The sequence below is a fragment of the Corynebacterium accolens genome (genome assembly GCF_023520795.1).
In the GTDB taxonomy this organism is placed as follows: Bacteria; Actinomycetota; Actinomycetes; order Mycobacteriales; family Mycobacteriaceae; genus Corynebacterium; species Corynebacterium accolens.
The window spans coordinates 230200-1152945 of sequence record NZ_CP046605.1 but is presented as its reverse complement, the minus strand read 5'-3'; the positions used below and the strand labels follow the sequence as shown (position 1 = coordinate 1152945).

Annotated in this window: 854 protein-coding genes, 13 tRNA genes, 3 rRNA genes, 1 other RNA gene, 25 pseudogenes and 1 CRISPR repeat array (2 of these 897 cut by a window edge); of the genes and pseudogenes, 365 read left to right on the top strand and 531 right to left on the bottom strand. The window is 59.7% G+C overall.

Annotated features, from left to right (window positions below; all coding sequences use genetic code 11):
- Window positions 1-235: the 5' portion of a 3-isopropylmalate dehydratase large subunit gene (gene leuC, locus CACC_RS05530; RefSeq protein WP_035108662.1), read on the bottom strand. Its footprint begins 1187 nt before the window's first position; the window shows 235 of its 1422 coding nt (coding positions 1-235); its start codon is at window positions 233-235; its stop codon lies beyond the left edge, outside the window.
- A 52-nt stretch (window positions 236-287) separates the two neighbouring features.
- Here leuC and CACC_RS05525 point away from each other — a divergent pair, with 52 nt between their 5' ends.
- From CACC_RS05525 to CACC_RS05510, 4 genes are all read left to right on the top strand, one after another.
- A complete protein-coding gene (locus CACC_RS05525) occupies window positions 288-971 on the top strand; it encodes an IclR family transcriptional regulator (RefSeq protein ID WP_005280285.1) in 684 nt (227 codons plus the stop codon).
- A gap of 217 nt (window positions 972-1188) precedes the next feature.
- Window positions 1189-1482: a hypothetical protein gene (locus tag CACC_RS05520; RefSeq protein WP_005280284.1), complete on the top strand. Its 294-nt coding sequence runs from the start codon at window positions 1189-1191 to the stop codon at window positions 1480-1482.
- Window positions 1483-1715: 233 nt separating this feature from the next.
- Window positions 1716-4388, top strand: a complete 2673-nt coding sequence (locus CACC_RS05515; RefSeq protein ID WP_005280282.1) for a YhgE/Pip domain-containing protein — start codon at window positions 1716-1718, stop codon at window positions 4386-4388.
- Window positions 4385-6574: a YhgE/Pip domain-containing protein gene (locus tag CACC_RS05510; RefSeq protein WP_005280280.1), complete on the top strand. Its 2190-nt coding sequence runs from the start codon at window positions 4385-4387 to the stop codon at window positions 6572-6574. Before CACC_RS05515 ends, CACC_RS05510 begins: the two co-directional genes overlap by 4 nt.
- A 414-nt stretch (window positions 6575-6988) precedes the next feature.
- Here the strand turns inward: CACC_RS05510 and CACC_RS05505 are convergent, their stop codons facing one another.
- From CACC_RS05505 to gltX, 9 genes and pseudogenes are all read right to left on the bottom strand, one after another.
- Entirely contained in the window at window positions 6989-8296 is a 1308-nt protein-coding gene (locus CACC_RS05505; protein ID WP_005280278.1) for a UvrD-helicase domain-containing protein, read from the bottom strand.
- A 17-nt stretch (window positions 8297-8313) separates the two neighbouring features.
- Entirely contained in the window at window positions 8314-8670 is a 357-nt protein-coding gene (locus tag CACC_RS05500) for a UvrD-helicase domain-containing protein (RefSeq protein ID WP_005280277.1), read from the bottom strand.
- A gap of 9 nt (window positions 8671-8679) precedes the next feature.
- Complete coding sequence (locus CACC_RS05495) at window positions 8680-10503, bottom strand: ATP-dependent nuclease (RefSeq protein ID WP_005280276.1); 1824 nt, start codon at window positions 10501-10503, stop codon at window positions 8680-8682.
- A complete protein-coding gene (locus CACC_RS11745; protein ID WP_425265816.1) occupies window positions 10493-10660 on the bottom strand; it encodes a M48 family metalloprotease in 168 nt (55 codons plus the stop codon). Before CACC_RS11745 ends, CACC_RS05495 begins: the two co-directional genes overlap by 11 nt.
- Before the next feature lie 147 nt (window positions 10661-10807).
- Window positions 10808-11971: pseudogene (locus CACC_RS05490) on the bottom strand (IS3 family transposase).
- Between the two features lie 228 nt (window positions 11972-12199).
- Window positions 12200-12272 (bottom strand) — tRNA-Glu (locus tag CACC_RS05485).
- Window positions 12273-12498: 226 nt separating this feature from the next.
- Window positions 12499-12571, bottom strand: a tRNA-Glu gene (locus CACC_RS05480).
- 38 nt (window positions 12572-12609) lie between these two features.
- Window positions 12610-12681, bottom strand: a tRNA-Gln gene (locus CACC_RS05475).
- Between the two features lie 228 nt (window positions 12682-12909).
- Window positions 12910-14403 carry a glutamate--tRNA ligase gene (gltX, locus tag CACC_RS05470; protein WP_081445496.1) on the bottom strand — a complete coding sequence of 498 codons (1494 nt, stop codon included), beginning with the start codon at window positions 14401-14403 and terminating at the stop codon, window positions 12910-12912.
- 231 nt (window positions 14404-14634) lie between these two features.
- On the opposite strand from gltX, the gene CACC_RS05465 reads away from it, so the two are divergent.
- From CACC_RS05465 to CACC_RS05435, 7 genes are read left to right on the top strand one after another with little or no spacing between them, the layout of a single operon-like run.
- Window positions 14635-17079 (top strand): choice-of-anchor M domain-containing protein, encoded by a 2445-nt coding sequence (locus tag CACC_RS05465; protein WP_244262177.1) that lies wholly within the window; start codon window positions 14635-14637, stop codon window positions 17077-17079.
- A 57-nt stretch (window positions 17080-17136) separates the two neighbouring features.
- Window positions 17137-18729, top strand: coding sequence for a choice-of-anchor M domain-containing protein (locus CACC_RS05460; RefSeq protein WP_005280269.1), 1593 nt, complete (start codon window positions 17137-17139; stop codon window positions 18727-18729).
- A complete protein-coding gene (locus CACC_RS05455) occupies window positions 18729-20234 on the top strand; it encodes an anchored repeat ABC transporter, substrate-binding protein (RefSeq protein ID WP_005280268.1) in 1506 nt (501 codons plus the stop codon). Before CACC_RS05460 ends, CACC_RS05455 begins: the two co-directional genes overlap by 1 nt.
- Complete coding sequence (locus CACC_RS05450; RefSeq protein ID WP_050755839.1) at window positions 20227-21117, top strand: choice-of-anchor M domain-containing protein; 891 nt, start codon at window positions 20227-20229, stop codon at window positions 21115-21117. Before CACC_RS05455 ends, CACC_RS05450 begins: the two co-directional genes overlap by 8 nt.
- Window positions 21104-21838, top strand: a complete 735-nt coding sequence (locus tag CACC_RS05445; protein WP_005280266.1) for an anchored repeat-type ABC transporter ATP-binding subunit — start codon at window positions 21104-21106, stop codon at window positions 21836-21838. Before CACC_RS05450 ends, CACC_RS05445 begins: the two co-directional genes overlap by 14 nt.
- The gene (locus CACC_RS05440) at window positions 21835-22755 is read left to right on the top strand and encodes an anchored repeat-type ABC transporter permease subunit (RefSeq protein ID WP_005280265.1); all 921 of its coding nucleotides are present in this window, start codon (window positions 21835-21837) and stop codon (window positions 22753-22755) included. The genes CACC_RS05445 and CACC_RS05440 overlap by 4 nt, the downstream gene beginning before the upstream one ends.
- On the top strand, window positions 22752-24290 hold the full coding sequence (locus CACC_RS05435; RefSeq protein ID WP_005280264.1) for a choice-of-anchor M domain-containing protein: 1539 nt from the start codon (window positions 22752-22754) through the stop codon (window positions 24288-24290). Before CACC_RS05440 ends, CACC_RS05435 begins: the two co-directional genes overlap by 4 nt.
- A gap of 26 nt (window positions 24291-24316) precedes the next feature.
- Here CACC_RS05435 and CACC_RS05430 read toward each other — a convergent pair whose 3' ends face one another.
- Window positions 24317-25378, bottom strand: a complete 1062-nt coding sequence (locus CACC_RS05430; RefSeq protein ID WP_035108656.1) for a CE1 family esterase — start codon at window positions 25376-25378, stop codon at window positions 24317-24319.
- Between the two features lie 100 nt (window positions 25379-25478).
- On the opposite strand from CACC_RS05430, the gene CACC_RS05425 reads away from it, so the two are divergent.
- Window positions 25479-26582: an isochorismate synthase gene (locus tag CACC_RS05425; protein ID WP_005280262.1), complete on the top strand. Its 1104-nt coding sequence runs from the start codon at window positions 25479-25481 to the stop codon at window positions 26580-26582.
- 14 nt (window positions 26583-26596) lie between these two features.
- Here the strand turns inward: CACC_RS05425 and CACC_RS05420 are convergent, their stop codons facing one another.
- From CACC_RS05420 to CACC_RS05380, 9 genes are all read right to left on the bottom strand, one after another.
- A complete protein-coding gene (locus CACC_RS05420) occupies window positions 26597-27115 on the bottom strand; it encodes a class I SAM-dependent methyltransferase (protein ID WP_005280261.1) in 519 nt (172 codons plus the stop codon).
- Between the two features lie 106 nt (window positions 27116-27221).
- On the bottom strand, window positions 27222-28034 hold the full coding sequence (locus tag CACC_RS05415) for a fumarylacetoacetate hydrolase family protein (protein ID WP_208854195.1): 813 nt from the start codon (window positions 28032-28034) through the stop codon (window positions 27222-27224).
- 115 nt (window positions 28035-28149) lie between these two features.
- Complete coding sequence (locus CACC_RS05410) at window positions 28150-29169, bottom strand: 3-isopropylmalate dehydrogenase (protein ID WP_005280259.1); 1020 nt, start codon at window positions 29167-29169, stop codon at window positions 28150-28152.
- A 133-nt stretch (window positions 29170-29302) separates the two neighbouring features.
- The gene (gene serA, locus CACC_RS05405; RefSeq protein WP_005280258.1) at window positions 29303-30889 is read right to left on the bottom strand and encodes a phosphoglycerate dehydrogenase; all 1587 of its coding nucleotides are present in this window, start codon (window positions 30887-30889) and stop codon (window positions 29303-29305) included.
- 64 nt (window positions 30890-30953) lie between these two features.
- Window positions 30954-31865 (bottom strand): hypothetical protein, encoded by a 912-nt coding sequence (locus tag CACC_RS05400; protein ID WP_005280257.1) that lies wholly within the window; start codon window positions 31863-31865, stop codon window positions 30954-30956.
- On the bottom strand, window positions 31849-33639 hold the full coding sequence (locus CACC_RS05395; protein ID WP_005280256.1) for a GmrSD restriction endonuclease domain-containing protein: 1791 nt from the start codon (window positions 33637-33639) through the stop codon (window positions 31849-31851). The genes CACC_RS05400 and CACC_RS05395 overlap by 17 nt, the downstream gene beginning before the upstream one ends.
- A 124-nt stretch (window positions 33640-33763) precedes the next feature.
- Window positions 33764-34777 carry a ketol-acid reductoisomerase gene (gene ilvC, locus CACC_RS05390; protein ID WP_005280254.1) on the bottom strand — a complete coding sequence of 338 codons (1014 nt, stop codon included), beginning with the start codon at window positions 34775-34777 and terminating at the stop codon, window positions 33764-33766.
- Between the two features lie 102 nt (window positions 34778-34879).
- Window positions 34880-35395: an acetolactate synthase small subunit gene (gene ilvN / locus CACC_RS05385; protein WP_005280253.1), complete on the bottom strand. Its 516-nt coding sequence runs from the start codon at window positions 35393-35395 to the stop codon at window positions 34880-34882.
- Between the two features lie 3 nt (window positions 35396-35398).
- Window positions 35399-37249, bottom strand: a complete 1851-nt coding sequence (locus CACC_RS05380; RefSeq protein ID WP_081445492.1) for an acetolactate synthase large subunit — start codon at window positions 37247-37249, stop codon at window positions 35399-35401.
- 305 nt (window positions 37250-37554) lie between these two features.
- Between CACC_RS05380 and CACC_RS05375 the strand changes: the two genes are divergently transcribed.
- The 3 genes from CACC_RS05375 to CACC_RS05365 all read left to right on the top strand — a co-directional run bounded on the left by CACC_RS05375 (window position 37555) and on the right by CACC_RS05365 (window position 41357).
- Window positions 37555-38097, top strand: coding sequence for a PH domain-containing protein (locus CACC_RS05375; RefSeq protein ID WP_005280251.1), 543 nt, complete (start codon window positions 37555-37557; stop codon window positions 38095-38097).
- 56 nt (window positions 38098-38153) lie between these two features.
- Window positions 38154-40007, top strand: coding sequence for a dihydroxy-acid dehydratase (gene ilvD, locus CACC_RS05370; protein ID WP_005280250.1), 1854 nt, complete (start codon window positions 38154-38156; stop codon window positions 40005-40007).
- Window positions 40008-40085: 78 nt separating this feature from the next.
- Entirely contained in the window at window positions 40086-41357 is a 1272-nt protein-coding gene (locus CACC_RS05365) for a glycosyltransferase 87 family protein (protein WP_005280249.1), read from the top strand.
- Here the strand turns inward: CACC_RS05365 and CACC_RS05360 are convergent.
- The 3 genes from CACC_RS05360 to CACC_RS05350 form a co-directional block, all read right to left on the bottom strand.
- Window positions 41332-41649, bottom strand: a complete 318-nt coding sequence (locus CACC_RS05360) for a transcriptional regulator (protein WP_005280248.1) — start codon at window positions 41647-41649, stop codon at window positions 41332-41334. The genes CACC_RS05365 and CACC_RS05360 overlap by 26 nt on opposite strands.
- Complete coding sequence (locus tag CACC_RS05355; RefSeq protein WP_005280247.1) at window positions 41639-42001, bottom strand: hypothetical protein; 363 nt, start codon at window positions 41999-42001, stop codon at window positions 41639-41641. The genes CACC_RS05360 and CACC_RS05355 overlap by 11 nt, the downstream gene beginning before the upstream one ends.
- Window positions 42002-42241: 240 nt before the next feature.
- Window positions 42242-43132, bottom strand: coding sequence for a DoxX family protein (locus CACC_RS05350; RefSeq protein ID WP_005280246.1), 891 nt, complete (start codon window positions 43130-43132; stop codon window positions 42242-42244).
- Window positions 43133-43327: 195 nt separating this feature from the next.
- Here CACC_RS05350 and CACC_RS05345 point away from each other — a divergent pair, with 195 nt between their 5' ends.
- A complete protein-coding gene (locus CACC_RS05345) occupies window positions 43328-44425 on the top strand; it encodes a glutathione S-transferase family protein (RefSeq protein WP_005280245.1) in 1098 nt (365 codons plus the stop codon).
- On the opposite strand, the gene CACC_RS05340 is transcribed toward CACC_RS05345, so the two are convergent.
- Window positions 44394-45266 carry an ArgP/LysG family DNA-binding transcriptional regulator gene (locus tag CACC_RS05340; RefSeq protein WP_005280244.1) on the bottom strand — a complete coding sequence of 291 codons (873 nt, stop codon included), beginning with the start codon at window positions 45264-45266 and terminating at the stop codon, window positions 44394-44396. The genes CACC_RS05345 and CACC_RS05340 overlap by 32 nt on opposite strands.
- Before the next feature lie 69 nt (window positions 45267-45335).
- On the opposite strand from CACC_RS05340, the gene CACC_RS05335 reads away from it, so the two are divergent.
- Window positions 45336-46061: a LysE/ArgO family amino acid transporter gene (locus tag CACC_RS05335; RefSeq protein WP_005280243.1), complete on the top strand. Its 726-nt coding sequence runs from the start codon at window positions 45336-45338 to the stop codon at window positions 46059-46061.
- A gap of 116 nt (window positions 46062-46177) precedes the next feature.
- Here the strand turns inward: CACC_RS05335 and CACC_RS05330 are convergent, their stop codons facing one another.
- The 3 genes from CACC_RS05330 to gatB form a co-directional block, all read right to left on the bottom strand.
- A complete protein-coding gene (locus CACC_RS05330; protein ID WP_005282500.1) occupies window positions 46178-47608 on the bottom strand; it encodes a YkvI family membrane protein in 1431 nt (476 codons plus the stop codon).
- Window positions 47609-47809: 201 nt separating this feature from the next.
- Window positions 47810-48862: an NAD(P)-dependent alcohol dehydrogenase gene (locus CACC_RS05325; protein ID WP_005280241.1), complete on the bottom strand. Its 1053-nt coding sequence runs from the start codon at window positions 48860-48862 to the stop codon at window positions 47810-47812.
- 126 nt (window positions 48863-48988) lie between these two features.
- Window positions 48989-50494, bottom strand: a complete 1506-nt coding sequence (gene gatB, locus CACC_RS05320) for an Asp-tRNA(Asn)/Glu-tRNA(Gln) amidotransferase subunit GatB (protein ID WP_005280240.1) — start codon at window positions 50492-50494, stop codon at window positions 48989-48991.
- 57 nt (window positions 50495-50551) lie between these two features.
- Between gatB and CACC_RS05315 the strand changes: the two genes are divergently transcribed.
- Window positions 50552-51337, top strand: a complete 786-nt coding sequence (locus CACC_RS05315) for a DUF4261 domain-containing protein (protein ID WP_005280238.1) — start codon at window positions 50552-50554, stop codon at window positions 51335-51337.
- Here the strand turns inward: CACC_RS05315 and CACC_RS05310 are convergent.
- The 3 genes from CACC_RS05310 to CACC_RS05300 form a co-directional block, all read right to left on the bottom strand.
- Window positions 51334-52299 carry a bile acid:sodium symporter family protein gene (locus tag CACC_RS05310; RefSeq protein ID WP_005280237.1) on the bottom strand — a complete coding sequence of 322 codons (966 nt, stop codon included), beginning with the start codon at window positions 52297-52299 and terminating at the stop codon, window positions 51334-51336. The genes CACC_RS05315 and CACC_RS05310 overlap by 4 nt on opposite strands.
- Before the next feature lie 72 nt (window positions 52300-52371).
- Entirely contained in the window at window positions 52372-53403 is a 1032-nt protein-coding gene (locus CACC_RS05305; RefSeq protein WP_005280236.1) for an ATP-dependent 6-phosphofructokinase, read from the bottom strand.
- A gap of 24 nt (window positions 53404-53427) precedes the next feature.
- Window positions 53428-54804, bottom strand: a complete 1377-nt coding sequence (locus tag CACC_RS05300; RefSeq protein WP_005280235.1) for a DHA2 family efflux MFS transporter permease subunit — start codon at window positions 54802-54804, stop codon at window positions 53428-53430.
- 47 nt (window positions 54805-54851) lie between these two features.
- Between CACC_RS05300 and CACC_RS05295 the strand changes: the two genes are divergently transcribed.
- Entirely contained in the window at window positions 54852-55175 is a 324-nt protein-coding gene (locus CACC_RS05295; protein WP_005280234.1) for a hypothetical protein, read from the top strand.
- Between the two features lie 77 nt (window positions 55176-55252).
- On the opposite strand, the gene CACC_RS05290 is transcribed toward CACC_RS05295, so the two are convergent.
- The 3 genes from CACC_RS05290 to gatC all read right to left on the bottom strand — a co-directional run bounded on the left by CACC_RS05290 (window position 55253) and on the right by gatC (window position 57675).
- A complete protein-coding gene (locus CACC_RS05290) occupies window positions 55253-55786 on the bottom strand; it encodes an META domain-containing protein (protein WP_005280233.1) in 534 nt (177 codons plus the stop codon).
- Window positions 55787-55890: 104 nt separating this feature from the next.
- Entirely contained in the window at window positions 55891-57378 is a 1488-nt protein-coding gene (gene gatA / locus CACC_RS05285) for an Asp-tRNA(Asn)/Glu-tRNA(Gln) amidotransferase subunit GatA (protein WP_005280232.1), read from the bottom strand.
- The gene (gatC, locus tag CACC_RS05280) at window positions 57379-57675 is read right to left on the bottom strand and encodes an Asp-tRNA(Asn)/Glu-tRNA(Gln) amidotransferase subunit GatC (RefSeq protein WP_005280231.1); all 297 of its coding nucleotides are present in this window, start codon (window positions 57673-57675) and stop codon (window positions 57379-57381) included.
- A gap of 199 nt (window positions 57676-57874) precedes the next feature.
- On the opposite strand from gatC, the gene CACC_RS05275 reads away from it, so the two are divergent.
- Window positions 57875-58537: an ACT domain-containing protein gene (locus tag CACC_RS05275; protein ID WP_005280230.1), complete on the top strand. Its 663-nt coding sequence runs from the start codon at window positions 57875-57877 to the stop codon at window positions 58535-58537.
- Between the two features lie 16 nt (window positions 58538-58553).
- Here CACC_RS05275 and ligA read toward each other — a convergent pair whose 3' ends face one another.
- On the bottom strand, window positions 58554-60623 hold the full coding sequence (gene ligA / locus CACC_RS05270; protein ID WP_081445491.1) for an NAD-dependent DNA ligase LigA: 2070 nt from the start codon (window positions 60621-60623) through the stop codon (window positions 58554-58556).
- A gap of 45 nt (window positions 60624-60668) precedes the next feature.
- Here ligA and CACC_RS05265 point away from each other — a divergent pair, with 45 nt between their 5' ends.
- The 5 genes from CACC_RS05265 to CACC_RS05245 all read left to right on the top strand — a co-directional run bounded on the left by CACC_RS05265 (window position 60669) and on the right by CACC_RS05245 (window position 64372).
- Window positions 60669-61340: a 3'-5' exonuclease gene (locus CACC_RS05265; RefSeq protein ID WP_005280227.1), complete on the top strand. Its 672-nt coding sequence runs from the start codon at window positions 60669-60671 to the stop codon at window positions 61338-61340.
- Between the two features lie 40 nt (window positions 61341-61380).
- Window positions 61381-61878, top strand: a complete 498-nt coding sequence (locus CACC_RS05260; protein ID WP_005280226.1) for an ArsR/SmtB family transcription factor — start codon at window positions 61381-61383, stop codon at window positions 61876-61878.
- Window positions 61878-62867: a serine hydrolase domain-containing protein gene (locus CACC_RS05255; protein WP_005280225.1), complete on the top strand. Its 990-nt coding sequence runs from the start codon at window positions 61878-61880 to the stop codon at window positions 62865-62867. The genes CACC_RS05260 and CACC_RS05255 overlap by 1 nt, the downstream gene beginning before the upstream one ends.
- Before the next feature lie 9 nt (window positions 62868-62876).
- Window positions 62877-63137 carry a hypothetical protein gene (locus CACC_RS05250; RefSeq protein WP_005280224.1) on the top strand — a complete coding sequence of 87 codons (261 nt, stop codon included), beginning with the start codon at window positions 62877-62879 and terminating at the stop codon, window positions 63135-63137.
- 104 nt (window positions 63138-63241) lie between these two features.
- Window positions 63242-64372 carry an ATP-binding protein gene (locus tag CACC_RS05245; RefSeq protein ID WP_035108653.1) on the top strand — a complete coding sequence of 377 codons (1131 nt, stop codon included), beginning with the start codon at window positions 63242-63244 and terminating at the stop codon, window positions 64370-64372.
- On the opposite strand, the gene CACC_RS05240 is transcribed toward CACC_RS05245, so the two are convergent.
- Entirely contained in the window at window positions 64369-65289 is a 921-nt protein-coding gene (locus CACC_RS05240) for a uroporphyrinogen decarboxylase/cobalamine-independent methonine synthase family protein (protein WP_005280222.1), read from the bottom strand. The genes CACC_RS05245 and CACC_RS05240 overlap by 4 nt on opposite strands.
- Complete coding sequence (mnmA, locus tag CACC_RS05235) at window positions 65290-66375, bottom strand: tRNA 2-thiouridine(34) synthase MnmA (protein WP_005282453.1); 1086 nt, start codon at window positions 66373-66375, stop codon at window positions 65290-65292.
- 96 nt (window positions 66376-66471) lie between these two features.
- On the opposite strand from mnmA, the gene CACC_RS05230 reads away from it, so the two are divergent.
- Window positions 66472-67308 carry a spermidine synthase gene (locus CACC_RS05230; RefSeq protein ID WP_005280219.1) on the top strand — a complete coding sequence of 279 codons (837 nt, stop codon included), beginning with the start codon at window positions 66472-66474 and terminating at the stop codon, window positions 67306-67308.
- Here CACC_RS05230 and CACC_RS05225 read toward each other — a convergent pair.
- Entirely contained in the window at window positions 67289-68452 is a 1164-nt protein-coding gene (locus CACC_RS05225; protein WP_035108652.1) for a glycoside hydrolase family 25 protein, read from the bottom strand. The genes CACC_RS05230 and CACC_RS05225 overlap by 20 nt on opposite strands.
- A 206-nt stretch (window positions 68453-68658) precedes the next feature.
- On the opposite strand from CACC_RS05225, the gene CACC_RS05220 reads away from it, so the two are divergent.
- Together CACC_RS05220 and CACC_RS05215 are read left to right on the top strand one after the other, a co-directional pair.
- On the top strand, window positions 68659-69645 hold the full coding sequence (locus CACC_RS05220; protein ID WP_005280217.1) for an HNH endonuclease signature motif containing protein: 987 nt from the start codon (window positions 68659-68661) through the stop codon (window positions 69643-69645).
- Between the two features lie 26 nt (window positions 69646-69671).
- Window positions 69672-69836, top strand: a complete 165-nt coding sequence (locus CACC_RS05215; RefSeq protein ID WP_005280216.1) for a hypothetical protein — start codon at window positions 69672-69674, stop codon at window positions 69834-69836.
- On the opposite strand, the gene CACC_RS05210 is transcribed toward CACC_RS05215, so the two are convergent.
- The 25 genes from CACC_RS05210 to rho form a co-directional block, all read right to left on the bottom strand.
- Window positions 69833-70948, bottom strand: a complete 1116-nt coding sequence (locus CACC_RS05210; protein ID WP_005280215.1) for a cysteine desulfurase family protein — start codon at window positions 70946-70948, stop codon at window positions 69833-69835. The genes CACC_RS05215 and CACC_RS05210 overlap by 4 nt on opposite strands.
- Window positions 70948-71889 (bottom strand): electron transfer flavoprotein subunit alpha/FixB family protein, encoded by a 942-nt coding sequence (locus CACC_RS05205; protein ID WP_005280214.1) that lies wholly within the window; start codon window positions 71887-71889, stop codon window positions 70948-70950. The genes CACC_RS05210 and CACC_RS05205 overlap by 1 nt, the downstream gene beginning before the upstream one ends.
- A gap of 8 nt (window positions 71890-71897) precedes the next feature.
- A complete protein-coding gene (locus CACC_RS05200) occupies window positions 71898-72680 on the bottom strand; it encodes an electron transfer flavoprotein subunit beta/FixA family protein (protein ID WP_005280212.1) in 783 nt (260 codons plus the stop codon).
- A gap of 26 nt (window positions 72681-72706) precedes the next feature.
- Window positions 72707-73840 (bottom strand): THUMP-like domain-containing protein, encoded by a 1134-nt coding sequence (locus CACC_RS05195; protein ID WP_005280211.1) that lies wholly within the window; start codon window positions 73838-73840, stop codon window positions 72707-72709.
- Window positions 73837-74664: an NUDIX hydrolase gene (locus tag CACC_RS05190; protein ID WP_005280210.1), complete on the bottom strand. Its 828-nt coding sequence runs from the start codon at window positions 74662-74664 to the stop codon at window positions 73837-73839. The genes CACC_RS05195 and CACC_RS05190 overlap by 4 nt, the downstream gene beginning before the upstream one ends.
- On the bottom strand, window positions 74664-75482 hold the full coding sequence (locus CACC_RS05185) for an ABC transporter ATP-binding protein (RefSeq protein WP_005280209.1): 819 nt from the start codon (window positions 75480-75482) through the stop codon (window positions 74664-74666). Before CACC_RS05185 ends, CACC_RS05190 begins: the two co-directional genes overlap by 1 nt.
- Window positions 75483-75532: 50 nt before the next feature.
- A complete protein-coding gene (locus tag CACC_RS05180; protein WP_005280208.1) occupies window positions 75533-76450 on the bottom strand; it encodes a tetratricopeptide repeat protein in 918 nt (305 codons plus the stop codon).
- Window positions 76450-76758: a thiamine-binding protein gene (locus CACC_RS05175; protein WP_034653892.1), complete on the bottom strand. Its 309-nt coding sequence runs from the start codon at window positions 76756-76758 to the stop codon at window positions 76450-76452. The genes CACC_RS05180 and CACC_RS05175 overlap by 1 nt, the downstream gene beginning before the upstream one ends.
- 10 nt (window positions 76759-76768) lie before the next feature.
- Window positions 76769-77053 carry a hypothetical protein gene (locus CACC_RS05170; protein ID WP_081445490.1) on the bottom strand — a complete coding sequence of 95 codons (285 nt, stop codon included), beginning with the start codon at window positions 77051-77053 and terminating at the stop codon, window positions 76769-76771.
- Entirely contained in the window at window positions 77053-77745 is a 693-nt protein-coding gene (gene nucS, locus CACC_RS05165) for an endonuclease NucS (RefSeq protein ID WP_005280206.1), read from the bottom strand. The genes CACC_RS05170 and nucS overlap by 1 nt, the downstream gene beginning before the upstream one ends.
- Before the next feature lie 21 nt (window positions 77746-77766).
- Entirely contained in the window at window positions 77767-78246 is a 480-nt protein-coding gene (locus tag CACC_RS05160; RefSeq protein WP_005280203.1) for a DUF2550 domain-containing protein, read from the bottom strand.
- Between the two features lie 183 nt (window positions 78247-78429).
- Complete coding sequence (locus CACC_RS05155) at window positions 78430-78804, bottom strand: F0F1 ATP synthase subunit epsilon (RefSeq protein WP_005280202.1); 375 nt, start codon at window positions 78802-78804, stop codon at window positions 78430-78432.
- Between the two features lie 10 nt (window positions 78805-78814).
- Window positions 78815-80260 carry a F0F1 ATP synthase subunit beta gene (gene atpD, locus CACC_RS05150; protein WP_005280201.1) on the bottom strand — a complete coding sequence of 482 codons (1446 nt, stop codon included), beginning with the start codon at window positions 80258-80260 and terminating at the stop codon, window positions 78815-78817.
- 3 nt (window positions 80261-80263) lie between these two features.
- Window positions 80264-81253: a F0F1 ATP synthase subunit gamma gene (locus tag CACC_RS05145; protein ID WP_005280200.1), complete on the bottom strand. Its 990-nt coding sequence runs from the start codon at window positions 81251-81253 to the stop codon at window positions 80264-80266.
- Between the two features lie 50 nt (window positions 81254-81303).
- Window positions 81304-82944, bottom strand: a complete 1641-nt coding sequence (gene atpA / locus CACC_RS05140; protein WP_023017789.1) for a F0F1 ATP synthase subunit alpha — start codon at window positions 82942-82944, stop codon at window positions 81304-81306.
- 60 nt (window positions 82945-83004) lie between these two features.
- Window positions 83005-83820, bottom strand: a complete 816-nt coding sequence (locus CACC_RS05135) for a F0F1 ATP synthase subunit delta (RefSeq protein ID WP_005280198.1) — start codon at window positions 83818-83820, stop codon at window positions 83005-83007.
- 6 nt (window positions 83821-83826) lie between these two features.
- Complete coding sequence (locus tag CACC_RS05130; RefSeq protein ID WP_005280197.1) at window positions 83827-84396, bottom strand: F0F1 ATP synthase subunit B; 570 nt, start codon at window positions 84394-84396, stop codon at window positions 83827-83829.
- 43 nt (window positions 84397-84439) lie between these two features.
- Window positions 84440-84679 carry an ATP synthase F0 subunit C gene (locus CACC_RS05125; protein ID WP_005280196.1) on the bottom strand — a complete coding sequence of 80 codons (240 nt, stop codon included), beginning with the start codon at window positions 84677-84679 and terminating at the stop codon, window positions 84440-84442.
- 104 nt (window positions 84680-84783) lie between these two features.
- Window positions 84784-85584 (bottom strand): F0F1 ATP synthase subunit A, encoded by an 801-nt coding sequence (gene atpB, locus CACC_RS05120; protein ID WP_005280195.1) that lies wholly within the window; start codon window positions 85582-85584, stop codon window positions 84784-84786.
- 445 nt (window positions 85585-86029) lie between these two features.
- Complete coding sequence (locus CACC_RS05115) at window positions 86030-86461, bottom strand: Cg1360 family ATP-synthase-associated protein (RefSeq protein ID WP_005280194.1); 432 nt, start codon at window positions 86459-86461, stop codon at window positions 86030-86032.
- 10 nt (window positions 86462-86471) lie between these two features.
- Window positions 86472-87647, bottom strand: a complete 1176-nt coding sequence (locus tag CACC_RS05110; RefSeq protein WP_005280193.1) for an MraY family glycosyltransferase — start codon at window positions 87645-87647, stop codon at window positions 86472-86474.
- A gap of 14 nt (window positions 87648-87661) precedes the next feature.
- Window positions 87662-88330, bottom strand: coding sequence for an L-threonylcarbamoyladenylate synthase (locus CACC_RS05105; RefSeq protein WP_005280192.1), 669 nt, complete (start codon window positions 88328-88330; stop codon window positions 87662-87664).
- A 32-nt stretch (window positions 88331-88362) separates the two neighbouring features.
- Window positions 88363-89196, bottom strand: coding sequence for a peptide chain release factor N(5)-glutamine methyltransferase (gene prmC, locus CACC_RS05100; protein ID WP_005280191.1), 834 nt, complete (start codon window positions 89194-89196; stop codon window positions 88363-88365).
- Window positions 89197-89205: 9 nt separating this feature from the next.
- The gene (prfA, locus tag CACC_RS05095) at window positions 89206-90282 is read right to left on the bottom strand and encodes a peptide chain release factor 1 (RefSeq protein WP_035108617.1); all 1077 of its coding nucleotides are present in this window, start codon (window positions 90280-90282) and stop codon (window positions 89206-89208) included.
- Window positions 90275-92158, bottom strand: coding sequence for a transcription termination factor Rho (gene rho / locus CACC_RS05090; protein ID WP_035108616.1), 1884 nt, complete (start codon window positions 92156-92158; stop codon window positions 90275-90277). The genes prfA and rho overlap by 8 nt, the downstream gene beginning before the upstream one ends.
- Before the next feature lie 374 nt (window positions 92159-92532).
- Between rho and CACC_RS05085 the strand changes: the two genes are divergently transcribed.
- The 5 genes from CACC_RS05085 to mobA all read left to right on the top strand — a co-directional run bounded on the left by CACC_RS05085 (window position 92533) and on the right by mobA (window position 97910).
- Complete coding sequence (locus CACC_RS05085) at window positions 92533-94320, top strand: long-chain fatty-acid--CoA ligase (RefSeq protein WP_005280188.1); 1788 nt, start codon at window positions 92533-92535, stop codon at window positions 94318-94320.
- A 61-nt stretch (window positions 94321-94381) separates the two neighbouring features.
- The gene (gene moaA / locus CACC_RS05080; RefSeq protein ID WP_005280187.1) at window positions 94382-95497 is read left to right on the top strand and encodes a GTP 3',8-cyclase MoaA; all 1116 of its coding nucleotides are present in this window, start codon (window positions 94382-94384) and stop codon (window positions 95495-95497) included.
- Window positions 95498-95508: 11 nt separating this feature from the next.
- Window positions 95509-96708, top strand: a complete 1200-nt coding sequence (locus CACC_RS05075; protein ID WP_005280186.1) for a molybdopterin molybdotransferase MoeA — start codon at window positions 95509-95511, stop codon at window positions 96706-96708.
- A gap of 15 nt (window positions 96709-96723) precedes the next feature.
- Complete coding sequence (gene moaC, locus CACC_RS05070; protein WP_005280185.1) at window positions 96724-97203, top strand: cyclic pyranopterin monophosphate synthase MoaC; 480 nt, start codon at window positions 96724-96726, stop codon at window positions 97201-97203.
- Complete coding sequence (mobA, locus tag CACC_RS05065) at window positions 97203-97910, top strand: molybdenum cofactor guanylyltransferase (protein WP_005280184.1); 708 nt, start codon at window positions 97203-97205, stop codon at window positions 97908-97910. Before moaC ends, mobA begins: the two co-directional genes overlap by 1 nt.
- On the opposite strand, the gene CACC_RS05060 is transcribed toward mobA, so the two are convergent.
- Entirely contained in the window at window positions 97830-98309 is a 480-nt protein-coding gene (locus CACC_RS05060; protein WP_237791981.1) for a molybdopterin-binding protein, read from the bottom strand. The genes mobA and CACC_RS05060 overlap by 81 nt on opposite strands.
- A gap of 228 nt (window positions 98310-98537) precedes the next feature.
- On the opposite strand from CACC_RS05060, the gene CACC_RS05055 reads away from it, so the two are divergent.
- From CACC_RS05055 to narI, 5 genes are read left to right on the top strand one after another with little or no spacing between them, the layout of a single operon-like run.
- Window positions 98538-99863 carry a nitrate/nitrite transporter gene (locus CACC_RS05055; protein WP_005280182.1) on the top strand — a complete coding sequence of 442 codons (1326 nt, stop codon included), beginning with the start codon at window positions 98538-98540 and terminating at the stop codon, window positions 99861-99863.
- An 18-nt stretch (window positions 99864-99881) separates the two neighbouring features.
- Window positions 99882-103619 carry a nitrate reductase subunit alpha gene (locus CACC_RS05050; RefSeq protein WP_005280181.1) on the top strand — a complete coding sequence of 1246 codons (3738 nt, stop codon included), beginning with the start codon at window positions 99882-99884 and terminating at the stop codon, window positions 103617-103619.
- Complete coding sequence (narH, locus tag CACC_RS05045; protein WP_005280180.1) at window positions 103619-105211, top strand: nitrate reductase subunit beta; 1593 nt, start codon at window positions 103619-103621, stop codon at window positions 105209-105211. The genes CACC_RS05050 and narH overlap by 1 nt, the downstream gene beginning before the upstream one ends.
- 8 nt (window positions 105212-105219) lie before the next feature.
- On the top strand, window positions 105220-106047 hold the full coding sequence (gene narJ, locus CACC_RS05040) for a nitrate reductase molybdenum cofactor assembly chaperone (RefSeq protein ID WP_005280179.1): 828 nt from the start codon (window positions 105220-105222) through the stop codon (window positions 106045-106047).
- A gap of 10 nt (window positions 106048-106057) precedes the next feature.
- On the top strand, window positions 106058-106837 hold the full coding sequence (gene narI, locus CACC_RS05035) for a respiratory nitrate reductase subunit gamma (RefSeq protein WP_005280178.1): 780 nt from the start codon (window positions 106058-106060) through the stop codon (window positions 106835-106837).
- 289 nt (window positions 106838-107126) lie between these two features.
- On the opposite strand, the gene CACC_RS05030 is transcribed toward narI, so the two are convergent.
- The 3 genes from CACC_RS05030 to CACC_RS05020 are packed head-to-tail and all read right to left on the bottom strand — an operon-like array spanning window position 107127 to window position 110778.
- Window positions 107127-108512, bottom strand: coding sequence for a multicopper oxidase domain-containing protein (locus tag CACC_RS05030; RefSeq protein WP_005280177.1), 1386 nt, complete (start codon window positions 108510-108512; stop codon window positions 107127-107129).
- The gene (locus CACC_RS05025; RefSeq protein ID WP_005280176.1) at window positions 108513-109712 is read right to left on the bottom strand and encodes a hypothetical protein; all 1200 of its coding nucleotides are present in this window, start codon (window positions 109710-109712) and stop codon (window positions 108513-108515) included.
- Complete coding sequence (locus tag CACC_RS05020) at window positions 109702-110778, bottom strand: hypothetical protein (RefSeq protein ID WP_005280175.1); 1077 nt, start codon at window positions 110776-110778, stop codon at window positions 109702-109704. The genes CACC_RS05025 and CACC_RS05020 overlap by 11 nt, the downstream gene beginning before the upstream one ends.
- Before the next feature lie 70 nt (window positions 110779-110848).
- Between CACC_RS05020 and CACC_RS05015 the strand changes: the two genes are divergently transcribed.
- The 4 genes from CACC_RS05015 (at window position 110849) to CACC_RS05000 (ending at window position 114479) form a co-directional block, all read left to right on the top strand.
- Complete coding sequence (locus tag CACC_RS05015; protein ID WP_005282371.1) at window positions 110849-111109, top strand: DUF2249 domain-containing protein; 261 nt, start codon at window positions 110849-110851, stop codon at window positions 111107-111109.
- An 84-nt stretch (window positions 111110-111193) separates the two neighbouring features.
- The gene (gene modA / locus CACC_RS05010; RefSeq protein ID WP_005280173.1) at window positions 111194-111955 is read left to right on the top strand and encodes a molybdate ABC transporter substrate-binding protein; all 762 of its coding nucleotides are present in this window, start codon (window positions 111194-111196) and stop codon (window positions 111953-111955) included.
- 3 nt (window positions 111956-111958) lie between these two features.
- Entirely contained in the window at window positions 111959-113815 is a 1857-nt protein-coding gene (locus CACC_RS05005; protein WP_005280172.1) for an ATP-binding cassette domain-containing protein, read from the top strand.
- 4 nt (window positions 113816-113819) lie between these two features.
- Complete coding sequence (locus tag CACC_RS05000; RefSeq protein ID WP_005280171.1) at window positions 113820-114479, top strand: helix-turn-helix transcriptional regulator; 660 nt, start codon at window positions 113820-113822, stop codon at window positions 114477-114479.
- On the opposite strand, the gene thrB is transcribed toward CACC_RS05000, so the two are convergent.
- The 4 genes from thrB to argS form a co-directional block, all read right to left on the bottom strand.
- Window positions 114466-115395, bottom strand: a complete 930-nt coding sequence (gene thrB, locus CACC_RS04995) for a homoserine kinase (RefSeq protein ID WP_005280170.1) — start codon at window positions 115393-115395, stop codon at window positions 114466-114468. The genes CACC_RS05000 and thrB overlap by 14 nt on opposite strands.
- Window positions 115396-115418: 23 nt before the next feature.
- Window positions 115419-116762 carry a homoserine dehydrogenase gene (locus CACC_RS04990; RefSeq protein ID WP_005280169.1) on the bottom strand — a complete coding sequence of 448 codons (1344 nt, stop codon included), beginning with the start codon at window positions 116760-116762 and terminating at the stop codon, window positions 115419-115421.
- 179 nt (window positions 116763-116941) lie between these two features.
- Window positions 116942-118279: a diaminopimelate decarboxylase gene (gene lysA, locus CACC_RS04985; RefSeq protein ID WP_005280168.1), complete on the bottom strand. Its 1338-nt coding sequence runs from the start codon at window positions 118277-118279 to the stop codon at window positions 116942-116944.
- Entirely contained in the window at window positions 118280-119932 is a 1653-nt protein-coding gene (gene argS, locus CACC_RS04980; protein WP_005280167.1) for an arginine--tRNA ligase, read from the bottom strand.
- Between the two features lie 225 nt (window positions 119933-120157).
- Here argS and CACC_RS04975 point away from each other — a divergent pair, with 225 nt between their 5' ends.
- The 6 genes from CACC_RS04975 to CACC_RS04950 all read left to right on the top strand — a co-directional run bounded on the left by CACC_RS04975 (window position 120158) and on the right by CACC_RS04950 (window position 125165).
- Window positions 120158-120943 (top strand): (Fe-S)-binding protein, encoded by a 786-nt coding sequence (locus tag CACC_RS04975; protein ID WP_005280166.1) that lies wholly within the window; start codon window positions 120158-120160, stop codon window positions 120941-120943.
- Window positions 120943-122448, top strand: coding sequence for a lactate utilization protein B (locus tag CACC_RS04970; RefSeq protein ID WP_005280165.1), 1506 nt, complete (start codon window positions 120943-120945; stop codon window positions 122446-122448). The genes CACC_RS04975 and CACC_RS04970 overlap by 1 nt, the downstream gene beginning before the upstream one ends.
- Window positions 122445-123065, top strand: a complete 621-nt coding sequence (locus CACC_RS04965) for a LutC/YkgG family protein (protein WP_005280164.1) — start codon at window positions 122445-122447, stop codon at window positions 123063-123065. The genes CACC_RS04970 and CACC_RS04965 overlap by 4 nt, the downstream gene beginning before the upstream one ends.
- A 111-nt stretch (window positions 123066-123176) precedes the next feature.
- Entirely contained in the window at window positions 123177-124733 is a 1557-nt protein-coding gene (locus CACC_RS04960; protein ID WP_005280163.1) for an alpha/beta fold hydrolase, read from the top strand.
- A 53-nt stretch (window positions 124734-124786) separates the two neighbouring features.
- Window positions 124787-124860 (top strand) — tRNA-Arg (locus CACC_RS04955).
- Window positions 124861-125006: 146 nt separating this feature from the next.
- Complete coding sequence (locus CACC_RS04950) at window positions 125007-125165, top strand: hypothetical protein (protein ID WP_005280162.1); 159 nt, start codon at window positions 125007-125009, stop codon at window positions 125163-125165.
- Window positions 125166-125681: 516 nt separating this feature from the next.
- Here the strand turns inward: CACC_RS04950 and CACC_RS04945 are convergent.
- On the bottom strand, window positions 125682-126131 hold the full coding sequence (locus CACC_RS04945) for a Panacea domain-containing protein (RefSeq protein WP_005280159.1): 450 nt from the start codon (window positions 126129-126131) through the stop codon (window positions 125682-125684).
- A gap of 197 nt (window positions 126132-126328) precedes the next feature.
- Between CACC_RS04945 and CACC_RS04940 the strand changes: the two genes are divergently transcribed.
- Together CACC_RS04940 and CACC_RS04935 are read left to right on the top strand one after the other, a co-directional pair.
- Window positions 126329-127231 carry an ABC transporter ATP-binding protein gene (locus tag CACC_RS04940; protein WP_005280158.1) on the top strand — a complete coding sequence of 301 codons (903 nt, stop codon included), beginning with the start codon at window positions 126329-126331 and terminating at the stop codon, window positions 127229-127231.
- 3 nt (window positions 127232-127234) lie between these two features.
- The gene (locus CACC_RS04935) at window positions 127235-128404 is read left to right on the top strand and encodes an ABC transporter permease (protein WP_005280157.1); all 1170 of its coding nucleotides are present in this window, start codon (window positions 127235-127237) and stop codon (window positions 128402-128404) included.
- Window positions 128405-128459: 55 nt separating this feature from the next.
- On the opposite strand, the gene CACC_RS04930 is transcribed toward CACC_RS04935, so the two are convergent.
- From CACC_RS04930 to CACC_RS04900, 7 genes are all read right to left on the bottom strand, one after another.
- Complete coding sequence (locus CACC_RS04930; RefSeq protein WP_005280156.1) at window positions 128460-128663, bottom strand: hypothetical protein; 204 nt, start codon at window positions 128661-128663, stop codon at window positions 128460-128462.
- 72 nt (window positions 128664-128735) lie between these two features.
- The gene (locus CACC_RS04925) at window positions 128736-129035 is read right to left on the bottom strand and encodes a hypothetical protein (RefSeq protein WP_035108647.1); all 300 of its coding nucleotides are present in this window, start codon (window positions 129033-129035) and stop codon (window positions 128736-128738) included.
- Window positions 129036-129042: 7 nt separating this feature from the next.
- Window positions 129043-129549 (bottom strand): MarR family winged helix-turn-helix transcriptional regulator, encoded by a 507-nt coding sequence (locus CACC_RS04920; RefSeq protein WP_005280154.1) that lies wholly within the window; start codon window positions 129547-129549, stop codon window positions 129043-129045.
- Window positions 129550-129554: 5 nt separating this feature from the next.
- Window positions 129555-132143 (bottom strand): AAA family ATPase, encoded by a 2589-nt coding sequence (locus CACC_RS04915; RefSeq protein WP_005280153.1) that lies wholly within the window; start codon window positions 132141-132143, stop codon window positions 129555-129557.
- A gap of 5 nt (window positions 132144-132148) precedes the next feature.
- Window positions 132149-133264 carry a metallophosphoesterase family protein gene (locus tag CACC_RS04910; RefSeq protein ID WP_005280152.1) on the bottom strand — a complete coding sequence of 372 codons (1116 nt, stop codon included), beginning with the start codon at window positions 133262-133264 and terminating at the stop codon, window positions 132149-132151.
- A 2-nt stretch (window positions 133265-133266) separates the two neighbouring features.
- A complete protein-coding gene (locus tag CACC_RS04905) occupies window positions 133267-134088 on the bottom strand; it encodes an SWIM zinc finger family protein (protein ID WP_005280151.1) in 822 nt (273 codons plus the stop codon).
- 4 nt (window positions 134089-134092) lie between these two features.
- Window positions 134093-137122, bottom strand: coding sequence for a DEAD/DEAH box helicase (locus CACC_RS04900; protein ID WP_005280150.1), 3030 nt, complete (start codon window positions 137120-137122; stop codon window positions 134093-134095).
- A 168-nt stretch (window positions 137123-137290) separates the two neighbouring features.
- Here CACC_RS04900 and putP point away from each other — a divergent pair, with 168 nt between their 5' ends.
- The 3 genes from putP to CACC_RS04885 are packed head-to-tail and all read left to right on the top strand — an operon-like array spanning window position 137291 to window position 139963.
- A complete protein-coding gene (gene putP / locus CACC_RS04895) occupies window positions 137291-138862 on the top strand; it encodes a sodium/proline symporter PutP (RefSeq protein ID WP_005280149.1) in 1572 nt (523 codons plus the stop codon).
- A gap of 34 nt (window positions 138863-138896) precedes the next feature.
- Window positions 138897-139463 carry an HNH endonuclease family protein gene (locus tag CACC_RS04890; RefSeq protein WP_005280148.1) on the top strand — a complete coding sequence of 189 codons (567 nt, stop codon included), beginning with the start codon at window positions 138897-138899 and terminating at the stop codon, window positions 139461-139463.
- 56 nt (window positions 139464-139519) lie between these two features.
- Complete coding sequence (locus CACC_RS04885) at window positions 139520-139963, top strand: hypothetical protein (RefSeq protein WP_005280147.1); 444 nt, start codon at window positions 139520-139522, stop codon at window positions 139961-139963.
- Window positions 139964-139971: 8 nt separating this feature from the next.
- Here the strand turns inward: CACC_RS04885 and CACC_RS04880 are convergent, their stop codons facing one another.
- From CACC_RS04880 to hutU, 4 genes are all read right to left on the bottom strand, one after another.
- On the bottom strand, window positions 139972-141210 hold the full coding sequence (locus CACC_RS04880) for an HNH endonuclease signature motif containing protein (protein WP_005280146.1): 1239 nt from the start codon (window positions 141208-141210) through the stop codon (window positions 139972-139974).
- A gap of 147 nt (window positions 141211-141357) precedes the next feature.
- Entirely contained in the window at window positions 141358-143229 is a 1872-nt protein-coding gene (locus CACC_RS04875; RefSeq protein ID WP_005280145.1) for a DEAD/DEAH box helicase, read from the bottom strand.
- A gap of 46 nt (window positions 143230-143275) precedes the next feature.
- Window positions 143276-144445, bottom strand: coding sequence for an imidazolonepropionase (gene hutI / locus CACC_RS04870; protein ID WP_005280144.1), 1170 nt, complete (start codon window positions 144443-144445; stop codon window positions 143276-143278).
- Window positions 144446-146122 carry a urocanate hydratase gene (gene hutU, locus CACC_RS04865; RefSeq protein ID WP_035108614.1) on the bottom strand — a complete coding sequence of 559 codons (1677 nt, stop codon included), beginning with the start codon at window positions 146120-146122 and terminating at the stop codon, window positions 144446-144448.
- Window positions 146123-146303: 181 nt separating this feature from the next.
- On the opposite strand from hutU, the gene CACC_RS04860 reads away from it, so the two are divergent.
- Window positions 146304-147104 carry an SGNH/GDSL hydrolase family protein gene (locus CACC_RS04860; RefSeq protein ID WP_244262176.1) on the top strand — a complete coding sequence of 267 codons (801 nt, stop codon included), beginning with the start codon at window positions 146304-146306 and terminating at the stop codon, window positions 147102-147104.
- Here the strand turns inward: CACC_RS04860 and hutH are convergent.
- Together hutH and CACC_RS04850 are read right to left on the bottom strand one after the other, a co-directional pair.
- The gene (gene hutH, locus CACC_RS04855) at window positions 147085-148635 is read right to left on the bottom strand and encodes a histidine ammonia-lyase (RefSeq protein ID WP_005280141.1); all 1551 of its coding nucleotides are present in this window, start codon (window positions 148633-148635) and stop codon (window positions 147085-147087) included. The genes CACC_RS04860 and hutH overlap by 20 nt on opposite strands.
- A 74-nt stretch (window positions 148636-148709) precedes the next feature.
- Window positions 148710-149453: an IclR family transcriptional regulator gene (locus CACC_RS04850; protein WP_035108613.1), complete on the bottom strand. Its 744-nt coding sequence runs from the start codon at window positions 149451-149453 to the stop codon at window positions 148710-148712.
- A gap of 62 nt (window positions 149454-149515) precedes the next feature.
- On the opposite strand from CACC_RS04850, the gene hutG reads away from it, so the two are divergent.
- Window positions 149516-150454, top strand: a complete 939-nt coding sequence (gene hutG / locus CACC_RS04845) for a formimidoylglutamase (RefSeq protein ID WP_005280139.1) — start codon at window positions 149516-149518, stop codon at window positions 150452-150454.
- 3 nt (window positions 150455-150457) lie between these two features.
- Here the strand turns inward: hutG and CACC_RS04840 are convergent, their stop codons facing one another.
- The gene (locus tag CACC_RS04840; protein WP_035108612.1) at window positions 150458-151804 is read right to left on the bottom strand and encodes a YjiH family protein; all 1347 of its coding nucleotides are present in this window, start codon (window positions 151802-151804) and stop codon (window positions 150458-150460) included.
- 127 nt (window positions 151805-151931) lie between these two features.
- On the opposite strand from CACC_RS04840, the gene CACC_RS04835 reads away from it, so the two are divergent.
- From CACC_RS04835 to CACC_RS04820, 3 genes and pseudogenes are all read left to right on the top strand, one after another.
- On the top strand, window positions 151932-152318 hold the full coding sequence (locus CACC_RS04835) for a (deoxy)nucleoside triphosphate pyrophosphohydrolase (protein ID WP_005280137.1): 387 nt from the start codon (window positions 151932-151934) through the stop codon (window positions 152316-152318).
- A gap of 12 nt (window positions 152319-152330) precedes the next feature.
- Window positions 152331-155452: pseudogene (locus tag CACC_RS04825) on the top strand (DUF3427 domain-containing protein).
- 93 nt (window positions 155453-155545) lie between these two features.
- Window positions 155546-156838: an Nramp family divalent metal transporter gene (locus CACC_RS04820; RefSeq protein WP_005280134.1), complete on the top strand. Its 1293-nt coding sequence runs from the start codon at window positions 155546-155548 to the stop codon at window positions 156836-156838.
- Here CACC_RS04820 and CACC_RS04815 read toward each other — a convergent pair.
- On the bottom strand, window positions 156835-157062 hold the full coding sequence (locus tag CACC_RS04815; RefSeq protein WP_005280133.1) for a hypothetical protein: 228 nt from the start codon (window positions 157060-157062) through the stop codon (window positions 156835-156837). The two genes, CACC_RS04820 and CACC_RS04815, sit on opposite strands and share 4 nt — an antisense overlap.
- 39 nt (window positions 157063-157101) lie before the next feature.
- Window positions 157102-158337 (bottom strand): MFS transporter, encoded by a 1236-nt coding sequence (locus CACC_RS04810; protein WP_005280132.1) that lies wholly within the window; start codon window positions 158335-158337, stop codon window positions 157102-157104.
- 112 nt (window positions 158338-158449) lie between these two features.
- Here CACC_RS04810 and CACC_RS04805 point away from each other — a divergent pair, with 112 nt between their 5' ends.
- A complete protein-coding gene (locus tag CACC_RS04805; RefSeq protein ID WP_005280131.1) occupies window positions 158450-158962 on the top strand; it encodes a hypothetical protein in 513 nt (170 codons plus the stop codon).
- A 4-nt stretch (window positions 158963-158966) separates the two neighbouring features.
- Here CACC_RS04805 and CACC_RS04800 read toward each other — a convergent pair whose 3' ends face one another.
- Entirely contained in the window at window positions 158967-159821 is an 855-nt protein-coding gene (locus CACC_RS04800) for a hypothetical protein (RefSeq protein ID WP_005280127.1), read from the bottom strand.
- Between the two features lie 81 nt (window positions 159822-159902).
- Entirely contained in the window at window positions 159903-161606 is a 1704-nt protein-coding gene (locus CACC_RS04795; RefSeq protein WP_005280126.1) for a carboxylesterase/lipase family protein, read from the bottom strand.
- Window positions 161607-161752: 146 nt separating this feature from the next.
- Here CACC_RS04795 and CACC_RS04790 point away from each other — a divergent pair, with 146 nt between their 5' ends.
- Window positions 161753-162490 carry a hypothetical protein gene (locus CACC_RS04790; protein WP_050749146.1) on the top strand — a complete coding sequence of 246 codons (738 nt, stop codon included), beginning with the start codon at window positions 161753-161755 and terminating at the stop codon, window positions 162488-162490.
- 163 nt (window positions 162491-162653) lie between these two features.
- The gene (locus tag CACC_RS04785; RefSeq protein ID WP_023028636.1) at window positions 162654-166409 is read left to right on the top strand and encodes a multifunctional oxoglutarate decarboxylase/oxoglutarate dehydrogenase thiamine pyrophosphate-binding subunit/dihydrolipoyllysine-residue succinyltransferase subunit; all 3756 of its coding nucleotides are present in this window, start codon (window positions 162654-162656) and stop codon (window positions 166407-166409) included.
- 543 nt (window positions 166410-166952) lie between these two features.
- On the opposite strand, the gene CACC_RS04780 is transcribed toward CACC_RS04785, so the two are convergent.
- Complete coding sequence (locus CACC_RS04780) at window positions 166953-167693, bottom strand: hypothetical protein (protein WP_005280122.1); 741 nt, start codon at window positions 167691-167693, stop codon at window positions 166953-166955.
- A 102-nt stretch (window positions 167694-167795) separates the two neighbouring features.
- Between CACC_RS04780 and CACC_RS04775 the strand changes: the two genes are divergently transcribed.
- Complete coding sequence (locus CACC_RS04775; protein ID WP_005280121.1) at window positions 167796-168926, top strand: Mrp/NBP35 family ATP-binding protein; 1131 nt, start codon at window positions 167796-167798, stop codon at window positions 168924-168926.
- Between the two features lie 12 nt (window positions 168927-168938).
- On the opposite strand, the gene CACC_RS04770 is transcribed toward CACC_RS04775, so the two are convergent.
- From CACC_RS04770 to sigE, 3 genes are all read right to left on the bottom strand, one after another.
- Window positions 168939-169463: a twin-arginine translocase TatA/TatE family subunit gene (locus CACC_RS04770; RefSeq protein WP_005280120.1), complete on the bottom strand. Its 525-nt coding sequence runs from the start codon at window positions 169461-169463 to the stop codon at window positions 168939-168941.
- Between the two features lie 21 nt (window positions 169464-169484).
- Complete coding sequence (locus tag CACC_RS04765; protein WP_005280119.1) at window positions 169485-169961, bottom strand: anti-sigma factor family protein; 477 nt, start codon at window positions 169959-169961, stop codon at window positions 169485-169487.
- Window positions 169962-170026: 65 nt separating this feature from the next.
- Entirely contained in the window at window positions 170027-170656 is a 630-nt protein-coding gene (gene sigE / locus CACC_RS04760; protein ID WP_005280118.1) for an RNA polymerase sigma factor SigE, read from the bottom strand.
- A 151-nt stretch (window positions 170657-170807) separates the two neighbouring features.
- On the opposite strand from sigE, the gene CACC_RS04755 reads away from it, so the two are divergent.
- Window positions 170808-171455: an O-methyltransferase gene (locus CACC_RS04755; protein ID WP_005280117.1), complete on the top strand. Its 648-nt coding sequence runs from the start codon at window positions 170808-170810 to the stop codon at window positions 171453-171455.
- A 190-nt stretch (window positions 171456-171645) separates the two neighbouring features.
- Complete coding sequence (locus CACC_RS04750) at window positions 171646-173088, top strand: GH32 C-terminal domain-containing protein (protein ID WP_005280116.1); 1443 nt, start codon at window positions 171646-171648, stop codon at window positions 173086-173088.
- 526 nt (window positions 173089-173614) lie between these two features.
- Here the strand turns inward: CACC_RS04750 and CACC_RS04745 are convergent.
- From CACC_RS04745 to dapE, 7 genes are read right to left on the bottom strand one after another with little or no spacing between them, the layout of a single operon-like run.
- Window positions 173615-174484, bottom strand: a complete 870-nt coding sequence (locus CACC_RS04745) for a methyltransferase domain-containing protein (RefSeq protein WP_005280114.1) — start codon at window positions 174482-174484, stop codon at window positions 173615-173617.
- Between the two features lie 9 nt (window positions 174485-174493).
- On the bottom strand, window positions 174494-174661 hold the full coding sequence (locus CACC_RS04740; RefSeq protein ID WP_005280113.1) for a DUF3117 domain-containing protein: 168 nt from the start codon (window positions 174659-174661) through the stop codon (window positions 174494-174496).
- Window positions 174662-174672: 11 nt separating this feature from the next.
- Window positions 174673-174978 (bottom strand): DivIVA domain-containing protein, encoded by a 306-nt coding sequence (locus CACC_RS04735; RefSeq protein ID WP_005280112.1) that lies wholly within the window; start codon window positions 174976-174978, stop codon window positions 174673-174675.
- Window positions 174979-174981: 3 nt separating this feature from the next.
- A complete protein-coding gene (locus tag CACC_RS04730) occupies window positions 174982-175704 on the bottom strand; it encodes a glucosyl-3-phosphoglycerate synthase (protein ID WP_005280111.1) in 723 nt (240 codons plus the stop codon).
- Window positions 175701-176513, bottom strand: coding sequence for a dihydropteroate synthase (folP, locus tag CACC_RS04725; protein WP_005280110.1), 813 nt, complete (start codon window positions 176511-176513; stop codon window positions 175701-175703). Before folP ends, CACC_RS04730 begins: the two co-directional genes overlap by 4 nt.
- 14 nt (window positions 176514-176527) lie before the next feature.
- A complete protein-coding gene (locus tag CACC_RS04720; RefSeq protein WP_005280109.1) occupies window positions 176528-177292 on the bottom strand; it encodes an LOG family protein in 765 nt (254 codons plus the stop codon).
- 2 nt (window positions 177293-177294) lie between these two features.
- Complete coding sequence (dapE, locus tag CACC_RS04715; protein ID WP_005280107.1) at window positions 177295-178383, bottom strand: succinyl-diaminopimelate desuccinylase; 1089 nt, start codon at window positions 178381-178383, stop codon at window positions 177295-177297.
- An 88-nt stretch (window positions 178384-178471) separates the two neighbouring features.
- On the opposite strand from dapE, the gene CACC_RS04710 reads away from it, so the two are divergent.
- The 6 genes from CACC_RS04710 (at window position 178472) to CACC_RS04685 (ending at window position 184177) form a co-directional block, all read left to right on the top strand.
- Window positions 178472-179830 carry an amino acid permease gene (locus CACC_RS04710; RefSeq protein ID WP_005280106.1) on the top strand — a complete coding sequence of 453 codons (1359 nt, stop codon included), beginning with the start codon at window positions 178472-178474 and terminating at the stop codon, window positions 179828-179830.
- A gap of 17 nt (window positions 179831-179847) precedes the next feature.
- Window positions 179848-180819 (top strand): 2,3,4,5-tetrahydropyridine-2,6-dicarboxylate N-succinyltransferase, encoded by a 972-nt coding sequence (gene dapD, locus CACC_RS04705; RefSeq protein WP_005280105.1) that lies wholly within the window; start codon window positions 179848-179850, stop codon window positions 180817-180819.
- A 101-nt stretch (window positions 180820-180920) separates the two neighbouring features.
- Entirely contained in the window at window positions 180921-182252 is a 1332-nt protein-coding gene (locus tag CACC_RS04700; protein WP_341864579.1) for an amino acid permease, read from the top strand.
- A 335-nt stretch (window positions 182253-182587) separates the two neighbouring features.
- Entirely contained in the window at window positions 182588-183433 is an 846-nt protein-coding gene (locus CACC_RS04695; RefSeq protein ID WP_005280102.1) for a type IV toxin-antitoxin system AbiEi family antitoxin domain-containing protein, read from the top strand.
- A 65-nt stretch (window positions 183434-183498) separates the two neighbouring features.
- Window positions 183499-183708 (top strand): helix-turn-helix transcriptional regulator, encoded by a 210-nt coding sequence (locus tag CACC_RS04690; protein ID WP_034666904.1) that lies wholly within the window; start codon window positions 183499-183501, stop codon window positions 183706-183708.
- Window positions 183701-184177: a hypothetical protein gene (locus CACC_RS04685; RefSeq protein WP_023028620.1), complete on the top strand. Its 477-nt coding sequence runs from the start codon at window positions 183701-183703 to the stop codon at window positions 184175-184177. Before CACC_RS04690 ends, CACC_RS04685 begins: the two co-directional genes overlap by 8 nt.
- A gap of 419 nt (window positions 184178-184596) precedes the next feature.
- Here CACC_RS04685 and CACC_RS04680 read toward each other — a convergent pair whose 3' ends face one another.
- The 7 genes from CACC_RS04680 to CACC_RS04650 are packed head-to-tail and all read right to left on the bottom strand — an operon-like array spanning window position 184597 to window position 190354.
- Complete coding sequence (locus CACC_RS04680; RefSeq protein ID WP_005280100.1) at window positions 184597-185157, bottom strand: GtrA family protein; 561 nt, start codon at window positions 185155-185157, stop codon at window positions 184597-184599.
- A gap of 29 nt (window positions 185158-185186) precedes the next feature.
- The gene (locus CACC_RS04675; RefSeq protein ID WP_005280094.1) at window positions 185187-185975 is read right to left on the bottom strand and encodes a pseudouridine synthase; all 789 of its coding nucleotides are present in this window, start codon (window positions 185973-185975) and stop codon (window positions 185187-185189) included.
- A 52-nt stretch (window positions 185976-186027) separates the two neighbouring features.
- A complete protein-coding gene (dapC, locus tag CACC_RS04670) occupies window positions 186028-187116 on the bottom strand; it encodes a succinyldiaminopimelate transaminase (RefSeq protein WP_005280093.1) in 1089 nt (362 codons plus the stop codon).
- Window positions 187117-187119: 3 nt separating this feature from the next.
- Complete coding sequence (gene fdxA, locus CACC_RS04665; protein WP_023017724.1) at window positions 187120-187443, bottom strand: ferredoxin; 324 nt, start codon at window positions 187441-187443, stop codon at window positions 187120-187122.
- A gap of 55 nt (window positions 187444-187498) precedes the next feature.
- A complete protein-coding gene (locus tag CACC_RS04660; RefSeq protein WP_005280091.1) occupies window positions 187499-187876 on the bottom strand; it encodes a hypothetical protein in 378 nt (125 codons plus the stop codon).
- A complete protein-coding gene (locus CACC_RS04655) occupies window positions 187876-188745 on the bottom strand; it encodes a PIG-L family deacetylase (RefSeq protein ID WP_005280090.1) in 870 nt (289 codons plus the stop codon). The genes CACC_RS04660 and CACC_RS04655 overlap by 1 nt, the downstream gene beginning before the upstream one ends.
- Window positions 188735-190354: an ABC transporter family substrate-binding protein gene (locus tag CACC_RS04650; RefSeq protein ID WP_005280089.1), complete on the bottom strand. Its 1620-nt coding sequence runs from the start codon at window positions 190352-190354 to the stop codon at window positions 188735-188737. The genes CACC_RS04655 and CACC_RS04650 overlap by 11 nt, the downstream gene beginning before the upstream one ends.
- Window positions 190355-190442: 88 nt before the next feature.
- On the opposite strand from CACC_RS04650, the gene CACC_RS04645 reads away from it, so the two are divergent.
- A complete protein-coding gene (locus CACC_RS04645) occupies window positions 190443-191099 on the top strand; it encodes a GOLPH3/VPS74 family protein (protein WP_005280087.1) in 657 nt (218 codons plus the stop codon).
- Between the two features lie 9 nt (window positions 191100-191108).
- Here the strand turns inward: CACC_RS04645 and typA are convergent, their stop codons facing one another.
- A complete protein-coding gene (gene typA, locus CACC_RS04640) occupies window positions 191109-193019 on the bottom strand; it encodes a translational GTPase TypA (protein ID WP_005280085.1) in 1911 nt (636 codons plus the stop codon).
- 223 nt (window positions 193020-193242) lie between these two features.
- Between typA and CACC_RS04635 the strand changes: the two genes are divergently transcribed.
- Genes CACC_RS04635 through CACC_RS04625 form a run of 3 tightly spaced genes read left to right on the top strand, consistent with a single transcriptional unit; the run spans window position 193243 to window position 195500 of the window.
- On the top strand, window positions 193243-194019 hold the full coding sequence (locus CACC_RS04635; RefSeq protein ID WP_005280084.1) for an Rv1157c family protein: 777 nt from the start codon (window positions 193243-193245) through the stop codon (window positions 194017-194019).
- Complete coding sequence (locus CACC_RS04630) at window positions 194019-194555, top strand: ribonuclease FAU-1 family protein (RefSeq protein ID WP_005280082.1); 537 nt, start codon at window positions 194019-194021, stop codon at window positions 194553-194555. The genes CACC_RS04635 and CACC_RS04630 overlap by 1 nt, the downstream gene beginning before the upstream one ends.
- 3 nt (window positions 194556-194558) lie before the next feature.
- Complete coding sequence (locus CACC_RS04625) at window positions 194559-195500, top strand: DUF808 domain-containing protein (protein WP_005280081.1); 942 nt, start codon at window positions 194559-194561, stop codon at window positions 195498-195500.
- A gap of 1 nt (window position 195501) precedes the next feature.
- Here CACC_RS04625 and zupT read toward each other — a convergent pair whose 3' ends face one another.
- Complete coding sequence (gene zupT / locus CACC_RS04620; RefSeq protein WP_005280080.1) at window positions 195502-196299, bottom strand: zinc transporter ZupT; 798 nt, start codon at window positions 196297-196299, stop codon at window positions 195502-195504.
- Window positions 196300-196334: 35 nt separating this feature from the next.
- The gene (locus CACC_RS04615; RefSeq protein ID WP_005280079.1) at window positions 196335-198251 is read right to left on the bottom strand and encodes a BCCT family transporter; all 1917 of its coding nucleotides are present in this window, start codon (window positions 198249-198251) and stop codon (window positions 196335-196337) included.
- 250 nt (window positions 198252-198501) lie between these two features.
- Between CACC_RS04615 and CACC_RS04610 the strand changes: the two genes are divergently transcribed.
- Entirely contained in the window at window positions 198502-199641 is a 1140-nt protein-coding gene (locus CACC_RS04610) for a hypothetical protein (RefSeq protein WP_005280078.1), read from the top strand.
- Between the two features lie 15 nt (window positions 199642-199656).
- Here CACC_RS04610 and selB read toward each other — a convergent pair whose 3' ends face one another.
- The 3 genes from selB to CACC_RS04595 form a co-directional block, all read right to left on the bottom strand.
- A complete protein-coding gene (gene selB, locus CACC_RS04605) occupies window positions 199657-201441 on the bottom strand; it encodes a selenocysteine-specific translation elongation factor (RefSeq protein WP_005280077.1) in 1785 nt (594 codons plus the stop codon).
- Window positions 201442-202770, bottom strand: coding sequence for an L-seryl-tRNA(Sec) selenium transferase (gene selA, locus CACC_RS04600; RefSeq protein WP_279625103.1), 1329 nt, complete (start codon window positions 202768-202770; stop codon window positions 201442-201444).
- Window positions 202771-202793: 23 nt separating this feature from the next.
- Window positions 202794-202888, bottom strand: a tRNA-Sec gene (locus CACC_RS04595).
- A gap of 76 nt (window positions 202889-202964) precedes the next feature.
- Here CACC_RS04595 and selD point away from each other — a divergent pair.
- Entirely contained in the window at window positions 202965-203954 is a 990-nt protein-coding gene (selD, locus tag CACC_RS04590; protein WP_035108640.1) for a selenide, water dikinase SelD, read from the top strand.
- A 1-nt stretch (window position 203955) separates the two neighbouring features.
- Window positions 203956-204537: a hypothetical protein gene (locus tag CACC_RS04585; RefSeq protein ID WP_005280074.1), complete on the top strand. Its 582-nt coding sequence runs from the start codon at window positions 203956-203958 to the stop codon at window positions 204535-204537.
- Window positions 204538-204552: 15 nt separating this feature from the next.
- On the opposite strand, the gene nrfD is transcribed toward CACC_RS04585, so the two are convergent.
- The 5 genes from nrfD to CACC_RS04560 all read right to left on the bottom strand — a co-directional run bounded on the left by nrfD (window position 204553) and on the right by CACC_RS04560 (window position 212066).
- Entirely contained in the window at window positions 204553-205668 is a 1116-nt protein-coding gene (gene nrfD / locus CACC_RS04580) for an NrfD/PsrC family molybdoenzyme membrane anchor subunit (RefSeq protein ID WP_005280073.1), read from the bottom strand.
- Window positions 205665-206723 (bottom strand): 4Fe-4S dicluster domain-containing protein, encoded by a 1059-nt coding sequence (locus CACC_RS04575; protein ID WP_005280072.1) that lies wholly within the window; start codon window positions 206721-206723, stop codon window positions 205665-205667. The genes nrfD and CACC_RS04575 overlap by 4 nt, the downstream gene beginning before the upstream one ends.
- Window positions 206724-209999, bottom strand: a complete 3276-nt coding sequence (gene fdnG, locus CACC_RS04570) for a formate dehydrogenase-N subunit alpha (RefSeq protein WP_244262175.1) — start codon at window positions 209997-209999, stop codon at window positions 206724-206726.
- Window positions 210000-210046: 47 nt separating this feature from the next.
- Window positions 210047-210688: a pyroglutamyl-peptidase I gene (pcp, locus tag CACC_RS04565; protein WP_237792171.1), complete on the bottom strand. Its 642-nt coding sequence runs from the start codon at window positions 210686-210688 to the stop codon at window positions 210047-210049.
- Window positions 210689-210950: 262 nt separating this feature from the next.
- The gene (locus CACC_RS04560; RefSeq protein WP_005280067.1) at window positions 210951-212066 is read right to left on the bottom strand and encodes a thermonuclease family protein; all 1116 of its coding nucleotides are present in this window, start codon (window positions 212064-212066) and stop codon (window positions 210951-210953) included.
- A 455-nt stretch (window positions 212067-212521) separates the two neighbouring features.
- Between CACC_RS04560 and CACC_RS04555 the strand changes: the two genes are divergently transcribed.
- Window positions 212522-213883: a dicarboxylate/amino acid:cation symporter gene (locus tag CACC_RS04555; protein WP_005280065.1), complete on the top strand. Its 1362-nt coding sequence runs from the start codon at window positions 212522-212524 to the stop codon at window positions 213881-213883.
- A gap of 45 nt (window positions 213884-213928) precedes the next feature.
- Here CACC_RS04555 and CACC_RS04550 read toward each other — a convergent pair whose 3' ends face one another.
- From CACC_RS04550 to ychF, 3 genes are all read right to left on the bottom strand, one after another.
- Window positions 213929-214843 (bottom strand): cation diffusion facilitator family transporter, encoded by a 915-nt coding sequence (locus CACC_RS04550; protein ID WP_034658362.1) that lies wholly within the window; start codon window positions 214841-214843, stop codon window positions 213929-213931.
- Between the two features lie 304 nt (window positions 214844-215147).
- The gene (locus CACC_RS04545) at window positions 215148-215681 is read right to left on the bottom strand and encodes a type 1 glutamine amidotransferase domain-containing protein (protein WP_005280063.1); all 534 of its coding nucleotides are present in this window, start codon (window positions 215679-215681) and stop codon (window positions 215148-215150) included.
- A gap of 98 nt (window positions 215682-215779) precedes the next feature.
- Window positions 215780-216865 carry a redox-regulated ATPase YchF gene (ychF, locus tag CACC_RS04540; RefSeq protein ID WP_005280062.1) on the bottom strand — a complete coding sequence of 362 codons (1086 nt, stop codon included), beginning with the start codon at window positions 216863-216865 and terminating at the stop codon, window positions 215780-215782.
- Window positions 216866-216894: 29 nt separating this feature from the next.
- Between ychF and CACC_RS04535 the strand changes: the two genes are divergently transcribed.
- From CACC_RS04535 to CACC_RS04525, 3 genes are all read left to right on the top strand, one after another.
- On the top strand, window positions 216895-218382 hold the full coding sequence (locus CACC_RS04535) for an AI-2E family transporter (RefSeq protein WP_005280061.1): 1488 nt from the start codon (window positions 216895-216897) through the stop codon (window positions 218380-218382).
- Window positions 218383-218418: 36 nt separating this feature from the next.
- A complete protein-coding gene (locus tag CACC_RS04530; protein ID WP_005280060.1) occupies window positions 218419-219489 on the top strand; it encodes a DNA recombination protein RmuC in 1071 nt (356 codons plus the stop codon).
- 65 nt (window positions 219490-219554) lie between these two features.
- Window positions 219555-220367, top strand: coding sequence for a DUF6542 domain-containing protein (locus CACC_RS04525; RefSeq protein ID WP_244262174.1), 813 nt, complete (start codon window positions 219555-219557; stop codon window positions 220365-220367).
- A 77-nt stretch (window positions 220368-220444) separates the two neighbouring features.
- On the opposite strand, the gene CACC_RS04520 is transcribed toward CACC_RS04525, so the two are convergent.
- The gene (locus tag CACC_RS04520; RefSeq protein WP_005280054.1) at window positions 220445-221395 is read right to left on the bottom strand and encodes a 4-hydroxy-3-methylbut-2-enyl diphosphate reductase; all 951 of its coding nucleotides are present in this window, start codon (window positions 221393-221395) and stop codon (window positions 220445-220447) included.
- A gap of 153 nt (window positions 221396-221548) precedes the next feature.
- Between CACC_RS04520 and xseA the strand changes: the two genes are divergently transcribed.
- Genes xseA through CACC_RS04505 form a run of 3 tightly spaced genes read left to right on the top strand, consistent with a single transcriptional unit; the run spans window position 221549 to window position 223473 of the window.
- Window positions 221549-222790, top strand: coding sequence for an exodeoxyribonuclease VII large subunit (gene xseA, locus CACC_RS04515; protein ID WP_005280053.1), 1242 nt, complete (start codon window positions 221549-221551; stop codon window positions 222788-222790).
- Window positions 222791-222814: 24 nt separating this feature from the next.
- A complete protein-coding gene (locus tag CACC_RS04510) occupies window positions 222815-223093 on the top strand; it encodes an exodeoxyribonuclease VII small subunit (protein WP_005280052.1) in 279 nt (92 codons plus the stop codon).
- Window positions 223093-223473 carry a hypothetical protein gene (locus CACC_RS04505; protein ID WP_005280051.1) on the top strand — a complete coding sequence of 127 codons (381 nt, stop codon included), beginning with the start codon at window positions 223093-223095 and terminating at the stop codon, window positions 223471-223473. The genes CACC_RS04510 and CACC_RS04505 overlap by 1 nt, the downstream gene beginning before the upstream one ends.
- On the opposite strand, the gene CACC_RS04500 is transcribed toward CACC_RS04505, so the two are convergent.
- Window positions 223457-224026, bottom strand: coding sequence for a DUF4245 domain-containing protein (locus CACC_RS04500; RefSeq protein ID WP_034666895.1), 570 nt, complete (start codon window positions 224024-224026; stop codon window positions 223457-223459). The genes CACC_RS04505 and CACC_RS04500 overlap by 17 nt on opposite strands.
- A 217-nt stretch (window positions 224027-224243) precedes the next feature.
- Here CACC_RS04500 and glpX point away from each other — a divergent pair, with 217 nt between their 5' ends.
- The 4 genes from glpX (at window position 224244) to CACC_RS04480 (ending at window position 229182) form a co-directional block, all read left to right on the top strand.
- Window positions 224244-225257 carry a class II fructose-bisphosphatase gene (gene glpX / locus CACC_RS04495; protein ID WP_005280049.1) on the top strand — a complete coding sequence of 338 codons (1014 nt, stop codon included), beginning with the start codon at window positions 224244-224246 and terminating at the stop codon, window positions 225255-225257.
- A gap of 108 nt (window positions 225258-225365) precedes the next feature.
- Window positions 225366-226766, top strand: coding sequence for a class II fumarate hydratase (locus CACC_RS04490; RefSeq protein WP_005280048.1), 1401 nt, complete (start codon window positions 225366-225368; stop codon window positions 226764-226766).
- A gap of 230 nt (window positions 226767-226996) precedes the next feature.
- Window positions 226997-227620 carry a TetR/AcrR family transcriptional regulator gene (locus CACC_RS04485; RefSeq protein ID WP_005280047.1) on the top strand — a complete coding sequence of 208 codons (624 nt, stop codon included), beginning with the start codon at window positions 226997-226999 and terminating at the stop codon, window positions 227618-227620.
- Complete coding sequence (locus tag CACC_RS04480; protein WP_005280046.1) at window positions 227614-229182, top strand: MDR family MFS transporter; 1569 nt, start codon at window positions 227614-227616, stop codon at window positions 229180-229182. The genes CACC_RS04485 and CACC_RS04480 overlap by 7 nt, the downstream gene beginning before the upstream one ends.
- Here CACC_RS04480 and CACC_RS04475 read toward each other — a convergent pair.
- The 5 genes from CACC_RS04475 to CACC_RS04455 form a co-directional block, all read right to left on the bottom strand.
- The gene (locus CACC_RS04475) at window positions 229179-229322 is read right to left on the bottom strand and encodes a hypothetical protein (protein ID WP_005280039.1); all 144 of its coding nucleotides are present in this window, start codon (window positions 229320-229322) and stop codon (window positions 229179-229181) included. The genes CACC_RS04480 and CACC_RS04475 overlap by 4 nt on opposite strands.
- Before the next feature lie 35 nt (window positions 229323-229357).
- Window positions 229358-229936 carry a GNAT family N-acetyltransferase gene (locus CACC_RS04470; protein ID WP_005280037.1) on the bottom strand — a complete coding sequence of 193 codons (579 nt, stop codon included), beginning with the start codon at window positions 229934-229936 and terminating at the stop codon, window positions 229358-229360.
- 78 nt (window positions 229937-230014) lie between these two features.
- Window positions 230015-231379 (bottom strand): RNA 5'-3' helicase PhoH2, encoded by a 1365-nt coding sequence (gene phoH2, locus CACC_RS04465; RefSeq protein ID WP_005280036.1) that lies wholly within the window; start codon window positions 231377-231379, stop codon window positions 230015-230017.
- Window positions 231380-231617: 238 nt separating this feature from the next.
- Window positions 231618-232217, bottom strand: a complete 600-nt coding sequence (locus CACC_RS04460) for an LGFP repeat-containing protein (RefSeq protein WP_330919333.1) — start codon at window positions 232215-232217, stop codon at window positions 231618-231620.
- A 154-nt stretch (window positions 232218-232371) separates the two neighbouring features.
- Window positions 232372-233046 carry a LysR family transcriptional regulator substrate-binding protein gene (locus CACC_RS04455; RefSeq protein WP_005280034.1) on the bottom strand — a complete coding sequence of 225 codons (675 nt, stop codon included), beginning with the start codon at window positions 233044-233046 and terminating at the stop codon, window positions 232372-232374.
- A gap of 35 nt (window positions 233047-233081) precedes the next feature.
- Between CACC_RS04455 and CACC_RS04450 the strand changes: the two genes are divergently transcribed.
- A complete protein-coding gene (locus CACC_RS04450; protein WP_005280033.1) occupies window positions 233082-233486 on the top strand; it encodes a DUF5997 family protein in 405 nt (134 codons plus the stop codon).
- On the opposite strand, the gene glyA is transcribed toward CACC_RS04450, so the two are convergent.
- On the bottom strand, window positions 233483-234766 hold the full coding sequence (gene glyA, locus CACC_RS04445; RefSeq protein WP_005280032.1) for a serine hydroxymethyltransferase: 1284 nt from the start codon (window positions 234764-234766) through the stop codon (window positions 233483-233485). The two genes, CACC_RS04450 and glyA, sit on opposite strands and share 4 nt — an antisense overlap.
- Window positions 234767-234885: 119 nt before the next feature.
- Between glyA and coaA the strand changes: the two genes are divergently transcribed.
- Complete coding sequence (gene coaA / locus CACC_RS04440) at window positions 234886-235812, top strand: type I pantothenate kinase (RefSeq protein WP_005280031.1); 927 nt, start codon at window positions 234886-234888, stop codon at window positions 235810-235812.
- 3 nt (window positions 235813-235815) lie between these two features.
- Here coaA and CACC_RS04435 read toward each other — a convergent pair whose 3' ends face one another.
- Genes CACC_RS04435 through mca form a run of 3 tightly spaced genes read right to left on the bottom strand, consistent with a single transcriptional unit; the run spans window position 235816 to window position 237810 of the window.
- Complete coding sequence (locus tag CACC_RS04435) at window positions 235816-236586, bottom strand: isoprenyl transferase (RefSeq protein WP_005282106.1); 771 nt, start codon at window positions 236584-236586, stop codon at window positions 235816-235818.
- A gap of 18 nt (window positions 236587-236604) precedes the next feature.
- Complete coding sequence (locus CACC_RS04430) at window positions 236605-236916, bottom strand: hypothetical protein (RefSeq protein ID WP_005280029.1); 312 nt, start codon at window positions 236914-236916, stop codon at window positions 236605-236607.
- Between the two features lie 3 nt (window positions 236917-236919).
- Window positions 236920-237810: a mycothiol conjugate amidase Mca gene (gene mca, locus CACC_RS04425; RefSeq protein ID WP_023017686.1), complete on the bottom strand. Its 891-nt coding sequence runs from the start codon at window positions 237808-237810 to the stop codon at window positions 236920-236922.
- A gap of 92 nt (window positions 237811-237902) precedes the next feature.
- On the opposite strand from mca, the gene CACC_RS04420 reads away from it, so the two are divergent.
- The 3 genes from CACC_RS04420 to CACC_RS04410 all read left to right on the top strand — a co-directional run bounded on the left by CACC_RS04420 (window position 237903) and on the right by CACC_RS04410 (window position 239344).
- Complete coding sequence (locus CACC_RS04420) at window positions 237903-238373, top strand: DUF4307 domain-containing protein (RefSeq protein ID WP_005280027.1); 471 nt, start codon at window positions 237903-237905, stop codon at window positions 238371-238373.
- A gap of 120 nt (window positions 238374-238493) precedes the next feature.
- Window positions 238494-239015 carry a transcription elongation factor GreA gene (gene greA, locus CACC_RS04415; protein WP_005280026.1) on the top strand — a complete coding sequence of 174 codons (522 nt, stop codon included), beginning with the start codon at window positions 238494-238496 and terminating at the stop codon, window positions 239013-239015.
- 56 nt (window positions 239016-239071) lie between these two features.
- A complete protein-coding gene (locus tag CACC_RS04410; protein WP_005280024.1) occupies window positions 239072-239344 on the top strand; it encodes a hypothetical protein in 273 nt (90 codons plus the stop codon).
- Between the two features lie 63 nt (window positions 239345-239407).
- Here the strand turns inward: CACC_RS04410 and CACC_RS04405 are convergent, their stop codons facing one another.
- The 3 genes from CACC_RS04405 to CACC_RS04395 form a co-directional block, all read right to left on the bottom strand.
- Complete coding sequence (locus CACC_RS04405) at window positions 239408-241072, bottom strand: hypothetical protein (protein ID WP_005280022.1); 1665 nt, start codon at window positions 241070-241072, stop codon at window positions 239408-239410.
- A gap of 306 nt (window positions 241073-241378) precedes the next feature.
- The gene (locus tag CACC_RS04400; RefSeq protein ID WP_023028592.1) at window positions 241379-242104 is read right to left on the bottom strand and encodes a hypothetical protein; all 726 of its coding nucleotides are present in this window, start codon (window positions 242102-242104) and stop codon (window positions 241379-241381) included.
- A 369-nt stretch (window positions 242105-242473) separates the two neighbouring features.
- The gene (locus CACC_RS04395; RefSeq protein WP_035108611.1) at window positions 242474-243247 is read right to left on the bottom strand and encodes a Bax inhibitor-1/YccA family protein; all 774 of its coding nucleotides are present in this window, start codon (window positions 243245-243247) and stop codon (window positions 242474-242476) included.
- A 456-nt stretch (window positions 243248-243703) separates the two neighbouring features.
- On the opposite strand from CACC_RS04395, the gene CACC_RS11625 reads away from it, so the two are divergent.
- On the top strand, window positions 243704-243838 hold the full coding sequence (locus CACC_RS11625) for a hypothetical protein (protein WP_005280019.1): 135 nt from the start codon (window positions 243704-243706) through the stop codon (window positions 243836-243838).
- 193 nt (window positions 243839-244031) lie between these two features.
- Here CACC_RS11625 and CACC_RS04390 read toward each other — a convergent pair.
- The 7 genes from CACC_RS04390 to CACC_RS04360 form a co-directional block, all read right to left on the bottom strand.
- Window positions 244032-244105, bottom strand: a tRNA-Leu gene (locus CACC_RS04390).
- Window positions 244106-244146: 41 nt separating this feature from the next.
- The gene (locus CACC_RS04385; protein ID WP_005280018.1) at window positions 244147-245112 is read right to left on the bottom strand and encodes a Ppx/GppA phosphatase family protein; all 966 of its coding nucleotides are present in this window, start codon (window positions 245110-245112) and stop codon (window positions 244147-244149) included.
- A 9-nt stretch (window positions 245113-245121) separates the two neighbouring features.
- Window positions 245122-245670, bottom strand: a complete 549-nt coding sequence (locus tag CACC_RS04380; protein WP_005280017.1) for a DUF501 domain-containing protein — start codon at window positions 245668-245670, stop codon at window positions 245122-245124.
- A gap of 8 nt (window positions 245671-245678) precedes the next feature.
- Window positions 245679-246239 (bottom strand): FtsB family cell division protein, encoded by a 561-nt coding sequence (locus tag CACC_RS04375; RefSeq protein WP_005280016.1) that lies wholly within the window; start codon window positions 246237-246239, stop codon window positions 245679-245681.
- Window positions 246240-246417: 178 nt separating this feature from the next.
- Window positions 246418-247695, bottom strand: a complete 1278-nt coding sequence (gene eno / locus CACC_RS04370) for a phosphopyruvate hydratase (protein WP_005280015.1) — start codon at window positions 247693-247695, stop codon at window positions 246418-246420.
- A gap of 92 nt (window positions 247696-247787) precedes the next feature.
- Window positions 247788-248549 (bottom strand): lytic transglycosylase domain-containing protein, encoded by a 762-nt coding sequence (locus CACC_RS04365; RefSeq protein WP_005280013.1) that lies wholly within the window; start codon window positions 248547-248549, stop codon window positions 247788-247790.
- A gap of 90 nt (window positions 248550-248639) precedes the next feature.
- A complete protein-coding gene (locus CACC_RS04360) occupies window positions 248640-249230 on the bottom strand; it encodes a MazG nucleotide pyrophosphohydrolase domain-containing protein (protein WP_005280012.1) in 591 nt (196 codons plus the stop codon).
- Window positions 249231-249299: 69 nt separating this feature from the next.
- Between CACC_RS04360 and CACC_RS04355 the strand changes: the two genes are divergently transcribed.
- From CACC_RS04355 to nadC, 3 genes are all read left to right on the top strand, one after another.
- On the top strand, window positions 249300-250775 hold the full coding sequence (locus CACC_RS04355) for an amino acid permease (protein ID WP_005280011.1): 1476 nt from the start codon (window positions 249300-249302) through the stop codon (window positions 250773-250775).
- A gap of 133 nt (window positions 250776-250908) precedes the next feature.
- Window positions 250909-251907: a quinolinate synthase NadA gene (gene nadA / locus CACC_RS04350; protein ID WP_050755836.1), complete on the top strand. Its 999-nt coding sequence runs from the start codon at window positions 250909-250911 to the stop codon at window positions 251905-251907.
- Window positions 251908-252837, top strand: coding sequence for a carboxylating nicotinate-nucleotide diphosphorylase (nadC, locus tag CACC_RS04345; RefSeq protein WP_005280009.1), 930 nt, complete (start codon window positions 251908-251910; stop codon window positions 252835-252837). It abuts the gene before it with no gap.
- Between the two features lie 11 nt (window positions 252838-252848).
- Here the strand turns inward: nadC and mfd are convergent, their stop codons facing one another.
- From mfd to CACC_RS04315, 6 genes are all read right to left on the bottom strand, one after another.
- Complete coding sequence (gene mfd, locus CACC_RS04340; RefSeq protein WP_005280008.1) at window positions 252849-256490, bottom strand: transcription-repair coupling factor; 3642 nt, start codon at window positions 256488-256490, stop codon at window positions 252849-252851.
- Window positions 256491-257108, bottom strand: coding sequence for a TetR/AcrR family transcriptional regulator (locus CACC_RS04335; RefSeq protein WP_005280007.1), 618 nt, complete (start codon window positions 257106-257108; stop codon window positions 256491-256493).
- A 574-nt stretch (window positions 257109-257682) separates the two neighbouring features.
- Window positions 257683-258447: a DUF3800 domain-containing protein gene (locus tag CACC_RS04330; RefSeq protein ID WP_208854194.1), complete on the bottom strand. Its 765-nt coding sequence runs from the start codon at window positions 258445-258447 to the stop codon at window positions 257683-257685.
- Window positions 258448-258624: 177 nt separating this feature from the next.
- Window positions 258625-259098 (bottom strand): hypothetical protein, encoded by a 474-nt coding sequence (locus CACC_RS04325; protein ID WP_005280005.1) that lies wholly within the window; start codon window positions 259096-259098, stop codon window positions 258625-258627.
- Between the two features lie 354 nt (window positions 259099-259452).
- Entirely contained in the window at window positions 259453-260232 is a 780-nt protein-coding gene (locus tag CACC_RS04320) for a DUF4300 family protein (protein ID WP_244262173.1), read from the bottom strand.
- A gap of 370 nt (window positions 260233-260602) precedes the next feature.
- A complete protein-coding gene (locus CACC_RS04315) occupies window positions 260603-261511 on the bottom strand; it encodes an NAD(P)/FAD-dependent oxidoreductase (protein WP_035108609.1) in 909 nt (302 codons plus the stop codon).
- Window positions 261512-261954: 443 nt separating this feature from the next.
- Here CACC_RS04315 and CACC_RS04310 point away from each other — a divergent pair, with 443 nt between their 5' ends.
- The 3 genes from CACC_RS04310 to CACC_RS04300 all read left to right on the top strand — a co-directional run bounded on the left by CACC_RS04310 (window position 261955) and on the right by CACC_RS04300 (window position 263166).
- A complete protein-coding gene (locus tag CACC_RS04310; protein WP_126318695.1) occupies window positions 261955-262263 on the top strand; it encodes a hypothetical protein in 309 nt (102 codons plus the stop codon).
- 86 nt (window positions 262264-262349) lie between these two features.
- Window positions 262350-262970 (top strand): Ltp family lipoprotein, encoded by a 621-nt coding sequence (locus CACC_RS04305; RefSeq protein WP_005280001.1) that lies wholly within the window; start codon window positions 262350-262352, stop codon window positions 262968-262970.
- A gap of 49 nt (window positions 262971-263019) precedes the next feature.
- The gene (locus CACC_RS04300) at window positions 263020-263166 is read left to right on the top strand and encodes a hypothetical protein (protein WP_005280000.1); all 147 of its coding nucleotides are present in this window, start codon (window positions 263020-263022) and stop codon (window positions 263164-263166) included.
- Window positions 263167-263204: 38 nt separating this feature from the next.
- On the opposite strand, the gene CACC_RS04295 is transcribed toward CACC_RS04300, so the two are convergent.
- Entirely contained in the window at window positions 263205-263921 is a 717-nt protein-coding gene (locus tag CACC_RS04295; protein ID WP_005279998.1) for a trimeric intracellular cation channel family protein, read from the bottom strand.
- 137 nt (window positions 263922-264058) lie between these two features.
- On the opposite strand from CACC_RS04295, the gene CACC_RS04290 reads away from it, so the two are divergent.
- The 4 genes from CACC_RS04290 to CACC_RS04275 all read left to right on the top strand — a co-directional run bounded on the left by CACC_RS04290 (window position 264059) and on the right by CACC_RS04275 (window position 268903).
- Window positions 264059-265255 (top strand): MFS transporter, encoded by a 1197-nt coding sequence (locus CACC_RS04290; protein WP_005279997.1) that lies wholly within the window; start codon window positions 264059-264061, stop codon window positions 265253-265255.
- Between the two features lie 69 nt (window positions 265256-265324).
- Window positions 265325-266770, top strand: a complete 1446-nt coding sequence (glmU, locus tag CACC_RS04285) for a bifunctional UDP-N-acetylglucosamine diphosphorylase/glucosamine-1-phosphate N-acetyltransferase GlmU (protein WP_023017669.1) — start codon at window positions 265325-265327, stop codon at window positions 266768-266770.
- Window positions 266771-266786: 16 nt separating this feature from the next.
- Window positions 266787-267761: a ribose-phosphate diphosphokinase gene (locus tag CACC_RS04280; protein ID WP_005279993.1), complete on the top strand. Its 975-nt coding sequence runs from the start codon at window positions 266787-266789 to the stop codon at window positions 267759-267761.
- Window positions 267762-268237: 476 nt separating this feature from the next.
- A complete protein-coding gene (locus tag CACC_RS04275; RefSeq protein WP_005279991.1) occupies window positions 268238-268903 on the top strand; it encodes a 50S ribosomal protein L25/general stress protein Ctc in 666 nt (221 codons plus the stop codon).
- Between the two features lie 72 nt (window positions 268904-268975).
- Here CACC_RS04275 and CACC_RS04270 read toward each other — a convergent pair whose 3' ends face one another.
- On the bottom strand, window positions 268976-269131 hold the full coding sequence (locus CACC_RS04270) for a hypothetical protein (protein ID WP_005279990.1): 156 nt from the start codon (window positions 269129-269131) through the stop codon (window positions 268976-268978).
- A gap of 154 nt (window positions 269132-269285) precedes the next feature.
- On the opposite strand from CACC_RS04270, the gene pth (CACC_RS04265) reads away from it, so the two are divergent.
- From pth (CACC_RS04265) to CACC_RS04230, 8 genes are all read left to right on the top strand, one after another.
- A complete protein-coding gene (gene pth, locus CACC_RS04265; protein ID WP_005279989.1) occupies window positions 269286-269819 on the top strand; it encodes an aminoacyl-tRNA hydrolase in 534 nt (177 codons plus the stop codon).
- A gap of 5 nt (window positions 269820-269824) precedes the next feature.
- Complete coding sequence (locus tag CACC_RS04260) at window positions 269825-270664, top strand: fumarylacetoacetate hydrolase family protein (protein WP_005279988.1); 840 nt, start codon at window positions 269825-269827, stop codon at window positions 270662-270664.
- A gap of 100 nt (window positions 270665-270764) precedes the next feature.
- Window positions 270765-271640, top strand: coding sequence for a polyphosphate kinase 2 (gene ppk2 / locus CACC_RS04255; RefSeq protein ID WP_005279987.1), 876 nt, complete (start codon window positions 270765-270767; stop codon window positions 271638-271640).
- 30 nt (window positions 271641-271670) lie between these two features.
- Window positions 271671-272849, top strand: a complete 1179-nt coding sequence (locus CACC_RS04250) for a sensor histidine kinase (protein WP_005279986.1) — start codon at window positions 271671-271673, stop codon at window positions 272847-272849.
- The gene (locus CACC_RS04245; protein WP_005279984.1) at window positions 272842-273501 is read left to right on the top strand and encodes a response regulator transcription factor; all 660 of its coding nucleotides are present in this window, start codon (window positions 272842-272844) and stop codon (window positions 273499-273501) included. The genes CACC_RS04250 and CACC_RS04245 overlap by 8 nt, the downstream gene beginning before the upstream one ends.
- An 85-nt stretch (window positions 273502-273586) precedes the next feature.
- Window positions 273587-274300: an ATP-binding cassette domain-containing protein gene (locus tag CACC_RS04240; protein ID WP_005279982.1), complete on the top strand. Its 714-nt coding sequence runs from the start codon at window positions 273587-273589 to the stop codon at window positions 274298-274300.
- On the top strand, window positions 274293-274637 hold the full coding sequence (locus CACC_RS04235) for a hypothetical protein (protein ID WP_005279981.1): 345 nt from the start codon (window positions 274293-274295) through the stop codon (window positions 274635-274637). Before CACC_RS04240 ends, CACC_RS04235 begins: the two co-directional genes overlap by 8 nt.
- Window positions 274638-275295: 658 nt before the next feature.
- Complete coding sequence (locus CACC_RS04230) at window positions 275296-275790, top strand: hypothetical protein (protein WP_249852966.1); 495 nt, start codon at window positions 275296-275298, stop codon at window positions 275788-275790.
- Between the two features lie 46 nt (window positions 275791-275836).
- On the opposite strand, the gene CACC_RS04225 is transcribed toward CACC_RS04230, so the two are convergent.
- Entirely contained in the window at window positions 275837-277291 is a 1455-nt protein-coding gene (locus CACC_RS04225; RefSeq protein WP_005279979.1) for a glyceraldehyde-3-phosphate dehydrogenase, read from the bottom strand.
- A gap of 63 nt (window positions 277292-277354) precedes the next feature.
- Window positions 277355-278350: a nitronate monooxygenase gene (locus CACC_RS04220; protein WP_035108605.1), complete on the bottom strand. Its 996-nt coding sequence runs from the start codon at window positions 278348-278350 to the stop codon at window positions 277355-277357.
- Between the two features lie 35 nt (window positions 278351-278385).
- Here CACC_RS04220 and pth (CACC_RS04215) point away from each other — a divergent pair, with 35 nt between their 5' ends.
- Window positions 278386-279033 carry an aminoacyl-tRNA hydrolase gene (gene pth, locus CACC_RS04215; protein WP_005279977.1) on the top strand — a complete coding sequence of 216 codons (648 nt, stop codon included), beginning with the start codon at window positions 278386-278388 and terminating at the stop codon, window positions 279031-279033.
- On the opposite strand, the gene CACC_RS04210 is transcribed toward pth (CACC_RS04215), so the two are convergent.
- Entirely contained in the window at window positions 279030-279722 is a 693-nt protein-coding gene (locus tag CACC_RS04210) for a potassium channel family protein (RefSeq protein ID WP_005279976.1), read from the bottom strand. The genes pth (CACC_RS04215) and CACC_RS04210 overlap by 4 nt on opposite strands.
- The gene (locus CACC_RS04205) at window positions 279715-281067 is read right to left on the bottom strand and encodes a TrkH family potassium uptake protein (RefSeq protein WP_005279975.1); all 1353 of its coding nucleotides are present in this window, start codon (window positions 281065-281067) and stop codon (window positions 279715-279717) included. Before CACC_RS04205 ends, CACC_RS04210 begins: the two co-directional genes overlap by 8 nt.
- A 117-nt stretch (window positions 281068-281184) precedes the next feature.
- Here CACC_RS04205 and CACC_RS04200 point away from each other — a divergent pair, with 117 nt between their 5' ends.
- Together CACC_RS04200 and CACC_RS04195 are read left to right on the top strand one after the other, a co-directional pair.
- Window positions 281185-282021 carry an SDR family NAD(P)-dependent oxidoreductase gene (locus tag CACC_RS04200; protein ID WP_005279973.1) on the top strand — a complete coding sequence of 279 codons (837 nt, stop codon included), beginning with the start codon at window positions 281185-281187 and terminating at the stop codon, window positions 282019-282021.
- A 24-nt stretch (window positions 282022-282045) separates the two neighbouring features.
- Window positions 282046-283680, top strand: coding sequence for a peptide chain release factor 3 (locus tag CACC_RS04195; RefSeq protein ID WP_005279971.1), 1635 nt, complete (start codon window positions 282046-282048; stop codon window positions 283678-283680).
- 19 nt (window positions 283681-283699) lie between these two features.
- Here CACC_RS04195 and CACC_RS04190 read toward each other — a convergent pair whose 3' ends face one another.
- Both CACC_RS04190 and CACC_RS04185 read right to left on the bottom strand, forming a co-directional pair.
- Entirely contained in the window at window positions 283700-285262 is a 1563-nt protein-coding gene (locus CACC_RS04190; protein WP_005279970.1) for an aspartate-alanine antiporter-like transporter, read from the bottom strand.
- 153 nt (window positions 285263-285415) lie between these two features.
- The gene (locus CACC_RS04185) at window positions 285416-286285 is read right to left on the bottom strand and encodes a patatin-like phospholipase family protein (protein ID WP_005279969.1); all 870 of its coding nucleotides are present in this window, start codon (window positions 286283-286285) and stop codon (window positions 285416-285418) included.
- A gap of 74 nt (window positions 286286-286359) precedes the next feature.
- Here CACC_RS04185 and CACC_RS04180 point away from each other — a divergent pair, with 74 nt between their 5' ends.
- Window positions 286360-286764 carry a hypothetical protein gene (locus CACC_RS04180; RefSeq protein ID WP_035108604.1) on the top strand — a complete coding sequence of 135 codons (405 nt, stop codon included), beginning with the start codon at window positions 286360-286362 and terminating at the stop codon, window positions 286762-286764.
- The gene (locus CACC_RS04175) at window positions 286764-287303 is read left to right on the top strand and encodes a gamma carbonic anhydrase family protein (protein ID WP_005279967.1); all 540 of its coding nucleotides are present in this window, start codon (window positions 286764-286766) and stop codon (window positions 287301-287303) included. The genes CACC_RS04180 and CACC_RS04175 overlap by 1 nt, the downstream gene beginning before the upstream one ends.
- Before the next feature lie 7 nt (window positions 287304-287310).
- On the opposite strand, the gene CACC_RS04170 is transcribed toward CACC_RS04175, so the two are convergent.
- Complete coding sequence (locus CACC_RS04170) at window positions 287311-287964, bottom strand: hypothetical protein (RefSeq protein ID WP_005279966.1); 654 nt, start codon at window positions 287962-287964, stop codon at window positions 287311-287313.
- A gap of 184 nt (window positions 287965-288148) precedes the next feature.
- On the opposite strand from CACC_RS04170, the gene CACC_RS04165 reads away from it, so the two are divergent.
- Genes CACC_RS04165 through CACC_RS04155 form a run of 3 tightly spaced genes read left to right on the top strand, consistent with a single transcriptional unit; the run spans window position 288149 to window position 292326 of the window.
- The gene (locus tag CACC_RS04165; RefSeq protein ID WP_005279965.1) at window positions 288149-290527 is read left to right on the top strand and encodes an MMPL family transporter; all 2379 of its coding nucleotides are present in this window, start codon (window positions 288149-288151) and stop codon (window positions 290525-290527) included.
- Complete coding sequence (locus CACC_RS04160) at window positions 290520-291119, top strand: TetR/AcrR family transcriptional regulator (protein ID WP_005279964.1); 600 nt, start codon at window positions 290520-290522, stop codon at window positions 291117-291119. Before CACC_RS04165 ends, CACC_RS04160 begins: the two co-directional genes overlap by 8 nt.
- A 25-nt stretch (window positions 291120-291144) precedes the next feature.
- The gene (locus tag CACC_RS04155) at window positions 291145-292326 is read left to right on the top strand and encodes a DUF6882 domain-containing protein (protein WP_005279962.1); all 1182 of its coding nucleotides are present in this window, start codon (window positions 291145-291147) and stop codon (window positions 292324-292326) included.
- On the opposite strand, the gene CACC_RS04150 is transcribed toward CACC_RS04155, so the two are convergent.
- Window positions 292316-293350 (bottom strand): 3-hydroxyisobutyryl-CoA hydrolase, encoded by a 1035-nt coding sequence (locus CACC_RS04150; protein ID WP_005279960.1) that lies wholly within the window; start codon window positions 293348-293350, stop codon window positions 292316-292318. The genes CACC_RS04155 and CACC_RS04150 overlap by 11 nt on opposite strands.
- Before the next feature lie 68 nt (window positions 293351-293418).
- Between CACC_RS04150 and CACC_RS04145 the strand changes: the two genes are divergently transcribed.
- Window positions 293419-294216, top strand: a complete 798-nt coding sequence (locus CACC_RS04145) for a Cof-type HAD-IIB family hydrolase (protein ID WP_005279958.1) — start codon at window positions 293419-293421, stop codon at window positions 294214-294216.
- A 139-nt stretch (window positions 294217-294355) separates the two neighbouring features.
- Window positions 294356-297514, top strand: coding sequence for an acyltransferase family protein (locus tag CACC_RS04140; RefSeq protein ID WP_005279957.1), 3159 nt, complete (start codon window positions 294356-294358; stop codon window positions 297512-297514).
- A 271-nt stretch (window positions 297515-297785) separates the two neighbouring features.
- Here CACC_RS04140 and CACC_RS04135 read toward each other — a convergent pair whose 3' ends face one another.
- The 4 genes from CACC_RS04135 to CACC_RS04120 form a co-directional block, all read right to left on the bottom strand.
- Entirely contained in the window at window positions 297786-298109 is a 324-nt protein-coding gene (locus tag CACC_RS04135) for a putative quinol monooxygenase (RefSeq protein ID WP_005279956.1), read from the bottom strand.
- Between the two features lie 100 nt (window positions 298110-298209).
- Window positions 298210-298788, bottom strand: coding sequence for a hypothetical protein (locus tag CACC_RS04130; RefSeq protein ID WP_005279955.1), 579 nt, complete (start codon window positions 298786-298788; stop codon window positions 298210-298212).
- Between the two features lie 137 nt (window positions 298789-298925).
- The gene (locus tag CACC_RS04125) at window positions 298926-300659 is read right to left on the bottom strand and encodes an alpha/beta-hydrolase family protein (RefSeq protein ID WP_249852965.1); all 1734 of its coding nucleotides are present in this window, start codon (window positions 300657-300659) and stop codon (window positions 298926-298928) included.
- Window positions 300626-302434 (bottom strand): ABC-F family ATP-binding cassette domain-containing protein, encoded by a 1809-nt coding sequence (locus CACC_RS04120; RefSeq protein WP_005279953.1) that lies wholly within the window; start codon window positions 302432-302434, stop codon window positions 300626-300628. Before CACC_RS04120 ends, CACC_RS04125 begins: the two co-directional genes overlap by 34 nt.
- A 91-nt stretch (window positions 302435-302525) precedes the next feature.
- Here CACC_RS04120 and CACC_RS04115 point away from each other — a divergent pair, with 91 nt between their 5' ends.
- Window positions 302526-303845, top strand: a complete 1320-nt coding sequence (locus CACC_RS04115) for a hypothetical protein (RefSeq protein ID WP_005279952.1) — start codon at window positions 302526-302528, stop codon at window positions 303843-303845.
- A 55-nt stretch (window positions 303846-303900) separates the two neighbouring features.
- Here the strand turns inward: CACC_RS04115 and CACC_RS04110 are convergent, their stop codons facing one another.
- From CACC_RS04110 to CACC_RS04095, 4 genes are all read right to left on the bottom strand, one after another.
- Window positions 303901-304881 carry a 4-(cytidine 5'-diphospho)-2-C-methyl-D-erythritol kinase gene (locus CACC_RS04110; protein ID WP_005279951.1) on the bottom strand — a complete coding sequence of 327 codons (981 nt, stop codon included), beginning with the start codon at window positions 304879-304881 and terminating at the stop codon, window positions 303901-303903.
- Entirely contained in the window at window positions 304878-305741 is an 864-nt protein-coding gene (rsmA, locus tag CACC_RS04105; protein ID WP_005279949.1) for a 16S rRNA (adenine(1518)-N(6)/adenine(1519)-N(6))-dimethyltransferase RsmA, read from the bottom strand. Before rsmA ends, CACC_RS04110 begins: the two co-directional genes overlap by 4 nt.
- A gap of 108 nt (window positions 305742-305849) precedes the next feature.
- Window positions 305850-307025 (bottom strand): resuscitation-promoting factor, encoded by a 1176-nt coding sequence (locus CACC_RS04100; RefSeq protein WP_005279948.1) that lies wholly within the window; start codon window positions 307023-307025, stop codon window positions 305850-305852.
- A gap of 273 nt (window positions 307026-307298) precedes the next feature.
- Window positions 307299-308135 (bottom strand): TatD family hydrolase, encoded by an 837-nt coding sequence (locus CACC_RS04095; RefSeq protein ID WP_035108602.1) that lies wholly within the window; start codon window positions 308133-308135, stop codon window positions 307299-307301.
- Between the two features lie 25 nt (window positions 308136-308160).
- Between CACC_RS04095 and CACC_RS04090 the strand changes: the two genes are divergently transcribed.
- Both CACC_RS04090 and CACC_RS04085 read left to right on the top strand, forming a co-directional pair.
- Window positions 308161-308655, top strand: coding sequence for a GNAT family N-acetyltransferase (locus CACC_RS04090; RefSeq protein ID WP_081445489.1), 495 nt, complete (start codon window positions 308161-308163; stop codon window positions 308653-308655).
- An 11-nt stretch (window positions 308656-308666) separates the two neighbouring features.
- Entirely contained in the window at window positions 308667-309167 is a 501-nt protein-coding gene (locus CACC_RS04085) for a GNAT family N-acetyltransferase (RefSeq protein ID WP_005279943.1), read from the top strand.
- A gap of 99 nt (window positions 309168-309266) precedes the next feature.
- Here CACC_RS04085 and metG read toward each other — a convergent pair whose 3' ends face one another.
- From metG to rsmI, 3 genes are all read right to left on the bottom strand, one after another.
- Entirely contained in the window at window positions 309267-311099 is a 1833-nt protein-coding gene (gene metG / locus CACC_RS04080; RefSeq protein WP_035108601.1) for a methionine--tRNA ligase, read from the bottom strand.
- A 134-nt stretch (window positions 311100-311233) separates the two neighbouring features.
- Window positions 311234-313090, bottom strand: a complete 1857-nt coding sequence (locus CACC_RS04075; protein WP_005279941.1) for a BCCT family transporter — start codon at window positions 313088-313090, stop codon at window positions 311234-311236.
- Window positions 313091-313372: 282 nt separating this feature from the next.
- Window positions 313373-314221 carry a 16S rRNA (cytidine(1402)-2'-O)-methyltransferase gene (rsmI, locus tag CACC_RS04070; protein ID WP_005279939.1) on the bottom strand — a complete coding sequence of 283 codons (849 nt, stop codon included), beginning with the start codon at window positions 314219-314221 and terminating at the stop codon, window positions 313373-313375.
- A gap of 120 nt (window positions 314222-314341) precedes the next feature.
- On the opposite strand from rsmI, the gene CACC_RS04065 reads away from it, so the two are divergent.
- A complete protein-coding gene (locus CACC_RS04065) occupies window positions 314342-315871 on the top strand; it encodes a dolichyl-phosphate-mannose--protein mannosyltransferase (protein ID WP_244262178.1) in 1530 nt (509 codons plus the stop codon).
- Window positions 315872-315891: 20 nt separating this feature from the next.
- On the opposite strand, the gene CACC_RS04060 is transcribed toward CACC_RS04065, so the two are convergent.
- On the bottom strand, window positions 315892-316593 hold the full coding sequence (locus CACC_RS04060) for a zf-HC2 domain-containing protein (protein ID WP_005279937.1): 702 nt from the start codon (window positions 316591-316593) through the stop codon (window positions 315892-315894).
- Window positions 316580-316993 (bottom strand): DoxX family protein, encoded by a 414-nt coding sequence (locus tag CACC_RS04055; protein ID WP_005279936.1) that lies wholly within the window; start codon window positions 316991-316993, stop codon window positions 316580-316582. Before CACC_RS04055 ends, CACC_RS04060 begins: the two co-directional genes overlap by 14 nt.
- Before the next feature lie 171 nt (window positions 316994-317164).
- Between CACC_RS04055 and CACC_RS04050 the strand changes: the two genes are divergently transcribed.
- Window positions 317165-317827 (top strand): DNA-3-methyladenine glycosylase I, encoded by a 663-nt coding sequence (locus tag CACC_RS04050; protein WP_005279934.1) that lies wholly within the window; start codon window positions 317165-317167, stop codon window positions 317825-317827.
- Here CACC_RS04050 and sepX read toward each other — a convergent pair.
- From sepX to CACC_RS04030, 4 genes are all read right to left on the bottom strand, one after another.
- Window positions 317824-319275: a divisome protein SepX/GlpR gene (gene sepX / locus CACC_RS04045; protein ID WP_005279932.1), complete on the bottom strand. Its 1452-nt coding sequence runs from the start codon at window positions 319273-319275 to the stop codon at window positions 317824-317826. The two genes, CACC_RS04050 and sepX, sit on opposite strands and share 4 nt — an antisense overlap.
- Before the next feature lie 157 nt (window positions 319276-319432).
- On the bottom strand, window positions 319433-320143 hold the full coding sequence (locus CACC_RS04040) for a GNAT family N-acetyltransferase (RefSeq protein ID WP_005281980.1): 711 nt from the start codon (window positions 320141-320143) through the stop codon (window positions 319433-319435).
- Window positions 320143-321477 carry a molybdotransferase-like divisome protein Glp gene (gene glp / locus CACC_RS04035; RefSeq protein ID WP_005279929.1) on the bottom strand — a complete coding sequence of 445 codons (1335 nt, stop codon included), beginning with the start codon at window positions 321475-321477 and terminating at the stop codon, window positions 320143-320145. The genes CACC_RS04040 and glp overlap by 1 nt, the downstream gene beginning before the upstream one ends.
- 73 nt (window positions 321478-321550) lie before the next feature.
- Window positions 321551-322477, bottom strand: a complete 927-nt coding sequence (locus CACC_RS04030) for a UTP--glucose-1-phosphate uridylyltransferase (RefSeq protein ID WP_005279927.1) — start codon at window positions 322475-322477, stop codon at window positions 321551-321553.
- A 68-nt stretch (window positions 322478-322545) separates the two neighbouring features.
- On the opposite strand from CACC_RS04030, the gene CACC_RS04025 reads away from it, so the two are divergent.
- Together CACC_RS04025 and CACC_RS04020 are read left to right on the top strand one after the other, a co-directional pair.
- On the top strand, window positions 322546-323127 hold the full coding sequence (locus CACC_RS04025; protein WP_005279926.1) for a 5-formyltetrahydrofolate cyclo-ligase: 582 nt from the start codon (window positions 322546-322548) through the stop codon (window positions 323125-323127).
- Between the two features lie 41 nt (window positions 323128-323168).
- Window positions 323169-323894 carry an SAF domain-containing protein gene (locus tag CACC_RS04020; protein ID WP_005279925.1) on the top strand — a complete coding sequence of 242 codons (726 nt, stop codon included), beginning with the start codon at window positions 323169-323171 and terminating at the stop codon, window positions 323892-323894.
- 33 nt (window positions 323895-323927) lie between these two features.
- Here the strand turns inward: CACC_RS04020 and CACC_RS04015 are convergent, their stop codons facing one another.
- Both CACC_RS04015 and dcuC read right to left on the bottom strand, forming a co-directional pair.
- Window positions 323928-325259: a lyase family protein gene (locus CACC_RS04015; protein WP_005279924.1), complete on the bottom strand. Its 1332-nt coding sequence runs from the start codon at window positions 325257-325259 to the stop codon at window positions 323928-323930.
- A gap of 48 nt (window positions 325260-325307) precedes the next feature.
- A complete protein-coding gene (dcuC, locus tag CACC_RS04010) occupies window positions 325308-326675 on the bottom strand; it encodes a C4-dicarboxylate transporter DcuC (RefSeq protein ID WP_005279923.1) in 1368 nt (455 codons plus the stop codon).
- A 243-nt stretch (window positions 326676-326918) separates the two neighbouring features.
- Between dcuC and mscL the strand changes: the two genes are divergently transcribed.
- A complete protein-coding gene (gene mscL, locus CACC_RS04005; RefSeq protein ID WP_005279922.1) occupies window positions 326919-327416 on the top strand; it encodes a large-conductance mechanosensitive channel protein MscL in 498 nt (165 codons plus the stop codon).
- Between the two features lie 108 nt (window positions 327417-327524).
- Here the strand turns inward: mscL and CACC_RS04000 are convergent, their stop codons facing one another.
- The 3 genes from CACC_RS04000 to CACC_RS03990 form a co-directional block, all read right to left on the bottom strand.
- Complete coding sequence (locus CACC_RS04000; RefSeq protein WP_005279921.1) at window positions 327525-327758, bottom strand: hypothetical protein; 234 nt, start codon at window positions 327756-327758, stop codon at window positions 327525-327527.
- Window positions 327759-327787: 29 nt separating this feature from the next.
- Window positions 327788-328396: a MogA/MoaB family molybdenum cofactor biosynthesis protein gene (locus tag CACC_RS03995; protein ID WP_005279920.1), complete on the bottom strand. Its 609-nt coding sequence runs from the start codon at window positions 328394-328396 to the stop codon at window positions 327788-327790.
- Between the two features lie 61 nt (window positions 328397-328457).
- The gene (locus tag CACC_RS03990) at window positions 328458-329960 is read right to left on the bottom strand and encodes a S1C family serine protease (protein ID WP_005279919.1); all 1503 of its coding nucleotides are present in this window, start codon (window positions 329958-329960) and stop codon (window positions 328458-328460) included.
- Between the two features lie 319 nt (window positions 329961-330279).
- Between CACC_RS03990 and CACC_RS03985 the strand changes: the two are divergent.
- Window positions 330280-331653: pseudogene (locus CACC_RS03985) on the top strand (MFS transporter).
- Between the two features lie 176 nt (window positions 331654-331829).
- Here CACC_RS03985 and rpmF read toward each other — a convergent pair.
- The gene (rpmF, locus tag CACC_RS03980) at window positions 331830-332003 is read right to left on the bottom strand and encodes a 50S ribosomal protein L32 (protein ID WP_005279913.1); all 174 of its coding nucleotides are present in this window, start codon (window positions 332001-332003) and stop codon (window positions 331830-331832) included.
- Window positions 332004-332018: 15 nt separating this feature from the next.
- Window positions 332019-332288: a type B 50S ribosomal protein L31 gene (locus CACC_RS03975; protein ID WP_005279912.1), complete on the bottom strand. Its 270-nt coding sequence runs from the start codon at window positions 332286-332288 to the stop codon at window positions 332019-332021.
- A gap of 513 nt (window positions 332289-332801) precedes the next feature.
- Between CACC_RS03975 and rpmB the strand changes: the two genes are divergently transcribed.
- From rpmB to CACC_RS03945, 6 genes are all read left to right on the top strand, one after another.
- Window positions 332802-333038: a 50S ribosomal protein L28 gene (rpmB, locus tag CACC_RS03970; RefSeq protein ID WP_005279911.1), complete on the top strand. Its 237-nt coding sequence runs from the start codon at window positions 332802-332804 to the stop codon at window positions 333036-333038.
- A 2-nt stretch (window positions 333039-333040) separates the two neighbouring features.
- Window positions 333041-333205 (top strand): 50S ribosomal protein L33, encoded by a 165-nt coding sequence (rpmG, locus tag CACC_RS03965; RefSeq protein WP_005279910.1) that lies wholly within the window; start codon window positions 333041-333043, stop codon window positions 333203-333205.
- A gap of 3 nt (window positions 333206-333208) precedes the next feature.
- Window positions 333209-333514, top strand: a complete 306-nt coding sequence (gene rpsN, locus CACC_RS03960) for a 30S ribosomal protein S14 (protein WP_005279906.1) — start codon at window positions 333209-333211, stop codon at window positions 333512-333514.
- Between the two features lie 15 nt (window positions 333515-333529).
- A complete protein-coding gene (gene rpsR, locus CACC_RS03955) occupies window positions 333530-333784 on the top strand; it encodes a 30S ribosomal protein S18 (RefSeq protein ID WP_005279904.1) in 255 nt (84 codons plus the stop codon).
- A 330-nt stretch (window positions 333785-334114) separates the two neighbouring features.
- Complete coding sequence (locus CACC_RS03950) at window positions 334115-334897, top strand: putative nucleotidyltransferase substrate binding domain-containing protein (protein ID WP_005279902.1); 783 nt, start codon at window positions 334115-334117, stop codon at window positions 334895-334897.
- 112 nt (window positions 334898-335009) lie between these two features.
- A complete protein-coding gene (locus CACC_RS03945; RefSeq protein ID WP_005279901.1) occupies window positions 335010-335729 on the top strand; it encodes a TetR/AcrR family transcriptional regulator in 720 nt (239 codons plus the stop codon).
- Between the two features lie 84 nt (window positions 335730-335813).
- Here the strand turns inward: CACC_RS03945 and CACC_RS03940 are convergent, their stop codons facing one another.
- The 5 genes from CACC_RS03940 to CACC_RS03920 are packed head-to-tail and all read right to left on the bottom strand — an operon-like array spanning window position 335814 to window position 341409.
- The gene (locus CACC_RS03940; protein WP_244262171.1) at window positions 335814-336428 is read right to left on the bottom strand and encodes a hypothetical protein; all 615 of its coding nucleotides are present in this window, start codon (window positions 336426-336428) and stop codon (window positions 335814-335816) included.
- 32 nt (window positions 336429-336460) lie between these two features.
- Complete coding sequence (locus CACC_RS03935; RefSeq protein ID WP_244262170.1) at window positions 336461-337441, bottom strand: hypothetical protein; 981 nt, start codon at window positions 337439-337441, stop codon at window positions 336461-336463.
- A gap of 31 nt (window positions 337442-337472) precedes the next feature.
- The gene (purH, locus tag CACC_RS03930) at window positions 337473-339005 is read right to left on the bottom strand and encodes a bifunctional phosphoribosylaminoimidazolecarboxamide formyltransferase/IMP cyclohydrolase (protein ID WP_005279898.1); all 1533 of its coding nucleotides are present in this window, start codon (window positions 339003-339005) and stop codon (window positions 337473-337475) included.
- A 27-nt stretch (window positions 339006-339032) separates the two neighbouring features.
- Window positions 339033-339641: a phosphoribosylglycinamide formyltransferase gene (gene purN, locus CACC_RS03925; protein ID WP_198012733.1), complete on the bottom strand. Its 609-nt coding sequence runs from the start codon at window positions 339639-339641 to the stop codon at window positions 339033-339035.
- A gap of 22 nt (window positions 339642-339663) precedes the next feature.
- On the bottom strand, window positions 339664-341409 hold the full coding sequence (locus tag CACC_RS03920) for a cell division protein PerM (protein WP_050755835.1): 1746 nt from the start codon (window positions 341407-341409) through the stop codon (window positions 339664-339666).
- Between the two features lie 518 nt (window positions 341410-341927).
- Here CACC_RS03920 and CACC_RS03915 point away from each other — a divergent pair.
- Complete coding sequence (locus CACC_RS03915) at window positions 341928-342683, top strand: M23 family metallopeptidase (protein ID WP_035108599.1); 756 nt, start codon at window positions 341928-341930, stop codon at window positions 342681-342683.
- Between the two features lie 805 nt (window positions 342684-343488).
- Window positions 343489-344247 (top strand): M23 family metallopeptidase, encoded by a 759-nt coding sequence (locus CACC_RS03910; protein WP_005279895.1) that lies wholly within the window; start codon window positions 343489-343491, stop codon window positions 344245-344247.
- Here the strand turns inward: CACC_RS03910 and pcrA are convergent.
- Window positions 344244-346787: a DNA helicase PcrA gene (gene pcrA / locus CACC_RS03905; protein ID WP_035108598.1), complete on the bottom strand. Its 2544-nt coding sequence runs from the start codon at window positions 346785-346787 to the stop codon at window positions 344244-344246. The genes CACC_RS03910 and pcrA overlap by 4 nt on opposite strands.
- Window positions 346788-346884: 97 nt before the next feature.
- Between pcrA and CACC_RS03900 the strand changes: the two genes are divergently transcribed.
- The 3 genes from CACC_RS03900 (at window position 346885) to pgi (ending at window position 350355) form a co-directional block, all read left to right on the top strand.
- Window positions 346885-347208 carry a chorismate mutase gene (locus CACC_RS03900; protein WP_005279891.1) on the top strand — a complete coding sequence of 108 codons (324 nt, stop codon included), beginning with the start codon at window positions 346885-346887 and terminating at the stop codon, window positions 347206-347208.
- 65 nt (window positions 347209-347273) lie between these two features.
- Window positions 347274-348620, top strand: coding sequence for a Na+/H+ antiporter family protein (locus CACC_RS03895; RefSeq protein WP_005279889.1), 1347 nt, complete (start codon window positions 347274-347276; stop codon window positions 348618-348620).
- A gap of 97 nt (window positions 348621-348717) precedes the next feature.
- Complete coding sequence (gene pgi / locus CACC_RS03890) at window positions 348718-350355, top strand: glucose-6-phosphate isomerase (protein WP_005279888.1); 1638 nt, start codon at window positions 348718-348720, stop codon at window positions 350353-350355.
- A gap of 201 nt (window positions 350356-350556) precedes the next feature.
- Here pgi and CACC_RS03885 read toward each other — a convergent pair whose 3' ends face one another.
- From CACC_RS03885 to CACC_RS03875, 3 genes are all read right to left on the bottom strand, one after another.
- Entirely contained in the window at window positions 350557-350982 is a 426-nt protein-coding gene (locus tag CACC_RS03885; RefSeq protein WP_005279887.1) for a YccF domain-containing protein, read from the bottom strand.
- A gap of 35 nt (window positions 350983-351017) precedes the next feature.
- On the bottom strand, window positions 351018-351824 hold the full coding sequence (locus CACC_RS03880; RefSeq protein ID WP_005279886.1) for a DNA-formamidopyrimidine glycosylase family protein: 807 nt from the start codon (window positions 351822-351824) through the stop codon (window positions 351018-351020).
- Window positions 351825-351894: 70 nt separating this feature from the next.
- Window positions 351895-356853 (bottom strand): Lhr family ATP-dependent helicase, encoded by a 4959-nt coding sequence (locus tag CACC_RS03875; RefSeq protein ID WP_005279885.1) that lies wholly within the window; start codon window positions 356851-356853, stop codon window positions 351895-351897.
- Between the two features lie 35 nt (window positions 356854-356888).
- Between CACC_RS03875 and CACC_RS03870 the strand changes: the two genes are divergently transcribed.
- On the top strand, window positions 356889-357647 hold the full coding sequence (locus tag CACC_RS03870) for a 3'(2'),5'-bisphosphate nucleotidase CysQ (protein WP_035108594.1): 759 nt from the start codon (window positions 356889-356891) through the stop codon (window positions 357645-357647).
- On the opposite strand, the gene CACC_RS03865 is transcribed toward CACC_RS03870, so the two are convergent.
- Window positions 357644-358312 carry a TetR/AcrR family transcriptional regulator gene (locus tag CACC_RS03865; RefSeq protein WP_005279883.1) on the bottom strand — a complete coding sequence of 223 codons (669 nt, stop codon included), beginning with the start codon at window positions 358310-358312 and terminating at the stop codon, window positions 357644-357646. The genes CACC_RS03870 and CACC_RS03865 overlap by 4 nt on opposite strands.
- Window positions 358313-358419: 107 nt before the next feature.
- Between CACC_RS03865 and CACC_RS03860 the strand changes: the two genes are divergently transcribed.
- From CACC_RS03860 to CACC_RS03810, 11 genes are all read left to right on the top strand, one after another.
- Window positions 358420-359313 (top strand): Rossmann-fold NAD(P)-binding domain-containing protein, encoded by an 894-nt coding sequence (locus CACC_RS03860; RefSeq protein ID WP_005279882.1) that lies wholly within the window; start codon window positions 358420-358422, stop codon window positions 359311-359313.
- Between the two features lie 48 nt (window positions 359314-359361).
- Window positions 359362-360189 (top strand): thymidylate synthase, encoded by an 828-nt coding sequence (locus tag CACC_RS03855; protein ID WP_005279881.1) that lies wholly within the window; start codon window positions 359362-359364, stop codon window positions 360187-360189.
- The gene (locus tag CACC_RS03850) at window positions 360189-360719 is read left to right on the top strand and encodes a dihydrofolate reductase (RefSeq protein ID WP_005279880.1); all 531 of its coding nucleotides are present in this window, start codon (window positions 360189-360191) and stop codon (window positions 360717-360719) included. The genes CACC_RS03855 and CACC_RS03850 overlap by 1 nt, the downstream gene beginning before the upstream one ends.
- Window positions 360719-361000, top strand: coding sequence for a glutaredoxin domain-containing protein (locus CACC_RS03845; protein ID WP_005279878.1), 282 nt, complete (start codon window positions 360719-360721; stop codon window positions 360998-361000). The genes CACC_RS03850 and CACC_RS03845 overlap by 1 nt, the downstream gene beginning before the upstream one ends.
- Window positions 361001-361114: 114 nt before the next feature.
- Window positions 361115-361190, top strand: a tRNA-Arg gene (locus CACC_RS03840).
- 113 nt (window positions 361191-361303) lie between these two features.
- Complete coding sequence (locus tag CACC_RS03835) at window positions 361304-361906, top strand: DJ-1/PfpI family protein (RefSeq protein ID WP_005279876.1); 603 nt, start codon at window positions 361304-361306, stop codon at window positions 361904-361906.
- A 205-nt stretch (window positions 361907-362111) separates the two neighbouring features.
- Window positions 362112-362747, top strand: coding sequence for an MptD family putative ECF transporter S component (locus CACC_RS03830; protein ID WP_035108592.1), 636 nt, complete (start codon window positions 362112-362114; stop codon window positions 362745-362747).
- Window positions 362744-363469 carry an energy-coupling factor transporter transmembrane component T family protein gene (locus tag CACC_RS03825; RefSeq protein ID WP_035108590.1) on the top strand — a complete coding sequence of 242 codons (726 nt, stop codon included), beginning with the start codon at window positions 362744-362746 and terminating at the stop codon, window positions 363467-363469. The genes CACC_RS03830 and CACC_RS03825 overlap by 4 nt, the downstream gene beginning before the upstream one ends.
- Window positions 363466-364935 (top strand): ABC transporter ATP-binding protein, encoded by a 1470-nt coding sequence (locus CACC_RS03820; protein WP_005279871.1) that lies wholly within the window; start codon window positions 363466-363468, stop codon window positions 364933-364935. The genes CACC_RS03825 and CACC_RS03820 overlap by 4 nt, the downstream gene beginning before the upstream one ends.
- 7 nt (window positions 364936-364942) lie before the next feature.
- Window positions 364943-366691: an ABC transporter ATP-binding protein gene (locus CACC_RS03815; protein WP_005279870.1), complete on the top strand. Its 1749-nt coding sequence runs from the start codon at window positions 364943-364945 to the stop codon at window positions 366689-366691.
- Window positions 366684-368456 (top strand): ABC transporter ATP-binding protein, encoded by a 1773-nt coding sequence (locus CACC_RS03810; protein ID WP_005279869.1) that lies wholly within the window; start codon window positions 366684-366686, stop codon window positions 368454-368456. Before CACC_RS03815 ends, CACC_RS03810 begins: the two co-directional genes overlap by 8 nt.
- Before the next feature lie 62 nt (window positions 368457-368518).
- Here CACC_RS03810 and CACC_RS03805 read toward each other — a convergent pair whose 3' ends face one another.
- The 5 genes from CACC_RS03805 to CACC_RS03785 all read right to left on the bottom strand — a co-directional run bounded on the left by CACC_RS03805 (window position 368519) and on the right by CACC_RS03785 (window position 370449).
- A complete protein-coding gene (locus CACC_RS03805) occupies window positions 368519-369052 on the bottom strand; it encodes an MFS transporter (protein WP_005279868.1) in 534 nt (177 codons plus the stop codon).
- Window positions 369010-369273 (bottom strand): MFS transporter, encoded by a 264-nt coding sequence (locus CACC_RS03800; protein ID WP_005279867.1) that lies wholly within the window; start codon window positions 369271-369273, stop codon window positions 369010-369012. The genes CACC_RS03805 and CACC_RS03800 overlap by 43 nt, the downstream gene beginning before the upstream one ends.
- A gap of 39 nt (window positions 369274-369312) precedes the next feature.
- Complete coding sequence (locus CACC_RS03795) at window positions 369313-369555, bottom strand: hypothetical protein (RefSeq protein ID WP_005279866.1); 243 nt, start codon at window positions 369553-369555, stop codon at window positions 369313-369315.
- Between the two features lie 2 nt (window positions 369556-369557).
- Window positions 369558-370004, bottom strand: a complete 447-nt coding sequence (locus tag CACC_RS03790) for a DUF2871 domain-containing protein (protein ID WP_035108588.1) — start codon at window positions 370002-370004, stop codon at window positions 369558-369560.
- A 199-nt stretch (window positions 370005-370203) separates the two neighbouring features.
- Window positions 370204-370449 carry a hypothetical protein gene (locus CACC_RS03785; protein WP_005279864.1) on the bottom strand — a complete coding sequence of 82 codons (246 nt, stop codon included), beginning with the start codon at window positions 370447-370449 and terminating at the stop codon, window positions 370204-370206.
- Window positions 370450-370880: 431 nt separating this feature from the next.
- Between CACC_RS03785 and CACC_RS03780 the strand changes: the two genes are divergently transcribed.
- Together CACC_RS03780 and CACC_RS03775 are read left to right on the top strand one after the other, a co-directional pair.
- Window positions 370881-372059 (top strand): DUF262 domain-containing protein, encoded by a 1179-nt coding sequence (locus CACC_RS03780; protein WP_005279862.1) that lies wholly within the window; start codon window positions 370881-370883, stop codon window positions 372057-372059.
- A gap of 12 nt (window positions 372060-372071) precedes the next feature.
- The gene (locus CACC_RS03775) at window positions 372072-372851 is read left to right on the top strand and encodes an MAE_28990/MAE_18760 family HEPN-like nuclease (RefSeq protein WP_005279861.1); all 780 of its coding nucleotides are present in this window, start codon (window positions 372072-372074) and stop codon (window positions 372849-372851) included.
- 176 nt (window positions 372852-373027) lie between these two features.
- Here CACC_RS03775 and CACC_RS03770 read toward each other — a convergent pair.
- The 4 genes and pseudogenes from CACC_RS03770 to CACC_RS03755 all read right to left on the bottom strand — a co-directional run.
- Window positions 373028-373471, bottom strand: a pseudogene (locus tag CACC_RS03770) (transposase); the annotation flags it as partial.
- 177 nt (window positions 373472-373648) lie between these two features.
- Entirely contained in the window at window positions 373649-374476 is an 828-nt protein-coding gene (locus CACC_RS03765) for a TIGR02391 family protein (RefSeq protein WP_035108585.1), read from the bottom strand.
- A gap of 684 nt (window positions 374477-375160) precedes the next feature.
- Window positions 375161-375499 (bottom strand): P-II family nitrogen regulator, encoded by a 339-nt coding sequence (locus CACC_RS03760; RefSeq protein ID WP_005279856.1) that lies wholly within the window; start codon window positions 375497-375499, stop codon window positions 375161-375163.
- A gap of 27 nt (window positions 375500-375526) precedes the next feature.
- Window positions 375527-376849, bottom strand: a complete 1323-nt coding sequence (locus CACC_RS03755; protein ID WP_005279855.1) for an ammonium transporter — start codon at window positions 376847-376849, stop codon at window positions 375527-375529.
- Window positions 376850-377160: 311 nt separating this feature from the next.
- On the opposite strand from CACC_RS03755, the gene CACC_RS03750 reads away from it, so the two are divergent.
- From CACC_RS03750 to CACC_RS03740, 3 genes are all read left to right on the top strand, one after another.
- A complete protein-coding gene (locus CACC_RS03750) occupies window positions 377161-379161 on the top strand; it encodes a poly(ethylene terephthalate) hydrolase family protein (protein WP_005279853.1) in 2001 nt (666 codons plus the stop codon).
- A gap of 10 nt (window positions 379162-379171) precedes the next feature.
- On the top strand, window positions 379172-379600 hold the full coding sequence (locus CACC_RS03745; RefSeq protein ID WP_005279850.1) for an OsmC family protein: 429 nt from the start codon (window positions 379172-379174) through the stop codon (window positions 379598-379600).
- A gap of 78 nt (window positions 379601-379678) precedes the next feature.
- On the top strand, window positions 379679-380584 hold the full coding sequence (locus CACC_RS03740) for a DUF1906 domain-containing protein (RefSeq protein ID WP_005279849.1): 906 nt from the start codon (window positions 379679-379681) through the stop codon (window positions 380582-380584).
- A gap of 2 nt (window positions 380585-380586) precedes the next feature.
- On the opposite strand, the gene CACC_RS03735 is transcribed toward CACC_RS03740, so the two are convergent.
- From CACC_RS03735 to CACC_RS03710, 6 genes are all read right to left on the bottom strand, one after another.
- On the bottom strand, window positions 380587-381516 hold the full coding sequence (locus CACC_RS03735) for a hypothetical protein (RefSeq protein ID WP_244262169.1): 930 nt from the start codon (window positions 381514-381516) through the stop codon (window positions 380587-380589).
- Window positions 381517-381555: 39 nt separating this feature from the next.
- On the bottom strand, window positions 381556-383199 hold the full coding sequence (locus tag CACC_RS03730) for a solute symporter family protein (RefSeq protein WP_005279846.1): 1644 nt from the start codon (window positions 383197-383199) through the stop codon (window positions 381556-381558).
- On the bottom strand, window positions 383200-383547 hold the full coding sequence (locus CACC_RS03725) for a DUF485 domain-containing protein (RefSeq protein ID WP_005279845.1): 348 nt from the start codon (window positions 383545-383547) through the stop codon (window positions 383200-383202).
- Between the two features lie 393 nt (window positions 383548-383940).
- Window positions 383941-384804: an aldo/keto reductase gene (locus CACC_RS03720; protein ID WP_005279844.1), complete on the bottom strand. Its 864-nt coding sequence runs from the start codon at window positions 384802-384804 to the stop codon at window positions 383941-383943.
- Window positions 384805-384913: 109 nt separating this feature from the next.
- Window positions 384914-385273, bottom strand: coding sequence for an FKBP-type peptidyl-prolyl cis-trans isomerase (locus CACC_RS03715; RefSeq protein WP_005279843.1), 360 nt, complete (start codon window positions 385271-385273; stop codon window positions 384914-384916).
- Between the two features lie 121 nt (window positions 385274-385394).
- Entirely contained in the window at window positions 385395-386687 is a 1293-nt protein-coding gene (locus CACC_RS03710) for a citrate synthase (RefSeq protein ID WP_005279842.1), read from the bottom strand.
- Between the two features lie 157 nt (window positions 386688-386844).
- On the opposite strand from CACC_RS03710, the gene serC reads away from it, so the two are divergent.
- From serC to CACC_RS03695, 3 genes are all read left to right on the top strand, one after another.
- Window positions 386845-387963, top strand: a complete 1119-nt coding sequence (gene serC, locus CACC_RS03705) for a phosphoserine transaminase (RefSeq protein WP_005279841.1) — start codon at window positions 386845-386847, stop codon at window positions 387961-387963.
- Between the two features lie 106 nt (window positions 387964-388069).
- Window positions 388070-388918, top strand: coding sequence for a septation protein SepH (gene sepH / locus CACC_RS03700; protein WP_005279840.1), 849 nt, complete (start codon window positions 388070-388072; stop codon window positions 388916-388918).
- A 3-nt stretch (window positions 388919-388921) separates the two neighbouring features.
- A complete protein-coding gene (locus tag CACC_RS03695; RefSeq protein ID WP_005279839.1) occupies window positions 388922-389752 on the top strand; it encodes a DUF6928 family protein in 831 nt (276 codons plus the stop codon).
- Here CACC_RS03695 and CACC_RS03690 read toward each other — a convergent pair.
- The 3 genes from CACC_RS03690 to CACC_RS03680 are packed head-to-tail and all read right to left on the bottom strand — an operon-like array spanning window position 389713 to window position 392652.
- The gene (locus CACC_RS03690) at window positions 389713-390519 is read right to left on the bottom strand and encodes a TrmH family RNA methyltransferase (protein WP_005279837.1); all 807 of its coding nucleotides are present in this window, start codon (window positions 390517-390519) and stop codon (window positions 389713-389715) included. The two genes, CACC_RS03695 and CACC_RS03690, sit on opposite strands and share 40 nt — an antisense overlap.
- A 10-nt stretch (window positions 390520-390529) precedes the next feature.
- Window positions 390530-391933: an NCS2 family permease gene (locus CACC_RS03685; protein ID WP_035108583.1), complete on the bottom strand. Its 1404-nt coding sequence runs from the start codon at window positions 391931-391933 to the stop codon at window positions 390530-390532.
- Window positions 391934-391983: 50 nt separating this feature from the next.
- Complete coding sequence (locus CACC_RS03680; RefSeq protein WP_005279833.1) at window positions 391984-392652, bottom strand: DUF3027 domain-containing protein; 669 nt, start codon at window positions 392650-392652, stop codon at window positions 391984-391986.
- A gap of 5 nt (window positions 392653-392657) precedes the next feature.
- Between CACC_RS03680 and CACC_RS03675 the strand changes: the two genes are divergently transcribed.
- On the top strand, window positions 392658-393464 hold the full coding sequence (locus CACC_RS03675) for a glutaminyl-peptide cyclotransferase (protein ID WP_005279830.1): 807 nt from the start codon (window positions 392658-392660) through the stop codon (window positions 393462-393464).
- 6 nt (window positions 393465-393470) lie between these two features.
- On the top strand, window positions 393471-394004 hold the full coding sequence (locus CACC_RS03670; protein ID WP_005279829.1) for a DUF2771 domain-containing protein: 534 nt from the start codon (window positions 393471-393473) through the stop codon (window positions 394002-394004).
- On the opposite strand, the gene CACC_RS03665 is transcribed toward CACC_RS03670, so the two are convergent.
- Complete coding sequence (locus tag CACC_RS03665; protein WP_005279828.1) at window positions 394001-394381, bottom strand: cold-shock protein; 381 nt, start codon at window positions 394379-394381, stop codon at window positions 394001-394003. The genes CACC_RS03670 and CACC_RS03665 overlap by 4 nt on opposite strands.
- Before the next feature lie 295 nt (window positions 394382-394676).
- Here CACC_RS03665 and CACC_RS03660 point away from each other — a divergent pair, with 295 nt between their 5' ends.
- Entirely contained in the window at window positions 394677-395297 is a 621-nt protein-coding gene (locus CACC_RS03660; RefSeq protein ID WP_005279827.1) for a resuscitation-promoting factor Rpf1 domain-containing protein, read from the top strand.
- 46 nt (window positions 395298-395343) lie between these two features.
- Here the strand turns inward: CACC_RS03660 and CACC_RS03655 are convergent, their stop codons facing one another.
- Window positions 395344-395529, bottom strand: a complete 186-nt coding sequence (locus CACC_RS03655) for a hypothetical protein (RefSeq protein WP_005279826.1) — start codon at window positions 395527-395529, stop codon at window positions 395344-395346.
- Window positions 395530-395594: 65 nt separating this feature from the next.
- Here CACC_RS03655 and CACC_RS03650 point away from each other — a divergent pair, with 65 nt between their 5' ends.
- The 3 genes from CACC_RS03650 to CACC_RS03640 are packed head-to-tail and all read left to right on the top strand — an operon-like array spanning window position 395595 to window position 399873.
- The gene (locus CACC_RS03650) at window positions 395595-397622 is read left to right on the top strand and encodes a helicase-associated domain-containing protein (RefSeq protein WP_005279825.1); all 2028 of its coding nucleotides are present in this window, start codon (window positions 395595-395597) and stop codon (window positions 397620-397622) included.
- Window positions 397619-399244: a DNA repair helicase XPB gene (locus CACC_RS03645; RefSeq protein ID WP_005279824.1), complete on the top strand. Its 1626-nt coding sequence runs from the start codon at window positions 397619-397621 to the stop codon at window positions 399242-399244. Before CACC_RS03650 ends, CACC_RS03645 begins: the two co-directional genes overlap by 4 nt.
- On the top strand, window positions 399241-399873 hold the full coding sequence (locus tag CACC_RS03640) for a DUF3239 domain-containing protein (protein WP_005279823.1): 633 nt from the start codon (window positions 399241-399243) through the stop codon (window positions 399871-399873). Before CACC_RS03645 ends, CACC_RS03640 begins: the two co-directional genes overlap by 4 nt.
- 59 nt (window positions 399874-399932) lie before the next feature.
- Here the strand turns inward: CACC_RS03640 and CACC_RS03635 are convergent, their stop codons facing one another.
- The 15 genes from CACC_RS03635 to ftsE all read right to left on the bottom strand — a co-directional run bounded on the left by CACC_RS03635 (window position 399933) and on the right by ftsE (window position 414766).
- Complete coding sequence (locus CACC_RS03635; RefSeq protein ID WP_023017564.1) at window positions 399933-400196, bottom strand: type II toxin-antitoxin system RelE family toxin; 264 nt, start codon at window positions 400194-400196, stop codon at window positions 399933-399935.
- The gene (relB, locus tag CACC_RS03630) at window positions 400180-400416 is read right to left on the bottom strand and encodes a type II toxin-antitoxin system RelB family antitoxin (protein ID WP_005279821.1); all 237 of its coding nucleotides are present in this window, start codon (window positions 400414-400416) and stop codon (window positions 400180-400182) included. The genes CACC_RS03635 and relB overlap by 17 nt, the downstream gene beginning before the upstream one ends.
- A gap of 136 nt (window positions 400417-400552) precedes the next feature.
- Window positions 400553-401734 carry a hypothetical protein gene (locus tag CACC_RS03625; protein WP_005281849.1) on the bottom strand — a complete coding sequence of 394 codons (1182 nt, stop codon included), beginning with the start codon at window positions 401732-401734 and terminating at the stop codon, window positions 400553-400555.
- 113 nt (window positions 401735-401847) lie between these two features.
- Window positions 401848-401965 (bottom strand): 5S ribosomal RNA (gene rrf / locus CACC_RS03620).
- A 155-nt stretch (window positions 401966-402120) separates the two neighbouring features.
- A 23S ribosomal RNA gene (locus CACC_RS03615) occupies window positions 402121-405200 on the bottom strand.
- 511 nt (window positions 405201-405711) lie between these two features.
- Window positions 405712-407229: ribosomal RNA gene (locus CACC_RS03610) — 16S ribosomal RNA — on the bottom strand.
- The 16S, 23S and 5S rRNA genes sit together here, the layout of an rRNA operon.
- A 590-nt stretch (window positions 407230-407819) precedes the next feature.
- The gene (locus CACC_RS03605) at window positions 407820-408575 is read right to left on the bottom strand and encodes an iron ABC transporter ATP-binding protein (protein WP_005277617.1); all 756 of its coding nucleotides are present in this window, start codon (window positions 408573-408575) and stop codon (window positions 407820-407822) included.
- Entirely contained in the window at window positions 408572-409549 is a 978-nt protein-coding gene (locus CACC_RS03600; RefSeq protein WP_005277616.1) for an iron chelate uptake ABC transporter family permease subunit, read from the bottom strand. Before CACC_RS03600 ends, CACC_RS03605 begins: the two co-directional genes overlap by 4 nt.
- Window position 409550: 1 nt before the next feature.
- Complete coding sequence (locus CACC_RS03595; RefSeq protein ID WP_005277614.1) at window positions 409551-410516, bottom strand: ABC transporter permease; 966 nt, start codon at window positions 410514-410516, stop codon at window positions 409551-409553.
- 68 nt (window positions 410517-410584) lie between these two features.
- Window positions 410585-411577, bottom strand: a complete 993-nt coding sequence (locus CACC_RS03590; RefSeq protein ID WP_035108333.1) for a siderophore ABC transporter substrate-binding protein — start codon at window positions 411575-411577, stop codon at window positions 410585-410587.
- A 236-nt stretch (window positions 411578-411813) separates the two neighbouring features.
- Window positions 411814-412196: a transfer-messenger RNA gene (ssrA, locus tag CACC_RS03585) on the bottom strand.
- A 66-nt stretch (window positions 412197-412262) separates the two neighbouring features.
- Window positions 412263-412628: a DUF488 domain-containing protein gene (locus CACC_RS03580; protein WP_005277610.1), complete on the bottom strand. Its 366-nt coding sequence runs from the start codon at window positions 412626-412628 to the stop codon at window positions 412263-412265.
- A complete protein-coding gene (gene smpB / locus CACC_RS03575; protein WP_023016945.1) occupies window positions 412621-413124 on the bottom strand; it encodes an SsrA-binding protein SmpB in 504 nt (167 codons plus the stop codon). The genes CACC_RS03580 and smpB overlap by 8 nt, the downstream gene beginning before the upstream one ends.
- 44 nt (window positions 413125-413168) lie before the next feature.
- A complete protein-coding gene (gene ftsX, locus CACC_RS03570) occupies window positions 413169-414071 on the bottom strand; it encodes a permease-like cell division protein FtsX (RefSeq protein ID WP_005277606.1) in 903 nt (300 codons plus the stop codon).
- On the bottom strand, window positions 414068-414766 hold the full coding sequence (gene ftsE, locus CACC_RS03565; protein WP_005277604.1) for a cell division ATP-binding protein FtsE: 699 nt from the start codon (window positions 414764-414766) through the stop codon (window positions 414068-414070). Before ftsE ends, ftsX begins: the two co-directional genes overlap by 4 nt.
- A 120-nt stretch (window positions 414767-414886) precedes the next feature.
- Between ftsE and CACC_RS03560 the strand changes: the two genes are divergently transcribed.
- The gene (locus CACC_RS03560) at window positions 414887-416515 is read left to right on the top strand and encodes an AbgT family transporter (RefSeq protein ID WP_005277603.1); all 1629 of its coding nucleotides are present in this window, start codon (window positions 414887-414889) and stop codon (window positions 416513-416515) included.
- Window positions 416516-416536: 21 nt separating this feature from the next.
- Here the strand turns inward: CACC_RS03560 and prfB are convergent, their stop codons facing one another.
- On the bottom strand, window positions 416537-417640 hold the full coding sequence (gene prfB, locus CACC_RS03555; RefSeq protein WP_005277601.1) for a peptide chain release factor 2: 1104 nt from the start codon (window positions 417638-417640) through the stop codon (window positions 416537-416539).
- A 60-nt stretch (window positions 417641-417700) separates the two neighbouring features.
- Between prfB and CACC_RS03550 the strand changes: the two genes are divergently transcribed.
- Window positions 417701-418537, top strand: coding sequence for an inositol monophosphatase family protein (locus tag CACC_RS03550; RefSeq protein WP_005277600.1), 837 nt, complete (start codon window positions 417701-417703; stop codon window positions 418535-418537).
- Window positions 418530-419312 carry a histidinol-phosphatase gene (hisN, locus tag CACC_RS03545; RefSeq protein ID WP_005277599.1) on the top strand — a complete coding sequence of 261 codons (783 nt, stop codon included), beginning with the start codon at window positions 418530-418532 and terminating at the stop codon, window positions 419310-419312. The genes CACC_RS03550 and hisN overlap by 8 nt, the downstream gene beginning before the upstream one ends.
- Here the strand turns inward: hisN and CACC_RS03540 are convergent.
- From CACC_RS03540 to CACC_RS03525, 4 genes and pseudogenes are all read right to left on the bottom strand, one after another.
- Window positions 419309-419569, bottom strand: a complete 261-nt coding sequence (locus tag CACC_RS03540; RefSeq protein ID WP_005277598.1) for a hypothetical protein — start codon at window positions 419567-419569, stop codon at window positions 419309-419311. The genes hisN and CACC_RS03540 overlap by 4 nt on opposite strands.
- Window positions 419566-421503: pseudogene (gene feoB, locus CACC_RS03535) on the bottom strand (ferrous iron transport protein B). The gene CACC_RS03540 and the pseudogene feoB overlap by 4 nt, the downstream one beginning before the upstream one ends.
- A gap of 3 nt (window positions 421504-421506) precedes the next feature.
- Window positions 421507-421791: a FeoA family protein gene (locus CACC_RS03530; RefSeq protein ID WP_208854185.1), complete on the bottom strand. Its 285-nt coding sequence runs from the start codon at window positions 421789-421791 to the stop codon at window positions 421507-421509.
- Between the two features lie 239 nt (window positions 421792-422030).
- Window positions 422031-423122 carry a S1 family peptidase gene (locus tag CACC_RS03525; protein WP_005277594.1) on the bottom strand — a complete coding sequence of 364 codons (1092 nt, stop codon included), beginning with the start codon at window positions 423120-423122 and terminating at the stop codon, window positions 422031-422033.
- Window positions 423123-423332: 210 nt separating this feature from the next.
- On the opposite strand from CACC_RS03525, the gene CACC_RS03520 reads away from it, so the two are divergent.
- Complete coding sequence (locus tag CACC_RS03520; protein ID WP_005277593.1) at window positions 423333-423773, top strand: DUF1990 family protein; 441 nt, start codon at window positions 423333-423335, stop codon at window positions 423771-423773.
- A 64-nt stretch (window positions 423774-423837) separates the two neighbouring features.
- Here CACC_RS03520 and CACC_RS03515 read toward each other — a convergent pair whose 3' ends face one another.
- Window positions 423838-424461 carry a hypothetical protein gene (locus tag CACC_RS03515; protein WP_005277592.1) on the bottom strand — a complete coding sequence of 208 codons (624 nt, stop codon included), beginning with the start codon at window positions 424459-424461 and terminating at the stop codon, window positions 423838-423840.
- Window positions 424462-424763: 302 nt separating this feature from the next.
- Here CACC_RS03515 and CACC_RS03510 point away from each other — a divergent pair, with 302 nt between their 5' ends.
- Window positions 424764-425207, top strand: a complete 444-nt coding sequence (locus CACC_RS03510; protein ID WP_035108372.1) for a MarR family winged helix-turn-helix transcriptional regulator — start codon at window positions 424764-424766, stop codon at window positions 425205-425207.
- A 74-nt stretch (window positions 425208-425281) separates the two neighbouring features.
- Window positions 425282-426643, top strand: coding sequence for a DHA2 family efflux MFS transporter permease subunit (locus CACC_RS03505; protein ID WP_005277587.1), 1362 nt, complete (start codon window positions 425282-425284; stop codon window positions 426641-426643).
- A gap of 40 nt (window positions 426644-426683) precedes the next feature.
- Here CACC_RS03505 and CACC_RS03500 read toward each other — a convergent pair whose 3' ends face one another.
- The 3 genes from CACC_RS03500 to CACC_RS03490 all read right to left on the bottom strand — a co-directional run bounded on the left by CACC_RS03500 (window position 426684) and on the right by CACC_RS03490 (window position 431228).
- Window positions 426684-428540 carry a siderophore-interacting protein gene (locus CACC_RS03500; protein WP_035108332.1) on the bottom strand — a complete coding sequence of 619 codons (1857 nt, stop codon included), beginning with the start codon at window positions 428538-428540 and terminating at the stop codon, window positions 426684-426686.
- Between the two features lie 348 nt (window positions 428541-428888).
- Window positions 428889-429872, bottom strand: coding sequence for an ABC transporter substrate-binding protein (locus CACC_RS03495; RefSeq protein WP_005277584.1), 984 nt, complete (start codon window positions 429870-429872; stop codon window positions 428889-428891).
- Window positions 429873-430211: 339 nt separating this feature from the next.
- Complete coding sequence (locus tag CACC_RS03490; RefSeq protein WP_005277582.1) at window positions 430212-431228, bottom strand: iron-siderophore ABC transporter substrate-binding protein; 1017 nt, start codon at window positions 431226-431228, stop codon at window positions 430212-430214.
- 630 nt (window positions 431229-431858) lie between these two features.
- Between CACC_RS03490 and CACC_RS03485 the strand changes: the two genes are divergently transcribed.
- From CACC_RS03485 to CACC_RS03475, 3 genes are read left to right on the top strand one after another with little or no spacing between them, the layout of a single operon-like run.
- Window positions 431859-432884, top strand: coding sequence for a FecCD family ABC transporter permease (locus CACC_RS03485; RefSeq protein ID WP_005277580.1), 1026 nt, complete (start codon window positions 431859-431861; stop codon window positions 432882-432884).
- Window positions 432884-433996, top strand: coding sequence for a FecCD family ABC transporter permease (locus CACC_RS03480; protein ID WP_005277577.1), 1113 nt, complete (start codon window positions 432884-432886; stop codon window positions 433994-433996). Before CACC_RS03485 ends, CACC_RS03480 begins: the two co-directional genes overlap by 1 nt.
- Complete coding sequence (locus CACC_RS03475; RefSeq protein ID WP_005277575.1) at window positions 433993-434823, top strand: ABC transporter ATP-binding protein; 831 nt, start codon at window positions 433993-433995, stop codon at window positions 434821-434823. Before CACC_RS03480 ends, CACC_RS03475 begins: the two co-directional genes overlap by 4 nt.
- An 88-nt stretch (window positions 434824-434911) precedes the next feature.
- Here the strand turns inward: CACC_RS03475 and CACC_RS03470 are convergent.
- Window positions 434912-434988 (bottom strand) — tRNA-Met (locus tag CACC_RS03470).
- 162 nt (window positions 434989-435150) lie between these two features.
- Window positions 435151-438120 carry a UPF0182 family protein gene (locus CACC_RS03465; protein WP_005277572.1) on the bottom strand — a complete coding sequence of 990 codons (2970 nt, stop codon included), beginning with the start codon at window positions 438118-438120 and terminating at the stop codon, window positions 435151-435153.
- Between the two features lie 123 nt (window positions 438121-438243).
- Between CACC_RS03465 and CACC_RS03460 the strand changes: the two genes are divergently transcribed.
- Both CACC_RS03460 and CACC_RS03455 read left to right on the top strand, forming a co-directional pair.
- Window positions 438244-438780 carry a PPA1309 family protein gene (locus CACC_RS03460; RefSeq protein WP_005277569.1) on the top strand — a complete coding sequence of 179 codons (537 nt, stop codon included), beginning with the start codon at window positions 438244-438246 and terminating at the stop codon, window positions 438778-438780.
- Window positions 438781-439482, top strand: a complete 702-nt coding sequence (locus tag CACC_RS03455) for a hypothetical protein (RefSeq protein WP_005277567.1) — start codon at window positions 438781-438783, stop codon at window positions 439480-439482.
- Window positions 439483-439504: 22 nt separating this feature from the next.
- Here the strand turns inward: CACC_RS03455 and CACC_RS03450 are convergent, their stop codons facing one another.
- Window positions 439505-440569, bottom strand: coding sequence for a YlbL family protein (locus CACC_RS03450; protein ID WP_034653501.1), 1065 nt, complete (start codon window positions 440567-440569; stop codon window positions 439505-439507).
- Between the two features lie 93 nt (window positions 440570-440662).
- On the opposite strand from CACC_RS03450, the gene CACC_RS03445 reads away from it, so the two are divergent.
- A complete protein-coding gene (locus tag CACC_RS03445) occupies window positions 440663-442120 on the top strand; it encodes a zinc-dependent metalloprotease (protein ID WP_035108331.1) in 1458 nt (485 codons plus the stop codon).
- A gap of 6 nt (window positions 442121-442126) precedes the next feature.
- Here the strand turns inward: CACC_RS03445 and CACC_RS03440 are convergent, their stop codons facing one another.
- A complete protein-coding gene (locus CACC_RS03440) occupies window positions 442127-442648 on the bottom strand; it encodes a M48 family metallopeptidase (protein WP_035108330.1) in 522 nt (173 codons plus the stop codon).
- Between the two features lie 120 nt (window positions 442649-442768).
- Here CACC_RS03440 and CACC_RS03435 point away from each other — a divergent pair, with 120 nt between their 5' ends.
- Window positions 442769-443635, top strand: a complete 867-nt coding sequence (locus CACC_RS03435; RefSeq protein ID WP_244262134.1) for a hypothetical protein — start codon at window positions 442769-442771, stop codon at window positions 443633-443635.
- On the opposite strand, the gene CACC_RS03430 is transcribed toward CACC_RS03435, so the two are convergent.
- The 8 genes from CACC_RS03430 to CACC_RS03395 form a co-directional block, all read right to left on the bottom strand.
- A complete protein-coding gene (locus tag CACC_RS03430; RefSeq protein ID WP_005277559.1) occupies window positions 443613-445667 on the bottom strand; it encodes an ATP-dependent DNA helicase UvrD2 in 2055 nt (684 codons plus the stop codon). The two genes, CACC_RS03435 and CACC_RS03430, sit on opposite strands and share 23 nt — an antisense overlap.
- Window positions 445660-446391 carry an NAD(+) diphosphatase gene (locus tag CACC_RS03425; RefSeq protein ID WP_005277557.1) on the bottom strand — a complete coding sequence of 244 codons (732 nt, stop codon included), beginning with the start codon at window positions 446389-446391 and terminating at the stop codon, window positions 445660-445662. Before CACC_RS03425 ends, CACC_RS03430 begins: the two co-directional genes overlap by 8 nt.
- The gene (locus CACC_RS03420; protein WP_005277555.1) at window positions 446392-447510 is read right to left on the bottom strand and encodes a potassium channel family protein; all 1119 of its coding nucleotides are present in this window, start codon (window positions 447508-447510) and stop codon (window positions 446392-446394) included.
- A 99-nt stretch (window positions 447511-447609) separates the two neighbouring features.
- Window positions 447610-450789 (bottom strand): ATP-dependent helicase, encoded by a 3180-nt coding sequence (locus tag CACC_RS03415; RefSeq protein WP_005277553.1) that lies wholly within the window; start codon window positions 450787-450789, stop codon window positions 447610-447612.
- Window positions 450782-453889, bottom strand: a complete 3108-nt coding sequence (locus tag CACC_RS03410) for an ATP-dependent helicase (protein ID WP_208854187.1) — start codon at window positions 453887-453889, stop codon at window positions 450782-450784. The genes CACC_RS03415 and CACC_RS03410 overlap by 8 nt, the downstream gene beginning before the upstream one ends.
- Before the next feature lie 32 nt (window positions 453890-453921).
- Window positions 453922-454710, bottom strand: a complete 789-nt coding sequence (locus CACC_RS03405) for a hypothetical protein (RefSeq protein ID WP_005277551.1) — start codon at window positions 454708-454710, stop codon at window positions 453922-453924.
- Between the two features lie 10 nt (window positions 454711-454720).
- The gene (locus CACC_RS03400) at window positions 454721-455671 is read right to left on the bottom strand and encodes a DUF3152 domain-containing protein (protein WP_005277550.1); all 951 of its coding nucleotides are present in this window, start codon (window positions 455669-455671) and stop codon (window positions 454721-454723) included.
- 66 nt (window positions 455672-455737) lie between these two features.
- Entirely contained in the window at window positions 455738-455962 is a 225-nt protein-coding gene (locus CACC_RS03395; protein ID WP_005277549.1) for a DUF3107 domain-containing protein, read from the bottom strand.
- Window positions 455963-456036: 74 nt separating this feature from the next.
- Between CACC_RS03395 and CACC_RS03390 the strand changes: the two genes are divergently transcribed.
- Window positions 456037-457395 (top strand): DEAD/DEAH box helicase, encoded by a 1359-nt coding sequence (locus CACC_RS03390; protein ID WP_005277548.1) that lies wholly within the window; start codon window positions 456037-456039, stop codon window positions 457393-457395.
- Window positions 457392-458630 (top strand): Rv3212 family protein, encoded by a 1239-nt coding sequence (locus CACC_RS03385; RefSeq protein WP_005277547.1) that lies wholly within the window; start codon window positions 457392-457394, stop codon window positions 458628-458630. Before CACC_RS03390 ends, CACC_RS03385 begins: the two co-directional genes overlap by 4 nt.
- A gap of 50 nt (window positions 458631-458680) precedes the next feature.
- On the opposite strand, the gene CACC_RS03380 is transcribed toward CACC_RS03385, so the two are convergent.
- Window positions 458681-459160, bottom strand: coding sequence for a hypothetical protein (locus tag CACC_RS03380; protein WP_035108363.1), 480 nt, complete (start codon window positions 459158-459160; stop codon window positions 458681-458683).
- Window positions 459161-459676: 516 nt separating this feature from the next.
- Here CACC_RS03380 and CACC_RS03375 point away from each other — a divergent pair.
- Both CACC_RS03375 and CACC_RS11740 read left to right on the top strand, forming a co-directional pair.
- Window positions 459677-459937, top strand: coding sequence for a WhiB family transcriptional regulator (locus CACC_RS03375; RefSeq protein ID WP_005277545.1), 261 nt, complete (start codon window positions 459677-459679; stop codon window positions 459935-459937).
- Between the two features lie 104 nt (window positions 459938-460041).
- Window positions 460042-460116: a 50S ribosomal protein bL37 gene (locus tag CACC_RS11740; RefSeq protein ID WP_369707509.1), complete on the top strand. Its 75-nt coding sequence runs from the start codon at window positions 460042-460044 to the stop codon at window positions 460114-460116.
- Window positions 460117-460273: 157 nt separating this feature from the next.
- Here the strand turns inward: CACC_RS11740 and CACC_RS03370 are convergent, their stop codons facing one another.
- Window positions 460274-460546: an anti-sigma factor gene (locus CACC_RS03370; RefSeq protein ID WP_005277543.1), complete on the bottom strand. Its 273-nt coding sequence runs from the start codon at window positions 460544-460546 to the stop codon at window positions 460274-460276.
- Window positions 460546-461148, bottom strand: a complete 603-nt coding sequence (locus CACC_RS03365) for a sigma-70 family RNA polymerase sigma factor (RefSeq protein WP_005277540.1) — start codon at window positions 461146-461148, stop codon at window positions 460546-460548. The genes CACC_RS03370 and CACC_RS03365 overlap by 1 nt, the downstream gene beginning before the upstream one ends.
- A 36-nt stretch (window positions 461149-461184) precedes the next feature.
- Here CACC_RS03365 and ybaK point away from each other — a divergent pair, with 36 nt between their 5' ends.
- Complete coding sequence (gene ybaK, locus CACC_RS03360) at window positions 461185-461691, top strand: Cys-tRNA(Pro) deacylase (protein WP_005277539.1); 507 nt, start codon at window positions 461185-461187, stop codon at window positions 461689-461691.
- On the opposite strand, the gene CACC_RS03355 is transcribed toward ybaK, so the two are convergent.
- Complete coding sequence (locus CACC_RS03355; RefSeq protein ID WP_005277538.1) at window positions 461674-462324, bottom strand: SOS response-associated peptidase; 651 nt, start codon at window positions 462322-462324, stop codon at window positions 461674-461676. The two genes, ybaK and CACC_RS03355, sit on opposite strands and share 18 nt — an antisense overlap.
- On the opposite strand from CACC_RS03355, the gene aroA reads away from it, so the two are divergent.
- A complete protein-coding gene (aroA, locus tag CACC_RS03350; protein WP_005277536.1) occupies window positions 462323-463624 on the top strand; it encodes a 3-phosphoshikimate 1-carboxyvinyltransferase in 1302 nt (433 codons plus the stop codon). The two genes, CACC_RS03355 and aroA, sit on opposite strands and share 2 nt — an antisense overlap.
- Window positions 463617-464651 (top strand): ribosome small subunit-dependent GTPase A, encoded by a 1035-nt coding sequence (gene rsgA, locus CACC_RS03345; RefSeq protein ID WP_005277534.1) that lies wholly within the window; start codon window positions 463617-463619, stop codon window positions 464649-464651. The genes aroA and rsgA overlap by 8 nt, the downstream gene beginning before the upstream one ends.
- Window positions 464652-464657: 6 nt before the next feature.
- Here rsgA and CACC_RS03340 read toward each other — a convergent pair whose 3' ends face one another.
- A complete protein-coding gene (locus CACC_RS03340) occupies window positions 464658-465173 on the bottom strand; it encodes a DUF6912 family protein (RefSeq protein ID WP_005277532.1) in 516 nt (171 codons plus the stop codon).
- Window positions 465173-465583 carry an HAD family hydrolase gene (locus tag CACC_RS03335; RefSeq protein ID WP_005277530.1) on the bottom strand — a complete coding sequence of 137 codons (411 nt, stop codon included), beginning with the start codon at window positions 465581-465583 and terminating at the stop codon, window positions 465173-465175. The genes CACC_RS03340 and CACC_RS03335 overlap by 1 nt, the downstream gene beginning before the upstream one ends.
- 176 nt (window positions 465584-465759) lie before the next feature.
- Here CACC_RS03335 and CACC_RS03330 point away from each other — a divergent pair, with 176 nt between their 5' ends.
- Entirely contained in the window at window positions 465760-466143 is a 384-nt protein-coding gene (locus CACC_RS03330; protein ID WP_005277527.1) for a hypothetical protein, read from the top strand.
- 79 nt (window positions 466144-466222) lie between these two features.
- On the opposite strand, the gene secA is transcribed toward CACC_RS03330, so the two are convergent.
- The 8 genes and pseudogenes from secA to CACC_RS03290 form a co-directional block, all read right to left on the bottom strand.
- The gene (gene secA / locus CACC_RS03325) at window positions 466223-468808 is read right to left on the bottom strand and encodes a preprotein translocase subunit SecA (RefSeq protein WP_005277525.1); all 2586 of its coding nucleotides are present in this window, start codon (window positions 468806-468808) and stop codon (window positions 466223-466225) included.
- Between the two features lie 237 nt (window positions 468809-469045).
- Window positions 469046-469690 carry a ribosome hibernation-promoting factor, HPF/YfiA family gene (hpf, locus tag CACC_RS03320; protein WP_005277524.1) on the bottom strand — a complete coding sequence of 215 codons (645 nt, stop codon included), beginning with the start codon at window positions 469688-469690 and terminating at the stop codon, window positions 469046-469048.
- 136 nt (window positions 469691-469826) lie between these two features.
- Window positions 469827-470450 carry a ComF family protein gene (locus CACC_RS03315; RefSeq protein ID WP_232018382.1) on the bottom strand — a complete coding sequence of 208 codons (624 nt, stop codon included), beginning with the start codon at window positions 470448-470450 and terminating at the stop codon, window positions 469827-469829.
- A gap of 71 nt (window positions 470451-470521) precedes the next feature.
- Entirely contained in the window at window positions 470522-472267 is a 1746-nt protein-coding gene (gene lpqB / locus CACC_RS03310) for an MtrAB system accessory lipoprotein LpqB (RefSeq protein WP_005277517.1), read from the bottom strand.
- Complete coding sequence (gene mtrB, locus CACC_RS03305; RefSeq protein WP_005277515.1) at window positions 472268-474148, bottom strand: MtrAB system histidine kinase MtrB; 1881 nt, start codon at window positions 474146-474148, stop codon at window positions 472268-472270.
- Window positions 474149-474238: 90 nt separating this feature from the next.
- Window positions 474239-474930 (bottom strand): annotated as a pseudogene (gene mtrA, locus CACC_RS03300) (MtrAB system response regulator MtrA).
- A 3-nt stretch (window positions 474931-474933) separates the two neighbouring features.
- Window positions 474934-475548, bottom strand: coding sequence for a dTMP kinase (locus CACC_RS03295; protein WP_005277510.1), 615 nt, complete (start codon window positions 475546-475548; stop codon window positions 474934-474936).
- 63 nt (window positions 475549-475611) lie between these two features.
- Window positions 475612-475965 (bottom strand): DUF4259 domain-containing protein, encoded by a 354-nt coding sequence (locus CACC_RS03290; RefSeq protein WP_005277508.1) that lies wholly within the window; start codon window positions 475963-475965, stop codon window positions 475612-475614.
- 212 nt (window positions 475966-476177) lie between these two features.
- On the opposite strand from CACC_RS03290, the gene CACC_RS03285 reads away from it, so the two are divergent.
- Window positions 476178-477050 (top strand): hypothetical protein, encoded by an 873-nt coding sequence (locus tag CACC_RS03285; protein ID WP_005277506.1) that lies wholly within the window; start codon window positions 476178-476180, stop codon window positions 477048-477050.
- A gap of 76 nt (window positions 477051-477126) precedes the next feature.
- Here the strand turns inward: CACC_RS03285 and manA are convergent, their stop codons facing one another.
- The gene (gene manA / locus CACC_RS03280; RefSeq protein WP_005277504.1) at window positions 477127-478380 is read right to left on the bottom strand and encodes a mannose-6-phosphate isomerase, class I; all 1254 of its coding nucleotides are present in this window, start codon (window positions 478378-478380) and stop codon (window positions 477127-477129) included.
- A 6-nt stretch (window positions 478381-478386) separates the two neighbouring features.
- A complete protein-coding gene (locus CACC_RS03275; RefSeq protein WP_005277502.1) occupies window positions 478387-479436 on the bottom strand; it encodes a hypothetical protein in 1050 nt (349 codons plus the stop codon).
- A 41-nt stretch (window positions 479437-479477) separates the two neighbouring features.
- Here CACC_RS03275 and cobA point away from each other — a divergent pair, with 41 nt between their 5' ends.
- On the top strand, window positions 479478-480230 hold the full coding sequence (gene cobA / locus CACC_RS03270) for a uroporphyrinogen-III C-methyltransferase (protein WP_005277501.1): 753 nt from the start codon (window positions 479478-479480) through the stop codon (window positions 480228-480230).
- Here cobA and CACC_RS03265 read toward each other — a convergent pair.
- From CACC_RS03265 to CACC_RS03250, 4 genes are read right to left on the bottom strand one after another with little or no spacing between them, the layout of a single operon-like run.
- Window positions 480227-481246, bottom strand: a complete 1020-nt coding sequence (locus tag CACC_RS03265; protein WP_005277500.1) for a sulfite exporter TauE/SafE family protein — start codon at window positions 481244-481246, stop codon at window positions 480227-480229. The genes cobA and CACC_RS03265 overlap by 4 nt on opposite strands.
- Window positions 481240-481977: a sirohydrochlorin chelatase gene (locus CACC_RS03260; protein ID WP_005277498.1), complete on the bottom strand. Its 738-nt coding sequence runs from the start codon at window positions 481975-481977 to the stop codon at window positions 481240-481242. The genes CACC_RS03265 and CACC_RS03260 overlap by 7 nt, the downstream gene beginning before the upstream one ends.
- A gap of 9 nt (window positions 481978-481986) precedes the next feature.
- Window positions 481987-482238, bottom strand: a complete 252-nt coding sequence (locus CACC_RS03255; RefSeq protein WP_005277497.1) for a hypothetical protein — start codon at window positions 482236-482238, stop codon at window positions 481987-481989.
- Complete coding sequence (locus CACC_RS03250) at window positions 482235-483911, bottom strand: nitrite/sulfite reductase (protein ID WP_005277495.1); 1677 nt, start codon at window positions 483909-483911, stop codon at window positions 482235-482237. Before CACC_RS03250 ends, CACC_RS03255 begins: the two co-directional genes overlap by 4 nt.
- Before the next feature lie 304 nt (window positions 483912-484215).
- On the opposite strand from CACC_RS03250, the gene CACC_RS03245 reads away from it, so the two are divergent.
- The gene (locus CACC_RS03245; RefSeq protein WP_005277492.1) at window positions 484216-485568 is read left to right on the top strand and encodes an FAD-dependent oxidoreductase; all 1353 of its coding nucleotides are present in this window, start codon (window positions 484216-484218) and stop codon (window positions 485566-485568) included.
- A gap of 17 nt (window positions 485569-485585) precedes the next feature.
- On the opposite strand, the gene CACC_RS03240 is transcribed toward CACC_RS03245, so the two are convergent.
- The gene (locus CACC_RS03240; protein WP_005277491.1) at window positions 485586-486953 is read right to left on the bottom strand and encodes a phosphomannomutase/phosphoglucomutase; all 1368 of its coding nucleotides are present in this window, start codon (window positions 486951-486953) and stop codon (window positions 485586-485588) included.
- 107 nt (window positions 486954-487060) lie between these two features.
- A complete protein-coding gene (locus CACC_RS03235) occupies window positions 487061-487558 on the bottom strand; it encodes a DUF3499 domain-containing protein (protein WP_023016906.1) in 498 nt (165 codons plus the stop codon).
- Between the two features lie 88 nt (window positions 487559-487646).
- Between CACC_RS03235 and CACC_RS03230 the strand changes: the two genes are divergently transcribed.
- The gene (locus CACC_RS03230; RefSeq protein WP_005277486.1) at window positions 487647-488123 is read left to right on the top strand and encodes a metallopeptidase family protein; all 477 of its coding nucleotides are present in this window, start codon (window positions 487647-487649) and stop codon (window positions 488121-488123) included.
- 86 nt (window positions 488124-488209) lie between these two features.
- Here the strand turns inward: CACC_RS03230 and CACC_RS03225 are convergent, their stop codons facing one another.
- From CACC_RS03225 to CACC_RS03215, 3 genes are all read right to left on the bottom strand, one after another.
- Window positions 488210-488503 (bottom strand): WhiB family transcriptional regulator, encoded by a 294-nt coding sequence (locus CACC_RS03225; protein WP_005277485.1) that lies wholly within the window; start codon window positions 488501-488503, stop codon window positions 488210-488212.
- Window positions 488504-488941: 438 nt separating this feature from the next.
- Entirely contained in the window at window positions 488942-490036 is a 1095-nt protein-coding gene (gene manB, locus CACC_RS03220; RefSeq protein WP_035108329.1) for a mannose-1-phosphate guanylyltransferase, read from the bottom strand.
- A gap of 93 nt (window positions 490037-490129) precedes the next feature.
- Window positions 490130-491038: a glycosyltransferase family 2 protein gene (locus CACC_RS03215; protein ID WP_005277483.1), complete on the bottom strand. Its 909-nt coding sequence runs from the start codon at window positions 491036-491038 to the stop codon at window positions 490130-490132.
- A gap of 133 nt (window positions 491039-491171) precedes the next feature.
- Here CACC_RS03215 and CACC_RS03210 point away from each other — a divergent pair, with 133 nt between their 5' ends.
- From CACC_RS03210 to CACC_RS03180, 7 genes are all read left to right on the top strand, one after another.
- Entirely contained in the window at window positions 491172-492803 is a 1632-nt protein-coding gene (locus tag CACC_RS03210) for an LCP family protein (RefSeq protein ID WP_005277482.1), read from the top strand.
- A gap of 25 nt (window positions 492804-492828) precedes the next feature.
- Window positions 492829-493491: a TIGR03089 family protein gene (locus tag CACC_RS03205; protein ID WP_005277481.1), complete on the top strand. Its 663-nt coding sequence runs from the start codon at window positions 492829-492831 to the stop codon at window positions 493489-493491.
- Between the two features lie 28 nt (window positions 493492-493519).
- The gene (locus tag CACC_RS03200) at window positions 493520-494257 is read left to right on the top strand and encodes a sulfite exporter TauE/SafE family protein (RefSeq protein WP_005281740.1); all 738 of its coding nucleotides are present in this window, start codon (window positions 493520-493522) and stop codon (window positions 494255-494257) included.
- Window positions 494258-494446: 189 nt separating this feature from the next.
- On the top strand, window positions 494447-495082 hold the full coding sequence (locus CACC_RS03195; RefSeq protein WP_005277479.1) for an ABC transporter permease: 636 nt from the start codon (window positions 494447-494449) through the stop codon (window positions 495080-495082).
- Between the two features lie 2 nt (window positions 495083-495084).
- Complete coding sequence (locus tag CACC_RS03190; protein ID WP_005277478.1) at window positions 495085-496299, top strand: ABC transporter ATP-binding protein; 1215 nt, start codon at window positions 495085-495087, stop codon at window positions 496297-496299.
- Entirely contained in the window at window positions 496286-497038 is a 753-nt protein-coding gene (locus CACC_RS03185) for an ABC transporter permease (RefSeq protein WP_208854184.1), read from the top strand. The genes CACC_RS03190 and CACC_RS03185 overlap by 14 nt, the downstream gene beginning before the upstream one ends.
- A complete protein-coding gene (locus CACC_RS03180; protein WP_005277474.1) occupies window positions 497035-497991 on the top strand; it encodes a glycine betaine ABC transporter substrate-binding protein in 957 nt (318 codons plus the stop codon). The genes CACC_RS03185 and CACC_RS03180 overlap by 4 nt, the downstream gene beginning before the upstream one ends.
- A gap of 290 nt (window positions 497992-498281) precedes the next feature.
- Here CACC_RS03180 and CACC_RS03175 read toward each other — a convergent pair whose 3' ends face one another.
- The 3 genes from CACC_RS03175 to CACC_RS03165 form a co-directional block, all read right to left on the bottom strand.
- A complete protein-coding gene (locus tag CACC_RS03175) occupies window positions 498282-499604 on the bottom strand; it encodes an MFS transporter (RefSeq protein ID WP_005277473.1) in 1323 nt (440 codons plus the stop codon).
- Window positions 499605-500071: 467 nt separating this feature from the next.
- On the bottom strand, window positions 500072-501343 hold the full coding sequence (locus CACC_RS03170) for a threonine/serine exporter family protein (protein ID WP_208854186.1): 1272 nt from the start codon (window positions 501341-501343) through the stop codon (window positions 500072-500074).
- Between the two features lie 335 nt (window positions 501344-501678).
- Entirely contained in the window at window positions 501679-502587 is a 909-nt protein-coding gene (locus tag CACC_RS03165) for a hypothetical protein (protein ID WP_005277468.1), read from the bottom strand.
- A 225-nt stretch (window positions 502588-502812) separates the two neighbouring features.
- On the opposite strand from CACC_RS03165, the gene CACC_RS03160 reads away from it, so the two are divergent.
- On the top strand, window positions 502813-504207 hold the full coding sequence (locus tag CACC_RS03160) for a GntP family permease (protein ID WP_005277466.1): 1395 nt from the start codon (window positions 502813-502815) through the stop codon (window positions 504205-504207).
- Here CACC_RS03160 and CACC_RS03155 read toward each other — a convergent pair.
- Window positions 504204-504713, bottom strand: coding sequence for a gluconokinase (locus tag CACC_RS03155; protein ID WP_005277464.1), 510 nt, complete (start codon window positions 504711-504713; stop codon window positions 504204-504206). The genes CACC_RS03160 and CACC_RS03155 overlap by 4 nt on opposite strands.
- Before the next feature lie 134 nt (window positions 504714-504847).
- Between CACC_RS03155 and CACC_RS03150 the strand changes: the two genes are divergently transcribed.
- Together CACC_RS03150 and CACC_RS03145 are read left to right on the top strand one after the other, a co-directional pair.
- Window positions 504848-507433: an AAA family ATPase gene (locus tag CACC_RS03150; RefSeq protein ID WP_005277462.1), complete on the top strand. Its 2586-nt coding sequence runs from the start codon at window positions 504848-504850 to the stop codon at window positions 507431-507433.
- Window positions 507417-508538 carry a 5-methylcytosine restriction system specificity protein McrC gene (locus CACC_RS03145; protein WP_005277460.1) on the top strand — a complete coding sequence of 374 codons (1122 nt, stop codon included), beginning with the start codon at window positions 507417-507419 and terminating at the stop codon, window positions 508536-508538. The genes CACC_RS03150 and CACC_RS03145 overlap by 17 nt, the downstream gene beginning before the upstream one ends.
- A gap of 131 nt (window positions 508539-508669) precedes the next feature.
- Here the strand turns inward: CACC_RS03145 and uriH are convergent, their stop codons facing one another.
- Window positions 508670-509611, bottom strand: a complete 942-nt coding sequence (gene uriH, locus CACC_RS03140; RefSeq protein WP_005277459.1) for a uridine-preferring nucleoside hydrolase UriH — start codon at window positions 509609-509611, stop codon at window positions 508670-508672.
- A 150-nt stretch (window positions 509612-509761) separates the two neighbouring features.
- On the opposite strand from uriH, the gene CACC_RS03135 reads away from it, so the two are divergent.
- Complete coding sequence (locus tag CACC_RS03135) at window positions 509762-510964, top strand: amidase (RefSeq protein WP_005277457.1); 1203 nt, start codon at window positions 509762-509764, stop codon at window positions 510962-510964.
- A gap of 56 nt (window positions 510965-511020) precedes the next feature.
- Complete coding sequence (locus CACC_RS03130) at window positions 511021-511440, top strand: nucleotidyltransferase domain-containing protein (protein WP_050755814.1); 420 nt, start codon at window positions 511021-511023, stop codon at window positions 511438-511440.
- Window positions 511441-511445: 5 nt separating this feature from the next.
- Here the strand turns inward: CACC_RS03130 and CACC_RS03125 are convergent, their stop codons facing one another.
- Window positions 511446-511955 carry a 2'-5' RNA ligase family protein gene (locus tag CACC_RS03125; RefSeq protein WP_005277451.1) on the bottom strand — a complete coding sequence of 170 codons (510 nt, stop codon included), beginning with the start codon at window positions 511953-511955 and terminating at the stop codon, window positions 511446-511448.
- A gap of 278 nt (window positions 511956-512233) precedes the next feature.
- On the opposite strand from CACC_RS03125, the gene CACC_RS03120 reads away from it, so the two are divergent.
- The 4 genes from CACC_RS03120 to CACC_RS03105 all read left to right on the top strand — a co-directional run bounded on the left by CACC_RS03120 (window position 512234) and on the right by CACC_RS03105 (window position 518471).
- Window positions 512234-514180 (top strand): fructose-specific PTS transporter subunit EIIC, encoded by a 1947-nt coding sequence (locus CACC_RS03120; RefSeq protein WP_005277449.1) that lies wholly within the window; start codon window positions 512234-512236, stop codon window positions 514178-514180.
- 145 nt (window positions 514181-514325) lie between these two features.
- Window positions 514326-515087 (top strand): LamB/YcsF family protein, encoded by a 762-nt coding sequence (locus CACC_RS03115; RefSeq protein WP_005277447.1) that lies wholly within the window; start codon window positions 514326-514328, stop codon window positions 515085-515087.
- On the top strand, window positions 515087-516688 hold the full coding sequence (locus tag CACC_RS03110; protein ID WP_005277446.1) for a 5-oxoprolinase subunit B/C family protein: 1602 nt from the start codon (window positions 515087-515089) through the stop codon (window positions 516686-516688). The genes CACC_RS03115 and CACC_RS03110 overlap by 1 nt, the downstream gene beginning before the upstream one ends.
- Window positions 516678-518471 carry an acetyl/propionyl/methylcrotonyl-CoA carboxylase subunit alpha gene (locus CACC_RS03105; RefSeq protein ID WP_005277444.1) on the top strand — a complete coding sequence of 598 codons (1794 nt, stop codon included), beginning with the start codon at window positions 516678-516680 and terminating at the stop codon, window positions 518469-518471. Before CACC_RS03110 ends, CACC_RS03105 begins: the two co-directional genes overlap by 11 nt.
- Here the strand turns inward: CACC_RS03105 and CACC_RS03100 are convergent.
- Window positions 518468-519595, bottom strand: coding sequence for an ATP-binding protein (locus CACC_RS03100; RefSeq protein WP_035108328.1), 1128 nt, complete (start codon window positions 519593-519595; stop codon window positions 518468-518470). The genes CACC_RS03105 and CACC_RS03100 overlap by 4 nt on opposite strands.
- A gap of 144 nt (window positions 519596-519739) precedes the next feature.
- On the opposite strand from CACC_RS03100, the gene CACC_RS03095 reads away from it, so the two are divergent.
- A complete protein-coding gene (locus CACC_RS03095) occupies window positions 519740-520357 on the top strand; it encodes a GntR family transcriptional regulator (RefSeq protein WP_005277440.1) in 618 nt (205 codons plus the stop codon).
- A gap of 20 nt (window positions 520358-520377) precedes the next feature.
- Here the strand turns inward: CACC_RS03095 and CACC_RS03090 are convergent, their stop codons facing one another.
- From CACC_RS03090 to CACC_RS03080, 3 genes are all read right to left on the bottom strand, one after another.
- Window positions 520378-521157, bottom strand: coding sequence for a putative hydro-lyase (locus tag CACC_RS03090; RefSeq protein WP_005277438.1), 780 nt, complete (start codon window positions 521155-521157; stop codon window positions 520378-520380).
- Window positions 521148-522311 (bottom strand): NRAMP family divalent metal transporter, encoded by a 1164-nt coding sequence (locus tag CACC_RS03085; RefSeq protein ID WP_005277435.1) that lies wholly within the window; start codon window positions 522309-522311, stop codon window positions 521148-521150. The genes CACC_RS03090 and CACC_RS03085 overlap by 10 nt, the downstream gene beginning before the upstream one ends.
- Window positions 522312-522471: 160 nt before the next feature.
- Window positions 522472-523422: a DUF559 domain-containing protein gene (locus CACC_RS03080; RefSeq protein ID WP_244262132.1), complete on the bottom strand. Its 951-nt coding sequence runs from the start codon at window positions 523420-523422 to the stop codon at window positions 522472-522474.
- A 460-nt stretch (window positions 523423-523882) separates the two neighbouring features.
- On the opposite strand from CACC_RS03080, the gene CACC_RS03075 reads away from it, so the two are divergent.
- Window positions 523883-524935 carry a hypothetical protein gene (locus CACC_RS03075; RefSeq protein WP_023016874.1) on the top strand — a complete coding sequence of 351 codons (1053 nt, stop codon included), beginning with the start codon at window positions 523883-523885 and terminating at the stop codon, window positions 524933-524935.
- Between the two features lie 20 nt (window positions 524936-524955).
- Here CACC_RS03075 and galK read toward each other — a convergent pair whose 3' ends face one another.
- The 6 genes from galK to CACC_RS03045 all read right to left on the bottom strand — a co-directional run bounded on the left by galK (window position 524956) and on the right by CACC_RS03045 (window position 530826).
- Window positions 524956-526182 (bottom strand): galactokinase, encoded by a 1227-nt coding sequence (gene galK / locus CACC_RS03070; protein ID WP_005277429.1) that lies wholly within the window; start codon window positions 526180-526182, stop codon window positions 524956-524958.
- Complete coding sequence (gene galT / locus CACC_RS03065) at window positions 526175-527269, bottom strand: galactose-1-phosphate uridylyltransferase (protein ID WP_005277428.1); 1095 nt, start codon at window positions 527267-527269, stop codon at window positions 526175-526177. The genes galK and galT overlap by 8 nt, the downstream gene beginning before the upstream one ends.
- Complete coding sequence (locus tag CACC_RS03060; RefSeq protein WP_005277427.1) at window positions 527269-527511, bottom strand: hypothetical protein; 243 nt, start codon at window positions 527509-527511, stop codon at window positions 527269-527271. Before CACC_RS03060 ends, galT begins: the two co-directional genes overlap by 1 nt.
- A gap of 10 nt (window positions 527512-527521) precedes the next feature.
- On the bottom strand, window positions 527522-529171 hold the full coding sequence (locus tag CACC_RS03055) for a sodium:solute symporter family protein (protein ID WP_005277426.1): 1650 nt from the start codon (window positions 529169-529171) through the stop codon (window positions 527522-527524).
- Between the two features lie 19 nt (window positions 529172-529190).
- Window positions 529191-530090 (bottom strand): aldose 1-epimerase family protein, encoded by a 900-nt coding sequence (locus tag CACC_RS03050; RefSeq protein ID WP_005277425.1) that lies wholly within the window; start codon window positions 530088-530090, stop codon window positions 529191-529193.
- A gap of 280 nt (window positions 530091-530370) precedes the next feature.
- Window positions 530371-530826, bottom strand: coding sequence for a YdcF family protein (locus tag CACC_RS03045; protein WP_005277424.1), 456 nt, complete (start codon window positions 530824-530826; stop codon window positions 530371-530373).
- A gap of 121 nt (window positions 530827-530947) precedes the next feature.
- On the opposite strand from CACC_RS03045, the gene CACC_RS03040 reads away from it, so the two are divergent.
- From CACC_RS03040 to CACC_RS03015, 6 genes are read left to right on the top strand one after another with little or no spacing between them, the layout of a single operon-like run.
- The gene (locus CACC_RS03040; protein WP_005277423.1) at window positions 530948-531937 is read left to right on the top strand and encodes a LacI family DNA-binding transcriptional regulator; all 990 of its coding nucleotides are present in this window, start codon (window positions 530948-530950) and stop codon (window positions 531935-531937) included.
- Entirely contained in the window at window positions 531934-533484 is a 1551-nt protein-coding gene (locus CACC_RS03035) for a sugar ABC transporter ATP-binding protein (protein WP_005277422.1), read from the top strand. The genes CACC_RS03040 and CACC_RS03035 overlap by 4 nt, the downstream gene beginning before the upstream one ends.
- A 9-nt stretch (window positions 533485-533493) precedes the next feature.
- Entirely contained in the window at window positions 533494-534435 is a 942-nt protein-coding gene (locus CACC_RS03030) for an ABC transporter permease (protein WP_005277421.1), read from the top strand.
- Window positions 534436-534445: 10 nt separating this feature from the next.
- Complete coding sequence (locus CACC_RS03025) at window positions 534446-535360, top strand: substrate-binding domain-containing protein (RefSeq protein ID WP_005277420.1); 915 nt, start codon at window positions 534446-534448, stop codon at window positions 535358-535360.
- On the top strand, window positions 535357-536265 hold the full coding sequence (locus CACC_RS03020; protein WP_005277419.1) for a ribokinase: 909 nt from the start codon (window positions 535357-535359) through the stop codon (window positions 536263-536265). The genes CACC_RS03025 and CACC_RS03020 overlap by 4 nt, the downstream gene beginning before the upstream one ends.
- Window positions 536266-536313: 48 nt before the next feature.
- A complete protein-coding gene (locus CACC_RS03015) occupies window positions 536314-536589 on the top strand; it encodes a hypothetical protein (protein WP_005277417.1) in 276 nt (91 codons plus the stop codon).
- Window positions 536590-536639: 50 nt separating this feature from the next.
- On the opposite strand, the gene purE is transcribed toward CACC_RS03015, so the two are convergent.
- Window positions 536640-537140: a 5-(carboxyamino)imidazole ribonucleotide mutase gene (gene purE, locus CACC_RS03010; RefSeq protein ID WP_005277415.1), complete on the bottom strand. Its 501-nt coding sequence runs from the start codon at window positions 537138-537140 to the stop codon at window positions 536640-536642.
- A gap of 20 nt (window positions 537141-537160) precedes the next feature.
- On the bottom strand, window positions 537161-538369 hold the full coding sequence (locus CACC_RS03005; RefSeq protein WP_050755812.1) for a 5-(carboxyamino)imidazole ribonucleotide synthase: 1209 nt from the start codon (window positions 538367-538369) through the stop codon (window positions 537161-537163).
- On the opposite strand from CACC_RS03005, the gene budA reads away from it, so the two are divergent.
- Window positions 538355-539086 carry an acetolactate decarboxylase gene (gene budA / locus CACC_RS03000; RefSeq protein ID WP_005277411.1) on the top strand — a complete coding sequence of 244 codons (732 nt, stop codon included), beginning with the start codon at window positions 538355-538357 and terminating at the stop codon, window positions 539084-539086. The two genes, CACC_RS03005 and budA, sit on opposite strands and share 15 nt — an antisense overlap.
- Here the strand turns inward: budA and CACC_RS02995 are convergent.
- Together CACC_RS02995 and CACC_RS02990 are read right to left on the bottom strand one after the other, a co-directional pair.
- The gene (locus CACC_RS02995) at window positions 539064-539504 is read right to left on the bottom strand and encodes a YdbT family protein (RefSeq protein WP_034653800.1); all 441 of its coding nucleotides are present in this window, start codon (window positions 539502-539504) and stop codon (window positions 539064-539066) included. The genes budA and CACC_RS02995 overlap by 23 nt on opposite strands.
- An 87-nt stretch (window positions 539505-539591) precedes the next feature.
- Window positions 539592-540461, bottom strand: a complete 870-nt coding sequence (locus tag CACC_RS02990; protein WP_035108356.1) for a biotin--[acetyl-CoA-carboxylase] ligase — start codon at window positions 540459-540461, stop codon at window positions 539592-539594.
- A gap of 43 nt (window positions 540462-540504) precedes the next feature.
- Between CACC_RS02990 and CACC_RS02985 the strand changes: the two genes are divergently transcribed.
- The 6 genes from CACC_RS02985 (at window position 540505) to treS (ending at window position 546578) form a co-directional block, all read left to right on the top strand.
- A complete protein-coding gene (locus CACC_RS02985; protein WP_035108326.1) occupies window positions 540505-541497 on the top strand; it encodes an ABC transporter ATP-binding protein in 993 nt (330 codons plus the stop codon).
- A 101-nt stretch (window positions 541498-541598) separates the two neighbouring features.
- Window positions 541599-542867, top strand: coding sequence for an ABC transporter substrate-binding protein (locus tag CACC_RS02980; protein ID WP_005277405.1), 1269 nt, complete (start codon window positions 541599-541601; stop codon window positions 542865-542867).
- Between the two features lie 195 nt (window positions 542868-543062).
- Window positions 543063-544070, top strand: a complete 1008-nt coding sequence (locus CACC_RS02975; RefSeq protein WP_005277403.1) for a carbohydrate ABC transporter permease — start codon at window positions 543063-543065, stop codon at window positions 544068-544070.
- On the top strand, window positions 544070-544891 hold the full coding sequence (locus tag CACC_RS02970) for a carbohydrate ABC transporter permease (protein WP_005277401.1): 822 nt from the start codon (window positions 544070-544072) through the stop codon (window positions 544889-544891). The genes CACC_RS02975 and CACC_RS02970 overlap by 1 nt, the downstream gene beginning before the upstream one ends.
- Window positions 544891-545076, top strand: a complete 186-nt coding sequence (locus CACC_RS02965) for a hypothetical protein (RefSeq protein ID WP_005277398.1) — start codon at window positions 544891-544893, stop codon at window positions 545074-545076. Before CACC_RS02970 ends, CACC_RS02965 begins: the two co-directional genes overlap by 1 nt.
- The gene (gene treS / locus CACC_RS02960; RefSeq protein ID WP_005277397.1) at window positions 545073-546578 is read left to right on the top strand and encodes a maltose alpha-D-glucosyltransferase; all 1506 of its coding nucleotides are present in this window, start codon (window positions 545073-545075) and stop codon (window positions 546576-546578) included. Before CACC_RS02965 ends, treS begins: the two co-directional genes overlap by 4 nt.
- A gap of 243 nt (window positions 546579-546821) precedes the next feature.
- Here the strand turns inward: treS and CACC_RS02955 are convergent, their stop codons facing one another.
- From CACC_RS02955 to CACC_RS02945, 3 genes are read right to left on the bottom strand one after another with little or no spacing between them, the layout of a single operon-like run.
- The gene (locus CACC_RS02955) at window positions 546822-547400 is read right to left on the bottom strand and encodes a hypothetical protein (RefSeq protein WP_005277394.1); all 579 of its coding nucleotides are present in this window, start codon (window positions 547398-547400) and stop codon (window positions 546822-546824) included.
- Between the two features lie 3 nt (window positions 547401-547403).
- On the bottom strand, window positions 547404-547976 hold the full coding sequence (locus CACC_RS02950) for a hypothetical protein (RefSeq protein ID WP_005277392.1): 573 nt from the start codon (window positions 547974-547976) through the stop codon (window positions 547404-547406).
- Window positions 547977-547998: 22 nt separating this feature from the next.
- Window positions 547999-549267 (bottom strand): hypothetical protein, encoded by a 1269-nt coding sequence (locus CACC_RS02945; RefSeq protein ID WP_005277390.1) that lies wholly within the window; start codon window positions 549265-549267, stop codon window positions 547999-548001.
- A gap of 330 nt (window positions 549268-549597) precedes the next feature.
- Between CACC_RS02945 and CACC_RS02940 the strand changes: the two genes are divergently transcribed.
- The 4 genes from CACC_RS02940 to CACC_RS02925 are packed head-to-tail and all read left to right on the top strand — an operon-like array spanning window position 549598 to window position 552308.
- The gene (locus CACC_RS02940; RefSeq protein ID WP_005277386.1) at window positions 549598-551058 is read left to right on the top strand and encodes an acyl-CoA carboxylase subunit beta; all 1461 of its coding nucleotides are present in this window, start codon (window positions 549598-549600) and stop codon (window positions 551056-551058) included.
- Window positions 551059-551064: 6 nt separating this feature from the next.
- Window positions 551065-551274, top strand: a complete 210-nt coding sequence (locus tag CACC_RS02935) for an acyl-CoA carboxylase subunit epsilon (RefSeq protein WP_005277385.1) — start codon at window positions 551065-551067, stop codon at window positions 551272-551274.
- Window positions 551274-551861 (top strand): Maf family protein, encoded by a 588-nt coding sequence (locus CACC_RS02930; RefSeq protein WP_005277383.1) that lies wholly within the window; start codon window positions 551274-551276, stop codon window positions 551859-551861. The genes CACC_RS02935 and CACC_RS02930 overlap by 1 nt, the downstream gene beginning before the upstream one ends.
- Before the next feature lie 30 nt (window positions 551862-551891).
- Entirely contained in the window at window positions 551892-552308 is a 417-nt protein-coding gene (locus tag CACC_RS02925) for a DUF3151 domain-containing protein (RefSeq protein WP_005277381.1), read from the top strand.
- An 89-nt stretch (window positions 552309-552397) separates the two neighbouring features.
- Here the strand turns inward: CACC_RS02925 and CACC_RS02920 are convergent, their stop codons facing one another.
- Entirely contained in the window at window positions 552398-553117 is a 720-nt protein-coding gene (locus CACC_RS02920) for a DUF4282 domain-containing protein (protein ID WP_005277379.1), read from the bottom strand.
- 333 nt (window positions 553118-553450) lie between these two features.
- On the opposite strand from CACC_RS02920, the gene CACC_RS02915 reads away from it, so the two are divergent.
- The 6 genes from CACC_RS02915 (at window position 553451) to CACC_RS02890 (ending at window position 559945) form a co-directional block, all read left to right on the top strand.
- On the top strand, window positions 553451-554314 hold the full coding sequence (locus tag CACC_RS02915) for a sulfurtransferase (protein ID WP_005277377.1): 864 nt from the start codon (window positions 553451-553453) through the stop codon (window positions 554312-554314).
- A 150-nt stretch (window positions 554315-554464) separates the two neighbouring features.
- Window positions 554465-556225, top strand: a complete 1761-nt coding sequence (locus CACC_RS02910; protein ID WP_005277375.1) for an acetyl-CoA carboxylase biotin carboxylase subunit — start codon at window positions 554465-554467, stop codon at window positions 556223-556225.
- A gap of 22 nt (window positions 556226-556247) precedes the next feature.
- Window positions 556248-556706, top strand: a complete 459-nt coding sequence (locus tag CACC_RS02905; protein WP_005277373.1) for a hypothetical protein — start codon at window positions 556248-556250, stop codon at window positions 556704-556706.
- 158 nt (window positions 556707-556864) lie between these two features.
- Entirely contained in the window at window positions 556865-558370 is a 1506-nt protein-coding gene (locus CACC_RS02900; RefSeq protein WP_005277372.1) for an ATP-binding cassette domain-containing protein, read from the top strand.
- Between the two features lie 85 nt (window positions 558371-558455).
- Window positions 558456-558824, top strand: a complete 369-nt coding sequence (locus CACC_RS02895; protein ID WP_005277371.1) for a GntR family transcriptional regulator — start codon at window positions 558456-558458, stop codon at window positions 558822-558824.
- Window positions 558821-559945: a DUF1648 domain-containing protein gene (locus CACC_RS02890; protein WP_005277370.1), complete on the top strand. Its 1125-nt coding sequence runs from the start codon at window positions 558821-558823 to the stop codon at window positions 559943-559945. Before CACC_RS02895 ends, CACC_RS02890 begins: the two co-directional genes overlap by 4 nt.
- Here the strand turns inward: CACC_RS02890 and CACC_RS02885 are convergent.
- Window positions 559942-561228, bottom strand: a complete 1287-nt coding sequence (locus CACC_RS02885) for a thymidine phosphorylase (RefSeq protein WP_005277369.1) — start codon at window positions 561226-561228, stop codon at window positions 559942-559944. The two genes, CACC_RS02890 and CACC_RS02885, sit on opposite strands and share 4 nt — an antisense overlap.
- Before the next feature lie 203 nt (window positions 561229-561431).
- On the opposite strand from CACC_RS02885, the gene CACC_RS02880 reads away from it, so the two are divergent.
- Window positions 561432-561872, top strand: a complete 441-nt coding sequence (locus CACC_RS02880) for a cytidine deaminase (protein WP_005277368.1) — start codon at window positions 561432-561434, stop codon at window positions 561870-561872.
- 33 nt (window positions 561873-561905) lie between these two features.
- The gene (locus CACC_RS02875) at window positions 561906-563126 is read left to right on the top strand and encodes a NupC/NupG family nucleoside CNT transporter (protein WP_005277367.1); all 1221 of its coding nucleotides are present in this window, start codon (window positions 561906-561908) and stop codon (window positions 563124-563126) included.
- A 95-nt stretch (window positions 563127-563221) separates the two neighbouring features.
- Here the strand turns inward: CACC_RS02875 and CACC_RS02870 are convergent, their stop codons facing one another.
- From CACC_RS02870 to prpD, 4 genes are all read right to left on the bottom strand, one after another.
- Window positions 563222-566653, bottom strand: coding sequence for a pyruvate carboxylase (locus tag CACC_RS02870; RefSeq protein ID WP_035108325.1), 3432 nt, complete (start codon window positions 566651-566653; stop codon window positions 563222-563224).
- Between the two features lie 516 nt (window positions 566654-567169).
- Complete coding sequence (locus tag CACC_RS02865; protein ID WP_005277363.1) at window positions 567170-568330, bottom strand: bifunctional 2-methylcitrate synthase/citrate synthase; 1161 nt, start codon at window positions 568328-568330, stop codon at window positions 567170-567172.
- Between the two features lie 13 nt (window positions 568331-568343).
- Window positions 568344-569276, bottom strand: a complete 933-nt coding sequence (gene prpB / locus CACC_RS02860) for a methylisocitrate lyase (RefSeq protein ID WP_005277362.1) — start codon at window positions 569274-569276, stop codon at window positions 568344-568346.
- The gene (prpD, locus tag CACC_RS02855) at window positions 569276-570787 is read right to left on the bottom strand and encodes a 2-methylcitrate dehydratase PrpD (RefSeq protein WP_005277360.1); all 1512 of its coding nucleotides are present in this window, start codon (window positions 570785-570787) and stop codon (window positions 569276-569278) included. The genes prpB and prpD overlap by 1 nt, the downstream gene beginning before the upstream one ends.
- 165 nt (window positions 570788-570952) lie before the next feature.
- Between prpD and CACC_RS02850 the strand changes: the two genes are divergently transcribed.
- Window positions 570953-572266: a short-chain fatty acyl-CoA regulator family protein gene (locus tag CACC_RS02850; protein WP_005277358.1), complete on the top strand. Its 1314-nt coding sequence runs from the start codon at window positions 570953-570955 to the stop codon at window positions 572264-572266.
- 9 nt (window positions 572267-572275) lie between these two features.
- Here the strand turns inward: CACC_RS02850 and CACC_RS02845 are convergent, their stop codons facing one another.
- The 4 genes from CACC_RS02845 to upp form a co-directional block, all read right to left on the bottom strand.
- Entirely contained in the window at window positions 572276-573703 is a 1428-nt protein-coding gene (locus CACC_RS02845; RefSeq protein ID WP_005277356.1) for an NAD(P)H-quinone dehydrogenase, read from the bottom strand.
- Between the two features lie 70 nt (window positions 573704-573773).
- Complete coding sequence (locus tag CACC_RS02840; protein ID WP_005277354.1) at window positions 573774-574964, bottom strand: M20 family metallopeptidase; 1191 nt, start codon at window positions 574962-574964, stop codon at window positions 573774-573776.
- Between the two features lie 78 nt (window positions 574965-575042).
- The gene (locus CACC_RS02835) at window positions 575043-575405 is read right to left on the bottom strand and encodes a helix-turn-helix domain-containing protein (protein ID WP_005281543.1); all 363 of its coding nucleotides are present in this window, start codon (window positions 575403-575405) and stop codon (window positions 575043-575045) included.
- 55 nt (window positions 575406-575460) lie between these two features.
- Entirely contained in the window at window positions 575461-576096 is a 636-nt protein-coding gene (upp, locus tag CACC_RS02830; protein WP_034653796.1) for a uracil phosphoribosyltransferase, read from the bottom strand.
- Between the two features lie 57 nt (window positions 576097-576153).
- Between upp and CACC_RS02825 the strand changes: the two genes are divergently transcribed.
- The 3 genes from CACC_RS02825 to CACC_RS02815 are packed head-to-tail and all read left to right on the top strand — an operon-like array spanning window position 576154 to window position 578634.
- A complete protein-coding gene (locus tag CACC_RS02825) occupies window positions 576154-576432 on the top strand; it encodes a hypothetical protein (RefSeq protein ID WP_005277346.1) in 279 nt (92 codons plus the stop codon).
- Window positions 576433-577341, top strand: a complete 909-nt coding sequence (locus CACC_RS02820) for a C40 family peptidase (RefSeq protein ID WP_005277345.1) — start codon at window positions 576433-576435, stop codon at window positions 577339-577341.
- 54 nt (window positions 577342-577395) lie between these two features.
- On the top strand, window positions 577396-578634 hold the full coding sequence (locus CACC_RS02815; RefSeq protein WP_005277344.1) for a hypothetical protein: 1239 nt from the start codon (window positions 577396-577398) through the stop codon (window positions 578632-578634).
- A 159-nt stretch (window positions 578635-578793) separates the two neighbouring features.
- Here the strand turns inward: CACC_RS02815 and CACC_RS02810 are convergent, their stop codons facing one another.
- From CACC_RS02810 to CACC_RS02760, 11 genes are all read right to left on the bottom strand, one after another.
- On the bottom strand, window positions 578794-579618 hold the full coding sequence (locus CACC_RS02810) for an alpha/beta hydrolase fold domain-containing protein (RefSeq protein WP_244262131.1): 825 nt from the start codon (window positions 579616-579618) through the stop codon (window positions 578794-578796).
- A 179-nt stretch (window positions 579619-579797) separates the two neighbouring features.
- Entirely contained in the window at window positions 579798-580475 is a 678-nt protein-coding gene (locus CACC_RS02805) for a type 1 glutamine amidotransferase domain-containing protein (RefSeq protein WP_023025374.1), read from the bottom strand.
- A gap of 31 nt (window positions 580476-580506) precedes the next feature.
- Entirely contained in the window at window positions 580507-581427 is a 921-nt protein-coding gene (locus CACC_RS02800) for an amidohydrolase family protein (RefSeq protein WP_005277338.1), read from the bottom strand.
- A 37-nt stretch (window positions 581428-581464) separates the two neighbouring features.
- The gene (locus CACC_RS02795) at window positions 581465-582358 is read right to left on the bottom strand and encodes an RDD family protein (RefSeq protein WP_005277335.1); all 894 of its coding nucleotides are present in this window, start codon (window positions 582356-582358) and stop codon (window positions 581465-581467) included.
- 55 nt (window positions 582359-582413) lie between these two features.
- The gene (locus CACC_RS02790; protein ID WP_005277331.1) at window positions 582414-583490 is read right to left on the bottom strand and encodes a YhjD/YihY/BrkB family envelope integrity protein; all 1077 of its coding nucleotides are present in this window, start codon (window positions 583488-583490) and stop codon (window positions 582414-582416) included.
- Window positions 583491-583585: 95 nt separating this feature from the next.
- Entirely contained in the window at window positions 583586-584617 is a 1032-nt protein-coding gene (gene trpS / locus CACC_RS02785) for a tryptophan--tRNA ligase (protein WP_035108321.1), read from the bottom strand.
- Window positions 584618-584628: 11 nt separating this feature from the next.
- Window positions 584629-585108 carry a DinB family protein gene (locus CACC_RS02780; protein WP_005277321.1) on the bottom strand — a complete coding sequence of 160 codons (480 nt, stop codon included), beginning with the start codon at window positions 585106-585108 and terminating at the stop codon, window positions 584629-584631.
- 15 nt (window positions 585109-585123) lie between these two features.
- Complete coding sequence (locus CACC_RS02775) at window positions 585124-585315, bottom strand: hypothetical protein (protein ID WP_005277318.1); 192 nt, start codon at window positions 585313-585315, stop codon at window positions 585124-585126.
- A 50-nt stretch (window positions 585316-585365) separates the two neighbouring features.
- Entirely contained in the window at window positions 585366-586313 is a 948-nt protein-coding gene (locus tag CACC_RS02770; RefSeq protein WP_005277314.1) for a trimeric intracellular cation channel family protein, read from the bottom strand.
- Complete coding sequence (locus CACC_RS02765; protein WP_005277312.1) at window positions 586313-587206, bottom strand: exodeoxyribonuclease III; 894 nt, start codon at window positions 587204-587206, stop codon at window positions 586313-586315. Before CACC_RS02765 ends, CACC_RS02770 begins: the two co-directional genes overlap by 1 nt.
- A 35-nt stretch (window positions 587207-587241) precedes the next feature.
- Window positions 587242-588495 carry an MFS transporter gene (locus CACC_RS02760; RefSeq protein WP_042403997.1) on the bottom strand — a complete coding sequence of 418 codons (1254 nt, stop codon included), beginning with the start codon at window positions 588493-588495 and terminating at the stop codon, window positions 587242-587244.
- A 191-nt stretch (window positions 588496-588686) separates the two neighbouring features.
- Between CACC_RS02760 and CACC_RS02755 the strand changes: the two genes are divergently transcribed.
- The 3 genes and pseudogenes from CACC_RS02755 to CACC_RS02745 all read left to right on the top strand — a co-directional run bounded on the left by CACC_RS02755 (window position 588687) and on the right by CACC_RS02745 (window position 595044).
- Entirely contained in the window at window positions 588687-590900 is a 2214-nt protein-coding gene (locus tag CACC_RS02755) for an NADP-dependent isocitrate dehydrogenase (RefSeq protein WP_005277306.1), read from the top strand.
- Between the two features lie 598 nt (window positions 590901-591498).
- A complete protein-coding gene (locus CACC_RS02750; protein WP_005277303.1) occupies window positions 591499-592920 on the top strand; it encodes a PepSY-associated TM helix domain-containing protein in 1422 nt (473 codons plus the stop codon).
- 55 nt (window positions 592921-592975) lie between these two features.
- Window positions 592976-595044, top strand: a pseudogene (locus tag CACC_RS02745) (M3 family metallopeptidase).
- Here the strand turns inward: CACC_RS02745 and pdxT are convergent.
- Window positions 595041-595649, bottom strand: coding sequence for a pyridoxal 5'-phosphate synthase glutaminase subunit PdxT (gene pdxT / locus CACC_RS02740; protein ID WP_005277297.1), 609 nt, complete (start codon window positions 595647-595649; stop codon window positions 595041-595043). The pseudogene CACC_RS02745 and the gene pdxT sit on opposite strands and share 4 nt — an antisense overlap.
- 10 nt (window positions 595650-595659) lie before the next feature.
- Window positions 595660-596547 (bottom strand): pyridoxal 5'-phosphate synthase lyase subunit PdxS, encoded by an 888-nt coding sequence (gene pdxS / locus CACC_RS02735; protein ID WP_023025344.1) that lies wholly within the window; start codon window positions 596545-596547, stop codon window positions 595660-595662.
- A gap of 81 nt (window positions 596548-596628) precedes the next feature.
- Here pdxS and pdxR point away from each other — a divergent pair, with 81 nt between their 5' ends.
- Window positions 596629-597945 carry a MocR-like pyridoxine biosynthesis transcription factor PdxR gene (pdxR, locus tag CACC_RS02730; protein WP_035108355.1) on the top strand — a complete coding sequence of 439 codons (1317 nt, stop codon included), beginning with the start codon at window positions 596629-596631 and terminating at the stop codon, window positions 597943-597945.
- 67 nt (window positions 597946-598012) lie between these two features.
- On the top strand, window positions 598013-598180 hold the full coding sequence (locus tag CACC_RS02725) for a hypothetical protein (protein WP_249852963.1): 168 nt from the start codon (window positions 598013-598015) through the stop codon (window positions 598178-598180).
- A gap of 4 nt (window positions 598181-598184) precedes the next feature.
- Here the strand turns inward: CACC_RS02725 and CACC_RS02720 are convergent, their stop codons facing one another.
- Genes CACC_RS02720 through CACC_RS02710 form a run of 3 tightly spaced genes read right to left on the bottom strand, consistent with a single transcriptional unit; the run spans window position 598185 to window position 602230 of the window.
- Window positions 598185-599021, bottom strand: a complete 837-nt coding sequence (locus CACC_RS02720; protein WP_005277292.1) for an SPFH domain-containing protein — start codon at window positions 599019-599021, stop codon at window positions 598185-598187.
- Window positions 599022-599666 (bottom strand): hypothetical protein, encoded by a 645-nt coding sequence (locus tag CACC_RS02715; protein WP_005277290.1) that lies wholly within the window; start codon window positions 599664-599666, stop codon window positions 599022-599024.
- Entirely contained in the window at window positions 599666-602230 is a 2565-nt protein-coding gene (locus tag CACC_RS02710) for a nitric-oxide reductase large subunit (RefSeq protein WP_005277288.1), read from the bottom strand. Before CACC_RS02710 ends, CACC_RS02715 begins: the two co-directional genes overlap by 1 nt.
- Window positions 602231-602451: 221 nt before the next feature.
- Here CACC_RS02710 and CACC_RS02705 point away from each other — a divergent pair, with 221 nt between their 5' ends.
- Complete coding sequence (locus CACC_RS02705) at window positions 602452-602676, top strand: hypothetical protein (RefSeq protein WP_005277286.1); 225 nt, start codon at window positions 602452-602454, stop codon at window positions 602674-602676.
- Here the strand turns inward: CACC_RS02705 and CACC_RS02700 are convergent.
- From CACC_RS02700 to CACC_RS02690, 3 genes are read right to left on the bottom strand one after another with little or no spacing between them, the layout of a single operon-like run.
- On the bottom strand, window positions 602673-603284 hold the full coding sequence (locus CACC_RS02700; protein ID WP_005277283.1) for an anti-sigma factor: 612 nt from the start codon (window positions 603282-603284) through the stop codon (window positions 602673-602675). The genes CACC_RS02705 and CACC_RS02700 overlap by 4 nt on opposite strands.
- On the bottom strand, window positions 603281-603889 hold the full coding sequence (locus tag CACC_RS02695) for a sigma-70 family RNA polymerase sigma factor (protein ID WP_005281476.1): 609 nt from the start codon (window positions 603887-603889) through the stop codon (window positions 603281-603283). Before CACC_RS02695 ends, CACC_RS02700 begins: the two co-directional genes overlap by 4 nt.
- A gap of 9 nt (window positions 603890-603898) precedes the next feature.
- A complete protein-coding gene (locus CACC_RS02690; RefSeq protein ID WP_005277277.1) occupies window positions 603899-604108 on the bottom strand; it encodes a hypothetical protein in 210 nt (69 codons plus the stop codon).
- Window positions 604109-604270: 162 nt separating this feature from the next.
- Here CACC_RS02690 and CACC_RS02685 point away from each other — a divergent pair, with 162 nt between their 5' ends.
- The 4 genes from CACC_RS02685 (at window position 604271) to metX (ending at window position 608933) form a co-directional block, all read left to right on the top strand.
- On the top strand, window positions 604271-605839 hold the full coding sequence (locus CACC_RS02685) for a cytochrome c biogenesis protein CcdA (RefSeq protein ID WP_005277275.1): 1569 nt from the start codon (window positions 604271-604273) through the stop codon (window positions 605837-605839).
- A 10-nt stretch (window positions 605840-605849) separates the two neighbouring features.
- On the top strand, window positions 605850-606431 hold the full coding sequence (locus CACC_RS02680; protein WP_005277272.1) for an MBL fold metallo-hydrolase: 582 nt from the start codon (window positions 605850-605852) through the stop codon (window positions 606429-606431).
- Between the two features lie 82 nt (window positions 606432-606513).
- Entirely contained in the window at window positions 606514-607830 is a 1317-nt protein-coding gene (locus CACC_RS02675; RefSeq protein WP_005277267.1) for an O-acetylhomoserine/O-acetylserine sulfhydrylase, read from the top strand.
- Entirely contained in the window at window positions 607827-608933 is a 1107-nt protein-coding gene (gene metX, locus CACC_RS02670; protein WP_005277264.1) for a homoserine O-acetyltransferase MetX, read from the top strand. Before CACC_RS02675 ends, metX begins: the two co-directional genes overlap by 4 nt.
- Before the next feature lie 227 nt (window positions 608934-609160).
- On the opposite strand, the gene CACC_RS02665 is transcribed toward metX, so the two are convergent.
- The 3 genes from CACC_RS02665 to CACC_RS02655 form a co-directional block, all read right to left on the bottom strand.
- Window positions 609161-610129, bottom strand: a complete 969-nt coding sequence (locus CACC_RS02665; RefSeq protein ID WP_005277261.1) for an HNH endonuclease signature motif containing protein — start codon at window positions 610127-610129, stop codon at window positions 609161-609163.
- Window positions 610130-610244: 115 nt separating this feature from the next.
- Entirely contained in the window at window positions 610245-610559 is a 315-nt protein-coding gene (locus CACC_RS02660; protein ID WP_005277257.1) for a DUF3017 domain-containing protein, read from the bottom strand.
- Complete coding sequence (locus tag CACC_RS02655; protein WP_023030161.1) at window positions 610556-611404, bottom strand: bifunctional methylenetetrahydrofolate dehydrogenase/methenyltetrahydrofolate cyclohydrolase; 849 nt, start codon at window positions 611402-611404, stop codon at window positions 610556-610558. The genes CACC_RS02660 and CACC_RS02655 overlap by 4 nt, the downstream gene beginning before the upstream one ends.
- Before the next feature lie 23 nt (window positions 611405-611427).
- On the opposite strand from CACC_RS02655, the gene CACC_RS02650 reads away from it, so the two are divergent.
- On the top strand, window positions 611428-611898 hold the full coding sequence (locus CACC_RS02650; RefSeq protein WP_005277253.1) for a tRNA (cytidine(34)-2'-O)-methyltransferase: 471 nt from the start codon (window positions 611428-611430) through the stop codon (window positions 611896-611898).
- Here CACC_RS02650 and CACC_RS02645 read toward each other — a convergent pair.
- Both CACC_RS02645 and CACC_RS02640 read right to left on the bottom strand, forming a co-directional pair.
- Window positions 611882-613186: a PH domain-containing protein gene (locus CACC_RS02645; protein ID WP_005277251.1), complete on the bottom strand. Its 1305-nt coding sequence runs from the start codon at window positions 613184-613186 to the stop codon at window positions 611882-611884. The two genes, CACC_RS02650 and CACC_RS02645, sit on opposite strands and share 17 nt — an antisense overlap.
- Window positions 613183-613644, bottom strand: coding sequence for a PH domain-containing protein (locus CACC_RS02640; RefSeq protein WP_005277248.1), 462 nt, complete (start codon window positions 613642-613644; stop codon window positions 613183-613185). The genes CACC_RS02645 and CACC_RS02640 overlap by 4 nt, the downstream gene beginning before the upstream one ends.
- Window positions 613645-613756: 112 nt before the next feature.
- Between CACC_RS02640 and CACC_RS02635 the strand changes: the two genes are divergently transcribed.
- The gene (locus CACC_RS02635) at window positions 613757-614305 is read left to right on the top strand and encodes a hypothetical protein (RefSeq protein ID WP_244262130.1); all 549 of its coding nucleotides are present in this window, start codon (window positions 613757-613759) and stop codon (window positions 614303-614305) included.
- Window positions 614289-614516 (top strand): helix-turn-helix domain-containing protein, encoded by a 228-nt coding sequence (locus tag CACC_RS02630; RefSeq protein ID WP_005277240.1) that lies wholly within the window; start codon window positions 614289-614291, stop codon window positions 614514-614516. The genes CACC_RS02635 and CACC_RS02630 overlap by 17 nt, the downstream gene beginning before the upstream one ends.
- Before the next feature lie 164 nt (window positions 614517-614680).
- On the opposite strand, the gene CACC_RS02625 is transcribed toward CACC_RS02630, so the two are convergent.
- On the bottom strand, window positions 614681-617800 hold the full coding sequence (locus tag CACC_RS02625) for an error-prone DNA polymerase (protein WP_005277238.1): 3120 nt from the start codon (window positions 617798-617800) through the stop codon (window positions 614681-614683).
- A gap of 136 nt (window positions 617801-617936) precedes the next feature.
- On the opposite strand from CACC_RS02625, the gene CACC_RS02620 reads away from it, so the two are divergent.
- From CACC_RS02620 to CACC_RS02610, 3 genes are all read left to right on the top strand, one after another.
- Window positions 617937-618800 carry a MetQ/NlpA family ABC transporter substrate-binding protein gene (locus tag CACC_RS02620; protein ID WP_005277235.1) on the top strand — a complete coding sequence of 288 codons (864 nt, stop codon included), beginning with the start codon at window positions 617937-617939 and terminating at the stop codon, window positions 618798-618800.
- A gap of 72 nt (window positions 618801-618872) precedes the next feature.
- On the top strand, window positions 618873-619910 hold the full coding sequence (locus CACC_RS02615) for a methionine ABC transporter ATP-binding protein (RefSeq protein ID WP_005277232.1): 1038 nt from the start codon (window positions 618873-618875) through the stop codon (window positions 619908-619910).
- The gene (locus CACC_RS02610; protein ID WP_005277229.1) at window positions 619907-620587 is read left to right on the top strand and encodes a methionine ABC transporter permease; all 681 of its coding nucleotides are present in this window, start codon (window positions 619907-619909) and stop codon (window positions 620585-620587) included. The genes CACC_RS02615 and CACC_RS02610 overlap by 4 nt, the downstream gene beginning before the upstream one ends.
- Here the strand turns inward: CACC_RS02610 and CACC_RS02605 are convergent.
- Window positions 620574-621446, bottom strand: a complete 873-nt coding sequence (locus CACC_RS02605; RefSeq protein WP_005277226.1) for a sucrase ferredoxin — start codon at window positions 621444-621446, stop codon at window positions 620574-620576. The two genes, CACC_RS02610 and CACC_RS02605, sit on opposite strands and share 14 nt — an antisense overlap.
- A 110-nt stretch (window positions 621447-621556) precedes the next feature.
- On the opposite strand from CACC_RS02605, the gene CACC_RS02600 reads away from it, so the two are divergent.
- Window positions 621557-622114 (top strand): AMIN-like domain-containing (lipo)protein, encoded by a 558-nt coding sequence (locus tag CACC_RS02600; protein WP_023028331.1) that lies wholly within the window; start codon window positions 621557-621559, stop codon window positions 622112-622114.
- Here the strand turns inward: CACC_RS02600 and CACC_RS02595 are convergent.
- Entirely contained in the window at window positions 622111-623643 is a 1533-nt protein-coding gene (locus CACC_RS02595) for a DNA polymerase Y family protein (protein ID WP_005277215.1), read from the bottom strand. The two genes, CACC_RS02600 and CACC_RS02595, sit on opposite strands and share 4 nt — an antisense overlap.
- Window positions 623640-624269 (bottom strand): hypothetical protein, encoded by a 630-nt coding sequence (locus CACC_RS02590; protein ID WP_005277213.1) that lies wholly within the window; start codon window positions 624267-624269, stop codon window positions 623640-623642. The genes CACC_RS02595 and CACC_RS02590 overlap by 4 nt, the downstream gene beginning before the upstream one ends.
- Before the next feature lie 97 nt (window positions 624270-624366).
- On the opposite strand from CACC_RS02590, the gene CACC_RS02585 reads away from it, so the two are divergent.
- Window positions 624367-624786 carry a hypothetical protein gene (locus CACC_RS02585; RefSeq protein ID WP_005277210.1) on the top strand — a complete coding sequence of 140 codons (420 nt, stop codon included), beginning with the start codon at window positions 624367-624369 and terminating at the stop codon, window positions 624784-624786.
- Between the two features lie 137 nt (window positions 624787-624923).
- On the top strand, window positions 624924-625988 hold the full coding sequence (locus CACC_RS02580) for an HNH endonuclease signature motif containing protein (protein ID WP_005277207.1): 1065 nt from the start codon (window positions 624924-624926) through the stop codon (window positions 625986-625988).
- A 63-nt stretch (window positions 625989-626051) separates the two neighbouring features.
- Here CACC_RS02580 and guaA read toward each other — a convergent pair whose 3' ends face one another.
- The 3 genes from guaA to guaB all read right to left on the bottom strand — a co-directional run bounded on the left by guaA (window position 626052) and on the right by guaB (window position 630560).
- On the bottom strand, window positions 626052-627626 hold the full coding sequence (guaA, locus tag CACC_RS02575; RefSeq protein ID WP_035108314.1) for a glutamine-hydrolyzing GMP synthase: 1575 nt from the start codon (window positions 627624-627626) through the stop codon (window positions 626052-626054).
- A gap of 254 nt (window positions 627627-627880) precedes the next feature.
- A complete protein-coding gene (locus CACC_RS02570) occupies window positions 627881-629032 on the bottom strand; it encodes a GuaB3 family IMP dehydrogenase-related protein (protein WP_005277202.1) in 1152 nt (383 codons plus the stop codon).
- 7 nt (window positions 629033-629039) lie between these two features.
- Window positions 629040-630560, bottom strand: coding sequence for an IMP dehydrogenase (gene guaB / locus CACC_RS02565; RefSeq protein ID WP_005277200.1), 1521 nt, complete (start codon window positions 630558-630560; stop codon window positions 629040-629042).
- A gap of 120 nt (window positions 630561-630680) precedes the next feature.
- Between guaB and CACC_RS02560 the strand changes: the two genes are divergently transcribed.
- Complete coding sequence (locus CACC_RS02560; RefSeq protein WP_005277198.1) at window positions 630681-631052, top strand: DUF5319 domain-containing protein; 372 nt, start codon at window positions 630681-630683, stop codon at window positions 631050-631052.
- A 19-nt stretch (window positions 631053-631071) separates the two neighbouring features.
- On the opposite strand, the gene CACC_RS02555 is transcribed toward CACC_RS02560, so the two are convergent.
- Together CACC_RS02555 and CACC_RS02550 are read right to left on the bottom strand one after the other, a co-directional pair.
- A complete protein-coding gene (locus CACC_RS02555; RefSeq protein ID WP_005277197.1) occupies window positions 631072-631830 on the bottom strand; it encodes a hypothetical protein in 759 nt (252 codons plus the stop codon).
- A gap of 65 nt (window positions 631831-631895) precedes the next feature.
- Entirely contained in the window at window positions 631896-632468 is a 573-nt protein-coding gene (locus CACC_RS02550) for a sigma-70 family RNA polymerase sigma factor (protein ID WP_005277195.1), read from the bottom strand.
- A gap of 419 nt (window positions 632469-632887) precedes the next feature.
- On the opposite strand from CACC_RS02550, the gene CACC_RS02545 reads away from it, so the two are divergent.
- Window positions 632888-633184, top strand: a complete 297-nt coding sequence (locus tag CACC_RS02545) for a WhiB family transcriptional regulator (protein WP_005277193.1) — start codon at window positions 632888-632890, stop codon at window positions 633182-633184.
- Between the two features lie 368 nt (window positions 633185-633552).
- Here CACC_RS02545 and groL read toward each other — a convergent pair whose 3' ends face one another.
- The 5 genes from groL to CACC_RS02520 all read right to left on the bottom strand — a co-directional run bounded on the left by groL (window position 633553) and on the right by CACC_RS02520 (window position 638854).
- Window positions 633553-635178, bottom strand: coding sequence for a chaperonin GroEL (groL, locus tag CACC_RS02540; protein WP_005277190.1), 1626 nt, complete (start codon window positions 635176-635178; stop codon window positions 633553-633555).
- Between the two features lie 9 nt (window positions 635179-635187).
- Window positions 635188-635481 (bottom strand): co-chaperone GroES, encoded by a 294-nt coding sequence (gene groES / locus CACC_RS02535; protein WP_005277188.1) that lies wholly within the window; start codon window positions 635479-635481, stop codon window positions 635188-635190.
- A gap of 176 nt (window positions 635482-635657) precedes the next feature.
- A complete protein-coding gene (locus CACC_RS02530) occupies window positions 635658-636914 on the bottom strand; it encodes an ATP-binding protein (RefSeq protein ID WP_005277186.1) in 1257 nt (418 codons plus the stop codon).
- A 91-nt stretch (window positions 636915-637005) separates the two neighbouring features.
- Window positions 637006-638265 (bottom strand): FtsX-like permease family protein, encoded by a 1260-nt coding sequence (locus CACC_RS02525; RefSeq protein ID WP_005277181.1) that lies wholly within the window; start codon window positions 638263-638265, stop codon window positions 637006-637008.
- Window positions 638249-638854, bottom strand: a complete 606-nt coding sequence (locus CACC_RS02520) for an ABC transporter ATP-binding protein (RefSeq protein WP_023030146.1) — start codon at window positions 638852-638854, stop codon at window positions 638249-638251. The genes CACC_RS02525 and CACC_RS02520 overlap by 17 nt, the downstream gene beginning before the upstream one ends.
- 112 nt (window positions 638855-638966) lie before the next feature.
- Here CACC_RS02520 and CACC_RS02515 point away from each other — a divergent pair, with 112 nt between their 5' ends.
- Both CACC_RS02515 and CACC_RS02510 read left to right on the top strand, forming a co-directional pair.
- The gene (locus CACC_RS02515; protein WP_005277177.1) at window positions 638967-640187 is read left to right on the top strand and encodes a sensor histidine kinase; all 1221 of its coding nucleotides are present in this window, start codon (window positions 638967-638969) and stop codon (window positions 640185-640187) included.
- The gene (locus CACC_RS02510; RefSeq protein ID WP_005277175.1) at window positions 640184-640819 is read left to right on the top strand and encodes a response regulator; all 636 of its coding nucleotides are present in this window, start codon (window positions 640184-640186) and stop codon (window positions 640817-640819) included. Before CACC_RS02515 ends, CACC_RS02510 begins: the two co-directional genes overlap by 4 nt.
- 11 nt (window positions 640820-640830) lie before the next feature.
- Here CACC_RS02510 and CACC_RS02505 read toward each other — a convergent pair whose 3' ends face one another.
- The 10 genes from CACC_RS02505 to CACC_RS02460 form a co-directional block, all read right to left on the bottom strand.
- On the bottom strand, window positions 640831-641259 hold the full coding sequence (locus CACC_RS02505) for a hypothetical protein (protein WP_005277173.1): 429 nt from the start codon (window positions 641257-641259) through the stop codon (window positions 640831-640833).
- An 89-nt stretch (window positions 641260-641348) separates the two neighbouring features.
- Window positions 641349-642392 (bottom strand): tRNA (adenosine(37)-N6)-threonylcarbamoyltransferase complex transferase subunit TsaD, encoded by a 1044-nt coding sequence (gene tsaD / locus CACC_RS02500; RefSeq protein WP_005277172.1) that lies wholly within the window; start codon window positions 642390-642392, stop codon window positions 641349-641351.
- A complete protein-coding gene (gene rimI, locus CACC_RS02495) occupies window positions 642392-642913 on the bottom strand; it encodes a ribosomal protein S18-alanine N-acetyltransferase (RefSeq protein ID WP_005277169.1) in 522 nt (173 codons plus the stop codon). The genes tsaD and rimI overlap by 1 nt, the downstream gene beginning before the upstream one ends.
- A complete protein-coding gene (tsaB, locus tag CACC_RS02490) occupies window positions 642910-643602 on the bottom strand; it encodes a tRNA (adenosine(37)-N6)-threonylcarbamoyltransferase complex dimerization subunit type 1 TsaB (RefSeq protein ID WP_005277167.1) in 693 nt (230 codons plus the stop codon). Before tsaB ends, rimI begins: the two co-directional genes overlap by 4 nt.
- On the bottom strand, window positions 643602-644111 hold the full coding sequence (locus CACC_RS02485) for a hypothetical protein (protein WP_005277164.1): 510 nt from the start codon (window positions 644109-644111) through the stop codon (window positions 643602-643604). Before CACC_RS02485 ends, tsaB begins: the two co-directional genes overlap by 1 nt.
- Before the next feature lie 174 nt (window positions 644112-644285).
- Window positions 644286-645875, bottom strand: coding sequence for an aspartate:alanine exchanger family transporter (locus tag CACC_RS02480; RefSeq protein ID WP_005277161.1), 1590 nt, complete (start codon window positions 645873-645875; stop codon window positions 644286-644288).
- A gap of 88 nt (window positions 645876-645963) precedes the next feature.
- The gene (gene tsaE / locus CACC_RS02475; protein WP_005277159.1) at window positions 645964-646464 is read right to left on the bottom strand and encodes a tRNA (adenosine(37)-N6)-threonylcarbamoyltransferase complex ATPase subunit type 1 TsaE; all 501 of its coding nucleotides are present in this window, start codon (window positions 646462-646464) and stop codon (window positions 645964-645966) included.
- Window positions 646454-647551, bottom strand: a complete 1098-nt coding sequence (alr, locus tag CACC_RS02470) for an alanine racemase (RefSeq protein ID WP_005277156.1) — start codon at window positions 647549-647551, stop codon at window positions 646454-646456. Before alr ends, tsaE begins: the two co-directional genes overlap by 11 nt.
- 112 nt (window positions 647552-647663) lie before the next feature.
- Complete coding sequence (gene glmS / locus CACC_RS02465; RefSeq protein ID WP_005277153.1) at window positions 647664-649535, bottom strand: glutamine--fructose-6-phosphate transaminase (isomerizing); 1872 nt, start codon at window positions 649533-649535, stop codon at window positions 647664-647666.
- A 224-nt stretch (window positions 649536-649759) separates the two neighbouring features.
- Window positions 649760-652564, bottom strand: a complete 2805-nt coding sequence (locus CACC_RS02460; protein ID WP_035108307.1) for an FAD-binding and (Fe-S)-binding domain-containing protein — start codon at window positions 652562-652564, stop codon at window positions 649760-649762.
- A gap of 202 nt (window positions 652565-652766) precedes the next feature.
- On the opposite strand from CACC_RS02460, the gene CACC_RS02455 reads away from it, so the two are divergent.
- Window positions 652767-653600: a dienelactone hydrolase family protein gene (locus tag CACC_RS02455; RefSeq protein WP_005277146.1), complete on the top strand. Its 834-nt coding sequence runs from the start codon at window positions 652767-652769 to the stop codon at window positions 653598-653600.
- Window positions 653601-653622: 22 nt separating this feature from the next.
- Here CACC_RS02455 and CACC_RS02450 read toward each other — a convergent pair whose 3' ends face one another.
- The 4 genes from CACC_RS02450 to glmM form a co-directional block, all read right to left on the bottom strand.
- Window positions 653623-653901 carry a hypothetical protein gene (locus CACC_RS02450; protein ID WP_005277142.1) on the bottom strand — a complete coding sequence of 93 codons (279 nt, stop codon included), beginning with the start codon at window positions 653899-653901 and terminating at the stop codon, window positions 653623-653625.
- Window positions 653901-655685, bottom strand: a complete 1785-nt coding sequence (locus CACC_RS02445; RefSeq protein WP_035108305.1) for a hypothetical protein — start codon at window positions 655683-655685, stop codon at window positions 653901-653903. Before CACC_RS02445 ends, CACC_RS02450 begins: the two co-directional genes overlap by 1 nt.
- Entirely contained in the window at window positions 655685-655999 is a 315-nt protein-coding gene (locus CACC_RS02440) for a hypothetical protein (protein ID WP_034653448.1), read from the bottom strand. The genes CACC_RS02445 and CACC_RS02440 overlap by 1 nt, the downstream gene beginning before the upstream one ends.
- A 95-nt stretch (window positions 656000-656094) precedes the next feature.
- On the bottom strand, window positions 656095-657438 hold the full coding sequence (glmM, locus tag CACC_RS02435; RefSeq protein ID WP_005277129.1) for a phosphoglucosamine mutase: 1344 nt from the start codon (window positions 657436-657438) through the stop codon (window positions 656095-656097).
- Between the two features lie 195 nt (window positions 657439-657633).
- Between glmM and CACC_RS02430 the strand changes: the two genes are divergently transcribed.
- Window positions 657634-659559, top strand: coding sequence for a BCCT family transporter (locus CACC_RS02430; protein ID WP_005277126.1), 1926 nt, complete (start codon window positions 657634-657636; stop codon window positions 659557-659559).
- 326 nt (window positions 659560-659885) lie between these two features.
- On the opposite strand, the gene rpsI is transcribed toward CACC_RS02430, so the two are convergent.
- From rpsI to CACC_RS02400, 6 genes are all read right to left on the bottom strand, one after another.
- A complete protein-coding gene (gene rpsI / locus CACC_RS02425; RefSeq protein ID WP_005277123.1) occupies window positions 659886-660428 on the bottom strand; it encodes a 30S ribosomal protein S9 in 543 nt (180 codons plus the stop codon).
- Window positions 660428-660871, bottom strand: coding sequence for a 50S ribosomal protein L13 (gene rplM / locus CACC_RS02420; protein ID WP_034653789.1), 444 nt, complete (start codon window positions 660869-660871; stop codon window positions 660428-660430). Before rplM ends, rpsI begins: the two co-directional genes overlap by 1 nt.
- A gap of 360 nt (window positions 660872-661231) precedes the next feature.
- Window positions 661232-661519, bottom strand: a complete 288-nt coding sequence (locus CACC_RS02415; RefSeq protein ID WP_005277116.1) for a WXG100 family type VII secretion target — start codon at window positions 661517-661519, stop codon at window positions 661232-661234.
- A gap of 44 nt (window positions 661520-661563) precedes the next feature.
- Window positions 661564-661878, bottom strand: a complete 315-nt coding sequence (locus CACC_RS02410; RefSeq protein WP_005277114.1) for a WXG100 family type VII secretion target — start codon at window positions 661876-661878, stop codon at window positions 661564-661566.
- 133 nt (window positions 661879-662011) lie between these two features.
- Window positions 662012-663190 carry a type VII secretion-associated protein gene (locus tag CACC_RS02405; protein ID WP_005277112.1) on the bottom strand — a complete coding sequence of 393 codons (1179 nt, stop codon included), beginning with the start codon at window positions 663188-663190 and terminating at the stop codon, window positions 662012-662014.
- Window positions 663191-666880 carry a type VII secretion protein EccC gene (locus CACC_RS02400; protein ID WP_005277109.1) on the bottom strand — a complete coding sequence of 1230 codons (3690 nt, stop codon included), beginning with the start codon at window positions 666878-666880 and terminating at the stop codon, window positions 663191-663193. It abuts the gene before it with no gap.
- Window positions 666881-667032: 152 nt separating this feature from the next.
- On the opposite strand from CACC_RS02400, the gene CACC_RS02395 reads away from it, so the two are divergent.
- Entirely contained in the window at window positions 667033-668481 is a 1449-nt protein-coding gene (locus CACC_RS02395; protein WP_035108303.1) for a ubiquitin family protein, read from the top strand.
- Window positions 668481-669731, top strand: a complete 1251-nt coding sequence (locus tag CACC_RS02390; RefSeq protein ID WP_005277104.1) for a S8 family serine peptidase — start codon at window positions 668481-668483, stop codon at window positions 669729-669731. The genes CACC_RS02395 and CACC_RS02390 overlap by 1 nt, the downstream gene beginning before the upstream one ends.
- On the opposite strand, the gene eccB is transcribed toward CACC_RS02390, so the two are convergent.
- From eccB to secY, 12 genes are all read right to left on the bottom strand, one after another.
- The gene (eccB, locus tag CACC_RS02385; protein ID WP_023028300.1) at window positions 669728-671011 is read right to left on the bottom strand and encodes a type VII secretion protein EccB; all 1284 of its coding nucleotides are present in this window, start codon (window positions 671009-671011) and stop codon (window positions 669728-669730) included. The genes CACC_RS02390 and eccB overlap by 4 nt on opposite strands.
- Before the next feature lie 93 nt (window positions 671012-671104).
- Entirely contained in the window at window positions 671105-671986 is an 882-nt protein-coding gene (gene truA / locus CACC_RS02380) for a tRNA pseudouridine(38-40) synthase TruA (protein ID WP_005277084.1), read from the bottom strand.
- 405 nt (window positions 671987-672391) lie between these two features.
- Window positions 672392-672904 (bottom strand): 50S ribosomal protein L17, encoded by a 513-nt coding sequence (gene rplQ, locus CACC_RS02375; RefSeq protein ID WP_005277082.1) that lies wholly within the window; start codon window positions 672902-672904, stop codon window positions 672392-672394.
- 67 nt (window positions 672905-672971) lie between these two features.
- Window positions 672972-673982 carry a DNA-directed RNA polymerase subunit alpha gene (locus CACC_RS02370; RefSeq protein ID WP_005277080.1) on the bottom strand — a complete coding sequence of 337 codons (1011 nt, stop codon included), beginning with the start codon at window positions 673980-673982 and terminating at the stop codon, window positions 672972-672974.
- A 114-nt stretch (window positions 673983-674096) separates the two neighbouring features.
- The gene (gene rpsD / locus CACC_RS02365; protein ID WP_035108300.1) at window positions 674097-674702 is read right to left on the bottom strand and encodes a 30S ribosomal protein S4; all 606 of its coding nucleotides are present in this window, start codon (window positions 674700-674702) and stop codon (window positions 674097-674099) included.
- Between the two features lie 21 nt (window positions 674703-674723).
- Window positions 674724-675128 (bottom strand): 30S ribosomal protein S11, encoded by a 405-nt coding sequence (rpsK, locus tag CACC_RS02360; RefSeq protein WP_005277076.1) that lies wholly within the window; start codon window positions 675126-675128, stop codon window positions 674724-674726.
- Window positions 675129-675131: 3 nt separating this feature from the next.
- Window positions 675132-675500 carry a 30S ribosomal protein S13 gene (rpsM, locus tag CACC_RS02355; protein ID WP_005281309.1) on the bottom strand — a complete coding sequence of 123 codons (369 nt, stop codon included), beginning with the start codon at window positions 675498-675500 and terminating at the stop codon, window positions 675132-675134.
- A 182-nt stretch (window positions 675501-675682) separates the two neighbouring features.
- The gene (gene infA / locus CACC_RS02350; RefSeq protein ID WP_003854422.1) at window positions 675683-675901 is read right to left on the bottom strand and encodes a translation initiation factor IF-1; all 219 of its coding nucleotides are present in this window, start codon (window positions 675899-675901) and stop codon (window positions 675683-675685) included.
- A 259-nt stretch (window positions 675902-676160) separates the two neighbouring features.
- Window positions 676161-676952, bottom strand: a complete 792-nt coding sequence (locus CACC_RS02345) for a L,D-transpeptidase (protein WP_005277016.1) — start codon at window positions 676950-676952, stop codon at window positions 676161-676163.
- Between the two features lie 79 nt (window positions 676953-677031).
- The gene (gene map / locus CACC_RS02340; protein ID WP_005277014.1) at window positions 677032-677826 is read right to left on the bottom strand and encodes a type I methionyl aminopeptidase; all 795 of its coding nucleotides are present in this window, start codon (window positions 677824-677826) and stop codon (window positions 677032-677034) included.
- Window positions 677826-678371: an adenylate kinase gene (locus tag CACC_RS02335; protein WP_005277013.1), complete on the bottom strand. Its 546-nt coding sequence runs from the start codon at window positions 678369-678371 to the stop codon at window positions 677826-677828. Before CACC_RS02335 ends, map begins: the two co-directional genes overlap by 1 nt.
- Window positions 678371-679696 carry a preprotein translocase subunit SecY gene (gene secY, locus CACC_RS02330; protein ID WP_023030124.1) on the bottom strand — a complete coding sequence of 442 codons (1326 nt, stop codon included), beginning with the start codon at window positions 679694-679696 and terminating at the stop codon, window positions 678371-678373. Before secY ends, CACC_RS02335 begins: the two co-directional genes overlap by 1 nt.
- A gap of 377 nt (window positions 679697-680073) precedes the next feature.
- On the opposite strand from secY, the gene CACC_RS02325 reads away from it, so the two are divergent.
- Window positions 680074-681381, top strand: coding sequence for a class I SAM-dependent methyltransferase (locus tag CACC_RS02325; RefSeq protein ID WP_005277007.1), 1308 nt, complete (start codon window positions 680074-680076; stop codon window positions 681379-681381).
- An 11-nt stretch (window positions 681382-681392) separates the two neighbouring features.
- Window positions 681393-682895: an FAD-binding oxidoreductase gene (locus CACC_RS02320; RefSeq protein WP_005277005.1), complete on the top strand. Its 1503-nt coding sequence runs from the start codon at window positions 681393-681395 to the stop codon at window positions 682893-682895.
- A gap of 107 nt (window positions 682896-683002) precedes the next feature.
- Here the strand turns inward: CACC_RS02320 and CACC_RS02315 are convergent, their stop codons facing one another.
- The 7 genes from CACC_RS02315 to rpsH all read right to left on the bottom strand — a co-directional run bounded on the left by CACC_RS02315 (window position 683003) and on the right by rpsH (window position 685929).
- Window positions 683003-683143: a hypothetical protein gene (locus CACC_RS02315; RefSeq protein ID WP_005277003.1), complete on the bottom strand. Its 141-nt coding sequence runs from the start codon at window positions 683141-683143 to the stop codon at window positions 683003-683005.
- A 142-nt stretch (window positions 683144-683285) separates the two neighbouring features.
- A complete protein-coding gene (gene rplO, locus CACC_RS02310) occupies window positions 683286-683732 on the bottom strand; it encodes a 50S ribosomal protein L15 (RefSeq protein WP_005277000.1) in 447 nt (148 codons plus the stop codon).
- A 3-nt stretch (window positions 683733-683735) separates the two neighbouring features.
- Window positions 683736-683921, bottom strand: coding sequence for a 50S ribosomal protein L30 (rpmD, locus tag CACC_RS02305; protein ID WP_005276997.1), 186 nt, complete (start codon window positions 683919-683921; stop codon window positions 683736-683738).
- A 3-nt stretch (window positions 683922-683924) separates the two neighbouring features.
- Entirely contained in the window at window positions 683925-684548 is a 624-nt protein-coding gene (gene rpsE, locus CACC_RS02300; protein WP_005276995.1) for a 30S ribosomal protein S5, read from the bottom strand.
- A gap of 40 nt (window positions 684549-684588) precedes the next feature.
- Complete coding sequence (gene rplR, locus CACC_RS02295) at window positions 684589-684990, bottom strand: 50S ribosomal protein L18 (protein WP_023016753.1); 402 nt, start codon at window positions 684988-684990, stop codon at window positions 684589-684591.
- A 3-nt stretch (window positions 684991-684993) separates the two neighbouring features.
- Window positions 684994-685530 (bottom strand): 50S ribosomal protein L6, encoded by a 537-nt coding sequence (gene rplF / locus CACC_RS02290; protein ID WP_005276991.1) that lies wholly within the window; start codon window positions 685528-685530, stop codon window positions 684994-684996.
- Between the two features lie 15 nt (window positions 685531-685545).
- On the bottom strand, window positions 685546-685929 hold the full coding sequence (gene rpsH / locus CACC_RS02285; protein WP_005276990.1) for a 30S ribosomal protein S8: 384 nt from the start codon (window positions 685927-685929) through the stop codon (window positions 685546-685548).
- Window positions 685930-686283: 354 nt separating this feature from the next.
- On the opposite strand from rpsH, the gene CACC_RS02280 reads away from it, so the two are divergent.
- The 5 genes from CACC_RS02280 (at window position 686284) to CACC_RS02260 (ending at window position 690573) form a co-directional block, all read left to right on the top strand.
- Window positions 686284-686532, top strand: a complete 249-nt coding sequence (locus tag CACC_RS02280) for a DUF6457 domain-containing protein (protein ID WP_005276987.1) — start codon at window positions 686284-686286, stop codon at window positions 686530-686532.
- Window positions 686532-687353, top strand: coding sequence for a formate dehydrogenase accessory sulfurtransferase FdhD (gene fdhD, locus CACC_RS02275; protein ID WP_005276986.1), 822 nt, complete (start codon window positions 686532-686534; stop codon window positions 687351-687353). The genes CACC_RS02280 and fdhD overlap by 1 nt, the downstream gene beginning before the upstream one ends.
- A 198-nt stretch (window positions 687354-687551) precedes the next feature.
- Window positions 687552-688745: a quaternary amine ABC transporter ATP-binding protein gene (locus CACC_RS02270; protein ID WP_005276984.1), complete on the top strand. Its 1194-nt coding sequence runs from the start codon at window positions 687552-687554 to the stop codon at window positions 688743-688745.
- A complete protein-coding gene (locus tag CACC_RS02265; RefSeq protein WP_005276982.1) occupies window positions 688746-689636 on the top strand; it encodes an ABC transporter permease in 891 nt (296 codons plus the stop codon). It begins immediately after the preceding gene.
- A 34-nt stretch (window positions 689637-689670) separates the two neighbouring features.
- Complete coding sequence (locus CACC_RS02260) at window positions 689671-690573, top strand: glycine betaine ABC transporter substrate-binding protein (RefSeq protein WP_005276980.1); 903 nt, start codon at window positions 689671-689673, stop codon at window positions 690571-690573.
- Between the two features lie 189 nt (window positions 690574-690762).
- Here CACC_RS02260 and CACC_RS02255 read toward each other — a convergent pair whose 3' ends face one another.
- On the bottom strand, window positions 690763-691548 hold the full coding sequence (locus CACC_RS02255; RefSeq protein ID WP_005276977.1) for a formate/nitrite transporter family protein: 786 nt from the start codon (window positions 691546-691548) through the stop codon (window positions 690763-690765).
- 172 nt (window positions 691549-691720) lie between these two features.
- Between CACC_RS02255 and CACC_RS02250 the strand changes: the two genes are divergently transcribed.
- Both CACC_RS02250 and CACC_RS02245 read left to right on the top strand, forming a co-directional pair.
- Window positions 691721-692704 (top strand): hypothetical protein, encoded by a 984-nt coding sequence (locus tag CACC_RS02250; protein ID WP_155802694.1) that lies wholly within the window; start codon window positions 691721-691723, stop codon window positions 692702-692704.
- A gap of 210 nt (window positions 692705-692914) precedes the next feature.
- The gene (locus CACC_RS02245; RefSeq protein WP_005276971.1) at window positions 692915-696352 is read left to right on the top strand and encodes a choice-of-anchor M domain-containing protein; all 3438 of its coding nucleotides are present in this window, start codon (window positions 692915-692917) and stop codon (window positions 696350-696352) included.
- 145 nt (window positions 696353-696497) lie between these two features.
- Here the strand turns inward: CACC_RS02245 and rplE are convergent, their stop codons facing one another.
- Genes rplE through rplN form a run of 3 tightly spaced genes read right to left on the bottom strand, consistent with a single transcriptional unit; the run spans window position 696498 to window position 697739 of the window.
- Window positions 696498-697049 carry a 50S ribosomal protein L5 gene (rplE, locus tag CACC_RS02240; RefSeq protein ID WP_005276969.1) on the bottom strand — a complete coding sequence of 184 codons (552 nt, stop codon included), beginning with the start codon at window positions 697047-697049 and terminating at the stop codon, window positions 696498-696500.
- 2 nt (window positions 697050-697051) lie between these two features.
- Window positions 697052-697366, bottom strand: coding sequence for a 50S ribosomal protein L24 (rplX, locus tag CACC_RS02235; protein WP_005276967.1), 315 nt, complete (start codon window positions 697364-697366; stop codon window positions 697052-697054).
- 4 nt (window positions 697367-697370) lie between these two features.
- Entirely contained in the window at window positions 697371-697739 is a 369-nt protein-coding gene (rplN, locus tag CACC_RS02230; RefSeq protein ID WP_005276965.1) for a 50S ribosomal protein L14, read from the bottom strand.
- Window positions 697740-698335: 596 nt separating this feature from the next.
- Between rplN and CACC_RS02225 the strand changes: the two genes are divergently transcribed.
- The gene (locus CACC_RS02225) at window positions 698336-698824 is read left to right on the top strand and encodes a hypothetical protein (protein WP_005276963.1); all 489 of its coding nucleotides are present in this window, start codon (window positions 698336-698338) and stop codon (window positions 698822-698824) included.
- Between the two features lie 241 nt (window positions 698825-699065).
- Window positions 699066-699464 carry a hypothetical protein gene (locus CACC_RS02220; RefSeq protein ID WP_005276961.1) on the top strand — a complete coding sequence of 133 codons (399 nt, stop codon included), beginning with the start codon at window positions 699066-699068 and terminating at the stop codon, window positions 699462-699464.
- A gap of 43 nt (window positions 699465-699507) precedes the next feature.
- On the opposite strand, the gene CACC_RS02215 is transcribed toward CACC_RS02220, so the two are convergent.
- The 4 genes from CACC_RS02215 to CACC_RS02200 all read right to left on the bottom strand — a co-directional run bounded on the left by CACC_RS02215 (window position 699508) and on the right by CACC_RS02200 (window position 703478).
- Entirely contained in the window at window positions 699508-700335 is an 828-nt protein-coding gene (locus tag CACC_RS02215; protein WP_005276958.1) for an ABC transporter ATP-binding protein, read from the bottom strand.
- Window positions 700336-700416: 81 nt separating this feature from the next.
- Window positions 700417-701451: a FecCD family ABC transporter permease gene (locus CACC_RS02210; RefSeq protein WP_005276956.1), complete on the bottom strand. Its 1035-nt coding sequence runs from the start codon at window positions 701449-701451 to the stop codon at window positions 700417-700419.
- On the bottom strand, window positions 701448-702527 hold the full coding sequence (locus CACC_RS02205) for a FecCD family ABC transporter permease (RefSeq protein WP_050755811.1): 1080 nt from the start codon (window positions 702525-702527) through the stop codon (window positions 701448-701450). The genes CACC_RS02210 and CACC_RS02205 overlap by 4 nt, the downstream gene beginning before the upstream one ends.
- The gene (locus tag CACC_RS02200) at window positions 702528-703478 is read right to left on the bottom strand and encodes an ABC transporter substrate-binding protein (RefSeq protein WP_005276951.1); all 951 of its coding nucleotides are present in this window, start codon (window positions 703476-703478) and stop codon (window positions 702528-702530) included.
- 100 nt (window positions 703479-703578) lie between these two features.
- Here CACC_RS02200 and CACC_RS02195 point away from each other — a divergent pair, with 100 nt between their 5' ends.
- Window positions 703579-704400, top strand: coding sequence for a siderophore-interacting protein (locus tag CACC_RS02195; RefSeq protein ID WP_005276949.1), 822 nt, complete (start codon window positions 703579-703581; stop codon window positions 704398-704400).
- A 71-nt stretch (window positions 704401-704471) separates the two neighbouring features.
- On the opposite strand, the gene rpsQ is transcribed toward CACC_RS02195, so the two are convergent.
- The 11 genes from rpsQ to rpsJ are packed head-to-tail and all read right to left on the bottom strand — an operon-like array spanning window position 704472 to window position 709646.
- Window positions 704472-704780, bottom strand: coding sequence for a 30S ribosomal protein S17 (gene rpsQ, locus CACC_RS02190; RefSeq protein ID WP_005276946.1), 309 nt, complete (start codon window positions 704778-704780; stop codon window positions 704472-704474).
- Between the two features lie 2 nt (window positions 704781-704782).
- Complete coding sequence (gene rpmC / locus CACC_RS02185; RefSeq protein ID WP_005276944.1) at window positions 704783-705013, bottom strand: 50S ribosomal protein L29; 231 nt, start codon at window positions 705011-705013, stop codon at window positions 704783-704785.
- Window positions 705013-705429, bottom strand: a complete 417-nt coding sequence (gene rplP, locus CACC_RS02180) for a 50S ribosomal protein L16 (protein ID WP_005276943.1) — start codon at window positions 705427-705429, stop codon at window positions 705013-705015. Before rplP ends, rpmC begins: the two co-directional genes overlap by 1 nt.
- Before the next feature lie 3 nt (window positions 705430-705432).
- Window positions 705433-706179 carry a 30S ribosomal protein S3 gene (rpsC, locus tag CACC_RS02175; RefSeq protein ID WP_005276941.1) on the bottom strand — a complete coding sequence of 249 codons (747 nt, stop codon included), beginning with the start codon at window positions 706177-706179 and terminating at the stop codon, window positions 705433-705435.
- The gene (gene rplV, locus CACC_RS02170) at window positions 706179-706541 is read right to left on the bottom strand and encodes a 50S ribosomal protein L22 (protein ID WP_005276938.1); all 363 of its coding nucleotides are present in this window, start codon (window positions 706539-706541) and stop codon (window positions 706179-706181) included. The genes rpsC and rplV overlap by 1 nt, the downstream gene beginning before the upstream one ends.
- A gap of 3 nt (window positions 706542-706544) precedes the next feature.
- Window positions 706545-706823, bottom strand: coding sequence for a 30S ribosomal protein S19 (gene rpsS, locus CACC_RS02165; protein ID WP_005276936.1), 279 nt, complete (start codon window positions 706821-706823; stop codon window positions 706545-706547).
- 13 nt (window positions 706824-706836) lie between these two features.
- Complete coding sequence (rplB, locus tag CACC_RS02160; protein ID WP_005276935.1) at window positions 706837-707673, bottom strand: 50S ribosomal protein L2; 837 nt, start codon at window positions 707671-707673, stop codon at window positions 706837-706839.
- Between the two features lie 35 nt (window positions 707674-707708).
- Window positions 707709-708011 carry a 50S ribosomal protein L23 gene (gene rplW / locus CACC_RS02155; protein WP_005276934.1) on the bottom strand — a complete coding sequence of 101 codons (303 nt, stop codon included), beginning with the start codon at window positions 708009-708011 and terminating at the stop codon, window positions 707709-707711.
- Window positions 708011-708664, bottom strand: coding sequence for a 50S ribosomal protein L4 (gene rplD, locus CACC_RS02150; protein WP_005276933.1), 654 nt, complete (start codon window positions 708662-708664; stop codon window positions 708011-708013). The genes rplW and rplD overlap by 1 nt, the downstream gene beginning before the upstream one ends.
- Entirely contained in the window at window positions 708661-709317 is a 657-nt protein-coding gene (gene rplC / locus CACC_RS02145) for a 50S ribosomal protein L3 (RefSeq protein WP_005276932.1), read from the bottom strand. The genes rplD and rplC overlap by 4 nt, the downstream gene beginning before the upstream one ends.
- A 23-nt stretch (window positions 709318-709340) precedes the next feature.
- Complete coding sequence (gene rpsJ, locus CACC_RS02140; protein WP_003848085.1) at window positions 709341-709646, bottom strand: 30S ribosomal protein S10; 306 nt, start codon at window positions 709644-709646, stop codon at window positions 709341-709343.
- A 711-nt stretch (window positions 709647-710357) separates the two neighbouring features.
- On the opposite strand from rpsJ, the gene CACC_RS02135 reads away from it, so the two are divergent.
- From CACC_RS02135 to amaP, 6 genes are read left to right on the top strand one after another with little or no spacing between them, the layout of a single operon-like run.
- Window positions 710358-710837: an Asp23/Gls24 family envelope stress response protein gene (locus CACC_RS02135; RefSeq protein ID WP_005276899.1), complete on the top strand. Its 480-nt coding sequence runs from the start codon at window positions 710358-710360 to the stop codon at window positions 710835-710837.
- A gap of 5 nt (window positions 710838-710842) precedes the next feature.
- Entirely contained in the window at window positions 710843-711190 is a 348-nt protein-coding gene (locus CACC_RS02130; protein WP_005276897.1) for a Rossmann-fold NAD(P)-binding domain-containing protein, read from the top strand.
- Window positions 711191-711192: 2 nt separating this feature from the next.
- Complete coding sequence (locus CACC_RS02125) at window positions 711193-711387, top strand: hypothetical protein (protein WP_005276895.1); 195 nt, start codon at window positions 711193-711195, stop codon at window positions 711385-711387.
- The gene (locus tag CACC_RS02120; RefSeq protein ID WP_005276894.1) at window positions 711387-712550 is read left to right on the top strand and encodes an Asp23/Gls24 family envelope stress response protein; all 1164 of its coding nucleotides are present in this window, start codon (window positions 711387-711389) and stop codon (window positions 712548-712550) included. Before CACC_RS02125 ends, CACC_RS02120 begins: the two co-directional genes overlap by 1 nt.
- Window positions 712543-713109 (top strand): DUF6286 domain-containing protein, encoded by a 567-nt coding sequence (locus tag CACC_RS02115; RefSeq protein WP_005276893.1) that lies wholly within the window; start codon window positions 712543-712545, stop codon window positions 713107-713109. Before CACC_RS02120 ends, CACC_RS02115 begins: the two co-directional genes overlap by 8 nt.
- On the top strand, window positions 713102-713677 hold the full coding sequence (gene amaP, locus CACC_RS02110) for an alkaline shock response membrane anchor protein AmaP (protein ID WP_005276892.1): 576 nt from the start codon (window positions 713102-713104) through the stop codon (window positions 713675-713677). Before CACC_RS02115 ends, amaP begins: the two co-directional genes overlap by 8 nt.
- Here the strand turns inward: amaP and CACC_RS02105 are convergent.
- Window positions 713666-714364 carry a hypothetical protein gene (locus tag CACC_RS02105; RefSeq protein ID WP_005276891.1) on the bottom strand — a complete coding sequence of 233 codons (699 nt, stop codon included), beginning with the start codon at window positions 714362-714364 and terminating at the stop codon, window positions 713666-713668. The genes amaP and CACC_RS02105 overlap by 12 nt on opposite strands.
- Before the next feature lie 347 nt (window positions 714365-714711).
- Between CACC_RS02105 and CACC_RS02100 the strand changes: the two genes are divergently transcribed.
- The 5 genes from CACC_RS02100 to CACC_RS11620 all read left to right on the top strand — a co-directional run bounded on the left by CACC_RS02100 (window position 714712) and on the right by CACC_RS11620 (window position 720816).
- Window positions 714712-715695, top strand: a complete 984-nt coding sequence (locus CACC_RS02100; RefSeq protein WP_005276890.1) for an ABC transporter permease — start codon at window positions 714712-714714, stop codon at window positions 715693-715695.
- Entirely contained in the window at window positions 715696-716688 is a 993-nt protein-coding gene (locus CACC_RS02095) for an ABC transporter permease (RefSeq protein WP_005276889.1), read from the top strand. It abuts the gene before it with no gap.
- Entirely contained in the window at window positions 716685-718568 is a 1884-nt protein-coding gene (locus CACC_RS02090; RefSeq protein ID WP_005276888.1) for an ABC transporter ATP-binding protein, read from the top strand. Before CACC_RS02095 ends, CACC_RS02090 begins: the two co-directional genes overlap by 4 nt.
- 147 nt (window positions 718569-718715) lie before the next feature.
- Complete coding sequence (locus CACC_RS02085; RefSeq protein ID WP_005276887.1) at window positions 718716-720422, top strand: ABC transporter family substrate-binding protein; 1707 nt, start codon at window positions 718716-718718, stop codon at window positions 720420-720422.
- 268 nt (window positions 720423-720690) lie between these two features.
- Complete coding sequence (locus tag CACC_RS11620; RefSeq protein WP_005280350.1) at window positions 720691-720816, top strand: hypothetical protein; 126 nt, start codon at window positions 720691-720693, stop codon at window positions 720814-720816.
- On the opposite strand, the gene CACC_RS02080 is transcribed toward CACC_RS11620, so the two are convergent.
- The 9 genes from CACC_RS02080 to CACC_RS02040 form a co-directional block, all read right to left on the bottom strand.
- A complete protein-coding gene (locus tag CACC_RS02080; protein ID WP_249852962.1) occupies window positions 720813-722306 on the bottom strand; it encodes a DDE-type integrase/transposase/recombinase in 1494 nt (497 codons plus the stop codon). The genes CACC_RS11620 and CACC_RS02080 overlap by 4 nt on opposite strands.
- A 435-nt stretch (window positions 722307-722741) precedes the next feature.
- Window positions 722742-723932, bottom strand: a complete 1191-nt coding sequence (tuf, locus tag CACC_RS02075) for an elongation factor Tu (protein WP_005276884.1) — start codon at window positions 723930-723932, stop codon at window positions 722742-722744.
- Between the two features lie 390 nt (window positions 723933-724322).
- Window positions 724323-726452 (bottom strand): elongation factor G, encoded by a 2130-nt coding sequence (fusA, locus tag CACC_RS02070; protein ID WP_023016729.1) that lies wholly within the window; start codon window positions 726450-726452, stop codon window positions 724323-724325.
- 319 nt (window positions 726453-726771) lie between these two features.
- The gene (gene rpsG / locus CACC_RS02065) at window positions 726772-727239 is read right to left on the bottom strand and encodes a 30S ribosomal protein S7 (RefSeq protein WP_005276881.1); all 468 of its coding nucleotides are present in this window, start codon (window positions 727237-727239) and stop codon (window positions 726772-726774) included.
- 6 nt (window positions 727240-727245) lie between these two features.
- A complete protein-coding gene (gene rpsL / locus CACC_RS02060) occupies window positions 727246-727617 on the bottom strand; it encodes a 30S ribosomal protein S12 (protein WP_005276879.1) in 372 nt (123 codons plus the stop codon).
- Between the two features lie 263 nt (window positions 727618-727880).
- On the bottom strand, window positions 727881-728432 hold the full coding sequence (locus tag CACC_RS02055; protein ID WP_005276877.1) for a nucleoside/nucleotide kinase family protein: 552 nt from the start codon (window positions 728430-728432) through the stop codon (window positions 727881-727883).
- A 26-nt stretch (window positions 728433-728458) separates the two neighbouring features.
- The gene (locus tag CACC_RS02050; RefSeq protein ID WP_005276876.1) at window positions 728459-729229 is read right to left on the bottom strand and encodes an energy-coupling factor transporter transmembrane component T family protein; all 771 of its coding nucleotides are present in this window, start codon (window positions 729227-729229) and stop codon (window positions 728459-728461) included.
- Entirely contained in the window at window positions 729222-730649 is a 1428-nt protein-coding gene (locus tag CACC_RS02045) for an ABC transporter ATP-binding protein (RefSeq protein WP_005276875.1), read from the bottom strand. The genes CACC_RS02050 and CACC_RS02045 overlap by 8 nt, the downstream gene beginning before the upstream one ends.
- A 13-nt stretch (window positions 730650-730662) precedes the next feature.
- Window positions 730663-731277 (bottom strand): ECF transporter S component, encoded by a 615-nt coding sequence (locus tag CACC_RS02040; RefSeq protein WP_005276874.1) that lies wholly within the window; start codon window positions 731275-731277, stop codon window positions 730663-730665.
- 514 nt (window positions 731278-731791) lie between these two features.
- Between CACC_RS02040 and CACC_RS02035 the strand changes: the two genes are divergently transcribed.
- A complete protein-coding gene (locus tag CACC_RS02035; protein ID WP_244262128.1) occupies window positions 731792-732547 on the top strand; it encodes a hypothetical protein in 756 nt (251 codons plus the stop codon).
- 177 nt (window positions 732548-732724) lie between these two features.
- On the opposite strand, the gene CACC_RS02030 is transcribed toward CACC_RS02035, so the two are convergent.
- The 3 genes from CACC_RS02030 to pgfA form a co-directional block, all read right to left on the bottom strand.
- Window positions 732725-736720, bottom strand: coding sequence for a DNA-directed RNA polymerase subunit beta' (locus CACC_RS02030; protein WP_035108290.1), 3996 nt, complete (start codon window positions 736718-736720; stop codon window positions 732725-732727).
- 132 nt (window positions 736721-736852) lie between these two features.
- Window positions 736853-740347: a DNA-directed RNA polymerase subunit beta gene (rpoB, locus tag CACC_RS02025; protein WP_005276870.1), complete on the bottom strand. Its 3495-nt coding sequence runs from the start codon at window positions 740345-740347 to the stop codon at window positions 736853-736855.
- A 374-nt stretch (window positions 740348-740721) separates the two neighbouring features.
- A complete protein-coding gene (pgfA, locus tag CACC_RS02020) occupies window positions 740722-741735 on the bottom strand; it encodes a cell envelope lipid trafficking protein PgfA (RefSeq protein WP_005276868.1) in 1014 nt (337 codons plus the stop codon).
- 366 nt (window positions 741736-742101) lie between these two features.
- Here pgfA and CACC_RS02015 point away from each other — a divergent pair, with 366 nt between their 5' ends.
- From CACC_RS02015 to CACC_RS02000, 4 genes and pseudogenes are all read left to right on the top strand, one after another.
- Window positions 742102-743097, top strand: coding sequence for an ATP-grasp domain-containing protein (locus tag CACC_RS02015; RefSeq protein ID WP_005276867.1), 996 nt, complete (start codon window positions 742102-742104; stop codon window positions 743095-743097).
- A 148-nt stretch (window positions 743098-743245) separates the two neighbouring features.
- On the top strand, window positions 743246-744151 hold the full coding sequence (locus tag CACC_RS02010) for a SagB/ThcOx family dehydrogenase (RefSeq protein WP_232218869.1): 906 nt from the start codon (window positions 743246-743248) through the stop codon (window positions 744149-744151).
- Window positions 744152-744241: 90 nt separating this feature from the next.
- Window positions 744242-745426 (top strand): MFS transporter, encoded by a 1185-nt coding sequence (locus CACC_RS02005; RefSeq protein WP_005276865.1) that lies wholly within the window; start codon window positions 744242-744244, stop codon window positions 745424-745426.
- Window positions 745427-746082: 656 nt separating this feature from the next.
- A pseudogene (locus CACC_RS02000) lies at window positions 746083-747433 on the top strand (IS256 family transposase).
- 383 nt (window positions 747434-747816) lie between these two features.
- On the opposite strand, the gene rplL reads toward CACC_RS02000, so the two are convergent.
- On the bottom strand, window positions 747817-748206 hold the full coding sequence (gene rplL / locus CACC_RS01995; protein ID WP_005276856.1) for a 50S ribosomal protein L7/L12: 390 nt from the start codon (window positions 748204-748206) through the stop codon (window positions 747817-747819).
- An 88-nt stretch (window positions 748207-748294) separates the two neighbouring features.
- Window positions 748295-748816, bottom strand: coding sequence for a 50S ribosomal protein L10 (gene rplJ, locus CACC_RS01990; RefSeq protein ID WP_005276854.1), 522 nt, complete (start codon window positions 748814-748816; stop codon window positions 748295-748297).
- A 286-nt stretch (window positions 748817-749102) separates the two neighbouring features.
- On the opposite strand from rplJ, the gene CACC_RS01985 reads away from it, so the two are divergent.
- The gene (locus CACC_RS01985; protein ID WP_005276849.1) at window positions 749103-750440 is read left to right on the top strand and encodes a cryptochrome/photolyase family protein; all 1338 of its coding nucleotides are present in this window, start codon (window positions 749103-749105) and stop codon (window positions 750438-750440) included.
- A gap of 111 nt (window positions 750441-750551) precedes the next feature.
- Here CACC_RS01985 and rplA read toward each other — a convergent pair whose 3' ends face one another.
- The 7 genes from rplA to CACC_RS01950 all read right to left on the bottom strand — a co-directional run bounded on the left by rplA (window position 750552) and on the right by CACC_RS01950 (window position 753884).
- Window positions 750552-751256 (bottom strand): 50S ribosomal protein L1, encoded by a 705-nt coding sequence (rplA, locus tag CACC_RS01980; protein WP_005276847.1) that lies wholly within the window; start codon window positions 751254-751256, stop codon window positions 750552-750554.
- 68 nt (window positions 751257-751324) lie between these two features.
- On the bottom strand, window positions 751325-751768 hold the full coding sequence (rplK, locus tag CACC_RS01975; protein WP_005276845.1) for a 50S ribosomal protein L11: 444 nt from the start codon (window positions 751766-751768) through the stop codon (window positions 751325-751327).
- 170 nt (window positions 751769-751938) lie between these two features.
- Complete coding sequence (gene nusG, locus CACC_RS01970) at window positions 751939-752844, bottom strand: transcription termination/antitermination protein NusG (protein ID WP_005276843.1); 906 nt, start codon at window positions 752842-752844, stop codon at window positions 751939-751941.
- A 129-nt stretch (window positions 752845-752973) separates the two neighbouring features.
- Window positions 752974-753306, bottom strand: coding sequence for a preprotein translocase subunit SecE (gene secE, locus CACC_RS01965; protein WP_023016713.1), 333 nt, complete (start codon window positions 753304-753306; stop codon window positions 752974-752976).
- Between the two features lie 172 nt (window positions 753307-753478).
- Window positions 753479-753551, bottom strand: a tRNA-Trp gene (locus tag CACC_RS01960).
- Between the two features lie 137 nt (window positions 753552-753688).
- Window positions 753689-753760 (bottom strand) — tRNA-Met (locus CACC_RS01955).
- 48 nt (window positions 753761-753808) lie between these two features.
- Window positions 753809-753884: transfer RNA gene (locus CACC_RS01950), tRNA-Thr, on the bottom strand.
- A 174-nt stretch (window positions 753885-754058) separates the two neighbouring features.
- Here CACC_RS01950 and CACC_RS01945 point away from each other — a divergent pair.
- The 5 genes from CACC_RS01945 to CACC_RS01925 all read left to right on the top strand — a co-directional run bounded on the left by CACC_RS01945 (window position 754059) and on the right by CACC_RS01925 (window position 759444).
- Window positions 754059-754994, top strand: a complete 936-nt coding sequence (locus CACC_RS01945; RefSeq protein ID WP_035108349.1) for a sugar-binding transcriptional regulator — start codon at window positions 754059-754061, stop codon at window positions 754992-754994.
- Between the two features lie 113 nt (window positions 754995-755107).
- Window positions 755108-755833 (top strand): purine-nucleoside phosphorylase, encoded by a 726-nt coding sequence (gene deoD / locus CACC_RS01940; protein ID WP_005276837.1) that lies wholly within the window; start codon window positions 755108-755110, stop codon window positions 755831-755833.
- 15 nt (window positions 755834-755848) lie between these two features.
- The gene (locus CACC_RS01935) at window positions 755849-757204 is read left to right on the top strand and encodes an MFS transporter (protein ID WP_005276835.1); all 1356 of its coding nucleotides are present in this window, start codon (window positions 755849-755851) and stop codon (window positions 757202-757204) included.
- An 11-nt stretch (window positions 757205-757215) separates the two neighbouring features.
- Window positions 757216-757863: a deoxyribose-phosphate aldolase gene (gene deoC / locus CACC_RS01930; protein WP_005276833.1), complete on the top strand. Its 648-nt coding sequence runs from the start codon at window positions 757216-757218 to the stop codon at window positions 757861-757863.
- Window positions 757864-757866: 3 nt separating this feature from the next.
- Window positions 757867-759444, top strand: coding sequence for a phospho-sugar mutase (locus CACC_RS01925; protein ID WP_005276831.1), 1578 nt, complete (start codon window positions 757867-757869; stop codon window positions 759442-759444).
- Window positions 759445-759609: 165 nt separating this feature from the next.
- On the opposite strand, the gene CACC_RS01920 is transcribed toward CACC_RS01925, so the two are convergent.
- The gene (locus CACC_RS01920; RefSeq protein WP_005276829.1) at window positions 759610-760647 is read right to left on the bottom strand and encodes an ABC transporter substrate-binding protein; all 1038 of its coding nucleotides are present in this window, start codon (window positions 760645-760647) and stop codon (window positions 759610-759612) included.
- Between the two features lie 141 nt (window positions 760648-760788).
- Between CACC_RS01920 and CACC_RS01915 the strand changes: the two genes are divergently transcribed.
- From CACC_RS01915 to CACC_RS01905, 3 genes are read left to right on the top strand one after another with little or no spacing between them, the layout of a single operon-like run.
- A complete protein-coding gene (locus CACC_RS01915) occupies window positions 760789-761736 on the top strand; it encodes a FecCD family ABC transporter permease (protein ID WP_005276827.1) in 948 nt (315 codons plus the stop codon).
- Window positions 761733-762788, top strand: a complete 1056-nt coding sequence (locus CACC_RS01910) for a FecCD family ABC transporter permease (protein ID WP_005276826.1) — start codon at window positions 761733-761735, stop codon at window positions 762786-762788. Before CACC_RS01915 ends, CACC_RS01910 begins: the two co-directional genes overlap by 4 nt.
- Window positions 762789-762810: 22 nt before the next feature.
- Window positions 762811-763614, top strand: a complete 804-nt coding sequence (locus tag CACC_RS01905; RefSeq protein WP_005276825.1) for an ABC transporter ATP-binding protein — start codon at window positions 762811-762813, stop codon at window positions 763612-763614.
- A gap of 475 nt (window positions 763615-764089) precedes the next feature.
- Here the strand turns inward: CACC_RS01905 and CACC_RS01900 are convergent, their stop codons facing one another.
- Window positions 764090-764689, bottom strand: a complete 600-nt coding sequence (locus CACC_RS01900; RefSeq protein ID WP_232207984.1) for a hypothetical protein — start codon at window positions 764687-764689, stop codon at window positions 764090-764092.
- A gap of 269 nt (window positions 764690-764958) precedes the next feature.
- On the opposite strand from CACC_RS01900, the pseudogene CACC_RS01895 reads away from it, so the two are divergent.
- From CACC_RS01895 to CACC_RS01880, 4 genes and pseudogenes are all read left to right on the top strand, one after another.
- Window positions 764959-765096: pseudogene (locus CACC_RS01895) on the top strand (transposase-like zinc-binding domain-containing protein); the annotation flags it as partial.
- A gap of 155 nt (window positions 765097-765251) precedes the next feature.
- On the top strand, window positions 765252-765656 hold the full coding sequence (locus CACC_RS01890) for a hypothetical protein (protein ID WP_005276821.1): 405 nt from the start codon (window positions 765252-765254) through the stop codon (window positions 765654-765656).
- Window positions 765649-765978, top strand: coding sequence for a transcriptional regulator (locus tag CACC_RS01885; RefSeq protein WP_005276819.1), 330 nt, complete (start codon window positions 765649-765651; stop codon window positions 765976-765978). Before CACC_RS01890 ends, CACC_RS01885 begins: the two co-directional genes overlap by 8 nt.
- A gap of 125 nt (window positions 765979-766103) precedes the next feature.
- Window positions 766104-766310: pseudogene (locus CACC_RS01880) on the top strand (IS1249 family transposase); the annotation flags it as partial.
- A gap of 124 nt (window positions 766311-766434) precedes the next feature.
- Here the strand turns inward: CACC_RS01880 and CACC_RS01875 are convergent.
- Both CACC_RS01875 and CACC_RS01870 read right to left on the bottom strand, forming a co-directional pair.
- Window positions 766435-766516: transfer RNA gene (locus tag CACC_RS01875), tRNA-Tyr, on the bottom strand.
- A 110-nt stretch (window positions 766517-766626) separates the two neighbouring features.
- Complete coding sequence (locus CACC_RS01870; protein ID WP_005276810.1) at window positions 766627-767631, bottom strand: polyprenyl synthetase family protein; 1005 nt, start codon at window positions 767629-767631, stop codon at window positions 766627-766629.
- Window positions 767632-767729: 98 nt separating this feature from the next.
- Between CACC_RS01870 and CACC_RS01865 the strand changes: the two genes are divergently transcribed.
- Window positions 767730-768998: a geranylgeranyl reductase family protein gene (locus tag CACC_RS01865; RefSeq protein WP_005276808.1), complete on the top strand. Its 1269-nt coding sequence runs from the start codon at window positions 767730-767732 to the stop codon at window positions 768996-768998.
- 13 nt (window positions 768999-769011) lie between these two features.
- Here CACC_RS01865 and CACC_RS01860 read toward each other — a convergent pair whose 3' ends face one another.
- From CACC_RS01860 to CACC_RS01835, 6 genes are all read right to left on the bottom strand, one after another.
- Complete coding sequence (locus CACC_RS01860) at window positions 769012-769716, bottom strand: demethylmenaquinone methyltransferase (RefSeq protein WP_005276807.1); 705 nt, start codon at window positions 769714-769716, stop codon at window positions 769012-769014.
- Between the two features lie 11 nt (window positions 769717-769727).
- Window positions 769728-770927 carry a glycosyltransferase family 4 protein gene (locus CACC_RS01855; RefSeq protein ID WP_005276805.1) on the bottom strand — a complete coding sequence of 400 codons (1200 nt, stop codon included), beginning with the start codon at window positions 770925-770927 and terminating at the stop codon, window positions 769728-769730.
- 60 nt (window positions 770928-770987) lie between these two features.
- Entirely contained in the window at window positions 770988-771449 is a 462-nt protein-coding gene (locus CACC_RS01850) for a DUF3592 domain-containing protein (protein ID WP_005276804.1), read from the bottom strand.
- Window positions 771450-773072, bottom strand: coding sequence for a 2-succinyl-5-enolpyruvyl-6-hydroxy-3-cyclohexene-1-carboxylic-acid synthase (gene menD / locus CACC_RS01845; protein ID WP_005276802.1), 1623 nt, complete (start codon window positions 773070-773072; stop codon window positions 771450-771452).
- A 109-nt stretch (window positions 773073-773181) separates the two neighbouring features.
- Window positions 773182-773934 (bottom strand): hypothetical protein, encoded by a 753-nt coding sequence (locus CACC_RS01840; RefSeq protein ID WP_005276800.1) that lies wholly within the window; start codon window positions 773932-773934, stop codon window positions 773182-773184.
- Window positions 773935-774009: 75 nt separating this feature from the next.
- Window positions 774010-776424 (bottom strand): excinuclease ABC subunit UvrA, encoded by a 2415-nt coding sequence (locus CACC_RS01835; protein ID WP_005276799.1) that lies wholly within the window; start codon window positions 776422-776424, stop codon window positions 774010-774012.
- A 263-nt stretch (window positions 776425-776687) separates the two neighbouring features.
- Here CACC_RS01835 and CACC_RS01830 point away from each other — a divergent pair, with 263 nt between their 5' ends.
- On the top strand, window positions 776688-778667 hold the full coding sequence (locus tag CACC_RS01830; protein WP_005276798.1) for an FAD/NAD(P)-binding protein: 1980 nt from the start codon (window positions 776688-776690) through the stop codon (window positions 778665-778667).
- Between the two features lie 710 nt (window positions 778668-779377).
- Window positions 779378-780617: pseudogene (locus CACC_RS11735) on the top strand (IS3 family transposase).
- A 206-nt stretch (window positions 780618-780823) separates the two neighbouring features.
- Here CACC_RS11735 and CACC_RS01815 read toward each other — a convergent pair.
- The 5 genes and pseudogenes from CACC_RS01815 to CACC_RS01795 all read right to left on the bottom strand — a co-directional run bounded on the left by CACC_RS01815 (window position 780824) and on the right by CACC_RS01795 (window position 785514).
- Window positions 780824-781735: a hypothetical protein gene (locus CACC_RS01815; protein ID WP_244262127.1), complete on the bottom strand. Its 912-nt coding sequence runs from the start codon at window positions 781733-781735 to the stop codon at window positions 780824-780826.
- Between the two features lie 116 nt (window positions 781736-781851).
- A pseudogene (locus tag CACC_RS01810) lies at window positions 781852-782561 on the bottom strand (IS6 family transposase).
- A gap of 130 nt (window positions 782562-782691) precedes the next feature.
- Complete coding sequence (locus CACC_RS01805; protein ID WP_005276779.1) at window positions 782692-783456, bottom strand: ABC transporter ATP-binding protein; 765 nt, start codon at window positions 783454-783456, stop codon at window positions 782692-782694.
- Window positions 783449-784330 carry an ABC transporter permease gene (locus tag CACC_RS01800; RefSeq protein WP_005276778.1) on the bottom strand — a complete coding sequence of 294 codons (882 nt, stop codon included), beginning with the start codon at window positions 784328-784330 and terminating at the stop codon, window positions 783449-783451. The genes CACC_RS01805 and CACC_RS01800 overlap by 8 nt, the downstream gene beginning before the upstream one ends.
- A 14-nt stretch (window positions 784331-784344) precedes the next feature.
- Window positions 784345-785514, bottom strand: a complete 1170-nt coding sequence (locus tag CACC_RS01795; RefSeq protein WP_005276777.1) for an ABC transporter substrate-binding protein — start codon at window positions 785512-785514, stop codon at window positions 784345-784347.
- A gap of 227 nt (window positions 785515-785741) precedes the next feature.
- On the opposite strand from CACC_RS01795, the gene CACC_RS01790 reads away from it, so the two are divergent.
- A complete protein-coding gene (locus tag CACC_RS01790; RefSeq protein WP_005276776.1) occupies window positions 785742-786287 on the top strand; it encodes an OsmC family protein in 546 nt (181 codons plus the stop codon).
- A 61-nt stretch (window positions 786288-786348) separates the two neighbouring features.
- On the opposite strand, the gene CACC_RS01785 is transcribed toward CACC_RS01790, so the two are convergent.
- Window positions 786349-787359 carry an o-succinylbenzoate synthase gene (locus CACC_RS01785; RefSeq protein ID WP_005276775.1) on the bottom strand — a complete coding sequence of 337 codons (1011 nt, stop codon included), beginning with the start codon at window positions 787357-787359 and terminating at the stop codon, window positions 786349-786351.
- Between the two features lie 255 nt (window positions 787360-787614).
- Between CACC_RS01785 and cas9 the strand changes: the two genes are divergently transcribed.
- The 8 genes from cas9 to CACC_RS01745 all read left to right on the top strand — a co-directional run bounded on the left by cas9 (window position 787615) and on the right by CACC_RS01745 (window position 796995).
- Complete coding sequence (gene cas9, locus CACC_RS01780) at window positions 787615-790914, top strand: type II CRISPR RNA-guided endonuclease Cas9 (RefSeq protein ID WP_005276774.1); 3300 nt, start codon at window positions 787615-787617, stop codon at window positions 790912-790914.
- A 4-nt stretch (window positions 790915-790918) separates the two neighbouring features.
- Complete coding sequence (gene cas1 / locus CACC_RS01775) at window positions 790919-791833, top strand: type II CRISPR-associated endonuclease Cas1 (RefSeq protein WP_023016676.1); 915 nt, start codon at window positions 790919-790921, stop codon at window positions 791831-791833.
- A complete protein-coding gene (cas2, locus tag CACC_RS01770; RefSeq protein ID WP_034653398.1) occupies window positions 791817-792146 on the top strand; it encodes a CRISPR-associated endonuclease Cas2 in 330 nt (109 codons plus the stop codon). The genes cas1 and cas2 overlap by 17 nt, the downstream gene beginning before the upstream one ends.
- A 51-nt stretch (window positions 792147-792197) precedes the next feature.
- Window positions 792198-792810: a CRISPR direct-repeat array (repeat unit 36 nt; unit sequence GAAGTCTATCAGGGGTAATGAGAACTGAACCCCAGC).
- A 110-nt stretch (window positions 792811-792920) separates the two neighbouring features.
- Complete coding sequence (locus CACC_RS01765) at window positions 792921-793382, top strand: DIP1984 family protein (protein ID WP_005276772.1); 462 nt, start codon at window positions 792921-792923, stop codon at window positions 793380-793382.
- Between the two features lie 301 nt (window positions 793383-793683).
- Window positions 793684-794652: a 1,4-dihydroxy-2-naphthoyl-CoA synthase gene (locus CACC_RS01760; RefSeq protein ID WP_034653771.1), complete on the top strand. Its 969-nt coding sequence runs from the start codon at window positions 793684-793686 to the stop codon at window positions 794650-794652.
- A 15-nt stretch (window positions 794653-794667) separates the two neighbouring features.
- A complete protein-coding gene (locus CACC_RS01755) occupies window positions 794668-794808 on the top strand; it encodes a hypothetical protein (protein ID WP_005276769.1) in 141 nt (46 codons plus the stop codon).
- Between the two features lie 66 nt (window positions 794809-794874).
- Window positions 794875-796011 carry an o-succinylbenzoate--CoA ligase gene (gene menE, locus CACC_RS01750; protein ID WP_005276767.1) on the top strand — a complete coding sequence of 379 codons (1137 nt, stop codon included), beginning with the start codon at window positions 794875-794877 and terminating at the stop codon, window positions 796009-796011.
- 78 nt (window positions 796012-796089) lie between these two features.
- Complete coding sequence (locus CACC_RS01745; protein WP_005276765.1) at window positions 796090-796995, top strand: 1,4-dihydroxy-2-naphthoate polyprenyltransferase; 906 nt, start codon at window positions 796090-796092, stop codon at window positions 796993-796995.
- Window positions 796996-797016: 21 nt separating this feature from the next.
- On the opposite strand, the gene CACC_RS01740 is transcribed toward CACC_RS01745, so the two are convergent.
- A complete protein-coding gene (locus tag CACC_RS01740) occupies window positions 797017-797340 on the bottom strand; it encodes a DUF4229 domain-containing protein (RefSeq protein ID WP_005276763.1) in 324 nt (107 codons plus the stop codon).
- Between the two features lie 38 nt (window positions 797341-797378).
- Here CACC_RS01740 and CACC_RS01735 point away from each other — a divergent pair, with 38 nt between their 5' ends.
- Complete coding sequence (locus CACC_RS01735) at window positions 797379-797654, top strand: hypothetical protein (RefSeq protein WP_005276761.1); 276 nt, start codon at window positions 797379-797381, stop codon at window positions 797652-797654.
- On the opposite strand, the gene CACC_RS01730 is transcribed toward CACC_RS01735, so the two are convergent.
- From CACC_RS01730 to hemL, 7 genes are all read right to left on the bottom strand, one after another.
- Window positions 797651-797908 carry a helix-turn-helix domain-containing protein gene (locus CACC_RS01730; protein ID WP_005276759.1) on the bottom strand — a complete coding sequence of 86 codons (258 nt, stop codon included), beginning with the start codon at window positions 797906-797908 and terminating at the stop codon, window positions 797651-797653. The two genes, CACC_RS01735 and CACC_RS01730, sit on opposite strands and share 4 nt — an antisense overlap.
- A complete protein-coding gene (ccsB, locus tag CACC_RS01725; protein WP_035108278.1) occupies window positions 797909-798997 on the bottom strand; it encodes a c-type cytochrome biogenesis protein CcsB in 1089 nt (362 codons plus the stop codon).
- A gap of 82 nt (window positions 798998-799079) precedes the next feature.
- Complete coding sequence (locus tag CACC_RS01720) at window positions 799080-800711, bottom strand: cytochrome c biogenesis protein ResB (protein ID WP_005281032.1); 1632 nt, start codon at window positions 800709-800711, stop codon at window positions 799080-799082.
- 7 nt (window positions 800712-800718) lie between these two features.
- Window positions 800719-801522 carry a cytochrome c biogenesis CcdA family protein gene (locus CACC_RS01715; RefSeq protein WP_005276753.1) on the bottom strand — a complete coding sequence of 268 codons (804 nt, stop codon included), beginning with the start codon at window positions 801520-801522 and terminating at the stop codon, window positions 800719-800721.
- The gene (locus CACC_RS01710; RefSeq protein ID WP_005276751.1) at window positions 801523-802140 is read right to left on the bottom strand and encodes a TlpA disulfide reductase family protein; all 618 of its coding nucleotides are present in this window, start codon (window positions 802138-802140) and stop codon (window positions 801523-801525) included.
- Complete coding sequence (locus tag CACC_RS01705; protein WP_005276749.1) at window positions 802140-802748, bottom strand: histidine phosphatase family protein; 609 nt, start codon at window positions 802746-802748, stop codon at window positions 802140-802142. Before CACC_RS01705 ends, CACC_RS01710 begins: the two co-directional genes overlap by 1 nt.
- 36 nt (window positions 802749-802784) lie before the next feature.
- Entirely contained in the window at window positions 802785-804095 is a 1311-nt protein-coding gene (gene hemL, locus CACC_RS01700; RefSeq protein ID WP_005276746.1) for a glutamate-1-semialdehyde 2,1-aminomutase, read from the bottom strand.
- A gap of 136 nt (window positions 804096-804231) precedes the next feature.
- Between hemL and CACC_RS01695 the strand changes: the two genes are divergently transcribed.
- The gene (locus CACC_RS01695) at window positions 804232-805071 is read left to right on the top strand and encodes an NAD(P)-dependent oxidoreductase (protein WP_005276744.1); all 840 of its coding nucleotides are present in this window, start codon (window positions 804232-804234) and stop codon (window positions 805069-805071) included.
- A 115-nt stretch (window positions 805072-805186) separates the two neighbouring features.
- On the top strand, window positions 805187-806227 hold the full coding sequence (locus CACC_RS01690; protein ID WP_005276742.1) for an HNH endonuclease signature motif containing protein: 1041 nt from the start codon (window positions 805187-805189) through the stop codon (window positions 806225-806227).
- A 436-nt stretch (window positions 806228-806663) separates the two neighbouring features.
- On the opposite strand, the gene CACC_RS01685 is transcribed toward CACC_RS01690, so the two are convergent.
- The 9 genes from CACC_RS01685 to CACC_RS01645 form a co-directional block, all read right to left on the bottom strand.
- The gene (locus CACC_RS01685) at window positions 806664-808046 is read right to left on the bottom strand and encodes a protoporphyrinogen oxidase (RefSeq protein ID WP_005276738.1); all 1383 of its coding nucleotides are present in this window, start codon (window positions 808044-808046) and stop codon (window positions 806664-806666) included.
- Window positions 808047-809081 (bottom strand): uroporphyrinogen decarboxylase, encoded by a 1035-nt coding sequence (gene hemE / locus CACC_RS01680; RefSeq protein ID WP_035108277.1) that lies wholly within the window; start codon window positions 809079-809081, stop codon window positions 808047-808049.
- Window positions 809082-809198: 117 nt separating this feature from the next.
- Window positions 809199-809753 (bottom strand): hypothetical protein, encoded by a 555-nt coding sequence (locus CACC_RS01675; RefSeq protein ID WP_005276735.1) that lies wholly within the window; start codon window positions 809751-809753, stop codon window positions 809199-809201.
- Entirely contained in the window at window positions 809750-810826 is a 1077-nt protein-coding gene (locus CACC_RS01670) for a proline-rich domain-containing protein (protein WP_005276733.1), read from the bottom strand. The genes CACC_RS01675 and CACC_RS01670 overlap by 4 nt, the downstream gene beginning before the upstream one ends.
- A gap of 9 nt (window positions 810827-810835) precedes the next feature.
- A complete protein-coding gene (gene hemB / locus CACC_RS01665; protein ID WP_005281024.1) occupies window positions 810836-811819 on the bottom strand; it encodes a porphobilinogen synthase in 984 nt (327 codons plus the stop codon).
- Window positions 811820-811848: 29 nt separating this feature from the next.
- Window positions 811849-813525, bottom strand: a complete 1677-nt coding sequence (locus CACC_RS01660) for a bifunctional uroporphyrinogen-III C-methyltransferase/uroporphyrinogen-III synthase (RefSeq protein WP_244262126.1) — start codon at window positions 813523-813525, stop codon at window positions 811849-811851.
- 209 nt (window positions 813526-813734) lie between these two features.
- Window positions 813735-814622, bottom strand: coding sequence for a hydroxymethylbilane synthase (gene hemC / locus CACC_RS01655; RefSeq protein ID WP_005276726.1), 888 nt, complete (start codon window positions 814620-814622; stop codon window positions 813735-813737).
- On the bottom strand, window positions 814623-815957 hold the full coding sequence (locus tag CACC_RS01650) for a glutamyl-tRNA reductase (RefSeq protein ID WP_005276724.1): 1335 nt from the start codon (window positions 815955-815957) through the stop codon (window positions 814623-814625).
- Between the two features lie 76 nt (window positions 815958-816033).
- On the bottom strand, window positions 816034-816273 hold the full coding sequence (locus tag CACC_RS01645; RefSeq protein WP_005276722.1) for a glutaredoxin family protein: 240 nt from the start codon (window positions 816271-816273) through the stop codon (window positions 816034-816036).
- A 97-nt stretch (window positions 816274-816370) separates the two neighbouring features.
- Here CACC_RS01645 and CACC_RS01640 point away from each other — a divergent pair, with 97 nt between their 5' ends.
- The gene (locus tag CACC_RS01640; protein WP_023028214.1) at window positions 816371-817408 is read left to right on the top strand and encodes an HAD family hydrolase; all 1038 of its coding nucleotides are present in this window, start codon (window positions 816371-816373) and stop codon (window positions 817406-817408) included.
- Window positions 817409-817482: 74 nt separating this feature from the next.
- Here the strand turns inward: CACC_RS01640 and CACC_RS01635 are convergent, their stop codons facing one another.
- From CACC_RS01635 to CACC_RS01610, 6 genes are all read right to left on the bottom strand, one after another.
- A complete protein-coding gene (locus tag CACC_RS01635) occupies window positions 817483-817848 on the bottom strand; it encodes a DoxX family protein (protein ID WP_005276718.1) in 366 nt (121 codons plus the stop codon).
- A gap of 211 nt (window positions 817849-818059) precedes the next feature.
- Window positions 818060-818161 carry a 30S ribosomal protein bS22 gene (locus CACC_RS01630; RefSeq protein WP_003855542.1) on the bottom strand — a complete coding sequence of 34 codons (102 nt, stop codon included), beginning with the start codon at window positions 818159-818161 and terminating at the stop codon, window positions 818060-818062.
- Between the two features lie 275 nt (window positions 818162-818436).
- Entirely contained in the window at window positions 818437-818625 is a 189-nt protein-coding gene (locus CACC_RS01625; protein ID WP_005276651.1) for a helix-turn-helix domain-containing protein, read from the bottom strand.
- A 251-nt stretch (window positions 818626-818876) separates the two neighbouring features.
- Window positions 818877-819668, bottom strand: coding sequence for a pyrroline-5-carboxylate reductase (gene proC / locus CACC_RS01620; protein WP_023016649.1), 792 nt, complete (start codon window positions 819666-819668; stop codon window positions 818877-818879).
- 81 nt (window positions 819669-819749) lie between these two features.
- On the bottom strand, window positions 819750-820991 hold the full coding sequence (locus tag CACC_RS01615; protein ID WP_005276640.1) for a hypothetical protein: 1242 nt from the start codon (window positions 820989-820991) through the stop codon (window positions 819750-819752).
- A 9-nt stretch (window positions 820992-821000) separates the two neighbouring features.
- Window positions 821001-821930, bottom strand: coding sequence for a Ppx/GppA family phosphatase (locus CACC_RS01610; protein ID WP_175279178.1), 930 nt, complete (start codon window positions 821928-821930; stop codon window positions 821001-821003).
- Window positions 821931-821963: 33 nt separating this feature from the next.
- Here CACC_RS01610 and CACC_RS01605 point away from each other — a divergent pair, with 33 nt between their 5' ends.
- A complete protein-coding gene (locus CACC_RS01605) occupies window positions 821964-822863 on the top strand; it encodes a DUF3109 family protein (protein ID WP_005276637.1) in 900 nt (299 codons plus the stop codon).
- On the opposite strand, the gene CACC_RS01600 is transcribed toward CACC_RS01605, so the two are convergent.
- The 4 genes from CACC_RS01600 to mshA form a co-directional block, all read right to left on the bottom strand.
- Window positions 822860-823570: a response regulator transcription factor gene (locus CACC_RS01600; protein ID WP_005276636.1), complete on the bottom strand. Its 711-nt coding sequence runs from the start codon at window positions 823568-823570 to the stop codon at window positions 822860-822862. The two genes, CACC_RS01605 and CACC_RS01600, sit on opposite strands and share 4 nt — an antisense overlap.
- Window positions 823567-824829: a sensor histidine kinase gene (locus tag CACC_RS01595; RefSeq protein WP_414017575.1), complete on the bottom strand. Its 1263-nt coding sequence runs from the start codon at window positions 824827-824829 to the stop codon at window positions 823567-823569. The genes CACC_RS01600 and CACC_RS01595 overlap by 4 nt, the downstream gene beginning before the upstream one ends.
- Window positions 824830-824897: 68 nt before the next feature.
- Complete coding sequence (locus CACC_RS01590) at window positions 824898-825644, bottom strand: phosphoglyceromutase (RefSeq protein ID WP_005276632.1); 747 nt, start codon at window positions 825642-825644, stop codon at window positions 824898-824900.
- Between the two features lie 41 nt (window positions 825645-825685).
- Window positions 825686-826951: a D-inositol-3-phosphate glycosyltransferase gene (mshA, locus tag CACC_RS01585; RefSeq protein WP_005276630.1), complete on the bottom strand. Its 1266-nt coding sequence runs from the start codon at window positions 826949-826951 to the stop codon at window positions 825686-825688.
- Window positions 826952-827017: 66 nt separating this feature from the next.
- Here mshA and CACC_RS01580 point away from each other — a divergent pair, with 66 nt between their 5' ends.
- The 4 genes from CACC_RS01580 to CACC_RS01565 all read left to right on the top strand — a co-directional run bounded on the left by CACC_RS01580 (window position 827018) and on the right by CACC_RS01565 (window position 832617).
- A complete protein-coding gene (locus CACC_RS01580) occupies window positions 827018-828736 on the top strand; it encodes a long-chain-fatty-acid--CoA ligase (protein WP_005276626.1) in 1719 nt (572 codons plus the stop codon).
- Window positions 828737-828759: 23 nt separating this feature from the next.
- A complete protein-coding gene (locus CACC_RS01575) occupies window positions 828760-829308 on the top strand; it encodes a methylated-DNA--[protein]-cysteine S-methyltransferase (protein WP_005276624.1) in 549 nt (182 codons plus the stop codon).
- Window positions 829309-829378: 70 nt separating this feature from the next.
- Window positions 829379-831088 (top strand): long-chain-fatty-acid--CoA ligase, encoded by a 1710-nt coding sequence (locus tag CACC_RS01570; RefSeq protein ID WP_005276620.1) that lies wholly within the window; start codon window positions 829379-829381, stop codon window positions 831086-831088.
- Between the two features lie 11 nt (window positions 831089-831099).
- Window positions 831100-832617, top strand: a complete 1518-nt coding sequence (locus tag CACC_RS01565; protein WP_005276619.1) for an AMP-binding protein — start codon at window positions 831100-831102, stop codon at window positions 832615-832617.
- Between the two features lie 48 nt (window positions 832618-832665).
- On the opposite strand, the gene CACC_RS01560 is transcribed toward CACC_RS01565, so the two are convergent.
- Window positions 832666-833835, bottom strand: a complete 1170-nt coding sequence (locus CACC_RS01560; RefSeq protein WP_005276616.1) for a YihY/virulence factor BrkB family protein — start codon at window positions 833833-833835, stop codon at window positions 832666-832668.
- Window positions 833836-833905: 70 nt separating this feature from the next.
- Between CACC_RS01560 and CACC_RS01555 the strand changes: the two genes are divergently transcribed.
- On the top strand, window positions 833906-834382 hold the full coding sequence (locus tag CACC_RS01555; RefSeq protein ID WP_035108273.1) for an S-ribosylhomocysteine lyase: 477 nt from the start codon (window positions 833906-833908) through the stop codon (window positions 834380-834382).
- A gap of 227 nt (window positions 834383-834609) precedes the next feature.
- On the opposite strand, the gene CACC_RS01550 is transcribed toward CACC_RS01555, so the two are convergent.
- Complete coding sequence (locus tag CACC_RS01550) at window positions 834610-835734, bottom strand: UDP-N-acetylmuramate dehydrogenase (protein ID WP_035108270.1); 1125 nt, start codon at window positions 835732-835734, stop codon at window positions 834610-834612.
- Between the two features lie 24 nt (window positions 835735-835758).
- Here CACC_RS01550 and CACC_RS01545 point away from each other — a divergent pair, with 24 nt between their 5' ends.
- Genes CACC_RS01545 through CACC_RS01535 form a run of 3 tightly spaced genes read left to right on the top strand, consistent with a single transcriptional unit; the run spans window position 835759 to window position 837945 of the window.
- A complete protein-coding gene (locus tag CACC_RS01545) occupies window positions 835759-836250 on the top strand; it encodes a DUF2505 domain-containing protein (RefSeq protein WP_005276611.1) in 492 nt (163 codons plus the stop codon).
- 32 nt (window positions 836251-836282) lie between these two features.
- On the top strand, window positions 836283-837092 hold the full coding sequence (locus CACC_RS01540) for a hypothetical protein (protein WP_005276609.1): 810 nt from the start codon (window positions 836283-836285) through the stop codon (window positions 837090-837092).
- 49 nt (window positions 837093-837141) lie between these two features.
- Window positions 837142-837945 carry an LmeA family phospholipid-binding protein gene (locus CACC_RS01535; RefSeq protein ID WP_005276607.1) on the top strand — a complete coding sequence of 268 codons (804 nt, stop codon included), beginning with the start codon at window positions 837142-837144 and terminating at the stop codon, window positions 837943-837945.
- Between the two features lie 37 nt (window positions 837946-837982).
- Here CACC_RS01535 and CACC_RS01530 read toward each other — a convergent pair whose 3' ends face one another.
- The 8 genes and pseudogenes from CACC_RS01530 to CACC_RS01500 all read right to left on the bottom strand — a co-directional run bounded on the left by CACC_RS01530 (window position 837983) and on the right by CACC_RS01500 (window position 842557).
- Window positions 837983-838426 carry a hypothetical protein gene (locus CACC_RS01530; RefSeq protein WP_005276605.1) on the bottom strand — a complete coding sequence of 148 codons (444 nt, stop codon included), beginning with the start codon at window positions 838424-838426 and terminating at the stop codon, window positions 837983-837985.
- Window positions 838427-838428: 2 nt separating this feature from the next.
- A complete protein-coding gene (locus CACC_RS01525) occupies window positions 838429-838719 on the bottom strand; it encodes a DUF2516 family protein (protein ID WP_005276604.1) in 291 nt (96 codons plus the stop codon).
- Window positions 838720-838724: 5 nt separating this feature from the next.
- Entirely contained in the window at window positions 838725-839159 is a 435-nt protein-coding gene (locus CACC_RS01520; RefSeq protein WP_005276602.1) for a CGLAU_01105 family protein, read from the bottom strand.
- A 33-nt stretch (window positions 839160-839192) separates the two neighbouring features.
- Window positions 839193-840524 (bottom strand): DUF445 domain-containing protein, encoded by a 1332-nt coding sequence (locus CACC_RS01515; RefSeq protein ID WP_005276600.1) that lies wholly within the window; start codon window positions 840522-840524, stop codon window positions 839193-839195.
- A gap of 179 nt (window positions 840525-840703) precedes the next feature.
- A complete protein-coding gene (locus tag CACC_RS01510) occupies window positions 840704-841036 on the bottom strand; it encodes a hypothetical protein (protein ID WP_005276599.1) in 333 nt (110 codons plus the stop codon).
- Between the two features lie 237 nt (window positions 841037-841273).
- A complete protein-coding gene (locus tag CACC_RS11730) occupies window positions 841274-841501 on the bottom strand; it encodes an integrase core domain-containing protein (protein WP_302526375.1) in 228 nt (75 codons plus the stop codon).
- Window positions 841467-842180 (bottom strand): IS3 family transposase, encoded by a 714-nt coding sequence (locus CACC_RS01505; protein WP_249852961.1) that lies wholly within the window; start codon window positions 842178-842180, stop codon window positions 841467-841469. Before CACC_RS01505 ends, CACC_RS11730 begins: the two co-directional genes overlap by 35 nt.
- A 178-nt stretch (window positions 842181-842358) precedes the next feature.
- Window positions 842359-842557: pseudogene (locus tag CACC_RS01500) on the bottom strand (hypothetical protein).
- Window positions 842558-842796: 239 nt separating this feature from the next.
- On the opposite strand from CACC_RS01500, the gene CACC_RS01495 reads away from it, so the two are divergent.
- Both CACC_RS01495 and CACC_RS01490 read left to right on the top strand, forming a co-directional pair.
- Complete coding sequence (locus tag CACC_RS01495) at window positions 842797-843309, top strand: hypothetical protein (protein ID WP_035108267.1); 513 nt, start codon at window positions 842797-842799, stop codon at window positions 843307-843309.
- A gap of 2 nt (window positions 843310-843311) precedes the next feature.
- The gene (locus CACC_RS01490; RefSeq protein WP_023016632.1) at window positions 843312-843638 is read left to right on the top strand and encodes a hypothetical protein; all 327 of its coding nucleotides are present in this window, start codon (window positions 843312-843314) and stop codon (window positions 843636-843638) included.
- A 403-nt stretch (window positions 843639-844041) separates the two neighbouring features.
- On the opposite strand, the gene CACC_RS11615 is transcribed toward CACC_RS01490, so the two are convergent.
- On the bottom strand, window positions 844042-844167 hold the full coding sequence (locus tag CACC_RS11615; protein ID WP_255342443.1) for a hypothetical protein: 126 nt from the start codon (window positions 844165-844167) through the stop codon (window positions 844042-844044).
- A gap of 14 nt (window positions 844168-844181) precedes the next feature.
- Here CACC_RS11615 and CACC_RS01485 point away from each other — a divergent pair.
- The 3 genes and pseudogenes from CACC_RS01485 to CACC_RS11725 all read left to right on the top strand — a co-directional run bounded on the left by CACC_RS01485 (window position 844182) and on the right by CACC_RS11725 (window position 845465).
- A pseudogene (locus CACC_RS01485) lies at window positions 844182-844380 on the top strand (hypothetical protein).
- A 178-nt stretch (window positions 844381-844558) separates the two neighbouring features.
- Window positions 844559-845272, top strand: a complete 714-nt coding sequence (locus tag CACC_RS01480; protein WP_005280357.1) for an IS3 family transposase — start codon at window positions 844559-844561, stop codon at window positions 845270-845272.
- Window positions 845232-845465: an integrase core domain-containing protein gene (locus tag CACC_RS11725; protein WP_367317131.1), complete on the top strand. Its 234-nt coding sequence runs from the start codon at window positions 845232-845234 to the stop codon at window positions 845463-845465. The genes CACC_RS01480 and CACC_RS11725 overlap by 41 nt, the downstream gene beginning before the upstream one ends.
- Window positions 845466-846103: 638 nt before the next feature.
- Here CACC_RS11725 and CACC_RS01475 read toward each other — a convergent pair.
- Genes CACC_RS01475 through CACC_RS01465 form a run of 3 tightly spaced genes read right to left on the bottom strand, consistent with a single transcriptional unit; the run spans window position 846104 to window position 849002 of the window.
- Window positions 846104-847468 carry an MFS transporter gene (locus CACC_RS01475; protein WP_005276588.1) on the bottom strand — a complete coding sequence of 455 codons (1365 nt, stop codon included), beginning with the start codon at window positions 847466-847468 and terminating at the stop codon, window positions 846104-846106.
- Window positions 847465-848127, bottom strand: a complete 663-nt coding sequence (locus CACC_RS01470) for a formyltransferase family protein (protein ID WP_005276586.1) — start codon at window positions 848125-848127, stop codon at window positions 847465-847467. Before CACC_RS01470 ends, CACC_RS01475 begins: the two co-directional genes overlap by 4 nt.
- Window positions 848124-849002, bottom strand: a complete 879-nt coding sequence (locus CACC_RS01465; protein WP_035108266.1) for a ThiF family adenylyltransferase — start codon at window positions 849000-849002, stop codon at window positions 848124-848126. The genes CACC_RS01470 and CACC_RS01465 overlap by 4 nt, the downstream gene beginning before the upstream one ends.
- Window positions 849003-849031: 29 nt before the next feature.
- Between CACC_RS01465 and CACC_RS01460 the strand changes: the two genes are divergently transcribed.
- Window positions 849032-849826 carry an ArsR/SmtB family transcription factor gene (locus tag CACC_RS01460; protein ID WP_005276583.1) on the top strand — a complete coding sequence of 265 codons (795 nt, stop codon included), beginning with the start codon at window positions 849032-849034 and terminating at the stop codon, window positions 849824-849826.
- On the opposite strand, the pseudogene CACC_RS01455 reads toward CACC_RS01460, so the two are convergent.
- A pseudogene (locus CACC_RS01455) lies at window positions 849827-851006 on the bottom strand (IS3 family transposase).
- Between the two features lie 646 nt (window positions 851007-851652).
- Here CACC_RS01455 and CACC_RS01450 point away from each other — a divergent pair.
- Window positions 851653-852279: a hypothetical protein gene (locus tag CACC_RS01450; RefSeq protein WP_155802668.1), complete on the top strand. Its 627-nt coding sequence runs from the start codon at window positions 851653-851655 to the stop codon at window positions 852277-852279.
- 275 nt (window positions 852280-852554) lie between these two features.
- Here CACC_RS01450 and CACC_RS01445 read toward each other — a convergent pair.
- Window positions 852555-853747, bottom strand: a protein-coding gene (locus tag CACC_RS01445) for an IS3 family transposase (RefSeq protein ID WP_155802809.1) whose coding sequence is annotated in 2 segments (ribosomal slippage) — window positions 852555-853468 and window positions 853468-853747 — 1194 coding nt in all. Because the reading frame shifts where the segments join, the coding sequence is not laid out codon by codon here.
- A gap of 150 nt (window positions 853748-853897) precedes the next feature.
- Between CACC_RS01445 and CACC_RS01440 the strand changes: the two genes are divergently transcribed.
- Complete coding sequence (locus tag CACC_RS01440) at window positions 853898-854278, top strand: hypothetical protein (protein ID WP_155802666.1); 381 nt, start codon at window positions 853898-853900, stop codon at window positions 854276-854278.
- 193 nt (window positions 854279-854471) lie between these two features.
- Here the strand turns inward: CACC_RS01440 and CACC_RS01435 are convergent, their stop codons facing one another.
- Complete coding sequence (locus CACC_RS01435; RefSeq protein ID WP_005276573.1) at window positions 854472-854891, bottom strand: hypothetical protein; 420 nt, start codon at window positions 854889-854891, stop codon at window positions 854472-854474.
- Window positions 854884-855366, bottom strand: a complete 483-nt coding sequence (locus CACC_RS01430; RefSeq protein WP_005276570.1) for a helix-turn-helix domain-containing protein — start codon at window positions 855364-855366, stop codon at window positions 854884-854886. Before CACC_RS01430 ends, CACC_RS01435 begins: the two co-directional genes overlap by 8 nt.
- 151 nt (window positions 855367-855517) lie before the next feature.
- On the opposite strand from CACC_RS01430, the gene CACC_RS11610 reads away from it, so the two are divergent.
- On the top strand, window positions 855518-855643 hold the full coding sequence (locus tag CACC_RS11610) for a hypothetical protein (protein WP_005280350.1): 126 nt from the start codon (window positions 855518-855520) through the stop codon (window positions 855641-855643).
- On the opposite strand, the gene CACC_RS01425 is transcribed toward CACC_RS11610, so the two are convergent.
- The 10 genes and pseudogenes from CACC_RS01425 to CACC_RS01380 all read right to left on the bottom strand — a co-directional run bounded on the left by CACC_RS01425 (window position 855640) and on the right by CACC_RS01380 (window position 864710).
- Window positions 855640-857133, bottom strand: a complete 1494-nt coding sequence (locus CACC_RS01425; protein ID WP_005280351.1) for a DDE-type integrase/transposase/recombinase — start codon at window positions 857131-857133, stop codon at window positions 855640-855642. The genes CACC_RS11610 and CACC_RS01425 overlap by 4 nt on opposite strands.
- A gap of 139 nt (window positions 857134-857272) precedes the next feature.
- Window positions 857273-857641, bottom strand: a complete 369-nt coding sequence (locus CACC_RS01420; protein ID WP_249852960.1) for a hypothetical protein — start codon at window positions 857639-857641, stop codon at window positions 857273-857275.
- Window positions 857642-858313: 672 nt separating this feature from the next.
- On the bottom strand, window positions 858314-858541 hold the full coding sequence (locus tag CACC_RS11790; RefSeq protein ID WP_302526375.1) for an integrase core domain-containing protein: 228 nt from the start codon (window positions 858539-858541) through the stop codon (window positions 858314-858316).
- Complete coding sequence (locus CACC_RS01410; protein ID WP_005280357.1) at window positions 858507-859220, bottom strand: IS3 family transposase; 714 nt, start codon at window positions 859218-859220, stop codon at window positions 858507-858509. Before CACC_RS01410 ends, CACC_RS11790 begins: the two co-directional genes overlap by 35 nt.
- 178 nt (window positions 859221-859398) lie before the next feature.
- A pseudogene (locus tag CACC_RS01405) lies at window positions 859399-859597 on the bottom strand (hypothetical protein).
- Between the two features lie 514 nt (window positions 859598-860111).
- Window positions 860112-860255 (bottom strand): annotated as a pseudogene (locus CACC_RS01400) (IS256 family transposase); the annotation flags it as partial.
- A 569-nt stretch (window positions 860256-860824) separates the two neighbouring features.
- Window positions 860825-861199, bottom strand: coding sequence for a hypothetical protein (locus CACC_RS01395; protein WP_005276566.1), 375 nt, complete (start codon window positions 861197-861199; stop codon window positions 860825-860827).
- A gap of 56 nt (window positions 861200-861255) precedes the next feature.
- Window positions 861256-861996 carry a succinate dehydrogenase/fumarate reductase iron-sulfur subunit gene (locus tag CACC_RS01390; RefSeq protein ID WP_249852959.1) on the bottom strand — a complete coding sequence of 247 codons (741 nt, stop codon included), beginning with the start codon at window positions 861994-861996 and terminating at the stop codon, window positions 861256-861258.
- Window positions 861996-863833, bottom strand: a pseudogene (locus tag CACC_RS01385) (fumarate reductase/succinate dehydrogenase flavoprotein subunit). Before CACC_RS01385 ends, CACC_RS01390 begins: the two are co-directional and overlap by 1 nt.
- Window positions 863834-863961: 128 nt before the next feature.
- Window positions 863962-864710 (bottom strand): annotated as a pseudogene (locus CACC_RS01380) (succinate dehydrogenase cytochrome b subunit).
- Window positions 864711-865082: 372 nt separating this feature from the next.
- Here CACC_RS01380 and CACC_RS11715 point away from each other — a divergent pair.
- Together CACC_RS11715 and CACC_RS11710 are read left to right on the top strand one after the other, a co-directional pair.
- The gene (locus CACC_RS11715) at window positions 865083-865514 is read left to right on the top strand and encodes a helix-turn-helix domain-containing protein (protein WP_430733303.1); all 432 of its coding nucleotides are present in this window, start codon (window positions 865083-865085) and stop codon (window positions 865512-865514) included.
- Between the two features lie 556 nt (window positions 865515-866070).
- Window positions 866071-866471 (top strand): annotated as a pseudogene (locus CACC_RS11710) (short-chain fatty acyl-CoA regulator family protein).
- An 83-nt stretch (window positions 866472-866554) separates the two neighbouring features.
- Here the strand turns inward: CACC_RS11710 and lpdA (CACC_RS01370) are convergent.
- Window positions 866555-867950: pseudogene (lpdA, locus tag CACC_RS01370) on the bottom strand (dihydrolipoyl dehydrogenase).
- A 619-nt stretch (window positions 867951-868569) separates the two neighbouring features.
- Here lpdA (CACC_RS01370) and CACC_RS11705 point away from each other — a divergent pair.
- A pseudogene (locus CACC_RS11705) lies at window positions 868570-869609 on the top strand (alpha/beta hydrolase).
- Between the two features lie 208 nt (window positions 869610-869817).
- Here CACC_RS11705 and CACC_RS11605 read toward each other — a convergent pair.
- Window positions 869818-869949: a hypothetical protein gene (locus CACC_RS11605; RefSeq protein WP_283939275.1), complete on the bottom strand. Its 132-nt coding sequence runs from the start codon at window positions 869947-869949 to the stop codon at window positions 869818-869820.
- 515 nt (window positions 869950-870464) lie between these two features.
- Between CACC_RS11605 and CACC_RS11700 the strand changes: the two genes are divergently transcribed.
- From CACC_RS11700 to CACC_RS01350, 3 genes are all read left to right on the top strand, one after another.
- A complete protein-coding gene (locus CACC_RS11700) occupies window positions 870465-870671 on the top strand; it encodes a M1 family aminopeptidase (RefSeq protein ID WP_430733304.1) in 207 nt (68 codons plus the stop codon).
- Window positions 870672-871158: 487 nt separating this feature from the next.
- A complete protein-coding gene (locus CACC_RS01355) occupies window positions 871159-871323 on the top strand; it encodes a hypothetical protein (RefSeq protein ID WP_249852956.1) in 165 nt (54 codons plus the stop codon).
- Window positions 871324-871332: 9 nt separating this feature from the next.
- Window positions 871333-871605 (top strand): hypothetical protein, encoded by a 273-nt coding sequence (locus CACC_RS01350; RefSeq protein ID WP_249852955.1) that lies wholly within the window; start codon window positions 871333-871335, stop codon window positions 871603-871605.
- Window positions 871606-872320: 715 nt separating this feature from the next.
- Here CACC_RS01350 and CACC_RS01345 read toward each other — a convergent pair.
- From CACC_RS01345 to CACC_RS01300, 10 genes and pseudogenes are all read right to left on the bottom strand, one after another.
- Window positions 872321-872601 (bottom strand): annotated as a pseudogene (locus CACC_RS01345) (transposase); the annotation flags it as partial.
- A gap of 213 nt (window positions 872602-872814) precedes the next feature.
- Window positions 872815-873192 carry a hypothetical protein gene (locus CACC_RS01340; protein WP_249852953.1) on the bottom strand — a complete coding sequence of 126 codons (378 nt, stop codon included), beginning with the start codon at window positions 873190-873192 and terminating at the stop codon, window positions 872815-872817.
- Window positions 873193-873763: 571 nt separating this feature from the next.
- Entirely contained in the window at window positions 873764-873991 is a 228-nt protein-coding gene (locus tag CACC_RS11785) for an integrase core domain-containing protein (protein ID WP_302526375.1), read from the bottom strand.
- A complete protein-coding gene (locus tag CACC_RS01330) occupies window positions 873957-874670 on the bottom strand; it encodes an IS3 family transposase (protein ID WP_005280357.1) in 714 nt (237 codons plus the stop codon). Before CACC_RS01330 ends, CACC_RS11785 begins: the two co-directional genes overlap by 35 nt.
- Before the next feature lie 178 nt (window positions 874671-874848).
- Window positions 874849-875047, bottom strand: a pseudogene (locus CACC_RS01325) (hypothetical protein).
- A 514-nt stretch (window positions 875048-875561) separates the two neighbouring features.
- A pseudogene (locus CACC_RS01320) lies at window positions 875562-875705 on the bottom strand (IS256 family transposase); the annotation flags it as partial.
- Between the two features lie 573 nt (window positions 875706-876278).
- Window positions 876279-876653, bottom strand: coding sequence for a hypothetical protein (locus CACC_RS01315; protein ID WP_005276566.1), 375 nt, complete (start codon window positions 876651-876653; stop codon window positions 876279-876281).
- A gap of 56 nt (window positions 876654-876709) precedes the next feature.
- Window positions 876710-877459, bottom strand: a complete 750-nt coding sequence (locus CACC_RS01310; RefSeq protein WP_005276565.1) for a succinate dehydrogenase/fumarate reductase iron-sulfur subunit — start codon at window positions 877457-877459, stop codon at window positions 876710-876712.
- On the bottom strand, window positions 877459-879474 hold the full coding sequence (locus CACC_RS01305; protein ID WP_005276564.1) for a fumarate reductase/succinate dehydrogenase flavoprotein subunit: 2016 nt from the start codon (window positions 879472-879474) through the stop codon (window positions 877459-877461). The genes CACC_RS01310 and CACC_RS01305 overlap by 1 nt, the downstream gene beginning before the upstream one ends.
- 15 nt (window positions 879475-879489) lie before the next feature.
- On the bottom strand, window positions 879490-880245 hold the full coding sequence (locus tag CACC_RS01300; protein WP_005276563.1) for a succinate dehydrogenase cytochrome b subunit: 756 nt from the start codon (window positions 880243-880245) through the stop codon (window positions 879490-879492).
- Window positions 880246-880617: 372 nt separating this feature from the next.
- Between CACC_RS01300 and ramB the strand changes: the two genes are divergently transcribed.
- Entirely contained in the window at window positions 880618-882027 is a 1410-nt protein-coding gene (ramB, locus tag CACC_RS01295; protein WP_005276562.1) for an acetate metabolism transcriptional regulator RamB, read from the top strand.
- Window positions 882028-882120: 93 nt separating this feature from the next.
- Here ramB and lpdA (CACC_RS01290) read toward each other — a convergent pair whose 3' ends face one another.
- The gene (gene lpdA, locus CACC_RS01290) at window positions 882121-883533 is read right to left on the bottom strand and encodes a dihydrolipoyl dehydrogenase (protein ID WP_005276561.1); all 1413 of its coding nucleotides are present in this window, start codon (window positions 883531-883533) and stop codon (window positions 882121-882123) included.
- A 634-nt stretch (window positions 883534-884167) separates the two neighbouring features.
- Between lpdA (CACC_RS01290) and CACC_RS01285 the strand changes: the two genes are divergently transcribed.
- From CACC_RS01285 to rfbA, 6 genes are all read left to right on the top strand, one after another.
- A complete protein-coding gene (locus tag CACC_RS01285) occupies window positions 884168-885247 on the top strand; it encodes an alpha/beta hydrolase (protein ID WP_005276560.1) in 1080 nt (359 codons plus the stop codon).
- A gap of 36 nt (window positions 885248-885283) precedes the next feature.
- On the top strand, window positions 885284-886609 hold the full coding sequence (locus CACC_RS01280) for a M1 family metallopeptidase (RefSeq protein ID WP_005276558.1): 1326 nt from the start codon (window positions 885284-885286) through the stop codon (window positions 886607-886609).
- 165 nt (window positions 886610-886774) lie between these two features.
- A complete protein-coding gene (locus CACC_RS01275; RefSeq protein ID WP_035108265.1) occupies window positions 886775-888331 on the top strand; it encodes an HNH endonuclease signature motif containing protein in 1557 nt (518 codons plus the stop codon).
- A 134-nt stretch (window positions 888332-888465) separates the two neighbouring features.
- Window positions 888466-889470: a dTDP-glucose 4,6-dehydratase gene (rfbB, locus tag CACC_RS01270; RefSeq protein ID WP_005276554.1), complete on the top strand. Its 1005-nt coding sequence runs from the start codon at window positions 888466-888468 to the stop codon at window positions 889468-889470.
- Window positions 889471-889472: 2 nt separating this feature from the next.
- Window positions 889473-890858 (top strand): dTDP-4-dehydrorhamnose reductase, encoded by a 1386-nt coding sequence (gene rfbD, locus CACC_RS01265; protein ID WP_005276550.1) that lies wholly within the window; start codon window positions 889473-889475, stop codon window positions 890856-890858.
- A 2-nt stretch (window positions 890859-890860) separates the two neighbouring features.
- A complete protein-coding gene (rfbA, locus tag CACC_RS01260) occupies window positions 890861-891709 on the top strand; it encodes a glucose-1-phosphate thymidylyltransferase RfbA (protein ID WP_005276548.1) in 849 nt (282 codons plus the stop codon).
- Here the strand turns inward: rfbA and CACC_RS01255 are convergent.
- Genes CACC_RS01255 through CACC_RS01245 form a run of 3 tightly spaced genes read right to left on the bottom strand, consistent with a single transcriptional unit; the run spans window position 891706 to window position 894291 of the window.
- Window positions 891706-892320 carry an MBL fold metallo-hydrolase gene (locus tag CACC_RS01255; protein ID WP_005276546.1) on the bottom strand — a complete coding sequence of 205 codons (615 nt, stop codon included), beginning with the start codon at window positions 892318-892320 and terminating at the stop codon, window positions 891706-891708. The two genes, rfbA and CACC_RS01255, sit on opposite strands and share 4 nt — an antisense overlap.
- Window positions 892320-893420 (bottom strand): S-(hydroxymethyl)mycothiol dehydrogenase, encoded by a 1101-nt coding sequence (locus CACC_RS01250; protein WP_023028189.1) that lies wholly within the window; start codon window positions 893418-893420, stop codon window positions 892320-892322. Before CACC_RS01250 ends, CACC_RS01255 begins: the two co-directional genes overlap by 1 nt.
- Window positions 893421-893472: 52 nt before the next feature.
- On the bottom strand, window positions 893473-894291 hold the full coding sequence (locus CACC_RS01245; RefSeq protein ID WP_005276540.1) for a GDSL-type esterase/lipase family protein: 819 nt from the start codon (window positions 894289-894291) through the stop codon (window positions 893473-893475).
- Window positions 894292-894443: 152 nt separating this feature from the next.
- On the opposite strand from CACC_RS01245, the gene CACC_RS01240 reads away from it, so the two are divergent.
- A complete protein-coding gene (locus CACC_RS01240; protein WP_005276538.1) occupies window positions 894444-896066 on the top strand; it encodes an AMP-binding protein in 1623 nt (540 codons plus the stop codon).
- Here the strand turns inward: CACC_RS01240 and CACC_RS01235 are convergent.
- The gene (locus tag CACC_RS01235; RefSeq protein ID WP_005276537.1) at window positions 896050-896391 is read right to left on the bottom strand and encodes a hypothetical protein; all 342 of its coding nucleotides are present in this window, start codon (window positions 896389-896391) and stop codon (window positions 896050-896052) included. The genes CACC_RS01240 and CACC_RS01235 overlap by 17 nt on opposite strands.
- A 223-nt stretch (window positions 896392-896614) precedes the next feature.
- A tRNA-Thr gene (locus tag CACC_RS01230) sits at window positions 896615-896690 on the bottom strand.
- Window positions 896691-896813: 123 nt separating this feature from the next.
- Between CACC_RS01230 and CACC_RS11600 the strand changes: the two genes are divergently transcribed.
- The gene (locus CACC_RS11600) at window positions 896814-896939 is read left to right on the top strand and encodes a hypothetical protein (RefSeq protein WP_005280350.1); all 126 of its coding nucleotides are present in this window, start codon (window positions 896814-896816) and stop codon (window positions 896937-896939) included.
- On the opposite strand, the gene CACC_RS01225 is transcribed toward CACC_RS11600, so the two are convergent.
- A complete protein-coding gene (locus tag CACC_RS01225; protein ID WP_005280351.1) occupies window positions 896936-898429 on the bottom strand; it encodes a DDE-type integrase/transposase/recombinase in 1494 nt (497 codons plus the stop codon). The two genes, CACC_RS11600 and CACC_RS01225, sit on opposite strands and share 4 nt — an antisense overlap.
- A gap of 182 nt (window positions 898430-898611) precedes the next feature.
- On the bottom strand, window positions 898612-899811 hold the full coding sequence (locus tag CACC_RS01220; protein ID WP_081445467.1) for a DNA polymerase III subunit delta': 1200 nt from the start codon (window positions 899809-899811) through the stop codon (window positions 898612-898614).
- Window positions 899812-899848: 37 nt separating this feature from the next.
- Between CACC_RS01220 and CACC_RS01215 the strand changes: the two genes are divergently transcribed.
- From CACC_RS01215 to CACC_RS11595, 3 genes are read left to right on the top strand one after another with little or no spacing between them, the layout of a single operon-like run.
- On the top strand, window positions 899849-901381 hold the full coding sequence (locus CACC_RS01215; RefSeq protein WP_034666788.1) for an adenylate/guanylate cyclase domain-containing protein: 1533 nt from the start codon (window positions 899849-899851) through the stop codon (window positions 901379-901381).
- On the top strand, window positions 901381-902589 hold the full coding sequence (locus tag CACC_RS01210; RefSeq protein ID WP_005276532.1) for a DUF418 domain-containing protein: 1209 nt from the start codon (window positions 901381-901383) through the stop codon (window positions 902587-902589). Before CACC_RS01215 ends, CACC_RS01210 begins: the two co-directional genes overlap by 1 nt.
- 23 nt (window positions 902590-902612) lie before the next feature.
- Window positions 902613-902738 carry a hypothetical protein gene (locus tag CACC_RS11595; RefSeq protein WP_005280350.1) on the top strand — a complete coding sequence of 42 codons (126 nt, stop codon included), beginning with the start codon at window positions 902613-902615 and terminating at the stop codon, window positions 902736-902738.
- Here the strand turns inward: CACC_RS11595 and CACC_RS01205 are convergent.
- The 3 genes from CACC_RS01205 to topA all read right to left on the bottom strand — a co-directional run bounded on the left by CACC_RS01205 (window position 902735) and on the right by topA (window position 908155).
- Entirely contained in the window at window positions 902735-904228 is a 1494-nt protein-coding gene (locus tag CACC_RS01205; protein ID WP_005280351.1) for a DDE-type integrase/transposase/recombinase, read from the bottom strand. The genes CACC_RS11595 and CACC_RS01205 overlap by 4 nt on opposite strands.
- A gap of 148 nt (window positions 904229-904376) precedes the next feature.
- Window positions 904377-905135 (bottom strand): hypothetical protein, encoded by a 759-nt coding sequence (locus tag CACC_RS01200; protein ID WP_249852951.1) that lies wholly within the window; start codon window positions 905133-905135, stop codon window positions 904377-904379.
- Between the two features lie 26 nt (window positions 905136-905161).
- Window positions 905162-908155, bottom strand: a complete 2994-nt coding sequence (gene topA / locus CACC_RS01195; RefSeq protein ID WP_005276527.1) for a type I DNA topoisomerase — start codon at window positions 908153-908155, stop codon at window positions 905162-905164.
- A 246-nt stretch (window positions 908156-908401) separates the two neighbouring features.
- On the opposite strand from topA, the gene CACC_RS01190 reads away from it, so the two are divergent.
- The gene (locus tag CACC_RS01190; protein ID WP_005276525.1) at window positions 908402-909031 is read left to right on the top strand and encodes a DedA family protein; all 630 of its coding nucleotides are present in this window, start codon (window positions 908402-908404) and stop codon (window positions 909029-909031) included.
- A 36-nt stretch (window positions 909032-909067) separates the two neighbouring features.
- Here the strand turns inward: CACC_RS01190 and CACC_RS01185 are convergent, their stop codons facing one another.
- Window positions 909068-909271 (bottom strand): cold-shock protein, encoded by a 204-nt coding sequence (locus CACC_RS01185; protein ID WP_005276524.1) that lies wholly within the window; start codon window positions 909269-909271, stop codon window positions 909068-909070.
- Window positions 909272-909451: 180 nt separating this feature from the next.
- Between CACC_RS01185 and CACC_RS01180 the strand changes: the two genes are divergently transcribed.
- Window positions 909452-911824, top strand: coding sequence for a DEAD/DEAH box helicase (locus CACC_RS01180; protein WP_005276522.1), 2373 nt, complete (start codon window positions 909452-909454; stop codon window positions 911822-911824).
- On the opposite strand, the gene CACC_RS01175 is transcribed toward CACC_RS01180, so the two are convergent.
- From CACC_RS01175 to CACC_RS01140, 8 genes are all read right to left on the bottom strand, one after another.
- On the bottom strand, window positions 911821-912144 hold the full coding sequence (locus CACC_RS01175; protein WP_005276520.1) for an Rv3654c family TadE-like protein: 324 nt from the start codon (window positions 912142-912144) through the stop codon (window positions 911821-911823). The two genes, CACC_RS01180 and CACC_RS01175, sit on opposite strands and share 4 nt — an antisense overlap.
- On the bottom strand, window positions 912137-912451 hold the full coding sequence (locus CACC_RS01170) for a hypothetical protein (RefSeq protein ID WP_005276517.1): 315 nt from the start codon (window positions 912449-912451) through the stop codon (window positions 912137-912139). The genes CACC_RS01175 and CACC_RS01170 overlap by 8 nt, the downstream gene beginning before the upstream one ends.
- Window positions 912452-912484: 33 nt before the next feature.
- Window positions 912485-912688, bottom strand: a complete 204-nt coding sequence (locus tag CACC_RS01165; protein ID WP_005276515.1) for a DUF4244 domain-containing protein — start codon at window positions 912686-912688, stop codon at window positions 912485-912487.
- 58 nt (window positions 912689-912746) lie between these two features.
- Window positions 912747-913370 carry a type II secretion system F family protein gene (locus tag CACC_RS01160; RefSeq protein ID WP_005276512.1) on the bottom strand — a complete coding sequence of 208 codons (624 nt, stop codon included), beginning with the start codon at window positions 913368-913370 and terminating at the stop codon, window positions 912747-912749.
- On the bottom strand, window positions 913367-914146 hold the full coding sequence (locus CACC_RS01155; RefSeq protein ID WP_005276510.1) for a type II secretion system F family protein: 780 nt from the start codon (window positions 914144-914146) through the stop codon (window positions 913367-913369). The genes CACC_RS01160 and CACC_RS01155 overlap by 4 nt, the downstream gene beginning before the upstream one ends.
- A complete protein-coding gene (locus CACC_RS01150; protein ID WP_005276509.1) occupies window positions 914139-915341 on the bottom strand; it encodes a TadA family conjugal transfer-associated ATPase in 1203 nt (400 codons plus the stop codon). Before CACC_RS01150 ends, CACC_RS01155 begins: the two co-directional genes overlap by 8 nt.
- On the bottom strand, window positions 915338-916408 hold the full coding sequence (gene ssd / locus CACC_RS01145) for a septum site-determining protein Ssd (protein ID WP_005276506.1): 1071 nt from the start codon (window positions 916406-916408) through the stop codon (window positions 915338-915340). Before ssd ends, CACC_RS01150 begins: the two co-directional genes overlap by 4 nt.
- 349 nt (window positions 916409-916757) lie before the next feature.
- Window positions 916758-917474 carry a hypothetical protein gene (locus CACC_RS01140; RefSeq protein ID WP_005276504.1) on the bottom strand — a complete coding sequence of 239 codons (717 nt, stop codon included), beginning with the start codon at window positions 917472-917474 and terminating at the stop codon, window positions 916758-916760.
- 126 nt (window positions 917475-917600) lie between these two features.
- Between CACC_RS01140 and CACC_RS01135 the strand changes: the two genes are divergently transcribed.
- On the top strand, window positions 917601-918104 hold the full coding sequence (locus tag CACC_RS01135) for a phage holin family protein (protein WP_005276502.1): 504 nt from the start codon (window positions 917601-917603) through the stop codon (window positions 918102-918104).
- A gap of 78 nt (window positions 918105-918182) precedes the next feature.
- A complete protein-coding gene (locus CACC_RS01130) occupies window positions 918183-919091 on the top strand; it encodes an alpha/beta fold hydrolase (protein ID WP_005276501.1) in 909 nt (302 codons plus the stop codon).
- A 42-nt stretch (window positions 919092-919133) separates the two neighbouring features.
- Here the strand turns inward: CACC_RS01130 and CACC_RS01125 are convergent, their stop codons facing one another.
- The 4 genes from CACC_RS01125 to nth all read right to left on the bottom strand — a co-directional run bounded on the left by CACC_RS01125 (window position 919134) and on the right by nth (window position 922339).
- Window positions 919134-920330, bottom strand: a complete 1197-nt coding sequence (locus CACC_RS01125) for a MarP family serine protease (protein WP_005276500.1) — start codon at window positions 920328-920330, stop codon at window positions 919134-919136.
- Window positions 920331-920392: 62 nt separating this feature from the next.
- On the bottom strand, window positions 920393-921094 hold the full coding sequence (locus CACC_RS01120; protein WP_005276499.1) for an NUDIX hydrolase: 702 nt from the start codon (window positions 921092-921094) through the stop codon (window positions 920393-920395).
- A complete protein-coding gene (locus CACC_RS01115; RefSeq protein WP_005276498.1) occupies window positions 921091-921681 on the bottom strand; it encodes a TlpA family protein disulfide reductase in 591 nt (196 codons plus the stop codon). The genes CACC_RS01120 and CACC_RS01115 overlap by 4 nt, the downstream gene beginning before the upstream one ends.
- A 4-nt stretch (window positions 921682-921685) precedes the next feature.
- Window positions 921686-922339: an endonuclease III gene (gene nth, locus CACC_RS01110; protein ID WP_034653352.1), complete on the bottom strand. Its 654-nt coding sequence runs from the start codon at window positions 922337-922339 to the stop codon at window positions 921686-921688.
- Between the two features lie 342 nt (window positions 922340-922681).
- Here nth and glxR point away from each other — a divergent pair, with 342 nt between their 5' ends.
- Window positions 922682-922746, top strand: the 5' end (the start) of a protein-coding gene (gene glxR / locus CACC_RS01105) for a CRP-like cAMP-activated global transcriptional regulator GlxR (protein ID WP_005276495.1). The gene runs 619 nt beyond the window's last position; 65 of the gene's 684 nt are visible here — the first part of the coding sequence; its start codon is at window positions 922682-922684; its stop codon lies beyond the right edge, outside the window.

Genomic DNA, 922746 nt, shown 5'->3' with positions numbered 1-922746 from the left:
AGAGGTTGCCGGATTTAATCCCCAGCGTCGGCACGTTGTGGTCCTCGGTTGCCAGGTGCAATTCTGGGTGCCGCATAGTGCGACCTTGCAGTCGCAGCCCATCAAAGGCCTGCGGGCTGGTAACTTCGTGCAAAAGTTGAAAGTCAATATAGATAAGGTCTGGTGCACCTGCATCGCCCTCTTGGACAACGTGGTCGCGCCACACTTTTTCAGCCAAGGTCAGCTTCTGGTTCATAAACATCACTCCACACTTGAAATCTCATAATTTGGGACGTAGATTTCATTATATGGGAGAGTATAGCGCAGTTTCCGGCATTAAGGTACTAGATCGTGCAATGGCCATCATGATGGCCGCCGCGAACCATCCATCGACCCTTAATGATTTGTGTGAAACCACGGGGCTACCTCGGGCGACGACGCACCGGCTAGCCACCGCACTGGAGGCACACCGCATCCTTGTCCGCACCCCTGAAGGAAAGTGGAAGGCCGGCCCCGCACTTCCCGGCAACCGCGATCACATCCTAGAAGTTGCGGGCCCCATCATGGATCAACTCCTCAACCGCACCGGCGAGTCCATTCAGCTTTATGAGTTCACGGGTACCACCCGCACCTGCATTGCCACCCGCGAACCCACGTCCGGCCTACACAACGTGGTCCCAGTAGGCCGCCAGCTGCCGCTAACCTCAGGCTCTGCAGCCCGCATTATCGCAGGCTATGTGGACTTTCCCCTAGACGCCGCGCAATTCAGCGCTGCCGATGTGGAAACCGCCCGCCGCCAGGGCTATGCAGAATCCATCGAGGAGCGCGAAGCTGGCCTAGCCTCCATTTCCGCTCCCATCTTTGATTCCTCCGGCGTTTTCCGCGCGGCACTGTCCATCTCCGGGTCCGCCGAGCGCTTCCGCCCCTCGCCCGCCAAGAAGTACGCCCACCTGCTTACCTCCGCCGCCCGAGAACTTTCGGAACTGCTCTAGCTTTACAACCACCTCACCACTACCCCTGGGCCACCCGCTGCCCCAGGGTTTTGTCATGTTTTACCTCCACGCACCCCGCTCCTCCGCGGTCTAATGAAAAAATATCGAAACTCTGCCGCGCGCTATTGAAACCGTACTGAAAACATGATTTAATGAAAACAGAGTGAAAACGAAAAGGACACTCCCCAACCACAAAGCGCAGAAAGGATTCATGATTATGACTCACGCTACCCACACTGAACACGAGCACACTCACGGTGAAGGCTGCGGCCACGTTGCCTTCCCACACGAGGATCACACCGACTTCGTGCACGATGGCCACATCCACCGCGAGCACAAAGGCCACTGGGACGAGTGCGAGACCACTGAGCACGTCGAGGCTGAGCCACACAGCGAGCACACCCACGGCGAAGGCTGCGGCCACGTTGCCGTCCCCCACGGCGACCACGTTGACTACATCCACGACGGCCACCGCCACGCCGCTCACGGCGATCACTACGACGAGCACTAAGCCTCGCCGCCAAGCGCCCCGCAGCGCCCGAGCGCCGCGATAATCCACCGCTTCGATGCATGGATTATCGCGGCGCTTTTCTACGCATTAGCCCAGCGTGAATTAACCTTTTATTAACCCTAGCCGCATTGATGCGCAAAGCACGGTGACTGAGAGGTAACCAAGCTATCAATTTCGCGGAATCTGCCTGCTTGACTATTAGTTAACACCGTTTCGGTGCTACGGTCTTTCGAGTGATTACTAGTTGGAAGCTTTTTCTCCAAGACTTCGTCCGCCTGTGGCGGACGCCGCAAGTCTGGGTGATTCTCATCGGTTTGATGATTACCCCTGCCTTATACTCTTGGGTCAACGTCTCCGGTTTTTGGGATCCCTATGGCAATACCGAACACCTCAAGGTAGCCGTGGTGAATGAGGACAAGGGTGCCTCGTCAGATCTCACCGGCGATATTGACGTCGGCGGGCAGATGATGGAAAAGCTGCACAACAACGACAAACTCGGCTGGCAGTTTATGGACCGCGGCGAAGCCGAGCACGCGGTGAAATCCGGCGATGTTTTTGCCTCCATCATCGTCCCGGAGGATTTTTCTTCTGACTTTGTCAGCCTCTTCGAGGGCACGTACTCTCAACCCACCTTGGAGTATCAGGTCAATGAGAAGATCAATGCCATTGCCCCCAAAGTCACTGACTCCGGTTCTTCTACTCTCGAAACCACGATTAGCGCCACGTTTAATGAAAATGTCGCGAAATCTGTAGCCACCGAGTTGAGGAATTCCGGCGGCGATCTCAGCGATAAGATCAATAGCACCGCGGGCAATACCGCGAATTCCTTCTCAGAGACCGCCGATACCGTGGCCAATTCCCGCAATTCCCTCACGGATGTCACGGCCACTATCGACGATGCCCGCCCCACCATCGCGCAGGCGCGCAAGTCCCTAGGCTCCGTGCAGACCACGATCGATGACGCGCAGCAGGCCTTAAACCAGGTCACCGCCTTGACCGACGAGGTGCAAAAGGAAGTAACCTCCTTCGCTGACGATGCCACCGCCGCTTATATCCAAGGCACGACTGCGCTTGCCGATGGCACCGCGAACGCCAATGCCAATATCGGTTCTGTCACAGGGAAGTTAAACGGCGCCCTTAACCGCGTCGACGCCGCCACCGACGGCGCACAGGGCATTCTCGGTCAAGCCGATAAGGCCATCGACCAATTGGCCGGTGTCACTGCCCTGCCGGCCCTTCCCCCAGAGGTATCCCAGCAGATCAACCAGTCGGTCTCTGAGCTGCGCGACCGCAATAACCAAAACCGCGCGGTGCTAGGTGAGCTTGATTCCCTCAATAGCGATACCAATGCCACCCTGGATTCGCTGAATAAGACCTCAGAATTGCTCAATTCCATGGCCGCCCAAGCGCGCGATGATTCCCATGGACTCCGCGATAACGTGGCCAACGGCCTGCCTAAGCTCAATTCCGCGCTTTCTAATGTCTCCGCTACCGCCGGACGCCTATCCGCCTCGCTTAACAGCCAGAAGGCGCTGGTTGGGCAAACGGACGGGCTTCTCGGGGGCGTCGACGAGCAGCTGACCCACGCCCAAGAAGTGGTAAAGCGCTTCTCGGTCGACCTGGATCGCGTCGAGGAAGGCCTGCGTTCCGCGCGGACCGATGTCATTGCCTTGAGCAACACGGCCACTAATAACACCGTGCTGAAGTCCGTCAATGGCCTTGATACGGACCACGTATCTTCCTTCCTCTCCTCGCCCGCAGAGATGGAAAGCCACGCGGTCTTCCCCGTTACCCACTACGGCTCCGGCATGTCCTCGCTGTTTATCAACCTCACGCTGTGGATCGGTGCCTTCATGCTCCTGATCATTTTCCGCGCCGAGGTTGACCCACAGGGCCGCCGGGATCTGACCATCAATAAGGCGTATTTCGCGCGCTTCTTGCTCCTCGGCTTTTTCGCCATTGCCCAGGCACTAATCGTGTCCATCGGTAACTTGGTCATTGGCGTGGAGCACGTCAGCGCCACCGCCTATGTCCTTACCTCCGTATTCATCAGCCTGTGCTACCTCAGCATTACCTATGGCTTGGTCTCGACATTTGGCCACGTGGGCCGCGGTATCGCGGTGGTCCTCGCCTTCATCCAAATTCCCGGCGCATCGGGCCTGTATCCCATCGAGATGACGCCGGACTTCTTCCGCGCCGTCCACCCCTTCTTGCCCTTTACCTACGGCATCGACGCCATGCGCGAGACCGTGGGTGGGTTCTACGGCACCCATTACATCCGCGATATCGCCGCGCTGACCGGTATGGCGGCTATCGCCTACCTCATGGGCACCTTCTTAAGGCGCGGGTTGTCCAACGTCACCATGCTGGTCAATAACGAGCTGGCCAAGGGCGGGCTCGTCATCAATGAGCAGGTCCACCTCATCGGCAGCCGCTACCGCTTCACCGATCTGTTGTATGCCTCCGCGGACCGCGAGGGATACCAAAAGAGCTTGGATACCAAGTGGATGACGGCCAGGAAGAACTATTCTCAGCTGATGAAGCTGACCATCGCCATCGGGTTGGCCTTAGTGCTCGCACTCGTGATTTGCTCGCGGTTCATGCAGGACCAAAAGGCGATCTTCTTCGGCATCGCGTGCCTCGTCGCGCTGATTGCGGTCGCGACCATTTGTTCGCTGGAATACGTGAAGCAAAGCATCGCGCACGATAACCGCCTGGCAGACCTCAGCGATGAGGAAATCCAGCAGCACCTTCAGCATCAACGCCGAAACCCCAACCAGTATCGGTTAGAAGATGTGCAATCGGATAAACACGCCGAAATATCTTCTACCCCACAATCGCAGGGCGATACTACAGATAAGCCCGCCGACGGCGGCGAAGAATCCGGAAAGGGAGATAAGTCATGAACAACATCCTGACCATTCTCCGCGATGACCTCAAGGCCATCCGTGGCAACGTAATGACCGCCGTCATCATTTTCGGCCTCGCCATTATCCCGCTGCTTTTTACCACCTTTAACGTGCTCGCCAGCTGGGACCCGTTTGCCAATACCAAACAGCTCAAAATCGCCGTCGCCAGTGAGGACGAGGGCCACCAAAGCGACTTAGCTTCGCTCAAGCTCAACCTAGGCGATGAGGTTTTATCCCAGCTCAGCCGCAACGACGAGATCAACTGGGTCCTTACCAATAGCGATGATGCCATTGAGGGCACCAAGTCCGGCGAGTACTACGCCGGCATCGTCTTGCCCAAGGATTTCAGCGCCAACCTTCTTACCTTCTATGTGGAAGGCACTGAGCCGAGCAAGCTGAATCTCTATACCAATGAGAAGAAGAATGCGCTGTCGACCACGATTACCCAGCGCAGCGCTACTGGTGTGATCGAAAAGATCGACGAGTCCTTCACCCGCGTCGTGTCCAATGTGGGCCTTGGTGTCATTTCCTCATTGGACCAGTACTTGGATGAGGGTGAAACCCAAGCTGCGCTCAATAACGTGCACCACCGCGTCAACACGGTGCAATCGCGCCTCGATGCGGCCTCAGGCACGGTCATGGCGCTAAGTAATCTGGTTGATTCCACCATTCCACTGACCCGAGCTGCCAATAACATCCTGAATGAGGCGGGAAACCAGGCGTCCAGCACCACGAATGACAACGGCGAGTCCCCCATCGACATCCTCAAATCCACGCTGGATGAGTCCACTGGTTCTTTGGACGCGTCCCTTGCCGCGACCACGCAGAGCTACGAGGCCCTATCCTCGCAGATTGAGGAATTGCTCAACAACGCCAGCGCCACCTCCGCGCAGACCGCTCAGACCTTCCGCACTGCCGCGGACCGCGTGGGACAGCAAACCGCTGCTTTCCAAGGTGTGAAGGACAGCATCCAAAAAGAAGCCGATAAGGTCAATCTTCCCGCCCCTGTGGCAGCGGGATATAAGGCCGTCATGGGGCAACTCGATGCCAGCATCGCCCAAAGCAATGCGCTGCACGATTCCTTGACCTCTACGGCCAATAACATCGACAACGGCGGAAAGTCCCAAGAGTCCAAGCAACAAACCCAAGCTGCGATTGCCAGCGCCAAGCAGGCCGTACAAAACGCCCGCAACTCCTATAACTCCAACCTCAAGCCGCAGTTAGCAGCCTTGGGCGATAGCGTGGGCACGGTGGCCAACGATATCGATGCGGTCAAGCGCGATATCGCGGGCGTCCGCAATACCATCTCCAATGACAACGATGCCCTCGTGCGGGCACGCGATCTGACCGCCGGCCTATCCGGCACCCTGCAGCAGCAGGCGGCCCGCTTTGGTGAGCTCAGCCAAAAGATCGATGAGATCCGCGACGGCGGCGATCTCAGCCAGCTCGCCGATCTCATCGGCGATGATCCAGAGCTACTGGCCTCCCGCATCGCCTCACCGGTCAATGTGGACCGCCAGCCCATCTACGAGGTTGCCGCCTTCGGTGTTGGTATGACGCCGTTCTACCTCACGCTCTCGCTGTGGGTCGGCGCCCTGCTCGCCTGCGTGCTGGTACACACCAACGCCGAGCGCAAGTACTTGAAGAAGAACGAAAACCTCGACAAGAAGGATCACTTCACCAGGAACCAAGTCTTCTTGGGCCGCTTCATCACCTTCGGGCTCATCGGCATCGCCCAATCTACCCTCGTGGTCCTCAGCCTTATTTTCTTCGTGGAGATCGAGCCCGAGCACCCATTCATGATGCTCTTTGCCTCGTGGATAATCACACTGGTGTTTATGTTGATAATCTATTCACTGGTTATCACATTCGATAGCGCGGGCAAGGCCCTCGCGGTGCTGCTCTTGGTTATCCAAGTCTCCGGTTCCGGCGGCGCCTATCCCCTGCCGCTGCTTCCAGAGTGGTTCCAAAATGTCAGCCCGTGGCTGCCGGCCACCTACGGCATCGACGCATTCCGCAGCGCCATCGCCGGCATTTACGAGGCCGATATCCTCCGCGAGCTCGGCATGCTCCTCCTCTTCGCCATCCCAGCGCTCATCCTCGGCCTGTTCTTGCGCCCCGCCATGGATAACTATCACAAGCGCCTCCAGAAGGCGATTAAGAAGACGAAGGTCATGGCCTAGCTTCCACCTTCAAACAACGCCCAGTGCAGCCTGAGAGGCTCGCTGGGCGTTCTTTTTGCAGTGGTGTGGAGCCCATGCCCCTCCCTTTGCGCTCACGGTGGCGCACCCCCGCTCCAGTTCTCGCTGAGTCGGTGAGCGCGAAGGGCGGGCTGCGGCTAAAGCAGACGCTTTCCGATGCCCCTTCCTCGCCCACCGTGCTTCCGCAACGTGGCCGTTCAAAGGGAGTCATCTACAACCATCGGAGCCGGCACGAGGCTTACCACGGGTTACAGATACACCACACCAGTGGACGCAACCACCCCGGTCGAAGTGGAGACCGATTTTTGGAAGCAGAACCCGCCGCAAGTAATAATAGAAATCAAGGCAAATGCCTAGGAACAAAACTAGGGGCACTTCACGCAAATGGGCGGCAAACTACCCAGACACCGCAAGAGGAACGTCATCTCTCTCTAGGATTTGCTTCACGTCTTCTCTGTGTTTCTTGTGCACGGCAAGAATGAGTAATCGTTTAGCCCTCGATGCGCCTACATAAAGGACTCTTCTCGCTTCAGAGCCTTTTCCTTCTTTCCAGTCACGAATGGTGTCTCTCGTCCGGCTGTCGTGTGGAATGACTAGGACGACTGAGTTTGCCTCCAACCCTTTGAAACCGTGAACTGTTGAATGCTCATATTGATGCTTGGCTGCCGGTGTACCAACCCAGGGCCAGACATCGGCCTTTGGTGTCTTCATACGGCCACGATCGAGCGAAATCCCGACTCCTTCTGCAGCCTGGATAAGTTTCTTTCTGTACGTGCTGCTGGACTGCTCTGAAGGATTTCCTACTGTCACAACGAGCCTCAAACACAGTTCATGGTACGAACTCTTGCTCAGCCTGAGATTCTCAAGATAATCCTCTTCCTCAGCTGTAGACAGCTGCTTGTCGGGATTCAGCCGCTGCAGCAAAATTCCGGTTTCTCGGAGCGCTTTAGTCCTTTTCGCCGAAGTCGAAGAAGAGTCCAAGAGCAGACTGGATGCCTTCGCTAGCGCTACAATTTTATTTTTTGACGACTTACCTTTGCTACGACCACCAGCAGCGAGGGCTGCATTATTTGTGCTGTGCGCCAGAAATACCGGTTTCTCCAATTCCGGGTATTGATCAATCACTCGCTCGACCAATGGTCCGATCTCCGAGAGATGTTGGTAACCGATGAGATGAACGGGAGCATCGTAGGTCGAGACCTCTCCCCCTGAAGTGTCGCGGGTCGACCCCGCACGTAAACTATTCACGACTTTGCAAATAGCCGGGGAGCTACGAAAATTTGTATCGATACGGGGCTGAGGATCCGTCGACTGCAAGAAATTGCTAACTTCTGGCGCCGAGGTACCTCTAAACTCGTAGATGGACTGGTCTAGGTCTCCGACAGAAATAAGACGAATTCCCGCATCTCTCAGAGACTTTAGTACCAGAAGATCGACGGAGTTGCAGTCTTGAACTTCGTCGACAATAACCTCCTCAAATCGTTTAGCTAGTAGCTCTACTATTCCGTACTTGTTTTCTTCAATCTCTGTTCTCGCCAAGAGTCTCGCTGTGTCCGCATCGAGGTGCCCTGACCTAACAAATTGCGTCCATTTGGTATACGCCTGCGACTCCAACTCGCAAATTTGAGACTGTGAATAGCCTTGAATGTGTCTTTTCCGCAGCTTTGCCCGATCATTGTCGAATTGAAAGTGATCTAAAGGCACTGGACACCGGCCTTTTATCACCACATCAGCCGAGTCAAAACTGCTCCAAGAATCCCAAAACTTAGGAGCTTTGCCGTATTCCGCTTTGTAGAATGGCGTAACAAAAACCTATTGATAAAACTATCGATAGTACCAACGAAGTTCGGTGCTTGAAGTAGTTTGGGTTTGTGGGCGCATCTCCTCTGTACTTCCTCGGCAGCGGCGTTAGTAAAGGTAACCAAGGCGGTACCGCACCGCGAGTCTTCCGAGTCAGCACGCCTTGCAAACCGTTCAACGATGGTTTGCGTCTTACCTGCACCCGGACATGCCTCAAAGAAGCCGCCAGACTCCGACTCGATTAACGACTTTTGCGACGATGTGAACTCGAGACTCATACTTCATCCTCAGTCTTCAGCTGCTGCCTCGATCGTTTCTTTGAGCTGAGTTGGACATTTGAAAACCACTCCAGGCTCAGCGATAGCGAGAGCGATGTCATGAGCAAACTGCCCCTTACTTATATCCAAGCCATCGGCGCCCTTCTTGGATTGAAGTCTGCGGTACATCTCCCTGCCTGGTTCTTGCGCATCTTGGATTGCATCCCACTTGCAATGTGACTTCGGGTGCTGTTGTAAGAATGCTTTCCTGAGGAGTTGGGCGTTCTCACTCGCACCGGTTAAAAGGGTGGCTTCCAAGGTATATTCTGTTGTCTTCACCGTTAGGATGTCTTCGGCCTTCAACTTCGTAGCAATGCTCTCGAGTTCCTCGGCTCTGTTAAAACTCTTAGCCTCTGAACCTTCAAGAGTTGGGTCTTCATCTGTAAGTACAACCACCTTGTCTGCGATATGCATCCCTTCGCCGAAGTCATACAAGAGCAGTGTCAGATACGGGCGAAAGTCAACCGATCCAAGATTAACGATCGGCGTGGCGTTGAAGCGGCGAAGCCGTTTTAACTGTTCAGGGTCGCTTCTATCGAACACGCAGTGCCTAGCAAGCGCGGGGAGCAACACTGCCTCAGAAATTCCCTCGACTAGGATAACCCTCTGAGTAAACAGGAGATCAGACCGAGTCACGTCCAAGTATTGATCGATTTTCCGACGATCGTTGTCGTTTGCGAATTCTATCTGCTTCAGCGCAAGCGCGACTGAGCTCCTTAGATTATCGCGTTTAGCTGACCGAATAACGACAGTCCTTTCGATACCAACCGAGCTGGCCAAGTTGGGAGAATGAGTCGTCGTGATAACCTGAATTCGACCTGCGGGACGTCCCTCTTTCGCCGATTTTACGGACTCTTCGGCTTGCTCGAGGAGGAAATCAAGCAGAACACCTTGGAGCTGCGGATGTAAATGCGCTTCCGGCTCCTCCACTAAGAGAAGGGTGAGCTCTGATTGGTTTGCCTCTTGCAGCTCAAGCAAAATTGTCGACATGAATAATAGGTTGGCATAGCCCAATCCGGACGATGCGAGATTAGTTACATCTATCCCTTTCTCCGCCATCTTGAGGCGCAAACCTCGTGCAAGATGATCGAGCGAAGGCTTCTCAAAGCCAAGCGCTACCTGTTGCCCTCGGACAGCATCGGTAAGAGAAGAAAGGTGTTCCTGAATCTTCTTACTTACCCCTTGGATTGCACCACTTCCGGAAAGCTGCTCGGTGGCAGTATGGGCACTTTGCAGGAATTCCTCACGCTCCTTCTCATCAAGCAAGTAGCGTAAGACAGACCCCAAGCGCCGCCCGTTGGCAGAATCCAACTCACGCTTCGCATCACGCAGTGGCTCGAGGTACACATGGTTGATCTTCGAGCGCACCTCCGATTCAGGATCGGGTGACGCAACGAGTCCTGCCAAGCGTTCTGTCCGACCCCGCGGGTACCGATCTGTCGGTGAAAAATAGCGAACATGATGGTGAATCTTCTTGCTTTGTAGGTCCAAAGCTCCGATGAATAATGCCTGCTGGAATTCGTCCCCTTCTGTATAAACAAGCTCGATGTCTGGGTTGACCCCAGCTCCGAATGAAGGGTCATCAATCTCGAAGAACCTCGTTCGTCTTCCACTCAGTGGAGCCGTTGCTAGGCGAAGCGCATCGATGATGTTAGATTTACCCGCGTTGTTTTCACCGACCAAAAGGGTAAGATCGGGACAAAATTCCACCTCCGTTTTCTCGCAAGACCTAAACCCCTTAATCCGAGCACTCTCCAACCACATACCCTTAGCAGCATCGGCATCAGTCAACATTGTTTTCACTCCAATCTTTCGCCGCTTCAAAGGCTCCGTTTAACTCACCATCTCTAACAGTCCAATCCGCCAGATGTCGATCGGTCACCCTTTTAATCCTATAGCCGTGATTTCTAGCAATCAGGTGTGGCAGTTCGTGGCCCATTATGTATTCCAAACTTCGGAGGGTTCAGTAATCTAGACGGTCTAAATCGTCTTCATATTTTCGGCTTTTCCGGTGACGATTAATGTAATTAAAGCCGATAACTTTCAAGTGCCCCTAGGCTGGGAGCTGCCTCCGGAAAGTCGACGCGTCGGGGGTTAGCTATGCTGCTTTAGTCAGTGTAGCTGAAGTCTCGTCTTCAAAGACATCCGACGCTACAAGATTGCACCAGGAGTACCGCCGGCGCGTGTTATAGCGCATGCACCACCGGAAGACTTCCCGGCGGCAGGAGATCGGACTGTCAAAAACTTTCCTATCACGCAAGACTTCCCGCTTTAACGTGGCGTTAAACGATTCTGCTAGGGCTTCTATCAGCACTCGTTCCTACCGCGCCCATGGATTGGCGCACACCCAACGACGAGCAATAGTTCCTAAAGGCTTGTGAGGTGTACACACTGCCGTGATCGGAATGGAATACAGCCCCGTCAAGACTGCCACGCACACCATGTGCGTGGGCTAGGGCATCGATGACCAGTGAGACACGCATGTGGTCTGCGAGTGCATACCCTGCAAGTTTGCGTGAATGAAGTGTCAATGACTGTGGCCAAATACATGTTCTTGCCACCCTTACAGGGCAGGTAGGTAATATCGCCGACATAGACGCGGTTCGGCTCGTTGGCTGTAAATTTGCGGCCTAGTAAATCTGGCATGACACGGTGGCCAGGCTTACGCCTGGTAGTGATGCATCGACGCCGTTTTGTAAAGCCTTTAAGCCCCATGGCTTTCATAATTCGTGCGACCTTCTTGTGATTGACAGGGGTATACGCCGTGTCCTCGTTCAGGCTTGCAGCGATGCGTTTAGCGCCGTAAAGACCAAGCTCATCATCAAAGATGGTTGCGATCCTCGCACCAATAACGGCATCAGAATACATCTCTTATCCTGCGCTTTTTACGAGTTTGGGCCCATTTGTAAAATGAGGAACGATTCAGCTTTAACACATGGCACATCCGCTTGACCGAGTACTCGGTTCGGTGGTCATAGACAAACTGGAAGCAGAACTCCAGTGAGTTGCTTTAAGCAAAATATTTAGCGGCCTTGCGCAGGATGTCACGTTCTTCGCGCAGTTTTGCGTTTTCTTTTTCTAACTGGCGGATCCGTCTCACGAATCATTCGCTGCTTGGGCTTTATCCTGCAGGGGCTTTTATGCGGGCACGTTTGCCGGTGCCGTACTTGGTGATCCAAGAATGCAGCGAGGCACGGTTGATACCGAGCTCGGCTGATGCTGAGTTCAGTGAGAGGTCCTCATTGTTTTCGTAGAGGGCCACGGCATCGCGTGTGAACTGTTCTCAGTACCTGGACATGGTGGTAGATTACTTTTCTTTCCAGCCCGACTGGGCCGGATATCAGGTGTCCACCAAACAGGGTCAGATCCCACCACAAAAAGTAGTCTATCCCGACACGCCACAAACAACGCACTTTGTCGTTTAGACCATTTAGGCAGCAAATGGCAAAAGAAAAGGCTGCGGGCGGTGAAGCTCGCAGCCATTAATATGTACCCCGTACGGGATTTGAACCCGTGTTACCGGCGTGAGAGGCCGGCGTCCTAGGCCGCTAGACGAACGGGGCTCGTTCGCGCGTAGCAGGCAAATCAAAAGCTGTATTGCTTAAAGCTTGCTTGCTGCGGACTCGTTAAACAGTAAACGATGGGTAAACACAATACAAATCAGCAGATAGTAAGGAAATTCGCACCAGTAAATCCCCCAGTTAAGACCCACTCTGGTCCCGATTAAGCCGCAAGCGCACATACGAAAAATTCCTCCAGCCACAATGGTTGGAGGAATCATTTTATTTGTACCCCGTACGGGATTCGAACCCGTGTTACCGGCGTGAGAGGCCGGCGTCCTAGGCCTCTAGACGAACGGGGCATAGAACTAGTGAGCCTGCTTTAAAAGCATTTTCACTGCTGGCCTACCAGGACTCGAACCTAGAATGGCGGTACCAGAAACCGCTGTGTTGCCAATTACACCATAGGCCATTTGCTCACTCGCTTGGAACCGCACCGTTACCGGCTGCGCCCCCTTGCTCGCTGCAACGTGTTATAACTATAATGATCGTTGCCCAATGCGCCAAATCGCCAGCACAACCGGCATTTTTAGGCGTTTTCTTAGAGATAAAATAAAGCGGCGGATGACATCTGTGTAAGTTCGATGTTCATCCGCCGCTTTAGTGGGCTTTCTCCGTCAGGCTTCGGACGGTTCCGGTATTACTCGGCGGCCGGAACGTACGGAGTTGCCTCGCGGGCAGCGCGCAGGCGCGCCAAGGTGGACTCCTTACCCAGAAGCTCCATGGACTCAAAGAGCGGCGGCGACACCTGAGCGCCGGAGATGGCTACACGCAGCGCGCCGTAGGCCTTGCGCGGCTTTAGCTCTAGGTCCTCGATGAGCGCCTTGGACAGCGCTGCCTCGATAGCGTCGGTCTTCCATTCCTCTACCGCTTCAAGGGTGTCAATTGCCACCTCGAGCGGCTGGACGGCGTCGTCCTTCAGGTTCTTCTTGGCAGCCTTCTCATCCAGGGTGAGCTCAGCATCGGGGGTGATAAGGAAGCTGAGTAGCCCGTAGGCATCGGCAAGCGTCTTGATGCGCGTTTGCACCAGGTCTGCGGCGAAGGCGAATTTCTCGCCGTCATAATCGGCCGAGAAGTCGGTGTATTCCGTCAGGTAGTTGCGCAGGCGGAATGCGAACTCCTCGGGCTCGAGCAGGCGAATATGATCGGCATTGATAGCCTCGAGCTTCTTCTGATCAAAGCGCGCGGGGTTGCCTAGAACATCATTGACATCGAAGTTTTCAATCAGCTCGTCCATGCTGAAGATGTCCTGATCCGCGGACAAAGACCAACCCAACAGCGACAGGTAGTTGAGCATGCCCTCTGGGATGATGCCGTTATCGCGGTGGTTGAAGAGGTTGGACTGCGGGTCGCGCTTGGACAGCTTCTTCTTCCCCTCACCCATCACGAAAGGAAGGTGACCAAACTCCGGGGTGAATTCCGCAATGCCGATTTCTTTCAGCACCTCATACATGGCCAGCTGGCGCGGGGTGGATGAGAGCAGATCCTCGCCGCGCAGCACGTGAGTGATGCGCATCAGCGCGTCATCCACCGGGTTGACCAGGGTGTATAGCGGGGCTCCGTTGGAGCGCGCCACTACGTAGTCAGGCTGCGTATCGGATTTGAAGGACATCTCGCCGCGCACCAGGTCGGTCCAGGCCCAATCCTTGTCCGGCATGCGCAGGCGCCAGACGGGCTTGCGGCCTTCAGCCTCGAAGGCATCGATCTGTTCCTGCGTAAGGTCACGGTCATAGTTGTCATAGCCCAACTTGGGATCACGGCCGGCGGCCTTGTGCCGCTCTTCTACTTCCTCCGCGGTGGAATAAGCGGGGTAGACATGTCCAGCATCGATAAGCTTATTGAGCACATCTTTATAAATGTCCATGCGCTGGGACTGCCGGTACGGTTCATGCGGTCCACCTACATTGACGCCCTCGTCCCAGCCCAATCCGAGCCAGGTCAAGGAATCAATGATGGCCTGATAGGACTCTTCCGAGTCGCGGGCAGCATCAGTATCTTCGATGCGGAAAATCAACTTTCCGCCGGTGTGGCGGGCATAAGCCCAGTTGAACAGGGCTGTACGCACCATGCCAACGTGCGGGGTGCCAGTGGGAGAAGGGCAAAATCTAACGCGAACTTCAGTCATGGCCACCATCGTAGTGGAGGCGCGGGACACAGTCCGCACCAGCCCAAACCAGCGCCTCACTTACATACCTAAAAGTGTGCCCCGGCTACGTGAATACACGCAAAAGGGGGTAGACGATAATGGTATTCATTATAAACCCACAGGTAAACGGGAACCGGTTTCACTTGATTATCCAGTAATAGGAATCATTTTCTATAGTTTCGGGTGAACTACTGACAACTGCAGAAAGGTAACGCGCTGGTGGCTTCTCCTCGTATCCGCTTCATGGCCGCGCTCAGCACGATCGCGCTGATTACCCCGGCTACCGCCTACGCCGGTCCAGACGACGGCAAAAACATCGCGACCCAAACCCACGTCGACTCTCCCAAGACTTTCTGGGAAAACGAAAACTTCCTACTGCGTTCCGAATTTCCTGGCCAGACGCCGCTTATCGATGACACCGTTGCTTGGATCGGCAAAGGCTATTCCCGCGAAGACGAAGACGGTAAGCGCCACCAGAACTTTATGTATTCCCTGCCGCAAAACGGTACGCAGGATTACATCGGCGCCCCAGGCACCACGTACTACACTGCTCCGTACCAAGCCTCCGGCAACCAAGAGCCCATCTGGATCGGTTTCGGTGCAGACACTGGACTTCCTGTGAAAGGTTTCCGCGATAACATCGCCTTTCTCGATCTTTTAAGCGTGGATGGCCCAGGTGACGTAGAACTATTCACCAATGACGACGACGCGGACGGCGCCGAGCTCCATCGCATGCTGGGTTCACTCGAGGGCTCACCGCACTCTACGTATCTCAACGCCGGTACCCATACCCATAACGCCACGCTTTTTACCAAGCCCGGCCGTTATCGCTTGACCTTTCGCACCACCGCGCGCACGGCGGATGGGCAGCTCGTGGCTAGTGAACCGCAAACCACCAGCTACCAAGTGGGCGGGCAAAAGCCAAAGGACGAAAAGACCCCCAGCCTCAAAGAACGCTTCGACAGCTCCTCCTCCGGTGATGCCGCCGCTGCTGGCTACAGCCTGAGCATGGACAAAAAGCAAAACCAGGAAAAGGACGGTGACGATAAGCTCACCACCATTTCCTTCGATGCAAAAAACAAGGCATCCGGCACGCTTACGCTGCTTATCGATGGCTACTTCCTCACCGATCTGCCCGTCACCGACGGCCACGCCGAGTGGGATGAGTACATGGGCCCAGAATCCTCTAATATCCAGGCCGTCTTTACCCCAGAAGGCAATGCCCCGCGCTGGATCTCGCAGCAGGTGAAATTTACCCCAGGCTCTTCCGCCCACACCGATTCTTCCACTGCCGCAGAGGCATGGGAAGAAACCGAAAATCCGCGCCAGCTGGCCCCCACCGAAGAGGTAACGCTACAAGAAACCGGCTATACGGTGCGGATGCGCAAACAGGGTAAAGAAGGAGCCAAAATCACCATCGACATGGAGGATAATAACTTCAGTGGAGTGATGACTGGTGGGCTTTACGCGAAAAAAGATGATGCTTTGCCTACCGTTGAGGTGGAAGCTCCGATTAGCAATGGACACGGCGAAGTTACTTTTACCAATACTCAGTATTACCCTGGTTATTTTGGCAAGGTCAATGTGCTCCCGCACTCCACGGTCAAAGAGGGCCATGGTTCAACGGTATTGACAGAGTCGTTTGAAGTTGGAAAAAACTACGAAGTAGAAGACGAGCTTTCTACCAACGCGAATGATAACGCCACTACCCCAGGCGAGAATCCCGCGCCCGGCGAAACGCCTGCCCCATCTCAACCGCCACAGGACGAGGAGGCTCAACGCTGCAGCGAAAAGCAGGTACTTGACCGCGGGCACGTCGATATCAAGGCGCTTCCTACTGACGATGGTTTCCGCACCGTCCTGCGCGATGACACAGGACAAATTGATAAGAATTCGGTAGACCGCTCGCTGGATGACGTCGTGCTTGGCGTGCACAATAACGCACTTACTCCCCGCTCCCAGCAGCTGGGTGATGAGAAATTCGATTTCCTTGGCAACATCGGTGACCGCTTCTACCACCTGCCGCAGACGCAGAACCAATCCATCATCTGGCCGGGGTATAACACCGAAAAATTGGATTACTCCAAGATGAAAGATGGCAAAGTCAATTTGAACCTTAAGCCCACGCACACGCCAGAGAACGCTGAGTGGGGCGCATACATCAAGAAGGCCAGGGGCGTTGGTTACGACATCCTTGCCAATTCCGCCGAAGACGATCACACGATCGAGACCACCTTCGCATCGCATAAGCATACCCACTGGGCTTTTACCAAGCCGGGCATCTACACGTTTGAGGCAACCTATACGGCAACTACCACCGACGGCAAAGAACTTGCGTCGGAGCCACAGACGTTGACCTTTGCCATTGGTGATGACGCGGTGAAGTCCTGTTCTACGGCCGCGCCATCCGATGCCCCATCGGATAAGCCTTCCGAGAAGCCGTCCGACAAGCCTTCGGACTCGGCAAAGCCATCCAAGCCCTCGAAACCGTCTAAGCCATCGAAGCCTTCTGAGCCGTCCAAGCCGTCTGCTCCTGCAGGCAACTCGTTTAACCCTTGGGCTCTGGTCTTGCCTGCGGTCCTTGGCATCACCTTCAAGGCCTTCTACAACTTCTTCCGCGACAACCAAGATCTCATTCGTGAGCGCTTTGGCTGGCGCATCTAATAACTAATCCGCAGCTAATGGGAACCCCAGCCCAAACGCTTTAAAGGAATATCAACCATGGATACCAACACCACTTCGCGCACCAGAGCCCACCGGCCTGGCAGCCGCATTTTCGCGGCGGTGATTACCGCCCTCCTCGCGTTTTTCGTTCCGGCCACGCCAGCCTTGGCCTTCGAGGACGTCTTTGACTCCGGCCATATCGATGCGTTCTACGTCACCGCACCGGATGGCCAGCTGCACCTATCCATGCAGGAAGACGTCACCGGTTCGCACGTCCAGCGCCCCGGCGATGACGTGCTGCTCCAGGTCGTGGAATCGGCATGGTCCGATGCCACCGAGGCCGTTCCCGAGATTGGTCAGTCAACCTACTTCCTGCCCCAGACCCAGGACCCGAATATCATCTGGCCGGGCTGGGATACGCAGCCGGCACGCGATGGCGGCTTTACCAACATTGACTTCGAATTCACCAATATCTCCGGGCCGGGTTCGGTCTATGTCTTTGAAACCACTGGGTTTGGCAACGTCGGTGCCGTGACCAATTCCGGTTCGATGGAGCTGACCAGCAGCGAGGTTATTAACCAGCCGAGTCCTGCACACCGCCACGTTAACTGGGCCTTTAGTGAGGCTGGTACCTATGAGATGACCGTTCAGGCCTCCTCCAACGGCCAAACCAGTAACGCGGTGACCTATACCTGGCAGGTGGGCGAAGGCGGAGAGGCAGTCTCCGGTCACCGTTCTGCGGGCGGTTCTGGCGATGCAGATAACTCCGGCAATGACGCCGGACACGGCAAATCCGAGGGTGGCCAAGGCGACAACGCTGCAAGCGGCGGACAGTCCACGGACCCAGAGTGCCGACCGGGTATTATCCCGAAGATTAAAGACGATACGGTCTCGCCACCGCAGTGGCGCGATGCCGATGGCGCGACTTTCTACCTCTCCGATAATTCCGGCGTCGAGCTGCCAGAAGATGTTGGACCTGTTTCGGCCGGCCAGGCCTGGATGATTGGTTCTACGCAGGTCGATGGCGTGCCGTGGCTCGGTGCGAATACCCAGAGCCCCTCCATGCGCGAGCACATTCCGGGCGACGTTACCTGGGAACTCGTAGACATGAAAGGCCCTGGTGCCATGATGGTCTACAGCCAGGGTGGCCTGGGCAAGATCGTCGGCGATGAATGGTTCCGGGGCGCCAACGGCGCCGTTGAAGGCAGCTACAATATCGCGCCCAATACCCACGTGCATCCTAACTGGGTCTTCGAAAAGCAGGGCGCCTATGACGTGACGATCCGCCAGGTGGCCCAAACCTCTGCCGGCAAGCAGGTGGCCGGCCAGGCAACGCTGCACTTTGTCGTCGGCGGTGGCAGGCCAGAGGGCTCCTTCGATAATGGCCACTTTGACCTGGGCGCGGAAGTGAACCCGGATGGCGGCGACTGTGGTGTTGGCGCCGCAGCCGGCGCGGGCTCCAATGGTTCCGGTGCTGGCCAGGATGGCGCTGGCGGTTCCGGTGCGAACGCATCCGGTAAGGGCGGTAACGCGGCTCTTGCCAATACTGGGACCCCCACCATGCCGCTTGGCATCGGTGTGCTCGGCCTGGGCATGCTGTTCCTTGGCCTGGGTATTGCACGACTAGCTGTCGCGAGGGCAAAGAATTAATGCCAGTGCCCCACTACCGTTTCGTACCGCGCGGGCTGCAGGCCGTCGGGGCGCTTTTCGGCGTCTCCCTCCTCGCGGCAGGCTGCACGACCTCGGCAGCGGTGGATACCTCTGATCGCTTCAGCGTGGTTGCGACGACGCCCATTCTGGCGGATATGGCCCGCCACGTCGCAGGCGAGGATGCCTCGGTCACCGGGCTTATCCCGAGTGGAAAGGACCCGCACACCTTTGAGCCCACGCTGCGTACGGTGCGCAACGTGGCCAATGCGGATCTGGCCTTGAGCAATGGATACCTCTTGGAACCGCAATCGCTGATAGATACCTTGCACGAGTCCACGGACGCGCCCGTGGTGGAAGTCGCTGACTCCGCCTCCACCCGCGGCGCTACCCTCGTGCCGCTGGTAGAAGATGTCTCCCTGGATGCCATCTGGTTGGGCCTGCGCATCAGCGGTGCTGAACAGCGCAACTCCGGCGTCGATTTCCGCATGGTCTCTGCCGAGGGGCCAGGCGATGTCGCAGCCTACGTGGTCTCCACCTTCGGTACGCCGGAAGTGCTGTTTAATAGCGCCGATGGCATCGACGCAGGCGATGACGCGGTCACCCTCCCGGCCAATGCGCACACTCACGTCTCGTGGGGTTTTTCTGAGCCGGGCATCTATAAGCTTGGCTTTCAGGCAGATGGCACAGAGGTAGAGCATCTCACCGTCGCGGTAGGAGTGAACCCGCCGGAGGATATGGATGTCATTGATTCCGGCCACGTGGATATTGCCGCTGACGTGGCTAAGGGATCTATTGATCTGCGCGATCAAGACCAGCATTTTGATCCCGCGCATACCGCAGTGGCGGTCCCCTCCTCGGTCCTGCAGCCCATTCCGCCGGATCCCGCCTACCGCTTCTTGGGAACGCCCGGTGCGGATACGTATCTGCTCCCCCAGGCTGTCTTGGGTAAACACATCCACGGCGAGGTGGATCCGCACCTGTGGCACAACGTGGACAATGCCATTGCCTATGTCGATGTCATCGCTGAAGAAATGGCGAATGCGGATCCGTCTCACGGCGCCGATTACCGCGCCCGTGCCGAGTCTTATATCGCGGAACTGCGCGAGCTGGACGGGTACGTGGACCGCGCGATTTCTTCTATCCCCCAGAGCAATCGGCACTTGGTCACCACCCACCACGGCTATGCCTACTTAGAGCAAGGCTACAGCCTTTCGGTGGCTGGGTTCGTGACGCCCAATCCCGCCATTGAGCCTTCGCCACGGGAGGTCATTGCCCTGCGCCGGACGCTGGAGAACCTGCACCTTCCCGCCGTCTTTGTGGAGCCGGTGGAACAGGCCAGCGCCAGCACGCTGAAGGAGGCCGCCGCGCAGCAAAACGTGGAGCTATGCCCCATTTACGGCGACACGCTTGATGATGCCGTGCCTACTTATATCGATCTCATGAAATTCAATGCTGACTCGCTGCAGCGTTGCCTACATCCTTCGAATGGAGATAACCATGCTTAACCTTGCCTCTCGAACCGTTACCCGCGCGGCCACTCGCACGGCAGCCTGCATCGTCACCGCCGGATTGGCCGTATCCGCAACGCCCGCTTGGGCCGGCGACCTCGCGCAGGTAGTTGATGCGGATGAAACCGTTGCGCCAGAGGGCGAAGAAAAGGTCATCGATGCGGGCCACGTTGATATCGGCACGCTGCTTAATGGCTCTGATGCCGAGCTATTGGCCCGCGATGATGCAGGCGATTCCCCGGTGTGGCGCCACCTTGATGACCTGGTGTTCTCGGTAGGCGATGCGGCCCAGCAAACGCTGCCGGATACCGATGATTTTAGCTTTGTGGGTGCCCAATCCGGTGAGGATGTCTGGGTTGTCCCGCAGACTGAGCAGGTCGGCGTCCCGTGGCTGGGGTGGAATACCCAGGCGCCTTCGCTTGTCGATAACGCCGATCGCGGCGTCACCATGGAATTCCTCGGCCACTCCGGCCCAGGAGATTTTTCCCTCTTCTTGCAAAACGGCGGCTTTGAGGCACCCCAGCTGCTGTGGTCTACGGCAGAAAAAGGCGAGTCGGAGTTCTGGGTAGACCTCAATACGCACACCCACGCCAACTGGACTTTTACGGAGCCGGGCACCCACCAGGTGGGCATCCGGATTAAGGGTGAAACCACAAACGGCGAGGAGTTTAGCACCGATGGCGTACTGACCTTCGCCGTGGGCGATGGCGCAGACATCCAGGCCGCCCAGGATGCGGAGTGGAACCCGGCAGACGCCACGACCGAGGATTCTTCCCTGCCGGTATGGGTTTATGTTTTGGTCGGCGGCGGAATCATCGTACTAATCGCCGGTGTTGCCGTGTTCGCGAAATCCCGCAAGCGGGGCGATGGCCATGTCTAAGCCGTGCATTCAGGTGCGCGGATTGCAGGTAGCCCTATCTGGCCGCACCGTGATTGAGGACGCCAACCTCGAGGTAGGTACCGGTGAATTCATTGGGCTTCTAGGCCCCAACGGTGCGGGTAAGACCACGCTGATGCGCTCTATTTTGGGCCTTATCCCCTCCTCTGGCACGTGCACCGTCACCGGTTCTGTGGGCTATGTTCCCCAGCGCCACGAGGTGGAATGGGGCTTTCCCATCAACGTGTACCGCACCGTGCTCAGCGGGCGCACCGGGCTCATTGGCTGGTTCAAGCGCCCTGGGAAAAAGGATCATGCGGCCGCCGCGGAGGCGCTGCGTTTGGTGCATATGGAGGAATTTGCCTCCCGGCCCATCGAGGAGCTTTCCGGCGGCCAGCGCCAGCGCGTACTGATCGCCCGCGCCCTGGCCATTCAGCCGGAGGTCTTGCTGCTCGATGAACCTTTCACCGGGCTCGACGCCCCGAATACCGAGGCCCTTTTGGAGCTTTTCGCCGAGCTTGCGGAGCAAGGAAAATCCATCGTGATGTCTACCCATAACCTGTCTGAGGCGGCGCACACGTGCAAGCGCCTGGTGCTATTTAATCGCACGGTTATTGCAGACGGTCCCGCCGAGGAGCTTTTGGCCGACAAGGATCCGTGGACCCGCGCATTTGGCGTCAGTGCCTCGTCCCCGTTGCTCGCTGCGATTGGAGTCGCTGCATGATTGATATCTCATTTATCGATTTCCTGCGGGATTTAACCAATCCCCACCTCGATTTCCTCGCCCGGGCGGTGGGCATTTCGCTCATCGCCGCCATCGTGTGTGGAGTCATCGGTTGTTATGTGGTGCTGCGTGGCATGGCCTTTATTGGCGATGCCGTCTCGCACGCCGTGTTCCCGGGCCTGGCCATCGCCTTTGCGCTGCAGACCTCGGTCCTGCTGGGCGGGGCGGTTGCCGGTGCGGTCGTCGCGGTGCTCATCGCCGCGTTTTCGCAACGCAACCACGTGCGCGCCGATTCCATCATCGGCATCTTTTTCGCCGCAGCCTTTGCCTTGGGCATGGTGATTATTTCGCGCACGGATGGCTATAGCGCATCGCTGACCAGCTTCCTCTTTGGATCGCTGACCGGCGTTTCCCGCACAGATATCACCGTCGCGGCAAGCGTCTGCCTGGTGGTCCTTGCCGTAGTCGTGGCTTTTGGCCCGCAGCTAAATGCCACCTGCTTGGACCGGGAAACCGCCCGCGCCATGGGCCTGCCGGTCTTCGCCCTAGATATCATCCTCTACCTGTGCGTGACCGCCGCGGTGGTCATTTCCGTAAGCACCATCGGCAATATCTTGGTCCTCGCCCTGCTGATTACCCCGGCCGCCACGGCGCGCCTGCTCACGGCCAATCTGACCACGATGATGTTCCTCTCCGCCATCATCGGCGCAGTGTGCAGCTTCTTTGGCATCTATTTGGCGTGGGCCATCGATCTTCCCGCGGGCGCGACCATCGTGCTCACGCTCACGGTCCTCTTCCTCATTGTCTGGGCCCTGCATCCCTTCCTGCGCTCTCGCCGCAAACCGGGCCACTCTTCTCCTCGCGTGCCAGCCAACGCTTCCGAGAACACCCCACGAAAGGAAACCATCGAATCATGAAACCCTTGTGCCGTACCGCTCTTGCCCTAGGCACCGCCGGATTCCTCAGCGTGGGAACCCTCACCGGAGTGGGTCTACCCTCTTCCGTTATGGCCACCGCGCATGCCGCAGAGACCTGCAGCGCCGAGGACTTTATCCGCATCACCGAAGGCCACCAAGACATGGCGCTCAAGGATGAAGGCGGGGATATCAGCTTTGTGGTCAAGGACGATCACAAACGCAAGGAATACCAGTCCGAAGAATTCGCGGTAGAGGTAGCGGAGAAGAACAAGCAGCGTATTTCTGATCTCAAGATCCCTTCCCTGCCCGACGAGGGATGGGTACTCCCGCAAACCCAGATTGAGGATGTTCCATGGTTGGGCTTTAATACCCAGGAACTCTCGGAGGAATACCTCGGCTCGAAGCAGACCGCGACCTTAAGCATGGCCATCGCGTCTGGTCCCGAGGATGGGCGCATTGTGGCCTTCCAGAATGAGGGCATCGGCGATCTCAAAGTCCGTATGGACACCGAGGACGGCACCGCTTGGGACTATCCGGGCAGGTCCCACTCCCACCCTGCCTTCGCTTTTACCAAGCCGGGCACCTACGCCGTGAGCTTTACCTTTGAGCTTCCCGATGGCTCCCGCCACCACCTGCACGCCGGATTCCTCGTGGGCGATGACGCGGATGCAGCAGAGCTGTGCGGCGTGGACTACGACGAGTCCGATGATGCCGAAGGAAGCGTCCCTTCGGGCGGAACCTCCCGCCCAGATCAGCTGGCCAAGGACATCAAGGGAGTAGATAAGGCCATCGCGGGCCTGGATAAGGAGCTGGAAAATACCCTGAAGGAAGGCCAAAAATTCCTCGAGGGCGATAAGAAGAAGGACAAAGACGCCAAGGATAAATCTGGCGATAAGCCGTCTAAGCAGGGCCAGTCCGGTGGCTCCGGCGGCTCCGGTGGAAAGGCCGCAGAGAAAAAATCTGGTTCGAAGCAGGGATCCACCCAAGGCTCTAAGTCGGGGTCAAACTCCGGATCCAACAAGGGATCGGCCCACGGTTCTGGGGCAGGCTCTGGTGCTGCGTCGCGCAATTCGGGTGGGGGCTCATCGAAGGGATCATCGTCAAGCAGCGGCTCTCGCTCCGGTTCTAAGGCCTCGCAATCCAAGTCCGGCGGAAATTCTGGCCAGAAATCCGCGGGCAAGTCCACCCCGCAGTCCAAGAGCAGCAAGTCTAAGGACAGCAAATCCAAGGGCACTAAGTCCGAAAACCGGAGTACGGAGCCTGCACCCAACGCCTCCGCGGGCGGCAAGGGCCAGAACAATGAGGCGCTTGCCGATGCCGCCTACACCGCCTCGCTGACCAAGAGCAGCTTCTGGGCTGGCATCTTGGCAGGGCTCGGCGCATTCGCGCTCGTGCTAGGAATTGGTCTTTTGGTCTATGTCCAATTCTTCCGCAAGAAGGGCGCCGGCGAGCAGGCTGCACAACCCGAGCAGCCAGAGCAATCTGTGCCGCCGCAGGCCGATGATGCCACGACGCAGATTCCGCGCGTGCGCTAATGCTGCCCCGGGTTGCGCCCGGGCCCCTACACGTGGGTTTTGGTGGCTAAAAAGGACCACACAATGTTTGCGGTATCCGGCTGCCAGAACCACGTGTGGTCGCCGGGTACCTTGTACAGTTCCACGTCCTTGGCGCACCCATTAAAGCCCAGGCGCTCGGAGTGACCGGCGGCGGGGTGGGACTGGAAGGTCATATCGCAGTGGTTGCGGTGCAGATAGCCGCCTAAGACGGTGCGCACGGGAAGGTAGCCGGATTCATGGCGGGTGCCACCCTCATAGGTGAGCATTTTATCCCTGGTGCCGTGCATGATGAGCGTGTGCATCGGCGCATCGACGCAATTGGTTTCCACTGGGGTATAAAGCGCCCCGGAGACCATCGCTACCGCCGCGAACATATCTTGGGCGTGGCAGCCCAATACTGAGGTAAAACCGCCCCCATTGGACATTCCCATGGCGTAGACGCGGTTGCGGTCCACGTGATAGTCCGCATCCACAGCATCTAAAATGCGCTTGATAAAGCGGATATCCTCGCCGTCGCGCGTCTTTGCATAGGGCGCTGGCTCCCAGGCGCGTTCGAAGCCTTCTGGATAGACGATGATCGCATCATCGGTGGCCTTAGTCGTTCCCATGCGCGCGTAGCCAGAGAACTCCTCCGGGGAATCTCCCCACCCACCAAATCCAAAGAGCACCGGTGTAGGAGCCTCGGGCGAGTAATTATCTGGGATGCGCAGGAGGTAGCGACGCTTTTTGCCTTCATGCTCCATCTCCAGCGACCGCGTGTCCCCAGGAGCAATGGGCGGATGGGGGTTGATGCTGGCATCAGGCGCTGGGCGCGCCGGCGCCACGTCTGGGGCTGGGGCCGGCGCAGGTGCTGGCTGGTTCGGCGTGGATTCCTCAACGCCTTCTGGCAGCAGGTGGGAGTCATCCGGTGCCGGTTCCGGTGCAGGGGCGGGAGGGGCCGGTTTCTCGGGAGCTGCTGGCGTTTCTTGCGCAGAAGCCACTGCCGGGGCAGAGAACGCACCGCTAGCAATCATGAGCGCTGCAAGGAGATAGCCGGCCCGTAGGGAAAATTTAGTAACATTAGCCACATTGTTAACACTAGCCACAGCCGCCGCGCCAACGGGTGCCCACACGCTTGGCGGAGGGCAATTTCTACCATCTTTTAATAAGGCACTAAGCTAGATCCTCATGCACGAAGACAGACCAAGCACCGCCCCCGATTTCTTGCTCTCCCGAGCAACGGGGTCTGTCCGTACCCAAGGTGCGCGGGCAACCTTTACCAGTGCCGAGGCCGCGGTTGACGCCTTGCGCCGCGGCGATGCCGAGATGGTAGTTGGCGCCATCCCCTTCGACTCCGATACCCCCGCCGCCTTGACCGTTCCAGAGTTCATCATCCGGGAAGACGGGCCGCTAGAACCCCACGCGTTTTACCGCAACCAATCGCTCAATTCCCGCGTCGTGGGCTTTGACCCAGAGCCCGAGGAGCACCTGCGCCGCGTGGAGGCGGCCATCGGCACCATCGAGACCTCCAAACTAGAAAAGGTGGTCCTCGCCCGCGCGGTCGATATCGAATTTGCCGCCCCCATCGACCCCCGGCTCGTGGCCGCGCGCCTTATCGATCTCTCCGTCAACCGCGACGGGTTCATTGCGGATCTCTCGCCCGCAGGCCGCCCAGGGGCCATGCTGGTTGGTTCCTCGCCGGAGGTACTCATCAAGCGCCAAGGCTCGACCGTGTCTGCATTCCCACTCGCCGGCTCCACGCCGCGCCGAGCCAATAAAGCGGCAGACCACATTGCCAGCCAAGACCTCTTGCACTCCGCCAAGGATCTGCTCGAGCATTCCTTCGTGGTAGAACACCTGCGCAGGATATTAGAGCCGCTGTGCAGCAGCCTCGATATCCCCGAGACCCCGCAGCTCATACACACCAGTGAGATGTGGCACTTGGGCACTCCGGTCACCGGCACCTTGCGGGATAAAGAGCTCACCGCCCTGGAATTGGCAGAAGTAGTCCACCCCACCCCTGCAATCTGCGGCACGCCAACGGAAGCGGCGCAGGCGCTTATTGAGACCGCCGAGACCGACCGCGGCTTCTATGCCGGCACCGTCGGCTGGTGCGATAGCTCTGGCGATGGTGAATACATGGTAGCCATCCGTTGCGCAGAAGTTGCCGGTGATGGCCTCTCCGCCCGCGCGTGGGCTGGCGGCGGCGTGGTCGGTGCGTCCAATGCCCAGGCCGAGCTGGAAGAAACCACCGCCAAGCTGCAAACAATCCTTCGCGCGCTCAGCCTTTAAAAGCGCGGCGCGGCTTAGCGCCTCTTCGCTACCAGGACCACATCACTGGTGTGATGGGCACCTGCGCCGCTAGTAACTTGGCGCGGCGATCGCCGCAGGGTCTGCACCGTCAACTCGGAAAGATTTTCCGCCAGCCATTCCGGCATGGCGATTTCTTCTGATTCCATGTCGTGGTGAACATAGAGCAAGGTTCCACCCGGGGCTACGAGTTTTTCCAGCAGTGCTACTTCCCCTGCGGTGGCGCGGACGCTGCCGTAGTGGACGGTAACCAGATCAAATGGCGCGTGGCTAAATTCATCAAAGGTGGCAACCTCGGCGGGGACTCCACGCGCCCTAGTCCGCGCTACGGCCGTGGGAGCAAAATCGATGCCGAGCACCCGCCATCCACGCTCGTGTAGCCACTGGACATCAGCGCCTTCCCCGCAGCCGATATCGAGGGCGGTACCGGCCGGAAGGTCGCTGACATAATCCACCAGCGTGGCGTTCGGGCTCCCCGACCAGACCTGCGCGGTGGCGCGGTAGCGCTCCTCCATCTCCTGCGCGCTCGGCGCGGACCCGCGGTGGCCTTGATGCGAATGTTCCGGCACGCCGTTCTCCTTCTACCAGTACCTCACCAGCGGCAGCTGCATTGCAGTGAACCTACTGCGCCCTGGCAATCGTATTGCGCAGGGTGCCAACCCCTGGAATCTCAACCTCAATGGTATCGCCCGGCACCATCGGTGCGGTTCCCGCAGGCGAGCCGGTAGTGATGACATCGCCAGGCAGCAAGGTATAGGCGGCAGAAATCTCTTCCAGGATGCCGCCCATCTTGACGATCATCTGATCGGTATTGGAATCCTGCTTCTGCTCCCGGGAACCATCGTGGGTCAGGTACGCATTGATCTTCTGATCATCAAGGTTCAAGCTATCCAGGTCCGTTTCAATCCACGGGCCCAGCGGGCAGAAGGTATCAATACCCTTGGCGCGCGCCCACTGGCCATCCTTAAATTGCAGGTCACGCGAGGAAACATCGTTACAAATGGTGTAGCCCAAAACGTGGTCTTTCCAGTTTTCAGCCTTGATATTCTTCGATGGCTTGGAAATAACCACGGCCAGCTCGCCCTCAAACTCCACGTTGGTGGCGTAATCGGGAATCTTGATGGCCTCATTCGGGCCGATAACCGCGGTCGATGGCTTCAAGAAGATGGTTGGCGGCAGCGAATCCGAGGACTTCTTAAAGACCTCCGCGACGTGGTCGGCATAGTTCCGGCCGAGCGCTACGACCTTGGTAGGCAGGGTCGGCGCCAAGAGCCGCACCTCGCCCAGCTTCCATTCACGGCCGGTGGGCTCCGGCGGGGTAAATGGCGTGCCGGAGATTTCTTTAGCTACAAGCTCCTCCATCGGGGCATCTTTCGGCCCGTCAATGATGGCAAAGCAAATTCCTTCTGGGTGTGCAATTCGTCCTAAACGCATAACGGCCATCCTACTAAACGGTAGCCTTTACATGTGTGCAAAGTTTGCGGTGTTAATTTGCGAAGATCCTTTAGGTCCCCGCCGGAACCGGATTCGCACTCAGGATTCCTTACGCTTAAGCCTTCAGGCTCCCCGCGATGCGGTCTCCCACCTCGACGGTCTTGATTGGGGCATCGCCACGCTTGGCGATGTCCTCCGCCACCGCCTTTTCAATCTTCTGCGCATTGCCTTCATCACCCAGCTGCCGCAAGAGCATCGCCGCCGACAAGATGGCCGCGGTTGGATCCGCGATGCCTTGTCCAGCAATATCGGGCGCCGAACCGTGCACCGGCTCAAACATGGAAGGGTTCTTACCCGAGGCATCGATATTGCCCGATGCAGCCAATCCAATTCCGCCGGTAATAGCGCCTGCTAAGTCCGTTAAGATATCGCCGAAGAGGTTATCGGTAACGATGACATCGTAGCGGGCCGGATCCGTCACCATGTAGATGGTCGCGGCATCGATGTGGTTGTAGTCCACTTCCACCTGCGGATATTCTGCCGAGACTTCTTCTACCGTGCGGTGCCACAGATCGCCGGCATTAACGAGGACATTCGTCTTGTGCACCAGGGTCAGGTGATTGCGGCGCTGCGATGCCCTCGCAAAAGCGTCCCGCACCACGCGCTCTACCCCGAAGCGGGTATTTTGCGATACCTCGCTGGCTACCTCGTGCGGCGTTCCTTCCCGCAGCGTGCCGCCATTGCCGCAGTACAGGCCCTCGGTGCCTTCTCGCACCACGACGAAATCAATCTCGCCCGGGTTAGCCAGGGGCGAGTGGGCCGTGGGATACAAGATGGAGGGGCGTAGGTTCACGTGGTGATCGAGCGCAAAGCGCATCTTCAATAAGAGGCCGCGCTCCAGAACACCTGGGGGGACCTCGCCGGGTGCGCCGATGGCGCCCAGCAAAATGGCATCGTGTTCGCGCAAGCTCGCCAGGTCCGCGTCCGTTAAAAGCTCGCCATTGCGCAGGTAGCGCCGCGCGCCCAGGTCATAATCGGTGGTTTCAATATCGCTGCGCACCGCCCGCAATACCTTCAGGGCTTCCGCCGTTACTTCCGGCCCAATGCCGTCGCCGCCAATAACCGCTAATTTCATTAGATAAGATTCCTTTCTCACATAGTGGATTAGACATTAGCCTACCAAAGGAAACCCGCCCATCGCAGCAGAAATCTGCGCGATGGGCGGGCACACGTACGCGGTTAGGCCACTCTCCTAACCTGCGCTGAGGTTATTCATCCATGTCGAATTGCTGGCACGTAGCGCCAAGGGCCGAGTTGATCTCCTCGATGAGAGAATCTGGCACCTCGGACTCCACGCGCAAGATGAGCACGGCATCGGATTCCTGCTTGCCCTGCGTCAAGGCCGCGGCGATGATGTTGATACCTGCTGCACCCAGCTTGGTACCCACGGTACCCAGCGCGCCTGGGGCATCGGCATAGCGGAAGAAGAGGTTGCGGCCCTCAGCCCGCATATCCACGCCGCGGCCATTGATGCGCACAAACTTTTCGGTCCCGTCGATGCCGATGAGAGCACCGGTAAGCGAAGAGGTCACGCCCTCTGCACTAATGACCTTGACCTGCAAGGAAGAACGGTGGCCCTTGGATTCTGGGTTGGTGGATACCGAAACCTCGACCCCGCGGCTTTCGGCAATCTTCATCGCGTTGACGAAGGTAACCGGCTCTGAGGTCACGCCGCTAAACAGGCCGCGTACGACGGAAAGGCCCAGTACGTCCACGTCCTCAGTGGACAGCTCGCCGCAAGCCTCGATCTCCACGGCGACGGGAGCCTGGTCCAACAGGCGTCCGGCCGTAAGGCCCAGCTTGCGGGCGAGGTCGAGCCAGCCGGCAACCTCTTCTCCCACCGTGCCGCCGGAGACGTTGACCGCATCGGGAACGAACTCGCCGGCCAGAGCCTTGAGCACAGATGCGGCGACATCGGTACCCGCGCGGTCCTGTGCCTCCACGGTGGACGCGCCCAAGTGCGGCGAGACCGTGACCTGCGGCAGCTTAAACAACGGGGAATCCGTGCACGGCTCCGTGGAGTAGACGTCAAAGCCCGCACCGCGGTGGTGGCCGGAGGTAATGGAATCCGCCAAGGCCTGCTCATCTACGAGGCCGCCGCGGGCGGCGTTGATAAGAATCTGGCCTTCCTTTGCCTTGGCCAGAAGCTCCGCGTTGAACATTCCGGCGGTCTCGGGCGTCTTGGGCAGGTGAATGGTGACAAAATCTGCCTGCGCCATCAGCTCTTCCAGCTCGACCAATTCCACGCCAAGCGCTGCCGCACGCGCCGGATTGGCATAAGGATCGTGGGCAATAATCTTCGTTTCAAAGGCGCTTAACCGCTGGGCAAAAAGCTGACCGATGTGGCCGAAGCCGACGATGCCAATAGTCTTGCCGTAGACCTCGACGCCCTTGAAGGAAGAGCGCTTCCACTCGCCCTCGCGCAGGGACTGATCCGCCGCAGGAATCTGGCGGGCAGTGGCCAAAAGCAGGGCAATCGCCTGCTCGCACGCAGAGTGGATATTGGAGGTGGGAGCGTTGACCACCATGACGCCCTTATTGGTGGCGGTGTCAATATCCACGTTATCTAGTCCCACTCCCGCGCGGCCCACAATCTTTAGTTTGGGTGCTGCTTCTAAAACCTCAGCGTCGACCGTGGTGGCCGAGCGCACGAGCAGCGCATCCGCCTCTGGAACCGCGGCAAGCAATTCCTCGCGGTTCGGGCCATCTACCCAACGCACCTCGACGGAATCCCCCAAAGCCGTCACTGTGGATTGGGCCAATTTATCGGCGATAAGAACTACCGGCTTCGACATATCATCCTTCGTTTCACTTCGTTGTGCATTACGCGACAATAACCGCGTGTGAAGGAAGTGTAGTTCAGTTTGGGGTGCCCTGCCGTATTTTTTCCTTAAATTCTTTCACGTGACCGAATTCCGGGCCCAAAGCGATAAGCGAGCCCTCATCGAGCCCTGCCACCATGGCCATACTCCGCTTATCTTCCAGCGGATCCGCCGTCGGCATCACTAAAACCGAGCCACCATAGGCCGCGGCAGTAATGACATTGGCTACCGGACTATCCGCCGTGGCCACGATATTGGGCGCCATCTGGCCATCGCGCCGCGACTGTGCCGGGACGGCCGGCAGCTTTTTGCCATCATCGTCAGGTTCGCCCTCATAAGGAATCCAGGCAGGACGCAACTCAACGTAGGGTGTTTTATCCAGCCGCGCGATGTCCTTGACCACCTGGTTCGGCGAGGCAACCACCTTGGACTCGTACTGGAAGGCCGTAAAATCCCCCAGCGCTTCATGCGTTCCCGGATCCTTGATGACAGTGAAATCACCGCTGGATTGCGTCCACGGGATATCGCCCACGATAACGAGTCGTTTTACCTCCAAGTCTCCGACCAAGTTGAGGATGTCACCGCGGCGCGAGCGATCATATTCCACGGCCGGCAAGTGCTGGTTAATCGCCAACGTTGCCGCGCGCAACACGGATTTATCATCGGGCGCAAAGAGCACCATGGAATCTGAATCATCGAAGAAGGTCCGCGCGGCGTCGATGCCACTCGGATCGTCGATGATGTCCAGCTTGCCGGCGAACTTGGGATCGATAAGGCGGTTTTGATTCTCCGACTTGGCGCGCTCGAGCTCGACATCGGACTCGGAGAGATCCGACAGACCTCGCTTGACCAGTTTGGGTTCCTGCAAGGCATCGCCGCAGCCAACAAGTACGAGGGAGGCTGCGATAACCGCTGCAGCCGCCCGATACCTCTTAGCGGCCAAACGCATGTGGCCCCTCTTCACCGCCGGCCAGGTTTGCTTCATCGACATCTCGAATGACGGGAATGCCTAAGGTTTCTTCCACTAGATCCACGAAGCGATGGCGACGATCAGCCAAGAATTCCTGAATCTTTGACTCCCTTAGGTTAGCGACATCGAGGTCGTGCGATGCCAGGACGGCATCAAATTCCTCGTCTTCCATGATGGACTTGGACTGCACGCGAGGCAGGTAGCGGTTCGGCGCGAACCCATCGAGGACGACCTCTGTGCGCTTGCCCATCGGGGTGTAGTTCATGACCGAATGGGCCAAGACCGAATCCACCCCGTGGCGCTGGCACCAATTCAGTGGGAATACCGGGAAAAACCCGGGCTTCAACTCTTCAAAGGTGTGACGAGTAAATTCGCTGCCCGTCCGCCAATCCTTCGCGCCGCGGGCCATAAGCAGGGCATAGATTCCGTGCCATACCCCATCGTTTTCATCGACCGAGAGCAGGCGGGATTCCCGGAATCCTGCATCCGCGACCGTCTTGGGAACATCATCGGTGGCCCCGGCTACCCACTCGGTCACCTCATCCACATCGCGGGCGGCGCGCAGCGGCACCGCGGAAGAACCGTAGAGCTCACCAAAAACGCCGCACCAGAACCACTGGTCGATGCGGTTCCAGGCCTGCTGGCTGGAAAGCGCCCCGGGCCGCTTTGCCAGGCGCGCAATGATGACCGCCAGCGGCACGATCTGTTCGGTATAAGGAACCTGATCCAGGCTTAAAATGCGGCGCTGCGCCAAGAATTCGGCGACCTCGTGGAAGGTAATGCGCAGGTCGTGCGCGGCCGCCTTGTACTCGGACAGGGACAGCTTCAAAATGTCTTCGCGCTGGCCGCCGGCATTGCCCTTCTCCCCTGTGACCAAGAGGGACACTGCGGAGAGGAATTCATTACGTCCGATGCCATCGAGCGCAGGAGAATCCCGCAGATCCTTTTCCACCTGCTGCCAATCGTTGGCAAGGTGGAAAGTCGGATCTTCGGAGGCAAAGACGGCGGTCAAGAGATCAAAGACATCCATCTGTAAGCCTGCGGAATTCGCCTGGGCAAAGATGGAACCGATTCCGGAGCGCTCCGTTTCGCGGGATAGCCGGATCATGGGGATATCGTAGCCCGCTAAGGGGCGCACGATGCGGTTATTGAACGCGGCAAGTTCGGCGCTGTATTGCTCGTGTGTGGCGGCGAGCTCGAAAAGCATGCTGGTGCCTTCCTCGCTGAGTAGCGAGGCCACAGGGATGCACATATTATCCAGACCATCTTGGCGGCAGGTGATAGCCCCATCAACATCGGGGCCGAAGTGCGAGCAGATCTCGCCGTTTTGGTCGACGGCGAAAATGGCGTCATCGGCAAGCAAGTCCCCGCTCACCGCGGCACGGACGTCAATAAAAAAGCGGCGGTGGACCTTCTTTTTCCGGAAGTCAGTGGTCTTGACAAACCCCTCGCCGTTGAAGCAGTGATACAGGGAGGTAAGGCGCTGTTGACCGTCCAGAAGGAGCAATCCAGGCTCGACGCCAACTTCGGGCGCACCTGCCAAAACCCGCGGGCGGAAACGCATTTTTTCATTGCGGGTATCTAGGGCCATCAGCGCGCCGATGGGGTATCCACGCAGGACCGTAACGATAAGTGAGCGGATGCGGTCTTCATCCCAGGCGTAGCTGCGCTGGAAATCCGGAAGCTGGATATCGCCCCGGTCAATCCGCGAAAAAAGGTCCCTGAGATCATAGCTTGGCGTCGTAAAACCCATAGGGCCAATACTACCCGCAACACCTCCGCGGTACCTCACGGGCGTAGCGCTGGAATCCAAGGTACAAGTAAGAAAAGCGGCCCACGGGGAGTTTCCCGCGGGCCGCACTGGATTCAGCTATTGACTAGGCAGTAGCGTCCAAAGGATTCTTGACCCAGCTCATGAGATCGCGCAGCTTGGTGCCGGTCTTTTCGATCTCGTGCTGCGCAAATTCCTCGCGCAGATCTTCCAGCTCCTTGTTGCCGCCCTCAACGTTGGCGAGCAGGCGCTTGGTGAAGGTGCCGTCCTGAATATCGGACAGGACATCCTTCATGCGCTGCTTGGTATCGGCGTTGATGATGCGTGGACCGGAGATGTAGCCACCGAACTCGGCGGTATCAGAGACCGAGTAGTTCATGTTGGCAATGCCGCCCTCGAACATCAAGTCCACGATGAGCTTCATCTCGTGCAGGACCTCGAAATAAGCCATCTCTGGCTCGTAGCCGGCCTCGGTCAGGACCTCGAAACCGTTGCGGATGAGGAACTCGACACCACCGCACAGGACGGCCTGCTCACCAAAGAGGTCGGTAACAGTTTCTGCCTCAAAGGTGGTGGGGATAACGCCGGCGCGGGCGCCGCCGATTGCTGCGGCATAAGACAGGGTCAGGTCATGGCCCTCGTTCTTCGGGTCCTGCTCGGTGGCAATCAAGCAAGGAACGCCCTTGCCGTCAACGAATTGGCGGCGGACCAGGTGGCCTGGGCCCTTGGGGGCGACCATGCCGACGGTGACGGACGCAGCCGGCTCAATCAGCTTGAAGTGGATATTCAGGCCGTGACCGAACAGTAACGCATTGCCGTCCTCCAGGTTCGGGGCGATGTGCTCTTCGAAGATCTCCTTCTGGGAGGTATCCGGTGCCAGGAGCATGACGACGTCGGCCCACTTGGAGGCCTCCGCGACGGACTTGACCTCAAAGCCGGCCTCTTCCGCCTTGGCTGCGGACTTGGAGCCCTCGCGCAGGCCGATAACAACCTCAACGCCGGAATCGCGCAGGTTCTGGGAGTGGGCGTGGCCCTGGGAGCCGTAGCCGATAACCGCTACCTTGCGGCCCTGGATGATCGACAGGTCAGCATCGTCGTCGTAGTAGGTATCAATAGCCATTTCAAATCCTCAATTCTTTGGTAGGAAAAGCTGTAATGAAGCGTCCTGACGCAGAGTATATACCACCGCGCGAGACATTGTGTTCACATCGTGAGATTTTATTTACTTTTTGGGAGCCGTAGCCTTTGGGCCGCGCCCCAAGGCTACGTGCCCCGATTGCACGAGCTCGCGAATACCGAAGGGCTCGAGCACTTCAAGTAGCGCCGCGAGCTTGCCCGGCGTACCGGTAGCCTCCACGATGACCGATTCCTTTGCCACGTCCACCACGCGGGCGCGGAAGATATTTACCGCATCCACCACCTGCGCGCGGTTGGAATTATCAGCCGCCACCTTTACCAACATGATGGCGCGGGCGACGGTGGAATCTTCCTTGAGTTCCACGACCTTGATAACCGGAATGAGCTTATTGAGCTGTTTGGTGACCTGCTCAATAATGACCTCAGAGGCATCCACGACGATGGTCAGGCGGTTAATCCCTGGGGTTTCCGTGTGTGCGGAGACCAAGGACACCAGGCTGTAGCCACGGCGGCTGAACATTCCCACCACGCGGGCGATGATGCTTTCTACATCCTCGACTAATACCGATAAGGTATGGCGAGTTACCTCGTTGTACGTCATGGTTTATGCCTCCTGGATGGTTTCGTCGATCTCAGCCGGGGTCTCCGCGGCGGATTCAGCTTCATCAAAAAGCGGGCGCAGGCCGCGGGCGTACTGGATTTCCTCATTGGAGGCACCGCCGCCGATCATGGGCCAGACTTGCGCGTCTTGGCCGACGATGAAGTCAATGACAACTGGCTTATCGTTAATTTCCTGTGCGCGCTTAATGGCCGGAACGACATCCTCTTCGCACGTGACCCGGATAGCTTCGCAGCCAAGAGCCTCGGCCAAGCGGACGAAGTCCGGGGTGAAGGCGTTTTCTTCGCGCAGCTTGGTGTGCGAATAGTGCCGATCATAAAACAGCGTCTGCCACTGCCGGACCATTCCCAGGTTGCCGTTATTGATGACGGCAACCTTAAACGGGAAGCCCTCCAAGGCTGCGGTGGTAAGTTCCTGATTGGTCATTTGGAAGCAGCCATCGCCGTCGATGGCCCAGACTTCTTTATCTGGGCGCGCCGCCTTTGCACCCAAGGCAGCGGGAACGGCGTAGCCCATGGTTCCGGCGCCACCGGAGTTGATCCAGGAACGCGGGTGCTCAAAGTCCAAGAACTGCGCGGACCACATCTGGTGCTGTCCCACGCCCGCACAGTAGATAGCTTCCGGCCCTACAGTTTCGCTGAGCTTTTCCAAGACGAACTGCGGGTTCAGCAGGCCATCATCGGTGGGCTCGTAACCGCGCGGGAAACGCTCCTGCATGCCGCGCAGGTAATCGTGCCACTGTTTCACATCGGCGGCAGGCTGCACGTCCTTCTTGCGGTACTCCTTGCTAAGAGCGGTCAAGCACTTTTGCGCATCACCGACGATGGGGACCGTAACCTCGCGGATCTTGCCAATCTCAGCGGGGTCAATATCGGCGTGGATGACCTTCGCATTGGGTGCGAAAGTGGAGGTATCGCCGGTCACGCGGTCATCGAAGCGGGCACCAATGGCGATGATGAGGTCGGCGCGCTGCATCGCCGCGACGGCTGGGACGGTGCCGTGCATGCCCGGCATTCCCAGATGCAGCGGGTGGGAGTCTGGAAAGGAGCCCAGGGCCATCAAGGTGGTAACCACGGGGATATTCGTCAGCTCTGCAAACTCCAGCAGCTCCTGGGAGGCGTTGGCTTTCATGACTCCGCCGCCGACGTAGAGCACGGGCTTTTCCGCATGCGCCATCAATTCCACGGCCTGGGCCACCTGCCGGTGGTGCGGCTTGGTAACCGGCTTGTAGCCTTGCAGGTCAAGCGTTTCCGGGAAATGGTAATCCAAAAAGCCGTTTTGCACGTCCTTCGGGATATCCACGAGCACCGGACCGGGGCGGCCGGTAGAAGCCAAGTGGAAGGCGGCCGAAATAGCGGAAGGGATCTCTGCGGGATCCGTCACGATGTAGTTGTGCTTGGTAATCGGCATGGTGACACCGCGGATATCGGCCTCTTGGAAGGCATCGGTGCCCAAAAGGTTGCTGCCCACTTGGCCGGTGATGGCGACGATGGGAACGGAGTCCAGGTTGGCATCGGCAAGCGCGGTAACCAGGTTGGTCGCACCAGGACCGGAGGTAGCGATGCACACGCCCACCTTTCCGGAGGCCTGCGCATAACCCTCGGCGGCGTGGCCGGCGCCTTGTTCATGGCGGGTTAGCACATGGCGCAGCTTGGTTGAACCATGCAGTGCATCGTAGAGCGGAAGCACGGCACCGCCTGGAATACCGAATACGAGATCGGTGCCCAGATCTTCCAGCGTGCGGACAATAGCATGAGCCCCACTCATTCGCTCCGTGGGCGCAGCAGAAGTCGCAGCGGCCGCGGAAGCGGGCGTGGGCGAGGATGTCGTTACCACGGTGTATGTGCTCCTTGGGTTGGTCTGTCGGGGAAATTGATCATCGAGGGAAACGCCCTAGTTACAACTAAAGCCCCCGCGGGCCGGTGGTCTGCGGGGGCGAAAGCGTCGACGTTCAGGAAACGCCGCGGTCACCGCCGCGCTCGCACCACCTGAAGTCGAATAATGATCATATTTCCAACTATATACCGATAGAATTATATCTGGAAGCGGTTACCCCCTTTTGGGAAAACTTTCCCACATGTTGAAACGCGGCGGAAAAATGGTTCGCTTCCCCACCGCATGGTCAATTAGGCTGGCTGATTATGACCCCACCAGCACAGGACAAACAACCTCGTCAGTCCACCTCCCAGGCAGAGGTCTTCACCCCTTCCCGCGACCACATCTTGGGCATTTTAATTCTGTCCACGATCGCCTTGTTGAGCATCGGCTGGGCGCCCAAATACCTGGGATGGCTGCTCATTATCCCCGTCATCGGCCTATGGTGGGTCCTCAAGGCCCGCACGAGGGTCTCTGAGAAGGGCATCTCCATTTCCTATGCATTCCGCAAGAACGTCTCCATTGCGTGGGATGACTTCGCCGGGATTGGGTTCCAGCGCGCCCGGGCCTTCGCACAGACTAAAAATGGTGCGAAGCATAACCTACCTGGCGTAACCTTCAACTCGCTGCCCCGCTTGGCACAAGCATCCCGCGGACGCATTCCCGATGCCCTCACCCAGGGCCGCGAGGCAGCCGATGACAAGGTCGTCATCGTGCACCGCGACGGGCAGCAGATCCTCTTAAGCAAAGAGGAATATGCTGCGTACCTTGAAAAACACCCCGAGCTTAAAGATTCGGCAGATAATTAAATTTACTTTCTCCTCCTCCCCATCTGATTAATCTATAAGGAATGGTGACTTAAACCATGTTCCCGCTGCGCTCTAAAGTAACTACCGTCGGACGCCAAGCCTCCGGTGCGCGTGCCTTGTGGCGCGCTACCGGCACCAAGGAAAATGACTTTGGCAAGCCGATTGTCGCCATCGCCAATTCTTATACGCAGTTCGTGCCCGGCCACGTGCACCTGAAAAACGTCGGCGATATCGTCTCCGATGCTGTCCGCGAAGCCGGCGGCGTGCCCAAGGAGTTCAACACCATTGCTGTCGATGACGGCATTGCCATGGGACATAGCGGCATGTTGTACTCTTTGCCTTCGCGCGAGATTATCTCCGATTCCATCGAGTACATGGCCAATGCGCATACTGCCGATGCCCTCGTCTGCATCTCCAACTGCGATAAGATCACCCCGGGCATGCTCAATGCCGCGATGCGCTTGAATATCCCCACTATCTTCGTCTCCGGCGGGCCGATGGAGGCCGGCAAGGCCGTCGTGGTCGATGGCGTTGCCCATGCACCGACCGACCTGATTACCGCAATCACCGCATCCGCGAACGACAGCGTTAGCGATGCCGGTTTGGCCCAGGTCGAAGAATCCGCCTGCCCCACCTGCGGTTCCTGCTCCGGCATGTTTACCGCCAACTCCATGAACTGCTTGACCGAGGCGCTCGGCTTGGCGCTTCCGGGCAATGGCACCACCCTGGCCACCCACAGCGCGCGCCGTGAGCTCTTTGAAAAGGCCGGCTCCACCATCGTGGATATGTGCCGCCGCTACTACGGCGAAGAAGACGAGTCCGTCCTCCCCCGCAATATCGCCACGAAGGAAGCCTTTACCAATGCTATGGCCCTCGATATGGCCATGGGCGGATCCACCAACACCATCCTGCACACCCTCGCCGCAGCGCAAGAGGGCGAAGTGGACTTCACGCTGGATGACATTAATGACATCTCCTACCGCGTGCCTTGCCTGTCCAAGGTCGCGCCCAACGGCACCTATCACATTGAGGATGTGCACCGCGCCGGCGGCATTCCGGCCATCTTGGGCGAGCTGCGCCGCGCGGGCCACCTCAACCTCAAGGTGCACACCGCCCTCTATGACAATGCGGAGCAGTGGCTCGATGATTGGGATATCCGCAATCCCCGGGTAACCGATCAGGCCCGCGAGCTGTACTACGCCGCCCCCGGTGGCGTGCGCACGACGGAGCCGTTCTCCCAGTCCAACCGGTGGGATGAACTGGATACTGACGCGGTCAATGGCTGCATTCACGATGCCGACCACGCCTTTTCTTCCGACGGCGGACTGGTGGTCTTGCGCGGCAACCTGGCACCAGACGGGGCCATCGTCAAGGCAGCCGGCGTGGAGGAAGAACTGTGGACCTTCTCCGGCCCGGCCCGCGTCGTGGAATCCCAGGAGCAGGCCGTATCCATCATCTTGAATAAAGAGGTCCAGCCCGGCGATGTCGTCGTCATTCGCTACGAGGGCCCATCCGGCGGCCCCGGCATGCAGGAGATGCTCCACCCGACGTCCTTCCTCAAGGGCGCAGGTTTAGGCAAGGCGTGCGCCTTGATTACCGACGGCCGCTTTTCCGGCGGCACCTCCGGTCTCTCCATCGGCCACATCTCCCCGGAGGCCGCCCACCAGGGCCTTATCGGGCTCATCGAAAATGGCGATACCATTTCCATCAATATCCATGAGCGCGAGCTCACGCTCGACGTGGACGATGATGTTCTGGAGCGCCGCCGCGCCGCGCAAGAGCAGCGCGAAAAGCCGTGGACGCCGGTGGACCGCAACCGCCCGATTACCAAGGCGCTGCGCGCCTATGCCGCGATGGCGACCTCCGCGGACCGCGGCGCGGTGCGCGTGGTAGACGGCTTTGTAAACTAGCACAATTGGCTGCTAAATCGCTGTGACCTCGAAGGGGGTGCGAGCTCTGTAGTTAAATATCGCGTAGTTTGTATCGCGATGAAATTCGCTCGTACCCCGTTATTCCGATATATCGTGGCCCTGCTGGGGTTCCTTTTCGGCGCTTGGAAGGTCGTTGAAGACACCCGCATCACAGACTTCCCCATCGATATGGTGGTCTACCGCGAGGGGGTCAAGGCCTTCCTCGAGCACCGCTCCGTCTATAGCGCGCCGATGCCCGCCGGCGATATTCAGCTGCCCTTCATTTATCCGCCCTTTGGCGCCTTAGCGATGGTGCCGCTGACGGCCTTTGACGCTGTCGACCACAATCTGGCCGGCAATATCATGGATATCCTTTCGGATCTTCTGGTGCTCGCGTGCCTTTACTTCGTTTTCAGGGCGGTGCTCAAGAAGCCAGAATTCCTCTTACCCGTAACCGCCATTACCTGGGCCATTGTCTTACACTTTGAGCCGGTTGACCTCAATAACAACTATGCCCAAATCAATATAGTGGTCATGGCGCTTGTTATCCTCGACATCGTTCCGCGCAAGCAATTCCTGCCGCAGGGAATCCTCATCGGCGTGGCGGCCGCCATCAAGATAACCCCTCTGGCGATGTTGCTCTACTTCCTTGTGCGCAGGGAATGGAAGCAGATTGCCACCGCGTTGCTCTCCGCCGTAGCGGCCACTCTTCTTGCCGCGGCCTTCCGCTGGGAGGCGTTCGTGGAGTTCTTCAGCTCCACACTGCTCGACATGGGCTCCGGCCGCGACTTCGGCGTGGGAACCGAGTACCAGTCCAATAGCTCCATCAAGGGCGCCATTCAGCGCATGTATCCATCCACCGAACCCATGGAGGCGAATGGCCTGACGATAGGCTTCGCGTGGATCGCGGCCTCCCTTATTGTCATCGTCGTTGCAGCGTGGCTCATCAAGCGCCTGTGTGAGGAGCATTTGCTTGTCGATGCCCAATTGGTCACCGCCCTCACCGTCCTGCTCATCTCCCCTGTTTCTTGGTCCCATCACTGGGTCTGGCTCACGCTTATCATCCCGGTCTTCGCCTACCGCGCGTGGAGCTGGCTTTCTACCGGATGGGCTGCCCGCAGCCTCCTGGCCGTCCTCATCGCTTGGGCAGCCCTGCTGCTCACCGTTCCGCCGAAGTGGTGGTGGGGAGATCAAGTCGATGTTCATGCCATGAACCACTTCCAGAAATTCTGGGTGGATGACTTCGTCTGGCTTACCCTGGTTACAGTAGCGCTGTATACGGCAGCGTTCTTTGCCGCCCAGCGCAAACAGACCACACGTAGCGCTACTCCTGCTCCGCTAGCGACTTAAGCGCGGCGAGGTGGGCATCGAATGCGGACTTGCCGGTAGCAGTGAGCATAACCCACACGGTGTCCTTATCGCGGGAAGACCCGTACTCGCGGAATCGGCTGATATAGCCTTCCTTTTCTAGGGCGGTTAATTGTTTGGATAAGGTGGCGGCCGATTGCCCCACCTCTTCCCGCAGCGCCGCGAAGCGCATTTCGCGGCGCACCTGTCCCTCCACCGCACCTCGTGCGTTTAATACCGCACAGATTTTGAAGCGATTGAGCGGATAGATAACCGGGTCAATATCACTGAGCACTACGGCCTTCTCCTTGCCGCGCTGCAACGTCCAAGGCACGAGATTGCAGCACCCAGACCATTGCCACTGCCCACACCGCGATGAAGATTACCAGAGCCCACATGTGCTCACGCAGCATGTTGGTGACAAAGATCGGGATAAGTATTACTGCCATCCCCGCGTAGTATTTCTTATCGGCCTTGGGCTGGGTATACGGATCCTGGCGATAGCTGGTCCGCACCTTGCCCTGGTAATGAAGTAGCGCCCACACCATGAGTCCTATAAGGACAAAGTAGAAAATCAGAAACGCGACGGGGTGCATTATCTCCGCGAATACGGTCACTCCCACATAGAATGCTGCCAATGCGATCACTAGGAGGATATTTTACACAAGCCGCTTTCGCTCAGCGCCTTGATCCTGCAGGCTGTCATTAAACTCGAGCGACTTCTTTAGCTCATCTTCCATCTTCTACCACCATCTCCAATATCCAGCTTTGCTTACTTTCCTTTATGGCAATTCTTTCACTTTCCATAGCGGAAAGCAAGAATGGAAAGAAAATCCCCACCGCATGGCCTGCGGCAGGGATCCACTCAAGCGGTAGCGAATAACAGGCTAAGCAATCGGGTTTACTGCCGCGCCAAAGACCCACACGGCAACCAAGATGGCGATACCAACCACCACAAAGACCCACGACGTACCCAGCGGGCGCCGCGCCCAAGAGCGGCCAAAGTCCAAGGAAATGAAACCAGGACCGGTAAATTGCAGGCCAATCGCGATAATGAAAAGTACCAGGGACAGCCATACCGAGTCCGGCCAGTCAAAGACCTGGAGACCAGCACCCGATTCCGCCAGCTCGTGCAATGCGGTAAAACCGGTAACGACCAAGCCAAGCATGGCCGCAAGCGGGCTAATCAGGCCCAAAAGGAGGAATGCTCCGGCGATCAGCTGCACGGTCGGCACCGCTAGGGCAAAGGAATTAGCCCAAGCGTACTGCGAGTAATCGCCTTCCAGCCCGGAGACTCCGGAGCCATCGCCCAGCGAGAAGAACGTGGACACGCCAGCGATGATGAGATAGGCGCTCATCGCCAAGCGGACGAAGAAGAGGCCAAAGTCAATGGTGCCGCGGCGCCCATAGCGCTTGTAGCCTTCCTTGTCCTCCTGCTCCTGCTGCAGCTTGCGCTCTTGTTCCGCCAGCTCTTCTGGACTCAAGCCGGCATCATCTGCCGCAAAACCTTCGGCCTGCGACGCCGCTGCGGGATCCAATACCGCGGTATCCTCACCTGCGGATTGCTGGTTTCCCTGCTGCGTGGCCCCATTAGCGGCAGGGTTGGGCAAAACCTCCGTCTCCGCCGCCTCTTGTTTCTGCGGCCGAATTTCTTGCGGTTCGGCGCGCCCAGCGCGGGCAAAGACATCGGGGTTATCCTGCCGCATGGAATCGTAGGCTGGGACGTTAAGTTCCTCGTCTAAGGGATTGGCTTTATCCGGTTGCTGCTTATCGCTCATATGACCAATTTAAGACAGTTGCCTGCAGTTTTGCGGTACCGTTAACGGCGCGCCGCAATTGTTCCCACGCCCCCCCCTTTCCCTAGCCCCCATCTTGTTGTAATATCAACAATGTCACATAGTTGACATATAAACATTAATTACCGGCGGGATACTTCCCCGCCTTATGAATCCACCAGAATTGGGAATGAATCGATGACTTCACACGACTCCGATTGGGCAGGAGATGCCCGCAATGCGTCACCAGATGGCGAGTTTATTCGCGATACCACCTACATCGAAGACCGCATTTCACCAGAGGTATCCGAGGTAACCGCGCAGGACGATGGCACCTTTTACTGGCCCATGGAGGCTGGCCGGTACCGCTTAGTTGCGGCCCGCGCCTGCCCGTGGGCGCACCGCGCGGTCATCGCTCGCCGCCTGTTGGGCTTAGAGGACTCCATTTCCTTGGCCCTCGCCGGGCCCGTGCACGATGCGCGGTCCTGGACATTCGATCTCGACGAGGGCGAAGTAGACCCGGTTTTGGGCTACAAGCGCCTGCAGGAAGCCTACTTCGAGCGCTTTCCGGACTACCCCCGCGGAATTACCGTGCCAGCCTTGGTAGAAGAATCCACTGGCCGGGTAGTCACCAATGATTATCCCTCTATGGTGCGCGATTTTATTGAGCAGTGGACGGACTTCCAGGCAGAAGGCGCCCCCGATCTCTTCCCAGAAGAGCACCGCGAGGAGATGGAAGAACTCAACGAGTACATCTTCCATGGCATCAATAATGGCGTGTACCGCTGCGGTTTTGCCGGTTCGCAAGAAGCCTACGAAGAGGCTTATGACCAGCTGTGGGAGGCGCTCGATTGGGCCGAGGAGCGCCTGGGCACGCAGCGCTATATGGTTGGCGATCACATTACCGAAACCGATATCCGCCTATTTGCCACCCTGGTGCGCTTCGACCCCGTGTATTATTCGCATTTCAAGTGCTCGCGCCACAAGATCCAGGAACTGCCCAACCTGCGCGGCTACCTGCAGGAACTATTCCAGCTACCAGGCTTTGGTGATACCACCGATTTCACCGAGATCAAGCAGCATTACTTTGCCACGCACACGGAAATCAACCCCACCCGCATCGTTCCGGTGGGACCGGATATGTCCTGGTTAGCAGACCCCCATGACCGCGATCGCTTTGGCGGCCAGCCCTTTGCCCCCAGCGTGCGTCTCCCGGGCCCCATTCCCTCCGGCGAGGAAGTCAAGAATCCGGAAGACTTTCAGCTTAAGCTCTTCCCAGCCCCGCAGCCGCGTTAATCACAGACCGCGTCAGATCGCTTAAGACCTCGGATTCTAGGCGCCAGCGCTGCCAGTAGAGGTCGATGTCGAGCTGGTGGTCATCGAGAAGCAGCAGCTCTTTCGATTCCACCAGTGGCTGGGCTTGGGCCTGCGGCAAAAGCCCCCACCCCAGGCCCACGCGCACGGCCTCCAGGTAGCCTTCCGAAGAGGGAATCTGCGAAACCCGGGCGCGCACAACGTGGGAATCAATAAAGCGCTCGCGCATAGCATCATCGAGCACCTGATCATTGGGGCCATAGCCCACCAGCGGCATCGTCTCCCAGGTAAACCGCCCTGAATGAAAGCCCTCCGCGATGTGCGGGGCGGCAACAGCGAAATAGCGCATGGTCCCCAAAAACGTGGAATCGCACCCGGATACCGGCGAATGCTCCCTCGTTACCGCACCCAAGACATCGCCGCGCCGCAGCATCGCAAGCGTGCGGGCCTCATCCTCAATGCGGATGCGCAGGGCAACATCACCCCGCTGCGCGGTATCGCTTAATACCTGCGTAAACCAAGTGGCGAGCGAGTCGGAGTTGATGGCCACCGACAGGGGCACGCGCGCTAGGCGCTGGCCCAACCGGGCATCGGTTTCTGCCTGCACCAACGCCATGCGCCGGGCCGCCTGCACCAGAATTTCGCCGGCTTCCGTCGCCCCCACCGGGTTCGCCCGCCGCACCAACACGCGGCCGGTGCTCGCCTCCAACGCCTTAATGCGCTGGCTTACCGCCGACGGGGAAATCCCCAGGACCGAGGCGGCGACCTCAAAGCTTCCTTCCTCCACGATAGCCAGCAAGGTTTCCAAATGTACCGGGTTCATGAAGCTATTCTAAACCATATGAAGATAGATTAACTGGACTTATTTACCGCTTGGATTCACACTAGAGGCATGTCCATCGTGCTTGCTGGTTTTGTGCTTGGTTTATCCCTCATCGTGGCCGTCGGCCCCCAAAATGCGATGCTGTTGAAATACGGCATCCGCCGCGATCACATCGGGCTCATCATCGTGGTGTGCGCGCTTTCCGATGTCATCCTCATTACCTCCGGCACCGCCGGTGTCGGCTACCTGGTTGAGCGCTTTCCCAATGCGCTTGAGGCGCTCAAGTACATCGGCGCGGCATACCTCGCCTTTTTCACCTTCACCTGCTTCCGCGATGCCTTCAAAACCAAGGGCGAAGCCATCGACGTGGAATCCACTTCCCCCAATTCCACCGAGGAAGTAGCGACCTTCGACGGCGACGGCGACAGCACGGGTGGGGTCGGCACCGAGCACGGGTCTGTCGCCACCGCTACCGCCACCCAGCGCCAAGAGATAAAGCGCTCGCCATCTTGGGTCAAACCACTCCTTACCGCGCTGGCGCTAACCTGGCTCAACCCTGGCGCCTATGTCGATGTGTTGGTCATGCTCGGCGGCATCGCCAACCAGTATGGCGACCCCGGCCGGTGGCTGTTCGCCGGCGGTGCCATCGCCGCCAGCTTTACATGGTTCCCCGTCATTGGCTTTGGCGCTGCCCGCTTCTCCCACGTTCTCTCCCGCCCCGAGGTATGGCGCTGGATCAACGTTGGCATCGGCGTCATCATGATTGGCCTGACCCTCAAGCTCCTCCTGCTGTAATCCCCTAGCCCAGCTCCAGCCCCAAGCGTTAAAAGGGGGCATCGGCAAGCACAAGGTATAGAAAATCCCTCCCCCGGGAAATCCAGGGGAGGGAAATTTATTGCTCTAAGGCGAGATTACTTCTGGGAGCTTTCGGCTTCAGACGACTCATCGTCTTCCTCTGGGTCACCGATAGCACCGGTTTCTTCGATCCACTTTTCAATCTCTTCCGGCGAGCGGTCGTGCTCTACGCCCTCGCGTTCGATGTAGTAGGTGTGATCGTCCTGGTTTTGCTTCTCAAATTCTTCCTTATCAAAGTCCACATCGTCATCACCGTCGAGCTTTTCCGTCACCTCGGTCACGAGCTCTTCATAGAGGGACTCGCTATCCATATTGGAATCCTCGAGGTGCTGGCCAATCTCGTCGTCGTAGCGATCCGCGTCGTATTCCTTGTTCGGATTCAGCTTCAGGTGCATCAGCGAACGCACGCGCTCGCGGCGCAGCGCCTCGTCCTGAATCTTGGACTGGCTGCGGAACCATGCAAAGACCAAAACGGCCACCATCGCAATACCCATGTAACCGATGACCGGGTAGACGTACTGCATCAAGGTCTTGAAGCCGAAGAAGGAGACGCCGAAGCCCGCGAAACAGCCAGCGATGAAGATAACGCGGAACTTGGCCTCATTGCCCGCGGAAAGGCGCTTACCCAATGCGTAGAACATACCGATGGCGGTATTGAAAATCATCAGGTAAATAACGATGGCCATGATCCCGCCCAAGACTGGGTTGACGCTATCGACCAAGGACAGCATCGGGATATCGGAGCCCTCGATCTCCTCGGCGTTCATCAACAGCGCAAAACCTGCCAGGCCCATCATGACGGAGTAGACGATGCCACCAAAAATACCGCCCCAACCGGCCTCGCGCGGGCTAATATTATCGCCGCCGATAACCAGGGACATGGATACCGCCAGCATCAAAGCCAGACCGTTGTAGTTCAGCGCGGAGACCAACCAGTTGCCAATCGGGGTATCGATTTGGCTAGAGGCTTCCATCGCTGCGCCAATATCGTCCGGCATATGGAACATGGTGTAGATGGCCACGCCAATGACGGCGATGATGATGGACGGGGTGAGCATACCGATGACCTTGGACACCTTATTGACGTCCATCATGCCGACGGCAATCACGAGCCCCAGCATCAGCGTCGAGCCGATCCAAGCCGACCAACCAAATTGCTGCTCCATATTGGAACCTGCACCGGCCAGCATCACGAAGCCGATGGCAAAGAGCGTGATGATAACGGCCACGTCCAATAGCTTGGACACGATGGGATGGGTGACTTTGCGGAAGACCGTGTTGTGCTCAGTGGCGTGGAAATAGCTGCCCAATTGCAAGAACACGGTGCCCGCCAGCGTCATAATGGCCGCTGCGACAATAATGCCGGCAATACCCCAGGAGCCGAAGGCGGTGAAATATTGCACGACCTCTTGGCCCGTAGCAAAGCCTGCGCCTACCAGCAGGCCCACGAAGGACATGGCCATGGCGAGAATATTTTTATAAGACACAGTTGCCTAACTTTTGTAGCGGATAATTTTCACACACCAGTGCGCGAGTTCCAGGCCCCTCCTTATCCCCCGACGCATGCAGGGAGGCGCGGCGCAGGAGTGTGCTCCTGTGCACATGGTACGTAAGCCAATAACGAAATCCTACTTGCACGTGCGTGAAATACAATACAACATCTTTTGTCGATGAAGTAGCTTACATACTTAATCCGCGAAAGTTTCTGTATCAATGACGAAGCGGAACTTTACATCACCGGCGACAACCCGCTCATAGGCTGCGTCAACGTCATCAACGCCCACCTTTTCGATGACCGCGCCAATACCGTGTTCTGCACAGAAGTCCAGCATCTCTTGGGTTTCGGCAATGCCGCCAATATTGTTTCCGGTCAATACCTTGCCGCCACCGACGAGGTTGCCCATGGTGATTCCCAATTCCTCTGGGGGCAGGCCGACCACAGACATGATCCCCCGGGGCTTCAACAGCTGCAGGTAGTCATTGAGGGAATAGGAGGCGGAAATGGTAGACAAAATCAGATCGAACTCGCCCTTGTGGTTAGCAAAGAAATCGGGGTCCTCACCCGATGCCAGTACCCGCTTCGCGCCGAGCCCATAGGCTTCTTGTTCCTTGCGCAGGGACCGGGAAATGACGGTGACCTCAGCCCCCTTGGCGGCGGCGATCTGCACACCCATGTGGCCCAGTCCGCCAAGGCCAACGATGGCTACCTTATCGCCTTCCTTGACCTGCCACCGGGCCAAGGGCGAGTAGGTGGTAATACCGGCGCACAAGAGCGGGGCGGCAACATCAAAGTCGAGGCCTTCTGGAATCGTCAACACGAAATTCTCATTGACCACGACCTTTTGCGCATAGCCACCCTGGGTAATGGTTCCATCAACGTCTTCAGAGTTATAGGTTCCCACCGAGCCGTTCAGGCAGTTTTGCTCCTGCCCATTGCGGCACTGCTCGCACACCCCACAGGAGTTGACCAAGCAGCCGACCCCCACGCGGTCGCCCACCTTAAACTTAGTGACCTTGTCCCCTACGGCTTCGACCACGCCGGCAATCTCGTGGCCCACCGTCAGCGGGAAGTGGGCCTCTCCCCACTCATTGCGAATGGTGTGGATATCCGAGTGGCAAATGCCCGCCGCCTTGATATCGATGACGACGTCATCTTCGCGCGGATCGCGGCGTTCGATTTCTACGGTGCGAAATGGTGCATCTGGGCTCGTTTTTTGCAGAACTTTAGATTTAATTGGCATGTCACATAGTCTACGCTTTACCGCTCTGACCTGCCCAAATGAAAATTATGGTCAATTTAAAACCGAAAAAGCCAGCCTCCGACCCCTTTAGAACCGGGGACGAAGACTGGCTCGATCAGTGGCGTATTAGCTCAGCTTCTCCGCGATCAGCTTATTAACCTGGCCCGGATCCGCCTTGCCCTGCGTCGCCTTCATCACGGCACCGACGATCGCACCGGTGACCTTCTTATTGCCGGCGCGGTACTTCTCCACGATGTCCGGGTTGGCGGCCAAGGCATCATCCACGGCCTTTTCGATGGCACCGTCATCGCGCACGACCTCGAGGCCGCGCTTGGCGACGACCTCGTCCACGTCGCCCTCTCCCGCCAGCACGCCATCGACGGCTTGGCGCGCTAGCTTGGTGGTCAGCTTGCCTTCCTTGACCAAGGCAATGACGCGGGCGATGTGGGCCGGGGTGATATCAAGCTCAGCCAGGGTCTTGTCCTGCTCATTGGCCTTACCTGCAAGATAAGACACCCACCAGGAACGAGCCTCGTCCGGCTTCGCACCGGCTTCGACCGTCTCCACGATGAGATCCAGCGCGCCCGCGTTGACCAGGTCGCGCATCTCCTCGTCCTTAATGCCCCACTCCTTTTGGATGCGGGCGCGGCGGACCCACGGCAACTCCGGAAGGGTTGCGCGCAGCTCTTCTACCCACTCGCACGGGGCAATGACCGGCGGCAAATCCGGGTCGTTGAAGTAGCGGTAGTCCTCCGCGGTCTCCTTCGGGCGGCCCTTAGAAGTAGAGCCATCGGTTTCTTGGTAGTGGCGGGTCTCCTGCTCGATGCTGCCGCCATCTTCCAGCACCTGCGCCTGGCGCTGCATCTCAAAGCGCACGGCCTGTTCAACAGAGCGCATGGAGTTGATGTTCTTCGTCTCGGTACGGGTACCGAATTCTTCTTGGCCGATAGGGCGCAAGGAAAGGTTGGAGTCCACGCGCATGGAGCCTTGATCCATGCGGGCATCGGACACGCCCAATGCGGCGACGAGCTCGCGCAGCGCCGAAACATAGGCCTTTGCCACCTCAGGGGCGCGCTCGCCGGCACCGATGATGGGCTTGGTAACGATCTCAATGAGCGGAATGCCCGCGCGGTTGCAGTCCACCAGGGATGCGGTAGCGCCGTGGATGCGACCGTCGGCGCCACCCAGGTGGGTCAGCTTACCGGTGTCTTCTTCCATGTGGGCGCGCTCAATTTCCACGCGCCATTCCGTGCCGTCTTCCAGCACGACGTCGAGGTAGCCGTCATAGGCAATCGGCTCATCATACTGGGAGATCTGGTAGTTCTTTGGCTGGTCTGGGTAGAAATAATTCTTGCGGGCAAAGCGCGAGGACTCCGCGATGGAGCAATTAAGCGCCAGGCCAATCTTGATTGCACCCTCCACACCCTTGGAATTAACCACGGGAAGAGCCCCGGGAAGGCCCAGCGATACCGGATCGGTATTGGAGTTAGGGGCTGCGCTGAAGTTCGTGGCAGAAGTGGAAAACATCTTGGTTTCCGTATCCAGCTCCACGTGGACTTCCATGCCCATTACCGGTTCATACTTGTCGAGGACCTCGTCGAAGTCCATCAGGTCATACATCGCAGCAGTCATGCGTGCCATCTTAATACGTCCGTGCACTCTCGCGCGCTAGCCCCTAGGGTGACTGTCATGACGACTCCACATACAGTAGACACTTCGCTTGTCGATGCCCCACTGATTAACATCGCGGTCTTTTCCACCGCGCCCTCTACCGAAGAGATCAAAGAGGCCGTTACCGGGACCTTTTCGGGGCGTGCCGGCGAGATTACTCCCGGCAAGAACCCGGGCAGCCTCGTAGTTCCTATCGATGGCGCGTTTGTCCTGCACTACCAGACCATCGATTCTGCACCCACCCCAGATAGTTACGGCCTCCACCCCATATTGAGCGCTGATGCCGGCGACCTCGATACCGCGGGAGCCCAGGTACTGGTCTCGGTCCTTCCGGACAACCAGGAACACAACCTCTCCCACCAATTCCGCGAGCCGCGCCGCGAGCACCTAGAGCTGCTATCCCAGGCGACGTCCGCGGTAGTCCAGCACCCCAACTGCCTTATCATCCATAACCCGCGCGGCAACGTCTCCATCTCTCCGGCGATGTTTAACGATGCCGTGCGCAATAACCTCGCCCCCATGCACATCGCGCCGGTGTGGATTACGCAATCGGACGGCGAGCTCCGCGGCTATTCCATGGGACTGGTCCAAGCGGGCCACCCGGAAATCCAGGCGCGCACCAGCTCGATGGATCCCACGGATCTCTATTACAAGCTGGCAAATATCGCCGACCACATCCTGCAAGGCGCCACCGTCAAAGGCGGCGATACCTTGGCCTTCGAGGAAGGCCAAGCCCCACTCACCATCACAGAGGAGCCCTGGTTCGTAGACCAGAACTTCCCCGCTGTCACCATTCATTTTTAGCTGGCTTTGGCCTTGCGGGCATCGCTAAAGCGGCACAGGGCAGCCAAGATCGCGCCGGACAAGTTGTGCCACACAGAAAAGACGGCGCCGGGCAAGGCGGCCAGTGGGCTCATATAGGAAGAGGCAAGGCTGGTGGCTAACCCGGAATTCTGCATTCCTACCTCCACAGCCATGGTGCGGCGGACCGGAACCGGCTGGCGGGTAAAAAGGCCTGCGAGGTAGCCCAAGCCATAGCCGCACGCATTGTGAATGACCACAGCGGCAAAGACCAGCGCACCGGCGGTGGCTATATTGTCATGTGCGCCACCAACAACAATGCACACGATCAAGGCAATCGCGGTAACGGAGATCCACGGCAATGCCGCCTGAATCTTTGCCACGAGCCGTGGAAGCAGCATGCCGATGACGATGCCCGCGATGACCGGAACGAGCACCACCTTGACGATGGACCACGCCATCGACGCCGCGGAGACCGGCATGTATTCGCCCGCCAACCACAAGGTCAAAAGCGGGGTGAGGATGGGCGCCAAGAGCGTGGAGATGGAGGTCATGGTCACCGAAAGCGCGACATCGCCGCGCGCTAAGTAGGACACCACGTTAGAGCTCGTGCCGCCTGGGGCGCAGCCGACCAAAATCACTCCGGCCGCAACCGCCTCTGGCAGGTCCATGACTGCCACCACGGCGAGCGCGATCAGCGGCATAATGACGAACTGTGCCACCACGCCAAGCACCACCGGCAGCGGCCGTCGCACCACGAGCACAAAATCGACAGGCTTGAGGGTAAGCCCCATGCCGAACATGACGATGCCCAGCAGCGGGGTTACCTGCGGGGCAAAGGATGCCGCAGTATTCGGGGCGATGTAGCCAATAATGCCACCGATGATAACGAGTATGGGAAAGCCCAGCGCCGCGATGAGCGCCTGCCGTTCTTCCTGTTTTTCTGTAGCGCTATTGGTACTCATAAACAAAAGAATACCCTCCCACCATGTGAGAGGGCGATCTTAATATTCGAGACGGCGGAGGTTTAACGGGCCTTAACCGAAGAGGGCCTGCGCATTGCGGTAGCGGGCATCGGGCACCGTCTTCAGCGTACCCACGGCCTCTTCCAATGGCACGAGGTCGATATCTTCGCCGTGCAGGGCAACGCACATTCCCGAGTCCCCATTGTGCGCCGCGCGGGCAGCGTGCACGCCGTAGCGGGTCGCCAGGACGCGGTCATACGCGGTGGGCGTTCCGCCGCGCTGGATGTGGCCCAACACGGTGGTACGCACGTCATAGCCGGTGCGTTTATTGATTTCATCGCCAATGACCTGGCCAATCCCATTGAAGGTTTGGTGGCCAAACTGGTCGACGCCACCGGCTTCAAACTCCATGGTGCCCTCCTTTGGCAGGGCACCTTCGGCCACGCAAATGATGCCGTACTTCTCGCCCATCTGGAAGCGGCGTTCCATCGCCTTGGTAATCTCCGCGATATCGAAGGGCTCTTCTGGAATCACGGTGTAGTGTGCGCCGCCGGCCATGCCTGCGTGCAAAGCAATCCAGCCCACGTGGCGGCCCATGACCTCCACGATGAGGATGCGGTTGTGGGACTCCGCCGTCGTGTGCAGGCGGTCGATCGCATCCGTTGCCACCGATACCGCGGTATCGAAGCCGAAGGTATAGTCCGTGGCGTTGACGTCATTGTCAATGGTCTTCGGCACGCCTACAACGGGGATGCCATTATCGTTGAGCCACTTAGCACCCTTGAGCGTGCCTTCGCCGCCGATGGCAACGAGGGCATCGACCTCGGCCTCGCGCATATTCGTCTTGATCTGCTCCAGGCCGGCCTTAAATTTATCGGGGTGCAGCCGACCGGTGCCCAAAATGGTGCCGCCGCGCAAGAGAATCCGGTCGATACCGGCATCGTCGTAAAGATCGCGCCGGCGGTCTTCTAAGAGTCCAACCCACCCGTCTTCGTAACCCACGACGGTATCGCCGAATTCGTTGGATGCGGTTCGCACAACCGCACGGATTACAGCATTCAAGCCGGGGCAATCGCCACCGGAAGTCAGTACAGCAAGACGCATATCCCCCAATTTAGCGCAGGATTTTTATCCATGCAGCGTGTCCACGTAGCGCAGCGAGGAGATAAGTCCCACTACCAGCGCGATGACAATCACGAGAAGCGAATTGATGATCGCCGTTGTCGGATTACCCGTTTGCATCACGGCGGAAACTAGGGCCACGCCCACCACGGATCCCACCTGGCGGGAGGTGTTATACGCCCCCGACGCCGCGCCCATGTGGTGAGGTGAAATATCGCGCAGCGTCGTTGCCGCATTAGAGCCCCAGATAAAGGACTGGCCAATTCCTAAGACGGCGATGGGCGGGGCCAGCCACCACGGGTTGGCATCGGCATGCATGACCCACCAGGCCAAACACAGCGAGGCGATCATCAGGCTAAAACCCACTAGCCCCATCAGGCGCGGATTCACCGCGTCCGTGAGGATGCCTGCGATGGGCGACATCAGCATTGAGACCAGCGCCATGGGAGCCACGATGATGCCGGCCTCGCCGGCGGATAGCCCCTTGACCGATTGCAGCCACAACATCACCGGCAACATGACCGAAGCCGCCATAAAGCCCATGGTCAAAATGCCCACGGAGCCGGCCGCATAGTTGCGGTTGTGGAAGAGCTCCACCGGAAACAGCGGCGTGGAACCACGATCCTGCGCGCTAGCCTGCAGGCGCACGAAGGCAATGCTTGCGGCAATGCCGATGGCAAGCACCACCAATACCCGCCAATCCCAGTCCAACTCTGGGCCTTGTTGGATGCCAAAGACGATCGAGCCGAGCGCGATGAGCGAGACTATGGCCGAGGGCTTATCGATGTCCTGGGCTGTGGTCGGCAGCTTCGGTATCCACAGCAGAGCCAGCACGATGGCGGCAATGACAAATGGTACGTGCACCCAAAAGGCCGCCTGCCAGCCAAAATAAGCCACAAGGAATCCGCCGAGGAGCGGCCCGGCCAAGGATGCCACCGAACCGATAATCCCCCACACCCCCAGCGCACGCCCACGGCGCTCGCGGGCGAAGACCCGGTTAATAACGGACATCGTCTGTGGCATTTCCAGCGATGCTCCCAAGCCCTGCACGATGCGCGCGACGATGAGCACTTCTATCGACGGCGCCAGCGCGCACGCTACTGCGCCGATCCCAAACAGCCCCACGCCGATGCAAAATAGGGCGCGCTGGCCAAGGACATCGCCAAGCCGCCCCGTAAAGAGCAGCGGCACCACCACGGCAAGCAAATAGGCGGCCGAGACCCACAAGATTTCATTGACTGTAGCGCCAAAATCCGCCTGAATCTCCGGCAGGGCGATGGCCACCATCGACTGATCCAACAGGGACACGAAGAAGCCGAGGGATAGCGCGAACATGGCGCGCCATGCTTGGCGCTCAGGTGGCAGATTAGTCTCCACAGTCATGGCAGGAATTCTAGCGGGGCACACAAATCAGGCCTAGACTGGCCACCATGTCCATGATTGATATCAAAAAACCACAAGACGTATCCACCGCCACCACCGTTACCCTCGGCCTCATCGGTGGTTGGGTCACCGCCCGCGAGACCGGCATTCGCCCGCTCGGCGGCGTCATCCTCGGCACTGCGGGCCTGTGGGCCGGCCGTTCCTGGGCAAAGAAGACCAACCCAGCCACGACCGCTGGCCTGTCCGCCCTGTACGTCGGCGCGTTCGGCGCTTCCCACCCATTGGCAAAGAAGATTGGTTCCTGGCCAGCAGTCCTCGCCGTGACGGCCGCCTCTGCGGGCGCCGCCTACGCGCTTTCCGATGCCAAGTAGTCCACCCCACCACATACACAACAGCACCATGGGCCCCCGCCAAGGAGGATCATGGTGCTGAGTGGTCTTGTGAGTATTTACTCAACGACGTTGAAGACAACGGCGTTGTCCTCAGTGCCCAGTGCGGCCTGGCCGTCAGGCAGGGCGTAGAAGGAAGGCTCGGACTCGAGGACGTCACGCAGCGAATCAGAAAGCTCCTGGGTGTGGTCATCGCATGCCGCCAAGGTGGAGGCGAAGTCACCTACGTGGATGGTGCCGTCCTTATCCACATCGTAGGAGGTGGTGTAGGTATTGCAGCCATCGTTGAGGACCAAGGACTGATCCTTGTCGAACTGCACGGTGAACTTGCCGTCTTCCTTGACGGAGTGCAGCTCACCGGTGATGGTCTGGCCCTCGATATTCGGCACCAGCTTGTCAGCGTCTGCCGGCAGGGATTCCACCAGGTCGCTCTTGGCGGTGGAGTCTGCTACCTCGGTACCGGGCTCAACCGGTGCGGGGTTTTCTGCTGGTTTGGGAGTTGCTGCGGGCTGTTCAGCGTTTGCTACGCCCATGGCCATGAGCGCAGCTGCGGAGACGGACATCGTCGCGGTTGCAATCTTTTTCAAAGTCATACCCAGTAATTTACCCCTGCCGGATGGGCATCCGACAGGGGTGTAAACGAATCGTTATCTAATCCGCAGCTATTTCACAGTGACAACTATTTTAAATAGCGCGGCTAGTTTTGGCGCTTCGCTTCGTAGGCCGCACCCACCTTGTACAGGCGATCATCCTGGAAAGCCGGTGCCATGATCTGCAAACCGGTAGGCAGGTTGGTATCGGCTGCCATGCCGGAAGGCACGGACATGCCGCACAGGCCGGCGAGGTTGAGCGGCAAGGTGCACAGGTCGAAGTTGTACATCGCCATGGGGTCTTCGGCCTTCTCCCCCAGCTTGAACGCGGTGGTCGGGGTGGTGGGCGAGACCAGCACGTCAACCTGCTCGAAGGCGCGGGCAAAGTCCTGGGCCACGAGGGTGCGCACGCGCTGCGCCTGCAGGTAGTAGGCATCGTAGTAGCCCACGGACAGCGCATACGTGCCCAGCATGATGCGGCGCTTGACCTCGGGTCCGAATCCCTCTGCGCGGGACTGGGACATGACCTGCTCCGCGGAGTGGGATCCGTCATCGCCAGCACGCAGGCCATAGCGCATGCCATCGAAGCGGGCCAGGTTGGACGAGACCTCACACGGCATGATCAGGTAGTAGGCGGCCAAGGCCTCATCGAAGTGCGGGCAGTCCACCTCGACGATTTCCGCGCCCTGCTCGCGCAGCTGTTCCACGGCGGCGTGGTAGTTCTCCATCACGCCGTCCTGCCAGCCATCGCGCTCGAATTGCTTGATAAGGCCTACCTTGACGCCGCTCAGGTCCCCATTCGCGCCTTCGCGGGCGGCCTCCACCACGGGGGCAACCGGCTTGTCCACAGATGTGGCGTCGAAGGCATCGTGACCGGCAATAACCTCGTGCAAGAGCGCGGTATCCAGGACGGTACGACCACAGGGACCCGCCTGGTCCAGCGAGGACGCGGCCGCGATCAGGCCATAGCGAGACACCGTGCCGTAGGTGGGCTTTACGCCCACGGTATTGGTGAGCGCCGCCGGCTGGCGGATGGAACCGCCGGTATCGGTACCAATGCCCAGTGGAGCCTGCCCCGAAGCCAGCGCCGCTGCGGTACCGCCACCGGAACCGCCCGGGGTGCGCTCGGTGTCATACGGGTTGTGAACCGGGCCAAAGGCGGAGTTCTCATTGGACGAACCCATCGCAAACTCGTCCAGGTTCGTCTTGCCCAGGATCGGGATGCCGGCCTCGCGCAGACGCTTGGTCACCGTCGCGTCATACGGAGACATGTAGCCCTCGAGCATCTTGGATGCGGCGGTGGTGGGGGCATCGGTAGTAACCAGCAGGTCTTTTAGGGCCAGCGGCACGCCGGCCAATGCCGATGCGGGCTTTTCGCCGGCATCGAGGGCCTTATCCACGGCATCGGCAGCCGCCAATGCTTCCACCTGCCCCACGTGCAGGAAGGAGTTAAGTTCGGGATTGGTTTCCGCAATGCGGTCCAAAAAGGCCTGGGTAACCTCGCGGGAAGTCACCTCGCGCGCGTGAATCTTGTCCGCCAGCTCGGCGGCGGTCAAAGAGGTCAGTCCCTCCGCAGGTACAACAACGTTGGTCATTTACTCTCCTCCCAAAATCTGCGGCACGACGAATCGCTCATCTTCCACGGCCGGCGCTTGGTCCAAGGCCTGCTCGGCGGTAAGGGTGCGCACGATAACGTCTTCGCGCATCGGTGCATCCACGGAGTGCGGGTGGCTCATCGGTTCCACGCCTTCAGTGTCCACGTTCCGTACTGCGGAAACGGAATCAACAATTTCATCAATCTGGCTTGCGAATTGGGCTAGCTCTTCATCGCTTAATGCCAGGCGGGAAAGCTTGGCAAGGTGGGCTACCTCATCACGCGAAATCTCAGACACGCGAACTCCATCCTTTTTCCATAATCGACGCGCAGGTGAAAATTATTTTCCCGCGCGTACTATGTAAATTGCTAAGGCTCCATAATACTGCACCAACCCGCGCGGTTGCCGAGTCACCCCGAATTATTGCCCCTTGAACGCCGCACTGTGACCCAGGTATCGTAAATGGGACTACAAGCTACTGAAAGCGTGCGACTTAATGTCTTACCTAATCCGTGTCCTGCTTCCCGATACCCCTGGTAGTTTGGGCCAGCTTTCGGAGGCCTTCGGGCTGGTTGACGGAAATATCCAATCGGTTGACATCGTAGAATCCTTCCCGGATGGCACCGTCATGGATGACATTGTCATTGAGCTTCCCGCAGACGCTATGGCCGATGCCTTAATTACCGCCGCCGCCTCTGTTCATGGCGTGGAAGTAGATTCCATTCGGCCCTTCAGCGGCCGCGTGGACCGGCGCGGGCAGATCGAGTTATTAGCGCGCGTTGCCGCCAATGCCTCCAATGTCACGGCAGCGATGGAGGAAGTCGTCGCGGCCATCCCGAAGGCGGCGACCTCCACGTGGGCCATCGTCATTGACAATAATGAGCCCATTCACCGCGTGGCCTCCTCAAACGCGGCCCCTGCCGATGACGATACGATTCCGGTCGATCTCAACATCGACAGCGCGCGCACCTTGCACCCCGATAAGGACGAATGGGTGCCAGAAAGCTGGGCGCTGCTCGATTCCGCCCTGGCCGCCGCTCCCCTGGGAGATACCGGGATGGTCATCGCCATGGGCCGCACCGGCGGGCCGGAATACCTGGCCTCTGAGGTCGAGCACCTCGGCCACATCGGCACGATTTTGGGTGCCTTCCTCAAATAAGCCCGGCGCGGTGTGTCTACACCTCCCCAGTGTTTAAGAGCGTGTGGAATTGCTCCTCATTCAAGATAGGCACGCCAAGGTCGCGGGCCTTGTCCTCCTTGGAGCCGGCATTGGCCCCAGCGACGAGGTAGGAGGTTTTCTTCGATACGGACCCGGTTGCCTTTCCGCCGCGGCTAATGATGGCTTCCTTGGCGGAATCGCGCGTGAAGTCTTCGAGGCTGCCGGTGACAACGATGGTCAGGCCCTCTAGGGTCTGTTCTTTCCTGTCCTCGGCGGCTACCTCCATAGCGAGGCCAGCCTCCGCCCATTTCTCAACGATGGTGCGGTGCCAGTCCACCTCGAACCAGGCATGGAAGGACTCAGCGATGACCGCGCCCACGCCGTCTACCTCTGCAAGATCCTCGGTCTTAGCGGCACGCAGCTTCTCCATGGAGCCGTAACGCGCTGCCAAGGCGCGGGCGGCAATGGGACCCACGTGGCGAATGGATAGCGAGACCAGCACGCGCCAGAAGTCGCGGTCTTTGACCTCTTCTAAGTTCTGCAGCAGGTTCTTGCCCGCGGTATTGACCTTGACGTTGCCCTCTTTTTTGCTGCGCTTATCCTTCGTATCGCGTTTGGCTGTATAGACATCGGAAGCAAGCAGCTTTTCTTCCGTTAGCTCAAAAAGCTCGGATTCATCGGTGAGGATACCGTTTTCGATGAGATCCATGGCCCCCTTCTCCCCCAGTGCCTCGATATCGAGGCCCTTGCGGGAGGCGAGGTATTCCAGGCGCGCGGAAAGCTGGGCTGGGCAGGATTGGGTATTGGGGCATCGCCAGTCAGCATCGCCGTCCTTTTGCGGAGCGAGTGTCGTCCCGCAGGCTGGGCACTGCGTGGGGAAGGACCATTCGTATTCGCTGCCATCGCGCTGTTCGCGCACGGGGCCTAGTACCTCAGGAATGATTTCCCCGGCCTTGCGGATAATAATGGTATCCCCGATAAGCACGCCCTTGCGCTTGACCTCAGACTGGTTGTGCAGGGTGGCCATGGATACCGTGGAGCCGGAGACAAAGACCGGTTCCATGATGGCAAAGGGGGTAACGCGCCCCGTACGCCCCACGCCGACCTCGATGTTCTTCAGCTTTGTTGTTACCTCTTCCGGCGGGTACTTATAGGCAATGGCCCAGCGCGGTGCGCGGGAGGTCGCCCCGAGCTGGCGCTGTGAGCCCAAGTCGTCCACCTTGACCACGAGCCCATCCATTTCGAAAATCGCATCGTGGCGGTGTTCGGCCCAGTAAGATACTTCCTCTTGTACTTCTGCGGCGGAGTGGACCTGCCTGGTATAGGGCGAGACGGGCAAGCCCCATGCGGCGATGGCCTTATAGGCGTCGTGCTGGGAGGAGGGGGAAAATCCCTCGCGCGCGCCTAGGCCGTGACACACCATACGCAGGCGGCGTTTTTTCACCTCGGCGGGATCCTTCATGCGCAGTCCGCCGGCCGCAGCGTTGCGGGGATTGGCAAACCGCGCCTTGCCGTCTGCCGCGCGCTCCTCATTGATTTCTTCGAAGTCCTCGGGGCGCATATAGACCTCGCCGCGGATTTCAATGAGTTCCGGGACTGGGTACTCATCGGTGCCTGTAAGTTCGTGCGGGATATCAGAAATAACCCGCGCATTGGGGGTAATTTCCTCGCCCACGGTGCCATCGCCACGGGTAGCAGCGGTATCTAAGCGCCCGTTGCGGTAGACCAAGTCGATGGAGAGGCCATCGATCTTCAGCTCCGTCAGGTAAGTCTTGGCGGGCGTCCTATCCAGCCAGTCCTGCATCTCACCGGCGCTAAAGACATTGTCTAGGCTCATCATGCGCTCGAGGTGCTCGATATCCTCGCCAGCGTTCGGCGTTGCACCTACTTGCTGGGTGGGCGAATCCGGAACCGCCAGCTCCGGGTGCTGCTTTTCTAGGTCCATCAGGCGCTGGAAAAGCGCATCAAAGTCGGCATCGGGAATTGCCGGTTCACCGTTGTAATACAGGTTGCGGTGGCGGCGCACTTCCTGCGCCAGGTCGTTCCATTCACGTTGCACATCAGCTGGATTAGTCACGGTATCCAAGTCTAGCGGTCCCCCATGTCCTGGCGAGCTACTAAGGTATGGACCATGAACTTCGACGCCTCCCGCATGCTCGCCTTCGACCTTGAAACCACCTCCGCTAATCCCAAAGACGCTCGCATCGTGACTTCGGCCCTCGTCCGCATCGACGGCCGCGATGTTCAGAAGGTAGAGCACCTTGCGGATCCTGGCATCGAGATCCCCCAAGCCGCCACCGACGTGCATGGGATTACAACGGAAAAGGCCCAGGCAGAAGGCCACCCGCACGAGGAGGTCCTCAAGAACACGGTTGATGCCATCAAGGAAGCGTGGGACGACGGCCTGACGCTCATCGTGTATAACGCGGCTTTTGATCTTACCGTCCTGCGCAGCCTCACCGGCGATTTCACGGTCACCGGCCCGGTCTTTGACCCGTACGTCATTGACCGCGTGAGCGATAAGTGGCGCAAGGGAAAACGCACCCTCGGCGCGGTGTGCGAGCACTACGGTGTGGAATTGGGCAATGCGCACGAGGCCACTGCCGATGCCCTCGCTGCCGCCCGCGTGGCCTGGAAGCAGGTGCGCCAGCACTACCCCAACCTCGCACAGATGGACGAAAACGAGCTCATGGAATTCCAAGCGGTCAAGTGGTACGAGGACCGCGTCGCCTTCAAGAAGTACCTAGAAGGCAAGGGCCGCGATGCCTCCGATGTCTCGACGGCGTGGCCGCTCATTTCCTAATCCCCTTGCCATATTTCTAGAGTTTTGGAATTCTAGAAATATGAATATCGTTGAATCTCGCCTTAGCGATCTCGAGGCACGCGTCGCCAAACTCGAAGGCCAATCGAGCGCCCCACCGCAGCCTCCCTCGGAGGAGTCGACCTACTGGCTTGTCGATGCCCTTGCTCCCTCCACTCAACTACCCGATGGATCGGTAATTTTCGGCGGCAACATTGCGCTCGGCAAGCGTACCTACGCCTATCAGTGGCAGCGTCCCACTACTGCAATAACTGACGAGGAGTGGTCAGAAAATCTCGAACGCCTCGCCGCACTTGCCCATCCCGTACGTGGCGAGATTCTTCGACGCCTTCTCGCGGCACCTGCTACCGCCGCGGAGCTCGTGGACGAGGATATTATCTCTTCCACCGGCACGGCCTATCACCACCTCAGCGCTCTAACTAGTGCAGGTTGGACTACAAAGACAAGTGGCGAGTACTCAATTCGTCCCGCCCGCGTTATTCCTTTGCTCGCCATTATTACCGCTAGCGAGGACCACTAATGCGCAGACTCGCCCTCAGCATCGGCACCGCCATTTCTATCGCTTCCGTCCTCCTACTGGCTGGCCCTCGGCACCTCACACTCGCCCTAACAGATACAGGAGATGCAGCCCTTGCCTCCACACTGCGAGAACACGCGGAGCCGGGGTTTCATCACCTCACGGCTTTCACACTCCGCGACGGTAACGCCACCTTTGCGGGTAAAGGCAGCAACGAGCACACAGAAGTAGAAATTGGTTCTGTCACCAAAATGTTCACCGGCGAACTCACCCACCAGCTTGTAGAAGAAGGCACACTGCGACTCGATAGCACCGTGGGCGAGTTTCTAGACGTAGACAACGCGCCCATAGCGGATGTAACGATTAAAGAACTACTTGATCACACCTCTGGCCTACCTCGCTCAGCAGACGGGGATTTCTTCGCTTCCCTATGGTCCGCAGTGGCCGGTACGAACCCATATGCAGGCGAAAGCACTCAAGATATCGTCGATGCTGCCGCCGCAGCAGAGCTCAGCAACCGCGGGGAGGAATCCTATTCCAACCTCGGATACGCCCTGCTCGGGCACGTAATAGAAACAGCGGCAGACACGCCTTATGAGGGGTTACTAAAACACCGAATATTCGAGCCAGCCGGATTAACGGAGACCTACCTTATGACCCCCGGTGCCGTGCCTGCCGATGCCCCGCGCGGCCGCACCGCCACTGGGCGGCGGGCCCAGCCTTGGGAGATGGACGGTTCTGCGCCTGCAGGGGCGATCCGCTCGACCGCGAGCGATATGGCTAAGTTCGCGGAGTGGTTTATGGCCCACGGCGATCCCGCATACGGATGGCAGAAGAACGATGACGGCACCGGCTTCTGGCATAACGGCGGAACCTACGGCTATTCCACCATGCTCATCATCGACCCAAAGACAAAGCGAGCCGCATTTGCAAACAACGATTCGCTCGCCGGTACCGAAGAACTTGGCCACACACTCTTCGCTGAGCTTTAAGGAAACACTATGCCTACGTCCATTATCCTCGCCGTTTTCATCGCCTCCGAGCTCTGGGCCGCATGGAAGGCTTTAAAGAAACCCGGCTCGACGGCATTTCGCGTCTTTTCGGCGGTACTGACCGCCGTCGTCATTATCTTCTTAGGCCACGCCTTGCCCTGGTACACCTCCGTGCATTTTTACTGGTGGTATACACTGGTTGGCTCCTTCGCCCTCCATGTGGGAGCCATGACGTGGAGTGCCACCAGCCCTGCTGCAGACCGCACCTAACCTTGCAGGCAACAAACGAGGCGCCCACACAAGAGTGAAAAGTCTCCCAAATCTCCGGTTGTTAAAAAGTCTCCCAAATCTCCGGATGGACTACGATGGAGACCATGTCCTTTCACGAGAACCCCTTCCGCCCCACATTTGGCGTCCCACCGCTGTTTTGGGTCGGCCGCACCGCGGTCCTCGATACGTTTCGCGCAGCGCTCGATGCCCCACCTGGACACCCCGGTCGCTCACTCGTCATTAGCGGCGCCCGTGGTATTGGCAAGACGGTCCTCCTCAACGAGTTGGAGGACATCGCCGCCGCCCGCGGATGGATTACGCTGCGCGCCTCCGGCCGCAGCGCCATGGTGGAAGAACTCGTCGAGACCACCATCCCCCGCATCATGGACACGCTTGCGCCGGCAGATAAGCACAAAGTCAACCGCATCGGAATCGGCGGCCTTGGTTCCATAGGAATCGAACACAACACGGATGAAGCCTATAAGCCCACCTTAAATACCCGGCTACGCGAATTACTAGCCCAGCTCAAGGGTGCAGGTGTGCTCCTTACCATCGATGAAGTCCAAGATGCCGATGCCCAAGAATTGGCCTCCTTGGCCGTTACTTACCAAGACTTAGTGCGCGATGAACTCGATGTTGCCATCGTCGTAGCCGGCCTGCCACAGGGCATTAACCGGCTGCTGGAGCTGCCCGGAGTAACCTTTCTGCGCCGCGCGCAAAAGTTTGTGCTGGGCCCGCTGTCACCCGCCAACGCTACCGTTGCATTTAAGGAAACCGCCGCACACTCGGGCCTCGACTTCAGTGCAGATGCAGTCTCCGCCGCCGTGGAGCTATCTCGAGGCTATCCCTACCTGGTTCAGCTCGTCGGATCACTAGCGTGGGCCCACGCACAGCGCTCTGGCGCGACCCGCATAGAAGAAAACACTGTCCTAGCCATCTCGGCCGAGGCGATATCCGTCCTAGGCACACAAGTGCACCAGCCCGCAACCCTCACGCTCCCACCCGCACAGCGCCGCTTCCTTGAAGCCATGAGTGCTGTCATGGACAGCGACACTGCAGAAATTCAAGCTATCGCCGCACACCACGACCGCACGGTGCGGTCCCTATCGGCCACGCGCCAGCGGCTTATCGATGCCGATCTCATCGAACCCACCGGCCACGGCCAGCTTAGATTCGTCATTCCCTACATGGAGGCCTATTTCACGGCCACCGATAGCTTGGGTCGAGTGGATTAAAGGTCACCGGCGTCCCGGACAAGGATGGACGAGGTCTCCGTCACCGAACACAGGGTTCGGGCAGAGGCCTGCACGGGATATACATCAAAGCGATCGACCAAAAGTTCGCGTGGCATGCCGATGCGGTCGAGATGCTTGGCCAGCGCGATGGCCTCGGCACGGGCATCCGATCCGGAAATCCCCACACCAATGCGATGGCCATCGCTCAGGTGCTCTCCCAAGCCATCGAAATGCTCAGGGGTATCGAGGCGATAACGAGGGCTATGGAAATCGACGAGCAAGGTCGTTGCGGCACCAGCAATGGACCACAACGGCGGGGCATGCAGGTAGTCCGCGTCAAAGCCGAGCAGAGTTTCTAGCGCTACCTCGTCAGCCACGGCGGGGATAGAATCAAAATCCGTGGTACCTGGGATGCGTCCAGCCACGATATCCGCAAGCAAAGGTTCATCAAGCTGCACCACAACTTCGCCGTGGAAGCGGCGTGCCACATCGTCTGCATGCGCGCGCAGCCCATGAAGAAGGGCTTCAGAAAGCTCGGCGAAGGCACCGCGGTCACTAAGAACACGGTGGCCATCGGCAAGCTCAATGCTGGCTGCCAGCGACCACGGCCCTAGCGCCTGGACTTTAACGCGGGGCACGCTTTCTCCCCACACCTGCTGTACCTCGTCGAGGTCACGCTCGAGGCGATCCCACGCGCGGCGGGTAAGCAGCTGCGGCCGCGCCGTCATGCGCCACGAACGCGGGCCGCGGTCGATGGTGATGGCCTCGAGCATACTGGCGGTGCGCCCTACCGAATCGGAGCCCAAGCCGCGTTCCGGCAGCTGCGGGAGCGCGGGAAGTTCGGTCTCTCCCATGATGATGTCGGCGGCCTCCACCATGGAGGTACCGGGCATGGGCCCGAGTGCAAAGCCGGTCATTTACACGGTCTCGCAGATAGTGCCGGAACCGATGACGATATCGCCCAGATCATCTGGGGAAGGCAAGTACAGCACCGCCGCCTGTCCACGGGCAACGCCAGACAGTGGCTCCTTGAGCTCTAGGCGCATCGAATCCGCGGCGCGGTCCACGTGGGCGATGCACGGCACGACGGAACCGTGCGCGCGGACCTGCACCTCGCACTCGAAGTCGCCATCCATGCCAGGGTGCAAGTACTTCAGGCGATCGGCGCGAATGGCGGTGACCGCCAGGTCCTCGCGCGCGCCGACGGTCACCGTGCCCGTTGCAGCATCGATATCGGTGACGTAGCGCGGGCGGCCATCAGCGGCCGGGGCCTTGATGTCCAAGCCCTTGCGCTGGCCGATAGTGTAGTTCCACGCGCCATCATGTTCCTTAAGCTCCGTGCCCTCTTGGTCCACAATCATGCCGGGCCGAAGCCCGATGCGCGATCCAAGGAACTGCTGGGTATTGCCGTCTGGAATGAAGCAGATGTCATAGGAATCCGGCTTCTTCGCCGTGGAAAAACCGTGCGCCGCAGCCTCTTCGCGGATTTGCGGCTTGGGGGTATCACCGATGGGGAAAAAGCAGTGGTCCAACTCCTCGGCGGAAATGACGCCGAGCACATAAGACTGATCCTTATTCTCATCCTTGGAGCGGCGCATATAACCGTCATCATCAAGCGTGGCGTAGTGGCCGGTCGCAACGGCATCAAAGCCCAGGGCCATGCCCTTTTGCAGCAATGCGCGGAATTTGATCTTCTCATTGCAGCGCAGGCAAGGATTCGGGGTTTCACCGCGGGAATAGGAATCCACGAAGTCCGTGATGACCTCTTCCTTGAATTCCTCCGAAAAGTCCCAGACATAAAACGGAATGCCCAACTTATCGCAAATGCGGCGGGCATCGGCGGAATCCTCCAGCGAACAGCAGCCGCGGGCCTTTTCGCGCGTTTGCTGCGCGTCCTTATGCAGCGCCAGGTGCACGCCGACGACATCGTGGCCAGCCTCCACCGCACGGGCGGCGGCGACAGATGAGTCCACGCCGCCAGACATTGCTACCAATACTCGCATTGCATTCCCCTTTAAATACCTCGACTACAGGCCCGAAAGTGTACTCCCTTGCCCCAACGCAGCTTAAATCGATTCCATTCCCTAAGCTTGAACCCCATGGGTAGAAAGCGAGCCGCGAACAGGTCAGGCATCACCGGCACCTACGAGATCTCCACCGGCACCGCCGAGGTTGTGCCGGATGAATTCCGCGACGGGGCCTATATCCTTAACGTCAATGGCGTTCCTAGCAGCCATATCGTGCTGGGCGAGCCGCAGGAACTCGACTTTGAGTACATGCGCTGGATCGCAGCGGCGGTAGAACAGCTAAATACGGTCTCGCCCAATAAACTGCGCGTTACCCACCTCGGCGGGGCAGGTTGCTCACTCCCGCGCTATTTTGCCGACCTGTGGCCGGACAGCCGCCATACGGTAGTCGAGCTCGATGCCAAACTGGGCGAATTAGTCCGCGATCTTTTCGATGTCCCCCGCTCCCCCACCGTCAAGATCCGCCCCGGCGATGCCCGAAAGGAAACCGAAAGTTTTCTACCCGCCAGCCGCGATATCATTATCCGCGATGTCTTCGCTGGGGATAAAACCCCGAAAGACCTAACCACTGTGGAGTTTTTCCACGCGACTAAGTCATCCCTGTCTGCCGGCGGCCTCTACGTGGCGAACTGCGGCGATCACTCGGATCTCCACTTGGCTAAGGAAGAGCTGGCCGGGCTTTCTGAGGTCTTCGATCACCTCGCCGTAATCGCTGACCCGCCCATGCTCAAAGGGCGCCGGTATGGAAACATCATCTTGCTGGCCTCAGACACGAAACTGCCAGCTGAGGGCTCGGTACAAGCCGCTCAACTGGCAAAGGCACTCTTAGGTGGGGCCGTCCCAGCTCACTTTAAGGATGAAAGCTGGACCCGAAAATTCTTTGCGGGAGCTACTTCAGCACACGATTGAGCAGCTCGGCCACCTGATTAGCGTCGAAGTCGGGGACATCGGCACCGGCCTTCTTCGCCGCATCCTTGGCTTCTTCTACCTGAGCTCCAGAGACTTCGCCCTTGTCGACGCCATTGACATGGCCAGCGTTTTCTAGCAACATCGCCAAGTCACCGACGGTGAAGTCACCGACTGCCATCTTGCCAAGCTGCTTGAGAGGCAGAGCGTCCTCGTCTTCCAAGGTCTTCACAAAAGCTGCCAAGCCCTCGGCGGCCTGGGCATCGAGGCCGGCATCCTTGGCGGCATCGGCAAGCTGGGGCATGGCGATGAGGCCTGCCGCAAGAGCAAAGATGGCGCCAATCAGCGGAGTGCTATCGGCGCTCAGATCGACGCCATCATCAAGCACGAGGCTATCGAGCGCGCCGCCGATATCGACGTAATTGCCGCCGCTAAAGGAATCAAGCTGCTGCTTCGTGCCATTGAAGAGGTTCAAATCCACATCGGTTGGAATACCGGCAACCTTGCCCGATCCGGAGCGCTGCCAGAAGGACAGGTTCTTCCACCCACCCACTGGATCCGGCGCTTCATCCTGGTATGCCGCCAACCACAGTGGCATATTGGAGAACTTCTGGGAGTTATTCATCTCACCGATCCAGAAGTACTTATAGGTATAAATCATTGGCGTGCGGTTGGTCAGGCGCTTGAGCTCGGTGGTAAATTCCTCGATCCAGCTCTCCAACTGGGAGGCGGACTTGCCCTCGGAAACCTCGATATCGAGCACCGGCGGCAACGTCTGATTCGGCGCCAATGCAATCTGCGTGGCAAAGTTTGCGGCCTGCGTCTTCGCATCGCCAGCTGGACGCGCATAGTGGTATGCGCCGGTCTTCAAACCGTGCAAATTGGCAGCTTGAATATCTTTGACGTAGTGCGGGTTAATCCAGTCCCCACCCTCAGTTGCCTTCACAAAGGCAAAGGACTGGCCATCAGACTTCACCTTATTCCAGTCAATAGGCATGCCACCTGGGTGCTGGTGGGCAGCAATATCAATACCTTTTGGTGCGCTGGTTCCCAATGCTGCCTGTGCGGCAGCGGTCCCGCTTACCGTGACTGCAACTGCAGCGATAACCGCGATGATGCTCTTGCGGAGTGCCCTCATAGTTGTCATGCGCGAGAGTTTAACAATCATTCACACTAACCACATTTGCAACACACGCACCTTAGAGACAAATTTTTCACTCGCGTAGACAAACTCGTTGGAAATGTACCATCTAGAACATATATTCGCTTTTCGGCTTGCGAGGGTTGAGTGGGTGGCTTATGGTGAAGCTATGGAAATTAGAAACTTAGTGCGAAATTCGGGGGATAATCGCCGTGGAACCCTACTACCTCATCACTGACCCACACGATGACATCGCGGTTAGTGCCACCTGCAATAGAAAGTCCGACTACCTGCTCTGGAAGGAAATTAAACCTAGCCTAGAAGACGATTTCGATATCTCGTGCCATACCTTGGCGGGGCGCACCGGCTTGAGCGAGCGACGTACGAGGGATATCACCATGGCCCTGTACCGCTTAGAAGAGTTGCCGCGCACCCAACTGCTGCAGGAAACCTACTACTTCCTCGATTTCTCTCGGCTTATCACCATTGATGCGGTCTTGAGCAAGCTGGGAGAAGTAGACAACAGCGCCCTCCAGCGCATAGACGCCGAACTGGAAAAGTACCTCACTCCCACAAAGCCGGGCCAAAGTTTTCCATCGAACGCTGCCCTGCGTCGAAAGCTCAATGGGCTCATCACGATGGAATCCCCGGACACTACGGGAGACAAGGACGCCGAGGAAGAGGAATCTCAAAATGAATCCTATTTCATCTACCCCACCGCGGGCGGACGAGCAGGGTTAAACGTAGAGTTCGACGAAGATGCGCTCATCCTCATTGACGAGGTTGTTCAGCGCACGGCGGAAGAGCACGGAATTAGCAAGGCCGATGCCCTGGCCCAGCTGATCCTCGGAACCGTCGAAGATAAATCTCAGGTGCACCTTTATATGTATCGCGCCAGCGATATAAAAGCGGCGCCCGGTTTCATCCAGGGCTATGGATGGGTTCACCCAGATACCGCAGACCGGCTAGCCCCGACTACGACACGGGATATGGACCAGGCGGCAACAAGGGTTAGCCCGGCCTACTCCACGCCGCCGCTCATCGGTGCCTATGTGGAGGGTCGAGATGGTGTGTGCCGCTGGCCGGGGTGCAACCGCCCGGCCTACAGGTGCCAGAAGGATCACAGGATCGATTTCTCAGAGGGAGGAAAACAACGGCGGGAAACTTGGCATCGCTGTGCCAGCACCACCACAATGTAAAGACGGATAAAAGCGCCTTTTACATCATGGATCCGCACAGCGGGGACATTGTCTGGCTCTTCCAAGACGGACGGTGGGAATACGATGAACCGCAGGGGCCGCTAGCGGCGAAGAATAAGAACTGGGCGCTCACCGTTGCCCAGGCAATCGCCGCGCGGCGCAATGCTGCCAAAGAAAGGGCTGATACCTAGACCGTGCGGGCCCGAGCAACGACATCTGGCAAGTGCGCGAGCACGTAATCCACATCGTCTTCAGAGGTAAGGCGCCCCAAGGTAAACCGAAGGGAGCCGATTCCTTCATCCTCGCTGACGCCCATTGCAGAAAGCACATGGGACATGCGGTTGACGCCTGCGCTGCAGGCGCTGCCAGTCGATGCCTCAATCTGCAGCGAATCCAGCAGCATAATGAGGCTGTCGCCATCGGTGCCGGGGAAAGAAACATGTAGGTGCGACGGCAAGCATGGCTCGGTGGAATTCACCACGACGTTGTCAATGGAAGAAAGGATCCCATCCCGCAGCTTGTTCCGGAGTCCAGCGATGCGCTCGCCCTCGGCAGCGCTTTCGGCGATCGACTCTTCCAAGGCAGCGGCGAGCGCCGAGGCACTGGCGACGTCCACGGTGCCTGGGCGTAGTCCACGCTCTTGGCCGCCGCCATAGGAAATCGGCTGCGGCGCTGGGGTGCGCTTGGCCAATAGCACGCCGATACCGCGCGGGCCGCCAAACTTGTGGGCGCTGGCGGCGAGCGTCGTGATGCCCAATTCCGCAAAATTGATGGGCAGCTTGCCCGCTACCTGCACCGCATCCACGTGCATAGGAATACCGGATTGTTGCGCGAGGGAGGCAAGCTCCTCGATGGGCTGAATCGCACCGGTTTCGTTATTGGCCCACATGCAGGTGGCAAGATCGGCAGGTTTCGAGAAGGCGCCCCCATCGCTGATATGCCCGCTGCGGTCCACGGGGAGCAGGTCCACGGTGGCGCCGGCTTGGGCAAGCTTGCTCACGGTATCGCGCACGGCTGGGTGCTCAATATCCGTCGAGATGATGCGGTTGGTATTGCCTACAGCATAAAGGCCCTGGATAGCGATATTATCCGCCTCGGTACCAGAGGAGGTAAAGACGACCTCGATGGGTTCGCACCCAAGGAGGGAGGCGACTTTCTCGCGGGCATCGTCAAGCACGGAACGTGCCCTGCGGCCAGAGGCGTACTGGGCGCTGGAGTTGAGCGAGCCGGAGGCGGCAACCCATGCGTCGATGGCGGATTGGCGCATCGGCTGGGTTGCAGCGTAGTCGAAATAGTGCGGCATTACTGGCGCGCCTTCAATTCCTCGGTCAGGGCTGGGGCGATTTCGTGCAGGTCACCGACGACGCCGAGATCTGCGATCTGGAAGAACGGCTCATCCTGGTCCTGGTTGACCACCACGATGGTGCCGGAGGTCTGCATGCCCGAGGTGTGCTGAATGGCACCGGAAATGCCCAGGCCAATGTAGAGATCGGGCGACACGGTCACACCAGTCTGGCCCACCTGATGGGTGGCATCGTAGAAGCCTTCATCGACGGCGTCGCGGGTGGCACCGACGGCGCCACCGAGGGCATCGGCAAGCGGCTCGACGATCTCGGCGAAGTTATCGCCGACGCCGCGGCCGCCGGAGACCACGACCTTGGCTGCGGTGAGCTCGGGGCGGGCGGACTTCTCAGCGGGAGTAAAGGAATTAACCTTGACGTCTTTCTCGGTTGCCGCAGGCAGCGGCATGGGGGCCGGCTGGGCTTCCACCTGCTGGGGCTCCGCCGCAACGGAACCAGGCTGCAGGGTATAGATCGGGCAGCTGCCGGAAGCCTGCGAGGTGGTCTCGTAGGTGCCACCGAAAATGGTCATGGTTGCAGAGCCATCCGCCTTGATGGAATCCACATTCGCGAGCGCGCCGGAAGCCAGGCGGGCAGACAGGCGGCCCGCAATCTCGTTATTCGTCGGGCTGGCGGCCAGGACGATGGGCGCCGGATTGGCTGCGCCCAGGGCGTGCAAGGCATCAACCTCAGGGATCACCAGGCGCTGGTCATAATCCTCCGCCGTTGCCTGCACCACCTGGGCGGCGCCGAGGGCGGCTAGCTCGGCATCGAAGGCATCTGCCTGCTTGCCGACGACCACCGCAGACACCGTACCCAATTCGCGTGCGGCGGTAATGAGCTCACCGGTGACGGGGAGAATGCTGTCTGCATCGTGTTCAACAAGTACGTAAACGTGAGACATTTTTACTCCTAAATCAAGTTCTTTGCGGCTAGGAAGTCAGCAATCTTCTTCGCAGCATCCTGCGGCTGCGGCTCCGAGATAACCTCGCCGGCCGTGCGCGGCGGGCGCTTGGAAGATTCGGTAACGGTCGTGGTGGGCGCAATGGCTTCGATGCCTAGGTCCGCCACGTTCAAAGTGGTGATCTCTGCCTTCTTTGCAGCCATAAGTCCCTTGAAGTTGGGGAAACGCGGCTTATCCGCCTTATCGGTGACGGAAATAATCGCAGGAAGGGCGGCCTCGAGCTCCCAGGTTCCGCGGGCGTCCTCGCGGCTGCCTTTTACCGTACTGCCCGAAAGCTCCACCTGGTGCAGCTCGGTCAAGGCGGGCAGCTGGCGGTATTCAGCGAGCAGTCCCGCGAGCGTTCCGGTCGAGGCATCGGAAGCCTCATTGCCCAAGGTGATCAATTGAACATCCTCTAGCGTGTTAATCGCTGCGTTCAGTGTCCAGGCGGTAGACAGTGCATCGGCGCCGGCTAGGGCGTCATCGGATACGAGGACCGCGTCGTCTGCACCCATCGCAAGCGCCTTGCGGAGGGCCTCATCTGCTTGTGCGGGGCCCATCGTTACAGCGACAACACGGTAGTTTTCATCCGGATTTTCATCGCGCAGGCGCAGCGCCTGTTCCACGGAGTATTCATTAATCTCATCAATGATGTTGTCCACGGAGGTGCGATCCAGGGTGTGGTCATCCTCCAAAGATTTGGTGGACCACGTATCCGGTACATGCTTGACCAGAGCCACAATCGTTGGCATTAAGGGCACTCACCTTTCCGATAGATTTATATTGCGTAATTATCTTCGGACGATAATACTCGGGGTTGGCAGAGCAAAGCGATACCCTGTGAGCCAATTCGCGTAATGATGACCGCGAAAGGCCGCGTTCCCTTCAACTTCATCTGTTTCCTTAGCTGATCAGGGTCCACATCTACGCCGCGCACAAGGATTTCTAGGCTGCCTGCATCATAGGCCTTTAGTACAGATTTTAGGCGCTTTAGGGGGACCTTTTCTATGAATGGAAATCCCGACGTTCCCTGTGGAATGCGCTCGCCCGTCAGGTACGCAATTCGCGGATCAATCTGCCACAAGCCCTCGCGCGCCGCGTAGTGCTGCACGAGTCCAGCGCGCACCACTGCCCCATCTGGATCAATGAGGTAGGTGCCGATTTCGCCAGCCTCTGGCAGGTTCTGCTCTTCATCCGTGAGGACATCAACTGACTCGCCCTGAATCATCACCGCGTGCCTGCCCGTTCCGAGGCCTGGTGTGTAGAGGCACGCTTCCTTAACTGCCCCATTGACGCTACTGACGGTGACCAATCCGTCCCAGTCACTGAAATCAAGGCCGGGTGCGCACTTAATGGCCACGTGGGCGTCCCTGTGCGCGGCGATCAGATCCGGTAGCGGTGGCAGCAAATCCTCCGGACGGGAGATGCGACGCCCCGCCTTTCTGCGGGCGGGATCGGCGATAATGACGTCCGCCGTGGTGGTCGTAGTGAGTGCATCTGCTTGAAAGAAATGGTTAGAAGCCAAATTGTGCCGGGCCATGGCAAGGCGCGAAGCATCGATATCGGAGCCGAAGTAGTCAAGGCTCGTTCCATAGCCTTCGGTACCGATGGAGCACGTGACATCGTGCACGGTGCGCATTCCCCGCTGCCGCAAGAACTCGGACCTATAGCGCGCAACCGACAGCGGGGTGGCTTGCTGGGCGGAATCGGCATCCATAAGCCAGGTCTCAGGCAGTTTTCCGCCCCGCCGGGCAGTAAGTAGCTCCATGGCGCAGCGCGCATAATCGCCGTAGGCGGCTTTCAGCTTTTCCAAATCCTTTAGCTGCGAAGCCTTGCTCAGCTCCAAGTCCAAGCTAGCCAGTTCGGCGTTGTGCTCGCTTAAGAAACGGACTTCATCGAGGTTAAAACTCATATGCGCTCTGTAGGGGTGGTGGCGAAATATTCCGCATACTGCGGGTCATCGCGGGGATCGCCGATGACGGGGCGAAGGTCGGACGAGGAGGCATCATCAAGCACCTCCTGGACGGTGGAGTACTTGCATAACCGTTGCATTTGCGCCCATGTAGGAACTACGAGGCGGACGAGTCCGGCCCGCCAGCCCTCCAGGATGAGCTGCGGCGAAAACCATCCGGCATCATCTGCTTCATGAGTGTCCCCGTCCGGCTCCTGCCCGCTCGGAAGCAGACCAACGAAGAAAAAAGTATCGAACCAATGGTTTTTGCTTTGCCCCACCCACCGGGCCCATGGGAGGAGCATATCGGCATCGACGCGCATCCCGTTATTGCTAAGGAACTCGGTAAAGGAGATGGTGTGGCTTTCTAAGAGCCTGCGCTCGCGGTGATACCGGCGCGCATTAGAAATCGTGCCGTCATCCCGGATCGCAAACAAGGTACCGGATTCCTCGAAGAGCTCGCGGGCCGCGGCGAAGACGAGGGCGTGGGCCTTGTATTTGGTGACTCCCATCCGCCGAGCCATAGCCACAACAGACTTTCCGGCCCACAAGTCACCGGAATCCCACGAACGCGGTGGGAAATCGCGCGGGTCTACCCCACCGCCAGGGAATACGGCATGGCCCGGATAGTTACGCATGGTGCTCACGCGTTCTTGGACCCAGACCTCGAGCCCGTCGGGGCCATCGCGAAGCAAGAGCACGGTCGCCGCCATGCGCCCACCGTTAAACCCGGTGGTATCGCTGGCGTCGATCGCATCGAGCCGGTCATGAATCTGGTTGTTCATTAAGATATCCGGCGGGCAAAGTATCGCTGCCCAATGCGATCTACTTGGATGGGCTGGTGGAAGGCCTGGGATAGGTTCTCCGAGGTCAGCACGGAGTTAATGAGCCCCTTCGCTACTACTTCTCCTTCATCCAGAAGCATCGCGTGGGTAAAGCCGTACGGGATTTCTTCCACGTGGTGGGTAATCATGACGATGGCCGGGGCATCCGGATCCATCGCGAGGTCGCCCAAATATCCCACGAGGTCCTCTCGACCGCCGAGGTCCATGCCGGCAGAAGGCTCATCCAGGATGAGCAGCTCCGGATTGGACATCAAAGCGCGGGCGAGGATGACGCGCTTCTTCTCGCCTTCCGAAAGCGTCGTCCACGTGCGGTCCTTTAAGTGGCTAGCGCCAACCTGGGCCAAGATGTCATCGGCGCGGGAAAAGTCCATGTCTTGATACTCTTCGCGCCACCGGCCCAAGACCGCGTAACCGGCAGAAATGACGAGGTCGTAGACCCGCTCATCCGCGGGAATGCGCGATTGCACGGCAGCAGAGGAGAGACCAATCAGCGCGCGCAGGTCACGCATATCGGTCTTGCCAATTTGCTCGCCCATCAAAAAGGCCGTGCCCTTGGAAGGAAATTCCTCCGCGGCCGCCATACGCACCAGGGAGGTCTTTCCGGCACCGTTCGGCCCGATGATGACCCAGCGTTCATCGAGCTCGACCTGCCAGTCCACGGGCCCTACCAAGTTCTTGCCACCGCGGCGAAGCTCCACGCCACGGAAGTCGATGAGCCAGTCTTGATCAGTTGGGGTTACGTCGTTCACGCCTTCCATTGTGACTGATCTATTCACCGCCCGCAGTAATTGACACAGCTCCGCCGACTTTAATACAGCGCGCTTGCCAGCTTCGTGCGCGCTTCAAGAACGCGCGGATCATTGCCGGCAAAGAGGCCGAAGAGCTCGAGCAGGCGTTCCCTGAGCTGCGCCTTCTCATCGCCGGCGGTGACTTTCATGGCCTCGATGAGGCGGTCAAAGGCGTTTTCTGCGGCACCTGCCACGACTTCGGCATCGGCGGCATGCATTTGCTTGCCGATATCCCCCTTATCCCCATCCGCAGCAGCAATCGGGTCCTCGGTTTGATTGGCCGGGTCCAGCCGCTTTAAAAGCTTCGTTGTGTCCCGCGCCTGCTTAATCTGCGTATTATCCGGTTCCGCTTCCAAGATGGATTCGTAGACCTTGATCGCGCCATCGAAATCGCCGGAGTTCAGGAAGGATTCTGCCTCCTGCAGGCGAGGGTCGTCCTCTTCTTCCTCCTCCGCTGCGGCCGGTGCAGCCTCGAGCCCCTTCAGCTGCGGTCCGACGTTTTCTACCAAGCTATCCAGCCACTGCTTGAGGGCCTCCTTCGGCTGCGCTCCCTCGAAATTGGTCAGCGGTTGGCCTGCGCCAATGGCTACCACGGTGGGCAGGTTCTTCACGCCGAAGGCCTGCGCGACCTGTGGAGTGGCATCCGCATCCACGTAGCCTACGAGGAAGCTTAGGTTTCCCGCCGCAGCTAATTCCTGCAGGTCCTGCTTCAGCTGGTCGGATTGGGTAGAGCGCGAGGTGCCAATGAGGACGACGACCGGCACCTCAGTGGAGCGGCGCACCACCTCGGTCTCGAAATTCGCCTCGGTGACGGTAAAAAATGGCTGGACTCCGTTAGACTGCGGCTGCTCTTGTGCCTGCTGGCGGGCTTCCGCACGGGCCTTGACCTGGCTGAGATCGAGGGCGCCGCCTACATAAGCATTATTCGCAGAAGTCATTAATCCTCCTTAGCTAAACGACGATTCACGGCGTCTACTTTATCTGTCAACTGATTCGTCACGCCTTCGCGGATATCGGCCTTAATAACCAACGAGGTGCGCGGCGATACCGCACGTACCGCTTCGGTGGCCTTCTTAATCGTGCCGAAAACCTCGTCCCACTCGCCTTCTACAAGGGTAAACATGGCGTTGGTTTCATTAGGCAGGCCGGATTCCCGCACCACGCGGACCGCCTCCGCCACGGCATCGGCCATCTCGCCGGAGTCATTATCCACCACTGCGGGTGCTACTGAAAATGCAACAATCATGCCCGTAAGTCTACCTTCGCTCCCAGCAATGCCGGTGCCAATGACGGCGGTCATCGCCCTGCCTGCCGGTATCGCGCGGCCAGGCGACGATGTGGGCAACCCCAGGCGGAATATTTTGGTTACACCCCGGGCAAATATAGAATTTTTGCGCCCGCGCGGAGCCAATGTGCCGCATGATATACGGCTCACCGTGCGTCCAGCTGGGGCCCTCGACCGTCTGCGAACCAAGGAAGGTAGAGCCGTCCTTGGGCAGCGGCCGGAATTCCTGTGGTTTCCGCCTATTTCGCCGTGGCATTAAAACAACCGCAATTCTTTCGACTCGAGCCCGCGCAGCTCTTGGTAATCCAAGACCACGCAGCGGATGCCGCGGTCTTCGGCAAGCGTTCGGGCCTGTGGCTTAATCTCTTGCGCAGCAAAAATGCCAGATACCGGAGCGATTAGTTCATCGCGGTTCAATAGCTCGAGGTAGCGGGTCAATTGCTCTACTCCGTCGATCCCGCCGCGGCGCTTGACCTCCACGGCAACATTCCGGTTATCAGCATCTTTAGCCATGATGTCTACCGGGCCAATGGCCGTGGGGTACTCGCGGCGCACGAGGGTGAAATTAGAACCCAGCGTGTCGATCTTTTCGGCCAAAAGCTCCTGTAGGTGCGCCTCCACGCCGTCCTTTACCAGGCCGGGGTCTTCGCCCATCTCGTAGGAGATATCCTCGTGGATTTCCGCGATAGTGATGCGCAATTGCTCACCTTTTGGGTTTTCCACTAGCCACAAGACCTCGCCGGTGTCATTGCCATCCACGTCCTCGATGACGGATTCACTCACCGTACACGGCGGCGTCATCCAATTGAGGGGCTTATACGCGCGGTCATCGGCATGCACCGATACCGAGCCGTCTGCTTTGACGATGAGCAGGCGGTCCGCCAAGGGCAGGTGGGCGTCGAGCCGTCCCACGTAATCAACTGAACAACGGGCGATTACTAAGCGCATGGCTACTACCCTAGCCTGTTGCTATTGGCGCTTGGACTGCCGGGTGGCTCGCTCCCGCAATTGCTTGTAATCAAAGCGCTGTTGCCGCTTGGACGGCGCAGCCTCGACCCAGGCTTCGAAGGCCATGATCCCGCGGGCATCGGAAGCCAGCTCGTATTCCGCATCCCCGGTGCTAAAGTGCACCACCTCGGTGGCATCAGACATAAAAGAAGCCTCGTCATCATCCAAAGAACGAGAGTTCAAAATCGTGATGTCGAGGCGGTTAAACCACAGGTTATAGCGCGGAAATACAGAGCGCAGTTTGAAATATTCAACAACTTCTCCGGTATAGCGCAGCACGCCATGGCGCCAAGAAAAGCTATCCTTCGCCGGCATTGAGCGCAACAACACCGCGGTTCCGCGCGAGCGCAGAGTAAAAAATCGCAGGGCCGCCAGCAGAACTACTAGCAATACCACCAACGCTAAGGCCCACAGGACCACCGAGATAACCGTTGAATTCATGGGCTCCACACGCCATCCTTGGTTAGTGAAAGAACAATTATTTGGATTGTAGCGCCTGATTCCGCCTCCGCGCCAATAAGAAAAGGCAAAGAAAACGTGAAAAAGCGCACCGGATATATTCCAGTGCGCTTTTCTGAGAGCAGGAAGGGCGGCTATTGCTGCCCTCTCCTACCAATCCAAGGTTTATTCAGCCTTTGCTGCGCGGCGAAGTGCACGCAATGCAGCCTCACCGCGGGACTTGGTGAGCTCATGAGCCGAAGAGGAGTCCTCTTCCGCCTGGGCCTCATCCACCTCATCGGACCAGATGGCCCAATCAGCGAGGACGGTAATCTTGTCCTGGGTAACGGAGAGGAAGCCACCCTGGACGGCGGCAACGCGCCGCGCGCCATCAACTGGGTGGATGGTCACTACGCCATTGTCGATCAACTGACCGATCACAGGCTCGTGACCGGGAAGCACGCCGATCTCACCCTCAGTGGTCTCAGCCGTCACTATGGAGGCCTGACCAGACCACAATGAGCGCTCGACGGAAACCAATTCGGCGGTGATGTCAGCCATGTGCCTCTCCCTACTTCTCGTTCAACTTCTTGTATGCAGCTTCGACATCGTCCAAGCCACCCAAGCCGTTGAAGGCCTGCTCTGGGTAGTGGTCAAACTCACCGTTGCAGATGCGCTCGAAGGCATCGATGGTGTCCTGCAGCGGCACGTAGGAACCCTCCAAGCCGGTGAACTTCTGCGCGACGAAGAAGTTCTGACCCAAGAAGCGCTCGATACGGCGGGCACGCTGCACGGTCACCTTGTCTTCTTCAGACAGCTCGTCCATACCAAGGATGGCGATGATGTCCTGCAGTTCCTTGTTCTTCTGCAGAATACCGATGACGCGCTGTGCTACCTCGTAGTGCTTCTCGCCCACAATGCCTGGCTCGAGGATACGAGAGGTAGAGGTCAGCGGGTTCACTGCCGGGTAAATACCCTTGGAAGCAATGGCACGGTCCAGCTCGGTCGTCGCATCCAAGTGGGCGAAGGTCGTGGCTGGGGCCGGGTCAGTGTAGTCATCGGCAGGCACGTAAACGGCCTGCAGAGAGGTAATGGAACGACCCTTGGTGGAGGTAATGCGCTCCTGCAACACACCCATTTCATCAGCCAAGGTTGGCTGGTAACCCACGGCGGAAGGCATACGACCCAGCAGGGTGGATACCTCGGAGCCGGCCTGGGTGAAACGGAAGATGTTGTCAATGAACAGCAGCACGTCCTGGTTCTGCACATCGCGGAAGTACTCCGCCATGGTCAGGCCGGACAGGGCCACGCGCATACGAACTCCTGGTGGCTCGTCCATCTGGCCGAAGACAAGTGCGGTATCTTGCAGAACGCCCATCTCTTCCATTTCCAGGAAGAGGTCGGTGCCCTCACGGGTGCGCTCGCCGACGCCGGCGAAGACCGACGTACCGGAGAACTCGCGGGCAATACGGGTAATCATTTCCTGAATCAGGACGGTCTTACCCACACCTGCACCACCGAAGAGGCCAATCTTGCCGCCCTTAACGTAAGGGGTCAGCAGGTCAATGACCTTAATACCGGTTTCGAGGATCTCGGTCTTGCCCTCGAGCTGGTCGAACGCTGGTGGCTCGCGGTGGATACCCCACTGCTCGCCATCGCGGCCGAGGCCTGGCTCATCGAGGCAGTCACCGAGGGCGTTAAAGACGTGGCCCTTGACGACGTCGCCGACCGGAACGGAGATAGGCTCTCCGGAGTCGACTACCTCGGCGCCACGGACGAGGCCATCGGTAGGTGCCATGGACACGGTACGAACGAGGTTGTCACCGAGGTGCTGAGCGACCTCGAGGGTGACGGTCTTTGCCACAGCTTCGAGCTTAATCTCGACGTGGAGTGCGTTGTACAGGGCCGGAAGTGCCTCGCGTGGGAATTCCACGTCCACCACCGGACCGATGACGCGCACGACACGACCGGCGACTGCCGAAGACTGTGCATTCTGCTCTTGCAGAGCTGTAGTCATAATCTAGTCACTTTCTGCGCTGTCAGATAGCGCGCCAGCGCCACCGACGATCTCTGAAATTTCCTGGGTAATCTGCGCCTGACGGGCCTGGTTGGCCACGCGAGACAGGTCATTGACCATCTCGGTTGCGTTGTCAGTAGCAGATTTCATAGCTGTACGGCGTGCAGCGGACTCGGAAGCCGAAGCCTCCAAGAACATAGCAAACAGGATACGCGAGACGTACTGCGGAAGCAGCGCTTCCATCAGGGTATCCGCGTCCGGTTCGAACTCGAAGTCCGCGGAAATGTTTTCCGTCGGCTCCGGATCTTCCAGTGCGGAGTCACCCATCTCGTACTCCTCGCCCTGCACGACAGGCTCAACAGGCAAAAGCTGCTGCGCACGCGCGGTTTGAGTCAGCATGGATTCAAACTCGGTGTAGACGACGTGTACCTGGTCGAAACCGGTAACACCTGCGCCTTCACCTTCCGCATGCAGGCCCTCGCGGCCCTTGGTAGTGCCCTTCGAACCAGCAACGAAGCCATCGATCATGTGGCGACGCACATCGTGGGTGCCCTCCCAGGTTGGATCCTGAGAGAAACCATCCCAGCTGCCTGCTACCTCTTCCTCGCGGAAGTTGTAGTGGCCGATGCCCTTGCTGCCGGTGACGTAGCGAACTACCTCGTAGCCCTTGCTTTCGAGGAGGGCCTTGAGCTGGGCTGCCTTCTTGAAGACGTTGTTGTTGTAGCCACCGCACATGCCTCGGTCAGAGGTGATTACGAGAATCGCGGCGACGTTGCCGTCTTCACGCTCGCGCAACATAGGGTGCTCTAGCGTCGACGCTGCAGCCAACCTGTTCATGACATTGGTCAGCTCAGTCGCGTACGGCTGAGAGGCTTCCACCCGAGCCTGCGCTTTGGTAATGCGCGAGGTAGCAATGAGCTCCTGGGCTTTAGTGATCTTCTTAGTCGAGTTCACGGACCGGATGCGGTCGCGCAATTCGCGAAGATTAGCCATCGTTTCTCCTCCCTTCTTTCATATAGACGGTTAATTACGAGAGCTGAACTCTACTTAGCCGTCTTCCGGGAGACGTTGAGCTCGGTGCTTTTCACGTCATTTTCATCCAAAGGATCTACAGGCTCTTCGGTGCCCAAGTTGTGGCCCTCGGAGGTGCGGAACGTAGGAGCAAACTCCTTGGCTGCAGCCTCGAGTGCTTCCTTGGACTCATCGCTGAGCGCCTTGCCGCCGGCGATCTGCTCAAAGACCTCTGGAGTATTGGCGTTGAGGTACTCGTGCACCTCGGCCTCGAAGCGGCGAACGTCTTCGACGGGAACGACGTCGAAGATGCCTGCCTCGGCGAGGTAGATGGATACCATCTGGTATTCCACCGGCTGCGGCGAGGATTCGGACTGCTTCAGCAGCTCGACCAAGCGAGAGCCGCGCTCCAGCTGTGCCTTGGAGGCAGCGTCCAGGTCGGATGCGAAGGCAGCGAATGCCTGCAGGTCACGGTATGCAGCCAGGTCAAGACGGAGGTTACCGGCAACCTTCTTCATACCCTTGGTCTGTGCCGCACCACCAACACGGGAGACGGACACACCGACGTTAATAGCCGGGCGAACACCCTGGTTGAAGAGGTCGGACTCCAAGAAGACCTGACCGTCAGTAATGGAAATGACGTTGGTCGGAATGAAGGCACTGACGTCATTAGCCTTGGTCTCGATGATGGGCAGTGCGGTCATGGAGCCGGCACCCATGTCATCGGAAAGCTTGGCAGCGCGCTCCAGCAAGCGGGAGTGCAGGTAGAAGACGTCGCCTGGGTAAGCCTCACGTCCCGGCGGGCGGCGCAGCAACAGCGAAATTGCGCGGTATGCCTCAGCCTGCTTGGTCAGGTCATCGTAGATAACCAGGACGTGGTTGCCCTGGTACATCCACTGCTGGCCCAATGCAGCACCGGAGAACGGTGCCAGCCACTTGTAGCCGGCGGAATCAGAAGCTGGGGCCGCCACGATGGTGGTGTAATCCAGCGCGCCGTGCTCCTCAAGGGTGCGGCGCACGCTGGCGATGGTCGAGCCCTTCTGGCCGATGGCGACGTAAATACAACGGACCTGCTTGTCCTTGTCGCCGGACTCCCAGTTAGCCTTCTGGTTCAAAATGGTATCGATGGTAACCGCGGTCTTACCGGTCTTACGGTCACCAATGATCAGCTGACGCTGACCACGGCCGATCGGGGTCATCGCATCGATAGCCTTGATGCCGGTCTGCATTGGCTCTTCAACCGGCTGGCGCTGCAGCACCGAAGGTGCCTGCAACTCGAGGACGCGCTCCTCTTCGCTTTCGATTGGGCCCAAGCCGTCGATGGGCTGGCCCAGTGGGTTAATAACGCGGCCGAGGAAGTCCTCGCCCACGGGGATGGAAAGGACCTCTCCGGTCCTCTTAACCTCGTCGCCCTCCTTGAGGGACTCGTAGTTACCCAGGACCACGACACCAATGGAATTGGTGTCAAGGTTCTGTGCGACGCCAATTACGCCGCCGGGGAACTCGAGCAGCTCATTCGCCATAACGGATGGCAGGCCAGAAACCTGCGCAATACCGTCAGCTGCCGAAATGACCACGCCGACCTCCTCACGGGAGGCCTCCGCGGAGTAGCTCGAGGTGTAGTTCGCAATCGCACTACGGATCTCGTCGGAGGAGATCGTCAGCTCCGCCATGTTCTTCCTGCTCTCGGTAGTATCTTCCAGCACTTACTTAAATCGTTTCTGTCGTTTCGGCTACACCATCTGGGCACGGAAGCGGGCAATCTTGCCTGCCGTCGAGCCGTCAATGATTTCATCGCCGACGCGGATGCGCATGCCACCGAGGAGGCTGGTGTCAACCTCAGAGTGAATGGACATCGCACGACCATAAATTTTGCCCAGCTTCTCAGCGAGTACTGCCTGCTGGCCTTCATTCAATTCACCCGCAGCGACAACGCGCGCGATGGTGCGATCCTGCAGGGCTGCTGCAGTATCGGCCAATCCGGCTACGTCATCAATCGGGTTTTGCTCTGGGCGGCTGATGGCCTGCAGCGCGAGCGCCTCAGTAAACATCGTTACCTTGCCGTAGAGCACGTTTGCCAGCAATCCGCGCTTGCGTGCGGATTCAGCAGTTCGATCGGAAAGCAGCTGGGTAAGCTCGCCCTCGCGGTCCAGAATCTGCGCCAAGCGGAAAAGCTCGTCTTCGACCTGGCCCAATTGGCCCTGCGCCTCGGCGGCGCGCAGCAATGCGCGGCGGCCCAAGGATACAAGCCCGTTGACGAAGTCCTTCGGCGAAGACCATTGGTTCGCCGCAGCTTCCTGCAGGATGCTCAGTGCACCGGCAGAAATCTTGGAGCCAAAGAGATTCTCGGCCAAGGACTTGCGTGCTTCAGCCGGGGCTGCAACGTCGATGAAGGATACGCGCAATTCGCGGTCCCCATCCAAAACGTCGACGACCTCGAAGATATCCAGGCCCGCTTGGACTGCACTAGCGACATTCTTATCGCCAGCGAGGATTTCATCCACACGGGATTGTGAGTTCGCGAGTGCTTCGCGGCTAGCTGCCTTCATAGTTGCCTACTTTCCGGCCGGTGCCACAGAGTCGAGCTCGGACAAAAAGCCATCGATGGTAGAGGACTTCTTGGAAGCGTCAGAAAGCTCGCCGCCCAGAATCTTTTCTGCCAGGTTGATGGAGTTCTGTCCCATTTCGGAACGCAGCTCAGTAACAACCTGCGCACGAGAAGCTTCCAACTGCTTTTCGCCATTGGCGACGATGCGGCGGGATTCCTCTTCCGCTTGGCTCTTCGCGTCAGCCTCGATCTGCTTGCCGCGCTCGCGCGCCTGCTCGCGGATCTCGGCTGCCTCTGCGCGGGCATCAGCCAGCTGAGCATTGTACTTTTCTAGAGCAGCCTTGGCCTCGGCCTGCTGGGCCTCAGCGCGCTTCATGCCGCCCTCAATCCGGTCTTCACGCTCTTCGAGCAACTTGGTGTAACGAGGAAGCACGAACTTCCAGAACAACCAGAGAATTACGATGAAGCACAGCAAAGACCAGAAAATGTCATAGTTCTTGGGCAGAAGAACGGAGAAGCTACCCGAACCTGGGTTCTCCTCGCCCTCTGCTGCAAGCATATAAACGACGTTATTCATAGGTCTCCCGTCTTAAAAGTTTCGGTTTGGAAAACTCGTACTTTTAGAACAGGAAGCCGGCAACCAGGCCGATAAGGGCCAGGGCCTCGGTGAAGGCGATACCCAGGAACATGGTGGTACGCAGCTGGCCGGCCATCTCCGGCTGGCGAGCCATAGCCTCAACGGTCTTGCCGGCGACGATGCCGATACCGATACCTGGGCCGATAGCAGCCAAGCCGTAGCCGATGGTGCCGAAGCCTTCGAACGTCGTAGCAGCATCCTGTGCCAGAATGATTTCGTTCATGGTGAAAGTCGTTCCCTTTCGTAAAAATCTTCAGTCCGAACCGGACCGAATGTCAGTGTTGTTTAATTAGGTGGATTACTCGGTCGCGCTCGTCGACCTCGTCCTTAGTGCGAATCAGCGTGCAAGGACAACTCGATGTACACCGCCGTCAACAAAGCGAAGATGTACGCCTGCAAGAAGATAACCAGAATCTCGAACAAGCTCATAGCCAAGCCCAAGACCACGGTCAGCCCAGACAGGACGGTCCAACCATTTAGCTGCCAGAAGAAGAAGTTCGTAGCAGAGAAGAGAAGAACCAGGATGATGTGTCCAGCAAGGAAGTTCGCCATGAGACGAATTGCAAGGGTAACCGGTCGCAGAATGAACGTAGAGAAGAACTCAATCGGTACCACCAAAAGGTGCAATGCCGGTGGCAAGTTCGGAATCACTACGGAGGAGCGAATGAACTTACCAAAGCCGTAGCGCTTGGCGCCGGCGTAAATCATGACGATGTACGAAACGGCTGCCAACACAATTGGCATACCAATACGACCGTTGGGCGAGACGTTAAGTCCCGGGATAACGGTCGCGACGTTCATAAACAGAACCGCGAAGAAGATGCTAGCGATAATTGGCAGGAATCGCTTTCCCTCCTTCTTACCCAAAATGTCCTCGGCGATGTGGACGCGGACGAAGTCGACCGCGTTCTCGCCCACATTCTGAATGCCAGAAGGAACCAACTTAGGGTTCTTAAAGGCAGCCCAGAAAAGGATCACCACAATTAGCGTCATCAAAATGCGAATCAGCATCAGGCGATCAAGCGCGAACCATCCGTCGGCGAAGTCACCGAAAAACAGATGGTCGGCATCAATTTGCCCCGGGAAGAATTCTTCACCTAGATCGGGCGTATGGAAGTGCCCTTTCATAGCCAATGTTGTAACGCTCAGCGTTCTCTCCCGTGTTCGGGCCACACAGCCAATAGCTGGCTTCTGTGGTGCGATGGACGTCTCAAACTCTCTGCCTTGAACACGGACTCCGTCGCACATCAGCGTGAACAAGACAGGGATTTACCGTGCAGGATAAAAGCGCAACACTTAACCCCGCGGTAACCCGAAGCAAATCGTATCAGCTGGATCGACAGTTTTCGCACGTGGGGGCCCCATAAGCCACACCCGATACCGCCATATCCGCCTTTTGGCAGACAAAACCGCGTTATTCCTGCCTAATTCACAAACGTGCATTTGATCACATCCCCGAGCCGACACACCTCCTCGGGGGTGGTCACCTTCCATTAATGCCAGCATGCAGGCATAAAAAGGCCGCCGCGCACCACCCCAGTGCGCGACGGCTAAGCCCTAATGTGGGCACGAATTAGGACACGTAGGTGACCCGAGAGGTGACCACGGCCCAGACTTCCGAGCCTAAGGTAACGATGAGCGCGACGACGACGGTAAGAAAGAGCGCCCACGTGTCATAGAAATCCATGTCCCGGATAATGGCTAGCACGCCGATAAGCACGATCAGCTTGATAAGCCAGCCGCCCAATACCACCGCGATAGTGGTTGAGGGTGTCGAGTTCGCGGTAAAGAGGACCGACAGCGCGGTAAACAAGACAAAGCCGCCGCCGAGAGCAGCACCGACGATAACGCCCCAGAGCCCGGCCACACCTTGTGCCCCTCCCCAGACGGCGAGGGAAATGATGGTAAAGATGCCGAGAGCGGTAGCCCCTTTCTTTACGGCGCGCTGCAGCGGCACGCGCGGGTCATCGAAATTAGCATTTTCCGTTGTGTCACTCACGGACATTCACCCTACATCACGCGCTCGCAGAGTCATGCAATACGCAATCATCCGATGACCGGAGGCCAATCTTGCCCTGCCGCAGTGGAATCAAGGTCGCGCCAAAGGCAACCAATAATGCCGTGATGGACAAGCCGACCGCTACCGGGGCCGGCACGATGGAAAAAGACACCGCGCCAAAGGCCACCGCGGATACCCAGAGGTACAGCACGAGCACAGTGCGCCGGTGCGTATGCCCCAACGACAACAGGCGGTGGTGGATATGCGCCTTATCCGCAGAAAATGGCGAACGGCCCTGGGACAGGCGGCGAATAACCGCCCAGACAAGGTCTAAGACTGGAATAAACACCGCTGCGATCACCACGAGGATGGGTGACATAAGCGCCACCATGTCCACGGTGCCGTACAGGGACATATTGATCTTGCCGGAGGCCGAAGTAGACGCCGCGGCGAGCAAGAGTCCAATGAGCATGGAGCCGGAATCGCCCATAAAGATTCGCGAGGGTTCAAAGTTATGGGGCAAAAAGCCCGCGCACATCCCCACCAACGCGGCGCTGATGATAGCGGGTGGATACGCCGATACAGCCCCGCCCTGGTCATGCAGAACGGTGAGCGAAAAGACCAAGATGGCACCACCGGCGATGAGGCCAAGTCCTGCTGCGAGGCCATCGAGGCCGTCAACAAAGTTGATGGCATTGATAAGGAGTACGGTGAAAAACGCGGTAAGCAGGGTGCTTTGAATCTGGTCGAGCACTACCGTGGTCCCGCCGCCGAAGGGGATAAAAAGTAGCGTCCACGTCAGGCCCAGGCCACTCATGAGCGCAGCGGCAAAGAGCTGCCCGAAAAGCTTGATGAGGGCGCCGAGCTCCAAGTAGTCATCGGCAACGCCGACAAGCACGATGGCCAGCGCCGCCCACATCACCGCGCTCATCTCCGGGGTGACGGGCATAAACCCGCGAGTCAAGGCTGGAAGCTGGGCTGCGAGGAATATCGCCGCACCGAAGCCGGTAAACATGGCGAGCCCGCCCATGCGGGGCGTGGGCTGAGAGTGGGAATCGCGCAGGCGAATTTCTGCCACCCGGCCCGTGCGGACCAAAAAGGATCGCACCACGCCGGTGGTCAGGTAGGTAAATGTCGCTGCAACGAGGATGACCAAGGCCAACTCGCGCAGCGGTACGCCAGTGCCGCTCACGCGAAATGCTCCTTCTATCCTTGGGGCCGGGTCCGCAGGGAATCAGCGGAGACGCCGAGGACCTCACCGATCTCCTCTGCGGATAATGCACCCTCCCGCAGCAGGTATGGATGGTCGCCGGAGAGATCGATAATGGTCGAGGGCTTGCCGATGTCCGTCTCTCCCCCGTCCAAGTACACGGTCACGGCCTTGCCCAATTGGTCCTTGGCCATTTGCGCCGTAGTTGGTGGTTGGTGTCCGGAGATATTGGCAGATGAAACCGCCATCGGTCCTACCTCGCGCAAGAGCTCGATGGCAATCGGGTGAAGGGGCATCCGCAGCATGACGGTGCCGCGGGTATCGCCTAAATTCCATGGCAAGGAGGGCGCCTGCGGCACGACGATGGATAGCCCGCCTGGCCAAAAGGCCTCGACGAGGTCGCGGGTGGAATCGGGGTACGAGGCGACGAGTCCGCGCACGGTATTCCACGAGCCGACGAGCACGGGAACTGGCATATCCGGCCCGCGCTGCTTGGTGGCGAGCAGGTTAGCTACCGCGTCATTATCGAAAGCATCGCAGCCCAAACCGTACAGCGTATCGGTGGGCATGACCACGAGCCGCCCAGACTTGGCGGCCTTGGTGGCGATGCTCACGCCTTCCTCACGCTCGGCGTCATCGGCGCAATTATAAATTTTTCCTTGCATCAATAATCCCCTTCTTGCCCGACGGTGATGCCTTAGTCTACCGCGCGCTGTGCGGTAATAAAGCGCGGCGTGCCTGTTAAGTCCTTAAGCGGAGCGATATTGGAAAAGCCACCGTGGTCACGCACCGCATCGCGCACGGCATCGCCAGTCGTATCGTCGTGTTCAATCGCCATGACCCCGCCGGGGCGCAATAGCCTGGCGATGGTGGGAATCAACCCGCGGATTACTCCCATGCCGTCATCGCCACCGAAGACGGCCACGTGCGGATCGTGATACACCTCCGGCTGCAGGTTCGGATCTTCCGGAACGTATGGCGGGTTGCTCACCACAAGATCGACCGTGCCATTCCAGTCCGCCAGTGCCTGGCTGTCGGTCGCATCCGCCTGCACCACCTCTACCCCGGTGCGGAGAGTATTGGCGCGGGTGAACTCGAGGGCGGCATCGGAAAGCTCTACCGCCTTAACCTCCGCCTGTGGTACGTAATGCTGCAGGTACAACGCCAGCGCGCCCGAGCCGGAGCACAAATCCACCATGCGCGGGCCGGGGGCGTGGTGGACCGCCCAGTCCGCCATCACCTCCGTTTCCGGGCGCGGGATGAACACGCCTGGGCCCACCTTCAATTCCAAGGGCCCAAACCACGCCGTACCCAGCACGTATTGCAGCGGCTCGCGCTGTTCCCGCCTGCGCAATAGCGCCTGGAAGGCCACGTCAAAGCCGGGCATGGGCGGCTCATGCAGCGGAATGTCCAAATGCCCACAGTGAATGAGGTGGGAGATGAGGATCCGCGTATCCCACTCGGGGCTTCCTACTCCAGCAACGCGAAGGCGCTGCACCCCATGGCGCAGCGCCTCACCGTACGATTCCATCGACCGCGATTACCCCTCGGACTCAAGGCGCTCGGCGCGCTCTTGGTCCTGCAGGGCCTTGATGAGATCCTGCATATCGCCGTTCAACACGGAATCCAGGTTATTGGCCTTGTAGCCAATGCGGTGATCCGTGATGCGGTTTTCGGGCCAGTTGTAGGTGCGCACGCGCTCGGAGCGATCCATGGTGCGCACCTGGGAGGCGCGCTGCTCGCCAGCCTCGGCCTCGCGAGCCTCGCGTTCCATCTGATCCAGGCGGGCCTGCAGCACCTGCAGGGCGCGGGCCTTGTTCTGGATCTGCGAACGTTCCTTCTGGCAGGTAACAATCAACCCCGTGGGCAGGTGGGTAATGCGCACCGCGGAGTCGGTGGTGTTCACGCCCTGACCACCCTTACCGGAGGAGCGGTACACATCGACGCGGATATCCTTGTCATCGATATTGACCGATTCCACCTCTTCGGGCTCCGGGTACACCAGCACGCCAGCAGCGGAGGTCTGGATGCGGCCCTGCGATTCCGTGACCGGCACGCGCTGCACGCGGTGCACGCCGCCCTCGAATTTGAAGACGGACCACGCGCCATCGCGCGTCGGAGACTTAGCGCGGAAGGAAATGGTCATGTCCTTTACGCCGCCCAAATCGGACTCGTTAAGGCCCAAGACCTCCCACTTAAAGTCGATCTTATCGGCAAAACGCTCGTACATGCGGGCCAAGTCGCCGGCAAAGAGCGCGGCCTCTTCGCCGCCGGCGCCGGCCTTGATCTCCATGATGATGTCTTCCGAGTCCTGCTCATCGCGCGGGGCGAGCAGGTCAGCCAGCTTTTCTTCCAGCTCTTCCACGGACGCTGCTAGGCGGTCCGCTTCTTCCTGGAAGTCGTGGTCTTCATAAGCCATCTCCTTGGCGTCCGCGAGATCCTCGCGCGCCTGGGTCAGCTCCTCGTTGACCTTGATGATGGGGCGCAGCTCCGCGTACCGCTTGGACAGCTTGCGAAAAGCCTGCTGATCGCCGGCGATTTCTGGGTCGCCCATCTGCATTTCAATGCCCTGGTATTCCGACACAATGTCATCAACCATGGAAACTTGATTAGACATAGTCTTCCTCGTCCTTATCCGCAGCCATCGGTGCAGAAGAAGCCACCTGCATGAGGAACTCGCCATTCGAGCGGGTCTTCTTAAGCTGCTTAATCAACAGGTCAATTGCCTGGTGGGAATCCAGGGCCGACAGGATGCGGCGCAGTTTGGTCATGATGCGCGCCTCTTCAGGCACCAGCAGGAGCTCGTCCTTGCGGGTTCCGGAGGGGTTGACATCCACAGCTGGGAATACGCGGCGTTCCGAGATCCCGCGGTCCAGCTTCAGTTCCGCGTTGCCCGTGCCCTTGAATTCCTCGAAGATGACGGTATCGCCGGTCGAACCGGTCTCCACCATCGCGGTGGCGATGATGGTGAGCGAACCGCCCTCTTCGATATTGCGGGCAGCGCCCAAGAAGCGCTTTGGCGGGTAGAGCGCATTGGAATCCACACCACCAGACAGGATGCGGCCCGATGCCGGGGAGGAGTTGTTGTAGGCGCGGCCCAGGCGGGTAATGGAATCCAGCAGCACCACGACGTCCTTGCCCTGCTCCACCAAGCGCTTAGCGCGCTCGATGGCCAGCTCGGAAACGGAGGTGTGCTCTGATGGCGGGCGGTCAAAGGTCGAAGAAATGACCTCACCCTTCACGGAGCGCTGCATGTCCGTGACCTCTTCGGGGCGCTCATCCACCAGCACAACCATGAGGTAACACTCAGGGTTATTGGTGGCGATCGCATTCGCGATGTTTTGCAAAATCGTGGTCTTACCGGCCTTCGGCGGCGAGACGATGAGCGCGCGCTGGCCCTTACCAATCGGCATGATCAGGTCGATGACGCGGGTTGTCAGGATCTTTGGATCCGTTTCCAAGCGCAGGCGCTGGTTGGGATACAGCGGCGTGAGCTTATTAAAGTGCGGGCGCTGCTTGGCCTCTTCCGGTTCGATCCCATTGACGGTATCGACCTGCACCAACTGGTTGTACTTGCGGCGGTTGCGGCCATTGCCGTGGGTGTGGGTAGGCCCAGCCACCTTCACCTGACCGGTAATGGCATCACCGGAGCGCAGGCCCAGCCGGCGCACGATGTTCTTATTAACAAAGACATCCGCATCGCCCGCACGGTACCCAGTGGTGCGCAGGAAGGAGACGTTATTGTCTACGACATCCAAGATGCCGCCGACTGCCTGCAGCTCATCGCCCTCGCGTACCTGCAGGTCATTGCCGCCGCCGTGGTTATCATTATTACCCCGGCCACCTCGGCGATTCCGGCGGTTGCGGCGGCCACGGCGGTTGCCGCGGTCAAAATTATTATCGTCATTGCGATTATTGCGGTGATTATTATCGCCGTTCTTCTCGCCCTGCTTGTCTCCCTGATTATCGGAGCCATCCTGGGAGTCATCGCGGCGATCCTGGTGGCGATTCTGGTTCTGGTTCTGTCCCTCGCCCCGGTTGTTGTCACTCCGGTTATTCTCGCCGCGGTTATTATCGTCCTGCTCTTGGCGCTCCTGGCGGCGGGCGCGGTTGCGGCGGGCACGGCGGGCCTGCGACCGCGATTCATAGCGTTGGTCGTCGCCGTTGTCCTTGCGGTCTTTGTCGCGATTGTCCTGCTGGTCGCCGGACTTGCCGTTATCGCTCTGGCCGCGATCGTCTTTCTTAGACGGCTTATCTTTCTGCTTGGCAGGCGCCGCATCCTTAGCGGGTTTCTCGGCCTTCTCGGCCTTTTCTGCCTGCTCTATTTTTGCCTTCGCCTTTGGGGGAACCTGACCGGTTTTAATGGCGGTGATGAGATCCCCTTTGCGCAGGGCAGAGACGCCGCGAAGGCCGCGCTCGGCGGCCATTTTGCGCAATTCCGGCAGCTTCAGGGATGCGAGATCCTGTGCCGCGGTGTTGTCCGTATCGCTCACGGATATCCTTTCGTTGCTTGACCAGGTCCATAGTTGGGATCCGCCCTCCCCCACTTCAGGGAAGCTTGGGCGGGTGCACTGGAAGCCGATGTGTATTTTTCTTATCTTTTCGCCCTCGTGCCAAGGCGCTAGCGCACCCTGCCGGGCAATAAGCATGAGGCCTCTTCCGGTTACCGTATGGGAATTCCCCCTTGTAGCTAGTACGCGGGGGCGGAAGAATTCAAGAAACGACTGTGGGCAATGTTTAACGATGGGACCTGTCACTGGGCCCGATTGCATAGGACTGGGAAGATTTTCCCGCTTTCCTATCAGTCGAACGCAAGTATAGCGCATTAGCTACACCGTGAGTACTTGGACACCGCTACAGTGGAAGCATGCTTTCCACGATGATGGATATTCCCCTGTCTCTAACCCGTATTTTGGAATACGGCGCGTCAGTGCACGGCAATACCACTGTTACCACCTGGCACGGTGAGGGCACCGGATCCGAGTTTGGCCCCGCAGAAAAGGTCACCTTCCGCGATATCGCCGCCCGCGCGGCCGCCTTTGCCCATGTTTTGCACGATGATCTCGGCATTACCGGCGATCAGCGGGTGGGCAGCTTCATGTGGAATTGCGCCGAGCACCTCGAGGTCATGTTTGGCTCCGCCTGCAAGGGCGCGGTTTTTACCCCGCTGAATAAGCAGTTGATGAATGACCAGATCCGGCACATCATTAGCCACGCTGAGGTCTCCGTCATCGTGTGTGATCCCCGCCTCGCCCCGCAATTGGGCACGGTTTTACACGGCGCGCCATCCGTGCATTCGGTTATTTTCACCGGCTCCCAATCGCCGCAGCGCTTCGCCCACCATTTCCCGCGCGGCATCGAGTTTTATTCCTACGAGGCGCTGTTGGATGGCCGCTCTACCATCTACGATTGGCCCGAGCTCGATGAGCGCACTGCCGCCGCTTTGTGCTATTCCACCGGCACCACCGGCGCGCCGAAGGGCGTTTTATATTCCCACCGCTCGCTGTACCTCGAGGCCATGCAGCTGCGTTCCTCGGATTCGCTGTGCATTACCCACGGCGAAACCTTCCTGTGCTGCATCCCCATCTACCACGTGCTGAGCTGGGGCGTTCCCTTTACGTGTTTCATGACGGGTACCCCGCTCGTGCTTCCCGATGCCGATGTTTCCGCCCCCACCCTTGCCAAGGTCATTGCGGCCACGTCGCCGCGCGTGGCCCACGGCGTGCCCACCATCTGGATCCAGCTTTTCGTGCACTACATGCACAATCCGCCAGAGCGCATGACGCTGACGGAGATTTTCGCTGGCGGCTCACCTGTGCCGCCGCAGCTTATTAAGATGTGGGAGGAGCATTACGGCGTCGACGTCGTGCACGTCTGGGGCATGGTGGAAACCTCAACGGTCGGCAGCGTCGCCCGCCCGCCACAGGGAGCGTCCGGCGATACCCGCTGGGCTTATCGCATCTCCCAGGGAAAGATCGCCGCCTCGCTGCAATACCGCGTGGTCAATGACGGCCAAGTGGTATCGAAGACCGACCGCAATGCCGGTGAGCTCCAGGTGCGTGGCAACCTTGTGACCGGTTCTTATTATCATTCCCCCACCGCTGAGCCGGGTGAAGTGGCTTCCGAGTTCCGCGGCAAGCCGGTCGAGGCCGCGGAATCCAAGTTCACCGCGGATGGTTGGTTGCGCACCGGCGATGTCGGTTCCGTGACGAAGGACGGCTTTCTTACCGTTGAGGACCGCGCCCGCGATGTCATCCGCTCCGGCGGCGAGTGGATCTATTCGGTACAGCTGGAAAACCTCATCATGGCCAATTCCGATGTGGTGGAAGCCGCGGTGATCGGCTACCCCGATAAGCAATGGGTGGAACGCCCCCTCGCCGTGACCGTCTTGGATGAACAAGCCTCTCCCACCATCGAAACGGCCGAAAAATTGCGCCAGAGCCTGCGCAAGGAATTGCCCAGCTGGATGCTTCCGGAGTACTGGACCTTCGTAAAATCCATCGATAAGACGTCAGTGGGCAAGTTCGATAAGAAGGATTTACGCGCCCACTTGGCCGAAGGCGATTACAACATCATCCGCCTTAAGGGCCCGGGTGAAGCCCAGCGCCTTGACGATATCGACGAAAGCGATTTTAACCGGGAAAACGAGGAATAATCCCCGGCCAGGTGGCGTTGTAGCTTGGTGTACCTTGTTCCCCACTCTTAGACTGGCAGCAATGACTTCACCAACGCCTTCTTCTTCAGCGGTCTCCCTGCCCCTGCCCACCGTGGGCCGGTCGCAGCCGCCGGAGGACTTACCTGCCGCAGCAAGCGACGGCACCCGCGCCTTGGTTGATCGCTACGGCCGCAGGGCCCGCGACCTGCGCGTGTCGCTTACGGATCGCTGCAACCTGCGCTGCACGTACTGCATGCCGGCCGAAGGCTTAGAGTGGATGCCCACGCAGCAAACGCTATCCGATGAAGAAACCATCCGGCTTATCCGCCTCGGCGTGGAAAAGCTCGGCATCCGCCAGGTGCGCTTTACCGGCGGCGAACCGCTGTTGCGCAAATCCTTGGCAGATATCATCGCCGCCACCAAGGAACTCACCACGGATGAAGGCATCGCACCGTCCACGGCACTGACCACCAATGGGTTGGGCCTGGAAAAGCGCGCCGCAAAGCTTGCCGCCGCGGGGCTCGACCGCATCAATATCTCGCTGGATACCATCGATCCTCAGCGCTATGCCGCGCTCACCCGCCGCGACCGCCTATCCCACGTGCTCGAGGCCATCGCCGCCGCGGCGGATGCCGGCTTGAATCCCGTCAAGATCAATGCCGTGGTCATGCCCGGCGTCAACGAGGAAGATATCGTCCCGCTGGCGGACTACGCCCTGCACCAGGGTGCGCAGCTGCGCTTTATCGAGCAGATGCCACTCGGCCCGCGCGAGAAGTGGCGCCGCGAAGACATGGTCACCGCCGATGATATTTTGCTCAGGCTCCAGGACCACTTTTCCATGCGCCCGGCGCGGGAGCCGCGCGGATCGGCCCCGGCCGCGTTGTGGGATGCTATCGCCCCCGATGGCACCGCCGGCAAGCTGGGCATTATCGCCTCGGTAACCCATCCCTTCTGTGGCGACTGCGACCGCACCCGGCTGACCACCGATGGCGCCGTGCGCAACTGCCTTTTTGGCAATTCCGAAACTCAATTGCGGGATCTCATGCGCTCCGGGGCCAGCGACGAGGAGTTGATGGAGGCATGGGCCGGGGAAATGTGGACGAAGAAACCCGGCCACGGCATTGATGATGAAGGCTTTTTACAGCCGGATCGTCCCATGTCTGCCATTGGCGGCTAATCTAATTATTTATGTCCGCATCGCGTTCCATTTCTGAGCACCTTTCCGCGGTTCTGGCGCTGGCGCCGGCCCCGCGCGCAGAGTCCGTTCCCGTGGGCCCAGCACTACGCGGCCGGGTATTAGCGGAGGATGCCACCGCGCGTTTTCCCGTCCCGCCGTTTGCTAATTCCGCCATGGATGGATTCCTCGTCCGCGCCACTGATATTTCGGGCACGGGCCCGTGGACGCTGCCGGTCGCAGGCGATGTCCCCGCCGGTGCAACCGCTCAGGAAGTTCCCGCCGGCCAGGCCGTTCGCATCATGACCGGTGCGCCGGTGGGTGATACCGCTGGCCTGCTCGTCGTCCCAGTAGAAAACACCACCGTCCCGCCCGGGCCTACGGAGCTGCCGCGCGAGGTCACCATTACCGAAGCGCCCGCAAAAACGCATATCCGCCCCGCCGGCGAAGATATACGGCCAGGCACCGTCGTTGCTACGGCCGGGACCACCGCGAATGCCGCGGTTATTGCAGCGCTTATATCCACCGGCATCTATTCGGTGCAGGCCTACCGGCGCCCACACATTGCGGTGATTTCTTCCGGCAATGAGCTTTCTTCGTATCCAGACGAGCTTTCCCCAGGGCGCCTGCCAGATTCCAATGGGCCGATGCTCGCCTCCCTCGCCCACACGGAGTCCTACTTCCACGTCGGCGACGACCCCGCGGAGTTATCCAGATTGCTCGATGAGCTCAGCGCATCCCACGACCTCATCATTACCTCCGGCGGGGTATCGGCCGGTGCCTTCGACGTGGTGCACTGCGTGCTGGGCGCGGGCGATAATTCGTGGTTCGGGCACGTTCATCAGCGGCCCGGCGCGCCGCAGGGCATCGGCACGTGGCGGGGTGTTCCAGTGCTTGCGCTGCCGGGCAATCCGGTGGCGGCTTTCGTTGGTTTCCAGCTTTATGCCCGCCCGCTTATCGCCGCCTTATCGGGCCAGCCACATCCGCGCGAGACCGTGCAGGTGCGTGCGGAGGTGGCGGTGCCACTGCCACCCGCAAGCACGCGCCCCTTCATCGTTCCTGTAACCGTAAGTTTTGCGGGAAAGCCCAGGATTACTGGCGCGTTAAGCCGCGGCAGCCACCGCGTGGTCTCGCTGGCCGGTACGAATGGGTATTGCATCATTGATGGACCCGCCCCCGCGGCGGGCGAAGAAGCCACCGTCTATCTGTACTAACGAGGAGAATTTTTCATGGAGTTTACCCACCTCAATTCCGCCGGCACCGCCTACATGGTCGATGTGACCGAGAAGCAACCGACCGTGCGCACCGCCACCGCCGAGGGCGAGGTCGCCTGTTCTCCGGAGGTCATGACCGCGCTGCGCGAGGGCACCGTGCCCAAGGGCGACGTCCTGGCGGTCGCGCGCATCGCCGGCATTTCCGCGGCGAAGAAGGTCCCAGAGCTCCTGCCGCTCGCGCACACCATCGGCGTGCATGGCTGCGCGGTGGATCTCGAGCTTGCCGATGCCCACGTGAAGATCACCGCCACCGTGCGCACCGCCGACCGCACCGGCGTGGAAATGGAGGCACTGACCGCGGTCAACGTTGCTGCTTTGGCGCTCATTGACATGGTCAAGGGCGTCGATCGCTCCGCGTATATTCGCCGGTGCGGCATCGTGGCGAAGTCGGGCGGGCGCTCCGGCGATTGGTCTAGGACCCTCCCGGAGGCTTAATGGACGGCGCGATCATTCTGGCCGGCGGGCAATCGCGCCGCATGGGCGGGGCCGATAAGGCGCAGGTGCGCGCCTTTGGCCTGCGCCTGGTGGACCGCCTGCGGCGCCAGCTTCCCTATGGCATGCCGTCTATTGTTATCTCCCCGCACTACCTCGGCCTGCCGCAGGTGTGCGAGTCCCCGCTTTTTGGTGGCCCCGTCGCCGGCATCGAGGCCGGTGCGTGCGCACTCTCCCAGTGCGAGCGCCTGGCGATCTTCGCGGTGGATGCTCCCGATTCCCCACAGATGCTGCCGCGCCTTGACGACGCCCTAAACGCCGCGCCCACCGCCGGTGCCGCGATTACCCGCGCCGCAGATGGGTACTTACAACCGCTGTGTTCGCTGTGGCATACCGATGCGCTCTTTGGGTGCCTAGGTGCGTTGGAGTCCACCCGCAATGTCTCCGTGCGAAGGCTTATCCGCGGCGCCGATTTCGTCGAGGTGGCCGGCACCGGTGCCGAACGCGATTACGATACCCCGGCCGAATTGCAGTCTATTCCGCCGCACCCTCCCTTCGCGCTCACCGGCACGGCTAATCTAGCCACACTCCCCTCTCCCCGTGAGCGCGAAGGGACGGTGAGGGAAAGATTATTCGCCGCGGGAGCGAAAGACATCGGCAAGCAGCGGCGCAATAACCCCAAGGGCATCTGCCACGGCGCCGGTGGATGAGGCGCAATTGATGATGAGGCTGCCGCCGCCGTGCTCGGTCATGCCGATGATCCCGCGGGACAGGCCCGCCTTGGGTGAGGACTCGAGCCCGCGCAGGAGCACCTGGGTCTCTAGGCCATAGAGGCGGGCCTTGATATAGCGCTCGGTGACCTCTGGGGTCAGGTTCGTCGCCCCGATGCCGGTGCCGCCGATAATCACGACAATATCGGTGCCGGTATCCACGGCGGTGCGCAGCGCGTCGTCGACGGGTGTAAAGCCCTCCGGCACGATGCTGGGTGGTGCCACATCGATGTCGTGGGCGCGCAGGATTTCTGCAGCTTTCTCCCCGGCGCGGTTCGGTTTTTCCCCGGCCAGAATGCGGTCCGAACTGACGATTATCTGCGCCTTTCTTTGGGACATGAGTCTCATTCCTTCCCCACTATAGAGTGTGGTTAATATCACATTATTCCTTTTTCGATACCAACACACTTGAGGCACGGGGCTAACCAGCAACATCGGAATCGATCAAGAATTACGCAACATTTGTGTGTCGTAATTAGATACGGATTTTATCGGTTTTATTTACCTTTTTGAGCATAGTCGCCGGTAGATTAAAGAGTTGAACGACCTACTATCTGTGAGGAAATCATGACTGCTCTTGATACCTCAGGCAAAGTCATCCAAGGCTGGGATCCAGAAGATTCTGACCACTGGGACTCTAAAATTGCCTGGCGCACGCTGTGGATCTCCACATTTGTCCTTATCATTGGCTTTGCCACCTGGTACCTCGTATCGGCAATTGCCCCACAGTTGAACCAGATCGGTTTCGACTTATCTCGCAGCCAGCTCTACTGGCTGACCGCCATCCCCGGATTGGCCTGCGGTATCTTCCGCCTCATCTTCATGTTCTTGCCGCCCATCCTGGGCACACGCAAGCTCGTCTTCAGCTCTTCGCTGCTATTTATCATCCCCATGCTGGGCTGGTTCTTCGCCGTGCAGGACTCCTCCACCCCATACTGGTGGCTGATGACCCTCGCTTTCCTCTCCGGCATCGGCGGCGGCGTCTTCTCCGGATTCATGCCCTCGACCGGCTACTTCTTCCCCAAGCGCCTGTCTGGTACCGCGCTGGGCATCCAGGCCGGCATCGGTAACTTCGGCATCTCCTTTATCCAGCTGGTCGCCCCATGGCTCATGGGCTTTACCTTGTTGGGAGTAGGTTTTGTTGCCCCGCAGCGCACCGACGACGGCGAAATCTTTGTTCACAACCCCGCCATCTTCTTGGTCCCGTGGGCCATCGTCGGCGCATTCCTCGCATGGACCCTGCTCAAGGACGTTCCCGTGAAGGCGAATTTCCGCCAGCAGATGGACATCTTTGGCAATAAGAACACTTGGATTCTTACCGTCGTCTACTTCATGACCTTCGGCGCATTTTCCGGCTTCGCCGCGCAAACCGCGCTGCTTATTAACCAAATCTTCGGCGAAGGCTCCGAATTTGCCGGCGCCTACGACAACCTTCCTGCCGGCGCAAGCTACGCCTTCCTCGGACCACTCATCGGCGCGCTCGTCCGCGCGCTGTGGGGTCCACTGTGCGATAAGTTCGGCGGCGCCATCTGGACCTTCATTGGCTGCCTGGGCATGACCATCTTTACCGTCGTGGCCACCTTCTTCCTCACCCCGGACGAGCCCGATGAGGTCTGGTGGTTCCTGGGCACCATGCTCATATTCTTCTTCTTCACTGGCCTGGGCAATGCCGGCACGTTTAAGCAAATGCCCATGATTTTGCCCAAGCGCCAAGCAGGCGGCGTCATCGGTTGGACCGGTGCCATCGGCGCCTTCGGCCCGTTTGTCGCAGGTGTCTTGCTTTCCATGATGTCTGCACCGACGTTCTTCTGGGGCTGCGCCGTCTACTTCGCCATCACCACCGTGCTGGTGTGGATCTACTACGCCCGCCCCAACGCACCATTCCCCGGATAATTAGGAGCTTTCAACCCCATGACTGCATACTTCGCGCCCGAAAAGGGCTCTTCAAATCCGCTCTTTAAGTTCGGTGCCTACCTGCGCAAAGGCGAAGCTACCGACTCTGGTCAGCAACTTTTCTTAAAGGGCGGCCGCCAGGCAGATGTCTTCTACCGCAACCGCTGGGCCTTCGACAAGATGGTGCGCTCCACCCACGGCGTGAACTGCACCGGTTCGTGTTCGTGGAAGGTCTACGTCAAAGACGGCGTCATCACATGGGAATCCCAGGCGGTGGATTACCCCACCACCGGCAATGACATGCCAGAATACGAGCCCCGCGGCTGCCCGCGCGGTGCCTCCTTTTCCTGGTACACCTACTCTCCTACCCGCGTGCGCTACCCGTACGCCCGCGGCGTGCTGGTGGATATGTTCCGCGAGGAAAAGGCAAAGCACGGCGACTCCGTCCTGGCATGGCGCGCCATCCAGGAGGACCCCGAAAAGCGCAAGGCGTATATCTCCCAGCGCGGCAAGGGCGGGCTTATCCGCATCTCCTATGAAGAGGCCATCGATATCGCCTCGGCCGCGCACGTCTACACCATCCGCAAGTACGGACCGGACCGCATCAACGGCTTTACCGTGATCCCGGCCATGTCCCAGATCTCCTATGGTGCCGGCATGCGCTTCCTGCAGACCATCGGCGGCGTCGCGCTCTCCTTCTACGACTGGTACGCCGACCTGCCCCCGGCATCGCCGCAGACCTTCGGCGACCAGACCGACGTCCCCGAATCCGGCGACTGGTACAACTCTTCCTACCTCATGATGTGGGGCTCGAATATCCCGGTCACCCGTACCCCGGACGCCCACTTCATGGTGGAATCGCGCTACAAGGGCACCAAGGTCGTCGTGGTCTCGCCCGACTTTGCCGATAACACCAAGTTCGCCGATGAATGGGCCCGCATCGAGCCCGGCACCGACGCCGCGCTCGCCTTTGCCATGGGCCACGTCATTTTGAAGACCTTCCACGTGGACCGTCAGGAACCGTACTTCCTGAACTACATGCGCAAATACACCGACTCGCCCTTCCTGGTGTCCCTGGAAGACCGCGGCGACGGCACCTACACCCCGGGCAAGTTCCTCACCGCCTCGCAGCTTGCCGATGCCACCTTGAATTCCTCCCCCAACGCCACCCACCGTGGCCTGGTGATGGAAGAAGACGGGCGCATCGTTGACCCAGGCGGCACCGTGGCAGACCGCTGGGATAACGAAAGCGCCAAGTGGAACCTGGCGCTGGACAACGCCGATCCGGTCATGTCCATCGCAGAAACCGATAGTTTTGACACCGCCGAGGTGCTCTTCCCGCGCTTCGATCTCGATACCAACCCTGAAGACGTGGGAACCGATAAGCCGATTGGCGCGGGCATCGTCCGCCGCGGCGTCCCTGTCCGCGAGGTCGACGGCAAGCTCGTTACCACCGTCTTCGACATCATGCTCGCCCACTACGGCGTCAACCGCGAGGACCTCCACCTGCCGGGTAGCTGGCCGAGGGACTTCCACGATTCCAGCGAAGTCGGCACCCCCGCTTGGCAGGAAGAGCTCACAGGCGTGGCCGCCGATACCGCCATCCGCATCGGCCGCGAATTCGCGCAAAACGCCGCGGATTCCAAGGGCCGTTCACAGATCATCATGGGCGCTGGCGTCAACCACTACTTCCACGCCGATAATATCTACCGCACCTTCTTGGCGCTGACCTCCATGTGCGGCACCCAGGGCGTCAATGGCGGCGGTTGGGCGCACTACGTGGGCCAGGAAAAACTGCGCCCGATCAACGGCTGGACCCAGTGGGCCATGGCCGCCGACTGGCAGCGCCCGCCGCGCCACATGATTTCCACCGGCTTCTACTACTTCGCCACCGAACAGTATCGCTACGATAATTCGCGCGCCTCCCACTTGGGTTCGCCGCTTGCTAGCCACGGCTCCATTGGGGACAAGATGGTCTCCGATACCATGGCGGAATCCATGCGCCGCGGCTGGATGCCGGCCTACCCGCAGTTCAACCGCAACTCGCTCTTCCTTGCCGATGAAGCCGATGAGGCCGGCATGGATATCAACGACTACGTGGTCCAAGAGCTAGAAAACGGCCGCCTGGAATTCTCCTATGACAATCCGTCCGCCGAGGAGAACTGGCCGCGCATCCTGCTCAACTGGCGCACCAACCTGCTCGGCTCGTCCGCCAAGGGCACCGAGTTCTTCCTGCGCCACCTCTTGGGCATCGACTCGGACGCCACCGCGGAAGAACTAGCCCCCGAAGACCGCCCGCGCAGCATCAAGTGGGTGGATGAGGCACCGGAGGGCAAGTTGGATCTGATGATGACCACGGACTTCCGCAATACCTCCACCACGCTGGTCTCGGACCTCATCTTCCCGGCCGCTACCTGGTACGAAAAGCACGATATGTCCTCTACCGACATGCACCCGTACCTGCACTCGTTTAACGCGGCGATTAACCCGCCGTGGGAGGCGCGCTCGGACTACGAGGTCTTCCGGGACTTGGCCGCAGCGCTCTCCGATAAAGCCACCAAGTGGCTCGGCGTGCAACGCGATGTCATTACCCAGCCGAGCCACCACGACAGCCCGGACGAACTCGGCATGCCCAACGGCATCGTCCCCGACCCCGAAGAACAGGGCCTTATCCCTGGGGTCACAATGCCGAAGCTGCATGTGGTCGAGCGCGATTACACCAAGGTCTACGAAAAATGGGCGCACCTAGGCCCGCTTCCCGCCAAGGCCGGCACCGGCGTGCACGGCACCAAGTTCAACGTGGAAAAGCAGGTCAAAGAGCTCGAGCTCATCTGTGGCACCACGGAGACCTCGATGGGCGAGCTGGTGGACCTATCCAAGGACACCAAGGTCATCGACGCCATCTTGCACCTTTCCGGTGTCTCCAACGGCGAGCTAGCCAAGCAGGGCTTTGAGTTCCTGTCCTCGCGCACCGGCAAGGATCTCACCCCGCTGGGCGCTCCCGATGAAGACGTACGCATCACGTGGGACGACATCAAGGAACGCCCGAAGGAAGTCATTACCTCCCCGGAGTGGACCGCCGATAAACGCAATAAGCGCCGCTACACCGCCTTTTCCATCAACGTCGAGTTCGACAAACCCTGGCACACGCTGACCGGCCGCATGCAGTACTACATCGACCACGACTGGTTCATGGACTACGGCGAATCGCTGCCGATCTTCCGCCCGCCACTCGACCACGTCCACATGCACGGCGAATTCGCGCCGGGCACGGAATTGACCAATGACCGCGGCGAGGCCGAGGTCACCCTGCGCTACCTCACCACGCACAATAAGTGGTCCATCCACTCGCAGTACTTCGACAACCTGCACGTGCTCTCCATCTCGCGCGGTGGCCAGGTGGTCTGGATGTCCAATAAGGACGCCGAGAAAATCGGCGTGACGGACAATGACTGGGTCGAAGTATATAACCGCAACGGCGTCGTCTCCGCCCGCGCCATCGTCTCCCACCGCATCCCGGAGGGAACCATGCTGTGCAACCACGCGCAGGAGCGCACCGTGGGCACTCCGATCAACGAGCACACCGGCCGCCGCGGCGGCACGCACAACTCGCTGACCCGCATTTCCATCAAACCGGTGCACATCGCTGGCGGCTATGGCCAGCTGACCTACCACTTCAACTACATCGGCCCTACCGGCAATAACCGCGATGAAGTCACCCGCGTACGCCGCCGTTCCCAGGAGGTATCCTACTAATGAAAGTCATGGCCCAAATCTCCATGATCATGAACCTGGACAAGTGCATTGGTTGCCACACGTGTTCAGTTACCTGTAAGCAGGCATGGACCAACCGCGAAGGCACCGAGTACATCTGGTTCAATAACGTCGAAACCCGCCCCGGCCTCGGCTACCCGCGCACCTGGGAGGACCAAGAAAAGTGGAAGGGCGGCTGGGAGCGCACGACATCCGGCAAGATCAAGCCCAAGGCCGGCGGGCGCCTCAAGAAGCTTGCCACTCTCTTCCACAACCCCAACCTGCCCACCATCCAGGATTACTACGAGCCCTGGACCTACCAGTACGAGGACCTGATGGGCGCCGAGGCGGGTCAGAAGACCCAGCCCACCGCCAAGCCGGTCTCCCAGATCGATGGCCGGGACATCGGCAAGATCGAATGGTCTTCCAACTGGGACGATAACCTGGGTGGCTCTACTGCCACGCTTGACGATGACCCCGTGCTCCACAACATGAACCTCGAGGTCAAGAAGGAAATCGAGGACTCGTTCATGTTCTACCTGCCGCGCATTTGCGAGCACTGCATGAACCCGACCTGCGTATCCTCCTGCCCCTCTGGCGCGATGTACAAGCGCACCGAAGACGGCATCGTCCTGGTGGACCAGGACCGCTGCCGCGGCTGGCGCATGTGCGTATCCGGCTGCCCGTATAAGAAGGTCTACTTCAACCACAAGACCGGCAAGGCCGAAAAGTGCACGCTGTGCTACCCGCGTCTCGAGGTGGGACAGCCCACCGTGTGCTCCGAGACCTGCGTGGGCCGCCTGCGCTACTTAGGCGTCATCCTCTACGATGCCGACCGCGTCGCCGAGGCCGCCTCCACCGAGAATGAGCAGGACCTTTTCGAGGCCCAAAAGTCGATCATGCTCGACCCCCACGATCCAGAGGTAGTCCGCGCGGCCCAAGCCGAGGGCATCCCGCACTCCTGGATCGATGCCGCGCAGCAGTCGCCGATCTACGACCTCATCTTCAAGTACGGCGTCGCTCTGCCGCTGCACCCGGAGTACCGCACGCTGCCGATGGTCTGGTACATCCCGCCGCTGTCCCCCATCGTTGACAAGGTGACCGCGACCGGCAACGACGGTGAGGACCACAAGATCCTCTTCTCGGCGCTATCGAATATGCGCATTCCGCTGGAATACTTGGCGGGCCTATTTACGGCCGGCGATACCGTCCCGGTAGAAAAGTCGCTGCGCCGGCTCGTCGCCATGCGCTCGTATATGCGCGATATCAACCTGGGCAACGAGCCGCAGGAGGAGATCGCGCAGGCAGTCGGCATGACGGGCAGGGACATGGAAGGCATGTACCGCCTGTTGTCCATCGCTAAATACGATGACCGCTACGTCATCCCCACCGCCTCGCCGGAATCCCCGCGCGGCATTACCGATTTGGATCCCTTCGGCGATGTGGACCCGGCCAAGGCCTCCGAGGACGTCTTCCACGACCTGGGCATGGGCGCGCCCGAGGCCTGCACCCACGGCGCCGAACCGCAAGGTAAGGTCTCGCTGCTCTCATGGAGCGGCGACCGCCCCGATGCCATGTTCCCGCCGCGGAAGTAGGTTAAGCCGTGAATATCTTCGATAAACTGCGCAAGCGCCAGGAATCCCTGCAGCGGCAATCCGCCCCGCAGGGTGCCGATGCCCCCGTGGCCGGGTTCGGAACTCCCGCCGGCATCGGTTCCATGGGCGGTGCCAAGGACGTCGAAAAGACGCTGCGCACCCACACCGGTCAAGTCCCGCGCGAATTCGTCACGCCGGTCGAGGTCACCGAAGACCAACGGCGAATCGTCGCCATGGCCGTGTCCGTGCTGCTTAATTACCCCGGCGAAGACATCTTTGACCGCCTCTCCGTGGTCGAAGACCAAGTAGATGACCTGCCGCTGGCCATTGCCACCGACTTCATCAACTTCGCCGAATGGGCCCGCAGCATCGGCCCCCGCGGCTTGGAAGAACACTACGTCGAGACCTTTGATCAACGCCGCCGCTGCGCGCTGTACCTGTCTTACTTCGCCGTCGGCGATACCCGCCAGCGCGGAATGGCCATCTTGTCCTTCCGCCAGCAATTGGAATCGCTCGGCTTCGAAATTTCGGATGAAGAACTACCGGATCACCTCTGCGTCGTCCTCGAAGCCCTCGCCATGAGCGAGGGGGACACGCACGAGCGTGCCGTTGAATTGGTGGCCAGCTACCGCGAAGGAATCGAGGTGCTGCGCGCTGCCCTCGCTCACGAGCGCTCGCCGTATGTCAGCTTGATCGTCGCGCTGTGCAAGGCCCTTCCAGAAGTCGATTCTGATACCGCGCAAAAGTACGTCGATCTCATCCGCACCGGCCCACCCGCCGAGATGGTCGGCATTGCAGACCTTCCCTTCCCCACTACCCAACCAGACCTCGTCTAGGAGCCACATCATGTTTGATAACTTCCTCTGGGGTGCCTTCCCGTGGTTAGCCATCGCGGCATTCTTCGTGGGCATCTTCTGGCGTTGGCGTTCCGACCAATTCGGCTGGACCACCCACTCCTCCCAAATCTATGAATCCAAGCTGCTGCGTTTATCCTCGCCGCTTTTCCACTGGGGCATGGTCTTCGTCGTCATCGGCCACCTGATGGGCTTGGCTTTCCCCAAGTCCTGGACCCAGGCCGTTGGCATCAGCGACCACGCCTACCACCTCCTGGCCACCATCCCAGGATCCATCGCCGCGCTGGCAGTCCTGCTGGGCTTTGCCGGATTGCTGTATCGCAGGCTGAAGAACCGCTCCGTGTTCTTGTCCACCTCTACCTCGGACAAGGTCATGTACGCGCTGCTCGGCCTCGCGCTGGTATCGGGTTCTTTTGCCACCTTTACCCTGCAGCTTTTTGACCTCGCCGGCACCGGTGGATACGACTACCGCGAAACCATTTCCCCGTGGCTGCGCCAGCTGTTGATCTTCAACATCCAGCCCGATCTCATGGCCAGTGCCCCGTGGCAATTTAAGGTCCACGTCCTCTGCGGTTTCACCATCATCGCCGTGTGGCCCTTTACCCGCCTGGTCCATGCCTTCTCGGCGCCGGTCGGCTACGTTACCCGCCCGTACGTGGTCTACCGTTCCCGCGATGAGCGCACCACCCCGATGCGCTCCAATACCGCGTGGGAGCCTATCCGCTCCAACCGGAAGCAATTGGAAGGAGAAACCCCGGGCCACGGTGCCTAGGTAGTTTCCTCCCCCTCTTCACCGCCGCGCGCTGTCCAATATTTGGATGGCCCGCGGCGGTTTCCTTATGTCTACATCTACTCCGGCGCTCCCCATGCACCCACCACTCGCCCTTCACGCTCACCGGCACAGCGGTACGACCGCAATCACAGCCGCCCTGTGAGCGCCAAGGGAGGTGGGCAATAAAGAACCCCCGCCCTTCGCGCTCACGGTAAGAGGTGGAACTACCTCTCGGCAGTGCCCTGGTGAGCGCGAAGGGCGGGGGTGGGGACGGGAAGTTAAGAACGCTTTATTCGGTGACGACGAACTTGCCGTGCTGTCCCTTTTCCGCGTTGGTCATGATGTGGTTGACAAAGGAATAGGTTCCGGGCTCGTTGAAGGTCATTTCCACAAACCCGCCTTGCGCGGGAAGTAGGTCGAAGGCCTGCGAGCCGGTCTTATCCTCGTCCTTGATGAGGTAGGCGCCTTCCTTATAGGCAGTATCGAATTGCTCGCCCACCACGTGGAAGCTAAGCGGCTGATCGGGGCCCACGTTCAGGATCCACAGGCGAACGGTATCGCCTACCTTGGCCTTGATGGGATCGACGTCGTACTGGCTGGGGTAGTAATTAAAGGCCATGAGGTCGAACTCGCCATCGGCTACGCGCTGGGCATCGGCGCCGGTCTTTTCCTCGCCGAGGAAGACATCGTTGGCGATGAAGTTGTACTCAGCATCCACGTCCTTAAGATCTGGTGGATCGATAATGACGTTGCCGGCCATGCCGTTGGCGATGTGCAGGGACATCGGGGCAGTTGAGCAGTGGTACATCCAGATTCCGGCGCGATTTGCGGTGAACTCGTAGGTCAGTTCTTCCCCGGGCTGGATGGACTTCATGTTTTCATCGGGGCTGACCTCACCGGCGTGGAAGTCGATGGAATGGGCCATGCTGCCCTCGTTCTTGATGGTGATCTTGAACTTATCGCCCACCTTGCCGCGCAGCGTCGGCCCGGGCGCTTGGCCGTTAAAGAGCCATTGCATCTGCTTGACACCGGGGGCTACCTCAACGATTTCCTCGGTCATAGACCAGGTTTCTTCATGCGTGGTGGTATTGGCCGCTGGCGCGAGGGAGGCGTCATGGGCTTTAAAACCTTCGCGGGAGGCACCGAGTTCGGCGGCGCTGGGAACATCAACGTGCGGGTTGGACGCCCCGGCCACGGCGTGATGGTGATGATCGTGCCCGCCGGTACTTGACGTGGAATCGCCCACGTTGACGTCAAAGGTCATGCCCTGCAGGCGGTGGCCGGCGATGGTGCAGTAGCCTTCGATGCTCGAGTCGATGACGCCGGCATCAAGCTGCACGGTATCGCCGGGATCGACGCGGCCGGTTTCGGCATCGCCAATCTTGAGATCGTGGACTTGGTCGCCGGTATTGGTGAAGTTAACCACCAAGTGGGTGCCGGGATCCACGTCAACGTGGTTGGGGACGAAGGCCATGCCATCGACTTCCACGTCAATGGTGTGGGTTTCGCCTTCGGCCACAGAGCTCGACGGCTGGGAGTCCTTAGAGGTGGTATTGACTAGGGCCAGTGCGATAACCGCGGCAAGCGCGATGCCGATGAGCAACCACGAGGCCCACTGGGAGTTACCGGACTCCGGCGGCTTATCCTGTGGCTGTGGGGAAGAAACACTAAGCATTTAATTCTCCAGATTCTGTTGTTGGTAAACGGCGCGGCCCACGGCAAGCACGTTTAATGCTAAGCCTATCCCCATGAGGATAAGCCCGGCAGCCAGGGCATTGACAAGGCTCAGCAAGGCGCCGAGGTTGATGAGGACGAGTCGGGCAAAACCCGCGCGGTCCGCGGTAGCCCGGCCGTGGTGCACCTTGGCAGGTCCCCCTCCCACCAGCGTGGGCAAGAGGTGGTGCAATACGCCCGTGACCATTTGCAAGACTCCACCACCGATGAAGGCCGGGACCAAAAATAGCGTGATGACGCGCGGATAGGCACCAAGCGCTGCGGCCACGGCATCCCCGGCACACAGGGCCACCATCCATAGCAGCCCCGCGATGACGGAAACCGATGCAGTGGTCAGCCGGGGGTTGCGCCCCAGCACGGTGGCCAGTACCGGTTGGATGATCATGATGGCGGCGAGCACGACGAGCAGCTGGGCGATGCCCGCCGCGCGCGTCCACCCCACCGCGCCGCAGACCATGGTCAGTGCCAGCCCGGCGCAGTGGACGATGAGCCCGCGCGTGCACCTGGTGCGCGCGGTGGGCGAAATCGCGGTGCTGGACAAGGTGGGAAGCAGCGTCACGATGGTGCCCACGATGGTCAGCCATGCAAATCCCCACACCATGCCGCGCGAATGGGCGGCCACCAAAAAGGAATAGTTGCCCACGCCATTGCCGCTTAAGATCACGAGCACCACGGAGGCGATCATGAAGATGGACGCGGCCGCGTAAAACGGCACCGTGACCGCGAAGGACCCGGAAAGCGATCCGCGCAAACGCGTGTAAGTGAAGGCGAGCTGCCAGGCAAGGGCGGCGATGATGAGGAGGGAGGCGGCATCGGCAAGCAGGCCCCAGTCATACCCCGCGCGATCGATAATGAGCAGGATAAGGCCCACCTGGATGAGCGCCACGCGCGCGCCCACGCCGCGGTAACCGTTATTGGCGGTGCGGGTAAGCGCCTCGGTGAAATGGGTGGAAAATACGACGATGGCGGTAGTCAGCGCGCCGATGGTCAGCGGGTGGATGAGATCCCACCACACCACCGGCGCGCCCAGGTGACCCGCCACGTTGATGCCGATGCCGATGAGCACCCACGCGCCGATAAGGGCTGCGGTCACGATGTGCCAGCGGCTGCGGGCGGCCAGGGAGATGTCATTAATGTGCACGGTGGGCCTCCTTGACCGTCAAAGTTACGCCGCAAGCGAGGAAAACCAAGACGGCGGCAATGGTGGTCAGACCGCCTACCTGGTAGGCAAGGGTGTGGCGGGAGACATCGGCAAGAATGCGCAGCGCCAGCCCGCCGTGCAGGACCGCTACGGGGAGGAACAGCACCGGATGGTAGGGCAAGTGGCGGCGGATGACGGAGGTAATGATGATGGGGGCATGGGCAAAAATCATGGACATGACAAAGCCCAAGAAGATGGCGTGCACGGAGGCGTCGTAGGCAAAGCCGGAGCTTTCCCCGTAGAGCAGCCAGAAATATCCGCCGAGGGCCAGCCAGAAATACCCGGCGAGCATGCAGGCGGCGGAATAGCGCGGCAGCCCGCGCGAGCGCACCAGGTTCTTCGCCACATCCACGCGCACGGTAGAAACCGCAACGCCGATAAGCGCCGCGCCCATGGCGCGATAGCCCACTGCCGGGGAGAGCATATAGACCACGCTGAGCGCCGCCAGCCCCAAAACCCACAGGGTAATGCGCTTTTCTGCCTGGGTGCCGGCCATGGTGATGCGGGCTAGCTCCATGCGCTCGCCGATGATCGTCGCTACCACGTAGAGCACGCACAGCGGCATCGCAGTAGAAAAGGCCGGCTCCATGGCCCACAGCAGGGCCGCCGCTACCCCGCCGATGACGCCGGTGGCCTGCACGATGATGGACAAGGCGGGCTGGCGCCGGTGGATGGTGGCATAGATAAACCCCAGCACTATGAAGCCTGCGGCAAAACACAAAGCCGGAACCTGCCGCGGCAGGCCCGCCACGATGCCCACGAAGCCGGCGACGTGGAAGATGGGGCCTATCCATGCCCACCGCGTGCGCACGGCGACGGCGCGCTCCAACCCGATGGCGCCGCCGACAAAGCCGAAGACCATCAAGGGGCCATGATCCGCAGCCAGAGAAGCTGCCGGTGAGAATCCCACGCCGAGCAGGGATGCCCCGGCGGCGAGCCCAAGCAGCAAGGACAGCCCGGCGCAAGCAAGGAAGAAGAAGCGGTGCGCGAGCCTATTATTTATCACGGCTTTAATCGTACTAATATTGGTGGCAAGGTAAAACTCTCACCCCACCTCCGAAAGGATGACTCTCCCCATGGAACTTCCCATCACCGATTCCTCCCAGCAACACTCCATTCCCACCCTCAACGCCACGGAAATCCCCCACGCCGTGCGCCACGGCGCCATCCACGGCGCTTTGGGCACGCTGAACGTGGGCCAAGCCATGATCCTCATTGCCCCGCACAACCCACTCCCTCTACTCAAGGAAGTGGAAGAGCGCGCGGAGGAATTTGAGCTGTCTTACCTCAAGGAAGAAGAAAACGACTATCACATCAAGTTCACGCGAATTTCGTAGTGTATTCCCGTGCTAATCGATAGGCTAAGTGGTGATAACTCTATCTCTCGTACATAGTTGTCTACATAACACGGAGCATTCACTATGAATAAGAAATTTGCCGCAGCCGCCGTGGCTGCGACCGGCCTGGCGCTCTCCGCCTGCTCTCCCGATACCTCCACCACCTCCGATGCAGAGCAGACCAGCTTGAACTTGCTGGCTGCATCGTCCACCCGCGTCATCAACGATGAGCTGGAAAAGCGCGCTTCCGAGTTCGACACCCCGGTTGACCTCGAGTTCCAAAATGGCGGCTCTTCCGACTTGGTCAATAAGCTGAGCGAGGGCGCTCCTGCAGACCTGCTGCTCACCGCGTCCAAGAAGACCATGGACAAGGCAATCAATGACGGAACCGTCAAGGACCCGAAGGTGCTTGCCACCAACGTCATGGTGATGGTTGTACCGAAGGGCAACCCGGGCAATATCCACTCCATCGAGGATCTGCAGAACGAAGACCGCTTCGTCATCTGTGACCCACAGGTTCCATGTGGCGATATCTCTTCCCAGATCATCGAAGAAAACAACCTGGACGTAAAGCCTGCCTCCCAGGAGCAGCAGGTCGCTGACGTTTTGGGCAAGGTTGTCTCCGGTGAGGCCAATGCCGGCTGGGTCTACTCCACCGACGCTGCAGCCGCTGGCGATGACGTAGAGGTCATCGAGATTCCGGATGCTGATAAGTTCGCCAACCAGATCCTGGGCGCCGTTTCCGCCGAGGCTGAGCACCCAGAAGAGGCGCAAAAAGTCCTCGACCTGTTGGCCGATGACTTTGATAAGACCTGGGAAGAGTACGGCTTTAACCCAGCAGATTAATAAATGACCCCTCCCCAGCCCATACGCCTTAAATCTCCCCTCGTTATCGGCCTTATCGGCCTCATCGCGGTCGTTGTCATCCTCGTTCCCGTAGCCTCCCTGGGGCTGCGCGTACCGTGGAACCGCATCGGCGAATACCTCGCCAAACCGGAGATTTGGGACATGCTCAAGCTGTCCCTTACCGCGGCATTCCAATCAATGCTGCTGGCGATGGTGCTGGGGACCGGTCTTGCCTTTTGGGTCCAACAGCTCGGCCGAGGCAGCGGCGTTATCCGCCTGTTCATTTATTTGCCCCTGGCCATGCCGCCCGTGGTGGGCGGCCTCGCGCTTACCGCAGCCATTGGCCGCAGGGGCTACTTGGCCCCGTTTCTTGACGCCATAGACTTCCATTTTGCTTTTGCTTTTCCCGGCGTCATCGCCGCGCAGTGCTTCGTCGCCTTGCCCTTCGTCGTGGTGGCGGTCGATTCCGCCCTGCGCCAATTGGATCAAGAGATCTTGGCCTCTGCCGCCAGCGTGGGACTTTCCCGCTGGGAGGTACTGCGAAAAATCACCATCCCCTCCATCGCCCCCGCCCTGGCCACCGGCGCCGGCCTTGCGTTTGCGCGCTCCCTTGGCGAGTTCGGTACCACGCTGACCTTTGCGGGCTCCCAGCCGGGCGTGACCCGCACGATGCCGCTCGGCATTTACTTGGAGCGCGAGGTCGATACCGATGGTGCCTATGTGCTCTCCGCCATCCTCATTGCGATGGCTATCCTCTGCCTCGCCCTCGCCGGGCTTCCCTCTCTCCTCCAGCGTTCCTACCGAGCGCAGGCCCGCGAGCTACACAGCATGGACTATGAGAAGCTCAGCGCCCTGACGGCCCCAGAAAAGGCCCCCACCCTAAACGTCACGGCGGATGGAGAGACCACGGAATTTACCCCGCGCGCGATCACGGCCATCGTCGGTTCCAATGGCTCGGGCAAGACCACACTCATGGGGCGCATCGCCGGGCGGCTGACCGGCGCGGAGATTACCGCCGACCCAGATGAGATCGTCCTGCTTACCCAGCGCCCCGGCCTGCCGCCGCGGGCCACCGCCAACCAGGCCATTGCGATGGTCACCCGCGATAAGCAGCGCGCCACGGAGTTGCTGGAGGCGGCGGGCTTGTGTGAGCTTAACGATGTCCCCGTGCCCGCCCTTTCCGGCGGCCAGGCCGCCCAAGTGGCCCTCGTCCGCGCGCTCGCCGCGCGGCCCACCATCCTGATTTTGGATGAGCCCTTGGCGGCCATCGACGTGGAATCCGCCAGCAAGTGGCGCCGCTTCCTGCGCGCTACCCGCCATGACCGCACCACCTTGCTGGTGACCCACAATGCGTTGGATATTGCCGGGCTTGCCGATGACATGGTGGTCATGAATTCCGGCCGCGTCACCGCCCACGGACCTGCCGCAGACCTCCTCGATGTCCCACCCACCGGCTTTGTGGCTAATATTGCAGGGCTCAACCGCGTGGAAGGCACCGTTTCAGAGGCCACCGCTGCCGAAACCGTCGTTACCTGTGGAAACACTACCGTCACCGGCGGGCCCGCCGAACTCCGCGCCGGCGATAAGGCAGCGGTCACGTTTAAGCCAAGCGACGTGCACCTGACGTCCGACGAGGCTACCGGGGTTAATCACTGGTCCACCAAGGTCATCGCGGTGGAAGCAGCCAGCATGGCGGATGCCCGGTTGAGCCTGAATATGGACGGCCACACCATTACCGTGCCGGTAAGCAGGCAGGTGGCTTTAGGTATTGATACGGGCGATACCGTATCCTATAGCGTGGCTAAAGATAAGATTTCTGTTAATCAAGCCCCTCATCAGCACTCAGAGATACGAAGTTAATCGCATGCCCAATTCGCTCCCCCGCCCCAGCTCCGATCTTTTCCCGGAAGCGCTCAAGCTATCGCCTAAGCAACGCGAGGTACTCACGCAGCTGCAGCATTATCCACGGGGAGCGCGCGCTGCAGAGGTAGCAAAAGATTTAGGCATGCACGTCAATACCGCGCGCGGGCACATCGATGAGCTCATTCAGGTCGGCGCCATTACCGCCGTTCCAGAACACAGCTCTGGGCGCGGGCGCCCTTCCCTAGTGTACCAGGCCCGCGTGCCGGATAACCGTGCCATCGCAGAGGAATACGTCAGCCTCATTAGCGTGCTGACCTCCATGCTCGCGGGCAAGGAAGAGCTCGATGATTTCTCTTCCCCACAGGCACGGGAATTGGGGCGGCAGTGGGCGCGCGCCACGGGCGCGGATATCCAGAGCGGCGCGCTCGATACCCTTTTTGCCACCCTGCGCGATATGGGTTTTGATCCCTCGCAGGGCGCGGATCCTTCCGAAATCGAGTTGAATGCCTGCCCGTTCGTCTCCTCCGGAACCACCCCGAGCCCCTTTGTCTGTGCCATACACGCTGGCTTTTTGCAAGAAGCCAGCGGTACGGACACGGACATCGCCTTAACGCCGATGCAGCGCCCCGAAGTGTGCCAAATCGAGATTAAGCCTGTGTAACTTCCACGCGGACCGGGCCCGCGACCTTGAGATCGAAGACGCGCAGGCCCTGCTCGCGGGCATCATCAAGAATGCTCTCGTCGATGTCCTCCGTGTGCAGCACCATCACCGTCGGCCCCGCCCCGGAAAGATAGGCGGCGTACCCGCGGTTGCGCAGGCGGTTCACCCACTCCGCGGTCACGGGAAGCACGTCGGCGCGATACGGCTGGTGCAAGCGGTCGCGGGTGCCTTCCCACAAAAGCTCTGGGTAGTTCTGCAATGCGGCTACCTGGACTGCGGTGCGGGAGACGTTAAAGGCGGCATCGGAATGCGTCACGTGCGAGGGCAGGACGCGGCGCACCGCCTGGGTGGAGGCATGGGAATCCGGCACCAGCGCGGTGGCCCGGATATCGGGATGCACGTTGATGGTAGCGGCCTTGTATTCCGGCAAGGAGCGGCCATCGACGGGCACCGTCGTCCACGAGACCACGGCGCTGCCCAGTACCGAGGCCGCGGCATTATCCGGGTGGCCCTCAAACGCCGAGGACAATTGCACGAGCTGATCTTGGGTCAGCGGGCTGCCCGCCAAGGCATTGCCCGCGGCAACGCCGGCGACCGCTGTAGACGCCGAAGAACCCAGACCGCGCGATTGGGGAATCGTATTATGCGAGACCACGCGCAGCCCTGGCACCGTAGCTTCGGCAGCAGATAGTGCGGACCGGATGGCCTTGACCATCAGGTGCGATCCATCGCGCGGAAGGTCATCTGCCCCCTCGCCAAAAATCTCCACCTCGAGGCCGGAGGGAATGACCTCCACCTCGGCGGTGTCGTACATGCTCAGTGACATGCCCAGGGTGTCATATCCCGGCCCCAAATTCGCCGTGGAGGCGGGGACGGTGACTATCGCTTTGGTGCCGACTTCAACTTCGATGCTCATGGTGACTAATATATCGAACCGTTTTAGCTGCCCAGGCGGATGACCGAGTGAACGGTTTTGACCTCATCGAGCTCGCCCAAGGCGGAGACGATGTTTTCCAGAGTTGCTTCCTTGGCTGCGTGGGTAACCACGATAAGGCGCGCGGTGTCCTCGCCGTCTTCTTGGCGCACGGTGCGCAGGGATACCCCATGCTGTGCGAAAAGCGCGGAAATGGCTTCCAAAACGCCGGCGCGGTCTTGGACCTCCATATCAATGTGGAAGCGGGTATCGACCTCGCCGAAGTCCGCAATCGGCAGGTTGGCGTAGGTATTCTCGCCAGGCGCGCGGCCGCCGTGGACGATATTGCGGGCGGCACCGACGACATCGCCAAGCACGGCCGAAGCGGTAGGGTTGCCGCCGGCACCATTGCCGTAAAACATGAGCGAGCCGGCTGCCTCTGCCTCGACGAAAATGGCGTTATAGGACTCGCTGACGGTAGCCAGCGGGTGCTCCTTGGCCACCAAGGTCGGGTGCACACGCGCGTTGACCACTTCGGATCCGTCCTCGCGGCGCAGGCGCTCACAAATGGCCAGCAGCTTGATGGAATAGCCGGCATCGTTTGCCGCGGCGATATCGTCTGCGGTGATATCGGTAATGCCCTCGCAGTGCACGTCCTCGAACTTCACGCGGGTGTGGAAGCCGATGGAGGCCATGATGGCGGCCTTCGATGCGGCATCGTGGCCCTCTACGTCCGCGGTGGGATCCGCCTCGGCGTAGCCCAAGCGGGTGGCTTCCGCTAAGGCCTCATCATAGGAAGCACCGGTGGATTCCATGGCGTCCAGGATGTAGTTGGTCGTGCCATTGACGATGCCGGAGATGCGCTCGATCTGGTCGCCAGCCAAAGAGCGGCGCAGCATGCCCACAACCGGAATGGCGGCAGCCACGGCCGCTTCAAAGTAGAGGTCAACCCCGGAGCGTTCCGCAGCCTCGGCCAATTCATCAGCGTGCGCGGCAACCAGCGCCTTATTCGCCGTCACCACGGACTTGCCGGAATTAAGCGCGGTCAACACCAACTCGCGCGGGAAATCGATCCCGCCGATGACCTCCACCACCAAGTCAATATCATCGCGGGAGATCAGGGCCTTAGCATCATCGGTCAACAATTCGCTGGGCACGCCCGGGCGCAGCTTATTCTTATTCTGGATGGCGATGCCACGGATCTCTGCTGGCCCACCGATGCGATGAGCAAAGGCATCCGCATTTTCATCTAAGAGGCGGAAAACTTCCGCGCCCACGGTGCCGAATCCAAGCAGCGCAATGCCAACGGTTTCGCCTTCGCCCTTGCCGGTACGCGAATGTAGCTGTAGCTCACTGTTTGAAGCATCCATAGTCCGTCTCCATGTCGATTAAGTGGTGGAAAATGTCTCCCGCTGTATGCGGCTACAGGTCACTATACAGAACGAGCTGTCTATATTGCGACATGCGGGGGATAATATTCGTTCAGCTACAGAAAACCCCCGCCGCACGGGCCGAATGCGGCCCCTGCGTTACGGGGGTAGAACTGGGCTTAATCCACTTCCAAGGACAAAAGATCCTCAATGGTTTCGCGCCGCAACATGGGCTTGGTATTTCCCACGCGCGTTGCCACCACAGCCGGGCGCACCGCGCCGTTATACCGGGATGACATCATGTACTGATACCCGCCGGTAGCCGCGAAAGCGAGCAAATCTCCCGGCTGGATATCATTGGGCAATTCGCCTTCCTCCAGCAGGATATCGCCGGATTCGCAGTGGAAGCCCACGATGCGCGAGGGCACCATCTCGCCATCGCTAAAGCGGTTCACCAGTCGCACATCGTATTCGGAACTGTAGAGGGCGGGGCGGATATTATCGGACATTCCCCCATCGATGGAGATATATCGGCGCACCGGCAAATCGGCCTTGCCGGTTTCCACGTCTTTGACCGTACCCACGCGGTAGACGGTCACGGCAGAACCGGCCACCAAGGAGCGCCCCGGCTCCACGAGGAGGAACGGCGCTTTAATATCGAGATCTTCCGCGGTCTGGTCCACGGCGCGCAGCATGTCCTTTGCCACGCGGTCAATATCCAGCGCTTCCTCATAGGGCATATATGGAATGCCAAAGCCGCCGCCCAAATCCAGCTCGGCAAGGTCAACGCCCAGCTCGGTGTGGATCTGACGGTAGAGCTCCAACACGCGCTCGGCGGCGAGCTTAAAGCCCTCGGCATTAAAGACCTGAGAACCCACGTGGCAGTGCAAGCCACTCAAGTGAAGGTTATCTACCTCAAGGCAGCGCTTCGCGGCGGCAAAAGCCGCGCCCGTGGCCAAGGAAATTCCGAATTTCTGGTCCTCGTGCGAGGTAGCAACGAACTCGTGCGTATGCGCATCCACACCCGGCTTAACGCGAATCATTACCGGCTGCACCACGCCAGCCTCGCCGGCGATGCGGTTGAGCTCTTCGAGCTCCTGCTCATTATCGATGACCACGTGGCCCACGCCCGCATCCACGCACAGGCGCAGGTATTCCTCATCCTTATTATTGCCGTGCGCCGTAATGCGCGCGGCTGGGAACCCAGCGGCGAGAGCGATCTTTAGCTCATTGAGCGCGGCGGCATCGAGACACAGGCCCTCTTCGTTGACCCACTGCACGACCTTTTTGGAAATGAATGCCTTAGAGGCATAGTGCACGTGATCGGGTCCACCGAAGGCGCGGGCCATGTCTTGGCAGCGCGAGCGGAAGTCGTCCTCATCGAAGACGTACAGCGGAGTCTGGAACTCCTCTGCCAAATCCGGCAAGGGCACTTCCGCCACGGTGACGACGCCATCTTCCTGGCGGCTCGCATTCCGCGGCCACACGTGGGCGGGAAGCTCATTGAAATCAGTCATTTACATCTTCTCCGGTGAGCTCACGCCAACCATGGTCAATGCATTGGACAGGACGACGCGGGAGGCTTCCGCCAATGCGAGGCGTGCGCTGTGAATGGGCTGCTCTTCCTCCCCTGCCTTGGGCAGAACCTGGCAGGTGTCGTAGAAACGGTGGAATACGCCAGCCAACTCTTCGGCATAGCGCGCCACTCGGTGCGGCTCGCGCAGTTCCGCGGCATCTGCCACTACGGCAGGGAACTCACCCAGGGTGCGGATGAGGTCGCCTTCGCGCTCATGCTCCAGCAGGGAGAGGTCCGCACCCTCGGAGCTCACTCCTAGCTCGGCGGCCTTGCGCCCGATCGAGCACAGCCGCGCATGGCCGTATTGCACGTAGTAGACAGGATTATCCGAGGACTGCGACTCCCACAGGCCCAAGTCGATATCGATGGACTGATCCACGGACGAGCGCACCAGCGAATACCGCGATGCATCGACACCGATGGCGGCGACCAAATCCTCAATGGTGATCACGGTGCCCGCACGCTTGGACATGCGCACCGGCTTGCCATCGCGCAGCAGGTTGACCATCTGGCCAATGAGCACCTCGACGCCATCGGCGTCATAGCCCAGGGCGGCTGCTGCCGCCTTCAAGCGCGGTACATAACCGTGGTGGTCAGCGCCCAACATGTAGATATTGAGATCGTGACCGCGGTCGAATTTATCGGCCACATAGGCGATATCGCCGGCGATATAGGCCGCATTGCCGTCTGATTTCACCACGACGCGATCCTTAGAATCGCCATAATCGGTGGACTTTAGCCACCACGCGTTGTCCGCCTCATAAAGGTGGCCTTCAGACTTCAAGGTCTCAAGCGCCTTGTCCACCGCCCCGGATTCAAAGAGCGAGTTTTCGTGGAAGTAGACATCAAAGTCCACGCCAAATTCGTGCAGGGACTGCTTAATCTGGGCAAACATCATCTCCACGCCATCGGCGCGGAAGGCCTCCTGCACTTGGGCAGCATCGCCCTCGAGCGCGCTTGGATTCTTTTCCACCACCGCGCTTGCGATGTCGTGGATATAATCTCCGCCGTAGCCGTCCTCCGGCGTGGGCTCGCCCTTTGCGGCGGCTACTAGGGAACGCGAGAAACGGTCGATCTGGCCGCCGTGATCGTTGAAGTAGTACTCGCGGGTGACCTCTGCGCCGGAAGCCGTGAGCACCCTGCCCAGCGAATCGCCGACGGCGGCCCACCGCGTACCACCCAGGTGAATCGGGCCGGTGGGGTTGGCGGATACAAATTCCAGGTTAATCTTCTTGCCCGCAAAGGAATCATTGGAACCGTAGTCCGCGCCTGCCTGCAGAATCTGGGCGACGATCTCGCCCTGGGCAGCGGCGGCCAAGCGGATATTAATAAAGCCAGGGCCAGCAATATCGGCCTCTGCGATAGCGTCATGCTGAGCCAGTTTTTCCGCTAACCAGCCGCCAAATTCGCGCGGATTAGCGCCGGCTTTCTTGGCCACCTGCAATGCGAGGTTGGTGGCGTAGTCACCGTGTTCTGGGTTGCGGGGGCGCTCAACCGTGACAGAGTCCGGCAATACGGACGCGTCTAGGTCATGTTCTGCCATGACCGCGGTGGCGGATTCTTTAACTAAGGTGGCCAAATCAGCTGGAGTCATGTGGCAAGAGTCTAGTTCACTGCCCCGACACGTGCGAAAAGAAGCACTGGCTAACATTTCCGAGGGTGGAAATTGGCCATTTGATAGACCTCTTAGGCAAACCTATATTGCGATATATATTACACAATATATGCTGATAGCAAGGTGATACACCCTACGATTCACCTGGTGAATGTGTAGGGTTAATTACACCTCCATGACTGAAAAACTAATAAGGAGCACCGTATGCGCATTGCGCTTTTTTCTACTTGCATTGGTGACACCCTTTTCCCGGACGTCCAAAAGGCGACGGCATTGGTCCTTTCCCGGCTAGGTCACGAAGTGGTCCTTCCGGAAGAGCAAACCTGCTGCGGTCAGATGCACATCAACACCGGCTACCAGAAGGAAACTCTGGGGATGATCCGCTCTTATGCGGATGCCTTCGCGGACCCTTCCATTGACTACGTCGTGGCCGCCTCCGGTTCCTGCGTGGCAGCAGTTCGCGACCGCCACGAGAGCATCGCCGACCGCTACGGTACTTCGGCCGATGTGGATGGCGCGCAGAAGACCGCGGGAAAGACCTACGACCTCACGGAATTTTTGGTCGATATTGAGGGCGTGACCAACGTCGGCGCTTTCTTCCCGCACCGCGTGACCTACCACTCCGCTTGCCACGGCCTGCGCTTCCTTAAGCTAGAAGACCGCCCCTACAAGCTTTTGCAAGAAGTCGAGGGCATCGACTTGGCACCGCTGGCCAATAGCGAGGAATGCTGCGGCTTCGGCGGCACCTTTGCCCTGAAGAATCCGGAGGTCTCCCAGGCCATGGTCTCCGATAAGACTCGCCACATTAAAGACACCAAGGCCGAGTACGTGACCGCCGGTGACTCCTCCTGCCTGATGAATATCGGCGGCGCCCTGCACCGCCAGCGCTCCGGCATTCGCGCCCTGCACATGGCAGAGATTTTGGCCTCCACGAAGGAACACCCGTGGCAGCCTGACTCCGCCGCTTACTCCAAGGAGACGATGCTCTAATGACCTCTTTCCTCGATACCACCCCACCACGCGCCCCTGAAGGCTACGGCAACCTGCGCGGTAGCAAGGCCTTCGTCCCGCTCGCGCACGTCGGGCTAAATAACGCCACCCAGCGCCACAACCTGCAGCACGCGACCACGACCATCCGCCAAAAGCGCGCCAACACCGTGCAAGAAGTAGATGACTGGCAGCAGCTCCGCAACGCCGGTTCTGCCCTCAAAGAGGACGTCGCTGCCCGCATGCCGGAGCTGCTCGAGCAGTTTGAAAAGGCCGTGTCTGACCGCGGCGGCATCGTCCACTGGGCACGCGATGCCAAGGAAGCCAACGAGATCATTGAAGGTCTCATCCGCGAAACGGGCGAGACCGACGTGGTCAAGGTGAAATCCATGGCTACCCAGGAAATCGGCTTGAACGAGCACCTCGAAGAGGCCGGCATCCACGCCCAGGAAACCGACTTGGCAGAGCTCATCGTCCAGCTTGGTGACGATAAGCCTTCGCACATTTTGGTGCCTGCAATCCACCGCAACCGCGCGGAGATTCGCGATATCTTTGTCAATAAGATGCCCAATACGGATGACTCGCTAAAGGCTGAGCCCGCGGAGTTGGCCGAGGCGTCCCGTAAGTTCCTGCGCCAGCAATTCATGAAGGCCAAGGTCGCCATTTCCGGCGCCAACTTCGGCGTGGCCGAGACCGGCACCGTAAACGTCGTGGAATCTGAGGGCAACGGCCGCATGTGCGTGACGTTGCCGGAAACGCTGATTACCGTCATGGGCATCGAAAAGCTCGTGCCTACCTTCCAGGACCTGGAAGTCTTCCTGCAGCTGCTGCCTCGTTCCTCCACCGCGGAGCGCATGAACCCCTATACCTCCATGTGGTCCGGCGTGACAGAGGGAGATGGCCCGCAGAACTTCCACATCGTTCTGCTGGACAATGGACGCACCGCTGCGCTGTCCTCGCCCATTGGCCACCAGGCGCTGAAGTGCATCCGTTGCTCGGCCTGCCTGAACGTCTGCCCCGTGTACGAGCGCGCCGGCGGACACGCCTACGGCTCCGTGTACCCGGGCCCCATCGGTATCTCGCTGACGCCGCAGCTTACCGGCATGAAAGACCACAACGATCCATCGGCAAGCCTGCCGTATGCCTGCTCGCTGTGCGGGCGCTGCGATGACGTGTGCCCGGTGAAGATTCCGCTTTCTGATGTCATCGTGGAAAACCGCCATCAAAAGGTCACCCACGCTGCCTCCCCGATCGAGCCGAAGCTCTTCAAGACGGTGCAGCTGCTCTGGGATAACCCGAAGATGTGGGATAAGGTCACCCACCTCGTGGCGCTCGGCCGCGTGATGGGCGGGTTCAACGGGACCATCGAATCGCTCCCGCTGTTTCTGTCCGGTTGGTCCGATGGCCGCGATACCGCGATTCCACCGAAGAAATCCTTCCGCCAATGGTTCGACTCCGAAGAAGGCAAAGAGCTGCTGTCCAATGCCCGTAAGGAGGCCACCAAGTGAGCGCAAAGCAAGACATCCTAAACCGCATTCGTTCGGCGCAGAAGCAGGCTGGGCTTGCAGATCACGTCGATGTGCCGCGCGAATACCAGCGCGAAGGCACGCTTAACGATGACGAACTGCGCGAGATGCTGGTCGATCGCCTTGAAGATTACAAGGCAGAGGTCCACGTCACGGAAGAAAGCGATCTGAAAAAGACGCTGGATACCATCGTCAACGACCGCAACTGCACCGACATCCGCTTCGCCCCAGGTATGAATGCCGATCTTTTTGATGGCCTTCCTGCCCGCCCGGACGACGAGGATGCGGATCCGCGCGAGCTTGACGATGCCGATGCCGTAGTCACCGAGTCCCTCGTGTCATCCGCACAGACCGGCACCATCGTATTGCAGTCCGACTCCCGGTGCGGTCGCCGTGCCCTGACACTGGTACCGGACCGCCACATCTGTATCGTCCGCCGCGACGAGGTTGTCTACGGTATCCCCAAGGTCATCTCCCGGATGGACCCTGACAAGCCCGCAACGTGGATTTCTGGCCCTTCCGCGACCTCCGATATCGAGCTCTCGCGCGTCGAAGGCGTGCACGGCCCGCGCGATCTCATTGTGATTATTGTGAAGTAGCGTGGTTAGGGTGCCGAGTTAGGGCACCCGCCGCGTGGAAATTCCTGCCACGAACCTGAAAAAAGCATAAGCTGACTCTGACGAACGCTATAGAAGTCGGAGCTTTAGCTTATGCTTTCTTTTTCTAGAAAAATTTCTACCGTAGTATGCGCCAGCGCCCTCGCACTGGGCGTGGCAGCCCCCACCGCCGCGGCGGCGGAGCCGGACATTACCTGGGAGGATTGCCCCGCTCAGGTGAACCTAGATGGCGCCGAATGCGGCCGGGTAGAGGTACCTACCTACTACGAAAACCCCGAGGCCGGTACCATTAGCGTCGGTTTCGTTCGCGTGCCCGCGGCACAGCCAGATGCGCGCCGCGGCGCGCTCTTTACCAACCCAGGCGGCCCCGGCGGTGACGCTTATTCTTGGGCTGGAAACGATGCCGTCGAGTGGCCCGAGGAGATCCGCAACGAGTGGGATCTGATCGGCGTCCAGCCGCGCGGCCTGCCTGGTTCCACCCCGGTGGATTGCGCTACCACCCCGAACTTCAATCCCATCGAGGCCACTACGCAGATCGGCAAGGCCACCCGCGATGCCTGCGAGCAGAATACCCCTGGATATACCAACTCTTTGACCACCGCCAACACCGCCCAAGACTGGGAAATGGTGCGCCAAGCGCTGGGTGAGGACGTCATTGACATCGCCGGCGTTTCCTACGGCACTTACCTTGGCTCGGCTTATGCCACCAAGTATCCGCAGCACACCGGCAAGGTGCTGCTTGATTCCGGCATGAGCCCGCAGCTGGCATGGAACGGCATCTTCGCCTCGCAGCAACAGGGATATGAAAATGCGCTGCAGGATCTTTTCCAATTCATCGCGGACAATGACGCCACCTACCACTTGGGTACTACCCCACTCCAGGTCTATGAAAAGTGGTCGCAGAAAGTCGCCATGGAAGCCGGCGCCCGCCCCACCGTATTGCCACCGGATGCGAAAATCGGTGACCTTCCACCAGGGCTCGAGTTCGCCGGCCAACCGGGCGCGGACATCATGACCGCCACGGGTGAGCTGCGCGTGCAGGCGGAATTCCTCGCCCACAAGGCGCTTAACCCGCAAGCAGATCAGAGGGCCTCTGTAACCTTGGGCAAGACCCGCGAGGTCGTTCCCATGCCCGCGCACTGGGATGAGTTTGCCAAGTACTTAAACGGCAGTAAGCCTCTCGAGGTCGTCGATGATCCGGAGCTTGCTCGCGCGGTGCAACAGCAAACAATCCAGATGATGAATATGCAAAACCTCATCGTCTGCAACGAGAACACCGTCGCCGGTAACCCGTGGCTCTTCCCCACCTACTTGTGGTCCAACTTCGTCACCGGCGATATCTTCTCCCTAGTTAATTCCATGTATGGATCTGGCGCCGGGTGCGGCGGCCGCGGACCCGTGACCGGCGGTGTCTCACTCGATGGCTCGCACCTTGCCACCAAGCCCCTGCAGATCCAAGGCACGGGCGATCCGCAGACCCCGTACCAGTATCACGAGGCACTCTCCCAGCCCATGCAATCGCGCGTCGTCACCGTCCACGGTCCCGGCCACGGGCACTTTGCGCTGGGCAATAAGGCCGTCGATGAAATTGGCGTGCACTATCTACGCACCGGTGAGGTAACCACCTCTGACGCACCGGGCCTGATTTAGTTCCGCGGCAGCCAATGCGCTAGAATCACATCGTTGGGAATTTTCCCAGCGATGTCTCCGTAGCTCAGCGGATTAGAGCATCGGTTTCCGGTACCGAAGGTCGCAGGTTCGATCCCTGTCGGGGACACAAAATTTTTAGCCCCTCGCTTTTGCCAGCGAGGGGCTTCACTATGCGCCCCGTTTTCGGATTAAGTAGCCACCGAGGGTTCAGGAAGGACCAATCATCCTGAACCCCGAAGCTACCCCTCCAATACTAAACGAAAGGACAAAATCGTGAGCGCACGAACTCTCTACTTCATCGCCCTGGCCCTACTGGCCATATCCCTGACCATCAACGTCATCAACGGGTTCACTACCTCCAGCACCATTCTCACCGGTATGGCGGTGGTTGTACTTGGCTGTGCCACCTACAAGAAAGTATGGAAAAAATAAGCCTGCGAATCACGGACGCAAACGCCGAGCGGAAATTGTGGGACGGGGCTAGGGCCAGCGCGTGGCAGGTGTCGCGAGCCCCGCTTTAATGTGAGTAAAGATCCCCATACTTAGTCTCTATCCATAGAACGTAGAAAATTCCACCGTCTTTCCAGCCAACGAATGGAAGGTTTTCTTGGTGCCGGAAAACGCGGAATCTGGTTAGCTCTTGGAACTGCCTAGGGATTTGAGCTTTGATTTCGTTTTTTGGGATAAATTCCGAGCCGAGCCCGTGCCTGTGGTGATTAACGAGATCTGTCCAAGAAATTAGTGAGCGTTTGTGCCATTTGTCGAGGAATTCCCTGCGCATTCTATCGGTCATTTTCCCGAATCCCCATCCGCTCTGCAAAAACGTTGTGGACAGGAGCGGGTATTCGTTTGATGCTGCTCTTATGGCACTCAAGACGCTTGTATCGGCACCACTGTGACTCTTTGAGGCAGGCCGAGTGCCACGTCTCTTACTTTTCTTTCCCATATCTAGTCGAAGTACTCTTTGAGGTCTGCATCGGAAATCTCGAGCCCCCGTTCTTCTTCAACGAAGTTTTTCTTCCAAGGCGACTCCGTGTGGGTTTTATTACGTAAAGCCCATGCGGAATAGGGCCCGTACTTATTCCATACTTCAATCAAGGTATCTTCCACAGGCCGGTAATCGTCCCAGTTGAAGTCATCAGAAATAAACGTATCGGGGTCGATGGGGCTCTTGCCGTACTTTTTAAGCTCGTGGTAGATGTCTACAACGACAGGTCCGTGGGCCCATGCTTCCATCCGTTCATTGAAGAGTGGTACCCCTCCGGAGGCTCGCATATAAAGACCCTTTGCGTAATAAAGCAGCTTTTGAATTTTCAGCGGAGTGAGATCGGCTTCTTCGGTTTCTTCAGCCCAAGCTACGAGCCATTCTGCGATTTGGCGGGCAGTGAATTGCTTCATTGTGCACCTCCTTCCTGCTTGTTCTTAACGTTACAGCACCTAGATAGCACTTTCTATTCCTACCTACTCGGTAGGGGCTTGACCCATGCAACCTGGCTTTCAATGGATTCCATTGTCAAACTATTAGGCTTATGAAATACTAAGGTATCTAGAATCACAAAAGTTATGCAGTATAGGCGAGCCATGGAGGATACCCCTTGCCCACCTTAGAAATTGACCATCTTAATAAATCTTTTGGCAGTGTCCGCGCGCTGCGGGATATGACCTTTAGCGTGCAGGAGGGCGAGATCTTCGGTTTCGTCGGTTCCAATGGCGCGGGCAAGTCCACCACCATGCGCATCGCGCTGGGCGTGCTCGCGAAAGACTCCGGCGAGGTATATTTCGATGGCTCCCCCATTAATGACGATAACCGCCGCCGCATTGGCTATATGCCCGAAGAGCGCGGACTCTACGGCAAGGAACCGCTGCTTAGCCAGCTGACGTTTCTGGGCACCCTGCACGGCATGAGCAAGCAGGCCGCCCAGAAATCCGGCTCGGAGCTGCTGGAACAGCTAGGGCTGGGAGAGCGCCAGGACGACAAGTTGGATGACTTGTCCTTGGGCAACCAGCAGCGCGTGCAGCTGGCCGCCTCCCTCATTCACGATCCGGATATGTTGATTCTGGATGAGCCCTTTTCCGGCTTGGACCCCGTTGCGGTCAATGTCATGTCAGACATGTTGCGCGAGCGCGCCGCCCGCGGGGTGCCGGTCATCTTTTCTTCCCACCAACTGGACTTGGTGCAGCGCTTGTGCGACCACGTGGGCATCGTCACGCAAGGCCGCATGGTAGCAGAGGGCACGGTAGATGAGCTGCGTACCCAGGGAGCTTCGCGCTATGCGGTGGAAACCCCTGCACGCGGGTGGTACCCGGAGGGCACTCACTTGGTTGAGGCAACTGACCAGGGCGTGGTGCTCGAGGCCGATGATGGCACCGATGACCAAGCCATCTTGCGCGCTGCCATGGCCGCTGGCCCCGTCCACTCCTTCGGCCTCAAGGTCCCAGACCTTACCGAGCTTTTCCAAGACGTCGTCACCAGCACCACCAGCACCGAGGAGGCCTAGCCCATGCAGTATTCGGCAATGAAGACCATAGGGACCGTCGCCAAGCGCGAAATGGCGGTTGCCCTCAAGACCAAATCCGTTGTCATCATGATGCTGCTGCTTATCATTGGTGCCATCGCCACCCCCATCATCATTGACTTGCTGTCCGGTGGTGACGATGAACCAGACTCCGTCGCCGTGGTGGGCATGGAGGCAGACGCATTCGCTGATTCCGGGCTGGAGACGCAGGCCGCAGATGACCGAGATGGCGCGGTGCAGCTTATCGATGACGGCGACGTCGACGCCGCCCTCGTGCCCGCCAACGACGAGGGGTGGGAGCTTTTGGCCAACGGCACCGTCTCCACCACGATCTCCACCACAGTCAATCAAGTGGTTGCGGCGCAGGCGCAGGCAGAGGCACTAGATACGCTGAATATTGATCCCCAAGAGCTTGCCGCCGCCACCCCATCGACCAAGGTGACCGCGGTAGATCTGGAAACAGATGAAGCCTCCGAAGAACAGATGGGCAATGTTGCCATCGTCCTTATCGCCGCCATCGTAGTGGTCTTTTCCATCATGACCTTCGCAGGGCTCATCGGTGGGCGCGTTACAGAAGAGAAGTCTTCGCGCGTGGTCGAAATCATCCTTTCCACGGTGCGCCCGGTGGATTTCTTGGCAGGCAAGGTCATTGGCAATACCATTATCGGGCTGCTCGGCACCTTCCTCATCTTGGCCGGCGGCGTGGCTTCCCTGGCATTTACTGGCGCAGCAAGCGAAATCCAGCTCGACTATGGTCTAATCGCTGCCCTGCTCGTCGGGGAAATCCTCGGTCTCTTATTCTTCGGCAGCCTCTATGCCGCAGCCGGCTCCATGGTGCAGCGCACCGAGGATCTGCAATCGACGCAGATGCCCATCCTGCTCATCGTCTTTGCCACCATGTATGTCCCCATGTTTGGCTGGACCAACTTGGATGCCACCTGGATGCAGGTCATGGGCTGGGTGCCGCCGGTCTCCATGTTGGTCGCTCCCCTCCAAGTTGCTGGCGGCAATATGAGCTGGCTGGGCTTGGCAGGAAGCTACGCGGTCCTCGCTGTAGTTACCGCGCTCATTCTCGTCGTTGTCGCGCGCATCTATCGCCGCGCCATCTTGAATAACGGCAAGAAGATGACTTGGCGCCAGGTGCTCAAGAAATAATAATAAATCCGGCCTCCCACTTTCCAGGGAGGCCGGATTTTTCTATTGCGCAGAATTACTCAACGATGAATTCGTTGGTGATCGGCTGGGTGATATCCAGGGTGCCGTGCTCGATGTAGTACATACCAAAGAACATGGCGCCAACCAGCACTACGGCCAGCAGCATGTAGGGAATCCACTGGACAAAAACGGAAACCCAGCCCTCGGATTGCTGGCGGGCCGCCGCCTCGCGTTGTTCTTGAGCCTCGCGCTCGTTCATAATGATAAAACCTCTCGCTTCACCGAAGATTAACTAAAAGTATCTTAACAGTTTATGGCCTCCGCGGTGGCATTAGATCCCCGGATCTTCATCATTTAATAAAGCCTCGAGGAATGCCTCGCGGTCCGCGAACATTTTCTCGATGTCCTCTTCCGCGCCCACGATCCAGGCATCGGCATCCTCATCAAAGGTCACCGCGAAATCGGGGTAGGCTTCCAAGGCTTCTTCCGTCGCGGCAATCTGATCGGCATCGGCACGGTCCTCAGCAAAAGCCTCTGGATCACCAATGCGCTGGCCCAGCTCACCCAAGGCCGTTAAGCCATACGTTTTATGCTGCTTTTTCGGTTGCTGGAAAAGTTCTTGTCCCATCATGGCGGTGTTATTTTCCTCCATTCAATAAAGAATCCGGGACGAATCCCGAATAGCCTGGGATGTTATTGACCTGCAATACCCCGTGGAAAAAGCGCTTGAGCGCGGGAACGTCATCCGCGTGGAGATGATCAAAGACCAAGCGGCGGACGGATTCCACGTGCTCGGGGGCCGCGCGCTCGAGGTGGTGGAGCCCTGCCTCCGTGATATGCACGTTGACCCCGCGGCCATCATCGGTGGTTTTTTCTTTAACCAAGAGCCCGCGCTTTTCCATGCGGGTGACCTGGTGGGAGGCGCGCGAGCGATCCCAGGCGAGCTCCGTGCACAGGTCGCGCAAACGCAGGTGCTGATCTGGGGCTTCCGAAAGGGATACCAAGACCGCGAATTCGGAGACGGAGATTTCCCCGCCCGCCTTAAGAGTCTCGTCCATGCCCCTATCTATCTTGCGGGTCGCGGCCAGTAATAGGCGCCATAGCTCCTGTTCATCATCGTTTAACCAGCGGGTTTGTTCAGACATAAGGACTAGATTACCTCCTTCAGCGTGGCGATGTCGCGCTCGCTACGCCCAGGCACCCGGGAATAGCGCTGCGGCATGCAGGTAAAGACCAAAACCTGGTTCTCGCGGCCCACCTGTGAGAACAAAGTGGACATCAGTTGCAGGCGGTGGGCGTCGGTGGAGCCCAGCGCGTCATCGACGATAACCGGCACGGTTTCCTCCCCCGCCACCAAGCGCGCGATGGCAAAGCGGGTAAGGATGGCCAGCTGTTCGCGCGCACCGCCAGACAGGCTGGTCATGGCCACAGTTTCATTATCGCGGGTGCGCGCGGTCACGGAGAGATCGTCTGCCAATTCAAAGCTGATATCCCCGCCATAAATGGTGTGGGCCAGCTGGGCGAGCGCCGCCACGAAGGGCTCGGCATAGCGCTGGCGCGCGGCATCGCGGTGCTTGAGCAGCAGCTCGCGCAGGTAGCGTGCCGCCAGCGCGCGCTTTTCCACGCTTTCTAGCACCGCTTGGGCCATCTCGGCTTCTGCTTGCGCCTGCTGCTCGCGCTCTGCCGCGCCGGAGTGATAATTAATCTCGCTAGACAACTTGCCGAGCTCCACCTTCGCATCTTGCACCTGATTCTGCAGGTAGTCCAGGTGCGATTGCGCGCCCTCCACCAGGCTCTGGGCGGTGGCCAGGTCCACGGCCTCCATCTCAGAAAGCTGCTCCTGCAGCTTGCCTACCAAAGCACCCAACCGCTCTGTCTCTTCTTCCAAGCCGGCATCGGAGGTTTTCTCCCGCGCTTCGGCCAACTCGCGCTCGGCACGCTCGGCCTTCTCGGTGGCGGCCGCGAGCTCGGCTTCGAGGCGCACCACGTCGTGAGCGATGCGGCTATCGCGGAAGGGAATAAGCTCGCGGTCGAGGGCATCGACAAGCTCGCGCGCCTCTTCCTCAGCTTCTTCCGCACCAGATAGATCCATGGCCGGGGCATCATCGAGCCCGGCGACCTTGTCCTTCAGCGCCGCGTGCTGGGCGCGCAGTTCGCCCAAATCATCCGGCCCCAACTCGCCCTCGAGCTTGCGCGTGGCGGCATCCAACCCGGCATTCTGCTCGCTGTGTGCCTTGTACAGAGCCTCGGCGGCGGCGATGGAGTCAACGCCGGTGGCATCGAAAAGCTCCTGCAGGCGCGTCTCGGCCTGATCCACCTCGCGCTGGGTCTTATCGGAAGAGTACGCACCGGCCACAAAGCGGGCGGTGATATCGCCGATGGTGATCTCGCGGCCATCGACAAGCTCAATTGCGGGCTGCTTGCCGATGTCCACCAGCTTCCCATCCACCCCAATCTCCGCGCCTTCGGGCCCGGAAAATTCCACCTTGGCGGCGGTGGCATCGTGCAGGCGCTTGGCCAAGCCGAGATCGGCATCCGCCTTGCGGAGTTCCTCGACATCCGCGGCGGTCATCTCGCGCCCGCGCTGGGCTATCTCCGCCTGAGCCTTCTCCACGCCACGAGCCAATTCCTCCACCTTGAGCAGGCGCTTATCCAGGCGCTTAAAGGTCTCCTTGTCCTGATGCAGCCGCGCCTGCTTGAGCGTTGCGCGCGCGGTGGCGTAGTCCTCTTTGGCGGTAGCCAGCTTCTTTTCCACCGCCTCTTTATTCTCGTTTTCCTCCGCGGCCTTCTCGCGGGCGGTCGCAAGTTTATCCGCGGCGCTCGACTTTGCGGTGCCAGCGGCCTCGAGCGCCTCGACCATCTCCCGGCGCTGGGTTTGCGCATCCTTCGCGCGCTGAAAGTCCTCCTTAGCACGGGTGAGCTCGGCCTTGTGCGCATCCACTTGGTGCTGGGCCTGCACGGCTTCGTCCGCGGCAGCTTGCTTCTCGGCAAGGTCCTGGCGGGCCCCGGGAAGCTGCGCTTCGGCTTCTTCTTGCTGGTGTTCCAGGTGCTCGTAGCGCTCCACCACGGAATCGAGCCCGCGCACCGCAGCGGTTGCTTCCTCCAGCTCTTGCTCGGCACGCTCCAAGGTCTCCTGGGCCTTTTTATACTCGCCGGCTGCCTTGCCCGTCTTTTCGGTGTAGTAGCGCTTGTATTCCTTATCTACCTTGCCCAAAAGCTGGGAATCATCGCCGGATACCTCGTCCTCTGCCAGGCCGGACTCCTGCTCGAGGGCCTGCGTCAGCGACGGGATGCCCACCGCGGAGATGGCGTCATTGGGGTCATCCTGGCGCATAAAGAGGACATCGAGAAGCTGGCGATCCATGTTCTCGCTTAAAATCTGTTCCAGCTCGTCATCGGCCTGGCGCCCGGTATATTGCGCGTGGCGCGGGGCGGAGATGGCCAGCTCGCAGTACTTCTTCTGCAACCATCGCTTGGCAATGCGAAATCGGTACTGCCCTACCGAAATATCCGCGATGACCTCCGGCGAGACGTCCTTGCCCACCGGCTGCAGGTCCCGGATACCGCTGGGGCGCGCCGTGTGTTTTTCCGTCAACACCACATCGAGAGCCTCCACGATGGTGGATTTACCGGCCTCGTTCTCGCCGTGAATGACCACCACCCCGGTTTCTGGAAGGTCATCCAACACCAGATGCTCGATGCCGCGGACGTTTTTAATTTCTAAGCTGTGGATGCGCATGTGGTTTATCCTTCCAGGCGAAATAGCAGGTTGGCGGCGTCGCGGGCCACCGGATCCTCGCGGTTATCCAGCAGCTCCTGCAGGGCGTCGGCGGCATAGCCGGAAATATCGAGGTTGGCTAGTTCATCTTCGCTAGGCTCCAGGAACAGGTCCATGGTCCGCTCGCGCGGGCGCAGCGAGGCAAAGACCGCCTCCAACTCATCCAGCCCACGCTGCAGCCGGGCGTGCGCCGCGACGCCGAGGGTCCCCTGCAGGCTGTATTTAACCGCCGTGCGCACCTTATCCGGGTACTCCTCCAGGCTGCGCAGGAAGCGCTCGACATCCTCGGTGGAATTGACGGAGGCATCGAGGGCCTCAAACGTCCAGCGCCCAATGCTGCGCTTATCGATGTCTATATCCTCCCCCTCAATCCTTACCACCAGCGCATTCCCGGAATCGGCCTCGCCACCACCGGTGGAGCACTCCTTAAAGTCCGTGGTCTCCGGGCTGCCGGAGAACCAGACGCGGCCGGTTGTGCCCAGGCTGGCCGTCGAGTGAGTATCGCCGAGTGCCAAGTAATCGATCACCCCGCGCTCCAAGCACTGCTCTACGAATTCCAAGTCGATGGTATCGGCATCTCCCCCGCTAGAGCGCGAATCCACCTGGCCATGGCCCACCGCAATCCGAATCCCCTCCATGGGCTCGAGCGGCTCTAAAGCCTGACGCACCAAATCGTGGTTGGCGCGCTTGGACAGGTACGGCGCCCCCACCAATTCCACGCCCTTGCGCACCTCGATGGGCTCAGAATCCGCGATGACGTGCACGTTGTCGGCGCTGGTGCGATAAAACACCGAGTCCGCGACCAGCGGATCGTGGTTTCCCGGCAGCACATATACCGGCACGGGCAAGCGTTTAAACATCTCGGTAGCGCGGGCCAAGATCTCCCGGGAGAGCGCATTGTGTTCAAATACGTCGCCGGCGACGACGATGAACTCCGCGCCGACCTCCTCCGCGAGCTGGCCTAGGTGCATGATGGCGGACTCGCGGTCATCGTTGAAACGACCTTGCGCCTCCCCCTTCAAGAACCAGCGGGTCATGCCCAGCTGGAAGTCGGACGTGTGGATAAAGGTCGTTGCAGTCATAATCAGTGCGTTAAGTGGTAGTAGAGGTCTTCAATATCGGACACGGCGCGCAAGAGATCGATATTGGTATGCGATACGGCTCGAAGGGCCTTGCGCAAGAGGTCAGGATCGGAATCCTCCAATGCTGGGGCCACCTTGGGCTGTGGCAGCTTAGGCATCTCGCGGCCATTCCAGAACACGTCGTTCTTTTCTTCCGCGGATAAATCGCTGGCGCCAAAGCTTTCACGGGAGACCTGCTGCGATTGCTCCATGACGGCCTTTTCAAGGCGCGCAAAGTCTAACCCGCGCATATTGAAAATCACGGCGGGATCCGCATCCGCGCGGGTGGCGAGCCTATATCCCACCGCCACGATGTGCTTGCAGGTATAGGCGGAATCCGGGCAGGTGCAGGAAAGACGCAGATCTTCGGCGTCGCTGGCGAACAAGGTATCCAGCGCTTCCTCAGATAGCAGGCCCTTGCGCGCATTCGCTACGGAATTGGGCGTGCGCGCGAATTGCCCGGCGAGTGCCGCGATATCGTCATTATCGCGGTACGGCAGCTGGATGAGTACGGAAAACGGCTCGTTCTGGGAACCGGCCACGCGCCCATGGATGGCACCGTTACGGATCTCCAAACCAACGACGTGCCCGCCCTCGGCGTACTGGCGCCCGCGGGTAATCCGCCCCCGGTCCGCGTCATGGCTGGTAAAGGAAGAAATCCGAGCGGCGGTCTTGGACAGCAGCCGCCCGCTGCGGTCAACATGGTTGACCTCATCCGGGGTGCTTACGCGCTTGCGGGTGCCAAAGTTTGCGTAGATGACATTGTCATCGCCTTTGACTGCCATCCGCTTACTCCTTTCCCCGGTAACTCATAAGCTCTGCCAGCTGGTCCGGCTCCAGTTCCGTGAGCCAACCTTCGCCTTCACCGACGACGGCCCCAGCCAGCTGCGTCTTGCCATCCAAAATGTCTTGAATGGATTCTTCCAACGTGCCAGCGGTAATCATCTTATACACCTGCACGTTGCGGCGCTGACCAATGCGGAAGGCGCGGTCCGTAGCCTGATTTTCCACCGCGGGGTTCCACCAGCGGTCCATGTGCACCACGATCGATGCCGCGGTGAGGTTGAGGCCCGTGCCGCCCGCCTTGAGCGAAAGGATCATCGCCTGTGGGCCATCATCGGCCTGGAAGTCCTCCACCATTTGGTCGCGCTTATTCTTCGTCACCCCGCCGTGCAGGAAGGGAATCTCGTGGCCCAGCTGCCCGCTCAGGTAGGGCTGCAAGATATCACCGAAGGCCTTGTACTGGGTAAAGATCAGCAGGCGCTCGCCGGACTCGGTGGCGGCATCGACAATCCGCATCAGCTCCTTCACCTTGCCCGAGCGGTGCTTGCCCTTGATAACCACCGGCGAATCATCCCCCAGGTAGTGTGCTGGGTGATTGCAGATCTGCTTAATGCGCGTCAGGGAGGCCAAGACAATGCCGCGCTTGCTGATGCCCGTAGCATCCTCCAAGCTCTTCTTCACCTCATTGACCAGTGCCTTATACAAAGCTGCCTGCTCGGTGGTCATGGATACCGTAAGAATCTGCTCGGACTTTTCCGGCAGGTCATCGATGATATTGGGATCGGTCTTGACGCGGCGCAGGATGAGAGGTGCGGTCAGCGCGCGCAGGCGCTCGGACATCTCCTCATCATTATTGCGCTCGATGGCCTTGGCAAAGTGATTGCGGAAGAAGGACGCCGTACCCAAAATTCCTGGGTTGCAAAAGTCCAAGATGGAGCGCATCTCTGACAGCCGGTTTTCCACCGGAGTACCGGTTAGCGCCACGCGGTGTTCAGACGGCAGCGATCGCACCGCCTTGGAGGAACGCGTGGCCGAGTTCTTAATGGCCTGCGCCTCATCGAGGACCACGCGCTGCCAGGACACCTCACCCAAGAGGTTGAAATCCCGGCTGACGGTGCCGTACGTCGTAATGACCAGATCGGCTTTCGCGGCGGCCTCGAGGAACCTCTCCCCGCCCGGACGCCCCGCGCCGTGTTGCACCATGACCTTAAAATCCGGCACGAAGCGGCGGGCCTCGCGAGCCCAGTTGCCCACCACGGAGGTGGGTGCAACGACCAAGGTGGGCCCGGTCTGTTCACCGCGCTCTTTCTCCACTGCCAAAAGGGACAGTAGTTGGAGTGTTTTGCCGAGCCCCATGTCATCGGCAAGCACGGCGCCAATATTATTGCGCGACATCCAATACAGCCAGTCCACGCCCGTGCGCTGATACTCGCGCAGCTCCGCGTGGACGGTCTCCGGGATGTCCACGCGCTTAGGTGCGACCGTATCCATGCCGCCGAGCAACGCGGTATGCCACGTGCTGCCGGTAAATTCGATGGGCTCCTGAGCCATCGACTCGAGCGCCAGCTCCCGCAGCTCCGCCACCGTGACCTGGTGCTCGCTCTTCTCGTTGAACTCCGCTCGGCGACGCTCAACCTCCGCCATGAGCTGCTGCCAGCCCGGCTCACCTAGCTTCTTGGCCATCTCCGCCGAGGCCGCCAGCTGCTCGAGCTCCTTCTTGGCGCGTTCGCGGGACTTATCCGCCAGCTCCTCCATATAAGAGGAAACCTTGGATACGACCTGGGTATCGGCCATCACCCACTTGCCGCGCAGCTGGATGAGCCCGGACTTGGAATTGACCAACTCGTCCATCTCGGACTCGGTAAGCTCCACATCGCCCACGGACATGCGCCAGTTATAGTCCACGAGCTGATTCATGCCGATGTGCTTCTTCGTGGCGGCTTCCGCCGGATCCCGCGCCTCGCGAGTTTCCAGCTTGGCCTTCGTATCCATCTGCGCCCACGATTTGGGCAGCATGACGGTAATGCCCCGCTTCTTCAGCTCGGGTACCTCGTGCGCAATAAACTGCGTGAGCTGCTCCGTATCCAGATAAACATCCCAATCGCCGTCGCCAGGCTGGGGCATTTGCGTGCTCTGGCCCAGGCTCGGCGCCGCGCGCACGGCCTTGCGGTGGTTTTCGCGCAGCTTCTCGATGCTCGCCCTATCCAACTCATCCGCCAACACCGGCCGCGGCGAATCCGTTCCAGAGCGCACCCGCACCCGAATCGGCCACGCTGCATCTTCTGGATCCTGTTCTTCCGGTTCCTCCACGATGTAGACGAGCTGGAGTTCCACCTGGTAAAGGGAATTCTTCCATTCATTAAGCCCCCGCAGTAGTTGCGCGCGGCCGCGGCGAATGGGAGACGTCGTCAAAAGTGCACGGGCAAAGTCGTGCCACGGCATGGGCCGAGGTTCATTGAGCAGCGGCTGCAATTCCCGGTTGGCAATCCAATGGGTCAGTTCATCCGCGAGGTCATCTGACAGGGCTCTATTATTTATATGGAGAATCCCCGGTGCCGCGGCCATCATTTCTGCGAGCCAACCGCGCTCGCCCAAGCCTGAGGCCAACTGCCACATGGGGAACCACTCGTTAGCCTGGTACGCCAGCCGGAACGTCACCCTGCCCGCGCGGACAAACTTGCTCAGGCCGCTATATGCGTGGATGAGCCAGTGCAGATCCGGGGCAATCGATGCCGGCGGGTGATGATCCAGGTATTCCAGCTGGGCTAGGGCTTCTACTGCTTCTTCCGGGGCAAACATGGCCATGGGCACCATGAGCGAGACGTCCTTACCCTTTGGGGTCCGCAGTGATACTCGCGCTCGGTTCCGGAAGGATTTCTTAGCCAAGATAGCATCGACTGCCTGCGGAAACGTCCCCTCCGGCACGGCCGAAGGCATAACAATCTTGTGTCCTTCTACCTGCTCAATCCATAGACCAAGCCCCGAGACCGGCAGCCAAAGGCCATGCACAAGGTAAGAAGCCATAACGGCCAGCATAGCAGCCCCGTATAGTTTTGTTACAAGCTCGTTATATTCACGTCTTTACGCTGTTAAACGGTGAAAAACATCACCAGAGATCTATGCCACAGCTGAATTTTAGCTTGGGTGAACCTTAAGTCACCGTTAACGTAGGTATGTCCGACAAATCACTACAAGGAGTGAAACGTGCAAGAATCAACTTGGTACGTCATTGCGATGATTGTGTACTTCCTCGTAATGGCAGCCATTGGCTACTGGAGCTACAAACAAACCGACGAATATGACGATTATGTTTTGGGCGGCCGTGGCCTGCACCCATTCGTAGCTGCTCTCTCCGCCGGCGCATCCGATATGTCCGGCTGGCTGCTTATGGGTCTGCCTGGCGCGCTCTTCCTTTCCGGTTTTTCCGAGCTGTGGATGCCTATCGGCCTCCTTATCGGTGCATGGGCAAACTGGAAGTGGATTGCGCCGCGTCTGCGCGCTTACTCGGAGGTTGCGGGCGATTCCATTACGGTCCCCTCCTTCTTCGAGAACCGTCTGCGCGATAAGTCGCGCATGCTGCGTATTATCTCCGCAATTATCATTATCTTCTTCTTTACCTTCTACGTCTCTTCCGGCATGGTCTCCGGTGGTCGTTACTTCGAGTCCACCTTCGGTGGCGACTACATCACCGGTATGTTGGTCATCGCCGCAGTGACCATTTTCTACACCTTCATCGGTGGCTTCCTGGCAGTGTCCTACACCGACGCTATGCAGGGCATGCTGATGTTCGTCGCCCTGCTGATCGTGCCAATCATGGCGCTTTTCGCTCTTGACGATGCCGGCGCGATCTTCTCCTTCGCTACCGAAAACAGCTACGCTACCGACGGCGCACTCGAGCCAAACGATAACTACTTCTCTCTCTTCGCCGGTGTTTCCGCTGGTGTTATCGTTGGTAACGCCGCTTGGGGCCTTGGCTACTTTGGTCAGCCGCACATTATCGTGCGCTTCATGGCGCTGCGTAAGCCTTCCGACGCCAAGCAGGGCCGTTTCTACGGCATCACCTGGATGGGTCTTTCCGTCATCGGCGCTATCTTCGTTGCGCTTACCGGTACCGTGTACTTCACCCAGTTCGGTGAAACCATCACTGACCAAGAAAACTTCGAGACCATCTTCTTGGATATGGCTCAGGCCATGATGCACCCATTGCCTGCAGGTTTCGTCTTGACCGCAGTTCTGGCAGCGATCATGTCCACCATGTCTTCCCAGATGCTCGTGGTTTCCTCTTCCCTGATTGAGGACCTCTACCTCATCATCGCAAAGCGCAAGCCTTCCGAGGGCGTTCTGATTAACCTGTCCCGTACCGCCGTTGTGGCCATCGCGGTTATCGCCGCACTCCTGGCTATCAACCCGTCCGACTCCATTCTTGGCCTGGTCGGCTTCGCATGGGCTGGTTTCGGTTCCGCATTCGGTCCGCTGGTCATCCTGGCCCTGTACTGGAAGCGCCTCAACGCAACCGGTGCAATCGCCGGTATGGTTACCGGTGCAGTCGTCGCCATCGGTTGGGGCATGTCCCCGCTCGGCGATTCCCTCTACGAGATGGTTCCGGGCTTCTTCTCCGCACTCATCGTCACCGTTCTGGTCACCTTGGCTACCAAGCAGCCAGACCAGGAGGTTCTGGACGAGTTCGAGGAAGCCGAGAAGCTTGCCAAGCTCGTTGAGAAGGACGACTCCCTGGACTTCGAGGAAGCAGCAGAAAAGGTTTCCGATAACAAGTAGGAACCTTCCCGCACCTCGCGGAGTCCAATAGGACATGAAGTCCTATTACCTGGCCGCGCTATCATGCATAACCGCTCTCGTTATCGCATGGTATGCGTGGCCTTTTCCGCGTTTTGATGTCTCCACCGTTCCATCCCGCGCGGAATTGCAGGGCTACGACCGCGACGAGTTCGGCGGCTGGCAGCCAAACGGTGCATGCACCACGCGTGAGGCCATCATGGAGAACCAAGCCAGCGAGGCGTTCGCAGACTGCCGGCCGCAATCCGGCACGCTCTATGACCCCTACGCGGGCGAGATGATTTCAGCCACCTCCCCTATTGAGGTCGACCACATCTTCCCACTTTCTGCCGCCTTTGACATGGGTGCCGCAGAATGGGACCAAGACACCAAGATCCGCTTTGCCAACGATCCCCTCAACTTGGTGGCGACCAGCCGGAAGCTCAATCAGGAAAAGTCCGATTCCCTCCCCTCCGAGTGGCTGCCGCCCGCCAATCGCTGTGATTATTCGCGGCGCCTCGCAGAAATCGCGCGCAAGTACGAGTTACCGTTGCCCCGCGCGGATGTCCGTGCAATGAGAAGGCAATGTCGGTTCGATTTCTAGCAGTTAAATTGATTAGGGTGAACAAGGCAACTTTTCTTAACTGAAGGGCATCCTCCATGACTACTTTGTTCATCTTCCTGCACGTGGCAGCGGCCATCGTTTTGCTCGGCCCCGTGTGCATTTCCACCTCCATCTACCAGACCCAGCTGCAGGGCGCAGCGCAGGGCGATAAAACGGCCCTCGGCGCCGCCCGCAACTTGCACAACATCACCAATACTTACGGCTACATTTCCGCCCTCGTGCCGGTCCTTGGCCTTGCAGTGTTCCTGTCTGATATTGAAACCTTCAAGAGCCAGGTCAACTTCCACATCGCCATCCTCGTGGCCATCATCGCGTGGTGTCTGCTCTTCTTCCTCATCCTCCCTAAGCAGCGCACGGCGCAGGCAGCCCTAGAATCCGGCGATACCGCCAACCTGGGCTCCATCAAGAAGTCCCTGTCCGCTTTCGGCGGCGTCTTCAACCTCCTGTGGATCATCTGCCTTATCCTGATGTACATCTAGGAAGCCATTTACTTTTCGGGGACAGTGTCATCGCTGTCCCCTTTTTCATGCGTGGACTCCTCCCGAAGTTCTTCTTTTAGTTGCTGCGCATCTGCATGCGCATTCTCCCTCCGCTTCTGCGTCGCCTGTGCCACCGTCTGCGCCCACCTGCGGTTCTTGGGCGCCAACGGCCCGCTGGCGGAGTCATAGACCCACGTAGAGTCATCAAAAAGCCAGACGATGTCCCCGCTTATCGGGTCCTTGATATAAAACGCCCTCCCATCGGTCTTAATGTTGTGATGGTGCTGGCATAAGCAGGTGAGGTTTGCTGCCGAGGTCGGCCCGCCGTCTGCAAAGTCGTGCCGATGGTCCATCTGGGACGCTACCGCCGGCCGCGTGCAGCCTGGCCACCGGCACGTGCCGTCCAAGCCCTCTACAAACGCCCGGATATCTGGCGGCGTCACATAGTTAGGGTTCTCCGCCTGACCGGCCTTCTCCATATCCCTTGTCGCTGTCGCCCGAGCCTGTAGGTCATCCGCGGTCTCCGGGGATACCCAACCTAAATTCTGTACAAACGCGGGTCCATCCGGCAGGTCGCAGCGATACATATTCAACACGACCTTGGCCTTCGCCTGCGCCTTTCCAGTCAGCAGCTCCACTGCGGCCTCAGCCATCGTGAGGTCCTTGTCCGTAGCGATATCCCGAATATTGCGGTCGATTATCTCCGCGGTTTCCAACCCGACGTCCAGACAAACCGCGGCCCACTCCCCGCCTGTAGGTTCAACGCTATAGGTTTGCTTGCGGCGCGGATCCCGCGAGGCAATAGAGGGATCGAGGCGCACAATGAGCTCGCGCAGCTTGCGGCGGAGATTGCGGTGCGAGGGCAGCTTTTGATTGGGACGAGTTGGGGTCAAGTAGTTGGTCAGGGCGTCATCGATAGTGAATTTCTTCTCCGCATCAATGGCGCCGAGTTTGGCTAGGGTTTGGTCAATCGTAATCAGTCGGTCTAAATCTAAATGGAAATGCTGTTCTTGCCGGGCGCGCAGCCGCGGCAGCTCCTTTAATCGCTCGAAGGCGAAAATAATATTTCTAATGCGGGACTGACGCGCCCCGGTTAAATCAGACAGTGATTGGCTAATAATTTCGATATCATCATCTGGGTCAGGATGAAGATTCTCCCAGAACTGGTATTCCGCCTTCCTAATCTCCGTAGCTGCACGGGAGGTAGAATTTTCCGGATTGGTATTGGCATAATATGGCGCATTCATGGACTTCCTTTCAAGAGATTTACTAGAACATGCTTTCGCCATACACCATACAAAACCGCTCTGACACACTACCCCCATTTATAGTAAAAGCGCAGGTCAGAAGGCATGAAAAAAGGGCCTCTAAAAAGAGGCCCTTTGGAGGTTTAATTAGTCGCGGAAGCGACCACCATGTTTGCGTCCACCGCCGCCGCCATCACGGCGAGGCGGGCGACCAGTATCCTTCTGAATCTTGATGAGCTGCCCAGAAATCCGGGTATCCTTCAGACGGTCCAGCACAGCTGGGTCCATGTTCTTCGGCAGGTCCACGAGGGTGTGCCCCACTGCAATGGTGATGCGGCCAAAGTCCTTGGCTGACAGGCCACCTTCGTTGGCGATTGCACCGACGATGGCACCTGGGCGGACATTCTGGCGCTTGCCGACGTCCAACCGGTACGTCTCAAAGTCACCATCCGGCCGCTTGGAGCCGCCGCGGTTCTTGCCGCCGCCCTTGAAGTCGCGGTCGCGCTTGCGGTCATCGCGATCGCGGCGGTCCTTCTTTGGCTTGGGCAAAGGCTTGTCTTCCAATAGGAAGTTCTTGCCACCCTGGTGCATGACGGCCAACGCAGCGGCGATGTCATCCATCGCGACGTTGTTGTCTTCCGAGTACTTGCGCACCAAGTTGCGGAAGAAATCGGCCTGCTTGTTGTCCATGGACTGGGTAATGGCCTGCGCAAACTTTTCCTTGCGCTTCTCATTGACCTCATCGACGGACGGCAGGTCCATCTCTTCGAGGCGAGCATTGGTCACGCGTTCGATGGAGCGCAGCATGCGGCGCTCGCGCGGGGTGACGAACAGGATTGCCTCGCCGGAGCGGCCGGCACGGCCAGTACGGCCGATGCGGTGCACGTAGGACTCGGTATCGTTCGGGATATCGAAGTTCACCACGTGGGTGATGCGCTCGACGTCAAGGCCACGCGCGGCGACGTCGGTAGCGACGAGGATGTCCAAGCGGCCATCCTTGAGCTGATCGACGGTGCGCTCGCGCTGCGCCTGGGCGATGTCGCCGTTAATGGCAGCAGCGCTGTAGCCGCGATCGCGCAGGGCCTCGGCCACCTCTTCGGTCTCATGCTTGGTGCGGCAGAAGACGATGATGGCGTCATAGGTGATGACCTCGAGGATGCGGGTAAAGGCATCCATCTTTGCGCGGTGCGGAATCAGCAGGAAGCGCTGCTTAATGTTGTCGTTGGTGCGGCGCTCGGACTTAACGGTTACTTCCGCCGGGTTGTGCAGGTACTGCTTGGACAGGCGGCGGATGGCATTAGGCATGGTGGCGGAGAAAAGCGCCACCTGCTTGCGGTCAGGGGTGCTTTCCAGGATGCGCTCAACGTCTTCCTGGAAGCCCATGTTCAGCATCTCATCGGCCTCATCGAGGACGAGGAACTGCAGCTGGGACAAGTCAAGCGAGCCCTTTTCCAAGTGGTCGATGACGCGACCCGGGGTACCCACGATGACCTGGGCGCCGCGACGCAGGCCAGACAGCTGGATGCCGTAGGCCTGGCCACCGTAGATGGGAAGAACTTCAATGCCCTTGAGGGTTTCCGCGAAGGATTGGAAAGCGTCTGCAACCTGCAGGGCGAGCTCGCGGGTTGGTGCGAGGACGAGCGCCTGCGGGTGGCGCGCCTGCGGGTCAAGCTGGGACAAGACCGGCAGCGCGAAGGCTGCGGTTTTGCCGGTACCGGTCTGTGCAAGGCCCACGACGTCGCGGCCTTCCATCAGGATCGGGATGGTTTCTGCTTGGATAGGGGACGGCGTGGTGAAGCCTACTTTCGCAACGGCTTGCAGAATTTTATCTGGCAGGCCGAGGTGCTCGAACCCCTGGGAGTTGTCGTTGGCCGAATCTTTGGACTCAGCGCCGGTGCCCTCAGAAGTATTCGCAGCCCTGGTGTCCTGGTTGACACCTTGCGAGTTGTCCTGAGATTCCGACTTATTAAAATCTTCCGGCTCGTTTACGCCGCCGGTGGCGTTATCGGTAATGCTCATTGCTTGTCCAACCCTACGCGATACCGGCGGCAAACTCCATTCCTCGCTATACCCCCGCCACGAACGTGCGATAGCTCAGCGGCATACCCGGCCGGTAGGCCAAGTGCACCGCGCTGGGAGCATCGAGCACGTGCAGGTCAGCGGCAGCTCCCTCCACCAGGGTGCCCTTCGCGGGGCGGCCCTGCGGGTCGAGTCCGTTGCCCACATTATGGCGGCGCAGCGCCGTGGCACCGCCTGTGGTGGCGGCGTGGATGGCCTCGTCGACGGATAGGTGCTGCTGCAGGACGGCCGTGGTCACGCAGTAGTTCATCGACGAGGTATAGGAGGTACCTGGGTTGAGGTTGGAGGCGATGGCGAGGGTGGCGCCGGCATCGAGAAGCGCACGGCCAGGCGCCAGGGGCTCGCGCGTGGAAAGATCGCAGGCTGGGAGCATGGTGGCCACGGTCTCAGATGCTGCGAGCTTTTCGATGTCACTATCGCTCAGGTAGTTCACGTGATCAACCGAGGCGGCGCCGAGATCGACCGCGAGGCTAACCCCCGGGCCCTCGCCAAGCTGGTTGCCGTGCACGCGCAGGCCAAGGCCCAACTTTTTACCGGCTTCTAAAACCCGGCGCGACTGCTCTTCATTGAACGCGCCGCGCTCGCAGAAGACGTCGATCCACTGGACGTATTCGGCAACGCCGTCCAGCATCGGGCCGACGACCTCATCGAGGTAGTCTTCCGCATCCGCTCCCGGCGGCACGAGGTGGGCGCCGAGGAAGGTCACGTCGTCGACGTGCTGGGATGCCACGCGCGCGGCTTCCACTTCAGATTCCGTGTTGAGGCCATAGCCGGTCTTGGTCTCGAAGGTGGTGGTGCCACCGCGGCGGCCAGCGGCCACGCGCTCGGCGACGAGCTTATCCAAGCGCTCCGCCCCCGCCTCCCGGGTGGCGTCCATGGTCACCGCGATGCCGCCGGCCTCGTAGGAGCCGCCGGACATGCGGGCCTCGAACTCGGCGGAGCGGTCGCCGTCGAAGACCATGTGGGTGTGCGAATCCACCCAACCGGGCAGGACGGCGCGCCCGCCCAAGTCCACCTGGTCATCGGCGGCAGGTGCCTGAGAGGCGGGGCCAATCCAGGCGATGGTGCCGTGGTCGGCGATAAGGGCGGCATCGTTAAGCGTGCCGTGCTCGCTGACCGTGCGGAGCTCTGAAATTCCGGTAAAAAGTGTGCTCATTTAATCCCTTGCCTTAAATTCCATGGGTACGCGAACGCCGCGTTCTTTGGCTACTTCCTCTGCGCGAGAGTACCCGGCATCGACGTGGCGGATAACGCCCATGCCTGGGTCATTGGTCAGCACGGCGCGCAGCTTGGCGGCGGCGAGATCGGTGCCATCGGCAACCGTGACCTGGCCGGCGTGGATGGAGCGGCCCATGCCCACTCCGCCACCGTGGTGGAGGGAGACCCAGGTAGCGCCGGAAGATACGGCGGTCATGGCGTTGAGCAGCGGCCAGTCAGCGACGGCGTCGGTGCCATCGAGCATGGCTTCGGTCTCGCGGTACGGGGAGGCAACCGAGCCGGAATCGAGGTGATCGCGGCCGATGACGATGGGGGCCTTAATCTTGCCCTCGCGCACGAGGTCATTGAAGAGCAGGCCGGCCTTGTGGCGCTCGTTGTAGCCGAGCCAGCAGATGCGGGCGGGCAGGCCCTCGAACTCGACGTATTCCTCGGCGGCGTCCAGCCAGTTGTGCAGGTGCTCGTTTTCTGGGAAGAGCTCCTTTAGGGCTCGGTCGGTGACCTTGATGTCTTCCGGGTCGCCAGACAGCGCTGCCCAGCGGAACGGGCCCATTCCCTCGCAGAAGAGCGGGCGGATATAGGCGGGAACAAAACCTGGGAACTCGAAGGCGCGCTGGTAGCCGGCGTGGCGGGCCTCATCGCGGATGGAGTTGCCGTAGTCAAAGACCTCGGCACCCTCGTCCTGGAATTCCACCATCGCCTGGACCTGTGCGGCCATGGATTCGCGAGCCTTTTTGGTAAAGGTCGTGGGATCAGCCTTGGCCTCGGACTGCCAGTCATCCACGGTGATTTCGGTGGGCAGGTAGGACAGTGGGTCGTGCGCGGAGGTCTGGTCGGTGACGATGTCTACCTTGAACTCCCCGGCGCGCTGGCGGCGCAGCACCTCTGGGAAGACCTCGGCGGCGTTACCCACCAGGCCCACGGAGAGGGGCTTCTTGTTTTCCTTGGCGTCGAGGACCAGGCGCAGGGCCTCGTCCAAGTCGGTGACCACTTCATCGAGGTAGCGCTTGTGCTGGCGGCGGCGCAGGCGGTGCTCATCCACGTCCACGATGAGCACCGCTCCCCCGTTCAGCGTCACGGCGAGCGGTTGGGCACCACCCATGCCGCCACACCCGCCGGTCAGGGTCAGGGTGCCGGCCAGGCTGCCCTCGAAGCGCTTCTTGGCCACGGCCGCGAAGGTCTCGTAGGTGCCCTGCAGGATGCCCTGGGTGGCGATGTAGATCCAGGAGCCGGCCGTCATCTGGCCGTACATCATCAGGCCCTCGTCCTCGAGCTTGCGGAAGTGCTCCCAGTTGGCCCAGTCGCCCACCAGGTTGGAGTTGGCGATGAGCACGCGCGGTGCCCATTCATTGGTCTTCCAAATGCCCACCGGCTTGCCGGATTGGACGAGGAGGGTTTCATCGCTTTCTAAGTCCTTCAGCGATTCCACAATGGCATCGAAGGCCTCCCAGCTGCGGGCTGCGCGGCCGGTGCCGCCGTAGACCACGAGGTCCTCGGGGCGCTCTGCCACCTCTGGGTCGAGGTTATTCATCAGCATGCGCAGTGGCGCTTCGGTTTGCCAGGATTTTGCGTTGAGTTCGGTGCCGCGGGGTGCGCGGACTTCGCGTGGTTCAGACATGGCTTCCTTTCGCTCGTGCTTATCGACGCCGTGCCCTACCCCAAGGCCGGTTTCCCGGGGCTGTCTCCCGGGGGCTTGGCGAGCGTCACAGATATCAATTTAGTGTGATGCACAACGTATTTAGAGCTTGCACAGTCACCAACTGTCTGGCATTTCAGACTCGACGGCTACGATGGCAGTCATGCGCCACGTATTGCCCGCCCTCGCCGCCGCCTGCCTGCTGGCAGGATGCTCCAACCAGCCAGAGGAAGTTCCAGAAGAACCAGAAAACTATGTGGCCCTCGGGGATTCCTACGCAGCGATGGGCTCGACGACGCTCCCTCTCGATCCGCCCGATTCCTGCGCACGCGCACAAGATTCCTATCCAGAACTCGCCGCTCAGGAGATCACCACGAGCTCTTATCGCAACGTCGCCTGCCAGGGCGCGAGCACGTTGGATGTTTTATCCTCCGCGGGCGAGCACCCCGCCCAGGTGGATGCACTGGCCGCGGATACGTCCCTTGTCTCCTTGAGCATCGGCGGCAACGACGTCAGCTTTGTGCGCCTGACCCAATGCGCAACGGACGATATTTGCCAAGACGAATCGGGGGCGCAGATAGAACTGGAGCTGCACGATCTGCCCCAACGCCTAGACAAGGTCTACGAGGAAATCGCCCACCGCTCACCTGAGGCGAAGGTCATTGCCACCGGCTATATACCCCTCATCAATCCCGGCGAGACTTGCCCCTTCATAGAAAAAATCCCGGCCACAGACCGGGAGTGGCTGGCAGATACCATCCAGCGCATCAATCAAACAGTGCGCGAGGCCGCCGAGCGCAACGACGCCACCTACGTGCTGCCTGATAATGCCTCGCAGCACTCCGCCTGCTCTGACGAACCGTGGGTGGACTTTACGGGGCAGGATACCGATTCCTTCCCCATGCACCCCACCCATGCGGGCCAAGTGGCGATGGCGCAGGCGGTTAGCGCAGCTCGCTCGTAGCGGCCTCGACGGCATCGATCAGCGCGCCAGACTTGACCAGGCGCACGGTCTCCTCGATTTCCGGCGATAGGTAGCGGTCGGTGCCGGGACCAGGAACGGTCTCGCGCAAGGCGGCAATGACCGCGCCGGTGCCGCCAGCGGGCGTTCCCTCGCGCATGTCGATGGCGCGCGCCGCGGTGAGGATCTCCACGGCGAGCACGCGCTGCAGGCCATCGACGGCCTTGCGCAGCTTGCGGGCGGCGGACCAGCCCATGGACACGTGGTCTTCCTGCATGGCAGAAGAAGGAATGGAATCGGCCGAGGCCGGGGTAGCCAGGCGCTTTAATTCGCTGACGATGCCAGCCTGGGCGTATTGGGCGATCATGTGGCCGGAGTCGACACCGGGGTCATCGGCAAGAAAGGCGTTCAAACCGCGGTTGCGGGCCGGATCCAGGAAGCGGTCGGTGCGGCGTTCAGAAATGGACGCCAGGTCCGCGGTGACGATGGAAAGGAAATCGAGCGCATAGGCCACCGGCGCGCCGTGGAAGTTGCCGTTGGAGACCACGCGGCCGTCCTTGGCCACCACCGGGTTATCCACGGCGGCGGCGAGCTCGCGCTCTGCCACTTGCGCGGTGTGCGCCAAGGTATCGCGGAAACCGCCGGCCACCTGCGGCGCGCAACGCACGGAGTAGGCGTCCTGGACCTGGTTCTTCTTGAACTCCTCCAGAGCTGCGGCGAGGATTTCGGAGCCGTCTGCCACCTGGCGGATATTGGCGGCAGAATCGGCCTGGCCTGGGTGCGGGCGCAGCTGCTGCAGGTCATCGGCAAAGACCACGAGGGTGCCAAGCAGGCCTTCTACCGTCATGGCGGTGGCGATATCGGCGGTCTTGGCGGCCGCGCGCAGGTCAGTGATGGCCAGGCAAAGCTGACCCAGCATGCCATCGGTGCCGTTGATAAGGGCAAGGCCCTCCTTCTCGCGCAGCTCCAGCGGCTCGATGCCGGCGGCAGCAAGGGCCTCGCCGGCGTCCTTGAGCTCGCCGCCCACGCGCACCTCGCCCTCGCCCAGGAGCGCTAGGGCGCAGTGGGCCAGCGGGGCCAAGTCGCCGGAGCAGCCCAGCGAACCGTATTCGCGCACCACCGGCACGATGCCGGCGTTAAGGGCCTTGGCGTAGGTTTCTACCACCACGGGGCGCACGCCGGTACGGCCAGTGCACAGGGTGGATAGGCGCAGCAGCATGAGCGCGCGGATGACTTCTTCTTCCACCTCAGGACCGGTGCCGGCCGCGTGGGAGCGCACCAGGGATAGCTGCAGTTGCGCGCGCATCTCTTCTGGAATGTGACGGCGGGCTAGCGCGCCGAAACCGGTGGAGATGCCGTAGACCGGCGTGGGGTCCTGGGCCAGTTCTTCGACTCGGTCGCGCGTGGAGGCGACCTCGTCCAGGGCCTCGGCGGAGATTTCTACCGTGGCGCCGTAGCGGGCAACGGCCACGACTTCCTCAATGGTCAGCGCTCCGACGCCGACGGTAACGGTGGATGGGTATGCATTAGGCATGATGACTCCTAGTGTCTTTAGGGCAGCAAAATATAGCTCACGTCACAGCCTAACGCGCTAGCCCGCATGCTACCTCACTTTTCGCGCTGGCGATACATTTTTCCCGCGACTTTCTCCGCGGCCTGGCCCAGCGCCGCGATGAGCGCCTCCACCCTATCGCCCGGCGTGGACACGGGATAGGTCACCGCAATGGCCGCCGCGGGCCGCTCCAGGTGGTCCAGGATGGGCACCGCCACCGAGGCCTGTCCCCGCGAGATTTCTTCCACCTCTTGGTCCCATCCGCGCGCAAGGGCCCGGTCCAGCTGCTTTTTCAGGAGACCAAAATTTTCCCCGCCCGCGGTATCGAAGGCGGCCTTGACCTCCCATTCCGGCAGGTGCGCCAGCATCACCCTGCCCGAGGCCGTCTTATGCGCCTGCAGGCGCACCCCCACCTCCGTAACCAACGAGGTAGCGCCCGGCGCGCGGACTTCCTGCAGGTATAGAATCTCCGAGCCCGCCATGCGCGAAAGATGACCGGATCCGCCTACCAGCCGCGCGCATTCTTCTAGGTCGCGCGTTGCCATGCGCACCAGCGGCTGCTGGGTTACATACGCAGAGGCCATCGAGTACGCGGCCAGCCCCAGGCCGTAGGTCTTGTGCTCCGGCAGGTGGGCAACGAACCCGGCATCGACCATTTCCGCGAGCAGGTGGTACGTGGTCGAGCGCGGCAGGCCGAGCTCGCCTTGGATGCGGGCGGCGGAAATCGGGACATCGATAGTAGATAGCAGCTTGAGGATGTCTAGGGCATGGCGCGCGGCGGGGACTCGGTTAGCACTCACAACGTCCAATTATATTCCGCCAGTGACAGACAAATTCACCGCACGCTTCTAGTATCGGCACTATGAATACCGAATCAGCCCCACTTTTTACTCCCGCCCCCGAGTGGTCCGGCCGCTCCGATGGCCCCGGCGCCGAGCACGCGCGCTGGCATAGCGTCATCAACCAGGCCGAATCCGCGCCCGTGACCCTGCTGGGCTTTGCCTCCGATGAGGGCGTGCTGCGCAACGGCGGCCGCCAAGGTGCCGCCGCCGGCCCCGCCGCCCTGCGCACAGCCCTTGGCTCCCTCGCGGTTCACCACGGCCACGCGCTTGCCGATGCCGGAACCATCACCACCCAAGGCGATGATCTCGACGGCGCACACGAGGCCCTATCTGACAAGGTCGAAGAACTCGTCCGCAGCGCTACCCTGCCGATTATCTTGGGCGGCGGGCACGAAACCGCCTTCGGCTCCCACCGTGGCCTGTTCCGCGCGCGCGGTGCCACCCCGATCATCAACTTGGACGCCCACTTCGATCTCCGCCACGCGGACCACGCCACCTCCGGCACGCCCTTTACCCAGATTTCCCAGCTCACCGATGACTTTGACTACACCGTCTTCGGTATTTCCCGCCCCAATAACACTGCGGTGCTCTTCAACGATGCCGAAAAGCTCGGCGTTAACTACACCCTGGATGAGGAGCTGCTAAACCTCACCCCGGCCGAATGCGGCGCGCTCGCCACCCAGGCCACCGCCGCTGCGGACAAGGTCCACCTCTCCATCGACTTGGACGTGCTTCCCGCCTCCACCGCGCCGGGTGTATCCGCCCCGGCTAGCCTCGGCGTTGCCTACGAGCGCATCCGCGCCCTGGCGGTCGCGATCGCGGCGACGGGCAAGCTCGCGCTTGTCGATGTCGTCGAGCTCAACCCCACCTTCGACATAGACAACCGCACCGCCAAGGCAGCGGCGCGGCTTATCGATGACATCGTTAACGCTCACCTCACTGCGGTAAGCGGGCAGTAAGACTCAGAACAGCAGGTGCGCAATCGGGGTCGCAATCACGATGGTGAGGGCGACGCGCTCAAACCAGATGATGACCAGGTGGGATAGCTTCACCGGAATCTTGGTGGCCAAAATGCACGGCACCAGGGCGGAGAAGAAGATGATGGCAGACACCGCCACGACCCCGATGACGAATTTCAGCACCATGGAATCGCTGCCTGCTACAGCGGTGGCGGGTAGGAACATCTCCGCGATGCCCATCGCCGCGGCCTTGCCGCCGAGTTCCGGCTCCGGCAGCTGCACAATCCAAGCAAAGGGGTAAAACAGGTACCCAATCCATTCAAAGATCGGGGTAAACCGCGCAAGCAGCAAGCCAATAAGGCCCACCGACATAATGGACGGGACGATGGCCGCGGCCATGCGCACGCCGTCGCGCAGGTTATCCCAAATGGCCTGTGGCAGCGACGGCGCGCGCTGCAAAGCCAGCATCGCCTCGCGCCACGCATTCTTAAACCGCGATCCTTCTACCGGCTTTTCCGGGTCTGGCTCTACACCCGCGCAATATTCATCCGGGATCGTCCGCAGCGGCGGGATGCGCACGGTAATGGCCGTAACCAGGAACGTCACCAGCAGCGTGACGGCAAAGTAGGTGCCCCAGATATTCATCAAATCCAGCTGCTTGGCCACGATGACCATAAACGCCGCCGATACCGTGGAAAACCCCGTGGCAATAACGGCAGCTTCCCTGCCGGTATAACCGCCCTTTTGATAGACGCGGTCCGTGACCAAAATGCCCAGCGAATACGAACCCACGAAGGATGCCACCGCATCGATGGCGGATCGACCCGGCGTCTTCCACAGCGGGCGCATGATGGGCTGCATCAGCACCCCAACAAATTCCAGGAGCCCAAATCCAATAAGAAATGCCAGGAAGGTACCGCCGATGGGCACGATAAGCCCCACCGGCGTGGCAATGGAGTTCCACAAGAAGGGAACCAAATCTTCATCACCTAATACCCACGGCAGCGCGTCAATAACCATGAGGAAGGAAATGATGGCACCGGCGATATTGAGGACCGCAAAGACCGCCTGCAGCGCGCTTTCCTTAAACGCCCCCGTACTAAAGCTACGCACCGTTCCATACACGGCGAGCGCAAAAATAAGCCACGGCACCACCGCCGGAATGCTATCGCGCACGATGGTGACCATGTGGTCCAAAGGAATGGAGTTCTTTTCCTTATATGTCACAGGAAAGAAGAACACGAACGCGCCAATGGCGCTATAAACAAAGAGTTTCCACCGTCCCTCAGGCCGCGGGACTTCCCCGTCATGGCTCTGGGTGGAGGAATTAACTGAATTAGTAGATGTCACGATAGACCGCCCCTCAAGCTTGCATGATGATCAAGCCCGCGCGACAGCCTGACGCGAACATTGGGAATATGTTAGCTAAATTACATCTAGTTGTCTAGCGTTTCCTGGCTCAAGGCACAATGGAACTATGTCTAACCCCATCCGCGTCGTCGGTGCCGTCTTTCACGATGGCAACCGATTCCTCGCCTGCCGCAAGAAACCCGGAAAACCCCTAGAAGGACATTGGGAATTTCCAGGCGGAAAAATCGAACCGGGAGAATCACCCGAACAGGCTTTAGCCCGCGAAATTCGCGAGGAACTCAACCTTACTGCCCGCGTAGGTAGCAAGCTCGCGACGACCACCTACGAATACGACTTCGCCACCATCGAACTAACCACCTTTTATTGCACGCTTATCAGCAGCGAACTTCACCTCAGCGATCATGACGCAACCAGATGGGTCACCCCCGCGGAAGCAATGCAACTGACCTGGGCGCCAGCGGATATTCCAGCCGTGGAGAAACTTTGCCCCTAGAATCTTGTAGCTATGAGTCATTCCCTGGATTCCTCGCTCCCCTTCGGCGTATATGAAACCCCGGTGACCTCCCGGATCCGTGAGCGAATGGAAGAAACGCAAAGCCGACACCCATCGGCGGGATTTGGCCTCGGAAATGGCACGGATGATAGCGCTCGCGGGCGCTATACATCGGCCATGTCTCAACACATCGGCGATTTACTTGAACACCGTCTCATGGGGCTCAAATCCTCAGCAGACCGAGTAGCCCTCATCAATACAATCGCTGGTCTTCTTGGCGAGGATGAAGACATCGATACCGAGCAACTCCTCTACGCCGTCTACAACACTTCTTTAGCCGAACCTCCGCTGCTTCCCGATGTATCGCTGACGAAGAGCGCGCTTTTTACTAATGCCCAGGGCGAAGCCAGTTTGACCAGCGAGATTGAACGGGAGATAAAGACGGCTGATTCTGTCGATTTACTGTGTGCTTTCATCAAGAGCTCCGGAATCAGTGTCCTTGACCAGCAATTGCAATACCTGCGCGATAACCAGATACCGTTCCGCTTGTTGACCTCCACTTACTGTGGTGCCTCCGATGCAGCGGCACTTAAACGCCTGGTAGAAAAATATCGCGCTGATGTGAAGATTTGCTATGAGCATAAATCCACACGCCTACACGCCAAAGCATGGTTGTTCCGACGGAAGACTGGTTTCGACACGGCTTTCATTGGAAGCTCGAATCTTTCGAGGTCTGCTCTTATCGATGGCTGGGAGTGGAACGTGCGCGGCTCTGCTACGGCAACGCCTGAGGTCATTGAAAAGTTCATAAAGACCTTTGACAGCTACTGGCACGATAGCCACTTCAAAACTTTTGACCCCGCGCGGGACATGGACCGTCTTCGGGAATCCCTGCGCATTGCCAAAGGTACGGAGTCCCCTCAAGCTTTGCGTCAATTAGAGCTTTCTGGCTTGGAAGTTACTCCCTATCCTTATCAAGAAGAGATGCTCGAGGCGCTGCGGTCGGAACGTGAAGTAAAGGATCGCCACAAAACCTACTCGTTGCGGCGACAGGCACCGGCAAGACCGTCGTAGCTGCCCTGGATTACCTCAATCTTTGCCGGCAGTGGAAGCGTCGCCCACGCTTACTCTTCGTGGCACACCGCAAGGAAATTCTTCACCAAGCGCGGCGTACGTACCGCGAGGTGCTTAAGGATGCCGACTTTGGCGAGCTGCTTGTCGATGGCACCGAGCCCCGGCGCTGGGACTTTTTATTTGCGAGCGTTCAGTCGCTCAATTCCACTCGCTTAGAAAAGCTCGCGCCAGATCAATTCGATGTCGTGGTCATCGACGAATTCCACCATGCAGAAGCTCCAACGTATAACGCGCTTCTTAGTCATTTTGAACCAGACGAATTACTTGGGCTGACCGCAACGCCTGAGCGCGGCGATGGCAAAAATGTGCAGCAGTATTTCGACTACCGCATTGCCCATGAGCTACGCCTCTGGGATGCCTTGCGCCTGCAGCTGTTGGTCCCCATGCACTATTACGGAATCGCAGACGGCACGGATCTTTCCTCACTCACGTGGAATAGAGGAAAGAAAGATTACAACACCACCGAGCTATCAGAGTTCTATATCAAGTCTGGTGAAAAGCGGACGCGATTCATTCTGAATGAACTGGATAAACGGATTTTCGATCTTTCTGAGATGAAGGCGATCGGCTTTTGTGTGTCCATCGCCCACGCAGAGCACATGGCGCAGCAATTTCAGCACTTTGGAATTCCCGCCCAGGCCGTGACGAGCAAATTAACTTCTTCTGAACGCGCAGAAGCCATTCAACAACTCGAAAGCGGCGCCATCAAGGCCCTCTTTTCCGTTGATATTTTCAATGAGGGCGTCGACATCCCAGCGGTCAATACACTGCTCTTGCTCCGGCCAACCCAAAGCCCGGTTATCTTCCTACAGCAACTTGGCCGCGGTCTTCGCCTTGCTCCCGGAAAGGATTCTTGTACCGTATTCGATTTCATTGGCCAACAGCATGTTGAATACGATTTTGAGCGCAAATTCAATGCGTTAACGAGAAAACGCGGAAAACGCCTGCTTACCGAGATAGAGCAGGGCTTTCCCACCACGCCGCCGGGAACGCATATCCAATTCGATGAGTCGACGACGGAACAGGTCCTCAACAACGTAAAGAAGACGGCACGGAGCAATTTGCGGAATGTGCGTGCGCTGGTAGCGGAATTGCGAACTACCGATCTCAAAGATTTCCTCGAGGAGGCAAACCTCGAGTTGGAGGATATTTACCGCCCCAACAAATACTCCTGGACCCGCCTACTGCGCGAGGACGGCCTCCTCGAGCCACGTGACGATGAGATGGAAAGCTTCTTACTCAACCGGATTAAAGTTTTCCTCCACGTCAATGATGCGACACGCATTGAGGCTTATCTTCGAATCCTAAAATCCGCCACTTCGCAATTCGGCGATATGACGCCCACTGATCAAGCCTTCGCACGAATGCTGGTCTTGGGCTTTTGGGCTAATTCCAATGCACCCAGCCCGTCTTCTTTTGACCAAGCGCTGGGGATATTGCGAGAGCACCCGCGAGTTATTTGGGAGCTCGAACAGGTCATGCGTCTACAAAACGATGCTTCGCGCATTATCCCGCAGCCAAGCGAGGACACCGTTTTGGAAACCCACGCCGATTACTCCCTGGCAGAGTTAGTCGGTGCTTTGCAAACAGGCGAACTAGAAAAGCTGGTCAGCCTTCCGCGCGAGGGAGTGAAATATTTCCCCGATATGAACATGGACTTGTTCTTGGTGACCTTCCAAAAAGACGATCAAGTGAGCGCCACCACCAATTACCGTGATTACCCGATTTCACCAGAACTTCTCCACTGGGAATCGCAATCTACTACAACCTTAAAATCGAAGGCCGCACGCCGATATATTCAGCATGATGAGCTCGGCGGGAAGATCCTTATCGCCTCTCGCTTTACTAAGAAGAACTCCGTGGGCACCGCGAGCGCCTATACATTTTTGGGTGCTGTGGATTATGTTTCCCACCACGGTGAAAAGCCCATTCAATTCCAATGGAAGCTGCAAAGAACCATGCCAAAGGCGCTGTACGCTGCTGGTCGGACCGTCGCTTAGCACGCGTGGTTGAATAATTGGGCTGCACTTTACCCGTCAATAGTGATACATTTCCTTTAAGTGATTCGGACCACAGCCACCTAAGGAAGTGTCATGAGCCAATCAAATAACCACAACGGCGCAACATCCGCCGAAGGCCAACAGACACAGAACTCTGAGCCACAAGCAAAGGTGAAATGGACCCTCGTAGGTCCGGGTTTGGTCGCCGCAGCCACCGGCGTCGGTGCCGCTGACCTAGTGGCAACCATGATTGCCGGCCAGCGCTACGGTTACGCACTGTTGTGGGCCGTCATCGTCGGTACGATTATGAAAATCGTGCTGGTGGAAGGCGTCGGCCGCTATAGCTTGGCCACTGGAAACACCATGTTCCACGGCTGGCGGGAGCTAGGACGCTGGACCTCGTGGTACTTCGCGCCCTACATCGTCATCTGGGGATTGGTATATGGCGCAGCCGCCATGTCCGGCACCGGCTTGGCATTGAGTGCGCTCTTTCCCGGTACTAGCTTGACCATGTGGGCCATCCTGACCGGTGTATTGTGCTTTGCGCTTACGTGGTTGGGTCAATACCAGCTCTTTGAAAAGCTTGCCGCCGTATTAGTTGGCATCATGTTCGTCACCGTGGTGGGCATCGCCGCAATTACCGCGCCTAATTTGCCAGAGATTCTGCGCGGACTCGTCCCCACCATCCCGGATGGTTCTTTCGTCTACGTGCTCTCCATCGCCGGCGGTGTCGGTGGCACCATTACCCTTGCTGCCTACGGTTACTGGCTGCGTGAGAAGAAATGGTTCACGCCCAAGTGGATGAAGGTCATGCGCATGGATAACTCGGTGGCTTATGCCGTCACCGGTATCTTCGTCCTGGCTACGCTGGTCCTTGGTGCCGAGCTTTTGTATAGCGCCAATGTCGCTGTCTCCGATAACGACCAGGGTTTGGTAGACATGGCGGACGTGCTGGAGGCCCGCTACGGAACCTTTATTTCTAAGTGGTTCATCGTGGGATTCTTCTCAGCCGCATTCTCTTCCTGCTTGGGCGTGTGGAACGGTGTATCCCTCATGTTTGCGGACTACGTTGGTCACCTGAAGAACCTCCCACAAGGCCACCCCAGCACCAGCACGGGCGGTAAGTACTACCGCGCTTACCTCATCTGGTTGACCTTCCCACCAATGCTTCTCCTACTGCTGGGCAAGCCCACCGGGTTAATCATTGGCTACGGCGTCTTGGGCGCATTTTTCATGCCCTTCCTGGGACTTACGCTCTTGGTACTGCTTAATACCAAGCACACCCCGAAGGAATGGCGCAATGGCTGGTTCATCAACACCCTGATGGGCATCATTTCCGCGGCCTTTGTCTACCTGTGCGTGTCCCAGGTCGCAGGGCTCTTCTAGCCTTGTTGCTCGTAGTCTTCAAGGTACGCGCCGATCACCTTTAAGTGCTCCACCTCTCGGGGCAGGATGTGCCGGCGCGTACCATCCTCGAGGCGGCGGAGTACCCAAGTATTTTCTTCGATCCACCAGGCACGGCCCACAAATATGTCTGAATTATGCAGCCGTACCCAAATAATCAAGGCGTTATTGACTGCATCAAGAAAGCGCGCGTTTAAGTCATCCACACGCGCATAACTTAGCCGGCACAGAGCGGTTGCCGTCAACTATTTTTTCGGCATGCGTTCTACTTCCACCTTGGACTCCTGGCGGGGCTCACGGCCGAAGAGCCAGGCGATGATGCCGAAAATGGCAATGGCACCGCAGACGGTGAAGGCTGTGGGGAAGCCATAGACATCGGCAAGCAGCCCAATGAGCATGGGGCCCACGATCTGGCCGAAGTCTCCTGCCATCTGGAAGGCCGACAATACCTTGCCGCCGGAGCGCTCGTTGCCCACGATGTCTGCCACCGCGGCGGTCTGGGAAGGATTGATTAGGCCCGATGCTGCACCCGCAAGGGCGGATACGAGCAATAGGAACCACACACTGGTGGCCAGTCCCATGAGCACCATGAAGATGGCGGAGCCGACCAAGCCAATCAAGATAAGCGGCTTGCGGCCATGGAGATCGGACCACCGGCCGGAGAACTGGAGAATAATCGCATTGCCTGCGGCGAAGGCCGCGAGAGCCAAGCCCGAGGCTGCGGCGCCATTATGGAAAATCGCGGCGGCGAAAAGCGGCAGGACGGACACGCGCACGCCCATATTGATCCACCCGTGGGCGAAGTTGGAGGTCAGCACCGCGCGGAAGGCAGTATCGCTCCAAGCTTCCTGCAGGCGCATGGGCGGCAGTTCCGAGGTGGTGGTTTGGGAGTGGTTGACCCGCGGCATCTGCCACCAGACAACGAAAGCAGCGAGCATCACGCCGATGCCGTAGATGAAAAATGGCCAGCGGAAGCCCAGGAAGGACAGGCTGGCGCCGAGGACAGGGCCGGCGACATTGCCCAGTAGGAATGCCGTGGCGTAGGTGGCAGAGCACTTACCGCGAATCGACGGTGGAGACAGGCGCACGATAAGGCCCATCGCGGAGACGGTAAACATGGTCGAGCCCAGCCCCGCCAATGCGCGCAACACCACAATGTGCCAATACTCTTGGGCAATGGCAACCAAACCCGTGGTCACGGCCACGGTCATCAGGCCCACCAGGTAGACGCGGCGCGAGCCGACGCGATCCACCAACGAACCAGACACGGGCGCGAAGATCAGCCGGGAGGCGGCGAAGATGGAGACCACCAGGCCGGCGGCGGCCATCGATACATCGAAGCTGACCACGAACTGCGGCAAAAGCGGTGCGATAAGGCCATAACCTAAGGCGATAATGAACGCCGCCGTTACCATTACCCAGATTTCCCGCGGCACCTTGGGCTTTTCGTAGGGCGCCGGTTCGGCATTAGCACTCTTCATAGCACGTGCAACCTTATGCCTTTGAAGGTCTGAAAGCTATTTAAGCTACTTTTTCGAACATGTGTTTGTATTCTTCGAACTCGTGTCGGCCATACGGTTTAGAGTAAGTGCCATGCACAACGTAGATAAGAACTTTTCGCACACAGTACCCAGCCAACCCAGCGCCACGGCGACGGAAATCGCCGCCGACTTGGCCTATCACCACTATGAGACCGTCAGCTCAATTTCCGCCATCATGCATCACCCGCGGTCCTTGGCTCGTCCCACCCCGACGTGGCGCCCGCCCATAAAGCAGTTGCCAGCCACGCCAGGCGGTGCGGACTACAGCATGAGCATTACCCGCCACCGCGTGGGAGCACGAGTAAAGGCGCGGATCCGCGGGTTCGGCGAAAGCCGCATCCCCGCCTACCTCATCACCATTCGCATCACCGATAACTTTGGGCAGGTAGTCGATCCCGCCACGGCGGAAGGGTGGATACGCACGCTTGTCCCTGCTGAGTTAGCTGGCGCCGTCCACGAGATCTCTCGCGGGCCGAATGCCACCTACGTGTGGCTGGTGGATAGCGCCTTTAAGCCCGTACGCTCGCCGGAATCCCTTTTCGCGGGATTCCAGCAAGCGGCTTAGGGGCTTAGTTGTTGTCGCCCTCGTCGTCAGCGTCAGCGTCGTCGTCTTCGGTGAAGGTGTCGAAGAACTCAAGGTCCTCGTCATCGTCATCATCGGCGTCTTCGCAGAAGATGTCGTAGACGTCTGGTTCCTCGAAGTCATCCTCATCAAAGTTGACGAGCTGGGCCTCCCAGTCCAGAGCTTGTTCCGAGACCAATCCGAGCACGTCGAAGAGGCGGTCGAAATCGGTGTAGGTGCCCAGTTCCAGGGCCTCAGCGGGGACTTCCACGATGGGGATGTCATCGGAGCCAGTGTTGCCAAAGAGGGCAAGGCGCTCGTTTTCATCGAGGTCCTCGCCTTCCTCGTCCACCTGCCACATCTCCGTCACGGCCTCATCCTCGAGCTCTTCAATGTCTTCTTCATCGAAGTCGAAGGCCAAGAAGCGCACGATGGCAGAGGGCACGCCGTCGATGGTTTCTACTAATACGCGCAGCTCTGAATCGTTGCCTACTTCCGCCACCACGAGGTGCGGGTTGAGTTCGTCCTGGTCAAACTCCAATTCCGCGATGCGCTCATCGGTACCTTCCAGGAGGTCACGCAGGACGGTAACAACCTGGTCGGTGGCGATGTGGCGGGAGACGGCCTCTACGGCGTCGTCGACAGAAAAGGCGACGGAGACCAAGACGGCCTCGAATTCTTCATCGTCTTCATCCACATCCGCGGCAGCGATGTATACGTTGGCGGCAGGCAAGAGAGGATCGATTTCAACAAACTGGATTTCCAAATCAGAGGTGATTGGAACGAACATGACGTCTTCGTTGACGCGGGACTCGATGCCCTCGGCGTCCAATGCGGAAGCGATATCTTCGAAAAAGCTCATGGTGGTGAAAAATCCATCCTTCGGAAGCAGAGGTCCCCGCGGTGGGCAAGACGCCGCCCGCGGTCACTCTGGATTCTACCGCTAATCCCTCCGGTGTGGTTGGAAACCAAGAGAGCGCACTAGCTCTGGGCGGCCACTTCCCCACTCCACCATGTGGTAATCCTCCCACGCCTTGCGGCGACCGTCGTTGGGGGCGTGCACGATATAGGCCTGTTCATCAAAGATCATGGTCGCGCGCTCACCGCTCTCATAGCGCGGCCACTGCGCCTTCGGGCTGCCGCCGTGGATGAACGCGGCCCAGTGATCCTGCATGGTGGAGGTCAATTCCTCCATCTCGGCCCGCGAGCCCCAGCCGGTTAACAGGGAGGCGCGCGAGGATTGGGGATCGCCAAAGACATTGCCCAATTCCATCGAGTGCATGGCACCTAAGCCCAGCCACTTCAAGACGGCAGAGGCGAAGTCGAAGCGGTACATCCAGGTATCGGCCACTTCAGAGTGGGCGCTGGCGATGCGGGTGGAGGGTGCCCAGAAGAGGGCATCGGCAAGCAAGTGCGCAAAATCCTCCCTGCGGACCGCGCCGCGATATGCGGCAACGACCTCAGGGGCGTGGTGGGGATCGTAGGAGGCCAAGAGCCGCAGGGCTGCACGCTCCCGGGCGCTTTGGCGCTGAAAGAGGAACTTGCCAAAGCTGGCTTCATCCGAATTCGTGCCTATCAGCAGCGGGATTTTGTGCTGGTGGCCCTGCTCAAAGGCGGTGATGGGGTGCTCGGGCAGAAGCTCGCCGTCCACCGTGGGCGCGTAGCAGGAGTTTAAGTGCAGTAGCTCGCCGGCGCGCCACATCATGGATTGGCCGGAGCGCACCACATCCGCGCAGTCCTCCTGGCGCAGGTCATCCACGCTCACCCGGCGCGGCAGGCCCGCCCGGCGCGCAAGTTCGCGGGCCCACAAGGTGGATTGGGCGCGGGAATGCACCAGCGCAATCGGTGGGGATTGGGCAATGGCGCGGTGGAAGAGCCCCTCGGCCGTCGGGCTGGTCATGAGCGCCAGCACCGCGGCGCCGCCGGCGGATTCGCCCATGAGGGTGACCGAGTCTGGGTCACCGCCAAAGGCAGCGATATTGTCGCGAACCCAGTTAAGGGCCAGAATCTGATCCGCCACGGCGGGGTTGGCGCTGCACTCGCCGCCGAGGCTGCGCAGATCCAGATATCCCAGGGCGTTGAGGCGGAAGTTGATGGATACGTAGACCACGTTCATGCGGGTGGCGAGCTCAAACCCGCGCAGCATGAGCATGTGGGACGAGCCCATGATGAAACTGCCGCCGTGCAAGTACACCACGACGGGCAGCTTTTCCTCCGTGCGGGGGCGCACGATGTCGAGGTACAGGCAATCCTCGGAGCCGACGATGCGGTCGGTCCAGGAGTACGTGGGCTGTGGGGCGATTGGCCCGAACTGACTGCAATCGCGCACCCCGTCCCAGCGCGGTGCTGGGCGCGGGGCGCGGAAGCGGTTGTCGCCGGCCGTAGAGGCGCCGAAGGGAATGCCGCGCCATGTGCGCACCGGACCGGCGCTGATGGGGCGATCTACTCGCAGGTCTTCTTCGATGACCCCGCGCACCCAGCCGGAGGTCGTGCGCACGGTGAGCTCATCCGCGTAGGCGTTCTGTGCCTGTTCGTGGGCCTTACGGGCGCGCTCGTGTGCGCGCATGGCCCGCAAGCGCGCGGCAGCGGTGGACTCTTCGGAATAAAAGTCCCCAGTGTCACGTTGATTTTCCTGCGGGTAAGGCATACTCCCTACCTTAGGTAGGTTGCACGCCGGTGGCGATCCGAATCGCACATGCGCGCCCACCTTATTTCAAGGTCAGGGCTATGCTAGGTAAAAATTCAATTAATACCACTGCCCCAACGAACTTAAGGATTGGTGTGGGAAAAGGCATGTCCATATTTAAAAAGTCCACCCCGGATAAAGCAGCTAGCGACACGTATGACATCGATCCGGAGCACAGCGGGCGGTTTACTAGGGCGCTGCTGAGCTCCCTGGACCGCGCGGTATCCGTGCAATCTGGTGTTATTTCCAAATACGTCAAGAACCTAAAGAAGCACCACCCGGATGCCACTGACCAGGAGTTGCAGGGCTTTATTAACAAGCACTTCATCAATATCACTACTGGCACGGGCGCGGCCGCCGGTGCCTCCGCATCCGTGCCCGGCATCGGGCTCTTTACGGGTGCGGCCACCATCGGTGCGGAATCCGTGGTCTTTCTTGAAGCCGCCGCGTGGTACATCCTGGCGTCAGCGTACTTGCGCGGCGATGACATCTCCTCGCCCGAGCGCCGCCGCGCCCTAGTGCTGGTGGTATTGACGGGCTCGAAGGGCTCTGCGGTGGTCGATACCTTTGTCGGTGACCTCGGCACGGTCACGGGGGCGCGTTCCGTGGCCTCCCTCTCCCGCTTTTCCGGGCCCACGCTATCTGGCATCAATGGCCGGTTGACCAAGGTATTTACCAAGCAGATCACCAAGCGCATGAAGTGGGCCTGGGTGGGCAAACTCATGCCCATGGGCATCGGGGCGGTCATTGGCACGAAGGCCAATCGCAAGCTGGCCAATCAGGTCATCGAACACGCCCGCCAGCAGCTCTCCCCTCTTTCCCACACAAAGGCGGGGATTCGATGATCGTTTAGAGCGAATTCGCTACCCCTAACATAGTGAAGGTGAGGGATTGGCCCGTATCATATAGGCAGACACTTTGGCGGGTGAGATATGCGCTCGTGCAAAGTCCGAACTAAAGTCGAATAAACGACCATTTTAAAGCAGAGAAATGAGGCGAATACCTGCCGTGAGCACATCGAGCATCTTCGGCCCGAATGCGTGGCTGATAGACGAGCAGTTCCAGCAGTACTCCAAGGATCCTAGCTCCGTAGACAAGGAGTGGCGCGACTATTTCGAAGCAAACGGCGCGCCCAAGGCGCAGCCAGAAGCTGAGGCTCCTTCTCAAGCATCTAAGCCACAGCCAAAGAAGGCGCAGGCAGAGTCTAAGTCCTCGGCCAAGAAGACCGAAGGCACTACCACCGCCCGCAAGCAAGAGGCCCGCGATACCAACGTGAAAGAGTCTGTATCTAAGGCCAAGGAAAAGTCCGCGAAGGCTAAGCATTCTGCGGGCAAGAATGCGCAGTCTCCGCTGGATAACCTAGAAGATTACAAGGGCGGCGACGAGCGCCAGCTCAAGGGCATGTTCAAGGCGATTGCTAAGAACATGGAAGAATCCCTCGAGATTCCTACCGCTACCACCGTGCGCGATATGCCGGTCAAGCTCATGTGGGAAAACCGCTCCATGATCAATGACCACCTGAAGCGCACCCGCGGTGGCAAGATCTCCTTTACCCACATCATTGGCTACGCCATGGTCAAGGCCGTGCAGCTGCACCCTGGAATGAACGTGCGCTACGAGGAAAAGGACGGCAAGCCCTTCGTCGTCCAGCCCGAGCACATCAACCTGGGCCTGGCCATCGACCTTCCACAGAAGGATGGCTCCCGCGCCCTCGTGGTCGCCGCCATCAAGGAGTGCGAGACTAAGTCCTTCGCCGAGTTCATTGAGGCTTACGAGGACATCGTTACCCGTTCCCGTAAGAACAAGCTCACCATGGATGACTTCTCTGGGGTCACCATTAACCTGACCAACCCGGGCGGCATCGGCACCCGCCACTCCATTGCCCGCCTGACCAAGGGTGCAGGCTCCATTATCGGCGTTGGTTCCATGGATTACCCGGCAGAATTCGCCGGTGCCTCCGCTGACCGCCTGGCTGACCTGGGCGTCGGCCGCCTAGTCACCTTGACCTCCACCTATGACCACCGCGTTATCCAGGGTGCAGAATCCGGCGAGTTCCTGCGCACCATCGGCCAGCTTATTGTTGATGATGCCTTCTGGGACGAGCTCTTCGAGTCCATGGGCGTTCCTTATGAGCCCTTCCGCTGGGCACAGGACATCCCCAACTCCGGCGTGGACAAGAACACCCGCGTCATGCAGCTCATCGAGTCCTACCGCTCCCGCGGGCACTTGCTTGCCGATGTCAACCCCCTCGGCTGGTCCCAGCCCGGCCTGCCTAGCCCGGATCACCGCGACCTCGACATCGCTACGCACGGCCTGACCATCTGGGATCTGGACCGCGTCTTCAACGTCGGTGGCTTTGGCGGCAAGGAACAGATGACCTTGCGCGAGGTACTCTCTCGCCTGCGCGCTGCTTATACCCTGAAGGTCGGTTCCGAATACACCCACATCCTGGACCGCGACGAGCGCAGCTGGATGCAGGACCGCCTCGAGGCCGGCATGCCAAAGCCGACCAATGCCGAGCAAAAGTACATCCTGCAGAAGGTCAACGCCGCCGAGGCATTCGAGAACTTCCTGCAGACCAAGTACGTGGGCCAGAAGCGCTTCTCCCTCGAGGGTGCTGAGACCCTCATCCCGCTGCTGGATTCCATCATCGACACCGCTGCGGGCCAGGGCCTCGACGAGGTCGTCATGGGCATGCCGCACCGCGGCCGCTTGAACGTGCTGTTCAATATCGTCGGCAAGCCGCTGGCGGATATCTTCGGCGAGTTCGACGGCAACTACAAGGGCGGCCAGCTCGGCGGCTCCGGTGACGTGAAGTACCACTTGGGCTCCGAGGGCGAGCACCTGCAGATGTTCGGCGATGGCGAAATCAAGGTCACCCTTGCCGCCAACCCGTCGCACCTCGAGGCCGTCGACCCAGTCATGGAGGGCATCGCCCGCGCCAAGCAGGACATCTTGGACAAGGGCAAGGACGGCTACTCCGTCGTTCCCGTCATGCTCCACGGCGATGCGTCCTTCACCGGCCTCGGCGTCGTGCAGGAGACCATCAACCTGTCCCAGCTGCGCGGCTTTACCAACGGCGGTACCGTCCACATCGTGGTCAACAACCAGGTGGGCTTTACCACCACCCCGGATTCCGGCCGTTCCACCCACTACGTCACCGACCTGGCCAAGGGCTTTGACTGCCCGGTCTTCCACGTCAATGGTGATGACCCAGAGGCCGTTGTCTGGGTAGGCCAGATGGCCGCCGAATACCGCCGCCAGTTTGGCAAGGACGTCTTCATTGACCTCGTGGTCTACCGCCTGCGCGGCCACAACGAAGCCGATGACCCATCCATGACCCAGCCGCAGCTGTACTCGGTCATCGAGAACCACGAGCCGGTGCGCGAGCACTACACCAACGAGCTCATCGGCCGTGGCGACCTGTCTGCCGAGGACGCCGAGGCAGCCGCACGCGACTTCCACGACCAGATGGAGTCCGTGTTCACCGAGCACAAGGAAGCCGAGAAGGCCGGCCCGAAGGAACAGACCGGTATTACCTCTTCGCAGGAGCTCACCCGCGGCCTGGATACCTCCATCACCGCAGAAGAGATGGCCGAGCTTGGCGATGCCTACGGCAACCCACCCGAGGACTTCGAGTACCACAAGCGCGTGGCCAAGGTGGCCAAGGACCGTGCGAAGTCTGTCCGCGAAGGCGGCATCGACTGGGGCTGGGGCGAGCTGCTCGCCTTCGGTTCCCTGGCTAACCAGGGCAAAGTCGTGCGCCTGGCCGGCGAGGATTCCCGCCGCGGTACCTTTACCCAGCGCCACGCCGTGACCTTCGACCCCCGCAATAGCAACGAATACAACCCGCTCAACTCCCTGGCAGTGTCCAAGGACAATGGCGGCAAGTTCATGGTCTATAACTCCGCGCTGACCGAGTTCGCCGGCATGGGCTTCGAATACGGCTACACCGTGGGTAACCCCGACGCCCTTGTGGCATGGGAGGCTCAGTTCGGTGACTTCGCCAACGGTGCCCAGACCATCATCGATGAGTACCTCTCTTCCGGTGAGGCCAAGTGGGGCCAGTTGTCCAGCCTGGTTCTCCTCCTGCCGCACGGCTACGAAGGCCAGGGCCCGGACCACTCCTCCGCCCGCATCGAGCGCTACCTGCAGCTGTGTGCGGAAGGTTCCATGACCGTGGCTCAGCCGTCCACCCCGGCTAACCACTTCCACCTGCTGCGCCGTCAGGCTTTGGGCGAGATGAAGCGCCCGCTGGTCGTCTTCACCCCGAAGTCCATGCTGCGTAACAAGGCCGCCACCTCCTCCGTTGAGGAGTTCACCGAGGTCAAGAAGTTCCGCTCCGTTATCAATGACCCCCACTTCGTGGACGTCAACAACAAGAAGGTCGGCGACACGGACAAGGTCAAGACCATCATGCTGGTCTCCGGCAAGCTCTACTGGGACCTGGAGAAGAAGCGCGAGGCCGACGGCCGCGATGACATCGCCATCGTCCGCGTGGAAATGCTCCACCCGATTCCGTTCAACCGCCTGAGCGAGGCATTCGAGATGTACCCGAACGCCACCCAGGTCCGGTTCGTACAGGACGAGCCCGCCAACCAGGGCCCATGGCCGTTCTACAACGAGCACCTGCGCGACCTCATTCCGGATATGCCGGAAATGGTCCGCGTCTCCCGCCGCGCCCAGTCCTCTACGGCTACGGGTAACGCCAAGGTGCACCAGATTGAGCAAAAGAACCTGCTCGAAGAGGCCTTCGACGTTTAACCACGTGTAACCGCCGAAATGGCGCCTAGCGCGCTGCGGCGCTAAATGCCCCAGTGAGGTTATTTCCTCACTGGGGCATTTTCATGCGTCTTTACCTCCCGCCAGCCACCTACCCGCCCCTCGCGCTCACCGGGAAAGAGTTGGGGCGTCGGCGAGCAACGCCCGTAAGCGCCAAGGGAGAATACGGCAGCTAGGCGCGAAGCCACCCGCCCTTGCCGCTCACGGGGAGGGCAATCGCACGCTGAAGGTCAGCTGCCGGTGAGCGCGAAGGGCGCGGTGCAGGTATCGCAGCCCAGGAAAGGCGCGGCCGACACAACCACACCCCACCTACTCTCCCCTCGCGCTCACCGGCGAAGCGGAATGGTCATCAGCACGCACCGCCCGTGAGCGCCAAGGGAGAGTACGGCAGCTAGGCGCGAAGCCACCCGCCCTTGCCGCTCACGGGGAGGGCGATCGCACGCTAAAGGTCGGCTGCCGGTGAGCGCGAAGGGCGGGTGGAGGTGCCAAGGGGCGCGCCGGGGTGAGGCGTGATTGAAGCGCGGGCTAGGAGCTCGTCAGGCCCGAACCGCCGGTGGACGCGGAATCGCCTTCGCTGTCAACGATGTCGCCGCCTGAGGATTGCATCCATTCGCGGACGGCCTTTTCCACGCTGCCCTTTTCCTCGGCGTCTTCGGCTAAGTCGAAGAGGTCTTTGTGCGTGATGAACTTGGTGAGGGAAGCAAAGGCGATTTCTTCCTCACGGTCGAAAAGCCCCTTCTGATAAACCACCACGAAGTTTTCGGGCAGTTCCGGCTCCGCGTCCTCGCAACCGTAGGCTCCGGAGGGCTCTACGGTGGCTAGATCCGTGGGCAGAGAGGACATCAACGCAATATGAGTGCGGGCGAGGAAGTCTTCCCCGCCTGGCTGGCTGTCTTCTTCGGCCTTCTTATAATCTTGCGAGATGTCGCGCGCCTCGCTGGGGTTGAGATAGCTGAGGAAATCGCCCGTACAGCCAACATAGAAGTTGCCTTCTGGATTGAGGCTGCGGCCTTTGTCTCCGTGAGACTGGTATTTGTCCTCTTTGAGCACGGTGGCCTCGCGCCCTGCCCGCGCGAGCGTTTGGCGGTAAATCTCGCCCAGCACCACTTGGTCGGTGTCATCTGGGTCGACCACGATGTCTACGGACTTGCGGTCACTAGCCTCTGCGGAGGGCTCGGTAACAACGTGGTCAGCGCACCCTGCCAGCAACGTGGCGCTGAGTACAGCGCCTGCACAGGCAAGGGCAGGACGGGCGAACATGCGCATGGTGTTAGACGTTCTCCTTCACTAAATGCAGTGGCTTCTCGCTGAGTCTACCGCGCGGGCGTGTTTACCTGAGGTAGCGCCGTGACTAAGATGGCAAGAGTTATGTCTAGCTCTATTACCGAATCAGCCGTACGCGAGGCTCTTTCCCACGTACAGGATCCAGAAATCGGCCGCCCCATCACCGAACTGAATATGGTGAAATCGGTCGATATCGAAGGAAACGACGTCACCGTTGGTATTTACCTGACCATCGCAGGCTGCCCCATGAAGTCCACCATCGAGACCAATACCCGCGCCGCGGTCGAGGATATCGACGGCGTTGGCAAGGTTACCGTGACCATGGACGCGATGAGCGATGAGCAGCGCCGCGCGCTCAAGCAGAAGCTGCGCGGCGGCCAGGCCGAGCCCGAGATTCCTTTTGCCAAGCCGGATTCGACGACCCGTGTCTTTGCGGTGGCGTCGGGTAAGGGTGGCGTCGGCAAGTCCTCGATGACCGTCAACCTGGCCGCAGCGCTGGCGGATAAGGGCCTGAAGGTGGGCATTGTCGATGCCGATATTTACGGCCACTCCGTGCCCAGCCTGCTCGGCTCGACCGATGGCCCCACCGTGCTTGATGATGAAATGCTGCTGCCGCCCATCTCTCACGGCATTAAGCACATCTCGATTGGGCAGTTTGTGGAGGGTAACGCGCCCGTCGTCTGGCGCGGGCCCATGCTCCACCGCGCGCTGCAGCAGTTCTTGGCGGACGTCTTCTGGGGCGATCTCGATGTCCTCCTCCTCGACCTGCCCCCGGGTACCGGCGATGTGGCGCTGTCCGTTGCGCAGCTCATCCCGAATGCGGAGCTGCTCATCGTCACCACGCCGCAGGCCGCCGCAGCCGAGGTGGCCGAGCGCGCCGGATCCATCTCCCAACAAACGCGCCAACGCGTGGCCGGCGTGATTGAGAACATGAGCGCCATGGTCATGCCGGATGGCTCCACCATGGACGTCTTTGGTGAAGGCGGCGGCCAGATCGTCGCAGACCGCCTCGGCGTCATCCTGGGCCACGAGGTTCCGCTGCTGGCCTCCGTGCCGCTGGATCCGGCCCTGCGCTCGAATAGCGATGCCGGCACGCCCATCGTGCTCGAGGCACCCGACTCCCCTGCCGCGAAGGAAATTAGGGCGGTGGCTGATAAGCTCGCCATCCGTTCCGATTCCCTCGTGGGCAAGAGCCTCAACCTAGGCGTGAACTAAGGGCGCATTGTATTAGGTAACGTCGCTCCACTCAGAGCCGCCGCCGGTGGAATCCTCCCCACCACGCTGCGGCTTTTGTTGTTGCTGGGGCGGCTGCTGCGCCGGCTGCTGTGTAGTTTCGCCGTATACCTCGGCATAGTTAAAGGTGGGCCGGGCGGGGCCATTGTTGTCCTGCGCGCGCTGTTCGGGCTCTTTCGGCGCGGTGCCGGATTTGATGTCTTCGGCCATCTTCTTGGGGTTGAAGTCGTCCCAGGCGGCATCATCGCCATCGAAAAGCGCCTTGGTAATAGCGCCTTTGGGGCCTAGCCGCGTCCACTGCGCCGCCTGGTTGAGCGGGCCGCGAATATCGTCAAATTCCGCGGAGATGGACCCCATCTCGCCGTTGAGCTCGGCCTTCGCGTTATTGATGGCCTTGCGGGCGGCGTAGATGGCCGCGCGCACGTCCTTGATGACCTCCGGCATGCGCTCCGGGCCGATGATGACGATGCCGAGGAGGACAATGACAATAATCTCGGGCCAGCCAATGGAAGAAAACACGGTTAAATCCTCGCCCTCCGTTTAGTTCTGCCCGCGCTGATTGTGTTTAATCGCGCGTACCACCGTCTCGACTTTATCCAGGAAATCCTGCTCCGGCCGGTGCGCCGGGGTCGACGCATCGGGGCCCGGGGCCACACCCTCCGTAGCCATTCCCGCCAGCTTGGCCAATAAGGACTGCGGGGCCTTCACCGCGGAATCATCGCTGCAGTGACGCACCCACTCGGAGGCGTGACGCTGGTGGTGCACGTCGGCGCGGCACTCCGCGCAGTGGACTAGGTGGATGCGCACGCGGTGCATGGCTTTGGGCTCCATCTCCCCGTCCACGAAGGCAACGACGGCCTCTGGGCCAAGGTGACCGATGGAATCGCTGCGCCGCGCCCGCGCCTTTGCCTTATCCCGGGCTTTCGCCTGCGCGGGAGTGAACTCGCCCCGCACGCTGAGCGTGGAGAGGGTGCGGCGTCCTCGCAGTGAGTCCATCGACACCCTCCTCACGTTCATTCCACAGACGGATTACTCACACTTAAGTCCCCCTGCCGCGTGGCAGGGGAGGTAATGATTCGATTCTAGCGCGTGCGCAGCAAGATGCGCGCCTCCGCATTGGTCTGTGCCTCTTTTTCCAGCGCCGCGCGCAGTTGGGAGCGGCCGCGGTGGATGCGAGAGCGCACCGTACCCATTTTCACGCCAAGGGTTTCGGCGATTTCGTCATAGCTCATGCCTTCGATATCACACAGAACCACGGCGACGCGGAAATCCGGCGCCAAGCTATCCAGCGCGGACTGCAGCACGGGGTCCAAGTTGGCCACGGTATAGGCCTGCTCCGGGGTCATATCCGTCCCCGGCACCCGCTCGTAATCCTCAGGCAGGGACTCCATGCGGATCTTGGAGCGGTGGCGCACCATATCCAAAAAGAGGTTCGTAGTGATGCGGTGCAGCCAGCCGCCGAAGGTACCCGGTTGGTACTTATCCAAGGAGCGGAAGACACGCATGAAGGTCTCTTGGGTGAGATCCTCGGCATCCTGCTGGTCACCGGATAAACGGTAGGCCAAGCGGTACACGCCATCGGCGTGCTCTGCCACCAATTCGGCCCACGAAGGCATCGTGGCTTCCCCAGCATCGAACGCCGCGGTACCGGTCAACTCCACGTTCGGATCGGTGGAGGCAACGGACTCGGCATCGCGCTTCGTTTCTGTCATGGGTGTCATTTTTCTATACTCGGCGCGGAAACTCCAGCCACTGCGCTGATAATATCCTGTGAGTCCGTCACATACTTCCCACAGACCACAATTTCGCTGGCTAGGCGCGTTTTTGCCACCCTTGCGCGCAACTTTACCTATTGTTTTATTCGTGACTACTACCGCATATGACGCACTGCGCTCCTATATCGATTCCACCAGTGAGCCTTCGGCGGCTCTCCGCGGCGCCCGCAACCACGCCGAGGAATACGGCCTACCCGTCCCGGATGAATCCACCGGCCAGCTTCTCACCACGCTGACGGCGACGTCTTCCGGTGTGGTAGACCGCCCCCAGGCCGTGGCGATTACCCCCGCCGCCTCCGTCGTGGGCCTCTACCTGTTCGCGGGCATGCCGGATAACGGCATCCTCACGTGCATCGACCCAGAAGCCGAGCACCAGCGCAGCGCCAAGGCCGCCTTCCGCGAGGCCGGCTACGCCCCCACCCGCGGCCGCTTCCTTCCCTCGCGCCCCCTCGACGTGCTCGAGCGCCTGGCTACTGAGGCCTACCAGGTCATTTACGCGGACGTCGCCGCCCTCGACCTCCCCGCCCTCATCAAGGCGGCCTGGCCCCTGCTGCACCAACACGGCACGCTGGTGCTTGCCAATGCGCTTCTCGATGGCACCGTCGCCGACACCTCCCGCACCGACCGCGATACCGCCGCCGCGCGCGAGGCCGATGAATACCTCCGCGAGCTCGAGGGCGCCACCGTGACCCGGCTCCCACTGGGTTCGGGGCTGACGCTGGTGACAAAACTTTAAGGGGGCATCGGCAAGCAAGGGCCCCTGCACGCGCTAAAAGATATCCGTATTCTGGGTGTACATGACAGCCGGACACTGCCCCATAAAGTTCGCGAAAGCACCGCGTGGCAGGTCAACGAGTTTCCTCCCCGGCGTGGCTGCCACCCCAACCCAAGCTTGTAACCCGCACCTGATTTAAGAGAGGAATGCCGTGACGACTCACCGCCCCGAACTCCACTTCATCCCCGATGCCGGCATCCTAGACGCGCCCGCCGGCGTCCTTCGCGATGGCGATACGTGGCACATGTTCTACCAGTACCGCCCCACTCCCGATGCCCCGGCTCGCTGGGGACACACGTACTCGGAGGAAGCGCCGTTTAACTGGCTGGACTGCGATGACGTCCTCGCGCCCGTCGGCGGCGAGCTCGCCCTCCGCGCTGGGTCCGTGGCCCAGGGTGAGGACGCTATCAACCTCTATTTCACCTCCGTTGCCGCGACGGGCACCTCCATTCGCCTCGCGCGCTATTCCGGCATCGACGATGTCTGCGAGGTCTCCGATGACTCCTCGGCCCTCGACCCCAACGTCGTGCGGTTTGGCGAGGTGGCTGGCAATACCACCGACCACACCCGGTTCCGCTCGCCTTCCGTTGTTCCCGATTGGGCCACCGATGACCGCGAGGACGGCCACAAGGGCTGGCTCATGCTGGCACTTTCTGGCCGCACCGACACCCCGCAGCCAGTCATTCTAGAAAGCCACGACGGTATCTCATGGTCCCTGCGCGGCGGCCTTACCTTCGAAGGTGACCCGGGCTTCCTCGACGGCGAAGTGCCCGCCGATTCCCCCATTCCTCCGGTGGTCTCCCCACGCATCGTGCGCCTGCGCGATGAAATCGACGAGGAAATCTACGACGTCCTCTTTGTCACCCTCGAGCGCGACGGCCGCGACGTCTCCGGCTACCTCGTGGGCCAGCTGGAAGACACCACCTTCACGGTGGTCTCCGGTTTCCGCCGCGTGGACTTCGGCCACGATTTCTCCCGCCCGCGCAATACCAATGCCACCGCAGGCACGATTCCTGAAGAAAGCCGCTACGAGCGCGCCGTCATCCTCGGCCTGCTCAACGGCAACGGCCGCGGCGACGACGCCACCCAGCACGCCTCCTGGGATGCCGAGGGCTGGTCGAATGCCCTCTCCCTGCCGCGCCAGGTCACGCTCGAGGGCGGCGTCCTGTACCAGGCACCGGCCACCGGCCTGCCCGAAGCGGTCAAGCTTTCGGATTACGCGCGCTCCTGGACCGGCGTCATGGAGGTTCCCACCGGCTCCAGCGTCACCATCACCCTTCGCGATGGCAACGGCGACCCCGCCGCCTCCATCTGCCACTCCGGCGAGGAAATCAGCCTCGATCGTTCCATGAACAAGGCCTTCGATCACTTCTTCGCCGATTCCGCTCCCGCCACCGCCACGCTTGCCGATGGCGACTCCGACACCCTCACCATCATCCAAGACGGCTCCACGGTGGAGGTCTTCGTCGACGGCGGCCTCATCGCCATGGCCTCCCGCGTGTACTTCGACGGCGGCTGCTCCGGCATGGATGTCGAAACCACCGGCGACGCAGTCATCGAACAAGACTGGCAGCGCTCCGGCTCCAAGCTCTAATACTGCAGCCCTCCTACCCGGCCACCCGCCTCTCGGCCCCGCCTTTCTGCCCCGCCTGTCGCCACCCGCCCTTCGCGCTCACGGGCAAGGTGGAGGGGCATCGGCAAGCAGCTCCTCGTGATCGCCAAGGGAGGGTACGGTGACTGGCCGATTCCACACCCGTCCTTCGCGCTCACCGGCAAGCGACTCCAGCCATCAGAATGTGCTTGCCGTGAGCGCAAAGGGCGGGTATTCTTTCCATCTGGCCCCAGGACCGACCGCACGGGTCAAATGATGCCGTCCTTAGCCGCATTCTGCACCCTCGTTTTCCGTCAGCCACCGCCCTGCCGATGCCACCAGCCCTTCGCGCTCACCGGCGAGGCGTCGCAACATCGGCAAGCAGCTCCTCGTGATCGCCAAGGGAGGGTACGGTGACTGGCCGATTCCACACCCGTCCTTCGCGCTCACCGGAAGCGAAAAAGAACCGCCCCGCGCGCTGCTGGTGAGCGCGAAGGGCGGTACAGGTTGCCGCGAGGCAGACCTGCGATTAAGAAACCGCGCGGAGGCGGTCTAGGCGGGCGCGGGCGGTGACCGTCAGCGTGGGTGGAAGGGCGGCCATGCGCTCGGCGAGCTCGTCGGCGCTGATGTGCCGGGCGGACGGGCTCATTCCTACCTGTGCGGCGATGGCCGCTTTATCCAGGTGAATGGGGAAGGAAATATCGACGGGGTCGGCCGCTTGCTCGAGGTAGCCTTCCGCCTGCTCATACATGCGCTCGACCTTGCCCTCTTCCACACCGAGGATGCCGAGGGGTTCGCGCAGCTCATCGAGGTGCCCGGCGCCCGGGGTCAGAACGATGACCTGGCCGCCGGGGGCGAGGACGCGCTGAAACTCGGCTGGGTTGCGCGGGGCGAAGACGACGGAAATGGCGTCGATGGATTCATCGCGGATAGGAAGTTGCTGCCAGACATCGGCAACCACGGCGCCCACGCGCGGGTGGCACTTGGCCAAGTGCTTGGCTGCGTGCGGGGAAATATCAAGCCCGACGCCGCGCGCGCCATCGATGGAATCAAGCGTGTGGGCTAGATAGTAGCCGGTTCCGGCGCCGACCTCGAGGAGCGAGGCGGGCGTAGATGCAGACAGCGAGCTGGCATCGAGCGCGTCTTGCACCGCGCCGGTCACAGACTCGACGAAGGGCGCGAAATGGCCGGTGGCTAGGTACGCTTCGCGGGCGTTGACCATATCCATGTCATCGCCCTTGTGCTTCAGGCCAGCACCGGCCGCTAAGGTCACATACCCTTGCTTGGCCACATCAAAGGAATGGCCAGACTCCGAAACGAGGCGGGAAAAATCATCGGCGCCGGAAAGCGCCGTGCCGTCGTTTGGATCGGCCAGAATGTCGACGATATGAGAAAGCATGTACCCAGACTAGCTAGAAACCTCGGTCAACAAAGAACCGAGCTCCGCGGCCTCTTCTTTGTTCAGCTCGATAACGATGCGCCCGCCGCCGTCGGATGGGATGCGCATGACGATCTTGCGGGATTCCACCACCGCTTCCATTTCGCCGCCAGTGGTACGTGGCTTCATTGCTGCCATAGTAGGGCTCCTTAACTTTCTTCGTTTCTTTCCAGCTTAGTCCCTTTTTGCCCGCTTTTCCGCGCGGCCTCCAATTCCTGCTCCAGCTGGGCGAGCAGATCATCGACCTGATCCTGGCGATACCCACGCGGGACGACCTCGAATTGCACATCCTCAAAACGGCCTTGAGCTGCGGCGACGCGGTTATTTTCCAGTACCTTCTGCGGCTCATCGGGCGGGTCCATCACCGTCCCGGGCCCAAAAATCGAACCCCACAGCCACGTTCCGATCACAATGAACGCAATGAGCACCACAATGAGCACAATCCAGGACAGCATGGCTTAAATCCTACCTAGCAGTGGCGGGCGCTGAGCAATCGGCGCACTCACCCCAGCGCGCGAAAGCAGCGTGCGTGCCACGATATCCGCCATCGGCGCGAGCTCATGAAGCGGCCGGTTGCGGTGGACTCGAGTGCCTAGGTCGACTTGTGTCAGCCCGCCGCGCTTACCGATGTCCACCAGCAGCCCCGCTTCCACCCCATAGCCCTCCACGAAGGGCACCTCTAGCGCGGCAGAGCGGCGAAGCGCGTACTCGCCGCCTAGGGGCTGATCGATGTGGGCTAGCTCTGGGAAGAATTGCCGGATGAGCGGCTTTGCGGTCAATTCGGTCACGCGTCCGCCGCCGGTGGGTTGGCCGTTCAGGCTGCGGCGATAGCGGGCCTTGACCATGTTCACACTCGGATCCGCAAAGGGCGCCGCGAGCGCTGTGACCATGCCGGGCGCGGCGGATTCTAGGTCGGCGTCGATGAATACGACGATGTCCCCGCGCGCGGCGGCGACCCCGCGCCAGAGGGATTCGCCCTTGCCGGGGCGCGGCGGTTCGGGTAGGATATGGCGCCAATTGCGCACATCGGCACCGGCGGCGCGCGCCACTGCGGCGGTGTCGTCGGTGGAGTCGGCGTCGATGACGAGCACTTCGAGTGGGTCATCGGCAAGGCAGGCGCGGATAACGCCGGCCACGGTGGATTCCTCATTGAGCGCCGGGATGATGACGGAAACGCTCATGCGAGCCCGCGCGTGGTGTCAAGGGGTGCGGCCGTGCCCTGGATGGCGGCGGTCATGCGGATGACGTCGACGGTCTCAGCAACCTCGTGGACGCGGAAGGCGGCCACCCCGTGCGCTGCGGCCCAGGCTGTAGCGGCGAGCGTTCCGGCGACGCGGTCTCCTACCCCGCGCGCGAGGGTTTCGCCCACGAAGTCCTTATTGGATAGCGCCATGAGCACGGGCCAGCCGGTGTCGACGATCTCGTCGATGCGCCGCAAGAGTTCTAGGCCGTGATAGGTGTTTTTACCAAAGTCGTGCGTGGGATCGATGAAGGTGAGCTCTTCCGGGCAGCCGAGCCCCGCGGCCCTTTCTGCCAGGGCGGTGGTCTCAGCAATGACATCGGCGACGACGTCATCAAAGTGGACGCGGTGCGGGCGGGTGCGCGGGGTAATCCCGCCGGTATGCGAGCACACGTAACCCACGCGGTGGTGGCCGGCGACCTCGATAAGCTGCGGATCCCAGCCGGCCCACGTGTCATTGACCAGCCCGGCCCCGGCGGCGATGGCGGCCTCGGCCACCTCGCTGCGCCAAGTGTCGACGGAAATGAGTACCTCTGGGTGGCGCTCGTGCACGCGGGCGATGGTGGGCACGACGCGGTCGATTTCCTCCGCGCTATCCACCTCCTCACCCGGCCCAGCCTTGACTCCGCCAATATCGATGATGGAGGCCCCTGCCGCAATGGCTTCATCGCAGCGCTTAAGGGCGGGGTCCATGTCAAAGGTGGCCCCCTTGTCATAAAAGGAATCCGGGGTGCGATTGACTATCGCCATCACGCGCGCGAGGCTCAACGCGGCTCCCTAATGCGTTTATCGCTCATGACCTTGTGGCGCTCGATGATGTGGGCGACGGCCTCATCGGGGTCATCGGTAAGCAGGAAAAGCTCTTGGTCATCTTCGTTGATGTACCCGCCGGCGGCAAGGGTATTTTTCATCCATTCCAGCAGGCCAGACCAGTACTCGGTGCCCATGAGTACGATGGGATAGTTGGTGACCTTACCCGTCTGAACCATGCAGAGAACCTCGAAGAATTCATCCATGGTGCCCATGCCGCCGGGCAGGCAGACGAAGGCCTGGGAGTACTTCAAGAACATGGTCTTGCGGGCAAAGAAGTAGCGGAAGTTCAGGCCCAAGTCCACGTACTTATTGAGGCCCTGCTCGTGCGGCAATTCGATGCCGAGTCCCACCGAGAGACCATCGCCCTCGTGCGCGCCCTTATTCGCAGCCTCCATGATGCCGGGGCCGCCGCCAGTGATGACGGCGTAGGCGCACTCGGCGAGCTTGCGGCCGAGTTCTTCGGCCATCTGATAGCTCGCATCCTCAGGCTTGGTGCGCGCGGAACCAAAAACCGTCACTGCCTTAGGCAGCTTAGCCAGCGCATCGAAGCCGGCGACGAATTCACCTTGGATGCGCAGCACGCGCCACGGATCGGCATGCTGCCATTCGTGGTCCGCGCCGGATTCCAGCAGGCGTTGGTCAAAGGTGGAGCCTTGTTCTCCCTCGCTGCGCAGCAAGAGCGGGCCGCGCAGGGTACGCATGTGGTCAGGGGTCATTTTTATCCCTTCAAGTAATTAAGCAGAGCGGTTGAAACTTCGGTGATTTGCGCCGTGGGCACCTGCTCGTCCTTCTTATGCGCAAAGCCCGGATCGCCGGCGCCAAAATTCACGGCCGGAATGCCCATCTCAGCAAAGCGCGAGACATCGGTCCAGCCGAACTTGGCGCGGACGTTGCCACCGACGGCATCGACAAGCGCGCGTGCCGCAGGCTGCCCCAAGCCAGGCAGGGCGGCACCGGCGATGTCATCGATCTCTATGGTGACGTCCTCATGCTTGCCGATGACCCCCTTCATGTACTCCAGCGCCTCCTCCGTGCTGCGATCCGGGGCGAAGCGGAAGTTGACGAACATCCATGCCTCGTCCGGCAGGGTATTGGTGGCCACGCCAGCCTCCATGTGGACGATGTTCAGGCCCTCGCGGTAGGTGCAGCCATCGATGGTGACCTCGCGCGGCTCGTAGTCAGCAATGCGCGTCATGACGGGGGCGAGCTTGTGTGCAGCGTTGGAGCCGAGCCAAGCGCGGGCCGAGTGCGCGCGGGTGCCATGCGCCGTCACGCGCAGGCGAATCGTGCCCTGGCAGCCGGCCTCGACCAGGGCACCGGAGGGCTCGCCGAGGAGCGCGAAATCGCCCTGCAACCACTCGGGGTGGTCCTTTTGCAAGTGGCCCAGTCCATTAAATTCAGTGGATACCTCTTCGCCCTCATAGGCGATGACGGTCAGGTCATGCTGGAGCTCTTCCGATTCATGCAGGTGAGCAAAGGCGTTGAGGTAGACCGCCATGCCGGATTTCATGTCCACGGTGCCGCAGCCGAACATGATCTCGGCGCCATCTTCGGCGGTGTCCATGCGATGCGGTACGTTATCTGCCAATGGAACGGTATCGATGTGGCCTGCAAGAACCACGCGGGAATCCATCCCCCGGTTCGTGCGCGCGCACACGGTATTGCCAAAGCGGGCGACCTCCACGTCTAGACCACGCAGGGCTTCTTCCACCGCATCCGCGATGGCCTCCTCGTGGTGGGAGGGGCTCGGGATATCGACGAGCGCCTTGGTCACTTCAATGGGGTCGGCATATAGATCTAAAGTCACAAGCCGCCATGGTAGCGCCCCGCTGGGTCCGTTGCATTGTGTAATGTTCACTTCACTGTAAAAAATAACCTCTCACAAGGTGGTAATTATGGCCGAAGCCACACAATTGAAATCGCGACACCTCACCATGATGGGCCTTGGCTCCGCGGTGGGTGCCGGTCTCTTCTTGGGCGTCGGATTGGGAATCCAAATCTCCGGCACCTCGGTGCTCATTTCTTATGCCGTCGCCGGCGTCCTCATCGCGCTCATCATGTGGATGCTCGGGGAAATCGCCGCGGCCCGCCCTTCTCTGGGTTCTTTTTCCACCTACGCCGGCCAGGCCTTCGGCCACTGGGCGCGCTTTACGATGGGCTGGATCTACTGGTTCATGCTCATCATGGTCATGGGCGCCGAAATCACCGGCGCCGCCGCGATCATCGGCAGCTGGTTCGATATCGCCCCGTGGATTCCCGCGCTCATCGCGGTGGCCTTCTTCGCCGTGGTGAATTTCGCTGCCGTGCGCGGTTTCGGTGAATTCGAGTTCTGGTTCGCCATCATCAAGGTCGCCGTCATCATCGCCTTCCTCGTCATCGGCATCCTCATGGCACTGGGCATCCTGCCCGGCATGGATCTCTCCCGCGCTGGAACCAACTTCACCGATAACTTCCTACCCAATGGCATGCCCGGCTTCGCCGCGGGCCTGCTGGCCGTGGCCTTCGCCTTCGGTGGAATCGAGCTGGTGACCATCGCCGCCGCCGAGTCCGAGGACCCCGCCCGCAACGTGGCCACTGCAGTGCGCGCCATCATCGTGCGCATCATGATCTTCTACATCGGCTCCATCGTGGTCATCACCATGGCCTTGCCGTTTAGCCAGATCCAAGACGCCGATGCCGCCGCCGATTCGCCCTTCACCCTGGTGCTTGAGGCTGCCAAGATTCCTTTCGCCGCAGGCTTCATGGAGGCCATCATCGCGCTGGCCCTCCTGTCCGCCTTCAACGCGCAGATTTACGCCACCTCCCGCCTAGTCTTTGATATGGCCAAGGACCACTGCGCGCCCAAGTTCTTCCTCAAGACCAACCACTCCGGCTCCCCCATCAATGCCGTCATCTTGTCCATGATCTTCGCCTTCGCCTCAGTGGGCCTCCAATTCTGGAACCCGCCGGGACTGCTGGCCTTCCTCTTCAACGCCGTCGGCGGCTGCCTCTTGGTGGTCTGGGCCTTTATCGTCGCCTCCTTCCTCAAGCTGCACCCGCAGTTGAAAGCGAACGGCGAACTAACGGACATCCGCGTGCCCGGCTACCCCTGGTTGCCTTGGGCAACCGCCGCCGCGTTGGCCGCGCTGACCATCTTCATGCTCTTTGATCCCTCCGCCCGCAACCAAGTCATTGCCGTCATCATTCTCTTTGCCGCGCTCGTCGCCTTGTCCTTCGTGGTTCCCGCGGGCAAGCGCGAACAAGTACGGCAGTAATTGCTAAGCTAGCCACCATGACTTCTGCATCCGCACGTGGCCTGGCAACCATTACCCACGACGGCACCGTCTTGGACGTTTGGTTCCCAGCAGTTCATACCGATAAGCAAGTAGAGACCACCGGCACGACGCGTTTGGAGGAGACTCCGCAGCAGTTCTCCGCCCTCGTCGGCCCCGATGAGGAGCGCGGCGTGGCCCGCGTGGCGGTGGAAACCTCCATCGCTGACCTCGACGAGGCCCCCACCGATACCTACGACGCCTACCTGCGCCTCCACCTGCTCTCCCACCGTGAGGTAAAGCCGCACGGCCTCAACATGGACGGCATCTTCCGCCACCTCAATAACGTGGTCTGGACCAACTACGGCCCCTGCGCCGTCTCCGATTTCCAGATGGTGCGCGGCCGCCTCGCCTCCCGCGGCCCCGTCGTGGTCTACTCCGTGGATAAGTTCCCCCGCATGGTGGACTACGTTGTCCCCTCCGGCGTGCGCATCGGTGACGCCGACCGCGTCCGCTTGGGCGCCCACCTGGCAGAGGGCACCACGGTCATGCACGAGGGCTTCGTCAACTTCAACGCCGGTACCCTGGGCGCTTCCATGGTGGAAGGCCGCATTTCCGCGGGCGTCGTCGTGGGCGATGGCTCCGATATCGGCGGCGGCGCCTCCATCATGGGCACCCTGTCCGGCGGCGGCAAGGAAGTTATTTCCATCGGCGAGCGCTGCCTACTCGGCGCTAACTCGGGTATTGGCATTTCGCTTGGCGATGACGCCGTTGTCGAAGCCGGCCTCTACGTCACCGCCGGCACCAAGGTCGCCGTCTTTGGCAAGGTGGCTGAGGCCTTGGGCGTCGGCAATGGCGAGGCCGTCAAGGGCTCCCAGCTTTCTGGCGCCTCTGGCCTGCTGCTGCGCCGCAATTCCGTCTCCGGTGCCGTCGAGGCCGTGGAGTGGAATGCTGAGGCCGTCGCACTGAACGAGGACCTCCACAAGAATTAACGCCACCCCAATTCCGGTGCCCTGCGGGCGAGAAATACCATGGAGAAGTGTCTGATAACTCTTCTACCCTTGGTTCTGGCCTGAAGGTCCGCCACCTGACCATGATGGGGCTTGGCTCCACCATTGGCGCCGGTCTCTTCCTCGGCACGGGCGTCGGCATTTCCGCCGCCGGCCCAGCGGTAATCATCGCCTACGCGATCGCCGGATTCCTCGCCATCCTCGTGATGCAAATGCTTGGGGAAATGGGAACGGTCATCCCCGCCTCCGGCTCCTTTTCCGAATACGCCGAACACGGCATCGGCCGCTGGGCGGGCTTTACCCAAGGGTGGATCTACTGGTGTGCCACCGTCGCCGTCCTTGGCGCCGAAATCACCGGCGCCGCAGGCTTCATCGGCTCGTGGTTCGACGTCCCGCCCTGGATCCCCGCCGCCATCTGCGTCGCCGCCTTCGGCCTCGTCAACTTGCTGCGCGTGCGCACCTTCGGCGAGTTCGAGTACTGGTTCGCACTCATCAAGGTCGTCGTCATCATCGCCTTCCTCATCATCGGCGTCCTCCTCATCTTCGGCCTCCTGCCCGGCCACACCTTCGTGGGCACATCCGTCTTCCTTGCCGATGGCTTCATGCCCAACGGCCTCGGCGGCGTCGCCGCCGGCCTGCTCGCCGTAGCCTTCGCCTTCGGCGGTATCGAGGTCGTCGCCATCGCCTCCGCCGAGTCCGAGGATCCCGAGAAATCCCTGGTCAACGCCGTGCGCTCCACCATCTTGCGCATCTCCGTGTTCTACTTGGGCTCCGTGCTCGTCATCACGTTCCTGCTTCCCTATTCCAGCCTGGACGCCGCCTCCACCGCCGCCGAATCGCCATTTACCATGGTCCTCGACCGCGCCGGCATTCCCGGTGCCGCCGGCATCATGGAGGTCATCATCGTCCTCGCGCTGCTATCCGCCTTCAACGCGCAAATCTTCGCCTCCTCCCGCATGATGCACTCGCTCGCCTCCCGCGGCGAGGCCCCGCGCATCTTCGCCGCCACCAATACCGAAGGCGTGCCCACGACCGCCATCGCCTTGTCCGTCGCACTGTCCGCGCTCATGGTCGTCCTCAATTACGCCGATACCGGCTGGTTGCTCACCTTCATGCTCAACGCCGCCGGCGCTTCCCTGCTCATCGTCTGGGTCTTCATTGCCGTCAGCCAGCTGCGCCTGCGCCGCCAACTCGAGGCCCTGCATCCCCTCCCCATCCGCATGTGGGCCTTCCCCTATCTCACCTGGTTCGCCCTCGGCCTCTTCGCGGCCATCGCGGTGCTCATGCTTACCGATGCCACCGCCCGCACCCAACTCCTCTCCGCTGCCGCCATGTTCGCGGTGCTCGCCATCGCGGGTGTGCTCAATTCCAAGGCTCGCGGCATCGACCCGACCTCCACGCTCCCTCTGACCTAGCTTTGCCTCCAGCCCCACCCTTGGCGCCCTACACCGCCTCGCATCTACCTCCACCGTTCACATCCGCCCCGCCCCTCGCGCTCACCAGCGCAGGGCGGGGTGTTCCGTTTTCACCTCTCGGTGAGCGCGACGGGGTGTGGGCCCGTCCTCCGCGCTCACAGAAACCAAAAATGGGCATCGGAAAGCGGGGGCGGTGAGCGCGAAGGGAGGGTTGCGGGGAAGTTATCCACAGGGCAGCGGCGAGAATAGCGCGCGGGAACGCAAAATGGGACGGTTATCCACAGGCTAGCGAAATCCGTATGGACGGGGAGGCGGCCCCTTTTTAAGTTGAAGCCATGGGGGCATGGACAACCGCGCAGTTGCGCGAGCAGGGACTAGGCAAGGACGCGATTCGGCGGCGGGTGCGCGCGGGCAAGCTGCACCGCGTGCACCGGGGAATTTATACCGACGAGTGGTCGCCGCTGGCGGTGGCGAAGGCCCTGATGCATGGGCTGAGCCGCATTCATTTTACGGGGAAGACCGCGCAAGAAATTCACCTCGACCGGCCGCTGACGTTTCCGCTGGAGGCGGAGGGCCCGCGCACGCTGCGGGGTAAGAATTTCCGGGTTTCGCATTCTCGCCTCAAGGCAACGAGCCTGGTCAAAGGGCTGCCGGTGGTGCAGGTTCTGTGGGCTGCTCGCAAGATTGCTAGGGCCTGTGGCCCGCTGCTGGAAGAGTTTTACCGCGGTGAAAAGGGGCCCGGCCGGCTGGAGCGGGACCGCAAACGAATGGGCCGGACACCGCGTGCGTTGAAGGAGACGATTCGGCGCTCCGCCATCGGCGCGGATAGCCCGCCGGAGCGGAAAGTCAGCCGCGCGCTGCGCGCAGAAGGCATTTTCCCTGTTCACAACGCCCTGGTGTGTGGGTACCGGTTCGACCTATTGATGGGCAAGCTCATCGTGGAAATCGACGGCTGGACCTACCACAGCCACAGCATCGCGTTCCAGGCCGACCGTTCCAAACAGAACGCCGCAACCGCACACGGGTACGCGGTCCTGCGCTTTACTGCCGATGACGTCACGCACCACCTTGACCAAGTCATCCTGCTTATCAAAGCCACCCGTGACCTGCTCAAAGGCCGCAAGCCACAGCTTCCTATGTCCGCCACCCAGCCATATTGGCGCTGGCATCTATGCGTATAACCCTTGCCATAATGTCAGGTTTGCTTTACATTAGGTCATGTAAACACGACAAGAGAGGTGATGATGTGGCCGGACAACCCAACATGGTCCGCAAGTGGCGGCGCTGGCGCGAATGGTCGCAAGGCGAACTAGCAGAGCGCGTCAGCGTCTCCCGGCAAACTATCGCAAATATCGAGCGCGGCAACTACTCCCCGTCCGTGCACCTCGCATTGGACATCTGCCACGAACTAGACAAAACAGTCGAAGAAATCTTTGGAGCTGAACAACATGATTAACGCCATCGCCAACATATCCCTCAACCACATCGAGCGCGCCTCCACCGACGAGTTCGAGCGGGACATCCTCACCAAGGCCTCCGCCATCACCCTCACCCCAATCACCTTCCTCGAGCTCATCGTCGCCGCCATCCTCGCCTGGTCCCTCCCCGGCCGCCTCAGCCTCCTCGCCCTCCTCGCCATCGTCCCCTCCATCGCCGGCACGTCCCTCAGCGCCGCCTGGATGCGCAGGCACATCGCCACCCCCACCGGCCGCTCCAACTGGACTTTGACCGCCCTCTACCTCATCCCGATGTTCCTCTGCTTCGCCGGCATCGCCTACCACGCCTACGCGCTTTCCGATGCCGCCGCCCCCTACCTCATCGGCGCCACCGTAGGTGCCATCACGTCCGTCCTCATCTCGCCCGCACTCCGACGGAAGCAAAACCGCCGCGACCAGTCCCGCCTCGACGCCGAGCTCGAGGACTAATGCTCACTCCCACCGCCATCACGCACTCCACCACCCGCCCTTCGCGCTCACCGCGGACAGCGGGTGGTTTCCGTTTGCTACGCCCCGTGAGCGCGAAGGGGCTAGCGTCAGCGGCGCCCGGCCTTCCCGCCCTTGCCGCTCACAGGGAGTAGGTTTCACCGCCGGCAACTGTTGTCGGTGAGCGCGAAGGGCGAGGCCTCCCGTGCCGCTCACCGGGGGCGAGCGCTGCGCACGACAACCACCTTCCCGTGAGCGCGAAGAGATGAGTGCCCCGCACGCACTCGCTTGGCGATGCCCCTCCCCGCCCTTGCCGCTCACCGGCGGGTACAAAAAGACCCCAGCAGCCCCCGCTGGTGAGCGCGAAGGGCGGGGCCGGGGTGGCGAAACGAGCCGGGCTAGGCAGAGCTAGGAGCAGGTAGTTAAACCGGCGCGACCTCGTCGACGACGACGGGCTTATTGGGCTTGGAGCGGAACGTCCAGAGCTTGTTGATGATGAAGTTGATGGGCATCGCCACCACGATGGAAATGGCCTGCGCCCAATAGGACTTGGTGCGCAATCCGGTGGAGTTATCGAAGACATCGGTGGGCAGCCCCACGGGCGAATTGGGGTTCATGAGCAGCGTCAGGATGACCTGACTGACGATAAACGCCCCGATTCCCGCCAAAAGGAACGGGAAGAAACCGCGAATCCAGGACACTTTGGACACGGTCCGGAAGGTCCACATGCGGTTGAGCTGGTAGTTCCAGGTATTGGCCACGAGGAAGGAGATGGTGGCAAAGACGTGGTACCAGCGGATGTGGAATGCAGAGCCGAAGAGGTTCATGAAGGGATCCTCGGCAAAGATATCCGCCGCGCCAAAGAGTTTCTGCGCGAGAAAATACACGAAGAGGTTGACCGCGGTTCCCGAGCCGCCGACAAGACCGAACTTAAGGAATTGCCCAAAATTGGACGCAAAGCGCGCAACGCTGAGGTCTGCCATGGGCCGCCTTTCTTGCCGGAAGTTAGTAATTACCTGATTGTAGTTCCTAAGCCCCGCGAACTGAAAAACTGACGCTCCGAATGTGATAAAGGATCTATAAAAGATATAGTTTCGTGCAGCAAGGAAAGCGGACACGAGAAATCGTAGAGGTCGAGCGGACGCGGCGTGGGATAGGTGTCATCGCCAATGAGCGGGCTCCCAAGGTGGTTCAGCAGCACCCGCAGCTGGTGCGTATGCCCGGTCCGCGGCCACATGGTCACCTCCCGCCCCGCAGCGCGCACATACGTCGAAGTCGGCGTGCCATTATCAGCCACGAGCACCTGCCTGCTGCCCCGCGGCTTGTGCATCGGCAGCCTGATTTCCTCATCGCAGAAAAGCGGCTGCTTGACGATGCCCCTATACCTCTTCACCGCCCTCCCCTCCAGGAAGATGCGCTGGTAGTCCGCGCGGGTCGCAGGATTGCGCGAGCAGATGACGAGACCGGCGGTCAGGCGGTCGAGGCGGTGAAGCGGCACGATTTCGTCTTCGCCGAAGTCCACGCGCAGGCGGGTTTGCAGGGTTTCACGCTGCAAGCGGCCATTCGTGGTGGTGGGAAGAAAGTGCGGTTTATCGGCAACCATGATGTCTTCATCCGTGTGGACTACGCAGTAGTCAAAGGGAATCGGATCCTCCGGCGGGACGAAGGGGTGATACCACGCGGGAATGGGGCGCGAAAGAACCGTACCCGCGGGAAGGAGGGTTCCCTCCGGAAAAGGCGAGTCGCCAGCGCGGGCGGCCCAATATTCGCCTTCTACAGGAACGCGATCGCGCAAGACCACCCTGCGGGGAGAAATCCCCTCCCGCGCAGGCGGGCGAAACGCGCGAGGTGAGTTAGGCACTGGCGAGGCGTTCGACGGCGGCGCGCACCCGCTCATCGGTGCCGTTTAAGCCAATGCGCACGTGTTGTGCGCCCGAGGGACCGTAGAAATCACCGGGGGCAGCGAGGATACCGAGCGAAGCCAACCAGTCGATGGTCTCGCGGCAGTCTTCGCCGCGGGTGGCCCAGAGGTACAGGCCGGCGTCCGAGTGGTCAATGGTAAAGCCCGCCTTGATGAGCGCCTGCATCAATTCGGCGCGGCGCGCGGCGTAGCGCTGGCGTTGGAGGGCTTCGGTGGGGTCATCGTCAAGCGCGGCAACCATCGCCGCCTGAATCGGGCCTGGCACGATGAGGCCGGCGTGCTTGCGCAGCTCTAGGAGCTCCGCGATGAGGTCATTATCGCCGGCGAAGAATCCGGCGCGGTAGGAGGCCATATTCGCGGACTTGGACAGCGAATGCATGGCAATAAGCCCGGTATTATCTCCGTCGGTCACGCGGGGATCCAGGATGGATACCGGCGGGTTGTCGTCGTTCCAGCCCAAGCCCATGTAGCACTCGTCGGAGGCGATGATAGCGCCCGTCGAGCGGGCCCAGGCCACGATGCGGCGCAGCTCCTCTACCCCAGCGACGCGGCCCGTGGGATTGGACGGGGAATTAATGAATACCAGGGAGGCATCCTGGAAGTCTTCGTCGACGCGCAGCGGGGTGGCCCCAGCGAGGAGGGCGCCAACCTCGTAGGTGGGATAGGCCACCGAGGGGAAGGCGACGGTCTCGCCGCGCATGCCCAACAGGGTAGGCAGCCAGGCGATGGCCTCCTTCGTGCCCACCACGGGCAGGACGCGGTCTACGTCCATGTGGTAGCGGCGGCGGAGGGCGGAGGCGATGGCTTCGCGCAGCTCGGAAGTGCCCTGCGTTTGCGGATAACCGGGGGCCTCGGCGGCAGAGGACAGCGCCAGCTGCACGCCGGGGGCGACCGGATCTACGGGGTTGCCCACCGAAAGGTCAACGATTCCATCTGGGTGCGCCTGGGCCTTCTTCTTGGCGCCAGCCAGCGAGTTCCAGGGGAAATCCGGAAGCGATTGTCCTAGCGGTGTGCGGGCCATGAATTACTCCTGATTCTGTGGGGGCAGCGCGGCTACCATTGACGCATCGAAATCTTGCGGGCCAAGGGCTGCCGCTCCACCGGGTGAGCCCAAGTCATCGAAGAATGCTGCGTTGGCATCGTTGTAATCGATCCACTCATCGGGAACGTCGTCCTCGTAGAAGATGGCTTCTACCGGGCATGCGGGCTCGCAGGCGCCGCAATCCACGCACTCATCTGGGTGGATGTAGAGCATGCGCTTGCCTTCGTAAATGCAATCGACGGGGCATTCCTCAACACAGCCGCGGTCCATTACATCAACGCAAGGTTGAGCGATTGTATAAGTCATGGAGAATCCTTGAATCTTCCTGATTTCATGGGGTTGGGGGATGAAATATAGTATGTCACTTCTGCTTTAGGAAAGGCCAAACGCCGCCGCCAATCCCAGCCAAAAGCAGGAGCAAGCTGAGAATATTATTGCCCACTATGACATCGCCGGTAATCGGAACCAGCAGCATAAGCCCGAAAAAGCCCAGGCCCCAGACAATGAGCGGGATGGCTGCGATGTAAGTACTATCACTCCACAGCCGCGCGGTGCGGGTTAACACCACATTGAATGCGGCGGCGATGAGGATGGTGATGGGAAACGCGATGCTCGCGCCATCAGCCAGCGGAATCCGGGCGGTGAGGTAAATGACCTCCAGAAATAGCGATAGCAGAGCGCCGAGGGAGAGCCAGATAAGCCCTGTGACCTGCTCGCCGCGGCTAAAATCAGTGCGCATTACAGATCCCCTAGGAGGTCGGTTGCGCCCGCGCCCCTGCCGAGTTGGAAGTATTCGGCACGCAGCAACGGCATGAGCAATCTATTGGACAGGCAGTAGGCCCCTGGCACCGCGGCGGGGTCGTGGACGGCGGCCACGGCGGCCTCGGGGTTGGTGGCGGTGGTGGTGCCATCAGCCAGCCAGATTTGGGTGGCGTGGGCGCGCATGGCGGCGCGTTTGGCGTGCAGGGCGGCATCGTCAAGCGCGAAGGCCAGATCCGCGCCGGCGGTGGTGAAATTATCCAGGTACGCGGCATCGGGCTTGCGCCAGCCCGCGGGCGCGTCGAGGGTCTCCAGGCCGGAGTAATTGGCGGCGCGGTCAAAAATCGCCCACCAAATGCGCGTGCTTGCCGATGCCGCCTTTTCCACCACCCTATGCACCGCCACGTGGTCCGGGTGGTTATAGCCGCCATCCGGCCCATAGGTCAAGATGGCGTGCGGCTGGAGCACCTCTAATTCCGCGCGGAGCAGATCTACCGCCTCATCCAGGCGATTGACCAGCGCGCGGGGGTTGTCGTGAGAGGGCGATCCCACCATGCCGGAATCGTGGAAGTGGCCGAATCCACCCAGCTGTATGCCTTCTACGCCTAAGGCAGTGAGGGCGCAGGCCAATTCGCGGGCGCGGAAGCCGCCGAGCTGATGGTGCTCGGCAAGACCTTGATAGGGCGCGCCGATGACCTCGCCGTCCTCGCCAAGAGTAAGGGTGATGACCGTGACCTGTGCCCCGCGCGCGGCCAGGGTGGCAAGGGTGCCGCCGGTAAAAAGCGTTTCATCATCGGGGTGTGCGTGCACTGCAACAACGCGGTAGCCCACCAAGTCCTTAGTCCTCATCTATCCTCCAAACCGGCGCGGTGACCAGACCTTTATCCCAATCATCAATACTTTGGCCGGGGCCTACAATACCCTCCCCCAGCGCGTGCACACGCGTTTCATCTAAGAGCGGGACGTATAACACGTCCTGGGCGTTGATCTCGCGGATTCGCCCCAGCGCGGTCGAGGGGCTTATCTTTCCGGAAAGGATGTCCATGCGCGTCTCAGCAGCGTTGTCGGGGCAGAACCCGGAGAGATCCCCGGCGAGCGGTTCGTCTTCGGCGCAATTGAAGATATTCGCGGCCGACAGCGAGGTTAAGGTGATATCCTCCCAGGTCACGACCGCATCCACCTTGCCTTCCGGCAGCAGCTTAGAGGTAATGGTGGTAAGCCTATCGGTGGTGACCTCGGCGGGGATGCCGTGAGCCTCGAGGATATCGTAAAGCGTATTTGCCGCAGCCAAAGCCGTGGGGCTGGTCGGATCGACGGCGAAGCGGATGGGTTTCTTGCTGGCGCGCTCGCGCAGGGCGGTCAGGTTCGCCTCGCCGGAGACCGGGTTATGCCCGGCCTTCAGGTTGGAGGCGCGGCCGGTGGCGAGACGGGCGACCTGCCCGGTATCGATAAGCGAGGCCAGACCGCGTCGCGCGGCGGCGTCCTCCAAGGCTCCTTGCTCGGTGGACATGTGCAAGCGCAGCTGGCGCGGGCGGGTGACCGTCTTATCGCTCACGTGCCCGAGCAAGCCAAGCGCCTCCTGCGAGGTCTGATCCGGGGTGAAGTCCGCGAACCCAATCTGGCCGGAGCGCAGCATATTCAGCGCCTGGGTGCTATCGCGCACCTCGCGCAGCTGGACGACGTCGATATGGGCGGGGTCGGCACCCCAAAAACGATCGTTGCGGTTGAGGGTGATGACCCCGCGGCTGCGGTCCACGCTATCGACCGAGAAGCGGCCGGCGGAGGCTGGGATGTCATTGGCCAGCGCCGAATCAAAATCGGAATTCTGCAGCAGGTGCGAGGGCAGGAGTTGGTTGAATAGCTGCTTCCAATCTTTAACCCGCTCCGCAAAATCCACCGTCACCACGCGCCCGCCATCGGAGGTGGTCACCGCGGAAATGGCGCGGTAGCCCGCCGGGTCCTTGACGCCTGCGGTGGTGATCATCTTCTTCCACAGGTAGTTGAAATCCGCCCCGGAAATCGGGGTGCCATCGGACCACTGCGCGGGAGTGGCGATGACGTAGCGCACCCGCTGGGCTACGCCCTCCGGCGCGGTGACCTCCGCGGCGGATTCTAGGACGTCTGTATCCATGCGTCCCCAGTGGAACGTCGACGGCAAGACCAGCTCGGCGATTTGATCCACGAGCTCGGAGTTATTGGCCACCAGGTGTGGGTTAAGTCCGGCGCGCAGCGGATCGACACCGATGGAAATGGTAGGCCGCGACTTTTCTTCCTCCGCGCGCGGCGGCTCATCGTCCGTCGCGGTCGTCGTTGATGCCGTTTCCTGGGCGGTAGATTCCTGGTCGTCCGAGTCTTCTACCACCGGCGGAGGGCCAGGATTGGCCGAGCACCCGCTGACAAACGCGAGGCCGATGGCGGCAGTGGCAGCAAGTGCGCGGGCCTTGAGACTATTTTTCATCGCGGACTACTTTAATACCTTCTTCCCGCCACACGAAGATTCTGCGCGCTAAACTCGAGCAAAATCACTGTTGAAGGGATTCCCCACCATGCTTATCTGCCAAGAAATGTTCCTCCTGCTTACCAAGGACAACGGTAAAAAGGAGGTGCTATCAAATAATGAAACCGCCCTGCGCGCGGGCCTTTTTAGCGATTTGCTCCTGCACGAGGCGGTTGCCATAACTGCAAAGAATAAGGTGCACGCCACTGATAAAAAGCCAGAGCACCCGGTGCTTGCCTGGGCGTGGGATAGCCTGCACGAGCACCGGACCGGCTCGGTAAAAACGCTGCTGCAGGCGCGGTGGTTCTCCCCACGCGAGAAGATTGCCCAGGAGTTTCAGGACCGCGGCCAATTGGAGATCGAGGATTCCGCGTGGTGGCAGCTGGGCGGTGACCGTTACATCATGACGGATACGGCGCTAGAAGATGAGGTGCGCGAGAGGCTCGCCGCGGTACTTGACGGCACCCAAAACCCAAGCACCAAAGACATGATTATCTTGGATATTCTGCGCGAGGTTAATGGGGCCTATCCCCTACTCAAGGAGGATGCGCCCGAAATGAAACGCCGGGAGATGCGCAACCGCATCAAAGAATTAAAACAACAGGTGGAATACGACGATGCCGCCGCCTCTGCGGTAAAAACCATTTTGCAGGAGACGACGGCGATTATCGCGGCGGTTGCGGTATCAACCGCAGGCACTACTTAGGCCGGCAGGTTACTTCTTCATCTGCTTAGCGCGGGAAGCGGCGCGCTTGCGGTCGGTGGCGGAAAGCTCCAGCTTGCGCACGCGCAGCACGTCTGGGGCGACCTCGACGCACTCGTCGTTGCCACAGAATTCCAGCGCTTCTTCCAGGGAAAGCGTGTGGGCCTTGGCCAGGGTGACCGTGGCGTCTGCGGTGGCAGAGCGCATATTGGTCAGCTTCTTTTCCTTGGTGATGTTGATGTCAATATCCTCATCGCGGTTATTGGCACCTACCACCATGCCTTCGTAGGCCTCGGCGCCTGGCTCGACGAAGAAGTTGCCGCGGTCAGCCAGCTGCATCAGTGCGTACTGGGTGATCTGGCCGGTGCGGTCAGCCACCAAGGAGCCGGTGGCGCGGGACTTGATCTCGCCGGCCCAGACATCGAGGCCATCGGAAATGGAGTTGGCGATGCCGGCACCGCGGGTCTCGGTCATGAACTGGGTGCGGAAACCGATAAGGCCGCGGGCGGGAACGCGGAAGATCATGCGCACCCAGTCACCCTCGCGCACGTCCATGGACTGCATCTGGCCCTTGCGGGAGGCCAGCAGCTGGGTGATGGCACCCTGGTGCTCCGACGGGGAGTCGATGGTGAGGATCTCATAAGGCTCGTAGGTCTTGCCATCGATCTGCTGGGTCACAACCTGCGGCTTACCGATGGTCAGCTCGAAGCCCTCGCGACGCATGGACTCGATGAGCACGGACAGAGCCATCTCGCCGCGGCCCTGGACCTCCCAGGTATCGGGGCGCTCGGTGGGCAGCACGCGCAGGGAGACGTTACCGATAAGCTCCTGCTCCAGGCGGGCCTTAACCATGCGGGCGGTCAGCTTGGTGCCACCGCCGCGGCCCGCCATCGGCGAGGTGTTCACACCGATGGTCATGGAGATGGCCGGCTCGTCAACGGTGATGCGCGGCAGGGCCTCTGGGTTTTCCGGATCGGCGATGGTGTCACCAATCATGACATCGGAAATACCAGAGATGGCGACGATATCGCCGGCGATGGCCTCTTCGGCCGGCTGACGCTCGAAGCCGACCGTGCGCAGCAGCTCGGCGACCTTGACGGTCTTGGTGTGCTGGTTGCCCTCATCGTCGTAGTGGATCCAGGCCACCTGCTGGCCCTTCTTGATGCGGCCTGCGTAGATACGCAGCAGCGCGATACGGCCGAGGAAGTCGGAGGCGTCCAGGTTGGTCACGTGCGCCTGCAGCGGGGCATCGACGGTAGCGGAAGGCTCGGGCAGGACGTTGTAGATGACATCGAAAAGCGCCTGCAGGTCCTCGCTATCGGGGACGTTGCCGTCGCCCGGGTTCTCGGTGGAGGCAACGCCGGCACGGCCAGAGGCATACAGGACCGGGAGATCGAGCAGCTCTTCGGCGGCGGCTGCGGCTTCCTCATCCTCGAGGCCGGCAGCGATTTCCAGCAGCAGGTCCTGGGACTCGGTGACAACCTCATCGATGCGGGCATCGGGGCGGTCGGTCTTGTTCACGCAGACGATGACCGGCAGCTTGGCCTCTAGCGCCTTGGTCAGGACGAAGCGGGTCTGTGGGAGGGGGCCCTCAGAGGCATCGACAAGCAGCACGACGCCGTCCACCATGGAAATGCCGCGCTCGACCTCGCCGCCGAAGTCGGCGTGGCCCGGGGTGTCGATGACGTTGATGATGAGGTCTGCGCCGTCCTTGCCCAGACCCTGGCGGCGGATGGCCGTGTTCTTGGCCAAAATGGTAATGCCGCGCTCGCGCTCCTGATCGTTGGAGTCCATGACGCGGTCCGTGTGCTCACCGTGTTCGCCAAAGGCGCCGGACTGCTCCAGCATGCCGTTGACCAACGTGGTCTTGCCATGGTCAACGTGCGCGACAATGGCAACATTACGGAACTCGGTATTACTCACTAGTTGGGTTCTCCTTCGGAGGATCTACAAGCGCTGGTGCGCGAGAAATGTTCTTGAACGACGTCCTACGATACCCCCTAACAGGGCATAGTGCAGCATCGGGGAGCCAAGACGCGACCTATGCCACCCGGTAACGTCTCGCGCTCCCGAAACGACCTAGTACTTGACACTTCCCAGCGGATCACTATCGTTACTAGAGTTATTATTGTTACTGATGTGATTAATGGGGCTGTACTACTTTCCCTCCGCGAGACAACAAGGACCTGATACCGTGAGCCACGCCCGAACCTCTTGGCGCCTAAGCGGGCGCACCGGCTATATCGCCGCTGCCACCGCCGCACTAATTGGCCTTGCCTCTCCCCTGGTTGCGCCCGCGCAGGCCTTCGCCCCGGACCTCTCCTCACTGGCCCAGCAGCACTTGCCCGCCAGCCCCTTAGATGAGCTCGGCCGCCCCACCCCGGAGACCCAGGACCGCGTGCGCGCCTTTGCCGCGCAGCCATGGATCCCTGAAGAGGCCCGCAATGCAATCCTGTCTGGCCTAGCTTTCTTTGCCGGCAACGGCGACGGCGATGGCGGCGTCGCCTTACCGCAGGGCGATAACCCGCACTTCCGGCAGTTTTATTGGCCCACCGTCTCCGCGCACTGCATTGGCGGCACCAACGCCGCCACCGGCTCTGCCATCGCGGTCCCCGGACCCACAGAGATTCCCGCCCCGGGCGCCGGCGAGGGCGAGACCGCCTTCCTCTTTACCGCCCTGGGCACCCCACCGGCAGCACCGGATCAAGGCGGCATGCATGTGCAGTGGTTCAATATCAATACCCTGCAAAGCGGCATTACCCCGCTGCACAATAACGGCATCAACCAGGATGGGCCCACGACGCTCTCCGGCACCGCGCACACGGGCAAGGGCCTGGTCATCGCGCTGCTTTCCGGCTCCGTTAATACCACCGAGGCGCGCTGCGATTTCGCCCCCACCGCCGCCTTCCTGGAGGTGAAGTAATGGCCGTTGATCTCCACCCAGTCAAGCGCGAGACCTTTAATACCGCGGATTTTACCAATACCGATCCCAAAGGTTACCTCCGCCAAGTCGATACCTACACCGAAACCGAGTTCGGCCTGTACATGGCCCGCGGCGCCGATCACCCGCGCTTTGGCTACCTCGAATCCTGGCTGCTGCCAAGCCTCAACCTGCGCGCGAATATCTTCCACTTCCGCCCCGGCGTTGAGGTAGAGCAGGACTTTTATATCGACGTCGCCGAAATCCAGCGCCACGGCAACGAGTGGACCACCCGCGATCTCTACGTTGACCTGGTGACCACCACCGGCGAGCCCATCACCGTCCTCGACATCGACGAGCTCTCCGCGGCGACGTCTGCGGGCCTCATTTCCGCCGAGGACGCCGAGCTCGCCATCGATACCACCCTGAACGCGGTCGAGGGAATTACCCGCCACGGCGACGATGCAATGGCCTGGCTTGCCCACCGCGGCATAGACTTGTCTTGGTCAGAAAACGTAACTTTAGCCCCCGAAGGATAAGCCATGGCCGGTGGCCTTTTCGCCCTGCTTGACGATGTCTCCTTAATCGCCCGCGCCGCCGCCTCCAGCGTCGACGATGTGGCCGCCTTAGGCGGCAAGACCTCTATGAAGGCCATCGGCGTCGTCGTCGATGATGCCGCGGTGACCCCGCAATACGTCGAGGGCATCAAACCGCAGCGTGAGCTGCCAATGATCTGGCGCATCACCAAGGGCTCGCTCATCAACAAGCTCGTCATCATCTTGCCTATTGCGATGATCCTGTCCTGGATCGCGCCGTGGGCGCTGACACCCATCTTGATGTGCGGCGGTACCTATTTGTGTTTCGAAGGCGCGGAAAAGATCCTCTCCTTCTTCCACTCCAGCCCAAGCGATGCCACCGATACCGTCCAGCACAAGGGCCCCGAGGCCGAAGATAGCCTGGTGAAATCCGCCATCACCACCGATCTCATCCTGTCCGCTGAAATCATGGTGATTTCCTTAAATGAGGTCATCGATCAGCCCTTCTGGCTGCGCCTCGGCGCGCTCATTGCCGTCGGCATCATCTTGACCCTGGGCGTCTACGGCGCCGTGGGGCTGCTGGTCAAGATGGATGACATCGGACTTGCCTTAACCCAGCGCCGCGATGGCAACTCCCTTCTTGGCAATGCCCTGGTCAAGGGCATGCCCATCGTGCTCGATATCATCGGCATTATCGGTACCGCCGCCATGTTGTGGGTAGGCGGGCATATCGTCACCACGGGCCTGCATGAATTCGGGGTGGACCAGCCGCATGGGCTTATCGAGTCCGCCACTGAACACATCCACAATGGTGCGCTGAGCTGGCTCGCCGAAACCGGCCTGTCCATGGTGTGCGGGCTCATCCTCGGCCTTGTCATCGCCAGCATCGTCATGGCCGTGAAGGCCTCAACCGGCTCGCCGTCTGCCACCTCGGCAGCGCAGCACTAAATTACATAAACAGCATGAGCGATACGGCCATAATGGCCATGCCGGCGATAAGGCCGTAGATGGCGTAGTGGTGCTCGCCAGTTTCTTCCGCGGTGGGAAGCAGCTCATCGAGGGAAATAAACACCATGACTCCTGCCACGGCGGCAAAGCTAATGCCCATGGTGGCCGGCCCCAATACCGGCATGAGCAGGCCAAAACCGATGAGCGCGCCGAGTGGTTCAGCCAGTCCGGAAAGCGTGGCCCACCAGAAGGCCTTCTTGCGCGAGCCGGTCGCCTCCCGCAGCGGCACCGCGACGGCGATGCCTTCCGGGATATTGTGAATGGCAATCGCCACGGCCACCGGCACCGCAATCTCCTTGGACTCCAGGCCGGATAAGAAGGTGGCAAAGCCCTCCGGGAAATTGTGTAAGCCCAGCGCTACTGCGGTAAATACGCCCGTCTTCATCAACCTGCCCCGGCGGGCGTCTTCTTCCGTCGTGCCCGGTTCGTGCGGGTTAATTTCTTCTGGCACCATCCGGTCAATAATCGCGATGACCGCAATACCGGCAAAGAAGGCCCCTACCGCGGCCCAGGTGCCAGGCTTTTCGCCCCCGAGGGCATCGCCAAGCTGCTCTATGCCTTCCGGCAGGATTTCCATGAAGGAAACATAGAGCATCACACCCGCCGAAAGGCCCAGGGCCGCGGCCATAAATGCGGGCCCTGGCTGGCGCTTTCCCACCGCCAGCGCCCCGCCGATGGAGGTGGACAGGCCCGAGAGCAGGACCAATCCAAAGGCGAAGGCGAACGTGGACAAGGTCATGGTCTGTGACTGTACCTAACTAAACTTATCGAGCCTTAATGAGCGGGCGGGGTCTGTGCATCGTCATCGGTCGAGCCAGAGACGAACTCGCCATTAGCCACCGAAGGATCATCATCCACGTAGCGGCCAGCCTCGTAGTCGTAACCGATAGCATGGCCCTCCTCATCGGTGCGCGCGTACCACTCAGTGACCTCTGCGGCGGTGGAATCAAATTCGCCGCCGGTGGCGTAATCGGAGTCTCCCGCAGTGGGCTCGATCGACAGGGCAAAGTTATCGCCGTATTCGCGCACGCCGTGGATGACCGCATTGGACACGGCCTGGTGCTCGTAATAGTGGCGGATGGAGGCCGGATCGTGGCGCAGTTCCCTAATCAGGGCAATGCACATCAACACGATGATGACGGCAAAGGGAAGCGCCGTAATGGTGATGAGGTTTTGCAGGCCTTGCAGCGCGTTTTTGCCGCCGGAGATGAGAATAACCACGGCGATGCCCGCCATGCAGATCACCCAAAAGACGGTGACCAAGGGCTTCGGCTGTGGGTTGCCGCGCTGGGTGAGCTGGGAATTGACCAGCGAGGCTGAGTCCGCAGTGGTGATGAAAAATACCACGAGCATGACGATGACCAGCGGGGCCATCCAATTGGATCCGGGGAAATGGTCCAAGACGTTGAAGAAGATGTCTTCGGCCGCCGGCATGGAATCGATGGTGCCATCGGGGGCGATATCGCCATCGCGGCGCTGCAGCCAAATGGTGGTGCCGCCCAAGATGGTGAATGCGGCGATGATGATGGCAGAAGGAATAAACAGCACGCCAAGGACGAATTGGCGGATGGTGCGACCGCGGGAAATCTTGGCCACGAATACGCCGACGAACGGCGACCAGGATACCCACCACGCCCAGTAGAACGTGGTCCACGAGGATAGGAAGGAGACCATATCTTCGCCTTCGCCCATGTTGGCGGACAACATCTCAGGGGTGTTATCGAGGTACTCGATGATGACTGCGGGCATCATATTGGCCAGCAAGGCAGTCGGTCCGATGACGAAGAAGAAGATGGCGATGCCCAGCGCCAATGCCAGGTTGATATTGGATAGCCACCGCACGCCCTTAGCCACACCAGACACGGCGGAAAAGATGGTGCCGATGGACAGCACAATGATGATGACCAACGCCGCGGTATTGCCAGCGGTGGACCAGCCACTGACGATTTCCACGCCGCGGCCGATCTGCAGCGCGCCAATGCCCAAAGTAGCCGCGGTACCAAAGAGGGTGGCGATGATAGCCAGGCCATCGATAATGCGCGCCGGTGTGGAATCGGTGGAGCGGTTGCCAAAAAGCGGCATCAAGATAGAGCTCATCAGGGGTACGCGCCCGCGGCGGAAGGACACGTAGGCCACGCACAGCCCGACGATGGCATAGATAGCCCACGCATTAAGGCCCCAGTGCATGGCCGATTGGGCCAGCGCGCCGAGCACCGCTTCATCGCTGGCGGCCTCATAGGCACCAGGGCGCGGCGAGAGATAATGCGTAAGCGGTTCGTAGGGGCCGAAGAAAATAAGCCCGATGCCGATGCCCGCGCCAAAGAGCATGGCGGCCCAACTGATCGTGGAAAACTCCGGCTTTTCGCCATCCACGCCGAGTGGGATTTTCCCGTACTTGGAAAAGGCCAGGATCAACAGCAGGAACATCAGGAAGGTGGCCAGCGCCGTAAAGATCCAGCCTAGGTTGCGCATAACCCAGTCCAGGGCCGTAGAGGAGGTATTAAAAACCTGTTCGGGGGCGAGCACTCCCCACACCACGAAGGCGATGACGAGCCCACCGACAACGCTCAAGATGGTCTTATCCACACTGTATTTAACCTTTTGGTCCTCAATGGATACGCCAGGGACCAAGGCGGGGTGAATATTGTGCGGGTAGATGATGTCGTGCAGGATGCGCTTGGCGCCGCGCACGCGCTTTTGGCTTTCTTCCGTATTATTAACGTTTTCCAGCCCACTGGTGGTTCCGTTATCGGGCCGGGGCGATGAATTAGACGACAAAGCCCTACTCCTATTTCGTTATGCACTATTCAACTTGAGGGAATCATTAATACGTTAACGAACATTGGCTAAAACCACCGACTAAGCGCTGTTTTACCCCCACATGCGTAAAATGAGATCCGTACGTTACGCCCCGCTTTAAAGCTTTGGAGTTACTTTTCCTATGGTGCCCTACCCGCTTGCGACCAGCTACTTCGGCGTCGAACACGTCGCCATCCTGGAACATGTCATCTCCGGCACGGTGCTGAGCATTCCTGGCGTGGGTAGTCAGCCTGCTCTTATCGATGTCTCTCTAGAGCCCGATACCTACTCCAACGGCTGGCGGGTGCGTTCGGAATTTGGTTTCATCGGGTTCCTCGATGAGGTAGAGGCAGCCGAATACCCGGACCTACACCGATTGAAGGCATCGCAGGCCACTCCGCAGACGGTAGCCACGGTCGGCATCGTTGACGGCGAACTCGAGGTCGCCGTCTCCCTCGGGCTGTGGCCGTGGATGGTACCGGTCAATGACCAGCCGGCCGAATCGGCGCTTCTTGCCGGCGGTCACGGTGCGGTCATCGATTCTGCGGCAGGCGATCTGACCGATGAGCAGCTATCTCACCTTGAAACGCAGCAATTCTTTGTCACGCTCAAGATCATCGATGACGCCGTCGTGGCCTCGTGTGGCGATACTGTGGTCGGCCCGTGCGGCGTGTTGAGCCAGCTGCCGGGTCTGCGCGCAGCGTATGCGGCGGCACAAGAAGCCGGTACTGTGGTGGCAGCCCGTGCCTATAGCGGCGGCGGGATGATCGCGGTTGATACCCCCGCAGAGGATGCCACAGATACCGAATTGTTCTCCCCGGCGGTACCACCCCTGCGGGTGCCGTCTGGCCGCACCGCGCTTCCCAGCACCACCACATCCCGCCCTACCACCCCAGCCCAGCCCGAGGGGTGGGAGTTCGCGCTGGAGTCCGCCGACATTGCAGGCGATCTTCCCGCCGGCTTCCGGTGCCCAGTCAGCCCGAGTGCCAACAAGGATCTGGGCCCGGCCGAAGCGTCGCCCGCAATGCCCAGCGCTGCTCCAGAGAACGACGCTGCCCCGACCACGCCTCGTGCCCACGAGAAGGACGAGGCTGCGGCACCGCCCGCTAGCAGCGGCTTGGCCGACTTGGTCTCGTCCATGCCGGGCTCACAGAACCTAAGCTGGCGCGCGCTTCCCGTCGCAGAGGAACCGGGCCGCTTTTCTTCCGAATCCGCCCGCGTGCGCGCCCGGCGCGTGGCGCGCGAGCAGTCCCGCCCGCGCGGCGGCAATCACCGCAAATAAGGCGCCCGCTTGTGCTTAGCGCAGTGTGCGCTTGCCACCCTCGCCACGGCGGGTAATGCCTTGGGCATCGAGGTATTCCAGCAGTGGGATAGCCACCCGGCGGGTGGTCCCCAGCACTTGGCGCGCGGCGGACAAGGTAAAGGGCTGTTCGAGTTGTGAGAGGTGCTCCCGTGCCTTGTCTGGGGCGTCCGGCAGGAGGATGATGCCATCTTTCAGACGTAGCAGGCGCCCAGCGCGCTCGGCGGCGGCCAGTTCTTTTTCGCTCAGCCCCAGCTCTTTAAGCTCGTGTGCCTCCGGCGCGGCAAAGGGTTCAGTTTCTAACCTGCGTTCCAATTCGGCCACGGCGGGCTCGGCGGCGCCGAGATCTACGGTGTGGCCAGGCAGCCGGATTAAGCCTTCGGATTCTTCAGCGTGCGCAGCGGCTACCGCTAGGCGCAGCAGCCCTTCTTCCTTAAGGCCCAAGGCATCGAGTGCCGCATTGCGCGGCATGCCCGGTGCGAGCGGATTCGCTGCAGCGTGCTCCTGCAGCGCGGTAGTCAGCGTTTCTTTCCAGCGCGTTACCTGGCGGGCGGCAATCCACCACTGGTGGAAGTTAATGATGCCCGGCGGCGTGGCATCGGTGTCATAACCATCGAGTTCCAGGTCCGCGCGCCGGGCATAGCCCACACGCTGCAGGTAGGAGGAAGGATTGCGGAAAGAGGTGTGCTCCGCCAATGCCTCGGCACGCTTGCGGGCGGCGCCGCGGCGGTCTAGCTCCGGCGGGCGCACGTCGATGACCTCCACGCCGGCGCTAACATGTCGGCCGCCGGGGCTGCGGACGACTAGGCGATCCAGGATGACCAGCGGCAGAGCGCGCGATAGGCGCAGGCGGGCAAAATCCGCTGACAGCGGCCGCAGGTGCGCTTCTATCCCGGCGGTGCCGCAGTGGACCACGAGGTTATCGGGCAGTTCATCAAGCGCGGTGCCAAAAGTGCGGTGGACGTCCACGATATCGACACCGCGCCACGCACCTGGGGTAAGCAGCAGATCACCGCGGTGGATATCGGCGGCATCGACCCCGCGCAGGTTGACCGCGGCGCGAGTGACGGGGCCCAGGGATTCCTGCGCGGTATTTTCGCTATGCAAGCCACGGATCTCCACCCGCTTGTCCCCTGCCGCGGTGGAAAGCACCAGGGCATCGCCGGTGCGCAGCGTGCCAGCACTCAGCGTCCCGGTCACCACGGTTCCCGCGCCCTTGACGCTAAAAGCGCGATCGATCCACAGGCGCACCGGGGCGTCTGTGTCGGGTGCGGGCACGCGGGCCACCAAGTCATCGAGCGCCGCGCCCAGTTCCGCCAGGCCCTCGCCGGTGTGGGAGGAGACGGGGATAATGGGGGCATCGGCAAGCGGGGTGGCAGAAAACTGCGTGCGTACCTGGGCGGTGACCTCCGCGCGGCGCTTTTCATCGGCGCGGTCGCTGCGGGTCAAGGCGATGACGCCGTGCTCGATGCCCAGCGCGTGCAGCGCGTCGCGATGGTCGGTGGATTGGGCCTGCCAGCCCTCGTCCGCGGCAACCACGAAAAGCACCACGGAGGCCGGGCCCACCCCGGCGAGCATATTGCCAAAGAACTTTTCGTGGCCGGGAACATCCACAAACGCCACGTCCGCGCCGGAGGGCAGCGCCGTCCAGACAAAGCCTAAGTCAATGGTCAGCCCGCGGCGTTTTTCCTCGGCCCACCTATCCGGATCCATGTCTGTGAGGGCGCGCACCAGGCTGGACTTGCCGTGATCGACGTGGCCGGCGGTCGCGATGACGTACACCTACATCACCGCCCGGATGGCCGCGATGAGCACCTCGTCCTGGGACTCGGGCACGCAGCGCACGTCAATGAGGCAGCGGCCTTGGTGCTGGCGCGCCACCACCGGCGGGGTGTGCTGGCGTAGCTTTGGCGCAAGTTCCTCCGGCAGGGATACCGCTACGCCGGGCAGCGGGTACTCGGGGGCTCCTCCCCCGCCCACGCGGCCAGCATGCTCAACAACCTCGCCACCCACCGCCGCGGCGATGGCCTCGGTGCGCTCGCGGTGGCGCGCCGGGTCAAGGTGGAGGGCCTGATTCACCGCATTGGCGGGCGTCGTGATCGCTGCCTCTAAGGCATTGAGCCGCAGCTTATCTATGCGCACCGCCCGCGCCAGCGGGTGCTTTTTCACCGCCGCAATCGCGTCCTTAGTGCCCAATAAGATGCCGGCCTGCGGCCCGCCCAAAAGCTTATCGCCCGAGGCGATGACAATATCCGCCCCGGCTTTCAGCTGCGCGTGAATATCGGGCTCGTCTGGCAGGACCGGATCGTGGGTAAGCAAACCCGAGCCAAGGTCCACGATGAGCTTCGTGCCCTGCTTCTTCGCAAGCTGCGCCAGCTCGCCGACTCCCACCGAACTGCTAAAACCCTCAATCCGGAAGTTGGAGGGATGTACCTTTAAGATCGCGCCGGTTGCCTCTCCCAGCGCGCCTTCATAATCGTGGAGGTGCGTCCGGTTGGTCGCACCCACCTCGCGCAGGCGCGTCGCGGTGGATTCAATTAATTCCGGTAGGCGGAAGCCCGCGCCGATCTCAATGAGCTCGCCGCGCGAGATGATGACCTCCTTGCCTGGTGCCAGCGCGGCCGTGGACAGCAATAAGGCCGCCGCACCGTTGTTGACCACCAACGCATCCTCCGCGCCGGGGCACGCCGCCAACAGCGCCTGAGTGGCACCGGCACCGCGCCGGGACGAGCGCCGCCCAGTGTCTAAGTCCATTTCCACGTCGGTATATCCGGCCGCGGCCTGCAGCGCCTCGACTGCGGCCTCTGAGAGCGGAGCGCGGCCCAAATTCGTATGGATGATGACGCCGGTGGCGTTGATAACCGGCTGCAAGGAATGGGTACTGTGGGCCGCCAGGCGCCGCGCAATTTCTGCCTCCACGCCGGTAACGGGTACCTCTCCGCGGCGGGCGGCGGACAGCGCGCCTTTAATCGTGGCGCGAATGGCGTGTTCTGCGATTGTCTCCCGCGCGCTTTCTACCGCGTGTAGCCGCAAAAGCTCATCCATGCGGGGTAAATTACGGCGCGGATCACGGGCATTATGTGCGGGGCGACCAGCGTTATGGCTCGGCACTCGTTTTCCTCCTTGCGCGCGTATGGCGGAGGCGGACAGGAATCGAACCTGCCAGGCCGAGCTGCTCGGCCTCACCGGTTTTGAAGACCGGGGCGCCCACCAGGACACGTACGCCTCCGCCTGGCTACTTTACAGAACCCGCGCGCACCCCACCGCCGGCGCCCCACCACTTTCCGGCGGGTAAAATGACCAGCATGACGGAGCAGATTGATTTAACCTCTTTCGCCGCTGGTGGCGGTTGTGCCTGCAAGATTCCCGCCGGCGAATTGGAGTCAGCAGTAGAAGGGCTCATTGGCAAGGACGATCCCAATGTCTTGGTCGGCCTCGACGATGGCGATGACGCCGCAGCGGTCAAAATCGACAACGGCGTCGCCGTGATTTCCACCGCGGATTTTTTCACCCCCATGGTCAATGATCCCTATACCTGGGGCCAGATTGCCGCGGCCAATGCGCTATCTGATGTCTACGCAATGGGTGGCACCCCCATTACCGCCATCAACCTCGTGGGCTGGCCCAATGAGAAGCTTGGCTTGGACGTCCTGCGCGAGGTGCTGCGCGGCGGCATGGATAAGGCCACCGAGGCAGGCATTTCCATTACCGGCGGCCACTCCATTACCGCCCCGGAGCCCTTGTACGGCATGGCGGCGACGGGCATCGTTGATCCCGAAAAACTCATGCGCAACGATGCCGCGGAGGCCGGCCTGCCCATTACGCTGACCAAGCCCATCGGCGTGGGCATTTTGAATAATAAACACAAGGCCACCGGCGAGGTATCCCAGGCCGCCATCGATTCCATGACCGCGCTCAACCGCCAGGCCGCCCAGGATGCGGTCGCCGCAGGTGCGCGCGCGGCCACCGATGTCACCGGCTTCGGGCTGCTCGGCCACCTGTACAAGACGTGCCGCGCCTCTGGCGTATCGGCTGAGCTGGACTTTTCCGCGGTCCCCACCGTGGACGGCGCCACCGATGCCCTCGCGGAAGGCTTTATCCCGGGCGGTTCGCGCCGCAACCTGGATTGGGTGCGCCCGCACCTGCAGCCCTCCTCCCTTACGGAGGAAGAGCTAGTGCTGCTTGCCGATGCCCAAACCTCCGGCGGCCTCCTCATCATCGGCGAAGTCCCGGGCTACCCCGTCATCGGCCGCACGACACCGCTTTCTGACGATTCCTACATCACCATTTCCTAAGATGAACCACCGCCTTTTTAGCCTGCCCCTTGTCACCCTCGCCCTCGGTGCGAGCCTTGTCGCCTGCGCCGACGGGACCACCAACCGCGGCTGCTCGCCCATCGAATTATCGGAACTGCGCACGTCATTGCCAGACACCCTGATCGGCGCTAACCAGGATCCCGATTCCACCAGCGATGAGGATGACTCCTTCTCCGTGCTCTACGGCGGCGATTCGCCGGAAAAGATTAGCGTGCTGGGCACGAAATACGAATCCGATAATGAGGCCGTATGCCCCGATGACCCAGATGCGGCGGCGGAGCGCTACTTGGAGCTGGTCAATGAGGACATCGACAAGCAAAATGCCGCCCAAGGCCGCGCGAGAAATGAGTACAAGCCGTTCGATTTCACCGCCGCGGACCGGCATTTTTATTGCTCGGCCTGGGAGGTCGAGGATGCCGTCTCAACCACCTGCGTGACCACGGTGCATGACGCTGCGGTGAACTACTATCTCCACCGCGATTCCGAGTCCTTGGAGGCGGAGCAATCGCGTATGCAGGAGATCGGCGAAGAGCTCGCCGATTCCTTTGCCAACCTCGACTAAACTAGCTAGCCCTCGCTAGCCTGCGCTGAGCACGTCGGTGGCAAGCCCTTGCTCGCGCCGGCGCCGCTCCGCACGGCGTTTTTGCGGCCCCATCGTGGTGGCCGGGTTCTTCACCGCCTCCAAGCCAGCGTTGAGCACACCAAAGCGCGTGCACGCGGATCCGGCCATCAAGGCCAGGCCCGAAGCCACGGATACGGCGCGGGACTTCGTCGCCGCCGCCACCGCGCTGCCCACCCCGCCAGCGGCAATCAAGTATTCCGAGGCGCGCATGAGCTTTCCCGGCGTGCCGTGATGCAATTCCTCGCGCGGCTCCGGCTCCATATTGCTTTCTAGCACCTTCGTCGCCGCGATATCGCTGGCCGCAGCTGCCATGCCCAAGGCGCGGGCGGGCCCGGCGTGCTTTACCGGAGTGGTCACCATCGCCAGGCCGGAGGCCGCTGCCGAGGCAGAGGATACAAAGACATAGGGCAGGTGCCGCTTCATGTCATTCCATACCGGGTTGGACGTATTGGACAGCAACACCGCCGTATATCCGGCCAACGGGCCGCCGAGCACACCGGTTATCACCCCGGCCGGAGTCGCGGCCTTGCCTAGGCTCGCGCGCAGCCACTTCGGAAGCGGCAGCTTCCGCTTGGTCGCATTATCCACCTCTACCGCTGCCGGAATGGCCGCCGCGGTGGAAAAGCCCGCGAGCAGCCACGATCCGAGCGACATCGGTGAGGTCACCTTGAAGACGCGGAACATATTCAACGCGCGCTCCGGCCGGCCCAGATCTAAAATCAAAAAGACCGAACCGGCGGCCGCCGCGCCAAAGGCCGCTACCCGCGTGGTCCGGCGCAAAGGTGCGTTGCCTGCGGCCTGTGCACCGGTGGCGAGAAGACCCGAACCGCCGGCAATACCGCCCAAGAAGAAATACCCACCGATGGGCCACTCCCACGGCGGGGCCTTAACTACCGGCCTGCCGTAATAGGAAGAAAACTCGAAGTCTTCTGCCATCCGCTCCTCTTTGGAGCCATCCTGCGCACCCGCACCCGGGCGCTTGCGCTTCTTCTTGCGCTTCGGCCCATCGAAGTTGCGGTAGCGATTCGGCCGCTCCGGCTGCGGTGGCCGGTACTCATCAAAACCGCTCATTTGCGCCCTCCAATCAAAAAGGAACCCGCCACGGCCAGCGCCATCCCGCCGATGGCCTTGGCCGCGGTCTTATACATGCTCGGCAAATCCGCAGTGGGCACGCGCGGATCCGGCGGCAGGCCATAGACCTCTGGCGAATCTAGCAATAAGAAGATAGAGCCGGTTCCGCCCACGCCATCGTTGTCATTGGCGCCGTAGAGCCGCGCCTCCGTTATGCCCTGTTCGTGCAGGACGCGCACGCGATCCTTCGCCGCGGCCAGCATGTCCTCATAGGTACCGAACTGAATGGAATCGGTGGGACACGTCTTGGAGCACGCCGGTTGCTCGCCCTGTTTCAGGCGGTCATAGCACATGGTGCACTTCTGGGCGACGCCCACATTCTTAATCGGCATCGCCTCGCCCGGCGTGTGATCCGTGCCTTGGGGTTTGCGCTGCTTGAGCTTTTTCAGCACATTAATACCGGCGTGCGAATTATCCTGATAATCCACCGTCGCGGTCTTATCGTATTTCAACGACACCCCGCCGTCATCGCGGCGTTCGATGACGCCGAAGGGGCACCCCGCCACGCAGGTTCCGCAGCCATTACACACATCATCTTGGACGACCACGGTGCCAAACTCGGTGCGGAAGAGCGCGCCTGTGGGGCAGACATCCAAACACCCTGCATGCGTGCAGTGCTTGCAGACGTCCGAGGACATCAACCACCGGAACGTATCCGTATCCGGCGGAGTGGTATCGACCTCGTCAGGCTTTCCACCGATGGTGGGCATGCCCAGGGAAATAAGCTGTTTTCCCTCTTCGCGTGCCTTCTCAATGCGGTCGTTGTTTTGTTCCACGAAGGCCACATGCCGCCACGTATTAGCGCCCAAGGCACCGGTGTTGTCATAGGAATCACCGGTGACGTCATATCCCTCTACCGGGTTGCGGTTCCATTCCTTGCACGCCACCTCGCAGGCCTTGCAGCCGATGCACACGGACGTATCGGTGAAAAAGGCCATGCGGCGGTAGGAATCATAGCCGTGCCGGCCCGCGTCCTCGGTCAGTAGATTAGTCATTTACTTACCTTCTTCGCCTTTACTTGCCGTCTCGCCGTCACTACTTTCCGCCCCAGGCTGGCCATGCTTTTCGGGTTCCGGGTTATAGGTAAACGAGTCAGGAACCGACAACAAATCATTGCCGGAATCCACACTTAACTGCGCCCTCTCCTGGTACTGCTTGAGCAGCTTCAAGCGACCTTCTCCCCTTGGCCGGCGGCCCGGTTGGATATCGCAGGCACCAATCTTTGAGTTCTGAATGAACACATTCGGCTCGAGCGTAAGGCCCAAGAGATCGTTAGCGCCGTCGCCTGCCACAGCGGTGGTCTCGGACTCGCCGTAGTGGAAGGGCAGGCCAATCTGGTGGAATTCTTCCCCATTGATCTTCAGCATCTGCATGCGATCGGTGACCAAGACCTGCGCCTCAATCACACCGCGCGGCGAGATGATCGTCGCCCACTCGCCATTTTCCAGACCACGTTTTGCGGCCAAGTCCTTATCCACCTCGCAGAATAGGCCAGGTTGCAGCTCCGCCAAATAAGGCAGGCGGCGCGACATCGCACCCGAGGTGTACATCTCCGTGAGGCGGTAGGTAGAAAATACGAACGGGAAAACCTCCGCACCGGGCATGCCCGGTTCTGGACGCTGCAGGTTATCCGGGCGCTTGATGGTCAAGCGCGTCGGCGATTGCTGCTGCTTATACAGCACATTGGTCACCGGGGACTCCTGCGGCTCATAGTGGGTGGGCAAAGGGCCATCGGAAAGCCCGGAAGGCGCAAAGAGCCAACCGCGACCGTCCGCCTGCATGATGAAGGCGTCCGTGCCATCGAGGGCGTCGGGACCGACGGCATCGGCAGGAGCCTTGTACTCCGGCGACTTCGTCACCGGGAAGTCAGGGACGTCATCGCCTACCCACTTGCCCTGGGCCTCGTCCCACCACACGTACTTCTTGCGCTCGGACCACGGGGCGCCATCCGGCTTAGCCGAAGCGCGGTTGTACAAAATGCGGCGGTTAGCAGGCCAGACCCAGCCCCACTCGGGCGCGACCTCGTTCTGCTCCGACCCCGGGACCTTGCGCGCGGACTGGTTGACGCCATCCTTGTACACGCCGGTGTAGATCCAGCAGCCGCCGGAAGTCGTGCCGTCATTCTTCATCTCCACGAAGGTGGGCAAAAGCTCACCCTTCTTGGGCCCATCCAGGTAGTAGCCGTTGATCTCTTTGAGGACGTCCTCGGAGTTCGGCTCTCCTTCCTCATTTTCCACGTAATCCCACGTCACCTTCTGGAGCGGGAGATCGCGCGGATCGGTGGAATCGCGCAGGCGTTCCTTCAGCTTCTTACCCAGCTGGTAGAAGAACCACAGATCGCTCTTGGCATCGCCTGGCGGCGGTGCCGCTTGGAAGCGCCACTGCAGCATACGTTGGGTCTGAGTAAAGGTACCGGCCTTTTCCACGTGGGTGGCTGCGGGCATTAGGAAGACCTCGGTTTCGATGTCTTCGGTCTTCAGCTCGCCGTTTTTAATCTCCGGCGCGTCCTTCCAGAACGATGCGGTTTCGATTTCCTGGAAATCGCGCACAACCAGCCACTTCAGCGACGCCAAACCGCGGCGCTGCATGCCGCCATTGGACTGCGCCACCGCCGGGTTTTGGCCGAAGACGAAGTAGCCATCTACCTGACCATTGAGCATGGCCTGCAGGGTTTCGTAGGTAGAATGCGCGCCGGAAATGCGCGGCATAAGGTCATAGCCCCAGTTATTTTCCTTGGTCGCCGCATCTCCCCAGTAGGACTTCATCAAGGACACGGCGTAATTCTCGCCAATCTGCCAGAAGCCCTTTTGGGACTCATCCCGGATCTCATCCACGAATTCCGGCCACGTCTGCTTTTCCACGCTCGGCATGGGCAGGTAGCCAGGCAGGGAGTGGAAAAGGGTCGGGATATCGGTGGAACCCTGAATGGAGGCATGCCCGCGCAGGGCCATGATTCCCGAGCCCGGGCGGCCCACATTGCCCATCAAAAGCTGCAGGATCGCAGCGGTACGGATGAACTGCGCTCCCAAGGTGTGCTGGGTAAATCCCAAGGCATAAGCGAAACACGTGGTGTGTTCCGGATCGGAATTCTGCGCAATGGAATCCGCCAGGTAGTAGAAGTCCTCCTGCGCGATGCCGCAGGTTTCTTCTACCAGCTCAGGTGTATAGCGCGCATAATGGCGCTTGAGAATCTGGAAAACCGAATTCGGATGCTCCAGGGTGTCATCGCGCTCCACATTCCAAGAAGAACCTTCCGGTTTTTGCACGTACTGCCACGAATCGGTCACATACGTGCCGGTTTCCGGGTCATAGCCAGAAAACAGTCCGTCCAGTTCCTCGGTGTCCTGGTAATCCTCCGAGATGATCATCGGCGCATTAGTATATGCGACGACATAATCGCGGAAGTACAGCTCATTCTGGAGCATGTAGTTAATGACCGCACCCAGCAGCACCACGTCGGTACCGCCGCGAATGCCAATGTGGCGGTTAGAGAACGCAGAGGTACGCGTATACCGCGGATCCACGTGAATAATGCGGGCACCACGCTTTTTGGCTTCTACGACCCACTGGAATCCCACCGGGTGGCACTCGGCCATATTCGAACCCTCGATGACGATGCAATCAGCATTCGCCATATCCTGCAGCGGTTGGGTTGCGCCGCCGCGGCCAAACGAAGTTCCTAAACTAGGAACTGTGGCGGAGTGTCATATGCGCGCCTGGTTTTCGAGCTGCACCGCACCGGCAGCGGTAAAAAGCTTCTTAATGAGGTAGTTTTCCTCATTATCCAAGGTCGCGCCGCCAAGGCCAGCGATACCCATCGTGCGGTTTAGAGTCCGCCCCGAATCATCGGTGTCTTGCCAGCCCTTCCGGCGCGCTTCCAAGAAACGATCCGCGATCATGTCCATCGCGGTGTCTTCATCCAGCTCCTGCCACTCGGTGGAGTGCGGGGCGCGATATTTAATCTTGGTCAATCGCGTTGCGGAGTTGACCAACTGCTCCGATGCCGAGCCCTTGGGACACAGACGCCCGCGCGAAATCGGCGAATCTGGATCGCCCTCAATCTGGATGACCCGGTCATCTTTGACATACACGCGCTGGGCGCAACCAACCGCGCAATATGGACACACGGATTGCACCACGCGGTCAGCTTCCACTGTGCGTCCGTGCTTTTCCTTGCTCTTGGTTGATTGCGTATTGATATCCCTGCCAAAGGGATCGCCGCTACGCAGCTGGCGCACCACCGGCCAGTTGAGAGGACTTAAGCGAGACATGACTTTAAATCTATATTTGGGCGGAAAATTTCTCTAGCAAGGCCACCCTAAGCACTTTTCGCCACGGCACTAATCGCGCGCTCCACGCCCTGCACGACGTCCGTAAGCTCCAGCATCGGGCTGTTTTCTTTAGCCTGTTCCTTAATAAACGGCACGTGGATAAAGCCTGCTTTTACCTGCGTATCTTTGAAATGATGCAGCAGGCCATAGAGCAGGTGGTTGCAGACGAATGTTCCCGCCGTGGTCGAGACTTGCGCTGGAATCTCGGCCTCCTGAATCGCTGCAACCATTGCCTTGACTGGCAGGGTGGAAAAGTACGCGGCCGGGCCACCTTCAACCACTGGTTCATCGCTGGGCTGGTTACCAGCATTATCCGGGATAGAAGCATCCGCCAAGTTGATGCCCACCCGCTCCGGAGTGATATGGCCCCGCCCGCCGGCCTGTCCCAGGCAGACCACCGCGTCCACGTTTTCTTTCTCGGCCACAGCAATTGCCTGCTTCAGTGCTTCACCGAACACTGTTGGCACAGGATGCTTAATAATCTGCGCGCCACCGATTTCATCCGGCAAGCGATCCAGCGCGCGTTCCGTAGGGTTAATTTCTTCGCCACCAAAGGCATCAAAAGCAGTTACCAGAATCTTCATCATTCCAGTATGACAGCTGACGGCGCCCCGCTGCTTTGATTCCACGCTGTCCTCTTAGTTTCCTCGTAGTGCCCCATCGCCCTTCGCGCTCACGGGCGTTGGGGTTTCACCGGGGCACTGTGCTCACGGTGAGCGCGAAGGGTGAGGTGGACGGATTCGAACGGACGGGCAGTGCGTTACGTTGAGGCCTAAGATGCATCGCGCCCCGTCCCCCGTCCCACCGCCCTTCGCGCTCACGGGCATTGGGGTTTCACCGACGCGTTGCGCTCGCGGTGAGCGCGAAGGGCGGAGTTCTAAAACTGAGCAGTTAGCCGATTTGTTGCTTGGTCGTGCAATCAATCTTTGCGTAGGCACGGCCCTTCTTATCCACGGAGGTAAAGGCGTAGTTGCCGCCGTATGCACGGCACCCGGTGTAGGTATCCACGCGTGGTGCCTGTTGCGGCTGCGGGACCATGTACTGGCTTCCGGCCGTGTTTGAATTAGACCCTGCGGCGGGCGCTGTGGCGTCTACATGTGCAGCTTCTTCTGCCAGTCGCCTCTCGCGCTCAGTCTCTCGCTCCGCCGCTTCGCGCTCAGCCGCCTCCTGGCGCTCGCGCTCTTGTTCCCTTCGCTCCTCTTCTTTCGCCTTTTCCCGCTTGGCGGTCTCTACCTGTTCCTCAATTTCTTCTTCATGTTCAGATAGTTCCTTCTCCATCTGTTTTGCCAAGCGCTCTGGAGCTTCTGGATATGCGGCTTTTTGGAACTCACTGCGATCATCGCTACGTCCACGCAAGGCGTCCAACCCCTTCCGGGCAGCGTAGATCTGGGCCAGAGCCTTTGTGGCCCCACCGTCGTCGCTATCGATGTTGGCAGCAATAATTCCGATCCCAGCGGCAGCAGCCGTAGCACTTTCAGCTTGCTGAAGTGACTCTGCCATATCTTCATCGCTGGATACTTGGCATTCATCGGAAACCCCGAAGACTCCCGTGCCCTTAGTCCGCGGCCCGCTTTCTGCTTCTTTTACCTCGTTATAGAACTTGCCATTAGCGCCAATCTTTTTGGCAACTGCAAGCCCCTCAGCAGCAATGTCTGCATTTACGAGATCGCCACCAAGAAAGACACCGGCTAACGTGCGCCCATACTTATCAGTCTTCTCCTCGTCGTATTCCAGTGTCACCTCGGTTCCTTGTGGCAATCGATCTTCGAGGTACTCCTTGGCTTCTTCCGCTAAGCATTCGCTGGGCCTCCCGTTGCGCCCGATTTCGGGAGTATCGATATTGAGGAGTCGAACCCTCGTCTTTTCGCCATCAAGCGTGACGTCTATGGTGTCGCCATCGATGACGCGATTGACCACTGCGTGCTCGTCACTCTTCGCTACACCGACTCCCATCGACACCACGCCACCGAGTACGGCAACGCCAATTAACGGCTTTATCCAGCCCATACCTCTACCTCCTGTAAAAGAAATAAGAGTAAAGGTACCAGGAGGTTCACGGGCTACCTATTGGGTACACCCAGCATCTTGTTTGCGCCATCCCCCTCTCCCCACCCTTCGCGCTCACGGGGGATAGGAGCGCTAACCGAAATGAGGCTCGCGGCAAGCGCGAAGGGCGGGTTACAGGATGAGGATTGAAGGGTGGGGTTGCAGGACAAGGGATGAAGCGCGAGGTTTACGGATGAAGATTGAGGGCGCAGGTTGAGGAGCGCGGTGTGGGTAAGAGCGTACACAGGTGCTGAACTGCTTAGTCTACAAAGCAGTCTTAACGGCATCGCAGCTGGAAACGAGACCCTTTTTCCTTGTGGTTTGACGCATGGAATAAAGTAAGACTGGTCGAAGTTGAACAGAATCGTACTAACCAAATAGTCAGACCTGTTCAGTTTATTTCCAAAGGACGTTCTATGACACAAAAAGTTTCCTCTCGCTCCAAGCTCCCTAGCTGGGCAACGGGATTTGGCGCGCAAGTCATTGCGGGCCTTATCATCGGCCTTATCCTGGGACTGATCGCATCTGGCATGGATACCGATCCTGATAATCCAGGGTGGCTGACCAATCTGCTCAGCGGTGTCGGTGGCGCCTATGTCCAGCTATTGAAGGTCATGGTTCCGCCGCTCATCTTCGCCGCGGTGGTCACCTCTGTGGCTAACCTGCGCAAGGTTGCCAATGCCGCATCCTTAGCCGTTTCTACGTTGATGTGGTTCGCCATTACGGCGTTCTTTTCCGTCATCGTGGGCATCGTCGTGGCATTGGTCATGAAGCCCGGTGCTGGCGCGAGCGTCGATGCATCCGCTGCAAAGGATCCATCGAGCGTCGGTTCGTGGACTGCCTTCTTCGAGCAGCTGCTCCCTCAAAACTTCATCGGGCTTACGGCCTCTGCTAGCGATGGCGAAGTTACCCTCAACTTCGGTGCGCTCCAGCTGCTGGTTATTTCCTTGGCCATTGGCATCGCCGCGGTACAGACCGGTAAGGCTGCCGATCCGTTCTTGCACTTTACGGAGTCCTTCCTCAAGGTCATCCAAAAGGTCCTGTGGTGGATTATCCGCCTGGCACCGATTGGTACCGCAGCGCTTATCGGTAAGGCCGTTGCTACCTACGGGTGGGACGCACTTGGTTCGCTGGGCAAGTTCGTCTTGGCAATGTATGTGGGTCTGGCCATCGTCTTCGCCGTGGTCTACCCTGCAGTGCTGAAGTTCAACAATATTCCGGTCAAGGGCTTCTACAAGCGCATCTGGCCGGTAACCTCCTTGGGCTTTGTCACCCGTTCTTCCATGGGTGTTATGCCCGCAACGCAACGCTTTAGCGAACGCGCCCTGGGCGTTCCCACCGAGTACGCGTCCTTCGCAGTGCCCCTCGGCGCTACCACGAAGATGGATGGCTGCGCCTCCGTCTACCCTGCCGTTGCTGCGATCTTCGTTGCGCAGTTCTATGGCGTGGACCTAGACTTCACGCAGTACCTGCTCATCATCTTCGTCTCCGTCATTGGTTCCGCGGCTACCGCGGGTACCACTGGCGCGACGGTTATGCTCACGCTGACCCTGTCCACGCTGGGTCTGCCGTTGGCTGGCGTCGGTTTGCTGCTGGCCGTTGAGCCCATCATTGACATGGGCCGTACGGCGCTGAACGTCACGGGTCAGGCATTGTGCGCGACGGTCGTCGCCAAGCGCGCAGGCATCCAGAACCAAGAGGTGTGGGATGAAGCCGAAAATGGCGTCAAGCACATCATGGAGGAAGACTCCGACGAGGAAGTAAGCGTCAAGGCTTAATAAATCGCGAATGAAGGCCCAGAGCAGTACGCCTTGGGCCTTAATTTATTGCCGGAATGGAAGTGGGCGGCGATGCGCGACGCCGGCCGGCTCCACGTGGATAAACACGCTGCATCCGGGGAAAAGCTGGTCGAGGGCGACTTCGACGTCGTCGGCGATCTCGTGCGAGTATAAAACGCTCCAGCTCGCCGGCACCTCCATGGTCAGGTAGACCATCCTTTGCCTGCCGGAGGCTACCGTGCGCCGGTCCGTGAAGGTCACGGCCTTTTCTTTTTCCAGTTCAGTTAAGAGATCCCAAATCTGATCCTGCTCTTCTTCCGGGAGCGCCTCAGAAAGCAGGCTGCTGACGGATTCGCGCAAAATCTTAAATCCTGTCCACAAGATATTGATGCCAACCGCCAAGGCTACAAGCGCATCGAGCCACAGCCAGCCCGTGAGATACACCGCAGCCATGCCGGCGAGGACGCCGACGGAGGTCCACACATCCGTAAGCAGGTGGTGGCCATCGGCATTCAGCGTCGCGGAACGGTAGCGCTTGCCCGCCTTAATCAAGGCCAACCCGACGCCCAGGTTGAGCAGCGAGGACAAGAGCGACAGCGCTAAGCCCCAGCCGCCTTCTTCAACGGGCTGGGGAGTAATGAGGCGCTGGATCGCGGTGTAGATGATGGCCCCTGCGGCGAGGAAGATCATCGCGCCTTCTACCAACGCGGACACATACTCGGCCTTGCCGTGTCCAAAGTGATGATTATGGTCGGCAGGCTTGGCGGAAATGCGCAAGGCGCAATAGCCCGCGATGGCGGCTGCGAGGTTCACGAGGGACTCAAGGGCGTCAGAGAAGAAACCTACCGAGCCCGTTAGCCAAGCCGCCAGGGATTTCAAGATAATCGTCGCCACTGCCGCGGCGATGGACAACATCATAAAGCGCTCTAAAATGCGCTGCTCAGAACTTAAAGAAGACAAGGTCTACTACTCTCCCTTCGGCAACCAGAATCAGTCCGAAGGTCTCGTTCGCATCGGGTGCATCGATACTGAGTGGCCGGGCTTTGAGGCCAGTGTGTCGACCAGTCATCGCGGCGCAATGGGCGCCGTAGGAACTACTCCCCTTCTGAGGTCATAGGTTAGCAGACAGAGGGAAGGGGAAAAATACAGCCAAAGCCTGAATCTTCCCATGGGCCCTGCAGCCGCTAGAGACGAAAAACTCCCTACGAACCAGGAGGTTTCTCACAATCTGGCCCGTAGGGAGTAATTAAGGCTCAAGCCTAATTTAGTGCTGACCCTCTCCGAACTCTTCAACCAACTTCGCATTGAATGCAGGCAGGTCATCCGGGGTACGGGAGGAGACCAAACCCTGGTCGCAGTGGACCTCCTCGTCAACCCAGGTAGCACCTGCGTTGCGGAGATCGGTCTGCAGGGACGGGAAGGACGTCAAGGTACGGCCCTTGAGTGCTTCTGCATCGGCTAGGATCCAACCGCCGTGGCAGATGGCACCCAAGGGGCGGTCCTCGCCCATGTGCTTGCGCACGATACTAACGGCTGACTCGTCCAAGCGGATGAGGTCGGCGTTATTGGTGCCGCCAGGCAGGATGATGCCATCGAAGCTCTCATCCTCGGAATCCTTGGTCGTAGCATCAACGTTAATCTCGGTGCCGTTCTTGCCCGTAATGGTGCCAGCCTTAGGTGCCAGTACCTTTACGGTGGCGCCAGCCTTCTGCACGGCCTCCAGCGGAGAGGTCAGCTCGGAGTCTTCAAAGTCATTGGTAGCAATGATTGCGATCGTCTTGTTTTCTAGCTCAGCCATTATTATGACCTCCTTATTGTTGTTAAGTACGCAAATAGGATAACTCTAAATTCGCGCACTCGCCACGTCTACTCCCGCGACCTGCAACAAGCTAGGATTTAGCCACCGATCTTGAAGTCACACACGTCGCCATCGTGCATGATGTAGTCCTTGCCTTCTTGACGGACCTTGCCGTTGGCGCGCGCTTCGGCCATGGAGCCGGCGGCAACGAGATCGTCGAAGGAGACGATTTCAGCCTTGATGAACTTCTTTTCAAAGTCGGTGTGGATAACGCCAGCGGCCTGGGGTGCGGCGGCGCCTTGCTTAATGGTCCACGCGCGGGTTTCCTTTTCACCGGCGGTGAGGTAGGTCTGCAGGCCCAAGGTGGAGAAACCGGCCTTGGCCAAGGTAGCCAAGCCAGGCTCTTCTTGTCCTACGGCCTCAAGCAGCTCGCTTGCCTCGTCCTCATCCAGCTCCAAGAGCTCAGACTCGGTCTGTGCATCGAGGAAGACGCAATCTGCTGGGGCGACGAGCTGGCGCAGTTCGTCCTTCTTGGCGGCATCGGTAAGCACAGCCTCATCCGAGTTAAAGACGTAGAGGAAGGGCTTAGCCGTCATCAGGTGCAGCTCGCGCACGAGGGAGAGATCGATCTCGCCGGTCTTGGCGGCGGCGAAGAGGGTGCGGTCATCCTCCAGGATTTCCTGCGCCTTCTTGGTTGCCTCCACCACGGGTGCCAAGTCCTTATTCTTCCGGGCATCTTTTTCCAGGCGCGGCAGGGCCTTCTCGATGGTCTGCAGATCCGCCAGAATCAGCTCCGTATTAATAACGGAAATGTCGTTGCCGGGATCTACCTGGCCATCGACGTGGATGACATTGTCATCAGAAAAGGCGCGGACCACCTGGCAGATGGCGTCGGCCTCGCGGATATTGGCTAGGAAGGCGTTACCCATGCCCTCGCCCTGCGAGGCGCCTGCGACGATGCCGGCGATATCCACGAAGGACACGGTCGCCGGCAAGATGCGCTCGGAATTGAACATCTTGGCGAGGGTGTCCAAACGGGGATCCGGCAGCTCCACCAAGCCGACATTGGGCTCGATGGTGGCGAATGGGTAGTTGGCCGCCAGGATTTCGGAACGGGTCAGGGCATTAAACAAAGTGGACTTGCCCACATTGGGCAAGCCGACGATTCCTAGTGTAAGACTCACGGGGCTAATCCTAACGCACCTACCACGTTATGAGGCAAGATGGTGGGGTGAGTTCTGATAAGCAACCTAAACCCGAAAAGCCGCAGGCAAGCCCGGGCGATAAATTGGACGGTGACTTCGACACCAGCCAATTGGACGATGTATCGCCACATCCCCCGGGCAATCAGGTCGATCGCTCCGTCATCGCGGGCGAAATGGTGAAGTCGACCTCCCTGTGGGCCGTACGCCTGCTGATCATCGGCGTTTTCCTTTTTGCGATCTATCACGTCCTGGGCAGCTTCTGGCAGGGCATCCTCCCGGTGCTCTTGGCCCTTATTATCTGTACCGTCTTAAACCCCATCGCGCGGTGGATGCGCACAAAGGGCCTGCCCGCGGGCCTGGCGGCGATTACGACGATCCTTATCTCCTCGGCCGCGGTCGGCGGGCTCATCGCCTCAGTGGCGCCGGACTTTATGCGGCAATCCCAGTCGCTCTACCTGCAAACGGTCTCCGGCATCCAGCAGCTGCAGCTATGGGCCCAGGGCCCGCCCCTGAACCTCGATAGCGACGATATGAGCACCTATATCGACGAGGCCGCGGGCTGGCTGCAGGAGCGCGCCGGCGTAATTGCTGGGTCGGTATTTACGGGCATCGGCAATGCCACCTCATTTTTCATCACGGTATTCATCGTCTTGGTGCTCACCTTCTTCTTCCTCAAGGACGGCACCAAGTTCCTGCCGTGGCTGCGCGATGCCACCGGCCGGCGCGCCGGCTGGCACCTTACTGAATTGCTCACGCGCGCTTGGAATACCCTGGGCGGATTCATTCGGGCACAGGCGGTGGTCTCGCTTATCGATGCCATCTTTATCGGCCTCGGCCTCGTGCTCATCGGCGTGCCCTTGGCGATGGCCCTGGCGATCATCACGTTCATCGCCGGCTTCATCCCGTTCGTCGGTGCCATTGTCTCCGGCGCTCTCGCAGTTGTTATCGCCTTGGTATCTTTGGGCTTTACCCAAGCCCTGTTGGTCCTGGGCCTCGTCCTTTTGGTCCAGCAGCTTGAGGGCAATGTCCTCTCGCCGTGGCTGCAGGCGAAGGCCATGAACCTGCACCCGGTTATTGTTTTGGTCTCCGTCATCGTCGGTTCCGCGCTCTTTGGGCTCATCGGTGGATTCCTGGCCGTGCCGACCGCCGCCATGATCGCGGTGGCTTATCGCTATGTGCAGGACATGATGAAGCTGCAGTCCGGGGAAAAGCACTCCTCCGAGCTCAACTACTCCACCGTCGCGGGCTATCTCATCGGCCGCTATACCGAAGAGCAGGCACAATACAAGCGCGAGCAGTGGCGCAAGGTCCCAGAACACGCCAACCCCGATATCGCAGGCGCCGATGCCGCATCCGATGGCGCGTCTAACACCCTGGATGATTCCGTCGACGTTGATTCCACCCCGGACGACTATGACGATCCGAGCATGCGCTCCAACCTGCGCCGGGCGCGAGATGCCTTCGAAAATCTTTTGAACGGAGATTCGAATAAATAGTCAGGCGTGTCCGCGGCACGTGCCATAGTGGATCCCATGACTTCCACTTTGCCCGTGCTGCTGCTGTTCATCGGTCTCCTATTGGGCGCCGTGCTGGGATGGTTGGCCCACTCCCATTCCGCGTCCCGCTCCGCGCCTAGCGAGGAGCACCGGGCGCTGCAGGAATCGCAGCGGCGCCAGGCCGAGCTGCAACCGCTAGAAAAGGCCATGGATAGGCTGGGTTTCCAGCTACAAGAACTGGAAGAAGATCGCACCGCCCACTTGGCCTCACTATCTAGCCAAGTGCAGGCGGTGACCCGCACCTCGTCCCGGCTCACGGAGCGCACGGATCAGCTCATTACCGCGTTGCGCTCGCCCAATGTGCGCGGCCGGTGGGGCGAGATTCAGCTAGAGCGCGTCGTCGAACTCGGCGGCATGACAAGGCACGTGGACTTCGATTCCCAAGTTTCAGCTCCCTTAAACGGACGCATCGTGCGCCCGGATATGCTCATCAATTTGGCCGGCGGCAGGCATATCATCGTCGATGCCAAGGTCCCGTTTTCTTCCTACCTCGACGCGCTAGAAACCGAGGATCCAGAAGAACACGCTGGCTACCTGCGCCGCCACGCGCACCAGCTGCGCAGCCACATCCAGGCGCTGTCCCACAAGGACTATATTGAGGCCTTCCAGCCCACCCCGGAATTCGTGGTGCTTTTTGTGCCCGCGGATCCCTTCCTCGATGCGGCGCTGTCGGTCGATCCTGAGCTCATCGAGTTTGGTTTTGAACGCAACGTCGTCATCGCCACCCCGAGCTCGCTCTTCGCGCTCTTGCGCACGGTGGCCATGGGATGGCACCAGGAAGATATTTCCGCCAAAGCAAAAGAAGTCCAGCGCCTAGGCCGCGAGCTCTATTCGCGGCTCAATACGCTCTCGGAGCACTACGGCAAGGTGGGCCAGAGCCTCGAAAAGGCAGTGGAGGCCTATAATTCCACGCTCTCTTCGCTGGATTCGCGGGTGGGCGTGACCGCCCGCAAGCTCCACGAAATGGAGATTCCCGGCCGCACAAACCGGGCGCCTCGCGAGCCCTCCCCCATTGATACGTGGCCGCGCGGGACAAATTATTCCTAAATTCTAGGCGGTTTCACTGCGTGGATATAGCCATTGGCCCGCGCCAGGCGGTAGGATTTTGCGACGTGTCACTAGCCAAACAACGAAAGCCTACCGCCGCGCAACGCCTAAGCATGCCGAGCATCTCGCTACTGAAAGGCCTTGGGCTATTGGCGGCACTTTTGATCACCGGCGCATTGATTTCCATTCTTGCCGGCTCCATAGGCTGGATGTACTTTGCCTTCCTCATCATCAGCTCGCTACTCATAGCGCTCATCGTTGAGGAGCGGGGCTTATTCCTGTCCATCGCGTCCATCCCCATCTTCTACGCGGTAACCGTGGTGACGGCGGGAATCGTCATCACCAAGTCCAATGCCCCGGAAGGCACCAGTTTTTCTAAGACGTCGCTGCTGACCTCCGTGTATCCGCTGGTTCAGAACTTCGTGTGGTTGCTTATCGCGGTCCTCGGCGCGGCTGCAATCGGCATCCTGCGCTGGATGCGCTTCCGCAAGACCGCCCAGCGCGCCGTCAAGCAGCAAAAGGTATCGCGGCGCGCGGACATGAAGCGGGACCGCCAAAACCGCGCTGAGCGGCTCTCCGTGGCGGAACTCATGGCGCGCGATAGAACCGAAAACGGACAGGTTCAGTCCCCACGCGCCTCCCGCCGCAGATCGCATGCACAGACGCAACCGCCGCAGAAGCCGCAGGATCGCATCCGCGGACGCGACCGAGAAGAGCGCCGCCGCGAGCAACAGGCAGAACGCGAAAATCGCTTGCAGCCGGATCCGAACCGGCGCGCGGGGGACGTGATACCACCGGCTCCCGAACGAGGTCCCTCCGCTTCAGCAAAAGACGAGGCTGCCAAGAAGCAGCGGTGGGACGATAATCTCTATGAGTAAATAAAACCGTGAGCTCCCGGCGCTCTTTACGAGGCCGCGGGGCTCACGGTTTTTCGTTGCCTCTAGGCGGTTACGCGCTAGGTGCGCGCGGGGCGCAGGTCGCGCGGCAGCGCGAAGGTGATGGATTCGGTGGAGGTGGTTACTTGCTCCACATCATTAAAGCCGCGATCATCCAAGTACTCGAGCACCTCGCGCACCAAAAGCTCTGGCACGGAGGCGCCACAGGTCACGCCAACGGTCTCTACGCCGTCAAGCCATGCTTCATCGATTTCTTCGGCAAAATCCACCAAGTGGGAGTCGCGCGAACCCGCCTCGAGTGCAACCTCTACCAGGCGCACCGAGTTGGACGAGTTCTTAGAACCCACCACGATCATCAGATCGCACTTCGGCGCGATGGCCTTGACGGATTCTTGCCGGTTTTGGGTGGCGTAGCAAATATCATCTGACGGCGGGTTTTGCAGGTGCGGAAAACGCTCGCGCAGCTTATTGACGATGACTACGGTCTCATCCACCGAGAGCGTGGTCTGCGAAAGCCAAATGAGCTTTTCATCCTGCAGGTAATCCGGCAGCTTGTCCACGCCGTCGATACCATCGACCAGGTGCGTAACATCGGGGGCCTCGCCCGCGGTGCCTTCTACCTCTTCGTGGCCTTCGTGGCCCACGAGGAGGATGTGGTAGCCATCGCGCTCAAAACGCTGGGCCTCCTTGTGCACCTTGGTCACCAAGGGGCAGGTGGCATCCAGGGTCAGTTGCTTGCGCTCTTGCGCCTGATTGCGCACCGCCGGGGAAATGCCGTGGGCGGAAAAGACGAGGTGGGCACCCTCTGGGGCCTCGGCGGCCTCTTCAACGAAGATGACTCCGCGCTTGGCCAAAGATTCAACGACATAACGGTTGTGGACGATTTGCTTGCGCACATAAATGGGTGCGCCGTATTTTTCTAGCGCCTTTTCTACGGTCTCGACGGCGCGGTCCACTCCAGCGCAGTAACCGCGCGGTGCCGCGAGGAGAACATTTTTACCATCAGTCATGCCTCCCAGAGTATCGAAAGGTAAAGCAAAACAATAGTAAGGCCTATCCAGCAGGGAAAGCGCCCATCTAGGCCACCCAAGCGGGGCGCCACGGGCCCTGAGCACCTACACTAAAAGGCACTGTATGGCGCTGTACAAGGAAAGGGTGGCTGCGTGAACCAACCGGCAAATACTCCAGAGACCCCGTGGCCCGTGGGCCAGGTCAATGACCAGGTGAAGGGATGGATCGAGCGCCTAGGATACCTGTGGGTGGAAGGCCAGTTAACGCAGATTAATTACAAGCCCACCTGGAAGCTGTCCTATCTCACCCTGCGCGATGTCCAGCAGGAAAAGTCGGTGCAATTGACTTGCTCGTCCTCAATGCTGCACAACTTGCCCACGCCGCTAAAAGATGGCGACCGTGTCATCGTGCACGGCAAGCCCGCCTTTTATGCCGGCCGCGGATCCTTTTCCCTGTGGACCACGGAGATCCGGCACGTAGGCATCGGCGATTTGTTGGCGCGCATCGAAAAGCTACGCGCGCAGCTTGCCGCAGAAGGCCTCTTTGATCCCGCGCGCAAGCGCCCGCTTCCCTACCTCCCGCAGAAAATCGGCCTGATTACAGGCCGCGGTTCTGCCGCCGAGCGCGATGTCATGGCGGTTGCCCGCGACCGGTGGCCGGCCGTGCAATTCCGCGTCATTAATACTGCGGTCCAGGGGGCGAATACCGTCCCCGAGGTGATTTCCGCCCTGCAGGAGCTCGATGCCGATGCGCAGATCGATGTCATCATCATCGCCCGCGGTGGCGGTTCCGTCGAAGACCTCCTGCCCTTTTCTGAAGAAGCCCTGCAACGCGCCGTCGTGGCCGCAAGTACCCCGGTGGTCTCCGCGATTGGCCACGAGCCGGATAGCCCGGTGCTCGATAACGTGGCGGATCTGCGCGCGGCTACCCCGACGGACGCCGCCAAGCGCGTGGTCCCGTCGGTGGCAGAGGAACGCGCGGTCATCGCTGAGGCGCGATCCCGCATGGCGGCGGCCTTGCGCGGCTGGGTGGAACGTGAGCGCCGTGGATTGGATAATATCCGCTCGCGCCCGGTGCTGGCCGATCCGATGACGCCCATCCGCGCCCACCGCGAGGAGGTCGAGCGCATGCGCACGAGTATGCGCCGCGAGCTGCGGGTGCTGCTGGATCGCGAGACCCGGCACGTGGAGTCCCTGCGCGCGCGGGTTTCTGCTTTGGGGCCTTCCGCCACGCTTGCCCGTGGGTATTCTATTGTCCAGGTCTTGCCCAAAAATGGCAGCGATCCGGAGGTCGTCAGCTCTTATGAGCAATCACCGCCCGGCGCGCAATTGCGAATTCGCGTGGGCGATGGTTCCATCACCGCCGTGTCCATGGCCTCCCAGGCCGCCGATTAGCCAGAAATAGTAGGAGAATTGCTGATGTCAGATGAAACCATTGGTTCCGGCCAGCCGGGCCAGGATGCCTTTACTCCCGTAGAGGAGTTGAGCTACGAGCAGGCGCGCGATGAGCTCATTGAGACCGTCAAGATTTTAGAGCTCGGCCAGATGGGCCTGGACGAGTCCCTGAAGTACTGGGAGCGCGGCGAGGCGCTTGCCCGCACGTGCGAGTCCCACCTGGATGGCGCCTCCAAGCGCGTGGAAGATGCCCTAGAGAAGGCAGAAAACAACGAGCAGCAGGCCGAGGAGGGTGAAGAGTAGTGCAGATTTATGGTTACCCGGGAAAGCGGATTGATTTCGTATCCAAATCGGCATCGGCAGGCTCCATCATGGGCGGCGATTCCCGCGCGCTGGTAGAGGAGTTCTTCGGGCCGGCGCATACCAGCACCCAGGTTTCGGGCACCGAGGAGGAACTCAGCTACTTTTCCCGGTCCATCGTGCTGCTGCTTGCCGATGCCCACGTGGTCCAAGTCTCCATCTACCCGCAGCGTTCTCAGCGCGAGCGCGTGGATGTCTACCTAGAAAAGACGCGGCTGAGCGGCCTGGATGCCGCTGGCTTAGAAGAAGCCACCGGTAATACTGAAGGAATCACGGTGGAAGCGGACTCTGAGGGGCTCAGCGAGGTTACTTTCCGCTTATAGGCTTGGCCTTGATAAAGGCCTCGGTGGCGGCGGCGAATTCTTCATCGGGGGCCGCGCCAGAGATGATGAGGCGGGCATCGCCCAGGTCAACAATCCACAAGCGGCGCACCGAATCGTCATCGCTTGCCAGCACGCGCACCTGGTGGCCGGCTACCTCGCGCGTAGAGTTCAGCCCGCGGTAGTTCGCATCGTATTTTTCGCCCGCGTCTTCTGCAGAAACCTGCGTTTGGGTGGATTCCACGTAGTTTCCGTCCGCAGTCAGCCAGCTGACGACGGTGGCTGTCTCGCCGCCTAGCTGCGAGCGGCGGGCCGCATTGGCCTGCCAGCCTTCAGGCATCTGGGGATCTCGGATGGCGCCAATACCGGCGCGGGCCTGCGTATCCAGGAAGGTCTCCTCGTCTACCTCTTGGACTGGGCCTTGCGCTGTTTCCGGATTGACCGAGCAGAGCCCGGTCGCGCCCACCACGAGCAACATCATGACGACCACTACGGATAGGGACAAAATGATGTCGCGAGCGCCTTCGAAAATCTTCGGTCTTTGTTCTGCTGCCACGCGCCTTAGTATCGCATGAGCCGCCGTGAAAGTGCCACATGCCTCCCGCGTGCGCACATTCGCGCCGTTAATGCCGCCAATAACAAGGAAAATCCCCACAAAAGGGGCCCCAAATCGGACCTATTGGCGCCAAAAAGTGCCAGAATAGGAAAAGTAGAACACTAAGCGCGTGGGAATTACCCCCACAGTGAGAACACATGGAAGGCAACCACTACACATGTCCGAAAACACTTCTTATTTGCCCGACCGTAACTTGGCCATGGAGCTGGTGCGCGTGACCGAAGCCGCCGCCTTGGCCTCTGGCCGCTGGGTTGGTCGTGGCATGAAGAATGAGGGCGATGGCGCGGCAGTCGATGCCATGCGCAAGCTGATTAACTCCGTGGCGATGAAGGGTGTCGTCGTCATTGGTGAGGGCGAAAAGGATGAGGCCCCGATGCTCTTCAACGGCGAAGAGGTCGGCACCGGTGAGGGTGCGGCGATGGACATCGCCGTGGATCCCGTGGACGGCACGCGGTTGATGGCTGAGGGCCGCCCCAATGCCATTTCCGTGATCGCCGCCGCTGAGCGCGGCACCATGTATGACCCGTCCGCGGTCTTCTACATGGAAAAGATCGCCGTGGGCCCAGAAGCCGTCGGTTCCATCGATATCAACCAGTCCGTGCAGTGGAATATCGAGTCCGTGGCCAAGGCGAAGGGCCTGCGCACCGCGGATGTCACCGTGGTGGTTTTGGACCGCCCGCGCCACGAAAAGCTCATCCAGGAAATCCGCGAGGCTGGCGCCAAGGTGCGCCTCATCATGGACGGCGATGTGGCAGGCGCCATCGCTACCTGCCAGGATTCCAACTCCATCGACATGATGATGGGCATTGGCGGCACCCCTGAGGGCATCATCACCGCCTGCGCCATGCGGTGTATGGGCGGCGAAATCCAAGGCAAGCTGTGGCCAAAGGATGAAGCGGAAGCGGAAAAGGCCCGCGCCGCCGGCCACGACCTGGATAAGGTCTTGGGCACCAATGACTTGGTCTCCTCCAAGAACTGCTACTTCGCCGCCACCGGCGTGACCAACGGTGACATGCTGCGCGGTGTCTCCTACCGCAATAATGGTGCCTCCACCCGTTCGCTGGTCATGCGTTCCAAATCCGGCACCATTCGCTACGTCGATTCCTTCCACAAGCTGGCTAAGCTGCAGGAATACTCCGTCGTGGACTACTCGGACCCCACCAAGAACTAAACCTCACCCCCAAATGGCGGGGCGGGCTCGGGCTTTTCGCGCTCTAGTTTTTAGCTTTTCGCCATACTGGGGGTAGACGCACACATTCAATTAACCGAGGTGATTTTCATGACCGAATACCGTACCGAACATGACACTATGGGCGAGGTTAAAGTTCCCGCCGATGCCCTGTGGCGCGCACAAACTCAGCGCGCGGTAGACAACTTCCCCATCTCCGGCCGCGGCCTGGAAGATGCGCAGATCCGCGCGCTCGGCCTGCTCAAGGCTGCATGCGCACAGGTCAATAAGGATTCCGGCAGCCTGGATGCGGAAAAGGCAGACGTCATTATCGCCGCTGCGAAAGAAATCGCGGAAGGCAAGCACAACGACGCCTTCCCCATTGACGTCTTCCAGACCGGTTCCGGTACCTCTTCCAATATGAACACCAACGAGGTCATCGCTTCCTTGGCGCATAAGCAGGGCGTCGAGGTTCACCCGAACGATGACGTCAACATGGGCCAGTCCTCCAATGACACCTTCCCCACCGCTACCCACGTGGCGGCTACGGAAGCTGCCGTCAATGACCTCATCCCGGGCCTGAAGGTCCTGCACGAATCCCTGACCAAGAAGGCGAAGGAATTCGCGGACGTCGTCAAGGCCGGCCGCACCCACCTGATGGACGCCACCCCAATCACCCTGGGCCAGGAGTTCAGCGGCTACGCCCGCCAGGTAGAGCTCGGCATCGAGCGCATCGAGGCTACCCTCCCGCGCTTGGGCGAGCTCGCCATCGGCGGTACCGCCACCGGTACCGGACTGAACACCTCCGCAGAGTTCGGCGGCAAGGTGACCGAGGAGCTCAAGAAGCTCACCGGCGTTGAGAACCTGAAGGAAGCAGAAAACCACTTCGAGGCACAGGCTAACCGCGATGGCCTCGTAGAGTTCTCCGGCGCCATGCGCTCGGTCGCCGTATCCTTCAACAAGATTGCCAATGACCTGCGCATGCTGGGCTCCGGCCCGCTGACCGGCCTGGCAGAAATCCACCTGAAGGACCTGCAGCCTGGTTCCTCCATCATGCCGGGCAAGGTCAACCCGGTTATCCCTGAGGCGGTTACCATGGTGGCCGGCCAAGTCGTGGGCAATGACGCAGCCGTTGCCTTCGGCGGCGCACAGGGCCAGTTCGAGCTCAACGTCTTCATCCCGATGATGGCGCGCAACGTGCTCGAGTCCGCTCGCCTGCTGGCCAACTCCGCCCGCGTCTTTGCTGAGAAGTGCGTCGACCACATCGAGGCCAACGAGGAGCGCATGAAGCACTTCGCGGAGTCCTCCACCTCCATCGTGACCCCGCTGAACTCCGCCATCGGCTACGAGAACGCCGCCAAGGCCGCAAAGCACGCACTCAATGAGAAGATCACCGTCCGCCAGGCCGTTATCGACTTGGGCTTTGTTGACGGCGAGAACCTCACCGAGGAAGAGCTGGACAAGCGCTTGGATGTATTGAGCATGACCAACCGCGAGCGCGACAATATCTAATCTAGTCCGCGTTTAGCGCTACGACCCCCGCTCGGAAATCACTTCTGAGCGGGGGTTTTCGCATGCCTGAGCACATGCCTGCGCGCACTTCCCGAGCATGGGAAGCGCGGGCAAAAAGGGACACCGGCAAGCGCAGGCTGTGAACTATAACATAGATTCAGCGTACACATCTACAAAATCACCCATTTTGCACTTGGTGCAAGTTTGCACCGAGTGTAAAGTTGCATTTTGTGCAAGAAGAACTATCACTACGCGAGCAGAAACGCCTAGAAACGCGGCTACGCATCGAGGATGCCGCCACAGAATTGGTGGATAAGCATTCCTTTGGCGAGGTCACTATTGAAGAGATCTGCGAACTAGCCGGTATTTCTCGGCGCACATTTTTTAATTATTTCGATTCGAAGGAATCCGCCGTGCTTGGGGCGCCAAGCGCTGACTTCACCGCGGAAATGCGCGAGTATTTCCTCCACGAGCCCACCACCAACATCATGGAGCTCGTCCTTAACCTGGTGGAACAGCACATGGAGGGCCATCACGTTAATCCCACGATTCGGGAGAGACGCAAGCGCATTGCTAATGACCCAGAGGCGGCCGCCGCCTCCATTAGCCGCAAGCGGGCGAAATCCATCGAGCTTATTGGGCTCATTGAGGAGCGCCTTGACCGGGAACCGGAACTGCGCGTCCTCGAGGGTCATTCCACGGCAACGGAGGCCATGGTCATCGCCGGTGTGGTCCGCGAGGCCCTCTGGCTTTCCATCGCCGCCCCCGATAGCGATTGCAGCGACGCCCTGAGTTCGCGTCTGAATGATTCACTGACTTTGATTAATGATGTTATGAAAGGAATCCGATGGTAGATACAGCCGAAAAGGCTCCTGCGCAGGGCCAGTCGCGGGCGGATAACCTGGGGCTCATTTTCTCTGCGCTAGTGCTCACCATGTTGATGAGCTCGCTGGGCCAGATGATTTTCTCTTCCGCTTTGCCAACGATTGTTGGTGAGCTTGGCGGCGTTGACCACATGAGCTGGGTCATCTCCGCATTCCTTGTCACCATGACCATCGCCATGCCGATTTCCGGCAAGCTGGGTGACATGCTGGGCCGCAAGTGGCTCTACATTGGAGGCATCGCCGTCTTCGTCGTGGGCTCCGCCATCGGCGGTTTCGCCGATTCCATGACGGTGCTCATCATCGCCCGCGCCGTGCAAGGCTTTGGCGCTGGGTTCATGATGATCTCCTCACAGTCCATCATCGCCGAGGTCACCTCCTCCCGTGAGCGTGGCAAGTTCATGGGCATCATGGGCGGCGTCTTCGGCCTGTCCTCCGTCCTTGGCCCCGTCTTGGGCGGCTGGTTTACTGATGGCCCCGGCTGGCGCTGGGGCATGTGGATGAATATCCCGCTCGGCCTGCTGGCCATGGTGGTCTGCATCCTGGTACTCAACCTGCGTGTGGGTCAGGCCGATATGAAGCGCTTTGACTGGCTCGGCGCCACCTTCATCGCCATTACCACCGCCTCCCTTATCCTCATGACCACCTGGGGCGGCACCGAGTATGACTGGGATTCCTCCATGATCCTCACCCTCGGCGCCATCACCCTCGTCGGCGCGATCATTACCACCATCGTGGAATTGCGCGCTGCCGAACCGCTCATCCCGGTGCGCCTCTTCAAGAACCGCAACATGGCCCTGACTACCCTTTCCGGCGTCATCCTGGGCCTGGCCATGTTCGGCGTGCTGGGCTATATGCCCACCTACCTGCAGATGGTCCACACCCTATCGCCCACTAACGCGGGCCTGATGATGATTCCGATGATGATTGGCCTTATCGGCACCTCCACCGGAGTCGGCTTCATCATCGCCCGCACCGGCCGCTACAAGATCTACCCCCTCATCGGCCTGGCTATTACCGCCGGCGCCCTGTTCTGGATGTCCCGCCTCTCGGTAAACACCTCTCTCACGCAGCTGGGCTTCGAGTTCCTCGCCTTCGGCATCGGCCTGGGCATGGTGATGCAGGTGCTCGTGCTCATCGTCCAGAACTCCTTCCCACTGTCCCAGGTGGGTACGGCTACCGCGGCGAATAACTTCTTCCGCCAGATCGGTTCTGCCCTGGGCGCTTCCCTGGTTGGTTCCATGTTCATCAACAACATGCAGGATGAGATGGCCAACCGCCTGCCGCGGGCCATCCAGCAGCTCGGCCCTGAGGGCGCGGCTTATGCCGAGAAGTTTGGCAATGCGGACGGCAATGCCAATAGCCTGACCCCAGATTTGGTCTCTTCCCTGCCAGAGCCGCTCGAGCAGGCAGTATTGAATTCCTACAATGACGGCCTTACCCCAGTCATCGCGCTGATGGTGCCACTCGTCATCATCGCCCTACTCGTCCTGCTTCCCCTGCGCGAAGAGCGCCTGAAGGAGACGATCGATTAAGGGAGCTGCATGCGCTGCGCGGTAGCCTGCCGCTTGCCGATGCCCCCATCGAGTCCGCCCTTGGCTACCCACTCGGCGGCCTCGCGAAGTAGAAAACGACTAAAGGCCGTAGCACCCGGGATAATTAATCTGCTCGGCATCGCTACGGCCTTCGTGGTTACTAGGCACAGTGTATTTAGCGGTTCTTTTCCTCCGGCTTGGGAAGCAGGAGTTCGTAGACATCGGTATCGCGCCACTGACCGGCCAACTCGCCATAGGTCATCTTGGCCATGTGGGAGTAGGTGCCGACCTTTTCAAAGCCGCGGGACTTGTGAAGGCCCGCAGAGCCTTCATTTTCTGGGAAGATCCAGGAGTGAATGGCCCACTTGTGCAGGTCCTTGCACACCTCAATGAGGCAATCGAGCAAGGCCCCGGCAATGCCACGGCCTTGGGCATCAGATCCCAAATAGATGGAATCCTCCACGACGCCGTGGAAGACGGTGCGCGAGGAAATCGGGGCGGCCGAAACCCACCCCAATACCTTGGAATCATCGTCCGCCTCAACGGCTACGTGCACCGAAGCCATGATCTTGGAATTCGTAAACTCCTCGTAGGTCAAGGAACGGGTCTCATAGGTGGCATGGCCGGTTTGCAGGCCCTGCTCGTAGATCTCCCGCATCTGCGGGTAATCGGCCGACGTGAAGGGCCGGATACGGAAATCCTTTTTCTTTTCGTCCGCAGACGTTTGCTTGGCGTTCTCGCTCATAGGCACCATTATTACTGGTCTTGGGTGATTTTTGCCATATAAATTTGATTAAATTCGCTGTCTGCGAACACGCTTTCATCCCTCCCCTTAGCCATTGCCCTCCAACAGATCCGTTACCAGCTCCGCAATGGCAGAGCGCTCCGAACGCTGAAGGGTAATGTGTGAGAAGAGCTCATGGCCCTTGAGCTTTTCGATGACCGCCTGTACCCCATCGTGGCGGCCCACCCGCAGGTTATCGCGCTGGGCAACGTCATGGGTGAGTACTACTCGCGAGCCTTCCCCCAAGCGCGAGAGCACGGTAAGCAAAACATTGCGCTCCAGCGACTGCGCCTCGTCCACGATAACGAAGGCATCGTGCAAAGAACGGCCGCGAATATGGGTCAGCGGCAGGACCTCGATGAGCCCACGCTCGTGGATCTCCTCCAGGACATTGTCAGAGACTAGACCTTCCAAGGTGTCATAGACCGCCTGGGCCCACGGGTTCATCTTCTCTGATTCGGAGCCCGGCAGGTACCCCAGCGATTGCCCGCCGACGGCGTACATGGGCCGGAAGACCACGATGCGGCGGTGCTCACCGCGCTCTAAGACCGCCTCCAAGCCGGCGCATAAGGCCAGCGCGGATTTGCCGGTGCCTGCCCTACCGCCGATGGACACGATGCCAACCTCCGGGTCCAACAGGAGATCGAGGGCGATGCGCTGTTCCGCCGAACGACCCTGCAGGCCAAAGGCATTTCGATCGCCGCGTACCAGGCGCATCGCCCCGTCCGGCATGATGCGGCCCAGGGCAGATTGCGCTCCGGCAACCAAGGTGATGCCGCAGTGCACCGGCAGGTCTTCCACTGGGGTGTCATCGTCCGTGACGGCCCCATCGAGCAGCACTTCCCCATCGCTGTAGAGGGCATCGATGACATCCGTGGTGGTATAGGCGGTGGCCATACCGGAGTACCCGGTCAAAATGACATCCTGGGCGTGGTATTCATCGGCCGGCACGCCCACGGCGCCGGCCTTGACGCGCAGCGGTACGTCCTTGGTCACTAGGACCGTGTCCTTGCCCTCGTGCGCGAGGTTCAAGGCGCAGGCCAAGATGCGGTGGTCTCCTTCCGGACCGCGGAATGCGGCCGGCAAGAGCGATTGGTCTTGGTGATTGAGCTCTACCCGCAGGGTACCGCCGGCCACGTTGACCGGAACGGGTTGGTCAAGCGCCTCATAGGTAGCGCGCAGCTCTTCCAAAAAGCGAAGAGCTTGGCGGGCGAACCAGCCAAGCTCCGGGTGATGACGTTTTCCTTCCAATTCAGAGATAACCACGACGGGAAGGACAACCTCGTGTTCGGCGAATTTTCGCAGCGCCCACGGGTCAGATAATAAGACCGAGGTATCAAGGACGTAGGTCTTGGTAGCGACGTCATTTTCCGTGGTGCCTAGTGGAGTAGAAAGTACAGAGGGGCGAGTCATGGTGGCAGGAATCTTCCTTTGTGAAACGGTAGAAAGCTGTTCTTCCTTGTCTATCTCCCCCAGGACCGCTAATGATCGCGATCCTTTAGGGGTTGCCACCCAACCTAAGCACCCAAGGTTGAAATCACATGGGTGGAAGATGAACTTTAAGAAAACGACAAATCCCTGCGGGAAAACCCGCAGGGAAAGTGACGAGAGTGTTCGGCGTGCCGCTTGGGCAGGCGCCGAATTTTAGCCTTTAGGCCTCGATATCAGCCTTGAATTGGCCGTCTTCACCCTCGGTCCAGGAGATGGTGCCGTTGCTAAACTCTTGGGTCCAGCCGTTTGCGTCGGTTGCGTCAGCCTCTGGGTTGGTAGGCAGGCCAACGGAGGCGTCGAGGCCGCCCTCGTTGACCCAGGTCTCAGCAATCTTGCCGATGACCGGCTGTGCGCCAGTCTCCTCAGAGTAGACCAAGTGCTTGCCACCCTCGAAGGTAGCCAGGGTGCCCTTATCGGAGGACTCTACGCTCTGCACGTCGCCCCACTCAGCCTGCTTTTCCTCGATGGCGGCGGCGAGATCAGCCGGAACTTCCTCCTCGCCATGTGCGGTGGTGATGGTCTGGGTATCGCCCTTGGCGCCCTCTGCATTATCGTCTTTAGAGCCGGTTGCCTCTGCGGCAGCGGAACCAGCGGCATCGGTAGCATCGGATGCGGCAGAACCAGCAGCATCCGAGGCGTCTGCGGCTACGGAGCCAGCGGCATCCTTCGCGTCATCGGCAGCATCCTCTGCATCTGAGCATGCTACGAGAGCAACGGAGAGGGTTGCGGCCGCGAAGCCACCTGCGATACGACGAGTCATCTTGCGCATTTCTAGATCTACCTTTCGATTTTCAGCCGAAAATTAGTTCACTGTAGTTTTAGGCCGCCGTTGAGGCGAGCGCAGCCCACCGTAGACCCCAAGTGCACTATGTCGCCACTCTGTGCACCGAGGTTTGCGCGGTTCAGGTTTCAGTTCATCGCCGTTTACGCTGCTTAGGGCGCTTCTTTTGTTTCTGTAACGGATTGTTAACAATCCTTCGAGACTGTTTGGCTTTAGCTTTTTCGCGGGCCGTGCGCTTCGGCTTCTCCTGCCTGGAGGAGCGGGCGGTACGCCCCTTAGCGATGCCCACAAAGTCCTGAATTGCCTCGCTATCCTCCGCCTTTCGCCAGACCAAGGCAATTTCGGTGACCGGCACCTCGCTGCCCTTCAGCGCAAGCGGAACCACCTGTTTCTTGCTGAGGATTTTTAGCAGCGGCAGCGGTGCGATGGCGATGCCCACATTGGCCGCGACCACCTGCAGGGCCTCGCGCACGGCGGCGATATCGACCTCACCGGCATCGGTGAGGCGGTAGTTAAGGTGCTCATCGGAGACATCGGCAAGCGCAAGCGCCTCGCCCACCTCCGCATAAACTGAATCTTTCGGGACCGCAATGCCAGGGGCCTCCTCATAAAGGCGCACCACGTGGAAAGAGTCATCCACCCGCGGATCCGGCAGGCGCGTTAGCGCCAGATCCACGTGACCTGCGAGCAATTCTGCCATGCTGTCATCCGCATCGACGGTGGATAAACCGCCGTGGGCAGTATTGTCCTGAAATCTCTGAAACCATTTTCCAGGTTCCGTACCGGTCACAAAGGCTAAGCGCAGCATGGAGCACAGTCTACTGAAAGTGCTACGGTTAAACCGTGAGTGAACAACATAACCAACAGCAACCGTCCGGTACCGCGATGCGCGCGCAGACCGCCGCTAAAAAGCTGAATATCTATCTGCCCGCCGCGCCTGAAGAATTTCAAAATAGCGCGGTCAGCCACGAGGAACTGCGCGAGCTGCAGCACAATCCCCCGCAGTGGCTGCAAACGCTGCGCCGCAAAGGCCCCCACCCCCGGCAGGAAGTTGCCCACAAACTGGGCATTTCCGTTACCGCGCTAAAGAAGAATGACATGGATAAGCCGCTGACCACCGCGGAAATCAGCGAGCTTTTGGAAAAGCAGCCGGAGTGGCTGCAGCAAGCCCGCGCCACGCTGGCGCAGGCTCGCGGCCACGACGTCCACAAGGACGCCGCAGAGGAGTCCTCAGAAGATAAGGACTAAACCAGCTTCCAGTCCTCGAGGCCCTCATACAGCGGGTAGTCCTCCGCGATCTTATCGACGCGCCGGCGAAGTGCCTCGACATCGGCATTATTGCCCTGTGCCAAGGCGGTACCGATGACATCGGCAACCTCGGTGAAGGCTTCCGCATCGAGGCCACGGGTGGCCAGGGCGGAGGTGCCGATGCGCAGGCCCGAGGTGACCATCGGCGGGCGAGGATCGTTCGGGACCGCATTGCGGTTGACGGTGATTCCTACCTGGTGCAGGAGATCTTCTGCCTGCTGACCATCGAGCTGCGAATTGCGCAGATCCGCCAGGACGAGGTGGACATCGGTGCCGCCGGAGACGACGTCGACGCCAGCTGCCCGCGTATCTTCCGCCAAAAGGCGATCGGCCAGAATGCGGGCACCCTCGAGGGTGCGCTCCTGGCGCTCCTTGAATTCCTCGCTGGCCGCAATCTTCATGGAAATGGCCTTTGCCGCCACCGCGTGCATCAGCGGTCCACCCTGCTGGCCGGGGAAGACATTGGAGTTCAGCTTCTTTGCGTACTCCTGCTTGGCCAAGATCATGCCGGAGCGCGGACCGCCCAAGGTCTTGTGCACGGTGGTGGAGACGATATCGGCGTGCTCGACAGGGTTCGGGTGCAGGCCCGCGGCAACCAGACCCGCGAAGTGGGCCATATCAACCCACAGGTAAGCGCCCACCTCATCGGCAATTTCGCGGAAGGCCGCGAAATCCAGGGTGCGCGGGTAAGCGGACCAACCGCCGATGATAACCTTTGGCTTCTCCTCAATTGCCTGCTCGCGCAGCTTATCCATGTCCACGCGCATGGTCTCTGGATCCACGCCATACGCTGCGACATCGTAAAGCTTGCCGGAGAAGTTCAGCTTCATGCCGTGGGTCAGGTGCCCACCGTGGGCCAAGGACAGGCCGAGGATCTTATCGCCCGGTTCCGCGATGCTGGCCAGGACTGCGGCATTAGCCTGCGCGCCGGAGTGTGGCTGCACGTTGGCAAATTCCGCGTTGAAGAGCGCCTTCGCGCGGTCGCGGGCAAGATCCTCAACGACGTCGACGTGCTCACAGCCGCCGTAGTAACGACGCCCCGGGTAGCCCTCGGCGTATTTATTGGTCAAGACAGAACCCTGTGCCTGCAGGACGGCGCGCGGCACGAAGTTCTCAGAGGCGATCATTTCCAGGGTTTCACGCTGGCGGGAGATTTCTCCCTGGATAGCGCCGAAAACATCTGGGTCAAGATCGCGCAGGTCAGTATTGAAAGAAGCCATATAAGACTAGTCCTCTTCTCGGTAGGAAGCAGTATGAGCCATTACATATCATAACCTTTCGGCTACCTTACAGGGGGCAAATTTTTCATTCCCTTGTTACGGCGTGCGACAATTAAGCCATGGCGCGCAACCTGGATTCGAGCCCCTACCTCGACTTTGACCGTGAAACCTGGCGTGAACTACGCAAATCGATGCCGCAGGTGCTGACAGAAAACGAGCTTGAAGAACTTCGCGGCATCGGTGACCGCATTGATTTGGACGAGGTCGCAGACGTCTATCTCCCCCTCTCCCGCCTTATCCACATGCAGGTCACCGCCCGGCAGCAGCTCACCGCCGCCACCGAGGCCTTTTTGGGCAACCCGCCCACGCACGTGCCCTTCGTCATTGGCGTGGGCGGTTCCGTGGCCGTGGGTAAATCCACCACCGCCCGCCTCCTCCAGGTGCTCTTGCAGCGCTGGGACTCGCATCCGAAGGTGGATCTGGTTACCACGGACGGATTCCTCTTTCCCACCCAAACGCTTAAAGAGCGCGGGCTAATGAAGCGCAAGGGTTTTCCCGAATCCTATGACCGCCGCGCGCTCATGCGCTTTGTCACCGACGTCAAGTCCGGAAAGCCCGTGGTCAAGGCGCCACTGTATTCGCATATCACCTATGACATCGTCAAAGATCGCTACCAAGAGGTCAACCAGCCCGATATTCTGATTTTGGAGGGCCTCAACGTCCTTCAGACCAGCCCCACCCTCACCATTGCGGATCTCTTTGATTTCTCCGTCTACGTCGATGCCCGCACGGACGATATTGAGCAGTGGTACATCGATCGCTTCCTCACGCTGCGCAATACCGAATTCCGCCGGCCGAATGCGCACTTCGCCGCCTATGCCGATATGGATGATGACCAGGCGCGCGCCCAAGCCCGCGAAATTTGGCAATCCATTAACCTGCCGAACCTGGTAGAAAACATCCTGCCCACCCGCGTGCGCGCCTCGTTGGTATTGAAAAAGGGCTCGCATCACCTCGTTGAAAAGGTACGGATGCGAAAAATCTAGCCGCTACTTGCCAAAGCGGCGCGAACGCTGGGAATAATCACGCAGCGCGCGCAGGAAGTCTACCTTCCGGAACGCCGGCCAATAGGTATCGGTGAACCAGATTTCTGAATAGGCCGCTTGCCACAGCAGGAACCCGGAAAGGCGCTGCTCACCGGAGGTGCGGATCACCAAATCCGGATCCGGCAGGCCCTTGGTATACAGGTGTTCTGTGATCGAGTCTGCGGTGACTCGCTCCGCCATCTCGGCCGCGCTGGTGCCCTTTTCGGCCTCGCTGCGCACCAATTTTTGGACGGCATCAACGATTTCTTGGCGCCCACCGTAGCCCACAGCCACATTGACGATGACGCCCTGGTTATCCTTGGTTTCCTCTGCGGCATCGACCATGCGCTGGGTTACCGGCGCGGGCAATAAATCCAAGTTGCCTACAAGGCGCACCTGGCAATCCAAATCTCCCCGGGACAGATGCGTGACCACATCAGAGATGATGTCAAAAAGCAGCTGCACTTCCTGCTGGCTGCGCTTCAAGTTCTCCGTGGATAAGAGGTAAATGGTGACTACCTCAATATCGGTATCGCGACACCACGCGATCATCTCTCCGATTTTCTTCGCACCCTGGCGGTGGCCATGGCTAATATCAGTAAACCCGGCTTCCCGCGCCCAGCGGCGGTTGCCGTCAGCCATGATCGCCACGTGCTTCGGCTGTGGCCTGCCCTTGATAAGCCGCACGAGGCGCGCTTCATACAAGGGGTACATCAGCCGCTTGAGAAATGTCACGTTGTTTACTCCAGCCGGCTAGAAAATCGACTTCTTGCGGTTATCGTAAAGGCCAGCTTCCTTGAGCGCAGCATCCACAGCTTCCTCATCAAATGGATCGATTCCGTGGTCCTCAGCGAACATGGTACGCCGGCGAAAGCGCGAAAAGCGGCGGTGGAAGTTCCAGCCCGCTACCAGCACGGCAACGCCCAAGATGGCCAAGATAAGCAGCCCGATGGGCGAAGCCTTACCAAACTCAGGGCCCATTGGTCCGCCCTCAGCACCTTCTGTGCCTTGCGCAAGAACAGTGACATCGTGCGCAGCAAGGAAAAGGGAGTCATAGACGCTCATATTTTAAGTCTCCTCGTTCTTTTCAATGCCCGCAAATAAATCATTTTCCGGCAGCGAGGTCGATACTCGAGTCTTAGCTAGCTCAAACTCCTCCGTCGGCCACAGACGCTGCTGGACCTCCACGGAGGTGGCCAAGAATGCACCGGCCGGATCGATCTGCGTCGCGTGCGCCCGCAGCGCATCGTCGCGGTTTTGGAAGTAATCGGCGCACTCCACCTGCGTGGTAACGCGAGCCATAATATCGCCAAAAGCAGTATCCCAACGCGCCAGCATGGGGCCATACGGGCTGGGCTTTCCCTCCTCAAGGAGGAGATCGTGGAACATCTTCATGCGTTGGTACACAAAGCCATGCGAGTAATACAGCTTCAGCGGCTCCCAGGGCTCTCCCAATTCTGGGTGGTAGTCAGGGTCGCCTGATTTGTCCCACGCAATCATGGATGCTCGGTGAACCATAAGGTGATCCGGGTGCGGATAGCCGCCATTTTCGTCATAGGTAATGATGACCTGCGGGCGGAACGAGCGAATAACGCGCACCATTTCCTGAGCCGCTGCATCATCGCCCATCAGGGCAAAGCAGCCTTCCGGCAAGAGGTCTTCCATGCTCTTGCCTTCCTCGGGATCTGGCAGGCCGGAATCTACGTGGCCTAACCACTGGTGTTGGACCCCAAGCGCGCGGGCTGCCTTAGCCATTTCCTCGCGGCGTACCTCAGCCATGTTTTCCTTAACACCAGGACGGTCCATAGCCGGGTTAATAATGTCACCGCGTTCACCACCGGTGCAGGTCAGCACCATTACATCCGCACCTTCTGCAGCGTAACGGGCCGTAGTCGCAGCACCCTTGGAGGATTCATCGTCCGGGTGTGCGTGGATTGCTAGGAGGCGAAAGTCGCTCACTGAAAATCCATCCCCTTTAAAACTAGCTTTTAGAACAGATCACTATCTTAGTAGATAATGGGAAAATGGTACTCCTCGGTTAAAGTAGGGCTATGACTTCCGCCGGAAATTCTCGCTCCGCCGCGCGCTACGGCTCGCGCGATAAATCACAAAAGAACTCTGGTAGCTGGACCAATAAGGCGCTGGTGTTGATTTTCGCCGCCATGCTCGTCACCCTTCTTTACTACGGTTTCCAGTATTTTCGGGAAAAAGAATCCGTCAATGCGCAGATCTCTATGGTCACCCAGGAGGTTCTCAGTGATGACACCACGCGCGTCTGGGTCGATGTGACCCGCAATCACACCGATGAAGACGCCTATTGCATCGTGCAGGCCTACGATTACTCCAAATCCGAGGTGGGCCGCCGCGAATTCGCCGTTCCTGCCGGCGGAAATGAAACCCACCGCATTGCTGTCGATGTCCCCACCAATGCCCGCGCCGTCGCCGGTGGCGCCTACGGCTGCTCCGGCAATATCCCGGATTACCTGGATATGGACAATCCCGACTACGCGGAAAGTCGCTAGCCCCATGTGCTAGGATTTGTACAGCCTAGAACTGGGCATTTGCCTGGTTGCATACTTAACTTCGGTCCCGCCATCATCGCGGGACTTTGACCACTATTCCACAGCACGGAAGGTTTTAGAATGGCTGAGCAGCAAAAGCAGTACATCACCCCAGAAACCAAGGCAAAGCTCGAGACCGAGCTGCAGGAACTCATCGATCACCGCCCTGAGGTTGCGGCGGAAATCAATGAGCGCCGCGAAGAGGGCGACCTGAAAGAAAACGCCGGCTACGATGCCGCCCGCGAGATGCAGGACCAGGAAGAGGCCCGCATCAAGCAGATTTCTGAGCTGCTGGCTAACTCCACCACCGAGCGTGGCACCATGCAGGAAGGCGTTGCCTACACCGGCAGCGTCGTTCACGTGTACTACAACGGCAACAAGGACGATAAGGAAACCTTCCTCATCGGTACCCGCGCCGCTGCGACCGATAACAAGGACCTGGAAACCTACTCCGAGCAGTCCCCGCTGGGCGCCGCCATCATCGGTGCACAGGAGGGCGAAACCCGCGAGTATTCCGCGCCAAACGGTAAGACCATCTCGGTGACCATCGAGTCGGCTGCCCCATACGATTCCGCCAAGGCTGCCACCCCGCGCGAGTCCTAATTTCCTCCGTCCACCCCACTACCGCCTTCACTACTCTGGAGAAAGAGCACATCCCCATGAAGAAATTCTCCCGTTTCGCCACCGCTGGATTAGTATTTACCGCCGGCCTTTCCTTGGCCGCCTGCCACCCGCCGAACGAGCAGGATTCTGAATCCGGCAAGATCGACAACGCATCGACCTTTACCGGCGAGGCACCGGCACAGAAGAATGCTGAGACGTCTTCCTCTGCTGCTACCACCGAGCCTGGCGTGGATCCGGAGGGCCTGCAAAACGGGGTCGAGGAACCTGAGCAGCTGCCAAACGCTACCGCGACACAACTGCCGCAATAAAAATAAAAGAATTGGGCTGAAGGATACTTTCCTTCAGCCCTTTTTCTTTCCCCAATTCACTACCTAGGATTCTCGCGCCCAATTGCCGATGACCCCAGGCACGACCGCCGGCGGCTCGCCCAACAGATCCCGCTTATTCGGTTCGCGCTCAACCTGCGTGGTTACCGCCTTCACCCGGTTCTTGTCATTTCCCTGACCCCGAGTTCCCATCATTGGTGCAAAGGCGCGCATGCCAGCGGCCGGTCTCCCGGCACCGGATTTAACACCGGTGCTATTGGCGGCGCCTCCCCCGCGGACCACAGCTTCACGCGCAGCGCCCCGTTCTAGGTGTCCGCGGCTACCGTTACCGCCGCTGCTATTGCCAGCGGCTTCACCTGCGGCCCGAGGAAGCGCGCCTCCCACGCCGCGGGCGCCGACACCCTCACCGGCACCACCGCGCAAGCCTGCTCCGCCGCGCGCAGCGGTTCCGCCACCTCCCAAACCTGGGGCGGAATTTACGAGTGCGCCCATATTTCCACCTGCTCCAGAACCAGGCCTTCCGCCCGTACCGATGGCCCCGCTGCCAAGCCCGGCCAGCGAATTGAATCCGCCTCCGCGAAGCGCACCAGCGTTTCCGCGTCCAGTTCGCCCGCCGAGGCCAGGACCGCCCGCTGCAGCGGCAATACCGGTTCCTGTGCCTACCCCGGATCCGGCTCCGGTACCAGAACCTGTTCCACGTCCAGCACCAAGCGGTGCTCCCATCCCGGTAGAACCGAGTCCACCGCTACCGCTGCCAGCTCCAGCACCGATACCCGCGGTACCGGGAGCGGCACCTGCCGTTGGCATAGATCCTAAGTGGCCATGCGATGCCGTCGCCCCAGGAAGTGAGGCCCCACTGGTTGCGACATCGCGACCGCTGATATCTATACCGTCGCCCACACCTAGCTCAGAAAGCGCCCTTCTGCCATCTGCATGCAATTGCTCCTGGAACGCGGCAGTTTCCTCTGGAGTCATGCCGACGGACTCCAAATCGTGGACCGTACCATTAGCCACGTCAAAGTTTCCTGGGCCCACATCGCCCCGAGCAATAGCTTCCTGAATTGCACGCGGCCAGACGACGTTATCGGTGTTGTATTTCTGGCCATCGCCCTCCACACCTGACAAACCAGCATCTACGCCGCCGCCTCCAGAGGCCGGCGACTGTTCCATCAGCGGATGTTGATTGGGCATTGCGTCAATGGCAAACCTCTGGAGGTCCGGCTGCAGCTTTGCCAACGCTGCCTTCTCTGCGACTTTTCGCTTCGCTGGGTCAGGGATTTTCATAATATCCATCGCCATGGCCATCGCCGAAGGCTGAATCATCATCAACCGCGAGTGGAACCCAGTAAGCTTTTCTCCCATTGCTGCGGCATTGGCCACAAAGTGCTTTCCCGAGGCTGCCACTTCCCTAATCTTCGCCGCCGCGCGCGACGTCGTTTCGCTGTCATTCTCACTTTCCAGGGACCCTGCGGCTTCTTCAAGCCCGCTGACGATCTCCCGAACCTCAGAACCTAACGACGCCCAACGCGCATTAGCTTCAGACACACTCCAAATCTGCGTTGACATCAAGTCCGTCGCCAACTTGGTAATCGATGTGCCGACGTTAACTACCGGAGGAGTAAAGGCGAAGGGGCTATACCCCGGCTCCGGCTGGTCCATAATCGGCATCGATTCAACGCCAATCTCACCACCCGCATCAGCGATATCCATCGCCCTACTATTTGCATTTTCTTGGGCTTCAAAGCCTCGCGCTTCTCGGGCAAGAGCCTGCGACAACCATTCAACTTGCGAGGCGTAGTCTAGGAGCGTCCCCTTAGCCGAACCTGGGTCGGTGGTGAGTGCCCTTTCATGCACACCCCCTACGTGATCAATGCCCGACACATTCGAAAATCCCGAATTAAGTGGGCTGTTCACTCGGTCTTTTAGCGACTTAGCTCGTCGATACAGCTCGGATATTATGCTGGTATTCCGCTGTAGATTTTTGACACTAACAAGCATGTTTCCCCCAAAACACGATTATTTTTTGAGATTAGTAATTATGTCAGCAGCCAATTGACATCTTTTCATTGGACTCGAATGTGGCGTGACATCATTTATGCCGATTATTATCGTCCCTCGGCTAGTTGAAAGATATCCATTGCACTGGGATTCTTTAAAGAGTTCAGAGTTAAAGAGGTGGATACCTTCGCTATCCGCGGTTTCATCTTTTTGTCGAAGGTCTTCATTTAGCCCTAGCTCTTCGAATGAAGTTGAATCGCTAGCTGCGGATACTAAAATATTTTCCGAAAAATTCCTCCCGTTCGATGCGATATTACAAAAATAGTGCCCAGATTCTTTCCGATAATCAAGGATCTTCGGCTCAAGGCCAATTTCTTCCAGCCTCTTCGGAGCAATCTCCGTACATGGATCGAATAGCTCGAAATCTAGATCAGCAGGATCAAATTCTCCCGGTGGCGGCAGTACCCCGGAATCCTCATCTCCCGTGGCGCCGGTCTCCCCCCGAAGACCGGCGCCGGCCCTCGAATGCTCGCCTTCGGGGTGTTCCGAATCCCCCGGATTGTCTTCCACATCATCCCCCTGGCTCCCGTTGGCATCACCCGCGCCATCGACTGAACTAGTGCCATCAGTTTCTGCCGTCATCGCGGCATCTTCTGATGCGCTCTTCGAGCCGACTTCCGCAGCGCAGCCACTCAGCGCGACCGAGCTGACTACCAGCGCTGCTACGGTTGCCTGACGTTTCACAACAATCCTTCGGTTACTCCTTTTAGACGAGCTGGAACGAGAAGAAAATAGAGGAGAGAACTCTCTACCTTCCGGTTTCCCGTTCCCGCCACATAGCATGCATGAATCGTGCAAGAATTTCTCGTTGAGAGCGCAAATTAGTCAATATTTAACTATCTCATTAGTCTCATTCGCCACATTTAAGTGTTTTCAAATGGTGAAATTAGCTGCTCATTAGCTGTCTTTAGCCTGAAAGCCCGCCCCTGCCCGGCTAAAGGCTAAAGAACGGCTTAATACCCCCTGAATTACCCCAATAATTACACGCCCGTAAGCCAAAGGAAAACACAAAAATGGCCCGCACCGAAGTGCGGGCCGAAAGCGCGAAGAGGCTTAGTTGCGCTGAATGTAGCTCAACAGGCGAAGGATTTCGGTGTAGAGCCAGACCAAGGTCACGGCCAAGCCAAGGGCTACGCCCCATGCCTGCTTGGCAGGAGCACCGGCACGGATAAGGCGGTCTGCTTGGTCAAAGTCAGTCAGGAAGGACAGAGCGGCCAAGACAATGCAGACCAAGGAGAAGATGATGGCGAGGGGGCCACCATCGCGCAGCGGGTTGAAATCGAAGAAGATGGCACCCAAGAAGTTAGCGAGAGCCATCACCGCGACACCTGCAATGAGGCCGACCAAAATCTTAGTGAACTTTGGAGTGACCTTTACTGCACCAGTCTTGTAGACGATCAGCATGCCGATGAACACGCCGATGGTGCCGACGATTGCCTGGCCAATCAGTGCCATGCCATTAGAACCACCGATGGTGCTGTTGGCGAAGACGAAGGAGAAGCCACCAACGAAAAAGCCTTCGAATACTGCGTAGATGAGGGTCGCAGCCGGGGAACCCCACTTACGGCCAAAGGAGGCCACGAGTACGGTGATGAATCCGCCGATACCGCCGACCAGCATAAGCATCATGGCGGTGCCCGGGTTCATGGTGCCTAGGTAGAAGTTGATAGCAGCGGCCACGATAATGATGCCGAGGGTGATGCCCGTCTTGGTGACGACGTCATCCACGGTCATGGGGCGAGGGGCTTCGCTCGCGTAGCCGGAGCCGGGGTTCTGCTGCTGGCTAGTTTCAGTCAGCGAGGTCATAACCGGATTGCTTGAACGCACGGTTGTCCTTTCTCAGTGATGTACGAATCATCTTTCTCATGTAGATCAACGTCATCACGCCTCACAAAGTTCCTCATTTAGAATAATTTGTTCAAGATTCCAAGAAATTTATTGCTGGACCGGCCCCTCCTGTGACCTGTCCCGAGTTTTGTTGCTAGGAACTTGCTCTCGTGTCGGGTGAGCCGCCGGAAAGGTTCTCGGCGTAGAACCACAGCTGATTGCCAAGGATTTTCTGACTACAAGGCGGTCCACTATGGTGAACAGCTCCTCCAGGGCTCTAGCGGCCCTATTTCCTGCCGCTCTGCTATCAATATTTCGCTAGCCATCACTCCCTGTCAGGTGCACCGCGGATTTACTATCCGCAGTTTCGATATAAACTTAAAAGAGGCATCTTCTTCATGAGCTAATCCTCGTGTGCCTAGACAGTCATACTTCGGCTGAAAGTGAAGGAATATCTTGCGATTTACACTCATTTCCATTGCCACAGCAATCATCATGACGCTGGCGGGCGCTAGCGCATTTTTCATCCCTGCATTCATCGCAGTCGGAATTGCCATCGACGGCAACAACCGGAAAAACCGTACAGCCTAAAATTATTGACGCGGGTTCAGACAAGGAGCTGTGTACCGGCCAGGATATAGGCTGCACGCGTCTTTGGCTCGCAGATGAGGTGTGCGAATGGCATGCGAACAGGCTAGGCTCTCCCAGCCAGTTCAAACGCTAGGCTCAGCCATACGAAAAGTCTCGAGACACCTTAGGAGCGGTGTCTCGAGACTTCACACGGTGCCCCCAGTGGGACTCGAACCCACACTGAATCGATTTTAAGTCGACTGCCTCTGCCGATTGGGCTATGGGGGCGGGGTGCAAGGAATAGTGTAGGACACTATTCCTAAAAAGAGTTAATGAGGGGTAGATTCACTAACCAGACCTGCAATGATGCCGTCTAGGATGTCTTTTTCACTGATGAAGAAGCTACGTGCATCGCTGGTGCGCTCGATAAGCTGCATGATTCCTTCAACGGCTACTGCCCCACCGCCGATGACATCGGCGCGGCCCGGGTGAATGACCGGATTGAGGGCGCGTTCCTCAGAGGGAATGCTGACGAGTTGCTTGAGCAGCACCCGCAGGGCATCAAAACGCAGCTCCGAGCCGTGGATTGCATCGGGATCATAGCGCTCTAGGCCCTGGGCTAGGGCGGATAGCGTGGTAAACGTGCCCGCACAGCCCACAATGGTGCGTGCCTTGGACATGGGGACGATCTTTTCCACCTCGCCCATGCGCTCTGCCACGTATTCGGAGGCAATTTCGATTTCTGACTCCGTGGGGGGATCGGTGCGCATGATGCGTTCTGTCAGGCGCACACAGCCCATATACGCAGAATGTGAACCTAGAATCTCTTCATCGGCGGTGCCCACGACGAATTCGGTGGACCCGCCGCCCAAGTCAATGACGCAGAAGGGGCCACGGTCCGGCTCCATATCGGCTACCGCGCCGTTGAAGGACAGGAGTGCTTCTTCTTCGCCGGAGATAACCTCCGCCTTAGCGCCGGATTGGATCTGACCCAAAAGCTCGGCGGTCATATCGAAAAATTCCTGCTGGTTCTTCGCATCGCGGGTGGCACTGGTTGCCACCATGCGCACGCGGGTAACCTTTTCAAACTTCATCTGGCGCACATAGCCCTCCAAGGCCACGCGGGCACGCTCTAAGGCATCGGGGGCAATTTCACCCGTTGCATCCACGCCTTGGCCCAGGCGAATGATTTCCATGGTGCGGGTAATATCGCGCACCTTGCCGTCTTCATCGATCTCAGAAATTAACAGGCGAATGGAATTGGTACCGCAGTCAATGGCTGCCACGCGAGTCATGTCTTACTCCTATTCCGCGTTGGAAAAATCGAACTCCGCCAGGTCGATGCCCAGCTCTTCCACCGTGGGCCAGTCCTGCGGAATCGCCGTCCCGCGCAGTTTACCGTGGTCGGCCGCCATGGCCACGGCCTCGGTGCCGAGGCGGAAATGCTGGGGGCCTTCGGCAAGCGCATAGGCGATGAGCACGTGCAGGCACTTCACTCGCTCTGGCATGCCGCCGCCAGAGAAATCAGTGCCCAAATCCTCAATCTCGTTGCGCTTGGCCAAGAAGTGCTCGTGGGCGTGGTGATAGTCCGCGGCGAGCTCTTTGTCCTCTGCTAAGCGGGACTCCATCCACTTCATCACGTGGGCGACCTCCAACCGGGACGCTTCCGCGGTCAGGCGGGGATCGGTGAGGTAATACAGCGTGGGAAATGGGGTGCCATCCGGCAGCTTGGGAGAGGTTTTAATCACGGCCGGTTGGCCGTCCGGCGTGCGGAAGGATATCTCCAGCACGCCGCGTGGGGTGCGGCCCAATTGCTCGGAAACGATGGCTAAATCTGCATCAGTGACGGTCATGCGAACAATTATCGCACATCGCCGCTTTCCTCAGGCGCTGGCTCGATCGGCAGGTGATGCGACTCGCCCGCTGGGGCCTCTTCCTCGGGCGGTTCTGCCACCGAATCCCACAGCACCTCAAACCACGGGCGCGAATCCTCCTGCTCCTTGCTATTGGTCGTGACCTGGTTATCGGGCTGGATATTCGGATCAAGGATGCGGTACGCGGTCTCGCCCTGCTCTACCACGCCGAAGCGGCGCCGGGCTTCCTGCTTGATATAGTCCTCGGATTTATATTTATCGATCTCTTCCAACAGGGCATCTTTTTCATCCTGCTTCGCGGCAATCGATTCATTGAGCCGGGCAATTTCGGAGCGGCCGTGGTAGTAATTGCGCAGCGGCACCGCGATGATGACGAGCATCAATAGGACAAAGACCACGATGACGGTCATGCCGACGATGCTCATGCGATCGGGCTTGCGGTTCTTCTTTTCCTGCGCCCGCTGGGATTTGCGGATATCCGCAGCACGCGAGGCCACCGGAACCCTAGTGCGGCTCCGGCGGCGCTCCGTCTTCTTCTCACGTGCCATAGGGTTACTATCCTAGCGCCGCCACACCAGTAACACGGGCGTGGCACGCGCGGAAATTTACCAACTTTCTCAGGCGCTCGGGATGCTTAGAACGAGGAAGTCCCCGCCGCACCTTTGTGGGGTACAGCGGGGACTAATTTCCTAGCGGCGTCTAGCTTCTAAGCTAGACCGCTAGGTCTTAAGCGTTGAAGCGTGGGAAGGCGGCGCGGCCGGCGTAGACGGCGGCATCGCCAAGCTCCTGCTCAATGCGCAGCAGCTGGTTGTACTTAGCCACGCGCTCGGAACGGGCCGGGGCACCGGTCTTGATCTGGCCGCAGTTGAGGGCGACAGCCAAGTCAGCGATGGTGGTGTCCTCGGTCTCGCCGGAGCGGTGGGACATCATGGTGCGGTAGCCGTTGCGGTGCGCGAGCTCTACGGCATCGAAGGTCTCGGTCAAGGTACCAATCTGGTTGACCTTTACGAGCAGCGCGTTGGCTGCCTTCTTGTCGATGCCCTCCTGCAGGCGAGCCGGGTTGGTGACGAAGAAGTCATCGCCGACGATCTGGACCTTATCGCCAATAGCGGCGGTCAGGGTGGTGTAGCCTTCCCAGTCGTCTTCCTGCAGTGGGTCCTCGATGGACACGATGGGGTACTCGTTGATGAGCTCCTCGTAGACCTTGGACATCTCCTCGGCGGTGTGCTCGCCGCCTTCGAAGTGGTACTTGCCGTCCTCGTAGAACTCGGAGGAAGCGACGTCGAGGGCCAGGGCAACGTCCTTGCCCGGCTCGAAGCCGGCCTTCTTGATGGCCTCAACGATGACGTCGAGCGCAGCGCGGGTGGAATCGACGGAAGGAGCAAAGCCGCCCTCATCGCCCAAACCGGTGGACAGGCCCTTGTCCTTCAGGACGGCCTTCAGGGAGTGGTATACGCCAGCACCGATGCTGAGGGCCTCGGTGAAGGTCTCTGCGCCGATGGGGGCAATCATGAACTCCTGCACGTCCACGCCGGAGTCAGCGTGGGAACCGCCGTTCAGGATGTTCATCATGGGAACGGGAAGAACGTGAGCGTTTGGGCCGCCGATGTAGCGGTAGAGCGGCAGCGCGGCGGACTCGGCCGCGGCCTTAGCGGTAGCGATGGAGACACCGAGGATGGCATTGGCACCAAGGCGGGACTTATTATCCGTTCCGTCCAGCTTGATGAGCGCCTGGTCAATGAGGCGCTGGTCATCAGCTTCGAGGCCAGCGATTTCATCGCCGATTTCCTCGTTGATGTTTTCTACGGCCTTCTGCACGCCCTTGCCCAGGTAGCGGTCGCCGCCGTCGCGCAGCTCGTGTGCCTCGTGCACACCGGTGGATGCGCCGGAGGGAACGCCGGCAACGCCGTGGGCGCCGTCCTCCAAGAAGACCTCGGCCTCTACGGTCGGGTTACCGCGGGAATCCAGGATCTCGCGTCCAAATGCGTGGATGATACCAGCCATGCTGTAACTCACTCCTTATAGATGATGTTCGTCGCTGAGCCACTTAGTTCAGTTACAGGCCCAATTGTTCCAGAAAACCGCGACGCGTGAGGCTAGCGAGCCGGTTGCGGTACCGAGTAGGCATTGGCCGCGTGGGCTACCTTGTCCAGATATTCCCTGGACTGGTTGTAATTTAAGATGGCCTCTTCCCACTGATCCGGGTTACTGAGATCCCTATCACCAAAGCACAAGAGGTTCGCCGCGCCCAGGGCGGCATCGTCGATCTGGTTCGGGTCGGCCTTGCCATCGCCATTGGCATCGCCGCCGACGGACTCCCACGAGGTCGGGATGAACTGCAACGGACCTACCGCGCGGTCAAATTCCGTATCGCCATCGATCTCGCCGTTATCGGTATCTGGGGTGTGCGCGGTGTTATTCGAGCCATCCAGGGTAATACCGACGATGGGCGGCTGCGGGTAGCCGTTGTCATCCAGCTTGGAGGACTTAAACCAGTTGCCGTTATAGGTGCCGTGCCGGGTTTCTACAAAGCCCAAACCCGCGAGTGTATTCCACCGCAAATTGCACCCCGGGTGCTGCTGCCGAGCGATAAGTTCCGCGTTGCCATAGGCACGCAGCGCCTGCGGCGGGATATCGGTCGCTTCTGCCAAATCCGATGCCCAGTGGGTGAGCTTATCGGCCGTGCGGCCCGGCGCGTTGACATCGATATTGGCCACCTCTTTTCCACCTACGGGCGGGGTGGCATCTGGGACCGAGGAATCATCGGTGGAATTGGATACAAATAGCCCCATTACCAGCGCAATGATGATTACTACGGCTAGCCCGCAGCCCCCGATTGTTCGCAGCAGCCTGTTCATGAGTAGCCATCCTACTAAGTGACATTCACCCCGCCGGATAACTACACGCGCCCGCCGCGCGTAAAAGTCCCTGAGACTCTTAGCCGGCTTTTACTCCCGCGATTTCCCCTCCGCCCAGAGGCGGTTTTGTTCTTCTACGCCCACTATGTCCACCGTGCCATCAAAGAGATACGGCGCGCGGGAGCGCATCTTGCGCAGGAAACTAGCGGCGACATCGTCTAGCGAGAAGGAGGAAATCTCGGCGTGAAAAAGCACCTGCAGGAAGATATCCCCAAGCTCTTTGAGTAAATCTTCCTCGGGCGCGCGCTGGCGCACGGCCGCCGCAAATTCGCCTGCCTCTTCTTCTAGGTACGGCAGGAGGGATTCGTGGGTCTGCTCGCGCTCCCATTCGCCGATGCGCCGGGCCGTCGCCATGGCGCTGCGCGCCTGCATCACGGCATCGTCAAGCGACTCGGCCTTAATGACCTGCTCGCCGGTGGCAATGCGCGCTTGGGTTTCTGGATCGTGTTCATCGGTGGTGACCAAGGTGCCGGTGGCATCATCGCCGCTTAAGAGATCCGAAAAATTCCACCGCACTGATACCGGCACTTCCCCGGTGAACTGAACGGGTCCATATAACCTGCCATAGGCGCGCATGGGGATCATGGTGGGCCAGCGTTCATCGAGCAACAGGACTGTCATAGCTACAAAGTCTATCCCGTGTAAATTCTCAAGTTCCCTTTAACGGGGCAGGCGCGGTACTTTAGGCCAATGACCTCCAGCCAAAATAAGTCCCACTCGGTGTCGTTGTGGACGCTTGTCGCGCTGATTATCGGATCCACCGTCGGCGCGGGCATATTTTCGCTACCCCAAAATATTTCCTCCGTGGCGGGCCCAGGTGCCATGCTCATCGGTTGGTTGGTGGCGGGTATCGGCATGCTGTCTGTTGCCTTCGTCTTCCAGATTTTGGCGTACCGAAAACCCCACCTTGATTCCGGCGTCTATTCTTATGTGCGCGCTGGCCTGGGTGATTTCATCGGCTTTACCTCGGGCTGGGGCTATTGGCTGGGCTCGGTGATGGCGCAGGTAGGTTATGCCACCCTGTTTTTCAATACGATTGGGCATTACCTGCCGCTTTTCGATGCCGACCATAGGTGGCCCTCTGCCATCGCCGTCTCCCTCCTATCGTGGGGCATCTTCGCCGTATTGGCCCGCGGGGTGCAGCAGGCCGCATTCATGAACCTGGTAACCACGATTGCCAAGATCGTCCCCATCCTGGCCTTCATCGTCTTGGTCGCGTTCATCGGCTTTAGCTGGGATAAATTCACCCTGGATTTCTGGGGCCGAAATTCCAATGCCAGCGTCTTTGAGCAGGTCCAGGGCATCATGCTCTTTACCGTCTGGGTCTTTATCGGTGTAGAAGGCGCCTCCGTCTATTCCAAGCAAGCCGCTAAGCGCACCGATGTCGGCCGCGCTACCGTCATTGGCTTCTTCTCCGTGCTGGCGCTCTTGGTCTCCGTATCCACCTTGAGCTTTGGTGTGCTGACCAAAGAGGAGCTGGCCGCGCTGCCGGATAATTCCATGGCCTCGGTACTCACAGAGGTCGTCGGCCCCTGGGGCGGCGCGCTGATTTCCATCGGCCTGTGCCTTTCGGTCCTCGGAGCTTACGTTTCCTGGCAAATGCTGTGCGCTGAGCCCATCGTCATGATGGCCATCGATGGCCTTATCCCCCGCCGCATCGGCACCATCAATGTGGCCGGCGCCCCGTGGGTAGCGCAGCTGATTTCCACCTCCGCCATCCAGATCTTCATCGTCGTCTTCTACGTCAACGAGGCGTCCTATGCCGCGATGGTACAGCTCGCCACCATCATGTACCTCCTGCCCTATATCTTCTCCTCGCTGTATCTGTTGCTGCTAGCGATACGCGGCAAGGGCGTGACCCACCCGCACGCCGGGACGCGGTTCGATCTATCTGAGCCCGATATTCCCAGGCGCGAAAACCGGCGCCACTTTGGCATTGCGCTGGTGGCCTTTGTGTACTCGCTGTGGCTGATTTACGCCGCCGACCCGGTTTATATTCTCTTCGGCGCCCTCGCCGTTGTGCCGGGACTTATCCCGTATGTGCTCACCCGCCTATCGCGACGCGAGAAGCTTTTTAACCGATTTGAGTGGTCCATCGTCATCGTGGTGCTGGTGGCCGCCATCATCGCTGCGGTCGGCCTCGCCCAAGGATCGCTGGAGCTCTAGCCGCCTCGCCCGCCAGCCACGGGCCATCGCAAGTGGTCTTCAACACAGACAGTTTAGTACGGTTATAACACCCCACTTATTCCCGTGACTATCACTTTTTGGAGCACTTGTGACTCAAACGAATGTTGGCGTCATGCCCTCTGCCACTTATGCCGGTTCGGACACCGAAACAGGTAAGGCCTGGGCCGAGCGGATCAAAGAATTAGCGGAGCAGCGCAATGCCGTGATCCTGGCCCATAATTACCAGATCCCGGAGATCCAAGACGTTGCCCACCACACCGGTGATTCCTTGGCGCTCTCGCGCAAGGCGGCGGAAACCGATGCAGATATCATCGTCTTTTGCGGCGTGCACTTCATGGCGGAATCCGCCAAGATCCTTTCGCCAAATAAGAAGGTTCTCATCCCCGATGAGCGCGCTGGGTGTTCCCTGGCAGATTCCATCACCGCCGATGAGCTGCGCGCCTGGAAGGCCGAGCACCCCGATGCGCTGGTGGTCAGCTACGTCAATACCACCGCTGAGGTCAAGGCGCTGACCGATGTCTGCTGTACCTCCTCCAATGCCGTCGACGTGGTCAACTCGCTGCCGGCGGATAAAGAGATCCTCTTTTGCCCTGACCAGTTCTTGGGCGCCTACGTCAAGCGCGAGACCGGCCGGGAAAATATCCGCATTTGGGCCGGTGAATGCCACGTGCACGCGGGCATCAGCGCCCAGCAGCTGACCCAGCAGACCCAAGACAACCCGGATGCGGACCTGTATATCCACCCGGAGTGCGGCTGCTCCAATTCCGCGTTGTACCTGGCCAACGAGGGCTTGGTGCCACAGGAACGCGTGCACATGCTCTCTACCGGGCAGATGATCACCCAGTCCCAGAAGCAGCCCCAAAACAAGGTGCTCGTTGCCACCGAGACCGGCATGCTTCACCAGCTGCGCCAGGCCGCCCCAAACATCGATTTCCAGGCCGTCAACGATCACGCCGAGTGCAAGTACATGAAGATGATTACCCCAGAGGCCCTGGAGCGCTGCCTGATGGAAGAGACCGATGAGGTTACGGTGCCAGAAGATACCGCGAATGCGGCGCGCAAGTCCCTCGAAGCCATGATTTCCATTGGCAACCCCGGCGGGGGCGAGTAAATGGGAAACCTGCGCCTGCCGGATTGCTCCGGGCTCATTGCCACGGCCTTGGACGAGGATTTCGCTTACGGGCCGGATTACACCTCGCTTGCTACGGTGCCGGGTAAGGCCCTTTGCACGGCGGAGTTCACCGCGCGCGAGGCCGGCACCATCGCAGGCTTGGGCCTTATAGAGCAGGTCCTTGATGCGACCGCCCAGCGCTTGAGCCAGTGGGGCGTGGATACAGGCCCCACGCTTGGCGATGCCCCCTCTATCACCCTCCACTCCACCGACGGCGACCGCGTTGCCCCAGGCCAGGTCATCGCCACGGTGCAGGCGCCTACCCTCTTGGTGCTCACCGCTGAGCGCACCATGCTCAATATGGTCTCGCACGCAAGCGCCATCGCGACGCAGACCCGGCGTTGGGTCGATGCCATCGCAGCAGCGGCGGCGGACACAGGAACACCGGAGAGCGTTAAGCAAGCCCAGGTGCGCGATACCCGCAAGACCCTGCCTGGCCTACGCGCGCTGCAGAAATACGCCGTGCGCGCCGGCGGCGGGGCAAACCACCGCATGGGCTTGGGCGATGCCGCCATGATTAAGGACAATCACGTGCTCGCCGTGGGCGGCAGCGTAGCAACGGCCCTGCGCCGCGTGCGCGAACACGCCCCGGATATCCCCTGCGAGGTCGAGGTCGATACCTTAGACCAGCTCGAGGAGGTGCTCCCGCTGCACCCGGATATGGTCCTGCTGGATAACTTCGCGCTTGCCGATGTCCACACCGCCGTCCACCGCCGCAACACGCTCAGCCCAACCACGGCGCTAGAAGCCTCCGGCGGGTTGCAGCTTGAAAACGCCGGCGAGTACGGCACCTCGGGCGTGGACTTTATCGCCGTCGGTGCCCTCACCCACTCGGTGCGCGTGCTGGATATCGGCTTGGACTTCTCCTAAGCGCCGACCGGCTACTCGCCTACGCTGATGACCGACCCGGCGCCGGCTTCCTCGCCGGAGACGTTGATGGGTTGGACATCAAAAAGCGCGCTCAAGAAGTCCGCCGCCCACTGGATGAGCTCCTCATCGCGCAGCTTGGGCGAAGTGACATTGCGCCCAGCCTTGGGGAAAGGCACATTGATGGCCTTGGCCGCGGCCCGGAAGCTCGAGCCCGGGTAGAGGCGCTTTAGGCGCACCTGCTTGGAATCGGGCAGTTCCACCGGGTGGAATTTCACGCGGGTGCCCTGCACTGTAATGTCTGCCACCCCGGCGCGGCGGGCTTGGTGGCGCAGACGCGCCACGGCGAGCAAGCGCTCGACCTCCTTGGGCAAGGGGCCGAAGCGGTCTTCCATTTCCTCCCGCGCCGCCGCGAGATCCTTGTTGTCCTGCGAGGCCGCGAGCTTGCGGTAAACCTCGAGGCGCAGGCGCTCGGAGTCGATATAGGACTCTGGAATGTGCGCATCCACGGGGAGATCGATGCGGATTTCCTTCGGACCCTCGTCTGTTACCGCAGGTGCCTCGCCGCGGGCCAGGGACTTGAAGGCCTCGACGGCCTCGCCCACCAAGCGCACGTAGAGGTCGAAGCCCACGCCTGCGATATGGCCGGATTGCTGGGCGCCTAGCACGTTGCCGGCACCGCGCATCTCCAGGTCCTTCATGGCCACGGCCATGCCGGCGCCCAGATCGTTGTTCTGGGCGATGGTGGCCAGGCGGTCATAGGAGGTCTCGGTCAGCGTGGCACCCTTGGGGTACAGGAAGTAGGCATAACCGCGCTCACGGGAGCGGCCCACGCGCCCGCGCAGCTGGTGCAGCTGCGACAAGCCCATATGGTGGGCATTTTCCACGATGAGCGTATTGGCATTGGCGATATCCAGGCCGGTTTCCACGATCGTGGTACAGACCAAAACGTCATACTCACGGTCCCAGAATCCCTGGACGGTCTTTTCCAGCACGTCCTCATTCATCTGACCGTGGGCGACGACGATGCGCGCTTCTGGCACCAAGTCGCGCAGTTCGCGCGCCTTCTTTTCAATATCGGAGACCTTATTGTGGATAAAGAAGGTCTGGCCATCGCGCAACAGCTCGCGCCGAATAGCGGCCGCGACCTGCTTGTCCTCGTAGGCACCGACATAAGTCAACACCGGGTGTCGATCCTCTGGCGGGGTGAGGATGGTCGACATTTCGCGGATGCCAGCCATGGACATCTCCAGCGTGCGGGGAATCGGCGTCGCGGACATGGTGAGCACGTCAACGCTGGCTTTCAGCGCCTTAATGTGTTCCTTGTGCTCTACGCCAAAGCGCTGCTCCTCATCGACGACGATAAGGCCCAAGTTCTTCCAGTGCACGCCGGTTTGCAGCAGGCGGTGCGTGCCGACGACGATGTCAATCGAGCCATCGGCAAGCCCCTTAAAGATCTCCGTAGCTTCCTTCTTGGAGGTAAAGCGCGATAGGACCGCCATCTTGACGGGGAAACCGGCCATGCGCTCGCTAAAGGTATCGAAGTGCTGCTGCGCCAGCAGCGTGGTCGGCACCAGGACGGCGACCTGGGTGCCATCTTGGACCGCTTTGAAGGCGGCGCGAATGGCGACCTCGGTCTTGCCATAGCCCACATCGCCGACGACCACGCGGTCCATCGGCACCGTGGATTCCATGTCCTCTTTCACCGCGTCGATGGCCAGCATCTGGTCTTCGGTTTCAACGAAGGGGAAATTATCCTCCATCTCCGCCTGCCAGGGGTTATCGGGCGCGAACTGGTGGCCCGGTGCAGCCTGGCGCTTGGCATAGAGATCCACCAATTCGCCGGCGATCTCGCGCACGGCGGCGCGCGCCTTCTTCTTGGTGTTCTTCCAATCCGAGCCGCCCATCTTGGAAAGGTGGGGCGATTCGCTGCCGGTGTATTTGCTCAGCAGATCCAGCGAATCCATCGGCACCCACAGCTGGTCCGCCGGCTGCCCGCGCTTGGAGGGCGCATACTCCAGCACGATGTATTCGCGCCGGCTGGTCTCATCGCCAGATTGGATGGTGCGCTCGGCCATCTTCAAAAACTTGCCGATGCCGTGCGTTTCATGCACCACAAAATCGCCCTGCTTGAGCGCCAGCGGGTCCACCTTATTGCGGCGCTTGGCCGGCCGCCGCTTAGCGTCTGCAATATCGCCAACGCGGTTACCGGTCAGATCCGTTTCCGTGACCACGACGAGCGGGAGTGCCTCAGCGTCTTTGAGCTTGCGCACCTTGGGAAAGACCAAGCCGGCATGGCTAAGCGCCTGATACAAGGTGACCTCGCCCGCGCTGGGTTCCCAACCGGGGGTTGCCACCTTGGTGCGAATGCCCTGCTCGGCAAAGCGTTCCACCATGCGCTTGATGGCGCCCTGCGCGGGCGCGATAAACGCCGCGCGCCCGCCGGCGTTGGTATGCGCGAGCAGCTGGGCCATCATGGCGTCGATTTCTTTGATATCTCCGCGCGGGGTGGGCCCGGGCTCGAACTCGAGCGGCAGGGTTTCTTCCTCTGGCCCGGCCAGCATGCCCGGTGGGGAAAATGTCCACAGCGGCTGGCCGGCCTCGCGAATGGAGACCTCCAGAGACTCAAAGGAGCGGTAGCTCGAACCTTCGGTATCGAGCCCTTCCGTGGACAAGGGGCCATCCGCGCCCATGGCCGCGGCCTCCCATCCGGCGGCCAGGAATTCCGCGTCGGTCTTTTCCAGATCCTCCACGCGGCGCCTGATCTTTTCCGGCGCCATCATCACCACGTGCGTGGCGGCGGGGAGGAACTCGGAGAGGGTGATCAGTGGGGCATCGGAAAGCACGGGCAAAACCGCCTCCATGCCTTCAGCCGGAATATGTTCGCTGACCTTGGTCAAAAGCTCCACCAGCGCCGGGTTTCCGGTATGCGTCGCCGCCAATGTGGCCGCGCGCTGTGCCACCGCATCCGTAATCGGCAGCTCGCGGGCGGTAAAGATATCCACGCGACCGACCTCGATTTCCGGGATGGTGCGCTGGTCAGCAACAGAAAACTGGCGGATATCGGTGACCTCATCGCCCCAAAACTCTACGCGCACCGGGTAATCCAGGGTGGTGGGAAAGACATCGATAATGCCGCCGCGGGTGGCAAACTCACCGCGCTTGGCCACCATGTCCACGTGCTTATACGCCCGAAATTCCAGGCTGCGCACCACATCATCGAAGTTATACTCGTGGTCTTCTTCCAGATGCACCGGGGCGCGGCCCTCGATGTCCTGCAGGATGGGCTGGGACAGCCCGCGTGCGGCCGTTACAATAATGCGCAGGTCATCAATGTTGTGCAGCACCTGCGCGCGCTTGCCGATGATATCCACGCCCGGGCTCAGCCGCTCGTGCGGCAGCGTCTCCCACGACGGGAACATCGCGACTTTATCGCCCATCATCGCGGTAAGCTCCGCGGTGAGATCCTCGGCCTCGCGGCTGGTGGCCGTTACCGCCAGCACCGGCGCATGGTGGGCCAAGGTGCCAAGAGCCCAAGGGCGCGCCTGATCGATACCCGTAATGTGCAGGTCCTGGCCCACATTGGCCACGAGCCCCTTAAGCTTCGGGTCTGTGGCCGCGACCTTAAGCAGACCTGCCAGCATTGGCGTCGCCATTTACTTCCTGCCTCCTAGCTTGGGCTTAATTTCCATACCGGACAAACCATTCCAGCATAGATTGACTATATGCGTAGCGACGACTTCCTTATCCGGTTTATCCGGGCTGCGCTCATCCAACCACCACTGCGCCGTGGTAGAGACCATGCCCACGAGAGCTTGCCCATAAATATTTGCTAGCTCCGGATTAATACCGCGGTGCTCAAAGGCCTCGCCCAAGATATAAGCCACCTGCCCCACCGCGGCATTCAGCAGCGTGGAAAAGCTGCGTTCCTCGCCCGGCTTCGAATCGCGCACCAAGATGATGAAACCATCGGTTTCTTCCTCAACGTAATTCAGCAGCGCCATCACGGCCTGCTCGATGCGCTCGCGCCAACTGCCTTCTTCTAAAGAATCCTTAATGACTTCTTCCAGCGCCAGCATCTCCCGATCCACGACCACCGCATACAGGCCTTCCTTGCCCCCAAAATGCTCGTAGACCACCGGCTTCGATACGCCGGCGCGGGACGCAATCTCTTCGACGCTCGTGCCTTCAAACCCCAATTCCGCAAAAGCAGCGCGCCCAATAGAAATCAATTGCTCGCGGCGCTCGCGCCCGGTCATTCTCTGTCGAACCATGCCCTCTACCCTATCCTTTGCCCCACCCCTACCTAGTAATTTGTTATTTACCCGGGGGCGTCAGGTACGCTATAGCTACAGCAATCGCTGTGGTTCCCCATGGTGTAATCGGCAACACTGCGGTTTTTGGTACCGCCATTCTAGGTTCGAGTCCTGGTGGGGAAGCATTTTTATTGCCCGTAGACCGGTTTTTGGTTACGGGCTTTTCTTTTTCTCTCGGCTGCTTTAGCTGCGTTTGACGGCCAGCGGAAACGTCTCGCTCTCCATCAAAAGTCCATTGCACCCCCCGTAATGCACTCGACTGCAGCACCCATTCAAAGTTGTTGTGACCAACGCCCCGCGACAAATCGGTAGTTTCAAACCAAAGTAACCGTCGTCGTTACAACGACCCCTAGAATCCAAGTGCATTAAAGCAAAGCAAACGCCCCACATGAAAGTGAGGCGTCGCGGTAAGTATGAGAATCAATGCGGTATGGACATCCGCTATTCATGGGTTATAAGTCTGAGACTTGGCCCATCTGACGCTTGCTTTTAGTCTGAGACTATGGCTTCCAGCGTCTGTTCTGATCATATGTCATCTATTTAATTCTGTCAAAGACTTCTCATGGCTCGTCTGCAATTTCAGTAGGTTTGTCCGACAGTCAGCAAAATGCGTTTCGCCTAGTGCTGCTGCAATATCTTTTGCCAACCGCGCCTTTGGAGTTTTGTCTTCAAGGAACTGCTCGAGCCCATTATCCTCGATCTTCTTTCTTGCGTGAAACACTGCACTGGCTAGCAGGTCTGCAATTTGCAAAGCGGGACAAGTTCTTGAGTCTAAACTAACAGCTGAAATCACCCGCTTATTACCGAATCGAGAATTTAGCGAGGTTGTAAGCTCATCCCCATACGACACTCCTTGAGGAACATCAATATGATCTAGCATGACTACGCTAACTTCACGACGGGTTATCAGCCCGCGAAGCAGCCTATCCGTAGCAAATAGATGCCCCTGCCACTGGTTCCTACTAGACCATGGATCAAAATGTCTTTTATCTAAAACGAACGCTCCAAATTTACACCCTGAAGCAACTGCTTCAGAAAATAATTCCGCGAGAATTGGTTCAGAATTCTTATTAACCTTTGAAAATTTAACTTCTTCGGCTTTTGTAAATTTGTTTTTATCTCGGCACGCTTTGATGGCACGAGATAATCTGTCTGGGTCTGTCGTCCTAACCGCTGCGGTCACAAAATGCTTCCCAAGGGTCCCTTTACTTCCCGCCTCATCAACAAAATACGCAACCCCTTCGGTTGAGATAGGTAGGTGTACACGAGGAGGTGACGAAGGAGAGAAGCGATTCATGCAACCATACTATCGAAGCCCTACTCCTCCACGCATTTGTTACCGGTTGGTCTGTAAATAAGAAAACCGTCCGGTGCGCTAGATGCGCATCAGACGGTTTCGCTGGGTTCCCAAAAAGAACCAATTATTGAGTGCTCTGTATAGTCACAAAGCCTATACAGAAGCGGGATGACCTATTTAGCGGTCGACGCTAAGTACCAGGCCGTTCTTGTCGATGTCGATGTCGACGCCACCAACTTCAACTTCCCAGTAGCCGTCGTTGTCCCACTTGACCTTGCCTTCGCCATTGTGGGCACGCTGCAGAACCTGGGTCACTTCATCCTTGGTCAGGCGCTCTTCGGTGAGGTCACGCTCTGCTTCACCGGAGTAACCGGTGATTTCGGTTGGCAGGTCGTTGGTAGCTGCGTTGCCACCAGCCTGGCCGCCCTGACCAGCGTTGCCGCCGTTCGCGTTAGCATCAGCACCAGAGGTGACGGTGACGGTTTCCTTGCCACCGTTCTGGTTGCTCTGGTTGCCCTGATCAGTCGAGGCAACGGTCTCAGTGACGGTCGCTGGGGCGGAGCTGCCGTTATCGCTGCAGGCCACCAGAGTCAGGCCCAGAGCGGCGGTTGCAGCTGCGATGGAAACGCGGCGGTAATTCTTCATTTTCATGTCTTCAACCCTTCTTGTGAGTCTTGTGAGTTTTCCCAACGTTTGCTGGGGAGGCGGTGTCTAGCCTCTGAGAACTCCAGCTCGACACGATTAGTGAGTATACCTATAGGGACATATCTATCAACTATCGCAAGCCCGAAATGTGAGGCATATATCACAGTAGCGCGCGACGTGACCGTGGTTATGCTTGCCTTAATACACTTAGCCGACCCCTTCAAGACCAAAAGTCGCCACCGCATGATCTGAGAGCGTGTCAGGTGTTTTGTGTGAGAGGTCGCGATTATAGATATTTGCCCAAACCGTCGAAGCAGGCCACGGCCATTTGGCTAAGGGCCTATTTCCAGCCCTGCCCTTTTACTTCTTGACGTAGCGCATACCTTCTATGACGTCATCATTGTCAAAGATGACGGGTTGGCCGTACTCCAGATCGGGGCCGTCGTCGTATTTATGCATCAGGTAATCATTAAGCTGCTGCATATCCTTCACCGTCACCGCCTGGTAAGGCATATCGAAGGCAAGCTTTTCTAAGAATAGGTAGCCACCCTCATACGGCACGGCAACGCCGGTATGCCCGATGAAAAGTGTGGCCGGCTCCGTCAAAGTATCGTGCGAGAATACCGACACCACTCGGGCATCGGTATCCGCGAACTCGATGCCACGGTCCTTAAAATAAGCCTTGATATCAGCGATGTGCTGCCCTGGATCTTGTTCCATGGTGGTTTCCACATTCCCATAGAAGGCCTCGAACTTGGCGCGCTCGGCTTCATCAAAGATTTGATCCGGCGCATTATCTAGGGACTGTTGATCTAAAAACAGCAAGGAGTCATTGGGGTTGTCCTGGTCATCAACGGAAAAGAGCGAATCCGCCAAGGTGAAGGTATTGATGCGGCAATTGGTACCCACATAATCCGCGTGATGATCATTCCAGGCCTTTGAAATGGCCTCCACGTCGTATTCTGGGTCTTGCGTCCCGTAATCCGTGAAACCTTCGGCCACCATGCTCTCTGTCGGTACGGCAGTGTTGTATTCGTCTACCAATTCAAAAAAGCCGTCGATGCTTTCTTGTGGCACTCCGGCATCGGCAAGCGCGGTGCGGGCTACTTCTTGCGATTGCTTATCCACGAGATTGCTCATCGTCATCCCCGCCAGAAGCTGAGACGCATCACCATCTGCGGTCGGAATCTCCGTATGCTGTGCGCTCGCCGCCTTTGACTGCGCGGCGGCACTGGAGGACGACGCAGATTCGGAACCACTCGCAGCTTGATTCGTGTCACCACTATCGGGATTCGAGCAGGCCGCTAACAATAAACACGCTGTCACGGTGGAGACAGTTAGGGAGGAAAAGCGCATCATCACATGCTAGCGAAAAGGGACCGTACACGATAGCCCCGTGAAAATAGGGCAGGCTTGATTTTCAACACTCCTAGCGGCACATCGTGTTGGTTCTTTATTGAGAAAACACCTCTATCCTCAGCTTTTTATACCCAACAAAGATATAATTCCTCTAGCAGGAGACATCCTCATCAAACATCTTCTGATCCACCTTGATGGCAACGGCGGCTCCAGCTCCCATGGCTTGAGGCATCTGGTCTGGAGAGCTGATGACATTTCCGGCGGCCCAAATTCCCTCACACGAAGTCATCCCAGAATCCGCTTTAATCCAACCGTTTTCTACAGCGCATCCAGCTTTCCTGAGAATCGAATCATTGGGAACAAATTCAGGCCCAGTAAAGCAAGCTTCGTATTCTCTCTTTTCCTGCTCTACGTCAAGAACTACGCCACCATCAAATCGCTCAGATTCTGTAACCCCTTGCACTAAATTAAGTTCGATCGTGATTCCTAGCGATTCCATACGCCGCTGTTCCTCTTTCGGAAGCTCCAATCCATTTGGATAGAAAGTCACTCGATCCGTCCACTTAGTGAGCAACATTGCTATGCGGAAAGTAAAGGGAGGGTTCTTTCCTCCAATGACGGCTAGGTTCTTATTTTTGACCTCGTAGCCATGACAGTAGGGGCAATGAAAAACTCGTGAGCCCCACAGCCGCTCTAGTCCGGGAACATCTGGCAAATCGTCAGTGATACCTGTAGCAACGATTACATGACGCGAGTAGATTACCTCACCGCTTTCCAATTCGGCTTTCCACCCAGATGAGTCATCCTCAAAAGGAGAGAGCAACTTTGCCTTTTCAGAGATAATCTCTCCTCCAAACGATTGAAATTCACGGCGGCCACTTTCCAGCATTTGAATAGGCGAAGCTGACTCAAAACCTAAAACTCCGTGGGAATGCTCGCTAAACCTATTCCGTGGCTGATGTGAGTCCACTAAGACGACAGACCGGTTCGCGCGAGCCAAAGTAATTGCTGCAGAAGTGCCCGCAAAACCGCCACCAATAATTACTACGTCCGTCCTCATAGAATTTCTTCCCTTCCCAACTGCTTAGTCATTGATAACCGAGTTTTCCTAATCCCATCTTAAGACAAAGCGAGTTAGGGAGCAGAGGCCAAATGCCTGCGGCTGCATTAATCGAGGATCCCACGAGTTAACAGATACGTTGAGACAATACGAACCGTTCGCACACATAGGCGATTTCCCTTACTCTCCACCATACTTATGTCCAGACCGGTTGATTTATTAAAAGCTGTTGAAGCTTCACGCCCCAGCCCGATGCCGGGGTGCGTACCGGCAACAATCACTCGTTACTCCTCTTCCGAAAGACCCTAGCGTTGGACAACTCTCCATATCAGACCCCCTATCCCACACAACCGGTCCCAGTTCCCACAACAAAGCCGAAAAAGCCGCTTTTTAAGCGGTGGCGGTTCTGGCTATTACTCGTCGGGGCCGCCCTCGTAGTGTTCATGGCCTTTATTTTTGTCATACTAAAGATAAGCGAAGCCCAAGATACTGAGGCTGCTTTGGATAAATGCCGCGAGCAAGTAACCAACCGGGCCAAGTATCCCGGCGGAGTCAGTTTTCCAGAAGAGATTGATATTCAGTCGCCAGATTCTATAACCGATTCGCCACGGACGTACCACGCCTTTGGCCAAGTTGATTTTCCCAATGGCTTTGGCACCCCAGTCCGAGAGTTCTATTCCTGCACCATCGTTGTTGATCTGGGTGATGTACAAGATTCCACTGTCCATGTTGCTAAAGATCCGCTTCGTTAATCTCTCTCGACCACAGTCACGACAATGTGGCCAATGTCGGAAAACTTTCTTCCATACCCCCACCCACATTGAAAGGAACCCTCACCATGAGTACCCCCTCCTCTTCTCCCTCTCCGTATTCCAATAACTCTCAACCCGCGGGCCAACCACCGGTGGGTCAACCACCAGCTGACGCGCCGCAGAAGAAAAAGGGCGGGTGCCTCAAATGGGGCGCAATCATCATCGGTGTCCTCATTGTTATTTCCATCATTGCGGGTTTGGGCGGCAGCGATGATGAAAACAGCAGCAGCACAAACTCCACGGACCAAACCACCCAGCAAGACACTGTGGAGGCCAACCCAGAAGAAGAGGCTCAGGAGGTTGACGCAGGCGAAGATTCTCACGCTGCGCAGGATGACCAGGACGTCCCGCGCGAATTCAAGAATGCCCTGAAGAGCGCCAAGGTGTACTCAGACACCATGCACATGTCCAAGCAGGGATTGTACGACCAGCTCAGCAGCGAGTACGGTGAGCAATTCAGCCCGGAAGCCGCCCAGTACGCCATTGATAATTTGGAAGCGGACTACCACGATAATGCTCTTCAAACGGCTCGCAATTACGAAGAAATGATGAGCATGTCCCCCAACGCCATCTATGACCAACTCGTCAGCGAATACGGTGAAAAGTTCACCGCAGAAGAAGCACAGTACGCAGTGGATAATCTGTAGTCACCCTCACTAGCATTGAGGCACCACTGCACTCGAAAGGATTCCTGCCATGAACGCTCCACACTCCACGTCTTCCCCGGAACCTGATGACGACTCCCAGGAGCCGTTGCCTTTAACCAAGGATCCATTCCTTAGGTGGAGCGTTCTTGTCCTTATTATCCTTGTCATCATCGCCATCGTCACCAACCTGCCTTAAAGCTGGCGACGGCATGGTCCGACTAGGCGTCTAGTCCCCTAGCGCTTGCGCCGGCCGCGGCGAAAACCTTTTAGCTCCGCCTTCTTGGCAATCGCGGCCACCTGTGCCGCGGTGTAGTTCACCGGCGCGACCCCGGCGCGCGGCAGGACCCAGCCCCGCCAGTAGGAGATGATGGCCATGCCACTGCCGACGATCGGAGAAACCACCATGCCCATGGCAAATTGGTCATAGGATGCAAAGGTCACCATGACGATGCCGGTAACGATGGATGGCACTGCGTAGAGGGGGCTGCCGCCGAAAATGGACGGGATTTGTCCAGAGGCGACATCGCGGACCATTCCCCCACCAACGGCGGTAAGAACTCCCAAAAATACGCACGGGATCATGGGCATGCCCGCAGCCAGTGCTTTCACGCAACCGGTGGTAGACCACATGCCCAAAATGATGGCATCGCCGTGCTCGCGGAAAATCTCCCACGCCTTTCCCTTCAGTTCAATGAGGAAGGCGGTCAGCGCGCCGGCGCAGGCAAGGCCCAGGTACCAGGGGTCTGAAATGGCGGCGGCGGGGCCGTCATCGATAAGCATGTCGCGGATCATGCCGCCAGCCAGGCCAGAGAAGAGGGCGAGGAAAATAAATCCCACGATGTCGAATTCGCGGCGGCGGGCAATCGTGCCGCCGATGATGCCGTTCAAGGCCACTCCGATCAGATCGAAGGCCTGGTACATCGTGTTGATGAGGGGATCCACGTCGTGCATAACAACTACTGAACATAGCCGATCACACCGGTTTCGCCCTTTCCAGGGGTAGCTGGCGAGTAAGGTTGATAGACGGTCTCTTATGGCCGGATTACAGTGTTCTCCCGCTTTGTCTCGGTTATCTCGAAAGTTCTTTCATGTCTAACTCAAATGCCAGGTACTTCATCTGGTCCAATGGCCTGCAAAATTTAGGTGATCAGATCGTTGCCTCCAAAACGGTGCTGCCAGCGCTTTTTAATGCGGCAGGCGTTCCCGCCTTCTTCACCGGCCTGCTTACCCCTATCCGGGAATCTGGCTCCATGCTGCCGCAGGCCGCCCTTACCCCCTGGGTGACCACGCACCGCGCCCGCAAGCGCTTGTGGATGATCGGCTCAACCGGCCAAGCCATCTCCGGCGCCGTCATTGCCCTCGCCGCATTCTTTATCCGTGGCGCATGGCTGGGTGTGGTCGTGCTTCTCGCCTTGGCGGCGCTTTCCTTATTCCGCGCTCTGTGTTCTATTGCGGGAAAGGACGTGCAGGCGCGCACGATTTCCAAGGGCCAGCGCGGCCGGGTCACCGGATCAGCAGCGGCCTTGGGCGGCGGGGCCACCCTGCTGGCCGGCGTCATCTTATTCCTCTTGGGGGATCTCACAATTTCCACTATGGGCATCGTTTTATTGGTCGGCGCTTCTACCTGGGCCATTGCCACGTGGGTATTTTCGCACGTGGAAGAGCCGGTGCCGGAGGGGGAGCAAGAGGGCATCGATAAGAGCTGGTGGTCAGATACCTGGAAGCTTTTTACTGGCGATGCCCAATTCCGCAACTTCGTCATCGTTCGCTCCCTGCTGCTGGTCTCGGCGCTTTCTACCGCATTTATCGTGCTGCTGCACGATGACCTTTCCGGCATCTACGGCTTCGTGCTTGCCTCCGGTCTGGCTTCGCTCCTGGGTGGGCGCGTTTCTGGCATATTTTCGGATAGATCCTCCAAGAACACTATGGCGGCTGGTGCGGCCATTTCCTCCGTCATCATCCTGCTCATCGTGGCTGGTTCCCATTGGGCCCCAGACTCCGTGAATGCTTGGGTCATGCCGCTCGGCTTCTTTGCCGTCAACCTCGCGCATACGGCAGTCCGCGTGGCCCGAAAGACCTACGTTGTGGATATGGCCGGCGGCGATAAAAGGACGCAGTACGTGGGTGCCGCTAATACAATGATGGGCATTATTTTGCTCATCGTGGGTGGTATTTCTTCCGTCATTGCCCTCGCGGGGCCAGAGGCAGCGTTGATTTTCTTGGCGCTCGTTGGCTTTGTTGGCGTGTGGCGCGCGGGCAGCCTAAAGGAGGTTTCTCGCACATAGTTTAAATAGGGACTATATGATGAAGCCCGAAGAACTAATCAAACTCAACCCCCAGGAGTTTTGTTGACCGTGGAAGCAACTACCCCAAGTGCCGTCGTCGTCCTCGCGGCGGGCGCCGGCACGCGCATGAAATCCACAAAGCAAAAGACTTTGCACGAAATTGGCGGTCGCACGCTGCTTGGACACGCACTGCACGCCGCGGCGGGAATTAATCCAGACCACCTCGTGACCGTCGTGGGCCACCAGCGCGAGCAGGTCTCACCCGTCGTAGAAAAGATTTCGAATGAGCTGGACCGCGAGGTTGTGCAGGCCGTGCAGGAAGAACAGCGCGGTACCGGCCATGCCGTGTCCTGCGGGATTTCCCCGATTTCGGATTTTGAAGGCACCATCATCGTTACCAATGGTGACGTGCCGCTTTTGACCCCAGAAACCATCGAGGGCCTGCGCGATACCCACACCGTTCAAGGCAATGCGGTCACGGTATTATCCATGCGCCTTGCAGATCCCACCGGTTATGGCCGCATCATTCGCGACACGGACGGGTCTGTGTCCGCCATCGTGGAGCACAAGGATGCCACCGATGAACAGCGCTTGGTTGATGAGGTCAATTCCGGCGTTTTCGCTTTCGATGCGGCAGCATTGCGCGATGCCCTAACCAAGCTTGATACCAATAATGCGCAGGGCGAGCTCTACATTACCGATGTCCTCGAAATCGCCCGCACCGCTGGGCATGGCGTGGGTGCGCACGTGGCCGCGGATCCGCAGGAACTCGCCGGCGTCAATGACCGCGTGCAGCTGGCCGCCGCTGGCCGCGAGCTCAACCGCCGCATGGTGGAAAAGGCTATGCGCGGCGGCGCCACCATCATCGATCCAGAGACCACTTGGATCGGTGTCAATGTCACCATCGGCACCGATGTCACCATCCACCCCGGCACCCAGCTGTGGGGTGCAACGAGCATTGCCGATAATGCCGAGATCGGCCCAGATTCCACGTTGACGAATATGCAGATCGGTACCGGCGCGTCCGTCGTCCGCACCCACGGCAGCGATTCCGTCATCGGCGTCAACGCCAAGATCGGGCCTTTTACCTTTATTCGCCCGAATACCATCGTGGGCGAAGACGGCAAGCTCGGCGGCTTCGTGGAGGCGAAGAATGCCGAGCTCGGCCGCGGTACCAAGGTGCCGCACCTTACCTATATTGGTGATGCCACCGTGGGCGAGGAATCCAATATCGGGGCATCCTCGGTCTTCGTCAATTACGACGGTGTGAACAAGCACCACACCACCATTGGCAGCCACGTGCGCACCGGCTCGGATACGATGTTTATCGCTCCGGTCAATGTCGGTGATGGCGCGTACTCCGGTGCGGGTACAGTAATTAAAGACGATGTTCCCGCGGGAGCACTCGTAGTCTCCGGTGGCAAACAGCGCAATATCGAAGGCTGGGTTGAAAAGAAGCGTCCGGGCACCCCAGCGGCAGAAGCCGCAGCCCGTGCACAGGACAACGAAAAGTAAAGGGGCATATTCTCCTATGACTGGCAAGGTAACTGGTAGTAGCAAGAACATGAAGCTCTTTTCTGGGCGCGCACACCCAGAATTGGCAGAGGCAGTGGCAAAGGAACTTAACACCGATCTGGTTCCTACCACCGCCCGGGACTTCGCCAATGGCGAAATCTTTATCCGCTTCGAAGAGTCCGTGCGCGGCGCTGACTGCTTCGTCATGCAATCGCATTCCCAACCGCTCAATAAGTGGTTGATGGAACAGCTCATCATGATCGATGCATTGAAGCGTGGTTCCGCCAAGCGCATCACCGCAATCTTGCCGTTCTACCCATATGCGCGTCAGGATAAAAAGCACTTGGGCCGCGAACCCATCTCCGCCCGCCTGGTCGCAGACCTCCTGCAGGCAGCCGGCGCGGACCGCATCGTCTCGGTGGACCTGCACACGGACCAGATCCAGGGCTTCTTCGACGGCCCGGTGGACCACATGCACGCCCAGCCCATCTTGACTGACTACATCAAGTCCAAGTACGCCACCGATAACATCGCCGTCGTCTCCCCCGATGCTGGCCGCGTGAAGGTCGCCGAAAAGTGGGCCCACGACCTGGGCGATGCCCCGCTGGCCTTCGTGCACAAGACCCGCTCCAATACCGAGGCCAATAAGACGGTCTCCAACCGCGTGGTGGGCGAAGTTGAGGGCAAGGACTGCGTGCTTCTCGATGACATGATTGACACCGGCGGCACCATCGCCGGTGCTGTGCGCGTCCTCAAGGAAGCAGGTGCAAAGAAGGTCATCATCGCCTGCACCCACGGCGTCTTCTCTGACCCCGCCCGCGAGCGCCTGTCCGAGTGCGGTGCCGAGGAAGTCATCACCACCGATACCCTGCCGCAGTCCACCGAAGGCTGGTCCAACCTCAAGGTCCTGTCCATCGCCCCGCTTCTGGCTCGGACCATCCACGAGATCTTCGAAAACGGTTCCGTGACTACCCTTTTCGACCGCGCATAAGCGTTTAGCCGGTCGCACTACACCTCACACCCCGCCCTTCGCGCTCACCGTGAACGGCGGGGTGTTGGTGTTTTCCATCCCCGTGAGCGCCGAGGGCGGCGCAGGTACACGCAAGCACTACCGCACTACCGCACTACCGCCTGCTGTTCTCCCACCCGCCCTTCGCGCTCACTGCGTAACCCGAGCTACAGACATACGCGCCGCCGGTGAGCGCGAAGGGCGTAATCAGAGGAAAGGGCGCGAAGGAAGATTAGCGGGGCGGGTTTTGGTTTCATCGACCGAGAGATGCTAATCTAATTCAGTCTCGGCGAGGGCGACTCAAAAATTGGGAAGCCGTTATCGACGCGATTGAAGTTAGAGTATGTTGCTTTTATTGACGCCTGCGATGACTCGTCCAAGACGTTCATCGGCAGGCTTTCGTCGTTTTTATAACTTCGATAGCCTCGCCGCACTACACCAACAAAGGAGATTGCATCATGGCAGAGCGCCCAATTATTAAAGCAGAACCACGTACCGTCTTTGGCAAGGGCTACGCCCGCCGCCTGCGCCGCGACTGGAAGGTTCCCGGCGTAATCTACGGTAGCGACCAGGAGCCCGTACACTTCGCAGTGCCGCTGCTGGACATCCAGTCCCTCGTTCGCAACAACGGTGTCAACGCCGTTTTGGAGCTCGAGATCGAGGGCGAGCAGTACCTGACCATGGTCAAGAACGTTGACCAGAACGTGCTCACCATGGACATCGACCACGTTGACCTGCTGCTGATTAAGCGCGGCGAGAAGGTCGAGGTTGAGGTTCCGATTACCCTGACCGGCGAGTCCGCACCGGGCACCATGCACATCCAGGATGCAGACGTCCTCATGGTTGAGGCTGACGTACTGAACATTCCGGAAGAGATCGAGCTGTCCATCGAGGGCCTCGAGGACGGCGAGGTCATCACCGCCGCCGACATCACTATGCCGGAAGGCACCACCCTGGTGGCAGACCCAGAGACCGTTATCCTCTCCATCACCCTGCCTGAGGTTGACGAGGAGCTCGAGGAGGCCGCTGAGGCTGCCGAGGAAGGCGGCGCCGACGCTGGTGCCGACTCCGTCGACGAAGAGGGCGAAGGCGAGTCCTCCGAGTCCGACGACTCCGAGGAGTAATTTCCCACTCCCCAAACGCATATCGCCGTGAGCATTGCTGCTCACGGCGATATCGTGGTTTTATAGATGGTTTTATAAATCTTGTCCGGCAAGTTCACGAATTCTAGGCGTGATTTCGATCTTGCCTTTGCCTTCCTTAGCGCGTTTGATAATGAGCCGCGCAGCAGCAACTTTGCTACTAGGAATCTTTTCAGTTTCGCGATCATCTTCAGGTAGTTTTTCGGGCATGGGACGCACCTCCTTAATCACTACGATACTTCTCCAAGTCCACCGCTGTAAGAGGTATTTTTAGCAACCGAGCAGCAATGATACTCGGCGGCATATTCTATGGAGCATGGAAGTGTATTTCCAATAGAATTTCAATCTATGCGACAATAATGCAGTGACTCCACTACTCGTAGTAGGCCTTGGCAATCCTGGCCCGAAATATTCAGGCACGCGGCACAATATCGGCTTCGACGTTGCCGATGAGCTCGCCGGTGAATTAATGAGCAGCTTTTCGGTACATAAGAAGACTAATACCGAGGTTGCGGAAGGAATGCTATCCGGCCGCAAGGTAATCTGCGCTAAACCGCGGTCCTTTATGAATCTTTCTGGCGGGCCGATCAAGGCACTCGCCCAGTACTTCCATCTGGCGCCCGCGGATATTGTGGTGGTGCACGATGAATTAGAGTTCGACTTCGGGACCGTGAAATTGCGCCAAGGCGGTGGCGATCACGGGCACAACGGTCTGCGCTCTACTACGAAGTCGCTCGGTACTAAGGACTATCAGCGTCTTTCCATCGGCATCGGAAGGCCGCCAGGCCGGATGGATCCGGCATCGTTTGTGCTCAAGCCATGGTCCAAGCAAGAAAAGGTGGAAATCCCTATCCTCTGCGCTGACGCGGTAGCAGAAATAAGGAGTGCGCTAGACTAGCTGGCATGAAATTGGCTACTCTTCGCACCGCGTTCGGCACCTCCGCAATCCGCATTGAAGGCGATAATGTGGGAGTGGAGCTGGACTACGAAGACGTAGGAGCGCTGCTGCGCAGCGAAGATTGGCGCAAGGCCGCACAGCTATCCGGCGAGCCGATAGTCTTTGATCAGCATGATTTAGAAGCAGTCGTCCCAACGCCAGGAAAAATCATCTGCGTAGGCCTTAATTACGCCAAACATATCCGGGAAATGGGCCGCGACTTTCCCGAGCACCCCACGCTGTTTATCAAGTTCGCCGATGCCCTGACCGGCCCCTTCGATGACGTCTATATCCCCGAATACGCTACCCAGAAGCTGGACTATGAGGGTGAGCTAGCGGTGGTCATCGGCGAGCGCGCGCACCGCGTAACCCGCGCGGACGCATTGGATTACGTGGCGGGGTATTCCATCATGAATGACTACACCCTGCGCGATTTTCAGCGCCAGACCAGCCAATTCCACGCTGGCAAGTCTTTTTATCGCACCGCAGGGTTTGGGCCTTGGCTGACCACCCCTGATGAATGGGCGCCAGGTGGTAGCGCGCGGCTGACCACCACGGTTAATGGCGAGGTGCGCCAGCAAGACAATACCGATGACCTCATCTTTTCCATCGCTGAGCTCATCGAATTTTGCTCACAGCTCTATCCCCTCAACCCCGGTGACGTCATCGTGACCGGTACGCCCGAAGGCGTTGGGTTTGCCCGCGACCCGCAACAATTCCTCCAGGATGGCGATACGGTAGCCATCGATATCGAAGGGCTCGGCCATATTTCTAATACCACTCGCTACGGCGAGCCCGGCCTCTAAGCCTGTTGCACATACCCCGCACATGCTGTGGCTGGGTTCTCACTCCAACGAGGGCACACCAGTTTTCTAGATAGGGCTACCAAGCCGTTAAGCTGGAAGAATGAGCACCAAAAGCAGCAAATCCCCTAAGAAGCTGAATAAGAAGGCCTACGAAAAAGAGCTCGAGCGGTTGCAAGCAGAGCTCGTCGATATGCAGCAGTGGGTCGTTGAAACCGGCGCCCGCGTGGTCATCATCATGGAAGGCCGCGACGCCGCCGGCAAGGGTTCTGCCATTAAGCGCATCACGCAGTACCTCAACCCCCGTACCTGCCGCATCGAGGCACTACCGGCCCCGAACTCGCGCGAGCAGGGACAGTGGTATTTCCAGCGCTACGTGGAAAAGCTGCCCACCAAGGGCGAAATCGTCATCTTTGACCGCTCTTGGTACAACCGCGCCGGCGTTGAGCGCGTCATGGGCTTTTGCACCGACCAAGAATACGTCCGTTTCTTGCACCAGGCTCCCACCTTTGAGCAGATGCTTGTGGAAGACGGCATTATCCTGCGCAAGTACTGGTTCTCTGTCTCCGATGAAGAGCAGATTAAGCGCTTTGAATCCCGCCGCAATGATCCGCTGCGCCGCTGGAAGCTCTCCCCCATGGATCTGCAATCCATTACCCGCTGGGAGGACTACTCCCGCGCCAAGGATGCCATGTTCATCCACACCGATACCCCGACCGCGCCGTGGTACACCGTGGAGTCCGAGGATAAAAAACGCTCGCGCATCAACGTCATTTCGCACCTGCTCAACACGATCCCTTACGAGAAGATCGAGCGCGAGCTGCCGGAGATCCCACACCGTCCCGATTCCGATGGCAAGACCTACGAGCGCCCAGACCGCGAAGAGTTCCGTTACGTACCGGATGTAGCCGCCAAGCTAGAGGACTCGTCTAAAAAGAAAGGGAAGAAGAAAGGCAAGAAGAAGGACAAAAAGAAGTAGTCCCCCGAAGGCGTACTACTATGTCCGACTATGAGCACTGACACCGTGGCAAAAGCACGCTTAGGGGATAAAATCCTCACCGCGGTGGCAGCGCTCATCGCGCTGTTTTATCTCATCGGGGCTTGGGCGGCTCCAGGAGCTATCGAGCTCATCCAAGCAGCGCTTTCGCTTTTATTCTTGCCCTTCATCTGGGTCTGGCGTACCAAACCAGTACTCAGTGCAGCTGGCTTTATTGTCCTCCTTGGTGCGTGGGCCGCGGCGTGGATAAGCCAGCTACCAGCCAACCTCGGGGTTACTCCATGGGCATTGACCGCGCCGATGGCCGTCTACGCCACCTCCCGCTACGTGGAACGCCGCTCAATTCCCCGCGCGGTGCTTACCGCGGCGCTCTTGGGTTCCTTTATATCGCCCGCGATGTGGCGCATTGACCCCGAGTCCTTTCTCTTATCTTTCCAGCTCGATCGCCGCTACATCACCTTGCTGGTGGTGCATTGGGCGGTGCTCGGCAGCGCCTACTTCATCGCCGCACGCTATTTTGACCTGGATAGGCAACGCGAGCGCTTAGCTCAAGAACGGTTCCACCAAGCGCAGGAGGAAGAGCGCTTACTCATCGCGCGGGAATTGCACGATGTCTTGGCCCACTCCCTCACCTTGATCAAGGTTCAGGCTAATGCCGGGATTATCGCCGCGCGCACGGATACCACCGCTGCCGAGGACACCTTGCAGAGCATTCGCGATGGTGCGGATTCCGCGCTGGAGGAAGTGCGCGGCATCGTCACGGCACTACGCAGTACGGGGCCTGCAGCTTTGGAACCCGCGCAGCAGCTCGAGCATGTACAGGGCATCATCGACGGCTTTCGCACCGCTGGCCTGAAGATTGACGCGGAATTGCCTTCCTCCTTCGAGGTTTCCGCGCTGACTCAGCTTGCCCTGGTACGCATCATTTCTGAAGGGCTGACCAATGCCCTGCGCCACCAAGGCCCTGGTACGCACGTGCAGCTAAAACTCACGCTTTCCGATGCCGCACGGGTCACCCTCACCTCCACCGCTACGTCACCTACACCCAGTGAGGTATCCGGCAGCGGCGTGGGTTTGGTGGGAGTTAAGGAACGCGCCCAAGCCTTGGGCGGATACTTAACCAGCAGTGGCGATGCCCAGAAATTTACACTGGCTGCGGAACTCCCACTACACAAGGACAACCATGCCTAAGATTCGCGTCATGCTTGCAGATGATCAAGCAATGCTCGTCGCTGCCTTATCGACCATCTTGAACGCGCAGGAAGATATTGAGGTGGTGGCTACCGCAGCCTCCGGAGGCGACGCCGTCTCCTTGGCACTTCGCCACCGCATTGATGTGGCCATTTTGGATATACGAATGCCTGGCATGGATGGAATCGCCGCGGCCCAAGCCATTCTTTCCCGCACCCCTAACTGCCGGATTATCATGCTCACCACATTCAATGAAGAAGATCTGGTATCCCAATCTATTGCCGCCGGTGCGCATGGATTCTTGCTAAAAGACGCCGACCCAGAGGTTCTGGTACACGCCGTACGCGACGTCGCCAAGGGCGAGTCTGTCCTCGCCGCCCAGGTAACGGGCCCTGTTTTAGAGGGCTACCGCAAGGCGCTAACGCACAGCCAGCTCAGTCCGCACGAGCGCCAAGGACTGAGCCTAGTTACTCGGCGCGAGATGGAGGTGCTCACGCTCATCGCGCGCGGTGCTACAAATAGCGAGATTGCCGGCCACATGTCTATCGCAGATACCACGGTAAAAACGCATGTCTCCGCTCTGATGTCCAAGCTAGCTGCACGCGACCGCGTGGCTTTGGTACTGCTGGCGCACAAAGCCGGCATCGCCTAGCCTCCTGCTGTGGTAGGACTACCCCGGCGCGAAGACCGTCTCGAGGGCTGAAGATCAAGGCAGTAGCGCGGCTCATACTTTTCGTATGAGCTATGAGGTTTCTTTCGAACACATCACAGAGTCTTTCGGCTCCCAGGCAGTGCTGCGGGATATAAGTTTTCACGTTTCGCCTGGCCGCGTACACGCTGTGCTCGGGAGAAATGGCGCCGGCAAGTCCACCTTGTTTTCCATTTTCCTCGGTCTGCTGCCCGCCGATTCGGGAACGGTGCGCGTGGCCGGAGAACCATGGTCGCGGGAAGTTCTCGACCATGTCGGCGCCTCGGTTAACGGGCCGGCTTTCTATGGCCACCTTTCTGCCACAGATAACCTCCGCGTGCATACCCGCCTGCTCGGGTTGCCCGATACTGAAATCGACCGTGTCTTGCACATTGCTGGTCTAGCCGGGGCTGGTTCTAAGAAGGCAAAGTCTTTTTCCACCGGAATGAAAGCCCGCTTGGCCTTAGCCCAAGCCCTACTCGGTGATCCAGAAATCTTATTGCTCGATGAACCGCAAAATGGACTCGATCCACAGGGCATCGCGGAGCTCCGCAAACTCCTCCAGCAGCTCGCCGCCGCTGGGCACACAGTCGTGGTCAGCTCCCATCAACTCGGTGAGGCCCTTCACCTAGCCCACGACATCACTATTTTGTCCCAAGGCACTATCCGGTACTCCGGCTCCCTACAAGAACTGGCCCCCAGCGGTGAATTGGAAGCCGAATTCTTCCGCCTGACTTCTGCAGATGGTGAGACCGATGAGTAACCAGTATCGACGGTATCTTTCTGCAGAACTACTGCGTTGCCGCGGCAGCGCCCTGCAGTGGTTACCCTTGCTCGCCCTGCCCCTAGTGGTAATGACGGTATTCTTTTCTGCGTTCGCCTCCTCCGCCGAGGACGCTACCGGGGTTCTTGGCTGGCAATCCATGTTTATCACCGGCATGTACGCGCCGCTCATTGCGGTTTTTGCTGGGGTTCCAGAGCGCCGCGAGGTGCTCAGCCGCGGCGGCGGCACCCTATGGCGCCGGCTTCATCCTCGCTACGAGCACGCGTCCCGGTTCCTCTTCGTCGTGGTAAGCCTCGCAGTTTTTTCACCTTCTTAATTTCGGTCTGTCCTGGGCGGCGGTTGCAGCGCAAGGGCGTGCAGACCACCAGCTGCTTCTCATCGCTGGGGTTTATTCTTTCCTTGGAGCCATCGGCATCGCGGGGCTTGCGACCGCATGCGCCCGCAGGCTGGGCCTTGCCGTCACGCTTATCCTCGCGGTTATCTGGCAGGTCATTAGTGTGCTTCCTCGTGTTGTCGAGGGGCAGCTATGGTGGGCCTTTCCGCCCGCGTGGCCGCTGCGGTTACTGTTGCCTGCGCTGCGTATCCACCAAAATTCGGTTCCGCTCGAGCCTGGCGATCCACTCCTGCAGGAAAGCCCTCTTCCTGCACTGGCGTTATGCCTCATCCTCGCTGTAGCAGGCTCTTTGACCGTGACCATGACGCCTCGGCGAGTACGTCCGCTTTCCCGACGCCGGCGCGTAGCGATACCCACGACCAGTACCGCCGCCACGCCAGCTCAAGGGTGGCAGCCTGCGAGTGCCTCTCGTGCCGCTGCCTGCTCCCGCCTTTCCGATGCGCTCCGGGGCTTTCACCGGGCCATAATGACGCCAGCGGTCATTACGTGCTTGGTATTAAGCGCCTTAGCGCTGATCTTTATTGCCCTTTACTACCCACCACGCTATGTACAGGGATTCTTCGTATTTCTGCTTCTCCCCGTGGGTGCCGGTGTACTTCCTGTACTGGTCTGGCCGGGGTTCTCGGGCGCGTGGCCGATTGTCTATACAGAATCTCGCCACTGCTCTACTGCCCTTCTCCTGTGGTTACTGGGCATCATCGCAGCGGTGTGCACGTGTGCTTCGGTCGCAGTTATCTTCGCCGGTGAAGCCACCCTAGCTGTGCTCGCCCAACTGCCGCTGACCATCGGCGTCGGGTACGTGCTCGCGGTGGTCTCGCTCATCATGGTGATCCGCTTTGGTATCTGGAGCTCGCTAGTTCTCACCATCATCGGCACCATTGTCTCCGTGACGGTAGGCGGCGATGTCCTTGCAAAGACCGTCCTCTGGCTCGTTGCTTTCCCCGCCTGGCCGATGAATGCGGATTCTCCTGGCCGCTACGCCTGTGCTGCGATAATGACCCTGCTTTTCGCCGCCATTACTTCGTGGGCCGCCAGGCGGTTGCTGCGCACACGGGCACTTCGCCCTACCGATTAAATAACTAAGGCCCGCGGGGACTCCGCGGGCCTTAAACTATGCGAGCTTAAAGCTCAGAGGGAGATACGCGCTTGGGCAGGACCACCGGGCGGGCATTAGAAAGTCCTTCCACCACGCGGATGACCTGGTTGGAGTAACCAAACTCGTTGTCGTACCAGACATAGAGCACCAAGTGCTTGCCGGAGGCGATGGTGGCGATGCCATCGACGATGCCGGCATTGGTATTGCCCACGAAGTCGCTAGAGACGACCTCTGGGGAGGCGATGTAGGAAATCTGCTGGCGCAGATCCGAGTGCAGGGAGACGTTGCGCAGGAAGTCATTGACCTCATCGCGGTCGACTTCTTGCTCCAGCTCTAGGTTAAGCACCGCCATGGACACATCCGGGGTAGGAACGCGGATGGCGTTGCCGGTCAGCTTGCCTTCGAACTCCGGCAGGGCCTTGGCCACGGCCTTGGCGGCACCGGTGGCAGCAAGCACCATGTTCAGGCCGGCGGCGCGGCCGCGGCGCTCGCCCTTGTGGTAGTTATCAATGAGGTTTTGGTCATTGGTAAACGAGTGCGCTGTTTCCACGTGACCGTGGGCCACGCCGTAGCGGTCATTGATGACCTTGAGCACTGGGGTAATGCCATTGGTGGTGCACGATGCGGCGGAGAGGATCTTATCGTCATCGGTAATGGCGGAATCGTTGATGCCAAAGACGATGTTTTTAATATCGCCCTTGCCCGGCGCGGTCAGCAGCACGCGGGCCACGCCCTTGGCCTCCAGGTGCTGGGACAGGCCTTCCTTATCGCGCCAAACACCGGTGTTATCCACCAGCACGGCGTTGTTGATGCCGTACTCGGTGTAATCGATCGTGGCCGGGTCGTTGGCGTAGATCATCTGGATCTTCGTGCCATTGGCCCAGATAACCTGTTCTTCCTCGTCCACGCTGATGGTGCCGTTGAAGGCACCGTGGACGGAATCGCGGCGCAGGAGGCTGGCGCGCTTGATGATGTCCCCTTCGCCCTTATTGCGCACCACAATCGCGCGCAGGCGCACGCCGCCGTAAGCGGCTTCGCGAGCGACGAGGATGCGGGCAAGGAGGCGGCCGATGCGGCCAAATCCGTACAGCACGACATCGGTTGGGTCGATGTCCTCGCCGGCACCGACGATTTCCGTGAGTTCATCTTCGAGGTAGCGGCGCAGGTCATCTTCGCCCGACTCTTCAAAGCCCAAAAGGAGGCGTCCAACGTCGATGGACGCGGAGCTTAGGTTCATATCCGCTAACTCGGACAGGATGGGCAGGGTTTCTGCCGTGGAGAGCTGGCGCTGGGCAATGCGGCGTCCGTAGCGGTGGGACTTGATGATGTCGATATCGGTCTGCCCCACCAGCGGGCGGCCGAAGATGGTGGCGACGACGTTGTTATTGCGGTGCAGTTGGTGGATGAGGGGAATCATCTGTTGCGCCAATTCGAGGCGCTCGTTCCAGTCATCATGTCCAATATGTGCGTTCGCAGTCACGAGGCTCCATCCATTTCTATTTCGGGGGTGGCTAGCAATCTTCGCCCCAAATTTTAGCGTGTATCAGTGTTTGTTTTGGCATAGGGAGTCCAGAATGTCTGCGACACTACCCCCGCGGATTTTGGCGGCCGGCTCACCTACGAGGCAGTAGGCTACGGCGGCATCGTGCTGCGCTCGGCGTTCCTTGAGTACGGAATTAAGCATGGGATATACCGGGGGTATACCGGGGTGGGCGCGGGTGTAGTCGTTTTCCAAGCCGCGAGCATGGCGCCCCGAAAAAGCGCGGGTGGAGACGGTGGCCCCGCCGCGCTGGAGAAGCTTGCGGTTGTAGTCACTAGTTCCGGCTTCTTTACTCAGCAAAAAGGCAGAGCCGCACGATGCGGCGGCCACGCCGGGCAGGCTTAAAACCTGGGTTACGTCGCTTGCCGTGCGCAGCCCACCTGCGGCAATCAGCGGGATGTTTGGTGCGACCGCGTGGACGGCTTCGTGGACGGCGGCAATGAGCTCTGCCAGGGGTCGATCATCGGGAAGCGCGGTACGGTCCCACGTGCCGCGGTGCCCACCGGCAGCGGGCCCTTGTACGCACAGCGCGTCCACTCCCAGCGTGGCGGCGGCGCGGGCCTCGTCGGGCGTGGTGACGGTGGTCCAAGCTTCGGCACCAGCGGCGTGGATGCGGGCAAGCTGCTCAGAGTCAAAGGTGCCGAACATAGACCACACGACGCGCGCGCCGCCCTGGAGCGCCAGCTCGAGCTTGTCATGGAAGCCGAAGGAATAATCGGGATCCGGCAGCGTGGCACCTTCGGCCGCAGCCAATTCCGCGGCGGCGGCCAACTGCTCGGGTGTTAACGGATCCTGCGGGCAAAACAGGTTCACCCCAAAGGGGATGCCGGCGCAGGCATCAATCTGGCTGCGGGTAGAGTCCACGCTGGCAGACCCGAGTCCCAGGGTGCCAAAGGAACCGGCCTGATGCGCGGCGCGCACCAGATCCACGGTGGTAGGCCCGCCCGCCATGGGCGCTGGTATTACGGTTCGTCGCAAAGATTGAATAACCTGGCTCATAGGAAACTACTGTACCGAGCTAGAAAGGCGCATTCGTGGCAGCTTTGACAGATTTTATTGCCCGGATTTTCTGCGGTCCCTCGCCAGTGCAGCAGGGGCTGGATCCGGCCGAGTTGGAGGCAGACTGGCTCATCATTGGCCTGGGAAATCCCGGCGCGAAGTACGCCGCCACGCGCCATAACGTGGGATATATGGCCGTGGACGATGTGCTTGCCCAAGGCGGCGACGTGCTCGAGCCGGTGCGCGGGATGGACCTCGAGGTAGCCCCGCTGCGCTGGGGCGATACCCGCGTACTGGCGGTGCGCACGATAACGTTTATGAATCTCTCTGGCGATCCGATTGCCCCGCTGGCGCGGGCTTTGGGTGTTGCGGCAGACCACATCATCGTCATTCACGATGAGCTAGACCTGCCTGCCAATAAGATTCGGCTAAAGCAAGGTGGCAATGAAAATGGGCACAACGGGCTGAAATCGCTCACGCACAACCTGGGCACGCGGGACTACCTGCGCGTACGCATTGGCATTGCGCGCCCGCCCAAGGGCTCGTCGATTCCGAATTATGTCTTAGCGCCTGTCGATGCCGGCCCCGGCTTCGATACCGCCATCGCCACCGCCGCCGAAGCCGCCCAACTCATCGCAACGCAAGGGCTCGTACAAGCCCAAAACCGCATTCACTCGCGCTAGGACTGGGAAAATTTCTCCAGCGCCTGCGGGCTGCCGGCGGCGACGATGAAGTCGGTGGGGGCGAGCTGGGTGGCATCGGCAAGCGGGGCCCAAGCACCCTCCGCCTGGCAGACCGAGACCAATTGCACGTGGTGGGTGCGCCAAACCTCGCCCAAATCGAGCGGGCGGCCCGTGACCGAGGAGGGCGCGGCCATCTGCGTCACGCCGTAGTACGGAGCGATCTCAGCAAAATCGCGGAAGCGCCCGCCCAAGAGGTAGGCCACGCGGCGGCCGGTATCGCGCTCCGGGCGGATGACGTGGTGGGCGCCAATCTGGCGCAGGATGCGCTCGTGGGCCTCCGAATTGGCCTTGGCCCAAATATCCTTGACGCCCAGCTCCACCAGGTTAGACACGGTGAGGATGGATGCCTCTAGGTGCGAGCCGATGCCCACGATGACCCGCTCCACCTCGTCGATGCCTAGTTGGCGGAGCGCCGCCGGATCGGTGGTATCCGCGGAAATGGCCTCGGTTAAGTGCGGTGCTCGTTCGCGCACGATCTTTTCATCGGAATCGATTCCAAGGACCTCTACCCCATGGCCCATTAGTTCGCTTGCCAGGGAGCAACCAAACCGCCCCAAGCCAATGACGACGACCGGGGCGATGTCGAGGGTGGCGCGGGAGTGGCCCAACGCCTTAAAAATGCTAGCCAATGAAGGGCCTTTCTTCGGGGTAGCTGTAGCGGCGGCTTAAATTCTTTGCTGCCAACGCTGCTACCAGGGTGGTTGGGCCAACGCGGCCCAGGTACATGATGAAGCACAGCACGATTTGTGAGGGCGCGGACAAACTGGCGGTAATCCCGGTGGATAGGCCCACGGTGGCAAAGGCGGACATGACCTCGAAGGAAACCTGATCGCCGCTAAATTGCGGGTCGAAAAAGCGCAGCGCCGCCACGCCGAGGGTCACCACCAGCACGCCGGCAAAGCTCAATGCTAGCGCCTGCCGGGTAACACTGTGGGGAAGGCTGCGGTGGTAGATGGAGGTCTTTTCCTTGCCCAAAAACTCCGCCGCCATGGCGGCCAATAGCACGCACGCGGTGGTGACCTTGATGCCGCCAGCAGTACCGGCCGAGCCGCCGCCGATAAACATCAAGGTATCGGTGCCCATGAGCGTTACCGGGTGAACCTCACCGTAGTCGAAGGTATTAAACCCGGCCGTGCGCGGAGAAACGCTGGCAAAGAACGAGTTGAGGAGCTTCTCGCCCCACGACATCGGCGCCAGCACGCCATTCCACTCCGTCAAGGCAAAAAATATCGTGCCTGCCGCAATGAGCACGCCGGTGGCCGCCAGCGTCATCCGCGCAGTAATTGAGATGCGACGCGTCGCCTCCGAACCGCGCCGCACGTGGCGTACCAATTCCGCCCAGACCGGAAAACCCAGCCCACCACCGATGACCGCTCCGGCCAGCGGCAAAAGGATCCAGGCATCGCCGACAAAGGGCACGAGGTTATCGCTATTGGTGCTAAACCCAGCGTTATTAAAGGCCGAAATGGCGTGGAAGATGCCCTCCCATAACGCCCGTGGGAAGGAATGCCCGTAGCCCACCATAAGCCGCGCGGTGACCGCCGTGGCGATAATGCTTTCTACCACCGCGGTAAAGGCGAAGGTGAAAATCAGGGTGCGGCGAATGCCACCGGCGAGGATGGGCCGGTTTTCATAGGCGCCGGTCTTGCGGGCCTTAAAACTAATCCGGCCGGTCAAGAGCAGGCCGGATAACGAGGCCAGCGACATAATGCCCAAACCGCCCAGTTGTATAAGGGCCAAGATGACCACTTGCCCCGCTGGGCTCCAAAAGCTACCGGTATCGACCACAACCAGCCCGGTCAATGAGACCGCGGAGGTCGCGGTGAAAAGGGCGGATAAAAACGAGGCGCGGGAATCTCCGGCCTCGGCGAACGGCAGCAATAACAATACCGTTCCTATCAGGATGAGCAGTAGAAACCCGGTGGCGGTTAGCCGCGCTGGTCCCCACTGCCGCAGAAAAAGCAGGCGCTTCACAAGCCGGAAGTATAGACCTGTCCAGACCCAAGCGGAACTGCACGGCGGGATGCCGCGGATAAATATCACGGAAGGATATCGCGGACGGATGTCACGGCCGTGGCTAGAATCAGGCCCATGACTTCGCCGTACTCAGCAGCTAGGACAATCGTGATTACCGGGGCTTCGTCAGGCATTGGTGCCGCGGCCGCCCGGCAGATTCACCGCACCCGCCCGCAGGATAACCTCGTCATCATTGGCCGCAATCCGGACAAGACTAAGGCCGTTGCGCAAGAGGTAGGCGGGCAGTATTTCCTCGCCGATTTCGAGTCACTGGCTCAGGTCCGCCAGCTGGCCGATGACCTGCAGCAGCTAGAGCGCATCGATGCCTTGGGCAATAATGCCGGCGGTATTTTCGATGGACCCACCATGACCGCCGATGGATTCGAGTGCACGTGGCAGGTCAACGTGGTCGCGCCGTTCCTGTTGACGTCCCTGCTACAAGACAAGCTGCGCGAGAGTAACGCCACCGTGGTCAACACGGCGTCGTTGGCCAATATGGTGATGTCGAATTTCGATCCGGCAGATCCCAATACGCTGGAGCATTTCAGCCCAGAGCGCGCCTACGGCAATGCCAAGCTGGCGGATATCTTGCTCGCCCGCTTTATCGATGCCCACGGCATCAACGCGGTGTCCTTTCACCCGGGCGTTTTAGCTACCGAGTTTGGCAAGTCCTCCACGGGGCTTACGGGCAAGTTGTACTCCGGGGTCATCGGCAAGGCCTTTGGCACCGCAGAGGCCGGCGGCGAGAACTTGGCCTACTTCCTTACCGGCACCGAGGGCATCCATTTCCAGTCCGGGGAGTATTACAATAATAGGCGCACGCTGGGCGTGCAGCGCCCGATTGCGAAGAATACCTCCGTGGCCCACCGCGTCTTTGAGGATCTGGGCCGCCGCCTCAATGTGGAGTGGTAGCGCTCAAGCATTAGACTATGGCGCATGAGTTCTGTCGCTTTTGAGGCCTCGCGCCGCCGCACGTTCGCCGTTATCGCCCACCCGGATGCCGGTAAGTCCACGCTGACGGAGGCGCTGGCGCTGCATGCGCACGTGATTAATGAGGCCGGCGCGGTCCACGGCAAGGGCAACCGCAAGTCCACCGTGTCTGACTGGATGGATATGGAGAAAAACCGCGGTATCTCCGTGGCTTCGTCTGCGCTGCAGTTTGAATACGCCCCGGAGGGACACGAGGGCGAGCCTTATATGATCAACCTGGTCGATACCCCAGGTCACGCGGACTTTTCGGAGGATACCTACCGCGTGCTCACCGCGGTAGATGCCGCAGTGATGCTTATCGATGCCGCCAAGGGCCTCGAGCCGCAGACCCTCAAGCTCTTCCGCGTCTGTAAGGCACGCGGGCTGCCCATCGTCACGGTGATCAACAAGTGGGACCGCGTGGGCCGCGAGCCACTCGAGCTCGTCGATGAGATCGTGAACGAAATCCAGCTGCAGCCCACCCCGCTGTACTGGCCGGTGGGCATCGCGGGCGATTTCCGCGGCCTGGCCCACATCAATGATGACGGCGAGGCCGATAATTACATCCACTTCATCCGCACCGCCGGCGGTTCCACCATCGCACCGGAAGAGCACTACGATCCCGCGGCCGCAGAAGAAAAGGAAGAGGATGTGTGGGAGACCGCGGTAGAGGAAGCCGAGCTCCTTGCCGCCGATGGCGCCCTGCACGATCAAGAGCTCTTTGAGCAGTGCGTGACCTCCCCGCTCATCTTCGCCTCGGCCATGCTGAACTTCGGCGTCCACCAGATCCTGGATACCTTGTGCGCCATCGCCCCAGCCCCGCACTCCCGCGAATCCGATCCCAAGGCCGTGGAGGCGGCCACCAGCGCCATCGATGAGGTGCGCGAGGTAGCCGATGACTTTTCCGGCGTCGTTTTCAAGGTGCAGGCGGGCATGGACCAAAAGCACCGCGATAACCTGGCGTTTATGCGCGTGGTTTCCGGCGAATTCGAGCGCGGCATGCAGGTCAACCACGCCCAATCCGGGCGCAGCTTTTCCACCAAGTATGCACTGACGGTCTTTGGCCGCACCCGCGATACCGTGGATACCGCGTACCCGGGCGATATCGTGGGCCTCGTCAACGCGGGCGCGCTGGCACCGGGCGACACCATCTACTCCGGCAAAAAGGTCCAGTTCAAGCCCATGCCCCAATTCGCCCCGGAGGCCTTCCGCATCCTGCGGGCGAAGTCGCTGGGCAAGTATAAGGCCTTCCGCAAGGGCTTGGAGCAGCTCTCGGCCGAGGGCGTGGTGCAGATCCTGCGCAACGATGCGCGCGGCGATGCCTCCCCGGTCATGGCTGCGGTCGGCCCCATGCAGTTCGAGGTCATGCAGGCCCGCATGGAATTCGAGTACAACGTCGAAACCGTCACCGAGCCCATCCCCTACTCCGTGGCGCGTCGCACCGATGCCGAATCTGCACCGGAACTCGGCCGCCAGCGCGGCGTAGAGATCTTCACTCGCCAAGATGGCGAGCTCATTGCCCTCTTTGGCGATAAGTGGAAGCTCGCCTTCATTGAAAAGGAACACCCAGAGCTCACCATGGAGACCTTGGTCGCGGATTAATCGAGCGGCTGCCCCCCCGTCAGAGCAGCATGACCGGGATGACCACGATCTTCATGAACTGCGCCACCACAATGGTGGAGGTATAGCCGGTAAGGATGCGCGAATCCGAGCTGGCGCCCGTGGCGTAATTGACCACCGCGGGCTGGCCAAAAAGCCCGGAAATGCCGCCTGAGGTGCGGGTTTCGGATTGCCCCATAAACCGACTGGCCGCCGCGAAAATCCCGATGATGATAACGGCGATGATCGCGGCCAGCACCATGGATTTCAGGCCCATCCAGGAAAAGGCGGTGGAGACAAAGGCCTCTCCGGAGGACAGGCCCACCGAGGCCAAGAAGATGGCAAGGCCCCACTGCTGGAATGCCGTATTGATCGGGGAGGGAATCTGCCACGGAATGCGGCTGGTGCGGTGCAAGGCACCGAGGACCAGTCCGGTGATCAGTGGGCCCAGCGCGAACCCGAGCTCGAAGGACGCGCCACCGGGCAGCGGAACCACGATAAGCGAAATAAGGTAGCCGATGGTCAGCCCACCGCCGAGTGCTACCCAGTTAAGCTGCGAGTATGCGGTCACGGAATCGCCAAAGTAATCGCGAACATCACCCAGGCGGTCATGCTTGACCACGATTTCTAGGTCATCACCAGATTCCAAGTGGGTTTCATTGGTGGCAAGGAATTCCTCATCGCCGCGGCGCACCCGCACAATCCGCGCGCCGTAGCGCGAAAAGAGGTTGAGCTCCTTGACCTTGCGGCCCTCGATATCCTCATTGGAAATGGCCACGGTCTCATTGACCAGACGCTTATCCACAAACGGGGTTTGGGGCTGGCGCTTTCCCAGGGCATCGGTAAGCTCCTTGGCCTTTGCCTTGGTCACCAACACGCGCAAGACATCACCGCGGTGCAGCTCCGGGTTATCGCCCGGCACGTCGATGTCACGGCCGCGGCGGATGGTGGCGATGATGAAATGATCCGCGAATTTCTCGCGCAGCTCAGCATAGGAAATATCGCGGGTGACCTTAATCGTTCGCGAGCGGAAAATCTTTTCCGCCGAGTGGTCTTGGTCCTTCTGCGCTGGCCAGCTATGCCGCAGGACGAATGCCACAAGGAGGATGGCCACGGCCACGCCGACCGGATAGGCCAAGGAGTATCCCACGGCGGGCAGCTCCTCGCCGGATTGCTGCTGGGCCACGGCAAGCGACGCCGTGGACGTCGTTGCACCGGAGAATACGCCGGTCACCGCCAGCGGCGATAACCCCATGAGGCTGCCGATGCCCAGCGCCGCGGCCGCCGCGGCTATTACCGCCACAGTGGCGAGCAGCATGTGTTTTAGCTGGGTGGAAAAGCCCTTGAAGAAGGCCTCGCCGGCAGACAGGCCTTGCATATAGATAAAGAGTCCCAAGCCCAGCTCCTGCAAGGAACTGAGGATATTGTCATCTAGCTCAATAAAGGATCCGAAGGCTAAGGCGACAAAAAGGGTACCCGCCGCGCCGAAGCGCAGCGGGCCAAAGGGAATCATGCCAAATAGCGTGCCGAGCACGATCATGAAGAAAATGCTCAGCCAAATATTGCCATCAAAAATCGCTAACACGCTGTGCAATCTTAGGAGCTTGGCGCGATTTAGCTAGCTGAAAATGCTTGGCACCGTGCACCGAATACCACCATTAGTGCAGCGCACGCGATTATCCCTCCTGCTGCCACAAAGAATCAGGAGGGCGATCTCACACCACCATGCAGAGGTGAGCTAGTCCAGCAGGAATTCCTTCCACTTTGGCCACTCGGCGTGGGTTTGTGCCTTGCCAGCCTGGTAATTCGCGCGCAGCTTATCCACGTTGCGCTCGGTGGAGGCCACCTGCATATCTTCTGGGAAAAACAGCTGCGCCTTGCCCTGGCGCTCTAGCTCGAGGAGACGGTCCTTGGCCGCGTTATAGATGGGTGGGCGACCAATGAGGGCATCGGCAATAGCGGGGTATTTACGGAAGATGCGGCGGGTAATCGCCGGGCGCGCCACCTCGGGGCGGACGTACCCGCGCGGCTTGGAGCCGATGAACAGGAATTTCTCATAGCCGGCCTCTTCCGCCCGTTCGATGGTTATGCCGCCGGACGAGCCCAGGGCACCGTCCACATAGGGCGAGCCATCGATGATGCGAATCGGCATGAGTAGCGGCAGCGTGGACGAGGCGCGCACCCGCACATACAGATCTTCCGGTTCTGTCACATCATCGCGGGTCCAATACACGGATTCGCCGGTATCGGCCCGCGCGGCGGCAAGCACCATATCCGCTGGGTGCTGGCGGTAGGCATCCCAGTCAAAGGGCATATCCTTATCCGCGGAGCGCTCATAAATATATTCCGCATTGAAATAGCCATTGCCGCGCACCAGCGAGCCCACGCCACCGAAGCTGGGGTTATTGACAAAATCCGTGAAGGATTCTTCCGCGCGCTTGGCATCGTGCGAGAGGTAATTGACCGTGTGGGAGGCGCCAGCAGAGACACCGCCTACCCATCCAAAGGTGACGTTTTCTTGGATGAGTTTGACTATGCAGGCGGCGGTATAGGAATTGCGCATTCCGCCGCCTTCGATCACTAGGGCGGTGTTGCTGGCATCAATCATGGTCTCCCATAGTACGCGCGGCGATGTTACGGCGGTCAACCCGCTACCTGACTGCGCGGCTAGACTTGAACGCTATGGGATTATTGGATGCTCTTGCCAAGCTCACCGGGAATGGGGCGCCGCAGTTGGCGCGGCCCGATTCCGCGGCGACCACCATGCAGGTGGACCGGCTGGATATTAGGACCGCCGGCCAGCTCATCATCATTATCACCGGCCAGCAGGGCGCCCGGGCCCTTGCTGAGCGCGCCGCCTCGCGCGAGTCCGCAACCCTCATCTCCCCCACCACCACGGCGCATTTCCCCGCCGTAAAGAAGGATGTGCTGCCGGTCAAAGATCCCAAGCACGGCTGGATTATCCCCATCACGCCCTCACTGGCGAGCGCGCTTTCCCAGGCAGAGCTTGCGGGTACTCCGCTTGCCGATGCCCCCACTTCCAGCGAGTACGAGCTATCCCCCAGCCTCGCGGTGGTGGTGGAATAATGCCTATCTACCCCTTCCAAGGAAAACGCCCGCGCATCCACCGCAGCGCGTGGATCGCGCCGAATGCCACCATCATTGGTGATGTGGAAATCGGCCCGGATTCTTCCGTCTTTTATGGATGCGTGCTGCGCGGCGATGTTGGCCCCATCCGCATTGGCCGCCGGTGCAATATTCAGGACAATAGCGTTATCCACGTGGAACGGGAGGCACCGTGCATCCTTGAAGACGATGTCACGGTAGGCCACATGGCCATGCTCCACGGCACCCACGTGGGTGCCGGCAGCCTAGTGGGCATGTCCGCTACCCTGCTATCTCGCTCCACCATCGGGCCCGGTTCGCTCATCGCCGCCGGCGCGCTGGTGCGCGAGGGCGCGGAAATCCCGGCGCGCTCTTTGGCCGCCGGCGTCCCAGCCACCGTGCGCCGCGAGCTTTTCGCCGAGCAGTCCGCGGCGTTTATCCCACACGCCGCGCGTTATGTGGACCTTGCTCAGCAGCAGTCTGCCGCTGAGCTCGCACTTGATGATGTCTACTTTGACTAGCGCATCCCTATAGGTTCACGACACCCATGATGATGAGGAAGACGGCGACGATATAGCCGCCGATGAGCGTGACCCGCGTGCTGTTTTCGCGCGCCGCCGCAAAGACTCGCCCCGCAGCTGAGTCTGGGTGGGCGCGCACCACGGCGATGAAAAGCCCGCAGATCACCGGCAGGGACAGCGCCAGGGTGGCGTACCACAAGAGGCCGCCGTATTGGGCGGCGAGCGATAGATCCTGGGTGGCCAAGAACATGAGGCCGAAATAAAACGGCACGGAGGTCAGCGATTGGACCACGCCCATCACGAAGCCGATCAGCACGGTGGTGATGGAAGGCGTGCGCAGCGGCTGCAGCATGCGCCCGATCAAGGCATTGGGTTTGCCTTGGGAGTGCCAGGCGCCAAAGGCCAGTGCGATGCCGACGATAATGAGGATGCCGCCGGCAATCGGTGACTCCAAGATGGCCGCGATCTGTTCGCGCACGCCCAAAAGGACGAACATCACCACGGCCGCAGCGGCGAGAACGCCCAGCCAGTCGCCCAGGATGACCAGGCCTGCGATCCAGCGGTACTTCCCGCGCGGGAGCATGATGCCGATGGCTACAAGGATGCCAATGAGCAAGGCATTGACCGAATCCAAGAGGGCGAAACTTACCGCGTGAATCATGCGCGATAGTCTACCTATCCTTCCCGCCGCCCTGTGCTTTCTGGCCGCGCGTGGGTTATAGGTCACATTAAAGAGCTACTATGCCCACCTGCACCTTATTTTGCACCACATGTGCAGGATTGCATAGACTATGCACGATTTTAGAAGCAGCGCCCACCTCTCTCACTCATAAAGGAGCTCGCCCATGTCCAAATTCCTCTACCGGCTGGGAAGCTGGTCCTACCGCACGGTATGGCCCTTCCTCGCCTTCTGGCTCATCGTCTTAGTGGCGATGGTTGGCCTCACCGCCGGCTTTGCCAAAACCCCGAACCCCAACTTCGCCATGCCGGAGATGGACTCCACCACCACTCAAGAAGAGATGATGGAGCACTTCGATCAAGATACCGATGCCATGAGCGCCCCGGAGGGCACCGTGGTCATCCAAGCCCCTGCGGGCAAGGAGCTAAGCGATGACGCTGTTGCCGGGGGCATCGACAAGCTGCTCCAAGACCTCAAAGACACCGGTGCGCTAAAGAATGAGGATGAGTTGGTCAGCCCGGTCCTCGCCGCCGCCGGCATGGAAAAGCAGATGGGCGAGCAGATGCGGGCACAGGGCATGCCCGAAGAGCAGGTTGCGAAGAACCTGCAGCAACTGTCTCCGCTCAGCGAGGACAAGACCACCGGCTCCGTCACCATCGCCTTCGATGCCGCTGATGTCATGGACATCAATGATGACGATATGGCTGCGGTCACGGATGTCCTGCACCAGCACGACGGCGAAGGCCTTTCCGTTAAGTACCAGGGCAATGCCTTCGCGATGGCCGATGCCGGCATGAATGGCAGCGCCGAACTCATCGGCATGGTGGTCGCCGCCATCGTGCTGCTGGTGACCTTCGGCTCCTTCGTAGCTGCCGGCATGCCGCTGATTTCCGCCGTCATCGGCGTGGGCATTGGCATCCTCGGCGTGCAGCTGGCCACCATCTTTACCGATACCGTCTCCGATATGACCCCGACGCTGGCCTCCATGATCGGCCTGGCCGTGGGCATCGACTACGCCCTCTTCATTGTCAACCGCTTCCGCAATGAGCTCATCACCTCCTCGGGCTTAAATAACCTGACGCCAAAGGAACTGGCTAAGCAACTGAAGAAGATGGATAAGGGCACCCGCGCCCACGCCATGGGCATGGCGCTGGGCACCGCCGGCGGCTCCGTTGTCTTTGCCGGTACCACCGTGGTCATCGCGCTGGCGGCCCTGACCATTATCGGCATTCCGTTCCTGTCCACCATGGCTATCGCCGCCGCCGGAACCGTGGTCATCGCCGTGCTTGTGGCCAATACCTTTATCCCCGCCGTGCTGGGCCTGCTGGGCACCAAGATCTTCGCCGGGCGCGTGCCCGGCCCCAAGGTTCCAGACCCCGAGGACGAGAAGCCCACCATGGGTCTGCGCTGGGTCCGCCGCGTGCGCGCCCACCCGTGGCTGCACCTGGGCGTGGGCGTTATCATGCTGGCCATCCTGGCCATCCCGTTTGCGAATATGCGCCTGGCCATGCCTACCGATGGCTCCGCTCAACCCGGCACCCCGCAGCGCGAGGCCTACGAGATGTCTGAAGAGGCCTTTGGCCCCGGCCGCAATGCCCCGATGATCGCCTTTGTGAATGTGGAAGACGTCTCCGAGCAAGACCGCATGCCGGCCTTCCAGGATCTGCTCCACAAGTTCAATGACACCGAGGGCGTGGATAACGCCCAGATCGTGCAAACCACGGACAACGGCGATGCCGCCCAGATCATGATCACGCCGACGACAGGTGCGACCGATGAGGAAACCACCGAGACCTTGGAGCGCCTGCGCGAGTATCAGGGCGAATTTTCTAAGACCGGCGGTTCCTACGGCATTACCGGCATCACCCCGATCTTCGACGATATTTCTGAGCGGCTCAATAGCGTGCTTGTTCCCTATGTGGCCATCGTCTTGGGCCTTGCCTTCATCGTGTTGATGCTGGTCTTCCGCTCCATCTGGGTCCCGCTCATCGCCGCCGCAGGCTACGGGCTGTCCGTGGCCGCCACCTTCGGTATTACCGTCTGCATCTGGCAAGAGGGCATGTTCGGCCTCGTCAACGACCCGCAGCCGCTGCTATCCTTCCTGCCCATCATGCTCATCGGCCTGACCTTTGGCCTGGCCATGGACTATCAGGTCTTCTTGGTCACCCGCATGCGCGAGGGCTACGTCAGCGGCAAGACCGCTGCCAACGCGACCTCGAATGGCTTTAAGCACGGCGCGCGCGTGGTCACGGCAGCAGCACTCATCATGATTTCGGTCTTCGCAGCCTTCATCTTGATGGACGAGCCATTCATCAAGACCATGGGCTTTGTCCTGGCTATGGGCGTGCTTATCGATGCCTTCGTTATCCGCATGATGGTCATCCCCGCCACCATGTTCCTTCTAGGAGACAAGGCGTGGTGGTTGCCCAAGTGGTTGAATAAGATCGTGCCTAATATGGATATCGAGGGCGAAGCCCTGCACAAGGAGCGCGAGGCGCTTCTGCACTTTCAGCACGACAAGGTAGGAAAGGTTCATCGTGACTAGTTTGCGCGAATCCAAGAAGCGAGCAACGCGCCAGGCCATGTCTGATGCCGCGGCCCGCCTCGCCTTGGACGGCGGCGCTGAGGCGGTCACGGTCTCAGGTATCACCAGCGCCGTCGGGGTCTCCCCGCGCACATTCCACAATTATTTTTCTTCGGTGGCGGATTCCCTCTTGCACTACACCGCGGATGTCCTCGAGGCATTCGCGGCGGATATTCCCACCGCCTTTCCCGGCGAGCCCATCTCTTCGGTCTTGGAATTAACGCTCATTGATGCCCTCGACAACGAATACATGGAGCTGCGCTCGCTGCACAGCCTGTTCAAAATCGGTGAGGCGATGGAAAACCTCAGCCACACCGCCGAGGAAAAGAAGAAATTCGATAGCGTCACCCACAGGATCATCGCTGCTTTTCAAGAGCGCTACCCCGAATATTCGACCTTCGAGCTCACCGTCATCTTGAACGCGTGCGGCAGCACCGGCAATGCCTGCCAGCAAGAGCTGAAAAGGCGCTGCGAAGGCGGCAAGCCCCCTAGCAAGCAGGAACGCGACGAGTTGGTGCACCACGCCTTTGCCACCCTGCGCGGCCTTGCCTGAGGTTTCAGTATCCTCGTAAGCAATTATGGATACTTCAAATTCACTTGCCCAGGCCACCCGCGATGCCTGCTTTATTCAGGCGGGCCTTGACGCCGCCTTCCGGGCCCGCTTGGGCGATACCACCGATGTGGAATTTAATTTCCTCACCCCCTCAACGGATGCCGAGGGCCACCTCACCCGCAATCAGCCCGTGGAAATCCGCTGCAGCTCGTCCTCCAGCGTCAAAGACTTCCGGGGCACACGCATCGCCGTCATCGATCGCGCCGGCTCGCCGGCCTGGCGGTGGGCGATGCAGGCGGAGGCTGACCTGCCGCAGGGCGGGGATGATCCGGCGAAGTTTATCCCCCTCGCCCGCCTCCTGGCCGGCAATGCCCCGGTGCTGCGGGCACGGCAAGGCGATCATGAGGCGATCATCGCCGTGGATTTCCATCCGCGCCTCGACTTTCCCACCAGCATTGCAGCAGGCATTCGCCGCAGCGCGCCGGACATTGATGAGCAGCGCGCGGTGCACGAACTCGCCCACCACTTGGGCATTACGCTCGCAGAGACTGGCGCGGGCTCCCCTGCGGAGTCTGCCGAGCATTATTCCGATGGAACGACGCTGCATTTTTCTAGAGCACTGGGTGCGCCGCAGATCACGGCAATCGAGCCGGGCATGAAGGATACCCGCATTATCGAGGATGCTTTCTATTACGGCATGGAGCACCAGCTGTATTTCCAGGGCAATTTCCCGGAGGCCACGGTGCACCTCAACGCGGACGCGGCCACGGCGGAGATTCGCTACTCTGGCGGCAAGGCCGAGGCCACGGCGGTACTCATCGCCACCATTTCGGAGGAACGATTCCTGTGGGCGTGGGCCGATCCCGCGGTCAAGGACACCGCAGCCGCGCAGGCTGCCGCGAACCTGTACCGCTTCGGCATCGATCACCGGGTACCGGCGCTGATCCGGCCCGCGCTGCCACTGGACTACGCGCGCGCCCGGCAGGTACCGCAGCTAGCCCTGCCCATCCTGGGCATGTGGACGCTGGTGGGCGCCACGCTTGCCGATGGCCGCGTCGGCCTCGTCCTCCTCGATTCCGAAGCGCTGCATTTGCCCCAGCCCACGTCCGCGGCCACGGAAGCAACGCTGGCGGCTACCCCACCCCGAGAGATCAATGAGGCGCAGGCTCGATCGGCCTACGCCTCCTTTCGCGGGATTAACCTTTAGCTAATACGCCGCGGATGGCGTCTACATCCACCTCCGCGACGCTTGCGGGGTTAAAGGCCGCGTCATTGGATTTATCTACCAATACCGCGCGCACGCCATCGGAAAAGTCATCGCGGCGATACATATAAGCGCCCAGTTTCTTTTCCAGCTCGAGGGCATCGCGAATGCTCGAGCACTGCGCCTCTGCCCGGTAGAGCTCCAGCGCGGCCACGATGGAGGTCGGGCAGGCCTGCGCGGTGAGCTTATCCACCAGCTCCTTCAGCTCCGGGTATTCCTTAGCGGCCGCGGTGATGTCCTGCCAGGAATCGTGGCAGAAGCTGGCCTCGATCCCCTCGATGAGCTCTGCAAGCGGGGCCTCATCTTCTGGCTGCACGGAGTGCTGTTCCAGCGCGGCATCAATGCCCTTATCAATGACGTCGCTGGCAAACGCATCGCCGTCTTTTACGTAGTCAGTGGCCAGCCCGCTCCACACGAGGTCTGCGGCGTACATGCGGTAGCCGGTAATACCCCAGAACTTTGCGAGCTCTGGCGAGGCCTTACCGCGCGTGCCCACCGCGTTTTGGGAGGCATAGGCCATGCCCACATCCGTGACATAGCCAATATTCATCTCCGGCATGGAGGCGAAGGTCTTGTCCGTGACCACGCAGTGCGAGCCGTGCGCGGAGACACCAAGGCCGCCACCCATAGCGATGCCATCCACCAGCGCGATGACCGGCTTAGGGTATTCCGCAATATCCCCGTTGAGGGTGTACTCCGAGGCGAAGAAGTCATCGACCTCGTCGTACTTGCCGTCGACGATGCCATCGCGAGCCATACGGACATCGCCACCCGCGCAATAGGCCTTAGGATTGGTAGAGGTCAAAAGGACCTGCTCTACCTCGTCATCACCCCGCCACTTATCCAAGGCAGCGGCGATGAGATCGATCATTTCTGGGCTGAGAGAGTTGAGAGCCTTTGGGCGGTTGAGCTCAATGACTCCGGTATGGTTGCGGATTGAGGACACGATAGGTGCATCATTAGTCATATCCTCTATTGTGACACACAACTCATGCACCTAGCTACCGTTTGCGACTTCACAGATAGGTCTTAATTTTGCTTCCACAGCTTATCGCCCTAGACATGGACGGCACCCTGCTCGATGGAAACGGCGACTTGCCGCCAGGATTCGCGGCGACCAGCCAGCGCGCAACCGAGCTCGGCGTCACCCTCGTTCCGGCATCTGGGCGCCAGCTCGCCACCCTGCAACAGATGTTTCCTCATGAGGAGACCTTTATTGCAGAAAATGGCTCCGTGGTCGTGCACAATAACGAGCTGCTGAGCACCACTCCCCTGCCGTCATCGGCCGTCCGCGCTGCGGTAGCGGCGCTCGACGCGGTGTCCCAACCCCACACCGTGGTGCTGTGTACGCCAGCTACGGCGTTTGTGGAAAGGGGCATCGACAGCCAAGCCTCCGCCGAGATCTCCAAATACTATAAATCCATCAGCTGGGTAGATGATCTCCATGATCTGCTCGATGAGGAGATCATCAAAATCGCCGCCTTCTGCGCCGATGGCAGCGAAAGGCACCTCCACGAACCGCTGCGTGAGGCCGTGCCTGAGCACAATATCGCGGTATCTGGGGCGGTGTGGCTCGATGTCATGGCGGCCGGGGTAAATAAGGGCGTGGCGCTAGAAACCATGGCGTCGCTGCTGGATATCTCCCAATCTCGCACCGCGGCTTTTGGAGACTTCCTCAACGATTTCGAACTCCTCCAAGCCGCCGGAACCGCCATTGCCATGGACAATGCGCATCCTAAGCTCAAGGCGATTGCCGATACCATCGCCCCGCCCAATACCGAGTATGGGGTGCTGACAGTGCTGAATCAGCTTTTTGACAGCCAACAGGATTAGACTCTCTTCTTTCACCATCTATCCGCCAAAACATTGCCAATTTCCCGCGCCACGCCGTGCTCTCTACTTTGGGTAATGGCGCTTCTCGCGGTCTAAAATTGGCCGACTAGTACATTTTCGTAGTGCAATGGGAGTTCACGTGAATCGTTTTCTGCGCTCGCTGCTGGGGAAGAAAGATTCCGAGCGTAATGAGGCCACGCCGCCCACGACGCGGCAATCAGATGGGCCTACAGGTGATTCCTCCACTGGGGCTTCCACGCCTAATTCCGGTATCCCTACCGGGCCGGATCCACATGCCCGCAATAATCACGAGGCGCGCACGGAACACCAGCCGCCCACCTCGAATGCACAGGATGGCACTAAATCCTCGCACGCACAGCCCACGGATCCCACCCGTGGGTTCGCTCGTCAATCTCGCCAGGTAGGTAACCCCACGCCTCAAGACAAAAAGCCTTCCCGAAACCAGGGTGCACAGACCCCCAAATCCGCTACGGCCAAAGGCTCTGCCCAAGACAAGCAGAATAATTCTGCCCAGAAGAAAACCGGAGCAAAGCCACACCAGCAGGTAAAGCCTGCCACGCCCAAGAATCCACAGAAACCGCAGCAACCAGCCGCCGAAACGAAGGAATTTCCCGCAAGCCCCTCCGGCACTTCCCGCGCGTCCGGGACCTCTGGCACCTCTCGAACTTCCACATCCGCCGGTTCCAAGAATTCTTCCCGCTCCAATAACTCCGCTGGCACTCCTCGGCCTTCCGACGCCAATCGGTCCACCGGCACCGGCACCGGCACCGCGAAGCCTTCCGACGATGCGAAGAACTCCGCGCAGGGAACCACGGAATTTCCCGCCCAGCAGTCGTGGCCTGCCCAAAGGCCAGAGCAGCGCAAGCCTGAACAGCGCAAAACTGAGCAAAGCAAAGCCGAGCCGCGCAAGCCGGAGCAGCGTAAGCCAGGGCAGCGCACATCTGGGCAGCAACAGCCTGTTCAGCGCGAGCAGGAGCAGCGCGAGCAGGAGCAGCGCCAGCAGGAGCAGCGCCCGCCAGAACAGCGTAAGTCTGCACCGCACCAACCGGAGCAGCAGGCATCCGGATCCGGGCGTCCGCAAGCAGAGCAGCGCAAGCCTGCGCACAAGCCTGCCTCTGCGCAAGAGCAAGAATCAGGGATTCCTGCTGGAGAAAAGGCCGCCGCAATGGGGGCTTCTCAACCACAGCGCATTCCTGCCGAACAGACTGCACGGGAGCACCAGCCCGCGGCCGTTCAGGCTGGCAAGCAGTCTTCTCCGCACGACACACAAGACGCCAATAAATCGAAATATCCCTTGCAGAACCAGCAGAACGACTCCGAAGTACTCGCAGTCCCGCCAGAGGATAAGAACGTGCGCAAGAAGCGGCACGCACGGCTGCGCCAAGTCAAGGGCCTTGACGGCCTGCGCGGCCTCGCCGTTATTGCCGTGGTCTTATACCACTTCTTCGGCGATGCCCTACCCGGCGGTTACCTGGGCGTGGACATGTTCTTCGTCCTCTCCGGCTTCCTTATTACCTCGCTCCTCGTGCGCGAGTACCGCACGTCCGGAACGATTAGCCTGAAGGACTTTTGGGTGCGCCGCTTTAGGCGCATCTTGCCCGCCGCCGTCGCCGTACTCGTTTTCTGTACCGCAATCGTCGCGTGGATTGGCGGCGATTTGGCCGTTGGCCTGCGCCAGCAATTCTTCGGCACCCTGTTCTTTGTCAATAACTGGACGCAGATTGCTACTTCGCAGTCCTATTTTGCCGATAACGAAGTACAGGTCTTTGCCCACTACTGGTCGCTCGCGGTTGAAGAGCAGTTCTACCTCATCTGGCCGCTGCTCATCCTGGTTATCTTCCGCGCCTCGTCGCGCCAGCCGCGCCGCCTTCCGGCCGTGGTCGCCAGCGTGCTGGGCTTGGCCTCCTTTGCGGCCATGTGGTTCATCTTCACTCCAGGCGAAGACCCCACCCGCGTCTACTACGGCACGGATACCCACGCATTCGGCTTGTTGACCGGCGCGGTCCTCTCCTTGTTGATGACCTCTACGAAGTCCGATCCCCACGCGGATTCCTGGGCCGCCTCCGGCAAGGTAGAAACCCGCGCCGCCGGCATCATCGGCTTCTTGGCGCTTATCGGCTATGTCGCGCAGCTATTTCTCATGCCTGACGATGCCGAATTTACCTACCGCGGCGGCCTTTTCCTCACCAGCATCCTTGGTGCCCTCATGGTGTGGGGCGTCATCCACGAGTACGGCCCGATGACGCCGCTGTTTAGGACGAAGGTCATGCGCTGGTTCGGTCAGCGTTCCTTCTCGCTGTACCTGTGGCACTGGCCGGTCATCATGATCTTGGAGGCGCTATTCCACGGCAATCAGAATTCTGAGAACACCTGGATTCTGGGCATTGTCGCCGTCCCCATCTCCTTGATCCTTTCGGAGATTTCTTATCAGTTCATCGAGAACCCATTCCGCCGCGGCGGGTACAAGAAGACATGGAAGAACTACTGGGCTGCGCGCCCAAGCTTCAGCGAGCTCAAGGATGGCTTTGGCAAGGCCATGTGGCCAGTGGTCCCGTTCTTGGTTGTCGCTTCTTTGATTGGTGTTGTCTACGGCGTGGTCAATTCCAGCGATAAGACCGAATTGGAGCAGCAGCTCGACCAGCTCCAGCAGCAAAACCAGAATAATAATCCTGTCCCGCCAGAGGCGGCCGCACCCTCCACGCCGCCTGCCGAAGATAAGGAAGACGACGCAAAGAAAGAGGACGATACTAAGACCCGTCCGATGCCACAGGGCACGAATATCACCGCAATCGGCGACTCGGTAATGCTGGCGGCCAGCGATGCCTTAAGCCAACGCTTCCCCGGCATTTATATCGATGCCGAAGAATCCCGCCACTACGCGTCAGGTATCCAAATCCTCCAACAGATGAAGAACGCCGGCACGCTGCGCGATACCGTCTTCTTGGGCTTTGGTACCAACGGCGCCGCCCAGCCGAACCAAATCAGCCAGGCCATGGATATCATCGGCGAGGATCACACCGTGGTCATGGTGGTTCCCTATGGCGACCGCGAGTGGATGGCGCAGTCCCAGAAGGACGTCATTGACGCCGCCAAGGAGTACGACAACGCCTATATCGCGGACTGGTGTGGCTATGCCAAAAACAATCCGGAGATGCTCTACTCCGATGGCGTGCACCCGCTTCCCGAAGGCGCCAGCGGCTACTCCGATGCCTTCTATAACGCCCTGAAGCAGTACTCCAAATACGACAAGAGCGTCTCTTCGCAATGCCAGGCTTAGTGAAGTCCACGAGGGCAGACAGCTAACCCCAACTCGGCTAGCCTGCTGCCCCGGCTCCTCACCTCGGCCCCGGCGCCAAACCCGGCCTCAGCTCCAGCGCGCCCTTCACGCTCACGGGGTCCGTTCTCACGAGCGGGTACCCCGCTCCCTGTGAGCGCGAAGGGCGGGTTCGCAAAGCACGGGCCTGTAGATCCCGGCTCGAAGTAGTCGCAAAAATAAAGACCGCACTCATGGTTCACATGAGTGCGGTCTTTGGTTTTAAGCGGCGAGATTAGTCGACGGCGAACTCGCCCATCTTGTCCCAACCGGTGCGGCCATCGATGTGGACATTGATGATGTCTGGGGTCTCTACGAGGTACTTGGGGAATTCGTCGCAGGCGCGCTTGAAGTGCTCGCCCTGAACGTGCTCTACGTCCTTGCCATCAGCGTAGGACTCGAGCAGCAGGAAGCGCTGAGAGTCTTCCGGATCGCGGTACCACTTGAAGTCGATGCAGCCAGGCTCTGCGTTGCAAGCCTCGGTGTACCAGTTGATCTCATCAAGGAAGGTATCGGCGTATTCAGGCTTTACGTGGAACTGAACGTTAATCAAAATCATGCCCCCGATTCTACCAATGATGTGTCCACTACGTCATGGCTACTCTGCCATGCGCGCGGGCCTCGGAAGAATCGGGGGCAGGTTCCGCGGAAGCTAAGAACTAGTTGAGGAAGTACTCCGCGATGTAGATGAACTCGCCGTCGAAGGCGGTGGCGACGCCATAACCGTACTCAGGTCCCGGGGTCACCTCGAGGCCCCGGTTAAACCAGTTGAGGCGCTCTTGAGCTTGTTCTTCGGACAGACGGTAAACGTTGCCCTGCCCTTCCTCGGTGTGGGTAACGCCGCTTGCGACGTCACCGTAGTACGTAAGCTTACCGTTTGCGCCCTGGTTTGCCCATTCCTGCGCGATGGCGGCAGCGTTCTCATCTGGGTGGTGACCGGCCTGAGCCAAGTGGTCCGCGGTGGCCGCCTGCAAGTCAGCGGCAACCTGTGGAGCCTCGGGCGCCTGTGCCTCAGGGGCGGCTTCAGCCGTGGCCGCTTCTTCCGCGGCCACCTCCGGCTCGGCATCGGGTGCAGCTTGGAGGAAGCTGGGCAAAGTAACGTTGTACTTTTCAGCAAGGGTGGACACCTGCTGTACCTGCGGGGCCGCGGTGAGCTCCGCAGAAGCCGCTGCCGTGGTACCGGACAGGGCGAGTACGGTGGTCAGGACTGCTGCGGTGGCGCTTCGAATCGGCTTCATGTTTTTCAGCTTGTCATAACTTTTCAGAGGGCGAAAGGTTATTACCGGATACGCTCCACTTCGATATGGCTTTGTTATATAAACGGCATTCTGAGTGATCTGGGTTACTGCGCGAGAGGTATAACGTCCCAAGAAGTCTAATAAATACCTACATCGAGTTCATCGAATTGCCGCTGCAGTTCTTCCGAGTCAATGGAACGCGCAACGTCGGGCCCGGCGATGGCCGCAAAGCCATCGAGGACAGAGGTCCCGTAATTATGGCCCACACCGTCGGGCACATCCTTGGCCCCAGGCAGGTCTGCGGCAACTTGCAGGTAGGTAATAATAGGCATCCACTGCATCACGCGCTCACGGGAATAGGAGGTATCTTCCTTCATCCAATCGGGCTCTTTGAAGGCCAATTCGGGCGACCACCAGCTCACCGGATCGGATGGGTGCTGGATATACAGCATACGGGTCCTGCCCCACTCTTCTTCCGGCACGCGTCCCCAGCGGCGAACTTGGTCCACGTCGTTGGCAAAGCGGACCACGAGGCCGCCGGCGTAGACCGGCGAGATTTCCGTGGACCCGGGATCGCGGCGCTCCACAAACTGCGAGCGCAACCGATTAAAGTGCGGCGGGCCAGTCAATAAGATGCCATCGACGGAATTGGCGATATCGCGCACACCAGAAAAGGCTGCCTCGATGCCGGTTGTGCCTAAGGACTCGCCGTAGAGGTAGAGCTTGGGCCGGTCATCTTCTGGCAGTGAATTCCACCAGTCCACGATGGGGTTGATGAATTCTTCCCCGGCGCGCTCTACTTGGCTACCGCCGCCAAAGAAGTGAAAGACGGACGGCATGGCGGAATACTGTGCGGCGGCGATGGCGGTATCCCCGCCATAGAGCAATTCGAAGGCTTGCGCGGAATAGGACGATACCCAGCCGGTGCCGGTGGTCATGGTCAATAGGAGGGCCTTGCGGTCTTGGGCGTGGGTGCGCTCGAGTTCATCGATAAGCAGCTGCGCCCGCCCCTCATTGGAGTCGCGGTTGCCCAGGCCGGCGTAGGCACGGATGGGCTCCTTGGCGGGTTTGCCGGTCACCTGCTCTAGCTCGTCCTTATGCGCACCGGAGCTTAGGAAGCGGGAGCCTTGCAAGCCCACGCCGTCCCAGTCGACATCGGAAGTAGGCGATCCGGAGCGCTCGCTGAGGGTGGGGCGCTGGGTGTCCGGATCGGGGTCGGCGTTTTGGGCGGTAAATACCCTATCGCCCAAGCTCACGATAGCACCGGGAATGATGTTTTCAACGGTGTAGATGGCAATGACCGCAACGATTATTACCGCCCCTAGGCGGCGGTAGGTGGAGCGAAACCGCTGCGGGAAGCGCCGCGCCAACCAGCGGACCAGAAAGATAATGGAGCGCAGGATCAGCAGGAAGAGGGTAAATACCGCCAGCGCCAAGGGCACCACCAGCAGGTAGCTGGACATGGATGGCGCGGGCACGGAATATACGCTCGCGAGCTCACGCTGCCAGCGCACGGCGATAATAACGAAACCGACCAGCCAGGCAATGAACGCACCTGTGGCGATGCGCGCGAGCAGCCTGTAGCGCTTTGGCTCCCAGGCGGAGGCGGCAAGCCAGGGATACTTATCCGCCCATTTACTCACGACGAAGCGGTACCACACCAGCTTCACGCCGATGCCCACCACGTAGCCGAAACCGGCGGCAAGGCCCGATATCAGGCCTTGATAGGGCCAATCACGGGGCAAAATGGACGGAGTAAGGCCCAGCGTAGACAAAATGGCGGCGCCGATAACGCCCCACGGATCGAGGTGGCGGACGATATCGGCGATGCGAGCTTCTACTGCTCGAGCTTCTCCCCTAACTCCAGCCATTCCATCTCCAAATCCTCATAGGCGCTGCGGTTGTCCTTTAATTCCGTATCAAGCCGGGTCATCGCTTCGGTATCGACTTCTTCTGCCGCCGCGGCCAATTTCTCATTGATCTGCGCAGCGGATTTCTCCAGCTTCTGCATCTTCCGCTCAAGCGCATTCATCTTCTTGGTGATTTCGCGCTCTTGCTGGGAAGAAAGCTTCTTTTCCGGCTTCGGCGCCGGCGCGTCCGTCTTCTTTTCTCCCAGGTTTATAACCCCAGTGTTCTTGCCGGCCTCGATTTCTTCGCGCTTGCGCAGGTACTCGTCGATGCCACCGGGAAGGTTCGTCAGCTTGCCATCGCCAAAAAGCGCGTACGTATTATCCGCAATGCGCTCGATGAGGTAGCGATCGTGCGAGATGACCACCAGGGTGCCCGGCCATGAATCGAGCAGGGATTCCAGCTCCTGGAGGGTATCGATGTCCAGGTCGTTAGTGGGCTCGTCGAGCAGCAAAACATTGGGTTCTGCCATAAGAACGCGGGTGAGCTGGAGGCGGCGGCGCTCGCCACCGGAAAGATCACCGACCGGGGTACGCTGGCGCTTGGCGGAAAAGCCGAGGCGCTCGGCCAGCTGGGAGGCGCTGAGTTCCTTTTTGCCTAGCTGCACGTAGGTGGCAACGTCCTCGACGGCATCGAGAAGCCGGCGCTGCGGATCCAAGTCATCGAGTTCCTGGCGCAGCCAGCCCAAGCGCACGGTTTGGCCCTCGATGCGCTTTCCGGCCGCGAGCTCGTATTCGCCGGCGAGCGTGCGCAGTAGCGTGGTCTTTCCGGAGCCATTCACGCCAACGAGGCCGATGCGCTCGCCCGGGGCTAGGCGCCAGGTGAGGTGATCGACCAAGGTGCGGCCATCCGGGGACTTCACGGTGGCATCTTCTAGCTCGATGACCACGCGGCCCTGGCGCTGCTTGGAAAAGGACATGAGCTCGACTTTGTTGCGCGGCTCGGGAACATCAGAAATAAGCGCTTCCGCAGCCTCAATCCGGTAGCGCGGTTTCGAGGTACGCGCCGGTGCCCCGCGGCGCAGCCACGCCAATTCCTTGCGGGCCAGGTTTTTGCGGCGTTGCTCCATCGCATCGGCCTGGCGAGCGCGCTCGGCGCGGGCGAACGTCCAGTCGTTGTAGCCACCCTCGTAGGCATCAACGGTGCCGTCGTGCACCTCCCACGTCCAGGTGGCGATGGTATCGAGGAACCAGCGATCGTGGGTGACCACGATGACGGCGAGGTTGCGCTTGAGCAGGTGATCCGCCAGCCACTGCACGCCTTCCACGTCAAGGTGGTTCGTGGGCTCATCGAGCACCACGAGGTCTAAATCCTGCACCAGCGCGGCGGCAAGGTTGACGCGGCGGCGCTCACCGCCGGACAGGGAGCTCACGGGAGTCTCCAGCCCCAGGTCCACGATGCCAAGGCCGCCGAGCACGTCGCGCACCTTGGCATTAGAGGCCCATTCGTAGGTCTCGAGCTCGAGGGGCTCAATGATCGCCTGAGCGATGGTGAGCTCTTCGGGCAGATCAAAGCGCTGCGTCACCACGGCCATGCGCAGATCCGAGGTATGGGATACGCGGCCGGAATCCGGCGGCTCGATACCGGTGAGCACTTCCAGCAGGGTGGTTTTGCCGCCGCCGTTCACGCCCACGATGCCGATGCGGTCCCCGGTTTGCACGCCGAGGGATACCCCATCAAGGAGAGTTTTTAAGCCATAGGATTTGGTGACTTGCTCGAGGTTAATCAGGTTTGCCATAACAGGGACTCATCTTAATACCTCCCCACCGCTACCCCCGCATTCCCAATCATCTTGCTACCGAAATTCACTTGCAATACCCTGCGCATGTATGAAGAAGCACACACTTACCCTCTGCACTATCCTCTCTGCCACAGCTCTCACCATCGCTGCCTGCTCGGCGCCTGAAGAAGACACCGACGCCCAAAACACCAGCGAATCCACCACTGCGGAAAGCCACGAACACGACCATGACCACGATCATGATCACGAGGGCCACTCCCACGACGGCATGGAGGCCGAAGAAGGCCAGACCGAGGTAGCCCAGCTTCCCACGCGCATCGTTTTCTCCCACGCTGGGGGCCTGACCACCTACGATGCCAAATCCGGCGACGTTCTCGATGAAGAGGACATGAACGCCTTCCTCCGCCTTAACGATGCCGGCAATGACCGCCACGTCATGGTGACCAAGGGCGATAACTTCCTTACCTACGATACCGGCCGCATCACCAAGGAACACGGCGACCACAACCACTACTACACCGCGGATCCGAAGCTGGGCGATGACAAGATTAAGGCGCCCCACGCCGGCCACGTGGTCCACCACGATGGTTTTACCGCCCTGTTTTCTGATGGCGATGGCGTAGCCAAGATTTATAAGACCGAGGACATCGGTTCCAAGGACGCCAAGCCCGTCAACACCGTCAAGACGGGCGAGGGTCACCACGGCGTGGCCGTCCCGCTTGAGGATGGCTCCGTGGTCATCACCAAGGGCACCGAGGACGAGCGCCACACCATCCAGCACCTGGATAAGGACGGCAAGGTCCTGGATGAGACCACCGAATGCCCCGGCGTCCACGGCGAAGCGGCCGCTGGAAACGGTAAGCTCTTCTTCGGCTGCGAAGACGGCCCCGTAGTCTTTGACGGCTCCAAGTTCCACAAGGTGGACGTCTCCGATTACGCCGGCGCCGAAGGCTACCAGCGCTCCGGAAACGCCGCGGGTTCTGAGGAATCGAACGTCATTCTGGCCGATAATAAGACCGACAAGGACGCCGAGCACGAGCACCCCACCTCCGTGACGCTGATCAATACCGAGGACTACTCCGCCAAGAAGGTGGACTTGGACGGTTCCTACTGGTTCCGCTCGCTGGCGCGCGGCCCAATGGGCGAGGCACTGGTGCTGACCACCGACGGCAAGCTCAACATCATCGATCCAGACTCCGGGGAAATCACCAAGCAGATCGACGCGATTTCCAAGTGGAAAGAAAACGAGGAGTGGCAGCAGCCGGGCCCGATCCTGAAGGCCGCCAATGGCTATGCCTACATCACGGACGCGCAGAAGAAGGAGCTCGTCGTCATCGACCTCTTGCGCGGTAAGGAAACCGACCGCTACGAGCTGGACTTTGAGCCCACCGAAATGGCCGTGCTCTAAATATCCAGCGCTCTAGCGCTTGTGCTTGGCGATGCCCCTCCTCCATCGCCCTAAGCTAGAGCACTTCCGCACCCGCAGCCGGGCCCTGGGCGACAACGCCCTTGGTGCCCGGTATTTCTATGCTGACCTGCGCTGCGATTTCCTCCGCATCTTCCTGCGAAGCACATAAGAAGGCGCAGGTAGGCCCGCTGCCGGAGACGATGCCATTGAGCGCGCCCGCATCCATGCCTGCCTCCAAGGTTTTGCGGAGATCTGGGCGCAGGGATAGCGCGGCGGGCTGCAAGTCATTGTGCAGGTGCGCCGCCACGCGCTGGGCATCGCCGGAAATAAGTGCCTGGGAAATCTCCGTGGTATCGAGGGCCGGTGCACTAGCCCGCCCCGCATCGCGCAATTCATCGAGCTTGCGGAATACGCTAGGCGTAGAAAGGCCGCGATCAGAGGCGATCAGCGCCCAGTGATAGGTGCCCCTTGTCATCATGGAAGTCAATTGCTCCCCGCGCCCAGTCCCTAACGCCGTACCGCCCAGCAGGGTAAAGGGAACATCGGAGCCAAGGGCGGCACCCAAGGCATCCAGAATGTGATCGCCTACCGAATCGATCCCGTAATAACGGCCGTAACAGCGCTCGGCAAGGCGCAGCGCAGCCGCAGCATCCGCGGAACCGCCCGCCATGCCACCGGCGGTAGGAATCGCCTTGTGGATCTCGAGTCCGACCTCCGGAATCTTGATGCCCCCGCGGGTGACATACAAGTGCTGCATGATGCGGTCCACCGCAGTCCAGGCCAGGTTCGTATCGTCCTCGGGCACGCCCGCCTCGTGCGGACCGGATACCTTGAGGTATTGCACGCGTGGCTTATCCACTTCGGCATTGCCTAAATCAGTCAGCGTTACCGTATCGTGCAGGCTCAAAGACTGAAAGACCGTGACCAGCTCGTGAAAGCCATCCTCCCGCGGCTCGGCCACGCCAAGGTGCACATTGACCTTGGCGTGCGCATGCGCGGTATAGGTAATCGGCTCGTTTCCGTGCGATGCGTTCACTGTAGTCCTGCCAATCGTACAAAGTCTGCAACAGCGAGCTTCTCCCCGCGCTGCTTCGGATCGATTCCGGCCGCGCGCAAGGCCTCCTCGGCGGCTGCGCCGGAGCCGTAGTGGCCCGATAGCGCGGCGCGGAGGGTTTTGCGGCGTTGGGCAAAGGCGGCATCGACAAGCGGCCATACCGCAGCGCGCGCGGCATCGTCGACCGGCCAAGGCGGGGTATCGAAGACATCGATGCGCACCAAGCCGGAGGCGATATTGGGCGCGGGCCAAAAGACATTCTTGCCAATGGTCCCAGCCTGGCTCACCGCGCCATAAAAGCCAGCCTTCACGGAAGGCACGCCGTAGATCTTGCTGCCGGGCTCCGCAGCGAGGCGCTGCGCCACCTCCAGCTGCACCATAACGAGCACGCGGCGGATGGAGGGAAAGGTTTCCAAAAAGTGCAGGAGCACCGGCACCGCCACGTTATAAGGCAGGTTGGCCACCAGCGCCGTAGGTGCAGCGACATCTTCGCTGGTCACGCGCAGCGCGTCCTTTTCCACCACGCGCAGGCGCTTAGCGTAGTCCTCCGCGCGCTCGCCCACCGTTTCCGGCAGCTGCGCGGCCAAGCGCGGATCGATCTCCACCGCGGTGAGATCCTGGACGGTCTCCACCAACCCGAGGGTCAGCGACCCCAACCCAGGGCCGACCTCCACGACGTGGTCTGTGGGGTCCAGGTCCGCCGCCGCGATGATGCGGCGGATGGTATTGGGGTCGTGGAGAAAATTCTGCCCCAACTTCTTGGTGGGCGTGATATCCAGTTTCTCCGCTAAAGCTCGGATTTCTACTGGGCCTAAAAACGCGGCGCCCGGGGAATCAGTCATGTTTTCTAACCTAGTAGAAGAATGCAGAAAGTCGCACCCCGCGTCGTGGTGACGCGGAATGCGGTGACGCGAGGTGCGGTGCAGAATGCGCGGTGTGGCGCGTGCTTTTTAGCGCAGTCCCAACTTGGCGGTACATGCAGGCCATGCGCCCCAACCCTGGGCGGCCTGCACCTTTTGTGCCACGGCAATTTGTTGCTCGCGGGTGGCCTGCCAAGCCTCAGGGGCGTATTCGGTACCGCCGAGACCAGCCCAGGTGGACGGCGCGAACTGCAGGCCCCCGGAGAAACCATTGCCGGTATTAATGGACCAGTTACCGTTGGACTCACACTGCGCGATGGCATCCCATACGGAGCCATCAGCCACGGCAGGGGCAGCCGCGCCCGAGTTACCGCCTTGCGGTTCCGGCTCCGCCTGCTTGGTGCCTCGGGCGATGGTCGCAGGCTTTGGTCCTACAACGACCTCATCCTTGATGACCTCTTCGGATTCCTTCTTGCCGTTTTTCAGCACCACCTTGCGGGTGATCTCGCGCTTACCCTTTTCGCCCTGCTCGCGCACCTCTTCGGCGCCGGCTTCCAGCTCAGGGTCATCCACGAAATTCGGCTCGGCGTCGAATTCCTCGGTGACATCTTCGGTCTGGATGTCTATCCGCTCTACCTTGATAGACATGCCCTCGGTGACCTTTTCTTCCTTGGCCGGGAAGACGCGGTCATCCTCACCGAGCTTGATACCGCGCTCCTTGAGCACATCGCCCACGGTCTTGGCGGCAATCTTGGTGTAGGTATTCTTGCCGCCATCGTTGATCTTGATGATCTTCGGGGAGACGACTTCTAGATCCATGCCGTCTTTTAGCTGGGCATCCTTATCCACGTCATCCTCGCCAGACTTCACGGCAGCTCCTGGGTTTACACCCTGCAGGTTATTGAGCAGATCAGAAACGGTGAGATCGGTGGTAGAAAGCTGCTGCTGTTCACCATCGATGGACACGGCAACCGGCTTGGCGGTGCGCACGGAAATCTCATCACCATCGGCCACGGACTCAGACGGTGCGGGCGAGACGATATCCTCTTCTCCCACCTGGACGCCGGCGGCCTGCAGTACACCGTCTACGTCCTTGGCAAAGGTAGCCAGCTCAACCTTGTCGCCGTTGACGTCTACGACCAGGTCCTTCTGCGCGGCAACCGCCACGACACCGCCGACGGCGAGGGTGCTCAAGACGCCACCCGTTGCCAGGCGCAGCGGCAGGGAACGTGAATTATTGATGCGCTTAATGTGGTGAGGTGCCATGTGTAGTTAATCTCCGGTGGTGCTGTCTATCCAGTATCACAATTGTTGCCGCTGGCCTAGGGAAACCAGCGGCGGTACCGCGACTGCCCCACTGTGGAGCAACGCTGCGGGAAGGTAGAGGCATAAAGCCTCAACGAACAATCAATAACAATACGATAACGGGTGGGGAAAGTCGAGAAGCGCTGCGCCACAGCTATAACGGGCGAAAACAGTTGTCACATCCAGCACCCATGCCACCAGCGACCAGCGGATTTAATTTTGTGACGATCCTCACTACTGCTCTGTATTGAGCCCATATACGCGGTCAAAAGTCTCATTGACCTCCGCCGCCAAGGCCTGCGTGGTCTGGTGGCGCGCCCGGGCGATGCAGTCATAGGTGTGCCCGATGAGGGATGGCTCGTTGCGCTGCCCGCGGAAGGGCTCCGGGGTCATAAATGGCGCATCGGTTTCCACGAGCAATTGCCCCGCCGGGGCCAGCGCCGCCGCCTGACGCAGCTCCGCATTGCGCTTGAAGGTGACATTGCCAGCAAAGGACAAGACGTAGCCGCGCTCGAGCGCCTCTTCTGCCACGCGCAGCGGCGAGGAGAAGCAGTGGAGCATGACGGTGGTGGGCGTGGGGGCATCGGCAAGAATGCGCAGCAGGTCTTGGTCCGCCTCGCGGTTGTGGATCATAAGCGTCTTGCCGGTGCGCACCGCCAGATCGATATGCCAGCGCAGGGATTCCTCCTGCTGGACCAAGCTCGCGGTCGTCTCCGGTTCGTGGTGGACCCAATAGGCATCCATGCCGGTCTCCCCCACCGCCACGCACCGCGGATCCGCCACCATCTCCTCCAACGCGGCTTTGGTGGGCGCGTCTAGTTCATTCGCCCGCACCGGGTGGATGGCGCAGGCGGCATACACATTGGGAAAAGCGCGCGCGGTCGCAAGGGCCGCCTCGGACTCGCGGCGGTCATCGCCAACCGTAACCAGGCGGGATACCCCTGCGGCGCGGGCGCGGTTGACCAGCACCTCATCGGTGTCTTTATGCGAGAAAAGGTGGGTATGCGCATCGCTGAGGCCGCTGAGCCCTGGGGCCGGAATGGGAGTAGGACGTGGCTTCTTTTTAGACATACCCGCAATTGTAATATTGGCAGCTATGTTGATCAGACCAGCGGACCTGAGCGATGTCCCCGCCATGACCGATACCCTCAACTGGGCCATCGAGCATACCGACGTCATCTTTGACTCCACCCCAGTTACCGTGGCAGAGCGCGAAGAACACCTGCGTCATATTCAGGAATTGGGATGTCCCTTCCTCGTTGCCGAAACCAATGCTGGCGAATACCTAGGCTGGGCGCTCTATCACCCCTACCGCGATCCCCGCATCTGGCAGGGCTGCTATGAAACCACGATTTATCTTTCCCCCAATGCCCAAGGCCAAGGCGTAGGCACCGCGCTTATGAGTGAGCTAGTAGACCGCGCCCGGGCAGATGACAAGGTGCATGCGCTGCTCGCCTTAATCGTGTCTACTAATACAGCATCATTAAAGTTGCACGAAAAGTTCGGGTTTGAAAACGTGGGAACTCTCAAAGAGGTAACCTACAAATTCGATCACTGGCTTAGCCTCACCCACTTAGAACTTCTGGTGTAAAGGACTTTTTGATGCATATTCGCCCCGCCGAGCTTGCCGATGCCCCCTCCATTTCCGCCATCTACAACGCCGCCTCCGCGGCTAAACCGGCCAATAACCTCATTACCTGGCAAGAAGAGGTTTCTGAGCGCGAGGATTGGCTAAAAGAATTGTCCAAGGCCGGCTCGCCCGTGCTCGTTGCCGTGGACGATGATGAAATCATCGGCTGGGCCGCCTACTTTCAATTCGTCACGCCCGCCATCTATTACGGCACCGTCGAAGATTCCGTGTATATCTCCCCCGCAGCCCAGGGCAAGGGCGTGGGCTCTGAGCTTCTCGATGCCCTCATGGATATCGCCGCCGACGATTCCTATATCGAGACCATGATTACCTACATCGTCGATACCAATGCCGGTTCCATTGCGCTACACAAGAAGTTTGGGTTCATAGAAACCGGCCGCATGCCCAATATCCACACCAAGGACGGCGTGCGCCTAGGCCTAGTTCACCTGCAGCGCGATTTCACGCATTAGGTAAGACTTTTAAGGACACAACAAAAGCGTGGTGGCTTCCCCCGCACTCATGGGGGAGACTGGCCACCGCGCTTGTGTATCTACGCGGGGTTATCCGTATTAGTTCATCACTGGTGCCCACTCCGGGCCGGTTTCACCAAGCTCTGGATCCAGCTTGGAAATCAGCGGCTTCGGCTTTGCCAAGGTCGTACCCGGTGCCACCTGGATGCGCTCCCACTTGGCCTGCTGCTGGGTGTAGTCACCCATAATCACCGGATATTCGTGGTTTTCTGGGGGAAGCCCCGCACCCACGAGCTCAACCAGGATATCGTCCTTGACCTCGCGCACCTCAGGCTGCGCGGCCCATTCGCCGGTGCGGCCCAGGGTCTCGTGCACCTTTTGTGCGGTAAACGGTAGGAACGGGGTGAGCATGACGTTGCAGTCAGACACGACCTGCAGGGCGGTCCACAACACGGTGGCCAGGCGCTCACGCTGGGTTTCATCCTTGGCGAGCTTCCACGGCTCCTGGGAGGCGATATACGCATTCGCCTCGCCCACCACGTGCATGATGGAGACAATGGCCTGCTTGAACTTGGATTGCTCCAGCAGGTTACCGGCGGTGGTAAAGGTCTCCTCCGCCAGCTGCAAAATGGCCTCGTCGCGCTCCTCTAGGGCCGCCGGGACCGGAACCTCGCCGAAGTTCTTGTGCGCCATGGACACGGTGCGGTTGACCAGGTTGCCCCAGCCATTGGCCAGCTCATTATTGACGCGGCGCACGAATTCATCCCACGTAAAGTCCGCGTCGTTGTTTTCCGGGCCAGCCACGGCAATGAAGTAACGCAGCGGATCCGGGCCGAACTCCGCCAGGAAGTCCTTAACGTAGATCACCACGCCCTTGGACGAGGAGAACTTGGAGCCGGACATCGTCAAGTATTCCGAGGAGACGATTTCCGTGGGCAGGTCCAGCTCGCCGTACTGGTGCAGCTCGCCGCCCTTCGAGCCCTTGCCCGCATAGCCCAGCAATTCCGCCGGCCAGATCTGCGAGTGGAAGGTGATATTGTCCTTGCCCTGGAAGTAATAGTGGCGGGTTTCTGGGTCCTGCCAGAATTCCTTCCACGCCTCCGGCTGGCCGGTGCGGTGCGCCCACTCGATGGAGGCGGACAGGTAGCCCACGACGGCATCGAACCACACGTACAGTTTCTTCGCGTTATTGTCCTGCCAGCCGTCCACCGGAATGGGAATGCCCCAGTCGATATCGCGGGTCATGGTGCGCGGGCGCATATCCTCCAGCAGGTTGAGGGAGAACTTCAGCACGTTCGGGCGCCAATCCTCGCGGGTAGAAAGCCACTTTTGCAACTCGTCCTTCAGCGATGGCAGATCTAATAGGAAGTGCTCGGTTTCTACGAACTGCGGCGTTTCGCCGTTGATCTTGGATACCGGGTCAATGAGGTCCACCGGATCCAGCTGGTTGCCGCAGTTATCGCACTGGTCACCGCGTGCGCCGTCGGCGTCGCAGATGGGGCACGTGCCCTCGATATAGCGGTCCGGCAGCGTGCGGCCGGTGGACGGCGAGATTGCCCCCTTGGTGGTCTCTTTAAGCATGTAGCCATTCTCATTGAGACCCTTGAACAGCTCCTGTACCACCGAGTAGTGGTTGCGGGTGGTAGTGCGGGTAAAAAGATCATACGACAAGCCGAGGTTGGCCAGATCGTTGACGATCTGGCGGTTATAGCGGTCCGCGAGTTCGCGGACGGATACGCCTTCCTTATCGGCCTGGACCAGCAACGGGGTGCCGTGCTCATCCGTGCCGGAGACCATGAGTACGTTGCGGCCGCGCATTCGCTGGAAGCGGGCGAATACGTCAGAGGGAACGCCAAAGCCAGCCACGTGACCGATGTGGCGCGGGCCATTGGCATATGGCCAGGCAACATTTACTACTAAAGACTCAGTCATGGAGTCCAGTTTATCGAAGCACCTGCACGAACACACGTTGAGGGCACATAACCTCTACAGTCGAAAAGCGCCCGCCTCCTTCCCTCGTGCGGGAAAGCGGCGGGCGCTGCTACCAAAGGCGGTAGATGCTTTATCTACTTGCGCTTCATCGGGTTCTTCAAACGCTCGTTGCGACGCTTCTTGAGTTCCTGCGTGCGCTGGTAGTCGCGGTGCAAGCGGCGCTCGCGGGCCATCTTGCGCTGGAACTGCTGCGCCTCGCGGTACTCGAGGTAAATAATGTCATTGCTCAAGTCCTTGTAGATGGCGAACATCAAGCCAATGACGATGAACAAGAACGGCAGCGCCGCCACGATGGTGACGTTCTGCAGGTTGGACAGCGCGTCCTCATTGACCAAGAGCAGGGTCAGGCCAACGGCTGCGGTCAGGGCACCCCACAGGGCGGAGAGCCACGGCTTCGCGGTTGCCGCACCGTTTTGGGTCATCGAACCCATCACGGTGGAAGCGGAGTCCGCGGAGGTAATGAAGAAGGTGGACAGCAAGATGACGGCGACGACGCCGGCAATGAAGCCACCAGGCAGGTTGTGCAGGAGGTTAAACAGCTCTACCTCGGCGGATTCGCCGGTGATGGATTCGCCGTTTTGCTCCATGTGGATTGCGGTGCCACCGAAGATGGCGAACCACAGGGTGGAAACGCCGGCTGGGATAAGCAGGACGCCTAGGCAGAACTCGCGGACGGAACGGCCGCGGGAAATGCGTGCCAAGAACATGCCCACGAATGGGGACCAGGAGACCCACCATGCCCAGTAGAAGATGGTGTAGCTAGACAGCCACTCGCCGGCGGTGCCGTTTTCGGATTCTGCGGTACGGCCGATCATCTCGGTGAAGTAGTTGAAGTAGTTACCGATGGATCCCGGAACCTGGTTCAGGATGGTCACGGTTGGACCCAAGATGAAGACGAAGATGGCCAGCACCGCAGCCAAGACCATGTTGGCATTGGACACGTACTGAATGCCCTTGCCCACACCGGAGAGTGCGGAGAGCAAGAAGGCCAGGGTCAGGACCAAAACAATGCCGATAACCACGGACTGGGTTGGGTTATCGATGATGCCGGAGGCTTCCAGGCCGGCCTGGATCTGCAGCGCACCAAGACCCAGGGAGCAGGCGGTGCCGAAGACGGTGGCGAAGATGGACAGGATGTCAATGAACTTGCCCAATCCACCATTGGCCCGGCGCTCGCCGATGAGCGGCACGAAGGCCTGGCTCAACAGCTGCTTGCGGCCGATACGGTAGGTCGAGTACGCGATGGCCAAACCAACAATGGCGTAAACAGCCCAGGGGTGCAGCGTCCAGTGGAACATGGCATAGGCCATGGACGAGCCCACGTTTTCCGTTCCCCGGCCAGGCGTACCGTCGCGGTAGTTCGCCAGCGGCTCGGAAGCGCCATAGAACATCAGGCCGATGCCCATACCGGCAGCGAACATCATGGCAATCCACGAAGGCGTGGAAAACTCCGGTTCCTCATTAATGTGGCCCAACTTGATGGTGCCAAATTTAGAGGAAGCGATGAAGATAACGAAGGCCACGAAGACGGTGCCAAAAAGCACGTAAGCCCAACCGAACTTATCGACGACCCACGTCAGGGCCGCGGAAGAAAAGTCCGCGAAGTTATCCGGCGCGGCAAGGCCCCAAATAACGATGGCGGCAACAAGCACACCGGCGATACCCATGATGGTCCAGTCAATCGGGATATTATCGCGGTCTGCGGCGATTTCGATTTCCGGATCGTCATACTCTTCGGGGTGGAACCCCTCAGAGTTGATCATGTCCTGGATTTGGCTCGTCGCCGTCTGCTCATCCAGCGTCTCTTCTACCGTTTGATAATCCTCAATCGGCTGATCGCTCGAAGCAGTAGAAGTGGCCCCAGCAGGAGATTCGCCGGGCCCCTTCCCTTCTTCGGGCACACCAGCGCCGTTATTTTCAGTATTAGTCATGCTTTCTACATTGGTGGCGTGACCCCAATTTTTCAAACCACTTTTCTATCAAAACCCCAGCTTACGCACATTTTTGAGCGTTTCCTTAAGGTTTCCTGCATGACTATAGGTGGCATATCCCCACGTAGACGGCTTTTAGGCGCCACACGCCCGGAAAGTATAACGATTCGATAACTTATACAGAAGCGTGAAACTACCTGCTAGCACGGTTAATTGTGACCTTTTATACACTGCATAGAAATAAGCTGCTGTCACCTCAACAAGTGCTCAGCTAACGGGCACTCAGCGGGCCTCTAGTGCGGCATCATAAAGCTCCCGATTGGATACCCCACTCCCCTTGGCGGCCTGCTTGCACGCGTCCTTCAAGCGCATGCCAGCCTCGGCCAACTCCAAGGCCTGTGGGACGAGATCCGCGGCGGTCACGGCAGCGCCGGTTCCGCCTTCAATGACCACGGTAATCTCGCCCTTGACTCCCTCGCTCGCCCATTCGGCCAGCTCAGCTAGCGAGCCGCGGCGCACTTCCTCGTATGTCTTGGTCAGCTCGCGGCACACCGCGGCGGGGCGATCGCCGCCGAGGACCTGGGCGGCATCGGCAAGCGTATCGGCGATGCGGTGGGGCGATTCAAAAAATACGATGGCACGCTTTTCATTGCGCAGCGATTCCAGCCACGCCTTTCGCGGACCGGGCTTGCGCGGAGGGAATGCATCGAAGAGGAAGTGGCCCACGCCCAGACCAGAGAGGGCGAGCGCCGTGGGCACCGCCGAGGGGCCTGGAAAACACGTCACGGGAATATCTCTTTCGGCGGCCGCGGCCACCAGTGACAGGCCGGGATCGGAGATGATCGGCATGCCGGCATCGGTGACCACGAGGACGGTGCCGTGCTGGGCGGCATCGATAAGCTGCTGCGCACGCGCCTGCTCATTGTGGTCAAAGTTGGATACCACGGACCCGGAAATTTCGATGCCCAGGGCCTGCGCCAGGTTGCGCACGCGGCGGGTATCTTCGGCGGCGATGACATCAGCATGCGCCAATGCCTGCATCAGGCGCGCCGAGGCATCACCGACATTTCCCAAGGGCGTGGCGGCAAGGATAACGCCGCGCGGAAGTGGTTCCAGACCTAAAGCTGACATGCCTCTAGCATTCCACATTCTCCTATGCGCCCGCGCGCAGGCTCGTGGCCTAAACTCTTCTTCGTGACTATTGCTACCGCTGCCCCCGCTAGCTCACCGCGCACCCCGCATAACCGCGTGATGCCGTCGGCACCGCGTACCTATACGTGGGGCAAGGCCGATTGGATTAGCACCGGCATCATCGCGGTTCTCGCGCTCATTACCCGGTTCGTGGGCCTTACCGCGCCGGTGTCCCAGGGCACGCCCGTCTTCGATGAAAAGCACTATGTGCCGCAGGCCTGGGACATGGTCAAAAGCTGGGATAACTTATTCATCGGCGGCATTGAGACCAACCCGGGCTTTGGACTCGTCGTTCACCCGCCGCTGGGCAAGCAGATCATTGCCCTTTCGGAATGGGTCTTTGGTTATACCCCGCTGGGCTGGCGCTTGATGACGGCCCTCTTCGGCGTCGCCACCGTGCTGATGACCATGGCGCTGGCCCGCCGGCTGTCCTTTTCCTGGCAGGTGGCCACCTTTGCCGGCATTTTGGCCGTCTGCGATGGCGTACTCTTGGTATCCGCGAAGTTTGGCATGCTGGATATCTTCCAGGTCTTTTTCATCGTCGCCGCCGCGTGGGCGCTAGCCCGCGATCATCAACAAATGCGCGAGCGCCTGCACGACGCCCTGCTGAGCGGCGGAATGGGCACCTCCCCCTTCGGCCCGCGTTTTGGCTTCCGGTGGTGGCGCTTTACCGCTGGAGTCTTCCTAGGACTATCGCTCGCCGTGAAGTGGTCCGGGCTGTACTACATCATGTTCTTCGGCCTGCTCTGCGTCTTTAGCGACCTCGCATTGCGCCGCAAGTACGGCATTCGCCGCTACATCGTGGGTACGCTCATTCGCGATACTCCCGCGGCACTTGCCTCCCTAGTAGCCGTGCCAATAATGATTTATGTGTGGAGCTGGCGCGCGTGGTTCGCCTCAGAAACCGCGGTCTACCGGCACGCCAAGGTGGATGGGACCATCGGGGAAGACTCGTGGCTCATGCACTTACCGGAACCTATGGCCGGCTGGTTTTATTACCACTCTTCTGTGTTAGATTTTCACGCGAGCTTGACCTCTTCCGGTGGCCACCACCACCCGTGGGATTCCAAGCCGTGGGCATGGCTGGCCGGCGCTCGGCCCATCTTGTACTACTCCAGTACGGATCTGGAATGCAGCGGCGGTGGCGAATGCCGCAAGATGCTCTACCTCTTTGGCACCCCGGCTATCTGGTGGCTGGTGGTCCCCGCGGTGCTTTGGGGGCTGTGGTCACTTATTATCCGCCGCAACCGCGCCTTCCTTATTCCCCTCGTGGGCTTCGCGGCCGGATTCCTGCCGTGGCTAGCGGCCTTTGACCGGCAGATGTACTTCTTTTATGCCACCGCGTTTATCCCCTTTGTCATCGTGCTTCTTGCCCTCGCGCTGGGCCAAATGGTCGGGCACGGTAAGCCCATCAGGTGGCGGTGGGTAACGCGCATCGCTGGTGGAACGATGCGGCGGGGAACATTTGCCGCCGCCTGCTACCTCGCGCTGGTGGTCGCGATGTTCTTCTACTTCGCGCCCATCTTATACGGCTTCATCATCCCGGAATCTTGGTACCAGTCCATGATGTGGCTGCCCAGCTGGAAATAGGTGGCAGAGGCCCGTTCGCCTTAGTGTGGCTGCGCGTTCAGGGATTTCCACCACGCGCGCACCAGGTAGCCCTTCTCGGCCGCCCATGCCCAGGCCAGGCTGATGGTCGATAGCGCGGTGGCAATAAGCAAATAAACCTGCTCCATGGTGACGGTCCCCAGCGCAATATCGCGCACGCCAAAACCAAAAAGAAACGCAAACATCGTGGCTGATACCGGGAACAACCCGGTCACAGAGGCTGGGCGCCACGCGCTCCACAGCAGTCCGCACGCCATGCCAAAGCGCACGGCCGCGCCCTCCATCAGGAGGTTGGCGCGCTCCGGATCGGCTGCCGGATCCAGCACCGCCCCCTCTGCGCCCATCGGTACCAGGCCGGAGGCGCGTACCACCTGCACGATGGCCCACACCGCAAAGACCAGACCCATAACCACCAAGGCGATGCGCGCCACCGTGAGGTTGGCCTGCCTAGCACTCGATGCCCGCTTCCACTCCGGTTCAACCCCGGCGAGGATCACCTCTGACAGGTCCGTCGGCGGTGCCATGCCGGAATCCGCCGGTTCCACGAAGCTTAAGGAGCGCGATAGCGCCGCTGCCTTATCGCGAAAGGCCCGGCACTCCGCGCAGTGTTCTAGGTGGGCGTCGATAACATCGGCGGAAAGCTCCGCTTCTTCCCCATCCAGCTGGGCAGAAATCGCCGCTTGTACTTGGCTATGCGTCAACATTGCTTAACGCCCTATCCAAGCTCGCCCGGCCAGAACCAAAAATAACGATCATTATGAGCGACATGCACAGCACCAACGGGTACTCGATGCCGCCGTCGCCAGCAAAAAGGCCGTTGCCCCAGTGCACGAAGTACAGCGCGCCCACCATATCCACGGCCAGCGCCGCCGCGGCGAAGGTGGTCAATAAACCAATGACGAGGAAGGCGCCGCCTACCATCTCCCCGATTGCGGCGGCATAACCGGCAATCTGTGGCTGCGGGATGCCGAGGGCAGAAAACTGCCCTACCGTCTCATCCATTCCGTCCATGAACATCTTGTCCACGCCGTGCGCGATAAAAATGAGTCCGAGGACCAACCGAAAAAGCAGCAATGCGGCATCGCGAACGGCAGGTCTATTCATGGTCAATAGACTACATCGAATGCCCACCCCAACGCGAAGATGCCACCGCCCCACCCGCCTAGCTTGCAATTTCACCATCTAGCAAGACTCACGCTGCGCCTCACCCGCCATCGCTGCTTCAATGGGCAAGACAAGGACAATAGGCACGACATACCAACAGGAGAACCTCCCATGGACACTGAAACCACCACCGAAGAACGCACCCCGCTGGCCTACGATGAGCACGGGGTAGCCCGCACGCCGTGGGCCGTGACATCGTCGCTGCTGACGAATTATTACGATACCGAATGGGGCCTTCCCATTAGGGACGAGGCCGGCCTTTTTGAGCGCCTGAGCTTGGAGTCCTTCCAGTCTGGGTTGTCCTGGGCCGTGGTATTAAAAAAGCGCCCCGCCTTCCGCGAGGCCTTTTGCCATTTTGATCCGGACAAGGTTGCGGAATTCGGTGAGGCCGAGGTGGAGCACTTGCTTGCCGATGCCTCCATTATCCGCAACGAAACCAAGATCCGCGCCACCATCAATAACGCGAAGGCCACCATTAAACTGCGCGAAAATGGCGGCCTAGCGGATTTCATTTGGAGCTTTCAGCCCGCAGAAAATATCTATCCCGAGGTTATGGAGGATATCCCGAAAAAGAGCCCCGAGTCGCAGGCAATGTCGCGGGAATTGAAGAAGGCCGGTTTTAAGTTCGTGGGGCCGGTGACCTGCTTTGCGCTCATGGAGGCCATCGGCATGGTCGATACCCATCTCTTGGGCTCCCACCGCCGGGCAACCTCCGGCGTATGGCCGGAGGAAACCGAAAAACTGCACGGAAGCGAGGCGCAGCGGGCTAATTAGCCTGCGCGGCGAGCGGCCAAGTCATCGCGGCGCCCTACCCCATCGGGCCCGGCGTGTGGGCCATCAAAGTCACCGTCTTCATCGTCGCTGTAGCTTAAGGGAAGGTGCTCAAAGTCGGGGCTTTCATCGTCGATTTCGACGACGACCGCACCCGGACGGCGCAGGTTGCGGGGGATCTTCAATGCTTCATCATCGGTATTGTGAACGCCCAACCGCGCCCGGCGCAGGTGCTTTACGCGACGGCGCAATAGCGCCTGCTCTTGGCGGACTTGCGCGCGCAGCGCCACAAGATAGGTACCGGTCAGAACGCCGACGATGCCTGCCAGCCACCAAGTCCATCCACCGGCCACAATGCCCAAGGCCACGGTGAGGACCACGGCGATGGCTAGGCCAATGAGCGTGCGCTGGCGGCGTTGATAGCGAGTGGCGGACTTTTCCTTATCCGCCACTGGGTCCCATCCACCGCGGCCAAGGCGGCGCTGGGCAAATGCCACCTCGTCCTCAGAAAGGTCGGTATTCAGCGCCGCGTCCTCAGCACCACGGGCGCCGTACTCATCTGCTTCCGCGGATTCCTCGAATGCACCGTCATTCTCCGGCTCTTCCGAGTCGGTCTCTGCGGTGTCTGCCTCTTCGGCATCGATAACAGGAGCAGGATCGACCGCACCTGGGTACATCAGGTCTACTGGGGAGGTATAGGTCTCGTCATAGTCGTACGCATCCTCGGCAATGTCTGCTGCCACCGGCGCGGTGAAAGACTCGGTGGAATTGGCAACCACATCGCCGCGGCGGGGCTTGCGCTTTACATCGCCTTCTTCCCCGGCGGCGCGCTCGTCATCATCAAGCAAGACATCATCGGCATCGTCAACGTCCGCATCTGCATCGTCGGAATCATTGGACGTGCGTGCGCTATCGGCTGCTTCTGTGGAATCGGTCGCGTCGGGTGAGTCAGCAGCTGCTGGAACCGCGAATTCCTCAATGACTTCACCCTCGATGGTCTCTGCCGGCCCATCAGCCTGGGTGGCCTGCTCGTCGCGCGCGTCAGCCTCATCCTCGTCTGCGGCGGAGCGGTATGCGCGGCCACCTACGCCAAAGGGGTGCGCCCGAGCGCGGCGGGCAGCGCCAGCAATGGTCCGCGACTGCGCGTGGGAAGAACGGTCTTCTGCGTCCTCATCGATCAGCACGTCATCGACGTCTGCCTCGCTGTCCGGGTCCTCAGCGGCAGCGGATACGACCTCGTAGTCGTAATCCTCATCCGAGCCGCTGCGGTGGACATCATCGGCCCGCAAGCGCGGGCGGCGGCGGCCGGCGACATTGCCGGAATCACCGGAAAAGAGCACGCGGGTATCCTCAAAGGCCTCTCCGGTGTGGCTCATCGGGCGATTGCTCCTGCCCAGGAGCCACGGCGCGAGCACGAAGAGCCACACCACGATGATTGCAATAACTGGCACAGCTGTGGACACGACTTAAGGACCTTCCCTTGGGGTGCAGATGATTACTCCACTCTAATCGCCAAAACCGCACTTTAGGGGCCACAGAAGCCGCAAATTACAATGTTGTTACTTATGTGAAAATTGTGAAAGCAATACCCGGATTTAGGGATACTTTTTACACCAAACGCCCAGCTTGACGCAGCCGCTCAACCGCCGTGGATGAGAAGTCTTCCTTGACTAGGGCCACGAAATGATGATCCCGCCAGGCGCCATCGATATGCAGGTTGCGGCGCAAATACCCCTCGGAGCGAAAGCCGTTGGCGCCGAGCACGCGCCCGGAAGCGGGATTTTGCTGCAAGTAGGTGGCAGTCACCCGGTGCAGGCCCACTCGTCCAAAGGCATGATCCACTCCCAAGGCGGTAGCTGCGGTGGCAACGCCTGCGCCTTGCACGGCGGAATACACCCAATAGCCAATCCAACAGTCCCGGATGCTGCCATGCTGAATATTGCCAAGTGTTACCTGGCCGACGAATTTTCCCTCGAGTTCAATGGCCAAGGGGATCACCTGCGCATCGCGCGCGGAGTTGCGCAGAAAAATGAGGTAATTCCACCAGGCCTGCGAGCTGTGGGCCTCTGTCCAAGTGGTCGCTTGGGTCGGCTCCACCGGCCGGAGCAATGGTTCATCCTCAATGCGCTGGCGCCGCCACTCGGGACCATCCGAGCGCAGCAAGGGGCGCAGCCGCATTCGCCCGCCAGACGGCAGTGTCCCCGAGGAAGGAAGCTGCACCGTCGGCGTCGCTTCCGGCCAACCGGGATGCAGATCATCAGTGGGCCCGGTGACTGGATGGCGCAGCTTGGCTGAGGCGGTACCGAAAGGGTCAAGCATTAGCTGCGCTGGGTCAGAAATAAGACGTCAACAACATCGCCCGGGCGGATCTCGGTGACTTCCTCTGGCACGCGGATCATGGCATTGGCCTCGGAAAGTCCGGCCAGAAGGTGCGCCGGCGCACCGCTAGCCCCGCCAAGGCCTTCGACCAAGTAATCGGCGGTTTCGGCATCGCGCATCAAGCGGGCACGGATGAAACCACGGCGCCCGGGGCGGGAATCAATGTGGTTGAGCGCGCGGGCACGCACCACCCGGCGGTGGGCGTTGCGCTTGCCCAAGGCCAGGCGAATCAAGGGGCGAATGTAGATTTCGAAAATAACCAGCGACGATACCGGGTTCGAGGGAAGGAGGAAGGTGGGGATGCGCTCATCTCCTACCAGCCCAAAGCCTTGCACGGATCCTGGGTGCATAGCCACGCGGGAGGTATCGATATCGCCGATTTCCGCCAAAATCTCGCGGATCTGTTCGGCACCGGCGCCACCAACGGCACCGGTAATCACGAGGGCCTCGCTGCGCGTGATGTGTGTTTCGAGCACTTCCCGGATGCGACGGGGCTCGCCTTCGGCAATGCCCACGCGGACCACGTCCGCCCCCGCTTCTTTTGCAGCGGCAGCCAAGGAGTAAGAGTTCACATCAAAGACTTGGCCTAGGCCCGGTTCCTTGTCCACATCAACGAGCTCGCGGCCAAAGGACACGATGGTCACACGGGGTCGCGGATAAACCAGCACCTTGGAGCGCCCCACGGCGGCCAGCAGGCCAATCTGCGCCGGACCAAGGACGGTGCCGGAGGACACAGCGACATCGCCGGGCTGAATATCGTCGCCCACGCGGCGGACGAAGTCGCCCGAGCGCACCGTCCGGTGCGCCGTGATGCGCTTGCGGCCGCGATCGGTCCACTCGAGGGGCAAGACGGCATCGGCAAGCGTGGGCAAGGGAGCACCCGTATAGACCCGCACGGCTTGCTTGGGCTGCAGGCGCAGCGGCTGCTTCGAACCGGCCGGAACCTCGCCCACGACGGGCAAGGAGCGCTCGACCTCGGGTGGGGCGGGCTGCGCGGCGGCGTCATCGGCCTGCTCAGCCGACTCCTCCCCCTCGCTGCCGTCTTGGTCCTGATTCTTCGGGCGCCGGACCTTCAGCCCGCGCTCGCCGCCGATATCAACGGCGCGTACCGCATAACCATCGATGGCCGCCTGGGGAAAGCCCGGTAAGGGCTGATTGGCCTGCACCTGCTCGGCGCACATTAACCCCAGCGCATTAGAAATGCTCATCCGCACCGGCTCCGGGGTCGTCGCCGCATCAGTAATCAGAGCCAACTGGTCATCAACTGAACGCATACGGTCTCTGCCCGCCCTTTCTTCTTGCCCTTTTACCTTGCTTCCCTCAACGCACGTGCGCGCGGCAAGATAATTAGTTAAGGCCTTGCTCCGCCTCGAAATCGGACATGATTTGTTTAATAGCTTTATACAGCGCTGGGCCGTATTTTTCATCGTGCAAGCCAAAGTCCACGTTGGCCGGAATATAGCCGCCGGGGTTGCCCAAATCGTGGCGCTTGCCCTCGTGGACCACTACGTGGACGGGCTCGCCTTCCTCAATGAGCAGCTCGATGGCATCGGTAAGCTGCAATTCCCCGCCCTTGCCCGGTTCGATCCGGCGCAGCGCATCAAAGATCTTCCGGTCCAACAGGTAGCGCCCGGTAGCCACCAGGTTGGACGGTGCGTCCTCCGGGTCCGGCTTTTCCACCATGCCGACGACCTTTTTCACGCCCGGCGCGTCAGTATCTTCTACGTCGAATACGCCGTAGTTAAACGTCTGCTCCTGCGGCACCGCAAAGGCACACAGCACGCTGCCGCCGAGCTCGGCGCGAACGCGCGCCATATCCGCCATGACGGTGGCCGGCAATACGATGTCATCCGGCAGCATGACGGCAAAGGAGTCCTCGTCTTCTGCCAAGACTTCTTCCGCCAGCCCCACGGCATGGCCCAAGCCCAAGGGCTTTTCTTGCTCTACCGCGATGGGCTCAATGAGCTGGTGGGCGCGGTTGACCTTGGCTACCTGCTCATCCTTGCCGCGGGAATCTAGGGTTTCTACCAGATCCGGAAATTCCGCAAAATGGCGCATTACTTCTTGCTTTTCGGGTGCAGTAATAACCGCAAGCCGGCGCGCGCCCACAGAGGCTGCCTCCTCAGCAATCAATTCAATGCCGGGAGTATCCACAACGGGCAGCAATTCTTTGGGGACGGTTTTCGTGGCGGGCAGAAAGCGGGTGCCCATGCCAGCCGCTGGAACTACAACCGTGGTGATTCCGGTGGCGGAATCTTCGCGTTCATTAGCCATGGATCTTAGGGTACAACGGCGCACTATTTTCCTGTGTAGCGCTACGCCACGGACGCTATTATTTATTTATGCCTTCTTCCAGCGATATCAAAGAGCAACTGCGCACCCGCCTGCTTCGCGCGCGCCGCGGCCTCACCGCCGATAAGCGCGCGGAATGGACCACTGCCTTGCGCGAGCAGTTAGAACCTGAGCTCGCCGGCGTATCTAGCGTCGCCGCCTATTGGCCGCTGGGCTCAGAGCCAGGCGGGGCGGACTTCATCCTCTGGCTTTCCCGCCGCGTCGACCGCGTATTATTGCCCATCACCTGCGGTAACGGCGTCTTGAACTGGGCAGAATACAAGGGCCCGCACAGCATGCAGCCCGGCCAGTTGGGCATTTCTGAGCCGGCCGGCCCGCGTTTTGATAGCCGCGTGCTGTGCGGTTGCGATCTGATTTTGGCCCCAGCCATGGCCATCGATGCCGCCGGAAACCGCCTGGGCAAAGGCGGCGGGTACTACGACCGCGCGCTTTCCATGGTGCCGCGCAACCACCCCGCGGTACTCGCCATGGTCTACCCCACCGAGTTCCTTGACTCTATCCCAGCCGGGTCGCACGATCGCCGCGTCGAGGCCGTGGTTACCGCCGCAGGAATCCACCGCTTTTCTTCCTAAACCGAGGGAACCGCGCAGGCGGTAGCGCAGTCTAATTATGCATGGCTCATTCCCCGTCCCCGCGAATCTCACAGTTCTTCCGCACCCTGCGCACCCCTGGCCACCGCCGCGGCGTGCTCGTGCGCCGCGCCATCGCACTGGTCTTGCTCATCGCCGCGCTGGCCTCCGCAGTCTCTCGCGCGAAGGAACTGCCGCAGGTACTGGTCTTTAGCCACGATTTACCCGCCGGCGCGGAGCTTTCCGCCGCCGATGTCTCGCTCGAGCGCCTGCCTTCTTCTTCCATTCCTAGCAGCGCGCTTGCCGATGCCCCCTCCGATCTCGCCGGCCGCATCATCACCGCCGCCGCGGGCAAGGGCGAGGTGGTCACCAGCCAGAGACTCCTAGGCCAAGAGTTGGTCTCTAGCCTCGTCGCGAACTCGGGGTCTGCCGATTCTAAGGAAGGAGGCTCCGGCCGCATGATCCCAGTAAAACTTGCCGATCCTGACATCATCCCCCACCTTCACCACGGCGATACCGTCGATATCGTCACGGCAAACGATGCCACCGATTCAGAGCCCGCGACCGCCCGCGTCATTGCCTCCGGCGCCCGGGTGGTCTCCACCACCACCGCGGAGGGCGAAGTTTCTTCTGCCACCGTCCTGCTCGCGCTGCCAAATGAGCATGCCAATGACGTGGCCGCCGCCTCATTGAACCAACCGCTGACCGTGGTTATCGTCGGCGATCGCGCCCAGCCTCAAACGCCTGTTGACGCAGATCCTGCTTCATAAGGCCCGTGAGAACCTTATGTGTACTGGCGGTATTTATTCCTGCGCCGATTCCGCGATTTCAACGGCTTGGCCAATGTAATTAGCTGGATTTGTCAGGGACTCAAAGTCCAACTTTTCCTTAAGGCCCGCGAGCTTCGGGTGGGCTGCGCAAAACTCTTCCAGGCAGGTGCCTTTTTCTCTATTTTCTCGGGCGAATTCCTGAAGAACATCGTGTGCGGCGCTGTGGCCAATATGCGGCGCCAGCTCCATCATGATTCCCTCAGTCATCAACGACACACCGGCGCTTTTTACGTTGTCTTCTAATGTCTGGACATCAAAACGCAAGCGAGGAAAGAGCTGGTCCAATTTTTCTAGCGCTCCATCGACTGCGACGAAGATTTGTGGAATCAGGTTGCGATGGACCTCGGATAGGCGATGATCGCGTTCAAAGGTAGCCGGAGCTTGTGTCAGCATGTTCGCCGCCATGCCGCTAGCCATGCTGGCTCCCACGGAAATTTTCATTGTGGCAAAGGGATTAAGTTTTTGCGGCATGGTGGACGAACCGGAAGTATGTGCATCCATATCCTCGCGAGCCTCGACCAGATCGGATTGCTGCATAGCAAAGAGATCTTCTGCAATCTTGGCCAGACTTTGCCCCAAGGTAGCCACTGTCGTCGCAAGCTCTGTCATGGTATCCGAGCTCGCATGCCATGAAATCGGCTGATAGAACAGTTCCAGTTCTTTGGCAAGGCGCTGGCTTAGCTCGGGGCCCTGTTCTCCAAAAGACGCCAGCGTACCTACAGCACCAGTAAATTGAATCTGTTCCGTGCGCTCACGCATCGCTTCCAAGCGTTCCCTGCTCCGGCGCAGTTCTGCATTCCACCGAGAAAAACGCGTACCCAAGGTCGTCGGCAATGCATACTGCCCATTGGTGCGCGCGACCATTAGCGTCCGGGCATGCTCGTGAGCAAGTTTTGCGGTAGCTGCAATAACGGCGTTCAAGCGTTCCAGCATTAGGTCAGTCGCTGCCTTGATCTGCAGGGCCCGCGCGGTATCCAAAATATCTTGAGTCGTCGCCCCGAAATGGACCCAACCGCGCTGGTCTTCCGGAATCGCCTCCCGCAACGCATCGAGAACAGCAACCGAAGGATTGCCAACCCCGCCGCTTTGGGCTTTTTCTATCAGCGTATTACTGGCGACTGCATTTTCTGAGATTGCCTCGGCAGCTTCCTGCGGGATGATTCCCATGTGTCCCTGCGTCCGCGCCATTGCCGCTTCAACAGCGAAAATCTTCCGTATAAGTTGCGCTTCTTCCCAGTGGGCTTCCATGTCCGCTGTGGCATAGCCTTTCTTCTGAAAAGACGAGTTCAGTGCGCCGATTCCCATGATAAATTCCTTACTTTTACAGATGTAGGTTGTGGCCCCAGAACTTGCTTAGAGCAAGACCAGGCTGGATACGATCATCACGACAAAGCCAACTCCCATTGGAAGCAGCGTGCGGCGAATAAGCTCGGTGGTAGAAATCCCTACGCCACCGGCAACGGAAATGATTACCCCGGAGACCGGGGACACCGCGCGGAATAGGCCGCTGGCAAACTCCATTGGGGTAATAACTGCTGCTGCCGAAGCGCCGAGTCCGCGGCTGACGTCAGGCACCAGGCTGGTAAAGGAAGAGAATGCGCCGACACCGGAACCGGTCAGGAACGTCACCAAACCCACAATCAAGGTGAATAGGAGGGTGATGACGATTGCGCCTGCACCGAGTTGCTGTCCTCCATCGATCAGCATGGAAATGGCGCCTGTGGCCGTTAAACCGGTGGCAAAGATTTGTGCCGCGATAATCAATGCGACGATGCCACCGAACATCTTTCCCATGCCCGTAAAAAAGGATGTAGCTTGTTCGGTCGCGGTGGAAAAAGAACGGTGGCGAATGATTTCGCACAGCAAGGCTATGAGCCACACTATTACGAATGCTCCAACCGTGGTTAGCTCGATGCTGTCATTCACCAAGGGGCTAAAGATCACCAACAAGATAATGGGCAGTGCGAGAAATACCCCGTACCACTTCGGGCCAGCCTCGCCAGAACCATCGCCCAAGGTGTCGGTTTCTTTGTAGTCTTCCAAATCCCGCTTGTCGTAGTGCTGCTGCACGAAGTAGTGAGTTATAGCAATCGCAATGGCAGTGGGAATGGCCACGATCAGCTGATATTGGACGAAGTAGACGACAGGGGATAGATCAATGGTCCGCGCCGCCAGCACCGAGGTTCCCGAAGCTGGCCCCATAGGCAATGCCGAGGCGGATACGATGACCGCGCCTGCCGCCGCGGGGCTGACTCCTACCGCTTTTAATACCGGAAGCAAAAGCACCAGAAGCAAGATAGCGAGCCCAGCAGCGCTGGGGATAAACATGAAAAGCACCACGCCAAGGAAATACGTAAGAATGAGCGTGATGTAGGGGTGCTTGAATTTTGAGATTGGGGCGGCAAGCACCTCGACCAGTGCCTGCGAGGCGCCGATCTTATTCATATATGCCGAAAAGCCGCCGGCGGCCATGATGATGAGGCCGACGCCTGTTAATTGGCTACCAGCAACTTGTTCGAATATTCCGATGATGTCCAACCACCGGGAGCCGGTGGAGTCTTCCTCATCTAACACTCCGTAGCCTGCTTTGGCCGCGGTTGAAACTGCAATGAGAATAAACCCGGCGAGCAATAAAATGATGACAGGCTTATGACCTTTAACGAGGAAGTAGCCTGCCCCAATTGTGACTGCCAAGGCAAATAAAGCGAGTGCGATATTCATGCTGGGTTCCCTTCTGCCCACGCATTAGAATACTGTTATTTTTACAAACAATATTTTTTATATTCCACTTTCACACTAACACTAAATACCTATACCGCAACCGATGTCCATTAGTTATCCAGGTAACATTGTCTCCTGTTTTAATCCCTCAGGTTGTGATGACTTTTAGCTTGAACTAAACTCCCAGCGTGCTCATGGATCGCACCCACCCTTACCTATCCCCAGAAAGGTCCGTTTTCTCCCATGCTCAAGGGCTTTAAAGACTTCATTATGCGCGGCAACGTCGTCGAACTTGCCACCGCAGTCATCATCGGTTCCGCATTCACGGCGATCGTTACTTCCGTGACGGATTCCATCATTCAGCCGATCATTAACTCCTTCGGCTCCGCAGAGGTCGACGGTTTAGGCTTCCAAATCACCGATAATAAGTCCACCCTCGTAGACTTTGGCGCCGTCATTACCGCCGCGATTAACTTCCTGATCATCGCCGCAGTGGTCTACTTCCTCATCGTGATGCCGCTCAACAAGCTCACTGAAGCATCCAAGCGCCGCCAGGGTGTGGACCCAGAGGCACCGGCACCGACCTCGGAAGAACTCTTGGCAGAAATCCGCGATCTCTTGCAGGCTCAGAACGCGGACGCTGTCACCGCCGCAGATAAGGCACTTGGGGATGCCACTGCAACAGATGCGATCGAAAACTCCACCGCGTCTGAGGGCAAGCACAGCCGCCACGACGACTAGTTCTTACTAAGCGCAGTTAAGCCCGTGTCCACCTTCGCAATGAGGGAGGACACGGGCTTTTGTTAAGACTGCTTCAGAATTTCCGGGCTCGGGACAAGGATGTGCGGGCTACCCGCCGTGGTGCGGCGGCTGATTCTCCCGGTAAAACTCTTCGCCGCGCTCGGCGGTTTGGGCGCCGTCGCCTTCCACTGCAGCATCATCGAGGGTAACGATGCGCTGGGCATCGGTGCCTTCTCCGCTTGCTAAGTCCTGCCCTACTGGGCGATCCGCGCTGCGGTCATATTCCGGCGCATCTGACTGCCGGAATACGCGCCTGCGCTGGCGACGTGGTTGAGAGGTCATGGCAGTATCTCCACCCCTTTTCCTTCGCGTTATTGCACGCTGGATTCTTGCAATTGATCCACAAGGTGGTGGACCAGCGGGGTCAACGTGGCCATGCCATCGCGCACGGCAGCGCGCGATGGTGCGAGGTTGACCACGACGGTGGAACCAGAAACGCCCGAAATGCCGCGGGATGCGCACGCATCGACCGCGCCGCACGCCTGACCAGAAGAGCGCAGAGCTTGGGCCACGCCTGGCACCATCTTGTCGATGACCCCAGTGGTAGCCTCTGGGGTCTTATCGCGCGGGCTCACTCCGGTGCCGCCGACGGTGAGAACGAGGTCTACACCGCCGACGACGCCAGTCTCAATGGCCTGCCGGATCTTGGATTTCTTCGAGCGCACGACCACCGAACCATCGATGCGGAAATTCGCCTCTGCCAAAAGTTCAGTAACCAATTTGGAGGTGCTATCTGAATTTTCGCCGGGGTGATCCGTGACTATCACGACGAGCGCGCGGCGCGGTGCCGCCACCCGGTCCTCTTTCTCGCTGGCCAAAAGGTAGGCATCATCCGGCTCCGCCACATCCCGCAAAGCGTCTGTGGAAGCCGAATCCTCCAACCTGGTGGAGTCGGTCAAGTCTTGCTGGGAGTCTGCCATTTTTCTCCTTCAAAGAAACGTCGGGGGCGCAATGCGGACACGGCGCGGGCTGCGTTTTAATCTACTCGCCTGTCAGGGTTACCTCTACCTGACGAGTGTCATCCGAATGTCCATCGGATACTTCCAAGGTGACGGTCGCACCGAAGTCCTGGGAACGCGCGGCAGCGATAAGCGCATCGGCATTTTCAATCAGCCGGTCATTGACGCGGGTGACGATATCGCCCTGCTTCAAACCTGCTTGATCCGCTGGTCCCCCTGGCTCGACCTCTGCAATGCGCGCGCCATTTCCGTCATCGCGCGCCAGGACCTTAACCCCCAAGGTGGGGTGGGTTACGTGGCCTTTATTGATGAGCTCATCAGCCATGCGCTTGGCAAAGTTGGAAGGAATGGCAAACCCGAGGCCGATAGATCCACCCTCACCCGAGGTTTTATCGGACAACGACGCAATCATCGAGTTCATACCAACGATATTGCCTTCCATATCCACCAAGGGACCACCGGAGTTGCCGGGGTTGACGGCGGCGTCGGTCTGGATGGCATCGATAAGCGAGGACTCGCCACCCTGCTGAGACGCGCGCACCGGGCGGTTCTTCGCGGATACGATGCCGGAGGTCACCGTGGCATTGAGGCCGAGCGGCGAGCCGACGGCGACTACTTCCTGGCCAACCGCTACCGCATCCGAGTCACCGAATTGCAGGTGCGGCAAGTCGTGCACGTCCTTGATCTTGATGATGGCGACATCCGTATTGGCATCGGAAGCCACGAGATCGGCTTCGTGCTTGCTGCCATCATTCAAGGTCACCTGCATGATGCCGCCCTGCTCTGCGCCGGCGATGACGTGGTGGTTGGTCAACACGTAACCATCAGGAGAAATGATGGAACCGGAACCTTCCGCAGCCGAGGTCCGGGTAGCAGTCTGAATAGATACCACGGCCGGCAAAACCTTGGCAGAAACTGCTTCCACCGAGCCTTCCTCCGGCTCCTTGCCCATGCTATTGGCGGCCGGTTTACTATTGAGCGCCTCATTGACCACAGACGTGCCGCTGCTGGATTGGTTCTTGCCCACGACCACGCCGGTAATGGAGCCTGCAGCGATTGCCGCTACTGCTGCAATTGCCGTCGCGGCACCCAGCCCGATCTTCCTTTTCTCCTTTGACTGCGGCGGCAAAGGCGTTACCCCAGGCACGGGCGGCTGGCCAGGCTGGTTATTCGCAGGCCCCTGCTGGGAGTAATCGCCCTGCTGGGTAGCGAAGCTAGATGTTTCCTCCTGCCCGCGGGTAGCACCCGGCTGAGTGCCACCAAAAAGGCGATTGCTGGGCGGGGTGTGCTGCGCGTGCCACGGTGCCTCGCTCCCGTGCGCGGAGGCTTGTGCCTCCTGCTCGTTGATGCGCGGCTGGTTCCAGCCTTGGGAATAGGTTCCGTTGGAATACGCGGATCCAGAATCCTGTTGGCCGCCGCGCGGCTGGTTATATGGCGTCTGCCCGTTACTCGTGCCGTAGGGATCCTGCGGGACACCGTGCGACCCACCATTATTGCCGCGGTTGTCATCATTCCTCATGTTCATAGGAACACTATGCCTCGCTTCGCTTGGTCATGACTTAAACTACTCTGCCAACCTACTAGAAGTTCCTGTGAAGTTACTGTAGGCGATAAGCTGGTCAAACTCACCACATTTGACGCCCTCTTGGCACTCGCACGCGACTGCACCATCACCCCTATTAAGCATTCTTCCATCCTTCAGCGCGCACTGCTGTAAACAGAATCACCGGGGCATAAAATCGATCCACCATCAGGTTAGTGTACCTTTATATTTAACTTAGGGTTAGCTTAGTTTTAACTTTAAGTTAATTTCGTTGAACCTTTTACGACCCAAGGAGTAGGCAGTGCTGACATGGCTCAAATCTCCCCGCCCACGCCCTCAATTACCTAAAGAGGACGTTGACAAGAAATTCCCCCGGCTTCGTTTCCAGGTCTTTATGGGAATCTTCCTGGGTTACGCGGGCTTTTACCTCATCCGCAATAACATCTCCACCATCGCGCCGCTGCTGCTGGAAGATAACGGGACCATCGACAAGCCTGCAATCGGCATCATTAGTAATGCCGTGCTGATTTCTTATGGCTTATCCAAATTCTTTTCCGCCATGCTCGCGGACCAATCCAATGCGCGTTACTTCCTGCCCATCGGACTGAGTCTATCCGCACTGATGAACCTGATAGTCGGCTTCGTCCCGTGGGTCTCTGCATCCGTAGGCGTCTTTGCCACCGTCATGTTCCTCAATGGTTGGTTCCAAGGCATGGGGCACCCACCATGCGGCCGCGTCATCGTGCAATGGTTCTCTACATCCGAGCGCGGCTGGAAGGGATCACTGTGGAATACCTCGCACAATGTGGGTGCAGGCGTATTACCGCTGCTGGTAGGCGTCGGCTTGGCGATGACCGGCAATCAATGGCAGGTAGCCTTTTGGCTCCCCGCAGTCGCGGCCCTGATCATCGCGGCCTTAGCTTTCTTACTCATCCGCGATAACCCGCCTTCAGAAGGACTGCCGACGGTCGATGAATAGCGCAATGATCCCGCCAAGGTTGCAGATATCCAGCGGCAAGAAGGCGATGGAATCTCCACCAAGGATCTCATTTTCAAATACGTCCTGCGCAACCGCATCATTGTCCTCTTGGCCATCGCCAACGTATTTGTCTATGCACTGCGCTACGGCGTGCTCAACTGGATTACGACGTACCTCGCTGAAGTCCACCACATGAACATCAATTCCGGCCTGGTCGCCTTCGGCGCCTTCGAGCTCGCAGGCCTGCTGGGCACCATTCTCTGCGGCTGGATGTCCGATAAGCTCTTCCACGGCAACCGCTCTAAGGTCATCTTGATCTTTATCTTGGCTACGGGCCTGTCCATCGCCGGCTACTGGCTGGCCCCCGTAGGCACCCCGTTCGCGATCATGGTTATCTTCATCGCGCTCATCGGTGCCTTCATCTACGGTCCGGTTGGCCTCATCGGTTTGCAGGCCCTCGACCTCTCCCCACGCAATGTGGCAAGTACCGCCTCCGGCTTTACAGGCCTTTTCGGTTACCTGCTTGGTGCCACGCTCGCCTCGACCGGCGTAGGCTACTTGGTCAAGTACGCCGGCTGGAATGTCACCTTCATGGTCTTCCTGCTCTTTACCATCCTCGTTCTGGCCATCTTCCTCTTTATTAATAAGGAAGAAGTGCGCCTCACCGAAGAACGCAAGGCCGCGCTTGAAGCATAAGCCTTCAACTTAGGAGCACGCACTATTACTGCGCACTCTCCTTACACCGCCTGCCACCCACCCGGGATGGCAGGCGCTCTTTATTGCCCATCACCGGTGCCTAAAAAGGGCCTAAAACATCACAACCCCTCGCAGTTGCCAATAAGCAACTGGGAGGGGTGAGACTGAAAGCAGGCTTAGAACTGCTCTACGTCAACCAGGCCGAGCTTAGCGGCCTTGACCAGGCGGCGCGGGATGCGCACGGTCTGACCATCGATGGTGACTTCCTGGAGAGCGACGTTGTCAGCCTTCCACTGGGAACGACGTGCGTGGGTGTTCGCACGGGACTTCTTAAACTTAGGAGTTGCCATTTTCTCTTCTTCTCCTTACGCGTTCTTCTTCTTGCGGCGAGCCATGGCACCGAAGCGCTGGTTGAAGCGCTCGACACGGCCAGCGGTATCCATAACGCGCTGTGCACCAGTCCAGAACGGGTGGGACTCAGCAGTAACGTCAACGACGATGAGCGGGTACTCGTTGCCGTCTTCCCACTCAACGGTGCGAGAAGAGGTAGCGGTGGACTTGGTCAAAAAGGAGTGACCGGTACCAGCATCACGGAAGACCACTGGGTGGTAATCCGGGTGGATGTCTTTCTTCATAGATATTCCCTCAGGGTTGGACTACGGGTCGGTTCCGCACACTGAATAATGACGGTACGGATCGTGCCCGAGTTGGGATGTACAGTTACAGCTCGCCCGGCGCCACTAAGCGCGCCGACCGATAACCTGAATTATCCTACATTCCACCGCCATATATACGAAATTGCTCACCTGCGGCAACCACAGTCGCCACAGGCGCACATATGCGCCCCATTCGTTATAGTAACCATTAAAACCTCCCCAATGCGTTAGGCAGTGCTGCTTGATCATCGACGCAAAGCCGACGGCTTAATGCGCGAGGCTATCGCGGCAGCGATTAGGTATATCGCGAGTAAGGCTGTAAGATTTGCTCTTGCTGTTGTCAAAATATACGTATTACGCCCCGTCTACTGGTTTTTGACGACGATGCCGCACCTGCTCACACCTCACTTTTTGAGCACTGCCACCCTCACACGGCAGTCGGCACGTAGTCGTTTATAGCCACGATGTGGGCGGCTAGGAGAAAGAAGACCCATGTCGGCTATTTGCCAGGTAACGGGCCGCAAGCCGGAATTCGGCAAGCAGGTCTCGCACTCGCACCGCCGCACTTCGCGCCGTTGGAACCCCAACGTGCAGCGTCGTCGCTACTACCTGCCCTCTGAGGGCCGTACCATTACTCTGAATGTTTCCACCAAGGGTATGAAGATCATTGACCGCGACGGCATCGAGTCCGTTGTTGCCAAGATCCGCGCACGTGGGGAGAAGATTTAAGTATGGCACGTAACGATATTCGCCCAATCATCAAGCTGAAGTCCACTGCGGGCACCGGTTACACCTACGTGACCCGTAAGAACAAGCGCAATAACCCGGATCGCATCACCCTGAAGAAGTTCGATCCGATCGCCCGCAAGCACGTCGAATTCCGCGAGGAGCGATAATTCATGGCTAAGAAGTCCAAGATCGCTAAGAACGAGCAGCGCAAGGAAATCGTCGCCCGCTACGCGGAGCGTCGCGCTGAGCTCAAGAAGATCATCAAGAACCCGAACACCCCGGATGAGGAGCGTTTGGAGGCTCAGTTCGAGCTGAACCGCCAGCCTCGTGACGCTTCCCCAGCCCGCGTTCGTAACCGCGACGCAGCCGATGGCCGCCCGCGCGGTTACCTCCGCAAGTTCGGCCTGTCCCGTGTCCGTATGCGCGGCATGGCTCACCGTGGTGAGCTGCCGGGCGTTCGCAAGTCCAGCTGGTAAAGGGGTAATTGCACAATGGCTAATAAGCGCAATAACCAAAAGAAGTTCCGTATGGAGCAGAGCCGTCGCCCGAAGAAGAACCCTTTGAAGGCTGAGGGCATTGAGAAGGTGGACTACAAGGACACCAAGACTCTGCGTCTATTCATCTCGGATCGCCACAAGATCCGTTCCCGTCGCGTCACCGGCTTGACCCCGCAGCAGCAGCGTCAGGTTGCTACCGCAGTCAAGAACGCACGCGAAATGGCTCTCCTGCCGTTCACCACCCGCTAAACAGTAGCTGGGTATCAACAGCGCACTTTTGCCGCTGGCAAGTGTGACACGGTAAAAGAACCATAAACTTTCGCCGCCTACCTTTCGAGGTGAGGCGGCGAAAGTCGTTTTCGGGGTATTCTTTGGCGCTACGCCGCAAACGCCAGTTCCCACGGCAACACCAGCCGCAAAGCTCCTCCGCGAACGCCCATAGGCACGGACGCGACGAACCCGCTGCACACTCCCCCAAACGCTACTGCGCAATTGCATAAGTGTTACATTTATAGCAATCCTGCGCCGCACAACTTTTAGATGCGCACCGCTTTGCAATGAGTGAAAGGCAGTGACTGTATGGCCCTGCATCAATCCCTTCTCGATCTTTCGGAGCTTGCTCCCCATTGCCAGTCTCGGGCAACCGCTCGCGGCTTATTGGCGGAAGCACAAGATGTCTTGCGCAATGCGGTAGCGCACCAGGACGATGAGATTGAATTAGCCAACTGGTTTTCGCGGCTGCTGACAGATATCGTGCGCGCACCAGGCGTGGATGCGGATATCCGCTTAACCGGCGCGGCGGCGCGCGGGGATCAGCTACCCAGCATGCCCATCGAGTGGATGGGAGAAGACAGCGACTTGGAGTCCGTCTTTCGCGATGTCGGGCTAGAGGTACATCAAGCGGCCGATTCCATGGCAGCGCGCGTCGATGCCGGCCTGCCTTTAGGCCGCGGCGGTGAACAAGCTTTGTTGGAGGAGGCGTTGTCCCAGCGTCCGCCTCTGCTCCAGCGCGTTGGGGGTTTGCCCGATCGCAGCGCGGCCGTGGACATTAAGTCCATGCTGTTATCCCCCATCGCCGCCATTGCGCGCTGGGCGGCACCGGGCCCGCGTCCCACGGTCGATCGCCTCGCCATTGGCCAAGAGCGCGGGATGCTCACCGCGGAGGACGCAGAGACCCTCGACCTTGCGTGGCGCACTGGGTATTCGGTAGAAATGCGCCGCTGGTACGACAATGTGCACGGCCGTGAATCCGTCCTGCAAGACCTGCCACCACTGGAGCGCACGGCCTACGGCACGGCCTGCCGCATGGTGTCTGCGACCTTCGAGTCCATCTCCCAACGCACCGCGGATGGCGCGAATTAGAATCGCCACAAAGTTTTTGTGGCTACGCATGCGGTCCGCGCCGGCGGGCTGCAGGGCTGTAGAGTTGTTGAGTAAAAGCATTTTCTGCTGAGAGAAAGGAGGCGTCCGCCGCATGTCAGGAAACGTCGGTAGGCCGCGTAAACATAGCCCCCGCCGCAGAGGCAATAGCGCCCGGGAAGAGATTTTGGACGCCTCCTCAGAGTTATTTACCACCCAGGGCTTTGCCACTACCTCGACCCACCAAATCGCGGATGCGGTTGGCATCCGGCAGGCATCGCTGTACTACCATTTTCCCTCCAAGACGGAGATTTTCCTCGCGCTGCTTAATTCCACCATCGAGCCCTCGCTAGAACTCGCGGATGAGCTGGTGGATTCCGATGCCGAGCCGGAGCAGCGCCTGTGGTCCCTAGTCGCCGCGGAATCGCGCCTTTTGCTCACCAGCGGTTGGAATGTCGGCCGGTTGTACCAGTTGCCGGTGGCCAATTCGCCGGAGTTTTCGGAGTACCACAGCTCCCGCGAGCGGCTGCAGAGCCACTTCCGCACCACCGCCGCCGCCATTGTGGGCGATGCGGATCCGCGCATCGAGTTGCCTTTCCACATCGCGCTGTCCGTCATCGAGATGCGCCCCAATAACGGCACGCCCCCGTATGCCGCGGCCCAGTCGGTTCCGGAGACTGCCGCCATGCTTGCCGATGCCGCCCTTGCCGTCCTCGGAGCCACCGTCCCCGAGGACGCCGAGGCGATGACACTTGAGCTGCTAAAGAATCGCAATGACTCGATCTCTGCGGCTGCGGCGGCTGCAGCAGACCGCAAGAAGAAAAAGTCTCGCTAACCTATTCCTTGTGGCATCGTTAACCGCTTCTTTGCGGTTAACGTTAACCACTTCCTTGTAGCGTCGCTAACCACTTACTAGTGGTTAGCGTTGCCAGGATTGAGTGAAGTCCGCGGTGGCAGCCAAGCCGCCGCCCTCGCGCACGCTAATCCCGCTGGGGGTTACGACGATGGTCGAGGGCGAGGCGTCCACGTAGTAGTTACCGCCGTCTTGGCCAATGATTGACCCAGTAAATTCGCCACCAAAGATGGTCGAGCGGTACGTCAGGACGTTTCCCTGGTTCTCACAGATAATGGCCCTGCCGTCAGGGCCTTTGCCGGCAAAGACGACGCGTTCATAACGGTGGCAATTGGCGTAGGTATTGGTATCGGTCCACCCGTATTCACCTAGGCCGTCGATGAGTTCATTTCCGCCGCCATTATTGTTCTTCGGTGGCTGCGCCTGTTCCTGTTCGGTTTCGGTCACCGTCACCACGGGTGGTTCTTTCTTTTGGGTTTCCGGGGACTTTGTCGCCGTAGAGGTTTCTTCGGTGGAAGTCTCCGTCGTACTTTCGACGGTGGTCATGCCGCCATCGCCGGAAAAGTCGGGCTGATCCCCATCCGTGCTACTGCTGCAGGCGCTTAAAACGATGCCCGCGGTCGCTACCGCGCCGAGGTGCAGCCCCCAACGCAAACGTGGAGTTAGATGAAAGTGCGGCATGAAAAGTCCTTTCTCATAAGCCGGAAGTGGGGCTAACAAGCTGGGGTGGGCCAAGCTATTTCGGCCTTGGAGAGATCGAGCGCCATGCCCGAAAGTAATGGTTGGGCGGAGGCGTACTGACCATCCGGGGCCGAGGCGATGAGTGCTACCGCCACCTCGCGGCCGCCGATGGTGGCAAGACCCATCTGCCGCACATCATAGCCGCCGGCGATATCTGGGCCCCAGCCGCCTTTGAGGGCGGCACCCTCTAGGTTACGCAGGCCATAGCTTTGGGCGGGGTCGGGCGTAGACATCGCGGTGAGGATGGGTTCGGCACCGTTGACGCAGCGCAGCTTTGCCATGAACGCGGCCTGGTCGCCCACGCTCCACTGCGTTTGCCCGAAGGCGCTAAATTCCGGGCGGGTGACCTGGCTTTGTACCTGGGTGGTGGTATCGCCGGCCTCGGCAAGCACTTGTTGCGCGGCCTGGGCGGCTTGTGCGCCGCCACCGAGTGCGTCCCAGGCGGATTGCGCCGCCTCATTATTGGAATAGGTAATCGCAGATGTCACCACGTCGGGGCCGATGAGCCCTGCGCGATGGGGCGCGATGAGCACCGGAACCTTGGAGGTGGACCAGGCGGTTTCGGGCGCGGTGCGCCCGGCGGCAATGGTGGTGGTGCCATCCGATACCGCGATGCCTACATTCCCGTAGTTGGCGGCGATGCGGTCGAGTTCGCGCTGCAGGTCACCAACCACAGCCGCCCCGTCGGCACCGGCTGAGTTCGCGGCATCGGATTGGGCATCAGCCGGCGCAGCCTCATCCTGCGCTGCGGCATCGCGAGGGCTATCCTTCGTATCCGCCGCGCTCTCCGCGGGGCGCGACGTTTCCTGCTTGGCGATGCCCGGCTCGGATCCCGTCTCCTGCTCGCCCTGCCCGCACGCGCTAAGACACAGCGCCCCCGCCACAAGTAGGCCGCCGAGCGCCATGCGCTTCGGTGCAGTACGCCTCGGCGCGGTGCGGGTGGGTGCGGGCATAACGAGGATCCTTAGGTTTCAGGCGCTATCGCTAGTGCGCGAAGTGGCGCGTTCCAGTGAGATACATCGTAACACCAGCGGCCTTAGCTGCCTCGATAACTTCTTCATCGCGGATGGAGCCGCCGGGCTGGACAACGGCTTTGACGCCGGCATCGAGAAGCACCTGCAAGCCATCGGCAAAGGGGAAAAAGGCATCGGAGGCGGCGAAGGAGCCTTGGGTGCGGTTGGTGGCATCGGCAAGCGTATTGGCGCGCTCGACCGCAAGCTTGGCGGAATCCACGCGGTTGACTTGGCCCATGCCCACGCCCACGGTCGCGTTGTCCTTAGCCAGCAAAATCGCATTGGACTTGACCGCGCGCACAGTGCGCCAGGCGAATTCGAGCTGGGCCAAGTCCTCGTCGCTCAGGGCCTCGCCCGCTGCCAGGGTCCAGTTTTCGGGCTTATCGCCCTCTGCCTGGTAGGTATCCGGCTCTTGGCGCAGCACGCCGCCGGAGATGTACTTGCGCTCCTCGCCCTGCTTTTCTGGCTCGGCCAAAAGCACGCGCAGGTTCTTCTTGCTCTGCAGGATCTCCAGCGCCTTATCCTCATAGGCGGGCGCGACGATGACCTCGGTGAAAATGCCCTTGACCTGCTCAGCCATCTCCTCGCTAACCGCGCGGTTAACGGCGATGACGCCGCCAAATGCGGACATTGGGTCACAGGCATGCGCCGCGCGGTGGGCCGCAGCGATGGACTCATCCGATACGGCGATGCCGCACGGGTTGGTGTGCTTGATAATCGCCACGCAGGGGCGCTCGTGATCCCAGGCCGCACGCCAAGCAGCATCGGCGTCCTGGTAGTTGTTGTAGCTCATCTCCTTACCGTTGAGCTGCTGGGCGTTGGCCAGGCCCTTGGTGCCAATCCGGGTGACGGTGGCGGCCTGGTGGGAATTCTCGCCGTAGCGCAGCGAGGTGGTCTCCTCGCCATCGCTGAGCTGGTCAACGAACCATGCGGAAACCGCCGCATCATAGTTAGCGGTGTGAAGGAAGGCATCGCGAGCGAGGCCACGGCGCTGGTCAAGGCTAAATCCACCCTCTTCAACGGCCTGGGTTACCTCGCCATAGCGCGCCGGATCTACGACCACGGCAACGGACGGGTGATTCTTGGCCGCCGCGCGCACCATGGAAGGCCCACCGATATCGATCTGCTCCACGCATCCATCGAAGTCCGCGCCGGAGGCGACCGTTTCCTGGAAGGGGTACAGGTTCACCACGACGAGCTGGAAGGGCTCTACCTCAAGCTCGTTGAGCTGCGCCAGGTGGTCTTCCTTGCGGGTATCCGCCAGGATTCCGGCGTGCACGCGCGGGTGGAGCGTCTTGACGCGGCCTTCCAGGCACTCGGGGAAACCGGTGAGCTTTTCTACCGGGGTGACCTCGATTCCCAGGTCAGCAATCTTCTTGGCGGTGGAGCCGGTAGAGACGATCTCTACGCCTGCCTTATCAAGTGCGCGGGCCAGATCCTCCAGCCCCGTCTTGTCGTACACGCTAATGAGTGCGCGCTTTACCTGCTTGCGGTCTTCGCTCATGAGGAGGATTAAGCCTTTCGAAAAGTCTTAGTCTGCGAGTTGAATAAAAAGTTCCTCGCCGCGGGGCTGCGCCGCGCGCAGCACATCGACGATGAGTTCGCGCTCTACCTTTTTAATGCGTTCGTGGAGGCTGGCCTCATCATCATCTGCCCGCACGGCCACCGGCCGCTGCGCAATGATGGAACCGGTATCCACGCCCGCGTCCACGAAATGGACGGTAGAGCCTGTGACCTTCACGCCGTATTCCAACGCATCGCGCACCCCGTGCGCGCCCTTAAACGCAGGCAATAACGCCGGGTGGGTATTGATGGTGCGGCCTTCGAAGCGGCGGAGGAAGCCTTCCCCCAAAATCTTCATAAAGCCTGCAGAAACAACAATGTCTGGCTGGGCAGCATCTACTGCATCAGCCAGACATGTATTCCATTCGGCACGGTCCGCACCCATTTCCACGATCTCGGTATCGATACCGCGTTCTCGGGCGCGTTCAATACCTCGACACGGTTTATCCGCAACCACCTTCACCACTTGGTATCGCTCATCCTGGGCTTCCAAGATGGCTTGCAAAAGCGAGCCCGTCCCAGAGACAAGCACGACAACTCGTAGGCGGTCAGTAGCTGCAGTAGCGCGTGGTGGCATCGGTGAAGTCACGCGCTATAGCCTAGTCCCTCTTCCCGCTTTCAGTAGAATCTGCCGCGTCAGGCTTGCCCTCATTTGCGTCCTCTTCCACGAGCTCGCCTTCCAGGATCTCGGGGTCTTCAGCCGCTTCGCGCTCGCTGCTTTCCGATGCCCCTTCTTCCCCACCATCTCCCGCAGTACTCTCCGCGTCATCGCCGTCGTCGCTGTCTTCAACGACCTCCCCTTCGATGACCTCGTCGACGGTGTCTGCGGTGTCCGTGGATTCTGCGGCAGCGTCATCGTCGTCGGCTGCGTCGTCCGCGTCATTCGCTGCTGACTCGGAGTCCTCACCGTCGCCAGATTCTGATTCGTCCTCGTCCGTTTCGCTCTCGTCCAAATCGGCATCAGCATCGTCGCCGTCAGCCTCGTCGGCCTCGGCCTTGTCCGCGTCAGATTGTTCTGCGTCAGTGGTGTCCTCAGAAGCGGTATCTTCTGCCGACTCTGCAGTGTCTTCTGAATCCTCTTCAGAGGCCTCCGCCGCCGAAGAATCCGCTTCAACTGCGCGGGCGTCCCGCCAGTTCATAAGCGCAAAGGCTGCCGCGACGGCCAAGCCCACGACGGCGATCCATAGCGCGGCAAGGCCAGCAGCCGTCCACAGGTGTGGTCCGGTGTGGCCGTAGTAGCCAAGCGTGCCGCTGACCAAATAGCACGCGAAGAACATGATGACCGCGGTAGCCACCGTGGCCGCGAGCACCTTTTGGAAGGACGGGCGCTTCTTATACAAGGACATCGTCGCCGCGATGAGGGGAACCACCATGAACACGACCGCCCAGCCGGGTGAGGACGCTGGGATGCCGCCGGTAATGGGCAGTGGCGGCAGCGGAACAAGGTGGGTGCTAAAGAGGCTTACCTGCGCCTCCCCTGCTGAAAACTCCGAGCCCACCAGCACTGCCCCGGTGCTGACGATGGCGTTGGGGATATACAGCAGGCTCAACAGGATGAGGGTGAAAACGCCCAGCCCAGAGATGGAAGGGTACTCATCCATCATCTCCCCCTGGCGCGAGAAGTTCACGATGAAGATGAGCACGAAGACCACGGTCGCGCCAATGGCGAGGTAGGCGAGGTAGCGCAGGGCGATAAGGGCGGCATCGACAAGCAGCGGCGGGGCACCATAGCGCTTGGCCAAGGCGCGCCACAGGCGGGTACCCATGCCGGCTGCCATCGCCGCTAGGTGCACGACGATGACGCGAGCAAGCGCAGCAGCGAGGTTCGGCGGGGATACGTCGAAAACCTTGCCGGCATCCCACAACATCACCCAGGCAATGCAGGTCAGTACCACCGGCACGCCCATCACGCAGGCGACAAGAATAGCCAGATCCTTCACGCTGACTTTGTGTTTTACCGCGGCGCGCACGCGCACCGCCACCACCGTGGCGAGGATGAGGGCGGGCAAGGCGGGGAGGAACGACAGGTCCACCCCGGCCGCAGATACCGGCGCGAGGTTAAAGACCATCCACGCTTCCGCCACGATGGTGGGCAGCCACGCAAGGGGCGAGCCAAAAAGCAAAAGCGCGCCGAATGCGAGCGCCACAATAATAAGGACGACAATAATATTCGGCAGCGCCGCCGACATGAATAATTGGCGGATGCGCCCCGCCTTCGTCAGCGGGGCCGGCGTGCGACGGGCCTTCGCCTTCGACCCAGCTTTGCGGGCGACGCGTTCTGCGGAATTATGCGGCTTCTGCGTCGCGGTGGCATGCGGTGCACGAGGGGCGCGCTCTGTCTGCACTGTCCGGCCCCGCGCCTGGCTACGCGGGCGGGGCGTTGACCGAGATTGGGGGCTGGTGTTTTTGTTCATCGGCGTCCACTTTGCCACCTTTTGCGCGCGGTATCGGGGTGGCGCGACGAGGCACCTCCAAAATCACCGTGGACTTGTTCAGTAACTACTGTAGACATATATATAAGGAATAAAGTTTTAACTCTTATCCCCCACTGGTCACAGTAATTACATGCCATTGCATTTCCACGGCAGGACGTTACAGTGCACCATTACAGCTTCGGGGTTACCGCGGGGGCTTGGTTTTAAGAGATTTATATCGCACTATGCGCCACAACTTTCCATAACGTGCCTGCATGTAGGCTTATTCCAGACTGGCGCGAGAAAAAATTCATTTTTGGCTTGCTGTTATCTTTTTGAGACGCTACTGTTACATCTCGTTGGTAACAAGAAGGTCACAATCTCGTAACTAACCCAGAGACGGTGTAACGCTCTTTTTGAAGATTGTGAAAGACACGAAAGAAGATTTAATGCGAAGCAAAGTTCAGCGTGGCGCCGGCCGCCATCGCAAGATTGTCACCTCGCAGACCACCAAGGGCCGTATCGCTGTCATGACCGTTGCAGCCGGTGCCGTGTCCACCGCCGGCGTAGGCGGCGCAGCTGCCGCTAACGTTGAATCCAACAACGCTGCACCTTCCACCACCACGACGCAGTCTGTTGACTACAAGCTTGCCGCTGATACTTCCGAGGTCAACAACACCCCAGCCGGCTCCTCTGATGCTGCACCACAGATCCTCAACGTGGCTGAGGCAAAGCCGGTTACCAATCTGGTTGACCAGCTGAGCAAGTCCATCCAGGCTTCCGCTGACCGCGCCGCCGAGGACCTTGCCGCTCGCGCTCCTTCCATTGCTCGCCCCGCTGAAGGCGCCTTCACCTCTGGCTTCGGCCCGCGCTGGGGCTCCTTCCACTCCGGCGTGGACATCGCCAACGCCGTTGGCACCCCCATCCTTTCCGTCATGGACGGCACCGTTATCGATTCCGGCCCGGCCTCCGGCTACGGCCAGTGGATCCGCATTCTCCACGATGACGGCACCATGACCGTCTACGGCCACATGCAGACCCTCGATGTTGCCGTGGGCGAGCACGTGCACGCTGGCCAGAAGATCGCCGGCATGGGTTCCCTGGGCTTCTCCACCGGTTCCCACCTCCACTTCGAGGTGCACCCGAACTCCGGTGACGCCGTTGACCCACAGGCATGGCTGGCCGAGCGAGGCATTCAGCTCTAAGAGCCTTCTTTCCTTCTTGTTAAAGCGCCGCAGATAACCTCTGCGGCGCTTTTGCTATGCCTAGACCCCAATAAGCTCCACTCGCCCGCAGTCCCCACGACAAGCCCCCTCGTGCGGAGCCACAGCTCCACCTTCGCCCGCCAGAGGCGATCTCCGCGATGGAGATAGTTCTACCCCGCCCAGAGGGCGGATTGCGGTCCAAAGAGCGCTAGAAAGCCGCATAGCCGCCCTCCAGGGCCCATATGAGCCCCCTAGGGTCCCCATAGCCACCCAAGCCTCCACATCGCGGGATTAGGGCCCCTCCATTCGCCCTGAGCGCCGTTGAACCGCACGAGAGCACATACACGCGGTACCGGGAATTATCACCGGGCGCGCGCCGCCATAAAAGAGCCGCCAATGCAGCCCTCAAAATATCCCCACCGACTGCCAGTTAAGTCCAGCATCCAGCCTTGTCGCAGGTAGATGGCAGTTTTCTAGCTTGGTGCCAGTAACCCCCCTCTCCCCACCCCCGGCAGTCACCCCCAGAGCTTAAACCAGTACTTCAAACCCGCAACTTTGGCCACTTTCGTAACACGCGCAACAAGCTGGCATGTTCGAAACTTTTCGAATTAACGCCTTTTCTACCAGCATTTTTACAGATTGCGCGGCCTCTATGGGCAGGCTAACTTTTAACTCGTTGCCACAAGCGAACGCTAAATGGGGTATTTCCATTCCTCGGCGTGTCGCAGAGGGCAGTTGAAAGACGCCAAACCTTTAAGGTTTGCGCGCCTCGAGACCATGCACAGCCATGAAAAGGACTTAAACTATGAAGCGCATGAACCGCGCACGCAGGAATGTAGCGCTAAGCATCGTTACGCTTGGCACCGTTTTTGCTACCGGCACCTCCGCTTTTGCTGCTGATCCAGTGGCCAGCGTGGACGTTTCCAATGGCTCCTCTGAGCCGCAAGCAACCAACGTTGATAACGCGGGCGTTATCGACGCCGCCGTCGGCTTCGCAAACGCCGCCGCCGGTGTACTAACCGGCAAAGACGTCCCGGAATTTAGCCCGAACGAATCCGGCGGGATCAACATCATCTTGGACCCCTCCTCCGTTCCTGGTCTACGGGAAGCCTTCGCTCCCGAGGGCGACCGCTCTGGACTGACCCCTCAGCGCAGCCGCGATGCTGCCGGCAATACGGTGGTCTTTCCCACCTCCGGCACGTTGACCTCCGGATTCGGTATGCGCTGGGGCGCGATGCACAACGGCATCGACGTGGCTAACCCAGTCGGCACCCCGATCTACTCCGTCATGGACGGCACGGTCATTAACTCCGGTCCGGCACAGGGCTTCGGCAACTGGATTCGCATCCAGCACGTCGATGGCAGCATCTCTGTCTACGGCCACATGTCCGCCAGCTCGCTGCGCGTGAACGTGGGCGACCACGTTTCTGCGGGCGACCACATCGCGGACATCGGCAACGAGGGCCGCTCCACCGGCCCACACTTACACTTCGAAATCCACCCAGGTGGCGGCGCGGCCGTTGACCCAGTGGGCTGGTTCAACGAGCGCGGGATCTCGGTCTAGAGCTTTTCCATCGGCACACCACCGATGAGCATGAGCCGCACCTTGCCGGAGGAACCAAAGTCCACGGTCACCGTGGCGCGGGCACCGGAACCGGCCGTTTCAATTACGGTTCCGAGCCCGTACTTGGCGTGGTTGACGCGGTCTCCCACAGCAAGGTTGAGGTTCTTATTCTTCGGCATGGAATTAGCTGCAGGCTGGCGAGTGCGTTGCGAAGGGGAAGACGTAGCGCGCTGGCCAAACCCAGCACCCCCACCACCGGAATAGGCGCCACTAGAACCGCGGCGATAGCTCCGGCCATATTGATAGTCATCGGCTCCCCAGGAACCGGTGAGGTCACTATCGGAATCCTCTCGCCGCCAGTCGATGAGATCCTCTGGGATCTCGGCGAGGAAGCGACTGGCGGGATTGGTCACCGGATTGCCCCACGCAGAGCGCAAGATGGCGCGCGTGAGGTACAACTTTTCACGGGCGCGGGTGATGCCCACATAGGCCAGGCGGCGTTCTTCGCTTAATTCCTTCGGGTTACCCAGTGAGCGCATGTGCGGGAATTGGCCGTCCTCCCAGCCGGCGACAAAGACGACGGGAAACTCCAAGCCCTTGGCCGTATGCAGGGTCATCATGGTCACTACCCCAGTCTCAGAATCCGGGATCTGATCCGCATCTGCGACCAGGGAGACCTTTTCCAAAAAGGCCTGCAGCGAGCCCGGCGCGGCTTCGCCTTCTTCTAATAGCTCATTGGGATCGACCGCATCCGCCCCGGCGGCGGCCAGCTGGTTGGCGGCCTCCGAGGTAAATTCGCGGGCCACGGATACCAGCTCATTGAGGTTATCGAGGCGCGCGCCATCCTGCGGGTCGTTGGATTTTTCTAGCTCCGCCTTATATCCGGTGGCATCCAGGATGGCGGTGAGCAGTTCGCCCAGATCGGGCTGGCCGGTCACCTCATCGCGCATGCCGGGGATTTGTGCGCGGATGCCCTCCATCATGTCGTTGAACTTGGTAACGGCATTGACGGCGCGGGTGCCAAGGCCGGGGACGTCGCCCCGGGGGACATCGGCAAGCGCCTTGCCAAAGCTTATCCCCTGGTTTTCCGCGTGCAGGGCAATCTGGCCCTGGGCCTTATCGCCGATGGCGCGCTTGGGAACATTGATGATGCGGCGCAGGCTCACCGTATCGTCGGGGTTATCCATAATGCGCAGGTAGGCCACCATATCGCGGATTTCGCGGCGTTCGTAAAAGCGCGTCCCGCCCACGACCTTATAGGGAATGCCGGAGCGAATGAAGATATCCTCCAGCGCGCGGGAGGAATTATTGGTCCGGTACATCACGGCGATATCGGAATAGCTGTGGCCCTTATCCGCCAGCGCGTCGATCTCTGCGGCGATAAAACGGGCTTCATCGTGTTCGTTATCCGCCACATACCCCACGATGGATTCGCCATCGCCGTGCGCGGTCCACAGGTTTTTCTCCCGGCGGTTCTCGTTTTTCGCAATCACGGCATTAGCCGCGTTCAAGATGGTCTGCGTGGAGCGATAGTTCTGCTCCAATAAGATGGTGTGCGCCTGCGGGTAGTCGCGCTCGAATTCCTCGATATTGCGGATGGTGGCGCCGCGGAAGGCATAAATGGACTGATCGGAATCACCCACCACGCACAACTCTGGGGCATCAGGACCCAGCTCGCCCTTGCCCACGAGCGCTGCTACCAGCGCGTACTGGGCGTGGTTGGTGTCCTGGTACTCATCAATGAGCACGTGCTTAAACCGCCGGCGATAAAACTCCACTACCTGCTTGTGCTCGGTGAAAATGCGCACTACTTCCCCGATGAGGTCATCAAAGTCCACCGCATTGGCCGCGCGCAGGCGGCGCTGGTACTCGGCGTAGACATCCGCCACGGTGGTCTCAAAGGGGTTCTTGGTCTGCTGCGCCTTGTCGGCTGCCTCGGCCGGGCCCACGAGCTCGTTTTTGTGGTTGGAGATCTGGTTGGCCAGCACGCGCGGGGTGTATTTCTTCAGATCCAGCTGCATGTCCTTGGCAATCATGGATAGAAGCCTGCGGGCATCGTCGCCATCATAAATGGTGAAGTTGGTATTAAGCCCCGGCACGAGCTGGGCGTTCTGGCGCAGGATGCGCACGCAGATGGAGTGGAAGGTGGATACCCACATGCGCTCGGCCACCGGACCGACCAGGGAACCCACGCGCTCCTTCATCTCTGCGGCGGCCTTATTGGTAAAGGTAATGGCGAGGCTTTCCCACGGGTTTACCCCGCGGTGGCGCATGAGGTACGCGATGCGGCGGGTAAGTACCGCGGTCTTGCCAGAACCCGCGCCGGCGACAATCAGCAGGGGCCTGCCGGTATGGGTGACCGCCTCTAATTGCTGTGGATTCAAACCTTGGGTTAAAGGATCGGATTCCGCGGGCCTTGGCGTGCTGCCAAAGGGGTTCTGCGGCTCGGGCTGGCTAGGGGCGAAGCCGCCGCGGGAAGCAGCACCGGATACGGGTTCGCGCGGGGTAGAAGTTGGGCTAAATGGAGAGTTATTCGTCATAATGCCTACCAACCTACTAGCCCCACCGGACATGGCCCGTATTTGCGGCATACCCTGCGCTTTCTAAATACCCGACCAAGTGGCACAATAAGGGACCATGACCGCTGAAGATAATGAATCCATCGTTGACAATGGCTTGGATATCCGCACGCCCACCGGCACGGATGATCCCCTATCTGATGCGGAAATCCAGCAGTATCGCGAGGAAATCAACCGCCTTGACCAAATCATCTTGGATGCCGTCAAGCGCCGCACCGAGGTCTCCCGCGCGGTGGGTCGCACCCGCATGAGCTCCGGCGGCACGCGCTTGGTGCACACCCGCGAGATCGCCATCCTCAATGAGTTCCGCGCGGAGCTTGGCGAGGAAGGCCCCACCATCGCCTCTGCCCTGCTGCGCATGGGGCGCGGCCGCCTGGGCTAAAGCCACCACTCAACCCCTCGGATTAATTACGAGCTCACCCATACTATGCAGTACGCTTTCGGGGCATGAACGCAGTACTCATCGCCGTCATCGTCATGCTCGCGCTTGCCCTCCTGCGCGTGCACGTGGTGGTGGCGCTTTTCATCGGTGCAATCGTCGGCGGCCTCCTATCCGGCATGGGCCTCGATGCCACCATGGTTGCCTTCCAGGACGGGCTCGGCGGCGGCGCCAAGATTGCCTTAAGTTATGCCCTCTTGGGCGCCTTCGCGATGGGTGTTGCCTCCGCCGGGCTGCCGCAGATCTCGGCCAACTTTCTCATCGCCAAGCTCGGCGGCACCGGCGAATTAGATCCCAAGGCCGCGGCCACCACCAAGTGGATGCTCGTTCTTGGCCTTATTGCCATGGCCGTGATGAGCCAGAACCTCATCCCCGTCCACATTGCCTTCATCCCGCTGCTTGTCCCGCCGCTATTGGCGGTGATGAATAAGCTCAAGCTGGATCGCCGCCTTATCACCACGTGCCTGACCTTCGGCCTTATCACCACCTACATGTTCATTCCGGTGGGCTTCGGGTCCATCTATTTGAACGATATTTTGCTCTTCAATATTGAAGAGGCGGGTCTGGATACCTCCACTATCAATATTATGCAGGTCATGGCCATCCCGGCCCTGGGCATGCTCGCCGGCCTGCTCATCGCCATCTTTTTCAGCTACCGCGCCCCACGCGAGTACGAGGACCGGCCCATTGCCGCCGAAGAGCACCAGGAAACGCCCTCGCGGTATAAAATCTGGGTTTCCATCCTGGCGATTATCGCCACCTTTGCCGTCCAAATCATCATGCAGGCGCTCGATTTCGAATCTGATGGCCTGCTCGTCGGCGCCCTGACCGGCCTGGGCATCTTGCTCATCTCCGGCGCGGTGGATTGGAAGCACGCCGATGACGTATTTACCAACGGCATGAAAATGATGGCCCTTATCGGCTTTATAATGATCACCGCGCAGGGCTTTGCCTCAGTCATGACGGCGACGGAGGAAGTCGGCCCGCTTGTCGATGCCACCGCCAACCTCTTTGGCACCAATAAGTTCCTCTCCGCAGGCGCCATGCTCTTGGTCGGCCTAGTGGTCACCATGGGCATCGGCTCATCCTTTTCCACCCTGCCGATTATCTCCGTTATCTACGTTCCCCTGTGCGCCTCGCTCGGCTTTAGCCCCGCGGCCACGGTGGCGCTCATTGGCACGGCAGGCGCGCTTGGCGATGCCGGCTCCCCCGCCTCCGATTCCACCCTCGGCCCCACCGCCGGCCTCGGCGCCGATGGCCAACACGATCACATCCGTGACTCCGTCATCCCTACCTTTATTCACTTCAATATCCCACTTCTAATCGCCGGCTGGGCGGGCGCGCTCATGCTCTAAATGCCACACTTCTCACGGTGCCGTTGGCACTCATTCTCGACTACGGTGGGAGGGGTACACATTGCCAATGCGCTCGTCGCCAGAAAGGCCAATTGCCATGGATATCACCGCATCGTCCCAGTGGAAAGACCTGGTCAAGGTTTATGAAGAAAAGCAGGACATGCGCCTGCGCGAACTCTTCGCCGCAGACGCAAACCGCGCCGAGAACTACACCTTCGACGCCGCCGGCCTGCACGTGGATTTATCCAAAAACCTCATCGATGAAGACGTCCTCCAGCACCTGGTCGAGGTAGCCCGCGCCGCCGACGTGGAAGGCCGGCGCGATGCCATGTTTGCAGGCGAGCACCTCAACAACACCGAGGATCGCGCCGTGCTGCACACCGCGCTGCGCCTGCCGGTAGAAGATGACTTGCACGTCGATGACCAGGATGTCGCCGCCGATGTCCACGAGGTTTTGGGCCGCATGCGCGATTTCGCCACCGCCCTGCGCTCCGGTTCCTGGTTGGGGCATACCGGCCACACCATCAAAAAGGTGGTCAATATCGGCATCGGCGGTTCCGACCTCGGCCCGGCCATGGCCGCACAGGCCCTGCGCTCTTATGAGGTGGCAGGCATTTCCGCGGAGTTCGTCTCCAACGTGGATCCCGCCGATATGGCCGCCACCTTGGACGGGCTCGATGCCGGCTCCACCCTCTTTATCGTCTCCTCCAAGACCTTTACCACCCAGGAAACCCTGACCAATGCGCACGCGGCCCGCCGCTGGCTCATCGAACAATTCGATGGCGATGAATCCGCCGTAGCCAAGCACTTCGTGGCCGTATCCACCAATGCGGAGCAGGTGGAGAAATTCGGCATCGATACGGATAATATGTTCCCGTTCTGGAATTGGGTGGGCGGGCGCTACTCCCTCGATTCCGCCATTGGCCTGTCCTTGATGTGCACCATTGGCCCGATGGACTTCATGCGCTTTTTGGAAGGCTTCCACGCCATGGATGAGCACTTCCGCACCACCCCGCTAGAGCGCAATGTGCCCGTACTCATGGGCTTGCTGGGCATCTGGTACACCAATTTCTTCGGCGCCCAAACCCACGCCGTTCTGCCCTACTCGCAGGACCTCGGCCGCTTCCCGGCCTACCTGCAGCAGCTGACCATGGAATCCAACGGCAAGTCCGTGCGCCGCGATGGCACCGCAGTGACCACTGGGCAGACCGGCGAAATCTACTGGGGCGAGCCGGGCACCAACGGCCAGCACGCCTTTTACCAACTCATGCACCAGGGCACCCGCCTCATCCCAGCGGACTTCATCGGCTTTGCCCGCCCCAAGGAGGACTTCCCCACCGCGGACGGCACCGGCTCGATGCATGACCTGCTCATGGGCAATTTCTTCGCCCAAACCAAGGTGTTGGCCTTTGGCAAGACGGCAGAAGAAATCGCTACCGAAGGCGTTGAGGAAGACCTCGTGCCGCACAAGGTCATGCCGGGCAACCGCCCTACCACCACGATTATGGCCGAGGAGCTTACCCCCTCCACCCTGGGCGCGCTCATCGCGCTCTACGAGCACATCGTCTTTACCCAGGGCATCATCTGGGATATCAATTCCTTCGACCAATGGGGCGTGGAGCTGGGCAAGCAGCAGGCCAATGACCTGGCCCCTGCCGTCTCCGGCAGCCAAGAGGTAGATTCCGGCGACCAGTCCACCGATAAGCTCATCGGCTGGTACCGCGCCAACCGTTAGTTCCGACTCCCGTGCCCGGGTCCAGGTTCCCCGGGCACGTAAAATTGTCCAAAACAACCGCGTTCTTAAAAAATCTGCCCTCAAATTCAGACAAACGCGGTTGTTTTGGACACTTTCGTGCCTAAGCACCACAGATCGCTAAAGCGCCCAGCCGCGAAGCAACATGTCGCTTCGGGCTAGGCGCTCTCAGGCTAAGTAAAATTACAGCTTCACCATGGGCTGCCAGCCGGACGGGATATTCTTCGAGCTAACAACCTTGCGGCCGAAGGGGAAGCAGGTCACTGGAATCATCTTGAGGTTGGCCCAGGCAACGGGGATCCCGATGATGGTAATCGCCTGGATGACGGCGGTAACGACGTGGCCGATGGATAGCCACAGACCAGCGATGACGAACCAAATGACATTGGAGATGCCAGACATCCCGCCGGTGCCCTTGCGGGGCTCCACCACGGAGCGGCCGAACGGCCACAGCGCGAACTGGCCCATGCGGAACGAGGCCACACCCGCCGGAATCGTCACGATGAAGATGCAGGCGATGATGCCGAAGAGGAAATAGCCCAGCGCAAGAACGATGCCGCCGGAGAGTAACCAGATGATATTAAATACAAGATTTAGGAGTGATCGCATGCACGCCAGCTTAGCGCGAAAAGCGTAAAGGAACCTTAGAGCGGCTGGCAGTGCGGGCAGAACCAGATGATGCGCTCTAATTCACCCTCGTCCCCACCGCGGTCAACGCCGCCCAGGGAATCCTTCTGGATGATGGTGCCGCAGCGCCGGCAGCGCTTGCGGTTGCGCCCAAAGACATAGGTAGTCTCCCCGGCCCGGCGCACGCCGGTGGTCACGCGGATGGGCGAGTTCCGGTTGGCCCACATGATGCGCTTGCCGATGTCCACTACCTGTTCCACATCCACCTCTGCCACCGGGGTGGCCGGGTGAACGCCGGCGAGGAAGCAGATTTCGGCGCGGTATTCATTGCCAATGCCCGCCACGACCTTCTGGTCCAAAAGCGCCGTGCCGATGCTGCGCTCGGGTCGCGCGCGCAAGCGGCGCACCGCTTCCTCACGGTCCCAGTCTGGGTCCAAGATATCCGGGCCAAGGTGCGCGATGCGGCTAAAGTACTGATCCGCGTCGAAGATATCGACAAAGCCCAACCAGTGGCCTACGAGTTCAATATCGCGCGGTGAATGGGCCAGTTGCAGCACGATGCGCGCGCTATGGCCGGGCTTGCGCCAGCGGTCGCCGGCGTAGTGGATGGCCCAGGTACCCTCCATTTTTAGGTGGGTGTGCACGATGGTCTGGTCGAATTGCATAAAGAGGTGCTTGCCATAGGGCCACACGCGCTCGCAGATGGTGCCGGTGAGGTCAACGGTGGCGTGCTGCGGCACGCGCACGGAACAGCCGGTGACCTCGCGCCCAGTCATAAACTGCAGGCGGCGCGAAAGTTGTAGGACGGAATCGCCTTCGGGCATGGGGGCTGGCCTCCTTCCACGGGTCTCGCACACTGTGGCCCCACCAAAATACACCTGCGGGCGGGTAGCGCTAGCGGCGGTATCCGCCGCGCGGGCGGAAGCCACCAGAATTGCGGGGTGGCGGAGGCGGCGGCGGATCGTCGAAGCTGAGCTCCTCGATGGCCTCGGAGGCACGCCTGCCGCCGCGCAGGCCGCCACGCGAATCACCGCGAAAATCCTCCGGCGAGCCGTCCTTCGCCCCGTGGCGCGGGACGCGGGGCGGCGCAGCCTGCCCGGCAATGCGTATGCCCTTTGGGGTAATGCCGGCCCCGAGCGATCGCAGGATATTAGCCGCTGAGGTGTGGTGGATGGGGTTGCCATTGCACTTTTCAATCACCAGCGGCGACATGTGCCCGGCGGCGATGAGTTCTGTGAGCGCGGATAGGAGGCGGGCGTAGACGTCGGTGGTCTCTATCCCGTCGGGAAGGGCGTCGATGAACGTGGTCAAGGTCTTTCCGCCGCGGGTGAGGTGGGCAATGGGGAGGCCATCGCACAACACGACCAGTGCCCCGGCAGAGCGGGCCGGCCCGCCGGTGGCTTTGCCACCCGCATCATCGCGCTGCGGCCACGGCAGCGCCGCGCCGTAGGGGTTGGCGGGATCCACGGCGGCGAGTACGAAGGTTTCTGGATCAGTGGTGCCGGACGGCCAGCCGGTGACATCGGGGGAATCCGCTAGGCCACGGAGGCGATCGATAATGGCCGGGGTGGAAAATTGCGCGGCACCGAGATCTTCGATGACATAGCCGCGCATGGCCTTGCCGGATTCCTCAAAGCCGGACAGGACCTTATAGGCCAGCGCGAAGCCGCCGAGGACGTCCTCGGCCACCACGGAGCCGCGGGTGACCACGCCGTAGCGATCCAGCCAGGCCTCGCCGTGCGCCACGGACCGCGAGGTGGCATCTTGGGCTGCGGGCACCGCCAGCGACCAGCGGCCGAGCATATCGGGTGGGGTCTGGCCAGCGCTTCCGCTGGCGTTTTGGGTCTGGGCGAACGAGGTGCGTCCCATGCGCAGCCGCGAGCGCGTGGGGCGCCGCTTGGAGCGGTGGGCGGTAGAACCGCGGCCCGCGCGGGAGGCACCGCGCCCGCCTGACGATAAGCGCGTGCGGATGGGCGCGAAGGAATCTGGGCTGGCCAGGCCCATTTCCACCAGCCCCCAGAGGGCCTCGCGGGTTTCCTCGGCGGTACCGGGGACCTCGGCGGCGATATCGGAAAAGAGGAAGCCGCCGCCGCGCTCGAGCACGCCTAAAATGGCGCGCTGCAGCATGCTTACGCCCTCCGGATCGGTTTCGGGGGCCAGCTGGGCGGCGTAATCGGTAGGCAGCAGCATCACCCACGGATCGGCAGCTCCGGCCTTTCCGGCGCCGACGATCATCACCTCACCATTGGCGGTTAGCTCATCTAGCATGCGGGGCGAATAATCCCCCACGCGGGCGGGCAAAATGATGGATTCCCAGGCAGAGGCCGGCAGGCGCACCCCGGCGAGCTGCTCGATAGCAGAAAATACTCCATCGGCACCGCGCAGCGCGGGCCGCTTCCCTGCGGGCGCGATGCCGTGCCATTCCGGGAGGAAGCGGGCGAAGGTGGCACCGGAGACCGGCTCGGTATCCGCACGCGCAGCCGCAAGCGAGCGCGAGCGAATGGTCTTTAGTACCTCGGCGGCGCAGTACTCCTGCTCCTCTATGCCCTGCCGGTAGTGGCCCTCCACGATCGAGTCCAGGCCAGCCAGGGTGGTGTGTGCTGCGGAAACGGAAATGCCGAAGGCGGCGGTTAAGTCCGCGAGCACGAACGGGCCGCGGGTGCGCGCCCAGCGGCTGATGAGCTGTGGGAGGGCATCGGCAAGCGTGGCGACCTGGGCGGGGATGCCGGGAGGAATGGGGACACCGAGGGCATCGCGAAGCAGCGCCGCGTCCTGGGACTGGGCAAGGTGCTCGCGCCCGCCGATGCGCACCCGCATAATCCGCGAGCCCAGGTTATCCAGGGCGGCCAGGGGAACATCCGTATGCTCGCCCAGCTCTTCGACCGGGATGGGGCCCAGCACGCGCAGGAGATCCGCGACTTCCTCGGTGGTGCGCGCCCGGCGCGAGGGTGCGGTGCGCTGCAGCTGGGTATGGATCTCATCGATGATCGCGGGATCCAAGAGCTCGCGCAGCTCCACCGTGCCGAGCAGCTTGGCCAGAAGCGCCGGATCAAGGGCGAGCGCCGCCGCTCGCTTTTCCGCCAGCGGGGAATCGCCCTCGTACATGAAGGCGCCGGTGTAATTAAATAGCAGCGAGGAGGCAAAGGGCGAAGGCTGCTCCGTGGTGACCTCCGCGATGCGCACGCGGCGGTGCCCCAGATCGCGCATGACCTCCTGCAGCGCCGGCACATCATAGACGTCCTGCACGCACTCGCGCACCGTTTCCAAGATGATGGGAAAGGATGGGTACTTACGGGCAACATCCAAAAGCTGCTCGGCGCGCTGGCGCTGCTGCCACAGCGGGGCGCGCTTGCCGGGATTGCGGCGGGGCAAAAGCAGCGCGCGGGCCGCGCATTCGCGGAAGCGGGAGGCAAAGAGGGCGGAATTGCCCACCTGCTCGGCCACGATATCGGCAATATCGTCGGCGTCGAAGGCAAAAATCGTGCCATCGGGATCGGCCTCGCCCTCGGGCAGGCGCAGCACGATGCCATCATCGCCGGCCACCGCCTGCGGGTCCATGCCGGTGCGCTCCCCCACCCGCGCACCTACCGCCAAGGCCCAGGCGGAGTTGACCGGCCGGCCAAAGGGCGTGTGCAGCACCACGCGCCAGTCCCCCAGCTCATCCTTGAAGCGCTCGAGCACGAGCGTCTTTTCATCTGGAATAATCCCGGTGGCCTCCTGCTGTTCGCGCAGGTAGGACAAGATATTGCTGCGGGCATTGTCATCAGCATCCGCGATAATGCCCGGGTCCGTATTTACCTCGCGGCGGTACTCGCCCAAAGCCTGGCCCAGCTCATAGGGGCGCCCGGCGCCATCGCCATTCCAAAACGGCAGCCTGCCCGTATGCCCCGGCGCGGGCGTGACCAAAACTTGATCGCGAGTGATCTCCTCGATGCGCCAGCTGGTCGCGCCGAGGGTAAAGACATCGCCCACGCGGGATTCATAGACCATTTCTTCATCGAGCTCGCCCACCCGGCGCGGGGCCTTGCCGGATTCGCCACCGCTATAGAGGAAGACGCCGAACATTCCCCTATCCGGGATGGTGCCGCCGCTGGTCACCGCGACCCGCTGCGCGCCCGGCCGCGGGGTCATCACACCAGAGACGCGGTCATAGACCACGCGGGGTTTTAGCTCCGCGAAATCCGTGGACGGGTAGACGCCGCTGACCAGATCGATGACGGAGTCATAAACCTCGCGGGCCAGCTCGCGGTAGGGATGGCTGCGCTTGACGGTGTCATACCAATCATCCGCGCTTAAGCCTTCCTCGCCCGCTGCAGCGACCGCCGCCACGGTCTGCTGCGCGAGCACGTCCAGCGGGTTGCGCGGGGTATGCATCTTCTCGATCATCCCGCCGCGCATGCGCGCAACCGTTAGCGTGGATTGCACCAGGTCCGCGCGGTGCTTGGGATAAAACGCGCCGTGCGATACCGCGCCCACATGGTGCCCGGCGCGGCCCACACGCTGCAGGCCCGAGGCCACCGAGGGCGGCGATTCTACCTGCACCACCAAATCCACCGCGCCCATGTCAATGCCCAGCTCCAGCGAGCTCGTGGCCACCACGGCCTTCAGCGTGCCTTCCTTTAGCATCGTTTCCGTCATGGCGCGCTCGTCCTTGGACACCGAACCATGATGCGCCCGGGCGATGACCGCCGGCGCCTTGCCCGCAACGTGCGAGTGCGCCATCAACTGGGCGGGATCGCGCCGGGTTTCCGGCGAGAGCGAATCCGGGTCATATTCCTGCGCGTAAAGCTCGTTAAGCCGGCTGGTCAGGCGCTCGGCGCTGCGCCGCGAATTTACAAAGACCAGCGTGGAGCGATGCGCCATGATGTCCGCGTAGAGGTCCTGGGTAATAAACGGCCAGATGGAGTTCGCGGTGGGCAGCGCGGTGTCTTCTTCCCCACCGAAGTCCTCCCCGTCGAATTCTTCCCCACCGAAGTCCTCCCCGTCGAATTCTTCCCCGCCGTCGCCGCTGCCTTCCGGCCCGCCGGTAATGCCAATGGCATCATCAACGGTAAGCTCCCCGATGGTCGAGCCCGCCTCCGGCGTGGGGAGATCCGACATATCCTCTACCGGCACGCGCACATCCAGGTCCCACTTCTTGTGCGCTTCCGGCGCCACGATTTCCACCGGGCGGTTGCCGCCTAAGAAATCCGAGACGGCCGAAAGCGGGCGCACCGTGGCTGATAACCCAATGCGTTGAAAGTCACCGGCAATTTCTTGCAGGCGCTCCAGCGTCAGGGCGAGGTGGGCGCCGCGCTTGGTGCCGGCCAGCGCGTGGATTTCATCGATGATGACGGTATCGACGGTTTTCAAAATCCCCGCCGCCTTTGAGGTCAGCATCAAATACGCCGATTCCGGGGTGGTAATGAGGATATCCGGTGGCTTGCGCACCTGTCGGGAGCGCTCTGCTGAGGGTGTATCGCCCGAGCGCACGCCCACGGAAATATTCGGCGTCTCCAGCCCCAACTTTTCCGCGGTGCGCGCAATGCCGGTCAGCGGGGCCCGCAGGTTATTTTCCACGTCCACGCCCAGCGCCTTGAGCGGCGATATATACAACACCCGCACGCCCGTTGCGGAGCCAGCAGCATTGCCTACTGGCAGGGCCAGTTGTCCTTCGCGTTCTACCAGGTTATTTAGCGCCCATAAAAACGCCGCGAGCGTCTTACCAGAACCGGTGGGGGCAACCATCAGGGCGTGATCCCCGCGGGAAATCTTGTCCCAGGCCTGGGCTTGTACTGCGGTGGGAGCGGCAAAAACGTCCTGGAACCACCGCGCCACTTGGGGGCGAAAGCGCTCGAGGATGTTTTCTGGCATGACCACACTCTAGTCCCCGTTGTAATGTGGGCACCATGACCGTCGAGATTTCTGATTCCCGCCTGACCAATTCGCTCGCCCAAGGCTGCGGCGAGATTTTAAAAGGTGTGCGCAATGGTGGCCTGCTGCGGGGCCTTTCGCTTGGCGATGCCGGCGATGACGCCGCCCAAGAATGGATCGCCCGCGTATTAGAACAGCACCGGCCCGACGATGGCGTGCTCTCTGAGGAAGCCTCCGATGACCTTGCCCGGCTAAAAAAGAAGCGCGTCTGGATCGTGGACCCGCTAGACGGCACCAAGGAATTTGCCACCGGCCGCCAGGACTGGGCGGTCCACATCGCCCTCGTTGAGGACGGCACCCCAGCCCACGCCGCGGTGGGCCTGCCGGATTACGGCGTGACCTTCAAGTCCTCCGATGTGCGCGCCGTCGCCGGCCCGCTATCCAAGAAATTCGTCATCTCCCGCAACCGCCCGCCCAAGGTGGCCGGCTACATCGCAGAAAAAATGGGCTATGAAACCGAGGGCGTCGGCTCCGCCGGGGCCAAGGCCATGCACGTTCTGCTGGGCGATTATGACGGTTATATTCACGCCGGCGGCCAATACGAATGGGACCAGGCCGCCCCGGTAGGCGTTGCCATGGCAGCGGGCCTGCACTGCTCTCGCCTCGACGGCAGCCCCATCACCTTCAATAACGAGGACACCTTCATCCCCGATCTGCTCATCTGCCGCCCCGAGCTCAAAGACGAGATTCTAGAGCACGCCGCGGCCTTTGCTGCAGACAATGGCGGATTTTAGAGCCCTAACTCATCGGCGAGCCGCGACACAGCGCGGGTATGGAACTCAGCGAACTCGCTCAGCGTATCGCGCCCTAGGTAGCCGAAAACCTCGGCGTTGATCAGCCCGATGATCCTCACCCAAGCCTCCAACGCCATTTCCATGGCGTCCGCGCTGAGCTCGGAGCCCATATCTTTCGCGGCTGCCTCCATATCTGCATCCAGTTGGCGCGATCGCTGCCCCAACGACGCGACCGTAGACTGTTCTAGCAAGGCGGCGAGGCGGCGGCTAACTTTGGTACCCGCTGCTATCGTCTCGGCAGCTGGCGCTTGATAGCCCACAATCGGGGTGCCGTAAATCAGCCCCCACCGTTGCGGAAATTCAAGGGCCCACTGCCTCATCGCACCTACGAGGCCAATGAATCGCTCACGCGGTTGCGCACTCGGATCATCGCGCCGCACCACTGCCCCATCAAGGGAGTCAAAAGCATCAACAATGAGGAGAGTAATAAGGCTCGCCCTATCCGGTACGTAGCGGTAAATACCAGAAGGGACGATTCCTAGCTCACGGGCTATGGCCCGTAGGTTCAGCGCCTCTACACCACCACTAGCTAGTTGCTGCCGTCCCAGCTCGATGATGCGGGTCATCGTCTGCTCTCGGGCGCGCTCGCGTGGGGTTTGTGCCATGGGAAAACTATAGCAACTCACAAAAGAGAGCACTGCTCTTGCTTTCAGTGGCCCCGCCCTATACTTTTAGAGAGCACCAGTCACTAATATGAATAGGACTCCGGATAATGAAATACCTTATCACTGGCGCTGGACCCGTTGGCCGTGCGGTTGCCCGCGAACTCACCGCCCGAGGCCATGAATGCATCATCATGAGTCGCCACGGTTCCACACTCGACCTAGGCCCACACGTACAGCACATCACCGGCGATGCCACCCAAAAAGAGTCCTATCCCGCAGACGTCGACGGCATTGTCCACTGCATCCACGCAGCTTATAACGTCGAGGCATGGCGTACGCTCCTCATCCCCGCTGAGGACACAGCCCTCCACATCGCCGCCGAACGCGCCATCCCTATCGTCTTTCCAGAATCCATCTACGGATTCGATCCGAGCTACAAATCGTTTTCACCCGGTACCCCTTTAACCACATCCAGACAAGGAAAACCCGGTGTGCGCGCTGCGCTCATCAATACTCGCCTCGCTTCACCTGCCCGCACCGTATCGGTGGTGGCCGCAGATCTATTTGGCCCGGATTCTGGCCCGGGGTGCGTGTATCACCAACTGATCATCGGCAAGCGCATTCCCCTCGCGCTCTTCAATGCGCATACCAAGCATTCGGTTACCTACCTTCCGGACTTTGGCCGCGCGCTTGCCGATGCCCTCCTTGACCCCACCAGCCCACCTATCATTTCCGTACCCTGCGCCCCTGCAATTACCCAAGCGGAGTTCGCACATCTCGCAGGCTGCCGGCACTCGCCCATAACGCTGCGTCCGTGGATGCTCAAGCTTGGCGGGCTCTTTAACTCCGATCTTAATGGGCTGTTGGAGATGAGCTACCTGTGGGAACACCCCTCCATTTTGAGCGGTGCCACCGCCCAGTGGGAAGCCACCCCGATCGAGCAGGCACTGCGAGAAACACTTCGCGCAAGCAGTCCCACTACCAGCGCCGACAGGAAATAAAAACTCCAACTATCCCCATGGCTTTCTAACGTTCTACACTGGGGCACCATGAGTGATACGTCCACCGCCTCTAGTGCCACTATCAAAACCCCGTATGAGGATCTCCTCCGCCGCGTCCTCGAATCAGGCACGGCCAAAGGCGATCGCACCGGCACCGGCACGCGCTCCATCTTCGGCGCACAGCTGCGCTATAACCTGGCCGAATCCTTCCCGCTGCTGACCACAAAGAAGGTCTACTTTCACGGGGTCGTCGGCGAGCTGCTGTGGTTCCTGCGCGGCGATTCCAATGTGAAATTCCTGCAGGATAATAACGTGCGCATTTGGAACGAGTGGGCCGATGAGAATGGCGATTTGGGCCCGGTCTATGGCGTGCAGTGGCGTTCCTGGCCCACCCCGGATGGGAGCCACATCGACCAAATTCAGCAGGCGCTCGATACTCTAAAGAATAACCCGGACTCGCGCCGCAACCTGGTCTCCGCGTGGAATGTATCTGAGCTCGACCAGATGGCGCTTATGCCCTGCCACCTGCTCTTCCAGCTCTACGTAGCCAATGACACGCTGTCCCTGCAGGTATACCAGCGCTCGGCGGATATGTTCTTGGGCGTTCCCTTCAATATCGCCTCCTATGCGGCGCTGACCCACATGTTTGCTCAGCAGGCCGGCCTCAAGGTGGGCGATCTCATCTGGACCGGCGGCGATTGCCACATCTACAACAATCACATCGAGCAGGTCCAGGAGCAGCTTTCCCGCGAGCCGCGTGAGTACCCGCAGCTTAAACTCAACAAGGCGAAGGACCTCTTCTCCTATGACTTCGCCGATTTTGAGGTGCAGGGCTACGACCCGCACCCGGCCATCAAGGCGCAGGTGTCGGTCTAATGCTTGGCGCGATTTGGGCGCAGTCCCTGGACGGCATCATCGGCGATGGCGCGCAGATGCCCTGGCACGTGCCGGAGGATCTCAAGCACTTCAAGGACGTCACCATGGGCGCGCCGGTCATCATGGGCCGCAAGACCTGGGAGTCCCTCAACCCCAAGTTCCGCCCCCTGCCCGGCCGGGAGAATTACGTGCTCTCCTCGCGCGCACCCGGCGCGTGGTCAACTGGTGCTACGGTGGGCAGAACGATGCCCGCGCTTGCCGATGCCTGGGTCATCGGCGGCGGCCAAATCTACACCGCCGCCTTGGACCAGGTGGACCGCATCGAGGTCACTCTCATGGGCGTAAACATCGGCGATATCTATGGCGAGGACGCCGTCTTTGCCCCGGATATTCCCGATACGTTCGGCCTGGCCTACAGCACGGATTGGCTCACCTCTGACACGGGGCATTTAGAGCTTCCCGAGCAGCCAGCCAGCGAGCTACCCATGAAGTACCGCTTTTTAACTTACGATAGAAAGGACGCAGCCTAATGACTGTACAAGCACCCGAAACCAACGCCGATGTCACCATCTTCTACGCCGACTGGTGCCCATTTTGCGCCAAGCTCATCAAGAACTTGGATCGCACCGAAACCCCCTACGAGCTCGTGGACGTAGAAGGCGATAACGCCGACGACATCAACGAGTGGATCAAGTCCGTCAACGACGGCAACCGCATCATCCCCACCGTCTTGTACTCCGACGGCACCCACGAGACCAACCCGCCTGCATCCTCCGTGCGCAACAAGCAGGAAGAGCTGGCAGGCGCCTAAACCCCATAGCTAAGGCTGCTTGCCCGACCTATACAAACGGCCGCGCACGCAGCCTTTTGGGGCGCACTCGCGCCGCACTGCTATGATGATCCGAGTTGCATGAGCAACATCCCCGCCCCAGTAGCTCAGGGGATAGAGCACGGCTCTCCTAAAGCCGGTGTCGGAAGTTCGAATCTTCTCTGGGGCACCAATTTGTACCCCTCTGACCTGCATCAGAGGGGTAGATTTTTCCACGCTTCTGCTTATTGACCCCGCGTACCAAAACACTAAGGTCGTCAAAATCGGTTTTGATACGGTTTAGTCATGAGCCAGACGCGTCCGCACAACATTGGCATCGTACTTTTTGATGGGTTCGAGTTACTCGATGTTTTTGGCCCCGCAGAAGTACTCGCAAATACACCAGGCCTTGAAGTCAACTATCTGTCAAAACATGACAGTCCGGTAAGCAGCGCTCAAGGGGTACGCATAGTTCCGACAATGCGTTTTGAATCTTTCTCTGGAGATACTCTGCTTGTGCCAGGAGGACGCGGTACACGCTCACTTGTTCAAGATCCAGAATTCCTCCGCCAGCTAACCGCCCTTGCAAGCTCGGCGGACATCATCACCTCAGTTTGTACTGGGTCAGCGCTACTCGCCGCCGCGGGCCTTTTAGAAAACAACACCGCTACCACAAATAAGAACGCGTTCGACTGGGTTAGAACGCACGGCCAGAAAATTGAATGGAAAAAGCAAGCTCGATGGGTCCACGACGGCAACCTCTGGACATCATCCGGTGTGGCGGCAGGAATTGATATGGCGGTGGCTTTCATTACTCACTTCTTCGGTGAAGAAACAGCATCCTCTGTCACCAATCATATTGAGCTCATCGTCAACAGCAATCCCGATAACGATCCGTTTGCTGTCTGATTTCATTCGGTCCAAGCATGCAGAGGCGGTACACCTTAGTTCCCTCATATCAATAAATAGTTATTTTATGATCCCTAAAACCGCTTATCTGCATTCGCCCCCATTAAGGGTAAATCTTCAGATCCGGCTAGAAATAGCTTATAAACAGTATTATATGTTTTAGGTAAGCCTTACTTTCCCTACTGTTTATGAATCGAGGTTTACCATGACCCAACAGTCCTCTACGCCTGCACGGAATACAAGCTCATCCAGTGGGTCGACGGCACGTTTAAACACCAGAGATCTCATCAACGCTGGCATCTTTTCCGCACTTTACTTTGTAATCACTTTTGTAACCGGGATGGTTGGATTCGCAGGACCCCAATTCATGTTCATTGGCTGGTTCATCGCGGCAATCGCAAATGGAATCGTGCTAGCGCTTTATGCTGCCCGCACGCCCAAAATGGGCGCTTTCACCCTTGTCGGCGGTATTAACGGATTAGCATTCATGCTCACCGGGCACTACTTCTGGACCTTGCTGGGAAGCATAATTCTTGGGTTTATCGCGGATTTGATTATCACAAAAAGCCACCTCGGGATTGCCAAGTCCTTCCCTATTGCCTATGGCGTCTTCTGTGCCTGGGTTTCTTTGCCTTTTATCCCGCTAATTATGGATACGGACTCATACTACGTCGATATCGCAGACCAAATGGGCCAAGAATACGCCGATGCTATGTCGGATATCTTCCAGCCATGGACCATTGGAGTACTGGCCATTTGTGCGCTCATCGTCGGCTTTATCGGAGGAAAGGTCGGAGTTCGCGTCAGTCGCAAACACTTTGAAAGCGCTGGTCTCCTGTGAGCTTGGACAAACAGGGCGTGCTTCGTCGATCTTCAATCGATCCACGGACCGTGCTGCTTTCTGTTCTAGTAATCAATGCGGTAGCTCTCAGCCACGGCCACCTACCGACACTGCTGATTTCTATCGCCTTCAGCTCCATCGCACTAGCTACAGTAAAGCCACACTATGGTCTTATTTGCCTGTGCGCTTTTGCATTATCCTATCTAGGGTATTGGGGCCTTTTACAGCTTCCTGGCTCCACATTTTTCGCTTTTTCGGCGGCAGTTTTTTCGTGGCTAAGCCGTTTCGTCATCAGCATGTCCATCGGCGCATTCGGCTTGCTCACTCTCACACCATCCACGTTGACCTCAGCACTGCGGGACCTGCGTTTACCAGGCTGGGCCACCATTCCACCGGCGGTATTCCTGCGTGTTTTGCCGATCATCGTGGCAGAAGCCAAAGCCATCCGCGATGCCATGGTCCTTCGGGGTCTCCAGCCTGGAGCGAAAAGCTGGTTCACACAGCCCACACAATCGTCCGCGATGCTGATCATCCCCTTGTTAGGCGCCGTCGTCCGCGCTGGTGATGAGCTCGCTGCCTCTGCTCTTGTCCGCGGATTGGGAGGACCCACACGCCCAACCACCACCGCTGATCTTTCCTTCAAGCTTGTCGATGCAACTGCAATAGCTGGGTTGGGCCTCGTTGTTGCCTCTGTCTGGCTTCCCACGGAGGTCCACTTATGAACGAACGCAGTGTCGCAACCAGTGTAAACGCCCATAACGTTTCTTTTACATATCCATTGGGCGCTCGGCCAGGCATTCAAGGTGTATCTGATGTGTCTTTTTCTGTCTCTCCAGGACAGTGCCTACTGATTACCGGTGATTCCGGATCGGGAAAGTCCACGGTACTCAAGTTGATCAACGGACTCATCCCCCATTTCAATCCAGGAGAGCTACTAGGTACCATCACTATTACAAAGGATGGCCAGGACTTTAACCCTGCGCAGGAACCGCTGTCCCGCGCCATCGAGTTCAGCGCCTCAGTATTCCAGAATCCACGGACGCAGTTTTTCACTGAAAGCGTCAATGCAGAATTAGCCTTCGGGCTAGAAAACCTGGGTGTGGATCCCACAGAAATTGAATCTAGGATTCAATCAGCGGTCGAGTTGCTAGGCATTAACGATCTTCGGGGCCGGCGATTCAAAGAATTATCCGGTGGACAGTTACAAACCGTGGCATGCGCATGCGCGCTTGTGTCCCCGGGCAGTCTCGTGCTTCTCGATGAACCCACGTCCAATCTCTCCATGGAAAGCATCGATATTCTTGCACGCGTACTACACCGCTTGAAGGAATTAGGCACAACGATCATTATCGCTGATCACCGCCTCTTTTTCTTAAAAGATATCGCTGACCAAGTTATTTACTTGACTCAGGGAAAAATAGCGCGCAGTTTCCACGCCCAAGAGTTTTATGCCTTAGACGAACCCGAACGCAAACAATTGGGGCTACGCAGCTTACACCACGTTCCACTCCCCGCGAGCGTGCCCGAACCACCCACGCCCGAAAACGCCGATCCCCAGCGGAGCGGACTCGAGTTAAGCGATATCCGTTTTTCTTATGGCACGCATGAGGTGCTCAACATTGACCACGCATTTTTCCCCAGCGGCGAAGTCACCGCCTTAATCGGGCCCAACGGCGCTGGAAAAACCACCCTCGCCAGGATCATTTGTGGTCTTGCTTCTCCCAAACGCGGCGGTAGTCTCCGTTTGAACAGCAAACGAGTAGGAGCAGCAGCTCGGAGGCGCAGCGCGTACATGGTAATGCAGGATGTTGGCCGCCAGCTATTCGCTGCCACCACCGAAGAAGAGGTCACGCTCGGACTGGCAAAGAAGAAGCGGGACCACATCGATGTCAACGAGATTCTCCATCGCCTCGATCTGGAAGAGATGGCCCAACGGCATCCGCAGTCTCTGTCCGGTGGGCAACGGCAACGCTTAGCCATAGCTTCAGCCCAAGCCGAGCAAGCAGAGGTCTACATCTTCGATGAACCTACCTCTGGAGTGGGCTGGCGCCAACTGCAATCCATCTCTGCGCTGCTTCGCTCTCTTACAGCAAGCGGCGCAGTGGTCATCGTTATCACCCATGACCACGAATTCATCCAAGAATCAGTCACCAGAATCATCGATATGACTGACATCAACAAGAATTGAGAAAGAAATGTCTGAGGTAAAACAAAGTTCCACAGAATCAAACGGAACCCACGCACCAGAATCACACGGTGCGTCACCGGAAGAAGAGGCTCGCGCAAAACAAAAAGCCGGCCAGGCCGCTCTAAAAAAGCTACTGGCCCCAGTACAAATAACCATCTACTTCGCACAGTTTCTCGCGCTTATATCCTCGGTACTCGCCGTAGCACCCTACGTCGCGTTGGTGGCATTGGGAAATGCTCTAATCGACGGCAATACTGATGACGTCGCGTCCATTGTGAAATGGCTACTTGCTGCATTTTTGGGCCAGCTATTCTTCTATTTCCTTGCCCTTACGATCACCCACTTCGCTGATGCAAAGCTGGTGGGGATTAACCGGCACCGAATTATTACCGCTATTGCGAAAGCACCACTCTCGTGGTTTAGCCAGACTAATTCCGGCAAAGTCCGCAAAGCTGTCGAGGACGATACGCTAACTCTGCACACCCTGACAGCCCATGCTCCTGTAGAGCAAGTTGCCGCAATCTTCACGCCTCTTGCGCTTCTGGTTTATGCCTTTATTTTGGATTGGCGCCTTGGCCTACTTTCTATTGCCACTGTGCCCATTTTCCTAGCAATCCAGGCGTATTCAATGAAAGATATGGGCACAAAAACTGCGGAAATGGACGATTATCTTGGAGAGGTTTCTGCCACTGCAGTGGAGTTCTCCGAAGGTATTTCCGTCGTCAAGGCTTTCGGCACCGTTGGCAAAGCCCACGCTCGGTACCGCGAAGCTGCTAAACAATTCGCTATCTTCTATTACGAGTGGGTACGTCCGCTTCTGCGTGTTAGCGCAATTTCAGAATCCGTGGTGGCGGTTCCTGTCCTCATCCTTATCAATGTAGGAGTCGGTTCCCTGCTAATAGCCGGGGACTATGTCACGGTTGCTGAAGTCATCGCCACAACATTGATTGCACTGGTGATCCCAGGCACGATTCAAACCGTCGGCCGCATGATGTGGTCTTACCAGCTCGCTGGCAATGCGGCGTTGCGCCTTGATGAAGTCATGACAATTTCCCACGTGAAAGAAGGCCAAAAGAGCCTCGATGCCAGTAGTCAAGACATGGAGGTGGAGTTCCATAAGGTCAGCTTTAGCTACGCCCCAGACACACCAGTCCTCCAAGACTTTTCTGCGCAATTAAACGCAGGCACTGTCACGGCATTGATTGGCCCCTCCGGGTCTGGCAAATCCACAGCAGCAACGATGCTGGCGCGTTTCCAGGATCCAGATTCGGGCACAATCACTATCAACAACGTGGATATCCGTGATCTCACTTTCGACAGTTTGTACCGCACTGTGGCTTTCGTCTTACAAGATCCTCACTTACTGCGAATGAGTATTCGGGAAAACATTCGCCTTGCACGCCCAGAAGCTCGTGATGAAGAGATCTGGCAAGCAGCAGAGGCCGCGCACATAGCTGCTGATATTCGCGCTTTACCGGCTGGGCTCGACACCGTTGTTAGTGAGGACATCTCTTTATCCGGTGGACAACAGCAACGCATTTCTATTGCCCGGGCAATTATTACCAATGCCCCAATCTTGATCCTGGATGAAGCTACTGCGGCAACTGATCCTGACTGCGAAGCAGAAATTCAAGCAGCTCTAGCCACACTCGTCAGAGACAAGACCGTCTTAGTCATCGCCCACAAGCCAGAGTCCATCCAAGGCGCAGACCAAATAATCCGCCTCAAGCCTGTGAAGGATAATTCTCATGTCTAATGCCACCACGCCTGCTAGTTCGCGGCTTCGTGATCCGTTACTTACTCGCAGTGTCAAAAAGCTGCAAAGTCCTGTAGGTCATAAGCTCAATAAAAGGCATGCTTGTCTATCGCTTATCGTTGGCGTGCTTGACGGCCTCGCCGTTCTCACGCTCGTGCCACTTACAAAGGCACTCGATGGGGATACGACGATCGCACCATGGATGTGGACGCTTTTGGCAATTGCGCTCGTAGCTTTTGCGCTACGATTTTTCGCAACCATGGCCTCTTACCACACGGCCTTGGATTTCATCCGAACCGCGCACACGACTGTGGGCGATAAATTGGCAACGCTACCGCTCGGCTGGTTCATACCGGCTAATACCGGCGGGCTATCTCGTCTCGTCTCAGATCGTTTTATGGTGGCGGCCGAGACTCTTGCACATACTCAAGGTATGGTGTACCGCGATAGTGCAGCACTTATGACCCTGTTGGTTGGAGCGTGTTTCTGGAATCCACGGTTGGGATTGGTCTTTCTAATCATCGCACCAGTGGCACTCGTGGTGATGCAGTTGGCTGCGTGGATTCGTGAAAAAGCATCGAACCGCGCACTCGGGCCGAGTAAAGAGCTCTCCCAGCGCATCGTAGAATTTGCTAACCGCCAGCCGGCCTTGCGCGCGGCGGGAAAATCACAAGGGTTTGCGCCACTTGAGCAAGCACTAGAAATCGATCATAGAGCACGGATACGCGAGCTATGGGTATCCACATTAGCTTTGCTACTCAACGGCATAGTAGTGCAGATCTTCATCGTGGCTCTCATTATGGTCTCCGCGGATCTTGCCGTTGAAGGCACCCTATCGCCACTAGAAACAATTGCGATCATCGGAATCAGCTTGAGGTTTACCCGCACGCTTGAGCAGCTGGGCTCTTGTTTCGTCGGTTTAGACGCAGGCCGTATCGCGCTCGCAGAAACCGAGCTCATCACCGATGCCCCTTCCCTGCCAGAACCCACTACTCCGCGCACAGGAGACGGTTCGGGCAGTGTTGAGCTGCGCGATGTCACGTTTGGGTACGGAGATAAGCCGGTATTGGTCGATGTCGCCTTCCACGCCCAACCGGGCACCGTTACCGCCATTGTCGGTCCTTCTGGCTCCGGAAAGACCACAATTGCGCGCCTTATTTCACGATTCTGGGATGTAGATTCCGGGGCGGTGATGGTTGACGGCGTAGATATCCGCGAGCTTGGAACCGAACAGCTAATGTCCAAACTATCCATGGTCTTTCAGGACGTCTACCTCTTCGATGATTCGCTGATTGCTAATATCCGCGTTGGTCGTCCCGACGCCTCCGATGAGGAAATCTTCCGCGCAGCTGATCTTTCAGGCGTGACTGCTATTGCCAACCGCCTAGGGTGGCACACTCCTGTTGGTGAAGGCGGGCGGCTTCTGTCCGGCGGCGAGCGCCAGCGCGTATCTGTTGCTCGCGCGCTGCTCAAACAAGCGCCGATTGTCCTCTTTGATGAGGCTACCTCCGCGCTCGATGCAGAAAATGAGGCAAATATCCTTGCCGCAATGGACGAGCTACGGGAGAAGTCTACTTTTATCGTCATCGCCCATAAGCTGGATACAATTAAATCTGCTGATCAAATCGTAGTCTTGGATGAACACGGGCACGTCAGCCAGCTGGGCACGCATTCTGAGCTTTCCGATGTCCTCGGAATCTACCGCCACTTCTGGCAGCAACGCAAAGCAGCACGCGGGTGGAAAATCAGTTCGGGACGCGATTAACGCGGGCACCGAGATCGGCGTTGTTTGCGGGGGCACCCTTCTCCCCCGCAGCACGGCGCACCCTAAGTGCACCGACAAAAGCTCAGAACGAAGAATGCGGTAGCGGCTACGAGCGACCACTGCGCGGCGTTGGCCATGTCTTCGCTTAAGGCCTGCACCACTGCCCCAGGCGCCCCGTACCGTGCCGCGACGCGGCGGGCGGCTGCACCGGAGAAGAATGCACCAATTGCCATGGCTGCCAGCACCAGGCCAGCCAACATCGTGCTGAGGTCTAGCGCATTAATCAGGTACAGCGGCAGCACGAAGATGATGGCAAACTCGCCGATTGCTACCGCACCAGCGGTGATATTGCCCCACGAGAACGTGGAATAAGAAAACAATTCAAGATCCAACAGCGCCGAGCGGTGCCTCCGCTCGCGGTGCTTTTCCCACCTGATAAACAGCACGAAGCCCACGGCCGAAATCGCGGACGCTAGCGGAACCGGTGAAATAGCCGCGTTTTCGGACCAGGTCCAGCCAAAGATGCTGAATGAGGATTGGGGCTCCCACCAGCCTAGGTCGGGGCCCTCGATAATCGCGAATACCAGGACACCCATTCCGTCAGTGCACCACCGGCAGGCGGTCCGACCGCTGCCGCGCCGGAAATCACCGCGCCCCACACACCAAAGGCTGCTGCGCGGTATTTGCCGCGGACTACGGTATTAACCGTGGAAAGCGTGGAAGGCATGATGAACGCAGGACCGATTGCCTGTACTGCGCGCACGGAGATCCACGTGGCGGCGGAGGTAGAAAATCCCGCCAATACGCTGCCTGCCACGAATATTGTCAGGCCGGTGAGGAACGCGCGCTTGCGTCCTCAGGTATCCGCATTCTTGCCCGTCGACAGCAGCAGCGCCGCCAGCAAAACCGCATAGAGGCTGTTGCCCCACTGCGCCTGCGTCAGGTTGAGCTGCAAGTCAGTGATAATCGACGGCAATGCCACGCCGACGATCATGCCATCAAGAACGATGACGCCCAGTCCGACGGAAAGAACCGCCAAGCTTATCCAATCGCGGCGAGTAGGCACCGTGACGTTTTCTTGTGCGCTGTGCTCGCTCATTGTTAGGCGTTCACCGAAGCTTTGGCGTTGCCGTCATCTGGCTCCTTGATGGCCCGGCCCAAATTCACGAGGAAAACTGTCAGCCCCACCGTGATGAAGATGTGTCCCAAACCTGCGATGCCAGAAATCATCTCATTGGACTCCTTGCCCAGCACCGTCAATATGCCGTGTGAAATTTGCATGCCAACGGTAAGCACCACGCCCACGTTGTACAGCCAGAAGAATGAGTTGAATAGCTGGCAGTACCGCGACAGTGCGAAGACCTTTTCCAGCGCCAAGAAAATGAGGAACAGCATGAAGCCCAGCGCTAGCAAGTGGGTGTGGGCCACGCCTAGCTGCGTATATTCGCCTTCGGGAAAATCCTGTAGCTTCGTAAACTCCCGATAAAACAAACCAGCGACCAAGCCCAAGACGAGGTAGAAAATCGCTGCCCTGTACAAAGCCTTCATGTCATTACTCCTTCCCAGCCACCGCCGTGACTGGATAGCCGAGGGGATCAATTTCTCTAAATACATATCTTGCCCCGACTTGCTCGGCTTTGAATCGCAGAGGCGGTTGAACATTGAATCCACCAGTAGGTTGATTGGAGGTGCTTAACGTCGTGTCCTCTGCATTCCCGCAAGGAGTGCAGCCCCAAAACTAGCGCTTCTAGCGCTCGGCTTTTATATTTTTCTTTTCAAATACAGGACCGGAACGGGCCAGCGCGAGGATCACCAGCACGGTCCCGAGGCCCGCTGAAAGCAATGGAACTACAGCATTACCTGACTGCTGCCTAGCCTCGGCATCCATTTCCGCATTCAGCTCGCGGGTAATTGAGTCTTGCAGTAAAGCCCAAACTAGGGAATTGGCATCCGTGGTGGATATGGCTAATTCATCAATAATTTCCGCGTGCACGGGGTAGCGAAAAACTTCCTTATGGTCGCATTATCGGACGGCTCTCGGCGTGCCATATTACGCATTCTGGGTTATCTCCTTATGCAGGTTGGGAACCTACACACCAACCATCGGATCCCCTCAATGGCCGTCCCCGACTGCTTCGATAAAGCCTATAATCCAGACCCCACGCATGAACAACTTAACAGGCTCGATGAAGCTGACCCTGGAGCAAACAGGATGGTCAGCCCAGTCGTCTTCGAAAACCACATCGGATTTACTGCCGACAAAATAGATGGTTGTCTAACCTCAAGGTAGCTTCACTGCGTGTCCACGATTTGCGGGAACCCCAGAGGACTTAACGGGCGCTCAAAAAAGGACCCACGCATTTAGTTTTCACGATATAATTGCGAGTGGATTTTGTAGTTCTATACGAATTGAAAGGACGATTTATGTCAGCCATTAGTGAAGAAGAGCTTGTCAACGCTGTTAAAGCTAGGTCTCAAGAAGTCCGGGCAGCAACAACCTCGTACTCGGTGAGGGAGTTAAGGAGCATGTTTGAGGAAGGGCAGATAAATATCCGCCCAGAGTTTCAGAGAACGTTCCGGTGGACCAAAGAACAGAAATCTTCTCTGATTGAATCCATGTTGTTGTCCATTCCACTACCCTCAGTCTTTGTTTCCGAAGATTTTGATGGTGATTGGGATGTGGTTGATGGTGTACAGAGACTCTCCACCATTTTCAGTTTTATGGGGATGACCTTTCCGGATTCGGACAATAACCTTGAGTCGGGCGACAATAGCATGGACGGTGCCGATGAAGAAGCATTAACCGATTCGGGTAGGGACTCGGAATTTTCTCTTGAGCCATTTGCTCTGTCTAGATTGGAACACCTAGTCGAGGCAGAAGATCTTAGTTGGATCGACCTACCGAGAGCGCTTAAAAGAAAACTAGAAACTACGCGTATCGATGTCACGATGCTGGAGAGTACTTCTTCTGCAGAAGCTAAGTACAATTTATTCTTGCGCTTGAATTCTGGAGCTAGCCTTACTCAGCAAGAACTCCGAAACTGCCTGTTACTGATGGTTAACCCGAGTTTCTTTAAAACCATTAAGTCATGTGCACAGAACGAGGACTTCCTTAAACTTGTTCAACTCTCAGATAGAAAGTCGAAACAAGCTTTCAGCGATGAGCTTGTTTTACGATTTTTCATGCAGAGCGAATTTTCCGGAGACACCTCGTCACTTCGAGAAGACTTCGGAGAATACCTGACGGCGTGGGCGAAAGGTGCTGCTTTACGGGAAGAGTCCAGTTATACTCCCGATACGGATTTGTTTAATAGGACTGTTTCCTTGGTTCTGTCTGCAGGAGGCAGTGATGCGCTCCGTCGACTCTCTGAAGATGGGAAATCCCGTCGCGGTCCAGCATCAAATGCTGCCTTTGAATTTGTAATGTCCGGCGTATCAAATGAAATAGACTTCTGGGAGAGTACACCTGAAACCCTCCAAGGATTACTGTCCGATTTTTGGACTTCTGATGAATTCCGCGAACACGTAGGATCTGGAGTAAATGCCCGCGATCGTTTTCCAAAAATGATTAACTTCGGACGTCAATACTTTAAAAGGCGTTAGAAATTGAAACAAATGCGTGACATCGATGAATTATTTGGTGCATTAACCGAGGCCAGCGCGTGGAGGAAAAAAGAGCTAAACAAACTGGTGAGCAAGTTCAACTTCCAGTATCGAAAGACAACTCAAAAAGATCCCAACAACCCCGAAAAAACTATCGTTCGCTATCAATATATTGAAGATGACAGCAGTGGACGAGTAGTTCCGTTATCGGCTTTAGACAAGCGTGCGATGTATATACTTACCTATTCCCATTGGGAAGGATACGTAAAGCAAGCTATTCAAATTTACTTGAAATCATTAGGTTACGTATCTTTTCGGGAAGCCCAATCACACCCAAGGGCAGTTCGACGTATCCTGAGGACGAGACTGGAAGAGCACAAAAAAGCCATGGAGAACTCGGATCTTTCTCCTGAAGAACTTCAAAAACTACGGGCGCGTTTCATTGAACAGCTCGATGATGATCGATTGGAGCTTCAGGAACAAGAAATAAAAATATTTTCTAATACTTCCTCAAATCTCAGAATCAAAGTTTTAAAAAAATTGTTACGCGATTTGGACATACGCATCCCTGAATTTTTCCACAGAAATGGCGAAACTATTGATAAAATGGTCGAAATACGCAACGGCATTGCGCACGGTGATCCCACATATAGAAGTGATAGTTTTCCAGAGGAAGTACAGGACGGCTTACCCAAAACTATTGATTTTGTAGAGGAGTCGTTTTCTGAATTGCAAAAAATTTTAATAGAGAAAGCAGATTCTTCCTTTACTGTCGAAAAGCGGTTGGCTTAGTAGAGTGACGGCCTGATAATCAAGTTTCAATATCCTGGTTTGATGTTAGTAAAATAGGATTTTAAATTCTGCGTTTCCCGCAGGTCGTGAAAACATAGCATTGTTAGCTAGTTGCTAGGTAGCTATTTCCGCTCCCTGCGCCGAGCGTGTCAAGTTGTTTGTGTGTGGGGTTAGGTTTATAGGTATTTGTCGAAGCGGTCAGGAAAGGCCACGGCCATTTGGTTGATGGCTTGTTTCCAGCCGGATACTCGTGCTCCTTCCACGAGCCTGCTGGTTGTAGCCGAGGCCCGTTTGCCTTGTTTCGCCCGCTTGATAGCTCGTTTGTCTTCAATATTGCAGATCATCAACCACAGCGTCTTTAACGCGGAATCATCATTAGTAAATTGGACCCGGTTGCGCGTGGCTTTACGCAGCTGGTTGTTAAACGATTCAATCGAATTCGTCGTATAGATAACCTTCCTGGCCGCTGGAGGAAACTGCAAAAATGGCACGAATCTATCCCACGCATCCTCCTAGACCTTGACCGACTGAGGGTACTTCACACCCAGTTCAGACTTGGAGAATTCCTTCAACGCCGCTTCTGCCGTGGATTCATCAGTAGCTGTATACACCTTCTTCAACGCTGCTGGGGCCTGACCCCCGGAAAGTGGACACGCCGGAGGCTGGGTCCTTCTTGGCAAGTTCCAGGTTTTCCATCTACTCAAACAGAACAAACCTGGGACGCTTAAGTTCTATGGTTACTAGAATCGAGCGAATTGATGGGTGCCACTTTCGGAAGATAGGTTCGGGTGCGACTTCTATCTGAAGGACTGATCAAGCTGGGCTGAATCGAGGCGACGGTGAACATAAGAAAATAAGCTAAAAGCATCGAGAAAGTCATGTTGGTCTTCCTCACTTCCCCGCCGGGTTTGATGTGCGCGAGGATTCCGGTAGTGCCCATAGATACCTACCAGAAGGTTCCTAAACCCTTTTTGTTCTGATTCCTCCGACTGTGTGGAAAGTCCATTAATTAAAAGCCTAGGAGCAGAATTCTTTGTTCCCAAAGCGGTGTCGAACAAGTCCTGGCCATCATCCGTCAGGCCTGTAAGGTTACGGATGCGATCAGGAATCGACTTGGCGGCCTCGGATATCGCATGGAACAGTGACTGGGAGATCAGTTCTTGACTGCAATATTCCAGCAGATGCTCGTGAGTACCTCGCCGATGTAGCTCCTCCATGAGAGAGTTTGTGAGACGGTCAATATCGTCAAATTTATTTGCTACTTCGCCGAATTCGATCAACCGGCAATCTTCGTCGATGTGCCACCCCTCAGTGATCAGTACCCGGTTGAGCTGGCGACGCAAATCCTCCCAGAACTGGCGGTTGTTAGTGTGTCGTGCCGGACTCATTGCCGCCGCTATGAAGTCACGCGTACGTTGAGCGGCTGACTCCGAATTGGACGTGTTAGTAAGCGCGCCAAACAGTCCCTCTCGTTTATTTCCGGTTCCACGTGGTGGCGCGTCTATATCTTGCAGAAGCTGGTCAATCTGACTTCCAGTCAGGCACGGTGGTTCAGGGCTGGCCAGGACGTTTGCAATATTGCGGATCGTCGAACGGTGAGGAAAAGAAGAAGAGGATTGACTCATTCTTCAAGCTTCTCATGTGTAAAGCAGGAAGCTAAATATTTCCATCAGGGCCAGTGTCCAGTTCAAAGGGGTCCTTGAGAACACATGCGTAAGCGCCCTACACGGTCACGCCCTTGGCTTGTCGGAATTCACGTCAAGGCTTGCTCTTATAAAGGGCCGATAATGGCTGCTACTGACCTCCTGACATGTACTAACGATGCAGGTGGAATTATCCCAACTGCCGAACAAAGGGCAATGCCTATTTCCGTGGCCGCGGTCCTGCTGCCACAGCGTTCGGTAACAGCAACATAAACAAGATAATCCAGGATTAACGCAAGGGTTCCATTTCGGCATCCATTGCGTTGTCAGCAGTTCCGCTTAAAGGTACCCAAAATTCCTAACTTTACCCCTGGACAAGGGCAGGTTATGTTCGTCTGCGTTTCTATTACTTTTCTTTTGATGAGCAGTAGAACTTGTCGCTAGCTTCGGTTAGGCACCGCCCGATGCCTGAGGAATGATCTTTAGCCAGTGAGTAGCCGTCAAAGGAGAGCACACACCCTCTCATCGTTTTAAGGCCGATAGTTCCGATTCGGCACAAACCGGTTCGATGGTCCCATTGTTTCTTCACCATAAGATTTAACGACAGCTTAGAGCCCCAGCCCTCCACTCTTCTGAGGAGGCCTGGGGCGCCGGTGTCTTGGAGGCTTAAATAGCCTTCTCCCCACGCTCGTCGGTGCGGACGCGGATGACGTCTTCGACGGGGGCTATCCATATCTTGCCGTCGCCGATTTCGCCGGTGCAGGCGGCGTCGACGATGGCATCGACAATTGCTTCGGCGTCATCGTCTGCCACGATGAGCTCGATTTTGGCCTTAGGCACAAAGGAGGTGGCGAATTGGGCGCCGCGGTAGATTTCCTTGTTGCCGCGTTGCTGGCCAAAGCCTTCGATTTCGGTCACCGTCATGCCGGGCGAGCCGAGCTTTTGTAGGGCTTGCTGGATATCATCAAGAGTAAAGGGCTTGACCACGGCTGTTACGAGTTTCATTGTTGCTCCTAGGTATCGCTGGGCGTTTTAGTTGCGGCTGGTGGTACCGCGCATGGCACGGCCGCCAATGTCATAGCCGGTCTCACGGTGACCACCAAAGTCAATGCCGTCGGTTTCAATCTGGTCGGTCACGCGCCAGCCAATGGTCGCCTTCAAAATCACCGCAATGATGGCGGTAATGACTGCGGCGAAGACCATGGCGATTGCGGCGATGAGGATCTGTACGATGAGCAGCTTCCAGCCTTCGGCGCCGCCGCCGGTAAAGATGCCGCGATCATTGGCAAAGAACGCAACCGCCACGGTGCCCCACAAGCCAGCGACCAGGTGGACGCCCACGACGTCGAGGGAATCATCGAAGCCGAAGCGGAACTTCAGGCCCACGCCCAGGCAGCCCAGCATGCCGCCGAGGGCACCCATGATGAGGGAGGTGACCGGGTTCAGGTCGCCGGCGGCCGGGGTAATGGTGACTAGGCCGGCAACCACGCCGGAGGCTGCACCTAAGGAAGTGCAGTAGTTATCGCGGAGCTTTTCCACGAGCAACCAACCTAGGATTGCGGCAGCCGTTGCGGCGGTGGTGTTGACCCAGGCCAGGCCGGCGAGGCCATCGGCTGCGAAGGCGGAACCGCCATTGAAGCCGAACCAACCGAACCACAGCAGGCCGGCACCGAGCATGACCATGGGCAGGTTGTGGGGACGCTGAACGCTCTTCGGGAAGCCTTGGCGCTTGCCCACGACAATCGCTAAGACCAGTGCGGCCGTACCGGCGGAAATGTGGACGACGGTACCACCGGCAAAGTCAATCGGTGCCACAAGCGCTTCCCCACCTTCGCTGCCAAAGATCCAGCTGGTGACGCTGCTTTCACCCTCACCCAGGATGCCACCGCCCCAGACCATGTGAGCCAGCGGGAAGTAGACAAAGGTTGCCCACAGGCCACTGAAAATCATCCAGGTACCGAACTTCACACGGCCCGCGAGTGCACCGGAGATAATCGCGGTGGAAATAACGGCGAAGGTGAGCTGGAAGCCGATATCGATGATATTGGCGTAGCCTTCCGCACCTTCGAGGTACTCACCGTTGGCATCAAAGATGGAATCCTTGAGCCCGAAGAACTCGAAGGGGTTGGCAACGATGCCGCCCCAAGACTCCGTGCCGTAGCTCATTGACCAGCCCCAGAGGATGTAAATGATGCTGACTACCGCTAGTGAGCCGAAGGACATCAGCATCATGTTGAGCACACCGCGGCGCTCTGTCATGCCTCCGTAAAAAAGTGCCAGGGCTGGGGTCATGAGCAGCACGAGAGCCGCGCTCATGAGCATCCAGCTCGCATTGCCTGCGATCACCGAATCCATTGTTTCTCCTTGTAGGGTTCCTTCATTGCTTTTCATAACGGTAGTACTACAGGTATACAAATATCTATTGGGCTATAGGTTAATCCCCCAATGTGGGGTTGCCGCACCCCTTACCCTCCTCGCGTAATTAATTCACTGCGCCGGGCGGAATTTAAGCAGCTCAGCGTCCGTACAGCACTCCTGGAAAGTGCACCGTTTGCACCGGCTTTCGGGCGGACCTAATGTGCTTCCACGCTGGACTTTAAGTTTTCCACTATCGGACTTTCAGCCCACTCGTTTCAATGAAGTACCACCCCACAAGGAACGCGTATATGTCCGACTCCACATCCCTCTCCTCCGCTCCCATGGAAGAGCGGTCGTCCCTTTCTCTAGAGCAGCAGGCACAGCAGTTGCCCGCTGAAGTATCGAAGAAGCGCCGCTTTAGCGATGGCTGGAAGCTCCTCGTGTGCATCGTCATCGTGCTCGTCGGCGCCCTGGGCTCGTCCCTGGTGCAAACCGATGGCGGCAATGTTCAAGTCACTGACCTCAAAATCGCCGGCAAGCACGGCGCTACCGTCACCGCCGATCTCTTCCGGCCGAAGGACGCGACGCCGGAGAATAAAGCGCCGATGGTCATCGTCTCGCCCGGTTTCCAGCGCACCAAGGAAACTCAGGTCTCCAACTCGCTGGAATTGGCCCGGCGCGGCTTTGTCACCCTGGTAGTTGACCCATATAACCAGGGCGAATCGAGCTCGCAGCACCCGGACGATGGCGATACCGCCGTCGTAACTGCCATTGATTACGTCACTGACCACTTGGATACGTTTAATTACGTCGACGAGGATCGCATCGGCATTACCGGCCACTCCGCCGGTGGTACCGCGGTGCGCACCGCGGCCAATAAGTACGGCAAGAAGGTCGATGATGCGCTCGAAGCCGCCAAGGATCCAGATAGCGAAGGCGGCACCACCATCACAGATGGCGAGCGCAAGCGCGCTGAGGACCTGGATAAGATCTCCGCGGTCTTTATCTCCGGCTGGCTCAAGAACTTAAACGATAAGAAGTTCGCGCACGTGCACTCCAATATGGCGCTGGGGTATGCCCGCTACGATGAGGGCGGCTACCGCAATATCAACGGCGATGGCGATCTGCGCGATGCCCCAGAGGCCCTGTCCATGGTCAACTCTGGGCTCAAGAAACAAGACCAGGTGGACCGCATTGAGATCGGCCGGGGCTACGGGGACATCGACGAGGGCACGTACCGCGTTGCCTATAACGATGAAACGCTGCACCCGCTGCAGCCGCTTACACCCAGTGCCATCGGCAGTATCCTCGAGTTCTTCGATGACACCCTGGATGCGCCAGTGAAGATGGATTCCGGCAATCAGACGTGGTGGCTCAAGGAGGTCTTTAACCTCCTGTCCCTCATCGGCGGCATTGCCATGCTCTTCCCGCTGACCCGCATGCTCTTGCGCACCCGCTACTTCGCCCCGGTGGCACAGGCTCTCCCGACGGTACCGAAGCGTCCGCGGGGCAAAGAGGCCGCGAAGTTCTGGGCATTCTTCGTGCTTTCGGCGGCCATCGCATTCTTCACGTTCATGCCGCTGGCGAACCTTTCGCAGGACGTCTTCTACGATGCCGCGAATAAGGTCAGCACCTGGTTCTTCCCGGCGCGCATGGTCAACTCGGTGGTCTTGTGGGCCATCGTCAACGGCATCGTCGGGCTTATCTTGTTCTATATCACCCGGGATAAGTCCACCTATGCCCGCGGCGAGCGCGCCCGCGCGTGGGGCATCACGATGAGCTGGCGCACCTTTTGGCGCACGATACTGCTCGCCTTCATCCTGCTCTTCGTGTACTTCTCCGTGCTATCCATCGTCTACCTCGCCTTCCACAGCGATTACCGCTTCCTGGTCGTGGCATCGCGCCCGCTGACGCTGCGCTGGTTCTTGGTGGCGCTGATGTACGTACCGGCGATGTTCATCTTCTACCTGGCCAACTCCATCCGCGCCGGCGTGGGCACACGCTATAGCGATACGCCCAAGTGGCAGACCTACCTCATCGCGGCGCTGGCGAACTCCGTCGGCTTGGCGATGATCTTCGTTATCCAATATTCCGTCTTCGCCGCCACCGGCACGGTGCACTGGACCGATGACTGGCTGTATGTGAATATGCTGCAGTCCATCTTGCCCATGATGATCCTGCTGCCCATCTTGAACAAGATGTTTTATGCCAATACCGGCCGCGTATGGCTCGGCCCCCTGGTTATCGCGCCCATCTTTATCACCATGTCCTTGGGCGGCAGCGTGGCCTATATCCCGAGCCTGGCTTAAGCTCTAAGCCATGAGTGAAATCACCAAGCAGTATTGCGTTGACCTTAACCGCGTAGAAAATTCGGTGTACCGCGCCACCAATGCGGATGGCGCCAGCATCGAGTTCGGCCGCGGGGAGGGCCTGTTATCGCCGGTAGAGCTCCTGCTGGCCGCCGTCGCTGGGTGCACCGCGGTGGATGTGGATGTCGTGACTTCCCGGCGCACCGAGCCGGAGTCTTTCCAGGTGCGCGCAGAGGGCGACCGCGTGGATGAGGATGGCGCTTCGCGGCTTTCCGATGTCCGCGTCTCCTTCGACCTCGCCTTCCCCTCCACCCCGGAGGGCGCTAAGGCCCGCGCGCTCGTGGATAACCTCATCCGCATCTCCCACGAGAAGGATTGCACGGTATCGCGCACCGTGGAACACGCCACGAACGTGGAATTTAGCAACGAGTCAAAATAAACACGATTCCCCCACTATCTCCTGCTATGGTGCATTTGTTAACTATTGTGACTAATGTGATCACTGCAGGAGCTTTTCATGTCACCGTCTCTGTCTCGTCGCGGCCTCTTGAAGGCAAGCGCCCTTGCCATAACCGCCGGTGCCATTGGTACGGCCGCACCCTCTGCCGCCGCCCTCGGCCCGGTGCGCGGCACCATTATCGATTTTTCCTCCGGCATCCCCTCCCCCGCGGCCATCAAGCGCGCGGGACACATCGGTGCCATTCGCTATGTCTCAAATAAGCGCCCCGGCGCGGCTTGGATGACCGGCAAGCCGGTCACGCTGCAAGAGGCCGCGGCCAATGCCGCCGCCGGCCTGCCCACGGCCTCGGTCTATCAATTCGGCCGCGCCGAAACCGCCGATTGGAAGCAGGGCGCGGCGGGCGCCGCCATCCACGCCCCGCAGGCCATTTCGCTGCACAAGGCCGCCGGTGGACCCACGCACCGCCCCATTTACATCGCCATCGACGATAACCCCACCCGCGAGCACTACACCCAGTTCATCCGGCCATACCTGCAAGCTTTTTCCAAGGCCCTGTCCGTGGCCGGCTACCAGACCGGCGTCTACGGCAACTACAACACCATCGAGTGGGCCAGCCGCGATGGGATTGGTACGTTCTACTGGATGCACGATTGGGGTTCCAACGGGAAAATTCATCCCAAGACCACCATTCACCAGCTGCCGCAGTCGCGCCAGCAGACCATCGAGAACGTCATCGTCGATGTCAACGAGGTCTACGCCAGCGACTGGGGCCAATGGACGCCCGGTTCCAAGCAGCCTGGCATCCAGGATCTCAGCTCCACCCTGGACAAGGCCATCCCAAATATGCCGGAGCTGCCGCAGCTCAACGCGGATGGGGTGAGCTTTAAGGGGTCATCGCTAAGCAACGAGCAAATTCGCGGGCTTGCGGATGCCGCCCAGGACATCGCCAAGGCCATTAAGTAGGTCTATTTCCCTTTGGGCTCGGAGGACTTCTTTTCGTCCTTCTTGTCCTCGTCCTTCTTCTCGCTCGAGGTCGGCTTCTCTGAGGTCGTCTCGATGGGTGGCACGTCCTCGCCATCCTTGTACTTCAAGAACCGCTCGGTGGCCTTGCCCAGGTTCTCGCCGTTGATCTCGCTCTTCACGTAGTCCGTGAGGTCATTGGCAGAACCATTAATGGAGGCCGCGGCGACGAAGTTCTTGCCAAAGGACACCGAAGAATTGATGGACTTATCGTTGGACCAGCCCCACTTGCTGCCCACGACATTAGAGAGCTTCGCGGTGCCATAATCCTGGTCATAACCATCTTCTGAGACTGGATCCGCGTGCGACATCGCCACCAGCACGGGATGGGTTTCATCGCGCTTGATGAGCTGCGAGATGAAGCTGGCCACGTCATAGGTGGAGGTTTCCGAATAGCCCCAAGTCTCGCCCGCCTTGGTGGATTCCAGATCGTATTCCTTGGCAATCTTATCGATGGAATCCGGATACTTTTTAAACAGCTCCTCGGCGCTCTTATCAGAAGAGCTGGCGATCATGCCGAGCGCTTCGTATTTATCCTCGTACTCGCCCTGCTCAATGACGTAGGTGGCGATATAGAGCTTGATGAGGCTGAGCGCCGGGCGGGGATCGTGTTCGGCCGCAGAACCCATATACATGCCATCGTGCAGGCGAATATAGCTAATGGAATGGCCCTCATCCCCCTTGAGGAACTCATTGATCCGCTGGGGCACGGTTGCCACCCTATGCGCGGTGATCGTGGTGTCTTCGGCTTTGGCGGTGCTATCTCGCTCACTATTGCTGCACCCAGCAACCGTAGAGCAGGCTAGCATGCACACGGCAAGGGCGGCACCAGCCTTTACTGATGCCGCCGCGTTGAGAGAGGACGGATTAAACACGTCGAACCATATTACCGGTAATTGCTCCTTTTCGGGCAATTAGTGCTGGACTGGGGCCTCGACTCCCACACCGGTCAGGGAACGAACTTCCATCTCTGCCGCCAGTTCGTCCAAGTTGTCCGGCTTGGTCACGATGGAGACAAACCAACCGACGAAGAAGGACAGCGGGATGCTGACCAGACCCGGCGAGGTCAGCGGGAAGATAGCCCAGTCCGCGTTCGGGAACATGGCGCTTTCGTTACCGGATACCGCCGGGGAGAAGAAGATGAGGACCAAGCAGGAGACAACACCGGTGTACATGGAGGCCACGGCACCCGCGGTGTTGAAGCGGCGCCAGTACAGCGAGTACAGGATGGTCGGCAGGTTAGCCGATGCCGCCACAGCGAAGGCCAGGGAGACCAGGAAGGCCACGTTCTGGGTCATCGCCAAGATACCCAAGATAATGGAGACGATACCCAGGACCACCACGGTGGCCTGCGAGACGCGCACCTGCTCCGCCTCGGTGGATTCACCGTTGCGGATAACCGCGTGGTAGATATCGTGCGCGATGGAGGCGGAGGCGGTAATCGCCAGGCCCGCCACCACGGCGAGCACGGTAGCAAAGGCCACGGCGGAAATAATGGCCATGAAGATGGAGCCACCGATTTCCAGTGCCAGCAGCGGTGCTGCGGCGTTCGCGCCACCCGGTGCGTTCAGGATGCGGTCCGGGCCAACCAGTGCGGCTGCACCGTAGCCCAGGATCAGGGTCATCAGGTAGAAGGCACCGATGATAACGATGGCCCAGGTCACGGAGCGGCGCGCCTCAACGGCGGTCGGCACGGTGTAGAAGCGCATCAGAACGTGTGGCAAGCCGCCCACACCCAACACGAGGGACATACCCAAGGAGATGAAGTCCAGCTTAGCGGCGGTAGAGCCACCGTACTTCAGGCCCGGCTCCATGATTTCCTTGGCCTCATAGCCCTTTTCATGGAGGTAATCGGACGATGCGTGCATATCAATCGCGGTGCTGAACATGTTGCTGAAGCCACCGCGCAGGGAGACAAACACCATGATGCACATGACGACCACACCGGTCACCAACAGGACGGCCTTAATCATCTGCACGTAGGTGGTGCCCTTCATGCCGCCGACCAAGACGTAGAGGATCATCAGCACGCCGACGATACCGACGACAACTGCCTGCCACTTGAAGTCATGGATGTTCAGCAGCACGGCCACCAGCGAACCGGCGCCGGCCATCTGGGCAATGAGGTAGAACAGCGTCACGAAGAGTGTGGCGATGGACGCGGCCACGCGCACCGGCTTTTGCTTCAGGCGGAAGGACAAAACGTCCGCCATGGTAAAGCGGCCCACGTTACGCATCGGCTCAGCCACGAGCATCAGGGCTACGAGCCAAGCGACGAAGAAGCCGACGGAGTACAAGAATCCGTCGTAGCCGTTAAGCGCCACCGCACCAACGATGCCGAGGAAGGATGCCGCAGAAAGGTAGTCACCGGAAATGGCCAAGCCATTCTGGCGGCCGGAGAACGAGCCACCGCCGGTATAGAAGTCAGACGCCTTCTTCGTAGTCTTGCCGGCGCGCAACACGACGGCCATGGTAACCACGAGGAAGATGCCGAAGATGGGGATATTCAGAATCGGGTTACCGGCAGAAGTTTCTTGTGCAAGGTAAGTGGTAGTCATTTACTTGGCCTCCAACTTCTCGCGAATAGCAACCGATTTAGGCTGAATATTCTTATTGGCGTATTTCACGTAAATCCAGGTAATGATGAACGTGGTCAGGAACTGGGCCAGGCCGAAGACGAGGCCGACGTTCCAGCCGCCATCGCCAAGCTCAATGGCCATAAAATCAGGCGCAAACACGGCGGTGAGCACGTAGACGATGTACCACACGAAAAACGCGACGGTCATGGGAAAGGTGAAACTACGATAAGCGCTGCGCAGCTCGCCAAACTCTTCGCTATCGCGCATTTCTATGTAGTCGGCTGCCGTAAGCTCACGGCGCTCGACTGGAGCAGTTGTATCACTCATAGAAGGGTTGTCTCCTTGGGTGAGAGAGGTTCTGTACAAACGAGGCGCAATGTGTTGTCCATCACTACCCGCGTTGCTATGTAAGATACAGAACAATCTTTGCAAAGCAGTAAATATTGCCAATATGCCTCACAAAAACTCCCCCCTTTTAGCCCGATAGGTTCCGGTGAACTGGGCTAATATTCTTTGCAAATCACCCCCTCCACCCCAGAGTTAACGTGTTCGCAAATTTTGTTAACCAGACATTAACTAATGAGTAAAGGCGGCGCGAAAGGAACCACCTATCAGCGAGGTGAGTGCCTTAACCAGCACGTACTTCCCACTCAGCCATCCTGCACAGCAAAAGCCACCGACGACGCCGTCGCCGGTGGCCCCTTAACCCGAGGTGTGTTCTTAGCCCTCCGCGCCCGGGAATTCGCGGGGGTCATTAAACATGCGGCCAAAGCCTTCTTGACCTTCCAAGGAGTCAATCGCTGCGATTTCATCCTTGCCCAGCTCCAGCTCCGCGGCGGCCAGGTTCTCCTTGAGCCGCTCGCTGCGGGCAGACTTCGGAATAACGGAAATGCCCTTGGCCATCAGGTACGCCAGCACCACCTGGCCCTCGGTAGCCTCGTGCGCGGCGGCAATCTTTTCAATCTCCGGGTTATTGAGCACCACGCCGCGCGCCAGCGGCGACCACGCCTCGGTCACGATGCCGTGCTTGTGGTGGAATTCGCGCAGCTCCGGCTGGGTGAACCCAGGGTGCAGCTCCACTTGGTTGAGCACCGGGGTAATACCGGTCTTGTCAATGAGATCCTCGAGGACCTCCTCGTAGAAGTTAGCAACACCAATGGAAGCGATCTGGCCCATCCCCTGCAGGCGGGCAATGGATTCAAAGGTCTCCACGTACAGCCCGCCCTGTGGCCACGGCCAGTGGATGAGGTACAGGTCCAAGTAATCCAGCTTCAGCTTCTCCATGGATTCCTGGAAGGCTTGTTCCGCCTTCTGCGCGCCGTAGTGGGAGTGCCAGACCTTGGAGGTGATAAACAGGTCCTCGCGGCTGACATCGCCCGCGTCAATGGCCTGGTGGAGCGCAGTACCCAAGGCCTCTTCGTTCTTGTACAGCGTCGCCGTATCAAAGTGGCGGTAGCCCAGGTCAATGGCTTCGCGGACTACGCGAATGCATTCATCATCATTGAGCTTGTAGGTGCCCAGACCGAGCTGGGGCATCTCGCGGTCATCATTGAAAGAAATAGTTGGCACAGTCATAGTTCCCATTGTGCCCCAGTTTCCCGTCTTATGCGGGCACTTGAAAGAACTAAGGCCCCAGTACAACGAAAAACCGGCTCCCCTTTTTCGGGAGCCGGTTCAACGTTTTTAGCGCAGTTTAGTCGGCGCGGATCAGGTCAATGATAAAGACCAGGGTGCGGCCGGACAGCGGGTGCGCACCGCCGGCGGGGCCGTAGGCCTTTTCCGGCGGGATGATGAGTTGACGGCGACCGCCCACCTTCATTCCCGGGATGCCCTCTTGCCAGCCGGCAATGAGACCGGTCAGAGGGAACTCGATGGACTGGCCACGGTCCCACGAGGAATCGAATTCTTGGTTGGTCTCATATTCGGCACCAACGTAGTGGACCTCCACTACGCCACCAGGCTGGGCTTCAGCGCCATCGCCTACGACGATGTCCTCGATGACGAGGTCGGTCGGCGCCGGGCCAGACTGGGCTTCAATAACAGGTTTATCCATGGGGATTATTCTCCTTGGGAAATCTAGTTTGTTCGTGCGGTCGCAATAAAACCGAACCGAGCTGCACCAATTATAGTGCTCAAGCCCGATTCGGCTGAATTGGGGCGACCAAAAGCGCTATTTAGCGCTCACTGCGAGGGGTAACCTTGCGCAGGGTTTCACCGGTGTAAATCTGGCGAGGACGGTTGATCTTGGTGTTCATCTCCAGCTGCTCGCGGTACTGAGCGATCCAGCCCGGCAGGCGGCCGATGGCGAAGAGGACAGTGAAGAAGTCCGTCGGGAAGCCCATGGCGCGGTAAATGAGGCCGGTGTAGAAGTCCACGTTCGGGTAGAGCTTGCGGGAGACGAAGTAATCGTCATTCAACGCGATCTCTTCCAGCTTCATGGCCAGGTCCAGCATTGGGTCGCCGCCCAGGTGATCGATGATCTCGTGTGCGGTTTCCTTGACGATGGCCGCGCGTGGGTCGTAGTTCTTGTACACGCGGTGGCCGAAGCCCATCAGGCGAACGCCCTTTTCCTTGTTCTTCACGCGGTTCATGAAGTCGGTAGCGTCGCCGCCGTTGTTCTTCTCGATGTCCTCGAGCATCTCCAGCACGGCCTGGTTAGCACCACCGTGCAGCGGGCCGGACAGGGCGTTGATGCCGCCGGCGATGGAGACGAACATGTTGGCCTGTGCGGAACCAATCATGCGGACGGTGGAGGTGGAGCAGTTCTGCTCGTGGTCAGCGTGCAGGATGAGCAGCTTGTCCAGCGCCTTGGAGACAACCGGGTCAACCTCGTACTCCTCGGTGGGGTAACCGAACATCATGCGCAGGAAGTTCTCGCGCGCGTTCAGGTTGTTATCCGGGTACATATATGGCTTGCCCTGGGATGCGCGGTAAGCGTAAGCGGCCAGCATCGGCACCTTAGCCAGCAGGCGAACGGTGGCCTTGTCCAGCTGCTCCTCATCCAGTGGGTCCAGCTGGTCTTGGTAGTAGCTGGAGAGAATGTTCACGGAGGAAGCAAGCACGGCCATCGGGTGGGCATCGCGCGGGAAGATGTTGAACTGCGCCTTAAAGTCCTCGTCCAAGAGGGTGTGGTGGCGGATGGCGCTATTGAACTGCGACAGTTCCTGCTCATCCGGCAGGTGGCCCTTAATCAGCAGGTAGGAAACCTCATTGAAGGTGGCGTTATTTGCCAATTCAGCAATATCGTAGCCACGGTAGCGAAGGATGCCCTCCTCACCGTTAATAAAGGTAATCTTGGACTCGGTGGAGCCGGTGGAGGTGTAGCCGGGGTCGAAGGTAACAAGCCCGGTTTCCTTGCGGAGCTTGGAGATATCGAAGCCGGAATCGCCCTCAGTGGACTGCTTGATATCCATCTCGTACTCGTTGCCAGCGTGCTTGAGTACTACCTTGTTTTCTTCAGTAGACACGGAATTTCCTTTCCCTGTTAAAGAGTTCTTTAAGGCACTAACTTAGACAAGTCAGCCTTATACCTATTCACACTCTAGCAAACTTTGTGATTCTGCCAACAAGTTTACAGGCATCAAAATACCTGCCGTACAACCGGAACTGTTCTACACTGGCGGCATGAGTACTCCAGAAATCACCCTGCCAGCAGATCTCTTGCCTTCCGATGGCCGCTTTGGCTGCGGCCCCTCCAAGGTGCGCCCCGCCCAGATCGAGGCCATAGACCCCGCTATCGTGGGCACCTCGCACCGCCAGCCGGCGGTGAAAAACCTCGTGGGATCCGTACGCGAGGGCTTAAGCGATCTGTTCTCGCTTCCTGAAGGCTACGAGATCGTCCTGTCTTTGGGCGGCGCCACCGCTTTTTGGGACGCGGCTACCTTTGGCCTCATCGAACGCCGGTCGGCCCACCTTACCTTTGGCGAGTTCTCCACCAAGTTTGCCAAGGCAGCCTCCAAGGCCCCGTGGCTCGATGCCCCGGCTCTTACCGAATCCCCCGCCGGCACCGCCCCGGATCCGCGCGAGCTTGCGGCCGATGCCGATGTCGCCGCCTGGGCCCACAATGAAACCTCGACCGGCGCGATGACGGAGGTCGTTCGCCCCCACCCCCACAACGACCAGCAGCTCGTGCTTGTCGATGCCACCTCTGGCGCCGGCGGCCTTCCCCTCAATATTGCAGAGACCGACGTGTACTACTTTTCGCCGCAGAAGTGCTTTGCTTCCGACGGCGGACTCTGGCTCGCCGCGATGTCCCCGGCGGCCTTAGAGCGCATCGAAAAGATCAACAACTCTGACCGCTTCATTCCGGAGTTTTTGAACCTGCAGACCGCGGTGAATAACTCCCGCAAGAACCAGACCTATAACACCCCGGCGATAGCCACCCTGCTCATGCTGGATAACCAGATTCAGTGGATGAATGACAACGGCGGGCTCGACGGCATGGTCAAGCGCACCACCGAGTCCTCCTCCACGCTGTACAACTGGGCCGAAGCCCGGCCGGAGGCCACCCCGTTCGTCAGCGATCCGGCAGCGCGCTCCCTAGTCGTGGGCACCATCGATTTCGATGACTCCGTGGATGCTGCCCACCTTGCCGCGACCCTGCGCGCCAACGGCATCCTCGATGTCGAGCCGTACCGCAAGCTCGGCCGCAACCAGCTGCGCGTGGGCATGTTCCCGGCGATTGAGCCTGGGGACATCGCCAAGCTCACGCAGTGCATCGACTACGTGCTGGATGCCAACTAAGTCATCAACATGCCCCGCCGCCTCGCATGGCGCGGGGCCTTTTCGCGTTATAGTTGACTGCATCACAGATCCGTCCTTCCGTCGATAGGCAAAGGAGCGCCACACTATGCGCGAGCTGTTTCTCGTTGACAGCGAATCGAGCGAAGACTCATTGGTGCTACGCACCGAAGAAGGCGAAGAGTTTTCCCTTCCCATCACCGATGAGCTGCGTTCCGCCCTCACGCCCGCCGCTAGCAAGCCGGAGCCGCCGAAGCTAGCGCCGATGCCGAAGCCCTCCCACGAAGAGGAAGAAAAGCAGATCCGGCCGGCAGAGATCCAAAACCGCATCCGTGCCGGTGCCTCCACCGCGGAGCTCGCGGAAGAGATGCATGTCGATGAATCGCGCATCGAGCCCTTCGCCTACCCGGTCATGCTGGAGCGCAACCGCATTTCTGAGGTGGCCAAGCAGGCCCACCCGGTGCGCGAAGACGGCCCGGCCAAGCTCACCCTGTGGGAAGTACTGGCGAGCTCCTTTGCCGCCCGCGGCCACTCCCTCTCGGAGTCCACGTGGGATGCCTACCGCCACCAGGGCGAGCCGTGGGTAGTGCGCGTGACCTGGAAGGCTGGCCTTTCTGAAAACGAGGCGGAATGGACCTTCAAGCAGTCCATGTCCTCCCCCGCTACGGTCGAGGCCCGCAACTCGGTCGCGGCAGATCTTACGGACCCGGACTTCGTGCAGCCGGTGCGATCGCTGACTTCCTTGGGCAGCGGCCGCTACGACGAAGCCATTGACGGCGATCAGCCCGCCAATGTCACCGATATTTCCGGTTCCAGCGAAGAGACGGAAGAAGACGAATTCCTGCAGAATCCGTCCTCCGAGCCCAAGCCCTCGAAGCGCCGCCGCAAGGCCGTCACCCCACACTGGGAGGACGTGCTCTTGGGCGTTCGCTCCAATACCAAGCGCCCGAGGGACTAAACAGTGGACATCTCTCATGCCGTCCTCACGCTGTGGTACATCTCCAAGCCCGGCGCCGAAGAAGTTCTCAAGACCGAACCCAAGGCGGACCGCGGTTTCGGCCGCAAGTTCCTAGCCCAGCTCAACCCCAAGTTCCCGGTCACCCCGATTGGGCAATTCCCCCTGAACCGCTCCGCGCAGACGGATCCGAATGAGTACTACATCGGCGGCTACCCAGGGATTGCCGTGGTGCAAACGGTCTGCGAGGGCGATTCCGTCCTATTATCCCAACTGCCGAATGACCTCTTAAGTGCAATCCCTGCCCAGCGGGTTATTGCCCTAGTCAGCAACGCGAACGAGGACTATGCGGGTTTCGCGCTGTGGGAAAGCGGTGAGCTCAAGCGCAGCTTGTGTGCCTCCCGCGACCGTCTCTACGAGGACACCGGCCTGCCCGAGCCCTTCGAGGCACCGTTTTGGGCCGGCGAAAAGGACGAATCCCTCGGCGGTATTTCCCTGCCGTTTCGGCCCCACAGCATCATGGAGGCCGCCCAAGAACACTGGTTGGGCATCACCGTGGGACAGGAAGGCCCAGACCTGGATGTCGTGGGTTATGCCGTGGACGGGCGCCCAGAACCCAAGATCGATCCGCCGAAGCCAAAGCAACCGGTCAGCGAGTTCGCCGCCCAATCAGCGAATAGGCTGGGCCTGAACGATTATGACGACTACGAGGACCACGATGCCGAGCCGGATTCCACCGGCGATGAGATCCTTTCTACCGCCAAGCACCTCGGCTCGTTGATTGGCAATTGGCTGCGTCAGACGTTCAGGTCGCTCAAGGAACGCTGGCGCTCATAAAAGGAAATGGCGGCCGCGGTCGCAACATTTAGAGAATCGGTACCTGGGGCCATCGGTATCCGCGCGCGGATATCGGTGGCCTTCATTGCGTGCTCGGTAAGCCCGGGGCCCTCCGCGCCTACCAGCATGGCCACTTTGTCCTGCCCGTGCATGGCCTCTGCCAGGTGCACCGCCTGGGGGTTGGGGGTTAAGGAAATGAGGGTAAAGGAGGCATCGGCAAGCGCCTGCAGCGAGCGCTGCCAGGTGGTGAAACCGCCCTCTAAATGCGCAAACGGCACGCGCAGCACGTGGCCCATGGATACGCGCACCGAGCGGCGATAGAGCGGATCCGCAGCACCCGAGCCGAGCAAGACAGCATCCACGTTCATGCCGGCCGCGTGGCGGAAGATGGCGCCGATATTTTCATGATCCCCCACGCCCTCCAGCACGGCGATGGTGCGGGCCTGCTCCAGGATCTCGCCCACCTCCGGCTCTGGGGCGCGGTCCGCTGCGGCAACCAAACCGCGGTGCATATCGAAGCCCGCGACCTCTGCAAGGGTCTCGCGCGAGACCTCGTAGACGGGGCACTCGGGCTCGCCATACTCGGCAAAGAAGGCCTCCAGCTTCTGGGGAAAGCCCACGAGGCAGCGCATGGGGAACCGCGATTCCATAAGGCGGGCGGCCACCAAGGGGCCTTCTGCAATGACCAAACCCTCGCCAGATTTATCGGATTTATTGAGGTTCCGAATATCGTCCAGGCGAGGGTCACGGGGATCAGAAATATGCATGCCTTCCAGGCTAGCCGATGGCCTCCGAAATCGGATCGATGCCAAAGTAAATGACGAACAAGCCCGCCAGTAGCCACATGATCCAGTGCACCTGCTTGGCCTTACCAGCAAAGGTGGACATGAGCGCGAAGGTAATAAAGCCCACGCCGATGCCGTTGGCAATCGAATAGGTAAACGGCATGACCACGATGGTTAAAAACGCCGGGATGGCCACTTCCATGCGAGTCCACGGGATATCCGTGAGCTGCGCGGCCATCATCACGCCGACGATGACCAGCACCGGCGCAGCGGCCTCGATGGGCACGATTTCATAGAGCGGGGTGAAAAACATGGCGGCGATAAACAGCAGGCCGGTCATGATATTGGCCAGGCCGGTGCGGGCGCCATCGGCAATGCCGGCAGAGGAATCCGCAAAGACGGTATTCGAGGATGCCGAGCCCAGACCACCGGCCACCGCGCCGGCGCCTTCCACGACCAGCGCCTTCTTCATGCCCGGCAGATTGCCGTTGTCATCCACGAGCTTGGCCTGCTTGCCCAGACCGGTCATGGTGCCCATGGCATCAAAGAAGTTGGTCAGCAGCAGGGTGAAGATAAGCAGGACCGTGGAAATCACGCCAATATTGGCAAAGGCGCCCACCAGGTTCACATCGCCCACGATGGAAAGATCCGGCAGGCCTCCCAGCGCCTCCGGGCTCTCCGGGGCGGCCATGCCCCAGTCCTCGGAGTCCGTGAGCGCCTGAACAATAAAAGCAATCACGGTGTTAAGGATGATGGCAATAAAAAGCCCGCCCGGCACATTGCGGATGACCATGAAGGCACAAATAATAAGACCAATGACAAAGACCACCGCCGGCCAGGTGGCAATCGAGCCATTAATGCCCAGCCCCACCGGCACGGTGGTCTGTGCGGCATCGGGCACGCGGGTGACGAACCCGCCATCCACGAAACCGATCATGGCGATGAACATGCCAATGCCCACGCCCATCGCGGCCTTCATCGGCTGCGGGATGGCGTCAAATACCGCGGTGCGGAATCCGGACACGGCGAGCAGGACGATGATAAGGCCCTCGATTACCACGAGGCCCATTGCTTCTTGCCAGGTCAGCCCGCTGGTGGCGACCATGCTGACGGCAACGAAGGTATTCATGCCCAGGCCCGCGGCCATGGCGAAGGGGTACTTCGCAATCGCACCGAAGGCAATGGACATCACGCCGGCGACCAGCGCCGTGGCGGCCGCAACCTGCGGCACGCCTAAGGTATAGCCCTCCGCGTCCGGGCTCGTGCCCAGGATCAGCGGGTTGAGCAAAATAATGTATGCCATGGCGAAGAACGAGACCGTTCCCGCGCGTAGCTCGGTTCCGATGGTGGAACCGCGTTCAGAAATGTGGAAATAGCGATCGAGAGTGGCTTTCACGCCGTGCCCTTTCACGTAGAGCGGTATTTTTACGCCCTAAGTGTGCTGCCTTAATCCTCAAAATCAAAATCTTGGTAAATGGGCTTTTCATCATCGAAGGCCGCGGCCGGCGCCTTCTCCTCGCTCACCCGCGTCTGCGAATGCGCACCGCAACCGTAGCGCGCATGTACAACGCGACCATCGGCGGAATACTCGTTGGCGCATACCCCAAAGTTATCCATGAATTGCATATAAAAAGCGCACGTGCGGCACTGCAGGTGCGCCTTGGCCGCCATCTCCGAGGTTGGGCCATATTCTTCTTGCCAGCGATGCTTGGCATCCGCCAGCCCCTTGGCGGAAAGCTCATCTCCATTCAGGCGCTCATCATCGATGGCCGGCGGCATGAGGTCTCCCGGGCCCAAATCCCCCGGCAGCACGCGATCCTCATACGGCACCCACTCCGGGGCCTGCAGCGCCTCCCCGCCCGGCACCAGCGCCACCTCGTTGACGGTGACGTGGCGCGAGCCATCCGCGCACGCGAGCACGGCCTGCCATTCCCATCCTGGGTAGCCCGGCATATCCGCCGCAAAGCGATGGGTGACAACGTTGCGGCCCATTCCGGCGACGCCCCTATGCTTGCCGATGCCCCCTTCCCCCACCTCTTCCAATGCCTCACGCGCAATGCGTACGGCGCGGGAATCGATCAACGGATTTGCTTTTCGCTTACTCACGCCCCTCATTATTCATGATGGCCCGCCAACAGTGGTACATATGGTGCATGTCGTTTCTCCGCCGCGCCGCGCTCATTGCCGTGCCCTGCTGCGCCTTAACAGCCTGCTCTTCTGATGCTTCTGAATCTTCCTCCCCCGAGCACCTATCAGTGGAAGTCCTCGATATCGCGCCGCTGCCAGAGAACTCCTTTACGCAAGGCCTAGAAGAAGACGGAGAGGGCAACCTCCTGCTCGGCACCGGGCAATGGGGCGAATCCAAGCTCATCCGCTTCTCCCCTGAAACCGGCGAGGTCCTCCAAGACCATGCCCTGGATGACTCGCTTTTTGGGGAAGGCATTACCCAATACGGCGATTCCATCTGGCAATTGACCTGGAAGCGCGGGCAGGCCCTGCGCTATGACGGCGACTTCCAGCGCACTGGGACCGCCACCTATACCGGCGAAGGCTGGGGGCTTTGTGCCAACCAGGACGAGCTCATCATGTCCGATGGCACCTCTACCCTGCGGCACATGGATCCGGAAACCTTTGCGGAGCGCTCCACCACCGAGGTCACCCTCGAGGGCTCGCCCGTAGAGGATCTCAACGAGCTGGAATGCGTGGACGGTGATGTCTATGCCAACGTGTGGCAGACCAACGATATCTACCGCATCGATCCCTCCTCTGGGGAGGTCACCGCGGTGATTTCTACCGATGCCATCGATAAATCGAAATACACCGATCCCGATGATGTCTTAAACGGCATCGCGCATATCGAGGGCACCGATGAATTCTGGCTTACCGGCAAGCGGTGGGATGAGCTCTACCGCGTTCGAGTAAAGTAATGGGCCATGGCAACCCGTAAGGAAGCAAGGAAAAAGTCGCTGCTACAAATCCTCGCGCTCATCGTGGTCGTGGCGGTCATCGTCGCCTCCGCGGTGATCTTCCAGAGCTGGCGCAATTCGCGGCCAGGCCCTGAGCCGAGCGAGATTGCGATTACCGCCTCCGTGGGGGATAACACCAAGGAGGTCACGCCCTACCTCGTATGCGAGCCGGGAACCGATTGCCCTGAAGGCGATGTCCCCCAGCTAACCGTGGGCGAGGATGACACCTTGCATCTTGAAATCCCCGAGGAGATTTCTAATCACGAATGGAAGGTGCTGTCCATTTATGATGACCCCGCCGCCAATGATGAGACCTCTCACGGTGCGAATGAAACGACCGAGGTAGATATCCCCGGTTCGGTAGATCCCATCGAGGCATCGACTGGCGAGCGCCCCCGGCTCATGGTGGTGGAGGTCTCCTCCCTCATGATTGGCACCGACGACGATGGCGAAGAAACCCCCCTCGCCACCGTGTGGTCCCTATCCACCATGGATAATTAACTATCTAAATCCTTCGCAATCGCGCGGAGGATTTCTGCTACTTGGCGCCCGGTCTTGCGCTCGGGGTAGCGCCCCGAGTTCAGCACCGGCTGCACCTGGGATTCCAGCAGGGTCATGACATCAGAGACCATGCTGCCGAGCTCTTCCGGCTTGCGCGACGGCGTGCGGCGGCGTGGCTTATCCAGCACGCGCACCCGCAGCGCCTGCGGCCCGCGGCGCCCCGCCGCAAAATCGAATTCGATGCGCTGGCCCGGAAAGATTTCTTCTACTCCCTTGGGCAGGACATTCCGGCCAACGTAGACGTCTTCATCGCCCGGGTTGCTAACGAAACCGAAACCTTTCTCGGCGTCATACCACTTCACTTTGCCAATGGGCATAGGTATCCACCTCTTCTCTTGGGTAAATTCTTAAGTTTAGCTGGAAGTTATACAGAACAGAAGTTCCACATGTAATGTGATACAGTTCACACCGCCGCGCCTACCTGCGGAAACTTTGCGGACAGAACCACAATAGTCTCAATTCTTTCCCATTTAGTGCCCAGAACGTGACTATTTCGTTATAAACCGCTACGCTGGCCCCCAGTGTCGCCGCAAAGAAGGTTTCCCCGCCCATCCTTTCTTCTAGGCGCAAAACATTTCCACGAAAACGGGCACCACGGAAAGGACTACTTTTATGGGACGCCACTCCGCTAAGACTAACCACTTTGCTGCTAAGTTCACCGCAGGCACCGTTGCCTTGGGTGCAGCCGCCGCCATCATGGCACCGAACGCCGCCGCCGCCCCTGACTCCGACTGGGATCGCCTCGCACAGTGTGAGTCCGGCGGCGACTGGCACATCAACACCGGCAATGGCTACCACGGCGGCCTGCAGTTCAACGCGCAGACTTGGCAGGCATACGGCGGCGGTGAATTCGCCCCTACTGCTAACCAGGCAACCCGCGAGCAGCAGATTGTCATCGCTGAGCGCACCCTGGCTAACCAGGGCTGGGGCGCATGGCCCGCATGCTCGGCCTCCCTCGGCCTGAACTCCGCGCCGACCGAGCGCACCGCTCCTTCCGCACCCGCTGAGGCACCGCAGCCAGTGCAGCAGGCAGTAGAAAACAAGTCCGATGAGCTCGCCGTAGACGCCGTCTACAACCTCATCAAGGACACCGCTAACGCTTATGGCCTGCAGCTGCCGGCGCAGTTCACCGACTTCTACCACGCCAACCGCCACGACTTTGATGCGTTCTACTCCGCAAACCGCAACGTCATCGACCCGGTTGCACAGCTGGTTGAGAACTTCAGCCGCTAACAAGCGCATAAAAATTCCCCTTGCCTTTCACGGCAAGGGGAATTTTTTAGCGGTTGATGCGGGTATAAGGGTGAACGTAGTTCAACTTCTCTGCCGGCATCGGCAGCACCAAGTCATCGCCGTAGGGGCTGGAAGCACCAGCAAAAGGCGCAGAAATTTCCGTAATTGCATGCTCGCGGTGTTCATTGTCCGGCCACGCCGGGGAAACAAAGCCATTCTTTTCATTCGACATAGCTTTATTATTTCAAACCTCGGGCAAAAACGTAACTCAATCGGGCGCTAAAATTGTGATTTATCATGACTCAGTCCTCCCACCTCCCGCATTTTCGCACCTGGCTTAATTCCCTTTCAGAAGAGGAACTGGCCACCATCCTTCGCCACCGCCCCGACGTTTTAACCCCGCTGCCGCCCTCCATCGCGGCACTGGCCACGCGGCTCCTCTTGCGCACCTCCATCGCCCAAGCGCTAGCGGAGTGTAACGCGCAGCAGTTGGCGGAGCTGGAGGACATCGCCAAGCGCGGCGGCGAGCTTGCAGAGGTAGAAGACCACAATCCCGCCATAACCCGCGAACTCAAGGACCGCGGCCTCGCCTTCGGCGCGGTGCAGATTCCGCCGGAGGTCATGCCCGCGCTGCCCACCGGCTGGTCGCTGCTTAATCAGCTCGAGGTATCGCCCGCGACAATCGATGCCCTTGCTGAAGACGAACGCCACGTCCTTGCCACCCTGGCGCGCTCCAATGGCATCGGTAGCACCCGCGAGACCAATCCGTCCCACCCGGTGCCGCGCTTGATTGCCAAGCAGCTCTTGCAGCGCGTGGATTCCCAGACCGTTCGCCTGCCGCGCGAGGTGCACCGCGCGATGAAGGGGCACACCGTCCCGCACATTCCCACCGAGCCCTCCGCGCGGCGCGGCGAGCCCACCGCTGACCGCAAGGCCGATGACGCCGGCACCGCCGCGGGCCTGTCCGTGGTGCGCGGCATGCAACAGCTCATTTCTGCCCTGGGTGCCCGGCCGATCGAGCTGCTCAAGGATAAGACCGTCGGCGTGCGCCCCCTTGCCCAGCTCAGCAAGCAGCTGGACATCGCGGAACTAGAACTGCGCCGCCTGATTACGCTTGGTCTATCTGCGCGGCTTATCAACCGCGGCGAACCATCCGGGTACGAGGGAAACTTCCTCGCGCCGACCGATTCCGCCCAAGAGTGGCTCGATGCAGGATTAGCCGCGCAGTGGCGCGTGCTTCTCGTGGCCTGGGAACACTCCCCCTGGACCCCGTGGGAATCTGGCCGGGTACTCGCCGCCAGCACCGACCGCCTGCCCAAGTTCCGCCGGCGTATCCTCGATGTTTACCTCCACTCCGCAGAGCCGCTTTCCGCAGCTGAATTTCAAGCGGACCTGCATTTTTCCTTTCCGCTTTTTGCCACGCATACCTCCCCAGAGACCATCGATGAGCTGCACCACGAGGCGGAATGGATAGGTGCCATCGCGCTCGGGCGAGCTACCAGCGTGCTCATCGATGGCTTCGCTGCGGCCGATGCCTTAACCCCAGACACCATCGATTATTTCCTGATTCAAGCGGATATGACCGTGCTCGTGCCAGGGCCCCTCGAGCCTGCCGCCCATCACACCCTGGAGTCCCTCGCGGACCTAGAATCGCCCGGTTTAGCCAGCGTCTACCGCATCAGCGATGCCTCACTCCGCCGCGGCCTCGACCGCGGGATGACGGGCACAGAGATCCGCGACTTCTTCGCCTCGCATGGCGATGTCCCGCATACGCTGGAGTTCCACATCGAGGACATCGCCGGGCGCCACGGCACCCTGCGCTCCGGACCGGCCCTATCCTACCTGCGCAGCGAGGACCCAGCCCTCTTACACATCGCAATGAAGGCCGCCCCGCTGCGCCTGCTCGCCCCCACGGTCGCGATTTCCCAGCTGCGCGTCAGCGACCTGTTGGAGCGCCTGCGCGAGTACGGACTCTCCCCCGCCGCCGAGGACGAAAATGGCGCCAGCCTGTCCATCGCGCCCGAGCCCGCAACGCTGCCAACGCCCAGCCCACGCGGCCAAGCCGCACCGCCCGATATCACGCGTGCGCTGCGCAATCTCACCACTGGGGAGGCTCCAAGCCTGCCCAACCTGGATCTGGTCCACGCCGCCGCACGTACCGCACGCCCCATCACCATTGGCTATGCCGATAAAAATGGCAATACCAAGACCCGCACCGTTACCCCGCTTACCGTCGCCGGCGGCCAAATCGATGCCCGCGCCGCCGATGGCTCCACCATCCGGTTTCCCTTGCACCGCATCACCTCCGTTACCCTAGACGCATGAACGGACCACTGATTGTGCAGTCAGACAAGACCGTCTTGCTGGAAGTCGATCATCCAGATTCCGCCGCTGCGCGCACCGCCCTCGCACCGTTCGCGGAGCTGGAACGCGCCCCCGAACACGTACATACCTACCGCATTACTTCCCTGGCGCTATGGAATGCCCGCGCCGCCGGACACGACGCCGAGCAGGTCGTCGATGTCCTCGAAACCTACTCCCGGTTCCCGGTCCCGCAATCGCTGCTTGTCGATGTCGCCGAAACCATGTCGCGCTACGGCCGCGTCCGCCTCCACGCCCACCCCGCCCACGGGCTCATCCTCGAGTCGGAAGAGCCCGCCATCCTTACCGAGCTCTCCCGGGGCAAAGTAGGAAAACTGCTTGGTGCGCGCATCGATGACAACACCATCGCCGTCGCGCCCTCCGAGCGCGGCCGCCTCAAGCAGGAACTCCTCAAGGCCGGCTGGCCCGCCGAAGACCTCGCCGGCTATATCGACGGCGAATCCCACCCCATCTCACTCAACGAGGACGGCTGGCACCTGCGCGATTACCAGGAATACGCCACCGATGCCTTCTGGTCCGGCGGCTCCGGCGTCGTCGTGCTGCCCTGCGGTGCCGGCAAAACCATCGTGGGAGCCGCCGCCATGGCAAAGGCGCAATCTACCACCCTCATCTTGGTCACCAATACCGTTGCTGGCCGCCAGTGGCGCGACGAGCTCCTGCGCCGCACGACGCTTTCCGCCAACGACATCGGCGAGTACTCCGGTGAAAAGAAAGAAATCAAGCCGATTACCATCGCCACCTATCAAGTGGTCACGCGGAAAACAAACGGTGAATACCGCGCCCTCGAGCTCTTCGATTCCCGCGACTGGGGCCTTATCATCTACGACGAGGTCCACCTGCTTCCCGCACCCGTATTCCGCATGACCTCAGACTTGCAATCGCGGCGCCGGCTAGGGCTTACCGCCACCCTCGTGCGCGAGGATGGCCGTGAAGGCGATGTGTTCTCCCTCATCGGCCCGAAGCGTTACGACGCGCCGTGGAAAGAGCTGGAAATGGCCGGCTATATCGCCACCGCGGAGTGCATCGAAGTCCGCGTGGATATGGATCCGGAAGAACGCATGCTCTATGCCACCGCGCAGCCGCGCGATCGCTACCGCATCGCTGCACAGGCCTCGGCCAAGCTCCGCGCCGTCGATAAGATCCTTGCTTCCCACGACCAGCAAGCGCTCATCATCGGCGGATACGTGGACCAACTGCGCGAATTAGGTGAACACCTCGATGCCCCCGTCATTGATGGCACCACCTCTACCGCCAAGCGCGAAAAACTTTTCCAGCAATTCCGCGAGGGCGAGCTGGCCATCCTCGTCGTTTCCAAGGTGGCCAACTTCTCCATTGACCTGCCCGAAGCTGCACTAGCCATCCAGGTCTCCGGCACCTTTGGCTCCCGCCAAGAAGAGGCCCAACGCCTCGGCCGCCTGCTGCGCCCGAAGGAAACCGAGGCGCTCTTTTATACCCTGGTCACCCGCGACAGCCTAGATGCGGACTACGCCATGCACCGCCAACGCTTCCTCGCCGAGCAAGGATATGCCTACCGGCTCATGGACGCAGTAGACTTAGGCCAATGAAGATCTTTAAGTTCGACGTTGACGAGTCCTTTGCCAAGGCCAATAACGAGTTATTGCGTGATTCCAACCGGCTTCGCGTGTCCGGGCTTATCTTCGGCCTCATCCTGATCATCGCCGGTGCCGCTGTTTGGTGGAGCTTTTCCTGGGGAATCACCTTGGGCTTAGGGCTCATCCTCTTTGGCATCGTCGTTGCCATCGTCGGCGTCGCCGCCGCAAGCAAGGTAGGAACGGCCCAATCCCTCTATGATTCTTATCCGCTCGCTCCCGCCGTCATCGCACAGGTCAACGAACGAGATATGATCCTTCTTGCCTTGGTAAATACTAATGTGGATCCGTCCCTTCCCCCACGCTGGGGCGCGTGCCTGCGCACGGTGTCTTCCATCCCCGGCGTCCAACGCACCGTTGGCACCAAGGTTCCGGTCGCCGCCGTATCCGGCCAGCGTTCCACCTCCGATAAAGAGCATTGGCAGCAAATCTCCCCCATGCCCATTGCTTGGGGAACCCCCGATGCTGAAACCGTCACCATCGCCCGCAAATCCATCCCCCAGGAACAATGGCAGCGCCTAGAGCGCGCCCGCAAGCGGCTTTCCGATGTCAAAGCAACCCGCTATGACCTACTCGTCCTCTAGCTAGGACTCTCAAGCACCAGATTGTTTCTGGTGCTTTTTCTTTTACCTATGTCAAATGGCTAAAGGTAAATATTGCGTCGGTGTCCTACATCGATGACGTTGACGACCACAGCTTCATCGAGGATAGAAACAATCACCCGATAATCCCCTACTCTCCATCGCCACAATCCAGACTTGTCCGCAACGAGTCCTTTACCGCGCACACGGGGATCGTCTAACTCTGCTACCTCGCGAAGAAACTTACTGATTTGTTTCTGCACGGGTTTGTCAAGCTTCCGAAACGACTTTGCCGCACGCGGGGTGAACTCAATCGACCAAGCCACACTCGTCCTCTAAGTCCTGCAGGGAGATTGTGTCCAATTCTCCGCGTCGTGCTGCTTCGGCTTCGGCTTCAAGCGCATACACATACTCAAGTTCATCTAGGTAGGAATCTAGGGCCTTGCGAAGATAGAAGGCCCCAGTCCGCCCAGTCCGCGAAGCAAGCGCATCTAGGCGCTCTTTCTGCTTCGCGTTAACGCGCAAACTAATTACTGACTCGCTCATGTAAACATGTTTACAACAAGTAAAGCGATTTGTACACCACCCTGTGAGCATTGCCGGCGCTTTGCTGTGGTCACGTCGTACTGCTGACTCCCTTCTCACCCATAGGCACAAATTGAGCGTTTTCTCGGTAGCCGAATCAAGTGATAAAGGAAACCTCGTCCAGTCTCCTTAAGACGACATACCGCTCTGCATAGCGGCACCGTAGATCTGTCAAGAGCGTGTTGAAATCCGCATCCCAGGGCGCTCCCAGCTCCGACGACTTTTCTCTCATGGTCTGCAGCAGCTCGATGCCCATGTCACGACCGACCTTCGTCGAATCTAGGTAAGTTGTGACATTGTCGCGAACGAAAGGAAGGACCTGCGCCGGGAGGTCATCGAGGAACCGTTGCGCCATTGGCCGTTCCATTCCCGCCTTAACGACGGTGCTCCAGGCAAGTCCAGGGTCTTCAAGGCACAAGTGCTGAAACATCACCAAATCCCATGGCTTATCCTCCAACGTGTGTTGTATATGCGCCGCCGATTCCGCCTTGTCGGGGGCGACTGCATAGAGTTCCTGAGCGGACGGTAGTTCCGGGTACGTATCGAATACTTTTCGGGCGACGCGTTCCGAATGTTCGGGAAAATGCTCCCTGGCAAGAACAGCCCAACCCGAGGCTATATTTCGGGTTTCCTCCACGGCGCACTCGTTAACCGCCTTCTCGGACCAATCGAAGGCAAGACCATAGCGGCCGATGTCACAAAGGCCGCCAATGATCTCCTCATATCGCAACGCCGCACTTCCCTTGAGACCATGGGTCCGAAGAACGGCTTCAGCACTGCCTTCAAGCACCGCTAGCCGACGCCCCACGTAGCCACCGACCTGTTGTGAAGCATACCACGAGCGGATGCAGGCCACGCCCTCTTCCCCGAGAGCAGGTGCCAAAAAGACTGGGTCGAGGTCTATTTCTTCGGCCGGAAGAATCTCATTCATTCGTATAAACCAATCAGCCAAAGCGCTACCGGAGTAACTAGCTTGCTGCGCCGCGAAAGGAACTACCCGCGCCAAGACTTCGCCGGCATCCCTTACGGCATGGGCATAGTCATTCACCCTCGGAATAGTCTTGAGGACCTCTTCTACTGCGTCTAGGGAAACAAGCACAATGTCGGATGGACTCGGCGGCATAATGCCGAGAAGTTGCGCAGGATCCTCCACTGCCTGTTCTAATAGCTCAGCGGCTTCATATATTCGGTCGCTGTAATAAACGGCGCGGGAACCCTTGTACAGGTCTGGGTCATTGGTCCGAACGAGAGCGGTTACCGCCTGTGCAAGAGTCCTCATAGGCTTCATTATAGAAAATTATGGGATCACGAAAAAGAGGGGCAAAGACTCCGTAGAAATCGGTGCCCTTGCCCCTCTCGGTACGAACTTTATTTTGTTGTTTTGTTGTTTGGTGTCGGCGGTGACTTACTCTCCCACAACCTCCCGGTTGCAGTACCATCAGCGCGTACAGGCTTAGCTTCCGGGTTCGGAATGGGACCGGGCGTTTCCCTGCAGCTATGAACCACCGACAAACCTATCAGAACACTACCCACTGTGTGTGGTGTTGTGTCAGATACTGCATAGTGGACGCGACACACACGATAATGTGTATTTTTGTTTGTTTACTCGCTAAACAAGAACACTCTTCAACTTCCCTTAAACCACATGGTGTTTGGGTTGTTGTGGTGTGTTTGTTTTGGTCAATTAGTACCAGTAGCCTTCACACCTTACAGTGCTTCCAAGTCTGGCCTATCTACCCCATAGTCTTTAGGGGACCTCAAAAGAAACCTCATCTTAAAACAGGCTTCCCGCTTAGATGCTTTCAGCGGTTATCCCTTCCGTACGTAGCCAACCAGCGATACCCCTGGCGGGATAACTGGCACACTAGAGGTACGTCCGTCCCGGTCCTCTCGTACTAGGGACAGCCTTCTTCAAGTTTCAACGCGCGCGGCGGATAGAGACCGAACTGTCTCACGACGTTCTGAACCCAGCTCGCGTGCCGCTTTAATGGGCGAACAGCCCAACCCTTGGGACCTACTCCAGCCCCAGGATGCGACGAGCCGACATCGAGGTGCCAAACCATCCCGTCGATATGGACTCTTGGGGAAGATCAGCCTGTTATCCCCGGGGTACCTTTTATCCGTTGAGCGACACCACATCCACAAGTAGGTGCCGGATCACTAGTCCCGACTTTCGTCCCTGCTCGACATGTCTGTCTCACAGTCAAGCTCCCTTGTGCACTTACACTCACCACCTGATTGCCAACCAGGCTGAGGGAACCTTTGGGCGCCTCCGTTACATTTTGGGAGGCAACCGCCCCAGTTAAACTACCCACCAGGCACTGTCCCCAACCCAGATCATGGGCCAAGGTTAGATGCTCAATCCGATCAGAGTGGTATTTCAACAACGACTCCACCACCACTAGCGTGACGGTTTCACAGTCTCCCACCTATCCTACACAAACCGAACCAAACACCAATACCAAGCTATAGTGAAGGTCCCGGGGTCTTTTCGTCCTGCCGCGCGTAACGAGCATCTTTACTCGTAATGCAATTTCACCGGGCCTGTGGTCGAGACAGCAGAGAAGTCGTTACGCCATTCGTGCAGGTCGGAACTTACCCGACAAGGAATTTCGCTACCTTAGGATGGTTATAGTTACCACCGCCGTTTACTGGGGCTTAAATTCTCAGCTTCGCAGCCAAAAGACTACTAACCGGTCCTCTTAACCTTCCAGCACCGGGCAGGCGTCAGTCCATATACATCAACTTAACGTCTTCGCATGGACCTGTGTTTTTGATAAACAGTCGCTTCCCTCTATTCTCTGCGACCCCACAACACTCCAACCGCAAGGGTCTTCACATCACAGGGCCCCCCTTCTCCCGAAGTTACGGGGGCATTTTGCCGAATTCCTTAACCACAGTTCACCCGAACGCCTTAGTATCTTCAACCTGACCACCTGTGTCGGTTTAGGGTACGGGCCATACACACACTCGCTAGAGGCTTTTCTCGACAGTACAGGATCACCACCATCAACCCTCATAGGGTCTACGCATCACGCCTCAACCTATATGTGCGGCGGATTTACCTACCACACGGCCTACACGCTTACACCACCAATCCAATAAGTGGCGCGGCTACCTCACTGCGTCACCCCATCACTTGAACCACACATCAGGCCCCACGACATCAACACCACCAACACTCAAAAAGTGAAAAGGTAGCGTATCCGCAGTGGTTAGTATCCGTGCTTTATCATGGGCGCACATGTACGGGTACCAGAATATCAACTGGTTATCCATCGACTACGCCTGTCGGCCTCGCCTTAGGTCCCGACTCACCCTGGGAAGACGAACTTGACCCAGGAACCCTTAGTCATCCGGCGGTAAGGATTCTCACCTTACAATTCGTTACTCATGCCTGCATTCTCACTCGCACACAGTCCACGCCTCCTCACGGTAACGCTTCCACCCATGCACGACGCTCCCCTACCCAAACAACAAAAAATTGTTGCTTGCCGCGGCTTCGGCGGTGTACTTGAGCCCCACTACATTGTCGGCGCAGAACCACTCGACCAGTGAGCTATTACGCACTCTTTCAAGGATGGCTGCTTCTAAGCCAACCTCCTGGCTGTCTTCGCGATCCCACATCCTTTTCCACTTAGTACACCCTTAGGGGCCTTAACCGGCGATCTGGGCTGTTTCCCTCTCGACTATGAAGCTTATCCCCCACAGTCTCACTGCCGCACAACACAATTGATGGCATTCGGAGTTTGGCTGACATTGCTAAGATTGTAGTCCCGCTCAACCAACCAGTCGCTCTACCTCCACCAAGCTAATACGACGCTGCACCTAAATGCATTTCGGGGAGAACCAGCTATCACGGAGTTTGATTGGCCTTTCACCCCTACCCACAGCTCATCCCCGCAGTTTTCAACCTACGTGGGTTCGCGCCTCCACAACCTCTTACAGCTGCTTCACACTGGCCATGGGTAGATCACCCCGCTTCGGGTCCAGGACATGCCACTTATCACCCCATTAGGATTCGGTTTCCCTACGGCTACCCCACACGGGTTAACCTCGCGACATGCCGCTGACTCGCAGGCTCATTCTTCAAAAGGCACGCCATCACACAATAAAAAGTGCTCTGACGGATTGTAAGCACATGGTTTCAGGAACTATTTCACTCCCCTCCCGGGGTACTTTTCACCATTCCCTCACGGTACTATCCACTATCGGTCACACTGAGTATTTAGGCTTACCGGGTGGTCCCGGCAGATTCACAACAGATTCCACGAGCCCGTTGCTACTCGGGAACCCAACAACCCCCACATCATCATCTTCAGCTACAGGACTCTCACCTACTCCGGTGGGCCATTCCAAACCACTTCACCTAACAACAATGCAAAAAAGGGCGTGCCACTGGTAGATGACACAAAATCAGGCCCCACAACACCGCACACACAACCCCTACCAGGTATCACATGCACACGGTTTAGCCTCATCCACGTTCGTTCGCCACTACTAGCAGAATCATTATTATTTTCTCCTCCTACGGGTACTGAGATGTTTCACTTCCCCGCGTAACCCCCACAACAGCTATGAATTCACTGAAGGGTAACCCCACATAACCAGGGCCAGGTTTCCCCATTCGGACATCCTCGGATCAACGCTTTATTGACAACTCCCCGAGGCTTAACGCAGCCTTACACGTCCTTCATCGGCTCAGCATGCCAAGGCATCCACCATGCGCCCTAAATAACGAACACACCAACCACCACACACAAACCACACAACACAAAGGTCACACAATCCGTATGCAGTGGCAACAAGTGAACTTGACAAAATAAACAAAAAGAAAAATCACATCACACACACAAGACACCACCCACAAAAGCAGGCGGCATCATGTGAGATGCTCGCGTCCACTATACAGTTCTCACACAACACCCCAAACCAGCAACAAACACCACCACAATGAATGGCATCCATCAACCAGTCAGGCACACACAAAAGGGGATAATGCCCCAGACACCCAACAATGCACCAACGTACAATCAACACTCATTTTTGCCTGCATGGACACTTTTACGCATGTCACAAAGCACTGTCTCAACACTTAGACCCTGCTGATTAAGGTGTATGTCCTACCCGGAATTTCCAAATTCGGTGGCAGCAGAACACTCGCCTACTCAACCACCAACCCACCATCAAACAACAGTGGACAACCCACAACTGTGGGTCATGGCTGCAACTGCAGCCAAAATAAAAGCTCCTTAGAAAGGAGGTGATCCACCCGCACCTTCCGGTACGGGTACCTTGTTACGACTTCGTCCCAATCGCCGATCCCACCTTCGACGGCTCCCTAACACGTTTAGGCCACCGGCTTCGGGTGTTACCAACTTTCATGACGTGACGGGCGGTGTGTACAAGGCCCGGGAACGTATTCACCGCAGCATTGCTGATCTGCGATTACTAGCGACTCCGACTTCATGGGGTCGAGTTGCAGACCCCAATCCGAACTAAGGCCGGCTTTCAGCGATTCGCTCCACCTCACAGTGTCGCAGCGCGTTGTACCGACCATTGTAGCATGTGTGAAGCCCTGGACATAAGGGGCATGATGATTTGACGTCATCCCCACCTTCCTCCGAGTTAACCCCGGCAGTCTCTCATGAGTCCCCAACCAAATGCTGGCAACATAAGACAAGGGTTGCGCTCGTTGCGGGACTTAACCCAACATCTCACGACACGAGCTGACGACAACCATGCACCACCTGTACACCAACCACAAAGGGAAACTACATCTCTGCAGCGATCTGGTGTATGTCAAGCCCAGGTAAGGTTCTTCGCGTTGCATCGAATTAATCCACATGCTCCGCCGCTTGTGCGGGCCCCCGTCAATTCCTTTGAGTTTTAGCCTTGCGGCCGTACTCCCCAGGCGGGGCGCTTAATGCGTTAGCTACGGCACGAAAGTCGTAGAAAGACCCTCACACCTAGCGCCCACCGTTTACGGCATGGACTACCAGGGTATCTAATCCTGTTCGCTACCCATGCTTTCGCTCCTCAGCGTCAGTAACTGCCCAGTAACCTGCCTTCGCCATCGGTGTTCCTCCTGATATCTGCGCATTTCACCGCTACACCAGGAATTCCAGTTACCCCTACAGCACTCAAGTTATGCCCGTATCGCCTGCACGCCCGGAGTTAAGCCCCAGAATTTCACAGACGACGCGACAAACCACCTACGAGCCCTTTACGCCCAGTAATTCCGGACAACGCTCGCACCCTACGTATTACCGCGGCTGCTGGCACGTAGTTAGCCGGTGCTTCTTATCTAGGTACCGTCACAAAAAGCTTCGTCCCTAGCGAAAGGAGTTTACAACCCGAAGGCCTTCATCCCCCACGCGGCGTCGCTGCATCAGGCTTGCGCCCATTGTGCAATATTCCCCACTGCTGCCTCCCGTAGGAGTCTGGGCCGTATCTCAGTCCCAATGTGGCCGTACACCCTCTCAGGCCGGCTACCCGTCGCCGCCTTGGTAGGCCATTACCCCACCAACAAGCTGATAGGCCGCGAGCTCATCCTACACCGAAAAAACTTTCCAACCACCACACTAAAGATGGTTCCTATCCGGTATTAGACCCAGTTTCCCAAGCTTATCCCGAAGTGCAGGGCAGATCACCCACGTGTTACTCACCCGTTCGCCACTCGAGTACCCTGCAAGCAGGGCCTTTCCGTTCGACTTGCATGTGTTAAGCACGCCGCCAGCGTTCGTCCTGAGCCAGGATCAAACTCTCCACAAAAAGAATTTCAGAACAACAAAATCCTGAAAAGGCCGTGAAAAGCCCAAACCTAACCAAAAGAACAAACCACCACAAACCCACAAAAGCAGGCCCATGCTGGCGTCCAAAAATTACTACAAAGAAAAAATCACTGCCTCCCCAACCCGACGGGGCACAAAAAAGGGAGACAAAAAAGTTGAACACAATCACATGCCAACCAATCCATCAATGCAGCCGAAACACTAAACAGTATTCAAAAAGATGCGTATTCCAACACCTTACCGGCACACACCAACCAACAAACCAAATCTAGGCTTGCCGGCCAACAGACCAATCAACACACAACCATGCACACAAAAATAAAAAATAAGTACATTGGCACACTATTGAGTTCTCAAACAACATCCACACACCACAAGAAAATTAACCAAACGTTAACCTCTCAGCGGCGGCTCGTACCAACCTACCCAACAACCTGAACCAAGTCAAATCCTCGAGCCAAGTCAGTACAAAAAGTCACTCAAAAGTAACCAACCGGCTACCTCTCGGCGACTCGCTAAAATTTATACCACCCCACAACACAACGCAAACCCCCAGCACAGCGCCTGTTTTTAGTGATAACAGGCGATCTTTCCATCGGGCCCATCGATTACGCGGACCGGAGTATTAAAGATGGGGGTCAAGATATCGTCCCGCATAATGTCCTCGGCTGGGCCGAATTCGACAATCTGGCCGTTTTTGCAGGCGCAGATATAGTCCGCGTAGCGCGCAGCAAAGTTGATGTCATGCAAGACCACGATGACTGTGCGGCCCAGCTCCTGGGCGGCTTCGCGCAGGTGGCGCATCATGTCCACCGAGTGCGAAATGTCCAGGTTATTTAGCGGCTCATCCAATAAGACGTAATCGGTTTCTTGGCACAGCACCATAGCTACGTAGGCGCGCTGGCGCTGACCACCGGAAAGCTGGTCAAGGTAACGGTGCTGCAATTCTTCCAAGTGCAGGAAGTGGATGTATTTAGAAATAACCTCTTCATCGTGTTGGTTGAGCCTCCCCTTGGTGTACGGGAAGCGGCCAAAGCCCACGAGCTGGCGCACGGTAAGTTTCGTGACGAAGTGATTTTCTTGCCGCAGGATGGACACGATCTTCGCTAAGTCAGCGGACTTGCTGGATTGGATGTCATAGCCGGCGATTTCGATGCTGCCTTCATCCATGTCGAGCAGCCGCCCAACCATGGTGAGCATCGTGGACTTGCCCGCACCATTCGGCCCCACCAACGCGGTAATGCCTCCCTGCGGGATGGTCAGGTTGAGCGGACCAATAGCAGTTTCGGCGGAATAGGTTTTAGAAACGTTTTTTAATTCGATCACAGTCGGCCCTTTCGCATAATGACAAACAGGAACACGGAGCCACCTACTAGCTCAATGATGATGGACACCACGCCTTGGGCGGAAAATACGTGTTGCATGAGGAAGTACGCCGCAATGAGCACGAAGAATGCTAGCCCCACCGCCATCGGAAAGATATAGCGGTGATCGTAGGTATCGGCGAATTGATAGGCCAGCGTCGCTACCAAAAAGCCCAGGAAGGTCATAGGACCTACCAGCGCGGTCGTCGTCGCCATCAACAACGAGACCAAAATCAGCGTGTAGATCGCATGCACTTTATGGTTCACGCCCAGGTTGGTGCTGACGTCAGCGCCTAAGGAAATCACATTGAGCTTACGCGCATTGAGCACCAGAAGCGTGGTGGCAATGGCCACGACGGGAATGGCAATGGGATAGTACTCGGATTCGGCGTTGTTGACGGAGCCAAACAGGCGCGCGGTAAGCACGTCGAATTCGCTGGGGGAAAGCATGCGCTGCATAAAGGTCGATAGCGAGCCCAGGCCACCACCGATGACCACACCGACCAGCAGCATGGCATGCATATTCTGCTTCCTATTGGTCAGCAACCACGAGTAGAGCACCAAGGAAAGCCCCACCATGACGGCCATTTGCATCAGGAAGGTGGGCACAGTGCGGGCATCGTTAAGCCCACTAGCACCCAGGAAGAAAATGGTCGCCGTATTGATGGCAACATACAGTGACTCAAAGCCCATGATGGATGGCGTCAAAATACGGTTATTCGTCACGGTATGAAAAGACACCGTGGCCATGGCTTGGCACACGGCGACAATCGCCATGGCAATGAGGGCATCAGCACGCCGCTGGGCAATGAGCCAAAACTTGCGGGTGCCAAATTCCATCGGGTTGCCATAGGCCAGGTACGCAAAGGCCAGCGCCACAGCTAGGCCCCATACGCAGGCCAGGGTGATCCAGTATTTCTTGGGCGGGGCGGACATCTTAGTTCGCACGGGTCGACCTCACAATCATGATGATGAAGACGATGGCGCCGATGACTCCCAGAATCACCGAAACCGGCATCTCGAATGGGGCGATGATCACGCGGCCCACCAGGTCACATACCGTGACGATGCCGATGCCCAGCAAGCACACCCAGGGCACGTTGGAACGCAGGTCATCGCCGCGCACCATAGAGACGATATTGGGCACGATAAGCCCGAGGAATGGCAGAGATCCTACGACAACGGTGACCACGCCCGTAGCAATGGCAATGAGGCCGGTTCCAAGCAACAACATGCGGTTATAGTTCAGCCCAACGTTGGTAGCAACGTCCTCGCCCAAACCAACAACCGTGAGGCGGTCAGCATAGATATACACCGCCACCAGCACCAAGAGGACCAGCCACAAAACCTCGTATTGGCCCTTATATACCGCGGTGAATGAACCCATGAACCAGATTCCCAATTGCTGGAGCATATCCGTCATCAGGGCGAAAAACGTCGAGACCGCAGACACCACGGCACCCAGCATGATGCCGATGATCGGCACGATGAGCGAGGAGCGCAGGGTCACCCGGCGTAAGAAGAGGAAGAATACGACGGTACCCAGGAAGGAAAAGATCACCGCACCTATCATCTTCACTAGAATCGAGGACGTGGGTGCGACGACCATGACGAAGAGCAGGCCCAGCCCGGCCCACTCCGTGGTGCCGGTGGTAGATGGTTCAACGAAGCGGTTTTGGGTAAGCAGCTGCATGACCAGGCCGCTAACGGCCATGGCCGCGCCGGCGAGCACCAAGGCAATGGTGCGCGGTAAGCGGGTAATGCCGAACATGGCGGCGCCATCATCAGCGCCAAAAACGTCGTACTGCCCGGTCAACAAAGAGGTAACGAGCAACGCGGCGACGATGAGTATGCCAAGGCCCAGCTTCCAGTCCCAGACCTTTGTGCGGGTGGTGGTTTCCATAACTATCCTTTACGCACCTGAAAACCGGAGGGCACAAAATCCCTCCGGTTTCCGGTTTTTAGTGGTGGCTAGTTCTTTTCAAACGCGTCTGCCATCGCGTTGAGCGTCTCCGTGAAGGTAATGATGTTTTCATTGGTGTAGGTATCCTGCGGAGCGGCAACGATCTTGCCTTCCTTCACGGCAGCCACGTTCTTGAGTGCCGCGGAATCCTCTACCAGCTTCTTACCTGGGGTGTAGCCTGCTTCATCCTTGGCAATAGCACCGTCGCGGTCCATGATGAGGATGTAGTCAGGGTTGGAATCAGCGATTGCCTCGACGGAGATGTCATCGCCCTCGTGGTCATCGCTGGCGTTTTCCACCTCGAGGGATGGCTTCATGCCCAGCAGGTCAAAGAATGGCCCGAAGAAGCGGCCCTTGCCTGGGGCGATGTAGTTAATATCGCCACCGGAGGTGTTGACTGCCATGACGGTCTTCTCAGGATCGTAGGCATCCTTGGCGCGGTCCAGCGCCTTGTTGAAGTCATCGACAAGCTTCTTTGCTTCATCTTCGTGGTCAAAGATCTTGCCCAGTGCTTCGGTCTGGCGGATGAGTTCTTCCGCCATGTCCTTATCGTCGCGCGGGGAGAAGTCGAGGACCGGGGTATCTTCCATCAGTGCCTCGATATCAGCCTGGTGCTGGGTGAAGCGCTGACCGTTGATGACGATGTCCGGCTCTGCGGCAACCAGTGCTTCCAGGTCAGGTTCGCGGTGCATACCCAGGTTGGCCTCGATCGAGTCTTCATTGATCTTGTCCGAGAGGGTATCTGGGACAATGCCGAGCGGGGCAGCCACGATATTGAGGTCCCAGTCCGCGAGGATTTCGAAGGCGCGGTTATCCGTTACCGCGACGCGCTCGAACGGTACGTCCAGCTCGTGGGTGCCGTTATTATCTTCGATCTGCAGTGCGCTTTCCGATGTCCCCTTATTCGAACCCTGGTCCTCTTCTTCCGCAGTGCTACATGCGGTAAGTGCCAAGGAGGCGACAGCTACGACAGACAAAAGAGCGCGATGAATTTTCTTCATTGTGCTTTCCTTATAGACGAGAAACAAATGCCCCATTAACTTATCTTAAGTCACCCTAACCAATCAAGGTTGAGGGTAACCTTTCCTAAAGAGCATCGTCCCGACCATAGAAACGCGCTGCATTTGCGAAAGAAAACCCCTGTTGCGAGGACAAATCGATACCCGCCTACCCTACCCCCGCGCGGATGGATTTTATGAGAAAAGCCCCAGCTAGAACTGAATCTAGCTGGGGCTCTTGGTGGAGCTGCCGGGACTTGAACCCGGGTCCTTCGTCACCTTGCCAGGGCTTCTCCGTGCGCAGTTCGCACATGATCTCTGCTCGGCCCTCCGGTTCGGGCGAACTCGTACCGGATGATGGGCCCAGTCACCAGTAAGAGTCCCATCTGGTCCTGATGACACAGCCAGACGGCAAGTTCCTTAGTCGATGCCAGGTTCTAGGTCAGGAACGAAACCTAGGCTGACAGACACGCGTCGCTGTAATTAGGCAGCGAGGGCGTAGTCACGCTGAGAGTTCTTCTCTGCGTTTATTTGTTTGCTACGACGCTTAAACGGTGGTCGATAGCCTTCACCGGCACGCTTCCCCTGGCGCAGTGTACGAAGTCGAAACCAAATCAACCCCATAGCACTGTAGGGACGGGATAGTGCATCATTCCCTACGGTTATTCCAACACTACCGCAGACGCTTTTATTTCTCCAAGTGCTCTTCCAGCCAGTCTTTTAAGACCACCGCGTGGTTAATCTCGCGGTCGGCAGCACCAAAGAGCAGGGTGAGGTCCCCCTCCTTTGCCAAGGAGAGCAACCGGGTGAGTTCCTCGGACTCGCGGTCATCGAGCTCGGCGCGGTAGCGGCGCGAAAACTCCTGGAAGGAATCATCGTCATGGCCCCACCACTTGCGCAGCTCGGGGCTGGGCGCCACGTCCTTAAACCATTCGTCATAGTCCAGGTCCGCCTTGGCGATGCCCCGCGGCCACAGGCGGTCTACCAATACGCCGGTTCCGGAAATGGAGTCCTCGCCCTTGACTGCATCGTGAACCTTTACCGTTTTAAGCATTAATCCCCTTCACGCGGCGGCCGAGCTCGCGGGTGATTTCGCGGTTCTGGTCGCGCCGCTTGATGTCTTCGCGCTTGTCATAATCCTGCTTACCCTGCGCGAGCGCCAGCGACAACTTCGCGTACCCATTTTTGAGGTACACCTTGAGCGGCACCAAGGTTTTATTGCCGTTGCGCACCTGCCCGTAGAGCTTGTCGATCTCCCGGCGGTGCAGCAAGAGCTTGCGGGTGCGCCGCGGGCTGTGGTTGGTCCAGGACCCCATCGAATACTCCGGAATGTGTAGATTCCGCAAGTACACCTCGCCATTATCAATGGTGGCGAAGGCATCATTAAGCGAGATCTTGCCTTCCCGGAGGGATTTGATCTCCGTGCCGAGCAGGACGATGCCGCACTCGAATTCTTCGAGGATCTTATAGTCGTGCCGGGCCCGGCGGTTGGTCGCAAGCGTGGCGTCCCCGGAAGCCGCCTTCTTATTCTTCTTGCCCTTTTTAGCCATAATTGCCTCAGTGTACTGCTCGTTTACCGCACCCGGCAAACGGCTTAGCGGCGGACATAGGAACGCAGGGTAATCTGCGCGGTGGCAGCGGTAACCGCCAAGGCGAGCAGCCCCACCAGCGGCAGTGCTATCCACAGATCGCTTAACTTCATCGGTGCCAGCAACTGCGATTCATACAGGCCCTGCAGCGCAGGATCGATCACTTGGGACTTCGCCACGAGCAGCCCGGCACCGCCCAGGACCACACCGATAAGGGAGGCGAGCACCGCTTCTACCACGAACGGCGCTTGCGTCATCCAGCGCGAGGCGCCCACCATGCGCATAATTTCGGTCTCCCGGGTGCGGTGGAAGGCGGCGATTTGCACCATATTGGCCACCAAGAAGATGGCTGCAATGGACATCACGATGGCCACGATGAAGGTGGCGGTGCGGATGGAATCGAGGTTGCTTGCCGCCTCGCGCACCTCTTCCTGCTGGTCCACGACCTCTTCTACCGCCGGGTTATCCCGCACGGCATCGATAGCGGAGGCTTCCTCCGGATCAACGAGGCGCACGTGCAATGCTGCAGGCAGCGCATCCGGCGAGGTTTGTTCCACCATCACCGGATCCGTGTCCTGGAAGAGCTCACGGAAGCGCTCGTAGGAAGCCTCCCGGTTGCGAAATTCCACGGACTCTACGGAACTATCGGATTCCAACTGGTCCTTTAAGTCCGCGCATGCGGGAGTGGAGCAGTTTGGATCCGTGGCTGAAATATCCTCGTTGAGCTGCACCATAACCTCGACGCGGTCCAAGTAGATATCCTTCGTATCCTTGGTGAGGTTGGTGACCATGATGCCGGCAACCACGGCGCCGACAGAAATGGCTGTGGTAATGAGCATCGCGATGGTCATCGTCAGGTTGCGGCCCAAGCCCTTGGTGGCCTCGCGGAAGATGAATCCTAGGTTCATGCCTGCTCCTCCTGCGCCGAATAGGCGGCGTTGTGTTCATCGCGAACGAGCGTGCCATCGCGCAATTCCAGCACGCGCCTCTTCGCCTTATCCACGGCGCGGGAATTGTGCGTGGACATCACTACGGTGGTGCCACGCTTGTTGATGCGCAACAGCAAGTCCATGATCCCGTCGGCGGTGGCGGGATCGAGGTTGCCCGTGGGTTCATCGGCAAGCAGCAGCTTCGGCCGATTGACCAGGGCGCGGGCGATAGCAACGCGCTGCTGCTCACCGCCGGAAAGCTCGTGCGGCATCGCATGGTGGCGGTTTTCCAGCCCCACCATCTCCAGCACCTGCGGCACCGCGGTGGAGATGCGGTGCTTGCTCTTGCCGATGACCTCCAGGGCAAACGCCACATTCTGGTACACGTTCAGCTTGGGAAGCAGCCGAAAATCTTGGAATACGTAGCCAATGGATTGGCGCAGGGCGTTAATATCCTTGCCCTTCAACTCATTGACGTGGAAGTCACCGAAGTAAATATCGCCCGAGGTCACATTGCTATAGCGCACCATGAGCTCAAGAAAAGTGGACTTTCCGGACCCCGAAGAGCCGATGAGGAACGCAAACTCACCGTCCGCAATTTCAAAAGACACCCCATCGAGCGCGGGGCGGGACTGGGCGGAATACACCTTAGTCACGTTATTGAAAGTAATCACCCCGCCACTGTAGCAACCAAAGTTGACAGTGACCTGTGAACGCTATTTAGTAGTGTAGTCTAGAACACAAAATCTGGTACGCAATGATGCCCGACCCGATCGACAGAAAGTGCCGATACTATGGCCGAGACTAAAACCAAAGATAAACCGGAGAAAGCAAGCGGCTTTTTAGGCACCGTAGAAAAGATTGGCAATAAACTCCCCGATCCTTTCTGGCTCTTCGTCATCCTCGCGATCATCGTCGCCATTACCTCCTGGATTGGCCACTTAATTGGCATGAGCGCCGAGGATCCCAAATCCGGCGATACCATCGAGGTTGAATCCCTCCTGACCACCGAGAATATCTCGCGCATGGTCACGGACGCGGTGGAGAACTTCACGAGCTTCCCGCCATTGGGCGTCATCCTTGCCGTGATGCTGGGTGTGGCCGTGGCTGAGCAGTCCGGGCTTTTGTCCGCGCTCGTGCGCGCCATGGTGACCAAGGTCAGCCCGAAGTTCCTGACCTTCATCGTCGCCCTGGCCGGCGTGACCGGTTCCGTGGCTTCGGATGCCATTTATGTCATCCTCATCCCGCTGGGCGCGATGGCCTTCCACTCGGTCGGCCGCTCCCCCATCGTGGGTGCCATGGTGGCCTTTGCGGCATCCTCGGCGGGCTTCAACGCCTCGCTGATCCTCAACATCACTGACCTCCTGCTGGCCGGTATTTCCACTCCCGCCGCCCAGTTCGTAGATGAAGCCTACGAGGTCAGCCCGCTGGCCAATATCTTCTTCGTCATTCCATCCGCCATCGTGCTGTCCCTTATCATCACCGCCGTCACGGAATGGTTCATGGTGAAAAAGGCCCGTGAGCTGGTCAACCACGACAAGATCAATTACGAGGAAGTCTCCTTCTCCCAGGCCGCCGGCGCCGCTGATAATGAGGCGGACGAGGACGCGGAAGAAGGCGACGTTGATTTCGAGGAAGAAGAAGACGAGCTGCGGGTAAAGCCGGAGGAACAAAAGGGCTTGACCGCCTCTGGCATCGCGCTGCTCATCTTCCTCGCTGGTTTCTTCGCCCTGCTCTTTATCCCGGGCTCTCCGCTCGCTAGCCAGGAAGATAGCTTCATGGAATCGCCGCTCATTAGCGCGATTGCGGTTCCCATTGCCCTGGCCTTTTTGGTCTGCGGCATCGTCTACGGCATCTACGCCGGCACGCTGAAGTCCGCCTCTGACGTGCCAGACTTTATGGCTAAAGGCATTAAGACCTTGGTTCCCATGCTGGTGCTCTTCTTCGCCGTCGCCCAATTCTTGGCGTGGTTCCAGTGGTCCAACCTCGGTGTGTGGACCGCCATTAAGGGCTCTGAGCTGCTGCAGGCTTGGTCGCTGCCGCCCATCTTGATGTTCGCCGCGCTCGTGGCCATGGTGGCAGTCCTCAACCTGTTCATTACCTCAGGTTCCGCGCAGTGGGCACTGATGGCGCCGGTGATCGTCCCGATGATGATGTACGTGGGCATCTCGCCCGAGGTCTCCCAGATGCTCTTCCGTATCGGTGACTCGCCGACAAATATCATCACCCCGATGTCGCCGTACTTCGCCCTCGCACTGACCTTCCTGCAGCGCTACTACAAGCCGGCGGGTGTTGGCACGCTGATGTCGCTGGCGCTGCCGTATTCCATCGCCATGATCGTTGGCTGGTTCATCTTCTTTATCGTGTGGTACCTGCTGGGTATCCCACTTGGACCGGGCGCGCCGATGCACTACCCGGCTTAATCCTGCAGGGCGCGGTTGAGGTTAATCCTCGCCGCGCTCTTGTTGCATGCGCCAGCGGATGCCGGCTTCCAAGAAGCCGTCGATATCCCCGTCGAGTACCTTGGAGGGATCGCCCATTTCAAAATTGGTGCGCAGGTCTTTAACCATTTGGTACGGGTGCAAAACATAAGAGCGCATCTGGTTACCCCAAGAGGCATTGCCGCCAGCGCCAAGCGCATCGAGCTCCGCCCGCTCCTCCTGGCGTTTGCGTTCCAGAAGCTTTGCCTGCAACACCCGCATGGCAGAAGCCTTGTTTTGGATCTGCGACTTCTCGTTCTGGCAGGTGACCACGATGCCGGTGGGGATATGGGTCAGGCGCACCGCGGAATCGGTGGTGTTAACGGACTGTCCACCGGGGCCAGAGGAACGGTACACGTCCACGCGCACCTCATTATCTGGCACGTCGATGTGGTCCGTTTGCTCCACTACAGGAAGGACCTCGACCTCTGCGAAGGAGGTTTGGCGCCGGCCCTGGTTGTCAAAGGGCGAAAGGCGCACGAGGCGGTGCGCGCCCTGTTCCACGGAAAGCTGGCCGTACATGTATTCCCCATGCACCACGAAGGTGGCGGATTTAATTCCTGCTTCCTCAGCATAGGAAATATCGTAAATATCCACCTTGTGGTCGTGCTTTCCGGCCCAGCGGGTGTACATGCGCATGAGCATCTCCGCCCAATCGGCCGCGTCTACCCCGCCGGCACCCGACCGGATATTGATCACGGCCTCGCGCGGGTCATATTCCCCGGAGAGCATGGTTGTTACCTCGAGGGATTCGATGGCGCTTTCCAGCTCAGCAAGGTCTTCATCGGCAACGGAGACGGTACCTTCTTCCTCCGCGAGCTCGTACATCACCGGCATATCATCTAAGCGCCCGCGCAAGGATTCCAGTTTGCGGACCTTTGCCTGTGCTGAAGACAGCTCAGAGGTGACCTTTTGTGCGTGCTCGGGGTCATCCCACAGCGAGGGATCCCCAGCTTGGGCTTCCAACTCCCGAATGCGCGCAGCCAAGGCTTCCGGATCCATGACCTTTTCAATGGTGGTCAGGGTGGTGTCCAATTGCTTGAGCCGTGTAATTACTTCGGGACGCATAGGCCCCAATCTTACCCACCTCCCCCACAGAATTAGCCATTGGCTGGATTTAGGGCGACAATGGTGTGCATGGATCAAAAGCCAAGCTTGCAGGAGATGATCGATGCGGTCATCAAAACGTTTATTGTCGCGCATGCAGACGATGGGGATGCCCATTTGGCGCAGGCGCTTGTGTATAACGCCGGACGCTTGGCTTGGCGCTTGCGCGAGATGGGCGTCTCGGTTGAGCAGAAAACCTCTATTTCTGACGTGGTCACGGATGCGGACCGCGCCGCCGAGCGCTTTATCGCCGGCGTGCTAGAGGCCGTGCGCCCCGAGGACGGCTTGGTGGGCGAGGAAGGCACCGCCCGCGAGTCCCAGTCTGGGCGCAATTGGGTCATCGATCCGGTGGATGGCACCTACAATTTCACCTCTGGCTCGGATTATTGGTGCTCGGCGCTCGCGCTTACCGATGCCTCCGGGATCGCCCTCGGCGCCGTCCACCGCCCCGCCATGGGCTATACCTGGTTTGGCGGGCGCGACTACCCTACCTCGCTCGATGGCAAGGACGTTGCCAAGCTGCAGGATAAGCCGGCAGAAGAAATCTCTCTCTCGTCCTACCTACACCCAACGTCGCTGGCGGATCCAGAAATTCGTGCCGCGTGGCAGCGGGTGGCCGAAAACTTTGCTACAGTCCGTATGCTTGGTGCCGGTTCGGTGGACTTGGCCTCCGCGGCAGAAGGCACGTGGGGCGCATGGATGCAGCATTCGGTAGCGGATTGGGATTGGTTCCCCGGCAAGGCTCTCATTGAAGCCGCCGGTGGTGCCGCCCGCAAGGTAGAAGCCGGTGGCGTCGAGTGGTGCTTGGCCGGAAATAAACAGGTAGTTCAACAAATGGAGGAATGGCTCCGTGGGTAAATTCAAAGAAGACTTAGGTCTCGCTCTCGAGTTAGCCGGTCACGCCGATGTGGTCACGATGCATCGCTTTGAGGCCACCGACCTTTCCGTCAAGGAAAAGCCGGACCTGACCCCGGTTTCGGATGCGGATCTGAACTGCGAGAAGCACATCCGCGATTCGCTGAAGCGCTCCCGCCCGCGCGATGAGGTTTTGGGCGAAGAATTCGGCGGCCAGGCCTGCTACGAGGGCCGCCAGTGGGTTATCGATCCCATCGATGGTACGAAGAACTTCGTGCGCGGCGTGCCGGTATGGGCCACGCTTATTTCCCTGCTTGAGGACGGCGAACCGGTCGTCTCCGTGGTCTCCGCGCCTGCCCTGCGCCGTCGCTGGTACGCGGCGAAAGGCGCCGGTGCCTACCGTGTTTTTGGCGGCGAGCCGAAGCGCCTGCACGTCTCTCAGATCGAAAAGCTTGGGCACGCATCCCTGGCCATGAGCTCGCTGACCGGCTGGTCCGAGCGCGGGTTGCGCGATAAGTTCCTCAACTTGACGGATAAGACATGGCGTCTGCGCGGCTATGGCGATTTCTGGTCTTATTGCCTCGTGGCAGAGGGTGCCGTCGATATCGCCACCGAGCCGGAGGTCTCCCTCTGGGATCTCGCCGCCCCGTCCCTGCTCGTGACCGAGGCCGGCGGTACGTTTACGGATCTATCCGGCAATCCCGGGCCGCACGGCGGATCGGCCATTGCCTCCAATGGCCGCCTGCACAAGGCCGCATTGGAGATGCTGCAGGATTAAGGGTGGGCCGAAAGCTTCAATAAGACCGGTTCACGGCGCCCGCCTTCGGCGCCCGAGCAGCCATCACTGTGCGAGCAACTACCGCAGCCGCCCGTCGGGCACGAGGAGAGCGATTCGCGCACGAGCTGCGCGCTGTGTTCCAAGTGGGCGAGGATAACCTCCACCGTCCCCTGGCCTAATCCCGTTGCCCGAGCGATATCCGCGGGCGTGGAGTGACCGCCGCGGATCGCTTCTTTTACCTTGTCTGTAGGGCTCATAGGAATAACCTCAGCACCTGGAAGACGCCGACGGCCAAGACCCACGCCGTGACGAGCTGCAGCACAAAGCCGATGAGCGTCCACTTCCAGCCGATTTCGCGCCGCTGCGCGGCCACCGTAGACACGCACGGGGTATAGGCCAAGAGAAAGACCATATATGCCCACACCGCGGCCAGCCCGTGCCCACCGGAGGCGGCATCGAAATCGCTGCGGATGTGATCGGCCAGCGAAGACTCGGCTTGTTCTTCAGGATCGGCATCCGTGACGTCATCGACGGCGTAGGTCTGCGCCCAGGTGGAAATCAGCGTTTCCTTCGCCACAAAACCTGTTACCAGCGGGCCGGTCAGGGACCATGAATCGAAGCCTGCCGGCGCGAAGGCCGGGGATATCGCCTTTGAAACCGCGCCATAGGCGGAGTCCTCCGGCGGGACGGCTTCCTCGTCAAAGGAATGCCCACCGGTAACTGGGATGGACATGAGCAGCCAAATGACCACCACCGTGGCCACGATGATGCCGCCTGTGGTGTGAAGAAATCCCTTCAAGCGCACCCACATCACCGAGACCGATAGTTTGAGCGTGGGCAGCTGATACGACGGCAGGTCAATAACGAGCGCCTCGGACGGCATGGCGCGCCAGACCGTTTTGCGCAGCGCTAAGCCCACGGCAACCACCAAGACGATGGATAAGACATACATGCCAAAGACTGCCGAGCCGGCGTGATCGGGGAAAAAGACCTGCGCCAGCATCATAAAGACGATAAGGCGCGCCGAGCACGAGGTAAACGGGATGAGCAGGCAGGTAAGGATGCGGTGGCGGACATCGCCAAGCACGCGCGTGGCCGAAATCGCTGGCACGTTGCAGCCATAGCCCACCACGATGGGGATAAAGGCCTTGCCAGGCAGACCAATCGAGCGCATCACCCTATCGGTGACCACCGCGGCGCGCGCCATATAGCCGGAATCCTCCAGCACCGCGAGGCACAAGAACATCAGCGCCAGCAGCGGGGCGAAGGTCAGGACCATGCCGACGCCGCCAATGAGGCCATCAACAAGCAAGCCCGTAATCAGCCAATGGTCGAGGCCAATGGCTTCCAGCCCGGCGCGAGCAGCGTCCGAGACCGGACCGGTAATAAGGTCCTCGAGGCCATCCTGCATGGGCCCTGCCACCGTGGTGGTGATGAAGAAGACCGCCCACATCACCGCGAGGAAGAGCAGCGGGCCCACCACCGGGTGCAGCACCACGCGGTCGACGCGCTAGGTGAGGGTCTCACCCACCTCCACGCGGTGGACCGCGGCCTTTTCGGCGGCATCGAGATCCGCGAAGCGCTGATCCAGGCCAGAATCCTCGCGAATGATGATTGGCTCGGCGCGCATGGCCTGCGCCACGGCGCTTTCCAACCCGTCGAGGTTGCGCCGGCGCCGACCATTGACGCTGACCACTGGCATGCCGGTAGCGCGGGAGAGCGCGTCAGTATCGATGCTAATGCCCTGCTGCTCGGCCATATCCTCCTTGGTCACGCCGAGGACGACGCGGTATGGCTCGGCGGCGATTTGCAGCGCCAAGTTGAGCCCGCGGGCCGGGGCCGTTGCGTCCACGAGGACCACGACGACATCGGGGCGCTCGTCTGCGGGGCAGTCAATGAGCATCTGCTTAGTAAAGGCCTCATCGGGGCTCATGGGGTCTAGGGAATAGGCGCCGGGCAGGTCGATGATGTCGAAGGCCTCTGGCTGCGCATTCCAGAGCCCGCGGCTGACCTCGACCGAGGTGCCCGGCCAGTTGCCGGTCTGGACCTTCGCGCCGGTCAATGCGTTAAAGAGTGTGGATTTTCCGGAATTCGGCGCGCCCACCAGTGCCAGGACGGGCGTGCCTTCCGCCGCTATCCGCATGGTGGAGGTGCTGTGGCAGCTTGCTGGGGCCGTGGAGTTATGTGCCATGGCTTATGCCTCCACTGGAATGACTTCGAGTTGGCGCAGCGTGTGCGCATCCACCGCATAGCGGGCCGTGCCCACGCTCACCACGCGCGTGCCACCTGCGACGGTGCGGCCAATCTGCACGCGGGTGCCGGGCCGAAAGCCCAGCTCGCGCAGCCGCACGGCCAGCGCCGGTTGGGTCTCGTTTGCGTTGTGCAGGCAATCAGCGGATAGTTCCACCACGGCATCGGTGGGTGCTTGGTCCGCGCGCATGGGACCGGTTTCAGGTGGGGCGGAATGGGTTTTGTGCATGGGGGAAACCTCGGTTCAAACTTAGCTGTGGACGGGGCATCCACAGCAGATATTGACTAACCCTAAGTGGCCAATAGGTAAATCTCAGTTTGGTTTAGGCCGCTGTCCGCGAACAAGGATAGCCTTCGCTTTCCCCCACTTTGGCGGGGCGGATGCGCGTTATATGGCTATAGAAATTGCGCACAAAAAAGCGCCCCGTCCGGCTTTCGATGCCGAATGGGGCGCTACCTGCTTCGCGGTTATGCTTCGGGGAGCTTGAACCCTGCGCCAACGCCACCGCGGCGGTTCATATCCGCCAACACGGTATCCATATTGGTAGCGGCGGTGGGGTTGTGAACCGCGCCCTGCAGCGGGGTGCGGCACGGGAAGTTCACCGGCAGGAAGCCGCCGGAGATGGAACCGATGAGGCGGTCACCGGCAAGCAGCGGCGCGCCGGAATCGCCCATCATGGCGCAGACCTGGTTGACCTGGACGCTTTGCGCCTGCTGATAGGTCATACCGCAGGTTTTGCCGGTGGCAACGCCTTGCTTGCACACGGTCTCACCCGGGTTGACGGTCCCGCCTAGGGAGTTAACGGTAACCCCGTTGTAGGTGCGGGTGACCTCAGCGTTGGAGCCGAATTCGATCACCGAGTAATCCAACGCAGCGTTCTTGGACACGATGGTGCCCGTCGGGCCAATGTGATCAGAATCGGCCGAGGTAATCGCATCGCCCTCGTTGCCGCAGTGTCCTGCGGTTAGCCCCACCTTGCGGCCGGCGGCGTCATTGCCGGCAACGCTCAAGGTGCACATGGTCTCACCATTGACGTAGATAGGGGTGCCGGGGCCATACAGGGACTTGCCCTGATTCATGGCGGCATCGGATTCTTCGGGGATGCGCGGGGCATCGAAAAGGGAACCCGGCACGCGGTGCAGGACAAAGTCCGCGTCAGGCTTTCCCGCAGCTACCTTGGAAAAGCCATCATTTTTCCACTGGTAGTTGGGGTTATTGCCCAAGGGCTTTTGCTCTACCTGGGTGGCTTGTTCCAGCAGCCCGAAGGGGTTCGGGTTGGTGGCCGGCTCCGCATACTGAGCCCCCTGCTGGACGTTACTTGCCACCGTGTCGCGGGCGTTTTGCAGCGCGGAATCCACGGTATCGGTGACCTGCTTATCCACCTCTGGGGTCTCAACACCAAAGCCCGCGAGGCCCTCGCGCACGTGGTTGATAAACCCTGCCGAGTCAATATCCGGTTGGGGCAATTCTTGGGCTCCTGCTGCCGGGGAACCCAAGAAAAACGCACCAGCGAAAGCCGAGCCCACCAGGACTTTCTTTAGGTGCGGAATGCGAAGCATCAAACTACCTTCTTTCAGTTGTCAAGATCGTGCTAGCTAAATCCTGACATGGATCGCGTGTGAAAGCAGCTAAGTCCTGTGACTGTTTCCAAGCCGTTACCGTTCTTTCAGGTTTCGGGGGTGATCCCGCGATCAATCCGTCCCCAAAACTTTTCGATGCCCTATTCTTTACCCCCATGAGCTCCCCACAGATAAACGCTGGCGCTTGAGATGCCAGAGCCACTTTCTTATTCCGATACCGCCGGATTCCCGCAGCTGCACATGAGCCGGGTCATCGACGCCGATTTCGATACCGCAGCCCACCGGCTCTTTCGCTGGGGCATCCAGCGCAGCGGCCTCTTCCGCGTGCGACCTACCCACCCGGTCGTCCAAGAAGGCGCCGAAATCACCATGGGCCTTGGCCCATTTGATTTCCGCTGCCGCGTGGTCGAGACCTTCGCCGGCGATGGCCGCTGCGGCTTTACCTACGGCACCTTGCCCGGACACCTCGAGCGCGGCGAGGAAACCTTCACCTTAGAGCGCCTGCGCGATGGGCGGACGCTGCTGCTTATCGATGCCGCCTCCGAGCCCTTCCTGCCCTTCTTGCGCCCGCTTGTCGATATCCCCCGCCGCCTGCTCATCCGCCGGTTCTACCTGCACGCGCTGGACTAGCGTGGCAGCACAAAGGCCGCTGCCTCTCCCCCTACGGGAAAAGCAGCGGCCTACGCGTAGTTAACTACTTGCGCTTCTCATCGAGATTATCGCGAGCCTCGCGCACAACGTCTTTCACGCGGTCAAAGAATCCGCCCTTCTTACGGGATCCTTCCTGGTATTCCTGCGCCTTGTCTTCCACGAAGTCCTTCGCACGGTTGATGGCCTCTTCAACGACATTGCCGGCCTCGGTGACCTTATCCTTCAGGTCATCGAAGTCATCGCGCTCATCATCTGCCGCATTCTCTTCCGGCTGCTCCGGCGCGGTACCGATGTGCTCTTCTTCGACCTCGCCCACCACATGCTGTGAGGGCTCATAGTCCGCGTTACCCTCATCCAGCTGTTCCTGCAGATCGGGCTGCTCCGCCGCAGTGCCGACGTGCTCTTCCTCAGCGCCGGTAACGACGTGATTCTTCGGCTCGTAATCACTCTGCGCCGCAGCATCATTTTGCTCATCTGCGCTTGCCGTTGCGGCGGCGCCAGCAGCAGCAGTTCCAGCAGCTGCAGCTCCTGCGGCCCCAGCTCCCGCTGCCGCAGCCTTTCCGGATTCAATCTTGTTGCCCTCGGCATCAGTGGATGCTAGGTAAGTAAATTTCTCGCGATCCACGTCTACTTCGTGGCCAAGGGCGCGTGCAGTTTCTTTAGCCATTGCTTTGTACTCCTTAACTAGATCTATTTTCTCCTATCCTAGCGTTCCAGAAAGTTAAGGTGCGTGCACGGGAACCGAGAATGGAAGAATCGGCATCGCTTTTCGCACGTTTGAGACGCCGGCCCAGCATAAACAGACTCGGGGGAGCGCCACGTTGTCCAAAACAACCGCGTTTCACCAAAAATCGACCCGAAAAATGGACAAACGCGGTTGCTTTATACGCTTTCCGGTCTTTACCGCGATCATTTCGCCAAAGCTAGCGTGCAATAAACACGCGTGCACAGTGCATGTATTCTTCTGGCATGGACACTCCAAGCAAACAAGTCGCCGACGCACTGGGACTACTTTCCCAGCGCAGCCTCCGTCGACGTATGTACGCCCATCTCACCGAGGGGCTCGGTGAAGAAATCAACGAATCCACATATTTGGTGCTCAGCGGCCTAGACCGCTGTGGACCCTCCACTCCGAAAGAGCTCGCCTCAGTCATCGGCCTAGACCGCTCAGTGGTATCCCGCCACGCCTCGGCCCTAGAAAAGGCCGGACTCATCGCGCGCGCTACCGATCCCCGCGACGCGCGATGGATACAACTGTCGCTAACCCCACTGGGCCAAGACAACGTCGCCGTGATGCGCTCGCGCCTGACCCAACAATTGGAAGAATTCCTCGCCCGCTGGCCGGAGCCCGCGCAACAACAATTCGCGGAAATGCTCACCGCCCTCACCCACGACGGACCATTCGCCTCCTAATACCTCCATCACTCTCTCCATCATGACCACACCTCACCACGCCATCTGCGCACGCACTTCGAAGGAAACCCCTGATGCAGGAAGAAGAAAAACTCGACCCCCAGACTAGGCGGGTAGTCATCGCCCTTGTCTTCGGCTCAATTTTGCCGCTGCTAGATATCAGCATCGTTAACGTCGCCATTCATTCCATCAGCGAGGCGTTCCACGCACCTATCGTCCTCGCCCAATGGGTCATCACCAGCTACGGGTTGGCCTCCACCATGGCCATTCCGCTCAGCAGCTGGGCAACGCGCCGCTTCGGCGCCAAAAATCTCTGGATTACCGCGCTCGCAACCTTCACCGTCGCTTCAATCCTGTGCGCGATGTCTACGCATATAGACATGCTCATCGCCTTCCGCATCCTGCAGGGATTCGCTGCGGGCTTCTCGGTGGCGGTGATGCAGACCCTCATCGTCACTAATGCCGGAAAGGACCAGTCCACACGTGCCATCACCGCAATCGGTCTACCAGCGGTCATTGCGCCTGCGATTGCCCCACTACTGGGCGGGCTGCTTGTCGATGCCATCGGCTGGCGCGCCATCTTCCTCATCAACGTCCCCATCGGCATCGCCGCGATTGCCCTTGCCGTGCACTATCTAGAACGGACCCCAGCAGCCCCTGCAGCCCAGATGGACCGCATGGGATACCTCTTACTCCCGCCAGGTTTGCTCGCGGCGGTTTATGGCTTTACCACCGTCGGGCACATGAGTTCTTGGGCAAGCGTAATTCTCCTCGCCGCCGGCGCGGGGCTGATTGGCTACTTTGTGCTGCATGCGCTCCGGGCGCCGTCTCCGCTTATCGATGCCCGCCTATTTACCCACCCCTCCTTTTCCTCAGCATGGGCAACACTGGCCATTGCAAGCACCGTATTTTATGGCGGGCTCTTCCTCATTCCACTGCACTATCAGAGCAACTACGCCTACACCGCACTGCATGCGGGACTTCTGCTGGCCCTACAAAGCGTGGGCGCCTATTTCAGCCGCTCGGCATCGAAAAAATTCATCGCCCGATGGGGTACGCGGAAGACCGTCTACATGTGCATTGTCGCCACTATTATCGGAACGCTACCTTTCGCTTTTCCCACCGGCCAGGCGGCAGGCTGGCTCATCCTTCAAGGCTGCGCGCTATTCGTGCGCGGTGGCGGCATCGGAGCCCTTACGGTGCTCACGATGTCCGCGACCTACCACGGCTTAACCAAAGATGAAGTCGTCCATGCCAGCGCTGCGGGCCGCATAGCGACCCAACTTGGCAGCGCACTAGGCGTATCCGTCTGCACGGTGCTGATGACCCTCACCCACGGGGTCGGCTGGACAACGTTCGCCTACTTCACCGTGTTCACCACACTTATGGCTGTAACGGCTACCCGCCTCCCACGCGGGACCGTGGTCCGAAAATAAAAGGTGAAGCTCGAGGCATTTGTCCTACCGAGGTTCCTCTTTAGGAATTCGCTTCTGCTTCCAGGACGAAGAGGTGTTTGCCCCAGCCAACAGCCGTGGCAGAAGAAATAAGAGCGCGGCTATCAGCGGTAGCAGCGCTGACATCGTCCTGGGTCGGCACCTTGGTGCCGAACATGGAAAGCCTTACCAAGTCCTCTTCATAGGAATGCTCATCGCCGCCGGCTTCCTCGAGGACCTCGGTAAGGATATAAGCCCGGCGGGACTTATCCCCACCAACCGCGCGGCCTAATTCGGCGGCCACCGCCTCGCTACCAAAGACGCTCCAGGGATCGATGAAAATAACGTCAGTTGCCCACACATAGTCTGCTTCGGTGGGAGAAAAGCCGCTTTCGCCGCCACTCGTTTCGCATCGTTCACGAGAAGCTCCTGCGATTTCCCGTAGCACCGCTTCCGAGGACGCATCGGTGATAATCCGGCACTCAGCATGTTCGCATCGGCGGAGAATTTCATCCGCATATACTGCACCTCCCTGGCCAATGATGAGAACGCGAGCGGTGTCATCCAGGTACTGCTGCAGTTCCTTTGCCGCGGAAGGAGCAGTCCACCCAGCACTCACATTCTTTTGCTCAAAGCGTTCGGCTGCCAGGTGCGGGTCTTGGCCAAGATATTCTGACCACGGCAATCCCTTTTCGCCTTGAAGCGTTGGCCCACCGGCGCGAAGGCTGTCCTCGAGGCGCATCAGCGCCATCGCCTCAAGATGCGCAGGCCCGCTTAACCAACGCACCGCATTGGAATCTGGATCCGCCAGTTCCACGCCCATTGCGGTCAACGCGAGGGTGCGCTCGCGTACTTCGACGAGTTGAAGAGCCGCCAGATAACGGATAAACCTCCGGAGCGCCTCCTCGTGCAGTTCTGTCGCAGCAGCAAGAGCAGGGACCGTGTTCGCACCTGCATCGATTTCTTGGAAGAGCCCTAAACGCACGGCAGTGCGGAGCGCAAAGGCTGAATTCAGCTCAGCCAGATCATGGATATTGTGCAAAACACTATTGCTGCTGCTCGATGCGCTTTCTTTAGCGTCGCTTTGGCTGGTACGCCGCCAGTAGCCTGTGATTTCCCGATGCTCAGGGGAAATTCCGGAAGCCTTAAACAAACGCCGCAGCGGTTTCAGCCGGGAGGCCTCCCCCGCCGCCCATGCGTATGCTTCGCCACCTGGCAATGCCGACTGAGAAGTCCCCTCAAAAAGCGCACGTGACTTTTCTACGAAGTCCTCACCCTGGTCACGTACTGCCCAGTGGATCTGTACTGAATCTGGAATGTCTAAATCTTGAATATCAGCGCTCGTCGGAACCTCTACCACCGCAACCGCGCGATGCCCTGGCGAGAGTGATTCCAGGCAGCGGCCGATTGCTGGGAGCGCCGTCTCGTCTCCTGCCAAGAAAAGCCAATCGGTATGCGTGGGTAACTGTGCACACGATTTCGGCCCTGCCACAAAAATGGGGTCACCGATGCGGGCATTCTGGGACCAGTTTTCGGCCAAGCCCTGACCATGGCGCGCGAAATCTATGGCTAATCGCCCGCGTACAACGTCAAAGTAGCGAACCGTGTATGTGCGGAATAGGTTTTTAACGGCTTCTGGCCACAATAAGTTGCCATCATTTTGCGCTATTGGGTGCGGCCGCTCCCCCGTTTCCGGATCCGGGAAGATGAGCCGAACGTCGTCGTCAAAACCATGGCTTACCAGCGAAGGAACGGAAATACCATCGCGATCGTGGTCTCGGAGTTGCTCCCCGCTGAGCGTAATTCGCCGCATGGCTGGCGATATATCTTCGATATTTTCCACATACAATTCCCGGTAAGAAATTGGATAAATTTCCCTGCTCCGGCTGTTCCTTGGCATTTTTGAGACCATACCCCTCTCGGTTTTGATGGCTTTTATTTCACTTTATTCAATGGCCTAAATTGTCTTATTAAGTTGTGCTGACGCCTTGAACGCCTCTCCCAGCGCCAAGCATTTTCCGGCTCACCTACTCACCTTTAATACAGTCATCGTGCTGTGCCGATGAGCGAATATGCGGGAAGCGTGAGGCCAGGTTTTCGGTTTTCGAAGGGCAAGAACGGACGCACCACTGCCTTGGGTACAGTCCATTGAAGAGAACGCCTCCCGATAAATCGGAAGGCGTTCATGACTACCTGCTGCAACGGAGCGAGCCTCTTCTAGCAGGTATCAGGGTTGTGCGGACCTTGACTACTTTCCAACTTTTTCCAGCGTCGGCATCGTCTTATCCAGCACCCAAGCTCGGCTCAAGCTCGTGGGGTTGTTGAGTCCGGCGACGACAGCTTCATCGCCAGCGAGAGTCGCATCGGATTTCACCTGTGGCAGATCTTTGTATCCCGGAATATTTTCAACCTCTTCGATTGAGCCGGTGCGGTTATAAATAACCATGAAATCAGCGGCCAGGTAGGACACGTTTTCCGGAGAAAGCGTGACGCGACCCTTATCAACAGGCACGGAACCGTCCGTCAGCTTGTCTGGGAACTTCATGCCCAAATCGTAGATGAAGGAGGCACCCGGATCCTCAGGGTCAGCAACGGCGCCAAAGGAGCCTTGGGCGAACTGGGAAACAATGCCGGTCTTACCGGAGAGGTTAGGCAGTTTCTCCTTCACGTCGGAGAAACGCTTCTGATCCTCTTCAATGGCTTTCTTCGCTTCGGATTCCTTATTGAAGATCTTGCCCAAAGCTTCTAGCTGAGATTCCCAGCCAATTCCCTCACCCTTATCGGAGATTCCGCCGAGAGTCGGTGCGATTGCAGACAATTCCTTGTAATTAGCCTCGGAAATTGTCCAGTAGTCACCAACGATGAAGTCGGGTTCGATTGCCGCAATCTGTTCCTGGGGCAGAGTCTTGAAGTCTGTCTGGTCGATCACCTTGACGCCATCAAGCTTGCCCTCGCGCCAGGGCGAGTTCTTGTCTTTTGCATTCTGCACGACGGCTGCCGGTTTAATTCCAAGTTCCAGCAGGTTATCAACGGCCGGCCCCACGGCAACCACGTTCTGCGGGTTGACCGGATACGTATCCGTGCCGCGTGCGTGCTCAATGGTCACGTCCTCTGCGACTTCGGAGGTTGTTGCCGCTTCATCGGTTGAATCGTTCGACGAGCAACCTGACAGAACCAATCCGGCACAGATAGCGGCAGCGATAAATGAACGCGCGCCCCTTTTTACTGACATCCCTTTTCCTTAAAGTCGGTTTCCTGAGGTTGCCTTTCAGCTCTTTTCATCGGATTTTCCGGTAGACCCGAAGGCAACTTTTAAGTTAGGTTAGCGTTACCTGGGCCACGTTGCAATAGATTTGTTAAACTATTTTCCTATAGATATTTCCTATTTACAGGACCCCTAAGCCCACACCTGCACAAGACCCATTCCCCTAGCTATAAAAGTGCGGGGGCCAAAGAAAATGCTGCTTGACGATGCACTTCCGGGCAGCGGATCGGCGGTGCGACCGGCTTCCCACACAGCGAAAACCGCCCCCTCACATTCATGCGGGAGCGGTTCAGCGATTGACTCCTATTACTTCGTGGCGTCCGCCAACGGCTGCTCGATCTTATCCAACAGGTAGTCCAAGCTCAGCACGGTCTGCCATCCGAAGGCCTTTTCTAGGTCACCTTCCAAGTAGACACTGTGCCCGTCCTTAACGGCGGGTAGCTTGCTCACGATTGGATCCTCGGTAACAGATGCCTTGTCCTGCGTCGGAGCGTAGGACAACTGGTCCCACACCAGTACGTCGGAATCAACCTGGTCAGCGTTTTCCTTGGAGACCTCGCCGTAGAATTTATCCTTGGTGATTGCCGCGTAGGCGGGGTTGATCTTGAACCCCAGCTCGGTAAAGAAGCGGCTGCGCGGATCTTCTTCAGCAAAGACGGCCAGGCTGTCGGCAGAGACGGTGGCCACACCGAGTTCCTTCTCGGCCCACTCTGGGTGACGGCCCTTTAGGTCTGCAAACTTCGCTTTAACCTGCTCCACCTGACGTTTTGCTTCTTTAGGCTTTCCTACGGCTTGCCCAATCTCTTCCGTAGTCACGTCCCACGGTTGCTGCAGCTCTTTATATTCACCCTTTTGCACGACGACAGGGGCGATATCGGAGAGTTTCTTGTATGTATTTTCATCAATATCCGAGTACACGGCCACGATGAGATCTGGTTTGTCTTTAGCAATGGCTTCCGCATTGACCTCTGTGTCTTTATCGATTCGAGGGGTATCCCCCTCGATCTTGTCGTTAGACCAGTTGCCCGCAGCCTGCCCGTCTGGGGTCATGCTATCCCAATACTTCACGGAAACCGGCGTGATTCCGAGCGCCAGCAGCGCGTCCTGATCCGTATAGCCTAGGGAGACCACACGCTGTGGGGCTTCCTTGATTTCGGTGGAACCATAGCGATGCTCGATGGTGGTGGGGAATGCGCCTTGCTCGGCGTTGACCGCCTGGGAGTCTGCAGAGTTTTCGGACTGGTCATCAGTCGAACACGCCGTCACCGCGGTGCCCAGAGCCAGCACAGTAGCAGTACCGACAAGAATTTTCTTGAGTGTCATTTTTCTCCGTTATTACTGGTGACGGATCTCAGCGCAAGGCCTAGCCCGTTCACAAATGGGAAAGTTCAGAATATTTGGTTGGTTATACCCAAATGGGGGGCAACCAAGTTCCCCAATCGTTGGAGACAATGACATATTCTCGCACGATAAAAAGATAACTTAGGCTTGCCTAAATAATCAATGTTACGCTGGTCACCAAAAGATTTCCAGCTACCGCCTATGCGATGCACATGCAGCACACTCAACTTTGAGACAGACACTACAAAAGGTGCCGCATAGAGTTTCACCTAAATAGTGGGCGCCTAGGGCCAGTTGCGATGACTTGCAGCCCTTCACTTTTACAGTCTTTTAATTAAATGAAGGCTTACCTTACATGAAGACGGTAATATGCTTGTCCATGATTGACAATCACACCCAGCAACAGCCTGAGCCACGCCTCGGGCGAAGCTCCCCTCCCCGCCCAGCGGGAGTAGCTAGGTACCTTTCTCCACCCCGCGACTTAGGGAATCCCATCGCAACCTGTGAGCCAGTACTTTCCGTGGCGTCACTCCGCAGCACCGGTGCTCGCTGGGCACTATTGGCTGGGCGTGGGGGCATCGGCAAGCGGAAGCAGCGATTGGAGGCCACGCCATGAGTGTGCGCACTACCCGCCTCCTGGGTCTAGGGGCGCTGCTCCTGCTGGTCCTCGTTGGCACTATCTGCAGTTTGCTGTATGGCGCCCGTTCCATTCCTGCGGAGGACGTGTGGACTGCGCTGCGGGAACTCCCGGCCGCACGCGGTGGCCAGGAGGAAGTTTCCACCAACCAACGCGTGGTAGCTGAGCTGCGGCTGCCGCGCACCATCCTGGCCATCATCGTGGGGGCAGCACTCGGAGTCGCCGGTGCTCTCATCCAAGGCCACACCCGCAATCCCCTGGCGGATCCGGGAATCCTGGGTGTCAGTTCCGGCGCGGCGCTCAGCGTTGTGGTCAGCTTCGCTTTATTTGGCATCAGCGCCCCGTGGGCCACCGTCGTGGTAGCGTTCCTCGGCGCGATTGCGGCCACCGCACTCGTCTTTGGCCTGGCCTCCGCGGGCAAGGCAGCGGTCGATCCTTTGACCTTAGTGCTAGGCGGTGCCGCGCTGTCGGCGGTCTTAAGCGCTATTACCAGCGCATTCGTTCTCACCAATGAGAATAACCTGGACCGGATGCGCTTTTGGACCGTTGGCTCCCTGGCCGGCAGGGATATGAACATTGCGCTCGGCATCTTGCCGTTCGTGGTGCTGGGGCTGGTCCTGGCGTTCGCCACCGGCCCGCAGCTGAATATCTTGAACTTAGGCGACGACGTCGCCGCAGGGCTCGGCATCAATACCGCGGCCGCAAGGCTGGGCGGCATGGGCATCATCGCGCTGCTGGCCGGCGCGGCCACGGCTGCCGCGGGCCCGCTGGGCTTCATTGGCCTGGTAGTGCCCCATATCGTCCGGGCTCTTACCGGCCCAGATTATAAGTGGATTTTGCCGTACTCAGCACTTGCCGGCGCGGCGCTATTGCTGTGTGCGGACGTGGTAGGCCGCCTCATCGCCCGCCCCGGCGAGCTCCAAGTGGGCATCGTTTTGGCCTTCGTTGGTGCACCGTTCTTCATCGCCTTGATTTACCGGAAGAAGGTGATGACGCTGTGATGCGACGCAACAAGGCTGCGCAGGCCGTACAAGATAAACAAAGCGCTTCGTGGCAGATGCCGGGCGGGGTACCATTCCGGGCTGGGCCCATCTCCTTCCTCTGGCGCCCGAGGGTGGTGCTGGTATGCGTTATCGCCGCAGCGCTCATTGTCTTTTTGGGTGCCCTTTCCATTGGGCTGGGCGATTACCCCATCTCCGTTCCCCGGGTACTTGAGGTGATCTTCCAAGGGGAAGGAAGCCGCGTGGAAAAACTCGTGGTTTTGGAATGGCGCATGCCCCGCGTGGCCACCGCCATCGCGGTCGGCTGCGCGCTGGGGCTGTCCGGCGCGCTCACCCAAACAGTCACCCGCAACGCGCTGGCCAGCCCCGATATCCTCGGCATCACCACGGGAGCCTCGGCCATGGCCGTCACGGTCATCGTCCTCGGCAGTGGCGGTGGGTTCGCCGGTTGGCTCGCCGGAATCGGCATTCCTCTGGCCGCGTTGCTGGGCGCGATCCTGAGCGCCACGGTGATTTGGGCGCTGGCTTGGCGACGCCAAGCCGATTCCTACCGTCTCGTCCTCGTGGGCATCATTATTACCGCGCTGCTGAGTTCCTACATCAATTTCCTCATGGTCCGCGCGGAGCTGCGGGATGCAAGCCAGGCACAGTTCTGGCTCACCGGTTCCCTAGCGAGGTCGGAGTGGAGTACCACCATCCCCATCGCCGTCCTTGTGATCGTCTGCGCCCCGTTGCTGGCCTGGATCGCCTACCATGCACTGGCCACCACTCTGGGCCCCGACCTCGCCAGAGCGCTGGGCCAGCGAGTCAACGCCGTGCAGGTAGCGATGCTGGCATTGGCCGTAGCCCTAGCTGCGGTAGCGGTCTCCGCTGCCGGGCCCATCGGCTTCATCGCCTTCGTAGCGCCCCAGGTGGCCCTTCGGTTGTGTGGCGTACCCAGTCCCCCGCTTGCGGCGTCGGCGCTTACCGGCGCAGTACTGCTGCTCGGCGCGGACATCGTCACCCAAGCGGTTCTGCCGGTGGAACTTCCGGTGGGTATTGTCACCTCCGCACTGGGCGGCATCTTCCTCATCTACCTACTCGTTCAACGCACTAGGAGCACAGACGCATGACCTCCCCCATTCCCCAGCCAAACGCAGACCGACCAAATACCGCCGGTGGCGTCGTCGCTTCCTCGGTCACGGTGGGCTACGGACAGCGCACCATTATCCGCGATCTCAGCGCCACGTTCCCGGCCGGAAAGATCACCACCATCGTGGGGCCCAACGGATGCGGTAAATCAACCTTGCTGCGCGCCATGTCTGGCCTGCTCAACCTTGATACCGGGACCGTGAGTGTGGATGGCCAGAATATCTCGGACATGAAGCGCAAGGACGTCGCCCGCATACTGGGCATGCTGCCCCAATCCCCCGTGGCCCCTGAAGGCCTGTTGGTCTCCGATCTGGTGGCCCGCGGGCGGCACCCACATCAGGCGTGGTTCCGCCAGTGGTCCTCCACAGACGAAGACGCAGTATTCGAGGCCCTAAAGCAAACCGGTTCTGCAGATCTTGCTAGCCGCACGCTGGATGAGCTTTCCGGCGGCCAACGCCAGCGCGTATGGATCTCCATGGTGTTGGCGCAAAACACCGACATCCTCTTCCTAGACGAGCCGACGACGTACCTTGATCTCGCGACCTCCGTGGACATCCTCGAACTAGTCGATAGCCTGCGCCAGGAACTAGGCAGAACGGTGGTAATGGTGCTACACGATCTCAACCTGGCGGTGCGCTACTCCGATTATCTCGTGGTTATGAAAGACGGCCAGGTCATTGCTTCCGGTACACCCGCAGAGGTCATCACCGCAGAGCTCCTGCAGGAGGCTTTTGATCTGCGGGCGCGGGTCATTGAGGATCCGGAGACTGGAGATCCACTCATCGTTCCACTCAGGAAACCGGCTTAGGTCTACGCCCAAGGGTTAAGCCCACCCACTAGGGTGGCGCATAAATAAAGGCCCCGGCCAGAATCTTTTCTGGCCAGGGCCTGGAAGTTGGTAGCGGGGGCAGGATTCGAACCTACGACCTCTGGGTTATGAGCCCAGCGAGCTACCGAGCTGCTCCACCCCGCGTCGAGATGACTTCCATCATCTGCGCTTGAACAGTGCGTTAATACTTAATGTATTCGCTCTATCCCGGCGACTTCTGTAACTATACAGACAGGAAGGCACCTACCCAAATCCCCTGGGTAGGTGCCTTATTTCCTGAGTTTCTACTACGCGAAGTGAGAGGCTTTAGCCCTCGGACTTCTGGTAGGACTCAACTGCCTTGTCCAACTCATCCAAGGCGCGGCCGTACTCTTCAAAGGAGCCATTGCGGGCATCCTCCAGGCCCTTCAGGGCCTTGTTGATGTCCTCGATAGCGCCTGCTTCATCGGAGGAACGAGGGGCCGAAGCCGGAGCGGATTCCTCAGTAGATTCCTTCTTCTCGTCCTTCTTGTCCGCAGAAGAGCTGTCCTTAGCGGCATCGTCGTCGCCGGAGTCACCCTCGATCTCTTCGATGTCCTGGGCGGACTTGGCGTCGATTCCCACCTGCTCAAGGGCATCACCGATAGTCGGTGCGTAGCCCACGCGGCCCTTGTAGGACACGAGCACACGCAGCAGCTTCGGGAAGGCGGATGCCTGATCCTTGCGCTGCGAGTAAATCGGCTCGAGGTAGAGGATCTCGCCGCCGCCGACCGGCAAGGCCAGCAGGTTACCGTTGTGCAGATCGTTGGTGCCTTCCCACAGGGTGCGGTCGCGGGCAACCTGGTCAGAAGACATCATGGCGTCCTGTGCCTGCTTCGGACCCTGGGTCTGCGTATTGGTTGGCAGCACGCGCACGGTGATATCGCCGTAGGTATCCGGATCGGAAGATACCGCCATGTGTGCGGACAGGAACTCACGGTTCAGACCACGGTACGAGGTGGTCAGCTGGAAGCTCGGGTCGCCGGTTTCCGGATCGGCAGCCATCACGTAGTACGGCGGCTGGTTCAGGTCACGGGATTCCTCTGCGGTCGGGTCATTCGGTACGGACCAGAAGGCGTCGTTATTGAAGAAGACGTTCGGGTCATCAACGTGGTAGCGGGCCAAGAGGTCACGCTGCACCTTGAACATGTCCTCTGGGTAGCGGAAGTGCTCGCGCAGCTCATCGGAGATCTCGGATTCCGGCTTCACCACATCCGGGAAGACACCTTCCCAGGCCTTGAGAACGGGGTCTTCCTTGTCGAACTCGTAGAGGTCCACGCTGCCGTCATAGGCATCCACGGTCGCCTTCACGGAGTTGCGGATATAGCCCACCCGGTCATTGACCAAGCGCTGGGTTGTGCCATCGGGGTTGAGGGCGTCCTGGGTGGCATCGGAAAGCGAAGCGCGCTGCGAGTACGGCAGGGAGTCCAGGGTGGTGTAACCATCGACGATCCACTTCAGATGACCATCAATAACGGCCGGGTAGGTAGCGGAATCGGTGGTCAGCCATGGGGCAACCTTCTCCACGCGCTCGCGGGGGTCGCGGTCATAAAGCAGCTTGGATTCGCTGCCCACGCGGTCCGAAAGCAGGAAGTTCAGCTCGCGGTACTTGGCGGCATACATGGTGCGGTCAAAGAGATTGCCAATCTCAACGCCGCCCTCACCGTCATAGGTGTAGTTGGTGCTATCGGTGTCGTACTCCACTGGGTTCTCGCCGGTGGTACCGGTAATGGCGTAGTCCAAATTATCTGCGGCACTAGCGATGACCGGGCCGTAGTAAATGCGGGGCTGGTCTACCTTGATGCCCAAGGACTTCTCGGCATCTTGGGTCTCGCCCTCACCCTCGGACTCGCCGGCCTGGGTCTGTAGGTCAGAGACGGTGAAGATGGGGTAACCACCGCGAGCAGAACCGGCATCGCGGGCAACCTCATCGACGGTATTGGCCTGCGCGGCTACGAAGCCATTGCCGTGGGTATATACGGTGTGGCGGTTGATCCAGTCGGACTGGTTTTCGCGCAGCTCATTCGGGTCCAGCTCGCGGGCTGCAACGACGAAGTCGCGCATCTTGCCATCGATTTCATAGCGGTCCATGGACAGCGTTTCTGGGAACCCATAGAAGTTCTTCAGCTGCTGCATCTGGGTAAACGTCGGCGACAAAATCTCTGGATCCAGCAAGCGCAGGTTATTGATGGTGGCGTTATCGGAGGCAACCTTGTCATCCGATACGTTGTCGCCGCCCCAGTTTTCCTTGTAGGTCACGTGGTCATCGGTAAGCCCATAGGCATACCGCGTGGCCTCGATATTGCGGGCAATGGACTCGTTTTCCTTCGCCTGGCGGTTTGGCTGTACCGAGAAGCGCTCCATGAGCAGCGGCCATGCCTGGCCGATGATGAGCGAGGACGCGAGCATGAGCACGACGGCGAGGCCAGGGATGCGCAGGTCCTTGATGACGATGGCCATAAAGAGCGCAATAGCGACGAAGACGCCGATGATCATCAAAATGATCTTGGCGGGCAGGTAGGCGTGGATATCCGTGTAGGAACCACCGGTAAACAGGTCGTGCTCGGAATACAGCAGCCCGTAGCGCTCCAGCCAGTATCCGGCGACCTGGGCCACCATCCACAGCCCGGCCGTAATGGCAAGCTGCAGGCGCGCCGAGCGGGAGATAGAGCCGCGCACGCCCGCGGCCTTATTGCCAATGCGGATTCCGCCCAAGATGTAGTGGCCGAATAGGGCAATGAGGAAGGCGAGTACAAGCAGGATGGACAGGGTGCTGACCACCATCTGCAGCACGGGCAGGCTAAAGGCATAAAAGCCCAAGTCGTGGTGGAATTGGGGGTCTTGTACGCCGAAGTCCTGACCATTGAGGAATAGCATCACATCGCGCCAGTGGGACTGGCCGATGAAACCGGCGATGATGCCCACGATGGCCGGGATGACCTTGAACAGCACGCCCATGGACTTCTCAATGGACTGGCGGTACTGATAGACCGGCGAATTCAAATCCCCCATATCCAGGGAGTCGGGGCGGCCGCGCCAAGCAAAGAACCCGGCTGCCCACACCACTGCGGCAGCAACGAGCCCGAAGATGATAAAGAGGACTATGCGCGCAATAATCGCGGTGGTGAAAACACTGCGGTAATCAATGGAGCCAAACCACCTCCAATCCGTGTACATACCCACGAGCATGGGTCCGAAGAATAAGAGGACGGCAATGATGGCCGCAATAATTGCCGCGACCTTAGGTGGCCGCTTCAATGGGGCGGCTGGTGTGGATGACCCTAGGGACAACGCCAGCTCCAATCAAATAGTGCGAATATTAAACATGTAGACTTTTTCCAGTTTAAGGAATCAATACCCAGATAACGAATAAGGATGCCTATGAGTTCCCCCGAATTATCTCAGCCAGCTTTAAACCGCGCTATGACGGAGGCCGTGGAGTTCGTCCATGCTGAAGGTTGGGACGCCCGCCCCACCATCTTCGCCCTTGTTCCCACCCATCTGGTGGCGGACCAGCTAGCGGCCATGGATGAGGAAACCGCGTCCCCGCTGACCCTTATCGTGCAAGACAATGTCCCGGAAAACATCGAGCCGGGTTCCGAGGAATTGGCTGATTACGTCTCCCGCTTGGCCTGGCCGCGCGAGGTCGCGGGCGCCATCTTGGCCCAGGAGATCAAGTTCCGGGATACTTCTAGCGAGGACCCCTCCCCTCGCCCGGCGCGCCTGTATTCGGGTGCCCTGCGCGAGGAAGGAATTGAGACCACCTTGCTGCAGCTGCGGCCCACTGAAGAAGAGCTTGAGGCGGCCGGCCCCTTTGCTGAAGACGATATTCAGCTCCGCGGCGGCCCGCAGGTGGCCCCTGGCGTAATCGCCGCGCTGCGCTATGGCCTCAACCAGGATCCGGATGAACTAGACTAAGTGGCAATTAAGCCCGCAACCAAGGAGTTCTATACAGTGCGACGCCTTTCCTTCTCCCGCCGTTTTCCTGCCCGTACCGCTACCGCGGCGGCGCTACTAGGGCTCAGCGTGGCTGCGGCAAGTTGTTCCTCCGATGCCGATGCGCCTGACGATGCCCCCGTAGAGACCACCTCTGCGGCCACCACCACGACCTCTGAAAACGACGAGGAGTCCGCGGCATCAAGCACCGAATCCTCCACGTCTTCCACGTTGTCAGAATCGGCAGACAAGGACGAGGACGAGGCTTCCGAAGAAAGCACCACCCGCGAGCCGAGCGCTAGCAGTGAGCTGGATAAGTCGGTGGCCAAGGTCTATGACGTTTATAAGTCGCTGGCGCCCAAGGACCTATTCGCCCAGTTTGAGCGCTGCGATTCCACCGGCGGGGATTCTTCCTACAATTGCTCCGGTCCTAAGGTGGGGCAATTCCAATTCTTTAAGTCCCACTCCAAGGCCTCCCAGACCACCCAGGTACTTACAGAGCTGCGCAGCTCCCATGCCATCGAAGACGATGGCGATCGCGTCGTCGGCTGGTCCACGTTGGGCGCCACGGCCGTTATCACCGTGGTGGATAATAAGGAAGGCCTGGTCATGCAGCAGATGATCTCTTCTGACCAGGTGGACCCGGAAGAAAAAATTAAGGAATTGGGCCTAGTAAAGGACTAGGCCCCGGCCTTATGAGTTTTTATTAGGTGCATTCCTTGACGTCTTTGCCCGCCGCAAAGTCCTTCATGGCCGCCACGGCATCGTCGAGGTTTTCTACCTGCGCAATGGTCATATCGCCGTGGTCGCTGCCGGCCGCCGCTGAACAGTTGTCCTTAGGCGCCAAGAAGAGCTCAGCGCCTGCCTCGTGCGCGGCGGCGATTTTATGCTCGATGCCACCAATTGGCCCAACCTTGCTATCGGCCTGAATGGTACCGGTGCCGGCCACGAAGGTACCGCCGGTTAAGTCTTCATCGCTGAGCTTATCGATGACCGCCAGGGTAAACATCATTCCCGCTGATGGCCCGCCGATATCCTGCAGGTTGTAGTTCACCGAAATATCGTCCTTGGGCTGCGATAGCATGGCGATTCCCAGCAACGCCTTGCCCTTATCGTGCGGGTTTTCGCCCAATTCAATCTCTTCGCTGAGCTCTTTGTCCCCGCGGGTGACGCTGATTTTTACCTTATCGCCGGGGCTTTTGTCCTTGATCATGTCTTGGACCTCGCTTGGCTCGGTGACCTCGGTGCCATCGACGGCGGTGATGACATCGTCCTTTTTAAGGTGCTCCGAAGCGGCGCCGTCCTCGATGACCTCGGCCACGGTGATTTTGACCGGCAGGTGCAAATAGTCCATCGCCGCGATGGTGGCCGCGGACTCCGATTGGGTAAAGGCCTGCTTATTGGATTCTTGGACCTCTTCATCGGTCATGTTTTGCGGAATGACGGTATCGATGGGCACCAGGGTGTCATCGGTAAGCGTCCAGCGCCCCAACGCCTGCGCCAAGGTCATATTGGTGCGCACGGATACGGTGGTCATATTCAGGTGCCCACTGGGCTTATAGGTCTTTGGCGCCTGCACATCAACGACTTGGGTGCCATCAACCTCGCCCAGCGTATCCACGGTGGGGCCAGGGCCTTCGGCGGCATAAGGAACGGTCAGCGAGACATCGGTGCCCGGGATATGGTCAAGCGATACCAACGCACCGGTAAGCACAACGGGGATAGCACCCCAGGCGATGGTGCGGACGCGACGGCTAGCAGGAGAATTCACGAAGCAATAGCCTACAACCTTTGGCGTACTGTTCGCTGTCAGCGTTGCTGTGATCATGGAAACTTTCCGCACGGTGCCGGTAGATTGGAGCGCATGAGCAACGGATTCGGTTTTTCTTTCCCAAATAACGATGACGACGATAATGACGGCCGTCGTGACCAGAACCCGTTCGGCGCATTCGGCGGCGGTAATGGTGGCGGCCTCGGAGACATGCTGAACCAGTTCGGTCAGATGCTATCCGGCATGGGCTCGTCCATGAACTCGCCCCAGAACTCCGGGCCGGTCAATTACGATATGGCCAAGCGCATCGCCCTGCAGCAGATCCCCAAGTCAAAAGACATCAGCGCGGAAGATTCCAAGGCAGTAGAAGAATCGGTGCGCCTGGCGGAGCTCTGGCTTGACGATGCCTCTATTCTCCCCACCGCTTCCGGTACCACGCAGGCATGGGATTCCAAGCAGTGGCTGGAAGAAACCATGCCCGCCTGGGAACGCATGGTCACCCCCGTGGCCCAGCACATGAATGATGCCCAGCTGGAATCCATGCCGGAAGAGGCTCGCGAAATGATGGGCCCGATGACCAAGATGATGGGCCAGATGTCCAGCATGAATTTCGGCATGCAGCTAGGCCACGCCCTGGGCGATCTGGCCAGCCAGGCACTGACCGGCTCCGATTTTGGCCTGCCCATCGCCCCGGCCAATACGGTGGCGCTTTTGCCGCATACCATTCAGAAGGTCGCGCGCGAGCTCAACGTTCCGGGCCAAGAGGTACTGGTTTATATCGCCGCGCGCGAGGCCGCCCGCCAGCGCCTGTTTAAGCACGTGCCGTGGCTGGTAGAGCGCATCGTCTCCTCCGTGGAGGAATACGCCATCGGCTTGGTCATTGATACCTCCCACATTGAAGAGCTCGCCCGCGAGCTGAACCTGGAATCCGGCGACCCGCAGGCCATCCAGGAAGCCATGAGCAAACTGCAGGGAATGGATCTCTCTCCGCGGGTTACCTCCAAGAACACCGCCGCCGCCTCCAGGCTGGAAACCCTGCTGGCCTTGGTCGAGGGCTGGGCCGAGCACGTCGTAAGCGAGGCCTTGGGCGAGCGCATCCCCTCCACCTCCAAGCTCACTGAGGCCTGGGCACACCGCCGCAGCACCGGCGGGTCTGCCGAGCGGGCCTTTAGCAAGGTCGTGGGCATCGAGCTCAACGCCCCCAAGGTCACCGAGGCCGCCGAGCTGTGGCGCCGCGCCACCGTGGCCGTAGGTGCCGAAAAGCGCGATAAGGCCTGGGACCACCCAGACTTCCTGCCCACCGCAGAGCACCTCGATAACCCGGCCGCCTTCATCGATTCCCTCTTGGATGATGAGCCGGATGAGGGCTTCGAGGAAGAATTTGCCAAGCTCGAAGAGATGCTCAAAAACGGCGAGGGCTCCGGCGAGGACTCCGAAAGCAAGTCCGAAGAGGACAAGGATTCTGCAGAAGACAAGGACGCGCAGAGCAGCGACGACGCGGACGACGGCGACAACAGCTCCGAAAAGGACAACGGCGGCGAGGATAAGTAGCTCGCGCTAACCGCCCCAGCGCTGGTAGGCCTCAAGGTAGCCCTTGGCCCGCTCGGCGTGGGGTGCCCTATCGGCCCACTGCCAGAATTCGCGCCCATGACGCGGGATGAAGGTATGGGTCAACTCATGGATGATGACCGAATCCAACACATAATCCGGCACCTGCTGTAAGCGGTTGCTCAGCCGGATATCCGCGGTGGAGGTAGTACAACTACCCCACCGCGCATTTTGATTGCTCACCCACCGGATGGACCCAATCCATGCACGCCCGTCCAGGTACTGTGCGTTGAGCTGTTCGGCGCGCTGGAGGAGCGCCGCATCGGTCTTCGCCGCACCACCGGTTTTCTTTTCTAAGCGCGCAAGCATGTCCTGTACCGCCTCGTTTTCCTCGCAGGCGGACATCCAGGCCGGAATGCGCACTTCTAATACCCCGGCCACCATGCGCGCCTGCACGGACTTTCGCCGCCGCGCAGAGCGGATAACCTTGACCTCAGGGTGGGTACGTCCTGGTGGTTGCGTGCTCGACATGACAGGCCATTGTACCTGTGGTGCAATGGACGCACATGCGGCACATATGCCGTATTCGGGGTGATAAAAAGGGAATCGAGGGGAAAACCAGTGACTGCCTCACAAGGCACGGCTCAACGTGTGACATTAGCTCCAGGGTGTGGCGTATTTTGCCGCGAGGATTCCGTGGTGCAATTTGGGATGGACGCCACCCGGGTGGCGGTGGCGGATACGGGCAATGCGCAAGGTGTGGCCCGCGCTTTTGCCACGGCCCATCAGCCGGTCGATTCCGGGGAATTGGCGGCGCGGTTGGAAGCGGCCGGCTTGGATAGCGCCGCCGCCAGCAGCCTCATCGATGATGCTCTGGACTATGGCATCCTCTGGCCCCAGCCACCACATCCCGAGCAGCATGAAACCATCATCATGCTGGGTGAATCCCCGCTTGCTCTGGAGTTGCGCGCCCGCTTGGCAGCAGATGGATATACGGTGCGCATCCCCCTTGATGAGGACAATATCTTTTCCTATATCCACGACCTCGATGGGCTTTTTACGGTGCTTGCCATCGACCAGCTCCACTGCCCCATCGATTGCGCCAATGCGCTTGCCGGCACCCCGACAACCTGGCTGCCCATTTCCTTACAAGATAACCGCGGCATCATCGGGCCCCTGCGTGTGGAAGGGCAAGGCCCCTGCCCGCTGTGCATTCACTTATTCCGCGTGGATGCGGATCCGCAGTGGAGCACCATTGCCTCCCAGCTCACCAGCGTGCGCAGGCAGCCAGAAAAGCTGGTCATCGATGCGGTAGCGGCCCAAGCACAGGTGGTGATCCGCCGCCTAAGCAAACGCCCCCTCCCGCCAGGCGCGCCAACCTCATTTTCGCGCCCAGGCCAACAATGGGAGGTAGACGTCTACGGCCGCCACCAGCAGCGCACGGCCATCGCCCATCCGCGGTGCCCGGTGTGCTTCGGCGGCAAGGTCAACCTGGCTACACCCGCACAGAGCGAATGACCTCTAGGATTTGCTCGCCGTAGCGCTCCAGCTTATTGGGCCCTATTCCGGAAATGGACAGCAGCTCCGCCTCATCTGCCGGCAACTCTTCCGAGATGGCCTGCAGCGTGGCATCCGTAAAGATGACATAGGCCGGAACCTTTTCCTCACGGGCCACCTGCGCCCGCCACGAGCGCAATGCGGAAAAGACCTCGTCATCGCCATTGCCCTCACAGTCTTCATGCCGGCCAATGACTTTTTCCGCTGGGGTCTCTAGAACACCGCTGCATACGCGGCAGCGCTTCGGGCGACGGGAGCGCCCACTTCCCGCAGCCGATTCCACGCCTGGCGCGATGCCGTCGAGGAACCGAGTGCGCTCCCGGGAGGCCCTGGAACCGGCGGTCTTCGCCAATGCCCACGACAGGGCTAGGTGCTCGCGGGCGCGGGTAATGCCTACATAAAACAGGCGGCGCTCTTCCTCGATCTGCTCGTTACCCGCCTTAATGGCGTGGTTGATGGGCATGAGCTTTTCGCTCAGTCCGACGAGGAAGACGGCGTCCCACTCCAAGCCCTTTGCCGCGTGCACCGTAGCGAGAGTAACGCCCTCCATGGCGGGGGCTTGCTTATCGGTAGAGCGGCGGCGCAGCTCACCCAGCACCCCGTTGAGATCGATGCCCGGGGTGGATTCCACGATCTTCTCAATCAATCCCACCAGCGCGTTCAGCGATTGCCAGCGCTCGCGGGCCTGCGCGCCCTGCGGTTCGGTGGCGCTGAGCCCAAGCTCGACGAAGGCGGCCCGCGCAATCGCCACGGGGTCCTCCGGCAAATCATCGCGGCGCGTGGCGGCAATGAGCACGCGAATGGCCTCCAGAATCTCCGGGCGGCGGAAGAAACCTTCACCGCCGCGGACTTGGTAGACCACTCCGGCATCGGCAAGCGCCTGCTCAAACTGCTCCGACTGGGCGTTAATGCGGTACAAGATGGCAATCTCTGAGGCCGGCACGCCCTGGTTGAGCAGGGTCAGCACCTGCCCGGCCACCTCTTGCGCCTCATTTTCCTCGGACTCGTAGGCCTTAAACGTCGGCTCCGGCCCAGGCTCGCGCATGCCCTGCAGCTCCAAGCGGGTGCCCGCCGCGCGCCCCGTAGCCTTGCCGATGACCCGATTAGCCAGGTCCGTGACCTGCGGCGTAGAGCGATAGTCGCGCTGCAGCTTGACGATGGTCCCGTCCGGATAGCTGCGCGAAAAATTCAACAGGTACTCCGGCGATGCGCCATTGAAGGAATAGATGGTCTGGTTGGCATCGCCCACCACGGTGAGATCATCGCGATCGCCCAGCCAAGCATTCAGCACGCGCTGCTGCAGGGGCGTGACGTCCTGGTACTCGTCAACGACGAAGGTGCGGTACTGCTCGCGGAAGGTCTCCGCAATGGCCGGGACGTTCTCGATGGCGCCAGCGATGTGCATGAGCAGATCATCGAAGTCCAAATGCATCATATCCGGCGTAGCCTTGGCCTTCTCGTAGCGCCGGAAGGCCTCGGCCACCTTGGCGGCATCGGCCGGGGCGGTGCGATCCGTTTCCGCGATGACGCTCTCATAGTCCTCCGCACTGACCAGTGCGGATTTCGCCCATTCGATTTCCGCCAGCACGTCACGGATCATGTCTTTGGAATTATCCAGCCCCACCGAGCGCACCGCGCGGGCTACCAGCGGGAATTTATTGTCCAATAGAGTCCACGGCAGATCGCCTGCGACCTGCGGCCAGAAATACTTCAGCTGCCGCCGCGCGGCCGCGTGGAAGGTTTGGGCTTGCACGCCAGCAACGCCCATCATGCGCAGGCGATCCCGCATTTCTCCTGCCGCACGCGCGGTAAAGGTCACGGCCAAAACGCGCTGGGGGTTTACGAACCCTTGATCCACCATATTGGCGATGCGATAGGTAATGGTGCGCGTCTTACCGGTGCCCGCGCCCGCCAAAATGCACACCGGCCCGCGCGGGGCGGTGGCCGCGCGGCGTTGATCCTCATCCAGCAGGGACAAATCCGGCTTATTCACCGTGATACCACTCCATAATCATCGTGTGTGCGATAGAACCCGCGGTGGCCAACGGGAGCTCAAGCAGCTCGGCGCGGGTCACCCAACGAATTTCTTCCAGTTCCCCATCAGTATGGCAGGTGGGCTGGACATCCGATGTCTCTGCGTGAAAGCCCAGCATAAGCGAGCCACTCGGCGGCCACGGCTGGGATCCCCAGTAGCGAAGATTCTCAATGCGCCGCCCGGTTTCCTCCATGGTTTCGCGGGCAAAGGCGGCCTCAATGGTCTCTCCCGGTTCCACGTATCCGGCGATCAAGGAAAAGAAGCTATTGCGCCCGCGATTGCGCGCCAGCAAAATCTGCTCCTCGCCCTTGAGTTCAATGAGCCCGATAACCGCCGGGTCTAGGCGCGGAAACACCATGCGGCGCGAATCCTGCGGATCGCGGCCAATAATACCCGGCGTGGGATAGTCCAACGGGTGGCCCGTGCGCGGATCGAAGCGTTGCTCCAGCCGGTTGCGAATCAAGGCAATGGCCTGCATGACGAGGGAATCATCGGCGAAAAAGGTCGCAGGTTGCAACTGCCCCATCCGCCGCGCAATTGCTTCCGGGCAGGCAAAAACGTGCAGCGTGCCGATGTCCACCATCTCCGGTGTCCCCACGCTCTCCGGCAATTGCTCCACCAACGCGGCATCCCCGCTCGCGGTGGCAGGCACTAGACCCGTGTGCGTTACGGGCAAATACAATTAATCCTCCTCGTCCTCATCTTGCACTTCCACGGGTTGTTCCAAGTCATGCTTGATATACAGCAGGCGGTCGCCCGGTTTCAGTGCGGAGGCATCAGCGGTATCAACGCGGTGAAGTTCGTTATTGCGCAGCACCGCGAGCACGATATCCGCCAGGTGGCGCGGGTTGGAACCAACCTCGAACTCGCGCACGGCGCGCTCTGATACGGAAAAGCCCTCGTTAGGAGAAAGCAGGTCCTCCATCATTTCCACCACGGTGGGGGTCACGGTGGCAAGCCCCAGCAGACGGCCGGCGGTCTCTGCAGACGTCACCACGGAATCTGCACCGGATTGGAGCAAGAGATGGCGGTTTTCGGACTCGCGCACCGAGGCCACAATCTTGGCCTTGGGGGCAAGCTCGCGCACGGATAGGCAGCACAGCACCGCGGTATCGTCCGAGGACGGGGTGACCACAATGGAGTTTGCGTGCTCCACCCCGGCGATCTTAAGCACGTCCTGCTTGGTGCCCGAGCCAAAGATGGTGACCAGCCCATGGTGTTCCGCATGAGCCAGCGAGGCGCGGTTATTATCGATGACCACAATCTGGGAGGTGGGCACGTCATCTGCCAAGAGCGCGGCGACTGCCCCAGCGCCCTTCGTTCCATAGCCGATAACGACGGTGTGGTTACGCAATTGCTTTCTCCAGTTCTGGATTTCAAAGGTGCGGCGGGCCTTGTCCGTGAGCACGGATAGCGTCGCACCAACCAACAGCACAAGGAAGACGAGGCGGGCTGGGGTAATAAGTACGAGGTTGATAAACCGCGATTGCTCCGTAACCGGAACGATATCGCCATACCCCACGGTGGTCAGCGTGACGGCGGCATAGTAGGAGGAATCCAAAAGCGACATGTCCTCGCTATAGCCCTCACCGTCTAAGTACACCACGATGGTGACAAAGATGAGGATGCCAAATGCCCACAGCGCGCGTTTGGCCAACTGGCGCCACGGGCTGGCGTTTTGATCCTTGGGCACAGTGATGACATCAAGGAGCGCGTGATCAGGTTGCGAGGACAACTCGACCTGCGGCAAAAAGCGCTGTTTAATACGCCCTTTGAGCACCTTCGCATGTTTTTTGGCCACTGGCCCAGCCTTCTTTTCTGGATCGATTTTTGATTCCGCCGGTTATACGGGGACGCAACTATCCATTCATCGTCCGCGTTCCGTCCCCATACCTTAGCCCTAGTGGCCTGCTACTGACGATTCAAGCAGGCTACGCAGCTCCTCACCTTGGGCTAAAGTATCTGGCTCAAAAGTATAACCATCGTGAACGTAATGGAAAGCGGCGCGGATTTTATCGCCGCCGTGGATGCGCCGCCAGGCTTCGGCATAGACCGCCAACTGAATCTTCGCCGCTTCCATGGCAGTACCCTTCGGCGGCCGCCCGGTCTTCCAATCCACCACCATCCAGGTGTCATCTGCCAAGCGGAAGACGGCATCCATTCGCCCGCGCACCACCGCGCTGCCGATGGTAATTTCAAACGGCGCCTCCACAAAGTCCGGCTGGCGCTGCGCCCACTCGGAATTCAGGAAAGATTCCTTAAGCTCTTCCAGATCGAAATCCTCCGGCTCATCGATGCCCGGCAATTCCTCTTCCCCTAGCAGCGCGGGGCTGCCAAAGCGCTCTTCCAGCCACGCGTGGAAGGCGGTACCCCGCTTGGCATAGGAATTGGGCTTAAACGGCACGGGGCGGCGTTGCCGGCGCGCAAACTGTAGCGGATCGCTGCCCAGGGCCACCATGTCAGAAGCGGTAAGTTCACTGGGAAGTTCCACATCCACAACCGGTTGCTGCAAGGACTTGTATTCCTCAATGAGCGCGCCCGCATCCTGTTCCCACAACTCGAAGGTCTCGCCGTGGCTTAACTCAGGAAGGTCCTCCATCGCGGCTAGGACCGCATCCGCGCCGGCTAGGGAATCCGGATCTGCTTCAAGGGCCGGGAAGAGCCCACTTTCTGCCGCATGAGCCGAGGTTTCCACCGGCTCTTCGGGCACCGTCCATTCCCCTACGTACTGGGGGAAGGTTTCTTTTAGCCTTTCGAGGTACTCGTACGGGCCCTTCTTAGCCTTGCCCGTCCGGTTATTCGTGCCGGAGCCGGTAACGGTCAACGTGGACTCGGTTCTGGTGAGGGCCACATAAAACAGGCGAGCCGCTTCCTCCGCGTTATGCGCGCGGTCATCATCCAAGAATGCCTTGCAGGCTTTTTCGAATTCTGAGCGGGTAACCGCATCCGGTGAGACCTCGATGTAGTCATTGTCACCGGGCACCTTTTCGATCTTGGACAAAAAGGTCTCTGCTTGGGCCTTATAGCTCGAAGAGTCAGCGTGCACGACATAGACGTGTTCCCACTCCAGGCCCTTGGCCTTATGCACGGTCATGATTTGTACGCGATCCGTTGAGGCGGGCACCTCCCCGAGCTCAAGGCCATCTTCATGCTCGCGTGCGAGCTCCAAATAATCTAGGAGCGCATACAGGGAATCCCCGTGGAATCCGGCGACGATATCGGCGAATTTATCTAGGTGGGTGGCTCCCCCGGCGCTGCCGCGGGCAAGGACCTCGGTACGGATATTGAAGATGGCCTCGATGTCCGCAAAGAGATCGCTTAAAGGCTTGGATAGCGAGTAGGTGCGCAGGTAGCGCAGCTTGGCAGATACCTCTTCCATGCGCGCCAAGCCCTGCGGGGTATAGCGGTCGCGCTCGCCGAGGTCCGCCAGGGCATCGGCAAGCCCCACCGTTTGATCTGGGCCCTCAGCCGTAAGCTGCGCTAATTGGGCGCGCAGATACTCCTCAGGATCCATACCCTCTTCCCACTGCAGGCGCTCTTGTTTTGCCCCCGCCAGGTTCTTTTGGCGCGCGGCAAGGGCTTGAATATCGCCCATTCCCAGCCCGCAAATGGGCCCGGCGAAAATGCGGAGGGCCGCTTGCGCGTCTTCCGGCCGCACCAGCATGGTCGCCAGCGCTACGAGGTCCTGGATTTCCGGTTGCCACAGCAGTCCACCCAGGCCATTGATTTCATTGGGGACATCGACGGCATCCAAGGCTGCTGCAATGGCCGCGGTTTGCCGGTTGGTACGCACCAGCACCGCTGCGCGAAAGCCATCGCCCTCGCGCGCATCCCACTGCTGCTTTAATTTCTGCGCAATAAACTCGTGTTCCTCATCTTCGCTGGCGAAATAGCCCAGCTCAATCTCGCCTTCGCCCTTGTGCGGGGCCGCGTGCAGCTCATCGACGGGCCGCGGGCCGCCCCCAAAGACCCCGGCCGCCACCGAGTTGGCCAGCTCCAAGGCACCCGACGGGTTGCGCCACGAGGTAGTCAGCTGATCCTTGGGAGCAGGCGTGCCATCGGCTTGCGGGAAATCCTCCACAAACGCGGTGAGGTTTTCTGAGGTAGCCCCGCGCCAGCCGTAAATGGCCTGCATGGGATCGCCCACCGCGGTCACGGAAATGTCCTTGTGTTCCCCACCAAAGAGGCTGCGCAGGAGTACGCGCTGGGCATAAGACGTATCTTGATATTCATCCAGCATGACCACGCGGTAGCGCTGCGCCTGTTGCTTGCCCACCGCCGGGTGCTCTTGCGCAAGGCGCGCTGCCACAGACATCTGCTCGCCAAAAGTGATGACCTGCTGCTCTGCCTGCGTGCGCTTGAGTTCCTCGATCAAAGGCACGTACTGCACGCGTAGATCCTGGACATTGATGTACTTCTGCAGGTCCTTGGAATACTCGCCCTTCGTCCTCGGGGCCTTTTCCAGGTTGTCTATATCGGCGCGAAAATCCCGTGCGAATTCGGCGATATCATCCGGATCCTTCAAGGAATTGTCCATATCGGAGGTGATCTTGAGCAGGACTTCCGTAATGGAACCCAAGGTCTTTTCATCCGATAATTTGCCGCCGTAGTTTTTCACCACGTCGTAGGCAATGGCGAAGCGCTCTGCTTCCGTGATGATGCGCGCCGAGGGCTCTACTGGGACCAGGAGGCCGTATTCGCGCACGAGCTCGCCGGCATAAGAATCATAGGTGGCCACGGTAGGTGCGATATTGTTAAGCGCCTCCGCAGCGGGGCTGCCGGGGACGATGAGCCCGGAATCGCGCAGCTGAATGAGCTGGCGGCGAATGCGCTGTTCTAGCTGCTGCGCCGCCTTGCGCGTAAAGGTCAGCCCCAGCACTTCCTCTGGGCGCACGTAGCCATTGGCTACCAAATAGACCACGCGGGAGGCCATGGTTTCCGTCTTACCGGCACCGGCCCCAGCCACCACGAGCTTGGGGCCAAAAGGACCCTCGATGACGTGGGCTTGTTCCTCAGTGGGTGGGTAGTCCTTGCCCAGTGCTTTCGCTATTTGTTCCGGGGAAAAATCCTGCTTAGGCATGGATGGTCATCTTTCCTTCCTCCTGCACTGGGCAGATGGTACGAATGGGGCACTTATCGCAATCTTTATTGGTGCGGGCGGTAAGCTGCGGGCCGCGCAACTCCGCTGCCAGTGATGGCAAAAGTGCGGAGAATTCTTCCAGGGCCTCTGCGGTAAGCTGGCTTTGTGTGCGGGTGGTAATTTTGCTGGAATCTTTTCCGGGATAAACAAGCACCCCGCCCGCGCGCGGCATACCTTCGCCATCGCGCACGCGTTGCCCGTCGAAGCTGCCCCGGGACAAGGCCAATTGGTAGGTCATTAGCTGACGGTTTTCTTCTGCCTCTGCCTGCGTCGCTGCAGATTTGCCGGTCTTGAGGTCCACGACCAGGTAATTTCCATCCCCGTCCTTCATCAAGCGGTCCATGAATCCACCTACCCGAATATCCGGGGCGACCTCGACGTAGACGAGTACTTCCACCCCGGCGAGTTCATTTTTAACCTCGGATTGCTGTGCCCATTGCTGCGTGCGCTCTAACAGGCGGGAGAATTCTTCCAACTTGCTCTGTAGTTGCCACTGCGGAACGTCCAGGATGAGCTCATAGGCTTCCATGACGAGCAGGCGGGCCTTTTCCGCATCCATGCCGCGGCCGATGGCCTCCAAGAAGGCGTGTGCCATGGTGCCGCGCAGGAGGTGCTCGGCGCCGCTGGGATCTTCGGCCAAGTTTCCCACAATCGCCTTGAGCGGGCAGTTGAGCAGGGCTTCGACCCGGGATGGCGATAGGCTCTTGCTACCGCGCAGCTGCGTATGCGATGCCACAGAGCGCGCGGAGAACCACTGGTCTGGGTGGGCGCCTGGGATTTCCGCCTGCGCTAAACGCGCCAGCTGCCGGGCCGCCTGACGCCGCTCCGCCTCGCCGGATTCTGGGTTCGCGACCACGCGGCGCAATTGCGCCACGAAGGAAGGTACAGACAGCACCGATATATCGAGGGGATCGACCTCGAGTCCATCGCGCAGGGACACCGGTGCTGGCTCGGGAACGTCTAAGCCCAGCTCGCGGGGAAATTGGGTGGCGCGCAAGGCGCGGCTGGCTTCCCGGCGCGCCATAGTCCCGGGAACATCAACCCCGCGCCCAGTAAATTCCGCGATGAAGCGGGAAGGCTCTGCAAAGGCATCCTCATTGGAGTTTTCCACCGCGGCGATGAGTAACCGGCTCCGGTGGCGCGTGGTGGCGACGTGGAAGAGCCGGCGCTCTTCTGCCAGACGGGAGGCAATGTGGCTAACAGGGGTATCAGGCTCAATATCGCGGTCCAGAAGATCGATGAGATCTTCTTGGCCAAAAATGGATCCGGTCTCCCCCAGCGAGGGCCACGCGCCTTCTTGGGCTCCGGCGACGATGACGGTATCCCATTCGCGGCCAACGGCACCGTGGGCAGTGATGATCTCTACGGCCTGCGGGATGGCGGTGCGGCGGTCGCGGACGCCGGTGGGCAGTTCTTGTTCGGTGATGTGGGTTAAAAAGGACTGCAGCGAGGAGCCGGGACGGCGCTCGGAGTAATCACCGGCGGCGTCAAAGAGCGCCATCATGGCATCGAGGTCGCGGTCTGCTTGGGAGCCGGTGGCGCCGCCGCGCAAGGCGGATGCCTGCAGGCGCATATCCAGCTCGGTAGCGCTCCATACTTCCCACAGGATCTCTTCCACAGAAGCTTGGGCTTGCATGGCCTGCCGGCCCGCGGCGAGTACCGCGCGCACGCGCTCCAGGATGGAAAACTCGCGTTCGGTGAGCTGTCCGTTGAAGTCCGGTAGCTCGCCGTGCAAGAGCTCGCGCAGGCTATCCATGCCGCGCGTATCGGGCGCCCACCGGCGCAAACCGCGAATCAGGCGGCGCAGGGTGACGGGATCCGACCCGCCCACGGGCCCAGTAAGCAATTCCTCAAGCTCTGCATTGCTGAGGTCTTCTTCCAAGGCGCGCAGGGCAAGGAGCATGGCGGATACTAGGCGCTGTTCTGCCAAAATCACGTCGGTTGGGCTGATATGCACGGGTACACCGGCGGCCAGCAAGGTGCGGCGCATCTGGCCAATATCCGCCGTTGAGCGCACGATGACGGCGATATCGCGCCACTGCACGCCATCGTCCAAATGGCGGCGGCGCACGGTATCTGCCACCACATCGCGCAGGCGGCCCTCAGAATCCACGATGGAAACGCAGGCCGGAGATCCGCTGCGGTGCGGCTGCGAAAGCTCGACGGAGTTCTCCGCGGGAAATTCCTCGAGGAACTGCGAATTCGCACCGCGGAAGGCAAAGACGGATTGGTCCGCATCGCCGCCGATGACCAGCAATTGTGCATCGGGCGCCAGGCGGGAGATGAGCTTGCCCGCGGTGGGATCTAATAGCTGGGCATCATCGACCACGATGGTGTGCCACGGGTGCGAACTCGTAAGTTCTGGGCGCAGCAAGACTTGGTTGACTAACTCGGCCGCGGAATAGGAATGCGCCCCGGATAGGGCTTGGACGCGTTCATATTCGCGCAGGAACGTACCGGCAGCACTCCACATACCGCGGCCGTACTTAGCTCCGAGGCTCTCTAAATCCGCGGGGCTAAGTCCTCGTTCAATGGAGCGCAAAAGAAAATCGCGCAGTTGGCGGGCAAAGCCTACGTACTCAAGGGCGGGGCGGACTTCCTCTGGCCAGTCGCCGTGGCCGGATTCAGCGTGGCCTTCGAGCAATTCCCGGATAACGGCATCTTGTTCCGCGCCGGTAATAAGGCGCAATTCCTCGTCGCTTGCACTGCGCAGAAGGGCAAAGGCCAAGGAGTGGATGGAGCGGACCATGGAGGATTGTGCCGCATAATCTTCGAGGCGTTCCGAAAGCTCGCGGCGCAGGCGGGCGCCGGATTCCTTGGAGGCGGCGACAACGAGGATGCCGGAGGGATCTGCCCCCGTCTCCTGGGCGCGGTCGAGGGCATGAATGACGGTATCGATAAGAAAACTGGATACGCCGGTTCCAGCGGTGCCGGTTACCTTCCAGGTACCGGTTTCCGGCAGCTCAACAGGCCAGGAACGAGCGTATGCGGACGGGGTGCGGGCGATGAGTCGTACCTCGGGCGACGGCGGTAAGACCACTCCCGCGCGGGCGGTGGAATGGGGATTGTAAGTCACCGCCCCAGTATCGCAGATGCCCTAGACACAAGAAACTGTTCTACCCGCTCAATATTAGAACGCACATTCGAGCGCGACCGCGGATTCAGATCATTGATATGCCGGCGGTAAGACACCGCCCGCAGCAAAAGCTCCTGCATGCCCGGCACGTGGCCAAACCGCTGGCAGATATCATCATCTACCACCTGTGCGATCAAACCGTCCACGATCACGAGCGCTGCGCTCCACCCCGCCGGGCGGGCAGATTGGCTCGGCACGAGATCCACGATTCCCGGTGGGTGCGCGCCATAAAAGACCGTGGTGGTCAGCAGAGCGGTATGAGCGGTGACCAAGGGGACATCGGCAAGCGCGGCCTTATCGTAGGCCTCCCCCGTCTCCGCCCAGGCGGTGCGCTCCGCGCGGGCAAAGGCATCATCGCGGTGCGCACCCGGCGGCGCAGGTGCATTGGCCATGGCATCGTCCAAGCGCAAGGCCGTCTGCGCCGCTTCATCGATGCGCCCGGTGACCTCGCCGGGAAGGAACTGCGTCGCCTTCCACCCGGCCGCGGTATGGCGCCCGTCGCTCGCGAGAACCGGCCGCGATACCCGCGCGCCCGGCACGCTGAGCCTTTCGCGCACCTTGGCAGACCACGCCGCGAAAGGGCCGGCCTGGGAGTAGACAACGTCGCCCACCTTGATGCCGTTATCCCATACTGGGCCCAGCTGATCGCCTTGGGCCCGGCGCGACCCAGTCGCTCCGGTTTCTGCATGGAAGGCGCTTAAAACATGCTCTGGGGGAAGCGGCATCCAGTACTCCTTATTGGGGTTGGTGGGGATCCTTGTGCTCCGGATTGGGATATGGCCACGGGTTAGGCTCGCAGGTCACATCCTCATCAGGATAGACCTCCTTGGGATTGCGGTCATGCAATTGTTTATTGTTCAAGCTCAGCGTCTGCTGCATCATCACCGGGGCCAATTTGCCCTCGCCGCCGCATTGCTGGTGGGAGGCATAGCCAATGGCGTGGCCCAATTCGTGGTTGATGACGTATTGGCGGTAATTGCCCAAATCGCCCTCAAAGGGCGTGGCCCCGCGCACCCACCGCGCTTCATTAATGATGGTGGTGGATTCGCCGGTGAACTTTGTATGGCAAGAGGTTTCCGTTTCGATCTTCTCGCCACACCGCTCCGCGGCCGTACCTAATGAGGTCAGCTGGATGCGGGTATCGGGATTATCAGCGGAGGCGACATGCTCGAATTCGAAGTCACCTTGGGCGGTCCACCCGCGTGGATCCGCAAGGGTTGCCTCCACCATTGCGGCAAAGGCATCATCGCCGCCGTAGGGAGCGGTATTAAGTCCATCTTCTACCTCGATGGAATAGCGGACCTTCTTCTCGCCGCCTTCACCGGCTACAGCACCGGGGCGGCCGATTGCGTGGAAAGTGCCCTTGCCCTTTTTGGTGAAGTCACTTCCAGGGGGCATCTCACTCATCTCGCGCTCTACCGCCTCCGCATTTGCGGGATCCGGGCCCGTGAGATCTTCGTGGGTAGGAGTGGCGGCGGTAGTCTCCGCGCTGGATGCATCGCCATTGTCATCGGCCGAAGAGCCAGACGCGATATCCACAATCACCCAGACGGTAAGCAGCACCATCACAGGGATAGCCACCACACGCCACCAGCCGTAGCGGTGGGCGAACCGGACCACCGGGTTCGGGTGATCCGGAATTCGCCTATGGCCCTGTTGAGCCTTGCGATTCTGCCTACTTTCCATAGGCATTGAGGATACCCGGTTGCTTATTCACACACTGAATTAGCAAACCTTTAGAAAGCCCCAAGCTTAGGCGCCGGCGAAACCGACAGATTGCTTCTTCGCGGCACCAACCTCGACGTACACCACGCGGTCCGTGCGCACGAGGTACTTGCGGCCCTTGTCATCTTCTAGCTCCAACGTGGAGTTTTCCGCCAAGGCGCTATTAATCTTTTTCGTCAGCTCCGCCTGCTCGCCGGTGGTGCTAATGATCAGCTCGCGCGGGGTATCTGCAAAACCAAACTTGATATCCATAAAAATTATCCTCCTCTAACGAGAGTTTTACATGCCAATGGCCCCACTATAACCATCCCGGCTACTATCAAGGTGTGTCTGTCATAAAAACCCAGCCACCGACCTTCGCGGAACTCGGCGTCGCCGCCGAAATCTGCGATGGGCTCGCTGACCGTGGCATCGCGCGAACCTTTGCAATCCAGGAATTAACCCTGCCCATTGCGCTCAATGGCCAAGACCTCATTGGCCAGGCGCGCACCGGCATGGGCAAGACCTTTGGCTTTGGCGTACCGCTGCTCGATCGCGTTTTTGATGACGCGGATATTGCCCCACCGGATGGGACGCCGCGGGCTCTCATCGTCGTGCCCACCCGCGAGCTAGCCCAGCAGGTCACCGCTGATCTGCAGGACGCGGCCGCGCACCTGCCGGTCCGCCTCGCTGCTATCTACGGCGGGCGCCCCTATGAGGAGCAAATTAAGCTCCTCCAGCGCGGCGTCGACGTGGTCATCGGCACGCCAGGCCGCCTGCTCGATCTGCATGAGCGCGGCGATCTGGTCCTGCGCCACGTCGCCATCGTGGTGCTCGATGAGGCCGACGAGATGCTGGACCTGGGATTTTTGCCTTCCATAGAGGCCATTTTGGAAGCACTCGATGGCAATGCGCACCAAACAATGCTGTTTTCTGCCACCATGCCGGGCGCAATCTTGAACCTATCGCGCCAGTTCATGCATAAGCCCGTACACATTCGGGCCGAATCGGAGGCGGATGAGGTCACGCACGAAACCACCCGCAAGGTCACCTTTCAGGCCCACCGCATGGATAAGGTGGCGGTCATCGCGCATATCCTGCAGGCCCAGGGCCGGGGGCGCAGCATCATCTTTACCCGCACTAAACGCTCGGCGGCGCAATTGGCCGATGACCTTGCTGAGCGCGGCTTCCACGTCGGTGCCGTGCACGGTGACTTGGGCCAAAAGTCCCGGGAGAAGTCCCTGCAGGCCTTCCGCTCGGGCGAGGTGGACATCCTCGTCGCCACTGATATCGCCGCGCGCGGCATCGACGTCGATGATGTCACCCACGTCATCAACTACCAGGTTCCCGATGATCCCATGACGTTTATCCACCGCATCGGGCGCACCGGCCGCGCTGGGCATACCGGCACCGCCGTCACCCTCGTTGGCTACGATGAGCTGGCCAAATGGCGGGTCATCAACGATGAGTTAGGCCTAGATACGGCCACGCCACCACAGTGGTTTTCCACCTCGCCGGAGCTTGCCCAGGCGCTGTCCATCCCCGCTGGTGTGCAGGAAAAGGTGGGACCTGCCACCAACGTGATTGGCCAGCTTCCGGCGCATAAGCGGTCCGCGGGACAGGCTCAATCCCGGTCCCAGTCGCGGTCGCGGTCCCGTTCCGGAGCTCGGCGCGGCAAGGGCACGCCCCGAGGAGGGCGCCGATGACTAAGGCCCCCATCTTGCGGGCAACCGCGGCAGATTGGAAGGCCACCGGCATCATCGGCGCTATCTGCGCCATCGCGGTGGGCGGGGCGGTCGCCACGGCCAATATCCACCAGGCTGACCTGCACCAAGAGGCCGTTCCTGGGGAAAGCGATGCCGCTGTGCTTGCCGATATCCCCTCCTCCCTCACCACTGCCTACAGCCTGCCCATCCAGCCCGTACCCGGCCAATACCGCGCCATTTCCGCCCACGGGTTGAGCATTAGCCACGATGGCGATGTGCTCACTGCCACCAATGGCGACGGTTCCACGGCTTGGACCTATTCCCGCAGTGATGCCGAGATCTGCTCGCTATCGACCGCCTGGGGCAAGGTGGTTGCCACCTATCGCACGGGCGTGGGTTGCGGGGATACGGTTGCCATCGATGCGGCGACGGGCGAATATGACTCCACCCGCAGCGCTATTAATTCCCCGGATGTTGTACCCGTGCAATCCAATGACCGGGTAGGGACCGTTTCTGCCGGGCGAATCGATCTATGGCGCTCAGATCTCGTGCGCACCGTGGAATACGGCGACGTGGAGGCCAAGCAGGAGGCACAGAAGCAACCGCACGAGGAGTGCACCATTTCTTCGGCGTTGACGCGTACCGAGAATCTCGCGCTGACGGAATCGTGCCCGGAGGAACCTCACACCACCTGGTTAAGGTTTCAAACCACCACCCCGGAGGACTCCCGGGAACCAGAAATGGACGCGGATGTCTCCGTCGATCGCGATGGGGCGCGGCTTATCGCGGTGGGCCAAGACGCCGCCGCGGTCTATATCCCCGGCCCAGAACCCCGCATTGAGTCCTATAACAACGAGGGCGACAAGCTTTCTTCTACCCCAGTAAAGCCTTCCGACGCCATCGATTCCGGCACAAGCCCTTTCGCCCCGGCCGTTGCGGATCTCCCGCACCATATGACGTGGTTTGATGGGCAGCGCCTCTACCTTTTAACGCCCAGTGATTTGCGGATCGATCACGTCATTGACGGCGCCATCGGCACCCCGATTTCAGTAGCTGGGCGCATGCTGATGCCCACCGAAAAGGGCATATCAGTGGTGGACTGGTCTACCGGGGAGGTACTGCGCGAAATTGCCGTCGACCGCGGAGATTACCGCGGTCCTGTCCACCTCACGTTGGCGGGCGAGACCATTGTAGAAACCCGCGGCGATACCGTCGTTGGCCTCAGCAGCGACTAAGCGAGTGCCACTCGCTGCTCCCGCGCGAATGGCCCAAACGCGAGTGACCCTTAGAAATTCGAGGCGGCCCACTCCGAGGACTCGCGCCTAAACATCAAGAGATAAAGCACCGCAACCGCGCTTAACAGGGTGATAGTCCCCAGTACCGGGGATCCACCGCTATACATTTGAAACGCGCTCGCGCCCAAGATGAGCTCTACGAGGACCACGGCACCTCTTCCCCATCGCTTTCCCTTCACCATGGCCCAGGCGCCTGCGATGACGAAACCAAAGACGATGAAGATAAAGATGGCGGTGCCAAGCCCCACAAAGCTTCCTGATCCGGAATCAGAAACCATAGAGTCATTTTCCGCGCCCATCGCTTCGCGCACGATGAGGAAAATACCAAAACAAATAACCGCGATGGATTGCACCGTGGCAATGCCAGCGCCTATCAGCACCGACTGCGGGGCACTATCCGGTGCCGCTGCGGGCGCTGCCGCCTTATCTCGCTGCTGTTTATTTACCTGGCGTTTGTTCTGCTTAGACACAAAGCCACAGTCTACTAATCCGGCGCGGATTTTTTCTGTGCCACCCACGGCGGGCCTCGATGCTGCCTGCAGTGGCGCGGGGGCAGGGGGCTGAACTGGGAGATTTGACGGTCTCTCCCTCACCACACTCACAACATAGCACCTATAGCTGCAGCTCACGGCGATTCTCACAGGCTTCTTTAAAATTTGATTTTGACATTTATGGCCCCCACACTGCGCCTATTTGCGTGATGTTAACCACAATTTAGCCTTTAACCCTAGCGGCGATCGGGTAAACATGTCATGATTCTCTAGTAGCAAAAAGAAAGAGGGCGTAAACCTCTTCTTAACCTGGAGGAAACTTCAGGCAACAACACCGTGAACCATAGGCGGCGGCGACGCTGGCCCGACCTCGAGACCGGGCCCCACTGCTAGCAGACCAGTTCACACACCACCTAAAAATCAAGGTGCTTTCCTGCCCCGCACGGATTGCGCTCGTATTTACTGCTGTCAAAAATTTGTTAGGAGATATCAATCATGGATTGGCGCCACGAAGCCGTTTGCCGCGACGAAGACCCAGAGCTGTTCTTCCCAGTAGGTAACTCCGGCCCTGCTCTTACCCAGATCGCTAAGGCCAAGCTGGTCTGCAACCGCTGCCCCGTTGCTTCTTCCTGCCTCAACTGGGCACTCGAGTCCGGCCTCGATGCCGGCGTCTGGGGCGGCCTGTCTGAAGAGGAGCGCCGCGCCCTCAAGCGTCGCCGCAACCGCGGCCGCGGCCGTTCCCGCGTGTCCGCCTAAAAGCGCGGACCCGGAGAGCCTAACGCCTACCCCAATTTTCGTTTCGGCGCCCTTAGCCGCTACAGTTGAATAAAGTTCAGAAACCCTCAACGAAGGAGTGCGCAATGAGCAAGCGTGGTCGCAAGCGCAAGGATCGCCGCAAGAAGGCCGCTAATCACGGCAAGCGTCCTGGCGCATAACGTACAGCAAACATAAAGCCCGGCTTAGTTGGCAGTGCATTTCAGCACTACCCAGCCGGGCTTTTGCTATATCTACGTTAAGGTCTAAACAAGAAATTTCTGCACCCCAAAAACCCCAGAAGCCTCCAGAGGGTTTCGCAGCTCTGAAGGACGCTTCTTACCAGCGGGATTCGATCTCCGTAATTTCTACCGAGATACGGCGGCGCAGCGATTGCGGTGCCTTAGCTTGGCCGGCACAGCAATTGCGCACGATGGAGCGGACGAGTTCTTCGCGCTCTAGGCGTTGCTGGCAAAAATCGCATTGGGCGATGTGCTCGCGGATGGCTAAAGCGCGGGCATAGGTCGTGGATTCGTCGAGAAGCTCGCAAAATAGGTTGTGTACCTCAGTGGAGCTGCACGCACCACAGTTCTTTCCGGTTGCGCCTTCCATTACTTGTCCTCCATGTCCGGGTGTTCTAATCCAATTCCTTGTTCACGTGCTACGTCCTTCAACGCCTTCCGGAGCATTTTTCTTCCACGGTGTAGGCGGGACATCACCGTTCCCAGTGGAGTATCCATGATTTCGGCGATTTCTTTGTACGCTAAGCCCTCCACATCGGAGTAGTAGACCACCATCCGGTAATCCTCCGGTAAGTCATTAATGGCCTGCGAAATGGACCTATCTGGCATCTCTTTAAGCGCTGCCACCTCGGCCGATTCCAAGCCGGTGGAATCGTGGCCTGCGGTGGTATAGAGCTGAAAATCACTCAAGTCATCGGCAGAAGACTCGGTAGGGCGCCGCTTCGCCTTGCGATAAGAGTTGATGTAGTTATTGGTCATGATGCGATACAGCCACGCCTTCAGGTTCGTTCCCTGCTTAAAGGAATGAAAGGACTTATAGGCCTTCAGATAGGTCTCTTGCACCAAGTCTTCCGCGTCTTGCGGGTTTCGCGTCATGCGCAGCGCGCCGCCATAGAGCTGATCGAGCAGCGGGAGCGCTTCCTTTTCAAAGCGGCGCTGCAGCTCCTTCTCGCTCACTGTTTCTTTAACCACACAATCTATCCTAACGTCTCACGCTAAAATTCCTATATGGCCAAAAAGTCCCCGCATGCCGCTACCCCGGCACTGAAAGTCATCGAAGATGCCGGAGTCAAACACTCCATATCCACCTTCGAGGCGGGCAAGGATCACTTTGGTGATCACGCCGCGGCGGCCTTAGACGTAGAACCCGAACGCGTGCTGAAAACGCTCATCATTGATCTCACCGCGGGCAAAGGTCCGCGCCGCGAGTTGGCGGTGTGCGTGATTCCCACCACGCACCATTTAAGCCTCAAGAAGGCCGCCGCTGCCCTTGGCGTATCTAAGGCCGCCATGGCGCAGGTGCACGATGCCGAGAAATCCTCAGGCTACGTGCATGGCGGTATTTCCCCGCTCGGGCAAAAGAACGCGCTGCCCACGGTGATCGAGGAATCCGCGGTGCTTTTCGATACTGTCTTTATCTCCGGCGGCCGCCGCGGCCTAGATATCGAGCTCAACGCAGAAGACCTCGCGCACTTGTGCGGGGCAGACTTTGCCGATCTACTGGCGGATGAGTAGCTCCGGATAGTCATTAGAGACAGTCCCCACGGCCTTGTCCACAGCGTGGTACTCAAACCCTCGCAGGCCCGTGGGCACTAGCAGCTCCTTGGCCTCCTCGGCGCTACCCTCGAGCCAGGTGCGCATCTCCTCCGGCGCCAAGAATCGCGGCAACCTGTGGTGCAGCCACTCCATCTCTTCGGTAGCCGCGGTGATCACGATGGTGGCAGAGAGCCGGTCCAACCCGGTATCCCAGAGCCCCGCGGCCCACAGCAGTCCCTGGTCTGGGTGGACGTAGTACGGCGTCTTGGTGGAGCCATCCTTGTGCCACTCGTAATAGCCGTTCATGGGGATAAGGCAGCGCTGGGATTTAAAGGCGGTGCGAAAAGACGGCTTGCTCGCCACCGTTTCTGCCCGGGCATTAAAAAGCGGCGGGCCATCTAGGTCTTTCTTCCACTGCGGCAAGAGCGCCCACCGCGCGGGATCGACTTCCGCTAGCTCCTCGCGCACGCGCACGATGGGAATGGGCTGGGTGGGGGCAATATTATACCGCGGCCCCGGCGTGCCCTGTGGGGCGTGGACTTCCTGGACACCCGGGAGGTTTCCCACCTCATCGAGGAGGGACTCGGTAAAAAGAACGAATCTTCCGCACATGCCCTCTATTATGGACACTATGTCTCAACCTTGGACCGCCCCGCTGGCTACCAGCCCCGTTACGGGGGAACACCAGGTGCCAGGATCGAAATCTATTACCAATCGCGCCTTCATCCTGGCCGCGCTGGCTGATTCCCCGTCCATCCTGCACGCCCCGCTGGTATCGCGCGATACGCAACTGATGGAGGACGCGCTCAGTGCCATGGGGGTTCGCTTCACCCATGACGGCGCCGATATCCACGTCCAGCCTGGGAAGCTGCACGGTGCCACGGTGGATTGTGGGCTGGCCGGCACCGTGATGCGCTTTGTGCCGCCGGTTGCGGCGCTGGCGGATGGCCCGGTGCGCGTCGATGGCGATAAGCAGGCCTATAACCGCCCCATGTCCACGACGCTGGATGCGCTGCGCAGCCTCGGCGTTGATGTAAAAGGCGATAGCCTGCCCTTTACGGTGTCCGCCAACGACGTGCCAGAAGGCGGGAAGGTCACCATCGATGCTTCCGGTTCTTCCCAGTTCGTCTCCGGCCTGCTGCTCAGCGGGGCACGTTTTTCCCAGGGCATCCAGCTCACCCACGAGGGCGGCCAACTGCCGTCCATGCCGCACGTGGAAATGACGGTGGGCATGCTACGCCAGGCGGGCGTGCGCGTGGATTCGGATGGCACGACGTGGACGGTGCATCCCGGCCCCATTGCCGGGCGCGAATGGTTCATTGAGCCGGATCTCTCCAATGCCACGCCGTTCCTCGCCGCCGCGGCGGTCACCGGCGGGCGCCTGACCATCAAGAATTGGCCGGCGAATACCACCCAGCCGGGCGATGCCATCCGCCAGATCCTGCTGGATATGGGCGTGATGGTAACCCAGGAGCACAACAGCGTCACGGCAGAGGGCAACCCGGCAGGCAAGCTGCAGGGCATCGAGCGCAATATGGGCGATATCGGGGAGCTTACCCCCACCGTTGCGGCCCTGTGCGCGCTCGCGGAAACGCCGTCCCGGCTTACGGGCATCGCCCACCTGCGCGGCCACGAGACCGACCGTTTGCAGACGCTCGCGGCGAATATCAATGCGCTGGGCGGCAGGGTCACCGAGCTTGACGATGGCCTGGTGATCGAACCCGCCGAACTCCACGGCGGCAATTGGCCGTGCTATGCCGATCACCGCATGGCCACCGCCGGTGCCATTCTGGGTTTGAAAGTCCCTGATATCCAGATTGAGGATATTTCCACCACCTCCAAGACCTTGCCCGGTTTCGCCCGCATGTGGGAGACGATGCTGCACCCCGACCAACAGGATTTACATGGCTAGACGTTTCGGTTCCTTTGATGAATCTGATGTGCGCGTGCGCCCCGGCAAGGGCTCGCGCCCGCGCACCAAGGATCGGCCCAAGCACAAAAATGCCAAATACGGCATGGTAATTACCAAGGACCGCGGTCGGTGGGGCGTCGCGCTTGACGATGGCCCCACCGTCACCGCCATGCGCGCCCGCGAGCTGGGCCGCACCGCCATCGAGGTCGGTGACCGCGTCGGCGTGGTTGGTGATACCTCTGGTGCGAAGGACACGCTGGCGCGCATCGTCAAGCTGGCGGATCGCACCTCCGTGCTGCGTCGCACCGCCGATGACACGGATCCGTATGAGCGCATCGTGGTGGCCAATGCCGATCAATTGCTGATCGTTTCTGCCGTGGCCGACCCGCCCCCGCGGTCCGGTTTTGTCGAGCGCGCCTTGATTGCCGCGTTCGTGGGCAACCTCCACCCCATCTTGTGCCTTACCAAGACGGATCTCGCGGACCCGACGCCGTTTGCAGAAGAATTCGCTGACCTAGATGTCACGGTGGTCGAGGCCGGGGTCGAGGATGGCTTGGAAGCCGTGCGCGCGCAGGTAGATGGGCATATCACCGCGCTCATCGGGCATTCCGGGGTGGGCAAATCCACGCTGGTTAACCGGCTGGTCCCAGATGCGGAAAGGGAAACGGGGGAAGTATCGGGCATCGGCAAGGGCCGGCATACCTCGACGCAATCGGTGGCCCTCCCCTTGCCCACCGACGCTCCTAGCACCGACTCCCAGGGCGGCTGGATCATCGATACGCCGGGCATTCGCTCCTTTGGGCTGGCGCACGTGGACGCGGATACCATCCTTGGCGTTTTCGAGGATCTCGCCGCGGCCATTGAGGAATGCCCGCGCGGCTGTACGCACGCGGGGCCACCGGCGGATCCCGAATGCGGGCTCGATGATCCAGAAATCATTCCCGAGGGCACCGCTACCGCCCGCCGCCGCGATGCGGTACGCGGGCTGCTGCAAGCCCTGCGCACCAACGTGGAGTGGGAAAACTAGCGCGGCCTAGAGCAATTCCACAAGGAAGGGCAGCTCCGTGGGGTGGTAGAAGGCCATGAAGTTATCCAGGGCATCGCCCACCGCGAGCTCCGCGTCCTCATCGCCGAGGTCAGCGGAATCAATGGCCTCGATGGCCTTGGCCGTTGCCTCTTCGGATTCTTCAATATCCACGTGAATGGCGGCGAGGTTATCGGTGCCAAACTGCGCTGGCTGGAGCTCTACCACCGGCTCGCCCATATCTGGGCGCGGGGTGACTGCCGTGTCATCAACGTCGATGGAAATGACCACGCGACGGTGCGGGAACTTCTCCTCATCCCCAATGGTCAACAGGCGCAGCGAGGCCATGGAGGCCTCGAGGAAGGCGGAGTAGGCGATCTCTTCTTCATCGCCTGCGGTATAAAAATCGCGCAGGGCCGGGGTAACCATGAAACCCCAACCGGAACGCGCCGCGAGCGTACCGGTTTCTGCGAGCTCCGCCAGCATGGCATAGGTCGCCGGAATATAGACGCGGGCTTCAGCCACTAAAATTCCCCTTCAATATCGAATACGGCTTGAATTTCTACGGACACGCGGTCGAAGCTGGTGTACAAGAAACCGATCATCCCGGCATCGACGGCGGCGCGCACGTTAAGAATCGAATCATCGACCATGACGCAATCGCTCAAGGGCAGCTCGAGGGCATCGGCAGCCGCTTGGAAGGCCGCAACCTCCGGCTTTTCCGCCCCGATTTCGCCAGACAACACCACGGCATCGACGTTGCCGCGGTATTCCCACTCGCGAATGTGCTCAGCGCCGGAACCGCCCGGGTCATTAGACAAGATAGCGGTTGCGGCACCATTTGCCTTCACCGCGGATAGAAGAGCCTTCCAGCGGCGATTGTCCTCTTCAGCGCCATCGAGGACGCCGACATAGTCAACGATGAGACCACGCATATATTTAATCCTTCAGTACACGAATATTTTGTAACTCCCGAAAGTATAGCGAACTGCGCTTATATTCTCGCCCGCCTCATACAGGAAACTGCCAGAAATAGCGCGCGCAGCGCCCCCATGAGATAATTATCACGCGTTCGCCTCCCTGCCTTTTTCGCAGGAGCACTCATTTCACCATGTATGAGCCCATTCCCGGCTACTCTCATCTCAAGCTATATATCGCCCCGCACCGCATCCATTACGGCCGCCTGCCCACTACTGCAGAGGTCGCCGCCCAGCACCATATCCAAGCCTGGGTGGTCTTTATCCTTGAGGTCGCCGCCGGCTACCGCCCGCTGGCAAACCTTAATTCCCCGCGCTTTTCGGATTCCATCCGCCTGCACATTGGTTCTTGGGTACACCGTCGAAAAAGCCCCTACGACACCGATGCCCTGCGCCTTACCAGCCTGCACGCGCGTCCCAACGGCGAATACTTCGGTTCCGCTGTCATCGGCACCCAGCGCCACGCCTTTACCGGCTCCGCCACGGACCAGGGGCTGCGCTCGTTTCGGCTGCTCTAAAACTAACAGCGCCCCTCCCTCCTTCTTCACCACGCGAAGGTGGGGAGGAAAGGAAGGGGCGCAAAAGAGCGCGGAGGTTTTATGCCTCTACGGTTTCTTGGCCTGCAGGACCAGAGCCCGAGTCACCGCCGGACTCTTGGTTTTCTTCCTGCTGCTTGAACTGCTTGCGCAGCATGAACAACTGGCGCACGGTTTCTTCCTTCACGCCTTCATTCATGGCATTGAACATATCGCCACCCTCCTTCTGGTATTCCACCAGCGGGTCGCGCTGCGCCATCGCGCGCAGGCCGATGCCTTCCTTGAGGTAGTCCATCTCATAGAGGTGCTCGCGCCATTTCTGGTCAATAATCGGCAGGATGACCATGCGCTCGGTATTGCGCATCTGCTTGTCTCCGCCGATGGCAGACACGGCTTCCTCCAGCTTGTCGTACTCCCGGTTCGCGTCGGTGACGAGGGCATCGCGCAGCTGCTCCGCGGTGAGCTCGCCTGGGGAGCCGTACTCGGAGCCTTCTACGAGTTCCTCCGGGGACATCGTGGGGCCGTAGAGCGCCTCAAGAGCGTTCCAGAGTTCCTCGAGGTTCCAGTCCTCGACATAACCGGTGGCGGTAGCGCCCGCGACGTAGGCAGAGACCGTGTCATCGATCATGGTGCGGATATCGTCCTTGATGTCATCGGCATCGAGGATGGAATAGCGCGTGGAGTAAACCACCTTGCGCTGCTCATTGAGCACCTCATCGTACTTCAGCACGTTCTTGCGCATCTCAAAGTTCTGGTTCTCCACCTGCGCCTGGGCGCCCTTAATGGAGTTCGAGACCATCTTGGCCTCAATGGGGACATCATCAGGCACGTTGAGGCGGTTCATCATGTGCTCCATGGACTGGCCCACAAATCGCACCATCAATTCATCGCGCATGGACAGGTAGAAGCGGGTCTCGCCCGGGTCCCCCTGACGGCCGGTACGACCGCGCAGCTGGTTATCGATGCGGCGGGACTCGTGGCGCTCGGTGCCCAAGACATAGAGTCCGCCCGATTCGCGCACCTCATCGCCCAAGCGCTTCGAGCGCTCTTTCTCGCCGTCGATCTCGGCTTCCCAGGCTTCCTGGTACTTTTCCTCATCCTCAAAGGGGTCGAGGCCGCGCTCGCGCAGCTTCTCATCGAGGATAACTTCCGGGTTACCGCCGAGCACGATATCGGTACCACGGCCGGCCATGTTGGTTGCCACGGTCACGGTGCCGGGGCGACCCGCACGGGCGATGATCTGGCCCTCTTCTTCGTGGTGCTTGGCGTTGAGCACGTTGTGCTGCACGCCGCGCTTGCTAAGCAACTGCGACAAGTATTCGGAGCGCTCCACAGAAGTGGTACCAACCAAGACCGGCTGGCCGTGTTCGACGTGTTCTGCAATATCATCAACCACCGCGGCGAACTTTGCCTCTTGGGTCTTGTAAATGCGGTCCGAGTGGTCGGTGCGCTGGTTCGGCTTATTGGTAGGAATAGGAACCACATCCAGCCCGTAGATGGAATGCAGCTCCGCGGCTTCCGTTTCCGCGGTACCGGTCATGCCGGAAATCTTTTCATAGAGGCGGAAGAAGTTCTGCAGGGTAACCGTCGCCAGCGTCTGGTTCTCGTTTTTGATCTCCACCTGCTCCTTGGCCTCAATGGCCTGGTGCATGCCCTCGTTGTAGCGGCGTCCTGCCAGAACGCGGCCGGTAAAGCCATCCACGATCATCACTTCGCCGTTGCGGACGATGTAGTCCTTATCGCGGGTAAATAGCTCCTTGGCCTTCAACGCGTTATTGAGGTAGGAAACCAACTGGGAGTGCTCCGGCGCGTAGAGGTTATCAATGCCGAGTTGATCTTCGACGTACTCCACGCCTTCTTCCAAGACGCCGATGGTGCGCTTTTTGTGGTCCACTTCGTAGTGGATTCCCTCTCGCATGCGCGGCGCCAGCTGCGCAAAGACGCCATAGAATTGGGAGGAACCGTCAACCGGGCCGGAAATGATGAGTGGGGTACGGGCTTCATCGATAAGAATCGAGTCCACCTCATCCACGATGCAGAAATTGTGTCCGCGCTGAACTACATCATTGAGGGTGCGCACCATGTTATCGCGCAGGTAATCAAAGCCCAGCTCGTTATTGGTGCCGTAGGTGATGTCGCAGTCGTAGGCTTCCTTGCGCTCTTGCGGGCGCATTTCAGACAGGATAACGCCCACGGACAGGCCCAACCAGCGGTGCACACGGCCCATCATCTCGGCGTCACGCTTGGCCAAGTAGTCATTGACCGTGACGATGTGTACGCCCTGCCCCTCCAAAGCGTTGAGGTAAGCGGGCAGCAAGGAGGTCAGGGTCTTGCCCTCACCGGTGCGCATCTCTGCCACGTTGCCAAAGTGCAGGGCGGCACCACCCATGATCTGCACGGGGTAGTGCTTTTGCCCCAGGACGCGCCAAGCGGCCTCGCGGACGGTAGCAAAAGCATCGAGCAAGATGTCGTTCTTTTCTTCGCCATCCTTTAGGCGAGTTTTGAACTCGTCAGTCTTGGCCTTTAGCTCATCGTCCGAAAGCTCCGCGTACTGATCCTCGAGTGCAATTACATCGTCTGCAATCTTGCCCAGGCGCTTGACCGTACGGCCCTCGCCCGCGCGCAGCAGCTTGGAAAGTCCAAACACTATTCGTTAGTCCTTCTTGTCGCGACACATTAGTTAACTTCCCGCAATTGTACTCACGCCACTGCCCTTCTCGCGTTCTACCCGCCCTTAAACGATAGTGATTTCATACTAAGGGCACTAAGAAAACAGATAACTCACAGCATGACAAATCCCCCTTCCAAACCTCATCGAGTTCTAACGTGATGGGTAGGAAGGGGGAATAAAGAGGCTTAACTCTTTAGCCGGGCACGAGGGATTTTAGCCCTCTGCATCCTCAGACAAGGAGATGATGCCGTAGTCGAAGGCGTGGCGGCGATAAACCACGGATGGCTTGTTGTTTTCCTCGTTGACGAAGAGGAAGAAATCGTGGCCAACCAGCTCCATCTCGCTCAAAGCATCGTCCACGCTCATCGGGGTGGCCGGGTGCTCCTTGGTGCGCACGATCTGGCCGGGGCGAACGTCCTCGACGGTCTCGGCATAAGGATCGACCAAACGCTCTTCCTTAGCGCGCTGTGCTTCTGCCTCCGCAACCATCTCAGCGGCGATTTCGCCGGTGCCCTTCTGTGCGCGGTGGCCGCCCTTGACGTATTCACGGCGCACCTTCACCTTGCGCAGGGAACGTTCCATCTTCCCCATTGCGGTTTCCAGAGCTGCGTAGAAGGAGTCTTCCTTAGCCTCTGCACGGGCGATGTGGCCCTTGCCGGTCGCGGTGATCTGGATGCGGTCGGACTCTGCTTCGCGGCGCGGGTTTGGCTCGTGCTGCAATTCCACATGGAAGAAGGTCAGTGTGGGATCAAGGCGTTCAATCTTTGCCAGCTTGTCGTTGACGCGCTCCTGGAAGTGTTCCGGTACATCAACGTTACGGCCCGTAATCGTTACCTGAGCTTTGTTTGGCTGGGACATTGAGATGCCTCCCTTTGGTTGTGGGGACTAGAAACAATCACAGTAACTGTTCCTCTGTGACACCTTTAATAATACCAGTGGTTATGACCTGATGGCACTAGGGGGTAACACCGTACACCCCACTGTGTGATGTAACTTAAGCATCGGCAAAAGCCAACGCCCCATAGACCGTGGCGCCAGCGGCCCGCAGGGCCGCCATGCTGGCCGCGAGGGTAGCACCGGTGGTTATAACGTCATCGACAAGCAGCGCCTGCTCACCGCCCATCGGGGCTCTAATCCCCACGCGCCCCTGCAGATTCGCCCACCTATCCTGCGCATTGAGCTCGGATTGGTCCGCCGTATCCGCGCCCATGACAAGCGCCTCGCGCACCCGCAGGCCCTGCTGCCGGCGCGCCGCACCCTGGCACATGGCCGTCACGGGATCACCGCCGCGCATGCGCGCCGAGCGGCGCCGCGTAGGGGCCGGCACCAGGCACAGCTCGCGGGGAATCTCGCCACGGGCGGCCAAGTGCGCCACGCCCGCGGCCACCACCGCACCTATATAATCGCGCACTTCCCTATTGCCCTGTTCTTTCATGCTGATGACGATGTTGCGGCGAATATCGGAATAAGGCCCTAGGGCGAATACCGGCGCCCCGAGCAACCGCGGCCGGCTTACCAGGTAGGGAGGCTGGCGCAGGTGTTCCCGGCACTGCGGGCACAAGACGTGGCCGGGCGCGCGGCACCCGGCACACGCACGCGGAAAAATCAGCTCTCGCATGCTCACGGCGCGACACCACCCCATCCCCCCGAAAGGTCCTCTGCGGCAGCGTCGCCTAGCGCCGCCGCCTTCTAACTGGACACGATAGGCGAAGAGCGCCGGCCCTGCAGGCCAGGCACCTCGCGCCAGTTCACCTCATCGACCACCGTGGCGGGAAGCTCCAGCATGGCATGGGAATCCGTAATATAAAGCTTCGATGGCGAGGTAGCCACCGCAACTACCGGGGCGGTGATATTACCCGTCGGCATGGTAGAGGCCGAGGAACCATCTTGCTCGATGCGCCATACCGGCGACTGCCCAGAGGACGTACCCACGATGAGCGAGCCATCGTTATTCCAATCCAAAGATAATGCCGAGCCGGAGACCTCAGGGCCCACCTCGCGGGCGTTGACGATGCGCTTATCGCCGCTGCTGGATTGAGCCACCGCGGCGATGTAGACGTGGCCATCGATGATCATCGCCGCGCGTGCGCCGCTATGGGAGAGGCGGATAACGGAGATTTCGCCCTCGATATCGTCGATGCTGCGGGCATCGACCTCGGATTCTGAAATCCGCCCGGTGGTCTTGGAACGCACGACGCGCACGATGCGGTCACCATCGACCACCGTCCAGACGGCCTGCCCGTTATATTCAAAGGTGGGCCGCGCCAGCGTCTTACCTTCGACCGAATCCTGCAGCGCGGCACCAATCTCGCCCATCTGCAGCTTGAAGTCGCCGCTAGGCTTCCGGCTAACCGCCGCAATCATGCCGGACTCGGTGACATCGACCGATTGCACATTGCCGCTCGAGCCCAAAGAGCCCTTAACCGGCTCGGCCACCCCGCTATCGACCTCCAGCACGTTGCCCTCGTTCAAGGCGTACAGCGTGGACAGGGAATTACTGTTTACCTTGGGGTTATAGTCAGCAAAATCGTCCACGCTGACGGTGTCCATGCCTTCTAACAGATTGCTGCCATCGGCCTTGACCTTGAAGGGGCCGATATGCCCGGCATCAGAAAGCGTCCAGACCAACTGCGCCGCAAAGCGGGTGCGGTCATTTTCATCCAGGTCCGACAGGCCCTCGAACTGGTAGCCGTTTTCGTTGTCATAGCCGGCGAAGGTGACCTTTTCATCCGCCGCTCGGCGGGTGGCCGGAGCAATGCTGCTAGATGGGCCTTCCATCAAGAGGGTAATCAGCGTGGACTCGGATTCCTCGCTGCCCTTATACAGCCACCGGCGGTCCGGGGCGAGGACGTCATCGGTTTGTTTATAAAAATAGAGCGATTGCGGGGTGTAATGATTGCGCAGCTCATTGCGCTCGATAACCAACCCGGCCGGCAGACTATCAACAAGCCACTGGTCATCTACCATTTTCATGTCGATGGTAGCTTCGTAGCTCTCATTTTCCGGCACATAGGCCCCGCCGGATTTGAGGCGTCCGATGATAGTGCCGCGCACATTGAAGGAACGCGCATCCGCCGCCGTATTCTGCTTCTTATCGGGCGCGGTCACGATGTCCAGGCTATCGACCACCATGACATCGCCCGAGGCATCCCAGGCCCCGCGGGCGTTATCCGTGAGGAACCCGCGAGCGGCATCGTGGTCATTGGTAGGAACGGCCGCGGCGCGATAAAAATCGCGCAGGGTAAGGTCCGGGTCCGCCCCCACCTCTGGGGCAATGACCTCTTCCGGGCCATCGGCCTGTTTGTGGTAGGTACCCACGACCTGGGGGCTCGTATCGTGCGGCAAGGTTGAGCAGCCGGTGGCAAAACACAGCGCCGCCACCGCGCCCACGGCGGTGCTCCGCCGCCACAATCCATTGCGTATGACCGAATTCATTTATTTATCCCCCTTAAAATCCGGCGCCTTATAGGAGCGCCTCTCGGGCGAGGCGGCCCCACGGTTGCGCTCAGAAGGCCACAAGATTCCGTCACCATCCGCCTCGGCCACCTCCGCCGAGTCATCGTCGATGCCAATTCCGCGGCCTACCACCGAGCTGCTGCTTGGCGATGCCCCACCGGCGCCACCCTCGCCCTCATCTTCTGCTGCACCAGCAGCCGCTTCCCCAGCATCCGCTTCCCTAACATCTGCAGTATCAGGCTCATGAGCTGCGTCGGCCGCGAAGTCAGCAGCGGCGCCTTTTTCTCCGGCGGCAGCGGTAGCTGGGCCGGCGGTAGCGGGATCAGCGAGAGCGGGGGCATCGGCAAGCGCATCGTGCCCCTCGCGCGCGGCGTCTGAACCGGTGCCCGGGGCGCCTGGAATCTCGCGGGAGATGGGTTCTTCACCGATCTCGGTATTCGGCTCGCGCGGGATGATGAGGCGGAAGCGGGAACCGTAGCCGAAGACGCCAAAGGCATCGAGCGTGCCGCCGTGCAAGACCGCGTCCTCGCGGGCGATGGCAAGGCCCAGCCCGGTGCCGCCAGAGTGGCGCTTACGGGAGGAATCCGCGCGCCAGAAACGGTTGAATACCAGCTCTTCTTGCCCGGGTTTCAGGCCCACGCCGTGGTCCGTGACCGCCACGCCCACGGCCTTCTCCGTGGTGGCGATATCGATGACCACGGGTTTGCCCTCAGAGTGGTCGATGGCATTGGCCAAGAGGTTGCGCAAAATGCGCTCGATGCGCCGGGAATCGGCCTGGATGGTGATCCGCTCGTCTGGCATATTGCGGACCACCTCCACGTCGAGCTTTTGGGCTAGGTGCTCAACCTGGCGGTAGGCGGCATCCACGCAGGATCGCAGGTCAATGGCCGTGGTGGACAGGTCCGCCACGCCGGCATCGTGTCGGGAAATCTCGAGCAGATCCGCGAGCAGCTCCTCGAAGCGGTCCAGCTCCCTGGACATGAGCTTGGAGGCGCGCTGCGCGCCCGCGGGCAGGCTATCGGCCTCGGATTCGATGAGGTCTGCGGCCATGCGCACGGTGGTAATGGGGGTGCGCAGCTCGTGCGAGACATCGGAAGTGAATTGCCGCTGCAAATCGCCGTATTCCTCCAGCTGCGCAATCTGGGAGGACAATTTATCCGCCATATTATTAAAGGAGGCGGCAAGTCGGCCCATCTCATCGTCCCGGTCCACGGCCATGCGCTCCTTGAGATGGCCGGCGGCCAGGCGCTGGGCAATGCGGGACGCGGACTTAATCGGGGTGATGACCTGCTGGGTAGCCAACCAGGCAATGCCCACCAGTAAGACCACGACCACCACGCCGGCGGCAGAGAGCAGGCCGCGCATCAGCGCCATCGTGGACTCTTCCGATTCCATGGACAGGGCCAGGTAGACCTGCAGATTCGGAATCTCGGCATCGGTGGGCGTGCCCACCATGAGCGCGTTATAGTAATCGCCATTGCCGCGCGGGACCGGATAATACTGCTGCGCAATCTGGTCCTGGCCCACCATCTGCCGCATTTGTTCCGGCACCGGGAAATCCTCCGGCGAGGTGGTGATGGATCCATCTTGGTTTTCCACCACGATGACGGGTTCATATACGGCCTGCGCATCGCCTTGTTGCGCAGAGAGTTGATCCAAAGAAGCGCGGGCGGAGTTGATGCGCACCTGCACCGAGTTGGCCGAGCTGGTGGCATCGATTTGCTGTTCCACCGCCGTGCGGGCGCGTTCGAGTTCCTGCAGCGCCACGTCTTCTTTTTGGGATACCAACCGCTGGGTCAGCACGGAGACCAAGGCGTAGGCCAAGATGATCATGACCACCGAGGAGGCGACCACAATCATGCCGATAACGCGCGCCTGCAATGAGGTGCGCAGCGTATCTACTATGGCGTCACGAATGCGCCGCACGCGGTCCAGAATTCTGATGTTTCCTTACTCCCCGGCACCGGCTTTGCCGGTCTTATACCCCACGCCGCGCACCGTCAGCACGATCTGCGGATCTTCCGATCGTGCTCGATCTTGGCGCGCAGGCGCTGCACGTGCACGTTCACCAAACGAGTATCGGAGGCATTGCGGTAGCCCCAGACGGACTCCAGGAGTGACTCGCGAGTATGCACCTGGCCTGGGTGGCGCGCCATTTCCAGCAGGAGATCGAACTCCAGCGGGGTCAGGTTCAATTCGGTGCCATCGGTACGGCGCACCGTATGTTCCGGCACGTCGATGATCAGGTCGGCGACCTCAAGGATTTCCGGTTCCGCGGAATCGGTGCGGCGCAGGCGCGCCCGAATGCGGGCGATGAGCTCCTTCGGCTTAAAGGGCTTGGTGATGTAATCATCCGCGCCGGATTCAAGGCCCAAGACCACGTCCACGGTATCGGTCTTGGCGGTCAGCATGACGATGGGCACCGCGGATTCGCGCCGGATGGTGCGGCAAATATCCACACCGTTCATGCCCGGCAGCATAAGATCCAAAAGGATGAGATCCGGTTCGTGCTCGCGGAAGGCAGGAACGGCATCGTTGCCATCCATGACGGGGACGGGGTTTAGTCCCTCAGATTCAAGGACAATGGTCAGCATTTCCGAGATCGCTGGATCATCATCCACGACCAAAATCGTTGGCGCCACGTTTTAATCTCCTACAAGGTCATTAATTGCTGCCGTAATAGTATCCGCATCGGCGGTGGCGATCCAGCGCCCACCCCAACCGGATTCGACCAAGCGCCGGTAGGCGGCGGCGGTGCGCTCCTGTAATCCCCCATCGCGTTCATAGTGGTCGCGCTCGCGGGTGGAATCGGTGGCGGCCCGGGACTGCGCTCTTGCCGATGCCACCTCCACCGCCGTATCCACATACACCTGCAGGTCCGCTTTCGGCAGGCCCAAGGTACCAAATTCTAGGTCGTAGACCCACTGGAAGAGGCTATCGTCGCGCAACCGGGCCGCGGAATAGGCAGCATTGGAGGCCACATAGCGATCCAAGATGACTATCTCGCGGGTTTCCTTCGCCGCCCGCAATTCCTCTTTTATCCCAAAGCGGTCGAGGGCGAAGAGCGTGGCCATACCGTAGGCCGAATCCGTGAGATCGCCCATCTTTCCGTACAGCGCCTCGCGCGCGAGCTGCGCGTGGATGGAGGTCTCATAGCGCGGAAAGGCTATGGTCCTTACCGGGACTTCGAGGGCGCTTCGCACTGCGGTCGCAAGCGTATTTTTTCCGGCGCCGTCAATGCCTTCAATGCTTATGAGCATGGTGAGATACGCAGAATCCTTTCTGCTCTGTGGCGGCGCCTTTGGCACCGAAGGACATGGTTTTTAAGAAAGTGCCTCGATAAAAGGTTCCACGTCGTAGTCTTCTTCGACGGTGTCCAAGATCTCGAGGGCATTTTCGGTCAAGGTATCGTCAACGGTTCCCACCAAGTCCCTAATATAGGGGTAGTCCTCAACGGTTTCGCTGGCACTGAACGGCGCACCCGCCCAAATGGCGGCGATCGTGGCCGCGGCGTGGGCGTTGAGTTGTTCCTCTTCGGTTATATCGTCCTTGCTGCGGGCCACCTCGCAGGCATCCTGTACTGCGCGGATTACCCCTTCTTCATCGAGGTTTGCTAATTCATCTAGAAAATCCACGTTGAGATCGGTGCTAAAAATCTCTTCGTCCCAGCTGCTCATCTCTCACTCCTTCGACGGGTTTAGCGCCATTTATACACGCTTTTCCGGCGGAGAAAAATCGGGCATGAAAAGGATTGCATAAGCACTGCCATTTCTCATCTCCACGTTGTTTACATATCACGGAATCCGCAGCCTGTCGCGGAAATTCCAATACATGATACTCTCGTTATCAACTTGTTACCCACCCTATGCAACCAAGAAAGGAGGGCACGATGAAACCAGATTCACGTCGCGTGTACGTCTTCATCGTGCTCGGCCTTATCGCCGCCGTCGTCGTGGGAGTGGGCGTGTGGCGCATGAGCACGCCGAGCGCCCGTTACTCCAACGCCGCGAATGAGTCCCCTACCTCTACCGTGGCACCAAAAAATACTTCCGCTGAAGAATCGACGACATCGTCGACGCATAAGAAGCCTTCGACGGAAAACTCTGCCCCCGCAGAGGCCAATTCTGGCGCCGGTGAATCAGACCACCAGCACCCTGAATCAACGGACCCATACTTGGCGCCGAATGCCGTCACGCATCCCCACGCGGCCACCCGCCCTACCAAGGTGTACCGCCCCGAAAATGTGTACTCGCCAGGAACTTCCGTTAATAATGCCCCGTCTAACCAGGGCGGGCAGGTGCCGCAAAATGGTAACGGCACAGGCACCGGCACCATGCAGGCGGTCCCAGATAACCCCAGCAAGCCGGATAACCTAGCACCGTCGTCCCAGGCACCGAGCTCACCGGCTCCATCCCCTGCCCCGGGCGAAGAGAAGCCTGATCAAGGTGGCGAGCCCGGCAAGCCTGGTAAGCCGGAGGAGCCCGCCGAATCCGGTATCCCGGCGCCGCCAGCGACGCAGGCTCCGCACAAGCCTCGTCCCGAGTCGAGCACGCAGCGCACCCCGTCGGCTCCCGATGCCACTACAGAGGGACACGGTGCAGGAGCGGGCGCGCCTTCTGGTACACAGCAGACGAAAAATAAGTCCCACGCCGAGCCGCAGGCAACCGAGAAGCTTGTTCCTACGCAGCAGCCAGGAAACCAAGAACCCACGGATCTCCCGGCAACGGGAAGCTCAGCCGCCAGTTCTTCTGCTGCGCGCTAACTTTTCACCGCGGCTAGCGCCTAAAAATGCCCCCTTGCTGGGATTTTCCAGCAAGGGGGCATAGTTGTGAGGCCGCTTAGACTCGGGCGACGAATAATTGCGCCGTGCTGCCCTCAGGATTTTCCTTTTCTACAGCGTGAGCCTGGGCGGTAACCATGCCGTCGGAGGCCGGCAGCCATGCGGCCTGGCCCGGGGAAAGGATCAATTCCTCGCCCGCAGCATTGCGCAGGTTGAGGGACCCACCGGTGCACAAGGCGATGGTGGGGCCGTCATAGTCGAGGTCGACGGAAGAATCCGGCCCGAGCTCGGCGCGGTCGAGCAGGAATTCATCGATGGGCACCGGATAGGACCATGCCGCGGCGCCGTGGACGTTATCCTGGTGCTGCTTATCCTTTTGCTGCACCCGCGGCTCAGTGGCGGCCGCGTAGGTCAAGACCTTGACCAGCTCCGGCACATCCACGAATTTCGGGGTCAACCCGCCGCGCAAAACGTTATCGGAATTGGCCATGATTTCTACGCCCAGCCCGGAGACATACGCGTGGAGTTGCCCGGCGTCAAGGTAGACGGCCTCGCCCGGGGCAAGCTCGATGTGGTTGAGCAAGAGCGCACCAAGCACACCGATATCGCCAGGATAGCGGTCATTAAGGTCCACCACCGTAGCCATGACCCGCGCCTTCCAATCCTTGGGATCGACGGCAATCAGGCGCTCGCCGGCGGCAACGATGGCCTTAATGAGCTCCTTGCGCTTGGCCGAAGGGATCGTAATCCACGTGGTGAAAAGCACCCGGAGGTTGGCGGACTCGGAGGATTCCGCGGGGTCATCGTCAAGCATGGCCAGGTAGCGCTCAAGCTCCGGGCATTCCAAGGCGGCAAAGAGCTCGCGGGTTTGTGCCAGGGGACGGAAACCCGCCATGGCGTAGAAATCCGACAGCGCCACGATAAGTTCCGGCTTGTGGTTATCGTCCTTGTAATTGCGGTTTGCAGCCTGCAGGGCAATGCCCGCCTCGTTTTCGCGGGCGAAACCCTCCTCGGCCTGCTCCTTAGACGGGTGGGCCTGCAAAGACAGCGGATCTTCGGCGGCGAGGATCTTCAACAGGAACGGCAGGTTCTCGCCGTATTCTTTATAGACTCGAGCGCCCAACTGGCCTTCTGGATCCGCCGCAATAACCTCATTGAGAAGCTGGCCATCCACCGTGGAGGGATCGCCTGGGTGGGCGCCAAACCAGAGTTCAGCCACCGGCTTTTCTGCGGCTTCTTCGCCCCGCAGCTCAGGGATGAGGGTGCGCGAACCCCACGAGTAGTTGCGGGTAGCGCCTTCCAGTAATTGCATTTATTTCTATCCTTTAGAAATCTCGTAGGCGGTCGCGGCAAAACTCCGCGTAATAAGCTGCAGTGAGCGGGCAAGATGCCCAAGGCCCGGTTCCGGGTCGGTGCTGCGGACTGCAAGCGAGTTGGGCAGGTTCGCCTCTTCCTGCCCCCAGAAAATCACTTTCAAGGGTATCAAAGGTGTATCCGCGCCAGCACCGTCGATGAAGGGATCGTAGAAAAGGTCATCGGCAGACGCGGGCGCCGTACTGGATTCAGCGCCCCGATCGAGTGCGCCGCGCAGGTCAGCGGGCTCGACAAAGGTGCCGGGCAACCCGTGCACGGCCCAGATGGTTGCTGCCATGCGGGCGACCAAGGTATCGATGTGCACGCGCTCGCGGCGCTCGGCATACGCGTAGGGATCGATGACGCAGGAGTGGATAATCCGCGCGCCCTCGGCGTATTCGCGCAGCTGCCGGCCGGGATTGATGGCATCATCGCGCTCTGGCGAAAGCTGCTCGATCTCGCGGTCCACGGCGGCGGCAAGGTCCTCTAATTCTTCGCACACCGCGCGCGGGGAGGTATGAACGATGCTGCACAGCGCGTACAGGGCCGTGATAAATCGCGCCGGCGAGCAGCCCTCTGCGGTGGGAAGCGACGGGGCAATCAGGGTGTCTTCCGGGCAATCCTCTACCAAGGGGCCGCTTGCCGGGCCCACCAGGATGGTGGTGGCGCCGCGCTGGCTCGCCGCAATGAGCGCGCGGGAGGCCCAATCGCATTCTGCGGGCTCGCCCACCGCCACGACGATATCGAGCGCGCCCACGTATTGCGGCAGCGATTCCGTCACCACCAGCGGGATGCGCAGCGGTTCGGCCAAGCCGACGCCGAGGTGCGCTGCCTCGCGGGCGATGGCATCGGTGGGCAAGATGACCAGGGAGCGCGGATTGAGCCCGTTGAGGATCTCACCCCAGCGCTCCATTTGCCCGGCGAGCAGACGAATCTGCGCGCCCTCGTGGGCGACATCAAAAAATCGCACCGTTTCGGTGTCATAGGCGGAACCCTCAGTGAAACCGTTATCCATATCGCTCAAGCATAGTCTGGCTCCCACTATGATGGTGCGGCATGACGTCCGCACAGATTCACCCCGTATCCCTTATCGGTGGCGGCCCCGGCGCGTGGGACCTGATTACGGTTCGCGGCATGCGCGCCCTACAGGAGGCCGAGGTCATCTTGACCGATCACCTGGGCCCTGCCCCGCAGTTGGATAAGCTCTGCGATATTTCAGCCAAGGAGCTTATCGATGTCTCCAAGCTGCCCTACAAGAAGTCGATTACCCAGGACAAGATCAACGAGCTGCTCATCGAGCACGCCCAAGCCGGGCGGAAGGTAGCGCGGCTGAAGGGCGGCGATCCTTTCGTGTTCGGCCGCGGCTTTGAAGAGGTACAGGCCCTAGCCAAGGCATCTATCCCCACCACCGTCATTCCAGGGGTGACCTCCGCGGTTTCCGTGCCCGCGGGCATTGGCATCCCCGTCACCCAGCGCGGAATGGTTCACGGCTTTACCGTCGTATCAGGGCATCTGCCGCCTGGCCACGAGAAGTCCCTGGTGGATTGGCACGCCCTGGCCCAGTCCGGCGCGACCTTGTCCATCATCATGGGCGTGAAAAATGCCCCGGCGATTGCCAGGGCATTGCAGAAAGGCGGGCTTGCTGGGTCGACACCGTGCGCGATTATCCAAGAGGGCACCCTGGATACGCAGCGGGAATTTCGCTGCGATTTAGAACGCCTTGCGCAGACAATGAAGGACAATAACGTCTCCTCCCCCGCCGTCTATGTCATTGGCGAGGTTGCCGGCCTCGACCCAGCCGGGGATTAGGCCTTATCCGCCTGCGGTGCGGATTCCTCCACGGCGCTTTCGCCCTTGGAGGCACCGGTCGCGCTGTGGGCAAAGCCTGCGGCATGAAATTCCGCGTGCGCCTTGGTTTCGGCGTTTTCGGCTTCCAATTCCCTTGCGCGGGCTGCCCGGGTAGCGCGCGCACCGTGGATGGTGGCGGAAATGCCCACGACGAGGACCACGACCATGAGCAGCGGGGAGACAAAACCCGGTGCCGTCAGCCCGAAGTAGGTTTCTAGCCCGCCTAAGACCTTGCCGATATTGAGAGCCACGATGGCCGTACCCACGAGGCCACCGAGGACGACCGGCTCAATCCGGGAAATCACCCAGGCCGCAATCGGGGCGGCAATGGAACCACCGATGAGCAGGGCCAGCACGGCGGAGAGGTTGGCGACGATATCCTGCCACAATCCAACGACGAAGCCGAGGGTGGCACCCAGTGTGACCAGGAATTCGGCGGTATTTACCGTGCCGACGATGCGGCGGGGCTGCTCGCGGCCAATCGCCATGAGCGTCGAGGTAGACACCGGGCCCCAGCCGCCGCCACCGGTAGAGTCAACAAATCCGCCGACGGAACCGAGACCGATCAAAAATGGGGTGGAATGGCTGCGTTTTTGCACGAACTTCGCCCGGCGCGGGCGGGAAAAGCGCCAGATGAGGTTGCTGCCGATGGCCACCAAGATGAGCGCGGTAATCGGGGCTGCCGCATCGGTGGAGATATTGGAGAGCACGGTGGCGCCGATAAACGCCGCGATGGCACCCGGCACACCCAGCCGGAAGACGGTTTTCCAGTCCACATTGCCAAAACGGGCGTGGCTCAAGCCCGACATTGCGGTGGTTCCTAGCTCCGCAGTGTGGACTACGGCGGATGCTTGGGCGGGCCCAAGGCCCGCCAGGAGAAGGATGGTGGTTGAGGTGACGCCGAAGCCCATGCCGATGCCGCCATCGACAAGCTGGGCGGCCGCACCGGCCACGGCGATTAAAATCAGGGTTAGCATGGGACACCGACCTCCTGGGCGATGTGATAATGAGCAGCAACGATGCCAGCGAGATCGGTACCAAGAACGGGATCGACGGTGACATTGCTGGGGGTAGATGACAGTGGTTTAAGGAGCAGTCCTGCGGTGACAAAGAGCGGGATAACCCGCATTCGCGCAGTGCTCCTCGCCAATGCATGGATGTCATTGCTGCCACCCCGGGTGGCGAACGCGGCCGTAGCGGGGACGCCAGTGAGTTGAGAAACCCGAGCGGTAAGCCTGCGGATGGAGTCATTGGCCGCAGCATCAGAGGAACCGACGGAGTAGATGACGTGGTGGGTATCTTCCGGCCTTGCGCGTGCCGCGAGCACCGCCGCCAGGTCCGCTTCTGCGGCTTCCCGCCTGCCCACATCTCGTACGCCATGCTCTGCGGCGCGCCCTCCGCCTAAGCACTCGCCTTGCACCAAGCGCAGGCCTGAGGCCTGTTCGGCCGCAGCGATAACGCGGGGAACGTCAACGCGCTGGTGGTAGCCCTGCGTAAAGAGCAATGGAATGACTACGGCCGTATCCTCCCCACAACGGGCGAGGTCGACCGCAGCTGCGGTGAGATCGGGAGTATTGAACTCTAGGTGCGCCGCCCGATAAGCAGGGCGGGCTGGTATCGCGGCAGCAGCGGCCTGGGTGAGCCGTTCAATGCCAGCGGCGGCGCCCGGGTGGCGCGAGCCGTGGGACAAGGTGATGAGTGTGGTCATGGTGCATCCTTAATCCACCGGAGCCGTGGAGTGTCCGCGGCGGGCTAGGGAGCGCTGCAGGGCTTCGGTGGAAGAAACGGCCGGGGCCGGTGCCACGGGGGCATCGTCTTGGCCGTGGAAGCGGACCGAAAATACGCGCAGGCATTCCTGGCAATTCCAGGCAAAGTCGTCTTCTTCATCCGGGAACAGATCGGTGCCGGCGCAGTAAGGGCAAAAGGTGGGGTGATTGCGATTGGGATTAGGTTTACGGCGGAAATTCACTGCAGATCTTCCTCCTCGGCGCGCAGTACCCAGTGGCGAAACTGCTCGCCTTCTTCGCGTTGTTCCTTATATTTATTGACCAGCCGTATGACGTAGTCCGGTACCTCATCGGCTACGACCTTGTGTCCGCGGAGCTTGCGGCCCCAGTCGGGAGAAAGGCCGAGGGCACCGCCTAGGTGGACTTGGAATCCTTCGACGCGGTTGCCATCGGCATCGGTGACGATCTGACCTTTAAGTCCGATATCGGATACCTGGGAGCGCGCGCACGCATTGGGGCAGCCATTGAGTGCGATAGAAATGGGTACGTCCAAATCCCCCAGGGTGTCTTCGAGGATGTCCACCAATTCGATGGCGCGGGCCTTCGTGGTCACGTGCGCCAACTTGCAAAATTCCAGCCCAGTGCAGGAAATGACGCCGCGGCGAAACTCCGTGGGCTGGGAATACAGGCCCGTTTCATCCAGCGCGCGCGAAAGTGCCGGAATATCGTCTTCTTCCACATCGAGGAAGAGCAATTCCTTCATCGGGGTGGTACGGATGCGCGAAATGCCGAATTTTTCCGCGACATCGGCAATGGCAATGAGCTGCTCGCCCGTTGCATGGCCCACGGTGGGTTTTACGCCGACGTAGAACTTGCCGTCCTTTTGCCTGTGCACGCCCAGGTGATCGCGGCTGCCGGGATTAACCTCGAGCGGGATGCCATCGGCAAGCGGCTTCTCCAGGTACTCTTCCTCAAGGACCTGGCGGAACTTGTCGATGCCCCATTTAGCCACCAAAAACTTCAGCCGCGCGCGGTTGCGGTTGCGGCGGAAGCCGTAGTCGCGGAAGATGCTGACTACACCGGCCCATACTTCCGGCACGCGCTCGAGTGGCACCCACGCGCCCAAGGATTGCGAGAGCATCGGGTTGGTGGATAGTCCCCCGCCCACAAAGCAGTCAAAGCCGGGGCCATATTCGGGGTGGTTGACGCCGACGAAGGCAACGTCTTGAATTTCGTGCGTCACGTCCTGGCGCGCATTGCCGGAAATAGCAGTTTTGAACTTGCGGGGAAGGTTATGGAACTCCTCGCGCGGTAAGTAATTATTCTTAATCTCCTCGATGGCTGGGGTGGCATCGATGATTTCATCCTCGGCCACTCCCGCGACCGGCGAGCCCAAGATGACGCGCGGCACATCGCCACACCCCATCAAGGTGCCCAGGCCCACAGATTCGAGTTTGTCCCAGATGGTGGGTACGTCTTCGATCTGAATCCAGTGCAGCTGAATATTCTGGCGGTCCGTAAAGTCCGCGGTGGAGCGGGCATAATCGCGCGAGATTTCTCCCACCGCGCGCAGCTTGGCTGGATCGGCGCGGCCGCCATCGAAGCGCACGCGCATCATGAAGTATTCATCTTGCAATTCCGCGTTAGATAATTTGGCGGTCATCTCCCCGCCCAGGTTCTGGTTGCGCTGCGTATACAGGCCTAACCATTTAAAGCGCGGTGCTAAATCCTCCGGCGGGATGGAGGAAAATCCCTGCTTGGAGTAGATGTCTATCACGCGCTGCTTAGCGGAGAGACCACCATCATCCTGTTTGATGGCCTCATCGTTATTCAACGGTTCTTTACCGTCGATTTTCCACTGGCCCTCGGGCTTATTGGCGCGTGGCTTGCGTTTGGTCGTTGTTGCGGTAGCCATAATGTGGTGTAGACCTCCCTTTCAAAGTATTGAGGGAAAACCTACCCGTCTATAGATTGCAGACAAAGCGGTCTGTTTTATTTTCACTTTTCCCAAAGCTATGACCTGCACTTTGAGAAGGTTTAATAAAGAATCTAATTATTCCGCTTGTGCGCAAACAGACCATACGGTTCACTCTCTTAAGAGAAATCCCGCGCTCGCCCACGAGAATTAGACTAATTGGTCTATTTACGCATATTTATCGAGGGCCCGTTCCCTTCATCCCACCGCGGGAGACTACGCAGACAAGAAAGGCAAAATTACCGTGTCAGATAAACCCTTAAACGTAGCCGTCATCGGTGCCGGCCCCGCTGGCATTTACGCCTCCGATATCTTGGTGAAAAAGACCGGTGGCAATGTACACATCGATCTCATTGAGCAGATGCCCGCTCCCTTCGGCCTCATCCGCTACGGCGTGGCCCCTGACCATCCACGCATTAAAGGCATCATTAAATCCCTGCACCGTGTATTGGACACGGAGCAGATTCGCCTGCTTACCAACGTGCACATCGGCCGCGATATCACCGTGGACGAGCTGCAGCAGCACTACGATGCCGTCGTCTTTGCCACCGGTGCGGTAGGCGATCGCCACCGCGATATCCCCGGCGCACAGCTGCAGGGCGTGCACGGCGCCGGTGAATTCGTAGGCTTCTATGACGGCAATCCGCGCTTTGAGCGCGAATGGGACCTCTCCGCCAGCGAGGTCGCTGTCATCGGCGTGGGCAATGTGGGCCTGGACGTCTCGCGTATCTTGGCCAAGACTGGCGATGAACTTAAGGTGACCGAGATCGCCGATAATGTCTACGATTCGCTGGCACAAAATAAGGCAGAGACCGTACGCGTCTTCGGGCGCCGCGGGCCCGCCCAAGCCAAGTTCACCCCGCAAGAGCTCAAAGAGCTCGACCACTCGGATAACATCAATGTGGTCGTCTCCCCCGAAGATATTGATTACGATGAGGCCTCGCTAGAGGCACGCGCTTCCAGCAAGTCCACGGATTTGGTCTGCCAGGTTCTTGAGCAATATGCCATTCGCGATCCCAAAAAGGCCCCGCATACGCTGCAGATTCATCTCTTTGAGCAGCCGGTGGAGATCCTCGGTGAGAACGGCCGGGTGAGCGGGATTAAAACGGAGCGCACCGAGCTGACCGGCGATGGCAGCGTGCGCGGGACGGGTAAATTCACCACGTGGCCAGTGCAAGCGGTCTACTTTGCCACGGGCTACCGCTCGGACGCCGTGGACGGCGTGCCATTTAATAGCGAGAAAAACGTCATCAACAATGACGGCGGCCACGTCATCGACGAAGAGGGCGCCATCGTGCCCGGCCTCTACACCACCGGCTGGGTAAAACGCGGGCCCGTGGGCCTGATTGGCAATACCAAGTCCGATGCCAGCGAAACCATTGGCATGCTGCTTGATGATGCCGCCGCGGGCACCCTACCGTCCCCCACCGCCGGCGATATCACCGAGGCCTTCGCGGATAAGGGCATCGACTACCTCACCTGGCAGGATTGGCAACGCCTCGATGCCGCTGAGCGCGCTTTGGGCGAGCGCGAAGGCCGCGAGCGAAAGAAGTACGTGGAGTGGGAAGACATGGTCGCCCACTCCCGCGCGCAGTAATTCAGTAACTCCAGTAATTAGCGCCTGATGATGGCGAGGACCTCGTCTACGATCTGCTGAACCTCTTCGGAGGTCTTCGCCTCAACGTTGAGCCGTAGCAGCGGCTCGGTATTGGAAGCGCGCACATTGAACCACGCGTCCGTGCCCTTGAGCTCGACCGTAACGCCATCGAGCTCATCGACGGATTCGATCTTATCCGCCAGCCCATCGAGCACAGCCTGAGTGGCGGCCTTTTGGTCCGCCACGGTGGAGTTGATCTCCCCGGAAGCCTCGTAGCGGGAGTATTCCGCCATGAGCTCGCTGAGCGGCTTATCCGTCTGTCCCAACGCGGCCAGGACGTGCATAGCGGCCAGCATGCCGGAATCGGCATTCCAGAATTCCTGGAAGTAGTAGTGCGCGGAGTGCTCGCCGCCAAAGGCCGCCGTGTGCTCGGCCATTTGGGCCTTAATGAAGGAGTGGCCCACGCGCGTGCGCACGGCGGTACCGCCCTTTTCCGCGATGAGCTCCGGCACCGTCTTGGAGGTAATCAGGTTGTGGATGATGGTCGCGCCCGGGAACTTATCCAAGTAGCGGCTGGCCACCAGCGCGCAGATGGCAGACGGCGATACCGGCTGGCCCTTTTCATCCACCACGAAGCAACGGTCGGCGTCGCCGTCGAAGGCAAGGCCGATATCGGCGTTTTGCTCTACGGTGAATTTCTGCAGATCCTCCAAGTTCTTGGGATCCAGCGGGTTCGCCTCGTGGTTGGGGAAGGTGCCGTCGAGCTCAAAGTAGAGATCGCGGACATCAAAGGGCAGGCCATCGAAAACGGCCGGGACCGTGTGCCCGCCCATGCCATTGGCGGCATCGACGGCGACGACCAGCGGCTTGGATTCTTCCAGCGGCACGAGGTGACGCAGGAAGTCCGCGTAGCCGGTCAGGATTTCTTGCTCGGCGATGGCACCATTAGGGCCGTCGTAGCTTGGGGTGCCATCGATAAGCATCTGCTTGATTTCTTCCAACCCAGTCTGTTGCCCCACGGGGACGGCACCGGCGCGGCAGAGCTTGATGCCGTTGTACTTCGCCGGGTTGTGGGAGGCGGTAAACATCGCGCCCGCGCACTCCATAGAACCCGCCGCATAGTAGAGCTCATCGGTAGAGGTAAGCCCCAAAAGCGTCACATGGAGGCCTTGGCTCACCACGCCCTCAGCAAAGGCTTGCGCCAACGCGGGAGAAGACGGGCGCATATCGTGGCCTACAGCCACGGTGTTTTCGCCTTCTTCGCGCAGGATTGCGGCGAAGGCGGCGCCAGTATCGCGCACGAAGTCTTCATCGATATCTTCGCCCACCACGCCACGGACGTCATAGGCCTTAATCACTGCATCAAGATGCTCACGAGTTCGCATACCTCGCAATAATACTCCCTGCCTACGGGCAACTAGCGCAGTGCTCCTTCCGTGTCTGCGGCTAGGTAGCGCGAGTTTTCTCAGGCGCTGTGCTCAGCGCCCTTGCTTTAATCAGATTCGGTGTCCGTGTCCTGCCTCTCGGCAGAATTATCTTCGCTCTGCGCATCAGGAACGACGGACAGGTGAGCGCGGCGGGCCTTTTTGGCATAGGCCACGCGGCGGGTGCGAAATACCGGATGATTGGAATTGGCGGGATCAGCGCCATCGAAGGTGGCGGCGTAATCGATGGGATCTGCCCCGGAGCCGGCGCTGCGGTCATCGACAAGCCCAGTGGTCACCCTGCCATCTTCCTTGACCGCCTGGGCCAGGGCCATAAGGTCGTCATCCTCGTCGAGCTCGATGCGGTCTACGCGCACCAGCTCCCAGCCCACCGGCGCGGAGATGCGGTCGCGGTGGGTGCTGCAGAGATCCCAGCTGTGCGGGTTATCCTCTTCTGCCAGCGGGCCAACCACGGCGGTTTGATCCGCGTATGCGTAGGTCAACGTCGCCACGGCGGGTCGGCCGCAGCCTGGGCGGGAGCAATGGCGAGATTCAGTCACGCGCATTAGTCTAAACCCTTGGTTGAGATTTAGATAGTACTTCCCCGGCGTGGCTGCACTTATTGCGCAACCTTAGAGCTTTAGAATCAACGCCATGACCGCTGCTCGCCCCCGCCCGCATATCCGCCCCGCCCACGATCGCCACGGGCGCGGCCTGCACGGGCCCCTTCTGCCGCAGCAAACCCCACGCTACCGCAGCGCCCGCGAGCTTTTCGATGCCGCCATCCTCGAGGCCTACGCACCCATTCAGCACGCCTTCGCCCCGCAATTGCGCGGGCTCGACCTTGCGGTAGACACCATCCCGCGCATGCGCCTTTCGGCGGATATGACGGTGCTGCCGGATGAAATCATTGCCGATGGCCCCGTGCCGCTCGGCCGCATCGTGCCCGCCGGTGTCGATTCCGCTGGTAGCCCTACCCGCGCCCGGCTCGTTATCTTCCGCATGCCCATTGAGCAGCGTGCCGTGACCTCCGCCGAGCGCGCAGAGCTCCTCGGCACGGTCATTACCGCCCTGGTGGCCAATTACTTAAACCTCGCCCCAGAGGAGGTAGACCCGCGCTATAGCTGGTAGGGACACTTTTCGCACCACAGAGAAAACTCTAGCCCTTGGCCACACCACGTAGGTCGCAGCCAAGGGCTAGAGCACACACAACTTAATTAACCAATCTCGCGCTTGAGGCGGCGGCGTTCGCGGTCCGAAAGCCCGCCCCAAATTCCGAAGCGTTCATCGTGCTCCAGCGCGTATTCCAGGCACTCATCGCGCACCGCGCAGGCTTGGCAGATACGCTTTGCCTCACGGGTGGAACCTCCCTTTTCGGGGAAGAATGCCTCTGGATCCGTCTGCGCGCACAACGCTTGATCCTGCCACTCCTGCTCGACGGCACCGAAGAGTTCATCGAGCGATACCTCTGCAGCAGCACCGCCACGGAGAATGGCGTTGTTATTAGCCATTTTGTCCACGCCTTTTCCTTTCTCCGAGGTTGGGTAATCCTAATCAATGCAACCGACTGTACACGAGGCTGAAGTGCGGCTGAATCGCCGTCAATCCTCGAGCCAATCCGTAAAAACGGGTGTGTCGGTCGCCGTTTCTTGCACTGATGTAATTTCACACCGGATCACTAAATATCGTCAACCTGAATTAGTGCCTTTTTCGCGCTTTATCGCAAAAACGCTGCACACGATCCCCATCCGTCACATTAGTAACACCCGGTGCTATCCGGGGGTATAGGTAGGGGGTACTATATATAGTGGTGCCCGGTTTTTCTGTCAACAATTTTCAGGAAGTGTCGGCGTGTCTCCCAAAATCTCAGCCGGGCAGGGATCACAAAGCCCTCCACACCGCGCTCGTGGCCGAGCTGAAAGCGGTGCGGAGGGTAGGTGGTGGGTGCTTTAGGCGTCAGAGCTAAAGCGAATGCCGGCATCGGGGATGGTCACACCAGGAAATACCCGCATGCCGTCCACGAGCTCGCAGCGGGCGCCAACGTGGGCGCCTTCGCCAATGACGCAGTTTTCGATGACCGCATTGGCGCCAATATGCGCGCCGGAGGCGATGATGGAGTTGTGGATGATGGCGCCTGGTTCGATGCGCACGCCATCAAAGACCACGGTCCCCTCGAGGCGGGAACCGGCGCCCACCTCGGATCCGCGGCCCACCGCGGTGCCAGATAGCAGCAGCACGCCGCCGGCAATACCCGCAGAGGATTCCACGAGGGATTCGCCGGTGCGGCCTTCCAAGAGCGGCGATGGCGCGATGCCGCGCACCAGGTCGGAGGAACCGCGGGTGAAGTCATCGGGGCGGCCCATATCGCGCCAGTAGGAGTTATCGACGTGGCCGACGACCAGGCGGCCATCGGCAAGCAAGCCCGGGAAGGTCTCACGCTCGACCGAAACCACGCGGCCTGCCGGGATGGATTCGATGACGGAGCGGTCAAAGACGTAGCAGCCGGCATTGATCTGGTTGGTTGGTGGATCCTCGGTCTTTTCCAAAAAGGCCGTGACCCGGCCCTCAGAATCCGTGGGCACGCAGCCAAAGGCGCGCGGATCCGCCACGTTGAGCAGGTGCATGGTGACATCGGCACCCTTGTTGTGGTGCGTGGTCAAAATGCCCTCTAGATCCATGCCGGAGAGCACGTCGCCGTTGAAGACCATGACGGTGTCATTGCGCAGCTTGTCATAGACGTTGCGGATACCGCCGCCGGTGCCCAGCGCGGTTTCTTCCACCACGTATTCGATGTCCAGGCCAAGCTCAGAGCCATCGCCAAAGTATTCCTCAAAAACCTCTGCCTTGTACGAGGTGGACATCACCACGTGCTCAATGCCCGCTGCCTTGATGCGGGCGAGCAGGTGCTGCAGGAACGGGTAGTTCGCCGTCGGCAGCATGGGCTTGGGCGTACCAATGGTCAGTGGGCGCAGGCGAGTTCCGCGCCCGCCCACCAAAATCACCGCATCGGTGGTGGCACCATAAGTAGTGGCTGCTTCAGTCATAGTCATCCTTTGTATGCAGACAATCTTATTCTGAGGTTTTTCGAGGGTCAGTGTATGCGGCCGCGGCCAGAAACCAGGTCAACGGCACGCGCTTCAGGCTTCCGAATCTTTGGCGGTACTGGCACGAGCGGCCGTTACCGCTCCCCGCACCCGCAAGCCCAGCCACAGCGCGGCGCGCAGCGGGGCCTGCCACCACGCCGGGTGGCGGTCCGCCTGGAAGCGGTACGCGGAACTGTGGTGCGCGCGCAGCATCGCCCCGGCGTGCGCCTGGGTGGAATGCCCCTTGGCGTGGCTAATGACGGCTTCCGGGCAGAAAATATTTTGATACCCGGCGCGCGCGAAGCGATCGCCCAAGTCCACATCCTCCAAGTACATGAAGTAGCGCTCATCAAAACCGCCGATGGCATCGAAGGCCTCCCAGCGCACCAAGAGGCAGGATCCGGATAACCACCCGGCGGGGCGTTGGACGGACATATCGGCATCATTGCGGTACGTGCGCGTCCACGGATTAGAGGGCCACAGGTTAGAAAACAGCGCGTGGCCGATGCCGGTGGATATATTCGGCACCGACCGGGCGGACGGATAATTGCTGCCGTCTGGTTCCACGATGCGCGGGCCTACCGCTGCAGCATCCGGCCAGCGGCGCGCGCACGCGATCATCTGGTCAATCGCGCCTTTACTAAAGGTGACATCCGGGTTAGAGATAAGGAAGAACTCATCGTCTACGCGCCGGTTCTCCCGCACCCACCGCGCGCCGGCGTTCATGCCAGCGCCGTAGCCAATATTGCCGCCAGTATCGAGGAAGTCCACCCCTTCCCTTTCCGCCGCGGCGGCTTCGGGGATGCCATCGGTCGAGCCATTATCCGCCAGCACCACCTGGGCGCCTTGGTCGCTGGCGTCCGGCAGGGAGCCTATAAAGCGCGCCAAGTACTCACCGGGGTTATAGGTCACGGTGATAATGGCGAGCGGAGCTGTAGTTTCAGTAGTCACAATGGACCCCAAGCTTAGTCACGCCAGGGGCTGTGTCCGGAGACAGACACTGTTCAATTGCGCGAAACTGGTCACGGATCCCTAATTTTGGCGAGATCTCCCCTAAACTGTCTCCAGATCCCCGGAAAGTAGAAAGCCTTCACTTGTGACTTCTGAGAACACTCGCCGGGCGCGCAATATCCAACCCGCGCCCTCTGCCGCTAGCGCGGTTAAGCAAAAGGGTTCCACGGCCACCAAAACCATCGTGGCTGTTATTTCTGCCCTCATCCTAGCTGTCTCCGGCGTGGGCTACGCCACGGTGGGGCGCCTGGATACGGGCATGTCCTCCGCCTCAGACTTATCTTTGGGCGAGGATGGTCTATCCGATCCTTCCTTGGACGGCGCCGCCGATATCTTGCTCGTAGGCAAGGACTCGCGCACCGATGCCCAGGGCAATCCGCTCTCTGAAAAGGAGCTGGCGGATCTCCACGCCGGCGTTGCCGAGGGCGAGGAAAACACCGACACCATCATGCTCGTGCGCATTCCGGAAGACGGCTCGCGCGCTACCGCGGTATCCATTCCGCGCGATACCTATGTCAACGATCCGGACTACGGCAATATGAAGATCAATGCCGTCTACGCCTCGCACAAAAACGACAAGGTCCAAGAGCTCCAGCAGGAAAACGCCCAGGCGGAGGCGCAGGGCGAAAAGGCACCGTATACGGATAAGGACATCGAAAAGCGCGGCGTAGAAGCCGGCCGCGAAGGCCTGCTGAAGATGGTGCACTCCCTGACCGGCGTATCCATTGACCACTACGCCGAGGTGGGCCTGCTGGGCTTTACGCTGCTTACTGATGCCGTCGGTGGCGTCGAGGTCTGCCTCAACGAGGACGTTGAGGACGAGATGTCCGGCGCCAATTTCCACAAGGGCACCCAAACCCTCGACGGTGCGCAGGCGCTGACCTTCGTGCGCCAGCGCTATAACCTGCCGCGCGGTGACCTCGACCGCATCGTGCGCCAGCAGGCGTATATGGCCTCGCTGGTCAATAAGGTGCTCGATAATGACACTCTGACCAGCCCATCCAAGCTCTCCAAGATTGCCAAGGCCGTGGAGCGCTCCGTGGTCATCGATGACGGCTGGGACATCATGGGCTTTGTCACCCAGCTAGCAGGCCTGGCCGGCGGCAATGTCACCTTTACCACCATTCCGGTGACCTCCATCGATGGCCGCGGCGATTACGGCGAATCCATCGTCACCATCGATACCAATGAGGTCCACCGCTTCATGGAGGATCTGGCCATGTCGCACGAGGAAGCTGAAGAAGACGCGGCCCACAAGGAGGAAAACGCCGAAAACGCAGCGGAGCATGATGCCGATATCAACTCCGATAACGAGGTCCACGTCCTCAATGCCGGCAATATCGATGGCTTGGCCGCTGGCATCGGCACCTGGCTGGAAAACACCGGCTATACCGTCGAGCGCTCCGCCAATGCCCAGCCCGGCATCTACTCTGAGTCCCAGGTCGTTGCCGCAGACCCGGAGAGCGAAGATGCCAAGAAGCTGGCGGAAAAGCTCGGTGGCCTACCGGTGGTAGAAAACCCGCAGCTCGATGCCAATACCTTGCTCGTCGTGGCCACCGACGACTACCAGGGCCCTTCCGATGAGGAAGCCAGCGCCGAGGAATCCGCGGCCGAAGAAGATACCGACCTGGTAGGAACCCCGGGCAATGACTTCGGTGCCAACAAGGTTGCCCCTGAAATCGACGCCGGCGGCGACGGTCCGCGCTGCGTGAACTAAGCAGGCTGGCCTACGATGGGCGGGTATGGAACTACTCGCCCATCTTTTAAACGCCGATGCCGCCACCCCGCGGCTGACTGTTTATAACGAATCCACCGGCGCGCGCATGGATTTTTCCGCCCAGACGCTCGATAACTGGGTGGCCAAGATCGCCAATATGTTGGAAGAAGAGCTCGACTTGGAGCCGGATTCCACCATCGCCATCGACGTGCCCACCTCGTGGCAGGCCGCCGTCATTGCTTTAGGCGCCCTCGCCGCCGGGCCCAGCTTTGATTTCGGTGAATCGGCCGCGCTTGCCGATGTCGTCTTTACCTCCCCCTCCCGCTACCTCGCCGCCCAAGAGCACCAGCCGCAGGCCGATATCGTGCTCATCAGCGACGACCCCTTTGGCCGCGGCATCGTTGAATCCGGCGGGGAACTGCCCACCGGTGCCATCGACTTCGGCCCCACCGTCCGTTTTTATGGAGATCAGTACTTTGGTGAAACCCAGCCCCTGCCGGAATTGGTGACCCCGCCCGGCTGCGCCGAGCGGCTGCTATCTACCGGGTGGAGCGATAAATCTTCCTTCACCCGCGCCGTCCTCGAGCCCTTAGCGGCCGGCGGCTCCGCCGTCATCGTCGCTGGACTCTGCCCCGCGTCCCGCCTGGATGAAATTGCAGCGAATGAGAAAGTAACCGCCCGGCTCTAGGCCAAGTGCCCTATACTTGCCTTCCATCATGTTCTTGGGAATCTCTTCAGACGCGTGGGTCTACATCTTTATTGGTGTGCTCATTTTGGTCGGCACTATCACTCAGGGCTCGATCGGCTTTGGGCTCGGCACCATCGCCACTCCCATCATCGCGCTCTTGCGCCCGGATTTAGTCCCCACGCTCATCTTGCTCCTCGCGCTGTGCATTTCCATCTACACGCTGGCGCGAACCTACCGCGAAACCTCATGGCGCTTGGTCGGCATATCCGTCATCGCCCGCATTCCGGGCTCGTTCGCCGGCGCGTGGGCAATCGCATCCCTCTCACACGATGGCCTTTCCATCTTCATCGGCTGCGCCGTGCTCTTGGCGATGTCCCTCTCCAGCCTCGGCTGGAGCCCCGAGCCCACCAGGCGCAATACCGTTCTTGCCGGCCTTACCTCCGGATTCCTGGGAACCTCTACCTCCATCGGTGGCCCACCGATGGCGCTGATTATGAAGCGCTTCGACCCACAGCGCACGCGCGGCAGCCTCGCCGGCACCTTTGTGATCGGTACCGTCATGTCCCTTATCATCCTAGGCTTTAATGGCCAGGTGACCCAGCCACAGGTCTACGCCGCCGCGGCCTATAGCCCGTTAGTAGTCGTCGGCTTATTCATTGCCAACTACCTCAACCACTTCATCGATACCAAGCGCCTGAACCGCATCGTCACAGTGGTAGCTATTACCGCTGCCCTGGCACTTATCGGCCAAGTGCTGTTTTTCTAGGCCGCCACTAAGACCGGTATTACCTCGTGCTCACTGCCCCCGGTTTTGTGCCCAGCCTGTCACGCTATTGTTTCGCGCGTAAAAAGGCTTGTACGCTAGAAGCACATCATCAGCGCAGAGGAAGGACCAGAGAGTCTGTGCCCCTAATAAATTTCCCTGCGCCCTATTCTCTTTCTTTTAGGTGATGAAATGAACGAATTTATCGCTGCGCGCTGGCAGGATATCCTTTTCCGCAGTTACCAGCACGCAAGCCTTGTCATCCAATCAGTTGCCGTGGCCCTGGTCATCGCGTTGATTATTGCCATCTTTGTGGCCCAGCGCCCGCGCGGTGCGGCTATCGCTAATGCCTTGACCTCCATTGGCCTGACCTTGCCATCGCTGGCGCTCCTTGGTCTTGCCATCCCGCTGTTTGGCATCGGCACCATACCGTCGGTTGCCCTCGTGGTCTTTTATGCCGTCCTTCCCATCCTGCGCAATGCGATCGTCGGCTTGCACACTGTCAGCGACGATGTCATCGAATCCGCCCGCGGGCAGGGCATGAGCTCGACGGCTATCCTCTTCCGCATCCGGCTGCCGCTGGCCTGGCCGGTGATTATGACCGGCATTCGCGTCTCCACCCAGATGTCTATGGGTGTTGCCGCCATCGCCGCCTACGCGCTCGGCCCAGGACTGGGTGGATATATCTACTCAGGGCTCAGCCAAATCGGCGGCACCAACGCACTTAATTTCACGCTGGTGGGCACCATCGGCGTCGTCATCATTGCGCTCATTGTGGATGCGATTCTCGCAGGAATCCAAAAATTGACCACCCCGAAAGGTATCTAAGAATGTCCGATTCAACGCACGCATCATCCACACGCTCTGCGGACGCGAGCAATAGCGGTGCCAGCATTGTCTTCGATCACGTCACCAAGGCCTATTCGGGCCAAGACTCCCCCGCCGTGGAGGACCTTTCCTTCGAAATTCCGGCAGGCGAGCTGGTCGCTTTCGTCGGCCCGTCTGGTTGCGGTAAGACCACCTCGCTAAAGATGATTAACCGCTTGGTGGAGCCGACCCGCGGCACCATTTATATCGATGGCGAGGATGCCACCAAGAAAAATCCCACGCAGCTGCGCCGCGATATTGGCTACGTCATCCAAGGCGGCGGCCTCATCCCGCACATGTCCGTCGCGGATAATATTGCGCTTGTGCCCAAGCTGAAGAAGTGGAAGGCCGATAAGATTGCTCAGCGCACCGATGAACTTTTGGATATGGTCGGGCTCGATCCTGCAACCTACCGCGATCGCTTCCCCAGCGAGCTATCCGGCGGCCAGCAACAGCGCGTCGGCGTCGCCCGCGGCCTAGCTGCGGATCCGCCGGTGGTCTTGATGGACGAGCCTTTCGGCGCGGTCGACCCCATCACCCGCACGCGCCTGCAGGATGAATTGGTCAATATCCAGTCCGAGCTGAAAAAGACCATCATCTGCGTCACGCACGATATCGATGAGGCCATCAAGCTGGGCCACCGCATCTTCATCTTTGAGCCGGGCGGGAAGATCAGCCAGTACGATACGCCCGAAAATATCCTCGCCGCGCCCGCGAATGACTTCGTGGCCGACTTCATTGGTTCCGGCTCTGCCCTAAAGCAGCTCAGCCTGCGCCGCGCGGACGAGCTGGAGCTTGCGGATCAGGCAACCGCGCGCATCGGTGAATCCACAACCGAGGCCCTAGCGCGCCTGCGCGAAGCCGGCGAAGAAATGGTGGTCATCGTCGATGACAAGGGCCATCCCCGCGACTGGATCTTCGCCCGCCAGCTCGAGCGCTACGAGACCATTCCGGAGCCGCAGTTCGAGCTCAACTCCGTTGTGGATGCGCACTCTACGCTAAGCGATGCCATGTCCGCCATGCTTGCTTCCTCCCACAGCGGCGCGCTTGTTACCCGCCGCGGTGAATTCGTGGGCGTTTTGTACTACGAAACGGTCACGGATTATATCCAGCAGATGAATGCCGCCGCCCAAGAGGCTTTAGATGACCAGGAGGTGGATTCCGGTGGAGAAATTTAAGCGCCTGACCGGTGAAGACCGCCTCCTTATCATCGGCATCCCCATCCTGGTCGTACTCACGGTGGGCGGCTGGCTCATCTGGCACGCCACGGCCGAGCTGGATGATATTGAAGAGCGCACCCTGCAGATTAGTTCTGTGCTCACCATGACCCGCGAGCATTTAGTCCTCGTGGTCATCTCCGCGCTGCTGGTCATCGCCACGGCCGTGCCGCTGGGCATCGTGCTAACGCGCAAGTCCACCAAGTTCATGGCGCCGATTATCACCAGCATCGCGAATATTGGACAGGCCGCGCCCGTCGTCGGTGTCATCGTCCTATTGGCCATCTGGCTCGGCTTTGGCGAGCCTGTGGCCGTCCTCGGCCTCTGGTTCTATGCCTTCTTGCCGGTGCTCGCCAACGTGATTGCGGGTTTGCGGGGTGTGGATAAGCAGCTTGTCGAGGCCGCCTACGGCCTCAGCATGTCACCAATCCAAGTGCTCACCAAGGTCGAGCTGCCCATGGCCCTGCCGGTCATCATGACCGGCATCCGCACCTCCCTGGTGCTCTTGGTCGGCGCCGGTGCGTTTGCCACCTTTATTGATGCCGGCGGCCTCGGCGGGCTGATTACCACCGGTATTACCCTCTACCGCAACCCTATTCTCATCTCTGGCGCGGTCCTCATCGCCGCCTTAGCCTTAGCGGTCGAATGGGTGGGCCGCGTTCTTGAGGTTGTCTTCGCCCCGAAGGGAATGATCAAATGAAACGCCTCCTCGCAACACTTGCCGCCGCAAGCACCTTCTTCCTCGCTGGGTGCGGCCTCGGCACCGCCGGTGGCCTCATCCCGAGCGGACAGTTAAAGGGCGACCTGGCCGATATCGACTTGGACGGCGCCAATATTTCCATCGGTTCCAAAAACTTCACCGAGCAGGTCATCCTGGGCAAGATTGGTGCCATCCTCTTGGAATCCGCAGGTGCCAACGTAAAGGACCTAACCAATATCCCCGGCTCTACCTCGGCGCGCCAAGCGCTGGAGGTCGGCGATATGGACTCCATGTTTGAATACACCGGTACCGCCTGGATTACCTACCTGGGCAACGCCGATCCGGTCCCCGGCTCGCAGGAGCAATACGAGGCAGTGAAGGAGGCCGATAAGGACCATGGACTTACCTGGCTACCCCCAGCGCCGATGAATAATACGTACGCGCTGGCCATTAGCGAGCAGTCCCACGCACAGTACGGCCTCGAATCGCTGGCCGATATCAAGGGAGTTCCCGCCAACGAGCAGACCTTTTGCACCGATAGCGAATTCTTAGCCCGCAATGACGGCCTGCTTACCATGTTGGATAGCTATGGCATTGAACAACCACCGCGCGACCGCATCAGGATTATGGATTCCGGCGCCGTCTATGCCGCCTTGAATAAGGGCGAGTGCACCCTCGGTTCCATCTTTGCCACCGATGGCCGCATTAAGTCCTTAAACCTCACCGTGCTGGAGGACCCTGAGCTCTTCTTCCCCAAGTACAACCTCGCCCCGGTTGTGCGCACCGAGGTCTTGGAAGAATACCCAGAGATCAAGGATCTCTTCGCTCCCCTCGCGAAACTCCTGACGGATGAGAAGATGCAGGAGCTCAATGCCCGCGTGGACGTCGACGGTGAGGACTACACCGCCGTGGCACAGGATTTCCTCATCGATGAAGGCCTGCTAGAAGGATAATCTTTGAGGGCCGCTTACCAGCGCAAATGGATTTACAGGAAACTTTCAGTATTTTTCAGCGACCTATCAGATAGATTCCATTGCTGTTCCAGCCGCGTGCCCCATACTTAAATCATGCGTTTGAGAGAGCGCATACGAGAGAGATAGAGAGAACCCCTCAGTTTCCAGAGGGCGGTGAAAACCGATACATGGAAACACCCTTGTAGAGAGAGACGCCAGCGGCACTCGGAACCGAAAGGAACCGGGTGCCGCTGGCGTTTTACTAGTTCTACAGGCATAACCCGCGCGGGTTATGCCACCAGCTTGTTCTTGCGCGGCGCGAAGAGCACGGCAGTACCCGTCACGATCGCCGCAGCCACCAGATAAAAGGCCGGGGCTAGTTTATTTCCGGTGGTATCAATCAGCCACGTCGCGATCATCGGGGCAGTACCGCCGAAGATGGCATTGGCAGTATTAAACGTCAGCGCGAAACCAGACAGGCGCACATGCGTGGGGAACTGCTCGGAAAGGAAGGAGGGCAAGACGCCATCGTTAAGCGCCAGCACCCCACCCAGGCACACCTGAATGATGATGACGAGCAGAATGCCTGCGCCATCGAGAAGCATGAATGCCGGAATGATGGCAAGGCCCATAAAGAGCGCGGCGCACAGCATGGTGGTGCGCCGTCCCAGGCGATCAGAGAGCAGGCCGGTCAACAGCGCAAAGCCCACGTAGAACGCGGAGGCCACCGAAGACGCGATAAACGCCGGAGTTTCCGCCATGCCCAGCTCCTCCGAAAGATAGGTGGGCAGGTAGGTCAAGATGACGTAGAAGCCAATCGCGTTGAGCACCGCGCCGGCAAAGGCAATGGCCAGGGCCTTGGGGTATTTCAGCACCTGGCGCAGGGGCGAAAGTTCGGTGTCCGCGTGCTTTTCAAAGCGGTTGGATTCCTCCGTATGGCGGCGGATCCATAAGCCGTACAGGCCGAGCGGCACCGCCACTAGGAAGGGCACGCGCCAGCCCCAGGAATGCAGGGCATCATCATCGAGCACACCGGTAAGAAAGGCCGCGATGAGCGAGCCCAAGAGCAGCCCGGATGCGGTTGCCGATGGCACTACCGCAGCATAAATCCCGCGTTTTCCAGGTGGGGCAATCTCAGCCAGGTGCGTGGCGGCGCCGGCATATTCACCGGCGGCGGAAAAGCCTTGCACCATGCGGCACAGCAGGAGCAATAGCGTGGCGGCAAAGCCGATAGTGGCATACCCAGGCAATAGACCGATGCAGGCGGTCGCCAGCGACATCAGCACGATGGAATAGGTCAACGTGTGGATGCGGCCGTGCCTATCACCAATATGGCCCCAGACGATTCCACCGATGGGGCGCACCAAGAATGACAGCGCAAAGAGCGCAAAGGTCAAAATCAGCGCGCGGCGACCTTCCATTTCTGGGAAGAAGACGCGCGAGATAATCGCGGACATATAGATATAGGCCGCATAATCGAACCACTCAATAAACGTGCCGATGAATGCGGCCTTGATGGCGGAAACGCGCTGTTCATGTGAAGTGCCAGGAACGTCCACATCCGTTCGCGCAGATTCATCGCTCGCTGGCGGTGGGGCTATCAGAGGAGCCATGCTCCTCACCTCGTTTCTGTTGAGCTTCTTTCGCAAAAATGGCGCAGCATAGTCTGCACCCGTAGCGACGAGCCTACAGAATTTATTATGGTTTAGGTCACTTTTATGTGCCTTTATAGCCTCGCCGACACGCCTCGCTTGCCGATGTCTCCCTTCCCCACCCAACTCACAGCACTTAGCAGCAACCTTTCAGGCAGATACCATGGCGAGTCCAGCCGCGTGCCCCATACTTAAATCATGCGTTTGAGAGAGCGCATACGAGAGAGATAGAGAGAACCCCTCAGTTTCCAGAGGGCGGTGCACACCGATACATGGAAACACCCTTGTAGAGAGAGACGCCAGCGGCACTCGGAACCGAAAGGAACCGGGTGCCGCTGGCGTTTTACTAGTTCTGCGCTGTGGGGTGACGCTGCTGCCTTCTGCTACTGCCTGCTGTCTCTGGGCGCCCCACTGCTAGACCACCTGAACTAGATGGGCTTCTTCCGTGGGATCTCCTTATCGAAATCAATAAGGCGCCCCAGCGCCCAATCGCGGTCCGTCAGCAGACGAGCAAATACCATCCCTGCACCAATGGCGCCTACGACCATCAGACCGGTGGCCACATTCGCCACCGCCTGATCCATCTGGCCATCGTTGAGGTAATAGACCGCGCGGAACATCGTCACCCCGGGGATCATGATGACGGCGGCCGGCACGGTGGTGGTGATGCGCGGCAACCGCGCCTTTTGGGAGGCCACCGCACCCAAGAGCCCGATAATCAGCCCACCAATGAACGCCGCAAAGTAGATGGTCGTGCCCAGCTCAAGGAGGCCAAGGCGCACCGCGTTGGCCACGGTTCCCACGCTTGCAGCCACCAACACCATGCGGCGCGAGGAGTTAAAGAGGAAGGCAAAGCCCGCGATGCCGAAGAAACTGGCGACAGAAGCCAGCAGGTACCACCGCGTATCCGGTGCAGGAACCGGCGGATCCGGGCTGAGATCCGTTAGCCAACTGACCATGGAGACGGTAAACGTAGCGGTAAAGATGACCGTAAACGCATAACCCAGCCGGGCGATACCCGCATCAAAGTCAAAGCGCGCGATATCAATTAGGGCCGAGAACAGCGGGAACCCCGGAATCAAAAAGAGCACCGCCGCAACATAGCCCGAGGACAGCGAGCTCGGCTCTACTACCCCGGCAAATCCTAGGAGCTCGATGAGGATAAAAAACGTGATGCTGGCTGCCGCACCACCGGCGATGATCCCGCCAATTTGGTGCACATGCTGGTGCAGTACCTCATAGCGCACGAATTGTCCCACGAACGCTGCCAGCGCCACGAGGCCTACCGCCTGCACCGGAAAGAAGTTCAAGAAAGCAAACGCCGCGCACGCGACCGCTGCCGCCGTGGATAGGACCCACACGCTCCAGCGCTTTTTCACATCGCTTTCTATGGAATCGAGCATCCCCGAAAGCTCTTCCGCGGTAATGCCGGAATATAGGTGGTTATGGGTGAGATCCTCCAACGCCTCAATGCGGGAGGCATCGACGGCCGGCGAGTGCGTGCGCGCAATCACGGTGCGAAAGGAATCGCCCCGGTGAAAGGTACAGGTAATCTGGGTCAGCCCCACGTTGGCATCCAAGTGATCAAACCCCAGCGCGCGGGCGCTGCGCTTCATGCCGCGCAGCACGCGATAGCCTGATGTGCCCGCCCCCATCAGCATCATTCCGACGCGCAAGACGACGTCAGCTTCCACGCCCATCTGCCGGTGAAAATTCGGATCATACTGCGACGACAAATCTTCCACCTCTACCTCGCGGGAAAGCTGCGATCCAGGCCACTTCTCGGCGGCCATTGCCCCAGCTTCCACCCACATTTTGGCTATTTCTTCTACCTCCCAGACTAGCGCACCGCGTGCCTACCCCGTGATCTTCTTAGCCTGCACTAACTTTCAGGAAAATTTCAGCTTTTTTCAATGCCTATAACAGGATTTAGGCCCATACTTTCCTTAGCGTTTGAGAGAACGCAAGAGAGATAGAGAGAACCAGCTCCAGCGCCCTGCGGCCCTTCACTGCGGCCCGGGCGCTGGAGTTGTTTTTACTGCGCCATCTGGCTTGCGCACTGTTGCGTCCACCCAGTCGTCCCATCCGTGAAATAGGTGGTCCCTGGTTGCTGATTGGATGGGTCGCCACAGGAAGCAACTGTTTTATCGAGAGGGTGCGGATTCTCCACGCCAGGGGCTTGGGTAATTCCTACGACAGGCGCATCGCCAGCATTCTGGGGCGCATCGCCTTCCTGGTTGTTCGGGTTTACCTGCTGTTGTCCCCCACTATCTGTTCCCGATTTCGGCTGTGGGGCGGGCTGCTCAGCTTCGCCTGCGCGCTCTTGGGCAGGGTCATTCTTGGGGCTTGCTTCATTGGTTGGCTCCTGTGAAGAAGGCTCCGCTTCACCGCCGCTTTCCACCTTAATCTTGTAGCTCACCTCATTCGTGGCCTTAAAGTGCAGCATATTGGTGTCTTTAGAAACATCGAGGAAAGCCGTACCGTCGGCGCTGTAGCCTGGGAATTCATCCATGAGGTTGAGGTAGCTGCCATCATCGCAGCTGACTTCTGCCCGTGCATTATTAATTTTGTTGTCAGCGGTGCTTGCTCGCCACGGCATAGAGCTAAAGGGCGAAGTGAATCCGTCATCCGCGCCCTCAGGCATGGACGCGGAAATCTCTACCGCGACAAACTTCCCTTTCTTCGACTCGGTACTTGCGCAGTGCGCATCATCGATAATGTCGTTGATTTTCACGGTCATGCACGTGGTGTCATCATTGCCGCTGCACGGTACATCGAAGCTATCGCCCTTGCTTAAGGCTTGCGCAGCCTCTGAGGTAGAGGACGTCGCTTCCGATTGTGCACTGGTAGATGGTTCTGCAGCATCATCGCCGCCGGAAGAACACGCCCCGAGTGCCACCGCACCTGCCAATATCAATGCCGAAAAGCCAAGCTTGCGCTTCATAAAGGGTCCTTTCCAAAGGTGAGAGAGATAATTCCAATGTAGCCTTGTCTACTCATCCCAGGAAACCCGCGGCGGTTCACCTCCATCGGGTGTTGCGTCAGCCTCGTTTTCCGCGATTACCCACAGAACTCGTTCCAGGGCGAATTCAATACTGCTACCGTGACGGATTGATAAGGCTAATACGCCCTATTAAATTTCAAACGGATGCAAAGGATCCTTTAGCTCATGGATACTTGGGAGCCAACACTTTCTACTGGCCCACTCCTCGGAATCGCCATCGCCGCGATTGCATTAATCCTCGTGCTTGTCATCTATTTCAAGCTGCATGCATTTTTAACGTTGCTGGTGGTCTCCGCCCTGACGGCACTCGCGGCCGGCATACCGCTCGAGGGCATTGTCCCTACGATGACGGAAAGCTTTAGCTCCACCCTTGGCTCGGTGGCGCTTCTGGTGGGACTCGGCGCCATGATCGGCCGGCTCGTGGAGGCTTCCGGCGGTGCTCAGTCGCTTGCCGATGCCATGGTTCGCCGCTTCGGCGAAAACAAAGCGCCCCTTGCACTCGGCATCGCCTCGCTGATTATGGGCTTCCCTATATTCTTCGACGCTGGTCTTATCGTGATGCTGCCGGTTATCTTTGCCGTCGCCCGCCGCCTGGATGGCCCAGTCCTTGCCTTTGGCCTGCCGGCCGCTGGCGCCTTTTCTGTCATGCACGTCTACCTGCCACCGCACCCCGGTCCTGTCGCCGCCAGCGAATTCTACGGCGCCGACCTCGGATTGGTGCTGCTCGTCGGCCTGCTGCTGGCCCTTCCAACCTGGTATATCTCCGGCTACCGCTTCGGACTTTTTGCCGGAAAGAAGTTCCCGTTCAAGGTCACCGATGCCATCACCGGGCCTGTCCTTGAAAAGGAAGAACAACCCTTAAAACCAGCCTCCGCCGCCACGGTGATTTCCACCTTGCTCATCCCGATGGTGCTCATCTTCTTCAATACCGGGCTCAACGCTCTAGCTTCCTACGGCACCATCGATGCTGATGCCACGTGGGTCAGGTTCTTCGTCATGCTCGGCCAAACTCCAATCGCACTGCTGATTACGGTGCTTATCGCGCTGGTAGTCCTCGGCCTGCGCCGCGGCGAGGAAAAGACGGCTCTGGAAAAACTCGTTGACTCCTCGCTCGGCCCTATCTGTTCCGTCGTGCTCATCACCGGTGCGGGCGGCATGTTCGGCGGCGTGCTTCGCACCTCCGGCATTGGCGATGCGCTTGCCGATTCCCTCTCCGGCCTCGGCATCCCCGTCATCCTGGCCTGCTATCTCATCGCCGTAGCCCTCCGCCTGGCACAAGGTTCAGCCACCGTCGCGCTCACCACGGCTGCTGCCCTCATGGTCCCCGCCGTGGAAGCTGGCGGTTTCACCGAGCTCCAACTCGCACTCATCGTTGTGGCCACCGCCGCCGGTTCGGTCTTCGGCTCGCACGTTAACGATTCCGGCTTCTGGCTCGTCGGCCGTCTGATGGGCATGGACACGATGACAACGCTGAAGACATGGACCGTTAATCAGATGCTCATCTCCGTCATTGGCTTCGCACTCGTCCTAGTCCTCTACGGCGCGGCTGCAGTCTTTTAAGCGCCGGTCTTTATCCAGGCAGCAGCCTCTTCTGCAATATCTTCCGCTGGCCGCGTCACATCGAAGACGCGGCCAGTTTCGTCCTCTTCCAACGGTTCCAAGGTGTCGAACTGCGACTGCAACAGCGACGCTGGCATGAAGTGTCCCGGCCGGTGTTGCATCCGCTTATACAACACATCAAAGTCCCCGTGTACGTGCACAAACGCCACGCCTGGGCAGTACTGCCTAATCAGATCCCTGTACTTGCGTTTTAGCGCGCTGCACCCCACCATCGCACCTTCCGGCCTATCCGCCAGCCACTGACCGATCTGTTTTAGCCACGGCTCCCGGTCCTCATCATTCAGCGGCGTTCCCGCGGCCATCTTGTCGATATTTGCCTGCGTGTGCATATCATCGCCGTCGCGGTACTCTAGCCCGACCAGCGGCGACAGGGCCTCCCCCACCGTTGTCTTGCCAGAGCCAGAGACTCCCATGACGACGACGTGACGGAATTTGTTCTGGTCCATGGTGGCTCCTTGGGTTGGGGTTCTTTCTCTCGATTTTATCCCCGGCGGTTTCCAATTGAGCTACATCCGTACCGAGTGAATCGTTCTCCTACTATCATGAAAACGTCCCTGCTTTAACTTCTAAGGATGCTTTGATGAGTGACCCACAGCAAACCTTTTCTTGGAGAACTGTTCTTCCCATCGTCTTAGAAACGATGCGGGACGCGACACTGGTCTCTTATCCCGAGATTTTTGAACGCGTTCAAAAAATTGCTGAAGTGGACTTTCCAGAGCAAGCTCACCGGCAGCTCAAAAATAGAACCGCTGTGGAAGACCGGACGCGGTGGGCGGTATTCCACGCAAGAGAGATTGGCTTTGTCACTTCCTCTAAACCGGGTTCCTTTTCCTTGACCGCTGAGGGGGCCACTTGGCTTGCCTCCAACCCGTATCCCTTAAGCAAAGACCAAATTCGAGAACTCGGAAAACTTACTTCCAAAACAAATAAGCCACAAGCAGCCGATACAGGCCCGCAAGAACAAGTTCCTGAAGAATCCAGTGCGGATTTTTTCTGGGTACTGCGCGCCGGAAGCAATGGCGAACGCGAAAAGCAAGCATTAGCGTCCAACCAAGGTCTTCCCGGCATGGACTACGGCCCAGAGGTAAACCAGCAGGATAGTCTGGATGCCATCAAAGCCTCAATGGTTCGAGAGCACCCAGATCTCAAGGCACAAACGGCTACCAGCTACGCGTCTCAGCTCAATCGATTTAAAAACGAGATGCAGATAGGCGACTTAGTTCTGATGCCTAGCAAATTGCACCAAGGACGAGTTTATTTCGGCTATGTCTCCGGCAACTACGAATACCACCCAAATGATCCGAAGGATTTACGGCATGTTCGACCAATCAACTGGTCCAGCGATTTCTTCAACCGTGATGACCTAGGACTTGACCTTCAACGTTCTCTGGGTTCACTGCTTACTATTTGTCAGATTTCTCGAAATCATGCCTATGACCGTGTGGAATCAGTCATCCAGGGCATGGGAGATCCTGAATTTTTCTCTGAGACTCCATTATCCCCGTCATTTGATTGGCCGGATTTTTTCGAAGAATTCGCCACTAAGCTACTCGCCTTCAAAGACAACCGCGCTGAGCTACTGGAAAAGCTAAAAGAAACCGCTGAAATTTCAGGACGCCCGCTTCGGTTCAAGCATCTATGGAAATGGTCCATCGACGATGAAGAAGTGCCAGCTACTGACATGGATCCGTTTACTATCCTCGGAGTGTCAAACCGTCAGATTTCGGTGTCTAACAAACGGGCTATTTGCCAAGCCTTCAAAGCGGTTTTCGGAATTGAAGCCCCAGCACCAACAGATTTTTCTGGACTACCCCAACTAAATAACCTGCGCTCGTGTTTTACCACCAAACCCTCAGATGTTAAGAACCAAAAGTTTTGGGATAACAGCTGGAGTCTTTTCGAATCGGCAATCGGGTTAAGCCAGTCAGATACGCCAGAAAATAGAGCCAAGTTCATGCGCGATTTCGACGTGATGACTAAAGATCGATCGATCACGGCATACACCATGGCATTGTTTTGGGCGCGTCCACTCTACTTCCTGACTTTTGATTCAGTTATCACCAAGTATCTTGCCCAAGACTCCGCATTAGGAATCAATATTCAGAAGAATGTTTCAACGGGTAAAGATTATTTGCTCACGCTCGATGACATTCGAGAATGGCTTACTACCGCCGAGATCGAACCAGCCAACTTTCCCCGGTTGTCTTATGAAGCATGGGTTTTCAACCAAGAACCAACAGATGCTACTACCCAAACTGCAGAGTCTTCGTCGGAAGAAGACCCCTTTACCATCCCTAAACTAATAGAAGAAGGCTGTTTTATTCCGAAAGACGATCTCGAGCTTATGCTGGAGCGCCTGAAAGAAAAGAAGAATCTGATTCTCCAAGGACCACCGGGTACAGGAAAGACATGGCTTGCACGTCGCTTGGCATATATCTTGTGCAAGTCGGATGCAGAAGAACTAGTCACTTCTGTTCAGTTCCATCCTTCTACTTCATATGAGGACTTCGTTCAAGGCTTTCGCCCCAGCAGCAATGGAAAGCTTGAACTGAGAGACGGACCGTTCCTCCATGCGGTAGAAAAGGCTAAGGAAAACGACTCCAATCCACACGTAGTGGTAATTGAAGAGATTAACCGCGGCAATCCAGCGCAAATTTTTGGAGAGATGCTCACCCTCTTAGAAGCTGATAAGAGAAACCCCGAAAATGCACTTACCACGCTTTATAGCCAGGAAGGAGAAGCAATCTTCCTACCCGATAACTTTTATGTCATCGGCACTATGAACCAAGCGGACAGGTCACTTGCCATGGTAGATATGGCTTTACGCCGCAGGTTCGCCTTCGTAAATCTCGTTCCACAATTGGGATCCACCTGGCGCAATTTCTGTGTTTCCAACCGTAATCGCAATGGCCAAGCACTCACCGAAATTGCCCGGAGGATCGAGGAGGTTAATCAACTAATCCGCGATGATTTCAATCTTGGTGATGATTACCTCATCGGACATAGCTTTGTTACTCCGCGCCGAAAGCTAACAGACAGTTCTTACGAAGCCACTATTGAGTGGTTTAACCAGGTAGTGACCTCGGATCTTAAGCCGCTCATAGGGGAATACTGGTTCGATAATCCTTCGAAGCGCGAGCAGGCCCTCGATGTCCTCACAGGATAGTTCCATAAAACCGGAGGACATATACGTTCCGATCCGTAGTGTATGGATGCTCCAGCTATACGCTTCACAGACTTTCATTGATGGACACATATCCAATTCCTCCGTGGAAGAAGCGGGAGTTGAGCTTCCAGAGCTCATCGGAACAATGCTGTGTGACGCTGTAGAAAGGCGCTTTCGGAGAGAATTGAGCATCGGCTTTACCCTCACCGAACGAAATATAACCCGGGTGCGAGGCCGAATAAACATGTATGAAACCGCCCGCCACCAACTCTTAGAAAAGGGTCTCATTGCTTGTGAGTTCAATGAACTAACCATCAATAGCGAAATTAACCGATTCCTTCGTTACGCCCTCGAGTATGCAGGACATATCCTGTCAAACGTAGGTAGTGGTGACGCTGCGCACCGGTGCAAGATACTGGGTCAAAGACTTGCTCAAATGGGGGTTCCCGAGCCAAAAACGGCGGCTTTTCCTCGTGCCAGGCTTTCTCCTGCAGATAAGAAACCAGTTGCCGTGGCTAAACTGCTTCTGGAACTAGCCGTGCCCACTCGCGGAAACGACGCCCTTCCTCGGTTCAGCAGAAAACACTTCACGCAAGACGAACTCCGCAAGCTGTTCGAAAAAGCTCTATTCGGCCTGTTCCATTACCATCTCAGCCCTTTCGGCTGGAAAGTAAGCAGCGGTAAACGCTTAAATTGGAATGTTCAACAAGCTCCCAGCTATTTACCGAGCATGCAGACAGATATCATTCTGCGATCACCAGAAGGTGAAATTACAGTTATTGATGCCAAGTTCACGCATTTGTTCACTGAGAATCGCGTAGGAAACGAATCTATTAAAAGCTCTCATCTTTATCAGCTTTACGCATACTTACGCAGCCAAGAAACCTTCAGCGAGGAATGGGAAACCGCTCAGGGCATCATGCTTTATGCTTCCACGGGACAAAACCAAGCGGATGAGGCGTTATCGTTCTTTCTCGATGGGCACCCTGTAACTTTCGCTGGCATTGGTCTAGAAACCTCAATTCGAGAGTTTCGTGAGAAAGCACTTATGCTTGTGGCGCCAAATATCGGTTCCTTTCAAAAAGAATCTCACGAAATTGCTTAAAGACTCTCTGAAAGAGCACAATGCCAGACGAAGTGAATACAAGAGTACAAAACAGCCACGTTATGGCCTGAGACTAGTGATTCAGAGGCGATAATGTGGCTGTTTTTTCGGTTTTGACCGCAGTATGTGGTCTAGCCGAGATTTTTAAGGGCCTCGGTTACCAATTTCCAGAAGCCCACATGGTCCAGCTTGGTAGCGACCTGAGTATGGCAAGTGTCATCGGCGGGCTCCCGCAAATCAGTCACGGTCATGCCGGTGGTTAGTGCGCCGGCGAGCTCGACGTGCACGGGCGCCTTGCGCGTTTGCACGATGCTCGGATCGATGAGGTAGGCGATGGTGCACGGATCGTGAACCGGAGGATCCGTGAAGCCTTGGTTTTGCTGATACGCGTCACGAAAGAAGCCGAAGAGGCCGACAACAAAGTCCGACACGGGTGTATCCAATGACTTAATTTCGGCTTCGACCCCGGCTGTGGCCAGTGCCTGGTGGGTCAGATCTAGCCCCACCATCGTGACCGGCCACGGCTCTTCGAAGACGATATGTGCCGCCTCAGGATCAATCTTGATATTGAATTCGGCAACGGGGGACCAATTGCCTTCGTGGTAGCCGCCGCCCATAAGCACAACCTCTTTGACACGCTCTACGATGCGCGGTTCTTTGCGCGCGGCCATAGCGATATTGGTCAACGGACCCGTTGGAACCAAGGTAATGGTGCCGGGTTCGTGGGACATGACGGTGTCGATGATGAAGTCGATGGCGTGGGCATCGGCAAGCGCGGTGCTTGGGTCCGGAAGCTCGACGCCATTGACATCCATGCCGGTGGAGCCGTGGATAACCTCGGCAACTTCTACGGGGCGCACGAGCGGGCGATCGCAGCCGGCGTAGACCGGAATCTCCGGATGACCGGCGATTTCCTTGACGACCAGGGCATTGCGGGCGACCTTGTCCAAGGTCTGGTTGCCGCCGACGGTGGTAATGCCCAGCAGATCGATGTTGGGATTGCCCATAGCCAAGAGCAGGGCTACCGCGTCATCGTGGCCGGGGTCGCAGTCCAGAATAATTTTTCGCGTCATGTCTCGAGCCTACTTTTGGTCGGTGAAGACCGCCACGGTTTCAGCGTGTGGCATAGCTTCAATTCCTCCGTGCTCACCAGCTGTACCCTGGAAAGCAGCAAGTCACCCTGTAAACGGTATAAACCGTCGTGGAAAGGAATTCGCCCCGCCATGCCTTCAATTTCTGACCGCCTGACCCAGGCACAGCAAGATTTTAACGCGGTGATTTCCACCATTCCTTATGATGAGGATGCCGTAGATACTGCGCTTACGCTGCGCGGATTGCCTGTTGCTTTTAAAGACATCGTGGATATCGCCGGGGTGCCAACGACCTGTGGCACCAACGTTGATACGGGACCAGTTCCGACCAAGAACGCCACGGTGGCACAGCGGCTAATGGATGCCGGCGCGATTCCCGTGGCCAAGGCCAACCTCCAGGAATTTTCCTATGGCATCTTGGGTGATGCCTCCGCGTATGGCCGCGTCATCAATCCGCGCGATCCGCAGGTCTGCGGCGGCGGATCCAGCTCTGGGTCGGCGGCGCTAGTTGCGTCTGGGGCGCTCAAGCTCACGGTGGGTTCCGATAGCGCCGGTTCCGTGCGCGTCCCGGCCGCCAGCCAGGGCGTGCTGGGATTTAAGCCCACCACCGGTACGATCCCGCTCGATGGCGTCTTCCCCTTCGCGCCGAGCTTCGATTGCATCGGATTCTTCGCCACCTCCATAGAGCTCATCGAGCAGGCCCTGCTAGCCACGGTGAATGAAGAACCGACTCCGGCCGAGAACGTGGCCACCATGGATATTTCCGCATTGACGACCAAAGGTGAGCGCTTTGCTGGTCTGCTGTCTGCGCTGCAGGATTCCACGTTCGCAGCCGTGGAGCGCCTCGATTACTCCCAGCTCGAATCCACCATCGCTACCACCGCGAAGCTCTACGCGCCGATGCGCCTCAAGGAGGCTTACGACGTCCACCAGCCCTATCTTGACCAGCGGGATAAGTACCAGGGCGTCATCTTGGAGCGCGTCCTCGGCGGGCAGGATATTACTCAGGCAGACTACGACGCTGCAGCACAGCAGGTACAACAACTGCGCACGAAAGCACTAACGCTTGTCGATGCCTCCCCCATCATCCTCACCCCCACCCTCGACGCCGGCCCGATCAGGTGGGACGACATCACTGCAGAAAATACTGCGGATTCTGCTGCCAGCCTGCGCCGCTGGACCGAGCCATTCAATGTATTGGGCTGGCCGGCGATCACTGTCCCGCTGCGCACGACGGAGACCACGGGAGTGGGTGACGCGGTGCAGGTCATCGGCAATCCGGGCCAGGACCTCACCGTCTTGCGCGTCGCCCGCGAAATTCAGGCATTGCTTTAAGCACACCGCAATTCTGCGCGTCTCTGCCTGCTGAGGTCGTTGGTAAGGTGATGGTTATGAGCACTCCAGCACAGCTTGCCGCGCGGTTGCGCGCTGAGGCCGATAACGGGTCCTTGGAGTCATTCTGCTTGGATACCGGCATTGACCTGCTGGTTCTTTTTGGCAGCGCGCACGTAGATGCCACCAATGCGAATGATGTTGACCTTGCCTATTCGGTCGATTTCTCGCGCGCGAAAGCTGACCGGCCGAATGTGCTCGACGTTGCCACGGCGTTTTACTCCCGCTACGGCGACGGCATCGATCTCATGTGTCTGGATACCGCGGACACGGTGGCGCAGCATGAAGCTCTGCAAAAGTGCGAGCTCTTGGTCGATCCGTCCAATTCTAAGTATGGAACGCTGCAAATGATGGCGGCACGGGAGTACATCAATACGGCGTACCGCCGCGAGTTCGAGCTCAGGAGCTTAATGTCATGAGCTGGCTAGCCTGCCGCTAGCACGGTCTTTTCTTGCGTGCGCGGGCGCCAATACGCAGCTTCTACTGCGTTAAGTTCCTTGAAATGCGAGGACGTCAGTTCATCCATCGCGGTTAAATAGCCGCCCACGTCCTCGCGCGGTAAGCGCAGACCCATCGTCAGATGCGGCGTCCAGCGCGGTCCGCGGCCCTCGGGATTGGCGGCGCTAATCTTCCGCGCTGCTATTTCGAGTTCATCGCTGGTCTCTAATAACCAAGCCACGGTTCGTTTCCGCTTGGTGCCGAAGATGACGTTTCCCACGCGCCGAAACGTCGCCGGAATAACCGCCGGTAAAAGCTCCGCGGCAAGCTCCACAACGTGAGGATCCATCTCCTGCGCGAAGGTCACCGTAATATGCGGGCGCTGGTGTTGCACGGGGAATCCGCGCTCTGCAAGACCTGCAAAGATCTCCCGAATCTGCTCTTCTTCCTTTTCTGGCAGGTAGAGCAGGATATTATCCGGCGATGCTGTACTCACAATGCGGCTTTCTTCATTTCAAGTGGGCACGATTCATTCGTGTGCCCAAGTGCGGGCGGTTTCGGTTCTGTTTCTAGGGTACCGCCGGTCAACACTGGTGCGATCTCCGCGATGCTATAGGTCCCATGCTCAATTTGAGCAAAGTCGCCCCTCAAAAATCGCATCGCGCCCTCAATTGACGCAGAGGAGGATGCGCATAGGACCCTGCACGCCGGACTCTGCACAAAGAACCTTCCAATCTCCTTGTGCTCGTTTAAGCAGGTGCCTTTAATAAGAGTATGAGCACATCAGATTCTTCGCCTTTCATTCTCGCCATCACGGCGTGCCCAACGGGTATCGCCCATACCTATATGGCCGCCGAGAACTTGGAGGCCGCCGCCGAAAAGCTGGGCTACCGCATCAAGATTGAAACGCACGGTTCCATCGGTGTGGAAGGCAGCTTCAGTACACAGGACATCGAGGAAGCCGATGCGATTGTTATCGGTGCCGATACCGTCATTGCAAAGGACCGATTCCACGGCAAGCGCTTGGTGGCCACCGGCGTGGACGAAGCCATCAAGCACCCCGAACAGCTGTTAACCAAGTCATTGGAGGCGGCAGCGTGGAAGGGTGAGGATGAGGGGGCATCGGAAAGCGAGGCGGAGGACGCCGCGGAAGATGCGGGGCTGCGCGGTATTGGGCAGACCATGTACAAGGCGCTGATGAATGGCGTTTCCCACATGATTCCCTTTGTGGTCACCGGCGGATTGCTCATCGCTGTGGCGCTGTCCTTGGGCGGCACGCCCACGCCGGAGGGGCTCTCGATTCCTGAAGATAGCTTCTGGAATACGCTCAATGAGCTCGGTGGCCTGGCATTTTCGCTGATGGTGCCGGTCTTGTCTGGCTACATTGCCGTTGGCATCGCGGATAGGCCGGGGTTAGCGCCAGGCCTTATTACCGGGCTCATCGCCACAACCGGCTCGCTGTACGGGTCCGAGGCTGGCGCCGGATTCTTGGGCGGTATCGTCACCGGTATTCTCTCCGGCTACGTGGCCCTTGCGATCAAGAAGATTCCGGTGCACAAATTCATCGCGCCGATTTGGCCGATTATCGTCATCCCGATTTTCACCACGCTGATAGTGGGCCTAGCCTTCATCTATTTCATCGGCGCGCCGATTGCCAGCGCTTTCGAGGCCATGACCGAATACCTCGGTGGGCTGCAGGGCTCGTCGGCGATTGTGCTGGGTCTTATCATCGGTGCGATGATCGCCTTCGATATGGGCGGGCCCTTCAATAAGACTGCCTTCCTGTTTGGTGGCGGCATGATCGCTGCGGGAAATGCGGCCCCGATGGGTATGGCCGCCGCCGCGATTGCGGTCCCGCCGCTCGCAGTGGGCGTGGCTACCCTCCTGCGCCGGGGTTGGTTCAATAAGGCGGAAACGGATTCCGGTATCGCCGCGCTATTCATGGGATTTTTCGGCATCACCGAAGGCGCCATTCCCCTAGCCGCAGCGCGCCCCCTGCAGGTCATCCCGGCCAACGTGGTGGGCGGTGCTGTGGCCGGTGCCATGGCTGGCGCGTTCGGGGTCCAAGATCATGTCATGCACGGCGGCCCGATCGTCGCCGTCCTCGGCGCGGTGGATCAGGTGGCGTGGTTCTTCGTATCCATGCTCTGCGGCGTTGCCGTGTGTGCTGCGCTCATGCTCCTGCTCATTCGCCTGACGCAACGCTCCCCGGAATCGGACGAGGCCACGGCGGAGTCCACCGCGCTCCCGCTTCTCGATGCCTCCACCATCAGCCTCGATGAGCCACTCGGTAATGACTCCGAGGCCGTCATCAAGTCGCTCGTTTCCCTCGCCGCAGCCGATGGCCGCATTAGCGAAGCCACTGCGGTTGCCGATGCCGCCCTTGTCCGCGAGTCCCAACACTCCACCGGCGTGGGCCACGGCGTGGCAATCCCGCATGCTCGTTCTGCTGGGGTTACCACACCGACGCTGGCCTTCGCCCGGCTTCCCGAAGGTGGCATCACCTGGGGCACCGGAGAAGGACCCACGAGCTTAGCGTTCCTTATCGCCGTGCCCGATGACGCTGGGAAACAGCACTTGAAGCTGCTGTCCACCCTCGCCCGCGCCATCATGAAGGAGGATTTCCGCGCCCAGCTGCACGAGGCCAGCTCCCGCGAAGAGGCAGAAGGGATTATCTCCTCTGTCCTCCAGGTCAAACCCCAAGCCGCCGTGGAGTCTTAGTTTTCTGCCTTGCCCTCGGTCTGTCCGGAAAGGAGCTGTTCCACCGACACCACTCCGCCCAAAAAGTAACCGCCTTCACAAATGGCAGTGGCACGGGTTACACTTGGAACCACACTTATTGTTCAACAATTAAGGATGGTGTTGAATGGCTTCGCTCCACATTGATCTCAACGCGGACTTGGGTGAAACCACCGCTGGCAACCCGGTAGCCGATGATGCCGCGATGCTGGAGATGGTCTCCTCCGCCAATGTCGCCACCGGCTTCCACGCCGGTGACCCGCACTCCATTGCGCAGACCCTTAAGGCTGCAGCGCGTGCGGGAGTAACGGTCGGAGCACACGTGGGCTATAACGATCCGGCCGGTTTTGGCCGCCGCTTTATCGACTACAACGCGGCGGAGCTCGCGGACGAGGTCACCTACCAAATTGGTGCGCTCGATGCGCTGGCGCGCGCCAATGGCACGCGGGTGTCTTATGTGAAGCCGCACGGCGCGATGTACAACACCATCGTCAAGGACGAGGCACAAGCCAAGGGAGTTATCGCAGGCATCAAGGCCTTCGGTGACCTCCCCGTGATGCTGCTGCCGGGCGGCCTCGCGGTCGATATTGCAGAATCCCAAGGCCTCACCGTCATCCGCGAGGCCTTCGCGGATCGCAACTACAACCCCGATGGCACGCTGGTCTCCCGCAAACAGGACAATGCGGTAATGGGGGATGAAGGGGATGTCGTCAAGCGCGTGCTGGAAGTCGCCCAAACCGGCTCTATTACCGCCATCGATGGCACCACGCTCGATGTCGATGCCCAATCCGTGTGCACCCACGGTGACTCACCGGGCTCCGTGAAACTGCTGCGCGGTGTGGTCGAACGCCTCAGCGCGGAAGGAATCGATATTCGGAGCTTTATCTAATGCCGCATATTCACTTCGTTGGCACCCGCGCCCTCCTCATTGATTTGGACGGGCTCGAGCAGGTCATGGCGTGGCACGCGGCGCTGTCCGCTAAACCGCTCAAGAATCAGGTGGATTGCATTGCCGCCGCCACCACGTTGCTCATTACCTTTGAGGCGCCGAATTCCGCGCGCGCGGCCGCGGAGTTCCTGACGGACTTCTCCCCTGCCGCCGCTACCGCGAAGGAGACGCGCACGGTAGACATCGACGTGCTTTACGATGGCGAAGATGTCGACGCCGCCGCCGAGCTCCTCGGCATGTCGCGCGAGGCCTTGATTGACTGGCATACCTCTACCGAGTGGACCGCCGCCTTTGGTGGTTTTGCCCCCGGTTTTACCTACTGCGCGCCTTCTGATCCGGCCCAGGCCAAGGCCGTGCCACGCCGCTCCGATCCGCGCACCGCCGTTCCGGCTGGCGCCGTGGGCATCGCGGGCGAGTTCTCCGCGGTCTACCCGCGCGTTTCCCCAGGTGGCTGGCAGTTGCTCGGCACCACCAATACCCCGATGTGGGATTCACACGCTAACCCACCCGCGCTGGTGCAGCCCGGTGACCGCGTGCGCTACCGCGCAGTGGACGAGCTACCGGACTTGGTGGATCGCAGCGCGGAATCCAAGCGCTCGCCGGCCCGCCTGCCCCGCATGGAGGTCCTCGATGCCGGCCTGCTCACGCTTTTTCAAGACCTTGGCCGCCCCGGCGTAGGTGACTTGGGCGTAACACCCTCCGGTGCCGCCGACCACGCCGCCGCGGCAACCGCGAATGTCGCCGTTGGCAACCCGCGGGGAGCTACGGTGCTAGAAAATATCGGTGGCATTAAGCTGCGCGCGCTGACCGATACCGTCATCTGCGTTACCGGCGCCACCGCCCGCGTCCGCCTGGGTGAGATGCCCGTGCACCTCGCCCGCCCGGTGCTCGTAACCGCTGGCCAGACCGTGACGGTCGGTGCCGCAACGGTGGGCATGCGCAACTACGTGGCCATTCGCGGCGGCATCATTGCTGAATCCGAACTCGGCTCCTCTGCCACCGACATCCTCTCCGGCCTCGGCCCTGATCCCGTCACCACCGGCGATGTCATCGGCGTGCTGCCGCGCTCGACCGGCATGACGGATGCACAATTGGTCAACCCCCTGCGCGTATCCGCTGACTCCGCCGGAAAAACGCGCGCGACACTGCGCTGCGTGCTAGGCCCGCGCGATGACTGGTTTGGCGATAATATCTCTACCTTCCTGGATACCGAATGGGTCGTCTCCTCTGATTCCAACCGCGTTGGCCTGCGGCTTTCCGGGGCTAAAGACAGCGCAGGGGCTTCCGAAATCACCGTGCAGCGCGTGAAGGACGGCGAGCTCCCCTCTGAGGGAATGGTGGCCGGTTCCATCCAGATCCCACCGAATGGCAAGCCGGTGGTCTTCCTGCGCGACCACGCCGTCACCGGCGGCTACCCCGTCATCGCCACCGTGCTGGAAGAAGATATCGACATCGCCGCGCAGCTCCCGCCCGGCGCGCGCGTGACCTTCCGCCTCGTGACACCCCAAGCTTTAAATACTGGAGAAGAAAATGCAGATTAAAACCGTCCTCATTGCTAACCGCGGCGAAATCGCCGTGCGCATCGCCCGCGTAGCCCGCGACTTGGGTATTAAGTCCGTCGCCATTTATTCCGAGGCCGACGCCGGTGCCCTGCACACCCAGGTTGCCGATGAAGCCTATGCGCTGCCCGGCAATACCGCCGCCGATACTTACATGAATATCCCGGCGCTGCTGGATATCGCCGTGCGCACCGGCGCCGATGCCATCCACCCGGGCTACGGTTTCCTCTCCGAAAACGCCGACTTTGCCCGCACCGTCACCGATGCCGGCATGGTGTGGATCGGCCCATCCCCGGAGTCCATCGAGCTGTTGGGCGATAAGATTGCCGCGCGCCGCGTGGCCGAAGAGGTCGGCGCGCCCCTGGCTCCGGGCACCTCCGATCCGATTGATGATTGGCAGGAGGCCCGCGCCTTTGCTGAGGAGCATGGGCTGCCGATTGCCATCAAGGCCGCTTATGGCGGCGGCGGGCGCGGCCTTAAAGTCGTGGACTCCATGGATGAGATCGAAGGCGCGTTCAACTCCGCCGGGCGCGAGGCTATGGAGGCATTCGGCCGCGCCGAGTGCTACGTGGAGAAGTTCCTGACCCACCCGCGCCACGTAGAGGCGCAGGTCCTGGCGGATACCCACGGCAACGTCCGCGTGCTAGGCACCCGCGATTGCTCCACCCAGCGCCGCTTCCAAAAGCTCATCGAGGAGGCCCCGGCACCTGCGCTTTCCGATGCCCAGCGCACCGGCATCATCGAAGGTGCCCGCTCCATCTGCTCCCACGTGGGCTATACCGGAGCCGGCACCGTGGAATACATCGTTTCCGAGGACGGCACCATCTCCTTCTTGGAGGTCAATACCCGCGTCCAGGTCGAGCACCCCGTAACCGAGGTGGTGACCGGCACCGATATCATCGCCGAGCAATTCCGCATCGCCGCGGGCGAGCCTCTGTCTATCTCTGAGGATCCAGCCTCCACCGGCCACGCCTTCGAGTTCCGCATCAATGCCGAAGACATCCTCAACGGCTTTGCCCCCTGCCCCGGCACCATCGTCTCCTTCGAGCCGCCCACCGGCCCCGGCATCCGCGTCGATTCTGCTGTCCGCTCGGGATCCATTATCCCGCCGTACTATGACTCGCTCATTGCCAAGCTCATCGTCTGGGGCCCCACGCGCGAGGTGGCCCTCGCCCGTTCGCGCCAGGCGCTGCGCGAATTCGACGTCTCCGGCGTGCGCACCGTGCTGCCCTTCCACCGCGACATGATGGACGAGCCAGCACTTATTGGCACCCCGTCTTCCGCCGAGGCCGATGCGGGTGCCAGCGACATCGGCGTGTTCACCGACTGGCTCGACCACAACTACCGGCCCTCTGCCGCCAACCGGGTAGACAAGGTCGAGGCCATCTACACCAAGCGCCGGACGGTAGCGGTGGAAATCGATGGCAAACTCGTCAATATCGGCGTGCCCATGGACTTCCTCGCTGGTGCTGGTGCCGGCGCTGGCGCGGGCGCCGCGGGTGATTCTGGTGCCACTGCCACCGCTCCCTCGACGGCCGGGGCACAGTCCAGCGACGATAACGCGGTCACCTCCCCCTTCGAGGCCAACCTCGTGGCCTGGAATGTATCCGATGGCGATAGCGTCTCCGAAGGAGATTCCATCGCCACGGTCGAGGCCATGAAGATGGAATCTGCCATCAAGGCCCCGCGCGGCGGCACCATCAAGATCCTCGCTGAAGAGGGCGACCGCCTGGATTCCGCGACGGTGATTGCGACCATCGACTAGCGCGTGCTGCGCAAATACTCGCCAAGGTAGGGCAAAAGGAAATGCACGGTTCCGTAGCTGCGGCTAGCGATGAGATCGCGTTCTAAAAGCAGCTTGCGGGCCATGGAAATGGCATTGGGAGTCTTGCCCAGGTGCGCCGCGATGGCACCGGTGGGAATATCAGCCCCGTGTTCGGATTCCAGCTCCGCCATGGCGTTGAGAAAAGCGCGCTGGGCGTCAGGAACATTCTTCAACGCAATCCTGTGCACCTGGTTGCCCATATGCGCTGGAATCTCGCGCGCAATAGAGGACACGTGACGCTCTTCGATGGCATCCGCCCCATCGAGTACCGCACGGGTCCACGCCAAAGCACCGACCAGCTGCAATAGGTACGGATACCCCTGCACCAATGCGGTCGCCTCCTTTAAAGCGCGCTCGCTGAAACCGCGCCCAGCCGCGGTGGCGGTGCTCTGCAAGGTTTCGGCTACGGTGGCATCATCAAGCAGCCCCAAATCCAGCCGTTGAGCGCGGCGCAAAAAGGTGGTGCCCTCGTGCTCCAATAGCTCTTCTACCCCAAACGTCAATCCCGCGGCGGCGAAGGCAATATCGTACTCGTCGCGAATGAGATCCTGGATGGCGGTGGCAAGTTGCGCAAGCTCATCCACGCTGGCCGCTTGCACCTCATCGACGGTCAATAGGACGCCCGCATCATGCGCACGCGCGGCCTTCAGGAGGCTGCGCAGCCGCGAAACCAAGCTGGGTTGGGCCTGGTTGTGGGGCAATTGCGTCGTTACAGATCCCACGCCCGCCACAGAAAATCCCGTGATCTTTCGGCCCGGAGTCTCCGTATAGTCCAGCTCCTCTATGGCTTCCGGAATCGTGGAATCGCGCAGCTGCGCCACCATCTGGGCATCCGCATAGGCGCGGATGACAACCCACCCAAGGCGGCGCGCGGATTCTTCAAACTCATTGAGAAGTACCGTTTTGCCCACCCCGCGCGTACCGCTGACCAGCAAGGCGCGCTGCATGGCGCCCACGCCACCCAGGAGCCCATAGTTAAACGAGCTGATTTCAAATTCGCGCCCGGCCAGCTGCACCGGCGACGCGCCGAAACTGGGGCGAAAAGGATTCTTATCCGGAATCACTCTGACAGACCTCCCATTTAGATCCTTTAGAACTATGGTTTCAGTTTAGATCCTTTAGAACTTTGCCACCTCTTTAGAACTTTTAGATCTTTAAGTCATACGGAATGGCCGTTGACGCCTCACCCATTCAGTAAGGTGAGGGTCATGCTTTCCCAGTCCGTCGCCACCGCTTTGCGCCAAGAGATGTCGGCCGGCAATTTTCAGCCCGGCGAGCAGCTCAGTGAGGTAAAGGTGGCCGAGCAATTCGGTTGCTCCCGCAATACCCTCCGCGAGGCCTTTACCACGCTCGCCGCCGAGCGCCTGGTCGAGCGCATCCCCCACCGCGGCGTCTTCATCGCCACCCCGGATGCCGCCTATATCCGCGATTTATTCGCCGCTCGCGCCGCCATCGAGCCGGCCGCCGTGCGGTGGGGCGCATTTGCCGATGCCCCCTCGCTCATCTCCCTCGCCTCCTCCGCCTTCGAGTGCGCAAGGCGCAATAAGCACCAGGAAGTCTCCTCCATTAACCAGCGCTTCCACCAAGCACTGGTAGCAGGGCTAGGTTCCGCTACCTTGGATGAGCAGATGAGCAACCTGCTCGCGCGCATGCGGCTTACCTTCTTATTGGTCATCCCGCGCTACCCGCAGCTGCACGCCGAGCACATTCAAGACAACGTTGCTGTAGCCACGCTCATCGCGGACGGAAAACGCGAAGAGGCCACCACGCACTTGCGCGATAGCCTCTTAGAAACCTGCGATACCATCTTGTCCTTCACAGACTAAGTAAGCGGCGGGGTAAATGCCTAAGGGATGAGGTACTCCGCATCGCGGGCATTGGTCACCAGCATCTTGCCCGGCGCATGGGAAATGGCCAGCTCTGGCTTTGATTCCATCACGATGGCCTGCGGGGTAACCCCACACGCCCAAAAGACGGGCAGGCAACCTTCTGGAATATCCACCGCATCACCAAAGTCTGGGTGTGCTAAATCCGCGATGCCGATAGCCGCCGGATCCCCCACATGCACCGGTGCACCATGCACGGACGGATAGCGGGAGGTAATGCGCACCGCATCGGAGACCTGCGATGCCGGAATCGGGCGCATCGATACCACCATTGGCCCGGAGAATACGCCCGCAGGAGTAGTGGGGATATTCGTCCGGTACATCGGCACATTGCGCTGCTGTTCGATATGCGCGATCTCTATACCCGCATCCACCAACGCCGTTTCAAAGGTAAACGAACAGCCGATGAGGAAGCTGACCATGTCGGGGGTGTAATAGGAGGTGGCATCGGCAAGCGTGGCCGTGTGCTCACCGTTTTCAAAGATGCGATAGGCCGGAATATCGGTGCGAATATCGCCACCAGGCAGCAGATCCGAGGTGTACTGCCCCGCCTCAAGTACACCGACGATGGGGCACGGCTTGGGGTTGCGCTGGGCAAAGAGCAGGAAGTCGAAGGCGTATGCGCTGGGCAGCGAGAGCAGGTTGGCCTGCATGTAGCCCCGCGCGTGCCCGGCGGTGGTGGTCATCTCGTGGGTGCGCGCGAACTCGCGCACCTCTTCTGGCGTGTGCATTATGCCCATATTGCTGTGATTCCTGAGACTGCGCGGAGGCCGATGAAAATGGTAAGCAACCAGGCCAAGCCGCCAAGGATAAGCAGCCACTTTGGATACTTATAACCCTGCAGCAGATCCTTGCGGCGCCAAGCTACCCACATCACCAGCGCGAAGCCGATGGGAAGGATGAGCCCGTTAATCGCACCGGCGAAGATCAAGAGCTTTTGCGGCGCGGAATTGATTATTACAAAAATGACCGTGCAGACCGCAATGAAGATAACGGTGAAGATATTACGGGTCCGGGCCGGGGTTTCCTGGGTGGTCACGAAGGATACCGAGGTATAGGCGGCGCCGATGACGGAAGACAGGCCCGCGGCAAAAAGCACCATGCCAAATGCACGGAGGCCGAATTCACCGGCCGCGTGGTAGAAGGCATCGGCGGCGGTATTATTTTCTTTTAGCGTGACGCCGGTAGCCACCACACCCAATACCGCTAAGAAGAGCAGCATGCGCATAATACCGGTGACGATGATGCCGCTGACGGAGGTCCGCGTAATATTCTTGACGTTTTCAACGCCGGATAAGCCTGCATCGATCAACCGGTGCGCGCCGGCGAAAGTAATATAGCCGCCGACGGTACCGCCGATGATGGTGGTAATGACGAAGAAATCGATTTCACCCGGCGCGACGGTATTCTTCAGCGCCTCCCCTACCGGCGGCTGGCTGACGATGGCCACATACAGCATGAGCAGGATCATCACCGCGCCCAGGGCGGCCACGAGACGGTCCAACGCCATTCCAGCGCGGCGGGAGAGGAAGATGAAAACCGCAATCGCCGCCGCAATGACGCCACCGATGCGGGCATCGATGCCCAGCATCGCGTTCAAGCCCAAGCCTGCGCCGGCGATATTACCGATATTAAAAATCGCACCGCCGAAAAAGACGAAGCCTGCGAGAACCCAGCCCAAGCCGGGCAGGACAGTATTTCCCAAGGTATTGGCGCGCATTCCCGTCACGCAGAGCACGCGCCACACATTGAGCTGGATGGCAATGTCCACGAGGATGGACAGCGCAATCGCGAAGGCAAAAGAAGCGCCCATCTGGACGGTAAAGACCGAAGTCTGGGTCAAAAAGCCCGGACCGATAGCCGAGGTAGCCATGAGGAACATGGCGCCTGCCATGGCGCCGATGCCCTTGGGCGGGGCGGAAGCCTGTTTTTCAGCACTCACTAATTTCACCTTTCGTGACGCCGGTCTCTCCTAAATGTGATTCGCATCATCATAATTGCTCCCCCGGAGGTTGTTCAACAACATTTATGGCAAGGGGTGCTGCGGGGGTGATCTACGCTACTTTTCCCGCCTTTCGCTCCAGGTATTCAACTATTGTCTCTACGACCCTATTCGGGTCATTGACCAGCTCTTTTGGCCCAAATCTCAATACCGTAAATTGCTGGTTTTCGATTTCTCGTTGCCGGCGCATCTGTTCCTTGACCACTGTTTCCGGCGCTGTCCCATACGTACCGTCGTACTTAGTGTCCCCGTCGACCTCGATAATGAGCCACCCATCGATACATAAGTCAGCCCGATACTTTCCCAATACGCGAAATTGAGGATACACAGTGGCAGCGGGAATCCTTTCAATAATTAACGCCCGCAAAAGCGACTCGTACGGTGATTCGGAACCGGCATACGCATGCTTGACTACCATTTTCATGGGGATAGGCCCCTTCATCCGAGCCATCGCTGCCCGTGTTTCCTTCAGATCTTCTACCGAAACCAGGCCCGCACGTAACGCGGAATCGACCGCAACAAGCCCCTCCGCAAACCCATGTAGCCTGGCGATATCCAAGCATGTCCGCGCCGGATTCGTCACGCGGACTCCAGCCCTTTCCACCGTTGTTTCCTCTATCCGAGCCATTCGGTAATACTTTCGCGGCCACTGCGTTTGCGGTGGGATACTTCCTGACGGCGAGGCAAGTTCAATGATCTCGTTTCTTCGAGGAATCACCCAAATTCCCCAAATACGCGCAGCTGACTTAGCCACCAACGATGCCCTGTGCGCACTTAGGCCGGCCCCTAAAGTAAGGGCCAACTGTTGCTTATGCCATGGCCAGCTTTCCCACGTCGTTGTTTTTACTGCAATCCAGGGTGCAACCCGCTTTAGTTCTCCTGAGTAGAGCGCTGGATAGTAAGGACTAGTTAAACCTGCATAACGAAGATTAATGAACTCATGATTTAACATGCTCTTTATCTTCGCCGCTTCTTGGAGAAACTGCTGAGCGTGATGCTCCAAATGGTCACATTCTGAGCTCCTTGCGGGACACCTGCACCGAACGGGTGCCAATCCCACGAGACGGGCGACTAACACCTTTTGCGAAGGCCCGGAAGTCGGTCGCTTTGGTCAGAGTTCGAAGGTCAGCCTCCTATGGTCAACCTCCACTGCAATAACTGAGCAAACTGGCGCCTCAAATATCGCAAATCTTCTTCAAATATTGCATAGGACCCTGCACATTTTGCGAAGCTCCCTGAGGAGGCCTTCGAGCTGCCGGTTGCGGAGTATGCTGAAGCGGCTTTGCGCAGCTTTTGGCGGAGCTTCTGAGGGGCCCTTTGAACAGCCCACCGTACAGCTCTTTGCGGCACTGTTGCGGTCCGGACCGCAACGAGTACTAGAACTATCGCGAACCTTCACGAATCGAGCCCACATCAGGCGCGTGCAGCTCACCGCTGGAATGGGGCGTGATTTACTAGAACCAATGGAACCCCTCGAGCTCTCAGCACTTACCGGCACGCAATCGCGCACCTATGGCACCCGCAAAATCACCAAGGACATGGTATCTGCGCCGGTCCATGTGGCGATCGCGTTGTGGGATGAACGCTGGGATTCAGCGGAGGATGGAACCATCGAGGGGTGGGTCATTGCGGTCAATACCGCCCAGGCACGCTTCGTGCGCAAAGGCCAGATCAAAAAAGGCGATATCGTTAAAGTTGCGGTACGCGAGCTGCAACGCGCCCTGCACGGAATCGATGGGCGCACCTGGATTGTCACCGGGCGCAGGCAAAATGCGCTCCGAGCGGCGCTCGAGAAGCGCGGCTATACGGTGACGGGGAGCTTTGCGGGGGAGAATCGGGCATCGGCAAGCGCGAGCTCCGCACGCCGCAAACAAGCTGGCCTGACCGCGCGGAAGGCGCGCAAGCTGGGCGAGGCCCCGAAAAAGAAAGAAGCCAACCACGTCGAAACGCCAGAGGCGAAATGGTGGCCCAACTTCTCGCACACGACGTCGTGGCCGGCGGGCGCGGTAGCGCGCATCGCTACCGACGCCTCCTCCGATACCGTATTCAAGGGCTCGATGTGTTTCGTGGCGGGAAACGGTGACTACCGCCTGCGCACCCGCGAGACGAAAGCTAGCACGGACGAACTGGAACTAGAAGCGCTCACGCTCGCGTTAAAGTACCTGCTCAAGGTAGGTGCGACAAAGGCTGTCATCGAATCCGATTCTGTTGCGGCATTGGATGCGGTCAACCACATTGTGCACAAGAAAGGCTCGAAGGCGGCACGATCTGGACGCAGGTGGCGCGGTGTCTCGTCTGGCGCGCGTTCCCGGTTCCAACAGGCCTGGGGCGACCTCGAAGGCACCTGCGAGGTGGATATTCGCAGGGTGCTCGGCCATGCTGGGGATCCGCTCAATCGCGCCGCCGATCAGATTGCGTATATGGGGCTGCGCGCCATTGCCCACCCCATGAAGCAATCGCGGCCTACCTTGCAAAGCGGGATCAGCAAGGCGCTCAAGGCGGTAAAGCCCCGGTAACGGTTACCGCCGCAGCACGCTTAGTGCAATCGGCGCGCGCCCTCTCCAGGGCGGGCCACCACGAAGGTCGGAGCGGGAAAGCCCTGCTGTGCCGCTGCTTCTTCAATAGCCTGCGCGGTCGCGTCCACGTCGTTCTTCGCTATTAGGGCGATAACTGCGCCGCCAAAGCCACCGCCAGTCATGCGCGCACCGAGCTCACCTGCCGCGTTAAAAGCAGAGTCGAGTTCGGGCGTTGTGACCTCGTAAAGATCCCGCAGCGAGCCATGGCTATCGCGCATCAGCTGGCGAAATGTGTCCAAATCAGATGCGCACAAGGCGGAAGCAGCGCTCAAGGTGCGCTCGGTTTCTTCCACCACATGGCGCACGCGCCTTTGGTACAGCTCGGCCGAATCCGAGGACTTTTCGGCAACGATTGCGGCAAAGTCCACGGCATCCGGAATATCGCGGATGGTGCACCCAGCTGCGGATTGCACGTCATCGATAACTCCGCGGCGGGAGGCGTATTGGCCATCGGAAAGCGTGTGAGGTGCGTTGGTATCCGCAATGAGCAGCACCAAGTCTTGGGAGGCGATATCGAATGGGATGCGTTCGACGGCACCGGTAGCAAAATCGAGGAATAAGGCCTTTCCACGCTGCCCAAAGAGGCTGGCATTTTGATCCAGTCCCCCGGTGGAGGCGCCAACCACCTCGTTCTCCGCGCGAATACAGGCTTCAACGAGCCCGGCGCGGGCAGCGTCATCGGGTAAATGCCCATGGTCAAGCTCATAAGCCGCTACGGCAATAGAGCACTCCAACGCTGCAGAACTGGATAAACCAGAGCCAACGGGAACGTCCGATACAATCGCGATATCGAGTCCATCGCATTGCAATAGATCGGCTTCCACCGCCGCCCAAATTGTGCCAGCGACGTAGCCTGACCAGTCAGCGGGATGCCTCGGCCACACGCTAGAAAGCGGGACACAGGCCTGAGCTACGGAACCATCGAATTCCGATGCAATGCGAATTGCGCCATCTGTACGCGGGCGCACGGCCACGGCCGTATTTTGTTCCAAGGCAAAAGGAATGGATGCGCCACCGGCATAGTCAATATGCTCGCCGATGAGGTTTACCCGCCCTGGAGCCGCCCACACCCCCACCGGCTCAGGGGCAGCAGCACCTGCCTCATCTTCAGCGAAAGTCTCCACGAAAAGCCGATGGGCAGCGGTTGCGAGTTCCTCGTCCGTGCGCGTAGTAAACCAATTAGGCATCCCAGACCTCCTTAAAGCGTGCAGCGATGCGTTCTGGGGTGGTGTCATTAATCCACACTCCCTGCGCGGATTCAGACCCGGCAAGATACTTCATGCGATTTGGCGAGCGCATGAGAGAAAAGAGTTGCAGGTGCATGCGGATGCCCTCGCGGACAGACGGATCCACTGGCGCTTGGGTCCATCCAGCAATGTATGGGGTCTTTTCCACACCTTCAAAGAAGCGGTCAACCGCGGAATAGAGCTTTTTCAACAGGGGCGCTAAATCGGCGCGTTGCTCTTCGTTCAGCGCAGAAAAGTCTGGGACGTCCTCGTTCGGTAGCACCATCGCCTCCAGCGGCCACTTAGCAGCCGCTGGAACGAGGACAGTGAAATGCTCAGTCTCCGCGATAATGTGATTGCTAGCTTCCCGTTCCCTATCGAGAAGATCCTGGAAAAGATCGCCGTCATAGGCGCGAACCGAATCCACAATGGAGCGCAACCGTGGGGAAAGGAATGGATAAGAATAAATCTGGCCATGCGGGTGCTGGAGGGTAACCCCGATTTCTTCCCCGCGATTTTCAAAGGGGAATACTTGCTGCACTCCGTCGATGGCGGATAATGCGGCGGTGCGGTGTGCCCAGGCCTCGATCACGGTGCGAATACGGGATTCAGGCAAATCGCGGAATGAAAGGGTTGGGTCCTCGGTAAAGCACACCACCTCGCAACGGGCATGGGCTGGCAGGCGCGGGACCATGCCGAGGAGCTCATCATTATCCGGCTCCTCAATCGTGGCGGCCATGGAGAAAGAGGGAAAGCGGTTTTCAAAAACCACCACGTCATAGCTGGGGCTGGGAATCTCAGTAGGCAGTTGGTCTGGCCGCGTCGGGGCTAGAGGGTTCTCATTTGCCGGCGGCATGAAGGTTCTGTTCATGCGGTGTGCGGCGAAAGCAACCCAGTCTCCCGTCAAGGGATCGCGCCGCATTTCGGAAGCGGGAGCAACGGTGGGAATATCGCGGGCATCATCAAGCACGCGGTCGGAATGCGGCTGATCGTCGAAGTAGATGATCTCGCGGCCATCGGCAAGCGTGGCATGGGTGATATCAACCATTACTCTTCTCCTGGAATCCGAATGGGCTTAAAGCGGGCCCAAAGGGCGAATAGTACCGCTACGGCAAGCATTCCGAGGCCTGCCCACAAGTTATCCGCTGCTTCTTTTGGCATGGCGGTATCTGGGTTAATGCCTGGGTCAAGGAAGAAATAACAAGCAATGAGAATAATTCCGTACAGGCCTAATAAGGCGCCAATCACATTGCGCAAGTCAAACGCGCCTGCGTGTTTTTTATCAGACATGAGCTACTCCTTAGGCAAAGATGATGTTGAGGCCGACGGCAATGACGAGGCAAATAATGCCCAGTGGGACAGTTTGCTGGTACCACGGCAGGGACTTTTCGGTGTAGTCCTCGAAGTGACCCTTTGGGGTAACGGAGGAGACGAAGCCCACAAGCTCGCTGTCAGGTTTGGGCTGGGTGCACATGCTGACGATGATGGACACAAGGATATCCACAACGAAGGCGACACCAGCAGCAACGAACGCAGTTCCCTGCCCCGGAAGATTAATGGCGTCAGTGAAGGTAGCTACGTACCAGAACGCAATCGCCGAAGCCGTACCGGCAACCAAGCCCGACCAACCGGCGTGCGGAGTCATCCGCTTCCAGAACATGCCCAAGATGAACGTGGCGAAGAGCGGCGCATTAAAGAATCCAAAGAGCGTTTGCAGGTAATCCATGATATTGCCAAAGTTTTTCGCCAACAACGCGGTGAAAATCGCAATCGCCGTCGCCGCTACCGTAGCCCATCGCCCGAACTTGAGGTAATAATCGTCCTCACGATCCTTAACCACATACGTTTGCCAGATGTCATAGGACATAACTGTGTTAAAGGCAGAGATATTGGCGGCCATACCAGCCATAAAGGATGCCAACAAGCCCGCAATGGCCACGCCCAAAAGGCCATTAGGCAGCAAATCACGCATCAGCAACAAGATGGCATCATTCGGTTCAGCCCGTTGTTCCATCAGGTCCGCAACCGATACCGAAGCCACCATGCCCGGAATTACCACCAAGAATGGGATAAACATCTTTGGGAAGGCACCGATAATCGGAGTCTTGCGAGCAGCGGAAATGGAATCTGAGGCCATTGCTCGCTGCACCTCGACGAAGTTCGTGGTCCAGTAGCCGAAAGACAGCACAAAGCCCAAACCCAAGACGATTCCGATGACCGACCACACGGGGTTTTCGAAACCGGAAATTTCCGTGCCCGGCCACGTGTGAAAGTGCGATTCATCAGCAACGGCATCTTTCAAGCCGCTCCATCCGCCGACTCGGTTAAGGCCGATAATCGTCAAAGGTGCGAGCGCAGCCACGATGACGAAGAACTGCAATACCTCGTTATAAATCGCTGCCGATAGGCCACCCAACGTGATGTAGGACAGCACAATGAGTCCTGCTACCAGCAGAGATACCCACATCTGCCAGCCCAACAAGGCTTCCACGATGGTGGCCAAGAGATACAGGTTCACTCCGGCGATAAGCAGCTGCGCGATGGCGAAAGAAATTGCATTGACCAAGTGCGCTGCATTGCCAAAGCGTTTGCGCATAAACTCTGGAACCGAGCGCACCTTGGAGCCGTAATAAAACGGCATCATCACGATGCCAAGAAATACCATGGCGGGAACGGCGCCGATCCAGAAGTAGTGCATGGTCTGGAAGCCATACTCCACACCATTGGCGGACATACCAATAATTTCTACCGCACCCAGATTGGCGGAAACGAAGGCCAACCCGGTTACCCAGGCCGGAAGTCCCCTACCCGATAAAAAGAAGTCAATGGAGTTTGAGACCCGGGCCTTTGCCGCCCAGCCGATGCCCAAAACGAATAGGAAGTAAATGGCTACCAACAGGTAGTCCACCCATGAGGCATCCAGCCTCAATACGGATTCAGCTGTTTCCATCGCTGACCTTTCTCGATTTTTATTTTTCTACGGCAGACAAATGCAGGCTAAAAACGTGCGGTTTCCCCTGTTTAAGTCGCACAAGATCTATCCCACTGCGCAAGGCATTAGGTGGCGCACTCATAGGTTCAACGGCCAAGGCCTTGCCCGATGGTGCTACATCGCGGGGAAAATTCTCCGGTGTATACAGTTGCACCCACTCCACACCGCTATCCATTTCCAAGCGGACCCCGCGGCCATCGGCGGTATAGTCCGCTACAAGCGGGCCGTGTCCGTGAAAACAGTCATCCCAGTTCACACGGTCCAGCGGTGTGTCCACCAACTTCGCCGGGCGCACCTCACCGGTGGGCAGGTTTCTTTCATCCAAAAGGTGGTGCTCATCCACATTCAGTTTGAGCACGCACTCGTGGGTGGGCGCACCCTGCGCAGACAGGTAGAGGTGAAGCCCATAAGCAAATGGGATGTCCTCGGCGTGCTCGGTCACGGCCTTCAGATGAGAATGCAAGCCGCTATCATCCACGGCGTAGGTGGCCACTAGCTCTACAGTCCAAGGCCAGCCATTGTGGGGCCCAATGCTAAAAGTTAGCGTGACCTCGTCTTTATGCTGTTCAACTAACTTCCACCAGTCCACTGCAAGCCCATGAATAGCGTTATTGCGCTCTGGCTCTGTAAGGTCCAGCTGGTAGTGCTCGCCCTGCCAAGTGAATTGACCGTCTTCAGTGCGGTTAGGCCACGGCGCTAGTACCACCCCAGCCATCATCGGGGGCTTGTCCTTATAGGTTTCTAGCAGCGGCCGTCCCCGAAAGGTCAGGGATTTCACGCCGCCGCCCCATAAGGCAATTTCGGCTAAGTAATCGCCATGAGAGATGCTGACGCACTCAATGTCGGCGCGCTCTTCATTCGATGTATAACCGGTCATATTAACGACCTTTCTGGCTATAACGTGTGGTTGAAATCAGCTTAAGATCTCGCGCAAAATCAAGTCAATCGTTTGCACAACCCTCTCCTTAAAAGGGCTATTTGGCCAGCTCGGCCACTGCAAGATTGACCCATTTCAGGGCTACCGCGGTGTACATACCCACACCATTGCGTACCCACATGCCTGAGATTGATTTTTACCTCTCCCCCAGAATGCGAGGAATACTAGCCTCCCAGCAGTCCAAGCCAGACGAGATCACCCACTGCACAATCGCTTTCCACTACTTGCGCAGTCGCCGCCACAGGATGCGCGCCACGGAATGCGGGGTCGCCACAACCTCGCGCAGGTAATTGCTCGGCATCGCTAGCCACGGCGTGCGCGCGGGGTGAACGTTTATCGCAATTCCCAAATGCCAGGCCCACAATGTGGTGCGCAGCGCATGGAAATCGTTGGTAACCACCTGCAACACGTCATCTGGTGCGAGGCTGTGCGCGTTTTCTAGGTTCTCATTTGTACTGGTAGCGGCCGGTTCCACGAGCACATCCGCAGGATCAACACCCCGCTGGATTAGGTACTCAGCCATCGCGCCCGCTTCCCCGCGGCCAGAGACGATGACCGTCTGCCCAGAATAGAGTTCGAGCGCCTTATCCAAGCGCGACCGCAGCATGGCGCCTGGGTGACCGTGGGTGACACGGGAGCCCAAAACAAGGAGCGGATCGCGCTGGGAATTGTCCATGATTATTAGCTTAGACCGGCGGGAACCCTTGACACCTATAAGAGCCAAACCGTAGAGTTAAAATAATCGTGCAAACGATTGCACACTTAGTCGTTAATTTCCCATCTATGAGGAGCTCGGCATGGCTACAACCACGCTGAAAGACGTCGCCGCGGCTGCTGGGGTGTCCATTTCCACCGCCTCACGCTCTTTGGCGGGAAATACCTCGATCTCAGAAGCCACGCGGACTCGGGTTCAAGACATCGCCAATAAGCTTAATTACAGGCCCAATGCTCAAGCGAGGGCCCTGCGCAGCGCGCGCTCACACGCCATCGGGCTCATCATTCCCAACCTGGATAACCCCTACTTCGCCGCCATGGCAGCAGCGGTGGAAAAAGAAGCAAACGCCCAAGGCATCGCCACCATCATTACCAGTTGCGGGGAAGATCCGGAACGCCTAGTGACAGCACTGGAAGCATTGGGACAACGACGAGTCGACGGCATCATCGCCGTACCACTCGCTGGAGCAAAGGATGCCCTGGCGCAATCGCAGGAACAACGCCCCCTCGTTCTCATTGACCGCGAACTCGACTCGCTGCCAGCCGTGGTTTCGGACCCCTCCCTTGGAATCAACGACGCCGTGGCCCAACTCAAGGACAAGGGCCATACCAAGATTGGTTATCTCTCAGGGCCGCAGGAAACATCTACTGGTCGCCAGCGCCTCGAAGTGTTTAAGCAGGCCGCTCAGGGAATGGATATACACATCCACCAAGGCAACTTTCGGCACAAGGAAGGCTATAAGGGCGCCATCGAACTGCTGCAAGCAGAAGTCACCGCAATTGTTGCCGGGGATTTCATGATGACTGCCGGCGCATTAGAGGCCTGTTATAACGCCGGTAAATCCATCGGCCAAGAAGTAGCGCTCGTTGGTTTCGATGATTTTATCTATCTGCGGTTTCAAGCAGCCCCAATTTCCGTGGTGGACCAAGATGTCGCCTGCATGGGCCGAGCCGCCGCTGCTGAACTCATCGCATCCATCGAAGACAAACGACAACCCCAAGGAAAAATCCTTCCCACCCGCTATATTCCGCGGATGTCCACAGCCCACGAGGTGCAGGGAGAAAACACATGAGCGATACCGTCCTCAAACTCGACAACGTTACTAAGTCCTTCGGACCAGTCGAGGTCATCAAAGGCGTAGATTTAGACGTACGCTATGGGCAGATTCAAGCCCTCCTCGGTGAAAATGGTGCCGGGAAATCCACACTCATCAAGATGATCGCAGGCGTACACGAGCCGGATTCAGGACGAATCCTCATTGATGGATCCGAGGTAAAAATCCCCGATACCAAAGCCTCCGAAGCGCTTGGCATCGCCACAATCCATCAAGAGCTCAACCTCGTTCCCACGATGTCTGTGGCAGAAAACATCATGCTCGGGCGGACGCCGAATAAGTTTGGCCTAGTCAACAGAAAACACCTCAAAGCACAAGCTAAAGCAGCATTAGACCTCATCGGCTTGGACGTTGATTTAAATCAACCGGTAAGCGAGCTGGGCATCGCCAAGCAGCAATTGGTAGAAATAGCCAAAGCCCTATCGATGAATGCGCGCATCCTCATTCTTGATGAGCCAACCGCGGCATTGACGGGCAAAGAGGTCGATGCCCTTTTCACGGTATTAGAGGACCTGAAAGCCAAGGGCGTCGCGATGGTTTTTATCAGCCATCACCTCGATGAACTGGCGCGAATCGCAGAAACCATCAGTGTGCTGCGAGACGGCGCCTTCATCGCTGAAGTCCCCGCTGATACCGAAAAGGACGAGCTGGTGCGCCTCATGGTTGGCCGTGAGATTGAAAATCAGTATCCGCGAAAAGCTTCGGCTCAGCCTGGCGAGGCACTGCTTGAAGTTAAAGACCTGTCCTCCGAAGGCGCATTTCACGATGTCTCGTTTGAAGTGCGCGCCGGCGAAGTGGTCGGGCTGGCCGGCCTTGTGGGAGCGGGCCGTACCGAGATTATCCGCGCTATCGCCGGTGCGGATTCGTACGATTCGGGCACCATATACGTCGCAGGAAATGCTTTACCCAACGGTGATATCAGTTCCTCTATCGCTGCAGGGGTAGGCCATATTCCGGAAAACCGTAAATCTCAGGCCTTGATTCTCGATGCCTCAGTATCCGACAACCTTGGTCTTGCCACCTTGTATCCCACGGCGAAGGCAGGGCTCGCAGACCGCAAGGGGCAACACCGACGTGCCGGTGAGGTTGCCGAAACCCTTCGGATCCGGATGGCCGGGCTGGACCAACCCATCCGTGATCTCTCGGGTGGTAACCAGCAAAAGGCTGTGTTCGGCCGGTGGGTACTGGCCGGCTCCAAAGTCTTATTGCTTGATGAACCAACTCGCGGCGTCGATGTTGGTGCAAAGGTAGAAATCTACAACATCATCAACGAAGTAACTGCAGAAGGCGGAGCAGTGCTCATGGCTTCCTCGGATCTGCCTGAGATTCTCGGTATGTCTGACCGCATCCTCGTAATGTCCGGGGGCCAGCTGGTCGGACAACTGCCCGAGAATTCCACTCAAGACGAGGTCATGGCCTTGGCGGTTTCTAACGTAGCTGCGGCTACGGAAGTCTCCGCAGTCAACACCGAATCCGCCACATCACCCTCCACCTCTACAAAATAAGGACTACTCATGACCAAGAATCGCATTGCCAACTGGGCCATGAATAATGGCGCGCTCGTGGGGCTCATCGCCTTGTGTATTGCGCTCTTTATCGCCACTCCCTATTTTCTTACCGTCGCCAATCTCCTCAACGTAGGTATCCAAGCCGCCACGGTGGCCATCTTGGCCTTTGGCATGACCTTCGTCATCGTCACCGCAGGCATTGACCTTTCTGTTGGCTCGGTAGCCGCCTTGGGAGCGATGGTATCGGCCTACATGTTCTCCACTGCCGGGCTTCCCGGCTGGCTTACTCTGCTTATAGGTTTATTCGTCGGCGCTCTTGCTGACGCAATCTGCGGTATGGCCACGGCTTGGGGAAAAATTCCGTCATTCATCGCCACTCTGGCCATGATGTCCATCGCCCGCGGCATCACTCTTGTGATTTCACAGGGCTCGCCCATCGAAACCGCCCCTACGGTTAACGCCTTCGGCGGCGACGTATTCGGCTTCCCGGTTCCCATCATCATGATGGTCATCGCTGGCGTTATTTGTTGGTTTATCTTAGAGCGCACCGTCCTTGGCCGTTCGATGTATGCCATCGGCGGAAACCTTGAAGCCGCGCGCCTGTCTGGCCTGCCAGTAAGGCGTATCCAAATCGCAGTATTCGCGCTTTCCGGATTTTTCGCCGCTTGGGCAGGAATGGTTATGGCGGGCCGCCTTGAATCCGCACAGCCACAAGCCGGAACTGGCTATGAGCTAGATGCTATTGCAGCCGTTGTCATCGGTGGTGCCTCCCTTTCCGGCGGACAAGGCAAAGCGACGGGCACACTCGTTGGCGCCATCCTATTGGCCGTGATTCGCAATGGCTTGAATCTGCTCAATGTTTCTTCTTTCTGGCAGCAGATTGTCATCGGCTTGGTCATCGCCCTAGCCGTGGGCTTCGACGTATTCCGTAATAAGACCGCGAATTAGGCAGGACACCATGAAGAAACTTTTAGCCTCACTCATCGTCCCAGCTCTAGCGTTGGGCCTTGCCTCGTGCAACCGCTCCGAGGAGGACCGAAACCGCATCACCCTGTCCGTATCGACGCAAACTAATCCATTCTTCGTAGAATTACTCCACGGCGCGCAGGATAAGGCCAAAGAGCTCGACGTTCCCCTCGATATCCAAGATGCCTCCGATGACCCGGCTCAACAGGTCAATCAGTTGGGAAATGCGACATCCATGGGCGCAAAAGTGGTGGTCATTAATCCCACCGACTCTGATGCCGTCGCCCCCGCTGTACGCAGCATCAAAAATGATGGTGTGCCAGTCATCGGAGTCGACCGAGACGTCAACGGCGTGGAACTAGATTCCATGGTTGCTTCTGATAACGAGGCCGGTGGCGCCCAAGCGGCGGATAAGCTCGCAGAATCTATCGGAGAAGAAGGCGAAATTCTGATCCTGCAGGGAACCGCCGGTACCTCTGCCTCGCGCGAACGCGGCAAGGGATTTGAGGAAAGGATCGCGCAGTACCCGGGCATCAAGATCGCCGGCAAACAGTCTGCGAATTTCGACCGCACTGAAGGCCTCAACGTAACGACCAATCTGCTGCAGGCGAACCCGAATATCAGCGCCATTTTTGCAGAAAACGATGAGATGGCTTTAGGCGCTGTTGAGGCTCTCGGTTCCAGAGCCGGCAAGGAAGTCAAAATTGTTGCCTTCGATGGCACTTTTGACGGACTCAAAGCCGTAAAAGATGGCAAGCTGGAAGCCACAATCGCCCAGCAGCCTGCCGAGCTTGGCGCCCGCGCAATTGAACAAGCAGCAGCGCTTCTACATGGCGAAAGCGCAGAAAAGAATGTCCCTGTAGAGGTAATTACCGTCACCAAAGACACCGTGGAGGATTTCCAATGAGCAAACTCACCGTCGTCGGCTCGATTAATGCTGACCTTATTGTCCACGCCGAACGCCACCCGCACCCCGGCGAAACCCTGCTGGGCTCCGGCGGCGAGATCCTCGCTGGTGGCAAGGGCGCAAACCAAGCGGTAGCCGCTGCGCAATTGGGCGCCAATGTAGCTTTCGTCGGCGCGGTCGGTTCCGATCCCTACGCCGAGCCCGCCATGCACTACATGCACAGCTCCGGCATCGATCTCAGCGCGGTGGAACAGTCCGATACCACTACTGGTTTGGCGGTCATCACGGTCTCCGCCGATGGCGAAAACACCATCGTCATCTCCCCCGGCGCGAACGCTCTTGTCGATGCCCCCTTCGTCACCGCCCGCCAATCCACCATCGCCGATGCGGACGTGGTCCTGCTCCAGGGCGAAATCCCCGCCTCCGGTTTCAAAGCTGCTGTCGATGCCGCCCAAGGACGCGTAGTCGTCAACCTCGCCCCGGTCATCGAGGTGGACCGTGACGCCCTCCTGCAGGCCGATCCCCTCATGGCCAACGAGCACGAGGCCGGCCTCATCCTTGAGCAACTGGGCCTTTCTTCCACCGGCACCCCGCGCGAGCTCGCCCACCGCCTCGTCTCCGCCGGCTTTAAATCGGTGGTGCTGACCCTCGGGGCCGAAGGCGCCTACGTGGCAACGCCCGAATCCAACACGGACATCCTCACCCCACAGATCACCGCGGTCGATACCACCGGCGCCGGCGATGCCTTTGCCGGAGCATTTTGCACCAAACTCCTTGAAGGCGCCACGCTTGTCGATGCCGCCACCTTTGCCGCCCGCGTCGGTGCCTTCGCCGCCACCAGCGCCGGCGCCCAGCCGTCCTATCCCACGACCTCTTCGAGGTTGCCAGAGGTCACGCAGAAATAGAAGCGTCCAGCTATAAAGTCACTGCAATGGAAGGTCGCATCAGCCATCATGCATAAGAGCCTTGGAAAGAATAATGAGAGAAGCGGTAAGAGCGAGCCTAAAAAATGGAAAGCCTTTTTAATCTCGCTATTGATATTTCTGCTTGTCCCCTTACCTTTTGCTCTTTACCTTGGCGGCACTGAGTGGCTTTTCAATGGCGAAGAATCGGTACCGAAAGAATTCTGGGTTTCTTATATACTAGGTTTCGTCGTTTTTATTGGTGGATTGCTCTGGATGCAGATCAAAGAGTGGTTCCACGACGACTCCAAGAATTCTAAACGGTAGCTGACTGGAGTCCCCTCTCTTTCAGCCGAAAAAGAAAGGGGAGCTCCTCCCTACTCCCCTAGCAGCTTCGAGCGCAGGTTCTTATCCTTTTGCTCAACCTCGTCCGCCATCTGTTCTTGGTAGGCAACCATCTTGTCTTGCAATGCGGGGTCGCCGGCACTCAAGATGCGGGCGGCTAGCAAGCCAGCATTCTTCGACCCTCCGATGGACACCGTGGCAACGGGTACGCCGCTGGGCATCTGCACGATGGAAAGAAGGGAATCTAGGCCATCGAGATCTTTAAGTGCGCGCGGAATGCCGATGACGGGCAGCGGGGTGGCCGCCGCGACCATACCGGGCAGATGTGCAGCACCGCCGGCGCAAGCAATGATGGTCTTCAGGCCGCGGGAGTGCGCGCCCTTGGCATAGGCCAGCATCTTTTCTGGGGTACGGTGAGCGCTGACCACGCCAACCTCAAAGGGGATGCCGAAGTCCGCGAGGACCTGCGCAGCCGGTTCGACGGTGGGCCAATCCGAGTCTGAGCCCATGATGATTCCTACCTGCGGTTCCATAATGTCCTTTCTAGAATTGGTTAAGCCCAGGTCGCGTGCATGAGAAAGTGCGCAGCTTGGCCAGCAGCATCGCGGGTCTCCTCAAGAGAAGTACCAGCGACATTGACGTGGCCGATCTTACGGCCAGCGCGGTGGTCCTTGCCGTACAGGTGAATCTTGGCGTGCGGGTAGCGTTCCATGACCTCGCGCACGCGCTGCGGCATGGGCATCTCAGGATCTTCGTCCGCGCCGAGCACATTTGCCATAACGGTCACCGGGGCTAGGGCGTCCACCGCGCCCAAGGGCAGGTCGAGTACGGCGCGCAGGTGCTGTTCGAACTGCGAGGTCACGCAGCCATCCTGGGTCCAGTGGCCGGTATTGTGCGGGCGCATGGCCAATTCATTAACGGAGATGTCCTCGCCACCCTCACCGTTGAAGGCGAAAAGTTCCACGGCCAGCACGCCGGTCACACCGAGGGATTCGGCAATGCTTAGCCCCAGCGCGGAGGCGCGTTCTGCCAGATCAGGCGAGAGATCGGGCGCGGGCGCGATGGCCTCGGCACAGATGCCGTTGGCCTGGCGGGACTGGGTAATGGGCCAGACCTTAGCTTCACCGGACGGGCGGCGCGCCACCAAGATGGATAGCTCGCGGGTCAGATCCACCTTCTCTTCGGCCATGAGCGGCGTGCCGGCCTCTAATAGCTCGGCGACGAGCTCATCAAGATCGGCATCCGAAGGAAACCACACGCCCTTGCCGTCATAGCCACCGCGGCGGGCCTTGAGGCAAACGCGCCCGTCTACGGCATCGAAAAAAGCGCGGGCATCAGCAACGGATTCGATGGCGCTAAACCGCGGAACGGGCGCACCCAGAGCGGAGAGCTTTTCGCGCATGTCCAGCTTGTCCTGGGCATAGCGCAGGGCGCTGGGCTGGGGCTGGACGTTAAAGGAGGCATCGATAAGCGCAGCGGAATGCTCATTGGGCACATGCTCATGCTCGAAGGTAATGGCGTCCGCGCCGCGTGCTGCTGCGAGCAAATCCTCGTAGTGGTGGTAATCGCCCACCACAATATCCGGGGTGACCTGCGCGGTAGAAGAATCCGGGCTACCAGCAAGAATCCGCAGATGAATATCGAATTCCGCGGCGGCAGGCTGCATCATGCGCGCCAACTGACCATCGCCACAGACAGTTACAATAGGTTTTGAGACACTCACGCACACAATATTAGCTTGGATACCATGTTTACCCGTCATTCGATCTTCCAGAACTCCCTCATGAGCGCCCTCCTTGATGGCATCTATGACGGCGAGATGACCATCTCTGAACTGCTAGGAAAGGGCAATTTTGGTATCGGCACCTTTAACGGCCTCGATGGTGAAATGATCATCTTGGACGGGACCTGCTACCAGCTGCGCGGCGATGGCTCCGCGCGGGTTGCGGACCTAGACCAGCAGACTCCTTATGCCGTGGCCACCAACTTCGTGCCGCGCATTCTTGTCGATGCCCCACGGGGCCTGCGCCGCAACGAGCTTTCCGCCTTCATCGACGAGGTGGAGCCTTCCGCCAACTACATGTACGCCGTCCGCATCACGGGCAGGTTTTCTGAAGTCTCAACGCGCACCGTGGTCAAACAAACCAAGCCCTATCCCCCAATGACCAAGGCGGTCGGCGGCGATAAAGAGATGCTCTTTAGCGATGTCGAAGGCGTCATCGGTGGCTTCCGCACTCCCGTATATGAGCGCGGGATTTCGGTGCCCGGCTGCCACGTGCACTTTATCGACGCCGCGCGTAAGTCCGGCGGACACGTGCTGGATTACACCGTGGATGAAGCGAAAATCGAACTCTGCCCCGGTTCCGATCTAGAACTGCGCCTGCCGCTGACCCAAGAATTCGGCCGCGCAAACCTCGCGCCGGAGGATCTTGATAAGCAATTGCACTCCACCGAGATTAAAACCAGGGGCGATCATTAATAATCTCCGCCACCTGCTTTGACTTGGCCACGGTGGGAAAATACATGGCCCTGTCCCAGCCGTTGAGCGCAATGGAGATACCGCCGCGGCGCTTGCGGGCGCCGCGAATATCTTCCAGCGGAATCGAATCGATGTGGCGGCCCTCTCGCACGATGACGCGGCGATTGGTAACGATGAACCGCTTGCGGCGGGCCTTATATAAAGGAATAAGGAAGCGCCACGTGCTCAGCCCAGCCCACAAAACGACGAGCCCATTGCGCAGTATTGGTTCTACCCCCTCGGCATCGCACCAGCCGATGGCAATCCACAGCACGCCGGTGATGAGGATGAGCTCCAAGAATGGGAAAACGAGCGCGCGAAACGGCGCGGATACGTCCGCGCGCTTTACCTCGCCTTGGCCCATCTTCATCAATCCCATAGCCATGGATAGTACCAGTGCGAGGCAGTGCTTCTCGGACTGCGCGGATTCCGCAGCGCCTGCCGCGCGATGCCTATCGTGCGGCGCTTATCGCGCCGGACGCAGATGCGTCACGTCGCCGGCGGAGTAGTACTCGCCCGCGACGTTAATGCGGCCGTCATCGCCGATGCCCTCGACGCGGCCGATGACATCGCCAGTCGGGGTCTCCAGCCGCACCTCTTGGTCAATGGATGAGCACACCGCGCGGTAATCCTGCATCAGCTGCGGATCCTGGTTCTCCCACTGCGTAATGCGCCGGCGCAGGTTTTTCAGCACGGTAATGGCCAGCTCGGTGCGGTCGGAATCGCGGCCTTCAAGCGCCAGCGAGGTCGCCTTTTCAATGGGCAATTCCTCGCGGGTGAGCGTGACATTAATGCCCATGCCTACGACCACGCGCGCGGAGGGCGCCTGCCCGCCGACGGCCTTATTTACCTCGGCTTTATTGACTTCAGCTTTATTCATCTCGGCCTTGTTCAACTCAGTCTTATTGAGTTCTGCCTTATTGATCTCGGTCTTCGGTGCGGACTTGAAGGCTTGGCCCACGGGACCGGCCTCGGCAAGGATGCCGCAGAGTTTATTGCCATCGATATGCACATCATTCGGCCACTTGAGCACAGAACCCTCGATGGAATCGGTCACGGCCAGGCCCGCGGCCAGCGGAAGCGTCCCCAAGTAATCGAGGGAATCGGGCAAGAGCAGCACGGAAAAGATCACTTGGGATCCGGCCGGCGCCGTCCACGCCCGGCCGAGGCGACCCTTGCCGGATAGCTGCTCATCGGCAAGCAGCACGGTGCCATCGGCGATGTTGGTGGCCTGCATCAGATCGGTATTGGTGGAACCGGTCTGATCCACAAAATCGATGGTGGTGAAATCCTCTGCCAGGGCGGTGCGAATGCGGTGCTTATCAAGTGCAGTCATAGATTCCAAGATACCGTCCGCTGGTGGTGCTAGTGTGTTGCGCATGGCAAAGGTCACTTTTGAAAAGGTAAATATCACCTACCCCGGCGCGGCGGCGCCCACCGTGAAGGAATTGGACCTAGAAATCGCGGACGGCGAGTTCCTCGTTTTGGTGGGTCCGTCTGGCTGCGGCAAGTCCACGACGCTGCGCGCGCTTGCGGGCCTTGAACCAATTTCTAGTGGCCGGATCTCCATCGATGATGCGGATGTCACGGGCCTCGAGCCGGGCTATCGCGATATCGCGATGGTTTTTCAAAATTACGCGCTCTACCCGCACCTTTCGGTGGAAGAAAACATGGGCTTTTCGCTCAAACTGGCCAAGCTCCCGAAGGCTGAAATCAAGCAAAAGGTCCAGGATGCCGCGGAAATGCTGGGCCTAAGCGAGTTCCTTAAGCGCAAGCCCAAGGACCTATCGGGCGGTCAGCGCCAGCGCGTGGCCATGGGCCGTGCCATCGTGCGCAATCCTAAGGCCTTCCTCATGGATGAGCCGCTATCTAACCTGGATGCAAAGCTGCGCGTGCAGACTCGTACCGAGCTTGCGAGCCTGCAGCAACGGCTTGGGACCACCACGGTCTACGTAACCCACGACCAGGTAGAGGCCATGACGCTGGGGCACCGGGTAGCCGTGCTCAAAGATGGCGTATTGCAGCAGGTTGCCCCGCCGCGCGAGCTTTATGCGGAACCGGCCAACGAGTTCGTGGCCGGCTTTATCGGTTCGCCTGCGATGAACATCTTTGACCACAACGGCGAGCGCCTGGGCGTACGCCCGGAAAACATGCACCTCAATGAGGGTGCTGAGGGCCTGCGCGGCGTGGTCGACCTGGTTGAAGAATTGGGTTCCGAATCCTTCGTTTACGCCACGGTGGGTGGCGAGCGTTTCGTTGCGCGCTGCGAAGGCACCCCGCCACAGCGCGGCGAGGAGGTTGTATTGACCTTTGATGAAAGCGCGGCACACCGCTTCGATCCAGAAACCGGGCAGCGCATCGCCACCTCATAAAGCACCCCCGTATAGAGGTGAATAATCAAAATCTATTCTGCGCGCGGTGTTTGTAAATTATTTTTAAGGAACACCCAAGCTTTCTGAAAGGTGAATTCCCCATGAAGAAGTACTTCATTCGCACCACAGTCGCCACCACGGCGGTACTGGCACTAGCCGGCTGCTCCACGTCTGATGATGGTGCAGATAACGCGGATGGCTCCGCATCCGGTTCCGGTTCCGGTTCCGGCGCTGACTCCCACGGCCCCATCACCTTTGCCATGGGCAAGAACGACACGGATAAGATCACTCCCATCATCGATAAGTGGAATGAAGAAAATCCGGATGAAAAGGTCACGCTCAAGGAGCTCGCGGGCGAGGCAGATGCCCAGCGCGAGACCCTCGTGCAGTCCCTCCAGGCCGGTAACGATGACTACGATGTCATGGCCCTCGACGTGGTCTGGACCGCGGAATTCGCCGCCAACCAGTGGCTCCAGCCGCTCAACGGTGACTTCGAGACCGATACTTCGGAGCTCTTGCCGGCCACCGTGGAATCGGCAACCTACAATGACGTGCTGTATGCGCTGCCGCAAAACACCAATGGCCAGCTCCTCTTCCGCAATACTGAGCTCGCGGACGCTACCCCGGAGAAATTCGCTGACCTCGAATCCGCCTGCAAGGCCCTGGAAGATGGCAAGAAGTGCCTGACCACCCAGCTCAAGCAGTACGAGGGCTTGGCTCTGAACACCGCCGGCTTCATGGAGGGCTGGGGCGGCTCGGTGCTTGACGATGACGGCAATGCCACCGTCGATTCCAAGGAAGCCCAGGAAGGCCTGCAGGCCATGGTGGATGCGTATGAAGACGAAATCATCTCCAAGGACTCCACCGCCGCCACCGAGGAAGAGACCAACATGGCCTTCACCGAGGGCAAGACCGCCTTCGCAGTAAACTGGCCCTACATGTACACCAATGCCGTAGATGCCGGCATCGACGTTGAGGTCCAGGCACCGCTGGGCAAGGACGGCGTCGGCGTATCCACCTTGGGTGGCTACAACAACGGCATCAACATCAATTCCAAGAACAAGGGCACCGCCCTGGACTTCATGAACTTCATCATCAATGAGGAAAACCAGAAGTCCTTTGCTGAGCAGTCCTTCCCGCCGGTTCTTTCCTCCATCTACGATGACCCGCAGCTGCAGGAGGAGTTCCCCTACCTGCCAGCGCTGAAGGAATCCCTGGAAAACGCCGCACCACGCCCGGTATCGCCGTTCTACTCCGCCATCTCTAAGGCCATTCAGGACAACGCTTATGCCGCGCTGACCGATGGCAAGTCCGTCGAGGATGCCACCTCCGATATGAAGGCGGCCATCGACTCTGCTTCGCAGGGTTAAAGATACGCTCCCTGCCCCTCGTATCCCACGAGCAGGGAGCACGCTGAAAACCGAGAAATACATAGCGAACCGCTAGTGCACAAATGGGTGAGGAAGGCGCATACGCCATAGCCTCACCCTTTGTGGTTTTCCCACCCTAGTTGGGGATAGAATCTAGCGCACCAGAAATTATCTGAACCAGAAAGGCGAATAACCGTGGTCACCACTTCGCCGACGCAACAGACGCACCCATCATCGAAGAAACCCAAGCGCAGCCCTAGCTCCAGCAGGTTTGCCAATTTCGGGCGGCCGGCCGCGCTGATCGCCCCGGCGCTTATCGTGCTGGGCATTATCATCGGCTATCCCATCGTGCGCGCGGTCATCCTGTCTTTCCAGGGCAACCGGCAGCTTAATCCACAAACGGGCATCTTTGAAGAAGGCGGTTTCGCCGGCCTAGACAATTACCTGTACTGGATCAATAACCGCTGTGTTTCCGGTGCGGGTGAAATCACGACGTGCCCGCCCGGTGTTATCGCCACCGACTTCTGGCCCGCCGTAAAAATCACGCTGTTTTTCACCGTGGTCACCGTCGCCCTGGAGACCATCCTCGGCATGTTCATGGCCATCATCATGAACGGCGAATACCGCGGCCGTGGCTTAGTGCGCGCCGCCGTGCTCATCCCCTGGGCCATTCCTACCGCCGTGACGGCCAAGCTGTGGCAGTTCATGTTCGCCCCAGAGGGCATAGTCAATTCCTTGCTTGGTACGAATATCGCCTGGACCACGGACCCGTTTTATGCGCGCTTTGCCGTCATCATCGCAGACGTGTGGAAGACCGCACCGTTTATGGCGCTGCTCATCCTGGCTGGCCTGCAGATGATCCCCAAGGACGTCTACGATGCCGCCCGCGTCGATGGCGCCAACCGCATCCAAACCTTCTTCCGCATCACCCTGCCGCTGGTGCGCCCAGCCCTGATGGTGGCCGTACTCTTCCGCACTCTGGATGCGCTGCGCATGTATGACCTTCCCGTCATCATGATTTCGAGCTCGTCTAACTCCCCTACCGCCACCATTTCCCAGCTGGTGGTGGAAGATATGCGCCAAGGTAATTTCAATTCCGCCTCGGCGCTATCCACCCTTATCTTCTTGCTCATCTTCTTCGTCGCTTTCATCCTCATCCGTTTCCTCGGCGCGGATGTCTCCGGCAGAAAGGGTGCAAAATAATGCGTAAATTCGGACACTACGCGGGCATTATCTTCATCATGTTCTGGGGCCTTGCTCCCTTTTATTGGATGGTGGTCACCGCCCTGCGCAGCCAGGAATTCACCTTCGATACCACGCCTTGGCCAACGCATATCACGCTCGATAATTTCCGCGATGCCCTCGCGACGGATAAGGGCAATGATTTCCTCGGCGCGCTGGGCAATTCGCTATTCATCTCGCTCGCAACCACCGCGGTAGCCGTCTTGGTCGGCGTATTTACCGCGTATGCGCTCTCCCGCTATGACTTTCCCGGCAAGGGTATTGTCACCGGCATCATCCTGGCAGCCTCCATGTTCCCTGCCATCGCGCTGGTTACCCCGCTCTTCCAGCTCTTTGGCCGCCTAGAGTGGATCGGCACCTACCGCGCGATGATCATCCCAAATATCTCCTTCGCACTGCCTCTGACGGTCTATACCCTGCTCAGCTTCTTCCGGCAGCTGCCGTGGGAGCTCGAGGAGGCCGCCCGCGTGGATGGCGCTTCCCGCGCCCAGGCATTCCGCCTCATCCTCCTGCCGTTGGCCGCACCGGCGCTCTTTACCACCGCGATCATTGCCTTTATCACCACGTGGAATGAATTCATGTTGGCCAAGCAGCTATCCACGACGGGCACCGAGCCGGTCACGGTGGCCATCGCCCGTTTCTCTGGCCCCTCGGCCTTTGAGTACCCTTATGCCGCAACCATGGCGGCTGGTGCATTGGTGACCATTCCGCTTATCATCATGGTGCTCATTTTCCAGCACCGCATCGTCGCCGGGCTTACCGCAGGAGGTGTCAAGACCTAATGCGCCGGTCCCTGCTGTGGGATTCGCTCCTCGGATTCCTCGGCTTCTTCGCGTGCCTTGCGGTCATCCAAGCCGTAGTGAACTTATTTGAAGACTCCCCCGCCGTATGGCCCAGCCTGGTGGCCGGCGTGCTGTGCGCACTGACGTACCTTGCGTGGCGGGCAAAAAGAAAGGATCTGCAATGAGCTGGTACCACAACGCCGTCTTCTACCAAGCCCTGGTGGGCTCGTTTAAGGACTCCGGCAATAGCGAGGCCGAGAATAAGGGCGTCGGTACGCTGCGCGGGGTCATCGACAAGCTGGATTACCTCCAGTGGTTGGGCGTGGACTGCCTCTGGCTCTCGCCGTTTTATGCCTCGCCGCTGCGCGATGACGGCTACGATATCGCCGATTATTATTCCATCCACCCCGATTACGGCACGATGGCGGATTTCGAGGAACTGGTTGAGGAACTGCACCGCCGCGATATGCGCATCATGACGGACCTGGCGCTCAACCACACCAGCTCCGATCACCCGTGGTTCCAGGCCTCGCGCTCCGACCCGGATGGCCCATTTGGGGATTTCTACGTCTGGGGCGATGACCCCGAGCGCTACCCCGAAATCCGCGTCATCTTCACGGACGTTGAGACCTCCAACTGGACCTGGGACGAGGAGCGCCAGCAGTACTATTTCCACCGCTTCTACTCCCACCAGCCGGATCTCAATTACGATAACCCAGACGTGCAGGACGAGGTCTTTAATATCTTGTCCTTCTGGATGGACAAGGGCCTCGATGGCCTGCGCCTCGATGCCATCGCGTACCTCTTCGAGCGCGATGAGCTCGGCGGCGAGTCCCTGCCGGAAACGGTGGAGTTCGTGGAAAAGATTCGCGCCTTTATGGATACCCACTATCCCGAGGCCGTCCTCATTGCGGAGGCCAACCAGCCGCCCAAGGAGACCATGGAGTACTACGGCTCCGGCAATCGCTTCCACATGGTCTTCAACTTCCCGGTCATGCCGCGGCTGTACCAGGCGCTCGCGCTTGGCGATGCCACCCCCGTCTACGACATCCTCGACCAGCTACCGCCGCTGCCCGAGGGGTGCCAGTGGGGTACCTTCCTGCGCAACCACGACGAGTTGACCTTGGAGATGGTCGATGATGACGTCCGCGAGCTGATGTATCAGACCTACCTGCCAGAAGAAGGGATGCGGGCGCATGTGGGCATCGCTAGGCGGCTCATGCCGCTCATGGGCGGGGACCGCCGGAAGGTGGAGCTGATGTTTTCGCTGCTGATGACCCTGCCTGGTGCGCCATTTATTTATTATGGCGATGAAATTGGCATGCTCGATGACACCTCTTTGCCGGATCGCTATGCCGTTCGCACCCCTATGCAGTGGGACGATAGCGAAACCGCGGGCTTTAGCGCCCGCACCCCAGCGCGGCTGCCTATTGTCGGCGGCACGTCCGTGGAATCGCAGCTCAACGATGCCACTTCTCTGCTGCACAGCGTGCGCACCATGATTACAGAGCGCCACGCGCACCCCGAGCTGGGCACGGCACCCTGCGAGCCGGTGGAAACCGGAAAAGAAAGCGTGCTGGGTTACCAGCGCGGCGACCTTTTGTGCCTGCACAATTTCAGCGACCGCTCCGTTGACCTAGGCCCCGTCGAGGTCGGGCCTTACGGGTACGCGTGGTTGCCGGCTTAACTTTGTGCATCCTCCACTGCGATAACTGAGCAAACCCGACCCTCAGATATCGCAAACCTTCCTCAACTGTTGCAGGGGACCCTGCACTTTGGAATGTGCACTTTGGAGGATGCACTTCTACAAAGCGGGCGGTGCGCGCTACGGGTTGTGCGCGCCACGGGTAGTGCGCGCTGAGCCGCCACACAAAGAGCCCAGCTCCACACCCCCATTCACAGGGTGCGGCTGGGCTCATTTCCTTATGACTTAACTCCAGTCCGGGGCGTCTTCTAAGCGCAGCTCGGAATAACGGGACTCTGGAACGGTGGCCGAGTATGGTTTGCCCACCGTTTCCCATACTTGATCTTGATTGCAGCGCACATCCTGGCCGTCGGTATCCAGCATGGTAAAGCCCCACACCAACTTGCCTTGGGAATTTGCCGGCAAGGTATATGGCCCAACTACCTGGTTAATCTTCCAGTGCTGTTCGCTGACGTAGTTGAAGCCGTAGGTCTTGGTCAGGATCTTGGCCAGATCGCCTTCACCGCGCACGGAGCCAGACACTTGAACGGTTTCCGTTCGCGCTTTGGATACGGTGTGTTTAACCGGCAGCGGCTCAGCGTTGTGGTTTGCCACGCTGGCGGCATCGGTTTGCTTGAACCAGCGGCGCTTCGCGGTGACATAGGTGGAGTTCTCCCCCGGCGTTGCGCAATGCGTGCCGGGCTTAAAGTCATCGTTCCAGCGCTGGGGCAGCTCAAAGTCTCCGCCGAAGTCAGAGGCGTGGGCGACGGGGACGGCCACCAGGCTCAGCGCTGCGATCGCACTAGCGATGGACTTCGCCTTCACGGTTTAACCCCAATCGTTGTTATCGCGGGTGGAGACCGCGACGTGGCGTTCCTTGGGCAGGGTTGCGGTAAAGGTATCGCCGTTGGCCTGCCAGGTGTGGTCGGAACCGCACACGGTCTTTTGGCCCTCAAAATCAGAAACTACCCATCCGGCCTTCAGCACAGCGGTCTTGCCCGGCGCGATATCGTATGGGCCGATCTGCTCGCCAACCTCATAGGACTGGCTCGAGGTGTAGCTGGAGGAGAAAGTGAAGTTGATCAGATCCAGCAGCTTGAAGTCCACACCAGCAGAAACGTTCCACTCCTTGGTCTTGGTTTCCTTGATGGAACGGGTCACTGGAAGCGGCTCGTCGTTGTAGTTAGAGATGGTCCAGGTACCGGCGGAGCCGTCGAAATAGGTGCGCTTGATGTCAACGGTTTGGCCGGTATCGCCGGGGTTGGCGCAGCGCTCGCCAATGGTAGTGGGGTTTGCTGGGCCCAGGTCGCGCTGTGGCAATGCGTTAGCGGCTGGGGCAGCGAATACGCCGGTGGCAACGGCCAAAGCCGCGGTGGTGGACGCAATCTTGGACATGCGCATGAGGTGTGCTCCTAAAAGGTAGTTAGTAGATGGTTTGGGTGGGTACGGGCAGATCGCGGTATTCGTCAGGGGTGACGTCTACGGTGCGGGTGCTGCCGTCTTTGGAGGTGATGGTGGCCTCGGCCCAGAAGCCGCTCGGGGCGGTGGTCTGCTTGTAGTCCGAGGTGAGGTCGTACTTGCCGGATTTTCCGCAGTGCACCTCACGGTAATTGATACGGGTCATGGTGGTGCCGTACTCCACGCGCACGCGTTCCCCGGGCTCGAGGTGTACGTGCTTAAGCTCAGTACCAACAGGCATATAGGCGCGCTTGACGGCACCGACGGATTCGAGCCAGCCCTGTGGGATATCGCCCCTATTGCCTCGCCAATTGGTATACGGATCGTGCTGGGCGCCGACGACGAAGTCGGTCACTGGCGCAAATTCATAGTCCCCGTGCGACCAGTTGAGGAAGTCGGTGGAATAACCGGGCTTGCGGAAGGTTGGCTGCACCGCGGTGATATCCAGCGGGTACCAGGACTTATCTTTGGCCTCGCACGTATCGCCTTCCTTGGGCCACGCAGGATCACGTTGGGGTTCGGCGGCCGGCTGCACGATCTCGTCTTTGTCTGGGTCAGCAATCTTTTCCAGGCTGGGGCCGGAGACCGCGGTGTAGTTTCCTTCGATGGGCTTAGAATTCGTGCTGCCGGAGCGGGAAGGAATTTCCATGGCCAGATCCGATACGGAGCCATCGGCCTTGATGATATAGGCAAAGGCATAGCGCTCTGCTGGGCCTTTACCGCGGATGACATTGGCGCCCGGGATATTTTCCAGGCGATCATCATTGCAGCCGACGAACATGGAAATAAAGTCCTTTTCCACCACGCCGTATTCCACACGGAAGGATTCGCCCGGCTTGAGCTTGACGGGGCCAAAGGTTTCCTTGTCTCGCCAGCCGTTGGCCAGCTTTAGGCCGATATCGGATTTAGCGGTGGTATCCCAGCCAGAGGGCAGCTTGGCCTTGGAATTGGCATCAATCTCGTGGTTGGTGCCGGTTTCTACCTCTGCGGTATACGGCACTTCCTGGTCGGTGCTGTTTTTAAATTGCAGGGTGCCATCGCTTAAATAGCGACGCCCGGTTTCAGCAAAACGCCATTCGCGCTCGGCGTTATCTCCGGCGGCACTGCAGCTTTTGTAAAGATTGGTAATGGGATATGCCTGTGGCATTGGAGGAATATCGCGCGCCTGTGCCGCCGGGGCAATCAGCGCCGCGATGGCAAGTGGGGCGATGAATCTCAGTCTCTTTGAAATCACCTGAAGACCATCCTTGTGGTTGTGAAATATACAAGAAATTATTCGTGAAGACGCAGCTAATATTAAGCCCGCTGTTATAAGTCCTCAACAGTTACAGAATTTTTCACCCATGCCTTCTCACCCGCCGTGCGGTGGGAAAATACCGTCTTACCGGTAAGAAATGCCAGAGATTGCCACGCGCCCCATCCCCCAATAAAGGGGATCTAATGCTTCCCGTCGGGCAAACCCCGTCGCGGCCGCACCGACAGCCCACCGCCACCGACCCTGTAGTGATGCGCGAAACCAGACAAGTTCCGCATCTTTAGCCTTCCAATAGTAAACTCAACGCCTATGACTGACCTGAAGACCACCGCTGGCAAGATTGAGGACCTGGATAACAAGCTCACCGAGTCCCGCGCGCCGCTGGGGGAAGGCGAGCCAGCCGCCCGCACCCGCGTGAATCAGCTGCTCGATGAGGGGTCCTTTGTAGAAACCGATGCACTGGCCCGCCACCGCTCCACCGACTTTGGCCGCGAACACGATCGCCCGTACACCGATGGCATCGTCACCGGTTATGGCACCATCGACGGGCGCCGCGTGTGCATCTTCAGCCAGGATGCCACCGTCTTTGACGGCACGATGGGTGAGGTTTATGCGGAAAAGCTCACCAAGGTCTATGACCTTGCGCTGAAAACCGGCGTGCCCATTGTCGGCATCTATGATTCCACCGGCCCGCGCGTGCAAGAGGGCATCGTCACGCTGGCCGGCTACGCCCGCATCCTCGCCCGCGCAACCGAGGCTTCCGGCCTTATTCCACAGATCTCCGTGGTGGCGGGGGATACCAGCGGCATTGCGGCTTTTGCGCCCACGCTTGCCGATGTCCTCATTGTCACCCACGGCACCAGCCTGCACCAGGCAGCCGGCGAGGTGGCCGACGCGGAACCGGAAACCTTTGGTGGTGCCGCAGTCCACGCGAAGTCCGGCACCGCGCAGCTCAGCGCCCCGAGCGAGCAGGCAGCCCTCGCCTTGGTCCGCGACGTCTTGGCCTACCTGCCGGCCAATAACCGCGCCGAGGCAACGCGCATCGATACGCGCGAGGTCGCCGAGTTCGATCTGGATTCCGTCATCCCGGATTCAGCAGAGGATGCCTATGACATGCGCGAGGTGGTCAACGCGGTCGTCGATAAGGGCTCCTTCTTTGAGCTTTCGGCCGAGGCCGCGCCCAATATCATTACCGGCTTTGCCTTCGTGGATGGCCGCGCTGTGGGCATCGTTGCCAACCAACCGCTTTCACTTGGCGGCGCGTTGGATTCGGCCGCGACGGAAAAGGCGGCGCGCTTTGTGCGCCTGTGCGATGCCTTTAATACCCCGATCATCGAGTTCGTGGACTCGCCCGGTTTCGTTGCCACCCCGGCGGAAGAAAAAGCCGGTCTCCTGCGCCGGGCAGCGGGGTTTGCGTATGCGCAGGCGGAGGCGAGCGTCGGCAAGCTTACGGTGGTCACCCGCAAGGCCATTGGCCCGGCCTACGCGTTTATGGGGTCCAAGGACCTGGGCGCGGATTTGGTCTATGCCTGGCCGACCGCAGAAATCGCCGTCGCCGAGGCGGCCCAGACCGCGCTGGCCATCTACGGCGATCAGGATAAGCAGGAAGAAATGGACGAGCTTTTCTTGCACCCCTACGCCGCCGCCGAGCGCGGGCTGGCTGATAATGTCATCGAGCCTTCCGCTACCCGCCACTACCTGGTTGAAGGCCTGCGCCTTCTAGAGCGCAAGGTCGTGGCCCAGGTACCCAAGAAGCACGGAACTGTTTAGGAAAAGATGTCTGAACCCGAAATCAAAGTCCTGAAGGGAAACCCCACGGAAGAAGAGTGCGCCGCGCTCTCGACGGTGCTCAAGCAGATGCAAAAGGACCACTCCGGCGCCTTTGGGGATCGCAACCACTGGGGCAGGCCCGGTGAGCGCTTCGACCACTACGGCGCGCAGCGCGTTTTTAATCCATCTGCCTTCCACACCGTGCGGTATTACTAATGCGCCTCATTTTGGCCTCGCAGTCGCCCTCGCGCGCCGCCATCCTGCGCGGGGCCGGGGTGGAACCGGTGCTCGAGCCCGCCGATATTGACGAGCGCGCCTTAGAAGCCCAGTTGGCGGGGCACTCGCCTGCCGATACCGTGGCAGCGCTGGCCACCGCCAAAGCCGAGAAGGTTGCTTCCCGGTACCCCGACGAGCCGGTCATCGGCGGCGATTCCATGCTGCTATTGGATGGCCAACTGCAGGGCAAACCGCACACCGTCGACGCCACCATCGAGCGTTGGCACCACCAGGCAGGCCGCACCGCGCAGCTGCTTACCGGCCATTGCCTGATTTTTGGCGCGCAGCGCCACGTGGAAACCTCCACCACTACCATCCGCTTCGCAGAGGCTTCTGCCACCGATATTGAGGCCTACGCCCGCACCGGCGAGCCTTTAGAATGCGCGGGCGCGTTTACCTTGGAGGCCATGGGTGGCTGGTTTATCGATAGTATCGACGGCGATCCCTCCTCTGTCATTGGGCTGTCCCTACCGGTGGTGCGCCGCGCGCTCTACTCTTTTGGGCTCAGCGTTTCTGATTTCTGGTAGGCCCGCACGAGCATCGCTAGAGTGTGTCTTATGGAAATGAAAGACATGCTTGCCCCAGAACCGATTAAATTGCCCGCCGATCCCGGCGCTAAGGACGCCGCCGCGCCTGCGGCCGGCATCGTAGACCACCCGGATTCCCCGTTGCTGTGGGCCATGCTCGCAGAGCAGGAGCTCGACAAGCTCGAGGGCGCGGATCCCAACGAGTACATCACCGCTTATGCCTACGCCCGCACCGGCTACCACCGCAGCTTAGACCGCCTGCGCGGCAACGGCTGGAAGGGATGGGGCCCGGTCCCCTTCTCCCACGAGCCCAACCAGGGTGTCCTGCGCGCGATTGCGGCGCTTGGCCGCGCCGCCAAGGCCATCGGCGAGGACGACGAATACGACCGCATTCGCCAGATGCTTTCCGATGCCGACCCCGATAGCGTTGCCCAGCTGCTCGACTAAGCCCACACTGCGGCTTATTTGGCCAATATAAAAAGCACATTCTCCCTGTTCAATCCCAGAGGAGAATGTGCTTTTCTTGTAGCTTATGCCTAGTTCAGCCGGTGCAGGATTTCGCGGGTATATTGCGTCGTCCGGATATTTGCGACTGCGAACTCTAAAAAGAGCCTCAAGCCAATGAGCTCGCCAAAGCAGATAAGCGTAACCAAGATGGCGGTGATAATCCCGAACGGACCAAAGAAAACGAATCCTAAAAGTAGGCCCAACAACCACGTGCAGCCAAGGATGATCATGCCGATGACATAAATCGCCGAAGCATAGCCTACGGTGATGAATTTATCGAAGCTGAAGTCCAAGAGGCCGGAGAAGAAGCCATCGGTTGGCGTCTTCGTGCGCGGAACCTGTGGCGGGAACTGCCCGCTGTTATTCGGATACGCAGTAAATCCTGGCTGCTGCCCATTCGGCGCGTTCCACGCCTGCTGTCCCTGCCAAGAATTGCCCTGTTCTGGATAGGAATGCGGCGGCTGCGCGGGCCCCGGTTGCGCTGGACCCGGTTGCTGCGAGTACTCGGGGTGCTGATAAGCCGCCTGTTCCTGGCCCGATTGCGGGTGCTGCTCTTGGCTGCTTTGCGAGCCTTGTTCCTGGCCAGCCTGCGGGGTGCCGTGGGGGCCGAATGCCCGCGCATCATTGTCCGCAAAAGCACCGAAGTCCTCAGTACCGTCTTGGCGCGGTCCCTCAGAGAAATCGCGGGCAACGAAGCCCTTCGAGAACTCCTCGTTGTCATTGGTGGTGTTGTCGCTATGATCAGCCATAATCGCAGCCCATATTCCTAGGTCTAGGGAGAAAACAGAACGATCTGACTATAGACCGTTTCATTGCCTGGCGTGGTGTGAAATTGATTAAAATTCGCGGCTCCACGTAGCGCTGAAGAGGTACTGGGGGCGCGACTTGAGTAATGCAGCGGGAAAACTTGTAGAATCGCGACCTCGAGTAAAAGCACTATTATGTTAAATGCTGACCCGCCCACTCGGCTGTTTTATTGTATGGAATACCACACTACGGCCTCCCAAGTGATCAATTTGGCATTCATCGGGTTAGAGTGGTGGGAGCGAATCATCCCGTTTTATTAGAAAGGCAGGCGGGCAGTGGCAGAAGTAGACCCCTATCCCCCATTCCAGCAATATGCGCACCCAGAGCGGCTTGTCTCCGCTCCGTGGCTGTCTGCGCGCCTGGGCGTTAAAGGGCTGCGCGTCATCGAGGTCGATGAAGACTCCCTTTTGTACGATATCGGGCACATTCCCACGGCCACGCGGATTAATTTCCGCACCGAGCTGTTGAGCTCGCTGACGCGCGACTTTATCAACGGCGAGGAATTTACCCGCTTGATGCGGGAAAAGGGCATCCACGAAGACGATACCGTTGTTTTGTATGGCGATAAGTCCAATTGGTGGGCGGCCTATGCGCTGTGGGTATTTACCCTCTTTGGACACAAGGACGTCCGCCTCCTCGATGGCGGGCGCGATGCGTGGATGTCAGAAGAACGCGATACCTCCTTTATGGTCCCGGAATTCCCGGAGTCGGATTATCCCGAGGTAGCCCGGGACGATTCCCTCCTGCGCGCCTTTGTTTCCGATGTCCGCGAGGCAACCGGTTCCCTGGTTGATACCCGCCCGCCGGAGGAATTCGCGGGTGAAGCGACGGAGTTCGACCCGAATGGAAACTCGCCGTATGGCACGACCATGTGTCACGGCCACATTCCGGGTGCGATCAATTTGGAGTGGGATCGCGCAACCTACCCCAACTCCTGTTTCCGCAACGTTGATGACCTCAAGGTCAACTACGGCATGCTGGAGCCGGATACCCCCACCATCTTGTATTCCCACGTGGGCGCGCAGGCCGCGTTTACGTGGTTCGTACTGACCTACCTTTTGGGCTTTAAAAAGGCGCAGGTCTACGATGGATCATGGTCTGAGTGGGGCAACATGGTCAATATGCCGATTGAAAAGTAGATTTTCGTCCGGTCATTAATTACCCACATCGTGACGATGTGGGTTTATTTTTGTTTAAACGTAACAATTATTGCCAAACGGACGAATTAATATTTTGGTGTGCAACAATAGATCCCGTAGTAAACGAAGTGTATTCAGGAGGTTACTGCCGTGGCAGTAGAAACCAAGAAGATCTCCAAGGTTCTCGTAGCGAACCGAGGTGAGATCGCCGTGCGCGTCATTCGTGCTGCTCGCGATGCCGGGATCTCCTCAGTCGCCGTTTATGCCGAGCCGGATGCGCAGGCGCCCTTCGTCACGCTTGCCGATGAAGCCTTTGCCCTCGGCGGTTCCACCTCTGCTGATTCTTATCTTGTCTTTGACAAGATTCTGGACGCTGCCGCTAAGTCCGGCGCGGATGCCATCCACCCCGGCTATGGTTTCTTGTCCGAAAATGCCGATTTTGCTCAGGCCGTTATCGATGCCGGCCTGACCTGGATCGGCCCGCCTCCCCAATCCATCCGCGCTTTGGGCGATAAGGTCACGGCCCGCCACATCGCCGAGCGCGCCGAAGCTCCCATGGCCCCTGGCACCAAGGATCCTGTGGCCAACGCGGACGAGGTCAAGGCCTTCGCGGATGAGCACGGCCTGCCCGTGGCCATCAAGGCGGCGTTTGGTGGCGGCGGCCGCGGCATGAAGGTCGCGCACACCGCCGAAGAGATTCCGGAGCTTTTTGAATCCGCGACCCGCGAGGCCACCACCGCCTTTGGCCGCGGCGAGTGCTTTGTCGAGCGCTACCTCGATAAGGCCCGACACGTGGAGGCCCAGGTCTTGGCGGATAAGCACGGCAATGTGGTGGTCGTCGGCACGCGCGATTGCTCCCTGCAGCGCCGCTTCCAAAAGCTCGTAGAGGAGGCGCCGGCGCCTTTCCTGAGCAACGAGCAGCGCGCCTCCATTCACGAGTCCGCCAAGCGCATTTGCCGCGAAGCTGACTACTGCGGCGCCGGCACCGTGGAGTATTTGATTGGCGCCGATGGCCTGATTTCCTTCCTCGAGGTCAATACCCGCCTGCAGGTGGAGCACCCCGTTTCGGAGGAAACCACCGGGCTGGACCTCGTGCGCGAGCAGTTCCGGATTGCCCAGGGCGAAGAGCTTTCGCTCAGAGAGGACCCGACACCGCGCGGGCATGCCTTTGAATTCCGCATCAACGGCGAAGACGCCGCGGCTGGCTTCATGCCCGCCCCCGGGACCATCGTCAAGTACTCCGAGCCCGCTGGGCCTGGCGTGCGCGTGGATTCGGGCGTCGTCGAGGGCTCCGTCATCGGCGGGCAATTCGATTCCATGCTGGCCAAGCTCATTGTTTGGGGTCCGGACCGCGAAACCGCCCTGCGGCGCTCCGCCCGCGCCCTGGCTGAATACCAGGTTGAGGGCCTGCCCACCGTGCTCCCCTTTGACAGGGCCATCGTCGCCGATCCCGCCTTTACCGCGGAAAATGGGTCCTTCGATGTCTACACCAAGTGGATCGAGGAGGCGTGGGATAACCAGCTGACGCCGCATGATGATTCCACCGATGCGGAAGCCGGCGCGCCCGAGGCCTCCCAGGTCCACACCGTAGAAATCGACGGCCGCCGCATCGAGGTAGCATTGCCCGCCACCTTTGGCATTACCGGCGCGCGCAAGCGGAAAAAGCGCAAGGGTGCCGGTGCCAAGGCCGCGGTATCCGGCGATGCCGTGACCGCACCGATGCAGGGCACGGTTATCAAGGTGAACGTAGAAGAGGGCCAAGAGGTAGAAGAGGGCGATATCGTCCTGGTCCTTGAGGCAATGAAGATGGAAAACCCCGTCAAGGCCCACAAGTCCGGCACCGTGACCGGCTTGGCGGTCGAGGCCGGCTCGTCCACCACCAAGGGCGCGCAGCTGCTGGAAATTAAGTAGCCGCGCCAGCTAGCCTGGTAGAATGACTGATTCTTCTCTTGGTGTTCGCTTGGCCAAGGAAGAGGACCGCGACTACCTTGCGGGCCTCTTCCCCTCCCATATCGCAGACTGGTCCCCCATCGTTGATGGCGGCGTCATCGCCTTGCCCCTTGCCGCCAATGAGGATCCAACTGTAGAGCCCGTGGGGGCCGCGCTCCTGCGCTACTACCCCGCCGCCACCAAGGGCCCAGCCTTCCTTGGGGATCCGGGCGCTGACCCGCTTGACGATGCCACCTGGCTCACCCCCTTCGATCCCGAGGACATCCCCGAGCTCATCGTCGCCACGAATGGCACCGACGACGAGGCTTCCCGCGCCCACGACCTGCTCGTTGCTAACGCCATCGATCTCGCGGCCGAGCAAACCGCCCCCGGCATCGCGTCCGCCACGCCACTACCGGGCTTCGAAGAACTCGCCCCAGATAAGTTCTTCCGCCGCTTCTAATCTGGCGTCTGTCTCTTGCAGGCCTCCGGTTCCAGCAAGAGATGAATTTTAGCTAGTACCCTTGTGTTCTGCACCACAGCTGCTATTGTTGAGGGCTATGAAGATTTCCGCCTAGTACGACGTCCCTTGCACACTCGTTCTTTAAAGGTGGATTCTTCATGCCGATTTCTTTTTCCCAACTCAGCCTGTCGTGGCCAGACGGCACGCCCTGCTTTTCACAGCTTTCCGGAACGATCCCTGACTCGGTTACGGGGATGATTGGCGATAATGGCTCCGGAAAGTCAACCCTTGCTAAGGTCCTGTCCCACCAGATCGCGCCGTCCTCGGGTACATTCACGGCACCAGAGGTCACGTACCTAGACCAAGATCTTGGCTTGCGTGATTCCTTAACCATCGCCGAAGTATTCGGCGCGGCGGAAAAGATTGCCGCGCTCCACGCACTTGAAGCGGGAAATTACTCCGAGGATCTGCTGAAAACCATTGGTAACGACTGGGATATCGAAGACAGGATTCATGCTTGCCTTCATAACGTAGGCGTTGCCTACCCGCTAGATCGCACCATCGGTACGCTGTCTGGAGGCGAAGCGGTCACCATCGCATTAAACGCCGCCTTTTTTGATCACCCGGACTTTGTCATCCTCGATGAGCCGACCAATAACTTGGACGCAGCAGGAAAATCCAAGGTCACCGAGCTCATTTCCAGCTCTTCTACGCCCATTCTTGTCATCTCCCATGACCTAGACCTGCTCTCCCATGTCGAGCACATTGCAGAACTCTACGCGGGAAGTTTGCGGTTATTTTCCGGAAATTATCACGCCTACCGGGAGGCCATTGAAACCGAACAGCGCGCTGCTGAAGCAGAAACTCGCGAGGCCAAAGCCGAACACCGCAAGCAAGTGCGCGAGCGCGAGGCGATGCAAGTGCGCATTTCCAGGGATCAGCGCCGCGGCAAGGCCTTCTCGCACAACCGCCGAAAGCCCGGGATGGCGATGGGAAACGATAAGAACCGCTCCCAAAATACCGCGGCTAAGCGGTCTGCTCAGGCATCGGGTTCGGTGCAGGAGGCATTTGCTGCCTATCAAGCTGCGCAAAATAAGATCCGCCCTGACGAACATGTCCACGTCGATCTCCCAGGCACGCAGTTGCCTAATGGCACCCGCGTGCTCACCAGCAGCATCGTGGACTTAACCGGCCCTGAGCATGTACGCCTTATGGGGCCAAATGGCAGCGGGAAAACCACATTCCTTAATAAGGTTGCCCGCGGTGACGTTGAGTACAGCTTGGACTGTGGATATTTGCGGCAGAAAATCACCTTGCCGGAAGATCGCACAATCTTAGAAATGGTCACGGAGGCCAACCCCACTGCTCACCCACAATTCATCCGCGATCAATTGGCACAGCTACTATTTCGCGATGACCAAGTGCACCGCCGCACCGACCAGCTATCGGGCGGCGAACGCTTCCGCGCGGAATTTGCCCGGGTGTTGCTAGCCGAGCCCAGCCCGCAATTCCTCCTGCTTGATGAGCCCACCAATAATTTGGATATCACCACCATAAAGTGGCTCGTGCAGATCCTCGAGTCCTACGAGGGTGCGTACCTGCTGGTCAGCCACGATGAGGGCTTCTGCAAGCAGCTCAGCTTAACCTCGCAGGTGCATATCTAGTCCCCAGTCTCCGCTTTGTATTACCTCCACTAATACAGACTATGCTACTCTTAGTTGTACAAAACTTATTGGAAGGAGGTAGCTCATGCTCATCACGCTCAACCCTGACGCGGATGCGCCGGTCTTCCAGCAGATTCACGATGAAATCGTGCTGGCCATCGCCCGCGGGCAGCTCTTCGACGGCGACAAGCTCGATCCCGTGCGCCAAGTCGCCACGGATATTGGCATCAACCCGGCCACCGTAAAACACGCCTATGACTCGCTCGTTGCTGATGGCCTCGTCGAAACCGCGGGGCGCTCCGGATCGATCGTCCGACCCGGCGCACACACCACGGCGCAAGAACAGCAGGTTCGGCAACGCCTGCGCCGCGTGGCAACCCTCGCCCGCGCCCAGGGGTTTTCTGCCGAGGAGCTCCACGGCTATCTCGATTCCACACTGAAGGAGCTCGCATGATTCTTACCGTCCTCATGGCCGCGACCACGCTGGCCATAACGTGGATAATGACCACGATCCCGGCGCTTGCGGCGCCAGGCGCCCCGCTCGGCGTTCGCGTTCCCCAAAGCCACCTTTCGGATCCCGTTGTGGTCGGTGCCATTTCTGGTTTTAAGACTCGGACGTGGGTTGTGGGCATCGCAGCGACGGTTATCTCGCTGTTCTACGTCAACCACTCGTGGGTGGCGGCCCTGTCTTCCCTACTGGTCATTATCGGCGGCACATGGGCTTACCTCTCCCAGCGCCGCTATATCATTGCGGCTAAGAAGGACGGCGGCTGGTTCGACGGGGTAGAAACCGCGGTCAGCGTCCAGGTAGCGGAGCGGGACGCCGACGCCATACAGGATATTGATGTGCCAACGCCGTCTTTTCCCTGGCTGACCATGTTGGGTTCCTTGCTTGCCATCGTCGCCGGTGCGCTCATCGTCGCCGCTCATTGGTCCGACATCCCCGATCCCGTGCCGGTGCACTGGGATGGTTCTATGGAGCCCGATAGCTGGAGCGACAAGTCCATCGGCAGCGTCTTTTTCATCACGTTTATCGCGCTGGGAATGTGGTTGCTTTTCGCCGGCATCTGCTGGCTTATCCAACGCACCGCGGTTCGTCCACGCTCGGAGCGCTCCATCAAGGCGCGGCTGCGGAATCAGGCAAACCTTGCAGCCTCCAACGAAGCGATGGGCGTCCTGTTGCTTCTCATGTCCCTCGGGCTATCGTTTATACAGATCACTGGCCCGGTACCGAGCTATCAGGACCTGGCTGGCCTCTCCTTTATCACCATGGTGGTGATGACCATTAGCGGCACCATAGCCATCGTGGCAATGATACTGCGCACCCAATCGCAGCTCGAGCAACAGCTGCGTGGGGTGAAACTTCCGGATAAAGACAAAGAATCCCCCGATAATGACGAGCATTATAAGTGGGGGATCCTGTACTACAATCCCGATGACCCAGCGGTGCTGGTGGACAAGCGCCTGGGCGTCGGAGTGTCCTTCAACTACGCCACGTGGCAGGCAAAGGTCTTCCTCGCCGTCATGGCACTCATCATCATCGGGTCGATTGCACTTCCATTAATCCTGATTTAACCAATGCGGTCCAGGATGATCTGGCGCTCCTTATCCAGCGGGGCGTCGGTAATCTTAAAGCCCTGCTGCAAGGTCTCAAGGGAGCGCTCGAAGCACTCTGGGGTCTCCGTGTGCAGGGTGAAAAGCTTCTGGCCCTTGGATACCTTCTCCCCCTTCACCGCGTGCAATTCGATGCCCGCGGTTGCCTGTACCGGGTCTTCCTTCCGGGCACGGCCAGCGCCCAGGCGCCAGGAGCTCACGCCGACGGACAAGGCATCAAGCTCGGTGAGGTAACCATCGGATTCAGCAATGACATCGTGGGTATGCGTAGCCACTGGAAGCTTGGCGTCTGGGTCGCCGCCCTGCGCCTTAATCATTTGCTTCCACTTATCCATGGCGCGGCCATCCTTGAGCGCCTTTTCCACGTCGGCATCGTGCACGCCGGCTGCTTCCAGCATCTCGCGCGCAAGTGCCAGGGTCAGCTCGACGACATCGCTTGGCCCACCGCCGGCTAGAACCTCGACGGATTCTTCAACCTCGAGCGCGTTGCCCACCTTGCGGCCCAACGGGGTGGACATATCCGTTAGCAGTGCCGTGGTGGCGGTGCCGGCATCATTGCCCAAGTCCACCATGGTCTGCGCCAGCTCGCGGGCCAAGGTCTCATCCTTCATAAAGGCGCCAGAGCCCACCTTGACGTCGAGGACCAAAGACGAGGTACCTTCCGCGATTTTCTTCGACATGATGGAGGAAGCAATAAGCGGAATCGCTTCAACGGTGGAGGTGATATCGCGCAGGGCATAGATCTTCTTATCCGCGGGCGCGAGGCCAGAGCCTGCCGCGCAGATGATGCAGCCTGGGTCCTCCAGGATTTCCATCAATCGCTCATTGGAAATATCCGCCTGCCAGCCCGGGATGGCCTCCAGCTTGTCCAGGGTGCCACCAGTGTGGCCCAAGCCGCGGCCAGAAAGCTGCGGGACCGCGACGCCAAAGGCGGCCACGAGGGGTGCGAGCGGCAGCGTAATCTTATCGCCAACGCCACCGGTGGAGTGCTTGTCCGCGGTCTTCTTGGACAAGGACTCAAAGCTCATCGTCTCACCGGAGGCAATCATCGCCTTGGTCCACTGCGAGATTTCCTCGCGGTTCATGCCGTTGAGGAAGATCGCCATATTGAGCGCAGCCATCTGCTCATCGCCCACGACCCCGCGAGTATAGGCATCGATGACCCAGTCGATTTCCTCCGGGCTAAACACCCCCTTATCGCGCTTGGTGCGAATAACATCTACCGCATCGAATTTCTCGGCCATGACGACTCCTCCTGTAATGATTTGGAAACCGAAACATACAAGCACATAATGTGATTTACTGCACTATATATAGTGGTTGTACACTCCACCACGTCCAATTATTATTCCCTATAGAACAGATGTCAATGAGTATTTTTCTTTTTGTTCTAATGGAGAATTAACGCAGTCTCTCTTCATCCCGTAGAAAGAAAGTCCATACCGCAATGAACGCCACCCCGGATTCACCTCCTACCGATGCCGAATTGCTCAGCCTCGCAGAAGAAGCAGCCCACCACGCCTGGGCGCCCTATTCCTCTTTCCCAGTCGGTGCGGCTTTGCTGCTTGCCGATGGCCGCATTGTCACCGGCTCCAACGTCGAAAACGCCTCCAGTCCGCTAGGCATTTGCGCCGAACGCAATGCCGCCGCGCACATGGTCACCACCGCAGACGTAACGGCCACCGATGGCCACTTGCCCAGCATCCCGCAGATTAAAGCGGTTGCTATCGTCGGCTTAAAGTCCGCGCCTTGCTACCCTTGCGGTGCCTGCCGCCAGGTCCTGCGGGAGTTCAACTGCGAGCGCGTCATCGTCTCCGTCGATGGAAAGCCCCGGAGCCACGACTTTGCCGAGATCCTCCCCCACTCCTTTGGCCCAGAGTCACTCTAACTAAAAAGTCCCTTCACAGAACGGTCAGAAAATATGGAACGCTTACAAGGATTGCTCGGCATCATCGCCATTCTTGCAGTAATTTACGTCCTGTCGAGCTCGCGTAAAAATATCAAGTGGCGCACCATTGGCGTGGGCCTTGTCCTGCAGGTGGTCTTCTGCTTCTTGGTCCTCGCGTGGGAACCTGGATTCAAAGCCCTCAAGGGCATCGCCAATGGGCTAACTAAGCTCACGGAATTTACCAACGAGGGTACCCAATTCGTCTTCGGCGGGCTCTTCGGTGATGACTTCGTCTTCGCCCTCAATGTGCTGCCTGTCATCATCTTCTTGGGCGCCATCATCGCCGCCCTGTACTACCTCCGGGTTATCCAGTACTTCGTGGAATACGTCGGATCCGCCATCAAGTGGCTCATGGGTACCTCCAAGGTGGAATCGGTTTGGGCCACCACCGTCATCTTCCTCGGCCAATCCGAGGCCCCGCTGGTCATTAAGCCCTACCTGCCCAAGCTCACCCGATCCGAGCTTTATACCTGTATGGTCGGCGGCTTTGCCTCCGTTGCCGGATCCACGCTGATCGGCTATTCGCTCTTGGGCGCGCCCTTGGAGTACTTGCTCGCCGCATCGCTCATGAATGCACCGGGCTCGCTGCTCGTCGCCAAGGGCCTCATGCCAGAGACCGAAGAGACGAACCTCGACGCTACCGTTAAAGACGTTCGCGATACAGAATCCAAAAACATCATCGACGCCATCAGTAGCGGTGCCATGGCCGGCGGTAAGATCGCCATCTCGGTTGCCTGCCTGCTCATCGCCTTCATCGCGTCGATCGTGATGCTCTCTTCCATCCTCGGCGGCATCGGCTCCCTCTTCGGCCAGGATAACTGGTCGCTCGAAGGCCTCTTCGGCATCATTTTCGCCCCCGTGGCCTGGCTTATCGGTACGCCGTGGAACGAAGCCCTCGAGGTGGGTAACTTCATCGGCCAAAAGACCATCCTCAACGAGTTCGTTGGCTACACCGCCTTTGGTGAAAGCGTTGATGAGCTCAGCGATAAGGCCATCTTGATCTCCTCCTTCGCCCTCGCTGGCTTTGCCAACCTGTCCTCCATCGGTATTCAGATTGGCTCCATCGGCGGCCTCATCCCTGAGCGCCGCGGTGAGGTAGCCAAGCTTGGCCCGCGCGCACTCTTCGGTGGCTTCCTGACCAATATGCTCAATGCCGCCATCGTCGGCGTCATTGTTGCACCCATGGTTCTCTAACCGGGTACGCCGCACTTAAAGCATAAAAATCCCCTCCCAGCTGGATATTCATCCAAGCCGGGAGGGGATTTACGCGTCTGTGCTAGGTGGCTCCTCTATTTGATTACGGCAATGAGATCTCCGCCTTCCACCTTGGTGGCCTGGCCAATGGCCACGCGGTCCACCACGCCATCCTTGGTGGCGGAAATGGAGGCTTCCATCTTCATGGCCTCGATGACCGCGACCTGGTCGCCGACCTTTACCTCGTCGCCTGGCTCTGCCGTGGGGTTGACCACGCCGGCGAACGGGGCCGCTACGTGGCCGTCATTGGACGGATCCGCTTTCTCCACCGTGGCCACTGTGGACTCGGCGTTTTCATCGCGCACCTTCATCGGGCGGATTTGGCCGTTGACGTTCAGCACGACATTGCGCATGCCCTTCTCATCCGGCTCGCCCACGGCATCGAGGCGCACCACGATCTGCTTAAGGTTGGAGCGATCGGTGGAGTCTTCGGGGAAGAAGTGCACTACCTTTTCTTCGCCTTCGGTCAGGCCGTAGAAGAAGGTCGTATCCGTCAGGGCCTCAGTGTTGCCGTACTTGCGGCGGAACTCGTTGAATTCCTCGAACTGCTTGGGGAAGAGCAGGCGGTTCAGGCTGGCGCGGCGCTCATCCGAGTTATCCGACTCCAGGTGCGGCTGCTCCTCTGCCGGGACATCGTTAATGTGCGCACCGGTTTCGGCGCGCCCATCGAGGACCTTATCGCGCAGCTCCGGCCAGCCACCCGGAGGGGTACCCAGCTGGCCGCGGAGGAATTGATCCACGGAATCCGGGATATCGTACTTCGTCGGGTTCGCCGCAAAGTCTTCCGGAGAAACGCCGGTGCCCACGAGGTGGAGCGCCAAGTCACCCACCACCTTGGAGGACGGGGTGACCTTGGTGGGTCGTCCCAGCATCTCGTTGACGGCGGCGTAGTTATCCTCGATGACCTCGAAACGATCCGCCAGGCCCAATGCGACGGCCTGCGCGCGCAGGTTCGACAGCTGACCACCCGGAATCTCGTGCTTGTACACGCGGCCGGTCGGGCCAGGGATGCCGTTTTCAAACGGGGCGTACAGCTGGCGCACGGCCTCCCAGTACGGCTCCAAGTCCGAGACCGCTTGCAGGTCGATTCCGGTATCGCGCTTGGAGTTGGAGAATGCAGCGATGAGCGCGGAGAGCGATGGCTGCGACGTGGTGCCGGCCAGCGGCGCCGAGGCACCATCGACGATATCGGCGCCAGCGCGCGCAGCCGCGAAGTAGGTAGCGATCTGCCCACCGGCAGTATCGTGCGTGTGCACGTGGACCGGCAGATCGAATTCCTTGCGCAGCGCGGTCACCAGCGTGTGCGCGGCCTCTGGGCGCAGCAGGCCCGCCATGTCCTTAACGGCCAGGATGTGCGCGCCGGATTCTACAATCTGCTCGGCGAGCTTCAAGTAGTAATCCAAGGTGTAGAGGTCTTCCTTCGGCGAAGAAAGATCACCGGAATACGCCATGGCTACCTCGGCCACGGTGGTATTCGTCTCGAGCACGGCATCGATGGCAGGGCGCATCTGGGAGACATCGTTAAGCGCATCGAAAATGCGGAAGACATCCACGCCGGACTTAGCCGCTTCCTGCACGAAGGCGCGGCACACCGAATCCGGGTACGGGGTATAGCCCACGGTATTGCGCCCGCGCAGGAGCATCTGGATGTTCTGGTTCGGCATCGCCTCGCGCAGCAGATCCAGGCGCACCCAGGGATCCTCGTGGAGGAAGCGCATGGCCACGTCATAGGTAGCACCGCCCCATGCCTCCACGGAGAAGAGATCTGGGGTCAGGCGCGCCACGGCTTCTGCCGCGGAGACCAAGGCCGTGCTGCGCACGCGGGTAGCAAGCAGGGACTGGTGGGCATCGCGGAACGTCGTATCCGTAACCATCAAGGAATCCTTGGCACGAATCTGTTCCGCGTACTTCTGCGGCCCAAGCTCCAAGAGGTCATCGCGGGAACCGCGCGGGAGCGGCTCTTCCGCATTAAACTTCGGCAGCTTATCAAATGGGCGCAGCGCGGTGGGGCGGTCACCATTGGGCTTATTCACGGTGACATCCGCGATGTATTCAAGGATACGGCCGGACTCATCCACCGCCGGTGGGGCCTTGAGCAGATCTGGGTGTTCGGTAATGAATCCGGTATCGACGCGGGTATTGACGAAGTCAGACTCATTGAGCAATGCGCGCAGGAAGCCGATATTGGTGGCCACGCCGGATACGTGGAACTCGTTTAGCGCGCGGCGGGCGCGGTGAACAGCCTGCTCGAAGGTGGTGCCGCGGCAGGTCATCTTCACCAAGAGGGAGTCGAAGTTGGGCGAGACTTCAGCACCCACGGAGGTCGCACCATCCAAGCGCACGCCAGCGCCGCCCGGCGAGCGGTACGCTGTCAACGTACCCGTATCTGGGCGGAAGCCGTTATTCGGATCTTCGGTAGTAATGCGGCACTGCAGGGCAGAGCCGGTAATGGTGATATTTTCTTGAGACAGGTTGATGTCTTCCAAGGAAGCGCCGGCGGCGATATTCATCTGCGCCTTGACGATGTCCACACCGGTAACCTCCTCAGTCACGGTGTGCTCCACCTGCACACGGGGGTTCATCTCAATGAAGACGTGGTTGCCGCGCTCGTCTACGAGGAACTCCACCGTGCCGGCGCCCTCATAGTTGATGTGCTCGCAGAAGTTCACGGCATCTTGGCAGATGCGTTCGCGCAGTTCCGGATCCAGCGACGGCGCGGGAGCGATTTCTACGACCTTCTGGTGGCGGCGCTGCACGGAGCAGTCGCGCTCAAAGAGGTGGATGACATTGCCCTGGGAATCCGCAAGCACCTGCACCTCAATGTGTTGCGGATTAATCACCGCAGTCTCGAGGTACACGCTGCCATCGCCGAAGGCCGCCTCCGCCTCGCGCGAGGCCTCTGCCGCCCGTTCGCGCAGCTCAGATTCCGATTCCACGTAGCGCATACCGCGCCCGCCACCACCAGAGACGGCCTTGACAAAGACCGGGAAGCTGAAGTCACCGGCGTCTGCTACCAGCTTATCGATGTCCGTGGTCGGCTCCGAGTCCTGCAGCGTCGGCAGCCCTGCTTCCTTCGCGGCGTTAACCGCAGCGGATTTATCACCGGTGAGATCCAGCGTGCCTGGGGTGGGGCCAATGAATTTAATGCCATTGTCCTCGCAGGCACGGGCCAAATCGGCGCGCTCGGACAAGAAACCGTAACCCGGATAGATCGCGTCCGCTTCAGACTTCTTGGCAGCGCGGATGATTTCCTCGATATCGAGGTACGCCTTGACGGGCTGTCCCTCGTTACCAATGCGCACTGCTTCATCCGCAAAGGCGCGGTGGAAGGAGTTGCGATCTTCACGAGGATAGACGGCGACGGTCTTCGCCCCCGTTTCAAAGGCAGCGCGGAAAGCACGCACGGCGATTTCACCGCGGTTGGCTACCAAAATCTTGTCGAACGATGGAAGGGCGGAATTGGCCACTTGGGTGTTCCTTTCAACTTGGAAGACGCCGCGTTGCAACGTCCCCACTGGGGTGATCCGTCTCTCAGTTTAGAGATAAGAATAGTTTTTATCATCCCTTTTTAAAAACGGGATTTTCTACACTCACCTGCAACTTAAACCCCACGTAAGCAATTTCTGCCAGCCAACCAGTATTAACAGACCTAGCAATTCTGCAAAGTCTGCAAATTTCCATCCGGCAAATTTTTCGCAGCCGCGGTTGCAACAACAGCCGCCGCAGTCGCAGTCGCGGCCACAACCGCCGCCGATGCCACAACCGTCGCCACAGCTGCTACATGTGCATCCTCCTATGCAATACCTGAGGCGAAAATGCGACATCTGAGGGCGCGGGTTGCTCAGTTATACCGTAGGAGGATGCACATTTAACGCAGCAGGATGCACAAATGCTCCCCACGCGAACGTGGGGAGCAAATGCGGTCCACTTAACGGCCTACTCAACGGCCCACCGCGGGCCGCAAGCGCGCGGAGGCCGAGCAATTAGAAGGACTTCGGCGGAACGGAACGCTGGTCTTCGCCGGCGTAGGCGGACAGAGGGCGAATCAGCGAGTTGTTCTCGTTTTGTTCCACGATGTGCGCGGTCCAACCGGTAATGCGGGCCATGACGAAGATCGGGGTGAAGAACTGAATGTCGAACCCGAGGATGTGGTAAGCAGGGCCGGCCGGGAAGTCCAAGTTCGGCTTGATCTTGATCGAGGTGTTTTCTTCCATGGTCTTGGCCATGATGTCGTACATCTCGATCCACTTGGTCTGGTCGTGCTGCTCGGCCAACTCCTTGAAGGCAGCTTCCATGGTGGGAACGCGGGAGTCGCCGTTCTTGTACACGCGGTGACCAAAGCCCATGACCAGGTCCTTGTTGGCCAACTTGTTCTTGGTCCACTCCTCGGCCTTGGCAGGATCGTCTACCTCGAGGAAGTTCTTCATGACGGCCTCGTTGGCACCACCGTGCAGCGGCCCCTTGAGCGCGCCAATGGCGGCGACGATGGCGGAGTAGGTATCAGACATCGTGGAGGTAACCACGCGCGCCGAGAAGGTGGAGGCATTGAAGGAGTGCTCGGCGTAAAGGATGAGGGACTTATCAAAGGCCTCGATATCGGCGCGGTTGACCGCTGGGGAGCCTTCTTCATCGCCGAAGACCATCCACAGGAAGTTTTCGGCAAAGCCCTTCTTGCGGGACGGCTCGATGTAGCCCTCACCGCGGCGGCGACGGATGTCGAGCGCGATGATGGTGGGGATCTTCGCCATGAGTTCGAGCGCGGTACGGCGCACGTGCTCGGAGTCCTTGGTGTATTCCTCCGCGTCCTGGGCACCGATGAAGGAGATGGCTGTGCGCAGAACGTCCATGGGGTGGCAGCTTTGCGGCATGGACATGATCAGGTCAATGAGGTGGCGGTCTAGGTGTCGCAATGCCTTCTCACGCGCGGAGAAGCGGATGAGGGATTCTTGCCCCGGCAGCTTGCCATTCCACAAGAGGTAGGCCACCTCTTCGAAGGAGCAGTAGCGGGCCAGTTCTTGGACCGGGTAGCCGCGGTAGGTCAAAGAGTTGGTCTCTGGAACGACCTTGGAAATGGCGGTTTCATCGACAACGACACCGTAAAGGCCCTTGCGGATTTCTGGGGTTTCGTTTTTCTTATCGGACATGGTCACTGGCTCCTTAGCTTTCAAAAGTGGGTTGGTAGCTGTCTTTGGAATAGGTGAATACGGACTGGTCAAACTCGTTGTATTCCTGGTAGCGGACCAGTTCGTACAGGCGGGAGCGGTGCTGCATGCGCTCTAACCACTCGGTCTGGATGCCGGTATCTTGCAAGTCGCGCAGGAATTCTTCGGTAGCGCCCATGGCCACGCGGAAGCTGGAGACCGGCCAGATCACGGCGTTGTATCCCAACCCGTCGAGGGTCTTTGCTGATTGCAGCTCGGTCTTGCCAAACTCCGTCATATTCGCCAACAGCGGCGTATCCACGGCGGCGCGGAACTTTTCAAAGTCCTCGGGGGAATACAGCGCCTCGGTGAAAATCAGATCCGCACCGGCTTCGGCATAGGCCTTAGCGCGGTCGATGGCGTCATCGATGCCATTGACACCGGCGGCATCGGTACGCGCGCAAATGATGAAATTAGGATCGCGGCGCTCGTTGACGGCCGCGCTGATGCGGCGGACCATGACTTCCTTGTCCACCACTTCCTTACCGTCGAGGTGCCCGCAACGCTTCGGGTTGACCTGATCCTCCAGGTGGCAGCCGGCTAGGCCGGCATCCTCGAGGGCGGCGACGGTGCGGGCGGCGGACATGGGTTCGCCGAAGCCGGTATCGGCATCGACAAGCACGGGCAAGTCCGTAGCGCGCGCAATCTGCCCGGCGCGCTGGGCTACCTCGGTCAAGGTGGTCAGGCCGATATCGGGCAGGCCCAAATCATTGGCCAGCACCGCGCCGGATACGTAGACGCCGTCGAAGCCGCCGATGTCCTGGATAAGGCGGGCGGTCAGCGGGTTAAACGCGCCCGGCAGCGTGGTGATCGATCCGGATTCGATGGATTTGCGGAAATTCGCGCGCTTTTCTGCGTTGCTGATTGTAGAACCAAATAGTCCAGCCATTAGAAGATTCCCTCCGGTTTCTCGGGCGCGGTGGCAAGGTGCTCATCGCTGACCCGCACGTTGAGTTCGGTTAGATCGGTGAGGTTTTCTAGGTCTTGCACGGCGGTGAGGAAGCGCTCTTGCTCGGCCTCGTCGACGACGCCATCGGCAAGCTTTTTGAACTTGGCAATGTACTGCTCGCGGGCGAAGGGGCGGGCGCCCAGCGGGTGGGCGTCAGCTACGGCGCGCTCGTCTTCGATGACGGTGCCGTCCTTGAAGGTGATAACGGCCTTGCCGCCGAAGGCTTTTTCCTCAAGGTCGTTGGAGTGATAGCGGCGCGTCCACTCGGGATCCTCAACGGTGGAGATCTTCTGCCACAGCTCGATGGTCTCCGGGCGGTTGGAGCGCTCAGGGGAATAGGAGGTTTCGTGGTCCCAGACGCCATCTTCTAGCGCGACCGCGAAGATGTACATCACAGAGTGGTCCAGGGTTTCGCGGGAGGCGGAAGGATCCATCTTCTGCGGATCGTTCGCGCCGGTGCCGATGACGTAATGGGTGTGATGGGAGGTGTGCAGCACGATGGACTCGATATCCGCCGTCTTCAGGCCCTTATCCTCCAGCGTCTTTTTCAGCGCAAAGGCCATGTCGATGGGAGCCTGCGCCTGGTATTCCGCGGAGTGTTCCTTGGTGTAGGTATCCAGGATGGCGGTCTTGGCCTCACCGTTTTCTGGCAGGGGCACGGTGTAGGTGCGCTCTGGTGAATGCAGCATCCAGGCGATGAACCCGTCCTCGCCCTCCCAGATCGGTGCCGGGGCACCCTCGCCGCGCATGGTGCGGTCGACGGCCTCGATGGCCATCTTGCCCGCGAAGGCCGGCGCGTAGGCCTTCCACGAAGAAATCAGGCCCTTGCGGGACTGGCGGGTTGCCGTGGTGGTGTGCAGCGCCTGGCCGACGGCCTGGTAAATCGTGTCCCTATCCAGGCCCAACATGGTGCCAAGCCCTGCGGCTACCGATGGCCCCAAGTGCGCCACGTGGTCGATCTTGTGCTCGTGCAGGCACATGCCTTTGACCAGGTTGACCTGGATTTCATAGCCGGTTGCAATGCCGCGGATAAGGTCGCGGCCGCTCAGCCCCTTGTGCTGCGCTGCGGCAAGAAGCGGCGGAATATTATCGCCGGGGTGGGAATATTCGGCGGCGAGGAAGGTGTCGTGATAGTCCAACTCGCGGACTGCGGTGCCATTGGCCAGTGCGGCCCACTCCGCGGAATACGTGCCATCGATGCCGAAGATGGTGGAACCGCCCTTATCCACCGGATGGGCTTCTGCCATCACCCGCGCGGAGGTGACGGGGCCACGGGCAACGGAGGCCATAGCTACGGCGGCGTTGTCGATGATGCGGTTGATGATCATCTCGGTGGTTTCTTCCGGAACCTCTACGGGGTCCGCAGCCACCTCGGCCACCTTGTACGCCAAGTGCTCCTCGTAGGGGAAGTCCTCGGCGGATTTATGAGTGCGTACCTCATGGTTTTTCACTGGTTGCGTCCTCCTTCATCAAGAATGCGTTGCACATCACAGTAAATGCTTGCATGTGGTACACGCTATAGGTAATGTTTGTGGAAATTAGCGGACTTCTTTTGTGAAATCTGCAAAACTTGTGATTTTCACAGCGCAGGGGACTTAAAGGAAGGACGGGGACGCATGACCAAGCACTATGCGGGGGCACGGATTCACGCTTTGCGCAAGCAGCGCGGGCTCACCCAGGTGGCGATGGCGAAGAAGTTGGGGTTATCCACGAGCTACCTCAACCAGCTAGAAAACGACCAGCGCCCGCTGACCGTCACCGTGTTAATGCAGCTAGCCCAGCGCTTTACCGTGGATCCCAGCTACTTCGCCGAAGACCGCGATATCCATACGATTACCGAGCTCCGCCACATCTTCCCCGATGCCTCTGAAGAAACGCTCTCGGATCTCGCCTCTCGCTTTCCCGAGTTGATGCCGCGGTTTGTTGATGTTGCTTCCCGCGCGCCCGCTGCGGACCCCTCCCCCTTTGAAGTGGTGCGGGATTTCTTTTATGACGCGCATAATTACATCCACGAGCTCGATGTGCTCGCAGAAGAACTCGCTGGCCAGTTGGGCGATCGCGTCCTGCGCCGCGGCCGGCTCGCCTCCCGCATGCATGAGGATCTGGGGGTTACGGTGCGCTTTTCCCGTCCCGGCCCTCGGCGCAGCTTCGACCCAGATACGCGCGAGCTCTCGCTGCGCGATGGGTTATCTGAGGCGCAATTGGTCTTTGAAATGGCCCTGCAATACTGCCTGCTGGCCTACGGCGATATCTGTGACAACCTCGTATCTGAACTGCCCGAAGGCGAATCCCAAGACTTAGCCACCCTGGGCCTTGCGCAGTACTTCGCGGCGGCTGTCACCATGCCCTACCAGCGCTTTCTCACGATGGCAGAAGATACCCGCTACGATATCGACCTGCTGTGCAACTACTTTGGGACTGGGTTTGAAACAACCGCGCAGCGCCTCGCCACGCTCCAGCGCCCAGGGCTTAAGGGCGTGCCCTTTTCCTTCATCCGCACCGACCGCGCGGGCAATATTTCCAAGCGGCAGTCCTCTACCGCCTTTCACTTCGCGCGCTCTGGTGGATCCTGCCCCCTGTGGGTAGTCCACCGCGCCTTTGAAACCCCGAACCGCATTACCCGCCAGGTCGCCGCCATGCCGGATGGCCACGCTTACCTGTGGATCGGGCGTTTCGTGCAGGGAACCGCCAAGTCGTGGGGCACGCCGCGCAAGGAATTCGCGGTAGGCCTAGGCTGCGATATCGCCCAGGCGGATCGCATCGTCTATGCCGATGCCCTGAACCTAGACATTTCCGCCGCCACCCCGATTGGCCCAGGCTGTACCGCCTGCCCCCGCGAATTCTGTCCGCAGCGCGCCCTGCCGGAGGCAGATAGGCCGATCAAAATCGAGCTTAACCGCACTGCGGAGCATGCTTACTCCACGTTCTAGGAACGAGGTTTACTCCAGGTCATCATGGGCCACCAAGCGGCGGGCGGCCTCGGTGATGGTGCCAGATAGCGATGGGTAGACCGCAAAGGAATCGGCCAGCTGGTTCACCGTGAGCTGGTTGGTCACTGCCATAGCGATGGGCAGGATGAGCTCGGAGGCGGTCGGCGCGACGATGACGCCACCGATCACGCGGCCGGACGTTGCGCGGCAGAATAGCTTGACAAAACCGTGCTGCAGCGAGCGCATCTTCGCACGCGGGTTGGTATTCAGCGGCATGGTAATGGCGCGGGCGGCGACCTCACCGGCCTCGATCTCAGCCTGGGTAAAGCCGACCGCGGCGATCTCCGGGCGGGTAAAGACCGCGTTAGCCACGGTCTTCAGGCGCAGCGGCGAGACGCCTTCACCAAGCGCGTGGTACATCGCCACACGGCCCTGCATCGCGGCCACGGAGGCAAGCGGGAAAAGATCGGAGCAGTCACCGGCTGCGTAAATGCCGGCAATATTGGTGCGCGAGACGCGGTCTACCTGGATGTGACCAGACTTCGCGGTTTCCACGCCCACGTTTTCCAGCTTCAGATCCTTGGTATTCGGGATGGAACCAATGGACATGATGACGTGCGAGCCGTGAATCTCGCGCCCGTCCTGCGTGGTCACCAGCACGTTGCCGTCCTCGGTGCGGTTAACGGTTTCCACGCGGCAGTTCTTTTCAAGCTCCACGCCGCGCTCGCTCAGCACGGTTTCGAGGACGTCGGCGGCATCGGCATCATCATGCGGCAAGATGCGATCGCGCGAGGCCACCATCGTAACTTTGACGCCCAGCTCAGCGAAGGCGGAGACGAACTCGGCACCGGTGACACCGGACCCCACCACAATGAGGTGCTCCGGCAGCTCGGTAAGGTTATATACCTGCTGCCAGGTCAGGATGCGCTCGCCATCCGGCTGGGCGCCGGGCAAAATGCGTGGGGTGGCGCCGGTAGCCACCAAGACGAGGTCCGCATCCAGCGTCTCCTCGTGTCCATCCTCATTGAAGACCGCGGTGACCTTGTGCCCACCAAAGGCATCGGCCTGCTGATCCTCCGGGAAGTGCGCGCGGCCATCGATAACGCGGGCGCCCAGGGAATCCATGGTATTGCGGATATCACCGGATTGCTTAGCCGCCAAGTCCTGCACGCGCTGGTTCAGCGCACTGATGGAAAGCTGCGCCTTGCCGATGCCCTCGTTCAGCTCCATGTCATCCGCGCGGCGCAAGTCCGTTTTAATATTGGCGCCGGCGATGAAGGACTTGGAGGGAACACAGTCCAAGACCACGCTATTGCCGCCCATGCCTTGGTCTTCGATGATGGTGATTTCCGCGCCGTACTTGGCGCCAGCCAGCGCTGCCTCATAGCCCGCCGGGCCACCGCCGATGATGACAATTCGCTTGGTCTGGTTCAACACGCAATTGCTCCTTTATAGGCTCCACTTTTAAAGTCGCCTACGAGTCTAACCCGTAGGTAACCCCAGCGCGTTAGTCCGCCTGCGCATTCTCCCCCATAAATTGCTCGACCACAGCCCCGAAAAGCTTAATGCCCACACCAATTGCCCGCTCATCCACGATGAGGTCGCCCATGTGCAGATCGTGCTGCTCCCCCTCCCCGGACCAGCAACCAAGGCGCGCCATGGAACCGGGCACCTTTTCCAAATACCAGGAAAAGTCCTCGCCGCCGGAAGACTGCGGGGCCTGGACCACGGCTTGCGGGTCGATGGATTGTGCGGCAGAAGCGAGCATGGCGGTAGCGACGTCATCGTTAAGCACCGGCGGCACGCCGCGATTATAGGACAATTCGTGTTCTACCCCCACCGGCGCAAGGATCTGATCCACTAGCTCCGCGAAGAGCTCCTGCATCTGGCGCCAGATGGTGATATCGGCGGTGCGCATCGTGCCGGTCAGCATGCCAGTTTCCGGGATTGCGTTAGGAGCGTAGCCGGAATTGACCTGGCCAAAGACCAAAACCGTGCCGGTGCGCGGATCAACGCGGCGAGACAGCAGCGCCGGCAGCTCCGTAATAACCTTGCCCAGCGCATAGACCACATCCGCGGATAGGTGTGGGCGCGAGGTATGCCCGCCCGGGCCCTTGATCTTGAGCTCCACCACGTCCGTTGCCGAGGTAATAGCCCCGGCGCGGATGCCAATGCGCCCCACGCGCAGCTTCGGCTCGGCGTGGATGGCGAAGATGGAATGCACGCCTTCTAACGCGCCCCAAGAAATAACGTCGGTGGCCCCGCCGACCCACACTTCCTCCGCCGGCTGGAAGATGACGCGAATGCCCAGCTCCAGCTCATTAACCCGCTGAAAATCCGCCAGCGCGCAGGCCAAACCGAGCGCCACGGTAGTGTGCACGTCGTGACCGCACGCGTGCATGGTCCCCGGCTTCTCAGAGGTAAACTCCAGCCCAGTTACCTCGGTAATGGGCAGGGCATCGATATCGGCGCGGAAGGCCAAGCGGCCAAGCTCTGTATCCGGGCCGATATCCACCATGAGGCCGGTGTGCGGGAAGCGCTGCGGCTCAAGCCCGTAATCCGCAAGGATATTCGCGATGTAATTGGTGGTTTCCACCTCTTGGTTCGCCGTTTCCGGATTGCGGTGGATATGGCGCCGCCACGCAATGACCTCCGCACGGTGAGCATCGAACCACTCGTTAATAAACTCCGAGATCACGCGCACGCCTCCCTGTTGCTGGACTATCTCTTGGAGGCAGTCTACAACTAGACCATGCGGTTCAGTAAGTCAGGGTGGTTAGCCTCGCGCATTACTAAAGCGTCGCTGGTTGATGTAGTCCTGCGGAAAGGGCGCCACATCTTCTACCCCGAGCACGGCGGAGTCTGCCAAGTGGCCCTCCACCACGTCCCCACCGGCCGGCAAGAGGACCGCCGGCGGGATTTCTAAAGCCAGCGCCAGCTTGTACACCGTGGATAATTGCGGGTCCGCCATGGTGTGTAGGCCATTTTCATTGCGTTCCAGGTTGGAAATCTGGCTGCGCGATACCCCCGAGATATCCGCAAGCACTTGCTGGGATACCCCGCGCCGCTCGCGCACGCGGCGCAGTTGTTGCGAAAATCCGTAGCCGTAGCTCGACCACATCAGTTGAATAAAACTCACGATCTTTTCCCCCTTTTTGAAAGCCGCCTTCGGGCTTTCAGGGAGAAATACTAGCTTAAAGATCGATATTGCGCGGGCCGTAGAGGCGATCGCCGGCATCGCCAAGCCCCGGCACGATATAGGCATCCGCATTGAGTTCAGGGTCAATGGCGGCGGTGACGAGGCGGACGGGAAGGCCCGATTTCTCCAGCGCATCCACGCCATTTTGGGCCGAGACCATGCAGATGGCGGTGATATCGGTAGCGCCGCGGGCGGCCAAGAGGCGCAGGGCGTGCAGCAGGGATCCGCCGGTGGCCAGCATGGGATCAACGACGAAGACGGTGCGCCCGGTCAGGTCTTGCGGCAGCGCCTCCAAGTACGGCACGGGCTCGTGGGTTTCTTCATCGCGCGCCATGCCAATGAAGCCGACCTGGGCATCTGGAATCATCGACAGGGCGGGATCCACCATGCCGAGCCCGGCGCGAATGATGGGCACGATGATGGGTGGATCCTGCAGGCGGGTGCCTTGTGCTGTGGCAACCGGGGTTTCGCAAGCGAAGTTTTCTACCGCCAAATCGCGGGAGGCTTCATACACGAGCATGGTTCCCAGGTCCTTGAGCGCGGCGCGAAAAGCAGAGTTATCACTGCGCGCATCGCGCATCAGGGTCAGGCGGGAAGCAGCAAGCGGGTGGTCTACGACGTGGATATCCATGCCCACTACTTTAAACTTTTTGGGAACCACTTGGGCCATTGGCCAGTCCAATAGGGCATGAGACCATTTCAGATAGATACCGCCCACGCCCGTCATTTAGCCCGTGACCTGCATGCGAACGCGCAGGGAGACAATCCACCCCACCCGGCATTGCCCGAAGATTCGGCCTTTACCGGGTTCAATGAGGCCGTTCATGCCGCCTTAGACAATATTGGGGCGCGGATGACCATGCTGCGCCACGATATGGGGCACATCGCGCAGTCTTCCTTCCAGATGTCGCGTGAAGCGGAAGACTCCGATGCGGCGCTGCGCGACTTACTCGGGGCGGCGATCTAAGTGCTTGCTACCGCCATTAAAAATATCGCCGCGCTGCAGCCTTCGCCGCTTCCCGATGTCCAACTTCCCCGCGTCCCAGATCTCTCCGCCGCCCAACCGCTGGCGGATATCGCCCACGGCGATGCCTCGCAGCTTATCGCTGCCGCGAACCTCCTCACCGGCGATAACGAGACCATCTCCGCAGTACTCAACCAGGCCCGCGGCCTCGTTACGGCGGCTGCCAGCGATATCTTTGGCATCGGCACGCGGCTCATCCAAGCCGCTGCGCCCATCGCGATGGGATTAATCTCCCTTGATCCCGCCTCCCGGGCTGCAGCGCTTGCGTCCTTTCGCACCGTGATAGACGAGCACATTGGCTTGGCGATGGCCCGGGTCAACCGCCTGAAAGACGAGCTCACCACCACCGCCGCGGCCCTGTTGCCCATCTCCCAGCGTCCGGTGGAATCAGCCGTTGGCCAGCCCCAGCAGGCCACGGCCGCCGCGGCGACGCATACCGCGGTGGCTTCTCCGGCGGAGCTAGGCGCTGCACCCGCGCCGCCCCCATCAGCGGGCGCAGAAGCCGGCTCAGAGGCAGGCCGCGCGGCCGTGGCCGCGGCCAAGAGCCAGGTGGGCCAGCCCTATACCTGGGGCGGAACCGGCAACGGTGGCTTTGACTGCTCAGGGCTTACCCAGTGGGCCTATTCCCAAGCGGGGGTGGATATACCGCGCACGGCGGACCAGCAGGCCATCGGCAAGCAGGTCAGCGCCGATCAACTCCAGCCCGGCGATCTGGTGGTCTGGGATGGCCATGTGGCGATGTATTCCGGTAATGGCGAGATTGTGGAGGCCGGCGACCCCGTACAGACCAACCCGCTGCGAACGAATAATATGGGCATGCAATTTAAGGGTTTTTGGCGGCCGACTGCCTGACAAGGCCCCGGCAATTCCGCGCGGCAGCTGGGGCGTTGGGTAGACTAAAAGCTCATGAGTACCCGTGCGATTGTGCCTATTAAGCTCTCCTTGACTGAGGGCGATTTTTATACCCTCTGGGCGCCCAAGTGGCGCGAAAATGGCTCCGAGTGGCAAGCCTTTTTGGGCGACGATGACTCCGTCTTGGTCTTTGACTCCCCCGCTGAGCTGCTGTGCTACCTAGAGTCCGATGCCAAGCATGACCTGCTGGATCACCCGCAGTGGGAGCAATTTTCCGCCCGCCCGGCGCACCGCGTCACCCCGGCCAAGCGCGATGAATACGATCTCATCGGCATGCCAGAAGCCCTCGCCGGCCGCCCCAGCCACGCCAATGTCTCCACCGTGGCGCGTGATCTCGAGGTGGCATCCGCGCTTGCCGATGTCGCCGCTGCCGAACAGACCACCATCTTCTTCGCCACCCACTCCATCCTGCGCAACGTCTCCCGCGGCGCCGATCACTACTCGGGCGAGCAGGGACTGAATGAGTGGACCGGCGTCGGGCGGGTCATCTTGACCAATTGGAAGAAGGTCATCGCGGATCTGGATAAGCACGTCCGCGTGGTTCCTAGCGATGAATTCGACGCCGCCGCTATCTCCGATGCCGAAACCCGCATCTCCGAGGCCGCGAGTGCCGCCGAAGCCGCAGCCAAGGAAGCCGAAGAAAAGCGCAAGGCCGCAGCAGAGGCTGCCGATCCTTATGACGAGTCCCCCTGGGCCGCCGCCGGAATCGACCCGATTAAGATCACCGCGCAGTCCAAATCCGTCTACACGCTGCGCACCTACCTGGACGGCAAGCCCATCTTCTTGGGCAAGTGGGGCGAAATCTTTACCTTCGATTCCTCCAAGACGCTGGTGCGATGGCTCATCGATAATGATGACCACGACTTGGCGCGCGTATCTACCTGGGAGGACGTCGTCACCGCCGCCAACGCCGGCGAATTGGAGGTCCAAGTCCACCCGGATAACCAATATTCCTTTAACGGCCTCGTGCGCGATATTGAAAAGGGTCCAGAAGCGGTAGACTCCGACCAGCTGGCCCGCTGCTACGAGGTCTGCGCCGATGCCGCGGACTGGGCCGGGGACGATTCCATCAACTCCTATATGCTGGCCAATCCGCGCCTGCAGGACTACCTGGGCTACATGCTCGGTTCCACCGAGCACGCCGGCTACGTCCCGTCGAAGCCGTATAACGAACACGCCGAGTCCTGGAAGGGCCTCGAGAACATGCTGATTAAGCGCTTCTCCCGCTTTTAAGCTTTTACTCTGCCCTGCGGTCTACCGGCTCTAGCTACCTCAGCTGCCGGGAGCCGCCGCTAGCCGAAGACCGCCCCAGTCCAACCACTCCTCATAGTGGAGCGTGGACTCGGGCGGTTGCTGCATTTTCACCCACATCTCATTCCGAATACAGTGCGGCTAAAGGTGAGAGCCGAGGTGATCGATAAGATCTGCCAGCATTCTGCGCGATTGGGGCGCGCGCGGGCGTACCTGATCGAAGCCGTGATAGGCACCTGCATACACATCAAGTGTGGTCTCGACTCCGGCATTCTGCAGTGCGGTAGCAAAGGCTACGGATTCATCATGAAAAAGGTCGATGTCTCCCACGCCGATCCACGTGGGCGGCATCCCCGAGTGATCCGAACGCGTCGCCGGCGATGCATACGGTGGCAGCGGGGTTCGTAAATGGTCCTTGCCTAAGTACATATCCCAAGCGCCGCGATTTAAGTTCGGTGGACAAATAAACTGCCCCACCGCCCCCTCTTTAGCAATGGTGCGGTGATCAAGCATTGGATAGACCAATCCAAGCGCTCGAATGGAATGACCTTCATCCACCGTGCGTTGGGCGAGACCAGCGGCCAAGCCGCCGCCGGCGCTATCGCCAGCGACCGCAATGCGCGAAGTATCCGCGCCTAGCAGCTCGCCGTTTTCCTGCATCCAGCGCAAAGCGGCATAGCACTCTTCCAGATCCGCAGGAAAAGGTTCCTGCGTGGATTTGTGATAGCGCGGTGCGATGACGATGGCCCCCAGCTCCGATGCGAAGAGCGAAGTTTGGGGATCATGCATCGCCGGACCACCGAGCAGGTGACCTCCGCCATGAATCCACATCACGACGGGACGTGGCTCGGCTGACGTTCCATCTCCGCGTGGAGTAATAACGCGGGCGCGGAATGCTTGGTCTTCAAAAGAACAAGATAGCTCTTCGATATCCACCGGGCGCCACTTCGGGCGTGCCACATCCATATTGGCAAATAGCCTGCTCGTTCGAGCAAATCGATCGCCCGAGAGCAGGTGCAGCGGCAGGTACAGTAATGGGCTGCGAAGCTCAGATGCAACGCTGCGCAGATAAGGACGACGACTCTTAAAATATGCCGCCGCCCCTACAACCGCGCTGCCTGCAACGAGAGCTTTCAGCACCCGCATTAAAAGTCGCGCAGGATGCGCTGTGCCAAAGGCTCAGACGATGCTGGGTTCTGACCGGTGTACAGGTTGCGGTCAACCTCAACATAAGGCTGCATCGGATCGGTCTGCTTGAAATCAGCGCCGAGCTCGCGCAGGCGGGTCTCAACAACCCACTTGGCAGCGGCGATGGTCTCCTCGCCCTCTTCGGCGTTGGTAAAGCCAGTCATGGTGTAACCCTTGAGTGGCCAGTTGTCATTGTCCAGCGCGAGCAATGCGGCCGGTGCGTGGCAAACCAGGGACAGGGCGCGACCGGACTCGATGCGTTCCTGCAGCAGCTTTGCGGAGTCTTGATCATAAGCCAAGTCCTCCATCGGGCCGTGGCCGCCGGGGTAAAAGACGAGGTCGTAGTCGGCTTCCTTAACATCGGCCAGGTTCAGTGGGTCTTCCAGGTCCGGGCCGATTTCTGCGAGGTAGTTCTCCTGCTCGGCGCGGTCGCCCTCAGACAATACCTCGAGGCTGTACTCGTCTACTACTGGTGCCTTTGCGTTCGGCGTAGCAAAGTCGATATCCCAACCAGCGTTCTTAAACACGCGGTGCGGAGCGATGAGCTCCTCGGCCCAGTAACCGGTAGGACGGGCGCTGCCATCTGCAAGCGTCCACTTATCAGCGGCGGTAACAACGAATAGTGCGGAAGGCATCTCTTCCTCCTTTATGTAGATTAACTCTCTATTACCCTTCGGAAGCGTTGTCATTCAGGTTCATTGAGAACCCGGAATCTTGGAGCGACTCCTCAGCATCGGGGCCGGCAAGTTCCGGATCGGAGAGGTCCTCGTAGGCCGGAAGGACAACGGTCTCAAGGATACGCTGCCTTGTCTCTTCGGTGTCGAAAATATTTTCAATCGCCTTCACGGTGAGATCGAAAAACTCCTCCAAGCCGTACCCAAAGGTCTCGCTCAAGGCGAGAAATTGCCTGCTCAGCGTGGAATCGCCGGAAGAAACGGAACAGGTAAAGCCAAGCTGCTGCAACAGCGGCAGCGGATGATCCGTCAGTTCCTCAACGTCATCCACGGGCGAAAATACCAATGGAATGTGTCGGTCGCGGATCCATCCGGAGGCCTTGCCTGGGCGGATTCCATCGACATCGGCGGTGAAATCATCGATCATATTCACTGGGCGAAGTAGGCGGTTCACTCCGGCCTGCGCCGCGCTTTCGGTGGCGGCGAAATCCTCACCCACCGCGATTTGGGTAGGCAGGTACTTCGCGCGGAACTCCGCAGCGGCGGCCGCGTGGCCCTCCGGCAGGGTATAGCCCGCAATACCCGCAGAGTCCCCCGCATTATCCGCTGGCTCTGCTGCCTCGAGGACAAACCGTACCTCAAGATCGCCGAAGCGTTCCGCGGCCACCTCCCGCACGATTGCGGACGTATCAAAAGAATAAGCCGCGGGGTTGAGCTGCAATTCGGCGTAGACCACGTGGTCATCGGCAAGCTGGGCACACTGCTCGCGGATATCCGCATTCAATTCCTCCGCGGTGCCGGCCTGCGAACGGACCGGTTCCCAGAGGGATACCTTGGGCAGTTGTTCCACCACGCTCTCGGCGGAATCCTTGTTCTCGGGGCTAATTAAAGGTGCATCATGCATGCGCACCATCGTAGGCACCAGCCCTGGGATGCGCCATATCAGCGTTCTACTTGCGCGGCTTCCTCTTGACCACCTCAGCGTTTGCGAGATCATCGTGGGAGCCGCGCAGGTTGTTTTCCTCGTTAATGGTGGTCGCGTGCACCACCGCACCCAACATACCCACCAATTGACCGATACCAGGAATCACGTTAATTAGGCGCCACCACTGGCGTTTGGCGGACTGGCTAAGGCTGAGCTTTTCCTTCGTATCCACGTCCCGCACGGTATAGCCGGCAAGAATCTTTGCCGGGCTAGCGCCCAACCAAACTTCGCTGCCCAGAACGTAAACCACCATCACGATGCAGAAAGCGACGAAGGACAACGCTTCCACATCCGCGAGCTCGTCGACGCCCGCGCCAACCGCGCCGCTGATGCCGCCGGCCAAGAAAAAGTCCAAGATGCCCATGCCGATGCGCGTTTCCTGGGACGGCCGTTTCTCCGGTTGGTGCTGGACTGGCGCCGGCGCGGCGGCGGGCGATGGCACCATCTGCTGCTGCGGCGAGGCATGCTGGGCGAATGGATCGCGCGCGTACGGGGAGGCATACGGGCTAGGCTGGGCAAAACCCGGCGCCTGCGCCGGGCCCTGCGGTTGATCGTGGAAGCTCGGTTGCGGGCGCGGCGCCGGCGACCACTGCCCCACCGAGCTCAGCGTGCCGAGCTCGCCCCACGTCGGGCGAAGGCCGGTGCGCAATGCTTCATCGTATTCGGCCCTCTTCTTCGCCGAACCCAGGATGCTGGCCGCTATGCGCAGCTGGACGCGCCGCGGCTCATCCTGGTTATATCCCTGCTGCCCGAGCTTGATGTCTTTTGCTTCCAATAAAACGGAAAGCTCATCCTCGCCACCATTGCGGTCGAGGTCCCACTTTTCGTAGAGGTCTGGGGCAATATCATCGGCGTTCATAGTGTCCTATCTTAAAGGTAAGGCGCGCGGCGGTCCTCACCCGTAGGGAGGATTTTTATTTCCGGCGGAAGAGCTTCGCCACACCCACGGCCGCAGCACCCAGGGCGGCGCCTACACCGAAGACCGCGCCGGCCGGTGCGCCCTCCCGCACCTCATTGCGCACGCGAATAACGGCGGGTTCTGGAACCGGCGGGTGCGCGTACTTCAAGGATTCTGCGGTCGTCGCGGTCCATGCGGAAATATACAGCACCACGCGCCACACCAAGTACATGACAATCATCAGGACGATGACCGGGCCAAAGACCGCACCGGCCGGGCTGCCGGTGGCAGAGGACATAATCACCGTGGACAGCTGCTTAATGGCCTCGAATGCCACCGCACCAATGGCGGCGCCAATAAATCCGGATTTCTTAGGCACCTTCGTGCGCGGCAGGATCATAATCAGCCACCACATAACGATGAAGTTGGCGATAAGACCCAGCAGCAGGCCACTAAAGAAGAACACGTAGCCCATGCCAGGGAAGGAATCGATGCCCAACAGATCGAAGACCTTCTGCGTAAGCCCAGAGGAACCCGCCGCGGTCACGCCGAAGGCCACGACGAAGGCGACGATCAGGCCGATCAGGCCCAGCAGATCCGAGAACTTCTTCTTCAGGAAGGAGCCACCGTCGTTAGCATCGATGCCCCACATGGCGGAAATGCCGATGCGCAGGTGGTTCATCCACCCCAGTCCGGACCACAGGGTGGTCAAACCACCGATACCGAACATGGCACCGCGCTGGTCAATGGCCTTATCCAAGATCTCATTGACCGACTCGCTGAGGTTCCCGTCAATGGAGTCCGTGATATAGGACTGCAAGTCATTGAGCAGGTCCTCGCGATTAGCAAGGACAGCGGCGATGGTGGCCACCAGCAGCATCGCCAACGGGAAGATGGACAGGACCGAGTAATAGGTAATGCCCGCGGAAAATTGGTTACCGCCCTCTGCGGCATAGCGCTCCTGCATGCGCATGAGGTGATCAACCATGGGCGATTTACGCCGGACCTTATCTATCGCTCCCGGATCATCGGCGTTGGCACGCTCGATACCGTAGTGGTCCGTCTTCTTAGAGGAGGATTGCGTGGTGGACACGTGCTTCCCTTCTTGTTCGCACAGCGTTTATCCTCGTATAGCGTAGCTGGCAAACACCCACTTGTCCCTCGGTGGGGTGGGTTAAGGGGTACCTACTACCTGCGCGGGCGAGGAAGGAAGCCGACTTTTTCATAGACGGCATCGACAAGCGGCTGCGCTACTTCCTGTGCGGCCTGGGCACCGCGCTCCAAGATGCGCTCCAGCTCGCCACGATCCGCCATGAGCTCGTCGTAGCGCTGCTTGAGCGGGGTGGTAAAGGCCTCAAGCGCCTCCGCTGTATCCACCTTCAGGTGCCCGTAGCCCTGGCCGGCGTACTTCTCCACCAAGGAGTCGATGGACTCGCCAGTCAGCGCGGATTGGATGACCAGCAGGTTCGATACGCCCGGCTGGTTTTCCCGGTCGAAGCCGACGGTGCCCAGGTCATCGGTGACGGCGGACTTGATGCGCTTGGCAGAGGTTTTCGGGGCATCGAGCAGGTTGACCAGGCCCTTGGGGTTGGGGCCGGACTTAGACATCTTGGACGTCGGGTCCTGCAAGTCATAGATCTTCGCCGCGCCCTCTGGAATGAACGGCTCCGGCACGTGGAAGGTCTCGCCGTATTTATTGTTGAAGCGCTCGGCCAGATTGCGGGTGAGCTCCAGGTGCTGGCGCTGGTCCTCGCCCACCGGCACGTAATCCGGCGAGTACAGCAGGATATCGGCCGCCATCAGGATGGGGTAGGTAAAAAGACCCACCGAGGTGCGATCGGCGCCGCGCTTGGCGGATTTATCCTTGAACTGCGTCATGCGGGAGGCCTCGCCGAAGCCGGTCAGGCACTGGAATACCCAGGTCAGCTCCGCATGGGCGGGCACGTGGGACTGGACAAAGAGGGTGGATTTTTCTGGGTCGATGCCCAGTGCGATGAGCTGGGCCGCACCAGCCATGGTGCGGTTGCGCAGCTCCTCCGGATTTTGCTCCACGGTAATCGCGTGCAAATCCGGGATGAAGTAAAAGGCATCGTAGCCTTCCTGCAAGTTGATCCACTGCTTGAGCGCTCCGAGGTAATTTCCCAAATGATAGGAATCAGCGGTGGGCTGAATGCCGGAAAGAACGCGGGATGCAGAATTAGATGCAGTGGAATCAGTCATGTCAGGTAATGTTACTCCGTCATTTTTGCTTGTTGATTGGCCGCCCCTAGATGCTGTGCGGCGTCATCACAAATCGAGACCAGCCGGACGCCGCGGGTAACGTGCGGCGTCCACGAGGTATCGATCACGTCATCGAGGTTGTCATCCTCCAGCGAGGTCACATACGCCTTGACCTGCTCCAATGCTTCCTGGGTATAGCTGCGGAGCTTGCCGATGTCCTGCGTGGTCACCGCACGCGCTTCCTCCGCCGATTGGCCATAGCCCATGGCATCCGGCAGGTCGAGGTCGTAGCGCTGCCACAGCTCTTCTTCCCCAGTCAGTTGCGCTAGCTGCAGGTCTGCCATGCGACCGGTGTGCCATAGCAGCCACGTGATCGAATTCGGGTGATCACCAAAGTGCGCATTGGCGGTCTCGTTAGTCAGATCCGGCAATGCGGCGAGCGCATCGAGCGGGCGTTGCGCCATGTCCGTAAGCAGATCGATAGCCCTCATCGCCAGACCGCGCCCTTAGACCTTGCGGGAGGTGGGACTGACGATGTCCATGAAGACGGCGAAACCGGTCACCATGAAGGCACCGCCGACGCCCATGAGGACGATGGGGCCAAGGAAGGCGAAGGACGGTCCGACAGCGGTCCACCACCAGATGCTCAGGGCGAGGATTACGGCGCCAAGGACAAAAGGAATAATTGCGCGAGCCATGAACTTTCTCCGTTGCAGATTTCGAAATTTTTAACGTGTTTATACTAGCACTACTGCTTGTGCTTGGGGGTCCTTTGCCTGCCCACATCCTCCTTGTTGAAGGTCCATTGCTGCTGCACATCCACTCCCCTCGCCCCAGGCGAGTGCTTCCCACTGGGGCGGGTAATCGATGCGTGAGCGGTCGGCCGCGCGATCCGGTTGCTATTTAGCTCCTCGAGGCTGAGCGGGGAGGAAAAATCGCTTGCGGTGCGCTTGTTACGAATCAGCGGCCGGGTAATCGGGCTGGCGTAGCGGGTGGCCGCGCCCGCCTTCCGCTTGGCCCGGCGGGCACCATCGCGCACGATGCGCGCCGATAGCCGCAGGCGCGGATCCATCTGTTGCTCGCCGTCGCGGTACTCAAAGACGGGCAGGCCCTTCTTAAAGTAGATAGCCGCAAGGCGCGCGCTAAAGCAGACTAGGGCGGTGATGATCGCCGTGGGTTCCTCCGATAGCCCGGCGCGCAAGAGGATCATGTACAGCCCGGCCGCGAGGATCGAGATGGCCGCATAAAACTCGCCGGAAAATACCAGCGGAATGCGGTCTGAGAGTAGATCGCGCAGCACGCCGCCGAAGACGCCGGAAATAACCGCTGATACCGAGGCGATGATGAAGCCATAACCCAAATGCGCGGCAATCTGGGTGCCCAGCACGGAAAAGACCGCCAGCCCCAAGGCATCGAGGATGAGGAAGAGGTGGCGGAAATAGTGCATGAGGAAGGACATGCCCACCGTGACGATGGCGGCGGCGATGACGATGACCAGATAGATGGGGTGTTCCACCCAGGTCAGCGGTGGATCCGCAAGCACGATATCGCGGACGGTGCCGCCGCCTAGTGCCGTGATGGAGGCGATCATCGTCACACCGAACAGGTCGAGTTTTTGCCGGCCGGCCGATAGCGCAGCGGTCATGGACTCGGCGGTAATGCCGATGACGTACAGGACGCTAAAAAGCGGCGACATCAGGCGTATTCCACCAGCAGCGGCGAGTGATCGGACCAACGCTGCTCCACGGTCGGGGCCTTATCCACCCAGGTGCGCTGCGCGCGATCGAGCAACGGCTGGGTAGCGGCCTGGTAGTCAATGCGCCAGCCCGCATCGTTATTGAAGGCCTGGCCGCGGTAGGTCCACCAGGTATAGGGACCGTCGGCCTCTGGGTGGAGGCGGCGCGCCACGTCGAACCACTGCGGCGCGGTGGCCGGTTCCCACGGGGTCGTGCCCGCGTAGTCCACGACGCCGAGCCACTCGCCCAGGTTCTTTTTCTCCTGCGGCTCCTCATCCGGGAAGCTGCCGAAGACGTGGTCCAGAAAGGCGCGCTCTTCTGGCAGGTGGCCGGCCTTCTTCTCGTTGGCCTTATTATTCTTCAAATCCTGGGCGCGGTGACAGATATTCCAGTCACCGCCGATGACCATGTCCTTATCGGCGTTTTCTGCCAGCACGGCATCGAATTCATCCAAGAAACGGTACTTTTCATCCAACTTTGGCGAATCGGTATCGCCGGAAGGCAAGTACAGCGAGGCCACGCGGATATCGCGGGTGGTGGCGGCAATCCAGCGGCCGGCATCGGTGAAGGAGCCGAAACCGATTTCGACATCGGCAAGCGGCGTGCGGGAAAGGATGCCGACCCCGGCGCGGCCCTTGGCGGCGGCATCGGCAAGCTCTAGGTGCCAGCCCGCCTCCAGGGCGGGTGCCAGGGCTTTTCTGGCTTGGTCCGGGGTGGCGCGGACCTCTTGCATCAGCACGATATCGGCCGGGGTCTGTTCCAACCAGGCATTCATGCCGGGGTTATTCTCGTTGCGCTGCTTGCACGCGGCGCGGATTCCATTGACGTTGACGCTAGCGATGGTAAGGCTCATGGTGCTCCAGAATATAGGCGTGTGCGGTGGTAGTTCTAGCCACGATTGGCAAGGCGTTTTTTGTCCCACATTGTTATCGCCCACACAACGCAACCCGCGGCCGCCAAGCCGGCGCCCGCCAGCGCCGGAGCAGAGTAGCCCAGGCCCGCGCCTACGACGATGCCGCCGATGGTCGCACCGGCCGCGTTCGCGATATTGAGCGCGGATTGGTTGAGCGCTGCGGATAAAGTTTGGGCATCGCCCGCCACGTGGACCAGGCGCAGTTGCAAGGAGGGAACCAGCGTGGAGCCCATAAACGCCACCATGCCAAAGCAAATGGTGGCGGCGATGGCGTGGCTGGAAAGGAAGTAGAAGGCCGTGAGGATGATGATCAGGCTGGCTAAGGCGAAAATGATGCCAAATTCGAGGTTGCGGTCTGCCAACCAGCCACCAAAGGCATTGCCAATCGTCATGCCAATGCCGTAGGCCATGAGCACGACCCAAATCAGGCTATCGCTCAGGCCCGCGACCTCGGTCATGGTCCAGGAAATATAGGTATAGACGGAGAACATGCCGCCGAAACCCACCACGCCCATGATGACGGTGAGCCACACCTGGCTGTTTTTAAAGGCGCCGAACTCGGTGCGGATATCGGTCTGTTTCATCTCCGTCATATGCGGCATGAGGAAAAACAGGGCCACGGCGGTAATAAGGCCAATGACCACGACCACCAGGTAGGCCGCGTGCCACCCCAGTGCGGAACCCAGGGCCTGTGCCGCGGGCACGCCGATGACCGTGGCGATGGCAAGCCCCATGCCCACAAAAGCCATGGCCTTGCCGCGCCCGCCGGGAGGGGCCATCGACGCCGCGGACAGGTTAGCCACGGAGAAATACGCGCCGTGGGGCATGCCGGCGATGAAGCGGGCCACCATCAGCACCCAGTAATTCGGCGCGAGGACCGAGAGCAGGTTGCCTACCACCAAAAAGCCGATGAGCAAGAGGATAAGGCGGCGGCGCGGGAGTTTGCCGGTAAAGGCCGCAATCAGCGGCGCGCCGACCACCACGCCGAGGGCGTAGGTGGTAATCAGCGTGGAGGCGGTATCTTCAGAAACCCCGAAGTCCTCCGCGATCAGCGGCAGCAGGCCCATCGAGACGAACTCGGTAGTACCGATAGCAAACGCACCAAGGGCCATCGCCACCATGACGATGGTGCGGCGCGCGGTAGAAATCTCCGTCTGGCGGGGCAAAGGCCGACGGTGAATGCGATGTTCATGGGCGCTGCGCGGGCTTAACTGATCGATAATTTTCACGAGGGGCGACGATACACCCCACCTGCGCATAAAGCATGTTCAGGGCGTGGACAGGTGAAGAGATTTACCCAGCGCATGGCCCCGTGACCGATGCCACCCAGCCCCAGAATGTACCGAGCGCTCCACATGGAGCGGACAAAATCGGTAATCTGGTCACCTGAAGAAATTTTCCCACATTTAATAGGAGAATCATGGCTAAGATTACGTGGACCCGTACCGATGAGGCGCCGCTTCTGGCGACCTACTCCCTCAAGCCCATCGTGGAGGCCTTCGCTTCCACCGCGGGCATTGACGTAGAAACCCGCGATATTTCCCTAGCTGCCCGCATCGCCGCGCAGTTCCCGGAGCGCCTCACCGAGGACCAAAAGGTGGAAGACGCCCTGGCTGAGCTGGGCAAGATGGCCAAGACCCCAGAGGCTAATATCATCAAGCTGCCGAATATCTCGGCTTCCCTGGTGCAGCTGAAGAAGGCCATCGCCGAGCTGCAGGCCGCCGGCTACGACTTGCCTGATTACCCGGATAACCCCTCCACCGACGAGGAAAAGGACATCGCGGCCCGCTACGATTCCGTCAAGGGCTCCGCCGTTAACCCCGTCCTGCGTGAAGGTAACTCCGACCGCCGCGCGCCGGAGGCCGTAAAGAACTTTGTTAAGAAGCACCCCCACCGCATGGGCGAGTGGTCCAAGGATTCCAAGACCAACGTCGCCACCATGGACGATAACGACTTCCGCCACAATGAGAAGTCCGTCATCATCCCCGAGGAAGATACCCTGTCCATCGTACTGAAGACCGCTGACGGCGAGCAGACCCTGCTGCCGGAGCTGCCGGTTCTTAAGGACGAGGTCATCGACGGCACCTTCATGTCCGCCAAGGCCCTCGATGAGTTCCTGCTACAGCAGGTCAAGCGCGCCAAGGAAGAGGGCGTGCTCTTCTCCACCCACCTGAAGGCCACCATGATGAAGGTCTCTGACCCCATCCTCTTCGGCCACGTGGTGCGCACCTACTTCGCCGATGTCTTTGATAAGTACGGCGACGAGCTCATCTCAGCCGGCCTCAACGGCGAAAACGGCTTGGGCTCCATCCTGGAGGGCTTGGACAAGCTCGACAATGGCGAGGAAATCAAGGCAGCCTTCGAATCCGCGCTTGCCGATGGCCCCGATCTCGCCATGGTCAACTCCCACAAGGGCATCACCAACCTGCACGTGCCTTCCGATGTCATCATTGACGCCTCCATGCCGGCCATGATCCGCACCTCCGGCCACATGTGGAATAAGAACGACGAGGAGCAGGACACCCTCGCCGTCATCCCGGATTCCTCCTACGCCGGCGTGTACCAGGCCGTCATCGAGGACTGCAAGGAAAACGGCGCCTTCGACCCCACCACCATGGGTACCGTGCCGAACGTCGGCCTGATGGCCAAGAAGGCCGAGGAGTACGGCTCCCACAACAAGACCTTCAAGGTACCGGCAGCCGGCACCGTTGAGGTCCGCAACTCCAAGGGCGAGGTGCTCATCGAGCACGACGTCGAGGCCGGCGATATCTGGCGCGCCTGCCAGACCAAGGACGAGCCGATCCAGGACTGGGTCAAGCTCGCCGTCAACCGCGCCCGCCTGTCCGGCATGAAGACCATCTTCTGGCTCGACCCAGAGCGCGGCCACGACCGCAATATCCAGTCCTTGGTGGAAAAGTACCTGAAGGACCACGACACCGAGGGCTTGGACATTGAGATCCAGGATCCGGTCACCGCTACCAAGACCTCCATCGAGCGCATCCGCCGCGGCGAGGACACCATCTCCGTGACCGGTAACGTGCTGCGTGACTACAACACGGACCTCTTCCCCATCCTCGAGCTGGGTACCTCCGCAAAGATGCTGTCCGTGGTTCCATTGATGGCAGGCGGCGGCCTCTTCGAGACCGGTGCCGGCGGCTCCGCCCCGAAGCACGTCCAGCAGGTGCAGGAAGAAAACCACCTGCGCTGGGACTCCCTCGGTGAGTTCCTGGCGCTGGCCGAGTCCTTCCGCCACGAGAACCAGACCAACGGCAACGAGAAGGCCGGCGTGCTGGCCACCACCCTGGACAAGGCCACCGAGCGCCTGCTGAACGAGGGCAAGTCCCCATCCCGCAAGGTGGGCGAGAACGACAACCGCGGTTCCCACTTCTTCCTGGCCACCTTCTGGGCCGAGGAGCTGGCTAACCAGACCGAGGATGCCGATCTCGCGGCCACTTTCAAGGACGTCGCCTCCGACCTTTCCGGCAAGGCCGATGAAATCTCCCAGGCTCTTATCGATGCCCAGGGTGAGCCCGCCGACCTCGGCGGCTACTACTGGCCCAACGACGAGAAGACCTCCGCTGTCATGCGCCCTGTCGCACAGTTCAACGAGATCATCGATGGCCTGAAGAAGTAAACCCGCGTTAGGTTTCTAGCCACAGACCGCCTCGATTACTCCTCGGAGTTCGAGGCGGTCTTTTCTTGCTTCGTTCGCCGAAATCCGGCCAAAACAACCGCTTTTATCACCAAATCTACCCATCTACCTGCGCAAACTTTTTCTTGCTCGTTTCTTGCTTCTCAAGCCAAAACGGTTGCGCCCGCTAGCGTGGTGTGGAGCTCGTGGTAAGCCTCACGGCCGTGCACAATAGGGCGACCATCATATCGATCCAACGGACCTGACCTCCGCCTCGTCGGCGCCGTATTAGCTGAGCAGCATAAGGATTGGATTCCGCAAAAGCTCTTTACGTGGCAGGCGAGCACAAGCTGCTAGCCAAGGAAACCAGGAACAACTTCATCGATGGCCTGAAGAAGTAAAAGCTTCTTCACCAGCTAATTTTCACCGCGCGTTCCCTTCACTGGGGCGCGCAGTGTCGTCGTTTTCGCTCCTTCAATTTCACACAACTGAAAAAATTTTTTCACCTTCCGGGAACCAGGGTTGCCTAAGTTCCGACTATTAGTGCAGTTGATATCAGCACCCATGCAACTGACCACTAAGCACGAAAGAGAACTATTTTATGAGTCGGACGACTCTGCGTTCCTTCATCCAACGCATACACTTCTACGGCGGCATGTTCGTCGGCCCCTTCATCCTGATCGCGGCATTGACCGGCTGCCTCTATGCCCTAGCGCCCACCCTGGAAAAGTTTGCTTACCGCGACGTCATGACCGTCGAGGAAGTAAATAACCCGGTAAGCCTGGAGGACCAAATCAGCGCTGCCCAAAAGGAGCACCCGGATATGCCGGTCTCCCAGGTATGGCCGGCGGAATCGGCGACGGACTCCACGCGCGTGCTGGTGGCGGATCCGGGCATCGACGAGAGCCTGCAGCGCACCGTGTTTATTAACCCGGCCGATGGCGAGGTCATTGGTGACTACCCCACTTATTCTGGCCTGGGCGAAATGCCGCTGCGCCGCTGGATCTCCTCGCTGCATGAAAGCTTCCACCTGGGCCAGCCGGGCGAGCTCTATTCCGAGCTAGCCGCCTCCTGGCTGTGGGTCCTGGCCTGCGGCGGGCTCTACATGTGGTGGATTCGCCGCCGGCCCAAGAAGGCGGCCGCGCCGCTGAAGAAGCAGCCACAGCGATCCAAGCGTTGGAAGGCCACCCGCCTGCACTCCACGATGGGCGCATGGATTTTCATCGGGCTCATTGGCCTGTCCGCTACCGGCATCACCTGGTCCCAGCTCGCCGGCGAGAACGTCAATTCCGTGGTGGAGAAGATGAACTGGAAGGCCACGCCGGTAGAAACCGCGCTCACCACCGATTCCTCCGCCGATGCCACACACGATGCCCACGCCGGGCACGAAGGCCACGGTGCCCACGGCGCTCACGGTGGGGATGCGGAAGCTCCGGGCGAGGCACCGGAGCCGGAGGTCATCGCCAAGCAGGCCGAGCGCGTCTATGCCACCGGCCGAGCGGAAGGACTAACGGGCCCGCTGCGCCTGTACGCCCCGGAGGACACCGACTCGGGGTGGAAGGTGAGCGAGCGCTGGGTCGAGTGGCGCTATACCTCCGATGAGGTCTCCGTCAACGGTTCCACCGGCGAGGTCATCGACCGCCTTCCATTCTCTGAGCTGCCGCTATTTAGCAAGCTCAGCAGCTGGGGCATCTACCTGCACATGGGCATCATGTTTGGCCTACCGCTGCAGATTGCCCTCTTCGCCCTCGGCCTCGCCATTGCCGCCATGGTTGTTCTGGGCTACTACATGTGGTGGAAGCGCCGGCCGCAATTCGCCCCTGGCTCCAAGCGGCACTTCTCCTGGGCTACCACCGGCCTGGGCGCGCTCTTTGCCGCCACCGTCGGTGTATTTATGCCGCTTTTGGGCATTACTCTTGCCGCATTCCTCGTACTTGACATCATCGTGATGAATACCGGAAAGCGCAAGGCCACCGCGCCAAAGAAGAAGGATGAAGACGCGGAGCTAGTACCGGTGGGCTAGCAATCTTAGTGAAAGCCATCACACAGGGTGGAGTAAATGGGTACATTGGTCATTTATGACTAATCCATTACTCCACCCTTCATCATTGCCCTACCAACTCCCGCCATTTGCGGAGATTGAGGTCGAGCACTACCGCCCCGCCTTCGACGAAGCGCTCGCGCTCCACGATGCCGAGCTGCGTGCCATTACTGAAAACTCCGCCGAGCCTACGTGGGAAAATACCGTGGAGGCCCTCGAGAGTTCCGGCCAGGACCTCGACCGCGTGATGTCGGTCTTTGGCAATCTTTCTGGCACGGACGTCACCGATGAGATGGAAGAGATCGCCGCCGATATCTATCCGCGCCTGTCCGCCCACTACGACGCGATGTACCAGGACGAAAAGCTCTATCAGCGCATCAAGGACGCTACCCCGCCCGCCGGCGATGAGGAGGGCGCGCGCCTGCACGAACACCTGCTACGCACCTTTGCGCGCCAGGGAGCGGATCTCGATGCCGCCGGCAAGGCCCGCCTCTCCGATATCAACCAGCGCCTGTCCGCCCTATCGGAGGAATTCGGCCGCAATCTCATGGCCTCCACGCGCGAGCACGCCGTCGAGTTCACGGAGGAAGAGCTCGAGGGCCTGCCGCCGGAACGCATCGCCTCGGCCAAGGCGGATGCCAAGGCCCTAGGCCGCGAAGGCTACGTCATTCCGCTCGAGCTGCCTACCGTGCAATCGGAGCAGTCCCGCCTGGCTCGGGAGGGGGCGCGGAAGAAGCTCTATGCGGCATCGGCAAGCAGGGGCTCCGAGAACAACATTCCAGGGCTTATCGAGGCCGTCCAGCTGCGCGCCGAACGCGCCGAGCTGCTGGGGTATGCTTCCCACGCCGATTACGTCATCGCGGAAGAAACCGCTGGCAGCGCCGACGCCGCGCGCGACATGCTCGCAGATCTCGCCCCCGCGGCCGCGGCCAATGCCGCCGGCGAGCACAAGCTGCTAGCCGAGGAAGCCACGCTCAACGAGCAAGACTTCCACGCCGCCGACTGGCCCTACTGGGAATCCAAGGTCCGCGCCCGCGATTTCTCACTCGACGAGGAGGAACTGCGCCAGTACTTCCCCCTGGACAAGGTCCTTACCCAGGGCGTATTCGCCGCCGCCGAGCGCCTATACGGCATTACCGTTGCCCCGCGCGAGGACCTGGAGGGCTATGCCGAGGGCGTGCGCGTGTGGGAGGTGCTCGACAAGGGTGTCGAGCACGGAGAAAATGACGAACACGAAGATAACGTCGAGCACGGTGATAAGGGAATCGGCCTGCTGCTCACGGATTACTTCGGCCGCCCCACCAAGCGCGGTGGCGCGTGGATGAGCCAGTTCGTGGGCCAGTCAGGCCTGCTGGAGCGCAAGCCGGTCATCGTCAACGTGCTGGGCATTACCAAGCCCGCCGATGGTTCCCAGCCCTGCTGAGCCTGGACGAGGTACACACCCTCTTCCACGAATTCGGCCACGCCTTGCACGGGCTGCTTTCCGATGTCCACTACCCCACCTTCGCCGGCACCAACGTCCCGCGCGACTGGGTGGAATTCCCCTCGCAGATCAATGAGAACTGGGCGCTGGATAAGTCGCTGGTCAAGCAGTACGCGCGCCACGTCGATACCGGCGAACCGATCCCCGATGAGCTGCTCGATGCCGTGACCGCCGCCTCCGAATTCGGCCAAGGCTTTGCCACCTCGGAGTACTTGGCGGCCTCCATTATCGATTTGGCGTGGCATTCGCTCAGCGCCAAGGACGCCGCTGCACTAGAGGCCACCCCGGAGGCCGTGGACGCATTCGAGGAGGAGGCCCTGCGCGCAGTGGGGCTGGATAACCCGCACATCGCCCCGCGCTACCGCTCAACGTACTTCAACCACATCTTCGCCGGCGGCTACTCCGCGGGCTACTACTCCTACCTGTGGGCGGAGGCGCTCGATGCCGATGGCTTTGAGTGGTTCAAGGAACAAAGCGATCTGCGCGCCGCAGGACAAAAGTTCCGGGACCTCATCCTCTCCCGCGGCGCCTCCCGCGATTTCGGCGCGGCCTACCGCGACTTCCGCGGGCGCGATAAGGACGTCGCGCCGCTGCTCAAGCGCCGCGGCCTCTCCGGCGCCTAGCGGATACTGTCCAGCCAGGCGGCGTGCACGCGCGCCTCATCGTTTTCTTCCGGGTGAAAGCTCAAAGCGGTGACGGCGCCGTGGCGCACGCCCACGACCGCCTCCTCCGCGCCGTCGCGCGGCACGGTCGCGATGACCTCCACGCCTTCACCGACGCGGGTGACCAGCGGGGCGCGGATGAAGCTCGCCTCGATGGGCAGCGTTTCTTCCCCGACCACGACCGGCACGGTGCGCTCGGCGGAAAAACGCTGGTTGCCAAAGGCATTGCGCCGCACGGTGATGTCGAGCAGCCCCAGGGTCTGCTGGCCCGGCGAGGGGTTATCCAGATCGCGGGCGCAATAAATCAACCCGGCGCAGGTAGCGAGCACGGGAAGGCCCGCGGCTACAGCCGCCCGCAGTGGATCGGCCACGCCGAAGGTGCGGGCGAGCTTGTCGATGACACTCGACTCCCCGCCCGGAATCACCAGCCCATCCAGGCCTTCAAGGTCGCGCGGCACGCGCACCCGGCGCGTGTCCGCCCCCAGGCCTTCGAGGATGCGCAGGTGCTCTTCCACGCCTCCCTGCAGCGCGAGCACCCCGATCGTGGCGCTAGCTTCTTGTGGCATGACCACGCGATTACCAGCCGCGCTCGGCCAGGCGGTGCGGTGCCGGCACATCGCCGACATTGATGCCGACCATGGCCTCACCCAGGCCGCGGGAGAGCTTGGCGAGCTCGGCGGGGTCATCGTAAAGCGTGGCGGCCTTCACGATGGCCTCCGCGCGCGCTGCCGGGTTACCGGATTTGAAGATGCCGGAGCCCACGAAGACGCCTTCGGCGCCCATCTGGCGGACGAGGGCGGCATCGGCAGGCGTAGCTACGCCGCCGGCAACGAAGAGGACGACCGGCAGCTTGCCGGTCTCCGCAACCTCCGCAACCAGGTCATACGGTGCCTGGAGTTCCTTGGCGGCGACGTACAGCTCGTCGCGGTCGAGGTGCTGCAGGCGGGCGATTTCCGCACGAATGGTGCGCAGGTGCTTGACGGCCTCGGAGACATCGCCAGTGCCGGCCTCGCCCTTGGATCGAATCATGGCCGCACCCTCGGTGATGCGGCGCAGGGCCTCGCCCAAGTTGGTCGCGCCGCACACGAACGGCACGTCGAAGTCCCACTTATTGATGTGGTTGACGTAATCGGCTGGGCTGAGCACCTCGGACTCATCGATGAAGTCCACGCCAAGCTCGCCCAGAATCTGTGCCTCGACGAAGTGGCCGATGCGCGCCTTCGCCATCACGGGGATGGATACGGCGTCGACGATGCCCTCGATAAGCTCCGGATCGGACATGCGGGCCACGCCGCCCTGGGCGCGGATATCGGCAGGCACGCGCTCAAGTGCCATGACGGCGCTCGCGCCCGCATCCTCGGCGATGCGCGCCTGTTCCGGGGTCACGACGTCCATGATGACGCCGCCCTTGAGCATGTCAGCTAGTCCACGTTTCACGCGCGTGGTCGCAATGTTTTCGGTCATGCGCTCTATACTGCCCTGCTCAAGTGGTACAAGTAAAGAACCATTTCCCGCGTGTTGGGTTGTACCACTTATACTGTGTTCATGCCCCTGCGCCTCGACCCCGCCGATACGCGCGCCCTGCCGGTACAAATCGCCGCCGTCGTGCGTGCCGATGTCACCTCCGGCGCCCTGCTGCCCGGCGAGCCCGTCCCCTCCACCCGCGCGCTGGCCACCCAGCTCGGTGTCTCCCGCGGCAGCGTCGTTACCGCATATGAGCAGCTCACAGCCGAGGGCTATCTCAGCGCCCAGGTTGGATCCGGCACCGTCATCAATCCCCGCCTGCCCCACAGCCCGCCGCCACGCCCCGAGCCCGCGCCGCAGCCCACTCCCGCGCCCAACCTGCTGGAACTGACGCCCGGTCTGCCCGATACCGCCGGCATCATCACCCCCGAATGGCGCGCCGCCTGGCGCGATGCCGCCGCCCAGCCGCTTTCCGATGCCCCTCCACTCCCCCACCACATCGCCAACCACCTGCGCTACATGCGCGGGCTCCGGGTCGATCCGCGCCGCATCGTCGTTACCGCCGGTGCCCGCGATGGCCTCGCTTTAGTGCTGCGTACGCTCGGTACCGCGCTGCGCGTCGGCGTCGAATCACCCGGTTACCCCAGCCTGCGGCGCGTTCCGCAAGCGCTTGGCCATGAGTTGGTAAACGTGCCCACCGATGCCGATGGCGTTACCGTGCCCGATACCGACCTTGACGCGCTGATCGTGACCCCAAGCCACCAGTATCCGTATGGCGCGTCGCTGCCGGCCGAACGCCGCGCCGAACTCGTGGCCTGGGCCCGCCAGAACGGCGCTTTACTCATCGAGGATGACTTCGATTCCGAGCTGCGCTACGTGGGTCAGCCGCTGCCCGCGCTCGCTGCGCTCGCCCCAGAGCGCACCGTGTTGCTCGGTACCTTTTCCACCGTGATTTCGCCGTCCATCGCCTGTGGCTATGTGGTGGTCCCGGATGGACTGCGCGGGGGCATCGACAAGCAGCGCGATATCTTTGGCCAGCCGGTCGGTACCATCCCGCAGGCCGCGCTCGCCCATTACCTGGCCAGCGGGGCGCTGCGGCGCCACACCGGCCGCATGCGCCGGACCTATAAGCGCCGCCGCGACCTCGTGGCCGATGCCCTGGGCTCTCTCCCCGCCGCGCGCCTACTGCCCATCAATGGCGGTCTACATGCGGTTTTGCTGTGCGACCCGGCCATCGTCCCGCGTGCCGCCGCCCGCAGCATCAAGCTGACCCCGCTGCGCGAATACTGGGGCGGCGTGGACGCCGAAGACGGCGTCGTTTTAGGTTTTGGTCATTTAAGCGATGACGACCTGCGCCACAGCCTGAGCGCGGTCGCCGCCGCGCAACGCGAATGTTAGCCTGAATTTAAATGCCCTCGCACAGAAAGACGTAAGAATGACGCTTGGCCCGCTCGAACTTCTGCTCATGCTCATCCCGCTAGCTATCTACATCGGACTTATAGCCGGTGTCATTTATTTAATCGTGCAGGTCGCGCGTAATTCCAATGATATTAAGCAGAATTCGCAGGCCATCGCGCAGCTTCGAGAGGCACAGAAAAACGGCCCCTCCGCTGAGCAGGGGCCGCATTCTTAAATACCTAGTCCGCAGGCTTTTCCGTATTTACCGCCTGCGAGAAGCTCTCGCTGAATTCCTTAAATCCCTTATTAAAGGTGCCCAGGTTTTCCATGAACCCACCCATGATGTCTATGGGCAGCGGGAAGACGATGGTGGAGTTTTGGTCCGCGCCGAGCTCCAGCACCGTTTGTAGGTAGCGCAGCTGCAGCGCCGCCGGGGCCTTGCCCAGCTCCTCGGCTGCCTCGCGCAGCTCGCGGGAAGACTGCAGCTCACCGTGGGCCGAAATGACCTTGGCGCGGCGCTCGCGCTCCGCCTCAGCCTCGCGCGCTAGGGCGCGCTGCATCATCTCTGGGATCTCTACGTCCTTGATTTCCACGATGCGGGTGAGCACTCCCCACCGTTCGGTTTGGCCGTTGATGATCGCCGCTAGGTCCTCGTTGAGCTCCTCGCGGTGGGCCAGCAAATCATCGAGGCTTGCCCGCCCCAAAAGCGAACGCAGGGTGGTCTGCGCAATCTGCGAGGTGGCCACGGCGTAGTTTTCTACCTCGAGGACCGCCTTGCTCGAATCGGTGACCTCGAACATGACCACCGCATTCACGCGCACGGACACGTTGTCCTTAGTGATGATTTCCTGCGGCGGAATCGTCAGCGTCACCACGCGCAAATCCACGCGCTCCAGCTTATCGATGCCCGGCAGCAAGAAATGCAGCCCCGGCTCCAGCATCGGCCGCAGGTGGCCAAAGCGGAAGGTCACGCCCCGCTCATACTGCTTAATCACCTTGAGCGAGTAGGACAAAAACACCCCGATGAGAGCGATAATGATGCCGATGACGATCGGCCAGAATACGGGAGCGGACACTTAGACTTCCCCTTCCAGTTCTTGACGCACCGAGCGATAGCGCGTGGATTTTCCGTACTTCGAACCATAGCGATCGACCTGCGCGGCCAATTCCGCCTCGCGGTTATCCATCTCCGGCACCACAAGCTGCGGCGCGTTCGAGGGCGTATTCCACAGGTGGCGGGCCAGCGGGTACACGCCGAATCCGGTAATGATGAGCACCGTGGCCAGCGTCAACGCCACCTCCGATGGCGAATGGTGGCTAATTAGCGAGGCCAGCGGCAGCAGGTAGCCCATCGCCGCCACTGCCAGCGCGATGCCGCGGTGGAAGCGCCCCGAATCCGAGTGCGGCCACGGGTCCAACTGACGCGTGACCTCTCGGCCGTGGTGCGAGACCGTGCACTGTTGCTTGACCGGGCAGGTATTGCACACGGTCGGGTTCGCACGGTAGCGCATGACGCGGTTTTCCGGGTCGAAGCTGGAGGGCCAGAGCCAGTGATCTTCGGGGCATCGCCAAGCATCGTGGTCTTCCAAGTACCGGAACGTGCCGGATTGGTTGGACATGGTGCGGTTGGCGGTTTGTTGCGCGAGCAGGTCGAATACCCAGGCCACTGCGAGCAGGAAGAGCCCGTAGCACGCGGATAATACGGTAAATGCACCCGGCATTAGTCGTCCTTCTTATCCGAGCGGTAGGTACCGCCCCACTTGGTGCGCGATTCAAATTCCTGGCGCGGCGCGGTGGCGGAATCGCCGCGCTCGGCGTCGGGATCTTCCTCCTCAACGAAGGCACCGCGCTCATCGATGTACCCGTAGCGCCGGCCCGTGGAGCTGCGCTTGTCGACGCGCCCCTTGCCGCCCGAAACCAGCCCCACCGAGGAACCCACGGGGACCTCGCCCGCGTGGTCGTCCTCGTCCGGGGTGATGATGCTAAACAGCGGGTTGGTTGGGTGCTCCTCCACCGTTGGGATCTCCTTCTTGTAGAGCACGCCACGCAGCGCCATCCAGAGGAAGGGCAGGACGCCGAGGAGGAACATGACATCGCCAGGCAGGCGCAGCCATTCCATGATGAAGTTGCCGGGCTGGGTAATATAGCCCAGCGACCGCGCTTCCACGTAGCCCGATCCGACGGATTCGTAGAGCTGCATGATGCCCAGCGGCAGGAGCGAAATGACCACCATCCACAACAGGCCCAGGTTTTGCAGCCAGAAAGCCCAGCCCATGGCCTTATCGGACCACTTATCCTTGGGGATGAGGTAGCGCAGCGCAAAGACCGACAGACCCACGGCCAGGAAGCCGTAGACGCCCATCATCGCTCCGTGGGCGTGGTTTGCGGTAAGCGCCGTGCCGATTTCGTAGTAGGAGACGATGGGCAGGTTGACGAGGAAGCCGAAGATACCCGCGCCCAAGAAGTTCCAGAAACCGACGGAGACCAGGAACATGACTGCCCAGCGGTGCGGGAAGGGGCGCTCGCCCGAGGCGCGTTGGCGGGAGCCCAGCTGCATGAAGGTCCATGCCTCAACGGTCAACAGGGTCAGCGGCACGACCTCGGCGGCCGAGAAGAATGCGCCCAGGGCCATGTGCTCGACCGGGGTGCCCGAGAAGTACAGGTGGTGCATCGTGCCCAGCACGCCACCGGTGGAATAGAGGATGACGTCCAAGAAGATGATGCCCAGGGCAATCTTTTCGCGGACCACGCCGAGCAGGACGAAGACGTAGGCCACCATGACGGTGGTAAATAGCTCGAGGAAGTCTTCCACCCACAGGTGAACCACCCAGAAGCGCCAGAACTCTGCGACGGAGATGTGGGTTTCCGATCCCGCCAAGTTGCCCACCGCGTAGAACGCTGGGATGGCCAGGCCGGCGAAGAAGAAGAGCCACGGCATATTGGACTTGTGCTCGTTTTTCAGGCGGCCGCGCAGCTGTCGGTAGATAATGCCAATCCACACGAACATGCCGATGGTAAGCAGTACCTGGAAGAAGCGCGGCAGGTCCAGGTATTCCCATTGCTGGGAAAATAGCGTGCCCTCTTCGATGTAGCCCATGGTAGAAAGCCATTCAAAGGCCATGGAGCCAAAGACCACGACCGCGATGGCGCCGAGCAGGAACCATACGAGCCAATCCTGCTTCTTCGGTTCCTTCTTGCCCACGAACGAGGCCAGGAAGATGCCGGCCGCCAAGAGCCCGCCGGCGGTCCACAGGAGGGAAAGCTGCACGTGCCAGGTGCGCGAGACGTTATACGGCAGGATTTCTTGCAGCGGGATGCCAAAGAAGCCGGTTAGTTCCGTGCGGTAGTGCTGGCTGGCCGCACCCAGCAGCGCCTGGATCAAGAACAGCAACGCAATGACCAGGACGAACCAAGCCACCACCTTCTGCGACTTGGTCAGCCCAACCTCGCCCGGCTGCTTAAAGTCCAGGTTCGGCGCTTCTTCCGAATGCCAACCGATGGACTTGGACCACCGGCCGTAAATCGCAAAGATCAGGCCGGTACCGCCGATGAGCGCGATGAGCGAGAGCACCGACCACACCACAAGGTCCGCGGTCGGGCCGTTATCCACGCGCGATTCCGCCGGCCAGTTATTGGTATAGGAATAGTCGTGGCCCGGACGCTCTGCCGCCGAAGCCCACGCGGTCCAACCGAAGAAACCTACGAGGTTATTGATGTCTTGCTCATCGGTAATAAAGTCCGACGGCAAGCCACTGTTGTGGGAATCGGGGCCAAAGTACTGGGCGTAGTAGTCCTTATTGGCCTCGAACGCCGAAATCTGGTTATCGGTCCACTCCAGCACGCCCGTTTCTTCGTCATAGCGGTTGGTGCGGAATTCTTCTACCACGGCCTCTTCGGGAGTGGCGGAGGAATCAACGAAATCGGGGATACCGTTCGCGTCGTTTTCCTCGCGGGCATGGTCGAGGGCGCGGCGCAGGTACTCCGCCGTATAGTCAGGGCCCAGGTAGGCACCGTGCCCCAGCACGGAACCGTATTGCTGCAGGCCGCGGGCCTGGTACAGCGCCTGGCCGTTTGTGATTTCGTCCTTGGTGAGGACCGTTTCGCCCGTGGATTCGGAGACAATCTTTTCCGGCAACGGCATGGATGCGTCATAGGTGCGGTACGCCAAAAATCCCATGACCAAAAAGCCAAAGATCATGACGAGGGCGATGCCCTGCACCCACACGTTGCTCACCTTGAGGACCGGTTTCTTCCGGTCCTCAACCCCAGTCGTGGTGGTGGCCATAAAGTGTCCTTTTCACAGTTGTAGAGAGTTCGACATACATCATTATGAACGGACAAAGCGGTGTTAAATAGTCGAACGGAAGACCCCTACCCCCATTCACCCTCATCGGCCGGCCCTCACGCGGGCACTGTTGGGAAAATCGGTGCACCATATAGCCGGGTTCCGCCCCCAAAATTCCCACCCAGCTTGTTTACCCCCGGTTTTTCCGTAACAATTAATGCATGACATTCGCAGAGCACACCAAGCGCAATTGGCTCATCACTTTTTTCGCTGCGATTTTCCTCGCCGCCATCGTCTGCATGATTTTCTTAAACGATCCGCACCGCACAATGGTGATCGCGATGGTTTTCATCGCATCATCACTCCTGCTCTTCGGCGCGATCCTCGGAATCTGGTACCTGTTTCAGCGCAAGCCAGAAAAGGAATCCGCAAGCGAGGATCGCTAGCTCAGGCGCACCTCGACGAGCGTGCGCCCCGTAGGTTCCGCACTGCCTGCGGCGGGCTCCTCCGTCACCATGACCTTGACGGCATTACTCTCAAAGGGCATCCACACACCGTCGTGCGGGTCTTGGCCGATGACGCCGGCCGAGGTCATCGTTTTATCCTCGGAAATCGCCCACACCTGCGCGCCCATGCCTTCCTTCAGCTCGGGCTGGCCATCGACCATCGCGCCGGATTTACCCATCGAGGCCGAGGACACGATATCCAACCGCGCGCCTGAGGCATCGGCCTTTCCTTGAATCAGGTCGTCGGCCTCCATGATGTGGTGCATGGACTCCTTACCAGGCGATTCTGCCACCACGGTATTGTCCTCACCAGCGTCTTCTCCATCCTGGTGGGGAATCCACAACACCACACCGGCAATCAAAACGGCCGCGGCCGCGGGGACCGCAACAAAAGCCCGCCAGCGCCGGCGCGGCAGCTCCACCACCTCGGCCTCCGCATCGAGGGAGGAAAACACCTTGTCCTTCATCTCGGGCGGCGGATCGATCTCAGGAAGGGAATCGAGGAAATCATCAAACTCCGCTTCAGAAAACTCGTGAGTGTTGCTCATTTCCCCTCCTTCCCGAGTATAAGTTTTAGTTTCTGCACACCATCGCGCACGCGCGTCTTCGCCGTACCAATCGGTACATTTGTTGATTCTGCCAATTCGGCGCGGGTTAATCCAGCAAAGAATGCAAGCATCACGGCCGTGCGGTGCGGCTCGCCAATCTCGTCGACGGCCGCGCGCAAACGCTGCGATTCCACATTGCTGAGGGCTTCATCTTCGATGTCTAGGTGAAAGGCGGCATCGGCAAGCGCGGCTTCGCGGTCATCCCGCTCCACGCTGGCAACATGGCTGCGCAGCTTATCGACGGCCCGCCCATGCGCAATCCGCCCCGCCCACGAACGCGCCGTCCCCTTCTCCGGATCGAAGTGCACGGCCTTAGTCCACACCTCAACAAAGACGTCCTGGGCCACTTCCTCCGCCAACGCCTGATTGCGCAGAACGTGCAGGCAGACGCTGTAAATGGTCGGCGCGAGGGCGTCGTAGAACTGGCTGAAGGCACGCTTATCCCCCGCGGCGGACGCCGTCAAGAGGCGGTTTAATCGCGCGTGGTCGTCGGGAGTGAGCGTAGACACAGGGTGTGAGTTTACCTCCAGCAGTCGGGCGGGCATAACGGCGAATTAGTGCGCCATCTCAGACGACGGCGCCATCATCTCGTCGCTTTTCATGGAGTCCTTGTCCATGCTGTCCGATTCAGGCGCCATCATCTCGGACGACGGGGTCATCATCTCAGACGAGGTCTCCCCAGACTTCGAGTCCTCGTTATTGCAGGCAGCCAGGCTACCGGCGGCGATAGCAAGGGCAGCTGCGGCGGAAATGATCTTCTTCATGAGGGTTCTCCTTGTAGTCGCGGGCCGGCTTTTCCGGCCCTCTATCCACCCATTCGGAGCGGTAAGCGTAAACGGATTGGAAAACTTTCCAGCAATCCATTCTCGCCCCGACTCCGAATTGGTTGATATATCACTGCACCGACATTTCGGAGGACACAACGAATGCTAGAGACACTGTTTATCGGGTTTACCGGTGGCCTCATCACGGGAATTTCCCCGTGTATCCTGCCGGTTCTACCCCTCGTCGTCGCGGTCAGCGGCGGCTCGCGCCGGCGGCCTTGGCAGGTAGTAGGTGGGCTGGTCACTAGCTTCACCCTCGTGACGCTTTTCGCCACTACGGTTCTCAACGCCCTGCATCTGCCCGCCGACATCGTGTGGAAGGTGGGCGTCGTCTTACTCATCCTCGTGGGCCTCGGCATGATTTTCCCCAAGGTGCAAGAAATACTCGAATGGCCCTTCCAGAAACTGCCACACGCCGGCGGGCTGCAAGCCAAGGCGCGCGATAAGGGAGGATTCGCCGTGGGCCTGGCCATGGGCGTCATCTTCGTCCCCTGCGCCGGGCCGGTCCTCGCGACGATTTCCGTCGCCGGGGCTACCGGCCAGATCGACGCCCATATCCTTGTGCTCTGCCTGTCCTTCGCGGCTGGCGTCGCCATCCCTCTTCTTGCCTTCGCCCTTGGCGGCAACGAGGCCGGCAAACGCGTTGACGCTTTCCGACGCCACCAACGCCCCCTCCGCATCACCGCCGGCATCTTGGTCATCGCCATGGCGATTGCCATTGCCGCAGGCGTGCCGACGTGGCTGCAAAAGAAGCTGCCGAGTGTGGAGTGGAAGGGGGAGACATCGGCAAGCGCGGAGGGCACCCCCGTACCCGAGTTCCAGGGCCTGACCGGGTGGTTTAATACCGACGAGCCCGTAGATCCCCGCACAAATGGGAAGGTAACGCTCATCGACTTCTGGGCCTATGCCTGCATCAACTGCCAGCGCAACAACGAGCACATCACCAAAATCTACGACCACTACAAGGACTTTGGACTCGAGGTCGTGGGAATCCACGCGCCCGAGTACGCCTTCGAGCGCGAGGCCGCCAACGTCCGCAAGGCCGCCAAGGAGCAAGGCATCAATTATCCGGTCGCCCAAGATAACGACTTCGCCACGTGGAAGGCATTCGACAACCACTACTGGCCGGCGCACTACTTGGTAGACAGCAACGGTACTGTGCGCGAAACCCACCACGGCGAGGGCGATTACGCCGCCACCGAGCGCCACATTCGTGAGCTTTTGCCCGAGCGCGACCCCGGCGTTGCGCTACCCGAGCCGTTGGAAGGAAGCGATTACACAGGGGCCTCGGAGCGCAATCCGGAAACCTACCTGGGCACGGATCGGGCTCGTTATTTCGACAACAACGGTTACCGCCCCGGAACCCACGATTTTGAGCTCGGCGAGCCGAAACCGGGCCAGTATTCGCTGGGTGGGACGTGGACGCTGGAGGACCAGCCCATTACTGCGGGCGACAACGCCCGGCTTCGCCTGAACTATCACGCCGCATGGGTACAGTTGGTGGTCTCCGGGAAAGGCACCGTTACCCTGCACCGCGGAAACGGCGATACCGAGGAATTCCCCATCCACGAGGATGGCACGATTGACCTGGTCAAGGGAGAGGAAATGTCGGAGACCATCGAGCTCGAGGTCAGCGAAGGACTAAAGCTTTACTCGTTTACCTTCGGTTAAGCTGGGGCGTATGGAATTTAGTCTGCTTGGCCACGCCTGCGTCGCCGTCGAGGCACCAGGCGGGCGCATCCTTATCGATCCCGGAACAATGACGCCGACTATCCCCGATGCCGATGCGGTGCTCATTACCCACGCGCATGCGGATCACCTGGATCCGGACCGGCTTCCCGATGCCCCGCTCTGGGGCCCTGCCGAGGTCTGCGAGAAGCTGGGGCGCGGCACCGCGGTCTCACCCGGCGAGACCATCACCGTCGCGGGGCAGGACATCGAGGTGCTCGGCGGGCGGCACGCGCTGATTCATCCGAATATTCCGCGGCCGGTCAACGTGGGCTACTACTTGGGCGGCCTGCTCCACCCGGGCGATCAGTACATCGATCACCCGGCCGACGTGTTGCTCCTGCCCATCGCTGGACCCTGGGTGAAGGCCGCTGAGGCCGCCGATTATGCCCAGCGCGTCGGTGCCGCGGTCACGGTTCCCATCCATGACGCCGTGCTTTCCGATGTCGGCCGCACCGCCTTCGACACCATGCTCACCAAAGCCGGAGTACAGGGCTATAAGCGGCTAAATCCAGGCGAGAAATTTACCGCTTAGTCTATTTTTATTCTCTGACTACCCTGCGGTTTCGCAGCGGGGTGCTGTACGTTACATACCGCTTGGTCTAGTCTTGCGTGGCATGACGACGAAATACGATAACTCCAACGCAGACTGGTCCTTCGCCACCCGCTCCGTTCATGCAGGCCAAAACCTCGACGGTGCGCACAACTCCCGCAACGTGCCGATTTACCAAACCACCTCGTACGTCTTTAATGACGCCGAGCACGCGGCGAACCGCTTTAACCTCTCCGATGCAGGCCCCATCTACACCCGCCTGACCAACCCAACGCAGGATGCGCTGGAAGAGCGCCTGGCCTCCCTTGAAGGCGGCGTGGCCGCCGTAGCCTTTGCCTCCGGCCAGGCCGCAGAGACTGCGGCCATTTTCAACCTCGCCTCGGCAGGCGATCACATCGTTACCTCCCCGCGCCTCTACGGCGGCACCTCCACGCTTTTTACCGTCACACTCAAGCGGCTTGGCATCGACGTCACCCTCGTAGAAAACCCGGACGATCCCCAATCCTGGCAGGACGCCGTGCAGCCCAATACCAAGGCCTTTTACGGCGAGACCTTTGGCAACCCGGTAGCCGATGTCCTCGACATCCCAGCCATCGCCGAGGTCGCCCACACTAACCAGGTCCCGCTCATCGTGGATAACACCATCGCCACCGCGGCGCTGGCCCGCCCGCTCGACTTGGGCGCGGACATCGTCGTGGTGTCGACCACGAAGTTCTACACCGGCAACGGTTCTGCCGTGGGCGGCGCGATTATCGATGGCGGCTCCTTCGACTGGACCGTCGAGCGCGACGGCAAGCCAGTATTCCCCTACTTCGTCACCCCGGACGAGGCCTACCACGGCCTAAAATACGCCGATCTTGGCGCCCCCGCCTTCGCGCTTAAGGCCCGCGCCGGCCTGCTACGCGATACCGGCGCCGCCATTTCCCCGTTCAATGCATGGCTGACGCTTAACGGCATTGAGACGGTAGGGCTGCGCATCGACAAGCACAATGCCAACGCCCAGGCCGTGGCCGAGTACCTGGAAGGCCACGCCAAGGTGACAAAGGTCAACTACGCCGGCCTGGATTCCTCGCCGTATAAGAAGGTCAAGGAGAAGCTGGGCTATTCCTACACCGGCTCTGTGCTGTCCTTCGATATTGACGGCGGGCGCGAGGAAGCATGGGCGTTTATCGATGCCCTGAAACTCCACTCCAACCTCGCCAATATCGGCGATACCCGCTCGCTGGCGGTTCACCCGGCGACCACCACGCACTCGCAGTCCGATGATGCCGCCCTGGCCGCGGCGGGTATTGCGCAGTCCACCATCCGATTGTCCGTGGGCATTGAAGATATCGACGACATCATTGCTGACCTCGAACTGGGATTTAACGCACTGGCATGAGCTGTATAAGTATCGGCAATTTTCGCACCGAAGCAGGCGCCACGCTTTCCGATGCCCACATCGCCTACCACCGCTTCGGCCATTTCCTCGGCGATCCGCACGGCGGGAATAACGTCATCCTGGTGGAACACGCGCTGACCGGCAATGCTGATGTTGCCGAGTGGTGGTGCGATCTCATTGGCCCAGGCAAGGCGCTCGATACGACGAAGTGGTGCGTTATCGCCATGAACGCACTCGGTGGCTGCAATGGCTCCACCGGCCCCTCCTCCCCGCATGCGGATGGCCGCCGTTGGGGATCGCGCTTTCCGGCGCTATCTATTCGCGATTTGGTAGCCGCAGAGAAAAAGGCGCTGGAAGAGCTCGGGATAACGCGCGTGCATGCGATCATCGGCGGTTCCATGGGTGGCGCGCGCACCTTGGAATGGACGCTGATGTATCCCGAGGCTGTCGATGCCGCGTGCGTTATTGCCGTCTCCGCGCGCGCCTCCGCGTGGCAGATTGGTATCCAGTCGGCGCAGATTTCCGCGATTGAACGCGATCCCTTCTGGCACGGCGGCGACTATTATTCCTCCTCTCAGCGCCCCCGCGAGGGCCTGGCGGCAGCGCGGCGCATCGCGCACTTGACGTATCGCGGCGAGCAGGAAATCGATGAGCGCTTTGGTGTTCAGGCCCAAACCGGCGAAGAGCCGCTGGGGCCTTACCGCCGCCACGACCAGCGCTTCGCCGTGAATTCCTACCTTGATTATCAGGGCTCGAAGCTAGCGGATCACTTCGATGCCGGCTCCTATGTCACGCTTACCGAGGCCCTCAACCGCCACGACATCGGCCGCGGCCGCGGCGGCCTGAACCGCGCGCTCGGTTCTTCACAGGTGCCGACCATGGTCGTGGGCGTCGACACGGACATCCTTTATCCGTATCACCAGCAGGAACACCTCTCGCGCAACCTGGGCAACCTGCTAGCCATGGCGAAGGTAGTCTCACCCGTTGGCCACGATGCATTCCTCACGGAATCGCGCCAGATGGACCGCATCCTGCGCAACTTCCTCACCCTGTCCCAACCGCACCCGCTGGACGTGGACAGCACCATCGACTACGCCATCTAGCCATCCCCACCTGCGCACGGACACTCGGCCCCAGACACAACTTCTTGCGGTTGCCGAGTGGTCAGGCGGGGCTGAGATGAGCAGCGCGCAGGTGGCCATCGAGCTGGCATACCCTGACGCATGGCTTGTCGTCGCGGGGTCCGCGCGACGTGCTGGGTGGCAAGGAAATTTATACAAGGATCGCCGAAGCGGCGCAGCATTTACTGCGCTGGCTTCGGCGATGTTCTTTATCGGGCCCAGAGCGGGCGCCACACGATGCCTTCGTGCGGGCGGCGCTCCAGGCGCCCACGACGGGGCGGGGCATTGGGGTCATCGTCGTTGACGGCATTGTGATACTTGCAGGCGATGGTCAGGTTCTCAGCATTGATCTCGCCGCCGAGCAGCCACGGTTGCAGGTGGTGAACCTGGCATTCATCGGCAGGGATATGGCAATCAGGCCACGGGCACACAGGATTTTCCGCCATCGCCATCTGTCGCTGCTTCCAGGTGGCCAGACGGCGCGTGTGGTACAGGTTCACGGGGCCGGTGACGGGGTGGATGAGGGTGATGAGGCCGGCATCGGCAAGCGCGCGCTCCGCTAGCTGCGCACCGGTGATGGTGGCGCCGTTGGTCAGCTGCAGGGTGACCTCGTCCTCGCCGTGGGTGACCTTCACCATGTCATCCAGGGTCAGGACCACGTTGGTGGTGATGGTGGAGGTAGCCGCGCCCTCTGCAAAGACCCGGCGCGCATCGTCCACGGTGGAGACGTGGTTATTAATCTCGGCCACCAAGTCCGATTCCGCGGTGATGGTCAGCGTCCACAGGTCATCGGTGCGGCGGGTGAGCCGGACGCCCTCCGCGCGCTTCTGGGTGCGTTCCTCCTTGACGCGGCGGCGGGCGCGCTTTTCTATCTCGCTGGTAGAAACGTTGAGTCGGCACAGCTCCTCGCGCAGGGCCCACGCCGCGCGCTGGGTCTTCAGCTTCTGCGCGTGCACCTCAATGATTTTCAGCGCATCGAGCGGGAGCGCGGTGGTGCGGGCGGCGCGCTGCTTGGCGCTAAACGATGTCCTGCCAAAGTACGTATCCGCCAAGCGCGCGAATTCCGCGGCCTCTTTATCGCTGAAACCGCGGTCTATCAATTCGGCTTCGGATAGCCCGGCGCACTCCCCGATGAGCGCCATCGGGGAGTTGATTGCTGCGAGGTAATCCGAAATCATGGCCCCGAGCCTAAACCGCGGGTAGCGGCGGGCGCGAGGCCAAGTGTGCTGCGGCTGTGGATAACCACGCGACACGCCGCAGATTGGTGATACTGAAACAATCACCTGTGGATAACTAACTGCCCAGCGCGTCCACGGAGTAGGCGAGAAAGGCCATCAGCGCGCCGATGACGCCGGTAAACGTGGCATCGAAGCGGCGCGAGCGCACCGCCAGCACGCCGACGCGGCTCGAATCGCACGTCAGGCGCACCACCGTCAGCCACAGCAGCGCAAGCCCGAGCAAGAAGGTAGCCCTGCGCCAATACTCGAAAATGGCGTAGCCGCCGGACAAGGCTACCCCGGCGATGAAGAGCCCGATGGCCACCCACTGCGCGGAGGCAGGCAGCGGGGACGGTGTCAGGTGCGCGTCGTGGGGATTGTCTAAATTCACGCCAGTTTTTCCGCGCGCTCAACGATGTTGCGTACCAAGAAGGCGCGCGTGAGCGGTCCGACGCCGCCTGGGTTGGGCGAGACGTACCCGGCCTTATCCCAGCAGTCGGGGGCGATATCGCCGGTGAGCTTGCCGTCGACGCGGGACACGCCGACATCGAGAAGCGCGGCGCCTTCCTTAATCATGTCCGCGGTGAGCATGTGCGGCTGGCCGGCAGCGGCGATGACGATATCGGCTTCACGGGTCTCGGCGGCGAGGTCCTTCGTGCCGGTGTGGCACAGGGTAACGGTGGAGTTCTCGCTGCGGCGGGTCAGCATCAGGCCAATGGGGCGACCAACGGTCACGCCGCGGCCGATGACGACGGTCTTGGCACCGTTCAGCTCCACGCCGAAGCGGCGCAGCAGGTGCAGGCAGCCATTCGGGGTGCACGGCAGCGGGGCTTCCTCGTTAAGCACGAGCTTGCCCAGATTGACCGGGTGGAGGCCATCGGCGTCTTTTTCGGGATCGATGCGCTCGAGAATGGCGTTTTCATCCAGGTGCTTGGGCAACGGGAGCTGGACGATGTAGCCGGTGCAGGCGTCATCGGCATTGAGCTCATCGATGACCGCCTCGAGCTCCTCCTGCGAAATATCCGCCGGCAGGTCCTTGCGGATGGAATTAATACCCAACTTTTCGCAATCGCGGTGCTTCATCTTTACATAGGACTGGGAGCCTGGGTCCTCGCCCACCAGAACGGTGGCCAGGCCAGGGGTTATCCCCTTGTCTTTCAGGGCGGCCACGCGCTCGGCGAGGTCCGCAAAAATCTCGTCACGGTACAAGGTGCCATCTAGTTTGGTAGCGCTCATAGCCCCCATCCTAGACTGAAGGCATGAGCCAGCTGCACATCGTCTTTGATAATCCCGTCATTCCCACCAATACCGGCAATGCCATTCGCACCGCTGCGGTAACGGGCGCGAGCCTGCACCTGATTGAGCCGCTGGGGTTTAACTTTGACGATAAGCACCTAAAGCGCGCCGGGTTGGACTATCACGACCTGGCAGATGTGCAGATTCATAAGGATTTCGACGCGTGCATGGAGGCGCTGCCCGGCGCGCGCGTTTTCGCGTTTACCACGCATACGGATAAGTGGTTTACAGACGTGGAGTACCAGGACGGCGACGTTCTGCTCTTCGGCACGGAGCCGACCGGTCTGCCGGATGAGCATGTCAACCATCCGCGCATCACCGATCAGGTGCGCATTCCGATGGTCCCGGCCAGGCGCTCGATGAACCTCTCCAACTCCGCATCAACCGCGGTCTTTGAGGCCTGGCGTCAGCTGGGGTTTAAGGGAGCGGTGTAAGTTCTGGCAGGTCGCGGGAGCGCAGGCGGTTAAGCAGCGCGTGGGCATCGACAAGCGCGAGGTTGCGCGCCGCCATCTTCACGGGCCCCTGTACGAGATCGAGCTCCACCGTGGCTAGGCCGAATAGCTGGGAAATCGGGCCGCGGCGCAGGGTGAGTTCCTGGATGTGGCGCAGCTCGATGGCTTGGACGCGGCGGTTGAAGCGGCCGGCGCGCACGATGACGTAGTCGCCGGCCAGCGCGACGGTTTGCTGCCGGTAATCGATGGGCGAGACCCATTTGGCTCGCGCGGGCGAGGCGTAGGTCGGGGCGGCATCGGCGGGCAGGAATTGCCGGGCTTGCTCGCGCTTGCCGACGGGCACGATCCGCGTCGACCCCGATCCCTCGCCGCTGGCCGTGCCACCGTAGCCGGCGACCGACACGCGCGTTTCGTACCAGCCGAAGGGCCGCCACAGGAACGGCTGGGTGACCTGGACGGCGTGGATGCGCTCGAGGCGGATGTTTTGGCGGCGGCGATCGGCTAGGCCGTAGGTGATATTGAGCACGCCATCATCAAGGCTGGCGGTATAGCGCCACGAGGAGTCAATCACGTTCCAGGCGCGCGGGACGGTGGCTAAAAGGATGGGCAGCGTGATGGTCAGGGACATCGGCGTGACCACGAGGAAGACGAGGGCCGCAAGGAGGACGATCGTGGACGCGTGCAAGGCGGCTGCGGCCAGGGAACGCGCGATGGGGATTTCGGGGATGAGGACGTTGTCCTCTTCCTCGGCCGGCTGTTCTTCAGCCGGTTCCTCGGCGTGCGGCTCGCCGTGGACGCGGGAGAGGATTTCGGCGCGCAGGGCCTCGGCATCGCGCTTTTTCAGGTAGGCGATTTCGATGGCGGACGACTGCCCGCCGGCCGTTTCCACGCGCACTGCCGCGAGCCGGAAGAGCCGGGCGATAACGGGCTCGACGACGTCAACCGCCTGCGTGCGGTCATAGCGCGCCGTGCGCTGCTGCTTCGAAATAACCCCGCGGCGCAAGGTGAGTTCCTCCTCGCCCAGCCGGTAGCCCATCTGGCGCCACCACACGCCGGATACGAGCCAAACCACCGCGCATACTGCAATGAATCCGGCTAGGGCGAGGCCGATATCGCGCAGGTCCGCGGCGCTGTGTTCGCCGGTAACGAAGGCAAAGATTCCGCGCAGTGCCTCCATATTGACGTTTAAGGCAAAAGCCGCGATGACGGCCAGGATGACCGACCACAGCTGCAGCAGCGGGGTCAAGCGGTGGACGCGGTGGTAACTCATAGCCCGCTCATCCGTTCGCGGGCGTGGTGGGTAAGGCGGGTGCGGAGGGCATCGGCAAGCGGGGCGTCCAAGCCCTTCACCGTGGCGTCCGTGGTTGCGGAGGCGGTGTGCAGCTGCAGTTCCTTGAGCCCGAAGGCGCGCTCGAGGGGGCCGGCGGACACGTCCACGAACTGGATGCGGCCGTAGGGCACAACGGTGAAAGAATGCCACAGCTTGCCGCGCGTAATGAGCAGCTCATCGTCGGTTTCGCACCAGCCCATGCGGCGCACCTGGGCCGGAATGAGCCAGAGCAGCCAGAAAAAGAGGACGGCGAAGAGCCCCGCCGCCCAGTAGAACCACGGGGTCCACCAGTACCCTGCCGCTGCGGCCGCCGTGGCGGAAATAACCGTCCAGCCCAAGTGACGGATATAGCGCACCTTCACCAAACGCGGCGAGACGGGGTTCATTTCTTCGCTCATAGCTACTGACTGTAGCAATCGGACTCGCGCGCTTATGCAACTTATCGTTATTCAATATTATCGAATTACGACAACATCGAAAGTCGATAAGGAATCGACGGAAAGGATTGTCATGACCACCCCGCAACCCACCTCCCAAACTGAGCGCCGCGAAATTACCGCGGCGGCCACCCTCTGCCTGTTCACCATTATCATCCTCGGCCCCACCTACCTGCGCGACCTTGTCACCGGACGCTTTTCCACCGCACTGAGCGCGGCCGTCCCGGAAGGCCTAAGCAAGCACAACCTCGACGGCGGGCCATTCTGGATGCTCACTGCGGGGCTCGTCGTCAAGATTGCAGGAATCTTGATTATCGCGTTCTTTGCCTACCGCTTGGTCAAACCAATGCTTCGTGGGCAGGTTTTCAATACGAAAAACATCCGCTTTCTTAACGGAATGACCATCGGAATCCTTGTCTGGTTTATCGGACGCTTCCCACTCGAAGGTATGGGCAATAACTGGGCTTCCTCGCAGCTCGACATTGACTGGTGGGCCAACCAGAGCGGATCCTCACTAGGCGAGCTTGCACTGCCCTACCTTTTTGTCTGCACCCTCCAGCTCTTCTCAGTTGCCATCAAGCGCGGCAGTAAGCTCGAAGAGGAGGTTGAAGGCCTTGTCTGAGGAGCAAGAACCCCAGGTGATCTGCCACCTCGACCGGATAATGGAGGAGCGCGGTATTACCGGAGCGGCGCTCGCCAAAGAGGTGGGCATCACCCCAGTTAACCTGTCCGTCCTGAAGAATAATCGCGCCAAGGCCGTGCGCTTTAACACCCTTGCGGCACTGTGTGCGGCGCTGGACTGCCAGCCGGGCGATATTTTCGAAGTGGAATAGAAAACCTTGTCAGAGTGTTGGGTTTATGCAGAACTTTGACCTATGTCCACGGAAATCTATAGGAAGAACTCCTAATGGATAACTAACTCACCGCAGGCGCTTAGTACTAGCCGGCGATGTTTTCTCGGCCTAGCCACCGCTTTTGGGCTTCGATGCGGAGAAAACTAACGGAAATCGCGGGAGCCGCGCGAGAGGAAATCGCCAAAATCCAGCGGCTCGAGCTTGTCTGCAACCACGCTTACCGCGCCGGTGGCATTTTGCACGATGCCGCGGATGATAAGGGCGCGGGCGGTACGGGCGAGCACCTTCTGCCGGGACCACAGCCCGGGCGAGACCATCACATTCATCAGGCCGGTCTCGTCCTCCACGCCCAAAAAGGTCAGGCCGGAGGCGGTGCGCGGGCGCTGGCGGTGCGTAATGATGCCGGCGATGCGCACGCGGGTGCCATCGGGGACGTGGGGAAGGTGGGAGGAAGGCAGGACATCGCCAAGCGCGGCCCTAACTAACTCCATAGGCTGCTTATCGTGGGTGACGCCGGTGGCGGCGACATCGGTAGCCATCAGCTCGAAGGCCGACATGCCGGGCAGGTGCGGCGAGGCGAGCGCAGAGGTACCGGGCAACATGCCCTCGCGCTCGGTGGCGGCGACGCCAGCCTGCCAAAGCGCTTGGCGACGCTCCAACCCCAAGCACTCCAGCGCCCCCGCCGTGGCCAGCGCCTCCACCTGCTCCACGCTGAGATCCGCCCGGCGCGACAGATCGGAGACGCTGCTAAAGGGCGCGGCGGCCTCCACGCGCTCGGCGGCCTTATCCCCCAGCCCCTTGATGAGGTTGAGGCCCAACCGGATCTCGCCGGTGGGCAGCGCCCTGGCCTGCGCGCCGGAGTCGTTGATGCTCAGCGGCAGCACGCGCACGCCGTGGCGCCGGGCGTCCTGAATGAGCGACTGCGGCGAATAAAAGCCCATGGGCTGCGCGCGCAACAAGCCCACGCAGAACTCCGCCGGGTAGTGGTGCTTGAACCACGCGGAAAAATACACCAGCGAGGCGAATGACTGCGAGTGCGATTCCGGGAAACCGTAGGCGGCAAAGGCGGTGATCTTGGCCCAGAGCTTCTCCGCGACCTCGCCGTCGATGCCGTTGGTGGCGCGCAGGCCCTCGAAAAAGCGGCTGCGCAGCGCGGCCATCTTGGCCGGCGAGCGCTTCGAACCCATGGCGCGGCGCAGGTCATCGGCCTCGGCGCCGGTAAAACCGGCGGCATCCACCGCAATCTGCATCAGCTGCTCTTGGAAAAGCGGGATGCCCAGGGTCTTGCCCAGCGATTTCTCCAGCACCGGGTGGTCATAGGTCACGGGCTCGAGGCCATCGCGCCGGCGCAGGTAGGGGTGCACGGAACCGCCCTGGATGGGGCCGGGGCGGATGAGAGCGACCTCCACCACGAGGTCGAAGAAGCAGCGCGGTTTGAGCCGCGGCAGCGTGGCCAACTGCGCGCGGGACTCCACCTGGAAGACGCCGACGGCATCGGCGCGGCAGAGCATGTCGTAGACCGCGGGCTCGGCTAAGTCGAGCTCCCACAGGCGCACCTCACGGCCGGTGGTGGCGCGCACGGCATCGATCATGTGGTGCAGCGCCTCCAGCATGCCGAGGCCAAGCAGATCGAATTTCACCAGCCCGGCGGCGGCGCAATCGTCCTTATCCCACTGCAGCACGGAGCGGCCTTCCATGCGGGCCCATTCCATCGGCACCACGTCCGCGATTGGCCGGTCGCATAAGACCATGCCGCCGGAGTGGATGCCGAGGTGGCGCGGCTGGTCGAGGAATTGCTCGGCGAGTAAGGAGACATCGGCAGGCAGCTCGGCTATGCCCTTCGACCACGCATCGGCCGAGCCCTGCGGGTAGCCCAGCGCGCGGGCGGCGTCGCGGGTAGCACCCTTGCGGCGGTAGGTAATGACGTTAGCCACCTGTGCGGCGCGGTCGCGGCCGTGGGTGCGATAGACGTATTGGATGACCTCCTCGCGCCGGCCGGATTCGATGTCGATGTCGATATCGGGCGGGCCATCGCGATCCGGCGACAGGAAGCGCTCGAAGAGCAGCTGCGCGGAAATGGGCTCGGCGTTGGTAATGCCCAGCGCGAAGCAGACGGCGGAATTGGCTGCCGAGCCGCGCCCCTGGCACAGGATATTTTCCTGGCGGCAAAAATCCACCAGGTCGCAGACGATGAGGAAGTAGCCCGGAAAGCCCAGCTGCTTGATGATGCCCAGCTCGTGCCGCATCTGCTTTTTCGCCCTGGCCTGTATTTCGGGCGGGCGCGAGGCGTAGCGCTTTTTACCGCGCCGCCACACCTCGTGTTCGAGCCAGCTCATCTCGGTGTGCCCCTCTGGGACGACAAAGTCCGGCAGGTTGGGCGCAAGGGCACCCCAGGTAAAGGAGCACTCGCGGGCAAGGTGCACGGTTTCGGCGATAAGCTCGGGCCGGCCGGGAAGCAACTGGGCCATCTGCTCGCCGGAGCGCATCCAGCCTGCGCCCATCGGGTGGGCATCCGGTGCGGCTTCCTCTAAGGATTGACGGTGCGCCAAGGCGCGTTTAGCGGCGGCGAGCCTTACCTGGTCGCGCGTTGCTGCCGCAGGTCGAGCGGTTGCGATGGCGCGGAGATTATTGTACTTATCCAGAAAACCGTGGTGATCCGCATCTTCGGGAGACATTGTGCACGCATATTCGAGAACTATGCTGTCTATTTTTATTCTTTCGAGAACGTGATCGATTTTTTGTATAGCCTCCCACCCCAGCAGGAAAAAGCACTCTTCCTCCAGCTCGCGCGCCACGGCGTCTAGGGGCGGGTACGCGACACTCCCCTTCTCCCCGGCATCCATCCGTGCACGGGCGATAAGGCGCGAGAGGCGGCGATAGCCTTCCGGCGTGCGCGCCAGCACGGTCACTGGGGCCTCCGCAAGGGAAAGCTCCGCGCCATACATGGCCGGAAGTCCGGCCTTAGCTGCGGCTTCCGCGAATTTCATCAGGCCGTAGAAGCCATCCCGATCCACAACGGCCAACCCCTCGAGGCCAAGCTCTAGGGCGCGGGCGACCAGTTCTTCCGGCTCGGCGGCACCGTCGAGAAAGCTATAAGAGCTTACCGCGTGCAGCTCCGCAAAGGGCACGGCGGAGTGCCAACGCTGGACAGACTCATCGCCGCCACCGAGGTGATGTACGGCGACGGGCGCGGCAGTGTCCTTGCCAGATAGTATCCTTTCTAAACGCGACCACGGCAGCGCCTTTCCACCATTAAATTTCACCCTTCACAGAGTAATGTCGAATTAGTGTTCTATACAACCCGGCGCAATGAGACGCGTTCAATAGACAAAGCGGTTCGCTTATTGCTAGATTGCTAAACGGTCAATTTATTTCAACTCCTACATGTAAGGGGACCTCATGCAGATTCGTCGCGCAGCGGCCGCTACCGCCGCCGTTACCGTCGCCGCCACCAGCCTCGTGGCCTGCTCCTCCGACGCAGATGATGACAAGACCATCACCGTTGGCACCACCGATGATGCAAAGCAGGCCTGGGTTGCCTTTGAGCAAGAAGCCAAGGACGCCGGCTACGACATCGACATCAAGTCCTTCTCGGATTACAACACCCCAAACCAGGCCCTGAACCAGGGCGAGCTGGATACCAATAACTTCCAGCACCTAAAGTTCCTGGCTGAGTACAACCACGGCAACGGCACCAACCTGGTGCCCATCGTCGCCACCGAAATCGTGCCGCTGGCGCTGTTCTGGAAGGGCCACGACTCCCTCGACGGCATCGAGGGTGAAGAAGTTGCCATCCCGAATGACTCCACCAACCAGGGCCGCGCCATCAACGTGCTGGTCCAGGCTGGCCTTATCACCTTGAAGAAGGACGGACTTATCACCCCGACCCCGCTGGACATCGATGAGAAGAGGTCCAAGGTCAAGGTCGTGCCGGTCGATGCCGCTCAGACCCCATCCGCGCACGGCGAGGGCACCCCGGCGATTATCAATAACTCCTTCCTGGAGCGCGCCGGCATCGATCCGGCCACCGCCGTCTTCCAGGATGATCCGAACTCCGAAGAGGCAGAGCCTTATATCAACGTCTTTGCCGTTCGCGAGGAAGACGCCGATAACGAGGACATCAAGAAGCTCGCCGAGCTCTGGCACTCCGATGCGGTACAAAAGGGCGTCGACGAGGACTCCGCAGGCACCTCCGTCGAGGTCGAGCGCACCCCAGAAGAACTCCAGGAAATCCTGGACAAGCTCGAAGCAGATTTGGACTAATCACCCTTGCCTTCTACCCCGCCGGTTTTCACCCCGGCGGGGTTTGGCACTTCCTCACTAAGGACGCAACCCGTGGCAGATTCCACCCAGAACGGCACTCGCATCGAGTTCCGCAATATCACCAAGGTCTTCCAGCAGAAAAAGGCCGAGGTCAAAGCTCTTGACGATGTCTCCTTGACCGTCGATTCCGGCGAGATCATCGGCATCATCGGCTACTCCGGCGCCGGCAAATCCACCCTGGTCCGCATGATCAACGGCCTGGATACGCCCACCTCCGGCGAATTGCTGCTCGATGGCCAAAATATCGTCGGCATGTCCGAAAAGAAGCTGCGCGGCATCCGCCGCAATATCGGCATGATCTTCCAGCAGTTTAACCTCATGAACTCCCGCACTGCGGCGGGCAATATTGAGTACCCGCTGCAGCTGCAGGGCATCGGCAAGCGCGAGCGCCAACAGCGCGTGCAGGAGCTGCTGGATTTCGTTGGCCTGGGAGATAAGGGGAAAAGCTACCCTGAGCAGCTTTCCGGCGGCCAGAAGCAGCGCGTGGGCATCGCGCGCGCCCTGGCCACGAATCCGTCGCTGCTGCTTGCCGACGAAGCCACGTCCGCCCTCGACCCCACCACCACGCAGGAGGTCCTCGACCTGCTGCGCCGGGCGAATAAGGAGCTCGGCATCACCATCGTGGTCATCACCCACGAAATGGAGGTCGTGCGCTCCATCGCGGATAAGGTTGCGGTGATGGAAAATGGCCACGTCGTGGAACAAGGCAGCGTCTACCAGGTCTTTTCCAATCCCCAGACCGCCGTGGCCGCCAAGTTCGTCGCCACCTCGCTGCGCAATGAGCCCGACGTGGTGGAAACCGATGACCTGCTCGCCCACGAAGGCCGCCTGTTTACCATCAACCTGACCGAGGAATCCGGCTTTTTCGGCGCCGCGGCCAAGCTGAAGGATGCGGGCGTATCCATCGCCGTCGTCCACGGCGGCATTACCACCTTGCAGCAGCACTCCTTTGGCAAGCTCACCGTGCGCTTGAGCGGCAACGACGCCGCCATCGAAGAGTTCTACCGCGCCCTATCTGCCACCACTCAAATTGAGGAGATTGAACGATGAACGTCAACTATCTCGCCGCCGCCGACTGGGACCGCTTGGGCGGATCGCTTGTCGATGCCATCGTCGACACCCTCATCATGGTCTCGACCACCCTCGTCGTCGCCGGCATTCTGGGCCTGGGGCTCGGCATCTTGCTCTACACCGCCCGCCCGGGCGGCATCCTGCAAAATAAGGCCGTCTACCTGGTGGTCAACCTGCTGGTGAACTTCGTTCGCCCCATCCCGTTTATTATTTTGCTGGCGTTTGCGCAGCCGCTCACCGTCGCCGTGATGGGCGGGTCCATCGGCCGTGAACCGGCCACCTTCGTGATGGTCATCGCCGCCACGTTCTCCGTGGCGCGCGTGGTGGAACAAAACCTCGTGGCCATCGACCCAGGCGTTATCGAGGCCGCCCGCGCCATGGGCGCTTCACCGTGGAAGATCATTACCTCCGTGATTATCCCGGAGGCCCTCGGCCCGCTGATTCTGGGCTATACCTTCCTCTTTATCGCCATCGTGGATATGTCCGCCATGGCCGGCTACGTCGGCGGCGGCGGACTGGGTGACTTCGCCATCGTCTACGGCTACCGCGCCTTCGAGTGGGAAGTCACCGTCGTGGCCACGCTTATCATCATCGTGCTGGTGCAGGCCGCGCAGTTCTTCGGCAACTGGCTCTCCTCCAAGGTTATGCGCCGCTAATAAGCTCCACGCCCGTGGCCACAAGCGCCTTGCCGGTCTTGGGCGCGTCGCCGCAGGACGAGACCACTCCTTCCACGGCGCGCTGCTCGAGCGTCACGCTCCACCGCCGGCCATCGGCATGCGTGACCACGGGGCCCTGCTTTTCGTCTTCTGCGTGGAGCTGACCATAGTAGAGGTCCTCGGAGGCATCGATAAGCTCGCGCGCTACCGCCAACTCCGCCACCTGGCCGCGCGGGCCGAAGATGCCGCGCCCGCGATTGACCGGGTAGAAATACTTTCCTTGCGCCGCCGCCGCAATCATCTGCGCGGCGGCTTCCTTATTCATCCGGCCAAAGGAATAGGCCCAGGGCATGAGCATGACCGAGGGCGCGAAGCGGTGCCCCTTCGTGTGCGAGGTCTCCCACACCATATCCGGGTAATCCTCCACCAGCTCCGCGGCGAGCGGCCGGCCCTTCACGGCGCAGCACTTATCGCGCTTAGCGTGGGTGCACACCAAAACCAGCGGCGTATCGAGGGATCCTCCCCCGTTGCGACCCGGCGCAGTGAGATCCAGGTCCAGGATCTTTTCCGGACCGGTCAAAAGGACCAATTCCATCACGCCCTGCTCGGCCCACACCAGGTAGCACCGGTGCATGGTGCCGATCTGGCGGCCATCGCGGCCGGGACGGCGAATCAATTGCAGCCCGGCCAGGCCCTTGAGCTTTTTCTTCAGCTGGGCCGTAAGCTCCGGGCCAAAAGTATCGCCATCAAGCACATCGCGCGACCAGCCGCCGGGCCACTCAAAGAGGACAAATACGGACTCTTTTTTCGCCGTGCCGGGCAGCGGTTCCACCTGGTAATCTGAACAGAAATCGGTCATATTCCCTAGCCTATCCCGTCTGCAACTCAGCTCACATATTTGGCAACAATTCGGTCAAGATCTGCCCCCAACGCTAGGCAGCAATTACTGGAAATTATACTCTAGTGGTCATGTATAAAGCCCGCCTCTCGCTCCTGCTTGCCGCCGCAGCCTTCCTCACCGGCTGCAGCACCGAATCAGCGGATGACACCACCATGGCGGCCTCTGTGGGAAACTCGCACATCAACCCGCTGGGTGAGGCGGATATGAGCATGAAAACGCTGCGCCCCGAGGCCCCTTCGCAGCTCGTGGTGACCAAGGTGCGCGTGGGCCAGCACGATGGTTTTGAGCGCGCCGTCTTCGAGCTCGAGGGCGAGGGTTCCCCGGGCTGGTTCGTGGATTACGCCGATAATCCCAAGCAGCAAGGCTCTGGCCAACCCATTAACTATGCCGGCGATACCGCGCTCAATGTCAATATCGATGGCGTGGTCTATCCGTTTGAGGCAGGCATCGACGAGCCGCGCATTGGCATCGTCGAGGCACCTGCCGGCGGCGTTATTACCCAAGTGGTCAACGGCCGCACCTACGAGGGCCGCAGCCAGTTTGTCATCGGCATGAACCAGCGCAAGCCTTATTCCGTGCAGGTGCTAGAAAATCCCACGCGCCTCGTGGTAGATATTCGCTCCTAATACGTCGCTTCCACGCGCCAGCGCCCCTCTGACCACACTAAAAGCCAGGCGCGCTGGCGTTGCTCCCGCTCAGCCTGGCCCACAATTTGTAACCGCGCCGCGTGCTGCGGCTTTTCAGTCCACCACTGCGTATCCACCGGCCACGGGCCAGCCCAGCCGATAACGCGGTAGCGGTGCGCGCCCCACCCGAGCGCCACGGGCACAGAGGATAGAAGGGCCTCAGCGGTGACGATGACGTCCCGCGCGGCGGCATCGATAAGCCGAATGCGCGCGGCCGGGTGGTTCGGCCCGCCGCCTAGGCGCGCGGGAAGCGGTGCGGGAATCCTGCCCGGCCAGCTGCCCTGCGGCGTGGCATCGCGCTGCTCCCCATAGGGCACGTACTCGATGCGCTCGGCCACCCCACGGCCACCGGCGGCCCGCGGCTGCAAGACGCGGTCTATGCCCAGCTGCGATTGCACGCGCGAAATCACCCGCTTGACCTGTTCCTGCGAGGTATCCCCGCCCCAGAGGCCATCGGCCTGCGGCCTAGCCACCTCCACCGGCTCGAGCACCAGCCGCACGATCGCGGCGCCGTCCTTGCCACTCGAGCGCGCCGCCGTAAGCCACCCATCCAGCTGCCAGCGCACCCGGTCCGCGGTCGCTTGCTCCGTCAACGCCTCGTGCGTGCGCCATACCCGGGCCACGGTTTCACCAGTGGCCAGCTCCGCCACCACGCGCAGGCGCACGCACACCACTTCCGCCTCCGCCAACCGCACGTGCAACTGCGCGGCCAATTGCCGGGCCACGAATGCCGCCGCATCCACGCGCTCGATGGATTGCTCGCTGCTCACGGACAGATCGGGCCGCGCCATTTCCGGGGACACGCGCCGGTCCGCCCGCGCGTGCGCCACCTCGTGCGCGCGTTTTCCCTGCTGCCCAAACCGGGTAACCACCTGCTTAAATGGCAGCGCCGCCACATCACCTAACCGGCGCACGCCCAATTTCTGTAGCTGCGCCACAAATTCCGCAGAAAACCCCAGCGCAGCCTCCGCGGCTAAGACGCCCACGGGCTGGGCGGCCAAGAAGTCCCGGGACCCGCCCTCCGGCACCACCGCGCCTACCCCGCGGTGCCGGGCCGCGATGATGGCCGTGGCGATCTCGTCTGCCACGCCGAGGGTGGAATCAAAACCGGCGTGCGCGGTGGCATCGGCAAGCATCTCCAGCGCCTCCGGCCCGTGGTAGCGCAGCGCCGCCCCCGCGTCCACGATGGCCAGGCCGGGCCGCAGCACCTCCACGGACGAGGCCACGGCGTCCAAGCCCGCCGCAATCTCCGCGAAGGCCGCGCCGTCCTTATCCGGGTTCGCCTCCACCACCTTTACCTCAGGGCAAATCGCCTGGGCCTGGCGCAGGCGCATCCCGCGCCGAATGCCGGCCCGGCGCGCCGCGCTATCGCAGACCAGCACCGCATGATTGCGCGCGATCAGCACCGGCCCCGCCTGCCCAACCGCCTGGATGGGCCAATCCGGAAACCACACCGCGGCCACCCTCATACGGCCTCCAACCTGCGGGCTTCGCCCATGGTGAGGCTCCCGCGCGCCACGCCCTTTTTCGAGTCCACCGCAAGATCGATATCCACGCCGCGGATGCGCCCGCTACCCTTGCCGATGCCCCGATACGTACTCACCTCCGCCCCAATGCGCACCGCGGTGCCCGGCAGCCGCGCACCCACGGTAAGCACTGCGGCCTGCCCGCCGCGGATCTTTGCCCACACCGGCCGCGCCTTGGCTGGACTCAGCTCACTGGGCGGGCCATGGTGGATAATAAGGTCCATGCCTTCTGCAAGCACGCTGGTTACCGCCCACGCTTCCAGACCCGGATCGGGGACGGTGACCACGTTGTTGAGCTTCCCCATTTCGGCAACCTGTGCGAGAGAAAGATCTGGCCATCCCACTATCCCCACATGACCCCCGTGAGCCGTAAGATGACAGATAAGCTCCACCACGAGCGCGGGACACTCCGCACACGAGACCACCTTTCGCCGGGCAAGCCCACCTGCAGGAAGTAACCGCGCCAGCTGAGGAAGGGTATCTACCAGATCGTCTTCACTCTCCCGCTCCATCGCCTGCATGCGGGCGCGCAGCACCGCAACGCGGTCGGATCTCTCCAGCCCCGCCACCGCTTTTTCTAGGCGAACGTTCGTTTGACTCACCCAGACAGTATGAACCCTCCACCGGACACATGCAACTGTATGTTCGAATGGTAGCCTTAAGTGCATGAACCTGAACGAGGCCTACGGTGCTATGCGCGAGAATCCAACCCCCATCCCCACCCCGCCGTGGGTGCGCCTCGGATCCTCTATCCTGCTGGGCGCCACCGTCGCGCTGCTAACCACCCGCACCCATTTCTTCGCCACGCTATCTGGGGCCGCGGTCTGCCTCGTCGCGGCATTCGTCTTGGTCTTTGCCCACCCCTACCGCCGCGAGATGCGTTCCTATGCCGACCGGCACGATGCCGATCTCATCCCCACCATCGCGCAACTAGTACCGCTGATGATTTTGTGGCTCCTTATTATGCTCGCGCCCATTTTGGGCCTGCCCGCGTGGGGCTCAGCGCTGGTGTGGGTTGCGGTCTCATGTATCAGTTTTATCGCCTTCCCCCACGTGGATGGCACGCGCCGGCTGGCCTTTGTCTAATCCATGCGACACTGCGGGGACTTATCCACAGGATTTCCCCTGGTTTTCGCGCTGCAGATTCGGGTTATCCACAGCGAGCGCCCCTGCGGTTGCCCTAGCGATTGAGCGTGGGCTACTACCGCCCTAGCGTAGGCGGCATGAACGCACTGGAGACCTACCTCACCGCCCTCGCGCCCGGCATGGATATCATCGCCGCGTGCCGCGGGCTATCTGGGTCTGAGCTCATGGAGCGCGGCGCGCCCGATGCCATCGCTGCCGACCTGCTCCTTTTATGCGAAAGCTACTACGGCCGCACCGCCTTTAGCCGGATGCAGCGCCGCGCCATTGCCGATGCCCGCACCAACGCCCACCCCATTGCCCTCCTCGTCGGCATCGAGCGCGTGGTCAACCGCGCGCCCAGCAAGAAGCAGGCGTGGGAGCTGCGCGCGGAATGCTGTGCGATGTCCGCGGAGATGAGCGCCATTATCAAACACGCCCGGCGCCGGGTGCGCGAGATGAAAAAGTCCACGGTCAGCCCCGGCGTGCGCACCTACCGGCGCCCCAATGACTACTGGACGCTCGCCATTACTGGCACCTCCCGCTTCATTGCGGATCTGCAGGGCGCGATCACGGCCGCCGATAAAAAGCCGCTGCAAGCGGTGGAAGATATCTTCTTCGGTGCAGGCAGCGCCGCGCGTTCCACGGTGGTCACCAACGCCATCGTGCCGCTGGAGAAATTCATTCGCATCCGCGACGGCCACGGCGACGACGTGCAACTCGATCTCACCAACGGTGCGACCATGTCCGGTACCGAGTACCTGCGCCGCGTGCTTAACGATGCCGGCTATTCCGCCCCCGGCCCCAGCGGCAACGGCAGCGGTGATGGCGAAACGGGCTATGTCACCCTCGTGCATCCTGTAGAAGGGCCGGTCAACCTCTACCGCACGGCGCGCGTGGCCACCGATAAGCAGAGGATGATGGCGGCCGCGGAAAATCCGCGCTGCGCCTGGCCCGGATGCAATCAACCGGCCGATTTATCCCAGGTCCACCACCTCACGGCCTGGAGCCGCGGCGGGGAGACCAATATGAACAACCTCGTCGTGTGCTGTGCTTACCACAACGGCATCAACGACGACGATCCCAATGCCCCGCCTCGGCGCGGGCGGCTAGAAAGGGTGGGCGGTCGCATCGTCTGGCGGCCACCCGTAACACCCCGCAACTAGCCGCAGGTATGCGAAAAGGCGCTCAAGTACTGAGCGCCTTATACGCATGCCGTTTTGTGGGTTTTACTCCCACTCGATGGTTCCCGGTGGCTTGGAGGTGCAATCCAAGACCACGCGGTTGACGTCCTTAACCTCGTTGGTGATGCGGGTGGAGATCTTCTCTAGCACGTCATACGGCAAGCGGGTCCAGTCCGCGGTCATGGCGTCCTCGGAAGATACCGGGCGCAGCACGATGGGGTGGCCGTAGGTGCGGCCATCGCCTTGGACGCCGACGGAGCGGACATCGGCAAGCAGCACGACCGGGCACTGCCAAATCTGCTCGTCCAATCCGGCATTGGTCAGCTCGGTGCGGGCAATCAGATCCGCCTGGCGCAGGGTCTCGAGGCGGTCCTCGGTGACCTCGCCGATGATGCGGATGCCCAGGCCCGGGCCCGGGAAGGGCTGGCGGCCGACGATCTCTTCCGGCAGGCCCAACTCGCGGCCCACCGCGCGCACCTCGTCCTTAAAGAGCAGGCGCAGCGGCTCGACGAGCTCGAACTCGACGTCGTCTGGGAGGCCGCCGACGTTGTGGTGCGACTTAATATTGGCGGTGCCGTCGCCGCCACCAGATTCAACGACGTCCGGGTACAAGGTGCCCTGGACGAGGTAGTCGACGGTGGAGCCGGCGGGGGCATCGTCAAGCACGCCGGCCACAGCGCGCTCGAAGGAGCGGATGAACTCCGCGCCGATGGCCTTGCGCTTTTCCTCTGGGTCACTGACGCCGGCGAGCTTCTGAAGGAAGGCCGAACGCTCGTCGGCGGTGACCAGCTTGGCGCCGGTCGAGGCCACAAAGTCCGTTTCAACCTGCTCGCGCTCGCCCGCGCGCAGCAGGCCGTGATCGACGAATACACAGGTCAGGCGATCACCAATGGCGCCCTGCACCAAGGCCGCAGCGACCGCAGAGTCCACGCCGCCGGACAGGGCGCAAATAGCGCGGCCTTCCTCGCCTACTTGGGCGCGGATATCCGCAATGAGCTGCTCGGCGATATTATCGGCGGTCCAATTCTGCTCCAGACCGGCGATCTCCGTGAGGAAGCGGGTGAGCACTTCTTGGCCGTGGGGCGAGTGCAGCACCTCTGGGTGGTACTGCACGCCGGCCATCTGCTTGGCCGGGCACTCCATCGCGGCGACTGGGGCGCCGGCGGAGGTTGCGGTTACGTCGAAGCCCTCGGGGGCGGCGGAGACGGCGTCGCCGTGGGACATCCATACCTTGTGCGTGGGCTCGAGGCCCTCGTGCAGGATGCCGCCCTTGACGTCGATGTCGGTGCGGCCGTATTCACGCTCACCGGTAGACGATACGGTACCGCCGAGGATGTGGTTCATGGCCTGGAATCCGTAGCAAATGCCGAAGACCGGAACGCCAAGCTCTAGCAGCTCAGGCTTGAGCGCTGGGGCACCGTCGGCATAGACGGACGACGGGCCGCCGGACAAAATAAGCGCGGCGGGGTCCTTGGCTTTGATTTCCTCGATAGAGGCGGAGTTGGAAACAACCTCGGAATAGATTTTGGCCTCGCGCACGCGGCGGGCAATGAGCTGCGCGTACTGAGCGCCAAAGTCCACGACGAGGACTGGGCGCGGGGTAGTATTTGGCTTAGTCACGCCCCATAGTCTAACCCATAGGCCCCGCGGCCCAGGAAGCGCTTGCTCATGTAGGGCATTGCGGCGGCTTTCGCGCCGTGGTGGCGCGGGCCGCGCAAGCGAATCGGGGTGCGCGAGGGCCCATGGACGCAAGTAACACAGGGTGCGCCAGGAAGCCGTGGGCGCGGCGGCGCCGGGCGCAGCGATTCGGCGCGCGGTGGGACTCGGGGCGCAGCAGCGCGAGCCCGCACCGTGCGAGGCGCGCCGCGCGCTACTTAGTAGCGAACCGCGAGCTCGACCTTCTGGAACGACTTCAAGTCGGTGTACCCACACTTTGCGAGGGCACGCCGCAGCGCACCCACGAGGTTGGTGCGGCCGAATGGTTCGCTGGATGGGCCGTGCAGCACGGTTTCCAGGCTCGGCGCAGCCACGGGCGCAGCATCGCCTGCGGTGAGGAAATCCACATCGAGGTCGGTATCGACGCCGGCGAACTGCGCGTATCCGCGCGGGAACCGAGGATGGCCTGCGGTAGCCGGCCAGTACCATCCCCTACCGCCTGCCTCTCGGGCCTGGGCAAGAAGGGGGCCGAGCGCGACGCTATCGGCGCCGCAGGCGAAGGCCTTGGCGATGGTCCCGGAGTTATCGAACTCCGCATCCGCAATGATGTGCACGTAGCGGCCTTCGGTCTCGTCGAGGTAGTCGCGGCGGGCGGCGGCGGCATCGGCAATGGCGGTGGCCATGGCGGTATCGATGCCGACGGTTTCCGCGTTGGTCGTCACGCCCGCGCCCACGATGACGCCGGCCGCCCCGGTGCGCATCAGGTGCAGCGCCGTGGTGTAGTCGGCCACGCCACCGGCGATGACGGGTACTTCGAGCGAGCCGATAAATTCCTTTAGGTTCAGCGGCTCGCCGCCGGTGGCGACGTGTTCCGCGGACAGCAGCGTGCCCTGGATGAACAGTAACTCGGCCCCAGCCGCGATGGCCTTGGGCGCCATCTCGCGGGCGTTTTGGGGCGAAACGCGCACGGCGACGGTCACACCGGACTCGCGCACTTGGGCAATGCGGGAGGCAAGGAGGGCATCGTCAAGCGGGGCGGCGTGCAGCTCCTGAATGGTGGAATTATCGCCCGGCTGGGAATAGATGCGCGCCAAGGCACCCTCGAGGTCCTCGTGGCGGCCCCACAGGCCTTCGGCGTTGATGACGCCGAGCCCGCCCTGCTTGCCCATCTCGATGACGAACTCGGGCGTGGCGAGCGCATCGGTGGGGTGCGAAACGAAGGGGGTATCGAAGGTATAGGCATCGATATTCCAGGTGGTATCCACGTCCTTGGACGAGCGCGTGCGGCGCTGGGGGACGATGGAGACCTGGTCTAAATCAAAGGTGCGGCGGGCCTCGCGGCCGATGCCGATTTCGGCGTATTCACGCATGTTTGTCCTAGCGGTAGTTCGGGGCTTCGGCGATTTGCTGCAGGTGGTGCGGGTGGGATTCCTTCAGTCCCGCGGCGGTGATCTGGACAAATCGCTTGGTCTTGAGCTCATCTAGGGTGGCCGAGCCGGTGTAGCCCATGGCCGCGCGCAGGCCGCCGATGATTTGGTGCACGATGGCATCGATCTCACCGCGGAAGGGCACGCGACCCTCCACGCCTTCTGGCACCAGCTTGTCCTCGCTGCGTACGTCGGCCTGGAAGTAGCGGTCCTTGGAGTAGGAACGCTTTTCGCCGGAGAGCCCGCGGCCCTGCATAGCGCCCATGGAGCCCATGCCGCGGTAGCGCTTGTACTGCTTGCCCTGGTAGACCACGATGTCACCGGGCGCCTCAGTGGTGCCGGCAAACATGGAGCCCAGCATGACGGTATCGGCACCGGCGGCCAACGCCTTGGCGATGTCACCGGAGTACTGCATGCCGCCATCGCCGATGACCGGCACGCCCGCGGGGGCGGCGACGGCTGCGGCCTCCATCAGCGCGGTGATCTGCGGCGCGCCGACGCCGGCGACGACGCGGGTGGTGCAGATGGAGCCCGGGCCGATGCCGACCTTGATGGCGTCCGCGCCGGCGTCGATCATCGCCTGGGCGGCCTCGCGGGTGGCGAGGTTGCCGCCGATGACATCGACCTTGTCGCCGAAGTCCTTCTTCACGCGGGAGACCATCTCGAGCACGCGGTTGTTGTGGGCGTGGGCGGAGTCGACGACGAGGGCGTCAACGCCGGCATCGACAAGCGCGGCGGCGCGCTGATAGGACTCCTCACCGGTGCCAATGCCCGCGGCAACCAACAGGCGGCCGGAGGCATCCTTGGAGGCGTTGGGGTACTGCTCGGATTTTACGAAGTCCTTGACGGTAATAAGGCCAATGAGCTTGTTATCGGCATCAACGATCGGCAGCTTTTCTACCTTATTGGCCGACAGAAGCTCCAGGGCCTCGTCCTTGGACACGCCCTCGCGCGCGACGACGAGCGGCATCGCGGTCATGACATCGCTGACCTTGCGGTCAAAATCCGGCTCAAAACGCATATCGCGGTTGGTGCAAATGCCCAGCAGGGTGCCGTCCCTATCCACGACCGGCAGGCCGGAAATGCGGAAGCGGGCGCACAGGGCGTCGACCTCGCCAATGGTCATCTCGGGGCGGGCGGTGACCGGGTCCGTGACCATGCCGGACTCGGAGCGTTTGACGATTTCTACCTGCTCAGCTTGCGCTTCCGCAGACAGGTTGCGGTGCAGCACACCGATGCCGCCCTGGCGCGCCATGGCGATGGCCATGCGGGCCTCGGTCACGGTATCCATCGCTGCGGATGCCAGCGGCACGCCTAGGCGAATATTGCGGGTAAATTGCGCGCCGGTATCGACCTCGGAGGGCACGATATTGGACTCGGCGGGCAAAAGAAGCACGTCATCAAAGGTCAAGCCGCGCAGGGCTACCTTGTTCGGGTCATCTCCACCAGTGTGAATAGGGTAATCGCTCATCGAGGTATCTCCTTAAACAGGTTCAGCGGCTACCCCAACTGTAGTGCGTGCCCGGCCAATGACACCATTCAGGCTAGGGGTTAATTGCCTTAAGCGGGCAAGTTCAATAGGCTCGCAGGCGTGAACTTCTTCGCCAATATGCCCCGCGATCCTTTTGCAGACGATCCGAATGACCCCGCCTCCTTCTTGGAGGAGGACGAGCAGGTCATGCCGCTTTCCGATGAAGACCGCCTCGCCCTTATCCACGATCTCGCCTTGGTAGAGAAATTCGCAAGTGTGCTCGGCCCGCGCGGGATCGATGGCATCTTCTTCCTGTGTGAAGACTGCCAGGAAAACCACTTCTACGAGTGGGACATTATGGCCGCCAATATGCGCGCCACGCTGGCAGGCGAGCTCGCCCCAGTACACGAGCCGGGGGCAGAGCCGGACCCGCGCCGCTACGTGCCGTGGGACTACGCGCTGGGTTACGTCGACGGCTTGGAAAACCGCTAGGGCGTAAGTACCGCCCTAGTTACTCGGAGCCTGGCCCCAACTGAATGGTTGTGGTGGGGCTTTCTTCGGGCTCGCGCGTCTCCGGCTGCGAGTTCCCCGGTGCTTGCTCCGTTACCACCACGGTTGAGGTCTGGTACTGCGTTTCCGTCACGGTCTTCGGCGCCGGTTCGGGCTTGTCCTGCGGCTGCTGCCCCGGCACGGTCTCGGTGGCGGTTTCCGTCACGGTCGTGTGCTTCGGACGGGCAGAGCGCTTCTTTTCGGCCTCTTCCTTGGCGGCGATGGCGTTTTCTTCCTTGCCTTCGGCCTCTTCGAGCTTGGCGCGGGCTTCCTTCATGAGTTCCCGCGCGCCTTCGATATCTCCCTCTGCCGCGCGGGATTCCATCTCATCTAAGGTCCCGGCCAGCTCCACGTTGCGGGTTTCATCTGGGTGATCAAAGGCGCCGGAATTAACCATGACCCCACCCGCACCGGCGAGGATCACGGTGGCGGCGGCCGCGCCGATAAGCCCATGCATCACGGGGCGATTGCGCCGGCGAGACCGCACCTTATTGAGGCTTACGACTTCCGGTTCTTCCTCTACCCCATCCACGCGCGGGGCTGGCGGCATCTGCTTATCGATGTCCCGCTTCAGCCCCAGCAGTAGCCCAGCGAGCTCATCGCTGCCGTTGGAGGGATCTTTGCCCTGCGACAGCTCGGTGAGGAATGCATCATCATCTACCAAGGGCTGGAGCTGCTCCGTCAGGTCATCGTTATTCTTTTTAGAATGCTTGGAGGCCATGATGGTTTCTGTCCCTCCTTCCTTTCTTAAGGTGTACGCGTGCGACTAGAGCGGGGGTTGTGGCTTTAGCCCTCGGTAGCTAGTTGTTGCCCAAGAGCCTTTCGCAATTGTGCGAGAGCTCGGTGCTGTGCGACGCGAACCGCACCCGGGGTAGACCCCACGATATCGGCGGTTTCTTCTGCCGAAAGACCAACGAACACGCGCAAAATAACGATGTTTTTTGCCTTGTCACTTAAGGTATCGAGCAAGGCGCGCATTCTGTTACTACCGTCATTTTCTAGCGCCCATTCCTCGGGAGTCGCCTCGTTCGCGGTGCTTTCTGGAAGCTCTTCGGTGGGTGTAGAGCGGTCGCGTCCCATGGCGCGGTGGGCATCGGTGACCTTATTAAAAGCGATGCCGTAGACATAGGCCATAAACGGCCGGCCCTTGTCTTCATAGGAATCGATAGAGGTGGCGACGGCGAGGCAGATTTCTTGGGTCACGTCTTCCGCGGTGGGCTGGCGCCCGCCACCGATGCGCGCGCGGCAATAACGCAGCACCTGCGGATGAATAATTTGCAGGATAGATTGCAGTGCGCGGCGACTACCACCAGCGGCCAGCGGGACGAGTTCCGCTAGCTCTTTATCCTTATCGCTCACGAGTGCACCCTCTGCAGACTATTAAATCGATATTCAACCATATTTCCTCTGGGGCAGGGAGTGCAAAGAGGCAACTGCGTTTCACACCTCCGCCTCGGCACTGCCCTTGCTTGGCGATGCCCCAGCAAAGAAAACGCCACCAAGAAACCCGCGCCCAGCGGATGTAGCCGCTTTGAAGGCGGGTTTATGGCCCCTGCACAATAGAAAGAGGAAAATTCATAATTCGTTAACCTTAGCCATTATTGCAGGTAAATGGGCGCTAACGAGTCCCATAAATAGATACAATACCTAGAAGTTAAATACTAGTAACCCTTTGTTTACCAAGACGCGACACACTACAAATCGTTGCGGTTCGCGGATGACTCTCCACCGGCCGCCAGCGTAAGAATTCTCGTCCTGTTATAAGGAGCTTAAGAAACGTGTCTCAGTCCAAGTCTTTTCTCGGACCTACTGCAGATGTATGGGATTGGCAGTTGCAAGGTGCGTGCCGCGGTGAAAACTCGGACGTGTTTTACCATCCAGACGGAGAGCGTGGCCGCGCCCGTGCCCAGCGCGAAAACCGCGCCAAGGCCATCTGCAATTCCTGCCCGGTTATAGAGCTCTGCCGCGAGCACGCCCTGCGTTCGGCCGAACCGTATGGCGTCTGGGGCGGAATGAGCGAGTCTGAGCGCGTGGTGGCGCTGCGCAAGCGTCGCCGCGCTACGGTCAACGCTTAAGCCAAATCTTAAGTTAGCGCGTAAAGCCCACACACCGCGCTCGCGGCGGGCGGGAGTCCGGGGTTCCGGATTAGCCCTGCTTGGCAAGCGCCTGCTGCAAATAACGCCCCGTGAGGGACTCCCTTGAGCCCGCTAAGTCCTGGGGCGTGCCACTAAAGACGAGGCGGCCGCCGGCTGAGGAGAAACCCAAAGCTTGGCGGCTTTTGTGAACTATCCTCTCTCCTTCTGCCACTGGCGGCTAAAAAGGCCTACCGGGGCATCGCACGGGTTATGGTTTCCGCGTGCTTTACGTATAAGCCAGAAGCCCGCCGCAAGCCGACCCAATAAGACGGGGAGGCTGCGGCGGGCTCTGGGCTATAGCGCAGGAATTAGTGGTGGTGATGGCCGTGGCCGTGACCGGCCTCAGCGTTGTCTTCTTCCTGCGGCTTTTCCACGACGGATGCCTCGGTGGTAAGAACCATGCGGGCAACGGAGGTGGCATTGACCACTGCGGAGTGGGTGACCTTCACGGGATCGATAATGCCGTTATCGATGAGGTTGCCGTACTCCAGGGAGTTGGCGTTAAAGCCTTCACCGTTGGCCATCTCAGATACGCGGGAGACGATGACAGAGCCATCGAGGCCTGCGTTTTCTGCGATCCAGAATGCCGGGCGGGTCAGGGCGCGGGCAACGGCGAGCACGCCGACCTTAGCCTCGCCCTCGAAGTCCTGGGCAAAGGACTCGAGTTCCTTGGAGATCTGCACCAGCACGGAGCCGCCGCCGGCGATGACGCCTTCTTCTACGGCCGCGCGAGCGGCGTTGATGGCGTCCTCGACGCGCAGCTTGCGCTCGTTGACCTCGGTCTCGGTTGCGGCACCGACGCGGATAACGGCGACGCCGCCGGAGAGCTTAGCCAAGCGCTCCTCGAGCTTTTCCTTATCCCAGGTGGAGTCGGTACGGGCGATTTCGCCGCGGATCTGTTCACGACGATCATCGAGGGCTGCGGCGCTGCCGCCGCCATCGACAAGCACGGTGTCTTCCTTGGTGATGGTCACGCGGCGCGCGGAACCCAGCACCTCAAGGCCGACCTCGTTCAGGTTGACGCCCACCTCAGGGTCCACCACGGTGGCACCGGTAACCACGGCCAAATCATCCATGAAGCCCTTGCGGCGCTCGCCAAAGTACGGTGCCTTTACGGCGGCAACCTTCAGGACCTTGCGGATGGAGTTGACCACGAGCGCCTGCAGCGGCTCGCCTTCAACGTCTTCCGCGATGATGAGGGTCGGGCGGTTGGTCTCCGCGATCTTTTCCAGCAGCGGCAAGAAGTCCGGCAGGGAAGAAATCTTGTTGCGGACGAGCAAAATGGCGGCATCATCAAGCACAGCGTGGTTGGTCTCTTCCTCCGTAGCGAAGTACGGGGAAAGGTAGCCCTTGTCAAAGGAAATACCTTCGGTGACATCCACGGTGGAGTCCATGGTCTGGGACTCCTCGACGGTGACAACGCCGTCCTTGCCCACCTTTTCCATGGCGCCGGCAACCATCTCGCCGACCTCCGGATCGCGGGAGGACACGGTAGCTACCTGCGCGATTTCGGAGGCGGAGTTGACCGGGGTGGCGCGTGACTTGAGCTCCTCGACGGCCTTTTCCGCCGCTGCGGAGATGCCGCGGTTAAGCTCTACCGGATTAGCGCCGGCTGCAACGTTGCGCAGGCCCTCAAAAATGAGCGCCTGGGCCAGCAAGGTAGCGGTGGTGGTGCCATCGCCGGCGATGTCGTTGGTCTTGACCGCAACGGACTTGACCAGCTGGGCGCCGAGGTTCTCGAAGGGCTCCTCGATGTCGATATCGCGGGCGATGGTCACGCCGTCATTGGTAACGGTCGGGCCACCGAAGGCCTTGGACAGTACGACGTTGCGGCCGCGCGGGCCGAGGGTGACCTTGACGGCATCAGCCAGCGTATCGACGCCGCGCTGAATTCCCTCGCGGGCTTCTTGGTCGAATGCAATAAGCTTTGCCATAAGTAGTTCCTACTTCTCGATGATGGCGAGGATGTCGCGCTGGCTCAGCAGCAAGTACTCTTCGCCGTCGTACTTCAGCTCGGTGCCGCCGTAGCGGGAGAAGACAACGGTGTCGCCTTCCTTAACGTCCATGGGGATGCGGTCATCGTCGTCTTCCCAGCGGCCCGGGCCGACGGCGATAACGGTTGCTTCCTGCGGCTTTTCCTTTGCAGAGTCCGGGATAACCAGGCCGGATGCGGTGGTGGATTCTGCTTCTACGATCTGTACGAGGACGCGGTCCTCAAGCGGCTTAATAGTTGCCATGATTTTTCCTCCGTATTGTTCGTTTGCGCACCTTAATGGCGCGCGCGTGCCGGTTGTGGATGTCCAGCACAGCCGTCGTCGCGGGTGAACAACTGTGGGTCAAACAACCTGATTAGCACTCTACCCTCGTGACTGCTAACCCTCAACAACGACGCGACCCCCGCAGCCGGGCCGCGCTACGGCGCCAAGTGCGTCAGGGACACCACGTGTACTCCGCTCGGATGCCGAAAGCTCAGGTTTCCTCCCGTCACGATCATCAAGACGGGCGGGACCTCCCATTCAAAGCGTTCTGCAAAGGCCTGCAAATTGCTTGCCGCCTTCTCAATGATCTCTTGGCTTTGCCCCAATTTAATTTCTACGAAAACGGTCCTGCCCGCCAGCTCAAATACCGCATCTACTTCCAGCCCAGATGCGTCACGGGCATGAAAAATGCGCTTTCCACTTAACACCGCTAAGTCATGGACTACTTGGGATTCAAAAAGCTGCCCGGCAAAGGCAAGGTTGCGCAGCAACTTGTCTGGGGACGCGTCCACGGCAGCAGCGGCCAACGCCGGATCCGCCAGATGCCTCTTCGGTGCCGTTCGCAGGCTAGCCCGCGAGCGAAGATGGGAGGACCATGCCAATTGTTCTTCCACGATGAAGATGCGCTGCAACGCAGCAAGGTACTCGCTGACCGTAGCCCTTTGCGCACCAATATCGGTAGCAATAGAAGAAATGGACTGTTCTGTGGCTACCCCACGGGCAAGCGAACGAATAAGTGCCGTTACTTTTACCGGATCCCTTCGCACACCATCGGCGGCATTAATATCCACGTGGGCCACAGTATCGATATAACTGCGCAGATTCTCCTGCGCCGCCTCAACGGAATAATTCCGGTTTGCGGGCCAGCCTCCGTGCGCCATGCGCTTGATAATCCCTGCAACATCCACGACCGTTTCCCCATTCGACTGCGGGGATTCCTGAGCTACCAGTTCGGCTAATGATACTGCGCCATCAGAATGCCCCGACTCATAAAAACTGAAGGTCTTCATCCGCAGCCTGGCTATACGCCCCGCACCCGAGTGCCTGGATTGTTCCTCCATTGGCGCAGTCGACCCAGTAAGAATGAACTGCCCAGGCGCTTGCCGACGGTCAATCTCATGCCGCACCAAGTTCCACAACTGCGGTTTTTCTTGCCACTCATCAAAAACTCGCGGCGTATCTCCCTCCAACGCCAAATCCGGGACGGTGCTGAGCTGCATGTCGAGGTTTAAATCCGTATCCACTTGGACGAGACTGCCCGCAATTTGCCGTGCGGTCGCGGATTTCCCACAGCCCTTTGGGCCTTCTATCAACACTCCACCGGATCGCTGCAGGGCTCCATGAAGCCGCGAATCCTCTACTCGCGAAAGATAAACATAGCCTTCTTGACCAGTCATTTTAAACCCATCCATCAGTTTGAGCGCGTTTTACCCAACAGAATATCAGAGTTTCACCCATCAGTTTGAGTGCGTTCTATCCATCAGAATATCGGCGATTCATCCATCAGTTTGTGCGGATCTGGGCGGTTGAGCGCAGGAATCCCGCGAGAATGAGCTTGACCGCGCACAGCGCAAGAAACATGGCGCCAAAAATTAGGCCGAACGGTACCCACCACACCCCGGCGAAGCCCTCCCATAGGGCGCTCATCCCGGAATGAGAACTAGGATGCAGCAGGTGGTTGAGCAGCGCGACCACCGTCGCGCTCAAGGTGATGACTATCGCCGCAGCGGTAACGGTCAGGCAAAAGGCCTCGCCCACCTGCACCCGTGCCCACGCCGCCGGTGAGGCGCCGGCCAATCGCAGGCCGCGCACATCGCTGGCGATGCGCGAGCGCATGATGAGCGAGGTCAGCACCGCGCCAACGATGCTCGGGGCCACCACGGGTCCGAGGAATGCCGCAAAGACTCGCCCCGATGACAAGGTGCCGAGGCTGTCCGTATCTTTGAGCATCATTATCCCAGAGCCCACCGCGACAATCAGGCCGCCGAGCAGTACCCACGGCATGATATGGGGCACGGAAAAGCGGCGGCGCACCCGCACATTGGCCCCGGCGATGCCGCATAGTCGCGTCCATTGGTCCACGGCGGGCATGAGCCATGGCGTCATGAATGCCACCAGGATGACCAGCCCCATGCACGCGGCGAGGCTATCGCCCGGATCCTCTATCTGCAGGCAGCCGTACACGGCACCGCCTACCAAACCAACGGCAACAAGGCATCGCAGCACTACCCACACCGGGCGCGGTTCCACCCGCGGGCGAAATACCCGGCGCAGCGGTATGAGGGCACCGCAGACAGCCGATGCCACGCAGACAGACACGGCGATGCGGATGACCAGCGGGGTAATGGCCAGCTCCGGCATGGGAATCCCGTCGCTGCGAAAGGCCGCAGCCATGGGTTCGACCAATAGACGCGCCGGGAAGGTCCCGATGAACGCCGCGATTGCGCTCACGGCACTGACCTGCCCCACGATGAAGCTATTGATCATCCACCCAGGCATGCCGATCATGCGCCACGAGCGGTACACGGGTTCGCGTTCCTCAATGATCAGCCGCATCTGCGACAGCGTGATCAATACGACGGCGCAGACCGCCATGCCCAGTACGGTGCCGCCGAGCGGCCCCGTGGGATCTTCGTCCGCATCCGAGGTGGCCACCAGCATCGATACCGCCAGCGCGCACGCGGCCGATGAGACCACCATGGTCAAGGCCACGGCAAGCCATGAGAGCCAATTGCTTTGTAAGTCCTTAAGCCACACCAGCATGGTTGGCCTCCTGGAGCTCGATAATGCGGTCGGCGGCCTCCGCGGCGAGGTGCGAGTGGGTCACCATGACCACCGCGGCCCCGCCCCGTGCGGCGGTGCGGAGGTGGGTGAGGACGAGCTGGGCGGTGGCATCGTCAAGCGCGCCCGTAGGCTCATCGGCGAAGATATACGGCGCACCGGCCAGCAAGGCGCGGGCGACGGCGACGCGCTGCTGCTGGCCGCCGGACAGCTGCGCGGGCAGGCGGCGCTCCAGCCCGTCAAGCCCCAGAGACGCAAAGGTCTTCTGCACCTCGTCGCGGCTGCAACGCCGGCCAGAAAAGTGCGCGGTCAACGTGGCATTTTTGCGAGCGTTGAGCGATTCCAGCAGGTTATAGTCCTGGAATACGAAGGCGCGCTCCGTGCGGCCCGGCGCGTTGACCGTGCCGGAACTGGGCTTATCCAGCCCGGATAGCAGGTTCAACAGCGTGGTCTTGCCGCTGCCAGATGGCCCCATAATAGCGACGAATTCCCCCGGCTCGATGCTTAGGTCCACCTCGGCGAGTGCGGTATGGCTGCCGTAGCGCTTGCTCAAATTCTGTGCTTTTAACATGCCTTCCATTCCACCGGCCGGCCCCCGCACGCGCGATGGGGAAGGCTGCCCGAAAAATGGTGGGGCTAGCTCTACTGCCCCCACCCCGGCGCGACGTCTAGGCTGAACGGATATGCGAACTGTCAAGGCCAATGGGTGGAGCCTCGTCCTCGGAGTACTCGCCCTTCCGGGACTGGTGATTTCGGTGCTCATGCTGCCGTGGATTCCACTGGTCGCACGCGCCGCGGAGTCTATCGGCCGCTACGGCGCAACGTGGATGGGCGTTGATATTCCCCCGCGGCGGGCCAACAGATGGTTTGATTGGCAGCAGTTTTATCACCTCCTACTGCAGCTTCTTATTTGCGTGGCCTGCTTTGCCAACTGGGTCTCTGTCGGTTTTGTCGCGGGCGTACTGGTCATCGCGCCGTTTATTCCGCAGGCCGAGTTCAACGCCGGCGAGTGGACCACCGATAATCGCCCACTGATTTTTGTCGTGTGCTGGCTCGCGGCCGCCGTGCTCTTCGTCCTGCTGGTAGTGCTCAACCGCCTGCTGGTCAAAGCCTCCATTTCCCTCACCCGGCTCGCCCTGAGCCCCTCCGCACAGGAGTTGGCGGCCTCGCGCGCCACGCTTATTGATGCCTTTTCGGGCGAGCGCCGCCGCATCGAGCGCGAGCTCCACGATGGCCCCCAGCAGTACCTCACCGCGCTCAAGCTCAACCTGGCCGCGGCCAAACTCCAGTCCCCGCCCGAGGCCCAGCAGGCGCTTGCCGATGCCGAACATAACGCCACCCAAGCCCTATCCGCCCTGCGCGCTACCGTGCGCGGTATTGCGCCACAGGTGCTTTTCGATGACGGCCTCATCCCCGCCCTCGATGAGCTCTTGGCCCACAGCGGGCTCGACGCGGAACTGCACGTCGAAGGCGCGGAACGCTCGATTGGGGAAACGACGGCGCTACTGGCCTACCACGCGGTAGCAGAAGCACTAACCAACGCGTCCACCCACGGCGCGGCCACCGCCGCCACCGTGTCCATCTCTTTTGGCGACGATCTTCACCTCAGCATCCGCGATAACGGCTCCGGTGGCTTCTCTACAGGAGTAGGCCCTAGCGCGTCCGACCCCGCGCACTCCCGTGTCGGTGCTGATACCAGCGCCGACGCGACTGTTGGCACGAACACCGACGCGACCGCCGGCACGAACACCGGAAAGCCCGCGGGAACGACTGGGGGCACTGGCCTAGCCGGGCTGCGCGAGCGGGCCGCGGCGCTCGGCGGCAGCGTCGACTTCTCCCCCGCGCATGAAGAAGGACAAGGAGCAACCTTAACCATGTCATTACCGCTAAAGGAGGCCCGATGAAACTCTTATTGGCAGAAGATTCTGCCCTCTTGCGCGCCGGGCTAGAACAGCTTTTGGCGGCACTGGGCCATAGCGTGACCGCCGTCAACGATGCGGAAGAATTGCGCGCCTGCGCAGGCAGCGATGACTTCGATCTGATCATTAGCGATGTCCGCATGCCGCCCACCATGAGCGATGATGGGCTGCGCGCCGTGCACGATGTGCGAGCAGCAGACCCGTCGCAACCGGTGGTGGTACTCAGCCAGTACGTGGCGGCAAGCTACTTGGACCGGCTCTTAGAACACGGCGGATTCGGCTACCTGCTCAAAGAGCGCGTATCCGATGTGGATGAATTCGTGCACACCCTTGAGGAAGTGGCAGGCGGCGGCACCGTCGTCGACCCAGAAGTGGTCACCGCCTTGCTCTCCGCGCGGCGCACGGGGCTGAGCCAATTAACCGCCCGCGAACGCGAGGTTTTGGGGCTGATGGCGCAGGGATTGAGCAACCAAGAAATCGAAGACAAGCTGGTATTAACCGCTGGGGCGGTAAGCAAGCACGTCTCCAATGTTTTTCTCAAGCTCGGGTTTCGGCCCGAAGACGCCAATCGCCGCGTCAAGGCCGTGCTGATGTGGCTGCGCCACACCGAACGCTAAAGGATGGGTGCTTACGCGCTCTTCGTGGAGTTGATGACCGCCGCGCGCCAGAGTGTGTACTCGTCAGGGAAATCCTCGCGGTAGTTTTTCACCGCGCGGATGCCGTGCTCGACGGAAGCGATGACCTCATCGATGGAGTCTTCCTCGCCCTCTGCATCCACGAAGATGACCGGGCCGCTAATAGCGCGGATGGGATCTTGTAAAAAGGCGGAGTTTCCCGTGTCGGCGGCATTGCGTGCCAGGGATGCAACCGGGTTGGGCTCGGCGCCTTCCTGCTTGGCTTCTGGGTTATACAGCGCGGCGTAGGTTGTGCCGTCATCTTGAAAGACGACAGAGACGCGATCCTCGGTGGTGCCGCCCAAGAACTGGTTGGCGTGTTCTAATTCGAACTCGATTTTCCGGCGGGTGAGATCGGGGTTAACGAGGAAACCAACGGTCATGAGAGATAGCTCCTTTAAAGCGGAGAGGGCGTGAACGCGTTAAACGTTACCGCCGCTTCCCCCACCCCGCAGTGCGAGGAAAAAGAACTTTAGGTTAACTGTGGTTCTTCCACGTCCAGTTGCGTATCGGTGCCAATACCCAGGCCCGACGGCTCAGCACCCTCATGAATGAGCTGGGCGCCGAGGGCTGCAATCATCACGCCGTTATCGGTGCACAGATTAAACCGCGGCACGCGCAGCTCCACACCAGCGGCCTTGCAGCGCTCGGCGGCCAGCTCCCGCAGCCGGGAATTGGCCACGACGCCGCCACCAAGCAGGAGCACCTTCGCCCCGGTATCCTCGCAGGCGCGAATGGCCTTGGCGGTGAGCACATCGGCCACGGCCTCTTGGAACGAGGCGCATACATCCTCCACGGAGATGGTCTCGCCGGCCTTTTCGGCGCGCTCCACATAGCGCGCAACGGAGGTCTTTAGCCCCGAGAACGAGAAATCATGCCGATGCTCGCCGCGCAGGTCCTCGGCGCGCGACATACCACGCGGGAAATCGATGGTGGGTTTTCCACGGCTAGCCAGCTTATCGATGACCGGCCCTCCCGGGTATCCCAGCCCTAGGAGGCGGGAGACTTTGTCGTAGGCCTCACCGGCGGCATCGTCAAGCGTGGAGCCCAACTCGCGCATGGGCTTTCCCACGGCCTCGACCTCGAGCAGCTGGGTGTGCCCGCCGGAAACCAGCAGCGCGACCGAGTGCGGCAGGCTCTCGCCCTCGAGGTTGGCCACGGCCACGTGGCCGCCGAGGTGGTTGACGCCATAAAAAGGCACGCCCCACGCGGCGGCATAGGCCTTGGCAGCGGAAGCGCCGACGAGCAGGGCGCCGGCCAGGCCCGGGCCCACGGTGGCGGCAATGGCATCGGGCTTATCGATGCCCGCCTCATCCAACGCCGCCCGCATCACCTGCGGCATGGCCTCCAGGTGCGCGCGGGAGGCAATTTCGGGCACGACGCCGCCAAAGCGCGCGTGCTGCTGCATCGACGAAGCAACGGCATTGGCGAGGATCTCCATATGGCCGTTCTGGTCCAGCTCGACGATGCCCACCCCGGTCTCATCGCAGGAGGACTCGATGCCCATAACCTTCATTACTGCTCCTTTGCTTCGCGCTGGCGTGCTTGTGGCGACTGGCTGGGGCGCACCATGACGTGCGCATCCGCGCCGGAGGGCTGATAGTAATTGCGGCGAATCCCCTCGATGCTAAAACCGTAGCGCCGGTACAGCTCGATGGCGGGATCGTTTCCCACACGCACCTCCAAAAAGACCGGCGCGCTTTTTAGGTCCGCGATATAGCAAATATTGTCCATCATCATGCGCGCGATGCCGCGGCGCTGGGCCTTTGGATCGACGCCGATGGTGTGGATTTCAAACTCTGGGTCTGCGGCTGGGCCCATCATGCCGATGCCGGCATAGCCCAATAAGACCGGATCCTCGCCCTCCTCTGGCGCTGTGGGATCGAGGGCGCCTTCCACCCCGAGGTAGAAGTTGAAGGGCTGGGCCATTTCTTGCTCAAATACTGCTTCCGTCCACGGGGTTTCACCGGGAAATAGCACCTTTTCCAGCTCGGCGCAGCGCGGGGCATCGGCGGGGGTGAGCTCGCGCAGGTTCACAGGCGCACCTCTGGAATGGCCGCGGAAAGCTGCTGCTTTTTGGGCGGAACCGCATCGGGGCGGCGCAGGTACATGGGCACGAATGGCGCCGGTTCTGCGTCGAGCCGCGCGACGGCCACCAAGCCCTCGGCGGTGGGTGCGCCCTCGCTACGCGGCAGCGTGGCGAGTTCTTCCGGCAGCTGGTCGGCCAGCTTCTCCGGGATGATCACCTGCGCGATATCCTGCACGGCAAGCTCCCCCGGCTTCGATACATCTGGGCCCGCAATGCGTTGTCCCGCGCGGTAGGTGGCCCAATAAATTTCCTTGCGGCGGGCATCGGTGGCAACTAGCGCCGCGTCCGCCGCCTCCCTTTCATCGGCTGCATCGGCCCCAACTAGCGCAGCGTGCGCGATGGCATCGTGGGTGCAGACGCCGTGGAGGGGGATGGAGAGGGCATCGGCAAGCGCCTGCGCCGTGGCCATGCCAACGCGCAAGCCGGTAAAGGGGCCAGGGCCCATGCCCGCAACGATGGCGTCGAGGTCGTCGAGCTCCAGACCGGCCTCGCTCATTACCTCGAGGATGGTGGGCATGAGCCGCTCATTATGCGCGCGCGCATCGGCCAGAATGCGCTGCGTAATCTGCCCTGACTCGGTGTCGACTGCCCCGGTGACCAGGGCGGTCGTCGCCGTATCAATGGCCAGGACGCGCATTAGCCGACCAGCTTCCACACGCCGTCTTCACTCTGGAAGGTCAGCGGCTGGGAGCCCTGGACCAGCGGAACCCCGCCGTCTAGGCCGTGGCCCTGCTGCTCCATGGCTTTAACCTGGGCGTTGATCATCTCGCAGACCTCCACCTCGGAGGAATCCAATTCCTCTACATAGGGATCAACGTTGTGGCCCAGCGCCATGACGTAGCTCTTGCCCTCAGGAACAACGCCGTCCTCGAAGGTGATGTCATCAGGGTTCGGGGCGGCTTCCTTGACCTTGTCTTCTGCCATGCCCTCGCAAATGAAGCCGATGGCGCTGTAGTCCGCACCGTAGACATCAGAAGGAATGAGCGACATTACCTCGAGGTTCCGCGGGGCATGCTGCAAGGTGTTGGTGAGGTTGCCCTCCAAGGAATCCTCATCACGCAGGGTGGCCCCGGCAACGAGCACCATCATCACAATGATAAACAGCGCGATAATGGTCGTGGTCAGGTTGCGAGCAAATTTAGTCATGGGGTGAGTAACGCTCCTCGGGTCAAGGGGGTCCTATATGTACATATGGTGAAGTGATTGTCAGTTCTATTACCGAGGCTACTCGGCGGCTAACAAACACTCACCCACGGGGTAGTGCCTGCCAGTGTAGGCGGCTTACCCAGTGGGTGAATAATTAGCGCGGGACATACGGGGCTAAAGCAATAACAATAGCAGCACCTGAGCGGCGATAATCTTGCCAATGATGGTGGTCGGATACACCGTTGCCCAGCCGCGCCCAGCAAGCTCCGTTCCGGTTTGGCCCCGGATATAGGCAAACACGGCCGGGTTCGTGGTCATGCCGGCCGCACAACCCATGGCCTCGTCCCACTTCAAGCCCAGCACCAGCATGCCGATAACGCCGATGAGGATGGCCGATACCAAGGTAATGATAAAGCCGACGCCGATGATGGTCAGCGAGGACGGATCCGTAAGCGCATCGCGGAACGATGCGCCTGCCGATGTCCCCACGCCCGCCAGGAAGAGCGTCAGCCCCAGGTTCGAAAGTGTCTCCCTGGTATGGAAGGGCATCTGCCAATTGATGGGGCCGGTGCGATTCAGGTAGCCGAGGAATAGGCCGACCACGACGGGGCCGCCACCAAAGCCCAGCTGCAGGGTCGATCCGCCCGGCATAGGGATGGGAATAAGGCCCAGAAGCATTCCCAAGGTCAAGCCAATGGACATGGACAATAGGTCAGCATTGCCGAGCGCCGTTTCGGAATCGCCCAAGTATTTGCGCACCTCGCGCACGTGGTGCGGGCTACACACCACGCGCACGCGGTCGGAGTAATTCAGCACCATATCTGGGTGCGGGACCTCATCTCTATCGCCCTTGCGCACGCGCGCGATGATGAAACCGTGCTCGAGGGCATCAATATCTCGGATGCGCTTGCCCGCGACCTGCGGGTTGGAGACAGTCACACGCTTATACTCCAAGCCCGCCTCTGGGGTCAGCTCGACGGGGTATTCCTCACCAAGCACCTCGATAGCACCAGTGACGTCTTTTGCGGAGCCATTGATAAGGAACGCATCGCCCTTGCGCAGCGGCATATCCGGCGGTGCCAAGCGGTGATGTTCCATATCGGAGATCTCGCGGGTGGCCACCACCGTATGCCCGGTTACCTGGTAGAGGTGCCCGGCCGTATCCGGGAAATCTTTGGTCAGCCGCACACCTTTGGCTACCAGTGGAGCGGGGATCATCCCCTCTTCCTTGGCGTCCGCCTCGTGGTCTACCTTCAGTATTTTTGCGCCGATGGCCGCAACCAAAATCGCGCCGATAACCGCGCCCGGGTAGGCCAGCGAATAACCGACGACCGGGGTGGAATTGCCCAACATATCCACCACCGCTGCCATGCCTGGGGTAGACGAAAGCGAACCGGCAAACATACCTGCAGCCACATCGACATCGAGGCCGAAGACGCGGATGAGCCCGAGGCCCACGCCAACGAGCAGGACCAACATGCCGATCATAAAGACGGTCAGCTTCCAGCCGCGGGTAGCAAATTCGCGGACGAACGACGGCCCGAAGTGAAGGCCAATGGCATAAACGAAAATAGCCAAGCCGAATTGATACACCAGCGGTGGAATCTGGATATCCGGATTGGCGGTAGACAGCCCGAGCGCCACGAACATCGCGGCCGCGGCGCCCAAAGAAATACCAAAGAATTTGATTTTGCCGATGGCCAAACCGATGGCCATGATGGCAAAAAGGGCGAGCAGAGGACTGGAGGCTAGGAGATCTAACACCCTTCAAGGATCCCGCACCTTAAATACCTAAAGCAACTTGACGCCCTAAGATATCCATCACTTATACCTTTAAATTAATGAGACCTAGCTAATCGTTGTGACGCCACGACCAGCTGACGCGGCGCACGTCCTCATCGGCACCGGCGAACTCCGCCGGTTCGCGGTCGATGCTGACAAACAGGTAACTTTCTGCGATCTGTTCGACGAGACCGCCGCCCCATTCGGCGACGACGACGGCATCGGCAAGCTCGGTATCCAAGTCCAAGGCATCCAGCTCCCCCAGGGGATCGCCGGAATTGGCCCCGCCCTCATCCAAGAGGCGGTACGCATCCACGTGCACCAGGTCCGGTCCCCCAACCTGGGAGCGGTGCACGCGGGCGATCACGAACGTGGGCGAGGTAACGCGGCCTTTAACCTGCATCCCCTGGGCTATGCCTTGGGTGAAGGTGGTCTTGCCCGCGCCCAATGGGCCATCCAAGATGACGACATCGCCAGCTTCCAGCGCTGCGCCCAGTTCCTTGCCGCAGGCGTGGGTCTGTTCCACCGTTGCCAGATCGCGGGTTCCAGACTCCGGAAAATTACTGCGCATCGGCCCCTCCTATATATTCGCGTTCGGTGCGGCCGGTGGGTCGGCACACCACTTCATAGTTGATGGTGCCCACGGCATCAGCAAGCTCGGTGGCAGACATGCCACCCTGTCCAAAGATGGTCACCTCATCACCGGGGGCAATACCGTGCGGGTTATCTCCTAGATCCACTACTATTTGGTCCATGCACACCCGGCCTACCTGGGGATACAGCCGCCCGCCGATGCCCACTTGAAGGTGGCCCTGGTACGCGCGCGGCAGGCCATCGGCATAACCACAATCCACCGTGGCCAGGAACCCTGGCTTATCCGCGCTCCACGTGCGCCCGTAGCTGGTGGCCTCATTCTTATCAATTGGCTTGACCCCGAAGACATTTCCGGACCAGGTCATTGCCGGGCGCAAGCCATGGTCCCGCCCCGCTATGGGCTCGAGCCCATAGCACGCGATACCCACCCGCACCTGGTCAAAGTGCGCCGATGGGCGCGAGAGCGTGGCCGGCGAATTAGCCAAATGATTGACCGGACACTCCAGACCCGCCGCGCGCGCCGCATCCAGGGCGCGCCGAAACTCTTCTTCCTGGGTGTCATTATGCGCATTATCCGGATCATCCGCGCAGGCAAAGTGGGACATGAGGCCCAGCACGGTGATATGCGGGGCTTCCCGCAGCAGCGCGAAAACCTCATCCCAGTCCGCCTTATCCACCCCGGAGCGGTGCATTCCGGTTTCAACCTTGATATAGATTTCGGCGGGAATCTCTGCTTCTACCAGCTTCTGCGCCTGCGCCGGGGAATTGACCGCAATCTGGATGCCAGAGGCCAGGGCCTCTTCAAGAACCTGATCCGACTGCCAGATCCATGCCGCAATGGGCGAATCGACCCCCATGCGCCGCAGCTGCACTGCTTCTGTCAGCGTGGCGACGCCAATAGAATCCGCCCCTGCTTCCAGCATCACGGGCACGACCCTTTCTGCCCCGTGCCCGTAAGCATCCGCCTTCACCACGCACATCAGCTTGACGTCTGGGCCGATCTTCTCCTTAATCAGCCGCACATTATGCGCGATGGCAGCAAGGTCAATTGTGGTTTTCAGCATGCCACTATTGTGCCACTTTCCACCCGCGCGCTGAATTTACTGCAGATACGCATAAACCCCTCCCCCGCCCGTGCAAGCAAGGGTGAGAAAGGGGCTTGAGGCGCCGGAAAGGTTATTCCACGGTCACGGACTTGGCCAAGTTACGCGGCTGGTCAACATCATATCCCTTGGACTTTGCCACGTGCGCGGCAAAGATCTGCAGGGGCACCGTTGCTAGGAGCGGCTGCATCAACGTCGGTGCCTTTGGCACGCGGATAACGTGGTTAGCGTAATCCTCTACCGCGGTATCGCCTTCTTCGGCGATCACGATGGTGATGGCACCGCGGGCGCGGATTTCCTGGATATTGGAAACCACCTTGGAATGCAGCGAATCGCGCCCGCGCGGAGACGGCACGATGACGAAGACCGGCTGGCCCTCCTCAATAAGCGCAATTGGGCCGTGCTTGAGCTCGCCTGCGGCAAAACCTTCCGCGTGCAGGTAGGCGATCTCCTTGAGCTTCAGCGCGCCTTCAAGGGCAACCGGGAAGCCCACGTGGCGGCCCAAAAAGAGCACGGATTCCGCATCCTTCATGGAGTTAGCCAGGCCGGCTACCTGCTGTTCTTCATCGATGACGCTTTGTACCTTATCCGGCATATTGCGCAGCTCAGCAAGAACCCCCTGAATTTCATCAGAGAACATATTGCCGCGCAGCTGTGCCAGGTACAGGCCCAGCAGGTAGGTCGCGGTAATCTGCGCCAAGAAAGCCTTGGTTGAGGCCACCGCGATTTCGGGACCCGCGTGGGTGTAGAGCGCCGCATCGGATTCGCGCGGAATGGACGAGCCCTGCGTATTGCAGATGGCGATGACCTTCGCTCCCTGCTGGCGGGCGTGGCGCACGGCCATCAGGGTATCCATGGTCTCGCCGGACTGGGACAAGGCCACGACCAAGGTCTTCTCGTTGACGATCGGATCGCGGTAGCGGAACTCGTGGGCGAGCTCGACCTCGGTGGGGATGCGGCACCAGTGCTCGATGGCGTACCGCGCCACATGGCCGGCATAGGCCGCCGTGCCGCAGGCGATCACGATGATCTTATCGATGGACTTTAAGACCGATTCATCGATGCGCAAGTCATCCAAGGTCAGCTGGCCCTGCTCATCAAAGCGGCCCAACAGGGTATCGCGCACGGCGGCGGGCTGATCGTGGATTTCCTTTTCCATAAAGGAATCAAAGCCACCCTTTTCAGCGGCGGCCGCATCCCATTTGATCTCAAAGGACTTGCCCTCGGTGGGGTTGCCGTCGTAGTCAGTAATGACGACATCGTCAGCGGTGATGGTGACCACCTGGTCATTGTCCATTTCCACTGCGGACTTGGTGTAGTCAATAAAGCCCGAGACGTCAGAGCCCAAGAAGTTCTCGCCCTCGCCCAAGCCGATAACCAGTGGCGAATCGCGGCGGGCGGCAACGATGCGATCCGGCTGGTCAGCGTGAATGGCCAGCAGGGTAAACGCACCGTCGAGGCGCTGGGCGGTCAGCTGCATTGCCTTGGTGAGATCCCCTGCGGCGTCGTTGTGGAAAACATCACCAAGCAAAGCAGCCGCAACTTCGGTATCGGTTTCAGAAACGAAGTTATAGCCCTTGTTCAACAGCTCGGTGCGCAGCTCCGCGAAGTTTTCGATGATGCCGTTGTGCACCACGGCCAGCTTGCCGCCGTCAACGACGTGCGGGTGCGCATTGAGATCGGTCGGACCACCGTGGGTGGCCCAACGGGTGTGCCCGATTCCCAACACGGAATCCTTCAGCGGACGGGCTGCGATCTCATCATCCAAGGCAGCAACCTTGCCCGCCTTCTTCCGCCAGCTAATCTCCCCATCGGCGTACATCGCCACACCAGCGGAGTCATAGCCGCGGTATTCCAGTCTGTGCAGACCTTCCACGACTACATCCAGAGCGAAGTATTCGCGGTCACCGCTAGCGTGACCAACATATCCAACAATTCCACACATAAAAAGGAATCCTACCTCATTGGTCAACACGAACCGGGGGTTGGACTAAGGGCCTGTTATTTATGGCCGCATACTAATTCGGGCCGTTTATAGTTACTGAAAACTGGCCTGCACACCGCTAGTTTTCGCGCCCTCGGTGAGCAACCCTCCCGCACTGCAGCTGACCGGGGACGCGGGAGAAGAGGGGCATCGGCAAGCAGCCGCGCCCCTTCCCTGCCGGACCGTTAGCGGGTAGCGCGCTCTAGTATCTCAAGAACATGGTGGTAATCCTCGCCGGTGGCGCGGGTCATGCCCAGCTCACACGTGCGGTTGGTAGAGGCGTGATACTGCGCGCCCAGCTTCGTGACCTGGGTGGCCTCGGCGCGGGTGGCGGACTCCGTGAGCTCCGGGTGGAGCATGCCCCGGTCGCCGGCGTAACCACAGCAATTCCAGGCGGTGGGGATGTGCACCTCCGTGGCTGCGGCCCGGGCGACCTTTTCAACATCGCCCATCATGCCGAGCTGGAACGCCGAACAGGTCGGGTGAATCGTCATAGACTCCACCGGCTGAGTGGTCTCGAGGCGCGGTAGCAGCGTATCGGCGGTAAAGCTCAGCGCATCGATGACGGTAATGCCGATGGCTTCCAGCATCTCCTGGAAGCCCGCGGTACAACTGGACGCATCCACGATCACGGGCAGGCGGGCGTTATCGGTGGCCTCCATAATGCTCTCGCGCACACGCTGTTCCATGATGTCGTGGCCCTTGCGCATGCCCTTTGAGGACCATGGCGTTCCGCAGCAGAGCTTTTCGATGCCCATAGGAACCTCCAGCGCGATCCCCGCCCTCTCCAAGACGGTAATGAAGGCTTCTGTGGCACCCATGCCCTCACCTTGTGGGGCAAACATGGAGTTTACGCAGGCTGGAAGATAGATTCCCGCGGTCTCTGCATAGCGATCGCCCACGCGCCCGGCCAGGCGCTCGCGGGACTTGCCGCCCTTTCCTAACTCCGGCTGGTATCCCGGCACGGTATCTGGGCCGATGAGCGAGCGGGCCATATCGGTGACCTTCGTGACCAACTGTGCCGGCAACATGTGCGCGCCGGTTAGCGCCGTTGCCGCACCGCGGCTGGTGACCTGCCAATTCTTGGCGGCAGTAGACCAAACCTTTTCTTCTGCGGCCCCAGCATTCTCGTGGCGCAGCTTCTTGATAAATTTACCGGTATCAATGCCCACTGGGCAGGCGGTTAGACACATAGAATCCACGGCGCACGTATCGATGCCCATGTACTCATAGGCCTCATCGAGTTCTGCAACCAAGTGTGTATCGCCACTTTCTTGCGCCCGCTGGCGGGCACGGCGCACCACGATGCGCTGGCGTGGGGTCAAGGTGAGATCCCTCGACGGGCAGACCGGCTCGCAATAGCCGCACTCAACGCACGGGTCGATTTCCTCTTCCACCGTGGGGTTGAGCTTGATATTTGTAATGTGTGCATCGGGGTCATCGTCCAGGATGACGCCTGGGTTCATGGTCCCAGCGGGATCGCAGGCGCGCTTGAGCAGCTGCATGACCTCGTAAAGCTCATCGCCGTACTGGCGGCGCACATACGGGGCCATGGCGCGGCCGGTGCCGTGCTCGGCCTTGAGGTTTCCCTCTGCCGAAAGCACCAAGTCCACCATTTCCTCATTGAAGTTGTTATAACGGCCAATGGCGCTATCGCCTTCGAAGCGGTCCGTTAGAAGGAAGTGGATATTGCCGTCTTTCGCGTGGCCGAAAATGACCGCATCGTCGTAAGAATAGCGGGTAAAAAGCTCCTGCAAGGAGGAACAGGTATCGGCCAAATCGCCCACCGGCACCACAACGTCTTCCAAGAGCGCCGTGGTTCCGGAGGGCCTCGCTTCTGCCACCTGGGCATACAGGCCCTTGCGGAAGTTCCACGCGGCGGTGCGGGTGGGAATATCGGCAGAAAATTCCGCCGGTGATTGCAGATCCAATTCGCGCAATAGGGACGAGCCCTTGTTCTCTTTTTCCCGCAGCTCTTCTTTGTCATCGGATTGGTACTCAATGAGCAACGCGGCCTGTGAATCCACATCGAAGCCGGTAATGGCCTGCGGGACCTTATCAAAGCCTTGGCCGACGCGAATGGAGGCAGAATCCATCAGCTCCAGGGTGGCGGCACCGGTCTCCACCAGGGAAGGCAATGCCTTCGTAGCGGCGAAAAGATTATTAAAGACCGCCACGGTAGTCGTCGTAAGAGAAGAGATGTGCACGGTACGAAAGACCGCTTCCGCGATAAACGCGAGCGTTCCTTCGGAGCCCACCAACAGGTGCTCAAAAAGCTTGACGGGGCTATCAAAATCCAGGAAGGAATTAAGCCCGTAGCCCATCGTATTTTTCAGCTGGAAATGGCGGCGGATGATATCTACTGATTCCTGGTTATCGCGCACGCGGCGCTGCAGGCGGGTCAGCGTATCCACCAGCTCGGGTTCTTGCGCCTGGAATTGCCGGTCCGCATCCGCGTCCGCAGTATTGATCACCGTGCCAGAAGGCAAGACAAAGGTCAGCGATTCCAAGGTGTTATAGGTATTGAATTCGGTGCCGCAGGCCATGCCGGAGGAATTATTCGCCACCACGCCGCCGATGGTGCAGGCCGCCTCGCTGGCCGGGTCCGGGCCGAGCTTGCGGTTGCGCAGCCCCAAACGCGCATTGACCTGGCGCACGGTTGCCCCTGGCTGCACGCGCACCCGCTTGCCGTCATCGAGGACTTCTATGCCCCGGAAATGCTTGCGCACATCCACCAGGTAGCCCTCGCCGGAGGCCTGGCCGGCCAAGGAGGTGCCGCCCGAGCGCAAGGTCACCGGAATACCTTGCTGCCGCCCCGCTTTGAATATGGCGGCCACGTGTTCTGCCGAGCGCGCTTCAATCACGGCCTTCGGGGTGTAGAGGTAGTGCGAGGCATCGGAAGCATAGGCCACCCGGTCGATGATGCCGGTCTTTACCTCCGGCCCATCCTGCGGAAATAATTGGTCGATCTTAAGGGTGCCGGTAGTCATATGCGGCGACCTGCCTTCCCAGAGAAGCATAGAAAATGTTACCTAGTGCACATTTTCGCCCGCCTTCTCGCCGCCGCGCAAGTAAGGCAACCCATATAACTTCGGCACCGCCAACCCCTTTTGTCCTCCGCGAATCCCCCGCATGTGCCACTCGCCACCCCTTGCCACCAGCACGGGGTGATCTTCATCTATCCTAGAATGCGTGTCTGCGAATTTGAATAAACACTTAGGAACGTTATCGAAGCGTGGCCGCAACCGCGTGCTGATTGGCAACCTCGATTATGCGGGTATTACCGGCAAGGTTTATACCCCTGCAGAAGGCCAAGGCCTGCCCGCCGTCGTCTTTGGCCACGATTGGATGCACAAAATCAAGGATTACCACGCCACGCTGCGCCACCTCGCCAGCTGGGGCATCGTCGTGGTCGCCCCCAATTCTGAGACCGGCATGTTCCCCGATCACCGCAACCTGTCTGCAGACATGGAATCTGCGTTGCAGATCGCCGCTGGGGTAAAGCTCGGAACCGGCAATATCACCGTATCGCCGGGCAAGCTCGGCATGATCGGCCACGGCATGGGCGGCGGCACCGCGGTTTTGAGCGCGGTTGATAACCCGAAGGTCAAGGCCGTCGCCGCAATTTATCCCGCCGTGACCGCCCCGTCCGCCGTCGAGGCCGCCCGCAGCCTCGATACGCCGGGCTTGGTCATTGGCTCTGGGCGCGATGATATTTTCAATGCCGGAAACCCCGCCAAGCTGGCCTATAACTGGCGCGGCCAGGTGGCCTACCGGGCCATCGATAAGGGCACGCAGGCCGGCTTTAGCGAAGATCGCTTCCGCAAATTAGCCATCGGTTCCGGCGCCTTCCAATCCGGCCCCACCGAAATCGCCCGCGGCCTCGTCACCGGTTTCTTGCTCTCTACCCTTGCCGGCGAGTCCGCCTACGATGGCTTTGCGGATCCTGAGGCGAGCGCGAAGAAGGTAGAAAGCTTGACCGGCGATGAACTGGCCGAGCGCGCCGGCATTTCCCGCGATGACTAAAAGCTAATTCGCTGAACTAGACCTATCCACGTCGCAGCACAGATTTCACCTGCCCCGATGCGTTATTGACACGCGTTGGGGCAGCACTATTTCGGCGCCACGTTCCAGCAGCTGCTTGCCGATGCCCCACCGCATCACCGTCCCTTCCCCCGTGCTGCTCATTTTTGGCCTGCTGCACGGCCTTGGCCGTGGACTTTTCTAGCTCGTCTTGGGCCTTAGCCAGGCTTTTTTCAAATTCCAACATGCGCCGCGCGGTGCGCTCGCGAAATCCCTGCGCGAATTCTGCGAAATCGTTATTCATTACCACTGCCCTGCCTTTCGTGCAGTCACGGATGGTTCATCTGAGCTTGGCGCTGGCGCAGGCTCGGGGGCCGGGGCTGGTTGCGGGGCTGGGGCCTGTGGCTGCGCAGGTTCCGGTGCCGGTGCTGGTGCAGGCTCAGGTTGAGGCTGCGGCTCTGGCGCAGGTGCTCCAGCTCCAGCGGCTTCCGCTGCCTGCAGGTGTTGTACCTTTTCTGGAGGCGGGGCCGGCTCTTCCACCTGGGAAAGCTCCGGAGGTGGCTCAATTGTTCCGTCTTCCGGGCAGGGTTCAGGCGCGGGCTCGGGCTGCGGCTCAGGTTCTGGGCACGGCTCCGGTTCTGGTTCTGGTTCTGGTTCAGGGCAAGGTTCTGGTTCAGGCTCCTGTGCGGGCTCGGGTTCCGGCTCAGGCGCAGGTTCCGGTTCAGGCTCTGGGCAATCTGCATCGGCGATATTTTCCAGGCACTCCGCAGCACCCTCAATGATGAGGCCTACGCCCACCAAAGCGATTCCTGCACCGACGATTCCCAAGCTGCCGCTGCAGGAGGACTCGATGTCACAGGCCGCATCATCTTCCACGGCAGCCGGTGTTGTTGGTTCTTTTTCGCATTCAGAATCTTCCGGCACAGGCTCAGGTACTGGGTCCTGTTCTGGCTGCGGTGCGGGTTGTTCCTGTTGTTCTGGTGGGCAGTCTTGTGGTTTGGGTTCCGGCTCAGGATTCGGATCTGCGTGCGCCGGAGTGGTCGTGGATTCGTTCTGTCGAGGCGGCTCGTTTACGAAACCGCGGCACTGTTGGCACTGGCACCCGGAAGGGTGCTGCTCAGGTGCGGGTTCAGGAGCCGGCTTCGGAGCCGGTCCTGGTTTCGGCTCCGGTTGCGGCTCGGGAGCTGGTTTCGGCTCGGGCGCGGGTTGCGGTTGCGGTGCCGGCTTCGGGTCTGGCTTCGGGTCTGGCCTTGGCTCCGGGGTCGGCTCTGGCATCGGTTCCGGCTTGGGTGGGCACTCAGCGGTAGATGCGGGTTGCGTCGGCTGCGCTGGCTGTGGCGGGTTGGAAGTGGTGTCGCCCCCGCCATCGGGCATCGGACGCGTGGGAGCTGGCGTATCTGGGCACTTTTCCACCGGTGGTGGGCAGGAATCCTCCTCGGCCTCTGCCGGCTCGGGGCATTCCTCAGGAAGAGGCCGCTCACAGACGCATTCGCAGCGCGACTCAAACTCGTCATAGCAGGATTCAATGGCATCATCGCGGTCCCGGCACGTGCTAGCGATGGAGTCATTGGTGTCATCGATAATTTTCGAACCAATGGTGGAAACGATGGGAATAATGAACTTGGCCAGCGGGTGCCTGGTAGCCACCATGGACAAGATATTGAGCAGTGGGATTACCGCAGAAATCAGCTCGGTGAGTGCGGTATCGGAGGTATCGACGACATCGGAAATAGCGCCGGAGCATTGCTTGGCAGAGTCAGTAAGCTGCTTGCCTTCATCGCGGTGGATATCAAAGTCTTTTTGAATGCCGGTCAGGTGCTCGCGCAAGGTGCCGTTAGCAACATCGGAGTCGTCAGTGCGCAAGAAATCCGCAAGCCCCTTTCCACCACCGTGCGGGAGATTGCCGCCCACCGCGGAAATGGTATGGCGCAGAATGTTTTGTGGGGCGATTCCATCTACCGCGCTGATGAGCTCACTCAGAAGCCCCAAGGGCATGCTGGGGCCGGAGTAATTTCCCAGGCAGGCCAATTGGAACTGCGAAATGGCGGCGGAATAATCCCCTAAAAGCGACTTAGTCAACGTACTCATTAGTCCACTGCCTTTCCGCTTTCTCCTGCAAAGGAGCGGCTAAAGCCGGCATCGTACGTGGCGAATGCGCGCATCTGATCGTGCGCTGCCTGGCCCGTGGCAGAGATATTGTCTAAGCGCCACGTTCCATTGTCATGAATGCGCGCGAGGATGCTGCGTATGCGCTCCCCGTGGCCGGAAAAATTCCGCCCAGCCGCGGCAACGGGAAAGTCTGGAACATCGGCGCGGTGGGCTTGGCGCTGTTCATCGTTGGCGCTTATAGCTTGTTGTAGTGCGGACATCGCCTCTGCGGGGCGAAGAAAAACCTCAGACATCGGTATAATCCCCAAATCCATATGCGGTAAGTGTGCTCACCTTCATTGGACTGGGGTTTATACCAAATGGTTCCCGGTACTTCTTATTTTCCTGCCTATACCGAGGCGACGACGGCAGAAAGCCTACCCGCCACCTTGCGGGCATGTTCCTCTTCTGCAGCTTCCACCATGACGCGGAACAGCTCTTCGGTGCCAGAGGGTCGGAGCAGGACGCGGCCGGTTTCCCCGAGCTCTTCTTCTGCCTCGACGATGGCCTGCTTGACCTCGGCAGAATCCATGATCGCCGCCTTATTGGATACCGGAACGTTGATGAGCACCTGCGGCAATACGGTCATCACGGAGGCCAATTCCTTCAGGCTCTTTCCGGACTTGGCCATACGCGCCATGATGGAAAGGCCGGTGAGGGTGCCATCGCCGGTAGTGGAGTCATCGGGAAGCACGACGTGCCCGGATTGCTCGCCACCCAAGGAGAAATCGCCGCGGTGGAGCTCTTCGAGAACATAGCGATCGCCCACCGCCGCGTGGCGGACCTCAATGCCTTGCTCCTCCATGGCAAGCGTCAGGCCCAAATTGGACATGACCGTGGCCACGAGCGTGTTAAAGCGCAGGTCATTGTCTTCCTTCATCCCTACCGCGAGCAAGGCCATGATCTGATCGCCATCGACGACGTTGCCTTCGGCATCGACGGCGAGGCAGCGGTCCGCATCGCCATCGTGGGCAAGACCCAAATCGGCACCATGCTCGAGCACCGCTGCCTGGGCTTTTTCGATATGGGTGGAACCACAATTTTCGTTGATATTAAAGGCATTGGGCCGGTGGTAGATCGGGATGACCTCAGCGCCTGCTGCTTCATAGGCACTCGGAGCAACCTTTGAGGCCGCGCCATTGGCCGTATCCACGACCACCTTGATGCCGCTCAAGTCAGTGGAGACGACCTCCTTCAGGTGCGCTAGATAGCGCTCACGCCCATCGGGCGCCTCCGAGATAATGCGGCCCAGCTTGGTGCCCGTCGGGCCCTCCTCAACGAGGTTATCCATCGCGGCCTGAATCTTATCTTCCACGCTATCCGGCAGCTTTTTGCCGCCTGCGGAGAAGAACTTAATGCCATTATCTGGCATCGGGTTATGGGAGGCCGAGATCATCACGCCGAGATCCGCTCCGTAATCATCCGTCAAAAAGGCGATGGCTGGGGTAGGAAGCACCCCCACGCGCACAACGTCCACGCCGCGCGACGCCAAGCCTGCGGCGATAGCGGCATCGAGCATTTCGCCCGATACGCGGGGGTCACGGCCGATGATTGCCAAGGGGCGGCGCTCATAAGATTCGCGCTGCGCAGTAAAGACCTCTGCAGCCGCTTGTCCCAGCGTCAAGGCCAAAATGGGAGTCAGCTTTTTATTCGCGAGGCCGCGAACTCCATCGGTTCCAAATAGTCGAGTCATGCAGACAATTATGCCTTGTTAGTCCCGCGGGTCGCATGTTTGGGGCATCGGCAAGCGGGCTAATTGGGTAACCAACATCACGAAAAATGTCCTTGTGATGAAAAGCAAAATTTGCTTAAAGTCGTACTTTTTGGCTTTTATATGAAATTATTAGCTAGGTTATACTTCACTCTTTTGCCCTAGAGAGGATCAACGATGAACGAACCTAGATCTTCAGGTGACAAGTCACCTGAAACTACCTCGCAAAAGGCACGATCAGCCATTGCGAAAGCCGCTTCTGGGGAACGCGCTATTCATCCAGCCCTCATTCCCGGAGTAAGTGTCGAAAACACCCGCGCCGATTTCAAGACCAATAAAACTGTCTTTGCGGTGGCGCTGGCATCAACAGTTGGCATTATCCTGTGGGCCATCATCGCACCAGATAACCTGGCCAACACAGGAAGCACCATGCGGGCGTGGGTCGTCCAAAACTTTGGATGGCTTTTTACGATCATCATGATCGCCACCACGGCATTCCTGCTGACAATCGCCATCGCCCCAACCGGCAAAATTAAGCTCGGCGCCGATGATTCCAAGCCCGATTTCTCCCGGAACGCCTGGATCGCCATGCTCTTTGCCGCCGGTATGGGAATCGGCCTGGTCTTCTACGGCCCGATGGAGCCGCTTGCCCTATTCTTGACTCCACCGCCTTATCTCTCCGGTGTCGAATCCGGCAGCCAAGAAGCCATCCTTCCTGCCTTTGCCCAGGCGGTTCTGCACCACGCTACGTTGCCGTGGATGATCTTTGCGCTGGTGGGCGGCGCACTTGCCTATGCCGCTTATCGACGCGGCCGTATCCCGCTTATTTCCTCGCTATTTGAACCCCTCATTACGGATTCGAATAACCGGGTATTTGGAAAGATCGTCGATATCTTCGCAGTGTTGGTCACCCTCTTCGGCACGGCGACCTCGCTGGGTATCGGTGCCCTGCAGATCCGCACGGGAACCTCGATCCTTACCGGCAAGCCCCTCGAAGGCAACGGAATCATGGTGGTGATCATTACGATCCTCACCATCCTTTTCATTCTTTCCGCAATGTCCGGCATCAAGCGCGGCATCCGCATCCTGTCCAATATCAACATGGGCCTGGTCATCGGACTCGCGGTCTTCGTGCTCATCACTGGGCCGACGCTCTATATTCTGGACCTGCTTCCCGCCTCCCTGCTGCAGTTCTTCAAGCACTTCGAAGACATGATGTCCCTCTCCGCCTCCCAGGGTGAGCCGGAGAAGGAATTCGTCACCGCATGGACCATGCTCTACTGGGCGTGGTGGATTTCCTGGTCGCCCTTCGTCGGCATGTTCATTGCGAAGATTTCCCGCGGGCGCACCATTCGCGAATTCGTCTTCGTCATCATGCTCGTGCCCACCACCCTTTCGCTTTTCTGGTACGTCATCTTTGGTGCCACCGCAATTAAGACCCACCTGGACGGAGACGGAATCGAGATCGAAGGTTCCGGCGAGAATGTGATGTTCGATCTCATGAGATCGCTGCCGCTATCTAGTATCACCACGGTCATCGTCCTCCTCGCTGTGGTCGTCTTCTTCAATACAGCCGCTGACTCCGCTACCAACGTCATGGGCTCCATGTCCCAATCAGGCCGACCAATCCCCTCGACATCGATTTCCGTTATTTGGGGCGTTGCCCTGGGTGGCATTTCCTTGTCTCTGCTGCTTATCGCCGGCAAGGATGCCCTGAGCGGCCTGCAATCCATCATGGTCTCCAGTTCGCTGCCGTTTACCTTCATCCTCATCGGCATCATGGTGGCCTGGGGCAAGGACTTGGCGCGCGACCCTGCAATACTGCGCAGGAAATATGCCCATGCCGCCATTGAGCGCGGCACCCACTTGGGCCTCCAAGAACACAATGGCGACTTCGTATTCAGCTCTTCTGCCGTTCCAGAAAACCACGGTGCCGGGGCTGAAATTGAAAACAATGACCCGTACCTCCATGAGTGGTACACCATCAACGCATCGGATGAGTACCTCGCAGAGCAGGCAGCCCTCCGCGAAGAGCGCCGCGCCGAGCTCAAGGACTTTGCACAGAAGAAAATCAAGGGCAAGGCCGTAGAAGACGATGAATAATCTCCCTGCCTAACCGGCCTTCTCCTCTAGGCTCTAGGTCCCTAGCCCGCCTCCATCGCGCTGCGCATTAGCGCTCACCGCGATGAGAGGCGGGCTTTTCTCTGTCCCTACAGTCCGTGGTGCACTGCGGCGTGCGGGCTCCATCGCGGCCTCGGCTGAGCGCTTATGCCTCACGCACGGCTCAGCCTCAAGAGGCTGGCCAGGCGGGATTTGGCCGGCCCAACCTAAGGGGGCATCGGCAAGAGCGATAAAACGACAAAGCTGCCGCCTCCCAGAATGGGAAGCAGCGGCAATGTATGGCGCTTGCGCGCGCAATAGAAGCGAGATTAACGCTTGGAGTACTGCGGTGCGCGACGTGCCTTGTGCAGACCAGCCTTCTTACGCTCAACTGCACGAGCGTCACGGGTGAGCAAACCAGCCTTCTTCAAGGTGGAGCGATCAGCCGGGTTGTAGATGTTCAGTGCACGAGCGATAGCCAGGCGCAGGGCACCGGACTGACCGGTCGGGCCACCACCGTTAACGGTGACCTTCAGGTCAAACTGGTTCTCGCGGTCCAGCAGGGTCAGCGGGGTGAGGATGTCCTGCTGGTGCAGCTTGTTCGGGAAGTACTCAGCGAACTCGCGGCCGTTGACCACGATCTGGCCGGAGCCAGCAACGAGGCGAACGCGAGCGACGGCGCGCTTACGGCGACCGACGGTCTGAATTGGACCCTCGTGAACCGGAGCAGCGGCCTCAACCTCTGCCTCGGTCTCAGCGTTGGCGCTAGCCAACGAATCACCGATGGTGTTGGTGAACTCTTCGGTAGCGGCGCTTGCTGCAGCGATGTCAGCAGCCTCGGCTACATTGTTGTCGATGTTCTGCTCAGCCATTACTGTGCCACCTGCTTAAACTCGAAGGTTTCCGGCTTCTGACCGGCGTACGGGTGCTCATCGCCTGCGAAGACGTGCAGCTTCTTGATGGAAGCGCGGGAGAGCTTGTTGTGCGGCATCATGCCGGCAACAGATTCTTCGATAACGCGGACCGGGTTGGCGTCCAAAGACTGACCCAGGGTCATGGACTTCAGACCGCCCGGGTAACCGGAGTGGCGGTAGCGCATTTCGCGGTCGCGCTTGGTGGAAGAAACGTGAATCTTGTCAGCGTTGATGATGATGACGTGGTCACCGGTGTCAACGTTGGGTGCGAACTGTGGCTTGTGCTTGCCGCGCAGCAGGTCTGCCACGGTGGAAGCAAGCTTGCCCAGCACCACGTCCGTAGCATCGATGACGTACCACTTGCGGGTGATGTCACCGCTCTTTGGGTGGAAAGTAGACAAAATGACTCCTTGAAAGTCTGTCTCGGAACTGCCGGCCAGCGCTAAGCATCCATTCGCTTCCCAACAGCGGCCGGTGGAGACCTGCGGGAAGCGCTTCGCCAGCTGCTTGCCGACGAGCGAACACATAGGGCTACAACTTTAGCCGCTACCGGAGTAAAAGACCAAAACGCCAAAACCGGCACCTTTCCAGGAAGAAGAGGTACCGGTAAAAGAGGTTCTATGTGGCGGTTTGTGCAAGTAGCGCGGTAAGGAGACGGCGGCTGCGTTCGCCTCCTGCCGGATGGATACGGGCACGGGCACCGCCCGACTCCCCTATTGCGCTTTAAAGAAACAGGTTAGATAGATGCCGCCAAGGGTGCGTTAACCCCAGCTAGCGGCGGCGCGGCGGTTAACATCGCTCATGGCGTCATTGCCCTGGGACACGGTCTTGGAGATGGTTGCCAGCACGGTATTGAGTTCCTGTGCCGCCTTATCCCACTTGGCCTGTGCCTGGTTATAAGCCACTGCGGACTCACCTTCCCAGGTGCTCACCATGGGTTGGAGGCGGGATTTGAGGTCGGCCAAGGTGCTGTTGATGCGGCCGGAGGTGGCGTTGATATCGGCTGCGGCAGAAGAGATGGCGCCGAATTGGTACTTAATTTCGGACATGGGAAAAATGCTTCCTTTCGAAGTTGCTGGTGGAGGTGGCTGGGTTACAGGGCGAGGCCGCCGCCAACATTGGAGAAGGCCTGGGTGTTTTCGGCTTCGACGTTGTCAAAGTTGTGGGCATTGCTGCGGATGTTTTCAGAAATCGAGGTCAATGCCTCGCGCAGTTGCTGCGCGGAGGTGTTGTAGCGCTGCATCAAGTTATCGAATGAAACCTGTGCCTGGCCGGCCCAGCTGCCGCGGACAGAATCCACTACACCCTGCAGGCGGGTGAGCTCGCCTTGGACTTCGTCATTGGTGTTATCGACGCGGCCGGCGGTAGAGACCATGACATCGGCTTGTGTCTTAAAAGTCTGAGACATAACAGTGCGCCCCTCCTTAGGGCGGGAAGAGATGTTGAGTGTGATTTCCCCCGAAAAAGCTTCTGTGCTTTCTCACCGTTATTGGACTGTGCTCAGACCCATTTGGTTCCCGGGACGTTAAAAACTTTTCTGTTTATTTCTTACTCAGGGATTCGGTGGCCATCCGGCACGCGGCTTTTTGCACGGCATTGGCATTATGACGGGTATGGCACCCCACCGACATGTGGTGCCCGGTATCTTCCCAGATGGTCCATTCCACAACGGAGCCATCGCCGGGGTCTTCTATATAGTGCAAACGCCCTGCGTCCTCGGATACATCGCGCAGTTCCGGATCCTTGTCTACCTGCGCTTTGATTTCACCAAAGAGCGCCTTGGCCGGCACGTTAAAAAGCGAGTCCGCCGCTAAGAGAATCCTTAAATCAGGGTCTTCTCCTGTGGCGGTCACTAGGCCTTCCTCCACAGTGGCCTGAAATCCGGTGGGAAGGACGACGGAGAGCCCTTCGATATCAAGGCGCTTTTCGCCTGGGTTGAGCTCGCCGTCACCGCCCGCGTCGCCAGCCGCGTCCGCGTTGCCATCGCTGCCACCACCGGATTCTTCCTTTGGCACGGAGTCGGCGGCGCTCGCAGCGGTGGCACTTCCAGCGGCGGTGCCGGCCTCGCCGCCGTCCTCATTATCGGACGCATTCGCCCCCATGGCCCACCACGAGGCGCCGACGACGGCGAGGATCACCACGACGATGGCGACATGAAACATATCGATGGCACCTATCCAGCCGCGCAGCTTATCGGCCCACCGCGTGCCTGTCCCCTGCCCTTTTTCTGCTCGCGCACCAGTTCCCGGGTCAGCCGTTGTTTCCGTGCGGCCCGTGGAAATATCCATCTGGGCGGTGGGCGCGGATTCTAGGGCATCCGCAAGTGCCGATGCCGCCGCTACTGCCGACGGTGCCCCTGCCTCGCCCGCAGCCGATTCAGCCTCTCGTGCTGGAGTTGATTCCGGTGCGGGTGTTGCTTCCTGCTGTCGCACGCGGGCGCCGGCTACATCGAGTTGGCGGGTAAGAATGGTGACGGCCTCGCGGGAGACGGCGGTGCCAGAGGGATCCGCGATGACGGATACGTCCACGTCCGGCCAAGCGGATCCAGCGATCTTCGCGATCTGGTCCATGACGTGGCCGAGTGCCTTGCCTTCTACGATGCCGGTCCCAGCAAGATCGTAGCGGTACACGGTTTCTGGGCCTTCAAAGATGGTGGCCGCATCCATAACGGTCACCGTAATCGTTGCCGTTGCTGCGGAGATAGGCGTTTCTGTAGACATTTATTCTTCTCCTTCCCCGTAAACCACCTGGGCGATTCCCAGGTTTTCGCCGCGGATGCTCCACTGCCCGCGCCCGGGCGGCTGGTGGCTGGGCTTGAGGCCGAAGATGGTGCCTTCGTCGCGGTCGGCATCGAAAAGCAGGAATGCGGGTTGCAGATCGCGCACCGCGGAAAAGAATTGGCCAAACAGCGCCCGGCCAATGCCGCCGGATTTTCGGGCGATGACCATGTGCAAGCCGATGTCCCGCGCATGAGGCAGAAGATCGATTAAGGGTGCCAAGGCTATATCGCTGACCAAGTCCGCATCATCGATCACCACGTAAATATCCGGGCCCTCCCACCAATCGCGGGCGGCAAGTTGCTCTGGGGTGATATCCGGCCCCGGCAAGCGTTGTTCCAGCGTGCGCACGGTATTAACGATTGCCTCCTGCGCACTTGATTGCGTTGCGGCATAGGCCGCCACCATGTCCTGATCCAGCGTGCCCAGGTGGGCGCGGCGCTGATCGATGACCACCAGCCGCGCCGCCTCCCGCGGAAGGCTACTAATCCCGCGCATTATCTGTGCCAAGAAATTGGACTTGCCGCAGCCTTGGGCGCCGATGGCAACTAGGTGCGGCTCGCGCTCCGGATTCCACGCCAAGGTGGAAAGGTCGCGCCCGCCGATGCCCCACGGGATGCCGCCAGTAGGTGCTTCGCCATGGGCGGCGAGCGCCTCTGGGGTCAGGACCGCCGGCAGCATCTTCAAGCGCGGGGCGGGAACGGCGTTCGCATGCACGCGGCAGATATGGGCAATATCTTGATTCGAGGTATGCGCGAGCAGCATATTTTCGCCCGCCTGTGTCAGCCCCCTGCCCGGCGCGCTGGGCAGTTTTTGCTGCAGCTTGCGGTCAATAAGCGAATCGAGTGCCTCACCCAAGCGCAGCTCGAGGCGGTTCGCAATGAGATCCCTAATCGCCGGCCGCATCGTGGTCCACCGGGAGGTCGCGATGACAACGTGGACGTTGGCGGAGGCACCGTCCGCAACGATATCCGTGATGGATTCGGCTAAATCCTCAAACTCCGCATTGGATGGACCGATGTGGTGCCAGCCATCGATAATCAAGAAGGTCTCGCGCGATTCCGGCCGGCGAATAAACCCGGCGACCTCATCGACAATGCGGCGGATCTTTTCGCCTTCTTCGCGCCCGGCTACCCCGGCAACGTGCGGTAACCGGTCTAGGGCCGCTAACTGCCCGCCGCCCAAGTCGATGACATAAAAGCGGATATCTTCCGGCCGCCGGTTAAGCGCCAAGGAGGAGACTATCGTGCGCAGCGCACCGGACTTGCCGGATTGCGGTCCCCCGCACAGGGCAAGGTGGCCGCCGTGTTGGTGAAAGTCGATGACTAGTTGGTCTTGGCGCTGGTAGTACGGCCTATCGATAATCCCGATCGGCGCGGATAGTTCCGCTGCGGTGGACTCCGCGCCCTCCATATCGAGGGACGATAGTTCAATGACCGGCGGCAGCGGAGGCAGCCAAATGCGGTGGGCCTCCTGGCCGCGCGCGGCGGCCTCTTCGCCGGCGGCGCGAACCACCTCAGTAAGAACCGATGTGGATTCATCCATCACCACAGCAGGAGAACTCTGTGCAGCGGCATCGTCCTGCGCCCATCCTGTAAAAAGCTCCACCCGGCGTGGCGGGCCTGCGGAGTTACCATCCCGATCCGTGGCCGCGTGCATCCCCGAGCTAGGTGCAGCCCGGCGCGCGAGCGGCCCTGATACGTAGGAGGCCTGAAACCGGGTGAGGTCCTCAGCATCGGATTTCAGGTAACCGGCGCCGGGTTGGCCGGGAAGGTGGTAGGCATCGGTCACGCCAAGGACCTGGCGGGATTCGGCGGAGGAAAAGGTTTTCAGGCCGATTCTGTAGGACAAGTGGGAATCTAGCCCCCGCAAGCGCCCTTCCTCGAGCCTTTGCGAGGCCAAAAGAAGGTGCACGTGGAGGCTGCGCCCCAAGCGCCCCACGGCAACGAAGAGCTCGGCGAAGTCCGGGTGCTGGCCCAAGAGCTCGGAAAATTCGTCGACGACGATGACCAGCGCCGGCAAGGGGCCATAGTCCCGCACGGCATCCGCAGAAGCGTTGTACTCGCCCACATTGGCAAAGTTGCCGGCGGTGCGCAGGAGTTCTTGGCGGCGGTTCATCTCCCCGGAAATGGCATCGTACATGCGCTCTACCAGGGTGGATTCTTCTTCAAGGTTGGTAATGACCGCAGAAGTATGCGGCAGGCGATCACAGCCTAGGAAGGTCGCACCACCCTTGAAATCTACCAACACGAGATTGAGTTCATCCGGGCTATGCGTGGCGGCAAGTGCGGTCACCAGGGTGCGCAGGAGCTCAGATTTACCGCTGCCCGTCGCCCCGATGCATAGGCCGTGCGGCCCCATTCCGCCATGCGCGGATTCTTTGAGATCCACGGTCACCGGCTGCCCGATGGAATCGATGCCGATGGGCACCATGAGCCGCGAGGCACCATCGCGCCCGTGCCACATGCCGCTGGCGGCCAATTCATCCACGCCGCTGTAACCAAGCAGCCCCAGCAAATCATTGCCCCGGCGCCCGGAGGTGCTATCGGGGCGCCGGAAGACCGCCATTCGGCGGGCCATAATCGTGGCCGCGGCGGCGCCCAAATAATCGGGTGTTCCCAGTTCTTCCACGCCTGCGGCCGTCACCGCCTGCAGGGTATCCGCCGCGACGAGGCACAAACCTTCTTGTTCCGCACGCAGGCTCAACGCGGATGACGGCGCACCGCCTACCTCAATGACGGTGGTATAAGAATCGCCGTGGAAGAAGTCTTCGGTGCCGGTGGTAAGGAGGGCATCGACAAGCACAATGCGAAACCGCGCCTTATCCGGCTCCCGCGTATGCGGCAGCCATTTTAGCCACTCCCACTCGCCGCCGATGGCCTCAACCCCGATGGTCTCGGGACCGTGCGCCAGGGCTAGCTGCATGACGAGGGCGCGCACCGTATCGCGGGCATTATCGCCGGTAAAGGATAAAAACCTAAAGGCCTGCAATTGGATCACCACCGGGAGATCCGGCACGGTACCCACCGCCTTGATGGCCTGGCGCATGCTCACCGCACAGACCGGGTCCAGGTCCTCGGTCGCACCAGAATCAGGCACGTTGATGGGCGTGCACAACGTGGTGGGCCCAGTGCCCACGCGCACCTCCAAGGCATCCGGATCATCAGGCCCGCGCTCCCACATGCGCCGCGATCCCACCAGCGGTTCCAGCCCCGCCGGATCCGGGTGCCGATACAACTCGTGCGCACGCTGCGCACCGGCATTATCCAGCGCCTTTTCCCGCAGCGCCTTAATGTGGCGCAAGTAGGTCCGCCGGGTTTCATCCGGGTCCTGCCCGCTATTGTGCGGCCCAAACATCATGGCCATACTGGCCAGCATCATCAGCGGAAACATCAGGGATACCGGGCTGATATGCCGCGAATCGCCCGCGCCCAACACCATCAGCGCCACCATGCCCAACATCGCGGCGATCATCACGATGGGCAGCAGCAGGCGCACCAGCGGCACCGGCTGCGGGCGCACCGCTTCCGGAACTTCCTCTGCCTCGATGGTGCCGGTGGGAAGCGGCGGTGGCGCGTCCCGAAGCGGCATGGACAATGGCTCCACGATGTGAGTTTCCCCGATCCCAAGCATGGGTAAAATCCTCCCCCGATCCACACGCTTAGCGCTCTTGGCCCCCTGCCAAGATTCCCCGCGCTGCGGTGGACACGACGCCACCAGTAAGCCACAATATGTGGCATTGGGCAAGGGGGATGCCCACAATCATGAGACAATTCGGGGGAATTATGACCGCTCCAACGGCGCATCACATGCGCCTTACCATCCGCATCCACGCAGATTCCTTCCACAAGGAAGCAGACGTGGCATTGCCATTAAGCTCCAGCCTCGGCGAGCTCATGGCAGAACTTACTGACCTTGTCGATGCACCCGCGATCACCTCGCCGTGGCGCGCCAGCACGGCCTCTGGGCGCACCATCGACCTCACCGCACCGCTTGCCGCCACGCCGCTAGCGGAAGGCTCCATCCTGGTGCTCGCCCCGCGCGAGGAGCGGCCCGCGCCCGTAATCCGCGACGCCGCCGAATCCCTCGCCGCCCAGAGCCGCGACGACACCACCTCCGCCATTCCCATCGTCTGGGCGTGGGCCGGGCTCGCCGCGGCCTTCGCCGTCACTTGGGTACTCTCGCTCCCAGCGGTGGCCTGCGCCGGGCTCGCCATCGCGGCCTTCGTGCTCGCACTGTGGACGCGGGCGCTATCGCTTGTCATGCTCACCCTGGCGGCAGGGGCGGCGAGCGGCTGGGCACTTATTTCGCCCGCGCTTGCCGATGCCCCCTATGCCGCCCTCACCACCAGCGCCACCCTGCTCGCGGCGTTATTGGCCTGCCACCTCACCCGGTTAAGCACGGTACGCATTACCTCCGGCGCGCTCACCATCGCCGGGCTAGTGCTCATTGCGTCCGTGAGCTACCTGCTTCCTGGGCTCAGTGGAAATTCGGGCATCGGCACGAGCCACGGTACCGCGGCGGCCGCAGGCACCGTTATCGCAGGCGTCATTGTGCTTGCCACCGCCCCCGCGCTGACCATCGCCACCGCGGGGCTCAAGGTGCCGCAATTGCCCACCGCGGGCCAAGACCTTGCCGTCTCTGATGAACTCCAGCCCGATGTGGACAATCGCGCCACCCGCGCCGGGTACGCCTACGAGGGCATCTGCTGCGCAATCGCGCTCTGCCTCATCCCGGCCCTTATCGCGCTCAGTTTCACTGGCACCGGCACCCTCGTGGCCACGGACGGGACCGTGGACGAGGCGGGATCCGCCGCTACCATCGGGTCTCGCATCGCCGTGCTTTTCGGCACCGGATTAACCGGGCTCGGCTTCGTCCAAGCGCTCTGCGTCTCCGTTGCTGGAACGGTGGTCATGCACGCCGCGCGTCACGGGCGCGTGCTTGCCAGCTGGGCTCTCATGCTCGTCGCCATGGTTGCCTGCCTCACCGCCTGTCTGTGCGCCGTGCATGCGATTGCCGTAGATGGGCTTGCTGGCGCTTGGGCGCCAACGGTGGTTGCGGCCCTCCTGCTTACCGCGATGCTAAGCGCACCACTGTGGACGGCCAAAATGAGCGAGGTGGAACCAACGACCATCGCCTGGTTCGAACGCATTGAGTCCCTCACCATCGCCGCCTGCCTGCCGCTTGCCGCGCACCTCGCCGGGATCTTCGAACTCATCAGGGGGCTGGGATAATGGGCCACACCCGCTCGCGTCGTTTTTCCGCACTACCTGGGTTCAACGGCAGTTCAAGGCTTGCTGCTTGCGCCCTTACCGCATGTGTCCTCGCCGGAACCGGCGATTTCATCACAGGAGCTCCCACCGCGCCCATCGCGGGCGCACGGGAACCGGACCGGGAATGCGCCACCGCGCATCCATCTCCCCTAGCGCCAGAACCTTCCGCAGACCAGCGCGCCTACCGTTCCCAGCTGCATTCCTTTGCCACGGGCGAGGGCATAAAGGTAGCCGTCATCGATACCGGCGTTGCCCACCACGATCAGCTGCCGAATCTCACCGCAGGCGCGGACCTGGTCACTCCGGAAGAACCGGATCCGCACCGAGATTGCGACCTGCACGGCACCGTCGTCGCCGGCATCATCTCCGGGCACGATATTGGCATCGCCCCACGCGCTGAGATCCGCGCCATCCGCCAAACCAGCGCGCATTATCGCCAATACGATGGCACGGCCGGCGAGTCCGACGAGGACAGCACCACCGGCTCGCTCGACACATTGGCCCGCGCCATCGATCATGCCGTGGAGGACAACGCCCGGGTGATCAATATTTCCGTGGTGTCCTGCGTTCCAGAGAAGACCGCGCGGCGCATCGATAGCTCCCGCTTGGATGAGGCGCTCGGCCACGCAGAAGATGCCGGCGCGGTAGTCATCGCAGCCTCCGGCAATATTTCCTCCGGCACCTGCGAAGAAGGCGATCACGTCTTTCCCGCTGATTCACCGACCGTTTTATCCGTTAGCGCCCAAGAGGATGCCCACGCACTCGCCGAGTACTCCCTCACGCCTGCCGATGGCCCACAATTAGCCGCCCACGGCTTCGTCCCTTTAGCGCTTAATCCCGCCGGTGGCTGGGCAGACGGGAAGAACCAACAGGATTCCCTGGCACAGTTTCACGGCACCTCGTTCGCGGCACCGGTAGTCAGCGGCACCGCCGCCCTATTAGCCGAGCGCTACCCAGACGCCAGCGCCGCCGATATACGTCAACGGCTGCTTTCCGCCGGCGAGCCCGGCAACGGTTTCATCGATCCGCTCGCCGCCCTTACCCATATCGATGGCGAATATGCCGCACCCGCGCGCGATCTGACTATCCAACCCGCCAAAGACGAACACTCCCCAGCGGCGAGCCGCACCGGGTGGGTGCTCGGCGGGTTAGTCCTGCTGCTGACGGGCCTGGCGGTTGCCCGCGGGCTACGCCGACCCAAGTCGGCCTAGGGGCTGACCTGCAGGGCTTCGTCCCGGTCCAAGCGCGAAGCCTCTGGCAAAAGCCGGATGATTTCCCACGGAACCTCCGCCCCAATACCGGTGCCGAGGGCCTCTAAGAGTTCCTTATTGTCCACCGCATGGCGCTGCCCCGTAGGCGAGACAACGTGGTAGCCATGCCCGGTATCCACACCAACTCCTCCTGCCGATAGCCCGCCAAAACGATCCGCTATACCCTCTCCGGCGAGCGCTACCGTCCCGGGGTTCTCAGTCACCAGCGCTGCCCCACCATCGCTATCAGCGCACATCCAGCCCTCATCTGGGCCAACGAAGTCGAAGGTGGTGGCGGGCAGGCGGAAGTTTAAGGGGGCATCGGCAAGCGCGCCTACCTCTTGTGGTGAGGCTTCTTTGCGCGTCGCGCCGTAGCTAACCAACATGTCTGCCTGGGTGGCGGAGAGCTCGGCGACGCCGTCGTCCGTCCGGGCCCACTGACCCTGCCCGGTGTCCATGATGTCCGGCAGCGGATCGGGAAACGTCAACGGCGGCTGCTCCGCAAAGGCATTGAGCAACTCCGCGGGAACGGGCCAGGAATGGGTGCTCCCGTCGATGCCAATCCCGCGGCGGATGACCCGGCCCTCCGTGCTCTGCGCATCGGGCAAGCGCACGCGCCCGTCCGCGGTGAGCAGCCACTGCACACCATCCGTTTCTGCGAGCGCGGCGCGCTCCTCCCCAAAACCCTCCTGCGGCGGATCCGCCACCACGATGACCTCTTCTTGAGCCACCTGTTGGCCATCGATGCTGGTGGGATTATCCGCGGGCTGCTCATCGTGGCCGGCAAGGCACGCCGCCCACGAGCGCTGCGGGGTCTCGCCCGGTGCGGCCAAATAGCCGGGAGCATCCGAAATCCCCACCGGCGTGCCCAACGAGGCCTCGCGCAAATGCTCGTCCCCAATGGTCTGCGCCTCGGCCGCCTCGCCGGCGATGATCCGCGCGGACGACAGGTTATAGACGGGGTGGTACGTATCGTTGACGTCCACGAAGAGCTGGCCTTGCTCCGAGCGCACGATGGGCGCATCCCCTGGCTGCGGGCTCGGCTGCAGCCAAGCCAAAAGGCCCGAGCCGACCGCTAAAAAGGCCACTCCTACTCCGCCGAACATCATCGCCTTGCGGCGGCGAGCCAGCGGATCGTGGATCATACGGGTATCGCCCAATACGAGCCCGTGTTCCACACGCCGGCGTAAAAATTTATGGCCCGAGACTTGGGCCTTGGTCGTTGGCAATGGACGTGCCATGAATTTCCCCCCGAAAATTCCCCGAAAAGTCTAAATAAACCCAGACCTCAGGCTAGCGCAGGCTCCTCACCCCTGCCACTTGGCAGCGTGTTTTCACAAGGTCGTGCGCTTTTCCCTCGTTATATCCGCCCGCGCGGACATTTCGCCCGCCTCCGGGTAATCCACCTGCACTAAAGACAGGCCCTTCGCCGGTGCCACTGGGATGCGAGAGGAGCGCTTGGTTTCCTGCAGCAACGCCGCGGCAAAGTCGACGTCCCTGCGGCCTTCCCCAACGCTTAAGCAACAGCCAACCAAAGAGCGCACCATCGACCAGCAGAAGGCGTCCGCGGTCACCCGGGCCTCAAAGAGCTGCGGTTCCTCCGGCGTCGAGACATCCTGCCAGCTAAATTCCTGTAATTCGCGAATGGTGGTGGCATTCGGCTTGGCCTTACAAAAGGCCGCAAAATCGTGCAGACCCACCAGCGCATTGGCCGCGTCTTGCATGGCCCCGATGTCTACCGGTTTGAACCATTCGGCCGTATCGCGCGCCCGCGTCGGCAGCGCACCCCGCGGGCTGGTGGTTATCCGGTACACATAATGCCTGCGCAGCGCAGAAAATCGGGCATCAAAACCTTCTGGCGCGAAATCGCAGCCGTGCACCCGGACGTCTTCCGGCAACAACTTGGCAAGCCTGCGCACCAACTTCCCGGGATCATTTGCTACGGACCGTTGCTCCAGCATCTCCTGCGGCACATCCACGTGCGCCACCTGCCCGCGAGCATGGACGCCCGCATCCGTACGCCCAGCTACCGTCAGCGGTACCTCCGTCCGAGCGATCATTGCTAGCTGCTCCTCGAGCACGCCTTGGACGGTGCGCAGTCCGCCCTTTTGCCTGGCCCATCCGTGAAAATCGGTGCCGTCATAGGCCAGATCTAACCGGATCCGAACGAATCCTTCTGCTGGTCCCTCATGTGCGATCGGTGCTGCTTCAGTCATGGTGGACCTAATGCTACCGGAGGCGGCGGCGGGTTCCCGAAACGTGCAACCTCCCCTGTTCGTTTTGAGCAGACAATGCAATATCTGAGGGCCCTGTTTGCTCAGTTATCGCAGTGGAGGATGCACATAGGAGGTTGAGCGTTGGAGGTTAGACATAAGTGTCGTAGTGCATTGGACGTTGGGTGGCCTGCTGCATGGCGCAGCCGCACGATGGAGTCGCGCAATGGCGCCATACGACGGCGGGGACCAGGAACATAAAGATCCAAGTTCAAAACGACAAAAGCCGCCTCCCCTGTCTCTTCGTAAAGAGAATGGGAAGGCGGCGATTGTGCGCTACTGCTGCGAGTAGTCGGTGCAATCCACGCACGGCGTTAGGGCCGGAGTGAATTCAGCAGCCAGGAGAGATTACTTCTCCTCGGACTCCTCAGCAGAGGTGTTCTCAGCTGCGGTGTCCTCGGCCGGAGCCTCGGTCTCCGCAGCCTCGTCTGCCTGAGCCTCTTCAGCCTCAGCGGCCTTGGAAGCGGCAGCGCGGGTAGCGCGGTTAGCCTCGGAGGTCACGGTCTCCTCAAGAACGAGGGAGATCTGGGACATCGGGGCGTTGTCACCGGTGCGGTTGTCCAGCTTGATGGTGCGGGTGTAGCCACCCTCACGGTTCTCAAACTTCGGTGCAACCTCGTCGAACAGGTGAGAAACAACATCCTTGCGCGGGATGAGCTTCAGCACTGCGCGGCGGTCAGCAATCGTGCCGGACTTAGCCTTGGTGATGATCTTTTCGACGTACGGGCGAAGAACCTTCGCCTTGGCATCGGTGGTCTTGATGGCGCCGTGCTCGATCAGGCTAGCTGCCAAGTTGCTCAGCATGTGAGCTTGCTGCTTGGCGGAGCCACCGAGACGGGCACCCTTCTTCGGGGTAGGCATTGTTTACTCCTCGTGTGCGGTAAAAGTTGAGCGCGCGGCAACGAGTGCCGCAGTTCAGGGTGATTCTTTACTCGGAATCGTCCGCAGCCGGGTCCTTGAAGTCACCGGTTTCTGCGTCGTAGCCCTCGAGCTGGGTGGGGTCGAAGTCCTCAGGGGTGTCCTTCAGAGCAAGGCCCAAGTTAGCCAGCTTGATCTTTACCTCATTAATCGACTTCTGACCGAAGTTACGGATATCCAGCAGGTCGGACTCGGTGCATTCTGCAAGCTCGCCGACGGTGTGGATTTCCTGACGCTTCAGGCAGTTATAGGAGCGAACGGAGAAGTTCAAGTCCTCGATAGGCATGCCGTAGGCGGCGATGTACTCGGTCTCCTGCGGGGAGGGACCAATCTCGATACCTTCGGCTGCGTTGTTCAGCTCGCGTGCCAGGCCGAACAGTTCGACCAAGGTGCCACCGGCAGAAGCCAGGGCGTCGCGTGCGGAAATCGAGTTCTTGGTTTCGACGTCGATGGTCAGCTTGTCAAAGTCGGTGCGCTGCTCAACACGGGTAGCTTCGACCTTGTAGGAGACCTTCAGCACTGGGGAGTAGATCTGGTCGATTGGAATACGGCCGATTTCCCCAGAGGTTGCGGCAGCCGGGACGTAGCCACGGCCGCGCTCGACGACGAGCTCAATGTCCAGCTTAGCGGTGTCATTCAGCGAAGCGATGTGCAGATCCGGATTGTGGATCTCCACGCCAGCCGGCGGCTGGATATCGCCTGCGGTGACATCACCAGGGCCTTCCTTGCTCAGGTACATAACCACCGGCTCATCGGAGTCGGAGGACAGGACCATGCTCTTGATGTTCAAGATGATCTCAGAAACGTCTTCCTTCACACCGTTGATGGTGGTGAACTCGTGGAGCACACCATCAATCTTGATGGAGGTTACCGCTGCGCCCGGGATGGACGACAGCAGGGTGCGACGCAGCGAGTTACCGAGGGTGTAGCCAAAGCCCGGCTCGAGCGGTTCGATGACGAACTTGGAACGAGACGAGTCGATGAATTCCTCGGTGAGCTGAGGACGCTGGGAAATGAGCATTGCAATTCTCCTTTTCGGCGACCGCTATTTGACGCCGGTAGAGGGGGTAAAAATCTTGAGGTTGAAGATTCCTGATGGACCGCGTGGCCTTGAAGAGCCGTGCGGTATAACAGTTTACTTCGAGTAAAGCTCGACGATGAGCTGCTCTTGCAGCGGAATGTCGATCTGAGCGCGCTCGGGCAACTGGTGCACGAGGATGCGCAGCGTATCAGGAACGACCTGCAACCATGCCGGTACGTTGGCATCGATAAGAGCGTCCTGAGCGTCTTCGAACCATTCCATCTTCTGGGAACGCGGGCGGACATCGATGATGTCGTACTGCGTAATCCGGTAGGACGGGATGTTGATGTTCTTGCCGTTCACGGTGAAGTGACCGTGGGAAACGAGCTGGCGAGCCTGGCGGCGGGTGCGTGCCAGACCTGCGCGGTAAACCACGTTGTCGAGGCGGGTCTCCAGCAGGATGACCAGGTTGTCACCGGTCTTGCCTGGGAGGCGGTTAGCCTCGGTGTAGTAGCGGCGGAACTGACGCTCCAGCACACCGTAGGTGTACTTTGCCTTCTGCTTCTCCTGGAGCTGCAGCAGGTACTCAGATTCCTTGATGCGGTTGCGGCCAGCCTGTCCCGGAGGGTACGGGCGGCGCTCGAATGCCATGTCTCCGCCGACCAAGTCGACGCGAAGACGGCGGGATACGCGGGTAGCGGGGCCAGTGTAACGAGCCATTTTCTTACCTCTTTCCTTCCCTTAAACCTTGCGACGCTTGGTCGGACGGCAGCCGTTGTGCGGCTGTGGAGTTGCATCCGTGATCGAGGAAACCTCGAGGCCTGCAGCCTGCAGGGAACGGATGGCGGTCTCGCGGCCGGAGCCCGGACCCTTGACGAATACGTCAACCTTCTTCATGCCGTGGTCCATTGCCTTGCGTGCGGCGCTTTCAGCGGCCATCTGCGCAGCGAACGGAGTGGACTTACGGGAACCCTTGAAGCCAACGTGGCCAGAGGATGCCCAGGAGATAACAGCACCGGTCTGATCGGTGATCGAGACGATGGTGTTGTTGAAGGTGGACTTGATGTATGCGTGGCCCAGAGCCACATTCTTCTTGACGACGCGACGGCCGGAACGGCGTGCGCCGGAACGAGTCTTTGGAGGCATGAACTACTTCTTCTTTCCTGCGATCGTCTTCTTCGGGCCCTTACGAGTACGCGCGTTGGTCTTCGTACGCTGACCGCGTACCGGCAGACCGCGACGGTGGCGCAGACCCTTGTAGCTTCCGATTTCAATCTTGCGACGAATATCAGCCTGAACCTGGCGGCGGAGGTCACCCTCTACCTTCCAGGAGCCTTCAATTGCGTCACGCAGTGCCGAAACCTGTTCATCTTCCAGGTTGTCGGTGCGCAGGTCAGGAGAAATGCCAGTCTTTTCTAGCAATTCCTTGGCACGGGTTGGACCGATGCCGTAGATGTAGGTGAGAGCGACCTCCATACGCTTATTGCGTGGGAGGTCAACACCAGCTAGACGTGCCATAAGGCGTGTCCTTTCGGGTTGTTACGGCGGTTTTCTCCCCATCCGTCCCGCTCCATGCAACGCTTCGCCCGGACCGTGCCGGGAATCCTTGGGTTGCTTACCAGTGCGGGCTCAGGCCACCGTAGCCTGAGGTGTACAGGACAAAGCCATGCTTCGCCCTTGGGTGAGGAGGCTGACTGTGTTTACTTGTAGCGGTAGACGATGCGTCCGCGGGTCAGGTCATAAGGAGACAGCTCTACGACGACGCGATCCTCCGGGAGGATGCGGATGTAGTGCTGACGCATCTTACCGGAAATGTGTGCAAGAACCTTGTGCCCATTGTCGAGCTCGACACGGAACATTGCGTTTGGCAAAGGCTCGACGATGCGACCCTCTACCTCAATTGCGCCTTCCTTAGCCATAACCTCTACTTTTCTGGCGACAGACAAGTACCTGTCACCTGCATGTTTGTTGTCTACTGCGGTGGTGCAAGCCAACCAGACCTACTGGCGCTATACACCGTCAAACCAGCATACGCTGCAGCGACACGATTTCCAAACCGCACGCACTTTCATAAATCCCCAACCGGCAGCGGAAAACTAAAAATACCCTCGCGTTCAGTTCCAAATTCCGGAACCAAGCGCGAGGGCGAGGCGCGTTAACGCGGTGAGCTACACCGAATTAGTAGATGTAGACCTTGTCACCAATCTGGACATCGTTCCAGTAGCGAACCGCTGCATCGTAAGGCAGGTGGACGCAACCGTTGGAATCAACGTTGGTGTTGTCCAAGTGGAAAGCGTGGCCGTTATTGGTGAAGTAGATGGAGAACGGCATCGGCGCGTTATTGAACTCGCGGGAGATTTCGTCCTTCACCTTGCGGTTGACGTGGAAGGTACCGCGCGGGGTTTCCTCGCCCACCATGCCGGCGGACATGGATGGGGAAATGTAGGATACGTCGCCACCTTCCTGCAGCCAGGTGCGGCGGCCGTCAAGGTCGACACAAATCTTGGCATCTGCCGGGCAGGAGCCGCGGTCGAATTGGTTAGCGCGGCGCTGCTCCTCCGCACGGCGCGCCGCCTCTTCAGCCTTCGCCTTTTCTTCCGCAATCTGCTGTGCGTGTGCGCGCTCAGCAGCCTCGCGAGCCTGGCGTGCTTCCTCGTTCTTCTGAGCCACTAGGCCCGGAAAGAGGAATTCCAGGGCGCTATCGACTGCGGACTGCACGTTAGGCACCAGTTCCGGGGTGTACTTCTCAGCCTGGTCCAGGATGTCATTGCGGGTCTGCCATGCCTGGTCGCGGGTCTGGCCGTGGAAGTTATCAAGCTGCTGCTGGGCCTGGGCAGTGAGCTGATCGAGGGAAGGGAGTTGCTGAGCAGAGGCTGCAGGGGCGCCGGCAATCGTGCTCAATGCCATGACGCCAGCCACTGCTGGTGCAGCAACGGTGGCACTTAACTTGCGGAGGCTGAATTTAGACATAGTGGTGAGTATAAACCTTTCAGGGGATTTACGCCTAGTTTAAGCGGCGATTTTTCAGGGAATATGTACTGGGAATTTATTAGTAGCGCCTGGTGAGGATACGCGGGCCGTCCGCCGTCGCGGCTACCGTGTGCTCCCAATGTGCGGCAACGGAACCGTCGAGCGTGACCACCGTCCAGTCATCTTCTAGCACCGCACTATCGACGGTGCCCAAAGTAAGCATTGGCTCGATGGCCAGGACGGAGCCCTCCTGAATGACGGGCCCGCGGCCAGGCTTTCCCTCATTTTCCAAATAGGGATCTTCGTGCATGGTCCGGCCAATTCCATGACCGCCGTAACCATCCACGATATAAAGGGATACGCCAAACTTGTCTTCGGCGCGGTAAGTTGCCTGCTCCAAGGCGTGGGACACGTCGGTCAGGCGGTTGCCCGGGACCATCGCCTGCAGTCCTTCCATGAGCACCCACTCGGTCGCCGCGTTCAATGCCGCAACGTCCGGGTCCAGTTCACCGATGGGAAAGGACCACGCGCTATCTCCTACCCAGCCATCGAGGGTGGCGCCGCAGTCGATGGAGAGGAGGTCGCCATCGGCAAGCACGGTCTTCGCATCCGGAATCCCGTGCACGATGACATCGTTAACGGAGGAACAAATGGAGCCCGGAAATCCCTCGTAGCCCTTGAAGGTAGGGGTGGCACCGGCGGCGCGGATGGTCTGTTCCGCCACCGCATCGAGCTCAAGCGTGCTCACTCCTGGCGCCGCCGCGGCGCGAACTGCCTGCAGCGCCTTGCCGACGATCTCGCCAGCCGCCTGCATGGCATCCAGCTCGCCCGGGGTGCGGGCGGGAATGCGCTTGGTGCGGCGCCGAAAAGCCATTACTTGCCCAGCGCTTCCATGGCGCGGGCGTTGATCTCTTCGACGGAGCCCTCTGCCTTGATGGGGATGATGGCGTCGCCGTAGTGCTCGATGAGCGGGAAGGTCTCATCGCGGTAGACACCCAGGCGGGTGCGGATGGTTTCCTCGTTATCGTCGGCGCGGCCGCGCGCCATCATGCGCTTGACAACAACGTCCTCAGAAACCTCGAAGTTCAATACGCCGTCGAGCTTTTCGCCCTTCTTGGACAACAGCTCTTCCAAGATGTCTGCCTGCTCGGTGGTGCGCGGGAAGCCGTCCAAGAGGAAGCCGTTCTTGGCGTCGTCTTGGCTGAGGCGCTCTTCTACCATGCGCGCGGTAACATCGGTAGGCACGAGCTTGCCGGCGTCGATATAGGACTTCGCCTCAACGCCCAGCGGGGTGCCCTCGCCAATATTGGCGCGGAAGAGGTCACCGGTGGAGATGTGTGGAACGCCGAGCTTTTCGCTCAGGATTGCTGCTTGGGTGCCTTTGCCAGCACCGGGGGGGCCGAGAAGTACAAGACGCATTATTTCAGTAGTCCTTCGTAGTTGGATTGGAGAAGTTGAGATTCAATTTGCTTGACCGTGGTCAAGGCGACGGAGACCATAATCAAGATGGCCGTACCGCCAAAGGCGGAGGTGCCGGCGGCCGAAGAGTGACCAACGCCAAGGTCCAGCAGGATATTCGGCAGGATGGCGATCAACGCCAAGTACAGGGCACCGACGCTCAGCAGGCGGTTCATGACAAAGCCGAGGTACTCCGCGGTGGGGCGGCCCGGGCGGATGCCTGGGATGAAGCCACCGTACTTCTTCATGTTATCGGCTTGCTCAGCGGGGTCGTACTGCACCGAGACGTAGAAGTACGCGAAGAAGATGGTCAGCAGGAAGTACAAGACGATGTACTGCCAGGACGACGGCGCCTGTAGGTGCGCAATAACGTTGCGCTGCCACCAGTTATCCGGGGTGTGTACGGAGCTGGAGTTGACGATCTGCGTGATCAGCACCGGCATGTAGATAAGCGAGGAAGCGAAGATGACCGGGATAACGCCGGCCTGGTTGACCTTCAGCGGCAGGTAAGTGGAAGAGCCACCGTACTGACGCCGGCCCACCATGCGCTTGGCGTATTGCACCGGAATGCGGCGCTGGCCCTGCTCGATGAAGGTAATACCGACGACCAGAACAATAAGGCCAGCCAGCACCATGGCGAAGACCATACCGCCGTTGTTTTGCAGGATATTCATGCCATCGGTAGGCAGGCGCGTCGCAATACCGGCGAAAATGAGCAGGGACATTCCGTTGCCAATGCCCTTTTCCGTAATCAGCTCGCCCATCCACATCACGAGGACGGCGCCGGAGGTCATCGTCACCACAAGCAGGATCAGGGTGAAGAAGTTGCGGTCTTCCGCCAAGACCGGCACGCCTTGACCCAGCAACTGCTCGCGGTCCGCCAGCGCGACGATGCCGGAGGATTGCAGCAGCGCCAAGGCGAGCGTGAGGTAGCGGGTGTACTGGGTCATTTTCGCCTGCCCAGACTGACCTTCCTTCTTCAGCTGCTCAAAGCGCGGGATGACCACGGTCAGCAGCTGCACGATAATGGACGCCGTAATGTAGGGCATGATGCCGATGGCGAAGATCGACAGCTGCAATAGGGCACCGCCAGAAAACAGGTTAATCACGGAGTAGAGGTCTCCGGATTCCTCTGTCAGCTGACGCAGGCGCCCTGCAATTGACGCGTAATCTACACCCGGCGACGGGATCTGTGCACCGATGCGGTACGCAATTATCATCACGATGGTGAAGATGATCTTCTTGCGTAGGTCGGCATCCTTAAAAGCCTGCAAAATGGCGGACACTACAAAATCCTCCTGGCCTACCGCTGTCACGCGCGAATCTATGGATTCCTCACGCAGCAACACACGGAGGTGGACACTCTATGGCTCCCGCAGGGCTCCACATCTTTCTCACTTGGCGTTAAGAAGTAAAGACAAGGAGTCCCAAAGGAACGGTGGAACACTTTTGACCCCATAACCCTACCAGCCTTATATCTGCGTGCCACATCTAACCCGCATTATGTGACAATGATTGCCCATTCTTTCGCGCTTATTCCGCTGGGGGTTTACCATGTTAATTATTGCCCTGCGCAATTTTTTACCCGTAGTTTTCCGGCCTGGCGGTCCCTAAACGCCAAGGTCGTTATTGGTGTGAACCCAACGTTGCGAAAGAAGTCTGAATGAGCAAAAAATTCACGCCGATGACCGTTGCTGAGATCATCGACGTCTTTATCCCTAGTCCCAACCCCTTCCGCTGGGAAGCCTTTGATGGCTCTGCCACCGGCCCTGCCGATGCCGATTATAAGGTCACCATCAATAGCCTCGGCGGACTTGCTTATATCGCCACCCACCCAGGCGATGTCGGATTCGCCCGCGCCTATGTCACAGACGGTATCTCTGTAGAAGGCGAGCACCCCGCCCACCCGTACGGCATCTTCAATGCCTTGCACGCCATGTATGACAAGTTTGAAAAGCCTGGCGCTAAAGACTTAGCGCGCGTGGTTCGTTCGCTGGCTTCCATGGGCGCCTTCCACATCCAGCCGGTGCCCGAGGTAGAGCGCGCCTCTTGGCTGCGCCGCAAGCTGCACGATGGCCTGTCCAAGCACTCCAAGGAGCGCGACGCCGACGTCATTTCTGATCACTACGACGTGGGCAATGACTTCTACGAGCTCTTCTTGGGCGATTCCATGACCTATACCTGCGCCTACTTCCCCACCCCGGATGCCACCCTGGAGGAAGCGCAGGAAAACAAGTACCGCCTCATCTTTGACAAGCTGCGCCTAAAAGAAGGCGACACCCACCTGGACGTGGGCTGTGGCTGGGGCGGCATGGTCCGCTACGCCGCCCGCCGCGGCGTGAAGTCCATCGGCGTGACCTTGTCGCAAGAGCAAGCCGAGTGGGGCCAAAAGAAGATCGAGGAAGAAGGCCTACAGGATCTGGCCGAGGTCCGCTTTATGGACTACCGCGATGTCACCGAAGAAGGCTTTGATGCCATCTCTGCCATCGGCATCATCGAGCACATCGGCGTGCAGAACTACGATGACTTCTTCAAGTTCATGTACAGCAAGCTCAAGGTCGGCGGACTGATGTTGAACCACAACATCACCTACCCGGATAACCACAAGACGCCCAAGGGCGGCTTCATCGACCGCTACATTTTCCCCGATGGCGAGCTCACCGGTTCCGGCAACGTCACCAAGGCCATGCAGGACAATGGCTTCGAGGTCTTCCATACCGAATCCCTGCGCTTTGATTACATGCGCACCCTGCACGAGTGGTGCGAGAACTTAAAGGAGAACTGGGAAGAGGCATGCGACCTGGTAGGCCTGCCCACCGCCCGCCTCTACGGCATCTACATGGCCGGCTCGGAGTGGGGCTTCGAGCGCAATATCATTAACCTCTACCACTTCCTGGGCATCAAGCTCGGTGAGGCCGGCTCCCGCGCCGGCGTGCCTGAGCGCCGTTGGTGGGAAGACAGTCGCTTTTAAAAGGAGCCCATATGACCCTTTTGGATCACTTGCGCGAGCGCGTTTCCGCCCTGCAGCCGCGCCCGGTCGATGCCGTGCGCATCGAGCCCGTGGGCTGGCAGGCCCACCGCGCCGGCGTCGATACCTTGCTGCGCAGCTTCCGCGAGGTCCCCGCTGGCAAGCGCGTGCGCCTGGCCAAGAAGACCTCTAACCTCTTCCGCGGCCGCAGCGAGAATCAGATAGGCCTCGACGTCTCCGGCCTGGGCGGGGTCATCGAGGTCGATCCCCTCGCCCGCACCGCCGATGTGCAGGGCATGTGCACCTACGAGGACTTGGTTGATGCCACCCTGCCGCACGGCCTCATGCCGTTCGTCGTTCCGCAGCTAAAAACCATCACCCTGGGCGGCGCGGTCACCGGCATGGGCGTGGAATCCACGAGCTTTCGCAACGGTCTGCCGCACGAGTCCGTCATCGAGATGGATATCCTCACCGGCACCGGCGAGATCCTTACTTGCTCGCGCGAGCAGAACGTCGATCTCTTCCGCCTCTTCCCCAATTCCTATGGTTCTCTGGGCTACGCGGTGCGCCTCAAGATCGAGCTCGAGCCCGTCCCGCCCTACGTGGAGCTGCGCGAGCAACGTTTCCACACGGTGGAGGAGGCAAGCCGCGTGCTTGCCGATGTCTCCGTCAACCACACCCACGAGGGTGAGACCGTCGATGGCCTAGACGGCGTGGTCTTTTCCGAGGACGAGGCTTACCTCGTCTTCGCGCGCTTTACCGATGAAGAAGGCCCTACCTCCGATTACACGCGGGATAAGATCTACTACCGCAGCCTGCAGCACGCCCAGGGCATGCGGCGCGACCGCCTTACCATCCGCGACTATATCTGGCGTTGGGATACCGACTGGTTCTGGTGCTCCCGCGCATTTGGCGCCCAGAACCCCAAGGTGCGCAAGGTCTGGCCGCGCGAGCTGCGCCGCAGCTCCTTCTATTGGAAGCTGGTGCGCCTGGACCGCAAGTACGAGTTGGAGTACAACTTCATCAAAAAGCCGCACGGCAAGCCGCGCGCCGAGCGCGTGGTCCAGGATATTGAGGTCACCCCGGAAAACCTCCCGGAGTTCCTCCACTGGTTCTTCCAGGCCTCCGATATCCAGCCGGTATGGCTGTGCCCCATCCGGCTGCGCGATGGCGTGGGCGAACTCGTGGGCACCGGCGATATTGCCGCCGAGTCCCAGGACCCCTGGCCGCTCTACCCACTGCGCCCCGGAAAGACGTGGGTCAACGTCGGCTTTTGGTCCGGTGTGGATGGCGATCACGTCGATCCCAGCGCCCCCGGCAACGGCGCCTTCAACCGCGTCATTGAAGAAAAGGTCAATGACTTGGGCGGCCACAAGTCGCTGTACTCCGAGGCCTTCTACTCCCGCGAGCGGTTCGAGGAACTCTATGGCGGGAAGCTTCCCGGTGCCATCAAGGCCGTAACGGACCCCGATGACCGCTTCCCCGGCCTTTTTGAAAAGACCGTGGACGAGGCATAGGACGGCTCCCAAAACCACATAAGGGTGGAACGCTCGTGAAAGCGTTCCACCCTTTTTGCAGCTACGGGCCCAATCTCTGACGAGGCCCGAGACTTAAATCAGCGCGATTACTGCTCCTGGGCCACCTGCGCGGTCTCAGCGTTATCCGGCTGGGACAGCTGCGGGTTGGCGTCAACGGGGCCGGTCGAGCCGGCGAGCGCCAATACGGCGGAGATGACAGCGGCAAGGAATGAAGAAATGGACGACATAGCAAACTCCTAGCTAGTAGGGATGAGTGTTTACGGTGATAACACTACCACTGCCATGCATACGTCCGCATAGATCGACTGCACCCCCTCGCCCCGCACATAGGGTGCGAGAAAAGGGGGTGCAGCTATTGCCTAGTCCAGATTACTTGGTGTTGGCGGAACCGCCAGCAGCCTCAATCTTTTCTACGGCGGACTTGGAGAACTTGTCTGCGGTGACGTTCAACTTAACGTTGATGTCGCCGCTGCCCAGAACCTTGACCGGCTGGTTAGCGCGGACGAGGCCAGCAGCTGCGATGTCAGCGACGGTGATGTCGCCGCCATCGGCAAACTTCTCGGCCAAGTCAGCCACGTTAACAACCTGGTACTCAACGTGGTTCGGGTTCTTGAATCCCTTGAGCTTAGGCAGACGCATGTGGATGGGCATCTGTCCACCCTCGAAAGCAGCGGGAACCTGCTTACGAGCGCCGGTACCCTTGGTACCGCGACCAGCGGTCTTACCCTTGGATGCCTCACCGCGGCCAACGCGGGTCTTGGGCTTATTTGCTCCTGCGGTTGGGCGCAGGTCGTGCAGCTTGATGATATCAGCCATGGTTTACTCCCCTGCCACTTCTTCGACGGTGACCAGGTGGCGAACCTTGTGAACCATACCGCGGATGATCGGGGTGTCCTGCTTGACAACGGACTGACCGATGCGCTTGAGGCCCAGAGCCTCAATGTTCTTGCGGTGGTTCGGCTTGGTGCCCACCAGGCCCTTTACCTGTGTAATCTTCAGAGCCATTGTTTATGCCTCCTGACCTGCGCGCTTGCGCAGCATACGGGCCGGGGTGACCTCTTCGATGGACTTGCCGCGGCGTGCGGCAACCTCTTCGGGGCGGACCAGCTGCTTGAGGCCGTCCACGGTTGCGCGGACGACGTTGAGTGCATTGTCGGAGCCCAGGGACTTCGACAGAATGTCCTGCACGCCAGCGCATTCGAGCACCGGACGAGCAGCACCGCCGGCGATGACACCAGTACCAGGAGCGGCGGGCTTCATCATGACGATGCCCGCTGCGTCGCGACCCTCTACCGGGTGGGTGATGGTGCCGGCAACCATAGGTACGCGGAAGAAGTTCTTGCGAGCCTCTTCTGCACCCTTCTGGATTGCAGCCGGAACTTCCTTAGCCTTGCCGTAGCCAACGCCTACCTGACCCTGGCCGTCACCAACGACGACGAGAGCGGTGAAGGACATGTTGCGGCCACCCTTAACGGTCTTGGAGACGCGGTTGATGGTCACAACGCGCTCGATGTACTTATCGCGCTCGTTGTCCTGCTGGTTACGACGATCGTTGCGACGGCCGTTGCCGCCGCGGTTGTTCTTGTTGTTCTCGGCGGAGCGTCCGCCGTCACGCTGTTCACGGTCCGACATTACGCGATCCTTCCGTTGATGTTTCCGTTGACGATGATCATTAGAACTTCAGACCACCTTCACGTGCGGCGTCTGCCAGCGCAGCGACGCGGCCGTGGTACTTGTAGCCTGCGCGGTCAAAGACGACCTGCTCAATGCCAGCGGCCTTGGCGCGCTCAGCAATCAGTTCGCCCACCTTGGCAGCCTTTGCCTTCTTATCGCCCTCGAGTGCACGGATGTCCGCTTCCATGGAGGATGCGGAAGCCAGGGTGTGGCCTGCCAGGTCATCGATGACCTGGACGTGCATGTGGCGCGAAGAGCGGTGCAGGACCAAGCGCGGGGACTCAGGGGTGCCACGCAGGGTCTTACGGATACGGAAGTGGCGGCGTGCGCGTGCTTCGCGACGACGAGAAGAAATGTCCTTGCCGACTGGAGTGCGCTTCGTGTTTTCAGTGTTTGCCATTGCTTACTTACCCGTCTTTCCGACCTTGCGACGGATCTGCTCGCCTTCGTAGCGAATACCCTTGCCCTTATAAGGATCGTCCTTACGCAGGCGACGGATATTAGCGGCGATCTGTCCGACTAGTTGCTTGTCAATACCGGTAATGGACAGCTTGGTGTTGCCGTCCACTGCGAAGGTGATTCCCTCCGGAGCCTTGATGAGGATCGGGTGGGAATAGCCCAGGCTGAATTCCAGGTCCTGGCCCTTTTGCTGCACACGGTAGCCAACACCAAAGATTTCCATCTTGATGGTGAAGCCCTCGGTCACGCCGATGACGGCGCTGTTGAGCAGCGAGCGGGACAGGCCGTGCAGAGCACGGTGCTTGCGGTGATCATCAGGGCGGGAAACGGTCAAGATGCCGTCTTCCACGTTGATGGTGATCGGATCCGGAACGTTTACGCTCTGGGTACCCTTAGGGCCCTTGACCTCAACGTCTTGGCCGTTGATGTTGATTTCGACGCCGTTTGGTACGGCGATCGGTGCTAGACCGACTCGAGACATGTGTCAAACCTCCCTTTACCAGACGTAGGCGAGAACTTCTCCGCCTACGCCCTTCTCCTCAGCCTGACGGTCAGTCAGCACACCGTGGGACGTGGAAATGATAGCCACGCCCAGGCCGCCCAAGACCTGTGGCAGTTCGGTGGACTTTGCATACACACGCAGACCCGGCTTAGACACGCGACGCAGACCAGACAGGGAACGCTCGCGGTTGTTGTACTTCAGCTCGAGGGACAGGGTGTGGCCCTCAACGGTGTAGTCAGCGATGTAGCCTTCCTGCTTCAAGATGTCAGCAATGTTTGCCTTCAACTTGGAGGTAGGCATCGACACGACGTCGTGGTGTGCGTTACTTGCGTTACGCACGCGCGACAGCATGTCGGCAATAGGATCAGTCATAGTCATATGAGTGACCGTGTACCTTTCTCGTTGCGGTTCCCGTGCTCACCAAAGCGTTTTCCGTGTGATTTCGGGCTACTCACGCTCCTCACGGTCAATACCGCAAGGCGCTCGCCACCCTTTGATTCAGACAACGGTCCGCTATAAACGGCGAGGGGCCTACAACAAAGTTGATGTTCAATTCTTTTTCGGCTCTGCGTTTAACCAGCTCAGCACGCAAAACCCGAAAGGCTTTGCGCGTGCACCGGCTGCAGCGCAGGCACGCCGGAACACTTTACGCCATATCCTGCGGTTTTCCAAATAAATCCCCTGCATTCATTACAGTCGGATACAGCGCCACATAATTGAGGAGTAGTTGAGATGAGTACCGAGAACGAAGATCCGATCCGCACCGCCCACCAATGGCTTGAAGAAGCCGCGCGGCTATTAAACCTCGAGCCCCATGAGGCCACGGCGCTTACCCGGGAACTGCTGGATTTAACCAAGGACGTGGCCCATACCCAATCGCGGCCGGCAGCACCATTGACGGCGTTCGTGGTGGGGTTGGCATCGGCAAGCACGGCAGAAGCCAAGGTAAATATCGAAACCCTCAAGGAGGCGCTGAAGTAATGGCCGGACGCAAGAATGCCACCTTTGCCGTCACGAAGGTCCGCTTGGGCGAGCACGCGCAGGTAGATACCCGCGCCGATACCGTCGCCGGTGAGGAGCCGCTTGAGATTCGCGTGGGTGGGCAGACCATCACCACCACCATGCGCACCCCGGGCCACGACATCGAATTGGCGCACGGTTTCCTCCACTCCGAGGGGCATATTGCCGCGCTTTCCGATGTCACCACTGCCCGCTACTGCGCCGGTGCCACCGTCGAGGGCATGAATACCTATAACCTGCTAGACATAGACTTGGTAAAGAATACGCCGTTGGACTTGAACGATCTCCGCCTGACCACCACGACCTCCGCCTGCGGCGTGTGCGGAACCTCGTCCATCGAAGCACTGGCAAAGAAGTCGCGCTATTCCATCCCCCAGATCCCCGTGGACCCACAGCTGGTGGTCCAGCTGCCGGAGAAGCTGCGCGCCGCCCAAAAGGAATTCCGCAAGACCGGCGGAATCCACGCCGCCGGCGCCTTTACCCTCGAGGGTGAGCCGGTGGTCATCCGCGAGGACATAGGCAGGCACAACGCCGCCGATAAGGTCATTGGCCACCTGCTCATGGAAGAGCGCCTGCCCGCCGATGACCTCATTTTGGTCATGAGCTCCCGCGCCAGTTTCGAGCTGGTGCAAAAAGCCGCCATGGCCGGTTTTGGCATGCTCGTTGCCGTCAGCGCCGCCTCTTCCCTTGCCGTAGAGACCGCCCGCGAGACCGGCATGGCGCTGGTGGGCTTTGCCCGTGCCGATCGCTTTAACCTTTATTCAGGCGCGCTCGCGGAATAATAATTTATTTCAAATATTTAATTCTCCTGTGAAAAACCTCCATTTTGGCTTACACCATCATCCGTGGAAGTGTAGAAAGGTGGTAAAGCCCACAAACGCGCGTTTCGTCTAATCCCCACTATTTATTGCCCTGGGGCCGCGGATGGGTCCATACCTTCCCTATTCACCTCTATCTCTGCGCATTGTCAGGAGGACTGCATGACAGGAATTTCTGCGCGAGGGCTCTACAAAGTCTTTGGAAATAATCCAGATAAGGCGGTTGCTGCTCTAAAAAGCGGCACCAGCCGTGAAGAATTAATGGAACAAGGCAGCACGGCTGCGGTTATAGACGCCTCTTTTGACATCGAACCTGGCGAAATCTTCGTGGTGATGGGCTTGTCTGGCTGCGGTAAGTCCACTCTTATCCGCATGGTCAATGGCCTCTTACCAGCCACAGCAGGCTCCCTTGAAATTGATGGCACCTCCCTCACAGAGATGTCGGAATCCCAGTTGCGCAGCATTCGCCGCGATAAAATTTCCATGGTCTTTCAGCACTTCGCGCTTCTTCCCCACCGCACGGTGGCCGAGAACGCCGCCTACGGCCTCGACATCAAGGGTGTCTCCCGCAAGGAGCGCGAGGAAAAAGCCCGAGAAGCACTGAAAATGGTGGGGCTCGAAGGCTGGGATAATCACTTACCCGGTGAGCTGTCCGGCGGTATGCAGCAGCGCGTGGGCCTGGCCCGTGCGCTTGCCGCGGATACTGACGTCTTGCTCATGGATGAGGCCTTTTCCGCCCTCGACCCGCTCATCCGTAAAGAAATGCAGGATCAGCTAATCAACCTGCAAAAAGAGCTCAATAAAACCATCTTGTTCATTACGCATGATTTGAATGAGGCGATGCGCATTGGCGATCGCATCGCGATGATGCGGGCGGGTGAAATCGTCCAGATCGGCAGCGCTAAGGAAATCCTGCAGCAGCCGGCCAATGACTTCGTGGCGAACTTTGTTCAAGACGTTGACCGCTCACGCGTGCTTTCTGCTGGCGATATTGCCCAGGACACTGCCAACGTGGTCTCCGCGCACGACGATATTTCGACCGCACAGGACCAGCTGCGCGAATCCGACATCCCGTGGGTAGTCGTCGTAGACGAGGATCAACGCCCTACCCGCGTGCTGTGGGAAAAGGATCTGCGGGAGGCCGAAAGCCAAGGCGCAAGCGCGCTCCCTGAAACGGCCGCACACCACATGCACGTGGTGGAAGAAAACACCACCACGTATGAGCTTTTCCAGTTCGCTGCGGATTCGCCTTCCCCCATCATTGTTGCTGACGATGATGGGCGGCTCACGGGCACGATCTCGCGCGAGGTACTCCTTGGTGCCGTAGCCACGGATTCGAAAGAGGTGAACGCCTAAATGGATGAAAACGTCATTCCTCGCATTCCCATTGGGGATTGGACCAATGATGGCATTGACTGGCTTACGGACAATGCCAAGTGGCTCTTTGATGCCTTTAGTGCCCTGATGAAGTTTCTGGTGGAGGGTTTTTCTGAAGCCCTGACCTCCGTGCCAGCCGCAGTCATGCTGGTCATCTTCGCCGTTATCGCTTGGTTCTTCCGGTCGTGGCGCCTCGCGCTAGGGTCCATCATCGGCTTCGTCCTCGTCCTAGGCATGCGGCAATGGGACACCATGCTGCAGACTATGTCTCTGGTCTTGGTCTCCACGCTTACCGCGGTTATCCTCGCCATCCCGCTGGGCATTTGGGCGGCGAAATCAAATACCGTCAGCGCCATCGTGCGCCCGATCATGGACTTCATGCAGACGATGCCAGCCTTCGTGTACCTCATTCCAGCGGTCACGTTCTTTTCCATCGGTGTTGTCCCGGGTGTCTTTTCCACCATCATCTTCGCCCTCCCGCCAGGCGTGCGCATGACCGAGCTAGGCATTCGGCAGGTAGACCAAGAGACCGTGGAAGCCGGCCGTTCCTATGGTGCGACTTCCGGGCAGATCTTGCGCGGTATTCAGATTCCACTGGCCATCCCCACCATCATGGCTGGTATTAACCAGGTCATCATGCTCTCGCTGTCCATGGCCGTTATTGCCGGTATGGTCGGTGCCGATGGTTTGGGTAAAGAAGTGACCTCGGCCATTTCCACCTTGGACGTGGCTCAGGGCGTGGAAGCTGGCCTTGCCGTGGTCATCCTTGCGGTCTTTTTGGACCGCCTGACCGCGGCATTGGGCAATCCCTCCCATTACCCTTCTTCGCTGCTTTCCTTGCTGCGAAAGAAGAAAAACTCCACATCGTAAACCATCTCTCTCCATCTACAGAAAGGGTTTTCTCATGAAAATTCGCAAGACTATTGCGGCCACCTCGGCCGCTGCCCTAGCACTCAGCCTGGCAGCCTGCGCGGATAACGATTCCGACTCGGATGCGAGCGGCTCCGACGGCGATAAGGGCACCATCACCCTGGGCTACCTGCCCTCTTGGACCGATGGCTTGTCCACCGCGTACCTGCTGGAAAACAAGCTGGAAGCAGCGGGCTACGACGTTGAGCACGAAGAGCTTACCGATGCCGCCGTGCTCTACGCCGGCCTTGCCAACGGCGATATCGATATCTACCCCTCTGCATGGTCTGAAAAGACCCACGAGCAGTACATGGACAAGTACTCCGATGACATCGAGGACTTGGGCTCCTACTACGACAACGCCGTTTTGACGTGGGCCGTGCCGGAGTACATGGAGGACATCAACTCCATCGAGGATCTCAAAGGCAAGTCCGCCGATTTCAACGACACCGTCGTGGGCATCGAACCAGGTGCTGGTCTGACCGAGGCCTCCAAGAAGGCCATCGAGGATTACGGCCTAGATGAGGACGGCTACAACCTGTCGACCTCATCTACCCCGGCCATGCTCTCCGAGCTACAGACCGCCGTAGACAACGAGGACGACATCGTTGTGACCCTGTGGCGCCCGTTCTGGGCCAACGCCAAGTTCCCGGTCAAGGATCTTGAGGATCCTAAAGGCTCCTTGGGCGATCCTGAGTCCCTGCACTGGTTGGCACGCGATGGCTTCAGCGACGAATTCCCTGAGGTCTCCGAGTGGCTCGGCGATTTGAAGCTGGACGATGAGCAGTATGGCTCCCTTGAGGACAACGTTGTTAACCAGTTCGAGGAAGGCAAAGAGCCTGACGCCGTCCAGGACTGGCTGGATAAGAACCCCGACGTGGTCAAGGACATTGACTAATCAGTAATTCCTTCACTCCCCACCATTTAAAGGGGGAGTAAAGGAACACAGTAAAGGGTGCAGCTTCTTCCATACTGTGTGGTCGAGGCTGCACCCTTTTGTCATAACCTTGTTTCGGCCCTATACCGGCTCTAAACCAGCTCCAGCGGGGCTCCCCCATGCGGCGAACCCCGCAAGTCACTGCACGGCCTAGTCGCGGTAGTCCTCCGGCCCATTATTGAGCCAGGCGTACACGCCACCGATGAGCAAGCCGCCGCCGATGAAGTTGCCAATCCACACCAGCGTCCAGTTGAGAGCAACATTGCCAACGGTCAGCGCTGCCGGCAGCGGATCGCTGCCGAAGAAGGTGAGCGCAAAGAGGCAGAAATTGGCAATCACGTGCTCCAGGCCTAGGCCCACGAAAATGCCGATAATCGGGACGATGACGATGAACTTCGACACGATTTCCTTGGCAAAGACCGCGCCAACGATGCCCATATTGACCACGAAGTTCGCGGCCATGCCCTCTACAAGCATTCCCTGCGGGGATTTGGTCAGCTTGCCTTCAGAGATGGTGACCAACAGGTGCGAGGGATCCATATTCGCGAGCTTGGCGGACATCCCCATGACGGCGGCAAAGATGATGGCGCCGACAAGGTTAAAGATCGTGGTAATAAGCAGTACGTAGAAAGCCTTACCCCAGGACAAGTGCTTCTGTATCGCCCCGTAGACCATGTACATCATATTGCCCGTGGCCAGCTCCGCACCGAGGATAACGATGGCGAAGAGGCCTAGGCCGAAGAACAGGGCAAAGGTCACGGACCCCAGGCCCGGGGCAAGCCCTTCCACCGCTTGGCCAACGACGCCGGCAAATACGGTGCCGATGCACAGATACACACCGGCGAGGATTGCGCGGACAGAAAATCGTGAAAATGATTGATCGAGTAGGGCGGCCTTTTTCAGGGATCCGGCCTTGGCAGCTTCGTTGAGAGACACCGTTTTTTATTTTCCTTATTTAGCTGTACTTATACGGACAAGAGAATCACGGATTATCGTAGCGCGTTATGCATTCACCGCGTCAATAAAACTAAACAGAAATTATTACTATAAACTTGGTTCACACCCACCCCTATCGTCCCTAATGTCCCTATTTTTCCTCGAAGGTCGCATGGACCACCAAGACCGGCCACGGAGGGAGAGGCCCCAACGTTCTGCGGCGCGATCGCGCCACTCGGCGGCACCCGAAAGCACCACTGCCGCTACGTCCTATTCCCGCAGGACCCGCAGTACGCGCCCCCGGCCATCGAGCAGCGATGTCATAGGAACCCAGCCTAGACGCTCCGGCAGGCACCGTTCCGACGATCGCGATTGGCGGAAGGCAGAAAATCACGCGCGCCGCATCCAGCGCCGCTACCCCAACCGCCGCCTCGAGGAGACCTCTTTGCCCCGGCACCGGAAGAAGCCTTCCGGTTGGGATCGCGTCAAAGATGCGTGGAAGTCTTCCTGGACCCTCCGTATTGCGGCTGGCATCGTGGTAACGCTGCTGGTCATCAGCTCCATCGATCGCAGCATCAGCCCGCCAGAAGGGCTAGAGACCAATGAGGTCAGTGCGGAACAGGCCCCCGTAATTGAGCCATCCGCGGCGGTGGAGATGTTCATTCCTGCCATCGACGTTCATGCGAAGTTCGATGATGACAACTGCCGCGTGCTCGATGGCGCCATCAACCCTGACACCATGGATAAGGCCTGCACCTATACCGCCGATGACCGGCCGTACTCCCTGCCGGGGACCAATGCCGAGGATATCGTCGTCATCGCTGGCCACACTGGCGCAGGCGTGCCTGCCGTATTCAATAAGCTTTACGATGGCGCAGCCAACGAGCACAAGGTCAGCATCGGCGATAAGCTCTACGTCCGCACCAAGAATTCCGACCAGAACTGGCTCATCTACACCGCAACCGATCTCCACGACCCTGATAAACAGGGCCTGGCCGGTGACTCCAGCGTATGGGGCGATGATGCCACGCCAGGCAGGCTGCTGACGATTAGCTGCATCCAGCCCGCCAACCCGCTCGAGGCCGCCGTGCGCAATGCCGTCGTGGGATGGCAATACGAAGGCACCACCCATACCGCGGAGGACAAGAAGTCTTAATCGCTGAGTACCCCTCCGCCACCTACTCCCCCGAACCCCACAGTCCCTACTTCCACCGCCGGAAGTAGGGACTTTTCATATCCTCCCTTTTCCCAGCGCACCGGCATATTTTCTCCTACCTCACTACATGTACCGATAACGGTTTGCAATAGTGTAATATTCGTTTGAATCTACATAAAAGTTCACTGCCTTTAACCTTGGGAGAACCTTATGCCTTTGCGCACCTCATTTGCGCGCTTTGCCACCATAGTGGTGGCCTTGGCGCTCGCGTTATTCCACGCTCCCCTCGCCCTCGCTGGCGATGCCCCGATTGTCCGCACCCAAACACACGTGGATTCCCCGCACGCGGTGTGGCAGGACGGGAACTTCAAGCTCATGTCCAATAGTGCGGGCCTAGTCCCCATCGAGGACACGATCAACTGGGTGAGCCACGGCCGCGTCGACGGCGGCCTAGGAGCCTATGCCTGGCGCGTGCCCGATGACCCACGCTTTGAATTTCTTAAGGCCAAGACAAACCAGCTCATGTACTACGGCGGCCCCGCGGTCGGCTTCCCGAAAAACACCATGCCCATCTGGGCTGGGTTCGGCGCCGCTGCAGATCTACCTACCGATCAATTCCGCGATAAGTCCTTCAACATGGAGATCGTGGACTTTAAGGGCCCCGGCCGCATGGAGCTATTTAGGTACAACGGAGAGGACTACCCCCTCAACCGACTCTGGTCCTCCCACGATCCGGGATTCCGTACCACATGGGTTAACGCGGGAACGCATACGCATAACGCTACGACGTTTACCCGTCCCGGCCACTACGAGGTCACCTACCGCGCTTCTGCGCGAAAGAAGGATGGCACCTTCATCCACTCCGAGCCACAAACCTTAGTCTGGCAGGTAGGCGGGACCAACCCCGCCGAGCGCACGATTACCGATCTTGATGCTGCCTTTAACGACGCCAAGTCTGAAGGCTCCGCAGCCGAAGATTCCGAGTCCGATGCCCCTATGTTCAAGATGGCTCCCTCCACAGCCGATACCAAGGGCGCGAAGGAAGGCATCCTCACCACGCTGTCACTCGATACGGGAAATGCCAAAGACACCGGCCGCGCCGTCTTCACCATCAATGGCCACTACCTTGCCGAGCGCAAGGTAGAAGGCGGTAAGGCATCGTGGGATGAAATGATCGGTGAAGAAAAATCCGACTTCCAAGCCATCTTTATCCCAGACGATGACGCCCCAAGCCCACGCTGGGTATCCGAACCCGTGGAGTTCTGGACCAGCGCCGTCACCGTCAAGGAAAGGGCCGCTAAAGATGACGAAGCCTTTACAACGAAAAGCGGCGAGCTTCCCACTCCCGAAATGGAAGAGATAGAGCCGTTTGACACCGATCCCCTTGAGATCGAGAGCCCAGATATCACCGTATCCACCAGCGAGGTGTATGGCGAGGATAACAATAATATCGACATCACCGTACAGCCCAAAGATGACCGCACCACCGTGCGCGTTACCGGCGGCTTCTATAGAGTAGATGGCGAACCGATGACCAGCCTGCCGGAAAAATATATTGCAGATTGCGAAATCGGCTTTACTTCCGGGCCAGGACAAAGGACGAGCAGGCAACTTATCAATAGCTGTAAGCAGCCCGGCTACCAGCTCATGCTGCGCATCGTTCCTGATTCGCGCTCCGATGCCGGCGGCGCCACGCTATTTAGCCATACTCACAAAGATGCTTATAAGCCGATAGCTGAGACCACCGTCTCGTTCGCAGATGCTCCCGATTCCGCGGACGCTCAGGAACCAGAAGGCTCGGAGAAGCCAGAGAAGCCGCAGGATTCGGAAGAAGCAGAAGAGTCAGAGGGTTCTACCCCATCCAAGAACCCCTCGCCTGAGGTACCTTCCACGACCCCGAAGCCTTCTGTCCCCAATGCCCCCAAACCCAAACCGCAGGGCCCGAAGGATAAGGACACGCCCAACAAGGAGCTCAATCTGCACCGGGGCCACGTGGATATCGCCCCGATCCACGAGGATGGTGAGCTGCACCTGGGTATTAAGGACGAGACGAACCTGTACCACATTGGTGCAATCTGGCGTAAGCCTTCCGATGCCTTCTTCACCGTTCCAAAGCAGGTCAAGTCCACCTTGAACAAGGACATTCCGCATTTTGGAAAGAAAGGCAGCACCGCCTACACCCTGCCAGAGACACAGCGCACCGGCGTGGTGTGGCCGGGAATAAGTACCGAGGATGCTTACAAGGACACCAAGAAGAATTACACCTTTACCTTCACCCCCGTCAAAGCCCCGAAGGACGGCGAATGGTTGGCATACCTGGCTGATCGAACCGGCTTAGACCAGCGCCTTGCCGGCAGTGATGGCACTCATTCCTATACCACCGAAGGCCCAGACCACATGCACCTCAACTGGGCATTCAACAAGCCCGGTACCTATGAAGTCGGTGTCACGGTAGCCGAACAAGACGGCAAGACCACGAAAAAGGCCATTCTGCGCTTCAAGGTAGCTACCGAGGATTCATCTTCTGCTACCCCACCCACCACTGGGAACGATAATGCCACTGAAGGCGGCTCCAACGGCAGCACCGACGGCACGACCGACAACAACGCCCCATCGAAGGAACCAACCCCAGAGTCAAAGGAACCTGCTCCCAGCGAAGAGCCGTCCAAAAAGCGTGAGATCACCAAGGGCCACATCGACTTCGGGCCAAAGGTTGTCGACAATAAGCTCGGTTTCTATGTCAACGAAGACGACCGCCACAACGTGCCTGAAGACGTCGCCCTGCGCGTTCGCGATGCGCAACGCGTGACGGTCCCTGACTCTCTGGCTAAGACGCTGTCCTTTACCGGGAAGGTAAAGACTGGCTCAAAGATTTACCATCTGCCGTTACAACAGGACCATAACGCTGTCTGGCCGGGGTGGGACACGATCAAGGTTGGGCAAGACTACCGTGACGCTGCTATCGAGGTTCGCCCTAAGTCGGCACCTACGGACGGACACTGGTGGGCCGGCCACTTTCCCACTCTCAACGCGCCGGAACGCACCTTAGCCGATAGCACAGGCGTCCATACGATTAAAGGTGTTGAGGACGGTCCTTTCCACGTCCACGCGAACTGGATTTTTACCGAGCCCGGCCGCTATGAGATGGACATGCGCACCGTCAACAACAACGGCGACAAACTCACCGACTGGCACACCGTGACCTTCCTCGTGGGTGATTCAACCACCCAGCCCGGTGGAAGTGACTCCGACGAAGAAAGCGAAAAGGAAAAGGACAAGCCTGCTGGCTCCTCGCAGGATAAGCAGCCAGGCGCTACCAAGCCAGATAAGGATTCGAATAGCACCGGTACTAATAAGCCGAGCTCTGATAAGTCCAAGGCCTCCAACTCGTCTGGCTCAAATGCGGGTGCCAAGGCATCCAAGGGTAATGGCACTGGGAAGTCGGAAGGCTCCAGCAAATCCACTACTGCTAAGGGTGCAGGCGGTGGATCTGGTCCAGGCTCCGGATCCGGCGGAGGCTCCTCCAGCTCTAACACTGGATCCCTGGCCTCCACGGGTGCCAATGTTGGTTGGGTACTCGTGCTCGCCGCACTCTTTATTGCCGGCGGCATAGTATTGGTGAAAAAGCGCTCTAAGGACAGTCAGTAACCCTTAAGCTCCAGAGGTCGTTGCACCGCTCCACTGCAACGGCCTCTCACGGGGAACTGTTTAATTCCTCTAGAATCCACCACTGACATTTAAAACTAGAAAATCCCAACTCCTTGCAGGGAGTTGGGATTTTTTAGCGCTCTATTTACTTGAACGGGAAGCCGAGCTCGCGCAGGAGCTTACGGCCTTCTTCGTCGTTGGTAGCGCTGGTAACGACGGTGATGTCCATACCACGGGGACGATCGATCTTGTCGATGTCGATTTCGTAGAACATGGACTGCTCAGACAGGCCGAAGGTGTAGTTACCGTGGCCGTCGAACTGCTGGTCAGACAGACCGCGGAAGTCACGAATACGTGGCAGCGCGATGGTCAGCAGACGGTCCAGGAACTCCCACATGCGGTCGCCACGCAGGGTAACGCGTGCACCGATGGGCATGCCTTCGCGCAGCTTGAAGTTCGCGATGGACTTCTTTGCGCGACGCAGCTGTGGCTTTTGACCGGTGATAGCGGTCAGATCCTCGAGAGCGCCATTGATGACCTTGGAGTCACGGGCAGCTTCGCCAACACCCATGTTGACGACGACTTTGGTGACGCCAGGGATCTGCATGACGTTGTCATAGTTGAACTCTTCGTTCAGGTTCTTGCGGATTTCCTCGCGGTAGCGAGTCTTCAGACGCGGGGTGTAGTTCTCGCTCATTTTTAGATGTCCTTCCCGTTGCTACGCGCGATACGGACCTTTTTGCCGTTCTCGTCGAAACGGTAGCCCACGCGGGTCGGGTTGCCCTCGGAGTCAACGATCGCAACGTTGGACACGTGGATCGGAGCTTCTTGGGTAACGATTCCGCCGGACTCGGCGCCACGCTCGGTAGCGGAGTTTGCGACGTGCTTCTTGATGCGGTTAACGCCCTCAACAAGGACCTTTTCGCGCTTCGGGTATGCCTCGATGACCTTGCCCTTCGCGCCCTTATCTGGGCCCGAAATGACAATCACCATATCTCCCTTATGGATCTTCATAAGATTAGATCACCTCCGGTGCTAGAGAAACGATCTTCATGAAACGCTTGTCACGAAGTTCACGAGCAACCGGGCCGAAGATACGGGTACCGCGAGGTTCGCTATCGCCCTTCAGAATAACTGCAGCATTCTCATCAAAGCGGATGTAGGAACCGTCCGGACGACGGGTTTCCTTCTTCGCGCGGACGATAACTGCCTTAACTACATCGCCTTCTTTAACGCTGCCGCCTGGAACAGCGTCCTTGACGGTTGCGACGATAATGTCGCCGATGCCAGCGAAGCGTCGGACGGAGCCACCGAGAACGCGGATGCACAAAAGCTCACGTGCACCAGAGTTGTCGGCGACGCGCAGACGCGATTCTTGCTGAATCACTATGGGTCTCCTGACCTGGATTGATGTGTGACAAGATTTCCGTCCTTGCCACACGCGGTCTACAAACTTGCTGTGCTCGAGCCTTTACAACGAACACCGTAAAGCGTCGATGGGTCTCGGACCGGCGATTCGGAAACGCACCGCTACGGACCGACCAGCTCTCGCAACCTTTACATTGAACCACATGGCTTAACTACTTCCAAAACAGTGCAGACGCAGGATTTTCACCTCCGTCAATCACCCCCGGGGGTAGAAAAATTCTATTTTAAGAAGGTGCTACATTTCGATTTTCTGAAAATTGACCAATCCAGGTGTCCGAATTCATGACACTATTTTACTGTTCTTCTTTTTTCAGATCGACCATTCGAACTCGCCTGGGCTAGCTTTCCCGAGTTCGAAGCTGTCGCATACACCGCCGTAAACAGCTTCTAAACCTACCTTTTACTTCCTGCTTTACATCGGATAAGCGCGATACACCCCGCTCCTTCAAAGCGCTTCAGCGGCAAAATAATTGACTACTAATCAAACGATTACTGATCTGTTATTTGAGGTCAGCTTCCCAGTTCCCTTACCCCTCAGTCGCCCTAAGGAGAAAAATGACCCGTTTACCAAAAGCCCTTACCGCTGCAGTATTAACCGGTGCACTCACTTTCGGTGCCACCCCTGTCTCTCCAGCACCGCAAGCAAATGCAGATTCTCGGCGCATACCCGTTATCGCAGCCGCGACTATTGTCATCGGCGGCATTACTTGGTACCTCGCCAAAGACGGCATTACATATATTAAGGACCAGTCTCGTACGGATATGGAGCCTACCCCTGAGGAAAAAGCTGCGTCCCAAGAAATGATCCAAAACAATAAAGAGGAAGTGATCGCTCAAGGCGGCATAGTCGAGGAAGAGACTCCAGTTGAGGCTCCCACAGAAGCCCCGCATGAACCGCCAGTTGAGACAAAATCCGTTGATGCTCCACGCGGCATGCCTGCCGAAACTGGTTCAAACTCTATTGCACGGCTTATCGCTGCCCTAAGTTTGGCAGTGATGATCTTAGGCGGGGTCTTTACAGCGTGTAGGACCTTTTTCGCGTAATTTGCTGCCCTAAACATGAGCTTTCTATGGGCTCACTGTCAGACTTTTCGGTAAGAAGAAATGGCCCATATAAGCACTTGGTTCTCTTTGTAGCTGATCTCATTCCTTTGAATTCACACGGCGACGGGTCTAACTACTTACTCTGTGTAATAGTAGGAAGATCCGTTACTTGTGGTTTTATAGTTTTCAATGTAGCTAAATACAATTCCGATGCGACTAATCGAATAGTAAGATCACAGTTATGTCCTCCTACACCAAACGCACGCTGTGGATACACCTGGGCCTATTCCTCTTAGCGTTCCTCGCCTTCATCCTCCCCGTCGTCGTTGGCACCGCAGCCCTGCTCCCACTGTGGCTCTCGGGTGGATTAAGCATCGCCCTGGCAGCGGCCGCGCTTATCGATGCCGCCTTTAAGTTCTTCGCTCCCGCTTCCCCACGCAGTCTCAAGCTGCTCTCCGGAATCGCCGGCATCGTGCTGCTGGTGGGCTGGGGAATCTGGATCTACATCTACGGAAATATGGCGGAAGTAGGCACGGGAACCTACCGCATTGGCAATTTCCTCCTCAGCGTCGGCTGCGTGCTCAACCTCTTCATCATCGCGATTTCGGTTTTGGATATCCGCCGGTTGGCGCGGCAGTAGCCGATCTGAGCAACACGCTCCCCGCGCTTAGCGGGGGGAGCGCTTACTTGTCGCTGGGGAGGACGCGGCGGGGGACGATAATGGGGGCATCGCCAAGCGGGTCGTCCCAGGCCTCCGCCTCGATGCCATAGGCCTGCGCCAATACCTTGGGAGCCAGCGCCTGCTTCGGTGCGCCGCGAGCGATGATATCGCCGGCCTTCATCACGACCATGGAATCGGAGTAGTGGCCCGCGAGCATGAGATCGTGCAGGACCACAACCACCGTTTTGCCGGCGCGCGCCTGTGCGCGAGCCAGCTCCAGCATGCTCATGGCGTGGGCGGGGTCGAGGAAGGTCGTGGGTTCATCGAGAAGCAGCACCGGCGTATCTTGCGCGAGCGCCAGTGCGAGCCACACCCGCTGGCGCTGCCCGCCCGACAGCGAAGCGATATCGCGATCGAGGAAGTCCACAATCTCCGTGGCTTCGCAGGCCTGGGCGATGATCTCTCGGTCCGTAGGAGAAAGGCCTCGCATCCTGCCCTGATAGGGGTGGCGCCCGCGCGCGACCAACTCGCCTACCCGCAATCCATCGGGGGCCACAGGGTGCTGCGGCAGCAGCGCCACCTGCTGCGCGGCTTCCTTCGCGTTCATCGCATGCAGGTCAGCCTCCCCGACCATGACGCTGCCCTGCCGCGGGGCCAGGATTTTAGACAGCGTCTTGAGCAGCGTGGACTTGCCACAGCCATTGGGCCCGATGAGCGTGGTGACCTCACCGGCGCGGGCGTGCAGATCGACACCGGCGAGGATATCCTCACCGTCCTTATATCCCGCATGGATGCCGGTGGCCTGGAGGCTGCACCGGCGCTTCGAGCGCGTGGGCTGATTATCCGTCATATCTTTTCCTTCATCCACGTACGACTGTGTAGGACTTTGTGGTTGGCTCGTTTGTCCGCTCGCTGTGGCGCGCCACAGCGTTTAGGTGCGCCGGGCCGCATTCCACACCAATACCACCAGGGCGCAGCCGCCGATGACCGAGGAGACCGCACCCACCGGCGCATTGACCGGAATCGCGCCGGCGATAACGGCGCACACGGTCAGCAGCGCCGCGCCCGCGGCTGCCGATGCCACCGGCGATGGCGTGGGCGTGCGCGCCACCATCCGCGCCAGGTGCGGTGCCAGCAGCGCGATAAAGCCAATGGGCCCAACCACCGAGACCACCACGGCGCAGATGCCGGTTGCCGCAATGAGCAGCAGGGCGCGCTGGCGGGAGATATTCACGCCCAGGGTGGTGGCAGAGGAATCATCGTGGGCAAGCAGCGGCAGCTCCCGCGCGCACCAGATGCCTATGGCGAGAAACGGCGCTAACGCCATGAGTAAAGGCACGATGACCTCCATGCGCACGAACCCGGTCGAGCCCGCCAGCCACGTTTGTGCCTCGGCCGCGCGCTGAATCTGTGCGCTGCGCATCAAATACGCCACAACGGCCTGAAACATCAGCGATAAAGCGATGCCGACGATGACAATGCGGTTGCTCGTGCCGATGCCACCCAGGACGGCGAGGAGGATGACAACGAGGAGGGCGCCGATCATCGCCAAGCATGCCCGCCACCAGAAGTCCGGGATGCCGTCCGCGAAACCGGGGCGCGAATGTACTGTACCCAGCACGACCAGGACCGATGCGCCGCCGGTCACGCCCAGGATATCGGGCGATGCCAGCGGGTTGCGGGCCATGGTCTGCGTCCATGAGCCGGCCACGCCGAGGGCGGCGCCGACGATGACGGTGGCGATGGCAACAGGCAGGCGCAAGTCCCACACCACCCTGATGTGGCTCTCGCTGCCGCCGCCAGTGAGCACATCGAGGACCTGCCGCGGGCTCAGGTCCAAAGGTCCTTGCCCCAGTAACACCAGGTACGCGGCGAGGGCGATAAGTCCAAATACCAGCGTGGCGGCGAGCACGCGGACGTGCCTGCGACGCTGCTGCGCTTGCAGGGTATTGCTTATTGTTGTCATGCGTTATCGCCCCACGCTCTGCCCACGCCGCGGTGGGCGCCCCAAATGAGGAAAGGCGCGCCCACTATGGCAAGCACGATGGACATTTCTAGCTCCGAATTACCCACGATGAGCCGGCCGATGATATCGGCGGCGAGCACGGCACAACCGCCCAAGAGCGCGGAAGGCAGGATCATCGTGGCAACGCTCGGGCCAACCACCCGCCGCACGATGTGGGGAATGGCAAAACCAACGAAAGCAATGGGACCCGTTGCCGCCGTCGCGCTGCCGGCTAGCACCACGACGCTTAGCGCCGCGCCCACCCGCGCGGTGGTAGGGGATCCGCCCAAGGCGAGCGAGGACTCCTCCCCCATGGCCAAAAGGTCAAGCGGCCTGGCCGCCATCGCCGCGCACGCCAGGCCGATGAGCAGGCCAATACCCGCAATGGCGACGTCTTCTGGGCCGCGCCCAAAGGTCGAGCCGATGGTCCATCGCCGCATGCTATCGAGGACGTCCGTGGAATACAGGCCGATGATCACCGCGCCCGATCCCAGGGCTGCTGAGACGCCGGCGCCGACCAGAATGAGCGTTAGCGGATCCTGAAACCGTCGCGAGACGGCCAGAACCAGCAGCGTGGTAATGCCCGCGCCGACGAGCGCGAGGGTGGTACGCATGCCGGTGGTGGTGGCGATGCCAATGGCCGTGCCCAGGGCAACGAAGAACGATGCGCCTGCGGTAATGCCGATAAAGCCCGGGTCCGCCAGCGGGTTCCTGGTCCACGATTGCGCCAAGACACCGGCGACGGCAAGGGCCGCGCCGGCGAAATAGGCCAAGAAGGTGCGCGGCATGCGCAGGTTCCACACGATATCGCGGATATCCTGCTCGCCTGCCCCGCGCAGCGCGGCGATGACCTCATCAGGCGGAATGGAACGGGAACCCAGCGCCAAGGACGCCACCGCCAGTGCCAGGCTGGCGAGGATAAGGGCGACAAGGAACGTCTTGCGCCCCTTTCCCCGCGCCATCACCGGTGTGGCTGTGCGGCTTTCCGCCGTGGATCCCGTCTGGATATTCTGGCTGCCCTTCGTGGTTGCTGACAATTACAGCTTCTCTTCAAACTTATCTATTGCCCAGGGGATAGTCACTGGGTTCGGCATGCTCATGGCGTTACCGGTATCCGTGTCCAGGTAGCGCACGCGCCCATCCTTGACAATATCGAGGCCTTGGAAGGTTTTATCCTTCTTCAAGACATCTGCGGAGCCGTTATAATCCAGGACAAAGAGGTGTTCAACCTGGTTGAGCTTTGCGTAGTTTTCCGGGGCAATGTCGACGAAGAAGCTGCTGCCATCGCCCTTCAACTCATCGGGGATCTCCATGCCAAGATCCTCGATGAACTGTCCGCGCCCGTCCTCATCGGTGTACAGGCCAATCTTTCCGTCATAAGGCATAACGATGGCCGCGGACTTGCCCTGCAATTCGGTGTGCTCGCGGCGGAATTCCTCGAAGGCCTTTTCGGTGTCCTTGATGAGCTTTTCGCCGTCGTCTTCCTTATCCACGGCGTCCGCAATGGCCTCTACCTGCTTTTCCCAGGGAATCTGCCAGTCTTCATACCCATCCGGCTTGACGGTAGTCGGCGCGATTTCTTCCAGGGATTCCTTCGCGCGAGCATCCACCGCCTGGTTCACCGCAATGATCTTGGTGGGATCGGCAGCGGTGATCTGCTCGAAGGTCTCCGCGGTGAAACCAGTTGCGGTGTTGTAGATGGTCTCAGGCTTGGCATCGCCAAGCAGCTTCTTTGACCAAGGGCCAACACCGGAAGGATCGCCGTCGCCCTCAGCGCCCCATGGCGCCACCGTCACGGGAGTGATGCCCAAGGCGAGCAGCGTATCGGCATCGCCCAAGCCCAGGCTAGCCACGCGCTCCTCGCTGGCGGCTTCGGTGGACGACTGCGTGCTTTCGTCGCCCTCACCGCGCGAGCAGCCGGCTAAGGCCACGGCTCCGGCGGACAGCAGTGCCACAACACCCATGGTGCGGCGTCCGAAAATCTTCATGAGGCTAACCCTTTCAATAAAGGAGGTAAATGACGTGGCATATCCTATCCTCCCCAAAAGAATTAGGCAAGGCTTAACTGTGCCCAGGTATGTTGGACGCATGAATTCTTCCTTACAATCGTCCACGATGCCTGAACACGAATTGATCCCCGTTACCCTCACCGCCAATGAGCAGATCCGGCCGCGGCTGCACCGCCTGACGTTTCACGCTGAGACGTTCCGGACGTATGAGCTCGCCGGCCCCGATGAATACTTTGGCCTCGTCATGCCGCAAGCCGGGCAGGAATTTGCGCCCTTCCCCGTCGATGGCGTCAATATCCGCGCGGCGGTGGCCGCTATGGACGAGGAAACGCGTCCAGACCTGCGCTGGTACACCATACGCGCGCTGCACCCTGAGGACGCGACTGTCGATGTCGATGTGGTCACCCACGGCGATTCCGGCCCCGGCTCGCGGTGGATTCTGCGCGCGCAACCCGGCGATACGGCGGGGTTCTTTACCTGCAACGAGATGTGGCGGCCGACAGAGGCTGCGCAGCTATTGGTCGCCGATGCCTCTGCCCTGCCTGCCCTGCGGCACATCCTTGCCTTTCAAGAGGAACATGACCCGGCGAAGCTCGCTTCCACCGACGTTGTAGCGGTGGTCACTAGCGATGACGAAGTAGAACCCGGGCTCGCGGCTAGGTGGGAGCCCAGCGTGCGCAGCCTGCGTGTCCTTCGCACCGAGCCGCACCAGGAGGCGGATTCCGTCGTTGCCGCGCTGGAAGCAGATTTTGCCGGTGACTCGGTGCCAGGGTACGTGTGGGTCTCCGGCGAGGGAGATTTGGCAAAGAAGGTCCGCGGCCTCGCGGTGAAAGGCTGGGGCTTGCCCACCGACGACGTCACCTGGGTGCCCTATTGGTGTTATGGAAGGGCCCGTCCTTAAGAGCCCTAAAACAGCGAGAGGCCCCTGCGCCCAACAATGTGGTCCGGTACAGGGGCTGCGCTGGCTAGAGTTTACTTAGCCTTCTCGATGATCTTTACGAGACGGAAGTGCTTGTCCTTGGACAGCGGGCGGGTCTCAGCGATACGTACGAGATCGCCTACGCCTGCGATTTCTTCCTCATCGTGCGCCTTAACCTTCTTGTTAGAGCGCATGATCTTGCCGTACAGAGCGTGCTGCTTGCGGTCTTCGATCTCGACGACGATGGTCTTGGACATCTTGTCCGAGACGACGTAGCCGGTGCGGACCTTAGGAGCACCCTTGACCTTCTCCTTCTTCGGAGTTGGTCCCTTCTTGGATTCAGTCACGTTAGCCTCACTCATGATTAAGCCTCAGCTCCCGGAGCGACAGACAGGCCCAGCTCGCGCTCGCGCAGAACGGTGTAGATGCGGGCAATGTCGCGCTTAACCGTGCCGATGCGGCGGTTGTTGGTCAGCTGGCCGGTGGCCTTCTGGAAACGAAGGTTGAACAGTTCTTCCTTCGCATCCTTCAGACGGGTTTCCAGCTCTGCGTTGTCGAGCTCACGGAACTCGTGGGCGGGGGTACCGGTTGCCATTAGAACTGGTCCTCCTTCTTGATGATGCGGACCTTGCAAGGAAGCTTCTGGCCAGCGCGGCGCAGAGCCTCGATTGCAACAGCCTCAGTTGGGTAGCTCATCTCGAAAAGTACGCGGCCAGGCTTCACGTTAGCCACCCACTTCTCAACCGGGCCCTTACCGGAACCCATACGAACACCGAGCGGCTTCTGGGTCAACGGACGGTCCGGGAAGATGTTGATCCACACCTTGCCACCACGCTTAACGTGGCGGTTGATGGCAATACGTGCGGCCTCAATCTGACGGTTGGTGATGTACGCAGGCTCCAGTGCCTGGATTGCGTAATCGCCGAAGTTAATGCGGTTTCCGCCCTTGGACACGCCACGACGGCTCGGGCGGTGCTGACGGCGGTACTTAACACGCTTAGGAATCAGCATGGATTAGCCCTCCTGCTTCTGCTGTGCACGCTGGCGGCGCTGGCCACCGCGGCGGGAGCGACCGTTGCGGTCACCGCGGCCACGGCCCTGTGCCGGAGCGTTCAGTTCGGACTCGCGTACGCCACCGACGACGTCACCCTTGTAGATCCACACCTTGATGCCGATGCGGCCGAAGGTGGTGTGGGCCTCTGCGGTGCCGTAGTCGATCTCGGCGCGAAGAGTGTGCAGCGGAACGCGGCCCTCGTGGTAGCGCTCAACGCGGGACATTTCTGCACCGCCCAGGCGGCCGGACAGCAGAATCTTGATGCCCTTAACCTGTGGCTGGCGCATAGCGGACTGGATAGCCTTGCGCATTGCACGACGGAATGCGACGCGGTTAACCAGCTGCTCCGCGATGGAGTGAGCAACCAGGGTTGCGTTTGCGTCTACCTGCTTGACCTCAAGGATGTTGAGGGCAACCATCTTGCCGGTGAGCTTTTCCAGCTCGCGGCGGATGCGGTCAGCCTCAGCGCCGCGGCGGCCAATCACGATGCCCGGACGGGCGGTGTGAATGTCCACGCGGACGCGGTCACGGGTGCGCTCGATAACGATGTCGGCGATGCCGGCGCGCTCGAGGCCCTTGTTGAGGTAGTTACGAATCTTGATGTCTTCGGCTACGTAGTTCGCGTAGTCCTTATCCGCGAACCAGTGGGTCTTCCAGTCGGAAGTGATGCCCAAACGTAGGCCGTGAGGATGGATCTTCTGGCCCATTACTTGGCCCCTTCCTGCTGGCTTTCGACAACCACGGTGATGTGGCTGGTGCGCTTACGAATCATGAATGCACGACCCTGTGCACGCGGCTGGAAACGACGCATGGTCGGACCCTCGTTGGCGTATGCCTCGGAGATGACCAGGGTGCGTGGGTCGAGGCCGAAGTTGTTCTCAGCGTTAGCGGCTGCGGAAGCAACGACCTTTGCAACTGGCTTGGAAGCACCCTGCGGTGCGTACTTCAGGATTGCCAAAGCTTCGCTTACGGACTTGCCGCGGACCAGATCGAGCACACGACGTGCCTTCATCGGGGTAACGCGGACGTAGCGGGCCGTGGCGGATGCGGAGGTGATGGTCTCACTCATCGCTTATCGACGTCCCTTCTTGTCATCCTTGACGTGACCCTTAAAGGTCTTGGTTGGTGCAAACTCGCCCAACTTGTGGCCGACCATGGAGTCCTCGATGAAGACCGGCACATGCTTGCGGCCGTCGTGGACGGCGAAGGTGTGACCGATGAAATCGGGGAGAATGGTCGAGCGGCGAGACCAGGTCTTGATGACCTGCTTGGTGCCTGCATCGTTTTGAGCATCCACCTTGTTGAGGAGGTGCTCATCGACGAACGGGCCTTTCTTAAGGCTGCGTGGCATTGTTTACCTCCTCTTAGCGCTTCTTGTTCGGGCGACGACGGCGCACGATCATGTTGTTGGAGTAACGGTTCGGGTTGCGGGTGCGACCCTCCTTGTGACCCCATGGGGACACTGGGTGGCGACCACCGGAGGTCTTACCCTCACCACCACCGTGTGGGTGGTCAACCGGGTTCATAACGACACCACGGACGGTCGGGCGAACGCCCTTCCAACGCATGCGGCCGGCCTTGCCCCAGCGGATGTTCATCTGCTCGGCGTTGCCAACTTCGCCAACCGTTGCGCGGCAACGGATGTCCACGCGACGGATTTCAGAAGACGGCATACGCAGAACGGCGTACTTGCCTTCCTTACCCAGCAGCTGGATGGAAGCACCAGCAGAGCGGGCCAGCTTTGCGCCAGCGCCCGGCTTGAGCTCAACGGCGTGGATGGTCGAACCGGTCGGGATGTTGCGCAGCGGCAGGTTGTTGCCCACCTTGATATCTGCGTTCGGGCCGGACTCGACAACAGCACCCTGCTTCAGGCCCTTCGGCGCGATGATGTAGCGCTTCTCGCCATCTACGTAGTGCAGCAATGCAATGTTTGCAGTGCGGTTCGGGTCGTACTCGATGTGAGCGACCTTTGCCGGAATGCCGTCCTTGTCGTTACGACGGAAGTCGATCAGACGGTAACGGCGCTTGTGGCCACCGCCGATGTGGCGGGTGGTGATGCGGCCGTAGTTATTACGACCACCGGTTTTGCTCAGCGGGCGCAGCAGGGACTTCTCCGGAGTCGAACGAGTGATCTCGTCGAACTCAGATACGGAGGATGCGCGGCGACCCGGAGTTGTCGGCTTGTACTTACGAATAGCCATAATTCTTCCTTTTCCTTTCGGCTCTCCGGTGGCGCTTAAGCGCCTGCGCCGAAGACGTCGATGGAGTCGCTGCCTTCACGGAGCGTCACGTATGCGCGCTTGGTGGACTTACGCTGACCGAAGCCGGTGCGGGTGCGCTTGCGCTTACCTGCACGGTTTACGGTATTCACGGAGTCGACCTTCACGTCAAAGATCTGCTCGACGGCATCTTTAATCTGGGACTTGTTGGAGTCTGGGGAGACGAAGAACGTGTAAACGTTCTGCTCCATCAGACCGTAGGACTTCTCAGATACAACCGGGGCGATGATGACATCGCGCGGGTTAGAAATCTTAGCCATTAGTTGTCCTCCTTATCCGCGCCGGTAGCGCGAGTGATGAAGGTGTGTAGCGCCTCAACGGAGAACACAACGTCATCAGAGTAGAGAACGTCGTAGGTGTTGAGCTGACCGGCGTCCAGGATCTGAACGTTCGGCAGGTTATTAGCGCTACGACGGGCGTTGATGTCCTCGCGGCCGATAACCAGCAGCACGTTGTCGCGCTCGGTCAGGGACTCGAGGAAAGCCTTGGCCGCCTTGGTGGACGGCTTCTGGCCTGGAACCAACTCTTCGATGACATGGATGCGCTCGTTGCGAGCACGGTCAGACAACGCACCGAAGAGAGCAGCCTTGATCATCTTCTTAGGGGTGCGCTGTGCGTAGCTACGTGGCTGCGGGCCGTGGACGGTGCCACCGCCGGTGTAGTGCGGCGCACGGATGGAACCCTGGCGCGCACGACCGGTGCCCTTCTGGCGGAAAGGCTTGCGGCCACCACCACGGACGTCGCCGCGGGTCTTGGTGGCGTGGGTGCCCTGACGAGCGGCAGCAAGCTGTGCGTTGACAACCTGGTGCATCAAAGCAACGGATGCCTCGGTGTCAAAGATTTCAGCCGGCAGGTCCACGGAGCCATTGGTCTTACCTTCAGAGGTGTGGACGTCTAGCTTGAGGTTGCTCATGCGTGTGCACCGCCCTTCACTGCGGTCTTAACGGTGACGAGGCCGCCGCGCGCACCAGGGATAGCACCCTTGATGAGCAGCAGGTTGGACTCGACATCGACTTTCTGAATCTTCAGGTTTTGGGTCGTCACGCGGTCGTGGCCCATGCGGCCAGCCATGCGCTTGCCCTTGAAGACGCGGCCTGGGGTAGCAGCGCCACCGATACCACCAACGCGGCGGTGAGCGGCCTGGTTACCGTGAGCTGCGCCCTGACCCTGGAAGCCGTGGCGCTTCATAGCACCAGCGTAGCCGTGGCCCTTGGTCTGGCCGGTGACGTCAACGAAAGTGATGCCTTCGAAGATGTCTACCTTGACCTCTTGGCCAACCTCGTATGCGGAGGTGTCGTCCATGCGGATTTCCGCAACATGGCGACGCGGGGTTACGCCAGCCTTTTTGAAGTGACCAGACTCAGGCTTGTTTGCCTTGCGTGGGTCAATCTCGCCAAAGGCGATCTGGATGGCGCTGTAGCCATCGGTTTCGGGGGTGCGAATCTGGGTGACAACGCATGGCCCTGCTTCGACGACGGTAACCGGAACGACGCGGTTCTCGTCATCGAAGACCTGGGTCATGCCGAGCTTCTTGCCCAGAATGCCCTTGATCTCGTTTTCACTCATTATTAGTTCTCCACCAAAGTCGCTTACTGGATGTTCACGTCGACGCTTGCCGGAAGATCGATGCGCATCAAAGCATCAACGGTCTTCGGGGTCGGGTCGAGAATATCGATCAGGCGCTTGTGCGTGCGCATCTCGAAGTGCTCGCGAGAGTCCTTGTACTTGTGCGGAGAACGAATAACTGCGTACACGTTCTTCTCGGTTGGGAGCGGCACTGGGCCAACTACACGAGCACCCGTACGGGTAACGGTCTCGACGATCTTCTTTGCAGAAGCGTCGATTGCCTCGTGGTCATAGGCCTTCAGCCGAATGCGGATCTTTTGTCCCGCCACGCTTATCCTCTTCCTCGCTTCCCCACTTTCACATTCCCGGCGTTTCCGGGGCGTGAAGCGGTGGGAAATTGCTTCTCGATTTCTCTATAACGTTGTCCGAGCCTGGGGCCTGACACAACGCCAGTGGTCTGACTGTCATGACAACCAAGAGATACAGCACATGACAAATGCCAGTCTGCAGTGCTCCTGACGGGGTACAAGACCCGTAGTCAAAGTATTGTGAAGAGGACGGTTTTCACGCATTACACGTGGAGAGTGTCCTATTCGCTAACTGCCGCTGTTTATTTGCCATGCCCCTTCTCCGGTCCATCGTCTCGGGGTGTCTCTGCTCTAGCGCGGACCTAGCCCGATCGGATGACCTTCCAGTCTGTGTTTCAGGAAAGCCCTGATCCACGGTGACAACGAAGGTGTCATGTTCGCTTTACCAGCTCAGCGTCTCCCCGATATGCACCGTGTTAAAGACGGTCCGTTACCGGTTCGCGCTGCCCTGTTAAAGCAACCTAAGTATTTAAGCACGATGGGCTGGTGTTTTTCAAACCACCCCGGCAATAGTGCCAATAATCACGTTTTGGTAAATATTGTTGTCACAGACCCCACGTCCGGTTAGGCGGTAGGTACGCTCAAAGAGGGATTTTGAACCGTTGGTTCTTGGTCCTTCAATTTCATATTGCGACCATGCAAGTCAATATTTAAGGAAAGGCCTTAAAGACCATGTCTGAGAACAACACTCCTGCAAAGCACTCTGAGAACAACGTTGCCGCTTCTGAAGAGCGCGAGGTAAACAACAACTTGGAGACTCAGTACGGCACCACCACCATTGATGACGTCGTTGTTTCCAAGATCGCCGGCATTGCAGCCCGCGAGGTTTCCGGCGTTGACTCCCTCGGTGGCGGCGGCGCCCGCATGATGGGCACCATCCGCGAGTCCTTCGGTGCATCCGAGGACGTACGCCAGGGTGTTGACGTAGAGGTAGAAAACGGCTCCGCAAAGATCGAGATCGCCATCACCGCTGAGTACGGCGTTGCCATCCACGAGCTGGCTGAGGCAATCCGCCGCAACATCATGAACGCTGTCGAGCGCATGACCGGCCTGACTGTAGAGCGCGTTGACGTTGTTGTTCACAACGTCAAGCTGCCGAAGGAAGACTCCGAGTCTGAAGAGCAGGCTGCACTGAACCAGGGCCAGGCATAAGAACAATGCCTGAACCCCGAGCGCAATTTGAGCTCGAGGTAAGCCACGCTCACGCAATTGCGGAAGCGGTGCAAAAGCTCAACGGTGTCGCGGGCCTTGACGGCGGACGCTACGGCTCGGTGAACCTACTCTTCCCGGGCGAAAGGGTTTCCGGCATGCGCCGGCCCGATCCCCGCGACGATCGCCACCTGCAAATCAACGTCCGCGTTGATATCAGTGCGCAACCTGATCTGTACCGTCTGGCGGAAGAAATCCGCTCGACCGCCCGCAAGGCATGTACGGAATTAGATCGCGTCGACGTTGAGTTTTCTGATGCCGTAGATGGCTTATCCGCTGCTCCCTCGAAGGATTAGATATGAAAAATTACACCACATTGGGCATTGTTATCGGCCTGCTACTTGCCTTCTTTTTGTACTTAGGTTGGGGTTGGATGCTGCTCGCCGTGCTGCTTGCTGCTATCGGTGGCCTCTTGGGCTCCCATTTTGATGGCCGCATTGACCTCAGCGCTGTGTGGAATGGCCTCATTGGCAAGGAGAAAGGCCAAGGCTAATGTCAGAAGGTTCCACTAAGGGCCACACGCGTTTCTCGCTGCGGACCATGGAACGAATCGTGACCGCCGCAATTGCTAGCGTGCCTGGCACAAAGGATTTAGATGCCAAGCTTGCTGGCATTGGCGGACGCGGTTATCCACGGGTTTCGGTACAGATGGCCCCAGAGCGTGAGGTCGCCGCAGTAAGCGCGACCATCGCTGTGGTGTGGCCATCGCCGGTTACCGCAGTCGCGGAAAGTACGCGTGCCGCCATTTCAGAGGCCATTGCTGCCCACACCGGCTATACCACCACCCGCGTTAATGTCACCGTTGGTGAATCGGTTCCGGATACTCGCGTTACCGCAGAACAGGTAGCGCAGCGCCCTGCTGCTTCGGCTTTTACGCCGGAGGTCACCCCGTCTACCGTGACCCAGCCTGTCACCCAGGACTCGGTCGAGGTGCGAGGCATCGAGACCCCGGAAGAAGCCGCGGTTCGCACCGTCGATACCCCGCAAGAGGCGGTGGTTCGCACAGTGGCCGTTCCACCAGAAGCGGATATCCGCGAGATTTCTTCTGGGAAGGAAGTTGCCGTCCGCGGAGTATCGGCGCCGCCTGGCGATACTCCGGTGCGCTCTGTTGACACGCCGCGGGAGGCGCCGGTGCGAAGCATTTCCGCTGATCTTCCGGATCACCAGCTGCTAGACATCAGTGCTCCAGAAGATCACGAACCGCGCCGCATCATCGAACCGCGCCCAGAGCGGGTACGCAGTGTTCGCGCCCCGCGCCCTGCTCGGTTGCTCCCGAGCGGACAGGTACGTCCCTTCGCCAAGAAGGCAAAGGTCTCTGTCCCTCGTCCGCAGCCTTTGCGCAAGATCGACATCGACAATGCGCAACAGTACAAGCGCGTTCGCGTTGCGCGGCCGGCTCCCCTGCGCAAGGTGCAGTCACCGCGCCCGCGACCGCTGCGCAAGATCGAGATCGATAATTCCCGGAGCGATCAGCGCGTGCGGACCGCAAGGCCTGCCCCACTGCGCAAGGTTCAGGCCCCGCGCCAGGAACCGCTCAAGCGCATCAAGGTAACCCCAACGAGCCAGCGCCCGCTGCATGTCTATGCGCCACGGCCTGAGCCGCTGCGTGCCATTTCCATCACCCCATTCCACGAGCAAGGAGGCAATAATGGCTGAGATGAATATGCCTAAGCATTTCGGGCAACAGCCCAAGGCGTCTCCTGCCGTGCGCACGTGGACCGTCATTTTAGGTTTCGTCCTGCTGGCCATTGGCATTGTGGGCGTACGCGAAACCTGGCTTGTCGGCGCAGACGCCAATGCCCAATCGTGGGTCCAGCCGGTCCTCAATCTTATTGCGACCGAGCAATTAGAGACGTGGATGATCTGGGCTGGGGTAGGCTCTATCGTCGTTGGTCTCATCTTTGTGATCGCTGCGGTAAAAACGCGCCGCAATACCCACATCCAGGTCGCTTCCGAGTCCGCTTCCATGTGGATGCGTCCGGTTGATGTCGCGCGCTTGAGCTCTGCTGCAGCGCGCCGCGTTCCGGGAGTCGCGTCCGCGCAGACTTCCGCGGATACCAAGAGCGCGAAGGTTACCGTCAATGGCGATGAGCAAGACTCCGAATTGCCGGGGCGCGTAGAAACTGCTGTCACCCGTGCCTTGGAAGTGCTTGCGCATCCACCAAAGGTCACCGTAGCCGTAGAGAAGATTCCGGAGATGGATAATCATGTCTAAAAAGCTTGCTACCTTTGACCGAATCCTCCTCGGCCTGCTCGGAATCATCCTCATCGCGCTCGGTGTGTGGCCGATTCTCATTAACTTCAATGTGGAATTTGCTGAATACCTGGCCGAGTGGGTAGACCACGATACGTGGCGCACTTTGGGCGACAATAGTTGGTGGGTCTGGGTCTTGGCCGGCGCCTCTGCCCTATTGCTCCTCATTGGTTTGTGGCTCATCGTCGTGAACCTGCGCCACCGCCGCTTTAATAATGTGGAATCCGCAGCTTCCAATGAAGAAGGCGCAATCTCTGCATCCATGAACGCCATCGCCACCGCGGTGGCCAAGGATCTGGACGCGTTAGAGGGTGTGGACCGGGTCGAGCGCTTGGTTGCATACGACCGCGCCCGCCCAACGCTGCAGTACACGGTGGTTGCCAACCCAGACACGCCGCTGGAGCGGCTGACCAACGCTGTAGAAACGAATGAGCGCGACTTCCGGGAGGCTTTCCCCGACGCTGACCTAGATACCAGCTATAAGCTGCACTTCACCAAGGTCAAGCCGATGAAGGATTTAGCTGAATAAGGGGTTTGGGGTCTCTGCAACAAGAACCTCAACTACCTTGCCCAATCGCGCATAATCGCCGCCCTCGAGGAGTAACTCCAACTCCTCGCCAGGGCGGCATTTTTCTATCCTCTTCCACGCATAATTATGGGCAACCACCCGCCGGTTTTCCTTGTGAAAGAGATGCAGTCCGTGGTCTAGGACAGCGATAGCGTCGCCCACGCGGAGGACATAGACAAAGTCACCTAACTCGTAACGGCTCAGGCCGCTAAGTTCCGGCAGCGGCTCATCCAGGCGCATGATGCTGGAGACGATCCCAAGGCGGTGTTCAAAGCCCTCAGTATCCGTAACCACGAAGGGCCGGCCAGGCCCCGTTGGCCTAATGGCGCTGTATTCCCACACCACCGGCTGAGCATTCGGGCGGCGCACGATAATGCGGGAGGAATCGGCGGTGATGCGGGAGGTGGGGGCATCGCTAAGCACGAGCCACACACCAGTGCCCACGCGGCCGCCCTCCAAGGGCAATAGCGGCGGGTGAACCTCGGCCTGCCGCTCGAGTTCGGTGACTAACTCCGCGTCGCTCACGCCCCAGCCGATGCCCCGGTTGGCCAATAAGGCAAAGAGCGTCGGCAGGCTCAGATCGGGCTGGCCCTCCCATGCCTTGCGCAGCGCTGCCAAGGTCGGGTCAATGCGAGTGGGATCTTCCATAAGGGTCTAGCCTACCGAGCCGTTCCGCCCTATTACAGCCACGGGGCATCAGCTCGCTTTGGCTGATTGGTTACCCCCGTTTTCACTTATTTTCAGGTAAGCGTTCCCTATAACTGTTGAACAATTCAGGTTTTAAAATCTGCAGCTGAATCCCATTTTTCTTTTTAAGGCCCTAAGCGTCTACACTGAAAAAATACCTGTCGTTTGATTGGCGATGTACATCACGGGGCTACGTGAATTGTGCGCTCGCTTATATCTTATTAGATTGGTCACATACAACGACTCCATCGTTGGCTTCACATTTATTCGCACTGTTTCCTGCTTAACCGCGCACGGAGAATTTCCCCATGACAAAGTATTTGATCAAAAAGATCTTGGGCTGGTTACTCATGATCTTTTTAGCCACTAACTTGGCTTATTTCTTGGCGGCCTCGTTTTTGGACCCGCGTTCGAACTACACCGAGCGCCGTCCACCACTTTCAGATGAGGAAATCAATAACCTCCTCGAGCCTTATAACCTCAGCCCAGAAACCCCGCTCCTGGAGCGCTGGTGGACCTGGCTGACCAATATCCTCACGAAGTGGGACTGGGGACAATCTCCGGTCGGTGAGATGGTTAACGAAGAGATCAGCTACCGCATCTGGGTATCCGCACAGCTGCTCTTGCTGGCCACCATCCTTTCCATCGTCATCGGCGTGGCCGTTGGTGTATACACCGCCTCCCGCCAGTACAAGACCGGTGACCGCGTGTGGCAGGGAATTTCCATCATTGCAATGAATACCCACGTGGTTGTTGCCTCCATCGCCGTCGTATGGGCCGCGCTGGAGATCAACGATTTGACCGGCAAAAAGATCTTCTACGTCGTCGGTTCCAAGTCCTTGGGGGTCGAGGGATTCTTCCCCAAGCTCCTGGACTCCGCGCAGCACCTCGTCTTGCCCACGATTTCCCTGGTGATCATCAGCTACGCCAGCTACCACATGACCCAGCGCACGCTGCTGCTCGATAACCTCGATGCGGATTATGTCCGCACCGCACGCGCAAAGGGACTTACCCGCCAGCAGGCCATCCGCAAGCACGCGCTGCGCACCTCCATCATTCCGGTGGCAACGTCTGTCGCCTTCTCCGTGCCCGGCATCTTCACCGGTGCCGTGATGACGGAGCGCATCTTCGGCTGGAACGGTATGGGCCAGTACTTCATCCAGACCATCAGTAAGAACGACATCAATGGCGCGGTAGCCGTGGCGGCATTCGGCGCCGCGATGACGGCCGTGTCCGCCGTCCTGGCAGACCTCGTTGTTGTCGCCTTGGATCCACGAGTAAGGGTGAGCTAAATGACAAATCCCAAAGAACCAAAGATGTCCAAGAAACAGCCCCGTGGCGAGGTTTCTACGCGCACCGAGGTCGTCTCCGAGGATCCAGTAAGCAAGGAAGAAGCCGAGCGCATGGCCACCCTGCCGGAGGTCCCCCGCGGTACTTCCCGGTACAAGCTGTATATTCGCCGCTTCTTCCGCAACAAGCTGGCCACCGTCGGCGTGTTTATCTTGGGCTTCCTTATCTTCGCCGCCCTTTTTGGCAATTTCTTTGCCCAGTGGGACTACACGGAACCGGACTTCCTCGCCCTGTCTGAGCCACCGAGCTCCGAGCACTGGTTCGGTACCAACGATTCCGGCAATGACCTTTATGCCCAAACCATCCACGGCCTTGGCAGGTCCCTAACCATCGCCATCGTGGTGTCCTTTGCCACGTTGGTCATCTCCGCATTCATCGGCTGTGCCGCAGCGCTGTGGGGCGGAATTGCAGAAAAGGCCGTCCTCGCCGTTATCCACTTCCTGCTGTCCATCCCGACCTTCCTGCTCATTGCGCTTGTGGTGGCAGACTCCGGCGGTGACTGGAAGCTTTTGATGGTCGTCCTTATCGCCTTCGGCTGGATGTACCAGGCCCGTGTGATTTGGTCCCTGGCCCTTACCGTCCGCGAGCAGGACTACGTCCGCGCCGCAAGCTACATGGGCGTATCCAAGATGCGGACCATCATCCGCCACGTCATTCCCAATATTGGTTCGCTGCTTATCATCCAGTTCGTCTTCGGCGTGGTGGGCACCGTGGGCTCTGAGACCGCACTGTCCTTCCTGGGCTTGGGCGTGAAGCTTCCCGATGTCTCCCTCGGTACCTTGCTGCAGGGCGGCACCGCCTCCCTGCAATCCGCCCCATGGCAGTTCTACTTCCCCGCCGCTACCTTGACGCTGCTGACCGTCTCCATGGCATTTATTGGCGATGGTCTGCGCGACGCACTCGATCCCAACTCCAATTCCGGAGGTAAACTATGACTTCGCCTATCTTGTCCGTCAATGACTTACGCGTCAGCTTCCCTTCTGAAGCAGGTACCGTCTCTGCGGTACGCGGTGTCAGCTTTGACCTGCACCCCGGTCGCACCCTGGGCATCGTCGGCGAGTCCGGCTCCGGCAAGTCCGTGACCTCCATGTCCATCATGGGTCTGCTGCCGGATTACGCCAAGGTAGAAGGCTCCGTGAAATTCGATGGCCGCGAGCTCCTCGGTCTTTCTGATAAGGAAATGTCCGGCATCCGCGGCAATGGCATCGGCATGATCTTCCAGGATCCGCTCTCCGCGCTGACCCCTGTCTTCGATATTGGTTCGCAGCTGGTGGAGGCCATCCAGGCGCACCAGGACGTCAGCAAGAAGGCCGCCCTTAAGCAAGCCACCGAACTGCTGGATCTGGTGGGCATCCCCGAGCCCCACCTGCGCCTGAAGTCCTTCCCGCACGAGTTTTCCGGCGGTATGCGCCAGCGCGTGGTCATCGCCATTGCTATTGCGAATAACCCGCGCGTGCTCATTGCCGATGAGCCGACGACGGCCCTCGACGTCACCATCCAGGCCCAGATCCTAGACGTCATCCGAGTAGCCCAGCGTGAGACCGGCGCCGCGACCATCATGATTACCCACGATATGGGCGTGGTGGCAGAAACCGCCGATGATGTCATGGTCATGTACGCCGGCCAGCCGGTAGAGCACGGCGATGTCGATACCATCTTCTCTAACCCGCGCATGCCCTATACCGTGGGCCTGCTCGGTTCCACCCCGCGCCCCGATGCCTCTGCCTCGGAGCCCCTCACCCCCATCGAGGGCAACCCGCCGGTTTTGGTGGATCTAAAGGATCGTTGCCAATTCGCCCCGCGCTGCCCCGTCGCCCAAGAGGCGTGCCTGACCGGCGAGCCAAACCTGCTTCCGCTCAAGGACGAATCCACCTCCCACCGCAGCGCCTGCCTGCGCGCGCCGGAGATCCACGACCGCAAAATTGACGGCGAGCTGATGTTCAAGCCGCCGCTGCTTTCCGATGACGTCTTGGCCGACGTTCCCCGCGAGGACCGCAAGACTACCCTCGCTGTGAACGAACTGCGCAAGCAGTTCCCGCTGACCAAGGGCGCGTTAATTAAGCGCAAGGTGGGCACCGTCAAGGCCGTCGACGGCATTACCTTCGATATCCGCGAAGGCGAGTGCCTGGCCATCGTCGGCGAGTCCGGCTGCGGTAAGACCACCACCCTGCTGGAGATCATGGACTTGGACCCAGAAAACGGTGCCGTAGTCCTCAACGGCAAGGACGCCAATGGCATGAGCGGATCCGAGCGCCGCGAGGCCCGCAAAGACATCCAGATCGTCTTCCAGGATCCCATGAGCTCGCTCAACCCCCGCCTGACCGTGCGCGAGGTCATCGCGGAACCGCTCAACTCGCTTGGCTATGACGGCGATGTCGATGCCCGCGTGAATGAGCTCATGAACCTGGTCGGCCTCGATTCCTCGCAGCTGGACCGCTTCCCTAGCCACTTTTCTGGCGGCCAGCGCCAGCGAATCGGGTTGGCGCGCGCCCTAGCCACGCGTCCTTCGGTTCTCGTGCTGGATGAGCCAGTCTCCGCCTTGGACGTCTCCATCCAGGCGGGTGTCATTAACCTGCTCGAGGACCTGAAGCGAAAGCTGGGCCTGTCCTATCTCTTCGTTGCCCACGACCTTTCCGTTGTGCGCCACCTCTCGGACCGCGTTGCGGTGATGTACAAGGGCAAGTTCGTCGAGTCCGGTTCGACGGATGAGATTTTCGATAACCCACAGGACGACTACACCAAGAAACTTCTGGATGCCATCCCGAATCCGGATCCCAAGGTTGCCCGCGCACGCAGGGAAAAGTCTCGGGCCTAGCTACCCCCTAGCCCCGCCTTCTTTTCTCAAAGTGATTGCGGACACAAATTTGAATATTGTATAGTTATTCACACAGTTGGAGTTTGCGGTTACTTCACTCTCCGTTTATGCCAACTTCATCTTCATCTCACGCAAGGAGTAATCCCCATGAAAAAGTTCGGTCGCTTCCGTATAGCAACGGTTGCCACTCTCTCCGCCACGGCACTCGCACTCACCGCCTGCTCGAGTTCTGACGATGGCGACGGTAACGGTTCCTCCAAAAAGGCAGTCGGTGGCCTAGAGATCGACGTCAAGCCCACCGGTGACTACAACGAAAAAGACCGCGATGAGATTAAGGACGGCGGTGAGCTGACCCTCGCCCTTGGCGAGCTGACTGAACAGCAAAACAGCTTCCACGCCAATATGACCACGGATACCCGCACCGTATGGAGCTGGTACAACCCGCAAATGGCGCTCTTTGACGGCGAAGGTAACTACACCCCGAACCCCGCTTACTTGGATTCGGTAGATGAGTCCACCGAAGGCGATAAGACCGTCGTGACCTACGAGATCAACGACGAAGCCACCTTCAATGACGGCACGCCCATTGACTGGACCGCTTTCGAAAACACCTGGCGTTTCAATAACGGCAAGGACATGGATGTCCAGGTCAACTCCACCGACGGCTACGAGCTGATCGAATCCGTGGAGAAGGGCGAAAACGACAAGGAAGCCGTGGTCACCTTCGAGAGCCCATACCCATGGTGGCAGGGACTTTTCAACGACATCCTGCACCCAGCGATCGATACCGCCGAGAAATTTGACCAGGAATACTTGGGCAAGCTCAACCCACAGTACGGCGCGGGCCCATTCAAGGTAGAAAATGCCGACTTCCGGGGCGGGAGCGTTTCCTTCGTACCCAACGAGAAGTGGTGGGGCGATGAGCCGAAGCTCGATAAGGTCAGTTACCGCGTGATGGAGTCCCAGGCAACCATCAACGCCTTCCAGGCCGGCGAGATCGACGCCGCTGGTGTCGGCAGCAAGAATAACCTCACCATCGCCGCAGACATGGGTGATTCCATCGACGTCCGCGCAGCTACACGTCCCGCTAGCGTCCTTTTCACCTTGAACTCCAAGGCCCCACAGCTGGCTGATAAGGATGTTCGCCACGCAGTCTTTGCAGCCATCGACCGCGACCAGCTCGCGGAAATCCGCTACAACGGCCTGGGCTATGAAGAGGAAATGCCTGGTTCCTTGACCCTCTACCCAACCCAGGACGGCTACAAGGACAACCTCTCTGAGGTCCTCGAGTACGACGTCGAAGAGGCTAAGAGCCTGCTGGAAGACGCCGGCTACTCTGAGGGCGATGACGGCTACTACGCAAAGGACGGCGACAAGCTGTCTCTGCGCTACGTTCTTATCGGCGATGACGAGGTCTCCAAGTCAACGGCTACCGCAGTCCAAAAGATGCTGAAGGACGCCGGCATCGAGCTGAAGATTGAGGAGCGCCCGAGCTCTGACTTCTCCAAGATCAGCAACGAGCGCGACTTTGACCTCTTCCTCTCCGGCTTCGCTGCAAGTGACCCATTCGGCGCAGCATACTTCGGCCAGACTTACGCTAGCGACTCGACCCTGAACAAGTCTTCTACCGGTACCGAAGAGTTTGACAAGAAGATCGAAGAGATGCAGAAGCTGCCGACCCGCGATGAGCAAATCGAGCGCATTAACGAGCTCGAGTCCGAAGCTTTTGCAGAGTACGGCCTGCTTCCGTACGCTAACGGCCCAGTGATGGTCGGCCTGAAGAAGGGTATCGCCAACATGGGTGCCCCTGGATTCGCCGTCGTCCCTAAGGAAAACATCGGCTGGGAGAAGTAATAACTACTTCCCTTACTAGGTAAAGGCCTTCCACTACCTGCCTGCAGGTAGTGGAAGGCCTTCCTTTGTGTTTGGGTGTGTTTGGACCCTGCAAACCCCAACAGGATCCAACTTAAGGGGACAAACTCGCTGCCCAGGCGTGGGCAGCGAGACTGGCTCGCGTTGGCGGCCCATTAGCCGTCAGCGCAGACCGTCCGGCAGCTTATCGGACTCGCTACTACACGGGTGCCCTAGAGCAAACACATTGCGACTCCTACCTAGGAGTGTTATGTCCATGAGGTTTTTGGACTTGGAGTCCAGCTACTTTGTGGACTCGGAGTCTTGGGACTTTGTGGACGCGGAGTCTCCCCGCTTTTTGGACGGGGAGTCCACGGAGTTTTTGTACTGGTGCTAGCTTGGCTTCTTCCGGCGGCTTGGCCGTGGCCCAGAGAGGTTGGGTTTTAGCTCTGGGGGTTGTCGGTGCCACATGCCGACAACGTGGTTTATGTTGATTTGACCGCCGGGTGGACGCTGATTCAGTTGGATCGGTAGCGGAAATGAAAACAGTTTCTCACCGTCGTGATCAGTAAAAAATTCCACATAGTCATCGGCTACGCTGCTGTAGATGGCTCGATTTTTGAAGCGCAGCCCGACGTAGAGGCCGTGCCCCATAACGCGTACCACCCCGCTTTTGTTGATCCACAGCTTGTCCGGGATAGGCCAGAATGCATTTACACCGGTAGAGCTTGGCATTACGGTTGAGGAATCGGCATGGGGTGTATCTTGCTGGATCGCCTGAGTGTCGTTACTTGGTGCCCTGTCTGAAGCTGCAACTTCAGGCAGGGCATTATCTGTCGCGACCACTGTGTCGGCTGCTAAAGCATCTGCCTGGTTGTCGGGGTGAATCCGGTGATATTGTTTCGCGATTTTTGTCCATAAAACATCTGGGTCAATCGGCTGCGTCGGTGGCTGGGCATGCGAGATAATCTCCCAGGCTTGGGCTGGGGTGATGTGCATCTTGCCCCTGAGAAGTCCTTGGTGGCGACGGCGTGTGTTGTAGAAGTTGCGGTAGTCGACAATCAGCTGTTGGACCTGCGCCAGCGTCGTCGGGGTACGAGCATCCAAAAACCTGGTCATGGTTTGGTGCGATCGCTCGTCTTTGCCTTGCGTCGTGGGAGCAAAGCCCGCACTTGATTGAACTCCCAGGCTGGCGAGCCAGCGTTCGGTTTGCGACAGCCGGCCGCGATGGTAGGTGGCAAAGGCATCACCGTTGTCAGAGAGGACTTCTTGGGGAAGTCCGTAAGCATCAATGGCTCCACTTAGCGTGATGCGGGCATCGGTGCCGTTTTCTGGAGTTCCAAAAGCTTGGGAGCCGACGTCGAAGCGGCTGGCATCGTCGACGACTTGGTAGATAGTCACTTGCGTGTGAGGCACATCGAAGAGTCTGTAGGCAAACGCATCGATCTGCCACAGTTCATTGACTTCGCCCCTGGCAAAGTGCCTGTAGGACTTACGCGGTCGTTTACGTGCATTGATGTCAGCGACGCCAGCCTCGTGCAACCATTGTGCGATTAAAGCTCGTGACGGTGGTTGGTCGTAGCCGAGTTCGTCGAGGAAGAAGTAGAAGATTGACCATGGGCCGCAGTCTTGGCCGCGGGCTCTTAACGTACCGCGAGCTTGCAGGACCTGTTGTCGAATCTTGTCATCGTAGACCCGTCGCGGGTTCAGCGGTGCCGTGCTGTCGGGCACGATGCCAGCCCGCCCGCGTTCGGCGATACGTGCTTTGATGTTGTAGTACGTCTGCTTCGATACGCCGATGTTCTTGCAGAACTGCTGGACCGTGATGCCCTCACGGATGGGGTCGAAATCCGCTATCTTCTTGCGGAGAGTAATGGGAATTGCCATCCCCACATTGTCAAGAAGCCAGAGTCCAAAAAGTCGTTAGACATCCTGTCCATAAACTTCCTGGACTCCGCGTCAAAAAACTAACTGGACTCCGCGTCCAAAAAGTCAATGGACTCCGAGTCCAAAAAGTCACTAGACATCACAACTCCTACCTAGGAGCGGCCCGCGCCAATGGCGCCTGCAGCTAAAGGCCTCCGAGATGGCCTCCACCCTGGCACAGCCATATCGCTGCATTCAGGCCTCTAGCGGCGTGAGTAGTCTTAAGCTGGCCCTACAGTTCCCTCGGAGTGCAGAAAAAGCCACTAAAGCACCAGCACTGCCTGTAGCCAGCGACCTCTCCAACTCAAGGCGCGAGTAGGGATCAAAAAAGTCCGCCACACCGGTATGCGGTGCAGCGGACTCTTAAAGCTCTACTGAGCGGTTACGAAGCCTCGATTAGTCGAGAACCTTGGTAACGCGGCCAGCGCCGACGGTGCGGGAGCCCTCGCGGATAGCGAAGCGCAGACCCTCGTCCATAGCAACAGGCTGGATGAGCTCAACAGACATCTCAACGTTGTCGCCAGGCATAACCATCTCGGTGCCCTCAGGCAGGTTCACAACACCGGTAACGTCGGTGGTGCGGAAGTAGAACTGAGGACGGTAGTTGTTCATGAACGGGGTGTGGCGGCCGCCCTCTTCCTTCTTCAGGACGTAGACGGAACCCTCGAACTTGGTGTGAGGGGTGTAAGCGCCCGGCTTGATAACAACCTGGCCACGCTCAACGTCCTCACGCTTGGTACCACGCAGAAGCAGACCACAGTTGTCGCCAGCCTCGGTGTAGTCCATCATCTTGCGGAACATCTCGATACCGGTAACGGTGGTGTTCTGGGACTTCTCCTGGATACCGATGATCTCAACGTCCTCGTTGACGTTCAGACGACCACGCTCAACACGGCCGGTAACAACGGTACCGCGGCCGGTAATGGTGAAGATGTCCTCGATAGGCATCAAGAACGGCTGATCGGTAGCGCGCTCCGGATCAGGGATGGAGTTGTCGCAGGCATCCATCAGGTCAACGATGGACTGTACCCACTTCTCGTCACCCTCGAGTGCCTTCAGAGCGGAGATGTGAACGATAGGAGCTTCCTCATCGTAGTCCTGCTCTGCGAGCAGCTCGGAGATCTCCATCTCCACGAGCTCGATGATTTCCTCATCATCAACCATGTCGCACTTGTTCAGTGCAACGAGGATGTAAGGAACGCCAACCTGGCGAGCAAGCAGAACGTGCTCGCGGGTCTGCGGCATCGGGCCATCGGTTGCAGCAACAACCAGGATAGCGCCGTCCATCTGAGCCGCGCCGGTAATCATGTTCTTGATGTAGTCGGCGTGGCCCGGGGCGTCAACGTGTGCGTAGTGACGCTTCGGGGTGGAGTACTCCACGTGGGAGATGTTAATGGTAATACCGCGCTCCTTCTCCTCAGGAGCCTTGTCGATCATGTCGAACGCGAATGCCTGGTTCTCCTCAGGGTACTGGTCAGCCAGAACCTTGGTGATCGCTGCGGTGGTGGTGGTCTTGCCGTGGTCGACGTGTCCGATGGTGCCGATGTTCACATGCGGCTTCGTACGCTCGAACTTCTCCTTTGCCACTGTATGTCCTCCTGGACTATATGGTGGCTACGACCTTCGCAGCCACGTGGTTGACAGTTGTCATTGGCACCTGACCCAATATCTGGGACAAAGCGCTAATGACGCTTTCTTTACGTGCCAGTTACACGATCCTAGATTTATCCCGCGGTTTTTTCAAACCGCCATTATAGGAGGTAACCCCGCGAATCTTCGCGGCCATTTCCCTCAACAAGAGTCTCAAATAAAGGATCCTGGGAGGGTAACGGCCGGCTCAATTCACAACCAATGGTTTTAGCTGCAAACTCAGCCCGCCGCTACCCTGGCCCAGTTGCCACATTTAGCGGTGAGGCTGGCATCTACTGGCAGAGACTACCAGCCCTTAGCCACCGCTGAACGGGCGGGGCGTCTCTATTAGTTAGCGCCGCCGGTGCGCTCTTCGATGATCTCCTGAGCCACGGAGGAAGGAACCTCAGCGTAGGAGTCGAAGACCATGGTGAAGTTAGCGCGGCCTGCGGTGGAAGAACGCAGGTCACCGATGTAGCCGAACATTTCAGACAGCGGAACCTTGGCCTTGACGACCTTGGCGCCAGAGCGGTCTTCCATGGCGAAGACCTGGCCACGACGGGAGGAGATGTCACCGTTAACGGTACCCATGTACTCCTCAGGGGTAACAACCTCAACGGCCATCATTGGCTCCAGCAGAACCGGCTTTGCCTTGGCCATAGCTTCCTTGAATACCTGGGAGCCGGCCAGCTTGAAGGCCATCTCAGAGGAGTCAACGTCGTGGTAAGCGCCGTCTTCCAGCGTTGCCTTGATGTTGACCATCGGGAAGCCAGCCAGGTAGCCGTACTGCATTGCGTCCTGGATACCAGCATCGACGGAAGGGATGTATTCCTTCGGCACGCGGCCACCGGTCACGGCGTTCTCGAAAGCGTAGGTTGCGGACTCGCCCTCTTCCAAGGTCTCTGGGTCCGGGTTGTACGGCTCGATGGTGCAGATAACCTTTGCGAACTGACCGGAACCACCAGTCTGCTTCTTGTGGGTGTAGTCGATGGACTCCACCTTGCGGCGAATGGTCTCGCGGTAGGCAACCTGCGGGTTACCGATGTTTGCCTCGACCTTGAACTCGCGCTTCATGCGGTCAACCAGCACGTCGAGGTGTAGCTCGCCCATACCGCCGATGACGGTCTGGCCAGTCTCATCATCCAGCTCAACGGTGAAGGTTGGGTCCTCGGCAGCGAGCTTCTGGATGGCGTTACCCAGCTTCTCCTGGTCGGCCTTGGTCTTCGGCTCGATGGAGACCTTGATAACCGGGTCCGGGAAGTCCATGGACTCAAGAATGATCTGGTCATTCTTGTCACACAGGGTGTCACCGGTGGTGGTTTCCTTCAGACCAACAACGGCGTAGATGTTGCCGGCGTCAGCCTGCTCCACCGGGTTCTCCTTGTTGGCGTGCATCTGGAAGAGCTTACCGATGCGCTCCTTCTTGCCCTTGGTGGAGTTCATGACCTCGGTACCAGGGGTGACCTGGCCGGAGTACACGCGCACGAAGTTGAGCTGACCGAAGAACGGGTGAGCTGCAATCTTGAAGGACAGTGCGGAGAAGGAAGACTCAACGGAAGGCTTACGGGTAAGCTGCTGGTCCTCATCGCCCACAGCGTGGCCGATAACCTCGCCCACGTCCAGCGGGTTAGGCAGGAAGTCCACAACAGCATCCAGCAGTGGCTGGACACCCTTGTTGCGGTAAGCGGTACCACAGTAGACCGGGTAAATCTCAGAGTTGATGGTCAGCTTACGGATGCCGGCCTTCAGCTCGTCGATGGAGAGCTCTTCGCCGCCGAAGTACTTCTCCATGAGTTCTTCATCAGACTCTGCAACGGCCTCAACCAGCTGCTCGCGGTACTGCTCAGCCTTTTCCTTGAGGTCCTCAGGGATCTCCTCGTAGGTTGGCTCAGCGCCGGTTTCGACCTTGCCGCGCCAGGTGATGGCCTGCATGTTCAGCAGGTCAACAACGCCGTCGAAGTCATCCTCAGCGCCGATAGGCAGCTGCATAACGAGCGGCTTGGCACCCAAGCGCTCAACGATGGTGTCAACGGTGTAGTAGAAGTCTGCGCCCAGCTTGTCCATCTTGTTGACGAAACAGATGCGCGGAACGTCGTACTTAGCGGCCTGGCGCCACACCTGCTCGGACTGTGGCTCCACGCCTTCCTTACCGTCGAAGACGGCGACGGCGCCATCGAGGACACGCAGGGAGCGCTCAACCTCAACGGTGAAGTCAACGTGACCCGGGGTGTCAATGATGTTGATCTGGTTGTTGTTCCAGAAACAGGTCACGGCAGCCGAGGTAATGGTGATGCCGCGTTCCTTTTCCTGTGCCATCCAGTCAGTGGTGGATGCACCGTCGTGGGTCTCGCCCACCTTACGGTTGATACCGGTGTAGAAGAGAATACGCTCGGTGGTGGTCGTCTTACCAGCATCGATGTGGGCCATGATGCCAATGTTGCGGACCTTGTTCAGATCCTTGAGCACTTCTTGTGCCACGTTTATACCCCAACTTGATAGTCGTCGACGCCGTGACCAGAAACCTGGCTAAGACGCCTGCATGGATAAGTTCTTGAAAAGTTTGCCATTGTGTGGCCGTGCTAGGTGCCCAGCGGCTCCTAGACTTCCATCGCTTCAGTGTACTGGACACAAAGCGAATGCGCTGGACTAGCCCAGCTGTGCTGGACTAAATCACACCCTGTGCCACCAAAATGGCCCAAGCAAGAGATATGAAGTTTTGTGTCGCCGCCGGGGAACCCGGAAATCAGCGCGAAACTCGTTTCTCGTTGCTTAGGCCATTGATGAAGGTGCTGAAAAATTACCAGCGGTAGTGAGCGAAGGCGCGGTTAGCCTCAGCCATCTTGTGGGTATCCTCACGGCGCTTCACGGAAGCACCGAGGCCGTTGGAGGCATCCAGGATCTCGTTGGCGAGACGCTCGATCATGGAGTTCTCGCGACGCTGACGGGTGAAGGTCACCATCCAGCGCAGTGCCAAGGTGTTGGCGCGGTCCGGACGGACCTCAACCGGCACCTGGTAGGTAGCGCCACCCACGCGGCGGGAGCGAACCTCGAGGTCCGGGCGGATGTTGCCCAGGGCCTTTTCAAGGGTGCCAACCGGGTCAGTGCCGGTCTTCTCGCGGCAAGCCTCAAGCGCGCCGTAGACGATGCGCTCTGCGGTGGACTTCTTGCCGTCCTGGAGGATCTTGTTGACGAGCATGCTTACCTGCTCGGAGTTGTATACCGGGTCCTTTACTACAGGACGCTTCGGAGCAGCATTCTTACGCATTGTTTATTACTGTCCCTTCTTTGCGCCGTAACGGGAACGAGCCTGCTTACGGTCCTTGACGCCCTGGGCATCCAGGGAGCCACGGATGATCTTGTAACGAACACCTGGAAGGTCCTTCACACGGCCGCCGCGAACGAGGACCATGGAGTGCTCCTGCAGGTTGTGGCCCTCACCTGGGATGTAGGCCGAAACCTCGATGCCGCTGGTAAGGCGCACACGAGCAACCTTACGAAGAGCGGAGTTCGGCTTCTTCGGGGTGGTGGTGTACACGCGGGTGCACACGCCACGACGCTGCGGGGAACCCTTCAGCGCAGCGGTAGAGACCTCTTTGCGCTTGGTCTGGCGGCCCTTGCGGACCAGCTGTTGAATAGTTGGCATTAAACAGTCTTTCTGTCGAATTGCACCACTTCTTAAGAAGGGAACCAAACATGCAAAAATAGGCGCTCTTTCCCGGGGCGCTTCCGCATGTCCAGAACTCTTCCCAAGGCGGGCGCCTTGTTAAGGATCAGACTTTTCACCATGTTCTTTGCGCGCCATATTCACACAGGGCGCGCAGTACATAGTGAACTAGCGCTAAGACTAGCAAAGCCAGCGCCATGAACACAAAACCGGTAGTCTATCCTGCCGGCGGCGCGGAGGGACTACTCCCACTCCCACGTCAGGTCTGGCTCTGCAGCCTTGTCAGAAAAGTAGGATTTTTCCTGTTCTTCCCAAGTGGCAAACCACTTTTCGTAGGCCGGCTCGCGCGCAATCGCGCGCTCATAGCGCTGCTCGCGGGGGCCATCGATGCGCACGGTTACTACCGCGCCGCGCTTTTTCGCGGCCGCAATGTTGTCCGCGGTCACGGAGCCAACGCCCTCAACGATGAGATCATCCCGCACGTCGAGGCTGGCCCAGTCACCGGGGCAATTGGCTTCCCAATCCCAGCGCCAATAGCCGGGATTCATGGTGCGCAAGACTTGCTCGCCCACCATCTCGGAGCCCTTCTCCAAGCCATGCCAGCCGGGATAGAATTCATCGAGGTGAACCACCCGCCAATTGGTGCGATCTGCCAAGGTGGCGGCGGTCCAGGTTTTGCCGGAGCCAGAGGGGCCATCGATAAGCACCGTGATGGGTTTAAACGCACGCTTTCGCGAGGCTGCTAGCTTAACGATGTCCTCCAAGAGGCGCTCTTGTTCGGCATCAATGTCCATAGTGCTTGAATCACTGCTTTCGCGGATTAAAGGCCAAAGAATCTCCAGGCCCCAGTAAGTACCGAAGTTACCACCGGTACACAAGCAAGGGCGAGGCCGCAGGCCATCACCCACCCATCGCGGGCGTGCAACCTGGATTCTCGGGCCCAGGTCCGCTCCCCTCCTCCGGGTGGGGTGCGCCCAAATCCGCGCGCTTCCATCGCCGTCGCAAGCTTGCCGCCGCGGCGCAGGGCAATGACCAATAGGCCAAAGGACATCGTAAGCAAGTGCTTGAATCGACCTTCATCCGTAAGCCCGCGGGCCCTGCGCGCCATGCCGAGCGATTGCCAATCGGATTTCAGCAGCGTCATCATGCGCACGCCGGCCACAGCACCAATGACGAAGCGGGAGGGAAGGCGGAGGATCTGCGAGAGGGCATCGCCAAGCTCGGTGGGATCGATATCGCGCGCGAGCACCACCGTCGGTAGGGCGACCGCGAGCACACGCAGCGTGATCGCGATGGCCAGGGTGAGCGAATTTTCCGTCACCGTAATCAGCCACCAGCTGAAGTACTCCTCTCCCCCGGGCGCGCCATACAGCAGCATGGAAATGCCCGATAGCGGGGCGATGAGGAATAAGAACCAGCCGGCCTTCCACAACCGCACCCAGGACACACCGCACAGCGGCGCCAGGATGAGCGTCAGGCTCAGCGATAGCGCCGCCGATACCCAGTCGATGGAGGCGAGCAGCGGCGTAACCCAGACGAACATCAGGAAGATGCGGGTTAGCGGGTTGACGTTGCGCAAGAGATTAGGCACCGCGCACCTCCACCTGGTGGTCACCCAAGGCCTCTATAAACAGCGGGTCATGGGTAATGGAGGCAATGGTGATGCCGTCATCGGCCAATTGGCGCAAGAGCCCCACCAATTCCACGAAGGTGCCGGGATCCTGGCCAAAGGTCGGCTCGTCCAAAAGCAGCACCTCCGGCGCGGTCACCAGGGCCGTTGCGACCGAAAGGCGGCGTTTTTCGCCACCGGATAGCGTAAACGGATTGGCCTTGAGCAAGTGCCCCAAGCGCAGCGATTCCACCAGCTGCGCGATGCGCTTTTCTGGGGGATCGACGCGCATGACCTTGGGCGCGACCCGCAATTCCTCTTCCACGCTGCGGGCGACAAATTGGTGTTCCGGATTTTGGAAGACGAAACCAATGCGGTCAGCCAATTCGCGGGATTTCCACCGGGAAGGCGGGCCCTTGACGCCGCGGCGGATGAAGTCAGCGACCCCGATTTCCCCGGATTCGGCCGGAAGTAGCCCCGCCATAGTCATCAGCCACGTCGATTTTCCCACGCCATTGCGGCCGGTAATAACGGTCGAGCCCCCCGCTGGCAGGGAGATGGACCGCGGCGGACCATAGCGGGTTACCAAATCCTTGCTCCACAACGCGGCGTTGGACTCATCGAGGGCATCGCTTGCCAGCGACCGCGCCTGCGGGAGGCCGGTGACCTGGCGCTTGCGGGCGGCGTCAGCAAAGGGGCCATCAGAAATAATGCGCCCATCCTTCAGCTCTACCGCGCGGTCCAACACGCCTTCCCACGCCGCATGTTGATGCTCGACTACCACCAAGGTGGCACCCGTGTGCTCTACCAGCTTGCCGACGGCCCGCACCACATCCCCCGCCCCTTCCGGATCCAGGTTGGCGGTGGGCTCGTCCAATAGAACCACGCCCGCGCCCATGGCGATGACCCCGGCCAGTGCCAGGCGTTGCTTCTGCCCGCCGGAGAGGTGCTCGGTGGGAAAATCCAGGTCCACATATGGGCCTACCAACTCTTGGGCTTGGCGCACCCTGCGCCAGATCTCCTCGCGCGGATATGCCAGGTTCTCGCAGCCAAAGGCGATATCATCGCCCACGCGCGCGGAGATAACTTGCGAATCCGGATCCTGCAGGACCAAACCCACCGGAATGGTCCGGCCCGGTTCTTCGACCGTGCCCGCCGAATCCTCCAAGGTGATCTCGCCGGTGCGCGTGCCTTCTTCGTCAGAGCCCAAGACGCCGGCGATCGCCGCCAAAAGCGTGGACTTTCCGGAGCCGGAATCCCCGCACAGCAAGACCTTCTCACCGGGTTCGATGACAAGGTCTATGTCCTGCAGCGCCGGTTGCGAACGCCCAGCGTGGGTCCACCCGTAACCGCGGGCCGCGATTTTTGTGGCATTTCCTGCTAAGCGTGAAAAATCAGTCACGGCAATCTAGACCCTAAGCGCGCTGTTCGCGGCCTACTGCAAAGCGGTCAAGGGCACCGGTCTTTGCCAATGCCTTCACCAGGTAGAAGCCCAGGGCGCCCGCCAAGATAGCACCGGAAATGGTCAGGGTGACCAAGTAAATCATATTGAACTCGAAGGACTTCGCGAGGTTACCGGAGGTAAACAGCTCCAGGACGAAAGCGCCCCAGCCTGCTGCCATACCGGCCAGGATGGTCACCCCAAGGTTGAACTGCCGGTACATGAAGATGGCAAAGATGATCTCCACGCCAATACCCTGTGCCAGGCCCGAGTACAGGGTGCTAATACCCCACTGCGAGCCCAAGACGGCCGACACCGTCGCGGCAAGGACCTCCACGTAGACTGCCGCACCCGGCTTGCGGATGACCAATCCACCCAGGATGCCGCCCAGTAGCCAGATACCGGTGGCCAAGCCACCAAGCCCCGGCGTGAGCGCATCCATGGCCTCATACCAGGCATAGCCCACGGCATTCCAGCCCAAGAATACGAAGCCACAGGCAACACCCAAGACGGATGCCACCACAATATCCACCACGCGCCAGTTCAGGTTGCGCTTTGGCGCTGCGGACGCAGCTGCATTAGTAGTCATTATTTCCTCCCTCTCGCCGGAATTACCCGGATCAGGTTCAACGGTTCACCGCGTCATATCGCAGTATCTCAGCCTTCATTTCTGCGCCGGTGCGGCCTGTGCGCCCCACGGACCCACAGATTCTTAAAGCTCCCGTGTAATGGTTTAAATCAAGTAGTCCAAGGCCCACATTTTTACTAATCTGGGCCACAGGCTTTACTCATACTAGCAGGCACGCATACGGGTCCTCACAACCAATTCGGCGGCCGAATTGGGCTCCCAGTAACGGGAAACCTATACACAATCCATCAGACGCTCTCAAAACGAAAGGGCCCCGTCCGATGCTTCGGTTTGTAACCGGTGTTCGAACGTGGCCCTTCCTACTGGAGTGAATTAAGATCCTAGGTGGCTATATCACTCTCTCCATTCCGAGAATAGACCAAAAAGCACACTATGACAAGATCACCTAATCCGCGATGCCGAGGAAGACGAAGCAATGCACGGATCCAGACATGAACAGCATGTACTACAGACGTTGGGAGAACAGCGCACTGAAAAATATTTAACCCAAATGGGAAATCATGCTGGTCGAGCCCTCACGCTTTATAGGTGGGACCTTCAACTATCTGCGGCGCTTTGGAACTTATTATCCGTTTTTGAGATTGTCCTCAGAAACAAGATTTGCAAAGCGATCGATGAATGGAGCGATGAGCAGGAGCCTCAAAGCAATAAAAATTGGATTGAACATCCCACTTGCAATGTATCCTTCCCGCTCTCCAAAGTCAGCCAACAAATTGCAAACAGAGCCCTAGGAAAAGCCAGGAATGCTAAAGGGATTCGCGACAACGGAACCGGGCTCATCGAAGGAACTCATCCGCGAAAAGGTCAACCCATTAACCGCGATGACATTATTGCCCAAGTCACCTTAACTCAATGGAAGGAAGCTTTCTTCTACCGAGAACCGACAATTCGCCCCGATGGCACCCGCAAGTATTACCCTAACGAGACCACCTATACGAATCTCAAGTCCGTGTACAAAGAGATAACTAGCCGGGCGCTGTCATCGGGCCCTAAGAGTATTTCCCCTGATCGAGCTAGTTTTATCATGCATCACGCCGTTTTGCTTAGAAATAGAATTAGCCACCAAGAGTCACTGATCGATATCGATTGCAGCATCTACCGGAAGGAAATTTTTGAATTACTTAATTGCTTGGATCCTAACGTTCTTCAATATTTTTCGGCGAGCGATCCCCTTCCAGAAATTCTGAAAAACGATCCTCGTTCAAAGTGACGTTAAATTGTATCCCAATTTAAAGCCCATATTTGAAAATCAAAATATTTATAGGCCATCTGCGTTAATAGAGAAATATCCTGAAAGAGCCCCCGCTTACCGTGTGCACGGAAGCGGGGGCTCTGACTGGACGCGGTGCCGAGGGGGCACGGCCGAGGGGGCACGAGCGCCTAGGACTTAGAAGGTGAAGTCCTCATCCAGCGGAACGGAAGCGCCGGTGAATTCACCGAAGCCGTCATCACCGTAGATGGAATCGCCGTAAGTCGGAATCGAGTAAGCGGCGTTGCGCGCAGCCTCGGTCGGCTTGACGGAGATATTGCGGTAACGGGAGATACCGGTACCGGCCGGGATCAGCTTACCGATGATGACGTTTTCCTTGAGGCCGATGAGCTTATCGGAGCGCTTGTTAATAGCGGCATCGGTAAGCACACGCGTGGTCTCCTGGAACGAAGCAGCGGACAGCCAAGACTCGGTAGCCAAGGAGGCCTTGGTAATACCCATGATCTCCGAGCGCAGCTGCGCCGGCTCGCCGCCTTCTGCAACCTGTGCAGCGTTCATCTGCTTGGCCTCAGAAAGGTCGATCAGGTTGCCCGGCAGCAGCTCCGTGGTACCGGCGTCGATGACGGTACCGCGGCGCAGCATCTGGCGGATGATGATCTCGATGTGCTTGTCGTGGATGGCCACACCCTGGGTGCGGTACACGGCCTGCACCTCGTTGATGAGGTGCTGCTCCACACCGCGACGACCCAGAACCTCGAGCACGTCGTGCGGGTCAGCCGCACCACGCATCAAGCGGTCACCGGTCTCAACGTGGTCGCCGTCCTTCAAGGAACGCTCGATCATCGCATCCGGGTTGGACTCCATCGGGCGACGCACCTGGGCCAGGCCCTGGCGCTTGGAGAGCTTCTCGTAAACCACGTCATCAGAACCGTCATCCGGGGTGATGGTCATGGTCCAGAAGTTGCCCTCATCGGACAGGGACACGGTGCCGTCCACGGAAGCAATCGGTGCGCGGTTCTTCGGGTTACGAGCCTCGAAGAGCTCCTGCACACGCGGCAGACCACCGGTAATGTCGCCACCGACACCACCCTGGTGGAAGGTACGCATGGTCAGCTGGGTACCAGGCTCACCAATGGACTGTGCAGCCACGATGCCGACGGCCTCGCCGATGTCGACCAATTGGCCGGACGCCATGGACTTGCCGTAGCACTTCGCACAGACACCGGCCGGGGTCTGGCAGGTCAGCACGGAGCGGACCTTGACGTCGGTGACCTTGGCATCGAGAAGCTTCTGCGTGAGCTCCTCGGTCAGGTCTGCACCGGCCTCTGCAACGACCTCGCCGTTCTCGTCCTTGACGTCCGTAGCAAGCACGCGACCGGAAGCGGAGGTCTCCCACAGCTCGGAGAGGACGACCTTGTCGCCGGAGACCTCGCCGATAGGAACGCGCACGCCCTGGCGGGTGCCACAGTCCTCTTCGCGGACGATGACATCCTGAGCAACGTCCACCAGACGACGGGTGAGATAGCCAGAGTCAGCGGTACGCAGCGCGGTATCGGCCAGACCCTTACGGGAACCGTGGGAGTTGTTGAAGTACTCCAGCACGGACAGGCCTTCGCGGAAGGAGGTCTTAATCGGACGGGTGATGTAATCACCGTGCGAGTTCACAACCATGCCCTTCATACCGGCCAGCGTCCAGATCTGACGCATGTTACCGGCAGCACCCGACTTCACAATCATTGGAATTGGGTTGTAATCCGGGTAGATGCTCTCAACGGCCTCACCGACGGTATCGGTAGCGTCCTTCCACAGCTCTACCAGGCGGTCATAACGCTCGCGCTCCGTGAGTGCACCCTGCTCCCAGTACTTACGCTCAATGCGCTCTGCTTCCTTCTCATAAGACTCGAGGATCTCGGTCTTATTCGGCAGCACCAGCACGTCAGACATCGTAATGGTCACACCGGAACGGGTTGCCCAGTAGAAGCCAGCGTCCTTCATGTTGTCCAGAACCTGGGCCACGGTGATCATTGGGTACTTGGTGGCCAAGTCATTGACCACGTCACCAATGAGCACCTTGCCGTCGGTGCCGCCGCCCTTACGGACCATGATGCCCTCAAGGTACGGGTAGTTCCACGGCAGCAGCTCGTTGAACATGATGCGGCCGATGGTGGTGTAGCCCAACCATGCCTGGCCCTTGGACCAGCCATCAGGGAAGAGCTCTGCCTCGATGTCCTCTGGCGGGCGCAGGTGATCGATGCGGACCTTGATCGGTGCCTGCAGGCCAACCGTGCCGCGGTCGTAGGCCATGAGGGCCTCGGCGTAGGAGGAGTACACGCCCGTTGCCGGGTAGTCCTCGCCAGCCTCGCGGTAACGACCGTTGCCACCAATCTCGTCCTCTGCCTTGTCCATGGTGAGGTAGTACAGGCCGGTCACCATGTCCAGACGCGGCATAGCCAGTGGCTTACCGGATGCCGGGGACAGGATGTTGTTGGAAGCCAGCATCAGCACGCGAGCCTCTGCCTGTGCCTCGGCGGATAGCGGCAGGTGAACTGCCATCTGGTCACCGTCGAAGTCGGCGTTGAACGCCTCACAAGCCAGCGGGTGCAGCTGAATAGCCTTACCCTCAACCAGCTTCGGCTCGAAGGCCTGGATACCCAGGCGGTGCAGCGTAGGCGCACGGTTGAGCATCACTGGGTGCTCAGAAATGGCCTGCTCCAGCACGTCCCACACCTCTGGGCGCTGGCGCTCCACCATGCGCTTAGCAGACTTGATGTTCTGGGCGTAGTCGTTTTCGACCAAGCGCTTCATGACGAAAGGCTTGAACAGCTCGAGTGCCATCAGCTTCGGCAGACCACACTCGTGCAGCTTCAGCTGCGGGCCGACGATAATAACGGAACGACCGGAGTAGTCCACGCGCTTACCCAGCAGGTTCTGGCGGAAACGGCCCTGCTTGCCCTTGAGCAAGTCAGACAGGGACTTCAACGGGCGGTTGCCCGGGCCGGTAACCGGACGGCCACGGCGGCCGTTATCGAAGAGCGCGTCCACAGACTCCTGCAGCATGCGCTTCTCGTTATTCACGATGATCTCTGGTGCGCCCAAGTCGATCATGCGCTTCAGGCGGTTATTGCGGTTGATAACGCGGCGGTACAGGTCATTCAGGTCCGAGGTGGCGAAGCGGCCACCGTCGAGCTGCACCATCGGGCGCAACTCAGGCGGAATAACCGGAATAGCGTCCAGCACCATGCCTGCCGGGTCGTTGCCGGAGTTAAGGAATGCGGCAACGACCTTGAGGCGCTTAAGCGCGCGCATCTTCTTCTGGCCCTTGCCGTTGTTGATGATCTCGCGCAGCTCCTCAGCCTCTGCCTCGAGGTCGAAATTGCGGACCAAGGTCTGGATGGCTTCTGCACCCATGCCGCCGGTGAAGTAATCCTCGTAGCGGTCAACCAGCTCTTCGTAGATGGTCTCATCGATGACCATCTGCTTCGGAGCAAGCTTCAAGAAGGTGTTCCAGATTTCATCCAGGCGTGCGACTTCCCGCTCGCCGCGCTCGCGGATGTGCTGCATTTCCTTATCAGCAGCGTTTTGTACCTTCTTGCGGGCATCGGCACGCGCTCCGGCTGCCTCCAGCTCCGCCAAGTCGGACTCGAGCTTGGAAGCGCGCTCTGCGATCTCGGACTCGGTCTCGTCCTCAACGTCCTTCTTCTCCAGGAGCATTTCTGCTTCCAGAGTGGACTGATCGTTGTGGCGAGCCTCTTCATCAACGGAGGTGATGATGTTGGCAGCGAAGTAGATGATGCGCTCAAGGTCCTTCGGTGCCAGGTCCAGCAGGTAGCCCAAGCGGGAAGGAACGCCCTTGAAGTACCAGATGTGGGTTACCGGAGCGGCCAGCTCGATGTGGCCCATGCGCTCACGACGCACCTTGGACTTGGTGACCTCAACGCCGCAACGCTCACAGATGATGCCCTTGTAGCGGACGCGCTTGTACTTACCACAAGCACACTCCCAGTCACGGGTAGGTCCGAAAATGCGCTCGCAGAACAGGCCGTCCTTTTCCGGCTTCAGCGTGCGGTAGTTAATGGTCTCGGGCTTTTTAACCTCGCCCTTAGACCAGCGACGGATATCGTCAGCAGTGGCCAGACCGATGCGGAGCTCGTCGAAGAGATTTACGTCAAACACGTAATGTCTCCCTTTCATCCTCGTCATGTGAGGAATTGATGGCTTTTAATGAATTAATCTTTATTGCCCGCCCGCGGCGGCCCCGGTGTTAAACACCGGAACCGTGCATTCCGCAGTGGACCGAGAATCTATTTAGGCGATGTCAGCGGAAGAACCCTCATCGCGGGACAAGTTAATGCCAAGCGATGGGCTATCCATGTCATCGTCATCAGAGCCAGACAGCTCCATCGGGGTGCCGTCAGTGGAAAGAACCTCCACGTTCAAGCACAGGGACTGCAGCTCCTTGAGCAACACCTTGAAGGACTCAGGGATGCCCGGATCTGGAATATTGTCGCCCTTCACGATGGCCTCGTAGACCTTCACGCGGCCTACCACGTCATCGGACTTGATGGTAAGCAGCTCCTGCAGGGTGTAGGCAGCGCCGTAAGCCTGCATTGCCCACACCTCCATCTCGCCGAAGCGCTGGCCACCGAACTGAGCCTTACCACCCAGTGGCTGCTGGGTAATCATGGAGTAAGGACCAGTGGAACGGGCGTGAATCTTCTCATCGACCAAGTGGTGCAGCTTGAGCATGTACATGTAGCCCACGGAGATGGGGTACTTGTACGGCTCGCCGGACCGGCCATCGAAAAGCGTGGCCTTACCGTGCTCGTTGACCAGTACGTCGCCGTCGCGGTTCGGGCGGGACGATGCCAACAGGCGCTCGATCTCGTGGTTGGTAGCACCGTCGAAGACCGGGGTGGCGGTCAGGGAGTCCGCTGGGACATCGTAAAGCTCTTCCGGCAAGGTCTTGAGCAGCTCGGCATTAGCCGGATCCTCGGTGTCGACCTTCCAACCAGCGTGAGCCAACCAGCCCAAGTGCAGCTCAAGAACCTGGCCGATGTTCATACGACGCGGCACACCGTGGGTGTTCAGCAGGATGTCCACCGGGGTGCCGTCCTCCATGAACGGCATATCCTCTGGCGGCAAAATCTTGCCCACAACACCCTTGTTGCCGTGGCGGCCGGCCATCTTATCGCCGTCCTGGATCTTGCGCTTTTGCGCAACGTAGACGCGGATCATCTCGTTGACGCCAGGTGCCAGGTCGTCATCGTCATCGCGGGAGAAGCGAGCAACGCCAATAACCTTGCCCACCTCACCGTGCGGAACCTTCATGGAGGTATCGCGAACCTCGCGGGCCTTCTCACCGAAGATGGCGCGCAGCAGGCGCTCTTCCGGAGTCAGCTCGGTCTCCCCCTTCGGGGTGACCTTACCCACCAGGATATCGCCGGCACGAACGTCAGCACCGATGCGGATGATGCCGCGCTCATCGAGGTCGCTCAAGACGTCCTCGGAGACGTTTGGAATCTCGCGGGTGATTTCTTCGGCGCCCAGCTTGGTGTCACGAGCATCGATCTCGTGCTCCTCGATGTGGACGGAGGTCAGGATGTCTTCTTCCACGATGCGCTGGTTGAGGATGATGGCGTCCTCGTAGTTGTGGCCTTCCCACGGCATGAACGCAACCAGCAGGTTACGGCCAAGCGACATCTCACCGTTGTGGGTACCCGGGCCATCGGCCAAAACCTGGCCGGCCTCTACCCGCTGACCCATGGACACCAGCGGGGTCTGGTTGTAGTTGGTGCCCTGGTTGGTGCGCTCGAACTTGCGCAGGATGTAGGTATCGCGCTGGCCCTCATCGTCCATGATGGTGATGACGTCAGCGGTGACGTTTTCCACCACACCGGCCTTTGGCGTGATGACGACGTCGCCAGCGTCATATGCGGCGCGCTGCTCCATACCGGTACCCACCAGTGGGGCCTCGGAGCGAACCAGCGGGACCGCCTGCTTCTGCATGTTCGCGCCCATCAAGGCACGGTTAGCATCGTCGTGCTCCAAGAACGGAATCATGGCGGTACCAACGGAGACCATCTGGCGCGGGGAAACGTCAACGTAGTCCACACCGGAGGCATCGGTCACTCCGATGTCACCCTCCTTCAGGCGGACCTCGATGCGCTCGCCGATCAAACGGCCTTCCTCGTCCTGCTCTACCTCGGCCTGAGCAATGGCGAAGCGGTCCTCCTCATCAGCGGTGAGGTACTCCACCTGGTCCGTAACCTTGCCGTCAACGACCTTGCGGTACGGGGTCTCGATGAAGCCGAAGGGGTTCACGCGGGCGTAGGACGCCAGCGCACCAATCAACCCAATGTTCGGACCCTCGGGGGTCTCAATCGGGCACATGCGGCCGTAGTGCGAAGCGTGCACGTCTCGCACCTCAATGCCGGCGCGCTCACGGGACAGACCGCCTGGGCCCAGCGCGGACAGGCGGCGCTTGTGGGTCAGGCCAGACAGGGAGTTGTTGTGGTCCATGAACTGCGAGAGCTGGGAGGTACCAAAGAACTCGCGGATAGCAGCAGAGACCGGACGCACGTTAATCAGGGACGTCGGCGTGATCGACTCAGCGTCCTGGGTGGTCATGCGCTCGCGCACGACGCGCTCCATGCGGGACAGGCCCACGCGGACCTGGTTCTGGATGAGCTCGCCCACGGTGCGCAGACGACGGTTACCAAAGTGGTCGATATCGTCGGTGTTCAGCGAGATCATCTCGCCGTTTGGCGCCTTCATCTCACGCTCGCCCACGTGCAGGCGTACCAGGTACTCCAGGGTGACGGCGATGTCTTCTTCGGTCAGAGTCATCAGACCGTCGTGGTCGCCGCCAAGGCCCAGCTTGCGGTTGGCCTTGTAACGGCCAACCTTGGCAAGGTCATAGCGCTTAGCGCGGAAGAAGGAGTTATCCAACAAGGACTGCGCCAACTCGCGGGTAGGCTGCTCGCCTGGGCGCTGCTTGCGGTAGATCTCCAGCAGCGCTTCATCGGTGTTGGATACACCGTCAGATTCTAGGGTGGACATCATGAGCTCAGAGAAGCTGAAGCGCTCCCTGATCTGCTCCTCGGTCCAGCCCAGCGCCTTCAACAGGACGGTTACCGGCTGGCGGCGCTTGCGGTCTATGCGCACGCCGACGGTATCGCGCTTGTCCACGTCGAACTCCAGCCAAGCACCGCGGGAAGGAATAATCTTCACGGAGTGCAGCGGGCGTTCGGTGGACTTATCGATGGAACGATCGAAGTACACGCCCGGGGAACGCACCAGCTGGGAGACGATGACGCGCTCGGTACCGTTCACGATGAAGGTACCCATATCAGTCATGATCGGGAAGTCACCGATGAAGACGGTCTGCGACTTAATCTCTTGGGTGTCGTTATTGATGAACTCTGCGGTCACGTACAGCGGCGCGGAGTAGTTGATGTCCTTTTCTTTACACTCATCGACGGTGTTTTTCACCGGCTCGAAGCGAGGCTCCGACAAGGACAGGGACATATTGCCCGAGTAGTCCTGAATCGGCGAGAGCTCTTCGAGGATATCCTCAAGGCCGCTCGTCACGCGTGCGTTATCGCCGCGCTCAGCCTGCTCACGCTCGCGCCATTCCGGCGAGCCGACGAGCCAAGCAAAGGAATCGAGTTGTACGTCAAGGAGGCCCGGCAGGGCGATAGGCTCGCTAATTTTTGCAAACGAGTATCGCTTCGGGGCTCCGGGGATATTGGCCACTGACTTGGTCTGGCGGGAGACTGCCAAGATGGGTCCTTCCAGCACCTCACGCGGATTGCTACTCGCCCTGGCCGACGAGCAACAAAACCGCTGGTAATTTTAGCATTCGGTCTGCTGTGGAGTGTCTGGGTTCAGAATGCACAAAATCACCTTGTCAAGTCGGTTTTGCCATCACCAACCCGAAAGGCTAAATGTGCACCGAAAATCCAGATTCCAGCGCAACGAATCAGTGTATAGGAAAAACTCAGGTATGTAAAGACACACCACACTTAAGGCTTTTCTTTCCGCGCTAGGGGGCAAGCTCTCGCTCGCCGCTGCGCCAACGCGGCAATAATGTTGCGCCAGATCTAGCGGGGCAACCACAAGCACCGTACCACTAAAAACTCATTCCACCGCAACCCGAACCGCGCTTAATACTCTTATCTGGCACTTTCGCTAGTCATTTCGCTGGCGCTTTTCTTTCCGCGTCGGCGCACATGCTTGTTTTTACGGTCGTAAATTCCCAGCACCCCAATGACTCCAATAAAGGTGAACACGATACCGATACCCAGTGCCGCCCACCGCGCAATCTCCGCCACGTGGTTGCGTGGGAACGATTTCGCTTCATCGAGTAGCGCCGCGCGGGACTTCTCTGAGGTGGAACCATTAAAGACGAATGCTTGCTCGCGGCCTACGCCCTCTCGGTCCGCGTAGTAGTCATCGATATCCATGTCCATGCCCACCACCAGGCCGGTAGCTTGGTCGACGTAGAAATCCGTACTGCCCGAGTGCATCAAATAACCAGGTTCGTGTCCCCCATCTTCCTTGGGGAAAGAGGTGGTATTGCCATCGGCGGCATAAAGCTGCGCTACGTTTGTTGGCTCGATTTCCTGGTGATACCGATACACCGTACGGCCATCTATTTCAGTTTCTTCTTCAAAGACCGCGTCCACTGCCTTGCGCAAGGTGGGGTCAAAGACTGGGTAATTCGTCTTTTCCGCATCCGCCGGGAATTTTAGCCAGTACCCATCGACAGCAACCTTCTCCTCAGGGCTGGCCAAGGTATGGCTCAGGCTGGCCTCTGCCTTTGCCTCACCGCTCAGGCGGTCAATGGGATAGGTCCACACCTGCGCTTGGCTTAAATCATCGAGTCCTTGGCCATCGCCGCGCAGGCGCGTCTCCCCTATGCGCAGCGTCGCAGTATCTTCATCCGAAGGCTCTTGGATGCCCGCATTGATCTGGTAGGTCATCGGCCCGGAATAAGGCGACGTTCCATCCTTATTGACCACTTGGGAATCCGCGGACTCATCCTTAAGAGTCCACGTGGTGTTTTTGAGTTCCAACGGCAGCCGCGGCGAGAAATCCAAAAACGCCGGCGCCGCTACTCCGGCGGCCACCATCGCTACGCCGAGGCCGAGCAGAAGGACGGAGAAGATGCGGGACTTGGGCAGCATGGTGGCTTATCCTACCGACTCGTTTGTTCAAAACACACTTCCTGAAACGAGATTTAGAACTTTTGTAGGATACCCGGACCCAAAGTGCTCATGTAGATTCTAATTACCGCAAGTAATGCACATCACACTACCGGGAGGTTTTACCTTGCATCACGCAGAAGTAGCACCGCGTCTCAGCACTCAGATAGCGCGGGAGATTCTAAACCAGACAGAACACCCCACACCACGACCCAATCACAAGCTGGACGCCTTTGTTAATGATTACAAAATCAAGGCAGCAAATCACGACGTAAAAAAGGACTTTTAGCTACCCCCTGTGGATGCAAGCCCCTCAAGCATGCACCCACAGGACCCCGCCATATATCTATGACGATCCTTATAGACAAAAATATCACCATAAGACTTCAAGGCCCAAGCAACGATTTTCAGCGAGAATTCCGCCACAATCACCCCGAATCGCTTCCATCAAAAAGTGTAGTCTTCATAACCCGCCAAGATGACCGAGAATGTGACCTCCTGTCGCTGATTCTCGCCAGCCAAAACATTGGAGTCGTACGAATTGACAGCGACGGCGAACTCAGTAAAGAGCTATTACCAATAGATAACTTCGGAAGACTGGTTACGGAACATGGCAACACCACGGTGACAGTAGCTTGGATCCGCCATTTTTCACGCGAATCTATAAAAAATATATCCTGCGTTAAAGAGGAAATAATTTATATCAAAGATCAGGCAATATCCTACATACAAACGCTTGAAGAGATTGCTTTATTTAGCGTAAACCAATTTTGTAACGCTCGGTCACGGCTTGCACAAATTCAGCTCGCCAATTCTATTGGACTTACTACCCCTCAAACGTCAATTGGATATGAAGCGGCGTTTCCCTTTTCAATTGCCAAACCGATTGGCCCCCACTGGGTAGAACCGACTCCGGGAACACTTCTTGGAGCTATGCCTAAACGTTTGAAGCTAGATCAATCAACTCGTGATGAGCCGGTACCTCTCCTATTCCAGAAGTATATGAACTCAGAGTATGAGCTCCGCTGCTACGTAATCGACCAAGAAGTTATCGTTTTCCGAGTATCGGGATATGACAATGCAGACGACCTGTGGCAAGAGAACAACGGCGTGAGCGTATCTCTATATAAATCTACCCAAAGATTAAAAGATATTCTAATTGAATACTCCCAACTATCCGGTTGTAATTTATGTGCTATCGACCTCCTAATACAAGGAGGTGACCCAATATTTCTTGAATGTAACGTTTGCTTCGATTGGCTATTCTACGAAGACCGAGCTGGCACGAATCTCGTCTCCAACGCCATTGCTAGATATTTACAAAGGACTTTAAACGATGCTTAGAATAGCGACAGTGGGCCATTTTCGGTTCAAGGGACCGTATCTCGTTTGGGACAACCCTCTAGAGCAAACTCAGACAATCTTAAACCAGAAGGCAAGGGAGGAACTCTTCCGCTTACTAGATAGTCAAACTATTAGTGGAGTAACGGTCGTGTCTAGCGAAGATTCATTTCCGGAACTCCAGAACTTAGGGGTACTACAGCATTTTTCTAATGAACCCCCCAATACCGAATGCACGGTTCTAGATATGTGGCCCGATACTCCTCCGCTCGCGCGCGACTACGCATTTGCCAGCGGAGTCCGTTCCGACGAGACAATCGCTCAACTAGATGAGCATCACCAGCATTTAAGGGAAAAACTCGCGCTCACCGGCCCACCGCATCATGTATGGGAGAATCCGATTTTCGCCAAGCAAGAATTGAACCTTCCGCACGGCGAGACAATAAGCTACACCAGAAGCTTCAAATCTGTTTTGAATTCTCGAAAATCTGCACGTTTTACGAATACAGAGCTAAAATCAATTAGCCTTAGGTCACTAGCATCAATCCTTTACGATTCCGCAAGCTTTTCAAAGCGCCCAACAACAAACGAACAGAAGTCCGGAAACATCCATTTTCGTTCGGCCCCATCTGCCGGAGGATTGTGCTCAACCGAGCTCATTGTCCGCGTTAGTAGATGCGATTCAATCGACGATGGTTATTATTTATACCACCCGAAAAACCATTCCTTACTGTTTCTCAATCATCTAGAGCCCTATAAGGAATGGAAGACCGCGGTTGGGAAACAATCGCATGTCGTGGATGCCCCAATACATTTTATTACTGTTGGTGATCCTCGAGTCATATCCTGGAAATACGAAAGTCTAAACTCGATTCGAACGCTCTGGCTAGAAATTGGGCACCTTAGCCAAGTTATTCAAATGGTTGCTACAGCCACTGACCACCTCTCTCGGGGCATTTCTCTCTTTCGGGAAGACATCATCGCTGACAACGCGGGACTAGATTGGCGATCTTTCCTCTGGGGCATGCTAATTGCAGTTGGGCCTAGGGACGACTGAGATGGCTTTGTTATAGGAGGAGCATTGAATATAAATAAAGTTGATCGCACCAACCCAAGTGATTTTAGACTATTCCTGTGGTCTGACCTCGTGGCTCAGATAGCCGGGGTAGGAGCCGGGCTTGCTATTCCGGTGGTCACTCTACGCTTGAGCGATAGCCTTACCCTTGCCGGCCTGTATGGAACCATCACCGGAATAGCTGCACTGGCAGGCGGAATCATCGGCGGCTCTCTTGCGGATATGTGGCGCCGCAAGCCACTCATCATTGTGACCAACGCTCTGGCCGGGGTACTCAACCTCGCGTTAGCGAGTCTCATCCTATCCGGAAGTTTCTCCCCCATGGTCTTCGGTGCGCTTCTCGGGAGCATGATGTTCTTTTACCGGATAGGTCAAGCTTGCTCCGACCCTTGCCTGCCCCAGCTCGTTGAGGAAGAACAGCTCGCCGCCAAACAAGGGCTCATCCAAGCACGTCTGCAATTTGCGGGACTCATCGGCCCCACTGTGGGCGGCGCGCTTCTAGAAGTCAATGTGGCACTGCCCTTCGTGTTTGTCGGTCTGGCAAATATCCTCACCATTGTCTTCTTCCTCTTCATCAGGGCTCGCCTAGACCCCACAAAGAAGGCAGAGAACAAGCTCCTACGCACGACGAAGGAAGGCTTAGCCATCGTGGCTCGCGCGCCACTACTTCGCGGGCTCATTGCCATGCAAACACTGTCGAACTGCGCAATTAACGGCTCGCTGTTCATGGCGGTCCTCATACTGGAGGAGGGGAATAACCCTGGATGGGTAACGGGACTAGCCCGCACGTCCATAGGCCTCATCGGGATTGTGGGGGCTTTGTCGACGGGTTGGTTGCAGAAGAAGTTCTCCTTCGCCACCCTTCAGGTAGGCACATGCGCCTGGGTTGCTGCATCAATCGCCTGTGGTGCCCTGCTCAGCCCCAGCCTGTTGATGATCATCCCCTTAGGGCTGTCTGTTCTTACAGCCCCAGCCGCCGGCGCGGTAACCTATGCCGCACTCCACAGGCTTCTGGCAGAAGAAACTTTTGGCCGAGTCACCAATATCCAAATGAGCACCGTCGTTTCACTCTCTAGTGTGTGGTCGACCCCGCTGGCCGCATTGTCTCATCGCTGGACCTTGACCACTGGTTTGTGGGCCAATGCGTTCGCCGGGCTCCTCGCTATCGGGCCCGCCCTTATCTTTGTGCGCCGAGCCGATCGCGTCCTTGCGCAAGCAGACGCGAGGGAGAAAGGGAATTCCCCTAGCCACTCATGAGCGCAAGTCAACTGTTCCTATGAATGAGACTCGGCTTCTTCTTTGTGATTCCACGGAACGATGGCGCTGACATCAGTGGTCTGGCGAGTTTTCCACAGATCGTATTCCTCTTGAGTCCGAGCCAGAACTCCGCGGAATTCCCAAAGTAGGCCGACCAGCGCAAGGCCATATCGGCGCTGATACCGAGCGCACCGCGGGTGATTTTGCAGACTTGAGAGCGGGTAGTGCCAATGTCGTTGCCAGGCGATACTGGGTAATTCCGCGGGTTTGAGGAATTCTAGGAGAAGAATTTCTCCGGGATGCGGAACGGGAACAACATCAACATGAGTGCGTGCTTCAGTGGTAGTCGATAAAGTCAACGCCAACAGCTCCTTCGGGGGCCTAAACGACAGGATGTGTTGGTGAAGTTATATGTTTAGCCGGTCTGGCGTGCTGGTATTAGGATTATTTCACTTATCCGGAGGCATAACGCAGCCTCGGACCTGAAATACCGCCGGGGGCATGCTGATGTGCTAGGTGCCGAGGGAGAGTGTCAGGAAAGTCGGCCCGGCAACACGCAAGGTCATCGAAGAACTCATCGCGGCGAAAGCCATCTCGGCCGAGGGTGTCAGGAAGTTTGTGTGTGAGGCTCTGATCTAGAAGGAGTTTCACAGATAATGACTACTGTGTCACCGAAGAAAAACCATGACCCGGCGAGGGTCAACGACATCAGTGAGAAGCTGATGGAAAATCCTTAAGCTCGCCAGCTTGATTGGCGTGCTGTCGATGTCCACCGATGACGCCAGCGAGCTGGTCAAAGGCCTGTTGCAGGCTTCGATTAACGCTGGTCTTAAGGCAGAGATGGATGCGCATTTGGGCTATAGCCATTCCGAACACAAGGCCAAAGCCCAGGTGGAAACCGCACAGAGCAGCAATCACCGCAACGGGTCGTACACCAAAACCGTCAACTCTGGCTACGGCGCGGTGGAAGTGACCGTGCCCAGGGATCGCGCCGGCACGTTTACTCCCCGGATGATGCCCAAGGGCACACGTCGGCTCACAGAGCTCGACGACATGATTATCTCGCTGTACGTCGGCGGGATGACCGTGCGCGATATGTGCCACCATCTCGCAACCACCCTCGGTGTGGATATGAGCCCGGATACGATCAGCACCATTACCGACGCGGTCTTGGAAGAGGTCATGATCTGGCAAACCGCCAGCTCGACGAGTTCTATCCGGTGATCTTCCTCGACGCGCTACGCGTTAAAATCCGTGACGGCCACCGCGTGGTCAACAAGTCCTGCTACATGGCGGTTGGTGTCGACATGGACGGCATCAAGCACATCCTGGGATTGTGGATCGCGGACAATGAAGGCGCCGCATTTTGGGCATCGGTGTGCGGATCTGGCCAACCGCGGTGTCCAAGACGTGTTCATCGTGTGCTGCGACGGGCTCAAAGGCCTGCCGGAAGCCGTGGAGGCAACCTGGCCGGATTCCATGGTGCAGACCTGTATTGTGCACCTGATTCGGGCTGCGAACCGGTGGGTGTCCTACCAGGACCGCAAATCAGTCTCCCGCACACTGCGTGAGGTCTACACAGCCGCTAACGAGGACACTGCACGTGCCAGCCTGGATGTCTTCGAGGCCAGTGAACTTGGCCGGAAATACCCCCAGTCGGTCAAAGTCTGGCGGGACGCATGGGAGCGGTTGGTACCGTTTCTGCAGTTCCCGCCAGCGGCGCGGCGAGTGCTCTACACCACCAACTCGATCGAATCGCTCAACGCCCAACTGCGTAAAGCTACCCGTAACCGGGGGGGGCAATTCCCGAACGATACTGCCGCACTGAAGACGCTGTGGCTGATGATCTGCGACATCGAAGACAAGCGCGCTGCCCAGCGAGCGAAGAAAACAAAACGCGACATTGAAGGCAACGGCTATATTGAAGGAGCGAAAGCCACCGGGTGGAAACAAGCCATCAACCAACTAGCCGTGGCCTACCCCAACCGATTCGCGGATTACTTGTAAACCAAGCCCCCGCACACAAAGAATCGGACACTCTCTTTTTCTTCATCTGCCCTGCACAAATAGGGCATCGTTCTCGGTTAGTAGTCACCGGAAGAATCAACCAGCTCACTATATACCATATGCACGTAATGACAGCCAAGCTCACCAGCAGCCGAACGAACGCTACGCCCACTGCCAACCAAGGCGACCAAGCCACGACGATCCGACTCAGACAACGAATGAAACGGGCCCACAACTCCAAGCACAACAACACCCTCCTAAGGGAAAGTGTTGCAACGACCCTCTGAACTCAAGAGGGGCATATAAAACGGGAGAAGCCCCCATCTCCCACCGCATTTAGCGCGGTAAGAGTGGGGGCTTCGAAAGCGTGAAGCTCAGTTAAATTACTTGAGCTCGACGGAAGCGCCAGCCTCTTCCAGCTTGGTCTTAGCAGCCTCAGCGTCGTCCTTGGAAGCGCCTTCGATGATGGCCTTAGGTGCACCTTCAACCATTTCCTTAGCTTCCTTCAGGCCCAGGCCGGAGACGAGCTCGCGGACAGCCTTAATAACGCCGATCTTCTTAGCGCCAGCGTCGGTCAGAACGACGTCGAACTCGGTCTGCTCCTCAGCAGCGGAAGCGCCGCCCTCAGCCGGAGCGCCCGGTGCAGCAGCAGCAACCGGTGCAGCAGCCTCAACGTCGAAGACGTCCTCGAATTCCTTAACGAACTCAGACAGTTCGATGAGGGTCATTTCCTTGAAAGCTTCAATGAGCTCGTCCTTGGTGAGCTTAGCCATGATGGCAAGTCCTTTCTGTGTTGTGTGCTTGTTCCCCGGTGATGAGGTAGCAAGCACGGTGTTTTATGTGTGCGTCTGTTGTGACGACTTAAGCTTCTGCTTCCTTCTTGTCCTGCAGAGCAACAACGGTGCGAACCGCCTTGGTTGCAGGAGCGTTGAAGACAGCGGCTGCCTTCGCCATAGAACCCTTCATAGCGCCAGCCAGCTTTGCGAGGGTGGTCTCGCGGTTGTCCAGCTTGGCGATGGCCTGAACCTGCTCCGCAGACAATGCGTCGCCGTCCATGTAGCCACCCTTGATGACGAGTGCCTTGTTGTCATCAGCAAACTTGGTGATGATCTTCGCAGCATCTACTGCCTCGCCCTTGATGAACGCAATTGCGGTCGGGCCAGTCAGCAAATCATCAAGACCTTCGATGCCAGCTTCGTTGGCAGCGATCTTGAAGAGGGTGTTCTTGGCGACGGAGTAGTCAACGTCAAAGCCCAGGTTGTTACGCAGCTCCTGCAGCTGGGATACGGTCAGGCCGCGGTACTCAGTCAAAACGACGGAGCTAGAATCGGCCAGCTTCTCCTTCAGCTCTGCCAAGTCTGCAGTGTTCTTTGGGTTTGCCATTGTCTCTCGCCTCCTTCCAAAACATCTCTTTTATTTTCCGCTGGGGCCTTCCAAAAAGAAAAGCCCCGTGCAAGAGCACAGGGCGTGCGACATGAGAAATGCCGCGGAATGCGCAAAGTGTCTCCTGCGTGGGCCGCCTCCAGGGTGGAGAACTTTCAATCCTTAGTGGATGACCAACGGTCTTCGGTGAACTTTGACTCGGCCACAAGGCCGTTCAAACTTCACAAGGGATACTACCGTGCTTTCCTCGCATTCCCAAATTGCCCAGCCGCGTAGGCTATCTAGTATGACTTCCCTCATGTGGTTTCGCGATGACCTGCGCTTATCCGATAACCAGGCCCTTACCCGCGCCGCGGAGGCCGCCACCGATAAAAACGGTTCAAAGCCAGAGTTAGTGGCCGTTGTCCTCGATGAGCCCGCCTACCCCAGCACCCGGCCGCTCGGTGGCGCCACTCACTGGTGGCGGGAGCGTTCGCTCCATGCCCTAGCGCAGGAGCTTGCCTCCCGTGGGGTGAAGCTTCTGCGCGCTACCGGCGATGCCCGCACCGTCATTCCCCGCATCGCCCACGAGGTTGGCGCCGATACCGTCACCTGGAACCGCCGCTACCACGGCCCGCTGCGCGAGGTAGACGCGAGGGTCAAAGCAACGCTTGCCGATGCCGGAATTAACGCCATCTCCTGCCCCGGTTTCACCCTCGTGGAGCCATGGGAGGTCACCAACGCCCAGGGCAACCCTTATAAAGTCTTTACTCCCTTCGCGGCCGCCGCGCGGTCCCAGCTTGCTGATGAGGAACCGCTGCCAGTACCGGAATTGCTGGCGGGGCGGGAGATGGGGGCATCGGCAAGCAGCAGTTGGCCCAACCCCAGCGCCGATGAACCGCAGTGGGCTGCGTCGCTCGCCCAGTATTGGACTCCCGGAGAGGCCGGTGCGCGCGAACGCCTAGCCCAGCTCGACTTAGCTCACTACGCCGAGGAGCGCGATATACCCGCGCGCAACGCCACGTCCCTGCTCTCGCCGCACTTGCGCTTTGGCGAGGTATCCCCGCGCGAGGTCTGGGTGGCCGCCGCCGAGGAGCCCGACGCGGAGAAATTTCAGTCCGAGTTGCTGTGGCGCGACTTTGCCTGGCACCGGCTCTACCACCTGCCCGATCTGGCCACCCGCAACGTGCGGCAAAAATTCAACCGCTTCGACTGGTCCTGGAATGACCCGCGGCTAAAGGATTGGCAGGAGGGTACGACGGGCATCCCGCTTGTCGATGCCGGTATGCGCGAGCTCTGGCACACCGGCTACATGCACAACCGCGTGCGCATGGTGGTGGGTTCGTTTCTTACCAAGAACCTGGGCATCCATTGGCGCCTAGGCGAGGAATGGTTTTGGGACACCCTGGTGGATGCCGATGCCGCCTCCAATCCGTTTAACTGGCAATGGGTGGCCGGCTGCGGCGACGATGCCGCACCCTTCTTCCGCATCTTCAACCCGGAAACCCAGGCTCAGCGCTTCGACCCGGATGGCGCGTATATCCGCCAGTGGGCGCCCACGCTATCCGCCCCGCCCATCGTGGACCTCAGGCAGTCGCGCCAAGCGGCGCTAGATGCCTACGCCGAGATCAAAGACGCAAACTAACGCCCAGTACCTTGGCTTTTCGTTCACACCGCAGGGCCTGATGTTCGATGCAAAAAGACCCCAAGGAAAATCCTCGGGGTCTTCATTCACGCGCTATGCGCTATCACCGTCTTAGTCGGTGTAGCCCTTCTGCACGGAGCCGTCCACAGGAATACCTGGGCCGGAGGTGGTAGAGATGGTGGCGCGCTTGATGTAGATGCCCTTTGCGGAAGCTGGCTTCAGGCGCTGGATTTCATCCATGAGGGCGCCGTAGTTCTCAGCGAGCTTCTCAGCATCGAAGGAAGCCTTACCAAGGATGGCGTGCAAGTTTGCAGCCTTGTCCACACGGAAGGAGATCTTACCGCCTTTGACCTCGCTAATTGCCTTAGCAACGTCGTTGGTCACAGTGCCGGTCTTCGGGTTAGGCATGAGACCACGTGGGCCCAAGACGCGGGCGACGCGGCCAACCTTGGCCATCTGGTCCGGGGTAGCGATGGCAACGTCGAAGTCCAGGTTGCCCTCATTGATCTGCTCGATCAGCTCGGAGGTACCAACGATGTCAGCGCCAGCTTCCTGAGCTGCGGTTGCCTTCTCGCCCTCAGCGAAGACGGCGACGCGAACGTCCTTACCGGTGCCGTTAGGCAGGGAGACAGTACCGCGCACCAGCTGGTCAGCCTTGCGTGGGTCAACGCCCAGGCGGAAGACGACGTCAACGGTGGCGTCGAAGTTCTTTGAGGAGGTCTCCTTGGCCAGCTTTGCGGCCTCGATCGGACGGTACAGGCGGGACTTATCTACCAGTTCCGCAGCGGCCTTAAAAGCCTTAGACTTGGTGCTCATTTAACAATTCCTTTTCTGGATTGGCGTGGTATTTGACGGGCCGAAGCTGGCCCTACCACATAAAGTTTTTACTTCTCCGGTGCGCCATCGATGTTAAGGCCCATGGAGCGGGCGGTACCAGCGATGATGTGTGCGCCGGCCTCGATGTCGCGGGCGTTGAGGTCCTCGAACTTGGTCTGTGCAATTTCCTTGCACTGATCCCAGGTGACGGAGCCGACCTTATCGGTGTGCGGGACACCAGAGCCCTTCTGAACGCCTGCGGCCTTCAGCAGCAGCTTGGCTGCCGGCGGGGTCTTCAGCTTGAAGTCGAAGGAGCGGTCTTCGTAGACGGTGATCTCAACAGGGACCACGTTGCCACGCTGGTTCTCGGTAGCGGCGTTATAAGCCTTGCAGAATTCCATGATGTTGACGCCGTGGGCACCGAGTGCCGGGCCAACTGGCGGTGCCGGGTTAGCGGCGCCAGCCTCGATCTGCAGCTTGATGAAGCCAGATACCTTCTTCTTTGGAGCCATCGAATTACCTCTTTCCTGTGGTACCGGACCTGCGTCACGATGAATAACGCGGCCCGTCCGGATGCTCACCTCAGTGGGCCACCGGAGGATGAAACGATTTACGTGTGCGCACGCAAAAGGCGCACGGCGTTCCAGTCTAGAACACCGTGCGCCCTGCACAAAATCATTTTTTAAGAAATGCGCTCGATTTCCGTCGGCGACAACTCCACTGGGGTTTCGCGGCCGAAGATGGAGACCAAGCCCTGCATTTTGCCGGTTTCCGGGTCGATTTCGGAAATGGTGGCAGATACGGCAGCCAGCGGGCCGGACAGGATGGTAACGGCCTCGCCCACCTCGAAGTCGTGGGCGTATTTCTTGGCCACTTCCTTCTCTGGCATTTCGACGACCTGCTCGCCCTCTTGCTCATTCGGGGCGGCCTCGCCCTTGGTGGCGGGCGCTTCATTCGGCATGAGGAACTTGGCCACGTCGCGGGTCTTGACCGGCGTCGCGTTGCCTTCATTGCCCACGAAGGAGGTCACGCCGGGGGTTTCGCGGATGACGGACCAAGCGGCATCGTTAAGCTCAGCGCGCACCAGGACGTAGCCCGGCAGCAGCTTGCGCTTAACAATCTTCTTCTTGCCGTCCTTGTTTTCCATGATCTGCTCGATGGGGACGACGACCTCAAAGATGGAGTCTTCCACCTCAAGGGTCTGGGCACGCATGTCGAGGTTCGTGCGCACCTTGTTCTCGTAGCCGGAGTAGCACTGGATGATGTACCACTGGCCCGGCTGCTTCTTCAGCTCGCGGGTGAAGTCGCGCAGGCGCTTGCGGTAAGCGGCGTCCTCGGCCTCTTCCTCGGTTTCGGCGGACTCCGCTGGGGCAGCCTCTGCGGACTCCGCGGCGGACTCGGCTTCTGCCGCGGGGGCATCGGCAAGCGCAGCGTCTGCGTTGTTGGTGCCATCCTCAGCCGGCGCTGCGGCCTCCTCTTGGGCGTCCTCGACTGCGCTGGCGTGCTCTGCAGCCTGCTCCTGCACGTTGGACTGCATGGCCTCCTCTAGGGAGGTTCCTGGGTTTTCGACGTTATTCTCGTCGCTCATGAGTGGTACTCCAAAATGTCATCGGCGCGTGTTGTAGAACCAGCCTACCCGCGGCGCGTGTGGGCAAAAAGTATCCCGCCGTTCCGGAGTGCGGAAACAGCGGGATAAAAGATTATGGGGTCATTCTAGCTAATTAGTCAGAATCTTCTCAACTCCGAGGCCAGCCAGGGTATCAACGCCCCAAACCAGCGCGGTCATGACAATCAAGAAGGCGAACGTAATGAGGGTGTACTGCAGCATCTCCCCACGAGTGGGCCAGACCACCTTCTTCATTTCAGAGACAACCTCGCCGGGGAATGCGGCGATGCCGCCACCCGGGCTGTCGGTGCGGTTTTTATCCTCAACGCGGACGACGTTCTTCTTCGCCGAGTCCGTGGAGGTCGTGGAAGCCGCACCAGAAAGCTGGCGCTTACCGGTGGGACGCGGGGCCGCCGAGCCGTTCGGCTGCTGCTCATCGCTCACAGCTAACCCTCCTTGGGAAATGAAATCTTTTTCTGGGCGCGAAACCCCGCCCAGACATAACTTTGTCAACCCTAGCAAAAGCTGCACGGGCAGGAAAGCACGCCAGGCGGGTACGCCGCATCTGTGACAAAAATATCCCCGCCACCTGGAAAGCTGGTGACGGGGATTCTTGCAGGGGCGACAGGACTCGAACCTGCAACCTACGGTTTTGGAGACCGTTGCGCTACCAATTGCGCCACGCCCCTATTTTGTTATCCGTGACGCTTGAACGTCACGCGCCGATGACCTTACCAGATCCCTAATTCCGCACGGAAACCAGTGCTCTGTTAAGGCCATAGGCACGGTAGTAAAAAAGCGCCGCAGTGGCGCTTTTCTTTCCCGGTAGCGATGGCGAGAATTGAACTCGCGACACAGCGATTATGAGTCGCTTGCTCTACCACTGAGCTACACCGCCATGGTGAACACCTTCATCCTGCAGGAAGATATTTCCTCCAGACATGAATGGAGCCCCCTGACAGAATCGAACTGTCGACCTTTTCCTTACCATGGAAACGCTCTGCCGACTGAGCTAAGGGGGCATATCCCAGCATCAAGCACGTCAATATTTCGTTGTGCTCTCCGTTGCGGACTTCAATAATTTAACCTGCCACCTCCACTTTGCACAAATCGCCACGTCAGCGCCCATAAGTGAGCAAATTTCTGCGGCTTAGACGATGGTGGTCCTGCCCGCCCGGTGTGCTTGAATGAAAGGCATGCTGGATCATAAAGACTGTCTTTCTCTCGACGCCGCGAAGCTCTACTACAACTCCGGTTTTTCGCAGGCGGAGGTGGCGGCGCACCTGGGAATTTCCCGGCCGACGGTCTCCAAATTGCTCACCCACGCCGCCGAGCGCGGCTTTGTCACCGTGAGTATTACCGATCCCCGCGAGCAGTCCGATGAGCTGGTTTCTGCGCTCTGCGAGCGCTTTTCGCTTGCCGATGCCCGCGTCACCGCCACCCCTCCCGGCGGATCCCTGCTCGCTGATCTAGGCAGCGCTGGCACCGCCCTATTGGAAGAACTCATTACCGATCACACCTCGGTGGGCCTTTCCTGGGGCGAGACCATGTCCGCGGTGGCCTCCCATTTACGCAAGCGTCCGCTAGAGGGCGTGGACATCGTCCAGCTCAAAGGTGGACACTCCCACTCGGAGCGCTCCACCAAGGATCTGCAGACTATGCAGGCATTTACCCAGGCCTTTAATGCCGAGGCACACCTACTCCCCCTCCCGGTCATCTTTGATTCCGTCGAGGCCAAGGAGTGGGTCGTCCGCGACCGGCACATTTCCACAATCCTCGATATGGGGGCGTCCGTGGACGTGGCGGTATTTACCGCGGGGGCCATCGAAAAGGAGTCCCTGGCGCTGAACCTGGGCTATCTCACCGAGGAAGAAAGTGAGGAACTTCTCACCAATGCCGTAGGCGATGTCTGTTCCCGCTTTTATACCGCCGAGGGCGCCATCGCCTCCCCCGCCGTGGATGCGCGCACCGTCGGCATCGGCTTGGACGATTTAACCCAACGCCCCACTCGCGTACTCGTGGCCGGCGGACACACCAAAACCCGCGCCATCAACGTAGCCCTTGAGATGGGCTTGGCCACCCACCTTGTAACCGATCAATCCACAGCTCACAGGCTATTGGAGCATAATTAACATAAAACGCGTCACACTGAGGGAACATTTGTTAACCATCCCATTGACATTGGTTCCGGGCGGACTAGACTAACCCATGTACACACCCGAAGTTCACATGGAGGAGCACGTCAATGTCCGCCACCGACATTTCCACCCCGCACATCAACCCGCACGGCGCACCAATCGCAGAGACCATCCTGCTGCCCGGTGACCCACTGCGCGCGAAGTTCATTGCTGATAACTTCCTCGAAGACACCGTCCAATTCAACGAGATCCGCAATATGCTGGGCTTTACCGGCACCTATAACGGCAAGCAGGTATCCGTCATGGGCACCGGCATGGGCATCCCGTCCATCGGCATTTACTCCTGGGAGCTCATCCACAAGTTCGGTGCGAAAAAGCTCATCCGTGTCGGCTCCATCGGCGCGATGCAAGAAGACATCGAATTGCACGATGTCATCGTTGCTTCCTCTGCCTCCACCGATTCCAACTTCCTGTCCCAGTATGACCTGCCAGGCACCTACGCTCCCACCGCATCGTGGAAGCTGCTCAAGGCCTTGGTTGATGAATCCGAGAAGCAGAACCAGCACATTCACGTGGGCAATATCTTGAGCTCGGACATCTTCTACAACATGGACCAGACCGTGAACGACCGCTGGGCACACATGGGCGTGCTCGGCGTGGAGATGGAATCCGCAGCGCTCTATGCCACCGCCGCCGAAACCGGCGTTGACGCCTTGGGCCTGTTTACCGTCTCCGACAACATCGTCACCGGCAAGCAGCTTTCCGCTGAAGACCGCCAGACCGCCTTCCGCACCATGGTGGAGCTCGCTCTGCCGCTCAACGCGCTGGACTAAAAGGACCCCGCCGCCATGCTGAAAAAAGTTAAGGCCACCCCGGGTGAGCGCACCCAGGTAAATCCCAAGGCCGCCGTCCCCATCCTGCTTTTCGTCTTCGTCTTCTCCCTCATCATTGACAATGGTTTCAAGACGATGACCATGCCGATCGCGGAAGCGCTCGAAATTTCCGATAAGACCGCGTCGCTGCAGGCCTCCCTGGCCGGCGTGATCATTGGTATCGGTGCCGTTGTCTACGCCGCCTTGGCAGACTCCATCTCTATCCGGAAACTGATGCTTACCGGCATCGTTTTTGTGGCCGTAGGTTCCATCCTGGCCTTCGTCTTCTCCGGTTCGTGGGCCATGGTATTAACCGGCCGCCTGATTCAAACCACCGGTTTGGCCGCCGCTGAAACACTCTATGTCATCTACGTGACCAAGCACTTGAGCGAGGATGATCAAAAGACTTACCTCGGCTTTTCCACCGCCGCCTTCCAGGCTGGCCTGCTCATTGGCGCGCTGACCTCCGGATTCATCTCCACCCACGTGTCTTGGACCGCGATGTTCCTCATCCCGCTCATCCTCCTGCTGACCATTCCGCCCATCATTAAGAATGTGCCGGAAGATGAGGCCGTGGAAAGCCACCTGGACGCGCTCGGCCTGTTCTACGTAGCCCTCTTTGCCAGCGCGCTTATCTTGTTCATGCAGGATTACGCCTGGTACTGGCTCATCTTTGCCATCGTGGGCGTTGCCGCATTCACCGTGCACATCAAGAACGCAAAGAACCCCGTGGTCACCCCGGAATTTTTCACCAATGGCCGCTACGTGTGGACCATTATCATGGTGCTCTTTGTCTATTCCACGCAGCTGGGCTTTATCTTCCTGCTGCCCTTCGCAGCCCATGACATGCACGGCATGAGCTTGGATCAGGCTTCGCTGTTGATGGTTCCGGGCTATATCTGCGCCATCCTCGTCGGTATCTTCTCCGGCAAGATTGGCAAGGTCATGTCCTCTCGCGCCACCATTTACACCGCCTTTGGCATGGTTGCCGGCGCGCTCTTGTTCGCCGCGTTCTTCGCGCAGGTTCACGTTTCCGTACTCATCATCGCCATCGTGGCCTTTGCCAGCGGCTTTGCGCTGATGTACGCCCCACTGGTCAACACCGCCCTGCGCAATATCAGCGCAGCCAAGTCTGGCATCGCCATTGGTTTCTACAACCTCACCATCAATATCGCCGTGCCCCTGGGCATTGCCTATACCGCCAAGCTGCAGGAATCCACCAGCTACACCACCACGCTGTTGGTCCTCACCTTCATCGCCGCCATCGGCTCTGGCCTCTATGTGGTCTCTGACCTCAAGATGGCCCGTAAAGAATCCGCTTCTATTTCCTAAAGGAGAAAATCATGACTTCTCGCACTGACGTTGCTTCCTACATCGACCACACCCTGCTCAAGCCGGAGGCCACCTCGGAGCAGTTCCGCGCCTTGGTAGAAGAGGCCACCGAGCTTGGCACCTATGCCGTGTGTGTCTCTCCTTCCGCCCTGCCGCTCGAGACCCCAGAGTCCCTCCATGTCGCCACGGTCGTGGGCTTTCCTTCCGGCGCCGTCAAGCCGGAAATCAAGGCTGCTGAGGCAGCCCGCGCGGTTGCCGATGGCGCCGAGGAAGTAGACATGGTCATCAACATCCCGCTGGCCATCGAGGGCCGCGCCGAGGAGCTGCAGGCAGAAATCCAGGCCGTGCGCGATGCCATCCCAGGCAAGGTGCTCAAGGTCATCATCGAGTCTGCCGCGCTTTCCGATGCCGCCATTGTCCTCGCCTGCCAGGCCGCCGCTGCCGCTCAGGCGGACTTTGTCAAGACCTCCACCGGTTTCCACCCCGCCGGCGGTGCCTCCACCCACGCGGTCAAGCTCATGCGCGAGACCGTGGGAGACAAGCTGGGCGTGAAGGCCTCTGGCGGCATCCGCACCGCCGAGGATGCCCTCGCCATGATTGAGGCCGGCGCCAGCCGCCTGGGGCTGTCCTCCTCCGCCAAGATCCTCGAGGAGCTTTAAGCCATGTCTGTGGATAAGACCTTCGATATCGAGTACGCCCGCACCTGGGCCGAACACGATCCGGATGCGGACACCGCTCGCCAAGTGCTGACTTGGATTGAAGAAGATAACTCCGAAGAACTCGCCGCCGCCTTCGCTGGCCCCCTGAACTTTGGTACCGCGGGCCTGCGCGCCGCCGTGGGCGCGGGCGAATCCCACATGAACCGAGCCGTGGTCATCCGCACCACTTATGGGCTTATTACCTGGCTCAAGCAGCAGGTCGATACCCCGGTCGTGGTCATCGGCTGCGATGCCCGCCACGGCTCCGCACAGTTCCAGCGCGATGCCGCGCAGGTTATCTCCGCCGCCGGTGGCAAGGCCCTGGTCCTGCCTGCACAGAACCCAACCCCGCTGACCGCTTTCACGGTCCGTTCCCTGGGCGCGGACGCCGGCATTATGGTTACCGCCTCCCACAACCCGCCTGCCGATAATGGCTACAAGGTGTACCTGGGTGGCCGCGTTGCCACCGGCCCGGGCGAAGGCGTGCAGCTCATCTCGCCAGCAGATAAGGAAATCGCCGCCGCCATTGCTGAGGCCCCCTACGCCGACGAAGTTCCGCTCACCTCCGAGCACATCGAGGACGTCGATACCCGCGCGGAGTACCTCGACCGCGCCGCCGCATTGGTTGGTGACAATACCGATATCACCATTGCGCTGACCGCCATGCACGGCGTGGGCGCCGAGCTGGGTAAGGAACTGCTGTCTCGCTGCGGATTTACCGTCTCGCTGGTGCCAGAACAGGCCGCTCCTGACCCAGATTTCCCCACGGTTTCTTTCCCCAACCCGGAAGAGCCCGGCGCCCTAGACCTTGGCATCCAGCATGCCGAGAAAATCGGTGCCGATATCCTTATCGCTTACGACCCCGACGCCGATCGCTGCGCCGCCGCCGTGCCTATCGATGGCACCTGGCGCCAGCTCAGTGGCGATGAGACCGGTGCTTTGCTTGGCGATTACCTCGCTCGCCGCGGCGCTACCGGCAACTTCGCCAACTCCCTCGTATCGTCCCGCCTGCTCGGGCGCATCGCTGCGCACTACGGCCTCGGCCACGAGGAAACCCTGACCGGTTTCAAGTGGATCGCCCGCACTCCGGAGCTCGCTTTCGGATATGAAGAAGCCATTGGTTTCTGCCCCGATCCCAACGCAGTGCGCGATAAGGACGGCATCTCTACCTCCGTGGTGCTCGCCAGCCTCGCCGCCGAATGCAAGTCCACTGGGAGCAGCCTCCTAGGCCGGTTGGATGATATTTACGCCACGGTCGGTGCCCTGCACACGCAGCCGCTGACTTTCCGCGTCGAGGACTTGAGCCTGATTGCCCAAGCAATGGACAAGGTCTCTACCACCCCGCCGACGGAGCTCGCCGGCTCCCCGGTGTCCAAGGTGGAAAAGTTTGCCCAAGGCTCGAAGTTCTTCACCGATAACGATGACCGCGTCATCGTTCGTCCCTCCGGCACCGAGCCCAAGCTCAAGTGCTACCTAGAGTCCCCCGACGCCGGTCGCCTCGATGCCATCGCGGCCGACCTGCGCGATTACTTCGGGCTCTAATCCGCCCGCTTACTGAAGACAGTCTTATGGGCCAGCAGGATATCGCCACCATAGCGCGAATCTGCTGGCCCATACGGCTTTATAAGGCGGCCTAGAGCACAAGGGCTCTTCTTTCCCTACGCGGGAAGCACCCCACTCGGGCGGGCCCTCGTGCCATCAGGTCAATTACTTAACATCCAAGTATTCGACTAGTTCTTCCGCGATCTTCTTCGCACCCGTTGGGCCAAGGCCCAAGAACCAGAGGTCATCGCTGACGCGGAAGGCCTTGCCTTCCTTCACCGCTGATAGATTCTTAAATTGTTCGGATTCGACAATTTTGTCCTCACCAGTGGCCGATGGATCGCCATAGCTGGAGTAAAACAGGTAATCTCCGTCTGCCTCAGAAATGGACTCTGGAGAAATCTCCGCTGCCAGCTCATCAATGTCCTGGTTTTCTGGGCGATCCAGTCCCGCATCGCGCAGAATGACACCGATGAGGGACTTATTGGCGTACAGGCGGATCTTGTCTGGCATGAATCGAAGCATGGAGACCGTCGTGTCCTTCGGCATTTTCTCCTTGATTTGAGCCAAGGTATCCGCATAGTCATTGAGGATATCGACAGTCTTCTCCTCTTCACCGAGCGCATCACCGATCAGCCGGAAGTCTTCCTTCCATGGATATCCTGGGCGAATAGCCAACACGGTCGGCGCGATATCGGAAAGCTGCCCGTAGAGATCGTCCACGCGCAGCTGGCTGCCCACAATGAGATCAGGCTTTAGCTCCGCGATTTTTTCGACGTTCACCTCTTGAATGGTGCCCACCGAAGGTACGTCTTTCACCTTGTCAGCCAAGTAATCCGGCACTGGATTCGCACCCTTAGAGGTAACCATGCCTACCGGCTTAATCCCCAAGGACAGCACAGAGTCGAGCTCACCCATATCCAGCACCACTACGCGCTCTGGCTTCTCTTTGATCTCAGTTTCACCATTGGCGTGTTTGATAGTGCGCGGGAACTGGCCGGGCTCAGCGTCAGTTCCCAACTTGGCGGTTTCTTCATCTGCTGTACCAAAGCGCTCACCACTATGGGAGACGCTTTCATTGCCCGAACCACCCTTGGATTCGTCATTTTCGGCGGCACTGCAGGCAGACAGTGACAAGGCAATGGCGACGGCGGCAGCCATGCTTGATAGCAGGCGTTTTTTGTTGAACAATACTTCTGACATAATGGTTAGCCTAAGCTAACTTACTTATTTGTTGAAAATAATATGACGCATACCAAATCAACGCTCCCCCCAATGGGTGTACCGAATGCTCGTCGCCGCAGGTGGCGGGTCGGCGTATTCCTTGCACTTGCACTTCTGCTAATGGTGCTTCTGATTGTGCTCAGCCTATTCATCGGCGCGCAGTCTTTTAGCCCCTCTGAAATAGTCGCAGGCCTCCGCGGTGGCCCCGGCAGCGGCACGGCTGGAGACATCCTCTACGAGCGACGAATCCCACGCACCGTCGCCGCCATCCTTGCGGGTACTGGGCTCGCGGTCGCCGGCTGCATTCTCCAGATCATCACCCGAAACCCGCTGGCAGATACCGGAGTATTCGGTATGAACGCCGGTGCCGCCTTCGCGGCCGCGCTCGCACTTAGCGTGTTCGGACTATCTTCGCCCATAGCTTTTACCGCCGCCGCCTTGATCGGCGCGAGTGGCACCATGCTATTAGTTGCGCGCCTAGGACGTGACGTGTCTGGAGCCATTGATCCGCTCCGTATCGTGCTTGCCGGCGTGGCGTTAAGCGCTGTGTTCGAAGGCCTTTCTGAAGGCATGTCGCTCCTAGATCCGCAAGCCTTCGCCCGAATCAAGGCGTGGATGGTGGGCAGCATGGATATAGCCGCTACCACCCCGCTTTATCTCATGGGGTGTGGATTGGCTATCGCCGCAGTGATGCTGCTTTTCCTAGCACCCCGCCTGACCGTCCTGCCGCTAGGTGAACACGCTGCAGAAGCACTTGGCATCAACGTAGCCCAAACCCGCGCATTGGCCCTCTTTGTTGTGTCTTTGCTCGCCGCAACGACCACTGCCGCAGTCGGCGTTTTAGCATTTGTCGGCATGCTTGTCCCCCACTTGGTTCGCCAAGTAGGCATCACCAATGAGCGCGATCAGATTTGGATTAGTGGGTTAATCGGTCCAAATCTGCTTCTCTTCGCCGACATCATTGGGCGGCTTATCTTGCCCGGCGAGTTACCCGCCGGAGTAACCGTCGCGATAATCGGTGCTCCTTTCCTCATTTTCCTTGCACAACGCAAGCAGGTGGTTCTATGAGGACCACAGACCTAAATGCCACGAGGACCGCTACCACCTCGGTACGCACCATCGCTGCGCGATACCGCCGCCGCGAAATAATCGTGCTTTTTGTGGGCATCGCCGCAGTCCTTCTCGCTGCCGTCGTAGCGCTGACGTACCCTGGCGCAGGACTAGATCGCGTGTCGGCTTGGCAGGCGCTCATTCACCCCGACTCCGGCTTCGGCACCACCGTAATCTACGAATGGCGCTTGCCCAGAGTCACCGCTGCCATCGTGGTAGGGGCTGGCCTCGCTATCGCCGGCACACTTTTTCAGACCGTAACCCGCAACCCACTGGGTTCGCCCGACATCATTGGTTTTAACACCGGTGCCTATACCGGGGTGATCGTGGTGAGCTACTTAGGGTTTAGCAGTTTTATTAACGTCGCATTAGGAGCGGTGATCGGAGGCGGGATCACCGCTCTGATCATCGTCGTCCTGGCCCTGCGCAGACAGGTAAGCGGCATGCGACTCATCCTGGTCGGTATCGGAGTCTCCCTTACGCTCTCCGCGGTCAACCGTTACCTCATCTTGAGCGCAGATTTGGACACGGCCATGGCTGCGGCCACGTGGGCTGCTGGTTCGCTCAACGGCATTGAATGGATTTTTGTCGGCCCAGCGGCCATCGTGCTGGCACTAATCATCGTGCTAGCTTTCACGTTGAGGTCGCGTTGCGAGGCCCTAGAGCTTGCCGATGACACCGCCTACTCCCTCGGCCTAAATGTAACCCGCACCCGCCTTGTTCTAGTGTTCCTCTCTGCCCTTTTAACAGCACTGTGCACCGCGCTGGCCGGTCCGATTTCTTTCGTAGCCTTAGCGGCACCACACCTGACAAGGTTCCTTACCGGTGGCCAACGAGTCAGCCTCCCTGCTGGTGCACTTATCGGCGCCACCTTGCTATTGGTCTGCGACATCATAGGGCAACAGCTTTTCCACCCCACCATGCTTCCGGTTGGCGTCGTAACCGTCACCTTGGGCGGCACGTATCTGATCATCCTCATGCTCTTCGCGCACCGCACCTACCGCAGGTAATTTTGAAAGGACTTTTCCCATAATGGCTTTCCCAGATTCAGACAGCGATGGAGACATCGCGGTAGCAGTACAGGGCGCTACCATCACTTACGGTGACTTCACCGCCGTAAACAACGTAAGCGTGGACTTCCCACGCGGAAAGTTTACATGCATTATTGGCCCCAATGGCTGTGGCAAATCCACGCTTCTGCGCGCTGTGGCGCGAGTATTGCCCACAGAGGCAGGCACTATTTCCTTAGAAAACAAACAGATTGATTCTTTCGGCCGCAAAGAATTATCGCGGCGCATCGCGCTCATGGCCCAAGATGCAATAGCCCCTGAACACCTCACCGTGACGGAACTGGTAGCACGTGGCCGGTTCGCACACCTAGGGCCGCTAGGGCAGCGCAGCAGCCAAGACTTCGACAAGGTATCCCAAGCAATATCGACGGTGGAACTGGATTCGCTGGCTGACCGGCGAATGAATGAATTATCCGGCGGTCAACGCCAACGCGCTTGGTTGGCCATGGCGCTAGCCCAAGACACCCCAGTGCTCTTACTAGATGAGCCCACAACCTTTTTGGATTTGGGCTATCAGCATGACTTGCTCACTCTGGTGAGAAACCTCAGCGAAAACGAGCGCAAAACAGTCATCGCCGTAGTACATGACCTCCAGCAAGCGATACGTTTCGCCGACCATATAGTAGCGATGCAAAGCGGGCAGTTAGTCGCCCACGGAAATCCCGTGGACATAATCACCTCAGAACTAATTGAGCACCTATATGGCCTACCCGTAGAGGTTACCAAGGCTGGGCAGCAAGGACGGACAGTAATCATTCCAGACTGAAGTTTGAAGTGTCCCAGGTTTTTCCTCTGAGTAGACGGGAAATCTAAACTAGGGCCTGACCCCCGGAAAGTAGACACATCGGGGGTCAGGCCCAGCGGATTCATAAGGCCTTGGACTACGCCACCCCACAAGAAGTAGAAACCGAATACTATCTCACTCAGCCCATCAACACAGGGTCGTAAACGGAGCGGAACTCAACCCAGGACGCTTCAAAATTTGGGAATCACCTACCCGTGGCCATTTCCTCTTTATCTTTATCCGGCCATACCGTCACTGCTTTGTATGTGTAGTAGACACATGCCACGAATACAACAATATTTCCAAAGATGATCCACTGCGGTATATCATTCGGCAGAACTATCTCTAGAACAGCACTCACAAAGCACATCATTGCAACGTTTGTACTCAACGCAATGATCAGCATTCTACGTCCAAGGCCCATTTTTATCCCCTTACTTTTTCGTGTTTCCTATATTTATCCGCACTGGTCAGCGGCTGTTATGATAGAACCAGATGCGCTTGCCATGGTAGCTGCAGCCAGCGTAGGCCCAATAGGGCCTGTGAGCGGTGCAGAGGCGACCCCGACTGCAGCTGCTGTAGTCCCTCCGATCCCTACGAGGATGGTCCCCGCACACCCAGCAGCAGACCGAGTCTGAATGAGGGTTGCGTCGACCAACTCTGGATCAACATTCGTTGAATACTTTGCAGCGATCTGGTTGCCCTCTACCGAGTATTCGATGTCTACTTTCTCTCCAGTGGTGAGAGTCTTTGAAGTGGGCAGAGCTTCTTCTTTGCCATTCGGGCTTTCTACAACTACTGCGTCTGCTTCTTTATGAACATTGCCGTTTACTACTTCAGCGGAGTATCCACTCTCATTAGCGTCATTGATTACGAGAAGTGCCTGTTGCTCCTCCTGGGCCTTAGCAATCCTTTCCTTAAGGACATCATTTCCCGTCCCTATGTTGGTTGACTGCTGAACCTCGTTCTGAGGAGTTTCTGCGGATGTAGCGACTGGCGCTGGTGCGAGTACAGAAGCTAGTGCGATAGAAGCAGCAAGCTTAGTTCCGAACTTCAAGGAAAAACCTCTTTCTGAATTCTGGAATACGAATGAACTCAGGTGGATGATAAGGTCTGCGATCGTCCTGCGCAAGACATAACTGGAGTATCCCCTTTTGACCTTTAAGGGTTAAGGGTTAGAAAGTGTGTCTGGGATCGGGGATTTTTAGGTTCTGACCTGTAGGTTAGCGTGAAATATATGCTTTGGGAGCATATATCTGGCCTCAACACGGTAAATCCCCAGTGTGGCTGCCAGTCTGTGGTAGTAGGCGGTGGTGTGGTGACTCAATGCCAAAGAACCGACCACGCTGCTACTGCGGCGGTGATACCAAACGCAATGGAACAACCAGCAAAGGCACTACCCGATGGCGATGTAAGGCCTGCGGAGCCTCAGTCAATAAAAGTCGGCCAGATGTCACAGTAGCAGACCACCAGTCCCGTTAGACCCCCGAGCGTAGCTACATTCCCACTATGCACAGTCCTTCACTTGCATACTTGGCAAGCATTAGACTTGCATGCACAGCGAGTGTTACACTTGCCTTAGTTGCAAACCAGGGAAGTTGGCGTTAGGGAGAAGAACGATGAGCGACGACCTTAAGATCATTCACGACGTTCAAAAGCGCACCACGTGGAAACAGAGCTGGTGGGCGGTGGCGATAGTGGCGCTTGGCGTCGGCGGCGGTCTCGCGCTAACCAAGCTGTCATGGTGGTACGGCCTCGCGGTTCTTGTACCGACGTTCGTTCTGGGCTATCTCCTCAAGGATAAGATTGCAAACCCATTCGTGCGCCTCGATCCAAATATGGGTCCGAGCAACGATCACGCAACCTGGTCACGAGTATTGCTACCCGGTGCAATGATCATGTCTACAACACCGACGCCGGATTCATGGCCCTGGATAGTGTTCTCCGGAGCGGTAGTCACTGCAGCTACCGCGTGGATGTTGTATGAGAACCGCAACGCCGCTGTAAAGGGTGTCAATGTCTAAGGATTCTTCACCACGCCCAGCAAAGCTGGATCCGGTCATCCACCCCATCAATCGGCTTAAAATTTGTGCCGCGCTGTTCCATTCAGGCGCAACCGACGGCAGGCAGATGAAATACGCCGTGCTTGCAGAACTCACCGAGCTTCCCGCCGATACGCTGTCCAAGCAGTTGAAACATCTTGAGGACAGCGGCTATATCAGCCGCACCCGCGAATATGGCTCCACGCGCGCGAAAGACGCCGTCTGGGTCGCGTTGACTCAGACTGGAACAGGAGCCTATGCACAGCACGTTGCCGCACTTAAAGCCATGACAGAGGGCTCATAGGCTGCGCAGCCACTGCATAATGTGCTGCCACAACTGCGGAAATTCGAGGTAGCCGTCACTCCCCGGGAAGTGCCCACCGTTCTCAATGGTAGTGAGCGGAGCCGAGAAAACGTCGGCAAGCGTGATGGCTGTATCTAAAAACAGAACTGCCCGACGATCCCGTAGAAATCGCCAGGCAGTCCAACTGGGGCCAGGACCAACTCGCCAAAGTACAAACCCTGACCCACAACGAGAACCAAGCCGACCACGAAACAGGACGACCAACCCTCTACGACAACGCTATCGACACCAACTACACCCATTCAATCGGCATCCAAAAAGGCCAAATCTAGCCCAAGCGACACGCCGAGCCAGACACACATTTTGACCCTTAACCCACCTTTAAGCCCCAAGACACACTTTTTGTCGCATATGCCACGAAGCCCCGCAAGCTTCAGCTTGTGGGGCTCCATGTTGTGCCAGGTAGAAGATTCGAACTTCTGAAGGCAATGCCGGCGGATTTACAGTCCGCTCCCTTTGGCCGCTCGGGCAACCTGGCATGCACTCTGTGGTGCGTGTATGTACTTTACTATGAAGCACCCACCTACCTCCAAATCGCCAGCGCAGCAGGGAGAAATGGGGTGTGTAAGAGGGGACATCGACAAGCAGCTAGCCCACGCGGCGAACGGTGTAGTCCGCGAGCTGGCGCAGCGCTTGGCTAGCGGAATTTTCCGGCAGTACGGAAAGCTGTTCTTCTACGGTGCGTAGGTAGGCGTTAATGTCCTCTAGCGCCCTCTGACGGCCGCCAGACTGGCGCAGGAGCTCGATGGCACGCTCGACCTCAGCATCGGTTTCTAGGGGGCCTGTCAGCAGCTCACGCAGCTGGTCTCCCACCTCCCCGTCTTCTTCCAAGGCGTAGAGGACGGGGAGGGTAAAGACACCCTCGCGCAGGTCGGTGCCCGGGGTCTTTCCGGAGTCCTTCGGGTCGGAGAAGATATCAATGACATCGTCCACGATCTGGAAGATCATGCCGATGGCGCCGCCGATGCGATACAGGGCCGCAGCGTGGTCGGCCGAGGCGCCCGAGTGATACGCGCCGAGGTAGCCGGCAGAGGCGATAAGCACCGCGGTCTTTTCCTGAATAACGGCCATGTAGTGGTCCACGGGGTTGGCTTCGCCGGCACCGATGGTCTCGCGCATCTGGCCGGTCACCAGCTCTTCAAAGGTATCCGCGAAGTGGCCTACGGTATGGGTATCTAGTTGGCTCATCAGGCGGGAGGCGTGTGCGAGGAGGGCATCGCCGGCAAGGATGGCTACGGAGTTATTCCACCGAGAGTTGGCGGATTCCACGCCGCGGCGGCGGTCCGCCTCATCCATCACATCATCGTGGTACAGGGTAGCAACGTGCACCATCTCCACAACGGTGGCGGACTTAATAACCTTTTCACAGCCCGGTTTGGCGCCGTACTCAGAGGCAAGCAGGGCCATCATCGGGCGAAAGCGCTTGCCGCCTGCCTTGGACAGATGGCTTACCTTGTCCTTCAAGAAGTCCTGGCCGCGGTCAGTTTCACTGCGCAGCTTTTCTTCTACTGCTTCCATGCCCGCGCCAATGCGTTCATTAAGCTGTGGATCACCAAGATCCACGTGAGTGGCATGCGAGTGGCCGTGAGTCATTAAATAGCGTTCCTTGCAATTAAAAGCCAGAGATAATCGTTTATCTACCGTAGTCCAAACCAGCCCCCTTAACACACTTGAGGGGTTGAACTAGTGCAATGATAGTCCCTATGTCGGAACAGATCGATTCCCCCCGCCCTGTCGAAGTCGCCATCATCGGTGCAGGACCCGCAGGAAGTGCCGCGGCCATCCATGCCGCCCGCGCTGGCTATGAGACTGTCCTCATTGATTCAGCCACCTTTCCCCGCGATAAAACCTGCGGCGATGGCCTCACCCCGCGGGCAATGCACCAACTAGATAAGCTCGGCATTACCGTTAACGCCTCCTACCGCAACCGCGGGCTCAAGCTGCACGGCTACGGCGGAGACGTCACCGCCCCGTGGCCGCAGACTTATCCTTCCCAGGTAGGCACTGCCCTGCCGCGCTTTAGGCTCGATGCCCAGTTGGTAGAGGCCGCCACCGCCGCAGGAGCCACGCTAATCTCTGGTACCCCCGCGAGCGCCCCGGTCATGGAGGGCAACCGGGTGACATCGTTTCGCATTGGTGAGCGGATAATTCGGCCGAAATGGCTCATCGTGGCCGATGGCGTGCGTTCTACCTTTGGCAAGCAATTGGGCCGCACCTGGCACCGGGACGAGGTCTATGGCATCGCCGCGCGCTCCTATGCCGCCTCCCCTCAGGCAACCGAGCCGTGGATGCACTCGCACGTGGAATTAAAAGACGAAGACGATTCCGTCCAGCCCGGCTACGGGTGGATTTTCCCCTTAGGTGCAGAGCTTGGCCAGGTCAATATCGGCGTCGGCGCGCTGTCGACCGCGCAGCGGCCGGCCAAGATTAATACCAAAAAGTTGCTGGAGTTCTACGCCGCCCAGCAGCGCGCGGAGTGGGGCCTTGGGGACATCGAACACGTCACCTCTGCCCTGCTGCCCATGGGTGGGGCGGTCTCTAATGTGGCGGGGGCCAACTGGATGCTCATTGGCGATGCCGCCGCCTGCGTCAACCCCTTAAACGGCGAGGGCATCGACTACGGCCTCGAGACCGCGGCGCTTGCGGTGGGCATGCTCGGCCCAAAGGATTTCACCCTCGCGTGGCCGGCCACCCTGCGCGAGCACTACGGCGAATCCTTCCTGCTCGCGCGCACGGCCGCCCGCCTGTTGACCTACCCGCAATTCCTGCCCGTGGCGGGGCCATTGGCGCTGCGCGGGCCGGTGGGCCGCTTGCTGATGCCCGCCGCGGCGCGCCTTATGGGCAACCTCATCACGGAGGAGGACCGCGACCTTATCGCCCGCCTGTGGCGCACGGCCGGCCGCACCGTAGGCGCCGTCCGGCGCGATACGCCCCTGTGGGCCTCCACCGCGGCGGTTTAGGGAGCTTTAGGGGTTACTGTGGGGCATCGGCAAGCGGTTTTGTTGCCGAGTGCAAGGCGACGATGCCCAGGGTGAGGTTTTGCCAGCCCGCGTCGGCCCAACCATTGCGGTTGATGGCCGCCGCCAACTCCTCTTGGCCAGGCCAAGCGCGGATGGATTCCGCGAGGTAAATATAGGCATCCGGGTTGGAGGAGACCACGCGCGCAACAGGAGGCAGCAGGCGCATGAGGTATTCCTTGTACACGGTGCCAAATACCGGGACGATGGGCGTGGAAAATTCCGCCACCGCTAGGCGCCCGCCCGGCTTGGTCACGCGCGCCATTTCCCGCAGCCCCAGCTCGTAATCGTGGATATTGCGCAGGCCATAGGAGATGGTGACGGCGTCAAACGTATTATCCGCAAAGGGCAATTTCATGCCATCGCCGGCCACCTTGGGCACGTCGCGCTCGCTTCCGGCGGCGAGCATGCCGCGCGAAAAATCGCAGGCTACGCACCACGCACCGGATTTAGACAGCTCTTCTGTGGACACCGCGGTTCCGGCCGCGAGGTCGAGGACCTTCTCCCCCGGCTGCAGGTTAAGGCGCTCGCGGGTACGCTTGCGCCAGCGCTTGTCCTGCCCAAAGGACAAGACGGTATTGGTGAGGTCGTATTTTTCGCCGACGGCGTCAAACATGCGCGCGACGTCGAAGGGCTTTTTATCCAGATCTGCCTTAGACACAAATGCCTAGTCTAGGCTACGCGCGCCCCAAGGGCACGAGCCGCCCACCGTGGCAGCTCTGGCCGCTGCCCCAAAATGGTCAGCGGCACTCGGCGGGTATCTTCTAATACCTCTTCGTAGTAGCCCACCAGCTGCTCGCACAGCGCGGTCCACGTCTTCGAAGAAATGGAGGCGCGGGCATTATCCCGTAATTCTGCGTGTACCTCTGGGTTTAAGAGCGCATCGACGGCATTGGGCAGGTCCTCGACAAAGCTATCCACGTCTAAAAGCAGGCCGTTATAGCCTTCCTGGATAAGATCCACGGGCCCGCCTGCCCGCGGGCCGATGGTGGGCACGCCAGAGGCTTGGGCCTCTTGGATGGACTGACAGAAGGTTTCAAATTCGCCGGCGTGCACAAAGACATCGAGCGAGGCATAGGCCTGGGCTAGCTCCTCGCCGCTGAGCGCCCCGGTAAACACTGCGTTGGGAAGCTGCGCCTCCAAAAGCGGGCGTTCGGGGCCGTCACCAACGATGACCAGCTGAATATCCTCGCGGTCATTGAGCGCGGACAAGCGGTGCACGCCCTTTTCCGCGGCCAAGCGGCCGACGAAGCCGACGATATTCTTCTTTCCACTCCGGTCCCATCTGCGGCGCAGAGCAGCAGAGTGCTTTTCGGGATGGAATAGCTCGGCATTGACGCCGCGGCCCCAGTGGCGCACGTGCTTGATGTGGTGTTTTTCCAAGTCCCGGATGGTCAGCGAGGAGGGCGCCAAGGTCATCTGGCAGGAATTGTGGATGGTACGCAGCCACTCCCACACGCCATAAGCCAAGGCAGAGGCGTGGTACTTCGTGGCGAAACCGGCGACATCGGTTTGGTAGAGCGCCACTGCCGGAATGCGCTGTTGCCGGGCCGAAAATGCGCCCGCTGCACCCAGCACGAACGGGCTGGCCAGGTGGATGATATCGGGCTTGAACTTCCTCAGTGCATCATCCACGGCCGTGGTAGGCACGCCCACCGGCAGCGAATCCACCAGCGGCACGCGCACGGTGGGCACGCGGTAGATGGGAAAGCCCAAGTAATCGGGTATTTCTTCTTGGCCCTCGCGGGCACCGGGGGCGATGACAATCGCATCGTGTCCGGTTTCGTGCAGGTGCTCTAAAACGCGCAGCACCGAGTTTGTCACGCCATTGACATTGGGGAGGAACGATTCGGCCACGATTGCAACTCGCATGCCACCATAATGGCCTATTTTTCTAGGCCTTTGGTGAATCCAATGAAAAATTTGGGTAAATTATTTTTCAGCCCGATTTTCAGCGGGCTTTTCAGCACGGCGGGTGGTCAGGTTAATAAGCCGCCACAAACCCACGGCGGCAAGCGTAGACACGATGGCCACGGACAGCGCCGGTATGACCGCCAAGGTCCATTCGCGGCCTTCTACCTTCACCAAATCCGGGTTATCTTCGGCGTACTGCACCCATACTTGCTGGCCCTCGCCCAGGTCCGTGGGATAGAGCAAGCCTTGCCGCGGGGAATGATAAATCCCGTCGCTATCTTGGAAATCCACGGTGGTGCGCAGCGCGCCGACGTCCTTGACCGTAGCCAAGGCCCGGCTAGGCTGCGCGGAAATGGCGCGGTCATTAAGGAAGGGCCCTACCACCAGGCCCACCGAGCCCACGATCAGCGCCACATAGACGGCCAGCACGAGCTGGTGCAGCCGGCGCCGAAAAACCGCGGGCCTATAGCGCGGGGACACTTACTGGCCCACCTTCTGCGTGAGCTTATCCTGCAGCGCCCGGCGCGTAGCACGGGTGGTCTGCGCCTCCACGATGGTAATGCCAGTGGAGTATTCCTTGAGCTCTGCCAGGGTATCCAGCAGCTCCTGCGGGGTGGTCACCAGGCGGTAGTCTGCGTCATAAGCCTCTGCCAGCTTGCCGATGCCCACCCCATGCGGCGTTCCAAAGGCCGGCTCGAAGGCATCGCGAAGCGCGGGCGCGCCTTGCTCCAAGGTCTCGAAGATGCCGCCGCCATTGTCATTGGCCACCACGATGGTGAGGTTCTCCGGCCGCGGCTGGTCCTCCGGGATCAACAGCCCGTTCGCATCGTGCAGGAAGGTCACATCCCCTACCAGGGCCATCACGCGTGGGGCGCGCCAATTGGTGGGATCCAGCGATTGCGTGGCCAGGGCGACGCCAATGGCTTGGGACACGGTGCCATCGATGCCGGCCACCCCGCGCGGGGCGTAGGTATCCACGCCGTCAAAGGGCATACCAATGAGGGAGGCATCGCGCACCGGATTCGAGGCCCCCAACACCACCGTGTCATTGACCGCAAGCGTATCGCCTACCGCCGCCGCTACGTGCAGGCCGGTAAACCCGAGTTCTTCATCTTCCAGGGTTGCGCGCACGGCCTCGCCGGCCATGTCGGTCGCGCCCTGGCAAATCTTGAGCCACTCGCGGCTTGGCTCCCCGGTGGTCTTGACAGTGGTGCCAAGGCGCGCGTTATCCCCGCGCTGGTTGGTAAAGTCCGCCGTGCGCGAGAGCACCACGAGCTCGATATCCGGGTCATTCATCAGCGCGAGCACGCCGCGATGCAGCGTGGGATGGCCCACCACGATGACCTGCTCGACCTTGGTATTGACCACATAGTCATTCGCGGAAACCTGCGCCTTGCGGAAAATATGCGCCGCGGCCGGGTGCACGGGGTGGAACGGCCCCGGCGCGGAGGGCTCCGCGATGGTCGGCACGTCTTCTAAGCCCTCGACCTCCCAGGCCTCATCGCCGGCGATGACGAGGGTATTTTTGCTCAAGTCCACCGCGACCTCGCCGTGGTCATAAAACCGCGGGGTGGCCGCGCGGGTGCCATCGCCACTTACCCGTTCCGGCAGGCTATCTCCTACCAGGGGTGCGTCAAAGGCGATATTGATATGCACCTGGAGGTCGCGCTCAAACCGCTCCGCAAGGGCGGCGATATCCTCTGCCGCATTGACCTGGGTGGTATCCGCATAGACGCCGAAGATGCCATCTTGCACGATGGTTTGGGAGGCGCCAGTGCCGATCAACCGCTCCGGGCGGTCCGCGCTGATTATGGCCAGCGGGGTATGCGAATAGTGCGCCTCAACCACCGCGGGCAGCGTATTGGCCACGGCCGTGCCGGAGGTCATCACCACCCCGACGTGGCGGTGTTGCACGCGCGCCATGCCTAAGGCGGTAAACGCAGCGCCGCGCTCATCAATGCGCGTATGCACCCGGATATCCTCGCGCGCCAAGAGCGCAAGGGACAGCGGTGCGTTGCGGGATCCCGGGCACAGCACCACATCGGTAAGGTGGCGCGCTAATTGGGCGGCCACCTGTTCAGCCAGCTGCATCGATTCATTCATGCTGCCAGATTTTACCTACTGCGGCGCAGCGGCTGGCAATCGGCAAATGGCATTCCCGCCGCGCCTTGCCGTGCCGCGCCGCCGCCCTGCCTATATCCGGTACCGCTGGTTAGCCCTGCTGCTGGTTGCCGCTATTGCCAAAGAGATCCCGCAAGAGGCGCTCCACGTCGAGGTCATCGCCTTCTTCCAGGCGGTCCTGAATTTCCGGTGGCAGCTCGGTAGGAATATCTTCGGGGAGATCGTCTTGCAGGTTCGGCAGATTGCGCAAACGCTCAGAAATACCGGGTCCCGCATCCTCGGTTTCGGTCACCGTGGTGGGCACCTGCGTGGTCGTAGTTTCCGTCACCGGTTCTGGCGCCGGCTTATCGGCATCGCTCGCGGCATTGCGCCACAAGAAGAACAGGGCGCCCGCCGCCAAGATGGCAACCACGGCGATGGCGGCAAAGACCCCGGCCATCGCGCCGTTTTTCTTCTTTCCCCTACCGCGCTGATCCGGGTCATAGTCTGATGGCACCGGCTCATACTGCTGCTGGGCGTATTGTTGCTGGCCATACTGTTGTTGACCGTACTGCTGGCCATACTGCCCGCCGGGCTGCTGGTAGTTTTGTTGGTAATTCTGCTGGTAATCGGCGTTCGCGTCGAATTGCCGCGTCTCATTCTGCGGCTGCTGCGCGCCCGGGAAATACTGCTGTGGGCGCTGGTTGCGGGCGTTACCGGCCGCATTATCTGGGACGCGGCCTATCTGGCGCGTGGCATCCTCGGCCGGGCCAGACCACTGGCGGGTCTCGTCAGTGCCGCGGCCATCATCATGAGAGCCTTTTCGGCTATTGGAACCGTTTTCACCAAAGCCATTATTTGTCATGCCTACCAGATGTACATCATTTTCCTGTGAGATCCCAGGGAATCTCCCAGATGCCAGCGCCGAACCGAGGAAATGCTAGCTCTGACGCTGGCGCGCCCGCAGCGCCCGGCCGGTCGCGGTATCTTCCGCGGCCAGCTGGCTTGGGGTGGCATCCGCGATGATCTGCCCGCCGTCCGCACCGGCTCCGGGGCCCATCTCAATGATGCGGTCCGCGCTGGCCAAAACGTTGAGATCGTGCTCGATGACGATCACGGTATGCCCGGCATCGACAAGCTTGTGCAGCTCCGCATTGAGCAGGGCAATATCGGCCGGGTGCAGGCCCGTGGTGGGCTCGTCCAGCATGTAGACGGTGTGCCCGCGCCGCGAATTGCGGGAGCGCTGCAACTCCGTGGCGAGCTTGATGCGCTGCGCCTCGCCGCCGGAAAGCTCCGGCGCGCCTTGCCCCAAGCGGAGGTAGCCCAGGCCCACGGCCTGCAGCGTGGCGATGGCGCGGTGGATCTTTGGTTCCTCGGCAAAGAATTCGGCGGCCTCATCCACGGTAAGCTCCAGCACCTCTGCGATGCTGCGCCCATGCCAGGTCACCTCGAGGGTCTCATCGTTGAAGCGGGCGCCGCCACATTGCGGGCAGGTGGTATAGGACCCCGGCAAAAAGACCAGTTCTACCTCGATTTTTCCGGCGCCACCGCAGGTAGGGCACTGACCCTGCTTTACGTTGTAGGAAAAGCGCGAGACCGTCCACTTGCGCTCCTTGGCCTCCGGGGTGGAGGCAAAAAGCTTGCGCACGTTATCGAAAAGGCCGGTATAGGTGGCCAGCGTGGAACGCGGGGTGCGGCCAATGGGCTTTTGGGAAATCTGCACCAGCCGGGAGACCTTATCCAGGCCCTCTACCCCGGCAAGGGAGAATTCGTGGCCGCCCTCGTCTGCATCGTCTTTATCCTCATCCGCCACGGCGGTGGCGGATTCCTTGAGGGTTTCTGCCAGCACGGTGCTTACCAGCGTCGACTTGCCGGAACCCGATACACCGGCCACCGCGGTAAATTGCCCCAGGCCAAAGTCCACATCGAGCCCGTCGATGCTGCGCGCAGAAATGCCGTGGAGGCGGAGGTGGTTGGAGGGGGTACGGGGGGCATCGGCAAGCGCGAGCTCACGCTGCGCCAACGCGCGGGCGGTAGGGGTATCGGCGTCGTAGTCCTCGACCGGACCGGAATAGACCACCTTGCCGCCGCCCTCGCCGGCGTAGGGGCCAACGTCCACGAGCCAATCCGCCTGGGCCACCAGATCCATATCGTGTTCTACCAGCAGCACCGAATTGCCGGCGTCAATAAACCGGCGGCACATATCCAGCACAGCCCCGCGCTCATCGGGGTGCAGGCCGGCAGACGGCTCATCGAGCACATACGCCACGCCAAAGAGGCCAGAACGCAGCTGGGCGGCGAGCCGAATGCGCTGCAATTCGCCCGCCGAAAGGCTCTGGGTGGGCCGGTCCAGGCTGAGGTGCGCCAGCCCCAGCTCCAGGGCGGAGGTCAGCGCCGGCAACACCTGCTTGAGCAGCAGATCCTCAGCGGAGTTTTCCTCCGGTTCCTGCGCGCTGAGTACCTCGTAGACCCGATCCAGCGGCAGGGCACCCAGCTTATCGATGCTCATTCCCGCATACGTCACCTTGAGCGCCCGCGGGTTCAACCGGCGGCCGTGGCAGGTATCGCACTCGCGGGATTCCATGAAGGACAACGTGCGCTTGCGCAGCGATTCCGATTGGGTCTCCTGCAGCGTCTTGGTGAGGTAGCTGGCCACCGAGCGCCACGTGCCCTCATAATTGCGCTGGATCTGGTCCGCACCGCGCAGCGGTTTTACGGTGACCACGGGGCGTTCTTCTGTAAATAGGATCCAGTCGCGGTCTTCCTGCGGCAGGTCCTGCCAGGGCGAATCCAGGTCATAGCCTAAGTTCATGAGGATATCGTGGAAATTCTTCCCGGCCCATGCACCGGGCCAGGCCTTAATGGCGCCTTGCTCAATGGACAAGGTGGGATCGGGCACCATCGATTGCTCGGTGGGCTCGTGCACCACGCCCGCGCCCTGGCACTGCGGGCACATGCCCTCTGGGGTATTTGGTGAAAAGGCATCCGAGTAGAGCCCCTCAGGGTTATCCCCGGCGCGCGAGTACAACAAGCGCACGCTATTAGACAGTGCGGAGACCGTGCCCACCGTGGAGCGCGCCCCGCCGCCGGAGGTGGATTGCTGCAGCGCCACCGTGGGCGGCAAGCCCTCTACCTGGCTTACCTGTGGGTCCACCGCGGAGCTAATGAGCCGGCGCGCAAACGGCGCCACCGATTCCAGGTAGCGGCGCTGCCCTTCCCCGTGAATGGTGCCAAAGGCCAGGGAAGACTTTCCGGAACCGGAGACTCCCGTCACCGCCACGAGTTGGCCGCGCGGCATATCCACATCGACGTTGCGCAGGTTATGTAAGTGGGCATCGCGAACCTTGATTGTCATGACCACAATCCTACCCGCGCACCAGCTTCCTAAGGCAACGCTTCGGCCCGCCACCCCCGCCGCGCATTGCCTACCGATCTGTCTACCACTCAGCCCGCCCAAGAATTAATTTCACGCCTGCCCGGGGTGTTCCGGCTGGCGAGCGCGCCCTGCCACCGCGGAGCCACAGTGGATGCATATTTAGCCAGCGCCCCAACTGATAGACTTCATTGTCTATTATGACAATTCCGCTTGGTCTATAAGCTAGAAGGTAGGGCTCCGCGTTGACCGATAACACTTCATCCATCGCGCTGATTGGACTTGGCCCCCGCGGCATTTCCGTCCTCGAGCGCCTCGTGGCACAACTCAATACTGTGTCCCACCCACCAGAAAAGCTGACGCTGCACCTTATCGATGACGCGCAACACGGCGGCGGCAAGATTTGGGATATCAACCAGCCCAAATACCTGTGCATGAATACCTTCGCGCACGGCATGACGCTGTTTTCTGAGACCAACTCCACGGTGGAGGCCCCGGTGGTTGAAGGCCCCACCATCTACGAGTGGATACGCCTGACGCTTGGCGATGCCCACGTGTCCCCCGGCGCCCGCGATTACGTCGCCGCCCATCCGCTCGATCCGCAGGTGCTTGAAGAATTCGGCCGCGCAGAGCTGGAGAAATTGCGTCCCGAATCCTATTTGCCGCGCGCGCTCTACGGCCACTACATCCTGTGGGTCTTCCGCTCCGTCTTGCAGGACGTACCGGAGTGGGTTGAGGTCAAGCAACACCACGCCCGCGTGGTGGATATTGAATCCCGCGATGGCGCGGATGTTTTGCACCTCAATAACGACACCACTGTTGAGGCCGGCTCCACCTTGGCGGTCACCGGCTGGCAAAACCAAGGCTATACCGAAAACGAGCGGTGGATCTTAAAGACCTTGGAAGAAAACCCCAGCCTGCGCTGGATTCGCGCCGATAACCCCATTGACCAGGGTATTGACTCCATCAAGGACAACGAGAAGGTCCTCGTGCGCGGGCTTGGCATGGGCTTTTTCGATATCCTCATCCTGTCCACCGTGGGCCGCGGCGGCAAGTTCGTCGAGGATTCCTCCAAGCCTTGGGGCATGCGCTATGAGGCTACTGGTACCGAGCCCACCTTTGCGGCTGCTTCCCGGCGCGGCTATCCCTTCCTACCGCAATCCGATGAAGACTCCCTCCCACCGGCCGCGGAGATCCCGCGCCTAAAGAAGGTCGTTGCCGAGCTATCCCACCGCACGGGCGCGCGCTCCATCAACTATGACACCGAAGTGTGGCCTGCGGTCGCCCGCGATGCCTACCAGGCCTATATCGATACCCTCGCCCGCGTCGAGCCGGAGAGCCTGCGCGCCTCCCGCGAGGAGATCATCGCTGCGCTGGATGCCACCCCGGTAGATGCAGGCGTGGCCTATAACGGCCTGGCCCAGCTCGATGAGGTCATTGCGCGCCATACCACCAAGGATTTCAGCCTGCTGCGCTGGATGCACCTGCTTACGGAGGATTTTTCCAGCCAGCAGGAGCTCACCCAGCACATCGTGCAGAGCCTGTGCGAGGACCTGGCAGAGGCCCAAAAAGGCCCGGATAGTCCGGTGCGCGCCGCCCTGTGGTCGGTCGGTTTCTCCCGCAAACCCACCCAGGTCCTCGGCGCCGAGGGCCGCTATACCTTGGAGTCGCGCCACCACATGTTCGATAAGGCCATTTCCTTGGGCCAGACCACGTGCTCCGGCCCGCCACCCTTCCGCACGCAGCAATTGCTGGCGCTTGTCGATGCCGGCATCGTCAGCTTCGTCGGCGGCAACCCCGTCTTGGGCACGAATGCCGACGCCGGGGAATGGACCATCAGCTCCAGCGCCTCTGGCGGCAAGCGCATCCCGGGCACGACGCTTCTCGATGCCTGGGTGCACAAGCCCGATATCCGCCGCACCCCGCACGATTCCTTCATGCGCTCGCTTGTAGAATCCGGGCGCGTGCGCGCGTTTACGGAAACCGCAAGCGATGGCATCGAGGTGCCCACCGGCTCGCCTGCTGAGGACCCCGATACCCGCCAGGTCCACAACGCCGACGGCACGGTGGATAAGCGCCTGCACCTCGTGGGAATCCCCGCCCACGCCGAGTACCCGGATACCACCTTGGCCCCGCCCATTCCGGGCACCGATTCGTGGTTCATCCAGGAAGCCGATAAGGCCGCCGTGCACGCGGCACAGGTAGCACTCGCCGAGCAAACGTAGCTAGCAGCGAGGGGGCAGGCAACCGCCTGCCCATTACGCTGTTAGCAGTTCCGTTCAGAGGAGCCCAGGATTCATACTCCTAGCCCCATGCTGAGGCAGGTTATGTTTATCTGCGTTCGGACCTGACCCCCATTTGGTGGACACCTGATATCCAGCCCAGTCGGGCTGGCAAGATTGGTAATCTACCACCATGTCCAGGTACTCCGAACAGTTCAAACGCGATGCCGTGGCCCTCTATAAGGAACAATGAGGGCCTCTCGCTGAACTCAGCATTAGCCGAACTCGGCATCAACCGAGCCTCGCTACATTCTTGGGTCAAGAAATACGGCACGGGCAAACGTGCCCGCATAAAAGCCGTGCACGATAAAGCCCAGGAGACGACTGATTCTTAGCGAATCCGCCAGCTAGAAACAGAAGTCTCTAAACTGCGCGAAGAACGCGATATTCTGCGCAAGGCCGCGAAGTATTTTACCGAAGAGACTCACTGGTGATCCGCTTCCAGTTTGTCTATGACCACCGAACCGCATACTCGGTCAAGCGGATGTGCCACGTGTTAAAGCTGAATCGTTCCTCGTTTTACAAGTGGGTGAGCACCCGTAAAAAACGCAGGTTAAAGATGTGTTCCGATGCCCTTATTGGTGCAAGAATAAAGACCATCTTTGAAGTGTCCCAGGTTTTGTTCCGTTTGAGTAGATGGGAAAATCTGGAACATGCCAAGAAAATTTGACCAAGATGCAAACGACCGTGTGGTCCGTCTTGTAGAGGACCGCATCGTGGCGGAAAACATGTCAATGCGCCCCGCGTGCCAGGCAGTAGCTGCAAAGTTGGGGTTTCATGGCACACAGCTCGTCAATGGACTTAAGCCTGCCCGCCGTGCAGGAAACACCCCAGAACCTGTGTGTGAAGATTTGGCCGCCGAAAATGCCAGGCTACGCCGCGAAAATCACCAGCTACGCGATACTAATGAGCTGCTGAAGGCTGCCTCGGCTTTTTTCGCCTCATGACTCGACCCGAAACGTTAAGAAATGATCCGGTTCATCGATGAATACCGGAATCGTTTCTCTGCCCGAGTTCATTTGTAAGACGTTGAAAAATAGCCGAACTGGTGGGTTTATCACCCCGCGTGGTTATCGCCAGTCCAAAGCCCGAGGGGTTAAGTGCTCGTCGCCTTCGTGATGCTGTTCTAGTTGAACGCATTAGTGCTGTTCATCGGGATAATTACGGTGTTTACGGTGTGCGGAAAATGTGGCATGCTCTTCGCCGTGACGGAATCGATATCGGTCGTGAACAAACCGCCCGACTGATGCGCCTGGCCGGTGTTTCTGGCAAAGGCAAAGGCGGATCACCGATTACAACCCGAAAAGCTAACGTGCCTGATCTGCGCCCGGACTTGGTTGAGCGTGAGTTCAAAGCTCAAGGCCCAAATAAACTGTGGGTGGCCGACATTACGTATATGCGCACGAAGAAAGGCTTTGTGTACACCGCGTTTGTCACCGACGTTTACTCCCGACGGATCGTTGGGTGGGCGTTATCAGACTCGATGCGCACCGAAGCACTGCCGCTGCAAGCTCTCAACCAGGCGATCGTGTGTGCTGAAGAAACAACAGGTCTCATTCACCATTCGGATCACGGCTCACAGTACGTCAGCGTGGTCTACAACGAGCGACTTGCCCAGCACGGCATTATCGCTTCCACCGGGACTGTTGGTGATTCCTATGACAATGCTCTGGCTGAAAACGTTAACGGCCCCTCACAAGAGGTGAGTTGATTCATACCCGCAGGTGGGATGACGTTGTCGAGGTAGAAATCGCGACGTTCGAGTGGGTGTCATGGTGGAACGAGACAAGGCTCCACCAAAGCCTGGGATACCGAACCCCGGTCGAGGTCGAAACCGAATTTTGGAAGCAGAACCCGCCACAGGCAATAATGGAAAACAAGGCAAATGCCTAGGAACAAAACTCGGGGCACTTCACTTCCCGGCACAACAAGGTCAAATTTTTCTTGGCTACATTCCCGGAGTAGGGCCAGGGCCCATGGATCGGAAATGCTCCCGTCTTCGTTAGCTGAGATGGCATACGGCGGGTTAGCAGTAGCAACCTCTACGTCCCTTTTTTTGGCGCAGGGTTGCCACCAGATCGGCGCCACTTGAAGAATCATCAACTACTAATATTTTCATTTTTCCGTGTTCCCCACAGTGCTTGGCTTATGGTTATTGCCACAATGAGCATCAACAAAGTTAACTGAATTGGTTCGACTTGAGAGCCCAATGCCACCTCGGTAGCCATCACCACGGCCGGAAGGGCCGCGATGATCAGTGCCGAGATGAAAGGCGGCGCTAAGGTAATTCCCCACTGCAAGAGCAGGATAGGAAAAGTAATGCACATCACCGATAGCAGGACGATTGACAGGGTAGAGCCTCGAAGCATCTCCGCTTCCACGGAAAAGAAAGCCACGAGACCGCTAATAATCCAAGCTAAGTGAAACCTCACTGCTGCAATCGTGAGAACGCTGTTCCCTTGTTCAGTAGCCCAGCGCGAGGAGTAAAGCACTCCTACCGCAGAAATTCCTGCGCCTACAGCTAGAGCGAAACCCAGATAAGACTGGGGTGAACTGCTTCCCGTTCCTAGGAGGAAAAAACATAGAGCCAGAACCACTACTGCAGTTGTTGACACCAATGAACTGCTGAGCCTTCTGGCCGACCAAGTCATTATTACTGCGACAATAAAAGGGCCGACTCCTGTTTCGATGACACTTGCTGCAGTGGGCTGCATCAAAGTAGTGGAAACATAGAATAAGCAGAAAGCGCCCGCAGTAAACAGATTGAGGCTTGCTGCAGTTGTCATTTTCATGGGGGGATGCGGTGTTTCCGTAGCTCGGTATTTTCTACGATAAAACGCTAAATAGACCACTGTGGAGATAATCGCCGCGATAAGAAACGCTGAAAACGTAGTAAAAGTAGATAGCTCTGGGTCTACTTGGGCTCCGACTATCGCAGTGCCGATTCCTTGCCATAGGACAGCTAGGGCTACGATAACCGCCCCTACACCTAGTTTATTGGACTGGATCATAAAACCTTACCCTCAAAATCCGTAAAGTTAACTTAATAGGTGCTGTTGCAAAGTTGGGCGGAGAGCAGCGAAGACTCAGTTTCTCATTCCCTGATGGCCGCTGCGTGTGGGCGTTGTTAGGCCATCTCGAAGACCCGGTTGACGATCACCGCGTCCGGGTTCGGTTGCCCGTAGGCAAACATCGTACCTTGCCCTTTCCGCAATGAGTGCATCGCCTCCGTCCCTTTCAACGTCCGATATGCAGATGTCCGGTTCTTAAACGCGCCTTTCGGCCCGAGAATCCGCTTCAGCCGACCATGGTCGCCTTCCAGGATGTTGTTGAGGTATTTCACCTGCCGGTGTTCCACTGTTGGCGGGCAGATTCCCTCTGACTTCAACTCGGCGATTGCCCTGGCTAGGGAGGGTGATTTATCGGCGTTGATCACTCTGGGATACCCGGCTGACGCATTGGATCTGACGGCCTTGGCCAGGAAACGCTTCGCTGCGGCCACGTTCCGCTTCGGAGATAGGTAAAAGTCCAGGGTCTGGCCACCGGCGGTGATCGCCCGATAGAGGTAGCACCACCTGCCGCCGACCCGGATATAGATCTCATCCACCCGCCAGGAACTGGCCTGCCAGTCAGGTACCTGCCGGTACCACCGTGTTTGCTTTTCCAGCTCAGGGGCGTATTTCTGGACCCAGCGGTAGATCGTGGTGTGATCGACCGGCACGCCCGGCTCGGTCATCATTTCCTCCAGATCGCGGTAGCTCACCCCGTAGCGGCAGTACCACCGCACTGCCCGCAGAATGATGTCACGGGGAAATGACGACCGGAGAAGATACCCATGGCTGTGATTATTTCACCTCGCTCTTCCTACTGCCCCAACTTTGCAACAGCACCCAGCAACCTAAAGTCAACACACCCCCAACAAACCCACCCACGAAGTTGACAACCTATATAGGAACATCCTCTCGCTCTAGCCGTTTTCGAGCAGCCCAAGGAGCCGTTCGCGCAGCTCATTTTTGCGCTCCACCACCGCGGAGTCATCGCTACCGCTGCGCGGGCGGGGCAGCCCTACTTCGATGTCCTCGATGATGGTGGCCTCTGGCCCCGGCGACATGACCACAATGCGATCCGAGAGCAATACTGCCTCATCCACGTCGTGGGTGACCATGACCACCGTGCGGCGGTTTTCTTCCCACACATTTAGCAACAGCGACTGCAGCTGGCGGCGGGTAAGCGCATCCAATGCGCCGAAGGGCTCATCGAGCAATAAGATATCCGAGCCAATGGCAAAGGCACGCGCCAAACCGACGCGCTGTTGCATACCACCAGATAACCGCGACGGGCGCCTATCTGCCGCATGACCCAGACTGACCTCGTCGAGGAAGTCCTGTGCAATCTGGGTGCGCTCAGCCTTGGATAGCTCCGGGCGGGCCGATCGCAGCCCGAATTCGATATTCCCGCGCGCCGTCATCCAGGGCAGGAGCGCGTGATTTTGAAATACCACGCCGCGGTCAGGACCTGGGCCGGTCACGGCCTCTCCTCGCGCGCGCACCTCGCCGGTAGAGGGGAATGCCAGGCCCGCGATCATATTCAGCATGGTGGATTTGCCGGAGCCCGATGGCCCCAGCACGGACACGAACTCGCCTTCCCCAATGGATACTGAAGTTTCCCCAATGATCTTCGTTGGGCCGTAGCTTTTGGTAATACCAGCAAATTCGATATGGGCATTAGTCATAGCGCACCACTTTCTGCAGGGAGGCAACGAGGTAATCCAGAGCCAATCCGATGACACCGATTAAGACGATGACCACGACGATGGCATCAATATCGAGGCGGTTCCACATATTCCAGACAAAGAAGCCGACACCTTGCCCACCGACGAGCATTTCTGCGGCCACGATGACCAACCAGGCGGTGGATAGCGATTGTCGCATGCCGGTGATAATCCCCGGCAGCGCCGCCGGCCCGACGATATAGAGGAGCTGTTGCATCCGGTTCGTGCCGAGCGTGGCCGCCAGGTTCTTATACGTGGGGTGAATCCCGCGGACGGCCTCGATGGTATTGAGCAGCGTCGGCCACAAGGCGGAGAGGATGATGACGAAGACGGCGGTATTTTCGGCATCGCGAAGCAGCGCCAGTCCTAGTGGCAGCCATGCCAGCGGGGAGACGGGGCGCAGGATCTGGACAAAGGGATCGGTCGCGCGGCGGAAGGTGGCAGAAGATCCCAGCCAAAAGCCCAGCGGAATGGCTATCACCATGGCGATAGCAAAGCCAATGAGCACGCGGCGCAGGGAAGCCACCATGTGCCAAAAGATGCCCACCGAGGCCGGCCCATCCCGGTAGAAAGGATCAGAGAGGATCTCTACGGCCCTATCCCAGGTGCGCGCGGGGGTGGGGGCGATATCGGAAAGCCAGCCCGCAGCCGCGACCGCCTGCCAGATAGCGATGAAGGCAATGAAAAGCGCTATACCCAGGCCCATCGCCTTCCACAGGCTCTCCCGGCGCTTCTTCTTGCGGCCGGCGGTGCGGCGCGAATTGGGCGCTGCGGTGTGGGTGCCAGTGGAGTGCGCGGTGCTGGTGCTAGCGCTGTGATTTTTCAGTGTGGTCATAAGCGTGGGGGTCCTTAACGCTGGTATCCGGCGGTGGGGTGCAGGGGATCGAAGGTATGGCCGTTGATTTCCACTGGGTCCGTAGTGAGATCGGCCTCGCGCGGCAAAACGGATTTCGTGACATCTAGCAGCGCTTGGTCATCCATCGGCATTGCCTTTCCGCCCAGATCCCAGCGGGCCATTTGGGCGGCCATCCACGTAATTGCGGTGGCAGAGGTGCGGCCGCCGAACTTAATCATCTGTGGATCCACCATGTCCTTGCCGTCCCAGGTGGTGTAGTTTCCGGCCAGCGCCCGCGAGATCAGCTCTTCCTTCTGGTTCAGGTACTTCTCCTTGGCCAGCATGGAGGCCGATTCATGGACGTGGTGCGGGCTATCGACGTACTGCGCGCCTTCGTGCAGCGCCGCGACCACGCGGTCGCGCACGTCCCGGTCCACTTCCTTTGCCACGGCCACCGAGCAGCACGGGTGGTTATCCCACATCTGGCGGGTGGGAACAAAGGCGCGGCCCGAGCCGGTAGTCAGGGCGCGCTGGTTGAAGGGCTCTGGGCCAATGAAGCCGTCGATAGTACCTACCGAAAGTTGTGCCACCATATCGGCCGGGCGCAAGAGGCGCAGCTCCACATCGGAGACCGGATCGACCCCGCCGGCCACGAGGTAATCGCGCAACAAGAGGGCATGCACCGAATACTCAAAGGGGATGCCCAGCACCATGCCCTCGAGGTCCGCGGGCCGCGACACGGTATCCAGGTGGGAAGTGGACAAGGTCAGTGCCTGCCCATTGGTGTTTTGCGTAAAGGCCAACTCGGTAGGCCGGGAGGCATTGGTGGCACCGGCATCGATGGCCAGCGGCATGGGCGAGAGCATGTGCGCCACGTCTAAGGCGCCGGTGGCATAGGCGGTCCAGAGGTCTGCCCATCCCGCGAATTTACGCAGCTCAACGTTGAGGCCCTGCTTTGCGAAGGCGCCCAGGCCGTCGGCGGCGACCAGCGGGGACGCGCACGCGATGGGTACGAATCCGATGGTGAGGGTTTCCTCGCCCTGCCCGGATTGTCCAGACTGGGGCTTGTCCTCCTGCCGCGGCGTGGAACATGCGGATAGCACCTGCGAGCCTACTGCTACCCCGCCCATTGCCACTGCGCTGCGCAGTATCTGCCGTCGCGACAGCTTCCGATTGTGAACCATGCGTTCTTTCTTAACTAGACCAAGTGGTTTGTTCAGAACGAACCTAGGCTAGGCGCACTACGGTGTCAATTTCTAAATTCACAGGTCAGCAAATGCGGTGCACACATTTATATTCATTCTAGACCTGGCATTCTCTACAAAATAGACCTCTCGTTCTAGATTTATATTTGCCTTCGCGTTACCATGGCGCCATCAGTTAATAAACATCTGATACAAGGAGCAATTTAATGTCTGATCTCACCCCAAACCACAACGAAGGCGACGCTCTCGAGCCTATCGACGGCGAGAAGCTCAACGACCTAGCACAGAAGAACATCGACAACCCTGAGGGTGCCAAGAAGCACGTCCGCACCCACACCGAGGCTGACGGTTTCTTCCGCAATAACACCACCGTGCGCGACCACACCATCAAGGTGGGCGAGCCTTTGCCGCTGCTTGGCGATGACTCCGCCCCCAACCCCACCGAGGTCGCCCAGGCCGGTCTTGGCGCCTGCATCAACGTTGGCATCCAGGCCATCGCTCAGCACCGCGGCGTCACCCTGACCAAGCTGGAGCTCGACATCGTCGGCGACATCGACCTCTCCCCAACCTGGGGCGTTGGTGACTTGGGCGAGGACAAGCGCCCAGGCGTTTCCGACGTCAACGTTAAGGTCGACATCGACGGCGACGCCGACCAGGAAACCCTGCAGAAGATCGTGGACGACGCCATCAAGTGGTCCCCGGTTGTTAATACCTACACCCGCCCGGCCAACCTCACCCACGAGTTGGTCTAAGGTTTAGATAGATAAAAGCGCCTGGCAAGTGCCAGGCGCTTTTCTTATGCTTTAGGAGCGACTACAGGAATTGCCACGATTCCCGGAGGCGCCCGAACCACCACTCACGGCGGCTGGCCGGGGCGGCCAAGGAGGACAAACGGTCCGGTTCTGGGGCGAGGATCTCGGCGCGCAGGTGCCCGTCGTGTAGCTGGCGGGGCGCGGTGACATCTTCTTCGAAGAGGCTGCCCGTGGCAAGACCCGCTGCCGCCGGGGTGACGTCGATATCTTCGTCGTCATAGATTTGCGGCAACGCCGCCACTGCCGCCAAGCCCATATTGATGCCAATAGAAGTATCCAGCGCCGAGGCCACCGTAATATCCATGTGCCGTTCGCGCAGGTGTTGTGCCACGTCGAGGACGCGGCGCACCCCGCCCAGCGGCGCGGGTTTGACCACCGCCACATCGGCCGCCTGCAGATCCGCCACGCGGTATGGATCCTCCACCTTGCGAATGGATTCATCCGCGGCCACACGCACAAAAAGCCCGTTGCGCATGAGCTGCCTGCGCACCTCCACCAGTTCTTCCGCGCTCGCGCAGGGTTGTTCCATATAATCCAGCGGCATGAGCGCCTGGGCAGCCTCTACCGCCTCGGCCACGCTCCAGCCGCCATTGGCGTCTACGCGCAGCACCGGGACAACGCCGCGGGCGCTGACGTGATCGCGGACGGCCTGGACGCGCGCGATGTCATCGGCAAGCGTCTGGCCCTTCTCCGCCACCTTGATCTTGAACGTCCGGCAGCCGGGGTAGCGATCCACAATCGCCGGGACCTCACTGGCGGGAACGGCGGGAATGGTGGCATTGACCTCTACCCACTCGCGGACGGGTTTAGGAAACCCCTCGTAAGCGGCCTCCAGCCCGGCGCGCAGCCACGCGGCCGATTCCGCGGGCCCGTATTCCAGGAACGGCGCAAATTCACCCCAACCGGCAGGCCCATCAATAAGCAGTGCCTCCCGCGTGGTGATGCCGCGAAACTTCACGGCCAGTGGGAGGGAGACTACGTGGGCGCGGTCGAGAACGTCATCTATGTTCATAGAGCCATACTATCCGGCATTATTTACCCCTACCTAAGTTGGGATGGCCACAGTTGCTCATCGGAGCCACTCAGCAGGGTTAATATTTACCCCCAATAGGTGGATATATTCTGCCTGATCTACAAATGTTCCGGATAATAAGTTATATTCTTATATGAGAACTGAACCTTAGTAAGCGTCGGCTCGTTTCCGGCGTTGAATGCTCCAGCCGAACCTTCGGGTTCGGCTTTTCTTATATCTGAAAGGACTTTCCTCGTGTCCCTCTCCTACCGCGTTGGCATCGATGTTGGCACCTATTCTCTGGGATGCACCGCCATTGAAGTAGATGATAATGACCAGCCAGTCAATATCCTGAGCTCGGTATCGCTTATTCACGATTCTGGACTAGATCCAGACCAGCAAAAGCGGGCGGTAACGAGGCTTGCTTCTTCTGGCGTAGCTCGACGAACTCGTCGCCTTTATCGTCGCCGTCGTCGCCGCATGATAAATCTGGAAAAGTTTCTCACCTCCCAAGGATGGGAAACTCGCCCCTTTGAGCATTACTCCGATCCCTATCTCCCCTGGAACGCACGCGTTGCGTTGGTCAATGGATATATCTCCGACGATGCCCAACGAGGAATGTACCTCTCCATCGCTTTCCGCCATATAGCCAACCACCGTGGCTGGCGGAATCCGTACTGGAAAGTATCGAGCTTGTACTCTCCCGACAAACCGAGCGATGCCTTTGAACAGATCCGCAAAGAACTCGAGGAGTCCACTGGCCACAAGATTCCGGAAACCGTTACCGTTGGCCAGCTAATTTCCTTTGCGCAGTTTGGCAAGGACAGGCTGCGCGGTGGCGGGAAGAAAAAGGATGAAAAGAAACCACAGGAGCAGGTTAACCAAGCAGTAATCTCGGCTCGTCTTCATCAGATTGATCACGCTCGTGAAATCAACGAAATCTGCCGAGTGCAGAAAATTGATGACGCCCTCCGAAAGCAGATTTTGGATCTTGTTTTCGCCGCAGAATCTCCCAAGGGCGCACAAATTGGGCGCGTAGGAAAAGACCCGCTGCAACCAAAGCTACCCCGTGCTCTAAAAGCTTCGGACGCTTTTCAGCAATACCGAATCGTCGCTTTGGCTGGAAACCTGCGTATCTACCGCGACGGTGTTTCTACTCCTCTCGACCGAGACGAAAAACTCATCGTCTTTAACTACCTGATCAACCTCTCGCATAAAGAGGAGCCGTCGTGGCTCAAAGTTGCCGAGGTCTTAAACATCGACAGAGGCCAGCTCCACGGCACTGCCACGATGACCGATGATGGTGAACGCGCCGGAGCTGCACCCCCGGTGCACGATACCAACAGAACTATCCTGGGGTGCAAGATAAAACCCCTCGTGCACTGGTGGGAAGGCGCCAACGACGATGAGCGTGCTGCGATGCTGAAGGCCCTATCCAACTCCGAGGTGGAAGACTTCGACTCCCCAGCCGGAGCACAAACTCAAGCATTCTTCGCCAATTTAGATGAATCTGAACAAGAGAAACTAGATTCCCTTCACCTCCCAATTGGGCGTGCTGCCTACAGCGAAGACACCTTGATGCGTCTGACTAGCCGAATGCTCGACGAAAATTTGGATCTTTATGAAGCCCGCCTAGCTGAGTTTGATATCCCCAAAGACTGGGCACCTCCCGCGCCTCGAATTGGTGAACCCGTTGGCAATCCAGCCGTAGACCGTGTCCTTAAAGGAGTGGCACGGTGGTTAGAAGCTGCAGCAGATGAATGGGGCGCTCCCAAATCTGTGGTGATCGAGCACGTTCGCGATGGCTTCATTAGCAAATCCAAAGCCAATGAAATTGACCGAGCTAACAACGCCCGCCACAAGCGGAACCGAGAGCTCTTCAAGCAAATGCAGGAAAACCTAGGAATCGACGGAAAACTGCGCAGTTCGGATTTGTGGCGCTACCAATCCGTGCAAAGACAGAACTGCCAATGCGCGTACTGCGGTTCTCCTATTACCTACACAACCTGCGAGATGGACCATATTGTTCCGCGTGCGGGCGAAGGCTCTACAAATACCAGGGACAACTTGGTTGCCACCTGTCATCGCTGCAACTTGGCAAAAAAGAACATTCCTTTTGCTGTGTGGGCTGCGCAAACCAATATTCCAGGCGTCAGCGTCAAAGAGGCACTTGATAGGACACGACACTGGTCAGAAGACTCCGGAATGACTTCAAAAGACTTCAAGAAATTCCGCAAGAACGTCTGCGACCGGTTAAAACGCACCGTTGTCGATGAACCTTTAGATGCTCGTTCCATGGAATCAGTAGCGTGGATGGCAAATGAGCTGCGCGGCCGAGTGGCGCAACGGTTCCAGGAAGAAAATACTGTGGTCAACGTCTACCGTGGTGAGCTTACTGCAGAAGCGCGCCGAGCTGCAGGTATCTCCGACAAGCTACGGTTTATTGACGGAACTGGAAAGTCCCGACTCGACCGACGTCACCATGCAGTCGATGCGGCAGTCGTTGCGTTTACCCAAAACTATGTCGCGGAAACCCTAGCCATTCGTTCCAATAAAAAGCGTGAAGCTCAGCTTCTACAGGCTGCCGAACAATGGAAAGAATTCACCGGATCCGATGCAGAGCACCGCGCTGCGTGGAATGCTTGGCTTCCCAAAATGCAAAAACTGGCTGTCCTGCTGCAAAAGGCACTGGATGAAGATCGCATCGCCGTCACCTCCAACTTGCGTTTACGCCTAGGAAATGGGCGTGCACACGAAGATAGCATTGGCGAATTGAAGACCATCCGAGTCGGCGACGCCATCTCCGTCACCGATATCGACCGTGCCTCTAGTGAAGCTTTGTGGTGTGCGCTTACCCGAGAACCGGACTTCGATGAAAATAACGGACTTCCAGAAAACCCAGATCGACGGATCCGCATTCACGGTACTTGGTATGACGCAGAAGATGACATTGAAGTCTTCCCTGTAGGTGCGGGAGCCATCAAGGTTCGTGGCGGCTATGCCGAGCTGAGCCGCTTCCACCATGCACGCATTTACAAGATTCCCGGTAAGAAAGCGCCGGTTTACTGCATGCTTCGCGTCTATAACGCCGATCTCATTCGACACCGTCACGAAGACCTGTTTTCTGTTGAAATCAAGCCGCAAACCATGTCTGTCCGACAAGCAGAACCAAAGCTGCGAAAGGCACTGGCAGAAAATACAGCAGAGTACCTAGGTTGGCTCGTCACCGATGACGAGCTGGTCATTGATACGTCTAACTTCAATACCGGCCAAATCGCGGAGATGCAAAGCGAGCTCGGTCAAGTCCGACGTTGGCGGTTGGACGGATTTTACTCCCCATCCACGTTAAGGCTCCGACCACTCCAAATGAGCGCAGAAGGTCTGCGTGAAGATACTTCGATAGGTGCTAAGAAGATTATTGACCGACCAGGTTGGCTGCCTGCTATAAATAAGCTCTTTGGTGAGGGACACGTTACGGTGGTAAGGCGTGATGCTTTGGGCAGAGCAAGGCTCACCAGCAATGCGCACCTTCCAATCTCGTGGAAGGCGGAGTAAGAAAATGAATGCTGGATGGCGAGTAATAGACTGTCTAAATCTTCACGGTTCACTTCGATATTCTCGGGGCCAACTCGTCATCAGCAAGGTCGATGCCGACGATGTCGCTATACCCCTATCCCAAATTGCAGTAGTTCTGATCGGATCCAAGAGCTCAATCAGTGGTGCCGTGCTTCAGAAGTTTGGTGACTATGACATCGCATTATTAGTTTGCGATTGGCGGGGCGTTCCAGTGTCTGGGGCCTACCCATGGAATCAGCACTCACGGTTGGGTGCACGACAGCAAGCACAAGCGCAGCTCTCTGTTCCTAAAAAGAAACAGGCCTGGACTCGGATAGTCGCTGCCAAAATCCACGGTCAGGCGTCCGTATTGAAAGCTCTACAAAAGAACGGTGCCAATGAACTGGTTAAACTATCTCGCACTGTAAAGTCCGGGGATCCCGAGAATCGGGAGGCTCAAGCAGCCCGAAAATACTGGTCCTGCTTATCGCATGACCAAGCATTCTCGCGCTTACCCGGTGCCGGCGATCCTGGTTGGAATTCCGCATTGGATTACGGCTACACGCTTTTGCGTGGCTATGGGATTCGTGCCATCGCCGGTGCTGGACTCTCTGGAACACTCGGTGTGTTTCATCATGGCCGTGGAAATAACTGGGCTCTTGTGGACGATCTCATGGAACCCTTCCGCCCCATGGTGGACCAGATCGTATTCACAACCATCAACTATGGAGATGAATTAGCTGCTTCTCAAAAGACAGCAATTTCCACTGCTCTAACTTGGGCCTTCGAAGCTGATGGAAAATCATTAAGCACCGTTTTTAATGAATTTGGCCAGCACTATGGCCTGTATGTCGAGGGAGCAGTTCGTGATCTAAGCGTACCCCGTTGGGAAGGAATCCTCGATGCCAGCGAAGGATAGTGAACCAATGTGGTGTGTGGTGATGTTCGATCTGCCTGTTAAATCTAAGAAACAAACTAGTGAAGCGAACAAATTCCGAAACCATCTCTTAGATCTCGGATTCTGCAGGTCTCAACTAAGCGTTTATGTCCAGTACTTCCCACTGTCTTCTAGAATCGCTTCGACCGTCAAACAAATAAAGACAGCTCTCCCAGAAGGTGGCGACATCAGGATAATTTCCGTCACTGATAATCAGTGGGCAAAAGCCATCAGATTTTCTAAGGCAGAGCCCGCTGGAGTAGAGGAAAAACCGTCCCAACTCGTAATTTTTTGAAGCAGGATCACCAATAAACTCCAGTTAAACGGCCTTTTTTGGGCCGCACTGGAAGTCTATCAGGGGTAATGAGAACTGAACCCCAGCATGTTCCTAGCATGATTTACTTTCCTTTGAAGTCTATCAGGGGTAATGAGAACTGAACCCCAGCCTTAGAGCAAGCACTATCTCGCGGGGTGGAAGTCTATCAGGGGTAATGAGAACTGAACCCCAGCCTCTTGTTGAGAGGCTTCCTGTCGGTGGGGAAGTCTATCAGGGGTAATGAGAACTGAACCCCAGCGCGAGGAGGAAATAAGACATTTACTTGAGAAGTCTATCAGGGGTAATGAGAACTGAACCCCAGCTGTACTTAGTACCTTACAGTACCTTTATGAAGTCTATCAGGGGTAATGAGAACTGAACCCCAGCCAAGAAATGGACGTTATCCCGGGTTACCGAAGTCTATCAGGGGTAATGAGAACTGAACCCCAGCAGACTGGGATTGGATTAGCGGCGCTGAGGAAGTCTATCAGGGGTAATGAGAACTGAACCCCAGCGTACCTCCAGCTTGTCGGGGGCGCGGCCGAAGTCTATCAGGGGTAATGAGAACTGAACCCCAGTCACCTCCCTCCTGCTACCTCCGGTTCGCGAAGTCTATCAGGGGTAATGAGAACTAAGCTCTGACTGGGAGAGCCACAAGCGATACGTTCACAGCTTCACTTTTGTGTCTCAGCCCCATTGACCCCAGCCCCCACCCCGGCTAGGTTGGTTCCTACCTACCCTGAAGGAGGAACCATGTTACTGGCAGAGGCATTAGCAGAGCGCGCGCAGGCGCAGGATCGGCTCAATGAGCTGCGCGAGCGCCTGCTCTCCGTCGTGCGCGTGCAGGAGGGCGATACCCCGGACGAGGATCCGGCCGAGCTTTTGCGCGAGTTGGAGGGCATTACTGGGCGCATCGATAAGCTCGTGCAGGCCATCAATGCCACAAACGTGGCCACTGATTTTGATGGCGAGAAGAACTTGATGCAGGCACTGGCGCTTCGCGATGGCCTCGTGCGCACCCGCCGCATCTACCACGACCTCGCCCAGGCCGCGGGCGCGCGCCAGGATCGCTACTCCCGCGCGGAGATTAAGTTCGTGGCCACGCTGCCGGTAGCAGAACTGCGCAAACGGGTCGATGACCTGTCCAAGCAGTACCGGGAGCTTGATACCCGCATCCAGCAGTTGAACTGGAATACGGAACTGATAACTTCATAGCGAAGCTTTAGTCATGCCACGCCGCGCGCGTGGCGGTAGCCTTTACGCACTTGCAGCGAGTATGCCCCCGCCTTCGAGGGGAAATTCGAGGACATCTAGGCACCCTTTGGCGTTAAAGGGTTGAGGAAGTTCGAGTCTTCCCACCGTATTGATGACCGCGCCGGCACAGGGTACACGGGTACATTGCGGGTAACCCCTCGCAGTTATTGAGTATCGATTATTACCAGCATGCTGGGCAGTGCGTAGAGGTGAGGGTTGGGAATGGGGACTTAACTTATTCGCGCCCACTATGCTGGGCGCTATGAGCGAGCAGAAGAAATACAGCACCGAAAATCCGTTCCGTGAGGAATTGTGGCGCCCGGTTGAGGGCTTTGGGGATCTCACGGACGTCACCTACCACCGTCTGGCGGCGGACGGTCGGAAGAATGGGATTGTGCGCATCGCCATCGACAGGCCGGAGGTGCGCAATGCCTTCCGGCCGCACACCGTGGATGAGCTGTATCGCACTTTGGATCACGCCCGCCGCACCCCGGATGTGGGCACGATCTTGCTTACTGGCAATGGGCCATCGCAAAAGGATGGCGGCTGGGCGTTTTGTTCCGGCGGTGACCAGCGCATTCGTGGGCGCTCGGGGTATCGCTATGCCACCGAGCATGCCCACGATGATGCCACGGCGGATGAATCCAGCGTCGATGAGGCCCGCGCCAAGGTTGAAGGCGGCCGCCTGCACATCCTAGAGGTCCAGCGCCTTATCCGCACCATGCCCAAGGTGGTTATCGCCGTGGTCAATGGGTGGGCCGCCGGTGGCGGGCACTCGCTGCACGTGGTCTGCGACATGACCGTGGCCTCCCGCCAGGAGGCACGCTTTAAGCAGACGGACGCGGACGTCGGATCCTTCGATGCGGGCTATGGCTCGGCCTACCTGGCCAAGATGGTGGGCCAGAAATTCGCCCGCGAGATCTTCTTTCTGGGCCGCACTTACGATGCCCAGCGCATGTATGAGATGGGCGCGGTCAATGAGGTCGCGGACCACGGCGAGCTCGAGGACGCCGCCATCCGCATGGGCCAGGAAATCAACATGAAATCCCCCACCGCCCAGCGCATGCTGAAATTCGCGTTCAACCTCACCGATGATGGCCTGATGGGCCAGCAGGTCTTCGCCGGCGAGGCCACCCGCCTGGCCTATATGACCGATGAGGCCGTCGAGGGCAAGCAGTCCTTCTTGGACAAGCGCGAGCCCAACTGGGACGAGTTCCCCTATTACTACTAAGGAGTGCCCCGCACCGTGCTCATCGCATTTTGTATCCTGCTCGCGGTCCTCGCCGTCGCGGGCGTTCTTGGCTCGCGCGTGTGGATGCTGCGCCGCATTAAAGAGGCCGAGGCCAATAACGAGCGGCCCTTTGATCAAGAGGACAGCTACCGCTGATTCCCGCATCGACTCACCCCGACCGCAACCGGGGTTTGTCCCGCCGTGGCCTTAAGATCTAGTGCCGTGACTATCCTCGCCCCCTTGCCCGTCGATCCGCACGATCCCGCGGCCATCCTGCCGGACCTCGAATCCGCCATTGCCGGCAGGTCCTGCTTTTTGCCGCTGCCGCTTGCCGATGCCACCCGCGCCACCCTCCTGCGCAATTCCCAGCGCGCCGGTGAGCCCATCGCCGAGGATATCGCGCTCGTGGTCTCCACCTCCGGGTCCACCGGCACCCCAAAGGGCGCGCAATTAACGCCGGCCAACCTGGTCGCCAGCGCCGATGCCACCCACCAGGTCCTCGGCGGCCCTGGGCAATGGCTCTTAGCGATGCCCGCCCACCACATCGCCGGCATCCAGGTCCTCGTCCGCTCCCTAGTGGCCGGGGTGGATCCGCTCTGCCTCGATCTCAGCGAAGGCTTTAATATCTCTGCCTTCGCCCGCGCCGCCGCGGAGCTCTCCCGCACCGGCGACCGCACCTACACCGCGCTCACCCCGCTGCAGCTGGCCAAGGCCATGGATGTGGCGGAGGGCATCGATGCGCTCCAGAGTTTCGATGCCATCTTGGTGGGCGGTGCCGCCATCCACCCGCGCCTGCACGCCGCGGCCGCGGACCAGGGCATCACTATCACCACCACCTACGGTTCCTCCGAGACCGCCGGCGGCTGCGTCTACGATGGCCGCCCCCTGCCTGGAACGACCGCCCGCGTCCAGGACGGCCGCATCTTGCTCGGCGGGCCCACCATCGCGCAGGGCTACCGCAATGCCCCAAGCCACGAGGCGTTTCCCGGAAACGGGTGGTTCGCCACTTCCGATGCCGGTGTCATCAAAGACGGCATCCTCACCGTCACCGGGCGCCTCGATAATGTCATCGACTCCGGCGGGTTGAAGCTGCACCCAGACGTCTTGGAACGCGAGATCCTCCGGGTGCCCGGTGTTGACGAGGCGTGCGTCGTCGGCATCCCGCACCCGCGGCTGGGCCAGGCCATCGTGGCCGCCTATACCGGTGATGCCGAACTTGGCGATATCTTCGAGGCCCTCGAAGACGCCGAACTCCCCCGCTGGCAGCTGCCTAAGGACTTAAAGCGCCTCGCGGACTTTCCCACCACCGGCCCTGGCAAGGTCGACCGCCAGGCCGTCGCCGCCCTCTTTAGCGCCTAACCTTCACCGGGGCCCGGCCTCGGCCCCAGCCCCGACCCCGGCTTCCTGATTGCTGAACGCTGCTAGCCCAGTGGCACAATGGTGGCTATGACTTCATCAGCCGGTAATTATTCCGCTACCGCACAGGATTGGATCAATGGCGCCCGCCCGCATACGTGGGCCAACGCCTTCGCACCCGTTGTCGCAGGTACGGGCGCGGCCTTCGGCATTAGCGGCGGGCATATCGGCCGCGCGATGCTCGCGCTCATCGTGGCGTGGGCGCTTATCATCGGCGTGAACTATGCCAACGACTATTCCGATGGCATCCGCGGCACCGATGCTGACCGCACCGGCCCGCAACGGCTGACCGGCAGCGGCCTCGCGCAGCCTAGCCACGTGAAATACGCCGCCTTTGGCTGCTTCGCCGTCGCTGGCTTGGCCGGAATCATCCTGTCCCTGGCCGCTGGTGCCTGGTGGCTCATCCTCATCGGTGCGCTGTGCATCGCCGGCGCGTGGTTTTATACCGGCGGCAAGAACCCCTACGGTTACCGCGGCCTGGGCGAGGTCGCCGTCTTCGTCTTCTTTGGCCTCGTCGCCGTGCTCGGCACCGAATTTACCCAATCCGGCCACATTTCCTGGACGGGCCTAGCCCTGGCCATCGGCATCGGCGCCATGAGCTCCGGGGTGAACCTGGTCAATAATATCCGCGATATCCCCTCCGATGCCGAGGCCGGCAAGATCACCCTCGCGGTGCGGCTGGGCAATAAGAACGCCCGCCTGCTCTTTACCGGCCTGCTGCTTTTGCCCTTCATGCTCACCATCGCGGTTGCCTTCGGCAGCTGGCTCGCGCTCGCCGGTCTGGTCTACTTCCCGTTTGCACTCCGCGCGGTGCGCACCGTCAATCGCGGCGCCACCGGCGCCGAGCTCATCCCCGTGTTGGGGCTTACCGGGCGCGCCATGCTCATCTGGGCAGTCATCGAGGCCATCGCCGTCGCCCTCGTCTAGTCCAGGGCTAGGCTTGCGCGCCTAGGCCTCCGCGCGGCCTTCCAATTCGGCCTGCACCCACTGCTTATGCGCCTTGCGCTGCGCGGAGTATTCCGCCAGCGTCTGTGTGGCCTCGATGCGCCAGTTTTTAAAGATCAGCATCGATAGCGGCAGGGCAACAAAAAGGGCTAGGAGCGCTGCCACGAGGACGGGGATGGGGAAACCAATCCCTACCGCCAGCAGCTCGATGACCGCGGTGAGCGCGATAAAAAGCACCACGCGCGCGAGCCCGTATTTCCATAGCGCCTTGCGGGAGCGACGGCGCAGTTCGGGGTCCGGTTTTGGTGGCTCAGGGTTGTGCGTCATGGGGGTCGATTGTACGCCGTACAGGTAGAATAATCTGCATGGGTCGACTAATCCTCCTACTGCTTTTTGTCCTCGCCGCCTACCTGGTGTGGAAGGCCTTTGGGCCATCATCCTGGAAGTCCCGCCAGGTTGAAGAACAACCGCGTTCCATCAAGGGCCCCGATGATGACGAGGAGTTCCTGTGGAACCTGGAAAAGGAGCGCTTCAAGCAGCGCCGCAAGCAGGAGGCCGAGGAAGAAAAACGCCGCCAGCGCCGCACTCGCGACGCCGACGGCAACGGTGATTCAAAGGGCCAGGACGACAACCAGGATTAATCCTTTGGCACGAAACGCATCTCTAAGCCCAGCGCTTCTGCCACGGCGATAACCTTTTCCCACCGCACGCCTGCCCCACCGTGTTCGATGGTGTGGAGGGTGGAGCGGGAGACTTGGGCGGCATCGGCAAGCTGCTGCTGGACGATGCCCAACTCCCGCCGCCGCTGCGCAATCTGCGCGCCCAAGCCCAAGATGAGCTCGTTATCGCCGGCGGGCTTTCCCTGTTTATTGCGCGGGCTATGGTTGGTGGCCATTTAGTTCAGCCCCGCATAGGAGTGTAGGCCGGAGACCACCATATTGATGAAGAAGAGGTTGAAGATCATCACGGCTGTAGCCAAGATGTTGATCCACGGCGCGGCCTTGCGGAAGGCCGGGGTCGCACGGGCGTGCAGGTAGGCCGCATAGAGGATCCAAGTGGCAAAAGACACGGTTTCCTTCGGGTCCCAGCCCCAAGGCCGGCCCCACGCGGATTCTGCCCAAATGGCGCCCAAGATGATGCCTAGGCCCAAGGTGGGCAGGGTGATAACGCCCAAGCGGTATGCCAGGCGGTCAATCTTCGCCGCGGACGGCAGCGGATAAGCCAGCGCGCCAAAGAAGCCGCGTTCGGCGTCCTTTGGCTGCCACAGGCGCAACAGGCTCAAAAGCGAGGCGATGCCGGACACGATGCCGATGGACGCGCCCAAGGACACCACCGTGACGTGAATGGGCAGCCAGTGCGATTGCAGCGCCGGCACCACCGGTGCGGAATCCGCATAAAGCTTGGTGGAACCGTAAAACATCAGCGCCAGCACCGGGGTAAGGATCCACGGCCAGACCGTGCGCCATTCCTTGCGCTGCATGGCGATATTTCCCACCAGCAGCACGCCGAAGCACACCATCAATACGTATTCGTAGAGGTTGCCAAACGGGAAACGGCCCGTGGCCAGCCCGCGCAGGACGATTGCCGCGGCGTGCAAAGCAATGCCAACCCACATCAGCGAGGTGGTCATGCCGCCGAGCTTATCCAGCTTGCGTTCCTTCTCCGCGACTTTATCCTCGCTCGAGCTGGCGGCCGCAGAGGCGGCCTCAGCTTCGTAATCGGTGTTGGCAGATGCCGCGTCCGTGCCGGTTGCAGCGTCAGAGCCAGTCCCAGCTCCGGCCGCGGGAGCAGTCGTGGCGCCAGCCTCGGCTCCAGCGCCGACCAATACCTTGGACGCCTCCGAGCGGCCCGCGCGGCGCGCCTCGATGAGGCTGCGAATGCGGCCGTAATACAACAGCGACATAAATAGCGCGACGCAGTACACCACGAATGCGGTCTGCACCGCGAGATCCGAGAAGTTCGACAGATTCTGATCGATCTGCAAGGGAGTCCACCTAGCCTTCACACGTGCGGGATAATGCTGAATACCTTACTCATGCACACAGCGGGATCCAACTATAGTTGGATCAATCATCAGTATAGAGTTTGTCTTCTTCCACCTCATCTGGATCCGGAAGCTCCAAGAGCGCGCGGTGCAGCTCGTGGAATTCCTCGGACCAGCCGGCGCGGTCGGTGCGGGCGAGACCACCCATCTCGATGGTGGTGCCGCCGGCGGAATCCGGCCGCAGGCGAATATAGACGCGGCGGCGCTTAATCATCAATGAGGCCACCAGGGATACCAACATGATCAGCGCGGATGCCAGCACCCACTTCTGGAATGGGTCATAGGAGACCTGGTAATTAGCAAACTCATTGGCGCCGTTGAAGGTGATCTTGGTGCCATCGTCAAGCGTGACGTCATCGCCCTGGCTCAGGTTCACGCGGTCGATCTTCTGCAGCTGCCCGGAGTGCACGAGGCTTGTGTCCAGCGAGAAGAGCGACTGCGGCGTACCGGTATCGAGGCCAGCATCGCCGCGGTAGATATCAACCGCCAGCGCCGGATCGTTGAGGCCCGGGTGGGAAGACTGCAAAAGCTTGCCATTCTCACCGCTCCACTCGGCCGTCGGGGCGAAAAGGCCCTGGATGGCCAGTTGGTTTTGGCGGCGCTCGAAAAGATCCGGGTACATGCCCGCAGGCGGGTCAAAGCGCAGCACGCCCGAAGACAGGAAGAAGGTCGTGTCAGTGGGCTGGAACTGGATGGTCTGCGTGCGCTTTTCCCCATCCGGCCACTCCACCGTCACCGTCGGCGCATAGCCGTGGCCCTGCAGGTAGACGCGGTTTTGTGCCAGACGCAGCGGGTGGTTGACCTTGAGCTCGTAGTCCTTCCATTCGGAAGAATCTTTATAAATATCGTCGCCCTCCGCATAAGAAACGTTGGAGGTAAACATCTCCGCCTGGCCATTGGGCAGGTACTTCGCGGTGAAGTCGTGCGCGGTCATGCAGAAGGGGTGGAGCCCGGTGCCATCGAAAAGCGGCCCTGCTCGGAAGGAGTCAAAGTTCGAGGTGGAGGTATTACAAAACTCCGTGGACTGCTCCAGCGAGGTATTGCCGCCCTGCGAGCCGGACTCCGTCACCACGATGACCTGGCCCTCGTAGTTGACCAGGCGGCCAGCGGCCACGGTGACCAGAATAGCCACCAGCGCGACGTGGAAAATGAGGTTGGCCAGCTCGCGGCCGTAGCCGCGCTCGGCCGAAAAGGCGTGCACCCCGGCGCGATCCTTATCCGGGGCGTACTCGGCCACGCGCCACCTTTTCAGGCGCTTGTGGATCTCCGCGCTGAGTTCTTCCTCGCTCTTATCCGAATGCCCCTCGGCGCTCAGCGGCAGGCGGTGCAGGTACTTCGGCGCGCGCGTGGGTTGAGTGCGCCACGCCTTGTAGTGATCGATGGAGCGCGGAATGATGCAGCCGATGAGCGAGACCGCCAACAGCAGGAAGATGGCTTGGAACCAGATGGAGGAAAAGACATCAAAAAGCTGCAGCTTATCGTAGATTTCCGCTACGGTGCCATTGGATTCGATGAACTCCTGCACGTTCTGCTCGTTCAGGTCGCGCTGCGGCAAGAGGGAGCCGGGGATGGCGGCGAGCGCCAGCAAGAAAAGCAGGGCCAGCGCAGTGCGCATGCTGGTAAGCCAGCGCCAGGCTTTGCGGATATATTTCACGTTTCTCCTAAATGAGGGTTGCGCCGTAGTCCACGGTCCATTTCTGGATATAGGAAATAAACTCGCCCCACAGGCCGGTAACCAGAGCAAGGCCCACGAGGATCATCGCCACGCCGCCAATGATCTGAATGGTGCGCGAATGCTTGCGGGCCCACGAAATGGTGCGCATCGCCCGCGCGGACCCCAGCGCCACCAGCAGGAACGGCAGGCCAAGGCCCAGGCAATAGCCCACGATAAGCAGGGCGCCGCGGGCGGCGGTCACGCCTTCGGTGCCGGCGGAAATGGACACAATCGCCGCCAGCGTGGGTCCCAGGCACGGCGTCCAGCCCAGCGCAAACACGCCGCCCAACAGCGGCGCTCCCAGCCACGTTGTCCAGCGCTTCGGCGCCAGGCGGGTGTCTTTCTGTAGCGCCGGAATCGCGCCCAGGAAAACCACGCCCATCAAGATGGTGACGCCACCGCCCACGCGCATCAGCGTATCGGCGTTGAGCGTGAGCGCGGAAATCGCGCCAAAGACCGAGACCGTCGCCAGCACAAAGACCACGGTAAAGCCCAAGATGAACAGTGCTGCCGCCAGCACGACGGCCCATTGCCTGCGCTTGCCGACGCCCACCCCCAGCTTCTCGTCATAGCTCACCTCACCGCCAACCACGCTGGCGAGGTAAGAGATATAGCCGGGCACCAGCGGGATGACGCAGGGGCTGGCAAAGCTGACAAGACCCGCCAGAGCCGCGGCGAGGATGCCGAGGATCAACGGGCCGGAGGTGGCAGCTTCGGCAAACTGGCCGCCGATATTTGCTGCGTAATCCATTTATTCCTTTTCTAACTTATCCACAACATCCATCACGTCATCGGTGGTGATGGACCGCAAGAAAACGGTAGCCGGGCGGTGTTGTTTATCCAAGACGATCGTGGTCGGCACCACGGACGTAGGCACGCCGCCGAGCGCCGCGGCCGTCTTAAACGGCGGGTCATAGATGGAGGGGTACTCCAAGCCGTTATCGTCCAAGAAGTCATTGGATACCTGCGGGTTATAGTCGCGCACATTGATGCCTAGGACCGTGCCCAGGTCGCGTTTTTGCAGCTCTGCGTGCACTGCCTGCAGGTCATCGGCCTCGGCGCGGCACGGCGCGCACCACTGGCCCCAGGAATTCAAGACCACGACTTCGCCCTCGTAGTCATCCAAGGAAATGGTCTTATCCGTATCGCGGACATCCGCGCCGCTGAAGCTGCGCAGCGGTTTCCTATCGGCTTCCTCGTAGTGGATTTCCCGCTCCCCGCCCGGGGAGATGAATTCGAATTCGCCGCCGGTGGCCACCGCGTTCTGCGCGTTTTCGGCGTCCTGCGTGCAGGCGGTCAAGGTCAGGGCGGTTATAGAAAGCGCGGCTGCCACAACGCGCGTTGCCGCACGGGTGCGTGTGCGTGCCATTAAATCTCCTGCGCCGGCGAGGAATAGAAGATATCGGTGACCTGGTTATCCTCAAAAAGCAGCGAGGTTACCGAAGCCAGCGCGCACTCGCGATTCCACGGCGCATGCGGCAGGCGCTGGCCCAGCACCGTGCGCTGCACCATCACGATGGGCAGCTGGTGGCTCACCAGCACGGCCTCGTGGCCTTCTGCCGCGGTATACGCGCGGTCGACCGCACCGAGCATGCGCTCGGCGATGCCCTCATACGCCTCGCCCCACGACGGCTCCAGCGGGTTGACCATCTTGGGCCAGTGCCGCGGATTCCACAGCGCCGAGCGCAAACCCTTGGTGCGCAGGCCCTCGAATTGGTTGCCGGACTCAATGAGCGTCTTATCGACGTCCACATTTAGCCCCGTTACCTGCGCAATCGGCCGCGCCGTTTCCTGCGCGCGCTGCAGCGGCGAGGCCGCCAAATAGGTCACATCATGATCGCGGAAGCTTTCCGCCGTCCGCGCGGCCATGGAATGCCCGCGCGAGGATAGGTGGTAGCCCGGGATGCGCCCGTACAGGATCTTTCCTGGGTTGTGTACCTCGCCATGGCGCACGAGGTGAACGATGGTGCGTGTCATGTCTCTCCTTGTTGAGTAGGCCTTGTTGCGCAGGCCTTATTGTGCGGGACGCGCTGCAGCCGCGGCCTTCGCGGCGGGCTTGAGGGCGGCATCGATGCGCTCGAAGTCGGCATCGCCAAGAGCATCAGAGACGAACCAGGTCTCGAACGCGCTCGGTGCCACGTAGATGCCGTTTTCAAGCAGCGCGTGGAAGAACGGGGCAAAGCGGAAGTTCTCTGCGGCCTGCATGTCCGCGAAGTTGCGGCCCTCGCCCTCTGCAAAGCGAATGGAGAACATGGATGCCGCGCGCTGAATGTGGTGCGCCACGCCCTCGGCCTCCAGCGCGGAGGAAATCATCGCGCCAAGCTGGTCGGCCTTTTCTTGAAGGCGGGGGTAAAGGGATTCATCGGCAAGCTGCAGCGACTTCAGGCCCGAGGCCATCGCCACCGGGTTACCGGACAAGGTGCCCGCCTGATAGACCGGACCATCCGGCGCCAGGTAGTCCATGACCTCGGCGCGACCGCCAAAGGCCGCGGCCGGCAAGCCACCGGAAACCACCTTGCCAAAGGTCACCAGGTCCGCCGCCACGCCATCGACGCCGTACCAGCCCTTATAGGAGGTGCGGAAGCCGGTCATGACCTCGTCGAGGATGAGCAGGGCGCCATCGGCATGCGCGATTTCCTTCAGCGCCGCGTTGAAGCCCTCATTCGGGGCCACGGTGCCCATATTGCCGGCAGAGGCTTCCGCAATGATGCAGGCAATCTGGCCCTCGTTCTCCGCGAAGGCCTCGCGCACCGCATCCAGATCGTTATAAGGAACGACGATGGTGTCCTTCGCCGTCGCACCCGTAACACCCGGCGAATCCGGCAGGCCAAACGTCGCCACGCCCGAGCCCGCCGATGCCAACAGCGCATCCACGTGCCCGTGGTAGCACCCCTCAAACTTCAGCACCTTCGCGCGGCCCGTATAGCCGCGGGCCAAACGCACCGCCGACATGGTCGCCTCCGTGCCGGAGTTGACCATGCGCACCTTATCGGCCGCGGTGCGCTTGACGATTTCCTCCGCCAGCAGCGCCTCACCCTCCGTTGGCGTGCCAAAACTCAGCCCGCCGGTGGCAGCCCGCTGCACGGCTTCGACGATTTCCGGGTGCGCATTGCCGTGGATCATCGGGCCATACGAGCTCACGAGGTCGACGTACTCATTGCCGTCGACATCCCACAGGCGCGATCCTGCGCCCCGCTCGATCACGCGGGCCTGGCCGCCCACGGAGCCGAAAGCGCGCACCGGCGAGTTCACCCCGCCCGGGATCACTTTGGAGGAACGCTCGAACCACTGTTGCGACTGGGAAGTATTAGGCATGTCTGTCATTCTAGCGACTCGCGCGACATACAAAAGTTTGACTATGCATGTCGGTGGAATTCACAGCAACCCTCCAACGTTCCCTGAGGTTCCGTGATACGTCATAGAAAACGGCATTCCCGCTGAGATGGCACACTGGGGAGGTATGAAGATTGCATTTTTAGGAACCGGACGCATGGGCACCGAGCTTGCCCGCCACCTACTATCTGAGCACGAGCTGACGGTGTGGAACCGCACCGCTGAGCGCGCGCAACCGCTCGTGGACGAGGGTGCGGCGCGCGCCGATACCCCCGCCGCGGCCATCGAGGGCGCCGAGGTCATCATCACCTCTCTCTTCGGCCCCGACCAGATCCGCGAGGTGGTCATCGAGCCGCAGCTTATCCCCGAGGGCATTACCTGGATCGACACCACGACGGTCTCGCCTGACGATGCCCGCGAGTTCGCCGCCGCCGTCGACTCCTACGTCCACTCCCCCGTCGTGGGCTCGCTGGGCCCGGCGCGCGAGGGCAACCTGGGCGTTTATGTCGGCACGCCTGACGATGACCGCCGCGAGGTCGCCCTCGGCCTTGCCGAGGCCTGGGCGGGCGAAGAAAAGCTGATTGGGGTGGAAACGGCGGCGACGGCGGCCATCGGCAAGCTGCTGGCCAACCTTGCCTTGGCCGTGACCGCCGAAGGCCTGCTCGAGGCCCTGCAGCTCGGCGAGTCCGAGGGGCTCGATTCCGAGGTGATCCTGCAGATGCTCGACATCACCGGCCTGTCGTTCATGTCCAATATGAAAGGCCCGTTTATCACCGGCGAGCGCAATACCGACCCCGGCGATTTCACCGTCGACGCCCTGGCCAAGGACGCCAAGCTCATGGAGAGCACCTCCGATAAGCCCCTGCCCGCCGTAACTGCTGCCATCGAACGGTTCGCCGAGATGCAGGACATGGGCCACGGGAACCAGGACTTCTCTTCCATCTTCGTTTTCCGCAATAAGGGCTAGTTATTCACATGTCGCGTCAACGAACCGCGGCTTTTTAGCGCTTTTGGGGCGAGTTATCCACAGGCTGCGCCCGCGCGCCGCGCTTTAGTTGCGCTATCACCTTAAGCTGCGGGGCATGACAGCACTTCAGGCATACCTCGCGGCCCTGGCGCCCGGCATCGACATCGTCGCCGGGTGCACAGGCATGTCCGCCCGCGAGCTGCGCGCGGCCGGTGCGCCGAACCGGACGGCGCGCACGCTGCTCACGCTTGCCGATGCCTTCTTCTCCCCCACCTCCTTTTCCCGCCAACAACGCCGCGCCGTGGCCGCCGCCCGCGAACGCGCCCACGCGCTGCCAACGCTCGAGGTCATCGAGCGCTACGCCACGCGCGCCAAGACCAAGCGCCAGGCATGGCAGCTGCGGGTGGAGCTTTGCCGCACCGCCGCGGATACCGATGAGATGGAAAAGCTCGCGCGCAAGAAACTGCGCGAGATCAATCCGCCCACCCCGCCGCGCCCCGGCGTGCGCATTCGCCGCCGCAAGGACGCGCCGTGGACGCTCGCGATTACTGGGCCGTCTGCCCTCATCGCTGACTTGGAGTCCAACCTGGACGAAGATGCGCCCTTAGACTCCGTCGCGGGGCTTTTCTCCGGCTCCGCCGCCCCGCATCCCACGGTAACGACCAATGCGATCATCACGCTCGACGATCTCGACCGCATCATCGACGGTGACGGCGAGGAAATCACCATCCAACTCACCAATGGTGCGCGGCTTACCGGCGCCGAATTGGTCGCGCGCACGCTTTCCGAGCGTGGCCTTATCACCCTCGTGCATCCCTTCGAAGGCGCGGTGAACCTCTACCGCACCGAGCGCATGGCTAACGAGAAGCAGCGGCTCATGGCCGCCGCCGAAAATCCCGTCTGCCCGTGGCCGCGGTGCAACTATCCTGCGGATAAGTGCCAAATCCACCACCTGGAAGCCTGGCAGCACGGCGGCGATACCAATATGGCCAACCTTGCGGCCTGCTGCCCATATCACAACGGCGTCAACGACGATGACCCGAATGCCCCACCACGCCGCGGTCGCCTCGCCCGCAGACGCGGGCGGGTGGTGTGGCAACCGCCCTGGGCCGACACCGTGCCCGATGCCGTGCCCGGCCCCAGCGTCGGAACCTAGTGCTAGCGCCTAGCATAGCCCCCCAGCACGGACTTTCGGCACTGCCCCGTAGCGCTGGTTCCTAACACCGGTTCCCAGCACTGGAACCTAGCGCCCAGGGCCCGCCGCCATTCCCTGCCGAGGGACGTGTCCTCGCGCATGCCGGTTATCTACGCGCATGTCAGGTTTCCGCACGCGCGGAGTCACCCGCAAGCGCCTGTTCAGGCAGCAGTAACCCTGCTGCCTGTTTAGGCATGCCCAAAACCGATTCGCTCCAGCTCCGGACCGCGTCGCGGTTCAAGTACGGGACCGCCGGCGATTCTTAACTACCGGCAGCGTCAGCCACCGACTTCGCTAGCTGCAACCGGCGCCAGTTGCAACCGGCGCCAGTTGCAGCCGGCGCTAGTTGCAGCCGAGACCAGGTTCTGATGCTAGATGCGGATCCCCGCCGTGCGAGCTAGCTGCTAGCGATGCGTGCGGCGGAAGCGCGCGCATCTGCGATGACTGCAGGCACGCCCACGCCGCCGGCCCAAGCCCCCGTAACGTCGACGCCTGAGGACTGGGACAAGGCATCGCGCACGGCGGCCACGGTGTCGAGGTGGGTGGCGTCAAAGCGCGGCAGGCCGCCGAACCAGCGTTGGGTGAAGATTTCGGCAACGCCAGCCGCGCGGCCGTCGAAGCCAGTCAGGTGTTGCAGGTCATCGAGGGCGTAGTCCACGAGGTCGTCTTCTTCGGCGCGGACGATGGCGTCGTCGCCGAACCGGCCGAACGAGGCGCGCACCAGCGCCCCGCCGCGCTCTGCCAGGTGCGGCCACTTGCGCGACGACAACGTAAACGCCTTTGCGTGCACGTCATCTTGGTCGGTGGCGACGAGGATGCCGGAGTTTTGTGGCAGCGCGGTGCCGGAGGGATCGGTGTCAGACTCGAATTTGAGGCCCACGACTGCCGATGCCGCCAGCTTCACCCCCTTCAACCGCGTCGCCGCATCCGGAGCCACCTTGGGCAGCAGGCGCGCGGCGGTCGGTGCTGGTGTAGCTACCAGCACGCGGTCGAAGGGCGCGGTATCGCCTGGCGCACCGGTGAGGCGGAACTTATCGCCCTCGCGCGAGATGCCAGAAATGAACGTGTCAACGAAAATCTTGGCGCGGGATTTTTCGGCCAGGGTCTCATAGAGTTCGGCGTAGCCGCCGCGGAAGGTCTGGAAAACGGGCCCGGAACCGCTGGGGTTATCCGCGCGGGCTTCCTCAAGGGAGCGCACGGCCGCAGAAAGGGTGACGGGGCGGGAGGCGGCGAGGGAATCGAGGGCATCGGCAAGCGTGGGGATGGTGGCGCGCAGGCCCAGGTCATCGGCGGTGCACGAGTACACCCCGCCCAGCAGCGCGGAAACAACGCGGTCCACCAGGTCGCCGCCGTATTGTTGACGCACCAACTCACCGACCGAAACGTCGCCGCCCACGGTCCACTCGAAGGGCTGCTCGTTATCGATGCGCCGCGCCGTCTCTTCCGAAACCAGGTGCGCAACCGGCGCGGAATGCGACGGAATGCCCATCACCCCGCCCTGCGGCAGGGCCTTGAGCTCCCCGCTGTAGACCAGCGAGCGCAAACCTGACGGGTCAACTAAACTCCCGGCAAGGCCGAGGGCGTGGAAGAACTCCACGGCATCGCGCCGACGGGCGAGGAAAGCCTCGGCACCCATGTCGGTGGGGCCGTCATTAAAAGGCACGGAATACAGCTTCCCGCCGATGCGCCCGGCGGCCTCGAAAACCTCGACATCGTGATCGCGCAGTTCGTAAGCGGCGGTAAGGCCGGCGAGACCGGCACCGATGATGGCAATACGCATTTAGCCCTCCTCGTGAATGATGGATACGGCGCGGGTGATGGCCTCCGCGTCGGTGGTGGGCAGCACCCCGTGCCCAAGGTTCCAGATGTGGGTGTCGATATCGCCGCACTGCTGGGCGCGCTCGACCTCGCCGCGGATGGTGCGCACGGCCTGGCGCACGGCATCGTCGCCGGCAAAAAGCAGCGCTGGGTCGAGGTTGCCCTGCAGCACGCGCGAATTCACGCGCTGCGCGGCGGCGTCCATGGCCACGCGGTAATCCACGCCCATGACCTCGGAGCCAGCTTCGGACATCGCCTGTAGCAGCTCCCCGGTGCCCACGCCGAAGTGGATGCGCGGAATGTCAACGCTGGCCAGAATTTCCTGCGAATATGGCAGCACGAACTCGCGGTAGTCGCGCTCGTTGAGGTAGCCGGCCCAGGAATCGAAAAGCTGCATGGCGTCGATGCCGGCATCGACTTGCACCCGCAGGAAGTTAATGATCGTGGGCACGAGCCGGCGCATGAGCATGTGCCACGTCTCGGGCTCGGCGTGCATGAGCGCCTTGGTGCGCTCGTGGTTCTTGGACGGCCCGCCCTCGATAAGGTAGCTAGCCAGGGTAAATGGCGCGCCGACGAAACCGATAAGCGCTTGGGTCTCGGTAAGCTCGCCGAGGATTCCCGCAATGCCTTGGGCAACTTCGGGCACGTCGGCTTCCAAAATAGGCAGCTTGCCGATGTCCCCCTTCTCCCTCACCGCCTTCTCCATCACCGGCCCGCGGCCGGGCACGATGTCGACGTTGACACCGGCGGCCTTGAGTGGGACCACGATATCGGAAAAGAGAATGGCAGCGTCCACGTCGTGGCGGCGCACCGGTTGCAGGGTGATTTCTGCGAGGAGTTCCGGCATGAAGCAAGACTCCAGCATGCTGATGCCCTCGCGGGCGGCGCGGTACTCCGGCAGGGAGCGACCAGCTTGACGCATCAACCACACTGGTGGGCGGGAGGGGGTGCGGCCGAGGGCGGCGTCGATAATGGGGGCGCGGTTAAGTCGAGACATACCCCTCATTATGAATCAAAAGTTGGAGCAGGGGCTAATTTGCCGCGCCTTTGCCCGCGCGCTTCATGCGTGTCAATGGCGCCTCGGCTTGCGCGCTAGCCCTGCGATCAGCGCCCGTCAGCCCCGCCCGTGGAGGCTGCGGTGGGCGATAAACCGATTGGACTGGGGCCGGAAGAGCAGAACCACCGCGATAAGCAGCGTCACGGCGATAACCAATAAGCCAAGCCCGCCGATACCAAGCGCCAGGGCTGCGATATTGAAGAAGAGGGCAATCGCAATGACAACGGAAATAATGCGGCGCGCCCACTTCGATCCGTTGGCGAGTTGCGCGGAAAAGAGCGCCAGAATGATTGCACCGATGATATTAAATACCGCGACGAATAGGCGGTTCGACCGCACGTACTCGGCGACGCGCGAATCCGAGGGCTCCATCTGCTCGCCGCCTCCGCCGAAGATGCCGACCATGCCACTGACCAGCATGATGACGGCGGCAACAACGAGAACCCAATACGCCCACTGGAGCGGGCGCGGCCACACGGACAAGTCTTGATCCTGGGTGGTGTGCTGCACAGGGCGGTTATAGTCGCGAGGCCCTGGGCGATGATTCTTATCCGCAGAACCGCCGTTCTGGTCATCATCGCGCCGGCCGTGGCCGGGGAACATGCTGGTCATCGGTTGACCCTGTCGTCATCGCCCCTGTTGTGGGAGGCGGAATTCCGCGGAGACTGATTGCGGCCGCCTTTACCCTTGGGGTCCTTTTGCTTGGCGTCCTTCTCTTTGACGCCCTTCTCCTTGGCTTCCTGCTTTTCGCGCTTCTCGCGTTCTTTATCGCGGCGCGCCTGCTCGAGTTCCTTTTCCAGCTCGCGCATTTGCTCGAGCTCGCCGGTGTAGTCAAGGGTGTCGGGCTTAATGGAGAAGATGAGACCCAGTACGGCGGCGACGCCGACCAGGATTTGCACCATGCCGTCGGCAGCGAAGAGCCAGTCGGGGACGTCGGCACCCGCGGGCGTGACTATGAAGGTCAGAAGGATGCGGAAACCGAAGTAAATGGAAAAGGCGAACCAGATGCGGCGCGAGGTGCCCGCGCGTTTTGATGGCTCTGCCAGCGACTTCAGCAAAAACAGCAGCAGCACCAGCACGCCGATGGCAATGGCTGCCGACAGCGCCACCGATCCATAGGCGGCCATTTCAATAAAGGAATCCGATACCTCTTCGCCGTCCTCGCCCCCCGAGGCGCTTTCGACCATCTGCTTGGCCTGCGCCATGAGCACATCGTGGTTGAGCAGGGTCAGCACCACGTTGAGGATCTGGTGGACGGTCTCGCCGACGACGACGCCCAGCCATAGCCACAACATGTAGACCACGGTCTCGGGGCGCTTGGAACCGCCCTTCGCGTCCTTGCCTCCCTGCCGGCCACCGCCAGTTTGATTCGGGCTCGGCTTCCCGCGCTGGTTTCGCTGGTTCTGCGGTTTGCCCGGCTGCGGCTCCTTCTGGCCGCGCGGTTTGCCGGGCTGCGGCTTGGGCCGCGATTCTCGTTGAGGCTCACGCTGCTTATCGCGCTGCGGCCCCGGGGTTCCGGGTTGTTGCCCCTGCTGGCCACGCGGATCTTCGGGCTGTGCCCCTGGAGCACCCGGCTGCGGCTCCTGTTGACCGTGCTGTGGTCGCGGGTCGCCTGGCTGTGGGCCTGGGTTGCCCGGCTCCGGCGACGCGGGCGGCGGCGTCGGACGAGAAGAAGGCTGTGTCACAAGAATCCTTTACTTGAGCAGGCGTGCGGCTTCGGTGGCGAAGTACGTCAGGATCTGGTCGGCACCGGCGCGCTTGAAGGCGGTGAGCGACTCGAGCATGATGGCCTCGCCATCGACCCAGCCGTTGGCGGCGCCGGTCTTGATCATCGCGTACTCGCCGGAGACCTGGTACACGGCGACGGGTACCGAGGAGGTCTCCGCGATTGCGGACAAGACATCCAAATACGGCAAGCCCGGCTTGACCATCACGAAGTCGGCGCCTTCCTCGATATCGAGCTCGGCCTCCAGCAGGGATTCGCGGAAGTTGCGCGGGTCCTGCTGGTAGGTGCGGCGGTCGCCCTCGAGGGAAGAGCCGACGGCCTCGCGGAAGGGGCCGAAGAAGGCGGAGGCGTACTTCGCGGAGTAGGCCATGATGGAGACGTCATCGCGCCCGGCTTCATCGAGGTCGGCGCGGATGGCGGCAACCTGGCCGTCCATCATGCCAGACGGCGAAATGATCTGCGCGCCGGCTTCGGCCTGGGAGCGGGCCATCTTTTGGTAGAGCTGGACGGATTCATCGTTAAGCACGCGGCCCTGGTCATCGAGGACGCCGCAGTGCCCGTGCGAGGTGAACTCGTCGAGGCAGGTATCGGCCATGATGATGAGGTCATCGCCAAATTCCTCGCGCAGGGCGGCAATGCCGCGGTTCAAAATGCCGTCGGGATTCCAGGCCACGGAGCCGGTGGCGTCCTTGTCCTTTTCCAGCGGAACGCCGAAGAGGTCCACGCAGGTAACGCCGGCCTCGAGGGCCTCTTCGGTCGCGCGGCGCAGCGAGTCAAAGGTGTGCTGGTACACGCCGGGCATGGAGGAAATCTCATTCGGCTCATCGAGGCCGTCTGCGATAAACATCGGCAGAATCAGATCCGATGGGCGCAGCGTGGTTTCGGCCACGAGGTTGCGCATCTGCGGCGTGGAGCGCAGGCGGCGGGGGCGGCGGGCAGGAAATGAGCTCATTGGGTACTCCTTAGAGCGAGACTAAAAACTTACGCCTTCTCGACCTTAGTAGTCTTCTTGCGCGCGCGACGCTTCTTGCGAGGCGCGGGCAAGTTACCGGCGGCGCGGAGGGCGGCGACGTGGCTGGCGAGGGCATCGACAAGCGCGGGCACGTCCGCAACATCCGGCACGACATCGACGCGCAGGCCCAGCTCTTCTGCTGCTGCGCTTGCCGATGGCCCGATGCACGCAATGATCGTCCGCTGGTGCGGCTTGCCGGCAATGCCCACCAGGTTGCGCACGGTGGATCCGGAGGTAAAGGCCACGGCGTCGAAGCCGCCGGTCTTGATCATGTCGCGGATTTCTGCCGAGGGCGGGGCGGCGCGCACGGTACGGTAGGCCACGACGTCATCGACGTCCCACTGGAGGGCTTGGAGGCCATCGACAAGCGTGTCGGCGGCGATATCGGTGCGCGGCAGGAGCACGCGGCTGACCGCGTCGATATCCTCAACGTAGTTTGGGAACACGTCAAGTAAACCCTCGGCGTTTTGCTTCTTCTTGTGCGGCAGAAGCTCCGGCACCATGCCCTTGGCGCGGATGGCATCGGCGGTCTTGGTGCCCACGGCGGCGAGGTGCACGCCGGCGAAATCGCGCGCGTCCAGGCCGAGCTGGGAAATCTTATCCCACACGGCGGTCACGGCGTTGACGGAGGTAAAGACGATCCACTTGTAGCGACCCTCGACGATGCCCTTGATGGCGCGGTCCATCTGCGCCGGGTTGCGCGGCGGCTCGATGGAAATCGTCGGCACGTTCTGCGGGATGGCGCCGTAGCCGGCCAGGCGCGCGGACATGGGCCCGGCCTGTTCCTTGGTGCGCGGCACCAGCACGCGCCAGCCGTAGAGCGGGCGGTTTTCCCACCACGAGTACTTGGTGCGGTCATCGATGCTGCGGCCGAGTGTAACCACCAGCGGGCCGGACAAGTCCGCATCCAGCTTGGCGATGGTCCCCAGCGTTGCCTCATACGTGCGCTGCAGGCGCGTGGTGCCGTGGACGGTCACAAACGCCTCGGTTTCCGCCGGCATGCCGCGCTGCTGCAGCTCGGTGGAAATCTCCGCGAGGTCATCCTTGGTGGCCTGCAAAACGATGGGCTGGGTGGCATTGGCGAGCGCGTCCCAGTCGGCACCATCGGTGACATCAGCCTCCGTGTACGTCGAGCCCAGGGCCAGCCCGGCAAAAGACGGCACGGTTGAGGGCAGGGACATGCCCGGCACGACCTGGAATTCCAGGCCGGCGGAGGCCACGGCGTTGATTTCGGCCTTGATGGATTCACGGTTGAGCGGGTTGCCGGTCACGAGGCGGATGACGTCCTCGCCATCGGCCTCGGCAAGGCACTCGCGCAGCTGGTTTACGATGTCCTCGCCCGGTGCGTAGACCACCGCGGCGGTCGGTGCCGGCGGGCGGGGCGGCTTGCGGCGCGCGCCCTTGGCCTTGGCATCGGCGCACATCTGCGCGTATTCCTCTTCCGCGGCATCCAACAGCTCTTGCGGGACGGGCAGCGCGGTGGCGACTGCATCGCGCACGCCCTGCATGACCTGCGGATCGGCCACGGCGATAGCGTTATTGGCCAGAACTTCGCGGGCGCGGACGGTCAGCAGGTCTGGGTTTCCCGGACCAGCGCCCACGAAGACGATCTTGCCCAACTGGGTGTCTGACACAGCATTGCTCATAAAGTTCTTTTCTAGATCTGGGCCCGCGGCACCGCACACGGACATGATCGCCTGCAGTGTTTCTCCCCGCGCCGTCGGTGGGTATCAAGGTCATAACGGCCAAAATCCCAGGCGCTACGTCCTGGGATGCCCTTAAAGGGGGCCGGGTATCATTGCAAAAAATGATCTATGGTATCTACACCTTAAATTATTAGCGCTTAAAGTAGAAATTACTGACCCAGCAGGTCGGCCGCGCCTTGGGCGAAAAGCTCATCAGAGACCCGCGCGCCCAACTCCGCAGCTTCCGCCGCGGTGCCAGAGGCGGTGGCGGTCAATTGGCGGGAACCATCCAGCGCAAAGACGCCGCCGCGCACCGTGAGCTGATCGCCATTCCAGCGGGACGTGGCGGCCACGGGCGCGGTGCAGCCGGCCTCAAGGCGGGCGAGAACGGCGCGCTCGGCGAGGGCTGCGGCGGTGGCTTGTTCATCGACAACAGCGTCGAGCGCCGCGGCGGCCTCGGTGCCGGCGACGGCCTCGATGGCAAGCGCACCCTGGGCGGGAGCGGGCATGAATAATTCTGGATCGAAAATATCGCTCGCCCGATCCTCGTAGCCGCCGCGCAGCAGGCCGGCATAGGCCAGCACCACGGCGTCGAGCTCGCCGTCGGTCACCTTGGACATGCGGGTATCGATATTGCCGCGCAGTGGCCGGATCTCCAGGTCCGGGCGCAGGGCGGCCAATTGGGAAATGCGGCGCGGCGCCGAGGTTCCTACGCGCGCCCCCTCCGGCAGCTGCATCAGGGTCATCCCATCGCGGGCGACCAGCACCTCTCGGCTGTCCTGGCGCTGCGGAATGACCAGGCGGAAGCGGTCATCCTCGGCCGTGGGCAGGTCCTTGAAAGAGTGCACGGCGATATCGCATTCGCCGCGGCACAGCGCCTCGCGCAGCGCCTGGGTAAATACGCCCACGCCGATGCGCTCGACCGGGGCCATATTGGTATCGCCTGCGGTGGTGACGATGTGGAGTTCGGAATCGAATCCGGCATCGATAAGCCAATCGCGGACGTGTCCTGCCTGGGTGGTGGCGAGCTTGGAGCCACGGGTACCAATCTGGAACATTTACGCCTCCTTATTCAGCGTGGGCAATTCATTGACGGCCACGGCAACGCCGGAGCCTTCCAGCTGCAGGCCAAAAAGCTCCTGCAGGGCATTTTCGCTGTTAAAGCTGCTATCTGATGCCGCCAGCTTCTTCGCCCGCACCGTCGGTTCATGCAGCAGTTTGTCGGCGACGCGCTTGAGGGCGCCTTGGACATCGGCAAGCTGCTTGCCCTCTAGCTCCGGGTGCTTTTGCTGCAGGCGAGCTGCCTCGCACTCCACGAGGTCCGCCGCGCGGCGGTGCAGGGCGCTGACAGCCGGTGCCACATCACGCACGCGCTGGGCGGAGGTATAGGCGGCAAGCTCCTCGTCCACGATGGTGCGGGCCTGCTCGTGCGGGCTCGTGCCGGCCGCGACGTCGGTGGCGGCCGCGGACAGGGACTTGCTGAGGCGCTCGATATTGACCAAGTCCACGTCATCGATTTTCGTTGCCTCGTCATCGATATCGCGCGGGAGGGAGAGGTCAATGAGCATCAGCGGGTGCGCGGGCGGGATATCGCCGGCAGTGATGGTAAAGCCTTCGGCGCCGGTGGCGGAGATGGCGAGGTCGACATCGGCAAGCGCGGCGGCGCGGTCCTGAAAGTCCACCACGCGGGTGCGCACCCCGGCCTCCTCAGCGTGGCTGGCAAGGCGCTCGGCGCGCTCGCGGGTGCGGTTGGCAATCACCAGCTCGCCAATGCCCAGCCGGCCCGCGTGGGTGGCCGCAAGCGAGGCCATTGCCCCAGCACCCAGCACGAGCGCGGACTTGCCCTGCAGATCCTCCGCATCGAGGCGCTGCAGTGCCTGGTCAAAGGCGAAGGTCACCATCGAGACGCCGGCCTTGTCGATCTCCGTTTCCGAGTGCACGCGCTTGCCGGCCCGCAGCGCGGACTGCGCCAAGGCGTGGATGCGCGGGCCAACCGTGCCCTGCTCGGAGGCGGACTGGTAGGCAGAACGTACCTGGCCGATGATCTGCTGCTCGCCCACCACCATCGAATCCAGGCCGGAGGTAACGGACATGAGGTGTTCCGCGGCGGCATCGGCATAGCGCACGTAGAGGTAATTGCGCAGCTCTTCCTCATCGACCTGGGAGACTTCCTTAAGCACCCGGATGACGTCCTGCACGCCGGTGTGGAAGGCATTGGTCACCGTGTAGACCTCGAGGCGGTTGCACGTGGAAATGATCATCGCCTCAGTCAGGGACTCGGCATCAACCAACTGCCCGCAGGCGGAATGCTGCACCACATCGTCCATGCTCAACTTTTCCAGCAACGCCACGGGTGCCGATTGGTGGGACATTCCCACAACAAGCACGCTCATGCTCCACACTCCTCAACCTTTTGATTGACCGCAATGGTTCCAAAGACTACCCCGCATGGGCGTGGAACCCGAATCGTCAGCGCAGCTCGGCAGCTAGCTCTTCGTTATCGACTTCCCAGCAGGCGAACTCTTCCCCGTCTATCACTACAACGGGAACGCGGTCACCGAATTCCATCTCGAGCTCGCGGCTGTCTTCCACGTTGCGCACTTCCAGCTGGGCGCCGGCCGCCTGGATAACGGGGGTAATCTGCTCTTTTACCCGTTTGCAGGAACCGCAGGTGGGGCGCACCATGAGCTCGACTAGATGCTGGGACATAGGGGCGGGATTCTCCTCATAAGGACGCCGACGGTGGAAACGTTTACTATGGACATATTAGTCCACCCCGCGTTTGCGAAAGCTGTTTATTCCACTCGTGTCCGCTATACCTCCCCCCGGATTCCCCGAATCTCCCCGCGACTTTTTGGCCAATTGGACGGCCTCGCGCGGCAATCTGCGCAACTTCTTAGAAAACCAGGCGCTGGCCCCCTTGGGCGAGGAAGAACAACGCGCCGCAGGTGAGGCGGCCGCTGCCGCCGCTTTAGAGGAATTCGGGCTCGAGCTCGAGGACTTTGCCTCCGGCATCGCCTCCGTCTCCGGCTCTTACGACGCCGCAGGCTCCCCGCGCATCACGGACCAAGATCCGGACGTCCCCGTCGATGTGGGTGCCGCCGCCTTTTTCGACGTGGACAATACCCTCGTTCAGGGTTCCTCCTTGGTGGAATTCGGCTTTGGGCTCGCCCGCCGGCGCTATATCCGCATCTCTGAGATACTCCCGGTTGCCTGGAAGCAACTTAAATTCCGCCTCTCCGGCGCGGAGAACGCAAAAGACGTTGCCGCCGGTCGCGCGCAGGCCTTGGAGTTTGTCAAGGGCCGCAGCGTAGATGAGCTCATCGATCTCTGCGAGGAAATCGTCGAAGCCTCCCTGGCCCGCCGCGCATACCCCGGCACCACACAGCTCGCTGAGATGCACCTGGCCGCCGGCCAACAGGTGTGGCTGGTTACCGCTACCCCAGTCCAGCTCGCCCAGGTCTTGGCGCGTCGCTTTGGCTTTACCGGCGCCCTCGGCACCGTCGCGGAGGTAGAAGACGGCAAGTTCACCGGCCGCCTGGTGGGCGATATCCTCCACGGTCCGGGCAAGAAGCACGCCGTGGCCGCCCTCGCTACCATCGAGGGGCTCGATCTGGACCGGTGCACCGCCTACTCCGATTCCGCGAACGATATGCCGATGCTCACCATGGTGGGCACCCCCGTGGCCATCAACCCGGACCGCAAGCTGCGTAACATCGCAGAAGAGCGCGGTTGGATCGTCCGCGATTACCGCTCCATCCGCCGCGCCATCCGCACCTACGGCCTTCCAGCGCTTGTCACGGCCGCCTTTTCCTATGGCAGCTGGCGCTATTTCCGGAAGTAGAAATACAGCCAACACTGCCGTCTCTCAACGGCACTCAGCACATTGCTTTCTCAAGCCCCTCGGTGTGGCTATTGCTACCCCGTCGCCGCGACGTTGAACACCAGAACAACCGCACTAAGAGCCGTCATCCCGAGACAATTTACCCAGAACTCCTTACCTACGAAGTTCGCCTTGATATGAGCGATGATGGCGAAAATAAAGTAACCAAGTACGCCGACTGAGACAGTGGCTGTAATCGACGGGTTATTCAAAACGGCTCCGACGATCAATCCAAGCGCGGCCAGCGCCTTAATTCCGATAAGCGCCCACCACCAGTCTTGAGGAAAATTGACCCCTCTAAGGCAGCGACTAATGAACTTGGGCGGCTTCACAGAAAGCACGGCATCGCCGATCAAAACGATGGCTAAAAGATACGTACCAAAGACAGCTAAAGACCCCACTCGGGAACCTCCCTTGAATCAGATGCTAAGCACATGAAGCATCGCATGGCCCAACTTTTGTGGGTTGAATTGATTCTACAGCTCAAAACAAGCAAACGTATGTGGAGATGTGCAGCGGAAGAACGACCGAGAATCCACGCTCGGCCCGAAAACCAGAAATCCTCCGCCACCGCGCTAAGGCACGGTGCGGAGGATTCCTAGGCTGTTGGGTTTACTTACCCAACTTACGACGCTGCACGCGGGTGCGGCGCAGCATCTTGCGGTGCTTCTTCTTGGACATGCGCTTGCGGCGCTTCTTGATGACAGAACCCATAACAGGCGTCCTCACTTTCTTTTAGTACGTACTGTGAACCTGCCGGCGCCTGAAACGGCAAAGGTGCACTCTTTGCCACCTTGGCCGCACATATGCGGGCCATCACGGCGTGCCGACACGAATGCGTTCCATCTTACCTAGTCCCCAGCGCGTCTCCAAAAGTGGCCCCGATGGAAACCCGCGGCAAGACGTCGCGCTGGAAAACGAGACAGCGCCCACCACCGCTGACCAAGAGTGGCCAACAGAAGTGGGCGCTGCCTGAAAGGCGCGAGAACCTACGCTCCGTAAACGGATGCCTCGAGGTACTCGTTGACGGCGGACTCGTGAACGCGGAAAGAGCGTCCGACGCGGACTGCCGGCATTTCGCCTGCGTGAACCAAACGGTAGACAGTCATCTTGGAGACGCGCATGATTTCAGCGACCTCCGCGATGGTCAGAAAGGTTCCTTTTTCTTCATTTGCCATAATTATCTAACCCTTCAGCTCGTTACGCGCTGTAGGCTTCCCCTCCCACAGGACTTCACGCACGTGCTTGTCCCAGCCTATCGTGAAACATGTGACTAATGCGACCCAAGTGCCAAATTTTTTCACAGCAGTTGTTCAGTTCACCGGCAAAAGCGCTGCGTAACAACCGCCTCATGGCTCCCGTACGGCCCCCGAGTGGTGTGAGGTAACTACACCCCCACCACGGGGAACTGGTCGCATTAGGTGGGCTTCTACCCCAGCTCCTTAGCCTTATCGGAGCATGCCTCGGCGGCGCGGTAGAACGCACCGCGCAGGCCGGACTCTTCCAGCTCGCGCACGGCCGCGGCGGTGGTGCCGCCTGGCGAGGTCACGCCTGCGCGCAGCTGCGTTGCCGAGCGGCCCGAGTTGGCCAGCATATCGCCCGCGCCGGCAGCCGCCTGGGCGGCGAGCTTTTCGGCGATATCGCGGGGGAGGCCGAGCTGCACGCCGGCATCGACAAGCGCCTCTGCCACGAGGAAAAAGTACGCCGGCGAGGAACCCGCCAGGGCGGTCGCGGCGTCGATATTCTTCTCCGGAATGACCGCAACCTCACCAACGGCCTCGAGCAGCTCCGTCACGCCCTGCATCTGGGCCTCAGTGACGTGCTCGCCGGCGGCGCAGGTGCACATCCCGCGGCGTACCAGCATCGGCGTATTGGGCATAACGCGCACAACCGGCACGCCCTCGCCCGCAGCGGCCTGCAGGGCCTCCAGCGTCAGCCCAGCAGCCATAGAGACCACCACGGCGTCCTTGGCCGGGTTAATCTCGCCCAGCAGGTCCAAGATGGCGTAAGGCTTGACGGACGCGAAGATATAGTCCGCGCCGTCCACCGCCTCGGCGTTATCCGTCGTGACATTAACGCCATAGTTGCTCTTGAGTTCTTCACCGCGGGAGGCCGTGCGGTTAGTCACCGTGATATCGGAGGCATTAAAGCCCGATTCCACAAGACCCGAGGTCAAAGCCTCACCGATTTGTCCTCCACCTAAAATTGCAATCTTTGTCATAGTCTCCACCATGCCAAAAATAACGACACCCGGCTACCTCCACGAGGGAAGCAGCCGGGTGGTTCTCAGCGGATGGCCGGTTTAGAGCATGACCAAAAGCAGTGGCCCAAAGGTCAATATCAGGCCGGTAATGCCTGCAAGGAACATGGAGAAGCCATCGCGGGCGGTGCGCAGCGCATGCGTGACACCAGCCATGATTGCGGTGACGCAGAGCGCCAGGATGGCCACGACGGTGCGCGGGAAGTTATCCCACAGCACTTCAAAGCCCTTGAAGATGATGATCGCCAAGACGATGCCCACAACCACCATGATGAGGATGGACATGGGGTTAAGCTTCTCGTGCTCTTCGGTGATTTCCTCGTCCCGCACCTGGGGCAGCTCGCCGGTATCGTCGGACTTCTTTGCGGCCGCGGCAGGTTTTTGCGCAGGCGCGCCAGCCTTGCCCTTGGTTCCCGCGTCCTTGGCATCCTTGGCTCCCGCTGCGGTCGCAGCAGCGGCAGCGCTAGCTGCGCCTGCCTTCTCCTTGGCTCCGGATTCGGCGCCGTCAGCGGCATCCTTGCGCTTGTCCTGCGAGGACTGAGAGGACTGCGACTTGCCGATGCGCTGGATCACCGCAGTATCATCCGCGGACGGCTGATAAGACTTCTTCTCGGCGTCCTGAGCACCCGCCTTGTCCTCCGACTCCGACTGCGCAGGCTTCTTTGCCTCCTGCGCGTTTGCCTTCTGCGCATTAGCCTTCTGCGCGGGGGCAGGCTTGGCCGTCGGCTGCGAGGCAGAACCTGCCGCCGGCTTAGGAGAGGCGGTAGGCCCGCTCGGCTTGCCGTTCTGCTTCGGCGCCGGGGACGCGGTTGGGGTAGCCGCGGAAGGCTTCTCTGCAGCCGGCTTGGGTGAAGCGAATTGCGGCTGGGATGGCTTGGTTTGCGCAGGCTTGCCGATGCCCGACTGACCCACGCCCTGCTTCGAGCCTTCCTGCGTGCCCGCGGCTGGCTTCTCCGCGCTTGGCTTACCTGCAGCGGACTTGCCCGCTGCAGGCTTGGACTCCGAGGTCTTAGACTCCGCGGCCTTGTTTCCTACGGACTGCTCGTCCTTGGACTTTGGCGCGCGGATGACAGGGGCGTCATCGTCGATGGAGACGTTGGTGTGCTTCGCCTCTGGCGGGGTGGACTTTACCTTCTTCAGGCTGCCGGTGAGCTCGGCAACGGATACGCCGCCCTCATCGAGGCTCCGCCGACGGCGGCGAGAGGTCTTCTCGTCCTTATCCGTGCGGTCCTTCTTATTGCGAGCCAGCAGCTCGGCCACGGTCAACTGTTTTTCGTCAGCCATGATCTCTTCCTATTCCAATCCCTTGTCGGTCCGGCGCAAAATAACACCTTCGCGCAGCGCCCATGGGCAGATTTCTAACTTCTCAATTCCCAGAGCTCGCATGCTTGCCTCGGCAACCAAAGCGCCGGCGACGATTTGGTGCGATCGGTTCGAACTTACACCCTCGAGGTCCGCTCTGTCTGCTGCAGTCATGCGAGTGATGAATGAAATCAACTGGCGCAGGCCCGGTGCGGTCAAGGTGCGCTTGACATATGGCCCTGCAGACGAGGGTGCCGCGCCGGTCAGCCGCGATAGGGTGCGGAAGGTTTTCGAGGTGCCCACGGCTAGGCCGGCGGGGCCCATCGCCTTCATCTGCGTAACGGCATCTTCAAGCTCTGCATCGATGAAATCGCGCAGCGCACTGACCTTCTTTTTCTCCGGCGGATCAGTATCGAACCAGTTATGGGTAAGCCGGCCTGCACCCAGATCGAGGGAGAAGGCCAGGTCAGGGTGTTCATCGGTACCGGTGGATAGCTCCAGGGAGCCACCGCCGATGTCCAAGTTGGTGATGCGCCCAGCGGACCAGCCGTACCAACGGCGAGCAGCGAGGAAGGTAAGCTGGGCTTCCTCCACGCCCGAGAGGATCTGCAGGCGCACGCCGGTCTGCTTTTCCACCTCATCGAGCACTGCTTCAGAGTTAGGGGCAGAGCGAACCGCGGAGGTCGCGAAGGCGATAAATTCGGCGCACCCGAGTTTGTCACCCAGCTCACTTGCCTCACCCACGGCAGAAACGAGCTTTTTCAGGCCCTTTTCGTGGATGTTTCCCTTCTTATCCAGCTGCTCTACCAGCCGGAGTGGGGTCTTCCAATCGCTCATCGGAGTAGGCCGTCCCCCCATTGCGGCATCGACCGCAACGAGGTGGACGGTATTACTTCCAACGTCTAATACACCTAATCGCACACTAATAGCGTAGTAGGTCTACCGTGGTTAGGTGTGAATCGCCCAAAATCTGACACCGTTTACCTAGGTTTTCCCGCGAGCTCGCCAGCGGCGGCATCGATTAAAGCCGGGCGCGAAGAGGCCCCAGATTTTCCGCGGGAGTGGTTCGAATTTACCAACCCAAACGACCCTTACCACGTCTTTTCCATCGATCTGACGTGGGTGGAATCGCACTACAGCTGCCAATTTGGCACGTCGGCGTGCAGGGGCATCGATAAGAGCCAGCCCGATGTGGGCTGCTGCGTGCACGGTGCATATATGGCCGATGAACAAGACCGGGACCAGCTTTACGATGCCGTCTCCCGCATGCCCGCGCGCTACTGGCAGCTGCGGCCAGCGGGGGTAGATGAGTTCTTGGCGCAAGAAAATACCGATGAGCTAGAGCCGTGGTTGGAATGGGATGAGCTTGACGGCGAGGACGGCGAACCTGAGCCGGCGCTGAAAACGCCCATCGTGGATGGCGCCTGCATCTTTGCCAACCGCGCCGGCTGGGAAACGGGAACCGGCTGCGCGCTGCACCAATGGGCCGTCGATAGTGGCGAGGAACTGACCGTGGTCAAGCCAGAGGTGTGCTGGCAGCTGCCGCTGCGGCGCTACGAGGATTATGAAGAACGCCCCGATGGGCAGGAAATTTTGCGCACCACCATCGGCGAATATGACCGCCGTGGCTGGGGCAATGGCGGCGAAGACTTTGATTGGTACTGCTCTACCGATAGCGCCTGCCACGCCAATCCGCTGCCGATGTGGCAATCGCACGAGGACGAGCTCGTCGCGCTCATGGGGCGCGAAAGCTACGATATTTTGGCGCAACAATGCCGGGCTCGTGCGGAAGCCGCCGAGCACGGCGTGAAGCTTACCCAGCACCCGGCCAGCATCAAGGCCGGCTGGTACTAGAGCTCGAATTTATAGCCCAACCCGCGCACCGTTACTAGGTGCTTCGGGCGGGAGGGGTGCTCCTCAATCTTGGTACGCAGGCGCTTGATATGCACGTCGAGCGTTTTGGTATCGCCCACGTAATCCGCACCCCAGATGCGATCGATGAGCTGGCCGCGGGTCAGCACGCGCCCGGCGTTGCGCAGGAGGTATTCCAGCAGGTCAAACTCCTTGAGCGGCATCGCTACCGGCTCGCCCGCCACGGTGACGATGTGGCGCTCCACATCCATCTTCACGCGGCCGCCGGAGAGGATCTGCTCGTCTTCTGCCTCGGCGCCCTCTGCGGCGTCCGCGTTGGAGGCCTGATCGTTGCCGCGGCGCAGCACGGCGCGGATGCGGGCGATGAGCTCGCGGGAGGAATACGGTTTGGTGACGTAATCATCCGCACCCAGCTCGAGTCCCACGACCTTATCGATTTCCGCGTCGCGCGCGGTGACCATGATGACCGGCACGGAGGAGGTAGCGCGCAGCTGCTTGCACACGTCGGTGCCGGACATACCGGGAAGCATGAGGTCAAGCAGCACGATGTCGATGTCATTATCGGCGAATTTCTCCAGCGCGGATGGGCCATCGAGAGCGATAATCGGCTCGAAGCCTTCCTTGCGGAGCAAGAATGCCAGCGGATCGGCCAGCGACTCTTCATCTTCCACGATGAGAATGGTGGTCATTGTGCTTTATCCTTTCGACGTGCTGCTACGCGTGCTACCGCACGCTGGAGCCCAGGAGCCGCCGCATCGACGGAATCCCTGTCTTCATTATCCTGCAAGTCAGCCTCGTGCGCTGGCTTCTCTTCCTTATATATGGGCAACTCGATGGTGAAAGTAGAGCCCGTGCCAGGCCGCGACCACAGCTTGATATTGCCCCCGTGGTTGGCCACCACGTGTTTGACAATTGCTAATCCTAGGCCAGTGCCTCCCGTCTGCCGCGACCGGGCTTGGTCAACGCGGAAAAAGCGCTCGAAGACGCGCTTTTGATGCTCCGGCGGGATGCCGATGCCGCGGTCCGTTACCCGGATCAGCACGACGTCATCCCCCACCACCTTCTGTGAGACGGAGACCGGCAATTCCTCTGGCGAATAATTGATCGCGTTGGAAATGAGGTTGGACAGCGCGGTTACCAAGAGGGAGCGGTCACCCATGACCTGCACGTCCTCGGAGGGACCTTGGGTCAGCCTGATGGAGCGCGCGTCTGCGGCGAGCTGATTGCGCGAAATCGCCTCGTCGATGAGATCGTCCACGAAAAGCGGTTCCATCTCCGGCAGTGCCTCGGCGCCCTGCAGCTTGGAGAGCGAAATGAGCTCGCTGACCATATCCGCCATGCGGTTGGCCTCTTTTTGTACCTTGGTACCGAAGTACTTCACATGCTCCGGGTCCTCGGGGTCTTGGAGGAGGGCCTCGGCAAGCAGCGCGATGCCACCCACCGGGGTTTTCAGCTCATGAGAGACGTTGGCCACGAAGTCACGGCGCGCGGATTCCATGCGCACGTTTTCGCTCTCATCGGTGCCGTAGATGATGATGAAGCGGCCATCGTTAAGCGTCAGCGGCTTGATGACGGCCTTGACCTGTGTGACGCGGTGCCCGGTGCGGCGCTTGGGGATGGCCAAGTCCACGGTGCGGGTTTCCTTATCCTCGAAGACCTGCTCTGCGGTCTTCCAGATCTCTGGGTTGACGGCGCGATCGTGGACCACGGACATCTCGTGCGCCGCTGGATTGGACAGGATGATTTCCTGGTTCCTATCGAGCACCGTCAGCGCCGTGGGCGAGCCTTGGACCGCAAGATGCAGGCCTTGGCTCACGGTGGTGACCTGGTTTGCCTGGGCATCGCTGGCGCGCTGGCGGCGTACCATGCGCTCGCGCACCCGCGAAATTAACGGCAGCACCACCGCGCAGGCAACCACGCCCGCGAGAAAGACAAAAATTAATTCCACGTCATTAAGCCTAACCATTAGAAAGTCCCCAGGGAGCACCTCCCCGGGGACTTATATGCAGTAGTGGGTTACTTGCCACCCTGCGCGGCGACGGCAGCGGCCCCGGCCTCGGCGGCCTCTGGATCCAGGTAGGTGCCGCCCTCGTTGACCACGGAGCCATCCTCCGCAATCTCGTACACCAGCGGGATGCCGGTCGGGATATTCAGCCCGGCGATGTCATCATCGGAAATACCATCGAGGTGCTTGACCAACGCGCGCAGGGAGTTGCCGTGCGCTGCGATCATGACGGATTCGCCCTTCTTAGCCCGCGGCAGAATCTCTTCCTCGAAGTAGGGCACGAAGCGCTCGACAACGTCCTTCAGGCACTCCGTCTGTGGGACCTTGTCCAAGTCCGCGTAGCGGGGGTCGTTGGCCTGGGAGTACTCGGCGTCATCGGCAAGCTCGGGCGGGCGCGTGTCATAGGAACGGCGCCATGCCATGAACTGGTCCTCGCCGTATTCTTCCTTGGTCTCGGCCTTGTTCAGGCCCTGCAACGCACCGTAGTGACGCTCGTTAAGGCGCCAGTCACGGATGACCGGGATCCAGTGGCGGTCGGCCGCATCCAGCGCGATATTGGCGGTGCGGATGGCGCGGCGCAGCAAGGAGGTGTACAGAACGTTGGGCAGGATGCCCTCTTGCGCGAGCAGCTCGCCGCCACGCTTGGCCTCTGCCTCACCCTTTTCTGTCAGATCAACATCGACCCAACCGGTAAATTGGTTGGATTCATTCCAGGTGGATTGGCCGTGGCGAAGAAGAATCAGTTTTCCGTTAGTCATGCCTCCAGCATGCCACGAAACCGCCCGGCGCGTCAGTGAGGCTAGTCTCCCATCGCGCGGCGTTGGTGGCAGTCAGGCACCGGAATCTGCTGGGCTTCGGCATAAATCTCCGTCAGCTCGCGGGCAGTGTTGGTCCAGCTAAAGCGCACGGCATGCGCGACGGCGGCCTCGCCCATGGCGATGCGCCGGGGGTCATCGTCCAGCAGCTGGGTCAGGGAATCCGCCCACTCCTTCGGATCGTGGGACGGCACGAGCAGCCCGGTCTCACCATCGACGACGGCGATGGGCAGCCCACCCACGGCCGCGGCGACGACCGGCGTGCCAGAGGCCTGTGCCTCGAGCGCCACCAGGCCAAAGGATTCGTTGTAGCTGGGCACCGCCACGATATCCGCGGCGCGGTACACTCCCACCAGCTCCTCGGGCGGGCGGGGTCCTAAAAAGCGCACGCGCTTTTGCACGCCCAACTCCCGCGCCAATTCCCTATACGCCTCCGGCGAGGCATTGGCTCCCGATGGCCCGCCGCAGATCAGCACCCGAAAATCGCGGGTGGGCTCGCGGTGGCACAGCTCGGCGGCGGTGCGGATAAGAACTTCGGGCCCCTTGAATTTCTGTAGCCTCCCCACAAAGGCGATGACCTTGGTGTGCAGCGGGATGCCCAGCTCGCGGCGGGAGCGCTCCGTATTGCGGTCGGTGCCAGGGGTGAAAAGGCCCACGTCGGCACCCGGGGAGACCACGCGGATGATGTCGCGCTCGGCATCGTAATGCTCCGCCAAGTCGCGGGCTTCCTGATCGGTATTGACCACCAGGAGATCGGCATTATCCACCAATTGCTGCTCGCAGATGCGTCGCGCCTCTGATTCCACGGTGTCCTCGGCGGTGCGGTAAGCGTTTTTCACCGCGGCCAACGTATGGGCGGTGTGGACCAGCGGAATGCCCCAAAGATCGCGCAGCAGCCACCCCACTTGGCCGGACAGCCAGTAGTGGGAATGAATAAGGTCATATTTTTTGCCCTGCCACTTGGCAAATTGCACCACGCCGCCGGAAAAGGCCGCGAGCTGGGTGGGCAAATCTTCCTTTTCTAGCCCCTCAAAGGGGCCTGCCACGATGTTGATCACCCGCAGGTTGGGGGCCACGTCCACGATTTCTTTGTGGCTGGGGCGGGTCGCGCGGGTATAGACATCTACCTCGACGCCAAGCTGGGCTAATTGGCAGGCAATATTTAAAACGTAGACGTTCATTCCGCCGGCATCCCCGGAGCCAGGCTGCTCAATGGGGGAGGTATGCATAGAAATCATGGCGATGCGCATGTTGTCCCATCTTAGCGGCGCTATACTGGCCCCTGCCAACAACCTACGCTACCGAAAGGTCACGCATTGTCCGCTTATGAATCAAAGGCATGGCTCCAGTATTACCCGGAGTGGACGCCGCATAGCCTCGACTATGGCACCACCACCCTGTTGGACCTGTATGACAACAACCTCGAGGTCAATGGTGATAAGTCAGCCACGTATTTCTTTGGACGCACCCAAAACTATTCCGAGCTGGACCGCCAAGTGCGCGCCGCCGCTGCCGGCCTTAAGGCCTTCGGCGTGCGCCCCGGTGACCGCGTAGCCATCGTTGCCCCCAATAGCCCGCAGTACATCGCGGCCTTTTATGCCATCTTGAAGCTCGGTGCCCAGGTTGTTCTGCACAACCCGCTTTATACCGCCCACGAGCTGGAGGGGCTTTTCCAGGATCACGGCGCGCGCATCGCCATCGCCTGGGACAAGGCCGCCCCCACCCTGGAGAAGCTGCGGGCTACCACCAACCTGGAAACGGTCGTGTCCATCAACATGATCAACGCCATGCCCACCCTGCAGCGCGCCGCACTGCGCCTGCCGCTTCCCCCGCTCAAGGCCAAGCGCGAGCAGCTTTCCGCCCCAGCGCCGAATACCGTGCCGTGGGAGGCGCTGATTGGCGATGCCATCGGTGGCAACGGCAGCGATATTAAGACGCCGGAGGACATTGATAAGGACACCGTCGCGCTGGTGATGTACACCTCCGGTACGACCGGTGCGCCCAAGGGCGCGATGCTTTCGCACGGCAACCTCGTATCCAACCTGCTCCAGGGCAAGGCATGGGTCCCGGGCCTGGGGGATAAGCCAGAGCGCATGCTCGCCGCCCTCCCCTTCTTCCACGCGTACGGCCTGACCATGAACGTCACCTTGGCCCAGCTCATCGGCGGCGAATTGGTTATTCTCCCCGTGCCGCAGATCCCGCTCATCATGCAGTTGATGAAGAAGCACACCCCGACCTGGGTCCCGGGCGTTCCTACCTTGTACGAGCGCATCGTCAAGGCAGCCGAGGAACAAGAGGTTCCCATCAAGGGCGTGCGCGCGGCCTTCTCCGGTGCATCCACCCTGCCTTCTGAGACCGTCAATAAGTGGGAGCACGCCACCGGCGGCCTGCTCGTGGAAGGCTACGGCCTCACCGAATGCTCGCCCATTATCGTGGGCAACCCCATGAGCACCGACCGCCGCCCCGGCTACGTGGGCATTCCCTTCCCGGATACCGAGGTGCGCATCGCCAACCCCGATAACCTGGATGAAACCCAGCCGGACGGCGTTGAGGGCGAAGTGCTGGCCCGCGGCCCGCAGATTTTCAAGGGCTACCTCAATAACCAGGAAGCCACCGATGCCGCCTTCCACGGCGACTGGTTCCGCACCGGTGATATGGGCATCATGGAAGAAGACGGCTTCATCCGCCTGGTCAGCCGCATCAAGGAAATCATCATCACCGGCGGCTTCAACGTCTACCCGGGCGAGGTCGAAGAAATCCTGCGCGAGCACCCCAGCGTCGACGACGCCGCCGTGGTGGGCCGCCCGCGCGAGGACGGCTCCGAAGACGTCGTGGCCTGCCTCGATCTTGCCGATGGCGCCGCTCTCGACCCCGAAGGCCTCAAGGACTACTGCCGCGAGCGCCTGACCCGCTACAAGGTCCCGCGCACCTTCTACCACTTTGAGGAACTGGCCAAGGACCAAATGGGCAAGATCCGCCGCCGTGAGGTACAAGAAGACCTCATCAACCGCCTCGAAGCAGAGAAGAACTCCTAAAACACCTAGAGTTCACAACCACCATGCTGCGCACCATCGATACCCCCATCGGCCCGCTGCTGCTCACCGCAGACGCAGACGGACTGTCCCGCGTCGACTTCGTCGCGATCCAGTTGGGTCGCGACGGAACCAGCAAGGACCGCAACGAGGAAAGCAAGGGACACCGCGAAACCAATAAGGTTCGCGGCGAGGTGAGCGGCGGGGACGATGGGGGCACCGACAAGCGCGGTGCAGACATCTTAGATGCGGCGCAGGAGCAGCTCGCGGAGTATTTCGCTGGGTGCCGCCGCGAGTTTGACCTGCCGCTCAACCCGGCGCCAACGACGGAATTTCGCGCCCAAATTCATGCGCAGCTCGACTCCATTGGCTACGGAGAAGTCTCAAGCTATGGCGAGCTCGCCGCCGCCGTGGGGCGCCCCGCTGCTACTCGGGCGGTCGGCACCGCCTGCGGCGCCAATCCCCTGCCCATCATTAGGCCCTGCCACCGTGTGCTGCGCAGCGATGGAACGCTCGGCGGCTATGCCGGCGGCCTGGATATCAAGCGTTTTTTGCTGACACTCGAAGAAAACTAGAGGATTTCCTCACGTTCTGGGTATACTCGCCCTTTGTAATATTTTTCTTTACCAAACGAAAGGGTAGCGCGTGTCCGCATACGAATCCCGGGCCTGGGTCAAGCACTACAGTGACTGGACCCCCGCCACGCTTGATTACGGCGATAAAACCATCGTTGACTACTACGTCAATAACCTCCGCATCAATGCGAATAAGTCCGCTACCTACTTCTTCGGCAATACGCAGAACTACGCGGAATTAGACTCCCAGGTGCGCGCAGCCGCCGCGGGCCTTAAGGCCTTTGGCATCCGGCCTGGCGATAGGGTCGCCATCGTCATGCCCAACTGCCCCCAACACGTGGTGGCGTTTTATGCCATCCAGCTGCTGGGAGCCACCGCGGTAGAGCACAATCCCCTCTACACCGCCCACGAGCTCGAGGGGCTGTTCCAGGACCACGGCGCGCGCGTGGTCATCGCCTGGGATAAGACGGCGCAGACGCTGAATAAGCTGCGCGCCACCACCCCGCTAGAGACCATCGTGTCCGTCAATATGATCGAGGCGATGCCGCCACTAAAGCGCCTCGCGCTGCGGATTCCCCTGCCACCGCTGGCCGCCAAGCGCGAGCAGCTGACCGGTGCGGCCCCGAATACCGTGGCCTGGTCCACGCTTATCGGTTCTGCCATCGGCGGCGACGGCAAGGACCTCGAGATTGCCCAGGTTACGCAGGACGATATCGCGCTTATCCTCTACACCTCCGGCACCACCGGAAAGCCCAAGGGCGCGCTGCTATCGCACGGCAATCTCATCGCCAACTGCGTGCAGGGCGAGGCCTGGCTGACGAATATGGACGCCACCGAGCAGCGCTTCCTCGCTGCCTTGCCGCTCTTCCACGCCTACGGCATGACCACGCTGTGCGTGCTCAGCATCTACTTCGGAGCCGAGCTCATCCTGATTCCGTCCCCGCAGATGCCGCTCATCATGGACATCATTAAAAAGCACACCCCCACCTGGCTGCCGGGCGTGCCCACGCTGTACGAGAAGATCATGGACGCCGCCGAGGACAAGGGCGTGGATCTCGCCGGCATCAGCAATGCCTTCTCCGGCGCCGCCACCCTGCCGGTTGACGTGATGGAGCGCTGGGAATCCATGACCGGCGGCCGGCTCGTCGAGGGATTCGGCATGACGGAGACCTCCCCCGTGCTCATCGGCAATCCTATGAACGGCAATCGACGCCCGGGCTATGTGGGCCTGCCCTTCCCCGATGTTGAGGTGCGCATTGGCAACCCGGATAACCTCGATGAAACCCAGCCAGATGGCGAGCCGGGCGAGATGCTGGCCCGCGGTCCGCAGATCTTCCAGGGCTACTTCAATAATGAAAAGGCCACCGCGGAGTCCTTCCACAACGGCTGGTTCCGCACCGGTGACATGGCCATCATGGATGAGGATGGCTGGGTCCGCCTGGTCAGCCGCATCAAGGAAATCATCATCACCGGCGGCTTTAACGTCTACCCGGCCGAGGTAGAAGAAGTGGTGCGCAAGCACCCAGACGTCAAGGAGGTCGCCGTGGTGGGCCGCCCGCGCAAGGATGGCTCGGAGGACGTCGTCGCCTGCGTCATCCTGCGCGATGGCGCCGTCCTGGACCCAGAGGGCCTGAAGTCCTTCTGCCGCGAGCGCCTGACCGGCTACAAGATTCCGCGCACCTTCTACCACTTTGAGGAGCTGGCTTCAGACCAGCTGGGCAAGATCCGCCGACGCATGGTGCAACAGGATCTGCTCGATCTCCTCAAGCAGAAGGCTTAGTATTAACCACCATGTCAGACCTCAAGTACGACGCCACGCTGACGGATTTCCTCGCCACCGCCGTAGCCAACTTCCCCCACCGTCCCGCCACCTTTTTCAGTGGCGAGACCCTGAGCTACGCGGAGCTTGATACCCGCATCGCCGCTGCCGCCGGCGCCCTGCGGGAGATGGGAATCCGCCCCGGCGACCGGGTAGCGCTGGTCTTGCCCAACTCCCCGCAGCACCTCATTGCCTTTTTCGCGGTGCTGCGCCTGGGCGCGGTCGTAGTCGAACATAACCCTCAGTACACCGCCCACGAGCTCGCCCCGCTCTTTGCCCACCACGGCGCCCGCATCGCCCTGGTCTGGGATCAGGTCGCTGCCGTGGTCGATGGCCTGGCCAGCACGGTGATCCCCGTGTCTTTGGAGGCGCCCCTTCCCCTCTCCGGCGCCCCAGTTCCCCACCGCGAGGCCGCGCTTGCCGATGCCGCCCTCATCCTCTACACCTCCGGCACCACCGGCCAGCCCAAGGGCGTGGTGCTCACGCACGGCAACCTCGCCGCCAATTGCATCCAATTGGAAGCCCAGGCCGATCTGCGCCCGGGCCACGAGCGCTTCCTTGCCACGCTGCCGATGTTCCACTCCTATGGACTGACCATGAGCGTCTTGCTCGCGGTGCGCTGCGCCGCCGAGATCATCCTGCTGCCCTCCCCGCGCCCCACGGCCGTGGTCAACGCCTTGGCACAGCGCCGGCCGACCTGGATGCCGGGTGTGCCCACCATTTATGAGCGAGCCATGTACGAGCAGGCCGGCGAAGCAGCAGCGGACCTGGGCGGGGTGCGCTACGCCATTTCCGGGGCTGCATCGCTGCCGGCGCGCATCATCGAGCCCTGGCAAGACCGCACCGGCGGCATGCTCGTCGAGGGCTACGGGCTTACCGAGGCCTCCCCCGTGCTGACCATTAACCCGCTTGGTGAGGGGCGGCGCGTGGGGACCATCGGCAAGCCGCTTGCCGATACCGAATTGCGCATCGGGGATCCCGACGACCTTGACCGCAGCCAACCCGATGGCACGCCCGGTGAGATTCTTGCCCGCGGACCCCAGGTTTTTGGAGGCTACCTCGACAATCCCGCCGCCACGCGGGAGGCATTCCACGGCGATTGGCTGCGCACCGGCGATATGGGTGTGCGCGAGGCCGATGGCCATTTCCGGCTGGTCGGCCGAATTAAAGAGGTCATCATCACCGGTGGCTTTAACGTCTTTCCCAGCGAGGTGGAACACGCCCTGCTTAGCCACCCCGCGATAAGCCAAGCTGCGGTTGCCGGCATCCCGCGTGCCGATGGTTCCGAGGACGTCGCCGCCTGCCTGGTACTCCACCCCGGCGCCACCTTCGACGCGGAGGCGCTGCGCGAGCACTGCCGCGGCCTTTTGGCCCGCTATAAGGTCCCGCGCCATTTCGTAGTGCAAGAAGAATTGCCCACCGATCAGCTGGGCAAGCTGCGCCGCCGCCAGGTGCAGGACATCTTGGTGGCAGCAGTGTCCTCACACTAATCCTCAGCAGCGGTGGATTCCCGGCGCGGGCTACGTCCCGGTGCGGGGCTATTCCTCGCCGCGGGCGGCATCGGCAAAGATGCGCCCCGAGCGCTCTTCTAGTTTCTTCTTCGCGCGCACCTGCTGCTGCGCCGCGAATTCGGAGCGCGGTGGGGCTTGAATATAGCGCTCTGCGTGCAGTCCAAGTTGCAGCTCCTTGGCACGCAGGACCTCCGCATCGATCTTGATGCCCAAAATCAGCATCGTATTGGACAGCCAGACGGTCATAAATACCGCCATGACCGTTCCGAATGCCCCGTAAATGCTCACCCCGGCCAGGTACTTGATGTAGAGGGAAAATGCGCCCCACACCACCAGGTTCGTCACTAGCGCTACCACCGAGCCCAAGGTGATCCAGCGAAAACGGCTGGGCCGAACGTTCGGCGCAAAGTGGTACCACACGGCAATAAGCGCCAGCGCCACCACGACAGTTATGGGAAAGCGCAGCCAATTCCACACCGGCATAAAAATGCCACCGAAAAAGTCCACGGTTCCATGCAGCCCTAGGCGGAGTGCTACAGGCTCGATGACGCTGTCCACGACGGTATCGCGCAATAAATTGGCACACAGGACCACCACCGCGCCAATGACGAGGACCACGGTAATGGCCCACATCAACGCCCATGTGCGGATAGTGCCGCGTCCCTCCACCCGGCCGTAGACAGTATTGGCGGTGCGCGAGAAGGCACGCACATACGCCGAGGCGGCGAAGAGTGAAATCAGGACGGAGACCACCAGTGCAAACGTGCCCTCCCGCGTAGAACCGATAATGGAGCTGACAATGGTGCCGGCTTCCTCCGCCATAGAACGGGGCACGTACGTATCGATGAACTGCGCAGTCAGTGCCTCCACCTCTCCCCGGCGCGAAGAAAAGACCAGCGTGGCAATGGAATATGCCGCCAGGACAGTGGGCGCGAAGGCCATGAGGGTGAGGTAGGTCATCGCGGCGGCGCGGTCCATTAAGGCATCGTGGAAGAAATCAGCCCACACGCGTCGCATTACCAGGCCCCAGCTGTCCTTGCGCAGGCGGTTGCCGCGCGCCCACGGATCGACATCGGCGGCGGGGCTTTCCACGGTGACCAGGGTGGTAACGGTGCTTGGCACGATCTTTTGTTGCTGGGCAGTCTGCTTCCGGGCTTGCTTGCTGCCGGTTGCGGGGGCATCGTCCAAGGCACTCATAGTTACGCAGCGTATGCGGCCTAAGAATCTATTCTGTGAAGTGACACTCGCAGCGATTAGGCTGGGGAGTATGACTGAACAGAACCAAGAAAAGATTAACGTCAAGTCCTTCGAGCTCGACCACCGCCTCGTCAGCGCGCCTTATATCCGCGTGGCTGACCGCACCGATTTGGGCGGCGGCGTGGAGATTATCAAGTATGACCTGCGCTTCTGCCAGCCCAATAAGGAGCACTTGGACACGGAGGCACTGCACTCCGTGGAGCACATGATGGCCAACTTTATGCGCAACTACACCGATAAGCTCATCGGCTTTGCTCCCATGGGCTGCCGCACCGGCTTCTACGCCATCACCAACGGCATGGAGCAGAATGAATTGCTGCGCGCCGTTGAGGGTGCGCTGAACGATATCCTTTCCGCCACCGAGGTTCCCGCCGCCAACGAAGAGCAGTGCGGTTGGGGCGCGCACCACAGCTTGAAGGGCGCAAAGGATGCGGCCCGCAAGTTCTTGGACGCCAAGCCGGAGTGGCTCGAGGTCATGGCTGCCTAAGACTGCGCCGGGCCGCAGCGCCGGGGCGGCTTTGCGCTGCCTGCCCGTGCTGCCCGCGCTGCCAGTGCTGCCTGCAAGCGACACTTACGTCCAAAACAACCGCGTTTCGCCAAAAATGAGGGCAAATTTTAGAAGAACGCGGTTGTTTTGGACGTTTTTATGTCCGCGCAGGCCTAAAACCCGCGCGGCCACAGCGGCTGCGGCCCCGTCGCGCCGAAAGGCGCGGCCTAGTCCTCGTCCATGGATAGGCCCAGCCACACGGGCTCGGGCACGAGCTCGACGCCGAAGGCCTCGCGGACGCCATCGCGGATCGTGCGGGCCAGGGCGACGATATTGGCGGCGGTCGCGTTTCCGCGATTGGTCAGCGCCAGGGTGTGCTTGGTGGATAGCGTTGCCGGGCCGGAGCCGGGGTAGCCCTTTGTAAAGCCGGCGTTATCGATAAGCCAAGCGGCCGAGAGCTTCTCATGCGGGGAGGTGTCGCCCTGTGCGGCGGCGACGGGGTGGCGGGGCATGCGGTCGGCGGGGGCATCGCCAAGCGTGGCGCGCACCTTGTCCTGGATGGCGTCGGCGACGCTGGATTCGACCACGGGGTTGGTGAAGAAGGAGCCGGCGGACCAGGTGTCGTGGTCGGCGGCATCGAGCACCATGCCCTTGCCGCGGCGCAGGGCGAGGACCTCCTCGCGGACTTGGGCGACGGGGCGGCGCTCGCCGGGGTTATCGGTAAGCTGCCCAAAGCGTAAGGGGCGAGAGAGCCCATCCGTGGTTAATTGCAATTCGACCTCGAGCACGACCGCGCGGCCGGTGAATTTCAGGTTGGAGTAGCGGTAGGCCAGATCGAGATCGGAGACGGGAACCCACTCATCGGCATCGGTGCGCAGGTTATACAGGCGCACGCGGGTCAGGACCTCAGAAATCTCGGCGCCATAGGCACCCACGTTTTGCACGGGCACCGCGCCCACCGTGCCGGGAATGCCGGACAGGCACTCGATTCCGCCCAGGGACTGCGCCACGGATTCCGCCACGACCTCGTCCCATACCGCGCCGGCTTGGGCGCGCACGAGACCGGTCTGGGTATCCATGTCCACCGCGGCAAAGTCCAGGACAACGGCGACTACGTCTACCTCGCCATCAGAAACCAGCAGGTTGGAGCCGCCGCCGACCACGATGAAAGGAACTTTTTCTTTCGCGAGGTACCGCAGTGCCGCAACCGCTGCTTCGGGCAGCGAACAACGCAACGTGACCTGTGGCTTTCCCCCCACGCGCAAGGTGGTGAGATCGGCAAAGCTCGCCGTGGGATCCACGTCTACGCCGTCGATTGCTGTGAGTTGTTGCGTCAAAAATTTATCAAGCACGTATACCAAGGTAGTCTGTTAAGCATGTCAACTCGTAGTGAAAACACCGTAACCATCAATCAGCCTATCGACATGGTTCACAAGGCGCTGCTTACCCAGGGGTACTGGGAGTACATCGTGGAAAATCTTTCCCCGGAGGCAGGCCAGGTTCACGATTTCTCCGATAACGTAGCAACTCTCTACGAGGTCCTGCCGACCAACCTCTTGCCAGAGGCTGTGCGCGCCATGGTCTCGCAGGACCTCAAGGTCAAGCGCGTGGTCACCGTAGGCGAGCTCAACGGCCAGGCCGCTGACGTCAATTACACCGCTGACGTCAAGGGCACCCCGGTGGACTTCAAGGGCGAGATTTCCCTGGCCGGCGAGGGCGAGATGACCAAGCTGACCTACACCAACGAGATCTCCGTCAAGATTCCGATGATGGGCGCAGCCATCGAGCCGAAGGTGGGCGAATCCCTCGCAGAGCTCTTTGATAACGAGGGCAAGCTGACCGAACAGTGGATTTCTGAAAACTCCTAAGGCATCCCCAGCCTTAGCATCCACCGATTCCCATGGCCGACCACGCTCATAACCTGCGCGCCAGCGCAGCAGCGGGTCGGCCTTTTGGCGTTATTACCCGCGGCACCACCAACTACAACAGGCTCAGGCGCTGCGATAGGTGGATGATGGCGCACCCGGAAATCTCGGCCCTGCTGCGCCACGTGCGCACCCCGCTCGCGCTCGACGTGGGTTACGGTGCCTCGCATACCACCACCGTGGAGTGGGCGCGGTGGCTGCGCCGCATCAACCCCCGCGTGGATGTGCGCGGGCTGGAAATCCACCCGGACAGGGTACTGCCGCCGCGCGATGGCGTCCGCTTTGAGCTGGGCGGATTTGAGCTCGCTGGCTACCGGCCGCAGGTGGTGCGCGCCTTTAATGTGCTGCGCCAATACGACGTGGACCAGGTCGCGGAGGCCTGGCAGACGGTGTGCTCGCGCTTGGCACCTGGCGGGTTCTTCGTGGAGGGCACCTGCGATGAGCTGGGCCGGCGCGCGGCGTGGATCCTGCTCGATCAGCATGGCCCGAAGACGCTGACGCTCGCGTGGGATCCCTTCGACGTTGCCCGTCCCTCCGATGTGGCCGAGCGCCTGCCCAAGGTGCTCATCCACCGCAACGTGCCCGGCGAGCCCATCCACGAGCTCCTGCAGGCCGCCGATAGGGCCTGGGATCGCGCCGCCGGGTGGGCCCCGCACGGCCCGCGGGTGCGATGGCGCATGGCACACGCCCTGCTTGCCGATGCCCCCTTTAACCTCCAGCCTCCCCGCCGCCGGCTGCGCGATAATACGCTCACTGTGAGCTGGGAGAGCATCGCGCCCCGCTAATATCCAGCACACATTGCCACCGGCCGCCTCATGCGCCACACTGGTAGTCATGGCTGCAAAGAAATCGGGCGGATCGCTCGCTTGGAAAATTGTCGTAGGCGTCCTCGTAGCGCTGCTTGTTTTAATCCTCACCGCCGAATTTGGCCTGCGCTGGTTCATTGGTAACCAGATGACCGAGGAGTTTAAAAATAGCGCCAAAGAAGAAGGCATCGAGGTCACGGAGGATCCCTCGGTAAGCTTTGGCGGCAGCCCCCTCCTCTTTGGGCTTATGCGCGGCTCGATTTCCCAGATGGATATGACCACGCCGTCGACCCTGCAGATCGAAGGCTCGCAGATCAAGGGTCAACCCGCCTCTGAAATCCACGTGGAAGATATGTCCACGGATGCAGATAACCCAGTGGCCGGCTTCCTCCGCGCCACCACCACCGTTCCGGATGACTATCTGCTGGCGAGCTTCCAAAAGGGAATCTCGGACCAATCCGGCAGCGAAACCATTGGGAATATGGTGGTCACTGAAATCACCGCGAATGACCAGAGCGACGAGCTTGAAGTGAAGTTTGGTGGCGGCTTAGCCAGCCTTTCGCTCAAGCCCACCGCCCGCGACGGCAAGCTGGAGATCAATGCCACCGAGGCCGCCATCTTTGGCCTCTCCCTGCCAGAGCAAGCCACCAGCGCCATTTCTGATGCCCTGCAGGACGGCATGTCCGAGCAGCTCGTTGCCAATGACATGCAGGTTGAATCCGTGGACGTGGGCGATGGCAAGCTCACGCTGACCATCACCGGCACCGATGTCCCGATGAACGATATGGACCACTTCTCCGCCGAGAGCGGCGAGCAGAAGAAGGCCGCCTAACAGCGCCGACCTAGGGAGTGGCGGCCTAGGGCGCGACTTAGGCGGCGGGAAATTCTACGACGGGCAGCGAGCTGGACAGCTCGCTGCCTTTTCCTATGACAATCTTGTGAAAACCGGCCTGGGCGGCAGCGGTTTCCGCGAGGGACCGTGCCGGTTCCGCCTCCGGCAGGATGAGGCCCACGCGGGCCGGGTCCGGGCAAGCCTCGCGGATGGCTACGAGCTCGGAGAGGATGGGGGTGGCATCGGCAAGCGTGGCGTCCACGCTGACCCAGACCTCGTCCGCGCCGGACTGGATGGCCAGGCGGGCCTCAGAGGCCTTGATGAGCGTGTGGTGCCGGCCGGTGGGATAGCCCGCCACGGCGGTAATGCCCGCCGGCTCTGCTGCAGCCGCCACCGTCACGTGGTGCGGCGAGACCAAAACATGCTGCCCCGTGGCCTGCTCCCTAACCTCGGCGGCGGAAGCGTGCAGGAGATTTTTCATGCTTAGTAGCTGTAGTCGCCGTTGATGATGGCCTTGAGCTGCGGGCGCACGTCAAACCAGTAGATGCCGGTGATGACCGTGCCAATCCACGCCAAAAATTGCAGGCCGGTAGCCATCGCCACCGCCGAGCCCGCAAGCAGGCCTACCCATACCCATTTACCTTTGCGGTCGCCGGCCCGAAACGCGTCCTCGCGCGTAGATGCCGCGAGGACAGCACCGATGATGGCAGCAATGGTCAGGGCCTGGAAGAAGTAGATGGGAAACTTATAGGCAATGTCAAGTAAAACGTACATGCAGATTAATTCGTGGGTTCGTCGGTATCGATAACTTCGCCATCGATAATATTATCGTCCTTGTCCGCCGCAGCGGAATTACCGTTCTTGGGCGCGTTCTTCTTCTCGTTCACGCGCTCCTGGGCATAGCCATACGCGTCCTTCACGCCCTCGCGGGTTTCCTGGTACGCATCCGCGAACTTGTCCTTCGCCTCAGAGAAAGCCTCCGAGTCGCGGGTTTCTTCCGCGGCCTTCTTGATGGACGCGCCCCACTGCTTGGCGGTAGTGGTGGCCTTATCCAGCATGCCGTCCTTATCGCCCTGTGGGTCCTGTGCGCCCGCCCCCTGCGCACCCTGGTTCTCGCGCTCTTCCTGCAGGCGGCCACCGAAGTCCTTGGCGGTATTCAGCGCGGACGCGCCAGCTTCCTTCAGGGAATCAAAAAGCTTCTTCTTCTCAGTCATGAAAACCTCCGTGTGATGAATTATTCCGGCGCATTAGGCGCCGAAAATGAGATGATTAACAGCATATATGGCCAAGCCTGCCAGAGAGCCGACGATCGTGCCGTTAAGGCGAATAAATTGCAGATCCTTCCCCACCATCAGCTCGATATTCTGGGAGGCTTCCTGCGCATCCCAACGCTTAATGGTCTCCGGGATGATCGCGATGATCTCCGGGGCGAATTTCTCCACCGCGTAGCGCGCGGCCTTGTCCACGAGGTCATTGGCTTGGGCTAGGAACTCGGAATCCTCGAGCAAACGGTGCGCCAATTCCTTCACCTTGGCCGTCATCTTTTGCCGCAGGAAGGATTCCGGGTCATTGAACTGATCAATTAGCGTAGTGGAAATCGTGCGCCACATCGCTGCCGGCGCCTGCTGGACCTGATCAGAGGCGAGCATCTCCTGTTTGATGCTGTCGATGCGCTCGCGCATATCCGCATCCCACTGCAAGTCCGCAGCCAGCTTGGACAAGTTGCGGCGAATGGCCAGGCGGGCCTCGTGGTTGCCATCGCGGCGAACCTCATCAGCGAACTCGACGAGCTCGTTATAGACCTTGTCCCCCACCATCTCGCGAGCAAAGCGCGGCGCCCACCCGGGCATGCGCTCATCGATGGCCGTGACCACCGTCGATTCCATGCCAAGAATCTTCTTGTGCGCCCAGTCAATGAGGTCATCCTCCAGCGGGCGCGCCTTGCCGTCCGCGATATAGCCCTCCAGCAACCGGCCCAATGGCGGCCCCCACTCCGGCTCCGCCAGGCGGTCCATGACCTGGGTGCGGATGAACTGCTCCGCCTCAGCCGGGTCGAGGTCCTCCACCACGCTGGCGGCGCGCTGACCAATCCATTCGGAGACTTCCTCCGCCTTGCCGGGTTCTGCCCCCTGGCGCGCCAACCACAGCGGCAGCTCCGCATCCCGCACCTTAGCGCTCAGCGCATCCGCGGTCAGGAAATTCTCCTCCACAAAGTCCTTCAACGCATCGCCCACGCGGTCCTTATTATTTGGAATCAGCGCGGTATGCGGGATAGGCAAGCCCATCGGCCGGCGGAAGAGTGCAGTCACCGCAAACCAGTCCGCCAGGCCACCGACCATGCCAGCCTCCGCCGCCGCACGCACGTAGCCCACCCACACCGGCGCTCCGCTTTCCGATGCCTGCCACCACGAGCACCCCAAAAAGATCACCGCCGCCAGCAAAAGCAGCGACAGCGCAATCGCTTTCCACCGCCGCAGGTCCGCCCGGCGCGCCTCCTGATTGCCGGCCTGCGGCACACCGGTGCCTGACGATGCCGGCTCCCTCGCCGTATCGAGCTCTGCGTCCGAGCGGTGCGTCATGAATTCTCCTTGGAGTTCGTAGGTGCATTCGAGCTTCGCTCTATAACACTAGTTGGCATTGCAAAGGGGCAAGAAAGCTGGCTTGGCTAAAATCGTTTGATTAGGATTTGTATCGCCCCTAAGCCTTTAGGCAGCTGGGTAAAGGTGGGGATTGAGGAGCTGAAAACTTCCCACGGCCTTCACTTCAGGCGAGAATTAATAATCACTACAACGGCGAAACCAACATAGGCGATCAATGCGCCAGCAGTGCCAAAGCTTAAGAATGCTTTAGTTAAATTTGAAAAATCATCCCGGACTGCAAAACCTAAAGCCGACACAATCCCAGTGGTTATCGCAATAAAATTAACGGCGCTTGGAATCGTCACCTTATAGAGATGAATCTGCCATATAGTGACCACTGGTCCAAAAAGCAGGCTCATAATCACAAATGCATTGTCTTGCATGTACATGGCCCACAGGGAGGAGGAGACCGCTAACATACCCAGCGATGCGTAGGTGATTCCTTTTAACATAGTCACTCACGTATCTTTGTACATTCGAATCGAGGGTGGCTGTGATTTCTGTCGGCCTTCAATCCCTACGAAAAACTATACCAAGAGTGAAGGAAGAATGAGTTTTATAGGACCAGACCTCCAGGCTGATCGGAGACCGATGCTCCGCCATGGGCATTATCACCGTCTTGAACCCGTAGTCCAGGGGAATGATGAGGAACCATCAAGCGAGACACTGAAGTGCCCCGAGTTTTGTTCCTAGGCATTTGCCTTGTTTTCCATTATTGCCTGTGGCAAGTTCTGCTTCCAAAACTCGGTTTCCACCTCGACCGGGGTTCGGTATCCCAAGCTTTGGTGGAGCCTAGTCTCGTTCCACCATGACACCCACTCGAACGTCGCGATTTCTACCTCTACAACGTCATCCCACCTGCGGGTATGGACTAGCTCGTTCTTATGAGGGGCCGTTAACGTTTTCAGCCAGAGCATTATCATAGGAGTCACCAACACTTCCGGTGGAAGCTGTAATGCCGTGCCGGGTAAGTCGCTCGTTGTAGACAACGCTGACGTACTGCGAGCCGTGATCCGAATGGTGAATGAGACCTGTTGTTTCCTCAGCACTCACAATCGCTTGGTTGAGTGCTTGCAGCGGCAAAGCTTCGGTCCGCATCGAATCTGACAGCGCCCACCCGACGATCCGCCGGGAGTAGACGTCGGTGACAAACGCGGTGTAGACGAATCCTTTTCGTGTCCGTACATAGGTAATGTCAGCCACCCACAGCTTATTCGGTCCTTGAGCTTTAAATTCACGCTCGACCAAATCCGGGCGCAAATCAGGCACGTTAGCTTTTCGGGTTGTAATCGGTGATCCGCCTGTGCCTTTGCCAGAAACGCCAGCTAGGCGCATCAGTCGGGCGGTTTGTTCACGACCGATATCGATTCCTTCACGGCGAAGAGCATGCCACATTTTCCGCACACCGTAGACACCATAATTATCCCGATGAACAGCACTAATGCGTTCAACCAACGCAGCATCACGAAGTCGACGAGCACTTAACCCGCGAGCCTTGGACTGGCGATACCCACGCGAGGTGATAAACCCACCAGCCCGGTTATTTTTCAACGTCTTGCAGATGAACTCGGGCAGTGAAACGATTCCGGTTTTCATCGATGAACCGGATCATTTCTTAACGTTTCGGGTCGAGTTCCGACGCGAAAAAGCTGACGCGGCCTTCAACAACTCATTAGTATCGCGTAGCTGGTGATTTTCACGACGTAGCCTCGCGTTTTCGGCAGCCACATCTTCAGGCACAGGTTCTGGGGTTCTTCCTGCACGGCGAGCAGGCTTAAGTCCATTGACGAGCTGTGTGCCATGAAACCCCCAGCTTTGGGCCTACTGCCTGGCACGCGGGGCGCATCGACATATTTTCCGCCACGATGCGGTCCTCCACGAGACGGACCACACGGTCCTTCGCATCCTGGTCAAATTTTCTCGGCATGTTCCAGATTTTCCCATCTACTCAAACGGAACAAAACCTGGGACACTTCAAGTCAACATTTCAGAGTTTATGCACAATTAACGTTCTCGTAACCTCTTTGTCTATAGGGTGATTTCCTAATTAATATGCGGTGAGCTATCGAGGGTGTTGTAAACATATGGTTAATTTTCACTCCTTTCGCTTGACCGCTTGAACGTTTGATGAATAAATAAAAAAGTCTCTAATTTCACATATCGATAGGGTGACGAATTTAGTCACTCACGTACCAGGAAAGGGTTTTATAAAATGTCCGTTAAGAAAATCTTTGCCTCTATCGCGCTTGCGCTGGCGACGAGTGAAGGGCTAGCCACTGCCGCTCAAGCCGAAGCCGCAACTGGCAATCATGCACAACAAGAGACGAAAAAAGATGCTTTGACGTTTGACTCAAAGGACGGACGCAGATCATTTGATGCAATGGACGGCGTAGGGCTTAAGCCTCACCTGCAAAGCGGAGATAAAGTAACACTCTCCGGGGCAACCGTAAATGTACATAATAAACACGGCGATCTAGTCGCTTCAGTAGATGCAGAACTACCTAAAGACATGAAGCTTTTCCAAGATAAGGACGGGACCATCGTCCCCGTGTCATCTTCGGGGATTGCTGAAAGGGCCTGCACCAACAATAAATGGGTCAAGTGGGGTGTAGGGGCAGCAGTTGAAGGCCTTGTATGCATTCCCGCTTCAGCGGGAACCGCTGGAGCCGCAGGAATCCCTTGCACCATTGCGGCGGGGGCAGCAGCAACTGCAGTAGGATGTTAAGCATGGCTAATCTCACCTCATTTGCTCTCGACGGCAGAGTGAAAACATCCTTCGGGAATAACATGCGCCCCATCACACTCGCTCTCCTTATGGCAGGGATTTTCACGTCTGCTAACGTTTTCATAACATGGAGCAATCCCGTTCCTTGGTGGGCTCACCTTTTAACATTTCTATTGTTCACAGCCCTCATGCTGGGGAGCGTAAAGACAGCAGCTAAGGAAGTGTCCCCTTCAGTTTATGAACTTCCATACGATAAGAGGTTGATTACTTTTTCTATAATAATGGCAGTCATTGCCATTATTGGTATTGTCATTTACACCTTGTCTTAAAGCATGCCATATGCATACTCGTTTTTATTTCTCCTGGAGCGGCGTCGACCCCATAAGTAAACGCATCAATTTCCTGATGTGATCTAAGAACGGCAATTACCACTTAAGTGAGTCAGGAGTACGTCAGCCGCAGAAGCGGAGGACGCTCCTGATTGGGTACCCTTCATCTACAAATGTGCCCAAATATATTGGTTTCAAGACAGTACTAATAATCAAGGTAAGCGCCGAAAAAGTGCGTCCATGGCCGATGTCACCACCCGCGCTGACTTCCCACACGGTCAAGGCGGAAAGACTAAACGGGTAAGAACCTTTAAAGGTTCTTACCCGTTTAGTCTTTTATCGTGTCTCAGAACTCTTATTTAGGAAAGCGCATTACACCTGTTGAACAGGAACTTCTTTGTGCCTAAACAATAGAAGCAATTTGAGCTGCAAAGACACTCATTTTAATATCCGCACCTGTCTGCTCGCGGAACTCTTCAGACGCCTCAGACCAATTCCCTTGTTTAGCAAGAGCTACTACATTTTTCATTCGCTCTTGGTGAAGTGTCCCAGGTTTTGTTCCGTTTGAGTAGATGGGAAAATCTGGAACATGCCGAGAAAATTTGACCAGGATGCGAAGGACCGTGTGGTCCGTCTCGTGGAGGACCGCATCTTGGCGGAAAATATGTCGATGCGCCCCGCGTGCCAGGCAGTAGGCCCAAAGCTGGGGGTTTCATGGCACACAGCTCGTCAATGGACTTAAGCCTGCTCGCCGTGCAGGAAGAACCCCAGAACCTGTGCCTGAAGATGTGGCTGCCGAAAACGCGAGGCTACGTCGTGAAAATCACCAGCTACGCGATACTAATGAGTTGTTGAAGGCCGCGTCAGCTTTTTCGCGTCGGAACTCGACCCGAAACGTTAAGAAATGATCCGGTTCATCGATGAAAACCGGAATCGTTTCACTGCCCGAGTTCATCTGCAAGACGTTGAAAAATAACCGGGCTGGTGGGTTTATCACCTCGCGTGGGTATCGCCAGTCCAAGGCTCGCGGGTTAAGTGCTCGTCGACTTCGTGATGCTGCGTTGGTTGAACGCATTAGTGCTGTTCATCGGGATAATTATGGTGTCTACGGTGTGCGGAAAATGTGGCATGCTCTTCGCCGTGAAGGAATCGATATCGGTCGTGAACAAACCGCCCGACTGATGCGCCTAGCTGGCGTTTCTGGCAAAGGCAAAGGCGGATCACCGATTACAACCCGAAAAGCTAACGTGCCTGATTTGCGCCCGGATTTGGTCGAGCGTGAATTTAAAGCTCAAGGACCGAATAAGCTGTGGGTGGCTGACATTACCTATGTACGGACACGAAAAGGATTCGTCTACACCGCGTTTGTCACCGACGTCTACTCCCGGCGGATCGTCGGGTGGGCGCTGTCAGATTCGATGCGGACCGAAGCTTTGCCGCTGCAAGCACTCAACCAAGCGATTGTGAGTGCTGAGGAAACAACAGGTCTCATTCACCATTCGGATCACGGCTCGCAGTACGTCAGCGTTGTCTACAACGAGCGACTTACCCGGCACGGCATTACAGCTTCCACCGGAAGTGTTGGTGACTCCTATGATAATGCTCTGGCTGAAAACGTTAACGGCCCCTCATAAGAACGAGCTAGTCCATACCCGCAGGTGGGATGACGTTGTAGAGGTAGAAATCGCGACGTTCGAGTGGGTGTCATGGTGGAACGAGACTAGGCTCCACCAAAGCTTGGGATACCGAACCCCGGTCGAGGTGGAAACCGAGTTTTGGAAGCAGAACTTGCCACAGGCAATAATGGAAAACAAGGCAAATGCCTAGGAACAAAACTCGGGGCACTTCAGTGTGACTCTTTTAGTGTATGAGCGCTGTGTGCATACCCCGGTGGGCTGAGGAGCATAGGTGACTACGAAAAGGGACTGCTCTCTTTTGCGCGTGCGCGCCCTAACGTTTTGAGCGCGCTCTGTTGCTCATACTGGTCAGGCAATGCGCCGGCGCATTGCCTGACACAAGCGACCTGCTATCTGGTCACCAGTGTTCATACTCTCTGACCATGGCCTATGGTCGCTGGCGCGCCTAGTTTCATGGTACAAAGCCCTAGGCGACTGACCTCAGGGCTACAAGCCTTGCAGCGCGCCTCGGCTGCCTATGCATGAGAACGAAACTCCTGGAGCGTCCAGGAAAGACGCGCTCCGGAGCGTTCCTCGCCGAGACAGACCCGTACAGTGTCATTAGTTCGCCGGTGGTTTACCCCAGTCAGGGCGCTTGGTTAGGTGCCACGACCCGCACGAGGGGCATTCGTAGATCCGCAGCGGCCCTGCCCGTCGCGACCGTTTCAGTGCTACGTGCACGGCGTCATCATAGTGCTCGTATTCGCGTTTACCAGTTTCGGAGCACAGTACGCGTTCGACTGGCGGCTTCTTCGACCTCCTCCGATGGTGCTTCATCACACAATGATTCTAAACTTCAGGTGTAACTGGCTCCTGTAGGTGACTGATGATGGTGGCAACAACTACGAGCGCTGCGGCACCGAAGACTCCACCGGCGACCGCGACGGCTGTGTGGAAGCCTGTGAGGAACGCTCCACTGGCGACCATTTCGCCGAGGACTGCGACGCCGACGACGCTGCCGGTCTGGCGGGCGGCATTGATGACTCCTCCTGCAATGCCGACATGTTCCGGCGGGGCCGAGGCCACTGCGGCCGAGGTCGCGGCCGGCATCGCGAAGGCCATCCCGAATCCAGCTGTGAAGGTCAACACCGCGACCACCACGTAAGGGGTTTCTGCGGTGAGCAGCACGAGGCTGCTGAAGCCGATCGTGCCGACTACCAGGCCGGTGAGCATGGTGGGGAACGCGCCCCACCGGGCGACGGCACGGCCGCCCAGCGGTGACGCGACCACGGCGCTGCACGCCTGTGGTGCCAGCGCGAGGCCTGCCAGCCACGGCTCGTATCCCAGGTACTGCTGGAAGAAGAGGGAGAGCACGAAGAGTTGTCCGAAGAAGCTGATGTTGAGCGCGAGCCCTACCATTGCGGCCACGGAGAACCGGGCACGAGTGAACAAGGCCATCGGCAGCATCGGGTCCGGATGTCGTCGCTCTGCGATGATGAACAGGGCGAGGAAGACGCCCCCGGCGATCAGCGCGGCTACCTGCCAGGGTGACCATCCGTGTTCGCCTGCGGTGATGACTGCATAGGTTACTGCCACCAGCGTGAGCACGGAGAGCACCTGTCCGGGTAGGTCCACCCGTCTCGCGCGACTGCCCGTGAGCGCGGGAATTGCCCACAAGGTGAGCAGACAGCCGATAGCGACGATGGGGAGGTTGACCCAGAACACCGCCCGCCACCCGATCGCCGACACCAGCGCTCCGCCCAGGACCGGTCCGATCGCGGCGGCAACACCTCCTGCGCCGCCCCACAGCCCGATGGCGCGTGCTCGTTCCTTCGGATCGTCGTACACAGCCGACAGCAATGCCAGAGAGCCCGGCACGATCGCTGCCGCGCCCACGCCCTGGACGGTGCGACCAGCGACGAGGAACCCGCCTGTGGGAGCGAGGGCGCACACGGCCGAGAGTACAGCAAAGACCACCAGGCCAGCGAGGTAGACCCTGCGGGCCCCGAGACGGTCGCATGCGGCCCCAGCTGTGAGAAGGAACGCGGCGAACACGAGGGTGTAAGCGTCGACGACCCACTGCAGTGAGCCCACCGTCGTGTCGAGGTCAGTGCCGATCTCGGCGAGGGCGACATTGACGATGGTCGTATCGAGCATGACGATGAAGAAACCGAGGAGGGTCGCGACCAGCGCCGTGTGCCGATGCGCGGTCATACGCGAGACTCCAGCGAAGCCTCGGCGGGCGGGTGGCCGAAGTAGGTGCGCTTGCTCAGGTCTTGATCCCAGGTCCGGTAGGACCGGTCCAGTAGTGTCGGCAGCACCAGATCGAACAGGCGCCAGGACGCGGCGAAGTGCATGTCCCGGATCTCCCTGGCCGTCTCTCCCCCGGTGAGCGTGAGGAGTTGCTGGGCGACGAGGGGGCCCTCGTCGAGCCCAGCTGTCGTTCGCACTGCGGAGACTCCGCCCTGGGTCTCGTGGTTCTCGGCCATCCAATAGAACGGTGCCAGCCCCGCATAGCGGGGCAACGGGCTGGGGTGGAAGTTGAGGGCGTCGTAGCTCGGAACCGCGAGGAGTCGCTGCCCGAGCCGCAGCTGGTAGTTGGCGACGATGAAGTAGTCCGGCGCCAGGCCCCCAATGGCGGTAATGAATTCGTCGGTGTTGATGTGCGCCGGCCGCAGCGTATGCACATCCAGCTCGGCGGCGTCCTTCGCGAGGTCGAGGGGCTCGGGCTCATCGAGGTAGTAGTCACAGAGTGTGCCGGGTTCACGCAGCACCACAGCCGCCAGGATGACATCATCGTGCCTGGCAAGTCGGGTGAGGAAGTAAGAGCCAAAGACGGAATTGGTCTCGGTGAAGAGCACCATGCGTGTCATTTCGCCCACCACGCCTTCTCAACGGTCTTCGCTTCCCAGGTCAGGGTGTCGAAGAGCGCGTACCCGGGCTGCACGGGCAGAGGCGTACGGCCGGGCAAGTCCATGATCTCTTGGGCGAGGCGTTCAACGAGGATGCCTTCGGCCAGGGGCGGGCAGGCTCCGAAGATCGGCATCGTCTGCTTCTCCACGAACCACTCATCCAGCGTGCCTGGCGAGGGGAAGTCCTGATGCTCGGGCATGATGCGTTCCATCAGCCGGTGGATCACGTCCGGGGTGAACTCGGCATCCTCGGGGAGATCGTAGACCTCCTCGATGGGCATCGAGTCCTTCGTGTAGGTGAACACGACCGTCGAGTGCGCGACGGTCGGGATCTTGAACATGAACCTGCACCGGTCCGAGGCGCGGAAGGCGCGATGGAGGGCGTAGCGGTTGCTGATCTGGTAGAACTCCATCTGGTCCATCACATAGTCGCAGCCGTCCATGAACTCTTCAGCCGTGTCCGGGGTGATGCCCTCGGGGAAGACATCGATGTTGGCATCCCCGGTCAGTGCGAAGACCTGCTCCGCGACGACTTCGGCCTTGTTGCGGCCGATCGTGTCTCGCCCGGCGCCGTACTGGCGTTGCACGTTAGTCAGGTCGAAGTGGTCGGGATCGGCCAGTTTCAGGTTGAGTGCGCCCATGCGCACCAGGCGGGCGGCTGCGGCACCGCCGATGCCCCCGGTGCCGACGATGCCGATCACGGCATCGCGCAACCGTGCTTGGCGTTCACGCTGTTCCTCGGTGGTGTCGCCGAGCCAACCCAGGTTGCGGTCAACGCGTTCCCAGTAGAAGTCCTCATCGTAGTGCCCGCGTAGCCGTTGGCGGTCCCCGTTCATCGCGATCGCTCCCTTCGCCTCCTGATGCAATGAATCTGGTGAGTTCAGACTATGCCTGCGATTGTTCGGTCGTCACCGAACAGTTCCGGGTGCACACTGGAGGCATGGTTGCGCGCGTGTTTCCTGAAGCGGTCCCGGATATCTCGACAGTCGCGTCGGCTCTGGCTGACTCGTCGCGGGCGGCCATGTGTGCTGCGCTCATGGACGGGCGGGCCTGGACGGTTGGTGAACTTGGCAGGTACGCGGGCCTGGCCCGGTCGACGGCGAGCGAGCATGTTGACGTGCTCGTCACCCACGGTCTCGTCCACGACATTCGGCAGGGCCGGCACCGCTACATTCGCCTGGCCGGGGAAGACATCGCACGAGTGGTCGAGAGCCTTGGCGTGGTCGCCCGCTCGCCCCTGCCCACTCCTCACAGCCTCAGCGCGTCACGGGCGAATGCGAACCTACGTGAAGGCCGCACCTGTTATCAGCACCTCGCCGGTAAGCTCGGGGTGCGCCTGGCTGAACAACTGGAAGAGCACGAGTTCATCGACTCGCACTGTCAGGTCACTAATCAAGGTCATCGCTTGTTCATACAGTGGGGTGTGCCCCCGAAGATGCTCGACACGGGCAGGTCGTGCATGGACTCCACCGAACGCCGCTTCCACCTCGCCGGCCCTCTCGGCACGGGAATCTGCAAGACTCTGCTGGATAAGGAATGGCTTTCCCGCAGGGGTCGTACCCGGGCCGTGCGTCTCACTCCCACCGGGCGGGCAGCGCTCAACGACGCGGGGATCTCCCTCAATGGGCCCGAACCCCGGAAAGTGGACACGGGGATTTAATCACGATGCGATAGTAAGTGTAGCTAACCCGGCGTCTTCGAAGGCGTTCGGTGAGCGGTAACCGCACCATGAATGCAATCGTTTGGTGTTGTACCGCGTGCACCACCGAAACACATCCTGGCGGCAGGCCAACTGACTAGTGAAAACTAGACTCATCCTGCAGGACTTCCCGCTTCAACGAGGCGTTGAACGACTCCGCCAACGAGTTGTCCGCACTCGTCCCGATCGCGCCCATCGACTGGGTGACACCGAAGCGCACGCATAGTCTCCGGTACTGATCAGAGGTATAAACACTGCCGTGATCCGAGTGGAAGATCGCCCCGTCTAGGCTCCCGCGAACCTTCCGGGCCATCGTCAGGGCTTCTTCAACCAACTCGGTGCGCATGTGATCAACGATCGCAAACCCCGTCAACTGCCGCGAATAGCAGTCGATAACCGTGGCCAGGTACATATTCGACTCGTCCACGATCGGCAGGTACGTGATGTCGCCGACGTAGACCGCGTTCGGCCTGTCCGCAGTGAACCGGCGTTGCAGCAGATCCGGAAACCTCGGGTCCCGTTTACTCGACGTCGTCGTTTTCACCCGGCGTTTCCTGGTGAAACCAAAAAGGCCCATCTGCCGCATCAGCCGGGCGGTGCGCTTGTGATTGAGACGGCCGCCCTTGCCCCGGTCGTTGACGGGATCGGAGTCGATCGCCGCAGTCACTCATTTCGCGCCGTAGCAGCCGTTCTCGGCGTTGAAGGTGGTCTTGATCTGCGCTCCCAGCACCGCGTCATCGACGAGGCGTTGCCGGCGGGCAGGGGCAGCTGATTTCCAGGCGTAGTAAGAGGACCGATTGAGTTTCAAGACCTGGCATAACCGCTTGACCTCGTAGAGGTCTCGATGGTCGTCAACGAACCGGAAGCGGTTCACCAGTTCGTCTCTTCCGCGAAATACTTGGCCGCCTTACGAAGGATTTCTCGTTCCTCGCGGAGTTTGGCGTTTTCGCGTTCCAGTACGCGGATGCGCTCGGCGTCCGACAGTCCTGAGGCAGCGGTGGCGGAGTCCGACGCGGCGATGAGGCTGGCGACCTTCTCACCGTTGGCATTGGTTTTGGTGCGTGTGCCGAAGGCATCGCGCCAGCTGCGCAGCGAGTTGCGGTTGACCCCTGAACCGCTCGGTGTAGGTCTTGCGTGGCATGGTGGAAAGGTACCTCACTTCCCCAGCGACATGCTGGTTTCAGCGTGTCCACCACCAGGGGGTCAGGTCCTCTCGCGCAAGGTACGGGTGCTGACTGTAAATACTGTGGGGTTACCCGTAAGGGCAATAAGGTGTGTAGTTGCGGTGGGGTGTCTTGGTGGCAACCAAATCTATTGATTTGGGCGGCAGCCCAACGAGCCGTAAGGCGAGGCGGGAGCCTAAACCGTAACCCACAAGATGACGTTTTGTTGGTTGATCACCCCTGGGTATAGAGATACAGGGATATAGTTATAAGCGACCTGGGAAAATAGGTTTAATCGCAGGTGAAACCCTGGGGATAAGTGGCCTAATGATGGTAAATCAGCGCAGACTTGGCAGGACAAAAATGAAAGCACCCCGTAGGGTGCTTTGTCTTTGTTTTTCTAGGGGCTAGTCCAGTTCCGGGCGGGGTGGTCGTTGCCGGACTGAGGTGGCGGTCTTGGTGACGGTTGCTCCGTCCGTGTCGGCTTCGATGCCGGCGTTAGGCCACGCTGGAAATATAACAATTCCGCTACGCAAAAAGTCGAATGATTGTCCCTTGCCCCCTTCACGCGTTAGGTTATGTTTGTCAAGGACTAGGACGATAAGAACTCAGATTGGAATTCAGATGAAAACCAACACTGAAAATCACAAGAAGTTGTCAGCTTTTGCAGCAAGTGCAGTCTTCGCACTGAGCATGGCCAGTGGCATGCAAGCTCCCGCTATGGCAGATAGTGAAGGTAATTCGGTTGAGCTATCTAAAGCCAAGGAAGTGACCAACCGTGTTATGGAATCCTCGGCTCCCGAAGAAGCCATTGAAAAGCTATCATCGGCTGATCGAGAAGCTTTTGATAAGTATAATACTCCTGGTGATGTTGTTGTTTCTGAGGCAGCAGACTCGGGAACCGCGACACGATCTGCAGACTATTGCCGCAAGGATGGTGTGCATTTCGAGCAGAAAGCTTTGCTTGGAAACACACTTTACACATGGTGGCAGACCGTCGAAATTTGCGGGAACCCCGGCGTAAGTATTGATAGCGTCAAAGTAATTGATGCTGGCGGTGAGACCAAAACTCCAACGTGGTCATACGACGGTCACGCAAATGATCCAGTCGCATACGCGACTGGAAATGGAACTTGGACGTCTAAGTCTTCTGAGACTTTCAGTCAAGTAAAGTTGAACCGTCGGACTGAATGCATCACAGCAAATATTGTACCTTCAGGAGAGTACAATGCAGACAAGACCTGCAACTAAAGCAGGGTCGGGGATTTTACCTGCCTCGATAATTTTGATTTCTATGGGCGCAGCCGTTGCTGGGTTTCCCTACCTATTTTTCTTTCCTCTTCTTTGGGTTGCTGCGGACATTAAATGGCCCCAGCTTAATAGTCTTAAAAGAGGTAAGGTTCTTTTTTGGAGGGCAACTTCTATCGTTGTGTCCATTGCCTTAACAGTTAATCTACTTGTTTTAACTCCTACTCCTCTTTAGGGAAAGGGCCCGACCCCCGGAAAGTGGACACATCGGGGGTTAACTATGCGACTTTAGCTAGTATAGCTGAAGTCTCGGCTTCAAAGACATCAGGAGCCACAAGATTGCACCAGGAGTGGCGCCTGCGGGTGTTGTAGCGCATGCACCACCGGAAGACTTCCTGACGGCAGATAATGGGATTATCAAAGACTTTCCGATCACGCAGCACTTCACGTTTTAAGGTGGCGTTAAATGACTCTGCCAGGACATTATCGGCACTCGTTCCCACCGCGCCCATGGATTGGCGTACACCCAGCGACGAGCAGTAGTTTCTAAACGCTTGTGAGGTGTACACGCTGCCGTGATCGGAATGGAAAATAGCCCCGTCAAGACTGCCACGCACACCGTGTGCGTGGGCTAGGGCATCGATGACCAGTGAGACACGCATGTGGTCTGCGAGTGCATAACCTGCAAGTTTCCGTGAATAGGTGTCAATGACTGTAGCCAAATACATGTTTTTGCCTCCCTTGCACGGCAGGTAGGTGATGTCGCCTACATAGACGTGGTTCGGCCTGTCAGCGGTGAAATTGCGGCCTACTAAATCTGGCATGACACGGTGGCCAGGCTTGCGCTTGGTGGTGATGCATCGACGTCGTTTGGTAAAGCCTTTGATCCCCATCGATTTCATGATGCGTGCGACCTTCTTATGATTGGTCGGGCCGAGGTCCGTATCGTCGTTGAGGCTTGCGGCGATGCGTTTGGCACCATAAAGCCCGTGCTCATCATCGAAGATGGTCTTGATTCTTGCACCAATAAGAGCATCAGAGCACATCTTTAACCTGCGATTTTCGCGGGTATTGACCCATTTGTAGAACGAGGAGCGATTGAGCTTTAACACATGGCACATCCGCTTGACCGAGTACTCGGTTCGGTGGTCATAGACAAACTGGAAGCGGATCACCAGCGTGTCTCTTCGGCAAAATATTTGGCGGCCTTGCGCAGAATATCGCGCTCTTCGCGCAATTTTGCGTTCTCTTTTTCTAGCTGGCGGATTCGCTCGGAATCATTCGCCGCTTGGGCTTTATCGTGCATGGCCTTTGTGCGAGCACGTTTGCCGGTGCCGTACTTTTTGACCCAAGAATGCAGCGAGGCTCGATTGATTCCGAGCTCGGCTGATGCTGAGTTCAGCGAGAGGTCCTCATTGTTCTCATAGAGGGCCACGGCATCGCGTTTGAACTGTTCGGAGTACCTGGACATGGTGGTAGATTACCTTTCTTCCCAGCTCGACTGGGCTGGATATCAGGTGTCCACCACATGGGGGTCAGGTCCAAACTCACGAATGGAATTTTTTCGGTAGAGCTCACCTTGAAGAAGTCTGTGTTTGGGCAGAGAGCATGGACAGCAACTTTGGACCAAAAATCCTTTGAAACAGCTATCGTTCATCTCGACCTTGTTGGTGAAGTAGAGCAACAAGCTCAAGCTACCCGCGACCAACTTGCCGCCATCCGCGAGCGTGAAGCGCACGAGCTTGCCAATATGTCGCAACATGCTCGGCAGCTAGCGGATGGTAGGTACAACTACCGCGATATTGCCTACCTTCTTGGCATCACCTACGGCAGGGTGGGGCAAATACTCAAAGCGAAACCAGCACTGCCTAAGTATGCGCGACAGCCGCAAGCAGCAGGAGTACTCCGTGACGCTATACATATAGCTATAGGTATTGCTATACCGGTTGCTATTTGTAGTGCTATGTGCTTTGTTTCTGCTGGTAAGCGCAATGGCCCCTAGTAAGATTCCGTTCGCCAGCCTGGATGGGCTGGTAAACCGGCGAGTGCAATGTTATCAATACATTTGACAGTACACTATTGCAATAATTTATGGCCGCCGCTGCCTACCTCATCATTCAGCGACCGGGTAGCCGCGACACCAACGGGCACGCGCTTGGAAAGGCCATCCGCCTTATCCCAAGGAACGGCACGGACTACTCCGCTTCCTTGTCCGCAGCGTCTTGGCGTAGGGCTTCCAATTGCTCTTGCGGAATCGAGGGTGCTGACACGCCAAACTTAGGCGCTAGGTTTTGCAATTCGTAATTGACCACGGCAACGAGCTCATCAAGCTTGTAGCCCAAGAGAAGCTGATCCAATTCTTCCGGCGTTAACTTTTTATGTTCTGAATTTGGCCAGTCACCACGTAGGGCCAGCGCCAACTTCGCGCGCTCCGGCACGTCAACATCAATGCGAACTTCAAGCACCAGAGTCTCACTAGTCTGACCTCGCGAAACCTGGAAAGATACTTGACCTTTCTTTTGCACTACATCCTTCGACTGTTGTTCCCCGATGCGCTGCCCCTCAGCGCGAAGCAACTGCCACGTCGCATAGCCAGCCCGTTGTTCCTTAGACAAGAGTCCACTCCATTGTGTAGTCCATCTGCTGCAGTACTCCTGTTTCAGCGGACTCTACCGGGGCAGCAAATACAAAGTCCGTTCCCAGCTGACCACGGCCAGCATCAGGGAATTGTTCGTGAGCCTCGTTCACGTTTGCCAAAGCGGTAATCCGCCGAGCAATATTTTCTTTAAGCTCGGCGTAGGGAGCACTTCCGTGCTGGATACGACCATCTACTACAACGTGCGCCACATACGCTTCAACGGAGTTTGCGTACGCACGAATCATCTTCATTGTGTGGTTCTTCTTCCCAAGTCCCACCAATGATTCAAACTTGGTGACAACAGAGCGGTCGACACCCATGCGCGATGCCACCTCGCTTTGCGTCATACCTCGCAGTTTTCGAAACTCCACGAGTTGCTCAATGAGGTCCATTTGCGACCCGATGAGGTCCCCGGGCAACGCATCCTTCGGCTTGATAGTTAACTTCGCCATTATCAATTCACCCCTGCTTCCCTATGTTCCATCCCATCATAAGCTATGTGCATTAAAATGCACATCCCTATTTCGGCCATGGCCGAAAAGTGACCCGGTTTTTCTGACACCATCGCTTCCCTAGACGCATAGCCCGCAAAATATCTCTGTTATGTCCATGAGGTTTTTGGACTTGGAGTCCAGCTACTTTGTGGACTCGGAGTCTTGGGACTTTGTGGACGCGGAGTCTCCCCGCTTTTTGGACGGGGAGTCCACGGAGTTTTTGTACTGGTGCTAGCTTGGCTTCTTCCGGCGGCTTGGCCGTGGCCCAGAGAGGTTGGGTTTTAGCTCTGGGGGTTGTCGGTGCCACATGCCGACAACGTGGTTTATGTTGATTTGACCGCCGGGTGGACGCTGATTCAGTTGGATCGGTAGCGGAAATGAAAACAGTTTCTCACCGTCGTGATCAGTAAAAAATTCCACATAGTCATCGGCTACGCTGCTGTAGATGGCTCGATTTTTGAAGCGCAGCCCGACGTAGAGGCCGTGCCCCATAACGCGTACCACCCCGCTTTTGTTGATCCACAGCTTGTCCGGGATAGGCCAGAGTGCATTTACACCGGTAGAGCTTGGCATTACGGTTGAGGAATCGGCATGGGGTGTATCTTGCTGGATCGCCTGAGTGTCGTTACTTGGTGCCCTGTCTGAAGCTGCAACTTCAGGCAGGGCATTATCTGTCGCGACCACTGTGTCGGCTGCTAAAGCATCTGCCTGGTTGTCGGGGTGAATCCGGTGATATTGTTTCGCGATTTTTGTCCATAAAACATCTGGGTCAATCGGCTGCGTCGGTGGCTGGGCATGCGAGATAATCTCCCAGGCTTGGGCTGGGGTGATGTGCATCTTGCCCCTGAGAAGTCCTTGGTGGCGACGGCGTGTGTTGTAGAAGTTGCGGTAGTCGACAATCAGCTGTTGGACCTGCGCCAGCGTCGTCGGGGTACGAGCATCCAAAAACCTGGTCATGGTTTGGTGCGATCGCTCGTCTTTGCCTTGCGTCGTGGGAGCAAAGCCCGCACTTGATTGAACTCCCAGGCTGGCGAGCCAGCGTTCGGTTTGCGACAGCCGGCCGCGATGGTAGGTGGCAAAGGCATCACCGTTGTCAGAGAGGACTTCTTGGGGAAGTCCGTAAGCATCAATGGCTCCACTTAGCGTGATGCGGGCATCGGTGCCGTTTTCTGGAGTTCCAAAAGCTTGGGAGCCGACGTCGAAGCGGCTGGCATCGTCGACGACTTGGTAGATAGTCACTTGCGTGTGAGGCACATCGAAGAGTCTGTAGGCAAACGCATCGATCTGCCACAGTTCATTGACTTCGCCCCTGGCAAAGTGCCTGTAGGACTTACGCGGTCGTTTACGTGCATTGATGTCAGCGACGCCAGCCTCGTGCAACCATTGTGCGATTAAAGCTCGTGACGGTGGTTGGTCGTAGCCGAGTTCGTCGAGGAAGAAGTAGAAGATTGACCATGGGCCGCAGTCTTGGCCGCGGGCTCTTAACGTACCGCGAGCTTGCAGGACCTGTTGTCGAATCTTGTCATCGTAGACCCGTCGCGGGTTCAGCGGTGCCGTGCTGTCGGGCACGATGCCAGCCCGCCCGCGTTCGGCGATACGTGCTTTGATGTTGTAGTACGTCTGCTTCGATACGCCGATGTTCTTGCAGAACTGCTGGACCGTGATGCCCTCACGGATGGGGTCGAAATCCGCTATCTTCTTGCGGAGAGTAATGGGAATTGCCATCCCCACATTGTCAAGAAGCCAGAGTCCAAAAAGTCGTTAGACATCCTGTCCATAAACTTCCTGGACTCCGCGTCAAAAAACTAACTGGACTCCGCGTCCAAAAAGTCAATGGACTCCGAGTCCAAAAAGTCACTAGACATCACACCCGCAAAATATCTCGATCCTGCGCCTCGTTAGTCCTATGAGCTCCCTGACGCGTGTCATCAAAGATCCGCTTTTCTTTACACAAGCTCACAAGCATCTGGTGGGCCGGTTCACCCGGCCTCGAAGAGATATCGAGGAAGTACAGTCGAAAATGACGGTCCTCGCCATTCCCACCAGTTCCCCACCCTTTCAACTCGCCTAACCATGGCGGGTTCAGAATTTCATTGAGAACCCTCGTGCCCGATGGCTCCACCAATGCAACGTCATCTTCTCGGGCGCCACGCTCACTCCAACGCAGCAAAAGTTGTTGCATCTCGAGAAAAGCATCTTTATTGATACCTTCAAGCTTCTGGAACTCATCCAACGCCCCCCTGCAGAAACTCCCAACGCGTCAACCCATCGTCCGCATTAACTGCCGGCAGATACACGTGAGGCATCTCCGGAAACTCGAAATCATCCACTAGTTCCTCCCGAACTCCCCTACGCAGGTATGCCCTTCAAATCTCACCTTCCCCCGTGACAAGCGCCAGCCGTGCCTACACAGCGGTATCTTTATTCATGTTTTCTCCTGGCTCCCGGCACACGTCGACGAGTGCGATGTTGTCAATACTTTCGACAGTACGCGATTACACTAAATCATGACCTCCCGCGTCGAGCTCCCTCATTGATTTCCCCACTGTGAAAGGCCTTCATGCCGCACGGTGATGCCACCGCCACCCGCCTGCCGATTCTCTGGCGGGTAGTTCTACCTGCAATCTTGGGTGCCATCGGACTGTTCTATTCCTCTCAGGCGCCGGCTGGTTCGGGAGGTTTCTACGCCGCCACATTCTTCACCGCCGCCATCTGGCTGGGCACATGGTGTTTGTGGGTCGACCGGTCATGCTTCCACGGCCACACACTCAAGGAGCTAGCCCTCGGCGCCGTCATCGGCATTGGGCTTATCGCCTTGTTCATCGTTGGCGCGCTCATGGTCCGCCTCGTCCCCTTTTTGGCGGCCCTGATAAACGATCTACTTGAAGTGCCCCGAGTTTTGTTCCTAGGCATTTGCCTTGTTTTCCATTATTGCCTGTGGCAAGTTCTGCTTCCAAAACTCGGTTTCCACCTCGACCGGGGTTCGGTATCCCAAGCTTTGGTGGAGCCTAGTCTCGTTCCACCATGACACCCACTCGAACGTCGCGATTTCTACCTCTACAACGTCATCCCACCTGCGGGTATGGACTAGCTCGTTCTTATGAGGGGCCGTTAACGTTTTCAGCCAGAGCATTATCATAGGAGTCACCAACACTTCCGGTGGAAGCTGTAATGCCGTGCCGGGTAAGTCGCTCGTTGTAGACAACGCTGACGTACTGCGAGCCGTGATCCGAATGGTGAATGAGACCTGTTGTTTCCTCAGCACTCACAATCGCTTGGTTGAGTGCTTGCAGCGGCAAAGCTTCGGTCCGCATCGAATCTGACAGCGCCCACCCGACGATCCGCCGGGAGTAGACGTCGGTGACAAACGCGGTGTAGACGAATCCTTTTCGTGTCCGTACATAGGTAATGTCAGCCACCCACAGCTTATTCGGTCCTTGAGCTTTAAATTCACGCTCGACCAAATCCGGGCGCAAATCAGGCACGTTAGCTTTTCGGGTTGTAATCGGTGATCCGCCTTTGCCTTTGCCAGAAACGCCAGCTAGGCGCATCAGTCGGGCGGTTTGTTCACGACCGATATCGATTCCTTCACGGCGAAGAGCATGCCACATTTTCCGCACACCGTAGACACCATAATTATCCCGATGAACAGCACTAATGCGTTCAACCAACGCAGCATCACGAAGTCGACGAGCACTTAACCCGCGAGCCTTGGACTGGCGATACCCACGCGAGGTGATAAACCCACCAGCCCGGTTATTTTTCAACGTCTTGCAGATGAACTCGGGCAGTGAAACGATTCCGGTTTTCATCGATGAACCGGATCATTTCTTAACGTTTCGGGTCGAGTTCCGACGCGAAAAAGCTGACGCGGCCTTCAACAACTCATTAGTATCGCGTAGCTGGTGATTTTCACGACGTAGCCTCGCGTTTTCGGCAGCCACATCTTCAGGCACAGGTTCTGGGGTTCTTCCTGCACGGCGAGCAGGCTTAAGTCCATTGACGAGCTGTGTGCCATGAAACCCCCAGCTTTGGGCCTACTGCCTGGCACGCGGGGCGCATCGACATATTTTCCGCCAAGATGCGGTCCTCCACGAGACGGACCACACGGTCCTTCGCATCCTGGTCAAATTTTCTCGGCATGTTCCAGATTTTCCCATCTACTCAAACGGAACAAAACCTGGGACACTTCAACACCGCGGAACTGAGATTCGCCTACGACCTTGCCGGGCATACAGGTAGCACTCTTGCCGGTGCACCCCGCGGACGAACGCTCGGCGCTGCGCTGGTACAGATCAAAGTGCGACTGCGGCATTGATGGGAACAATTGCTGTTCCAGTCAAGAAAGGAATGAACGTTATAAATTTACGTCTATTCCTGATTAGAAAAGTTCCAACGTCGGTAGAGCGCGTTGAATAGTCTCGCTGCAGAAAAGAACACGATAAAAAGGAAAACCGAAGACAAGCAGAAGATTAAAATTGCTTCCACTAAGGTTCCCTGCTCGCTCTGGAGCGATATAATGGTCACCACGATAGCTCCTAAGAGAGACGCGGTGATTACTTGCTAAAGAGGCCAAGCCCCATTTTTCATCAGTAGCCTACTCAGCTCTTAAGTTATCTGATTCCACCTAATCATAAGCGCTAATACGGCGTTACGAATGGGGTCTTTGCAGCGTTTGCGACGGGCTTGAGTTCAGAGGGTCGTTGCAACATGCCCCGAACTGGGCCATTGGCATCCGTTGTCGACGTGCCTAGGTCATCAATCAGTTTCGCGATTTCTGGGTTAGCAAGCAGCTTCTTTTCAATCGCATCAATCTTGGCCTTATCAGCCGGATCTCGTCTCGCCATAGTAGTCATTCTGGTCCATCTCCTCATGCGGGTTAGGTACCCACACACAAACCATTAGACACTCTCTCCAAGTAGGTTGCAGGGTCGATAGAATGTGGTGCAGCGGTCATCGTCATATGCCGTTCGGTGAGATGTGGTTGTTGAGTCGAAAGTTTCCGACGGTGACCGCCCTACTATTTTCGGGCCCACCATCAGCAAGCGTTACACCACACTAAGGGACGCAACCGCTGGATATCAGGTGTCCACCAAACTGGGGTCAGGTCCAAATGAGATGTTCTATGGGCCTAAATGGCGACATCATGAGGAATTAGAAAAAGCGATTCATAACTATGTCGACTTCTAAAACGAACGAAGAATCAAGCTTGAGTTCGGCAGATTAAGCATCAATCAACGCCGACGCAAGCTGCTACTCTAAATATTCCTAAAAATGTCCGCATCCCCTCTTGCTACTTAACCCCTATCTGCTTCAAATACAAGCAACCCCGCCTCCTGCAGAGCTTATATGCGGTAGAGGCGGGGTTGTAGAGTCAGTACAGAAACTGAGACGTTGCCTGAACTAGGCGTGCGCCTTAGTTAACTCGGCCGGTTTCCTTGCGGTACTGGCGGTAGTAGCGGCGTCCATAGTGGATGGTGCCGGCGGCTGCGATGGCCACCACAACCAAGGAAATGACGCCGATGGCGATGGTCAGGCCGTAGTTGCCTTCACCTGCGGTGCCCAGCGGGGTGTCCCACACGCCGAGGCCCCAGATGAGGATGCCGGCTGCTGGCAGGCAAGACAGGATCAAGCCCATGCCGACCCACGTGGAGGTGCGGAGAAGGGAAGAGTGAGGAGCTGCGAAGGATACTGGGTCGTAGCCTTCGATGTAGTTGTCCTGAATCTTGCCGGAGAACTCCGGATACGTTTCGCTCTGGTAGTCAGCAACTACGTGGGTGTTATCGCTCATGGCGGAGTCTTTCTGTCTTTCTCTCGTTCCTAGTATTCCTACGGAATAACTCTAGCTTAGTCGTCCTTGCCACGGAAAGCAGCACGTGCACGTTCGCGGGTAACGGCAGATACTGCGGTCAGTGGGACGCCAGCCGACATCGGCACACTCACCGTAGAGGCAGTGGCCGAAGTTGGATTCAAATCAGCAACCATGTTGCGGGCACGGCTGCCGCGCTCTTCCTTACCCAGCGGCATCATGGACAAGTGAACCAGCTTGGCGCCGGTGAACAGGTGTGCCGCACCGTTCGGGCAGGCAGCAACGCAGGCACCGCAACCAATGCAAGCGGCGTGGTCCAGCGAGTACTCGGCGGTCTCGTGGTTGATGTGCATGGTATCGGCATCCGGTGCGGTGCCGGCATCCATGGATACGTAACCGCCCTGCTCCATCACGTGGTCCAGTGCGGAGCGGTCAACCACCATGTCCTTAATGACGGGGTACGCAGCGGAGCGGAAGGGCTCCAGCTGGATGGTGTCGCCATCGTTGAAGTTGAACAGGCGCTGCTGGCAGGCAGGGGTGTTCTGGCCCGGGCCGTGTGGGCGACCGTTGACGGTCAAACCACAGGTACCGCAGATGCCCTCGCGGCAGTCAGAAGCGAAAGCGAACGGTTCTTCGCCGCGCTCAACATAGCCTTCGTTGACGTGGTCCAATAGCTCCAGAATGGACATCTGCTCGGAGGCATCATCCACCTGGACGGTTTCGAATTTACCTTCCTGGGTGGGTCCGGCTTGACGCCAGATCTCAAGTGTCAATTTCATTACTTGTAGTTCCTTGTCATCAGCGGGATCGAGTCAAAGTACAGGGGTTCTGCGTGGCGGATGAACTCGTTCTTGTTCGCGCCCGGCTCCCAGGCGGAAACGAAGCACCAGTTTTCGTCGTCACGCTCGGCTTCGCCTTCTTCAGAAAGGTGATCTTCGCGGAAGTGAGCGCCGCAAGACTCATCGCGGTCAAGGGCGTCGATGCACATGAGCTCACCCAGGTCCAGGTAATCGGCAACGCGCAGGCCGTATTCCAGGACTTGGTTCATGTCATTCGCCTCACCAGGGATGCGGACGTTCTTCCAGAAGTCATCGCGCAGGGCACGGATCTTCTCGATGGTGTCCTTCAGGTCCTCGACGTTACGGGACACACCGCAGCCGAAGTACAGCAGGTCACCCAGCTGGCGGTGGTAGTGGGACGGACCGTGCGGCATGCGCCGTGAACTTCTGCACGGCTGCCCTTTGCCTCAGCGGAGTCCTCGGCCAGCTTGTCCTCGTTGAGGTGGTCAGCCAAGTAGTTCGGGATGGTAAACGGCAGGGTGAACCAGCCGTCAACAGAAGCCGAAAGCAGGAGTTCGCGCCCAGGCGGTTAGCACCGTGGTAGGTCCAAGAGCACTCACCGGCGGCGAAGAGGCCGTCAATAGAGGTCATCTCGTTGAAGTCGGTCCACAGGCCGCCCATGGTGAAGTGGCAGGTAGGAGCGATGCGCATGGGGGTCTCGTACGCGGACTCACCAATGGCCTCTTCATACATCTGAATGAGGTTGGAGCGCTCGCGGATCTTATCCTTGCCCAGACGCTCGATGGCGTCGCGGAAGTCAAGGTAGACCGAGTTCTTCAGCGGTCCAACGCCCAGATTGTTGATCTGCTGGGAAATTGCACGGGAGGCAACGTCACGGGGAACCAGGTTGCCGAAGGCCGGGTAGCGGCGCTCCAAGTAGTCGCGCTCTTCCTCCGGAATGGTGTTCGGGTCGCGGTCGTCGCCCTCTTCAGGCGACCAGATGCGGCCATCGTTACGCAGGGACTCCGACATCAAAATGGTCTTGGATTGCCAGTCAGAGTTGACCGGCAGGCCCGTCGGGTGGAACTGCACGAACGCCGGGGAAGCCAGATAAGCGCCCTTGTCATAAGCGCGCATCATGGCGCTGGCGTTGAGTTCTTCGCCAGGGTGGACATGTGGTAAACGCTGCCGTAACCACCGGTACCCAGGATGATGACGCGTGGCTGGTGAAGGCCTTGAGCTCACCGGTAATCAGGTTGCAGGTGACAATGCCGCCCGCGCGCTTCTTGCCGTTGTCCTCATAGGTGATGATCCCTGCATATCGTTGGGGCAAAAGCTCCACATTGCCCAGCCCGATCTGACGGTACAGTGCAGAGGTCGTGGACAGCTGCAGCTGCTGACCTGTTTGACCACGGGTGTAGTAGTAGGGGAGACCTGCACACCACCGAAGGAACGGGTGGCCAGGGTGCCGCCGTACTCACGGGCGAACGGGGCGCCGATGGCGTTCATGTGGTCGATAACACGAACGGACTCTGTTGGCCAGGCGCCAGCAGTCAGACTCGCGGCAGCGGTAGTCGCCGCCCTTTGGTGTCTTGGTGTGGTAAGCGGAGTCATTATCCACCTTCTTGGCACGGGAGGCGTTGACACCACCCTGCGCAGCAATAGAGTGCGCGCGGCGCGGGAGTCGTGGTAGGTAAAGACCTTAACGCCGCAGCCCACTTCACTGGGGCTGCCGCAGCGCCGCGGACAAGCTCGGTACGACGAGGACCTCAAACTTGGCGGTTCAGTGGGGAGACCAGGTTCATGTGGTCAACGTGGTGAGCCCCATATCCTTCATCGGCACGCCGTGCGGTTCCTGGGATTCCAGGATATTACCAGCGGAGACGCCCTCAACGATGGACTTTGGGTGCGAAGTTGGGGTGTTCACGCTTGAGTTCAGTAGTAGTCAGCGGGTTCCTATCTCCTTTAGCTGACCAAGCCCAGGGCAACGGACAAAGGCATAACGATGTTGCCGATGCATACAACGGCCGGGATGATGTAGGCCAAGACCAAGAAGGTCTGACGCCATTTGGCACCGGTGATACCCAGGTCAGATGCGGCGAGGCGAATGCCGTGGGTCAGGTGCAGGAAGAGGCAGCACATTGCCAGCACGTAGAAGATGGTGACCGGCCAACGGCTAAAGGTTTCGATCATATTGGCCTGACAGAGCCTTCAAAACCCTCTGGGGCCATCGGCTGTACGCCCATGGTGAGGTCCAGCAGGTGGAAGATGATGAAGAGCAGCAGCGACACCGGTTACCAGCATGGACTTGGTGGCGAAGGAATCCAGGCCACCCATCAGGTTGGTGCGCTTGAACTTGCCGCGGGATGCCTTGGAGCGGGAAGCCAGGGTAAAGGCACCGTAGAGATGTGGGCAAGGATTGCCACGATCAGCACGATGCGGATGATCCACAGGGCAGAGCCATGCGGCAACAGCGGTTCACCCATAGAGCGCAGGAACTCGCCGTACTCATCCAGGGCGGGCTCACCGTTGTGTGCCGGCATGTACAGCTTCAGGTTGCCGGCCATGGCCGACGACGAAAAGCGCAAAGAAAAACCGGTAACGGCCATGATGAGCTTCAGTACCCACGATGGCGTTCCGGGCTGCTGACGAATTGGTTCATTAGTGATGTGGCCGTGAGCGATTGCCTCACGGTCCGGATTTCTTAAAGTCATGACACCTCCATAGTCGTACTTACCTTAACTGGGCTTAACCGCTGGTTACTAGTTATTTTCGAGCGGCCAATTGCTCCTGGTTCGCAAGCGCGACTAGGCGGTGAGATCTTTTAGGTAAGGGTATCCTGAGAACAAGAATGCGAAAACGCTGTTACCTTGGGTACCTTCATTTCCGCAATGCAGATGTTTCATATTTGTAGCCCAAATTGTGAGCTTCGCCACTCCATGTTGCGCAAGTGATTAACCCACCCCTTTATGTGTCAAACTTTCGCATGAAACCCCACAAACAGCGTGTCCAGGTAGCGAAGAGTCTTCACAAAATTTTCGCCATAAAGATGCACAGCCGCGCTCGCTACTAGTAACCTTTGGCGCATGAGTAAGACGTATGTGGGATCTCGCCTTCGCCAGCTTCGCCGCGAACGCGATCTCAGCCAAGCCTCCCTAGCTGGCACCCTCGGCCTTTCCGCCAGTTACGTCAACCAGATTGAGCACGATGTCCGCCCGCTCACCGTGCCGGTGCTGCTGCGCATTACCGAGGTCTTTGGCGTCGACGCCACGTTTTTCTCCCGCGATGATGACTCCCGTCTCCTCGCGGAGATCCAGGACGTCATCCAAGACAAGGAGCTCTGCCCCTCCCCGGTGGAGCTTCAGGAGCTATCGGAGCTGGTATATAACCACCCCACCGTCGCCCGCACGCTTGTCGATGTACACCGCCGCTACCGCAACGTGCGCGATAAGCTCTCGCTGGCCACGGATACGAGGCGGACATCGGAAAGCGCAGCTGCCCTCCATGCCGCACGATGAGGTGCGCGACTTCTTCTATGCCCGGCAAAATTACCTGGACGGGCTGGACCATCACGCGGAGGAGGAGCGCCGGTGACCTCGGCGTTTCCGGATTCGGCATTCGCAATACCGAACAGGCGCTGGCGAACCGGCTGCGCGCGAGAAGCACGGCGTAGAAATCGAGCTCACGGCGCAGATGGATGGCACGCTGCACCGCTTTGACCGCCGAGAGCGGGCAGTTCACGCTTGCCTCGCGCTTGAGCGAGGGCCAACGCGCCTTCCGCATGGCCGCCGAGCTCGGCCTGCTCTCGAGGCCCAAGGCAAATCTCGTGGCCCGATGAACCTTTACCTCTGATTCCTCCCGCAGCCTGGCGCAACGCGGCTTGGCCAGCTACTTTGCAGCCGCCACGCTCATGCCCTATGCCATGATGCACAGCGAGGCCGAGCGCGCTACGATGTGGAGTATCTGTGCCAGGTCTTCGGCGTGGGATGAGACAGTCGCCTCCCGGCTTTCCACCCTGCAGCGCGATAGCGCGGCGTTCCGTTTACCTTCGTGCGCGTGGATCGCGCCGGCAATATGTCCAAGCGGCAATCCGCCACCGGCGTGCACTTTTCCAATAATGGCGGCACCTGCCCGCTCTGGAATGTCTATGAGACCTTCACCCGCCCGGGGTCATCTCGCGTCAGCTGGCGCAGATGCCTGATGGGCGCAACTACCGTGGTTTCCGCGCCGTGCAGCACCACCAAGGGCGCTACGGCGATACCAATAAGCTCTTCGCCATTGGCCTGGGCTGCGAGGCCCGCCACGCCGATCGCACGGTCTATGCGGAGGGCCTCGACCTCACCAATCTCCACGCTGCTACGCCCATCGGTCCTGGCTGCCGTACTTGCGCGCGTGAGAACTCGCAGCGCGCTTTCCCGCCCATCAACGAGGCGATCGATATCGATATTCACCGCTCGGCGGTCGCGCCTTACTAGCTGGGCTTTTAGCCGCACACAGAAACGGCACCGCGGTCCTCCTGGAGAACGCCGCGGTGCCGTTATGCTATAGGGAGGCTTGTTTAGAGGTTGATCATGTGGCCGCTGATACCCTCAGCGGCTTCCTTCATGGCCTCAGACAAGGTCGGGTGGTGTGTACGTTGCGGCCGATTTCCTCAGTGGTCAGGTCGAAACGCTGCGCCAAGGTCAGCTCAGGCAAGAGCTCCGAAACGTTGGAGCCCACCATGTGTCCGCCGATGAGCTCGCCGAATTCGCCGTCAGCAATAAGCGACCGGCGGTCTCATTCAGGCCAGCGGCCTTACCGTTTGCGGAGAACGGGAAGGTAGCAACCTTGATGTCCTTATCCGGGAACTTCTCCTTGGCTGCCTCTTCGGTGTAGCCAAAGGAAGCGACCTGCGGGTTGCAGAAGGTAGCGCGCGGCATGTTGTTGTAGTCACCCAAGAGCTGAGTTTCTGCATCAGCAATGGTTTCTGCCGCTACAACGCCCTGTGCCTCTGCCACGTGTGCGAGCTGCAGCTTCGCGGTGACGTCACCGATGGCATAAATGTGGTCAACGTTGGTGCGCATGCGGTCATCGATGTCGATGGCACCGCGCTCAGTCAGCTCAACGCCGGTGTTCTCAAGGCCAAAGCCCTCAACGCGCGGGGCGAAGCCGATGGAGATCATGGCGCGATCCACGGTCAGGGTGTCCTGCTTGGAGCCGTCCTTGGATTCGACCTCAACGGTGACATCGTCGCCGTTGTCCTTCACAGAGGTGGTCTTGTAACCGGTCAGGAGCTTCACGCCGAGCTTCTTGTACTGCTTGGCAATCTCCTTGGATACGTCCTTGTCCTCATTCGGCAGGACGCGGTCCATGAACTCCACGATAGTGACGTCCACACCGTAATTGGCTAGCACATAAGCAAACTCCATGCCGATGGCGCCGGCGCCCACAATGACCATGGACTTCGGTGCTTCCTCGTTCAGGATCTGCTCTTCATAGGAGACGATATTGCCGCCCAGCTCAACGCCAGGCAGGGACTTGACCACGGAGCCGGTGGCGATGATGCAGTCATCGAAGGTAACGGTCTTACCTTCATCATCGCCCTCAGTAATCTCAATGGTCTTATCGTCCTTGAAGGAACCCAGACCGTTGATCTCGGTGATCTTGTTCTTCTTCATCAGGTAGTGAACGCCCTTGACGATGCCCGAAGAAACCTTGCGGGAACGCTTGGGCTACACCGAAATCAAAGGAAACATCGCCGGAGATGCCAAAAGCCTTCGCCTCGTGGTTGAAGTGTGGGCTACCTCTGCATTCTTCAGCAGCGACTTGGAGAATACAGCCTACGTTGAGGCAGACTCCGCCCCAGTACTGCTTTTCAATAACAGCGACTTTCTTTCCAAGCTGAGCTGCGCGGATGGCGGCAACGCCGCCAGGGCCGCACCGAGTACTACTACGTCATAATGTTCGTTAGTCACGCCCTACAGGATACGTAACTTTGTCCTCATTGTCGCAATTGGTCACACTTGAGGGGCACCCCATACGGCGGTGAGAAGAGGAAAGGGCCCGCGAAGAAGGGAGGCATCGGCAAGCAGCAGATGCACAGGGCCCTTGAGGCTCGCAGGTTTAGATCAGGTGAGGGAAACCAGCAGCTTGGAGTAGGCCTCCAACGCGGAGTGGATGAAGGGCCGAGGAATCGTTGATGGAAACGAGGACGGTATCGAAAACGTTCATTGAGGTTCTTTCTTTTGTTGGAGCGCGTGCACAATCGCACTTTAGCTTTTCATACTAAAGCACTAACGCAGCCATTTCTGCTGGCGTTACAGCTGCGCCGCGATTTCTTAGGAGATTATGACACACAAACCTCAATTGTCACAGTGTTTGTTATCATTAACAAAGTACAGGCGTATAGAGCGCCGCTTACCCCCATGTCCCAAATCGACCTAGGTCTTTACCGGCGGGCATTTATTGGGCACTATAAATGGCGATATCTGTATGTCTAAACACTGAATACTTCCTTAATATGCCAATTTTCGCGGCCGAAGTATAGTTATCGAGTCCACTCCCTACAGGAAAGAAGCACCATGAAGCGTCTCAATTCTGCCTCGGAGCTGCGGTTTACTGGGCTTGGCTTATGCCGTGGCAGGCGCGGCCGAGCTGACCCCGCAGCAGGTGGCGGGCGATGCCGCACAGTCCACGATTTCCCCGCTGGAGCCTACCCGGGAAATCGAGGGTAAGTCCTGGTACAAGAGTACAAGGATGATGCGCGCGTTGAAAGCTCGAGGGCAACCTCGCCGGCGATGAACGGCCGGAAGATTCCTTTGGCCGTCGTCCGCGCAGCGAATGGCTCGCCCGACCGTGTACCTGCTCAACGGTGCAGGCGGCGCGGAACAGGACATGGATTGGCTGAAGCTTTGATGCCGTTGACTTCTACACGGAAGGACGTCAACGTCGTTGTCCCACAGGCCGGCGCTTTCTCCTACTACACCGACTGGATCTCTGAGCCGAATTCGGGCTTCCTGCAGGGACCACAAAAGTGGGAGACCTTCTTGACCAAGGAGCTGCCGGGGCCATCGAGAAGCACATCAATGCCGATAACCACCGCGCCATCGCGGGCATGTCCATGTCCGCCACCTCCTCCCTGTTGCTGGCACAGCACACCAGGGCTTCTACGACGCCGTTGGTTCCTTTGCAGGTTGCGCGGCTACCGCGTACCCCATCGAGCGCCAGGGCGTAGCGAGCTGACCGTTGGCCGCGGCGGCGTAGCGTGGACCAGATGTGGGGCCGCTGGTTCTCCCACCAACCGCTATAACGACGCCATGATGAATGCCGAGAAGCTGCACGGCACCGAGCTGTACGTGTCCTCCGGCTGGTCTGGCTAGCGAGGAAGACACGTTCTCCTACATCCAGTCCAAGGGCTACAACCCGCTCCAGGCAGCGCAGGGCTCCGCTACCCTGCAGGTTGAAGGCGGCGCCATCGAGGCCGGTGTGAACTACTGCACCACAACTTCAAGGCCAAGCGGCCAGGCTGGCGTGCCCGCCACCTTTAACTTCCACCGGAACCCACTCGTGGCCGCACCTGGAACCAGGATCTGAAGGATTCCTGGCCAGTATTCGAGCGGGGCTTCAATAGCTAATTTAGGCTGCGCGCAACGGGCGGTAGGGTGCAATTATGACATTGCTTCCTACCGCCTTTGCGTCGCATACTGATCCTTATACCGGCGTGGACTTCAACCTTGGTTTTGAAGTCACCACCACGACTTGAACTACCGCGTGGAGCCTAACCCGCTGCAGGGCGAGGCCATTTTGAGCGTGCGCGCGGTGGAGGAACTGACCTCCTTAACCTTAGATCTTGGCGGGGGCGATGGTGGCGCGGCGCGTGACCGCCAAGCACGCGCCCTGCGGGTTCCGCCAATCTTCTGGGAAGCTGCGCGTTTTGCCTCCGAAATCCCTGCCGGAACCGAGTTTGAGCTGCATTCGCTACGGCGGCAGCCCGCGCCCCATCCGCACCACACAGGGGTGGTTGAGGAAAGGAGAATCCGGCTCGTTGGTGGCCAGCCAGCCCAATGGCGCGCCCAGCTGGTTCCGTGCGATGACACGCCTTCTGAAAAGGCGACGTATGACATCATCATCACCGCCGATAGCCCTTTACCGTTATTTCCAATGGCGAATTGGTCTCCCCAAGGCCGGCGGTTCCACCACTCGGTGGCACTACCGCACGCGCCACCCCATGGCCACATACCTGCAGCGGTACAGGTAGGCGAGTTTTCTTCTTATTCGCTGGGGGCTAATACCCAGGCGGCGTGCCTGGCGTTCTTGCGCGAGCGCGTACGCGAAGAGTTTTCCCGGCAGCAGGAGATGGTGGATTTCTTCTCCTCTATCTACGGGCCTATCCGTTCCCCGCCTATCAGGTCATCATTACCGAGGATGAGCTGGAGATTCCCTCGAGGCCCAAGGCTTGTCCATTTTCGGTTCCAACCATGTGAAGGGCGATCACGCCTTCGAGCGGCTCATCGCGCGAGCTTTCCCACCAGTGGTTTGGCAATTCCGTTGGCCTTTCTGCGTGGAAGGATATTTGGCTCAATGAGGGTTTGCCTGGCAGGTGGTTGTGGGGTGAGCACGGGGTGCGTCCTCCGCGCGCGAGGCGGCGCGCTCGCATTACAGTTCTGATGCGCAAGCGCCAACATCAAGGTTTCTGATCCTGGCGCGCGCGATATGTTCGATGACCGCGTGTACAAGCGCGGGGCCCTCGCGGTACGCCATTCACCGGCTGCTTGGCGATGCCTTCTTCCCCACCCTCACCTCCTACCACCCAGCATCAGCACTCCGTGGTCGAGCCCGCAGATCTCCTCTCCTCGTCCTTCCGGGAGGCTGCGCCGGACGCCGCCCCTCGATGCCACCGTTGCCGCATGGCTCGATGAAACAGCGTTGCCTAAGTTTCCGGATTAGTGGTTTTCCGGGCGCTGTTTGGCGGGGTTGCTTGCGTTGGTTGCGGCTGGGCCCGTTTGGTTGGGAATGTACAGTCTATTGACCAATTCCCTTTCTTGCGGTTGCGCTGGTGTTTTATGACATAGAATAGAACATGAAAGCGAAACAGGAAGGAGGAGGAACCATGGAAACTGCCAAGCATACGGAAATCAATACAGCCATTTCTGATGTGGCTGCCTTACGCGCCTGCGCAACCTTATGCAGAATCCGGACGATCTCTCCTTCGAATTGCTCCACCCCAATTTCGAACACTTAGAGCGGGCGCTGGGCTATAAATCCACTATCGATGCCGCCTTTGCCTTTATTGCAGAGCGCGATGATGCCGGCAGGCGGGTCGGCTCTTCTAAGGCTGGGACTACTTAGTCGCCCGCCTTGGCCTCAGAGTCTGAGGCCGCCGCCCGCCTGCGCAACGGCAAGAACCTCTTTGCACCCATTGAGGATCCTGAACCGCCAGCAGACGACGAGGCAGATGCGGCCGCGCAAAAGCCGAGGAGGAAGCGCGCCGCCGCGCCGATCGTGAGCGCCAGGCGGAAGAACAGCGCAAACTACTTCGAGGAAGACCCCATCCCGAACGCGTCCTCAACCTCATCGAACGGGGCGCGCCTCAATAAGTTCGCGGTCCCTGGGCCGCGGGAGCTGCAATAAGGCCTTGGAAGAGGCCAAGCGCCGCTCTCTTATGAATCTCTGCGATTGGCTGCGTCAGGCCATCCGCAAGGCGAATAAGCATGCCGTCGATCCTCCGGGGGGCGCGATCCACACGCGGTTACCCGCAAGCGCCGCTTCAGCATTTCTAACCAAGATGCAGACGGTGGCGTGCACATCTCCGGCTACCTCGATGCCTCCGCCGCCGCGCTCCTAGCCAGTGCCTTCGCCCCTGCCAAGAATAAAGGCAGCGAGCCTGAGCCCCGAAGACGATACCGCACCTATGCTGCCAGCGCATGGCGGATCAGTTGACCGCGGCACTAGGCAGCTATTTGTCCGCGGGCCAAAAGAAATCGGATGGCCTCGCTCCTTCTTCGTCGCCACCACTCTGGAAGAATACAAGCGATGAGCAGCGATACCCGCTTCACCACAAGCGCGGGAATCGATCTATCTCCGCTCGATCTTCTCCGCTTGGGCGCTGCGCAGCACGACTTTCTGCGCCGTCGATGACAAGGGCTTCCGCTCGAGCTCGGTCGCACCAAGCGCACCGCTTCGCTATGGCAAAATAGCGCTCGCTGCCGGGAAATCGTGTGCACCCACGGACTGCAACCGGCCATGAGACTGCGATGTCCACCACCTGCAGGCGTGGTCCACGGGGAACTACGGACCTCCGGAACCTCCACCCTGCTCTGCCCGCCGGCACCACGTGGACAATAACGAAGATTGACCATGGCCGCAGTCTTGGCCGCGGGCTCTTAACGTACCGCGAGCTTGCAGGACCTGTTGTCGAATCTTGTCATCGTAGACCCGTCGCGGGTTCAGCGGTGCCGTGCTGTCGGGCACGATGCCAGCCCGCCCGCGTTCGGCGATACGTGCTTTGATGTTGTAGTACGTCTGCTTCGATACGCCGATGTTCTTGCAGAACTGCTGGACCGTGATGCCCTCACGGATGGGGTCGAAATCCGCTATCTTCTTGCGGAGAGTAATGGGAATTGCCATCCCCACATTGTCAAGAAGCCAGAGTCCAAAAGTCGTTAGACATCCTGTCCATAAACTTCCTGGACTCCGCGTCAAAACCAACTGGACTCGCGTCCAAAAGTCAATGGACTCGAGTCCAAAAAGTCACCAGACATCACACCCGCAAAAATATCTCGATCCAGCCTCGTTAGTCCTATGAGCTCCTGACGCGTGTCATCAAAGATCCGCTTTTCTTTACACAAGCTCAAGCATCTGGTGGGCTGGTTCACCCGGCCTCGAAGAGATATCGAGGAAGTACAGTCGAAAATGACGGTCCTCGCCATTCCCACCAGTTCCCCACCCTTTCAACTCGCCTAACCATGGCGGGTTCAGAATTTCATTGAGAACCCTCGTGCCCGATGGCTCCACCAATGCAACGTCATCTTCGGGCGCCACGCTCACTCCAACGCAGCAAAAGTTGTTGCATCTCGAGAAAAGCATCTTTATTGATACCTTCAAGCTTCTGGAACTCATCCAACGCCCCTGCAGAAACTCCCAACGCGTCAACCCATCGTCCGCATTAACTGCCGGCAGATACACGTGAGGCATCTCCGGAAACTCGAAATCATCCACTAGTTCCTCCTGAACTCCCTACGCAGGTATGCCCTTCAAATCTCACCTTCCCGTGACAAGCGCCAGCCGTGCTACACAGCGGTATCTTTATTCATGTTTTCTCCTGGCTCCCGGCACACGTCGACGAGTGCGATGTTGTCAATACTTTCGACAGTACGCGATTACACTAAATCATGACCTCCCGCGTCGAGCTCCCTCATTGATTTCCCCACTGTGAAAGGCCTTCATGCCGCACGGTGATGCCACCGCCACCCGCCTGCCGATTCTCTGGCGGGTAGTTCTACCTGCAATCTTGGGTGCCATCGGACTGTTCTATTCCTCTCAGGCGCCGGCTGGTTCGGGAGGTTTCTACGCCGCCACATTCTTCACCGCCGCCATCTGGCTGGGCACATGGTGTTTGTGGGTCGACCGGTCATGCTTCCACGGCCACACACTCAAGGAGCTAGCCCTCGGCGCCGTCATCGGCATTGGGCTTATCGCCTTGTTCATCGTTGGCGCGCTCATGGTCCGCCTCGTCCCCTTTTTGGCGGCCCTGATAAACGATCTACTTGAAGTGCCCCGAGTTTTGTTCCTAGGCATTTGCCTTGTTTTCCATTATTGCCTGTGGCAAGTTCTGCTTCCAAAACTCGGTTTCCACCTCGACCGGGGTTCGGTATCCCAAGCTTTGGTGGAGCCTAGTCTCGTTCCACCATGACACCCACTCGAACGTCGCGATTTCTACCTCTACAACGTCATCCCACCTGCGGGTATGGACTAGCTCGTTCTTATGAGGGGCCGTTAACGTTTTCAGCCAGAGCATTATCATAGGAGTCACCAACACTTCCGGTGGAAGCTGTAATGCCGTGCCGGGTAAGTCGCTCGTTGTAGACAACGCTGACGTACTGCGAGCCGTGATCCGAATGGTGAATGAGACCTGTTGTTTCCTCAGCACTCACAATCGCTTGGTTGAGTGCTTGCAGCGGCAAAGCTTCGGTCCGCATCGAATCTGACAGCGCCCACCCGACGATCCGCCGGGAGTAGACGTCGGTGACAAACGCGGTGTAGACGAATCCTTTTCGTGTCCGTACATAGGTAATGTCAGCCACCCACAGCTTATTCGGTCCTTGAGCTTTAAATTCACGCTCGACCAAATCCGGGCGCAAATCAGGCACGTTAGCTTTTCGGGTTGTAATCGGTGATCCGCCTTTGCCTTTGCCAGAAACGCCAGCTAGGCGCATCAGTCGGGCGGTTTGTTCACGACCGATATCGATTCCTTCACGGCGAAGAGCATGCCACATTTTCCGCACACCGTAGACACCATAATTATCCCGATGAACAGCACTAATGCGTTCAACCAACGCAGCATCACGAAGTCGACGAGCACTTAACCCGCGAGCCTTGGACTGGCGATACCCACGCGAGGTGATAAACCCACCAGCCCGGTTATTTTTCAACGTCTTGCAGATGAACTCGGGCAGTGAAACGATTCCGGTTTTCATCGATGAACCGGATCATTTCTTAACGTTTCGGGTCGAGTTCCGACGCGAAAAAGCTGACGCGGCCTTCAACAACTCATTAGTATCGCGTAGCTGGTGATTTTCACGACGTAGCCTCGCGTTTTCGGCAGCCACATCTTCAGGCACAGGTTCTGGGGTTCTTCCTGCACGGCGAGCAGGCTTAAGTCCATTGACGAGCTGTGTGCCATGAAACCCCCAGCTTTGGGCCTACTGCCTGGCACGCGGGGCGCATCGACATATTTTCCGCCAAGATGCGGTCCTTCCACGAGACGGACCACACGGTCCTTCGCATCCTGGTCAAATTTTTCGGCATGTTCCAGATTTTCCCATCTACTCAAACGGAACAAAACCTGGGACACTTCAACACCGCGGAACTGAGATTCGCCTACGACCTTGCCGGGCATACAGGTAGCACTCTTGCCGGTGCACCCCGCGGACGAACGCTCGGCGCTGCGCTGGTACAGATCAAAGTGCGACTGCGGCATTGATGGGAACAATTGCTGTTCCAGTCAAGAAAGGAATGAACGTTATAAATTTACGTCTATTCCTGATTAGAAAAGTTCCAACGTCGGTAGAGCGCGTTGAATAGTCTCGCTGCAGAAAAGAACACGATAAAAAGGAAAACCGAAGACAAGCAGAAGATTAAAATTGCTTCCACTAAGGTTCCCTGCTCGCTCTGGAGCGATATAATGGTCACCACGATAGCTCCTAAGAGAGACGCGGTGATTACTTGCTAAAGAGGCCAAGCCCCATTTTTCATCAGTAGCCTACTCAGCTCTTAAGTTATCTGATTCCACCTAATCATAAGCGCTAATACGGCGTTACGAATGGGGTCTTTGCAGCGTTTGCGACGGGCTTGAGTTCAGAGGGTCGTTGCAACATGCCCCGAACTGGGCCATTGGCATCCGTTGTCGACGTGCCTAGGTCATCAATCAGTTTCGCGATTTCTGGGTTAGCAAGCAGCTTCTTTTCAATCGCATCAATCTTGGCCTTATCAGCCGGATCTCGTCTCGCCATAGTAGTCATTCTGGTCCATCTCCTCATGCGGGTTAGGTACCCACACACAAACCATTAGACACTCTCTCCAAGTAGGTTGCAGGGTCGATAGAATGTGGTGCAGCGGTCATCGTCATATGCCGTTCGGTGAGATGTGGTTGTTGAGTCGAAAGTTTCCGACGGTGACCGCCCTACTATTTTCGGGCCCACCATCAGCAAGCGTTACACCACACTAAGGGACGCAACCGCTGGATATCAGGTGTCCACCAAACTGGGGTCAGGTCCAAATGAGATGTTCTATGGGCCTAAATGGCGACATCATGAGGAATTAGAAAAAGCGATTCATAACTATGTCGACTTCTAAAACGAACGAAGAATCAAGCTTGAGTTCGGCAGATTAAGCATCAATCAACGCCGACGCAAGCTGCTACTCTAAATATTCCTAAAAATGTCCGCATCCCCTCTTGCTACTTAACCCCTATCTGCTTCAAATACAAGCAACCCCCGCCTCCTGCAGAGCTTATATGCGGTAGAGGCGGGGGTTGTGTAGAGTCAGTACAGAAACTGAGACGTTGCCTGAACTAGGCGTGCGCCTTAGTTAACTCGGCCGGTTTCCTTGCGGTACTGGCGGTAGTAGCGGCGTCCATAGTGGATGGTGCCGGCGGCTGCGATGGCCACCACAACCAAGGAAATGACGCCGATGGCGATGGTCAGGCCGTAGTTGCCTTCACCTGCGGTGCCCAGCGGGGTGTCCCACACGCCGAGGCCCCAGATGAGGATGCCGGCTGCTGGCAGGCAAGACAGGATCAAGCCCATGCCGACCCACGTGGAGGTGCGGAGAAGGGAAGAGTGAGGAGCTGCGAAGGATACTGGGTCGTAGCCTTCGATGTAGTTGTCCTGAATCTTGCCGGAGAACTCCGGATACGTTTCGCTCTGGTAGTCAGCAACTACGTGGGTGTTATCGCTCATGGCGGAGTCTTTCTGTCTTTCTCTCGTTCCTAGTATTCCTACGGAATAACTCTAGCTTAGTCGTCCTTGCCACGGAAAGCAGCACGTGCACGTTCGCGGGTAACGGCAGATACTGCGGTCAGTGGGACGCCAGCCGGGCAGACATCGGCACACTCACCGTAGAGGGAGCAGTGGCCGAAGTTGGATTCCAAATCAGCAACCATGTTGCGGGCACGGCTGCCGCGCTCTTCCTTACCCAGCGGCATCATGGACAAGTGAACCAGCTTGGCGCCGGTGAACAGGTGTGCCGCACCGTTCGGGCAGGCAGCAACGCAGGCACCGCAACCAATGCAAGCGGCGTGGTCCAGCGAGTACTCGGCGGTCTCGTGGTTGATGTGCATGGTATCGGCATCCGGTGCGGTGCCGGCATCCATGGATACGTAACCGCCCTGCTCCATCACGTGGTCCAGTGCGGAGCGGTCAACCACCATGTCCTTAATGACGGGGTACGCAGCGGAGCGGAAGGGCTCCAGCTGGATGGTGTCGCCATCGTTGAAGTTGAACAGGCGCTGCTGGCAGGCAGGGGTGTTCTGGCCCGGGCCGTGTGGGCGACCGTTGACGGTCAAACCACAGGTACCGCAGATGCCCTCGCGGCAGTCAGAAGCGAAAGCGAACGGTTCTTCGCCGCGCTCAACATAGCCTTCGTTGACGTGGTCCAATAGCTCCAGAATGGACATCTGCTCGGAGGCATCATCCACCTGGACGGTTTCGAATTTACCTTCCTGGGTGGGTCCGGCTTGACGCCAGATCTCAAGTGTCAATTTCATTACTTGTAGTTCCTTGTCATCAGCGGGATCGAGTCAAAGTACAGGGGTTCTGCGTGGCGGATGAACTCGTTCTTGTTCGCGCCCGGCTCCCAGGCGGAAACGAAGCACCAGTTTTCGTCGTCACGCTCGGCTTCGCCTTCTTCAGAAAGGTGATCTTCGCGGAAGTGAGCGCCGCAAGACTCATCGCGGTCAAGGGCGTCGATGCACATGAGCTCACCCAGGTCCAGGTAATCGGCAACGCGCAGGCCGTATTCCAGGACTTGGTTCATGTCATTCGCCTCACCAGGGATGCGGACGTTCTTCCAGAAGTCATCGCGCAGGGCACGGATCTTCTCGATGGTGTCCTTCAGGTCCTCGACGTTACGGGACACACCGCAGCCGAAGTACAGCAGGTCACCCAGCTGGCGGTGGTAGTGGGACGGACCGTGCGGGTCATCGCCGTGAACCTGCATCAGCTTGTCGATGCGCTCCTGGGACTTCTGCACGGCTTCTTGTGCCTCAGCGGAGTCCTCGGCCAGCTTGTCCTCGTTGAGGTGGTCAGCCAAGTAGTTCGGGATGGTAAACGGCAGGGTGAACCAGCCGTCAACAGAAGCCGAAAGCAGGGAGTTCGCGCCCAGGCGGTTAGCACCGTGGTAGGTCCAAGAGCACTCACCGGCGGCGAAGAGGCCGTCAATAGAGGTCATCTCGTTGAAGTCGGTCCACAGGCCGCCCATGGTGAAGTGGCAGGTAGGAGCGATGCGCATGGGGGTCTCGTACGCGGACTCACCAATGGCCTCTTCATACATCTGAATGAGGTTGGAGTAACGCTCGCGGATCTTATCCTTGCCCAGACGCTCGATGGCGTCGCGGAAGTCAAGGTAGACCGAGTTCTTCAGCGGTCCAACGCCCAGGCCCTTGTTGATCTGCTGGGAAATTGCACGGGAGGCAACGTCACGGGGAACCAGGTTGCCGAAGGCCGGGTAGCGGCGCTCCAAGAAGTAGTCGCGCTCTTCCTCCGGAATGGTGTTCGGGTCGCGGTCGTCGCCCTCTTCCTTGGGCGACCAGATGCGGCCATCGTTACGCAGGGACTCCGACATCAAAATGGTCTTGGATTGCCAGTCAGAGTTGACCGGCAGGCCCGTCGGGTGGAACTGCACGAACGCCGGGGAAGCCAGATAAGCGCCCTTGTCATAAGCGCGCATCATGGCGCTGGCGTTGGAGTTCTTCGCCAGGGTGGACATGTGGTAAACGTTGCCGTAACCACCGGTACCCAGGATGACGGCGTGGCCGGTGAAGGCCTTGAGCTCACCGGTAATCAGGTTGCGGGTGACAATGCCGCCCGCGCGCTTCTTGCCGTTGTCCTCATAGGTGATGATGTCCTGCATATCGTTGTGGGCAAAAAGCTCCACATTGCCCAGCCCGATCTGACGGTACAGTGCAGAGGTCGTGGACAGCTGCAGCTGCTGACCTGTTTGACCACGGGTGTAGTAGGTACGGGAGACCTGCACACCACCGAAGGAACGGGTGGCCAGGGTGCCGCCGTACTCACGGGCGAACGGGGCGCCGATGGCGTTCATGTGGTCGATAACACGAACGGACTCGTTGGCCAGGCGCCAGCAGTCAGACTCGCGGCAGCGGTAGTCGCCGCCCTTTACGGTGTCCTTGGTGTGGCGGTAAGCGGAGTCATTATCCACCTTCTTGGCACGGGAGGCGTTGACACCACCCTGCGCAGCAATAGAGTGCGCGCGGCGCGGGGAGTCGTGGTAGGTAAAGACCTTAACGCCGTAGCCCAATTCACCAAGGGCTGCCGCAGCAGCGCCCGCGGACAAGCCGGTACCTACGACGAGGACCTCAAACTTGCGGCGGTTCAGTGGGGAGACCAGGTTCATGTGGTCAACGTGGTGAGCCCACATATCCTTCATCGGCACGCCGTGCGGTTCCTGGGATTCCAGGATATTACCAGCGGAGACGCCCTCAACGATGGACTTTGGGTGCGAGAAGTTGGGGTGTTCACGCTTGAGTTCAGTAGTAGTCATGGGTTCCTATCTCCTTTAGCTGACCAAGCCCAGGGCAACGGACAAAGGCATAACGATGTTGCCGATGCATACAACGGCCGGGATGATGTAGGCCAAGACCAAGAAGGTCTGACGCCATTTGGCACCGGTGATACCCAGGTCAGATGCGGCGAGGCGAATGCCGTGGGTCAGGTGCAGGAAGAGGCAGCACATTGCCAGCACGTAGAAGATGGTGACCGGCCAACGGCTAAAGGTTTCGATCATATTGGCCTTGACAGAGCCTTCAACGAAGCCCTCTGGGGCCATCGGCTGTACGCCCATGGTGAGGTCCAGCAGGTGGAAGATGATGAAGAGCAGCAGCACGACACCGGTTACCAGCATGGACTTGGTGGCGAAGGAATCCAGGCCACCCATCAGGTTGGTGCGCTTGAACTTGCCGCGGGATGCCTTGGAGCGGGAAGCCAAGGTAAAGGCACCGTAGATGTGGGCAAGGATTGCCACGATCAGCACGATGCGGATGATCCACAGGGCAGAGCCATGCGGCAACAGCGGTTCACCCATAGAGCGCAGGAACTCGCCGTACTCATCCAGGGCGGGCTCACCGTTGTGTGCCGGCATGTACAGCTTCAGGTTGCCGGCCATGTGGCCGACGACGAAAAGCGCAAAGAGCAAACCGGTAACGGCCATGATGAGCTTCAGTACCCACGATGGCGTTCCGGGCTGCTGACGAATTGGTTCATTAGTGATGTGGCCGTGAGCGATTGCCTCACGGTCCGGATTTCTTAAAGTCATGACACCTCCATAGTCGTACTTACCTTAACTGGGCTTAACCGCTGGTTACTAGTTATTTTCGAGCGGCCAATTGCTCCTGGTTCGCAAGCGCGACTAGGCGGTGAGATCTTTTAGGTAAGGGTATCCTGAGAACAAGAATGCGAAAACGCTGTTACCTTGGGTACCTTCATTTCCGCAATGCAGATGTTTCATATTTGTAGCCCAAATTGTGAGCTTCGCCACTCCATGTTGCGCAAGTGATTAACCCACCCCTTTATGTGTCAAACTTTCGCATGAAACCCCACAAACAGCGTGTCCAGGTAGCGAAGAGTCTTCACAAAATTTTCGCCATAAAGATGCACAGCCGCGCTCGCTACTAGTAACCTTTGGCGCATGAGTAAGACGTATGTGGGATCTCGCCTTCGCCAGCTTCGCCGCGAACGCGATCTCAGCCAAGCCTCCCTAGCTGGCACCCTCGGCCTTTCCGCCAGTTACGTCAACCAGATTGAGCACGATGTCCGCCCGCTCACCGTGCCGGTGCTGCTGCGCATTACCGAGGTCTTTGGCGTCGACGCCACGTTTTTCTCCCGCGATGATGACTCCCGTCTCCTCGCGGAGATCCAGGACGTCATCCAAGACAAGGAGCTCTGCCCCTCCCCGGTGGAGCTTCAGGAGCTATCGGAGCTGGTATATAACCACCCCACCGTCGCCCGCACGCTTGTCGATGTACACCGCCGCTACCGCAACGTGCGCGATAAGCTCTCGCTGGCCACGGATACGAGGCGGACATCGGAAAGCGCAGCTGCCCTATCCATGCCGCACGATGAGGTGCGCGACTTCTTCTATGCCCGGCAAAATTACCTGGACGGGCTGGACCATCACGCGGAGGAGCTTGCCGGTGACCTCGGCGTTTCCGGATTCGGCATTCGCAATACCGAACAGGCGCTGGCGAACCGGCTGCGCGAGAAGCACGGCGTAGAAATCGAGCTCACGGCGCAGATGGATGGCACGCTGCACCGCTTTGACCGCGAGAGCGGGCAGTTCACGCTTGCCTCGCGCTTGAGCGAGGGCCAACGCGCCTTCCGCATGGCCGCCGAGCTCGGCCTGCTCGAGGCCCAGGAGCAAATCTCCGCGCTCGTGGCCGATGAACCCTTTACCTCTGATTCCTCCCGCAGCCTGGCGCAACGCGGCTTGGCCAGCTACTTTGCAGCCGCCACGCTCATGCCCTATGCCATGATGCACAGCGAGGCCGAGCGCGCCGGCTACGATGTGGAGTATCTGTGCCAGGTCTTCGGCGTGGGATACGAGACAGTCGCCTCCCGGCTTTCCACCCTGCAGCGCGATAACTTGCGCGGCGTTCCGTTTACCTTCGTGCGCGTGGATCGCGCCGGCAATATGTCCAAGCGGCAATCCGCCACCGGCGTGCACTTTTCCAATAATGGCGGCACCTGCCCGCTCTGGAATGTCTATGAGACCTTCACCCGCCCGGGGGTCATCTCGCGTCAGCTGGCGCAGATGCCTGATGGGCGCAACTACCTGTGGATTTCCCGCGCCGTGCAGCACCACCAAGGGCGCTACGGCGATACCAATAAGCTCTTCGCCATTGGCCTGGGCTGCGAGGCCCGCCACGCCGATCGCACGGTCTATGCGGAGGGCCTCGACCTCACCAATCTCCACGCTGCTACGCCCATCGGTCCTGGCTGCCGTACTTGCGCGCGTGAGAACTGCTCGCAGCGCGCTTTCCCGCCCATCAACGAGGCGATCGATATCGATATTCACCGCTCGGCGGTCGCGCCTTACTAGCTGGGCTTTTTAGCCGCACACAGAAAAACGGCACCGCGGTCCTCCTTTCTGGAGAACGCCGCGGTGCCGTTATGCGGTATAGGGGAGGCTTGTTTAGAGGTTGATCATGTGGCCGCTGATACCCTCAGCGGCTTCCTTCATGGCCTCAGACAAGGTCGGGTGGGTGTGTACGTTGCGGCCGATTTCCTCAGTGGTCAGGTCGAAACGCTGCGCCAAGGTCAGCTCAGGCAAGAGCTCCGAAACGTTGGAGCCCACCATGTGTCCGCCGATGAGCTCGCCGAATTCGCCGTCAGCAATAAGCTTGACAAAGCCGGCGGTCTCATTCAGGCCAGCGGCCTTACCGTTTGCGGAGAACGGGAAGGTAGCAACCTTGATGTCCTTATCCGGGAACTTCTCCTTGGCTGCCTCTTCGGTGTAGCCAAAGGAAGCGACCTGCGGGTTGCAGAAGGTAGCGCGCGGCATGTTGTTGTAGTCACCCAAGAGCTGAGTTTCTGCATCAGCAATGGTTTCTGCCGCTACAACGCCCTGTGCCTCTGCCACGTGTGCGAGCTGCAGCTTCGCGGTGACGTCACCGATGGCATAAATGTGGTCAACGTTGGTGCGCATGCGGTCATCGATGTCGATGGCACCGCGCTCAGTCAGCTCAACGCCGGTGTTCTCAAGGCCAAAGCCCTCAACGCGCGGGGCGAAGCCGATGGAGATCATGGCGCGATCCACGGTCAGGGTGTCCTGCTTGGAGCCGTCCTTGGATTCGACCTCAACGGTGACATCGTCGCCGTTGTCCTTCACAGAGGTGGTCTTGTAACCGGTCAGGAGCTTCACGCCGAGCTTCTTGTACTGCTTGGCAATCTCCTTGGATACGTCCTTGTCCTCATTCGGCAGGACGCGGTCCATGAACTCCACGATAGTGACGTCCACACCGTAATTGGCTAGCACATAAGCAAACTCCATGCCGATGGCGCCGGCGCCCACAATGACCATGGACTTCGGTGCTTCCTCGTTCAGGATCTGCTCTTCATAGGAGACGATATTGCCGCCCAGCTCAACGCCAGGCAGGGACTTGACCACGGAGCCGGTGGCGATGATGCAGTCATCGAAGGTAACGGTCTTACCTTCATCATCGCCCTCAGTAATCTCAATGGTCTTATCGTCCTTGAAGGAACCCAGACCGTTGATCTCGGTGATCTTGTTCTTCTTCATCAGGTAGTGAACGCCCTTGACGATGCCCGAAGAAACCTTGCGGGAACGCTTGTGGGCTACACCGAAATCAAAGGAAACATCGCCGGAGATGCCAAAAGCCTTCGCCTCGTGGTTGAAGGTGTGGGCTACCTCTGCATTCTTCAGCAGCGACTTGGAGGGAATACAGCCTACGTTGAGGCAGACTCCGCCCCAGTACTGCTTTTCAATAACAGCGACTTTCTTTCCAAGCTGAGCTGCGCGGATGGCGGCAACGTAGCCGCCAGGGCCCGCACCGAGTACTACTACGTCATAATGTTCGTTAGTCACGCCCTACAGGATACGTAACTTTGTCCTCATTGTCGCGTAATTGGTCACACTTGGGGGCACCCCACCCCATACGGCGGTGAGAAGAAGGAAAGGGCCCTGCGAAGGGAGGCATCGGCAAGCAGCAGATGCACCCCCGCAGGGCCCTTGAGGCTTCGCAGGTTTAGATCAGGTGAAGGGAAACCAGCAGCTTGGAGTAGGCCTCCAACGCGGAGTGGATGAAGGGGCCGAGGAATTCGTTGATGGAAACGAGGACGGTATCGAAAACGTTCATTGAGGTTCTTTCTTTTGTTGGAGCGCACGTGCACAATCGCACTGCTTAGCTTTTCATACTAAAAGCACTAACGCAGCCATTTCTGCTGGCGTTACAGCTGCGCCGCGATTTCTTAGGAGATTATGACACACAAACCTCAATTGTCACAGTGTTTGTTATCATTAACAAAGGTACAGGCGTATAGAGCGCCGCTTACCCCCGCTCATGTCCCAAATCGACCTAGGTCTTTACCGGCGGGCATTTATTGGGCACTATAAATGGCGATATCTGTATGTCTAAACACTGAATATACTTCCTTAATATGCCAATTTTTCGCGGCCGAAGTATAGTTATCGAGTCCACTCCCTACAGGAAAGAAGCACCATGAAGCGTCTCAATTCTGTCCTCGCGGCAGCTGCGGTTTGCACGGGCTTGGCTTATGCCCCCGTGGCAGGCGCGGCCGAGCTGACCCCGCAGCAGGTGGCGGGCGATGCCGCACAGTCCACGATTTCCCCGCTGGAGCCTACCCCGGAAATCGAGGGTAAGTCCTGGTACAAGAAGTACAAGGATGATGCGCGCGTTGAAAAGCTCGAGGCAACCTCGCCGGCGATGAACGGCCGGAAGATTCCTTTGGCCGTCGTCCGCGCCCAGCATGAAAACCGCCCGACCGTGTACCTGCTCAACGGTGCAGGCGGCGCGGAACAGGACATGGATTGGCTGAAGCTTTCTGATGCCGTTGACTTCTACCACTCGAAGGACGTCAACGTCGTTGTCCCACAGGCCGGCGCTTTCTCCTACTACACCGACTGGATCTCTGAGCCGAATTCGGGCTTCCTGCAGGGACCACAAAAGTGGGAGACCTTCTTGACCAAGGAGCTGCCGGGGGCCATCGAGAAGCACATCAATGCCGATAACCACCGCGCCATCGCGGGCATGTCCATGTCCGCCACCTCCTCCCTGTTGCTGGCACAGCACAACCAGGGCTTCTACGACGCCGTTGGTTCCTTTGCAGGTTGCGCGGCTACCGCGTACCCCATCGAGCGCCAGGGCGTAGAGCTGACCGTTGGCCGCGGCGGCGGCAGCGTGGACCAGATGTGGGGCCCGCTGGGTTCTCCCACCAACCGCTATAACGACGCCATGATGAATGCCGAGAAGCTGCACGGCACCGAGCTGTACGTGTCCTCCGGCTCTGGTCTGGCTAGCGAGGAAGACACGTTCTCCTACATCCAGTCCAAGGGCTACAACCCGCTCCAGGCAGCGCAGGGCTCCGCTACCCTGCAGGTTGAAGGCGGCGCCATCGAGGCCGGTGTGAACTACTGCACCCACAACTTCAAGGCCAAGCTTGACCAGGCTGGCGTGCCCGCCACCTTTAACTTCCGCAATACCGGAACCCACTCGTGGCCGCACTGGAACCAGGATCTGAAGGATTCCTGGCCAGTATTCGAGCGGGGCTTCAATAGCTAAATTTAGGCTGCGCGCAACGGGCGGTAGGGTGCAATTATGACATTGCTTCCTACCGCCTTTTCGCGTGCGCATACTGATCCTTATACCGGCGTGGACTTCAACCTTGGTTTTGAAGTCACCCACTACACGCTGGACTTGAACTACCGCGTGGAGCCTAACCTGCTGCAGGGCGAGGCCATTTTGAGCGTGCGCGCGGTGGAGGAACTGACCTCCTTAACCTTAGATCTTGGCGGGGCGATGGTGGCGCGGCGCGTGACCGCCAAGCACGCGCCCCGGGTGGCCAAGTTCCGCCAATCTTCTGGGAAGCTGCGCTTGCGTTTTGCCTCCGAAATCCCTGCCGGAACCGAGTTTGAGCTGCACATTCGCTACGGCGGCAGCCCGCGCCCCATCCGCACCACATGGGGTGAAATTGGCTGGGAGGAAACCGAATCCGGCTCGTTGGTGGCCAGCCAGCCCAATGGCGCGCCCAGCTGGTTCCCGTGCGATGACACGCCTTCTGAAAAGGCGACGTATGACATCATCATCACCGCCGATAGCCCCTTTACCGTTATTTCCAATGGCGAATTGGTCTCCCGCAAGGCCGGCGGTTCCACCACTCGGTGGCACTACCGCACGCGCCACCCCATGGCCACATACCTGGCAACGGTACAGGTAGGCGAGTTTTCTTCGTATTCGCTGGGGGCTAATACCCAGGCGTGGGCCCCGGCGTTCTTGCGCGAGCGCGTACGCGAAGAGTTTTCCCGGCAGCAGGAGATGGTGGATTTCTTCTCCTCTATCTACGGGCCTTATCCGTTCCCCGCCTATCAGGTCATCATTACCGAGGATGAGCTGGAGATTCCCCTCGAGGCCCAAGGCTTGTCCATTTTCGGTTCCAACCATGTGAAGGGCGATCACGCCTTCGAGCGGCTCATCGCGCACGAGCTTTCCCACCAGTGGTTTGGCAATTCCGTTGGCCTTTCTGCGTGGAAGGATATTTGGCTCAATGAGGGTTTTGCCTGCTACAGCGAGTGGTTGTGGGGTGAGCACAAGGGTGCGTCCTCCGCGCGCGAGGCGGCGCGCTCGCATTACCAAGTTCTGATGCGCAAGCGCCAAGACATCAAGGTTTCTGATCCCGGCGCGCGCGATATGTTCGATGACCGCGTGTACAAGCGCGGGGCCCTCGCGGTACACGCCATTCACCGGCTGCTTGGCGATGCCTTCTTCCCCACCCTCACCTCCTACCTCACCCAGCATCAGCACTCCGTGGTCGAGCCCGCAGATCTCCTCTCGTCCTTCCGGGAGGCTGCGCCGGACGCCGCCCTTTTCGATGCCACCGTTGCCGCATGGCTCGATGAAACAGCGTTGCCTAAGTTTCCGGATTAGTGGTTTTCGGGCGCTGTTTGGCGGGGGTTGCTTGCGTTTGGTTGCGGCTGGGCCCGTTTGGTTGGGGAATGTACAGTCTATTGACCAATTCCTTTCTTGCGGTTGCGCTGGTGTTTTATTGACATAGAATAGAACATGAAAGCGAAACAGGAAGGAGGAGGAACCATGGAAACTGCCAAGCATACGGAAATCAATACAGCCATTTCTGATGTGGCTGCGGGGCTTACGCGCCTGCGCAACCTTATGCAGAATCCGGACGATCTCTCCTTCGAATTGCTCCACCCCAATTTCGAACACTTAGAGCGGGCGCTGGGCTATAAATCCACTATCGATGCCGCCTTTGCCTTTATTGCAGAGCGCGATGATGCCGGCAGGCGGGTCGGCTCTTCTAAGGCTAAGGACTACTTAGTCGCCCGCCTTGGCCTCACAGAGTCTGAGGCCGCCGCCCGCCTGCGCAACGGCAAGAACCTCTTTGCACCCATTGAGGATCCTGAACCTACTCCCCCGCCAGCAGACGACGAGGCAGATGCGGCCGCGCAAAAGAAAGCCGAGGAGGAAGCGCGCCGCCGCGCCGATCGTGAGCGCCAGGCGGAAGAACAGCGCCGCAAGAAGCTCTTCGAGGAAGACCCCATCCCGGAACGCGTCCTCAACCTCATCGAACGGGAGCTGCGCAACCTCAATAAGTTCGCGGTCCCTGGGCCGCGGGAGCTGCGCAATAAGGCCTTGGAAGAGGCCAAGCGCCGCTCTTATGAATCTCTGCGCGATTGGCTGCGTCAGGCCATCCGCAAGGCGAATAAGCATGCCGTCGATCCCTCCGGGAAGCGCGATCCACACGCGGCTACCCGCAAGCGCCGCTTCAGCATTTCTAACCAAGATGCAGACGGTGGCGTGCACATCTCCGGCTACCTCGATGCCTCCGCCGCCGCGCTCCTAGCCAGTGCCTTCGCCCCTGCCAAGAATAAAGGCAGCGAGAGCCTGAGCCCCGAAGACGATACCCGCACCTATGCCCAGCGCATGGCGGATCAGTTGACCGCGGCACTAGGCAGCTATTTGTCCGCGGGCCAAAAGAAATCGGATGGCCTCGGCTCCTTCTTCGTCGCCACCACTCTGGAAGAGCTACAAGCGATGAGCAGCGATACCCGCTTCACCACAAGCGCGGGAATCGATCTATCTCCGCTCGATCTTCTCCGCTTGGGCGCTGCGCAGCACGACTTTTTCTGCGCCGTCGATGACAAGGGCTTCCCGCTCGAGCTCGGTCGCACCAAGCGCACCGCTTCGCTATGGCAAAAGCTAGCGCTCGCTGCCGGGGAAATCGTGTGCACCCACCCGGACTGCAACCGGCCATGGCAAGACTGCGATGTCCACCACCTGCAGGCGTGGTCCCACGGGGGAGCTACAGACCTCCGGAACCTCACCCTGCTCTGCCGCCGGCACCACGTGGACAATAACGATAACCGCGATGGCGGCAATGGCATGGGGCATGCGGAAAGAGACCCAGAAACGGGCCGAGTGGGCTACCGCTCAGCGCATACCGGCGGGCTTTCACCCTCGGTGGAGCTCAATGACTCCCCTGCGGCAGAGCAAGCCCCGGCGCGCAAGCTCGCCGACCCGCCTGCTCAGCCTCATGAACCGGTGGATTCACCACCCAGTTCCCCGGGCGATTCGCCGCAGCCTTCGGCTCCGGACTCACCACCTTCTCCGCCGCCTCCCGGCGCAGCGTGAGCATGCCCTACCACCCACTCTCTACCGTGCCTTCAGGCCGTACGATCATGTCGTGCGGCCTAGAAGTGCGTGTACAAGCGTTTTGGGGCTGTCCACGCGCAGCGCTTGTACGGACTGCCCTACACTGGAGACTCATGCACACCATGCTCGTTACTGGCGGCGCCGGCTTCATCGGTGCCAATTTCGTGCGCCTCATGGCCAAGGTTCGCCCAGATACCCGCATCACCGTCTTAGATAAGCTGACCTATGCCGGCAACCGGGATAACCTTGCGGGGCTCGATGTGGAATTAGTGGAGGGCGATATCGCGGATGCTACGGTGGTGAATCCGCTCGTCGCTAAGGCGGATATCGTAGTGCACTTCGCCGCCGAGTCCCATAATGATAATTCCCTGCGGGATCCCTCCCCGTTTATCCACACCAATGTGGTGGGCACCTATACCCTTCTAGAGGCGTGCCGGACATACGATGTCCGCTTTCACCACGTTTCTACCGATGAGGTCTTCGGGGACTTAGAAATTGGGGCGGATACCAACTTCACGGAGGATACCGCCTATGCGCCCTCCAGCCCTTATTCGGCCACCAAGGCGAGCTCCGATCACCTCGTGCGGGCATGGGTCCGATCCTTTGGCCTGCGCGCCACCATTTCTAATTGCTCAAATAATTACGGGCCTTACCAACACATCGAAAAATTCATCCCGCGCCAAATCACCAATATCCTCTCCGGGCATACCCCCAAGCTCTACGGCACGGGCGAGCAGGTTCGTGACTGGATCCACGTCGACGATCACAACGCGGCGGTGCTAAAAATCATCGAAGAGGGGCGGATTGGTGAAACGTATAATATCGGCGCTGACCAGCCGGACATCGATAATAAGCGCATCATCGAGATAATCTGCGAAATCATGGGACATACCCAGGGAGGTCGAGCCCTGTACGAGCACGTGGCGGACCGCCCCGGCCATGACCAGCGCTATGCCATGGACGCTACCAAGCTGCGCCGCGAATTGGATTGGCGGCCCCGCTTTACCGATATCCGGGCGGGCTTGGAAAATACCATCGCCTGGTACCGCGATAACGAAACGTGGTGGCGCTCCCAAAAGGAATCTGTAGAAGCCCGCTATAAAGAGCAAGGACAGTAATTATGCAGGTACACAACACCGCCATTGAAGGCCTACGCATCATCGAGCTGGACGTGCACGGGGATAACCGTGGCTGGTTCAAGGAAAACTGGCAGCGCGAAAAGCTTGGTGAGGTCGCACCAGAGTTGGCTTCGTTCCAGCCGGTGCAAAATAATATTTCTTATAACCGCACTGGTGCCACGCGCGGGCTGCACGCCGAGCCTTGGGACAAGCTCGTCTCCGTCGCGAACGGCAAGATCTTTGGCGCTTGGTGCGATCTGCGGGAAGGCTCCGCAACTTTCGGCGAAATCGTCACCCATGAAGTGGGGCCAGAGACCGCCGTATTTGTGCCCCGCGGGGTTGCCAATGGTTTTCAAGCGCTCGAGGAGACTTCCTACTCCTACCTGGTCAACGAGCACTGGTCCCCCGAGGCGCGCTATACCGGAATCAACCTCGACGCCGTGGAGTGGCCCCTCGAACCGCGCGAGGTATCAGAAAAGGACAAGCACCTGCCTGCGCTTGCCGACGTCACCCCCATGCCTCCCCGCAAAATCCTCGTTACCGGTGCGAATGGCCAGCTCGGCCGGGCGCTGAAGCGGGTTCTTAAGAATGCCGAGTTCTGCACCCATGCGGAGTTCGACATCACCAATCCCCCGCAGCGCCAGTGGAAGCAATACGAGGCCATCATCAACTGCGCCGCCTACAACGACGTCAATGGCGCCGAGGACGATCGCGCCGCCGCTTGGGCCGTCAACGCCGAGGCGCCGGCCAAGCTCGCCCACATCGCTGCCGAAAACCAGCTGACCTTCGTGCACGTATCCAGCGACTACATTTTCGATGGTTCTAAGGAGCTGCATACCGAAGACGAGATTCCCTCGCCCCTTTCCGCCTACGGAGCGTCGAAGGCCGCGGGCGAAACCGCCGCGCAAACCGCGCCGCAACATTATGTCGTGCGCACCTCGTGGGTGTTTGGCGATGGCCCAAACTTCATCGCCACCATGCGCCGCCTCGCCGAAGCCGATAAAGAGCCGAAGGTCATTCATGACCAGCGCGGGCGACCCACCTTTGCCGAGGATTTGGCGAAGGGCATCGCGCATCTCTTGCGCACCCGGCCCGAGTACGGAATCTATAATATTTCCAATTCTGGCGATACCGTCGGGCGCGATGAAATGGCGATGTCCGTATTCATCGGCTTGGGCCATGACCCATCAGAGGTCACGCCGGTAAGCACCGAACAGTATCGGGAAATCGCTGGCCCCGAAGCACCACGGCCCAAAGAATCGACGCTTGCCCTAGACAAAATCGAGGCCACGGGCTTTTCCCCGCAGAATTGGCGGGCCGCCCTCGCCTTGTACCTCGCGCTGTACCCTAGCGTTCCTGGCGAGCCCAGCAAGGCCAGCGAGGAGTAGCGATGAAAGGCATAATCCTCGCCGGTGGATCCGGAACGCGGCTTTATCCCATTACTAAGGGCATCTCTAAGCAGCTCATGCCCATCTATGACAAGCCGATGATCTACTACCCGTTGACCACGCTCATCCAGGCGGGCATTCGGGAGATCCTCATCATCACCACCCCAGAGGACGCTGGGGCGTTTCAAAGGCTCTTCGGGGATGGATCCCAGCTCGGGTTGATGATCGATTACGCCGTCCAAGCCCGCCCAGAAGGATTGGCGCAGGCCTTTTTGATTGGGGAGGATTTCATTGGTGATGACAGCGTCGCGCTCGTTCTCGGCGACAATATCTTCCACGGCTTCGGCGGAGAGCTAAGCCAGTGCCGCAATCCAGAAGGCGGCATCATCTTTGCCTATGAAGTATCAGATCCGCAGCGCTACGGAGTCGTCGAATTCGACCACGCCGGCCAAGCGCTCAGCATTGAAGAAAAGCCGTCGGAACCGCGGTCTAATCATGCCGTCGTGGGGCTGTATTTCTACGATAATTCGGTCATCGATATCGCTAAGTCCATCACGCCAAGCGATCGCGGGGAGCTCGAGATTACCTCCATCAACGAGGCCTACCTGCGCCGCGGCGCGCTGAGCGTGCAGCGCCTCCACCGCGGCAGCGTGTGGCTTGATACCGGCACCGTCGATTCCATGAGCGAGGCCGCCGCCTACGTAGAGGTGATGCAGAAGAGGACGGGCATCGTCATCGGTTCCCCCGAGGTGGCGGCCTACGAAGCCGGATTCATCTCCCAGGCAGAGCTGGAAGCGCTAGCCCAGCCCCTCCTCAAATCCGGCTACGGAGAGTACTTGCGCGATTATTAGTAGCCGCGCTCGATGTACTCGTCGATGCGCGCCGCTTCCGCTCCCACTGTCGTGGCATCGCCGTGGCCCGGCAAGACCTTCGTATCTTCCGGCAGGTTGAAGACGACGTTGCGCAGGGATTCGATGATGACATCGAAATCCGAGTACTTGCGCCCCGTCGCGCCAGGGCCGCCGTTGAACAGGGTATCGCCAGACAGCAGCGTGCCATCGACGTAGAGGACGACGCAGCCCGGCGAGTGGCCCGGGGTGTGGTAGACGGTGATCTTCTCGCCGTTGATGTCGAACTGGCCGTTATCGGCTAGGTCGATGTAGTGGGCATCGCCATTCGCCTCTCGCCAGAGCATGTCATCGTCCGGGTGCATGTAGACATCCGCATCGAAGCGCTTCGCCGCCTCCGGCGCGAGCTCGCAGTGATCGTTGTGGCCGTGGGTCAGGATGATGCCCTCGACCTTGCGGTCGCCCACCAGCTCTGCCACGGCATCGAGATCGTGGGAGGGGTCGACGATGTAGACGCTGGAGGCATCGCCTAGCACGTAGACGTTATTGTCCACGTCCCATTCGCCGCCATCCAAGCGGAACTTGCCAGAAGTTACCGTGCTTTCAATCTGCATTAAAATTCCACCACCGAACGTAGTACCTTGCCGTCCTTCATAGTTTGGAAGGCAGACTCGACATCGTCAAGCGCGATGCGCTCAGAAACGAACTTATCCAGCGGGAAGTTGCCGGCCTTGTGCAGGGCAACGTATGCGGGGAAGTCGCGCTCCGGCAAGCAGTCGCCGTACCAAGCCGGCTTGATGGAACCGCCGCGGCCGTAAAGGTCGATGGCCGGGATGTCCACGTGGTCGGTCAGGTTAGGCACGCCCACCATCACCATGCGGCCGGCATGATCGCGGGAGTAGAAGGCCTGGCGCCACGTCGGCTGGATGCCCACCGCGTCGATGGAAACGTCCGTGCCGAAGCCGCCGGTGAGATCGCGCACCGCATCGATGACCTCCTGCTCCGACATGCCCTTCGAGCAAATGGTGTCGGTGGCGCCGAACTCGCGCGCGGTCTCCAGCTTCGACTCGTCGATGTCTACGGCGATGATCTTCGCCGCACCCGCCAGCTTCGCACCGGCAATCGCCGCCACGCCGACGCCGCCGCAACCGAAGATGGCTACGGACTCGCCCAGCTGGATATCGCCGGTATTGACGGAAGCGCCCAAGCCGGCCATGATGCCGCAGCCCAGTAGACCGGCAGCTGCGGGGTCCATGTCATCGACCTTCGTGCACTGGCCCTCGTGGACCAGGGTCTTCTCTGCGAAGGAACCGATGCCCAGCGCAGGCGTGAGCTCGGTGCCGGCGTCCGGATCATCGTCCGCGAGTGTCATGCGAGCGGACGCGTTGTGGGTATTAAAGCAGTACTTGGGCTCGCCCTTCTTGCAAGCGCGGCACTCGCCGCACACTGCGCGCCAGTTCAGGACGACGAAATCGCCTTCCTCCACGTGGGTAACCGCAGAACCTACGGTCTCCACCACGCCTGCCGCCTCGTGGCCCAGCAGGAAGGGGAAGGCATCCTCGATGTCACCATCGCGGTAGGCCAAGTCGGTGTGGCATACACCGCAAGCCTGCACCCGCACGATGACGTCATTGGGGCCGGGATCGGGAACGACGATATTTACGGTCTCAACTTCCGCGCCCTTAGAGCGGGCAATAACAGCTTTTACAGTCATGTCCACAACCATACCTACATTTTCAATATGGCCGCGGTAATGAAAATAGTTGCTAGGAAGCCGCAATCACATTGGCCGCGTGCTCGTGACCACGCTGGTTCATGTGGATAGGCAAGTTACCCGCGCCCGCCGTAAAGTCCACGAGACCTGCCCACATGCGGTCATTCGCATTAGCGCACATGCCGTTATTGCGGGTCGATGGCTTCATATCCAAAAACTGCACGCCGGTGCGGGCCGCCAAATCAACCTGCATCCACTGCGCCTTGTTTTCGTAGTCTTGAACCATGGGTAGGAAGGTCGAATCCAGCGGCGTCGGGCCAACGTGGACGAGGCAGTAGTGCGGCCCCGAACCGATGGTGGGGTAGCCCACGATCTGGATGCGGGCATTCGGCGCGGCGTGCTTGATCCGCTCAATCTGCGGGGCGGTGCGATCCGTAAATTCCCGGCGAATCTGATCCATATTCAGATCGCGGTGGTTATAGGTGTCATTAAAGCCGGTGGTAATCAGCACGCGCGCCGTATCCGGGGTCAGCGCGCCCGATCCGATGGCGGCATCAACCTGCTGCCAAATCTGCGGGCCGTTCGACATCGACACCGCACCAGAGCAGGAAAAATCGCGGACCGGCAGGCCCATCTTGGCGCCGGCCCGCTTCGCATAGTTGAAGGAGGTGGGGCAGTTTTCTCCGATTACCCGCGTTGGATTGAAGCGGTCCTTCAAGTATTCCCCGCCATTCGGATCCGCCATGACCGAGTCGCCGAAGGAAACGAGATTGCGCTCTGCCGCGCTAGCCTGCGGCGCCGCTACCGCCACGCCCACCACCGCGATCGCGGAAGCGACGACCGAAAATGCCTTGAGTTTTAGGGATTTCATTGAGGGACCTTTTCTTCAAACCTTGTAACTTAAGTGTAGATTAGTCACTCCAGTAACATTTTTCGAGTTAGAAGCAACATCATCTTTCCTTCTAACGATATCGATCGTAGTTATATTTTTGTTATCTTCGCCTTTTCGGAGTTATCTCTTTCATGAAATTGTCTGATGTTTCCTTCCATGCGTCCGCGCTCAGCCAGTTCTTCCCTGCCCTCTTCAAATCGGGGCTGATTACCCGGCAAGGCGGGCTGAGCGGGCAGATCAAGCTCCTGCCCAACCTCGCGCGCTACCGCTTCACCACGGCGCGTGAAATCGAGCAGGCCTATTTGACCTGCCCCGATCGCCTCGCGCTTATCGATGACGACGGCACCCTCACCTACCGCCAGCTGCGATCCCACGCGCAGAATTTCGCCCGCTACCTAGAGTCCCTGGAGCTGCCGGAAATCCGGCTCGGCGTCATGGCCCGCAACGGCCGCGGCATCATCATCCCGCTCGGTGCCAAGGGCTACGCTGGTGCCGGGATCTACCTACTCAATGTCGGTTCTTCCCCAGAGCAGTTGGCCGGCTGCATCGAAGAAAATGGCATTAATGTCCTGGTCATCGATGATGAATTCATCGACCGCGTCGATCCCAACCTCGATATCCCGGTCATTATCGCCCACGATACGGGGGCAAGCGATCTACCCACGCTCGATAAGATCGTGAAGAATCCCCTGGATATCGCGCTGCCCGCCTTTCCCAAGCACGGCCCCATCGTGCTGATGTCCTCCGGCACCACCGGCATCCCCAAGGGCATCGTCCGTCCCGAGCCGACCTTGCCGGTTGTCCTCGCCTCCATCGTGGGCAATATCCCGTGGCGCGCCGATCAGCGCGTGCAGATGACGGCCTCCATCTTCCACACCTGGGGGTGGGCCTGCATCAATATTGCCTTGGGGCTACGCAATACCATCGTCACCCGCCGCATTTTTGAGCCGGAGCAGGTGCTTGATGATGTCCAACGCTACCGCCTCGACGGCATGCTCTCCTCCCCCATCTTTTTCAAGCGCTTGGTGGATCACGATCCCGAGGGCGCCTTCGATACCTCGAGCCTGAACTTCATCGCCTCTGCCGGCAATGCCCTTACCCCGCAGGTGGTCAAGGACACCAATGCGCGCTTCGGCCCCATCCTCTGCAATGTTTATGGTTCCACGGAGCTGGCGCTTGCCTCAACGGCCACGATGGAACAGGTCGCAGAAAACCCCGATGTTGTGGGCAAGGTGGCCAATGGCACCAAGCTGCGCATCCTCGATAAGGAGGGCCACCCCGTTCCCCGCGGCGAGGTGGGCGAAATCTATCTCACCAATTCCACCGCCATGACCGGCTATACCAACCCCAAGCTCAAGCTCAATCGGGTCGATGGGTTGTTGTCGATCGGCGATCTGGGGTACATCGACAAGCAGGGCTTCCTCCACGTCGTGGGCCGGGCCGATGACATGATCATCGTCGGTGGCGAGAATGTCCACCCCCAGTCCGTGACCGAGGTGCTCGAGGCCATGCCCGGCATCGATGAGGTGCACGCGGGTGGCGTGGAGGATAGCGAGACCTTCAGCCGCATCGCCGTCTGGGCGGTGCCTACTGCCGATGCCGCTGGCCGCGAACTGACTGCCGATGCCATCCGCGCCTGGGTGCACGATAAGCTCGCCGAGCACTCCGTGCCCCGCGATGTGCATTTCTTATCCAAGCTGCCGCGCAATGCCACCGGCAAGGTGGTTCCGCGCCTGCTTAAGCACGGCGACTAAGTTTTTCAATGCCCCACCACATCGGTGGGGTAAAGAGCACGGCAATAAGCCAATAAATCAACCAGAAGCTGCCGTTTAGCCCTACCACCGCGATGCTAACTATAAGGATCGCAGCCGTCACCGCACTGGCATATACGGATTTTCTTACATTATTATCGGACTGATTCCCAGACTCGGTTTTCGACTTCCCGCTGAGTTTCCGATCAACTGCGCGTATGATGTCGCCGCCAAAGACCAGCGAAAATGCGATATAAAAAGCTGCGAAACCGTGCATGAATCCCGCTTCGCCGTCAGTATGCAGAGTGAAAAATGAGAAAATTAACAAGACTATGTCAATAATTGGCGTAGCGATAAAGAATGCCAGTCCAATTCTTGGGGCCTTGACGATGTATCGGAGAACACCGCCCAGAATAAGGCACGCCCAAAAGAGGATTTCTGCTGCGACGGTAGCAATAAGCAGTGTCTCGTTCCTTCTCTCATCGAGGCCATATGGCCTGCTTCTATTGAAGGAGAGTTTATATTAAGGAAGAACCCCGCACATATAAAAATGGAGCCGCCTGCGAGAATCGAACTCGCGACCTTTTCATTACGAGTGAAATGCTCTACCGACTGAGCTAAGGCGGCGCGCTGCTTAAAGCAGCACTGGCGATTCTATCGCAGGGGTGGCGCGGAAAAGAAATCGGGGCTCAGGCCTGGTTTTTGGCGGGCCGGTGTTAAACTCCGGCCCGATACTAGCGACGGTCTGTTATGTCCATGAGGTTTTTGGACTTGGAGTCCAGCTACTTTGTGGACTCGGAGTCTTGGGACTTTGTGGACGCGGAGTCTCCCCGCTTTTTGGACGGGGAGTCCACGGAGTTTTTGTACTGGTGCTAGCTTGGCTTCTTCCGGCGGCTTGGCCGTGGCCCAGAGAGGTTGGGTTTTAGCTCTGGGGGTTGTCGGTGCCACATGCCGACAACGTGGTTTATGTTGATTTGACCGCCGGGTGGACGCTGATTCAGTTGGATCGGTAGCGGAAATGAAAACAGTTTCTCACCGTCGTGATCAGTAAAAAATTCCACATAGTCATCGGCTACGCTGCTGTAGATGGCTCGATTTTTGAAGCGCAGCCCGACGTAGAGGCCGTGCCCCATAACGCGTACCACCCCGCTTTTGTTGATCCACAGCTTGTCCGGGATAGGCCAGAGTGCATTTACACCGGTAGAGCTTGGCATTACGGTTGAGGAATCGGCATGGGGTGTATCTTGCTGGATCGCCTGAGTGTCGTTACTTGGTGCCCTGTCTGAAGCTGCAACTTCAGGCAGGGCATTATCTGTCGCGACCACTGTGTCGGCTGCTAAAGCATCTGCCTGGTTGTCGGGGTGAATCCGGTGATATTGTTTCGCGATTTTTGTCCATAAAACATCTGGGTCAATCGGCTGCGTCGGTGGCTGGGCATGCGAGATAATCTCCCAGGCTTGGGCTGGGGTGATGTGCATCTTGCCCCTGAGAAGTCCTTGGTGGCGACGGCGTGTGTTGTAGAAGTTGCGGTAGTCGACAATCAGCTGTTGGACCTGCGCCAGCGTCGTCGGGGTACGAGCATCCAAAAACCTGGTCATGGTTTGGTGCGATCGCTCGTCTTTGCCTTGCGTCGTGGGAGCAAAGCCCGCACTTGATTGAACTCCCAGGCTGGCGAGCCAGCGTTCGGTTTGCGACAGCCGGCCGCGATGGTAGGTGGCAAAGGCATCACCGTTGTCAGAGAGGACTTCTTGGGGAAGTCCGTAAGCATCAATGGCTCCACTTAGCGTGATGCGGGCATCGGTGCCGTTTTCTGGAGTTCCAAAAGCTTGGGAGCCGACGTCGAAGCGGCTGGCATCGTCGACGACTTGGTAGATAGTCACTTGCGTGTGAGGCACATCGAAGAGTCTGTAGGCAAACGCATCGATCTGCCACAGTTCATTGACTTCGCCCCTGGCAAAGTGCCTGTAGGACTTACGCGGTCGTTTACGTGCATTGATGTCAGCGACGCCAGCCTCGTGCAACCATTGTGCGATTAAAGCTCGTGACGGTGGTTGGTCGTAGCCGAGTTCGTCGAGGAAGAAGTAGAAGATTGACCATGGGCCGCAGTCTTGGCCGCGGGCTCTTAACGTACCGCGAGCTTGCAGGACCTGTTGTCGAATCTTGTCATCGTAGACCCGTCGCGGGTTCAGCGGTGCCGTGCTGTCGGGCACGATGCCAGCCCGCCCGCGTTCGGCGATACGTGCTTTGATGTTGTAGTACGTCTGCTTCGATACGCCGATGTTCTTGCAGAACTGCTGGACCGTGATGCCCTCACGGATGGGGTCGAAATCCGCTATCTTCTTGCGGAGAGTAATGGGAATTGCCATCCCCACATTGTCAAGAAGCCAGAGTCCAAAAAGTCGTTAGACATCCTGTCCATAAACTTCCTGGACTCCGCGTCAAAAAACTAACTGGACTCCGCGTCCAAAAAGTCAATGGACTCCGAGTCCAAAAAGTCACTAGACATCACAATACTAGCGACGGTCCCGGTACTAGACAGCCCCCAGCGCTAGAGGCAGGCCCGCCGCAGCCTGCCCACCAAGCCGTCGAAAGCAATCTGCGTGCCCACGTTCTGGGTCAGCTGCTCGCGGCAATAAGAAATGGCGGACTGGCACTCCAAGAGGCCCTCCTCGCTTACCCGCTGCGCCAGCTCGCCAGATAGTCCCGCGAAATCCGGGTGGGTCATCTCCACCTGCGCGCCCACCTTTGTCATCAGCGCGTCGCGGTAGATTCCGGAGAGATCGACGAGCACCAGGTCGAGGTTATCGATGACCCGTCGCTTCGCCCGCTTCTTGTGCTGTTCCTGTAAGTCCTTGATGGCGGAGCGGGCATCGCGCTGCGCCTTCGCCGCGCCCTTGCCCTTCGCCCCAACGCCAAAGGTATTTTCCAGCTTGGCCAGCTCCGCTTCTTCTTCCTCCTTGTGCGATTCCTTCGCATCCGCATCCACCAGCTTAAGAAGCGAGGTCACCGCCTGAAAGCCCTGGGATTCATGGAAGATGTCCTCGGCCAGGTTGATGGCCACTGCCCGGCGTTTTTGCACCGTCGGATCCGCCACCAAGTGGCGCGCCCTGCCCACGTGGCGCAGGGAAGTCACGGCGGCGAGGCGGGCATCGTGATCCGAGGCGCCTTCGCTCACCAACTGGGAAACGATATTCTCCACCGACGGCGAGGGAATGTACAGGTGCCGGCAGCGCGAGCGAAGGGTTTGGGAGAAGTCCTCAGGGGCATCGGAAGGCGCGCACATGATAATCACGGTGCGCTCCGGCGGCTCCTCCACCGTCTTGAGCAGCGCGTTGGCGCCGTTATTGTTGAGGCGATCCGCGTTATTGAAGATCACGACGCGCCACGGGGCGACCGTGGGCAGGCTCGCGGCGCGCCCAATGACCTCGCGCACCGTATCCACCGGGATGATGACCTCCTGCGGGTCCACCAAGACTAGGTCCGTGTGCTGCTTAGTGCCCAGCACGGCGCGGCAGGCCTCGCATTTTCCGCAACCGGGCTCCTCTGGATCCGTGCACATGAGCGCGGCCGCGAAATCGATTGCTGCCAAGGAGCGACCCGAACCGGGAGGGCCGGTAAAGAGCCAGGAATGGCTCATCGCCCGCGGATCTGCCCCCGGCATCCCCCGCGCCGCCCGCGCGGCACCCAAGATAGTGCGGGCCACACCTGGGGTATCTGCCAATCGTTGCGCAACGCTTCCCGTATTCACTCGCTCTAGCCTACTGGTCTTACTACAGTAAGTAGTTATGAACAGACTATTGCGTGGCGCTCGTTGGCTTATGGGAACCCAATGGCCGGTATACGCTGCCTTGGTCTTGGGCGCCAATCTCATCGGCGCCATCGCGATCATGACCTTCATCCTCTATTTCCTGCCCATGCCGGAAATCGAGGACTTTGCCGCCGAGCTGCCCAACCTGAAGGGAGTGGCGGCGGTCTACCTCATCTTTGCCGTCATCATCGGCATCGCCGCTACCCTGCTGCTCTTCCGCCCCGTGCTGGACTGGCAGCGCAATCCTGATGCACACGATCCAAATATGGTGCGCACCCTCGTGCTGCGCATCCCCGTGTACCAATCCCTGGTCGCGGCCGCGGTCTGGCTCATCGGCATCATCTTGACGGTGGCAATCTCCAGCGGGCAATCCGGGCGGCTCGGGCTCGTCGTGGGCATCTCCACCACCCTGGCGGGCCTGGTGGTCATCATCTTGACCTACCTGCAGGCAGAGCGCCTCGTGCGTCCCGTCGCCGCGCAAGCCGTCGCCCGCCGCTTTGAAGATTCCACAGTCGAACCACCCATCAAATATCGCCTGTTTTCCACCTGGCTGATGACCTCCGGTGTGCCGCTGCTCGGCATCGTGTTGGTGCTGCTGGGGCAGCACACCGGGCTCTTCTCCGGCGATGCCAGCGAGATCATCCCAGCCATCGTGGCGCTGGCACTCACCGCGCTGGCTACTGGGTTTATCGGCACCAGCTTCGCCATCATGAGCGTGGTCGATCCCATCGTGGAGCTGCAGGATGCGATTAACCGCGTGCGCCGCGGCGAGTCCGATGCCGAGGTCGATATCTACGATGGATCCGAGCTCGGCGTCCTGCAGGCAGGATTTAATGAGATGATGCGCGGTCTGCGCGAGCGCCAGCGCGTCCGCGATATCTTCGGCCGCTACGTGGGCACCGAGGTGGCCCAGCGCGCCCTTGATGAGCGCCCCGAATTGGGCGGCGAGGACCGGAAGGTCGCGGTGTTGTTTATCGATGTCATCGGTTCCACCACCTTCGCGGTCAACCACTCGCCCGAAGAAGTGGTCACGGAGCTCAATAAATTCTTCGAGCACGTCGTGACGGTGGTGCACCGCAATAAGGGCATCATCAACAAGTTCCAAGGCGATGCCGCCCTCGCCGTCTTTGGCGCGCCGCTCAACGTGTACGACTCGACTTCGATGGCGCTGCAGGCCGCCCGCGAGCTGCGCGGGGAATTGCGCGGGCTCGAGCTGCAGGCCGGCATCGGCGTCGCCTCTGGCCATGTGGTGGCAGGGCACATCGGCGGCGCGGATCGCTTCGAGTACACTGTCATCGGCGATGCCGTCAACGAGGCCGCCCGCCTGACCGAAATGGCCAAGGACACCCCCGGCCAGGTCCTGACCAATGCTGCTACCTTAAAGACCGCCAACGAGGCCGAACAGGCCCGCTGGACCGTCATGAAATCCATCGAGCTGCGCGGGCGCCGCCGCATGACCCAGTTGGCGCGCCCCATCCGCGCCAGCCTGGCAGAAAGGTGCGAAATCTAATGGCAAGCACCCGCCTCATCGTGCCCGACGCGGCGCGCGGAATGGCGCTTTTAGGAATCGCGATAGCGAATATGACCACCGCGTGGATCATCACCGAGGATCGCCCGGGCGCGTATTTCGGCGGCATCCTCAATGACAGCGTGCTGGATAAAATCGCCGTCGTCTTCGGCGCTTTCTTCGTGCACAACCGCGGCCTACCCATGTTTTCGACCCTGCTGGGCTTCGGCGTGGGGCTTATTGCGATGAGCCTGTGGCGGCGGGGATTTCCGCTGGGGGAGGCAAGGAGGGTCATCGCCAAGCGCTATGGCTTCCTCGCGCTGTTGGGCGCGGTGCACATGGTGCTGCTGTTTTGGGGCGATATCATGTTTGTCTACGGCATAGCGGGCATAGTCATTGCTCTGCTGCTCACGCTGCACAATTCTACGCTGCGCAAGATTTCTCATATCGCGCTCGGGGTGCTGACGGTGCTCGGCATCGCCACGTTTATTTTCTCCGCGATTGACGGCGGGCTCGATATCCCCGTCGATGCCATTGGCACGGTAAATTCCTACGGTGACCTGCTGCTCAGCCAGCTTCTCACCCTGGGCGCGCAGATCATCTCCGCCCCGCTCATCGTGCTGATGTACCTGCCGGTCATGCTGGTGGGCTTTGTGTGGGCGCGCGAGGGCGTGCTTGCCGATGTCCCCTCTCACCGCTCCCAACTCCTGCGCTGGGTGGCCATCGCCGCGGCCGTAACGCTGGTCATTGGCACGTTCTGGTCTTTGGGTACCCTCGGGGTCATTGATGAGCGCTGGGCGAACGCCGCCAGTAGCGCCAATTCCACCCTCGGCGTGCTAACCGGGCCGGGGATCCTCGCCGGGCTCGCGCTTATCCTGCAGCCCGTGCAAGAACGCCTTGCCGCTGGTACCTCCGTGCCCGCGCTCTTGTGGCCCTTCGTCGCGCTGGGCAAACGATCCATGAGTGGTTATGTAGGCCAGTCGATACTGTTTTTCCTTATCGTGCACCCCTTCACGCTGGACTACGGCCACGAGCTAGGCGCCTTCGGCCAAGCCGCCCTCGCCTGCGGCGTGTGGCTGGTGACCGTGATTGGCGCCTGCGTGCTCGAAGCGCTGGGCCTGCGCGGGCCCTTCGAGGTGGTGCACCGCCGGCTATCTTATGGGCCGAGCATGCAGCCGGAGCGGAGCTTACCCAGTCAGGACCTTACCTAGTCAGGATCTTACCTAGTCATGTTATGTCCATGAGGTTTTTGGACTTGGAGTCCAGCTACTTTGTGGACTCGGAGTCTTGGGACTTTGTGGACGCGGAGTCTCCCCGCTTTTTGGACGGGGAGTCCACGGAGTTTTTGTACTGGTGCTAGCTTGGCTTCTTCCGGCGGCTTGGCCGTGGCCCAGAGAGGTTGGGTTTTAGCTCTGGGGGTTGTCGGTGCCACATGCCGACAACGTGGTTTATGTTGATTTGACCGCCGGGTGGACGCTGATTCAGTTGGATCGGTAGCGGAAATGAAAACAGTTTCTCACCGTCGTGATCAGTAAAAAATTCCACATAGTCATCGGCTACGCTGCTGTAGATGGCTCGATTTTTGAAGCGCAGCCCGACGTAGAGGCCGTGCCCCATAACGCGTACCACCCCGCTTTTGTTGATCCACAGCTTGTCCGGGATAGGCCAGAGTGCATTTACACCGGTAGAGCTTGGCATTACGGTTGAGGAATCGGCATGGGGTGTATCTTGCTGGATCGCCTGAGTGTCGTTACTTGGTGCCCTGTCTGAAGCTGCAACTTCAGGCAGGGCATTATCTGTCGCGACCACTGTGTCGGCTGCTAAAGCATCTGCCTGGTTGTCGGGGTGAATCCGGTGATATTGTTTCGCGATTTTTGTCCATAAAACATCTGGGTCAATCGGCTGCGTCGGTGGCTGGGCATGCGAGATAATCTCCCAGGCTTGGGCTGGGGTGATGTGCATCTTGCCCCTGAGAAGTCCTTGGTGGCGACGGCGTGTGTTGTAGAAGTTGCGGTAGTCGACAATCAGCTGTTGGACCTGCGCCAGCGTCGTCGGGGTACGAGCATCCAAAAACCTGGTCATGGTTTGGTGCGATCGCTCGTCTTTGCCTTGCGTCGTGGGAGCAAAGCCCGCACTTGATTGAACTCCCAGGCTGGCGAGCCAGCGTTCGGTTTGCGACAGCCGGCCGCGATGGTAGGTGGCAAAGGCATCACCGTTGTCAGAGAGGACTTCTTGGGGAAGTCCGTAAGCATCAATGGCTCCACTTAGCGTGATGCGGGCATCGGTGCCGTTTTCTGGAGTTCCAAAAGCTTGGGAGCCGACGTCGAAGCGGCTGGCATCGTCGACGACTTGGTAGATAGTCACTTGCGTGTGAGGCACATCGAAGAGTCTGTAGGCAAACGCATCGATCTGCCACAGTTCATTGACTTCGCCCCTGGCAAAGTGCCTGTAGGACTTACGCGGTCGTTTACGTGCATTGATGTCAGCGACGCCAGCCTCGTGCAACCATTGTGCGATTAAAGCTCGTGACGGTGGTTGGTCGTAGCCGAGTTCGTCGAGGAAGAAGTAGAAGATTGACCATGGGCCGCAGTCTTGGCCGCGGGCTCTTAACGTACCGCGAGCTTGCAGGACCTGTTGTCGAATCTTGTCATCGTAGACCCGTCGCGGGTTCAGCGGTGCCGTGCTGTCGGGCACGATGCCAGCCCGCCCGCGTTCGGCGATACGTGCTTTGATGTTGTAGTACGTCTGCTTCGATACGCCGATGTTCTTGCAGAACTGCTGGACCGTGATGCCCTCACGGATGGGGTCGAAATCCGCTATCTTCTTGCGGAGAGTAATGGGAATTGCCATCCCCACATTGTCAAGAAGCCAGAGTCCAAAAAGTCGTTAGACATCCTGTCCATAAACTTCCTGGACTCCGCGTCAAAAAACTAACTGGACTCCGCGTCCAAAAAGTCAATGGACTCCGAGTCCAAAAAGTCACTAGACATCACAGATCTTACCTAGTCAGGGCATCGACTAGCAGGAAGTGCCCCAAGGCAAAGGCGCCGGCCTCCGCCGCACCCACCGCCCGGGCCGCCTTCGTGGGCTTGGCCTGTTTCTTGTTTTTCTTCAGTATCCGCATCTTCTGCTGAGACTCAGCAAAAGACAGCCACGCCCGCAGCGCCGTCAGGCCTTCCGCCGCGACCAAGAGATTGGCGCCGTGGCTCAAGCCCTTCGTCGCATCAGTACGCAGGCGCGGATCGCCCGCCAGCGCCGAGGTGGTCAGCACCGCCGCGCCGCCCACCGCTACCGCGGTCCGAGTGGGCTGCTTGCGCGTGGCGAAGAGCGCCGCCGCCCAAGCGATGGCGCGCAGGCCCCACCCGCGGGCATCGTTGCGCGCGCCGCGCCGATAGAGCACCCACGAATACGCCGCGTGGCTAGCGGTAACGCCTGCCACCCCAAGGAAAGAGGGGTGATGCAAGCGGCGCGATTTTTCCGCCTGCCCCACCGCGCCGGCCAACAAGGCGGGGCTCAGGGTGGGGTCCTGCGCCTCCGCCGCCAAAAGGGGCAAAAGCGGCGCGCTCGTGACGGCGTGGGCCTTTTTCAAACCAAAGAGGCGGGACCACACCGTGGACTCGCCTAGCGCTAGGTACGCAAAACGCCGCCAGCCCTGCGGCGTGCGCCGGGCTGGGTCGGTGACATCGGCAAAAGTTTCAGACACCGCGCGGGTTAAGGCCGCGGTGCCTTCCTCGGTGCGGGCAAGAAAATCATTCATGCCCGCCACCTTACTTATTTCCGCGCTTATTTCTTCCGCGAGCCGGCTTTAACCACGTTCTTCGTGCCGGGCGAAGGCTTCGAGCTGGATTTCTTCGTGCCCTTCTTAGTGGCCTTCTTGCTGGACTTCTTTGTTGCCTTCTTCGTCGATTTCTTGGTCGACTTCTTTGTGCTCTTCTTAGAAGACTTCTTCGTGGACTTCTTCTTCGTCTCCCCAGAGGCCTCTTTGGCGCGGCGCTCGGAAAGGAGCTCGTTGGCGCGGGCATCGGTAAGCTGCTCCGGATCGTCGCCGCGGCGCAGGGACGCATTGGTGGTGCCGTCCGTGACGTACGGGCCGAAGCGGCCATCCTTAACGGTCATAGGCTTGCCCGAAACGTCATTATCGCCGAGCTGCTTCAGCGGCGGCTGTGCGGCCGCGCGGCCACGACGCTTCGGCTCCGCATAGATGCGGCGGGCCTCATCCAAGGTGATGCTAAAGATCTGCTCTTCCTTAGCCAGCGAGCGCGAATCCGTGCCCTTCTTCAGGTACGGGCCGTAACGGCCGTTTTGGGCGGTGATCATCTCCCCGTCGTCCACGCCCACCTCGCGCGGCAGGGATAGCAGCTCAAGGGCCTGTTCCAGCGTGACGGTCAGCGGCTCCATCGAGCTAAAAAGCGAGGCCGTGCCCGGCTTCAGCTTCTCATCAATGTAGTCATTGATGCGCTTTTCCTTTTGCTTCGCGGCTGTCTTGGTCTCCCAATTCTTGGCGCGCTTGCCTTCCTCGGCGCGCTGTTTATCCTCTTCGGCGCGCTCCTTCGCGACGATCTCCAAGGCCTCCGCCTCGGCCTGTTCCCGCTCATCATCGCGGACGACCTCGGTGACATAGGGGCCAAAGCGGCCTTCCTTAGCCACCACCATGCGGCCGTTTTCAGGGTTTTCGCCCAGCTGGCGCCCGCCCTGCGAAGTAGCAAAGAGCTTTTCCGCCAGCTGTTCATTCAGCCCATCCGGGGTCACCGTCTCCGAGAGGTTGGCGCGCTGGTATTCCACGCTGCCGTCCTCGTTGGTGCCGATCGCGCGCTCGATATAGGGCCCGTAGCGGCCGACGCGCACGAAGACCTCGCGGCCCTCCGAATCGGTATAGAGCTTGAGCGAGTTGACCTTGCGGGCATCGATGGCCTCGAGGTTGACATCGATAAGCGATTTCAGCCCGCCATGCCGCGCAATGGAGGCCGCCTTGTGCTCGTTGGCCTCAGCGTTGCCAAAGTAAAAGCCGTTGAGCCAGTCCGTGCCATCCTCCGTGCCGGTGGCAATCGAGTCCAGCTCATCTTCCATGGACGAGGTGAAGTCATAATCCACCAGCTCGGTGAAGTTTTCCTCCAAGAGGCCCACCACGGCGAAGGCTACCCAAGAGGGAACCAGGGCGTTGCCGCGCGAGACCACGTAGCCGCGGTCCTGGATGGTCTTGATGATAGAGGCATACGTCGACGGGCGCCCGATGCCCAAGTCTTCCATCTTTTTCACCAGGCTGGCTTCGGTATAGCGCGCCGGCGGGTTGGTGGAGTGGCCTTCTGCCGAGACCTCTTCGGCCTTCAGATCGCGGCCTTGCTCCAGGTGCGGCAGGCGGTTCTCGCTCTTCTTGCTCGTATCCTCGTCGGCGCCGTAAGCCTTCAAGAAACCCGGGAAGGTAATGGTGCGGCCGGTTGCAGAGAACTCGACATCATAGGCGCCATTATCCGTGGTCGCGGTGCCGGCGACCGCCACCTTCATGGAGGTGCCCTTGGCATCGGCCATCTGCGAGGCCACGGTGCGCTTCCAAATCAGGTCATAAAGCTTAAATTCCTCCGCATCCAGCTGGCTAGACAGCTGGCCTGGGGTGGCAAAGGACTCGCCGGCGGGGCGGATCGCCTCGTGCGCCTCCTGCGAGTTTTTGACGCGGCGGTCATAAACGCGCGGGGAATCCGAGACGTATTCTTCGCCATAAATGCTGGTAGCGGAGCTACGCGCGGCGTTCAAGCCCTGTTTGGACAGCGAAGAGGAGTCCGTACGCATATACGTAATGTGGCCGTTTTCGTAAAGGCGCTGTGCAATGCGCATCGTGCGTTCAGAGGTAAAGTGCAGGCGCCGGCCCGCCTCCTGCTGCAGCGTCGAGGTCATAAACGGCGCATAAGGCTTGCGGGTATAAGGCTTGTGCTCTACCCCGGCTACTGTCATGCTCGCGCCCTGCAGGGCCTTTTCCAAGGCTTCTGCCTGCGGCTGGGTGATGACGATAACGTCCTTGGTCTTCACGTTTCCGCGATCGTCAAAATCGCGGCCCACAGCCACGCGCTTGCCATTGACCGCGGTCAGGCGCGCGTCAAAGGCCGACGGGCCCTCGCCGCTGCCGGTTCCCGCGTCCAAGGTGGCGAGCAAATCCCAGTAATCGGCGGAGATAAACGCCATGCGTTCGCGCTCGCGCTCGACGATGACCCGCGTGGCCACCGACTGCACGCGCCCGGCCGAAAGGCGCGGCATGACCTTCTTCCACAACACCGGCGAGACTTCGTAGCCATAGAGGCGGTCGAGGATGCGGCGGGTTTCTTGGGCATCGATAAGGTCATAGTCCAAGTCGCGGGTGTTTTCCGCCGCCTCCAGGATGGCGGACTTGGTGATCTCATTAAAGACCATGCGGCGCACCGGCACCTTGGGCTTTAAAACCTCTAGCAGGTGCCAAGCAATGGCCTCGCCCTCGCGGTCCGGGTCTGTTGCCAGGAGGAGGCTATCGCACTGCTTCAGCTTGGATTTAAGGTCAGCGACCTTTTTCTTTTTATCCGGGCTAACGACGTAAAGCGGGGCGAAGTCATCTTCCGGGTTAACACCCAAGCGGGCCCAAGATTCCTTCTTGAACTTCGCCGGCACGTCGGCAGCGCCCCGCGGGAGATCGCGGATATGGCCCACGGAGGCCTCCACGATGTAGTTATCTCCCAGGTACGGCTGGATCTTTTTCGCCTTAGTTGCCGACTCCACAATCACTAAAGTTTTGCCCGGCTCGGCCGCTTCTGCCACTTCGACTTCATCCCTTTCGATGATGCGAACATTAAAATTTGTGCGCTTTCAGCAATCGCCCCTAGCGTACACAGGTGGTTTATACCGTTCTTCGCACCATATACTCGGTAACACCAAAAGGCTGTGTAGGGGGCGCTTCGCACCCCCACCGAACCGGTCTATACTGACCTTTTTAGAAAGTCCAGCAGCTGTGAAAGCATTGTTGGGGACGATAGCACACCCACAACACACCCCGTGGAGGATTAGATGGTTGACACAGTAACCATGTGGATTGAAGCCATCATGGGCACGGAGTGGGTTTATCCCATCGTGGGCCTGCTCATTTTCGGGGACTGCTTCTTTCCAGTGCTCCCCTCCGAGATCCCACTGAATATGGTCGGCGCTTGGTCCGGTTCTCAGGGATTTCCGCACCTGCCCACCATGTTCTTTGTGGCGCTCGTAGCAGCCATGTTGGGCGATAACCTGTGCTTTTTGCTGGGCACGCGGTTCATGCCGCTGCTTAACCGCATTCAAAAAGGAACGAAGGCCTACGAGGCCCTCTCCTGGGTAAAACGCAATGTGCGCCGCGGCGGCGGCGCGGCCATTATTATTGCCCGCTTTATCCCCTCAGCCAGGCTCTTTATGACCATTTTGCTGGGGTCAATGCGCTTTCCCTGGCCGGTCTTCCTCTTCTTCGACACCATTGGCGTGATGCTCTGGGTATTCCAGGCCCTGGCCATTGGTTATGTGGGCGGCATGGCGTTTTCCGATACCCCACTATTTGCGATGGTCATCAGCATTATCGCCGCCATCTTCATCGGCTTGGGACTGCAAAAGGCCCAAAACAGCATCATGGAGTGGTGGGATACCCGCCGCGGCTACGCCGAAACGCCCTAGGGCTCTAACCCCCTGGGGCTCTAAACCCCCTGGGGTTTAGAGGATGGAAACGGCCTGCGCCTGGTCGCCCTTCGGGCCGGATCCAACCTCGAAGCTGACCTTCTGGTTTTCTTCCAAGGTGCGGAAGCCGCTGCCCTGGATTTCGGAGTAATGCACGAAGATGTCTCCGCCGCCGTCCTCGCGCTCGATGAAGCCGTATCCCTTTTCGGAGTTAAACCACTTAACGGTTCCTTGTGTCATGGTGAACTGAGTTCCTTTTCTTAAAGAGGTAGCGCGGATTGCCGCGCCGGTAGTTATTCGGTAAATGGGTCCTCGAGCAGTACCGTGAAGTATAAAACCGCACCAAGACAACATTGGCCTGTCAACAGTGTGACACGTTCCACGCCAAAGCGATAGATTTAACTCACAAGGGGGTAAAAATTGTCTCACCCGGCTGGCGATAACCCCATTGGTGAAGAGCTCCTAGAACTCATCCAGCGGCGCCTTTCTGAGTCCACCCTGACGTTTCACACCACGCTCCCGGCAAAGCGGGCGCGCTACGCCGACTGGCCTGAGTGGGTGCTGCCGGGGTTGAAGGAGAAGGTGGTAGATGGGGGCATCGGCAAGCTCTATGCGCACCAAGCCGAGCTCGCCGAATGCGCGTGGCAGGGCCGCGACGCCGTGATTTCTACCGGCACCTCGTCCGGCAAATCCTTGGGCTACCAGCTGCCCATCCTCACCCGGCTGGCAGAGGATCAGACCGCGTGCGCGCTCTACCTCACCCCCACCAAGGCCCTGGGATCGGACCAGCTGCAATCCGCGCTCGAGCTGTGCCGCGGGATTCCGGAGCTCAAGAACGTGGTGCCGGCGCCCTATGACGGCGATACGCCCCAGGAGTCGCGGACGGGCGTGCGCGATCATTCGCGCCTGGTGTTTTCCAATCCCGATATGGTGCACATGTCCATGCTGGCCGCGCACGCGCGGTGGGCGCGGGTGCTGCGCCACCTGGAGTTCATCGTCATCGATGAATGCCACTCCTATCGGGGCGTATTCGGCGCCAATGTGGCCCTGGTTCTGCGCCGCTTGCTCCGCCTGTGCCGGCATTATGGATCGCGTCCCACCATCATTTATGCCTCCGCAACCATGAATGACCCGGCCCGGCATGCCGAACGCCTCACCGGCCGCCCGGCGCACGCGATTACTGAGGATTCCGCCCCCACCGGCGCGCGCACGGTCGCGCTCTGGGAGCCTGGGTTCTTGGAGGGCGCGGAGGGCGAGCACGGCGCCCCCGTGCGGCGCGCGGCCACCACCGAGTCCGCCGAGATGATGGCGACCTTCATAGCGGAAGGCGCCCGGACCATGACTTTCGTGCGCTCCCGCCGCTCCGCCGAGGTCGTGGCGATGGTCGCCGCCGAGACCCTCTCTGGCAGCTTGGGCCGGCCTGATTTCGCGCAGCGCATCGCCGCCTACCGCGCCGGCTACCTGGCCGAGGACCGCCGCCGGTTGGAGCAGGCGCTTGACGATGCCTCCTTATTAGGCGTCGCCACCACCTCCGCCCTCGAGCTGGGCATCGACGTCGGCGGGCTCGATGCCGTGGTTACCGCGGGGTTTCCGGGCACGGTGGCTAGTTTTTGGCAGCAGGCCGGGCGCGCGGGCCGCCGCGGGCAAGGCTCGCTCGTGGTGCTCGTCGCCCGCGATGAGCCCATGGATACCTACCTGGTGCACCACCCCGATGCGCTACTGGGAAAACCGGTGGAAGCAAGCGTCTTTAACCCCACGAACCCCTATATCCTCTTTGGCCATATCTACTGCGCGGCGGTGGAAAAACCGCTGGATGATGCCACCATTGCTGAGTGGGGTGCCAGCGAGGTCATCCACCAGCTTGCGGAGCAAGGCCTCGTGCGCCGCCGGGAGCGCGGGTGGTTTGCCGTGCCCATTCCCGCCTCCATCGCGGAGGAGCTCTCGCCGGAAACCGCCCACTCGGCAGTATCGCTGCGCGGCGGGGCGGGCGAGGAGGTCATGATCGTGGATGCCTCAGATGGCCGGCTATTGGGCACCATCGATGCAGCGCGCGCGACCAGCCAGGTCCACCCCGGCGCGGTCTACCTGCACCAGGGCGAAAGTTTTGTCATCGAGGAGCTCATCCTATCCGATTATGTGGCGCTCGCCCGCCCGGAGACCCCCGAGTATTCGACCACCCCGCGCTCTACTACGGATATTCGCATCGTGCGCGAGGCCGATAACCTGGTCAATTATTCCCCGGGCCTGTGGGTGGCGGACGTGGAGGTCGAGGTCACCGACCGCGTCACCGGGTACCAGGTGCGGCTTGCCGATGGCACCATCGGCGACGATATCCCCCTCGATCTCCCCGAGCAGCGGCTGACCACCCGCGCCGTGGCTTATACCATCGACCCGCTGGCACTTTCTGCGATGGGCATTACCGCCGCCGATATCCCCGGCACCCTGCATGCGGCCGAACACGCCGCCATTGGGCTGTTGCCGCTTATCGCCACCTGCGACCGCTGGGATATCGGCGGCGTATCCACCGCATTGCACGCGGATACGCAGCTTCCCACCGTCTTTGTCTACGACGGCCACCCCGGCGGCGCCGGGTTTGCCGAAGAAGGCTTCCGCCGCTTCCCCGAGTGGATCGCGGCCACCTTTGAGGCGGTGCGCTCCTGCCCCTGCGAGGCCGGGTGCCCATCGTGCGTGCAATCGCCCAAGTGCGGCAATGGCAATAACCCACTGAGCAAGGACGGTGCCATCAAGCTGCTCGGCGCGCTCGTTACCATGACGCAGGAGGCCGCGGTTTAGACTGGGCCCGCCTTGGCGGTGGCGCTCTGGCCGCGCACCGCAGCAACGGCGATGATATCGGGTGCATTGTCGGTGCATTCCTCGAGGCTCGCGCCGTTTTCCCGCGCGGCGCTCTCTGCGGCCGCACACGCATCCTTGCCGGTGGCCAAGGCCCACGCGCCGGCCACGGCGGCAAGGTCCGCGGCTACCTGCGCTTCGTGGCGCGCGGTCACGCGAGACCCCACCGCCGCGATGACCAGCAATAAGCTGATGATGGCGACGATGATTCCGGTGGCGGCGATGGTGGCGTACCCGTCCTCACCGCGGAGCCTGCTAGTCATTGCCAGCCACCTCCGCGGGAAAGACCGCCTCCGCGCTCATGGTGCCGATGGGAGCATCGACGCTTACCGATGCCCGAATAAGCCCCGCGCTTTCCCGCACGCTCACCCGGGCATCCTCGCGGGCCGGTTGGTACTCGACGCCGATGGCGTGCGACCTAGCCGCCGCGCCCGCCATATCCACCGCCGCGATATAGGACGCCATCGTCGCGATCGCACCGATGATGCCCGCCGCCACGAGGACGAGGGAGCTTAATGCCAGGGCGGCTTCGATGGTCACGGAACCATCGTCATCGACTACCGTGCGCATGATTCCTCCTTTCTTGTGTTCTAGTGCGCCCGGTTAGCTCGGGGTATTCGATAGCGCATCGGTGATAATTCCCTCGATGGCATCGACCACGCCGCCGCCGTTAATGACCATGTACAGCACGCCGGCAAGTGCCGCAGCCGCAAGCGATCCCATGGCGTATTCAATGGTGCTCATCCCCTCATCGTTGCGGACGAGGGCGCGGGTGAGCTGGGAGTACTTAATAAATAGTGCAGACATAATGGAGAGTCCTTTCTTAAAAGGTGTGGTGGTTGAGTAGAAGTGAAAAATGGTGCATCTAGAAAAGCTGTGCGCCCAAGCTGATCACTACGGGCGCGAGGCCTAGAACGATGAATGCTGGCAGGAAGCACACCGCCAGCGGGAGGGCAATGAATACTCCTGCCCGCTCTGCTTTAGCCGTAGCGTGAGCAGATGCTTCGGCGCGCAAAGAAGTACAGATTCGCGTGCATCCGGCGGCTATGGTGGCGCCGGACTGGCCCGATAAGATGACAAGCCCCGCCACGTCCTCTAATCCCGCATGGCCCTTCATGTGGTCCCATGCAGATTCCGTGGGCACGCCAACTCCTAGGAGCGCGGATACCGTCTCCCACAGGTGCTGGGTATCGGCCTCTGCCGTGCGCGCAACTGCCGTAGCAGCCGCATGCACCGTCAGGCCCGCACTCAGGCAAGCTGCGAAAAGCTCGATATCCCCGGCCACGAGGAGTGGATCCACGGTGGTAGAGGGCTGGAGTTTGCTCATCAATCCCCCGCGCACTGTTGCGCCATCGCGCTTTCTTGGGCCGGCGCGCGGGGTCTTCGCCGTGTGTTGCGCTGCGTTCTGTGCCGTAGCAGGTCCCAGCCGCCCCTTGGTGGCCGGCAGCCCAACGAGTACGGCCAGCGCTAAGCAGATAAAGGCCATCATGGTGCCGCCTTCCTGATAATGACGCGGGACCAAGCAAAGCCGCCGCAGGCAAGCCCCACCCCGATGACCAGTAGGATTCCCCCTAATCCCCCGCCGAGCAAGAAGCCCAGCGAATTGGCCCCCATCGCCCCGCCCATGGCGATGCCCGCAATGGGAAGACACGCCAAGACCGTGGCCGTAGCTTGGGGTCCTTGCAGCCCGGCCGCGGTGGATTGGTGGTGGCGGCGCAGCGCATCCATCCGGCTTTGGGCCTGCTCAAAGAGGCTGGCTACCCCGATGCCATGCTGAGTAGATAATTCGAGCAGGTGGCCCAGCCGGGTAAGTTCCGCATCCGCATGGGCGCCAGAGAGCGCCACGTGTGGGGGCGCACCGCGCGCCACGGCGGTAGCGGTGGATTCTAAGGCTGCGCTCATATCCCGCGGCGTCGTCGCGGGAAGGGACTCCGCCCCGCGTGTTAGCGCACTTGCCAGGGTTGCCCCGGCGCGCAGGTCAGCGGTGACGACCCCAAAGTATCCGGCCAGGGCCTCGCGGCCGCGCCGGCGCGTGCGGGCGACCATGATGTCCTTGATATACCACGACACGCACCAAGCGATGATCGCTGCCGCGACCGCAATGCTCATCCGCCCGACCGAAAAGAAGACCAAGCTGCCGCAGAATACGGCACCCAAGATGACCAAGGAGCTGGCCTTTATACGGCTGCCCTTTCCGGCGATGCGGGCCGCGCTCGAGGGCGCAGACAGCAAGAGGGCTGCGGCGAGCAATAAGAAGCTAAGCATCCGCCTGACCCCCTTCTTCTTCGCGCTGTTCCTCCAACAGGGAAGCGGAGAATTCCGCAAAGCCGGGCGCGGGCCCCTCGGTTGCGCTCCAGATGATGCGCGGGGTGACCGGATTGCCTTCTAAGACGCCGATATGGGCCAGGCGCCGTCCGTGTGGCGTGCGCTCCATGGTGAGAACCACGCTGACGGCGGCCGCCAATTGCGAGTGCAGGGCGCTGCGGTCCAGGCCGCCGAGCGCGCCGAGGGCCTCCATGCGGGCGGGTACCTCAAAGAGGGAGTTGGCGTGCAAGGTACCCGCGCCGCCATCGTGGCCGGTATTGAGCGCGGCGAGCAGATCGACTACCTCTGGACCACGAATCTCGCCGACGACGATGCGGTCCGGGCGCATGCGCAGCGCCTGCCGCAGCAACTGCGCCATCGTGATTTCGCCGCTGCCTTCCGCGTTTGCCCGGCGCGAGACGATGCTCACGCAATGCGGGTGGTGCGGTGATAGCTCCGCCGTATCTTCGATAACCACGATGCGCTCGCGCTCCGATACGGTTCCCAATAGCGCCGAGAGCAGCGTCGTCTTGCCGGAACCGGTACCGCCAATAACGAGGAAGGACACTCGCTTTTTCACCATCGCGGCAAGCAGCTGGCCGATGTCTTCCGGCACGGTGCCATTGGCCACCAACTGCGGCAAGGTGGTTTGTGCCTGCCGCAATACGCGCAGGCTAATGCACGTCCCGCCCACTGCGGGTGGGCTTAGAAGTGCATGCACGCGGAGCACGACGCCATCGGGGCGCGTGACGCGGCCATCGGCAAAAGGCTGGGCATCATCAAGCCGCGTGCCCGAGGCCGCGGCCAACCGGGAGGCGAGCTGGCGCACCTCCCCATCGTTGCGAAAGGTGATATCGCTGCGCTCTAATCCCTCACCGCGGTCCATAAAGACGTCTTCGGGTCCGTTGACCACGACATCGGTGACGCCCTGCCGGGCCAATAAGGCATCCAGTGGCCCCATGCCGGTGGCATCTTGGCGCAGGCGCCGGAGCAGATCCACCACGGCGACGTCACTGATAACCCCTGCTTCCTCGCGGATCCGCCGGGCCAAGCTAGAGGCGTCGTGCACCAGATCCGGCTCGGCGGCAATGACGCGCTGCATCTTCTCCATGGTCTTTTCCATGGTTTCGGCCGAACTATCCATCGCCGCGCTCATGCCCCTACCTCCTCGCGCACCGCACGGGCGGTCTTAGCAAGCGCCGCGGGGAGCCGGGCCGGTAATCCACCGATCTCGATGCTGCGGGTGAGCCCGCGCACGGTGGGCAATTGGGCGCTGACCCGGTGGTGGATGATGTCTTCTACCTCTGGAGCGCTGAGAGCCGCCCACTGCCGTTGGCGCAGGACCACCACGATGTCGCGCCGCGCCTCATCCAGGCGCAGGATGAGTTGTGCGGCCGCCGCTGCCGAGCGCACCTCCGCTGCCACCACCAGCACCACGTGCGTGCAGGAAGCAGGGATATTTTCCGCCGTGCAATCCACCACGCACAAGCCCTCTCCCGCGTGTGCCGCAGACGTCGCCGCCGCCAAAAGCGTGGCATCTAGCGTGAAGGTGTCTTTCACCGTACTGCGCGCTGCGGATAGCACCGCTATGCCATCGGCGGTAGAAGGCAAGGCGCGGTAGAGATCGGCGGCGTCGATGCTGCCATCGCCAATATTGAGCTCCGGCCAGCGAGCACCTGGCGCGGTTTCCACGCCGAGGAGGAGATCGAGGCCGCCGGAGTGCGCGGTGGCATCGATAAGCAGCGCCCGCGCCTGTTCGCCCGCCGTGCAGTGGGAACGCGCCAGGACCGCGGCAAAGGTGGAGGTGCCTACCCCACCGCTGGCGCCCACCACCGCGATGGTAGCACTACCGGGGCGATCTTCCGGCGGGTGCGCTGCCTGGGCAATAGCCGCCAGCAGGTCTTTAATCTCCGCGGGGATAATAAAGGCGCGGTCCGCATGGCAGGCAAGCGCCGCCTCATAATCGATGGGCCCTGGGTCCGCGGCGAGGAAAAGCACCGGGGCGGGCGTGGCCTGTGCGGCTTGGGCCGAGGCGAGAACGCGCGCCATGAGCGCATCGACCAGAACCGTATAGGCCCCGGCGAGGCTGCGCGGAATATCGCGGGGATCGGTGACCGTAATGACCTCGTGGCTGGTCGCGGCGGCGGCATGGACCGCCTCGGCGCGCAAGGCTTCCTCGCCTATGGCAACGACGATGGTGGAGCGAGACTGTGCTGTATTCATGCCCCCTAGCCTGAAGCACCCGCCTCGGCTGCACTAGGGATGGGACTTCCCGCCTGTGGATAAAAGGGCAAAAGCTACCACTTAGCGCTCAGTTAGTTGAAATTTCTACAAAGCCTTGTGGATAACCGTAGATATAGGTGACGGCCCGCGCATCGGGGGTGCGCGCGGGCCGTCAGTAACCCGGCCTCGGGGGGCGAGCCGGGGCAGGCCGCACAGTATATCGGGGCCTTGCACCGATTATTATGACACGTTCACTACCCGATCACAACAGCTAAGAAAAATTATCTACCTGCACGGCGCTGACCTGCACCGAATGGATGTTCACCGCCTACCGGGTACGAGCGTACGGTTAGGCCGCGCGGGCGATGGCATCGGCTTCTTTGCCGCCTACCTCCCAGGCGGAGAGGTGAAAAAGCACCACCTCGCCGGGGCTGTCGCGGTAGCTCGCGCGGCACTCGCGGTAGGCCGTGGAATGGCGGTGGAAATACACCTCTGGCACGGCGAACCCGCGGGGATCGAAGCCGGTGTGTATGGCGACCAGGCGGGCGGCAACCCGCGCCACCACGCCGCTGCGCGGGCCAAAGAATTCGCCTGCCGCGATTTCGGCATGCACGACGCTTGGCAAAAGATCGCGGAATGCCGGGCCGCTCCCCTGCGCAATCAGGCGCGCCAAGCCTTGCAAGCGCGCGCTATCGCCGCTGGGAATCCCGTTGCCGCCGGCAGCGACGTCGATGCGCGCGAGCACTTGCAGCGGCGCGCGGGCAAAGGAGCGGACGGTAGAATCCACCACCTCAGGCGCTGCTACGGAATACGCGCTGACCGCGCCGGCAAGCGGACCGCTTTCCACATCGCCCGGGCCAGGGTGCGGGGGGATGGCATGTCCATCCAAGGCCACGCTGGCGCGCGCGCCCCGCATCAAGGACTCCGCGGAGATGACCTCATACCTGCGCAGCCCGGCCGGCCTGCGGTGGGCGCGCGCGATGGCAGCCGCGGCTTTGTCCGCACCTTCTTTCACCCCCGGGAGGCGAAATAGCGGGGATAACGAGTCATTTTCTGGCATATACATTAGGATAGCCCTAGACGCCCCGAGCCCCGAAGGCCCCTACCTTTTGGCGTGGCACCGTAAAACCGCGCTGTATCTATTATCATTGGGGCCGTTACAAGGTTTAGATGAAAACGAGGAGAATTAATCGTGAGCAACGATGGATTATTTACTGACGGCACCGATCAATTCGCACCAAAGGTTAATTCGATTCCTTTGAGCGATGTTGATGCATCGTCCTCCGAAACCTCCATCGGCAAGTTGGTCTCCAACGCCACCGAGCAGATGTCCCAGCTCGTGCGCTCTGAGGTAGAGCTGGCCAAGACGGAGCTGGCGCAGTCCGCAAAGAAGGGCGGCATCGGCGCCGGTTTCTTCGGTGCGGCCGGCACCATCGCGCTGTACAGCTCTTTCTTCTTTTTCATCTTCGTCGCTGAGCTCCTCGCGCTCTGGCTAGATCGCTGGGCCGCTTACTTGATCGTCTTCCTCGTGATGATCGTGGCAGCCGGTGCCCTCGCCCTGCTCGGCGTCAAGAACGTCAAGAAGGTCAAGGCGCCGCAGAAGACCATAGATTCCACCAAGGAACTCAAGAACCTGATTCCGGGCAAGGCGCAGAAGTCGCTGGACCGCAAGGACACTCACGGCCTGTATACCTAAACCGCACGCACTATTAGATCCGCCTCAGCCTTTCCTGGGGCGGATTTTCTGTACACATAGAAAGGCGCCTTGCCCTCCATGGCCTTAGCACCACTTCCCCCCTCCACGGTTGAGCTGGAAGGACCCTTTGCGCACGAGTTTGTCCACACCCGGGGCATCCGCCTGCACGTGGCCATAGCGGGCGATAGCGCCGATCCCCTCGTTGTTTTTATTCACGGCGCTTTTGGCGGCTGGTTCGATTTTCAGGAGGTCATCGGTCCCCTCGCGCAGTGCGGGTATCACGTCGCCGCGGTGGATATGCGCGGCTTTGGCATGTCCGATAAGCCGCCCATCGATCCCGGCCAGGATATCCGCACCTTGGTCGGAGATCTGGATGGCCTCATCCAGGCCTTGGGCCACGAGGATGCCTATATCGTCGGCGCCGATACCGGTGGCGCGGTGGCCTGGTGCCTGGCCGCCGAGCGCCCCAATCGCGTCCGCGGCTTGGTGTCGGTCTCGGCCGCGCACCCGGTTGATATCCGCCGCGCCATCGCCGCGCGCCCCTGGGACTTTGGGTGGATGATCCTGCGTTCCCTGCTCTGCCACCTACCAAAGGTCACCCGCGCGAATACCCTGCTGCTTAGCCCCCGAGCCTACCGCAAGGAGCTCAGTTTGGATACGGGGCCCGCGCTTGCCGATGCCACCCTAGAGTCCATCCTTGCCCTGCGCCTGCGCGCCTCCCAGATTGGCAAGGTGCGCCGCGGGATCCTGTGGAATCACCGGATGCGCACCGCCGTGGTGCCCTTGAACTGGTCCGAATTAGCCGTCAAGCGCCCCGTCCTTTTCATCCACGCCCAACAGCGATTGTGGAACCCCGTCATCCAGCGGGCGGCCCTGCGCGCCCGCGCGGGATTTAGCGCCACCTCGATCCCAGGGGCCAAGAACCTGCCCTTCCTCGAGGCCCCCGAGGAGTTCGTCGACGAGCTGCGCCGATGGCTCGACGCGTAGGGCGCGTGGGGAGACATTCCCCACGCGGATCTAATACGAAAGCTAGTGCGCCACGCACTCGCCGGTTTCTACCGGGCGCTGCAATTGGGTGACATCCCCAATGTGGCCGATGACCTCGTCTGCGGTCAGCGCGTATCCGGTCTCAGAATCATCTACTGAGGCGCCGAAGATAACGCCCAAGACCTCGCCCGCGGTATTGACCAGCGGGCCGCCGGAATTGCCCTGTTGGATATTGCCGCGCACCGTATAGGAATCGCGCTCTACCCGGCCTTGGGAGTAGATATCTGGCCCGGCGATGGTGATGCGATCGCGCACGCGGGCCATTTCCGCATTAAAGGGGCCGGAGTGCGGGAAGCCCATGACGATGGCATCGTCGCCGGTCTGGGCCGGCTGCTGCGCCCACGGCAGGGGCTGGATGCCCAAATCCGGCGCGTGCAAGACGGCGATATCGACCTCTGGGTTGTAGTAGACCACCGTGGCGTCTTTCAGCCCGAGCTTTGTATCCAGCCTCACCGTTTGGGTGCCGGCCACCACGTGGGCATTGGTGACCACATAGTCATTGTCCACCACGAAACCGGAACCCATGAGGCGGCGGGAGCACTCTTCGGCATCGCCAAGCACGTGAATGATGGACGGGCGAATGCTGCGCACCAGCTCCGGGTCCTGCACGTCTGGGGCCGGGTCCTCAACATCCTCGCCGCTGATGGACTTCTCCCACGGCGAAACCAGGGGCGGAAGGCCCGATTCATTGAGCAACGCCGCCACGCCATTGGGAAGGGAAGCCAGGCGCGGCGGGGCGGCCGCATTGAGGTTGCTCAGGATGCGGGAATCGCGCAGACCCTGCCCCGCAGAACCGCCCAGATTGGTGGCCACGGGAATGGAAATCATCCAGATGACAATGAGCGCGATGAAGGACTGAAAGACCGCGCCGAAGAGCGAATCTATTCGTTGGGTGCTGCGCGCCTTCATGCGATCGCGCACGCTGGTGCCCAAGGAAGAACCGATGATCTGCCCGATGCCCACCAGCAAAACCAGGATGCCCACGAGCAGGAGCAGGCGCAGCGAAGGCTCGTCCACTGTGCGCAATACGCTGGGGGCTACGGCGATGCCCACCACGAGGCCCGCGCCCACGCCGATGGCGGAGAGCACCGCGGCGAGCGCACCATTGCGCCAACCACTGAGCAATGCTGCTAACACGGCAAGCACAATCAGGCCGTCAACAATGAGCGCAGCAGTCATGGCTTTGGTTCTTTCTCTATCGAAATCTCGTGCGTCTCCCGGCGCCTCAAGCGCGCGGGCAATTAGGACATCTTCTCATTATTGCGGGACTTTTTGAGGGTGTCACGCAGGTCTATGACCGAATTGTTATCCCACGGTACGCTCCACCCAGAATGCTCCAATAATGCTGCCAGCACCCCGGCAGTAAACCCCCAAATCACGTAATCATTGGCATAAAACGCCGGGCCTTGCCATTGCTTGAAGCCCACCAGCAGGCGGTTACGGGGGTCAATGAGCTCCCTAATCGGGACGAAGAACACATCATCGGTCTCCGCCGGGCTTGCGGGATAGACCTCGCCCGGCTGCTTCCAATGGGCCAAAATCGGGCTGACCGGATTGCCCGTGGCGCGAATGTGCAGCTGTTCCCACTGTTCTAAGGGCGTGACCGTATGGCGCTGCAGGTCGGTTTCCTCCCATGCCTCCCGCAGCGCGGTATCAACCAGCGACGTATCGCCCGGATCCCGCCGGCCGCCCGGGAAGGCAATCTGGCCGGAGTGCGAGCGCATCGACGGCGAGCGGTGCGTGAGCAAAATTTCGCCATCCTCCACGCTGTTTCCGCTCAGTAGCATCAGCACCGCGGCTTCCCGCTTGGTTGGCACCTCTTCCTCGGAGCCATTGAGCTGCGAGGCCTGCCGCTTACCAATGAGCTCTTGCACCTGACTCGTATCGACGCCCAGCGCGGGTTTTATCCACTCGGGTGTGTATTCGGGCCATACTTTACTCATCCGGCAAGCGCCTCCTTGACCGTCTTTTCAATCTCGTCCGCAGAGGTAAACGGCTGGGCCGCCTGCTTTATCACTTCGCCATCGCGGAGGATCACTGTCACGGGAACCACGCCCGGCAGGCCCAGCGTGCCCGCGAAGCTATTATCCGGATCCTGGAAGCTCGGCAGGTCTACCCCCACGTCATTGAGGAACGCGGCCCCGTTGGCGGCGTTTTTATCCGCGTGCACCCCAATGACCTTCCAGTCCGGGTGGGATTCTGCCACCTCGTCCAAGTAGGGCAATTCCGCGCGGCACGGCTCGCACCACCACGCCCACACGTTGGCAATGGTAATTCCCTCATCCGCCTTGTCCCCCTCACCGGCATCATCGCCGCCCAGGCATTCCAGATCCACCCCGGCGATGGGCCCCGCGGGGCAATCTGGGCGCTCGGCCACGTCCTGGTCGCCCGCCGTGCCCGATTCCATGCCAGGGGCCTGCGCCGATTCACCCGCGCCGGTGTCATCCCCACGCAGCTGCATGACCCCCACCACCACGAGGACAGCGATGACAATGGCCGCAATGACGGTGCCGAAGACGTATTTTTTCATACCGCTAGCTTAATGCAGCCGGGCACAGATCCCGCACCACGCAATTCCCACACTCCGGGTTCCGGGCATGGCAGACCCGCCGGCCGTGAAAAATGACGCGGTGGGAAAACATCGTCCACTCGGCCTCTGCAATGAGCTTGGCGATGTCCCTTTCTATCTTCACCGGCGTCTTCTCCCCCGTCAGCTCCAGGCGCTGCATCAGGCGACTAAAGTGCGTATCCACGGTAAGGCCGGGAATCCCGAAGGCATCGCCCAGCACCACCAGCGCCGTCTTGCGGCCCACCCCAGGCAGGGAGGTCAATTCCTTTACGGTCTGTGGCACCTCACCGTCGAATTCAGAAACGAGGCGCTCGCCGATGCCCATGAGGTGCCCCGCCTTCGCCCGCTGAAACCCCAGCGGCCGCAGGATCGCCTCCAAATCTTCCCGCCTAGCCGCCGCATAATCGGCCGCGGTGGGATAGGTGCGAAACAGCTCAGGGGTTACCGAGTTCACGCGCGCGTCCGTGCACTGTGCGGAAAGCACCGTGGCCACCAAAAGCTGGAGGGGCGAATCAAAATCGAGCTCGCACCGCGCATCGGGGTGTTCATGCGCCAATCGTTCATTAATGACGGGCGCTCTCTTGCTCGGGGCCGCGGTGGCCGGCAGTGATGAACTCATGCCGCCAAGCTTAGTAGGATGGGAATACATGATTTCACTTGTTATTTTCGTTCCGCTTGGCATCGCCCTTTTTGCCCTCCTCATGGAAAAACTGGAAGCGATTGTCTTCGCGGATTAGCAGAAAACGCGCAGGCTGTAACGCTAGGGGCGTAAGTGATCCCATTTCTGTTATGTGAACGAAACTAGGGCAGTGCCCAAAAGTGACGAACTGCACTGTAAAATGGGGTACGCTAAAAAATTGACCCCGCTTGTTCCGCATTAGCGTGCCTCCCTGGAGCCCGCAAAAGGATGTGGCCCAAGCACTTTAGTGACTTATCGCAGTCGACATCCAAGGAGTAAAACGTGGAAGGCGTACAGGACACCCTCTCCCGCGCCGGAATCTTCCAAGGCGTTGATCCCGTAGCAGT

Coding starts and splice junctions, on each gene's coding strand:
- CACC_RS05525 (WP_005280285.1), top strand. CDS start 288: ATGGGAGAGTATAGCGCAGTTTCCGGCATTAAGGTACTAGATCGTGCA.
- CACC_RS05520 (WP_005280284.1), top strand. CDS start 1,189: ATGACTCACGCTACCCACACTGAACACGAGCACACTCACGGTGAAGGC.
- CACC_RS05510 (WP_005280280.1), top strand. CDS start 4,385: ATGAACAACATCCTGACCATTCTCCGCGATGACCTCAAGGCCATCCGT.
- CACC_RS05500 (WP_005280277.1), bottom strand. CDS start 8,670: ATGAGTCTCGAGTTCACATCGTCGCAAAAGTCGTTAATCGAGTCGGAG.
- CACC_RS05495 (WP_005280276.1), bottom strand. CDS start 10,503: ATGTTGACTGATGCCGATGCTGCTAAGGGTATGTGGTTGGAGAGTGCT.
- gltX (WP_081445496.1), bottom strand. CDS start 14,403: ATGGTGGCCATGACTGAAGTTCGCGTTAGATTTTGCCCTTCTCCCACT.
- CACC_RS05460 (WP_005280269.1), top strand. CDS start 17,137: ATGGATACCAACACCACTTCGCGCACCAGAGCCCACCGGCCTGGCAGC.
- CACC_RS05455 (WP_005280268.1), top strand. CDS start 18,729: ATGCCAGTGCCCCACTACCGTTTCGTACCGCGCGGGCTGCAGGCCGTC.
- CACC_RS05450 (WP_050755839.1), top strand. CDS start 20,227: ATGCTTAACCTTGCCTCTCGAACCGTTACCCGCGCGGCCACTCGCACG.
- CACC_RS05445 (WP_005280266.1), top strand. CDS start 21,104: ATGGCCATGTCTAAGCCGTGCATTCAGGTGCGCGGATTGCAGGTAGCC.
- CACC_RS05440 (WP_005280265.1), top strand. CDS start 21,835: ATGATTGATATCTCATTTATCGATTTCCTGCGGGATTTAACCAATCCC.
- CACC_RS05435 (WP_005280264.1), top strand. CDS start 22,752: ATGAAACCCTTGTGCCGTACCGCTCTTGCCCTAGGCACCGCCGGATTC.
- CACC_RS05425 (WP_005280262.1), top strand. CDS start 25,479: ATGCACGAAGACAGACCAAGCACCGCCCCCGATTTCTTGCTCTCCCGA.
- CACC_RS05420 (WP_005280261.1), bottom strand. CDS start 27,115: ATGGAGGAGCGCTACCGCGCCACCGCGCAGGTCTGGTCGGGGAGCCCG.
- CACC_RS05415 (WP_208854195.1), bottom strand. CDS start 28,034: ATGCGTTTAGGACGAATTGCACACCCAGAAGGAATTTGCTTTGCCATC.
- CACC_RS05410 (WP_005280259.1), bottom strand. CDS start 29,169: ATGAAATTAGCGGTTATTGGCGGCGACGGCATTGGGCCGGAAGTAACG.
- serA (WP_005280258.1), bottom strand. CDS start 30,889: ATGTCGAAGCCGGTAGTTCTTATCGCCGATAAATTGGCCCAATCCACA.
- CACC_RS05400 (WP_005280257.1), bottom strand. CDS start 31,865: ATGCGTTTGGCCGCTAAGAGGTATCGGGCGGCTGCAGCGGTTATCGCA.
- CACC_RS05395 (WP_005280256.1), bottom strand. CDS start 33,639: ATGGGTTTTACGACGCCAAGCTATGATCTCAGGGACCTTTTTTCGCGG.
- ilvC (WP_005280254.1), bottom strand. CDS start 34,777: ATGGCTATTGATACCTACTACGACGACGATGCTGACCTGTCGATCATC.
- ilvN (WP_005280253.1), bottom strand. CDS start 35,395: ATGACGTACAACGAGGTAACTCGCCATACCTTATCGGTATTAGTCGAG.
- CACC_RS05375 (WP_005280251.1), top strand. CDS start 37,555: ATGACCCCACCAGCACAGGACAAACAACCTCGTCAGTCCACCTCCCAG.
- ilvD (WP_005280250.1), top strand. CDS start 38,154: ATGTTCCCGCTGCGCTCTAAAGTAACTACCGTCGGACGCCAAGCCTCC.
- CACC_RS05365 (WP_005280249.1), top strand. CDS start 40,086: ATGAAATTCGCTCGTACCCCGTTATTCCGATATATCGTGGCCCTGCTG.
- CACC_RS05350 (WP_005280246.1), bottom strand. CDS start 43,132: ATGAGCGATAAGCAGCAACCGGATAAAGCCAATCCCTTAGACGAGGAA.
- CACC_RS05345 (WP_005280245.1), top strand. CDS start 43,328: ATGACTTCACACGACTCCGATTGGGCAGGAGATGCCCGCAATGCGTCA.
- CACC_RS05340 (WP_005280244.1), bottom strand. CDS start 45,266: ATGAACCCGGTACATTTGGAAACCTTGCTGGCTATCGTGGAGGAAGGA.
- CACC_RS05335 (WP_005280243.1), top strand. CDS start 45,336: ATGTCCATCGTGCTTGCTGGTTTTGTGCTTGGTTTATCCCTCATCGTG.
- CACC_RS05325 (WP_005280241.1), bottom strand. CDS start 48,862: ATGCCAATTAAATCTAAAGTTCTGCAAAAAACGAGCCCAGATGCACCA.
- gatB (WP_005280240.1), bottom strand. CDS start 50,494: ATGACTGCTGCGATGTATGACCTGATGGACTTCGACGAGGTCCTCGAC.
- CACC_RS05315 (WP_005280238.1), top strand. CDS start 50,552: ATGACGACTCCACATACAGTAGACACTTCGCTTGTCGATGCCCCACTG.
- CACC_RS05310 (WP_005280237.1), bottom strand. CDS start 52,299: ATGAGTACCAATAGCGCTACAGAAAAACAGGAAGAACGGCAGGCGCTC.
- CACC_RS05305 (WP_005280236.1), bottom strand. CDS start 53,403: ATGCGTCTTGCTGTACTGACTTCCGGTGGCGATTGCCCCGGCTTGAAT.
- CACC_RS05300 (WP_005280235.1), bottom strand. CDS start 54,804: ATGACTGTGGAGACTAATCTGCCACCTGAGCGCCAAGCATGGCGCGCC.
- CACC_RS05295 (WP_005280234.1), top strand. CDS start 54,852: ATGTCCATGATTGATATCAAAAAACCACAAGACGTATCCACCGCCACC.
- CACC_RS05290 (WP_005280233.1), bottom strand. CDS start 55,786: ATGACTTTGAAAAAGATTGCAACCGCGACGATGTCCGTCTCCGCAGCT.
- gatA (WP_005280232.1), bottom strand. CDS start 57,378: ATGACCAACGTTGTTGTACCTGCGGAGGGACTGACCTCTTTGACCGCC.
- CACC_RS05275 (WP_005280230.1), top strand. CDS start 57,875: ATGTCTTACCTAATCCGTGTCCTGCTTCCCGATACCCCTGGTAGTTTG.
- CACC_RS05265 (WP_005280227.1), top strand. CDS start 60,669: ATGAACTTCGACGCCTCCCGCATGCTCGCCTTCGACCTTGAAACCACC.
- CACC_RS05260 (WP_005280226.1), top strand. CDS start 61,381: ATGAATATCGTTGAATCTCGCCTTAGCGATCTCGAGGCACGCGTCGCC.
- CACC_RS05255 (WP_005280225.1), top strand. CDS start 61,878: ATGCGCAGACTCGCCCTCAGCATCGGCACCGCCATTTCTATCGCTTCC.
- CACC_RS05250 (WP_005280224.1), top strand. CDS start 62,877: ATGCCTACGTCCATTATCCTCGCCGTTTTCATCGCCTCCGAGCTCTGG.
- CACC_RS05245 (WP_035108653.1), top strand. CDS start 63,242: ATGTCCTTTCACGAGAACCCCTTCCGCCCCACATTTGGCGTCCCACCG.
- CACC_RS05240 (WP_005280222.1), bottom strand. CDS start 65,289: ATGACCGGCTTTGCACTCGGGCCCATGCCCGGTACCTCCATGGTGGAG.
- mnmA (WP_005282453.1), bottom strand. CDS start 66,375: ATGCGAGTATTGGTAGCAATGTCTGGCGGCGTGGACTCATCTGTCGCC.
- CACC_RS05230 (WP_005280219.1), top strand. CDS start 66,472: ATGGGTAGAAAGCGAGCCGCGAACAGGTCAGGCATCACCGGCACCTAC.
- CACC_RS05225 (WP_035108652.1), bottom strand. CDS start 68,452: ATGACAACTATGAGGGCACTCCGCAAGAGCATCATCGCGGTTATCGCT.
- CACC_RS05215 (WP_005280216.1), top strand. CDS start 69,672: ATGGATCCGCACAGCGGGGACATTGTCTGGCTCTTCCAAGACGGACGG.
- CACC_RS05210 (WP_005280215.1), bottom strand. CDS start 70,948: ATGCCGCACTATTTCGACTACGCTGCAACCCAGCCGATGCGCCAATCC.
- CACC_RS05205 (WP_005280214.1), bottom strand. CDS start 71,889: ATGTCTCACGTTTACGTACTTGTTGAACACGATGCAGACAGCATTCTC.
- CACC_RS05200 (WP_005280212.1), bottom strand. CDS start 72,680: ATGCCAACGATTGTGGCTCTGGTCAAGCATGTACCGGATACGTGGTCC.
- CACC_RS05195 (WP_005280211.1), bottom strand. CDS start 73,840: ATGAGTTTTAACCTCGATGAAGTCCGTTTCTTAAGCGAGCACAACGCC.
- CACC_RS05190 (WP_005280210.1), bottom strand. CDS start 74,664: ATGAACAACCAGATTCATGACCGGCTCGATGCGATCGACGCCAGCGAT.
- CACC_RS05185 (WP_005280209.1), bottom strand. CDS start 75,482: ATGGAAGGCGTGAACGACGTAACCCCAACTGATCAAGACTGGCTCATC.
- CACC_RS05180 (WP_005280208.1), bottom strand. CDS start 76,450: ATGACTTCTGCGAATAATGCTTATGTAGGCGGCGCCCTCGATCTCAGC.
- CACC_RS05175 (WP_034653892.1), bottom strand. CDS start 76,758: ATGATTGTTGCATTTTCAGTAGCACCCGCAGTGGTGGATAATGACTCC.
- CACC_RS05170 (WP_081445490.1), bottom strand. CDS start 77,053: ATGCCACGGCGAAATAGGCGGAAACCACAGGAATTCCGGCCGCTGCCC.
- nucS (WP_005280206.1), bottom strand. CDS start 77,745: ATGCGCTTAGTAATCGCCCGTTGTTCAGTTGATTACGTGGGACGGCTC.
- CACC_RS05160 (WP_005280203.1), bottom strand. CDS start 78,246: ATGAATTCAACGGTTATCTCGGTGGTCCTGTGGGCCTTAGCGTTGGTG.
- CACC_RS05155 (WP_005280202.1), bottom strand. CDS start 78,804: ATGGCTGACATCACCGCCGAATTGGTTTCCGTCGAGCGCTCATTGTGG.
- atpD (WP_005280201.1), bottom strand. CDS start 80,260: ATGACTACAGCTCTGCAAGAGCAGAATGCACAGTCTTCGGCAGTCGCC.
- CACC_RS05145 (WP_005280200.1), bottom strand. CDS start 81,253: ATGGCTAATCTTCGCGAATTGCGCGACCGCATCCGGTCCGTGAACTCG.
- atpA (WP_023017789.1), bottom strand. CDS start 82,944: ATGGCGGAGCTGACGATCTCCTCCGACGAGATCCGTAGTGCGATTGCG.
- CACC_RS05135 (WP_005280198.1), bottom strand. CDS start 83,820: ATGAAGGCAGCTAGCCGCGAAGCACTCGCGAACTCACAATCCCGTGTG.
- CACC_RS05130 (WP_005280197.1), bottom strand. CDS start 84,396: ATGAATAACGTCGTTTATATGCTTGCAGCAGAGGGCGAGGAGAACCCA.
- CACC_RS05125 (WP_005280196.1), bottom strand. CDS start 84,679: ATGAACGAAATCATTCTGGCACAGGATGCTGCTACGACGTTCGAAGGC.
- atpB (WP_005280195.1), bottom strand. CDS start 85,584: ATGAAAGGGCACTTCCATACGCCCGATCTAGGTGAAGAATTCTTCCCG.
- CACC_RS05115 (WP_005280194.1), bottom strand. CDS start 86,461: ATGTCCGTGAGTGACACAACGGAAAATGCTAATTTCGATGACCCGCGC.
- CACC_RS05105 (WP_005280192.1), bottom strand. CDS start 88,330: ATGCAAGGAAAAATTTATAATTGCGCCGATGACGCCGAGCGTGAGGAA.
- prmC (WP_005280191.1), bottom strand. CDS start 89,196: ATGGAATCGTACGGTGAGGCGCTGCGCCATGGGGTGCAGCGCCTTCGC.
- prfA (WP_035108617.1), bottom strand. CDS start 90,282: ATGTCTAATCAAGTTTCCATGGTTGATGACATTGTGTCGGAATACCAG.
- CACC_RS05085 (WP_005280188.1), top strand. CDS start 92,533: ATGCTTTCCACGATGATGGATATTCCCCTGTCTCTAACCCGTATTTTG.
- moaA (WP_005280187.1), top strand. CDS start 94,382: ATGACTTCACCAACGCCTTCTTCTTCAGCGGTCTCCCTGCCCCTGCCC.
- CACC_RS05075 (WP_005280186.1), top strand. CDS start 95,509: ATGTCCGCATCGCGTTCCATTTCTGAGCACCTTTCCGCGGTTCTGGCG.
- moaC (WP_005280185.1), top strand. CDS start 96,724: ATGGAGTTTACCCACCTCAATTCCGCCGGCACCGCCTACATGGTCGAT.
- mobA (WP_005280184.1), top strand. CDS start 97,203: ATGGACGGCGCGATCATTCTGGCCGGCGGGCAATCGCGCCGCATGGGC.
- CACC_RS05060 (WP_237791981.1), bottom strand. CDS start 98,309: ATGTCCCAAAGAAAGGCGCAGATAATCGTCAGTTCGGACCGCATTCTG.
- CACC_RS05055 (WP_005280182.1), top strand. CDS start 98,538: ATGACTGCTCTTGATACCTCAGGCAAAGTCATCCAAGGCTGGGATCCA.
- CACC_RS05050 (WP_005280181.1), top strand. CDS start 99,882: ATGACTGCATACTTCGCGCCCGAAAAGGGCTCTTCAAATCCGCTCTTT.
- narH (WP_005280180.1), top strand. CDS start 103,619: ATGAAAGTCATGGCCCAAATCTCCATGATCATGAACCTGGACAAGTGC.
- narI (WP_005280178.1), top strand. CDS start 106,058: ATGTTTGATAACTTCCTCTGGGGTGCCTTCCCGTGGTTAGCCATCGCG.
- CACC_RS05030 (WP_005280177.1), bottom strand. CDS start 108,512: ATGCTTAGTGTTTCTTCCCCACAGCCACAGGATAAGCCGCCGGAGTCC.
- CACC_RS05015 (WP_005282371.1), top strand. CDS start 110,849: ATGGAACTTCCCATCACCGATTCCTCCCAGCAACACTCCATTCCCACC.
- modA (WP_005280173.1), top strand. CDS start 111,194: ATGAATAAGAAATTTGCCGCAGCCGCCGTGGCTGCGACCGGCCTGGCG.
- CACC_RS05005 (WP_005280172.1), top strand. CDS start 111,959: ATGACCCCTCCCCAGCCCATACGCCTTAAATCTCCCCTCGTTATCGGC.
- CACC_RS05000 (WP_005280171.1), top strand. CDS start 113,820: ATGCCCAATTCGCTCCCCCGCCCCAGCTCCGATCTTTTCCCGGAAGCG.
- thrB (WP_005280170.1), bottom strand. CDS start 115,395: ATGAGCATCGAAGTTGAAGTCGGCACCAAAGCGATAGTCACCGTCCCC.
- CACC_RS04990 (WP_005280169.1), bottom strand. CDS start 116,762: ATGGATGCTTCAAACAGTGAGCTACAGCTACATTCGCGTACCGGCAAG.
- lysA (WP_005280168.1), bottom strand. CDS start 118,279: ATGACTGATTTCAATGAGCTTCCCGCCCACGTGTGGCCGCGGAATGCG.
- argS (WP_005280167.1), bottom strand. CDS start 119,932: ATGACTCCAGCTGATTTGGCCACCTTAGTTAAAGAATCCGCCACCGCG.
- CACC_RS04975 (WP_005280166.1), top strand. CDS start 120,158: ATGCGCATTGCGCTTTTTTCTACTTGCATTGGTGACACCCTTTTCCCG.
- CACC_RS04970 (WP_005280165.1), top strand. CDS start 120,943: ATGACCTCTTTCCTCGATACCACCCCACCACGCGCCCCTGAAGGCTAC.
- CACC_RS04960 (WP_005280163.1), top strand. CDS start 123,177: ATGCTTTCTTTTTCTAGAAAAATTTCTACCGTAGTATGCGCCAGCGCC.
- CACC_RS04945 (WP_005280159.1), bottom strand. CDS start 126,131: ATGAAGCAATTCACTGCCCGCCAAATCGCAGAATGGCTCGTAGCTTGG.
- CACC_RS04935 (WP_005280157.1), top strand. CDS start 127,235: ATGCAGTATTCGGCAATGAAGACCATAGGGACCGTCGCCAAGCGCGAA.
- CACC_RS04930 (WP_005280156.1), bottom strand. CDS start 128,663: ATGAACGAGCGCGAGGCTCAAGAACAACGCGAGGCGGCGGCCCGCCAG.
- CACC_RS04925 (WP_035108647.1), bottom strand. CDS start 129,035: ATGATGGGACAAGAACTTTTCCAGCAACCGAAAAAGCAGCATAAAACG.
- CACC_RS04920 (WP_005280154.1), bottom strand. CDS start 129,549: ATGTCTGAACAAACCCGCTGGTTAAACGATGATGAACAGGAGCTATGG.
- CACC_RS04915 (WP_005280153.1), bottom strand. CDS start 132,143: ATGCGCATCCACAGCTTAGAAATTAAAAACGTCCGCGGCATCGAGCAT.
- CACC_RS04910 (WP_005280152.1), bottom strand. CDS start 133,264: ATGACTGCAACGACCTTTATCCACACGTCCGACTTCCAGCTGGGCATG.
- CACC_RS04905 (WP_005280151.1), bottom strand. CDS start 134,088: ATGGCAGTCAAAGGCGATGACAATGTCATCTACGCAAACTTTGGCACC.
- CACC_RS04900 (WP_005280150.1), bottom strand. CDS start 137,122: ATGCTGGCCGTTATGGCTTCTTACCTTGTGCATGGCCTTTGGCTGCCG.
- CACC_RS04890 (WP_005280148.1), top strand. CDS start 138,897: ATGAAGTCCTATTACCTGGCCGCGCTATCATGCATAACCGCTCTCGTT.
- CACC_RS04885 (WP_005280147.1), top strand. CDS start 139,520: ATGACTACTTTGTTCATCTTCCTGCACGTGGCAGCGGCCATCGTTTTG.
- CACC_RS04880 (WP_005280146.1), bottom strand. CDS start 141,210: ATGAATGCGCCATATTATGCCAATACCAATCCGGAAAATTCTACCTCC.
- CACC_RS04875 (WP_005280145.1), bottom strand. CDS start 143,229: ATGAGCATTACCGATAACGCCACCGGCGGCGTAAACGAGCCGGAAGAT.
- hutI (WP_005280144.1), bottom strand. CDS start 144,445: ATGAGCACACTTTTTACCGGAATTTCAGAGCTCCGCACGGTCAGCGAG.
- hutU (WP_035108614.1), bottom strand. CDS start 146,122: ATGTCTGAACCACGCGAAGTCCGCGCACCCCGCGGCACCGAACTCAAC.
- CACC_RS04860 (WP_244262176.1), top strand. CDS start 146,304: ATGCGCCACGTATTGCCCGCCCTCGCCGCCGCCTGCCTGCTGGCAGGA.
- hutH (WP_005280141.1), bottom strand. CDS start 148,635: ATGCCTAATGCATACCCATCCACCGTTACCGTCGGCGTCGGAGCGCTG.
- hutG (WP_005280139.1), top strand. CDS start 149,516: ATGAATACCGAATCAGCCCCACTTTTTACTCCCGCCCCCGAGTGGTCC.
- CACC_RS04835 (WP_005280137.1), top strand. CDS start 151,932: ATGTCTAACCCCATCCGCGTCGTCGGTGCCGTCTTTCACGATGGCAAC.
- CACC_RS04820 (WP_005280134.1), top strand. CDS start 155,546: ATGAGCCAATCAAATAACCACAACGGCGCAACATCCGCCGAAGGCCAA.
- CACC_RS04810 (WP_005280132.1), bottom strand. CDS start 158,337: ATGAAGAGTGCTAATGCCGAACCGGCGCCCTACGAAAAGCCCAAGGTG.
- CACC_RS04805 (WP_005280131.1), top strand. CDS start 158,450: ATGCACAACGTAGATAAGAACTTTTCGCACACAGTACCCAGCCAACCC.
- CACC_RS04800 (WP_005280127.1), bottom strand. CDS start 159,821: ATGAGCTTTTTCGAAGATATCGCTTCCGCATTGGACGCCGAGGGCATC.
- CACC_RS04795 (WP_005280126.1), bottom strand. CDS start 161,606: ATGCCTTACCCGCAGGAAAATCAACGTGACACTGGGGACTTTTATTCC.
- CACC_RS04790 (WP_050749146.1), top strand. CDS start 161,753: ATGTCCATATTTAAAAAGTCCACCCCGGATAAAGCAGCTAGCGACACG.
- CACC_RS04780 (WP_005280122.1), bottom strand. CDS start 167,693: ATGCGCATGTTCGCCCGTCCTGCCCTTGCCTGTGCAGGCGCTGTACTC.
- CACC_RS04775 (WP_005280121.1), top strand. CDS start 167,796: ATGTCTAGCTCTATTACCGAATCAGCCGTACGCGAGGCTCTTTCCCAC.
- CACC_RS04765 (WP_005280119.1), bottom strand. CDS start 169,961: ATGAACGTGAGGAGGGTGTCGATGGACTCACTGCGAGGACGCCGCACC.
- sigE (WP_005280118.1), bottom strand. CDS start 170,656: ATGACAGAAACGAAGCGCGATGCCGAGTCCGTTGCCTCCACCGATCCG.
- CACC_RS04745 (WP_005280114.1), bottom strand. CDS start 174,484: ATGCTTTCTCATATCGTCGACATTCTGGCCGATCCAAACGACGGCACG.
- CACC_RS04740 (WP_005280113.1), bottom strand. CDS start 174,661: ATGGCAGCAATGAAGCCACGTACCACTGGCGGCGAAATGGAAGCGGTG.
- CACC_RS04735 (WP_005280112.1), bottom strand. CDS start 174,978: ATGCTGTCCTGGATTGTGCTCATTGTGGTGCTCATTGCGTTCATTGTG.
- CACC_RS04730 (WP_005280111.1), bottom strand. CDS start 175,704: ATGAGCGTTTCCGTCATCATCCCGGCGCTCAATGAGGAATCCACCGTG.
- folP (WP_005280110.1), bottom strand. CDS start 176,513: ATGGCGATAGTCAATCGCACCCCGGATTCCTTTTATGACAAGGGGGCC.
- CACC_RS04720 (WP_005280109.1), bottom strand. CDS start 177,292: ATGACCCCTGACCACATGCGTACCCTGCGCGGCCCGCTCTTGCTGCGC.
- CACC_RS04710 (WP_005280106.1), top strand. CDS start 178,472: ATGGCCGAAGCCACACAATTGAAATCGCGACACCTCACCATGATGGGC.
- dapD (WP_005280105.1), top strand. CDS start 179,848: ATGACTTCTGCATCCGCACGTGGCCTGGCAACCATTACCCACGACGGC.
- CACC_RS04700 (WP_341864579.1), top strand. CDS start 180,921: ATGATGGGGCTTGGCTCCACCATTGGCGCCGGTCTCTTCCTCGGCACG.
- CACC_RS04695 (WP_005280102.1), top strand. CDS start 182,588: ATGGGGGCATGGACAACCGCGCAGTTGCGCGAGCAGGGACTAGGCAAG.
- CACC_RS04685 (WP_023028620.1), top strand. CDS start 183,701: ATGATTAACGCCATCGCCAACATATCCCTCAACCACATCGAGCGCGCC.
- CACC_RS04680 (WP_005280100.1), bottom strand. CDS start 185,157: ATGGCAGACCTCAGCGTTGCGCGCTTTGCGTCCAATTTTGGGCAATTC.
- dapC (WP_005280093.1), bottom strand. CDS start 187,116: ATGGCCCGCACACCGCTAGGACAATCGCTTCCGGATTTCCCCTGGAAC.
- fdxA (WP_023017724.1), bottom strand. CDS start 187,443: ATGACTTATACAATCGCTCAACCTTGCGTTGATGTAATGGACCGCGGC.
- CACC_RS04660 (WP_005280091.1), bottom strand. CDS start 187,876: ATGCGCACTGATTTTAGCCGCGGCGAGCAGGTCACAGGGCTTATCTGG.
- CACC_RS04655 (WP_005280090.1), bottom strand. CDS start 188,745: ATGAGGACTAAGGACTTGGTGGGCTACCGCGTTGTTGCAGTGCACGCA.
- CACC_RS04650 (WP_005280089.1), bottom strand. CDS start 190,354: ATGAAAAATAGTCTCAAGGCCCGCGCACTTGCTGCCACTGCCGCCATC.
- CACC_RS04645 (WP_005280087.1), top strand. CDS start 190,443: ATGCTTATCTGCCAAGAAATGTTCCTCCTGCTTACCAAGGACAACGGT.
- CACC_RS04635 (WP_005280084.1), top strand. CDS start 193,243: ATGGGGCTGTACTACTTTCCCTCCGCGAGACAACAAGGACCTGATACC.
- CACC_RS04630 (WP_005280082.1), top strand. CDS start 194,019: ATGGCCGTTGATCTCCACCCAGTCAAGCGCGAGACCTTTAATACCGCG.
- CACC_RS04625 (WP_005280081.1), top strand. CDS start 194,559: ATGGCCGGTGGCCTTTTCGCCCTGCTTGACGATGTCTCCTTAATCGCC.
- zupT (WP_005280080.1), bottom strand. CDS start 196,299: ATGACCTTGTCCACGTTCGCCTTCGCCTTTGGATTGGTCCTGCTCTCG.
- CACC_RS04610 (WP_005280078.1), top strand. CDS start 198,502: ATGGTGCCCTACCCGCTTGCGACCAGCTACTTCGGCGTCGAACACGTC.
- selD (WP_035108640.1), top strand. CDS start 202,965: ATGACGGAGCAGATTGATTTAACCTCTTTCGCCGCTGGTGGCGGTTGT.
- CACC_RS04585 (WP_005280074.1), top strand. CDS start 203,956: ATGAACCACCGCCTTTTTAGCCTGCCCCTTGTCACCCTCGCCCTCGGT.
- nrfD (WP_005280073.1), bottom strand. CDS start 205,668: ATGAGCGGTTTTGATGAGTACCGGCCACCGCAGCCGGAGCGGCCGAAT.
- CACC_RS04575 (WP_005280072.1), bottom strand. CDS start 206,723: ATGACTAATCTACTGACCGAGGACGCGGGCCGGCACGGCTATGATTCC.
- CACC_RS04560 (WP_005280067.1), bottom strand. CDS start 212,066: ATGGGCTGGATAAAGCCGTTAATTGGCGTTGCCGTACTCGGTGGCGTG.
- CACC_RS04555 (WP_005280065.1), top strand. CDS start 212,522: ATGACACAAAAAGTTTCCTCTCGCTCCAAGCTCCCTAGCTGGGCAACG.
- CACC_RS04545 (WP_005280063.1), bottom strand. CDS start 215,681: ATGGCTGAGCTAGAAAACAAGACGATCGCAATCATTGCTACCAATGAC.
- CACC_RS04535 (WP_005280061.1), top strand. CDS start 216,895: ATGAGGCAAGATGGTGGGGTGAGTTCTGATAAGCAACCTAAACCCGAA.
- CACC_RS04530 (WP_005280060.1), top strand. CDS start 218,419: ATGACTTCCACTTTGCCCGTGCTGCTGCTGTTCATCGGTCTCCTATTG.
- CACC_RS04520 (WP_005280054.1), bottom strand. CDS start 221,395: ATGACTGATGGTAAAAATGTTCTCCTCGCGGCACCGCGCGGTTACTGC.
- CACC_RS04510 (WP_005280052.1), top strand. CDS start 222,815: ATGTCAGATGAAACCATTGGTTCCGGCCAGCCGGGCCAGGATGCCTTT.
- glpX (WP_005280049.1), top strand. CDS start 224,244: ATGTCCGAAAACACTTCTTATTTGCCCGACCGTAACTTGGCCATGGAG.
- CACC_RS04490 (WP_005280048.1), top strand. CDS start 225,366: ATGACCGAATACCGTACCGAACATGACACTATGGGCGAGGTTAAAGTT.
- CACC_RS04480 (WP_005280046.1), top strand. CDS start 227,614: ATGGTAGATACAGCCGAAAAGGCTCCTGCGCAGGGCCAGTCGCGGGCG.
- CACC_RS04475 (WP_005280039.1), bottom strand. CDS start 229,322: ATGCCGAGCAGATTAATTATCCCGGGTGCTACGGCCTTTAGTCGTTTT.
- CACC_RS04470 (WP_005280037.1), bottom strand. CDS start 229,936: ATGGTGCCTATGAGCGAGAACGCCAAGCAAACGTCTGCGGACGAAAAG.
- phoH2 (WP_005280036.1), bottom strand. CDS start 231,379: ATGACTCGCCCCTCTGTACTTTCTACTCCACTAGGCACCACGGAAAAT.
- CACC_RS04460 (WP_330919333.1), bottom strand. CDS start 232,217: ATGACTCGTCGTATCGCAGGTGGCTTCGCGGCCGCAACCCTCTCCGTT.
- CACC_RS04455 (WP_005280034.1), bottom strand. CDS start 233,046: ATGCTGCGCTTAGCCTTTGTGACCGGTACGGAACCTGGAAAATGGTTT.
- glyA (WP_005280032.1), bottom strand. CDS start 234,766: ATGGCTTCTTTCAATACTGACCTGCGCGATCTTGACCCAGATGTTTTC.
- coaA (WP_005280031.1), top strand. CDS start 234,886: ATGGCGCGCAACCTGGATTCGAGCCCCTACCTCGACTTTGACCGTGAA.
- CACC_RS04430 (WP_005280029.1), bottom strand. CDS start 236,916: ATGAGCGTCTATGACTCCCTTTTCCTTGCTGCGCACGATGTCACTGTT.
- CACC_RS04420 (WP_005280027.1), top strand. CDS start 237,903: ATGACTTCCGCCGGAAATTCTCGCTCCGCCGCGCGCTACGGCTCGCGC.
- greA (WP_005280026.1), top strand. CDS start 238,494: ATGGCTGAGCAGCAAAAGCAGTACATCACCCCAGAAACCAAGGCAAAG.
- CACC_RS04410 (WP_005280024.1), top strand. CDS start 239,072: ATGAAGAAATTCTCCCGTTTCGCCACCGCTGGATTAGTATTTACCGCC.
- CACC_RS04405 (WP_005280022.1), bottom strand. CDS start 241,072: ATGGATATCGCTGATGCGGGTGGTGAGATTGGCGTTGAATCGATGCCG.
- CACC_RS04385 (WP_005280018.1), bottom strand. CDS start 245,112: ATGACTCGCGTGGCAGCCATTGACTGCGGTACCAATTCCATTCGCCTG.
- CACC_RS04380 (WP_005280017.1), bottom strand. CDS start 245,670: ATGACCGTCACTGATGCAGATTTAGCCATCGTTTCCGAGCAATTGGGC.
- CACC_RS04375 (WP_005280016.1), bottom strand. CDS start 246,239: ATGGCACGTGAGAAGAAGACGGAGCGCCGCCGGAGCCGCACTAGGGTT.
- eno (WP_005280015.1), bottom strand. CDS start 247,695: ATGGCTGGTATCATCCACGCATTTGGACGCGAGATCCTGGATTCCCGC.
- CACC_RS04365 (WP_005280013.1), bottom strand. CDS start 248,549: ATGAACAGGCTGCTGCGAACAATCGGGGGCTGCGGGCTAGCCGTAGTA.
- CACC_RS04360 (WP_005280012.1), bottom strand. CDS start 249,230: ATGACAGTCCTGTTGCTCGATGAACGCTGGCCCACCATGATCCCCATG.
- CACC_RS04355 (WP_005280011.1), top strand. CDS start 249,300: ATGACCTCCAGCCAAAATAAGTCCCACTCGGTGTCGTTGTGGACGCTT.
- nadA (WP_050755836.1), top strand. CDS start 250,909: ATGCCCTCTGCCACTTATGCCGGTTCGGACACCGAAACAGGTAAGGCC.
- nadC (WP_005280009.1), top strand. CDS start 251,908: ATGGGAAACCTGCGCCTGCCGGATTGCTCCGGGCTCATTGCCACGGCC.
- mfd (WP_005280008.1), bottom strand. CDS start 256,490: ATGGCGACGCCAATGCTGGCAGGTCTGCTTAAGGTCGCGGCCACAGAC.
- CACC_RS04335 (WP_005280007.1), bottom strand. CDS start 257,108: ATGGTTCGACAGAGAATGACCGGGCGCGAGCGCCGCGAGCAATTGATT.
- CACC_RS04330 (WP_208854194.1), bottom strand. CDS start 258,447: ATGAATCGCTTCTCTCCTTCGTCACCTCCTCGTGTACACCTACCTATC.
- CACC_RS04325 (WP_005280005.1), bottom strand. CDS start 259,098: ATGAAAATGAAGAATTACCGCCGCGTTTCCATCGCAGCTGCAACCGCC.
- CACC_RS04320 (WP_244262173.1), bottom strand. CDS start 260,232: ATGAGCAATCTCGTGGATAAGCAATCGCAAGAAGTAGCCCGCACCGCG.
- CACC_RS04315 (WP_035108609.1), bottom strand. CDS start 261,511: ATGAGGACGGACGTAGTAATTATTGGTGGCGGTTTTGCGGGCACTTCT.
- CACC_RS04310 (WP_126318695.1), top strand. CDS start 261,955: ATGGCCTTTATTTTTGTCATACTAAAGATAAGCGAAGCCCAAGATACT.
- CACC_RS04305 (WP_005280001.1), top strand. CDS start 262,350: ATGAGTACCCCCTCCTCTTCTCCCTCTCCGTATTCCAATAACTCTCAA.
- CACC_RS04300 (WP_005280000.1), top strand. CDS start 263,020: ATGAACGCTCCACACTCCACGTCTTCCCCGGAACCTGATGACGACTCC.
- CACC_RS04295 (WP_005279998.1), bottom strand. CDS start 263,921: ATGCACGACGTGGATCCCCTCATCAACACGATGTACCAGGCCTTCGAT.
- CACC_RS04290 (WP_005279997.1), top strand. CDS start 264,059: ATGTCTAACTCAAATGCCAGGTACTTCATCTGGTCCAATGGCCTGCAA.
- CACC_RS04280 (WP_005279993.1), top strand. CDS start 266,787: ATGACTGGCAAGGTAACTGGTAGTAGCAAGAACATGAAGCTCTTTTCT.
- CACC_RS04275 (WP_005279991.1), top strand. CDS start 268,238: ATGGCAGAGCGCCCAATTATTAAAGCAGAACCACGTACCGTCTTTGGC.
- CACC_RS04270 (WP_005279990.1), bottom strand. CDS start 269,131: ATGCCCGAAAAACTACCTGAAGATGATCGCGAAACTGAAAAGATTCCT.
- CACC_RS04260 (WP_005279988.1), top strand. CDS start 269,825: ATGAAATTGGCTACTCTTCGCACCGCGTTCGGCACCTCCGCAATCCGC.
- ppk2 (WP_005279987.1), top strand. CDS start 270,765: ATGAGCACCAAAAGCAGCAAATCCCCTAAGAAGCTGAATAAGAAGGCC.
- CACC_RS04250 (WP_005279986.1), top strand. CDS start 271,671: ATGAGCACTGACACCGTGGCAAAAGCACGCTTAGGGGATAAAATCCTC.
- CACC_RS04245 (WP_005279984.1), top strand. CDS start 272,842: ATGCCTAAGATTCGCGTCATGCTTGCAGATGATCAAGCAATGCTCGTC.
- CACC_RS04240 (WP_005279982.1), top strand. CDS start 273,587: ATGAGCTATGAGGTTTCTTTCGAACACATCACAGAGTCTTTCGGCTCC.
- CACC_RS04235 (WP_005279981.1), top strand. CDS start 274,293: ATGAGTAACCAGTATCGACGGTATCTTTCTGCAGAACTACTGCGTTGC.
- CACC_RS04220 (WP_035108605.1), bottom strand. CDS start 278,350: ATGAGCCAGGTTATTCAATCTTTGCGACGAACCGTAATACCAGCGCCC.
- CACC_RS04200 (WP_005279973.1), top strand. CDS start 281,185: ATGACTTCGCCGTACTCAGCAGCTAGGACAATCGTGATTACCGGGGCT.
- CACC_RS04195 (WP_005279971.1), top strand. CDS start 282,046: ATGAGTTCTGTCGCTTTTGAGGCCTCGCGCCGCCGCACGTTCGCCGTT.
- CACC_RS04185 (WP_005279969.1), bottom strand. CDS start 286,285: ATGATTGATGCCAGCAACACCGCCCTAGTGATCGAAGGCGGCGGAATG.
- CACC_RS04180 (WP_035108604.1), top strand. CDS start 286,360: ATGGGATTATTGGATGCTCTTGCCAAGCTCACCGGGAATGGGGCGCCG.
- CACC_RS04175 (WP_005279967.1), top strand. CDS start 286,764: ATGCCTATCTACCCCTTCCAAGGAAAACGCCCGCGCATCCACCGCAGC.
- CACC_RS04170 (WP_005279966.1), bottom strand. CDS start 287,964: ATGATTCACGCGGTAAGTTTCGCCCTCTTGGATTCGGTCAATGCCTTG.
- CACC_RS04165 (WP_005279965.1), top strand. CDS start 288,149: ATGTCCAAATTCCTCTACCGGCTGGGAAGCTGGTCCTACCGCACGGTA.
- CACC_RS04155 (WP_005279962.1), top strand. CDS start 291,145: ATGGATACTTCAAATTCACTTGCCCAGGCCACCCGCGATGCCTGCTTT.
- CACC_RS04150 (WP_005279960.1), bottom strand. CDS start 293,350: ATGACTAATGATGCACCTATCGTGTCCTCAATCCGCAACCATACCGGA.
- CACC_RS04135 (WP_005279956.1), bottom strand. CDS start 298,109: ATGATTTTGATTAACGTTCAGTTCCACGTAAAGCCTGAATACGCCGAT.
- CACC_RS04130 (WP_005279955.1), bottom strand. CDS start 298,788: ATGAAGCCGATTCGAAGCGCCACCGCAGCAGTCCTGACCACCGTACTC.
- CACC_RS04125 (WP_249852965.1), bottom strand. CDS start 300,659: ATGGCTGGAGTTAGGGGAGAAGCTCGAGCAGTAGAAGCTCGCATCGCC.
- CACC_RS04120 (WP_005279953.1), bottom strand. CDS start 302,434: ATGGCAAACCTGATTAACCTCGAGCAAGTCACCAAATCCTATGGCTTA.
- CACC_RS04115 (WP_005279952.1), top strand. CDS start 302,526: ATGAAGAAGCACACACTTACCCTCTGCACTATCCTCTCTGCCACAGCT.
- rsmA (WP_005279949.1), bottom strand. CDS start 305,741: ATGACTGATTCCCCGGGCGCCGCGTTTTTAGGCCCAGTAGAAATCCGA.
- CACC_RS04100 (WP_005279948.1), bottom strand. CDS start 307,025: ATGGCACCTCACCACATTAAGCGCATCAATAATTCACGTTCCCTGCCG.
- CACC_RS04095 (WP_035108602.1), bottom strand. CDS start 308,135: ATGTCTAAAAAGAAGCCACGTCCTACTCCCATTCCGGCCCCAGGGCTC.
- CACC_RS04090 (WP_081445489.1), top strand. CDS start 308,161: ATGTTGATCAGACCAGCGGACCTGAGCGATGTCCCCGCCATGACCGAT.
- CACC_RS04085 (WP_005279943.1), top strand. CDS start 308,667: ATGCATATTCGCCCCGCCGAGCTTGCCGATGCCCCCTCCATTTCCGCC.
- metG (WP_035108601.1), bottom strand. CDS start 311,099: ATGACTGAGTCTTTAGTAGTAAATGTTGCCTGGCCATATGCCAATGGC.
- CACC_RS04075 (WP_005279941.1), bottom strand. CDS start 313,090: ATGACTAATACTGAAAATAACGGCGCTGGTGTGCCCGAAGAAGGGAAG.
- rsmI (WP_005279939.1), bottom strand. CDS start 314,221: ATGTCAGCTTTAGGTCTGGAACCACTTCCGCGCGGCGTTATCCTTGCC.
- CACC_RS04065 (WP_244262178.1), top strand. CDS start 314,342: ATGCCGTCGGCACCGCGTACCTATACGTGGGGCAAGGCCGATTGGATT.
- CACC_RS04060 (WP_005279937.1), bottom strand. CDS start 316,593: ATGTTGACGCATAGCCAAGTACAAGCGGCGATTTCTGCCCAGCTGGAT.
- CACC_RS04055 (WP_005279936.1), bottom strand. CDS start 316,993: ATGAATAGACCTGCCGTTCGCGATGCCGCATTGCTGCTTTTTCGGTTG.
- CACC_RS04050 (WP_005279934.1), top strand. CDS start 317,165: ATGGACACTGAAACCACCACCGAAGAACGCACCCCGCTGGCCTACGAT.
- CACC_RS04040 (WP_005281980.1), bottom strand. CDS start 320,143: ATGCTTGACCCTTTCGGTACCGCCTCAGCCAAGCTGCGCCATCCAGTC.
- glp (WP_005279929.1), bottom strand. CDS start 321,477: ATGCGTTCAGTTGATGACCAGTTGGCTCTGATTACTGATGCGGCGACG.
- CACC_RS04030 (WP_005279927.1), bottom strand. CDS start 322,477: ATGGCTAATGAACGCGAAGATTCCGCCACCGGAATCACCACGGTTGTA.
- CACC_RS04025 (WP_005279926.1), top strand. CDS start 322,546: ATGCCTTCTTCCAGCGATATCAAAGAGCAACTGCGCACCCGCCTGCTT.
- CACC_RS04020 (WP_005279925.1), top strand. CDS start 323,169: ATGGCTCATTCCCCGTCCCCGCGAATCTCACAGTTCTTCCGCACCCTG.
- CACC_RS04015 (WP_005279924.1), bottom strand. CDS start 325,259: ATGGGAATCGGCGCACTGAACTCGTCTTTTCAGAAGAAAGGCTATGCC.
- dcuC (WP_005279923.1), bottom strand. CDS start 326,675: ATGAATATCGCACTCGCTTTATTTGCCTTGGCAGTCACAATTGGGGCA.
- mscL (WP_005279922.1), top strand. CDS start 326,919: ATGCTCAAGGGCTTTAAAGACTTCATTATGCGCGGCAACGTCGTCGAA.
- CACC_RS04000 (WP_005279921.1), bottom strand. CDS start 327,758: ATGACCTCTCAACCACGTCGCCAGCGCAGGCGCGTATTCCGGCAGTCA.
- CACC_RS03995 (WP_005279920.1), bottom strand. CDS start 328,396: ATGGCAGACTCCCAGCAAGACTTGACCGACTCCACCAGGTTGGAGGAT.
- CACC_RS03990 (WP_005279919.1), bottom strand. CDS start 329,960: ATGAACATGAGGAATGATGACAACCGCGGCAATAATGGTGGGTCGCAC.
- rpmF (WP_005279913.1), bottom strand. CDS start 332,003: ATGGCAACTCCTAAGTTTAAGAAGTCCCGTGCGAACACCCACGCACGT.
- CACC_RS03975 (WP_005279912.1), bottom strand. CDS start 332,288: ATGAAGAAAGACATCCACCCGGATTACCACCCAGTGGTCTTCCGTGAT.
- rpmB (WP_005279911.1), top strand. CDS start 332,802: ATGTCGGCTATTTGCCAGGTAACGGGCCGCAAGCCGGAATTCGGCAAG.
- rpmG (WP_005279910.1), top strand. CDS start 333,041: ATGGCACGTAACGATATTCGCCCAATCATCAAGCTGAAGTCCACTGCG.
- rpsN (WP_005279906.1), top strand. CDS start 333,209: ATGGCTAAGAAGTCCAAGATCGCTAAGAACGAGCAGCGCAAGGAAATC.
- rpsR (WP_005279904.1), top strand. CDS start 333,530: ATGGCTAATAAGCGCAATAACCAAAAGAAGTTCCGTATGGAGCAGAGC.
- CACC_RS03950 (WP_005279902.1), top strand. CDS start 334,115: ATGGCCCTGCATCAATCCCTTCTCGATCTTTCGGAGCTTGCTCCCCAT.
- CACC_RS03945 (WP_005279901.1), top strand. CDS start 335,010: ATGTCAGGAAACGTCGGTAGGCCGCGTAAACATAGCCCCCGCCGCAGA.
- CACC_RS03940 (WP_244262171.1), bottom strand. CDS start 336,428: ATGCCGCACTTTCATCTAACTCCACGTTTGCGTTGGGGGCTGCACCTC.
- CACC_RS03935 (WP_244262170.1), bottom strand. CDS start 337,441: ATGCCCGCACCCACCCGCACCGCGCCGAGGCGTACTGCACCGAAGCGC.
- purH (WP_005279898.1), bottom strand. CDS start 339,005: ATGAGCGAAGACCGCAAGCAGGTAAAGCGCGCACTCATTAGCGTGTAC.
- purN (WP_198012733.1), bottom strand. CDS start 339,641: ATGCCACCACGCGCTACTGCAGCTACTGACCGCCTACGAGTTGTCGTG.
- CACC_RS03915 (WP_035108599.1), top strand. CDS start 341,928: ATGCGAAGCAAAGTTCAGCGTGGCGCCGGCCGCCATCGCAAGATTGTC.
- CACC_RS03910 (WP_005279895.1), top strand. CDS start 343,489: ATGAAGCGCATGAACCGCGCACGCAGGAATGTAGCGCTAAGCATCGTT.
- pcrA (WP_035108598.1), bottom strand. CDS start 346,787: ATGACGAATAACTCTCCATTTAGCCCAACTTCTACCCCGCGCGAACCC.
- CACC_RS03900 (WP_005279891.1), top strand. CDS start 346,885: ATGACCGCTGAAGATAATGAATCCATCGTTGACAATGGCTTGGATATC.
- CACC_RS03895 (WP_005279889.1), top strand. CDS start 347,274: ATGAACGCAGTACTCATCGCCGTCATCGTCATGCTCGCGCTTGCCCTC.
- pgi (WP_005279888.1), top strand. CDS start 348,718: ATGGATATCACCGCATCGTCCCAGTGGAAAGACCTGGTCAAGGTTTAT.
- CACC_RS03885 (WP_005279887.1), bottom strand. CDS start 350,982: ATGCGATCACTCCTAAATCTTGTATTTAATATCATCTGGTTACTCTCC.
- CACC_RS03880 (WP_005279886.1), bottom strand. CDS start 351,824: ATGCCCGAAGGCGATTCCGTCCTACAACTTTCGCGCCGCCTGCAGTTT.
- CACC_RS03875 (WP_005279885.1), bottom strand. CDS start 356,853: ATGCCAGAAAACATCCTCGAGCGCTTTCGCCCCCAAGTGGCGCGGTGG.
- CACC_RS03870 (WP_035108594.1), top strand. CDS start 356,889: ATGACCGTCGAGATTTCTGATTCCCGCCTGACCAATTCGCTCGCCCAA.
- CACC_RS03865 (WP_005279883.1), bottom strand. CDS start 358,312: ATGGCACAAACCCCACGCGAGCGCGCCCGAGAGCAGACGATGACCCGC.
- CACC_RS03860 (WP_005279882.1), top strand. CDS start 358,420: ATGAAATACCTTATCACTGGCGCTGGACCCGTTGGCCGTGCGGTTGCC.
- CACC_RS03855 (WP_005279881.1), top strand. CDS start 359,362: ATGAGTGATACGTCCACCGCCTCTAGTGCCACTATCAAAACCCCGTAT.
- CACC_RS03850 (WP_005279880.1), top strand. CDS start 360,189: ATGCTTGGCGCGATTTGGGCGCAGTCCCTGGACGGCATCATCGGCGAT.
- CACC_RS03845 (WP_005279878.1), top strand. CDS start 360,719: ATGACTGTACAAGCACCCGAAACCAACGCCGATGTCACCATCTTCTAC.
- CACC_RS03835 (WP_005279876.1), top strand. CDS start 361,304: ATGAGCCAGACGCGTCCGCACAACATTGGCATCGTACTTTTTGATGGG.
- CACC_RS03830 (WP_035108592.1), top strand. CDS start 362,112: ATGACCCAACAGTCCTCTACGCCTGCACGGAATACAAGCTCATCCAGT.
- CACC_RS03820 (WP_005279871.1), top strand. CDS start 363,466: ATGAACGAACGCAGTGTCGCAACCAGTGTAAACGCCCATAACGTTTCT.
- CACC_RS03815 (WP_005279870.1), top strand. CDS start 364,943: ATGTCTGAGGTAAAACAAAGTTCCACAGAATCAAACGGAACCCACGCA.
- CACC_RS03810 (WP_005279869.1), top strand. CDS start 366,684: ATGTCTAATGCCACCACGCCTGCTAGTTCGCGGCTTCGTGATCCGTTA.
- CACC_RS03805 (WP_005279868.1), bottom strand. CDS start 369,052: ATGGGTGTCCTGGTATTCGCGATTATCGAGGGCCCCGACCTAGGCTGG.
- CACC_RS03795 (WP_005279866.1), bottom strand. CDS start 369,555: ATGAGCGAGCACAGCGCACAAGAAAACGTCACGGTGCCTACTCGCCGC.
- CACC_RS03790 (WP_035108588.1), bottom strand. CDS start 370,004: ATGAAGGCTTTGTACAGGGCAGCGATTTTCTACCTCGTCTTGGGCTTG.
- CACC_RS03780 (WP_005279862.1), top strand. CDS start 370,881: ATGTCAGCCATTAGTGAAGAAGAGCTTGTCAACGCTGTTAAAGCTAGG.
- CACC_RS03775 (WP_005279861.1), top strand. CDS start 372,072: ATGCGTGACATCGATGAATTATTTGGTGCATTAACCGAGGCCAGCGCG.
- CACC_RS03765 (WP_035108585.1), bottom strand. CDS start 374,476: ATGAGTCAATCCTCTTCTTCTTTTCCTCACCGTTCGACGATCCGCAAT.
- CACC_RS03760 (WP_005279856.1), bottom strand. CDS start 375,499: ATGAAACTCGTAACAGCCGTGGTCAAGCCCTTTACTCTTGATGATATC.
- CACC_RS03755 (WP_005279855.1), bottom strand. CDS start 376,849: ATGGATTCGGTGATCGCAGGCAATGCGAGCTGGATGCTCATGAGCGCG.
- CACC_RS03750 (WP_005279853.1), top strand. CDS start 377,161: ATGTCCGACTCCACATCCCTCTCCTCCGCTCCCATGGAAGAGCGGTCG.
- CACC_RS03745 (WP_005279850.1), top strand. CDS start 379,172: ATGAGTGAAATCACCAAGCAGTATTGCGTTGACCTTAACCGCGTAGAA.
- CACC_RS03740 (WP_005279849.1), top strand. CDS start 379,679: ATGTCACCGTCTCTGTCTCGTCGCGGCCTCTTGAAGGCAAGCGCCCTT.
- CACC_RS03730 (WP_005279846.1), bottom strand. CDS start 383,199: ATGACTACCACTTACCTTGCACAAGAAACTTCTGCCGGTAACCCGATT.
- CACC_RS03725 (WP_005279845.1), bottom strand. CDS start 383,547: ATGAGTGATACAACTGCTCCAGTCGAGCGCCGTGAGCTTACGGCAGCC.
- CACC_RS03720 (WP_005279844.1), bottom strand. CDS start 384,804: ATGGGAACTATGACTGTGCCAACTATTTCTTTCAATGATGACCGCGAG.
- CACC_RS03715 (WP_005279843.1), bottom strand. CDS start 385,273: ATGGATAAACCTGTTATTGAAGCCCAGTCTGGCCCGGCGCCGACCGAC.
- serC (WP_005279841.1), top strand. CDS start 386,845: ATGAGTACTCCAGAAATCACCCTGCCAGCAGATCTCTTGCCTTCCGAT.
- sepH (WP_005279840.1), top strand. CDS start 388,070: ATGCGCGAGCTGTTTCTCGTTGACAGCGAATCGAGCGAAGACTCATTG.
- CACC_RS03690 (WP_005279837.1), bottom strand. CDS start 390,519: ATGCATATTTCTGATCCCCGTGACCCTCGCCTGGACGATATTCGGAAC.
- CACC_RS03680 (WP_005279833.1), bottom strand. CDS start 392,652: ATGAGGGGCGTGAGTAAGCGAAAAGCAAATCCGTTGATCGATTCCCGC.
- CACC_RS03675 (WP_005279830.1), top strand. CDS start 392,658: ATGATGGCCCGCCAACAGTGGTACATATGGTGCATGTCGTTTCTCCGC.
- CACC_RS03670 (WP_005279829.1), top strand. CDS start 393,471: ATGGCAACCCGTAAGGAAGCAAGGAAAAAGTCGCTGCTACAAATCCTC.
- CACC_RS03665 (WP_005279828.1), bottom strand. CDS start 394,381: ATGCCCATTGGCAAAGTGAAGTGGTATGACGCCGAGAAAGGTTTCGGT.
- CACC_RS03660 (WP_005279827.1), top strand. CDS start 394,677: ATGGGACGCCACTCCGCTAAGACTAACCACTTTGCTGCTAAGTTCACC.
- CACC_RS03655 (WP_005279826.1), bottom strand. CDS start 395,529: ATGTCGAATGAAAAGAATGGCTTTGTTTCCCCGGCGTGGCCGGACAAT.
- CACC_RS03650 (WP_005279825.1), top strand. CDS start 395,595: ATGACTCAGTCCTCCCACCTCCCGCATTTTCGCACCTGGCTTAATTCC.
- CACC_RS03645 (WP_005279824.1), top strand. CDS start 397,619: ATGAACGGACCACTGATTGTGCAGTCAGACAAGACCGTCTTGCTGGAA.
- CACC_RS03640 (WP_005279823.1), top strand. CDS start 399,241: ATGAAGATCTTTAAGTTCGACGTTGACGAGTCCTTTGCCAAGGCCAAT.
- relB (WP_005279821.1), bottom strand. CDS start 400,416: ATGAGCGAGTCAGTAATTAGTTTGCGCGTTAACGCGAAGCAGAAAGAG.
- CACC_RS03625 (WP_005281849.1), bottom strand. CDS start 401,734: ATGAGGACTCTTGCACAGGCGGTAACCGCTCTCGTTCGGACCAATGAC.
- CACC_RS03600 (WP_005277616.1), bottom strand. CDS start 409,549: ATGTCCGCCCCGCCCAAGAAATACTGGATCACCCTGGCCTGCGTATGG.
- CACC_RS03595 (WP_005277614.1), bottom strand. CDS start 410,516: ATGGAAACCACCACCCGCACAAAGGTCTGGGACTGGAAGCTGGGCCTT.
- CACC_RS03590 (WP_035108333.1), bottom strand. CDS start 411,577: ATGAAGAAAATTCATCGCGCTCTTTTGTCTGTCGTAGCTGTCGCCTCC.
- CACC_RS03580 (WP_005277610.1), bottom strand. CDS start 412,628: ATGCTTAAAACGGTAAAGGTTCACGATGCAGTCAAGGGCGAGGACTCC.
- smpB (WP_023016945.1), bottom strand. CDS start 413,124: ATGGCTAAAAAGGGCAAGAAGAATAAGAAGGCGGCTTCCGGGGACGCC.
- ftsX (WP_005277606.1), bottom strand. CDS start 414,071: ATGAACCTAGGATTCATCTTCCGCGAGGCCACCAAGGGCTTGGGCCGC.
- CACC_RS03560 (WP_005277603.1), top strand. CDS start 414,887: ATGGCCGAGACTAAAACCAAAGATAAACCGGAGAAAGCAAGCGGCTTT.
- prfB (WP_005277601.1), bottom strand. CDS start 417,640: ATGCGTCCCGAAGTAATTACACGGCTCAAGCAATTGGACACCACCCTG.
- CACC_RS03550 (WP_005277600.1), top strand. CDS start 417,701: ATGGTGTGCATGGATCAAAAGCCAAGCTTGCAGGAGATGATCGATGCG.
- CACC_RS03540 (WP_005277598.1), bottom strand. CDS start 419,569: ATGAGCCCTACAGACAAGGTAAAAGAAGCGATCCGCGGCGGTCACTCC.
- CACC_RS03530 (WP_208854185.1), bottom strand. CDS start 421,791: ATGCACAAAACCCATTCCGCCCCACCTGAAACCGGTCCCATGCGCGCG.
- CACC_RS03525 (WP_005277594.1), bottom strand. CDS start 423,122: ATGCTTCGCATTCCGCACCTAAAGAAAGTCCTGGTGGGCTCGGCTTTC.
- CACC_RS03520 (WP_005277593.1), top strand. CDS start 423,333: ATGCCAGAGCCACTTTCTTATTCCGATACCGCCGGATTCCCGCAGCTG.
- CACC_RS03515 (WP_005277592.1), bottom strand. CDS start 424,461: ATGGCTAAAGAAACTGCACGCGCCCTTGGCCACGAAGTAGACGTGGAT.
- CACC_RS03510 (WP_035108372.1), top strand. CDS start 424,764: ATGGACACTCCAAGCAAACAAGTCGCCGACGCACTGGGACTACTTTCC.
- CACC_RS03505 (WP_005277587.1), top strand. CDS start 425,282: ATGCAGGAAGAAGAAAAACTCGACCCCCAGACTAGGCGGGTAGTCATC.
- CACC_RS03500 (WP_035108332.1), bottom strand. CDS start 428,540: ATGCCAAGGAACAGCCGGAGCAGGGAAATTTATCCAATTTCTTACCGG.
- CACC_RS03495 (WP_005277584.1), bottom strand. CDS start 429,872: ATGTCAGTAAAAAGGGGCGCGCGTTCATTTATCGCTGCCGCTATCTGT.
- CACC_RS03490 (WP_005277582.1), bottom strand. CDS start 431,228: ATGACACTCAAGAAAATTCTTGTCGGTACTGCTACTGTGCTGGCTCTG.
- CACC_RS03485 (WP_005277580.1), top strand. CDS start 431,859: ATGAGTGTGCGCACTACCCGCCTCCTGGGTCTAGGGGCGCTGCTCCTG.
- CACC_RS03480 (WP_005277577.1), top strand. CDS start 432,884: ATGCGACGCAACAAGGCTGCGCAGGCCGTACAAGATAAACAAAGCGCT.
- CACC_RS03475 (WP_005277575.1), top strand. CDS start 433,993: ATGACCTCCCCCATTCCCCAGCCAAACGCAGACCGACCAAATACCGCC.
- CACC_RS03460 (WP_005277569.1), top strand. CDS start 438,244: ATGAGTTCCCCCGAATTATCTCAGCCAGCTTTAAACCGCGCTATGACG.
- CACC_RS03445 (WP_035108331.1), top strand. CDS start 440,663: ATGAGCAACGGATTCGGTTTTTCTTTCCCAAATAACGATGACGACGAT.
- CACC_RS03440 (WP_035108330.1), bottom strand. CDS start 442,648: ATGTCGAGCACGCAACCACCAGGACGTACCCACCCTGAGGTCAAGGTT.
- CACC_RS03415 (WP_005277553.1), bottom strand. CDS start 450,789: ATGCCTAAGCAGGATTTTTCCCCGGAACAAATAGCGAAAGCACTGGGC.
- CACC_RS03405 (WP_005277551.1), bottom strand. CDS start 454,710: ATGCCGCTTCCCCCAGAGCATGTTTTAAGCGCCTTCCATGCAGAAACC.
- CACC_RS03400 (WP_005277550.1), bottom strand. CDS start 455,671: ATGGAAAGTAGGCAGAATCGCAAGGCTCAACAGGGCCATAGGCGAATT.
- CACC_RS03395 (WP_005277549.1), bottom strand. CDS start 455,962: ATGGATATCAAGTTTGGTTTTGCAGATACCCCGCGCGAGCTGATCATT.
- CACC_RS03385 (WP_005277547.1), top strand. CDS start 457,392: ATGACTAAGGCCCCCATCTTGCGGGCAACCGCGGCAGATTGGAAGGCC.
- CACC_RS03375 (WP_005277545.1), top strand. CDS start 459,677: ATGGATTGGCGCCACGAAGCCGTTTGCCGCGACGAAGACCCAGAGCTG.
- CACC_RS03370 (WP_005277543.1), bottom strand. CDS start 460,546: ATGGAAGGCGCAACCGGAAAGAACTGTGGTGCGTGCAGCTCCACTGAG.
- ybaK (WP_005277539.1), top strand. CDS start 461,185: ATGGCCAAAAAGTCCCCGCATGCCGCTACCCCGGCACTGAAAGTCATC.
- aroA (WP_005277536.1), top strand. CDS start 462,323: ATGCCCTCTATTATGGACACTATGTCTCAACCTTGGACCGCCCCGCTG.
- CACC_RS03355 (WP_005277538.1), bottom strand. CDS start 462,324: ATGTGCGGAAGATTCGTTCTTTTTACCGAGTCCCTCCTCGATGAGGTG.
- rsgA (WP_005277534.1), top strand. CDS start 463,617: ATGGCTAGACGTTTCGGTTCCTTTGATGAATCTGATGTGCGCGTGCGC.
- CACC_RS03335 (WP_005277530.1), bottom strand. CDS start 465,583: ATGCGTGGTCTCATCGTTGACTATGTCGGCGTCCTCGATGGCGCTGAA.
- CACC_RS03330 (WP_005277527.1), top strand. CDS start 465,760: ATGTATGAGCCCATTCCCGGCTACTCTCATCTCAAGCTATATATCGCC.
- hpf (WP_005277524.1), bottom strand. CDS start 469,690: ATGTCCCAGCCAAACAAAGCTCAGGTAACGATTACGGGCCGTAACGTT.
- CACC_RS03315 (WP_232018382.1), bottom strand. CDS start 470,450: ATGCGAGAGCTGATTTTTCCGCGTGCGTGTGCCGGGTGCCGCGCGCCC.
- lpqB (WP_005277517.1), bottom strand. CDS start 472,267: ATGAATTCGGTCATACGCAATGGATTGTGGCGGCGGAGCACCGCCGTG.
- mtrB (WP_005277515.1), bottom strand. CDS start 474,148: ATGATTGTGGTCGCCTCCTCGGTGGTCATGATCATCTTGGCCTACGCC.
- CACC_RS03295 (WP_005277510.1), bottom strand. CDS start 475,548: ATGCTCATAAGCATTGAAGGCATTGACGGCGCCGGAAAAAATACGCTT.
- CACC_RS03290 (WP_005277508.1), bottom strand. CDS start 475,965: ATGAGCAGCTGGGACGAAGAGATTTTTAGCACCGATCTCAACGTGGAT.
- CACC_RS03285 (WP_005277506.1), top strand. CDS start 476,178: ATGAAACCAGATTCACGTCGCGTGTACGTCTTCATCGTGCTCGGCCTT.
- manA (WP_005277504.1), bottom strand. CDS start 478,380: ATGCAATTACTGGAAGGCGCTACCCGCAACTACTCGTGGGGTTCGCGC.
- CACC_RS03275 (WP_005277502.1), bottom strand. CDS start 479,436: ATGGATAACGGTTTCACTGAGGGTTCCGCCTATGACACCGAAACGGTG.
- cobA (WP_005277501.1), top strand. CDS start 479,478: ATGACGTCCGCACAGATTCACCCCGTATCCCTTATCGGTGGCGGCCCC.
- CACC_RS03265 (WP_005277500.1), bottom strand. CDS start 481,246: ATGCTAACCCTGATTTTAATCGCCGTGGCCGGTGCGGCCGCCCAGCTT.
- CACC_RS03260 (WP_005277498.1), bottom strand. CDS start 481,977: ATGACCACACTCATCACCTTGTCCCACGGCTCGCGCCACCCGGGCGCC.
- CACC_RS03250 (WP_005277495.1), bottom strand. CDS start 483,911: ATGGCTACCGCAACAACGACCAAACGCAAGCCACGCGCCAATAAGCCC.
- CACC_RS03240 (WP_005277491.1), bottom strand. CDS start 486,953: ATGCGAACTCGTGAGCATCTTGATGCAGTGATTAAGGCCTATGACGTC.
- CACC_RS03235 (WP_023016906.1), bottom strand. CDS start 487,558: ATGCGCGTGACTGAATCTCGCCATTGCTCCCGCCCAGGCTGCGGCCGA.
- CACC_RS03230 (WP_005277486.1), top strand. CDS start 487,647: ATGACCGCTGCTCGCCCCCGCCCGCATATCCGCCCCGCCCACGATCGC.
- CACC_RS03225 (WP_005277485.1), bottom strand. CDS start 488,503: ATGGCTAATAACAACGCCATTCTCCGTGGCGGTGCTGCTGCAGAGGTA.
- manB (WP_035108329.1), bottom strand. CDS start 490,036: ATGACTGAAGCAGCCACTACTTATGGTGCCACCACCGATGCGGTGATT.
- CACC_RS03205 (WP_005277481.1), top strand. CDS start 492,829: ATGGAACTACTCGCCCATCTTTTAAACGCCGATGCCGCCACCCCGCGG.
- CACC_RS03200 (WP_005281740.1), top strand. CDS start 493,520: ATGTTCTTGGGAATCTCTTCAGACGCGTGGGTCTACATCTTTATTGGT.
- CACC_RS03195 (WP_005277479.1), top strand. CDS start 494,447: ATGAACGAATTTATCGCTGCGCGCTGGCAGGATATCCTTTTCCGCAGT.
- CACC_RS03190 (WP_005277478.1), top strand. CDS start 495,085: ATGTCCGATTCAACGCACGCATCATCCACACGCTCTGCGGACGCGAGC.
- CACC_RS03180 (WP_005277474.1), top strand. CDS start 497,035: ATGAAACGCCTCCTCGCAACACTTGCCGCCGCAAGCACCTTCTTCCTC.
- CACC_RS03175 (WP_005277473.1), bottom strand. CDS start 499,604: ATGGCTCCTCTGATAGCCCCACCGCCAGCGAGCGATGAATCTGCGCGA.
- CACC_RS03170 (WP_208854186.1), bottom strand. CDS start 501,343: ATGGGCGTGGAAGCTGACGTCGTCTTGCGCGTCGGAATGATGCTGATG.
- CACC_RS03165 (WP_005277468.1), bottom strand. CDS start 502,587: ATGAAGCGCAAGCTTGGCTTTTCGGCATTGATATTGGCAGGTGCGGTG.
- CACC_RS03160 (WP_005277466.1), top strand. CDS start 502,813: ATGGATACTTGGGAGCCAACACTTTCTACTGGCCCACTCCTCGGAATC.
- CACC_RS03155 (WP_005277464.1), bottom strand. CDS start 504,713: ATGGACCAGAACAAATTCCGTCACGTCGTCGTCATGGGAGTCTCTGGC.
- CACC_RS03150 (WP_005277462.1), top strand. CDS start 504,848: ATGAGTGACCCACAGCAAACCTTTTCTTGGAGAACTGTTCTTCCCATC.
- CACC_RS03145 (WP_005277460.1), top strand. CDS start 507,417: ATGTCCTCACAGGATAGTTCCATAAAACCGGAGGACATATACGTTCCG.
- uriH (WP_005277459.1), bottom strand. CDS start 509,611: ATGACGCGAAAAATTATTCTGGACTGCGACCCCGGCCACGATGACGCG.
- CACC_RS03135 (WP_005277457.1), top strand. CDS start 509,762: ATGCCTTCAATTTCTGACCGCCTGACCCAGGCACAGCAAGATTTTAAC.
- CACC_RS03130 (WP_050755814.1), top strand. CDS start 511,021: ATGAGCACTCCAGCACAGCTTGCCGCGCGGTTGCGCGCTGAGGCCGAT.
- CACC_RS03120 (WP_005277449.1), top strand. CDS start 512,234: ATGAGCACATCAGATTCTTCGCCTTTCATTCTCGCCATCACGGCGTGC.
- CACC_RS03115 (WP_005277447.1), top strand. CDS start 514,326: ATGGCTTCGCTCCACATTGATCTCAACGCGGACTTGGGTGAAACCACC.
- CACC_RS03110 (WP_005277446.1), top strand. CDS start 515,087: ATGCCGCATATTCACTTCGTTGGCACCCGCGCCCTCCTCATTGATTTG.
- CACC_RS03105 (WP_005277444.1), top strand. CDS start 516,678: ATGCAGATTAAAACCGTCCTCATTGCTAACCGCGGCGAAATCGCCGTG.
- CACC_RS03095 (WP_005277440.1), top strand. CDS start 519,740: ATGCTTTCCCAGTCCGTCGCCACCGCTTTGCGCCAAGAGATGTCGGCC.
- CACC_RS03090 (WP_005277438.1), bottom strand. CDS start 521,157: ATGGGCATAATGCACACGCCAGAAGAGGTGCGCGAGTTCGCGCGCACC.
- CACC_RS03085 (WP_005277435.1), bottom strand. CDS start 522,311: ATGGCAGGCGCCATGTTCCTCATGGCTACCTCGGCTATCGGTCCGGGC.
- CACC_RS03075 (WP_023016874.1), top strand. CDS start 523,883: ATGGAACCCCTCGAGCTCTCAGCACTTACCGGCACGCAATCGCGCACC.
- galK (WP_005277429.1), bottom strand. CDS start 526,182: ATGCCTAATTGGTTTACTACGCGCACGGACGAGGAACTCGCAACCGCT.
- galT (WP_005277428.1), bottom strand. CDS start 527,269: ATGGTTGATATCACCCATGCCACGCTTGCCGATGGCCGCGAGATCATC.
- CACC_RS03060 (WP_005277427.1), bottom strand. CDS start 527,511: ATGTCTGATAAAAAACACGCAGGCGCGTTTGACTTGCGCAATGTGATT.
- CACC_RS03055 (WP_005277426.1), bottom strand. CDS start 529,171: ATGGAAACAGCTGAATCCGTATTGAGGCTGGATGCCTCATGGGTGGAC.
- CACC_RS03050 (WP_005277425.1), bottom strand. CDS start 530,090: ATGACCGGTTATACATCGAATGAAGAGCGCGCCGACATTGAGTGCGTC.
- CACC_RS03045 (WP_005277424.1), bottom strand. CDS start 530,826: ATGGACAATTCCCAGCGCGATCCGCTCCTTGTTTTGGGCTCCCGTGTC.
- CACC_RS03040 (WP_005277423.1), top strand. CDS start 530,948: ATGGCTACAACCACGCTGAAAGACGTCGCCGCGGCTGCTGGGGTGTCC.
- CACC_RS03035 (WP_005277422.1), top strand. CDS start 531,934: ATGAGCGATACCGTCCTCAAACTCGACAACGTTACTAAGTCCTTCGGA.
- CACC_RS03030 (WP_005277421.1), top strand. CDS start 533,494: ATGACCAAGAATCGCATTGCCAACTGGGCCATGAATAATGGCGCGCTC.
- CACC_RS03025 (WP_005277420.1), top strand. CDS start 534,446: ATGAAGAAACTTTTAGCCTCACTCATCGTCCCAGCTCTAGCGTTGGGC.
- CACC_RS03020 (WP_005277419.1), top strand. CDS start 535,357: ATGAGCAAACTCACCGTCGTCGGCTCGATTAATGCTGACCTTATTGTC.
- CACC_RS03015 (WP_005277417.1), top strand. CDS start 536,314: ATGCATAAGAGCCTTGGAAAGAATAATGAGAGAAGCGGTAAGAGCGAG.
- purE (WP_005277415.1), bottom strand. CDS start 537,140: ATGGAACCGCAGGTAGGAATCATCATGGGCTCAGACTCGGATTGGCCC.
- budA (WP_005277411.1), top strand. CDS start 538,355: ATGTTTACCCGTCATTCGATCTTCCAGAACTCCCTCATGAGCGCCCTC.
- CACC_RS03005 (WP_050755812.1), bottom strand. CDS start 538,369: ATGACGGGTAAACATGGTATCCAAGCTAATATTGTGTGCGTGAGTGTC.
- CACC_RS02995 (WP_034653800.1), bottom strand. CDS start 539,504: ATGGGATTGATGAAGATGGGCCAAGGCGAGGTAAAGCGCGCGGACGTA.
- CACC_RS02990 (WP_035108356.1), bottom strand. CDS start 540,461: ATGACTGCACTTGATAAGCACCGCATTCGCACCGCCCTGGCAGAGGAT.
- CACC_RS02985 (WP_035108326.1), top strand. CDS start 540,505: ATGGCAAAGGTCACTTTTGAAAAGGTAAATATCACCTACCCCGGCGCG.
- CACC_RS02980 (WP_005277405.1), top strand. CDS start 541,599: ATGAAGAAGTACTTCATTCGCACCACAGTCGCCACCACGGCGGTACTG.
- CACC_RS02970 (WP_005277401.1), top strand. CDS start 544,070: ATGCGTAAATTCGGACACTACGCGGGCATTATCTTCATCATGTTCTGG.
- CACC_RS02965 (WP_005277398.1), top strand. CDS start 544,891: ATGCGCCGGTCCCTGCTGTGGGATTCGCTCCTCGGATTCCTCGGCTTC.
- treS (WP_005277397.1), top strand. CDS start 545,073: ATGAGCTGGTACCACAACGCCGTCTTCTACCAAGCCCTGGTGGGCTCG.
- CACC_RS02950 (WP_005277392.1), bottom strand. CDS start 547,976: ATGCGCATGTCCAAGATTGCGTCCACCACCGCGGCTTTGGCCGTTGCC.
- CACC_RS02940 (WP_005277386.1), top strand. CDS start 549,598: ATGACTGACCTGAAGACCACCGCTGGCAAGATTGAGGACCTGGATAAC.
- CACC_RS02935 (WP_005277385.1), top strand. CDS start 551,065: ATGTCTGAACCCGAAATCAAAGTCCTGAAGGGAAACCCCACGGAAGAA.
- CACC_RS02930 (WP_005277383.1), top strand. CDS start 551,274: ATGCGCCTCATTTTGGCCTCGCAGTCGCCCTCGCGCGCCGCCATCCTG.
- CACC_RS02925 (WP_005277381.1), top strand. CDS start 551,892: ATGGAAATGAAAGACATGCTTGCCCCAGAACCGATTAAATTGCCCGCC.
- CACC_RS02920 (WP_005277379.1), bottom strand. CDS start 553,117: ATGGCTGATCATAGCGACAACACCACCAATGACAACGAGGAGTTCTCG.
- CACC_RS02905 (WP_005277373.1), top strand. CDS start 556,248: ATGACTGATTCTTCTCTTGGTGTTCGCTTGGCCAAGGAAGAGGACCGC.
- CACC_RS02900 (WP_005277372.1), top strand. CDS start 556,865: ATGCCGATTTCTTTTTCCCAACTCAGCCTGTCGTGGCCAGACGGCACG.
- CACC_RS02895 (WP_005277371.1), top strand. CDS start 558,456: ATGCTCATCACGCTCAACCCTGACGCGGATGCGCCGGTCTTCCAGCAG.
- CACC_RS02890 (WP_005277370.1), top strand. CDS start 558,821: ATGATTCTTACCGTCCTCATGGCCGCGACCACGCTGGCCATAACGTGG.
- CACC_RS02885 (WP_005277369.1), bottom strand. CDS start 561,228: ATGGCCGAGAAATTCGATGCGGTAGATGTTATTCGCACCAAGCGCGAT.
- CACC_RS02880 (WP_005277368.1), top strand. CDS start 561,432: ATGAACGCCACCCCGGATTCACCTCCTACCGATGCCGAATTGCTCAGC.
- CACC_RS02875 (WP_005277367.1), top strand. CDS start 561,906: ATGGAACGCTTACAAGGATTGCTCGGCATCATCGCCATTCTTGCAGTA.
- CACC_RS02865 (WP_005277363.1), bottom strand. CDS start 568,330: ATGTCCGATAAGAAAAACGAAACCCCAGAAATCCGCAAGGGCCTTTAC.
- prpB (WP_005277362.1), bottom strand. CDS start 569,276: ATGGCTGGACTATTTGGTTCTACAATCAGCAACGCAGAAAAGCGCGCG.
- CACC_RS02850 (WP_005277358.1), top strand. CDS start 570,953: ATGACCAAGCACTATGCGGGGGCACGGATTCACGCTTTGCGCAAGCAG.
- upp (WP_034653796.1), bottom strand. CDS start 576,096: ATGGATATCCACGTCGTAGACCACCCGCTTGCTGCTTCCCGCCTGACC.
- CACC_RS02825 (WP_005277346.1), top strand. CDS start 576,154: ATGAGACCATTTCAGATAGATACCGCCCACGCCCGTCATTTAGCCCGT.
- CACC_RS02815 (WP_005277344.1), top strand. CDS start 577,396: ATGAGTACCCGTGCGATTGTGCCTATTAAGCTCTCCTTGACTGAGGGC.
- CACC_RS02810 (WP_244262131.1), bottom strand. CDS start 579,618: ATGGATGTGGCACGCCCGAAGTGGCGCCCGGTGGATATCGAAGAGCTA.
- CACC_RS02805 (WP_023025374.1), bottom strand. CDS start 580,475: ATGCCTTCCGCACTATTCGTTGTTACCGCCGCTGATAAGTGGACGCTT.
- CACC_RS02800 (WP_005277338.1), bottom strand. CDS start 581,427: ATGGTGCGCATGCATGATGCACCTTTAATTAGCCCCGAGAACAAGGAT.
- CACC_RS02795 (WP_005277335.1), bottom strand. CDS start 582,358: ATGAACGCCGATGATATTGCCCCAGACCTCTACGAAAAGTGGGACCTC.
- trpS (WP_035108321.1), bottom strand. CDS start 584,617: ATGACTGATTCCACTGCATCTAATTCTGCATCCCGCGTTCTTTCCGGC.
- CACC_RS02780 (WP_005277321.1), bottom strand. CDS start 585,108: ATGAGGGCTATCGATCTGCTTACGGACATGGCGCAACGCCCGCTCGAT.
- CACC_RS02775 (WP_005277318.1), bottom strand. CDS start 585,315: ATGGCTCGCGCAATTATTCCTTTTGTCCTTGGCGCCGTAATCCTCGCC.
- CACC_RS02770 (WP_005277314.1), bottom strand. CDS start 586,313: ATGTCGCCGCTTTTTAGCGTCCTGTACGTCATCGGCATTACCGCCGAG.
- CACC_RS02765 (WP_005277312.1), bottom strand. CDS start 587,206: ATGAGCCTTACCATCGCTAGCGTCAACGTCAATGGAATCCGCGCCGCG.
- CACC_RS02755 (WP_005277306.1), top strand. CDS start 588,687: ATGGCTAAGATTACGTGGACCCGTACCGATGAGGCGCCGCTTCTGGCG.
- CACC_RS02750 (WP_005277303.1), top strand. CDS start 591,499: ATGAGTCGGACGACTCTGCGTTCCTTCATCCAACGCATACACTTCTAC.
- pdxT (WP_005277297.1), bottom strand. CDS start 595,649: ATGCCACAAGAAGCTAGCGCCACGATCGGGGTGCTCGCGCTGCAGGGA.
- pdxS (WP_023025344.1), bottom strand. CDS start 596,547: ATGACCGAAAACATTGCGACCACGCGCGTGAAACGTGGACTAGCTGAC.
- pdxR (WP_035108355.1), top strand. CDS start 596,629: ATGCCCCTGCGCCTCGACCCCGCCGATACGCGCGCCCTGCCGGTACAA.
- CACC_RS02725 (WP_249852963.1), top strand. CDS start 598,013: ATGCTCATCCCGCTAGCTATCTACATCGGACTTATAGCCGGTGTCATT.
- CACC_RS02715 (WP_005277290.1), bottom strand. CDS start 599,666: ATGCCGGGTGCATTTACCGTATTATCCGCGTGCTACGGGCTCTTCCTG.
- CACC_RS02710 (WP_005277288.1), bottom strand. CDS start 602,230: ATGGCCACCACCACGACTGGGGTTGAGGACCGGAAGAAACCGGTCCTC.
- CACC_RS02705 (WP_005277286.1), top strand. CDS start 602,452: ATGACATTCGCAGAGCACACCAAGCGCAATTGGCTCATCACTTTTTTC.
- CACC_RS02700 (WP_005277283.1), bottom strand. CDS start 603,284: ATGAGCAACACTCACGAGTTTTCTGAAGCGGAGTTTGATGATTTCCTC.
- CACC_RS02695 (WP_005281476.1), bottom strand. CDS start 603,889: ATGCCCGCCCGACTGCTGGAGGTAAACTCACACCCTGTGTCTACGCTC.
- CACC_RS02690 (WP_005277277.1), bottom strand. CDS start 604,108: ATGAAGAAGATCATTTCCGCCGCAGCTGCCCTTGCTATCGCCGCCGGT.
- CACC_RS02685 (WP_005277275.1), top strand. CDS start 604,271: ATGCTAGAGACACTGTTTATCGGGTTTACCGGTGGCCTCATCACGGGA.
- CACC_RS02680 (WP_005277272.1), top strand. CDS start 605,850: ATGGAATTTAGTCTGCTTGGCCACGCCTGCGTCGCCGTCGAGGCACCA.
- CACC_RS02675 (WP_005277267.1), top strand. CDS start 606,514: ATGACGACGAAATACGATAACTCCAACGCAGACTGGTCCTTCGCCACC.
- metX (WP_005277264.1), top strand. CDS start 607,827: ATGAGCTGTATAAGTATCGGCAATTTTCGCACCGAAGCAGGCGCCACG.
- CACC_RS02665 (WP_005277261.1), bottom strand. CDS start 610,129: ATGATTTCGGATTACCTCGCAGCAATCAACTCCCCGATGGCGCTCATC.
- CACC_RS02655 (WP_023030161.1), bottom strand. CDS start 611,404: ATGAGCGCTACCAAACTAGATGGCACCTTGTACCGTGACGAGATTTTT.
- CACC_RS02650 (WP_005277253.1), top strand. CDS start 611,428: ATGAGCCAGCTGCACATCGTCTTTGATAATCCCGTCATTCCCACCAAT.
- CACC_RS02645 (WP_005277251.1), bottom strand. CDS start 613,186: ATGAGTTACCACCGCGTCCACCGCTTGACCCCGCTGCTGCAGCTGTGG.
- CACC_RS02640 (WP_005277248.1), bottom strand. CDS start 613,644: ATGAGCGAAGAAATGAACCCCGTCTCGCCGCGTTTGGTGAAGGTGCGC.
- CACC_RS02635 (WP_244262130.1), top strand. CDS start 613,757: ATGACCACCCCGCAACCCACCTCCCAAACTGAGCGCCGCGAAATTACC.
- CACC_RS02620 (WP_005277235.1), top strand. CDS start 617,937: ATGCAGATTCGTCGCGCAGCGGCCGCTACCGCCGCCGTTACCGTCGCC.
- CACC_RS02610 (WP_005277229.1), top strand. CDS start 619,907: ATGAACGTCAACTATCTCGCCGCCGCCGACTGGGACCGCTTGGGCGGA.
- CACC_RS02605 (WP_005277226.1), bottom strand. CDS start 621,446: ATGACCGATTTCTGTTCAGATTACCAGGTGGAACCGCTGCCCGGCACG.
- CACC_RS02600 (WP_023028331.1), top strand. CDS start 621,557: ATGTATAAAGCCCGCCTCTCGCTCCTGCTTGCCGCCGCAGCCTTCCTC.
- CACC_RS02595 (WP_005277215.1), bottom strand. CDS start 623,643: ATGAGGGTGGCCGCGGTGTGGTTTCCGGATTGGCCCATCCAGGCGGTT.
- CACC_RS02585 (WP_005277210.1), top strand. CDS start 624,367: ATGAACCTGAACGAGGCCTACGGTGCTATGCGCGAGAATCCAACCCCC.
- CACC_RS02580 (WP_005277207.1), top strand. CDS start 624,924: ATGAACGCACTGGAGACCTACCTCACCGCCCTCGCGCCCGGCATGGAT.
- CACC_RS02570 (WP_005277202.1), bottom strand. CDS start 629,032: ATGCGTGAATACGCCGAAATCGGCATCGGCCGCGAGGCCCGCCGCACC.
- guaB (WP_005277200.1), bottom strand. CDS start 630,560: ATGAGCGATTACCCTATTCACACTGGTGGAGATGACCCGAACAAGGTA.
- CACC_RS02555 (WP_005277197.1), bottom strand. CDS start 631,830: ATGGCCTCCAAGCATTCTAAAAAGAATAACGATGACCTGACGGAGCAG.
- groL (WP_005277190.1), bottom strand. CDS start 635,178: ATGGCAAAGCTTATTGCATTCGACCAAGAAGCCCGCGAGGGAATTCAG.
- groES (WP_005277188.1), bottom strand. CDS start 635,481: ATGGCAACTATTAAGCCGCTTGAGGACCGCGTCCTCGTACAGATCGTA.
- CACC_RS02530 (WP_005277186.1), bottom strand. CDS start 636,914: ATGGATGGGTTTAAAATGACTGGTCAAGAAGGCTATGTTTATCTTTCG.
- CACC_RS02525 (WP_005277181.1), bottom strand. CDS start 638,265: ATGCTGGTGTGGCTTAAGGACTTACAAAGCAATTGGCTCTCATGGCTT.
- CACC_RS02520 (WP_023030146.1), bottom strand. CDS start 638,854: ATGTTAAAAGCACAGAATTTGAGCAAGCGCTACGGCAGCCATACCGCA.
- CACC_RS02515 (WP_005277177.1), top strand. CDS start 638,967: ATGCGAACTGTCAAGGCCAATGGGTGGAGCCTCGTCCTCGGAGTACTC.
- CACC_RS02510 (WP_005277175.1), top strand. CDS start 640,184: ATGAAACTCTTATTGGCAGAAGATTCTGCCCTCTTGCGCGCCGGGCTA.
- CACC_RS02505 (WP_005277173.1), bottom strand. CDS start 641,259: ATGACCGTTGGTTTCCTCGTTAACCCCGATCTCACCCGCCGGAAAATC.
- tsaD (WP_005277172.1), bottom strand. CDS start 642,392: ATGAAGGTTATGGGCATCGAGTCCTCCTGCGATGAGACCGGGGTGGGC.
- tsaB (WP_005277167.1), bottom strand. CDS start 643,602: ATGCGCGTCCTGGCCATTGATACGGCGACGACCGCCCTGGTCACCGGG.
- CACC_RS02485 (WP_005277164.1), bottom strand. CDS start 644,111: ATGACTAAATTTGCTCGCAACCTGACCACGACCATTATCGCGCTGTTT.
- tsaE (WP_005277159.1), bottom strand. CDS start 646,464: ATGCGCAGTAATTTTCCGGAGTCTGGAACCCGCGATCTGGCAACGGTG.
- alr (WP_005277156.1), bottom strand. CDS start 647,551: ATGCTGAAAACCACAATTGACCTTGCTGCCATCGCGCATAATGTGCGG.
- glmS (WP_005277153.1), bottom strand. CDS start 649,535: ATGTGTGGAATTGTTGGATATGTTGGTCACGCTAGCGGTGACCGCGAA.
- CACC_RS02460 (WP_035108307.1), bottom strand. CDS start 652,564: ATGACTACCGGCACCCTTAAGATCGACCAATTATTTCCGCAGGATGGG.
- CACC_RS02450 (WP_005277142.1), bottom strand. CDS start 653,901: ATGAATAACGATTTCGCAGAATTCGCGCAGGGATTTCGCGAGCGCACC.
- CACC_RS02445 (WP_035108305.1), bottom strand. CDS start 655,685: ATGAGTACGTTGACTAAGTCGCTTTTAGGGGATTATTCCGCCGCCATT.
- CACC_RS02440 (WP_034653448.1), bottom strand. CDS start 655,999: ATGTCTGAGGTTTTTCTTCGCCCCGCAGAGGCGATGTCCGCACTACAA.
- glmM (WP_005277129.1), bottom strand. CDS start 657,438: ATGACTCGACTATTTGGAACCGATGGAGTTCGCGGCCTCGCGAATAAA.
- CACC_RS02430 (WP_005277126.1), top strand. CDS start 657,634: ATGAACGAACCTAGATCTTCAGGTGACAAGTCACCTGAAACTACCTCG.
- rpsI (WP_005277123.1), bottom strand. CDS start 660,428: ATGGCTGAGCAGAACATCGACAACAATGTAGCCGAGGCTGCTGACATC.
- CACC_RS02415 (WP_005277116.1), bottom strand. CDS start 661,519: ATGTCCGAAATTAAGTACCAATTCGGCGCCATCTCTTCTGCCGCAGCC.
- CACC_RS02410 (WP_005277114.1), bottom strand. CDS start 661,878: ATGTCTCAGACTTTTAAGACACAAGCCGATGTCATGGTCTCTACCGCC.
- CACC_RS02405 (WP_005277112.1), bottom strand. CDS start 663,190: ATGTCTACAGAAACGCCTATCTCCGCAGCAACGGCAACGATTACGGTG.
- CACC_RS02400 (WP_005277109.1), bottom strand. CDS start 666,880: ATGCTTGGGATCGGGGAAACTCACATCGTGGAGCCATTGTCCATGCCG.
- CACC_RS02395 (WP_035108303.1), top strand. CDS start 667,033: ATGACCGCTCCAACGGCGCATCACATGCGCCTTACCATCCGCATCCAC.
- CACC_RS02390 (WP_005277104.1), top strand. CDS start 668,481: ATGGGCCACACCCGCTCGCGTCGTTTTTCCGCACTACCTGGGTTCAAC.
- eccB (WP_023028300.1), bottom strand. CDS start 671,011: ATGGCACGTCCATTGCCAACGACCAAGGCCCAAGTCTCGGGCCATAAA.
- truA (WP_005277084.1), bottom strand. CDS start 671,986: ATGACTGAAGCAGCACCGATCGCACATGAGGGACCAGCAGAAGGATTC.
- rplQ (WP_005277082.1), bottom strand. CDS start 672,904: ATGCCTACCCCGAAGAAGGGTGCCCGTCTCGGTGGCTCCGCCAAGCAG.
- CACC_RS02370 (WP_005277080.1), bottom strand. CDS start 673,982: ATGCTCATTTCCCAGCGTCCTCAGCTCACCGAGGAATTCATCGACTCG.
- rpsD (WP_035108300.1), bottom strand. CDS start 674,702: ATGGCTCGTTACACTGGCCCCGCTACCCGCGTATCCCGCCGTCTTCGC.
- rpsK (WP_005277076.1), bottom strand. CDS start 675,128: ATGCCTCCAAAGACTCGTTCCGGCGCACGCCGTTCCGGCCGTCGCGTC.
- rpsM (WP_005281309.1), bottom strand. CDS start 675,500: ATGGCACGTCTAGCTGGTGTTGACCTCCCACGCAATAAGCGTATGGAG.
- infA (WP_003854422.1), bottom strand. CDS start 675,901: ATGGCTAAGGAAGGCGCAATTGAGGTAGAGGGTCGCATCGTCGAGCCT.
- CACC_RS02345 (WP_005277016.1), bottom strand. CDS start 676,952: ATGTCTAAATTCAGCCTCCGCAAGTTAAGTGCCACCGTTGCTGCACCA.
- map (WP_005277014.1), bottom strand. CDS start 677,826: ATGGCTTTTCGGCGCCGCACCAAGCGCATTCCCGCCCGCACCCCGGGC.
- CACC_RS02335 (WP_005277013.1), bottom strand. CDS start 678,371: ATGCGTCTTGTACTTCTCGGCCCCCCCGGTGCTGGCAAAGGCACCCAA.
- CACC_RS02325 (WP_005277007.1), top strand. CDS start 680,074: ATGAGCAAAAAATTCACGCCGATGACCGTTGCTGAGATCATCGACGTC.
- CACC_RS02320 (WP_005277005.1), top strand. CDS start 681,393: ATGACCCTTTTGGATCACTTGCGCGAGCGCGTTTCCGCCCTGCAGCCG.
- CACC_RS02315 (WP_005277003.1), bottom strand. CDS start 683,143: ATGTCGTCCATTTCTTCATTCCTTGCCGCTGTCATCTCCGCCGTATTG.
- rplO (WP_005277000.1), bottom strand. CDS start 683,732: ATGGCTGATATCATCAAGCTGCACGACCTGCGCCCAACCGCAGGAGCA.
- rpmD (WP_005276997.1), bottom strand. CDS start 683,921: ATGGCTCTGAAGATTACACAGGTAAAGGGCCTGGTGGGCACCAAGCCG.
- rpsE (WP_005276995.1), bottom strand. CDS start 684,548: ATGTCGGACCGTGAACAGCGTGACGGCGGACGCTCCGCCGAGAACAAC.
- rplR (WP_023016753.1), bottom strand. CDS start 684,990: ATGGCAAACACTGAAAACACGAAGCGCACTCCAGTCGGCAAGGACATT.
- rplF (WP_005276991.1), bottom strand. CDS start 685,530: ATGTCTCGAGTCGGTCTAGCACCGATCGCCGTACCAAACGGCGTCGAA.
- rpsH (WP_005276990.1), bottom strand. CDS start 685,929: ATGACTATGACTGATCCTATTGCCGACATGCTGTCGCGCGTGCGTAAC.
- CACC_RS02280 (WP_005276987.1), top strand. CDS start 686,284: ATGAGTACCGAGAACGAAGATCCGATCCGCACCGCCCACCAATGGCTT.
- fdhD (WP_005276986.1), top strand. CDS start 686,532: ATGGCCGGACGCAAGAATGCCACCTTTGCCGTCACGAAGGTCCGCTTG.
- CACC_RS02270 (WP_005276984.1), top strand. CDS start 687,552: ATGACAGGAATTTCTGCGCGAGGGCTCTACAAAGTCTTTGGAAATAAT.
- CACC_RS02265 (WP_005276982.1), top strand. CDS start 688,746: ATGGATGAAAACGTCATTCCTCGCATTCCCATTGGGGATTGGACCAAT.
- CACC_RS02260 (WP_005276980.1), top strand. CDS start 689,671: ATGAAAATTCGCAAGACTATTGCGGCCACCTCGGCCGCTGCCCTAGCA.
- CACC_RS02250 (WP_155802694.1), top strand. CDS start 691,721: ATGGACCACCAAGACCGGCCACGGAGGGAGAGGCCCCAACGTTCTGCG.
- CACC_RS02245 (WP_005276971.1), top strand. CDS start 692,915: ATGCCTTTGCGCACCTCATTTGCGCGCTTTGCCACCATAGTGGTGGCC.
- rplE (WP_005276969.1), bottom strand. CDS start 697,049: ATGAGCGAGAACTACACCCCGCGTCTGAAGACTCGCTACCGCGAGGAA.
- rplX (WP_005276967.1), bottom strand. CDS start 697,366: ATGAAGATCCATAAGGGAGATATGGTGATTGTCATTTCGGGCCCAGAT.
- CACC_RS02225 (WP_005276963.1), top strand. CDS start 698,336: ATGACCCGTTTACCAAAAGCCCTTACCGCTGCAGTATTAACCGGTGCA.
- CACC_RS02220 (WP_005276961.1), top strand. CDS start 699,066: ATGTCCTCCTACACCAAACGCACGCTGTGGATACACCTGGGCCTATTC.
- CACC_RS02215 (WP_005276958.1), bottom strand. CDS start 700,335: ATGACGGATAATCAGCCCACGCGCTCGAAGCGCCGGTGCAGCCTCCAG.
- CACC_RS02210 (WP_005276956.1), bottom strand. CDS start 701,451: ATGACAACAATAAGCAATACCCTGCAAGCGCAGCAGCGTCGCAGGCAC.
- CACC_RS02200 (WP_005276951.1), bottom strand. CDS start 703,478: ATGAAGATTTTCGGACGCCGCACCATGGGTGTTGTGGCACTGCTGTCC.
- CACC_RS02195 (WP_005276949.1), top strand. CDS start 703,579: ATGAATTCTTCCTTACAATCGTCCACGATGCCTGAACACGAATTGATC.
- rpsQ (WP_005276946.1), bottom strand. CDS start 704,780: ATGAGTGAGGCTAACGTGACTGAATCCAAGAAGGGACCAACTCCGAAG.
- rpmC (WP_005276944.1), bottom strand. CDS start 705,013: ATGGCAACCGGTACCCCCGCCCACGAGTTCCGTGAGCTCGACAACGCA.
- rplP (WP_005276943.1), bottom strand. CDS start 705,429: ATGCTGATTCCTAAGCGTGTTAAGTACCGCCGTCAGCACCGCCCGAGC.
- rpsC (WP_005276941.1), bottom strand. CDS start 706,179: ATGGGCCAGAAGATCCATCCTCACGGCCTACGTTTGGGCATCACTTCC.
- rplV (WP_005276938.1), bottom strand. CDS start 706,541: ATGAGTGAGACCATCACCTCCGCATCCGCCACGGCCCGCTACGTCCGC.
- rpsS (WP_005276936.1), bottom strand. CDS start 706,823: ATGCCACGCAGCCTTAAGAAAGGCCCGTTCGTCGATGAGCACCTCCTC.
- rplB (WP_005276935.1), bottom strand. CDS start 707,673: ATGGCTATTCGTAAGTACAAGCCGACAACTCCGGGTCGCCGCGCATCC.
- rplW (WP_005276934.1), bottom strand. CDS start 708,011: ATGGCTAAGATTTCTAACCCGCGCGATGTCATCATCGCCCCGGTTGTA.
- rplD (WP_005276933.1), bottom strand. CDS start 708,664: ATGAGCAACCTCAAGCTAGACGTCCACACCTCTGAAGGTAAGACCAAT.
- rplC (WP_005276932.1), bottom strand. CDS start 709,317: ATGAGTGAAAACGAGATCAAGGGCATTCTGGGCAAGAAGCTCGGCATG.
- CACC_RS02135 (WP_005276899.1), top strand. CDS start 710,358: ATGTCTGAGAACAACACTCCTGCAAAGCACTCTGAGAACAACGTTGCC.
- CACC_RS02130 (WP_005276897.1), top strand. CDS start 710,843: ATGCCTGAACCCCGAGCGCAATTTGAGCTCGAGGTAAGCCACGCTCAC.
- CACC_RS02125 (WP_005276895.1), top strand. CDS start 711,193: ATGAAAAATTACACCACATTGGGCATTGTTATCGGCCTGCTACTTGCC.
- CACC_RS02120 (WP_005276894.1), top strand. CDS start 711,387: ATGTCAGAAGGTTCCACTAAGGGCCACACGCGTTTCTCGCTGCGGACC.
- CACC_RS02115 (WP_005276893.1), top strand. CDS start 712,543: ATGGCTGAGATGAATATGCCTAAGCATTTCGGGCAACAGCCCAAGGCG.
- amaP (WP_005276892.1), top strand. CDS start 713,102: ATGTCTAAAAAGCTTGCTACCTTTGACCGAATCCTCCTCGGCCTGCTC.
- CACC_RS02105 (WP_005276891.1), bottom strand. CDS start 714,364: ATGGAAGATCCCACTCGCATTGACCCGACCTTGGCAGCGCTGCGCAAG.
- CACC_RS02100 (WP_005276890.1), top strand. CDS start 714,712: ATGACAAAGTATTTGATCAAAAAGATCTTGGGCTGGTTACTCATGATC.
- CACC_RS02095 (WP_005276889.1), top strand. CDS start 715,696: ATGACAAATCCCAAAGAACCAAAGATGTCCAAGAAACAGCCCCGTGGC.
- CACC_RS02090 (WP_005276888.1), top strand. CDS start 716,685: ATGACTTCGCCTATCTTGTCCGTCAATGACTTACGCGTCAGCTTCCCT.
- CACC_RS02085 (WP_005276887.1), top strand. CDS start 718,716: ATGAAAAAGTTCGGTCGCTTCCGTATAGCAACGGTTGCCACTCTCTCC.
- CACC_RS11620 (WP_005280350.1), top strand. CDS start 720,691: ATGTCCATGAGGTTTTTGGACTTGGAGTCCAGCTACTTTGTGGACTCG.
- CACC_RS02080 (WP_249852962.1), bottom strand. CDS start 722,306: ATGGCAATTCCCATTACTCTCCGCAAGAAGATAGCGGATTTCGACCCC.
- rpsG (WP_005276881.1), bottom strand. CDS start 727,239: ATGCGTAAGAATGCTGCTCCGAAGCGTCCTGTAGTAAAGGACCCGGTA.
- rpsL (WP_005276879.1), bottom strand. CDS start 727,617: ATGCCAACTATTCAACAGCTGGTCCGCAAGGGCCGCCAGACCAAGCGC.
- CACC_RS02055 (WP_005276877.1), bottom strand. CDS start 728,432: ATGGACATTGATGCCGAACAAGAGCGCCTCTTGGAGGACATCGTTAAG.
- CACC_RS02040 (WP_005276874.1), bottom strand. CDS start 731,277: ATGACTACTAATGCAGCTGCGTCCGCAGCGCCAAAGCGCAACCTGAAC.
- pgfA (WP_005276868.1), bottom strand. CDS start 741,735: ATGCTGCCCAAGTCCCGCATCTTCTCCGTCCTTCTGCTCGGCCTCGGC.
- CACC_RS02015 (WP_005276867.1), top strand. CDS start 742,102: ATGACGATCCTTATAGACAAAAATATCACCATAAGACTTCAAGGCCCA.
- rplL (WP_005276856.1), bottom strand. CDS start 748,206: ATGGCTAAGCTCACCAAGGACGAGCTCATTGAAGCTTTCAAGGAAATG.
- rplJ (WP_005276854.1), bottom strand. CDS start 748,816: ATGGCAAACCCAAAGAACACTGCAGACTTGGCAGAGCTGAAGGAGAAG.
- CACC_RS01985 (WP_005276849.1), top strand. CDS start 749,103: ATGACTTCCCTCATGTGGTTTCGCGATGACCTGCGCTTATCCGATAAC.
- rplA (WP_005276847.1), bottom strand. CDS start 751,256: ATGAGCACCAAGTCTAAGGCTTTTAAGGCCGCTGCGGAACTGGTAGAT.
- rplK (WP_005276845.1), bottom strand. CDS start 751,768: ATGGCTCCAAAGAAGAAGGTATCTGGCTTCATCAAGCTGCAGATCGAG.
- nusG (WP_005276843.1), bottom strand. CDS start 752,844: ATGAGCGACGAGAATAACGTCGAAAACCCAGGAACCTCCCTAGAGGAG.
- CACC_RS01945 (WP_035108349.1), top strand. CDS start 754,059: ATGCTGGATCATAAAGACTGTCTTTCTCTCGACGCCGCGAAGCTCTAC.
- deoD (WP_005276837.1), top strand. CDS start 755,108: ATGTCCGCCACCGACATTTCCACCCCGCACATCAACCCGCACGGCGCA.
- CACC_RS01935 (WP_005276835.1), top strand. CDS start 755,849: ATGCTGAAAAAAGTTAAGGCCACCCCGGGTGAGCGCACCCAGGTAAAT.
- deoC (WP_005276833.1), top strand. CDS start 757,216: ATGACTTCTCGCACTGACGTTGCTTCCTACATCGACCACACCCTGCTC.
- CACC_RS01925 (WP_005276831.1), top strand. CDS start 757,867: ATGTCTGTGGATAAGACCTTCGATATCGAGTACGCCCGCACCTGGGCC.
- CACC_RS01920 (WP_005276829.1), bottom strand. CDS start 760,647: ATGTCAGAAGTATTGTTCAACAAAAAACGCCTGCTATCAAGCATGGCT.
- CACC_RS01915 (WP_005276827.1), top strand. CDS start 760,789: ATGGTGCTTCTGATTGTGCTCAGCCTATTCATCGGCGCGCAGTCTTTT.
- CACC_RS01910 (WP_005276826.1), top strand. CDS start 761,733: ATGAGGACCACAGACCTAAATGCCACGAGGACCGCTACCACCTCGGTA.
- CACC_RS01905 (WP_005276825.1), top strand. CDS start 762,811: ATGGCTTTCCCAGATTCAGACAGCGATGGAGACATCGCGGTAGCAGTA.
- CACC_RS01890 (WP_005276821.1), top strand. CDS start 765,252: ATGAGCGACGACCTTAAGATCATTCACGACGTTCAAAAGCGCACCACG.
- CACC_RS01885 (WP_005276819.1), top strand. CDS start 765,649: ATGTCTAAGGATTCTTCACCACGCCCAGCAAAGCTGGATCCGGTCATC.
- CACC_RS01870 (WP_005276810.1), bottom strand. CDS start 767,631: ATGACTCACGGCCACTCGCATGCCACTCACGTGGATCTTGGTGATCCA.
- CACC_RS01865 (WP_005276808.1), top strand. CDS start 767,730: ATGATAGTCCCTATGTCGGAACAGATCGATTCCCCCCGCCCTGTCGAA.
- CACC_RS01855 (WP_005276805.1), bottom strand. CDS start 770,927: ATGCGAGTTGCAATCGTGGCCGAATCGTTCCTCCCCAATGTCAATGGC.
- menD (WP_005276802.1), bottom strand. CDS start 773,072: ATGAATGAATCGATGCAGCTGGCTGAACAGGTGGCCGCCCAATTAGCG.
- CACC_RS01840 (WP_005276800.1), bottom strand. CDS start 773,934: ATGACAAATAATGGCTTTGGTGAAAACGGTTCCAATAGCCGAAAAGGC.
- CACC_RS01835 (WP_005276799.1), bottom strand. CDS start 776,424: ATGACAATCAAGGTTCGCGATGCCCACTTACATAACCTGCGCAACGTC.
- CACC_RS01815 (WP_244262127.1), bottom strand. CDS start 781,735: ATGATCCAGTCCAATAAACTAGGTGTAGGGGCGGTTATCGTAGCCCTA.
- CACC_RS01805 (WP_005276779.1), bottom strand. CDS start 783,456: ATGACTAATGCCCATATCGAATTTGCTGGTATTACCAAAAGCTACGGC.
- CACC_RS01800 (WP_005276778.1), bottom strand. CDS start 784,330: ATGACCACACTGAAAAATCACAGCGCTAGCACCAGCACCGCGCACTCC.
- CACC_RS01795 (WP_005276777.1), bottom strand. CDS start 785,514: ATGGTTCACAATCGGAAGCTGTCGCGACGGCAGATACTGCGCAGCGCA.
- CACC_RS01790 (WP_005276776.1), top strand. CDS start 785,742: ATGTCTGATCTCACCCCAAACCACAACGAAGGCGACGCTCTCGAGCCT.
- CACC_RS01785 (WP_005276775.1), bottom strand. CDS start 787,359: ATGAACATAGATGACGTTCTCGACCGCGCCCACGTAGTCTCCCTCCCA.
- cas1 (WP_023016676.1), top strand. CDS start 790,919: ATGAATGCTGGATGGCGAGTAATAGACTGTCTAAATCTTCACGGTTCA.
- cas2 (WP_034653398.1), top strand. CDS start 791,817: ATGCCAGCGAAGGATAGTGAACCAATGTGGTGTGTGGTGATGTTCGAT.
- CACC_RS01765 (WP_005276772.1), top strand. CDS start 792,921: ATGTTACTGGCAGAGGCATTAGCAGAGCGCGCGCAGGCGCAGGATCGG.
- CACC_RS01760 (WP_034653771.1), top strand. CDS start 793,684: ATGAGCGAGCAGAAGAAATACAGCACCGAAAATCCGTTCCGTGAGGAA.
- CACC_RS01745 (WP_005276765.1), top strand. CDS start 796,090: ATGGTGGCTATGACTTCATCAGCCGGTAATTATTCCGCTACCGCACAG.
- CACC_RS01740 (WP_005276763.1), bottom strand. CDS start 797,340: ATGACGCACAACCCTGAGCCACCAAAACCGGACCCCGAACTGCGCCGT.
- CACC_RS01735 (WP_005276761.1), top strand. CDS start 797,379: ATGGGTCGACTAATCCTCCTACTGCTTTTTGTCCTCGCCGCCTACCTG.
- CACC_RS01730 (WP_005276759.1), bottom strand. CDS start 797,908: ATGGCCACCAACCATAGCCCGCGCAATAAACAGGGAAAGCCCGCCGGC.
- CACC_RS01715 (WP_005276753.1), bottom strand. CDS start 801,522: ATGGATTACGCAGCAAATATCGGCGGCCAGTTTGCCGAAGCTGCCACC.
- CACC_RS01710 (WP_005276751.1), bottom strand. CDS start 802,140: ATGGCACGCACACGCACCCGTGCGGCAACGCGCGTTGTGGCAGCCGCG.
- CACC_RS01705 (WP_005276749.1), bottom strand. CDS start 802,748: ATGACACGCACCATCGTTCACCTCGTGCGCCATGGCGAGGTACACAAC.
- hemL (WP_005276746.1), bottom strand. CDS start 804,095: ATGACAGACATGCCTAATACTTCCCAGTCGCAACAGTGGTTCGAGCGT.
- CACC_RS01695 (WP_005276744.1), top strand. CDS start 804,232: ATGAAGATTGCATTTTTAGGAACCGGACGCATGGGCACCGAGCTTGCC.
- CACC_RS01690 (WP_005276742.1), top strand. CDS start 805,187: ATGACAGCACTTCAGGCATACCTCGCGGCCCTGGCGCCCGGCATCGAC.
- CACC_RS01685 (WP_005276738.1), bottom strand. CDS start 808,046: ATGCGTATTGCCATCATCGGTGCCGGTCTCGCCGGCCTTACCGCCGCT.
- hemE (WP_035108277.1), bottom strand. CDS start 809,081: ATGTCTCGACTTAACCGCGCCCCCATTATCGACGCCGCCCTCGGCCGC.
- CACC_RS01675 (WP_005276735.1), bottom strand. CDS start 809,753: ATGACCAGCATGTTCCCCGGCCACGGCCGGCGCGATGATGACCAGAAC.
- hemB (WP_005281024.1), bottom strand. CDS start 811,819: ATGAGCTCATTTCCTGCCCGCCGCCCCCGCCGCCTGCGCTCCACGCCG.
- CACC_RS01660 (WP_244262126.1), bottom strand. CDS start 813,525: ATGAGCAATGCTGTGTCAGACACCCAGTTGGGCAAGATCGTCTTCGTG.
- hemC (WP_005276726.1), bottom strand. CDS start 814,622: ATGTTCCAGATTGGTACCCGTGGCTCCAAGCTCGCCACCACCCAGGCA.
- CACC_RS01650 (WP_005276724.1), bottom strand. CDS start 815,957: ATGAGCGTGCTTGTTGTGGGAATGTCCCACCAATCGGCACCCGTGGCG.
- CACC_RS01645 (WP_005276722.1), bottom strand. CDS start 816,273: ATGTCCCAGCATCTAGTCGAGCTCATGGTGCGCCCCACCTGCGGTTCC.
- CACC_RS01630 (WP_003855542.1), bottom strand. CDS start 818,161: ATGGGTTCTGTCATCAAGAAGCGCCGCAAGCGCATGTCCAAGAAGAAG.
- CACC_RS01625 (WP_005276651.1), bottom strand. CDS start 818,625: ATGGCAAATGAAGAAAAAGGAACCTTTCTGACCATCGCGGAGGTCGCT.
- proC (WP_023016649.1), bottom strand. CDS start 819,668: ATGACAAAGATTGCAATTTTAGGTGGAGGACAAATCGGTGAGGCTTTG.
- CACC_RS01615 (WP_005276640.1), bottom strand. CDS start 820,991: ATGGCTGACGAAAAACAGTTGACCGTGGCCGAGCTGCTGGCTCGCAAT.
- CACC_RS01600 (WP_005276636.1), bottom strand. CDS start 823,570: ATGACCACCATTCTCATCGTGGAAGATGAAGAGTCGCTGGCCGATCCG.
- CACC_RS01590 (WP_005276632.1), bottom strand. CDS start 825,644: ATGACTAACGGAAAACTGATTCTTCTTCGCCACGGCCAATCCACCTGG.
- mshA (WP_005276630.1), bottom strand. CDS start 826,951: ATGCGCATCGCCATGATTTCTATGCATACCTCCCCCATTGAGCAGCCT.
- CACC_RS01575 (WP_005276624.1), top strand. CDS start 828,760: ATGCTGCGCACCATCGATACCCCCATCGGCCCGCTGCTGCTCACCGCA.
- CACC_RS01565 (WP_005276619.1), top strand. CDS start 831,100: ATGTCAGACCTCAAGTACGACGCCACGCTGACGGATTTCCTCGCCACC.
- CACC_RS01560 (WP_005276616.1), bottom strand. CDS start 833,835: ATGAGTGCCTTGGACGATGCCCCCGCAACCGGCAGCAAGCAAGCCCGG.
- CACC_RS01555 (WP_035108273.1), top strand. CDS start 833,906: ATGACTGAACAGAACCAAGAAAAGATTAACGTCAAGTCCTTCGAGCTC.
- CACC_RS01545 (WP_005276611.1), top strand. CDS start 835,759: ATGTCAACTCGTAGTGAAAACACCGTAACCATCAATCAGCCTATCGAC.
- CACC_RS01540 (WP_005276609.1), top strand. CDS start 836,283: ATGGCCGACCACGCTCATAACCTGCGCGCCAGCGCAGCAGCGGGTCGG.
- CACC_RS01535 (WP_005276607.1), top strand. CDS start 837,142: ATGGCTGCAAAGAAATCGGGCGGATCGCTCGCTTGGAAAATTGTCGTA.
- CACC_RS01530 (WP_005276605.1), bottom strand. CDS start 838,426: ATGAAAAATCTCCTGCACGCTTCCGCCGCCGAGGTTAGGGAGCAGGCC.
- CACC_RS01525 (WP_005276604.1), bottom strand. CDS start 838,719: ATGTACGTTTTACTTGACATTGCCTATAAGTTTCCCATCTACTTCTTC.
- CACC_RS01520 (WP_005276602.1), bottom strand. CDS start 839,159: ATGACTGAGAAGAAGAAGCTTTTTGATTCCCTGAAGGAAGCTGGCGCG.
- CACC_RS01515 (WP_005276600.1), bottom strand. CDS start 840,524: ATGACGCACCGCTCGGACGCAGAGCTCGATACGGCGAGGGAGCCGGCA.
- CACC_RS01510 (WP_005276599.1), bottom strand. CDS start 841,036: ATGTTAAAAGGAATCACCTACGCATCGCTGGGTATGTTAGCGGTCTCC.
- CACC_RS11730 (WP_302526375.1), bottom strand. CDS start 841,501: ATGCTCTGGCTGAAAACGTTAACGGCCCCTCATAAGAACGAGCTAGTC.
- CACC_RS01505 (WP_249852961.1), bottom strand. CDS start 842,180: ATGAAAACCGGAATCGTTTCACTGCCCGAGTTCATCTGCAAGACGTTG.
- CACC_RS01495 (WP_035108267.1), top strand. CDS start 842,797: ATGTCCGTTAAGAAAATCTTTGCCTCTATCGCGCTTGCGCTGGCGACG.
- CACC_RS01490 (WP_023016632.1), top strand. CDS start 843,312: ATGGCTAATCTCACCTCATTTGCTCTCGACGGCAGAGTGAAAACATCC.
- CACC_RS11615 (WP_255342443.1), bottom strand. CDS start 844,167: ATGAAAAATGTAGTAGCTCTTGCTAAACAAGGGAATTGGTCTGAGGCG.
- CACC_RS01480 (WP_005280357.1), top strand. CDS start 844,559: ATGAAAACCGGAATCGTTTCACTGCCCGAGTTCATCTGCAAGACGTTG.
- CACC_RS11725 (WP_367317131.1), top strand. CDS start 845,232: ATGATAATGCTCTGGCTGAAAACGTTAACGGCCCCTCATAAGAACGAG.
- CACC_RS01475 (WP_005276588.1), bottom strand. CDS start 847,468: ATGACCGCGCATCGGCACACGGCGCTGGTCGCGACCCTCCTCGGTTTC.
- CACC_RS01470 (WP_005276586.1), bottom strand. CDS start 848,127: ATGACACGCATGGTGCTCTTCACCGAGACCAATTCCGTCTTTGGCTCT.
- CACC_RS01465 (WP_035108266.1), bottom strand. CDS start 849,002: ATGAACGGGGACCGCCAACGGCTACGCGGGCACTACGATGAGGACTTC.
- CACC_RS01460 (WP_005276583.1), top strand. CDS start 849,032: ATGAATCTGGTGAGTTCAGACTATGCCTGCGATTGTTCGGTCGTCACC.
- CACC_RS01450 (WP_155802668.1), top strand. CDS start 851,653: ATGAAAACCAACACTGAAAATCACAAGAAGTTGTCAGCTTTTGCAGCA.
- CACC_RS01430 (WP_005276570.1), bottom strand. CDS start 855,366: ATGGCGAAGTTAACTATCAAGCCGAAGGATGCGTTGCCCGGGGACCTC.
- CACC_RS11610 (WP_005280350.1), top strand. CDS start 855,518: ATGTCCATGAGGTTTTTGGACTTGGAGTCCAGCTACTTTGTGGACTCG.
- CACC_RS01425 (WP_005280351.1), bottom strand. CDS start 857,133: ATGGCAATTCCCATTACTCTCCGCAAGAAGATAGCGGATTTCGACCCC.
- CACC_RS11790 (WP_302526375.1), bottom strand. CDS start 858,541: ATGCTCTGGCTGAAAACGTTAACGGCCCCTCATAAGAACGAGCTAGTC.
- CACC_RS01410 (WP_005280357.1), bottom strand. CDS start 859,220: ATGAAAACCGGAATCGTTTCACTGCCCGAGTTCATCTGCAAGACGTTG.
- CACC_RS01395 (WP_005276566.1), bottom strand. CDS start 861,199: ATGAGCGATAACACCCACGTAGTTGCTGACTACCAGAGCGAAACGTAT.
- CACC_RS01390 (WP_249852959.1), bottom strand. CDS start 861,996: ATGAAATTGACACTTGAGATCTGGCGTCAAGCCGGACCCACCCAGGAA.
- CACC_RS11715 (WP_430733303.1), top strand. CDS start 865,083: ATGAGTAAGACGTATGTGGGATCTCGCCTTCGCCAGCTTCGCCGCGAA.
- CACC_RS11605 (WP_283939275.1), bottom strand. CDS start 869,949: ATGCAGCTCAAACTCGGTTCCGGCAGGGATTTCGGAGGCAAAACGCGC.
- CACC_RS01355 (WP_249852956.1), top strand. CDS start 871,159: ATGCAGAATCCGGACGATCTCTCCTTCGAATTGCTCCACCCCAATTTC.
- CACC_RS11785 (WP_302526375.1), bottom strand. CDS start 873,991: ATGCTCTGGCTGAAAACGTTAACGGCCCCTCATAAGAACGAGCTAGTC.
- CACC_RS01330 (WP_005280357.1), bottom strand. CDS start 874,670: ATGAAAACCGGAATCGTTTCACTGCCCGAGTTCATCTGCAAGACGTTG.
- CACC_RS01315 (WP_005276566.1), bottom strand. CDS start 876,653: ATGAGCGATAACACCCACGTAGTTGCTGACTACCAGAGCGAAACGTAT.
- CACC_RS01310 (WP_005276565.1), bottom strand. CDS start 877,459: ATGAAATTGACACTTGAGATCTGGCGTCAAGCCGGACCCACCCAGGAA.
- CACC_RS01305 (WP_005276564.1), bottom strand. CDS start 879,474: ATGACTACTACTGAACTCAAGCGTGAACACCCCAACTTCTCGCACCCA.
- CACC_RS01300 (WP_005276563.1), bottom strand. CDS start 880,245: ATGACTTTAAGAAATCCGGACCGTGAGGCAATCGCTCACGGCCACATC.
- ramB (WP_005276562.1), top strand. CDS start 880,618: ATGAGTAAGACGTATGTGGGATCTCGCCTTCGCCAGCTTCGCCGCGAA.
- CACC_RS01285 (WP_005276560.1), top strand. CDS start 884,168: ATGAAGCGTCTCAATTCTGTCCTCGCGGCAGCTGCGGTTTGCACGGGC.
- CACC_RS01280 (WP_005276558.1), top strand. CDS start 885,284: ATGACATTGCTTCCTACCGCCTTTTCGCGTGCGCATACTGATCCTTAT.
- CACC_RS01275 (WP_035108265.1), top strand. CDS start 886,775: ATGGAAACTGCCAAGCATACGGAAATCAATACAGCCATTTCTGATGTG.
- rfbB (WP_005276554.1), top strand. CDS start 888,466: ATGCACACCATGCTCGTTACTGGCGGCGCCGGCTTCATCGGTGCCAAT.
- rfbD (WP_005276550.1), top strand. CDS start 889,473: ATGCAGGTACACAACACCGCCATTGAAGGCCTACGCATCATCGAGCTG.
- rfbA (WP_005276548.1), top strand. CDS start 890,861: ATGAAAGGCATAATCCTCGCCGGTGGATCCGGAACGCGGCTTTATCCC.
- CACC_RS01255 (WP_005276546.1), bottom strand. CDS start 892,320: ATGCAGATTGAAAGCACGGTAACTTCTGGCAAGTTCCGCTTGGATGGC.
- CACC_RS01250 (WP_023028189.1), bottom strand. CDS start 893,420: ATGACTGTAAAAGCTGTTATTGCCCGCTCTAAGGGCGCGGAAGTTGAG.
- CACC_RS01245 (WP_005276540.1), bottom strand. CDS start 894,291: ATGAAATCCCTAAAACTCAAGGCATTTTCGGTCGTCGCTTCCGCGATC.
- CACC_RS01240 (WP_005276538.1), top strand. CDS start 894,444: ATGAAATTGTCTGATGTTTCCTTCCATGCGTCCGCGCTCAGCCAGTTC.
- CACC_RS11600 (WP_005280350.1), top strand. CDS start 896,814: ATGTCCATGAGGTTTTTGGACTTGGAGTCCAGCTACTTTGTGGACTCG.
- CACC_RS01225 (WP_005280351.1), bottom strand. CDS start 898,429: ATGGCAATTCCCATTACTCTCCGCAAGAAGATAGCGGATTTCGACCCC.
- CACC_RS01215 (WP_034666788.1), top strand. CDS start 899,849: ATGAACAGACTATTGCGTGGCGCTCGTTGGCTTATGGGAACCCAATGG.
- CACC_RS01210 (WP_005276532.1), top strand. CDS start 901,381: ATGGCAAGCACCCGCCTCATCGTGCCCGACGCGGCGCGCGGAATGGCG.
- CACC_RS11595 (WP_005280350.1), top strand. CDS start 902,613: ATGTCCATGAGGTTTTTGGACTTGGAGTCCAGCTACTTTGTGGACTCG.
- CACC_RS01205 (WP_005280351.1), bottom strand. CDS start 904,228: ATGGCAATTCCCATTACTCTCCGCAAGAAGATAGCGGATTTCGACCCC.
- CACC_RS01200 (WP_249852951.1), bottom strand. CDS start 905,135: ATGAATGATTTTCTTGCCCGCACCGAGGAAGGCACCGCGGCCTTAACC.
- CACC_RS01190 (WP_005276525.1), top strand. CDS start 908,402: ATGGTTGACACAGTAACCATGTGGATTGAAGCCATCATGGGCACGGAG.
- CACC_RS01185 (WP_005276524.1), bottom strand. CDS start 909,271: ATGACACAAGGAACCGTTAAGTGGTTTAACTCCGAAAAGGGATACGGC.
- CACC_RS01175 (WP_005276520.1), bottom strand. CDS start 912,144: ATGACTAGCAGGCTCCGCGGTGAGGACGGGTACGCCACCATCGCCGCC.
- CACC_RS01170 (WP_005276517.1), bottom strand. CDS start 912,451: ATGCGCACGGTAGTCGATGACGATGGTTCCGTGACCATCGAAGCCGCC.
- CACC_RS01165 (WP_005276515.1), bottom strand. CDS start 912,688: ATGTCTGCACTATTTATTAAGTACTCCCAGCTCACCCGCGCCCTCGTC.
- CACC_RS01160 (WP_005276512.1), bottom strand. CDS start 913,370: ATGATGGCCTTTATCTGCTTAGCGCTGGCCGTACTCGTTGGGCTGCCG.
- CACC_RS01155 (WP_005276510.1), bottom strand. CDS start 914,146: ATGCTTAGCTTCTTATTGCTCGCCGCAGCCCTCTTGCTGTCTGCGCCC.
- CACC_RS01150 (WP_005276509.1), bottom strand. CDS start 915,341: ATGAGCGCGGCGATGGATAGTTCGGCCGAAACCATGGAAAAGACCATG.
- ssd (WP_005276506.1), bottom strand. CDS start 916,408: ATGAATACAGCACAGTCTCGCTCCACCATCGTCGTTGCCATAGGCGAG.
- CACC_RS01140 (WP_005276504.1), bottom strand. CDS start 917,474: ATGTATATGCCAGAAAATGACTCGTTATCCCCGCTATTTCGCCTCCCG.
- CACC_RS01130 (WP_005276501.1), top strand. CDS start 918,183: ATGGCCTTAGCACCACTTCCCCCCTCCACGGTTGAGCTGGAAGGACCC.
- CACC_RS01125 (WP_005276500.1), bottom strand. CDS start 920,330: ATGACTGCTGCGCTCATTGTTGACGGCCTGATTGTGCTTGCCGTGTTA.
- CACC_RS01120 (WP_005276499.1), bottom strand. CDS start 921,094: ATGAGTAAAGTATGGCCCGAATACACACCCGAGTGGATAAAACCCGCG.
- CACC_RS01115 (WP_005276498.1), bottom strand. CDS start 921,681: ATGAAAAAATACGTCTTCGGCACCGTCATTGCGGCCATTGTCATCGCT.
- nth (WP_034653352.1), bottom strand. CDS start 922,339: ATGAGTTCATCACTGCCGGCCACCGCGGCCCCGAGCAAGAGAGCGCCC.